Origin of the sequence: Pseudomonas sp. GM41(2012) (assembly GCF_000282315.2) — a bacterium.
Lineage (GTDB): Bacteria > Pseudomonadota > Gammaproteobacteria > Pseudomonadales > Pseudomonadaceae > Aquipseudomonas.
The window spans coordinates 228,619-1,151,364 of record NZ_AKJN02000007.1; the positions used below are offsets into that span (position 1 = coordinate 228,619).

Annotated in this window: 832 protein-coding genes, 13 tRNA genes, 6 rRNA genes, 1 other RNA gene, 6 pseudogenes and 1 riboswitch (2 of these 859 cut by a window edge); of the genes and pseudogenes, 476 read left to right on the forward strand and 382 right to left on the reverse strand. The window is 59.3% G+C overall.

The features are described from left to right. From phoU to PMI27_RS13425, 3 genes are all read left to right on the forward strand, one after another. A protein-coding gene (gene phoU / locus PMI27_RS13435; RefSeq protein ID WP_008150055.1) for a phosphate signaling complex protein PhoU crosses the window boundary here: on the forward strand, positions 1-296 show its final stretch. Its footprint begins 466 nt before the window's first position; 296 of the gene's 762 nt are visible here — the last part of the coding sequence; the start codon falls outside the window, past its left edge; it ends in the stop codon at positions 294-296. A gap of 167 nt (positions 297-463) precedes the next feature. After that, positions 464-1,414 carry a response regulator gene (locus PMI27_RS13430; protein WP_008150057.1) on the forward strand — a complete coding sequence of 317 codons (951 nt, stop codon included), beginning with the start codon at positions 464-466 and terminating at the stop codon, positions 1,412-1,414. A gap of 207 nt (positions 1,415-1,621) precedes the next feature. Continuing rightward, positions 1,622-2,518, forward strand: coding sequence for a peptidoglycan DD-metalloendopeptidase family protein (locus tag PMI27_RS13425; RefSeq protein ID WP_008150059.1), 897 nt, complete (start codon positions 1,622-1,624; stop codon positions 2,516-2,518). A gap of 122 nt (positions 2,519-2,640) precedes the next feature. On the opposite strand, the gene PMI27_RS13420 is transcribed toward PMI27_RS13425, so the two are convergent. The 3 genes from PMI27_RS13420 to phoB form a co-directional block, all read right to left on the reverse strand. Then, on the reverse strand, positions 2,641-3,981 hold the full coding sequence (locus PMI27_RS13420; RefSeq protein WP_008150061.1) for a hemolysin family protein: 1,341 nt from the start codon (positions 3,979-3,981) through the stop codon (positions 2,641-2,643). 388 nt (positions 3,982-4,369) lie between these two features. After that, positions 4,370-5,692, reverse strand: coding sequence for a phosphate regulon sensor histidine kinase PhoR (gene phoR / locus PMI27_RS13415; protein WP_008150063.1), 1,323 nt, complete (start codon positions 5,690-5,692; stop codon positions 4,370-4,372). Between the two features lie 45 nt (positions 5,693-5,737). After that, positions 5,738-6,427, reverse strand: coding sequence for a phosphate regulon transcriptional regulator PhoB (gene phoB, locus PMI27_RS13410; RefSeq protein WP_008150066.1), 690 nt, complete (start codon positions 6,425-6,427; stop codon positions 5,738-5,740). A gap of 152 nt (positions 6,428-6,579) precedes the next feature. Between phoB and PMI27_RS13405 the strand changes: the two genes are divergently transcribed. After that, complete coding sequence (locus tag PMI27_RS13405) at positions 6,580-6,963, forward strand: COG4315 family predicted lipoprotein (RefSeq protein WP_008150067.1); 384 nt, start codon at positions 6,580-6,582, stop codon at positions 6,961-6,963. An 89-nt stretch (positions 6,964-7,052) separates the two neighbouring features. Here PMI27_RS13405 and ubiA read toward each other — a convergent pair whose 3' ends face one another. Then, complete coding sequence (gene ubiA, locus PMI27_RS13400) at positions 7,053-7,943, reverse strand: 4-hydroxybenzoate octaprenyltransferase (RefSeq protein WP_008150069.1); 891 nt, start codon at positions 7,941-7,943, stop codon at positions 7,053-7,055. Beyond that, entirely contained in the window at positions 7,943-8,506 is a 564-nt protein-coding gene (locus PMI27_RS13395) for a chorismate--pyruvate lyase family protein (protein ID WP_033053378.1), read from the reverse strand. Before PMI27_RS13395 ends, ubiA begins: the two co-directional genes overlap by 1 nt. Positions 8,507-8,706: 200 nt before the next feature. Here PMI27_RS13395 and PMI27_RS13390 point away from each other — a divergent pair, with 200 nt between their 5' ends. The 3 genes from PMI27_RS13390 to PMI27_RS13380 all read left to right on the forward strand — a co-directional run bounded on the left by PMI27_RS13390 (position 8,707) and on the right by PMI27_RS13380 (position 10,511). Beyond that, a complete protein-coding gene (locus PMI27_RS13390) occupies positions 8,707-8,874 on the forward strand; it encodes a rubredoxin (protein ID WP_007954349.1) in 168 nt (55 codons plus the stop codon). A 20-nt stretch (positions 8,875-8,894) separates the two neighbouring features. Next, the gene (locus PMI27_RS13385) at positions 8,895-10,043 is read left to right on the forward strand and encodes an NAD(P)/FAD-dependent oxidoreductase (RefSeq protein WP_008150072.1); all 1,149 of its coding nucleotides are present in this window, start codon (positions 8,895-8,897) and stop codon (positions 10,041-10,043) included. A 192-nt stretch (positions 10,044-10,235) separates the two neighbouring features. Next, on the forward strand, positions 10,236-10,511 hold the full coding sequence (locus PMI27_RS13380) for an HU family DNA-binding protein (RefSeq protein WP_003213368.1): 276 nt from the start codon (positions 10,236-10,238) through the stop codon (positions 10,509-10,511). Positions 10,512-10,665: 154 nt separating this feature from the next. Here PMI27_RS13380 and PMI27_RS0229495 read toward each other — a convergent pair whose 3' ends face one another. The 4 genes from PMI27_RS0229495 to tssI (PMI27_RS13365) all read right to left on the reverse strand — a co-directional run bounded on the left by PMI27_RS0229495 (position 10,666) and on the right by tssI (PMI27_RS13365) (position 16,202). Then, entirely contained in the window at positions 10,666-11,031 is a 366-nt protein-coding gene (locus PMI27_RS0229495) for a DUF2388 domain-containing protein (RefSeq protein ID WP_081757425.1), read from the reverse strand. A gap of 281 nt (positions 11,032-11,312) precedes the next feature. Continuing rightward, complete coding sequence (locus PMI27_RS13375) at positions 11,313-11,708, reverse strand: DUF6124 family protein (protein WP_008150074.1); 396 nt, start codon at positions 11,706-11,708, stop codon at positions 11,313-11,315. A 386-nt stretch (positions 11,709-12,094) separates the two neighbouring features. Further along, complete coding sequence (locus PMI27_RS13370) at positions 12,095-12,781, reverse strand: DUF2931 family protein (protein WP_008150075.1); 687 nt, start codon at positions 12,779-12,781, stop codon at positions 12,095-12,097. Then, positions 12,774-16,202, reverse strand: a complete 3,429-nt coding sequence (tssI, locus tag PMI27_RS13365) for a type VI secretion system tip protein TssI/VgrG (RefSeq protein WP_008150076.1) — start codon at positions 16,200-16,202, stop codon at positions 12,774-12,776. Before tssI (PMI27_RS13365) ends, PMI27_RS13370 begins: the two co-directional genes overlap by 8 nt. Before the next feature lie 678 nt (positions 16,203-16,880). Between tssI (PMI27_RS13365) and tssA the strand changes: the two genes are divergently transcribed. From tssA to PMI27_RS13250, 26 genes and pseudogenes are all read left to right on the forward strand, one after another. Then, entirely contained in the window at positions 16,881-18,437 is a 1,557-nt protein-coding gene (tssA, locus tag PMI27_RS13360; protein WP_008150077.1) for a type VI secretion system protein TssA, read from the forward strand. 32 nt (positions 18,438-18,469) lie between these two features. Then, positions 18,470-18,973, forward strand: coding sequence for a type VI secretion system contractile sheath small subunit (tssB, locus tag PMI27_RS13355; RefSeq protein ID WP_008150078.1), 504 nt, complete (start codon positions 18,470-18,472; stop codon positions 18,971-18,973). A gap of 28 nt (positions 18,974-19,001) precedes the next feature. Then, positions 19,002-20,477 (forward strand): type VI secretion system contractile sheath large subunit, encoded by a 1,476-nt coding sequence (gene tssC, locus PMI27_RS13350; protein WP_008150079.1) that lies wholly within the window; start codon positions 19,002-19,004, stop codon positions 20,475-20,477. 13 nt (positions 20,478-20,490) lie between these two features. Then, entirely contained in the window at positions 20,491-20,898 is a 408-nt protein-coding gene (tssE, locus tag PMI27_RS13345) for a type VI secretion system baseplate subunit TssE (protein ID WP_008150080.1), read from the forward strand. Between the two features lie 10 nt (positions 20,899-20,908). Next, a pseudogene (locus PMI27_RS13340) lies at positions 20,909-21,178 on the forward strand (PAAR domain-containing protein); the annotation flags it as partial. Between the two features lie 165 nt (positions 21,179-21,343). Beyond that, positions 21,344-21,742, forward strand: a complete 399-nt coding sequence (locus PMI27_RS13335; protein ID WP_008150082.1) for a hypothetical protein — start codon at positions 21,344-21,346, stop codon at positions 21,740-21,742. Positions 21,743-21,766: 24 nt separating this feature from the next. Beyond that, a complete protein-coding gene (gene tssF / locus PMI27_RS13330; RefSeq protein WP_008150083.1) occupies positions 21,767-23,554 on the forward strand; it encodes a type VI secretion system baseplate subunit TssF in 1,788 nt (595 codons plus the stop codon). Then, positions 23,518-24,525, forward strand: a complete 1,008-nt coding sequence (tssG, locus tag PMI27_RS13325) for a type VI secretion system baseplate subunit TssG (protein ID WP_008150084.1) — start codon at positions 23,518-23,520, stop codon at positions 24,523-24,525. Before tssF ends, tssG begins: the two co-directional genes overlap by 37 nt. A gap of 13 nt (positions 24,526-24,538) precedes the next feature. Then, a complete protein-coding gene (gene tssH / locus PMI27_RS13320; protein WP_008150085.1) occupies positions 24,539-27,193 on the forward strand; it encodes a type VI secretion system ATPase TssH in 2,655 nt (884 codons plus the stop codon). Between the two features lie 10 nt (positions 27,194-27,203). Beyond that, positions 27,204-28,721, forward strand: coding sequence for a sigma-54 interaction domain-containing protein (locus PMI27_RS13315; RefSeq protein ID WP_008150086.1), 1,518 nt, complete (start codon positions 27,204-27,206; stop codon positions 28,719-28,721). A gap of 297 nt (positions 28,722-29,018) precedes the next feature. After that, a complete protein-coding gene (locus PMI27_RS13310) occupies positions 29,019-29,159 on the forward strand; it encodes a hypothetical protein (RefSeq protein WP_008150087.1) in 141 nt (46 codons plus the stop codon). Between the two features lie 17 nt (positions 29,160-29,176). Continuing rightward, positions 29,177-30,373: a type VI secretion system-associated FHA domain protein TagH gene (gene tagH, locus PMI27_RS13305; RefSeq protein ID WP_008150088.1), complete on the forward strand. Its 1,197-nt coding sequence runs from the start codon at positions 29,177-29,179 to the stop codon at positions 30,371-30,373. Between the two features lie 5 nt (positions 30,374-30,378). Next, on the forward strand, positions 30,379-30,879 hold the full coding sequence (gene tssJ, locus PMI27_RS13300) for a type VI secretion system lipoprotein TssJ (RefSeq protein ID WP_008150089.1): 501 nt from the start codon (positions 30,379-30,381) through the stop codon (positions 30,877-30,879). Positions 30,880-30,881: 2 nt separating this feature from the next. Next, complete coding sequence (gene tssK / locus PMI27_RS13295; protein ID WP_008150090.1) at positions 30,882-32,213, forward strand: type VI secretion system baseplate subunit TssK; 1,332 nt, start codon at positions 30,882-30,884, stop codon at positions 32,211-32,213. 5 nt (positions 32,214-32,218) lie between these two features. Next, positions 32,219-33,094, forward strand: coding sequence for a type IVB secretion system protein IcmH/DotU (gene icmH / locus PMI27_RS13290; RefSeq protein WP_008150091.1), 876 nt, complete (start codon positions 32,219-32,221; stop codon positions 33,092-33,094). Positions 33,095-33,107: 13 nt separating this feature from the next. After that, the gene (gene tssM / locus PMI27_RS13285) at positions 33,108-36,632 is read left to right on the forward strand and encodes a type VI secretion system membrane subunit TssM (RefSeq protein ID WP_008150093.1); all 3,525 of its coding nucleotides are present in this window, start codon (positions 33,108-33,110) and stop codon (positions 36,630-36,632) included. Next, positions 36,632-37,360: a PP2C family protein-serine/threonine phosphatase gene (locus PMI27_RS13280; RefSeq protein ID WP_008150095.1), complete on the forward strand. Its 729-nt coding sequence runs from the start codon at positions 36,632-36,634 to the stop codon at positions 37,358-37,360. Before tssM ends, PMI27_RS13280 begins: the two co-directional genes overlap by 1 nt. After that, positions 37,357-38,358 carry a serine/threonine-protein kinase gene (locus PMI27_RS13275; protein WP_008150096.1) on the forward strand — a complete coding sequence of 334 codons (1,002 nt, stop codon included), beginning with the start codon at positions 37,357-37,359 and terminating at the stop codon, positions 38,356-38,358. Before PMI27_RS13280 ends, PMI27_RS13275 begins: the two co-directional genes overlap by 4 nt. 28 nt (positions 38,359-38,386) lie before the next feature. Next, the gene (gene tssI / locus PMI27_RS13270; protein WP_008150099.1) at positions 38,387-40,459 is read left to right on the forward strand and encodes a type VI secretion system Vgr family protein; all 2,073 of its coding nucleotides are present in this window, start codon (positions 38,387-38,389) and stop codon (positions 40,457-40,459) included. 11 nt (positions 40,460-40,470) lie between these two features. Beyond that, the gene (locus PMI27_RS13265; RefSeq protein ID WP_008150101.1) at positions 40,471-41,277 is read left to right on the forward strand and encodes a DUF4123 domain-containing protein; all 807 of its coding nucleotides are present in this window, start codon (positions 40,471-40,473) and stop codon (positions 41,275-41,277) included. Positions 41,278-41,396: 119 nt separating this feature from the next. Continuing rightward, positions 41,397-41,840 carry a DUF3304 domain-containing protein gene (locus tag PMI27_RS30520; RefSeq protein ID WP_238545906.1) on the forward strand — a complete coding sequence of 148 codons (444 nt, stop codon included), beginning with the start codon at positions 41,397-41,399 and terminating at the stop codon, positions 41,838-41,840. 73 nt (positions 41,841-41,913) lie between these two features. After that, complete coding sequence (locus PMI27_RS30525; RefSeq protein WP_008150105.1) at positions 41,914-42,558, forward strand: DUF3304 domain-containing protein; 645 nt, start codon at positions 41,914-41,916, stop codon at positions 42,556-42,558. Beyond that, positions 42,543-45,158 carry a T6SS phospholipase effector Tle1-like catalytic domain-containing protein gene (locus tag PMI27_RS30045; RefSeq protein WP_008150107.1) on the forward strand — a complete coding sequence of 872 codons (2,616 nt, stop codon included), beginning with the start codon at positions 42,543-42,545 and terminating at the stop codon, positions 45,156-45,158. Before PMI27_RS30525 ends, PMI27_RS30045 begins: the two co-directional genes overlap by 16 nt. Positions 45,159-45,398: 240 nt before the next feature. Then, the gene (locus PMI27_RS13260; RefSeq protein ID WP_050595039.1) at positions 45,399-45,941 is read left to right on the forward strand and encodes a lysozyme inhibitor LprI family protein; all 543 of its coding nucleotides are present in this window, start codon (positions 45,399-45,401) and stop codon (positions 45,939-45,941) included. Positions 45,942-46,033: 92 nt separating this feature from the next. Beyond that, positions 46,034-46,489 carry an XAC2610-related protein gene (locus tag PMI27_RS13255; protein ID WP_008150111.1) on the forward strand — a complete coding sequence of 152 codons (456 nt, stop codon included), beginning with the start codon at positions 46,034-46,036 and terminating at the stop codon, positions 46,487-46,489. 41 nt (positions 46,490-46,530) lie between these two features. Next, entirely contained in the window at positions 46,531-47,898 is a 1,368-nt protein-coding gene (locus PMI27_RS13250) for a lysozyme inhibitor LprI family protein (protein WP_008150113.1), read from the forward strand. Between the two features lie 128 nt (positions 47,899-48,026). On the opposite strand, the gene PMI27_RS13245 is transcribed toward PMI27_RS13250, so the two are convergent. Beyond that, positions 48,027-48,410 carry a DUF6124 family protein gene (locus PMI27_RS13245; protein ID WP_008150115.1) on the reverse strand — a complete coding sequence of 128 codons (384 nt, stop codon included), beginning with the start codon at positions 48,408-48,410 and terminating at the stop codon, positions 48,027-48,029. 501 nt (positions 48,411-48,911) lie between these two features. Here PMI27_RS13245 and PMI27_RS13240 point away from each other — a divergent pair. Further along, positions 48,912-49,301 carry a hypothetical protein gene (locus tag PMI27_RS13240; protein WP_008150118.1) on the forward strand — a complete coding sequence of 130 codons (390 nt, stop codon included), beginning with the start codon at positions 48,912-48,914 and terminating at the stop codon, positions 49,299-49,301. A gap of 253 nt (positions 49,302-49,554) precedes the next feature. Here PMI27_RS13240 and PMI27_RS13235 read toward each other — a convergent pair whose 3' ends face one another. The 6 genes from PMI27_RS13235 to exbB form a co-directional block, all read right to left on the reverse strand. Continuing rightward, entirely contained in the window at positions 49,555-50,955 is a 1,401-nt protein-coding gene (locus PMI27_RS13235; protein ID WP_008150120.1) for an aminoacyl-tRNA deacylase and HDOD domain-containing protein, read from the reverse strand. A gap of 78 nt (positions 50,956-51,033) precedes the next feature. Next, positions 51,034-53,109, reverse strand: coding sequence for an ATP-dependent DNA helicase RecG (recG, locus tag PMI27_RS13230; protein WP_008150123.1), 2,076 nt, complete (start codon positions 53,107-53,109; stop codon positions 51,034-51,036). Positions 53,110-53,118: 9 nt separating this feature from the next. Beyond that, on the reverse strand, positions 53,119-54,048 hold the full coding sequence (locus tag PMI27_RS13225; RefSeq protein ID WP_008150125.1) for a hydrogen peroxide-inducible genes activator: 930 nt from the start codon (positions 54,046-54,048) through the stop codon (positions 53,119-53,121). A gap of 285 nt (positions 54,049-54,333) precedes the next feature. Beyond that, the gene (locus tag PMI27_RS13220) at positions 54,334-55,083 is read right to left on the reverse strand and encodes a TonB family protein (RefSeq protein WP_008150128.1); all 750 of its coding nucleotides are present in this window, start codon (positions 55,081-55,083) and stop codon (positions 54,334-54,336) included. Continuing rightward, entirely contained in the window at positions 55,080-55,508 is a 429-nt protein-coding gene (gene exbD, locus PMI27_RS13215; RefSeq protein ID WP_008150131.1) for a TonB system transport protein ExbD, read from the reverse strand. Before exbD ends, PMI27_RS13220 begins: the two co-directional genes overlap by 4 nt. 6 nt (positions 55,509-55,514) lie before the next feature. After that, positions 55,515-56,483 (reverse strand): tonB-system energizer ExbB, encoded by a 969-nt coding sequence (gene exbB / locus PMI27_RS13210; RefSeq protein WP_008150133.1) that lies wholly within the window; start codon positions 56,481-56,483, stop codon positions 55,515-55,517. A gap of 189 nt (positions 56,484-56,672) precedes the next feature. Between exbB and PMI27_RS13205 the strand changes: the two genes are divergently transcribed. Then, on the forward strand, positions 56,673-57,530 hold the full coding sequence (locus PMI27_RS13205; protein WP_008150135.1) for an SDR family oxidoreductase: 858 nt from the start codon (positions 56,673-56,675) through the stop codon (positions 57,528-57,530). 51 nt (positions 57,531-57,581) lie between these two features. Here the strand turns inward: PMI27_RS13205 and PMI27_RS13200 are convergent, their stop codons facing one another. From PMI27_RS13200 to PMI27_RS13170, 7 genes are all read right to left on the reverse strand, one after another. Beyond that, a complete protein-coding gene (locus PMI27_RS13200; RefSeq protein WP_008150137.1) occupies positions 57,582-58,316 on the reverse strand; it encodes a hypothetical protein in 735 nt (244 codons plus the stop codon). 78 nt (positions 58,317-58,394) lie between these two features. Continuing rightward, entirely contained in the window at positions 58,395-59,135 is a 741-nt protein-coding gene (locus PMI27_RS13195) for a hypothetical protein (RefSeq protein WP_008150139.1), read from the reverse strand. 57 nt (positions 59,136-59,192) lie between these two features. Then, entirely contained in the window at positions 59,193-59,573 is a 381-nt protein-coding gene (locus PMI27_RS13190; protein ID WP_003229509.1) for a RidA family protein, read from the reverse strand. Between the two features lie 24 nt (positions 59,574-59,597). Beyond that, complete coding sequence (gene spoT, locus PMI27_RS13185) at positions 59,598-61,703, reverse strand: bifunctional GTP diphosphokinase/guanosine-3',5'-bis pyrophosphate 3'-pyrophosphohydrolase (protein ID WP_008150141.1); 2,106 nt, start codon at positions 61,701-61,703, stop codon at positions 59,598-59,600. Between the two features lie 56 nt (positions 61,704-61,759). Further along, positions 61,760-62,023, reverse strand: coding sequence for a DNA-directed RNA polymerase subunit omega (gene rpoZ / locus PMI27_RS13180; RefSeq protein WP_007894670.1), 264 nt, complete (start codon positions 62,021-62,023; stop codon positions 61,760-61,762). 167 nt (positions 62,024-62,190) lie between these two features. Further along, positions 62,191-62,811: a guanylate kinase gene (gene gmk / locus PMI27_RS13175; protein ID WP_008150143.1), complete on the reverse strand. Its 621-nt coding sequence runs from the start codon at positions 62,809-62,811 to the stop codon at positions 62,191-62,193. 12 nt (positions 62,812-62,823) lie between these two features. Beyond that, the gene (locus PMI27_RS13170; protein ID WP_008150145.1) at positions 62,824-63,687 is read right to left on the reverse strand and encodes a YicC/YloC family endoribonuclease; all 864 of its coding nucleotides are present in this window, start codon (positions 63,685-63,687) and stop codon (positions 62,824-62,826) included. Between the two features lie 270 nt (positions 63,688-63,957). On the opposite strand from PMI27_RS13170, the gene rph reads away from it, so the two are divergent. Beyond that, positions 63,958-64,680, forward strand: coding sequence for a ribonuclease PH (gene rph, locus PMI27_RS13165; RefSeq protein WP_008150147.1), 723 nt, complete (start codon positions 63,958-63,960; stop codon positions 64,678-64,680). A gap of 28 nt (positions 64,681-64,708) precedes the next feature. After that, on the forward strand, positions 64,709-65,077 hold the full coding sequence (locus tag PMI27_RS13160) for a DUF4870 domain-containing protein (protein WP_008150150.1): 369 nt from the start codon (positions 64,709-64,711) through the stop codon (positions 65,075-65,077). A gap of 166 nt (positions 65,078-65,243) precedes the next feature. On the opposite strand, the gene PMI27_RS13155 is transcribed toward PMI27_RS13160, so the two are convergent. Next, entirely contained in the window at positions 65,244-66,023 is a 780-nt protein-coding gene (locus PMI27_RS13155) for an exodeoxyribonuclease III (protein WP_007934608.1), read from the reverse strand. An 82-nt stretch (positions 66,024-66,105) separates the two neighbouring features. Between PMI27_RS13155 and pyrE the strand changes: the two genes are divergently transcribed. Next, on the forward strand, positions 66,106-66,750 hold the full coding sequence (gene pyrE / locus PMI27_RS13150; protein ID WP_007934609.1) for an orotate phosphoribosyltransferase: 645 nt from the start codon (positions 66,106-66,108) through the stop codon (positions 66,748-66,750). A 56-nt stretch (positions 66,751-66,806) separates the two neighbouring features. Here pyrE and PMI27_RS13145 read toward each other — a convergent pair whose 3' ends face one another. The 9 genes and pseudogenes from PMI27_RS13145 to coaBC all read right to left on the reverse strand — a co-directional run bounded on the left by PMI27_RS13145 (position 66,807) and on the right by coaBC (position 74,575). Beyond that, on the reverse strand, positions 66,807-67,676 hold the full coding sequence (locus PMI27_RS13145) for a hypothetical protein (RefSeq protein ID WP_008150152.1): 870 nt from the start codon (positions 67,674-67,676) through the stop codon (positions 66,807-66,809). Next, a complete protein-coding gene (locus PMI27_RS13140) occupies positions 67,664-68,788 on the reverse strand; it encodes a type IV toxin-antitoxin system AbiEi family antitoxin (protein ID WP_238545908.1) in 1,125 nt (374 codons plus the stop codon). The genes PMI27_RS13145 and PMI27_RS13140 overlap by 13 nt, the downstream gene beginning before the upstream one ends. A gap of 68 nt (positions 68,789-68,856) precedes the next feature. Beyond that, complete coding sequence (locus tag PMI27_RS13135) at positions 68,857-69,240, reverse strand: hypothetical protein (protein WP_008150156.1); 384 nt, start codon at positions 69,238-69,240, stop codon at positions 68,857-68,859. Further along, positions 69,227-69,799, reverse strand: coding sequence for a hypothetical protein (locus PMI27_RS13130; RefSeq protein WP_008150158.1), 573 nt, complete (start codon positions 69,797-69,799; stop codon positions 69,227-69,229). Before PMI27_RS13130 ends, PMI27_RS13135 begins: the two co-directional genes overlap by 14 nt. 17 nt (positions 69,800-69,816) lie before the next feature. Beyond that, positions 69,817-70,029 carry a hypothetical protein gene (locus PMI27_RS13125; RefSeq protein WP_008150160.1) on the reverse strand — a complete coding sequence of 71 codons (213 nt, stop codon included), beginning with the start codon at positions 70,027-70,029 and terminating at the stop codon, positions 69,817-69,819. Between the two features lie 203 nt (positions 70,030-70,232). Further along, entirely contained in the window at positions 70,233-71,138 is a 906-nt protein-coding gene (argB, locus tag PMI27_RS13120; protein ID WP_008007602.1) for an acetylglutamate kinase, read from the reverse strand. Between the two features lie 25 nt (positions 71,139-71,163). Continuing rightward, positions 71,164-72,540 (reverse strand): annotated as a pseudogene (locus PMI27_RS13115) (phosphomannomutase/phosphoglucomutase); the annotation flags it as partial. Between the two features lie 365 nt (positions 72,541-72,905). Then, the gene (gene dut, locus PMI27_RS13110; RefSeq protein WP_008150163.1) at positions 72,906-73,361 is read right to left on the reverse strand and encodes a dUTP diphosphatase; all 456 of its coding nucleotides are present in this window, start codon (positions 73,359-73,361) and stop codon (positions 72,906-72,908) included. 5 nt (positions 73,362-73,366) lie between these two features. Continuing rightward, positions 73,367-74,575 (reverse strand): bifunctional phosphopantothenoylcysteine decarboxylase/phosphopantothenate--cysteine ligase CoaBC, encoded by a 1,209-nt coding sequence (gene coaBC / locus PMI27_RS13105; protein ID WP_008150165.1) that lies wholly within the window; start codon positions 74,573-74,575, stop codon positions 73,367-73,369. A gap of 136 nt (positions 74,576-74,711) precedes the next feature. On the opposite strand from coaBC, the gene radC reads away from it, so the two are divergent. Then, positions 74,712-75,386 carry a RadC family protein gene (gene radC / locus PMI27_RS13100; protein ID WP_008150167.1) on the forward strand — a complete coding sequence of 225 codons (675 nt, stop codon included), beginning with the start codon at positions 74,712-74,714 and terminating at the stop codon, positions 75,384-75,386. 138 nt (positions 75,387-75,524) lie between these two features. Here radC and PMI27_RS13095 read toward each other — a convergent pair whose 3' ends face one another. Further along, the gene (locus PMI27_RS13095; protein ID WP_008150170.1) at positions 75,525-77,111 is read right to left on the reverse strand and encodes an ABC transporter substrate-binding protein; all 1,587 of its coding nucleotides are present in this window, start codon (positions 77,109-77,111) and stop codon (positions 75,525-75,527) included. Between the two features lie 445 nt (positions 77,112-77,556). On the opposite strand from PMI27_RS13095, the gene rpmB reads away from it, so the two are divergent. Together rpmB and rpmG are read left to right on the forward strand one after the other, a co-directional pair. Then, the gene (gene rpmB / locus PMI27_RS13090; RefSeq protein WP_007894701.1) at positions 77,557-77,790 is read left to right on the forward strand and encodes a 50S ribosomal protein L28; all 234 of its coding nucleotides are present in this window, start codon (positions 77,557-77,559) and stop codon (positions 77,788-77,790) included. A gap of 11 nt (positions 77,791-77,801) precedes the next feature. Beyond that, positions 77,802-77,957 carry a 50S ribosomal protein L33 gene (gene rpmG, locus PMI27_RS13085; protein WP_008150173.1) on the forward strand — a complete coding sequence of 52 codons (156 nt, stop codon included), beginning with the start codon at positions 77,802-77,804 and terminating at the stop codon, positions 77,955-77,957. 83 nt (positions 77,958-78,040) lie between these two features. Here the strand turns inward: rpmG and PMI27_RS13080 are convergent, their stop codons facing one another. Together PMI27_RS13080 and PMI27_RS13075 are read right to left on the reverse strand one after the other, a co-directional pair. Then, positions 78,041-78,313, reverse strand: a complete 273-nt coding sequence (locus tag PMI27_RS13080) for an I78 family peptidase inhibitor (RefSeq protein WP_008150175.1) — start codon at positions 78,311-78,313, stop codon at positions 78,041-78,043. Between the two features lie 108 nt (positions 78,314-78,421). Then, complete coding sequence (locus PMI27_RS13075) at positions 78,422-78,784, reverse strand: cupin domain-containing protein (RefSeq protein WP_008150176.1); 363 nt, start codon at positions 78,782-78,784, stop codon at positions 78,422-78,424. A gap of 237 nt (positions 78,785-79,021) precedes the next feature. Here PMI27_RS13075 and PMI27_RS13070 point away from each other — a divergent pair, with 237 nt between their 5' ends. Further along, a complete protein-coding gene (locus PMI27_RS13070; protein WP_008150178.1) occupies positions 79,022-80,515 on the forward strand; it encodes an aldehyde dehydrogenase in 1,494 nt (497 codons plus the stop codon). Positions 80,516-80,701: 186 nt separating this feature from the next. After that, complete coding sequence (locus tag PMI27_RS13065) at positions 80,702-81,844, forward strand: MFS transporter (protein ID WP_008150180.1); 1,143 nt, start codon at positions 80,702-80,704, stop codon at positions 81,842-81,844. A gap of 90 nt (positions 81,845-81,934) precedes the next feature. On the opposite strand, the gene PMI27_RS13060 is transcribed toward PMI27_RS13065, so the two are convergent. Beyond that, the gene (locus tag PMI27_RS13060) at positions 81,935-83,515 is read right to left on the reverse strand and encodes a phospholipase D family protein (protein ID WP_008150181.1); all 1,581 of its coding nucleotides are present in this window, start codon (positions 83,513-83,515) and stop codon (positions 81,935-81,937) included. A 56-nt stretch (positions 83,516-83,571) separates the two neighbouring features. Further along, entirely contained in the window at positions 83,572-84,993 is a 1,422-nt protein-coding gene (locus tag PMI27_RS13055) for an aminotransferase-like domain-containing protein (RefSeq protein WP_008150183.1), read from the reverse strand. 179 nt (positions 84,994-85,172) lie between these two features. Here PMI27_RS13055 and PMI27_RS13050 point away from each other — a divergent pair, with 179 nt between their 5' ends. Continuing rightward, positions 85,173-85,418, forward strand: coding sequence for a DUF1127 domain-containing protein (locus PMI27_RS13050; protein WP_008150185.1), 246 nt, complete (start codon positions 85,173-85,175; stop codon positions 85,416-85,418). Positions 85,419-85,553: 135 nt separating this feature from the next. Here the strand turns inward: PMI27_RS13050 and PMI27_RS13045 are convergent, their stop codons facing one another. Continuing rightward, the gene (locus PMI27_RS13045) at positions 85,554-86,867 is read right to left on the reverse strand and encodes an NAD(P)/FAD-dependent oxidoreductase (protein ID WP_008150187.1); all 1,314 of its coding nucleotides are present in this window, start codon (positions 86,865-86,867) and stop codon (positions 85,554-85,556) included. 147 nt (positions 86,868-87,014) lie between these two features. On the opposite strand from PMI27_RS13045, the gene PMI27_RS13040 reads away from it, so the two are divergent. Continuing rightward, positions 87,015-87,368: a YkgJ family cysteine cluster protein gene (locus PMI27_RS13040; RefSeq protein WP_007947437.1), complete on the forward strand. Its 354-nt coding sequence runs from the start codon at positions 87,015-87,017 to the stop codon at positions 87,366-87,368. Positions 87,369-87,461: 93 nt separating this feature from the next. On the opposite strand, the gene PMI27_RS13035 is transcribed toward PMI27_RS13040, so the two are convergent. Continuing rightward, positions 87,462-87,950, reverse strand: a complete 489-nt coding sequence (locus PMI27_RS13035) for an Lrp/AsnC ligand binding domain-containing protein (protein ID WP_003206849.1) — start codon at positions 87,948-87,950, stop codon at positions 87,462-87,464. Between the two features lie 157 nt (positions 87,951-88,107). Between PMI27_RS13035 and dadA the strand changes: the two genes are divergently transcribed. The 6 genes from dadA to PMI27_RS13005 all read left to right on the forward strand — a co-directional run bounded on the left by dadA (position 88,108) and on the right by PMI27_RS13005 (position 94,237). Beyond that, the gene (dadA, locus tag PMI27_RS13030) at positions 88,108-89,412 is read left to right on the forward strand and encodes a D-amino acid dehydrogenase (protein WP_033053439.1); all 1,305 of its coding nucleotides are present in this window, start codon (positions 88,108-88,110) and stop codon (positions 89,410-89,412) included. Continuing rightward, a complete protein-coding gene (locus tag PMI27_RS13025) occupies positions 89,384-89,737 on the forward strand; it encodes a RidA family protein (protein WP_008150191.1) in 354 nt (117 codons plus the stop codon). The genes dadA and PMI27_RS13025 overlap by 29 nt, the downstream gene beginning before the upstream one ends. Before the next feature lie 96 nt (positions 89,738-89,833). Beyond that, positions 89,834-90,907, forward strand: coding sequence for an alanine racemase (alr, locus tag PMI27_RS13020; protein WP_008150193.1), 1,074 nt, complete (start codon positions 89,834-89,836; stop codon positions 90,905-90,907). Positions 90,908-91,033: 126 nt separating this feature from the next. Continuing rightward, positions 91,034-91,582: a cupin domain-containing protein gene (locus PMI27_RS13015; protein WP_008150195.1), complete on the forward strand. Its 549-nt coding sequence runs from the start codon at positions 91,034-91,036 to the stop codon at positions 91,580-91,582. A 181-nt stretch (positions 91,583-91,763) separates the two neighbouring features. Beyond that, the gene (locus tag PMI27_RS13010) at positions 91,764-92,180 is read left to right on the forward strand and encodes a c-type cytochrome (RefSeq protein WP_033053381.1); all 417 of its coding nucleotides are present in this window, start codon (positions 91,764-91,766) and stop codon (positions 92,178-92,180) included. Positions 92,181-92,314: 134 nt separating this feature from the next. Beyond that, positions 92,315-94,237 (forward strand): acetyl-CoA hydrolase/transferase C-terminal domain-containing protein, encoded by a 1,923-nt coding sequence (locus PMI27_RS13005; RefSeq protein WP_008150198.1) that lies wholly within the window; start codon positions 92,315-92,317, stop codon positions 94,235-94,237. A gap of 156 nt (positions 94,238-94,393) precedes the next feature. Here the strand turns inward: PMI27_RS13005 and PMI27_RS13000 are convergent, their stop codons facing one another. Both PMI27_RS13000 and rep read right to left on the reverse strand, forming a co-directional pair. Next, positions 94,394-94,966, reverse strand: coding sequence for a xanthine phosphoribosyltransferase (locus PMI27_RS13000; protein ID WP_008150200.1), 573 nt, complete (start codon positions 94,964-94,966; stop codon positions 94,394-94,396). Between the two features lie 56 nt (positions 94,967-95,022). Continuing rightward, positions 95,023-97,032: a DNA helicase Rep gene (gene rep / locus PMI27_RS12995; protein WP_008150203.1), complete on the reverse strand. Its 2,010-nt coding sequence runs from the start codon at positions 97,030-97,032 to the stop codon at positions 95,023-95,025. A 263-nt stretch (positions 97,033-97,295) separates the two neighbouring features. Between rep and PMI27_RS12990 the strand changes: the two genes are divergently transcribed. After that, positions 97,296-98,969: a putative bifunctional diguanylate cyclase/phosphodiesterase gene (locus tag PMI27_RS12990; protein WP_008150205.1), complete on the forward strand. Its 1,674-nt coding sequence runs from the start codon at positions 97,296-97,298 to the stop codon at positions 98,967-98,969. Between the two features lie 106 nt (positions 98,970-99,075). Here the strand turns inward: PMI27_RS12990 and PMI27_RS12985 are convergent, their stop codons facing one another. Further along, entirely contained in the window at positions 99,076-100,473 is a 1,398-nt protein-coding gene (locus PMI27_RS12985) for a NorM family multidrug efflux MATE transporter (RefSeq protein WP_008150206.1), read from the reverse strand. Between the two features lie 158 nt (positions 100,474-100,631). Between PMI27_RS12985 and PMI27_RS12980 the strand changes: the two genes are divergently transcribed. Both PMI27_RS12980 and PMI27_RS12975 read left to right on the forward strand, forming a co-directional pair. Beyond that, positions 100,632-101,552: a LysR substrate-binding domain-containing protein gene (locus PMI27_RS12980; protein WP_008150208.1), complete on the forward strand. Its 921-nt coding sequence runs from the start codon at positions 100,632-100,634 to the stop codon at positions 101,550-101,552. Between the two features lie 180 nt (positions 101,553-101,732). Next, positions 101,733-103,709: a methyl-accepting chemotaxis protein gene (locus PMI27_RS12975; protein ID WP_008150211.1), complete on the forward strand. Its 1,977-nt coding sequence runs from the start codon at positions 101,733-101,735 to the stop codon at positions 103,707-103,709. A 135-nt stretch (positions 103,710-103,844) separates the two neighbouring features. Here the strand turns inward: PMI27_RS12975 and PMI27_RS12970 are convergent, their stop codons facing one another. From PMI27_RS12970 to PMI27_RS12920, 11 genes are read right to left on the reverse strand one after another with little or no spacing between them, the layout of a single operon-like run. Then, entirely contained in the window at positions 103,845-105,272 is a 1,428-nt protein-coding gene (locus tag PMI27_RS12970) for a vWA domain-containing protein (RefSeq protein WP_008150213.1), read from the reverse strand. A 57-nt stretch (positions 105,273-105,329) separates the two neighbouring features. Continuing rightward, entirely contained in the window at positions 105,330-105,836 is a 507-nt protein-coding gene (locus tag PMI27_RS12965; protein ID WP_008150214.1) for a hypothetical protein, read from the reverse strand. 4 nt (positions 105,837-105,840) lie between these two features. Then, positions 105,841-106,575: a hypothetical protein gene (locus PMI27_RS12960; RefSeq protein WP_008150217.1), complete on the reverse strand. Its 735-nt coding sequence runs from the start codon at positions 106,573-106,575 to the stop codon at positions 105,841-105,843. A gap of 60 nt (positions 106,576-106,635) precedes the next feature. After that, on the reverse strand, positions 106,636-108,180 hold the full coding sequence (locus PMI27_RS12955; protein ID WP_008150219.1) for an SUMF1/EgtB/PvdO family nonheme iron enzyme: 1,545 nt from the start codon (positions 108,178-108,180) through the stop codon (positions 106,636-106,638). After that, positions 108,170-109,393, reverse strand: a complete 1,224-nt coding sequence (locus PMI27_RS12950; RefSeq protein ID WP_008150221.1) for an ABC transporter permease — start codon at positions 109,391-109,393, stop codon at positions 108,170-108,172. Before PMI27_RS12950 ends, PMI27_RS12955 begins: the two co-directional genes overlap by 11 nt. Beyond that, a complete protein-coding gene (locus PMI27_RS12945; protein WP_008150223.1) occupies positions 109,377-110,078 on the reverse strand; it encodes an ABC transporter ATP-binding protein in 702 nt (233 codons plus the stop codon). The genes PMI27_RS12950 and PMI27_RS12945 overlap by 17 nt, the downstream gene beginning before the upstream one ends. Positions 110,079-110,088: 10 nt before the next feature. Next, positions 110,089-112,080: a vWA domain-containing protein gene (locus PMI27_RS12940; RefSeq protein ID WP_033053382.1), complete on the reverse strand. Its 1,992-nt coding sequence runs from the start codon at positions 112,078-112,080 to the stop codon at positions 110,089-110,091. After that, a complete protein-coding gene (locus PMI27_RS12935; protein ID WP_008150228.1) occupies positions 112,080-113,108 on the reverse strand; it encodes a hypothetical protein in 1,029 nt (342 codons plus the stop codon). Before PMI27_RS12935 ends, PMI27_RS12940 begins: the two co-directional genes overlap by 1 nt. Before the next feature lie 3 nt (positions 113,109-113,111). Beyond that, positions 113,112-115,823, reverse strand: a complete 2,712-nt coding sequence (locus tag PMI27_RS12930) for a putative virulence factor (protein WP_008150230.1) — start codon at positions 115,821-115,823, stop codon at positions 113,112-113,114. Further along, on the reverse strand, positions 115,820-118,885 hold the full coding sequence (locus PMI27_RS12925) for a virulence factor SrfB (RefSeq protein WP_008150233.1): 3,066 nt from the start codon (positions 118,883-118,885) through the stop codon (positions 115,820-115,822). Before PMI27_RS12925 ends, PMI27_RS12930 begins: the two co-directional genes overlap by 4 nt. 17 nt (positions 118,886-118,902) lie before the next feature. Continuing rightward, positions 118,903-120,288 (reverse strand): SrfA family protein, encoded by a 1,386-nt coding sequence (locus tag PMI27_RS12920; RefSeq protein ID WP_008150236.1) that lies wholly within the window; start codon positions 120,286-120,288, stop codon positions 118,903-118,905. Positions 120,289-120,554: 266 nt separating this feature from the next. Here PMI27_RS12920 and PMI27_RS12915 point away from each other — a divergent pair, with 266 nt between their 5' ends. Continuing rightward, on the forward strand, positions 120,555-121,766 hold the full coding sequence (locus tag PMI27_RS12915) for an aldose 1-epimerase family protein (protein ID WP_033053383.1): 1,212 nt from the start codon (positions 120,555-120,557) through the stop codon (positions 121,764-121,766). Positions 121,767-121,842: 76 nt separating this feature from the next. Here PMI27_RS12915 and PMI27_RS12910 read toward each other — a convergent pair whose 3' ends face one another. The 6 genes from PMI27_RS12910 to PMI27_RS12890 all read right to left on the reverse strand — a co-directional run bounded on the left by PMI27_RS12910 (position 121,843) and on the right by PMI27_RS12890 (position 126,215). Beyond that, positions 121,843-122,178, reverse strand: a complete 336-nt coding sequence (locus PMI27_RS12910; RefSeq protein WP_177327864.1) for a hypothetical protein — start codon at positions 122,176-122,178, stop codon at positions 121,843-121,845. Between the two features lie 17 nt (positions 122,179-122,195). Continuing rightward, a complete protein-coding gene (locus PMI27_RS12905) occupies positions 122,196-123,689 on the reverse strand; it encodes a YifB family Mg chelatase-like AAA ATPase (protein WP_008150242.1) in 1,494 nt (497 codons plus the stop codon). Between the two features lie 377 nt (positions 123,690-124,066). Continuing rightward, positions 124,067-124,237, reverse strand: coding sequence for a hypothetical protein (locus PMI27_RS31895; protein WP_008150243.1), 171 nt, complete (start codon positions 124,235-124,237; stop codon positions 124,067-124,069). Between the two features lie 33 nt (positions 124,238-124,270). Further along, the gene (locus PMI27_RS12900) at positions 124,271-124,807 is read right to left on the reverse strand and encodes a hypothetical protein (protein WP_008150245.1); all 537 of its coding nucleotides are present in this window, start codon (positions 124,805-124,807) and stop codon (positions 124,271-124,273) included. Between the two features lie 212 nt (positions 124,808-125,019). Beyond that, positions 125,020-125,547: a BRO-N domain-containing protein gene (locus PMI27_RS12895; RefSeq protein WP_008150247.1), complete on the reverse strand. Its 528-nt coding sequence runs from the start codon at positions 125,545-125,547 to the stop codon at positions 125,020-125,022. A gap of 407 nt (positions 125,548-125,954) precedes the next feature. Then, positions 125,955-126,215 (reverse strand): accessory factor UbiK family protein, encoded by a 261-nt coding sequence (locus tag PMI27_RS12890; RefSeq protein ID WP_008007559.1) that lies wholly within the window; start codon positions 126,213-126,215, stop codon positions 125,955-125,957. A 418-nt stretch (positions 126,216-126,633) separates the two neighbouring features. Here PMI27_RS12890 and glnK point away from each other — a divergent pair, with 418 nt between their 5' ends. The 4 genes from glnK (at position 126,634) to sutA (ending at position 129,411) form a co-directional block, all read left to right on the forward strand. Then, positions 126,634-126,972 carry a P-II family nitrogen regulator gene (gene glnK / locus PMI27_RS12885; protein WP_002555808.1) on the forward strand — a complete coding sequence of 113 codons (339 nt, stop codon included), beginning with the start codon at positions 126,634-126,636 and terminating at the stop codon, positions 126,970-126,972. 35 nt (positions 126,973-127,007) lie between these two features. After that, positions 127,008-128,345, forward strand: a complete 1,338-nt coding sequence (locus PMI27_RS12880) for an ammonium transporter (RefSeq protein ID WP_008150250.1) — start codon at positions 127,008-127,010, stop codon at positions 128,343-128,345. A 214-nt stretch (positions 128,346-128,559) separates the two neighbouring features. Further along, the gene (locus tag PMI27_RS12875; protein WP_008150251.1) at positions 128,560-128,985 is read left to right on the forward strand and encodes a secondary thiamine-phosphate synthase enzyme YjbQ; all 426 of its coding nucleotides are present in this window, start codon (positions 128,560-128,562) and stop codon (positions 128,983-128,985) included. A gap of 102 nt (positions 128,986-129,087) precedes the next feature. After that, positions 129,088-129,411, forward strand: coding sequence for a transcriptional regulator SutA (gene sutA, locus PMI27_RS12870; protein WP_008150253.1), 324 nt, complete (start codon positions 129,088-129,090; stop codon positions 129,409-129,411). A gap of 214 nt (positions 129,412-129,625) precedes the next feature. Here the strand turns inward: sutA and PMI27_RS12865 are convergent, their stop codons facing one another. From PMI27_RS12865 to lptM, 6 genes are read right to left on the reverse strand one after another with little or no spacing between them, the layout of a single operon-like run. Continuing rightward, positions 129,626-130,330: an HAD family hydrolase gene (locus PMI27_RS12865; protein ID WP_008150255.1), complete on the reverse strand. Its 705-nt coding sequence runs from the start codon at positions 130,328-130,330 to the stop codon at positions 129,626-129,628. Next, a complete protein-coding gene (gene xerC, locus PMI27_RS12860) occupies positions 130,327-131,226 on the reverse strand; it encodes a tyrosine recombinase XerC (protein WP_008150257.1) in 900 nt (299 codons plus the stop codon). The genes PMI27_RS12865 and xerC overlap by 4 nt, the downstream gene beginning before the upstream one ends. 2 nt (positions 131,227-131,228) lie before the next feature. Next, the gene (locus tag PMI27_RS12855) at positions 131,229-131,954 is read right to left on the reverse strand and encodes a DUF484 family protein (protein ID WP_008150259.1); all 726 of its coding nucleotides are present in this window, start codon (positions 131,952-131,954) and stop codon (positions 131,229-131,231) included. Positions 131,955-131,967: 13 nt separating this feature from the next. Further along, a complete protein-coding gene (gene dapF, locus PMI27_RS12850; protein WP_008150261.1) occupies positions 131,968-132,798 on the reverse strand; it encodes a diaminopimelate epimerase in 831 nt (276 codons plus the stop codon). A 4-nt stretch (positions 132,799-132,802) separates the two neighbouring features. Then, a complete protein-coding gene (gene lysA, locus PMI27_RS12845; RefSeq protein ID WP_008150262.1) occupies positions 132,803-134,050 on the reverse strand; it encodes a diaminopimelate decarboxylase in 1,248 nt (415 codons plus the stop codon). A 9-nt stretch (positions 134,051-134,059) separates the two neighbouring features. Further along, complete coding sequence (lptM, locus tag PMI27_RS30545; protein WP_008150264.1) at positions 134,060-134,233, reverse strand: LPS translocon maturation chaperone LptM; 174 nt, start codon at positions 134,231-134,233, stop codon at positions 134,060-134,062. Positions 134,234-134,557: 324 nt separating this feature from the next. On the opposite strand from lptM, the gene cyaY reads away from it, so the two are divergent. From cyaY to rnk, 3 genes are all read left to right on the forward strand, one after another. Then, positions 134,558-134,890: an iron donor protein CyaY gene (gene cyaY / locus PMI27_RS12835; protein WP_008150266.1), complete on the forward strand. Its 333-nt coding sequence runs from the start codon at positions 134,558-134,560 to the stop codon at positions 134,888-134,890. A gap of 4 nt (positions 134,891-134,894) precedes the next feature. Continuing rightward, the gene (locus tag PMI27_RS0229510) at positions 134,895-135,113 is read left to right on the forward strand and encodes a DUF1289 domain-containing protein (RefSeq protein WP_033053385.1); all 219 of its coding nucleotides are present in this window, start codon (positions 134,895-134,897) and stop codon (positions 135,111-135,113) included. A 283-nt stretch (positions 135,114-135,396) separates the two neighbouring features. Next, the gene (rnk, locus tag PMI27_RS12830; RefSeq protein ID WP_008150268.1) at positions 135,397-135,807 is read left to right on the forward strand and encodes a nucleoside diphosphate kinase regulator; all 411 of its coding nucleotides are present in this window, start codon (positions 135,397-135,399) and stop codon (positions 135,805-135,807) included. Between the two features lie 5 nt (positions 135,808-135,812). Here rnk and PMI27_RS12825 read toward each other — a convergent pair whose 3' ends face one another. The 3 genes from PMI27_RS12825 to PMI27_RS12815 all read right to left on the reverse strand — a co-directional run bounded on the left by PMI27_RS12825 (position 135,813) and on the right by PMI27_RS12815 (position 139,728). Further along, on the reverse strand, positions 135,813-138,659 hold the full coding sequence (locus tag PMI27_RS12825; RefSeq protein WP_008150270.1) for a class I adenylate cyclase: 2,847 nt from the start codon (positions 138,657-138,659) through the stop codon (positions 135,813-135,815). A gap of 206 nt (positions 138,660-138,865) precedes the next feature. Continuing rightward, positions 138,866-139,111, reverse strand: a complete 246-nt coding sequence (locus PMI27_RS12820) for a TIGR02647 family protein (RefSeq protein ID WP_008150272.1) — start codon at positions 139,109-139,111, stop codon at positions 138,866-138,868. 332 nt (positions 139,112-139,443) lie between these two features. Next, positions 139,444-139,728, reverse strand: a complete 285-nt coding sequence (locus tag PMI27_RS12815) for a hypothetical protein (protein ID WP_008150274.1) — start codon at positions 139,726-139,728, stop codon at positions 139,444-139,446. A gap of 124 nt (positions 139,729-139,852) precedes the next feature. Here PMI27_RS12815 and PMI27_RS12810 point away from each other — a divergent pair, with 124 nt between their 5' ends. Then, the gene (locus tag PMI27_RS12810) at positions 139,853-140,512 is read left to right on the forward strand and encodes a glutathione S-transferase family protein (protein ID WP_008150276.1); all 660 of its coding nucleotides are present in this window, start codon (positions 139,853-139,855) and stop codon (positions 140,510-140,512) included. Between the two features lie 93 nt (positions 140,513-140,605). Here PMI27_RS12810 and argH read toward each other — a convergent pair whose 3' ends face one another. Beyond that, positions 140,606-142,000, reverse strand: coding sequence for an argininosuccinate lyase (argH, locus tag PMI27_RS12805; protein ID WP_008150277.1), 1,395 nt, complete (start codon positions 141,998-142,000; stop codon positions 140,606-140,608). A 140-nt stretch (positions 142,001-142,140) separates the two neighbouring features. Here argH and PMI27_RS32505 point away from each other — a divergent pair. The 8 genes and pseudogenes from PMI27_RS32505 to PMI27_RS12770 all read left to right on the forward strand — a co-directional run. After that, positions 142,141-142,463: pseudogene (locus PMI27_RS32505) on the forward strand (sensor histidine kinase); the annotation flags it as partial. Next, positions 142,460-143,206: a LytR/AlgR family response regulator transcription factor gene (locus tag PMI27_RS12800; RefSeq protein ID WP_008150278.1), complete on the forward strand. Its 747-nt coding sequence runs from the start codon at positions 142,460-142,462 to the stop codon at positions 143,204-143,206. The pseudogene PMI27_RS32505 and the gene PMI27_RS12800, both read left to right, overlap by 4 nt. Before the next feature lie 137 nt (positions 143,207-143,343). Beyond that, the gene (gene hemC, locus PMI27_RS12795) at positions 143,344-144,285 is read left to right on the forward strand and encodes a hydroxymethylbilane synthase (protein WP_008150280.1); all 942 of its coding nucleotides are present in this window, start codon (positions 143,344-143,346) and stop codon (positions 144,283-144,285) included. Further along, complete coding sequence (locus PMI27_RS12790) at positions 144,282-145,049, forward strand: uroporphyrinogen-III synthase (protein WP_008150282.1); 768 nt, start codon at positions 144,282-144,284, stop codon at positions 145,047-145,049. Before hemC ends, PMI27_RS12790 begins: the two co-directional genes overlap by 4 nt. 16 nt (positions 145,050-145,065) lie before the next feature. Further along, positions 145,066-146,220, forward strand: coding sequence for a uroporphyrinogen-III C-methyltransferase (locus PMI27_RS12785; RefSeq protein WP_008150284.1), 1,155 nt, complete (start codon positions 145,066-145,068; stop codon positions 146,218-146,220). Then, complete coding sequence (locus tag PMI27_RS12780; protein ID WP_008150287.1) at positions 146,217-147,455, forward strand: heme biosynthesis protein HemY; 1,239 nt, start codon at positions 146,217-146,219, stop codon at positions 147,453-147,455. The genes PMI27_RS12785 and PMI27_RS12780 overlap by 4 nt, the downstream gene beginning before the upstream one ends. A 229-nt stretch (positions 147,456-147,684) precedes the next feature. Next, positions 147,685-148,236 (forward strand): disulfide bond formation protein B, encoded by a 552-nt coding sequence (locus tag PMI27_RS12775; protein WP_008150289.1) that lies wholly within the window; start codon positions 147,685-147,687, stop codon positions 148,234-148,236. A gap of 179 nt (positions 148,237-148,415) precedes the next feature. Continuing rightward, a complete protein-coding gene (locus tag PMI27_RS12770) occupies positions 148,416-148,874 on the forward strand; it encodes an Rsd/AlgQ family anti-sigma factor (protein WP_033053386.1) in 459 nt (152 codons plus the stop codon). A gap of 63 nt (positions 148,875-148,937) precedes the next feature. On the opposite strand, the gene PMI27_RS12765 is transcribed toward PMI27_RS12770, so the two are convergent. Then, the gene (locus tag PMI27_RS12765; protein ID WP_008150293.1) at positions 148,938-149,603 is read right to left on the reverse strand and encodes an FKBP-type peptidyl-prolyl cis-trans isomerase; all 666 of its coding nucleotides are present in this window, start codon (positions 149,601-149,603) and stop codon (positions 148,938-148,940) included. Between the two features lie 192 nt (positions 149,604-149,795). On the opposite strand from PMI27_RS12765, the gene PMI27_RS12760 reads away from it, so the two are divergent. Next, a complete protein-coding gene (locus PMI27_RS12760; RefSeq protein ID WP_008150295.1) occupies positions 149,796-150,992 on the forward strand; it encodes an AlgP family protein in 1,197 nt (398 codons plus the stop codon). Here the strand turns inward: PMI27_RS12760 and PMI27_RS12755 are convergent. Next, positions 150,989-151,453: a TIGR02444 family protein gene (locus PMI27_RS12755; RefSeq protein WP_008150296.1), complete on the reverse strand. Its 465-nt coding sequence runs from the start codon at positions 151,451-151,453 to the stop codon at positions 150,989-150,991. The two genes, PMI27_RS12760 and PMI27_RS12755, sit on opposite strands and share 4 nt — an antisense overlap. Before the next feature lie 50 nt (positions 151,454-151,503). On the opposite strand from PMI27_RS12755, the gene PMI27_RS12750 reads away from it, so the two are divergent. The 3 genes from PMI27_RS12750 (at position 151,504) to PMI27_RS12740 (ending at position 154,793) form a co-directional block, all read left to right on the forward strand. After that, positions 151,504-153,414, forward strand: a complete 1,911-nt coding sequence (locus tag PMI27_RS12750) for an ATP-binding cassette domain-containing protein (RefSeq protein WP_008150298.1) — start codon at positions 151,504-151,506, stop codon at positions 153,412-153,414. Then, on the forward strand, positions 153,414-153,995 hold the full coding sequence (locus tag PMI27_RS12745; protein ID WP_008150300.1) for a mechanosensitive ion channel family protein: 582 nt from the start codon (positions 153,414-153,416) through the stop codon (positions 153,993-153,995). Before PMI27_RS12750 ends, PMI27_RS12745 begins: the two co-directional genes overlap by 1 nt. Positions 153,996-154,160: 165 nt before the next feature. Beyond that, entirely contained in the window at positions 154,161-154,793 is a 633-nt protein-coding gene (locus tag PMI27_RS12740; protein ID WP_008150302.1) for a LysE family transporter, read from the forward strand. Between the two features lie 54 nt (positions 154,794-154,847). Here PMI27_RS12740 and PMI27_RS12735 read toward each other — a convergent pair whose 3' ends face one another. Genes PMI27_RS12735 through PMI27_RS12720 form a run of 4 tightly spaced genes read right to left on the reverse strand, consistent with a single transcriptional unit; the run spans position 154,848 to position 157,993 of the window. Continuing rightward, a complete protein-coding gene (locus tag PMI27_RS12735) occupies positions 154,848-155,591 on the reverse strand; it encodes a hypothetical protein (protein ID WP_008150303.1) in 744 nt (247 codons plus the stop codon). A 3-nt stretch (positions 155,592-155,594) separates the two neighbouring features. After that, positions 155,595-156,185 (reverse strand): penicillin-binding protein activator LpoB, encoded by a 591-nt coding sequence (gene lpoB, locus PMI27_RS12730; protein WP_008150305.1) that lies wholly within the window; start codon positions 156,183-156,185, stop codon positions 155,595-155,597. 23 nt (positions 156,186-156,208) lie between these two features. After that, positions 156,209-156,583 carry a YcfL family protein gene (locus tag PMI27_RS12725; protein WP_008150307.1) on the reverse strand — a complete coding sequence of 125 codons (375 nt, stop codon included), beginning with the start codon at positions 156,581-156,583 and terminating at the stop codon, positions 156,209-156,211. 12 nt (positions 156,584-156,595) lie between these two features. Then, positions 156,596-157,993: a COG3014 family protein gene (locus tag PMI27_RS12720; RefSeq protein ID WP_008150309.1), complete on the reverse strand. Its 1,398-nt coding sequence runs from the start codon at positions 157,991-157,993 to the stop codon at positions 156,596-156,598. A 166-nt stretch (positions 157,994-158,159) separates the two neighbouring features. Here PMI27_RS12720 and PMI27_RS12715 point away from each other — a divergent pair, with 166 nt between their 5' ends. After that, positions 158,160-160,058 (forward strand): cytochrome c/FTR1 family iron permease, encoded by a 1,899-nt coding sequence (locus PMI27_RS12715; RefSeq protein ID WP_008150311.1) that lies wholly within the window; start codon positions 158,160-158,162, stop codon positions 160,056-160,058. 140 nt (positions 160,059-160,198) lie between these two features. Continuing rightward, complete coding sequence (locus PMI27_RS12710) at positions 160,199-160,654, forward strand: YaiI/YqxD family protein (protein ID WP_008150314.1); 456 nt, start codon at positions 160,199-160,201, stop codon at positions 160,652-160,654. Between the two features lie 131 nt (positions 160,655-160,785). On the opposite strand, the gene elbB is transcribed toward PMI27_RS12710, so the two are convergent. Further along, positions 160,786-161,454 carry an isoprenoid biosynthesis glyoxalase ElbB gene (elbB, locus tag PMI27_RS12705; RefSeq protein WP_008150316.1) on the reverse strand — a complete coding sequence of 223 codons (669 nt, stop codon included), beginning with the start codon at positions 161,452-161,454 and terminating at the stop codon, positions 160,786-160,788. 115 nt (positions 161,455-161,569) lie between these two features. Here elbB and PMI27_RS12700 point away from each other — a divergent pair, with 115 nt between their 5' ends. After that, a complete protein-coding gene (locus tag PMI27_RS12700) occupies positions 161,570-162,805 on the forward strand; it encodes a sterol desaturase family protein (protein WP_008150318.1) in 1,236 nt (411 codons plus the stop codon). Here PMI27_RS12700 and PMI27_RS12695 read toward each other — a convergent pair. After that, the gene (locus PMI27_RS12695) at positions 162,786-163,418 is read right to left on the reverse strand and encodes a DedA family protein (RefSeq protein ID WP_008150321.1); all 633 of its coding nucleotides are present in this window, start codon (positions 163,416-163,418) and stop codon (positions 162,786-162,788) included. The two genes, PMI27_RS12700 and PMI27_RS12695, sit on opposite strands and share 20 nt — an antisense overlap. Positions 163,419-163,626: 208 nt before the next feature. Between PMI27_RS12695 and hemB the strand changes: the two genes are divergently transcribed. Both hemB and ppk1 read left to right on the forward strand, forming a co-directional pair. Next, entirely contained in the window at positions 163,627-164,640 is a 1,014-nt protein-coding gene (hemB, locus tag PMI27_RS12690) for a porphobilinogen synthase (protein ID WP_008150323.1), read from the forward strand. An 18-nt stretch (positions 164,641-164,658) separates the two neighbouring features. After that, the gene (gene ppk1, locus PMI27_RS12685) at positions 164,659-166,881 is read left to right on the forward strand and encodes a polyphosphate kinase 1 (protein WP_008150325.1); all 2,223 of its coding nucleotides are present in this window, start codon (positions 164,659-164,661) and stop codon (positions 166,879-166,881) included. A 338-nt stretch (positions 166,882-167,219) separates the two neighbouring features. Here the strand turns inward: ppk1 and ppx are convergent, their stop codons facing one another. The 5 genes from ppx to PMI27_RS12660 all read right to left on the reverse strand — a co-directional run bounded on the left by ppx (position 167,220) and on the right by PMI27_RS12660 (position 171,801). Then, positions 167,220-168,722 (reverse strand): exopolyphosphatase, encoded by a 1,503-nt coding sequence (gene ppx, locus PMI27_RS12680; RefSeq protein ID WP_008150329.1) that lies wholly within the window; start codon positions 168,720-168,722, stop codon positions 167,220-167,222. Between the two features lie 232 nt (positions 168,723-168,954). Then, positions 168,955-169,692 carry an amino acid ABC transporter ATP-binding protein gene (locus PMI27_RS12675; protein WP_008150331.1) on the reverse strand — a complete coding sequence of 246 codons (738 nt, stop codon included), beginning with the start codon at positions 169,690-169,692 and terminating at the stop codon, positions 168,955-168,957. Beyond that, positions 169,679-170,329 carry an amino acid ABC transporter permease gene (locus PMI27_RS12670; RefSeq protein WP_008150334.1) on the reverse strand — a complete coding sequence of 217 codons (651 nt, stop codon included), beginning with the start codon at positions 170,327-170,329 and terminating at the stop codon, positions 169,679-169,681. The genes PMI27_RS12675 and PMI27_RS12670 overlap by 14 nt, the downstream gene beginning before the upstream one ends. Further along, entirely contained in the window at positions 170,326-170,994 is a 669-nt protein-coding gene (locus tag PMI27_RS12665; protein ID WP_008150336.1) for an amino acid ABC transporter permease, read from the reverse strand. The genes PMI27_RS12670 and PMI27_RS12665 overlap by 4 nt, the downstream gene beginning before the upstream one ends. A gap of 21 nt (positions 170,995-171,015) precedes the next feature. Further along, positions 171,016-171,801, reverse strand: a complete 786-nt coding sequence (locus PMI27_RS12660) for a transporter substrate-binding domain-containing protein (RefSeq protein ID WP_008150338.1) — start codon at positions 171,799-171,801, stop codon at positions 171,016-171,018. Between the two features lie 256 nt (positions 171,802-172,057). Here PMI27_RS12660 and PMI27_RS12655 point away from each other — a divergent pair, with 256 nt between their 5' ends. The 6 genes from PMI27_RS12655 (at position 172,058) to PMI27_RS12630 (ending at position 178,203) form a co-directional block, all read left to right on the forward strand. Continuing rightward, entirely contained in the window at positions 172,058-172,765 is a 708-nt protein-coding gene (locus PMI27_RS12655) for a FadR/GntR family transcriptional regulator (protein ID WP_008150339.1), read from the forward strand. A gap of 120 nt (positions 172,766-172,885) precedes the next feature. Then, entirely contained in the window at positions 172,886-173,215 is a 330-nt protein-coding gene (gene trxA / locus PMI27_RS12650; RefSeq protein ID WP_008150340.1) for a thioredoxin TrxA, read from the forward strand. A 248-nt stretch (positions 173,216-173,463) separates the two neighbouring features. Further along, the gene (rho, locus tag PMI27_RS12645; RefSeq protein ID WP_007942421.1) at positions 173,464-174,723 is read left to right on the forward strand and encodes a transcription termination factor Rho; all 1,260 of its coding nucleotides are present in this window, start codon (positions 173,464-173,466) and stop codon (positions 174,721-174,723) included. A gap of 139 nt (positions 174,724-174,862) precedes the next feature. After that, positions 174,863-176,329, forward strand: coding sequence for a 4-hydroxy-3-polyprenylbenzoate decarboxylase (gene ubiD, locus PMI27_RS12640; protein WP_008150342.1), 1,467 nt, complete (start codon positions 174,863-174,865; stop codon positions 176,327-176,329). After that, positions 176,329-177,297, forward strand: a complete 969-nt coding sequence (locus PMI27_RS12635; protein WP_008150345.1) for a CDP-6-deoxy-delta-3,4-glucoseen reductase — start codon at positions 176,329-176,331, stop codon at positions 177,295-177,297. Before ubiD ends, PMI27_RS12635 begins: the two co-directional genes overlap by 1 nt. 234 nt (positions 177,298-177,531) lie before the next feature. Continuing rightward, complete coding sequence (locus PMI27_RS12630; protein WP_008150348.1) at positions 177,532-178,203, forward strand: gamma-glutamylcyclotransferase; 672 nt, start codon at positions 177,532-177,534, stop codon at positions 178,201-178,203. Here PMI27_RS12630 and glpT read toward each other — a convergent pair. Together glpT and PMI27_RS12620 are read right to left on the reverse strand one after the other, a co-directional pair. After that, on the reverse strand, positions 178,176-179,528 hold the full coding sequence (gene glpT, locus PMI27_RS12625; protein ID WP_008150350.1) for a glycerol-3-phosphate transporter: 1,353 nt from the start codon (positions 179,526-179,528) through the stop codon (positions 178,176-178,178). The genes PMI27_RS12630 and glpT overlap by 28 nt on opposite strands. A 303-nt stretch (positions 179,529-179,831) precedes the next feature. After that, positions 179,832-180,809 (reverse strand): NADPH:quinone oxidoreductase family protein, encoded by a 978-nt coding sequence (locus PMI27_RS12620; RefSeq protein WP_008150352.1) that lies wholly within the window; start codon positions 180,807-180,809, stop codon positions 179,832-179,834. Positions 180,810-180,959: 150 nt separating this feature from the next. Here PMI27_RS12620 and PMI27_RS12615 point away from each other — a divergent pair, with 150 nt between their 5' ends. Next, positions 180,960-181,367, forward strand: coding sequence for a flagellar basal body-associated protein FliL (locus tag PMI27_RS12615; protein WP_033053388.1), 408 nt, complete (start codon positions 180,960-180,962; stop codon positions 181,365-181,367). 116 nt (positions 181,368-181,483) lie between these two features. On the opposite strand, the gene PMI27_RS12610 is transcribed toward PMI27_RS12615, so the two are convergent. Further along, the gene (locus tag PMI27_RS12610; RefSeq protein ID WP_008150357.1) at positions 181,484-181,933 is read right to left on the reverse strand and encodes an EVE domain-containing protein; all 450 of its coding nucleotides are present in this window, start codon (positions 181,931-181,933) and stop codon (positions 181,484-181,486) included. A 201-nt stretch (positions 181,934-182,134) separates the two neighbouring features. Between PMI27_RS12610 and PMI27_RS31900 the strand changes: the two genes are divergently transcribed. Continuing rightward, positions 182,135-182,287: a hypothetical protein gene (locus tag PMI27_RS31900; RefSeq protein WP_008150359.1), complete on the forward strand. Its 153-nt coding sequence runs from the start codon at positions 182,135-182,137 to the stop codon at positions 182,285-182,287. Between the two features lie 43 nt (positions 182,288-182,330). On the opposite strand, the gene PMI27_RS12605 is transcribed toward PMI27_RS31900, so the two are convergent. The 4 genes from PMI27_RS12605 to PMI27_RS12595 all read right to left on the reverse strand — a co-directional run bounded on the left by PMI27_RS12605 (position 182,331) and on the right by PMI27_RS12595 (position 183,764). Beyond that, positions 182,331-182,945, reverse strand: coding sequence for a 5-formyltetrahydrofolate cyclo-ligase (locus tag PMI27_RS12605; protein WP_008150363.1), 615 nt, complete (start codon positions 182,943-182,945; stop codon positions 182,331-182,333). 86 nt (positions 182,946-183,031) lie between these two features. Next, positions 183,032-183,210, reverse strand: a non-coding RNA gene (gene ssrS / locus PMI27_RS30550) — 6S RNA. A 30-nt stretch (positions 183,211-183,240) separates the two neighbouring features. Continuing rightward, the gene (locus tag PMI27_RS12600; RefSeq protein WP_007942435.1) at positions 183,241-183,558 is read right to left on the reverse strand and encodes a cell division protein ZapA; all 318 of its coding nucleotides are present in this window, start codon (positions 183,556-183,558) and stop codon (positions 183,241-183,243) included. After that, a complete protein-coding gene (locus PMI27_RS12595) occupies positions 183,555-183,764 on the reverse strand; it encodes a TIGR02449 family protein (protein ID WP_007982902.1) in 210 nt (69 codons plus the stop codon). Before PMI27_RS12595 ends, PMI27_RS12600 begins: the two co-directional genes overlap by 4 nt. Before the next feature lie 127 nt (positions 183,765-183,891). On the opposite strand from PMI27_RS12595, the gene PMI27_RS12590 reads away from it, so the two are divergent. From PMI27_RS12590 to gcvH, 8 genes are all read left to right on the forward strand, one after another. Beyond that, positions 183,892-184,452, forward strand: a complete 561-nt coding sequence (locus tag PMI27_RS12590) for a YecA/YgfB family protein (protein ID WP_008150369.1) — start codon at positions 183,892-183,894, stop codon at positions 184,450-184,452. Between the two features lie 27 nt (positions 184,453-184,479). Continuing rightward, positions 184,480-185,814 (forward strand): Xaa-Pro aminopeptidase, encoded by a 1,335-nt coding sequence (pepP, locus tag PMI27_RS12585; protein WP_008150372.1) that lies wholly within the window; start codon positions 184,480-184,482, stop codon positions 185,812-185,814. Continuing rightward, positions 185,811-186,998: a 2-octaprenyl-6-methoxyphenyl hydroxylase gene (gene ubiH, locus PMI27_RS12580; protein WP_008150378.1), complete on the forward strand. Its 1,188-nt coding sequence runs from the start codon at positions 185,811-185,813 to the stop codon at positions 186,996-186,998. Before pepP ends, ubiH begins: the two co-directional genes overlap by 4 nt. Before the next feature lie 115 nt (positions 186,999-187,113). Then, positions 187,114-188,331, forward strand: a complete 1,218-nt coding sequence (locus PMI27_RS12575; protein ID WP_166675837.1) for a 2-octaprenyl-3-methyl-6-methoxy-1,4-benzoquinol hydroxylase — start codon at positions 187,114-187,116, stop codon at positions 188,329-188,331. A 262-nt stretch (positions 188,332-188,593) separates the two neighbouring features. Further along, positions 188,594-189,598 (forward strand): extracellular solute-binding protein, encoded by a 1,005-nt coding sequence (locus tag PMI27_RS12570; protein ID WP_008150382.1) that lies wholly within the window; start codon positions 188,594-188,596, stop codon positions 189,596-189,598. A 213-nt stretch (positions 189,599-189,811) separates the two neighbouring features. Continuing rightward, positions 189,812-191,428 carry an ABC transporter permease gene (locus tag PMI27_RS12565; protein ID WP_008150385.1) on the forward strand — a complete coding sequence of 539 codons (1,617 nt, stop codon included), beginning with the start codon at positions 189,812-189,814 and terminating at the stop codon, positions 191,426-191,428. Between the two features lie 156 nt (positions 191,429-191,584). Continuing rightward, positions 191,585-192,667: a glycine cleavage system aminomethyltransferase GcvT gene (gcvT, locus tag PMI27_RS12560; protein WP_008150387.1), complete on the forward strand. Its 1,083-nt coding sequence runs from the start codon at positions 191,585-191,587 to the stop codon at positions 192,665-192,667. Between the two features lie 50 nt (positions 192,668-192,717). Continuing rightward, on the forward strand, positions 192,718-193,101 hold the full coding sequence (gcvH, locus tag PMI27_RS12555) for a glycine cleavage system protein GcvH (RefSeq protein WP_008150389.1): 384 nt from the start codon (positions 192,718-192,720) through the stop codon (positions 193,099-193,101). A gap of 86 nt (positions 193,102-193,187) precedes the next feature. Here gcvH and PMI27_RS12550 read toward each other — a convergent pair whose 3' ends face one another. Continuing rightward, on the reverse strand, positions 193,188-194,327 hold the full coding sequence (locus tag PMI27_RS12550; RefSeq protein ID WP_008150392.1) for a DegT/DnrJ/EryC1/StrS family aminotransferase: 1,140 nt from the start codon (positions 194,325-194,327) through the stop codon (positions 193,188-193,190). Between the two features lie 155 nt (positions 194,328-194,482). Here PMI27_RS12550 and gcvP point away from each other — a divergent pair, with 155 nt between their 5' ends. Beyond that, positions 194,483-197,356 (forward strand): aminomethyl-transferring glycine dehydrogenase, encoded by a 2,874-nt coding sequence (gene gcvP / locus PMI27_RS12545; RefSeq protein ID WP_008150394.1) that lies wholly within the window; start codon positions 194,483-194,485, stop codon positions 197,354-197,356. A 154-nt stretch (positions 197,357-197,510) separates the two neighbouring features. On the opposite strand, the gene PMI27_RS12540 is transcribed toward gcvP, so the two are convergent. From PMI27_RS12540 to PMI27_RS12520, 5 genes are all read right to left on the reverse strand, one after another. Next, positions 197,511-197,828, reverse strand: coding sequence for a DUF2388 domain-containing protein (locus tag PMI27_RS12540; protein ID WP_008150400.1), 318 nt, complete (start codon positions 197,826-197,828; stop codon positions 197,511-197,513). Between the two features lie 68 nt (positions 197,829-197,896). Continuing rightward, positions 197,897-198,346 (reverse strand): NfeD family protein, encoded by a 450-nt coding sequence (locus PMI27_RS12535; RefSeq protein WP_008150401.1) that lies wholly within the window; start codon positions 198,344-198,346, stop codon positions 197,897-197,899. A gap of 8 nt (positions 198,347-198,354) precedes the next feature. After that, positions 198,355-199,275: an SPFH domain-containing protein gene (locus PMI27_RS12530; RefSeq protein WP_008150402.1), complete on the reverse strand. Its 921-nt coding sequence runs from the start codon at positions 199,273-199,275 to the stop codon at positions 198,355-198,357. 109 nt (positions 199,276-199,384) lie between these two features. Beyond that, positions 199,385-201,169 carry a GspE/PulE family protein gene (locus PMI27_RS12525; protein WP_008150403.1) on the reverse strand — a complete coding sequence of 595 codons (1,785 nt, stop codon included), beginning with the start codon at positions 201,167-201,169 and terminating at the stop codon, positions 199,385-199,387. 90 nt (positions 201,170-201,259) lie between these two features. Beyond that, positions 201,260-201,598 carry a hypothetical protein gene (locus tag PMI27_RS12520; protein WP_008150404.1) on the reverse strand — a complete coding sequence of 113 codons (339 nt, stop codon included), beginning with the start codon at positions 201,596-201,598 and terminating at the stop codon, positions 201,260-201,262. A 126-nt stretch (positions 201,599-201,724) separates the two neighbouring features. Between PMI27_RS12520 and PMI27_RS12515 the strand changes: the two genes are divergently transcribed. Then, the gene (locus PMI27_RS12515; RefSeq protein WP_008150405.1) at positions 201,725-202,189 is read left to right on the forward strand and encodes an Lrp/AsnC family transcriptional regulator; all 465 of its coding nucleotides are present in this window, start codon (positions 201,725-201,727) and stop codon (positions 202,187-202,189) included. Positions 202,190-202,294: 105 nt separating this feature from the next. Here the strand turns inward: PMI27_RS12515 and PMI27_RS12510 are convergent, their stop codons facing one another. Next, positions 202,295-203,662, reverse strand: coding sequence for a CYTH domain-containing protein (locus PMI27_RS12510; protein ID WP_008150406.1), 1,368 nt, complete (start codon positions 203,660-203,662; stop codon positions 202,295-202,297). A 317-nt stretch (positions 203,663-203,979) separates the two neighbouring features. Between PMI27_RS12510 and argE the strand changes: the two genes are divergently transcribed. Both argE and argA read left to right on the forward strand, forming a co-directional pair. Continuing rightward, complete coding sequence (argE, locus tag PMI27_RS12505) at positions 203,980-205,143, forward strand: acetylornithine deacetylase (RefSeq protein ID WP_008150408.1); 1,164 nt, start codon at positions 203,980-203,982, stop codon at positions 205,141-205,143. Between the two features lie 239 nt (positions 205,144-205,382). Further along, positions 205,383-206,681, forward strand: coding sequence for an amino-acid N-acetyltransferase (gene argA, locus PMI27_RS12500; protein WP_008150423.1), 1,299 nt, complete (start codon positions 205,383-205,385; stop codon positions 206,679-206,681). A 147-nt stretch (positions 206,682-206,828) separates the two neighbouring features. On the opposite strand, the gene tauA is transcribed toward argA, so the two are convergent. Beyond that, entirely contained in the window at positions 206,829-207,818 is a 990-nt protein-coding gene (tauA, locus tag PMI27_RS12495) for a taurine ABC transporter substrate-binding protein (RefSeq protein WP_008150425.1), read from the reverse strand. Positions 207,819-208,179: 361 nt separating this feature from the next. On the opposite strand from tauA, the gene PMI27_RS12490 reads away from it, so the two are divergent. The 9 genes from PMI27_RS12490 to PMI27_RS12450 all read left to right on the forward strand — a co-directional run bounded on the left by PMI27_RS12490 (position 208,180) and on the right by PMI27_RS12450 (position 217,097). Beyond that, positions 208,180-209,514: an OprD family porin gene (locus PMI27_RS12490; protein WP_008150428.1), complete on the forward strand. Its 1,335-nt coding sequence runs from the start codon at positions 208,180-208,182 to the stop codon at positions 209,512-209,514. 351 nt (positions 209,515-209,865) lie between these two features. Then, complete coding sequence (locus PMI27_RS12485; protein WP_008150430.1) at positions 209,866-211,227, forward strand: OprD family porin; 1,362 nt, start codon at positions 209,866-209,868, stop codon at positions 211,225-211,227. A 295-nt stretch (positions 211,228-211,522) separates the two neighbouring features. Then, complete coding sequence (locus PMI27_RS12480; protein WP_008150432.1) at positions 211,523-212,161, forward strand: peroxiredoxin; 639 nt, start codon at positions 211,523-211,525, stop codon at positions 212,159-212,161. Between the two features lie 258 nt (positions 212,162-212,419). Beyond that, positions 212,420-213,013 (forward strand): NADPH-dependent FMN reductase, encoded by a 594-nt coding sequence (gene ssuE, locus PMI27_RS12475; protein WP_008150435.1) that lies wholly within the window; start codon positions 212,420-212,422, stop codon positions 213,011-213,013. A 101-nt stretch (positions 213,014-213,114) separates the two neighbouring features. Then, positions 213,115-214,080 (forward strand): sulfonate ABC transporter substrate-binding protein, encoded by a 966-nt coding sequence (locus PMI27_RS12470; protein WP_008150438.1) that lies wholly within the window; start codon positions 213,115-213,117, stop codon positions 214,078-214,080. A 25-nt stretch (positions 214,081-214,105) separates the two neighbouring features. After that, complete coding sequence (ssuD, locus tag PMI27_RS12465; RefSeq protein WP_008150440.1) at positions 214,106-215,254, forward strand: FMNH2-dependent alkanesulfonate monooxygenase; 1,149 nt, start codon at positions 214,106-214,108, stop codon at positions 215,252-215,254. A gap of 8 nt (positions 215,255-215,262) precedes the next feature. Beyond that, positions 215,263-216,045 carry an aliphatic sulfonate ABC transporter permease SsuC gene (gene ssuC, locus PMI27_RS12460; RefSeq protein ID WP_008150441.1) on the forward strand — a complete coding sequence of 261 codons (783 nt, stop codon included), beginning with the start codon at positions 215,263-215,265 and terminating at the stop codon, positions 216,043-216,045. Beyond that, positions 216,042-216,848: an aliphatic sulfonates ABC transporter ATP-binding protein gene (gene ssuB / locus PMI27_RS12455; RefSeq protein ID WP_008150444.1), complete on the forward strand. Its 807-nt coding sequence runs from the start codon at positions 216,042-216,044 to the stop codon at positions 216,846-216,848. Before ssuC ends, ssuB begins: the two co-directional genes overlap by 4 nt. 33 nt (positions 216,849-216,881) lie before the next feature. After that, positions 216,882-217,097 carry a TOBE domain-containing protein gene (locus tag PMI27_RS12450; RefSeq protein WP_003229256.1) on the forward strand — a complete coding sequence of 72 codons (216 nt, stop codon included), beginning with the start codon at positions 216,882-216,884 and terminating at the stop codon, positions 217,095-217,097. A 201-nt stretch (positions 217,098-217,298) separates the two neighbouring features. Here the strand turns inward: PMI27_RS12450 and PMI27_RS12445 are convergent, their stop codons facing one another. Together PMI27_RS12445 and PMI27_RS12440 are read right to left on the reverse strand one after the other, a co-directional pair. Then, positions 217,299-217,931: a TetR/AcrR family transcriptional regulator gene (locus PMI27_RS12445; protein ID WP_008150446.1), complete on the reverse strand. Its 633-nt coding sequence runs from the start codon at positions 217,929-217,931 to the stop codon at positions 217,299-217,301. A 264-nt stretch (positions 217,932-218,195) separates the two neighbouring features. Further along, on the reverse strand, positions 218,196-219,572 hold the full coding sequence (locus tag PMI27_RS12440) for a glutamine synthetase family protein (RefSeq protein WP_008150449.1): 1,377 nt from the start codon (positions 219,570-219,572) through the stop codon (positions 218,196-218,198). 278 nt (positions 219,573-219,850) lie between these two features. Between PMI27_RS12440 and PMI27_RS12435 the strand changes: the two genes are divergently transcribed. From PMI27_RS12435 to PMI27_RS12400, 8 genes are all read left to right on the forward strand, one after another. Beyond that, positions 219,851-220,627 (forward strand): gamma-glutamyl-gamma-aminobutyrate hydrolase family protein, encoded by a 777-nt coding sequence (locus PMI27_RS12435; RefSeq protein WP_008150451.1) that lies wholly within the window; start codon positions 219,851-219,853, stop codon positions 220,625-220,627. A gap of 37 nt (positions 220,628-220,664) precedes the next feature. Then, positions 220,665-222,023, forward strand: coding sequence for a glutamine synthetase family protein (locus PMI27_RS12430; RefSeq protein WP_008150453.1), 1,359 nt, complete (start codon positions 220,665-220,667; stop codon positions 222,021-222,023). Positions 222,024-222,083: 60 nt separating this feature from the next. Further along, complete coding sequence (locus PMI27_RS12425) at positions 222,084-223,448, forward strand: aspartate aminotransferase family protein (protein WP_008150454.1); 1,365 nt, start codon at positions 222,084-222,086, stop codon at positions 223,446-223,448. Positions 223,449-223,630: 182 nt separating this feature from the next. Further along, positions 223,631-224,728, forward strand: coding sequence for a polyamine ABC transporter substrate-binding protein (locus tag PMI27_RS12420; RefSeq protein ID WP_033053390.1), 1,098 nt, complete (start codon positions 223,631-223,633; stop codon positions 224,726-224,728). Between the two features lie 188 nt (positions 224,729-224,916). Next, positions 224,917-226,014: a polyamine ABC transporter substrate-binding protein gene (locus PMI27_RS12415; RefSeq protein ID WP_008150456.1), complete on the forward strand. Its 1,098-nt coding sequence runs from the start codon at positions 224,917-224,919 to the stop codon at positions 226,012-226,014. 73 nt (positions 226,015-226,087) lie between these two features. Next, on the forward strand, positions 226,088-227,230 hold the full coding sequence (locus tag PMI27_RS12410; protein ID WP_008150457.1) for an ABC transporter ATP-binding protein: 1,143 nt from the start codon (positions 226,088-226,090) through the stop codon (positions 227,228-227,230). 35 nt (positions 227,231-227,265) lie between these two features. Beyond that, positions 227,266-228,147 (forward strand): ABC transporter permease subunit, encoded by an 882-nt coding sequence (locus tag PMI27_RS12405; RefSeq protein ID WP_177327868.1) that lies wholly within the window; start codon positions 227,266-227,268, stop codon positions 228,145-228,147. Then, entirely contained in the window at positions 228,144-229,037 is an 894-nt protein-coding gene (locus PMI27_RS12400) for an ABC transporter permease subunit (RefSeq protein ID WP_008150461.1), read from the forward strand. The genes PMI27_RS12405 and PMI27_RS12400 overlap by 4 nt, the downstream gene beginning before the upstream one ends. Positions 229,038-229,081: 44 nt before the next feature. Here the strand turns inward: PMI27_RS12400 and PMI27_RS12395 are convergent, their stop codons facing one another. Continuing rightward, the gene (locus PMI27_RS12395; protein ID WP_008150463.1) at positions 229,082-229,723 is read right to left on the reverse strand and encodes an HD domain-containing protein; all 642 of its coding nucleotides are present in this window, start codon (positions 229,721-229,723) and stop codon (positions 229,082-229,084) included. A 314-nt stretch (positions 229,724-230,037) separates the two neighbouring features. Between PMI27_RS12395 and PMI27_RS12390 the strand changes: the two genes are divergently transcribed. Continuing rightward, a complete protein-coding gene (locus tag PMI27_RS12390) occupies positions 230,038-231,003 on the forward strand; it encodes a GlxA family transcriptional regulator (RefSeq protein ID WP_008150465.1) in 966 nt (321 codons plus the stop codon). Between the two features lie 147 nt (positions 231,004-231,150). On the opposite strand, the gene PMI27_RS12385 is transcribed toward PMI27_RS12390, so the two are convergent. Beyond that, the gene (locus PMI27_RS12385; RefSeq protein WP_008150467.1) at positions 231,151-233,562 is read right to left on the reverse strand and encodes a penicillin acylase family protein; all 2,412 of its coding nucleotides are present in this window, start codon (positions 233,560-233,562) and stop codon (positions 231,151-231,153) included. A gap of 107 nt (positions 233,563-233,669) precedes the next feature. Then, the gene (locus PMI27_RS12380) at positions 233,670-234,251 is read right to left on the reverse strand and encodes a DUF6436 domain-containing protein (protein WP_008150480.1); all 582 of its coding nucleotides are present in this window, start codon (positions 234,249-234,251) and stop codon (positions 233,670-233,672) included. Positions 234,252-234,348: 97 nt separating this feature from the next. Between PMI27_RS12380 and PMI27_RS12375 the strand changes: the two genes are divergently transcribed. Further along, positions 234,349-235,296 (forward strand): alpha/beta hydrolase, encoded by a 948-nt coding sequence (locus tag PMI27_RS12375; RefSeq protein WP_008150483.1) that lies wholly within the window; start codon positions 234,349-234,351, stop codon positions 235,294-235,296. Between the two features lie 128 nt (positions 235,297-235,424). On the opposite strand, the gene PMI27_RS12370 is transcribed toward PMI27_RS12375, so the two are convergent. Beyond that, entirely contained in the window at positions 235,425-236,177 is a 753-nt protein-coding gene (locus PMI27_RS12370; RefSeq protein WP_008150486.1) for a DUF2059 domain-containing protein, read from the reverse strand. A gap of 108 nt (positions 236,178-236,285) precedes the next feature. Between PMI27_RS12370 and PMI27_RS12365 the strand changes: the two genes are divergently transcribed. Beyond that, positions 236,286-236,918, forward strand: a complete 633-nt coding sequence (locus PMI27_RS12365; protein WP_008150487.1) for a 2OG-Fe(II) oxygenase — start codon at positions 236,286-236,288, stop codon at positions 236,916-236,918. 2 nt (positions 236,919-236,920) lie between these two features. Next, the gene (locus PMI27_RS12360) at positions 236,921-237,406 is read left to right on the forward strand and encodes a DUF523 domain-containing protein (RefSeq protein ID WP_008150488.1); all 486 of its coding nucleotides are present in this window, start codon (positions 236,921-236,923) and stop codon (positions 237,404-237,406) included. Positions 237,407-237,548: 142 nt separating this feature from the next. Here the strand turns inward: PMI27_RS12360 and PMI27_RS12355 are convergent, their stop codons facing one another. Further along, positions 237,549-238,133 carry a transporter substrate-binding domain-containing protein gene (locus PMI27_RS12355; protein WP_008150495.1) on the reverse strand — a complete coding sequence of 195 codons (585 nt, stop codon included), beginning with the start codon at positions 238,131-238,133 and terminating at the stop codon, positions 237,549-237,551. Between the two features lie 133 nt (positions 238,134-238,266). On the opposite strand from PMI27_RS12355, the gene PMI27_RS12350 reads away from it, so the two are divergent. Then, complete coding sequence (locus PMI27_RS12350; RefSeq protein WP_008150497.1) at positions 238,267-238,692, forward strand: DUF4399 domain-containing protein; 426 nt, start codon at positions 238,267-238,269, stop codon at positions 238,690-238,692. Between the two features lie 63 nt (positions 238,693-238,755). On the opposite strand, the gene serA is transcribed toward PMI27_RS12350, so the two are convergent. Next, complete coding sequence (serA, locus tag PMI27_RS12345; RefSeq protein ID WP_008150498.1) at positions 238,756-239,985, reverse strand: phosphoglycerate dehydrogenase; 1,230 nt, start codon at positions 239,983-239,985, stop codon at positions 238,756-238,758. 362 nt (positions 239,986-240,347) lie between these two features. Here serA and PMI27_RS12340 point away from each other — a divergent pair, with 362 nt between their 5' ends. From PMI27_RS12340 to PMI27_RS12325, 4 genes are all read left to right on the forward strand, one after another. Further along, entirely contained in the window at positions 240,348-241,742 is a 1,395-nt protein-coding gene (locus PMI27_RS12340; protein WP_033053391.1) for an FAD-binding oxidoreductase, read from the forward strand. A gap of 36 nt (positions 241,743-241,778) precedes the next feature. Next, complete coding sequence (locus tag PMI27_RS12335) at positions 241,779-242,444, forward strand: fumarylacetoacetate hydrolase family protein (RefSeq protein ID WP_008150500.1); 666 nt, start codon at positions 241,779-241,781, stop codon at positions 242,442-242,444. Between the two features lie 243 nt (positions 242,445-242,687). Further along, positions 242,688-243,620: an SdiA-regulated domain-containing protein gene (locus tag PMI27_RS12330; RefSeq protein WP_008150501.1), complete on the forward strand. Its 933-nt coding sequence runs from the start codon at positions 242,688-242,690 to the stop codon at positions 243,618-243,620. Between the two features lie 66 nt (positions 243,621-243,686). Beyond that, the gene (locus tag PMI27_RS12325; protein ID WP_008150503.1) at positions 243,687-244,604 is read left to right on the forward strand and encodes an SdiA-regulated domain-containing protein; all 918 of its coding nucleotides are present in this window, start codon (positions 243,687-243,689) and stop codon (positions 244,602-244,604) included. Positions 244,605-244,732: 128 nt separating this feature from the next. On the opposite strand, the gene rpiA is transcribed toward PMI27_RS12325, so the two are convergent. Continuing rightward, complete coding sequence (rpiA, locus tag PMI27_RS12320) at positions 244,733-245,407, reverse strand: ribose-5-phosphate isomerase RpiA (RefSeq protein WP_008150505.1); 675 nt, start codon at positions 245,405-245,407, stop codon at positions 244,733-244,735. Positions 245,408-245,731: 324 nt separating this feature from the next. Here rpiA and ilvA point away from each other — a divergent pair, with 324 nt between their 5' ends. Continuing rightward, entirely contained in the window at positions 245,732-247,246 is a 1,515-nt protein-coding gene (ilvA, locus tag PMI27_RS12315; protein ID WP_008150508.1) for a threonine ammonia-lyase, biosynthetic, read from the forward strand. A gap of 39 nt (positions 247,247-247,285) precedes the next feature. After that, the gene (locus PMI27_RS12310) at positions 247,286-247,714 is read left to right on the forward strand and encodes a DUF2269 domain-containing protein (RefSeq protein WP_008150510.1); all 429 of its coding nucleotides are present in this window, start codon (positions 247,286-247,288) and stop codon (positions 247,712-247,714) included. 102 nt (positions 247,715-247,816) lie between these two features. Here the strand turns inward: PMI27_RS12310 and PMI27_RS12305 are convergent, their stop codons facing one another. Beyond that, positions 247,817-248,473, reverse strand: a complete 657-nt coding sequence (locus PMI27_RS12305; RefSeq protein ID WP_008150513.1) for an HAD family hydrolase — start codon at positions 248,471-248,473, stop codon at positions 247,817-247,819. A 143-nt stretch (positions 248,474-248,616) separates the two neighbouring features. On the opposite strand from PMI27_RS12305, the gene PMI27_RS12300 reads away from it, so the two are divergent. Both PMI27_RS12300 and ptsP read left to right on the forward strand, forming a co-directional pair. Then, entirely contained in the window at positions 248,617-249,096 is a 480-nt protein-coding gene (locus PMI27_RS12300; RefSeq protein ID WP_008150514.1) for an RNA pyrophosphohydrolase, read from the forward strand. A 22-nt stretch (positions 249,097-249,118) separates the two neighbouring features. Next, positions 249,119-251,398 (forward strand): phosphoenolpyruvate--protein phosphotransferase, encoded by a 2,280-nt coding sequence (ptsP, locus tag PMI27_RS12295; RefSeq protein WP_008150516.1) that lies wholly within the window; start codon positions 249,119-249,121, stop codon positions 251,396-251,398. A gap of 224 nt (positions 251,399-251,622) precedes the next feature. Here the strand turns inward: ptsP and PMI27_RS12290 are convergent, their stop codons facing one another. Next, a complete protein-coding gene (locus PMI27_RS12290; protein WP_008150519.1) occupies positions 251,623-252,369 on the reverse strand; it encodes an NRDE family protein in 747 nt (248 codons plus the stop codon). Between the two features lie 120 nt (positions 252,370-252,489). Here PMI27_RS12290 and PMI27_RS12285 point away from each other — a divergent pair, with 120 nt between their 5' ends. The 3 genes from PMI27_RS12285 to PMI27_RS12275 all read left to right on the forward strand — a co-directional run bounded on the left by PMI27_RS12285 (position 252,490) and on the right by PMI27_RS12275 (position 255,180). Continuing rightward, on the forward strand, positions 252,490-253,272 hold the full coding sequence (locus PMI27_RS12285) for a sulfite exporter TauE/SafE family protein (protein ID WP_033053392.1): 783 nt from the start codon (positions 252,490-252,492) through the stop codon (positions 253,270-253,272). 81 nt (positions 253,273-253,353) lie between these two features. After that, entirely contained in the window at positions 253,354-254,160 is an 807-nt protein-coding gene (lgt, locus tag PMI27_RS12280; protein WP_008150523.1) for a prolipoprotein diacylglyceryl transferase, read from the forward strand. Between the two features lie 48 nt (positions 254,161-254,208). Continuing rightward, positions 254,209-255,180: a thymidylate synthase gene (locus PMI27_RS12275; RefSeq protein ID WP_008150524.1), complete on the forward strand. Its 972-nt coding sequence runs from the start codon at positions 254,209-254,211 to the stop codon at positions 255,178-255,180. 124 nt (positions 255,181-255,304) lie between these two features. Here PMI27_RS12275 and cadR read toward each other — a convergent pair whose 3' ends face one another. Continuing rightward, on the reverse strand, positions 255,305-255,754 hold the full coding sequence (gene cadR / locus PMI27_RS12270; protein ID WP_008150525.1) for a Cd(II)/Pb(II)-responsive transcriptional regulator: 450 nt from the start codon (positions 255,752-255,754) through the stop codon (positions 255,305-255,307). Positions 255,755-255,839: 85 nt separating this feature from the next. Here cadR and PMI27_RS12265 point away from each other — a divergent pair, with 85 nt between their 5' ends. From PMI27_RS12265 to PMI27_RS12230, 8 genes are all read left to right on the forward strand, one after another. Continuing rightward, entirely contained in the window at positions 255,840-258,131 is a 2,292-nt protein-coding gene (locus PMI27_RS12265; protein WP_008150526.1) for a heavy metal translocating P-type ATPase, read from the forward strand. Positions 258,132-258,147: 16 nt separating this feature from the next. Further along, positions 258,148-259,011: a LysR family transcriptional regulator gene (locus PMI27_RS12260; protein ID WP_008150528.1), complete on the forward strand. Its 864-nt coding sequence runs from the start codon at positions 258,148-258,150 to the stop codon at positions 259,009-259,011. Between the two features lie 224 nt (positions 259,012-259,235). Next, entirely contained in the window at positions 259,236-260,312 is a 1,077-nt protein-coding gene (locus PMI27_RS12255) for a putative 2-aminoethylphosphonate ABC transporter ATP-binding protein (RefSeq protein WP_008150530.1), read from the forward strand. Continuing rightward, the gene (locus PMI27_RS12250) at positions 260,312-262,036 is read left to right on the forward strand and encodes a putative 2-aminoethylphosphonate ABC transporter permease subunit (protein ID WP_008150532.1); all 1,725 of its coding nucleotides are present in this window, start codon (positions 260,312-260,314) and stop codon (positions 262,034-262,036) included. Before PMI27_RS12255 ends, PMI27_RS12250 begins: the two co-directional genes overlap by 1 nt. Positions 262,037-262,073: 37 nt before the next feature. Continuing rightward, positions 262,074-263,099, forward strand: coding sequence for a putative 2-aminoethylphosphonate ABC transporter substrate-binding protein (locus tag PMI27_RS12245; RefSeq protein ID WP_008150535.1), 1,026 nt, complete (start codon positions 262,074-262,076; stop codon positions 263,097-263,099). 145 nt (positions 263,100-263,244) lie between these two features. Continuing rightward, on the forward strand, positions 263,245-264,378 hold the full coding sequence (locus tag PMI27_RS12240; RefSeq protein WP_008150536.1) for a TIGR03364 family FAD-dependent oxidoreductase: 1,134 nt from the start codon (positions 263,245-263,247) through the stop codon (positions 264,376-264,378). Beyond that, positions 264,378-264,944, forward strand: coding sequence for a phosphonate degradation HD-domain oxygenase (locus PMI27_RS12235; RefSeq protein WP_008150537.1), 567 nt, complete (start codon positions 264,378-264,380; stop codon positions 264,942-264,944). The genes PMI27_RS12240 and PMI27_RS12235 overlap by 1 nt, the downstream gene beginning before the upstream one ends. 85 nt (positions 264,945-265,029) lie before the next feature. Further along, positions 265,030-265,452, forward strand: coding sequence for a hypothetical protein (locus tag PMI27_RS12230; protein ID WP_008150538.1), 423 nt, complete (start codon positions 265,030-265,032; stop codon positions 265,450-265,452). A 146-nt stretch (positions 265,453-265,598) separates the two neighbouring features. Here the strand turns inward: PMI27_RS12230 and PMI27_RS12225 are convergent, their stop codons facing one another. Both PMI27_RS12225 and PMI27_RS12220 read right to left on the reverse strand, forming a co-directional pair. Beyond that, complete coding sequence (locus PMI27_RS12225) at positions 265,599-266,975, reverse strand: GTPase/DUF3482 domain-containing protein (protein WP_008150539.1); 1,377 nt, start codon at positions 266,973-266,975, stop codon at positions 265,599-265,601. Further along, entirely contained in the window at positions 266,968-268,347 is a 1,380-nt protein-coding gene (locus tag PMI27_RS12220; protein ID WP_008150541.1) for a DUF2868 domain-containing protein, read from the reverse strand. The genes PMI27_RS12225 and PMI27_RS12220 overlap by 8 nt, the downstream gene beginning before the upstream one ends. Before the next feature lie 85 nt (positions 268,348-268,432). Here PMI27_RS12220 and PMI27_RS12215 point away from each other — a divergent pair, with 85 nt between their 5' ends. After that, positions 268,433-268,945, forward strand: coding sequence for a dihydrofolate reductase (locus PMI27_RS12215; protein ID WP_008150543.1), 513 nt, complete (start codon positions 268,433-268,435; stop codon positions 268,943-268,945). A 119-nt stretch (positions 268,946-269,064) separates the two neighbouring features. Here the strand turns inward: PMI27_RS12215 and PMI27_RS12210 are convergent, their stop codons facing one another. Beyond that, positions 269,065-270,456 (reverse strand): L-cystine transporter, encoded by a 1,392-nt coding sequence (locus PMI27_RS12210; RefSeq protein ID WP_008150546.1) that lies wholly within the window; start codon positions 270,454-270,456, stop codon positions 269,065-269,067. 255 nt (positions 270,457-270,711) lie between these two features. Here PMI27_RS12210 and PMI27_RS12205 point away from each other — a divergent pair, with 255 nt between their 5' ends. Then, on the forward strand, positions 270,712-271,767 hold the full coding sequence (locus tag PMI27_RS12205) for a hypothetical protein (RefSeq protein ID WP_008150548.1): 1,056 nt from the start codon (positions 270,712-270,714) through the stop codon (positions 271,765-271,767). A 104-nt stretch (positions 271,768-271,871) separates the two neighbouring features. Here the strand turns inward: PMI27_RS12205 and ilvD are convergent, their stop codons facing one another. The 5 genes from ilvD to PMI27_RS12180 form a co-directional block, all read right to left on the reverse strand. Next, positions 271,872-273,713, reverse strand: a complete 1,842-nt coding sequence (ilvD, locus tag PMI27_RS12200) for a dihydroxy-acid dehydratase (RefSeq protein ID WP_008150549.1) — start codon at positions 273,711-273,713, stop codon at positions 271,872-271,874. Between the two features lie 258 nt (positions 273,714-273,971). Further along, the gene (locus PMI27_RS12195; RefSeq protein WP_008150550.1) at positions 273,972-275,177 is read right to left on the reverse strand and encodes a multidrug effflux MFS transporter; all 1,206 of its coding nucleotides are present in this window, start codon (positions 275,175-275,177) and stop codon (positions 273,972-273,974) included. After that, on the reverse strand, positions 275,170-276,147 hold the full coding sequence (locus tag PMI27_RS12190; RefSeq protein ID WP_008150552.1) for a diiron oxygenase: 978 nt from the start codon (positions 276,145-276,147) through the stop codon (positions 275,170-275,172). The genes PMI27_RS12195 and PMI27_RS12190 overlap by 8 nt, the downstream gene beginning before the upstream one ends. Further along, the gene (locus tag PMI27_RS12185) at positions 276,144-277,223 is read right to left on the reverse strand and encodes a SagB family peptide dehydrogenase (RefSeq protein WP_008150554.1); all 1,080 of its coding nucleotides are present in this window, start codon (positions 277,221-277,223) and stop codon (positions 276,144-276,146) included. The genes PMI27_RS12190 and PMI27_RS12185 overlap by 4 nt, the downstream gene beginning before the upstream one ends. Before the next feature lie 424 nt (positions 277,224-277,647). After that, on the reverse strand, positions 277,648-278,844 hold the full coding sequence (locus tag PMI27_RS12180; protein WP_008150557.1) for a class I SAM-dependent rRNA methyltransferase: 1,197 nt from the start codon (positions 278,842-278,844) through the stop codon (positions 277,648-277,650). Positions 278,845-279,184: 340 nt separating this feature from the next. Between PMI27_RS12180 and PMI27_RS12175 the strand changes: the two genes are divergently transcribed. The 3 genes from PMI27_RS12175 to PMI27_RS12165 are packed head-to-tail and all read left to right on the forward strand — an operon-like array spanning position 279,185 to position 281,218. Continuing rightward, positions 279,185-280,000, forward strand: a complete 816-nt coding sequence (locus PMI27_RS12175; RefSeq protein WP_165933976.1) for an HDOD domain-containing protein — start codon at positions 279,185-279,187, stop codon at positions 279,998-280,000. A 28-nt stretch (positions 280,001-280,028) separates the two neighbouring features. Further along, complete coding sequence (gene mutM / locus PMI27_RS12170) at positions 280,029-280,841, forward strand: bifunctional DNA-formamidopyrimidine glycosylase/DNA-(apurinic or apyrimidinic site) lyase (protein ID WP_008150567.1); 813 nt, start codon at positions 280,029-280,031, stop codon at positions 280,839-280,841. A gap of 53 nt (positions 280,842-280,894) precedes the next feature. Continuing rightward, the gene (locus tag PMI27_RS12165) at positions 280,895-281,218 is read left to right on the forward strand and encodes a hypothetical protein (protein WP_008150568.1); all 324 of its coding nucleotides are present in this window, start codon (positions 280,895-280,897) and stop codon (positions 281,216-281,218) included. A 131-nt stretch (positions 281,219-281,349) separates the two neighbouring features. Here the strand turns inward: PMI27_RS12165 and PMI27_RS12160 are convergent, their stop codons facing one another. From PMI27_RS12160 to PMI27_RS12140, 5 genes are all read right to left on the reverse strand, one after another. Continuing rightward, entirely contained in the window at positions 281,350-281,601 is a 252-nt protein-coding gene (locus PMI27_RS12160) for a YfhL family 4Fe-4S dicluster ferredoxin (RefSeq protein WP_008150569.1), read from the reverse strand. 137 nt (positions 281,602-281,738) lie between these two features. Then, the gene (gene coaD / locus PMI27_RS12155) at positions 281,739-282,218 is read right to left on the reverse strand and encodes a pantetheine-phosphate adenylyltransferase (protein WP_008150570.1); all 480 of its coding nucleotides are present in this window, start codon (positions 282,216-282,218) and stop codon (positions 281,739-281,741) included. Positions 282,219-282,333: 115 nt separating this feature from the next. Beyond that, positions 282,334-283,929, reverse strand: coding sequence for a GMC family oxidoreductase (locus PMI27_RS12150; RefSeq protein ID WP_008150571.1), 1,596 nt, complete (start codon positions 283,927-283,929; stop codon positions 282,334-282,336). 155 nt (positions 283,930-284,084) lie between these two features. Then, positions 284,085-284,630, reverse strand: a complete 546-nt coding sequence (locus PMI27_RS12145) for a hypothetical protein (protein WP_008150572.1) — start codon at positions 284,628-284,630, stop codon at positions 284,085-284,087. Between the two features lie 28 nt (positions 284,631-284,658). Continuing rightward, a complete protein-coding gene (locus tag PMI27_RS12140; RefSeq protein ID WP_008150573.1) occupies positions 284,659-286,089 on the reverse strand; it encodes a coniferyl aldehyde dehydrogenase in 1,431 nt (476 codons plus the stop codon). A 146-nt stretch (positions 286,090-286,235) separates the two neighbouring features. Here PMI27_RS12140 and PMI27_RS12135 point away from each other — a divergent pair, with 146 nt between their 5' ends. Together PMI27_RS12135 and PMI27_RS12130 are read left to right on the forward strand one after the other, a co-directional pair. Beyond that, on the forward strand, positions 286,236-286,907 hold the full coding sequence (locus tag PMI27_RS12135; RefSeq protein WP_008150574.1) for a TetR/AcrR family transcriptional regulator: 672 nt from the start codon (positions 286,236-286,238) through the stop codon (positions 286,905-286,907). Positions 286,908-286,950: 43 nt separating this feature from the next. Next, positions 286,951-287,805 (forward strand): sulfurtransferase, encoded by an 855-nt coding sequence (locus PMI27_RS12130; protein WP_008150575.1) that lies wholly within the window; start codon positions 286,951-286,953, stop codon positions 287,803-287,805. 125 nt (positions 287,806-287,930) lie between these two features. Here the strand turns inward: PMI27_RS12130 and PMI27_RS12125 are convergent, their stop codons facing one another. The 7 genes from PMI27_RS12125 to PMI27_RS12095 all read right to left on the reverse strand — a co-directional run bounded on the left by PMI27_RS12125 (position 287,931) and on the right by PMI27_RS12095 (position 296,230). Next, positions 287,931-288,761, reverse strand: a complete 831-nt coding sequence (locus tag PMI27_RS12125; protein WP_008152673.1) for an AraC family transcriptional regulator — start codon at positions 288,759-288,761, stop codon at positions 287,931-287,933. Positions 288,762-288,765: 4 nt separating this feature from the next. Then, positions 288,766-289,764 carry a hydrolase gene (locus tag PMI27_RS12120; protein ID WP_008152671.1) on the reverse strand — a complete coding sequence of 333 codons (999 nt, stop codon included), beginning with the start codon at positions 289,762-289,764 and terminating at the stop codon, positions 288,766-288,768. A gap of 74 nt (positions 289,765-289,838) precedes the next feature. Continuing rightward, entirely contained in the window at positions 289,839-291,317 is a 1,479-nt protein-coding gene (locus PMI27_RS12115) for a M16 family metallopeptidase (protein WP_008152669.1), read from the reverse strand. Then, positions 291,310-292,659 carry a M16 family metallopeptidase gene (locus tag PMI27_RS12110; RefSeq protein WP_008152666.1) on the reverse strand — a complete coding sequence of 450 codons (1,350 nt, stop codon included), beginning with the start codon at positions 292,657-292,659 and terminating at the stop codon, positions 291,310-291,312. Before PMI27_RS12110 ends, PMI27_RS12115 begins: the two co-directional genes overlap by 8 nt. 124 nt (positions 292,660-292,783) lie before the next feature. After that, positions 292,784-293,392, reverse strand: a complete 609-nt coding sequence (rsmD, locus tag PMI27_RS12105; RefSeq protein WP_008152663.1) for a 16S rRNA (guanine(966)-N(2))-methyltransferase RsmD — start codon at positions 293,390-293,392, stop codon at positions 292,784-292,786. Next, positions 293,392-294,882 (reverse strand): M16 family metallopeptidase, encoded by a 1,491-nt coding sequence (locus tag PMI27_RS12100; RefSeq protein WP_008152660.1) that lies wholly within the window; start codon positions 294,880-294,882, stop codon positions 293,392-293,394. Before PMI27_RS12100 ends, rsmD begins: the two co-directional genes overlap by 1 nt. Next, positions 294,875-296,230 carry a M16 family metallopeptidase gene (locus PMI27_RS12095; RefSeq protein WP_008152659.1) on the reverse strand — a complete coding sequence of 452 codons (1,356 nt, stop codon included), beginning with the start codon at positions 296,228-296,230 and terminating at the stop codon, positions 294,875-294,877. Before PMI27_RS12095 ends, PMI27_RS12100 begins: the two co-directional genes overlap by 8 nt. 344 nt (positions 296,231-296,574) lie before the next feature. Here PMI27_RS12095 and ftsY point away from each other — a divergent pair, with 344 nt between their 5' ends. From ftsY to rpoH, 4 genes are all read left to right on the forward strand, one after another. Continuing rightward, a complete protein-coding gene (ftsY, locus tag PMI27_RS12090; RefSeq protein WP_008152657.1) occupies positions 296,575-298,098 on the forward strand; it encodes a signal recognition particle-docking protein FtsY in 1,524 nt (507 codons plus the stop codon). Then, the gene (ftsE, locus tag PMI27_RS12085; protein WP_008152655.1) at positions 298,095-298,766 is read left to right on the forward strand and encodes a cell division ATP-binding protein FtsE; all 672 of its coding nucleotides are present in this window, start codon (positions 298,095-298,097) and stop codon (positions 298,764-298,766) included. Before ftsY ends, ftsE begins: the two co-directional genes overlap by 4 nt. After that, entirely contained in the window at positions 298,763-299,785 is a 1,023-nt protein-coding gene (ftsX, locus tag PMI27_RS12080; protein ID WP_008152652.1) for a permease-like cell division protein FtsX, read from the forward strand. The genes ftsE and ftsX overlap by 4 nt, the downstream gene beginning before the upstream one ends. A gap of 113 nt (positions 299,786-299,898) precedes the next feature. Beyond that, positions 299,899-300,753 (forward strand): RNA polymerase sigma factor RpoH, encoded by an 855-nt coding sequence (gene rpoH, locus PMI27_RS12075; protein ID WP_007897890.1) that lies wholly within the window; start codon positions 299,899-299,901, stop codon positions 300,751-300,753. A 190-nt stretch (positions 300,754-300,943) separates the two neighbouring features. Here the strand turns inward: rpoH and mtgA are convergent, their stop codons facing one another. Further along, the gene (mtgA, locus tag PMI27_RS12070; protein WP_008152650.1) at positions 300,944-301,666 is read right to left on the reverse strand and encodes a monofunctional biosynthetic peptidoglycan transglycosylase; all 723 of its coding nucleotides are present in this window, start codon (positions 301,664-301,666) and stop codon (positions 300,944-300,946) included. 74 nt (positions 301,667-301,740) lie between these two features. Here mtgA and PMI27_RS12065 point away from each other — a divergent pair, with 74 nt between their 5' ends. The 4 genes from PMI27_RS12065 (at position 301,741) to trmB (ending at position 304,145) form a co-directional block, all read left to right on the forward strand. Continuing rightward, positions 301,741-302,112, forward strand: a complete 372-nt coding sequence (locus PMI27_RS12065) for a DUF423 domain-containing protein (protein ID WP_008152649.1) — start codon at positions 301,741-301,743, stop codon at positions 302,110-302,112. A gap of 90 nt (positions 302,113-302,202) precedes the next feature. Then, complete coding sequence (gene thiS, locus PMI27_RS12060) at positions 302,203-302,403, forward strand: sulfur carrier protein ThiS (RefSeq protein WP_007897898.1); 201 nt, start codon at positions 302,203-302,205, stop codon at positions 302,401-302,403. Positions 302,404-302,615: 212 nt separating this feature from the next. After that, entirely contained in the window at positions 302,616-303,410 is a 795-nt protein-coding gene (locus PMI27_RS12055) for a thiazole synthase (RefSeq protein WP_008068101.1), read from the forward strand. 9 nt (positions 303,411-303,419) lie between these two features. After that, positions 303,420-304,145 (forward strand): tRNA (guanosine(46)-N7)-methyltransferase TrmB, encoded by a 726-nt coding sequence (trmB, locus tag PMI27_RS12050; RefSeq protein ID WP_008152643.1) that lies wholly within the window; start codon positions 303,420-303,422, stop codon positions 304,143-304,145. Between the two features lie 133 nt (positions 304,146-304,278). Here trmB and PMI27_RS12045 read toward each other — a convergent pair whose 3' ends face one another. The 10 genes from PMI27_RS12045 to PMI27_RS12000 all read right to left on the reverse strand — a co-directional run bounded on the left by PMI27_RS12045 (position 304,279) and on the right by PMI27_RS12000 (position 311,296). Next, positions 304,279-304,602 carry a DUF3392 domain-containing protein gene (locus PMI27_RS12045; protein ID WP_008152641.1) on the reverse strand — a complete coding sequence of 108 codons (324 nt, stop codon included), beginning with the start codon at positions 304,600-304,602 and terminating at the stop codon, positions 304,279-304,281. 22 nt (positions 304,603-304,624) lie between these two features. Continuing rightward, positions 304,625-305,830 (reverse strand): radical SAM family heme chaperone HemW, encoded by a 1,206-nt coding sequence (gene hemW, locus PMI27_RS12040; RefSeq protein WP_008152639.1) that lies wholly within the window; start codon positions 305,828-305,830, stop codon positions 304,625-304,627. Beyond that, a complete protein-coding gene (gene rdgB, locus PMI27_RS12035; protein ID WP_008152637.1) occupies positions 305,827-306,423 on the reverse strand; it encodes an RdgB/HAM1 family non-canonical purine NTP pyrophosphatase in 597 nt (198 codons plus the stop codon). Before rdgB ends, hemW begins: the two co-directional genes overlap by 4 nt. Further along, entirely contained in the window at positions 306,420-306,854 is a 435-nt protein-coding gene (locus tag PMI27_RS12030; protein WP_008152635.1) for a DUF4426 domain-containing protein, read from the reverse strand. Before PMI27_RS12030 ends, rdgB begins: the two co-directional genes overlap by 4 nt. Before the next feature lie 26 nt (positions 306,855-306,880). Next, positions 306,881-307,501 (reverse strand): methionine biosynthesis protein MetW, encoded by a 621-nt coding sequence (gene metW, locus PMI27_RS12025; RefSeq protein ID WP_008152632.1) that lies wholly within the window; start codon positions 307,499-307,501, stop codon positions 306,881-306,883. A gap of 7 nt (positions 307,502-307,508) precedes the next feature. Beyond that, complete coding sequence (gene metX / locus PMI27_RS12020) at positions 307,509-308,648, reverse strand: homoserine O-succinyltransferase MetX (protein ID WP_008152630.1); 1,140 nt, start codon at positions 308,646-308,648, stop codon at positions 307,509-307,511. Between the two features lie 207 nt (positions 308,649-308,855). After that, complete coding sequence (locus PMI27_RS12015; RefSeq protein WP_008152627.1) at positions 308,856-309,152, reverse strand: DUF167 domain-containing protein; 297 nt, start codon at positions 309,150-309,152, stop codon at positions 308,856-308,858. A gap of 4 nt (positions 309,153-309,156) precedes the next feature. Then, complete coding sequence (locus PMI27_RS12010) at positions 309,157-309,747, reverse strand: YggT family protein (RefSeq protein WP_008152625.1); 591 nt, start codon at positions 309,745-309,747, stop codon at positions 309,157-309,159. Positions 309,748-309,757: 10 nt separating this feature from the next. Beyond that, positions 309,758-310,576 (reverse strand): pyrroline-5-carboxylate reductase, encoded by an 819-nt coding sequence (gene proC / locus PMI27_RS12005; protein ID WP_008152623.1) that lies wholly within the window; start codon positions 310,574-310,576, stop codon positions 309,758-309,760. Positions 310,577-310,609: 33 nt separating this feature from the next. Further along, the gene (locus PMI27_RS12000; protein WP_008152621.1) at positions 310,610-311,296 is read right to left on the reverse strand and encodes a YggS family pyridoxal phosphate-dependent enzyme; all 687 of its coding nucleotides are present in this window, start codon (positions 311,294-311,296) and stop codon (positions 310,610-310,612) included. A gap of 55 nt (positions 311,297-311,351) precedes the next feature. Here PMI27_RS12000 and PMI27_RS11995 point away from each other — a divergent pair, with 55 nt between their 5' ends. Further along, the gene (locus PMI27_RS11995; protein WP_008152619.1) at positions 311,352-312,386 is read left to right on the forward strand and encodes a type IV pilus twitching motility protein PilT; all 1,035 of its coding nucleotides are present in this window, start codon (positions 311,352-311,354) and stop codon (positions 312,384-312,386) included. 103 nt (positions 312,387-312,489) lie between these two features. Here PMI27_RS11995 and PMI27_RS11990 read toward each other — a convergent pair whose 3' ends face one another. Continuing rightward, positions 312,490-313,107, reverse strand: a complete 618-nt coding sequence (locus tag PMI27_RS11990; protein ID WP_008152617.1) for a C40 family peptidase — start codon at positions 313,105-313,107, stop codon at positions 312,490-312,492. A 250-nt stretch (positions 313,108-313,357) separates the two neighbouring features. Between PMI27_RS11990 and PMI27_RS11985 the strand changes: the two genes are divergently transcribed. After that, positions 313,358-313,789, forward strand: a complete 432-nt coding sequence (locus tag PMI27_RS11985; protein WP_008152615.1) for an NINE protein — start codon at positions 313,358-313,360, stop codon at positions 313,787-313,789. 87 nt (positions 313,790-313,876) lie between these two features. On the opposite strand, the gene PMI27_RS11980 is transcribed toward PMI27_RS11985, so the two are convergent. The 7 genes from PMI27_RS11980 to gshB form a co-directional block, all read right to left on the reverse strand. After that, on the reverse strand, positions 313,877-315,148 hold the full coding sequence (locus PMI27_RS11980) for a dihydroorotase (RefSeq protein WP_008152614.1): 1,272 nt from the start codon (positions 315,146-315,148) through the stop codon (positions 313,877-313,879). Beyond that, a complete protein-coding gene (locus PMI27_RS11975; RefSeq protein WP_007897943.1) occupies positions 315,145-316,149 on the reverse strand; it encodes an aspartate carbamoyltransferase catalytic subunit in 1,005 nt (334 codons plus the stop codon). Before PMI27_RS11975 ends, PMI27_RS11980 begins: the two co-directional genes overlap by 4 nt. 27 nt (positions 316,150-316,176) lie before the next feature. Beyond that, on the reverse strand, positions 316,177-316,680 hold the full coding sequence (gene pyrR, locus PMI27_RS11970) for a bifunctional pyr operon transcriptional regulator/uracil phosphoribosyltransferase PyrR (protein WP_008152613.1): 504 nt from the start codon (positions 316,678-316,680) through the stop codon (positions 316,177-316,179). An 84-nt stretch (positions 316,681-316,764) separates the two neighbouring features. Next, positions 316,765-317,202 carry a Holliday junction resolvase RuvX gene (gene ruvX / locus PMI27_RS11965; RefSeq protein WP_005792259.1) on the reverse strand — a complete coding sequence of 146 codons (438 nt, stop codon included), beginning with the start codon at positions 317,200-317,202 and terminating at the stop codon, positions 316,765-316,767. Next, positions 317,202-317,774, reverse strand: a complete 573-nt coding sequence (locus PMI27_RS11960; RefSeq protein ID WP_008152608.1) for a YqgE/AlgH family protein — start codon at positions 317,772-317,774, stop codon at positions 317,202-317,204. The genes ruvX and PMI27_RS11960 overlap by 1 nt, the downstream gene beginning before the upstream one ends. A gap of 268 nt (positions 317,775-318,042) precedes the next feature. Next, complete coding sequence (locus tag PMI27_RS11955; RefSeq protein ID WP_008152606.1) at positions 318,043-318,942, reverse strand: energy transducer TonB; 900 nt, start codon at positions 318,940-318,942, stop codon at positions 318,043-318,045. 77 nt (positions 318,943-319,019) lie between these two features. Further along, complete coding sequence (gene gshB / locus PMI27_RS11950) at positions 319,020-319,973, reverse strand: glutathione synthase (protein ID WP_008152603.1); 954 nt, start codon at positions 319,971-319,973, stop codon at positions 319,020-319,022. A 234-nt stretch (positions 319,974-320,207) separates the two neighbouring features. Here gshB and pilG point away from each other — a divergent pair, with 234 nt between their 5' ends. The 6 genes from pilG (at position 320,208) to PMI27_RS11920 (ending at position 330,286) form a co-directional block, all read left to right on the forward strand. After that, positions 320,208-320,612, forward strand: a complete 405-nt coding sequence (pilG, locus tag PMI27_RS11945; RefSeq protein WP_008152601.1) for a twitching motility response regulator PilG — start codon at positions 320,208-320,210, stop codon at positions 320,610-320,612. A 57-nt stretch (positions 320,613-320,669) separates the two neighbouring features. Continuing rightward, a complete protein-coding gene (gene pilH, locus PMI27_RS11940) occupies positions 320,670-321,035 on the forward strand; it encodes a twitching motility response regulator PilH (RefSeq protein ID WP_008068134.1) in 366 nt (121 codons plus the stop codon). Between the two features lie 10 nt (positions 321,036-321,045). Continuing rightward, on the forward strand, positions 321,046-321,579 hold the full coding sequence (locus tag PMI27_RS11935) for a chemotaxis protein CheW (protein WP_008152598.1): 534 nt from the start codon (positions 321,046-321,048) through the stop codon (positions 321,577-321,579). 137 nt (positions 321,580-321,716) lie between these two features. Next, complete coding sequence (locus PMI27_RS11930) at positions 321,717-323,774, forward strand: methyl-accepting chemotaxis protein (RefSeq protein ID WP_008152596.1); 2,058 nt, start codon at positions 321,717-321,719, stop codon at positions 323,772-323,774. 52 nt (positions 323,775-323,826) lie between these two features. Beyond that, positions 323,827-329,838 (forward strand): Hpt domain-containing protein, encoded by a 6,012-nt coding sequence (locus PMI27_RS11925; protein WP_008152594.1) that lies wholly within the window; start codon positions 323,827-323,829, stop codon positions 329,836-329,838. Beyond that, positions 329,831-330,286: a chemotaxis protein CheW gene (locus PMI27_RS11920; RefSeq protein WP_008152592.1), complete on the forward strand. Its 456-nt coding sequence runs from the start codon at positions 329,831-329,833 to the stop codon at positions 330,284-330,286. The genes PMI27_RS11925 and PMI27_RS11920 overlap by 8 nt, the downstream gene beginning before the upstream one ends. A gap of 153 nt (positions 330,287-330,439) precedes the next feature. Here PMI27_RS11920 and PMI27_RS11915 read toward each other — a convergent pair whose 3' ends face one another. Further along, positions 330,440-330,817 (reverse strand): DUF6124 family protein, encoded by a 378-nt coding sequence (locus PMI27_RS11915; protein WP_008152589.1) that lies wholly within the window; start codon positions 330,815-330,817, stop codon positions 330,440-330,442. 656 nt (positions 330,818-331,473) lie between these two features. Between PMI27_RS11915 and mdcA the strand changes: the two genes are divergently transcribed. The 9 genes from mdcA to madM all read left to right on the forward strand — a co-directional run bounded on the left by mdcA (position 331,474) and on the right by madM (position 338,705). Next, positions 331,474-333,144: a malonate decarboxylase subunit alpha gene (gene mdcA / locus PMI27_RS11910; RefSeq protein WP_008152587.1), complete on the forward strand. Its 1,671-nt coding sequence runs from the start codon at positions 331,474-331,476 to the stop codon at positions 333,142-333,144. Continuing rightward, the gene (locus tag PMI27_RS11905) at positions 333,144-334,001 is read left to right on the forward strand and encodes a triphosphoribosyl-dephospho-CoA synthase (protein WP_008152585.1); all 858 of its coding nucleotides are present in this window, start codon (positions 333,144-333,146) and stop codon (positions 333,999-334,001) included. Before mdcA ends, PMI27_RS11905 begins: the two co-directional genes overlap by 1 nt. Then, entirely contained in the window at positions 334,001-334,300 is a 300-nt protein-coding gene (locus tag PMI27_RS11900) for a malonate decarboxylase subunit delta (RefSeq protein ID WP_008152582.1), read from the forward strand. Before PMI27_RS11905 ends, PMI27_RS11900 begins: the two co-directional genes overlap by 1 nt. After that, complete coding sequence (locus tag PMI27_RS11895) at positions 334,293-335,135, forward strand: biotin-independent malonate decarboxylase subunit beta (RefSeq protein WP_008152580.1); 843 nt, start codon at positions 334,293-334,295, stop codon at positions 335,133-335,135. The genes PMI27_RS11900 and PMI27_RS11895 overlap by 8 nt, the downstream gene beginning before the upstream one ends. After that, positions 335,132-335,935, forward strand: a complete 804-nt coding sequence (mdcE, locus tag PMI27_RS11890) for a biotin-independent malonate decarboxylase subunit gamma (protein WP_008152577.1) — start codon at positions 335,132-335,134, stop codon at positions 335,933-335,935. Before PMI27_RS11895 ends, mdcE begins: the two co-directional genes overlap by 4 nt. After that, positions 335,929-336,549 carry a malonate decarboxylase holo-ACP synthase gene (locus PMI27_RS11885; RefSeq protein ID WP_008152575.1) on the forward strand — a complete coding sequence of 207 codons (621 nt, stop codon included), beginning with the start codon at positions 335,929-335,931 and terminating at the stop codon, positions 336,547-336,549. Before mdcE ends, PMI27_RS11885 begins: the two co-directional genes overlap by 7 nt. Then, complete coding sequence (mdcH, locus tag PMI27_RS11880) at positions 336,546-337,457, forward strand: malonate decarboxylase subunit epsilon (protein WP_008152571.1); 912 nt, start codon at positions 336,546-336,548, stop codon at positions 337,455-337,457. Before PMI27_RS11885 ends, mdcH begins: the two co-directional genes overlap by 4 nt. Positions 337,458-337,522: 65 nt before the next feature. Next, entirely contained in the window at positions 337,523-337,939 is a 417-nt protein-coding gene (gene madL, locus PMI27_RS11875; protein WP_008152570.1) for a malonate transporter subunit MadL, read from the forward strand. A gap of 1 nt (position 337,940) precedes the next feature. Then, positions 337,941-338,705: a malonate transporter subunit MadM gene (madM, locus tag PMI27_RS11870; protein WP_008152568.1), complete on the forward strand. Its 765-nt coding sequence runs from the start codon at positions 337,941-337,943 to the stop codon at positions 338,703-338,705. Positions 338,706-338,816: 111 nt separating this feature from the next. Here the strand turns inward: madM and PMI27_RS11865 are convergent, their stop codons facing one another. Then, a complete protein-coding gene (locus PMI27_RS11865) occupies positions 338,817-339,731 on the reverse strand; it encodes a LysR family transcriptional regulator (protein WP_033053440.1) in 915 nt (304 codons plus the stop codon). A 211-nt stretch (positions 339,732-339,942) separates the two neighbouring features. Between PMI27_RS11865 and trhA the strand changes: the two genes are divergently transcribed. Beyond that, positions 339,943-340,560 carry a PAQR family membrane homeostasis protein TrhA gene (gene trhA / locus PMI27_RS11860; RefSeq protein ID WP_008152563.1) on the forward strand — a complete coding sequence of 206 codons (618 nt, stop codon included), beginning with the start codon at positions 339,943-339,945 and terminating at the stop codon, positions 340,558-340,560. Between the two features lie 5 nt (positions 340,561-340,565). Here trhA and PMI27_RS11855 read toward each other — a convergent pair whose 3' ends face one another. Beyond that, the gene (locus PMI27_RS11855; RefSeq protein ID WP_008152562.1) at positions 340,566-341,474 is read right to left on the reverse strand and encodes a LysR family transcriptional regulator; all 909 of its coding nucleotides are present in this window, start codon (positions 341,472-341,474) and stop codon (positions 340,566-340,568) included. Positions 341,475-341,581: 107 nt separating this feature from the next. Here PMI27_RS11855 and PMI27_RS11850 point away from each other — a divergent pair, with 107 nt between their 5' ends. From PMI27_RS11850 to PMI27_RS11840, 3 genes are read left to right on the forward strand one after another with little or no spacing between them, the layout of a single operon-like run. Continuing rightward, on the forward strand, positions 341,582-342,823 hold the full coding sequence (locus PMI27_RS11850; protein ID WP_008152560.1) for a D-amino acid dehydrogenase: 1,242 nt from the start codon (positions 341,582-341,584) through the stop codon (positions 342,821-342,823). An 18-nt stretch (positions 342,824-342,841) separates the two neighbouring features. Next, positions 342,842-343,192 (forward strand): RidA family protein, encoded by a 351-nt coding sequence (locus PMI27_RS11845; protein ID WP_008152557.1) that lies wholly within the window; start codon positions 342,842-342,844, stop codon positions 343,190-343,192. A 27-nt stretch (positions 343,193-343,219) separates the two neighbouring features. Then, positions 343,220-344,122: a transporter substrate-binding domain-containing protein gene (locus PMI27_RS11840; RefSeq protein ID WP_008152556.1), complete on the forward strand. Its 903-nt coding sequence runs from the start codon at positions 343,220-343,222 to the stop codon at positions 344,120-344,122. 79 nt (positions 344,123-344,201) lie between these two features. Here PMI27_RS11840 and PMI27_RS11835 read toward each other — a convergent pair whose 3' ends face one another. Further along, a complete protein-coding gene (locus PMI27_RS11835) occupies positions 344,202-344,921 on the reverse strand; it encodes a 16S rRNA (uracil(1498)-N(3))-methyltransferase (protein ID WP_008152554.1) in 720 nt (239 codons plus the stop codon). Between the two features lie 173 nt (positions 344,922-345,094). Beyond that, positions 345,095-346,501: an adenosylmethionine--8-amino-7-oxononanoate transaminase gene (locus PMI27_RS11830; RefSeq protein WP_008152551.1), complete on the reverse strand. Its 1,407-nt coding sequence runs from the start codon at positions 346,499-346,501 to the stop codon at positions 345,095-345,097. 222 nt (positions 346,502-346,723) lie between these two features. Here PMI27_RS11830 and PMI27_RS11825 point away from each other — a divergent pair, with 222 nt between their 5' ends. The 3 genes from PMI27_RS11825 to PMI27_RS11815 all read left to right on the forward strand — a co-directional run bounded on the left by PMI27_RS11825 (position 346,724) and on the right by PMI27_RS11815 (position 349,922). After that, entirely contained in the window at positions 346,724-348,481 is a 1,758-nt protein-coding gene (locus PMI27_RS11825) for a flavin monoamine oxidase family protein (protein WP_008152550.1), read from the forward strand. A 263-nt stretch (positions 348,482-348,744) separates the two neighbouring features. Then, on the forward strand, positions 348,745-349,296 hold the full coding sequence (locus tag PMI27_RS11820) for a cytochrome b (RefSeq protein WP_008152548.1): 552 nt from the start codon (positions 348,745-348,747) through the stop codon (positions 349,294-349,296). 32 nt (positions 349,297-349,328) lie between these two features. Beyond that, a complete protein-coding gene (locus PMI27_RS11815) occupies positions 349,329-349,922 on the forward strand; it encodes a YceI family protein (RefSeq protein WP_033053395.1) in 594 nt (197 codons plus the stop codon). A gap of 245 nt (positions 349,923-350,167) precedes the next feature. Here PMI27_RS11815 and PMI27_RS11810 read toward each other — a convergent pair whose 3' ends face one another. The 4 genes from PMI27_RS11810 to ahcY form a co-directional block, all read right to left on the reverse strand. Then, positions 350,168-352,054, reverse strand: coding sequence for a DEAD/DEAH box helicase (locus tag PMI27_RS11810; protein WP_008152542.1), 1,887 nt, complete (start codon positions 352,052-352,054; stop codon positions 350,168-350,170). Between the two features lie 223 nt (positions 352,055-352,277). Then, entirely contained in the window at positions 352,278-353,093 is an 816-nt protein-coding gene (locus PMI27_RS11805; protein ID WP_008152538.1) for a substrate-binding periplasmic protein, read from the reverse strand. A gap of 197 nt (positions 353,094-353,290) precedes the next feature. Further along, positions 353,291-354,136 carry a methylenetetrahydrofolate reductase [NAD(P)H] gene (gene metF, locus PMI27_RS11800; protein ID WP_008152014.1) on the reverse strand — a complete coding sequence of 282 codons (846 nt, stop codon included), beginning with the start codon at positions 354,134-354,136 and terminating at the stop codon, positions 353,291-353,293. 155 nt (positions 354,137-354,291) lie between these two features. Next, a complete protein-coding gene (gene ahcY / locus PMI27_RS11795; RefSeq protein WP_008152012.1) occupies positions 354,292-355,701 on the reverse strand; it encodes an adenosylhomocysteinase in 1,410 nt (469 codons plus the stop codon). 23 nt (positions 355,702-355,724) lie between these two features. Then, positions 355,725-355,827: riboswitch (S-adenosyl-L-homocysteine riboswitch) on the reverse strand. A 198-nt stretch (positions 355,828-356,025) separates the two neighbouring features. Here ahcY and PMI27_RS11790 point away from each other — a divergent pair. Together PMI27_RS11790 and PMI27_RS11785 are read left to right on the forward strand one after the other, a co-directional pair. Further along, positions 356,026-356,427: an acyl-CoA thioesterase gene (locus PMI27_RS11790; protein ID WP_008152010.1), complete on the forward strand. Its 402-nt coding sequence runs from the start codon at positions 356,026-356,028 to the stop codon at positions 356,425-356,427. Between the two features lie 168 nt (positions 356,428-356,595). Further along, the gene (locus tag PMI27_RS11785) at positions 356,596-357,483 is read left to right on the forward strand and encodes a formate/nitrite transporter family protein (RefSeq protein ID WP_008152008.1); all 888 of its coding nucleotides are present in this window, start codon (positions 356,596-356,598) and stop codon (positions 357,481-357,483) included. Here the strand turns inward: PMI27_RS11785 and PMI27_RS11780 are convergent, their stop codons facing one another. Further along, positions 357,484-358,749: a cation:proton antiporter gene (locus PMI27_RS11780; protein ID WP_008152006.1), complete on the reverse strand. Its 1,266-nt coding sequence runs from the start codon at positions 358,747-358,749 to the stop codon at positions 357,484-357,486. A gap of 151 nt (positions 358,750-358,900) precedes the next feature. After that, complete coding sequence (locus tag PMI27_RS11775; protein ID WP_008152004.1) at positions 358,901-360,070, reverse strand: MFS transporter; 1,170 nt, start codon at positions 360,068-360,070, stop codon at positions 358,901-358,903. A 286-nt stretch (positions 360,071-360,356) separates the two neighbouring features. On the opposite strand from PMI27_RS11775, the gene PMI27_RS11770 reads away from it, so the two are divergent. Further along, on the forward strand, positions 360,357-361,190 hold the full coding sequence (locus PMI27_RS11770) for an EamA family transporter (RefSeq protein ID WP_008152002.1): 834 nt from the start codon (positions 360,357-360,359) through the stop codon (positions 361,188-361,190). A 40-nt stretch (positions 361,191-361,230) separates the two neighbouring features. Next, positions 361,231-361,614 (forward strand): MAPEG family protein, encoded by a 384-nt coding sequence (locus PMI27_RS11765; protein WP_008151999.1) that lies wholly within the window; start codon positions 361,231-361,233, stop codon positions 361,612-361,614. A gap of 90 nt (positions 361,615-361,704) precedes the next feature. On the opposite strand, the gene mltA is transcribed toward PMI27_RS11765, so the two are convergent. After that, a complete protein-coding gene (gene mltA, locus PMI27_RS11760) occupies positions 361,705-362,877 on the reverse strand; it encodes a murein transglycosylase A (RefSeq protein WP_008151998.1) in 1,173 nt (390 codons plus the stop codon). A 127-nt stretch (positions 362,878-363,004) separates the two neighbouring features. Here mltA and PMI27_RS11755 point away from each other — a divergent pair, with 127 nt between their 5' ends. Further along, positions 363,005-363,454 (forward strand): c-type cytochrome, encoded by a 450-nt coding sequence (locus tag PMI27_RS11755; protein ID WP_008151996.1) that lies wholly within the window; start codon positions 363,005-363,007, stop codon positions 363,452-363,454. Positions 363,455-363,634: 180 nt separating this feature from the next. Here the strand turns inward: PMI27_RS11755 and PMI27_RS11750 are convergent, their stop codons facing one another. The 4 genes from PMI27_RS11750 to PMI27_RS11735 form a co-directional block, all read right to left on the reverse strand. Beyond that, positions 363,635-364,030, reverse strand: coding sequence for a DUF1090 domain-containing protein (locus PMI27_RS11750; RefSeq protein WP_008151994.1), 396 nt, complete (start codon positions 364,028-364,030; stop codon positions 363,635-363,637). 99 nt (positions 364,031-364,129) lie between these two features. Continuing rightward, on the reverse strand, positions 364,130-365,803 hold the full coding sequence (ligB, locus tag PMI27_RS11745; protein ID WP_008151992.1) for an NAD-dependent DNA ligase LigB: 1,674 nt from the start codon (positions 365,801-365,803) through the stop codon (positions 364,130-364,132). A gap of 252 nt (positions 365,804-366,055) precedes the next feature. Beyond that, positions 366,056-367,246 (reverse strand): methionine adenosyltransferase, encoded by a 1,191-nt coding sequence (gene metK, locus PMI27_RS11740; RefSeq protein WP_008151990.1) that lies wholly within the window; start codon positions 367,244-367,246, stop codon positions 366,056-366,058. A gap of 18 nt (positions 367,247-367,264) precedes the next feature. Next, a complete protein-coding gene (locus PMI27_RS11735) occupies positions 367,265-368,260 on the reverse strand; it encodes an ArsR/SmtB family transcription factor (RefSeq protein ID WP_008151987.1) in 996 nt (331 codons plus the stop codon). Positions 368,261-368,533: 273 nt separating this feature from the next. Between PMI27_RS11735 and tkt the strand changes: the two genes are divergently transcribed. From tkt to fba, 6 genes are all read left to right on the forward strand, one after another. Continuing rightward, the gene (gene tkt / locus PMI27_RS11730) at positions 368,534-370,531 is read left to right on the forward strand and encodes a transketolase (protein ID WP_008151985.1); all 1,998 of its coding nucleotides are present in this window, start codon (positions 368,534-368,536) and stop codon (positions 370,529-370,531) included. 150 nt (positions 370,532-370,681) lie between these two features. Then, positions 370,682-371,734, forward strand: a complete 1,053-nt coding sequence (epd, locus tag PMI27_RS11725) for an erythrose-4-phosphate dehydrogenase (RefSeq protein WP_008151983.1) — start codon at positions 370,682-370,684, stop codon at positions 371,732-371,734. Between the two features lie 12 nt (positions 371,735-371,746). Continuing rightward, entirely contained in the window at positions 371,747-372,910 is a 1,164-nt protein-coding gene (locus tag PMI27_RS11720) for a phosphoglycerate kinase (RefSeq protein ID WP_008151980.1), read from the forward strand. Between the two features lie 34 nt (positions 372,911-372,944). After that, positions 372,945-373,166, forward strand: a complete 222-nt coding sequence (locus tag PMI27_RS11715) for a hypothetical protein (RefSeq protein WP_008151979.1) — start codon at positions 372,945-372,947, stop codon at positions 373,164-373,166. Between the two features lie 56 nt (positions 373,167-373,222). After that, positions 373,223-373,555, forward strand: coding sequence for an MliC family protein (locus PMI27_RS11710; RefSeq protein WP_008151977.1), 333 nt, complete (start codon positions 373,223-373,225; stop codon positions 373,553-373,555). 254 nt (positions 373,556-373,809) lie between these two features. Further along, positions 373,810-374,874 carry a class II fructose-bisphosphate aldolase gene (fba, locus tag PMI27_RS11705; RefSeq protein ID WP_008151974.1) on the forward strand — a complete coding sequence of 355 codons (1,065 nt, stop codon included), beginning with the start codon at positions 373,810-373,812 and terminating at the stop codon, positions 374,872-374,874. 1,236 nt (positions 374,875-376,110) lie between these two features. Here fba and PMI27_RS11700 read toward each other — a convergent pair. Continuing rightward, positions 376,111-376,398, reverse strand: coding sequence for a hypothetical protein (locus PMI27_RS11700; RefSeq protein WP_008151970.1), 288 nt, complete (start codon positions 376,396-376,398; stop codon positions 376,111-376,113). Between the two features lie 694 nt (positions 376,399-377,092). Beyond that, positions 377,093-377,761 (reverse strand): polysaccharide lyase family 7 protein, encoded by a 669-nt coding sequence (locus tag PMI27_RS11695; RefSeq protein ID WP_008151969.1) that lies wholly within the window; start codon positions 377,759-377,761, stop codon positions 377,093-377,095. Positions 377,762-378,084: 323 nt separating this feature from the next. Between PMI27_RS11695 and PMI27_RS11690 the strand changes: the two genes are divergently transcribed. The 3 genes from PMI27_RS11690 to PMI27_RS11680 are packed head-to-tail and all read left to right on the forward strand — an operon-like array spanning position 378,085 to position 381,073. Further along, positions 378,085-380,208, forward strand: coding sequence for a putative bifunctional diguanylate cyclase/phosphodiesterase (locus PMI27_RS11690; RefSeq protein ID WP_008151967.1), 2,124 nt, complete (start codon positions 378,085-378,087; stop codon positions 380,206-380,208). Positions 380,209-380,253: 45 nt separating this feature from the next. After that, complete coding sequence (locus PMI27_RS11685; protein WP_008151965.1) at positions 380,254-380,745, forward strand: M48 metallopeptidase family protein; 492 nt, start codon at positions 380,254-380,256, stop codon at positions 380,743-380,745. 31 nt (positions 380,746-380,776) lie between these two features. After that, the gene (locus PMI27_RS11680; RefSeq protein ID WP_008151963.1) at positions 380,777-381,073 is read left to right on the forward strand and encodes a winged helix-turn-helix domain-containing protein; all 297 of its coding nucleotides are present in this window, start codon (positions 380,777-380,779) and stop codon (positions 381,071-381,073) included. A 240-nt stretch (positions 381,074-381,313) separates the two neighbouring features. On the opposite strand, the gene PMI27_RS11675 is transcribed toward PMI27_RS11680, so the two are convergent. Beyond that, positions 381,314-381,766 (reverse strand): GNAT family N-acetyltransferase, encoded by a 453-nt coding sequence (locus PMI27_RS11675; RefSeq protein ID WP_008151961.1) that lies wholly within the window; start codon positions 381,764-381,766, stop codon positions 381,314-381,316. 257 nt (positions 381,767-382,023) lie between these two features. Here PMI27_RS11675 and PMI27_RS11670 point away from each other — a divergent pair, with 257 nt between their 5' ends. Beyond that, on the forward strand, positions 382,024-382,761 hold the full coding sequence (locus PMI27_RS11670) for a substrate-binding periplasmic protein (protein ID WP_008151959.1): 738 nt from the start codon (positions 382,024-382,026) through the stop codon (positions 382,759-382,761). Between the two features lie 144 nt (positions 382,762-382,905). Here the strand turns inward: PMI27_RS11670 and yccS are convergent, their stop codons facing one another. From yccS to betI, 9 genes are all read right to left on the reverse strand, one after another. Continuing rightward, positions 382,906-385,089: a YccS family putative transporter gene (gene yccS, locus PMI27_RS11665; protein WP_008151957.1), complete on the reverse strand. Its 2,184-nt coding sequence runs from the start codon at positions 385,087-385,089 to the stop codon at positions 382,906-382,908. Between the two features lie 234 nt (positions 385,090-385,323). Further along, positions 385,324-386,502 (reverse strand): NAD(P)/FAD-dependent oxidoreductase, encoded by a 1,179-nt coding sequence (locus tag PMI27_RS11660; RefSeq protein ID WP_008151955.1) that lies wholly within the window; start codon positions 386,500-386,502, stop codon positions 385,324-385,326. Positions 386,503-386,645: 143 nt separating this feature from the next. Then, positions 386,646-387,983, reverse strand: coding sequence for an ATP-dependent RNA helicase DbpA (gene dbpA / locus PMI27_RS11655; protein ID WP_238545911.1), 1,338 nt, complete (start codon positions 387,981-387,983; stop codon positions 386,646-386,648). 105 nt (positions 387,984-388,088) lie between these two features. Next, positions 388,089-389,516: a multidrug transporter subunit MdtD gene (mdtD, locus tag PMI27_RS11650; RefSeq protein WP_008151949.1), complete on the reverse strand. Its 1,428-nt coding sequence runs from the start codon at positions 389,514-389,516 to the stop codon at positions 388,089-388,091. A 140-nt stretch (positions 389,517-389,656) separates the two neighbouring features. Further along, positions 389,657-391,006 (reverse strand): TldD/PmbA family protein, encoded by a 1,350-nt coding sequence (locus PMI27_RS11645; protein WP_008151947.1) that lies wholly within the window; start codon positions 391,004-391,006, stop codon positions 389,657-389,659. Further along, a complete protein-coding gene (locus tag PMI27_RS11640) occupies positions 391,006-392,448 on the reverse strand; it encodes a TldD/PmbA family protein (protein ID WP_008151945.1) in 1,443 nt (480 codons plus the stop codon). The genes PMI27_RS11645 and PMI27_RS11640 overlap by 1 nt, the downstream gene beginning before the upstream one ends. Positions 392,449-392,712: 264 nt before the next feature. After that, positions 392,713-394,416 carry a choline dehydrogenase gene (gene betA / locus PMI27_RS11635; RefSeq protein ID WP_008151943.1) on the reverse strand — a complete coding sequence of 568 codons (1,704 nt, stop codon included), beginning with the start codon at positions 394,414-394,416 and terminating at the stop codon, positions 392,713-392,715. A gap of 157 nt (positions 394,417-394,573) precedes the next feature. After that, positions 394,574-396,046 (reverse strand): betaine-aldehyde dehydrogenase, encoded by a 1,473-nt coding sequence (betB, locus tag PMI27_RS11630; protein ID WP_008151941.1) that lies wholly within the window; start codon positions 396,044-396,046, stop codon positions 394,574-394,576. Between the two features lie 108 nt (positions 396,047-396,154). Next, a complete protein-coding gene (gene betI, locus PMI27_RS11625) occupies positions 396,155-396,748 on the reverse strand; it encodes a transcriptional regulator BetI (RefSeq protein ID WP_008151939.1) in 594 nt (197 codons plus the stop codon). A 379-nt stretch (positions 396,749-397,127) separates the two neighbouring features. Between betI and PMI27_RS11620 the strand changes: the two genes are divergently transcribed. Then, positions 397,128-399,077: a BCCT family transporter gene (locus PMI27_RS11620; protein WP_223527611.1), complete on the forward strand. Its 1,950-nt coding sequence runs from the start codon at positions 397,128-397,130 to the stop codon at positions 399,075-399,077. A gap of 198 nt (positions 399,078-399,275) precedes the next feature. Here the strand turns inward: PMI27_RS11620 and choV are convergent, their stop codons facing one another. The 3 genes from choV to PMI27_RS11605 all read right to left on the reverse strand — a co-directional run bounded on the left by choV (position 399,276) and on the right by PMI27_RS11605 (position 402,310). Then, complete coding sequence (gene choV / locus PMI27_RS11615; RefSeq protein ID WP_008151934.1) at positions 399,276-400,454, reverse strand: choline ABC transporter ATP-binding protein; 1,179 nt, start codon at positions 400,452-400,454, stop codon at positions 399,276-399,278. Then, positions 400,451-401,296 (reverse strand): choline ABC transporter permease subunit, encoded by an 846-nt coding sequence (gene choW, locus PMI27_RS11610; protein ID WP_008151932.1) that lies wholly within the window; start codon positions 401,294-401,296, stop codon positions 400,451-400,453. Before choW ends, choV begins: the two co-directional genes overlap by 4 nt. A 66-nt stretch (positions 401,297-401,362) precedes the next feature. After that, positions 401,363-402,310, reverse strand: a complete 948-nt coding sequence (locus tag PMI27_RS11605; RefSeq protein ID WP_008151930.1) for a choline ABC transporter substrate-binding protein — start codon at positions 402,308-402,310, stop codon at positions 401,363-401,365. 435 nt (positions 402,311-402,745) lie between these two features. Between PMI27_RS11605 and PMI27_RS11600 the strand changes: the two genes are divergently transcribed. Next, on the forward strand, positions 402,746-404,122 hold the full coding sequence (locus PMI27_RS11600) for an L-serine ammonia-lyase (RefSeq protein WP_008151928.1): 1,377 nt from the start codon (positions 402,746-402,748) through the stop codon (positions 404,120-404,122). Positions 404,123-404,661: 539 nt separating this feature from the next. Further along, on the forward strand, positions 404,662-405,765 hold the full coding sequence (locus tag PMI27_RS11595; protein WP_008151925.1) for a GlxA family transcriptional regulator: 1,104 nt from the start codon (positions 404,662-404,664) through the stop codon (positions 405,763-405,765). 115 nt (positions 405,766-405,880) lie between these two features. Here PMI27_RS11595 and PMI27_RS11590 read toward each other — a convergent pair whose 3' ends face one another. The 6 genes from PMI27_RS11590 to choX all read right to left on the reverse strand — a co-directional run bounded on the left by PMI27_RS11590 (position 405,881) and on the right by choX (position 411,447). Beyond that, positions 405,881-406,144, reverse strand: a complete 264-nt coding sequence (locus PMI27_RS11590) for a hypothetical protein (RefSeq protein WP_008151923.1) — start codon at positions 406,142-406,144, stop codon at positions 405,881-405,883. A gap of 375 nt (positions 406,145-406,519) precedes the next feature. Beyond that, positions 406,520-407,683 (reverse strand): gamma-butyrobetaine dioxygenase, encoded by a 1,164-nt coding sequence (locus PMI27_RS11585; protein WP_008151921.1) that lies wholly within the window; start codon positions 407,681-407,683, stop codon positions 406,520-406,522. A gap of 14 nt (positions 407,684-407,697) precedes the next feature. Further along, positions 407,698-408,174, reverse strand: a complete 477-nt coding sequence (locus tag PMI27_RS11580) for a thioesterase family protein (protein ID WP_008151919.1) — start codon at positions 408,172-408,174, stop codon at positions 407,698-407,700. Between the two features lie 256 nt (positions 408,175-408,430). Beyond that, positions 408,431-409,396 (reverse strand): L-carnitine dehydrogenase, encoded by a 966-nt coding sequence (locus PMI27_RS11575; RefSeq protein ID WP_008151917.1) that lies wholly within the window; start codon positions 409,394-409,396, stop codon positions 408,431-408,433. Positions 409,397-409,540: 144 nt separating this feature from the next. Beyond that, positions 409,541-410,428: a 3-keto-5-aminohexanoate cleavage protein gene (locus PMI27_RS11570; protein ID WP_008151915.1), complete on the reverse strand. Its 888-nt coding sequence runs from the start codon at positions 410,426-410,428 to the stop codon at positions 409,541-409,543. Positions 410,429-410,502: 74 nt separating this feature from the next. Then, a complete protein-coding gene (choX, locus tag PMI27_RS11565) occupies positions 410,503-411,447 on the reverse strand; it encodes a choline ABC transporter substrate-binding protein (RefSeq protein WP_008151913.1) in 945 nt (314 codons plus the stop codon). A gap of 211 nt (positions 411,448-411,658) precedes the next feature. On the opposite strand from choX, the gene PMI27_RS11560 reads away from it, so the two are divergent. Beyond that, complete coding sequence (locus PMI27_RS11560) at positions 411,659-412,603, forward strand: GlxA family transcriptional regulator (protein WP_008151910.1); 945 nt, start codon at positions 411,659-411,661, stop codon at positions 412,601-412,603. A 123-nt stretch (positions 412,604-412,726) separates the two neighbouring features. Here the strand turns inward: PMI27_RS11560 and PMI27_RS11555 are convergent, their stop codons facing one another. Both PMI27_RS11555 and PMI27_RS11550 read right to left on the reverse strand, forming a co-directional pair. Beyond that, on the reverse strand, positions 412,727-413,143 hold the full coding sequence (locus tag PMI27_RS11555; RefSeq protein ID WP_008151908.1) for a DUF3010 family protein: 417 nt from the start codon (positions 413,141-413,143) through the stop codon (positions 412,727-412,729). A 61-nt stretch (positions 413,144-413,204) separates the two neighbouring features. Continuing rightward, a complete protein-coding gene (locus PMI27_RS11550; protein WP_008151906.1) occupies positions 413,205-413,606 on the reverse strand; it encodes a lysozyme inhibitor LprI family protein in 402 nt (133 codons plus the stop codon). 236 nt (positions 413,607-413,842) lie between these two features. Here PMI27_RS11550 and PMI27_RS11545 point away from each other — a divergent pair, with 236 nt between their 5' ends. From PMI27_RS11545 to PMI27_RS11490, 12 genes are all read left to right on the forward strand, one after another. After that, on the forward strand, positions 413,843-414,820 hold the full coding sequence (locus PMI27_RS11545; RefSeq protein ID WP_008033250.1) for a dipeptidase: 978 nt from the start codon (positions 413,843-413,845) through the stop codon (positions 414,818-414,820). Between the two features lie 79 nt (positions 414,821-414,899). Beyond that, complete coding sequence (locus PMI27_RS11540; RefSeq protein WP_008033249.1) at positions 414,900-415,430, forward strand: DUF5943 domain-containing protein; 531 nt, start codon at positions 414,900-414,902, stop codon at positions 415,428-415,430. A gap of 15 nt (positions 415,431-415,445) precedes the next feature. After that, positions 415,446-417,506, forward strand: a complete 2,061-nt coding sequence (gene dgcA, locus PMI27_RS11535; protein WP_008151900.1) for a dimethylglycine demethylation protein DgcA — start codon at positions 415,446-415,448, stop codon at positions 417,504-417,506. Between the two features lie 221 nt (positions 417,507-417,727). Beyond that, positions 417,728-419,677 (forward strand): dimethylglycine demethylation protein DgcB, encoded by a 1,950-nt coding sequence (dgcB, locus tag PMI27_RS11530; RefSeq protein ID WP_008151898.1) that lies wholly within the window; start codon positions 417,728-417,730, stop codon positions 419,675-419,677. Continuing rightward, a complete protein-coding gene (etfA, locus tag PMI27_RS11525) occupies positions 419,677-420,897 on the forward strand; it encodes an electron transfer flavoprotein subunit alpha (RefSeq protein ID WP_008151896.1) in 1,221 nt (406 codons plus the stop codon). Before dgcB ends, etfA begins: the two co-directional genes overlap by 1 nt. 15 nt (positions 420,898-420,912) lie before the next feature. After that, positions 420,913-421,683: an electron transfer flavoprotein subunit beta gene (gene etfB / locus PMI27_RS11520; protein WP_008151894.1), complete on the forward strand. Its 771-nt coding sequence runs from the start codon at positions 420,913-420,915 to the stop codon at positions 421,681-421,683. A gap of 310 nt (positions 421,684-421,993) precedes the next feature. Then, a complete protein-coding gene (locus PMI27_RS11515; RefSeq protein WP_008156820.1) occupies positions 421,994-422,941 on the forward strand; it encodes an IS110 family transposase in 948 nt (315 codons plus the stop codon). 65 nt (positions 422,942-423,006) lie between these two features. Beyond that, positions 423,007-423,573 carry a GNAT family N-acetyltransferase gene (locus PMI27_RS11510; protein WP_008153507.1) on the forward strand — a complete coding sequence of 189 codons (567 nt, stop codon included), beginning with the start codon at positions 423,007-423,009 and terminating at the stop codon, positions 423,571-423,573. 94 nt (positions 423,574-423,667) lie between these two features. Further along, positions 423,668-424,849 (forward strand): retropepsin-like aspartic protease, encoded by a 1,182-nt coding sequence (locus PMI27_RS11505; protein WP_008153506.1) that lies wholly within the window; start codon positions 423,668-423,670, stop codon positions 424,847-424,849. 979 nt (positions 424,850-425,828) lie between these two features. Continuing rightward, positions 425,829-429,281, forward strand: coding sequence for a GMC family oxidoreductase N-terminal domain-containing protein (locus PMI27_RS11500; protein ID WP_008153505.1), 3,453 nt, complete (start codon positions 425,829-425,831; stop codon positions 429,279-429,281). A 141-nt stretch (positions 429,282-429,422) separates the two neighbouring features. Continuing rightward, the gene (locus tag PMI27_RS11495) at positions 429,423-431,291 is read left to right on the forward strand and encodes a hypothetical protein (RefSeq protein WP_008153504.1); all 1,869 of its coding nucleotides are present in this window, start codon (positions 429,423-429,425) and stop codon (positions 431,289-431,291) included. A 27-nt stretch (positions 431,292-431,318) separates the two neighbouring features. After that, on the forward strand, positions 431,319-432,563 hold the full coding sequence (locus PMI27_RS11490; RefSeq protein WP_024164578.1) for a metallophosphoesterase family protein: 1,245 nt from the start codon (positions 431,319-431,321) through the stop codon (positions 432,561-432,563). A gap of 107 nt (positions 432,564-432,670) precedes the next feature. On the opposite strand, the gene gbcA is transcribed toward PMI27_RS11490, so the two are convergent. After that, the gene (gene gbcA / locus PMI27_RS11485) at positions 432,671-433,966 is read right to left on the reverse strand and encodes a glycine-betaine demethylase subunit GbcA (protein WP_033053441.1); all 1,296 of its coding nucleotides are present in this window, start codon (positions 433,964-433,966) and stop codon (positions 432,671-432,673) included. 282 nt (positions 433,967-434,248) lie between these two features. Here gbcA and gbcB point away from each other — a divergent pair, with 282 nt between their 5' ends. Further along, positions 434,249-435,349 carry a glycine-betaine demethylase subunit GbcB gene (gbcB, locus tag PMI27_RS11480; RefSeq protein WP_008147083.1) on the forward strand — a complete coding sequence of 367 codons (1,101 nt, stop codon included), beginning with the start codon at positions 434,249-434,251 and terminating at the stop codon, positions 435,347-435,349. A gap of 202 nt (positions 435,350-435,551) precedes the next feature. On the opposite strand, the gene PMI27_RS11475 is transcribed toward gbcB, so the two are convergent. Together PMI27_RS11475 and PMI27_RS11470 are read right to left on the reverse strand one after the other, a co-directional pair. After that, a complete protein-coding gene (locus PMI27_RS11475; protein WP_008147084.1) occupies positions 435,552-436,376 on the reverse strand; it encodes an SDR family oxidoreductase in 825 nt (274 codons plus the stop codon). Positions 436,377-436,620: 244 nt separating this feature from the next. Continuing rightward, the gene (locus PMI27_RS11470) at positions 436,621-437,661 is read right to left on the reverse strand and encodes a threonine aldolase family protein (protein ID WP_008147085.1); all 1,041 of its coding nucleotides are present in this window, start codon (positions 437,659-437,661) and stop codon (positions 436,621-436,623) included. A gap of 131 nt (positions 437,662-437,792) precedes the next feature. On the opposite strand from PMI27_RS11470, the gene PMI27_RS11465 reads away from it, so the two are divergent. The 9 genes from PMI27_RS11465 (at position 437,793) to PMI27_RS11425 (ending at position 448,784) form a co-directional block, all read left to right on the forward strand. After that, on the forward strand, positions 437,793-438,512 hold the full coding sequence (locus tag PMI27_RS11465) for a TraX family protein (protein ID WP_033053397.1): 720 nt from the start codon (positions 437,793-437,795) through the stop codon (positions 438,510-438,512). Positions 438,513-438,796: 284 nt separating this feature from the next. Further along, positions 438,797-440,050 carry a serine hydroxymethyltransferase gene (gene glyA, locus PMI27_RS11460; protein WP_008147090.1) on the forward strand — a complete coding sequence of 418 codons (1,254 nt, stop codon included), beginning with the start codon at positions 438,797-438,799 and terminating at the stop codon, positions 440,048-440,050. 23 nt (positions 440,051-440,073) lie between these two features. After that, a complete protein-coding gene (locus PMI27_RS11455; RefSeq protein ID WP_007947735.1) occupies positions 440,074-441,324 on the forward strand; it encodes a sarcosine oxidase subunit beta in 1,251 nt (416 codons plus the stop codon). A gap of 14 nt (positions 441,325-441,338) precedes the next feature. Further along, on the forward strand, positions 441,339-441,668 hold the full coding sequence (locus tag PMI27_RS11450) for a sarcosine oxidase subunit delta (RefSeq protein ID WP_008147095.1): 330 nt from the start codon (positions 441,339-441,341) through the stop codon (positions 441,666-441,668). Continuing rightward, positions 441,665-444,682, forward strand: a complete 3,018-nt coding sequence (locus PMI27_RS11445; RefSeq protein ID WP_008147097.1) for a sarcosine oxidase subunit alpha — start codon at positions 441,665-441,667, stop codon at positions 444,680-444,682. Before PMI27_RS11450 ends, PMI27_RS11445 begins: the two co-directional genes overlap by 4 nt. Positions 444,683-444,830: 148 nt before the next feature. Next, positions 444,831-445,463 (forward strand): sarcosine oxidase subunit gamma, encoded by a 633-nt coding sequence (locus PMI27_RS11440; RefSeq protein WP_008147099.1) that lies wholly within the window; start codon positions 444,831-444,833, stop codon positions 445,461-445,463. A 299-nt stretch (positions 445,464-445,762) separates the two neighbouring features. Continuing rightward, positions 445,763-446,620 carry a formyltetrahydrofolate deformylase gene (gene purU / locus PMI27_RS11435; protein WP_008147101.1) on the forward strand — a complete coding sequence of 286 codons (858 nt, stop codon included), beginning with the start codon at positions 445,763-445,765 and terminating at the stop codon, positions 446,618-446,620. A 209-nt stretch (positions 446,621-446,829) separates the two neighbouring features. Further along, entirely contained in the window at positions 446,830-448,029 is a 1,200-nt protein-coding gene (fdhA, locus tag PMI27_RS11430; RefSeq protein WP_008147103.1) for a formaldehyde dehydrogenase, glutathione-independent, read from the forward strand. A gap of 203 nt (positions 448,030-448,232) precedes the next feature. Next, positions 448,233-448,784 (forward strand): DUF2780 domain-containing protein, encoded by a 552-nt coding sequence (locus tag PMI27_RS11425; protein ID WP_008147106.1) that lies wholly within the window; start codon positions 448,233-448,235, stop codon positions 448,782-448,784. Position 448,785: 1 nt separating this feature from the next. On the opposite strand, the gene PMI27_RS11420 is transcribed toward PMI27_RS11425, so the two are convergent. Beyond that, on the reverse strand, positions 448,786-449,673 hold the full coding sequence (locus PMI27_RS11420; RefSeq protein WP_008147107.1) for an acyltransferase: 888 nt from the start codon (positions 449,671-449,673) through the stop codon (positions 448,786-448,788). A gap of 300 nt (positions 449,674-449,973) precedes the next feature. Between PMI27_RS11420 and rloA2 the strand changes: the two genes are divergently transcribed. From rloA2 to creD, 4 genes are all read left to right on the forward strand, one after another. Beyond that, positions 449,974-450,480, forward strand: coding sequence for a retropepsin-like aspartic peptidase RloA2 (gene rloA2 / locus PMI27_RS11415; RefSeq protein ID WP_033053442.1), 507 nt, complete (start codon positions 449,974-449,976; stop codon positions 450,478-450,480). Between the two features lie 74 nt (positions 450,481-450,554). Further along, entirely contained in the window at positions 450,555-451,235 is a 681-nt protein-coding gene (gene creB, locus PMI27_RS11410; RefSeq protein WP_008147111.1) for a two-component system response regulator CreB, read from the forward strand. Continuing rightward, positions 451,235-452,656, forward strand: coding sequence for a two-component system sensor histidine kinase CreC (gene creC, locus PMI27_RS11405; RefSeq protein WP_008147113.1), 1,422 nt, complete (start codon positions 451,235-451,237; stop codon positions 452,654-452,656). Before creB ends, creC begins: the two co-directional genes overlap by 1 nt. Positions 452,657-452,927: 271 nt before the next feature. Then, on the forward strand, positions 452,928-454,298 hold the full coding sequence (creD, locus tag PMI27_RS11400; protein ID WP_008147115.1) for a cell envelope integrity protein CreD: 1,371 nt from the start codon (positions 452,928-452,930) through the stop codon (positions 454,296-454,298). A gap of 210 nt (positions 454,299-454,508) precedes the next feature. Here the strand turns inward: creD and PMI27_RS11395 are convergent, their stop codons facing one another. The 8 genes from PMI27_RS11395 to PMI27_RS11365 all read right to left on the reverse strand — a co-directional run bounded on the left by PMI27_RS11395 (position 454,509) and on the right by PMI27_RS11365 (position 463,782). Next, positions 454,509-455,138: a glutathione S-transferase gene (locus tag PMI27_RS11395; RefSeq protein WP_008147120.1), complete on the reverse strand. Its 630-nt coding sequence runs from the start codon at positions 455,136-455,138 to the stop codon at positions 454,509-454,511. Between the two features lie 156 nt (positions 455,139-455,294). Continuing rightward, positions 455,295-455,474 (reverse strand): hypothetical protein, encoded by a 180-nt coding sequence (locus PMI27_RS11390; RefSeq protein ID WP_008147122.1) that lies wholly within the window; start codon positions 455,472-455,474, stop codon positions 455,295-455,297. Further along, positions 455,471-456,601: a PepSY-associated TM helix domain-containing protein gene (locus PMI27_RS11385; RefSeq protein ID WP_008147124.1), complete on the reverse strand. Its 1,131-nt coding sequence runs from the start codon at positions 456,599-456,601 to the stop codon at positions 455,471-455,473. Before PMI27_RS11385 ends, PMI27_RS11390 begins: the two co-directional genes overlap by 4 nt. A 72-nt stretch (positions 456,602-456,673) precedes the next feature. Beyond that, positions 456,674-459,103 carry a TonB-dependent siderophore receptor gene (locus tag PMI27_RS11380; protein WP_008147126.1) on the reverse strand — a complete coding sequence of 810 codons (2,430 nt, stop codon included), beginning with the start codon at positions 459,101-459,103 and terminating at the stop codon, positions 456,674-456,676. 227 nt (positions 459,104-459,330) lie between these two features. Next, positions 459,331-460,305, reverse strand: coding sequence for a FecR domain-containing protein (locus PMI27_RS11375; protein WP_008147128.1), 975 nt, complete (start codon positions 460,303-460,305; stop codon positions 459,331-459,333). Then, positions 460,302-460,820 (reverse strand): RNA polymerase sigma factor, encoded by a 519-nt coding sequence (locus tag PMI27_RS0229530; RefSeq protein ID WP_033053398.1) that lies wholly within the window; start codon positions 460,818-460,820, stop codon positions 460,302-460,304. Before PMI27_RS0229530 ends, PMI27_RS11375 begins: the two co-directional genes overlap by 4 nt. A 317-nt stretch (positions 460,821-461,137) precedes the next feature. After that, a complete protein-coding gene (locus tag PMI27_RS11370) occupies positions 461,138-461,845 on the reverse strand; it encodes a 3'-5' exonuclease (protein WP_008147132.1) in 708 nt (235 codons plus the stop codon). Then, positions 461,842-463,782 carry a putative nucleotidyltransferase substrate binding domain-containing protein gene (locus tag PMI27_RS11365; protein ID WP_033053399.1) on the reverse strand — a complete coding sequence of 647 codons (1,941 nt, stop codon included), beginning with the start codon at positions 463,780-463,782 and terminating at the stop codon, positions 461,842-461,844. Before PMI27_RS11365 ends, PMI27_RS11370 begins: the two co-directional genes overlap by 4 nt. Before the next feature lie 253 nt (positions 463,783-464,035). Between PMI27_RS11365 and PMI27_RS11360 the strand changes: the two genes are divergently transcribed. Continuing rightward, positions 464,036-464,482, forward strand: a complete 447-nt coding sequence (locus PMI27_RS11360) for a response regulator (RefSeq protein ID WP_008147136.1) — start codon at positions 464,036-464,038, stop codon at positions 464,480-464,482. Between the two features lie 70 nt (positions 464,483-464,552). On the opposite strand, the gene PMI27_RS11355 is transcribed toward PMI27_RS11360, so the two are convergent. Continuing rightward, entirely contained in the window at positions 464,553-466,730 is a 2,178-nt protein-coding gene (locus PMI27_RS11355) for a malate synthase G (protein WP_008147138.1), read from the reverse strand. A gap of 570 nt (positions 466,731-467,300) precedes the next feature. Between PMI27_RS11355 and PMI27_RS11350 the strand changes: the two genes are divergently transcribed. Continuing rightward, positions 467,301-467,819 carry a glycine cleavage system protein R gene (locus PMI27_RS11350; RefSeq protein ID WP_008147140.1) on the forward strand — a complete coding sequence of 173 codons (519 nt, stop codon included), beginning with the start codon at positions 467,301-467,303 and terminating at the stop codon, positions 467,817-467,819. Between the two features lie 215 nt (positions 467,820-468,034). On the opposite strand, the gene rarD is transcribed toward PMI27_RS11350, so the two are convergent. The 5 genes from rarD to PMI27_RS11325 form a co-directional block, all read right to left on the reverse strand. Beyond that, complete coding sequence (gene rarD, locus PMI27_RS11345; RefSeq protein ID WP_008147142.1) at positions 468,035-468,922, reverse strand: EamA family transporter RarD; 888 nt, start codon at positions 468,920-468,922, stop codon at positions 468,035-468,037. A 182-nt stretch (positions 468,923-469,104) separates the two neighbouring features. After that, positions 469,105-470,079 (reverse strand): serine/threonine protein kinase, encoded by a 975-nt coding sequence (locus PMI27_RS11340; protein ID WP_008147144.1) that lies wholly within the window; start codon positions 470,077-470,079, stop codon positions 469,105-469,107. A 190-nt stretch (positions 470,080-470,269) separates the two neighbouring features. Then, a complete protein-coding gene (locus PMI27_RS11335) occupies positions 470,270-472,171 on the reverse strand; it encodes a PhoX family protein (protein WP_008147146.1) in 1,902 nt (633 codons plus the stop codon). 58 nt (positions 472,172-472,229) lie between these two features. After that, positions 472,230-472,994: a TOBE domain-containing protein gene (locus PMI27_RS11330; RefSeq protein WP_008147147.1), complete on the reverse strand. Its 765-nt coding sequence runs from the start codon at positions 472,992-472,994 to the stop codon at positions 472,230-472,232. Between the two features lie 181 nt (positions 472,995-473,175). Beyond that, positions 473,176-473,916: a ComF family protein gene (locus PMI27_RS11325; protein WP_008147150.1), complete on the reverse strand. Its 741-nt coding sequence runs from the start codon at positions 473,914-473,916 to the stop codon at positions 473,176-473,178. 92 nt (positions 473,917-474,008) lie between these two features. On the opposite strand from PMI27_RS11325, the gene bioB reads away from it, so the two are divergent. The 10 genes from bioB (at position 474,009) to PMI27_RS11275 (ending at position 486,425) form a co-directional block, all read left to right on the forward strand. Then, on the forward strand, positions 474,009-475,064 hold the full coding sequence (bioB, locus tag PMI27_RS11320) for a biotin synthase BioB (RefSeq protein ID WP_008147151.1): 1,056 nt from the start codon (positions 474,009-474,011) through the stop codon (positions 475,062-475,064). Positions 475,065-475,198: 134 nt separating this feature from the next. Then, positions 475,199-476,377: an 8-amino-7-oxononanoate synthase gene (gene bioF / locus PMI27_RS11315; RefSeq protein WP_008147154.1), complete on the forward strand. Its 1,179-nt coding sequence runs from the start codon at positions 475,199-475,201 to the stop codon at positions 476,375-476,377. Continuing rightward, positions 476,370-477,101 (forward strand): alpha/beta fold hydrolase, encoded by a 732-nt coding sequence (locus PMI27_RS11310; protein WP_008147155.1) that lies wholly within the window; start codon positions 476,370-476,372, stop codon positions 477,099-477,101. Before bioF ends, PMI27_RS11310 begins: the two co-directional genes overlap by 8 nt. Further along, positions 477,094-477,906 (forward strand): malonyl-ACP O-methyltransferase BioC, encoded by an 813-nt coding sequence (gene bioC, locus PMI27_RS11305; protein WP_008147157.1) that lies wholly within the window; start codon positions 477,094-477,096, stop codon positions 477,904-477,906. Before PMI27_RS11310 ends, bioC begins: the two co-directional genes overlap by 8 nt. After that, positions 477,903-478,583 (forward strand): dethiobiotin synthase, encoded by a 681-nt coding sequence (gene bioD, locus PMI27_RS11300; RefSeq protein ID WP_008147160.1) that lies wholly within the window; start codon positions 477,903-477,905, stop codon positions 478,581-478,583. The genes bioC and bioD overlap by 4 nt, the downstream gene beginning before the upstream one ends. Before the next feature lie 120 nt (positions 478,584-478,703). Continuing rightward, positions 478,704-479,000 carry a hypothetical protein gene (locus PMI27_RS11295; RefSeq protein ID WP_008147161.1) on the forward strand — a complete coding sequence of 99 codons (297 nt, stop codon included), beginning with the start codon at positions 478,704-478,706 and terminating at the stop codon, positions 478,998-479,000. A gap of 277 nt (positions 479,001-479,277) precedes the next feature. Then, positions 479,278-481,083 carry a phenylacyl-CoA dehydrogenase gene (locus tag PMI27_RS11290; RefSeq protein ID WP_008147162.1) on the forward strand — a complete coding sequence of 602 codons (1,806 nt, stop codon included), beginning with the start codon at positions 479,278-479,280 and terminating at the stop codon, positions 481,081-481,083. Positions 481,084-481,281: 198 nt separating this feature from the next. Next, entirely contained in the window at positions 481,282-482,571 is a 1,290-nt protein-coding gene (locus tag PMI27_RS11285) for a GGDEF domain-containing protein (protein ID WP_008147164.1), read from the forward strand. A gap of 90 nt (positions 482,572-482,661) precedes the next feature. After that, on the forward strand, positions 482,662-484,458 hold the full coding sequence (locus PMI27_RS11280) for an acyl-CoA dehydrogenase C-terminal domain-containing protein (protein WP_008147166.1): 1,797 nt from the start codon (positions 482,662-482,664) through the stop codon (positions 484,456-484,458). Between the two features lie 188 nt (positions 484,459-484,646). Then, positions 484,647-486,425 carry an acyl-CoA dehydrogenase C-terminal domain-containing protein gene (locus tag PMI27_RS11275; RefSeq protein WP_008147168.1) on the forward strand — a complete coding sequence of 593 codons (1,779 nt, stop codon included), beginning with the start codon at positions 484,647-484,649 and terminating at the stop codon, positions 486,423-486,425. A 227-nt stretch (positions 486,426-486,652) separates the two neighbouring features. On the opposite strand, the gene PMI27_RS11270 is transcribed toward PMI27_RS11275, so the two are convergent. Next, a complete protein-coding gene (locus PMI27_RS11270; protein ID WP_008147170.1) occupies positions 486,653-487,582 on the reverse strand; it encodes a LysR family transcriptional regulator in 930 nt (309 codons plus the stop codon). Positions 487,583-487,751: 169 nt separating this feature from the next. On the opposite strand from PMI27_RS11270, the gene PMI27_RS11265 reads away from it, so the two are divergent. Further along, positions 487,752-489,035 carry an aspartate aminotransferase family protein gene (locus tag PMI27_RS11265; protein WP_008147172.1) on the forward strand — a complete coding sequence of 428 codons (1,284 nt, stop codon included), beginning with the start codon at positions 487,752-487,754 and terminating at the stop codon, positions 489,033-489,035. A gap of 209 nt (positions 489,036-489,244) precedes the next feature. Beyond that, positions 489,245-489,403 carry a YqaE/Pmp3 family membrane protein gene (locus PMI27_RS30595; RefSeq protein WP_007904205.1) on the forward strand — a complete coding sequence of 53 codons (159 nt, stop codon included), beginning with the start codon at positions 489,245-489,247 and terminating at the stop codon, positions 489,401-489,403. A 133-nt stretch (positions 489,404-489,536) separates the two neighbouring features. On the opposite strand, the gene PMI27_RS11255 is transcribed toward PMI27_RS30595, so the two are convergent. The 10 genes from PMI27_RS11255 to PMI27_RS11215 all read right to left on the reverse strand — a co-directional run bounded on the left by PMI27_RS11255 (position 489,537) and on the right by PMI27_RS11215 (position 500,507). After that, positions 489,537-491,363: an alpha/beta hydrolase family protein gene (locus tag PMI27_RS11255; RefSeq protein ID WP_008147174.1), complete on the reverse strand. Its 1,827-nt coding sequence runs from the start codon at positions 491,361-491,363 to the stop codon at positions 489,537-489,539. Beyond that, positions 491,329-492,504, reverse strand: coding sequence for a pyrroloquinoline quinone biosynthesis protein PqqE (gene pqqE / locus PMI27_RS11250; protein ID WP_008147176.1), 1,176 nt, complete (start codon positions 492,502-492,504; stop codon positions 491,329-491,331). The genes PMI27_RS11255 and pqqE overlap by 35 nt, the downstream gene beginning before the upstream one ends. Next, positions 492,476-492,751, reverse strand: coding sequence for a pyrroloquinoline quinone biosynthesis peptide chaperone PqqD (pqqD, locus tag PMI27_RS11245; protein ID WP_008147178.1), 276 nt, complete (start codon positions 492,749-492,751; stop codon positions 492,476-492,478). Before pqqD ends, pqqE begins: the two co-directional genes overlap by 29 nt. Next, positions 492,748-493,500, reverse strand: coding sequence for a pyrroloquinoline-quinone synthase PqqC (gene pqqC / locus PMI27_RS11240; protein ID WP_008147179.1), 753 nt, complete (start codon positions 493,498-493,500; stop codon positions 492,748-492,750). The genes pqqD and pqqC overlap by 4 nt, the downstream gene beginning before the upstream one ends. Positions 493,501-493,637: 137 nt before the next feature. After that, a complete protein-coding gene (pqqB, locus tag PMI27_RS11235) occupies positions 493,638-494,549 on the reverse strand; it encodes a pyrroloquinoline quinone biosynthesis protein PqqB (protein WP_008147181.1) in 912 nt (303 codons plus the stop codon). A 76-nt stretch (positions 494,550-494,625) separates the two neighbouring features. After that, the gene (pqqA, locus tag PMI27_RS30600; protein ID WP_009045898.1) at positions 494,626-494,700 is read right to left on the reverse strand and encodes a pyrroloquinoline quinone precursor peptide PqqA; all 75 of its coding nucleotides are present in this window, start codon (positions 494,698-494,700) and stop codon (positions 494,626-494,628) included. A gap of 154 nt (positions 494,701-494,854) precedes the next feature. Beyond that, complete coding sequence (gene pqqF / locus PMI27_RS11230) at positions 494,855-497,287, reverse strand: pyrroloquinoline quinone biosynthesis protein PqqF (RefSeq protein WP_008147185.1); 2,433 nt, start codon at positions 497,285-497,287, stop codon at positions 494,855-494,857. A 48-nt stretch (positions 497,288-497,335) separates the two neighbouring features. Next, on the reverse strand, positions 497,336-498,130 hold the full coding sequence (locus tag PMI27_RS11225; RefSeq protein ID WP_008147186.1) for a carbon-nitrogen hydrolase family protein: 795 nt from the start codon (positions 498,128-498,130) through the stop codon (positions 497,336-497,338). A gap of 12 nt (positions 498,131-498,142) precedes the next feature. Beyond that, positions 498,143-499,825 (reverse strand): flavin monoamine oxidase family protein, encoded by a 1,683-nt coding sequence (locus tag PMI27_RS11220; RefSeq protein WP_008147187.1) that lies wholly within the window; start codon positions 499,823-499,825, stop codon positions 498,143-498,145. A 220-nt stretch (positions 499,826-500,045) separates the two neighbouring features. Then, positions 500,046-500,507 carry an Lrp/AsnC family transcriptional regulator gene (locus PMI27_RS11215; protein WP_007980298.1) on the reverse strand — a complete coding sequence of 154 codons (462 nt, stop codon included), beginning with the start codon at positions 500,505-500,507 and terminating at the stop codon, positions 500,046-500,048. A 204-nt stretch (positions 500,508-500,711) separates the two neighbouring features. On the opposite strand from PMI27_RS11215, the gene PMI27_RS11210 reads away from it, so the two are divergent. Further along, complete coding sequence (locus PMI27_RS11210; protein WP_008147188.1) at positions 500,712-501,359, forward strand: hypothetical protein; 648 nt, start codon at positions 500,712-500,714, stop codon at positions 501,357-501,359. A 93-nt stretch (positions 501,360-501,452) separates the two neighbouring features. Here the strand turns inward: PMI27_RS11210 and PMI27_RS0229535 are convergent. From PMI27_RS0229535 to rpsU, 5 genes are all read right to left on the reverse strand, one after another. Further along, positions 501,453-501,529 (reverse strand) — tRNA-Ile (locus PMI27_RS0229535). A 15-nt stretch (positions 501,530-501,544) separates the two neighbouring features. Then, the gene (locus tag PMI27_RS11205) at positions 501,545-505,291 is read right to left on the reverse strand and encodes an EAL domain-containing protein (RefSeq protein ID WP_008147189.1); all 3,747 of its coding nucleotides are present in this window, start codon (positions 505,289-505,291) and stop codon (positions 501,545-501,547) included. Between the two features lie 122 nt (positions 505,292-505,413). Beyond that, a complete protein-coding gene (gene rpoD, locus PMI27_RS11200; RefSeq protein WP_008147190.1) occupies positions 505,414-507,264 on the reverse strand; it encodes an RNA polymerase sigma factor RpoD in 1,851 nt (616 codons plus the stop codon). Between the two features lie 67 nt (positions 507,265-507,331). Further along, positions 507,332-509,299: a DNA primase gene (gene dnaG, locus PMI27_RS11195; protein WP_008147191.1), complete on the reverse strand. Its 1,968-nt coding sequence runs from the start codon at positions 509,297-509,299 to the stop codon at positions 507,332-507,334. Positions 509,300-509,781: 482 nt separating this feature from the next. Next, complete coding sequence (gene rpsU / locus PMI27_RS30605) at positions 509,782-509,997, reverse strand: 30S ribosomal protein S21 (RefSeq protein ID WP_002551877.1); 216 nt, start codon at positions 509,995-509,997, stop codon at positions 509,782-509,784. A gap of 199 nt (positions 509,998-510,196) precedes the next feature. Between rpsU and tsaD the strand changes: the two genes are divergently transcribed. After that, positions 510,197-511,222 carry a tRNA (adenosine(37)-N6)-threonylcarbamoyltransferase complex transferase subunit TsaD gene (gene tsaD, locus PMI27_RS11190; RefSeq protein ID WP_008147192.1) on the forward strand — a complete coding sequence of 342 codons (1,026 nt, stop codon included), beginning with the start codon at positions 510,197-510,199 and terminating at the stop codon, positions 511,220-511,222. Between the two features lie 23 nt (positions 511,223-511,245). On the opposite strand, the gene plsY is transcribed toward tsaD, so the two are convergent. Further along, on the reverse strand, positions 511,246-511,815 hold the full coding sequence (gene plsY / locus PMI27_RS11185; protein WP_008147193.1) for a glycerol-3-phosphate 1-O-acyltransferase PlsY: 570 nt from the start codon (positions 511,813-511,815) through the stop codon (positions 511,246-511,248). Positions 511,816-511,889: 74 nt separating this feature from the next. Here plsY and folB point away from each other — a divergent pair, with 74 nt between their 5' ends. Both folB and folK (PMI27_RS11175) read left to right on the forward strand, forming a co-directional pair. After that, entirely contained in the window at positions 511,890-512,246 is a 357-nt protein-coding gene (folB, locus tag PMI27_RS11180; RefSeq protein WP_008147194.1) for a dihydroneopterin aldolase, read from the forward strand. After that, positions 512,237-512,755, forward strand: a complete 519-nt coding sequence (gene folK, locus PMI27_RS11175) for a 2-amino-4-hydroxy-6-hydroxymethyldihydropteridine diphosphokinase (RefSeq protein ID WP_008147195.1) — start codon at positions 512,237-512,239, stop codon at positions 512,753-512,755. Before folB ends, folK (PMI27_RS11175) begins: the two co-directional genes overlap by 10 nt. A gap of 88 nt (positions 512,756-512,843) precedes the next feature. On the opposite strand, the gene PMI27_RS11170 is transcribed toward folK (PMI27_RS11175), so the two are convergent. From PMI27_RS11170 to PMI27_RS11120, 11 genes are all read right to left on the reverse strand, one after another. Further along, positions 512,844-514,067 (reverse strand): multifunctional CCA addition/repair protein, encoded by a 1,224-nt coding sequence (locus PMI27_RS11170; RefSeq protein ID WP_008147196.1) that lies wholly within the window; start codon positions 514,065-514,067, stop codon positions 512,844-512,846. Between the two features lie 63 nt (positions 514,068-514,130). Continuing rightward, entirely contained in the window at positions 514,131-515,693 is a 1,563-nt protein-coding gene (locus PMI27_RS11165) for a SpoVR family protein (RefSeq protein ID WP_008147197.1), read from the reverse strand. Continuing rightward, positions 515,690-516,961 carry a YeaH/YhbH family protein gene (locus tag PMI27_RS11160; protein ID WP_008147198.1) on the reverse strand — a complete coding sequence of 424 codons (1,272 nt, stop codon included), beginning with the start codon at positions 516,959-516,961 and terminating at the stop codon, positions 515,690-515,692. Before PMI27_RS11160 ends, PMI27_RS11165 begins: the two co-directional genes overlap by 4 nt. A 202-nt stretch (positions 516,962-517,163) precedes the next feature. Next, complete coding sequence (locus PMI27_RS11155) at positions 517,164-519,086, reverse strand: PrkA family serine protein kinase (RefSeq protein WP_008147199.1); 1,923 nt, start codon at positions 519,084-519,086, stop codon at positions 517,164-517,166. A gap of 296 nt (positions 519,087-519,382) precedes the next feature. Next, complete coding sequence (glpE, locus tag PMI27_RS11150) at positions 519,383-519,712, reverse strand: thiosulfate sulfurtransferase GlpE (protein WP_008147200.1); 330 nt, start codon at positions 519,710-519,712, stop codon at positions 519,383-519,385. A gap of 33 nt (positions 519,713-519,745) precedes the next feature. Further along, positions 519,746-520,627 carry a symmetrical bis(5'-nucleosyl)-tetraphosphatase gene (locus PMI27_RS11145; protein ID WP_008147201.1) on the reverse strand — a complete coding sequence of 294 codons (882 nt, stop codon included), beginning with the start codon at positions 520,625-520,627 and terminating at the stop codon, positions 519,746-519,748. Next, entirely contained in the window at positions 520,627-521,007 is a 381-nt protein-coding gene (apaG, locus tag PMI27_RS11140; RefSeq protein ID WP_008147202.1) for a Co2+/Mg2+ efflux protein ApaG, read from the reverse strand. Before apaG ends, PMI27_RS11145 begins: the two co-directional genes overlap by 1 nt. Positions 521,008-521,128: 121 nt before the next feature. Beyond that, a complete protein-coding gene (gene rsmA, locus PMI27_RS11135) occupies positions 521,129-521,947 on the reverse strand; it encodes a 16S rRNA (adenine(1518)-N(6)/adenine(1519)-N(6))-dimethyltransferase RsmA (RefSeq protein WP_008147203.1) in 819 nt (272 codons plus the stop codon). After that, the gene (gene pdxA, locus PMI27_RS11130) at positions 521,944-522,933 is read right to left on the reverse strand and encodes a 4-hydroxythreonine-4-phosphate dehydrogenase PdxA (protein WP_008147204.1); all 990 of its coding nucleotides are present in this window, start codon (positions 522,931-522,933) and stop codon (positions 521,944-521,946) included. Before pdxA ends, rsmA begins: the two co-directional genes overlap by 4 nt. Beyond that, complete coding sequence (gene surA, locus PMI27_RS11125) at positions 522,930-524,246, reverse strand: peptidylprolyl isomerase SurA (protein WP_033053401.1); 1,317 nt, start codon at positions 524,244-524,246, stop codon at positions 522,930-522,932. Before surA ends, pdxA begins: the two co-directional genes overlap by 4 nt. Continuing rightward, positions 524,227-527,028, reverse strand: a complete 2,802-nt coding sequence (locus PMI27_RS11120; protein WP_008147206.1) for an LPS-assembly protein LptD — start codon at positions 527,026-527,028, stop codon at positions 524,227-524,229. Before PMI27_RS11120 ends, surA begins: the two co-directional genes overlap by 20 nt. 130 nt (positions 527,029-527,158) lie before the next feature. On the opposite strand from PMI27_RS11120, the gene PMI27_RS11115 reads away from it, so the two are divergent. From PMI27_RS11115 to PMI27_RS11105, 3 genes are read left to right on the forward strand one after another with little or no spacing between them, the layout of a single operon-like run. Continuing rightward, positions 527,159-528,178, forward strand: a complete 1,020-nt coding sequence (locus PMI27_RS11115; protein ID WP_008147207.1) for an aminoglycoside phosphotransferase family protein — start codon at positions 527,159-527,161, stop codon at positions 528,176-528,178. Continuing rightward, positions 528,175-528,846, forward strand: coding sequence for an N-acetylmuramate alpha-1-phosphate uridylyltransferase MurU (gene murU, locus PMI27_RS11110; protein ID WP_008147208.1), 672 nt, complete (start codon positions 528,175-528,177; stop codon positions 528,844-528,846). Before PMI27_RS11115 ends, murU begins: the two co-directional genes overlap by 4 nt. 1 nt (position 528,847) lies before the next feature. Next, positions 528,848-529,615: a TerB family tellurite resistance protein gene (locus PMI27_RS11105; protein ID WP_008147209.1), complete on the forward strand. Its 768-nt coding sequence runs from the start codon at positions 528,848-528,850 to the stop codon at positions 529,613-529,615. 100 nt (positions 529,616-529,715) lie between these two features. Here the strand turns inward: PMI27_RS11105 and PMI27_RS11100 are convergent, their stop codons facing one another. After that, entirely contained in the window at positions 529,716-530,705 is a 990-nt protein-coding gene (locus tag PMI27_RS11100) for an alpha/beta hydrolase family protein (RefSeq protein WP_008147210.1), read from the reverse strand. A 73-nt stretch (positions 530,706-530,778) separates the two neighbouring features. On the opposite strand from PMI27_RS11100, the gene PMI27_RS11095 reads away from it, so the two are divergent. From PMI27_RS11095 to PMI27_RS11030, 14 genes are all read left to right on the forward strand, one after another. After that, the gene (locus tag PMI27_RS11095) at positions 530,779-533,178 is read left to right on the forward strand and encodes a PAS domain-containing sensor histidine kinase (protein ID WP_008147211.1); all 2,400 of its coding nucleotides are present in this window, start codon (positions 530,779-530,781) and stop codon (positions 533,176-533,178) included. Beyond that, positions 533,179-533,808, forward strand: a complete 630-nt coding sequence (locus PMI27_RS11090; RefSeq protein WP_008147212.1) for a response regulator — start codon at positions 533,179-533,181, stop codon at positions 533,806-533,808. Positions 533,809-534,128: 320 nt separating this feature from the next. After that, on the forward strand, positions 534,129-535,253 hold the full coding sequence (locus tag PMI27_RS11085; protein ID WP_008147213.1) for an ABC transporter ATP-binding protein: 1,125 nt from the start codon (positions 534,129-534,131) through the stop codon (positions 535,251-535,253). A gap of 50 nt (positions 535,254-535,303) precedes the next feature. Next, positions 535,304-536,347 (forward strand): ABC transporter substrate-binding protein, encoded by a 1,044-nt coding sequence (locus tag PMI27_RS11080; protein ID WP_008147214.1) that lies wholly within the window; start codon positions 535,304-535,306, stop codon positions 536,345-536,347. Between the two features lie 213 nt (positions 536,348-536,560). Beyond that, positions 536,561-537,808, forward strand: coding sequence for an ABC transporter permease (locus tag PMI27_RS11075; protein ID WP_008147215.1), 1,248 nt, complete (start codon positions 536,561-536,563; stop codon positions 537,806-537,808). A 12-nt stretch (positions 537,809-537,820) separates the two neighbouring features. After that, entirely contained in the window at positions 537,821-538,645 is an 825-nt protein-coding gene (locus PMI27_RS11070) for an ABC transporter permease (protein ID WP_008147216.1), read from the forward strand. A gap of 222 nt (positions 538,646-538,867) precedes the next feature. Further along, positions 538,868-540,016 (forward strand): iron-containing alcohol dehydrogenase, encoded by a 1,149-nt coding sequence (locus PMI27_RS11065; protein ID WP_008147217.1) that lies wholly within the window; start codon positions 538,868-538,870, stop codon positions 540,014-540,016. A gap of 80 nt (positions 540,017-540,096) precedes the next feature. Continuing rightward, the gene (gene rpe, locus PMI27_RS11060) at positions 540,097-540,771 is read left to right on the forward strand and encodes a ribulose-phosphate 3-epimerase (RefSeq protein ID WP_008147218.1); all 675 of its coding nucleotides are present in this window, start codon (positions 540,097-540,099) and stop codon (positions 540,769-540,771) included. Then, positions 540,768-541,586 carry a phosphoglycolate phosphatase gene (locus PMI27_RS11055; RefSeq protein ID WP_008147220.1) on the forward strand — a complete coding sequence of 273 codons (819 nt, stop codon included), beginning with the start codon at positions 540,768-540,770 and terminating at the stop codon, positions 541,584-541,586. Before rpe ends, PMI27_RS11055 begins: the two co-directional genes overlap by 4 nt. Positions 541,587-541,657: 71 nt before the next feature. Continuing rightward, complete coding sequence (trpE, locus tag PMI27_RS11050) at positions 541,658-543,139, forward strand: anthranilate synthase component I (RefSeq protein WP_008147222.1); 1,482 nt, start codon at positions 541,658-541,660, stop codon at positions 543,137-543,139. A gap of 115 nt (positions 543,140-543,254) precedes the next feature. Beyond that, a complete protein-coding gene (locus tag PMI27_RS11045) occupies positions 543,255-543,848 on the forward strand; it encodes an aminodeoxychorismate/anthranilate synthase component II (protein ID WP_008147224.1) in 594 nt (197 codons plus the stop codon). A 9-nt stretch (positions 543,849-543,857) separates the two neighbouring features. Next, on the forward strand, positions 543,858-544,907 hold the full coding sequence (gene trpD / locus PMI27_RS11040) for an anthranilate phosphoribosyltransferase (RefSeq protein WP_008147225.1): 1,050 nt from the start codon (positions 543,858-543,860) through the stop codon (positions 544,905-544,907). Next, positions 544,904-545,740 (forward strand): indole-3-glycerol phosphate synthase TrpC, encoded by an 837-nt coding sequence (gene trpC, locus PMI27_RS11035; RefSeq protein WP_008147227.1) that lies wholly within the window; start codon positions 544,904-544,906, stop codon positions 545,738-545,740. The genes trpD and trpC overlap by 4 nt, the downstream gene beginning before the upstream one ends. Positions 545,741-545,807: 67 nt before the next feature. Continuing rightward, positions 545,808-546,509 (forward strand): lipoate--protein ligase family protein, encoded by a 702-nt coding sequence (locus tag PMI27_RS11030; RefSeq protein WP_008147230.1) that lies wholly within the window; start codon positions 545,808-545,810, stop codon positions 546,507-546,509. On the opposite strand, the gene crp is transcribed toward PMI27_RS11030, so the two are convergent. After that, positions 546,506-547,150: a cAMP-activated global transcriptional regulator CRP gene (crp, locus tag PMI27_RS11025; RefSeq protein WP_008147233.1), complete on the reverse strand. Its 645-nt coding sequence runs from the start codon at positions 547,148-547,150 to the stop codon at positions 546,506-546,508. The two genes, PMI27_RS11030 and crp, sit on opposite strands and share 4 nt — an antisense overlap. 231 nt (positions 547,151-547,381) lie before the next feature. Between crp and PMI27_RS11020 the strand changes: the two genes are divergently transcribed. Both PMI27_RS11020 and speD read left to right on the forward strand, forming a co-directional pair. Further along, positions 547,382-547,804: an OsmC family protein gene (locus PMI27_RS11020; protein WP_007941657.1), complete on the forward strand. Its 423-nt coding sequence runs from the start codon at positions 547,382-547,384 to the stop codon at positions 547,802-547,804. A gap of 237 nt (positions 547,805-548,041) precedes the next feature. After that, positions 548,042-548,836 (forward strand): adenosylmethionine decarboxylase, encoded by a 795-nt coding sequence (gene speD / locus PMI27_RS11015; RefSeq protein ID WP_008147235.1) that lies wholly within the window; start codon positions 548,042-548,044, stop codon positions 548,834-548,836. Positions 548,837-548,933: 97 nt separating this feature from the next. Here speD and coq7 read toward each other — a convergent pair whose 3' ends face one another. The 6 genes from coq7 to hemJ form a co-directional block, all read right to left on the reverse strand. Continuing rightward, complete coding sequence (gene coq7 / locus PMI27_RS11010) at positions 548,934-549,581, reverse strand: 2-polyprenyl-3-methyl-6-methoxy-1,4-benzoquinone monooxygenase (RefSeq protein WP_008147238.1); 648 nt, start codon at positions 549,579-549,581, stop codon at positions 548,934-548,936. Positions 549,582-549,707: 126 nt separating this feature from the next. Then, entirely contained in the window at positions 549,708-550,046 is a 339-nt protein-coding gene (locus tag PMI27_RS11005; RefSeq protein ID WP_008147240.1) for a histidine triad nucleotide-binding protein, read from the reverse strand. A gap of 82 nt (positions 550,047-550,128) precedes the next feature. After that, positions 550,129-550,917, reverse strand: a complete 789-nt coding sequence (locus PMI27_RS11000; RefSeq protein WP_033053402.1) for an SDR family NAD(P)-dependent oxidoreductase — start codon at positions 550,915-550,917, stop codon at positions 550,129-550,131. A 62-nt stretch (positions 550,918-550,979) separates the two neighbouring features. Continuing rightward, positions 550,980-551,945: a DUF805 domain-containing protein gene (locus PMI27_RS10995; protein ID WP_008147245.1), complete on the reverse strand. Its 966-nt coding sequence runs from the start codon at positions 551,943-551,945 to the stop codon at positions 550,980-550,982. 86 nt (positions 551,946-552,031) lie between these two features. Next, positions 552,032-553,000 (reverse strand): NAD(P)H-dependent flavin oxidoreductase, encoded by a 969-nt coding sequence (locus PMI27_RS10990; protein ID WP_008147247.1) that lies wholly within the window; start codon positions 552,998-553,000, stop codon positions 552,032-552,034. Positions 553,001-553,033: 33 nt separating this feature from the next. Then, positions 553,034-553,462, reverse strand: a complete 429-nt coding sequence (gene hemJ, locus PMI27_RS10985; protein WP_008147249.1) for a protoporphyrinogen oxidase HemJ — start codon at positions 553,460-553,462, stop codon at positions 553,034-553,036. Positions 553,463-553,597: 135 nt separating this feature from the next. Here hemJ and argC point away from each other — a divergent pair, with 135 nt between their 5' ends. Both argC and erpA read left to right on the forward strand, forming a co-directional pair. Next, positions 553,598-554,632, forward strand: coding sequence for an N-acetyl-gamma-glutamyl-phosphate reductase (gene argC, locus PMI27_RS10980; protein ID WP_008147251.1), 1,035 nt, complete (start codon positions 553,598-553,600; stop codon positions 554,630-554,632). 168 nt (positions 554,633-554,800) lie between these two features. Next, complete coding sequence (erpA, locus tag PMI27_RS10975; RefSeq protein ID WP_007947969.1) at positions 554,801-555,151, forward strand: iron-sulfur cluster insertion protein ErpA; 351 nt, start codon at positions 554,801-554,803, stop codon at positions 555,149-555,151. Positions 555,152-555,230: 79 nt separating this feature from the next. Here erpA and PMI27_RS10970 read toward each other — a convergent pair whose 3' ends face one another. Together PMI27_RS10970 and PMI27_RS10965 are read right to left on the reverse strand one after the other, a co-directional pair. Beyond that, on the reverse strand, positions 555,231-556,322 hold the full coding sequence (locus PMI27_RS10970) for an anhydro-N-acetylmuramic acid kinase (protein ID WP_008147253.1): 1,092 nt from the start codon (positions 556,320-556,322) through the stop codon (positions 555,231-555,233). A 3-nt stretch (positions 556,323-556,325) separates the two neighbouring features. After that, a complete protein-coding gene (locus PMI27_RS10965; protein ID WP_008147254.1) occupies positions 556,326-557,750 on the reverse strand; it encodes a peptidoglycan DD-metalloendopeptidase family protein in 1,425 nt (474 codons plus the stop codon). Positions 557,751-557,962: 212 nt separating this feature from the next. Here PMI27_RS10965 and tyrS point away from each other — a divergent pair, with 212 nt between their 5' ends. From tyrS to bfr, 56 genes are all read left to right on the forward strand, one after another. Then, the gene (gene tyrS, locus PMI27_RS10960) at positions 557,963-559,162 is read left to right on the forward strand and encodes a tyrosine--tRNA ligase (protein ID WP_008147257.1); all 1,200 of its coding nucleotides are present in this window, start codon (positions 557,963-557,965) and stop codon (positions 559,160-559,162) included. 552 nt (positions 559,163-559,714) lie between these two features. Further along, positions 559,715-561,253: ribosomal RNA gene (locus tag PMI27_RS0229545) — 16S ribosomal RNA — on the forward strand. 83 nt (positions 561,254-561,336) lie between these two features. Next, positions 561,337-561,413 (forward strand) — tRNA-Ile (locus tag PMI27_RS0229550). A gap of 27 nt (positions 561,414-561,440) precedes the next feature. Further along, positions 561,441-561,516: transfer RNA gene (locus tag PMI27_RS0229555), tRNA-Ala, on the forward strand. Positions 561,517-561,765: 249 nt separating this feature from the next. Then, positions 561,766-564,657: ribosomal RNA gene (locus tag PMI27_RS0229560) — 23S ribosomal RNA — on the forward strand. Between the two features lie 157 nt (positions 564,658-564,814). After that, a 5S ribosomal RNA gene (rrf, locus tag PMI27_RS0229565) occupies positions 564,815-564,930 on the forward strand. Together the 16S, 23S and 5S rRNA genes with 2 tRNA genes alongside form the textbook arrangement of a ribosomal RNA operon. Positions 564,931-565,065: 135 nt before the next feature. Then, positions 565,066-566,025, forward strand: a complete 960-nt coding sequence (birA, locus tag PMI27_RS10955; protein WP_008145485.1) for a bifunctional biotin--[acetyl-CoA-carboxylase] ligase/biotin operon repressor BirA — start codon at positions 565,066-565,068, stop codon at positions 566,023-566,025. Then, on the forward strand, positions 566,015-566,764 hold the full coding sequence (locus tag PMI27_RS10950) for a pantothenate kinase (protein ID WP_008145486.1): 750 nt from the start codon (positions 566,015-566,017) through the stop codon (positions 566,762-566,764). Before birA ends, PMI27_RS10950 begins: the two co-directional genes overlap by 11 nt. Before the next feature lie 7 nt (positions 566,765-566,771). Further along, positions 566,772-567,212: a hypothetical protein gene (locus PMI27_RS10945; RefSeq protein ID WP_008145487.1), complete on the forward strand. Its 441-nt coding sequence runs from the start codon at positions 566,772-566,774 to the stop codon at positions 567,210-567,212. 142 nt (positions 567,213-567,354) lie between these two features. After that, positions 567,355-567,439: transfer RNA gene (locus PMI27_RS0229570), tRNA-Tyr, on the forward strand. A gap of 24 nt (positions 567,440-567,463) precedes the next feature. Next, positions 567,464-567,537 (forward strand) — tRNA-Gly (locus PMI27_RS0229575). A gap of 26 nt (positions 567,538-567,563) precedes the next feature. Continuing rightward, positions 567,564-567,639 (forward strand) — tRNA-Thr (locus PMI27_RS0229580). Positions 567,640-567,723: 84 nt separating this feature from the next. Then, on the forward strand, positions 567,724-568,917 hold the full coding sequence (tuf, locus tag PMI27_RS10940) for an elongation factor Tu (RefSeq protein WP_007896619.1): 1,194 nt from the start codon (positions 567,724-567,726) through the stop codon (positions 568,915-568,917). A gap of 53 nt (positions 568,918-568,970) precedes the next feature. Further along, positions 568,971-569,046: transfer RNA gene (locus tag PMI27_RS0229585), tRNA-Trp, on the forward strand. A 45-nt stretch (positions 569,047-569,091) separates the two neighbouring features. Further along, complete coding sequence (gene secE / locus PMI27_RS10935; RefSeq protein WP_008145488.1) at positions 569,092-569,460, forward strand: preprotein translocase subunit SecE; 369 nt, start codon at positions 569,092-569,094, stop codon at positions 569,458-569,460. Between the two features lie 9 nt (positions 569,461-569,469). Next, positions 569,470-570,003 carry a transcription termination/antitermination protein NusG gene (gene nusG / locus PMI27_RS10930; protein WP_007896622.1) on the forward strand — a complete coding sequence of 178 codons (534 nt, stop codon included), beginning with the start codon at positions 569,470-569,472 and terminating at the stop codon, positions 570,001-570,003. A gap of 117 nt (positions 570,004-570,120) precedes the next feature. Then, positions 570,121-570,552 (forward strand): 50S ribosomal protein L11, encoded by a 432-nt coding sequence (gene rplK, locus PMI27_RS10925; RefSeq protein WP_003210097.1) that lies wholly within the window; start codon positions 570,121-570,123, stop codon positions 570,550-570,552. Then, positions 570,552-571,247 (forward strand): 50S ribosomal protein L1, encoded by a 696-nt coding sequence (gene rplA / locus PMI27_RS10920; RefSeq protein WP_007896626.1) that lies wholly within the window; start codon positions 570,552-570,554, stop codon positions 571,245-571,247. The genes rplK and rplA overlap by 1 nt, the downstream gene beginning before the upstream one ends. A 198-nt stretch (positions 571,248-571,445) precedes the next feature. Then, positions 571,446-571,946: a 50S ribosomal protein L10 gene (gene rplJ / locus PMI27_RS10915; protein WP_008145489.1), complete on the forward strand. Its 501-nt coding sequence runs from the start codon at positions 571,446-571,448 to the stop codon at positions 571,944-571,946. Between the two features lie 80 nt (positions 571,947-572,026). After that, entirely contained in the window at positions 572,027-572,392 is a 366-nt protein-coding gene (gene rplL / locus PMI27_RS10910; protein WP_008145490.1) for a 50S ribosomal protein L7/L12, read from the forward strand. 220 nt (positions 572,393-572,612) lie between these two features. After that, the gene (rpoB, locus tag PMI27_RS10905) at positions 572,613-576,686 is read left to right on the forward strand and encodes a DNA-directed RNA polymerase subunit beta (RefSeq protein WP_008145491.1); all 4,074 of its coding nucleotides are present in this window, start codon (positions 572,613-572,615) and stop codon (positions 576,684-576,686) included. A gap of 64 nt (positions 576,687-576,750) precedes the next feature. Further along, complete coding sequence (gene rpoC, locus PMI27_RS10900) at positions 576,751-580,950, forward strand: DNA-directed RNA polymerase subunit beta' (protein WP_008145492.1); 4,200 nt, start codon at positions 576,751-576,753, stop codon at positions 580,948-580,950. 216 nt (positions 580,951-581,166) lie between these two features. Then, on the forward strand, positions 581,167-581,538 hold the full coding sequence (gene rpsL / locus PMI27_RS10895; RefSeq protein WP_002555494.1) for a 30S ribosomal protein S12: 372 nt from the start codon (positions 581,167-581,169) through the stop codon (positions 581,536-581,538). Between the two features lie 118 nt (positions 581,539-581,656). After that, the gene (gene rpsG / locus PMI27_RS10890) at positions 581,657-582,127 is read left to right on the forward strand and encodes a 30S ribosomal protein S7 (protein WP_002555493.1); all 471 of its coding nucleotides are present in this window, start codon (positions 581,657-581,659) and stop codon (positions 582,125-582,127) included. A gap of 30 nt (positions 582,128-582,157) precedes the next feature. Beyond that, on the forward strand, positions 582,158-584,263 hold the full coding sequence (gene fusA / locus PMI27_RS10885; RefSeq protein ID WP_008145494.1) for an elongation factor G: 2,106 nt from the start codon (positions 582,158-582,160) through the stop codon (positions 584,261-584,263). 31 nt (positions 584,264-584,294) lie between these two features. Beyond that, the gene (tuf, locus tag PMI27_RS10880; RefSeq protein ID WP_008145495.1) at positions 584,295-585,488 is read left to right on the forward strand and encodes an elongation factor Tu; all 1,194 of its coding nucleotides are present in this window, start codon (positions 584,295-584,297) and stop codon (positions 585,486-585,488) included. Between the two features lie 141 nt (positions 585,489-585,629). Further along, the gene (gene rpsJ, locus PMI27_RS10875; RefSeq protein WP_003186070.1) at positions 585,630-585,941 is read left to right on the forward strand and encodes a 30S ribosomal protein S10; all 312 of its coding nucleotides are present in this window, start codon (positions 585,630-585,632) and stop codon (positions 585,939-585,941) included. Positions 585,942-586,021: 80 nt separating this feature from the next. Then, positions 586,022-586,657, forward strand: coding sequence for a 50S ribosomal protein L3 (gene rplC / locus PMI27_RS10870; RefSeq protein WP_003186059.1), 636 nt, complete (start codon positions 586,022-586,024; stop codon positions 586,655-586,657). Between the two features lie 12 nt (positions 586,658-586,669). Further along, entirely contained in the window at positions 586,670-587,272 is a 603-nt protein-coding gene (gene rplD / locus PMI27_RS10865; protein WP_007896707.1) for a 50S ribosomal protein L4, read from the forward strand. Then, positions 587,269-587,568: a 50S ribosomal protein L23 gene (gene rplW / locus PMI27_RS10860; RefSeq protein ID WP_002555488.1), complete on the forward strand. Its 300-nt coding sequence runs from the start codon at positions 587,269-587,271 to the stop codon at positions 587,566-587,568. The genes rplD and rplW overlap by 4 nt, the downstream gene beginning before the upstream one ends. A 14-nt stretch (positions 587,569-587,582) precedes the next feature. Continuing rightward, positions 587,583-588,407 carry a 50S ribosomal protein L2 gene (gene rplB, locus PMI27_RS10855; RefSeq protein ID WP_003176423.1) on the forward strand — a complete coding sequence of 275 codons (825 nt, stop codon included), beginning with the start codon at positions 587,583-587,585 and terminating at the stop codon, positions 588,405-588,407. 16 nt (positions 588,408-588,423) lie between these two features. Continuing rightward, on the forward strand, positions 588,424-588,699 hold the full coding sequence (gene rpsS / locus PMI27_RS10850) for a 30S ribosomal protein S19 (RefSeq protein ID WP_002555486.1): 276 nt from the start codon (positions 588,424-588,426) through the stop codon (positions 588,697-588,699). A 13-nt stretch (positions 588,700-588,712) separates the two neighbouring features. Further along, positions 588,713-589,045, forward strand: a complete 333-nt coding sequence (rplV, locus tag PMI27_RS10845; RefSeq protein WP_003103908.1) for a 50S ribosomal protein L22 — start codon at positions 588,713-588,715, stop codon at positions 589,043-589,045. Between the two features lie 13 nt (positions 589,046-589,058). Beyond that, positions 589,059-589,745 carry a 30S ribosomal protein S3 gene (gene rpsC / locus PMI27_RS10840; RefSeq protein WP_003176422.1) on the forward strand — a complete coding sequence of 229 codons (687 nt, stop codon included), beginning with the start codon at positions 589,059-589,061 and terminating at the stop codon, positions 589,743-589,745. A gap of 12 nt (positions 589,746-589,757) precedes the next feature. Further along, a complete protein-coding gene (rplP, locus tag PMI27_RS10835; protein WP_008145497.1) occupies positions 589,758-590,171 on the forward strand; it encodes a 50S ribosomal protein L16 in 414 nt (137 codons plus the stop codon). After that, a complete protein-coding gene (gene rpmC / locus PMI27_RS10830) occupies positions 590,171-590,362 on the forward strand; it encodes a 50S ribosomal protein L29 (protein WP_002555481.1) in 192 nt (63 codons plus the stop codon). The genes rplP and rpmC overlap by 1 nt, the downstream gene beginning before the upstream one ends. Positions 590,363-590,364: 2 nt before the next feature. Continuing rightward, on the forward strand, positions 590,365-590,631 hold the full coding sequence (gene rpsQ, locus PMI27_RS10825; protein ID WP_003176419.1) for a 30S ribosomal protein S17: 267 nt from the start codon (positions 590,365-590,367) through the stop codon (positions 590,629-590,631). A 23-nt stretch (positions 590,632-590,654) separates the two neighbouring features. Continuing rightward, positions 590,655-591,023, forward strand: coding sequence for a 50S ribosomal protein L14 (rplN, locus tag PMI27_RS10820; RefSeq protein ID WP_002555479.1), 369 nt, complete (start codon positions 590,655-590,657; stop codon positions 591,021-591,023). An 11-nt stretch (positions 591,024-591,034) separates the two neighbouring features. Further along, positions 591,035-591,349 carry a 50S ribosomal protein L24 gene (gene rplX / locus PMI27_RS10815; RefSeq protein WP_008145498.1) on the forward strand — a complete coding sequence of 105 codons (315 nt, stop codon included), beginning with the start codon at positions 591,035-591,037 and terminating at the stop codon, positions 591,347-591,349. A gap of 20 nt (positions 591,350-591,369) precedes the next feature. After that, the gene (rplE, locus tag PMI27_RS10810; protein ID WP_003176415.1) at positions 591,370-591,909 is read left to right on the forward strand and encodes a 50S ribosomal protein L5; all 540 of its coding nucleotides are present in this window, start codon (positions 591,370-591,372) and stop codon (positions 591,907-591,909) included. Between the two features lie 13 nt (positions 591,910-591,922). Further along, entirely contained in the window at positions 591,923-592,228 is a 306-nt protein-coding gene (gene rpsN, locus PMI27_RS10805) for a 30S ribosomal protein S14 (protein WP_003176414.1), read from the forward strand. Positions 592,229-592,437: 209 nt separating this feature from the next. Beyond that, a complete protein-coding gene (gene rpsH / locus PMI27_RS10800; RefSeq protein ID WP_003186040.1) occupies positions 592,438-592,830 on the forward strand; it encodes a 30S ribosomal protein S8 in 393 nt (130 codons plus the stop codon). A gap of 12 nt (positions 592,831-592,842) precedes the next feature. Beyond that, a complete protein-coding gene (rplF, locus tag PMI27_RS10795; RefSeq protein ID WP_007896774.1) occupies positions 592,843-593,376 on the forward strand; it encodes a 50S ribosomal protein L6 in 534 nt (177 codons plus the stop codon). Positions 593,377-593,386: 10 nt separating this feature from the next. Beyond that, complete coding sequence (gene rplR / locus PMI27_RS10790; RefSeq protein ID WP_003186037.1) at positions 593,387-593,737, forward strand: 50S ribosomal protein L18; 351 nt, start codon at positions 593,387-593,389, stop codon at positions 593,735-593,737. A gap of 3 nt (positions 593,738-593,740) precedes the next feature. Then, entirely contained in the window at positions 593,741-594,241 is a 501-nt protein-coding gene (gene rpsE, locus PMI27_RS10785; RefSeq protein WP_007943782.1) for a 30S ribosomal protein S5, read from the forward strand. A 2-nt stretch (positions 594,242-594,243) separates the two neighbouring features. Further along, positions 594,244-594,420, forward strand: a complete 177-nt coding sequence (gene rpmD, locus PMI27_RS10780; protein ID WP_003186033.1) for a 50S ribosomal protein L30 — start codon at positions 594,244-594,246, stop codon at positions 594,418-594,420. Positions 594,421-594,423: 3 nt separating this feature from the next. Then, positions 594,424-594,861, forward strand: coding sequence for a 50S ribosomal protein L15 (rplO, locus tag PMI27_RS10775; protein WP_007896782.1), 438 nt, complete (start codon positions 594,424-594,426; stop codon positions 594,859-594,861). Continuing rightward, positions 594,862-596,190: a preprotein translocase subunit SecY gene (secY, locus tag PMI27_RS10770; protein WP_003228718.1), complete on the forward strand. Its 1,329-nt coding sequence runs from the start codon at positions 594,862-594,864 to the stop codon at positions 596,188-596,190. A gap of 27 nt (positions 596,191-596,217) precedes the next feature. Then, a complete protein-coding gene (gene rpmJ, locus PMI27_RS0229590; RefSeq protein ID WP_002555468.1) occupies positions 596,218-596,334 on the forward strand; it encodes a 50S ribosomal protein L36 in 117 nt (38 codons plus the stop codon). A gap of 130 nt (positions 596,335-596,464) precedes the next feature. After that, positions 596,465-596,821 (forward strand): 30S ribosomal protein S13, encoded by a 357-nt coding sequence (gene rpsM, locus PMI27_RS10765; RefSeq protein WP_003186020.1) that lies wholly within the window; start codon positions 596,465-596,467, stop codon positions 596,819-596,821. 30 nt (positions 596,822-596,851) lie between these two features. Beyond that, positions 596,852-597,241: a 30S ribosomal protein S11 gene (rpsK, locus tag PMI27_RS10760; RefSeq protein WP_002555466.1), complete on the forward strand. Its 390-nt coding sequence runs from the start codon at positions 596,852-596,854 to the stop codon at positions 597,239-597,241. An 18-nt stretch (positions 597,242-597,259) separates the two neighbouring features. Further along, positions 597,260-597,880 carry a 30S ribosomal protein S4 gene (rpsD, locus tag PMI27_RS10755; RefSeq protein ID WP_003210056.1) on the forward strand — a complete coding sequence of 207 codons (621 nt, stop codon included), beginning with the start codon at positions 597,260-597,262 and terminating at the stop codon, positions 597,878-597,880. A gap of 22 nt (positions 597,881-597,902) precedes the next feature. Beyond that, positions 597,903-598,904 carry a DNA-directed RNA polymerase subunit alpha gene (locus tag PMI27_RS10750; protein WP_003186012.1) on the forward strand — a complete coding sequence of 334 codons (1,002 nt, stop codon included), beginning with the start codon at positions 597,903-597,905 and terminating at the stop codon, positions 598,902-598,904. Positions 598,905-598,946: 42 nt separating this feature from the next. Then, positions 598,947-599,333, forward strand: coding sequence for a 50S ribosomal protein L17 (rplQ, locus tag PMI27_RS10745; protein WP_008145500.1), 387 nt, complete (start codon positions 598,947-598,949; stop codon positions 599,331-599,333). 209 nt (positions 599,334-599,542) lie between these two features. Next, positions 599,543-600,997 carry a catalase gene (locus PMI27_RS10740; protein ID WP_008145501.1) on the forward strand — a complete coding sequence of 485 codons (1,455 nt, stop codon included), beginning with the start codon at positions 599,543-599,545 and terminating at the stop codon, positions 600,995-600,997. A gap of 149 nt (positions 600,998-601,146) precedes the next feature. After that, complete coding sequence (gene bfr / locus PMI27_RS10735) at positions 601,147-601,611, forward strand: bacterioferritin (RefSeq protein ID WP_007943775.1); 465 nt, start codon at positions 601,147-601,149, stop codon at positions 601,609-601,611. A 140-nt stretch (positions 601,612-601,751) separates the two neighbouring features. Here the strand turns inward: bfr and uvrA are convergent, their stop codons facing one another. After that, a complete protein-coding gene (uvrA, locus tag PMI27_RS10730; protein ID WP_008145502.1) occupies positions 601,752-604,586 on the reverse strand; it encodes an excinuclease ABC subunit UvrA in 2,835 nt (944 codons plus the stop codon). Positions 604,587-604,777: 191 nt separating this feature from the next. Here uvrA and PMI27_RS10725 point away from each other — a divergent pair, with 191 nt between their 5' ends. Continuing rightward, positions 604,778-606,175, forward strand: a complete 1,398-nt coding sequence (locus PMI27_RS10725) for an MFS transporter (RefSeq protein ID WP_008145504.1) — start codon at positions 604,778-604,780, stop codon at positions 606,173-606,175. A gap of 9 nt (positions 606,176-606,184) precedes the next feature. Then, a complete protein-coding gene (locus PMI27_RS10720; RefSeq protein ID WP_008145505.1) occupies positions 606,185-606,715 on the forward strand; it encodes a single-stranded DNA-binding protein in 531 nt (176 codons plus the stop codon). Positions 606,716-606,780: 65 nt separating this feature from the next. Here PMI27_RS10720 and PMI27_RS10715 read toward each other — a convergent pair whose 3' ends face one another. Both PMI27_RS10715 and PMI27_RS10710 read right to left on the reverse strand, forming a co-directional pair. Next, positions 606,781-608,985 carry an OsmC domain/YcaO domain-containing protein gene (locus PMI27_RS10715; protein WP_008145506.1) on the reverse strand — a complete coding sequence of 735 codons (2,205 nt, stop codon included), beginning with the start codon at positions 608,983-608,985 and terminating at the stop codon, positions 606,781-606,783. A 154-nt stretch (positions 608,986-609,139) separates the two neighbouring features. After that, positions 609,140-609,694 carry a cysteine hydrolase family protein gene (locus PMI27_RS10710; protein WP_008145507.1) on the reverse strand — a complete coding sequence of 185 codons (555 nt, stop codon included), beginning with the start codon at positions 609,692-609,694 and terminating at the stop codon, positions 609,140-609,142. 101 nt (positions 609,695-609,795) lie between these two features. On the opposite strand from PMI27_RS10710, the gene PMI27_RS10705 reads away from it, so the two are divergent. From PMI27_RS10705 to PMI27_RS10695, 3 genes are all read left to right on the forward strand, one after another. Beyond that, positions 609,796-610,788 carry a GlxA family transcriptional regulator gene (locus PMI27_RS10705; RefSeq protein WP_008145508.1) on the forward strand — a complete coding sequence of 331 codons (993 nt, stop codon included), beginning with the start codon at positions 609,796-609,798 and terminating at the stop codon, positions 610,786-610,788. A gap of 304 nt (positions 610,789-611,092) precedes the next feature. Next, positions 611,093-612,202, forward strand: coding sequence for a DUF3182 family protein (locus PMI27_RS10700; protein WP_008145509.1), 1,110 nt, complete (start codon positions 611,093-611,095; stop codon positions 612,200-612,202). Next, positions 612,192-612,950, forward strand: a complete 759-nt coding sequence (locus tag PMI27_RS10695) for an alpha/beta hydrolase family protein (RefSeq protein WP_008145510.1) — start codon at positions 612,192-612,194, stop codon at positions 612,948-612,950. The genes PMI27_RS10700 and PMI27_RS10695 overlap by 11 nt, the downstream gene beginning before the upstream one ends. A 13-nt stretch (positions 612,951-612,963) precedes the next feature. Here the strand turns inward: PMI27_RS10695 and PMI27_RS10690 are convergent, their stop codons facing one another. The 5 genes from PMI27_RS10690 to PMI27_RS10670 form a co-directional block, all read right to left on the reverse strand. After that, the gene (locus tag PMI27_RS10690) at positions 612,964-613,953 is read right to left on the reverse strand and encodes a lysylphosphatidylglycerol synthase domain-containing protein (RefSeq protein WP_008145512.1); all 990 of its coding nucleotides are present in this window, start codon (positions 613,951-613,953) and stop codon (positions 612,964-612,966) included. Then, positions 613,953-615,236, reverse strand: a complete 1,284-nt coding sequence (gene clsB / locus PMI27_RS10685; protein WP_008145513.1) for a cardiolipin synthase ClsB — start codon at positions 615,234-615,236, stop codon at positions 613,953-613,955. Before clsB ends, PMI27_RS10690 begins: the two co-directional genes overlap by 1 nt. Beyond that, entirely contained in the window at positions 615,233-616,030 is a 798-nt protein-coding gene (locus PMI27_RS10680) for an endonuclease/exonuclease/phosphatase family protein (RefSeq protein ID WP_008145514.1), read from the reverse strand. Before PMI27_RS10680 ends, clsB begins: the two co-directional genes overlap by 4 nt. Next, positions 616,027-616,953 carry a DUF72 domain-containing protein gene (locus PMI27_RS10675; RefSeq protein ID WP_008145515.1) on the reverse strand — a complete coding sequence of 309 codons (927 nt, stop codon included), beginning with the start codon at positions 616,951-616,953 and terminating at the stop codon, positions 616,027-616,029. Before PMI27_RS10675 ends, PMI27_RS10680 begins: the two co-directional genes overlap by 4 nt. Before the next feature lie 210 nt (positions 616,954-617,163). Continuing rightward, the gene (locus tag PMI27_RS10670) at positions 617,164-618,375 is read right to left on the reverse strand and encodes an MFS transporter (protein WP_008145516.1); all 1,212 of its coding nucleotides are present in this window, start codon (positions 618,373-618,375) and stop codon (positions 617,164-617,166) included. A gap of 373 nt (positions 618,376-618,748) precedes the next feature. On the opposite strand from PMI27_RS10670, the gene PMI27_RS10665 reads away from it, so the two are divergent. Further along, complete coding sequence (locus tag PMI27_RS10665) at positions 618,749-620,878, forward strand: mechanosensitive ion channel family protein (protein ID WP_033053403.1); 2,130 nt, start codon at positions 618,749-618,751, stop codon at positions 620,876-620,878. A gap of 134 nt (positions 620,879-621,012) precedes the next feature. On the opposite strand, the gene PMI27_RS10660 is transcribed toward PMI27_RS10665, so the two are convergent. Beyond that, on the reverse strand, positions 621,013-625,329 hold the full coding sequence (locus PMI27_RS10660) for a DEAD/DEAH box helicase (protein ID WP_008145519.1): 4,317 nt from the start codon (positions 625,327-625,329) through the stop codon (positions 621,013-621,015). Positions 625,330-625,688: 359 nt separating this feature from the next. On the opposite strand from PMI27_RS10660, the gene PMI27_RS10655 reads away from it, so the two are divergent. Together PMI27_RS10655 and PMI27_RS10650 are read left to right on the forward strand one after the other, a co-directional pair. Next, positions 625,689-626,573 carry a sugar nucleotide-binding protein gene (locus PMI27_RS10655; RefSeq protein ID WP_033053404.1) on the forward strand — a complete coding sequence of 295 codons (885 nt, stop codon included), beginning with the start codon at positions 625,689-625,691 and terminating at the stop codon, positions 626,571-626,573. Next, complete coding sequence (locus PMI27_RS10650; RefSeq protein ID WP_008145521.1) at positions 626,566-627,495, forward strand: NAD-dependent epimerase/dehydratase family protein; 930 nt, start codon at positions 626,566-626,568, stop codon at positions 627,493-627,495. The genes PMI27_RS10655 and PMI27_RS10650 overlap by 8 nt, the downstream gene beginning before the upstream one ends. Before the next feature lie 58 nt (positions 627,496-627,553). Here the strand turns inward: PMI27_RS10650 and PMI27_RS10645 are convergent, their stop codons facing one another. The 5 genes from PMI27_RS10645 to PMI27_RS10625 form a co-directional block, all read right to left on the reverse strand. Beyond that, on the reverse strand, positions 627,554-628,252 hold the full coding sequence (locus PMI27_RS10645) for an OmpW/AlkL family protein (protein WP_008145522.1): 699 nt from the start codon (positions 628,250-628,252) through the stop codon (positions 627,554-627,556). A 234-nt stretch (positions 628,253-628,486) separates the two neighbouring features. Then, the gene (locus PMI27_RS10640; protein ID WP_008145523.1) at positions 628,487-629,005 is read right to left on the reverse strand and encodes a DUF3299 domain-containing protein; all 519 of its coding nucleotides are present in this window, start codon (positions 629,003-629,005) and stop codon (positions 628,487-628,489) included. An 11-nt stretch (positions 629,006-629,016) separates the two neighbouring features. Then, on the reverse strand, positions 629,017-630,282 hold the full coding sequence (locus tag PMI27_RS10635; RefSeq protein WP_024164579.1) for an ABC transporter permease: 1,266 nt from the start codon (positions 630,280-630,282) through the stop codon (positions 629,017-629,019). 1 nt (position 630,283) lies between these two features. Further along, the gene (locus PMI27_RS10630; protein ID WP_008153514.1) at positions 630,284-630,994 is read right to left on the reverse strand and encodes an ABC transporter ATP-binding protein; all 711 of its coding nucleotides are present in this window, start codon (positions 630,992-630,994) and stop codon (positions 630,284-630,286) included. Between the two features lie 149 nt (positions 630,995-631,143). Beyond that, positions 631,144-631,725, reverse strand: a complete 582-nt coding sequence (locus PMI27_RS10625) for a DUF2796 domain-containing protein (RefSeq protein WP_008153515.1) — start codon at positions 631,723-631,725, stop codon at positions 631,144-631,146. Positions 631,726-631,860: 135 nt separating this feature from the next. On the opposite strand from PMI27_RS10625, the gene PMI27_RS10620 reads away from it, so the two are divergent. Beyond that, positions 631,861-632,214: a hypothetical protein gene (locus tag PMI27_RS10620; RefSeq protein ID WP_008153516.1), complete on the forward strand. Its 354-nt coding sequence runs from the start codon at positions 631,861-631,863 to the stop codon at positions 632,212-632,214. A 63-nt stretch (positions 632,215-632,277) separates the two neighbouring features. On the opposite strand, the gene trxA (PMI27_RS10615) is transcribed toward PMI27_RS10620, so the two are convergent. The 3 genes from trxA (PMI27_RS10615) to PMI27_RS10605 form a co-directional block, all read right to left on the reverse strand. Then, the gene (gene trxA, locus PMI27_RS10615; protein WP_008153517.1) at positions 632,278-633,150 is read right to left on the reverse strand and encodes a thioredoxin; all 873 of its coding nucleotides are present in this window, start codon (positions 633,148-633,150) and stop codon (positions 632,278-632,280) included. Positions 633,151-633,287: 137 nt separating this feature from the next. Further along, entirely contained in the window at positions 633,288-633,944 is a 657-nt protein-coding gene (locus tag PMI27_RS10610; protein ID WP_008153521.1) for a class I SAM-dependent methyltransferase, read from the reverse strand. Then, complete coding sequence (locus PMI27_RS10605; protein WP_008153522.1) at positions 633,941-634,405, reverse strand: YbaY family lipoprotein; 465 nt, start codon at positions 634,403-634,405, stop codon at positions 633,941-633,943. Before PMI27_RS10605 ends, PMI27_RS10610 begins: the two co-directional genes overlap by 4 nt. A 128-nt stretch (positions 634,406-634,533) precedes the next feature. Here PMI27_RS10605 and nrdR point away from each other — a divergent pair, with 128 nt between their 5' ends. The 12 genes from nrdR to PMI27_RS10545 all read left to right on the forward strand — a co-directional run bounded on the left by nrdR (position 634,534) and on the right by PMI27_RS10545 (position 643,533). Continuing rightward, positions 634,534-634,998, forward strand: coding sequence for a transcriptional regulator NrdR (gene nrdR, locus PMI27_RS10600; RefSeq protein WP_003228656.1), 465 nt, complete (start codon positions 634,534-634,536; stop codon positions 634,996-634,998). Beyond that, positions 634,995-636,128: a bifunctional diaminohydroxyphosphoribosylaminopyrimidine deaminase/5-amino-6-(5-phosphoribosylamino)uracil reductase RibD gene (ribD, locus tag PMI27_RS10595; RefSeq protein WP_008153523.1), complete on the forward strand. Its 1,134-nt coding sequence runs from the start codon at positions 634,995-634,997 to the stop codon at positions 636,126-636,128. Before nrdR ends, ribD begins: the two co-directional genes overlap by 4 nt. Positions 636,129-636,174: 46 nt before the next feature. Beyond that, positions 636,175-636,852, forward strand: a complete 678-nt coding sequence (locus tag PMI27_RS10590; protein WP_008153524.1) for a riboflavin synthase — start codon at positions 636,175-636,177, stop codon at positions 636,850-636,852. 16 nt (positions 636,853-636,868) lie between these two features. Further along, the gene (gene ribBA, locus PMI27_RS10585; protein ID WP_008153526.1) at positions 636,869-637,960 is read left to right on the forward strand and encodes a bifunctional 3,4-dihydroxy-2-butanone-4-phosphate synthase/GTP cyclohydrolase II; all 1,092 of its coding nucleotides are present in this window, start codon (positions 636,869-636,871) and stop codon (positions 637,958-637,960) included. Positions 637,961-638,193: 233 nt separating this feature from the next. Next, on the forward strand, positions 638,194-638,670 hold the full coding sequence (ribH, locus tag PMI27_RS10580) for a 6,7-dimethyl-8-ribityllumazine synthase (protein ID WP_003185938.1): 477 nt from the start codon (positions 638,194-638,196) through the stop codon (positions 638,668-638,670). Further along, on the forward strand, positions 638,667-639,167 hold the full coding sequence (nusB, locus tag PMI27_RS10575) for a transcription antitermination factor NusB (protein WP_008153530.1): 501 nt from the start codon (positions 638,667-638,669) through the stop codon (positions 639,165-639,167). The genes ribH and nusB overlap by 4 nt, the downstream gene beginning before the upstream one ends. A gap of 18 nt (positions 639,168-639,185) precedes the next feature. Then, positions 639,186-640,151, forward strand: a complete 966-nt coding sequence (gene thiL, locus PMI27_RS10570; RefSeq protein WP_008153531.1) for a thiamine-phosphate kinase — start codon at positions 639,186-639,188, stop codon at positions 640,149-640,151. Continuing rightward, positions 640,148-640,651, forward strand: a complete 504-nt coding sequence (locus PMI27_RS10565) for a phosphatidylglycerophosphatase A family protein (protein WP_008153532.1) — start codon at positions 640,148-640,150, stop codon at positions 640,649-640,651. Before thiL ends, PMI27_RS10565 begins: the two co-directional genes overlap by 4 nt. A gap of 22 nt (positions 640,652-640,673) precedes the next feature. Continuing rightward, a complete protein-coding gene (locus PMI27_RS10560; RefSeq protein ID WP_008153533.1) occupies positions 640,674-641,411 on the forward strand; it encodes a substrate-binding periplasmic protein in 738 nt (245 codons plus the stop codon). A 252-nt stretch (positions 641,412-641,663) separates the two neighbouring features. After that, entirely contained in the window at positions 641,664-642,281 is a 618-nt protein-coding gene (gene ribA, locus PMI27_RS10555) for a GTP cyclohydrolase II (protein ID WP_008153535.1), read from the forward strand. Beyond that, positions 642,278-642,697, forward strand: coding sequence for a hypothetical protein (locus PMI27_RS10550; protein WP_008153537.1), 420 nt, complete (start codon positions 642,278-642,280; stop codon positions 642,695-642,697). Before ribA ends, PMI27_RS10550 begins: the two co-directional genes overlap by 4 nt. Then, positions 642,697-643,533 carry a cobalamin-binding protein gene (locus PMI27_RS10545; protein WP_008153538.1) on the forward strand — a complete coding sequence of 279 codons (837 nt, stop codon included), beginning with the start codon at positions 642,697-642,699 and terminating at the stop codon, positions 643,531-643,533. Before PMI27_RS10550 ends, PMI27_RS10545 begins: the two co-directional genes overlap by 1 nt. A gap of 104 nt (positions 643,534-643,637) precedes the next feature. On the opposite strand, the gene PMI27_RS10540 is transcribed toward PMI27_RS10545, so the two are convergent. The 5 genes from PMI27_RS10540 to PMI27_RS10520 all read right to left on the reverse strand — a co-directional run bounded on the left by PMI27_RS10540 (position 643,638) and on the right by PMI27_RS10520 (position 650,227). Beyond that, a complete protein-coding gene (locus tag PMI27_RS10540) occupies positions 643,638-645,521 on the reverse strand; it encodes a TonB-dependent receptor domain-containing protein (RefSeq protein ID WP_008153539.1) in 1,884 nt (627 codons plus the stop codon). A gap of 165 nt (positions 645,522-645,686) precedes the next feature. Beyond that, a complete protein-coding gene (dxs, locus tag PMI27_RS10535; RefSeq protein WP_008153540.1) occupies positions 645,687-647,585 on the reverse strand; it encodes a 1-deoxy-D-xylulose-5-phosphate synthase in 1,899 nt (632 codons plus the stop codon). Positions 647,586-647,677: 92 nt separating this feature from the next. Then, positions 647,678-648,580, reverse strand: coding sequence for a polyprenyl synthetase family protein (locus PMI27_RS10530; protein ID WP_008153541.1), 903 nt, complete (start codon positions 648,578-648,580; stop codon positions 647,678-647,680). Next, entirely contained in the window at positions 648,577-648,819 is a 243-nt protein-coding gene (locus PMI27_RS10525; protein WP_007894317.1) for an exodeoxyribonuclease VII small subunit, read from the reverse strand. Before PMI27_RS10525 ends, PMI27_RS10530 begins: the two co-directional genes overlap by 4 nt. A 262-nt stretch (positions 648,820-649,081) precedes the next feature. Further along, complete coding sequence (locus PMI27_RS10520; protein ID WP_008153543.1) at positions 649,082-650,227, reverse strand: Fic family protein; 1,146 nt, start codon at positions 650,225-650,227, stop codon at positions 649,082-649,084. Between the two features lie 277 nt (positions 650,228-650,504). Here PMI27_RS10520 and PMI27_RS10515 point away from each other — a divergent pair, with 277 nt between their 5' ends. The 8 genes from PMI27_RS10515 (at position 650,505) to PMI27_RS10480 (ending at position 662,513) form a co-directional block, all read left to right on the forward strand. Then, positions 650,505-651,296, forward strand: coding sequence for a YfaP family protein (locus PMI27_RS10515; RefSeq protein ID WP_008153544.1), 792 nt, complete (start codon positions 650,505-650,507; stop codon positions 651,294-651,296). Between the two features lie 37 nt (positions 651,297-651,333). After that, complete coding sequence (locus tag PMI27_RS10510) at positions 651,334-653,046, forward strand: DUF2138 domain-containing protein (RefSeq protein ID WP_033053405.1); 1,713 nt, start codon at positions 651,334-651,336, stop codon at positions 653,044-653,046. After that, entirely contained in the window at positions 653,031-653,681 is a 651-nt protein-coding gene (locus PMI27_RS10505; RefSeq protein ID WP_008153546.1) for a DUF1175 domain-containing protein, read from the forward strand. Before PMI27_RS10510 ends, PMI27_RS10505 begins: the two co-directional genes overlap by 16 nt. Continuing rightward, positions 653,678-658,243 (forward strand): alpha-2-macroglobulin family protein, encoded by a 4,566-nt coding sequence (locus PMI27_RS10500; RefSeq protein ID WP_008153547.1) that lies wholly within the window; start codon positions 653,678-653,680, stop codon positions 658,241-658,243. The genes PMI27_RS10505 and PMI27_RS10500 overlap by 4 nt, the downstream gene beginning before the upstream one ends. Position 658,244: 1 nt before the next feature. Further along, on the forward strand, positions 658,245-659,864 hold the full coding sequence (locus tag PMI27_RS10495) for a DUF2300 domain-containing protein (RefSeq protein ID WP_008153549.1): 1,620 nt from the start codon (positions 658,245-658,247) through the stop codon (positions 659,862-659,864). 3 nt (positions 659,865-659,867) lie between these two features. After that, positions 659,868-660,683, forward strand: coding sequence for a YfaP family protein (locus PMI27_RS10490; RefSeq protein ID WP_008153551.1), 816 nt, complete (start codon positions 659,868-659,870; stop codon positions 660,681-660,683). A gap of 226 nt (positions 660,684-660,909) precedes the next feature. Beyond that, positions 660,910-661,176, forward strand: a complete 267-nt coding sequence (locus PMI27_RS10485) for a helix-turn-helix domain-containing protein (protein WP_008153552.1) — start codon at positions 660,910-660,912, stop codon at positions 661,174-661,176. Next, on the forward strand, positions 661,173-662,513 hold the full coding sequence (locus PMI27_RS10480) for a type II toxin-antitoxin system HipA family toxin (RefSeq protein ID WP_008153553.1): 1,341 nt from the start codon (positions 661,173-661,175) through the stop codon (positions 662,511-662,513). Before PMI27_RS10485 ends, PMI27_RS10480 begins: the two co-directional genes overlap by 4 nt. A 341-nt stretch (positions 662,514-662,854) precedes the next feature. Here the strand turns inward: PMI27_RS10480 and PMI27_RS10475 are convergent, their stop codons facing one another. The 4 genes from PMI27_RS10475 to zorA are packed head-to-tail and all read right to left on the reverse strand — an operon-like array spanning position 662,855 to position 670,900. Then, positions 662,855-665,884, reverse strand: a complete 3,030-nt coding sequence (locus PMI27_RS10475; RefSeq protein ID WP_008153554.1) for a DEAD/DEAH box helicase — start codon at positions 665,882-665,884, stop codon at positions 662,855-662,857. 5 nt (positions 665,885-665,889) lie between these two features. Further along, positions 665,890-667,845: an EH signature domain-containing protein gene (locus PMI27_RS10470; RefSeq protein ID WP_033053444.1), complete on the reverse strand. Its 1,956-nt coding sequence runs from the start codon at positions 667,843-667,845 to the stop codon at positions 665,890-665,892. After that, positions 667,845-668,555 (reverse strand): OmpA/MotB family protein, encoded by a 711-nt coding sequence (locus tag PMI27_RS10465; RefSeq protein ID WP_033053445.1) that lies wholly within the window; start codon positions 668,553-668,555, stop codon positions 667,845-667,847. The genes PMI27_RS10470 and PMI27_RS10465 overlap by 1 nt, the downstream gene beginning before the upstream one ends. 29 nt (positions 668,556-668,584) lie before the next feature. Beyond that, positions 668,585-670,900 (reverse strand): anti-phage ZorAB system protein ZorA, encoded by a 2,316-nt coding sequence (zorA, locus tag PMI27_RS10460; protein ID WP_008153557.1) that lies wholly within the window; start codon positions 670,898-670,900, stop codon positions 668,585-668,587. A 644-nt stretch (positions 670,901-671,544) separates the two neighbouring features. On the opposite strand from zorA, the gene rmuC reads away from it, so the two are divergent. Further along, positions 671,545-673,350, forward strand: coding sequence for a DNA recombination protein RmuC (gene rmuC, locus PMI27_RS10455; protein WP_008153560.1), 1,806 nt, complete (start codon positions 671,545-671,547; stop codon positions 673,348-673,350). Between the two features lie 48 nt (positions 673,351-673,398). Here rmuC and PMI27_RS0229595 read toward each other — a convergent pair. From PMI27_RS0229595 to exaC, 11 genes and pseudogenes are all read right to left on the reverse strand, one after another. After that, positions 673,399-673,998 (reverse strand): annotated as a pseudogene (locus tag PMI27_RS0229595) (M48 family metallopeptidase). A gap of 222 nt (positions 673,999-674,220) precedes the next feature. Next, entirely contained in the window at positions 674,221-674,436 is a 216-nt protein-coding gene (locus PMI27_RS10450) for a hypothetical protein (protein WP_008153562.1), read from the reverse strand. A 66-nt stretch (positions 674,437-674,502) separates the two neighbouring features. Next, positions 674,503-675,255, reverse strand: coding sequence for a S24 family peptidase (locus PMI27_RS10445; protein ID WP_033053406.1), 753 nt, complete (start codon positions 675,253-675,255; stop codon positions 674,503-674,505). A 223-nt stretch (positions 675,256-675,478) separates the two neighbouring features. Beyond that, positions 675,479-676,006, reverse strand: coding sequence for an inorganic diphosphatase (gene ppa / locus PMI27_RS10440; RefSeq protein WP_008153565.1), 528 nt, complete (start codon positions 676,004-676,006; stop codon positions 675,479-675,481). Between the two features lie 113 nt (positions 676,007-676,119). Beyond that, positions 676,120-676,932: a zinc-dependent peptidase gene (locus tag PMI27_RS10435; protein WP_008153567.1), complete on the reverse strand. Its 813-nt coding sequence runs from the start codon at positions 676,930-676,932 to the stop codon at positions 676,120-676,122. Positions 676,933-676,938: 6 nt separating this feature from the next. After that, positions 676,939-677,595: a DedA family protein gene (locus PMI27_RS10430; protein ID WP_008153568.1), complete on the reverse strand. Its 657-nt coding sequence runs from the start codon at positions 677,593-677,595 to the stop codon at positions 676,939-676,941. Positions 677,596-677,815: 220 nt separating this feature from the next. Beyond that, entirely contained in the window at positions 677,816-678,277 is a 462-nt protein-coding gene (locus PMI27_RS10425; protein ID WP_008153569.1) for a GNAT family N-acetyltransferase, read from the reverse strand. Between the two features lie 112 nt (positions 678,278-678,389). Beyond that, entirely contained in the window at positions 678,390-679,214 is an 825-nt protein-coding gene (gene eutC / locus PMI27_RS10420) for an ethanolamine ammonia-lyase subunit EutC (protein ID WP_177327865.1), read from the reverse strand. 8 nt (positions 679,215-679,222) lie between these two features. Further along, complete coding sequence (locus PMI27_RS10415; protein ID WP_008153571.1) at positions 679,223-680,617, reverse strand: ethanolamine ammonia-lyase subunit EutB; 1,395 nt, start codon at positions 680,615-680,617, stop codon at positions 679,223-679,225. 184 nt (positions 680,618-680,801) lie between these two features. Then, positions 680,802-682,172 carry an ethanolamine permease gene (gene eat, locus PMI27_RS10410; RefSeq protein WP_008153572.1) on the reverse strand — a complete coding sequence of 457 codons (1,371 nt, stop codon included), beginning with the start codon at positions 682,170-682,172 and terminating at the stop codon, positions 680,802-680,804. 249 nt (positions 682,173-682,421) lie between these two features. Further along, positions 682,422-683,942, reverse strand: coding sequence for an acetaldehyde dehydrogenase ExaC (exaC, locus tag PMI27_RS10405; RefSeq protein WP_024164580.1), 1,521 nt, complete (start codon positions 683,940-683,942; stop codon positions 682,422-682,424). Positions 683,943-684,342: 400 nt separating this feature from the next. Between exaC and PMI27_RS10400 the strand changes: the two genes are divergently transcribed. From PMI27_RS10400 to PMI27_RS10385, 4 genes are all read left to right on the forward strand, one after another. Continuing rightward, on the forward strand, positions 684,343-686,256 hold the full coding sequence (locus tag PMI27_RS10400) for a sigma-54-dependent Fis family transcriptional regulator (protein WP_008152783.1): 1,914 nt from the start codon (positions 684,343-684,345) through the stop codon (positions 686,254-686,256). A gap of 236 nt (positions 686,257-686,492) precedes the next feature. After that, on the forward strand, positions 686,493-687,842 hold the full coding sequence (mpl, locus tag PMI27_RS10395; protein WP_008152785.1) for a UDP-N-acetylmuramate:L-alanyl-gamma-D-glutamyl-meso-diaminopimelate ligase: 1,350 nt from the start codon (positions 686,493-686,495) through the stop codon (positions 687,840-687,842). After that, positions 687,839-688,471: a flavin prenyltransferase UbiX gene (gene ubiX, locus PMI27_RS10390; RefSeq protein ID WP_008152788.1), complete on the forward strand. Its 633-nt coding sequence runs from the start codon at positions 687,839-687,841 to the stop codon at positions 688,469-688,471. Before mpl ends, ubiX begins: the two co-directional genes overlap by 4 nt. Continuing rightward, positions 688,464-688,748: a YceK/YidQ family lipoprotein gene (locus tag PMI27_RS10385; RefSeq protein ID WP_008152790.1), complete on the forward strand. Its 285-nt coding sequence runs from the start codon at positions 688,464-688,466 to the stop codon at positions 688,746-688,748. The genes ubiX and PMI27_RS10385 overlap by 8 nt, the downstream gene beginning before the upstream one ends. Before the next feature lie 151 nt (positions 688,749-688,899). Here the strand turns inward: PMI27_RS10385 and PMI27_RS10380 are convergent, their stop codons facing one another. From PMI27_RS10380 to PMI27_RS10370, 3 genes are all read right to left on the reverse strand, one after another. After that, positions 688,900-689,541, reverse strand: a complete 642-nt coding sequence (locus PMI27_RS10380) for an oxidoreductase (RefSeq protein WP_008152792.1) — start codon at positions 689,539-689,541, stop codon at positions 688,900-688,902. Positions 689,542-689,568: 27 nt separating this feature from the next. Then, the gene (locus tag PMI27_RS10375) at positions 689,569-691,287 is read right to left on the reverse strand and encodes a C13 family peptidase (RefSeq protein ID WP_008152794.1); all 1,719 of its coding nucleotides are present in this window, start codon (positions 691,285-691,287) and stop codon (positions 689,569-689,571) included. 112 nt (positions 691,288-691,399) lie between these two features. After that, the gene (locus tag PMI27_RS10370; RefSeq protein WP_008152797.1) at positions 691,400-691,855 is read right to left on the reverse strand and encodes a MaoC family dehydratase; all 456 of its coding nucleotides are present in this window, start codon (positions 691,853-691,855) and stop codon (positions 691,400-691,402) included. A gap of 195 nt (positions 691,856-692,050) precedes the next feature. Here PMI27_RS10370 and PMI27_RS10365 point away from each other — a divergent pair, with 195 nt between their 5' ends. Genes PMI27_RS10365 through PMI27_RS10355 form a run of 3 tightly spaced genes read left to right on the forward strand, consistent with a single transcriptional unit; the run spans position 692,051 to position 693,727 of the window. Further along, entirely contained in the window at positions 692,051-692,413 is a 363-nt protein-coding gene (locus PMI27_RS10365) for a CidA/LrgA family protein (protein WP_008152799.1), read from the forward strand. Continuing rightward, entirely contained in the window at positions 692,410-693,126 is a 717-nt protein-coding gene (locus PMI27_RS10360) for an LrgB family protein (protein WP_008152800.1), read from the forward strand. The genes PMI27_RS10365 and PMI27_RS10360 overlap by 4 nt, the downstream gene beginning before the upstream one ends. Before the next feature lie 10 nt (positions 693,127-693,136). Next, positions 693,137-693,727 (forward strand): LON peptidase substrate-binding domain-containing protein, encoded by a 591-nt coding sequence (locus tag PMI27_RS10355; RefSeq protein WP_008152802.1) that lies wholly within the window; start codon positions 693,137-693,139, stop codon positions 693,725-693,727. On the opposite strand, the gene PMI27_RS10350 is transcribed toward PMI27_RS10355, so the two are convergent. Continuing rightward, entirely contained in the window at positions 693,728-695,044 is a 1,317-nt protein-coding gene (locus PMI27_RS10350; protein ID WP_008152804.1) for a bifunctional DedA family/phosphatase PAP2 family protein, read from the reverse strand. Between the two features lie 238 nt (positions 695,045-695,282). Then, positions 695,283-695,981, reverse strand: a complete 699-nt coding sequence (locus PMI27_RS10345; protein WP_008152806.1) for a DNA-3-methyladenine glycosylase — start codon at positions 695,979-695,981, stop codon at positions 695,283-695,285. A gap of 189 nt (positions 695,982-696,170) precedes the next feature. Here PMI27_RS10345 and PMI27_RS10340 point away from each other — a divergent pair, with 189 nt between their 5' ends. From PMI27_RS10340 to PMI27_RS10280, 13 genes are all read left to right on the forward strand, one after another. Further along, the gene (locus PMI27_RS10340; RefSeq protein WP_008152807.1) at positions 696,171-697,442 is read left to right on the forward strand and encodes a glutamate-5-semialdehyde dehydrogenase; all 1,272 of its coding nucleotides are present in this window, start codon (positions 696,171-696,173) and stop codon (positions 697,440-697,442) included. A 1-nt stretch (position 697,443) separates the two neighbouring features. Next, positions 697,444-698,133 (forward strand): nicotinate-nucleotide adenylyltransferase, encoded by a 690-nt coding sequence (nadD, locus tag PMI27_RS10335; RefSeq protein ID WP_259674762.1) that lies wholly within the window; start codon positions 697,444-697,446, stop codon positions 698,131-698,133. 72 nt (positions 698,134-698,205) lie between these two features. Then, positions 698,206-698,700, forward strand: a complete 495-nt coding sequence (rsfS, locus tag PMI27_RS10330) for a ribosome silencing factor (protein WP_008152812.1) — start codon at positions 698,206-698,208, stop codon at positions 698,698-698,700. Between the two features lie 9 nt (positions 698,701-698,709). Further along, the gene (gene rlmH, locus PMI27_RS10325) at positions 698,710-699,177 is read left to right on the forward strand and encodes a 23S rRNA (pseudouridine(1915)-N(3))-methyltransferase RlmH (protein WP_007937439.1); all 468 of its coding nucleotides are present in this window, start codon (positions 698,710-698,712) and stop codon (positions 699,175-699,177) included. Positions 699,178-699,187: 10 nt separating this feature from the next. Next, positions 699,188-701,083: a penicillin-binding protein 2 gene (mrdA, locus tag PMI27_RS10320; RefSeq protein WP_008152815.1), complete on the forward strand. Its 1,896-nt coding sequence runs from the start codon at positions 699,188-699,190 to the stop codon at positions 701,081-701,083. A gap of 31 nt (positions 701,084-701,114) precedes the next feature. Next, positions 701,115-702,218: a rod shape-determining protein RodA gene (gene rodA, locus PMI27_RS10315; RefSeq protein WP_050595037.1), complete on the forward strand. Its 1,104-nt coding sequence runs from the start codon at positions 701,115-701,117 to the stop codon at positions 702,216-702,218. 17 nt (positions 702,219-702,235) lie between these two features. After that, positions 702,236-703,246, forward strand: a complete 1,011-nt coding sequence (mltB, locus tag PMI27_RS10310) for a lytic murein transglycosylase B (protein ID WP_008152820.1) — start codon at positions 702,236-702,238, stop codon at positions 703,244-703,246. Then, positions 703,246-704,256, forward strand: a complete 1,011-nt coding sequence (locus PMI27_RS10305) for a septal ring lytic transglycosylase RlpA family protein (protein WP_008152822.1) — start codon at positions 703,246-703,248, stop codon at positions 704,254-704,256. Before mltB ends, PMI27_RS10305 begins: the two co-directional genes overlap by 1 nt. A gap of 184 nt (positions 704,257-704,440) precedes the next feature. Then, complete coding sequence (locus tag PMI27_RS10300; protein WP_008152825.1) at positions 704,441-705,598, forward strand: D-alanyl-D-alanine carboxypeptidase family protein; 1,158 nt, start codon at positions 704,441-704,443, stop codon at positions 705,596-705,598. Between the two features lie 80 nt (positions 705,599-705,678). Continuing rightward, complete coding sequence (locus PMI27_RS10295; RefSeq protein WP_008152827.1) at positions 705,679-705,954, forward strand: DUF493 domain-containing protein; 276 nt, start codon at positions 705,679-705,681, stop codon at positions 705,952-705,954. Beyond that, a complete protein-coding gene (lipB, locus tag PMI27_RS10290; protein ID WP_008152829.1) occupies positions 705,954-706,601 on the forward strand; it encodes a lipoyl(octanoyl) transferase LipB in 648 nt (215 codons plus the stop codon). The genes PMI27_RS10295 and lipB overlap by 1 nt, the downstream gene beginning before the upstream one ends. Before the next feature lies 1 nt (position 706,602). Continuing rightward, entirely contained in the window at positions 706,603-707,625 is a 1,023-nt protein-coding gene (lipA, locus tag PMI27_RS10285) for a lipoyl synthase (RefSeq protein ID WP_008152832.1), read from the forward strand. A gap of 173 nt (positions 707,626-707,798) precedes the next feature. After that, positions 707,799-708,749, forward strand: coding sequence for a S66 peptidase family protein (locus tag PMI27_RS10280; RefSeq protein ID WP_008152834.1), 951 nt, complete (start codon positions 707,799-707,801; stop codon positions 708,747-708,749). A gap of 119 nt (positions 708,750-708,868) precedes the next feature. Here the strand turns inward: PMI27_RS10280 and PMI27_RS10275 are convergent, their stop codons facing one another. From PMI27_RS10275 to leuS, 5 genes are all read right to left on the reverse strand, one after another. Then, on the reverse strand, positions 708,869-710,191 hold the full coding sequence (locus tag PMI27_RS10275; protein ID WP_008152837.1) for a lytic murein transglycosylase: 1,323 nt from the start codon (positions 710,189-710,191) through the stop codon (positions 708,869-708,871). A 62-nt stretch (positions 710,192-710,253) separates the two neighbouring features. Continuing rightward, entirely contained in the window at positions 710,254-710,418 is a 165-nt protein-coding gene (gene arfA, locus PMI27_RS10270; RefSeq protein WP_008152840.1) for an alternative ribosome rescue factor ArfA, read from the reverse strand. A 112-nt stretch (positions 710,419-710,530) separates the two neighbouring features. Continuing rightward, the gene (gene holA, locus PMI27_RS10265) at positions 710,531-711,568 is read right to left on the reverse strand and encodes a DNA polymerase III subunit delta (protein WP_008152842.1); all 1,038 of its coding nucleotides are present in this window, start codon (positions 711,566-711,568) and stop codon (positions 710,531-710,533) included. Positions 711,569-711,607: 39 nt separating this feature from the next. After that, positions 711,608-712,213, reverse strand: a complete 606-nt coding sequence (locus tag PMI27_RS10260; RefSeq protein WP_008152844.1) for an LPS-assembly lipoprotein LptE — start codon at positions 712,211-712,213, stop codon at positions 711,608-711,610. A gap of 88 nt (positions 712,214-712,301) precedes the next feature. After that, positions 712,302-714,908 (reverse strand): leucine--tRNA ligase, encoded by a 2,607-nt coding sequence (gene leuS, locus PMI27_RS10255; protein ID WP_008152846.1) that lies wholly within the window; start codon positions 714,906-714,908, stop codon positions 712,302-712,304. A 279-nt stretch (positions 714,909-715,187) separates the two neighbouring features. Between leuS and PMI27_RS10250 the strand changes: the two genes are divergently transcribed. After that, positions 715,188-715,508: a hypothetical protein gene (locus PMI27_RS10250; protein ID WP_008152848.1), complete on the forward strand. Its 321-nt coding sequence runs from the start codon at positions 715,188-715,190 to the stop codon at positions 715,506-715,508. 108 nt (positions 715,509-715,616) lie between these two features. Continuing rightward, the gene (locus PMI27_RS10245; protein ID WP_008152851.1) at positions 715,617-716,378 is read left to right on the forward strand and encodes a YdcF family protein; all 762 of its coding nucleotides are present in this window, start codon (positions 715,617-715,619) and stop codon (positions 716,376-716,378) included. A 105-nt stretch (positions 716,379-716,483) separates the two neighbouring features. Here PMI27_RS10245 and lnt read toward each other — a convergent pair whose 3' ends face one another. From lnt to miaB, 5 genes are all read right to left on the reverse strand, one after another. After that, positions 716,484-718,007, reverse strand: coding sequence for an apolipoprotein N-acyltransferase (gene lnt / locus PMI27_RS10240; RefSeq protein WP_008152853.1), 1,524 nt, complete (start codon positions 718,005-718,007; stop codon positions 716,484-716,486). 8 nt (positions 718,008-718,015) lie between these two features. Further along, the gene (locus PMI27_RS10235) at positions 718,016-718,855 is read right to left on the reverse strand and encodes an HlyC/CorC family transporter (protein ID WP_008152854.1); all 840 of its coding nucleotides are present in this window, start codon (positions 718,853-718,855) and stop codon (positions 718,016-718,018) included. 5 nt (positions 718,856-718,860) lie between these two features. After that, complete coding sequence (gene ybeY / locus PMI27_RS10230) at positions 718,861-719,355, reverse strand: rRNA maturation RNase YbeY (protein WP_008152856.1); 495 nt, start codon at positions 719,353-719,355, stop codon at positions 718,861-718,863. Further along, on the reverse strand, positions 719,348-720,364 hold the full coding sequence (locus PMI27_RS10225) for a PhoH family protein (RefSeq protein ID WP_033053407.1): 1,017 nt from the start codon (positions 720,362-720,364) through the stop codon (positions 719,348-719,350). The genes ybeY and PMI27_RS10225 overlap by 8 nt, the downstream gene beginning before the upstream one ends. Positions 720,365-720,571: 207 nt before the next feature. Then, on the reverse strand, positions 720,572-721,900 hold the full coding sequence (gene miaB / locus PMI27_RS10220) for a tRNA (N6-isopentenyl adenosine(37)-C2)-methylthiotransferase MiaB (protein WP_033053447.1): 1,329 nt from the start codon (positions 721,898-721,900) through the stop codon (positions 720,572-720,574). A gap of 134 nt (positions 721,901-722,034) precedes the next feature. On the opposite strand from miaB, the gene PMI27_RS10215 reads away from it, so the two are divergent. Next, a complete protein-coding gene (locus tag PMI27_RS10215; protein WP_007894425.1) occupies positions 722,035-722,364 on the forward strand; it encodes a DUF1820 family protein in 330 nt (109 codons plus the stop codon). Positions 722,365-722,577: 213 nt separating this feature from the next. On the opposite strand, the gene PMI27_RS10210 is transcribed toward PMI27_RS10215, so the two are convergent. From PMI27_RS10210 to PMI27_RS10195, 4 genes are all read right to left on the reverse strand, one after another. After that, positions 722,578-723,132, reverse strand: a complete 555-nt coding sequence (locus tag PMI27_RS10210) for a tetratricopeptide repeat protein (RefSeq protein WP_008152862.1) — start codon at positions 723,130-723,132, stop codon at positions 722,578-722,580. Positions 723,133-723,355: 223 nt separating this feature from the next. Continuing rightward, a complete protein-coding gene (gene hemL / locus PMI27_RS10205) occupies positions 723,356-724,639 on the reverse strand; it encodes a glutamate-1-semialdehyde 2,1-aminomutase (protein WP_008152864.1) in 1,284 nt (427 codons plus the stop codon). A gap of 15 nt (positions 724,640-724,654) precedes the next feature. Further along, positions 724,655-725,278, reverse strand: a complete 624-nt coding sequence (thiE, locus tag PMI27_RS10200) for a thiamine phosphate synthase (RefSeq protein ID WP_008152866.1) — start codon at positions 725,276-725,278, stop codon at positions 724,655-724,657. A 32-nt stretch (positions 725,279-725,310) separates the two neighbouring features. Then, a complete protein-coding gene (locus PMI27_RS10195) occupies positions 725,311-726,108 on the reverse strand; it encodes a hydroxymethylpyrimidine/phosphomethylpyrimidine kinase (protein ID WP_008152868.1) in 798 nt (265 codons plus the stop codon). A gap of 425 nt (positions 726,109-726,533) precedes the next feature. On the opposite strand from PMI27_RS10195, the gene PMI27_RS10190 reads away from it, so the two are divergent. The 4 genes from PMI27_RS10190 to PMI27_RS10175 all read left to right on the forward strand — a co-directional run bounded on the left by PMI27_RS10190 (position 726,534) and on the right by PMI27_RS10175 (position 733,023). Then, on the forward strand, positions 726,534-728,918 hold the full coding sequence (locus PMI27_RS10190; RefSeq protein WP_008152871.1) for a hybrid sensor histidine kinase/response regulator: 2,385 nt from the start codon (positions 726,534-726,536) through the stop codon (positions 728,916-728,918). A gap of 74 nt (positions 728,919-728,992) precedes the next feature. Beyond that, positions 728,993-730,639: an acyl-CoA dehydrogenase family protein gene (locus PMI27_RS10185; RefSeq protein WP_008152873.1), complete on the forward strand. Its 1,647-nt coding sequence runs from the start codon at positions 728,993-728,995 to the stop codon at positions 730,637-730,639. Positions 730,640-730,812: 173 nt separating this feature from the next. Beyond that, positions 730,813-732,312, forward strand: a complete 1,500-nt coding sequence (gene amn / locus PMI27_RS10180; protein WP_177327866.1) for an AMP nucleosidase — start codon at positions 730,813-730,815, stop codon at positions 732,310-732,312. Positions 732,313-732,381: 69 nt separating this feature from the next. Beyond that, complete coding sequence (locus PMI27_RS10175; RefSeq protein ID WP_008152878.1) at positions 732,382-733,023, forward strand: pseudouridine synthase; 642 nt, start codon at positions 732,382-732,384, stop codon at positions 733,021-733,023. Here PMI27_RS10175 and PMI27_RS10170 read toward each other — a convergent pair. Together PMI27_RS10170 and PMI27_RS10165 are read right to left on the reverse strand one after the other, a co-directional pair. Beyond that, entirely contained in the window at positions 733,018-733,227 is a 210-nt protein-coding gene (locus PMI27_RS10170) for a DUF2788 domain-containing protein (RefSeq protein ID WP_007937369.1), read from the reverse strand. The two genes, PMI27_RS10175 and PMI27_RS10170, sit on opposite strands and share 6 nt — an antisense overlap. Positions 733,228-733,435: 208 nt before the next feature. Beyond that, positions 733,436-733,915 (reverse strand): Lrp/AsnC family transcriptional regulator, encoded by a 480-nt coding sequence (locus tag PMI27_RS10165; protein WP_007937367.1) that lies wholly within the window; start codon positions 733,913-733,915, stop codon positions 733,436-733,438. Between the two features lie 435 nt (positions 733,916-734,350). On the opposite strand from PMI27_RS10165, the gene PMI27_RS10160 reads away from it, so the two are divergent. Next, positions 734,351-735,361: a DUF6515 family protein gene (locus tag PMI27_RS10160; RefSeq protein WP_008152880.1), complete on the forward strand. Its 1,011-nt coding sequence runs from the start codon at positions 734,351-734,353 to the stop codon at positions 735,359-735,361. On the opposite strand, the gene PMI27_RS10155 is transcribed toward PMI27_RS10160, so the two are convergent. Beyond that, positions 735,346-736,251 carry a cation diffusion facilitator family transporter gene (locus PMI27_RS10155; protein ID WP_008152882.1) on the reverse strand — a complete coding sequence of 302 codons (906 nt, stop codon included), beginning with the start codon at positions 736,249-736,251 and terminating at the stop codon, positions 735,346-735,348. The genes PMI27_RS10160 and PMI27_RS10155 overlap by 16 nt on opposite strands. A 29-nt stretch (positions 736,252-736,280) precedes the next feature. Beyond that, positions 736,281-736,700, reverse strand: coding sequence for a hypothetical protein (locus PMI27_RS10150; RefSeq protein WP_008152885.1), 420 nt, complete (start codon positions 736,698-736,700; stop codon positions 736,281-736,283). Positions 736,701-736,810: 110 nt separating this feature from the next. Here PMI27_RS10150 and hrpB point away from each other — a divergent pair, with 110 nt between their 5' ends. Beyond that, positions 736,811-739,327 carry an ATP-dependent helicase HrpB gene (gene hrpB, locus PMI27_RS10145; protein WP_008152887.1) on the forward strand — a complete coding sequence of 839 codons (2,517 nt, stop codon included), beginning with the start codon at positions 736,811-736,813 and terminating at the stop codon, positions 739,325-739,327. 205 nt (positions 739,328-739,532) lie between these two features. Here the strand turns inward: hrpB and PMI27_RS10140 are convergent, their stop codons facing one another. Next, entirely contained in the window at positions 739,533-740,453 is a 921-nt protein-coding gene (locus tag PMI27_RS10140; RefSeq protein ID WP_008152888.1) for a LysR substrate-binding domain-containing protein, read from the reverse strand. A 225-nt stretch (positions 740,454-740,678) separates the two neighbouring features. On the opposite strand from PMI27_RS10140, the gene PMI27_RS10135 reads away from it, so the two are divergent. The 6 genes from PMI27_RS10135 (at position 740,679) to PMI27_RS10110 (ending at position 747,968) form a co-directional block, all read left to right on the forward strand. Next, positions 740,679-742,172: an aldehyde dehydrogenase gene (locus tag PMI27_RS10135; RefSeq protein WP_008152890.1), complete on the forward strand. Its 1,494-nt coding sequence runs from the start codon at positions 740,679-740,681 to the stop codon at positions 742,170-742,172. A 31-nt stretch (positions 742,173-742,203) separates the two neighbouring features. Further along, positions 742,204-743,574 (forward strand): aspartate aminotransferase family protein, encoded by a 1,371-nt coding sequence (locus tag PMI27_RS10130; RefSeq protein WP_008152892.1) that lies wholly within the window; start codon positions 742,204-742,206, stop codon positions 743,572-743,574. 132 nt (positions 743,575-743,706) lie between these two features. Beyond that, positions 743,707-744,957 carry an IS256 family transposase gene (locus PMI27_RS10125; RefSeq protein ID WP_008156893.1) on the forward strand — a complete coding sequence of 417 codons (1,251 nt, stop codon included), beginning with the start codon at positions 743,707-743,709 and terminating at the stop codon, positions 744,955-744,957. Between the two features lie 387 nt (positions 744,958-745,344). Continuing rightward, positions 745,345-746,331, forward strand: coding sequence for an ABC transporter substrate-binding protein (locus PMI27_RS10120; protein ID WP_008149232.1), 987 nt, complete (start codon positions 745,345-745,347; stop codon positions 746,329-746,331). Between the two features lie 9 nt (positions 746,332-746,340). Beyond that, positions 746,341-747,144 carry an ABC transporter permease gene (locus tag PMI27_RS10115; RefSeq protein ID WP_008149230.1) on the forward strand — a complete coding sequence of 268 codons (804 nt, stop codon included), beginning with the start codon at positions 746,341-746,343 and terminating at the stop codon, positions 747,142-747,144. After that, positions 747,132-747,968: an ABC transporter ATP-binding protein gene (locus PMI27_RS10110; protein WP_008149227.1), complete on the forward strand. Its 837-nt coding sequence runs from the start codon at positions 747,132-747,134 to the stop codon at positions 747,966-747,968. The genes PMI27_RS10115 and PMI27_RS10110 overlap by 13 nt, the downstream gene beginning before the upstream one ends. A 118-nt stretch (positions 747,969-748,086) precedes the next feature. Here the strand turns inward: PMI27_RS10110 and PMI27_RS10105 are convergent, their stop codons facing one another. Together PMI27_RS10105 and PMI27_RS10100 are read right to left on the reverse strand one after the other, a co-directional pair. Continuing rightward, the gene (locus PMI27_RS10105; RefSeq protein WP_033053408.1) at positions 748,087-749,166 is read right to left on the reverse strand and encodes an endonuclease/exonuclease/phosphatase family protein; all 1,080 of its coding nucleotides are present in this window, start codon (positions 749,164-749,166) and stop codon (positions 748,087-748,089) included. Positions 749,167-749,286: 120 nt separating this feature from the next. Continuing rightward, a complete protein-coding gene (locus PMI27_RS10100) occupies positions 749,287-749,961 on the reverse strand; it encodes a YciC family protein (RefSeq protein ID WP_033053449.1) in 675 nt (224 codons plus the stop codon). Positions 749,962-750,139: 178 nt separating this feature from the next. Between PMI27_RS10100 and PMI27_RS10095 the strand changes: the two genes are divergently transcribed. The 3 genes from PMI27_RS10095 (at position 750,140) to PMI27_RS10085 (ending at position 752,150) form a co-directional block, all read left to right on the forward strand. Beyond that, entirely contained in the window at positions 750,140-750,895 is a 756-nt protein-coding gene (locus PMI27_RS10095) for a DUF2076 domain-containing protein (protein WP_008149223.1), read from the forward strand. A gap of 141 nt (positions 750,896-751,036) precedes the next feature. Then, positions 751,037-751,516: a LabA-like NYN domain-containing protein gene (locus tag PMI27_RS10090; RefSeq protein WP_008149222.1), complete on the forward strand. Its 480-nt coding sequence runs from the start codon at positions 751,037-751,039 to the stop codon at positions 751,514-751,516. Positions 751,517-751,538: 22 nt separating this feature from the next. After that, entirely contained in the window at positions 751,539-752,150 is a 612-nt protein-coding gene (locus PMI27_RS10085) for a 3'-5' exonuclease (protein ID WP_008149221.1), read from the forward strand. A 118-nt stretch (positions 752,151-752,268) separates the two neighbouring features. Here the strand turns inward: PMI27_RS10085 and PMI27_RS10080 are convergent, their stop codons facing one another. Next, positions 752,269-752,721 (reverse strand): Lrp/AsnC family transcriptional regulator, encoded by a 453-nt coding sequence (locus tag PMI27_RS10080; RefSeq protein WP_008149219.1) that lies wholly within the window; start codon positions 752,719-752,721, stop codon positions 752,269-752,271. A gap of 163 nt (positions 752,722-752,884) precedes the next feature. Here PMI27_RS10080 and yedA point away from each other — a divergent pair, with 163 nt between their 5' ends. Continuing rightward, positions 752,885-753,811, forward strand: coding sequence for a drug/metabolite exporter YedA (gene yedA / locus PMI27_RS10075; RefSeq protein WP_008149217.1), 927 nt, complete (start codon positions 752,885-752,887; stop codon positions 753,809-753,811). Between the two features lie 52 nt (positions 753,812-753,863). Then, positions 753,864-755,198, forward strand: a complete 1,335-nt coding sequence (locus PMI27_RS10070; protein WP_008149215.1) for a DEAD/DEAH box helicase — start codon at positions 753,864-753,866, stop codon at positions 755,196-755,198. A gap of 116 nt (positions 755,199-755,314) precedes the next feature. Here the strand turns inward: PMI27_RS10070 and PMI27_RS10065 are convergent, their stop codons facing one another. Further along, positions 755,315-756,556 (reverse strand): TIGR03862 family flavoprotein, encoded by a 1,242-nt coding sequence (locus tag PMI27_RS10065; RefSeq protein WP_008149214.1) that lies wholly within the window; start codon positions 756,554-756,556, stop codon positions 755,315-755,317. Between the two features lie 283 nt (positions 756,557-756,839). After that, positions 756,840-757,760: a histone deacetylase family protein gene (locus tag PMI27_RS10060; RefSeq protein WP_008149211.1), complete on the reverse strand. Its 921-nt coding sequence runs from the start codon at positions 757,758-757,760 to the stop codon at positions 756,840-756,842. 72 nt (positions 757,761-757,832) lie between these two features. On the opposite strand from PMI27_RS10060, the gene PMI27_RS10055 reads away from it, so the two are divergent. The 3 genes from PMI27_RS10055 to PMI27_RS10045 all read left to right on the forward strand — a co-directional run bounded on the left by PMI27_RS10055 (position 757,833) and on the right by PMI27_RS10045 (position 759,965). Further along, a complete protein-coding gene (locus PMI27_RS10055; protein WP_008149208.1) occupies positions 757,833-758,402 on the forward strand; it encodes a GNAT family N-acetyltransferase in 570 nt (189 codons plus the stop codon). A 103-nt stretch (positions 758,403-758,505) separates the two neighbouring features. Then, positions 758,506-759,375, forward strand: a complete 870-nt coding sequence (gene tesB / locus PMI27_RS10050) for an acyl-CoA thioesterase II (RefSeq protein WP_008149206.1) — start codon at positions 758,506-758,508, stop codon at positions 759,373-759,375. Beyond that, complete coding sequence (locus tag PMI27_RS10045; protein ID WP_008149204.1) at positions 759,372-759,965, forward strand: HAD family hydrolase; 594 nt, start codon at positions 759,372-759,374, stop codon at positions 759,963-759,965. Before tesB ends, PMI27_RS10045 begins: the two co-directional genes overlap by 4 nt. Positions 759,966-760,063: 98 nt before the next feature. On the opposite strand, the gene PMI27_RS10040 is transcribed toward PMI27_RS10045, so the two are convergent. The 4 genes and pseudogenes from PMI27_RS10040 to PMI27_RS10030 form a co-directional block, all read right to left on the reverse strand. Next, a complete protein-coding gene (locus PMI27_RS10040) occupies positions 760,064-761,023 on the reverse strand; it encodes an alpha/beta hydrolase (RefSeq protein ID WP_008149202.1) in 960 nt (319 codons plus the stop codon). Then, positions 761,024-761,917, reverse strand: coding sequence for a KPN_02809 family neutral zinc metallopeptidase (ypfJ, locus tag PMI27_RS10035; RefSeq protein WP_008149200.1), 894 nt, complete (start codon positions 761,915-761,917; stop codon positions 761,024-761,026). A 216-nt stretch (positions 761,918-762,133) separates the two neighbouring features. Continuing rightward, positions 762,134-762,253, reverse strand: a pseudogene (locus PMI27_RS32330) (aldo/keto reductase); the annotation flags it as partial. Between the two features lie 3 nt (positions 762,254-762,256). Next, a complete protein-coding gene (locus PMI27_RS10030; RefSeq protein ID WP_008149198.1) occupies positions 762,257-763,990 on the reverse strand; it encodes an FAD-dependent oxidoreductase in 1,734 nt (577 codons plus the stop codon). Positions 763,991-764,167: 177 nt separating this feature from the next. Between PMI27_RS10030 and PMI27_RS10025 the strand changes: the two genes are divergently transcribed. The 4 genes from PMI27_RS10025 to PMI27_RS10010 all read left to right on the forward strand — a co-directional run bounded on the left by PMI27_RS10025 (position 764,168) and on the right by PMI27_RS10010 (position 768,020). Continuing rightward, positions 764,168-764,944 carry an IclR family transcriptional regulator gene (locus tag PMI27_RS10025; protein WP_008149196.1) on the forward strand — a complete coding sequence of 259 codons (777 nt, stop codon included), beginning with the start codon at positions 764,168-764,170 and terminating at the stop codon, positions 764,942-764,944. 212 nt (positions 764,945-765,156) lie between these two features. Beyond that, complete coding sequence (locus PMI27_RS10020; RefSeq protein ID WP_008149194.1) at positions 765,157-766,212, forward strand: Gfo/Idh/MocA family protein; 1,056 nt, start codon at positions 765,157-765,159, stop codon at positions 766,210-766,212. A 2-nt stretch (positions 766,213-766,214) separates the two neighbouring features. Further along, positions 766,215-767,030 carry a sugar phosphate isomerase/epimerase family protein gene (locus PMI27_RS10015; RefSeq protein WP_008149191.1) on the forward strand — a complete coding sequence of 272 codons (816 nt, stop codon included), beginning with the start codon at positions 766,215-766,217 and terminating at the stop codon, positions 767,028-767,030. A gap of 111 nt (positions 767,031-767,141) precedes the next feature. Further along, entirely contained in the window at positions 767,142-768,020 is an 879-nt protein-coding gene (locus tag PMI27_RS10010; protein WP_008149189.1) for a DMT family transporter, read from the forward strand. A gap of 45 nt (positions 768,021-768,065) precedes the next feature. Here the strand turns inward: PMI27_RS10010 and PMI27_RS10005 are convergent, their stop codons facing one another. Continuing rightward, positions 768,066-769,382 (reverse strand): MFS transporter, encoded by a 1,317-nt coding sequence (locus tag PMI27_RS10005; RefSeq protein ID WP_238545912.1) that lies wholly within the window; start codon positions 769,380-769,382, stop codon positions 768,066-768,068. A 407-nt stretch (positions 769,383-769,789) separates the two neighbouring features. Here PMI27_RS10005 and quiC point away from each other — a divergent pair, with 407 nt between their 5' ends. Together quiC and PMI27_RS09995 are read left to right on the forward strand one after the other, a co-directional pair. Then, positions 769,790-771,691 carry a 3-dehydroshikimate dehydratase QuiC gene (gene quiC / locus PMI27_RS10000; protein WP_008149185.1) on the forward strand — a complete coding sequence of 634 codons (1,902 nt, stop codon included), beginning with the start codon at positions 769,790-769,792 and terminating at the stop codon, positions 771,689-771,691. Between the two features lie 102 nt (positions 771,692-771,793). Then, positions 771,794-772,471: a TetR family transcriptional regulator gene (locus PMI27_RS09995; protein WP_008149183.1), complete on the forward strand. Its 678-nt coding sequence runs from the start codon at positions 771,794-771,796 to the stop codon at positions 772,469-772,471. A 66-nt stretch (positions 772,472-772,537) separates the two neighbouring features. On the opposite strand, the gene PMI27_RS09990 is transcribed toward PMI27_RS09995, so the two are convergent. The 3 genes from PMI27_RS09990 to PMI27_RS09980 form a co-directional block, all read right to left on the reverse strand. After that, a complete protein-coding gene (locus tag PMI27_RS09990; protein WP_008149181.1) occupies positions 772,538-773,392 on the reverse strand; it encodes a shikimate dehydrogenase in 855 nt (284 codons plus the stop codon). A 5-nt stretch (positions 773,393-773,397) separates the two neighbouring features. Beyond that, entirely contained in the window at positions 773,398-773,838 is a 441-nt protein-coding gene (aroQ, locus tag PMI27_RS09985) for a type II 3-dehydroquinate dehydratase (RefSeq protein WP_008149179.1), read from the reverse strand. Between the two features lie 141 nt (positions 773,839-773,979). Further along, positions 773,980-774,891 carry a LysR family transcriptional regulator gene (locus tag PMI27_RS09980; protein ID WP_008149177.1) on the reverse strand — a complete coding sequence of 304 codons (912 nt, stop codon included), beginning with the start codon at positions 774,889-774,891 and terminating at the stop codon, positions 773,980-773,982. Positions 774,892-775,205: 314 nt separating this feature from the next. Here PMI27_RS09980 and PMI27_RS09975 point away from each other — a divergent pair, with 314 nt between their 5' ends. Together PMI27_RS09975 and PMI27_RS09970 are read left to right on the forward strand one after the other, a co-directional pair. Beyond that, positions 775,206-775,634, forward strand: a complete 429-nt coding sequence (locus tag PMI27_RS09975; RefSeq protein ID WP_008149175.1) for a hypothetical protein — start codon at positions 775,206-775,208, stop codon at positions 775,632-775,634. Next, positions 775,631-776,077, forward strand: coding sequence for a DUF2442 domain-containing protein (locus PMI27_RS09970; RefSeq protein ID WP_008149173.1), 447 nt, complete (start codon positions 775,631-775,633; stop codon positions 776,075-776,077). Before PMI27_RS09975 ends, PMI27_RS09970 begins: the two co-directional genes overlap by 4 nt. A 54-nt stretch (positions 776,078-776,131) precedes the next feature. On the opposite strand, the gene trmA is transcribed toward PMI27_RS09970, so the two are convergent. Continuing rightward, the gene (gene trmA, locus PMI27_RS09965; protein WP_008149171.1) at positions 776,132-777,211 is read right to left on the reverse strand and encodes a tRNA (uridine(54)-C5)-methyltransferase TrmA; all 1,080 of its coding nucleotides are present in this window, start codon (positions 777,209-777,211) and stop codon (positions 776,132-776,134) included. Then, positions 777,208-778,503, reverse strand: coding sequence for an NCS2 family permease (locus tag PMI27_RS09960; RefSeq protein WP_008149169.1), 1,296 nt, complete (start codon positions 778,501-778,503; stop codon positions 777,208-777,210). The genes trmA and PMI27_RS09960 overlap by 4 nt, the downstream gene beginning before the upstream one ends. A 214-nt stretch (positions 778,504-778,717) precedes the next feature. Between PMI27_RS09960 and PMI27_RS09955 the strand changes: the two genes are divergently transcribed. Together PMI27_RS09955 and PMI27_RS09950 are read left to right on the forward strand one after the other, a co-directional pair. Further along, positions 778,718-779,173, forward strand: a complete 456-nt coding sequence (locus PMI27_RS09955) for a DUF4879 domain-containing protein (protein WP_008149167.1) — start codon at positions 778,718-778,720, stop codon at positions 779,171-779,173. A 66-nt stretch (positions 779,174-779,239) separates the two neighbouring features. Further along, complete coding sequence (locus PMI27_RS09950) at positions 779,240-779,791, forward strand: DJ-1 family glyoxalase III (protein ID WP_008149164.1); 552 nt, start codon at positions 779,240-779,242, stop codon at positions 779,789-779,791. Positions 779,792-779,797: 6 nt separating this feature from the next. Here the strand turns inward: PMI27_RS09950 and PMI27_RS09945 are convergent, their stop codons facing one another. From PMI27_RS09945 to PMI27_RS09940, 3 genes are all read right to left on the reverse strand, one after another. After that, on the reverse strand, positions 779,798-780,085 hold the full coding sequence (locus tag PMI27_RS09945; protein WP_008149162.1) for a HigA family addiction module antitoxin: 288 nt from the start codon (positions 780,083-780,085) through the stop codon (positions 779,798-779,800). A 14-nt stretch (positions 780,086-780,099) separates the two neighbouring features. Next, positions 780,100-780,378 carry a type II toxin-antitoxin system RelE/ParE family toxin gene (locus PMI27_RS30630; RefSeq protein WP_081757422.1) on the reverse strand — a complete coding sequence of 93 codons (279 nt, stop codon included), beginning with the start codon at positions 780,376-780,378 and terminating at the stop codon, positions 780,100-780,102. 85 nt (positions 780,379-780,463) lie between these two features. Next, entirely contained in the window at positions 780,464-781,702 is a 1,239-nt protein-coding gene (locus PMI27_RS09940) for an MFS transporter (RefSeq protein ID WP_008149160.1), read from the reverse strand. A gap of 540 nt (positions 781,703-782,242) precedes the next feature. Here PMI27_RS09940 and PMI27_RS09935 point away from each other — a divergent pair. The 3 genes from PMI27_RS09935 to PMI27_RS30635 are packed head-to-tail and all read left to right on the forward strand — an operon-like array spanning position 782,243 to position 784,921. Continuing rightward, positions 782,243-783,682 (forward strand): cytochrome ubiquinol oxidase subunit I, encoded by a 1,440-nt coding sequence (locus tag PMI27_RS09935; RefSeq protein WP_008149158.1) that lies wholly within the window; start codon positions 782,243-782,245, stop codon positions 783,680-783,682. Between the two features lie 3 nt (positions 783,683-783,685). Next, on the forward strand, positions 783,686-784,693 hold the full coding sequence (gene cydB, locus PMI27_RS09930; RefSeq protein WP_008149156.1) for a cytochrome d ubiquinol oxidase subunit II: 1,008 nt from the start codon (positions 783,686-783,688) through the stop codon (positions 784,691-784,693). Positions 784,694-784,753: 60 nt separating this feature from the next. Then, positions 784,754-784,921: a DUF2474 domain-containing protein gene (locus PMI27_RS30635; RefSeq protein ID WP_064680606.1), complete on the forward strand. Its 168-nt coding sequence runs from the start codon at positions 784,754-784,756 to the stop codon at positions 784,919-784,921. A gap of 82 nt (positions 784,922-785,003) precedes the next feature. Here the strand turns inward: PMI27_RS30635 and PMI27_RS09925 are convergent, their stop codons facing one another. Together PMI27_RS09925 and PMI27_RS09920 are read right to left on the reverse strand one after the other, a co-directional pair. Continuing rightward, positions 785,004-786,128, reverse strand: a complete 1,125-nt coding sequence (locus tag PMI27_RS09925) for a methyltransferase (RefSeq protein ID WP_008149152.1) — start codon at positions 786,126-786,128, stop codon at positions 785,004-785,006. Positions 786,129-786,303: 175 nt separating this feature from the next. Beyond that, positions 786,304-787,035, reverse strand: a complete 732-nt coding sequence (locus PMI27_RS09920) for a helix-turn-helix transcriptional regulator (RefSeq protein ID WP_008149150.1) — start codon at positions 787,033-787,035, stop codon at positions 786,304-786,306. A gap of 345 nt (positions 787,036-787,380) precedes the next feature. On the opposite strand from PMI27_RS09920, the gene PMI27_RS09915 reads away from it, so the two are divergent. Continuing rightward, on the forward strand, positions 787,381-788,157 hold the full coding sequence (locus tag PMI27_RS09915) for a ferredoxin--NADP reductase (protein WP_008149148.1): 777 nt from the start codon (positions 787,381-787,383) through the stop codon (positions 788,155-788,157). 45 nt (positions 788,158-788,202) lie between these two features. On the opposite strand, the gene mscL is transcribed toward PMI27_RS09915, so the two are convergent. Further along, a complete protein-coding gene (mscL, locus tag PMI27_RS09910) occupies positions 788,203-788,616 on the reverse strand; it encodes a large-conductance mechanosensitive channel protein MscL (protein ID WP_008149145.1) in 414 nt (137 codons plus the stop codon). Positions 788,617-789,256: 640 nt separating this feature from the next. On the opposite strand from mscL, the gene radA reads away from it, so the two are divergent. Then, positions 789,257-790,624: a DNA repair protein RadA gene (radA, locus tag PMI27_RS09905; protein ID WP_008149143.1), complete on the forward strand. Its 1,368-nt coding sequence runs from the start codon at positions 789,257-789,259 to the stop codon at positions 790,622-790,624. Positions 790,625-790,755: 131 nt separating this feature from the next. Here the strand turns inward: radA and PMI27_RS09900 are convergent, their stop codons facing one another. After that, entirely contained in the window at positions 790,756-791,124 is a 369-nt protein-coding gene (locus PMI27_RS09900; RefSeq protein WP_008149141.1) for a PilZ domain-containing protein, read from the reverse strand. A gap of 158 nt (positions 791,125-791,282) precedes the next feature. Here PMI27_RS09900 and PMI27_RS09895 point away from each other — a divergent pair, with 158 nt between their 5' ends. From PMI27_RS09895 to yjiA, 3 genes are all read left to right on the forward strand, one after another. Then, entirely contained in the window at positions 791,283-793,349 is a 2,067-nt protein-coding gene (locus PMI27_RS09895) for a carbon starvation CstA family protein (RefSeq protein ID WP_024164581.1), read from the forward strand. 14 nt (positions 793,350-793,363) lie between these two features. After that, a complete protein-coding gene (locus PMI27_RS09890) occupies positions 793,364-793,561 on the forward strand; it encodes a YbdD/YjiX family protein (RefSeq protein ID WP_008154232.1) in 198 nt (65 codons plus the stop codon). Positions 793,562-793,724: 163 nt separating this feature from the next. After that, positions 793,725-794,696: a GTPase gene (yjiA, locus tag PMI27_RS09885; RefSeq protein ID WP_008154234.1), complete on the forward strand. Its 972-nt coding sequence runs from the start codon at positions 793,725-793,727 to the stop codon at positions 794,694-794,696. A 103-nt stretch (positions 794,697-794,799) separates the two neighbouring features. Here yjiA and PMI27_RS09880 read toward each other — a convergent pair whose 3' ends face one another. The 5 genes from PMI27_RS09880 to PMI27_RS09860 all read right to left on the reverse strand — a co-directional run bounded on the left by PMI27_RS09880 (position 794,800) and on the right by PMI27_RS09860 (position 803,226). Then, complete coding sequence (locus PMI27_RS09880) at positions 794,800-795,486, reverse strand: GntR family transcriptional regulator (protein WP_008154236.1); 687 nt, start codon at positions 795,484-795,486, stop codon at positions 794,800-794,802. 25 nt (positions 795,487-795,511) lie between these two features. Then, entirely contained in the window at positions 795,512-796,216 is a 705-nt protein-coding gene (locus PMI27_RS09875) for a FadR/GntR family transcriptional regulator (protein WP_008154237.1), read from the reverse strand. Between the two features lie 67 nt (positions 796,217-796,283). After that, on the reverse strand, positions 796,284-797,597 hold the full coding sequence (locus PMI27_RS09870) for a C4-dicarboxylate transporter DctA (protein ID WP_008154240.1): 1,314 nt from the start codon (positions 797,595-797,597) through the stop codon (positions 796,284-796,286). Positions 797,598-797,875: 278 nt separating this feature from the next. Then, positions 797,876-799,129, reverse strand: a complete 1,254-nt coding sequence (glyA, locus tag PMI27_RS09865) for a serine hydroxymethyltransferase (RefSeq protein WP_008154242.1) — start codon at positions 799,127-799,129, stop codon at positions 797,876-797,878. Positions 799,130-799,377: 248 nt separating this feature from the next. Then, the gene (locus tag PMI27_RS09860; RefSeq protein WP_008154244.1) at positions 799,378-803,226 is read right to left on the reverse strand and encodes a sensor domain-containing protein; all 3,849 of its coding nucleotides are present in this window, start codon (positions 803,224-803,226) and stop codon (positions 799,378-799,380) included. Between the two features lie 283 nt (positions 803,227-803,509). Here PMI27_RS09860 and ettA point away from each other — a divergent pair, with 283 nt between their 5' ends. Beyond that, positions 803,510-805,174, forward strand: coding sequence for an energy-dependent translational throttle protein EttA (ettA, locus tag PMI27_RS09855; protein ID WP_008154245.1), 1,665 nt, complete (start codon positions 803,510-803,512; stop codon positions 805,172-805,174). Positions 805,175-805,530: 356 nt separating this feature from the next. Further along, on the forward strand, positions 805,531-806,868 hold the full coding sequence (gene gdhA / locus PMI27_RS09850; protein WP_008154246.1) for an NADP-specific glutamate dehydrogenase: 1,338 nt from the start codon (positions 805,531-805,533) through the stop codon (positions 806,866-806,868). On the opposite strand, the gene PMI27_RS09845 is transcribed toward gdhA, so the two are convergent. From PMI27_RS09845 to PMI27_RS09830, 4 genes are all read right to left on the reverse strand, one after another. Further along, positions 806,865-807,359: a GreA/GreB family elongation factor gene (locus PMI27_RS09845; protein ID WP_008154248.1), complete on the reverse strand. Its 495-nt coding sequence runs from the start codon at positions 807,357-807,359 to the stop codon at positions 806,865-806,867. The genes gdhA and PMI27_RS09845 overlap by 4 nt on opposite strands. 70 nt (positions 807,360-807,429) lie before the next feature. Further along, positions 807,430-807,786, reverse strand: coding sequence for a hypothetical protein (locus PMI27_RS09840; protein ID WP_008154250.1), 357 nt, complete (start codon positions 807,784-807,786; stop codon positions 807,430-807,432). A 181-nt stretch (positions 807,787-807,967) separates the two neighbouring features. After that, the gene (locus PMI27_RS09835; RefSeq protein ID WP_008154252.1) at positions 807,968-809,821 is read right to left on the reverse strand and encodes an Lnb N-terminal periplasmic domain-containing protein; all 1,854 of its coding nucleotides are present in this window, start codon (positions 809,819-809,821) and stop codon (positions 807,968-807,970) included. 106 nt (positions 809,822-809,927) lie between these two features. Continuing rightward, positions 809,928-810,416: a DUF3015 domain-containing protein gene (locus PMI27_RS09830; protein WP_008154254.1), complete on the reverse strand. Its 489-nt coding sequence runs from the start codon at positions 810,414-810,416 to the stop codon at positions 809,928-809,930. 275 nt (positions 810,417-810,691) lie between these two features. Here PMI27_RS09830 and PMI27_RS09825 point away from each other — a divergent pair, with 275 nt between their 5' ends. Together PMI27_RS09825 and PMI27_RS09820 are read left to right on the forward strand one after the other, a co-directional pair. After that, complete coding sequence (locus PMI27_RS09825) at positions 810,692-813,130, forward strand: Lon protease family protein (RefSeq protein ID WP_008154256.1); 2,439 nt, start codon at positions 810,692-810,694, stop codon at positions 813,128-813,130. Between the two features lie 314 nt (positions 813,131-813,444). Beyond that, positions 813,445-813,786 (forward strand): PA4575 family protein, encoded by a 342-nt coding sequence (locus PMI27_RS09820; protein WP_008154258.1) that lies wholly within the window; start codon positions 813,445-813,447, stop codon positions 813,784-813,786. Positions 813,787-813,791: 5 nt separating this feature from the next. Here the strand turns inward: PMI27_RS09820 and PMI27_RS09815 are convergent, their stop codons facing one another. Continuing rightward, positions 813,792-815,621, reverse strand: a complete 1,830-nt coding sequence (locus PMI27_RS09815; RefSeq protein WP_008154260.1) for a hypothetical protein — start codon at positions 815,619-815,621, stop codon at positions 813,792-813,794. A 159-nt stretch (positions 815,622-815,780) separates the two neighbouring features. On the opposite strand from PMI27_RS09815, the gene PMI27_RS09810 reads away from it, so the two are divergent. The 3 genes from PMI27_RS09810 to PMI27_RS09800 all read left to right on the forward strand — a co-directional run bounded on the left by PMI27_RS09810 (position 815,781) and on the right by PMI27_RS09800 (position 817,513). Continuing rightward, positions 815,781-816,269 (forward strand): TIGR00645 family protein, encoded by a 489-nt coding sequence (locus PMI27_RS09810; RefSeq protein WP_008154262.1) that lies wholly within the window; start codon positions 815,781-815,783, stop codon positions 816,267-816,269. A 205-nt stretch (positions 816,270-816,474) separates the two neighbouring features. Beyond that, the gene (locus tag PMI27_RS09805; RefSeq protein ID WP_008154265.1) at positions 816,475-816,774 is read left to right on the forward strand and encodes a DUF6482 family protein; all 300 of its coding nucleotides are present in this window, start codon (positions 816,475-816,477) and stop codon (positions 816,772-816,774) included. Between the two features lie 121 nt (positions 816,775-816,895). Further along, entirely contained in the window at positions 816,896-817,513 is a 618-nt protein-coding gene (locus PMI27_RS09800; RefSeq protein WP_008154266.1) for an FKBP-type peptidyl-prolyl cis-trans isomerase, read from the forward strand. A gap of 128 nt (positions 817,514-817,641) precedes the next feature. Here PMI27_RS09800 and PMI27_RS09795 read toward each other — a convergent pair whose 3' ends face one another. The 3 genes from PMI27_RS09795 to PMI27_RS09785 all read right to left on the reverse strand — a co-directional run bounded on the left by PMI27_RS09795 (position 817,642) and on the right by PMI27_RS09785 (position 819,575). Next, positions 817,642-817,899 carry a PA4570 family protein gene (locus PMI27_RS09795; RefSeq protein WP_008154268.1) on the reverse strand — a complete coding sequence of 86 codons (258 nt, stop codon included), beginning with the start codon at positions 817,897-817,899 and terminating at the stop codon, positions 817,642-817,644. Between the two features lie 206 nt (positions 817,900-818,105). Beyond that, a complete protein-coding gene (locus tag PMI27_RS09790) occupies positions 818,106-818,447 on the reverse strand; it encodes a zinc ribbon domain-containing protein YjdM (protein WP_008154270.1) in 342 nt (113 codons plus the stop codon). A 159-nt stretch (positions 818,448-818,606) separates the two neighbouring features. Next, positions 818,607-819,575, reverse strand: coding sequence for a polyprenyl synthetase family protein (locus tag PMI27_RS09785; RefSeq protein WP_008154944.1), 969 nt, complete (start codon positions 819,573-819,575; stop codon positions 818,607-818,609). A 240-nt stretch (positions 819,576-819,815) separates the two neighbouring features. Here PMI27_RS09785 and rplU point away from each other — a divergent pair, with 240 nt between their 5' ends. The 5 genes from rplU (at position 819,816) to PMI27_RS09760 (ending at position 823,577) form a co-directional block, all read left to right on the forward strand. Then, on the forward strand, positions 819,816-820,130 hold the full coding sequence (rplU, locus tag PMI27_RS09780; RefSeq protein WP_003176051.1) for a 50S ribosomal protein L21: 315 nt from the start codon (positions 819,816-819,818) through the stop codon (positions 820,128-820,130). A 34-nt stretch (positions 820,131-820,164) separates the two neighbouring features. Next, positions 820,165-820,440 carry a 50S ribosomal protein L27 gene (gene rpmA / locus PMI27_RS09775; RefSeq protein ID WP_003215862.1) on the forward strand — a complete coding sequence of 92 codons (276 nt, stop codon included), beginning with the start codon at positions 820,165-820,167 and terminating at the stop codon, positions 820,438-820,440. 194 nt (positions 820,441-820,634) lie between these two features. After that, the gene (cgtA, locus tag PMI27_RS09770; protein WP_008154942.1) at positions 820,635-821,858 is read left to right on the forward strand and encodes an Obg family GTPase CgtA; all 1,224 of its coding nucleotides are present in this window, start codon (positions 820,635-820,637) and stop codon (positions 821,856-821,858) included. Between the two features lie 123 nt (positions 821,859-821,981). Next, entirely contained in the window at positions 821,982-823,100 is a 1,119-nt protein-coding gene (gene proB / locus PMI27_RS09765) for a glutamate 5-kinase (protein WP_033053411.1), read from the forward strand. Between the two features lie 12 nt (positions 823,101-823,112). Continuing rightward, complete coding sequence (locus PMI27_RS09760) at positions 823,113-823,577, forward strand: CreA family protein (RefSeq protein ID WP_008154938.1); 465 nt, start codon at positions 823,113-823,115, stop codon at positions 823,575-823,577. A gap of 186 nt (positions 823,578-823,763) precedes the next feature. Here PMI27_RS09760 and rpsT read toward each other — a convergent pair whose 3' ends face one another. Beyond that, positions 823,764-824,042: a 30S ribosomal protein S20 gene (gene rpsT / locus PMI27_RS09755; protein ID WP_008154937.1), complete on the reverse strand. Its 279-nt coding sequence runs from the start codon at positions 824,040-824,042 to the stop codon at positions 823,764-823,766. Positions 824,043-824,294: 252 nt separating this feature from the next. Here rpsT and murJ point away from each other — a divergent pair, with 252 nt between their 5' ends. From murJ to ispH, 6 genes are all read left to right on the forward strand, one after another. After that, on the forward strand, positions 824,295-825,833 hold the full coding sequence (gene murJ, locus PMI27_RS09750) for a murein biosynthesis integral membrane protein MurJ (RefSeq protein ID WP_008154935.1): 1,539 nt from the start codon (positions 824,295-824,297) through the stop codon (positions 825,831-825,833). 129 nt (positions 825,834-825,962) lie between these two features. Further along, entirely contained in the window at positions 825,963-826,913 is a 951-nt protein-coding gene (gene ribF, locus PMI27_RS09745; RefSeq protein WP_008154932.1) for a bifunctional riboflavin kinase/FAD synthetase, read from the forward strand. Further along, positions 826,914-829,745, forward strand: coding sequence for an isoleucine--tRNA ligase (gene ileS / locus PMI27_RS09740; protein ID WP_008154931.1), 2,832 nt, complete (start codon positions 826,914-826,916; stop codon positions 829,743-829,745). Continuing rightward, positions 829,738-830,250: a signal peptidase II gene (gene lspA / locus PMI27_RS09735; protein WP_008154929.1), complete on the forward strand. Its 513-nt coding sequence runs from the start codon at positions 829,738-829,740 to the stop codon at positions 830,248-830,250. The genes ileS and lspA overlap by 8 nt, the downstream gene beginning before the upstream one ends. A 7-nt stretch (positions 830,251-830,257) precedes the next feature. Next, positions 830,258-830,695: an FKBP-type peptidyl-prolyl cis-trans isomerase gene (gene fkpB, locus PMI27_RS09730; protein ID WP_177327872.1), complete on the forward strand. Its 438-nt coding sequence runs from the start codon at positions 830,258-830,260 to the stop codon at positions 830,693-830,695. A gap of 140 nt (positions 830,696-830,835) precedes the next feature. Continuing rightward, positions 830,836-831,783: a 4-hydroxy-3-methylbut-2-enyl diphosphate reductase gene (ispH, locus tag PMI27_RS09725; protein WP_008154926.1), complete on the forward strand. Its 948-nt coding sequence runs from the start codon at positions 830,836-830,838 to the stop codon at positions 831,781-831,783. Here ispH and PMI27_RS09720 read toward each other — a convergent pair. Beyond that, the gene (locus PMI27_RS09720; RefSeq protein ID WP_008154924.1) at positions 831,752-832,309 is read right to left on the reverse strand and encodes a GspH/FimT family pseudopilin; all 558 of its coding nucleotides are present in this window, start codon (positions 832,307-832,309) and stop codon (positions 831,752-831,754) included. The two genes, ispH and PMI27_RS09720, sit on opposite strands and share 32 nt — an antisense overlap. Positions 832,310-832,440: 131 nt before the next feature. Here PMI27_RS09720 and PMI27_RS09715 point away from each other — a divergent pair, with 131 nt between their 5' ends. From PMI27_RS09715 to thiO, 7 genes are read left to right on the forward strand one after another with little or no spacing between them, the layout of a single operon-like run. Further along, positions 832,441-832,914: a GspH/FimT family pseudopilin gene (locus PMI27_RS09715; RefSeq protein WP_008154923.1), complete on the forward strand. Its 474-nt coding sequence runs from the start codon at positions 832,441-832,443 to the stop codon at positions 832,912-832,914. After that, positions 832,911-833,360 (forward strand): type IV pilus modification protein PilV, encoded by a 450-nt coding sequence (gene pilV / locus PMI27_RS09710; RefSeq protein ID WP_008154921.1) that lies wholly within the window; start codon positions 832,911-832,913, stop codon positions 833,358-833,360. Before PMI27_RS09715 ends, pilV begins: the two co-directional genes overlap by 4 nt. Continuing rightward, positions 833,357-834,070: a PilW family protein gene (locus PMI27_RS09705; RefSeq protein WP_008154919.1), complete on the forward strand. Its 714-nt coding sequence runs from the start codon at positions 833,357-833,359 to the stop codon at positions 834,068-834,070. Before pilV ends, PMI27_RS09705 begins: the two co-directional genes overlap by 4 nt. 11 nt (positions 834,071-834,081) lie before the next feature. Further along, complete coding sequence (locus PMI27_RS09700; protein WP_008154917.1) at positions 834,082-834,561, forward strand: pilus assembly PilX family protein; 480 nt, start codon at positions 834,082-834,084, stop codon at positions 834,559-834,561. Then, on the forward strand, positions 834,548-837,667 hold the full coding sequence (locus tag PMI27_RS09695; RefSeq protein WP_008154915.1) for a pilus assembly protein: 3,120 nt from the start codon (positions 834,548-834,550) through the stop codon (positions 837,665-837,667). The genes PMI27_RS09700 and PMI27_RS09695 overlap by 14 nt, the downstream gene beginning before the upstream one ends. 14 nt (positions 837,668-837,681) lie before the next feature. Further along, a complete protein-coding gene (locus tag PMI27_RS09690; protein WP_008154912.1) occupies positions 837,682-838,077 on the forward strand; it encodes a type IV pilin protein in 396 nt (131 codons plus the stop codon). A 55-nt stretch (positions 838,078-838,132) separates the two neighbouring features. Then, on the forward strand, positions 838,133-839,233 hold the full coding sequence (gene thiO / locus PMI27_RS09685) for a glycine oxidase ThiO (RefSeq protein ID WP_008154910.1): 1,101 nt from the start codon (positions 838,133-838,135) through the stop codon (positions 839,231-839,233). A 127-nt stretch (positions 839,234-839,360) separates the two neighbouring features. Here the strand turns inward: thiO and PMI27_RS09680 are convergent, their stop codons facing one another. From PMI27_RS09680 to PMI27_RS09665, 4 genes are all read right to left on the reverse strand, one after another. Beyond that, the gene (locus PMI27_RS09680) at positions 839,361-840,701 is read right to left on the reverse strand and encodes a sigma-54-dependent transcriptional regulator (protein WP_008154909.1); all 1,341 of its coding nucleotides are present in this window, start codon (positions 840,699-840,701) and stop codon (positions 839,361-839,363) included. A gap of 2 nt (positions 840,702-840,703) precedes the next feature. Then, positions 840,704-842,293 carry a sensor histidine kinase gene (locus PMI27_RS09675; protein WP_008154907.1) on the reverse strand — a complete coding sequence of 530 codons (1,590 nt, stop codon included), beginning with the start codon at positions 842,291-842,293 and terminating at the stop codon, positions 840,704-840,706. After that, the gene (locus PMI27_RS09670; RefSeq protein WP_008154904.1) at positions 842,283-842,516 is read right to left on the reverse strand and encodes a PP0621 family protein; all 234 of its coding nucleotides are present in this window, start codon (positions 842,514-842,516) and stop codon (positions 842,283-842,285) included. Before PMI27_RS09670 ends, PMI27_RS09675 begins: the two co-directional genes overlap by 11 nt. A gap of 122 nt (positions 842,517-842,638) precedes the next feature. Continuing rightward, positions 842,639-843,661: an outer membrane protein assembly factor BamD gene (locus PMI27_RS09665; RefSeq protein ID WP_008154902.1), complete on the reverse strand. Its 1,023-nt coding sequence runs from the start codon at positions 843,659-843,661 to the stop codon at positions 842,639-842,641. A 151-nt stretch (positions 843,662-843,812) separates the two neighbouring features. Here PMI27_RS09665 and rluD point away from each other — a divergent pair, with 151 nt between their 5' ends. The 9 genes and pseudogenes from rluD (at position 843,813) to PMI27_RS32515 (ending at position 850,700) form a co-directional block, all read left to right on the forward strand. Further along, the gene (gene rluD, locus PMI27_RS09660; RefSeq protein WP_007942311.1) at positions 843,813-844,775 is read left to right on the forward strand and encodes a 23S rRNA pseudouridine(1911/1915/1917) synthase RluD; all 963 of its coding nucleotides are present in this window, start codon (positions 843,813-843,815) and stop codon (positions 844,773-844,775) included. Further along, positions 844,772-845,497, forward strand: a complete 726-nt coding sequence (gene pgeF / locus PMI27_RS09655; protein WP_008154901.1) for a peptidoglycan editing factor PgeF — start codon at positions 844,772-844,774, stop codon at positions 845,495-845,497. Before rluD ends, pgeF begins: the two co-directional genes overlap by 4 nt. Before the next feature lie 130 nt (positions 845,498-845,627). Next, entirely contained in the window at positions 845,628-848,192 is a 2,565-nt protein-coding gene (gene clpB, locus PMI27_RS09650) for an ATP-dependent chaperone ClpB (RefSeq protein ID WP_008154899.1), read from the forward strand. A gap of 298 nt (positions 848,193-848,490) precedes the next feature. Continuing rightward, positions 848,491-848,566 (forward strand) — tRNA-Asn (locus tag PMI27_RS0229600). 9 nt (positions 848,567-848,575) lie between these two features. Further along, positions 848,576-848,652, forward strand: a tRNA-Pro gene (locus PMI27_RS0229605). A gap of 5 nt (positions 848,653-848,657) precedes the next feature. Next, positions 848,658-848,733 (forward strand) — tRNA-Lys (locus PMI27_RS0229610). 97 nt (positions 848,734-848,830) lie between these two features. Then, positions 848,831-848,907: transfer RNA gene (locus PMI27_RS0229615), tRNA-Pro, on the forward strand. Positions 848,908-849,074: 167 nt separating this feature from the next. After that, a pseudogene (locus PMI27_RS32510) lies at positions 849,075-849,845 on the forward strand (MCP four helix bundle domain-containing protein); the annotation flags it as partial. Beyond that, the gene (locus PMI27_RS32515) at positions 849,837-850,700 is read left to right on the forward strand and encodes a methyl-accepting chemotaxis protein (protein ID WP_443200787.1); all 864 of its coding nucleotides are present in this window, start codon (positions 849,837-849,839) and stop codon (positions 850,698-850,700) included. The pseudogene PMI27_RS32510 and the gene PMI27_RS32515, both read left to right, overlap by 9 nt. Positions 850,701-850,762: 62 nt before the next feature. On the opposite strand, the gene PMI27_RS09640 is transcribed toward PMI27_RS32515, so the two are convergent. The 5 genes from PMI27_RS09640 to PMI27_RS09620 all read right to left on the reverse strand — a co-directional run bounded on the left by PMI27_RS09640 (position 850,763) and on the right by PMI27_RS09620 (position 854,223). Then, positions 850,763-851,161, reverse strand: coding sequence for an HvfA family oxazolone/thioamide-modified RiPP metallophore (locus PMI27_RS09640; protein WP_008154894.1), 399 nt, complete (start codon positions 851,159-851,161; stop codon positions 850,763-850,765). 324 nt (positions 851,162-851,485) lie between these two features. Next, on the reverse strand, positions 851,486-852,784 hold the full coding sequence (locus tag PMI27_RS09635) for an NAD(P)/FAD-dependent oxidoreductase (protein WP_008154892.1): 1,299 nt from the start codon (positions 852,782-852,784) through the stop codon (positions 851,486-851,488). Between the two features lie 60 nt (positions 852,785-852,844). Further along, complete coding sequence (locus tag PMI27_RS09630; protein ID WP_008154890.1) at positions 852,845-853,018, reverse strand: DUF3094 domain-containing protein; 174 nt, start codon at positions 853,016-853,018, stop codon at positions 852,845-852,847. A gap of 54 nt (positions 853,019-853,072) precedes the next feature. Continuing rightward, on the reverse strand, positions 853,073-853,600 hold the full coding sequence (locus tag PMI27_RS09625; RefSeq protein ID WP_008154889.1) for an MOSC domain-containing protein: 528 nt from the start codon (positions 853,598-853,600) through the stop codon (positions 853,073-853,075). After that, the gene (locus tag PMI27_RS09620; RefSeq protein ID WP_008154887.1) at positions 853,597-854,223 is read right to left on the reverse strand and encodes a DUF1780 domain-containing protein; all 627 of its coding nucleotides are present in this window, start codon (positions 854,221-854,223) and stop codon (positions 853,597-853,599) included. The genes PMI27_RS09625 and PMI27_RS09620 overlap by 4 nt, the downstream gene beginning before the upstream one ends. Before the next feature lie 253 nt (positions 854,224-854,476). Here PMI27_RS09620 and PMI27_RS09615 point away from each other — a divergent pair, with 253 nt between their 5' ends. The 4 genes from PMI27_RS09615 to PMI27_RS09600 all read left to right on the forward strand — a co-directional run bounded on the left by PMI27_RS09615 (position 854,477) and on the right by PMI27_RS09600 (position 858,988). Then, positions 854,477-855,841: an aromatic acid/H+ symport family MFS transporter gene (locus PMI27_RS09615; RefSeq protein WP_008154885.1), complete on the forward strand. Its 1,365-nt coding sequence runs from the start codon at positions 854,477-854,479 to the stop codon at positions 855,839-855,841. After that, the gene (locus PMI27_RS09610; protein WP_008154883.1) at positions 855,838-857,058 is read left to right on the forward strand and encodes a benzoate/H(+) symporter BenE family transporter; all 1,221 of its coding nucleotides are present in this window, start codon (positions 855,838-855,840) and stop codon (positions 857,056-857,058) included. The genes PMI27_RS09615 and PMI27_RS09610 overlap by 4 nt, the downstream gene beginning before the upstream one ends. A 17-nt stretch (positions 857,059-857,075) precedes the next feature. After that, positions 857,076-858,344 carry an OprD family porin gene (locus PMI27_RS09605; RefSeq protein WP_008154881.1) on the forward strand — a complete coding sequence of 423 codons (1,269 nt, stop codon included), beginning with the start codon at positions 857,076-857,078 and terminating at the stop codon, positions 858,342-858,344. A 194-nt stretch (positions 858,345-858,538) separates the two neighbouring features. Continuing rightward, positions 858,539-858,988: a methyl-accepting chemotaxis protein gene (locus PMI27_RS09600; protein ID WP_415760683.1), complete on the forward strand. Its 450-nt coding sequence runs from the start codon at positions 858,539-858,541 to the stop codon at positions 858,986-858,988. Positions 858,989-859,001: 13 nt separating this feature from the next. Here the strand turns inward: PMI27_RS09600 and PMI27_RS09595 are convergent, their stop codons facing one another. Further along, positions 859,002-859,244 carry a DUF2790 domain-containing protein gene (locus PMI27_RS09595; RefSeq protein ID WP_008154878.1) on the reverse strand — a complete coding sequence of 81 codons (243 nt, stop codon included), beginning with the start codon at positions 859,242-859,244 and terminating at the stop codon, positions 859,002-859,004. 885 nt (positions 859,245-860,129) lie between these two features. Here PMI27_RS09595 and PMI27_RS09590 point away from each other — a divergent pair. Beyond that, a complete protein-coding gene (locus tag PMI27_RS09590; RefSeq protein WP_008153325.1) occupies positions 860,130-860,819 on the forward strand; it encodes an energy-coupling factor ABC transporter permease in 690 nt (229 codons plus the stop codon). 63 nt (positions 860,820-860,882) lie between these two features. Beyond that, positions 860,883-861,098: a hypothetical protein gene (locus PMI27_RS09585; protein ID WP_008153324.1), complete on the forward strand. Its 216-nt coding sequence runs from the start codon at positions 860,883-860,885 to the stop codon at positions 861,096-861,098. Positions 861,099-861,101: 3 nt separating this feature from the next. On the opposite strand, the gene yacG is transcribed toward PMI27_RS09585, so the two are convergent. From yacG to pilB, 5 genes are read right to left on the reverse strand one after another with little or no spacing between them, the layout of a single operon-like run. Further along, the gene (yacG, locus tag PMI27_RS09580; protein ID WP_008153323.1) at positions 861,102-861,302 is read right to left on the reverse strand and encodes a DNA gyrase inhibitor YacG; all 201 of its coding nucleotides are present in this window, start codon (positions 861,300-861,302) and stop codon (positions 861,102-861,104) included. Continuing rightward, positions 861,299-861,922: a dephospho-CoA kinase gene (gene coaE, locus PMI27_RS09575; RefSeq protein ID WP_008153322.1), complete on the reverse strand. Its 624-nt coding sequence runs from the start codon at positions 861,920-861,922 to the stop codon at positions 861,299-861,301. Before coaE ends, yacG begins: the two co-directional genes overlap by 4 nt. Beyond that, complete coding sequence (locus PMI27_RS09570) at positions 861,919-862,791, reverse strand: prepilin peptidase (protein WP_008153321.1); 873 nt, start codon at positions 862,789-862,791, stop codon at positions 861,919-861,921. The genes coaE and PMI27_RS09570 overlap by 4 nt, the downstream gene beginning before the upstream one ends. 1 nt (position 862,792) lies before the next feature. Next, the gene (locus PMI27_RS09565; RefSeq protein ID WP_008153320.1) at positions 862,793-864,010 is read right to left on the reverse strand and encodes a type II secretion system F family protein; all 1,218 of its coding nucleotides are present in this window, start codon (positions 864,008-864,010) and stop codon (positions 862,793-862,795) included. 2 nt (positions 864,011-864,012) lie between these two features. Then, entirely contained in the window at positions 864,013-865,713 is a 1,701-nt protein-coding gene (gene pilB / locus PMI27_RS09560; protein WP_008153319.1) for a type IV-A pilus assembly ATPase PilB, read from the reverse strand. A gap of 225 nt (positions 865,714-865,938) precedes the next feature. Between pilB and PMI27_RS09555 the strand changes: the two genes are divergently transcribed. After that, positions 865,939-866,370 (forward strand): pilin, encoded by a 432-nt coding sequence (locus tag PMI27_RS09555; protein WP_008153318.1) that lies wholly within the window; start codon positions 865,939-865,941, stop codon positions 866,368-866,370. A gap of 310 nt (positions 866,371-866,680) precedes the next feature. Next, positions 866,681-867,037, forward strand: coding sequence for a BON domain-containing protein (locus PMI27_RS09550; protein ID WP_008153317.1), 357 nt, complete (start codon positions 866,681-866,683; stop codon positions 867,035-867,037). Between the two features lie 287 nt (positions 867,038-867,324). Here the strand turns inward: PMI27_RS09550 and PMI27_RS09545 are convergent, their stop codons facing one another. The 16 genes from PMI27_RS09545 to dksA form a co-directional block, all read right to left on the reverse strand. Next, a complete protein-coding gene (locus tag PMI27_RS09545) occupies positions 867,325-867,621 on the reverse strand; it encodes a DUF2845 domain-containing protein (protein WP_008153316.1) in 297 nt (98 codons plus the stop codon). Further along, positions 867,621-870,605 carry a DUF748 domain-containing protein gene (locus tag PMI27_RS09540; protein ID WP_008153315.1) on the reverse strand — a complete coding sequence of 995 codons (2,985 nt, stop codon included), beginning with the start codon at positions 870,603-870,605 and terminating at the stop codon, positions 867,621-867,623. Before PMI27_RS09540 ends, PMI27_RS09545 begins: the two co-directional genes overlap by 1 nt. A gap of 60 nt (positions 870,606-870,665) precedes the next feature. Then, positions 870,666-871,682, reverse strand: coding sequence for a class I SAM-dependent rRNA methyltransferase (locus PMI27_RS09535; protein WP_008153314.1), 1,017 nt, complete (start codon positions 871,680-871,682; stop codon positions 870,666-870,668). 175 nt (positions 871,683-871,857) lie between these two features. After that, positions 871,858-872,730, reverse strand: coding sequence for an oxygenase MpaB family protein (locus PMI27_RS09530; RefSeq protein WP_008153313.1), 873 nt, complete (start codon positions 872,728-872,730; stop codon positions 871,858-871,860). A gap of 65 nt (positions 872,731-872,795) precedes the next feature. After that, complete coding sequence (gene acs, locus PMI27_RS09525; RefSeq protein WP_024164583.1) at positions 872,796-874,733, reverse strand: acetate--CoA ligase; 1,938 nt, start codon at positions 874,731-874,733, stop codon at positions 872,796-872,798. A 186-nt stretch (positions 874,734-874,919) separates the two neighbouring features. After that, positions 874,920-876,584, reverse strand: coding sequence for a glucose-6-phosphate isomerase (gene pgi, locus PMI27_RS09520; RefSeq protein ID WP_008153311.1), 1,665 nt, complete (start codon positions 876,582-876,584; stop codon positions 874,920-874,922). Positions 876,585-876,813: 229 nt separating this feature from the next. Then, positions 876,814-877,194: an aspartate 1-decarboxylase gene (panD, locus tag PMI27_RS09515; RefSeq protein ID WP_008153310.1), complete on the reverse strand. Its 381-nt coding sequence runs from the start codon at positions 877,192-877,194 to the stop codon at positions 876,814-876,816. Between the two features lie 197 nt (positions 877,195-877,391). Then, the gene (gene panC, locus PMI27_RS09510; RefSeq protein WP_008153309.1) at positions 877,392-878,252 is read right to left on the reverse strand and encodes a pantoate--beta-alanine ligase; all 861 of its coding nucleotides are present in this window, start codon (positions 878,250-878,252) and stop codon (positions 877,392-877,394) included. After that, a complete protein-coding gene (panB, locus tag PMI27_RS09505) occupies positions 878,249-879,049 on the reverse strand; it encodes a 3-methyl-2-oxobutanoate hydroxymethyltransferase (protein WP_008153308.1) in 801 nt (266 codons plus the stop codon). Before panB ends, panC begins: the two co-directional genes overlap by 4 nt. A 364-nt stretch (positions 879,050-879,413) precedes the next feature. Continuing rightward, positions 879,414-879,905: a 2-amino-4-hydroxy-6-hydroxymethyldihydropteridine diphosphokinase gene (gene folK / locus PMI27_RS09500; RefSeq protein WP_008153306.1), complete on the reverse strand. Its 492-nt coding sequence runs from the start codon at positions 879,903-879,905 to the stop codon at positions 879,414-879,416. Between the two features lie 3 nt (positions 879,906-879,908). Beyond that, positions 879,909-881,309: a polynucleotide adenylyltransferase PcnB gene (locus PMI27_RS09495; protein WP_008153304.1), complete on the reverse strand. Its 1,401-nt coding sequence runs from the start codon at positions 881,307-881,309 to the stop codon at positions 879,909-879,911. 710 nt (positions 881,310-882,019) lie between these two features. Next, the gene (locus PMI27_RS09490) at positions 882,020-883,456 is read right to left on the reverse strand and encodes a sigma-54-dependent transcriptional regulator (RefSeq protein WP_008153302.1); all 1,437 of its coding nucleotides are present in this window, start codon (positions 883,454-883,456) and stop codon (positions 882,020-882,022) included. Positions 883,457-883,478: 22 nt separating this feature from the next. After that, positions 883,479-886,433 (reverse strand): sensor histidine kinase, encoded by a 2,955-nt coding sequence (locus tag PMI27_RS09485; protein WP_008153299.1) that lies wholly within the window; start codon positions 886,431-886,433, stop codon positions 883,479-883,481. Then, the gene (locus tag PMI27_RS31515) at positions 886,417-886,593 is read right to left on the reverse strand and encodes a hypothetical protein (protein WP_003176118.1); all 177 of its coding nucleotides are present in this window, start codon (positions 886,591-886,593) and stop codon (positions 886,417-886,419) included. Before PMI27_RS31515 ends, PMI27_RS09485 begins: the two co-directional genes overlap by 17 nt. Before the next feature lie 77 nt (positions 886,594-886,670). Continuing rightward, positions 886,671-887,567 (reverse strand): tRNA glutamyl-Q(34) synthetase GluQRS, encoded by an 897-nt coding sequence (gene gluQRS, locus PMI27_RS09475; RefSeq protein ID WP_008153295.1) that lies wholly within the window; start codon positions 887,565-887,567, stop codon positions 886,671-886,673. Between the two features lie 200 nt (positions 887,568-887,767). Further along, entirely contained in the window at positions 887,768-888,211 is a 444-nt protein-coding gene (gene dksA, locus PMI27_RS09470) for an RNA polymerase-binding protein DksA (protein ID WP_008153293.1), read from the reverse strand. Between the two features lie 332 nt (positions 888,212-888,543). Between dksA and PMI27_RS09465 the strand changes: the two genes are divergently transcribed. After that, positions 888,544-889,716, forward strand: a complete 1,173-nt coding sequence (locus PMI27_RS09465; RefSeq protein WP_008153292.1) for a pyridoxal phosphate-dependent aminotransferase — start codon at positions 888,544-888,546, stop codon at positions 889,714-889,716. Next, positions 889,716-890,429: a DNA/RNA nuclease SfsA gene (gene sfsA, locus PMI27_RS09460; RefSeq protein ID WP_008153290.1), complete on the forward strand. Its 714-nt coding sequence runs from the start codon at positions 889,716-889,718 to the stop codon at positions 890,427-890,429. The genes PMI27_RS09465 and sfsA overlap by 1 nt, the downstream gene beginning before the upstream one ends. On the opposite strand, the gene PMI27_RS09455 is transcribed toward sfsA, so the two are convergent. After that, positions 890,426-890,743 (reverse strand): Rieske (2Fe-2S) protein, encoded by a 318-nt coding sequence (locus PMI27_RS09455; protein ID WP_008153288.1) that lies wholly within the window; start codon positions 890,741-890,743, stop codon positions 890,426-890,428. The two genes, sfsA and PMI27_RS09455, sit on opposite strands and share 4 nt — an antisense overlap. Before the next feature lie 165 nt (positions 890,744-890,908). Between PMI27_RS09455 and PMI27_RS09450 the strand changes: the two genes are divergently transcribed. The 4 genes from PMI27_RS09450 to PMI27_RS09435 are packed head-to-tail and all read left to right on the forward strand — an operon-like array spanning position 890,909 to position 894,454. Beyond that, on the forward strand, positions 890,909-891,781 hold the full coding sequence (locus PMI27_RS09450; RefSeq protein ID WP_008153286.1) for a heme/hemin ABC transporter substrate-binding protein: 873 nt from the start codon (positions 890,909-890,911) through the stop codon (positions 891,779-891,781). A gap of 50 nt (positions 891,782-891,831) precedes the next feature. Continuing rightward, positions 891,832-892,815, forward strand: coding sequence for a FecCD family ABC transporter permease (locus PMI27_RS09445; protein ID WP_177327873.1), 984 nt, complete (start codon positions 891,832-891,834; stop codon positions 892,813-892,815). Beyond that, positions 892,815-893,582, forward strand: a complete 768-nt coding sequence (locus PMI27_RS09440) for a heme ABC transporter ATP-binding protein (RefSeq protein WP_008153281.1) — start codon at positions 892,815-892,817, stop codon at positions 893,580-893,582. Before PMI27_RS09445 ends, PMI27_RS09440 begins: the two co-directional genes overlap by 1 nt. Positions 893,583-893,602: 20 nt before the next feature. Then, positions 893,603-894,454, forward strand: coding sequence for a ChaN family lipoprotein (locus tag PMI27_RS09435; protein WP_008153278.1), 852 nt, complete (start codon positions 893,603-893,605; stop codon positions 894,452-894,454). Positions 894,455-894,687: 233 nt separating this feature from the next. Here the strand turns inward: PMI27_RS09435 and PMI27_RS09430 are convergent, their stop codons facing one another. From PMI27_RS09430 to PMI27_RS09415, 4 genes are all read right to left on the reverse strand, one after another. Then, positions 894,688-895,488, reverse strand: coding sequence for a Crp/Fnr family transcriptional regulator (locus PMI27_RS09430; protein ID WP_008153276.1), 801 nt, complete (start codon positions 895,486-895,488; stop codon positions 894,688-894,690). A gap of 15 nt (positions 895,489-895,503) precedes the next feature. After that, the gene (locus tag PMI27_RS09425; protein WP_003228231.1) at positions 895,504-895,776 is read right to left on the reverse strand and encodes a TfoX/Sxy family protein; all 273 of its coding nucleotides are present in this window, start codon (positions 895,774-895,776) and stop codon (positions 895,504-895,506) included. A gap of 245 nt (positions 895,777-896,021) precedes the next feature. Next, the gene (locus PMI27_RS09420) at positions 896,022-896,366 is read right to left on the reverse strand and encodes a pentapeptide repeat-containing protein (RefSeq protein ID WP_008015079.1); all 345 of its coding nucleotides are present in this window, start codon (positions 896,364-896,366) and stop codon (positions 896,022-896,024) included. A gap of 91 nt (positions 896,367-896,457) precedes the next feature. Beyond that, a complete protein-coding gene (locus PMI27_RS09415) occupies positions 896,458-898,014 on the reverse strand; it encodes a bifunctional aminoglycoside phosphotransferase/ATP-binding protein (RefSeq protein ID WP_008153274.1) in 1,557 nt (518 codons plus the stop codon). 118 nt (positions 898,015-898,132) lie between these two features. Here PMI27_RS09415 and mrcB point away from each other — a divergent pair, with 118 nt between their 5' ends. From mrcB to PMI27_RS09400, 3 genes are read left to right on the forward strand one after another with little or no spacing between them, the layout of a single operon-like run. Beyond that, positions 898,133-900,457, forward strand: a complete 2,325-nt coding sequence (mrcB, locus tag PMI27_RS09410; protein ID WP_024164584.1) for a penicillin-binding protein 1B — start codon at positions 898,133-898,135, stop codon at positions 900,455-900,457. A gap of 16 nt (positions 900,458-900,473) precedes the next feature. Beyond that, positions 900,474-901,208, forward strand: a complete 735-nt coding sequence (locus PMI27_RS09405; RefSeq protein ID WP_008156785.1) for a tetratricopeptide repeat protein — start codon at positions 900,474-900,476, stop codon at positions 901,206-901,208. Further along, entirely contained in the window at positions 901,208-901,543 is a 336-nt protein-coding gene (locus PMI27_RS09400; protein WP_008156787.1) for a YqcC family protein, read from the forward strand. The genes PMI27_RS09405 and PMI27_RS09400 overlap by 1 nt, the downstream gene beginning before the upstream one ends. A 107-nt stretch (positions 901,544-901,650) precedes the next feature. On the opposite strand, the gene PMI27_RS09395 is transcribed toward PMI27_RS09400, so the two are convergent. Next, a complete protein-coding gene (locus PMI27_RS09395) occupies positions 901,651-902,073 on the reverse strand; it encodes a DUF4124 domain-containing protein (protein WP_008156789.1) in 423 nt (140 codons plus the stop codon). Positions 902,074-902,473: 400 nt separating this feature from the next. Between PMI27_RS09395 and PMI27_RS09390 the strand changes: the two genes are divergently transcribed. The 14 genes from PMI27_RS09390 to PMI27_RS09350 all read left to right on the forward strand — a co-directional run bounded on the left by PMI27_RS09390 (position 902,474) and on the right by PMI27_RS09350 (position 917,923). Further along, positions 902,474-904,198 carry an acetolactate synthase 3 large subunit gene (locus tag PMI27_RS09390; protein ID WP_008156791.1) on the forward strand — a complete coding sequence of 575 codons (1,725 nt, stop codon included), beginning with the start codon at positions 902,474-902,476 and terminating at the stop codon, positions 904,196-904,198. A 2-nt stretch (positions 904,199-904,200) separates the two neighbouring features. Then, the gene (gene ilvN, locus PMI27_RS09385; protein WP_003176102.1) at positions 904,201-904,692 is read left to right on the forward strand and encodes an acetolactate synthase small subunit; all 492 of its coding nucleotides are present in this window, start codon (positions 904,201-904,203) and stop codon (positions 904,690-904,692) included. Between the two features lie 48 nt (positions 904,693-904,740). Next, positions 904,741-905,757: a ketol-acid reductoisomerase gene (gene ilvC / locus PMI27_RS09380; protein ID WP_007948647.1), complete on the forward strand. Its 1,017-nt coding sequence runs from the start codon at positions 904,741-904,743 to the stop codon at positions 905,755-905,757. A 144-nt stretch (positions 905,758-905,901) separates the two neighbouring features. Continuing rightward, a complete protein-coding gene (gene pssA, locus PMI27_RS09375; protein WP_008156794.1) occupies positions 905,902-906,756 on the forward strand; it encodes a CDP-diacylglycerol--serine O-phosphatidyltransferase in 855 nt (284 codons plus the stop codon). Between the two features lie 58 nt (positions 906,757-906,814). After that, entirely contained in the window at positions 906,815-907,828 is a 1,014-nt protein-coding gene (gene msrP, locus PMI27_RS09370; RefSeq protein WP_008156797.1) for a protein-methionine-sulfoxide reductase catalytic subunit MsrP, read from the forward strand. Further along, positions 907,828-908,448, forward strand: coding sequence for a protein-methionine-sulfoxide reductase heme-binding subunit MsrQ (gene msrQ, locus PMI27_RS09365; protein WP_008156799.1), 621 nt, complete (start codon positions 907,828-907,830; stop codon positions 908,446-908,448). The genes msrP and msrQ overlap by 1 nt, the downstream gene beginning before the upstream one ends. Positions 908,449-908,992: 544 nt before the next feature. Then, positions 908,993-910,531: ribosomal RNA gene (locus PMI27_RS0229620) — 16S ribosomal RNA — on the forward strand. Positions 910,532-910,615: 84 nt separating this feature from the next. Further along, a tRNA-Ile gene (locus PMI27_RS0229625) sits at positions 910,616-910,692 on the forward strand. Between the two features lie 27 nt (positions 910,693-910,719). After that, positions 910,720-910,795: transfer RNA gene (locus PMI27_RS0229630), tRNA-Ala, on the forward strand. 249 nt (positions 910,796-911,044) lie between these two features. After that, a 23S ribosomal RNA gene (locus PMI27_RS0229635) occupies positions 911,045-913,936 on the forward strand. A 157-nt stretch (positions 913,937-914,093) separates the two neighbouring features. Continuing rightward, positions 914,094-914,209 (forward strand): 5S ribosomal RNA (gene rrf / locus PMI27_RS0229640). 148 nt (positions 914,210-914,357) lie between these two features. Beyond that, positions 914,358-915,017, forward strand: coding sequence for a paraquat-inducible protein A (locus PMI27_RS09360; RefSeq protein WP_008145543.1), 660 nt, complete (start codon positions 914,358-914,360; stop codon positions 915,015-915,017). Next, positions 915,004-915,627 carry a paraquat-inducible protein A gene (locus PMI27_RS09355; protein WP_008145542.1) on the forward strand — a complete coding sequence of 208 codons (624 nt, stop codon included), beginning with the start codon at positions 915,004-915,006 and terminating at the stop codon, positions 915,625-915,627. Before PMI27_RS09360 ends, PMI27_RS09355 begins: the two co-directional genes overlap by 14 nt. Next, complete coding sequence (locus PMI27_RS09350; RefSeq protein ID WP_008145541.1) at positions 915,620-917,923, forward strand: PqiB family protein; 2,304 nt, start codon at positions 915,620-915,622, stop codon at positions 917,921-917,923. Before PMI27_RS09355 ends, PMI27_RS09350 begins: the two co-directional genes overlap by 8 nt. Positions 917,924-917,995: 72 nt before the next feature. Here PMI27_RS09350 and mksF read toward each other — a convergent pair whose 3' ends face one another. The 3 genes in view from mksF to mksB are tightly spaced (each overlapping or abutting the next) and all read right to left on the reverse strand, a layout consistent with a single transcriptional unit that may run on beyond the window. Continuing rightward, entirely contained in the window at positions 917,996-920,836 is a 2,841-nt protein-coding gene (gene mksF / locus PMI27_RS09345) for an Mks condensin complex protein MksF (RefSeq protein ID WP_008145539.1), read from the reverse strand. Then, a complete protein-coding gene (mksE, locus tag PMI27_RS09340; protein WP_008145537.1) occupies positions 920,833-921,534 on the reverse strand; it encodes an Mks condensin complex protein MksE in 702 nt (233 codons plus the stop codon). Before mksE ends, mksF begins: the two co-directional genes overlap by 4 nt. Next, positions 921,524-922,746, reverse strand: the 3' portion of a protein-coding gene (gene mksB / locus PMI27_RS09335) for an Mks condensin complex protein MksB (protein ID WP_008145536.1). Its footprint extends 55 nt past the window's final position; 1,223 of the gene's 1,278 nt are visible here — the last part of the coding sequence; the start codon falls outside the window, past its right edge — the gene reads right to left on this strand; it ends in the stop codon at positions 921,524-921,526. The genes mksE and mksB overlap by 11 nt, the downstream gene beginning before the upstream one ends.

Consider the following 922,746-nt stretch of genomic DNA (forward strand, 5'->3'; position numbering starts at 1 on the left):
CGTTGTCGGTGGCCCAGTACGACAAGATCATCGACCGCGAATACAAAACCGCGTTGCGTGAACTTGCCACCTACATGATGGAAGACCCGCGCTCTATCTCGCGGGTCTTGAGCATTATCTGGGTGCTGCGTTCGCTGGAACGGATTGGCGACCACGCGCGCAATATCTCGGAGCTGGTGATCTACCTGGTGCGCGGCACCGACGTGCGGCACCTGGGCCTCAAGCGCATGAAAGAAGAAGTTGAAGGCACAAGTGGCGAAACCGCTAATGTTCCGGGCAAAGCTGACGATAAGTAAGATTGCCTGAGAAAAGCGCCCGGCCTTTTGGCCGGGCGTTTTTGTTTGTGGTTGATGAATTCGAAAGCAGCACCCGCGAACGAAAAGTCCCGGCGTGACTGAAGGTTTTTGGCAATGTGCCATCAGCAAAGCGGTATGCTTGCCGGGATTTTTTAAAGGGGTGATGGATGAGTAAGGTCAGTGTGTTGGTCGTGGACGACGCGTCGTTCATTCGTGACCTGGTGAAGAAGTGCTTGCGCAACTACTTCCCGGGTATCCGGATCGAAGACGCGGTCAACGGCAAGAAGGCTCAGGCCTTGCTGGCACGGGAAGCGTTCGACCTGGTCCTGTGCGACTGGGAAATGCCGGAAATGTCCGGCCTGGAGCTGCTGACCTGGTGCCGCGAGCAGGACAACCTCAAGACCATGCCGTTCGTGATGGTGACCAGCCGTGGCGATAAAGAGAACGTCGTCCAGGCGATCCAGGCCGGGGTTTCGGGCTACGTCAGCAAGCCGTTTACCAACGAGCAACTGCTGACCAAGGTCAAGCAGGCCCTGAACAAGGTCGGCAAGCTCGACACCTTGATGAACAGCGCGCCGACCAAAATGAACTCGGCGTTCGGCAACGATTCCCTGAGCGCATTGACCGGTGGCAAGGCTGCCGTGGTCGCGCCCGCCGCGGCGCCGGTCAACCCGTTCGCCAAACCTGTCGCCGCCGCCCCGGCCCCGGCGGCTGCTCCGTCTCGCGGTCTGCTCAACAGCCCGCCGATCAAGCCTGCAGCGTCCTCCGCGGCTCCAACGGGCGGTCGTGGCCAGGGCCAACTGCGCCTGCCGAACGGCATTCAGCAATGTGTGATCAAGGCCTTGAGTCTCAAGGAAGCACTGCTGGTGGTGAAACGCACCGACACCTTGCCGCAAGTGCTCGACAGCGCCGTGCTGGACCTGGAGCAGGGCGATAACGCCGAAACCGCTCGTCTGAACGGCTACCTGCATGCCATCGTCGCCCACGAGCCAAAACCCGACAGCGACTGGCTGCAACTGACCTTCCGTTTCGTCGACCAGGACGCGCAGAAGCTCGATTACATCTCGCGGTTGATAGCACGTGGTACGGCGCAGAAGCATTTCGTACCGGGCGCGTAATCTTCGTCGCCTGACAGGCCGCCTTCGCGAGCAGGCTCACTCCCACATTTGAAATGCATTCCAATGTGGGAGTGAGCCTGCTCGCGAAGGGGCCATCAGATTCACCACCCATCCGCTGAACGGCCCATTTTGAAACATCTGTCGACTACCCGGGTCCATTGCAGCTGCTAGGCTCCTACCCAGGACTTACTCGACAGAATCTTGCCCATGCTCGCGCGCCTGCTGTTTTTTTGCGGTCTTTTCATGGCCTCCACCTCGGCGTTGGCCATGACGATCTACAAGTCCACCGACGCCAGTGGCGTGGTCTCCTACAGCGACCGCCCCACGACAGGCTCCAAGGTGTTCGTTTTTCGTGATCGCATGGTCGAGAATCTTGAGCGCCAGGTGTACGTCGTCATCACGAAGAAGAAGGGCGTGGACAGCGTTTACGTGCGCAATGACCTGTATGCGCCGGTAGAAATCGAGTTGAGCTTCGGCGGGCTGAAGAACGTCAGCGGTGCGCCAAGCCGACCGATTCGTCGGGTGATGCCGGCACGCAGCAGTATTCGTCTGGCGCTGCTCACGGCCATGCAGCCCGGAAGGCCGCTCGCGTATACCCCCAAATTTGAATACTCCCTGGGCGATCCCTCAGGGGCCACCATGGCCTATCGATACCCGCTGCCGTGGCGTGGCGGACCGTTTCGGCTGAGTCAGGGCGCCAACGGTCAATACAGCCACTTTGGTCCAAAGAACCGCTATGCCATGGACATCGCCATGCCCGTAGGCACGCCGATCATCGCGGCGCGTGGCGGTGTGGTGGTGAAAACCGAGAATGCCCAGACCGGGCGGGGCACCGATCCGTCGGGTAATTTCGTGCGGGTGCTGCACGATGACGGGACGATGGGCGTGTATCTGCACCTCAAACAAGGTTCGGTGAGCGTTCGCGAGGGGCAGCGGGTGTCGGTGGGGAGTCCGCTGGCCTTGTCGGGCAATACCGGCAACAGCAGCGGGCCGCACCTGCATTTCGTGGTGCAGCGCAATACCGGGTTGGGGCTGGTATCGATTCCGTACCAGTTCAATCAACCGGTGGGCAGCCTGCCGAACTTTGCGCTCGGCAAGCAGTAAAAGATTGAACACCGCAATCCCTGTAGGAGCCGAGCTTGCTCGCGATGACGGCGGTACATCCAGCATCATCGCAACAGACACACCGCTATCGCGAGCAAGCTCAGCTCCTACAAGTTGATGCCTTAATCCAGCATCAACACCTTGGCCAGAATGATCTTCGGCCCTTTCATCTTCTTGATGATGATCCGCAAGCCTTCGACTTCCAGCACTTCTTCCTCTTCGGGCACCCGTTTCAGGGTTTCGTAGATCAGCCCGGCGAGGGTTTCGGCTTCGATGTGGTCCAGATCGATGCCCAGCAGGCGCTCGACCTTGAACAGCGGCGTGTCGCCGCGCACCAGCAGCTTGCCCGGCTGATACGCGAGGATCCCGCGCTCAGCCTTGCGGTGTTCGTCCTGAATGTCGCCGACCAGTACTTCCAACACGTCTTCCATGGTCAGGTAGCCGATGATGTTGCCATCGGCTTCTTCGACCAGGGCGAAGTGCGAGCCGCCTTTGCGGAACTGTTCCAGCAACTGCGACAGCGGCATATGGCGCGAAACCCGCTCCAGTGGCCGGGTCAGTTCGGCGAGGTTGAACGACTCGGGAATGTGGTCCAGGGCCGCCAGTTCCAGCAGCAGATCCTTGATGTGCAGCAGGCCGACGAACTCCTGACGATCGCTGTCGTACACCGGATAACGGCTGAACTTGTGGCGACGGAACATCGCCAGAATTTCCTTCAGCGGCGCGTTGAACTCCAGCGTCACCAGGTCTTCCCGGGAATTAGCCCAGTCGACCACTTCCAGCTCGCCCATTTCCACCGCCGAGGCCAAAACGCGCATGCCTTGGTCGCTCGGGTCCTGGCCACGGCTGGAGTGCAGGATCAGCTTCAGTTCTTCACGGCTGTAATGGTGCTCGTGATGAGGGCCGGGTTCACCTTGGCCGGCGATCCGCAGGATCGTGTTGGCGCTGGCGTTGAGCAGGTAAATGGCCGGGTACATGGCCCAGTAGAACAGGTACAGCGGCACGGCGGTCCAGAGCGACAGCAGCTCGGGTTTGCGGATGGCCCAGGATTTGGGGGCCAGCTCACCGACCACGATGTGCAGGTACGAGATGACGAAGAACGCGGCGAAGAACGATACGCCTTTGATCACTTCGGCCGACTGCACCCCGACGGCTTCAAGGATCGGCTCGAGGATGTGCGCGAACGCCGGCTCACCGACCCAGCCAAGGCCGAGAGAGGCGAGGGTGATACCCAATTGGCAGGCCGACAGGTAAGCATCGAGCTGACTGTGAACGGTGCGCAGGATATGCCCGCGCCAGCCGTTTTTATCAGCGATGGCTTCGACCCGGGTCGAGCGCAATTTGACCATGGCAAATTCCGCCGCAACGAAAAAGCCGTTGAGCAAAACCAGGATCAGAGCAAAAAGAATCATGCCGAAATCGGCGAAGAGTGTCGCGAGGGTCAAGCCAGGGGAAGGGTCCATGATGGAGTTTTGCGGGTTCCGTGTATTCGAAAGGAAAGAAAAAAGTGCGCCTGAAGGGCAGGCACAAGTCAGCCAATGTAGCGGCTGACCAAGTGATTGACTAGGGGGCGTTCTCAATTAGTTTCCCTACCGCGCCGGGTCTGCTGTTGTGCAGGGCAAGGCGCGAGAAGCGTAGTTTGGTCATTCCAAATAAGCTTCGAGCAACGCAGCCCTGCACAACAGCAGGCCCGGCCCTTCGGGTTGTGCCTTAAAGCGGGCCAGGCTGCGTTGCAGGCCTTGGAAAGGGAACAACCATTCCCAGCGGCCTGCGCCTTGCCTGGCCCGCTTTAAGGCGACAACGCGGTGGGGAAACTAATTGAGAACGCCCCCTCGCGCGTGCCGGCCGGTATCAGTCGGTCGCGCTGATGACCCGGGATTTGGTGACTTGGGCCGGCGCAAAATGGCAGGTAAAGGTGCTGCCGTGGCCCGGCACGCTGCTGATTTCCATCCGCGCGCGGTGGCGCAGCAGCACGTGTTTAACGATCGCCAGCCCGAGCCCCGTGCCGCCGGTGTTGGAGTTGCGGCTGGAATCGACGCGGTAGAAGCGTTCGGTCAGGCGCGGCAGGTGTTTGCTGTCGATACCGATGCCGGAGTCCTGCACGCTCAAATGTGCGCCTTGCTCATCGCCCCACCAGCGAATGCGGATATTGCCTTCGGCCGGGGTGTATTTCACCGCGTTGAACACCAGATTGGAAAACGCGCTGCGCAACTCGGCTTCGCTGCCCTTGAGCAGAATCGTCGGGTCGGCTTCCAGGGTGATCTTCTGATTGCGCTGGGCGGACAGTTGCTGAGCGTCGCTCTTGATCGATTGCAGCAGACCATCGATGGCCACCGGCTGGTTGTCCGAGGGGTAATCGGTGGCTTCCAGTTTGGCCAACAGCAGCAAGTCGTTGAGCAGCGTCTGCATGCGTCCGCCTTGCTGCTGCATCTGTTGCAGGGCACGGGACCAGCGCGGGTTCACGTCCTCGACGTTGTCGAGCAGGGTTTCCAGGTAACCGCAGATCACCGTCAGCGGCGTACGCAGTTCATGGGAGACGTTGGCGATGAAGTCTTTGCGCATCTGCTCCAGTTGATGGATACGCGTCACGTCGCGCACCAGCATCAAGTGTTCGTTGTTGCCGTAGCGGGTGATGTACAGCTGAATGCGCAGGCGATCATTGATCGGTGACGGTATTTCCAGCGGCTCGGCGTAGCTGTTCTGCTCGAAGTATTCCTTGAAGCGCGGATGGCGGACGAGGTTGGTTACCGGTTGGCCGCTGTCTTGCGGGGTCTTGAGGCCGAGCAGGGTTTCGGCGGCGCGGTTCCACCATTCCAGGTTGCCGTCGCTGTCGAGCATGATCACTGCGTCTTTCAGCGCGGCTGTGGATTCCTGGACCCGGTCGATCACCGCTTGCAGGCGCCCGCGTACGCGTTGGTCGCGGCGTTGCAGGTGGTAGATGCTGTCGAACACTTCGCCCCACAGGCCATAGCCATCGGGCGGTGCTTCATCGGGTTTGTGCAGGCGCAGCCATTCGTGCAGACGCAGCAGTTGCTTGAGGGTCCAGGCCAGGTAAAGGCCCAGGCCCGCGGCGAGGCTCCAGCCGTAATAGCCGGTAATCAGGCCGATCACCAGGCAACCGGTCACCAGCAAAAGCATGTGGCGGATCAGGGTGCCATGCCAGTTTTGGTTCACTTGAACGCGCGTCCTTGTCAGCTTGTCGGGCGGGAAAGGTCCGGATCAGGCCTTGGTGGAGAACCGGTAGCCGGTGCCGCGCACGGTTTGTACCAGATTTTCGTAAGCATCACCGAGGGCTTTGCGCAGGCGGCGGATGTGCACGTCGACGGTGCGCTCTTCAACATAAACGTTGCCGCCCCAGACCTGGTCCAGCAACTGGCCACGGGTGTAGGCACGTTCCTGGTGGGTCATGAAGAATTGCAGCAGGCGGTATTCGGTCGGGCCCATCTCGGCGGGTTTGCCGTCGATGGTCACGCGGTGGCTGATCGGGTCCAGCAGTAGGCCGCCGACTTCGATCGGCGTCTCGCCATCGGTTGGCCCGGCACGGCGCAGCACGGCTTTCAGGCGCGCAACCAGCTCACGTGGGGAAAAAGGCTTGGTGATGTAGTCATCAGCGCCGACCTCCAGGCCCTGGATCTTGTTGTCCTCTTCGCCCTTGGCAGTGAGCATGATAATCGGGATGTCCCCGGTCAGCTCATCGCGCTTGAGGCGTCGGGCCAGCTCGATGCCGGACGTGCCGGGCAGCATCCAGTCGAGCAGGATCAGGTCCGGCTTGCGGTCGACGATGATGGCGTGGGCCTGCTGCGAGTTTTCAGCCTCCAGGCAGTCATAGCCGGCCATTTCCAACGCAACGGCGATCATTTCGCGAATGGGCGCTTCGTCGTCGACGATCAGAATGCTCCTGCCAACCATGCCTTTAATCCTCTTGTCATTTAACTGTCTTGCGCCGCATTAGATAACGGAATTATTGCAGTCGTGTGACAGTATTTTAGTCGCCCGGCGATTGTCATGATCCTGAACTAAGCTCTAAGTCCGAATCCTGACAACCACAAAGGAAGGTTTCCATGAAACACATTGCTCAAACCTGGAAGGCTCTGCTGGTCACGGCTGCGCTAACGCTGCCGACACTGGCCTTCGCCGCCGAGCCGGCGATGATGAAAGACGGGATGATGGTCGATCATAAGGGCATGACGGTGTACACATACGACAAGGACTCAGGCGGTAAGTCGATGTGCAACGGCGAGTGCGCTGAATACTGGCCGCCAATGATGGCGCCGGCGGGCGCCAAGCCCGAAGGCAAGTGGAGCACGATCAAGCGTGACGACGGTAAGATGCAGTGGGCCTATGACGGCAAGCCGCTTTACACGTTCATGAAGGACAAAAAACCGGGTGACATGGCAGGCGACAATATGAAAGAAGTCTGGCACATCATGCGCGAGCATAAATAAGCGATTCGCCTGCGCCGTAAACAGTTTGCAGCCTGCGGTCGCTCCATCCCCCTGTTGGAGCTGGCGCAGGCTGCGATCTTTTCCAACGGTCAATGCAGCGCGTAATCCAGCACGATCCCGACAAAAATCGCCAACCCGGCCCAATGGTTGTGCAGAAACGCCTTGAAGCAACGCATCCGGTCTTTACCGCGGGTGTACCAGAACTCCCACGCAAAACAGCCCGCCGCCGCCAGCAACCCGAGGTGGAACCAGCCGCCGAGTTCGAATTTCGACCCGGCCAGCAACAAGCAACCCAGCGCCAGCCCCTGCAGGATCAAAATGATCACCCGGTCTGCCTCGCCAAACAGAATCGCCGTGGATTTCACGCCGATCTTCAAATCGTCGTCGCGGTCGGTCATCGCGTAATAAGTGTCGTAGCCCACCGTCCACAGCAGGTTGGCGATCCACAGCAACCACGCCGCCGCCGGCAGTTCACCGGTTTCGGCAGTGAATGCCATTGGCATCCCCCAGGAGAACGCCGCGCCCAGCACCACTTGCGGGTAATAGGTGTAGCGCTTCATGAACGGGTAAGTGAAGGCCAGTGCCAAACCGCCGAACGAGAGCCAGACCGTTGCCGCATTGGTGCACAACACCAGCAGGAAACTCACGCCCATCAGCAGCGCGAAGAACACCAGTGCTTCTTTGGAACTGATCTTGCCGCTCACCAATGGCCGCTGTTCGGTGCGTTTCACGTGGCCGTCGACCTTGCGGTCCGCCCAATCGTTTATCACGCAGCCGCCGGCGCGGGTCAGCACAACGCCCAGGACGAAAATCACAATATTGGCCAGCGACGGCGACCCTTTACCAGCAATCCACAGCGCCCACAGCGTCGGCCACAGCAGCAGATAAATGCCGATCGGTTTGTCCATGCGGGTCAGTTGAATGAAATCCCAGGCCCGTGGGTTCAAGCGATTCAGGGACTTGAGCAGGCTCTGGTACATCAGCAATTCTCCGGATGGGCGCGGGTCGCGTTCCACAAGGTCGGCAAGAAAATTTCGGCCACCAGCACGCTCAAGGCGCCGCGGTCGAAACGCGAACGGCGGCCCCACAGTTCAGGTGCCCGGGACTCCATCGGCAGCCACTCCAGAGGATAGTGACAAACCTCGATGACGCGCCGTTGAAATGCCTGATCGCAAAACAGCAATTCGCCCAGGGAGCGGCTGCCCAATTCGTCCATGTGCAGACCATCGCCCTGCAACGCACTGCGCGCCGCCACGCTGCGGGCAAAAACCCAGGCTTCGCCGTGGCCGCGCAGATACACCTCGCGCACCCAGCCTTCGCTGCCTTCGGCCAGGTCCAGCGCGGCACATTCGTCGGCGCGCAGCGATTGCCAGCCTTCGAAGAGTGGCGTGACGCTGAAGCCGTCATTCGACAGACGGATCAGCCGTCGGGTCAAAGAGCCTTCGTCGAACAACCAGTCGAGGGTAGACGTGTCGGGGAGGGGCGTCAGTTGGCTTCGAGGGAGCCAAAGCGGGGTCACGGCGGGGGATTTTGAGTGCGGCACAGTGAGTCATTATTGGCAGCAAATGAGGCGGCGAGCTTACCATGTCAGCCTGCGATTTTGATTGATCCGGCCGGCCATTGCGTCGAACAGGCTTGCATCTGCCGGGCCCGATCAGTACAAAACGCGCTGAGCCGGACGGCAGCGCTCCAACCATCGACCGTTCGCGCCGGCAAAAGCCTGAATCTTGAGGATGTACGTGAATGAAAAAGTGGCAATGTGTGGTCTGCGGCCTGATTTATAACGAAGCCGACGGCTGGCCGGATGACGGCATTGCGCCCGGCACCCTGTGGCAAGACGTGCCGGAAGACTGGCTGTGCCCGGACTGCGGTGTAGGCAAGATGGATTTCGAAATGATCGAAATCAACTAAGACTTTTAGAGGAGTAAGGAATGAACGCACCTGTCGTGATCGTCGGCACCGGGCTGGCTGGCTACAACCTGGCTCGGGAGTTTCGCAAACTCGATGGCGAAACCCCGCTGCTGCTGATTACTGCTGATGACGGACGCTCCTACTCCAAGCCGATGCTCTCCACCGGCTTCGGCAAAAACAAAGACGCCGACGGCCTGAGCATGGCCGAACCCGGCACCATGGCTGAGCAATTGAAGGCCGAAGTGCGTACTCACACGCGCATCAGCGGCATCGATCCTGGTCACAAGCGCTTGTGGATCGGTGAGGAAGCGGTGTTTTACCGTGACCTGATCCTCGCCTGGGGCGCGGAAACCGTGCGAGTGCCGATCGAAGGCGATGCAGCTGACGCAGTCTTCCCGATCAACGACCTGGAAGACTACGCACGCTTTCGCGCAGCGGCAGCCGGCAAACGTCGGGTGCTGCTGCTCGGCGCCGGCCTGATTGGTTGCGAGTTCGCCAACGACCTGATCCTTGGCGGCTACGAGGTGCAACTGGTTGCACCGTGCGAGCAGGTCATGCCGACCCTGTTGCACCCGGCGGCGGCCGCTGCGGTCCAGGCCGGGCTGGAAAGCCTGGGCGCACGCTTTCACCTCGGGCCGGTGCTCAATCGCTTGCAGCGTGTTGAAGATGGACTGGAAGCGCATCTGTCCGATGGCCAGGTGATCCCTTGCGATGTGGTGGTGTCGGCCATTGGTCTGCGTCCGCGCATCGACCTGGCGGCTGCGGCCGGTGTGCAGGTCAATCGCGGCGTGGTGGTCGATCGCCACCTGAAAACCTCTCACGCCAATATCTATGCCTTGGGCGACTGCGCCGAAGTCGATGGGCTGAATCTGTTGTACGTCATGCCCCTCATGAGCTGTGCGAGAGCACTGGCTCAGACCCTCGCCGGAAACCCGACGGCGGTGAGTTATGGCCCGATGCCCATCACCGTTAAAACGCCGGTCTGCCCATTGGTGGTTTCACCGCCACCACGGGGTTTGGAGGGCGTCTGGACAGTCGAAGGGCAGGGCGCGGACATCAAGGTATTGTGCCGCGATGCCAGCGGCAAACTGCTGGGTTATGCCCTGACAGGCGCGGCGGTGATGGAAAAACTGGCCCTGAACAAAGAGCTTCCGGCACTGCTGGCGTAAATACCGGTCGTTCTGTCGGAATCACCCCTCTTTTGCCCTTACAAAGGTCGCGCCGAGACTGGCGCGGCTCTTCGCTGCGTGCCATCCTCACTCCCGTCTGCCGCAGAGTAGAGCACCTGCGGCGCTTTGGGCGCTGTTCCAACGAGAACAGCACGGACATAACAACAAAAAACCGTCAAAGGGGCTTCACTAATGCGTAAACCAGAACTCGCCGCTGCAATTGCTGAAAAAGCAGACCTCACCAAAGAGCAGGCCAACCGCGTTCTCAACGCCGTTCTCGAAGAAATCACCGGCGCTCTGCACCGCAAGGACAGCGTCACGCTGGTGGGCTTCGGTACCTTCCTGCAACGCCACCGCGGTGCCCGCACCGGCAAAAACCCGCAAACCGGTGAGCCCGTCAAAATCAAGGCCAGCAACACTGTTGCGTTCAAGCCAGGCAAATCGTTGAAAGACAGCGTTAATCCGTAACACGCACCGACTTCCCGCGTAGCGCGGGAGCGGGATAAAAAATGGGCACGCCAACGAGGTTGGGTGCCCATTTTTTTATGGGGTGAGGGTAATGCCAATCAGTTAAGCCAGGACGCGACCCGTGTAGCAGCTGGCGAAACCTGCGTTCGGCTGTTCATCCATAGGTAGCTAATACCAAGTGGGCAAACTCTTTCTTGCTTGGCTGAAGATCAGCGTGCTGCTCCAAGTGTGCGCGCCATGCAGATTCAAGCATGGGTCCATCAAGATCGCCGTCGGTAGCGATATAAGCAGCGGCATCGTCTTTCACTGCCTGAATGTAGAGTTTGGAGAAGCCATCCTTGATGTCGTTCGTTGTCGAAATAAACGGTCCGACCGTTGTGATGAGCAATCCGTATCCAGTGAATGACGAGGGGGTATAAGTAGGCTCAGCCCGAACAGAGTCGCTACCTACGAGAGTGATCATGGCTCCCCATAAGCTCCCGAAGGCCACAATCCATTTTTTGTTGCGTTGAGTAGTCATGATCTGGTTGAACTCCCTGTCTGTGGCCGCCCTAAGCGTGAGCGCGCTGCCATAAGCGACGTGCCGCACCGACTCAACATTGAGAGTGCTTGTGCAAACTACCGAAGCAGATAGGCACTTCAAGCCCTAGGAGACCAAACCGGACGCGTCCTACAAGTGTTCCGGAAACAGCGAAGATAATTGTGTTGTTTTTGTGCTGCCAGCTGTGTGCTGGGCACCCTGGTGAGAAAAACCCCGATGGGGAGGAGCACACCCATCGGGGTTGCTTACTACTTGGTGGGCTAACTGACTTTGCTTTGTTGTTTGGCGAAAATCGCCGCTATCTCGGGTTCATCCAGATGATCCAGCATTCGCTCCACCAACAAATGCACCCCGTCGGCCATGCGGCTAAGCGCCAGGGCTACGGAACGGCGGGAGCCGTCCACATCATCGGCGAGGTTGGCGGCGATGGCGCTGATGGACAGCAAATCTTCGGAGGCATTGGCGAGAAGGGTTTCAGGGTTGATACCTGGGCAGACGCTGAAGAGTTGGCCGTTGCGTTTCGGTGGTTTGGGGTCGGCTGGCGGGAAGTGATGATCGAGGGCGCGCTCGGCGGCTTCGTTGAGTTTGTTTGAGTCGGGGCTTTCGTAGGGAGAGACCGGATCGGTGTCGGGTGGGTTGGGTGTGACCTTGAACATGATCTTCAATTCCTTGAATGATGCTGACAACACTTCGCCGACTAAACGAAGGGGTGGCAGCTGTACGCAGGTTAGTCGGACCGGGGAATTGAAGAAGCCGGCGCACCCGAAGGTGCCCTACGCACAGCCACCATCAAATGCAGGTAGGAAATACCTGTCTGACAGAAGCTTGTGCATCTTCAATTACCAGCGAGCGACTAAACCCGATCACTGATGGGCAGTGACAGGAACCAAGTTACCGACCGCCCCCAAGGCGCACAAGCCGGCGGATTCTGGCGTAGCCGTAGGCAACGACGCAAGGAGTTGTAGCTTTCACGACGTTACCTACAAGGCTTTTAAACAAGCATGGTCAAGCGGTGTTTAACCATCGAAAATCTTGGCGCTCCCTACCAACTTCCATAGGGAATGCCGAATTTGTCGATGTAGGCTTTGGACTCCTCTGAAAGCGGCCGATGTTTTCCATTGGACGTGCCCCCGTAAGGACCTTTGGGACTGATCGTGCCTTGGACTCGGGTGACTTCGGTCGATTTAAGACAAGGCCCTCCCAACCACGCCTTGGCGATTCCTCCTGGCGCCAGGCCGATAGTCAAAAACTTTCGGTAATCGGTTTTCCATTTGCCTACCGCACCGCAATAAGCTGTTTCACCCTTGAGCATGGTGTCCCGCGCAGATTCAGGGATCTCGATGTAGGCCCCGTAGGTCTGCGGTTCTGCCATGGACTGCCAACGTACATAGACCAAACGAGGCAGGTCAGCCCCGGTGACATATCTACCTTTTCCTCCAGGATCTTCTCGCCATCCAGCTGGTTTGCCTCTGAACTCGGACGGTACGCCTTTGCTCATTGCGCGTGGATACCCCATAGCCGGTATACCGCTGCCCGCGCGAAGGAACACGCGCTCATTGATATCAACGACACTGGCCGTTTCGATCCAGACTTCCATATAGTCAGGCGAAAAAAAATCAAGGCTCCACGCGTCATAAGGTAGTGATCTACTCTCGACAGAGGCACATCCTCCCAACAACACAAAAAGCAGTGCAAAGCCGGACTTAAGCAAGGGTGAGCACCTATGCATTGGGATGCACCACGCGCTTATAGTTTTCGGCAGGTCGATTAATAAACACGACGTTCAGATCGCTATTGTTCCAGCCTTTGGCAGCATTCCAGTTCGCAGACAGATGGATATAGCGGCGGTAGAGCAGCTCCTCTTCGTCGAGGCTCAGGCTCGTGCGGCGAGTGTCACCTAACGCATAAGCCATCAGTTTTTTGGCAATCGGTTTCAGCTCTGTCGGTAATGCGTACGTTTGATCCTCTTCGTCAATAACCTTGAGCGGGACGTCGTGCCTGGCCCCCAACTCGCGCATGATTCGCAGGTAAACCAACGCCAGATCGTTGCGGACAGTCCGCTCGCTGTGGACCGCGGCATAAGCATTTTTCGATTTGGATCTGTCGCCTTTTGCGTTGCCAGTCATCTCCACCGCCCAGGTTTTCACCTCCAGTGTTAGCCCATACAGATCGAGTTGATCCTGAAGGCGACCTAGCTCTTGCTCAGCCCAACGATAGGCGGTTGACGCTGTGGAAGGCACGTGAAGTTCCATATCGCGGCTGCAGCGCGGCTTGCTAAGCAGAACTCGTTCAATGACATTTGGTATATAACCTCCACCCAAGTCGGAGTGGACGCCGGGCAGCTTGATATCAGCAGCGCCGGCGCTATTGAGTGAGAAGTTATGGCGACGCTCATCCCGCGCCACCAAATGCACAACCTTTTTTGCCACATCGGGCGCCAGATACAAGTTCACACCGGGGTTGTTGGCGTCGTGGACGCTAAAGTCACCGTCAGCCATGCTGCCTATTGCGGCAGCGGTGTCGAAAATGCCGATAAAGTTGATGGAGACATCGGTGTTGGTGCGCCAGGAAAAGTCCTCGGTAAATAACGTCGCATTGCCTGGAAGCAGCGCTGCCAATGGACTCTTCTCTCCTTTCTGGACTTCATTGGCAAAATGCCGCGCAGCGGCGGCACCGCGACTGAAACCGAAGATATCGAACTCGACACGTTCAACCTTTCGATCAGGATTAGATCGCTTGAACCGCTCAACCCTTTCGAGAATACGCGCTGGACTCTGCGCAACCCGTGCTAATACACCGTGTGCACCTACGCCGGTTGCCAATGAAAAAGGTGAATCTTCTTCACCACTGCTGGTGCCAATTCCATCCAGATAAATTGGGATGTACCCAATGGTTTCTTCAATAGCCAATAACCGCTTACTGTCATCGCTATACAAGTCATGCAGCTTCGCCACATTACTCGTGTCATTCCCATAACTGCTGTCCGGCGTGTTCCCCTGAACGTCATACCCATGCGCCTGACAAAACTGCCGAATATCCTCAGCCTCCTCCAGCAGATTCACATCCCGCGCATAACACCCGGTAACCATTTCACTGTTGGATCGGTTATTCCCGGTGCCATCAAAAAACACCCCAATCCGCAAAGTAATCCCTTCCTCTTCGACTTCTTCCTCCTCTTCCTCCAGCTCATCCGATTCATTCTCTTCCGATGCCGAATGCTCAGGCGCGACGGACACCAACAAGCCCGCCGCAGCCCCCTGAAGCAATGTATGTGCGGCCGTGCCCGGCTTCGGAGAACCGCCGACCTCAATCGCGCTACTACTGAAAATACCGTCGGTGTTGAGCACGATGTGCTGATCGCCGACCTTAATGGAAAGGCTCTCACCCGCATCTATCACAAGGTGTGCGCCGGCCTTGATGTGCAGGTGCTCACCGGCTTCGATAACCAGCGTTTCATCGGCTCTTGTGTGGCAGTCGCCAGCGACATGCAGGTAGTCGTTGCCGCTTACCTGAATTTTTCGATCCGACGTGATAGTGAGGTGCTCTTCAGATCCCAGCACCGTAATACGGTCGCCTTTGATCGTGACTCGACTCTCATTACCCACCTCAATCCGGCTGTCGTTTCCAACCTTCTGCTCCATATCCCGCTGAGCACGCAGATGGATCAACTCATCGCCAGCGCGATCGTCCATCGACAATTCGTTGTAGCCACCCGTAGTGGGGGAGCTGTGGGTACGAAGTACGGTTTTGGTTTTGTTTTCGGGCAATGGGTAGGCCGGCGGCGTGACCTTGTTGATCAGGCAGCCGGTTATCAACGGATTATCGGGATTGCCTTCGAGGTAGGTGACGATGGCTTCCATGCCGATACGCGGAATGGTCACCGCGCCGAATTGATCCCCCGCCCAACTGGACGCCACCCGTAGCCAGCAACTGCTGTTTTCATTGCTGCGTTCAGACCGGTCCCAGTGAAATTTGACTTTGACGCGTCCGTATTCGTCGCAGTAAATCTCTTCGCCGACAGGTCCGGTGACGCGAGCGGTCTGGCAATTCAGCATGGGTCTAGGTGCAGGCATCGGAGGCCGGTAAAAAACGTCCCAGGGAATGGCGCTGAAGCTGTTGCGGTAGCCCTGGGTAAAGCCGTTCTCAGGTTCGGTCGCGCTGGTGATTGACTCCTGGAGCACCTGAGGTTGCTTGCCGGTGTGAGTAACACTAAGTAGCAGCCAGAGATCGTTGTGCGTTTCGTGTGGGGAGTTAGTCAGGCTGAAAAAGTGGCCGCTGCGCAGCGTTGGCTGGTCGCTTTTGCCTTCCGCCAACTGATAATCGACTCGGTGCCGTTCCAGTGCCTGCCGGGCCAGCTGTTTGCCGCGCTTTTCGCTCTCCAATGGCAGCGGGTAGCTATAGTCTTCCAGCTCGGGACTGAACTCAGCGGTAAAGCGACTTTCCAGCAACGCATTCGGGCGTTTCAGGTCGTAGTCACGGCGGGTTACCACGCTGGGGCGGGTTTTGAAACCCATGGAAAACTGGCTGACGACCGGATGCTCCGCCACCATGCCGGAGTCTTGCTGATACGGCGTTTCGCCCAGTTTTGGGAAGAATGTCTGGTCATCGGTGAACACCAGCACATGGCCTTGCAAGGAATGCTGGTGATGCCACGTAATGCCTTCCTCGGCGCAGAGCCGCTGGACGAACTCCAAATCATTTTCCCGGTATTGAGTGCAGTATTCGCGCGGGGGACTTGCTTTGATGTGGAAGGTAAATGCATCGGCCTGAATGCCGTGCCCCTTGAAGACCTGAGCGATGATTTGCGGCACCGTCTGACCCTGGAAAATTCGCTGATCCTGGCTGAACTGCAGGTAATGCAGCGCCGGGGCAAGGTTTACTCGATAGCGGGTCAGGCGTTTACCAGCATCACCCGCGGACACGCTTACGATGTGACCGTGAATACCTTCGCCGTTAAGTCCGAATTGCAAATAGGCAGGTTGGTCAAGCAGGCTTTCCAGATCGATATCCGGGTATTCGCTGACCAGATCGACGCTGATTGAGTACAGCGCGCTGATGGTTTCAGTGCCTTCAAAGGCCAGCACCTTAAAATCGTTGCGAACCGTCGGGATTACGAGGGTGAATTGAGGGGCATTAGCGGGTGCGAACATGCGCTTGTCCTTTTGCTTTTTTAGCTCGTCCTTAAGCTGAGAGAGAGAACAAATCGCGATGTCCGAGTCGTGCCTGGCCCGAACAGGTCGCCAAAAATGCCTTGCACGCTAACAAGGCATCCAAAGTATTGATGTAGGAGGGATCTTGAAGCCCGGTATGAAATTTCCGCGATACCGAAAGTTCCATTTTGGAACTTTGCTTGAAATATAAAGTGCTATCAAAATGATGGCACTTTTCTTATTGACGGTTGTCACTCATCGCCTAATTCATAGATATCGGTAACATTTCGGAATGCTCCTACATTCATCATTTTGAATTTTTGGCATGCTTCGCGCCTGCCTCAGGGGCGAATCGTCAGATGAATATGGCATTTATTAAGGTGGAGGGGCTGATGGCTCTATCTCGATGGTTTCAGGCCGGTTGGTCGCAGAATGAACAATTAAACCAATCTCAGGGATTCCCCTGCTACATATAGGGACATCTCCTACGAGATAAAAACACACTTCGTCTTGTTGTTTAATCAGATGCTTGCTAGTGGCCATCATTGTGATTACGATGCGCCCACTTTGTAAGAGCACGATCTCAATTGGATGAGACTCATCGCAGCTCTTTGATTCTGTCTCGCGTCGTTGGAAATCCAATAGACGTATGACTGTAATCCTAATTAAAGGCCATGGATGTCCTACTCAAGCAAACTTTCTGCTCATTACCTTGACCTCGCAAAAGCCTCTGTTTCCAAAGAGAATTTCGCGGGCGAGGATGTTCGCTTTTCGAGCGAATATGAAGCATTGGAAAGCGAGCTGGCCAAAGCCTCGTCCATGCACGAAAGCGGTCAGATCGACTGGCTGAAAATCCGTGAAAACAGTGAAAACCTGCTGCGCACCCAGTCCAAGGACTTGCGGGTTGGCGCCTGGCTGACCTGGGCCCTGTACCAGCGCGAATCCTTTCAAGGGCTGCTGGCCGGCCTCGGTTTGCTGCACTACCTTTGCGAAAGCCACTGGGCTGAAGTCCACCCGAACAAGGCCCGCACCCGCTCCGCTGCCATCAGTTGGTTGGTGCCGCGTCTTGAGCAGGTGCTGACCGAAAACGTCGCGATCAAAGAGCAGTTGCCGATGTTCCGGCGGCTGGTCGAACACCTTGAAGGCCTCGATGCCGCTTGCACCGAGCACTTGGGCGACGATGCGCCGTTGTTGCTGCCGATCTCCCGCCGCTTGAAAAACATGGTTCAGCGCGCCGCCGACAACCAGCCCGAACCGGGTGTAGTGGGGGCCGCGGTGGCTCAGGTCAAGCAGGCCGCCACGCAGCTGTTCACCCCCGGCGCGCCAATCGACAACGAGAAAGAAGCCCACAAGGCCCTGCGCGCCCAGCAGGAAAGCGCGCGGCCGTTGTGTGCCTGGTGGCTCAAGCAGAAAGCCACCGACCTGCGCGCCTTGCGCCTCAATCGCACACTGTTGTGGCTGCCCATCGATGCGGTGCCCGAGCGCAACGCCGAGCAAATCACCGTTCTGCGCGGCTTGCCGGCCGACAAGCTCAAGACCTACCAGGACCGTTACGACCAGGCCAAGTACGCTGACCTGCTGGTGGAACTGGAGGCGAGCCTGGCGAAGGCGCCGTTCTGGTTCGATGGCCAGCGAATGGTTTGGGAGTGCCTCCAGGGGCTCAACGCCGAGATGGCTATGCGCGAAGTGGAAATCCACTTCGCGCTTTTGATTCAGCGCCTGCCCGGCATCATCGAATTGCGTTTCCATGACGGCGCCCCGTTTGCCGATCCGGCCACCCGCGCCTGGGTCAGCGCCCACGTCATGCCGCACCTGCAAAGCGCCAGCGCGCCGCGCAAGGTCGAAGTCGCCGACACCCAGCCAGCCTGGGAGGTGGCCCTGGTAGAGGTCCTGCCGATCCTGCGCAAGGACGGCCTCAAGGCCGCCGTGCAGATCCTCAAGCAAGGCCTGCAAAGCGCCCAAGGCGGACGCGCCCGGTTCTTCTGGCAGTTCGCCCTCGCGCGGCTGTGCTTCATGGCCAAGAAATACGAACTGGCCAAGACCCAACTCGAAACCCTAGACCAAACATTACAGGACTCAGGCCTGAACGCCTGGGAGCCCGATCTTGCGCTGGAAGTGCTGCATTTACTGCATAGCTGCTGCGAGTTGTTGCCGCAGAACCATGCCGTACGTGAACGCAAGGAAGAGATTTATCGCAGGCTGTGCCACCTCGATCTCGAAGTGGTACTCGAATAGGCCCCAGGGCCACAACCGCAAGGAGAATAGCCATGGCCAAAGAAGGCTCGGTAGCCCCCAAGGAACGCATCAACGTCACTTTCAAACCTGCCACCGGTGGTGCTCAGGAAGAGATTGAACTGCCGTTGAAACTACTGGCAATCGGTGACTACACCCACCGCAAGGACGAACGTAAAGTCGAAGATCGCAAGCCGATCAGCATCGACAAGATGACCTTCGACGAAGTGCTGGCCAAGCAAGAGCTGACCCTGACGTTGAACGTGCCGAACCGCCTTCAGGAAGAGGGCAGCACTGAAGAGCTGGGCGTGCAACTGCGCGTCAACTCGATGAAGGACTTCAACCCGGCCAGCCTGGTCGAGCAAGTACCTGAGCTGAAAAAACTGATGGAACTGCGCGACGCGCTGGTGGCCCTCAAAGGCCCGCTGGGTAACGCGCCTGCGTTCCGCAAAGCCATCGAAGGCGTTCTCGCCGACGACGAATCCCGCGGTCGCGTATTGGGTGAGCTGGGCTTGAACGCCGCCGCCCAGGACGCCTGAGTCTCCATCAGCCAAGGAAGCCAACACAATGAGCACTAGCGCAGCACAGCAAAAGAGCAATGAGAACGGCGAATACAGCATTCTCGACAGCATCATCGCCGAAACTCGCCTGACGCCGGACGACGAAGCCTACGACATCGCCAAGCGCGGTGTATCGGCCTTCATCGAAGAGCTGCTCAAGCCGCAGAACAGCGGTGAGCCGGTCAAGAAAGCCATGGTTGACCGCATGATCGCCGAGATCGATGCCAAGCTCAGCCGCCAGATGGACGAAATCCTGCACCACCCGTCCTTCCAGTCCCTGGAATCGTCGTGGCGCGGCCTGCAGTTGCTGGTCGACCGCACCAACTTCCGCGAAAACATCAAGATTGAAATCCTCAACGTCTCCAAAGACGACCTGCTGGACGATTTCGAAGATTCGCCGGAAGTGATGCAGTCTGGTCTGTACAAGCACATCTACACCGCTGAATACGGTCAGTTCGGTGGTCAGCCGGTGGGCGCGATCATCGCCAACTACTTCATGTCCCCAAGCTCGCCGGACGTGAAACTGATGCAGTACGTGTCCAGCGTTGCCTGCATGTCCCACGCGCCGTTCATCGCCGCGGCCGGCCCGAAATTCTTCGGCCTGGAAAGCTTCACCGGTCTGCCGGACCTGAAGGATCTGAAAGATCACTTCGAAGGCCCGCAATTCGCCAAATGGCAGAGCTTCCGCCAGTCGGAAGACTCCCGTTACGTTGGCCTGACCGTGCCGCGTTTCCTGCTGCGTAACCCGTACGACCCGGAAGAAAACCCGGTCAAATCGTTCGTGTACAAAGAAACCGTCGCCAACAGCCACGAGCATTACCTGTGGGGCAACACCGCCTACGCGTTCGGCACCAAGCTGACCGACAGCTTCGCCAAATTCCGCTGGTGCCCGAACATCATCGGCCCGCAGAGCGGTGGTGCGGTTGAAGACTTGCCGTTGCACCACTTCGAAAGCATGGGCGAAATCGAAACCAAGATTCCTACCGAGGTTCTGGTTAGCGACCGTCGTGAATACGAACTGGCCGAGGAAGGCTTCATCTCCCTGACCATGCGTAAAGGCTCCGACAACGCGGCGTTCTTCTCCGCCAGCTCGGTGCAGAAGCCGAAGTTCTTCGGCATCAGCGCAGAAGGCAAAGCAGCAGAGCTGAACTACAAGCTCGGCACCCAACTGCCGTACATGATGATCGTCAACCGCCTGGCTCACTACTTGAAAGTGCTGCAGCGCGAGCAACTCGGTTCGTGGAAAGAACGTACCGACCTTGAACTGGAACTCAACAAGTGGATTCGCCAGTACGTGGCCGACCAGGAAAACCCAAGCGCCGAAGTGCGTGGCCGTCGTCCACTGCGCGCTGCCCAGATCATCGTCAGCGATGTTGAAGGCGAGCCTGGCTGGTACCGCGTCAGCCTGAACGTGCGCCCGCACTTCAAGTACATGGGTGCCGATTTCACCCTGTCGCTGGTTGGCAAGCTGGACAAAGAGTAAACGGAGCTCACTCATGACTGGATACGGCAGCCTTTTCGAACGCCTGGGTGGCGACGCGGACAAACGCGTCGGCTGGAGCCGTGAGGTCTCCGCCATGGCGTCCGTGGCTGCCCATCTGGCCAAGATGCTCAGCACCCGTGCGGGCAGCGTGCAAACGCTGTCCGATTACGGGCTACCCGATCTCAATGACATGCGTCTGAGCCTGCACGACTCCCTGAGTCAGGCCCGTTTGGCCATCGAAAATTTCATCGAAGCCTACGAGCCACGCCTGAGCAATGTGCGTGTCATTTCCCTGCCGCGTGACCACGATCAGCTTCGCCTGTCCTTCAGCATCGAAGGCTTGCTGGAAGTTGATGGTTTCAAGCGTCAGGTCAGTTTCGCCGCGCGCCTGGATGGCAGCGGTCAAGTGAAGGTCAACTAAGGAGATTCGTATGTCCGGCAAACCAGCAGCACGTGTCACCGACCCTACCGCTTGCCCGCTCCCCGGTCACGGCACCAACCCGATCGCCGCCGGTTCCGGCGACGTGTTCTTCGACGGCCTCGCGGCCGCCCGCCAAGGCGATGCCTCGGCGTGTGGTGGTGCGATGGTCGGCGGGTTGTCGGGGACCGTTTTGATTAACGGCAAACCTGCCGCCACCGTGGACTCGGTGGGGACTCATGGCAACAAGGTTACGGCCGGGTCCGGGACCGTGATCATTGGGTAATTGGCATTTGGCAGCGTATTCCTGCCCATGAAACCTGCGCGCAGGGAGGTATCGAAGTGATCCCGCAGCCATGGCTCGATTACTTCGAGTTTTATGAAGAGCTGAACAGCGCCCCTCCATCGGTGGCCAATCATGCTTAGCAGAGGGCGACGGAGTTTCCTCATGGTTGCCTTGTGGTGGCCATTGCCCGCGTTGTTGGCGATTTTTTTCAGTGGCCTGTGGGCTGGCGAGTATTCAAAGCTGGATTCCACCCATTCCGAGTGGCTGTACCTGCTGTGGTGGGGCATCCCTGGGTACGGTGCGTTTTCGCTGTGGATGACCCGGGCGGTCAAGGGTCGAGATGAGCAACAAGCGCTGCTAATGGTTTGGCTGGCACCTTTGAAGTTCATCCCTTTTTACGCCGTGCCATGGGTGATTTATGGCTTGAGCCGTGCGTTCGCCGAGCAGTCTGATGGGTTTTTCATGACGTTCGGCTGGGTCTTGGTTTTGCCTTACCTGCTGATCGCCGGCTACGTCTGTGCCGGTCTGACGGTTGCGCTCTACAGGACGTTTTATTCATGAGATTCAACACCAGGCAGGTAACCCGTGTCCTTTAACCACTACTACCAAAGCGAACTCACCGCACTTCGCCAGTTAGGTCGTCGATTCGCCGAGCGTAGCCCGGCGTTGGCGCCTTTCCTGGGTCAGGCCGGGCGGGATCCGGACGTGGAGCGGTTGCTGGAAGGCTTTGCGTTCCTGACCGGTCGCCTGCGTCAGAAGCTCGATGACGAACTGCCCGAGCTCAGCCACTCGCTGATGCATCTGCTGTGGCCCAACTACATGCGCCCGCTGCCGGCGTTCAGCATTTTGCAGTTCGATCCGTTGAAGCGATCGGGACCTGCGTTGATGGTCGAGCGCGACACGCCGGTTGAGACTGTGCCGATCGATGACGTGCGTTGCCGTTTCCGTACCTGCTATCCGACCGAAGTCTTGCCGCTGGACCTGGCTGCACTGACATATTCGGTGAAAGGCGACGGTTCGCTGTTGAGCCTGCGTCTGGAGATGAGCGCTGACGGTCACCTCGGTGAACTGGAGCTGAGTCGTCTGCGTCTGCACTTCGCCGGTGAGCGCTACATCAGCCAGATGCTGTACCTGAGCCTGTTGCGCAACCTGGAAGGCATCGAGCTGATCCCGCTGGACGGTGCCGGTAAGCCCATCAACGGTGTAAACGGCACGCCAATGGCATTCAAGATGCCCGGCGACCGCGTGCAGCCGGTGGGTTTTGCCGAAGAAGAAGCGTTGATCCCGTATCCGCTGAACACCTTCCGTGGCTACCGCTACTTGCAGGAATATTTCGCCTTCCAGGACAAATTCCTGTTCGTCGACGTCAACGGCCTGGACCTGCTCAAGGCCCTGCCGGAAGACACGCTCAAGCAGGTGCGCGGCCTGGAATTGCGCTTCGATATTCGCAAGAGCGGCATCCAGCGCCTGCGTCCGACGCTGGACAACGTGAAGCTCTACTGCACGCCGATCGTCAACCTGTTCAAGCATGATGCACTGCCGATCCGCCTCGACGGCAAGCAGGACGAATACCTGCTGCTGCCAGCCGAATACGACCTGCAAAACTGCGGCGTGTTTTCGGTGGAAACCGTCACTGGCTGGAAGCCCGGTGGCCTCGGTTATCAGGAGTACGTGCCGTTCGAATCGTTCGAGCACGACCCGAGTTTCGACGTGCCCAACAGCCGTCCGCACTACAGCATCCGCCAGCGTTCGTCCTCGTTGCACGACGGCCTCGACACGTACCTGAGCTTCGGCATTCGCCACACCGAAGCCCACGAAACCCTGTCGATCGAGCTGATGTGCACCAACCAGAACTTGCCGCGCAAGCTCAAGCTCGGCGACATCTGCATGGCCTGCGAAGAGACGCCGGAGTTCCTCAGTTTCCGCAACATCACCCCGGCCACGCCCAGTTATGCGCCGCCGCTGAACCGTGACTTCCTCTGGAAGCTGATCAGCAACATGTCGCTTAACTACCTGTCGCTGGCCGACGTCAATGCGTTGAAGGTGATTCTCGAAACCTACGACCTGCCGCGCTACTACGACCAACACGCTGAAAAAGTCAGCAAGCGTCTGCTGGGCGGGCTCAAGTCGATCAAACACCAACACGTCGACCGCTTGCACCGAGGGTTGCCGGTACGCGGGTTGCGCACCGAGCTGACCATCGACCCGGAAGGGTATATCGGTGAGGGCGACCTGTTCGTTTTCGCTTCGGTTCTTAACGAGTTTTTCGCGCTTTACGCCAGTCTCAATTCGTACCACGAGCTGCGGGTAAAAAGCACACAGGGAGAGGTGTACCAATGGACACCACGTATGGGTCTGCAACCCCTGCTTTAAGCGGGCTGACCCGGGTAATACGCGAGTACTCGCTGTTTCAGGCCGTGCTGCTGGTGGTTGACCGGCTGCGCGAGGCGCACCCGTACCTGAGCGAAGACGATCTGTACGACCAGCTGGAATTCCAGGCCAATCCGAGCCTGGGTTTCCCCGGCAGTGACGTCGATCGCGTGGAGTTTTTCGAAGAGCACGGGCAGATGCGCGCGCGTCTGCGTTTCAACCTGATCGGCCTGGTCGGTTCCGGTTCGCCACTGCCGGCGTTCTACGGCGAACAGGCCCTGGGCGATAGCGAAGACGGCAACCCGACCCGCAACTTTCTCGACCTGTTCCACCATCGCCTGCAACGGCTGATGCTGCCGATCTGGAAAAAATACCGCTACCGCGCAAGCTTCCAGAGCGGTGCCCTCGACCCGTTTTCGTCGCAGCTGTTTGCGTTGATCGGCCTCGGCGGCGAAGAGATCCGCAAGGCCCGGGAACTGAACTGGAAACGCCTGCTGCCGTACCTCGGCTTGCTCAGTTTGCGGGCGCACTCGGCGGCGCTGATCGAAGCGGTGCTGCGTTACTACTTCAAACATGCAGAGCTGACCATCGAGCAGTGCATTGAGCGTCGTGTCGAAATCCTCGAGGAGCAGCGCAATCGCTTGGGCCGCGCCAACAGCCTGCTCGGCGAAGACCTGGTGCTGGGCGAACACGTGCGCGACCGCAGCGGCAAGTTCCGCATCCACATCCGTGAACTCGACTGGCAACGCTTCCACGAATTTCTGCCGATCGGTTTCGGCTATCAGCCGCTCTGTGCGCTGGTGCGGTTCACCCTGCGTGACCCGCTCGATTACGACATTCGCCTGGTGCTGCGCCAGGAAGAAATCCGCGAACTGCGCATCGGTGAGCAGAACGCCTGTCGCCTGGGATGGACCAGTTGGCTCGGCCGCGAAAAAGCGGACGGCGTGGTGACCCTGGGCAGCAAAATTCATTAAGGACAGATGACCAATGATCAACGTAGACCTGCAACAACTTATCCAGGCGCTGGACGCCGAAACCCGTCGTGACCTGGAAAGTTCGGCCGAACGCTGCGTCGCCCGTGGCGGCAGCAAGATCCTCGTCGAAGACTTGCTACTGGGCTTGCTGGAGCGCCCGCAAGGCTTGCTCGCACGCGCGCTGCAAGACGCCGAAGTGGATGCTGGTGAGCTGAGCGCCGCGTTGCAATCGCGGGTCGAGCACAGCGCGTCGCGCAATCCGGTGTTCGCCCCGGAACTGGTGCAGTGGCTGCAAGACGCGTTGCTGGTGGCCAACCTTGAATTGGGCCAAAGCCAGGTCGAGCAAGCCGCGTTGATCCTCGCGCTGTTGCGCAACCCGATGCGCTACGCCGGCAGCCGCTACCAGTCGTTGCTGTCCAAACTGAACATCGAGCGACTGAAAGAATTCGCCCTGTCGCAGAAAGAGCAACCGGCCACCGGTAAACCCGCTGTGCCCGGCGAATCGCTGCTGCAGCGCTTCACCCACAACCTGACCCAACAAGCCCGCGACGGCAAACTCGACCCGGTGTTGTGCCGCGATGGCGCGATCCGTCAGATGGTCGACATCCTCGCCCGTCGCCGCAAAAACAACCCGATTGTGGTCGGTGAAGCCGGCGTCGGTAAAACCGCCATCGTCGAAGGTCTGGCCTCGCGCATCGCGGCGGGTGAAGTGCCGCAAGTCTTGAAAGGCGTCGAGTTGCTGTCGCTGGACATGGGCCTGTTGCAGGCGGGCGCCAGCGTCAAAGGTGAATTCGAACGTCGCCTCAAGGGCGTGATCGACGAAGTCAAAGCCTCGCCGAAACCGATCATCCTGTTCATCGACGAAGCTCACACACTGATCGGCGCGGGCGGCAACGCCGGCGGTTCCGACGCGGCTAACCTGCTCAAGCCAGCCCTGGCCCGTGGCGAGTTGCGCACCATCGCCGCCACCACCTGGGCGGAGTACAAGAAGTACTTCGAAAAAGACCCGGCCCTGGCCCGTCGTTTCCAGCCGGTGCAACTGCACGAACCGACCGTCAGCGAAGCGGTGACCATCCTGCGTGGCCTGGCTCAGGTCTACGAGAAGAGCCACGGCATCTACCTGCGCGACGACGCAGTGGTGGCGGCGGCCGAGTTGTCTGCTCGCTATCTTGCGGGCCGTCAGCTGCCGGACAAAGCCGTCGACGTGCTCGACACCGCGTGCGCTCGCGTGCGCATCAGCCTCGCCGCTGCCCCGGAAAGCCTTGAACGCCTGCGAGGTGAACTGGCTGAAGGTGGCCGTCAGCGCCAGGCCCTGCGCCGTGATGCCGAGGCCGGTTTGTTGATCGATCATGAAGCGCTGGACGTTCTGGAAGATCGCCTGGCTGAAGCTGAAGACGAAAGGGTCGCTCTGGAAACGCTGTGGACCGAGCAGAAAGAACTGGCGGAGCGCCTGCTGGATCTGCGTCAGCAACTGGCCAAGGCCCGCGAAGCTGCCGCCGTCGAGCCCACTGTCACGGTTGAAGAAGATGCCGAAGGCACTGTGATCGAAACGCTCGAAGCCCCTGTGGACGAAGCGCAAAGCGTTGCGTCCCTGGAAGCTGCGCTGAACGAAACCCACAAAGCCCTGACCGAACTTCAGATCAAAGAACGTCTGGTGAGCTTCGAAGTCTGCCCGCGTCTGGTCGCCGAAGTGATCAGCGCCTGGACCGGTGTGCCATTGGCCCAACTGGCCCGTGAGCACAACGCCAAGGTCGCAAGCTTCGCTACCGACTTGCGCACCCGCATCCGTGGTCAGGAACAAGCCGTTCACGCACTGGACCGCTCGATGCGCGCCACCGCTGCCGGCCTGAACAAACCTGATGCGCCGGTCGGCGTGTTCCTGCTGGTCGGCCCGAGCGGCGTCGGCAAGACCGAAACCGCGCTGGCCCTGGCGGATTTGCTGTACGGCGGTGATCGTTTCATCACCACCATCAACATGTCCGAGTTCCAGGAGAAGCACACCGTGTCGCGCCTGATCGGCGCGCCGCCGGGCTACGTCGGTTATGGCGAGGGCGGCATGCTCACCGAAGCCGTGCGCCAGAAACCGTACTCGGTGGTGCTGCTCGATGAAGTCGAGAAAGCCGACCCGGACGTGCTGAACCTGTTCTACCAAATCTTCGACAAAGGCGTGGCCAACGACGGCGAAGGGCGCGAGATCGACTTCCGCAACACGCTGATCCTGATGACCTCGAACCTGGGCAGCGACCGTATCGCCGAGCTCTGTGAAAACGGCGCGCGGCCGTCGGCCGAAGTGCTCGAAGAAACCATCCGCCCGGTGCTGAGCAAACACTTCAAACCGGCGCTGTTGGCCCGCATGCGCGTGGTGCCTTACTACCCGGTGGGCGGCCCGGTGCTGCGCGAGCTGATCGAAATCAAACTCGGCCGTTTGGGTGAGCGCCTGAACCGTCGTCAGCTGGATTTCACTTACTCGCAAGACCTCGTCGATCACCTGGCAGATCGCTGCACCCAGAGCGACAGTGGCGCGCGCCTGATCGACCATTTGCTCGACCTGCACGTGCTGCCACTGGTGGCTGACCGCTTGCTCGATGCGATGGCCACGGGCGAAAGCCTCAAGCGTGTCCACGCGACGCTCGACGGCAACGCCAGCGTGACGTGCGAGTTCGCCTGAGGTGGGTGTGATGTTCACTCAAGTGCCGCAACCGCTGGTCTATGCCGAAGCCTTGCTGGCGCAGTTCGCCAGCTTGTCGCGTGCGGCGGACGGTGCTGCGCTGCTGGGTGACTTCGTGCGCGGGTTGGCCGAGCTCAGCGGTTGCGAGTTGACGCAGCTGTACCTGCTGGACGCGACTCACACGTGCCTGGGGATGAACGCCGAATGCCTCAACGGCATCCTGCAACCCCGGGAAGCAGCGAGCCTGCCGGCGGACTACAACGGTGAACAACTGCTGCAATTCGCCCTGTGCCAGAACCGCGTGGTGAGCCTCAGCGAACTGAGCGGCAGCCTGCACGAAACCAGTTTCCTGCCACCTCAGGCCACGCCTTGGCAGTCGCTGTTATGCGTGCCAATGGTCAATCAGCAGAAAGCTGTCGAGGGCTTGCTGCTGTGCGCCAGTCGCCGGCACATCGACCTGCAAGGCTTTGCCGATTCCCTCGGTCAACTCGGTTCGTTCGTACTTGGCCAACTGCATTTGTTGCAACGTCTGCGTCAGCCAATCGGTGATGCACGACCGGCGAAGATCAGCGTTCCGAGCGCCAGCGGTTACGGCTTGATCGGCAAGAGCAAGGCCATGCGCGAGACCTACTCGCTGATCAGCAAAGTCCTGCACAGCCCGTATACCGTGCTGCTGCGCGGCGAAACCGGCACAGGCAAGGAAGTGGTGGCGCGGGCGATTCACGATTGCGGCCCGCGCCGTTCCCAGGCGTTCATCGTGCAGAACTGCGCGGCGTTCCCCGAGAACCTGCTGGAAAGCGAACTGTTCGGCTACCGCAAAGGCGCGTTCACCGGTGCTGATCGCGACCGTGCCGGGCTGTTCGACGCGGCCAACGGCGGCACCTTGCTGCTCGATGAAATCGGCGACATGCCGTTGTCGCTGCAAGCCAAGCTGTTGCGGGTTCTGCAGGAAGGCGAGATTCGCCCGCTGGGCTCCAACGACACCCACAAAATCGACGTGCGCATCATCGCCGCGACTCACCGTGATCTGTCGGTGCTGGTCAGCGAAGGCAAATTCCGCGAGGACTTGTACTACCGTCTCGCGCAATTCCCGATCGAGTTGCCGGCCCTGCGTCAGCGCGAAGGCGACATCCTCGACCTGGCCCGGCACTTCGCCGACAAGGCCTGCTCGTTCTTGCAGCGCGATGCGGTGTGCTGGTCCGATGCGGCGCTGGATCACCTGTCCGGTTACACCTTCCCCGGCAACGTGCGTGAACTCAAAGGCCTGGTCGAACGCGCGGTGCTGCTGTGCGAGGGCGGTGAGTTACTGGCCGAGCATTTCTCCCTGCGCATGGAAGCCATGCCGGAAGACAGCAGCTTGAACCTGCGCGAACGCCTGGAGCAGGTCGAGCGCAGTCTGCTGCTCGATTGCCTGCGCAAAAACGACGGCAACCAGACCCTCGCCGCCCGCGAGCTCGGACTGCCACGTCGCACCCTGCTGTACCGCCTCGGGCGCCTGAATATCAATTTGGGTGATTTCGATGGGTAATCCAAAACAAATTCCTGAGGTGAGCAAGCTCTCTGTGGCGAGGGGACTTGTCCCCGTTCGGCTGCGCAGCAGTCGCAATTCAGCCAACGCGGTCTGCCTGAATAAACGGGGTAGCCGGTTTTGGGGCCGCTTCGCGACCCAACGGGGACAAGTCCCCTCGCCACAGGGGGCCAGCATTTCCCTTGTGATTGGCGATAGGCCTTGGAATAGAGCCTCCCAATCCACCTCATCCGCTTCTAACAGCGCCGCCCAAACGGGTCGGCGCTTTGTACTTTGTCTACCCCTGGAGACCCTCTGATGTCTGTTCGTCACTGGCAAGCCGTCCTGCTGACCCTCGTCGTTCTATGCGGCCTCGGCGGCTGTAGCGGCAATTACAAATACAACGACAACACCTATCGCCCATTGGGTGATCCGCAGGCGGTCAATCGCGGCAAGTGACCGCAAGGAGTATCACCATGGAACTGGTTTTCGAAATGCTCAACACCAAGCAGTTCGTGCCCACGGATTTGTGCCAGAAGACCTTCAAACAGGCCGGTGGCGTGATCGGTCGGGGCGAGGATTGCGACTGGATCATTCCGGACCGCAAGCGTCACCTGTCCAACCACCACGCGTTGATCAGCTACCGCGAAGGCACGTTTTTCCTGACCGATACCAGCAGCAACGGTATCCAGGACAGCGAAAGCGGCGCGCGCCTGCGCAAGGGCGAAGCGATGCGCATCGAGCACGGCAGTGTCTACGTGCTGGGTGACTTCGAGATCCGTGCGCGACTGGTGCGCGACCCGGCGACCTTCGACGTTGAAGTCGGCCGTCCGCAAGCAGCGGGCAGCATCATTCCGGACGATGCGTTTCTCGATCTCGATCCGCTGAACGCACTCGATCAGCAAGAGCGCGTGTATTCGGAAATCGACGAACTGATCTCCCCGAGCACCACCCTCTCAGACACCCGTCAGCGCGCCGACTATGCGCGCATCGACATGGAAAGCCTGATGGTGCCGGAGCTGATCAACGCCCCGGCAGAACCTGCGCCAGCTCCGCCGCCGAAAGCGGTCGAGCGTCAGAGTGAAGGTTTCTGGGAGCACTTCGGTGCCGCGTTGGGCGTGGACCTCAAAGGCCTAGACCACGACGCCCGCGAAGCCCTGGCGCTGAACGCTGCACGCCTGCTCAAGCAAAGCGTCGGTGGCTTGCAGCAGAGCCTGCGCACCCGCAGCGAACTGAAAAACGAACTGCGTCTGGCCCAGACCACCGTGCAAGGCACCCAAAAGAACCCGCTGAAATTTGCCGTCGATGCCGGCGAAGCGTTGGGCATTTTGTTGCAGCCAAACAAGCCGGGCCAATTGCCGGCCGAGCAGGCGATCTCCCGTGCGTTCCGCGATTTGCAGGCGCATCAGGTGGCCTTGCTGACCGCCAGCCGCGCTGCCGTTCGCGGCACGCTGGAGCACTTCTCGCCACAGCAATTGACCCTGCGTTTCGAGCGCGACAACAAGCCGTTGCTCGCCACGTCCGGCAGTCGCTGGAGAGCTTACGGTCGTTATCACCAGGCCCTGCGTCAGGACGATGACTGGAGCGAGCGCCTGCTGGCCCGCGACTTCGCTCAGGCCTACGAAGAACAGATCCGCCTGATTTCCACCCTTCACACCGACCACCAAGGATGATGCGCATGTCTCGCTGCTCGACCGCTTTTTTCAAGACGCTGACAGCGTTCGCGGCCCTGGTGCTGCTGGCCGGCTGCTCGTCGCTGTCGCCGTATTCCCACGTCACCAAGCTCAACCTGAAGCTGACCGCCAGCGATCAGCTGAACCCGGACCTCAACGGGCGTCCATCGCCGATTGTTGTGCGTCTGTTCGAGCTCAAGCATCCGGTGACGTTCGAGAATGCTGACTTCTTCAGCCTGTACGAGCGAGCCAAGGAATCCCTGGCCCCGGACTTGGTGGCCAGCGAAGAAATTGAGCTGCGTCCAGGTGAAACCGTGGAGATGAAACTCAGCGTGGAGGAGGGCAGTCGCTACGTCGGCATCCTCGCCGCCTACCGCGATCTGCCGGAAACCAAATGGCGCTACACGGTGCAAGTCACCCCGGTGGAAGTCACCGACGCTGATCTGACCCTCGACCAGGCCGGTATTCGCAACAGCAACGAAACGCTCGCCAAGGCGGATGACTGATCATGAATTCCCATAAAGTGATTTGGCAGGAAGGCATGCTGCTGCGTCCGCAGCACTTCCAGCACAACGATCGCTACTACGACCACCAGATGAAGACCCGCACGCAGTTGCTGGGCAGCTACACCTGGGGCTTCCTGAACCTGGACATCGACTTGCAGTTCCTCAACATGGGCAAACTGGTGATCAGCCAGGCCTCGGGGATTCTGCCGGACGGCAGCCTGTTCGAACTCGGCGGCAACACCGAACCGTTGGCCCTCGACGTGCCACCGAACACCGGCAACACGCCGATCTACCTGGCGCTGCCGCTGGTCACTGGCAACCACATCGAGTCGCGTCGTCCGGAGCAATCCGACGTACTGGCGCGCTATACCGCGTACGAAGCGGAAGTCGCCGACTCCAACGCCGGCGACGATTCCGCCAGCCAGGTCAGCTGCGGTCGCCCGGACTTCAAACTGTTGCTCGGCGAGCAGCAGAGCGACCAGGCCTACGTGAAACTGAAGATCTGTGAAGTGCTCGACACCACGCCCGACGGCGTGATCAGCCTCGACCCGGACTTTGTGCCGACCTACATTCAGGCGCATTCGTCCAGCTACCTGCTGTCGTGCCTGAAAGAAGTGATCAGCATGCTCGGTCACCGTGGCGACACCATCGCCGAGCGGATCCGTTCCAACGGCAAAGTCGGTGGCGCAGAAGTCGGCGACTTCATGATGCTGCAACTGATCAACCGCACCGAAATGCTGCTGCGCCACTACCTCGGCCTGGAACAGGTTCACCCGGAAGAGTTGTACCGCACGCTGCTGACCATGCTCGGCGATCTGGCGACGTTTTCCAGTGACAGCAAACGCCCGCGCCTGGACAGCCGTTACCAGCACAGCGACCAGGGTGCGAGCTTCCGCAAACTGATGGAAGCGATTCGTCAGGTGCTGTCGATGGTGCTCGAACAGCACGCCATCGAACTGGTCCTGCAAGCGCGCCAGTACGGGATCATCGTCTCGCCGTTGCACGACCACAAACTGCTGGGCTCGGCCTCGTTCGTGCTCGCCGCCAGTGCCAACTGCGACTCCGAAGAACTGCGCCATCGCTTGCCGGCGCACCTCAAGGTCGGCCCGGTGGAGCGCATCCGCCAACTGGTCAACCTGCATCTGCCGGGCATCAAGGTCAAACCGTTGCCGGTGGCCCCGCGGCAGATCGCGTTCCACTCCAACAAAACCTATTTCATTCTCGAACTCAGTTCCGAAGACCTGGCACAACTCGAGCGCTCCGGCGGTTTCGCGTTCCACGTGTCCGGCGAATTTGCCGAGCTTGAACTGAAATTCTGGGCCATCAGGAACTGACCGACATGATCAAGGACATGGAACATACCCAGGACGATAAAACCGTCCTGCTCGACCGCCAGGGCCACGGCCCGGCACAGAGTCCGCTGACAGATTTCGCCGCACCGCCGCGTTTTGAACAGCTCGAAGAACGGATGATTTATGCCGCGCGCCTGCGCCCGGCCGAAGCCTTCAACATCAGCCTCAATTCGCTGGTCGCTGCCGCCTCCGACTTGTTGTCGGAAGTGGTGCGACTCAAGCACAGCGACACCCGCGAAGACATGTACGCGCTCAACGAGCGACTGACCGCCGGGCTGAAACTGTTTGAAGTGCGGGCGCTGCACAACGGCGCCGAAAGCAGCCAGGTGATGGCCGCGCGTTACGTGCTGTGCACCGTGGTCGACGAAGCTGTCGTGACCACGCCGTGGGGCAACGAAAGCGAGTGGTCGCAGATGAGCCTGCTCAGCAGCTTCCACAACGAAACCTTCGGCGGCGAGAAGTTTTTCCAGCTGCTGGATCGCCTGTCGAAAAACCCGGTCAAGCACCTGCCGATGCTGGAGCTGATGTACCTGTGCCTGTCGCTGGGCTTCGAAGGCAAGTACCGGGTGCAAGCCCGCGGCATGCTCGAGCTCGAAGGCATCCGCGACGCCTTGTATCGTCAGATTCGTCAGTTGCGCGGCGACGTGCCTCGCGAACTGTCGCCCCATTGGGAAGGCTTGAACGATCAGCGCCGCAGCCTGGTGCGCATCGTGCCGGCGTGGATGGTGGTGCTGTTCACCGTGGTTTGCCTGGTGGTGATGTATTCGGGCTTCGCCTGGGTATTGGGCGAGCAACGCGAAACCGTTCTGCAACCTTATCAGCAGCTAGATCCGGCCGCGGTCCAGCCGCAGTCGCAGCCGTAAACAGGGACGTGTGATGAAAAAGTTTTTCAAGAAAGTCGGCGCATTCTTGCGCAAGACCTGGGTCTGGACCTTGCTGGTGGTGCTGTTCGTCGCGCTGCTGGTGTGGTTCGCTGGACCGCTGCTGGCGGTCAATGACTACAAGTTCTGGGAAGGTTCGACCTCCCGCCTGCTGACCATCAGTGTGCTGTTCCTGATCTGGGGCCTGACCATGGTCTTCGTCAGCTGGCGCGCTGGCGTACGCAAGAAAGCCATCGAAGACACCGAAGACGGCCAGGATCGTATCCGCCGTGAAGAGCTGATCGACGAAGAGCAGAAAGAGCTTCGCGTACGCTTCAAGGATGCGTTGAAAACCCTGAAGACCTCGAGCCTCTATCGCGGTCGCAGCGAACGCTGGCGCAGCGATTTGCCTTGGTACTTGCTGATCGGCCCGCAGGGCAGTGGCAAGACCAGCCTGTTGGACTTCTCGGGCCTTGAGTTTCCGATCAACAAGATCGACCGCAAGCTGACCCGCGACACCCTCGGCACCCGTCATTGCGACTGGTACTTCGCCGACCACGGTGTGCTGATCGACACCGCCGGGCGTTACCTGACCCAGCCGGATGCCGAAGTCGATGGCAGCGCCTGGAGCACCTTGCTCGACCTGCTGCGCAAGCGTCGCCGCAACCGTCCGTTGAACGGTGTGCTGGTGACCATTCCGGTGGAAATGCTGCTGGGCAACACCGAGCAAGACCTCGACACCCTGGCTCGCCAGGTGCGTGCGCGTCTGCAAGACGTGCATCAGAAACTGCACGTCGATGTGCCGGTTTATCTGGTGCTGAGCAAGGCTGACAAGCTGCTCGGTTTCGACGAGTTCTTCGATCAACTGACCCGCGAAGAAAGCGATCAGGTACTCGGCACCAGCTTCCGCAAAGAGCAGAGCGGCACCGACGTCGCCGTCCTGCGCGCCGAGTTCGAAGAGCTGCTGCGTCGCCTGAACAGCCAAGTGATCATGCGCATGCACCAGGAGCGCGACACCCAGCGTCGTGGTCGCATCCTCGACTTCCCGCATCAACTGGGGCAGATCGGCGAGCGTCTGTGCCTGTTCGTCGACATGGCGTTCACCGGCAACCGTTACCAGCGTGTCAGCCAGTTGCGCGGTTTCTACCTGACCAGCGCACCGCACCTGACTCAAGAAATGGACCAGACCACCGCCGGCATCGGCGCCAATCTGGGGATGAACGCTGGCGTGCTGCCGACCTTGCGCAGCGGCCGTTCGCGCTTCATTCACCACTTGCTCAGCCGGGTGATTTTCCCCGAGGCCGACCTGGCCGGTCTGGACAAACGCGAACGCAGTCGCATCCATTGGGGCCAGCGTGTCCTGTACGTGGGCGCATTGGCGGCACTGGCGCTGTTCGGCATGCTGTGGGCGGGCGGATTCTCGGCCAACTACGAGCGCCTGGAAAACCTGCGCAACCTGGCGACCAACTGGACGCAACAGCGCTCGGCATTGACCGCGCGTGATGATTCCATGGCGGTACTCAAGCCTCTCGACACCAGCTACGCGGCGACTCAGGTCTTCCCGAAAAAAGGCGACGTGAGTTACCACGAACGTGGTGGCCTGTACCAAGGCGAAGAGGTCAATCCGGTGGTCAAGGAGGCCTACGAGCGTGAGCTTGAAGCGCAATTGCTGCCGAAGGTTGCGACCCTGCTGGAAGGGCAGATCCGCGCCAACATGAAGGACCGCGAACGCCTGCTCAACAGCCTGCGTGCGTACCTGATGCTGAACATGAAAGACCGTCGCGACGGCCCGTGGCTCAAGGATTGGGTGGCCACCGAATGGTCCCAGCGTTACGCCGGCAACACCGCCGTGCAGAACGGTTTGAACACCCACTTCGAGCGTTTGCTCAAGCAGCCGTTTATCTACCCGCTGAACGATCAACTGGTGGCCCAGGCGCGTCAGGTACTGCGCAGCGAATCGCTGGCTAACGTGGTTTACCGGATGCTGCGCGAGCAGGCCCGCAACCTGCCGGAATATCGCCTCAGTCAACACTTGGGCCCACAAGGTGCGCTGTTTGTCGGCACCGAATACGTGATCCCGGGTTTCTACACTCAACAGGGTTATCAGCAGTACTTTTCGGTCCAGGGCAGTGCGCTGGTCACCGATATCCTGCGTGACAACTGGGTGCTGGGCGAAGGCTCGGGCATCAGCGGCATGGACTTGCGTCGCCTGATGGTCGAACTGGAGCAACTGTACTTCCGCGACTACGCCAACTTCTGGAGCGAAGCGGTTGGCCAGGTTGCACTGCCTCCAATCAGCGACTTCAGTGAGGGCGCCGAGCAACTGGCGGGCCTGACGTCCGCCAACTCCCCGGTGCTGCAACTGCTGGTGGAAGTGCGCGAGAACACCCGTTTCCAGGTGATCGCCGACAGTGCTGATGAAGCTGCCGGGGCGGCTGAGAAACTGGGCGAGAAGGGCGGTAAGCTCGGCAAACTCGCGGCGGCCGCGGCTGACAAAGCCGCAGACATGACCAAGAACCTGCCGGACACCGCGAAGAAATCCCTGCAACGTCGCTTCGAACCGCTGCACCGTTTGCTGGACGACAACAACGGCCCGGCCGCTGATTTGACCCCGGCCCTGACGGCGCTCAACGACCTGCAACTGCAACTGGCGAGCCTCGCTCGTGCCAGTGCGCCGGAACAGGCCGCCTTCGAAATGGCCAAGACCCGCATGAGCGGCCAGCGTGATGCGCTGAGCAACTTGCGCAATGCTTCCAACCGTCTGCCGCGTCCGGTCAGCGTGTGGTTCAACGTACTGGCTGAAGACACTTGGCGTCTGGTGCTGAACGATTCCTACCAGTACCTGAACCAGCGTTATCAGAGCGAGCTGTACAGCTTCTATGGCAAGGCGATCAACAAGCGTTACCCGTTCAGCGCCCACAGCACCAGCGACGTTGCAATCAGCGACTTCCGCGAGTTCTTCAAGGCGCAGGGCATCAACGATCGCTTCTTTGATACCTACATGCGTCCGTTCGTGAGTGGCGATCCAGGCAACTACCGCCTGCGCAGCATCGACGGTCACAGCATGCCGATCTCCAAGGTCTACCTCGACCAGATGGCCGCGGCACAAGTGATTCGCCAAAGCTTCTTCTCGATCAACCCGGCCGAGCCGCAAGTGCAATTCAAACTGGAGCCGTACACCCTCGACCCGGCCGTCAGCCGTTCCGAATTCAAGTTCGGCGACAAGACCATCGAATACCGCCACGGCCCGATCGTGCCGGTGTCGTTCAAATGGCCGACCGACGCTGAAGACGGTCGTACCAGCCTGGTCCTCGACAAAATGGCTGGCCGCCCGATCGGTATCGAAAAGAACACCGGCCCATGGTCGCTGTTCCGTCTGTTCGACCTGATGCAGACCGAGTACCTGAGCGGTCGCGATGTTCTGGTACTCAAAGCTGACGTAGGCGGCCTGCGCGCCAACTACTTGCTGTCGAGCCAGCGCACACCGAACCCGTTCGACATGGGCGTGCTGCGTACCTTCCGTATGCCGGTGCAGCTCTGATGCTGGTTGCCAGTCCCTGGCGCAGCGCTGCGCGTACCGATCCGGGCAAGGTTCGGGCGCGCAACGAAGATGCTTTCCTCGACTGCCCACAGCAGGGGCTGTGGGTGGTCGCGGATGGCATGGGCGGTCATCAGGGTGGCGACATCGCCAGCCAGTTGATCGTCGCCAGCCTGGCGGAATTGCCGGTGCAGGACGACTTCGACGAACGACTCAAAGGCATTCGCCAGTGCCTGCACTGGCTCAACCGTCGCTTGGGTCAGGAGTTGACCGTCACGGCCGGGCGCCACGACAGCATCATGGGCAGCACCGTGGTGGCGCTGCTCGTAGAAGGTAATCGCGCGGCCTGCATCTGGGCCGGTGACAGCCGTTGCTATATGTGGCGCGGCCAGCGTTTGTATCAGCTGTCCAAGGACCATTCGCTGCAACAGCAACTCATCGACGAGCAAAACATGAGCGTCGAAGACGCCCGTGCCCATCCTTCTGCTCATGCCTTGACCCGTGCGGTCGGGGCTGCCGAGCAGCTGACGCTGGATGTGCTCGAACTCGAGGTGTACCCCGGCGATGCGTTTCTGTTGTGCAGCGATGGCTTGTACCAAGGGCTGAGCACCGATGCGTTGGGCAACGCCCTGAGCCTGACCGCGCCGCACGTTGCGCTGGAGCGTCTGTTCGACGGCGCTCTGCGTGGCTCGGCCCGGGACAATCTGACTGCTGTGGTGATCCGAAAATGACTCAACTCATGCCGCCGCTCGACGACTTGCTGGTGACCGACGAGGAAGCCAATAACCTGACTTACTTTGCGTTTGCCAAATCACATAAGGCTGAGCCCGCGCTGGCGCCAACCAAGGCCAGCGTCGGCGAAATGCCCGATGTGCTCGCAGGCCGTTACCGCATCGAGCGCCTGCTCGGTGCCGGCGGCATGGGCGCGGTTTACCGCGCACGGGACTTGCTGAGCGAACAGTTCGGCGATCCCGACCCTTACATCGCGCTGAAAATCCTCAGCGAAGAATTTGCCGAATCGCCGGACGCCAGTGCCTTGCTCTACAGCGAGTTCGCCCTGACCCGACGCCTGCGCCACGACAACGTGCTGCGTTTGCACAGCTTTGAAGTGGACACCGATTGCCAGCGCGCCTTCATCACCATGGAACTCATGCGTGGGCTGACCCTGGACAAATTACTCTGCGAGCGGCCGCTGGGCCTGCCGTGGAAAGAACTGCGCGACATCGCGCTGCCGCTGCTCGACGCGCTGGCCTTCGCCCACGCTCGCGGCGTGCTGCACGGTGACATGAAGCCGAGCAACGTCATGCTCAGCGAAGAGGGCGTGCGCCTGTTCGACTTCGGTCTGGGCCAGGCCGAGGAGGGCATCTTGCCCGGCCTGCCACACCTGAGCCGTAACCGCTTTAACGCCTGGACCCCCGGCTACGCCGCCCCCGAACTGCTCGAAGGCCAGCCGCTGTCGGCCAGTGCGGACGTGTACGGCGTGGCCTGCGTGTTGTACGAATTGGCGAGCGGCAAACACCCGTTCCGCCGCTTGCCCTCGACAGAGGCCCGCGACGGCCACCTCGAACGCGAGCTGCACGCCCCCAGGAATCTTCCGAAACACTGCTGGCCAGCCCTGCGAACGGCGCTGGCATTCAATGCGGCAGATCGAACGATCACTGCCGCCCAACTGCGTGACGCTATGGGCGCCACTTCGTCTTTGCTGCAACGTCTGAGACTTCGGGCGTAACGGATGACTACCGAACAGGGAGCAAGCAATGTTCAACCCAGCTAATGAAACCCACTTCAGCCTGACCGTTGAAGACTACGTCGGCGACCTGCAAGTGCTGTCGTTCACCGGCACCGAAGGCATCAGCCAGCCGTATCGCTTCGACCTGGAACTGGTCAGCGAAAACCCCGATCTGGACCTGGAAAAGCTCCTGCACAAACAGGCATTTCTGGCGCTCGATCCACAAGGTTCCGGCATCCACGGCCAGATCTACCGCGTCGCCCAAGGCGATGCCGGCAAACGCCTGACCCGCTACAAAATCTCCCTGGTGCCGCACCTGCAATACCTGCATCACCGCACCAACCAGCGCATCTACCAGCAGATGTCCGCGCCGAAAATCATCGCGCTGATCCTCGACGAGCATGGCATCAAAGGTAACGCCTACAGCTTCCAGCTCAGCCAGCCCTGCCCGGACCGCGACTACTGCGTGCAGTACGACGAAACCGACCTGCACTTCATCCAGCGCCTGTGCGAAGAAGAAGGCATTCACTACCACTTCCAGCACAGCTCCAAAGGTCATCTGTTGGTATTCGGCGACGACCAGACCGTGTTCCCGAAACTCGGGCAGCCCACGGCGTATGTGCAAGGCAGCGGCATGGTCGCCGACGAACCGGTGATCAAAGGCTTCAAACTGCGCCTGGAAACCCGCACCGGCCGCGTCACCCGCCGCGACTACGACTTCGAAAAACCACGCCTGCAACTCGAAGCCGCCTACAAACCCGAGGCGCAAAGCGACGCGCCGGACCTCGAAGACTACGACTACCCCGGCCGCTTCATCGACCGCGCGCGCGGCAAATTCCTCAGCCAACGCGCCCTCGAACGCCACCGCGCCGACTACCGCCAGGCCGAAGGCAAAGGCGATCAGACCACCCTGGTCAGCGGCCACTTCCTGGAAATGTCCGACCACCCGCGCACCGAGTGGAACGACCTCTGGCTGCTCACCGAAATCTTCCACGAAGGCAAACAACCGCAAGTCCTCGAAGAGTCGGTGACCAGCGACACCACCGACAAAAAGGACGACTTCCACCAGGGCTACCGCAACCGCTTCCTCGCCACCCCGTGGGACGTGTTCTACCGCCCGGCGCTGGAGCATCCGAAGCCACGCGTCCTCGGCAGCCAGACCGCCATGGTCACCGGCCCCAAAGGCGAAGAAATCCACTGCGACCAGTACGGCCGCATCAAAGTGCAATTCCACTGGGACCGCGAAGGTTTGGCGGATGACAAAACCAGCTGCTGGATGCGCGTCTCCTCCAGCTGGGCCGGCGACCGCTACGGCGCCATCGCCATCCCGCGCATTGGCATGGAAGTGCTGGTGACCTTCCTCGAAGGCGATCCCGATCAGCCGCTGGTGACCGGTTGCCTGTACCACAAGGAAAACCAGGTTCCCTACGACCTGCCGGCGAACAAAACCCGCACCGTGTTCAAAACCCTTAGCTCACCGGGGGGCGGCGGGTTCAATGAACTGCGGATTGAAGACAAGAAAGGTGCCGAGCAGATCTTTATTCATGCCCAGCGGGATTGGGATGAAAACGTTGAGCATGATCAGAAGATTCGGGTTGGGAATGAACGGCATGACACGGTGGAGAAGAACACCTACACCGAGCTTAAGGCGGAAGAACATCGGACCACGATTGCTGATCGCAAGATTGAAGCGCGGATGGATGATCATCTGACGATTGGGCAGAACCAGCATGTGAAGTTGGGGACTGCGCAGCTGACAAGCGTTGGGAAAGAGATTCATCTTAAGGCTGGGGACAAGATTGTTATCGAAGCCGGGATGGAGCTGACAGTAAAAGCAGGTGGCAGCTTCATCAAGCTCGATGCCGGCGGCATCACGGTTGTTGGGCCGGTGGTGAAAATTAATGCCGGTGGTTCGGCGGGCTCGGGGACCGGGATTGGCATCAAGCCACCGCGTCTGCCGGGCGCTGCGGATTCAGACATCGCTGGCGCGGTGCCGCCACAGGCGCTCGGCAATGTGCCGATGCCGATGCCGCCACCGCCAGTCTGCAAGGAATGTCTGGCTCGGGCCAAACGTAACGCCCAAGCTCTGGCCGCGAGATAAAGGACGACTTTATGTACACAAGCAACGTGCACTGGCTCGACGAGTTATGGGTCAACGCCCAGCAACTGCAACACCAGCACCTCGACCTGCTGATCGACGCCACCAGCCTCGACTACCCGCTGCTGCAAGAATTGGCGGAGCAACCCGACGCGGCCAAACTGGCCAAGCTGTTCGAAAACACCCCGGAAGTCGCCATCGCCGATTTCGGTCCGCTGCTGCTGCGCATAGACAACGCCCGACGGCCCTGGCTGAAAACCTTCATCAGCGCCGTCGACTGCAACAAACACGTCGTAGCACTGTTCAGCCCTTGGGCATTCGAAGTGCTGGCCGATCATCTGCGAGGCTTCCTCCAGGCACAATGGAACCAAGGCCGCTCCGAAGGCGTATTGCGTTATTACGACCCGCGTATGCTGCTGCCGGTCACCGAAACCCTGACCCCTGTGCAAAGCAACGCCTTCCACGCGCCTGTCATTTCCTGGCACTGGCTCGACCGCGACCAACACCCACAAAGCCTGCCCGGCAACTACGTGCGCCACGCACCGACACCGGCCAGCGGCCCCGTCATGTTCGACCACCCGCAAGTGGCCAACCTGCTTGCCTGGACAGAGGCTGATGCTTACCGGATTGATCGCTGCGCCGTGCCGCAGAACTACGGCTTGAGCCGCAATGAAAGCCTCATTCGTCATTTGTATCGCAGCCAATTGGCGGCGAATCAGAAGGGGTTGAAAGAGCCGGAGGAGCGAGAGCCGTTTATTGAACAGTGGTTGGTGGAGAACTCGCCGTTTGTGATTGATGAGCCGGTGAGGGCGTTGATTTGATGAACGGGGTTGCTTGTGGGCCAGCTGAGGTTACGGGGGAGGCGATGTCTTCTTGGCGGGTCCGTGGGTGGTTTGTGATGGTGTTGGTGGGGTTGAGTGGGTGCCGTGGTGGACCTGAGATGGTCGGTGCGCCTGTTACTGGTTATAACCATACATCTGCAGAAATTATACGGTTCAGTATTAATGGTGCTGGCGGTCCCGGGATCCTTCCCCTCCGGGGTGGAGGTGAAGTTTGCTGTGGAGTACTTCCTGTTCAGTGGAATCCTAGAGTTAGAGCGATAATCGAGTGGGACAAAGATCCAAATCCATACGAAAAACTCGAGCGTGATCAACACGGCCAAATTGTAGAAGAGGCTGCTGTTCGTCACGCTGCTGGTTATTCTCATCATACAGCGACGGTTGAAATCCCTGCGTATGCTAAGGGGTTGTGTGCTTTGCAAGTTCACTTTTTACCGTGCGACCAAGTAAGGGTTTCCACTACTTGCTTTACTCCAAGTCATCCAAACTACCCAGATAAAGCGTATTTTCAGGTTAAGGAGCCGACTTCATGTCCGGTTCTTTGATTCTGCACAAGCATCAATCCCGGTTTTCCGGGTGTTTAATTAACTGCCCAATGATTATGGAGGGGCCGAATATATGTCTAGGCATATGAATAAGGAGAACCGTTTGCGATTTTTCACGGTGTTGATGCTGAGTTTTTTTTCTCGAGCTAATAGCTTGATCTCTCGGTATTTGCCGAACATTAGGTTTTCTAACAACCGCCGATTGGCTCATGTCTTTTTGTTGTTTTTTGGTGTGTTTAACTTAGGTGCATGTCAAGCACAGTCTGAGATGCTAGGCACCCCGGTCTCGGGCTATAACCATACATCGAGCAACATCAACCGATTTACCGTGAATGGCGCTGGAGGACCCAATATAGGCCCGTATCAAGGAGGGTTGAGTTCACAAACCTGTTGTACCACGCTACCTCGAAGCTGGAATCCAGGATTAAAAGCCATTGTTGAGTGGGAAAGTGACCCGGCCCCGCGTGCTGCTATAAAACGTGATAAATACGGTCAAATCGAGTCTGGTGATTACAGTCGTCATGCCGCTAACTACACTCATCACAAAGCAATCGTAGAAATTCCTAAATATGACAATAAATTTTGTGCTTTGCAGGTTCATTTCCTGCCTTGCGACAAAGTTCGCGTTTCTACTACGTGCTATACACCGGAACATCCAGATTATCCAGATAGAGCTTATTTCAATTCTAAGGAGTCCTCCGTATGTCCGAGTTTTTGAGTTCAGGAGGCGCTCCTAAACCTGCTAGCGCATTCGCTGCGCCAAACTTCCCATTGGCTCGACGGTTACCAAGAGAACCGGGCCAGTTAACAAAAAATATTAAATTGCAAAAACGTGATGAAGCCACGTTTGGAAATCAGCAGCGAAAGTTGTTACAGTCTAAAGGCAATATTCAAAGCGGTCCGCCTTGCAGCAAGTCCCTGCATATCACCATTGCATTCGATGGTACCAACAACAACGACCAGGCAGATGGCTCATCGACACCGTCCTCGCGTAGCAATATTGCTCGAATGTTTCATGCCAGTATTGGCGGAATCAGTTCTGCTCAGGAGCAAGGATATTTCCGTTACTACAGCCCCGGAGTAGGCACAGTTTTCCCTGACATACTCGAGTACACGCCTAGCGATGGCGGGCTTATGTTTGCTAGTGGGGGTGAGAACCGAATCAACTGGGGACTCACTCGATTGCTCGATGCGTTGAAGCAGACGCTGGAATCGACTGGTCTCGACGTACCTGAAATGCGCGGACTGATAGATGCCATGTCTACCGGACTAGTGACTGCGCTCACCGGTGGTCTCTTGGCCAATGGAGAAAAAAAACGCGAAGCAGCAATGCGACCTGAGATTCAGAAGCTGGAAGACGCGCTGAAAAAACGAGTCGATGCCGAAGTCAAACCTCATATTCTCGCTATGCGATTGTATGTGTATGGATTTTCGCGTGGTGCCGCGCAAGCCCGGACATTCGCAAATTGGCTGCAAACATTAACGCGCTGCACTGGTAGCGATGGCCAAACTGAATACCGCTTTGCCGGACTGCCTATTTCTATAGAGTTTCTGGGTATCTGCGACACTGTTGCGGCAGTGGGTATGGCGGATAGCATGCCCTTTGCCGCAGGCCACATGGGTTGGGCTGATGACACAATGCGCCTACCTGATGAAGCTATAGAAAAGTGCATGAGCACGGCTTTGCCAGATGACTGTCACTTTTTAAAACGTTGCGTTCATTTGGTATCGGCACATGAGCAGCGTGCCAGCTTTCCCTTGGACTCTATTCGGCGTAGGCCCAAAAACTCAGCGGGCCAACGGGATGACACTCAAGCATCCAGTTATCGAAGTGGAACCGAAGAATTTTTGTACCCCGGTGTGCACTCCGATGTAGGTGGCGGTTACTCACCTGGTAATCAGGGGAAGGCACTACCGGGTACAGATTATTTGGTATCGCAGATTCCGCTTCATCATCTTTACGCGGAAGCTTTTAAGGCAGGCGCACCTTTGCAAGTACCCGAATCGGCACGTCAACCCGACGTTCATGAAATCTGGCGAGTAATGGCCCCTGATACGGAGATCGAATTTAACGTTTCAGACGAGCTGATCAAGCGCTTCAACGCATGGCAGTCTCAAGTCAAAGTCGGCACCCTCGAAGAAATGATCAAACGAGAGCAGGCACTACTTACAGGCTGGCGCATCGACCGTTATGCCGGCGGTCTGGCGCAGCGTGGTTTCTTTGCGAACGTCGACAAAGACATGCCCGTGGCTCAACAGGATGCATGGAAGGCGATCTATGCACGTCGCTCCGCCGAGTCCGCTGCTGCAGCCCAAGGGCAACCATTGCCGACTTATACCGAGGCGCAGGAAAAAGAATATCAATTGAATGTTCAGATTGTCGGAGGCCAGGACAAGGTCGACAACATTCGTCTGGAAAAAGCCTTTGATCCACCCCTAGACCAAGTACAGCTATTGGGGGCCGCTGCCGAATTCCGCCATGACTACCTCAAGGAGTGGGGTATTTTGGATGACTGGAAAATTGGCAGCACCGTTATCGATATGCTTGTTGGCGGGACGGTTTATGCCGTCAACGAAGAAGACGAAGCCGAGGAGTACAACTACCTGTACGACAATGGCACGGCGCGTTACAAGGAGATGTTCAGCGCACCAAACAAAGTACGGCAGGGCCAGGAAGATCTGGTTGCACTGTTCGATGATCAGGTTCATGACTCTCGTGCATGGTTTATGAACACGTCCGGCATTGGTCCTCGCGAACCCTTCACGGATTACTTCCGCATACGTCTGGTGCATTTCGATAACGAGTCCAACAAGCAACTGTCTTTGGTTGCCACAGCAGGTCGCGTCATCGGCATAGGTATTGCGGTGGCCAGTATTGGATTGAGCATTAAAAAGCGCGATCCGCGAATGCTGCTGGCACTTCCTCTGATGAACGTGGCGCGCCCTATTCTTACCGGGAAAGTTGGTTTGCCTGAGATCAGCGCGTTCGATCCGCTTACCGGTATTGCAATTCCTATGCTCGATAATCTGGATTCTCTGCGGACCTTCACCAAGGCGCCGGGTGACTTGGTGGCCAAAGCCGCAGCCTTGCCACCGCTGAAACCGTTGACTGCAGCCACCGCTAACACCCCGGCTCTGCAGAAAATCCTGGTAGCCCATCAGGCGCTTGAAGCAGTGGAAGCGGCTCGCAAGAAGGACGCTGGTGCTTTGGCCAGTATGGTGGCGAAAGCGGCTAACGATGAAGACAAGCCCGGTGGCTGGCTCGACTTGGTGGCCGATCAGGCCAGCAACTTGAAGTCGTCTGAAAAGAACGTGTAATTGCAAAACGATAAAAAGGGCGACTCTGAAATGAGCCGCCCTTTTCGCGATTCGCCTACACCTTAGCGAAATGGGGCTAGTAAAACTGGTGCGAAATGGGAGCGGATTTATTTTTTGGGTTTATTTTTTTGCTGTAGCTGTTCGAAAACTGGTGATCCGTCCGTGGATCGAGGGTCAACGGTGATAACGAAGCTTAAGAGGATCGCCGTAGCAGTGGCGAGTGTCGCTTTAGCGGCGTCGATGGTTTCGGCTCATGCACAGGAAACCTGCAACCCCGACAGCTTTACCAATCCCGATTTGATCATCTGCGGTCAGCAAAGCTTCGAAAAAGTCGACGCAGTGTTGAATGAGCAATACAAGAAAACCCAGACCAGCTTGTCTCCCACAGACAAGAAGCAACTGACCGATGTGCAAAGAAAGTGGGTGCGCTTCAAAGAAGCGTATTGCGAGGATCTGTATCAGGCCGTTTTGCCGGGAGCGGAGGCGCCCATCGAGAAACTTGCGTGTTTGGCTCAGACAACCAATGCCCGGTTGGGCGAGCTCATTTATCTACAGACAGGGCTGCCAAATGATGGCTTTTACAAAGCTGCATCGTTGATGGCAGGGCAGGATCGCGAAAGCGGCTTGAAAGCCTCGATCAATCTGCTGGGAGGGAGTGAATTCGACGACCCGATTTGGAAGCAATATGCGGACGGGCAGTGCGACATGAGTTTCCGTCTGTTACGTGAAAACCTCGCCTATTGCGCTGTACGAATGCGCTTTCAGTTACCCATGAACCGCTAAAGGAATGGAATCTATGAGTTGGTGTCCCAGGGCGCTCAGATGGTCTCCGACTCTTCTTTGGAATCCGGATGTAAGTGGAGTAGGGCGAGCACATGCGATTCAAGTATCTAGCCATATCATTGCTCGGTCTGCTGTGGACGGCACCGGTACTTGCCGAGGTAACCACTTTCAGCCCAACCAAAAAAGTCGAAGCGACGCTCGTGCTGGAAGGTTCTATGTTAACGGTCGTAGTTAAAAGCGATGCCCATAGCGAATCTCGGACAATCGCTTTTCAAGCTGAAAACGAACTGCATGTGCAAATAGACGATTTCAATTTCGACGGTGCAAAGGATTTTGCGGTCTGGCAGATCGATGACGGAATGGGCACTTACACCATTCACAGGATTTTTGTTTACCAGCCCGAAGCAGCTTTTTTCAAGGAGCTGAATCCAGATTGTGGCGACGATTTCGTCAATTTGCGCGTAGAGCGTGAGAAGAGAGCTCTGCTCAGCACCTACTGGGAAATGAATGAGCCAAAGCTCTGTAGTACCAATTTTTCTCCAGATTAGGTTGCTTGGATTTCATTTGAATAGATCAAGGATAGAAGACAGTGAAACGCTTTTTTTTAGGCGCTCTTTGTGCACTGACATGCCAAGCCGTTCTACCGGTTTCAATCGCGCTTGCTCAGGACGAGTGCACCGGGATCACCACAAGCCAACAAGTTGATAAGTGCTCTGACGTGTCGAAAGTCGCTGCCGATTCACAGTTGAATACGAGTTATCACCAACTGATGGCACGATTGGAAACTCAATATCGGACCGAGCCCGACATAGGTGCGGCTTATACGGCGAAGGTCAAAGAAGCGCAGCGCGCGTGGATAAAGCTGCGTGACGCGAATTGTCCGCTCGAAGCGTTTGAGATTAAACCAGGTACTTCTGCCTACACGACGACCGTGAACAATTGCATCGCAAGAATGAGCCGCGAGCGTTCAGTCTTTCTGGACAATGTTGCACCCGATATCGTGAGTGGCTCAGCTGTAGGGCAGGGGACAGATGTCTCCTGTCCATCTCAGAACTTTGCTCAGTTTCTGTCGACGTTTTCCGCTAATGCTGAGTCCCAGAGGCGTCTCACAGCGCTGGCGGTGAAGATGCTGGTGTTGAAGCGGACAGAAGACCCGGGCCGATTTGAACCTTCCATTACTGCGGAAACGGGCTCCGGTTTGATGTTTCCGTTGATGGCTGCGGTGGGGAAAGGCAAGACTGAAGGGGTTGCGATCGAAACGGTCGACGACACTCACATGAACGTTGTGGATAAACGGGCCGGTAACAGCAATATCAAGATTTTTAACTTTTCTAAAACGTCATGCTGGGCGCTGGTGGGGATTGAGGATTGGTCGCTCAGTGAGACGGAGCTTGTCGCACCCGCTAGACCCGGAATGAGCCGCGCCGAGAACCTTTGTTATCAACGTGCTGAAGGTTTGGGCGGGCTAGGATTTCTTGAGCGATACCGTCTGACTGCGGAGTTGATTGAAGCGTCGCTGGAAAACTATGTTTGTGCTGCGGAGTCGGGTGATCCGGAGGCGAGTCTGTCGGCGGCAAGTTTGAGTCTTTCGCAGATGGCGCCTCAATTAGAAACCAGCAAGCTTGAGGCTTTGTTCAAAGCGGCATCGACGACAGCGAGCGGCGCGCTGGGTTATGCCACGTACTTTTGTAACGGTAATTCCACCGACTATAACGGCCCATGCCTGCACCCCGAGGAGGCAGAAAGGGAAGTTATTCGCGCGGTTTCCATGGGCTCCACAGATGCGATGAATTATCTGGGTTCTTCTTTTGAAAGTGGGCAGTTGGGAACGAAGGATCTGTCCCGGGCGTTGGCCTGTTATCAGTTGTCCGCTGATAAAGGCCGCCCGCAGGGTAGCGACGGCGTGAAGCGCTTGGTTTCGCAAGACTCAGACATAAAGGCCAGTCACTGCCTGTGAATTTCGCTGTGCGGATATAAACGTTGAAGAAGGGGACGTTAATCTGGTCGATCGTATTGAGGCTCGGTGCGATTTTGGTTCAGCAAGAAGGGGGACCCGAAGCCCCCCGTTCTCTATTCGTGAAGTTGCTACACCTTCGCCCGATGCTCCGCCGGATCCGGCGAATCAATATGGTCCAGCGCTCGCTCCACTAACAGATGCACACCGACCGCCATTCTGCTGAGTGCCAGTGCGACGGAGCGGCGTGAGCCTTCTACGCTGTCGGCCAGGTCGGCGGCGATGGCGCTGATGGACAGCAGGTCTTCCGAGGCGTTGGCCAGGAGGGTTTCGGTGTGGAGGTCGGGAGCGACGATGAAGAGGTCGCCATTGCGACGTTTAGGTTTTTTATCCGCAGGTGTGCCGAGGTGAAGATCTAGGGCGCGCTCGGCGGCTTCGTGGAGTTTTTTCGAATCGAAGGATTCGTAGGGGGATGTGTCTTCGTGTTCTGGAGGATTGGGTGTTGGCTTGATCATTGGTATGTCCCGATATGTGTTTTGGATGTGGCTGTGTCCTCTTCGCTTGCATTCGAATGAGGGTGGCAGCCGTGCGCAGGTGTGCAAGACCGGGCATATCGGACCCCGGCAGACCCCAAAGGGACCTCCCACGCACAGCCGCCATAAATCGTTTACAGCGAGCATGAAAACGCTCGATGTTCGGATCGGCGATTGTGCGGCGATATGTACCGGACTTGCACGTCCGTGTCACCGTTTTTGCGGTAACGAACAAAGACTATCGGTGAAGCCCAGGGCTGCCTAGTTCACGAACAGCACCGCGTGTTGAAGGAAATATCCGATGGACTCGAGCGTAGAAAGATCAAAATATCTTCGCTTTTAAACAGTTGGTTTCGTCAATGACTTGGTAGTCATCAGCATCAAAAAGACCTGCATCTTCTTCTAACGCAACCAGACAGTGGCGTTCCTGCTTGAAGCCGCTACACTGCGCCGGCCGTTCATTTTTCTCTTGAGGCTGTGCGCATGAAATTTCGTTTTCTTCTGTGGATGCTGGGTTTGTTGATGGGTAAGGCCAGTCGGACTAATCCTGCGTTTCAACAGCAGTTGGGTGACAAGGAATTGGTGTTTCAACTACAGACCCTGGACGGGAAAGTGGCGCGGCATTTCTTTGTGAAGGATCAGCGCATCACCAGCAAGTCCGGCGTGTATGCCGAACCGGCGTTTGCGATTGCGTTCAAGGATGCGGCGTATGGCTTTGCCACGATGCAGGCGAAGAATAAGCAGTTGGCGTTTATGACGGGGATTCAGGACAAGTCGATTCAGATCAAGGGCAACCCGGCGCTGGTGATCTGGTTTCAGGGGTTGACCAAGTATTTGAAGCCGCGGAAGGCCAAAGCTAAGGCAAAGGCTTGAGGTTGATGATTAACCCTGTGGCGAGGGGATTTATCCCCGCTCGGCTGCGCAGCAGTCGCAAACCCAACCAACACGGTACGCCTGATACAACCCAGTCTCAGGTGTCAGGGCCGCTTCGCAGCCCAACGGGGATAAATCCCCTCACCACAGGGGTTGTGGTGATTCAGGTTGATCGGCGGGGGATTCTTCGCGGGCAAGCCCGCTCCCACAGGGATCGCGTAAATCCTGTGGGAGTGGGCTTGCCCGTAGTGCTTTAGGCCTGGGTGAATTGCGAAGCCAATTCGCGCAGCAGGACTTCTGCTTCGAGGACTTTGCTGACGACGTCGTTGGCTTTGTCGCGAGTCAGGCCGACGCGTTCCAGCAAGGCATCCGGGATGTCTTCATCCGGCCCGGACCCAATCCCACGGCTTCGCAGCAAGCGCACCGCCAGGCACACGAGGTTTGGGTACTCGGCGTAATCGCCGTCGTAGCCCGGGTCGTGCTGGAAGCGCAGTGCGGTGGCCAGTTCTTCGGGCATGTCCCAGTAGCGCATCAGCCACGAGCCGATCTGTTCACGGCTGATGCCCAGCAAGTGTTGCTCGACGTAGCTGTGGCACAGGTGCGGGTTGACCTCCAGGTGGCGGCAGATCAGCGAGAAGTGCGGCGGGAAGACGTGTGCCAGCAGCAAGTAGCCGAAGTTGTGCAGCAGGCCGGCGAGGTAGGTCAGGCCGGCTTCCGGGCGCTGGGCGCGGGGCATGGCGCGGGTCAGGCCTTCGATGACGGCGGCGGTGTAGATCGATTGCTGCCAGTACGGCGTGGTGTGTTGCGGGTGGTCTTTGGGCAGGCTCAGGGTTTTGCCCAGGGCCAGGCCCAGCGCGAGGTTGATCACCAGGTCGAAACCCAGCACTCGCACGATGGCGTCTTCTACTGAACGAATCTTGCCCGGCGACGCGTAGTACGGCGACGCTGCCCAGCTCACGACTTGTGCGGCCAGGGCCGGGTCGGTTTCGACGACGCCGGTGATGTCGTCGATGGTGGCGTTGGGGTCGACGCGCAGTTTGATGATTTTCTGCGCGGTCTCGGCCAGCGGCGGAATTTCGATGGTCTCTTCCAGGCGCTGCTGGATGCGCCGCGCGGTGAACGCTTGAACGGCCTGGGTGATTTCCTCGCGGTCATCGTGGGGGCGGTCGAGGTTCGGGCGAATGCTGGTCAGGGCTTCGCCGAAGTTGGCGGCGCTGGCCTTGGTCAGCATGGTCTTGAAGTCTTCGCTGGTGACTTCCAGCAACACGCCTGGCTCGCCCGAGTTGATCAGCAACTTCGGCTCGCGCAGCAGGCTTTCTTCATACAGGCACGGTGAGCTGGTGAGCGCCGGCATGCCGGGCAGCAGGCTCAGGTTGTGTTTGCCGAGCATTTTTACTAGCCGTTCGGTCGACACGGCGGTGAGGCGGCGACCGGTCAGTTCGGCGAGGCTATTGAGGTCCAGCAATTGGCTCTGCGGGAACAGCACCATGAGCGTGCCCACGGCGTCATCGAGCAGAACGGCCTGCACTTTGCGTGCGGCGTTCAGGCCGTGGTGGTCGAGGACTTCTTCGTAGGCGATACCCAGTTTGCCCAGCATCAGCCGAATAACCGACGGAGCGTGCGGGGTGGCGGGTGCGAGGGCAACTTCGGTCATGGTCTGTATCCGTTTTAAAACAATGGCAGGAGTATAACCAGCTTGCTCAGAACGGTGGTTCAGAAACTGCGACGGTGCTCACACTTGGCCGTATTGCTGCCCATGACGTAGCCAGCGGTCGAGCAGCGGGCTGACGTGATCCGGCCAGCGCTCCAGCAGCGCTTGGGCGGCGTCGCGCACGGCGGGTAGCAGATCGGCGTCGCGCATCAGGTCAGCGACCTTGAATTGCAGCAGGCCGGTCTGACGCGTACCGAGCATTTCACCGGGGCCGCGCAGCTCGAGGTCTTTTTCGGCGATGACAAACCCGTCGTTGGTTTCGCGCATGATGCCCAAACGCTGACGACCGATCTGTGACAGCGGCGGATGGTAAAGCAGCACGCAATGGCTGGCCGCGCTGCCCCGACCCACACGACCGCGCAACTGGTGCAATTGCGCAAGCCCGAGGCGTTCGGGGTTTTCGATGATCATCAGGCTGGCGTTGGGCACGTCGACGCCGACTTCAATCACCGTGGTGGCGACCAGCAGTTGCAGGTTGCCGGCCTTGAATTCGGCCATGACCGCAGCTTTTTCGACGGGCTTCATGCGACCGTGGATCAGCCCGACCTTCAACTCGCCGAGGGCGGCGGTGAGGTCTTCGTAAGTGGTTTCGGCGGCCTGGCAGGTCAACTCTTCCGACTCTTCAATCAGCGTGCACACCCAATAGGCCTGACGCCCTTCGGCACAGGCGCCGCGCACCCGCTCGATGACTTCGACGCGCCGGGTATCGGTGATCAGCACGGTGTTCACCGGGGTCCGACCGGGCGGCAGTTCGTCGAGGATCGAGGTGTCGAGGTCGGCGTAGGCGCTCATGGCCAGCGTCCGGGGAATCGGTGTGGCGGTCATGATCAACTGGTGCGGACACATCCGCCCACCGACACCTTTCTGCCGCAACGCCAGCCGTTGCTGCACGCCGAAGCGGTGCTGTTCGTCGATGATCGCCAGTGCGAGGTTTTTGAACTGCACTTCGTCCTGAAACAGCGCGTGGGTGCCGACCACCATCGGTGTGCCGTTGGCAATCTGCTCCAGTGCGGCCACGCGGTTCTTGCCTTTGAGCTTGCCGGCCAGCCACGCGACTTCAATGCCCAGCGGTTCGAGCCAGCGTTTGAAGGTGATGAAATGCTGCTCGGCGAGGATTTCGGTGGGCGCCATCAGCGCCACTTGATAACCGGCCTCCAGGGCCTGGAGTGCGGCGAGGGCAGCGACCACGGTTTTGCCCGCGCCGACGTCGCCCTGAATCAACCGCAACATGGGTTCGTGCTGACTGAGGTCGTAGGCGATTTCGTTGCCGACCCGTTGCTGAGCGCCGGTCGGAGTGAAACCGAGGTTCGCCAGATACTGCGCCGGCAGCCGGGTGGCTTTCGGCATCGCTGGCGCGCGCAGGGAGCGCATGCTCTCGCGCAGGCGCTGCTGCGACAGTTGATGGGTCAGCAGTTCTTCAAAGGCCAGACGGTGCTGCGCCCAATGATGACCGAGGGCGAGTTCATCGACATCGGCATCGGCCGGCGGGTGGTGCAGGTAGCGGATCGCATCGGCCAGCGGCGCCAGTTGATAGTCCCGCGCCAGTTCGTTCGGCAGCCAGTCGGGCAGGCTGGTGGGGCCGAGCATCGTCAGGGTTTGCATGCACAATTGGCGCAAGCGCTGTTGGGTCAGGCCTTCGGTGAGCGGGTAAACCGGGGTCAGGGTTTCGTCCACCGGCGGCGGCTCGTCGCCGGTGATGGCGCGGTATTCCGGGTGGTAGATTTCCAGTCCCGACGCACCGGGCCGTGCTTCGCCGTAGCAACGAATGCGCGTGCCGCGTTTGAGGCCTTCTTTCTGGGCGTTGCTGAAATGGTAGAAACGCAGGCTGAGCCCGCCGGTGCCGTCCTGCAGGCGCACCACCAGGCTGCGGCGACGGCCCATGACCACATCGGCTCCACTGACGGTGCCTTCGATCACGGCGTCCTGGCCCGGTCGCAAATGTCCGATCGGGACCACACGAGTGCGGTCCTGATAACGCAACGGCAGGTGAAAAAGTACGTCCTGGAGGTTCTCCAGGCCGACCTTGGCCAGCTTTTCGGCCATGGCTTCGCCGACACCCTTGAGTGCCGTCACCGACACTTGCGACAACTCGGTCATGGCAGCGACTTAGGCCGCAACCACCGGTGCTTGCGGCTTGGCCACCGAGCACAGGCGAATGGAGTCAGCGAGGATTTCAATCGCTTTCGGCCGCGGGAAGCTCGCGCGCCAGGCAATGGCCACGGTGCGGAACGGTACCGGCGGCGTCAGTGGGCGCACTTCGATCACGCCGGGGGCGTAGTGATGGCTGTCGACTGCCGACAGCGGCAGGATCGAGATACCGAGGCCGGACGCAACCATGTGGCGGATGGTTTCCAGGGAACTGGATTCCACCGTGGTGTGCTTGGCGCCGTCGTTGCCTTTGGCCAGGGTCGGGCAGGCTTCCAGCACTTGATCGCGGAAACAGTGGCCTTCGCCGAGCAGTAGCAGGCTCTTGTCGTTGAGCAGGGCGGCGTCGATGGATTCTTTTTGGGTCCACGGGTGCTGGGCCGGCATCAGGACGTAGAACGGCTCGTCGTAGAGCTGCAGGGTCAGCACGTCGGCTTCGTTGAACGGCAGGGCGATGATGATCGCGTCGAGCTCGCCGTTGCGCAGTTTGTCGCGCAGCACGTGGGTGAAGTTTTCTTCGATGTACAACGGCATCTGCGGGGCGACCCGGTGCAGTTGTGGAATCAGGTGTGGAAACAGGTACGGGCCGACGGTGTAGATGGCGCCGACTTTCAGCGGCGCGGTCAGCTGGTTTTTGCCGGCCTGGGCCAGTTCGCGGATGCCTTGGGCCTGTTCCAGCACTTTCTGCGCCTGGGCGACAATGCCTTCACCGACCGGGGTCAGGCGCACGGCACTCTTGCTGCGCTCGAAAATCAGCACACCGAGTTCGTCTTCAAGCTTTTTCACGCCCACCGACAGGGTCGGCTGGCTGACGTGGCAACGCTCGGCCGCGTGGCCGAAGTGCTGCTCTTGGGCGAGGGTAACGATGTAGCGTAATTCTGTAAGAGTCATAGCAAGCGTCCATGAAGTTGCGAGCCAAGCATACCGGCTGCAATCGATAGACGCACGTTATCAGACTGAGTGTGTTGAGTGACACAGGGCAAAGCAGGTTTGCCGCTGGCGGATATGCAAAAGGCACCTTTCGGGTGCCTTATTGGTCGCTGCATAACCCTGTAGGAGCTGAGCTTGCTCGCGATAGCGGTGTGTCAGTCAACAGAGATGTCGAGTATGACGGCCTCATCGTCGGAACGCCGCCCGGAGCAAGCTCAGCTCCTACAAGGGTTTTGCGTTTCTGCTTTAGCGCCGGCGTTTTTCCAGTGAGTAAACAAACGGTGCAACGATTTCGATGGCGCCGTTGGTTAACATGTCCGCCGGTGGCTTGGGCAGTGGTTGGGCGCGGCGGATCATTTCCAGGGTGGCCCGGTCCAGATCGGCAGTACCAGAGCCGCCCACCAGTTCGAACGACAACACGTTACCTTCAGCATCCACCACGAAGCGCAGACGGTTCATGCCTTCCTTGCCCCGCGCCTGCGCACTGGCCGGGTACTTCTTGTACTTGGCCAGGTGAGCGAGCAGGGTGCCTTGCCAGCTGGCCTTGGCCGCTTGCTGCGCCGGTGATGGGCCCGGTGCTGGCTGAGCGGATTTCTCCGTTGGCGCCTGAGTCGGTTGCGCGTCGCTCGGTTTTTCCTCGGACGGCTTCTCTTTAGGCGGTTCCGGCTTTTTCTCCACAGGCTTGGGCGGTTGAGGCTTTGGCTTGGGTTTGACCGGTTTCGGCACGGCGATTTCGGCCTTCGGCACTTCAGCCAGCTTCGGTATCGGCAGCTCTTCCACCGGGGCGGGTGGCTGTGGCGGCGTTATGACCTTCGGCGGCGCTGGCGGTGGCGGGGCCGGAACCGGCGCCAACTCGACCATCATCGCCTGCGGCGGCAGCTCGATCGGTGGGCGCGACGTCCAGTTCAGCGCCAGCGCAATGGCCAGCGCATGGACGCCCAGCACCACGGCCAGGCTCGCGCTGTAACGCGTCAGCTTTTGGCGCGTCGTGATCATTTCTTGACTGCCGTCTCGAGTCCGACCAGGCCCACCTTCAGGTAACCGGCAGAGCGCAGGTTGTCCATCACGCTCATCAAGTCGCCGTAATCCACGCCTTTATCGGCCTGGAAGAAGATCGTCGTGTCTTTCTTGCCTTTGGTCCTGGCGTCGAGGGTGGCGCCGAGTGCTTCGGCCTTCACTTCGTCTTCGCCGAGGAACAGGCGTTGGTCAGCCTTGACGCTGAGGAACACGGGTTTCTCTGGCCGTGGCGCCGGTTTGGCGCTGGAAGCGGGCAGGTCGACCTTGATGTCCACGGTGGCGAGCGGGGCCGCCACCATGAAGATGATCAACAGCACCAGCATCACGTCGATGAACGGCGTGACGTTGATTTCGTGGTTCTCGGCCAGATCGTCGTCTGCGCCTTCTTTCAAATGCAAGCCCATGGCTGATTACCCTACTTTGACCATGTGGGGTTGCGCGGAGCGCTCGGTGGTCGGCAGGTGATCGAGGTCACGGCTGACCAGCAGCAGGACTTCAGCCGAGGCATCGGATACTTGTGCCTTGTAACCGGCAATGGAGCGGGCAAAAACGTTGTAGATCACGACGGCCGGAATCGCTGCAACCAGACCCAGCGCGGTCGCCAGCAGGGCTTCGGCGATGCCGGGAGCCACGACGGCGAGGTTGGTGGTCTGGGTTTTGGCGATGCCGATGAAGCTGTTCATGATGCCCCAAACGGTACCGAACAGGCCGACGAACGGCGCGGTGGAGCCGATGGTGGCGAGCACGCCGGTGCCGCTGCTCATGTTGCGACCGCAGGCTGCAACCAGACGCTCGAGGCGGAAGGCGACGCGTTCCTTGATGCCTTCTTTCTCGCGGCTGTTGACCGACAAACGCATTTCTTCCAGGGCGTCATGCACCAGCAAGTTGGCGAGGGTGCCTTGCTTGGTGGCTGTCACGCTGGCTTCTTTAAGCGTGGTGGCTTTTTTCAGGTGGACGATTTCGGTGCGCAGACGACGCTTGGCGCCCATCAGCTCGAAGCCCTTGGCGATCCAGATGGTCCAGGTGATGATCGAGGCGATGGCCAGGCCGATCATCACGATTTTCACGATGATGTCGGCGTTCTGGTACATGCCCCACGGCGACAGGTCGTGGGCCATGCCCAGAGTGTTGTCGGCTTCGAGGACTTCCGGAACGTCTTCGGCTGTGGTGTCTACGGCTTGGGCCGGGTCGGTCGCAGCCGGGGTAACATGAGCGGCTGGAGCTGGAGCTGGAGCAGCAGTGGCAGCCGGAGCGGCTGGCGCTTGTGCGTCAGCGAAAGCGGCGGTCGGCGCCAGCATCAGGCTGAGCAGCAGGGCGGCCACTGCGCTCCAGGCGCGAGGTCGTTTGGTTGGCGAAGCGGGGAATTGATTGCGTGTCATGCTGGCCGGACCTGAGAGAAAAAGACGGTAAATGTTCTTCCAGGCCTCGTGAGGCCGAGAACAAAAGTGGCAGGCATTATTGCAAGTAATTCTTGTTAACAAAAGTAATAGAGTATCTTTTTTTCCTTCATTGCTAGCCGCGCGTCCATTGCCAGCGCTAGTCTGTGCCTTTCTGATGGGAGTTTTCTGATGTCCGCGCCCTCTGTTTTGATCGCCGGCTGCGGTGATGTTGGTAGTCGTCTGGCCACGCAATTGTTGGCTGGCGGGTGGGAGGTTCATGGCCTGAGGCGTGATGTCTCACGCCTGCCCAAGGGGGTAATTGGCGTTGCCGGTGACTTGTTCAATGAAGACTGTCCAGCGACCTGGCCAGTCGGTGCGGTGGATTACCTGGTGTATTGCGCAGCCGCCACTGATCACGATGAGGCGGGTTACCGCGCCGCTTATGTTCAGGGTTTGCAGCACGTACTGGAATGGCTGAACGACTACGGGCAGGTGCCCAATCGCCTGTTGTTTGTTTCCAGCAGCAGTGTGTATGGGCAGCAGGATGGTGAGTGGGTTGATGAGACTTCGCCGACCATTGCAACAGGCTATTCGGGTCGATTAATGCTAGAGGCGGAGCAAGTGGCGCTCGATAGTGGCATCCCGGCCAGCATCGTACGTTTGACCGGCATTTACGGCCCTGGTCGCGAATGGCTGCTGACTCAGGTCCGTCGGGGTTATCGAGTGGCCGTCGATCCACCGTTGTACGGCAATCGCATTCACGCCGACGACGCGGCGGGGTTGATGGCGTGTCTGCTTGAAGCGGATCGTCGCGGTGTGGCGCTGGATGACGTCTACATTGGTGTGGACGATGCGCCTGCGCCGCTGGCCGAAGTGGTGGGCTGGTTACGTGAGTATCTGGGCGTGACCGAATGGGATGACGACGCGAGCGTGCGGCGTACTGGCAGCAAGCGCTGCAGCAATGCACGGGCCAAAGCCTTGGGCTGGACACCGAAGTACCCAAGTTACCGCGAAGGTTATGCCGTGATAATTGCCCAGGGGAGTTGAGCTGAGCGAGCCTCTAAACAACAGGCGCCTGCGGGCGCCTTTGTTTTTGGGTCATTGTTTTACCAGCAGCCAGTGGCGTGGGCCGGGGGTTAAGTAGGGGATTTCGTCTGGCCGGGATTGATTGATTGCCTGGAAAATCTCCAGTTGCTTGCCTTTGCGAACGAAAATCCATGTGTCACTCAGGTCACCCGTGCCCAGATACAAGGTGTCATTGCCTGCACCTTGGTTGGCACAATCACCGTCCAGGCATAACTCGTATCGATCGGTTCCCGGTAACCCTGAAACGTGGCCATCTTCCGTAAACACGACCATTTGGCCTGTTCCGTGACTGTCGATGATTTCCCACTGCCCGCCCATATAAGCAGCGTTCAGGGCGCTCCTGAAGGTGCTACCCCACTTTGTATGCGTTTTGACGGTCTTGCCGGGGCGACTGAACACCTGCTGGGGGGCGTGCTCCTTGGCCAGTTGAGTCAGTCGCTTGCCATCCAGGCGCAGTTCGTCAGTGCCGTAGCCGTTGTAGTCGACGGTCCAGGCATTGGGTGACTTTTGCAGCAGTTGGCCTTCACCCCTCTCAAAACCGCTGCTCACTTGCGCCTTGCCGGTGTGGGTGTTGATGTCCCATTCCAGATTCCGGCCATGGGTGTTCAGGGCTTTATGTAAAGACTGGCCTTGGGCCGCTGCATCGATGACCGCCTGATTGATCCAGATACCGCTGATATCTGTTTCTGCGGGCATAGAGGTGCAGCCGCCGAGCAGCAATAGGCCAAGGATAAGCAGTGGGCGCATGATCAATCCTTGAGGGGGGCAAAGAATTCGACGGTGCAGGCTAAAGAAAAAGGAGCCCGTAGGCTCCTGTATTCTGTATCACTGTTTTTCCAGCAACCACTTGCGATCACCCGGGGTGAACTGCGGCATTTCATCCGCGTGTGCGGTGTTCACTGCCTGTAGGATTTCCAGTTCCTTGCCCTTGCGCGCAAAGATCCAGGTGTTGCCCTGACCATTCGCCTGTAGCCACATGTTGTCGTTACCGCCGCTCATCGACGCGCAATCGCCCGCCAGACACAAGGCATAGCGATCCGCTCCCGGCAGGCCGGCAACCTGGCCGTCAGCCTGGAATTGCACGGTGTTGCCTTCGCCGGGACCGCTGACGACTTTCCAGCTGCCGCCCATGTAGGCCGAATACAGTGCGCGTTCAAAACTGGCACCTATCGGTGCGCCGTCCGGCACCGTAACCTGCGCGCGGTCGAAGACTTGCTCCGGCTCATTGTCGCTGGCGACCTGGCTCAGTTGCTTGCCGTCACGCTTCAGCTCGCTGGCGGAGCTGCCATAAAAGTCGACCTTCCAGGCGCCGGACTCTTCGCCTAGCAGCTTGCCATCGACGTTTTCAAAACCGTTGGTGTAGCGGGCCTGCCCGGCCTTGGTGTTGACGTCCCATTCCAGGTTCGGGCCATAGGCCTGGAGCGCTTCGCGCAGGGCGCCGCCTTTGGCTGCAGCATCGATCGCGGCCTGATTGATCCAGGTGCCGCTGATGTCACGGTCGGCAGGGTTGCTGGCACAACCGCCCAAGAGTAGGGCGACCAGCGAGAGAGCTAGCGCTTGGCGCATGGTGGAATCCTTTCAAAGCAAGATCGACGCAGCCTTCGGAAGGCTGCGCCGGGCACATTACTCGATGACCAGAATGGCATCCATCTCAACCTGCGAACCCTTTGGCAGGGCCGCTACGCCGATGGCGGCGCGGGCAGGGTAAGGCTGGTCGAAGTACTTGCCCATGATCTCGTTGACCTTGGCGAAGTGGCTCAGGTCGGTGAGGAAGATGTTCAGTTTGACGATGTCCTTGAACGAACCGCCAGCGGCTTCAGCAACGGCTTTGAGGTTCTCGAACACCTGGACGGTCTGGGCTTCGAAACCTTCTACCAGTTCCATGGTTTTTGGGTCCAGAGGAATTTGACCCGACATGTAAACGGTGTTGCCGGCCTTGATCGCCTGGGAGTAAGTGCCGATGGCAGCCGGGGCCTTGTCGCTGGTAATAACTGTTTTGGTCATGAATGACTCCTTGTAATAAGTGGCTTAAGCACGCATGCGAGTGATGCGAATCACCCCGGTCAGGGCGCGCAGTTTCTTGATCACGCGGGCCAGGTGCACGCGGTCGTGCACACTGACCACCAGTTGGACCACGCTGATGCGGCCATCGCGTTCGTCCATGCTGATTTTTTCGATATTGCCGTCGGCCGCGTTGACGCTGCTGGCCAGCAGAGCGATCAGGCCGCGCTGATGTTCCAGCTCGACGCGCAGCTCGACATTGAATTCGCCGGTGACATCCTTGGCCCACGAGAGCTGGATGCATTTTTCCGGGTTGTGGCGGATTTCGCTGATGTTGCGGCAGTTGTCCAGGTGCACGACCATGCCTTTGCCCGCGGACAGGTGGCCGACAATCGGGTCGCCCGGGATCGGCGTGCAGCACTTGGCGTAACTGAGTACCAGGCCTTCGGTGCCGCGAATCGCCAGCGGGCCTTCCGCGCTCGGCAGCTGTTCGCCTTCACCGAGCAGTCGGCGGGCGACCACGTAAGCCATGCGATTGCCCAGGCCGATGTCTTCGAGCAGGTCTTCGATGAGTTCCAGGCGGTACTCGGTGAGCATCGCCTTGACGCGCTCGGCGGCTACTTTCTCCAGCGAGCTGTCGAAACCGTTGAGGACCTTGTTCAGCAGCCGTTCGCCGAGGCTGATGGATTCGGAGCGGCGTTGCAGTTTCAGCGCATGACGGATGTGGGTCCGCGCCTTGCCGGTGACCACGAAGTTGAGCCACGCCGGATTTGGCCGTGCCCCGGGGGCGCTGACGATCTCGACCGTGGAGCCGCTTTGCAGCGGTTCGGACAGCGGTGCGAGACGACGATTGATCCGACAGGCAATGCAGCTGTTGCCCACGTCGGTGTGTACCGCGTAAGCAAAGTCGACCGCCGTGGAGCCTTTGGGCAGCTCCATGATCCGGCCTTTGGGCGTGAACACGTAGACCTCGTCCGGGAACAGGTCGATCTTCACGCTCTCGATGAATTCCAGCGAGTTGCCGGCCCGTTGCTGCATCTCCAGCACGCCTTTGACCCACTGGCGGGCTCGGGCATGAGTACCTTTTGGCTGCTCATCGCCACTGGATTTATAGAGCCAATGGGCGGCGATGCCGTTGTTGGCCATCTCTTCCATTTCACGGGTGCGGATCTGAATCTCGATCGGTACACCGTGCATGCCAAACAACGTGGTATGCAGCGACTGGTAGCCGTTGGCCTTGGGGATCGCGATGTAATCCTTGAAGCGCCCCGGCAACGGTTTGTACAAATTATGCACAGCACCCAGCACGCGGTAGCAGGTATCGACCTTGTCGACGATGATCCGGAACGCGTAGACGTCCATGATCTCGTTGAAGGCCCGACGCTTGCCGCGCATTTTCTTGTAGATGCCGTAGAGGTGTTTCTGGCGACCGCTGACCTCGCCCTGGATTTCGTCGATGGCCAGGCAATGGCTGAGGGATTCTTCAATTTTGTTGACGATTTCCTTGCGGTTGCCCCGGGCGCGTTTGACCGCCTGGTTGATCCGTGCGGAACGCATCGGGTGCATCGCCTTGAAGCCAAGGTCTTCGAATTCTATGCGGATGGCGTGCATGCCCAGCCGGTTGGCGATGGGCGCATAGATTTCCAGGGTTTCCTTGGCGATCCGTCGGCGTTTTTCGCCGGACAGGACTTCCAGGGTCCGCATGTTGTGCAGGCGGTCGGCCAGTTTGACCAGGATCACGCGAATGTCGCGGGCCATGGCCATGGCCATCTTCTGGAAGTTTTCAGCCTGGGCTTCGGCCTTGGTCTCGAAGTTCATCTGGGTCAGTTTGCTGACCCCGTCGACCAGTTCGGCCACGGTTTCGCCGAACTGCGCTTGCAGCGCTTCCTTGGCAATACCGGTGTCTTCGATCACGTCATGCAGCATCGCAGCCATCAGGCTCTGATGGTCCATGTGCATGTCGGCAAGAATATTCGCAACCGCGAGTGGGTGCGTGACGTACGCTTCACCGCTACGGCGGCGTTGACCGTCGTGGGCTTGTTCGGCGTAGAAGTACGCTCGGCGGACCAGGTTGACCTGGTCCTTGCCGAGGTAGGTCGATAAGCGATCGGCGAGGGCGTCTATGCTCGGCATGATGAGACCTGCCGTTCGCTGTGACCCCGCGCCGTGCTACGTCGACCAGGCATGGCTTAGACTGCCTCGTTGGACTCGTCCTCGAACGCTGCGAACAGCGGTTCGTCTTCGACGATTTCAGCGTTGGCGATGAACTCGTAGCTCATCAGGCCTTCAGCGATTTCACGCAAGGCTACAACGGTAGGCTTGTCGTTTTCCCACTGAACCAGTGGCTCTTTGCCGCCGGTGGCCAGTTGACGGGCACGCTTGGTAGACAGCATGACCAGCTCAAAGCGGTTTTCCACGTGGTTTAGGCAATCTTCAACGGTTACGCGGGCCATGGTATTCCTCGGAGCGAATGCAATATGCGCGCTGCCCGGTTGGGCGAGCGGACTCAACAGTTTAAAAAATCACCAGCGATTAGGGAAGCGCTGATTTTTTGACCAAGCCCTTCAACGCGCTGCAAGTGCCAATGTAAAGCCCTTGCAACGGTTTTGGGAAGAGCTGTTTAGCCGAGCAATTCGGCCAAAAGTTTTCCGTGACGTTGCTGCTGGCGCTTCTGATGCAGCTGATTGGCACGGAAAATCGCCTGCAAATCGCGCAGTGCGTGGGCGAAATCGTCGTTGATGATCAGGTAATCGTAGTCGACGTAGTGACTCATCTCGCTGACGGCTTCGCGCATCCGGCCTTCGATGATCTCGTCGCTGTCCTGGCCACGGTTGGTCAGGCGCTGGTGCAAGGCCTCCAGGGATGGCGGCAGAATGAAGATCGAGCGGGCCTGGGGCATCAACTTGCGCACTTGCTCGGCGCCTTGCCAGTCGATTTCCAGGATCAAGTCGTGGCCGGCGTCGAGGGTCTGCTGCAAGTGGCTTTGCGAGGTGCCGTAGAGATTGCCGAACACTTCGGCGCGCTCCAGGAAGTCGCCATGTTCGCCCATCTTCACAAACGCTTCGCGGGAGACGAAGTGATAGTTCACGCCGTTCACTTCACCGGGGCGCATGGCGCGGGTGGTGTGGGAAACCGAGACGCGGATCTCCTGATCGGAGTCGGTCAAGGCCTTGACCAGGCTGCTCTTGCCCGCGCCCGAAGGTGCGGAAATGATGTACAGGGTGCCGGTGCTGTGGGTCATGTCAGGGTTGCCTTACTCAATATTCTGCACTTGTTCGCGCATCTGCTCGATCAACACTTTGAGGTTGACCGCCGCCTGGGTGCTGCGCGGGTCGAAGGCTTTGGAGCCCAGTGTGTTGGCTTCGCGGTTGAGCTCCTGCATCAGGAAGTCCAGGCGCCGACCGGCAGCGCCACCGGATTTGAGCACCCGGCGAACTTCGATGATGTGAGTGCTCAGGCGATCCAGTTCTTCGGCGACGTCGCTCTTTTGCGCGAGCATGACCATTTCCTGCTCCAGCCGCTGCGGATCCATCTCGGCCTTCATGTCGGCGAAGCGGTCGAGGACCTTCTGGCGCTGGGTGGCAAGCATCTGCGGGACCAGTTCACGCAGGGTTACCACGTCTTCTTCAATGGAGGTCAGGCGATCGTTGATCAGCCGCGCCAGCTCCGCGCCTTCGCGCTCGCGGCCGGCCTTGAGTTCTTTCAGGCCTTCGTTGAACAGCGCCAGTGCTTCGGCATTCAGGGCTTGCGGGTCGGTTGCGTCGCCCACCAGCACGCCGGGCCAGGCCAGGACTTCCAGCGGGTTCAGCGCGGCCGGATTTTTGATCAGGCCGGCGATGGTCTCGGCGGCGGCGACCAATTGCGCGGCGCGCTCGCGGTCCACTTGCAGTGGTTTGTCGGTATTTTCTTCGGTGAAGCGCAAGGTGCATTCGAGCTTGCCCCGGGAGATTCCCTGGCGCAGGGCTTCGCGGACCGCGCCTTCGAGGTCGCGAAAGGACTCCGGCAGACGCAAGTGCGGCTCCAGGTAGCGGCTGTTGACCGAGCGCAGTTCCCAGCTAAGGGTGCCTTGGGCGCCGGCTTTTTCGACGCGGGCGAAGGCGGTCATGCTGTGCACCATGGAGGTACCTCGCAATGCAGGTTCATGCGTTACCAAAGGTTTCGCAGACCTGATCTATATGAATTTAAGCCGAGAGGCAGCAAAGGCGCAGGATTGTAGCGCAGTGGGGCGAATGCGCCCAAACACACGGAGTGACAAAGGGCTGCAGGCCGTCGGTAAAGCGCTATTCAGGGCCTTCAGTCGTCGGGGGATTTTTTTAGAAGTGCCCACTCGTGGCCCTGCGGCTCTATAATGCTCCGCAGTTTTCCGTCCCCCGTACAGGTATTCCCTATGAAACGTCCAAGTGGTCGCGCTGCCGATCAGCTCCGCTCGATCCGCATTACCCGCAACTACACCAAACACGCCGAGGGATCTGTACTGGTCGAGTTCGGTGATACCAAAGTCATCTGCACCGTCAGCGTCGAGAACGGCGTGCCGCGTTTCCTCAAAGGTCAGGGCCAAGGCTGGTTGACCGCTGAATACGGCATGCTGCCGCGCGCCACTGGCGAGCGTAACCAGCGGGAAGCGAGCCGCGGCAAACAAGGCGGCCGCACCCTGGAAATCCAGCGTTTGATCGGTCGTTCCCTGCGCGCTTCGCTGGACATGTCCAAGCTGGGCGACGTCACCCTGTACGTCGATTGCGACGTGATCCAGGCTGATGGCGGCACCCGCACCGCGTCCATCACCGGCGCCATGGTTGCACTGGTCGATGCCTTGAAAGTGATCAAGAAGCGCGGCGGCCTGAAAGGCGGCGACCCGCTGAAGCAAATGATTGCTGCCGTATCCGTGGGCATGTACCAGGGTGAGCCGGTACTCGACCTCGACTACCTGGAAGACTCGGCCGCCGAGACCGACCTGAACGTGGTGATGACCAGCACTGGCGGCTTCATCGAAGTCCAGGGCACTGCCGAAGGCGCGCCGTTCCAGCCGGAAGAACTGAACGCTATGCTTGAGTTGGCGAAGAAAGGCATGGCCGAAATCTTCGAGCTGCAAAAGGCTGCACTGGCCGACTGATCGGACTGTTCCACACAAGGAGGACGCCATGAGTGACGAGCAACAGCTGCTTCCCACACCGAGCAAAGAGGTTCGGCAGTGGGCAATGTTTTGTCACCTGTCCGCCTTGCTGGGGATCTGGATTCCGTTCGGTACGCTGATCGGCCCGCTGATTCTCTGGCAGATGAAGCGCGAGATGGACCCGTTTGTTGATGCTCAAGGCAAGGAGGCGCTGAACTTTCAGATCACCGTCGCCATTGCCTCGGCCATCTGCTTCCTGCTGATGGTGGTGATCGTCGGGTTCTTCCTGTTCGGTCTGTTGGCGATCGGTGCACTGGTGCTGACGATCATTGCCGGCGTCAAAGCCAATGAAGGGGTGCCTTATCGTTACCCGTTCACCTGGCGGTTGATCAAATAATCACCGCGGTCCTGTAGGAGCAAAGCTTGCTCGCGATTCAGGCGCCGCGGTGCGTCAGATACAGTGCGTCATCGTTCATCGCGAGCAAGCTTTGCTCCTACAGGAATGAGGCGTGCACAAAAAAGCCGACAGTGATGTCGGCTTTTTTGCATCTGCGAAACGACGCTTAGATGGTCAGCGTCCAGTCGTAGTCCACGATCAGCGGTGCATGTTGCGAGAACCGTGGCTGACGAGGCAAGCGTGCGCTACGTACGAAGCGGCGCAGGCCTGGAGTCAGCAACTGATAGTCGAAACGCCAACCGAGGTTGAGCATTTCAGCCTGTTCGTTATCTGGCCACCAGCTGTACTGGTCGCCTTCACGGCTGACTTCGCGCAACGCATCGACATAACCCATGTTGCCGACAATCTCGTCCATCCAGGCACGTTCAGGTGCCAGGAAGCCCGGGGATTGCTGGCTGTCACGCCAGTTCTTGATATCCAGCTTCTGTTGCGCCACGTACAGCGAGCCACAGTAAATGTACTCGCGACGTTTGCGTCGCTGTTTATCCAGATAACGGGCGAAATCGTCCATTAGCTTGAACTTCTGGTTCAAGTCTTCATCGCCATTCTGCCCCGAAGGGAGCAGTAAGGTCGCGATGCTGACCTTGTCGAAATCGGCTTGCAGGTAGCGCCCGTAGCGGTCGGCCGTCTCGAAGCCGAGACCGCTGATGACTGCCTTCGGTTGCAACCGCGAATACAAAGCCACGCCACCCTGGGCGGGAACTTCAGCTTCGCAGGCATAAAGGAAGTAGCCATCCAGTTGGAAGGCTGGATCGTCCAGTTCAAAGGCGGAGGCGCGGGTGTCCTGCAGGCAGATGACGTCGGCATTCTGTGCTTGCAGCCAACTGAGCAAACCTCGCTCCACTGCAGCCTGAATACCATTGACGTTCACACTGATGATCCGCATAAATGGCCCCAAAAATCGCGTGCGTGTATGATACACGGCGTCAACCTAATTAGCTAAATCCGTGGTATTTGGGGTTTTTTTCATGCAAGCGTATCAGCGCGATTTCATTCGTTTTGCCATCGATCGCGGCGTTTTGCGCTTCGGCGAGTTCACCCTGAAGTCCGGACGCACCAGTCCTTACTTCTTCAATGCCGGCCTGTTCAACTCGGGTTCGGCCCTTGCGCAGCTGGGTCGTTTCTACGCGGCAGCCATCGTCGAGAGCGGTATTTCGTTCGATGTATTGTTTGGCCCGGCGTACAAAGGCATCCCTTTGGCGGCGACCACCGCAGTGGCCTTGGCCGAGCATCATGACCGTGATTTGCCATGGTGCTTCAACCGCAAGGAAGCCAAGGCTCACGGCGAAGGCGGCAGCCTGGTCGGCGCACCGTTGACCGGTGACGTGCTGATCATCGACGACGTGATCACCGCTGGCACTGCCATCCGCGAGGTGATGCAGATCATCGCGTCCCAGGACGGCGCCAAGGCGGCGGGTGTGCTCATCGCCCTCAACCGTCAGGAGCGTGGTAACGGCGAGTTGTCGGCCATCCAGGAAGTGGAGCGTGACTTCGGCATTCCGGTGATCAGCATTGTTTCGCTGAACCAGGTGCTCGAATTCCTGGCGGACGATCCGCAGCTCAAGCAACACCTGCCGGCGGTTGAAGCCTACCGCGCGCAGTTCGGCGTCTAAAGAAAAGGCCCTGTGAGAACAGGGCCTTTTTGTGAGTGCTGGTATCAGGGTAGCTGTTACTCCCGTAGCCCCAAGGCGCGCAATAAGGCATCAATCTGTCCGAAAGCGTCCTGTTGCCATTGATCCGGTGTGCGATCTCCCAGGATTTGGCTGTCTTCGACGAAGCGTCTTACTGAGGTCGGGCCGTAGCCCTCGGCGATATCAAACTTTTCGCAAATGAACTGAAAACCCTGTTCGCCACTTCCCGTTCCAAGTACTGGTCGACACTCTTCTGCAAGTGCTTCTATGCCTCCGGGATAATTGCGAACGCAGTAGTAGATGTCGTATGCGTCCTTCTGTTTATGCCTTCCGTTCAGGGCATATCCCTTCATCGCAAGTAGTGCGGGGATCGAGCACACAGCGACCTCCACACGATTTTTGCCGCCCGTAGGCATGGGGCCTTCAATTGCAACCATCTGATAGAAACGCATGGCCAAGTCAGCGCCGTCGGCGCGTTGAACTGCAAAATCGTTGAGAATGGGTGGCTTGTTTTGGATGATTTCGGCGTCACGCGGCATCAAGAAATCCACGATCACATCTATCGCAGCTCCACCGTCCTGCACGGGAACCTGGCGGACTAGTTGGAATCGCCGAAGTTCTCCTCTTTGCTCGTACCCATTGCCCATCAGTGCTTCGATCAATGTTGCGTACTCGCCATCACCGAGAGCCTCTGCGTTCAGGCTCAAATCGACATCCAGGGTACCAACATGTTGCATATCGTCATTCGCAAGCAGAAGCCACGGCACCGCTCCACCGATCACTGCAAACTTGCCTCTGAAGGAACCAAGGATTTGACCCATTTCGACTAATACCGCCTTCACAGCAGTCGTCGTTCTGTCGTCATAATCTGAAGCGGATTGAGGCTCTTGAGGTACTAACGGGGCCATGTCAATTTTTCCTGTCGTAGATACTCGGCGGCTTCCTTTCCTCGCTCTCCTGCTACCGATAGATCCAGATAGGTCTGAACTGGACTGGTGCATATGGCGCCCGGCGCGGCTTCAACGGTGTCCAGTAGAAGTCCTTCGTCCTTGGGTAAAGTGATCACTACGTTTTCTCCCTTTGATGCAGGAACCAACTGTAATGCTTTGACCAATTTCTCTAGACCTTGAATGTCCGCATAAAAGTAATTCGTGCTGACCCGAGCATAGGGCGCGAGCCATTGGGCGGCAGAAAATGAGGAAAAAAGCGCGTGTCCGTTGCTCCTTTCTCCGATAGCGTTCCGCGCCGCATTTTCCAATGCGCTGCCATGTAAGGTGGTATAGAACTTTTTACGGTCCCCTGATGGACGCTCGTATGTTTCGACCCATGCATCCAAAAGGGCTTGGGGATCGTATAGACATACACCCTCGTTTGTTGTTCTTGCCCATTCTCGATTCAGCAGTGCGGTGCGGACATTGCTGACTTGACCCAGACTCGCTCCGGCAGCTTCGGAAAGTTCCATCACCCGCCAGGCTCGGTCCGGTTCCCGAAGCATCATACGAATGATCTGAGCTGATTTTGGTTTGAAGAGAGACTTCAGCTCCCTGTTCTCCGAGGGCGGCCTATCAGCAACTTGGTGGTCAATGAATACACCATCGAATGAAATCCAGGAATTGCCCTCCAGGTCCAGATATCCCACACCTTTTTCCCGACACGCTTGTCTGGCAGCGGGTGAAAGATAAGGTGCGACCACGATAGGTGTAGCCTCTGTGTTCCGCTCGTTCACGTAGTCGCGAAGCTGAAGTATGGCTGCGTTTATGAACCTGGGCTGGCCACTTGCTTTCACCTCGCAGACCAGAGAGTGCGATTTCCCTGATGTGTTTACCTCGACAGTGAAGTCGGGAGTCCAGGCTTTTGAAAGCGGGACAGATTTCAGGCTTTTAATCTCGAGGATCGGTATTTTACTCAAGAGGTTTCGCAGCGCGTCTCTTGAGTGGATTTCGAGCTCTTTCATTGATTTAACCCTTTTCAACGAATGCTGAAAATAGCCATTCTGGTGAAAACTGTCGATGATTTTCATCCAATATGATTATTTCAGCGACTGTTGAAAATAGGGTTAACAGTGAAATATGGAAAACTCACGTGCTGCTAGCCCAGCTTCCGCCATTTATCGATAAGCCGCACAGCGAGCCATACATTGAGCAGTGCAAACACCAGCAACGCCAGGACGACTAGCACGTAGAGCGTGCGCTCCACGTCGAAGTCCCAAAGATTCAGCGTGCTGCTGCCCATGATTTTCACAGCGGCAGGCAAGTTGACGTAAAACAGCGCCAGGAAGGCGCTGGTCAGAGGGAGGGCGCAGGCGAATAAAACGTTTGTTACCTTTTTTCGGCTACGTTTTCTGGCGAGCGGACCAGATTGGCTTTCATCCAGCTCCATTGCTTCATGCAGCCTCGGCCACGCCAGGTTGAACATGAAGGTGGTCAAGGTCAGCAGCAATCCACTGACCGCCACGATGTCACTGAACGGCATTGATCCCCAGCGTTGTGCAGAGCAAGTCGTGGGAATCCTCACTAATCTCGAACTGCCCGGCGCTGGCTTTACGTTTTGTGATGGGTTTGAAGGTCGGTTCGTTCTGTGTGATCAGCATGTTCAGTTCATCACGAATGACGTCTGAACTGATCACCACCAGGTACACCGTCTGCGCATGTTCCGCAGACTCGATCACGGCTCGCATGCTGTGCTGCAGAATATCGTCCAGCTGATTGCGAAAGCGCGAAACCGTGTTTTTCAGCAGGGTTTTGCTTTGGCTTTGGGTCAGCTGAAAAATCGTCGATATCTGAGATTCGGTCGGCAATGTCTGCCCGAAGTAGCTTTGAATCAGATACAGCAAGCGGTCCTGTTTCGCTTCATCGGCCCGACTCGGCATGCCGCCTTCAACCAGCATTTTCAAGTATTCGGTCAGGCTGGCCTTGGCGATTCGCTGCAGGGCGTGGGTGATTTCGTGGTCGGAGATCCTCAGGGTCTTTTTGACCGGCTCCTTTTGCTCGAGGTCGAATGCCTGGGCGTCGATCGTGAACGAGATCTGCATGGTTCAGACCCCCGTGATTACTTGGAAGGCTTGTTTGGATACGGATCTGCCACGGCGTCACCTTGGCCGGTCAGGATGTTCCAGCCATTGAGTTTGTGGGTACTTGGTTTGAAGTCTGGACACGGCGGAAGCGAAGTCTTTGACTGATTGGTGTATTCGCGCCCGCAGTCTGCGCACTCGTAAGTGCCTGCTGAAACATCACTGCCGTAGGGTACGTGGTCTTTTTTCATGGGGAAGATCTCCTGTGGATTCAGGGAAGATCCTATGCGGACTAATGCTGGCGGGATGTCGGACGTTTCGCTTAATCAGGTCAGACATTTCCTGCGCGCATAAAAAAGATCGCAGACTTCGTTAGCTCCTACAGGGTTTTCGTACATCCGAAAATCCGCTCTCGTAGGAGCTGCCGAAGGCTGCGATCTTTTTAAGGTTTGAATCAGTGACGCTTGCGATTGCTGATCAAGGTACCCACACCGGTGTCGGTGAAGATTTCCAGAAGAATCGCATTTGGCACCCGGCCATCAATGATCAACGAGCTGCCCACGCCACCTTGCACGGCTTCCAGCGCGCAACGGATCTTCGGCAGCATGCCGCCGTAGATGGTGCCGTCGGCGATCAAGTCGTCGACCTGTTGGGTGGTCAGGCCGGTCAGGACCGTGCCCGACTTGTCCATCAGGCCGGCGATGTTGGTCAGCAGCATAAGCTTTTCAGCTTTCAGCGCTTCGGCGACTTTACCGGCCACCAGGTCAGCGTTGATGTTGTACGACTCGCCGTTGGCGCCGACACCGATTGGCGCGATCACCGGGATGAAGTCACCTTTGACCAGCAGGTTCAGCAAGTCGGTGTTGATGCCGACCACTTCACCGACCTGGCCGATGTCGATGATTTCCGGTTGAGTCATCTCCGGCGTCTGGCGGGTCACGGTGAGCTTTTTCGCACGAATCAGCTCGGCATCTTTACCGGTCAGTCCGATGGCGCTGCCGCCATGACGGTTGATCAGGTTGACGATGTCCTTGTTGACCTGGCCACCGAGGACCATTTCCACCACGTCCATGGTTTGCGCGTCAGTCACGCGCATGCCATCGATGAAGTGGCTCTCGATCGACAGGCGCTTGAGCAGGTCGCCGATTTGCGGGCCGCCGCCGTGAACCACCACCGGGTTGATGCCGACGGCTTTCATCAGCACGATGTCGCGGGCGAAGCCGGTTTTCAGCTCCTCGCTTTCCATCGCGTTGCCGCCGTATTTGATCACCAGCGTCTTGCCGACATAGCGGCGAATGTAAGGCAGCGCTTCGGACAGGACCTTGGCGGTGTTGGCGGCGGCTTCGCGTTCGAGGGTCATTCAGGGCTCCGGGTGCTTCGTTAAATCAAAACGGTAATTGGAGATCAGGGGCAACACGCTTCAGTTGGACGTGGAAAACGTCCTTGATGCGCTGCAATTCAGCCTCGTCATCGGCCTCGAAGCGCAGCACCAGCACCGGTGTGGTGTTGGACGCGCGCACCAGGCCCCAGCCTTTGGCGTAGTCGACTCGCACGCCGTCAATGGTGGTCAGGTCGGCGCCTTCGCCCCACTTCGCGTCGTGCAGTGCATCAATGATGCTGAATTTGCTCTCTTCGGTCACATGGATATTGATTTCCGGCGTAGAAATATCGTTCGGGAAGGTCGCAAACAGCTCTTCCGCGGTGGATTTTTCTTTGCTGAGGATTTCCAGCAGACGCGCAGCGCTGTAAATGCCGTCGTCGAAACCGAACCAGCGTTCCTTGAAGAAGATGTGCCCACTCATTTCGCCGGCCAACAGGGCGCCGGTTTGTTTCATTTTCTTTTTGATCAACGAGTGACCGGTCTTCCACATTAGCGGACGGCCGCCGTATTCCTTGATCAGCGGTGTCAGGCGACGGGTGCATTTGACGTCGAAGATGATTTCCGCGTCAGCGTTGCGCGCCAGCACGTCACGGGCGAACAGCATCAGCAGGCGGTCCGGGTAAACGATGCTGCCGGTGTTGGTCACCACGCCGACGCGGTCGCCGTCGCCGTCGAAGGCCAGGCCCAGGTCAGCGTTGGTTTCCTTGACCTTGGCGATCAGGTCCACGAGGTTTTCAGGCTTGCCCGGGTCCGGGTGGTGATTCGGGAAGTTGCCGTCGACGTCGCAGAACAGCGGGATGACTTCGCAGTTCAGGGCTTCGATCAGTTGCGGGGCGATCACGCCGGCCGCGCCGTTACCGCAGTCGACCACGACTTTGAGGCGGCGAGCCAGTTTGATGTCCTGGACGATTTCGGTGTTGTAGCGGTCGAGGATCTCGACCTGGGTGATGCTGCCCTTGCCGCTGCTCAGGTTGTTGGTCTTGAGGCGTTCGTGCAGGGCCTGGATCTGTTCGTTGGCCAGGGTGTCGCCAGCGATGACGATCTTGAAGCCGTTGTAGTTCGACGGGTTGTGGCTGCCGGTGAGCATCACGCCGGATTTACCGGCCAGCACGTTGGCGGCGTAGTACAGCGCGGGCGTTGGCACCAGGCCGACGTCGCTGACGTGGCAACCGCTGTCGGCGAGGCCTTTGATCAGTTGTTCGACCAGTTCCGGGCCGGACAGGCGTCCGTCACGGCCGACGGACACGTTGGGTTCGTCCTGGGCCAGGCTCTGGGAACCGATGGCGCGACCGAGCCAATACGCGGTTTCAGCGTTCAAGAATTCCGGGACGGTGCCGCGAATATCGTAGGCGCGGAAGATGCTGTCGGGGAACTTGGGTGCGACTTGGGCTGGGGTGCTCATCTGTAGGAATGCTCCATCTCGAAAGTGGCTGGACCTGCCGCGAAGAACTCGTCGGCAGGCTCAAACTGAAGGGTATGACGGCGTTTTCCACTGAGAGTTCGTGGTGTGAAAAGGCCATGACCCCGACATCAGCGTGTAATGGAGCGGCCAATGCCTTGATTTTCAGTGATAAACCTTTCAGATGACGTCTTTGCAATTTGTGACGAGGGAGCTTGCTCCCGCCTCCCCGTAGGAGCTGCCGAAGGCTGCGATCTTTTGATTTTGATCTTAAAAAGCAAAATCAAAAGATCGTCCGAACGCGGCCCGAACCTTCGGCAGCTCCTACAGGGAGGGCATCTATCGGATCAATGGCTGCCGGAGTGGCCGAACCCGCCAGTGCCGCGCTGGGTTTCGACGAATTCTTCGACCATTTCAAAATGCGCTTGAACCACCGGTACCAGCACCAATTGGGCCAGGCGTTCGCCTACCACCATGTTGAAATCGGTCTGGCCACGGTTCCAGCACGACACCATCAGCGGGCCCTGGTAATCGGAGTCGATCAGGCCGACCAGGTTGCCCAGCACGATGCCGTGCTTATGGCCCAGGCCGGAGCGCGGCAGAATCAGCGCCGCCAAACCCGGATCGCCAATGTAGACGGACAGGCCAGTCGGGATCAGCAGGGTTTCGCCCGGCTTGATGACGGTGTCTTTTTCCAGCATGGCGCGCAGGTCGAGGCCGGCGGAGCCTGGCGTGGCGTACTGCGGCAGCGGGAAATCGGTACCGATGCGAGGGTCGAGGATCTTGGCTTGCAAAGCGTGCATGTAAATTAAACCTGGTTCAGACGTTCGGCGATAAAAGTGATCAGCTGGCGAGCAATCTTGCTCTTGCTGGTCTGGGCGAAAAGTGTGGCGTGTAGCTGGCGGTCGATCACGCTGCAGGCGTTTTCTTCGCTGTTGAAGCCAATGCTCGGGTTGGCGACGTCGTTGGCGACGATCAAATCGAGGTTTTTATCTTTCAACTTGCGGGCAGCGTAATCGAGCAAGTGTTCGGTTTCGGCGGCGAACCCGACACTGAACGGACGGTCGGGGCGTGTGGCAATGGTGGCCAGGATGTCTGGGTTACGCACCATCTGTAGCAACAAGCCGTCGCCGTTCGTAGGGTCTTTCTTGAGTTTCTGTGGGGCGACGACTTCCGGACGGTAGTCCGCGACCGCTGCCGAGGCGATGAACAGGTCGCAAGGGATCGCGGCTTCACACGCGGCGAGCATGTCGCGGGCGCTGACCACGTCGATGCGGGTGACGCGATCCGGGGTCGGCAGGTGCACCGGGCCGGTGATCAGCGTTACGCGGGCGCCGGCTTCCACCGCGGCTTCGGCCAGGGCAAAGCCCATCTTTCCGGAGCTGTGGTTGGTGATGTAGCGCACCGGGTCGATGTTTTCCTGGGTCGGGCCAGCGGTGATCAGCACGTGTTTGCCGGTCAGCGCCTGACGCTGGAAGCAGTCCGCCGCGCACTGGGCGAGGTCGGTGGCTTCGAGCATGCGACCCATGCCAACGTCGCCGCAGGCCTGGCTGCCGGAGGCCGGGCCGAAGGTTTTCAGGCCACGGCTCTCGAGGGTTTGCAGGTTGGCCTGGGTAGCCGGGTCGCGCCACATGGCCTGGTTCATCGCCGGGGCAACGGCGACCACTGCGTCGGTGGCCAGCACCAGCGTGGTCAGCAGGTCGTCGGCAATGCCTTGGGCCAGGCGGGCAATGAGGTCCGCGGTGGCGGGGGCGATCAGCACCAGGTCGGCCCATTTGGCCAGCTCGATGTGGCCCATGGCAGCTTCGGCCGCCGGGTCGAGCAAATCGAGGTGGACTGGATGCCCGGACAGGGCCTGCATGGTCAACGGTGTGATGAACTCGCTGCCGCCGCGGGTCATGACCACGCGCACTTCGGCACCCTGGTCGATCAGGCGGCGAACCAGGTCGGCGCTCTTGTAGGCAGCGATGCCGCCGCCGACGCCCAGAACGATGCGTTTCCGATACAGCCGCTGCATAGGTCTGCCTTTCATTTCGTTAATGACTGCATGGCGATACCCCCTCCCCAGGGATGAAATCGCCCGCAAAAAAGATGGGCTAAGATATCACAGCGACCGCTACGGAACAGCGGCGCCCACAGACCAGGGAGGTGCTATGAGTATTCGCGATTGGCCAGCGGCGGAACGGCCGCGGGAGAGGTTGCTTGAGTTGGGCTCGGGGAGCCTTTCAGACGCCGAACTGCTGGCGATTTTTTTACGAACGGGCGTGTCGGGTAAAAGCGCGGTAGATCTGGCGCGACACCTGTTGAATCAGTTTGGCAGCCTGCGCTCACTGCTCGAGGCCGATCAAGCAGCATTCAGCAGTGAGTTGGGGCTCGGGCCGGCGAAATTCGCTCAGTTGCAAGCGGTCCAGGAAATGAGCCGGCGGCATTTGGCCGAACGTGCGCGCCAAAAATCGGCGCTGGAGAATCCGCAGGCGGTTCGTGATTACCTGAAGTCAATGCTGCGCCACGAGCCTCACGAGGTGTTCGGCTGTCTGTTTTTGGATTCCAGGCATCAAGTGCAGACCTTTGAAGTGCTGTTTCGCGGATCCATCGACAGCACCAGTGTCTATCCGAGACAAGTGGTTAAACGTGCGCTGGCCCACAACGCCGCAGCGTTGATCCTCTGCCATAACCATCCGTCGGGTAATACCAACCCCAGTCAAGCCGACCGAGTGCTGACCAAGCGCCTGCAAGAGGCGCTGGACCTGATCGATGTGCGGGTGCTCGACCATTTCATCATCGGTGACGGCGATCCATTGTCCATGGCCGAGTATGGGTGGATGTAAGAGGAATCACGACAAACATAAAACCCTGTAGGAGCCGAGCTTGCTCGCGATGGCGTCGTATCAGTCACCCTGTTCAGTGAGTGAAGGAACGCCATCGCGAGCAAGCTCGGCTCCCACAGGTTTTTGTGGTGACGCTGATTACTTGAGGTTGACCTTGGAATAATCCTGGCGACCAAACGGGCTGACCTGATACCCCTCAACGTCCTTGCGCGTCAGCGCGAAGGCGGTCGGGTGGGCCAGCGGCAGCCACAGCGCCTGCTGCTGGATCTGCGCCTGGGCCTGTTCGTAGAGCTTGGTACGCACACCTTGCTCGCCGGTGGTCTTGCCGGCGCTGATCAGCTTGTCCAGGTCCTGGTTGCAGTAGCGGGCGAAGTTGGTGCCGGATTTGACCGCGGCGCAGGAAAACTGCGGCGTGAGGAAGTTGTCCGGGTCTCCGTTGTCGCCGGCCCAGCCCATGAACAACAGGTCGTGTTCACCGGCCTTGGCGCGGCGAATCAGTTCACCCCATTCGATCACCCGAATCTCGGCCTGAATGCCGATTTCCGCGAGGTCCGATTGCAGCATTTGAGCGCTGAGGCTCGGGTTCGGGTTGAGCAGACTGCCAGAAGGTCGGGTCCAGATGGTGGTCTGGAAACCGTCCTTGAGCCCGGCCTTCGCCATGAGTGCTTTGGCTTTTTCGACGTCATGCGGATAACCCGGCAGGCCTTTGGCGTAGCTCCAGGTGTTAGGCGGGTACGGGCCGTTGGCGGCCTCGGCGGTGTCTTCGAACACGGCTTTGACGTAGTTGGCCTTGTCGAACGCGAGGTTGATCGCCTGGCGCACTTCGGGCTTGTCCAGCGGCGGATGCTGGCTGTTGATGCCGACGAACGCGGTCATGAAGGCGTCAGTCTTTTCCACTTTCAGGGTCGGTTCTTTCAGCGCTGCCTGTACGTCCAGAGGCTTGGGCGATAGGGCGATCTGGCACTCGTTGCGGCGCAATTTCTGCAAACGCACGTTGGCGTCCGGGGTGATGGCGAAGATCAGCGGATCCACCGAAGGCTTGCCGCGGAAGTAGTCCGGGTTGGCCTTGTAGCGGATAGAGGCGTCCTTCTGGAAGCGTGTGAAAATGAATGGGCCGCTGCCGATCGGCTGGCTATTGAGCTTCTCCGGGGTGCCGGCCTTCATCAGTTTATCGGCGTATTCAGCCGAATAGATCGAGGCGAAGCCCATGCTCAGGGTCGCGAGGAAGGTCGAGTCCGGGTGGTCGAGGGTGAACCGTATGGTCAGCGGGTCCAGTGCGTCGATCTTCTTGATCAATGCCGGCAACTGCATCGACTGGGCGTGTGGGAAGCCGCTCTGGGCGACCTTGTGCCACGGGTTCGCCGGGTCGAGCATGCGGTCGAAACTGAATTTCACGTCTTCGGCGGTCAGGTCGCGGGTCGGGCTGAAGTATTCAGTGCGGTGGAATTTCACCTGCGGATGCAGTTTGAACACGTAGGTCAGGCCGTCGGGCGTGACTTCCCAGCTGTCCGCGAGGCTGGCGACCACTTTGCCGCTGGCGGTATCGAAATCCACCAGACGATTCATCAGCACGTCGGCCGAGGCGTTGGTGGTGGTCAGCGAGTTGTATTGCACCACGTCGAAGCCTTCCGGGCTTGCCTCAGTGCAAACGCTCAGAGCGGCGGCGTGGGCCAGTGGGCTCAGCAGAAGAGGGGCGAGCAACAGCGGTAGGGCAGCGAGGCGCATGGTCGGATTCCTTTACAGATCGAAGGCCCATCTGCAAGTGCAGTCTGGAAAAGGCTTACCCTAGTGGGCTCTTTTGCAAATGACTATCCCCTTTTTCATTTTAAGTGGACTATGTGCGCTTGTTTTCGGTGATGCGGGCCGAGGAAAACCCGGAATCGGTCGGTTGGCCGATTCTCTGCGACGAGCGGTCTTAATCGACGACAGCCTTTATCCAAGGCGCTTGGCGCGCGAAAAATGGGGAATTTACCAAGTCCGCGCACACGGAATGTTGTTGCTCTCCAGTCTTTCTGGTATAAAGCAGCGCTCTTTTCTAGGGGCCCGGTTCCTTCACTGTAGGTGTAGCCGGTAAGACCTCTAAAGAAACGCGGCGCCTGGCGCCAAATGACTGAGAGATTAAGCGGCCAACCCATGCCGGGTTGGGCATGTGGTTTTAGAGGGCTGAGGCATGTCGAGAGTATGTCAAGTTACCGGTAAGGGTCCGGTGACTGGGAATAACATTTCCCACGCAAACAACAAAACCCGTCGTCGTTTCCTGCCGAACCTGCAGCATCACCGCTTCTGGGTTGAAGAAGAGAAACGTTTCGTGCGTCTGCGCGTATCTGCCAAAGGCATGCGTATCATCGACAAGCGTGGCATTACTGTCGTGCTGGCCGAAATTCGCAAAGCTGGCAAGATCTAAGGGAGCTAATCATGCGTGAATTGATTCGAATGATTTCTAGCGCCGGTACTGGTCACTTCTACACTACCGACAAGAACAAGCGTACTACTCCGGACAAGCTCGAAAAGCGCATGTTCGATCCGCGCGTTCGTAAGCACGTGATGTACAAAGAAGGCAAAATCAAGTAATTGATTTTTCTCTCTTACGAAAAAGGCCCGTATCGCGAGATACGGGCCTTTTTTGTTGCCAAATGAACGGTTGCACCGAGTGATCAACCGCAGGACATGCTAGTAATCTTCAAGTCCAGATCGGTGATGACTCGCAGGCGATCGGGGTCGAATTCTTGCGTGACGGGATTGACTATAACCCTGGCTGCGCGCGTCTCCACGCGTGCCTGCTCCAAAACTGTCCGTGTTAAATATTCGCCGATGAGGTAGCTAGCCCGCTGCGCATTGCACCGCTTCAATTCGCCGGCATGCGCCTGCATCAGGGTCAGTGCAATGGTGAGACTTGTCAGAAGTCCCGCAGTGAAGAGTCTGCTCATGAGTATTCGCTTCCGTGTGAAAGATGAGGGTATGGCTCCTTTTCCCAGGAGCCAGGCCAGCATCCGCCATGGTCAGCGAAGCAGTGCGGTAACTATTTATCGCGAACCTCAGGCCTTCTGTTCAAACACTACATAAACCTTGCGGCACGGCTCCAGCACCTCCCAGGTACCGCGAAAGCCCGCCGGGATCACGAAGCGATCACCAACCCGCAAGGTCTTGCCGTTGCCTTCGTTGTCGCGCAGCACTGAAACGCCCTGAACGATTTCGCAGTATTCATGCTCGGTGTAGTTCACATGCCACTGGCCGACTTCGCCTTCCCACACGCCTGCGCTCATCTGGCCGCAAGGACTGTTGTAGTGGTTGTACACTGCTTGTTCAGGGTCGCCCTTGAGGACTTTCGCCGGGTCTGGTCGATAGCGATCGGGCTGGGTGGTGGCCTGGCTGAAGTCGACGATGTCCTGGATGCTCATTGTTGTTATCCCCCGTGATTGCGGCGCGATGGCTGGAAAGTCCAAAGTCTATGTTTATTAAAATGAACACCGCAAGGCCGTTTGCCGACCTTGTGTCAAATATATTGAAACAACCCCGGCCACTGGTTTAGGGTGGCAGTTGCCTTGGGCCGGAAAAGCAGGATGGCCGGGCAGAATTCCTGACAGCGCCCGCGAAGACCGTGGAGCGTTCGTATTCAATAAGAGGAGGACACTCGTATGACCACCCTGACTCGTGCCGATTGGGAACAACGGGCTCGCGATCTGAAGATCGAAGGCCGCGCCTACATCAATGGTGAATACACCGATGCTGTCTCCGCCGAGACCTTCGAGTGCATCAGCCCGGTCGATGGCCGTCTGCTGGGCAAGATTGCCAGCTGTGACGCCGCCGACGCCCAGCGCGCTGTTGAAAACGCCCGCGCCACTTTCAATTCCGGCGTCTGGTCGCGCCTGGCGCCGACCAAACGTAAAGCCACCATGATCCGTTTCGCCGGCCTGCTGAAACAGCACGCCGAAGAGCTGGCCCTGCTTGAAACCCTGGACATGGGCAAGCCGATCAGCGATTCCCTGTACATCGACGTTCCAGGCGCGGCGCAAGCCCTGAGCTGGAGCGGTGAAGCCATCGACAAGATCTACGACGAAGTGGCCGCGACTCCCCATGACCAGCTGGGTCTGGTGACCCGCGAACCCGTCGGCGTAGTCGGCGCCATCGTGCCGTGGAATTTCCCGCTGATGATGGCTTGCTGGAAGCTCGGCCCGGCGCTGTCCACCGGTAACTCGGTGATCCTCAAGCCATCCGAAAAATCACCGCTGACCGCCATCCGCATCGCTGCGCTGGCCGTCGAAGCCGGTATTCCGAAAGGCGTGCTGAACGTCCTGCCAGGCTACGGTCACACCGTCGGCAAGGCCCTGGCCCTGCACAATGATGTGGACACCCTGGTGTTCACCGGTTCGACCAAAATCGCCAAGCAACTGCTGATCTACTCCGGCGAATCGAACATGAAACGCGTCTGGCTCGAAGCTGGCGGCAAGAGCCCGAACATCGTGTTCGCCGATGCGCCGGATCTGCAAGCTGCCGCTGAATCGGCTGCCGGTGCCATCGCCTTCAACCAGGGCGAAGTCTGCACCGCCGGCTCGCGCCTGCTGGTGGAGCGTTCGATCAAGGATAAATTCCTGCCGCTGGTGATCGAGGCGCTCAAGACCTGGAAACCGGGCAACCCGCTGGACCCGGCAACCAATGTCGGCGCGCTGGTGGATACCCAGCAGATGAACACCGTGCTGTCCTACATCGAATCCGGCCACACCGACGGTGCCAAACTGGTGGCGGGCGGCAAGCGCATTCTTCAGGAAACCGGTGGCACTTACGTTGAACCGACGATTTTCGACGGCGTCAGCAATGCGATGAAAATCGCTCAGGAAGAAATCTTCGGCCCAGTGCTGTCGGTGATCACGTTCGATACCGCCGAAGAAGCCATTGCGATTGCCAACGACACCCCTTACGGCTTGGCCGCAGCGGTGTGGACCAAGGATATTTCCAAGGCCCATCTGACTGCCAAGGCACTGCGCGCTGGTAGCGTGTGGGTCAACCAGTATGACGGCGGCGACATGACGGCCCCGTTCGGTGGCTTCAAGCAGTCCGGCAACGGTCGCGACAAGTCGCTGCATGCGTTCGACAAGTACACCGAACTGAAGGCGACCTGGATCAAGTTGTAAGTCGTTAAAGGAGGCCTGTCGCAGTAACAGGCCTTCTAAACGACGCAGATCCTATGTGGGAGCGAGCCTGCTCGCGATTGCGGTGTGACAGTCGACGGAAATGTTGAATGTTGTACCGTCATCGCGAGCAGGCTCGCTCCCACAGTGTTTTGTGCTGTACAAAAAATATCCACAGGAGCGTGGGAAATGCGTTGGGCGACTTATTTCGCCGTATTGGCGTCCGTCTTGAGTGTTGGCCTGGCCTTGGGCGTCAGCATGCCGTTGGTGTCGTTTCGCCTGGAAAGCTGGGGTTACGGCTCGTTCGCTATCGGCGTGATGGCAGCGATGCCCGCCATTGGCGTATTGCTGGGGGCAAAGATCTCCAGCCATCTGGCCGCGCGTCTGGGCACGGCCAATCTGATGCGTTTGTGCCTATGGGCCGGGGCGTTGTCCATCGGTTTGCTGGCGCTGTTGCCGAGCTATCCGATTTGGCTGGTATTGCGGTTGATGATCGGGGTGATCCTGACCCTCGTCTTCATCCTCGGCGAAAGCTGGATCAACCAGCTTGTGGTTGAAGAGTGGCGCGGGCGCTTGGTGGCGTTGTATGGCAGCAGCTACGCGCTGAGTCAGCTGGCCGGGCCGTTGCTGCTTGGCGTACTGGGCACTGAGCACGATTACGGATTCTGGGTCGGCGTCGGTTTGCTGATGGCGGCACCGCTCCTGCTGCTGGGCCGCAGCGGTGCGCCCTCCAGCGAAGCCAGCAGCGTGACCTTCGGCGACTTGCTGGGTTTCTGCCGTGGCCTGCCGGCGATTGCCTGGGCAGTGTCGCTGTTCGCAGCGTTCGAAGCGATGATCCTGACCTTGTTGCCGGTGTATTGCCTGCGTCAGGGCTTTACGACGGAAATTGCGCTGGCGATGGTCAGCACGGTGGTGGTGGGTGATGCCTTGCTGCAGTTGCCGATTGGCGCACTGGCCGATCGCTTGTCGCGACGTACGTTGTTCACCGGGTGTGCGGTGGTCCTGCTGATATCGAGCCTGGCCATCCCGTTGTTGATCGACACGTTGCTGATCTGGCCGTTGTGGGTGTTGTTCGGTGCCAGTGCCGGCGGCTTGTTCACCTTGTCACTGATCCTGATCGGCGAGCGCTATCGCGACGATGCACTGGTGCGCGCCAATGCGCATATCGCGCAGCTGTGGGGGATCGGTTGCCTGGTCGGACCGCTGGCGGCCGGCGCCGGCAGTCAGTGGATCAGCGGGCATGCGTTGCCGCTGCTGATGGCGGCGGGTGCGTTGGGGTTGGTGATTCTGCTGTCACGGCAAGGCGCGTTTGGTGCCGTGCAACCCGCATAGATCGCCCAGATCGCAGCCTTCGGCAGCTCCTACATTTGAAATACGGTTTCCTGTAGGAGCTGCCGAAGGCTGCGATCTGGGCGATTGAGGCTACAACATCCGCTCCAGGCCGACCACGCTGCTGAGCCATGAATTGAAATGCTGCCACCAACTTCCCGGTTCTTTGGTCAGTGTGTGCTGTTTGCCGTCATCTTCAGTGACCCAGACGATCTGGCCCTTTTCCAGCCGGACGTGATAGCTGAGGGGCGGCGCCATACCCTCCAGTGCCAGTTCGCGCACCCGTCCGGCGAGCTTCGGGTTGTCCACCAGTACCCCGACTTCGGTGTTCCACAGTACCGAGCGCGGGTCGAAATTGAACGAGCCGATGAAGGCTTTTTGTCGGTCGAAAACCATCGCCTTGCTGTGCAGGCTGGATTCGGAACCACGGGAGGTGCGGCTCCCGCTGTGGAACAGGCTCGGTCCGCTGCCGCTGCGACCGTTGTCGCCGGGCTGGCGGCGTAATTCGAACAATTGCACACCGTGCTCCAGCAAGGCTTTGCGATAAGGCGCGTAACCACCATGCGTGGCCGGTACATCGGTGGCTTCCAGTGAATTGGTCAGCAAACTCACCGACACGCCCGCATCAGCGCGACCGGTCAGGTACACCAGGCCCGGTTGGGCGGGGACGATGTAGGGCGAGACCATGATCAGCTCCTTGCTGACCCCATTGAGTTCGGGCGCCAGCTGGGTGGTCAGTAGCAGGTGCGGGGCCGGTTCGCCGTCGGCCAGCACCTTGCTCGGTGCGTCCCACAGCGCCTGGTTCCAGGCCCAGATCAACTCTCGGCGCCAGACATCCAGGCGCGGGTGAGTGGTATAGGCCATTAACTGCTGATAAAGCGCGTGGTTCTGTTTGCGCGTTTCCTCCAGGGATTCGTCCAGTCGGGTCCGGGTATTTCTCAGATCCTTGGCTGTCGGCCTGGTCGAGAGAAACTGCTCGATCGGCTTGCTCAGGGCGCTGTTCCAGTACTGGTCGAAGCTATGCCCCAGCTGCTCTGCAACCGGGCCGACACTGAGCATGTCGATGTCGGTGAAATTGAGGTTGGGCTCGGCATCGAAATACTCGTCCCCCAGGTTGCGCCCGCCCACGATCGCCGCGCTGTTGTCTGCGACCCACAGTTTGTTGTGCATGCGTCGGTGTTGCTGCGACAGGTTGAAGAGTCGGCCCATGGTTCGCGTAACGACGGTGCTGCGGCCCAAGTGCAGCGGGTTGAACACCCGGATCTGAATCTTTGGATGTGCGGCAAGGGTCGCGATGATTCGATCCTGGCCATCGCTGGTGGTGTCGTCGAGCAAAATCCGCACCCGCACGCCGCGGTCGGCGGCGTTGAGCAGTTCGCTCACCAGTATTCGTGTGCTGATGCCGTCGTGGACAATGTAGTACTGCAGATCGAGGCTGCTTTGGGCTTTGCGAATCAGCTCGGCGCGGGCGGTGAAGGCCTCTGAGCTATCGGAGAGCAAGCGAAAGCCCGATTGGCCCCCATGGGGGGCGGCCTGTGCCTGGATCGAACGGCCGAACGCAGAATCGGCGGCCGGCAGGGCCTGGCTCGGTTCGCGAGGGACATTGAGTGTTGTACAGCCACCAAGGAGCGAGGCGAGTAACAGAAGAGCAAGCAGGAGCTGTCTGATTCTCACGGAGCGTATTCCGGGTGGTGACGGTTAGCATATGGACGCCGCGTCCCGAAGAAAGGTCAGTCGATTTCCGCCAGCAATTTGATGGCTGTCGCACCGACCTTGCGCACAGCTTCTTCGATCTGCGGGGTAGTTTTGGCAGCGTAGTTCATCCGCAGGCAATTGCGGTATTTGCCCGAGGCGGAAAAGATACTGCCGACGGCAATCTGTACGCCTTGATCGTGCAGCGCACGATTCAGTTTCAGGGTATCGAAGCCCTCCGGCAGCTCGACCCAGAGCATGAAGCTGCCCTGGGGGCGACTGGCGCGGGTTCCGGCCGGAAAATAGCGGCTGACCCAATCGATCATCACGTCGCGATTGCGTTGGTATTGGGTGCGCATCCGCCGCAAATGCGGTTCGAAATGTCCGGCCTTGAGAAATTCGGCAATCGCGATCTGCGGTTGCGGCGCGGTAGAGCCGGTGCTGATGTATTTCATGTGCAGCACCCGTTCCAGATACCGTCCCGGCGCCACCCAACCGATACGCAGCCCCGGTGCCAGGGTCTTGGAAAAGGAACTGCACAGCAGGACGCGGCCGTCTTCGTCGAAGGATTTGATCGTACGCGGACGCGGGTAGGTGTAGGCCAGTTCGCCATACACATCGTCCTCGATGATCGCCACGTCGAAACGCTGTGCGAGTGTCAACAACGCGCGTTTACGTGACTCCGGCATGATGTAGCCCAGCGGGTTGTTGCAGTTGGGGGTCAACTGTATGGCCTTGATCGGCCATTGCTCCAAGGCCAATTCCAACGCATCAAGGCTGATCCCGGTGAGCGGGTCGGTGGGGATTTCCAGGGCTTTCATGCCCAGGCCCTTGAGCGTCTGCATGGCGCCGTGAAAGCTTGGCGAGTCCACGGCGACAATGTCGCCCGGCTCGCAGATGGAGCGGATGCTGGTGGACAGCGCTTCGTGACAACCGGTGGTGATCACCAGGTCGTGGGCAGTCAATTGGCAACCGGAATCGAGCAGCAGGCGGGCAATCTGTTCGCGCAGTTCGAGGGTGCCGTAGATGTTGTCGTAATACAGACCGGGCATGTCCTGCCGTCGGCTGATTCGCGCCAGGTTGCGCAGCAACGGTTTCATGGTCGGCGTGGTGATGTCCGGCATGCCGCGACCCAGTTGCACCACATCCTTGCGTGGCACCGCGCGGATCAGTTCCAGCACTTGATCCCACTGGGAAATATCCACCGGCCGCTGCGCCGGGCGGCCAATGGCCGGAAGCTCCGGCAGTTCACGACCCACCGGTACGAAGTAGCCCGACTTGGGTTTGGGTGTCGCCAGGCCGCTGTCTTCCAGCACGCGATACGCCTGCTGCACCGTGCTCAGGCTGACGCCGTGCTCAACACTCAACGCCCGCACTGACGGCAGCCGGTCGCCGGGGCGATAGAAGCCCTGTTCGATACGCGTGCCGAGCAGTTCGGCGAGGTTGACGTAAAGGGTCATGGCGCAGTCTCGGTGTGGGTGATTCGGTTGACCAGTACAGATGGGTCGAAAATAGGGGATTCAGACGCTGAAATGCAAAATCTGTATGGAATTAATACAGCCTCGTTGAATCTGTAATGCTTTTTGCCGTCGACGCATCATGAAAGCTCTGGCTACCCAAGTAAACAGGAGCAATCAAAATGAACGGCTTGAGCGATGTGCGGCTGACGTTACACAGTCAGGAACTGGCGGCAGGGCAAAACAACGGCGCACGCGAGGCGGTCATGCGCAACGCACCGTCCGGCCTGAGTCGGTGGGGCCTGTTCTGGCATCGTCTGCACACACGCAAGGCGTTGCTGGAGCTCACGCCCGAGCAGCTTAAGGACGTCGGGTTAAGTCGGGAGCAGGCGCGGGAGGAGGGGCTTAAACCGTTTTGGCGGATTTGAGTCTTGTGGTGTCCTTGCGGCCGCCATCGCGGGCAAGCCGTGCTCCTACAGGTCATGCGTCGTTCTTGAGATCAACACTAACCTGTAGGAGCACGGCTTGCCCGCGATGGCGTCGCTACAGGCGCTGAAAAATTTTTAGACCAACTCTTTAAGCCGATGCCACAACATCCCCAACGCCAACAACGGCGAGCGCAAATGCTTGCCGCCAGGAAAGGTGATATGCGGCACCTTGGCAAACAGATCGAACCCTCCACCCTGTTGGCCACTGATAGCTTCAGCCAACAACTTCCCCGCGAGGTGCGTGGCGTTCACGCCATGACCGGAATAAGCCTGCGCGTAATACACATTCGGCTGATCCTTGAGTCGCCCGATCTGCGGCAGACGGTTGGCGCCGATGCCGATCATCCCGCCCCATTGATAGTCGATCTTGACCCCGGCCAGTTGCGGGAAAACCTCCAGCATCTTCGGCCGCATGTAGGCGGCGATGTCCTTCGGGTCGCGACCTGAATAATGGCAGGCGCCGCCGAACAGCAAGCGGCGGTCCGCCGAGAGCCGGTAGTAATCCAGTGCCACCCGTTGATCGCAGACCGCCATGTTCTGCGGCAGTAGCGAGTGAGCCAAAGCTTCGCTCAAGGGTTCGGTGGCGATGATGTAGCTGCCGGCGGGCAGCACCTTGCCGCCGAGTTCGGGATTGAGTTCATTGAGGTAGGCGTTGCAGCCCAGCACCAGCGTCTTGGCGCGGACCGAACCTTGGGCGGTATGGACCTTGACCTCGGGGCCATAATCGATGCGGGTGACTGCCGATTGTTCGAACAGCTTCACCCCCAACTGTTGGGCGGCGGCCGCTTCGCCCAATGCCAGGTTCAGCGGATGCAGGTGCCCTGAACCCATGTCGATCAAACCGCCGACGTAACGGTCGGAACCCACAACGGAATGCATTTCACTGGCTTGCAGCAGACGGGTTTCATAACGGTAACCGAGACTGCGCAGCTCTTCGGCGTCCTCGGCAAAACCTTCGAGGTCCCGGGGCTTGTTGGCCAGGTCGCAATAACCCCAAGTCAGGTCGCAAGGGATCTGAAAACGCTCGACGCGCTGTCGGACGATTTCCACCGCTTCCAGGCCCATGAGTTTCATCTGACGCACGCCGTCCGCACCGACCACGTTGGCGAACTGATCGAGGCCATGGCCGACGCCACGAATCAACTGCCCGCCATTGCGTCCGCTGGCGCCCCAACCGATTTTGTGGGCTTCGAGCAGGATCACACTGAAGCCGCGTTCGGCCAGTTCAAGCGCCGTGTTCAACCCGGAGAACCCGCCACCGACCACGCACACGTCAGCCACCAGGTCGCCTGTGAGCACCGGATGATCGGGCTGCGGCAGGCTGCTGGCGGCGTAGTAAGAAGCAGGGTGCTGGTGGTTCGGGGCAGGTTGCTGAGCACGGGCATTCATGTGCGTGTTCCTGATTCTTGTGTTTAGAAAATTTGACGGAGCATAAGCCGGACCTTCGAATACGGGCAACACTGGTCGGTTGGTGCTGTCTGGATCGGGGCTTTTACGTCAGAATCCCGCTCTATTCCGCTTTTGGTCAACGCTTCGATGAGCTGCAACAGTCAGAAAATTCGCACGCTACGGCAGCAGATTCCCTCGTTCGAGTGCGTGCCCGGCTGCCATGACTGCTGTGGGCCGGTGACCACCTCGCCGGAAGAAATGTCCCGCCTGCCGCGCAAGACCCGGGCCGAGCAGGACGCTGCGATGGATGAACTCAATTGCGTTCACCTCGGACCCAACGGCTGCACCGTGTATGACGAGCGGCCACTGATTTGCCGGTTGTTCGGCACCACCAAGACCTTGCCGTGCCCGAATGGGCGGGGGCCGGTGGAGCTGATTCATCCGCGGGTCGAGAAGCAGATTCATGAGTACATGGCTTCGACGCGGCAGGTCCTGGTCTAAGCGTCGCCAGTTAAAAGATCGCAGCCTTCGGCAGCTCCTACGTCGGAATGCGTACACCTGTAGGAGCTGCCGAAGGCTGCGATCTTTTGATCTTCAATCCGGAATCGGCAGGTTCAAGCTCTCTTTCACTTCTTCCATCACGATGTAGCTCTTGGATTCGCGCACATGCGGCAGCTTGAGCAGGATGTCGCCCAGCAACTTGCGGTACGAGGCCATCTCGGAAATCCGCGCCTTCACCAAATAGTCGAAATCCCCTGACACCAAATGGCACTCCAGCACGTGGGGAAGCTTCAGGACCGCGCGTCGGAACTCTTCGAAAGTATCGCCGGATTTGTAGTCGAGGCTGATCTCGACGAACACCAGAAGACTACCCTTGAGGTGCTGCGGATTGAGCCGGGCGTTGTAGCCCATGATGATCCCTTCGCGCTCCAGCCGCCGGACCCGCTCGGTACATGGCGTGGTCGAGAGCCCGACCTTTTCCCCCAGCTCGGTGAAGGAGATGCGTCCGTCCGCTTGTAGGATCCGCAGGATGTTGCGGTCGATCTTGTCCAGCTCACGTTTGGTCTGAGTGTTGGTACGCATAGGGGATGCGCCTCCGTGAAAAGCGTTTTTGCCGAGAATTCTCGCCAAATATAGGCACTTATATAGTGAAAAGCACTGCCTAATCTTTTTTACACTGCGCACATCAATGCTCGACAACTACGAACGTCAGCGGCAAGCCGCGATGAGGGATATGAAAATGCGCGTTATGGTCTTGGGTAGCGGCGTCATCGGTACCACCAGTGCTTACTATCTGGCGCGTGCCGGATTTGAAGTGGTGGTCGTGGACCGTCAGCCAGCCGCTGCGATGGAGACCAGTTTCGCCAACGCCGGGCAGGTTTCGCCGGGTTATGCCTCGCCGTGGGCCGCGCCGGGCGTGCCGCTCAAGGCCATCAAGTGGCTGTTGCAGCGTCACGCACCGCTGGCGATCAAGGCCACCGCCGACATCGACCAATACCTGTGGATGGCGCAGATGCTGCGCAACTGCACCGCCAACCGTTATGCGGTGAACAAAGAGCGCATGGTCCGCCTGTCCGAGTACAGCCGTGACTGCCTCGACGAATTGCGCGCCGAAACCGGTATTGCCTACGAAGGCCGCAGCCTCGGTACTACCCAACTGTTCCGCACCCAGGCTCAACTCGACGGCGCCTGGAAAGACATCGCCGTGCTGAAAGAGTCCGGCGTGCCGTTCGAACTGCTCGACCGCGCCGGCATTGCCCGCGTTGAGCCTGCGCTGGCCAGCGTCACCGACATCCTCGCCGGTGCCCTGCGCCTGCCGAACGACCAGACTGGCGATTGCCAGATGTTCACCACCCGCCTGGTCGAAATGGCGACCAAACTGGGTGTGGAATTCCGCTTCGACCAGGACATTCAGCGTCTCGACTACGCCGGCGATCGCATCAACGGCGTATGGATCGACGGCAAGCTGGAAACCGCTGATCGCTACGTGCTGGCCCTGGGCAGCTACTCGCCGCAACTGCTCAAGCCGCTGGGGATCAAGGCACCGGTGTATCCGCTCAAGGGTTATTCCTTGACTGTGCCGATCACCAACCCGGCGATGGCCCCGACTTCGACTATTCTCGACGAGACCTACAAGGTTGCGATCACCCGTTTCGACAACCGCATCCGCGTCGGTGGCATGGCTGAAATAGCCGGTTTTGACCTGTCGCTGAACCCGCGTCGGCGCGAAACCCTGGAGATGATCGTCAACGACCTCTATCCTCAGGGCGGCGATCTGGCCCAGGCCAGTTTCTGGACCGGTCTGCGTCCGACTACGCCGGACGGTACACCGATCGTGGGTGCTACGCCGTTCAGCAATCTGTTTTTGAACACGGGTCACGGCACGCTTGGTTGGACCATGGCGTGCGGTTCCGGTCGCTTGCTGGCCGATCTGATGGCGAAGAAAACGCCGCAGATCAGCGCCGAAGGCCTCGATATTTCCCGTTATGGAAAAAAACTTCAGGAGTCTGCAAAACATGTCAATCCAGCGCCAGCTCACCAATGAGCGCATGAGCCAGATCGTAGTCCACAGCGGTACCGTGTATCTGGCAGGGCAGGTCGGCGACGATATGAACGCCGGGATTGAACAGCAGACCCGTGAAACGCTTGCCAACATCGAGCGTTTGCTGGATCTGGCCGGGACCGACAAGAGCCGTCTGCTGTCGGTAACGATTTACTTGAAAGACATTGATGCACACTTTGAAGGCATGAATGCGGTCTGGGACAAGTGGCTGCCAAAAGGCGTCGCCCCGGCCCGTGCCACCGTTGAATCGAAGTTGTGCGAACCGGAAATCCTGGTTGAGCTGTCGGTTGTCGCCGCTCTGCCATAAACCCGTCAGAAAGATCCCTCTCCCGGTGCTACTGGCGGTTCACGCCGTCAGCCAGCGCCGGTTTTTCTTCCCATGACCGCCTAGAAGTCTGCCGCCATGCGTCCAGCCCGTGCCCTGATCGACCTTCAAGCCCTGCGTCACAACTACCAAATCGCCCGTGAAGTCACGGGGGCCAAGGCCCTCGCGGTGATCAAGGCCGATGCCTACGGCCATGGCGCGGTGCGTTGCGCCCAGGCGCTGGAAGCCGAGGCAGACGGTTTTGCCGTGGCCTGTATTGAGGAGGCCCTGGAGCTGCGAGCCGCGGGCATTCGTGCGCCGGTGTTGTTGCTGGAAGGTTTTTTCGAAGCCGATGAGTTGTCACTGATCGTCGAGCATGATTTCTGGTGTGTGGTGCATTCGCTGTGGCAGCTCGAAGCCATCGAGAACGCTGCACTGAGCAAGCCGATCACGGTCTGGCTCAAACTCGATTCGGGCATGCATCGGGTGGGCTTGCATCCAAAGGATTATCAGGCGGGCTATCAACGACTGCTGGCCAGTGGCAAGGTGGCGAAGATTGTTCTGATGAGCCACTTCGCCCGGGCCGATGAGCTGCACAGTCAGGCCAGTATCGAGCAGGTCGCGGTGTTCGAAGCGGCGCGTCAGGGCTTGTCGGCCGAGGTCAGCCTGCGCAATTCGCCGGCAGTGCTCGGTTGGCCGCAGATTCCAAGTGACTGGGTTCGCCCGGGCATCATGCTCTACGGCGCGACTCCGTTTGAAGAGGCCAATGCCGTGGCGTCCCGCCTGCAACCGGTGATGACCCTCGAATCGAAAGTGATTTGCGTGCGTGAACTGCCGGCCGGCGAGCCGATCGGTTACGGCGCCAAATTCATCACCCAGAAACCGATGCGCGTGGGCGTGGTGGCCATGGGTTACGCCGATGGCTATCCACGTCAGGCACCGACCGGTACGCCAGTGATGGTCGCCGGGCAGCGCAGCCAGTTGATTGGCCGGGTGTCGATGGACATGCTCTGCATCGACCTGACCGATGTGCCGCAAGCCGGCCTCGGTTCGACCGTCGAATTGTGGGGCAAAAACATTCTCGCCAGCGACGTGGCCGCGGCCGCAGGCACGATTCCTTACCAGATCTTCTGCAACCTGCGTCGGGTGCCAATGCTCTATTCCGGGGCTTAGGTCAAAGCGCCCCGACCGAAAGTCGCTTCACCGAACAGGATTCAGGTCCAAGTGTTGTAAATACTGAACGCTGTCGCCATGATAACGCTCATATTCCTACAACCTGAATCCCTGGAGGCTCCAGCATTGGACGTCGGTGAACGACTGCAATCCATCCGTAAGCTCAAAGGACTTTCCCAGCGTGAACTCGCCAAACGCGCGGGCGTCACCAACAGCACCATTTCGATGATCGAGAAGAACAGCGTCAGCCCCTCGATCAGTTCGCTGAGGAAAGTATTGGGCGGGATTCCCATGTCCATGGTCGAGTTCTTTTCCGAAGAGATCCTGCAGGAAAAACCGACTCAGATCGTCTACAAAGCCAACGAGCTGATCGATATTTCCGATGGCGCAGTGACCATGAAACTGGTCGGCAGGGCTCATCCGAGCCGGGCCATCGCGTTCCTCAATGAAATCTATCCGCCAGGCGCCGACACCGGTGACGAGATGCTCACCCATGAGGGCGAGGAAACCGGGATTCTGCTCGAAGGTCGACTCGAACTGGTGGTAGGGCTTGAAACTTTTGTGCTCGAAGCCGGCGACAGCTACTACTTTGAAAGTACAAAACCGCACCGTTTCCGTAATCCGTTCGATGCGCCAGCGCGACTAATCAGCGCAGCTACTCCAGCGAATTTCTAATAAAAGAGGCATCCCGCGAGCATTGCGCAGGTGCCCGAGTTGTTTTTCCGCCACGCATAAGACCCCTTCGACTTTAGGGTTGTTTCAGTGTGGCGGGCTTACCGTTATACTTGCGCCCGCCTGCGAACCGTGGCCGTGGGCGTGACTAGCCACCATTGAGGGTGAACGCGTGAATCTAATTATGAAAATGCTGGCCGTACCAGCAACCGTATTGGCCCTTTGGGCAGTCAGCGCACAAGCTGCGACCAACGACGATATTGCTAAACGCCTTGAGCCAGTCGGCCAGGTTTGCGTTCAGGGTAAAGAGTGCAAGGGGATGGAAGTCGCTGCTTCTGCTGGCGGCGGTGGTGGTGCCAAAACGCCTGACGAAGTGATTGCCAAACATTGCAACGCTTGCCACGGCACCGGCCTGTTGGGCGCGCCGAAAATCGGTGATGCCGCAGCCTGGGGCGAGCGCGCCAAGAAGGAAGGCGGTGTTGACGGCTTGCTGGCGAAAGCCATCTCCGGCCTCAATGCAATGCCTCCAAAAGGCACCTGCGCCGATTGCGCAGACGCCGAACTCAAAGGCGCCATCCAGAAGATGTCCGGCCTGAAATAAGCCTTCATCTTCATCAAAAAGCCGCTTTCGAGCGGCTTTTTTGTGCCTGCGATTTACGCCTGAGACTGTTCATTGCAGCAAAGACCCGGCAAGCTCGGTCCAACCCCAATTCACGGAATGTAAGGGAGGATCAGATGGTCCAGCTGTGTTCTATCGAGCAAGCGGTCGATGATGTCCTGGCACGGTTGCCGGCGCATATCCACATGGGCCTGCCCCTCGGTCTGGGCAAACCCAACCACTTCGTCAACGCGCTGTTTCAACGCATCGCGCAGTTGCCCGAGCGGCAGCTGACGATCTACACCGCCCTGTGCCTGGGCCGTCCTTCCTTGGGCGACGGTTTGCAAAAGCGCTTTCTCGAGCCCTTCATCGAGCGGGTTTTTGGCGATTATCCGGAACTGGATTTCCTGGCCGACCTGCATCGCGACAGCCTGCCGCCCAACATTCATATCCAGCAATTCTTCATGCAGCCCGGCAGCTTGCTTCACAGCGCACAGGCCCAGCAGGATTACGTCAGTAGCAATTACAGCCACGCCGCGCGGGACATCAACGCCGCCGGGTTGAACCTGGTGGCGCAATTGGTGGCGAGCCACAGCGAGCACCCCGACCGCCTGAGCCTGAGCTGCAACCCGGACATCACCCTCGACCTGTTCCCCATGATCGCCAAGCGTCGGGCAGCGGGGGAGACGATCTTGCTGGTGGGCCAGGTGCACAACGATTTGCCGTACATGCCGGGCGATGCCGAAATCGCTATCGACACGTTCGACCTGTTGATCGACGAGAAGGACAGCACCACGCTGTTCTCCACGCCGAACATGCCGGTGGGTTTCCAGGATCACTTCATCGGGTTGCACGCCAGCACGCTGGTGCGCGACGGCGGCACTTTACAGATCGGCATCGGCGCCATGGGTGATGCCCTGACTGCTGCGCTGCTGGCGCGGCAGGCCGACAATGACGGTTACAAGGCGTTGCTGGCGGAGGTGAATCTCAGCCAGTGGGCGCAACTCATCGACCGCGAAGGTGGCGTCGAACCTTTCGCCAAGGGCCTTTACGGTTGCAGCGAAATGTTCGTCAACGGCTTGCTGGTGCTAGCTGACGCCGGGATCGTGCGGCGCAAGGTCTACCCCGATGTGCCGACCCAGCAACAAGCCAATGCCGGCACGCTGGATGAAGCCGCGCAGACTGACGGCATCTCGGTGCATGGCGGTTTCTTCCTTGGCCCGCGCAGTTTCTATGAGCGCCTGCGCGAGTTGCCGCAGAGCAAGCGGCTCGAATTCAACATGACCCGCATCAGCTACATCAACGAGCTCTACGGTCAGGAAGAACTCAAACGCTTGCAGCGCCTCGATGCGCGTTTCATCAACACCGTGTTCACCATGACCTTGCTGGGTGCAGGCGTGGCCGATCAGCTCGAAGGCGGGCGAGTACTCAGCGGTGTCGGCGGGCAGTACAACTTCGTTGCACAAGGACATGCACTGGAAGGGGCGCGTTCGGTGTTGCTTCTGCGCAGCTGGCGCGAATCAGGCGGTGAGGTCAGTTCGAACATTGTCTGGGAGTACGGCCATTGCACGATCCCGCGACACTTGCGAGACATCGTGGTCACCGAGTACGGCATCGCCGACCTGCGGGGCAAGACCGACGCGGCGGTGATCGAGGCGTTGCTGAACATCAGCGACTCGCGTTTCCAGCCGGGGTTGATCGAACAGGCTCAGGCCGTCGGCAAGTTGCCGAAGAGTTTCCGTATTGATCCAAGGTTCGCCGACAACAGCCCGCAGCGCTTGCAGGCCATTCAGGCGCGGCATCCGCAGTTGTTTCCGGAATATCCGTTGGGCTGTGATTTCAGCGCTGAGGAGAAGGATCTATTGCGGGCGCTGAACTGGCTGAAGAGCAAATTCAAGCTCACGGAGATTCTGGAACTGGGCAAGGCAGCGCTGGATGCGCCGGAGCCTTCGGAATTTCCGATGCACCTGGAGCGGATGCAGCTGACCAACCCGGAAGGGCTGAAAGAGGATTTGTTTCAACGGCTACTGCTCACCGGCCTGAAAGCCACCGCGCAATAACAGCCAACACAAAACCCTGTAGGAGCCGAGCTTGCTCCGGGCGGCGATCCGACGATGGCGTCGGGACAGTCAACATTGATGTTGAATGTTAGGCCCTAATCGCGAGCAAGCTCGGCTCCTACAGGGTTTGCGGTGCGATCATGTGCAGTGTGGCTTTTATTCGATGAAGGTTACGACGCCGCCAGCCAGCGATTGAACGCGGGCCAGGGATTCAACGCGATAACCCTGCGCATCCAGTTCCGCACGGCCGCCCTGGAACGACTTCTCGATCACGATCCCCAAACCCGCCACAGTCGCGCCGGCCTGTTTGATGATCGAGATCAGCGCTTGCGACGCCTTACCGTTGGCCAAAAAGTCATCGATGATCAGCACGCGATCGCTGCTGGTCAGGTGGCGCGGGGAGATCGCCACGGTGCTTTCGGTCTGCTTGGTGAACGAGTAAACGGTCGCCGACAGCAGGTTTTCGGTCAGGGTCAGGGACTGATGCTTGCGCGCAAAAATCACCGGTACGCCGAGGTTCAGACCGGTCATGATCGCCGGCGCGATGCCCGAGGCTTCGATGGTGACGATCTTGGTGATGCCCGAATCCTTGAACAGCGAGGCGAATTCGTCGCCGATCAGCTTCATCAGGGCCGGGTCGATCTGGTGGTTCAGAAAGGCGTCGACTTTCAGGACCTGGTCGGAAAGCACGATGCCTTCTTCGCGAATTTTCTTGTGCAGTGCTTCCATGAAGCGTTCCTCTAAGGACGGCTATGCGTCTAAGGCTGGTTAAAAAGTAGTCGATTCTAGCGCTTTAACATCGCGCGTATATCTGCCAATGCGGTATTGCCGCGAACGGCTTTGACTTCAACGGGCGTGTCGTCGGTGCCTTCCCAAGCCAGGTCGTCCGGTGGCAGCTCATCGAGGAAGCGGCTCGGCGCACAATCGATGATCTCGCCGTATTGCTTACGCTTGGCGGCGAAGGTGAAGGCCAGCGTCTGACGCGCTCGGGTAATTCCGACGTAGGCCAAGCGACGTTCTTCTTCGATGGTGTCGGCTTCGATACTGGAACGGTGCGGAAGGATTTCCTCTTCCATGCCCATGATGAACACGTAAGGGAATTCCAGACCCTTGGAGGCGTGCAGGGTCATCATCTGCACACCTTCGGCACCGTCTTCCTCTTCCTGCTGACGTTCGAGCATGTCGCGCAGGACGAGTTTGCCGATGGCGTCTTCGACGGTCATCTCGCCTTCTTCGTCTTTTTCGAGGGTGTTCTTCAACGCCTCGATCAGGAACCAGACGTTACCCATGCGGTAATCGGCGGCCTTGTCGCTGGAACTGTTGGTGCGCAGCCAGTTCTCGTAGTCGATGTCCATGACCATGCTGCGCAGCGCCGAGATCGGGTCTTCACCGGCGCATTGCTCGCGGACTTTGTCCATGAAGCGCTTGAAGCGCGACAGACGATCGGTGAAGCGCGTATCCAGATGCTCGCCCAGACCGATTTCGTCGGTGGCGGCGTACATCGAGATTTTGCGTTCGGTGGCGTAGTTGCCAAGCTTTTCCAGCGTGGTCGAGCCGATCTCCCGACGTGGGACGTTGATCACCCGCAGGAAGGCGTTGTCGTCGTCCGGGTTCACGATCAGGCGGAAGTAGGCCATCAGGTCTTTCACTTCCTGACGTCCGAAAAAGCTGTTGCCGCCGGACAGGCGATACGGAATCTGGTGGTGTTGCAGCTTCAGCTCGATCAGCTTGGCCTGGTAGTTACCGCGATACAGGATCGCAAAATCGCTGTAGGGCCGATCCGTGCGCAAGTGCAGGGTCAGCAGTTCCACGGCCACGCGCTCGGCTTCGGCGTCTTCGTTGCGGCAACGGATTACGCGGATCTCGTCGCCGTGGCCCATCTCGCTCCACAGCTGCTTTTCGAATTCGTGCGGGTTGTTCGAGATCAGCACGTTGGCGCAGCGCAGGATGCGGCTGGTGGAGCGATAGTTTTGCTCCAGCATCACCACTTTCAGGGACGGGTAATCGTCCTTGAGCAGCATCAGGTTTTCCGGCCGGGCGCCGCGCCAGGCGTAGATCGACTGGTCGTCATCGCCCACCACGGTGAACTGGTTGCGTATGCCGATGAGCAATTTCACCAGCAAATACTGGCTGGCGTTGGTGTCCTGGTATTCGTCCACCAGCAGGTAGCGGACTTTGTTCTGCCATTTTTCGAGGATGTCGGCGTGTTCCTGGAACAGCTTCACCGGCAGCAGGATCAGGTCGTCGAAGTCCACCGCGTTGAACGCCTTGAGCGTGCGCTGATAGTGGGTGTAGACGATGGCGGCGGTCTGTTCCTTGGGGTTGCGCGCGTTTTCCAGGGCTTCGGGCGGCAGGATCAGGTCGTTCTTCCACGAGCCGATCATGTTCTTGATCTCGTCGACGCCGTCGTCGCCCGAGTATTCCTTCTGCATGATGTCGGTCATCAGGGCTTTGACGTCGGTCTCGTCGAAGATCGAGAAACCCGGCTTGTAGCCCAGCCGCACGTGTTCCTTGCGGATGATGTTCAGGCCCAGATTGTGGAAGGTGCAGACGGTCAGGCCGCGGCCTTCGCCGCCCTTGAGCAGGGTGCCGACCCGTTCCTTCATCTCGCGCGCGGCCTTGTTGGTAAAGGTCATGGCGACGATGTACTGGGCGCGGATGCCACAGTTCTGGATCAGATGCGCAATTTTGCGGGTGATCACGCTGGTCTTGCCGGAGCCTGCACCGGCGAGCACCAAAAGAGGGCCGCCGACGTAGCTCACGGCTTCTTGCTGCCGGGGATTGAGTCGGGACATACGAAATCAGGGAGTCGTTTGCGAAATGGGCCGGCATTTTAACAGGCTCAGCGAATTGTGCTGCTCTCTCCGACTTGTGACGCAGCACGCTATCTATATTTGCCGGTTTTGATACTTTCACGCAGGATGCGCGATGAATGTGCGTCTATTGTTCGTTATTCAAGATACAAAGCCGCGTTTGATAACCGAGGTCATTTGGTCATTGGTTACCGGCGCTGCATAATGCCCGCCGCCTACATCTTTGCAGAGTCTAGGGAGCTAGCTTGTCTACGCCTGTCGAACCCTTGCGTTTGCTGCTACTGGCCGAAGAGCCAGCGTGGGCAGCGTTGTTGCGCGAGTGCCTGGCTCCGATGGGGAGCTCGACCGTGCTGATCAGCGCGCCGAGCTGGGAGTCGGTCAGCAGTCTGTTCGATGACAACCGCGGTGCGGTGTTGTTGACGATTCCAGCGCTTCAACCTCTACCTGGCCGTTGCAGCCTGCCGACGGTATTGCTGCTCGAACATGAGCCGCTGTCGCCGCCCGATGGGGTGAGTGACTGGCTGGTGCGCGATGTACTCGATCCCGGCATGTTGCGCCGGTGCCTGCGGCATGTGCGCGAACGTGGCCTGCTGGAAAACACCCTGCAGCGCCTGGCCGAGCAAGACCCGCTGACCGGCATCGCCAACCGCCAGGGTTTCCAGACCTTGCTGGCAGCACGCCTGGCGGAAAACGACGGCCGCGGCCTGGCCCTCGGTCACCTTGATCTCGACAACTTCCGTCACGCCAACGATGCCCTCGGCCACCAGGCCGGTGACCGGTTGATCCTGCAGGTGGTCGCGCGGCTGAAAAGCCAGCTTGAGGCCAGCGATCAGTTGGCCCGACTGGGCAGTGATGAGTTCGCCCTGCTGATCGACACCCGCCGTGCGCCTCAGCGCGCCGAATGGATGGCCGAACGCATTACCGAAGCCCTGTCCGAACCCTATTGGGTCGACGGCGAAAGCCTGTTGATCGGTTCCAGCCTCGGCATCGCTCACGCACGAGCGCAGGCCGGCGCCGACCCATTGATGTGGCACGCACACATCGCCATGCAACAAGCCAAAAGTACTCAGGGCTGTACCTTTCACATCTTCAACGAACGCATCAATCGCAATGCCCGCAGCATGGCCGATCTCGAAAGCGAGCTGCGCCGGGCGTTGCGTCGGGATGAACTGGAACTGCATTACCAGCCTCGCCTGAACCTAGAGGACGGGCAGATCGTCGGCCTCGAAGCCTTGGTGCGCTGGCGTCATGGCGAGCGCGGCTTGCTGCCACCGAGCGAATTCGTGCCGCTGGCCGAGCAAAGCGGCTTGATTGTGCCGCTCGGTTACTGGGTGATTTCCCGCGCCCTGCGCGACATGCAAGCGTTGCGCGAACGGGGTTTGCCGGCGTTGCACATGGCGATCAACCTGTCGTTCCGGCAGTTTCAGGACAGCCAATTGTTGTCGACTCTGAGCCGGCTGATTGCCGAGCGCGGTGTCGAGGCGCAATGGCTGGAGTTCGAACTGACTGAAACCGCGGTGATGCGCCGCAGCGATCTGGTGAAGCAGACCATGGATGCGTTGGGGCGTCTGGGTGTGCGCTTCTCCCTCGATGATTTCGGCACCGGGTTCTCTTCGTTTGTGCACCTCAACAGCCTGCCGATTACCTTGCTGAAGATCGATAAGAGCTTTGTCGGCGGCATGGAACAGCGCGAAGAGAATCGCAAACTGGTCCACGCGATGATCAATCTGGCGCACAACCTCAATCTTGAAGTGGTCGCCGAGGGCGTAGAAACGCCGGAGCAACTGGATCTGTTGCGCGGGTTTGGCTGCGATCAGGTGCAGGGCTATCTGATCAGCAAGCCGTTGCCGCTGGCGGAGTTGGTTGAGTACCTTACGTTCGGTAGCAGTCAGCAGCCCGCCCAGGAAGTCGTGAACTAACGAGGATCCTGTAGGAAGCAAGGCTTGCCCGCGATGCAGGCGACACGGTCTTGCAGGCACACCGCGTTATCGTTCATCGCGGGCAAGCCTTGCTCCTACAGGGATCTCAGTCTGGCTGAGCGATTTGGAAACTTGCCCCTGACGATGGCTCCTGCCGAATCATCCGCTTCATCTTCCACTCAAACGCCCACGTCAGGCTCACCGCCGCACACGCCAGCCCCAGCGCCAATCCCCACCAGACACCCGTCGGCCCCCAATTCAAATGGAAGGCCATCCACCAGGCGGCTGGCGCGCCAATCAGCCAATAACAGCCCAAACCCACGAGGAACGTGGTCTTGGCATCCTTGAGCCCGCGAATGCAGCCCATGGCGATGGTTTGCGTGCCGTCGAACAGCTCGAACCACGCGGCGACCGCCAACAGGCTCACGGCCAGGTTGATGACATCGCGAAACGCCGGGTCGTTGTGGTCCAGGAACAAACCGATCAACTGATTCGGCAGCAACCAGAAGACCATGGCGAAGGCAAGCATCGCCGCCGCGCCGAAAGCGATGCCGACCCGTCCGGCCAGCCGCGCATTCAGCAGCTGCCCGGCGCCGTAGTGCTGCCCGATGCGCATGGTGATCGCATAGGAAATCCCCGCCGGAATCATGAACGCCACCGAGACGATTTGCAGGGCGATCTGGTGTGCGCCCATTTGCGTACTGCCCATGGTGCCCATGCACAGCGCGGCGAACGCAAACAGTCCGACTTCCACCGCGTAGGTACCACCAATCGGCAGGCCCAGGCGCCACAGTTCCTTCAGATACTGACGGTCAGGCCGCGACAGGCCTTGGCGCAAGGGATAAGCGTCGTAGGCCGGATGCCGACGGATGTGCCAGGCCAGCGCCAGCGCCATGCAGTTGGCGACAACAGCGGTGACCAGCCCGATGCCCATCAGCCCCAGTTTCGGCAGGCCGAACATGCCGGTAATCAATGCGTAATTGAGCAGGAAGTTAGCCACGGTGCCGCCGAGGCTGATGACCATCACCGGGGTTGCCCGGCCGATGGCGCTGGTGAAGCCGCGCAAGGCCATGAAGCTCAGGTAGCCGGGCAGGGCGAACGGCAGGATCAGCAGGAACTGCCCGGCCGCGTGGACATTGGTTTCGGTCTGGCCGAACAGCAGCAACACCGGTTTGAGGTTCCACAGCAGCAGCCCGGCCACCAACGCCATCAACCACGCCAGCCATAACCCGGCCTGGGTCAGCCTGGCGGCGCCGACGATGTCGCCGGCACCCTGACGGATCGCCACCAGGGTGCCGACCGCGGCGATCACGCCAATGCAGAAGATCGACACGAACGAATAAGTTGCTGCGCCCAGGCCGCCACCGGCCAGCGCTTCGGGACTCAGGCGCGCCATCATCAAAGTGTCGGTGAGGACCATCAGCATGTGCGCCAACTGCGAGGCAATCAACGGCCCCGCCAGCCGCAGGATGGCCCAGAGTTCGGTACGTGCTGGATGCTGCATGGTCATCACGCTCGGTAATTAAAGAGGGACAGGAAAGCGTCGATTCTCGGCGCTCTACGGGGTTTGCACAAAGGGATAAAAAGGATGGGTTGCATGATTCAAACTCATGCTGGAAGTTTCTGCTAGGGTGACCGAATCCCGCTATAGGAGCTTTCCGAATGTCCCGTCGTCTTCCTCCCTTGTATGCCCTGCGCGCATTCGAAGCGGCGGCGCGGCACAGTTCGTTTACCCGTGCGGCCGAAGAACTGTCGATCACCCAAAGTGCGGTCAGCCGACACATTCGTACGCTAGAAGAGCATTTTGCCTGTCGGCTGTTTCACCGCAGTGGGCGCAATCTGCAACTGACCGAGTCGGCGCGGTTGATCCTGCCCGGCATTCGCGAAGGCTTCACCGCCCTGGAGCGGGCCTGCAATACCTTGCGCGCCGAAGATGACATCCTGCGCATGAAAGCACCGTCGACCCTGACCATGCGTTGGCTGCTGGCACGGCTCAGCCGCTTTCGGCACCTGCAACCGGGCAACGAGGTGCAATTGACCAGCGCCTGGATGGACGTCGACTCGGTGGACTTCAACCATGAGCCGTTCGACTGCGCCGTCATCCTCAGCAACGGAAATTTCCCACCGGACTGGGAGACGAGTTTCCTGTTCCCGGAAGAGCTGATTCCAGTCGGCGCGCCGAATCTTCTGCAGGATCAACCGTGGGATGTCGCACGGCTGGCCAATGCCGAACTGCTGCACCCGACACCGGACCGTCGCGACTGGCGCAGTTGGCTGGAACGCATGGGGCTGGCGGATCAGGTGTCGCTCAAGGGCGGGCAGGTGTTCGACACGCTGGAACTGGGCATGATCGCCGCCGCACGAGGTTATGGCGTGTCCATGGGCGATCTGCTGATGGTGGCGGAAGATGTGGCTCAGGGACGTCTGAGTCTGCCGTGGCCGACGGCCGTCGCCAGCGGTGAGAAATATTACCTGGTCTGGCCGAAAACCCGCCCCGGAGGTGAACGTTTGCGCAGGCTCAGCGACTTCCTGCAAGGCGAAGCCCGAGCAATGGAATTGCCCGACGTTCAACACTTGGGCTGAATCGATAGAGCCGCCGCAATGGCGGCCTTGAGCCATATCCCGGTTAATTACTCAAGTATTCCGATTTTCCGCCGAAAATGCAGGTGGAACCTTCGTGCAGGTTCGACGCAATTCCCATTAGAATTTTGCTGAGTGTGCAGCCAGATCAAGGAGGATCAGGTCGCTCGGCCAGGAGCTGTCATGTCTCAACCTCGTGCCCGGATCGCCTCACAGCTTGGTCTTGCGCTTGCCGTGATACTGGCGATTGTCATCAGCGGCAGTACCGTGTTCGCCCTGCGTTCGCTGGACGCCGCCAACCTCGCCACCCGCGAAGAGCACCTGGCCAGTGAAGCCCGGTTGCTGGCCGATCAGTTGAGTACCTTTCACGGCACGTTGCGTGAAAGCACCCAGCGCCTGAGCGGTCTGTTCGAGAAGCGCTTCAGCGCCGGTTTGAGCGTGCACCCGGATGAACCGGTGGCGGTAGCGGGCGCGCAGACGCCGGGCCTGCACCTGGGCAGCGAAGTGCTGAACAACAATTTCAAGGAAGTGGACGAGTTCAAGCAAATGACCGCCGGCGTTGCGACGGTGTTTGTGCGCAGTGGCGAAGACTTCATCCGGGTCAGCACGTCCCTGAGCAAACAGGACGGCACCCGGGCCATCGGCACGCTGCTCGATCACGCGAACCCGGCCTATGCGCGCTTGATGGCGGGGCAGGCCTACGTCGGTCGCGCCTTGCTGTTCGAACGCTCCTACATGACTCAGTACACCCCCGTACGTGACAGCAGCGGTAAGGTAATTGCTGTTCTGTTCGTAGGATTCGACTACACCGACGCGCAGAACGCGCAGTTTGCCAACCTCAAGCGCTTCCGTATCGGCCAGACCGGTTCCCTGGCGCTGCTGGATGAGCAGAGCAAATGGCTGGTGCCGATCGCGGGCGTACAAGCGCTGGATCAAGCAGTCCCGGCCATCGTCAGTCTGGCGAAAACGCCGGGCAAGGGCGAGTTCTGGAGCGACAAGTCCGAAGAGTTCTACAGCATTGCCGTACCGTTTGAAGGCGGCCCATGGTCGGTCGTGGCGAGCATGCCGAAAACCGAAATTCGTGCCGTGACTTGGAGTGTCGGCATTCAATTGGCGATTGGCAGTCTGCTGGCGATGTTGATCGCTGTGGGGGCGGCGGTCTGGTTGCTGCGCAGCAAACTCGCACCTTTGGGTGATCTGGTGCGTCAGGCCGAAGCCTTGGGCGCTGGTGATTTGAGCGTGCGTCTGAACGTATCGAGCAATGACGAAATCGGTCAGCTGGCCCGCGCGTTCAACCAGATGAGCCAGGCGCTGTCGACCATGGTCGAGCACATCCGCAAGGCCTCGCAAGAGGTCAACAGCCGCGCCCAGGCCTTGTCCGGTCTGTCCGGCGGCGCCTATGAAGGGATGGAGCAGCAGTCGGGCGAAATCACCAGCATGGCCGGCGCCGTGGAAGAGTTCAGCGCCACCTCCCTGAACATTGCCGACAACATGGGCAGCACTCAGCGTCTGGCTCAAGAAAACGCACAGCAAACCCAGATCGGTCGTACGTCGATGGACGAAGCGTCCTCGTCGCTGGAACAAATCGCCGGCGCGCTGAACAGCACGGCGACGGTGATCAATACCTTGGGTCAGCGCTCCCAGGAAATCGGTGGCATCGTCGGTGTGATTACCTCGATTGCCGATCAAACCAACCTGCTGGCGCTCAACGCCGCTATCGAAGCCGCTCGTGCCGGTGAGCAGGGGCGTGGTTTTGCGGTGGTGGCCGATGAGGTGCGTAACCTGGCGTCGCGTACCCGTCAGGCCACTGATGAAATTTCCGGGATGATCAGCAGCATCCAGCAGGAAACCGGCAATGCCATCAGCACCATGGAACAGGGCAATGTGTTGATGCAGGAAGGGTTGTCGCGTAACGCCAATGTGGCTTCAGCCTTGGCGCGGATCGACGAGCAGAGCCGTTCGGCCGGTGAGCAGTTTGCGGCGATTACCACCGCGACTCAGGAACAGAGCAGTACTGCGACGTTGCTCAGCAGTAACCTGCAGAGCATTGCGTTGGCGAACAGTGAGCAGCGTGAGGTGGTGTCCAATCTGGCGATCACCGCCAAAGAGCTGGAGAAGCTGGCGGCGGATTTGCGGCATGAGGTTGACCGGTTTCGTTGAGGCGCCGCTGAAATAGCCATCGTCGGAACGCCGCCCGGAGCCGGCTCACTCCCACACTGGATTTGTGATCGACACAAAACCCTGTGGGAGTGAGCCTGCTCGCGATGGGCTCACCTCAGTACTCAAGCCGAGTGACTAGTTGCACTTGGCATTGCTGGACACTTCCTTGGTCGCCTGTTTCAGCTGGCTACCCAGCTCCGCCGCATTGGTGCTGTTGTAAACCCGGCCACCGGTGTTTTCAGCGATGCAGCGTGACGGGCCACCGGCACCGATTTTCACCACGTTGACCCGCAGGCGCGGCTGTTCCCTGGCGATTCGGCGGGACACCGCGCAAGCGTCTTTATCGCAACCGTCCTCGCCGTCGACGAACATCACGATCACCGCATCGTTGTTGCGCCCGTCGACCGTGCTCGCCGCATGGGCCAGGCTGTCGGCCAGCGGTGTGCCATCGCTGGGAACCAGACCGCGAATCCCGTTGATCAGCCGCGGGCGGTCGCCAAACTTGAATACGCCCTGGTCCGGTGTTCTTTCGCAACCGGCGAAGGTGATCAGGCGAGTGTCGATCTTCGGGTCCAACCCATTGATCATGCCGGCCAGCGAGTCCTTGGCGACGTCCATGCGGCTGGGCTTGGCGAAGATCTGCATGGTGCGGTTCGGGTCCAGGTACTTGTTCATCTCATTGCCGAAGAACCAGTCCTCATCGGATTTCACCGACTTGATGTTCAAATCCATCGAGCCCGAGGTGTCGAGTACCACCACAAATTGCGGGGGCACGGCATCAGGCGCTTTTTTACGGCACGCGTAGTTGTCCAGCGTCGGGGCTGGAGGTGGCGGCGGTGGTGGCGGCGCGGCCACGACCGGTTTTGGCGGTGGGACTGGCTTGGGTGGCGGCACGGGTGCTGGTTCGGGCACGGGCTCTGGTTCCGGAACAGGTTTCGGTTCCACGACAGGCTCGGGAGCAGGCTCAACCGGTTTCTCGACGGGTGTCACCACGGGCGCTACCGGCGCAACCGGTGGAGCCACAACAACCGGCTCACGGTGCAGGAACCACCAGAGCCACAGTGCCAGAAGCAGCAACAACAGCGCGAGCAAGGCCGCCGCGATCCACCAGCCACGGCGCGACGGCGGTACGACCGGCACCACCGGAACCACCGGAGGTATGATCGGTTTGGGCGGGCGCTGGTTCCAGCGCACCACCAAAGGCTCGCCGTTGAGGCTGTAGAGTTTGTCCAGCTCCGGCGTGCCGAGCAGGCTGCGCAGGTCTTCGGCTTCCGTCGGTTGACCGCGTTTTTGCAGTTCGTCCGCCAGCTGTCCGAGGGACGTCTGGCGCACTTCATAGGTTTCCAGCAAACGTCGTTGCGCGTCCTCGTTGAGGTCGGCGTAGGGCGTAGGTTGGCCACCCAGTTCTGTCCACCATTCCAGCACGTCGCCGCTGCCCATCCGCGGGATGGCAAACAGGCTGGCGACGGTCGGCGGAAAGTGTTTCTGGATGAGGGCGACTTTAGCTTGCAGCGCACTCATCCCCTCCGGTGTGGCTTGCGCATCCCTGATGACCCGCTGCATGACGACGATTCCTGAAAAAAGTGCAGGCCTCCATCGGGAGGCCTGCGGGGTGAAAAGTTACTCTTCGTAGCCGAGGCTGAATTGCAGCTGATTGACCTTCTTCTGCAAGGCCTTCAGCTCTTCCTGCTTGGCCTTCAGCGTCGCTGGCGTTGATTTGGCCATTGGCGCTGCCTGCGAAGCCTTGAGCTGCTGCTCGAGACCGGCAATCTGCTTCTGCACACCGCTTTCGTTGCCACGACGGGCCTTGAGCGAGGTCAGCAGTTGCCCCAGCGACTGATTCAGCGCCGCCTGGGCTTTCTGCTGGCTGGCCAGGTCGGTTTTGGTGCTCAGCTGCTGGGCCTGAATGTTCTCGTACACCTGACGGAACATTGCGTTTTGCTGACGGGACTCGCTCAGGGCCAGTTCCTTCTGCTTGACCTGATCACTGTAACCACCGGAGTAGTCGCAGTTCATCTTGGTCAGCATGCTGCTGTCGCGATTGGTCGCATCGCATTCGCCCGGCTGGGTCGCGCAACCGCTCAAGGCCAGGACGGCGGTGAGGACCGCCAGTTGTCGTAGCGTCATGTGCTTAGCCCAGGGTGATGGCGGAGCGTTGGCTGTACAGACCGTCGACTTCCTTCTGCAGGGCAGCGACTTTCTGGTTCATTTTCATAATGTTCATGTCCACCTGCTTGATCTCGGCACCGGTGGCGCCTTGTGCACGCTCGGCGTCTGCCACTTTGGTGTACTCGGTGACTTTGATGCGCATGTTGCCGAGGTCTTTACGCAGGCGCGCGATGTTCGAATCGATATCGGCGATTTGCACCTGGGCCTTGGCCTTGTCGACTTTCTTGTTGGCGATGTCCTTTTTGATCTGGGCGATTTGCGCCTGGTCATCCTTGATCACTTGCTGAGCGGTCGCGGTACGGGCGATCACGTTCTGGGTGTCTAGTTCGACGTCGCTGTTCATTTTGGCCAAGCGGGTGGTGGTGTCGGAGTATTCGCTGCGACGCTGATCCAGGTAGTAGTTCGCGCCCATGGCCACGCCACACGCGGTAATACCGGCGGCGACGGCGCACACGGCTTTGTTGCTGCTGTTGGACAGCGCGCAAGCGAGGATGCCGGCACCGGCGCCGACGGCGCAGGCCTGGTAGCCGGACTTGCTGAAGAACTCTGCGTCCTGGCCCTGGGTCAGGCGCGGGTCGGTCCCGCCGCTGTCGCCGAGCATGGAGCTTCCGGTGTTGGCGCAACCGGTCAGCAGCAGGCTGCCGGCGACAACGAAAGCGATCTGTAGCTTGAAGCGAGTCCAAAGGCTGCGGGACATGGTGAAACTCCTCGGTGACGGTGTTGACGTGTTGTTATTAAGGTGAGTTATTAAGGTGAGTTATTGAGTGACGGTTTTGCAGCTGTTCAGCCAGGCTTCAGTGTCGATTTTCTGCTTTTGCAGGAACGCCTTCTGATTAGCCCAGTGGGTGCGCAAGTAAGGTTTGAGGTCTTGCAGCTGTTTGTTGCGGGTGATGATTTCTTCCATCACCGGGACCTGCGTTTCAAGCAATGGCTGGCCGTACAAGGTCGCCGATTCCACCAGGCTGCTGGCATAGTAACGGCTGAGCTTGTGCAGGCGATCCTTCTGCTCGTCGAGCTTGCCTTTGCGCATGTCGCAACTGGCGTCTTTTTCCGCGCTTTCGCAATTGAGCTTGTAGTTCTTTTGCAGGAAGTCCACGTACTGGCCGTCGTCTAGCATCTTGGTGCACAAGAATGCACCCAGATTGAGGCTGGCGCGAATCGCCTGGTCGCGGGTTTCTTCCTGCTGCTGGTTGCTGGCGCGCAACTTGTTTTCCAGGGCTTGGAGTTTTTCCTTGAGCGCTTTGTCTTCGACGCCCGAGGCCAGGCTGTTCAGAGACTGAACGGTGCCTTTGTCGGCAGATTCGGTTTCCTTGCTGCCGGTGCCGAGTTTCTTCCAGCTGCTTTCGATGCTGGCGACCCGTTCGCGAGACGTCAGGGTCGGCGACACCATGACAAGGCGCAGGCCGGTGGTTTTGTTTTTCACCTGGCCGTCGGCGTTGTAGTACGGCTGTTCCTTGCGCAACGCCGTGCGCAGATCAGCCTGAGCGGTCAGATAGTTGCCGCCACGCACCACATAGCCGCCGGCCTGACCGTGCTGGCGATCAAGTTTGTTCAGGCGAAACGGTTCGAACATCATTTCGTCGACGTTGCCGAGCATGTCATGCAGGCCCAGAGGATTGGGCTTTTGCAGGCCGGACAACTGCACTTTGCCGTTGGACGATTGCGCCCCGGCGAACCACTCGTAGGCGTTGATGCCTTCCGGCATCGGGTAGTGCGTGTCGCGAAACTCTGCAGCACCGACTTCCAGCCCGCCGCGCGCGGCGAACTCCCACTCGACTTCAGTCGGCAGGCGCAGGAAGCCCTGTGCGCCGTCCTCCTTGGGCAACTTGTCGGCGGCGTTTTTGCGCAGCCACAGGTTGTACTTGTCGGCGGCTTCGATGGCTTGCACCCAGCTCACTGCGGTTTGCGGCACGCGCATTTTGGTGGCGGCGGTGGGGCAGGTTGCTTCGGTCAGTGCGGCGTATTGCAGCTGACTCATCTCGTACTTGGCCATCAGGTAGTAGCGGGATTTGTCGTTCTTCGCGCCAGTGAAACTGCCGGCGATGAACGTCGGCCGGGTCTGTTCGACGTAGCCATATTCCGCGCCGTCCTGACCAATGTTGATCGGGTAGTCATCGAGCGGCCCGGCCAGGGGGATGAACACTTTGCGAAATACCATCGAGCCTTCGCAGGGCATCGGCAGCACCACGTCGGCGGCGTCCGGCATCGGGTTATAAAATTTCTCTTCCCAGCCCGCCGCCGAGGCGTCGAGCATATAGCCGAGGCTCAGGGGCAACAGCAAGCCAAAACGTTTATAGCTCACGCAGACTCTCCGCAGGTTGGATGTTGATGGCTCGCAGGGCGCCGATCACGGCCACCAATGCAGCGACCAAAAAAGTCAGGAGCAGGGCGGCAACGCCATGCCAGACAGTAATGTGGCAAACAAAGGTGCCGGTGGCCTGGCTGCTGCCGAGCAGGTAGTCGAACAGATGACTGCCGACGGCATAAAACCCCAGCCCGCCGACGTAGCCGGCCAGGCTCAGCACCAGCGCTTGCAGGACCACGAAACCGCCGACGGCCCGGCGCTTGAAGCCCAGCAGACGCAGGACCGCGAGGCTTTTGCGTTTGCGGTCGATGTTGGCCAGGAACGCGCCGACCATCGACGCCACGCAGCCGATCAGCGCCGCCACGGCGATCACGCCGAAGATCAGCCCCAGCACATGGTTGATCGCTTTGACGTTGTCGATGTCGGCCAGTCGGCTCGAGGTTTCGATGTGTTGTTCGTTGAGCCAGTGCTCCAGCGGTGCGACTTGATCGATGTCGCGCGCATACACGCGGGCGCGGGCATACAGCGGTTGCAGATCGCCCAGAGGCTTGCCGGTGACAACGCCGAACGCACTGACCTGATAACCGTCGCGAAAGCGCTCCAGATCCAGCAGCAGCGGTGGGGCGACAAACCCGGCCGCGCGACCGAAACGGGCGCCGTCGAGCACCGCCAGCACCGTCAGGGTTATCTCTCCTCGTTCATTGACACCTTCCAGACGACGCAACACCCGCAGCTGCACGCTGTCGCCGGCCTTGGCCTGTAAACGTTGCGCGGCGCGGGCGCTGAGGATCACTTGATTGCCGACCGGGTTGAGCGACGGCAGATCCAGTTGTGGATCGCCAGGTTCGGTGGCGATGATTTCCGCGCCTTCGACAAACCGTTGCATGCCGATCAGCAGGTCAGCCTGGGTATTGAGCGAGCGCGTCTGGCCGAGGGCAAAACCGGTTTCGGGGCGCAGGCGCAAACGCTCGATCCAGGCTGTGTCGTAATTGCCGTTGCTGAGCATCTTCACTTCAAGGTTGCGCGGGTCGCGCAGCAGTTCGTCCTGCAACTGGCTGACCACCCCGTGCTTGAGCCCGAACAGCAGCAACAACGGCGCAATCACCGCCACCAGGGAGGCGGCGATGCACAGCGAGACCTTGCGGTCGTGCCAGAGGTCTTGCAGCGCCAGGGAGCCCAACAGGCGCAAGCGATCAGTCCATCGGTTCAAACAGTGTCTCTCCCTGACGGCTGATAGCGCCGAGTCGCGGCAAGCCGAAATCTTTCAGCAAGGCCCAGTCATGGGACACAACGAGTGCGCTTAAACCCATGCTCGACACCAGGCTCAGCAGCAACTCGAACAAACGCCGGGCGCTGTGAGGGTCGAGCGCGGCGGTCGGCTCGTCGGCCAACAGCAGCAGCGGCTCATGGGCAATGGCGCGCACACAGGCAACGCGCTGACGCTCGCCGATCGACAAGGCCTGCGGTTGTTTATCCAGCAACCCTTGCAGGCGCAGCACGTCAACGGCGTGGTCGATGTGCTCGCTCTTCACCGACATCCCGAGCAACCGGCGCGGCAGGCCGATGTTGTCACGCACGCTCAGGAACGGCAGCAAGCCGCCGCTCTGCAAAATGAACCCCAAATGCCGTGAACGCACCGCTGCAAGCGCCGGCTGGTCATCAGTGGCGAGCAATTGGGCAATGTCTTGAGCGTGCGCCGCGCCCAGACGAAAGCGCTCGAGTTCCACCGGCGCGAGTAACAGGCCGATGGCTTCGAGCAAGGTGCTTTTGCCGCTGCCGCTCTCGCCGGTGATGGCGAGGATTTCTCCGGCGCCGACCTGCAAGTGCGGCAGTCGCACGTGATGAGCCTGTGCGCCTTCACCACGGCGCACCAGCAGGTTCTTGATATCGAGCATCGGCGTCTCGTTAAGGCATCATTTCCAGTGGCACGGGATACACGTTGTCCCGTGCATCACTGTCCTTGGCTAAAGCGACCCAACGGTCGACATCCGCGTTGTAACGCTGGTAATGCCGCAGTTTGGTGTTCAGCGTGCGGATGAATTTCTCTTGCGCCAGACCGTCCCAGCTCTTCCAGGTCTCTTCATCCAGGTTCAGCACTTCGCTCTGATAGGGCAGGTCTTCGAGGTACTCGCCGAGCACGCCCATATCCGCCAGTTTGGCGTTGCTGTTCTGTTTGAGCTGATTGGGATCGGCGCCCATGGTCGCCGCCACCGAACGCAGGCGATCGAACATTTCCGCCGGTGAAATCAGGCCTTCGTTGGCCGCATCGAGAATCTTCTTCATCACGTCGCTCAAGTCGCTGAGCTGGGATTTGGTCAGCAGCACCCGCACATCGGTGGTCGGAATGTTCTGCTTGATCAGGTCACGGTCGGTGATCCACGCCTTGAACACCGGCGGGGCTTTGCTGTTGGTCTTCTCGCCGAGGTAGGCGAGTTGCATGGCGTGGCCGATCAGCGCCGCGTCTTCGAGCATTTTCTTCTCGGCCGGGTCCTGCTTGGCGTTCGCCGCACTGCCGATGGCGTCCTCGCCCATGTAGGCGGCTTTCACTTGTGTAGTGATCGCGGCGGCCAGTGCGTCGACCTTGCGTCCGAATTCATTCACATCGCCAGCGTTCACCGGGTAATACAGCGAGGTGTTGGTGCCCGGGTAGGTCGACAGGTTCTGGTACTGCGCCTCGGCCTTGGCGTGGTCCTTGGCCCCGGCCGGAGTTTTCAAGTGCAGGGTGTAAATCGCCACGCCCGGATTGGCGGCTTCGATGCGCACCTGCGCGGCGCTCAAACCGGTCTTCGACAGTTTGTCGTCACCTTCGATGGCGCCCGCGTCGGTGATCAACACCACATAGCGCGCGCCGAACTGGCTCCAGTCGACCTTGTCGATGCTCTCCATGACGCCGGCAAAGGCGTCCTCATCGAAGCTGCTGCTCGACACGGAGGCCTGTTTGAGGTCGGCGATCTTGGCGAAAAAGTCGGCGCTGTCTTTCACTTTGGTTGGGTCGGCGTACATCTTGGTGGTGTATTCCAGCCCCGGCACCGCCTGGGTGTTGGAGCGGAAAGCGACCATGCCGAACTTGACCTGCTTGCCGAGGTTCTGCGCTTCGATTTTCTGATAAACCTTGCGGATCGCCTCGCGGGTGCGGTCGATGTACGGGTCCATCGAGATCGTCGAGTCGATGACAAACACCACCGCCGCACTGAATTCCTTCAGTTGGCTGGCGGTTTTGTCTTCGGCTGCCTTGCCACCGGCAGCGCTGTTGGCAGCACCGCCCTTGGCGTTCTTGTCATCCGGCTTGCTGACCGACGCGACGTTAAGCAGGCGCGTGCGGAAACCGCCTTCGGTCATGACTTCTTCGCCACTGAGCACCGGCAGCAGGTAGAACTGCTTTTGCAGGTCTACGAAGTATTCAGGTTCTTCAGCCAGTACGCCCGGTGCTTGTTGGCCCTTTTTCAGCGTGGCCCGCAGCGGCGCGACTTTGCTCACCGGGTCCGGCGCATCGAGGATGCCTTCGACGGTGGCGCGGTCCTTGAAGAACAGCAACCGGTCGCGGTTGGCCGGGTTGGTGAAGGCCAGTGTCAGCTGCATCTTCCAGTCAGTGGTGCAGCCGGCAGGCAGCCAGCCAATGGTTTTGCCGTAGCTGTCGGGGCCGACTTTCAGCCATTCGGCGTTTGCCGCTTGGGCGCGCTCGTACACATAAAAGCGGCTGAAGACCGGTTGTGCGTCACCTGCGGCACCGCCCGCTGTCGGGCTGATCTTGCAGCCCGGGGTGGTCAGCACGCGTTGGAACAGGGTCTTTTTACCGGCCTGGATCAGCGGTTTGTCATCGGCCTGGGACAGCGGGCTGAGACACAGCGCCAACAATGCGGCGCCGCTCAACAGGAATTGACTCACGGGAGAACGCATCACTTCTGCAACTCCTCGAAACGCTGCTTGGCTTCGGCGTTGTTCGGGTCCTGGGTGAGGATGGTTTCGTACCAATAGGCCGCCGTGGCATTGTCCGCGACCGGGAAGCACTCGCTGGCTTTCAGGTATTTAGGGTCGTATTCGCGGGCATAAGCGTTGGCGATCAGTGCGTCACCGGCCTGGGCACGGTTGGCGTACAGGCGCTGGGCGACACCGCAGTGTTTGCCGGCCTTGGCCTGGTTGATGATCTCCAGCAACTTGGCACTGTCGGGCGCCGCCTTGATGCAGGTCTGGACGAAGGTCAATTCGGGCAGGCTGTTCATGCTCTCCAGGGTGCAGGCTTGAGCGTCGGCGCCGGCCGGTGCGGCGGCAGCGGCTGTGGCCACCGGGGCAGTCGCCGGGGTGCGTTTGTAGAACCAGAATCCACCGCCCGCGGCCAGCAGCAACAACACGACAATCAACAGGCCGATCAGGCCTTTGTTGCTTTTCTTCACCGGTGCGGGAGGCGGCGTGTAGGCGCGCTCGGTGAGCACCGACTCCAATTCCACTTCCGGTTCGGCGGTGGAAAGGATCAGTTCAGGCAACTCCGGGATTTCCGGTGCCGGTGCCGGTGCACTCGGCGCCGTCAGTTCGGCGCCGCCGTACGTCGAGCGCGTCTGGCCGCCAGCCGTGGACGGCAAAACGCCAACGCCTGGCCGAACCACGCCTCTGTCGGTGTGGCCTTGGTTCTGTTCGCGCAGTTCGATCTGGAATTGCGAGTTGGCGCCGCCTTCCAGCAGCGGGTCGACCACGTCCGGGCCGACCTGTGCTTCCAGGCCTTCGCCGCTGGCCATGACATTGAAACGCGAGACCTTGAACCAGAATGGATTGTTGCTCCAGGCCTTGTGGTCCTGGAGGTAAAAACCGTCCTGGTTACGCTGAATGGAAAACTCCAGCTGTTCCTCGCCACCCTGCCACTTCTTCACAGTGAGGCGGGCCTGACCAGGCACATTGGGCTCTAACGCGAGCAGGTCGACACGAATTGGCATTGCTTATCTCGCTGTGAAGGCTGTGAGCACTTGGCCCAGCCGTTCGTTCTGTTCAGGGGTGATTTCACGTCCGGCGTCATGGCCGGCATTGTCCTGCGTGAGGTAGGCCAGGCCCGAGAGCCAATCGCCGAGATACCGCTGCGCCTGATTCGCCGGTTGCGCCGGTAGCACGGGCACTTGTCCCGGACTGATGTCGGTGTAGAACGAGAACAGCGGCGCCTTGGCACCGGCGCGGCTGTTCGGACGCTCGCTCACCGGCTTCTGCAGGTAGCCGAACCAGGACACGAAATCGCGCAGTACCCGTTGCACTTCCAGGACCTGGCGCTCGACCAGTTGATCGCGCCGTGCGCCGCTTTGTGCGCGCTTGAGTACCGCATGGCTCAGTTGCCCCGGCAAGTCCTGGCGATAGCCGGCGGTGATCAATTCGTCGACCACCGCTTCCAGCAATGCTTTTTCCAACCCCAGGAGGTTGAGCAGGCTTTGCCGGGTGGTCAGTTCACGCAGGTGCGCAATCCACGCCGTGAACGCCGCTTTGGCGAATCGGTGTTCGTTGCTTTGCAGTTCGGGCGCCGGGGTGCCGGTGTTGCTGCTGCCCGGCGCGTCGTGGCCCAGGTCGTCACCGAAATCGAAGTCGAAACCGGCGTCGTTGCCGTACAGGCTCTGGCTCGGTGTCGGGGCGACTGGCTCGTCCTTCACGGCCGGCTCGTCATCAGTTTCGTACACACCGCTGAGGTACAGGTCGCGGACCTCTTCGCTCGGCATGTCGAGTTGATCGATCAGCTCGCCGAGCACTGCCGGGCGACGGCCCAGGCCGGCCAGAATCATCTGCGCCTGGGCTTTCTTGACGGCAGCGGCACCGTCGCCGTCGGCGTGGTACCAGGTGCTCAGACCGTGAGTGGTCAGGCCTTCGAGGCATTCGCCCAATTGCTCGCGGATGCGCTGCAATTTGAATTCGATATTGGCCACGCCTTTGAAACTGCCGCTGAAGTGGCTGATGCCACCGTCATCGTTGCGCAGCATTTCTTTCCAGGCGTTGGCAGGATCGTGGATGTGTTTGCACACCAGTTCGTTGCTGGCGAAGCTGGTGCCCAGCGCGCTGACACGGTCCTGATAGCTGGCATTGAGGCCCGTTTCGGCACCCGTCGCGTCTTGTTCGATGAACGCCGCGTCCATGCGCGGTTTACGCACCAGGTAGGTGTTCTGGAACGGTGTGCCGGCCCAGTCGCTCATCCAGCTCAGGCTGCCGAAGCGCTCCAGCATGGTCAGCTTGACCATGCCGTTCCAGCTCTCGTCGTACTGATCAGGCGTCAGACTCAGGGAGTTGGTGATGCGCAGGTCGAGCATGGTCAGCGCCCAGATCAGACCGGTGTCGCGCTTGCTGCGAGCGGCCGAGTCGGCGCCTTGGGTCTTTTCGATCCACCGGGTCAGCACCGGGCCTACATCGTTGACGTCGCTCTGCTTGGTCGAACCGGTGCAGACCACCAGCGCGTTCATTTCCTGGTTATCGGTGTAGCGTTCGAACAGGTAGGCGACCTTGCCACGCAGGATCAGCTGCGAAACGGAGTTGTCCTTGGTGGCGGATTGCGGGTCGTTGGAGTCGGCGATCTCGTGCAGTTTCTGGCGCCCGCGATAACCGGGGAAATCCAGCAGGTCGACCTGATTGACGATGTCATCCACCGGCGCTTCGATCAGGCGGAAGGTCATTTCGGCCGTCAACGCCGCCAGTTGCGCAACTGGAATCGCCTGACTGTTTTGCAGGCGATCGCCAACCACTGGTCGAACGTCGATCGGCAAGTCCCGTGGGGTGCCGAAGCGTTCGAGAATGTCGACGTTCATGATGCTGTCGCGCTGGCTGTAGGTGTCGTTTTCGAAACTCACCAAGGCCTTCAGCGGTGCGAACACGGTCTCGGGCAGGCCTAGCTTGTGCAGCGCGCCGGCCAGTTGCTGATACACGCGTGTCAGTTCGCTTTGCTCGCCCCAGAGGATCGAAAACAGCTCGGCCCGTTCCTGGAAATTCAGGCGTGGCGCCAGTTGCAGTGCTTTGGGCCAGTACAGGTGCTCAAGTTTCTTCACCGAGTTGCGGAAGTTGTCGCGCAGGTAATCCCACAGCGACACCAGATCATCGGCGTTGACGCCCGTTTGCAGTGGCCCGGTTTCACGGCCTTCGAACGGTTTGAGTACGCGCTGGATGCGTTCTTCGTCGATCTCGTAGGAAATGCGCTCGAGGTCGAAATCCTTGAACCAGGAGTTGGCGAGAATCTTCGCCAGCTCGATTTCCTTGAACAGCGTGAGTTCTACCGGAAAGTCATTGTCCTGACTCTCGGTCGCCCGACGGCTGAAGCGCGTCACCAGGCCGGTGGCTTCCTTGCCGCCACCCACCGGGTTGATGTGCTTGATGAAGTCCAGGCGCTGGCCACCGAAATCAGTTTCCAGCTTGCCGTTCTGACCGGCGGCAAGGGCCGAGATCAGGTAGGACTTGCCGGCCTGGGACAAGCCGAAAAAACCAATGGTCATCGGCGTGCAGGCCACGCGACCGAGGCTGTGAGCCAGGTTGCGGGCGCGGTGCAGGCGGATGTTCAGGTTGTCGGCTTCGCTGTCCAGGCGTGGCGCGTTGCCGCGCGTCTGGGCAATCCAGTCCAGCGCCTGACCGGCACCGTTATAAACAGCGGCCCAACTGGCAGAGAGCTGAGTTTGATCGGGGGTCAGATCATTCATTTGCGTTTCACACTTCCACTGTCGAGCCAGTACTTGGTCTCGCTCAGGCCGGCGTCGAGCATGGTGTTGAGTTCCAGCTCGAGGTCGCTGCGCGGGTTGAAGTTGACGTTGTTACTGTTGGATTCGATGTCGCGAACCGAGAGGCGGTCGCTGACCAGATCCTGCTTGCGTGTGTACTTGTCCGCCGGCTTGACCTCGAACCGCACCTTGAGCAGCGGCGCGCTGCCGTTTTCACCGATCGCGCGGGAAAACTTCTCCCGACCGGCCTTGGTGAAACGCAGGGTATACAGCGGCGAGGCGGCCCAGCGGTCGGCGGCCAACTGACGGAAACCGAGGCGCAGATCGCCACGCATTTCCAGTTGTGGCGTGTCGGCGGCATCGCCAACGCCGATTTCCGGCAGCTTGATTTTGTAGTCCTCGGACTGGATGTCGCGGTACAGCACGTCGGCATCCTTGATCACGTTGTTCAGGTCGATCACGCCGATGTGCTTGACCGTCGAATACGGCTTGAGCGCCGAAGCACGGAAGTAGAAGTTCGGCACGCTGTGATTGGCGCACAACAGGCAGAGCATGGCGCCCACCGACGCGGTGCTTTTCGGGTCGTCGATCCGGCCGTTCTTGTGGAACGGGTACCAGCCGCCAGTGCGGTAGTTTTGCAGCGCCAGAATGCGCCCCGGTGGCAGCGGCAGCACCTTGCGAATGAACGCCTGGATGCCGGGCAGGCGCGAAGGGCGGCCAGTCAGCAGCAAGACATCGCACGGGTAATGCGCGACCACTTCACACAGCGCACCGAGAATCTTGGTGATATTGATCTGGTCGTTGAGGAACGCGGCGTGAAGCTTCTGCAGGTCGAAACTGATCGGCGCGTCATACAGGTCGAAACCGCTCTGACCGCCGACATCGCGCCGCACGGCGGCGTTGACGTAGTCGAGCACGGTCTGGCTGATCGCGTTGTCACCGATCAATTGACGGTAGCTTTGCGGGGTGACTTCTTGCGGCACTTGCGGATCGTAATGCTCGTACGCCTTGAGCAGCGCCAGGCCCAGCGGGGCGAACACCTGCAGGTTCAATTGCTGGCGCAGGATCATGTCCTGGGCGCTGACCGATTCATCGCCACACAGGCGTGACATCAGCGAATCCGGGGCTTTCACACCGGCGTTCTGCAAGGCTTTTTCGAAGCTTGGCAGGATGAAGTCCTGAATCACGTCCAGCAGGATGTCATCGCCAGCCACTTTGAAACCATCGCGAAAACGCTGCTCGGGCACGATGTGCACGTTGCTGCCGCTGCCGGTGTTGCCGGCGCGGTCGAGGCGATAGTCAGTGATCACCAGGTCCGTGGTACCACCGCCGATGTCGATGGTTGCCAGGGTGATGCGTTCGCGGTCGGTCTTGTCTGGCCGAGCGATGGTGTCGAAAAACTCTTCCGGGTGACCGGCGAAGTTCTCGTTGACCTCGGTGTACAGGTACACCAACTGGCCGCAGGAAGCTTCGTCCCATTCCACGCGGATGCTCGGGATCGGCGTGCGCGGGCTGACGGCCTGATCCTGATGTGGGTCCTCTTCGCCGGCATGCCAGCCGAGGCTCTTCCACACCAGGCCGATGGCTTGCAGCATGCGTTCGTTGAGAATGCTGCGCTCGGCCTGCGGCATGCCCGGCGGCACGGTCAGGGTGATGCTGTTGAGCTGACGCGGCACGCGGGTGTGACCCTGGCGGGAGCGCTGGGCCGGGCTGTTGATTTGCGACAGCGCCTGGGCCAGCACTTCGGCGAGCATGAAGGTCATCAGCGAGCTGCGCGAGTAACGCGGCATGAACACCGGCAGACGATCGTCTTCTTCGAGGCTGTAGAGCGCCTCGCCGGTTTCATTGATCAGGTGCGAGAACGGCGCGGCCGTGGCGTACGGCTCGCTGTCGGTCTTGATGTACGAGCAGTTGAAGCGCCAGCCGTGGCCGTAGGCGTTTTCGTCCCACAGATAACGTTTCGGGCTGGACAGGCCTGTGGAACCTTCGGTGCCACGGCGACGGCTGGCCAGACGGCTGGCCTCATTGCCGACGCGGGCAATCGTCGCCCATTGGAACGCATCGTGACGGCCGCTCTTGACCGAACAGTGGTCCTTGCCGAAGTACGCCTGGGCGAATTCCACACGGCTTTCGAACGGCAGATTGTAGGTGTGTTCCGGGGTGATCAGGTCGCGCAGTTCCAGCACGTAGTTTTGCTTCAGCCCGGAGCCGGCCTGACCGTGGTTTTCGATCAGGATGCCGCAGGTGCGCGAGTTGCCGACGTCCAGCACCAGGTCCACCGGAATCGGTTTGACCAGGCCATTGCTGTCGTTGGCGACAACTTTCAGTTCAGGGATTTCAACTTTCGCACGGGCCGTCGACTGCTGGGCGGCGGACGGCTTGCTCAATAGACTGAGCAAGTTGAGGTAGTGCGCCAAGTGATAGTTGGCGCGGATGTCGGCGTCCAGCTCGGCGCGCGAGCGGTGGGCATTGCCCTCGTTGAACACTTCCAGCAGCCACTCGTTGACCCACGGCTGGGCCAGGAACCAGCGGGTTTCGCTGGCCTTCGTCGCCAGTTTGAAGGACACGCCGGAGCTGATGTCTTCTTCGTTTGGCGCCAGGTAAGCGGTGCCGTCACGCTTGGGCATGACGCGGCTGTCGAACGCCATCGTCAGGCGGTGGGTGTTGCCGTCGATGTCGGGCGTCGCCAGCTTCACCAGACGCATGCGCGACCAGTTGGTCGGGCCTTCGTCGAAGCGATGCGGCGGCATGAAGCGGAAAAACGGGGTCGGCAGCCAGATACCGTCCAGCAACTCGAGGCTGCTTTTCATGTCGACGCTGAACGCAGGCTTGGCTTTCTCGACCTTTTCCGGTTCAGGTTCGTAGAAAAAGAAGTCTTTCTCTTCGTTGTATGACAGGCGGCAGATCAGCCCGCTGATCATCGGCGCGAATTCGCCCGCCGGTTCCTTGCGAGGATCCAGGCGCAGGGCGAAATCCATGAACTGGATGCCGGTGTCGCTGACCAGCGTGACGGTGTCTTCGAATTGGGTGACTTCAGGCAACATGTCGGGTTATTCCGTTTTTATTCGGCCACGTGCCGCATGGACATGGGGAATTGTTCTTTGCCGTAACCGCCGGTGCAGTCTGCGACTGTGGTCGCCCCTTTGCGGCAGTTGACCTTGGGCATGTCGTAAGTGCTGCCATCGCCACACACGGCCTGGCCCTGACTGTCGATGGCCAGGCTGCCACCCTTCATAGTAGCGCTCACCGGCCCGCTGCATTTCGTGCCGTCGGCCTGGTGTACGGTGACTTCGCCTTTACCGTCCTTGAGCTGGTATTCCAGACGCAGGGGTTTGCCGGTTCGGCGATCCTGAATACCGGCGCCGGCGCGGAACTGACCGTCGAGGAAATTGGCGGCACCGTCGGCGGCGTCTGGCGGAATGCTCAGGGGCGGGCCGGGTTTTGCGACGGCGGATTTCTCGGCCTCGGGCGATGTGATATCCGGCGGCGCAGTTTTGTTTTCGGGTGGCGCGGTTGGGGCTTCGGCTGCCGGGTCTGCTGCCAGGTCTTTGGCGGGGTCTTGGGTCACGCCGGCGGGTGCTGCATCAGCCTCGTTGCCCTCGACCGCCGGCGCTTCCACGCCCTGGGTTCCGGTCACAGCGGTGCCGGTTCCCGTGGTGGAGCCTATAACGGTGCCCGTCACAGGAACGCCATTGAGCGTCGTGGCATGGCCGGTCAGTTGTGGTTCTTCCAGTTGCCTTTCAACAGGCACGACGCCCTCGGGGAGCAGATCGACCGCCACCAGTGGAATCGGCACGCAACCGCGCAAGCCCAGTAATAACCACAAAAGCAGCAGCAACAAAGGCAGCAGCAACAGCCACCACCAGCGCCGCCACCACGGACGAGCAACCACCGGTACGACGGGCGGCGCAACCACGGGCGCGGCTTCGACCACCGGTGGCAGCGTAAACGCGGGCGGAACTTGATAGAGGCAGTGCAGGGGATCGCGATTGCCGGTACCGGCATGCTCGAAGCCCCAAAAGGTCAGCACCGGTTTGCCTTGCACCAGGTAGACGAAGTTTTCGTCGGGGAAATGAATCACACGCTTGAGCAGCTTGCCGAACACGGCTTTGTCGCCTTGCTGCTGTTCGGCTGGATCAGTGCCCAGGAAACGCTGGCTCAATTCGTCGAGCGAGTTCTTCAGCGCTTCAAGTTGGCGGCGTGCAGGCGCGCGTTCTTCTTCGGTCGCGCTGCTCCACGGGATCACATCGCCGTCGAGGCCGCTGTACCAGTCAATCTGGTTGCCGAGTTCATCGCTTTGAGGGATGGCCAGGTGATCGACCATTTCGGGGTTCTTGCGGCGAATGGCTTCGCGCAATTGCAGGGCTGCCCGGTAAACCGGTTGACCTGTCTCGCCCAGGGCAGTGAATGACCCGCTCTTACCGCTGCGTAATAGTGCCCCGCGCATTCAAACTCCGTATGTTCCGCTGCGCAAAAATGACAGACAAAAGTGTCTGCGCTTGCTCCTGCAATTAGCTGGCGACCTTAATGTCATAATGATGTCGCCGTCAATCTGCAAGAGGTTCAAAACCGTATGAGACTAGCGTAAGCGTGCGGAGGTTGCATGAGGTCAATTTAAATTGGCGTGGGAAGGCTCGGGTGTACGCTTTTTAAGCTTGCTGAATCGTTTCATCAGCGCTATAAAAAATGCACAACTCCAAGAAAGGCTTCCCCATGAATCCGCTCAAACTCGTCGTTGCCTTTGGCGCGCTGTCCGCCTCCCACGCCATGGCCTGGGATTACGTCCTGCTCGACAGCGACAAGGCTGCCCAAAACTGGCAGGTCACCAGCCAGCAACTCGGTGTAAAAACCGACAAACCCTTCTCCGTGACCCTTCGTAACTTGCACGGCGGTCGGCAGGAGGGCGTCAGCATCGTCGACATCGATAACGGCACGATGAAACTCTCGGTGGTACCGACCCGTGGCATGAACGTCCTGCAGGCGTCGGTCGGTAATGTGCGCATGGGTTGGGATTCGCCGGTCAAGGACGTGGTCAATCCGTCCTTCATCGAACTCAACGGTCGCGACGGGCTGGGCTGGCTCGAAGGCTTTAACGAACTGGTCACCCGTTGTGGCTACGAGTGGGTTGGTCACCCCGGCATGGATAACGGGGAATTGCTGACCCTCCACGGCCGCGCCGCCAACATCCCGGCCAGCAAAGTCACTTTGCACATCGATGAAAAAGCGCCTTACGCCATCAGCCTGCGCGGCGAGCTCAAAGAGCAGGCGTTCAAGAAAGTCGACTTCTCGGTGATGACTGAGCTGGTCACCGAACCGGGTAGCGTTGCGTTTACCCTCAATGACACCCTGACCAACAACGGTGATTATCCGAAGGAATATCAGGCGCTGTATCACAGTAACTTCAGTACGCCGTTTCTGGAGCAGGGCGCCCGTTTTGCCGCACCGGTGAAACAGGTATCGCCGTTCAATGACAAGGCCAAAGGGGATTTGCCGGATTGGCAGACTTACCGCGCACCGACCAAGGACTACGACGAGACGGTTTACAACGTTGTGCCTTATGGCGATGCCAAGGGTGATACGTTGACTGTGCTGCATAACAAGGCCGGCAATCTCGGGGTTTCCGTGGGTTTCAATACTCAACAGTTGCCGGTGTTCTCCCTGTGGAAAAACACGGACACCCAAGGGCAGGGCTATGTCACGGGTCTTGAACCGGGGACGAGCTTTTCCTACAACCGTCGGTATCAGCGGCCGCTTGGTTTGGTGCCGATGATTGGGGTTAAAGAGCAGAAGCAGTTTCAGATTAGGTACAGCTTGCTCGCGGATAAAGGGGCTGTGGATAAGGCGCTGAAGCGGGTGAGTGATATTCAAGGTGGGCGGGAGACTGAAGTGCGGCAGATTCCATTGGTGGATTTGACCAAGGAGTAAGCCGCGTCTCTCTATCGATTGACAAAAGCTAGGTGAGCAGTGATCTCGCATGTGGTGTTCACTGCTCATTGAAGGGTCAAAAGGGAAGTTTCATTTTTGAGGCTTGTGCGGCATCAAACAACCGCCGGATGAAATCGAAGTCATTCCAGGTTTGATTGGTATAAAACCGGTACTCCTTTTCTTCGATATCATCGAAGTAATAGATGACGTACTCCGCATATTTTTCATCGGAGTTGAAGCTGTAACGCAGAGAAAAGGAAAAGCCTGTTTCTTTTAGTTTTACGAACGAGTTGTTGTCGTCATAACTCCAGGAAAATTCGCCTTGTTCCGTCTTCTCGGTCAACGCTCTTACAAAGTTCAGGAATCTAGGCGGTAACATATTGTCGCCTTCTGGCCGGGTTAAGCTTTTCAAAATTCTCTTTGACGTTTTCACGCTGAGGCAGGCCGATATTGCAATGCTTCCGCCAAGTGCGCGCGTGTAATTGCATGCACCTGTTCAAGGTCTGCCAACGTGCGTGCGACCTTGAGCAGTCGATGGGCTGACCTAAGTGACAACGTCAAACGCTCGCAAGCAGTCTCCAGCCACGCTTCGTCGGTTGTGGATAACTTGCAGTGTCGACGCAGCCCTGGCAAATCAAGGAATGCGTTGGCACAGCCTTGGCGTTTGTTTTGACGCTCCCGGGCGTCGGCGACCAGTACCGCAGCAGTGGCGGTGTCATCACCGGGTTTGAGCTTAGGATTCAACGCCGTGGCTTCCCGAGCGACGGTCAGGTGCAGGTCGATCCGATCCAACAGAGGGCCCGACAATTTGTTGCGATAACGCTGGACCATGTCCGGTGTACAACTGCATTTGCCGCTGGGTTCGCCAAGATATCCACAGGGGCACGGGTTCATCGCGGCCACTAATTGAAAGCGAGCCGGAAATCTTACGCGATCCTTGGCGCGGGAAATCACGATATGACCGGATTCCAGTGGCTCCCTCAACACCTCCAACACCTTGCGATCGAATTCCGGGAGTTCATCAAGGAACAGAACGCCATGGTGGGCGAGGGTGATTTCGCCGGGCTGCGGTTTCGAGCCGCCGCCGACCAATGCCGCCCCGGAAGCGGAGTGGTGGGGCTGGCGGAATGGTCTTTGCGGCCAGTGGCTCAAGGGCATGCAACTGGTGACGGATTGAATGGCTGCGACTTCCAGCGCCTCGTTTTCGGCTAACGGGGGAAGCAGCCCCGGTAACCGACTCGCCAACAGTGTTTTCCCGGTCCCCGGCGGTCCGCTAAATAACAGGTTATGAGCCCCAGCCGCCGCAATCAGCAATGCGCGCTTGGCCGAGATTTGCCCCTGCACCTCATTCAAGTCCGGATAGGGTTTGCTGGCGTAGAGCAACCCATTGGAAACGTAGGGCTCCACCGGCGTATGTCCGTTGAAGTGCGCAACGGCTTCCAGCAGGTGATCCACGGCAAACACCTTCAACCCGGACGCCAGGCACGCCTCCTCGGCGTTCGCTCGCGGCACCATCAACGAGCGTCCGGCCTTGCGTGCAGCCAGCGCAGCCGGCAACACGCCTCTCACAGCACGTACCGCGCCTGACAACGCCAACTCTCCCAGACATTCAATGTCATCCAGCGTCAACGTCGGCACCTGGACGCTGGCGGACAGAATCCCCAACGCAATCGCCAGATCAAACCGTCCGCCATCCTTAGGTAAGTCCGCAGGCGCGAGATTCAACGTGATACGCCGCGCCGGGAATTGCAGACCCGAGTTGATGATTGCGCTGCGTACCCGATCCTTGCTTTCCTTTACTGCCGCTTCGGGTAATCCAACCATCGTCAATGACGGCAAACCATTGGCCAGATGGACTTCTACGGTAACGGCGGGCGCATCCACGCCAATCTGGGCGCGGCTGTGAACGATGGAGAGGGACATGGTCGTTCCTTGAGCTTTACGGGAACCGCTTCCTGCGGTTTTTTGAAGGGTAGTCGGGGGCGCGTAATGGCGCAGGCGCCAAATTTTCGCAGGATGTTGCGAGTGTCTTTCTGATGGGTGAAGCGTAAGGGAGTGGGGATTTGCGACGTAATCAGTCGCGAGATGAGGTTGTTGTAGGACGTTGCCTAGATCTATGAAGGACGGCGGCGAAAGCTGAATCGAAGGCGAAAAAAAACCGCCTTGAGGAAGCGGTTTTTTATGTGCGGGCTTCGGTGAGGCCAAGGCTTGCACATCCTCAACGGATACACTCACGGTGCTGAGATTATTCGCATCGGGTTATCGAACCAAGCGCGTGACTCTGTTGGGCACAACTGGGTTCAGATTCTTACTCCGGCTAGCAGGCCGGCAGGCTCAAGCTCTTTGCCTCGAGCTGCACCGACTTCAAGAAAGCGTCGTTGATTCGCAGACACGTTTCCGGCTAAACGGAGCGCTTCGGCATGAAACTCATAAACTAATAACAGCTTGGCCTTTCGTTTTTTTTGGTTCATAGACACCTCGTGTGTCTGGATCATCAGTTGATGTTATTGGTCATCCACGTAAATGACAAGGCGGTTGGTCTCGTCAAAATTGAATCCGAACTCCTGATAGTAGGAGACAACGTTAGGGTCAGGATCTTGTATCTCGATCTCGTTGCACCCCAGCATCCGCGCGTAAAATTCTGCTGCCAATAGCGCCATTTGAGCGATCCACCCGCGAAGTGGATGGGTTTTGTCCGGGTGCCCCTGTAAAAGGATGATCTTTATGCAGACAGTGCTTCTTCTTGGGGTCGCATAGCACAGGCCACATAGCTTCTGTGCATACCAGATCGCCAAATCGAAACCCTTGGCGTCCTTACACTTCCAGTCCGGGATGCTATCCCATGGATACAGGACTGCTTCTGTCCACAGATGAGAGGCATCTATCGCAGCAGTGGTAATAGGATCAAAACTGATCACCGACGTATCTATCTCTAGACCTTGAGCTGCACAGTCCTTGGCGAAGGTTTTGTGCGCCAGCTTTCGTGCATTCGATTTAAGAGTCTGGTCGCGGAGTTCCGTACCTTTTCCTTTTCTTCTCATCGCTCGTGTTCTGTTGGGATCAGGGAGATGAAAGATAAAGGGCTGGAGAGTGCTCACGTAATCAGGCGTGGGAGCCGCGTTCTGTAGGACCGTACTGGGATCATTGAAGGGCGTTAGATTAAAAGCTTTCAGATGTAGGAAATGGCAGCGTTAGCTGTGGGCTAATGCTGCCAGAAGACATACATATGCAGTTTGTGTAGTGCTATTGGTTGTTAAAGCGATTGCAACATCCGCGAAGCACGCTTCCACCACGGTGCATTGATCGCACGCTGCGGCCGTTCACCCTCCGGCAGCATGTGCGGAACATCCTGCAACCGAATCCACGGCTGGTTGTTCCAGTGCAGCAAACTCAGCGACATCTCCGGCCAGTTCAGCAGGCTCAGAATCGGGCGTTCGGTTGATGTGGGGTGCTGGGCGTCTCTGAGGGAGGGGACTACGTCGTGGGTCAGCCATTCGCGCAGGCCTCGGTATTCGGGGCAGTAGTGGTAGACGAGTAGGGCGTAGACGCCGGACTCGCTGATCAGCAGGGTGTTTTCGATGGTGCCGTGGATGACGACTCGCGCGGATTGATGTTGATCGGGATCGAGTTTGCGGACGGCGCGTTCGTCGAGGAAAAGACGAAGCAGACGGCCTAAGTCTCGGGCGCTGAACCAAGGCTGGTTTTCGATCAAAAGGGCGTGGAGGTGGAGTTTGTGGCGGGTGAAGACTTGGGGGATTAGATAAGCGTCATCGCTATTCATTGAAACAGCTCCTTTTGCTTAAGGGCTGCCGGCAATTGTCGCCAAACAATTGGGTGGCAGTTGTACGCGGGTTGGCGAACCGGAGCAAAAGGAACCCGGCAGACCCGAAGGTCTCCCACGCACAACCGCCATGACTTAAGAGATGGTCGTCGTGCGCCTTAAGCTTCCGGGTCGCCAAACCCAGTGCTGAATATTCAGCAGAAGGTGAGCTTAGGAACCGAGGCTTCACGGCGCAATCGGACGGCGGTGGTTTTCTTGTAGGACGTTGCCGGGGTTTTTGAGGGCTTAAAGATCAAAAGATCGCAGCCTTCGGCAGCTCCTACAGATAAATCTGAAGGTCGTTCCGACCTTATCGCGAGCAGGCTCGCTCCCACAGTGGGTTGGGTTTCACCGTGGGGTCTGCGGTGTTACTCGGTAGGTGGATTGAGCTTTGCTTCCAGCTCCGCCACCTTCGCCTCAAGACTCTCCAATCGCGCCCGAGTCCGTGCCAGCACAACCATTTGGCTATCAAACTCTTCCCGGCTTACCAGGTCCAGCTTGCTGAAGCCGCTCTGCAACAGAGCCTTGAACTGGCTTTCGATTTCGCTTTTCGGCAATGGGGTGTCGCCGCTGAAGAGGCGGGAGGCGGTGCCGCTCAGGGCATCGAGGAAGTCTTTGGGCGCGAGCATGGGTAATGTCCTGTCAACAATGGCGGGCAGTGTATCACGCAGTGTCTATAGTCAATCTCGCAGTCAGGGGTGCACGCTTTTCGCGCATGCGGACGGGCGGCCGCGCACTGTTGTTGTGCGTATCCGTCGGGCCATTTGCGCGAAGCAGCGTGCGGCAGCGGCCAAAGGCTTGAAATCAGTGGGTTTTGGCGAGATGGCAAGCTTTCTGCTTAGTCAGTAGTAACCCATGCACTGATGCAGTCGCTGTGACGAATGCAGTGCGCCAAGCGGAACGGGGGAAGTGTTTCGTGCGGAGTGGTTAGCAGGCGTCGGACGGGCGGGTAAGGCCGACGATGCGTTACAAAGCCAGGCACTGCGCTTAGACTTGAGTCGGGTTTGTTTTCCTGGGGCAAGTCCACCAATTCGGGAGAGAGTTTTCATGAAGCTAGTCACTGCCATCATCAAGCCGTTCAAACTGGACGACGTACGCGAGTCGCTGTCCGAGATCGGCGTGCAGGGCATTACCGTTACTGAAGTCAAAGGCTTCGGTCGGCAGAAGGGTCACACCGAGCTGTATCGCGGCGCGGAATACGTGGTCGATTTCCTGCCAAAGGTGAAGATCGATGTCGCCATTGACGACAAGGATCTTGACCGGGTTATCGAGGCGATAACCAAGGCTGCCAACACCGGCAAGATCGGTGACGGCAAGATCTTCGTGGTCAATCTGGAACAGGCGATTCGCATCCGTACCGGCGAAACCGATACCGACGCAATCTAAGCCGCCACAAACCCAACGCCCCAGGAGAAAACAATATGACTCTGCGTAAATTCGCAGGGCTAGGAGCCCTGTTGTCCCTCGTAATGCCCGGCCTGGCTATGGCGGCAGACGAAGTGGCGGCCCCAGTCCTCAACTCCGGCGACACCGCCTGGATGTTGACCTCGACAGCTCTTGTGCTGTTCATGACCATTCCCGGTCTCGCGCTGTTCTACGGCGGCATGGTTCGCTCCAAAAACATTCTTTCCGTGATGATGCAGTGCTTCGCCATTACCGGCCTGATCAGCATCCTGTGGGTCATTTATGGCTACAGCATCGCGTTCGACACCACCGGCATGGAACAGGGCGTCATCAACTTCAACTCGTTCTTCGGTGGCATGGGCAAGGCATTCCTCGCCGGTGTTACGCCAGCGAGCCTGACCGGCCCTGCGGCGCTGTTCCCTGAAGCGGTGTTCGTCACCTTCCAGATGACGTTCGCCATCATTACCCCCGCGCTGATCGTCGGTGCCTTCGCCGAGCGGATGAAGTTCTCCGCCATGCTGATCTTCATGGGCGTCTGGTTCACTCTGGTTTATGCGCCGATCGCGCACATGGTCTGGTCCGGTAACGGCGGCCTGTTGTGGGACTGGGGCGTGTTGGACTTCGCCGGCGGCACGGTGGTGCACATCAACGCCGGTGTGGCCGGTCTGATTGCCTGCCTGGTACTGGGCAAGCGCAAAGGTTTCCCGACTACCCCGATGGCGCCGCACAACCTCGGTTACACCCTGATGGGCGCTGCAATGCTGTGGGTCGGCTGGTTCGGCTTCAACGCCGGTTCCGCTGCTGCGGCCAACGGCACTGCCGGTATGGCGATGCTGGTGACCCAGATCGCAACCGCCGCCGCTGCATTGGGCTGGATGTTCGCCGAATGGATCACGCACGGCAAACCAAGTGCTTTGGGTATTGCTTCGGGTGTTGTGGCCGGTCTGGTTGCAATTACACCAGCCGCTGGCACCGTGGGCCCGATGGGGGCTCTGGTCATCGGTCTGGCAGCTGGCGTGGTGTGCTTCTTCTGCGCCACTACCCTGAAACGCAAACTCGGCTATGACGACTCCCTGGACGCCTTCGGTGTACACGGTATCGGCGGTATTCTCGGCGCGATCCTGACCGGTGTCTTCGCTGCACCGTCGCTGGGTGGCTTCGGCACCGTCACCGACATCGCCGCACAAGTCTGGATTCAGTGCAAAGGCGTGGGCTTCACGGTGATCTACACCGCGATCGTCACTTTCATCATTCTCAAGGTGCTGGACGCTGTCATGGGTCTGCGTATCACCGAAGAAGAAGAGGCTGTCGGCATCGATCTGGCACTCCACAACGAACGCGGCTACAACTTGTAAGCACGCGCACAAAAAATTTGCCCGGCTTGCCGGGCATTTTTTTGTCTGAAGTTTGTCAGTGAAGGAACTGCTGAAAGGTTTTTTCGTACACGTTTAGTGGCGTTTACGACGGGCGTTTTTCTGCGGCCAATGGCTTACATGATAGAAGGAATATTAGGGCCTTTGTTTTTTCCCAGAGCGCGCTAGAATGCGCCCCGAACGTGCGGAGAACTGTATGTGGCAACAGACTCTGATTACCCTGCGGGCGAGGCCCCGGGGCTTTCATCTGGTAACGGACGAGTTACTCGCCGGCCTGCCTGAACTCAAGGCATGTCGGGTCGGTCTGTTGCATTTGTGGCTGCAGCATACCTCGGCGTCGTTGACCATCAACGAAAACGCCGATCCGGCGGTACGTCGCGACTTCGAACGATTTTTCAATCGTCTGATCCCACAAGGAGCAGACGGCTATGAGCATAACGACGAAGGCCTGGACGACCTCCCGGCGCACTTCAAGGCCAGCGTACTTGGCTGTCAGCTCAGTTTGCCGATTTCGGGAGGCCGACTGGCGCTGGGGACCTGGCAAGGCGTTTATCTGGGCGAGCACCGTGATTTTGGCGGTGCCCGTAAAGTCCTCGCCACCGTGCACGGTGAAGAGGCATAAACCGCTGGTTACCAGCGTTTGTAGAATTTTTTCCGGCGGCCTTCGACAGACGGCGAAGCTGGGCTATAACTAATCTGCTTTTCGCAAGTCATGAGGTAGAACATGAGCGACGATGATCTGGAAAACGACGACCTCGAAGTAGGCGACGACGACGAAACCGAAGAAGGTCTGGAAACAGCAGCGGAAGACGTTGCTGACGACGATGGCGGTGAAGCCCCCGTTCCGACCGCCAAAGGCAAAGCCAAGGCAGCGGTATCGGTCGATGAGCTGCCGAGCGTCGAAGCGAAAAACAAGGAGCGCGATGCCCTGGCCAAGGCCATGGAAGAGTTCCTGGCCAAGGGCGGCAAGGTGCAGGAAGTGGAGGCCAATGTGGTCGCCGATCCGCCCAAGAAGCCTGATAACAAGTACGGCAGCCGGCCTATCTAAGGCCGCCGCTTGCTTGCTGAAAAAGCCCGCCGTCGCTGCGGGCTTTTTCATGGGCGAAGAAAAGGTCTTGGGCTTGACGCAAACCCTGTAGGAGCTGAGCTTGGTCCGGGCGGCGTTCCGACGATAGCGGTGTATCAGTCGATAAAAACTCTGAATGTAACGCCGCTATCGCGAGCAAGCTCAGCTCCTACAGGGGCGGTGTGTGATTTGCGGGTTAGTGTTGGGCGTTCCAGAGGGCCAACAACGCCGGCAACTCGCTCAGGCTGCGAATCTCGGCATCGGGTGCCTTCTCGGCTTCCCACACCTTGCCCGCCGGGTTAAACCAGATCGCCCGCAATCCCGCCTGCTGGGCGCCGGCAATGTCGTCACCCGGATGATCGCCGATATGCACGGCCGTCTCGGCCGTCGCACCACCGCGTTGCAACGCCTCATGAAACAGTCGCGCATCCGGCTTGCCGATGCCGATGTCTTCGGCGCACAAGGCAAACTTGAAGTAATCCGCCAGCCCTAACCGACGAACATCGGCGTTGCCATTGGTGACCACGCCAAGGGCGTAGTGATTGGCCAGCGTCTCGAGGGTCGGTTGCACCTCCGGGAAGATTTCCAGCTGATGCCGGGCATGCAGAAACACTTCAAAACTCTGATCGGCCAGGTCTGAGGCCTGACCCTGGTCGTAACCGGCCTCTTCCAGCGCGTGGAACAAGACTCGGCGGCGCAGGGCGCTGATGCGGTGCTTGAGGCCCGGCTCACTGCTCAGGATCCGCTCGCGAATCGCCCACAAATGCTCCACCGGTACGGCGCCCAGATTCGGTGCATGCTCGGTCAGCCATTCACGCAATACGGCTTCGGCGCTGACGATCACCGGGGCGGTATCCCACAGGGTGTCGTCGAGGTCGAAGGTGATCAATTGAATTCTCATGACTCATCGCCTTTGATGCGTTTGGCCCGTGGATGGGCGCTGTCGTAAACCGTCGCCAGGTGCTGGAAGTCCAGGTGGGTATAGATCTGGGTGGTTTTGATGTCCGAGTGACCGAGCAATTCCTGAACCGCCCGCAGGTCCTGGGACGATTCCAGCAAATGGCTGGCGAAGGAGTGCCGCAGCATGTGCGGATGCAGGTTCTGCCCCAACTCGCGCTCGCCAGCGGCTTTAACCCGCACTTGAATCGCCCGTGGGCCGAGTCGCCGGCCTTGCTGGCTGACAAACACCGCGTCGTCCGCCGGGTTGGTCATGGCCCGTAGTGGTAGCCACAACTCCAGCGCTTCGCGAGCTTTCTTGCCGACCGGCAGCAGTCGGGTCTTGCTGCCCTTGCCGAGCACTTGAACCATGCCGTCGGCCAGGTCCAACTGATCCAGATTGAGCCCGGTCAGCTCCGACAGCCGCAAACCTGAGGAATAAAACAGCTCCAGAATCGCCTGATCCCGACGCGCCAGAAAATCATCTTCCACCGCGCCCTCAAGCAGTTGCAGCGCACGATCGGTGTCGAGGGTTTTTGGCAGCCGACGTTCGCCTTTCGGCGGCGCCAGGCCGTTGGCCGGGTCGTGGTCGCAGAGGCCTTCGCGGTTCAGATAATGATAGAGCCCGCGCACCGCCGACAGCAGCCGCGCCAGGCTGCGGGACGATTGGCCCTGTGAATGCAGACGAGCGATCAGGCTGCGCAGGCGCTGAATGTCCAGGGCCGCCCAACTGCTGATGTTCTGTTTGACGCACCAGCCCAGCACTTTGTCGAGGTCGCGACGGTAGGCGTACAGGGTGTGAGGCGACACCTGCCGCTCACTGCGCAGGTGTTCGCAGTAAGCGTCCAGTTGCCGTTCCACGATCAGCGTACCGAGCGCAGGGAGGTGTTGACCCGGGGTAGCACGCGGCCCATGACTTCGGCGATGTAGCTGAGGAACAGCGTGCCCACCGAACTCTTGTAGTGCTGCGGGTCGCGGCTGGCGATGGCCAGGACGCCGTGGATGCCTTGGTAGCTGATGGCGACGACGGCGGTGGAGCCAATCTGCTTGCGCTGTTCTTCGCCAAACAGGAAGTCCAGTTCGTGTTCACGCAAGCTGCCGCTGACGCTTTTGTCTTCCGAGAGCAAGCCGCCGATGGCCGTTTGCGCGTCGGCATGGGTGACCCAGCGGCCTACCGGCATCGGGTTGTCACCCAGCAGAATCAGGCTGACGAAGGGCACCTGGAAGTCCTGGCGCAGACTGTCTTCGACACTGATTACTACGTCTTCCAGGCTGGTGGCGTCCATCAGCGCGAGAATCAGGCGGCGGGTCTTTTCGAAGAGGCGGTCGTTGTCGCGGGCCACGTCCATCAAGTGCGAGAGGCGGTGACGCAACTCGATATTGCGGTCACGCAGGATGGTCATCTGGCGTTCGACCAGCGAAATGGTGTCGCCGCGCTGGTGCGGAATGCGCAAGGTTGCGAGCAGGTCTTCATGCTCGACGAAGAAATCCGGATGAGCCTCCAGGTACGCGGCAATCGCCGCCGCCTCAAGGCTTTCGGAAGGGGATTCGTCGGGCTGTAGGGCGGGAACCTGGGGCTTATCTTTCATGGATTCGACTCTCTCAAAGACGCACTTGTCCTTCATAAACGCGCACTGCCGGGCCGGTCATCATGACCGGTTGGCCAGGGCCTGCCCATTCAATGGACAAACGCCCGCCGGGCAGGTCGATCAATAGTGGCGAATCCATCCACCCCTGGCTGATCGCGGCCACTGCAGCAGCGCAAGCGCCGGTTCCGCACGCCTGGGTTTCCCCGGTCCCGCGCTCCCAGACGCGCAGCTGCGCGCGGCTCCGGTCGATGACCTGGAGAAAACCGACATTGACCCGCGCCGGGAAGCGCGAATGGTTTTCGATTTTCGGCCCCAGTTCATGCACCGGTGCATTGTTGATGTCGCTGACCCGCAGCACGGCATGGGGGTTGCCCATGGACACGGCGGCCAGGTCGACCAGGGTGCCGTCGACGTCAACCTGATAGCTCGTGGCCTGCTCCGGCGCTTCAAATGGAATCTCGGCCGGCACCAGGCGCGGTGCGCCCATGTTGACACCGATCTGCCCGTCGCTGCGGATATCCAGTTCGATGATGCCGCTTTTGGTCTCGACGCGGATCTGCCGCTTCGCGGTCAGGCGCTTGTCGAGCACGAAGCGAGCGAAGCAGCGCGCACCGTTGCCGCACTGTTCCACTTCGGAGCCGTCGGCGTTGAAGATCCTATAGCGGAAATCCACGTCCGGGTTGCTGGGCGCTTCGACGATCAGCAACTGGTCGAAACCGATACCCGTATGCCGATCGCCCCATTGCTTGGCGTGTTTGGGCAGGATGTGCGCATGCTGGCTGACCAGGTCGAGGACCATGAAGTCATTGCCCAGGCCGTGCATCTTGGTAAAACGCAGCAGCATGGTTTTACTCCGGCAGCAGGCTTTCGCCAGCAAACAACTCGGCTACCGTCTCACGGCGACGCACTTCAAATGCCTGATCACCGTCCACCAACACTTCAACGGCACGGCCGCGGGTGTTGTAGTTGGAACTCATGACAAACCCGTAGGCACCGGCCGAATGCACGGCCAGCAGGTCGCCTTCTTCCAGGGCCAACTGACGATCCTTGGCCAGGAAGTCGCCGGTCTCGCAGATCGGCCCGACGATGTCGTAGGGGCGAGCCGCGGTGGTGCGCGGGCGCACAGCGGTGACGTCCATCCAGGCCTGGTACAGCGCCGGGCGGATCAGGTCGTTCATGGCCGCGTCGACGATGGCGAAGTCTTTGTGTTCGGTGTGCTTGAGGTACTCGACCTGGGTCAGCAGCACGCCGGCGTTGGCGACGATAAAGCGGCCCGGCTCGAACACCAGCGCCAGGTCACGACCGTCGAGACGCTCGCGTACGGCTTTGATGTAGTCGGCAGCCAATGGCGGCTCTTCATCGCGATAACGCACGCCCAAACCACCACCGAGATCGATGTGGCGCAGGTAGATGCCGCAATCGCCGAGGCGGTCGACCAGGCCCAGCAGGCGGTCGAGGGCGTCGATGAACGGCGGCAGGGTGGTCAGTTGCGAGCCGATATGACAATCGACACCGACCACTTCCAGGTTTGGCAGTTGCGCGGCGCGGATGTACACGTCTTCGGCGTCGGCGATGGCGATGCCGAACTTGTTCTCTTTAAGACCGGTAGAAATGTACGGATGGGTGCCGGCGTCGACATCCGGATTCACGCGCAGCGAGATCGGCGCACGAACGCCCAGCTCGGCGGCGACCACTTGCAGACGTTCCAGCTCATCGGTGGATTCGACGTTGAAGCAATGCACGCCGACTTCCAGCGCGCGACGCATGTCGTCACGGGTCTTGCCGACGCCGGAGAACACGATCTTGTCGGCGGAGCCGCCCGCGGCCAGTACGCGTTCCAGCTCACCACGGGAGACGATGTCAAAACCGGCGCCCAAACGCGCCAGGACATTCAGTACACCCAGGTTGGAGTTGGCCTTGACCGCAAAGCAGACCAGGTGCGGCATGCCGGCCAGCGCATCGGCGTAAGCCAGGTACTGGGCTTCGATGTGCGCACGGGAGTAGACGTAGGTCGGTGTGCCAAAGCGTTCGGCGATGGCGGACAGGGCAACACCTTCCGCGAACAGCTCGCCGTCACGGTAATTAAAAGCTTCCATGGCGTTCCCTTATTGGTAGACGTCGTGCTTGTGTGCTTTCGACGGAGACTTCTGCGACGACTTGGCCTGCTCGGCAGGATCCTGGCTATCGTCAGGCAGGTACAGCGGGCCTTTTTGACCGCAGGCCGACACAAGGCAGGCAACCGCGAGGAGCGCAGCAAGGGAAGAGATCAGGCGCTTCATGGCGAAATCCTTGAAAATGCATTAATTGCGCCGGAGTATACCGGCCACCCGGCAGCTTGCCTATGCGACGGGGCTCCCGTCCGGCGGGGCTTGGCGTGATGCCGGTCAGCCAAACGCAATCCCTGTGGGAGCGAGCCTGCTCGCGATGGCGGAGTGTCAGTCAACGAAGATGTTGAATATGATGGCCCCATCGCGAGCAGGCTCGCTCCCACAGGTTTGCAGGTCTGTAGGAAGGGCCCTTGGTCGTTATCCTTTGCAATCACCGGGGCTCGCCCGTATCTTGCGGCGCTTGAGCGTGAGTAGACACTTTTTGAGGTTCCCGCAATGAGTTTGACTGAAGCCCGTTTCCACGATCTGGTCGATGCCACCCAGCAGACGCTGGAGGATATTTTTGACGAGTGTGACCTGGATATCGATCTGGAGAGCTCGGCCGGTGTGCTCACCGTCAAGTTCGAAAACGGCAGCCAGTTGATTTTCAGCCGCCAGGAACCGCTGCGGCAGCTATGGCTGGCAGCCGTGTCCGGCGGGTTCCACTTCGATTACGACGAAGAGAGCAAGCGTTGGATGTGTGACAAGAGCGACGAACAACTCGGCGAGATGCTCGAGCGCATCGTCAAGCAGCAAGCTGACGCCGAGCTCGATTTCGAAGGTTTGTGAGATCGTGACCCAGCCTGCGCCCGTTCGTCCGCCCAAACCGCTCTACAGCAATGTCAGCCCGGCGGTGGCTTCACCGTGCAGCGGCGTGTGTCGGCTGGATGAGCAGAAGGTCTGCCTTGGGTGTTTTCGCCATGTCGAAGACATCCGCGAATGGCGCTCGGCCGATGACGATCGGCGTCGTGTCATCTGCGCCCAGGCCACACAGCGCAAGACCTTGGCATAAGGGCTTTTGTGGCGAGGGGGCTTGTCGGATCGCCGCACCGTCCCGTTCGGCTGCGAAGCAGTCGTGAGTTTTTTTGGGGGCGCTTCGCGACCCAACGGGGGCAAGCCCCCTCGCCACAGGGTTTTCTTCCACACGTCTGAAGCGCCACTCGGCCTCACTTGTTTATTTATTGAGCTGTGATAGTGTCCAGATACGCCTCAACCCATCGAGGCTCGTGAAAACCCCGCCTTTTTCTGGCGGGGTTTTGCTTTTTCTGTGCAGAAGAAAGGAGTCTGCCCAAATCATGACCGCACCTTCAATCACTCTTACCCGTCTGGACGTACAACGTCTGGAACGCCTGATCGACAGCCTGGATGACACGCTGCCGGGCGTTATCGCGCTGCAAACCGAACTGGATCGCGCCGATACCCTGGTCGGTCACGATGAAGTACCCGCCGATGTCGTGACCATGAATTCCCGTGTGCATTGCCGCGAAGAAGGCAGTGGCAAGGACTATCACCTGACGCTGGTTTATCCGAAGGATGCCAACGCCGACGAAGGCAAGATTTCCATTCTGGCGCCAGTGGGCAGCGCGCTGCTCGGCCTGAAGGTGGGTCAGCACATCGACTGGCCGGCACCGGGCGGCAAGACGCTCAAACTGACCCTGCTGGAAGTTGAATGGCAGCCGGCCGAGGGCGGTCACTTTCCGGAATAAGCTCGTCAGACCTGCTCGAGCGCCTCGTTCAATGCGCGCTCCAGGTCAGCCTTGTAGCGCAAATACAAAATGCTTGAACTCTGACCATCACCGAGCAGGCCCGACAGGTCCAGGTCGGTGATGTAGCAGCGATAGCGTTCGGTTTCACGGCGCTGCTCGACGATTTCCCGGGCGACCACGCTGAACAGTCGGTCGCCATGTTCCAGCTCTGAAAATTCCCGCTGATTGCAATACAACGTGACCTGCACCTGTCCCGGTGCTGCTTTGCCGACAATCGCCTGCACGTCGTAGAACGGTTTGTTGACCGGGGTTTGCGGCGCTGGCCGAGCTTCGACCCGACGCGCCCGTACAGGGCCGGAGGGCAGCAGTTGGTAATACAAGGTGTCCAGGCTCAGCGGCTGGGCGACGTCCATCGGCAGCAAGGCGTCGCGCCGGTACTGGATCGATTGCAGGAAACGTTGCAGCGGCACCAGCAGGCTTTGCTCGTCGTGATAGGGCAAGCGCTGCTGCCACAGGGCATTGAATTCATCCAGCACGTACAGGTCGGCGTGGTATTCGTTGATCCGGTAGAACACCTGAATGCAATCGGGCTGGCCCATCGGCAGGACCAGCGCCAGGTCGTGATCTTCCAGTGCCATCGGGTCCAGGTGCAGCGGGCTGTAGCTTGCCCGCTCTTCGCCCAGGTAATCGACCAGCGCCGGCAGCGTGGCGAGGGCGACATGATTGACCTGGCCGGGCACCAGTTCCAACACGTGGTAGTGCTGCTGGACCTGAATCAGGTAGCGATGATTGAGTTTGCTCAACAGCAGGTTCTGCGCGGTGTCGAGGATCTCTTCAACCCGCTGGGCGATAAACTGCGCGCGGTTGTGGCAGAAGCAACGAACCCGCAACGTGGGTTGTTGTAGCCCGCCGGGCAGGTTGTTGAGGTAATCGCGCACACAGTCGAGCAGCGCGTGAGGGCCGTCGAAGCGGCTGACCAGCACTTCGTTCCAACTGTTGAGCGTGACCTGATCCAGGGTCAGTACCAGGTTTTCCCGGACGCCGGCGTAACTCAGGGAGTCGGTGCGCTCGGTGGTCATCAGGATGTTCAGGTCGCGGTGGTGCTTGAGTGGATCGACGCCGACGTTCACCAGAATCAGCACTTCGCTCGGCACGCTGGCGCGCAGTAACGGTTCTTCGGCAACGGTCGTCAGCGGCAGGACGATGCTCTGTTGCAGGCTGCCGAGCAGGTTGAACAGTTCGAACTCGCTCAGGTCGCTGGTGCCGGGATGCAAGGCCAGGCGAGTGCTGCTGTCGATCACGCCATTGCGGTGACACCAGGTCAGCAGTTCCAGCAATTGGCGGCTGCGCTTGATCGGTGCGAAATGTTCCCATTCGAGGGCCGTCAGGCTGCCGTTGTACAACCCCCACTGAGTTTGACCCGATTCTTTTTTGTTCGGCGCGTGCACCAGCGTGAGGGTGTCTTCGGCCAGATCCGGGGCGATGCCAGGGTTGATGAACTCGACCTTGTCGGCCTTGCGCTCGAAAGCTGCGTACAGCCGTCGACCCAGCACGTTGAGGTCGCGCTTGTTGATCAGGCTGACGGTCTGTTCGTTGCGGGCGAACTGGGTCAGGAAGCGATAGCTGTAATTTAGCTCGTTGACCAAGGCCCTGCGTTCAGAGCCGACCTGACGGACTTTCCACTGGCTGCGGCTATCGAGCAGCGCCAGTTGACGATGGTCCCACTGCCATTCGTGGGCCAGGCGTTTGAGCAACGAACGCTGCCAGCTCTGCGTGCGACTGTTGCTGCCGGTGAGTTTGCGATTGACCTTCAGGTACAACGCCCGGCGTACCAGCTCCAGGCGTTCCGGCTCGCCACGGGCGGTGAGGTATTCCTCGATGCGCCGGTAAACCACGACGTAGGGATCCAGCTCATCAAGGTCGAGCCGATTGGCAAACACCGCTTGCTTGAAGCGCAGGCTCAGGCAATGGACCTTGGGATGTTCGCTGGCGTAGACCTCGATCAGCAGCAGCTTGAGGACCGATTTGTACGGCGACTCGATGCCCTTGAACAACTGCCAGAGCCCGGCACCGATAAATTCGCCAGGCGGGATATAGGCCAGATGCCCCAGGTCGAGGGTTTCATCGGCACGGATGAAGCGCTTGGACATCAGCGTGTGGGTGTAACGGTCGTAGCTCGCTTCTTCGTAGACGGGCACCAGCCACCAGATGGGCGTGCGTCCGGCCAGCCAGATCGCGGTGCGATAAAACTCGTCCAGCAGCAGATAGTGCTGGGTGGTGCCGCAGTCTTCCGAGCTCAGTTGGGTATCACGTTCGCCGCGTACGAAACGGGTCGGGTCGATCAGGAAGAAATGCGCCTCGGCGCCCTGACTGGCCGCCCAGGTTTCGAGAAGCTGGCATTTTTTGCGCAGTTCAGTGAGCTCGCTTTCGCTCAAGTCCGGCCCGTGACAGACCCACACGTCCATGTCGCTTCGGTCGGCCTGGGCGAGGGTGCCGAGGCTGCCCATCAGGAACAGGCCGTGAATCGGTCGCGGCGGATTGCTGCCATGGCGGGGCTTATAGGAAAACGAGCGGGTCAGGCGTTGGGCTTCGGCGAGGGTGTTGGCGTCGGGTTCGTAATTCGACAGCCCGGCCGGCGTGCCGCCCGAAACGTACCCCGGCAACAGCGGATGATTGACGTGGAAAAACAGCGGCAACAAGGTCAGCACTGCTTGCTGGCGGGTCGACAACCCTTCCATGGCGCGGGCCATGCGGCCTTCATTGAGCTTCAGAAAACGTGCGCGCAGCTGGCTGAGAACCTTGCGGTCGATTCCCTCGTCCAGATCGGGGCGGATTTCATGGGTGCGGGTCATGTCAGCTCAAACCGGCTCGCGGGGCTCAGACGTGGATGTCTGCGGATGAGGGGCAGTTTAGCGCCTCGGCTCCAGGACTTTTAAGCTGATTTTGTTTTTCCGGCGTCAGATTTTTATCGCGAGGCGACGACAGGTAACAGGGCAGGTAACGAAATGTGCCCGCGGAAATCCCGTAGCAGGGGTTTCCGTGGGCGCGACGGTAATGCTCAGGCAGTTTCCCGGACGTTGAGAATGGTCAGAACGGTTTGCACATTTTGCGCGGCGTCACGACCGAGGCTGGTCAGATAACCACCATCTGGCTGGGTGATCAGTTCTTTGTCGAACAGTCTTTGGGCGGCGGCAATGGCTTTCGGGGCAGCGGTTTGATGAATTTTCAAACCTTCCTGGGAACTGTCCAGGTTGAAGAGTGCGAGGATTTCCAGTTCGGCAACCAACTCAGGGGTAAGCGACATAAGGACTCCAGACTTTCTAGGAATTGGACGACAGCGTCCCTAAGGTGATCCCACTCGGGCGGCATGTCCAGTGCTCGCGACAGGGTTTTTTCGCCTTGGGAAGCATTCCCCGGTGGGTGGTGCGGCAGCGGGGTGGGTTCAGTGTAGTCAGGGGCTGGAGGAAGGCGGGAGCGATTGGTGACAATTTGTGTTGGAGCCGATTCTGTGGCGAGGGAGCGGCCGTCTGTGGCGAGGGGGCTTGCCCCCGTTGGGTCGCGAAGCGGCCCCAAAAGCTTTGCGACTGCTTCGCAGCCGAACGGGGGCAAGCCCCCTCGCCACAGGGGCCTGCGCGGTTATTTCTTTTCGGGCGGCAACTCTGGCAATGCACGCAACGCGGCTTCATACCATTCGGTATTGAACGCGCGGTCTTCTTCGAGGATTGCGTCGATTTCCACTGCCAGAACGTGTGCCATCAGATTGAGGATTTCTTCACGCTCGTAACCCACCAGGGTTAGCTTGTTGAAGGTCGCCTTGGCGGCTGGCGGGTTGTCGCTTTCGATCTGGTTTTCGATGGCTTCGACCAGGGTGTTTTCGGCGAACTCTTCTTCGTCGATCTCGATATCTGTTGGCTCGCTCATGGCAGGCTCCTCAAGTTAAGGCGGCCAGTTTACCTGCATTCAGCGCTGTGATGCTGCTGGCAAGAAACGTCGCGGCGTTCTATAAAAGGCACCTGCCAACCCCGCACGGCCTGGAGGCTATGTGATGCTCAAGCTTTATGGATTTTCCGTCAGCAACTACTACAACATGGTCAAGCTGGCGCTGCTCGAGAAGGGACTGCCGTTTGAAGAGGTGATGTTTCACCCGGGGCCGAGCCCCGAGGCATTAGCCATCAGCCCGCGCGGGAAGGTGCCGGTGCTGGGCGTCGAACAGGGTTTCGTCAACGAAACCAGCGTGATTCTCGAGTTCCTCGAACAAAGCCAGAAAGGCACGCCACTGTTGCCAAGCGATCCCTTTGAGCGATCGCAGGTCCTGGCACTGGCCAAGGAAATCGAGCTGTACATCGAATTGCCGGGGCGTGCCTGCTACGCCGAAGCATTTTTCGGCATGACTGTGCCGGATGCGATCAAGGAAAAGACCAAAGCCGAGTTGCTGCTGGGGTTTGCCTCACTGGGCAGGCACGGCAAGTTCGCCCCTTATGTGGCAGGCGACAGCCTGAGCATTGCGGATTTGTATTTCTTCTACAGCGTGCCGTTGGCCTGTGCGGTGGCGCAGAAGCTGTTTGACCTGGATTTGCTGGCTGAGATGCCGGCGGCCAAGGCGCTGCTGGAGCGTCTGGGGCAAAATCCGAATGTGCAGCGGATTGCGAAGGACAAGGAAGCGGCGATGCCAGCGTTTTTGGCGATGGTCGCGTCCAAGAAGTAGGTTTTTGCAGCGTTCTTGCGAATGTCATCGCGGGCACGCCTTGCTCCTACGGATCACGCGAATCCCTAGGAGCAAGGCTTGCCCGCGATGCTTTTAGCGGCTGGCGAGCAACGCCTGGCCGCGAACCACAGCCTTCTTGACCTGTGCCGGCGCAGTTCCGCCGATATGGTCACGGGCATTCACCGAGCCTTCCAGGGTCAGCACGGCGAACACGTCCTGATCGATCTGGTCGCTGAACTTGCGCAACTCTTCCAGGCTCATTTCCGCCAGGTCTTTACCGCTTTCCACGCCGTACTTCACGGCATGGCCAACGATTTCGTGGCAGTCACGGAACGGCAGACCACGACGTACCAGGTAGTCGGCCAGGTCGGTGGCGGTGGAGAAGCCGCGCAGGGCTGCTTCACGCATCATCGCGTGCTTGGGTTTGATCGCCGGGATCATGTCGGCAAAGGCCCGCAGCGAGTCGCGCAATGTGTCGGCGGCGTCGAACAGTGGCTCTTTATCTTCCTGGTTGTCCTTGTTGTAGGCCAGTGGCTGGCCTTTCATCAGGGTCAGCAGGCCCATCAGTGCACCGAATACGCGACCGGTCTTGCCACGCACCAGCTCCGGGACGTCCGGGTTTTTCTTTTGCGGCATGATCGAGCTGCCGGTGCAGAAACGGTCCGGCAGATCGATGAACTGGAACTGCGCGCTGGTCCACAGCACCAGCTCTTCGGAGAAGCGCGACAAGTGCATCATCGCGATGCTCGCGGCCGAGCAGAACTCGATGGCGAAGTCACGATCGGACACGTTGTCCAGCGAGTTACCGCCCACAGCGTCGAAGCCCAGCAGTTGAGCGGTGTATTCGCGGTCGATCGGGTAGGTGGTTCCGGCCAGTGCGGCACTGCCCAGCGGCATGCGGTTGGTACGTTTGCGGCAGTCGACCAGGCGTTCGTAGTCGCGGCTGAGCATTTCGAACCAGGCCAGCATGTGGTGCCCGAAGGTCACCGGCTGCGCGGTTTGCAGGTGGGTGAAGCCCGGCATGATGCTACCGGCTTCGCGCTCGGCCTGCTCCAGCAAGCCTTTTTGCAGGCGGGTGATTTCGCTCAGGATCAGGTCGATCTCGTCACGCAGCCACAGGCGGATGTCGGTGGCGACCTGGTCGTTACGGCTGCGCCCGGTGTGCAGCTTTTTACCGGTGACGCCGATGCGATCGGTCAGACGCGCCTCGATGTTCATGTGCACGTCTTCGAGGTCGATGCGCCAGTCGAACTGGCCGGCCTCGATTTCACCCTGGATGGTCTTCAGGCCATCAGTGATGCTGTCGCGCTCGGCATCGGTCAGCACGCCGACCTTGGCCAGCATCGTGGCGTGAGCGATCGAGCCCATGATGTCGTGGCGATACAGGCGCTGGTCGAAAGTGACGGAGGCGGTGAAGCGGGCGACGAAGGCGTCGACGGGTTCACTGAAGCGGCCGCCCCAGGACTGATTGGTCTTGTCAGTGCTCATGAATTCGCTCGTGTCGGCTGAAGAAAGATGGCGTAGAAAGCTGTCGCGGATAATAACAGGGTTGCCAATCCTGTCGCTGACACTGGTCGATACGTTTTTTTCTCAGGTGGCGGTCCATACTCGAATCAATGCCGAGGGGAATTGCGCAACGATATTTTTCAATTGAGCAATATCGTGCCGGCAACCGTCTACAGTTGGACAGTAGGACCAGCGCACTTCCAGACGCTGCAGCTGACTATAAGAAGAGGGGGTGTTCGTATTGTGTATCAACAAACCCTACGGCGATGCCTCGCCAATGCGGGCCTGGGCCGCCAAACGCACGACAGATGAAAATTTAGCCGTCGGTCGGGCGGCACTTTTTGGCCCTCGCGCTAGTCTTAGCGTGGATCGCGGTGACGGACGTCACTTCACCTGTCTACGCTATCCTTGTGCGAGACTCACGCAGGAATCCAGCGCAATATGAATGTCCTGATCGTTGATGACGAACCCCTTGCCCGCGAGCGCCTGAGCCGAATGGTTGGCGAACTCGAGGGATACAGTGTCCTGGAGCCTAGCGCCACGAACGGCGATGAGGCGTTGGCACTGATCGACAGCCACAAACCGGATATCGTGCTGCTCGATATCGGCATGCCAGGCCTCGATGGCCTGCAAGTGGCTGCACGGTTGTGCGAACGCGAAACCCCGCCCGCCGTGGTGTTTTGCACCGGGCCCGATGAATTTGCCGTGGAAGCCCTGCAGGCCAGCGCCGTGGGCTATCTGGTGAAGCCTGTGCGAACTGAACATTTACATGATGCATTGAAAAAAGCCGAGCGACCCAATCGTGTACAGCTCGCTGCCTTGACCCGTCCCGCAGCCGAAAGTGGCAGTGGCCCACGCAGCCACATCAGCGCCCGTACCCGTAAAGGCATCGAACTGATCCCGTTGGGTCAGGTGGTCTACTTTATTGCGGATCACAAATACGTGACCTTGCGCCACGAAGGCGGCGAAGTGCTGCTGGATGAGCCGCTCAAGGCCCTTGAAGATGAATTTGGTGACCGCTTCGTGCGAATCCACCGCAACGCGCTGGTTGCTCGCGAGCGCATCGAACGCCTGCAACGCACGCCTCTGGGGCATTTTCAGCTGTTCCTCAAAGGCTTGAACGGCGACGCCCTGATCGTCAGCCGACGGCATGTGGCGGGCGTGCGCAAGATGATGCAACAGCTTTAATCCGCCATTTTCGGGCGGGTTTCATCCCGATTGCTGGATGTCTGAGGCCAGGGAGGCCACGCGGTTTCTGATACAAGTCAAAGTGGATTTGGCTGAGCTGTTATTATCTGCCGTATCTATTCAGTACGGATTGATCCATGTCCTCTCGCGAAATCCGCATCGCCACCCGTAAAAGTGCACTCGCCCTGTGGCAGGCCGAATACGTCAAAGCCCGTCTGGAAGAGGCCCATCCGGGTCTGCTCGTGACGTTGGTGCCCATGGTCAGTCGCGGTGACAAGTTGCTCGACTCGCCACTGTCGAAAATCGGCGGCAAGGGCCTGTTCGTCAAAGAACTGGAAACCGCGCTGCTGGAAAACGAAGCCGACATCGCAGTGCACTCGATGAAAGACGTGCCGATGGACTTCCCTGAAGGTCTCGGTCTGTTTTGCATCTGTGAGCGCGAAGACCCGCGCGATGCATTCGTCTCCAACACCTACGCCAGCCTGGACGAATTGCCGCAAGGCAGCATCGTCGGCACCTCCAGCCTGCGCCGTCAGGCCCAGTTGCTGACCCGTCGTCCGGACCTGGAAATTCGCTTCCTGCGCGGCAACGTCAACACGCGCCTGGCCAAGCTCGATGCCGGTGAATACGACGCCATTATCCTCGCCGCCGCCGGCCTGATTCGTCTCGGCTTTGAAGATCGGATTACCTCGGCCATCAGCGTCGACGACAGTCTGCCGGCCGGTGGCCAAGGTGCGGTGGGTATCGAATGCCGCAGCGTCGACAGCGAAATTCACGCGCTGTTGGCACCGCTGCACCATCAGGACACCGCCACCCGCGTGACCGCCGAACGTGCTCTCAACAAACATTTGAATGGCGGCTGCCAAGTGCCGATCGCCTGCTATGCCGTGCTTGAAGGCGAGCAGATCTGGTTGCGGGGTCTTGTCGGTGATCCGAACGGCGGTCTGCTGCTCAGCGCCGAGGCTCGTGCGCCACGTAGCGACGCCGAAGCCTTGGGCGTGCAAGTGGCTGAAGACCTGTTGAGTCAAGGCGCCAACGACATTCTGAAAGCAGTCTACGGCGAGGCAGGTCACGAGTGACGGGTTGGCGCCTGCTGCTGACGCGTCCCGCGGATGAGTCGGCGGCGCTGAGCAGTCTTTTGGCCGAAAAGGGGATTTTCAGCAGCAGTTTGCCGCTTTTGGAGATCGAGCCGATTCCTGCTTCTGACACAATGCGCGAGATGATTCAGGGACTGGATCGCTATTGCGCGGTGATCGTGGTCAGCAAGCCGGCCGCCAGAATTGCCTTGGATCTGCTCGACAGGTATCGGCCGCAACCCCCTCGTTTGAAGTGGTTCAGCGTGGGGGCCGCCACCGCGCAGATCCTCGAGGATCGCGGGTTGGACATCAGCTTTCCGGTGGAGGGCGATGACAGCGAAGCCTTGCTTGAACTTCCTCAGTTGCGCGAGGCAATCGCGCGGCCCGCTCCACGCGTGCTGATCATGCGTGGGGAGGGCGGGCGCGAGTTGCTGGCTGAGCGTTTGCGCGAGCTTGGTGCTAGTGTCGAGTATCTGGAGTTGTACCGCCGCGACCTGCCGCAGTACCCGCCGGCAGCGCTGCCTGACCGGATCGAAGCGGAACGCTTGAACGGGCTGGTGGTCAGCAGTGGACAGGGTTTTGAGCACCTGCATCAATTGGCCGGCGATGCCTGGCCGCAATTGGCGCGGTTGCCGTTGTTTGTTCCAAGCCCCAGGGTCGCCGAGCTGGCACGTGCCGCCGGGGCCCAAACAGTTGTGGATTGTCGTGGCGCCAGTGCCGCGGCTTTGCTGACGGCGTTGCGGGAGCATCCCGGACCCGTTCTCTAATGCAAAGGATGGATACGTGAGCGAAACAGCCTTGCCTAAAGATGACGTCAAGCCAGTGCTCGATGCACCGGTTGAAGCACCGGTTGAAACCGGGCCACCTGCTGCAGTGCAGCGCCGAGGCAATGGGCTGGCAATCGTCGCGCTGCTGCTGGGCGCTGCCGGTGTCGCCGTGGGCGGTTGGGGAGTCTGGCAGGTGCGTCACCTGCAAGCCAATACTCAACTGCAGTTGAGTCAGGTCCAGGCATTGAACGATCAGGCACAGGACCTGAAGCTCAATGAGCAACGCCTGACTGCTCGCCTGGAGCAGATGCCTGCCGCCGCCGAGCTCGATGCGCGCAGTCGTTTGGTCACTCAACTTCAAGGCGATCAGCAGCGCTTGAATCAACGTCTGGAAACGGTTCTCGGCGCCAGCCGCAAGGATTGGCGTCTGGCCGAGGCCGAGCACCTGCTGCGTCTGGCCAGCCTGCGTCTTTCCGCGTTGCAGGACATCAGCAGTGCCCAGGCTTTGGTGCAGGGCGCCGATGAAATTCTGCGCGAACAGAATGACCCGGGTTCCTTTGCCGCTCGCGAGCAAGTGGCCAAAACACTGGTGGCATTGCGTAGCACCCAACAGCCGGATCGCACCGGTCTGTTCCTGCGACTGGGGGCGCTGCGCGATCAGGTGATCAGCCTCACCGAGTTGGCACCCGAGTACAAGGACCGTGGCGAATCCCTGCTGGGTCTCACCGCTGATGGCGATGGCGCCAGTCGTTGGGCGCAATGGTGGGATCAGGTCTCGCGCTACATCCGCATCGACTTCAACGCCGACAAGAATGTGCGTCCGTTGCTGGCCGGGCAGAGCCTGAGCCAGGTGCGCCTGGCCCTGAGCCTGGCGCTGGAGCAGGCGCAATGGGCCGCACTCAATGGCCAGGCCGCGGTTTATACCCAGGCGCTGGCCGAAGCGCGGGACGTGCTCAAGGGCAACTTCAACCCGGACAACCCTCAGAGCAAAGTGATGCTTGAGCAGGTTGGCGAGTTGAGCAAGCAACCGGTCACCGTTGTCACGCCAGACCTGACCGGCACGCTGAGTGCGGTTCAGGGGTATCTGGAGCGGCGTAACGTCAACGCCGAGGACTCGATCAAACCGATGGCCAAACCTGCCGCGGACACTGCGCAGGAGGCGACGCCATGAAACGCCTCTATGTGATCGTGTTCCTGGTGATCGCCGCTGCTGCCGCGCTCGGGCTGGCGATTGCCGAGCATTCCGGTTACGTGCTGATCGCCTATAAAAGCTTCCGTTACGAATCGAGCCTGTGGGCAACCCTGGCGTTGGTTGCCGTGCTCTGGCTGGTGTTCTGGGGCATCAAGGCGTTGATCGAATTGGTGACGACTTCCAGCGGTGTGGTCAATCCGTGGTCGCGGCGCAATCGCAGTCGCCGAGTGCAGGTGGCGATTGAACACGGTCAACTGGATCTGGCCGAAGGTCGCTGGGCCAGTGCGCAGCGCCATCTGCATCGGGCTGCGGAAGCCGAGCGCCTGCCTTTGCTTTACTACCTCGGCGCTGCCAGGGCCGCGAACGAACAAGGTCAATATGAGGAAAGCGACAACCTGCTGGAGCGCGCTCTTGAGCGACAACCCCAGGCAGAGTTGGCGATTGCCCTGAGCCACGCGCAATTACAGACTGATCGCGGCGATACCGACGGCGCCCTGGTGACCCTGCAAGCCATGCGCGAGCGTCATCCTCATAACGTCCAGACCTTGCGCCAGTTGCAGCGCTTGCACCAACAGCGGGGCGACTGGTCGGCCGTGATTCGTCTGCTGCCGGAGCTGCGCAAGGACAAGGTCCTGCCACCGGCCGAACTGGCCGAACTGGAACGCCGGGCCTGGGGTGAGAACCTGTCCCTGGCGGCGCATCAGGAAGAAGACGGGACGGTCGGCTTGCAATCGCTCAATCGCGCCTGGCAGCAGTTGACCTCAGCTCAGCGTCAGGAGCCGCAACTGGTGCTCGCTTATGCCGAGCAACTTCGGCAACTGGGTGCTCAGGTCGAGGCCGAAGAGATCCTGCGAACGGCGCTCAAGCGCAACTACGACAGTCATCTGGCGCGCCTCTACGGACTCGTTCGCGGTAGCGATCCGGCACGTCAACTGCACACGGCCGAGGGCTGGCTCAAGGATCATCCGGCCGATCCGAGCCTGTTGCTGACCCTGGGGCGCTTGTGTCTGCAAAGCAGCCTTTGGGGCAAGGCCCGGGACTATCTGGAGAGCAGCCTGCGAGTGCAGCGCAACCCGGAAGCCTGCGCGGAACTGGCGCGGCTGCTGGCGCAGCTGGGTGACACCGAGCGCAGCAATCACTTGTTCCAGGAGGGCTTGGTCTTGCTGGACGAGCGCTTGCTGGCGGCACCGTTGCCGGTTCCTGTTCACGCTTGAAGAGTGGTTGACGGGTCGCTCGAAGGAGCGATCCAGTCGCCTGCAAACTGTCGGGATTTTACCTTTGTAGTCCATCAACGGCAAAGTCCTACAGGGGACTACACCTAATCCTCTCGTTCCTGTCGGGAATTCCCTACACTTCTGTTGAAGTGTCCCCGCTGGCCTGCCTTGAAAGGCTGCAGCGCTTTCCTCTACCGTAACCGCCTGTCTCTACTGTTACGGAAATGCCATGTCTTTGGCCTGCTCACGCTCCTTGTTTTTCATGGCTTTCATTGCAGGTGCCCTGGTCCTGGGCGTGTCTTATTACCTGGAATATGCGGTCGGCCTCAAGCCTTGCGGGTTGTGCCTGTTGCAGCGCTTTTGCCTCGCGTTGCTCACGGGTATTTGCCTGGTGGCTTCGGTGCATGGGCCGGGCCGCTTCGGGTCTTTCCTGTATTGGATGCTCGGGCTATTTTGCAGTCTGGCGGGTACGGTCACGGCGTGGCGGCAGGTTTTGCTGCAGAGCGATCCAACGCATCGGCTGATGACGTGCCCGCCTGATCTGGCTGTTCAGTACGAGGACATGCCCTGGTTTTGCCAAGTGACGCAGATGTTTAAAGGGGAGGCAGAGTGCGCGGAGATTTCCTGGACACTGTTCGACCTGAGCATTCCTGAGTGGAGCCTGCTGCTCTTCATGGCGATGACGATTTTAGGTATTTACCAGTTGCTGCGACTTGTCTGGAAAGCCTGTCTGCGACCGCTCAGCGGCGGTTCGTCGCACCGGGCGCTGGCAGGTGATTAAACACTTGTATGAACTTTATCTCCTGCGTACCTTGAAGCCATTGTCGCGCGGGCATAATCTGGCCCGCACGTGTCATTGGAATTGTGTTGCTCGAATGACGCTCTGCCTGGCCGATACTTGACCTTCAAGTGTGGCGACGGGTGTAGGGCAGCATGACCCACAAGGGAAGAGAGATCACCATGCTCGAAAGTTGTCAGAATGCTCAGGAACGTTGGGGTGGAGTGCATCTGCTGATCGATCGCTGGTTGCAGGAGCGTCACGAACTGGTTCGGGCCTATGATGCTCTCGGCGCCAAGCCTGAGGCACTGGGTGAGAACCGTAAGCCGTTGCAGGAATTCTGCGGCGTGCTGGTCGATTACGTGTCTGCCGGGCACTTCGAGATCTACGAACAGCTGACCGGCGAAGCCAAAGCGTTTGGTGACACTCGCGGGCTCGAGCTGGCCGAGACCATCTACCCTCGCATCGACGTCATCACCGAGAAGCTGCTCGCGTTCAACGACCTGTGTGATGCAGGTCAATGCGTGGCAGAGAAATTCAAAGAGTTGGGTGGCCTGTTGCACGAGCGCTTCGAACTGGAAGACTGCCTGATCGAAGTGCTGCACACCGCTCACAAGGAAGAGGACCCGGTTCAGGCCTGAACCCCCTTCCTGCAAGACCTCCAAAAACGGTGCGCTATGCGCGCCGTTTTTCGTTTCCGGTATTCAGCCTGTGGCACCGCGCAGTTCGACTTCGAATACCAGGGGTGTGAACGGCGCAATCAGGTCGCCGGCACCCTCGGCGCCATAGGCTTCGGCCGATGGAATCACCAGGCGCCATTTCGCACCGACCGGCATTTGCTGCAACGCGCTGCGCCAGCCGCTGATCACGCTGTCGAGACTGAACCACTGCGGCTGACTGTTCTGATCGAACACCGTGCCGTCGGGAAGGCGACCGATATACAGCACCTGGACTTTGCCGTTGGGGCCAGCTTTGGCACCCGCGCCTGGCGCCAACTCCGTTAGCAATATTCCATCGGCCAGCTCACGAACGCCCGGTCTGGCTTTTTCCTCGGCGAGAAAAGCCTGCTCTTTTTCGAGTGCGATTTCGCTTTGCGGCGTGCTCGGTTGCAAGGCGACCTGGGCTTCGTGCTCGGCAAGAATCTGTTCGATCTGCTCATCTTTCAGCGCCAGGGGTTTGCCTTGATAAGCTTGTTGCAAGCCTTGGATCAGCGCCTGAAGTTGCAGATCGGGAACCTCCTGGCGCAGGCGTTCGCCGAGGCTTGCGCCCAGGCTGTAAGAGAGATCATGAGTGTCATTTTCTTTGGTTTTTTCGGCGGCCTGGGCCACGGAAAAAAACACGCACAGTGATAAAAAAAGGTAGCGCGACATGGGCACTCTCCGACCTGAGATGCGGGGGATTATGCCAGTGTGAATGCGCTCGACGGTGAACTGGTTTTGCGCAAGCGCAGAAGAATTTCAATCCGTTGCAACGTCGCGCTTTGGATACTGTCAACATGCCCTAGCGGCGGTAGCAGCAGAGGTCTAGTATGAGCCGCACCCACGTCAGCCAGGAGGTAAACCATGTCGGCCACCAAGAAGCCTGTAAATACTCCGTTGCACTTACTCCAACAACTCTCGGGCAGCTTGCTCGAGCACCTGGAAAACGCTTGCTCCCAAGCCTTGGCTGATGCTGAAAAACTGCTCGCCAAACTGGAAAAGCAACGCGGAAAAGCGCAAGAAAAACTGCACAAGTCCCGTACCAAATTGCAGGACGCTGCGGCGGCCGGCAAGGCCAAGGCACAAGCCAAAGCCAAGGGTGCGGTGAAGGAGCTTGAGGACTTGCTCGATGCGCTCAAGGATCGTCAATCCGAAACTCGCAGCTACATTCTGCAACTCAAGCGCGATGCTCAAGAAAGCCTGAAACTGGCCCAGGGCGTCGGTCGTGTACAAGAGGCTGTCGGCAAGGCGTTGTCCCTGCGTTCGGCCAAGCCTGCTGCGGCTCCTGCCAAGAAAGCCGCTGCCAAACCGGCTGCTGCAAAAGCACCGGCCAAGCCTGCTGCCAAACCGGCCGCCAAAGCACCGGTGAAAGCCGCAGCAAAACCAGCAGCAAAACCTGCAGCGAGAAAACCAGTCGCTGCCAGCGCTGCGAAACCGGCTGCTAAAACGACGGCTGCCAAGCCTGCTGCCGCCAAGCCAGCCACTGCAAAAACGGCTGCTGCAAAACCAGCCGTGGCGAAAACTGCCGCAGCAAAACCAGCAGCCAAACCAGCAGCAAAAACGGCCGCTAAACCTGCAGCCAAACCCGCTGCCAAAACTGCTGCGGCGAAACCTGCGGCCAAGCCGGCTGCCAAACCTGTCGCGGCTAAAGCTGCTGCAAAACCAGCCGCTAAGCCGGCGGTAAAAGCTGCTGCAAAACCGGCGGCTAAAGCTGCTGCAAAACCAGCTGCAAAACCGGCGGTAAAAGCTGCTGCAAAACCAGCCGCTAAGCCGGCGGTAAAAGCTGCTGCAAAACCAGCCGCTAAACCAGCTGCAAAACCTGCTGCGGCTAAACCTGCCGCTGCTGCCAAGCCGGCCACCGCCAGCGCTGCAAAACCTGCTGCAGCCAAACCCGCTGCCAAGCCTGTTGCCGCCAAGCCGGCCGCCGCGCCAGTTGCCAAGCCAGCCAACCCGGTTCCGGCGGCAACGTCTGCTTTAGCAGCAGCCACATCGACAACGCCGCAAGCGCCAACGCCGGCCGCCGCGTCGATCGCAGCAACCCCCCCAACCAGCGCTTCCTAAGTGCCGGTTGCCGCGACGCGCAGCTGATGCAGCGCGTCGCGGTCCAGGTGGACGGCGCCTGCCGTCACACCTTCCAGCCAGGCCGATAGATCGGTCGCGTCACCCTGCGGCCAACTTTGCGCCGTTCTCTCCAGTCGCACCAACAGATGTCGCTCGGCTTCCAGTTCGAGTGCCTTCACTTGCTCGCGCAAGGCATTCAGTTCGCCATCGACTTCGGCGACGACTTTCCAATTCACCCGCAAGGCTCGCAGCGGGCGCACCACCTCTGCGTCCCACGGCTCGGCCACGCTACGCAGTTGCTGCAATCGGTGTTCGTTACAGGTGACGCCACGTTCTCCCAGCCACAGCCCGCAGAGCAGCAAGCACACATTGATATCCGCCGACTGCAATTGCAGGCATGCGGGTTCAACGCCGGGACGGGCGTAAGTACTAAGGGAAAAGCTCCACAGGTCAGAGGACATAGTGCTACTCGCGCCAGTTGCGAGCGAAGCTGGTAGACTCCGCCGCCATTATGATTCGACTTCAGAACCTGACTTTACAGCGTGGCCCGCAACGTCTGCTAGAAGACGCCGAGCTGACCCTGCACGCCGGCCACAAAGCCGGCCTCATCGGTGCCAACGGCGCCGGCAAATCGAGCCTGTTCGCCTTGCTTCTGGGTGACCTGCACCCGGACTCGGGTGATTGCTTCTTGCCGGCGGACTGGCGCATCGCCCACATGCGCCAGGAGATCGACACCCTCGATCGGGTGGCGGTCGACTATGTGCTCGATGGCGACCTGCGCCTGCGCGAGGTGCAACGCGACCTCGCGGCAGCCGAAGCGGCCCATGACGGTACCGCTCAGGCCCGCCTGCACTCGGAACTCGACAGCGCCGACGGTTACACCGCCGACGCCCGGGCCCGCAAGTTGCTGGCCGGCCTTGGGTTCACCAATGAACAGATGGATCGCCAGGTAGGAGATTTCTCTGGTGGTTGGCGGATGCGTCTGAACCTGGCGCAGGCTTTGATGTGTCCCTCGGACTTGTTGTTGCTCGACGAACCGACCAACCACTTGGACCTCGACGCCATCATCTGGCTCGAAGAATGGCTCAAAAGCTATCCCGGCACCTTGATGCTGATTTCCCACGACCGGGACTTCCTCGATGCCGTGGTCGATCACGTGGCCCACGTCGATCAGCGCAAGATCACCCTGTATCGCGGTGGTTACAGCGCCTTCGAACGCGCTCGCGCCGAACGTCTGGCCCAGCAACAGCAGGCCTACGAGAAGCAGCAGGCGCAACGTGCGCACATGGAAAGCTACATCGCCCGCTTCAAGGCCCAGGCCACCAAGGCCCGTCAGGCCCAGAGCCGGATCAAGGCGCTGGAGCGGATGGAAGAACTGTCCGCCGCCCACGTCGATTCGCCATTCGATTTCGTTTTCCGCGAATCAGTGAAAATCTCCAGCCCGTTGATTGACCTCTCCGACGCCCGACTGGGTTACGGCGAGCGAGCCGTGCTGGAGAAGGTCAAGCTGCAACTGATCCCCGGTGCGCGGATCGGTTTGCTTGGCCCGAACGGTGCCGGTAAATCGACCCTGATCAAAAACCTTGCCGGTGAACTCGAGCCGTTGTCCGGCCGTCTGACCCGTGGCGAGAACACCGTCGTTGGCTACTTCGCCCAACATCAGCTGGACTCGCTCGACTCCAAGGCCAGCCCGCTGCTGCACATGCAGCGCCTGGCGCCGACCGAGCGCGAGCAGACGCTGCGCGACTTCCTCGGTGGTTTCGACTTCCGCGGCGCGCGTATCGATGAGCCGGTGCTGAATTTCTCCGGTGGCGAAAAGGCCCGCCTGGCGCTGGCGTTGATCGCCTGGGGCCGGCCGAACCTGTTGCTGCTCGACGAACCGACCAACCACCTGGACCTGGAAATGCGCCTGGCGCTGACCATGGCCCTGCAGGAATTCAGTGGCGCGGTACTGGTAGTCTCCCACGATCGCCATTTGCTCAAAAGCACCACCGACAATTTCTATCTGGTGGCGGACGGCAAGGTCGAGGAGTTCGACGGCGACCTGGAAGACTACACCCGTTGGCTGGTGGACTACCGTCAGCGCAACGCCCCGGTCAGCACTACACCGGTCAATCCGGACAAGACCGACAAGAAGGCCCAGCGCCAGGCGGCGGCCGCGTTGCGTCAGCAACTTGCACCGCACAAGCGCGAGGCTGACAAGCTCGAAGCTGAGCTTGGCAAGCTGCACGAGAAACTGGCGAAGATCGATACCAGCCTCGGCGACAGCGACATTTACGAGCCTGCGCGCAAGAACGACTTGCGTGATCTGCTGGCCGAACAGGCCAAGCTGAAGGTCCGTGAAGCCGAGCTGGAAGAAGCCTGGATGGAAGCGCTGGAATTGCTTGAAAGCATGCAGGCGGAGCTGGAGGCTCTGTCTTGATGGAAGCTTTCAAGCTGCCATTGTCTGCCGTGTGGATTGAGCCTCTGTGGCTCTTTGGGCAAATCCTGCTGATCTTGTTGGCGGGCTACATCGCTCAGCGCTTCGTGGCCAAGTGCCTGACGCGTCTGGGCGAGCGCTATCCGTTGCCGCCGCAGTTGCTGATGCCGCTGCGTGGTGGTTTGCGCTGGCTGATCATGGGCAGCGCGCTGATCTTCGTCCTGGAACGCCTCGGCGTTTCGGCGACGGTGCTCTGGACCGCGTTGTCCGGGTTTGTCGCGGTAGCGGCAGTGGCGTTCTTCGCCATGTGGAGTGTGCTCTCGAATCTGTTGTGCGCAATCCTGATCTTCACCGTCGGCCCATTTCGGATCGGTGATGTGGTCGAGTTGGTGGACACCACCGACAAGCCCGGCGTCAAAGGCCGGGTCGTTGCGATCAACCTGCTCTACACCACGCTGATCGAAGCCGAAGAACTCGGCACCGGCAGCGCCATGGTGCAAGTGCCCAACAGCCTGTTCTTCCAGCGCTCGGTTCGACGCTGGCGCGGTACGGATGTGTTTCCGTCCAATGGGTTCGAAAAATAGTCGTTACCTCTTGCATAGAGGTTGTCTGATAAATCGTCATCGCGAGCAGGCCCTATAGCTGTAAACGCTGGTCGGCTTCAACTCTGTCCTGCAAAAAATCGGTAGTCATCGGCCCAAAGCCGCATTAGCTTAGACGTCTGTCACGAGTCTGAGTCGAGGTGTGCGATGGTGCTTCAAACATGGCTGGCGTTTTTTGCCGCCTGCTGGGTGATCAGTCTGTCTCCCGGTGCCGGCGCCATTGCGTCGATGTCCAGCGGTCTGCGATACGGTTTCTGGCGCGGTTATTGGAACGCCCTGGGCCTGCAACTGGGTCTGGCGTTACAGATTGCGATTGTCGCCGCCGGTGTCGGTGCAATCCTCGCGGCTTCGGCCACCGCTTTCTATGCGATCAAATGGTTTGGTGTGGCCTATCTGGTCTACCTGGCGGTCAAGCAATGGCGCGCGCTACCGCATGATATGAGCGACGACGCGGCTGTCCGGCAAATCGGCAAGCCGATGGCGCTGGTGTTCCGGGGTTTCCTGGTGAACGTCAGCAACCCCAAGGCGTTGGTGTTCATGCTCGCGGTGCTGCCGCAATTCATTGATCCGCATGCGCCGCTGGTGGCGCAGTACCTGATCCTTGGTGTGACCATGATCTGCGTCGACCTGATCGTCATGGCCGGCTACACCGGACTTGCATCGAAGGTGCTGCGGATGTTGCGCACGCCCAAACAGCAGAGACGCATGAACCGCACGTTTGCCGGGCTGTTCATTGGTGCGGCGGCATTCATGGCGACCCTTCGCAAAGCCGTGGTGTAAAGCCGTCAGGCACAAAAAAGGCGACCCTTGGTGTCGCCTTTTTTGTTTCACGGATCAGCGCAGGATGACCGGCGCGGTATCCGGTGGCAGGTCATTGCGCGGCTCCGGTTGTCCTGACGGCTCATAACTTCCATCCCCGAGCTGTTCGCTCAATTGTCGAGCAACATCCTCGCCCAGAGACCGGGAAACTTCACGCACCACCCGCGGGCGGTTCAATGAAACGTGGATATCCCGGTCGTTCACCAGTTTGGTGTCCTGAGCCTCGCCCATGGCGGTAAAGGCTGACGTTATCTCGTAAGTCCTGGTGTTGATCAGGCTGAAGTCGGCCACCAAGGTCAGTGCCAGCACTGCCGAATAGCTGTCGGTATTGGCCAGCTCGTTCATGTCCTGGGTGAAGTCGATGTCCGACAGCGTGCCGAACAGCACGTAGTCGGCACCCTTGAAGTGGCCGGCCTTGATGCGTTCGATTACGTCATACACATCGCTTTTAGCGCTGGTGGTGTAGGGCGTGCCCTGAATCAGCTGGAACATCCCGGTCTTGAGCATCTGACCTTTGATGTCACCACTGAAACGCCTGATTTCGGTCTGTTCCAGATAGCTGTTCTGCGTCGTGTACTCGTCATAACTGGACGAGCCACTGGTGCCGTAATAGTCCTGCTGATGATTGTCCCGGGCCGAGATCACGTGAACGTATTGGTCCACGCTCGCTTCGTAAGCCAAGTCGGTCACCGCGATTTTTGGGGCTGCCTGGGCGCCAACGGCGCAAGCCAGAGCCATGATGCCAATCCATGCACGCATTGCTCAGCGCTCCGTGGTCTTGCGGATTTCTTTCTCGTCCATCCACTCCGCCAGCCCGCTTTCGACGTCGATCAATTGCAGGCTGAATTTGTAGAAGACGTCCTTGTAATCGTTGCTGCGCTTGACGATGGAGCTGATCGAGCCTTCCAGACGATATCGGGCGGCGATCATGTTGCCGGTTTTGGCCACGGTGCTTTTCTTGTACAGGCCGCTCTGGTTTTGCAGCTTGAGCTGATCAACCTGGCTTTGCATATCGGTGTTGTCGCTGGCAAAACGCGCGGTGCCGGAGTGCATCAGCTGCGTTTTGATCGACGTGGTGATTTCCCGGGTGTCGATGTACTCGCTGGTCTTGTTCATCACGTCGTACACCTGAACCACCGGGCGACCTTTCAGAACGCCGGACTGGGCCAGGGAACGGGTCATGCTTTGCGCGATCATCTGCAGGTCGGTCGAGCCGAACTCGTTGGTGACCAATTCCACGGCTTTCGGGTCGCCATAGCTGATGTTGCCACTGCCCAATACCGGCGAGCGGTTTTCGGCACAGCCACCGATCAGCAGCGCAGCCAGGGCAAGGAGCGAAACGCGTACAAACATGGGCAAGGTCTCAAGTGGTCGGTTCACGGCGTATTGATCTCCAGGCGGAAATCCACGGCTTGGGGCACGGGAGCGATGGCCGGCAGGAAGCTGGTCTGCTCGGCATACAGGGTCAGGCTTTTCCAGGTGTCGGCTTCGGCAACGGGAAAGCCTTCCGGTCCTAGCCAAAGATAGCGGTAATACAGCGTTCGGTTGTGGGTGTCGGTGTTGCTCAACTGCGTGTTGACTGTCAGGAAGCCGTTTTCCCTGGCCATGCGCATCGGGCCGATGGCCACGTTCTCGATCGGTCCGGTGGCCATGACTTTGCTGGCGGCACTGCCCGGTTCCGGCGCAGGTGGCGGGGAGGCGCAACCGGCCAACAGGGCCAGCGCGACAACGGCGAAGCATTTCAATCCCATGAAAATCTCCGTTCAGGGTTGGGCAGGGCTGATTGCAGCCTGCGGTGCAGGAAGGGTATCGAGCTGCAGGGCAACATCGGCGACGAATCGACGGTCACCCACCGCGCGTAGGCTGAAGGCTTGATGTGTCTGATCCAGCTTGAACCTGTCCGGTTCAGCGTCCGGCACGTTGGGCAGCGTCACTTGGTGCAGGCCTTTCTTGAGCCGCAGGCGGGCGACCAGTGTCTTGTCCGGCAACGTACGCCAGCCGCGGGTATCGGCATCCTCGCGTTGAAGCTGCTGCAGGAGCGTTTCCTCAAGCTTTTCGGGTCTGTGCTTTTTCAGATAGGCCAGGTATTCGACATTGGACCGGGCACGATGGAGCGTGCGCTGGATAATACCCGGCATGTCATCACGCAAGGTGCGACGCGACATATCACCAAAGCTGTTGAGCAATGTCAGCTTGTGTTTTTTGCCGTCCACCATGATGAAGTCCACCGGTGGCGTGGAGGTGTCGGGGACGAGGATCGGGAACGACATGTTGGTGATGTAGGTTTCACCTTCGACGTCCACCGAAATCGGCACGCGCACCGAGCTGCGCGCCGGCGCCAGGCCGGTTTGCACGATCAGCAGAACGTCGACCTCGCCCGCCTTCAACGGGGATTTGGCCAGGTTACGCAAGGCTTGTTCGAGCAGCGGCGTATTGGGGCGCAGCTCGATGGCCTGGCGATAGCCCGCCGCGGCGAGGTCTTTCTCGTTCAAAGATTCATAAATGAAGCCGGCGAGGTAATGGCTGAACGCACTCTGGTAGCTGTTCTTCAGCGCGATCACTTCGGGGGCGTCGAGGGTCGCTACCGGGTAGCCCTGAAGGTCCTGGAATTTCATCGCGGCCCCTTCTTCCTTCGCCTGGTTTTCCAGTTCCAGGTATTGCTTGTCACGTTTGTCGGCAATGGTTGCTTCGCGCTCGTGGGTTTTCTTGATCATGACGCGCGCCAGTTCCGTTTCAGAGCCGGAGAGCATCATCAGGGCCATTTGCGTGGTCAGGGCGACTCTCTCGAAATCGTAGCCATCGTATAAGCGCACCTTGTCGTTGGCGCTGTAACTGTTGAACTCGGTGAATTTTTTGAAGGGGACGAACATGGGCGAATTGTCCCACCCTTCGATCAACCGGTCGGCGTAGTCCCAATGTTGATAACTGTCGGGGACATTGCCGGAGAGGCGCAGCAATTCGCCTTTTTCAAAGTGGTAAAGCAAGTCGCCCGGGGGAATGGGATTGTTGCGGTCGAGTACGGCAACCGCACCGTCGAGCTGCCCGGCCTTGAAATACTCGAGTGTTTCTCCCAGCTCCGCGTTGTAGTCGCGCATGGTGGGGCAGCCGCTCAGTAGCAGGCACGTACTGAGTACAAACATGAAGCGCAGGCGGGTAGCCATTTGCTGTGTGTCTTCCTTGAAAATAAGCCGCCATGAGGCGGCAAATTATAGACTTGGATGATGGCACTTTGTTCCTCTACCTCAGCGGCCGTCGCAGACAAAGCTTGAGTGAAACGCATTGGGAGTGAACAATGTGTTACTTCGTATTTCCATTTGAGATTCATTCATGACTGCCCCGTCCCGTTTCCTGGCCTGGCTGATGTTGCCGTTGTTTGCCCTGTGCAGTTTCAACCTGCTGGCCGACACGGTTGAAGGCGCGCCACAAGCGCTGCATTTGCTCGATTACATCGGTGCGGATTACCCGGAAACGGTGCAAGCGGGCAAGGTCATCAATGAATCCGAATACCAAGAGCAGCTGGAATTTACCAAGGCGCTACAAGGCTTGATTGCCACGATGCCGCCCAAGCCAGAAAAAGCCGGACTGGAGCAGGGCGTCAGCACGCTGCGCAACGCCATTGCTGCGCGACAAGACGGCGCGGACGTCGCCCGTCAGGCACGGCAACTCGGCGCGAAGCTGGCGGTGACCTATGAAGTCAGCCAGGCGCCGATCATTACGCCGGATCCGACCCGTGGTGCGCCGCTGTACGCTCAGCATTGTTCGGTGTGCCACGGCGACGCGGGTGCCGGGGATGGCCCGGCGGGCGTTGGTTTGACGCCGCCGCCGTCCAATCTGCGTGATGCGGCGCGGCTGGATCACCTGAGCCTCTACGCGATCTACAGCACCCTGGGCCTCGGTGTCGAAGGCACCGACATGCCGGCCTTCGCCGATCAGCTGGACGATCGTCAGCGTTGGGACCTGGCAACCTACATCGCCAGCTTCAGCGACGATCCGGCTGCTGCAAAAGCCGAGAAGACCTACAACATTGCCGACCTGGCCCGTCAGACTCCCGCAGAAGTGCAGGTTGCCGAGGGGCCGCAAGCGGCGGCGACCTTCCGTGCGCAGCGGGCGCAACCGCCGCAGGTCAAGCGTGGCCCGGCACAGTTGCTCGACTACACCGCCGCGACCCTGGACAAGAGCCTCTTCGCCTACCGTGCCGGTGATCACGATCAGGCCTATGACCTGTCGGTGGCGGCGTATCTGGAGGGTTTCGAACTGGTCGAAAGTTCTCTGGATAACGTCAATGCCAACGTGCGCAAAGACACTGAGAAATCGCTGATGGCTTACCGTCAGTCGTTGCAGGACGGTTTGCCGGTGGCTCAGGTCCAGCAGCGTCTGGACGCGGCCAAGGCCAAATTGAAGGAATCTGCCGGCCTGCTGGGCAGCGATGGCTTGAGTTGGTCCCTGAGCTACATCTCCGGTTTGTTGATTCTGTTGCGCGAAGGCCTGGAAGCGATTCTGGTGTTGGCGGCAATCCTCGCGTTCCTGCGTAATACCGGCCAGCAATCAGCGGTGCGCAGCGTCAACGTCGGTTGGGGCTTGGCGCTGCTGGCCGGTCTGGGGACCTGGGCGCTGGCGGCGTACGTGATCGATGTCAGCGGCTCGCAACGGGAATTGCTGGAAGGTGCGACGGCGTTGTTCGCTGCGGTCATGGTGCTTTGGCTCGGCGTGTGGATGCATGATCGTCGTCACGCGGCGGCCTGGCAGGATTACATCAAGAGCAGCCTGGTAGGCGGCGGTGGTCGTTTCGGGTTTGCGACGCTGGCGTTCTTCTCGGTGTATCGCGAACTGTTTGAAGTGATTCTGTTCTACGAGACCCTGTGGTTGCAGGCAGGTCCGGCGGGCCATAACGCGGTACTGGCGGGTGGTGCGACGGCGTTGGTTTTGTTGGTGGGTCTGGCCTGGGTGATCCTGCGCGGTTCGGCGAAATTGCCGCTGTCGTTGTTCTTCAGTATCAACGCCGGTCTGTTGTGTGCGTTGTCGGTGGTGTTTGCCGGGCATGGCGTGAAGGCGTTGCAGGAAGCCGGGATTTTCGGCACCCGGCCGGTGCCGTTCTTTGACTTCGACTGGCTGGGGATCCACGCTGACGCGTATTCGCTGAGTGCGCAGGCGGTGGCGATTATTGCGATCATCGTGCTGTATAGCCGTAGTCGGCTGGCGGAGAAGCGGCGGGTGCAGGTTTCTTAACAGCATTCGCTGCGCTCACAATCGCGGGCAAGTCGGACCGCCGCACCGCTTGCTCCTACAGGATTGCGTGCCTCTTGCGGCCGCGTATAGCCAGTAGGAGCAAGGCTTGCCCGCGATGCTTTTCAACAGAGGAAAACACAATGCGTGTCTGGATCGATGCTGACGCCTGCCCGCGGGCGGCCAAGGATCTGGTGGTGAAGTTCGCCCTCAAGCGCCAGTTCGAAGTGGTGCTGGTGGCCGGACAGCCGCAGATCAAACCGGGTTTGGCCCTGGTGAAGCTGATCGTGGTGCCAAGCGGTCCGGATGCCGCCGACGACTACCTGGTGGAATATGCGGTGCCGGGTGAGCTGGTGATCTGCAGCGATGTGCCGCTGGCCGACCGTCTGGTGAAAAAGGGCGTTGCGGCGCTGGATCCACGGGGTAAAGAGTTTGATGCGCAGAACATGGGCGATCGGTTGGCGGTGCGTAACCTGTTTGCCGATCTACGTGAGCAGGGGCAGATGAGCGGCGGGCCAGCGCCATTTGGTGAGCGTGAGAAGCAGGCGTTTGCCAATGCGCTGGACCGGATACTCACGCGGCTATCGCGCAAGTCTTAAGCATGACAGTTGTCCTTGTGGGAGCGAGCCTGCTCGCGATGGGGTCGGCACATCCAACATTGATGTTGACGGTTAGACCGCTATCGCGAGCAGGCTCACTCCCACACTGAGCACTCCCACACTGAGCTGTGTCAGGCGTCGTCTTCGTGGGTCAGTTCGAGGACGCGGTCTACCAGTTTGTTGATGCCCGAAGCCGCTTCACTGATGCTCTGCGCCAGCATGTACGCCGGGGTGCTGACCAGTTTGCGTGCTTTGTCTTCAACGATGTCAGTTACCGCGCAGTCGGCGTGTGTAGCGCCCATCTTGTTCATGGCGGCGGCAGTATCGGCGTCGTTGCCGATGGTGCAGGTCACGCCCGGTCCATATATCTTCGCCGCGAGTGCCGGCGAGATGCAGATCAGCCCGACTGGTTTACCAGCCTCGGCAAAGGCTTCAGCCAGCGCCAGTACTTCCGGTTGCACAGTGCAGCCGGCGCCTTCGACGGCGAAGTTCGACAGGTTCTTGGCCGCCCCGAAACCGCCCGGAACGATCAGCGCATCGAAGTCTTCCACGTCCGCTTCGCGGATATCCTTGATATTGCCCCGGGCGATCCGCGCCGATTCCACCAACACGTTGCGCGACTCGGGCATTTCTTCGCCGGTCAGGTGATTGATCACATGCAACTGCGTGATGTTCGGTGCGAAACACTGCACCTGAGCCCCCCGCTGGTCCAGACGCAGCAGGGTGATCACGCTTTCGTGGATCTCGGCGCCGTCGTACACGCCACAGCCGGACAGGATCACTGCAATTTTTTTGCTCATGGGCTTTTCTCCAGATTCATGGCGTTAAATGTCCACTAATTTGTCACTCGTTGCCATAGGGTTAATTCGCGGCTACACCTAGGATCTGTCCTCAAGATTCCGATCAGGACGCGTCATGGACTTCATTCTGTATGCGGTGCCGTTTTTCTTTGTGCTGATTGCCGCCGAACTGCTGGCCGACCGTTGGCGCGGGGTGAGCAATTATCGCGTGGCGGACGCGATCAACAGCATGAGCACCGGCGTGCTGTCGACCACCACCGGCCTGTTGACCAAAGGCGTCGGCCTGGTGACGTATGCGTTTGCCCTCAAGCACCTGGCGCTGGTCGAACTCTCGGCTGACAGCGTTTGGGTCTGGGTTTTCGCCTTCGTCCTCTACGACTTCTGCTACTACTGGCTGCATCGCATGGGCCATGAACGAAACATCCTCTGGGCGGCGCATTCGGTGCATCACCAGAGCGAGGACTACAACCTGTCCACGGCGCTGCGCCAGACCAGTACCGGCTTCCTGTTGAGCTGGATTTTCTATCTGCCGATGGCCGTGCTCGGCGTGCCGCTGCTGGTGTTCATAAGCGTCGCCTCGCTGAACTTGCTGTACCAATTCTGGGTGCATACCAAACACATTCCCAAGCTCGGCTGGTTCGAGTGGTTCTTTGTCACGCCGTCCAATCATCGCGCTCACCATGCACAGAACGCTCTCTACATGGATCGCAACTACGGCGGGGTGTTCATTATTTGGGACCGTCTATTTGGCTCGTTCCAGGAAGAGGACGATAACGAACCGGTGATTTTCGGCGTGACCACGCCGCTGGCGAGCTGGAATCCGTTGTGGGCGAACGTGCAGTTCTACGCGCAGCTGTGGGATGACGCGCGGCGTGCGCAAAGCCAATGGGACAAGCTGCGCATCTGGTTCATGCGCACCGGTTGGCGGCCGGCGGATGTGGCGGCCAGGTACCCGATGAACAAGCCCGACCTGAGTCAGTTCCGTAAATTCGAGGTGCCGCTGGACGGGCGTCAGCAGCTTTACGTCGTGTTGCAGTTCTGCGTCTACATCGCGTTGGGCAGCTACTTGATGAACCTGGAGCAGAGTTTGCCAACCGCCGCGCTGGTGCTCGGCTGGAGTGCCGTGGCGCTGGGTTTGTTTACGTTGGGCGTGGCCCTGGAGAATCGCCCGTGGGCGCTGAAGCTGGAGCTGCTGCGCCTGGCGTCGAATGTGCCGCTGGTGTGGCTGGCGCCGGTCGTTGGGCTGTGGCCGGCCAGCGCGGCAGGCTGGGTCGGCCTGCTGAGTTACAGCCTGCTCAGTGGTATTGGTCTCTACTGTTGCAGAAACCGTTTCACTCGACTGGCGTCGTAGGTTCGTTGGTTTTGGCTTGTTCAGCTTTCAAGGCCTGCTCGTCGGCGTAGATCTTCTTCGCCAGACGGGCGTTCTTGAGGCGACGGCGCAACCACAAGCAAAAGCCCAGTATCAGCAGGGCGCCAAGCACCCACAGCTCGTACTTCTTGACGCTGCCGAGCATGCCTTCGAGTACCGCACCGAAGTGATAGGCGGCGGCAGCCAGCGCCGCGGCCCAGATCGCCGCACCAATCCCGTTGAGCAGCAGATAACGTCCTGGCGGATAGCCCGACAGGCCGATCGCCACCGGCATCACCGTGCGCAGGCCATAGACAAAGCGGAAGCTCAGTACCCAGATGTCCGGGTGCCTGCGGATGTGTTCCAGCGCCCGGTCGCCCATCAATTGCCAGCGCGGTTTGCGCGCCAGCAACTTGCGGCCGTGCTTGCGCCCAAGGAAATACCACAGCTGATCGCCGGCATAACTGCCGAGGAACGCCACGATCATGACCACTTTGAGGTCCATGTATCCGCGGAACGCGAGGAAGCCGGCGAGCACCAGAATGGTTTCGCCTTCGAAAAACGTGCCGAGAAAGAGGGCGAAGTAGCCGAATTCCTGAAGAAATTGTTGGAGCATTGTCTGGATGCTGGCGAAATGAACGCGCAGCCTAACCCTTCGGGAACATTCATGAAAGTGTCCAAATGTGTCTCGACGTGAACATTTCCTACAAGGACAATGGAATGCGGCTACGTGACGCAGGGATGCACATAACTGTCATACGTTGGTCATAATGGCCGCTTATAACTGTCACGCTCGCCCGCCAGCGCGGGCTCAGGAGTCTGCCGTGAGCTTTACCCCCGCCAACCGTTTGTTTCCAGCAACCCGCCTGCGACGCAATCGTCGTGATGATTTTTCGCGTCGACTGGTCCGTGAAAACGTGCTGACCGTCGACGATCTGATCCTGCCGGTGTTCGTGCTGGACGGTGAAAACCGTCGCGAAGCGGTGGCGTCGATGCCGGGCGTCGAGCGCCTGACCATTGATCTGTTGCTTGAAGAAGCGGCCAAGTGGGTCGAGCTGGGGATTCCGGCACTGGCGTTGTTCCCGGTGACGCCGCCGGAGCTCAAGTCTCTGGACGCCGCCGAAGCCTGGAACCCCAACGGCATTGCCCAGCGCGCCACCCGCGCGTTGCGTGCGCAATTCCCTGAACTGGGTGTGATCACTGACGTCGCCCTGGACCCGTTCACCACTCATGGCCAGGACGGTATCCTCGACGAAGAAGGCTACGTGCAGAACGACATCACCGTCGACGCACTGGTCAAGCAGGCACTGTCCCACGCCGAAGCCGGCGCTCAGGTGGTGGCCCCGTCGGACATGATGGACGGTCGCATCCAGGCGATCCGCGAAGCGCTTGAGCTGGCCGATCACGTCAACGTGCGGATCATGGCCTACTCGGCGAAGTACGCCAGCGCCTATTACGGCCCGTTCCGCGATGCGGTCGGTTCGGCGCTGAACCTGGGCAAGGCCAACAAGGCCTCCTATCAGATGGACCCGGCCAACAGCAACGAAGCCCTGCACGAAGTGGCGGCGGACTTGTCAGAAGGCGCGGACATGGTCATGGTCAAGCCAGGCATGCCGTATCTGGACATCCTCTACCGAGTCAAAGAAGAATTTAAAGTGCCGACCTTTGTTTATCAGGTCAGCGGTGAATATGCCATGCACATGGCGGCGATCCAGAATGGCTGGTTGAGCGAAGGGGTTATCCTCGAATCCCTGACCGCTTTTAAACGTGCAGGCGCTGATGGCATCCTGACTTACTTTGCCGTCCGTGCTGCTCAATTGTTACGAGAGCAAAAATAGCCCTCCCAGGAACATTCGATGAATACCGAAGTACTCACTGAAGTTGCCGTAAAAGATGCTCAACCTGTGGTGGAGCAAATCGCCGAAACCCCGCCGGAACTGGAGCCTGCTCCACCCGCGGTGGTGGCCGAGCCCGCAATAGCGGCGCCAGCGATTGCCATTCCCGGCCTGGATGACAGCAGCCTGTACATCCATCGCGAGCTCTCGCAACTGCAGTTCAACATCCGCGTGCTGGAGCAGGCGCTGGATGAGTCCTACCCGTTGCTGGAGCGGCTGAAGTTTCTGCTGATCTTCTCCAGCAACCTGGACGAGTTCTTCGAGATTCGTGTGGCCGGCCTGAAGAAACAGATCACCTTCGCCCGCGAACAGGCCGGCGCCGATGGCCTGCAACCGCATCAGGCCCTGGCCCGCATCAGCGAATTGGTACACGGTCACGTCGACCGCCAGTACGCGATCCTCAACGACATTCTGTTGCCGGAGCTGGAAAAGCATCAGGTCCGCTTCATCCGTCGGCGTCATTGGACCACCAAGATCAAAACCTGGGTGCGCCGCTATTTCCGCGACGAGATCGCGCCGATCATTACCCCGATCGGCCTCGACCCGACGCACCCGTTCCCGTTGCTGGTGAACAAGAGCCTGAACTTCATCGTCGAACTCGAAGGTATCGACGCCTTCGGCCGCGATTCCGGTCTGGCGATCATTCCGGCGCCACGTTTGCTGCCGCGCGTTATCAAGTTGCCGGAAGAAGTGGGCGGCGCTGGCGACAATTACGTGTTCCTGTCGTCGATGATCCATGCGCACGCCGATGACCTGTTCCAGGGCATGAAGGTCAAGGGCTGCTACCAGTTCCGCCTGACCCGAAACGCCGACCTTGCCGTCGACACCGAAGATGTAGAAGACCTGGCCCGCGCCCTGCGCGGCGAGTTGTTCTCCCGTCGCTACGGTGATGCGGTGCGTCTGGAAGTGGCCGACACGTGCCCGAAACACCTGTCCGACTACTTGCTCAAGCAGTTCAACCTGCACGAGACCGAGCTGTATCAGGTCAACGGTCCGGTCAACCTGACTCGTCTGTTCAGCATCACCGGTCTGGACAGTCAGCGAGCGCTGCAATACACGCCGTTCACCCCGCAGATCCCGAAACTGCTGCAAAACAGCGAGAACATCTTCAGCGTGATCAGCAAGCAGGACATTCTGCTGCTGCACCCGTTCGAGTCCTTCACCCCTGTGGTCGACCTGCTGCGCCAGGCGGCCAAGGACCCGCATGTATTGGCGGTTCGTCAGACCCTGTACCGCTCCGGCGCCAACTCGGAAATCGTCGATGCGTTGGTCGATGCGGCGCGTAACGGCAAGGAAGTCACGGCGGTGATCGAGTTGCGTGCGCGGTTCGACGAAGAGTCCAACCTGCAGCTGGCCAGCCGTCTGCAAGCGGCCGGTGCGGTGGTGATTTACGGCGTGGTCGGCTTCAAGACCCACGCCAAGATGATGCTGATCTTGCGTCGTGAGGCTGGCGAGATTGTCCGTTACGCCCACTTGGGGACCGGTAACTACCACGCGGCCAACGCCCGTCTGTACACCGACTACAGCTTGCTGACCTCGGATGACGCCTTGTGCGAAGACGTCGGCAAACTGTTCAGCCAGCTAATCGGCATGGGTAAAACCCTGCGCATGAAGAAGCTGCTGCACGCGCCGTTCACGCTGAAGAAGGGCATGCTCGACATGATTGCCCGGGAGACCCAGTTCGCCCTCGACGGCAAACCGGCGCACATCATCGCCAAGTTCAACTCGCTGACCGATCCGAAGATCATCCGCGCGCTGTACAAGGCCAGTCAGTCCGGGGTGCGTATCGATCTGGTGGTGCGCGGCATGTGCTGCCTGCGTCCGGGCATCGCCGGGGTTTCGCACAACATCCACGTGCGCTCGATCATCGGGCGCTTCCTGGAGCACACCCGGGTCTTCTACTTCCTCAATGGCGGCGAAGAGCAGATGTTCCTGTCCAGCGCCGACTGGATGGAGCGCAACCTCGACAAGCGCGTCGAGACTTGCTTCCCCGTCGAGGGCAAGAAGCTGATCATGCGGGTCAAGAAAGAGCTGGAGCTGTATCTCACCGATAACACTCACAGCTGGAGCCTGCAGGCAGACGGTCGTTACATCCGCAACACGCCGACCGGCAACCAGAACCCGCGCAGCGCCCAGGCGACTTTGCTGGAGCGTTTGGGCAGCCCGATATTGGCCGTTCGTTAACGCAAACGTCGGGTAATAAAAAATGGCGATCCCTGCGGATCGCCATTTTTGCTTTCACCGCCGTCCGCTGTAGGAGCACAGCTTGCTGGCGATGGCGTCCGCGAGATCGCCATCGCCAGCAAGCTGTGCTCCTACAGCGATGGCGTCCGTGAGATCGCTATCGCCAGCAAGCTGTGCTCCTACAGCGATGGCGCCCGTGAGATCGCTATCGCCAGCAAGCTGTGCTCCTACAGCGATGGCGTCCGTGAGATCGCTATCGCCAGCAAGCTGTGCTCCTACAGCGATGGCGTCCGTGAGATCGCCATCGCCAGCAAGCTGTGCTCCTACAGGACCGTGTTTCAGCGGACGTTCAGGATGAAGCCGACGCGGGTCAGCCACTCCGCTTCAAGGGCGAAGTCGGCCTGGGTCAGCTGGTTTTCGTCCAGCCAGTTTTCCGGGAACTGCACATCAAGGCTGTCGCGGTTGGCGTGCAGCACGACCTGTGGCATTTCCTGGGTGCCACGGATGTGATGGAACAGGATCGCAAAGCGCAGCAGCACGCACAGGCGAATCAGCTTGATGCCTTCTTCGCCGAAATCGGCAAACCTGTCCCGGGGAATATTGCGGCGGTGGCCGCGCACCAGCAGCGCGAGCATCAGCTGGTCTTCGCGGGAGAACCCGGCCAGGTCCGAGTGCTCGATCAGGTAGGAGCCGTGCTTGTGATACTGATAGTGAGCGATGTCCAGGCCCACTTCATGGACCTTGGCCGCCCAACCCAGCAGTTCGCGCCAGACGCCGTCATCCAGGTCCCAATCCTCAGCCACTTGATCGAAAGCATGCAACGCCTTGCGCTCAACCCGCGCCGCTTGTTCCAGGTCGACGTGATAACGCTCCATCAGCGAGCTGAGCGTGCGCTCACGGACGTCTTCGTGATGATGACGGCCCAACAGGTCATAGAGCACGCCTTCGCGCAGGGCACCTTCACAGTGGTCCATGCGTTGCAGTTCGAGGGCATCGAAAATCGCTTCGAGAATTGCCAGGCCCGCCGGGAAAATCGCCCGACGGTCAGGCTTGATGCCTTCGAAATCGATCTTCTCGACGTCGCCAAGCTTGATCAGCTTGCGCTTGAGCCAGGCCAGGCCTTGGGCGTTAACCTCGCCCGTGCCATGACCGCCGGCCTTCAGTGCCAGGCCAATCGCACGAATGGTGCCCGAGGAGCCGATGGCTTCATCCCAGGTCAGCCGGTGCAGGGCGTGTTCGATGCTCATGATCTCCAGCCGCGCCGCCGTGTACGCCTGGGCGTAGCGGGCCGGGGTGATCTTGCCGTCCTTGAAATAGCGCTGGGTGTAGCTGACGCAGCCCATTTGCAGGCTTTCGCGCAGCAGTGGTTCAAAGCGCTGGCCGATGATGAATTCGGTACTGCCGCCGCCGATGTCGGCCACCAGGCGTTTGCCCGGGGTGTCGGCGAGGGTGTGGGAAACGCCGAGGTAAATCAGACGCGCTTCTTCACGACCGGAGATGACTTCCACCGGGTGGCCAAGGATTTCTTCAGCGCGGCGGATAAATTCGCCACGGTTACGGGCTTCACGCAGGGCGTTGGTGCCGACGATCCGCACGGCGCCTGGCGGCATACCGTTGATCAGTTGGGCAAAACGCTTCAGGCAATCGAGCCCGCGTTGCATGGATTCTTCACTGAGCTGACGCTCATCGTCGATGCCGGCGGCCAGCTGAACCTTCTCCCCGAGTCGTTCGAGAATACGGATTTCGCCGTTCTGGGCCTTGGCCACGACCATGTGAAAGCTGTTGGAGCCCAGGTCGATTGCGGCGATCAGGGACAGATTCTTGGCTTGGGATTGCGGCATGGTCAGGGGGTCTCGGTCGATAACCTCGACATCGTGCCACGATCAAACGCTGGCGCCAACGCGCAGTGTTCAAAGCCTTGATCCGGCGCAGGAAAGTCGGTGAACTCTGGGTCGCCATCGCGGGCAAGCCTTGCTCCTACAAGTTATGGGTGTACGCATTTTCCGAGTACGACTCCTATCTGTAGGAGCAAGGCTTGCCCGCGATGGCGTCAACACAGCCACTGAAGATCTCTCAGCCCGCCGCTTCAACGGTCCCGATGAAATTCGCGAGTTCCGCCGTTTGCGGGTTGGCAAACAGAATCTTCGGATCCCCCGCCTCATGCACCTTGCCCTGATGCATGAACACCAACTTATCCCCAACCTCCCGGGCAAAACGCATCTCATGGGTGACCATAATCAACGTCATCCCTTCCTTGGCCAGTTGCCGGACCACGCTCAGCACTTCATTGACCAATTCCGGGTCCAGCGCCGAGGTAATCTCATCGCACAGCAAGACCTTCGGCGACATCGCCAGCGCCCGGGCAATCGCCACCCGCTGTTGCTGCCCGCCAGACAACCGATCCGGGAAGGCATCGAATTTTTCCCCCAGCCCGACCCGCTCCAGCATCTCCCTCGCAAGGTCGGCGGCTTTGGCTTTCGGCACTTTCTGCACCACTTGCGGTGCGAGCATCACGTTCTCGCCGACCGTCAGGTGCGGAAACAGGTTGAACTGCTGAAACACCATCCCGACTTTCTGCCGCAAGCTGCGCAGGTCGGCACGGGCGGCGTCGAGGTATTCGCCGTCGACTTCGATCACGCCGTCGTTGATCGATTCCAGGCCATTGAGGGTGCGCAACAAGGTGGATTTTCCCGAGCCGCTGCGGCCGATGATCGCTACCACCTGACCTTCCTCGACGCTCAGGTCGATGCCTTTGAGCACATGGTGGTCGCCGTAATATTTATGCAGGGCCGAGATTCTAAGCAGAGGCATGCAGTCTCCTTTCCAGATAGCGCGCACTGAGGGACAAGGGGTAGCAGAGCAGGAAGTAACCGAGGGCCACGAGGCCGTAGACCATGAACGGTTCGAAGGTTGCGTTGGCGAGCATGCCGCCGGTCTTGGTCAGTTCGGTGAAGCCGATGATCGAGGTGACAGCGGTGCCTTTGACCACCTGCACCGAGAAGCCCACGGTCGGCGCCACGGCGATCCGCAGTGCTTGCGGCAGGATCACGTAGCGCAGTTGCTCCAGTGGGTTCAGCGCCAGGCTTGATGAAGCTTCCCACTGGCCGTTGGGGATCGATTCGACGCAACCACGCCAGATCTCCGCCAGGTAGGCGCTGGTGAACAGCGTCAGGGCTATCGCCGCCGCCATCCACGGCGAAATCTCTATCCCCGCCAGCGCCACGCCGAAGAACACCAGAAACAGCTGCATCAACAGCGGCGTGCCTTGGAACAGCTCGATGTAGGTGCGGGCGAAGTTGCGCGGCAGGGATTTTTTCGAGATGCGCATGACCATGATCAACAAGCCGATCAGTCCGCCACCGATAAACGCCACCAGCGACAGTGCCAGGGTCCATTGCAGGCCCGTGAGCAGGTTGCGTACGACGTCCCAGAAGGTGAAATCGCTCATTGGCTGCTCCTTGCGACAAAACGGCGGCCAATCCAGTTCAGTAACTGGCGGATCAGCAGCGCCATGCACAGGTAGAGCAGCGTGGTCAGCGCATAGGTCTCAAAGGCGCGGAAGTTGCGCGACTGAATGAAGTTGGCAGCGAAGCTCAGCTCTTCGGTGGCGATTTGCGAGCAGACCGCCGAACCCAGCATCACGATGATGATCTGGCTGCTCAATGCCGGCCAAACCTTGCCCAGCGCTGGCAGCAGGACCACGTGGCGAAAGGCTTCGAAGCGCGTCATCGCCAGCGCCGCAGCGGCTTCAAGCTGTCCTCGAGGGATCGCTTGGATGCCGGCGCGGATGATCTCGGTGGAATAGGCGCCGAGGTTGATTACCATCGCCAACACCGCCGCCTGCCATTCCGAAATCTGTACACCCAGTGACGGCAGGCCGAAGAAGATGAAAAACAACTGCACCAGAAACGGCGTGTTGCGGATCAACTCGACGTAGACCGCAAAAATGCCGGCGAACGGACGGATGTTCCACGCCCGCACCAGCGCCCCGACGATGCCCAGACTCACCCCGAGCACCGCGCCGATGGCCGTCAGTTCAAGGGTGAACAGCGCACCGCGCAGCAGCAGGTCGGTGTTGTGCACCACCGGTATGAAATCGAACTGATAAGCCATGTTCAGTCTCCGCAACGACGATCAGAGATCGGCCGGCAGCGGCTCTTTGAGCCAGGTCCGGGAGTTTTTCTCCAGCGCGCCGTCGGTCTTGGCGGTGGCGAGGATCTGGTTGACCTTGTCCAGCAGCGCCGGCTCGTTTTTGTTCACGCCGACGTGGACCGGGGAATCCTTGAGCTTCACTTTCAGCGCCGGAATGCGTTTCGGGTTGCGCTCGCTGATGGTCACCATCACCACGTTGCCGCTGGCGATTAGATCAACTTGCCCGGCGAGGTAGGCGGCGATGGTTGAGTTGTTGTCTTCGAAGCGCTTGATGGTCACGCCTTCGGGCGCGACTTTGGTCAGCTCGATGTCTTCGATGGCGCCACGGGTGACGCTGATGGTTTTGCCCTTGAGGTCGTCCAGGCTTTTGATGCTTGCGTCTGGCGGACCGAATACGGCGAGGTAGAACGGCGCGTAGGCACGGGAGAAGTCGATGACTTTCTCGCGCTCGGGGTTCTTGCCGAGGCTGGAGATCACCAGATCGACCTTGCCGGTGGTCAGGAATGGAATGCGGTTGGTGCTGTTGACCGGCGTCAGTTCGAGTTTGACCTTGAGTTGGTCGGCCAGCAGCTTGGCGGTGTCGATATCAAGGCCGCGCGGTTTCATGTCCGGGCCGACCGAGCCGAAGGGCGGGAAGTCCTGGGGCACGGCAACCTTGAGGACGCCGCGCTTGACCACATCCTCCAGACCGTCGGCGTGGGCGGGCGCCTGGCTCAGCATCAGGCTGGCAAACAGGGCGGCGAGGAGGGCGCTGTAACGCTGGGTCATGGCAAATCTCCGAATCGGCGAGAAGTGAATTCTGCGGATCGACAGAGCATGGGCCGTGCCAAGAGTCAGTTTTGAATGCCGCAGGCCACGGTTTTGCTGGATTCGTTCGGTCTTACTGGTCTGAACAGTCGTGCATGGTTTCGCACCCCGATAGCGCATCGCCGGATTTCACCGAACCCCCATGGGGCACGACTTGCCGGGCGTCGCGAATAGCTTTACAACTAACCGCTCATTGGCCTGGTTCGTCTGAAAAACCATGAACTCGATCTCCCGCGCCGTACCTGAAGTGGCGCTGCAAGCCATCCGTAAACTGATCACCGAACAGGGCTTCGGGCCGGGCGATGCCTTGCCCTCGCAACGGGATTTGGCGGTGCAATTGGGCGTCAGTCGGGCGTCGCTGCGCGAAGCGTTGTCGTCATTGAGTGCGTTGGGGGTGATCAGCATCCAGCCGGGCAAAGGTGTGTTCGTGCAGTCACCGGTTGATTTGCCGCGAGGTGATGTGGGGCTGAGTTGGCCGTTCGCGGCCCAGGCTTCGCCGCTGGATATCTTCCAGTTGCGCTACGCCCTGGAAGGCTTTGCCGCCGGTTTGGCGGCGGTGACCCTGAGTACTCACGAACTCGATGCACTGGAAGATAACGTCGCTGCCATGCGCGTCGAATTGAAGGCCGGCGACTTCGAGGCCGCGGCGCGACTGGATTTCGAGTTTCACCGGCGCATCCTGCTGGCAAGCGGCAATCAGGCGATGCTGAGCATCCTGACTGCCAGCGCCGACATCTTTCTAGAGAGCCAAAAGCTACCGTTCATCCGGGCCGAGCGGGCCATGGAAACCTGGCAGGAACACCGCAAAATCCTCCGCGCACTGGCCCGCCGGGCGTCCGGCGCGGCGCAGAAGGCCATGCACGAACATGTGCGTAACGCGGCACTGCGAACAGGAATTGCCTTCGTCGCTCCCGCCACCTCGTGACTTGAGCTATACCCAAACTCATGCGGCACCATAGCGAGACTCAATCATCTGCACCTTCCTGAACGAGGGAAGGGCGGCTATGATGGGCCACGTTTTTTTGCTTACAACCTGGAGACTTCCATGAGCAGCGATCTTATTAAACACGTCACCGACGCTAGCTTCGACGTCGACGTCCTCAAGGCCGAAGGCGCTGTACTGGTCGACTACTGGGCTGAATGGTGCGGCCCTTGCAAAATGATCGCTCCTGTTCTGGACGAAATTGCTGAAACCTACAAAGGCAAGCTGACCGTTGCCAAACTGAACATCGACGAAAACCAGGAAACTCCGGCCAAGCATGGCGTGCGTGGTATCCCGACTCTGATGCTGTTCAAGAACGGCAACGTTGAAGCGACCAAGGTTGGCGCGCTGTCGAAGTCGCAACTGGCTGCTTTCCTCGACGCCAACATCTAAGCGTCGTTTAAAGCGTCATCAAAAAGGCCCCGCACATCGCGGGGCCTTTTCGTTATTGAGGGCTAGACGCTCCGAAACTCAGGTGGTACATTCGGCCCCGCACTGGTTTCTCCACTGCCCCCTGCTAGCCGTCGCCGACGCACTCCTTTTCGAATAAGTACGCGATCCTGTCGCCTTCTCTGCGGCGCGGCCTCATTAAGCCAAAAGCTTAATTTCCCCCCCTCCATAAATGATTACGTCATTCCTATATGAATCTGACTGAACTCAAGCAAAAGCCGATTACCGAACTGCTCGAATTGGCCGAACAGATGGGCATAGAAAATATGGCCCGTTCGCGCAAGCAGGACGTGATTTTCTCCCTGCTCAAAAAGCACGCTAAAAGCGGCGAGGAAATCTCCGGTGATGGCGTGCTGGAGATTCTCCAGGACGGCTTCGGCTTCCTTCGCTCCGCTGACGCTTCCTATCTCGCCGGCCCAGACGATATCTACGTCTCGCCGAGTCAGATCCGTCGCTTCAACTTGCGCACCGGTGACACCATCGTTGGCAAGATCCGTCCTCCAAAGGAAGGCGAGCGTTATTTCGCGCTGCTCAAGGTCGACACGATCAACTACGATCGTCCCGAGAACGCGAAAAACAAGATTCTCTTCGAGAACCTGACCCCGCTGTTCCCGACTGTGCGCATGAAGATGGAAGCCGGCAACGGTTCCACCGAAGACTTGACCGGTCGTGTCATCGACCTGTGCGCCCCGATCGGCAAAGGCCAGCGCGGTCTGATCGTTGCACCGCCGAAAGCCGGTAAAACGATCATGCTGCAGAACATCGCAGCCAACATCGCTCGTAATAACCCTGAAGTTCACCTGATCGTATTGCTGATCGACGAACGTCCGGAAGAAGTAACCGAAATGCAGCGCACCGTGCGCGGCGAAGTGGTTGCCTCGACGTTCGACGAGCCGCCAACCCGCCACGTGCAGGTTGCCGAAATGGTGATCGAGAAGGCCAAGCGCCTGGTCGAACACAAGAAGGACGTGGTGATCCTGCTCGACTCCATCACCCGTCTGGCTCGCGCCTACAACACCGTGATCCCGAGCTCCGGCAAAGTACTCACCGGTGGTGTCGATGCCCACGCCCTGGAGAAACCGAAACGTTTCTTCGGTGCCGCGCGGAACATCGAAGAAGGCGGTTCGCTGACCATCATCGCCACCGCGCTGGTTGAAACCGGCTCGAAGATGGACGAAGTGATCTACGAAGAATTCAAAGGCACGGGCAACATGGAACTGCCGCTGGATCGTCGCATCGCCGAAAAACGCGTCTTCCCGGCTATCAACATCAACCGTTCCGGCACCCGCCGCGAAGAGTTGCTGACCGCCGACGACGAGTTGCAGCGCATGTGGATTCTTCGCAAGCTTCTGCACCCGATGGACGAAATCGCTGCCATCGAGTTCCTGGTCGACAAGCTGAAAACGACCAAGACTAACGATGAGTTCTTCCTGTCGATGAAACGCAAGTAAGTCGATAAGGCCAAGAAGCCGGGGAAACCCGGCTTTTTGCTATCTGATTTTTGATCAATTGCCAGTTCGTGGTTCTGAACAGAGGGGTTCGGCGCTAAACTGCCACCCCCGAACGGCACGGCCAACACGAGGCTCACGCATGCAGTATCGCGACTTGCGCGACTTTATCAGCGGTCTGGAAAAGCGCGGCGAACTCAAGCGCATCCAGGTTCCGGTGTCCCCAGTGCTCGAAATGACCGAGGTCTGCGACCGCACCCTGCGTGCCAAAGGTCCGGCCCTGCTTTTCGAAAAGCCCACGGGTTATGACATCCCGGTGCTCGGCAACCTGTTCGGCACCCCTGAGCGCGTGGCGCTGGGCATGGGCGCAGAAGCGGTCAGCGAATTGCGCGAAATCGGCAAGCTGCTGGCGTTCCTCAAGGAACCCGAGCCGCCGAAAGGCCTGAAAGATGCCTGGTCCAAGCTGCCGATCTTCCGCAAGATCATCGCCATGGCACCGAAAGTGGTCAAAGACGCGGTGTGCCAGGAAGTGGTCATCGAAGGCGACGACGTCGACCTCGCGATGCTGCCGGTGCAGACCTGCTGGCCGGGCGACGTCGGCCCGCTGATTACCTGGGGCCTGACCGTCACCAAAGGCCCGAACAAGGATCGCCAGAACCTCGGCATCTACCGTCAACAAGTGATCGGTCGCAACAAGGTCATCATGCGCTGGCTCAGTCACCGTGGCGGCGCGCTGGATTACCGCGAGTGGTGCGAGAAGCATCCTGGCCAGCCATTCCCGGTGTCCGTGGCGTTGGGCGCCGACCCGGCGACCATTCTTGGTGCTGTAACACCTGTGCCGGACAGCCTTTCCGAATACGCTTTCGCTGGCTTGTTGCGCGGCAACCGCACCGAACTGGTGAAGTGTCGTGGCAACGACTTGCAGGTCCCGGCGACCGCCGAGATCATCCTTGAAGGCGTGATCCATCCGGGCGAGATGGCCGATGAAGGCCCGTACGGCGACCACACCGGTTACTACAACGAAGTCGACAGCTTCCCGGTGTTCACCGTCGAGCGCATCACCCACCGCATCAAACCGATCTACCACAGCACCTACACCGGCCGTCCGCCGGATGAGCCGGCGATTCTTGGCGTGGCGCTGAACGAAGTGTTCGTGCCGATCCTGCAGAAGCAGTTCCCCGAGATCACCGACTTCTACCTGCCGCCCGAAGGTTGCTCGTACCGCATGGCCATCGTGACCATGAAGAAGTCGTATCCGGGCCACGCCAAGCGGGTAATGCTCGGTGTCTGGTCGTTTTTGCGACAGTTCATGTACACCAAGTTCGTTATCGTCTGTGATGACGATATCAACGCACGCGACTGGAACGACGTGATCTGGGCCATCACCACGCGCATGGACCCAAAGCGCGACACGGTGATGATCGACAACACGCCGATCGACTACCTGGACTTCGCCTCGCCGGTTTCCGGCCTGGGTTCGAAGATGGGGCTCGATGCCACGAACAAATGGCCGGGCGAAACCACTCGCGAGTGGGGCCGGGTGATCGTCAAGGACGAAGCCGTTACCCAGCGGATCGATGCCATCTGGAATCAGTTAGGAATAGATTGATGCGTGTAACCTTGCAGCCCTCCGGAGCAGTGCTACAGATTCTGCCCGGCGAGCGGATTCTCGATGGCGCGCGGCGTCTGGGCTATGAATGCCCGCAAAGCTGTCGAAACGGCAATTGCCACGTGTGCGCCGCACTGCTGGTGGAAGGGCGCGTCGAACAGGAAGGCGGTGTGCGCGACCATGGCGAGTTCTACACTTGCATTGCAGAGCCGCTGGAAGACTGCATCGTGCTGTGGGATGGCGTGCTCGCGCTGGGAGAATTGCCGGTGCGCAGCTTGTCGTGTCAGGTCATTGAATGCAGGGACGTCGGCGGCGATACCTGGCGTGTACGACTGCGAGCGCCGGCCGGCAAACCGCCGCGTTATCACGCCGGTCAGTACTTGATGATCGAGCGCGAGAATGGCGAGAAATCTGCGTTCTCCCTGGCCTCGGCGCCGCATGGCGGGCGTGATCTGGAAATTCATGTGCTGGCGCGCGAAAGCAGTGCGCTGAGCCTGATCGACCAGTTGCAACGCAACCTGATGGTGCGGATCGAAATGCCATTCGGCGACACCCATCTGGCGGAACTGCCGAACGGTCCACTGGTGCTGATTGCCGCGGGCACCGGCATGGGCCAGATCCATAGCCTGATCGAACATTGCCGCGCCACGGGCTTCAAACATCCGGTGCATCTGTATTGGGGCGTGCGTCGTCCTGAAGATTTTTATGCCATCGAACATTGGGATGAATGGCTGAAACTGCCCAATCTGTTCCTGCATAAAGTCGTCAGCGATCAATGCGGCTGGCAGGGGCGCTGCGGGATGTTGCATGAGGCGGTGTGCGAGGACTTCCCGGATCTGAAACCCTTGCATGTCTACGCCAGCGGCTCTCCGGCCATGGTCTACGGCACGCTGGATGCTTTGGTCGAAGCCGGGATGGATGCTCATCAAATGCGCGCGGATGTATTTGCGTACGCGCCGCGATCTTGATCCTCGATCTTGATCCGCGATTTTGATCCCCGCTCTTAATCGTTATAACTCTCTATATAGCCGATCGGTATTTATAAATTTATATAAATGCCGGTAGGTTATATGTCATCCAGGCAAATAGTTAAGAACTGTGCCATGGCATTTAAATTGCCTTAAAACATATGTGCCTTATTGTTACAGCGGTGCGTTCTATTAAGTAATTCTTCACCCGCGGGGAGCTGAACGCTAATCGCCATGAGCGCCATTGAATCTGCTTTTTTGAATCTGGCTTACCCTCCGCAGCTCGATCTGGGGCCGCAGCTCACGCACGAACAATTGCTCAGCTCAATGCAGTCGACGATGGCGCGCCACAAGGGCGGGCCGGTGTGGCTGTTCGCTTACGGTTCGCTGATCTGGCGTCCTGAATGTGCAGCGGTGGAGCGAGTGCGTGGTCGTGTGCATGGCTACCATCGCGGTTTGTATTTGTGGTCCCACGAACATCGCGGCACACCCGAAGTGCCTGGGCTGGTGTTCGGCCTGGATCGCGGTGGTTCTTGCAGCGGCTTCGCCTATCGCTTGCCTGAAGAACAACTTGAAGCCTCTCTTTACGCACTTTGGCAGCGCGAAATGCCATTCCCGTCCTATCGCCCACACTGGCTCAACTGCCGTCTTGAAGACGGAAGTCAGGTTCAGGCGTTGGGGTTTGTATTGGAGCGGCATCTGCCCAGCTATGCGGGCAACTTGCCGGATCACGTGTTGAGCCACGTGTTCGAAAACGCTTGCGGGCGTTACGGCACGACTCGCGATTATGTCGAGCAGACCGCCCACGCCCTGCGTAGCCACGCCATGCCAGACCGGAATCTGGAGGCGCGGCTCAAGCGCTGCAAATCAAAGGCCGATCAGGCGATTGCGTCTTCGCGGGTCTGACTGGCGATTTGCTTGTGCCCCAGCGTGGGAGCCAGGAATGCCATTGCCAGCAAGCAGGCGGCTACCAATAGGATGAAGCCGCCATCCCAACCGAAATAGTCCACGGTGTAGCCCATCAGCGCACTGGCCGCGACTGACCCGCCCAAGTAACCGAACAGACCGGTAAAACCAGCGGCTGTACCTGCGGCCTTCTTCGGTACCAGTTCCAGCGCTTGCAAGCCCACCAGCATCACCGGACCGTAGATCAGGAAGCCGATCGCGAACAGCGAGATCATGTCGACCATCGGGTTACCCGGCGGATTCAGCCAGTACACGATCGTCGCCACGGTCACCAATGCCATGAACACCATGCCGGTCAGGCCACGGTTACCACGGAAAACCTTGTCCGACATCCAGCCGCACAGCAACGTGCCCGGAATGCCTGCCCACTCATAGAGGAAATACGCCCACGACGTTTTATCGAAGTCGAAGTGCTTGACCTCTTTGAGGTAGGTCGGCGCCCAATCCAGGATGCCGTAGCGCAGCAAGTAGACGAAGACGTTAGCCAGGGCGATGAACCAGAGCATTTTGTTGCGCAGCACGTATTTGACGAAGATGTCCTTGGCGCTGAATTCTTCTTCGTGGCTGGCGTCGTAGCCTTCCGGGTAATCGTTCTTGTACTTCTCGATCGGCGGCAGGCCTGTCGATTGCGGCGTGTCGCGCATCACAATGAACGCAAAAACGGCGACCAGCAGCGCTACGGCGGCCGGGACGTAGAACTTGCTGTGCCAGTCGTTGAACCAGCCCATGCCGAGAATCGCCAACGGGCCGATCAAGCCACCGCCGACGTTATGCGCGGTATTCCAGACCGAAACCACACCGCCGCGCTCTTTCTGCGACCACCAGTGCACCATTGTGCGGCCACTTGGCGGCCAGCCCATGCCTTGTGCCCAACCGTTGATGAACAACAGGATGAACATCATGGTCACGCTGGACGTCGCCCACGGCGCGAAACCGAAAACGAACATCACCCCGGCGGAAACCACCAGGCCGAAGGGCAGGAAGTAACGCGGGTTGGAGCGGTCGGACACGATGCCCATCAAAAACTTGGACAGACCGTAGGCGATGGCAATCGCCGACATGGCCACACCCAGTTGACCCTTCGTATAGCCTTGGGCGATCAGATCGGGGAACGCCAGGGTGAAGTTTTTGCGCAGCAGGTAGTAACCCGCATAGCCAATGAAAATACCGGCGAAGATCTGCCAGCGAAGGCGTCGGTAGGTGTTGTCTATTTTTTCTTCAGGCAATGGAGCCTGATGTGCGGCAGGACGAAAGAAAGCAAACATTCAAGAGCTCCAGATTTCTTGTTTTGACTGCGGATGCGAATGTTACAGTTTCGTTACCGAAAATAGCACCGGTTCGCATCGGTCAAATAGCGGAAATTCTGGAGATTGCATGTTCTTTTATGAACATGTCGCTCAGGTATAAATGTAGGGCGCTGTGGGAATCGTTACTTGTAGGTCTACGTGCCGCATTTCGGTCCAGGGTAGGACGAGGCTTTGGGAAATGTCCTTCGTATGAATGGGAAGTCGTGGCGTTCTGTTGCGGTCTGAACAACTTCATTTGAAGTCCAGACCGCTGCATTGGGTTCAGCGAACCTGAACCACCACTTTCCCAACCGCTTTGCGCTGGCCAAGATCATTGATTGCCTGTGCCGCATTGCTCAGTGGATACACCTGCGACACCAGCGGTTTCAATTTGCCCTCGGCAAACCAGCCAAACAATTGCTGGAAGTTCGCCGCGTTGTCTTGAGGCTGGCGCTGGGCGAACGAGCCCCAGAACACGCCGACCACCGCTGCGCCTTTGAGCAGCGCGAGGTTCACAGGGAGTTCGGGGATGCGCCCGCTGGCGAAGCCGACAACCAGCAGGCGGCCGTTCCACGCGATGGCGCGGATGGCCTGGTCGAACAGATCGCCGCCCACCGGATCGTAGATCACATCGGCGCCCTGGCCATCGGTCAGGCGCTTGATTTCGTCCTTGAGACTGGTTTCGCTGTAGTTGATCAACTCATCGGCACCGGCAGCCTTGGCCACCGCGAGTTTTTCGGCGCTGCTGGCGGCGGCGATCACGCGGGCGCCCATGGCTTTGCCGATTTCTACAGCGGCCAGACCGACACCACCGGAAGCGCCGAGTACCAGCAAGGTTTCGCCCGGTTGCAGGTTGCCCCGTTGCTTGAGCGCGTGCATCGAAGTGCCGTAAGTCATGCTGAACGCGGCGGCGGTGTTGAAGTCCATCGATGGCGGGATGGGCAGTACGTTGTAGCCCGGCACCGCGACCTGTTCGGCGAAACTGCCCCAGCCGGTCAGCGCCATGACCCGGTCGCCAACCTTGAGGTGGCTGACTTTCTCGCCTACTTCGCTGACCACGCCAGCCGCTTCGCCGCCCGGGGAAAACGGGAAGGGCGGCTTGAACTGATATTTGCCCTCGATGATCAGCGTGTCCGGGAAATTCACCCCGGCGGCGTGCACGTCCAGCAGGATTTCATTCTTCTTCGCGACAGGACTGGCGACGTCTTCCAGCACCAGCGATTCGGCAGGGCCGAAGGCTTTGCACAGCACGGCTTTCATCAGGGCTATTCCTTTGGGAGTGATGGCCGATAAGTGTAGGTGTGTGAGTCGATGGGTCAACGAGCATGCCCGGCCCTGATAGTCAGCCATAAGCTTGTGCTTGAGCGGCGGGTCGTTATGCTAGGCCGCAAACCGGATAAGGAGCGAATTGTGAAAGCGTGGATCATGTTGTTGCTGGCCCTGTCTCTGCCTGTGGCAGCGATGGCCGAAGAAGCCAAAGAAGGTGCAGCTCCGAAGGTCAATTACATCACCCTGAGCCCGCCGTTCGTGGGCAACTACGGGCTGGACGGGACGCCGAAGCTCAAGGTCTATAAGGCCGATGTGGCGTTGCGAGTGACCGGTGATGAGGCGACCAAACTGGTGAAAGCCAATGAGCCGTTGATTCGTAATCAACTGGTGGCGTTGTTTGCCCAGCAGACCACTGAAGCGATGAACAACGTCGAGGCCAAGGAAAAGCTGCGTCAGGAAGCCCTTAAGCAGACCCAGCAAATCATGAGCGACGAAACCGGCAGCCCGGTGGTTGAGGATCTGTTGTTCAACAACCTCATCATCCAGTAATGCTGGATCTGTAGGAGCAAAGCTTGCTCGCGATAGCGCCCACAAGACCGCCATCGCCGGCAAGCCGTGCTCCTACAAAAGCGCACCAGCCAAGCCGCGCCCATTCAAAAAACATTTCAACGTAGCGCAATCACCGCCGCCCATTGCTCGGCCGTCACCGGCATCACCGACAGTCGCGAGCCTTTCTGCACCAGAGGCATCTCGGCCAGCGCCGCCTGCTGTTTTAGGTAATCCAGCTTAAGCACCTTGGGAAACGTCTCGACATGCGCGACATCGATCGCGCTCCAGGCGTTTTTCTCTGGCGTGGCTTTTGGATCGTAGTAATGACTCTCCGGCTCCAGCGCCGTCGGGTCCGGGTACGCGGCTTCGACGATCTTTCCGATCCCGGCGATCCCCGGTTCGGGGCAGCTGGAGTGATAGAAGAAAAACTGGTCGCCCACGGCCATGGCCCGCAGAAAATTACGCGCCTGGTAGTTGCGAACCCCGTCCCAGCGCGCTTTGCCAAGCGTCTCCAGGCCCTTGATCGAGAGCTCGTCGGGCTCGGATTTCATCAGCCAATAAGCCATGGTGTTTGCTCCTTGCGAAGTGGGTGGGCAAGTTGTCGGGGAATTTTATGACAAACCGACGGTCGGTTGACGCCAGCGTTTGCGTGTCGGTTCACGTTGTCGCAAAATGCCGGCCTTCTAAGCTTGACGCTGCTGCACGGCCTACACCTACAACGGAAACCGCTGCTGTCATCGTGTTGATGTGCCTTTGGGGGGCAATCGATGAAACGCAAACCGGATTTACTATGGATTTTGGTTATTTTGTTTGGCCTCGGCGTCGTGACCACCGGCTATGCCCAAAGCCTGTGGAGCAACAAGACCGACGCTCCGATCGAAATCGCGCAGCAACAAAAGCCGTCGGCCTTCAAACGCTGAAATTGTCCTCCGGACGCCGCACCCGTAGGAGCAAGCTTTGCTCCTACAGTGCGAAGCCGGCGAAATACCGCGCCTTGTCTGTCACCGTTCCCTGTAACGGCACATCCCAGCTCGCTTGAGCCAATCGTTCGACCTTCTGACATTCATGGGCCAGCCCCAATAGCGTCGGCTTGCGCCAGTTTTTACGTCGTGCCAGGTACGCCAGGCTTCGATCGTAGAAACCACCGCCCATGCCCAGGCGTCCGCCGACATCGTCAAACCCCACCAACGGCAGCAACACCAGATCCAGCGCCCAGACTTTGCGTTGCCGGGCGAGGTTGTGCATGGGTTCGAGAATACGAAACCGGTTGGGTTTCAGCTTCTCGCCGGGGCGAATTCGCTGGAACACCATTTTGGTTCGTGGCCAGGCGCTGAGCACCGGCAGATAAGTCGCCTTGCCCCGACGTTGAGCGGCACGCAGCAAAACACGCGGGTCGATTTCACCGTCGGTGGGCAGATACAGGGAGATATGTTTTGCGCGGCGAAACAGCGGTTGCTGGGCCAATTGCTTGTACAGCCCGCGAGCGGCCTGGCGTTGCTGACTGGGAGTCAGTGCGCGGCGGGCCTTGCGCAGCATGCGTCGAAGTTGCGGGCGAGGCAGCAGCGCAGGTTCGGTCATGGATTCGGGCTTCAGAAGGACAAGTACATAAAGCGTACCCGTAAAAAAGCCGATGCCGGTATTTAAACCGGCATCGGACTGGAATCAGGCTCCCCGGATGTACCGCTGTCGACTTAGCCCTTGAACCCGAAAGTTCAAGGTGGAAGATGCAGTAGGCTTTAAGGCTTTCCGTCTAGCGGACATGCACACCAGCCCAACGTGCAACCTCCAGGGTATAGCAAATCGGCTCAGGGACATCGCCAACTGGCAAGCACCCCAGGGAGTGATGCGAGTATACCCCAAGCGGTTTCGCGTTTCAGCCCTTGGTGACGTCCGGATCGGTTGCGAGCACCAGATCGACGCGATCCAGCAGGTCGCGAACCTGCTCACGGGTTGAACCGCTGGCCTGTACATCCGGGCGTTCTTCCTTGTGCAGGAGATCGTGCGTGATGTTCAGGGCAGCCATTACGGCGATGCGATCGGCGCCGATGACTTTGCCGCTGCTGCGGATTTCGCGCATCTTGCCGTCCAGGTAACGGGCGGCGCTCACCAGGTTGCTGCGCTCTTCCTGCGGGCAGATGATCGAATACTCTTTATCGAGGATCTGCACGGTAACGCTATTGCTTGAACTCATGAGTCTTGCTCCAGGGCCTTGAGGCGCGAAATCATTGATTCGACCTTACGCCGGGCGATTTCGTTCTTTTCAATGAGGTGAGCGCGTTCCTCGCGCCAGGTCTTTTCCTGAGCTAATAGGAGTCCGTTTTGACTCTTTAGTTGCTCGACGCGGGTAATTAGCAGTTCGAGTCTGGCCATCAGCGCTTGCAGGTCGGTGTCTTCCATTGTGTCCACTGAAAATGTGTCAGATGGGTGATAGCTGGCGGACAGCCTTTAATAGTCTTGGCGAGTCTGTCGATGTAGGATACAGGCCTTCATTCTAGACATAGCGCCGTCTGGCGCCTAGCTGCCCATGCCCATTCAGAATTCCCCGTACCAAGCCTTCGCCAAACTGCTGACTTCCAGCGGTCATAACGTCTCGCCTGCCGAACTGCATGGCCTGTTGCTCGGCCGCAGTTGCGCCGGTGCCGGTTTCGATGCCGAAGGCTGGTTGATTGATGCCGCCGAGCTGCTCGAAAGCGAACCGCAGGATAATGTCCGCAACGCCTTGATCGGCTTGCAGGAGATGGTCAAGGGCGAGCTCACTGGCGACGACGTGACCGTCGTTCTGCTGCTGCCGACCGATGACGAGCCACTGGCTGACCGTGCCGCCGCACTGGGCCAATGGTGCCAGGGTTTCCTCAGCGGTTTCGGCCTGAACTGCCGTGACAGCAGCATGCTGAGCACCGAGGCCACCGAAGTGCTTCAGGACCTGGCGGCTATTTCGCAGGTGCAAGACGCCCTGGAAGAGTCCGACGACGGCGAAAGCGATTACATGGAAGTGATGGAGTACCTGCGCGTCGCGCCGCTGCTGCTGTTCACCGAAAACAAAAAGCCGGACGCGCCGGCTGCCGCCAAACCGTCGTTGCATTAATCGCGTGTCAGGGAAAGCCATCTGCCCATGATTCATATCCCGAAATCGGAATACAGCCGTCGCCGCAAGGCCCTGATGGCGCAGATGGAACCCAACAGCATCGCCATCCTGCCCGCCGCCGCCGTTGCGATCCGCAACCGCGACGTCGAGCACGTCTACCGTCAGGACAGCGACTTCCAGTACCTCAGCGGTTTTCCCGAGCCTCAGGCGGTCATCGTTTTGATGCCTGGGCGTCTGCATGGCGAATACATACTGTTCTGCCGTGAACGCAATGCCGAACGGGAGTTGTGGGACGGCCTGCGCGCCGGGCAGGAAGGCGCGATTCGCGACTTTGGCGCCGACGACGCCTTCCCCATCACCGACATCGACGACATCTTGCCGGGCCTGATCGAAGGTCGCGACCGGGTGTATTCGGCCATGGGCAGCAACCCGGAATTCGACCGGCACCTGATGGACTGGATCAACGTGATCCGCTCTAAAGCGCACCTCGGCGCCCAGCCGCCGAACGAATTCGTTGCCCTGGATCATCTGCTTCACGACATGCGCCTGTATAAATCGGCGGCAGAAGTGAAGGTGATGCGCGAAGCCGCACGGATTTCCGCACAGGCACACATCCGCGCGATGCAGGCCAGTCGTGTGGGGCTGCATGAGTTCAGCCTCGAAGCCGAACTCGACTACGAATTCCGCAAGGGCGGGGCGAAAATGCCGGCCTACGGTTCGATCGTCGCCGCTGGGCGCAACAGCTGCATCCTGCATTACCAGCAGAATGACGCGGTGCTCAAGGACGGCGATCTGGTGTTGATCGATGCCGGTTGCGAGATCGACTGCTACGCCAGCGACATCACCCGCACCTGGCCGGTCAACGGCAAGTATTCAGCGGAACAGAAGGCAATTTACGAGTTGGTGCTGGCGTCGCAAGAAGCTGCGTTTGCGGAAATCGCCCCGGACAAACACTGGAATCAGGCCCACGAAGCTACAGTCCGGGTAATTACTGCCGGGTTGGTGAAGTTGGGCCTGTTGCAGGGCGACGTCGACGAGTTGATCGCCAGCGAAGCCTATAAAGCCTTTTACATGCACCGCGCCGGCCACTGGCTGGGCATGGATGTGCATGACGTTGGCGAATACAAGGTCGGCGGCGAATGGCGTGTATTGGAAGTCGGCATGGCGCTGACCGTGGAACCGGGCATCTATATTGCCCCGGGCAACCAGAACGTAGCGAAGAAATGGCGCGGCATTGGCGTGCGCATCGAGGACGACGTAGTGGTCACCAAAAGCGGCTGTGAAATCCTGACCAAAGGCGTACCGAAAACGGTCGCCGAGATCGAGGCCTTGATGGCCGCCGCGCGGACACAAGCGGCATGAGTCGAGTCAATCTGGCAATCATCGGTGGTGGTCTGGTCGGCGCCAGCCTGGCGTTGGCGTTGCAGGCCGGGGCCAAGGCTCGTGGCTGGAAGATCGTGCTGATCGAGCCGTTTGCCCCCGGCGACACCTACCAACCGAGCTACGACGCCCGTTCCTCGGCGTTGTCCTACGGTGCCAAGCAGATTTATCAACGCCTGGGTGTGTGGCAGGAAATCTCCCGCCGCGCCGAGCCGATCAAACAGATCCATGTCTCCGACCGTGGACGCTTCTCCACCGCGCGATTGTCGGCGATGGAAGAGGGCGTTCCGGCGCTGGGTTATGTGGTGGAAAACGCCTGGCTCGGCCAATGCCTCTGGCAGGGGCTGGACAAGGACGTGATCAGCTGGCGGTGCCCGGCGGAAGTCACGCGCATGGAGCCGCTGATCGATGGCTATCGCCTGACCCTCAACGACGAAACCACTTTGGAATGCGAACTTGCGGTGCTGGCTGATGGCGGCCGTTCCGGCCTGCGCGAGCAACTGGGGATCGGCATCAAAAAGCGCCCGTATAACCAGAGCGCGTTGATTGCCAACATCACACCGAGTGAAGCGCACAACGGCATGGCCTTCGAGCGTTTCACCGATGACGGGCCGATGGCCTTGTTGCCGTTGCCGGAAAACCGCTGCGCACTGGTCTGGACCCGATTGGGGATGGACGCGCAACGGCTGGCGGCCCTCGATGAAAAGAGCTTCCTCAGCGAGTTGCAGGGCGTGTTCGGTTATCGCCTCGGCACTTTGAAGCAGGTTGGCGCGCGGCATTTGTACCCGCTGACATTGATCGAGGCCGAAGAGCAGGTGCGTCCGCATCTGGCGATTCTCGGCAATGCTGCCCACAGCCTGCACCCGATTGCCGGGCAAGGTTTCAACCTGTCCTTGCGTGATGCTCAAGCGCTGGCCGATGCATTGCTGGCCAGCGAAACATCTCCCGGCGACTTTGCGACCTTGCAGGCCTACCGCGAGCGTCAGCGTCTGGATCAGAACCTGACCGTGGGTTTCTCCGATCAGGTCACCCGTTTGTTCGGCAGCACTCAACCATTGGTTTCCCTGGGCCGCAACATCGGTCTGCTCGGGCTGGACCTGTTGCCGCCGGCCAAACGCTGGTTCGCGCGGCAGGCCATGGGTTTGGGTACGCGTCCCGATGCTTAAGTGGCTGGCCAACACGTTCGGCAGCTTCTACCCGCCGTACCTCGGCGCCGGCACTTTGGTTAAATCCTTTTATAGGCGGCTCAAGCCGCAAGCGAGACAGGCTTAAAGCATGGAAATGCGCGCAGATCTGCTGATTGTCGGGGCCGGAATGGTCGGCAGCGCCCTGGCGCTGGCGTTGCAGGACAGCGGGCTGGAAGTCCTGCTGCTGGACGGCAGCCCCATGAGCGTCAAACCCTTCGATGCTCAGGCTTCGTTCGAGCCGCGAGTCAGCGCTTTATCGACTGCCAGCCAGCGGATTCTTGATCGTCTGGGCGTCTGGGACGGTATCGCCAAGCGGCGCAGCAGCCCCTACACCGACATGCAGGTTTGGGACGGCAGCGGCACCGGGCAAATCCATTTTTCGGCGGCCAGTGTGCATGCCGACGTGCTGGGGCATATCGTCGAGAACCGCGTGGTTCAGGACGCCTTGCTCGACCGCTTGCACGACTGCGATCTCGGCATGTTGGCCAACGCGCGCCTGGAGCAAATGCGTCGTTCCGGCGATGACTGGCTGCTGACCCTGGCCGATGGCCGCACCTTGCGCGCACCTTTGGTGATCGCAGCGGATGGCGCCAATTCCGCCGTTCGGCGTCTGACCGGCATGGCGACGCGCGAGTGGGACTACCTGCACCACGCGATTGTCACCAGCGTGCGCAGCGCCAAACCTCATCAACTGACTGCGTGGCAGCGCTTCACCGACAACGGTCCGCTGGCGTTTTTGCCGCTGGAGCGTGACGGTCAGCAGGATTGGTGTTCAATCGTCTGGTCGACCACCCCGAGCGAAGCCGAACACCTGATGGCGCTGGATGACGAGGGTTTCTGCAAAGAGCTGGAACGGGCCTTCGAAGGCCGACTCGGCAAGGTGCTCAGCGCCGACCCGCGTCTGTGCGTACCGCTGCGCCAGCGTCATGCCAAGCGTTATGTGGCTGAAGGTTTGGCGTTGATCGGTGATGCGGCGCACACCATTCACCCCTTGGCCGGGCAGGGCGTGAACCTTGGTTTTCTCGATGCCGCCGTGCTGGCCGAAGTGCTGTTGCAAGCGGCCACGCGTGGCGAACGTCTGGCGGATGTGAAAGTGCTCAGCCGTTACGAACGTCGGCGCATGCCCCACAACCTGGCGTTGATGGCGGCGATGGAAGGCTTCGAGCGCCTGTTCCAGGCTGATCCGTTGCCGATTCGCTGGTTGCGCAATGCCGGGTTGAAGATGGTCGACCAGATGCCCGAAGCCAAGGCGCTGTTCGTGCGTGAAGCGCTGGGGTTGACCGGGGATCTGCCGGCACTCGCCAAGGCCTGAAGTGGGCATGGCCCTGTGGCGAGGGGGCTTGTCGGATCGCCGCACCGCCCCGTTCGAGCGCGAAGCGGTCGCAAATCGGAATGCAGGGTTTGTCTGAAGATATGCCGGGGCTGCTTCGCAACCCAACGGGGGCAAGCCCCCTCGCCACATTGTTCATGCTTCTGTGCAACATCTGGTAACTCCTCCGCGAACTGTTCGATTGAGAAGCTAAATGTGAGTCCATATCATTTGGCTTCAATTTTTCAATCGAGAGATCGCTCCCATGTTGGTACCGAAGCGTCTACTGACCGCGTTCGCCCTGACCCTGATTGGCAGCACCGCTGCCCAGGCCGCTGACGAGGTGGTGGTTTACTCCTCGCGTATCGACGAGCTGATCAAGCCGGTCTTCGATGCCTACACCGCGAAAACCGGCGTGCAGGTGAAGTTCATCACCGACAAGGAAGCGCCGCTGATGCAGCGGATCAAGGCCGAGGGCGAGAACGCCACCGCGGACCTGCTGCTGACCGTCGATGCCGGCAACCTCTGGCAGGCCGAGCAAATGGGCATCCTGCAACCGTTCACCTCCAAGGTGATCGACGCCAACATCCCGCTGCAATACCGCTCATCCGCCCATGCCTGGACGGGCCTGAGCCTGCGGGCGAGGACCATCGCTTACTCCACCGATCGGGTGAAACCCGGTGAGTTGACCACCTACGAAGGTCTGGCCGACAAGAACTGGGAAGGCCGCCTGTGCCTGCGCACAGCGAAGAAGGTCTACAACCAGTCCCTGACCGCCACCATGATCGAAGTCCATGGCGCCGAAAAAACCGAGAAGATTCTCAAGGGCTGGGTGAGTAACCTGTCCACCGATGTGTTCTCGGATGACATCGCGGTGCTGGAGGCCATCAACGCGGGTCAATGCGACGTCGGCATCGTCAACACGTACTACTACGGTCGCCTGCACAAGCAGAAGCCTGATCTGGCGGTGAAGCTGTTCTGGCCGAACCAGGGTGATCGTGGCGTGCATGTGAACCTGTCGGGCATCGGCCTGACCAAACATGCTCCGCATCCGGAAGCGGCCAAGGCCTTGGTGGAATGGATGACCACACCGCAAGCACAGAAGATCTTTGCTGACGTGAACCAGGAATTCCCGGCCAACCCTGCGGTTCAGCCTTCTGCAGAAGTGGCGAGCTGGGGCAAGTTTGTGGCTGATACCTTGCCTGTGGAAATTGCGGGCAAGCGTCAGGCTGAAGCGATTCGCATGATGGATCGGGCTGGCTGGAACTGACTCCACTGTTATTGTGGCGAGCGGCTACCTGTGGCGAGGGGGTTTACCCCCGTTCGGCTGCGAAGCAGTCGTAAAATCTCCAGACGCGTTTTGTCTGGAGAAATGAGATCGCTGGTTTTAGGGCTGCTTCGCAGCCGAACGGGGGTAAACCCCCTCGCCACAGGTGGAGTGCCCGCAGCGCTGTGTCGCTCCCATATTTTCTAGAGAATCTCCTTGGCCCACCCCGCCCAACGCCGCTGGTATCCCCTGGTCTTCGCCATCGCTGCGCTGGTCCTGCTGCCACTTAGCGTTTTGCTATTGTCATGGCAAACCATCGATCATCAAATCTGGTCCCACCTCTGGGATACCCAGATGCCGCGCCTGCTGGGCAATACCCTGACCCTGGTACTCGGCGTCGGTATCGGCGTGACACTTTTGGGCGTGAGCCTGGCCTGGCTCACTAGTCTCTGCGAATTCCCTGGTCGGCGTTGGCTGGACTGGGCGCTGATGCTGCCTTTCGCCATTCCCGCCTATGTGCTGGCATTCGTCTTTGTCGGCCTGTTGGATTTTGCCGGCCCCGTGCAAACCCTGTTGCGCGAATGGTTCGGCTCGGGCTTGAGGTTGCCGCGCGTGCGCTCCACCGGCGGCGTGATTCTGGTCCTGGTGCTGGTCTTCTATCCCTACGTTTACCTGTTGGCGCGAACCGCGTTCCTGGCTCAGGGCAAAGGCTTGATGGAAGCGGCACGAGTCTTGGGGCAATCTCCGTGGCAAGCGTTCTGGCGAGTCGCGTTGCCCATGGCGCGCCCGGCCATCGGCGCTGGCGTGGCGCTGGCGTTGATGGAAACCCTGGCGGATTTCGGTGCGGTGTCGGTGTTCAACTTCGACACGTTCACGACCGCCATCTACAAAACCTGGTACGGATTTTTCAGCCTCTCCACCGCCGCGCAACTGGCCAGCCTGTTGCTGCTGGTGGTGATGGTCGTGCTGTACGGCGAGCGCCGTGCTCGCGGGGCCAACCGGGCGAGCAACGAACGACCACGGGTCAAGGCGCTGTATCACCTGCGCGGTTTCAAGGCGCTGGCGGCCATGAGTTGGTGCGGTCTGGTGTTCGCCTGCGCTTTCGTCATTCCAGTGCTTCAACTGGTGGTGTGGTTCTGGCAGCGCGGGCGCTTCGATCTGGATGAGCGTTACGCGGGGCTGATCGTCCATACGTTGTACCTGGGCGGCATGGCGGCGCTGATCACCGTCAGTGTTGCTTTAGTGCTGGCGTTTGCCCGGCGCCAGGCCCCGAACCGAGCGATCCGCACCGGCATCAGCCTCGCCAATCTCGGCTACGCCTTGCCAGGCTCGGTGCTGGCGGTGTCGATCATGCTGGCGTTCAGTTACCTGGACCGTGAACTGGTGATCCCGTTGTCAGGTTGGCTGGGGGGTGTCGGCAAACCATTGCTGCTGGGCAGCCTGTCGGCGTTGTTGCTGGCCTATCTGGTGCGTTTTATCGCGGTGGCTTATGGGCCGCTGGAAAGCAGTCTGGCGCGAATACGGCCATCTTTGCCCGAAGCGGCACGTAGCCTTGGCGTCAGTGGGCCACGACTGTTTTTCAAAGTGTATCTGCCGTTATTGCTGCCAGGAACGTTGAGCGCCGCGTTGCTGGTGTTCGTCGATGTGCTCAAGGAAATGCCCGCGACCCTTCTGATGCGCCCGTTTGGCTGGGACACGCTGGCGGTGCGGATCTTCGAAATGACCAGCGAAGGCGAGTGGGCGAGGGCCTCGTTGCCGGCACTGACCCTGGTTTTGGTCGGGCTGTTACCGGTCATCGGATTGATTCGACGTTCGGCGCATCGAAACGCCTAGGTGCCAGTCCTACACCTTGAGGCTACAATGCGCGGCATTCGGTGCGGTCCGTCCTACGGATCAGGTAGCTGAAATCGGCTGAAAGCCTTCTATTTCAAGGCTTTCACCCCGCACAGCACCGGCCCGCACCTTCGCCACGCCCGGAAGGAGAAACCCATGGGACTGCGCACGCCTCTGTATGACCTTCATCTCGCCCTCGGCGCGAAGATGGTCGATTTTGGCGGTTGGGATATGCCTTTGCATTACGGCTCGCAGGTCGAGGAGCACCATCAGGTGCGCCGCGATTGCGGGGTTTTCGATGTATCCCACATGACCGTGATCGATGTCAGCGGCCCTCAGGCCAAGACCTGGCTCCAGCATTTGCTGGCCAATGACGTCGAACGTCTGCACAGCCCTGGCCGTGCCTTGTACAGCACCATGCTCAACGAGCGCGGCGGCATCGTCGACGACATGATCGTCTACCGTCTCGAGGAAGGTTATCGGCTGGTGGTCAACGCCTCCACCCGCAATCAGGACCTCGCCTGGATGCAGGCTCACCTCGATGGTTTCAAGGTGCAGCTCAACGAGCGCTCCGAGTTGGCGATGCTGGCCATTCAAGGTCCTCAGGCCCGGCACAAAATCTCCGAACTGGTGACCCAGTCCCGCGGCAACCTGATTCAGATGCTCAAGCCCTTCGAAGGCCAGGCCGATGGTGACTGGTTTATCGCACGCACGGGTTACACCGGCGAAGATGGTCTGGAAATCGTTCTGCCAGCCAATCAGGCGCCAGGATTCTTCAACGATCTGGTGGGCGCGGGCATCTCGCCGATCGGCCTCGGGGCGCGCGATACGCTGCGGGTTGAAGCCGGTATGAACCTCTACGGTCAGGACATTCATCAAGACGTTTCACCGCTGGCCTCCAACATGGCCTGGAGCATTGCCTGGGAACCGGCCACTCGCCAGTTCATCGGTCGCAGTGCTCTTGAAGCCGAGCGGGCGGGTGGCGTGCAGCACAAACTGGTCGGTCTGGTCCTTGAGGAGCGTGGAGTTTTGCGTGCTCATCAAGTGGTCCGCATCGCCAATGTTGGCGAAGGGGAGATCACCAGTGGTAGTTTCTCTCCTACGCTTAGCAAGTCGATTGCACTGGCGCGCGTGCCGATGGCGACAGCCGACCGCGCAGAAGTGGAAATCCGTGGCAAGTGGTACCCGGTCCGAGTGGTCAAACCGACCTTCGTACGCCATGGCAAAACCTTGATCTAACCTTTTTTGGCGGGCAACGACCGCTGACAATTCTCTTGAGGACACAGAACATGAGCGATATTCCTGCCGACCTGCGTTTTGCCGAAAGTCACGAGTGGGCCCGTCTCGAAGCCGATGGCAGCGTTACCGTGGGCATCAGCGATCACGCTCAGGAAGCCTTGGGCGACGTGGTGTTCGTTGAGCTGACCGAAGTCGGAACAGTCTTCGCTGCCGGTGATCAATCCGGTGTGGTGGAGTCGGTTAAAGCCGCTTCGGACATCTACTCCCCGGTTGCCGGTGAAGTGATTGCGATCAACGAAGAACTGAGCGCCAACCCTGAGCTGCTCAACTCCGACCCGTACGGTGCCTGGATCTTCAAGCTCAAGCCAAGCAACGCGGCTGACCTGGACACGCTGCTGGACGCCGCCGGTTACAAGGCTGCCATCGGCGAATAACGTTGCTCTTGTAGGAGCATGGCTTGCCCGCGATGGCGTCCTCGAAAACACCATCGCGGGCAAGCCGTGCTCCTGCAAGGAACGATTCAAGGCTTTAGAACAGCCTTCACCGCTGCCACCGAACGCTCAACATCCGCTTTGCTCATGGCGGTGAACATCGGCAGTGAAACGATCAGGCGACCGACCCGCTCGGCGACCGGGAACATGCCCTCCTTGAACCCGCGTTCGCGGTAAAGACTCAGCAGGTGAATCGGCGGGTAGTGATAGCCGATACCAACCCCCAGTGCCTGCATCTGCTCCATGAAAGTAGCCCGTGCCGGTTGGCCATCCCTGCGCTCAGGCAGCACCAGCTGAAACAAATGCCAGTTGCTGTTCTCGAAATCCGCCGGGGGCAGTTGAGCCCCATACAACGCTTCGAAATCCTCGCCAAAACAAGCGAAATAGTGCCTGGCCAGTTCACGGCGATGGGCTGTGATTGCTTCGATGTGAGCAAATTGACCAAGGCCGATGGCCGCCGCAACGTCGGTCATGTTGAACTTGCCGCCCAGCACATCGACATCCAGACCATCGAAGCCGCTACGGGTGACGCCCTGTAAACGGTACTTTTGCGCCAGTTGCACTTCCTCGTCATTGTTCAATACCAGGCAACCGCCCTCTGACGAGGTGACGTTTTTGTTTGCCTGGAAACTGAAGGACACGAAATCGCCGGTCGAGCCAATGCGCTGGCCGTTCCAGCTCGAACCCAAGGCTTGCGCGGCGTCTTCGACAATCCGCAATCCGTGTTTTTTGGCGATCGCATACAACCGGCTCATGTCCACCGGCAAACCGGCGAGGTACACAGGAATGATCGCTTTGGTGCGCGGGGTGATTGCCGCTTCCAGCTGATCCAGGTCGATGTTGCGGGTGATCGGGTCAATGTCGGCAAACACCGGCGTAGCGCCGACTTCCAGAATGACGTTGGCGGTGGCCACCCAGGAAATCGGCGTGGTGATCACTTCATCGCCCGGCCCGATACCGGCAATGCGTAAGGCGATCTCCATGGTGCAGGTGCCGGAATTGAAGGTGCGCACCGGGCGCCCACCGAAATACTCCGAGAGTTGTTGTTCAAAGGCCTGAACCTTGGGGCCGCTGGTAATCCAGCCCGAGCGCAATACGTCACCCACAGCGGCAATCGTGTCTTCGTCGATGGTGGGTTTGGAGAATGGCAGGAAAGGCAGTTGGCTCATAAATACAGTCACCTGATCAGCGGACAATTGGGCAGATGCCGAGCATGATGATCCGCAATGATCGTTGGCGCCAATCCATCCGCTCGGGTATCGACTGCTATGCTGGTTTGACCGTGTTGCATCGACGTTGAGCGCCAGTCAAGAGAGAGCCCGTCATGTCCCAGTTGCCGTCCTTGAGCCAGTTACGCGACCCCAATGCCTTCCTTCGCCGCCACCTCGGGCCCGATGCCGCCGAACAACAGGCGATGCTCGACAGCCTCGGCCTCGGCAGCCGGGTCGAGTTGATCGAGCAGACGGTGCCGCCGGGAATCCGCCTGAACAGGCCGCTCGACCTGCCTCCCGCCCTCGACGAAGAAGCCGCGCTGGCCAAACTGCGCGGTTACGCCGAGCAAAACCAGGTCTGGACCAGCCTGATCGGCATGGGCTACCACGGCACCCTCACGCCAGCCGTTATTGTGCGCAACGTGCTGGAAAATCCCGGTTGGTACACCGCGTACACGCCCTATCAACCGGAGATCGCCCAGGGCCGGCTCGAAGCGCTGCTGAACTTCCAGCAATTGACCATCGACCTCACGGGACTGGAGCTGGCCAACGCCTCGTTGCTGGACGAAGCCACTGCGGCGGCGGAAGCCATGGCATTGGCCAAGCGTGTCGCCAAGTCCAGGAGCAATCTGTTCTTCGTCGACGAAAACTGTCATCCGCAGACCATTTCGGTGGTGCAGACCCGAGCAGAAGGGTTCGGCTTCGAGCTGATCATCGACTCTGTGGATAACTTGAAACAGCACCAAGTGTTCGGCGCGCTCCTGCAATACCCCGATACCCACGGCGAGATCCGCGATCTTCGTCCCTTGATCGATCATCTGCATGCGCAGCAAGCCTTGGCGTGTGTCGCCACCGATCTGCTGAGTCTGCTGTTGTTGACGCCGCCAGGGGAGCTGGGCGCCGACGTGGTGTTCGGTTCATCCCAGCGTTTCGGCGTGCCCATGGGTTACGGCGGCCCTCACGCGGCGTTTTTTGCCAGTCGCGATGAATACAAACGGGCGATTCCCGGGCGGATCATCGGCGTGTCGAAAGATGCCCGCGGCAACGTCGCCCTGCGTATGGCCCTGCAAACCCGCGAGCAACATATCCGCCGGGAGAAAGCTAATTCGAACATTTGCACCGCGCAGGTGCTGCTGGCCAACATTGCCAGTTTTTATGCGGTCTACCACGGTCCGGAAGGGCTCAAACGCATTGCCCAACGCGTGCATCGGCTGACCAGCATCCTCGCCGCTGGCCTGGAGCGCCACGGCATCACCCGCCTCAACACACACTTTTTCGACACGCTGACGCTGGAGGTTGGTGGTACTCAGACCGCAATCATCGAAAGTGCCCAGGCCGCGCAGATCAATTTGCGCATTCTCGGGCGTGGGCAGTTGGGGCTGAGCCTCGACGAAACCTCTGACGAATCCACCGTCGCGAAGTTGTTTGATGTGTTCCTCGGTTCCGATCATGGGCTCAACGTCGACGAACTGGACGCTGAAACCCTTGCTTCCGGCATTCCCGCAGGTCTGTTGCGTACCTCGTCTTATCTGCGTCACCCGGTGTTCAGCGCCCATCACAGCGAAACCGAGATGCTGCGCTACCTCAAGCAACTGGAGAACAAGGACCTGGCGCTCAACCAATCGATGATCCCGCTGGGCTCCTGCACCATGAAGCTCAACGCCACCAGCGAGATGATCCCGATCACATGGCCGCAGTTCGCCAACCTGCACCCGTTCGTGCCGAAAGAGCAGGCGGTCGGTTATTCGCTGATGATCGAAGAACTGGAGCGTTGGCTCTGCGCGATTACCGGTTTCGACGCGATCTGCATGCAGCCCAACTCGGGCGCCCAAGGCGAGTACGCCGGGTTGCTGGCGATCCGCAAATATCACGAGAGTCGTCATGAGGGCGCGCGGGATATCTGCTTGATCCCGTCCTCGGCCCACGGCACCAACCCGGCGTCGGCGCAGATGGCCGGCATGCGCGTGGTGATCGTCGAATGCGACGAAGCGGGCAACGTTGATCTGGATGACCTCAAAGGCAAGGCCGCGGAGGCCGCAGACAAACTCGCCTGCCTGATGGCGACGTATCCTTCGACCCACGGCGTATACGAGGAAGGCATCAGCGAAATCTGCGAAGTTATCCACAGCCACGGCGGCCAGGTGTACATGGATGGCGCCAACCTCAACGCCCAGGTCGGACTGGCGCGCCCGGCGGACATCGGCGCCGACGTGTCCCACATGAACCTGCACAAGACTTTCTGCATTCCCCATGGCGGCGGCGGGCCAGGCATGGGGCCGATTGGTGTGCGCGCGCATTTGGCGCCGTTCGTGGCCAATCACCCGGTGGTACCAATCGAAGGGCCACTGGCACAGAACGGCGCAGTCAGCGCAGCGCCTTGGGGCAGCGCGAGCATCCTGCCGATCAGCTGGATGTACATCGCGATGATGGGGCCGCAATTGGCGGATGCCAGTGAGGTGGCGATCCTCGCCGCGAATTACCTGGCGCGGCACTTGTCCGGGGCGTTTCCGGTGCTTTACACCGGGCGCAACGAGCGGGTGGCTCACGAATGCATTCTTGACCTGCGGCCACTCAAGGTGCTGACCGGGATCAGCGAGGAGGACGTCGCCAAGCGGCTGATGGACTATGGCTTCCATGCGCCGACCATGTCGTTTCCGGTGCCGGGGACGTTGATGGTGGAACCGACCGAAAGTGAATCGAAGGCAGAGCTGGACCGGTTTATCGGGGCGATGCTGAGTATCCGCGCGGAAATCACCGAGGTGCAGAACGGCAACTGGCCGGCCGATGACAACCCGCTGAAACGTTCACCGCATACCCTGGCGGATATCACCGGGGTTTGGGAGCGGTCCTACAGCATCGCGCAGGCGGTTACGCCGGATGCTCACACCAAGGCGCATAAGTACTGGCCGGTGGTGAACCGTGTCGATAACGTTTACGGCGATCGCAATTTGTTCTGTGCGTGTGTCCCGGTGGATGATTACCGTTGAGGAAGATCAAAAGATCGCAGCCTTCGGCAGCTCCTACAGAGCCCGTGTCGTACACACAATCAAGGTAGGAGCTGCCGAAGGCTGCGATCTTTGCTTTTCAGCGGGCAAAAAAATGCCGCTCATTGAGAGCGGCATTTTTGTTCAGCAATAAATCTTAATTCGAAGCAACGGCATTCTTCGCCAGGATCGCGTTCGCCAGTTCCATGTCCGTGGCCTGCAGGCCAGGGTTGTCGGCGCGGACTTTCTGCATCGCGGCCTCCAGGTATGGACCGCGAATGCCGCCGTCGCTGGCGACAAAGCTGCCGGCATCGTCCTGGGCGGCAACGATCAGCTTGTTATCCTTGAAGGTCAGGTAGGTCGAACCGGTGGTCGCACCGGATGAGATGACGTTACGCCAAAAGCTATCAGCCATCGCCGAACCGACAGGAAAGGACAACAAGGCGATGGTAGCGACAGCAAGTTTGAGACGCATATTGGGTGACTCCACTGGGTTAACTACGGCGTTGGATTGCCAATCCCCCAATCGAGTTCCGTAACGGCTCATTCAGCCGGTTCAACCAGCAAAATAGCCCCTTGCTGGCCGATTACCCGAACGCGGCTGCCCGCCGCGGCATCGCGCCCTCGGGCCATCCACACACCGTCGGCGACCTTGATCTTGCCGCTGCCGTCGACAATCGCTTGATGTACCACAAAGATTTTGCCGATCAGTTCCTGACCGCGCAGATTGAGGTTTGGCTGATCACTCATCCGCACCGCGTTGCGCTGGCGTCTCCACCAGTACAGGGCCGTGGCGATCGAGAGCAGGCCGAACAGCAGGAACTGCAATTCCCAGGACATGTCCGGCATTACAAAGGTCAGCACGCCGACGGCAGCGGCTGCCATGCCGATCCACAGCAAGTAGCCGCCGGCGCCGAACACTTCGAGAATCAGCAGCACCGTGCCAAATGCCAGCCAGTCCCAGAACGATAGGTGCTGCAGGAATGCCCACATAACGTGCCTCAGGCTTTCTTGTTATCGAACGTGGCCTTGACGATTTCGCCGATGCCGCCGACTGCGCCAATCATCGAGCTGGCCTCGAGCGGCATCAGAATCACTTTACTGTTGTTGGCCGAGGCCAGTTTGCCCAGCGCATCGATGTACTTTTGCGCAACGAAGTAATTGACCGCCTGCACGTTGCCGCCTGCGATGGCTTCGGACACCACTTTGGTGGCCTGGGCTTCGGCTTCGGCTTGACGTTCACGGGCTTCGGCTTCGAGGAATGCGGCCTGACGACCCCCTTCGGCCTCCAGAATCTGCGCCTGCTTCTTGCCTTCGGCAGTCAGAATCGCCGCGGCACGCAGACCTTCGGCTTCAAGAATTTGCGCGCGCTTGATCCGCTCGGCTTTCATCTGTCCCGACATCGCAGCCATCAAGTCAGCCGGCGGGCTGATGTCCTTGATCTCGATCCGGGTGATCTTGATGCCCCACGGCGCTGTGGCTTCGTCGACGGTGCGCAGCAGTTTTTCGTTGATCCCGTCACGCTGGCTGAGCATCGCGTCCAGCTCCATGGAGCCGAGCACGGTACGAATGTTGGTTTGCAGCAGGTTGCGGATCGCGTGTTCGAGGTTGTTGACCTCGTAGGCAGCCTGGGCGGTATTGACCACCTGGAAGAAGCACACGGCGTCGATCTGTACCGTGGCGTTATCTGCTGTGATGACTTCCTGGGGCGGAATATCCAGCACGCTTTCCATCACGTTGATCTTGCGACCGATGCGGTCCATCACCGGAATGATGATGTTGAGGCCGGGCTTGAGCGTGTTGGTGTAACGACCAAAACGCTCGACCGTCCACTGGTAACCCTGAGGTACGACCTTGAAGCCCATGAACAGAATGGCGACCACCAGGCCGACAAAAAGTAAAAGCACGCTTCCGATCTGCATAACGATTCCCTGTTAATCAATGAAATTTCGATCGCGAGAGTGTAGCGGCGTGGGTCGGTGATAAGAACAAGTTAGTCACCCTTGGCATCATCAGGAGACATAAAAGGTTTCATTTCTGCTCACTCTGCGGCGTTACCCGCAATACCTCCTCAATCGTCGTCAAACCCGCCGCCACTTTTTGCGCGCCTGACAATCGCAAACTGCGCATGCCTTCCTTGAACGCCTGACGCCGCACCGCCAGCAAATCGGTGTCGGGGTTGATCAGCGCTTTGACGCCGTCCGTCAGCTGCATGATTTCATAGACTCCCGCGCGGCCGCGGTAACCGGTATCGCGGCATTCAAGGCAACCGATGGCACGATGTGCGTTGTTCGGCAACGGTGCCTGCCAGGGCCGGGTCAAGGTTTGCCAGTCTTCTTCACCCAGGGTCAGCGGCGCCTTGCAATGCGGGCACAAGGTGCGGACCAGGCGCTGGGCCATGACGCCGAGCACCGTGGCTTTGATCAGGTAATGCGGCACGCCCAGCTCCAGCAAGCGGCTGATCGCGCTCGGCGCATCGTTGGTGTGCAGCGTCGACAGCACCAAGTGACCAGTGAGCGCAGCCTGGATCGCCATTTCAGCGGTTTCCAGATCACGGATCTCACCGATCATGATGATGTCCGGATCCTGTCGCATCAGTGCGCGCACACCGGCGGCGAAGGTCAGGTCGATGTTGTGTTGGACTTGCATCTGGTTGAACGCCGGCTCGACCATTTCGATCGGGTCTTCGATGGTGCAGAGGTTGACCTCCGGCGTCGCCAGTTTCTTCAGGGTGGTGTACAGCGTGGTGGTTTTGCCGGAACCGGTCGGGCCGGTGACCAGGATGATGCCGTTGGGCTGGCTCGTCATGTCCTGCCAGCGGCGCAAGTCATCGGCGGAGAAGCCCAGCTGATCAAAGTTCTTGAGCAGTACTTCCGGGTCGAAGATCCGCATGACCATTTTTTCGCCGAAGGCGGTAGGCAATGTCGACAGCCGCAGCTCGACTTCGCCACCATCCGGGGTTTTGGTCTTGACCCGGCCGTCCTGGGGTTTGCGTTTTTCCGCGACGTTCATCCGCCCGAGGCTTTTCAGGCGGCTGACGATCGCCATGGTCACATGCGGCGGGAATTGATAGACGTTGTGCAGCACGCCGTCGATGCGAAAGCGCACCGTGCCTTGTTCGCGCCGGGGTTCGATGTGGATGTCACTGGCGCGTTGCTGGAACGCGTACTGGAACAACCAGTCGACGATGTTGACGATGTGCGCGTCGTTGGCGTCCGGTTCCTGGTCGCTGGAGCCGAGGTTGAGCAACTGCTCGAAATTGCCCAGGGTGTTCATTTGCTGATCGGCGTTGGTCGCGCCGGTGACCGATTTGGCCAGGCGGAAAAACTCCACGCTGAAGCGCTGGATGTCGACCGGGTTGGCCACCACACGCTTGATCGGCAGTTTCAGCACATGGGTCAGGTCGGCTTCCCAACCGGTGACGTAGGGCTGGGCGCTGGCCACGGTCACCGCGTCGCGGTCGATAGACACGGCGAGAATCTTGTGGCGCTGGGCGAAGGCGTAGGACATCAACGGCGTAATCGCCGCGACGTTGATTTTCAGCGGATCGATGCGCAGATAAGGCTGACCGGCCTGCTGCGACAGCCACAGGGTCAGGCTTTCCAGGTCGAGGTGTTTACCGGGACGGCTGAGATCGTCCAGGTGTTGGCTGGCGATGAATTCCAGCGGGTGCATCTGGCCATTGGCAGCGTGACGGCGTCGAGCATTGAGCGCGTGTTCGGCCGAGTCCTGACTGATAAAACCTTGGGCGACCAGTTCACGCAGCAAATCATTGAGATCCAGCCAGCGGTCCTGAATGGCAAGTTGAACGGACATGCGGGCTCCTCATGAACAACAGTTCGCAAAGGATAGTCGCGGACCGGCAGACCGTTGGGCCACTACTCGACGAAGCCGTGTCGAGTTTTTTCAGCCCGCCGCCTGTGCCGGTTCATTCCACGCGCAATCAACCGCTTGCAGATCAACCGAACAGACGCTGATCAGGTTACGTAATTTTTCCGCGATCACTTGGGCGCGGTGCCAGCTCAGGCCGTCTATCACGATGTCGATCGACAACAGATCGTCCATCCGCTGCACGTTGACCTGTTGCGGCGTCAGAAACTGCAAAGCGAACAGGTTGAGCGCCCGGCACAGCAGGTCCGGTTCGGCCTCGGCCAAAAGTTGGTAATGAGCGCGGCAGTGGGCGTTGCTGACGTTCCAGACATCGGCGCGGGTATGCGGGCTGTTGACGGCTTCTAGATACGGCATGGTCGGTCTCCAAAATCACTGGAGGAATTTTTACATTCGGTGCCGGGCATTTCTTATCTATGATTGGGCTTATTGGCGATTGTTTGAATTGCTTGATTCGTTAAGTTATCAATCAAAGGTTTTTTTATGCATGGCGAGCTGGATGGCTACGACCGCAAGATTCTCGCGTTGCTGCAAGAGGACGCTTCGCTTTCCAGTGCACAGATTGCGGAACAGGTGGGGCTGTCGCAGTCGCCGTGCTGGCGGCGGATTCAGCGGATGAAGGAGGAGGGGATCATTCGCGGGCAGGTGACCTTGCTCGACCGGAAGAAAATCGGGCTTAACACGCAGATTTTCGCTGAAATCAAACTCAACGCTCACGGGCGGTCGAACTTCACCGAATTCACCGAGGCGATTCGTGGCTTTCCCGAAGTGCTGGAATGTTATGTGCTGATGGGGTCGGTGGATTTCTTGCTGCGGATTGTGACGGCGGACATTGAGGCGTATGAGCGCTTCTTCTTCGAGAAGCTGTCGATGGTGCCGGGGATTCAGGAGGTGAACTCGATCGTGGCGTTGTCGGAGATCAAGTCCACGACGAGTTTGCCGGTGTAACACTGACGTGGCGAGGGGGCTTGCCCCCGTTGGGATGCGTAGCAGCCCCAAAATGATGGGAGCGCTGCGCACTCCAACGGGGGCAAGCCCCCTCGCCACAGGGTGTTACATGCGCAGCAGCATTTTCCAGGCACGATTCTGATACACCGCAATCGCCTGCTGCTTACGCGCATCCAGCGATTCATCGGTGATCGGTTCGTTGGCCAATTGAGCAAGCTGTTTCAGCTCACCGTACAGGCGATCCATTTCCGGGATGTCCAGCACGCTGCGGGCGTGGTGCAGCCAGGCCTGGATGCGCTCGATACGCGGCAGTTGCTCGGCCAGGTCTTCCGGCTGTTGCTGATAACGCTGCAGTTGCAGGGAAGTCGCTTCTTCACCCAGCAGACGTGGCAACCAGCTGCCCAATTGCGCAGCGCCCTGGCGATTGCCGCGGACGTTGCGATCGGCAGCCCAGGTGCGGGCCAGCAACCAGCGCGAAGTGTTCAGCGAGAACAAGCCCCAACGCGGATCTTCCAGTTCTTCGAGGAACTGCTCCGGCGCGGCTTTGCGCACGTCTTCGTCGTCGATACCGGCCTGCACCAGCGGACGCCAGTCTTCGAGCAAGGCGTCCAGCGCTACGCGCAGATCGTGCGTCGACTGACGTGGCGCGGCTTGGCCCAGGCTGCTCAGCAGCGCACGCAATTCAGCCAGGTTTTCGACCCAGTCCTGTAACAGGCGCCAGTGGCCATTGAAGCGATACTGCTCGGCCAGGCGCTGGCTGCTGCTCAGCAAGTGCCAGCTCAGCGCGGCGAAAGCGTCGTCCAGCGGCATTTCGGCAGTGATCTGCGGCGCTGGCAGGCTCAACGAATAGCTGTTGGCGTCGTACAAACGATAACCGCGCTCGGCTTTGCTGATGTCACACGGCATCAGGGCCAGGGTCGCGGCCAGTTCGGCGGCCAGTTCCAGCAGAGCGGCCGGCTCGCCTTCGCGCAGTTCCAGTTCCAGTTCGCAGATTTCTTCTTTCTGCTTGCCCACGATCACGTGACCGAGATCCAGTGCGGCTTCGATCACCACTTTGGTCTTGCCACGGCCCCAAGCGATTTCCGCGCGTTCGCGGACGAAATCGGTGGTGAAGATCGGCTTCAGGGTTTTCTTGTCCAGCTCGGCCAGCTCTTCAGGCCAGCATTCGCCGTCGAGTTTCTTCACGTCGAGCTTGGCTTTGGGCAGATTCCAGTCGTATTCGTTACGCTCGGACAAACCGGCGACGCTCTGGCCGCGGGTCTTGAGGGTCTGAATCACTTCTTCGCCATCGCGGCGCAGGCGCAGGGCAACCTTGGCGCGGGCCAGGTCGCGCTCAGGCGTGTCGAAGTACTGATTCATCAACTCACGGCGTTCCCAGCCACTTTTGTTGCGTTTTTTCAGGAGCGGGTGCTCGCGCAGGGCCGCGAGAGTTTCTCGGCTGACGCGGAGTTTGATTTCGGTTTCTTTCTGCATGGCCGGAAAATCCAGGATCGGGAGCGCAGCCGGGGGAATGTGTGGCTGCCAAGGTCGTGCAGTGTACAGGACTCATCCGAGATAGGGTCTGTTGACGCTTGGTGACGGCCGCGACGGAGCCCCCCTTGGCGCAGGGCTGCGTTGCTCGGAACTCATTTGGGACAACCAAACCACTTTCCTCGCGCCTTGCCCTGCACCAAGGGGGGCTCCGTCTCGGCCGTCACCAAGCGTCAACAGACCCTACCCGCGCCGCGGCGGTTTATTCCTGTCACCGGATGGTTCTATGATGGACTTCAACTCGGGAGTTGGAGTCAGCGATGCCTTTACCGTCCATGAAAGATCAGTTCGCTGCGCTGATCGCTGCGCCGTCCGTCAGCTGTACGCAGGCCAGCCTCGATCAAACCAACCGTCCGGTGATCGATTTGCTGGCGACGTGGCTCGGCGATCTGGGTTTTACCTGCGACATCCAGCAGGTCAGCCCCGGAAAATTCAATCTGCTGGCCAGTTTCGGTTCAGGCCCTGGTGGCCTGGTGCTGGCCGGTCACAGTGACACGGTGCCGTTCGATGGTGCGCTGTGGCAGACCGATCCGCTGAAGCTGACCGAAGTCGACGGTCGCTGGGTGGGGCTGGGTAGTTGCGACATGAAGGGTTTTTTCGCCCTGGCCATCGAAGCCGTCATACCGCTGCTCGATCAGCCGTTCAAGCAACCGCTGCTGATCCTCGCCACTTGCGATGAAGAAAGCTCGATGTCCGGCGCTCGTGCCCTGGCCGAAGCCGGGCGTCCGCTCGGTCGTGCGGCGGTAATCGGCGAGCCGACCGGGCTCAAGCCGATCCGCATGCACAAAGGCATCATGATGGAGCGCATCGACATCCTCGGCCAGAGCGGCCACTCCTCGGATCCGCGCCTCGGCCACAGCGCCCTCGAAGCCATGCACGATGCCATCGGTGAACTGCGTGGTTTGCGGTTGGCGTGGCAGCGTGAATTCCGTAATCCACAGTTCAGCGTGCCGACGCCGACCCTGAATTTCGGCTGCATCCATGGTGGAGATAATCCCAACCGTATTTGCGGCCAGTGTTCGCTGGAGTTTGATCTGCGCCCGTTACCGGGCATGGACCCCAATGCCCTGCGCGCGGAGATTCTGCAGAAGCTCAAGCCCATTGCCGAGTGGCATCAGGTGAAGATCGATTACGCGCCGCTGTTCCCCGAAGTGCCGCCGTTCGAGCAGGCCGAGGATGCAGAATTGGTCCGGGTTGCGGAAAAGCTCACCGGCCATCGTGCCGAAGCAGTGGCGTTCGGCACCGAAGCGCCTTATCTTCAGCGTCTTGGCTGCGAAACTTTGGTGCTCGGCCCTGGCGACATCGCCTGTGCGCACCAACCGGGGGAATACCTCGAAATGTCACGTTTGCAGCCTACGGTGCATCTATTACGTCAACTGATTGAACATTACTGCCTGACACCGGCCGCAATGCAATCCCTGTAGGAGCCGAGCTTGCTCGCGATGGCGGCATTACATTCAACATTAATGTTGGCTGACCCACCGCTATCGCGAGCAAGCTCGGCTCCTACAGGTTTGTGTTTTATAAATTGCCGGTGTCCCAACCCGTATTCATGAGGAGAGCGCGCGTGTCGCCAAGCCTGTTCCGACGATAACCATCAGCCCGCTGTGCGTTTTCTGTTTCGCCCATTTTTTTGGCTGCTATTTATTACAGGCCCAGGTTCATGCCCGAATACGTTAATTGGCTCCGTCACGCTTCGCCTTACATCAACGCCCACCGCGATTGCACCTTCGTCGTCATGCTGCCCGGCGACGGCGTGGAGCACCCGAATTTCGGCAATATCGTCCACGACCTGGTGCTGTTGCACAGTCTGGGCGTGCGATTGGTGCTGGTTCACGGTTCCCGTCCGCAAATTGAAACCCGCCTGGCTGCGCGCGGCCTGACCCCGCATTACCACCACGGCATGCGCATCACCGATGCTGCAACGCTGGAGTGTGTGATCGATGCGGTGGGCCAGCTGCGTATCGCCATCGAAGCTCGGCTGTCCATGGACATGGCCTCATCGCCGATGCAGGGCTCGCGTCTGCGGGTGGCCAGCGGCAACCTGGTGACGGCGCGGCCGATTGGCGTGCTGGAAGGTGTCGACTATCACCACACCGGCGAAGTGCGTCGGGTCGACCGCAAGGGCATCAATCGCCTGCTGGATGAGCGCTCCATCGTGCTGCTGTCGCCGTTGGGTTACTCGCCGACCGGTGAGATTTTCAACCTCGCCTGCGAAGACGTCGCCACCCGCGCGGCCATCGATCTGGGGGCGGACAAGCTGCTGTTGTTCGGCGCTGACCTCGGTCTGATCGATGAAAACGGTCGTCTGGTTCGTGAGTTGCGGCCGCAACAAGTGCCGGCGCATCTGCAGCGCCTGGGCAGCAACTATCAGGCAGAGCTGCTGGATGCGGCCGCTGAGGCCTGTCGCGGTGGCGTGGCGCGCAGTCATATCGTCAGCTACGCCGAAAATGGCGCGCTGCTGACCGAACTGTTCACCCGTGACGGTGGCGGTACGCTGGTGGCCCAGGAGCAATTCGAGATTGTGCGCGAAGCGGCCATCGAAGACGTCGGTGGTTTGCTGGATTTGATCAGCCCGCTGGAAGAGCAGGGCATTCTGGTGCGGCGTTCCCGCGAGGTGCTGGAGCGTGAGATCGAGCAGTTCAGTGTGGTCGAACGCGAAGGCATGATCATCGCGTGTGCGGCGCTGTATCAGATTGCTGATTCGGATGCGGGCGAGTTGGCGTGTCTGGCGGTGAACCCGGAATACCGCCATGGCGGTCGTGGTGATGAGCTGCTGGAGCGCATCGAAACTCGTGCCCGGGCGCAGGGGCTGAAAACCCTGTTCGTATTGACGACCCGCACCGCTCACTGGTTTCGCGAGCGTGGGTTTGTGCCGAGCAGTGTTGAACGTCTGCCATCAGCGCGGGCGTCGCTGTACAACTATCAGCGTAATTCGAAGATCTTCGAAAAAACCTTGTAACCCTGTGGCGAGGGGGCTTGCCCCCGCTGGGCTGCGGAGCGGCCCCAAAACCGGTCAATGCGGTGTGCCTGACAGAACCGTATCGCTGATACAGGGAGTCCTTCGGCCTCCAACGGGGGCAAGCCCCCTCGCCACAGGTTCAGCGTGTTACTCCGTGACAAACTTCGCACTGACATAGGGCGAATAATCCGGCAGCACCGTCTCGACCTTCCCTTGTTCCTTCAAGAACTTCGCCGTCTCGCCAATCGCCTTGGCCGTGCCGCCGTCCAGCAGCGCGGTGGTCTGTTGGGCTTTGGCATCCGGGAACGTGGAACCGGCCAGCAACTCCGGCACATCGACGGCATTGGCGCCGGTCAGTTTGGCGATTTTTTGCACCGGTACCGAGTCAGCAGTCCAGCTGTCCTTATGCGCGGCATAGTCGGCGAACGAGTCCAGCGTGACCTTGGCGAATTTGGCCACCACCTCTGGGTGCTTCTCGGCGTAATCCTTGCGCGCGACCCAGACCTCGAAGGTCGGTGCACCCCATTGGCCGACCTGTGCCGCGTCGGTCAAGGTCTTGCCGGTCTTGCGAATTTCCCCCAGGGCGGGTGACCAGACAAACGCTCCATCGATGTCACCACGCTTCCACGCCGCCGCGATTTCCGCCGGTTGCAAATTCACCACTTTGACTTTCGAGGCATCCAGGCCCCAGTGCTTCAACGCACCCAGCAAACTGTAGTGGGAGGTTGAAACGAAGGGGGTGGCGATGGTCTTGCCGATCAGATCTTCCGGTTTATCAATGCCGCTGCCGTTGCGCACCACGAGTGCTTCAGCGGCGTTGATCTGGGCGGAAACAATGAACGCAACGATTGGCAGATTGCGCGAAGCAGCGGCTGCCAGCGGACTTGAACCGAGGTTGCCAATCTGTACGTCGCCAGAAGCAATGGCAGTAACCACTTCCGGGCCGCTATTGAAACGACGCCAGTCAATTTTCTGGCCTATGGTTTTTTCGTACAGTCCGTCTGCCTGGGGGACTTTGCTGGGGTCGATGCCGGTTTGATAGCCGATTGTGAGGTTTGCAGCGTGAGCGCTGAAAGATATTATTAGCGATACACAAACTGTAACAATTGAGCCGGATAGTGCGCGTTTGGTGGTCATGGCGCTGCCTTATCGATAGGGATTGATCGTGAGTTGCATCAAAGCTAATCGATCTAAAAAAAGGCTAACAAATACCATTTAGGAATTAGCTTATGAGCCGGTGCCCGTGTCTCGGCTCAAGGGGGAGTGCGGAGCTAAATTCCTAAACGGTATGAAAAAGAATTGGGTGATTCTTTTTGGGTTTATGAAGCGTTCATTGCCCGGCAGGAGCGAATTTACTGGGGATTAGACTATGGTCGTAGACACACAAAGTTACGATTGACTTGTGAGTCACGGTCTGGCGCTAATCGTGCATCTTAGGATCCGAGGCAATTAACCCCGGGCCAGGAACACAAGAATTAGAAACGATAGGAGCGAAACAATGAACAAGTCCACCTTGGCTCTGGCCGTGGCCGTAGGGGTTTTGGCGCAGCAGGCAGGCGCCGCAGGTTTCCTGGAAGACAGCAAGGCTTCCGTCAGTTCCCGCACCATGTATTACAACAACGATAACCGAGAAGGCGGTGCGGATCAGAGAGAGACCGCTGAAGGCCTGAAGTTCGACTATCTGTCTGGTTTTACCCAAGGCACTGTCGGTTTCGGTATCGACGCCCAAGCTCTCGTCGGTATTCATCTGGACGGCGGCAAAGGTCACCACCCAGCCAACAACAACACGTTCTTCCCAAGCGACAGCGATGGTTCGGCCGTGCACGAGTGGAGCCGCGCGGCGGCCAACGTCAAGGCCCGCTTCTCGAAGACCGAAGCCCACCTGGGTGGCGCTCTGCAACCGAACCTGCCGATCCTGGTAGCGAACGACAGCCGCGTGCTGCCACAGACCTTTGACGGTGGCACCATCACCTCGAAGGAAATCGACAACGTGACCCTTAACGCGGGTCAGTTGGAGCACTCGGCGGGTCGCGCCTCTTCGAACTCCACCGGCCTGGCCGTGGCTGGCGGTACTCAGGACAGCAATCAGTTCCGTTACGCCGGTGCTGACTGGAAGGTCACCAAAGACCTGACCCTGCAGTACTACCACTCGAATCTGAAGGATTACTACAAACAGGACTTCCTTGGCCTGATTCACGTTTTCCCGATCGACGCCAACCAGTCCTTCAAGACAGACTTGCGCTATTTCGACAGCAGCTCCGTTGGCAAGAACGGCGACGCCGGCTATCGCTTCAATAACAACAACGGTTTTGCCAGGACCCCGGGCGAGGTCGATAACAAGACCTGGAGCGCCATGTTCACCTACACCCTGGGTGGTAACGCCTTCCTGCTCGGTCACCAGCGCGTAAACGATGACGGCGGTTTCGTCTACCTGAACCAGGGCAACGTTGTGGATGGCAATGGTCATCCGGAAGCGAACGGAGGCGCGAGCTTCTACCTGTTCACCGATGCCATGATTAACGGTTTCGTCCGTGCCGGTGAAAACACCACCTTCGGTCAGTACTCCTATGACTTCGCAGCGTTGGGTGTACCGGGCCTGAAAACCTCGATCGCCTACCTGCACGGCGATAACATCAAGGCAACGAACGGCAGTGGCCCTGATGCATCCGAGTGGGAACGCGACATGCGGATCGACTACACCATCCAGCAGGGCTCTCTTAAAGGTTTCGGCGTGACGTTGCGTAATGGCGTCTACCGTGGCAGTGAAGTCAGCAACAACCCTGATGTTGACCAGACTCGTCTGATCTTCAACTACACCTACAGCTTCTTGTAATAGTCGTCAGAAAAAGCCTCGCCCGCCGGCGAGGCTTTTTTTTGTGTTTTTTCAATATTCCAAATAGAGCTTACATAGTAATTTTTTATTCTTTTTAGCTTTTAATCCAACCGTCTAAAGTGGGTGGCTTATGAGCCGATACCTTGTGTCCCGACTCAGAGTAATAACGCGAAGCTATATGCCTTAATGGCATGAAAAATGACGAAATAATTCTTTTTGTGTTTATCATGCGGGCCAAAATCACAGCGGTCAGGCCATCGCCGTCACACGGTCTGGCACTCACCGGGCATTTCAGGATCCAGGGCATTCGACCCAGGACCTCAAAAATTAGAAACGATAGGAGCGAAGCAAATGAACAAGTCCACCTTGGCCCTGGCTGTGGCCGTAGGGGTTTTGGCGCAGCAGGCAGGCGCCGCCGGTTTCATCGAAGACAGCAAAGCTACTTTGGGGCTGCGTAACTTCTACATCAACACGGATTACCGTGACGGCACTGCCGAACCAAGCAGGAACGAAGAGTGGGGCCAAGGCTTCGATCTGCGCTTCACTTCCGGTTATACCCAAGGCACTGTCGGTTTCGGTATCGACGCCATCGGCCTGCTGGGTGTACGTCTGGATTCGGGCGGCGGCACTAATGGCAACGTTAACGCCAATGGCACCCCTGGTACCGCTTATGGCGGCACTGTTTTCCCAAGCGAGTCCAACGGCCAAGCGGTGGATAACTTCTCCAGCCTGGGCCTGACTGCCAAAGCCAAGATCTCCCAGACCGAACTGAAGCTGGGTACCCTGCAGCCGAAGAACCCGGTAATCGTGACCAACGACGGTCGTCTGCTGCCGCAAACCTTTCAAGGTGGTCAGATCACCTCGAACGAAATCAAAGACCTGGCACTGGTCGGTGGCCAGATCGAGCACGCCAAAGGTCGTAACTCCAGCAACAACGAAGAGTTGTCGATTGCTGGTGCGAACTCTCCCACCGCTTCCGGTCGCGACAGCAACAAATTCTATTACGGTGGCGGTGACTACAAAATCACCAAAGACCTGACTGCCCAGTACTACTACGGCAACCTGGAAGATTTCTACAAGCAGCACTTCCTGGGTCTGGTTCACAACTGGGCAATCGGCCCGGGTGTTCTGAAATCCGACCTGCGCTACTTCAACAGCCGGGATGACGGCGCCAACGGTCACGACGCCAGCTACTTCACCTCTGGCAACTACAATGCGCCAAACGGTAAAGGCAAGGTCGACAACAACCTGTATAGCGGCCTGTTCCTGTATACCGTTGCCGGCCACACCTTCGGCGGCGGCTATCAGGCCAGCAACGGTAGCAGCGACTTCCCTTACTTGAACCAGGGTGACGGCGCTTCGGCTTACCTGACTACCGACATGCAGATCCAGAAGTTCGCCCGTGCCGGCGAGCGCACTTGGCAAGCACGCTACTCGTATGACTTTGCCAAGGTCGGTGTACCAGGTCTGACGGCCGGTGTGATCTACCTGAAAGGTGATGAAATTGATACCGTCAACGCTCGCGGTGGCGAGTTGGCTAACGGTGCTTCCGAGTGGGAACGCGACCTGACTCTGGCTTACGTCGTACAAGAAGGCGCGCTGAAAAACCTTGGTGTCACGTGGAAAAACGCTATGTGGCGTACCGACCTGCCGAGCACTCGTTCGCAGGACGAAAACCGTCTGATCGTCAGCTACTCGATCCCGCTGTTGTAATAGCACTCGCGTAACTGAAGTAAAAAAAGCCCCGCCTGGCATCTCGCCGGGCGGGGCTTTTGCGTTTTCAAGTCAGGCTCACCCCCGTAAACCCTCCTCGAAGTTTCCCTCTTTGTGCAGCAACTCAAGGCCTTCTCGAACCTTGTGGGCGATAGTCGTCCTGTCCGCTGCCGAGGTCCAGTGAACACATTTTTAATATTCTTTTACGATCTAAATAAATCGATATTTATTCTTTTTAATGAATAAGAAATGCAGGCACAGTTGACCTCAACAAGCACTCACCAGGAGCAGCACCATGAGCCTCAGACTGGGCGATATTGCCCCCGACTTTGAACAGGATTCCAGCGCCGGCACCCTCCGTTTCCACGAATGGCTGGGCGATAGCTGGGGCGTGCTGTTTTCCCACCCGGCGGACTTCACCCCGGTGTGCACCACGGAGTTGGGCTTCACTGCCAAGCTCAAGGACGAATTTACCCAACGTGGTGTGAAAGCCATTGCCCTGTCCGTGGACCCGGTGGATTCGCACCACAAGTGGATCGAAGACATCAACGAAACCCAGAACACCCTCGTCAACTTCCCGATCCTTGCCGATGCCGACCGGAAGGTCTCGGACCTCTACGACCTGATCCACCCGAACGCCAACGACACCCTGACCGTGCGTTCGCTGTTCGTGATCGACCCAAACAAAAAGGTTCGGCTGACCATCACCTACCCGGCGAGCACCGGCCGTAACTTCCATGAAATTCTGCGGGTGATCGACTCGCTGCAACTCACCGACAACTACAAGGTGGCCACCCCGGCCAACTGGCAGGACGGTGATGAAGTAGTGATCGTGCCGTCGCTCAAGGACGAAGACGAAATCAATAAACGTTTTCCCAAGGGCTATCGCGCGGTGAAGCCGTACCTGCGTCTGACGCCACAGCCCAATCGTTGAATTGAGATAACCACCCCTGTAGGAGCAAGGCTTGCCCGCGATGAGAGCGACTCGGTATTTCTGGCGTCAGGGATGACGCCATCGCGGGCAAGCCTTGCTCCTACAGGGACCCGGGAAAAGCCATTTCATATAGAACTACAATGCATAACCAAATGAATAAATATGATTTATGGATATAACAATCCCCTGTTAAGGTCACTTCCATCAAAGCGAGATCGCAAGCCGCGAATCGCCAACACCGTTCAAGGAATCCTCTGAATGCTGGTCGTCTCACTCGGTGGCAGTCCCAGCCAACGCTCCCGTTCCGGGGTGCTGCTGGAGCGCTCCCAACGCTGGTTGCAGGAGCAAGGTGTGGAAGTGGTGAGTTACCAGGTACGGGACTTCCCGGCCGAAGACTTGCTGCATGCACGCTTCGACAGCCCGAAGGTGATCGACCTGCTGCAACAGATTGAAAACGCCGATGGCCTGCTGATCGCCACGCCGGTCTACAAAGCGTCGTTCTCCGGCGCATTGAAAACCGTGCTGGACCTGCTGCCCGAACGCGCCCTGGCCCACAAAGTGGTGTTGCCAATGGCCACCGGCGGCAGCATCGCCCATATGTTGGCGGTGGATTACGCGCTCAAGCCTGTGTTGTCGGCGTTGAAAGCCCAGGAAATGCTTCACGGGATTTTCGCCGTAGACAGCCAGATCGCTTACGGCGAAGGCAGCGTCCAGGCGCAGTTGGCACCGGAGCTGGAAGAAAGACTGAATGAATCGCTGGAGCTGTTTTTCAGCGCCATGGCCCGACGGCCCAAGCCGATCGATCCGAACCTGTTGAATGAACGTTTATTGAGTGCTCGCTGGAGCATTTAAGCCAGTACTTAAGCCACACCTGAAATTGATGTACTGGCCTTACTCGCCCGCTAACGGGCAAGCAGGTGCAGCCAAAACCCAACTGCAAAAAGGAGAGCGCCATGCGCACTGTCATTTTGCGTCGTGGTCTGGTCGCTCTGTTTGCTGCGGCTGTAACCTTCGGCGCCATTACTCAAGCTCAAGCCGAGACATTGCGAATCGGCTATCAAAAATACGGCACTTTGGTGCTGCTCAAAGCCAAAGGCACTTTGGAAAAACGCCTCGCCGCCCAAGGCGTGGACGTGCAATGGACTGAATTCCCCGGCGGCCCGCAACTGCTCGAAGGCCTGAACGTCGGCTCCATCGACTTCGGCGTGACGGGTGAAACTCCACCGGTATTCGCTCAAGCCGCCGGCGCCGATCTGCTCTACGTCGCCTACGAACCACCAGCGCCTCACAGCGAAGCGATCCTGGTGCCGAAGGACTCGGCGATCAAATCGGTGCAGGACCTCAAGGGCAAGAAAGTCGTCCTGAACAAAGGCTCCAACGTTCACTACCTGTTGGTCCGCGCACTGGAAGATGCCGGCCTCAAATACACCGACATCCAGACCGTATTCCTGCCGCCGGCCGATGCCCGCGCTGCGTTCGAACGTGGCAGCGTCGATGCTTGGGTGATCTGGGACCCGTACCAGGCCGCCGCTGAACAACAATTGCAGGCACGCACCCTGCGTGATGGCCAAGGCATCGTCGACAACCATCAGTTCTACCTCGCGACCAAGCCCTATGCGCAGAAAAATCCTGAGGTGATCAAGACCCTGGTGGAAGAAGTGCGCGCGGTCGGCGAGTGGTCGAAGGCCAACCCCGAAGACGTGACTAAACAAGTCTCGCCACTGCTCGGCCTGCCGGCGGATATCACCCTGACCTCGGTGAAACGCCAGGGTTACGGCGCGCTGTTCCTCACACCTGAAGTGGTCGCCGCACAACAGAAAATCGCCGACAGCTTCTACCAGCTCAAGCTGATTCCAAAGCCGCTGAGCATCAAAGACGTGATCTGGACGCCTCCGGCGGCCGTTGCCAAAGCTCAGTAATTCGAATCCCTAAGGAGACCACTCCATGAGCCTCAATATCTTCTGGTTCCTGCCTACCCACGGCGACGGCCATTACCTTGGCACCGCCGAAGGCGCTCGCGCCGTCGACCACGGTTATCTGCAACAAGTCGCGCAAGCGGCGGATCGCCTGGGCTTCGGCGGGGTGCTGATTCCTACGGGTCGCTCTTGCGAAGACTCGTGGCTGGTGGCCGCGTCGCTGATCCCGGTGACCCAGCGTTTGAAATTCCTCGTCGCGCTACGCCCCGGGATCATTTCCCCGACGGTGGCAGCGCGTCAGGCCGCGACGCTGGATCGCCTGTCCGGCGGCCGTGCGTTGTTCAACCTGGTAACCGGCGGTGATCCGGAAGAATTGGCTGGCGACGGTTTGTTCCTGACTCACGAAGAACGCTATCAAGCCTCGGTGGAATTCACCCGCATCTGGCGCCGTGTGCTGGAAGGCGAAACCGTCGATTACGACGGTCAGCACATCAGCGTGAAGGGCGCCAAATTGCTCTATCCGCCGATCCAGCAACCGCGTCCGCCGCTGTACTTCGGCGGTTCTTCGGAAGCGGCGCAAGACCTCGCGGCAGAGCAGGTCGAAATGGTCCTGACCTGGGGCGAACCTCCGGCCGCCGTTGCCGAGAAGATCGAACAAGTGCGCGCCAAAGCCGCGAAGCTTGGGCGCACCGTGCGCTTCGGCATTCGTTTGCATGTGATCGTTCGTGAAACCAATGCCGAAGCCTGGCAAGCGGCGGATCGGCTGATCTCTCATCTGGACGACGACACCATCGCTCGCGCTCAAGCTTCTCTGGCGCGCTTCGACTCGGTCGGTCAGCAACGCATGGCCGCTCTGCATGGCGGCAGCCGTGACAACCTGGAAGTCAGCCCGAACCTGTGGGCCGGTGTCGGCCTGGTGCGTGGCGGTGCCGGTACAGCATTAGTGGGCGACGGTCCGACCGTGGCCGCTCGCGTGAAGGAATACGCGGACCTAGGCATCGACACGTTCATCTTCTCCGGTTATCCACACCTGGAAGAGTCTTATCGCGTCGCCGAATTGCTGTTCCCGCACCTGGACATCGAGCGTCCGCAATTGCCGAAAAGCGCCGGTTACGTCAGCCCGTTTGGTGAGATGGTCGCCAACGACATTCTCCCCAAAGCCGCGTCGCAGAGCTGAGGCGCGCCATGAAGAAACTTATCCATAACCTTGCGCCCTGGGCGTTGCCGGTGTTGCTGCTGGCGGTGTGGCAGTTGTCGGTGTCGGCGGGCTGGTTGTCGACACGGATTCTGCCGGCACCAATCGCCGTCATCGAAGCCGGCGTCAGCCTGGTGCGCAGCGGTGAAATCTGGACGCACCTGGCGATCAGCGGCTGGCGTGCAGCGCTGGGCTTCGCCATCGGCGGCAGCATCGGTCTGACCCTGGGCTTCATCACCGGCCTGTCGAAATGGGGCGAACGCCTGCTCGACAGTTCGGTGCAGATGATCCGCAACGTGCCGCACCTGGCGCTGATTCCACTGGTGATCCTGTGGTTCGGCATCGACGAGTCGGCGAAGATTTTCCTGGTGGCGTTGGGCACGTTGTTCCCGATCTACCTCAACACCTATCACGGCATCCGCAACGTCGATCCGGCGCTGGTGGAAATGTCCCGCAGTTATGGCTTGTCCGGTTTCAGCCTGTTCCGTCAGGTGATCCTGCCGGGCGCGCTGCCTTCGATTCTGGTCGGCGTGCGCTTCGCACTGGGCTTCATGTGGCTGACGTTGATCGTCGCGGAAACCATTTCCGCCAGCTCCGGCATCGGCTACCTGGCGATGAATGCCCGGGAGTTCTTGCAGACTGACGTGGTGGTACTGGCGATTCTTTTGTACGCCGTGCTCGGCAAACTCGCCGACCTCGCGGCCCGTGGACTTGAACGCGTGTGGTTGCGCTGGCACCCGGCCTATCAGGTTGTTAAAGGAGGTGCGGCATGACGGCTCAACAACCTCCACGCCTGCTGCGCGGGATTCCGCTGGCAGTGCGCAAACTACAGAAGACTTTTGGTTCGCGACAGGTTTTGCGCGAGATCGATCTGCACATCCCGGCAGGTCAGTTTGTCGCCGTGGTCGGTCGTAGCGGTTGCGGCAAAAGCACCTTGCTGCGCTTGCTCGCCGGTCTCGACAAACCCACGGGCGGTGAATTGCTCGCAGGTTCCGCGCCGCTGAGTAAGGCGCGGGAAGACACTCGACTGATGTTCCAGGAAGCGCGCTTGCTGCCGTGGAAAAAGGTCATCGACAACGTCGGCCTCGGGCTCAAGGGCAACTGGCGTCCGCAAGCGCTGGAAGCGTTGGAGTCGGTGGGCCTGGCGGATCGCGCCAATGAATGGCCGGCCGCCTTGTCCGGTGGCCAGAAGCAACGAGTGGCCCTGGCTCGCGCGCTGATCCATCAACCGCGTTTGCTGTTGCTGGACGAACCGCTGGGCGCGCTGGATGCACTGACCCGAATTGAAATGCAGCAACTGATCGAGCGGCTCTGGCAGAAGCACGGTTTCACCGTGTTGCTGGTCACCCACGATGTCAGTGAAGCGGTGGCGATTGCCGATCGGGTGATCCTGATCGAAGAGGGCGAAGTCGGCCTCGACCTGCACGTTGAGCTGCCGCGCCCTCGGGTTCGTGGCTCCCATCGGCTGGCGGCGCTGGAAACCGAAGTCCTCAATCGCGTGCTGGCGCTGCCCGGCGAGCCGCCGGCACCGGAACCTGTTTCACCATTGCCCACGCAATTGCGCTGGGCTCAATAACTCAAGCCTTATCCAACGACAGGAATCAACATCATGACGATCAAAGCCATCAACGTTCGTAACCAGTTCAAAGGCTCCATCAAGGAAATCGTACTCGGCGACGTGCTGTCCGAAATCGACGTACAAACCGCTTCCGGCATCGTCACCTCGGTGATCACCACTCGCTCGGTGAAAGAGCTGGAACTGGTGGTCGGCAGCGAAGTGATCGCGTTTGTGAAATCCACCGAGGTGTCGATCGCCAAGTTGTAAGCGCGTGCGCAAACAACAACCCCGAACGGTTTAAGCCCTTCGGGGTTTTTTATGCGTGTTTTCCGGTAAATCAGCGGTGCGGCTATCGCGAGCAGGCTCGCTCCCACAGTTGATCTCCAGTGAACATGAATTGTGTGCCCGATACTAATTCAATGTGGGAGTGAGCCTGCTCGCGATGAGGCCGGGATGGTCAGCGAATAATCAAACGGTGCGCTTGGGCAAATAGGGTGGCAAATACAGGCCCAGATAGGCATCGAATACCCGCATGCCTTCTTCGGCCATGCGCGACGTTATCTGTCCGTGTTGTTGCACCGAGCGCGCATAGACGCGGTCGCCGAGCTCCATCGCCAAGGCAAACACATCCACATCACTCGGCAGCCTCGGCAGTTCGAAGTGATGGTCGAACAGCTTGTGCATCAAGTCGCCGAGTTCGATGTCGTGCTGACGGTCAGCCTGGGTGACTTCGGTCAGCCCGTGCTGGGCAAGGATCAGTTGGCGGGCGGCGGCGTCTTCGTCATAGATGTCGAGCATGCGCTGCTCCACCAGTCGCGAAAGATCGCGCCAGCCGTTGAGGGCGTCGTGGTCGATGGGCGCTTGCAGGCAGGCACGGAATGCAGCATGGACGTCGGCCGTCAGGGCTTCGAGCAGCGCCGGGACGCTGGCAAAGAAGTGGTAGACGGAGGAGGGCGGGATCTCCGCGCGTTCGGCGACGCTGTAGATCGACAGGCTGGCCACGCCCTCGGCAGCCAGCAGCGTGCGGGCGGCATCGAGTATCGAATCGATCCGGGCCTGGCTGCGAGCGCGGGGTTTGCGAATGGTGGCGGTGCGCGTCATTGAAGTCTCCTGCGGGGCAGCGGGCATTGTACGCAGAGCGGGCAGATGTTCCATATCCCCTGTGGTGAGGGGATTTATCCCCGTTGGGTCGCGAAGCGGCCCCAAAGCCTGCAGCTGCGGTGTGTCAGGCGTATCGCGTACAGAGGTTTTGCGACTGCTTCGCAGCCGAACGGGGATAAATCCCCTCGCCACAATGTCTGTGTTCGGCCATAAAAAAACGCCGCAGGCTTTGTCAGCCGGCGGCGTTGTTTTTACTGCAACCGCTTACACGGTATGCAGGTACCAGTTGTACTCGAGGTCGGAGATGGAGTGTTCGAACTCCTCCAGCTCGCTCTCTTTACACGCGACGAAGATATCGATGTATTTCGGGTCGATGTACTTGGCCATGACTTCGCTGTCGTCCAGCTCACGCAATGCATCGCGCAGGTTGTTCGGCAGGCTTTGCTCGTTCTGCTCGTAGGAGTTGCCTTCCACGGGTGCGCCCGGCTCGATCTTGTTGGTCAGGCCGTGGTGCACGCCCGCCAGGACCGAAGCCATCAGCAGGTACGGGTTGGCATCGGCGCCGGCAACGCGGTGTTCCAGACGGACCGCGTCGGCGGAACCGGTCGGCACACGCACCGCAACAGTACGGTTATCCAGACCCCAGCACGGTGCATTCGGCACGTAGAACTGTGCGCCGAAACGACGGTAGGAGTTGACGTTCGGGCAGAGGAAAGCCATCTGCGCCGGTAGGGTCTCGAGCACACCGCCGATCGCGTGACGCAGTGCGGCGTTCTGCTCGGGATCCTCACTGGCAAAAATGTTTTTGCCGTCTTTATCAAGAATCGAGATGTGGACATGCAGACCGTTGCCCGCCTGGCCCGGGTAAGGCTTGGCCATGAACGTGGTGTCCATCTCATGGTCGTAGGCGATGTTTTTGATCAGACGTTTTAGCAGGACTGCGTAGTCGCAGGCCTTGATCGGGTCGGCAACGTGGTGCAGGTTCACTTCGAACTGCGCCGGGGCACTTTCCTTGACGATTGCGTCGGCAGGGATGCCTTGCTCTTTCGCACCTTCCAGAATGTCCTGGAGGCAGTCGACGTATTCGTCGAGGTCGTCGATCAGGTAAACCTGGGTCGAATGCGGGCGTTTGCCGGAGATCGGCGAGCGAGGCGGTTGTGGGCGACCGTTCACGTTCTCCTGGTCGATCAGGTAGAACTCCAGTTCAAACGCGGCGCAGATGGTCAGACCCATCTCGTCGAACTTGGCAACAACTTGACGCAGAACTTCACGGGGATCCGCGAAGAAAGGTTCACCTTCAAGTTCGTGCATGGTCATTAACAGTTGCGCGGTAGGGCGCTTTTGCCAAGGCTCATTGCACAGGGTGTCAGGGATTGGATAGCAGATTCGGTCAGCATCGCCGATGTCCAGGCCCAGGCCGGTGCTTTCCACCGTCGAGCCATTGATATCCAGAGCAAATAGAGAGGCCGGCAGGTTGATGCCTTTCTCGTAAACCTTGTGGAGGCTGGTGCGTTCAATGCGCTTGCCGCGCACCACACCATTCATATCCGCAATCAGAAGGTCAACGTACAGAACCTCAGGATGTTCCTTAAGGAACGCGTTCGCTTCGTTAAGCTGAACGGCACGCGGGGGTACCGACATGATGCAACACCTTTGTTGTTAAAAATATCAATCATTGATCTCTTCGGATTCCAGTCAACCCGAACGGCATGCCGAAGTCAAGCGAGGCCTTTTTTGCCCTAAAAAAGCACCCATTGGGCTTTTTTGAGGCACTTTGGGGCGTTTTTATGCCTTTGAGCGCTTTAGCGTCTGCGGGCTGGAGCGGGCCGTGTTGTATTTTTTACGGGGGTGTTGTGTAAAAAAATGAACAAGGCTAAGCTCGATTCAAACCCATAACACCAATAATACCGGGGTGCTTCATGTCTCGCCTGCCGTTAATCGGCGTCACCGCCTGCTCTAAGCAGATCGGTCTGCATGCTTATCACATCAGTGGCGACAAGTACGTCCGCGCCGTGGCCTCAGCGGCCAAGGGGCTGCCAGTGATTCTTCCGTCCCTGGCCGATTTGCTGGCACCGTCCGATATTCTGGACGGTCTGGATGGCATCCTCTTTACAGGCTCTCCTTCCAATATAGAACCGTTTCACTATAGCGGCCCAGCCAGCGCGCCGGGCACTGCTCATGATTCTGCACGAGATGCCACCACCCTCCCGTTGATCCGCGCCGCTGTCGAGGCCGGTATTCCCGTGCTTGGCATTTGCCGCGGCTTCCAGGAAATGAATGTGGCGTTCGGCGGCAGCCTGCATCAAAAAGTCCACGAAGCCGGTCCATTCATGGATCACCGTGAAGACGATAGCCTACCGCTTGAAGGACAGTATGCGCCAAGTCACCCGGTGCACATTCAGCCGGGTGGTGTGCTTGCAGGTCTGGGCCTGGCGAGCGAGATACAGGTCAATTCGATTCATGGTCAGGGCGTTGAACGTCTGGCGCCGGGCCTTTGCGTCGAAGCCTTGGCGCCTGATGGGTTGATCGAGGCAGTCTCGGTCCCGCAGGGCAAGGGTTTTGCTTTGGGAGTGCAATGGCATCCTGAATGGCAGGTAAGCTCAAACCCGGATTACCTTGCGATCTTCCAGGCATTTGGCAATGCCTGTCGTAAGCGCGCATTACAACGCGACGCCGATGCGTCAAACAACGCCTGACTTATTAGAGTCAGGAAACTCAGCCTAAGAGGCATTTATGAGTAACAACCTCGACCAGCTCACCGATTGGTTGAAAGACCACAAGATCACAGAAGTCGAATGCATGATCGCCGACTTGACCGGGATCACCCGGGGCAAGATTTCGCCGACCAACAAGTTCATTGCCGAAAAAGGCATGCGCCTGCCCGAGAGCGTTCTGTTGCAGACCGTGACCGGCGACTATGTCGAAGACGACATCTATTACGAACTGCTCGACCCGGCCGACATCGACATGATCTGCCGCCCCGACCAGAACGCGGTATTCCTTGTGCCCTGGGCCATCGAGCCCACCGCTCAGGTAATCCACGACACCTACGACAAGCAAGGCAACCCGATCGAGCTGTCGCCGCGCAACGTGCTCAAAAAGGTGCTGAAACTCTATTCCGACAAAGGCTGGCAGCCGATCGTGGCGCCAGAAATGGAGTTCTACCTGACCAAGCGCTGCGAAGACCCGGACTTCCCGCTGCAACCGCCGATTGGCCGTTCCGGTCGCCCGGAAACCGGTCGCCAGTCCTTCTCGATTGAAGCGGCAAACGAATTCGATCCGCTGTTCGAAGATGTCTATGACTGGTGCGAATTGCAGGAACTGGACCTCGACACGCTGATCCACGAGGACGGCACGGCGCAGATGGAAATCAACTTCCGTCACGGCGATGCCCTGTCCCTGGCCGACCAGATCCTGGTGTTCAAGCGCACCATGCGCGAAGCCGCGCTCAAGCACAACGTGGCAGCCACCTTCATGGCCAAGCCCATGACCGGCGAGCCGGGCAGTGCGATGCACTTGCACCAGAGCATCATCGACATCGAGACCGGCAAGAACGTCTTCTCCAATGAAGACGGGAGCATGAGCCAGCTGTTCCTGAACCACATCGGTGGTTTGCAGAAACTGATCCCCGAGTTGTTGCCGCTGTTCGCCCCGAACGTCAACTCGTTCCGCCGCTTCCTGCCGGACACCTCGGCACCGGTGAACGTGGAGTGGGGCGAAGAGAACCGTACCGTGGGCTTGCGGGTTCCGGATGCCGGGCCGCAAAACCGTCGGGTGGAAAACCGCCTGCCGGGCGCCGACGCCAACCCGTACCTGGCGATTGCCGCGAGCCTGCTCTGCGGTTACATCGGCATGGTCGAAGGCTTGAACCCGAGTGCGCCGGTGGTGGGCCGTGGCTATGAACGCCGCAACCTGCGCCTGCCACTGACCATCGAAGACGCGCTGGAACGCATGGAACACAGCGCGACTATCGAGAAATACCTGGGCAAGAAATTCATCACTGGCTACGTCGCGGTCAAGCGGGCCGAGCATGAAAACTTCAAGCGCGTGATCAGTTCGTGGGAGCGGGAATTCCTGCTCTTCGCCGTCTGATGCGCCGGGCGCGGCTGTAAATTGCCGCGTCCTTCACCGAAAAATCTTAGGAGAATTCGCATGACCAGCAACAACCCGCAAACCCGTGAATGGCAAACCCTGAGCAACGATCACCACCTGGCCCCGTTCAGCGATTTCAAGCAGCTGAAAGAGAAAGGCCCGCGGATCATCACCAACGCCAAGGGCGTTTACCTCTGGGACAGCGAAGGCAACAAGATCCTCGACGGCATGGCCGGTCTGTGGTGTGTAGCCATCGGCTACGGTCGCGATGAACTGGCCGATGCCGCCAGCAAACAAATGCGTGAACTGCCTTACTACAACCTGTTCTTCCAGACGGCTCACCCGCCGGTGCTGGAACTGGCCAAGGCCATCTCCGACATCGCGCCACAAGGCATGAACCATGTGTTCTTCACCGGTTCCGGCTCTGAAGGCAACGACACCATGCTGCGTATGGTTCGCCACTACTGGGCGATCAAGGGCCAGCCGAAGAAGAAAGTCATCATCAGCCGCAAGAACGGTTATCACGGTTCGACCGTGGCCGGCGCGAGCCTGGGTGGCATGACGTACATGCACGAACAAGGCGACTTGCCGATCCCGGGCATCGTCCACATCGCGCAGCCGTACTGGTTCGCTGAAGGCGGCGAGATGACACCGGAAGAGTTCGGTATCTGGGCGGCCAATCAGCTGGAAGAGAAGATTCTGGAAGTCGGCGTGGACAACGTCGGTGCCTTTATTGCCGAGCCGATCCAGGGTGCCGGCGGCGTGATTATTCCGCCAGACACCTACTGGCCGCGCATCAAGGAAATCCTCACCAAGTACGACATCCTGTTCGTGGCTGACGAAGTGATCTGTGGTTTCGGCCGCACCGGTGAGTGGTTCGGTACCGATTTCTACGACCTCAAACCCGACATGATGACCATCGCCAAAGGCCTGACGTCCGGCTACATCCCTATGGGTGGCCTGATCGTGCGTGACGAAGTGGTGGCGGTGCTCAACGAAGGTGGCGATTTCAACCACGGTTTCACCTATTCCGGGCACCCGGTGGCTGCTGCGGTGGCACTGGAGAACATCCGCATCCTGCGCGAAGAAAAAATTATCGAGCGCGTTCATGCAGAAACGGCACCCTATTTGCAAAAGCGTCTACGGGAACTGAACGATCACCCGTTGGTGGGGGAAGTGCGTGGGGTAGGTCTGCTGGGGGCAATCGAGCTGGTGAAGGACAAAGCCACTCGCAAGCGTTACGAAGGCAAGGGCGCCGGCATGATTTGCCGCACGTTCTGCTTCGAAAACGGCCTGATCATGCGCGCCGTGGGCGACACCATGATCATCGCTCCGCCACTGGTGATTACACCGGCTGAAATCGATGAGTTGGTGACCAAGGCACGCAAGTGTCTGGACCTGACCCTGAGTGCATTGCAGGGCTAAGTGCTAGGCTCTGAGCGGGGTGTGACGTGTGCACTTCGCTCAGCGCAAACAAAGGATGGGTCTTTCCTTGAAAGCCTGCCTTGGATCTTGCCAGACTACCGGTTGTTTCAGATGCCCAGGAAAGGCCGCTGAACACGTGGTTAAAAAGAAAAATTGGAGCATTACCCATGAAGGCATTAGGTATGAAGATAACTGGCAAGACCCTCCTCGCCATGTCCCTGATGGGCGTGATGGCGGGCGCAGTTCAGGCGGACGACAAGATTCTTCACGTGTACAACTGGTCCGATTACATCGCACCGGATACCGTCAAGAAGTTCGAAGCCGAGTCGGGGATCAAGGTTGTTTACGACGTATTCGACAGTAACGAAACCCTGGAAGCCAAGTTGCTGGCAGGCAAGTCCGGCTACGACATCGTCGTGCCGTCGAACAACTTCCTGGCCAAGCAGATAAAGGCTGGTGTTTACCAGAAGCTCGACAAGTCCAAGCTGCCTAACTGGAAGAACCTGAACCCTGACCTGCTTAAAGCCGTATCGGTAAGTGACCCGGGCAACGAACACGCGTTCCCGTACATGTGGGGTTCGATCGGTATTGGCTTCAACGCCGAGAAGGTCAAGGCTGCACTGGGTGCCGACGCACCGACCGATTCCTGGGACCTGATCTTCAAGCCTGAAAACGCTGCCAAGTTGAAGTCGTGCGGTATCAGCTTGCTGGACTCGCCAACCGAGATGATTCCGGTGGCGTTGCACTACCTGGGCCTGCCAACCGACAGCCAGAAGAAAGAAGACATCGACAAGGCTGAAGCGCTGATCATGAAGGTCCGTCCTTCGATCGCCTACTTCCACTCGTCCAAATACATCTCCGACCTGGCCAACGGCAACATCTGCGTAGCCGTAGGTTATTCGGGCGACATCTACCAGGCCAAGTCCCGTGCAGCTGAAGCCGGTGACAAGGTGAAAGTCAGCTACAACATTCCGAAAGAAGGTGCTGGCAGCTTCTACGACATGGTCGCCATCCCTAAAGATGCCGAAAACGTCGAAGGCGCCTACAAGTTCATGACCTTCCTGCAGAAGCCGGAAATCATGGCTGAAATCACCAACGCCGTGCGTTTCCCGAACGGTAACGCGGCTGCCACCCCGTTGGTTGATAAAGACATCACCAGCGATCCAGGCATCTACCCGCCAGCGAACGTGCTGGCCAAGCTGTACGCGATTGCCGACCTGCCGGCCGCGACCCAGCGACTCCTGACTCGCAGTTGGACCAAGATCAAATCCGGTAAGTAAGCCGGTTTGAGGCAATCACCTGCTGTCGTCGCCTGCGCGGTGACGGCAGCCGGTGTAATTAAATGACAGAAAGTTTTGCTGGAACGGTTTTTCGAGGGTAAGTTGCGCGCCGGTTTTGTTGCCAGGCAGCCAACGCTGTCATGTAACGCGGGGCAACTTGGGCCCAACTAATTTTAGAGGACCTCCACGTGCCTGTTTTTTCTTTGTTGCGCAATGCACTGCTGGTCGGCGCCGGACTGACGCTTGCCGTTAGTGTCCAGGCCGCTGGCACCGTGCATATTTATAACTGGTCGGACTATATCGGTTCGACGACCCTGGCAGACTTCCAGAAAGAAACCGGCATCAAGCCGGTGTATGACGTCTTTGATTCCAACGAAACCCTGGAAGGCAAGTTGCTGGCCGGGCGTACTGGTTATGACGTGGTCGTGCCGTCCAACCACTTCCTGGGCAAGCAGATCAAGGCGGGCGCTTTCCAGAAGCTCGACAAGTCGAAGCTGCCTAACTATTCCAACCTCGACCCGGTGCTGCTCAAGCGCCTGGAACAGAACGATCCGGGTAACTTGTACGCCGTGCCGTATCTGTGGGGCACCAACGGCATCGGTTACAACGTCGACAAAGTGAAGGCTGTACTGGGCCTCGACAAGATCGATTCCTGGGATGTGGTGTTCGAACCAGAGAACATCAAGAAACTGCACAGCTGTGGCGTGGCGTTCCTCGACTCCGCCGATGAAATGATGCCCACGGTCCTCAACTATATGGGCCTGAACGCCAACAGCACCAACCCCGAAGACTACAAAAAGGCCGAAGCCAAGTTGCTCGCGGTGCGGCCTTACGTGACCTATTTCCACTCGTCCAAATACATCGCGGACCTGGCCAACGGCGATATCTGCGTGGCGATCGGTTTTTCCGGCGACATGTTCCAGGCCAAGGCCCGGGCGGCTGAAGCCGGCAAAGGCATGAACATCGCCTACTCGATTCCGAAAGAGGGCGGCGCGCTCTGGTTCGACATGTTGGCGATCCCCAAGGATGCGGCCAACGTCAAGGAAGCCCATGCCTTCATCAACTATTTGCTCAAGCCTGAAGTGATTGCACAGGTCAGCGATTCGGTTGGCTACGCGAACCCCAACCCTGGCTCGGACAAATTGATGGAGCAATCAATCCGCACGGACGAATCGGTTTATCCACCACAAGCAGTCCTCGACAAGACTTACGTGTCTATCGAGTTACCACCAAACATTCAACGTTTGATGACCCGCAGCTGGACCAAGGTCAAGTCGGGTAAATAGCGACAAGGCTCAAACTATCCAAGGTTGGCTCACCTTGAGCGAACTGCACTCTTTTTTTCTGGGAGTTTCGTAAATGGCAGTTGCCTCCGGCGCCTATAAGAAAGCCCTCGAGGGCGACCAATCACCTAAACAGGTGTTGGTCAAAATCGACCGGGTCACGAAGAAATTCGACGAGACGATTGCCGTGGACGATGTGTCCCTGGAAATCAAGAAAGGCGAGATTTTCGCCCTGCTCGGCGGTTCGGGATCGGGCAAATCCACGTTGCTGCGCATGCTCGCAGGCTTCGAACGGCCCACGGAGGGGCGCATTTTCCTCGATGGCGTAGACATCACCGACATGCCGCCGTACGAGCGGCCGATCAACATGATGTTCCAGTCCTACGCCTTGTTCCCGCACATGACCGTCGCGCAGAACATCGCATTTGGCCTCAAACAGGACAAAATCCCCGCAGCTGAAGTCGATGCCCGTGTCGCGGACATGCTCAAGCTGGTTCAGATGACGCAATACGCCAAGCGCAAGCCGCATCAGTTGTCCGGTGGCCAGCGTCAGCGTGTGGCCCTGGCGCGTTCCCTGGCCAAGCGGCCGAAGCTATTGCTGCTCGACGAACCGATGGGTGCTCTGGACAAGAAGCTGCGTTCGCAAATGCAGCTTGAGCTTGTCGAGATCATCGAGCGGGTCGGCGTAACCTGCGTCATGGTGACCCACGACCAGGAAGAGGCCATGACCATGGCCGAGCGCATCGCGATCATGCACCTGGGCTGGATCGCCCAGATCGGCAGCCCGATCGACATCTACGAAACCCCGACCAGCCGTCTGGTCTGCGAGTTCATCGGCAACGTCAACATCTTCGACGGTGAAGTGATCGATGACGCCGAAGGTCATGCGACCATCACCTGCAAGGACCTGGACCGCCAGATTTACGTGGGCCACGGCATCAGCACCTCGGTGCAGGACAAATCCGTGACCTACGCGATCCGTCCGGAAAAACTGCTGGTGACGCCGACCATGCCGACTTGCGAATACAACTGGTCCAGCGGCAAGGTGCACGACATCGCCTACCTCGGTGGCCACTCGGTGTTCTACGTCGAACTGCCGAGTGGCAAGATCGTCCAGTCCTTCGTCGCCAACGCCGAGCGCCGCGGTCAGCGCCCAACCTGGGGTGACCAGGTCTACGTGTATTGGGAAGACGACAGCGGCGTGGTACTTCGCTCATGAACATGCGCAAATTCAAACGCCGACTCAGTCGAATAATTCCCGGTGGCCGTCAGATGGTCATCGGGGTTCCGTTCATTTGGCTGTTCATGTTCTTCATGTTGCCGTTCTTCATTGTCCTGAAGATCAGCTTCGCCGAAGCGGACGTGGCCATTCCGCCGTACACCGAGATCTACAGCTACCTCGACCAAAAGGTGCAGTTGCTGCTTAACCTGAGCAACTACGCGATGCTGGCCGGCGACGAGTTGTACATCGCCGCCTACCTCGGCTCGTTGAAGATGGCGCTGATCAGCACCGTCCTCTGTTTGCTGATCGGCTACCCGATGGCCTACGCCATTGCCAGTGCCCGCAAAGAGCTGCAAACGGTACTCGTGCTGCTGATCATGATGCCGACCTGGACCGCGATCCTGATCCGCGTTTATGCGTGGATGGGCATCCTCAGCAACAACGGTCTGCTCAATGGTTTCCTGATGACCATGGGCTGGATCGACGAACCGCTGCAGATCCTCAACACCAACCTCGCGGTATACATCGGCGTGGTTTATTCGTACTTGCCGTTCATGATCCTGCCGCTCTACGCCAACCTGGTGAAGCACGACAACAGCCTGCTGGAAGCCGCCTCCGACCTGGGGTCGAGCACGTTCAACAGCTTCTGGAAAATCACCATTCCCTTGTCCAAGAACGGCATCGTCGCCGGCTGCATGCTGGTGTTCATTCCGGTGGTGGGCGAGTTCGTGATCCCGGAACTGCTCGGCGGTCCGGAAACCCTGATGATCGGTAAAGTGCTCTGGCAAGAGTTCTTCAACAACCGTGACTGGCCGGTGGCGTCTGCCCTGGCGGTGGTGATGCTGGCGATCCTGATTGTGCCGATCATCCTGTTCAACCGCAGTCAGGCCAAGGAAATGGAGGGTAAAGAATGAAGCGCTTCCGTTTCTCAAGTTTCATGCTGGTGGCGGGTTTGCTGTTCATCTACGCGCCGATGCTGATCCTGGTGATCTACTCGTTCAACGCCTCGAAACTGGTGACGGTGTGGGGCGGCTGGTCGATCAAGTGGTACGTCGGCTTGATGGACAACACCCAACTGATGGGCTCGGTGGTGCGCTCGCTGGAAATCGCCTGCTACACGGCGGTGGCGGCGGTGGTGCTGGGTACGTTGGCGGCGTTTGTGCTGACCCGTATCACCCGCTTCAAGGGTCGCACGCTGTTCGGTGGCCTGGTCACCGCGCCGCTGGTGATGCCTGAAGTGATCACCGGTCTGTCGCTGTTGCTGCTGTTCGTGGCGATGGCGCAGATGATCGGTTGGCCACAGGAACGCGGCATCATCACCATCTGGATCGCCCACACCACGTTCTGTGCGGCGTATGTGGCGGTGGTGGTCTCGGCGCGCTTGCGTGAGCTGGACCTGTCCATCGAAGAGGCGGCCATGGACCTTGGCGCGCGGCCATGGAAGGTGTTCTTCCTGATCACCATCCCGATGATCGCGCCCTCCTTGGGGGCCGGCGGCATGATGTCGTTCGCCTTGTCCCTGGATGACCTGGTGTTGGCGAGCTTCGTATCGGGCCCAGGTTCGACGACCTTGCCGATGGAAGTGTTCTCGGCGGTGCGTCTGGGCGTGAAACCCGAGATCAACGCCGTGGCCAGTCTGATTTTGCTGGCGGTATCGCTGATGACGTTCCTGGTCTGGTTCTTCAGCCGTCGTGCCGAAGAAAGTCGCAAGCGTGCGATCCAGCAGGCGATCGAAGAAGGCGCTGCCGACTCCTGGAAACAACCGGACGTGCGTCGCGCCCAGCAGGCGCCGGAAGCGGCTTGAAGGTTGGCCACGAATAAGTGGCCACGCCAGATCCCACAGTTGTTTTACGACATCCAAGGGGACTTGCGGATGATCTCGACGAAGTTCATCGGTTTGAAGCCTGGCTCGCTATCCACCAGCACATCCGCGTTCACGGTGCCAAACGTGGTATCCGGCTTGTGTTTGAAGCCATTGGCAAACGCACACAGGATGCACTCCTTGAACCCTTCGCCACGCGGGTGGGCATGCACCACTGCTTCGCGTTGCGCGCTGGGGAACGCTGCGTAATCGATGCCCAACACATCCATTTCAACGCCCGCGGTGACCAGCGCCACATTAGGCCGCAGGTGTTGCGGCACGCCCGGTGTGGTGTGCAGGGCAATCGACAACCAGACCTGTTCGATATCATCGTCGGACAAACCGTAAGGCTTGAGGAATGCTTTGGCAGCGTTGGCGCTATCGACTTCGAAGCGCTCGTCGTCAGTGCGATGACCCTCCACCAGACCCAAGTCATGGAACATCGCGCCGACGTACAACAGTTCGGGGTTGTAGGTCAGTTGCTTGCGTTCGCCGCTCAAGGCACCGAACAGAAACACCCGGCGCGAGTGGTGATACAGCAGGTCTGATTCGACGTCGCGAATGTATTCCGTGGTGGCTTTGGTCAACGCGCTGTCGGGGATTTTGATACCGGCGATGATGCTGCTCATGCTGCTGTCCTCATGGGGGACGCCGTGGCGGCGCTGATGGAGTCAGTCTGTCCGCGCACCCCAAACCGGACAATCGATCCATGGCTGCGATCCCGGCCAATGAGCATGCATATCGCGCCAACCTCGCTTGTTGCACACGGATTGGCTAAGTTTGGTCTCGGCGAATAAGCTTTTGTGGCGAGGGGATTTATCCCCGTTGGGCTGCGAAGCGGCCCCAAAAAGCCTGGGAGCGCTGCGCACTCCAACGGGGCGGTGCGACGTTTCGCTAAATCCCCTCGCCACAGGTAAGCGTGATTCCTAGAGGCCTTCGAACCATGAGTAAAACCGTTGCCATCGTGGTCTTCGCCGGCGTTCAGTCCCTGGACGTCACCGGTCCCATGGATGTGTTTTGCGAAGCCAATCGTTTCCTTGAGCCCCCCGATCACTATCGACTGGAGGTGATTGGCGTCGAGCGCGGGGTGATGGCGTGTTCCAACGGTTTGTCACTCAATGCCCATCGGCATTTCAGCGAAGCGCTGGAGGCCTACGACTTGCTGCTGGTGGCCGGTGGGCCGCAGTTGCCGTTCATGGATTTTGGTGCGGCATTCGATACCTGGCTGCGCGATGCCTGCGCGCAGGCGCAACGCTTTGGCTCGATCTGCAACGGCGCGTTCATGCTCGCCCGGGCCGGATTGCTGGAAGGGCGAACGGTCACCACCCACTGGGGCGACGCCGCGGCGCTGGCGCAGTTGTGCCCGTCGACTCAGGTCGAGGCGGATCGTCTTTACGTGGAGGACGGCGAGCTCTACACCTCGGCGGGTGTCACGGCGGGGATTGATCTGTCGCTGTACTTGCTGGCCAGGGATCACGGGCCGGAAGTAGCGCTGAGTGTGGCAAAGCGACTGGTGGTGTTCACTCAGCGCTCGGGCGGGCAGTCACAGTTCAGCCCATTCCTCACGCCACACGCCGAACCCACTTCTGCCGTGGCGTTGGTGCAGCTCTATGTGTTGGCCAACCTGACGGGCGACCTGGCGATTGCCGACCTGGCCAACGCCGCCAACATGAGTGCCCGCAACTTTTCCCGGGTGTTTGCCAAAGAGGCGAAAGTCACCCCGGCGGAATTCGTCGAACGGGCCAGGGTGGATGCGGCGCGGGTGCTGCTTGAAAGCACCCACTCGCCGCTGAAGACCGTGGCTTATCAGTGCGGATTTCGCGATGCCCAGCACATGCGCAGTGTGTTCAACCGCAGGCTGGGCGTGACGCCACAGCAGTTCAGGCTGAACTTTGCGGCGATGGTTTGAACTGACATTTATGTTGCTTGTCAGGGCCTCATCGCGAGCAGGCTCACTCCCACATTGGATCGTCGGCGCACACAATATTTGTGTCCAATGAAGATCCATTGTGGGAGTGAGCCTGCTCGCGATGGCGTCAGCCCGGTCAACACAAATCTATTGCCCTGACCGCGCCGGCAACAGCTTCAACGTACTGCGGGTGTTGGCCGTGACTTCTTCGTCGTTGAGGTGCGCCTGGTAGTAAATCCCTTCGATATACGCCTCAGACTGGTCGTCATAGTGGCTGTCGAACGGTACGCCACTCTGGCCAACCGGGTTGACGGTCAGGCTGTGGGTCGGGTCGGCGAAGTCGATCAGGCGCCGCGTCGACGGACCGTAAGTCACAGGCCAAGGCGCCGGGCCGATCCTGGCCGAGAGGTTGTTCGGTACTTCATGGGTGCCGGGTGCCGCGAACGGGCCGACATTGAAGATCCGGTCCAGCGGCTTTTGTTGCCCCAGCGGATGGCCATGGGTCAGCGTGTGCGCCTTGCCCCACTGCCATTGCGCGAAATCGCCGCCGAGGGTGGTTTTGAGATGCGCGATGCTCGCCTGCCATGCAACCTTGACCGTATCGGCGCGGGTTTCCTTGCCGAGGGTGTTGCGGTTGTCCCACCACGGTGAATCGGCAGTCGCGGCCAAGCGCGGCAGTGCGGAATCAATCACCCGGGTCGACAGCAACGTCTCGAAGAAATCATTGCCCAGCTCATCGTGCATCGTCGCGTCAGCCAGGTTGAACAGGAACTGGTTGAATAGCGTGGCGCTGGTGGAGTCGAGCGGGTAGTCGCCTTTCCATTGGGCCAGTTGCTCAACCAGTTTGAGTTCGGCGGGATCGCTCACCACCTCACGCAGTACCGGCAACAACGGCGCCAGCAAGCGCGGGCCGTAAGCGGTGGTAGTGCCCAGTTGCAGCTTCTGGCTGGCGTCCAGATCCCACTTGATGGTTTTGTCGCTGAGCTGGCGATTGAGCTGCTGACCTCGATCGGCCAGGTTGTAGTAGCCGGGAATCTCCATGCCGGTCGGCGTCACTGGCTGGAAGTTGGCCGAGACGATGTAACCGCGTGCCGGGTTCTCTTCCTGTGGGTTGGCGCTGAACGGGTAAAAACCTTCCTTGTCCGCGTCGGCGGTGCTGCCATCGAGGATGAACCCCGGACGCACACCCGCCGGACGTTTTGGCAGTTGCGCCGCTGCCCACCAACCGATGTCGCCCTTGGCGTTGGCCCAGACGATGTTCAGGCCCGGCGCCTGGACCTTTGCGGAGGCACTGCGCGCCTTGGCCTGGGTGTCGGCGCGGTTGAGCTGATAGAAGCCTTCAAGGATCGGATTCTGGCTTTCAAGGAAACCCCACCACATGGCGATCGGCGTTTTACCGACGCCGCTGCCCAACGCATCGTTGACGATCGGACCGTGGGGCGACTGGCGCAGCACCAATGTCACCGGTGCCTGGCCCTTGACCGCGATCTGCTGTTCGCTGGTCACCATGTCCACCCACTTGCCGCGATACCAGACCTGATTGGAGTTGTCCGGGTTGACCTTCTCGGCGATCAGATCGAGGTCGTCGTTCTGGAACATGGTGATGCTCCAGCCGAAGTCGCGGTTCATCCCGAGAGAGGCGAACGGCATCAATGCCTGATAGTGGCCGTAGAGCTCGAAACCCGGCGCCGAGAGCTGCGCTTCATACCACACCGACGGCGCGGAAAAACGGATATGCGGGTCGCCGGCCAGCAGCGGTTTTCCGCTTTTGGTATGGCTGCCGGAGACGGCCCAGGCGTTGCTGCCCTCGAACTGCGGCAAGCCGTTGTCGGCCAGTGCCTGCTCGCTGAGGCGGGCGAGGGCGTTGAGGTCTTTCCAGTCGGTACTGGCGAGGGGTGGCATGGCAGCGCTGCGGTTTTTCGCCAGCACGCCTTTGGGCTGCCAGTCGAGATCGAAGACGTTCAGGTAGTTGGCGCCCAACTGATCGCGCACGTAGGTCAGCAACGGTTCGGTGCGAAACGCTGCGGCAAAACTGTAGGCCATGTAACCGGTAATGCTGATGGTGTCCTGGGCGGTGAACGGGCGTTTGGGAATGCCCAGCACATCAAACTCCGCAGGTTTTGGATGGCTGTCCTGATACTGGTTGATGCCATCCAGATAAGCTTGCATGGCGATAAAGGCCGGCGATTGTTTGTCCATGTTCGCCAGGTAGGTGTCGGCGCGTTCGCGAATGCGCAGGCTGCGCATCAGCTTGTCGGTGTCGAGCAGCTTTGGGCCCAGTACTTCGGCCAGTTCGCCGCGGGCGAGGCGGCGCAGGGCTTCCATCTGAAACAGCCGGTCCTGGGCGTGCACGTAGCCGAGGGCGCGGTACAGGTCGGTTTCGTTCTCGGCGCGGATGTGCGGGATGCCGCGCTCGTCATAGCGCACGGTGACCGAACCTTGCAGGTGCTGCAGTTCCACCATGCCTTGGCGTGTCGGCTGCTTGCTGTAGACGTACCAGCCTGCACCTGCGGCGAGCGCAACAATCAGCAGGGCGAGAACGGTCAGGCTACGTTTCATGGTGATTCCTTGTTGTTATCGTGGCAGCAATTCCCTGGCGCCACTGTTTAACACGGCTTGCCGACATGGCCATCGCACTTAGGAGGGATTCGCGTCTCCTGTCAGCCTTACTTCACAGCGTCGACAGGCCACGGGCAGTAACAACCCACGGCCAGTGTGTGCGTGGCATTCACCGCGCGGCCTTCGCTCAACGCTTGCAGAATCGGCTCAATAAAGCTGTTATTCGAATTGCAGGTCAGGCCTTCGCTGTACGGGCCGAAATACGCCAGTTTGCCGCTGCGATCCCAGATCGCCACGGCCGGGCTCGCGGGGATCTGTTCGGAACCTGGCAGGACGGCGATGCTTTTCAGGCTGCTTAAGGTGTTCGGCAACTGACCGTGGCTGCCGGGTTTTTGTACCGCATAAAACTCCACGCCTTGCGGTACATAACGCTCAACCAGTTCGCTCAGGTGTTGTTGATTACCGACGTTGCACGGGCAGGCCGGGTCCCAGAAGTGCACGAGGCGGATGGCGCCGGGGCCGGCGAGGTTGTCAGGCAGGCGCAGCGGGTCGCCGGAGAACACCGCGGTGCGCTCGCTGAACGCTCGCAGGTAGCGGCCCTGAAACCAGTCGTAAGCAGCCCACAGCACACCGGCACACACGAGGGCGAGCAGGCTGGCAAGCAGTGTGGCGCGGTAGGGCGAGCGCATGGATTTCAGTCCTCGAAGGTGCGCTAGCTTGCCATGCTTGCCCCAACAGATGAATATCGCAGGCCCATAAAGTCCGTTTCGTGTTCTGGAATTGCTCATGTCTGCCACTTTCGACCCCGATCACCTGCGTGCCAGCCTGCGGCCGCTGGCCGACTGGCAGCCGCTGTCGGAGGAAGCGCTGGCTTACCAGCATTTCTACGGGCTGGATTTTGCGGGGCGCAACGTGCGCAGTGGCCTTGGGCGTTTCGCGGTCGATGGTTATGACGTGGTCAGCCAGGTCTGGTGGCCCGAGCGGACGAAGGCGACGCTGTTTTTGTTCCACGGTTTTTACGATCACACCGGGCTTTACCGGCATGTGATCGAGTGGGCGCTGGATCAGAATTTTGCGGTGATTGCCTGCGACCTGCCGGGGCACGGACTGTCTAGCGGCGAACGGGCCAGCATCAAGGATTTCACCGAGTATCAGGACACGCTGCAAGGGTTGTTCGCCGAGGCGCAATCCCTCGATCTGCCGCAGCCGTGGCACTTGTGCGGGCAAAGCACGGGCGGCGCGATCGTGATTGATCATGTGCTCAATCAGGGCGCCAGCAGTCCGGCCCAGGGCCAGGTCATCTTACTGTCGCCGTTGGTAAGGCCGCGGGCCTGGGGCTGGTCGCAACTCAGCTATTACCTGCTCAAGCCTTTCGTCAAAGCCATCGCCCGGCGCTTCAGCGAGAACTCCAACGACCCTGATTTTCTGCCCTTCCTGCAAGCCGATCCGTTGCAGCCGCTCCGTTTGCCGACCGCCTGGGTCGGTGCGTTGGCGCGCTGGATCAAGCGCATCGAAGCAGCACCGTACAGCATGCGGCGACCGCTGATTGTGCAGGGGCAAGCGGACATGACCGTGGATTGGGAGCATAACCTTGAAGTGTTGCGGGGCAAGTTCGATCGGCCGCAGGTGCTGATGTTGCCTGAGGCGCGGCATCACCTGGCGAATGAAACGCTGGCGTTGCGGCGGGAGTATTTCGGGTTTTTGACCAAGCGGATCAAAGGCCGGAATCTTTAGCGGTCGTCAGGGCCTCATCGCGAGCAAGCTTTGCTCCTACGGATTTGGGTCGTTCGCAAAAATGGCGGTCCCCACTGATCCGTAGGAGCAAAGTTTGCTCGCGATAGCGATCTATAAGGCACCGAAGATTACTGGCGAAGACTTGAAGTGTCCTGCCCCACCGCCAACCCCGCGCGAATCGCCGCCAAGGCTGCCTGGTAATAAGCCTTGCCCTCGGTGGACTCGGCGAAGGTCGCGAACTCTTCCAGTTCTTCATCCGACAGGTCGCGATAGACATACAACAGCGTGTTGTTCAGGTCGCTGCCGATCTGGTCCATCAACCGCTGCCGCTGACCGTTCAACATGCCTTGAGCCTGACCACCGCCGAGCAGGCCGGGGATCATCGAACTGAGGCTGTCGGCCGCGACGCCGGCAATTGCCAGGCTGACTTCAGCGCCGGCTTCGCGAGCGGGCAAGGCCTGGGCCAGATGGCCGATGATCAGCATGCGGCTGTCGCTGGCCTGCACCTTGGGTAAACCCTTGGCGTTTTTTGCCAGCTGATCGCGACGGGTCGCGAGCAATTCGGCGGCCACGATTTTTTTGCCAAGGGGTGACTGAAAGAATGTCAGCGCAGGTTTCGGATCGGCGAGGGTCTTGCGCAATTGCGCTTCGGCGCGCTGGTCCACGGCCTGGGGGGCAAAGCGCTGATTGCTGTTATTCACCAGCGCCTGGAACACTGCCGGCGGCAGGCTGTTCTGGTACCGCTGCTGAGCCGCCGAGAGAGCGTCGTTGAAATGCGCGCGTTGTTCTGGCCAACCGGCGACCTTGTACAACTGGTCGTGGCCGTCTGCCCAAGCGGGCAATACACAGAACATCAACAGTGAAAAAAGCAAACGGCGCATAGGGACTCCTGTCAGCAGGCGACTATTCTCCGTGTGGCATTCGTCCTTGTCGAGAATTCGTATCAACCCGCTGCGCGGCTCTGTCGGATTTTCAGGCACAGGAATACTATGCGCGGCATGCGAATACCCTCTGATCACCCGCTGCTGTTACGTATCGTCGACGACCTGGCCGAACACGGCTGGTCGCAGCAGAATATTTTCCTTCCTCTGGGTCTGACCCGGGAACTGGCGGCTGAGTGCCGCAAACGTGCTGCCGAGGGCGAATTGGCCCCGGCCGCCGTAGGGCGCGGGTCGACATCCGGGATTCGCGAGGGGATTCGCGGCGACCATATCCAGTGGATCGAGCCCGGCCAGGCGTTGGCGTGCGATAGCTATCTGGATTTGATGGACAGCCTGCGCGAGGCGATGAATCGCGGTTTGTTTTTGGGCCTGGAAGATTTCGAAAGCCATTTCGCGCTGTACCCGCCGGGCGCGTTCTACCTCAGGCATGTCGACCGTTTCCGCGACGACGACCGGCGCATGGTGTCGGCGGTGGTCTATCTCAACGATGCCTGGCTGCCCGAGCACGGCGGGCAGTTGCGCATGTACCTGGATGAAAGCGTCGAACATGATGTAGTGCCTGCCGGCGGATGCCTGGTGGTGTTCCTGTCGGGTGAAGTGCCCCATGAAGTCCTGCCCGCGACCCGCGAACGCCTGTCGTTGACCGGCTGGTTCCGGCGTCGTGGTAACGAGCCGTTCTGATCATGCAAAAAATTCTGGTTAGCCGCTGTCTGCTGGGCCACCGCGTACGTTATGACGGCGGGGCCAGTGGACCTTTCGATCAGCTTCAGCAGTGGCTTGATGAAGGTCGGGTGGTGCCGTTGTGTCCAGAGGTGGCCGGCGGGTTGCCGACGCCAAGGGCAGCGGCAGAGATTCCGGGCGGGCAGGGTAGTGAAGTGCTTGATGGCCACGCCTCAGTAATCACCACCGAGGGCGAGGACGTCAGCGCCGAGTTTCTTTCGGGGGCTTATCAGGCGCTGGAACTGGTGCAAAAGCACGGCATCCGCATTGCCGTGCTCAAGGCCAACAGCCCGTCTTGCGGGAATCTGTTGACCTATGACGGGACGTTCAGTGGGGTGAAGGTGAGTGGCGAAGGCGTGACTGCCGCATTGCTCAAGCGCCATGGCGTGCAAGTCTTCAGTGAGCTCGAGTTGCCGCTGGCCGCACAGGCCCTGGCAACCCTGAACTAACGCCCTACACAAAACCACTGTAGGAGCTGAGCTTGCTCGCGATGGCGACCTAACATTCAACATCAATGTTGGCTGGTATGGCCCCATCGCGAGCAAGCTCAGCTCCCACAGGTTTATCTTTCACTTCAGATCTCCAGCGATTTCAGGGCTTGGGCGCCACACTCGCATCCGCTCCCAACCACTTCTGCTCCAGTGCCTCCAGTCGCCCATCCGCCTTGATCCGCTGCAGCGCGTTTTCCAGGCTGGCATGAAACGCCGGGTTACCTTTCTGAAACGGAATCGCCAGGCTCACTGCCGGGCCAGTCTTCGGCTTCTCTTGCGTCAGCGACTGCACCAGCAGAATCGAACGAGGCTCTTCCTTCTGCGCGATCAATTGCGCATTAGTGCGAATGTAAGGTTCGCTGAAATCGAAACGATCCTTGAGGTCCGGGGTCTCTGCTATGTGGTTGATGGCGATGTCGTATTTACCGCTTTCGACACCGGTCAACAGGTCGTCGGCATCGGTAATGACGAAGTCTGCCCGCACATCCAGTTCGTTGGCCAGCAGTTGCCCCAACTCGACTTCGAAGCCCGAGAGTTGGCCGTCTTCCTTGAAATTGAAGCGCGGTGTATTAGCCTCAAGGGCAATACGCAATTCGCCTCGGTCGTTTACATCGTCAATCAGTTCGGCATGAGCCAAAGGGCTCAGAAGGGGTAGCAGGCAGATCAGGCCAGGCAGAAAACGCATGGTCACTCCTTGAATTCATTATCGCGACGCTCTGTTCAGGCTCGCTTTGCTATGGTTGTCGAGAGCCTTCGACAACGAATGGCCGTGAAGTTGTCATGGCCACGCGGATTTTACGAAAAAACTGGAGAAGAGAATGAAAACCTTTATGTCACGAGCAGCATTGGCTGGCCTGTTGATGGGGGCTTCGATGCTGGCAACGGCGGCTACACCGGCTCCCAAAGGTGCAGAAGTGTCCATCGTTTCTCCTGCAGACGGAGCCACGGTACCGCAAACCGTCGTCGTCAAGTTCGCTGTCGAGAACATTGCGCTGGCGCCAGCGGGCGATGTCACCAAGAACACCGGCCATCACCACCTGCTGATCGATGTCGACAAACTGCCGGCCGCCGGTGCGCCGATCCCCAACGATGCCAACCACCTGCACTTCGGCAAGGCGCAGACCCAGGCAGAAATCAAGCTGACGCCGGGCAAACACACCTTGCAGCTGGAACTGGGCGATAGCGGCCACATGCCGTTCGATCCGCCGATCGTGTCGGAAAAAATCACGGTCAACGTTAAGTAGCGTTAGTCGCGCCCATGAAAAAGGAGACCCGAAGGTCTCCTTTTTTTGTCACTCAAGTCACTATCAGAACAACACGCGGCAACGAATGGTGCCGTTGATGTGCTGCAGCTTCTCTTGCGCCATTTCCGAGTACTCGGCGTCGACGTCGATCACGACGTAGCCGACTTTCTCGTTGGTCTGCAGGAACTGACCGGAAATGTTGATACCGTTTTCGGCGAAGACCTTGTTGATCTCGCTCATCACACCCGGAATGTTTTCGTGGATGTGCAGCAGACGGTGCTTGCCAGGGTGAGCCGGCAGGGCCACTTCCGGGAAGTTCACCGACGATACCGAGGTACCGTTGTCGCTGTACTTGACCAGTTTTTCAGCCACTTCCAGACCGATGTTGGCTTGCGCTTCAGCGGTGGAACCGCCGATGTGCGGAGTCAGGATCACGTTGTCCAGGCCACGCAGCGGGCTTTCGAACTCTTCTTCGTTGGAGCGTGGCTCCACCGGGAAGACGTCGATGGCCGCGCCGATCAGGTGCTTGTCCTTGATCGCGTCCGCCAGCGCTTGCAGTTCAACTACAGTGCCGCGAGCCGCGTTGATCAGGATGCCGCCCTTCTTGATCGCACGGATTTCTTTCTCGCCGATCATCCACTGGGTCGCAGCGGTTTCCGGAACGTGCAGGGTGACGATGTCGGACATGCCCAGCAGCTCGGTCAGGTTACCGACCTGAGTCGCGTTGCCCAAAGGCAGCTTGGTCACGGTGTCGTAGAAGTACACCTGCATGCCCAGGCCTTCCGCCAGGACCGACAGTTGAGTACCGATCGAGCCATAACCGACGATGCCGAGCTTCTTGCCACGGATCTCGAAGGAGTTGGCAGCGCTCTTGATCCAGCCGCCACGGTGGCAGGAAGCGTTCTTCTCAGGGATGCCGCGCAGCAACAGGATCGCTTCGGCCAGCACCAGCTCGGCAACGGAGCGAGTGTTGGAGTACGGAGCGTTGAACACTGCGATGCCGCGTTCGCGGGCAGCATTAAGGTCAACCTGGTTGGTGCCGATGCAGAAACAGCCGACAGCGACCAGTTTCTTCGCGTGATCGAAGATCTCTTCGGTCAGTTGAGTGCGCGAGCGAATGCCGATGAAGTGCGCATCAGCGATCTTTTCCTTCAGCTGGGCTTCCGGCAGAGAACCTGTGAGGTACTCGATGCTGGTGTAGCCCGCCGACTTGAGGACGTCGACAGCCGATTGGTGGACGCCTTCGAGAAGAAGGAACTTGATCTTGCTCTTATCGAGAGAAGTCTTGCTCATCTGCGTAAACCTGTATCCCGGAGAAAAATGGCAGGAATGGTCAGAGTGCCCTGCCTTATACGTACTGTTCCTTTTTGACGGCGTCTGTTGCCGTCATGCTGCGTTGCCGCTCCTCCCCATAGCGAGCTATGACTCGTCGCGGCGCCTTGCTTGACGGCAACAGCCACTCGTCAAAAGAGGAACGTACGTATAAGGCAGGGCACAGAACGCTGACCCCGACGGCAAGAAAGCCGTCGCCACAGAATAGCCGTTGGGCACTATCCTGCGGGGTCGGTATGCTAGCATATGCACCCCGCTAAACACTCATTCCTGCGACGTGAAGCGTTCTCAGGATGACCATGAATTGTTCGAGAGTTCTGTCGATGACCAATCCTGCCCTGATTGAAGAGCTGAAGACCCTGGTTGAGCCTGGCAAGGTGCTGACCGATGCCGACTCCCTGAATGCTTACGGTAAGGATTGGACCAAGCATTTCGCCCCGGCCCCGACCGCCATCGTGTTCCCCAAGACCACTGAGCAGGTCCAGGCCATTGTCCGTTGGGCCAATGAGCACAAAGTTGCGCTGGTGCCGTCCGGTGGTCGCACCGGGCTGTCCGCCGCTGCCGTGGCTGCCAATGGCGAAGTCGTTGTGTCCTTCGACTACATGAACCAGATCCTCGACGTGAACATGACCGACCGCACTGCGGTCTGCCAGCCGGGTGTGGTCACCGAACACCTGCAGAACGTCGCCGAAGATAAAGGCCTGTACTATCCGGTGGATTTTGCTTCGGCAGGTTCGAGCCAGATTGGCGGCAATATCGGCACCAATGCCGGCGGGATCAAGGTGATTCGCTACGGCATGACCCGTAACTGGGTCGCTGGCATGAAAGTGGTCACCGGCAAAGGTGATCTGCTGGAACTGAACAAAGACCTGATCAAGAACGCCACCGGTTACGATCTGCGTCAGCTGTTCATCGGCGCCGAAGGCACCCTCGGTTTTGTGGTCGAAGCCACCATGCGTCTGGACCGCGCGCCGAAAAACCTCACCGCCATGGTCCTCGGCACTGCCGATTTCGACTCGATCATGCCGGTGCTGCACGCGTTCCAGAGCAAGCTCGACCTGACCGCCTTCGAGTTCTTCTCCGATAAAGCCTTGGCCAAGGTCATGGGCCGGGGCGATGTACCCGCGCCATTCGAAACAGATTGCCCGTTCTACGCGCTGCTGGAATTCGAAGCGACCACCGAAGAAGTGGCCAACCACGCCCTGGAAACCTTCGAGCACTGCGTTGAGCAGGGCTGGGTGCTGGACGGCGTGATGAGCCAGAGCGAAACCCAGCTGCAGAACCTCTGGAAGCTGCGCGAATACATCTCCGAGACCATTTCCCACTGGACGCCGTACAAGAACGACATTTCGGTCACCGTGTCGAAAGTGCCGGCGTTCCTGAAGGAAATCGATGCGATCGTCGGCGAACACTACCCGGATTTCGAAATCGTCTGGTTCGGCCACATCGGCGACGGCAACCTGCACTTGAACATCCTCAAGCCGGAAAACCTGAGCAAGGACGAGTTCTTCGCCAAGTGCGCGACCGTCAACAAGTGGGTGTTCGAAACCGTCGAGAAGTACAACGGTTCGATTTCCGCCGAACACGGCGTGGGCATGACCAAGCGTGATTACTTGACCTACAGCCGCTCGCCGGTCGAGATCGAGTACATGAAAGCGGTTAAAGCGGTGTTCGATCCGAACGGCATCATGAACCCGGGCAAGATCTTCGCTGTTTGATTTTCGAACGTTCAGAGCACGAATAAGGAGTCGGTAATGAGCTATCAGCACCAGTATGTCGACGGTACGCGTATTCACTTCCCGCTGGGGAAAGTGGTGTGCATTGGCCGTAACTACGCCGAACACGCCAAGGAACTGGACAACCCGGTGCCTACAGAACCGCTGCTGTTCATCAAGCCGGGCAGCTGCGTCGTGCCGCTGGAAGGTGGTTTCAGCATTCCGACCGAGCGTGGTTCGGTGCATTACGAAGCGGAAATCGCGGTGTTGATCGGCAAACCTTTGTCGACCAAACCGAGCCGTGAAGAAGTGCTCGATGCTATCTCCGGCTTCGCCCCGGCCCTGGACCTGACCCTGCGCGACAAGCAGGCCGAGCTGAAAGCCAAGGGCCTGCCGTGGGAAATCGCCAAGTCCTTTGACGGCGCGGCGGTGATTGCGCCATTCGTGTCCGGCAGCACATTCGCTGACCTGACCGACATCGGCATCCGCCTGACCATCAACGGCGAAGTGCGCCAGGACGGCAACAGCAGCGCGATGCTCAACCCGATCGTGCCGATGATCCAGCACATGGCCGGCTGCTTCTCGCTGCAGGCCGGTGATGTGATCCTGACGGGTACGCCGGTTGGCGTTGGCCCGCTGAATGTCGGTGACGAACTGGTGCTGGAATTGCCGGGCGTCAGCAGCTTCACCAGCAGCGTGCGCTGATCCGCAAGCGCTGATTCCCTTGTAGGAGCATGGCTTGCCCGCGATAGCGGTGTATCTGACACACCGAGTCATCGTTCATCGCGAGCAAGCTTTGCTCCTACAGGTTGGGGTGCCCGCAAAGGGCAATCCCGCCATTTCCCGTTTTTTTCACATCTCGTCCGGATAATTCCGGGACTTGCGGCGTCTTAGCCGGTCCCAATTGTGCTATTACCCTTAGCCTGAATTTCTGGAACGCATCCCTCAATGCTTACCCAACAACCACTGCCCAAGCTTAAAACTGCCCGCCGTTCGCGCTTTGTCATGCGTTGGTATTCCTGGCTTTTGCTGGTGGCCGCCGCCGCGTATGGCCTCGCGTTTGCGATGCACTGGGATGACCGTGGTGTGCTTTGGGTGCGGGAGCGTTTCGAAAGCCCCGCCGAACGTCAGCAGAGCATCTGGCTGCCGGATTACCGGGCAGTGATCGATGCCAAGGTGCTGCCGGGCATGGAGAAGGACGAAGCGTCGGACCTGGCCTACGACCCTCAAACCAAAACCCTGTTCTCGGTCATGGGCAAGCACCCGTTCCTCGTCGAGCTGACACTGCAGGGCGACGTGCTGCGCAAAATGCCGCTGGTGGGCTGGAGCAATCCTGAAGGCGTGACCGTGATGGGCAACGGTCTGCTGGCGATCGTTGATGAGCGCGACCACATGCTCTCCATCGTCAAGGTTGACGCCGACACCCGCGAGCTGAACATCGCCAACTTTCCGAAATACGACCTCGGCCCTTCGAAAGACCAGAACAAGGCGTTCGAAGCCATTGTCTGGGATTCGCGCAATCAGCAAATGTTGCTGGGTGAAGAGCGTCCACCGGCGTTGTTCACCTGGAAAAGCAAGGATGGCCAGACACTCACCGGCGACAAGCAGAAACTCGCCAGTGACGAACTGGACATCCGCAACCTCTCGGCCCTGGCCATCGACCCTCGCACCGGTCACACCCTGGTGCTGTCTGCCGACTCCCACTTGTTGCTGGAGCTGGACGAGAAGGGCGAGCAGGTCAGCTTCATGACCTTGCTGGGCGGCTTCAATGGTTTGAAGAAGACCATTCCTCGCGCCGAAGGCGTGACCATGGACGAGGCGGGCACGCTGTACCTGGTGAGCGAGCCGAACCTGTTCTACCGCTTCGAAAAGCAACGGTAGCCATTAAGCTTCAATTCAGACTGCCGTGGTATTTCATCCGCCCGTCCTGATTCCGAACTTGCCCGAATGCGCCGACTTGCCCGCTCCAAATCCCTGATTCTGATCCTGTCGGTCATTGCGTTGATCGCGCTGGTTGCGGCCGGCCAGAACCTGCGCCTGTTCGAGCGCGCCTGGTTCAATCTGAACACCCTTTGGCAGCCAGAGAACGGTCAGTCCATCGCTCTGGATCAGTACCAGGTAGCGGTTGAGGCGCGAGTCATTGTTGGGCTGGAGGACGATGTTTCGGCGCTGACCTTCGATCCGGTGCGCAAAAGCCTGTTCACCGTCACCAACAAAAACTCAGAGCTGATCGAACTGTCGCTGGACGGCCAGATTATTCGACGCATTGCGTTGATCGGGTTTGGCGATCCGGAAGCCGTGGAATTCATCAGCGCCGACACCTACGTGATCACTGACGAGCGCGAGCAGCGGCTGATCAAGATTCATCTGGAGAACGGCACAACGTTCCTCGACGCCGCAGATGCCGAGCAGATGACCCTTGGCGTGCACATGAGCGGCAACAAGGGCTTCGAAGGCCTGGCTTACGACTCGGTGGGCAAGCGGTTGTTTGTCGCCAAGGAACGCGACCCGATGCTGATCTACGAAGTGCAGGGCTTTCCCCATTACAACCCGGAAAAATCCTACGCGGTGCACGTAGTAAACAACCCCAAGCGCGATGCCGGGATGTTCGTGACGGACCTGTCGAGCCTGCAGTACGACGAGCGCAGCGGCCATCTGTTGGCGTTGTCGGATGAGTCGCGGCTGATTCTGGAACTCGATGTGGACGGTCGACCGCTGAGTACCCTGTCATTGAGCAAAGGGCGTCAGGGGCTGCAGAAGACGGTGCCGCAAGCGGAAGGGATCGCCATGGATGACGACGGTACGATGTACCTGGTGAGCGAGCCGAACCTGTTCTACGTCTTTAAAAAACCAGCACAACCCTGACCAACACCCCAAATCTACTGTGGGAGCGAGCCTGCTCGCGATGAGGCCGTGTCAGTCGATCGAGATGTCGACTGACAGACCGCTATCGCGAGCAGGCTCACTCCCACATGGTTTATCTGCGTGTCGGATTACTTCGCGCGCAGGGTTTTCACGCCTTCGCTGGTGCCCAGCAGCAGCAAATCCGCTGGACGTGCCGCGAACAAACCGTTGGTGACCACGCCGACGATCGCATTGATCTGCGTCTCCAGCTCCACCGGGTTGGTGATCTGCATGTTGAACACGTCGAGGATGATGTTGCCGTTGTCGGTCAGCACGCCTTCGCGGTAGACCGGGTCGCCGCCGAGCTTCACCAGCTCGCGGGCCACATGGCTGCGGGCCATCGGGATCACTTCCACCGGCAGCGGGAACGCACCGAGCACCGGCACCAGTTTGCTGCCGTCGGCGATGCAGATGAAGGTCTTGGCCACAGCCGCCACAATCTTCTCGCGGGTCAGGGCTGCACCGCCGCCCTTGATCAGGTTCAGGTGCTCGTCGCTTTCATCGGCGCCGTCGACGTAGAACTCCAGGTCGCTGACCGTGTTCAGCTCATACACCGGAATGCCGTGACCCTTGAGGCGGGCAGCGGTAGCTTCGGAACTGGCGACCGCGCCGTCGAACGCGCCTTTGTGCTTGGCCAGTGCATCGATGAAGCAGTTGGCGGTGGAGCCGGTGCCGACCCCGACGATGCTCTTGTCGTCGAGTTTCGGGAGGATGAAGTCGACGGCGGCCTGAGCCACTGCCTGTTTGAGTTGATCCTGGGTCATGCGGGCTCCGAGGTGCCGAAGAAGGGACGAAAGGCCGGCATTATAGGCCCCGCGCCGGGGAAGGTCATTGCCCGATTGGCTGAAGGATCACACGGCCCCTGTGGCGAGGGGGCTTGCCCCCGTTGGAGTGCGAAGCGCTCCCCTGCATTCCCCCAGACACACCGCGTTCTCAGGTTTTACGACGGCTGCGCCGCCGAACGGGGATAAATCCCCTCGCCACAATGGATCTACAGTCACCTAAAACCTCTTGATTCGTGTGGTCGCCCAGCCGAAAGCCGGGTTAGACTCCTTGGCCCTGCCCAACCCGCTCAGTGATGCTTTCCGATGCTCGAACAGTACGTCAAAAAGATCCTCACCTCGCGCGTTTATGACGTTGCCGTAGAAACCCCATTGCAGACTGCCCGCCAGCTCTCCGAGCGGCTGGGCAACAGTATTTGGCTCAAGCGCGAAGACTTGCAGCCGGTGTTCTCGTTCAAGATTCGTGGCGCCTATAACAAGCTGACTCAGCTTTCCGACGAAGAGCGCGCTCGCGGCGTGGTCACCGCTTCCGCGGGCAACCACGCACAAGGCCTGGCCCTGGCGGCGAAAGTGTTGGGCGTGAAAGCGACCATCGTGATGCCCAAGACCACCCCGGAAATCAAAGTCGAAGGCGTGCGTTCACGCGGCGGCAAAGTGGTGCTGCACGGGGATTCGTTCCCGGAAGCCCTGGCCTACTCGCTGAAACTGGTCGACGAAAAAGGCTACGTCTACATCCACCCTTACGACGATCCCCACACCATTGCCGGGCAGGGCACGGTGGCAATGGAGATTCTGCGCCAGCACCCTGGCCGTCTGGACGCGATCTTCGTCCCGGTGGGTGGTGGCGGATTGATCGCCGGGATCGCGGCGTACGTGAAGTACCTGCGACCTGAAATCAAAATCATCGGTGTCGAGCCGGACGACTCCAACTGCCTGCAAGCCGCCATGGCCGCTGGCGAACGCGTGATCCTGCCGACCGTGGGCCTCTTCGCCGACGGCGTCGCTGTGGCGCAGATTGGTCAGCACACGTTCGACATCTGCAAAGATTATGTCGATGAAGTGATCACCGTCAGCACCGATGAAATCTGCGCGGCGATCAAGGACATCTACGACGATACCCGCTCGATCACCGAACCTGCCGGCGCCTTGGGCGTGGCCGGGATCAAGAAGTACGTCGAGCAACGCGGCGTCACCGGGCATACCTTCGTGGCCATCGACTCGGGCGCCAACGTCAACTTCGACCGCCTGCGCCACGTCGCCGAGCGTGCTGAGCTGGGCGAGGGCCGCGAAGCGATTATCGCCGTGACGATTCCCGAGAAACCGGGCAGCTTCAAGGCGTTCTGCGAAGCCATCGGCAAGCGCCAGATCACCGAATTCAACTATCGCTACAACACCGGCAGCGAGGCGCACATCTTTGTTGGCGTGCAGACGCACCCGGAAAACGATCCGCGCAGTGCGCTGCTTGCCAGCCTGACGGAGCAGGGTTTCCCGGTGCTCGACCTGACCGACAACGAGTTGGCCAAGTTGCACATCCGTCACATGGTTGGCGGACGTGCGGCGCATGTGGTGGATGAAGTGATTCTGCGCTTTGAATTCCCGGAGCGTCCGGGCGCGCTGTTCAACTTCCTCAACAAGCTCGGTGGGCGCTGGAACATCTCGATGTTCCATTACCGCAACCACGGCGCGGCGGATGGTCGTGTGGTCGCGGGCCTGCAAGTGCCTCACGATGAACGCCATCTGGTGCCCGCAGCACTGGAAGAAATCGGCTACCCGTACTGGGACGAAAGCGACAACCCGGCCTATCAGCTGTTTCTCGGCTGAGCGGCTACGCTGATGGCCAGGCCATAAGGAAATCGAACAATGGAAACGTTAACCGCCCTGAAAGTCGCTCATATGGTGGCGACGGTGTTGCTGCTGGTCAGCGCACTGGGTCTGGCGATCTGGGTCTGGCGTACGCGCCGTAACGGCGACGCAACGGCTCATGCGCGCACGTTGCAGCGGCCGCGAGTGTTTATCTGGCTGGTAATGGGGCTGGCGCTGCTGAGCATGCCGTTTACCGGCTGGTGGATGGTGCATCTGGTGGGCTGGCCGCTGGGGCAGATCTGGTTGTTGGCTTCCAGTGTGCTTTACACCGTCGCGGCGTTGGGCTGGTTCTGGTTGCTGGTGCGGCTGAATCGGCTGCGTAAAGCGCCGGCAGCGGGCAATGGGAAATTTACCTTTGCCCTCGCACTATTTAGCCTCGTTTGTTTTATCGCGATTGCGGGGTTGATGGGCGCCAAGCCGGTTTAAGGTTTAAATCGAGTCGCCCCAATCGCGAGCAGGCTCGCTCCCACATTGGATTTGTGATCGACGCAAATCCCTGTGGGAGCGAGCCTGCTCGCGATGGCGATATCAGTCGCGCAACGAAATCACCGGCCAACCACGCTTCTCGGCTTCAGCGCGCAGATTTGGATCAGGATCGACCGCAACCGGATTGGCCACTTGCTCAAGCAGCGCCAAATCATTCATCGAGTCGCTGTAGAAATAGCTGTCCTCCAACGAATACCCGGTTTCTTCCAGCCAGCGATTCAACCGCGTCACCTTGCCTTCACGGAAGCACGGGACATCAGTGCTGCGCCCGGTGTAGCGGCCATCAGCCATTTCACATTCCGTGGCGATCAGGGTTTCGACGCCCAGACGCTGGGCAATCGGCCCGGTAACAAAACGGTTGGTCGCGGTGATGATCACCAGCTTGTCACCCGCCGCGCGGTGCTTGGCCAGCAGTTCGAGACCCTTGGGTAACACAATCGGCTCAATGCAATCGCGCATGTAATCCAGGTGCCATTGATCCAGCGTGGCCATCTCGGTGCGGCCGAGGACTTCCAGGCAGAAGTTCAGGTAGGCATCGTTATCCAGTTTGCCGGCCAGGTAATCCTGATAGAACTCGTCGTTGCGTGCCTTGTAGGCGACGGCGTCGAGGAAGCCGCGTTCGCACAGGTAATCGCCCCAGGCGTGGTCACTGTCACCGCCCAAGAGCGTGTTGTCCAAGTCGAATAAAGCCAGCCGCATTGCAGTTACTCGCTGAAAAGTCTGTAGAAAGGCGTCCAGAATACGGACTTTTCACAAGAGTGCACATAAGGTAGACCGGCTCGTTGCTGCTATCACAACCTTTGTGGAACAATGCGGCGACATGCGTTTGCGAGGTTGTTGCCGTGATCGACCCCGATGGTTTCCGCCCCAATGTCGGGATCATTCTCACGAATGATGCCGGACAGGTGCTATGGGCTCGCCGTATCAATCAAGATGCCTGGCAGTTTCCACAGGGCGGGATCAACCCCCAGGAGACGCCGGAAGACGCCTTGTACCGCGAGTTGAACGAAGAAGTGGGTCTTGAGCGCGAAGATGTTGAAATTCTCGCCTGCACCCGGGGCTGGTTGCGCTATCGTTTGCCGCAACGTCTGGTCCGCACGCACAGCCAACCGCTGTGCATCGGCCAGAAACAGAAATGGTTTCTCCTGCGCCTGGTCTCCAACGAGCAGCGGGTGCGGATGGATTTGACCGGTAAACCGGAATTCGATGGCTGGCGCTGGGTCAGCTATTGGTATCCGTTGGGCCAGGTGGTGACATTCAAGCGCGAAGTGTATCGACGCGCTCTCAAAGAGCTTGCCCCGCGCCTTTTATCGCGCGACTGACGACGGAGTTCGACCCCGAGCCATGCTCAATACGCTGCGCAAGATCGTCCAGGAAGTTAACTCCGCCAAGGATCTCAAGGCGGCGTTGGGGATTATTGTGTTGCGCGTCAAAGAGGCCATGGGCAGCCAGGTCTGCTCGGTCTACTTGCTTGACCCTGAGACCAACCGCTTCGTGCTGATGGCCACCGAGGGCTTGAACAAGCGCTCGATCGGCAAAGTCAGCATGGCACCCAACGAAGGTCTGGTCGGCCTGGTCGGCACGCGTGAAGAACCCCTGAACCTCGAAAACGCCGCGGATCACCCGCGCTACCGCTACTTCGCCGAGACTGGTGAAGAGCGCTACGCCTCATTCCTCGGGGCGCCGATCATTCACCACCGCCGCGTCGTCGGCGTGTTGGTCATTCAGCAAAAGGAACGCCGCCAGTTCGATGAAGGTGAAGAAGCCTTCCTCGTGACGATGAGCGCACAACTTGCCGGCGTTATCGCCCACGCCGAAGCCACCGGTTCGATCCGGGGGCTGGGCCGTCAGGGCAAGGGCATCCAGGAAGCCAAGTTCATCGGCGTACCGGGTTCGCCGGGTGCGGCGGTCGGTACCGCGGTGGTCATGCTGCCGCCGGCCGATCTGGACGTGGTGCCGGACAAGACCATCACCGACATCGCCGCCGAACTCGGGCTGTTCAAGACCGCCATCGAAGGCGTACGCGCCGACATGCGCGCCTTGTCCGCCAAGCTGGCGAACCAGTTGCGCCCGGAAGAGCGTGCGCTGTTCGATGTCTACTTGATGATGCTCGACGATGCCTCGCTCGGCAGCGAAATCACCTCCGTGATCAAGACCGGCCAGTGGGCCCAGGGCGCGTTGCGTCAGGTGGTCGCCGAGCACGTCAATCGTTTCGAATTGATGGACGACGCTTACCTGCGTGAGCGCGCCTCGGACGTCAAAGACCTCGGCCGGCGCTTGCTCGCCTACTTGCAGGAAGAGCGTCAGCAGACCCTGGTCTACCCCGACAACACCATTCTGATCAGCGAAGAACTGACGCCGGCAATGCTTGGCGAGGTGCCGGAAGGCAAGCTGGTCGGTCTGGTGTCGGTACTCGGTTCCGGCAACTCCCACGTGGCGATCCTGGCGCGCGCCATGGGTATCCCGACGGTGATGGGCTTGGTCGACTTGCCGTATTCCAAGGTCGACGGCATCCAGATGATCGTCGACGGCTACCACGGCGAGGTCTACACCAACCCCAGCGAAGTGCTGCGCAAGCAGTTCGCCGAAGTGGTCGAGGAAGAGAAACAACTGGCCCTCGGGCTGGATGCTCTGCGGGACTTGCCGTGTGTGACCCTCGATGGTCACCGCATGCCGCTGTGGGTCAACACCGGCCTGCTGGCGGACGTGGCGCGAGCGCAGAAGCGTGGCGCGGAAGGCGTTGGTCTGTACCGTACCGAAGTGCCGTTCATGATCAATCAGAGGTTCCCAAGCGAAAAGGAGCAGCTGGCGATCTACCGCGAGCAGCTCGCCGCGTTCCACCCGCAACCGGTGACCATGCGCAGCCTGGACATCGGCGGCGACAAATCGCTGTCGTACTTCCCGATCAAGGAAGACAACCCGTTCCTCGGCTGGCGCGGCATTCGCGTCACGCTCGACCACCCGGAAATCTTCCTGGTGCAGACCCGCGCCATGCTCAAGGCCAGCGAAGGCTTGAACAACCTGCGGATCCTGCTGCCGATGATCTCCGGCACGCACGAGCTGGAAGAAGCCCTGCACCTGATTCACCGGGCCTGGGGCGAAGTCCGGGACGAAGGCTGCGACGTGCCTATGCCGCCGATCGGCGTGATGATCGAAATTCCGGCGGCGGTTTATCAGACCAAGGAACTGGCGCGGCAAGTGGACTTCCTGTCGGTCGGTTCCAACGACCTGACCCAGTACCTGTTGGCGGTGGACCGAAACAACCCGCGGGTAGCCGACCTCTACGACTACCTGCACCCAGCGGTGCTGCAAGCCCTTCAGAGCGTGGTGCGTGACGCTCATGCCGAAGGCAAGCCGGTGAGTATCTGCGGTGAGATGGCCGGTGACCCGGCAGCGGCAGTGCTGTTGATGGCGATGGGCTTCGACAGCCTGTCGATGAACGCCACCAACTTGCCGAAAGTGAAGTGGATGTTGCGTCAGATCAACCTGAGCAAGGCCAAGGAATTGCTCGCGGAACTGATGACCATCGACAACCCGCAAGTTATCCACAGCTCGCTGCAATTGGCGCTGAAGAACCTTGGGTTGGCGCGGATGATTAATCCGGCTTCGGCGAAGACCCTCTAAACCTGGTGCGACTCTAAAATCGACCCCTCACCCCAGCCCTCTCCCCATGGGGGAGAGGGGGAAAGGGAGCCGATCTCCATGCTGTTCAAACCCTGAGTTCGACTCGATTTCCTCGGTCGCAAAATATCAAAAAAACAACTCGGTCAGTCCCCTCTACCCTCTGGGGCGGTCCGACGTTTCGGGAGGGTTAGGGTGAGGGGTGGTTTTAACTGACACCTCACAATCTAAACCCGCACCTCTACCTCCCCCAAATGCCCGCCATACGGCCCAAAACTCCGCTCCACCATCCACCGCGTCCCATCCGCCTGAACAATCAACGCCGTACTCGCTCGCGTCCCATAAGTCGGACTGGCAATAAACACACTCGACAGCAATGTCTCGGTGGCCAACCCGACCCCGGTATCCGGTAGATCGGCAAACGGCGCCGTCTGCGGATCATTCAGCAACGCCAATAAAGCCTGGGGTTGCGGATCGTCCAGCACTTCCTCCAGCGCTGCCCGCGCCTTGAGCAGTTTCGGCCACGGCGTATCCAGCCCGGCGTTCGACAACCCATAAACCCCCGGTGGCAGCATCACCGCCTCAGTCTCCCGGGCATTGAAGTGCCACAGTTCGTTGGCATTGCCGACCAGCAGGTTAAATCCGGCATATTCCAGCGAACGTCCGACAACGTCCGCCAAGTAGTCATCTATCGACATGTCGCCGGTGAGGAATCGCGCGACCAGTTCACCTCGCGATTTGCGCGCGGGCGGCTGATGCGGATCGCGGATATTGGTCAGTGCGGCGAAACGTCCATTGGCGCCAACACCGAGCCAGGTGCCTCCGGCTTCCAGGTCGCGACCGGCATGCACATGCGGCGCTTCGGGCCATTGCGCCAGCGGCAGGCTGGGCCGGGCATAGAATTCGTCGCGGTTGGCCGCCACGATCAGCGGTTGGGCGTGACCCGGTCGCCAAGCGAAAACAATCAGGCACATAAGGCAGTCCTTGTGTGTTTTCTGCCCACTCTACTCAGTCATCGTGTGGGTATCCATCGCCATCCAGTGGAGCTTGAGGCCATGCATCCGTTACCATGCCGCTCTCATTTGGGGATGCGCATGGAATTTCTGCTCTATCTGGCGCTCGGCGCCTGTGCAGGTGTGCTGGCCGGGCTGTTCGGGGTCGGCGGCGGGATCATTATCGTTCCGGTGCTGGTCTACAGTTTCAAGCTGCAAGGCTTCGATCCGTCGATCCTCACGCACCTGGCGGTCGGCACGTCCCTGGCGACAATCATATTTACCTCGGTCAATGCGATCCGCGAGCATCACCGCCGCGGTGCCGTGCGTTGGCCGATTTTTGCCTGGATGACCCTCGGTATTCTCATCGGCGCCGGTTTCGGCGCGCTGACGGCTGAAGCGATCTCCGGGCCCAACCTGCAGAAAATCATTGGCGTCTTTGCGCTGGTCATCGCTGCGCAACTGGCACTGGATTTCAAACCCAAGGCCAGCCGAACGGTGCCGGGTAAAGTCGGTCTGACCGTGGCCGGCAGTGTGATTGGCTGGGCCTCGGCGATTTTCGGGATTGGTGGCGGCTCACTGACGGTGCCGTTCCTGACTTGGCGCAGCGTACCGATGCAGCAAGCCGTGGCGACTTCATCCGCCTGCGGCCTGCCGATTGCGTTGTCCAGTGCATTATTTTTCATGATTCTGGGCTGGCACGATCCATTGCTGCCGGCCCATAGTCTCGGTTTTGTTTATTTGCCGGCGCTGCTGGGGATCGCCCTGACCAGCATGTTCTTTGCCCGCCTTGGCGCACGACTGGCTCACAGCCTGTCGCCGAGGTTGCTGAAAAGACTGTTCGCCGCTTTGCTGTTCTGCGTGGGCTTGAATTTCCTGCTCTGACGCAGCGCAATCCTGACTTAATCCTGGCGTGACAGCGTCGCCCGGGAATTTTAAAGGTTTCAACTCTAACGAGGAGTCGCAATGCTGCCTTACCCGCAGATCGACCCGGTGGCATTGGCCATCGGTCCGCTGAAAATCCACTGGTACGGCTTGATGTACCTGATCGGCATCGGCGGCGCCTGGCTGCTGGCGTCGCGCCGGTTGAACCGCTTCGACCCGACCTGGAGTAAAGAGAAACTCTCCGACATGGTGTTCTGGATGTCGATGGGGGTCATTGTCGGCGGCCGCTTGGGCTATGTGCTGTTCTACGATCTGAGTGCTTACATCGCCAACCCGCTGTTGATCTTTGAAGTGTGGAAGGGCGGCATGTCGTTCCACGGCGGGTTCATCGGCGTGATGCTGGCCGCGTTGTGGTTCGGTAAAAAGAACGGCAAGTCGTTCTTCCAGCTGATGGACTTCGTCGCACCGATGGTGCCGATCGGTCTGGGCGCCGGACGTATTGGCAACTTCATCAACGCCGAGTTGTGGGGCAAGGCCACCGATGTGCCGTGGGCGATGGTCTTCCCGACCGATCCGGCGCAACTGGCGCGTCACCCGTCGCAGCTCTATCAGTTCGCGCTCGAAGGCGTGGCGCTGTTCGCCATTCTCTGGTTGTTCTCGCGCAAGCCGCGGCCGACCATGGCGGTGTCCGGGATGTTCGCGCTGTTCTATGGCATCTTCCGTTTCATCGTCGAATTCGTCCGCGTACCAGACGCGCAACTGGGCTATCTGGCCTGGAACTGGCTGACCATGGGTCAGGTACTGTGCGTACCGATGATCCTCGGCGGTCTGTACCTGATCTGGCTGGCGTATCACCGTGCACCGGCGGCTCCAGCGGCGGCTGTATAAATTCGAACCCCGGGGCGACGGTCCCGGGTTCAAGGACACAGGTAACTCATGAAGCAATATCTCGAACTGGTCGCCCACGTCATCAAGAACGGCACCAAACAGGCCAACCGCACCGGCGTGAACACCATCAGCTTCCCTGGCGCGATGCTGCGTTATGACCTGAAGGAAGGTTTCCCGGCGATCACCACCCGCAAGATGGCCTTCAAATCGGCTATCGGCGAGATGTGCGGTTTTCTGCGCGGGGTGAACAACGCCGCCGAGTTCCGTGCGCTGGGCTGCAAGGTCTGGGATCAGAACGCCAACGAAAACGCCCAGTGGCTGGCCAACCCGTTCCGCCAGGGCGAAGACGACCTCGGCGAGATCTACGGCGTGCAATGGCGCAAATGGCCGGCGTACAAGCAGATCCCGGTCAGCAACCAGGCCGCCATCGAGCAGACCCTGAGTCAGGGCTACCGCCAGATCGCCGAAGGCGAAGAAGACGGCCAGGCTTACGTGGTGCTGTACAAGGCGATCGACCAGATCCGCCAATGCGTCGACACCATCATCAAGGATCCGGGCAGCCGCCGTATCCTGTTCCACGGTTGGAACGTGGCCCAGCTCGATGAAATGGCTTTGCCGCCGTGCCACTTGCTGTACCAGTTCCACCCGAACGTCGAGACCAAAGAGATTTCTTTGACTCTGTACATCCGCTCCAATGATTTGGGCCTGGGCACGCCGTTCAACCTCACCGAAGGCGCCGCGCTGCTGAGCCTGATCGGTCGCCTGACCGGTTACACGCCGCGCTGGTTCACCTATTTCATCGGTGATGCCCACGTCTATGAAAACCATTTGGACATGCTGAATGAACAGCTCAAGCGCGAGCCGTTCCCGATGCCGAAACTGGTGATCAGCGACCGTGTGCCGGAGTTTGCCAAGACCGGTGTTTATCAGCCGGAGTGGCTGGAGTTGATCGAGCCGGGCGATTTTTCGCTGGAAGGCTACGAGCACCACGCCCCAATGACCGCGCCGATGGCGGTCTAAAGAACTACCGCAGATCCTGTAGGAGCCGAGCTTGCTCGCGATAGCGGTTAATCAGACACATCAATGTTGAATGTGCTGCCGCCATCGCGAGCAAGCTCGGCTCCTACAGGGTTTTGTGGTGTTTTCAGTGGCCGTGACTGCGGCCAATATGGGAATGCTCAACCTCTGTCGCTACAACCCCGCCACTCACTTCAAGCCGCTGCAAAATCCCGCACTGATCGATATCCGGCCCTTCGCTGCAACGTTGGCGCAGGTCGAGCAGTTGTGTCTGCAACGCCATCAACCCGTCGATCCGCGCCTTCACGTGATGAATGTGTTCGTCGATCAACGCATTCACGCTTTCACACTGATCCTGCGGACTGTCGCGCAGGGCCAGCAGGCTGCGGATTTCTTCCAGCGTCATGTCGAGCGTGCGGCAGTTGCGGATGAAAGTCAGGCGCTCGGCGTGGGCCTGGGTGTAGACGCGGTAGTTGCCGTCGCTGCGGGCCGGCTCCGGCAGCAGGTTTTCGCGCTCGTAGTAACGAATGGTTTCCACGGCGCAGTCGGTGAGTTTGGCCAGTTCTCCGATCTTCATGACGGCAATCTCCAAAAGGGTGCTTGACCCTATAGTGGCTACAGGGTCTTTACTTGGCAACAGGCACCTTTCCGGACGCGACCCAATGAGCGATTCCCTTCACACGCACAAACCCGAGGCTGATCACGATCACGATCACGATCACGATCATGATCATGATCACAGCCACAAGCTGCAGCCTGTGCAGAAACATCAGCATGGCGGCCACGGGGATTCCTGCTGTTCCGCCAAAGTGGCGGCACCGTCGCTGATCAAGTTGAGCGAAACCCCAACGGCTGGCGCGCGACTGAGCAATTTCCGCATCGACGCCATGGATTGCCCGACCGAGCAGACGCTGATCGAGAACAAACTCGGCAAACTTGTGGGCGTGCAGCAACTGGAATTCAACCTGATCAACCGCGTGTTGGGCGTCACCCATGACCTGCCGAGCACTGCGCCGATCATCGACGCCATCAAGTCCCTCGGCATGCAGGCCGAGCCGCTGGAGCAGGGCGCTGAACTGCCAGCACCGGCGCCCGAGAAAAAGCCCTGGTGGCCCTTGGCGCTGTCGGGTGTTGGCGCCCTGGTCGCCGAAGTTATCCACTTCACCAACGCTGCGCCGAACTGGGTGGTGGCGGTCATCGCGCTGATCTCGATCCTCAGCGGCGGCCTCGGCACCTATAAAAAGGGCTGGATCGCACTTAAAAACCTCAACCTGAACATCAACGCGCTGATGAGCATCGCGGTGACCGGCGCGATCCTGATCGGTCAGTGGCCGGAAGCGGCGATGGTGATGTTCCTGTTCACCGTGGCCGAGTTGATCGAAGCCAAGTCTTTGGACCGGGCACGCAACGCCATCAGTGGTCTGATGCAGATGACCCCGGAACAGGCCACGGTGCAGCAGGCCGACGGCAGTTGGGTCTTGCAGCCTGTCAAATCCATCGAACTGGGTGCGCGAGTGCGGGTGCGTCCCGGTGAGCGGATTGGTCTGGACGGTGAAGTGGTGGCGGGCAGTTCAACCATCGATCAGGCGCCGATCACCGGTGAAAGCCTGCCAGTGGAGAAGACCATCGGCGATAAAGTCTTCGCAGGCACCATCAACCAGGCCGGTTCCCTGGAGTACTCGGTAACTGCGGCGGCCAACAACTCGACCCTGGCGCGAATCATCCACGCCGTGGAACAGGCCCAGGGCGCGCGGGCACCGACCCAGCGTTTCGTCGACAGCTTCTCGAAAATCTACACCCCGGCGGTGTTCATCCTGGCGCTCGCCGTTGCGGTAATCCCGCCGCTGTTCATGGGCGCCGTATGGTTCGACTGGATCTACCGAGCGCTGGTGTTGCTGGTGGTTGCATGCCCATGTGCGCTGGTGATTTCTACGCCAGTGACCATCGTCAGCGGCCTCGCGGCGGCGGCGCGTAAAGGCATTCTGGTGAAGGGCGGCGTCTATCTGGAGGGCGGTTACAAGCTCGATTACCTGGCGTTGGACAAGACCGGCACGATCACGCACGGCAAACCGGTGCAGACCGATTACCTGTCGCTTGATCCGACCGCAGATGAATTGGCCCCGGCGATTGCGGCGGCGCTGGCCGGTCGCTCCGATCATCCGGTGTCCTTGGCCATTGCCAACGCGGCAGTGGATAAACAATTCGCACCGCTGACTGTGGATAACTTTGAAGCGCTGGCCGGTCGCGGTGTGCGCGGCGAAATCAATGGTCAGGTTTACCACTTGGGTAATCACCGTTTAGTGGAAGAACTGAACCTGTGCTCGCCTGCGCTGGAGGAAAAGCTGTTCGCGCTGGAGAAACAGGGCAAGTCCGTGGTGCTGCTGCTCGACAAATCCGGCCCGCTGGCACTGTTCGCCGTGGCCGACACCGTGAAAGAGTCCAGCCGCGAGGCGATCCAGCAACTGCACGAACTGGGCATCAAAACCCTGATGCTGACCGGCGATAACGTCCACACCGCTCAGGCGATTGCCGTACAAGTCGGCATCGACGAGGCCAAGGGCGATCTGCTGCCGACCGACAAGCTGCAAGCCATCGACGCCCTTTATGCACGGGGCCATAACGTCGGCATGGTCGGCGACGGCATCAACGACGCTCCAGCGCTGGCGCGAGCCGAGATCGGTTTCGCCATGGCGGCGGCGGGCACCGATACCGCCATCGAGACCGCCGATGTCGCCTTGATGGACGACGATCTGCGCAAGATCCCGACCTTCATCCGGCTGTCACGGCAAACCTCAAGCATCCTCAAACAGAACATTGCCCTGGCATTGGTCATCAAAGCGATCTTTCTTGGAGTAACCTTCGCCGGGATCGCCACCATGTGGATGGCGGTGTTCGCCGACATGGGCGTGAGCCTGTTGGTGGTGTTTAACGGTTTGCGCCTGTTGCGCAAATAAGCGATGAGGGAAGGGTGTGCTGAGTGCCGAGCTGAAGGCGTTTTACATGGTTGCCCGTCTGGGCAGCATTACCCTGGCGGCGAAAAAGCTCGGCCTGAGCCAACCCACGGTGACGACGCAGATTCGCAATCTGGAAAGTCAGTACTCGGTTGAACTGTTCTACCGTGGCGGCCGCCGCCTCAGCGTCAGCGATGAAGGTGCGCGGCTGCTGCCGATGGTCAAGGTGCTGTTGCAGCAGGAAGCCGACATCGAGTTTTTCCTGCGCAACAGCGGTCAGGTCCAAGGCACGTTGCGCATCGCCGCGACCGCGCCGTATTACATCCTCGATCTGGTGAAGACCTTTCGCGAGCGCTTGCCGCAGGTGGAAGTGTCAGTGGAAATCGGCAACTCCCAGCAGGTGCTTGAAGCACTGGAGGATTACCGGGTGGATGTCGCGGCGTCGTCGCAGTTGCTTGACGATGCACGGCTGATTCGCCGGGTGCTCGGCAGCGATCCGCTGGTGCTGGCGGTGCATCGCAATCATCCGCTGGCGGTCCACGACCATGTACCGCTCAGTGCGTTGGCCGGGCATACGTTATTGATGCGCGAATCGGGTTCGACCACTCGACGTCTGACCGAGGAATTGCTGGCCGGCGCCGGGGTGAGTTTTGGGCCGCTGCTGGAGATCGGCAGCCGTGAGTCGATCCGTGAGGCGGTGTTGCGCAACATCGGCATCAGCATCATTGCCCGGCAGGAAGTGCCGCATGATCCGCAACTGCGCGTGCTGACCATCGAGAATGCGCCGCAGATTCCCGAGTACTTGTACTGCCTCAAAGAGCGAAAAGGCGCACGGCTGCCGGCGGCGTTTCTGGGGTTGGCGCAGGAAATGGCCCCGGCCTGAAAATCTCTATTGCCTGTTCTGGCCTCATCGCGGGCAAGCCACGCTCCCACAGGATTTGCACAGTCCTGTGGGAGCGTGGCTTGCCCGCGATGGCGTCAGTTCAGACACCGCATGACTTCAACCAAAATCCTTGAATACCACTATCAGCCGTTTTTGCCTCACTGCCACATGACGGACGCATTACAAATCTAGGATGGCCTTCATCTGCTTGATGAGGTCTGTCCATGAACCACTCGATCGCAACTGCCCTGACCAACCCCGGCGCGCCGATGAAAGTGCGCGGCGTGCAGAAGCGCTTCGGCGCCTTCACCGCGCTGGATAACGTGTCCCTCGACGTGGCGGCCGGTGAACTGGTGTGTCTGCTCGGTCCGTCGGGCTGCGGCAAAACTACCTTGCTGCGCTGCATCGCTGGTCTGGAGAAGCAGGACAGCGGCGAGTTGTACCTCGGCGATCGCGACGTTTCCCACCTGGCGCCTCAGGCTCGGGACTACGGCATTCTGTTTCAGTCCTACGCGCTGTTTCCCAATCTCACCGTCGAAGCAAACATCGCCTACGGCCTCGCCGGCAGTGGTCGCGATGAAGTGCGCAAACGTGTAGGTCAGATGCTGGAGCTGGTTGGTCTGATCGGCAGTGAGAAAAAATACCCCGGCCAATTGTCCGGCGGCCAACAGCAGCGCGTCGCACTCGCTCGGGCATTGGCGCCGGCACCTTCGTTGCTGCTGCTGGATGAACCGATGTCGGCCCTCGACGCCCGGGTCCGCGAGCATCTGTGCACCGAACTGCGCCAACTGCAGCGCAACCTCGGCATCACCACCCTGATGGTCACCCACAATCAGGACGAAGCCATGCTGATGGCCGACCGCATCGCCGTGATGAACAACGGCAAGGTCGAGCAATACGCCACACCGCAGGAAATCTACGACCGCCCGGCCACACCGTTTGTGGCGGAGTTCGTCGGCCAGGGCAACTGGTTGCCATTCCAGCGCAGCAGCGACAGCCACGCCCTGGTCGGCGGGATGAACATGCGCTTGGCCGCCGATTCGGGCAACGCCGCATCCGGCCGTTTGTTCTGCCGCCCCGAAGCGATCAACGTCAACCCGTCCGTGCATGAAGAAAACCTGTTCCCGGCCAAGGTTCGCGAAATCACCTTCCTCGGCAATCGTTGCCGCATGAGCTTCGAACTCGATCAACTACCGGGTCATGCGCTGCTGGCGGAACTGGCGCCAGAAGCCATGCCGCGCCTCGGTGCACAGCAGATCATGGTCGCCTTGCCTCCGCGCAGCCTGCAGGTGTTTGCCTGATGAGCGCGAACCTCGCGCTGCCGATACCGCACAAGCAGGTTCGGCAGACCTCCCGTGCCGAGATCGGCGACCGGGTGTTCGTGGTCGGCGGCAAGGTCCTGTTGCTGGTGTTACTCGGCGTTGCGGTACTGATGCCGTTGCTGGCGATCTTCTGGCGCGGCTTCAGCTCCGAAGCCGGGCAGGGTGGCGGTCTGGTGGCCGCCCGTGAATTGGTGACCAGTGCCAATTTCCACTGGTTGCTCGGCAACAGTTTGAAAGTGTCCCTCAGCGTGGCGGCGATTGTCGTACCGCTGGCTTACCTGTTTGCCTACGCCCTGCAACGCACATTGATTCCGGGTAAAGGTATCTGGCGCGGCATGTCGCTGTTGCCGCTGATGGCGCCGTCGATGTTGCCGGGCATTGCGCTGGTTTATCTGTTCGGCAACCAGGGCATGCTGCGCGGTTTGCTTTCGGACAATATCTACGGCTTCTGGGGCATTGTTCTGGGTGAGGTCATCTACACCTTCCCACACGCGCTGATGATTCTGCTGTCGGCGCTGTCCCTGGCGGATGCGCGACTGTTCGATGCCGCCTCCAGCATGGGCGCGAGTCCGGCAAAAGCCTTCCGCAGCATTACCTGGCCGGCGACGCGTCAGGCCGTGTTCGCCGCGTTCTGTCTCGTCTTCACGTTGACCATCACCGACTTCGGCGTGCCCGTGGTGGTCGGTGGCGACTATCAAGTGCTGGCGCTGGAAGCCTACAAAGCCGTGGTCGGCCAGCAACAATTCGGTCGCGGCGCGTTGATTGGCATGGTCCTGCTGCTGCCGGCGCTGTTCAGCTTCGGTGTCGATGCCTGGTTGCGTCGGCGTCACGGCGATTCCATGAGCGGTCGGGCGCAGGTCTTTCAACCGGCGCCGTCGAAACTGCGGGACGGTTGCTACCTGGCCATCGTGCTGCTGATCTGCGCGGTGTTGCTGCTGGTGTTCGGCATGGCGGTGTACTCGTCACTGGTGAAATTCTGGCCGTACAACCTGTCGCTGTCGCTCAACCATTACCAGTTCAACGACACGGCGGGCGTTGGCTGGCTGGCCTACGGTAACAGCGTGAAGATGGCGTTGTGCACGGCGTTGATCGGCAGCGTGCTGATCTTCACTGGCGCCTACCTGATGGAAAAAACCAAGGGCCAGCACGGGCTGAATCTGACACTGCGCATGCTCAGTTTCGTACCGATGGCGGTGCCGGGTCTGGTGCTGGGCCTGGGTTATGTTTTCTTCTTCAACCTCACCGGCAACCCGCTGCATGTGCTCTACGGGAGCATGACCCTGCTGGTGGTTTGCACCATTGCTCACTATTTGACCACCGCGCAAATGACCGCCACCACCGCACTGCGCCAACTCGACGCCGAGTTCGAAGCCGCCGCGCTGTCGCTCAAGGCGCCGCTGTATCGGCATTACCTGCGGGTCACCGTGCCGATCTGTCTGCCGGCGCTGCTGGACATCGTGCGCTACCTGTTCGTCTCGGCCATGACCACCGTCTCGGCAGCGATCTTCCTCTACAGCCCCGACACCATCCTTGCGGCGGTGGCGGTGCTGAACATGGACGACGCCGGCAACGTCGGCGGCGCAGCGGCGATGTCGACCCTGATTCTGTTCACCTCGGCGGGCGTGTCCCTGCTGCTGGCCTGGGCTTCGCGCGGTTTGCTGCGTCGCTCCCAGGCCTGGCGGCAGACCGCGCCTGGTCATTGATTCGCTTCAACCCCTCAACTCAAAACAGGAAAAGATCATGTTCAAGCCCCTGGCCCTGGCCGCTGCTGTCCTCACCGCTTTCAGCCTGAACGCCTTCGCGGCGAAAACCGAGTTGACGGTGTACACCGCCCTCGAAGCCGAACAACTGAAGACCTATAAAGAAGCTTTCGAAAAAGCCAACCCGGACGTCGAAATCAAGTGGGTGCGCGACTCCACCGGCATCATCACCGCCAAACTGCTGGCCGAAAAAGCCCGCCCGCAAGCCGACGCAGTCTGGGGCCTGGCGGCTTCAAGCCTGGCAATCCTCGACCAGCAAGGCATGCTGCAAAGCTATGCGCCGAAGGACCTGGGCAAGATCGGCGGCAACTACCGCGATGCCGCCAACCCACCAGCCTGGGTCGGCATGGACGTCTGGGCCGCGACCATTTGCTTCAACACCGTCGAAGCCGAGAAACAGGGTTTGAGCAAACCGGTGAGCTGGCAGGACCTGACCAAGCCTGAGTACAAAGGCAAAATCGTGATGCCGAACCCGGCCTCGTCCGGCACCGGTTTCCTCGACGTCAGCGCCTGGCTGCAAACCTTCGGCGAGAAGCAGGGCTGGGCCTACATGGATGGCCTGCACCAGAACATCGGCCAGTACGTTCACTCCGGCTCCAAGCCTTGCAAACTGGCGGCGGCGGGCGAATTCCCGATCGGCATTTCCTTTGAATACCCGGCCGTTCAGTTAAAGCGTCAAGGTGCGCCACTGGACATCATCCTGCCGAAAGAGGGCCTGGGCTGGGAGATCGAAGCGACGGCTGTGATCAAGGGCACACCGCACGAAGAGGCGGCGAAGCAACTGGCTGACTTCTCCGCCAGCCCTGCAGCGATGGAGCTTTATAAAGAGAACTTCGCCGTCCTCGCGCAACCGGGTATTGCCAAGCCACAGACCGAATTACCGGCGGATTATGAGCAGCGTTTGATCAAGAACGACTTCGCCTGGGCGTCGAAGAATCGCGACGAAATCCTGACCGAATGGCGTAAGCGCTATGACGGCAAGTCCGAGAAAGTGGCTGCCAAGTAAGATCTTCATCGGCTGACAGGGCCTCATCGCGAGCAGGCTCACTCCCACATTGGATCTCCAGTGGATGGAGATTTGGGGTTGTCCCCAATCAACTGTGGGAGCGAGCCTGCTCGCGATAGCGGTCGTGAATTCAGGACAAAACCCCATGACACACCACAACGACATGCTGATCGTCGGCGCCGGCATCCTCGGTCTGTCCCACGCCTATGCCGCCGCCAGGCGCGGTCTGAAAGTCACCGTTTTCGAGCGCAGCGAAACGCCTTTGGGCGCCTCGGTGCGCAACTTCGGTCAGGCCCTGGTCACCGGCCAACCACCGGGCCCGATGCTCGAACTGGCCAAAGCCAGCCGCGAGATCTGGGGCCAATGGGCTCAACTCGCCGGCCTGCAACTCAAGCGCAACGGCTCGTACCTGTTTGCCCGCACCGAAGCCGAAGAACATCTGCTGGAAGCCTTCTGCGCCGGTCGCGCCGTGGAACACGGTTACCGCGTCGACCTGTTGCGTGGCGCTGTATTACGGGATTTGTACCGCGGCCAATTCAGCCATCACCGCGCCGCGTTGCACGGGATGGACGATCAGCAACTGTATTCCCGTGAAGCCATTCCAGCGTTGATCGACTACCTGCGTCGCCAGCTCGGCGTCACGTTTCACTTCTCCACACTCGTGCGCGACATCGAGCCCGGCCGCTTGCACAGCACCGCCGGATCCTTCAGTGCCGAGCAGATCATCGTCTGTTCCGGCCACGATTATCAGACGCTGCTGGCCGAGCCGATCGCCGAGCTCAACCCGCAAATCTGCCGCCTGCAAATGCTTCGCGCCCGACCGCAAATCAATCTCAACCTGCAACACGCGCTGCTTACCGGTTTGAGCTGCGTGCACTACGGCGCTTTCGCCGATCTGCCGGAAGCCGCCGCTGTACAGGCGCAAATTCTGCGAGACGCGCCGCACCTGCATGAAAACGGCATTCACCTGCTGATCAGCCCGACACCGTATGGCGAATTAATCATCGGCGACTCCCACCATCACGGCAGCGACCCGTCGCCGTTCAACGCCGAGCAGGTGGATAACTGGATGATTGAACTGGCCGAGCAGACGTTGGGCTGCAAGGTACAAGTGGTCGAGCGCTGGCAGGGCGTCTATGGTTCACGGGGGCCGGGGCCGTTCTCGTTCCTGCGGCCGATGCCGGGCGTGAGCGTGGCACTGATGCACACGGGTGTCGGCATGAGCGTCGGGCCGGCGATGGCTGAACGTAACGTAGCGACTGTGTTGGGAGAGCTTTGATGGACCGCAATGAGCAAGTGATCGCCGAGGTGTTCGGTCTGTACGAGCGCTTTGGCGACAGCGATTACATCGGCGAACCGGTGTCGCAGATCGAGCACATGTCCCAGGCCGCCGAACTGGCCATGGCCGAGGGCTTCGATGACGAAGTGGTGCTGGCCGCGTTCTTCCACGACATCGGGCATATCTGCGCAGAGAGTGCCGAGAACATGGGCGGCTTCGGCATGGTCAGTCACGAGCGCCTGGGCGCGGATTATTTACGCCGCGCAGGTTTCAGCGAGCGCATGGCGCGGCTGGTGGAGTATCACGTTCAGGCCAAGCGTTATCTGACGCTCAAAGAGCCTGGGTACTACGAGCGTTTGAGCGAAGCCAGTCGTCGGACGCTGGAGTATCAGGGCGGGGTGATGACGGCGGCCGAGGCTGAAGCGTTCGAGCAGGACCCGTTGTGCGAGATCAGTCTGCGGATGCGCCAGTGGGATGAGTTGGCGAAGGAAATGCGGGTGCCAGTGATCGATCTCGAGGTTTTAAAGCGTAAAGCCGCGAGTGTCTTGTCCGGCGAGGCGCGCTGATTTGTCTCACAGGCAATCGAGAAACGGTGGATGGATCGCCTTGCGGTAACGGTTCAATCTGGGCTTTTCGCAAGGAAACGCACGGATGCGTTATTTGAAAGTGATTGCACAGGATCGAAGCGGGAAGGGCACGGCAGATACCGTTCATTTCCAGTTCTATGAAGATGAACAATTGCAGCGTGAGGCGACGGATGCGGATCGGCAACAGCTCAGGTCGCTCGGCAAAACCTATTTGAAATGCGCCTGGTTCAACGAGGGGGAAGGTGAGGAGCGGCACTTGCGCATCTTCTCGCAGAATCCATCCGCTGACGGCACACCTGAAACGGTGCGGCTACATTTTCACGAGGGGCAGAAGATTGCCTATAAAGCCGCGGCTCACGATCTTGATAACGATGGTGGACTGGAGGTGATACTGAGTTCGGATGTGGACAATGACGGACGCGCGGATCGCACGGATCGGCGACGAGTCGCCTCGATGGTGGAGGAGTTTTTGAAGCTCGGCGTATAAACCCGGGACCGAGTCGCTGCATTCGCGAGCAAGCCCGCTCCCACATTTAATCTGCAGTGATTAGAGGTTTTGTGTACGACGCAAATCCAATGTGGGAGCGGGCTTGCTCGCGAAGAGGCCCGCCTGAACTGCACATCACTCGGGCTTTACAACTGTTGCGCCAACACCTCAACCTGCTCTTGGCGCTCCCCCTGGCTCAACTTCGAATGCGGATTAAGCGAAGACCACTGCGGATGCGCCCGGGCCTTGTTCAGCGGTTCGGGCAGTTTGCCTTCGCGCCAGGTCTTGTCCTGTGGTGTGGCGACCTGAATGCTGTCCATCGCCGCATGCCCGCGGGCATTCAGCGCTTGCAGCAGTTGTCGCTGACGCAGCGCCAATAGACGCAGCACGCTGTCGTCAACGGTCAGCTCGCGCTGGCCTTTGATCTTACCCATCAACCGACTGCCATAGCTGCGGGCCGTTTGTAGGGCGCCACCGGCAATCGCGCCAGCCAATGCGGCCGCACCGAGGGTCAGGCCGCCGACCAGCAAATCGACCCCGGCCCCGGCTGCCGCGCCGGCCGCGATACCGCCACCGACTCGCACGCCGAGCTGTTTCAGGGTTTCCGGGTTGAACAAGTCATCGCCCCAACGGCCATCGAGCAGCGGCAAATCACTGGCCGCCGCGTCCTGTGGACGGAAGGCGTAGAGCTTGAGCAGCGCTTCGACGCAGCGTTGTTCCCGTTGTCGAACCGCTTTGCGCAGTTCATTGATAGCCTGCTGTTCTTGCTCGGCTTCGCTGACCACACTGCGCCGGCACGCGGCGCAGTCGATCAATAATTCGGCAATCAGCCGCGCCGCACTCTGTTGCCGGGCCTGGCGTTGGGCTTGCTGATCGGCGATCAGGCGTTCCAGTTGTGGGCGGGCGTTTTCCAGCAGCAGGGCGAGGCTTTCATACAGTCGACGTTCGCCGTCCTCCGGCGGTGCGACGCTGTCGAAACGCACCAAGGCGTGCAAGCCCAGACGTGCCAACGCTTCGCGCCAATCCGGTTCGCGGTGGTTGGCGCTGCTGACAAAATTCAGCACCGGCAGCAGCGGTTTGCCGCAGCTGGCCAACACTTCCAGTTCGTCGCGGTACTTGGCCAGCACCGGTTCCCGGGCGTCGATCACGTAGAGACCGGCGTCGCAGGTCAGCAGTTGCCGCAGTACCTTGGCTTCCTGTTCGAAACGCTGCCGCGCTTCGCTGCCCTCAAGAAAGCGCGCCAGACGCGCCGGGCCGTCCAGGCGTTCACCCGGTCGTTCCAGACGTTCGAGGTAGTCGAGCAGGGCGATGGCATCTTCCAGGCCCGGTGTGTCGAACAGATCGAGCAACGGCTCGCCGTCTACCGACAACCGTGCGCCTTCCACGTGTCGAGTGGTGCTGGGGCGATGAGAGACTTCGCCGAAACCGACATCGCGGGTCAGGGTGCGCAGCAACGAGGTTTTGCCGACGTTGGTGTGGCCGACCACCGCGAGCTTCAAGGGCGCTTTCCATGGATTAGTCATGACCGCTCTCCAGCCAGTTCAACGGCGCGCAATCGGCGAACGGCAAGTCCAGCTGTTGCAGCGCCACGTGCCAGTCGCCCAGCCTTTCGGCGTCCAGCGCTTCGCCCGGCGGAGCTTGCAGCAGCCAGACGCGGGTGGCGCTGGCGCTGCGGGCCAGTTCGGCGATCAGTGCCAGACTGCCGCGGTCCGGCGAACGTCGCGGATCGCAGGCGATGGCCAGGCGGGCCGGGGGAAAGCGGCTCAGCTGTTCGAGGAGTTTGTGCCGCGATTCGCGACTGTCGAGGATGCCGGCGTTGCTCACGGATTTCGGCAGTGGCGGCGGCCAAGGGCGTTGGTCGTCCAGCTCGATGGCCACCAACAGCGCGCCATCGCTTGGCAGGTCGCTGACACCGCTTTCAATACGATGCAATTGCTCTGGCTCAGCGTCGCTGATGCCCAGGCGTTCACTGGTCGGCATCAACCGTTCGCGCAGTTGGGCGTAACCGGGCAGGTTCAAATCCAGATGCAATGCCGCTTGCCCGGTTTTCCAGCGCCACAGGCAAAACAGCGCCAGCAACAGTCGCGGCGAAACTCCGTAGACCACCAGCACGCCGACCAACCAAGTTGCCCAGGCCTGACGAGCGCTTTCGATATTCAAAGCGGCGTCGCCGCTGGCGCGGATCATTTCCACGGTCGGAACGTTGAAACCCAGCATGGCCGGCAGGGCGCCGAGGGCCTGGGTCATGGCGACGAAGGTGTCGCCGCCCAGGAGCGTGGTTTCCCAGACGAAGCCATAACGCCGGGTCGCCATCAGCATCAACAGCATGACCAGCGCGCTGAGCATCGCCAGCAACCACAAGCCGTTGACCAGTACGCCGACCGCCCAGCGATTGAGTTTCTGTCGTTGCAGCAAGAGCAGCAGGGCCGGGGCCAGTTGCGCGGCTTTGGCATCGCGGGCGAGTTTTTCGCTGAGCCATAACCATAAGCGGCCGAGGGTAGCGCCGTGTTCGCCGGCGAAGACCAGGCCCAACGCCCAGCTCAGCAATAGAATCAGGTTCAGCCCGAGCAGACTGCCCAAGGCCCAGAACACATTGACCGGGATTTGTCCGTCACCCAGCGCGGCAAACGCCAGACCGGCGCCGCTGGCAATGGCCAGCACCGCCATCACGATCAGCGCCAGACGCGCGCCTTGAAGCCAATGTTTGAGGGCGCTGGTCAGCCCATCGCGCTCGGCCAGCCACAGGGCACGGCGTTGAATACGTGTCGGCAGATCGCCGCCCGCGCTGCGGGCCAGTCGGTTGGCTTCCAGATCATCCAGGGGACCGGCGTGTTCTTCACGCAGGCGCACCGTCTCGGTCAGCCAGAGGTTTTGCAGTGGAGTCAGTTCAGTCACGCGGCATCCCGTCGCTCAATTGAACGGTGAGCATAACCGCTGTGGCGCTTATCGGGGTACGGGAGGCTCTGGTATCCTCGCCGGCATGACTAAATCACTCCCCCTCAGCCTGATTGCAGCCCTCGGTGAAAACCGTGTGATCGGCGTCGACAACAGCATGCCCTGGCACTTGCCGGGGGACTTCAAATACTTCAAGGCCACGACGCTCGGCAAGCCGATCATCATGGGTCGCAAGACCTGGGATTCCCTCGGTCGACCGTTGCCGGGCCGGTTGAACATCGTGGTCAGCCGTCAGGCGGATCTGGCGTTGGAAGGCGCGGAGGTTTATCCGTCGCTGGAGGCTGCAGTGGTTCGCGCTGAAGAGTGGGCTCGGGAGCAGGGCGTCGATGAGCTGATGCTGATTGGTGGGGCGCAGTTGTATTCGCAAGGGATGGCGCAGGCTGATCGGTTGTATTTGACGCGCGTGGCGTTGAGCCCGGAAGGGGATGCGTGGTTTCCGGAGTTTGATTTGAACCAGTGGAAACTGGTGTCGAATGTTCCGAATCCAGCGGAAGGCGATAAGCCGGCGTACAACTTCGAGGTGTGGGAAAAGGCCTAAAAGCATCGCGGGCAAGCCCGCTCCCACAGTTTTAGTGGTGTTCACACGTTATGTGTTTCACCACAATTCCTGTGGGAGCGGGCTTGCCCGCGAAGAGGCCCGCTCAGGCAACGAAAGACTTAGGCGTGAGCCAACGACCCATGCTCATCCGCATCCAACAGCTCTTTATCGGTCTGCTGCATGATCTGGCTGGTAATCGCGCCGGCGGTAATCGAACCACTCACATTCAACGCCGTACGGCCCATATCAATCAGCGGCTCAACCGAAATCAGCAACGCCACCAGTGACACCGGCAAGCCCATCGCCGGCAACACGATCAACGCGGCAAACGTCGCGCCACCACCAACCCCCGCCACACCGGCCGAACTCAGCGTCACAATCGCCACCAGCGTCGCGATCCACAGCGGGTCCAACGGGTTGATGCCCACGGTTGGCGCGACCATCACTGCCAACATCGCCGGGTACAGACCGGCACAACCGTTCTGGCCAATGGTCGCGCCAAACGACGCGGCGAAACTGGCGATGGACTGTGGAATACCCAAACGGCTGGTCTGGGCTTCGATGCTCAGCGGAATGGTCGCAGCGCTGGAGCGGCTGGTGAAAGCAAACGTCAGCACCGGCCAGATCTTGCGGAAGAAGCGCAGCGGGTTGATCCCGGCGGCCGAGACCAGCAGGCCATGGACCACAAACATCAGGCCCAGCCCGATGTAGGAAACCACCACGAAACTGCCAAGTTTGATGATGTCCTGCAGGTTGGAGCCAGCGACCACTTTGGTCATCAGCGCCAATACGCCGTACGGGGTCAGCTTCATCACAAGACGCACCAGGCGCATCACCCAGGCTTGCAGGGTGTCGATGGCGTTGATCACTTTCTGACCTTTCTCGACGTCATCTTTCAACAGTTGCAGCGCCGCGACCCCAAGGAACGCAGCAAAAATCACTACGCTGATGATCGAGGTCGGCTTCGCGCGAGCGAGGTCGGCGAACGGGTTTTGTGGAATGAACGACAGCAACAGCTGCGGCACATTCAGGTCGGCAACCTTGCCCGCGTAGTCGGTCTGGATGGTTTGCAGGCGGGCCAATTCCTGAGTCCCGGCTACCAGGCCTTCGGCGGTCAGGCCGAAGAGGTTGGTCAACCCGATACCGATCAGCGCCGCAATGGCCGTGGTGAACAGCAGCGTGCCGATGGTCAGGAAGCTGATTTTGCCCAGCGACGAAGCGTTGTGCAGACGGGCCACAGCGCTGAGGATCGAGGCGAACACCAGCGGGATCACGATCATTTGCAGCAACTGCACGTAACCGTTGCCCACCAGATCGAACCAGCCGATCGAGGCTTTCAGTACCGGGTTGCCGGCACCGTAAACGGTGTGCAGAGCCACACCGAACACCACGCCCAGCACCAGCGCGAGCAGGACTTTTTTCGCCAGGCTCCAGGTGGTGTGACGGGTTTGCGCCAGGCCAAAGAGCAGGGCGAGGAACACCAGCAGATTGAGGATCAGCGGCAGATTCATTGGAACTCCGATAAAGACTTGTGCCGGCTACCTTCCGGGGCAGCCGCGAACCGGCAAGCCTAACAGCTTGATATCTAATGAATTAATATCAAAAACATCTGATTACTGTCGTTTTTGGAATAAGCGAGTGTCGCTGGCAGAGATGCAGCTGGCGTAATAGGGACGCAAGCGGTCGCGGGCAGACGAGGGCTGTCATATTAATTTGATAGCGTCGAGCTCTTTGAATCAGGGTCTTTTAATAAGGGAAGCATGCCGATGAAGCTCGCACCGAAATTTCTGGTTGCCGCACTCTGCCTGGGCCTTGCCGGCCAGGTATTCGCTACGGATTTGAAGCATTGGCCGGCCGATCAGGCCAAGGCGCTGGACGCAATGATTGCCGCCAACGCCAACAAAGGTAACTACGCGGTGTTCGACATGGACAACACCAGTTACCGCTACGACCTCGAAGAGTCGTTGCTGCCGTTCATGGAAAACAAGGGCCTGATCACCCGCGAGAAACTCGATCCGTCCCTGAAACTGATGCCGTTCAAAGACACTGCCGACCACAAGGAAAGCCTGTTCAGCTACTACTATCGCCTCTGCGAAGTCGACGACATGGTCTGCTATCCATGGGTCGCCCAAGTGTTCTCCGGCTTCACCCTCCAGGAACTCAAAGGCTACGTCGATGAGATGATGGCGTCCGGTAAACCGGTGCCGGCGACGTATTACGAAGGCGACGTGGTCAAGAAGCTCGACGTCAACCCGCCGAAAATCTTCACCGGCCAGAAAGAGCTCTACAACAAGCTGATGGAGAACGGCATCGAGGTCTACGTGATGACCGCCGCCTCCGAAGAACTGGTGCGCATGGTCGCCGCCGATCCGAAGTACGGCTACAACGTCAAACCGCAGAACGTAATCGGCGTGAGCTTGTTGCTCAAGGACCCGAAGACCGGCGAGCTGACCACGGCGCGCAAGCAGATCACCGCGGGCAAGTATGACGAGAAGGCCAACCTCGGCCTCGAGCTGACCCCGTACCTGTGGACCCCGGCGACCTGGATGGCCGGCAAGCACGCGGCGATCCTGACCTACATCGACGAGTGGAAAAAACCGGTGCTGGTGGGCGGCGATACCCCGAGCAGCGACGGTTACATGTTGTTCCACGATGTCGACGTGGCCAAGGGTGGCATCCACTTGTGGGTCAACCGCAAAGACAAATACATGACCCAGATTAACGGCATGATGGCCAAGCACGCCGCAGCTCAGACCAAGGAAGGGTTGCAGGTTACGGCGGACAAGAACTGGGTGATTGTGAAGCCTGAGGAGATTCAGTAAGACCGAGGCGCTGCCATCGCGAGCAAGCTCGCTCCCACAGTTGACCGAGTAGACCAAAAAAAACCCCGCACTTGGCGGGGTTTTTTGTCTTCGACAGTTAAGTTTTACAGCCCGTCGAGCATCGCCTTGTTACGCACAGCACCCTTGTCGGCGCTGGTCGCCAGCAGGGCGTAGGCCTTCAGTGCAGTGGTCACCTTGCGTGGACGTTTTTCCACAGGCTTCCAGCCTTTCTGATCCTGCTCGGCACGGCGACCGGCCATTTCTTCGTCGCTGATCAACAGGTTGATCGAGCGGTTCGGAATGTCGATCAGCACTTTGTCGCCATCCTGTACCAGACCAATCGCGCCGCCCGCCGCCGCTTCTGGCGAAGCGTGGCCGATGGACAGGCCCGAGGTGCCGCCGGAGAAGCGACCATCGGTGAGCAGGGCGCAAGCTTTGCCCAGGCCTTTGGATTTCAGGTACGACGTCGGGTACAGCATTTCCTGCATGCCCGGGCCACCTTTCGGGCCTTCGTAACGGATGATCACGATGTCGCCGGCTTTCACTTCGTCAGCGAGGATGCCGCGTACGGCGCTGTCCTGGCTTTCGAAGATCTTCGCGTTGCCTTCGAACACGTGGATCGACTCGTCGACGCCGGCGGTTTTCACCACGCAGCCGTCCAGCGCGATGTTGCCGTAGAGAACGGCCAGGCCGCCTTCTTTCGAGTAGGCGTGTTCGACACTGCGGATGCAGCCGTTTTCACGGTCGTCGTCCAGGGTTTCCCAACGGGTCGACTGGCTGAACGCGGTTTGCGTCGGGATCCCCGCGGGACCGGCCTTGAAGAAGTGATGCACCGCTTCGTCGTCGGTCTGGGTGATGTCCCACTTGGCGATGCCTTCGGCCAGGGTTTTGCTGTGCACGGTCGGCAGGTCGGTGTGCAGCAGACCGCCACGGGCCAGCGAGCCGAGGATGCTGAAGATCCCACCGGCGCGGTGCACGTCTTCCATGTGGTACTTCTGGATGTTCGGCGCAACTTTGCACAGTTGCGGCACGTGACGGGAGAGACGGTCGATGTCGCGCAGGTCGAAATCGATCTCGGCTTCCTGGGCCGCGGCCAGCAAGTGCAGGATGGTGTTGGTGGAACCGCCCATGGCGATGTCCAGCGTCATGGCGTTTTCGAACGCCTTGAAGTTGGCGATGTTGCGCGGCAATACCGACTCATCGTTGTCGCCGTAGTAACGCTTGCACAGCTCGACGATGGTGCGGCCGGCCTGCAGGAACAGCTGTTCGCGGTCGCTGTGGGTGGCCAGGGTCGAACCGTTGCCTGGCAATGCCAGGCCCAGGGCTTCAACCAGGCAGTTCATCGAGTTGGCGGTGAACATGCCGGAGCACGAGCCGCACGTCGGGCAGGCGCTGCGCTCGTACTCAGCGACTTTCTCGTCAGAAGCGCTGGAGTCGGCGGCGATCACCATGGCGTCGACGAGGTCGAGACCGTGGCTGGCCAGTTTGGTCTTGCCGGCTTCCATCGGGCCGCCGGAAACGAAGATCACCGGGATGTTCAGGCGCAGGGCGGCCATCAGCATGCCAGGGGTGATCTTGTCGCAGTTGGAGATGCAGACGATCGCATCGGCGCAGTGAGCGTTGACCATGTACTCGACGGAGTCGGCGATGATCTCGCGGCTCGGCAGCGAATACAGCATGCCGTCGTGGCCCATGGCGATGCCGTCATCCACTGCGATGGTGTTGAATTCTTTGGCGACACCGCCGGCGCGTTCGATTTCTCGGGCGACCAGTTGGCCCAGGTCCTTGAGGTGGACGTGGCCCGGTACGAACTGGGTGAAGGAGTTGGATATGGCGATGATCGGCTTTTTGAAGTCGTCATCTTTCATCCCCGTTGCGCGCCACAGTGCGCGGGCGCCGGCCATGTTGCGGCCATGGGTGGATGTTTTCGAGCGGTAATCAGGCATGAAGCACTCCGGGCGGCTAATCAGGTATCAAAAGGGAAGTGAGCTTCTATTGACGTCTGGAACACTCAGAAATGGCCGTGTGTCCGGAAGTTGCCGATAACTTTGCGGGATCGCCGCGCGCTTCAGCTTGAGCTCATAAACCCGCCGGGGGATGACTGGCGATGAATGTCGCGATTCTACACGGCTGGCGTCAGGAGGGAATGCCGGAAAAGGGGGATCCAGCACTGACGGGGCGTGTGGGATGACGACCGGCAGGAATCACCCGTTATTCAGCGAGAGCTGCCGACGTGTGATCAGTGCATTGAAGGAAACGCCGACGGTGCTCAAGGCGAGGAAACTCAATGCGAGAGTCGTTTGCAGATGGGCTCCACTCAGATTGATCAGGGCGCTGATCACCCCGCCAAAGATGAAGACCAGCGTGTTCCCGGCCGACGCCGATGTACCGGCACTGTCCGGGAACACTTCCATCGCTTTGGAGGTGGCGACAGGGCGGACGATGGTCGTGCCGGCGGTGCAGATGATCATAGGGATCAGCACGGTCAGGGCTGAAAGCCCCAGCAGATTTGAGAGCAAGAGCATCACCAGCCCCGAAAAGAAGATCAGGCTCAAACCAACAATGATCTGTGTATTGGCCGCGATCCGTCCATCGAGGACTCGAGCGACAATGCCGCCGATGATGTAGGCCACGCCATACAGCAACAATGTCAGGGAAAACTCGTAGGCCGAAAGCTGCAACTGCTCCATGAAGATCAGGGGCGAGATGACAATGAAGGAAAAGTGGCAGGTGAAGGCGATGGCGGCGATCAGCCAATAGCCGAGGAAACCCGCATCGCGACAGACGCGCCGGTAGGACTGAAGAATGCTTCGGCGCGGGGTTGTGGCGGTGTGCCGGTTTTCAAGAAAGAAACAGGCCTTGAGGAATACCGCAGCGGCGAGGGCAATAAAAACAATGAAACTGGCGGGCCAGTCCAGTGCCTGTTGCAACAGGGTGCCAGCCAGTGGCGAGACGGAAATGAAGATCCCGCTGGCGGTGACCATCAGAATCCGCAGTTGATCCCGCTCCTTGCCGTCGAACAGGTCCTGGACCAGCGCCTGCGAGAGTACGAAGCAACCGCAGCCGATGGCCTGCACCACCCGGAACATCAGGAACCAGGCGTAGTCGGTGGACAGCACGCAACCCGTCGCACCGACAATCGAGACAGCCATTCCCGCCAGCAGCAGACTTTTGCGCCCGATGACATCCGAGAGTGGACCGACCAGCAGTTGGGAAAGTGCGATCCCGATGGCAAACAGGCTGATGGAAAATGCGATGTCGGCTGGCGTGGTCCGGAAGTGTTCGGCCAGCGCCGGGAACGATGGCAGCAGAACATCCAGAGGGAAGACCCCGAGCATCACCATGGCCATTAACAGTGTGATCGCAGAGCGGCGGTGTTTGACACTGACCGCAGATTTTCCTTCATCCATCGACAAGTCCTGCCTGTACGAAGAGCTGCTGGTTAAAAGGCAGGTCGAAAAAACCTGCCTTTTCCATTGCCTGTAGCGTCGCGCCTGCACCTGATCGGGCGCGCTGAAGGCAGGCTTGCGGGCCGGTCAGGGTACTGAGGATTTCTGCGACGCAATTCTCCCTGAGGCCCACGCTGTTCAGGCTTTCCTTCAGCCAACGCTCATCGACCTCAAAGAACATCAGGAGGATGTCCACCAGCAGCTTCGCGGCGAACGTGCGTTGGCTGCTGTTCAGGGTCAGCCACAGATAATGGAACACTTCGCAAAAATAACGACTGTGTCGGGCCTCGTCGGCGAGGTGGTCCCTGAGCATTTCCTGGACGCTGGACACCAACTCGTTGCGGCAAACCTCGAGCAGTTCCCTGGCGATGATGGTCTCTGACACGAAACCGACGAGAAACCAGGCCAGCGCCTTATGCCTCTCTGGGCAGTGGTCAATCAGGGCGTTCAGTCGGGTAATGCGATGTGGCATCACCGGGCGTTGGGTCATGCCGTAGAGGTCGGCTATCTGCTCGGCGAGACTATTGGAGAACAGCGCGTGATAACCCTCATCGGTATAAAGCTGGAGGGCGGCCGTTTTCATCCGTCGGGGGATGGACGCACCAAGCTCATCGTGGACGATGATTTCCACGGAGCGGTTGACGATCCGATGTTCGAGCCGGGTGGTGTAGTCGAGGAAATACACCAGATGGTTGGCCGATAATCGATGGGTGATCGCGCTGCCGGCGGCTTCAATCACCGGGTGATTCAGGTAGGACAAGAAGGCGGGCGGGAACCAGTGTCGTGTTTCCAGTTGCCGCTCCAGATCTGATGGCAATTGATAGGTGTGCTCGCTGGTGCGTACCGAGGCTCGGGTGTTCCAGTCACCGAGGGTGAAGCGTTGTGCCCAGGCGTCGGGCAGTGACAGGTCGTCTGTGCGGGGCTCGGTCATTGTTGTGAGCCTCGGCTGCTGAGCAGTGCTTTTAATTCCTTGCACATCACCTGTCCGTCACTCTGGCCGCAGCCCACAAAAAACAACGGTTGTTCGGCGCTGTCCTCGATCCCCAGCAACGTTTCGACCTGATCGTCCGCCAACGCACCGGTCAGCCAGGTGCTTAACCCAAGTGCGGTGGCCACCAGTTGAAAGGTCTGGGAAATATGACCGGCCTCCACGTAGGCCATTCGGTACGCTCGCGAGTGTTCATATTTCCACCACAGTTTGTCGAAGCGAGCGGTGATGAACAGGCCGACTGGCAAGTTGTTGATGAAATGCTGCCCACACAACAACTGGCCCAAGGGCGAGACAGGCACCGGATTGACGAAGCTCAGAGCGTGTTCGTCGGGGTGGTAGGCGTAGAGACCGGGATTCAGGCCGCTGACGTTCTGAACATGAAGAAAACCTTCGCAGGCATTCAGCCCGCCACCGGATGGACTGCTGCGCCGGGCGCCCAGACCTTCAGCGATGGTTTCGTCGATGTCGTTGTCGCGCTCACGCAGATAACCAAGGGACAAATACAGAAGAGTGCTCACATCATCGAGGGAAACCCTTTCACCCGTGAAGGTGCGACAGGTCTTTCGTTCGATCAACGTCTTTACCAGCGCGTTTACCGGGAAGCAGGAAGGTTGAGGCAGGGCAATTCGTTCGGTTGGCGGGCGCTCTGTGCGTCTGGTCTCCGGGGCAGGAGTGGCCAGTACGTCGGCGCAATGGTCCAGATAGTGTCTCGACCATTCATCAATATCTTGGGGGACATATTCACAAGGAATGTTCTTGGTGCCGATATGAAATATCTTCGACAGTTCATCCCAGCCCCATTCAATGGGGGCTTGTATTGAAGGTGCGAGTATTCCCGCGTTCAGGAGTTGCGTGTCTATTATGTTGTTGTCATCAAACTTTTCAGGGGTGTCGATAAGGTGTGCGAGACGGGTTGAATATTCAAGATTCAATTCGAATTGTTTATGGTTCTTGTAATCCCAGACTATTTGGTCGGGCGTGCGAGGAAGTATGAATATATAAGGATTTATCTGCATGATTGGCGATTCACTCTGGTCTTTGCCATAGAAAACGCTGGGTAGCCGGCACTCCCCAGCGTTTCATTTACTTAGCGGACTTTTGGCGCAACCAGAAAAGCCAGGTTAGCGATTTTGTTGGTTTCCAGAGTAATTGCTTTCATGTTTTGAACTCCTTGTAATTGATAGTGAGTGTCACTCCTTTGTGACGACTTAATCATAGTTTGTAATGAGTTCTTATCAAGGGGAAATTGGGTAGGAATATTCCAGTAATTTTGTCGGATTGATCTGAGGGTTGGGTGATTCTTGTAAGTTCTGTCCGCTTAAATAACAGGCAAGGCGAAACGTCCTGCAAGTCATTAAGACCGCTGGAGTAGGAAGTTAGAGAGTTCAATAACAGATAATAGAACGGAGAGCCGGCTGGCTCCCCGTCAAACCGGCGAAATCAGCTGTTTGGCAGCAGACGGCAGGTGATGCTCTTGATGTAGCGGGTTTCGGCGATGGCCGGGTGAACCGGGTGATCCGGGCCCTGACCGCCACGCTCCAGCATCTGGATGTTGCGGTCCAGGTGACGGGCGCTGGTCAGCAGGATGTTCTGCAGATCGTCCTCGGGCAGGTGCATCGAGCACGAAGCGCTGACCAGGATGCCGTCCTTGCTGAGCAGGCGCATGGCTTGCTCGTTCAGGCGACGGTAGGCACCTTCACCGTTCTTCATGTCTTTTTTACGTTTGATGAACGCCGGAGGATCGGCAACGATCACGTCGAAACGCTCTTCGCTGGCTTTCAGCTCTTTCAGGGCTTCGAACACGTCACCTTCAATGCAGGTCATCTTGTCGGCGAAACCGTTCAGCGCGGCGTTGCGCTCGACGCCGTCGAGGGCGAAGGCCGATGCGTCGACGCAGAACACTTCACTGGCGCCGAACGCCGCCGCTTGCACGCCCCAGCCACCGATGTAGCTATACAGGTCCAGCACGCGTTTGCCTTTGGCGTAAGGTGCCAGGCGTGCGCGGTTCATGCGGTGGTCGTAGAACCAGCCGGTTTTCTGTCCCTGGATGACGGGTGCTTCGAACTTCACGCCGTTTTCTTCCAGGGCAACCCACTCCGGCACCAGGCCGAACACGGTTTCGACGTAACGGTTGAGGCCTTCGGCATCACGGGCAGCGGAGTCGTTCTTGAACAGAATGCCGCTAGGCTTGACCACTTGGGTCAGCGCTGCGATCACGTCTTCTTTATGGGCTTCCATGGTTGCCGAAGCGATCTGTACCACCAGGATGTCGCCGAAACGGTCGACTACCAGACCTGGCAGCAGGTCGGAATCGCCGTAAACCAGGCGATAGAACGGCTTGTCGAACAGGCGATCGCGCAGGGACAGCGCGACGTTCAGGCGATGCACCAGCAGCGACTTGTCCAGCGGCAACTTGATGTCGCGCGACAAGAGGCGGGCACAGATCAGGTTGTTCGGGCTCATGGCAACGATGCCCAGCGGCTTGCCGCTGGCGGCTTCGAGGATCGCCTGGTCGCCGGCCTTGAAGCCGTGCAAAGGAGTAGCGGCTACATCGATTTCGTTGCTGTAGACCCACAAGTGGCCGTTTCGCAGGCGACGGTCGGCGTTGGCTTTGAGGCGCAGGCTAGGCAGGGACATGACGTCGCTCCGGAAAAAAGAGCGGGAGTATAGCGTGTTGCGCACGGCCACGGCTTGGCGGATAGACCTGTGGCGAGGGGGTTTACCCCCGTTGGGGCGCGAAGCGGCCCCGAAACCAACAATATCGATTCAACAGACACACCGCGTTTGGCGAATCTACGACTGCTTCGCAGCCGAACGGGGGTAAACCCCCTCGCCACAATGAAATTTCGATGACATACCGACGGGTGTGTCGGATCCAACTTTATAAGGGTTAGAATCGCCGCCTGTCCCAGAGTGTGTACTTATGTCCCCAGAGCTGACTTCCGAACAGATTCAACAGTCCCTGCAAGGCATCAGCGTGCCGGCCCAGCCGCAAATCATGGTGGATTTGCAGATGGAACAGTACATGCCCGATCCGGATCTGGAGGTGATCGCGAAGCTGATCTCCCAGGACCCGGGCCTCTCTGGCGCCTTGTTGAAAATCGTCAACTCGCCGTATTACGGCTTGAGCAACAAGATCGCCTCGATTCAGCGTGCAGTGAACCTGCTGGGCAGCCGCTCGATCATCAACCTGATCAACGCGCAGTCGATCAAGGGCGAGATGAACGACGACACCATCGTTACCTTGAATCGTTTCTGGGATACCGCCCAGGACGTGGCGATGACCTGCCTGACCCTGGCCAAGCGCATCGGCGTCCAGGCCGGCGATGAAGCATACGCGCTGGGTCTGTTCCATGACTGCGGCGTGCCGCTGATGCTCAAGCGCTTCCCCAACTACATGACCGTTCTGGAAGAGGCTTACGCCAGCGCCAGCGCTGAATGCCGGGTGGTGGATACTGAGAATCGGGTGTTCAATACCAACCACGCGGTGGTGGGTTATTACACCGCCAAATCCTGGCGCCTGCCGGAGCATGTGACCGCCGCCATCGCCAATCACCACAATGCGTTGGCGATCTTCAGCGATGAGTCGTCGCGCAACAGTCAGCTGAAAAACCTGCTGGCGATCCTGAAAATGGCCGAGCACATTTGTGCGTCCTTCCGGGTGCTGGGCAACCAGCGTGATGACCATGAGTGGAACAGCATCGCACCGCTGGTTCTCGATTATGTCGGCCTCTCGGACTACGACTTCGAGACCCTCAAACAAACGATTCGTGACCTTGGCGCTCACCGCTGAGCGTTGCACAGCCTGATTCGAGAGCACCATGCCGGAACTGCCTGAAGTCGAAACCACTCGCCGCGGAATTGCACCACACCTGGAAGGCCAGCGCGTCAGCCGGGTGATCGTACGTGAGCGGCGCTTGCGCTGGCCGATCCCCGAAGACCTGGATGTGCGGCTGTCTGGCCAGCGCATCGTCCTGGTGGAGCGACGCGCGAAGTACCTGCTGATTAATGCCGAAGTCGGCACGCTGATCAGCCATTTGGGGATGTCGGGAAATCTGCGTCTGGTGGAAATCGGCACGCCGGTGGCCAAGCATGAGCATGTGGACATCGAGCTGGAATCCGGCCTGGCCCTGCGTTACACCGACCCGCGACGGTTTGGCGCGATGCTCTGGAGCCTCGACCCGCTCAATCACGAATTGTTGATTCGCCTGGGGCCGGAGCCGTTGACCGACCTGTTTGACGGCGAGCGCTTGTTCCAGCAGTCCCGCGGGCGATCCATGGCGGTCAAGCCGTTCATCATGGACAACGCGGTGGTGGTCGGCGTGGGCAATATCTACGCAACCGAAGCGTTGTTCGCCGCCGGTATCGACCCGCGTCGTGAGGCCAAGAGCATCTCTCGGGGGCGTTATCTGAAACTGGCGATCGAGATCAAACGCATCCTGGCGGCCGCTATCGAACGCGGCGGAACCACGCTGCGGGACTTTATCGGCGGTGACGGTCAGCCGGGTTATTTCCAGCAGGAACTGTTCGTGTACGGCCGTGGCGGTGCGCCCTGCAAGGTCTGCGGCACGGAGTTGCGGGAAGTGAAGCTCGGGCAGCGCGCCAGCGTCTTTTGCCCGCGTTGTCAGAGCTGAAACGCACAGGGTCTATAGTCAGTGTTCTGACTGTCTCGCCCAAGGACTGTGCCATGAACCTGTTTCGAACCCTTGTCGTCGTTTTGCTGCTGAGCATCGGTGCGCCAGCGCTGGCAGCAAATGCGGGCAGCGGCGACCCGCGCTACACCATCCAGAATCCCCCGGCGTACGCCATGATCGGCGATTTGCTGATTGCCCGACCTTTGTTGGTCGTGGCGACGGTGATTGGTGCCGGAGCGTTTGTGGTGTCGTTGCCGTTTACCGCGTTGGGTGGCGGCGTCGGCGATGCGGGGCAGGCGTTGGTGGTCGACCCGGCGAAAGCGGCGTTTGTGCGGTGTCTGGGGTGTATCGGGGAAGGGTTTGAGCAGACGGAGTGAAGCCAGTTACTTCTTTGGTGTGGCTGATGGCCCTATCGCGAGCAGGCTCGCTCCCACAGTAGACCGCGATTAACTGTGGGAGCGAGCCTGCTCGCGATAGGGCCGGCACATTCGCTACAAAACTATCTGATTCAAGCCTTGCCGGTAAGCTTCCGGTACTTCTCCATCAACTGCTCTTCAGTCTCCGGGTGCGCCTCGTCCAGCGGAATGCAATCCACCGGGCACACTTGCTGGCACTGAGGTTCGTCGTAGTGGCCGACGCACTGGGTGCACAGGTTCGGGTCGATCACGTAGATCTCTTCGCCCTGGGAGATGGCGGCGTTCGGACACTCGGGTTCGCAGACGTCGCAGTTGATGCAATCGTCGGTGATGATCAGGGACATGCTAACTCCAGCCAGGGCGGAAGGCCCGGGCGCAATAAACCAATGCGCACAATTGTGCCGCATTGGCGCCCGCAGTGCACGCGGACGCGATCAAGGGGAAAAGATCGTCCGAACGCGGCCCGAACCTGCGGCAGCTCCTACTTTTTAAAGCGTTCGTTCAGGGCATCCGCCACCGCAGGGTGTACAAACTTGGTGATATCACCGCCCAAGGCTGCAATTTCACGGACCAGCGTCGAGGAAATGTACGAATAACGCTCGGACGGGGTAAGAAACAGACTTTCCACATCCGGTGCCAGCTGACGGTTCATGTTGGCCAGCTGGAATTCGTATTCGAAGTCCGACACCGCACGCAAACCACGCAGGAACACGTTGGCGTTCTTCTCTTTGGCGAAATGCGCCAGCAGCGTCGAGAAGCCGACGACTTCAACGTTGGGCAGATGTTTAGTGACCTCGCGGGCCAGCGCCACACGCTGTTCCAGGGGAAACAACGGGTTTTTCTTCGGGCTGGCGGCGACGGCGATGATCACATGATCGAACAGGCGCGCGGCGCGTTCGACCAGATCGCCATGGCCCTTGGTAATAGGGTCGAAGGTACCTGGGTACAACACTCGGTTCATCGCGTCGTCCTGGCGGGAGTCCGTTGGGGAGTCGGATGGTATCGCAGCCTTCCCGGTCGGCCAAGTCGCCTTTTGGGTAAGAAAGCACTATAGACGCTTGGAATATTCTCCCTTTTCATGGGTTTTTCAAACGTTCGGCCAAAGAAGTTGCTATCTGCGCTGTCAGCCCGTAGACCGACAATTGTGGGTTTGCGCCAATGCTGGTGGGGAACAGAGAGCCATCATGAATCGACAGATTGCTTAGCTGATGATGCCGGCCGAGGCTGTCGGTCACGGCGTTTTTCGGGTCTTCACCCATGGCACAACCGCCCATCACATGGGCGCTGCCCAGGCGTGTGCGATACAGCTCCAGGCTCAGGCCGTCGATCAGCGTGCGCGCTTCGGCGAGGGTTTTCACGTAGCGAGCGTCGGCGTGCATGGGCATTACCGCCTTGGCACCGCCCGCGAACTGGATCTCGGCCATGCTGTGGAACGCCCGACGCAATCCGTCCCAGGCATAAGGTGAAACCTGATAGTCGAGCACCGGCGTGCCATCGCCGCGCAACTCGACGCTGCCGCCGGGGCTGTCCGGGTGAAAACCGTCCCGCAGCAACGCCAACATGGCGTGGGTGTGGGGCAGGTTTTCCATGTGCTGGGCGTTTTCCTTGCCGAAACCGCCGAGCAGGGTCGTAGCCAGCGCCGGGTGCAGCGGTGGCACTTCGAGTTTGTAAGACATTTTTCCGGTGGTGCCGTCCTGCCATTGGAAATGGTCGGAATAGATTGACTGTGGTGCACCATAAAACGGGTTGATCACCTCGTCGAACAGCCCGGCCGACATGTTCACCAAGTGTAGAAAAGTCCGTTTACCCAACCGTTTGTGCGGATCCGGTGCTTCTGAGCGCATGAGCAGCGCCGGGCTGTTGATTCCGCCGCCGGCCAGCACGTAATGCCGGGCCTTGACCGTGACCGTGTGTCCGGTAGGCGCGACGCAGCGCTCGTCCATCGCTACGCAATGCAAGCCCGTGACCTTGTCGCCGCTGATCAAGAGCTTTTCGGCGCGAGCCAGATAGAGCAACTCGCCGCCTTTTTCCAGGGTCGCCGGGATGGTCGTGACCAGCATCGATTGCTTGGCGTTGGTCGGGCAACCCATGCCGCAGTAGCCCAGGTTCCAACAGCCACGCACGTTGCGCGGGATCACATGCCAGGCATAGCCAAGTTTTTCGCAGCCTTTGCGGATCACGTCGTTGTTGGCGTTGGGCGGGATCATCCAGGGGGCGACGCCCAGGCGTTGTTCCATTTTTTCGAACCACGGCGCCATCTCGGCCGGCGTGTGGCCTTTGACGTCGTGTTCCTTGGCCCAGTGGTCGAGGGTCGGGTCCGGCGTGCGAAAGCTGGAGGTCCAGTTGATTAGTGTGGTGCCACCCACCGCCCGGCCCTGAAGGATAGTGATCGCGCCGTCCTTGCTCATGCGGCCGATGCCTTCCTGATAGAGGCTGGTGTAGGCTTGGTCTTCGAGCATCTTGAAGTCGCTGCTGGTCCTGAGCGGGCCTTCCTCGATCAGCAATACCTTGTAGCCCGCGGCGCTGAGGATTTCGGCGGTGGTGCCGCCCCCCGCGCCGCTGCCGATAATCGCCACGTCCGCTTCGAGGGTCAGGTCCTGGGTCAGTTGTGAGCCGTTATAGGTTTTCCAGCCACGGGCCAGGCCTTCGCGGAACGGATCGGGTACGGGCATCTTCAGGTTCTCTTCTTATTTTGAGTTCTGTGGTGAGGCGGCTGACGCCTTCGCGGGCAAGCCTTGCTCCTACAGGGTTTGAGTCGTTCACAAAAGGGTGGCCCACCTCAAACCCTGTAGGAGCAAGGCTTGCCCGCGATTGGGTCGACTCGGTCTTAAACGGTGGGCGGCCCGGGATACCCGCAATGCGCCCACGACTCCGCCCGGCTGTACCACGCCATCATCACCAATTGCAGCAGCGAGCTGTGACCCATGCGTAGCAAGCTCAGCGAGCTGTTTTCCCAGCGATCCATAAAGTGCCGGATCTCCTCGCTGCTGGCGTTTTCCCAACTGCCCCAAATCCCGGTCAGTGGTCCGCGGGTGATGCTCATTCCCAGCACGTCGAATAACTGCCGGGTCAACTTGAGCATTTCCGGCGATAGATGATTCAGACCGTTATCCAGGCAGTGCAGGGTTTCACCTACGGCCGCGGGCATTTTTTCGACGGCCACCGCGCCGTCGAGCATCACCGGAATCAGTGCCCGCAGAAACAGCAAGTCACCGCTGCGCAGAATCGCGAAGCCGCTGGCCGGTACGCTCGATGAACAACCGCTGAGGCTCGCGCCCAAACCGGTGGTGGCGAGAAAAGCGCTGGCACCCAGGCTGAATTTAAGCAAGCCGCGCCGTGACAGCGCGGGTGTGTCGGACAGACTTGGGCTCATTATTGTTATTACCCGAAGGGGATGATCGTTAGCGGATAAACAGCTTCTGGATCAGCTTCTGAATGGATTTGCCGTACGGCGGGTAGATCAATTTCGCCGCATTGAACCGCTGTTTGATCAGCACACCTTTGGCTTTGCTGAAGGTCAGGAAACCTTCGTGGCCGTGGTAATGGCCCATGCCCGAGGCGCCGATGCCGCCGAATGGCATGTCGTCTTGAGCGACGTGCAGCAGGGTGTCGTTCAGGCACACGCCGCCGGAATGGGTTTCGTGAAGTACGCGGTGTTGCTCGCGCTTGTCGTAGCCGAAGTAATACAGGGCCAGCGGACGAGGTCGCTCATTGATGTAGGCAAAGGCCTGATCCAGGTCCTTGTACGGAACGATCGGCAACAGCGGACCGAAGATTTCGTCCTGCATCACCATCATGTCGTTGCTGACGTTGAGCAGCAGGCTGTGGCCCATGCGGCGCCCCTGGCCCTTGTCGAACAACGGAATCAGCAGCGCGCCCTTGCTGGTGGCGTCGCTGATGTAGCCGTTGAGGCGCGCCAATTGTCGGTCATTGATGATCGCGGTGTAGTCCGGATTGTCGGTCAAGGTCGGATAAAACCCGCGAACCGCCTGACGATAGGCTTCGATGAAAGCTCCGACGCGATCTTCCGGCACCAGCACATAGTCCGGGGCCACGCAGGTCTGTCCGGCGTTGAGCGTCTTGCCGAAGGCGATGCGTTCGGCAGCGTCCTTGAGCGGCACGTCGCGAGACACGATGGCCGGGGATTTGCCGCCGAGTTCGAGGGTCACCGGGGTCAGGTTCTCGGCCGCCGCACGCATCACGTGTTTGCCGATGCTGGTGGCACCGGTGAACAGCAGGTGATCGAACCGCAATCTGGAGAACGCTACACCGATATCGGCTTCGCCCAGCACCACGCAGACCAGGTCTTGCGGGAAGATTCGGCCCAGCAGTTCCTTGAGCAACACACCGGTGGCGGGGGTCGATTCGCTGAGCTTGAGCATCACCCGATTGCCTGCCGACAACGCGCCTACCAATGGGCCGATGGCCAGATACAGCGGGTAGTTCCAGGGCACGATCACCCCGACCACACCCAACGGTTGATAAATGACTTTGGCCGCCGCGGGTTGAAAGGCAACCCCGACCTTGCGCTTCGACGCCTTCATCCAGCCTTTGAGGTGCTGACTGGCGTAGTGAATGCCGTGCAGGCTGGGCATCAGTTCGGCGAGCAGGGTTTCATCGGCGCTGCGATGGCTGAAATCCTGGCTGATGGCATCGATCAATGCCTGACGCTCATTGCTCAACAGATCGCGCAGGGCTTTTAGCCATTGCTGGCGCTGGCCGGCGGGCGGCATCGGGTTGGCGGCATACGCCGCGCGTTGGGCGTCGAACAGGGTCTGGAGCTCTTCCAGGGGCTGCTGCAGGTTCTGCAGGTAGGCGATGTCAGCAGTCATGGGCGGCTCCGGATTTATTGTAATGAGGGACTTTTTAGAGTCTATGCTCTATAAAGTCAAATGACATCCTGGCGCAGCTTTGTTTTATCCACTCGCGGATAGGTCGTAAGATGCCCGTCAACGCCTTTTGAATTAAAGCCCAAGCCATGGCCCCTCGGATCAAAACCAGCGAGCGCATCGTGCAGAACAGCCTGGAGCTGTTCAATCAGCGGGGTGAGCGCAGCATCAGCACCAACCACATTGCTGCCCACATGGAAATTTCCCCGGGCAACCTGTACTACCACTTCCCCAACAAGCAGGCGATCATCGCCGTGTTGTTCAGTGAGTACGAAAGCCTGGTGGACAGCTTCCTGCGCCCGCCCCAGGGGCGTGCCGCCACGGTCGAAGACAAGCGTTTCTACCTTCAGGAATTGCTGGCCGCCATGTGGCGCTACCGGTTTTTGCACCGTGATCTGGAGCACTTGCTCGACAGTGATCCGGAGCTGGCCGCCCGTTATCGGCGCTTTTCCCAACGCTGTCTGATCCATGGCACGCACATCTACGCGGGCTTCGTCGAGGCCGGCATCCTGCAAATGGACAAGGTTCAGATCGAATCCCTGACGCTCAATGCCTGGATCATCCTGACGTCCTGGGTGCGTTTTCTGTGCACCACGCGTGAAAATTCCAATCACCTGAGCGAGCAGGCCATAAAACGTGGTGTGTATCAGGTGCTGGTGCTTGAGGCCGGTTTTGTCACGGATCAGTCTCGCGATGCGGTGAATGCGCTGTTCGAGGAGTTTTACGTGCCGTTGGCCCAGGCGCTTGAAGAAGTGGGATAGAAAGTGCAGTAGGATCAAACATCGCCTATCACAGGAGCCCGTTATGCCCATAGCGCAACTGATCAGCCCGCAAGCGTTGGACCTGAAAAAGGAGCAGCCGGGGCTGGTGATTCTGGATTGTCGTTTTGCCCTCGAAGACCCGGATTACGGTCAGCGCAGCTATGCCGAAGGGCATATCGCCGAGTCGAGCTTTGCCGATCTTGAGCGTGATTTGAGCGGGACAGTGGTCAAGGGTGTGACCGGGCGCCATCCATTGCCTGAACCTGAAGACTTGATCGAACGCCTGCAAGCCTGGGGCGTCAACGCCGACAGCGATGTGGTTTTGTACGACGACGGCCCGGGTGCCTACGCGGCGCGGGCCTGGTGGTTGCTGGCCTGGCTGGGTAAACGTGATGGCGTGTTCATTCTGGATGGCGGGCTCAAGGCTTGGCACGCAGCCGGTTTGCCCCTGAGTCTTGATGCGCCGCAGATTGAACGTGGCACCTTCACGGGGACGCCGGACAACGCGCTGGTCTTGAGCGCCGAACAGCTCCAGAAACGTCTCGGCCAGCCTGCGCTGACCCTGCTTGATGCCCGCGGCTTGCCGCGTTTCAAGGGCGAAGTAGAACCGATCGACCCGATTGCCGGGCATATTCCCGGCGCGCAATGCGCGGCGTTCACAGACAATCTGGGCAGCGACGGGCGTTTTCTGCCGGCCGATCAGCTCAAGCAGCGTTTTGCCGAGAAGCTTGGTGATCGTTCGCCGACCGATCTGGTGGCGTACTGCGGTTCTGGCGTGACGGCCTGTCACAACCTGTTCGCATTGTGCCTGGCCGGCTATCCGTTGGGCTCGTTGTATGCCGGCTCATGGAGCGAGTGGATCAACGATCCTGCGCACGGCATCGCCATAGGCGAATAAACGCTTAACCCATGTGGGAGTGAGCCTGCTCGCGATTGCGGTTTAACATTCAACATTGATGCTGACTGGCACACCGTAATCGCGAGCAGGCTCGCTCCCACAGGGGCAATTGATGCGTTGAGATATCACCGTAGGCGGGCACTTCTATACGCCCCCGGCCCAACCCCATAAACCTGCTTGAACTGCCGGCTCAGATGACTCTGGTCAGCAAACCCCAGCTGCGTCGCCACTTCCAGCGGCAAGCAACCATTCTGTAACAACGCCCGAGCCCGAGCGATGCGCTGCTGCATCAGCCAGGTGTGTGGTGGCATGCCCGTGGCGCGGCGGAACACCCGGGCGAAGTGGAAGGGCGAAAGGTTGACCGCCGCGGCCAGTTCTTCCAGCGAAGGTGGCGTCGCCAATTGTGCTTGCAGCAGATCCTTGGCCAGCGTCACCGCGCGATGTTCCTTGCCCGGCTTGCCGGCAATCGGCACGCTCGCGTGCCGTTGCAGCAGCGACAGCATCATTTCCCGCCAGACCGTTTGTTGTTGCAGGGCCGTGGACGGACTTTCCAGCAGACGATGCAGTTGGCAGAAACCCTTCACCAGATCCGGATCGCGATACAGCGTCGCGCCGAACGCCGGCAAGTTGTTGGTCGGCAGTTCCAACTCATCGAGTAGCGACAGAATCTGACCGCTGTCCGGATAGAACGCCCGATACAACCAACCATCCTCCGTGCCTTTATGGCCAGTGTGCAGTTCGTCCGGATTGATCAGCACCAGCGTGCCGCTGCCGGCCAGGTGTTCGGCGCCGCGATAGCGATAGCGCTGGGCGCCGGCCATGATCATGCCGATCACGTAGCCGTCATGCACATGGGGTGCGAAACGGTGTTCGATATAGCGCGCGGACAATAGCTCGACACCGGCCAGCGGTGCTGTTTGCCAGAATCGGATCGACTCGCCCTGATCGACGTCCATGGCCTTACTGGCGACCCACGGCGGACAGCCACTGTGGGATGCGGCGTTCCAGGTAGTAGCCCGGTTGCCGGAACGAGCCGTCGACGAAGCCGACATGCCCACCCTTGGTCTGTAACTCGAATTGAGTGCAGGCGGACAATTCGTCGGCTTGCGGCAGGCTATGAGGAAATATAAACGGGTCATCGGCCGCTTGAATGATCAGGGTTGGCGTGCGAATTTCGCCAAGGAAATAGCGACTTGAGGCGCGGTCATAGTAATCCTTGGCATCGGCAAAACCGTTCAGCGGCGCGGTGACCCGGCCATCGAAATCCCAGAACGTACGCATGTTCTCCAGTGAGCCCAGCGCGGCCAATGCCGCCAGTCCTTCCTCGCGCCCATCGTGCTGGAACTGGCGCTGCTTGTTTTTAATGTAGGCCACCATCTCCCGCATGAAATGCGCCTGATAGACCTTCGAGAAACCCTGGCCGATACGGTCGGCGCATTGATCAAGACGAAACGGCACCGACACCGCCACCGCACCGACCACGCCACTGTTGCTGCCGGATTCGCCCAGGTGCTTGAGCAACACATTGCCGCCCAGGGAATAGCCGACCGCATACAGTGGCGCGAGCGGTCGTTGGGCTTTCAGGTGTTTGATGGTTTCGGCCAGGTCTTCACTGGCGCCGGAGTGGTAACTGCGCGGCAACAGATTGGGTTCGCCCGAACAGCCGCGCCAGTTCAGAGCGACGCTGGCCCAGCCTTGTGCACCCAGTGCTTTCTGTACCCCGGCTACGTAAGGCGAATTTGAAGAGCCGGTCAGCCCGTGCAATACCAGCACCAGTGGCGCCTCGACGCTGTGCGGGCCGTGCCAGTCGAGATCGAGAAAGTCGCCATCCTCAAGCCACAAGCGTTCGCGCTGGCGTTCGATGTGCGTGGTTTTGCGCCACAGCGGTCCCCACAAGGTTTGCAAGTGCGGGTTGCCGAGGCCGAAGGCCGGGGTGAAGCGTTCGCTGGGCTGGAGCACGATGTTTCTCTAAAAGGTCAAACAGTCGGCGCCAGGGCCGAAAAGCGTGGCCATGGCACCAGTGTCCAAAGAAACTAACTTGCCACAATCCCCGTCTCGGCGCGACACATGCTCTGCGGCACCTCGCTGGTCGGGAGGGGCAATGGCCGTTGTTCCAAGGTCGGGCCTACGGTCACCACTGACCATTGGTCCGCGTCAAAGTGTTTGTTCAAGGCTGTTTTGACTTGCGCAACAGTCAATTTCTGAGCCTGTTCGATTGAAAAATCCAGATCGAGCGGCAAGTCGTATTGGTTGATGTCGACCAGTAGATCGAGAATCTGTGAGTTGCTGGCGCTGTTCAACGCGCTGCTGCTGCGGAGTTGGCGCAGGGTGTCGTCGAGTTCCTGTTGTGTCGGACCCGTTTGCAAGTAGTCGCGATACATCGTCTGCACCAGCTTCACCGCACCTTCGCTGAACTGTGGGCTGGTACTCAGGCTGATGACGGCAGTTCCGCCTTCCTGCCAGAGGGTGTTTTTCAGTTGCACGACATAGGTCAAACCGCGTTTTCCTCTCAGCTCCGTCATCAGTCGGGAAGAGACTTTCTGCCCACCGAAAATCATATGGGCCATTCTTAGCGCCATGTAATCAGGGTGCTGCGGTGTCACTCCGGGCTGCCCCAGCATGATCTGCGTCTGACTCAGGGGGCGTTCGATATGTCGTGACGTTGCAACACCCTGTCGGCGGGGGACCGGAATCACGGGAGCCATTTTGGAACCTGCTGGCAGCGCGTTGAAAACCTGCATGCTCATCGCTTGGGCCTGTTCCAGTGTCAGGTCGCCGACCAGCGTAATCAGCACATTCGCCTTGCTATAGGCTTGCCGATGGAACGCCTGGACCTGTTCTCGAGAGAGCGAAGCCAGGCTTTTTTCTGTGCCATAGACGGGTTGGGCATAAGGGTGTCCTGCCATTAGCAGGTCATTCATGGCTTGGGTGATTTGTGAATCGGGATCCTGCTGCTGGGTCTGGAGCCAATCGGTCAGTTCTTTTTTGACGTTGACCAGTGCTGTGTCGGTCAGCAGGGGTTGGCCGAGTATCTGGGTAAATAGCAACAGCGCCGGGTCGCGCTTCTCGATGGCAGTCAGGCTGAGCAAGGACAGGGAGGCTCGATCCTGCTCGATTTTCATGTGGGTTTGTGCGCCGAGGCCGTCAAAGGTTTCGGTAATCGCTGATAGATCCTTGCCCGGTACACCTTCGTTAAGCAGGCTGAACGTCGTTGCCGCCAGACCGGAATGTTCACCATCTCGCGCGCTGCCGGCATCGAAACTGACATGCAGGTCGAACATCGGCAGTTCTGGCGTACGGATAAACAGCACCTTGCCACCGGACAGCGATTTCCAACCGTAGATCTTCAGGGGGCGCGAGGCTGCTGGCTGCGGGGTCAGCTCTGCCAGAGATTGCAGCCGTGGAGACTGAGCCACGGCGGGAAGCTGTGGTTCGGCGTTGGCCAAGGCCAGACTGCCTTGCAGGCCACCGATCACTAACAGCCACAGTGTCACGCAACTGACCTTATTCATTGTTTTTCTCCACATGGACATGGACATGGGCGGTGCTCAGGCGTTGTCGGGTCAGGTACGTCCGTGCGACGTGCTGGATGTCGGCGGGGGTCACCTGGTTCAGTTCATCGATATCCTCTTCCATCAGTCGCCAGGAAAGGCCAATGCTCTCAAGCGCACCGAGGTTACGCGCCTGGTTGACGATGTCGTCGCGGTCGTAGATCTGTGTGGCGATCAGCTGGGTGCGGGCACGTTCCAGTTCGACGCTGTCGGGCGGTGCGGACTTGAGTTCGTCGAGCAGTTCCCAGATGCGGGCCTGGGCTTGATCAAGGCTTTCGTTGCGTTGGCTGTGGAGCTGGGCGGTGAGGGTAAGAAGACTGTCGCCTCGATACAGCGAGTTGTATTCGGACGAGATGCTGGAAAACAGCCTGTCGGTAAGTTGCAGCCTTTTACGCAGGCGTGCGCTGTTCGAGCCGGCCAGCAAGGTGTTGAGCAGCCTTAATGCGTGCACCGTTCGACGGTTTTCGACAGTGGCAAGGCTTGGGGCATTGAACGACATGATCAATCGAGGCGCCGGGATCGCCTGGTGCAGGATGACTTTCCGTTCCCCGGGCTCGGCCAACTCCAACGATGTCCTTGCCGCGACAAACGGTCTGGCCGCAAGTACGCCGAAGTAGCGCTCGACCTGGGGTTTCACCTTTTCCAGCGTGACGTCACCGACAATGACGAGCGTGGCGTTACCGGGCGCGTAGTAGGTCTGGTACCAGTGACGCAGGTCATCGGCGTTCAAGCGTTGCAGGTCGTGCAGCCAGCCGATGATTGGCGCGCCATAGCTGCTGGCGGGAAAGGCGATGCTGCTGAGACGTTCTTGCGCGATTTTGTCGGGATCATCGTCAACCCGTAACCGTCGTTCTTCCTGAATGACGGCCAGTTCCGGAATGAAATCCTCGGCTCGCAAATGAGCTGTCGAGATCATGTCGGCCATCAATTCGAAGGCGACACCCAGCTGGTGAGGCTGCACGGTCTGGTGGTAGGTGGTGACGTCGCTATCGGTAAAGGCGTTATGTGTCGCGCCCAGATTGTCCAGAATGGCGGAAACTTCACCTGCACAGGTCTTGCTGCTGCCTTTGTGGAGCATGTGCTCCAGCGCGTGGGACAGGCCGGACTTCCCCGGCGGTTCATCGCTGGAGCCGACCTTGAACCAGAGTTGTGAGGTCACAACCGGGGCGCGATGGTCCTCGCGCACCACCACTTTCAGGCCGTTTTGCAACGTGAATTCGTGGGTCGGTTGTATGGGTTCGGCCAGTGCCGTGAAGGGCAGTAACCAGGAAAAGAGCAGCATCCTGCTGCGGGAGATGTTCATCCGTGTTCATCCTCAGTGGTTTACGGAAATTGCGTAAACCACTGTGGAGACTTGGACGAGGCCGTTGGCGTTAACTATTTATCGCACTTGATGCCTTGTTTCGCGCTAGGTCGCGATGACAGTTTCAGCTTGCCAGCGGGTTGCGCTGCCACAACGCGTAATACACCCGCCCGGATTTCTGCTCCCGGTGCAGGCGCCAGTTGCCTGGCAAGCCAAGGCTCGATGGCGCATTCTCGCTTTCAGTGTAGATCCAGGCTTCGTCGGCCAGCCACTGACGCTCTTCGAGCAAGGCGCAAACGCCTGGCAACAGGTTTTGGTTGAACGGCGGATCGAGGAACACCAGGTCGTAAGCCGTTGCTGTCTGGGTTTCCAGGTAGCGCAGGGCGTCGGCGGTCTGAATCTGGCCGGTGGTGCAGCGCAGCGTGCCCAGATGCTCCTTGATGCTGGCGACTGCGATGTTGCTGGCGTCCAGCGCCTGACCCATGGCCGCGCCGCGGGACAAGGCTTCGAGGAACAGCGCGCCGCTGCCGGCGAACGGGTCCAGGACCTTGGCGCCAGCAACATAAGGCGCGAGCCAGTTGAACAGGGTTTCACGCACCCGGTCCGGGGTAGGGCGCAGGCCCGGTGCATCCGGGAAGCTCAGCTTTCGGCTGCCCCATTCACCGCCGATGATGCGCAGTTGGTTCACGCCGTTATGCACGTTGTGTACGGGTTTTTTAGGACGAGTGGCCATTAATGCTCCGGAACCCCGAGCGGTTGCTCGGCAGGTTTATCAGTTGGGGCCGGTAACGGCTTTTGCGGCACGGTCGGGCCAGCGCTGACGATGACCATTTTGTCCGTGCTCAAGTGTTTGTTCAGTGCGGTTTTGACCTGCTCGACCGTCAGGCTCTGGGACTCGCGCATAAAGTCATCCAGATAACTCAGCGGCAGGTTGTAGAAACCCATGGCGCCGAGTTGGCCGACGATATCGGCGTTGCTGGCGGTGGACAGCGGGAAGCTGCCGGCCAGTTCACGCTTGGCGTCGTCGAGTTCTTTCTGGGTCGGGCCGGTTTTAAGGTAGTCGGCGAGCACATCCTGCACCAGTTTCAACGTACCTTCGCTCATCTCGGCGCGGGTTTGCAGGTTGATCATGAACGGGCCGCGCGCCTGCATCGGGGTGAAGCCCGAATAGACGCCGTAAGTCAGGCCGCGCTTCTCGCGCACTTCGCTCATCAGTCGTGTACCGAAACCACCGCCACCGAGGATCTGGTTGCCCATGGACAGTGCCGCGTAGTCCGGGTCGTCACGGTCGATGCCCAATTGCGCGAGCATCAGGTTGGTCTGCTTGGACGGAAACTCGATGTGACCGATGCTGGCCTTCGGTTCCTCCGGTTGCGGGATTTTCGCCAGCTCCGGGCCTTTTGGTAGCGCGCTGGAGACTTGTGCGGCAATCGCTTCGGCCTCGGTGCGAGACAGGTCGCCCACCAGCGCAATCACCACGTTGCCAGCCGCATAGGCTTTCTCATGGAACGCGCGCAGTTGCGCCACGGTAATCGCCGGAACGGTTTTCGCCGTGCCGTCGCTGGAGTGTGCGTACGGATGATCGCCGTACAGACGGTTCATCAGCTCCAGGCTCGCGAGTTTGCCGGGGTTCTGCTTCTGGTACTCGAAACCGGCGAGCATCTGGTTCTTGATGCGCGCAAAGGAATCGGCCGGGAAGGTCGGTTTGCCGATGACTTCAGAGAACAGCTTCAGGGCCGGTTCGCGTTTGTCCGCGGCACTGAGGCTGCGCAGGGAAGCCAGGGCCATGTCTTTAAATGCGCCGTTGCTAAAGTCTGCGCCCAGGCCTTCGAAACCCTGAGCGATGGCGCCGACATCTTTGCCGGCCACACCTTCGTTGAGCATGGCGTTGGTCAGCATGGAGAGGCCAGGTGCGTCGCCGTCCTGGCTGCTGCCGGCGGCAAAGATCAGGCGCATGTCGAACATCGGCAGCTCCCGGGCTTCAACGAACAGCACCTTGGCGCCCTCGGCGGTTTTCCAGGTCTGCACGTCCAGGGTGCGGTGGCTTGGTGCTTTGCCGTCGAGCTCGGCCAGTGATTGCAGTTTCTGGCTGGCCTTGGCCTTGTCGAGGGCTTCGCTGGCCTTGGACTCGTCGGTCTTCGAGAAGTAAAACGCGGCAGACCCGATCAAGGCGACAGCGATCAGGCCAATCAGCGCCAGGCGCGGTTTTTTATGCTCACTCATGAGTCGTCTCCTCTGGCAATACATGGGCGACGCTGAGACGTTCGCGGGTGAAATACAGCTTGGCGGCTTTCTGAATATCTTCCGGAGTCACGCTTTCCAGCTCGGCGAGTTCGGTGTCCATCAGCTTCCAGGACAGGCCGACGGTTTCCAGTTGGCCAATAGCGGTGGCTTGGCTGGTGATCGAGTCACGCTCGTAAACCAGGCCAGCGATGACCTGCGCGCGGACGCGTTCCAGTTCTTCAGCGGACGGCGCGGTGGTTTTCAGCTGTTCGAGCAGCTTCCACAGGCCAGCTTCAGCCTGAGCCATGGTTTTGTTTTTCTGCGTATTGGGCGTTGCCGACAAGGTGAACAGGCTGTCGCCACGGGTATAGGCGTCGTAACTCGACGAACCGCCGGAGACCAGCTCTTCGCCGCGCTCCAGTTGCGTCGGGATACGTCCGCTGTAGCCGCCGTCGAGCAGGGCGGAGATCAGGCGCAAGGCGTTGACCGAGCGTTTGTCTTGCGCGGTGGCGATGCTTGGCACGTTGAAGCCCAGCATCAGGCTTGGCAGTTGGGTCTGCACATGCAGCGTAATCTGGCGCTCACCGGGCTCGGCCAGCTCCATCGGGATTTTCGCTGGCGGCACATCACGTTTGGCGATCGGGCCAAAATAGCGCTGGGCGAGGGTTTTGACCTCGTCCGGGGTCACGTCGCCCACCACCACCAACGTGGCGTTGTTCGGCACGTACCAGGATTGGTACCAGTGGCGCAGCTCTTCGACTTTCATGCGGTCCAGGTCAGCCATCCAGCCGATGGTCGGCGTGTGGTAACCGCTGGCCGGGTAGGCCATGGCCTTGAAGCGTTCGTAGGCCTTGGACATCGGCTTGTCGTCGGTGCGCAGGCGACGTTCTTCTTTAATGACTTCGATCTCGCGGGCGAACTCGTCGGCCGGCAGGCGCAGGCTGGCCATGCGGTCGGCTTCCAGCTCGAAGGCCACGCCCAGACGGTCGCGGGCCAGCACCTGGTAATACGCCGTGAAGTCATCGCTGGTGAACGCGTTCTCTTCGGCGCCGAGGTCGCGCAGGATCAGCGACGCTTCGCCGGGGCCGACTTTCTCGCTGCCCTTGAACATCATGTGTTCCAGGGCGTGGGACAAACCGGTCTGGCCCGGGGTCTCGTAGCTGGAGCCGACCTTGTACCAGACTTGGGAAACCACCACCGGCGCTCGATGGTCTTCGCGCACGACGACCTTCAAGCCGTTATCGAGGGTGAATTCGTGAGTGGGTTGTGGATCGGCAGCCAGGGCCGAGAGGGGCAGACAAACTGTGCTGAGCAGCAGGCCTGCAGCGCGGCGGGCTAGAGCATTCATTCGTTTTTAAACCTTTGGGGCTGCCCGCTTGGTCTTAGCCTAGGCGGGCGAGGAGGTGCTAGGATACTGATCCGTTTTACTGGCGGCCACGCCTATCAGGCCTTTGATCGGTCAGCAGGTTGTTTGGGTTTGCGACGGAAGCTTTGAGTTTGTCAGCTAAACTCTGCGTTTTCGCCGACGATGCCGTTCCAGTCCTTCGTATTAGTCGACCTTTGAGGTGCTGTTTGCACCTCGACAAAATGTTGCGCGTGAACAAGCTGGGTCAATCGCAGTCTGTTCTGCATCGAATATTTATTTGCCGAGGCGCCCTTTGGCGCGTCGCTACCGTGAGATAGCCGTCCTCCATGTTTGGTTCCAACGACGACAAGAAAGCCCCAGCTGCGGCTGGCGAGAAGAAAAGCCTGTTCGGATGGCTGCGCAAAAAGCCGCAGGAACCCGTCGTCGAACAGCCACAGCCACTTCCTGAGCCCACGCCTGCGCCGGTAATAGAAGAAGAGCTTGCGCCGACTGTCTTGCCGATCGCCGAGCCGGTGTTGCAACCGGTCATCGAGCCTGAGCCTGATGTCGTCGCCGAAGTCGTGGCCCAAGTGCCGCTCACGCCCCTTGCCGAGCCATGGCTGACGTTGCCAGTGGCGGAAGAGCCGGTGTCATTGGTCGAAGATGAGCTGGCGCCGCACGTTACGCCGCCGATTCCAGCGTCGACTGCGTTTGCTGCTGAGCCCGTTCAAGCGCCAGTGGTTGAGCCGGTTGTCGCGCCAGTGGTGGTGGCCGAGCCTGAACCGGTTGTTCCAGAACCTGTGGTGCCCGCATTCGTTGCTCCGGTTGCTCCGATTGCCCCGGTTGTTCAAGCGCCGGCACCGGTCGTCGCTCCTGTCGCCGCCACACCAGTCGTTCCCGTCGAAGCGCCTGCCGAGCCCGCGCGTACCGCAGAAACCAAAGCCGGTTTCTTCGCCCGCCTGAAACAAGGCTTGTCCAAGACCAGCGCCAGCATCGGCGAAGGCATGGCCAGCCTGTTCCTGGGCAAGAAGATCATCGATGACGAGCTGCTCGAAGACATCGAAACCCGCCTGCTGACCGCCGATGTGGGCGTCGAGGCGACTTCGGTGATCATTCAGCGTCTGACTCAGAAGGTCGCCCGTAAAGAACTGGCCGATGCCGATGCGCTGTACAAATCCCTGCAAGCGGAACTGGCGGCGATGCTCAAGCCCGTCGAGCAACCGCTGAAAATCACTTCGCAGACCAAGCCGTTCGTCATCCTGGTCGTCGGCGTCAACGGTGCCGGCAAGACCACCACCATCGGCAAACTGGCGAAGAAGCTGCAGCTCGAGGGCAAGAAAGTCATGCTCGCGGCCGGCGATACCTTCCGCGCCGCCGCCGTCGAACAATTGCAGGTCTGGGGCGAGCGCAACAAAATCCCGGTCATCGCCCAGCACACTGGCGCTGACTCGGCTTCGGTCATCTTCGATGCCGTGCAAGCGGCCAAGGCCCGTGGCATCGACGTATTGATCGCCGACACCGCCGGTCGCCTGCACACCAAAGACAATTTGATGGAAGAGCTGAAGAAGGTTCGCCGAGTCATCAGCAAACTCGACGCCGACGCGCCTCACGAGGTGCTGTTGGTGCTTGATGCCGGTACGGGGCAGAACGCGATCAGCCAGGCCAAACAATTCAACCAGACCGTCGAACTGACCGGCCTGGCGCTGACCAAGCTCGATGGCACCGCCAAAGGTGGGGTGATTTTTGCCCTCGCCAAGCAATTTGGCCTGCCGATTCGCTACATCGGTGTCGGTGAAGGCATCGATGATTTGCGTACTTTTGAAGCAGAACCCTTTGTCCAGGCACTGTTTGCCGAGCGGGAGCGTTCATGATTCGTTTCGAACAGGTCGGTAAACGCTACCCGAACGGCCACGTCGGCTTGCATGAGCTGAGCTTTCGAGTCCGTCGGGGCGAGTTTTTGTTTGTGACCGGCCACTCTGGCGCCGGTAAAAGCACCTTGTTGCGCCTGCTGCTGGCGATGGAGCGTCCGACCACCGGCAAATTGCTGCTGGCCGGGCAAGACCTGAGCACCATCAGCAACGCACAGATTCCTTACCTGCGACGGCAGATCGGCGTGGTGTTCCAGAATCACCAGCTGTTGTTCGATCGCACAGTGTTCAACAACATCGCGCTGCCCTTGCAGATCCTTGGGTTGTCCAAGGCCGAGATCGCCAAGCGCGTGGATTCGGCGCTCGAGCGCGTGGCGCTGTCGGACAAGACCGACTTGTACCCCGGCGACCTGTCCACCGGTCAGCAACAGCGCGTCGGCATCGCCCGCGCCATTGTTCACCGCCCGGCCTTGCTGCTGGCGGACGAACCGACCGGTAACCTCGATCCACGCCTGGCGGCAGAAATCATGGGCGTGTTCGAAGACATCAACCGTTTGGGCACCAGCGTGCTGATTGCCAGTCACGACCTGGCACTGATCGCCCGCATGCGCCACCGCATGTTGACCCTGCAACGCGGCCGATTGATCGGTGACGGGGAGGCCGGCGTATGAGTGCGACACGCAGCCCCAAGGTTTCCGAGCGCGTGGCCCCGAAGGCCGCCGACCAGCAGCCGCAGAAGAAAAAACGCGACGATGATGACGGCCCGGATTTCGCCACGCTGTTTCGCGCTTGGGTCGAGAGTCATCGCGCCAGCCTGCTCGATAGCTTGCGTCGTTTGGGCAAGCAGCCCATCGGTAGCTTCTTCACCTGCATGGTGATGGCGGTTGCACTGAGTTTGCCGATGGGCCTGTCACTTTTGCTAAGTAACGTCGAGCGTCTCGGCGGTTCCTGGCAGCGTGCGGCGCAGATTTCCCTGTACCTGCAAATCGAGGCCAGCCCCGCGGAAGGCGAGTCATTGCGCGAGCAGATCAAGGGGATGCCTGGCGTAGCTGATGCTGAATATGTCGGCCGCGATCAGGCGCTGGAAGAGTTCCAGCAGCAGTCCGGTCTGGGCGAGGCGCTCAAGGAACTGCCGGAAAACCCGCTGCCGGGCGTGGTTTTGGTGACGCCGAACGAGGTCGATAAGCCAGCCCTTGAAGCATTACGACAAAAACTTTCCGAGTTGCCCAAGGTACAACAGGCGCAACTTGATCTAGTCTGGGTCGAGCGTCTGGCAGCCATCCTCAAGCTGGGTGACCGTTTCGTCTTCGGTCTGACCGTGCTTCTGGTTTCTGCATTACTTTTGGTGATAGGCAATACCATTCGTCTTCATATTGAAAACCGCCGCACAGAGATAGAAGTGATTAAACTCGTCGGCGGCACTGACAGCTATGTGCGCAGGCCCTTTCTGTACATGGGTGCGCTTTATGGCTTCGGTGCGGGGATTCTTTCCTGGGGTGTATTGGCGTTCGGCCTTGATTGGCTGAACGACGCGGTGGTCGGGCTGGCCGGTCTGTATGGCAGTGATTTTGCGCTGGCCGGAGTGCCAGTTGCCGACGGTCTGTCTCTCTTGCTTGGCGCGGTGCTGTTGGGGTATATCGGTGCATGGATTGCAGTCGCACGCCACCTGAGGGAGCTTGCGCCTAAGTAGTATCATTTTGCTCGTATTGACCTTTCAGCGTTTATGGGAACTTGTCTTTTGGTTTCCGGTCAATTTTCGCAGTGCTGAACTGCACGAGTTATGTAAGTCGGAGGTTTTTTCGTATGACCAATTCTTTGCAACCTGCATATGCTCTGGTCCCGGGTGCGAACCTGGAGGCCTATGTGCACACGGTGAACAGCATTCCATTGCTGACGCCGGAGCAGGAGCGTGAACTGGCCGAGAGTCTCTATTATGAGCAGGATTTGGGGGCGGCTCGGCAGATGGTGCTCGCCCACCTGCGTTTTGTTGTACATATCGCCCGTAGCTATTCCGGCTACGGTCTGGCTCAGGCTGACCTGATCCAGGAAGGCAACGTCGGCCTGATGAAGGCCGTGAAGCGCTTCAACCCGGAAATGGGTGTGCGTCTGGTTTCGTTCGCTGTGCACTGGATCAAGGCGGAAATCCACGAGTTCATCCTGCGCAACTGGCGCATCGTGAAAGTCGCGACCACCAAGGCCCAGCGCAAGCTGTTCTTCAACCTGCGCAGCCAGAAGAAGCGTCTGGCGTGGCTGAACAACGAGGAAGTCCACCGTGTGGCGGAAAGCCTCGGTGTAGAGCCTCGGGAAGTGCGGGAGATGGAAAGTCGCCTGACCGGCCATGACATGGCCTTCGACCCGGCCGCGGAAGCGGACGACGACAGTGCTTTCCAATCGCCGGCCAACTATCTGGAAGACCACCGGTACGACCCGGCCCGTCAGCTGGAAGATGCCGACTGGAGCGACAACTCTAACCACAACCTGCACGAAGCGCTTGAAGTGCTGGACGACCGCAGCCGTGACATCCTCTACCAGCGCTGGCTGGCAGAAGAAAAAGCCACGCTGCATGACCTGGCGCAGAAGTACAACGTGTCGGCCGAGCGTATTCGTCAGCTCGAGAAGAGCGCGATGAACAAGCTCAAGTTGTCGATCGCCGCCTAACCGCAGCTAAGGCATAAAAAAACGCCCCGATCATTGATCGGGGCGTTTTTGTTTGTACCCAATATTTCCGCCATACCACAAACCCCTATAGGAGCAAGGCTTGCCCGCGAAGGCGGTGTGTCATTCAGCAGTGATGTCGGCTGGCACATCGCCTTCGCGGGCAAGCCTTGCTCCTACAGAGTACGTCGAGTTATTGGGACCAAGGCGCGCGGCGTGAATCATTGATCCCTACCAGATAGCTGTCGCCACCGAGCTGACTCATCTGCTGTCGAATCCATCCCGCTCGCCGTGCGACGTAGTTAGTCGGATGACTGGCGCTCCAAACCCGCGGGTTAGGCAGCACCGCAGCCAGCAAACTGGCCTGCTGTCGGGACAGCGAACGAGCGCTGACACCAAAGTGATGCCTGGCTGCTGCTTCGGCGCCAAACACACCGTCATCCCACTCGACACTGTTGAGGTACACCTCAAGAATTCGCTGCTTGGGCCAGAACACTTCGATCAGCCCGGTAAACCAGGCTTCCAGGCCTTTGCGTAGCCAGCTGCGGCCGGACCACAGAAACAGATTCTTCGAGACCTGCTGGCTCAGGGTGCTGGCGCCGCGAATCGTTCCACCGAGTTCGTTGTGGGCCAGTGCGGCCTGGATCGCGCCAAAGTCAAAGCCCCAATGTTCCGGGAATTTCTGATCTTCGCCGGCAATCACCGCGACTTTCAGGTCATCGGAGATTTCATCCCAGGGTTTCCAGGTGCGCTGCAGGTCGATGGGCTCACCGTCAAACCAGGATTCGACCTTGCGCTCGACCATCAACGTTGTTCCCGGTGGCGGTACCACGCGAAAAATCAGCACCAGCAATACGCTGCCACCCGCGAACCAGAGCAGGGCCTTCGTGAATCGTCGCAAAAATAAACGCAGCATAGAGATGGCTTGGCCGAACCCGTTGAGCGGGCCATTATACAGACCCTGTGGATCGAGTCTGACTGGAGTTCTTCATGCTGCGTGGCTTTCTGATGCTGGCCGCTTTTTTCGGCTTCACCGGTGTTGCCCTTGGCGCGTTCGCCGCCCACGGCTTGAAAAGCCGCCTGACGCCCGAGTACCTGGCGATTTTCCACACCGGCGTGACCTATCAGTTGGTGCACACGTTGGCGTTGCTGGGCGTTGCGCTGCTGGCCACGCAGATTCCGGGGCGCCTGATCACATGGGCGGGTGCATCGTTCGTCGTCGGCATCCTGCTGTTTTCCGGCAGTCTGTACCTGTTGACCGTAACCGGAGTCAGCAAGCTAGGGATCATCACCCCCTTCGGCGGCCTGGCATTTCTTGTTGGCTGGTTGTGCCTGGGACTTGCCGCCTGGCGGTTGAGCTGACCGGGTGGTCCATTTCATGACGAATGGCTTGGGTCGCCAAGACTGATCGGGCTAGAATGCCAGCCCCTAAAAATGATGGCGGCATTCGGCATGCGCATTCAGTTGAACGGCGAATCCCTTGAACTGCCCGACGGTGAAACCGTTGCGGCCCTGCTGACCCGTCTGGAACTGACCGGACGCCGGGTGGCGGTCGAACTCAATCTGGATATCGTCCCGCGCAGCCAGCACGCAGAAACCACGCTGAACGACGGCGATTCCGTCGAAGTGGTTCACGCTATCGGCGGCGGCTAGCCGCCAAACACTGTGAAAACTGCTGCGTGCTGGGCGCCTTTGGCGCACGCAAGAAATACTGCGTTAAAAACAGGCTCGGAATGCTCATTTACAACCCGTAAACTCCGCTTCCTCGCCTGTTTTTGCCTTGTCTTTCCTTCGCTCGCGACGTTTTCACAGCGTTTGGTTAATAAGGAATTCTGCAAGAACCTCACCCCTACAGAGGATTTCCCATGAGCATCGTTCGTAGCGACAAGCCCTTCGTCCTGGCCGGTCGTACTTACCAGTCACGTTTGCTGGTAGGTACCGGCAAGTACCGCGACATGGAAGAAACCCGCCTGGCCATCGAAGCCTCGGGTGCCGAGATCGTCACTTTCGCCGTGCGCCGCACCAACCTCGGCCAGAACCCGGGCGAACCGAACCTGCTCGAAGTCCTGTCGCCGGATCGCTACACCTTCCTGCCTAACACCGCCGGTTGCTTCGACGCTACCGAGGCTGTGCGCACCTGCCGTCTGGCCCGTGAGCTGCTTGGTGGTCACAACCTGGTGAAGCTGGAAGTGCTGGCGGACCAGAAAACCCTGTTCCCCAACGTGATCGAAACCCTCAAGGCCGCCGAAGTGCTGGTCAAGGAAGGCTTCGACGTGATGGTTTACACCAGCGATGACCCGATCATCGCCCGTCAACTGGCGGAAATTGGCGTTATTGCGGTGATGCCGCTGGCCGGTCTGATCGGCACGGGCCTGGGGATCTGCAACCCGTACAACCTGCAGATCATCCTCGAAGAAGCCAAGATTCCTGTGTTGGTCGACGCCGGTGTCGGTACTGCTTCCGACGCTACCATTGCCATGGAACTGGGTTGCGAAGCGGTGCTGATGAACTCGGCCATCGCCCACGCCCAGCAGCCGATCATGATGGCTGAAGCCATGAAACACGCCATCGTTGCAGGTCGCTTGGCCTACCTCGCCGGCCGCATGCCGAAAAAACTCTATGCCAGCGCCTCCTCGCCGCTGGATGGTCTGATCAAGTAAGAGCCATTGATGACTGAATCAAACGACACGCCTATCCAGACGGAAGAAGGCGACGAGCGCCAACACCGCCGCATCAAGAGTTTCGTGATGCGCGCCGGTCGCATGACCGAAGGCCAACAACGCGGTCTGGAACAGGGCACGCCGCTGTTCGTGCTGCCTCTGGCTGACGCGCCGGTGGACTTCGACCAAGTGTTTGGTCGCTCGGCGCCGCGCTCGCTGGAAATCGGTTTTGGCATGGGCCATTCGCTGCTGGAAATGGCCGCGGCCTCGCCAGAGCAGGATTTCATCGGCGTGGAAGTGCACCGTCCGGGTGTTGGCGCGCTGCTCAATGGCGTGCTCACTCAGGGCCTGACCAACCTGCGGGTCTACGATTGCGACGCGATCGAAGTGCTCAACCGTTGTGTGGCCGACAACAGCCTCGATCGCCTGATGCTGTTTTTCCCGGACCCATGGCACAAGAGCCGCCACCACAAGCGCCGTATCGTTCAGGCGTCGTTCGCTGAACTGGTGCGCAGCAAGTTGAAGGTCGGCGGTGTGCTGCACATGGCCACCGACTGGGAACCGTACGCCGAGTACATGCTGGAAGTGATGAACGTTGCGCCGGGTTATCGCAACCTTGCCGAAGACGGCAAATGCGTCCCGCGCCCGGCCGAGCGCCCGATCACCAAGTTCGAACGCCGCGGCGAACGTCTTGGGCATGGCGTGTGGGACTTGAAGTTCGAAAAACAGTCCTAAACCGAAACGCTACACAAACTGTAGGAGCCGAGCTTGCTCGCGATGAGGCCATAACATTCAACATTTATGCTGATTGTTAAGCCGCCATCGCGAGCAAGCTCGGCTCCTACAGTTTTTGTTTTGTGTCTGGGAATCAGCGGCGGTCGGCGACGACACCGATGAGCACCAGCACCACCAACAACACCGGTGCCAGGCTGTAGTTGTTGAACTGGCTCAGGCCTTTGATGATCCATGGCGTGGCGTAGATCAGTGCGACGCCGCTGCCGATCATGCACAGCAGGGCCATCAGCGGGACGCGCAAGGCGCCGGCGATGCTGCCCAGACGTGCGTCGACCCAGCCTTTGATATCGGCGCCAAACAACACCAGCAGGCAGCCCACCAGTGCCAGAGCGATTTCAGACAGGTTGCTACGGCTCCAGCGGGACGCGGTGGCGAGCAGGTCGAGTATCAAATCCATTCGTTTTCCCTTAAGGCTGAAATCAGCTCAGAAATGTCTGCAGCAAGTCATTGAGGAAGAGTTGTCCGCGCTCGGTGGCCGCCAGACGTGACGGTTCGACCTGCAACAAGCCACTTTGTTCGGCGACCTGGCGGCTTTCGGCGAGGCTTTCCAGGCTCATCCCGGTGCGTTCCGGATACAGTCGCGATTCCACGCCCTCGGTCAGGCGCAAGGCGTTCATCAGGAACTCGAAGGGCATTTCTTCATTGGTCAGGGCTTTCTCCCCAGCCTTGAAACTTTTGGCCGGGTTGAGGTAGTCCTTCGGCAGACGGGTTTTCCAGGTACGGACGATGCGCCCGTCCGGATGGCTGAGCTTGCCGTGAGCCCCGGCACCGATGCCGATGAAGTCGCCGAAACTCCAGTAATTGAGGTTATGCCGCGCCGGACGGCCGGGCTGGGCATACGCCGAGACTTCGTATTGCGCGTAACCGTGCTCGGCCAGTAACGCCTGGCCGGCTTCCTGAATGTCCCACAACGTGTCGTCTTCCGGCAGCGTCGGCGGTTGGTTCCAGAACACCGTGTTCGGCTCCAGGGTCAGTTGATACCAAGACAAGTGCGTCGGTTTCAGGGCGATGGCCTGGCGCAGGTCGCTCAAGGCGTCGTCGAGAGACTGATCGGGTAAACCGTGCATCAGGTCCAGATTGAAGTTGTCGAACCCGGCCTGACGGGCCATGCCGGCGGCACGTACCGCTTCGTCACCGTTGTGAATCCGTCCCAGCGCTTTGAGTTTCTCTTCCTGAAAACTCTGGATGCCGATCGACAGGCGATTGATGCCCAGCGCTCGGTAGGCGACGAACTTCTCTTGTTCGAACGTCCCTGGGTTAGCTTCCAGGGTGATTTCGATGTCGCTGGCAAACGGGATGCGCTGCTCGACGCCTTTGAGCAAACGGCCCAGGGCTTCAGCGCTGAACAGGCTCGGCGTGCCGCCCCCAAAGAAGATCGAGCTCAACTCACGGCCGTAGACGGCGTGCAGGTCCTGATCGAGGTCGGCCAGCAGCGCGTCCACATACTCTTCTTCCGGCAGCACGGGGCTGGCGGTGTGGGAGTTGAAGTCGCAATAAGGGCATTTGCGCACACACCACGGGATGTGGATGTACAACGCCAAAGGCGGCAGCACGGGAAGCGCAGCCCGAGGCGATTGCGCGGCACCGCCGAAGATCAGCGGCGACGCGGATGAGTCATGGATCATTTCAGGCCCAGACGCTGGCGCAGCAGATCCATTGCACGGGCGCGGTGGCTGATGAGGTTCTTGTCGCTCGGGCTCAGTTCGGCGCTGGAGCAATCGCGCTCCGGCACCCAGAACAGCGGATCGTAACCAAAACCGTGTTCGCCGCTGGCCGCTGGCAGGATGCGTCCGTGCCACAAGCCTTCGCAGATAATCGGCAACGGATCGTCGGCGTGACGCACCAGCGCCAGCACGCAGACGAACTGTGCACCGCGTTCGGCTTGCGGCACGTCTTTCAACACGTCGAGCAGTTTGGCGTTGTTCGCCGCATCGCCCTGACCATCAGCGTAACGAGCCGAGTAGATCCCCGGCGCACCGCCGAGGAAATCCACCGCTAACCCCGAATCGTCTGCCAGTGCAGGCAGGCCGGAGATGCGCGCGGCATTGCGGGCCTTGAGGATGGCGTTCTCGACGAACGACAAGCCGGTTTCTTCAGGCTCGACACTGCTGAACTCGCCGATCGAGCGCAGTTGCACCGATTCGCCGAGCATGGCCTGGAGTTCCTTGAGTTTGCCGGCGTTGTGGCTGGCCAGTACGAGTTGCGTGAAATTGATCATTCGCCGGGGAAGAGCTCTTGGTTGAAATTGATGGTGTTGATTTTATCGCCGTTCTGCACCTTGATGTCGAAGGTCCGGACTTCCTGCTGATCGACCGGGAACTGGGCGATGTAGTAGATCGCGCCTTGTTCAGTGATCTGTTTGAACTTCAACGGTACGGTCTGGCTGGTCAGGTCTTTCACCGATCCGCTGACTTCAGCGGTCAGTGGTTTGCCATCCTTGAGCACGGAGACGTTTATCACACCCTGGTTCTTGCTTCGCGTCAGCCCGGCCGCTTTGGCGATGTCGGGTGTCAGGAAGGTGGAGTTGAAGGTGTTGTAGTGCACCGTTACATCGCCAAAGGTTTCCTTGCGCTCGCCTTTGATGACATCGGCGGCCATGGCGGTGACGCTCAGGCAGGCAGTAAGTACAAACAGCGCTAGACGACCCATGTTCGTTCTCCTCGAAGTGTCGCGACTCAGACCGCGACCTTGTGGTCTTGCAGCCCGGGGCTGCTGACGCGGTAAATACCGATTTCACCTAATAGATTAGGCCATAGCTTACTGGCCCACCCGTGACGGTGTTGTTGATCCACGGCAAGCCGATCAATGACCCTGGCTTCACGTTCGCGACACAACGCTTCAAAGTCTTCGAAGGTGCAAAAGTGGATGTTCGGCGTGTTGTACCAGGTGTACGGCAGAAAATCGGACACCGGCATCCGGCCCTTGCTCGCCAGGTACCAGCGGCAGCGCCAGTGACCGAAGTTGGGGAAGGTGATGATGCACTGGCGACCGACGCGCAGCATTTCGTCGAGGATCTTGTCCGGGTAGTGCACGGCTTGCAGCGCCTGGGTCATGACCACGACGTCGAAGCTGTTGCTGGCAAAGTTGCCCAGGCCCTTGTCCAGGTCCTGCTCAATCACGTTGATGCCCTTGGCCACGCACTCGGCGATGTTGTCCGGGTCGTTTTCCAGGCCATAGCCGGTGACTTGCTTGTTGTCGCGCAGCCAGGTCAGCAATTCGCCATCGCCGCAACCGAGGTCGAGCACGCGGCTGCCGGCGGGGATCCATTCCTGGATGATTTCCAGATCAGCTCTCATGGCTTTCTCACAACGTAATTCGGTTCATGTAGTTGCTGAACGCCTGCAGGTAGCGCGGGATCGGAATCAGGAAGGCGTCGTGGCCTTGCGGAGCGTCGATCTCGAGGTAGCAGACGTCTTTCTTGGCCGCCATCAGCGCGTCCACCAGCTCCCGCGAGCGGGCAGGGGAGAAGCGCCAGTCGGTAGTGAAAGACATCACGCAGAACTTGGCCTGGGCGTTGGCGAAGGTTTTCGCCAGGTCATCGTCGAAGTTCGCCGCCGGATCGAAGTAATCCAGCGCCTTGGTCATCAGCAGGTACGTGTTGGCGTCGAAGCGCCCGGAGAACTCTTCGCCCTGATAACGCAGGTAGCTTTCGACCTGGAATTCGACGCTGTGGAAGTCGTAGTTGAGCTTTTCGCTCTTCAGGCCCCGACCGAATTTCTCACCCATCGAGTCATCGGACAGGTACGTGATGTGCCCGACCATCCGCGCCAGCATCAAGCCACGCTTGGGAATCACGCCCGCTTCCTGGAACGAACCGCCGTGGAACTCGGGGTCGGTGAGGATCGCTTGGCGCGCCACTTCGTTGAACGCAATGTTCTGTGCCGACAGCTTGGGGGCCGAGGCGATGGCCAGGCAGTGGCGAATGCGATCCGGGTAGGTGATGCTCCACTGCATCGCCTGCATGCCACCGAGACTGCCGCCGATCACGGCGGCCCATTGGCCAATGCCGAGCAGGTCTGCCAGACGCGCCTGGCTGTGAACCCAGTCTTCCACGGTCAACACCGGGAAGTCGGCGCCAAACGGCCTGCCGGTTTCCGGATTGACGCTGCTCGGGCCGGTAGAGCCGTTGCAACCGCCGAGGTTGTTCAGGCTGACCACGAAGAATTTGTTGGTGTCGATTGGCTTGCCGGGGCCAATGCAGCTGTCCCACCAACCGGGTTTGCGGTCGTCGGGGCTGTGGAAGCCGGCAGCGTGATGGTGACCGGACAAGGCGTGGCAGATCAGCACGGCGTTGCTCGCCGCGGCATTCAGCGTGCCGTAGGTTTCGTAGATCAGGTCATAAGCTGGGAGCGAACGGCCGCAGGCCAAGGCCAGGGGTTCGCTGAAGTGCGCCACTTGCGGCGTCACCAGACCAACAGAATCGGGGGGAAAGGCAGCTGGCATCGACCCTGCTCTCGTTGAAATGAGGCGTAAGTCTAAAGACCGCTGTGGCTAGCGGCAAGCAAAGGCCGGGCCTGATTTTTTCCTGTCAGATCGAGGTGTGGCCATCGCGGGCAAGCCTTGCTCCTACGGGGTTTGTGTTGGTAGCGGAATTGGGTGCGACCCCGGACCTGTAGGAGCAAGGCTTGCTCGCGATGAACGATGACGCGGTCAGCCTGCCGGGCGCACAAGATCAGGCAAATCCGGCAGCTTCTTCGGCGAGCAGATCCGCACTCGCTTCTGCCGGTTCAACTCGCCGCTAATCAAACTCACCTGACTCTTGGACACCCCAAACGCCTTGGCCAGAAACGCTATCAAATACGCATTGGCCTTGCCTTCAACGGGAGGCGCCGTCAGGCGGATCTTCAATCGATCCCCGTGCAGCCCGCAGAAATCATCGCTGCGGGCCGCCGGTTGCAGGTGACACTCCAGAATCAGGTCGTCACCGTCCCAGCGAAAGTAGCTCACCGGGTCAGATCAGCAGACGCAGGATTTCCGGCATCATCGTCATGGCGGCGAGGTTGTTGATCACCAGCATGTCGATCAGCTTGAGCACCATGAACGCCAGGATCGGCGAGATATCCAGGCCGCCGAGGCTCGGCAGGATCTTGCGGAACGGCGCCAGGGCCGGCTCGCAGATCTGGTTCACCAGTTCGGCGCCAGGGTTATGGCTGCCCGGTGCGACCCAGGACAGGATCACGCTGATGATCAGGGCAAAGAAGAAAATCTTCAGGAACAGCGCGGTCACGCCAATCAGCGACCAGATCAGCAATTGCAGCGGGTTACCGGTGGTGCCGTAAGTCAGCAGCAGGGTCAGGGCCATCAACGCCAGTTGCACGAGGATCGCCAGCACCAGGGAGGACATGTCCAGGCCGAACATGCTCGGGATGATCCGGCGCAATGGCTTGAGCAGCGGCTGAGTGGCTTTCACGGCGAACTGGCAGAGTGGGTTGTAGAAGTTTGCGCGTACCAGTTGCAGTACGAAGCGCAGCAGCACGATCAGCAGGTACAGGCTGCCGAGGGTTTGCAGCACGTAGACCGCTGCAGTGTTCAATCCAATCATGTAAGGCTCCTTATTGACCCAGTTGTTCGGCCATCTCGGCCGAGCGGTGCGCAGCGGCGCCAAGTGCTTTTTCTACCAGGGCTTCGAAGCCACCGGCCTGGAACGACTTGATCGCCGCTTCCGTCGTGCCCGCAGGCGACGTCACGCGGCGACGCAGTTCCGCAGCGTCGACGTCACTGGCCACGGCCATGTGAGCAGCGCCCAAAGCGGTTTGCAGGGTCAGTTGTGCAGCGATGTCTGCTGGCAGACCAAGCTTCACGCCGGCCGCGGTCATGGCTTCGATCAGCAGGAAGAAGTACGCGGGGCCCGAGCCGGAAACGGCGGTGACCGCGTCCAGTTGCTGCTCTTCATCCAGCCACAGTGCGATGCCGACGGCGGACAGCAGTTCTTGCGCCTGTTTGCGTTGCTCGGTGCTCACTTCAGCCGTGGCGAACAAACCGCTCACACCCTGACGCAGCAGCGCCGGGGTATTGGGCATGCAACGCACGATCGGTTGGGCGCCGAGCCAGTTGTTCATGCTGGCGCAGGTGATGCCGGCCGCAATCGAGACCACCAGTTGATTCGGCTTGAGGCTTGGGCGAAGCGCTTCGCAGACGGCTTTCATCGCTTGAGGTTTGACCGCCAGTACGACGACTTCGGCGCCCTGGATGGCGTCGGCGTTGTCGGCGAACACCTCGATACCGTGTTCAGCGTTCACGCGAGCGCGGGTTTCAGCGCCCGGATCGCTGGCGCGGATCTGCGCGGCGTCCAGACCTTTGGCGCGCAGGCCGCCGATCAGGCTGGCCGCCATGTTGCCGGCACCGATAAAGGCAATACGAGTCTTGCTCATGTCAGGTCCTTATAGAGAGGTATGTCAGCCACGTTATGGCTGGCCGTAGTCGCGGGCACCAAACAGGGCCGTACCGATACGGACCCAGGTGGCGCCCATGGCGATGGCCGACTCAAGGTCGTGGCTCATGCCCATGGAAAGTGTGTCGAGCGGCAGGTTCAGGCTGGCTTGCAGGCTTTGTACGGCAGCAAAAGCGGCATCCTGGGCGGCGCGATCTTCAGTTGGCTCGGGGATTGCCATCAACCCGCGCAGCTTGATGCGCGGCAGTTCACTGATGGCATTGGCCAGGGCCGGCAGGTCAGCCGGGGTGCAGCCGGACTTGCTGGCTTCACCGCTGACGTTGACCTGGATGCAGATGTTCAGTGGGGGCAACTCGGCAGGACGTTGTTCGGACAGGCGTTGTGCGATTTTCAAACGATCCACGGAATGCACCCAGGCGAAGTGCTCGGCAATAGCGCGAGTCTTGTTCGATTGAATGGGGCCGATGAAGTGCCAGATCAAGGGCAGGTCGGCCAATTCGAGCTGTTTGCTCAGGGCTTCCTGCAAGTAGTTCTCACCAAAGTCGCGGAGGCCGGCGGCATACGCTTCGCGCAGGGCCTCGGCGGGCTTGGTCTTGCTCACGGCCAATAGCTGGACGCTGTCTGCGTCGCGCTTTGCGGCAACGGCAGCGGCGTGGATGCGTGAACTAACCTGAGCAATGTTGTCTGCTATCGTGGACATCAAGAGGCGCCGGCGGCTGAAGGTTCGCGGCATTCTACTGGAATTGAGGAACGCTATGGATATCACTGAGCTGCTGGCTTTCAGCGCGAAACAGGGCGCATCCGACTTGCATCTGTCTGCCGGCCTGCCCCCGATGATTCGGGTCGACGGCGATGTGCGGCGCATCAACCTGCCAGCCCTGGACCACAAACAGGTGCAGGCGCTGATCTACGACATCATGAACGACACGCAGCGGGTGGACTTCGAGAAGCACCTGGAGACCGACTTCTCCTTTGACGTGCCCGGCGTGGCGCGTTTTCGGGTTAACGCGTTCAACCACAATCGCGGTGCTGGCGCGGTGTTCCGGACCATTCCGTCCAAGGTCCTGAGTATGGACGACCTCGGTATGGGGGAGGTGTTTCGCAAGATTACCGAAGCGCCGCGGGGGCTGGTGCTGGTGACCGGTCCGACCGGTTCCGGCAAATCCACCACCCTGGCGGCGATGATCGATCACCTGAACACCCATCGTCATCACCACATCCTCACCATCGAAGACCCGATCGAGTTCGTCCACGAGTCACGCAAATGCTTGATCAATCAGCGTGAAGTCCATCGCGACACACGCAGTTTCGCCACGGCGCTGCGCTCGGCCCTGCGGGAGGACCCGGACGTGATTCTGGTGGGGGAAATGCGGGATCTCGAGACCATTCGCCTGGCGTTGACCGCCGCCGAAACCGGTCACCTGGTATTTGGCACGCTGCATACGACATCGGCGGCGAAAACCATTGACCGGGTGGTGGACGTGTTTCCGGGTGACGAGAAATCGATGGTTCGTTCGATGCTGTCCGAGTCGTTACTGGCGGTGGTGTCGCAGACGTTGGTCAAGAAGATCGGCGGCGGGCGGATCGCGGCCCACGAAATCATGCTCGGCACGTCAGCGATCCGTAACCTGATCCGCGAAGACAAGGTGGCGCAGATGTACTCGTCGATTCAGACCGGGGGAAACCTGGGGATGCAGACGCTGGATATGTGCTTGAAGGAGCTGGTGAGCAAGGGCTTGATCAGCCGCGAGCATGCGCGGGAGAAGGCGCGCACGCCGGATGGTTTTTGAAGCTTAAAAGCAAAAGATCGCAGCCTGCGGCAGCTCCTACAGGGAAATGCATAGTCCCGTGTAGGAGCTGCCGCAGGCTGCGATCTTTTGATCTTGCTTCAAATCAGCGTTGAACAACCTGTAAGGTGTTCTTCTCTTTCGGCATAACCCGCTTCGCAACCACGTAGTGGCTTTCCCAGTAGGGTTTTTTCAGCGTGTCGATGGTCACCGACTTGCCACGGCGTGGTGCGTGGATGAAGCGGTCGTTGCCCAGGTAGATGGCGACGTGATTGACCCGACGGCTCTTGATGTTGAAGAAAATCAGGTCGCCAGGCTTCAGATCCTTGCGATCGACTTTCTCCCCATGACCGCTGGCCATGGCGTTGGAAGTACGCGGCAGGTCGAACGTGGCGTCGTTGAACGCGTATTTCACCAGACCACTGCAGTCGAACCCTTTACTTGGGCTGCTGCCGCCCCAACGGTAAGGTGTACCGAGGACGTTTACGGCGCGGCTCAGCACGTTGCTGCTTTCCTTGGTCGCCATCGGCGGAACCAGGCTGCTGTTGCTGCTCAGTTGAGGAGCGCGTTTTAGGGTCTGTTTGTTTTTGCTCGAAGGAGCAGAAACATGGGATTTTGGGGTGTAACCATTAACGTTAGGAAGACGTTGCTCACGATTGGTGGCGTGGGCGGCCAGTGGCATCAAAAGGCAAATGGTTAGCCATGTCTTGAAAAATGGACGCATTAGGCAGGGCTCATATAAGTTAGCGCGCAACTTTATAACAGCTTTTTTGGCCCTTCCGCGGCCGTTGGTCGATTCAACCTTGGGGTCAACGGAACCAAATAAGCGGAAAATAGACGCGATTGTCGGACACAACGCTTGTGTTACAAGGGTTTGACGGGACACAAGGTAGCATTTGCCATACGTCGGCCACCTGTAAAAAAGTCACAAAGATTTAAAGAATATTTATCTATCGTGTGATTCGAGGTCCTTCATGAACACCTATCAACAACCCGTTTCGCATCAAGACACGCACAGCAAGGTGATCGGTTACCTGCTGTGGATTTTCGGTTTTACCGGCGCTCACCGCTTCTATTACGGCAAGCCGGTAACGGGGACGATTTGGTTCTTAACCCTCGGTTTGTTGGGTATCGGTTGGCTGATTGACCTGTTTCTGATCCCGGCCATGGATCGTGAAGCGGACCTGCGTTTTACCGCCGGGCCCATTAAGTACAACGTTGCGTGGATTCTGCTGACGTTTCTTGGGGTATTCGGCGTACACCGGATGTATCAGGGGAAGTGGATCAGCGGATTGCTGTACCTGGTGACGGGCGGGTTGTTCTTTCTGGGGGTGCTGTATGACTTCTGGACGCTGAATGACCAGGTGTCGATTCGCAATGCGCAGAACAGAGGTGCCTTCCAGTAAGCCATCGCTGGCAAGCCATGCTCCTACAGGGTGTTCATACACGATCCCGTAGGAGCAAAGCTTGCTCGCGATTGCAGCAACGCGGTCTTACGCCTGGTGGCTGATTCGTCCATCCACCAAGGTGTAACGCACCACGCCCGGCAGGCTGTGGCCAATGAACGGGCAGTTTTCGCCTTTGGACAGCCAGGTCTCGCCGGCCACGGTCGACGCCGCCGGGTCGAACAGCACGATGTCCGCCGGTCCACCTACCGCCAGTTTGCCCGCCGGCAGGCGCAATGCCTCGGCAGGTCCGGTGCTCAAGCGCGCCAGCAGCGTTGGCAGGTCCAGCAAACCATCCTCCACCAGCGTCATCGCCAACGGCAGCAGCAGTTCAACGCTGCTGATGCCCGGCTCGGTGGCCCCGAACGGCGCCAGTTTGGCATCCCGCTCGTGGGGTTGGTGATGGCTGGAAATCGCCGAGACGACACCGGATTTCACCGCTTCACGCAGGCCATCGCGGTCGGCGCGGGTGCGCAGCGGCGGCTGGACGTGATAGAGGCTGCTGAAGTCGATCAGCGCTTCGTCGGTCAGGATCAGCTGATACAGGGCGACATCGGCCGTCACCGGCAGGCCGCGAGCCTGGGCCTGAGCGATCAGGGCCACGCCACGGGCGCTGGTGAGCTGGCTGAAGTGCGCGCGCACGCCACTTTGCTCGACCAGCAGCAGATCCCGGGCCAGAGCCACGGTTTCAGCGGTTTCGGGAATGCCCGGCAAACCGAGGAAGCTGGCGGTCGGGCCTTCGTGGGCCAAGCCACCTTCGGCCAGATCATGGTCCTGAGAGTTGAAAATCACCGTCAGGTCGAAAGTTGCGGCGTACTCCAGCGCCCGGCACAGCGTGCGGGTGTTGCGGAAGCTGTCCAGGCCGTTGCCAAAGGCCACGCAACCGGCATCGCGCAAGGCGACCAGTTCGGCCAGCTGTTCGCCGTCCAGGCCTTTGCTCAGGGCGCCGATCGGGAACACCTTGGTGTTGCCGGCCTCGCGGGCGCGGTCGAGGATCAGTTCGGCCACGGCCGAGGTGTCCAGCACCGGTTTGGTTTTCGGCGGGCAGCACAGGCTGGTGACGCCACCGGCCGCGGCGGCGCGGGTTTCGCTGACGATTGAACCTTTACGGCTGTAGCCCGGCTCGCGCAGGGCGACGTTCAGGTCAACCAGCCCGGGGGCGGCGACCAGGCCTTTGGCGTCGAGGGTGTCGACGGCGACAAAACCGGCGGGCGCGGCGCCAAGGGCAATGATCTTGCAGGCTTCAATATGGATATCGGTAACTTGGTCCAGGCCGCTGGCCGGATCGATGACGCGTGCGCCGAGAATGCTGAGCTTCACTGGGCGTTCTCCTGCTCGAATTGGCGCTGGGCTGTTTGCCCGCTCATGGCCATCGACAGCACAGCCATACGAATTGCGATGCCGTAGGTGACCTGGTTGAGGATCACCGAGTGCGGGCCGTCGGCCACCGCCGACTCAATTTCCACCCCACGGTTGATTGGCCCCGGGTGCATGACGATGCAATCCGGTTTGGCTCCGGCCAGACGCGCGGTAGTCAGGCCGAACAGGCGGTAGAACTCGCCTTCGCTCGGCAGCAGGCCGCCAGTCATGCGTTCACGCTGCAGGCGCAGCATGATCACCACGTCGACGTCTTTCAGGCCTTCGGTCATGTCGGTGTAAACCTTCACGCCGTATTGCTCGATGCCGATCGGCAGCAGGGTTTTCGGCGCGATCACGCGGATGTCCGGGCAGCCGAGGGTTTTCAGCGCCAGCATGTTCGAGCGCGCCACCCGCGAGTGCAGGATGTCGCCGACGATGGCTACGGAAAGGTTTTCGAAGCCGCCCTTGTGCCGACGGATGGTGAGCATGTCGAGCATGCCCTGGGTCGGGTGGGCGTGGCGGCCGTCGCCGCCGTTGATGATCGCCACTTGCGGGCAGACATGTTCGGCGATGAAGTGCGCCGCGCCGGAATCACCGTGGCGCACGACGAACATGTCGGCGGCCATGGCTTCCAGGTTGCGCAGGGTGTCGAGCAGGGTTTCGCCCTTGCTCGCCGACGACGTGGACACGTTGAGGGTGATCACGTCCGCCGACAGTCGCTGAGCGGCCAGTTCGAAGGTGGTGCGGGTGCGGGTGGAGTTCTCGAAGAACACGTTGCACACGGTCTTGCCGCGCAGCAACGGGACTTTCTTCACCGCCCGGGCGCCGACTTCGAGGAACGAGTCGGCGGTGTCGAGGATTTCCGTCAGCAGCTCGCGGCGCAAACCGTCGAGCGAGAGGAAGTGGCGCAGCTGGCCCTGATCATTGAGCTGCAGCGGGCGCTTGGTTTCTAGAGGCGTCATCGCGAGGGGGACTCTCAATAGGGCGAATTAAAGGGCGAGGTCTTGCAGTTCGAGCTTGAGTTCCGGGCCGGACAGTTTCACCCGTTCGTGGGCGGCCAGCGACAGGGTCGCGCCGACCACATTCGGGCGGATCGGCAGCTCGCCGGCGTCCAGGTCCAGCAGGCAGACCAATGTCACGCTGGCCGGGCGGCCGTAGTCGAACAGCTCATTGAGGGCGGCGCGGATGGTCCGGCCGCTCATCAGCACGTCATCGATCAGCACCAGGTGTTGGCCTTCGATCTCGAACGGTAGGGCAGACGGGCGCACTTGTGGGTGCAGACCGTTCTGACTGAAGTCGTCGCGGTAGAAGGAGACGTCCAGGGTGCCGAGCGGCGAGTCGCTGCCCAGTTCATCGAGCAACGCCTGGGCGACCCAGACACCACCGGTACGAATACCGATGTAGCGCGGCTCGCTGATGCCACGGTGTTCCAGGTGCGCCTTGAGACGGGTCGCCATCTGGCTGATCAGTTCGGCGGGATTGGGCAGGCTCATGGTTGCTCCTTCTTGGGCCCGAGCCGGGTTCTGCTGGAGAGGTGGCTCGGGTTGTCGCTAAGTAGAGACGCGTGTTGCGGCTCTTCAGGATTCGAACAATGCGGTGTTTTCGTCGAGCCAGCCTTGCAGCAGCAGGGCGGCGGCGATGGCGTCCACCGGATTGTCACGGTAGCTGCCCTTTTGTCCGCCACGATCACGCCGTTCACCCTTGGCTTCGAAGGTGGTCAGGCGTTCATCGTGGGTATAGAAGGGCAGGTTGTAGCGGCCGTTGAGACGGCGGGCGAATTTCTCGGCGCGCAGGCACATGTCGCTCGGCGTGCCGTCCATGTTCAAGGGCAGGCCAACCACCACCGCATCGGGTTTCCACTCTTTAATCAGGGCTTCGACCTGATTCCAGTCGGGAATACCGTTTTGTGCCTTCAAGGTGCACAGCTCGCGGGCCTGGCCGGTAATCACCTGGCCGACCGCAACGCCGATCTGTTTGGTGCCGTAGTCGAAACCCAAAATCAGGCGCAGGGCCATCAGGCGTGTCCCGCCTGACTGGTCAGAAGGCTGAGATTGACGCCCAGGTGCTTGGCCGCTGCTTCCAGGCGCAGTTCGCTGCTGGTGTTGAACAAAATTTCGGCATCGAACGGGCAGGTCAGCCAGGCGTTCTGGGCCAGTTCGGCTTCCAGCTGCCCGGCTTCCCAGCCAGCGTATCCGAGGGCGATCAGGCTTTTCGCCGGACCGACGCCGTCGGCGATGGCGAACAGCACGTCCTGGGAGGTCGACAGGGCCAGTTTCTCATCGAGCTCAACGGTGGCCTGATAACTCTGCCCCGAAGGGTGCAGGACAAAACCACGATCGGTCTGCACCGGGCCGCCGATGAAGATCGGCACATGCTGGCAGAGCATCGGCGGTTCGATGTCGGGGCGCAATTGCTCGAGGATATCGGCCAGGTTGAGGTCTTGCGGACGATTGACCACCAGGCCCATGGCACCATTGGCCGTGTGCTCGACGATGTAGGTCAAGGTGTGCGCAAAGTTCGGGTCGACCATGTGAGGCATGGCGATCAGGAACTGATGCTTGAGGTAGCTGGGGCTGACGTTCTTCATGAGCGCTAGTGTGGCGTTGGAGGGACAAACTGACAAGCTGAGGATGCCGAATTTGGCAGTCGGCACAGACCAAATGTGGGAGCGGGCCTTTGTGGCGAGGGGGTTTACCCCCGTTGGGTTGCGAAGCGACCCCAAGCTTGCAACCCCGTTGTGTCTGACACACCGCATGCAATGGTTTTACGACTGCTGCGCAGCCGAACGGGGCGGTGCGACGTTTCGCTAAACCCCCTCACCACAAAGGCTCGCTCCCACAGGGGATTTGCGGTGATCAGTTGCTGGAGAGTCTGTCTCCGCGCGCAAACTTCCAGGTCCGGATGATTTCCAGGCGGTCGATGTCCGACAAATCCCCGGTAAACGGTGAAAACGGCGCCGCCAGCCGCACGATGCGCTGCGCCGCCTGATCCAGCAGCGGTTGCCCGGATGACTCCAGCACCAGCACTTCAAAGAGCGAGCCGTCGCGGTTGATCGAAACCATCAGGCGCAAATTGCCGTAGATCTGCTTGCGTCGTGCTTCGTCGGGGTAATTCAGGTTGCCGATGCGCTCGACTTTCTTGCGCCACTCGTCCTTATACCAGGCGCCCTTGTCGCGCATGGTCGACGCGGCGCTCAGGCGGTGGATACGCGGGCGCTTGGCATACAGCTGTTGTTCGTTGGCCAGTTCCGCTTCCAGGCTGGCGATGTCGGTGGACAGCTGTTCACTGTCGAACGTCGGCGCGGCGACGGCGGGTTTGGTGACGGGTTTGGGTTCTTCGGTTTTGGCCGCGGCCTTTTTCGGCTTGGGCGCGACGGTCGTCACCGCTGCCTTGGGTGCGGCTTCCTTCACTTCAGGCTTGGCCGCCGGCGGTGGCGTGACTTTCTGCACCTTGTTGTCCTGGAAAGGCGCGACCTCGGTGGTCTTGGGAATGGCCTTTTTATCCAGGGTGCCGCTGCCTTCCTGATTCTCTTGAGCGAGGAAATCGGCTTTCTCAGGCTTCTTTTCGCTTTTGAAGGTGGCGAGGGTGATTTCCAGGGTTTTGCTGATTTGCTTGGGTTCGACCATCGTAAAACCGACGCCCAACAGCAAGGCCAGGTGAATCAGCGCCGCGAGAAACAGGGTAAAACCGAGGCGATCAGCCGGGCGCACGCCACGATGGGCGAGTTCAGCGGGTAGATCGGACGGGAGCGTCATGACAAAAAAACCAACATCGCGTTTTTCACAGGCCGCGGATGATAACGCAATGTTGGTCGTTTCTTGGCTGTTCTATATCAACGGGCCTTGAGCTTCTGATCGATGGCATCCATCAACAGGCCACCAATGTCGGTGCCGAATGCGTTATCGATCTCGCGAATGCAGGTCGGGCTGGTGACGTTGATTTCGGTCAGATGCTCACCGATCACGTCGAGACCGACGAACAGCAGGCCTTTCTCGCGCAGGGTCGGGCCGACTTGTGCGGCGATCCAGCGATCTTTCTCGGTCAGCGGTCGGGCTTCGCCACGGCCACCGGCGGCGAGGTTGCCACGGGTTTCGCCAGCGGCCGGAATCCGCGCCAGGCAGTAATCCACCGGCTCGCCGTCGATCATCAGGATGCGCTTGTCGCCATCGACGATTGCCGGCAGGTAACCCTGAATCATGATCTGTTGTTTGCCATGCAGGGTCAGGGTTTCGAGGATCACCGACAGGTTCGGGTGGCCAGCGGTGTGACGGAAGATCGATGAACCGCCCATGCCGTCCAGCGGCTTGAGGATCACGTCGCCGTGATGGTCGGCGAATTCACGCAGTACGTCCGGGCGACGGCTGACGATGGTCGGCGGCGTGCACTGCGGGAACAGCGTGGCGAACAGTTTCTCGTTGCAGTCGCGCAGACTTTGCGGCTTGTTGACCACCAGCACGCCAGCGCGTTCGGCTTGCTCCAGCAGGTAAGTGGAGTAGACGAATTCCATGTCGAACGGCGGATCCTTGCGCATCAGGATCACGTCCAGATCGCTCAGCAGCGCGTCGGTCTCGGCTTCGAGCTCGAACCATTTTTCCGGGTTGGCGAAGACTTTCAACGGACGCATCCGCGCCCGCGCTTCGCCTTCGGCCTGGTACAAATCGCCCTGTTCCATATAGAACAGTTCCCAGCCGCGCTTCTGTGCGGCCAACAGCATGGCCAGCGAGCTATCCTTTTTATAGGAAATGCTGGCAATAGGATCCATGACAATCCCGACGCGAACGCTCATGGGTTTTTCCTCGAATTTGGGTGGTCCGACTGGACACGAAAAAGTGGCGTCAGATTGGCGCTCAGTGTGTGTCCGGTCAAGGAAAAACCACCGCGCCGGTCCCCCGATAGATTGCATTTGGAGACTGTGCTAAAAAGGCTGCGATATCGTTCCGGCCCTTAAACATCAAGGGTTTCGAGCCTCCGGTTATCGGAAATGGACAATTTGATTCGCAAAGGCGACGGCAGAGCATTTATGGAACAACATTCCAGCGCCTTGAAGGTCATGGTGATCGACGATTCGAAGACGATTCGCCGTACCGCCGAAACGCTGTTGAAGAACGTGGGATGTGAAGTGATCACCGCCATCGACGGTTTCGATGCCCTGGCCAAGATTGCCGACAATCACCCCGGCATCATCTTTGTCGACATCATGATGCCGCGTCTGGATGGTTATCAGACCTGCGCTTTAATCAAGAACAACAGTGCGTTCAAGTCCACGCCAGTGATTATGCTGTCGTCCAAGGACGGGCTGTTCGACAAGGCCAAGGGGCGCATCGTCGGCTCCGACCAGTTTTTGACCAAGCCTTTCAGCAAGGAAGAACTGCTGAACGCGATCCAGGCCCATGTACCGGGCTTCGCCGCCGTTTTGCCGCAGTAGGACACGCACAGTGACGCTCGGCCAGCGGGCCCGGCGTCGACAAGAATGGGGAAGACCATGGCACGTATTCTGATCGTCGATGATTCGCCGACCGAAATGTACAAACTGACCGGCATGCTGGAAAAGCACGGTCATGAAGTGTTGAAAGCCGAAAACGGCGCCGACGGCGTGGCACTGGCCCGTCAGGAAAAACCCGACGCCGTTCTGATGGACATCGTCATGCCTGGCCTCAATGGTTTCCAGGCGACCCGTCAGCTGACCAAAGACCCGGAAACCGGGCACATCCCGGTGATCATCATTACCACCAAGGATCAGGAGACTGACAAGGTCTGGGGCACGCGCCAGGGCGCCAAGGACTACCTGACCAAACCGGTCGACGAAGAAACCCTGATCAAGACCCTGAACAACGTGCTGGCCGGTTGATCGTCCGGCCATGACCGAGTCGCTGACGGCTTTCGAACTGCTGCTGCAGATCGACCAGCGTTGTCGTCTGCTGGCGGCGGACTTGCCGTCCCAGCCGACCCGACAAGACAGTTGGAGCGGCATCGGCTTTCGTCTGGGCGAGCACTGGTACGTTGCGCCGATGGGCGAGGTCAGCGAGGTGCTGCACGAGCCGCGGTTCACCCAGCTGCCGGGGGTCAGGCCCTGGGTCAAGGGTGTGGCCAACCTGCGCGGGCGTCTGTTGCCGATCATCGATTTGTGTGGGTTCTTCGGGCACGAGCTGTCAGCCGTGCGCAAGCAGCGCCGGGTATTGGTGGTCGAGCATAACGACGTGTTTACCGGGTTGATGGTCGATGAAGTCTTCGGCCTCCAGCACTTTGCCCAAGACAGCCTTGAGCTGGTAGAGACATTGAACAGCCCGATTGCACCGTTCATCAAAGGCCGGTTCCAGCGTGAGCAGACCTGGCAGGTGTTCAGCCCGTTTACGTTGGTGCAGTCCCAAAGCTTTATGCACGTCGCGCTGTAAACGCGGCCCCCCTGTGGGAGCGAGCTTGCTCGCGATGACGGACTCACAGCCAACATTAATGTCGACTGATACACCGCTATCGCGAGCAAGCTCGCTCCCACAGGTTCTTCGGCAATCTTTAAGGGTGTTGGTTACCGATGATAAAAGCAAAAACAGGCAAGCCAGAAGGGTCGCGCAGCCGGTCACAGATCATCGCGCTGTTCATCGCGCTGATCGTCTTCATCATGCTGCTGTTCGCCAACTTCGCGTACCTCAACACCCAGGCCACGTACGACAAACAGTACATCGGCCACGCCGGTGAGCTGCGCGTGTTGTCCCAGCGTATTGCCAAGAACGCCACCGAAGCCGCTGCCGGCAAGGCGGCGGCGTTCAAGCTGCTGAGCGATGCGCGCAATGACTTTGCCCAACGCTGGGGCTATCTGAAGAAAGGTGACCCCGCCACCGGCCTGCCGCCGGCGCCGTCCACCGTGCGCCCGGAAATGCGCGCCGTGCAACTGGACTGGGAACGCTTGCTGAAAAACACCGACGCGATCCTCTCCAGCGAACAGACCGTGCTGTCGCTGCATCAAGTCGCCGCGACCCTGGCCGAAACCGTGCCGCAGTTGCAGGTCGAGTACGAAAAAGTCGTCGAAACGCTCCTCCAGCGCGGTGCCCCGGCCGCGCAGGTGGCCATGGCCCAGCGCCAGTCGCTATTGGCTGAGCGGATTCTCGGGGCGGTGAACACCGTGCTGTCCGGTGATGAAAATTCGCAGCAGGCCGCCGACGCCTTCGGTCGCGATGCGGCGCGATTCGGCCTGGTGCTCAACGGCATGCTCCAGGGCAATCCGTCACTGAAAGTCAGCCAGGTTGAAGACCGCGATGCTCGCGCGCGGTTGATCGAGATTTCCGAGCTGTTCGAATTCGTCTCGGGTTCGGTGGATGAAATCCTCGAAACCTCGCCGGAGCTGTTCAAGGTCCGCGAATCGGCGACCAATATTTTCACCCTGTCGCAGACCCTGCTCGAGGAAGCCTCGCACCTGGCCGGCGGTTTCGAAAACCTGGCCGGCGGGCGCAACACCGACACCATTGGCGGCTACGTGCTGGGCCTGTTGGCGCTGATGTCGATCATCCTCATTGGTCTGGTGATGGTCCGGGAAACCAACCGTCAGCTGCGCGAAACGGCCGAGAAGAACGAGCGTAACCAGAACGCAATCATGCGCCTGCTCGACGAGATCGAAGACTTGGCGGACGGCGACCTGACCGTGACTGCCTCGGTGACCGAAGACTTCACCGGGACCATCGCCGACTCGATCAACTATTCCGTGGACCAACTGCGCGATCTGGTGGCGACCATCAACCTCACCGCCGGCCAGGTCGCTGCCGCCGTGCAGGAAACCCAGGCCACCGCCATGCACCTGGCGCAGGCTTCTGAGCATCAGGCGCAGCAGATTGCCGAAGCCTCCACCGCAATCAACGACATGGCCCAGTCCATCGATCAGGTCTCGGCCAACGCCGCCGAATCATCGGCGGTGGCCGAACGTTCGGTGGAAATCGCCAACAAGGGCAACGAGGTGGTGCACAACACCATCCACGGCATGGACAATATTCGCGAGCAGATTCAAGACACCGCCAAGCGCATCAAACGCCTCGGCGAGTCCTCTCAGGAAATCGGCGACATTGTCAGCCTGATCGATGACATTGCCGACCAGACCAACATCCTTGCGCTCAACGCGGCGATCCAGGCCTCCATGGCCGGTGACGCCGGGCGCGGTTTCGCGGTGGTCGCCGATGAAGTTCAGCGGTTGGCCGAGCGCTCGTCCGCCGCCACCCGGCAGATCGAAACCCTGGTGCGGGCGATTCAGACCGACACCAACGAAGCGGTGATTTCCATGGAACAGACCACCACCGAAGTGGTGCGTGGCGCTCGTCTGGCGCAGGATGCCGGAGTGGCCCTGGAAGAAATCGAAGGTGTGTCGAAGACCCTCGCCGCGTTGATCCAGAGTATTTCCAACGCCGCCCAGCAACAGACGTCCTCGGCCGGTCAGATTTCCCTGACGATGAACGTGATCCAGCAGATCACCACGCAGACCTCGTCCGGCTCCACCGCCACCGCCGAGAGCATTGGCAACCTGGCGAAAATGGCCAGCCAGCTGCGGCGTTCGGTGTCCGGTTTCACCTTGCCGGCCGCCAAGGCTGAGGCTGCGGATAAAGTGTGAAACGCCTGCGAGCGAATGCATTTTTTGAGTAGAGCAGTGATTTGGAGTGGTTATGGGTGATCGGCACGACTATGTGGCCCTCGAGTGGGTCAAAGGCGAGATTGCCGAAACGCTGAAAGTGGCTCACCAGGCGATTGAAACGTTGCTTGATGACCCGCAGGCGACGCACGCCCTCAGCGAATGCCTGGCGTGCATCCATCAGGTTCACGGCAGTTTGCAGATGGTCGAATTCTACGGCGCGGCGCTGCTCGCCGAAGAGATGGAACATCTGACCACCGCCTTGCAACAGAACCGCGTCAGTCATCGCGATGAGACGCTCCACCTGTTGCTGCAAGCCCTTGGGCAGCTGCCGATTTACCTCGACCGGGTGCAAGGTGCGCGCCGCGACCTGCCGCTGGTGGTGTTGCCACTGATCAACGATCTGCGCAGCGCCCGTGGCGAAAGCCTGTTGTCGGAAACCAGCCTGTTCAGCCCGCAATTGCCGGACCTGCCGCCACTGGACGAAGAGTCGCTGGCGCTGCTGGAGCCGGCGGATTTACCGAACGTGCTGCGCAAGTTGCGGCAAATGTTGCAGATGGCCCTGGTCGGGTTACTGCGTGAACAGGACGGCGAAACCAATCTCGGTTACCTGACCAAGGTTTTTGCGCGCCTCGAAGGGCTGTGCGGCAACGCGCCCTTGAGCCCATTGTGGCAAGTCGCCTCGGCGCTGGTCGAAGGCATGCGCGACGGCTCGATTGCCAACAGCCCGGCGTTGCGCAGTCTGTTCAAGGAGGCCGACAAAGAACTGAAGCGCCTGCTCGAACAGGGCATGCCCGGCATCAATCAGCCGGCGCCGCTAGAGTTGCTCAAGAGTTTGCTGTTCTACATTGCCAAGACCGAACATCCCACCGGGCAGATGCTGACCATGAAAGATCGCTACGGACTGGACGACGCGCTGCCTGACAGCGCAATGGTCGACGAAGAACGAGCACGGCTGGCCGGTCCCGACCGCGATGCCATGCGCTCGGTGTTGGCCGCTTTGTGTGAAGAGCTGGTGCGGGTCAAGGAACGCCTGGACCTGTTCGTGCGCAGCGACCGCCAACACACCTCGGACCTCGAAAGCCTGCTGGCGCCCCTGCGGCAAATCGCCGACACCCTGGCGGTGCTCGGTTTCGGCCAGCCGCGCAAGGTCATCATCGATCAACTGGCGGTGGTGCTGAGCCTCGCCCAGGGCCAGCGTGAGCCCAACGACGCAATCCTGATGGACGTCGCCGGTGCCTTGCTCTACGTCGAAGCGACGCTGGCCGGCATGGTCGGCACCGTCGAGCCGGAAAGCCAGGAAGAAAGCCGCCTGCCGACCACCGACCTGACCCAGATCCATCAGATTGTGATCAAGGAAGCGCGCATCTGCCTGCAACAGGCCAAGGACATGATCGTCGACTACATCGACGCCGACTGGGACCGCCAGCATTTGCAGCCACTGCCGGCCCTGCTGACCCAAGTGCGCGGTGCGCTGGCGATGATTCCGTTGAGCCGTGCGGCGAGCCTGATCGAAACCTGCAACCACTTCATCCGCGAGCACCTGCTGCTGGATCCGGATCACCCCGGCTGGCAGGAACTGGACAGCCTGGCCGACGTCATCACCAGCATCGAGTACTACCTGGAGCGCCTCAGCGACGACCCCGAAGCGCCGGGCGAACAGTTGCTCGACGTCGCGGAAAAAAGCCTGGCCGCACTTGGCTTTTTCCCCAGCGAGCAGCAGGTGCCGGTGCTTGAAGATGTGCTCAGCCCGAGTGAAGCGCAGGTCATGCAGGATTTGCAGGAACTGGACGACCCTGAGACCGTCAAGTCACTGGCCGATGTATTGGCCAGCCCTGTGTCCTCCGTCAATCCGCCCGCCCTGACTATCCCCGGAAGCCTGTTGCCGCCGCCCACCGGTGAAGAGCCGGTGGACGATGAACTGCGGGAAGTGTTCCTCGAAGAGACCGATGAAGTCCTGGAAATCCTCCGGGAATACCTGCCGCGCTGGACGGCTAACCCCAACGATAAACCTGCCTTGAGTGAATTGCGTCGGGCATTCCACACCTTGAAAGGCAGTGGCCGAATGGTCCGCGCGTTGGTGTTGGGTGAACTGGCCTGGGCGGTGGAAAACTTGCTCAACCGCGTGCTGGAGCACAGCGTTGCGCCAGGGGCAGCGGTGCAACAATTGCTCCGCGATGCCCTGGACCTGCTGCCGAAGCTGGTGGCCGAATTTGCCGCCAATGCCCAGCGCCAATGCAACCAGGTCGACCAACTGGCTGCTCGCGCCCATGCCCTCGCCAAGGGCGATACGCCTGCCAGCGATGAAGATACCCAGGATGTGGCAGCCCTCGATCCGCTGTTGCTGGAGATCTTCCGCAAGGAAGCCGAGACCCATCTCGCCAGCCTCAACCGTTTCCTCGATCAAGCCGCCGAGCACGTGCCGTTGCAGGCCAGCGACGAGTTGCAGCGGGCGCTGCACACCCTCAAGGGCAGCGCCTCCATGGCTGGCGTATTGCCGATTGCCGAGCTGGCGACGCCACTGGATCATCTGGCCCGGGAGTACAAGGCGCACCTGCTCGCCCTCGACCTGGACGAAGTCGAACTGCTGCTCGAAGCCGAAGGATTGTTCCGTCTCGGGTTGCGACAGCTCAAGACTGATCCACTGGCGGAGATTCCCGGCGCCCGCTCATTGATCGAGCGCACCCGGGCGTTGCTGGCCGAGCGGCTGGAAACGCTCCTGAGTGCACCGAATACCAGATTGCGCATCAAGCGTGATCCGCAACTGATCAACAACTTCCTCGCCCAAGGCATGGACATCCTGCTGGACGCCGAAAGCCTGTTGCAGCGCTGGCAGCAACATCCCGGTGAGCGTCAGGAACTCAGTGCGCTGCTGGACGAATTGACCACCCTCGGCGAAGGCGCGCACCTGGCGGATCTGCATCCGGTGGATGAACTCTGCGAAGCCTTGCTCGACCTCTACGGCGCGGTGGAAGAAAGCAGCCTGGCGGTCAGCGAAGCGTTTTTCCATGAGGCGCAAAGTGCCCATGAAGCGCTGATCAATATGCTCGACGAACTGGCCGCCGGCCAGGAAGTCAGCCCGCAACCGGAACGTATTCGGGCCTTGCGCGGCTTGCTCGATGAGGGCCTGGATCCGTCGGCAATGGGGCTGATTCGCAGCGATGGCAGCCGCACATTGAGCATCCGGGAACTGGGCGACGCCACCGCCGAACTTGAAAACACACTACCCCCTGTGGGAGCGAGCCTGCTCGCGATGGACGTCAACGATGACGCATTATCGCAGGATAAACGCGGCGCCTATGAATCCATCGCGAGCAGGCTCGCTCCCACAAAGGATCATGAGCTGGACGACGAGATCGTTTCGATCTTCCTCGAAGAGGCGGTGGATATCCTCGAGAGCGCCGGCCAGGCTTTGCAGCGCTGGCTGGGCGACCCGGACAACGTTGCGCCGTTGTTGTCGTTGCAGCGAGATTTGCACACCCTCAAGGGGGGCGCGCGGATGGCCGAGGTCGAGCCGGTCGGTGAGCTGGCCCATGAACTGGAAAGCCTTTACGAAGGTCTGGTGGACCGCCGTTACGCCTACAGCGAAGCTTTGGCGCACTTGCTGCAACACAGTCATGACCGGCTCGCGCAGCTGCTTGAACAGTTGCAGAACCAGCGGCCATTGGGCGATCCGGGTGAGATGATCGAGGCCATTCGCGAGTTTCGTCAGGGCAACGCCAGCGCTGTTGAAACGGTCGAACCGGCACGGGCCGAGGACTCACCGAGTCATGATCCGGAGCTTCTGGAGATCTTCCTCGAGGAAGGTTTCGACATCATCGAAAACTCCGGCGCGGCGCTGGTGCGCTGGCAGGCTGAGCCGTCGAATCGTCAGGAAGTGGAAACCCTGCTGCGTGATTTGCACACCCTCAAGGGTGGCGCGCGGATGGTGGAAATCGCGCCGATCGGCGACCTCGCCCATGAGCTGGAATTCCTCTACGAAGGCCTGTCCGCTGGCGTGTTGCAACCCACTGCCGCGTTGTTCGGCTTGTTGCAAAGCAGCCACGACCGACTGGCGCAAATGCTCGACGCGACCCGTGCCGGTCAGCCATTGCCGCCCGCCGATCAACTGATCGATGAGATCAAGAATTTCAGTCATCCGGTGGCGCCCGAAACACCGGCGCCGGTCCAGGTGCCTGCAACGCCGAAAATCGAGACGCCGGCACTGCAATCCGATGTCGGCGCGGACATGGTCAAGGTCTCGGCAGAACTGCTCGACGATCTGGTCAACCTGGCCGGCGAAACCTCGATCTTCCGTGGGCGGATCGAACAACAGGTCAACGATGCACGTGTGACTCTGAGCGAAATGGAAACCACCATCGAGCGCATGCGCGACCAATTGCGCCGGCTCGACACCGAAACTCAGGGGCGGATTCTCAGCCGTCAGCAAGTCGACGCCGAACGCCTGGGCTACGAAGAATTCGATCCGCTGGAAATGGACCGTCACTCGCAGTTGCAGCAACTGTCGCGCGCGCTGTTCGAATCCGCCTCCGACTTGCTCGACCTCAAGGAAACCCTCGACCGACGCAATCAGGACGCGGAAAACCTGCTGCAACAACAGGGCCGCATCAACACCGAATTGCAGGAAGGCCTGATGCGTACGCGCATGGTGCCGTTCGAGCGGATGCTGCCGCGCCTGAAGCGGATCGTCCGTCAGGTCTCCAGCGAACTGGGCAAGGACGTGGAATTCATCGTCGGCAATGCCGAAGGCGAGATGGACCGCAACGTCCTCGAACGCATGGCCGCGCCGCTGGAACACATGCTGCGCAACGCCGTGGATCATGGCCTGGAATCCGCCGAGGTGCGTATCGCGGCGGGTAAACCGGCTCAGGGGCGAATCACCCTCGACCTGTCGCGAGAGGGCGGCGACATCATTTTCGACATCCGCGACGACGGTGCCGGTGTGCCGTTGGACGCGGTGCGGAGTAAGGCGATCAAACGCGGGTTGCTGGCCCCGGACAGCGATATCAGCGACCGCGACGTGTTGCAATTCATCCTGCAACCGGGGTTCTCCACCGCCGAGAAAATCACCCAGATTTCCGGACGCGGCGTCGGCATGGACGTGGTGCATGAAGAGGTCCGGCAGCTCGGCGGCAGCATGAGCATCGACTCTGTGCCGGGGCAGGGCGTGCACTTCCGGATTCGCCTGCCGTTTACCGTGTCGGTCAACCGGGCGCTGATGGTGCAGTGCTTTGATGATCAGTACGCGATCCCGCTGAACACCATCGACGGCATCGTTCGCGTGCTGCCCAACGAACTTGAAGGGCATTACCGGCTCGATCCGCCGACCTACAAATACGCCGGGCAAGACTATGAACTGTGCTACCTCGGCGAACTGCTGAAAACCAGCCAGCGTCCGAAACTGCTGGGCCAGAGCCTGCCGTTGCCGGTGTTGCTGGTGCAGTGCAACGAGCGGCACATCGCGGTGCAAGTCGACTCCATGGCTGGCACTCGCGAGATCGTGGTCAAAAGCCTCGGCCCGCAGTTTGCAGCGGTGCAGGGTTTGTCCGGGGCGACAATTCTCGGCGATGGGCGGGTGGTGCTGATTCTTGATTTGCTGGCGCCGATCCGCGCGATGCAGGCCCGTTTGCCGCAACAGCCAGTGACTCAGGACGCGGAGGTCGAGCCGCATAAACCGCTGCTGGTGCTGGTGGTCGATGATTCGGTGACCGTGCGCAAGGTCACCAGCCGTCTGCTGGAACGCCACGGCATGAACGTGCTGACCGCCAAGGACGGGGTCGACGCCATGTTGCTGCTTGAAGAGCACATGCCTGACCTGATGCTGCTGGACATCGAAATGCCGCGCATGGACGGTTTTGAAGTCGCGACCCAGGTCCGCGCCGACGAACGTCTGCAGCACCTGCCGATCATCATGATCACCTCCCGCACCGGGCAGAAACACCGCGATCGCGCCATGGCCATCGGCGTCAACGACTACCTCGGCAAGCCGTACCAGGAATCGGTGCTGCTCGACAGCATCCACCTGTGGAGCAAAACCCATGCTTGAGCACCGCACCAGCAACCTCACCGGCCTGCTGCTGCCCTTGGCTGACCGCAACCTGATCTTGCCCAACGTCGCTGTGGCGGAGCTTATTGATTACCAACCCAGCGCCTTCGACCTCGACACGCCGCCGTGGTACCTCGGGCGGGTCATGTGGCGGAACCGGCAGATTCCGTTGCTGAGTTTCGAGTCGGCGTGTGGGCAGAAAATCGTTATCGGTGAGCGAGCGCGGATCGTCATCCTCAATGCCCTTGGTGGGCGGCCCGATTTGAAATTCATCGCCTTGCTGGTGCAGGGGATTCCGCGGTCTTACAAGCTTGATAGTCAGTTGAGCTATGTGGATGTGCCGTTGTGCTCGCTGGAACAGGCGGCGGTGCAGGTGGGGGAGCAGGTGGCCAAGGTGCCGAATTTGTTGGCTCTGGAAGAACTGCTTGTGAATGCAAGTCTGGTCTGACCGGATCCCTGTGGCGAGGGGGCTTGCCCCCGTTCGGCTGCGTAGCAGTCGTAAAACCATTGCATGCGGTGTACCTGATACACCTCGGTTGCAGATTTTGGGGCCGCTTCGCGACCCAACGGGGGCAAGCCCCCTCACCACAAGGGTTCTGCGCTAAACCCCGGCCCGAGCCTTCATCTGCGCCGACTCATGATGATCCAGCGCCCGCTCCACCAACAATTGCACCCCATCCGCCATGCGGCTGAGCGCCAAGGCTACAGAGCGGCGTGAGCCTTCCACATCGTCCGCCAGATCGGCAGCAATGGCGCTGATGGACAGCAGGTCTTCGGAGGCATTGGTCAGGAGGGCTTCGGTGTCGATGTCGGGGGAGACGCTGAAGAGGTGATGTTTGCGGCGCTTGCCCGGTTTTTCAGGGGGTGGGAAGTAATAGGAAAAGACGCGGTCGGCGGCTTCCTTGAGTTTTTCGGCTTCGAGGGAGGCTTGGGGATCGGTGTCAGTGTTATCTGCTGAGTTGGGCGTTACCTTGGACATAATGAGTTTCCGCTTACAGATTGGAGTTGGCCCATTCGTTATGAATGGCGCTTTTGCGCCCTTTTTTTGGGGTTTCCAGTCCCAGTCACTGGATGTGCAGCGACACACAAACGATAAAGATCAACGCAAAAAACCACCAGTCGGCGGGTTCCGGCATTGCTGTAGGCAGCGACGCTAGATTGCGTAGCCTCACACCGTTCCTGCGGACAAACTTTTAAACACAAATCCCCATTTGGCTGGCGAAGGTTGAAGAGTCCCAAAAAGGGACTGATCGGTCCTTTTTTGGGACTTATTGATGATTGATGTGGCGCTTTCTAAGGACAGGTGTTTCAACACAAAAACTAGGTGTGTTCGAAATCCACCCCTCACCCCAGCCCTCTCCCCAGAGGGGAGAGGGGGAAAGGGAGCCGATCTTCAAGCCTTTCAAAACCTGAGTTCAACTTGATATCTCAGGTCGAAAAATTTCTTTTAAACGCATCGATCAGTCCCCTCGCCCCTCTGGGGAGAGGGTTAGGGTGAGGGGTGGATTTAACTGACATAAAAGAAAACCAGACCAACCATTACCCTAACCGTAACAATCCAACACTCTGCTTGATTGATGCCCCCACCCAACGCTCCTAAGGTGACTCCCACGACAGCGAACCCGTGGAGTGGTCATGACAACAACAATATCCCCCGACTCGCGATGGACGCGGCGGCGCAGCGAAAAGCAGCGGCGTCTCGAGCTGGTAAGGGGTCTTGCCGACGGTGTGGTCCTGCCCACCGACAAAATCGTTGCGGCGCTGGAGGCCTTGATCCTGCCCGGCGACCGTGTGGTGCTGGAGGGCAACAACCAGAAGCAGGCGGATTTCCTGTCCCGCTCCCTGGCCAAGGCCGATCCCGCGAAGCTGCATGACCTGCACATGATCATGCCCAGCGTCGGACGCTCCGAGCACCTGGACCTGTTCGAACGCGGCATCGCCCGTAAGCTCGACTTCTCCTTCGCCGGCACCCAGAGCCTGCGCATCAGCCAGTTGCTGGAAGACGGCCTGCTGGAAATCGGCGCGATCCATACCTACATCGAGCTCTATGCGCGACTGGTGGTGGACTTGATTCCGAACGTGGTGCTCTCGGCCGGTTTCATGGCCGACCGCGCCGGTAACATCTACACCGGCCCGAGCACCGAAGACACGCCCGCATTGATCGAACCTGCCGCCTTCAGCGACGGCATCGTCATCGTTCAGGTCAATCAACTGGTGGACGATGTCAGCGACCTGCCTCGTGTCGACATCCCAGCCTCCTGGGTCGATTTCGTGGTGGTGGCCGACAAGCCGTTCTACATCGAACCGCTGTTCACCCGCGACCCGCGCCACATCAAGCCTGTGCATGTGTTGATGGCGATGATGGCGATCCGCGGAATCTACGAAAAACACAACGTCCAGTCCCTTAACCACGGCATCGGTTTCAACACCGCCGCCATCGAGTTGATCCTGCCGACCTACGGCGAATCCCTCGGCCTGAAGGGCAAGATCTGCCGCAACTGGACCCTCAATCCGCACCCAACCTTGATCCCGGCCATCGAAAGCGGCTGGGTCGAAAGTGTGCATTGCTTCGGCACCGAACTGGGCATGGAAAACTACATCGCCGCCCGGCCCGACGTGTTCTTCACCGGTCGCGACGGCTCCCTGCGTTCCAACCGGATGTTCTGCCAACTGGCCGGGCAATACGCGGTGGACCTGTTCATCGGCGCCACCCTGCAAGTCGACGGTGACGGTCATTCCTCCACCGTGACGCGCGGTCGCCTGGCCGGTTTCGGTGGTGCGCCGAACATGGGCCATGACCCGCGCGGTCGCCGCCACGGCACCCCAGCCTGGCTCGACATGCGCCATGACGATGCGCCCGAAGCGCTGCTGGAGCGAGGCAAGAAACTCGTGGTGCAAATGGTCGAGACTTTCCAGGAAGGCGGCAAACCGACCTTCGTCGAAACCCTCGACGCCGTGGAAGTGGCGAGGAAAAGCGGCATGCCGCTGGCGCCGATCATGATCTATGGCGACGACGTCACCCACCTGCTGACTGAAGAAGGCATCGCCTATTTGTACAAAGCGCGTTCGCTGGAAGAGCGTCAGGCGATGATCGCGGCCGTGGCCGGGGTCACCGTGATCGGTCTGCGCCACAACCCGAAAGACACCGCGCGCATGCGCCGCGAAGGCCTGATCGCCTTGCCCGAAGACCTCGGCATCCGCCGCACCGACGCCACCCGCGAATTGCTCGCGGCAAAAAGCGTGGCCGATCTGGTCGAGTGGTCCGGTGGTCTCTACAACCCGCCCGCCAAGTTCAGGAGCTGGTAATGCACGCATTCAACCTGCAACCGAAAACCCTGTCCCTGGCTGAGCGGCTGGCGGATCTGGCCGTGGACGCACTGATCGACGAAGCGGACCTGTCGCCGAAACCGGCGCTGGTCGACCGTCGCGGCAATGGCGCGCACACCGATTTGAACCTCGGGCTGATGCACGCTTCGGCGCTGTCCCTGTGGCCTGCGTTCAAGGAAATGGCAGAGGCCGCCATCGAGTTCGGCGAAGTCGGTCTGCCGCTGCGCGAAGCGATTGGCCTGATCGGTCGTGAAGGCGAGGAAGTGATGCTCGCCACCACGGGCGGCGTGAACACCCATCGCGGGGCAATCTGGGCCTTGGGTCTGTTGGTCGCTGCTGCCGCGCTGGAATCCACGAATACCAAGGCAAGCGCTGTGACTTTGCGCGCCGCACGCCTTGCCTTGCTCGACGACCGTTACGCGCCGCGTCCTCTGAGCCACGGCGCGCAAGTCGCTCAGCGTTATGGCGCACGCGGTGCCCGTGAAGAAGCGCAGCTCGGTTTTCCGGCAGTGATCCAACGGGCGCTGCCGCAACTCAAACGCAGCCGCGCCGCCGGTCATGGCGAGCAGAGCGCCCGGCTCGATGCCTTGCTGGCGATCATGACGAATCTGGCCGACACCTGCGTGCTCTACCGCGCCGGCGAACAAGGCCTGCAGACCATGCAACTCGGCGCCCAAGCGGTACTCGACGCGGGCGGCAGCGCCAGCCTCGCCGGCCGTCGTCGTTTACATGACTTGGATGAACAACTGATCGCGTTGAACGCCTCGCCCGGCGGCGCTGCTGACTTGCTCGCCGCTTGCTTGTTCATCGACCGCATCGAATCCGGAGCTTTCTGATGGAAACCTTATCTTTTGAATTCCCCGCCGGGCAGCCGCCACGCGGCCGGACGCTGGTGGGCTGTGTCGGCTCGGGCGATCTGGAAGTGCTGATCGAACCAGGCCAGGTCGGCAAACTGACGATCAAGGTGCAGACCTCGGTCAACGGCGCCGAACAACGCTGGCAGCATCTGTTCGCGCGGATGTTCGACGGTCAGACACCACCGGCGATGGCGATCGATATCCACGATTTCGGTGCGACGCCGGGCGTGGTGCGCTTGCGTCTGGAACAAGGCTTCGAGGAGATCAGCCATGACTGATCTCCTCAACAAACACAGCTTCGTCGAACTCGGCGCCCGACAACGAGCGAAAGCCTTGCTCGACGCCGGCACCTTTCGCGAATTGCTCGACCCGTTCCAGCGAGTCATTTCGCCATGGCTGTCGCGCCAGGGCGTGGTGCCGCAAGCGGATGACGGCGTGGTGATCGCCAAGGGCAACATCGGCGGTTTGCCGGTGGTGATCGCCGCCATCGAAGGCGCATTCCAGGGCGGCAGCCTCGGTGAGGTCGGCGGGGCGAAGATTGCCGGTGCGCTGGAACTGGCGGCCGAAGACAACCGCAACGGCATTCCGACCCGCGCCGTGTTGCTGCTGGAAACCGGTGGCGTGCGTTTGCAGGAGGCCAACCTCGGGCTGGCTGCGATTGCCGATATTCATGCGGCGATTGTCGATCTGCGCCAATACCAGCCTGTTGTGGGTGTGGTGGCGGGCAGCGTCGGCTGCTTTGGCGGGATGTCGATTGCCGCCGGGTTGTGCAGTTATCTCCTGGTGACTCAGGAAGCGCGTCTTGGCCTGAACGGTCCGCAAGTGATCGAGCAGGAAGCCGGGCTTGAGGAATACGACTCCCGTGATCGTCCCTTCATCTGGAGCCTGACCGGTGGCGAGCAACGTTTTGCCAGTGGTTTGGTGGATCGTTTTGTCGCTGACGACGTGGCGCAGGTTCAGCAGCAGGTCAGTGAATTGCTTATGCAAGGTTTGCCGAAACAGCAACGCAGCCGTCAAGCCGAATGGTTCCTGCAACGGTTGGCTCGTCTGGACGCGGAGCCGCAAATCGAGCCGTCAACGGTTCGCGATCTGTATCAAGGAGAGCGCTCATGAGTTCGTATTCCCTGAGAGGTTTGAACTGGTTCAACGCCTTGAGTGCAGGCGCCAAACCGGTCGATGGTTTGCCGGCTTCGTTGAAAGTCGCTGATGGTGTATTGGGCGACCAACCTGTTCGGTTTATCGCGGTGGTGGCTGATCCCGACAACCGCTTCGTCCGCGCCCGCAATGGCGAGGTCGGTCTGCTGGAAGGTTGGGGACTGGCCAAAGCCGTGGATGACGTCATCGCAGCGGATCTGGATAAATCGCAGAAACGCGCCTTGATCGCCATCGTCGATGTGCCGAGTCAGGCCTACGGTCGGCGCGAAGAAGCGCTCGGCATTCATCAGGCCTTGGCCGGTGCCGCGGACAGTTATGCCCGCGCCCGACTGGCCGGCCATGCCGTGATTGGTTTGCTGGTGGGCAAGGCAATGTCCGGAGCGTTTCTGGCGCATGGGTATCAGGCCAATCGGCTGATCGCCTTGCGCGATCCGGGCGTGATGGTGCATGCGATGGGCAAGGCTTCGGCGGCGCGGGTGACGTTGCGCAGCGTCGAAGAACTCGAAGCCTTGGCCGCCAGCGTGCCGCCGATGGCGTACGACATCGACAGTTACGCGAGTCTTGGACTGCTCTGGGAAACCTTGTCGGTGGAACAGATCGAGCAGCCGACGGCGGCGGATCTGACGCGGGTGACTGAATGCCTGAGCCAGGCGATTGGCGATGTCGCCACCAGTGGCCGAGACCTGAGCAGCCGCTTGGGCGCGAGCAATCGTGCGGCGTCGAGCCAGGTGCGCCAATTGCTGAGAGCGCAGTGGTGAACACGCTTCTGGCCCACGACCTGCTCTGGGGGCTGACCCCGGAGCAGTTGCCTACGGATGCACCTTCGTGGGTGATCGAGTCGATCAGTGCGGGTCAACCGGTGGTGGTTCGGCGTGCGTTGAGCGCGGCGGATCACATCGCGGTCGGCGTGCGTGGACGTTTGCGGGAGCAGCGTTATGCGACGGTGATGTCGGTCGATGCGATTCAGCGTCAAGTCCGGCCGGAAGCGCTTTGTCATGTCGCGATTGATCGGGATTTGCCGGCAGTGCGCGCCCTCAATCAACTGCGGCCGATGCTCGATTCCTGTGAGTGGGTTTGGGGTGTCAGCGGCAGCGCCGGGTTTGAATTGGCCAGTGGTTTTGAGGCATTGCATGAGGGCAGCGATCTCGACTTGATCCTGCGTACACCGCAGCCGTTGGATCGTGTGCAGGCGCAGGCACTGGTGAAGCTTCTCGATGCTGCTGTCTGCCAGGTCGACATGCAGTTGCAGACTCCATTCGGTGCAGTCGCCTTGCGCGAATGGGCCGGTCCCTCGCAACGGGTCCTGCTAAAAAACGCCAGTGAAGCCTGTCTGGTAACCAATCCGTGGAACCCGCAGGAGCAAGCAGCGTGAGCAGCTTGCTGGTGTTCCCTGGCCAGGGCGCGCAGCAGCCGGGCATGCTGCATCGTTTGCCTGTGGAAACAGTGAACGAGGCAAGTGAAGTCCTCGGAGAAGACGCTTTTCTTCTGGATTCTGCCGAAGCGCTGAAGTCGACAAGAGCGGTTCAGCTTTGCTTGCTGATCGCTGGCGTCGCGGCTTCACGCCAGTTGTTAATGACGGCGGATTACGTGGCAGGATTGTCCATCGGCGCCTACCCGGCAGCGGTGGTCGCCGGTGCCTTGAGCTTCAGCGATGCGCTGCATCTGGTCAGCCTGCGCGGTGAACTGATGCAACAGGCTTATCCACAAGGCTATGGCATGACCGCGATCATCGGTCTGGACCTGGCCACGGTGGAAGAGTTGCTGGCGCAGGTTCACAGCGTCGACACGCCGGTTTACCTGGCCAACATCAACGCCGATAACCAGGTGGTGATTGCCGGCAGCGATGGCGCGATGAAAGCGGTCGCCGAGTTGGCCAAAGGTCGTGGTGCAGGTCTGGCCAAACGCCTGGCTGTCAGCGTGCCGTCCCACTGCCCGCTGCTGGAAACTCCTGCGAAAACTTTGGCCGAAGCCTTCGCCAAGGTGCCGCTGAAAACTCCGACGCTGGGCTACCTGAGTGGTAGTCGCGCCCGGCCCGTCAGCAACACTGAAGCCCTGCGCGACGACCTGGCGTTCAACATGTGCCGCGTGGTGGATTGGCGCGGCACGGTACAAAGCGCCTACGAGCGCGGCGTACGACTACAGATCGAACTGCCGCCCGGTGCGGTGCTGACCGGGCTGGCGCGCCGGGTGTTCGAGCAGGGCACCGTGATTGCCTTCGACGGTGCGCGGCTCGATACCTTGCAGGCGCTGTTGCGTGAGGAGGGAAGCCGCCAACTCTAGAACACCGACTCAGGCCTTCGAACAACAAAAACAACATTCGACGATGCACTTTGAGGACAACAACAATGATTATTTACGGTGTGGCGCTGTTGGCGATTTGTACGCTGGCAGGGGTGATCGTAGGCGACATGCTCGGCGTGTTGCTGGGCGTGAAATCAAACGTCGGCGGCGTCGGGATCGCGATGATCCTGTTGATCTGCGCGCGGTTGTGGATGCAAAAACGCGGCGGCATGACCAAGGATTGCGAGATGGGCGTCGGTTTCTGGGGCGCCATGTACATTCCGGTGGTGGTCGCAATGGCCGCGCAACAAAACGTCGTCACCGCCCTGCACGGCGGCCCGGTGGCGGTGCTGGCAGCGATCGGTTCTGTGGTGATCTGCGGTTGCACCATTGCCCTGATCAGCCGGACTCACAAAGGCGAACCGTTGCCCGATGAATCGGCGCAAGTAACGCCGGTCGGCACGCCAGTAGGAGGTCGCTGATATGTGGGAACTCATTGAGAAGGGTCTGACCAATAACAGTCTGGTGACGGCGTTCGCGTTCGTCGGCGTGATCATGTGGGTGTCGGTGGTGCTGTCCAAGCGCCTGACGTTCGGACGGATTCACGGTTCGGCGATTGCCATCGTCATCGGGCTTGTTCTGGCCTGGGTCGGCGGCACGATGACCGGTGGGCAAAAAGGCCTGGCGGACCTGACGCTGTTTTCCGGCATCGGTCTGATGGGCGGCGCCATGCTGCGGGACTTTGCAATCGTCGCCACGGCATTCGAAGTGCAAGCCACCGAAGCGAAAAAGGCCGGTTTGATCGGTGTGATTGCGCTGCTGCTGGGCACGATCCTGCCATTCATTGTCGGCGCGAGCATGGCCTGGGTGTTCGGTTATCGCGATGCGATCAGCATGACCACCATCGGCGCGGGCGCGGTGACTTACATCGTCGGGCCGGTGACCGGGGCGGCGATTGGTGCGAGTTCGGATGTGGTGGCGTTGTCGATTGCCACCGGGTTGATCAAGGCGATTTTTGTGATGGTTGGCACACCGATGGCGGCGCGCTGGATGGGGCTGGATAACCCACGCTCGGCGATGGTGTTTGGTGGGTTGGCTGGCACCGTCAGCGGTGTGACGGCGGGGTTGGCGGCGACGGATCGGCGGTTGGTGCCTTATGGCGCGTTGACGGCGACGTTCCACACTGGGCTTGGGTGCTTGCTGGGGCCTTCGTTGTTGTACTTTATTGTTCGCGGGATTGTCGGTTAAGCCTGGATTTGTAGCGCCGGTGATGGCCTCATCGCGGGCAAGCCATGCTCCTACAGGATGTGCGCGCTCTCTGTAGGAGCAAGGCTTGCCCGCGATGGGTGCGACGCGGTCTCAAGCCTGGCGATTGGCATACATCCGACACTCAGCCAGCAACGCCAACAGATTCGGATCCCGCTCCTTGGCCTTCAAGAACACCACGCCAATGTGCTGCTGCAACCGATACTTTTCCTGCAACGGAATCAGCTTCACCCGGTTCTCATACACCGCCGCAATCCGTCCCGGCAGCAACGCATAACCCACGCCCGAGCTGACCATGCTCAGCAGGGTGAAGATGTCGTTGACCTGCATCGCCACCTTCGGTTCGAACCCCGCTTGCTTGAACACCCGATTACCGTCCTGGTGCGTGGCAAAGCCCTGGGTCAGCGTAATGAATGTCTCGTCGCGCACTTCTGCAAGGTCGACTTCGGTCCGTTGAGCAAACTTTGAATCCGCCGGTGTGGCGAGAAAGATGTCGTCGGAAAACAGCGAAATCTGCTCGCAGTCCGGGTCGTTGACGCTCTCATCCAGCGACACCAGGATCGCGTCGACTTCCATGTTTTTGAGTTTGTACAGCAGGTCGAAGTTCGAGCCGAGGATCAGGTCGATGTTGAGTTCGCTGCGGCGGATCTTCAGGCCCATGATCAGTTGCGGCACGGTTTTTACCGTCAGCGAATACAGCGAGCCAAGCTTGAAGCGCTCGGCGGAGAACCCGGCGGCTTCGCGGGTCAGGCGCACGGTTTCGACCACATCCTGAATCAGCTTCTGCGCGCGTTCTTCCAGCACATAAGCGCTTTCGAGTGGGGTCAGGTTGCGGCCTTCGTGTTTGAATAGCGGGCAACGCAGGGCGCTTTCCAGGGAGTGAATAGCCCGGTGCACGCTGACGTTGCTGGTCTGCAATTCGGCGGCAGCCCGGGCCAGGTTGCCGGTGCGCATGAAGGCCAGGAACACCTCGAGTTTTTTCAGGGTCAACTCTTCATCGATCAGCATGATGCAGACTCTTTTTGGAATGGCTCGATTGTGCCCAATTGGCTGACGTTTGGCTCGATGGCTTTTGTAGGAGCTGCCGAAGGTTGCGATCTTTTGATCTTTGGCATCTTCAAGGGCGCCGAAAATTAAGATCAAAAGATCGCAGCCTCGTTTCACTCGACAGCTCCTACACAGCTCGTACACAGCTCCTACATCTTGAGGTGAGTAACACATGTATCACGGGGAAAGATTGAATGCCTGGACGCATCTGGTCGGGGCGGTGGCAGCGGTGGTCGGGGTGGTGTGGATGCTGGTGATCGCCGGCATGGACGGCAGCCCGTGGAAGATTGTCAGCGTGGCGATTTACGGGTTCACCTTGTTGGTGCTTTACAGTGCGTCGACCGTTTACCACAGCGTGCGTGGGCGCAAGAAGGCGATCATGCAGAAGGTCGATCACTTTTCGATCTACCTGTTGATTGCCGGCAGCTACACGCCATTCTGTCTTGTGACGCTACGCGGGCCGTGGGGCTGGACCTTGTTCGGAATTGTCTGGGGATTGGCGCTGATCGGCATCCTGCAAGAGATTAAACCGCGCTCGGAAGCGCGGATTCTGTCGATCGTGATCTACGCGGTGATGGGCTGGATCGTGCTGGTGGCGGTCAAGCCGTTACTGGCGGCGTTGGGCCCTGTCGGTTTTACCTGGTTGGCGTCGGGCGGGGTGTTGTACACCGTGGGCATTATCTTTTTTGCCCTCGATCATCGTCTGCGCCATGCCCACGGGATCTGGCATTTGTTCGTGATCGCCGGGAGTCTGCTGCACTTCGTGGCGATTATGTTTTATGTCCTTTGAGGCCTCTAAGGGATCAAGCGATCCAGCTGCGCCTGCGCCCGTCGGCTGAACACCTGCAACAAGTCGCTCAGGGTGTGCGGCGGCGGTTCGTCGGCGCAGGTCACCGCGTACAGGGTGATCGGTAACGCTGGCGCCAGAGGTCGAATCGCCGTGGTGGCGGGGGACGCGCCGAGCGCGGTAAACGGGTCGATCACCGCCAGCCCGGCACCGGATTCAACCATCGCCCGCGCCAGCGAATAGGTCTGCACGGCGATGCGAACCCGTGGCGGCGGATCGACTGCCTCAAGGTAGCTGTCGAGCCTGGCCGCCAGCGGATCGGCGCTGGACAGGCCGATCAGCGGCGCGCCGGCCAGTTCGATCAATGGTAATGGTTGGCCCAAGGCGTCGTCGGCCCAATAACCCAACGGCGCCAGCGCCACCAAAACTCCGCAGGCCAACACCTGCGCCTTCAGGCCCGGGTGATCCGGCGGTTGCAAGGTCAGCGCGACATCCACTTCGCGCATCAACAAATTCTGCATCAGTTCACGGCTGTGGGCGCTGGACAGCTCGCAGACGATGTCCGGGTAGCGTTGCGTCCATTCGTTGATGGCCGGCGGCAGCAGCGACAAGGCCAGCGCCGGAATCGCGCCAATCCGTACGCTGTGACCCGGCTCGCGTCGCAGGCTCTGGGCCAGGCGTCGCACGCCTTGCAGGCTTTCGGTGACCTTGTCGACTTCGCGCTCAAGCTCCAGCGCTTCGGGCGTGGCCTGCAATTTACCGCGCACCCGCAGGAATAACGGGAAGCCCAATTGCTGCTCGGCGTGTTGCAGCACTTTGCTTACCGCCGGCTGCGATACGTGCAGCAACTGCGCGGCGCCACTGACCGAACCGGTCTGGCGAATGGCCTGGAAAATCTCGATGTGTCGCAGTCGCATGGCAAGTCCATAACCTTTGTTTATGGGTCAGGCATCTTTATGCATTGTTCAACGCCTGTCACCTGGTCCTAATCTGAAGCCTGTTTCAACAACGGTTAAGGACAGACATGGCTCAGCGGGTTTGCATCATCGGTGGTGGCGTCATTGGGCTGACGACGGCTTACGCACTGGTGCGCGACGGCATCGACGTGACGCTGATCGAGGCCCGGGATTCGTTGGGCAGCGAGACCAGTTTCGCCAACGGCGGCCAGTTGTCCTACCGTTACGTCGCGCCGCTGGCCGATGCCGGCGTACCGTTGCAGGCGCTTGGCTGGATGCTGCGCGGTGACTCGCCGTTGAAGCTGCGCCCGCGCCTGGACCCGGCGCAATGGCGCTGGATGGCGTCCTTTCTGGCGGCCTGCCGTCGTTCGGTGAATCAGCGCAACGGTGCGCACCTGCTGCGTCTGGCGCTGCTGAGCCAATCCACGCTGCAAGGCTGGCGCGAAGAAGACCGCCTCGACGGTTTCGACTGGCGGCGCAACGGCAAACTGGTGACGTTTCGTGAAGCCGCGAGTTTTGAGCATGCGCGCCATGGCCTGGCGGATCCGCAACAGCAGCACGTGCTGTCGCGGGCCGAATGCGCACAGTTGGAGCCTGCACTCGCCGAGGCGCCGTTTGTGGGCGCGATTTATACCCCCGATGAGGAGGTCGCCGATTGTCATGCTTTCTGCCAGCGATTGATGGCTCGACTCCAGGCGTCGGGGCATTGCGAGTTTTTGCTCGGGCGCAAGGTCACCGGCATTCGCCACGTGGACGGCGCGGTGCAGGCCGTCGAAATGGGTTCGCAGGTGCTGCCGGTCGAGCAACTGGTGATTGCCGCCGGTCATCGCAGTCCGGCGCTGGCATTGCCGGGCATGAACTTGCCGCTGTATCCGCTCAAGGGCTACAGCCTGACCTTGCCCATCCACGCCGAACATCGTGCGCCGGAGCTGAGCATCACCGATTACAACCGCAAGATCGTTTATGCCCGCATCGGTGATCAACTGCGCGTGGCGGCGATGGTCGACATTGTCGGCTTCGACCCGGCGCTCGACCCCAAACGCCTGGCGCTGATCAAGCGCCAGGCACAGGAAACCTTGCCGAATGCCGGCGATTACGCCGCCGCCATCGAATGGGCCGGCATGCGCCCGGCGACCCCCAGCGGCGTGCCGTTGATCGGCGCCACGGCATACCGCAATCTGTGGCTCAACCTCGGCCATGGCGCCCTGGGTTTTACCCTGGCCTGTGGCAGCGCCCGGTTGCTCAGCGAGTTGATCGCCCGGCGCGCACCTTCGATTGAAATGCAGGGCCTCGCCCCCCGCGTCGCCTGACTTGAAAAGGAAAAGCCGATGAGCATCAACCGTATCAACAGCAACAGCCGGCTCTCTGGCGCGGTGACCTTTGGCGATCTGGTGTTTCTCTCGGGACAGGTTCCGGGTGACAGCACCGACGTCACCGGCCAAACCGCCGAGGTGCTGGCGAAGATCGACGCGTTGCTGGCCGAGGCTGGCAGCGACAAAGATCATCTGCTCAACGCGACCATTTACCTGAACGACATTGGCCGCGATTTCGCCGCCATGAACGAGGTCTGGTCGCAGTGGCTGTCGCCGGGCATGGCGCCGACCCGCACTACTTTGCAGGCGCAACTGGCCCGTCCAGAGGTCCTGGTGGAAATCACCGTGATCGCCGCCCGCCGCTAATCAACTGACCCACAACGGAGAATAACAATGCAAAAAATCACGTTGATCGGCTGCACCCTCGGCCTGCTGCTCGCCAGCCAGGTCCAGGCCAACGAAGCGCCACTGACCGGCACGCTGAACAAGGTTGCCAATGCCAAGAGCATCACGCTGGGCTATCGCGACGCGTCGGTGCCGTTCTCCTACGTGGGTGATCACACGGGGCAGCCGATGGGCTATTCGGTGGACCTGGCGAGCAAGATTGTCGAGCGCATCAAGCAAAAACTTGAACTGCCGGATCTGCAGGTGAAGTACAACCTGGTGACCTCGCAAACGCGCATTCCACTGGTGCAGAACGGCACGGTCGACCTTGAATGCGGCTCCACCGGCGTGACGGCCGAGCGCATGCAGCAAGTGGCGTTTTCCTACGGGTTTATCTACGTGAAGGGGCAGTTGCTCACGGCAAAGGACAGCGGCATCAAAAGCTTCGCCGACCTGCGCGGCAAGAACGTCGTGACCACCGCCGGCACCACTAATGAACGGTTTCTGAAGAGCTACAACGTCGATAACAAGATCGATATGTTCGTGATCAGCGCCAAGGACCACGGCGAAGCGTTCCAGATGCTGCAGTCGGGTCGGGCGGCGGCGTTCTATATGGATGACGCGCTGCTCTACGGCGAACGCGCCAAGGCCCGCGATCCGCATAACTGGGTTGTGGTGGGCGAGGAACAGTCGCGGGAAATCTACAGCTGCATGGTGCGCAAGGGCGACCCGCAGTTTCTTGAGTTGGTGAACTCGACACTTGCCGATCTGTACAGCTCAGGTGAGATCAACGGCATCTATCAGCGCTGGTTCCAGCAACCGATTCCGCCCAAAGGCCTGAACCTGGAATTCCCGATGACCAGCGAGTTGAAAGCGATCATTGCGAAGCCGGTGAGTGATCCGGTGCAATAGGATCAAAAGATCGCAGCCTGCGGCAGCTCCTACAATTGAAACGCGATCTCCCGTAGGAGCTGCCGCAGGCTGCGATCTTTTAGAAGTCACCCCAAAGTTGTTGGGCAACCGCCAATGCCACCACCGGCGCGGTTTCGGTGCGCAACACGCGAGGGCCGAGGCGGGCGGCGTGAAAACCGCCAGCCTTGGCCTGCTCGACTTCCGCATCGGACAACCCGCCTTCCGGGCCGATCAAAAACGCCAGCGTCGCCGGTTTCGCATGGCTCACCAACGGCTCAGCCACCGGATGCAGCACCAGTTTCAATTCGGCCTCCGTCTGCTTCAGCCAATCGGCCAGCAGCAGCGGCGGATGAATCACCGGCACCCGTGAACGCCCGCACTGCTCGCACGCGCTGATCGCAACCTGGCGCCAATGCATCAGGCGTTTGTCGGCGCGCTCATCCTTCAACCGGACTTCACAGCGGTCGCTGAAGATCGGGGTGATTTCCGTGACGCCCAACTCGGTGGCTTTCTGAATCGCCCAATCCATCCGCTCGCCACGGGACAAGCCCTGGCCGAGATGGATCGACAAGGGCGACTCGACCTGCCCGGTGAAGCTTTCATCGATCTGCACGACGACGCGCTTCTTGCCGACCTCCACCAGCGTGGCGCGGAACTCATGGCCCGAGCCGTCGAACAGTTGCAGCGCATCACCCTCGGCCATGCGCAGCACGCGGCTGATGTAATGGGCCTGGGCCTCGGGCAACTCGTGTTCGCCAGTGCTCAAGGGGGCGTCGATAAAGAAGCGGGACAGTCTCATCTTGGGTCTCTGAAAAGGGTGTTAATCATCTGAATCATTGTCGGCTTCTGTGTGTGAACCTTTGTGGGAGTGAGCCTGCTCGCGATAGCGGGGTGTCAGTCGACATCAATTTTGACTGTTACACCGCAATCGCGAGCAGGCTCACTCCCACATGGACCGCATCGTTCGATGCATCAGCCCGGATCGCGGAAGCCCGGGTGAAAGTCCTTCGGCACCGAAACACTGACGCTGTCACGGGTCGCGATGTCGATACCTTCACTCGCCACTTCGGCCAGAAAGTCGATCTGTTCAGGCGTGATCACGTACGGCGGCAGGAAGTACACCACGCTGCCCAACGGTCGAAGTAAAGCACCACGCTCCAGCGCATGCTGGAACACTTTCAAGCCGCGACGTTCCTGCCACGGATAAGCTTCCTTGGTGGCCTTGTCCTTGACCATCTCGATGGCCAGCACCATGCCGGTCTGGCGCACTTCCGAAACGTTCGGGTGATCGGCCAGGTGCGCGGTGGCGGTGGCCATGCGCTGGGCCAGCGCCTTGTTGTTCTCGATGACGTTGTCTTCTTCGAAGATATCCAAAGTCGCCAATGCCGCCGCGCACGCCAGCGGATTGCCGGTGTAGCTGTGGGAATGCAGGAAGGCGCGCAGGGTCGGGTAGTCGTCGTAGAAAGCGCTGTAGACATCTTCGGTGGTCACGCAGGCCGCCAACGGCAGGTAACCGCCGGTCAGGGCCTTGGACAGGCAGAGGAAGTCCGGGCGGATGCCGGCCTGTTCACAGGCAAACATCGTTCCGGTGCGGCCGAAGCCGACGGCAATTTCGTCGTGGATCAGGTGCACGCCATAGCGGTCGCAGGCTTCGCGCAGCAGTTTCAGGTACACCGGGTGGTACATGCGCATGCCGCCGGCGCCCTGGATCAGCGGCTCGACGATGACTGCTGCGACGGTGTCGTGGTTCTCGGCCAGGGTCTGTTCCATAGCCGCGAACATGTTCCGCGAGTGTTCTTCCCAGCTCATGCCTTCCGGGCGCAGGTAGCAATCGGGACTCGGCACCTTGATGGTGTCCAGCAACAGTGCCTTGTAGGTTTCGGTGAACAGTGGCACGTCGCCCACCGACATCGCCGCCATGGTCTCGCCGTGGTAGCTATTGGTCAGGGTGACGAAGCGCTTTTTGTTCGGCTGGCCGCGGTTGAGCCAGTAGTGAAAGCTCATTTTCAGCGCGACTTCGATGCAGGACGAACCGTTATCGGCGTAAAAGCATCGGGTCAGGCCTTCCGGCGTCATTTTCACCAGGCGCTCGGACAACTCGATCACTGGCTGATGACTGAAACCGGCAAGGATGACGTGCTCCAGCTGATCGACCTGATCCTTGATGCGCTGGTTGATTCGCGGGTTGGCGTGACCAAACACGTTGACCCACCAGGAGCTGACGGCGTCGAGGTAGCGTTTGCCTTCGAAGTCTTCCAGCCAGACGCCTTCACCGCGTTTGATCGGGATCAGTGGCAGCTGTTCGTGGTCTTTCATCTGGGTGCAGGGATGCCACAACACCGCGAGATCGCGTTGCATCCACTGATTATTCAGGCCCATTTTCAGTCTCCTCGAGGCGGCTCGCGACATGCGCGGGCAAACAATCGCGCAAGCCTATGCAATGCATCGTCTGGGGACAACCCATTGTGTGGATTGAGCTACTTTGTATAGGTGGATAGACGTCGCTGGCGGCCTTTTGATGGCTGACGTATTCTTCGCGGTTCTTTGAGCCGTCTGGCTCGTAAAACCGCTATTTCCTCGTATATTTCCGGAGTTCGCTGAATGTCTGCTGGTTGGCTGCGCGCCTGTGCGCTGGTGATGTTGGGGCTGTTCAGCGTGTCTGCGCTGGCCAAGGATAAAACGGCGATCGTGATCGGCGGAGGGCTGTCTGGCCTCACCGCGGCTTACGAACTGCAAAACAAGGGCTGGCAGGTCACCCTGCTGGAAGCCAAATCGAGCATGGGCGGTCGCTCCGGCATGGCCACCAGTGAGTGGATCGGCAACGACAAGACCCAACCGGTTCTGAACAAGTACGTATCGACCTTCAAGCTGAGCACCACGCCGGCCCCAGAGTTCGTGCGGACCCCGGGCTACCTGATTGACGGTGAGTATTTCACTGCCGCCGATCTGGCCACCAAGCAGCCGGCCACCAGCGACGCGCTCAAGCGCTATGAAAAGACCCTGGACGATCTGGCGCGCTCGATCGAAGACCCGCAGAACCCGGCGGCCAACAGCACACTGTTCGCCCTGGACCAGATCAACGTGTCCAACTGGCTCGACCGTCTGAATCTGCCGGCCACGGCACGTCAGTTGGTGAATCAGCAGATCCGTACCCGTTATGACGAACCGTCGCGCCTGTCGCTGCTGTACTTCGCACAGCAAAGCCGTGTTTACCTTGGCGTTGCCGACCGTGACCTGCGTGCTTCACGCCTGCCCGGCGGTAGCCCGGTGCTGGCCCAGGCGTTCGTCAAACAACTGAAAACCATCAAGACCAGCTCCCCGGTCTCGGCGATCACCCAAGACAAGGACGGCGTGACCGTCAAAGTCGGCAGCGTTGGCTATCAGGCTGACTACGTCGTTGTGGCCGTGCCATTGCGCGCACTGAACAAGATCCAGATGACTCCGTCGCTGGATGCCCAGCACATGGGCGCGATCAAGGGCACCAACTACGGTTGGCGCGACCAGATCATGCTGAAATTCAAGACACCCGTGTGGGAAAGCAAGGCGCGCATGACCGGCGAGATCTACAGCAACACCGGTCTGGGCATGTTGTGGGTTGAGCCGGCGATGAAGGGCGGCGCCAACGTGGTGATCAACCTGTCTGGCGACAACGCGCGCGTGATGCAGGCCTTCGGCGACAAGCAGTTGGTCGATCAGGTGTTGATCCGTCTGCACGCCTTTTATCCACAGGCGCGCGGTTCGTTCACCGGTTATGAGATCCGCCGTTACAGCGTCGACCCCTCGATGGGCGGCGCTTACCTGGCCTTCGGCCCTGGCCAGATCAGCAAATACTGGCGCCTGTGGGAACGTCCGATTCAGCGTGTAGCCTTTGCCGGCGAACACACTGACACCTTGTACCCGGGCACTCTGGAAGGCGCACTTCGCACCGGTCAGCGTGCAGCCAGTCAGGTAGAAGACCTGGCGGCGGGCAAGTCGTTTGAACCGGCGAAAGTTGTTCCGGCAGCGACCGTTGCGGCGGCCGGCGCGGTGGCGGCGAAGAAAGGTAACTTCTTCACCAACCTGTTCGGTGGTTCTGACGACAAACCGGCACCCGTCAAGGCGCCAGAGCCAGTGGCTCCGGTTGCTCCGGCACCGGCTCCAACACCTGCGCCGGCCCCAGCGCCAGCACCGGTAGAAGCGCCGAAACCAGTCACCCCGGTGAAAGCCGAACCCGCCAAAAAAGCCCCGGTCAAAGCTGCGGTGAAAAAACCTGCGGCCAAAGCCGAGGCCAAAAAGGCCCCGGTGAAGAAAGCTGAAACGGCGAAGAAAGTAGCGGCCAAGCCTGCTGCGACTCCGGCGACAGTTACCAAAGCGCAGTAAGCTTTGGGATTAAAGAAGCGCGGCAGAAATGCCGCGTTTTTTTATGCCTGAAGAAAACCAATATCAAGAATCGAATAAATATCAGGGCGCAGGTGTTCTTTAGTTGGACTGCATTTTTTCTTACACGCGGATCTTTAATCTTTCCTTAACTCACTCATTTCAGACTCTTGATCGTATTTCTCGATATTTCAAAGCGAAATTTTCCGCTTTTACTCGATAGATAACTCGATAGTCTTGGTCGCAGTTCTCACAGGATTTGGGCAATGCAGCTACGTAATTCTTCTTCGCGCTACGGTTGGGTCAGCATTTTCATGCACTGGGGTGTGGCGCTGGCAGTCTTCGGTCTGTTTGCGTTGGGCTTGTGGATGGTCGGACTCGACTACTACAGCACCTGGCGCAAAGACGCGCCCGACTTGCACAAGAGCATTGGCCTGGTGCTGTTAGCCGTTATGGTTCTACGGGTGCTGTGGCGTTTTATCAGTCCGCCACCACCCGCACTTGAAAGCTATAGCCGCATGACGCGTATGGGCGCCACGTTCGGCCATTCGTTCCTGTATCTCAGTCTGTTTGCTGTGATGATTGCCGGTTACCTGATTTCCACCGCAGACGGTGTCGGGATTCCGGTGTTTGGCCTGTTTGAAGTTCCTGCACTGGTTTCCGGACTACCGGATCAGGCAGACACCGCCGGTGTGATTCATCTGTATCTGGCGTGGGCGCTGGTAATTTTTTCCGGTCTCCATGCGTTGGCAGCATTGAAACACCACTTTATTGATCGTGATGCGACCCTGACGCGAATGCTGGGGCGCAAAGCTTGATGCTCAACCTCGACTCCAAAGGAATAGAAAGTATGTTGAAAAAAACGCTCGCTGCTCTGGCAATCGGTTCTGCCTTGCTGTCCGCCAACGTGATGGCAGCCGACTACGTTGTCGACAAGGAAGGCCAGCACGCCTTCGTTGACTTCAAGATCAGCCACCTGGGCTACAGCTACATCATCGGTACCTTCAAGGACATCGACGGCAAGTTCAGCTTCGACGCTGCCAAGCCTGAAGCCAGCAAGATCGAGTTCAACGTGAACACCGCCAGCGTGTTCACCAACCATGCCGAGCGCGATAAGCACATTGCCAGCGGTGATTTCCTGAACGTGAGCAAATTCGCTAAAGCGACGTTTGTATCCACCAACGTCAAATCCACCGGCAAAAACGCCGCTGGCAAAGATACTGCGGACGTGACCGGTGACCTGACCCTGTTGGGCGTGACCAAGCCAGTCGTGGTCAAGGCCACTTTCCTGGGTGAAGGCAAGGACCCATGGGGCGGCTACCGTGCCGGCTTTGAAGGCACCACCAGCATCAAGCGTTCCGATTTCGGCAAGCAGAAAGACCTGGGCCCAGCGTCCGACGCGGTCGAGCTGTACGTGACGTTTGAAGGTGTGAAAGCGAAGTAACTTTCGCCGCTTGAACAAAAACGCCCCCGATCTCACGATCGGGGGCGTTTTTTATTGCCTGGCGCAATCCGCAACAACGACACGGAACCCTGTAGGAGCAAAGCTTGCTCGCGATGGCGTCATCAACCACACCACACACCGAGGTGAACCTATCGCGAGCAAGCTTTGCTCCTACAGGGTTTGGTGATGCATAAAAAAATGCCCCTGATCTCGCGATCAGGGGCATTTTTTATGGCAGCGGTAAATCAGCGGTTGCGGGTCAGCAAGGCTGGTTTCTCGCCGCGCGGACGGCCTGGCAGTTGATCCAGTTGCTCAGGAGTCGGGAACCGATCGGTTTTCGACTCTTTATGGATGATCTTCGGTGCCGGGCCGCGCGGGTTTTGCACGGCCGGTTCCGAACGCGGCTGGTCGTCGGTGCGAGCCGGGCGACGGTTGCGGGACTCTTCGCGGCGGGCCTGGCCGTCACGTGGAGCACCGTTGCGTGGGCCGCTGCGCTTGGCCGGCGGAGTGCCGGTGGTAGCGCCGTCGCTGCTGCGTGGGCCGCTTTGACGACCCTGAGGCTTGCCGCCGGTGCGCGGAGCACCTGCGCCGGCGCCAGTTGCTGCGCCTTGTGCCGGAGCACCCGGACGACGACCACGGCCCTGGGCCGGTTTGGCTTGAGGAACGTAGTCGACGCGGTTACCGAAGTTATCGATATCGTCGTCCAGGAACTCGTCCGGAGCACGGTCTGCAGCAGCAGCGCGTGGCGCTGGACGCTGTTGTTCGCGAGCCGGAGTGCCTTCGCGTGGCTTGTGTTCACGCGCCGGGCGATCGCCGCGGCCAGTGGCTGCAGGTTTTTCCTTGCCGCCCTTGTCCTTGCCTTTGTCTTTACGACCGCCACCACCGCCGGTGCCGTTCGGACCGTCGCCGCGCGGGCCACGTGGGTTGCGCGGGTTACGCACATCCGGACGCTCGCGAACTTCGGGTTTCTCGGCTTCTACAGCGCTGGAATCGAAGCCCATCAGGTTGCCGTCGGCAATCTTCTGCTTGGTCATGCGCTCGATGCTTTTCAGCAGCTTTTCTTCGTCCGGAGCGACCAGCGAGATCGCTTCGCCCGAACGACCGGCACGGCCAGTACGGCCGATACGGTGAACGTAATCTTCGTCAACGTTCGGCAGTTCGAAGTTGACCACGTGTGGCAACTGGTCGATGTCCAGGCCGCGAGCAGCGATGTCGGTGGCGACCAGGATACGCACTTCGCCGGCCTTGAAGTCGGCCAGGGCTTTGGTGCGAGCGTTCTGGCTCTTGTTACCGTGGATCGCAACGGCGCTGAGGCCGTGTTTGTCCAGGTACTCGGCCAGGCGGTTGGCGCCGTGCTTGGTGCGGGTGAACACCAGCACCTGTTCCCAGGCGCCTGCGGTGATCAAGTGCGCCAGCAGCGAACGCTTGTGGTTGGCTGGCAGGCGGAAAACACGCTGTTCGATACGCTCGACCGTGGTGTTCGGCGGCGTGACTTCGATGCGTTCCGGGTTGTGCAGCAGCTTGCCGGCGAGGTCGGTGATGTCTTTGGAGAAAGTCGCCGAGAACAGCAGGTTCTGACGTTTGCTCGGCAGACGGGCCAGAACCTTTTTCACGTCATGGACAAAGCCCATGTCGAGCATGCGGTCGGCTTCGTCCAGCACGAGGATTTCCACGTGGGACAAATCGACGCTGCCTTGACCGGCGAGGTCGAGCAGGCGGCCGGGGCAGGCCACCAGCACGTCAACACCGCGGGACATGGCCTGAACCTGCGGGTTCATGCCGACGCCGCCGAAGATGCAGGCGCTGACGAACTTCAGGTCACGTGCATAGACCTTGAAGCTCTCGTGTACTTGAGCCGCGAGTTCGCGGGTAGGGGTCAGGACCAGTACGCGCGGTTGGCGCGGGCCGTGACGCTGGGATTTGTCCGGGTGACCGTTGGGGAACAACCGCTCCAGAATCGGAAGGGCGAAGCCGCCGGTTTTGCCAGTACCTGTCTGAGCCGCGACCATCAGGTCGCGACCTTGCAACACGGCGGGAATGGCCCGCTGTTGCACCGGAGTAGGCTCGGTATAGCCCGCTGCCTCGATGGCGCGGACTAAAGCCTCGGAGAGACCGAGGGAAGCAAAGGACATGAGTAATCCTGTTTTAGTTAGGGCTTGGCCCAATGGGAGTCTTGCCTGGCGCGAATGGCGTTTAAGAGGAACGCAATCCCGTCCGGTCCTGCTGGGCCAAGAAGGCTCATCTGGAGTGCTCGCGCGGGCTGAAAAGCTGCGCTGTAGCGGGATCGAGATGCCTTGAACAAGTCCGAGCGTCCGGGCGTGAGCCTGGCGGGAAGGCCGGAGTATAACAGAGCAATCACTGCGCGCCGCTTTCCTGCTGCTCAACGGTTTTTCCGCTGGCGGCGGTGGCTCTGGTGGCTTTGACCTCGGCCGCCGGTTCGGCGCCATAACGGGCGCTCAATTCAGCGTACGCAGGCTCGCGCTTGAAGCGTTTGAGTTCGGCGCCGAAGCGCTGCACCAACAAGTCCATGCCGGCGTTGCGGCGTACGGCCAGGAACTGGCTTTGGTGGCTGATGACGGTCGGGTTCTCGGTAATCTTGTCGCGGATGCCCAATTCGTCGAGCAAGTGCTGACCAACCCTGCGATCAGTGATCAGCAGGTCGATCCGCCCGCGCACCAGTTTGCCGAAGTTGGCTTCATGGGTCGGCGCCGGTTCGCGAGTGAACAGTGTCGATTCGCTGAAGTCCTGGCTGTACAGATAGCCCGGGGAAGTGCCGATGGTCAGCCCCTTCAGGTCGGCCAGGGTGTGAAAAGGGTGGGGCCGCTCATTGGCGTAGAACATCACGAACTCCACTTCCGAGAGCGGCTCGCCGGGGTAGAGCAGGGTGGCGTCGCGCTCATCGCTGTGGAAGATGTCCAGCGCGCCATCTGCCTGGCCCGTTTCGAGCATCGACAGGCAGCGTTTCCACGGCAGGAACTGCCATTCCACTTCGATGCCCAGGCGTTTGAAGACAATGGCGGTGGTTTCGTAGTCCAGCCCCAGGGATTTACCGTTTTCCTCATACACGTACGGCGCCCAGGGTTCAGTGACAATGCGCAGCTTCTCGCCCCGAGCGGCGAAGCTCAGGCAAGTAAAAAGAAACACGGTCAGTAACTGCGCGATCAAAGGCATGGCTTGAGATTACGACGAGAAACCGGAAAGAGCCAGAAACGGGATCCAGAAGCTCTGACTCAGAGTGTTGCTGCACAATAAAAGGGCGCTGAATACAAAAGATCGCAGCCTCGTTTCACTCGACAGCTCCTACAGGGGATTGCGTACTCTGTAGGAGCTGTCGAGTGAAACGAGGCTGCGATCTCTTGATTTTGCTTCTACCGTGGCAACTTCAGATTGTTCCACACTGCCAGGCTCGGTTCGGCCTGGTTCAGCGTGTAGAAGTGCAGCCCTGGAGCGCCACCTTGCAGCAGGCGTTCGCACATCTCGGTGATGACTTGCTCACCAAAGCCTTGAATGCTCTGGGTGTCGTCGCCGTAGGCTTCCAGCTGCTTGCGGATCCAGCGCGGGATTTCCGCACCGCAGGCATCGGAGAAGCGCGCGAGCTTGCTGTAGTTGGTGATCGGCATGATCCCCGGAACGATCGGGATGTTCACGCCCATCGCCCGTACACGCTCGACGAAGTAGAAGTAGCTGTCGGCGTTGAAGAAGTACTGGGTGATCGCACTGTTGGCGCCAGCGTTGGCCTTGCGCACGAAGTTGTTCAGATCGTCTTCGAAATTGCGCGCTTGCGGGTGCATTTCCGGGTAGGCGGCGACTTCGATGTGGAAATGATCGCCGGTTTCTTCACGAATGAATTCAACCAGGTCATTGGCGTGGCGCATTTCACCACTGGCCATGCCCATGCCGGAAGGCAGGTCACCGCGCAGGGCAACGATACGGGTGATGCCGGCCGCCTTGTATTGGGCCAGCAGGCCGCGCAAGTCGTCCTTGCTGTCGCCAACGCAGGACAAATGCGGTGCGGCAGGGACTTTGACTTCGCTTTCGAGCTGCAACACGGTGTTGAGGGTGCGATCACGGGTCGAACCGCCAGCGCCGTAGGTGCAGGAGAAGAAGTCAGGATTGTAGGTCGCCAGATGACGGGCAGTGGCGATCAGTTTTTCATGCCCAGCGTCGGTCTTCGTAGGGAAGAACTCGAAGCTGTAGCGACGTTCTTGGGACATGGTCATATCCTTGGAAGCACGAGAACCCGCTGTAGGAGCAAAGCTTGCTCGCGATGCAGGCACCGCGGTTTTTCAAATGCACCGCGGTGATGCTATCGCGAGCAAGCTCTGCTCCTACAGGTCAGCGTAGTTCCTGCCTGAGTGGCAGGAACCGATCAGTAGCGGTAAGCGTGCGGCTTGAACGGACCTTCAACGGTCACGCCGATGTAGTCGGCCTGAGTCTTGGTCAGTTGAGTCACAACGCCGCCGAAACCGCGGACCATTTCCAGGGCCACTTCTTCGTCGAGTTTCTTCGGCAGTACTTCAACAGTCAGGCGCTCGGCTTTCTGGGCTGGCGACAGGTCGGCGTACTTCTGGCCGAACAGGAAGATCTGAGCCAGAACCTGGTTGGCGAACGAGCCGTCCATGATGCGGCTTGGGTGACCGGTTGCGTTACCCAGGTTAACCAGACGGCCTTCGGCCAGCAGGATCAGGTAGTCGTCGTTCTGGGCGTCGAATGCGCCAGGGCCGGTACGGTGGATCTTGTGAACCTGTGGCTTCACTTCTTCCCATGCCCAGTTCTTGCGCATGAAAGCGGTGTCGATTTCGTTGTCGAAGTGGCCGATGTTGCAGACAACAGCGCGCTTCTTCAGGGCTTTGAGCATGTTCGAGTCGCAAACGTTGACGTTACCGGTGGTGGTCACGATCAGGTCGATCTTGCCCAGCAGCGCTTTGTCGATGCTTGCTTCAGTACCGTTGTTGATACCGTCGATGAACGGCGAAACCAGCTCGTAACCGTCCATGCAGGCTTGCATGGCGCAGATCGGGTCGACTTCGGAGACTTTAACGATCATGCCTTCCTGACGCAGGGACTGGGCGGAGCCCTTGCCCACGTCACCGTAACCGATGACCAGCGCTTGCTTGCCGGACAACAGGTGGTCGGTACCGCGCTTGATCGCATCGTTCAGGCTGTGACGGCAGCCGTACTTGTTGTCGTTCTTGCTCTTGGTCACCGAGTCATTGACGTTGATGGCCGGGATTTTCAGCTCGCCCTTGGCCAGCATGTCCAGCAGGCGGTGAACGCCAGTGGTGGTTTCTTCGGTAACGCCGTGGACGCGGTCCAGGATCGCCGGGTATTTCTTGTGCAGCAACTCGGTCAGGTCGCCGCCGTCGTCGAGGATCATGTTGGCATCCCAAGGCGCGCCATCTTTAAGGATGGTTTGCTCCAGACACCACTCGTACTCTTCTTCAGTTTCTCCTTTCCAGGCGAAAACCGGGATACCGGCAGCAGCGATAGCGGCAGCGGCCTGGTCCTGAGTCGAGAAAATGTTGCAGGACGACCAGCGTACTTCGGCACCCAGGGCAACCAGGGTTTCGATCAGCACGGCAGTCTGAATGGTCATGTGGATGCAGCCGAGGATTTTCGCGCCTTTGAGCGGCTGCTCACCGGCGTACTTGCGGCGCAGACCCATCAGGGCTGGCATTTCGGATTCAGCGATGATGGTTTCGCGACGGCCCCAGGCAGCCAGGGACATGTCGGCAACTTTGTAATCGTTAAAATCTGCAGGCGTGATAACAGCGCTCATGATGAGCCTCCATTCGTAATGTATGCGAATGGGCGCCGTTGTGCGTTTAGTGTCTGACCGATAACGGTCAAGCAACGCCCCATCCGAGCCTGACAGGTCGAACCTGCTGCAGCGCCCCTCGGACAGGTGGCGGGAAAACGGTAGCAATGGAACGTTACCGTTTTGAAACGGTGGCGATTATAGCCGTGTGAGCGATACTTCCAAAGCGTTTCTGTTGGTCAATGTCTGAACGGTAATCGAGACCATAGTCGATGCTTGATAGAGCTCTAGGTCGGGCTCTGCCATGATGCCCACCATCATTCGGCAAGACGCTCAGGAGTGAATATGAATTTCCACACCCGCAAATGGGTAAAACCCGAAGACCTCAACCCCAACGGCACGCTGTTCGGCGGTAGCCTGTTGCGCTGGCTCGATGAAGAAGCAGCGATCTACGCCATCGTCCAGCTGGGCAATCAGCGTGTGGTCACCAAGTACATTTCAGAGATCAACTTCGTCAGCGCCTCGCGCCAGGGCGACATCATTGAACTGGGCATCACCGCCACCGAATTCGGTCGCACCTCCATCACCCTGAAGTGCGAAGTGCGTAACAAGATCACCCGCAAAAGCATCCTGACGGTGGAGAAGATTGTCTTCGTCAATCTGGGTGAAGACGGCTTGCCTGCACCGCACGGCCGGACCGAGATCACGTACGTCAAAGACCAGTTCAAGGATGACATCGCCCCGTAGGAGCAAAGCTTGCTCGCGATGGCGTCATTTGCGTTGCCGCCGAAGCCGAGGTGAGCCCATCGCGGGCAAGCCATGCTCCTACAGGGGTGGTTTCGTTTGTACGATCAGTGAACAGCTCCGAACCCTGCGTGTCGTACCTACATCACACACCACGGGTTCCGGAGCTTTATGGACGCGCAAAACGAAGGCAAGACCCCGAACCTCTCCCCTGAAGAACAGCACGACGTCGACAAGAGCCAGCCACCGCGGGCGGCGGTGCTGCACGAAATCATCCGCACCCAGGGCGATCAGGAACTCGAGCGCAGTGTCGCCGCCTTGTGGTGGTCGGCACTGGCCGCCGGCCTGACCATGGGCCTGTCGCTGATGGCCATGGGGCTGCTCAATTCCCGTCTGCCGGACGGCGAAGGCTTCAAGGTGATCGCCAGTTTCGGTTACTGCGCAGGCTTTCTCGCGGTGATCCTCGCCCGTCAGCAATTGTTCACCGAGAACACCCTGACGGCGGTGCTGCCGATCATGACCAAACCCACACTGAGCAATTTCGGTCGATTGCTACGCCTGTGGTCGGTGGTGCTGGTGGGCAACCTCTGCGGCACGTTGCTGGTGGCGTATGTGATGCTGAATCTGCCGATTTTCGACAGCAAGACCGACCTGGCCTTCCTTGATATCGGGCGCAAGATCATGGAGAACGATGCCAGCCAGATGTTCGCCAAAGGCATTGTGTCGGGCTGGATGATCGCCACCATGGTCTGGATGATTCCGTCCATGGAGAGCGCGAAGATGTGGATCATCATCCTCATCACCTACCTCATGGCGCTGGGGGATTTCACCCACATCGTGGTCGGGTCCGCCGAGGTCTCGTATCTGGTGTTTGCCGGCGAGTTGCCGTGGAAGGATTTCTGGCTGGTGTTCGCCGGGCCGACGCTGGCGGGGAACATCGTCGGCGGCAGCTTCATCTTTGCGCTGATCAGCCATGCACAAATTCGCAGCGAGAGTGGCCCGCCGAAGAAGTCTACGGATCAAGGCCGGGAGCCTGACCCGCAGAAGACCAAAAAGTAATCAATGATGCTGGGCCTGTGCCGCTGGCGCAGACTCATCCTTGGTCACGTGCTTGACCAGTTTGCCGATGCTCAATCCCTGCAACAGGATCGACGACAGCACCACGATGTAGGTGATGCTCAGCAGCAAGTCGCGCTCCGGACCCGGCGGCAAGGCCAAGGCCAGTGCCACCGAAACGCCCCCGCGCAAACCACCCCAGGTCAGAATCCGGATCGTCCCGCGCGGCACTGTGCGCCAGCGCCGCAACAACACGATGGCCGGCGCCACCGTCAGCAGGCGCGAGAGCAGAATCGCCAGTGCCAGCAAACTCGCCGCCAGCACGTGCAACCAGTTGAACGGCAGCAGCAACAACTCCATGCCGATCAGGGCGAACAGCAGGGCGTTGAGCATGTCATCGAGCAATTCCCAGAAACCGTCCAGGTACTTGCGGGTCATGTCGTTCATCGCCAGGTTGCGGCCCAGGTTGCCGATGATCAGGCCGGCGACCACCATCGCGATCGGAGCGGAGACGTGCAGTTCCGACGCCATGGCCGAGCCGCCGATGACCAGCGCCAGGGTCAGCATCACCTCGATCTGGTGTTGTTCGATGCTCTTGATCATCAGGTACACCAGGTAACCGATCAGCCCACCAAACAGCGCACCGCCAATCGCCTCGTGGGCGAACAGCATGGCCGTGGCGCCGACGGTCGGGGTTTCGCCGAGTTGCGCGATGCCCAGCAACACGGTGAACACCACCACGGCGGTGCCATCGTTGAATAGCGATTCGCCGACGATGGTGGTTTTCAGGGGCTTGGACGCGTTGGCGGTCCGCAGTACGCCGAGCACCGCGATCGGGTCGGTGGGGGAAATCAGCGCGCCGAACAGCAGGCAATAAAGGAAGCTCACGTGCCAGCCGAACAGGGCGAAAATGTAATAGGCGAGGCTGCCGATCACCGCGGTGGCGATCAATACGCCGAAGGTCGCCAACAAACCGATGGGCCAGCGATGGCTGCGCAGGTCATTCAGGTTGACGTGCAGGGCGCCGGCAAACAGCAGGAAGGACAGCATCCAGTTCATCAGCAGATCGCCGAAGTCGATCTGGCCGATCAGCTGTTGCACGCGTTCTTCGAGACCGGGGTAGCCGATGAAACTCAAACCTTGCAGCAGCAGGGAAAACATCAGCGCGGTGACCATGACGCCGATGGTCGGTGGCAGGCCGATGAAGCGGAAGTTCACGTAGGTGAGGAGGGTGGTGAGGCAGATAAACGCAGCGACAAGTTCAAGCATCCGGGGTCCTTGGATGGGAGGAAGAAAGTAGGTTCGGGCAGGTGCATTGCGTCAACTTCTTCGCGGGCAAGCCTTGCTCCAACAGGGATTGCGTAAACCCTGTAGGAGCAAGGCTTGCCCGCGAAAGCATTGTCATGGGCGAAGCAATTGTTCAGCCGGACACATTGACCGCAGCCACACCGCGACGTTGCAGGTAGATGTAGAAAAGCGCCGTCAGCACCGTCAAGCCACTGACCAGCGCGCCCGTCCACGGCAAGTCCGCCAGATCCGCACCACTGGCGACAACCAGCCCGCCAATCCACGCACCAGCCGCGTTGCCGAGGTTGAACGCGCTCTGGTTCAACGTTGAACCCAGGTTCGGCGCTTCATGGGCCTGATCGATGATCAGCAATTGCAAAATCGGGCACAGGGCAAAGGCGAAGATGCCCCACAACACCAGGGTGATTGCGGCTGGAATCACCGAGTGGCTGGTCTGTGTGAACGCGGCCAGCACGACCAGTACGGCCAGTGCCATGCCCACCAGCGACGGCAACAATCGACTGTCAGCCAGGCGACCGCCGAGCATGCTACCGGCGGTCAACCCCACACCAAATAACAACAACATGATGGTCACGCCATGCGGGCTGACGCCGGTGATGTCTTGCAGGATGGGGGCAATGTAAGTGAAGACGCTGAACAGGCTGGTCGACGCCAGCACGCTCATGCCCAGCGCCAGCAACACGTTGACTTTGCCCAGCACTTTGAACTCGCTGGCGAGATTTGCCTTGTCCATCGCGATGTCCTTCGGCAACCAGACCCATTGCGCGATAGCCGCGATCACACCGATCACCGATACCGCCCAGAACGTCGAGCGCCAGCCGGCGTATTGCCCGAGCGCGGTGCCCAAAGGCACGCCCAGCACGTTGGCCAGGGTCAGGCCGGTGAACATCATCGCAATCGCCTGGGCGCGTTTGTTCGGTGCCACCAAACCGGCGGCGACCACCGAACCGATGCCGAAGAACGCACCGTGGCAGAGCGCGGTGACCACGCGTGCGGCCATCAGCGTTGCGTAGTTCGGCGCCAGGGCGCAGAGAATGTTGCCGAGGATGAACATCAGGGTCATGCCCAGCAGCGTGGCTTTGCGCGGCATGTTGGCGGTGCCGACCGCGAGGATCGGCGCACCGAACACCACGCCGAGGGCGTAGCCGGTGATCAGCAGGCCCGCGTGGGGGATGCTCACGGCGAGGTCGCGGGCGACGTCGGGCAACAAACCCATGATGACGAATTCAGTGGTGCCGATGCCGAACGCGGCAACAGCGAGGGCAAGCAAGGCGAGTGGCATGCGCAAGGTCTCTGTCGGTAGTCTTGACGCTCTGATCAGGCATACGCATGCCGACGCCCGTTCTCGACGAGAGCGGGCGGTGACAAAAATTTATTGGAATTAGTCTGTGCGCAACTGAGTGCGGCGTGGTCGCTTGCAGTATAAACAGCTGCTGACATATGGCGAATCAATTATCTCCCCCGCTTCATGTAGGAGCACGGCTTGCCGGCGATGGCGCTCTTGAGACCGCCATCGCGGGCAAGCCTTGCTCCTACAGAGCCGGGGCGGTCAATAAAAGGAGTGTGCCGTGCTTGCAACAGCACTGGTGTTAGTAGCGGCGCTGTTGCACGCGGCGTGGAATACCCTGATCAAATTCAGTGCGGAACGGCTGTTGGTGGTGGCCTGCATGGACAGCGTGGCAATGCTGTTTGTCGCGCTGATGCTGCCGTTCGTGGCGTTGCCACCCCTGGACATCTGGCCGTGGATTCTGGCGTCGGCGGCGTTTGAATTGCTTTATCGCTATTTGCTGATCCAGGCCTATCGGGTCGGCGACCTCGGGTTGGTCTACCCGCTGATGCGTGGCTTGTCGCCGCTGGTGGTGCTGGCACTGACGCTGATTTTTGCCGGGGAAGTGCTGACGAACCAGCAGATCTTCGGGATTCTGCTGATCCCGTTCGGCATGCTTTGCCTGCTCTGGCAGGGCGGCGGCGGTGCGCGATTGCCGTGGTCGATGCTGCCGGTGGTGGCGTTGATCGGCCTGTGCATCGGCTGCTACACCTTCATTGATGGCCAGGCGTTGCGGCGCTGGTCACATCCACTGGATTACCTGGTGTGGGTCACGTTGCTCAGCGCCTGGCCGTTCCCGTTACTGGCGCTGGTGCGTAAACGACCGGCCTTCATGTTGTTCTGGCGTGAACAGTGGCGACTGGGGTTGGCGGTCGGGTTTTGCGTGTTGTTCAGCTACGCTCTGGTGCTGTGGGCCATGCAGCTGGGCTCGATTGCCGAAGCGGCGGCATTGCGCGAGATCAGCGTGATTCTGGTGGTGCTGTTCGGCATGCGTTACCTGAAAGAACCTTTCGGCAGGCCACGGCTCTTAGCCTGTGGGCTGGTGCTGATCGGCATGCTGGTGATGAAGTTTTGACTGGAGCTCGACTCTTGAAACCTGAAGAAGGGATTGCGTTATGACGGTTGCTCTGTGGTGCATTTTGATCGCGATTTTCCTGCCCTATATCTGCGCGGGCATCGCCAGGGCCTGTGGCGGGTTCAGGCTGAAAGATAACTATGACCCTCGTGACTTTCTCGAGTCGTTGAATGGTTTGGGCCGACGCGCGTATGCGGCGCACCTGAACAGTTTGGAAGTGATTCCGGCGTTCGCGGCGGCGGTGATCGTTGCGCACCTGGCCGGCAATGCCGAACTGGTGACGATCAATGTGCTGGCAGTGTTGTTCATCACCAGTCGGCTGCTGTACATCATTTGCTACTTGGCGGACTGGGCGATTTTGCGGTCGCTGGTGTGGTTGGTGGGGCTGGGGTTGATCGTCAGCTTCTTTGTGGTTTCTGTTTAAGAGCAAGATCAAAAGATCGCAGGCTGCGCCAGCTCCTACAGGGGATATGCGATCCATGTAGGAGCTGGCGCAGCTTGCGATCTTTTGACTTTAAAGCTTGTCGGTCACCTGCGGCACTTGCGGCAACGCTGCGCCTTTAGGCCAGAGCATCCAGATCTGTCCCTGCTGTTTCATGTCGCCGGCCAATTGCCCGGCCGCCTCGCCCGTGCCCCAGAACAGGTCTGCACGGACTTCGCCGGCAATTGCGCCGCCGGTGTCCTGAGCGGCAACCGGGCGTACCAGTGCGGTACCGTCCGGTTTAGTGGTCGATAGCCACAACAGACTGCCCAGCGGAATCACTTTGCGATCCACCGCCGCGCTGTAGCCGGCGGTCAGCGGTACGTTCAACGAGCCGCGAGGTCCTTCGTTGCTGTCCGGATTGCGGGTGAAGAATACGTAGCTGGGGTTGCTGCCCAGCAGTTCCGGAATGCGCGTCGGATTGGCCTTGGCCCAATTGCTGATGGCGCCCATGGTCACTTCTTCTTTTTTCAGCTCGCCCTGGTCCACCAGCCAGCGGCCGATCGGTCGATACGGGTGACCGTTCTGGTCGGCATACGCAATGCGCAACTGGCGGCCATCATCGAGCTGGATACGACCCGAACCCTGGATTTGCAGGAATTGCAGGTTCATCGGATCGGTCAGCCAGGCAACAACCGGTGCCTTGACCCCTTTGGTTTCAATCGTGGCCGCATCGTCGTAAGGCTTGAGCACGCGACCTTCGAGTCGTCCGCGCAGGCGTTTGCCTTTGAGTTCCGGATAAATGCTGTCCAGAGAGACAATGATCATGTCCTCGGGCACGCCGTACACCGGGATGCTTGCCACTTCGGTCTGGGTCAGGCTGCCGGGGTAGACCGGCTCGTAATAGCCGGTGATCAAACCGTTGGGATTGTCATTGGCGGCGCGCAGGCCGTAGACGTCGAGGTTCTGCTTGAGGAAGCCACGAATGTCGCTGGCGGTTTGCGGCACGTTGGCGGCAGCCGCACACGTCGAGCCCCACACGGGGTCGGCTTTGAGTCGGGTGCAGGCGCTGCGCCACGAACCGAAGCCGGCGACCAGGTCGTTGTCGGACACCGTTGGAAGTGCTTCCCACGTGGCGCTGGAGTACGTCGCCAGGGCGTGGGTTTTCGGTGTGTTGTTGTCGCCACCGGTGCAGCCCGCAAGCACGGCCACCATCGGAAGGGTCCAGGCGAGGTTGTGACGCCATGCCTTGAAACGGCTGTTCATGGAGTAATTCCTTTGTCGGTTGCCTGAGTGCTCCATGCGCTCAAACAACCCGTATTGATAATAGGGCTATTGGTCTTTGCCGATGACGCGAGGATACTGGCCGCCGTTCCCGTGACCTGAAGCCACCATGACTCTTAAAAGACTTTCTGTTGTATTGCTGGCCTGCCTGACGTTGTCCGCCTGCGGTGGTGTCGACCCCAACTCGCCGCTGGGCCAGCGCAAGGCGATCTTCAAGCAAATGCTCAAGACCGGCGAAGACCTGGGCGGCATGTTGCGTGGTCGCATCCCGTTTGACGGTCCGAAATTCGCTGACGGTGCCGTGAAGCTCGATGCGTTGTCCCGTGAACCCTGGAAACATTTTCCGCAGGTGCGCGAAGAAGATCACACCAGCGCCAAGAGCGATGTCTGGCAGAAACAGGAACACTTCCAGGACATGGCCCGCACCCTTGAAGCCGCCACCGGTGAATTGGTGATTGCCAGCAAGGTTCAGCCTTACAAGGCCAGTAACCTTGGGCCGGCGGTGCAGAAGGTCGAAGATGCCTGCAGTGCTTGCCATAAAGAGTTTCGGGATCATTGATTGGCAACTCATTCCTGTGGCGAGGGGGTTTACCCCCCGTTCGGCGGCGTAGCCGTCGTATACCCGGCAGTTGCGGTCTGTCTGACTAACCGCGTTTGGGGCCGCTTCGCAGCCCAACGGGGCGGTGCGACGTTTCGCTAAACCCCCTCGCCACAAAAGCTCCGTCGCTCAGCCGGGGACTTATTTGTCCAGCTCATCGAGTGCGTCCTGCAATTCCTTGCGGGACTCGGCGAGTTTGTCTTTGCGCTTGTTGATCTTCTCGGCGTCGCCTTTCTTCATGGCCTTGTCGAGGTCTGCCTGACGCTTGCTGACTTCGTGCTTGGCGTCGAGCACCTTGTTCTCCCGTTCTTTTTTCAGGGAAGCATCGGTGCAATGAGCAGTGACTTCGCTCAGGGCCGTTTCAAGGCCTGCCTGCTGGTCGGCGTTACCGTGAGACTTGGCCAGTTCAATCTGATTGATGATGCCCTGCTTCTTTGCGGCGCAGCCGGTCAGCCCTGGAGCTTCTTCGGCGGCCATCAGTGGAGCGGCCAGCACGCTGCAAAGGGTCAACAGGGCGAGCGGTGAAAGAAGTTTCATAAAAGCTCCATGTGAAAAAGCGATCGGGTCGAGGTGGCGATGGGGTGTTTGAGCCCGGCGGCACCATTGGGTTCCCGGGTTGGCGGGCATCGCCGGCCGCTAAAAACCGTCAATCCCCGCACCACGTAATGTTTCACTCAAGGCCAGGACCTGCGGGTCGCGGAAAAATGCGCTCAATTGCGCTGCGCGTCCCGGGCCGATGCCGGCTTCTGCCTGCCATTGTTCGATATTTCGTTGTGCCAGTTCCTGCCATGAATCCGCAAGCCGCGCCTGGCCGGTCGGTGGTAAACCCAGGGCTTTGAGCCAGCGAGCGAAAGGGCGCTGTCGGGCACTGTTGAAACTGTTCAAAAGACGAGTGCTGCTGCGTTCGCCGAAGCCGTCAATGTTAGCAAGCTCTTGAGCATCGAGGGTCAACCAATCCAACAGGCCATTCAGGCGGCCTGTTTCGAAAAGTTTCTCCCAAGTGCCAGGACCGACATGTGGCAACGCCAGGCCCTGCTTACCGCTGAGCCAGGTCAGTCGGGCGAGGAATTGGCTTTCGCACCCCGGTGTCGGCTGCCAGCAACTCAAATGATGAAAGTCCTCCGCCAGCGGTACGCTCAATTCAGCGCGTTGAGTGCTGCGCAGCATGACCCCGTCAAGCCTGGGAATGGTCAGGCCCGCCAGGCTGATGGCGACCTGGTCTCCGGGCCGGATATCCAGTGCTTCCCAGCGTTGCAACGAGCTCACACTGACTCGCTTGATCTGCCGGTCATCGAGCATCACCGGTGTCAGTTCCAGTACCGGGGTGATCCGTCCGGTCCGTCCAATCTTGAAATGGACCTTGCGCACCTCGGCCAGGGCCTGGGCAAAAGGGTATTTCCAGGCGACGCTCCAATAAGGCGGTTTAGCCTGCCAGCGCTCGGCGGGTGGGCGCTGATCCTGGCGCAGGACGATGCCATCACTGGTGAAGGGCAGGGGCGAGCGATACCAGTGATCGCGCCAGCGTTCAGCGTCGGCAAATACCTTGATCGAGTGACTGTAAGGTGCGGTGCTCGGAAAACCCAACTCATCCAGAACTGCGACGCGCGCGGGCAAACTGGCCGGGCCTTGGGGCCAGTCCCAGACAAACAGGCCGATCCCGGCGGCTTGCTCAGTGCTTAATTTTTTGCGGGCCATCAAGCCGGCCACTGTGGCGCGTGCGTTGAGGCTGCCGGCACGGGCCTGTACGTGGTCGGTCAGGCGCCAATAGAGTTCGCCTTGCAGCAGCAGGTCCAGTGGCTGCGGCAGTTGTTGGGGGATGGCGGCGATCTGGCGCGCCGAAGCCGTCCAGTCCTGGCCCTTTACTCCGTCACCGCGGCTGATAGCTTGAGTCAGCAGACCTTTGCGGTAGATCAGCGTCACCGCCACGCCGTCGATCTTGGGTTGAATCCAGACATCGCTCCGTCCATTTAGCCAGGCTTCGACGGCGCGACCATCGTGGAGTTTTTCCAGGCCAGTGTGGGCGATGGGATGAGGGATCGTGCCGCCCGCGGTGCGTAGCGGTTCCGCGGATTGGGCCAGGTCGAAACACGTGCGCCATTCGGTCAGTCGTGCACGGGACTGATCGTAGAGTTCATCGGCGACCAATGAGCGGCCGCGCCGGTGATAGCTGTCGTCCCAGAGGTCGATTTGTTTCTGCAGTGACGTGATTTCGTCCAGGGCGCGTGCGGGTGGCCAGTCAGGGCACTCGGTAGCGTTTGAACTCAGGCAAACAAAGGTCAGGAGAAAACAGAAAAACAGGCGCAGAAGCATCGTGAGCGTCCTTGCTCGGGGAGAATGCTTTCAAGGTTAGTCAGCTTTCGGGCGTCGTTAGCGAGGATGTTTTTCGGTGTGTTTCGAGAGGCAGGAAGATCAGGAGATCGCAGCCTCGTTTCACTCGACAGCTCCTACACAAGTCCCTGTAGGAGCTGTCGAGTGAAACGAGGCTGCGATCTTTCGATTTTCACGCAATAAAAAGCCCCGCACGGTGAACCGTGCAGGGCTTTTGGTACCGCCGGGGAAGTCTTACAGGCCGGCAGCAGCGCGCAAGGAATCGGCGCGGTCGGTCTTTTCCCAAGTGAAGGTGGTGAAAGTGTCTTCGCCCACAGTCTTGGTAGTCGGAGTGCGACCGAAGTGGCCGTACGCAGCGGTTTCCTGGTACATCGGGTGCAGCAGGTCGAGCATGGTGGTGATTGCGTATGGACGCAGGTCGAACACTTCGCGAACCAGTTTGACGATTTTGTCGTCGCTGATTTTGCCGGTGCCGAAGGTGTTCAGCGAGATCGACGTCGGCTGAGCAACACCGATGGCGTAGGAAACCTGAATCTCGCAACGCTCGGCCAGGCCGGCCGCCACGATGTTTTTGGCCACGTAACGACCTGCGTAGGCGGCCGAACGGTCAACCTTCGATGGGTCTTTACCGGAGAACGCGCCGCCGCCGTGACGGGCCATGCCGCCGTAGCTGTCAACGATGATCTTGCGACCGGTCAGGCCGCAGTCGCCAACCGGGCCACCGATGATGAACTGGCCAGTCGGGTTGATGTGGAACTGGGTGTCCTTGGACAGCAGTTCGGCAGGCAGTACGTGCTTGACGATCAGCTCCATCACGCCTTCGCGCAAGTCTTTGTAGGACACGTCAGGGTTGTGCTGGGTCGACAGTACAACGGCGTCGATACCGACAACCTTGCCGCCTTCGTAACGGCAAGTCACTTGCGACTTGGCATCCGGGCGCAGCCAAGGCAGCAGGCCGGATTTACGGGCTTGGGCCTGACGCTGAACCAGCTGGTGCGAGAAGGTGATCGGTGCTGGCATCAGCACGTCGGTTTCGTTGCTGGCGTAGCCGAACATCAGGCCCTGATCGCCGGCGCCCTGATCTTCAGGCTTGGCACGGTCGACACCCTGGTTGATGTCAGGAGACTGTTTGCCAATGATGTTCATCACGCCGCAAGTGGCGCCGTCGAAGCCGACATCGGAGCTGTTGTAGCCGATGTCCAGAATCACGTTACGCACGATCTCTTCCAGGTCGACCCAGGCCGACGTGGTGACTTCACCTGCGATGATTGCAACGCCGGTTTTTACCAGGGTCTCGACCGCTACACGGGCGAACTTGTCTTCAGCAATGATGGCGTCCAGCACCGCATCGGAAATCTGGTCGGCGATTTTGTCCGGATGCCCTTCGGACACGGACTCGGAGGTGAAGAGGGAGTATTCGCTCATCTCGATTTTTTCCTGAATTTACCGATGGTGAGTGTCGCCAGCCGGTCGCTGAAAATGGCGGACCTGGATCTGGAAACCATTACGTAAGCCTACATAGAGGCTTTCCCCGGGAACGAGTCCCGCAGCGGTGGCCCAACGGGCCAAATCGTCCTGTTCAAACCCCAACCATAGATCACCGCAGGCCTCCCTGGCCCAACTCTGGTTGTGGCTACATAACTCTGTCACGAGCAGGCTACCGCTCGGTTGCAGCAAGTCGGCCATGTGCTTGAGTGCTTCGGCCGGTGCGGCGAAATGGTGCAGCACCATGTTCAGTACAACGCAGTCAGCCTTGAGGCGGACACCGTTCAATGCATCGGCCAGTTGCAGGCTGACGTTAGCCAGCGTTTCACGTTCGCAAACCTGGCGCGCCAGTTCGAGCATCGCCGGGCTGTTGTCCAGCGCCGTGACCTGGGTGAAACGGCGCGCCAGTTCCGGCAGAAATGCGCCATCTCCGGGGCCGACTTCGATGGCCGTGGCGCCTTCGCTGAAACTCAGCTTGTCGAGCAATGCCACCACGCTTTCGCGGTATTGCGGCAGACCGGCGATCAAGTCTTGCTGGGCGCGAAACTTCTCCGCGACCCGTGAGAAAAAGTCCTGGCTGGCCGCCGCTCGTTGTCCATGGACCTGACCGATCCGCGACTGCACCTCGGCAGGCAGGGACAGGTTGTCCACTTCTTCCAGCAAGGCTGCGTGCAGTTTGCCGCCCAGCAGGTCGGTGTGGGGCAGGGCGCGACGGTAGAAAATCGCGTTGCCTTCACGGCGCGTCGCCACCAGGTCGGCCTGGGCCAATACCTTGAGGTGATGACTCATGCCGGACTGGCCGATGCCAAAGATCTGCGCCAGCTCCAGTACGCCAAACGAATCGTTGGCCAGCGCGCGCAATACATTCAGCCGCAGAGGATCGCCGCCAGCCTTGCACAGGGCCGCCAGCTCATCGCAATCGTCAGGTCGAATGGAAGGCGCACGTAAATTCATAAGGCCAGCAGTCTAGTGACGGTCAGAAAACACCGCAAGAGCAATATCAAAAAGTTTTGATATTGCTCGATAGATGGCACTTCTCGGGGAAAGGGTCACTCTACAAATCGTCAGCGGAAAGGTTTCACCAGGCGAATGCGACTTTATCCACCGGAAAAACGCCTTCAGATGACTATCTGTCATTGCCCCGAGGCGGGTGGGTGAGGGAAAATGCTCGCCTTTTTTCCGTTTCGTTTTATTCACTCTCGATTCAATATCCGCAGGAGAACAGCGATGCCCAGCCGTCGTGAGCGTGCCAACGCCATTCGTGCCCTCAGCATGGATGCCGTGCAAAAAGCCAACAGCGGCCATCCCGGTGCCCCTATGGGTATGGCGGATATCGCCGAAGTACTTTGGCGTGACTACCTGAAGCACAACCCGAGCAATCCATCGTTCGCCGACCGAGACCGCTTCGTGCTGTCCAACGGTCACGGCTCGATGTTGATCTACTCGCTGCTGCACCTGACCGGCTACGATCTGTCGATCGAAGACCTGAAGAACTTCCGCCAGCTGCACAGCCGTACCCCGGGTCACCCGGAATTCGGCTACACCCCAGGCGTTGAAACCACCACCGGTCCACTGGGCCAAGGCCTGGCCAACGCCGTTGGTTTTGCCCTGGCAGAAAAAGTCCTGGCGGCGCAGTTCAACCGTCCGGGCCACAATGTTGTTGACCACCACACCTACGTGTTCCTGGGTGATGGCTGCATGATGGAAGGCATTTCCCACGAAGTCGGCTCCCTGGCCGGTACTTTGGGCCTCAACAAGCTGATCGCCTTCTACGACGACAACGGCATCTCCATCGATGGCGAAGTCGAAGGCTGGTTCACCGACGACACGCCCAAGCGTTTCGAAGCCTACAACTGGCTGGTGATCCGCAACGTCGACGGTCACGATCCTGAAGAGATCAAGATCGCGATCGAAACTGCGCGCAAAAGCGATCAGCCAACCCTGATCTGCTGCAAGACCACCATTGGTTTCGGTTCGCCGAACAAGCAAGGCAAGGAAGACTGCCACGGCGCCCCACTGGGTGACGCGGAAATCGCTCTGACCCGTGCTGCGCTGAAATGGAATCACGGTCCGTTCGAAATCCCGGCCGACATCTACGCCGAGTGGGACGCCAAGGAAACCGGTCGCGCGGCCGAAGCCGAATGGGATCAGCGTTTCGCTGCCTACTCTGCCGCTTTCCCTGAGTTGGCCAACGAGCTGATTCGTCGTCTGAGCGGCGAACTGCCGGAAGACTTCGCTGAAAAAGCCTCTGCTTATATTGCTGAAGTCGCTGCCAAAGGCGAAACCATCGCCAGCCGTAAAGCCAGCCAGAACGCATTGAATGCCTACGGCCCGCTGTTGCCTGAACTGCTGGGCGGCTCCGCTGACCTGGCCGGTTCCAACCTGACCCTGTGGAAAGGTTGCAAAGGTGTTACGGCTGAAGACGCCAGCGGCAACTACATGTACTACGGCGTTCGCGAGTTCGGCATGAGCGCGATCATGAACGGCGTGACCCTGCACGGCGGTCTGGTGCCTTACGGCGCGACCTTCCTGATGTTCATGGAATACGCCCGCAACGCCGTGCGCATGGCCTCGCTGATGAAGCAGCGTGTCGTGTTCGTCTACACCCACGACTCCATCGGTCTGGGCGAAGACGGCCCGACTCACCAGCCGATCGAGCAACTGACCAGCTTGCGCAGCACGCCGAACCTCGACACCTGGCGCCCAGCTGATGCCGTTGAATCGGCGGTGTGCTGGAAAATGGCTCTGGAACGCAAGGATGGCCCTTCGGCGCTGATCTTCTCGCGTCAGAACCTGCAGCACCAAACCCGTAATGCGTTCCAGATCGCCGACATCGCCCGTGGCGGTTACGTGTTGAAGGACTGCGACGGTGAGCCTGAGCTGATCCTGATCTCTACCGGTTCGGAAGTCGGTCTGGCCGTTCAGGCCTACGACAAGCTGACCGAACAAGGTCGCAAAGTGCGTGTTGTTTCGATGCCTTGCACCAGCGTGTTCGATGCTCAGGACGCCGGTTACAAGCAAGCCGTTCTGCCGTTGCAGGTCAGCGCCCGTATCGCCATCGAAGCCGCCCACGCGGACTACTGGTACAAGTACGTGGGCCTGGAAGGCCGCGTGATCGGCATGACCACCTACGGCGAGTCGGCGCCTGCGCCTGCCTTGTTCGAAGAGTTCGGCTTCACCCTGGAAAACATCCTGGGTCAGGCTGAAGAGCTGCTGGAAGACTAAGTCCAGGTGATGTATTGCCTGTTCTGACGCCATCGCGAGCAAGCTCGGCTCCTACAGATCACGTTGACCTGTAGGAGCAAGGCTTGCCCGCGATAGCGTTGGTTCAGGCAACGCAGCACTGACGGATTCACCCCGGTAATCGAGAACCCCATGCCTCAACCGCGTCCTTACAAAGTTGCACTCAACGGCTACGGCCGGATTGGTCGTTGCGTCTTGCGTGCGTTGTTTGAGCGAGGCGATAAGGCCGGGTTTGAAATTGTTGCGATCAACGATCTGGCCGACATGGCCAGCATCGAATACCTGACACGCTTCGACTCCACTCACGGGCGTTTTCCCGGGGAAGTGAAGGTCGACGGCGATTGTCTGCATATTAATGGCGACTGCGTGAAGGTCCTGCGCAGTGCCACCCCCGAAGGTATCGATTGGGCGTCGCTGGGCGTCGATCTGGTGCTGGAGTGCTCCGGCGCTTACCACACTCGTGAAGACGGCCAGCGTTTCCTCGACGCCGGTGCGCCGCGCGTGCTGTTTTCCCAGCCGATGGCCAGCGAAGCGGATGTCGACGCCACCATCGTCTACGGCGTGAACCAGGATTGCCTGACCGGTGATGAGTTGCTGGTGTCCAACGCGTCCTGCACCACCAACTGCGGCGTGCCGCTGTTGCGCCTGCTGGATCAGGCCATTGGTCTGGAATACGTGTCGATCACCACCATTCACTCGGCGATGAACGATCAGCCAGTGATCGACGCCTATCATCACGAAGACTTGCGCCGCACCCGTTCGGCGTTTCAATCGGTGATTCCGGTGTCCACTGGTCTGGCGCGAGGCATTGAACGCCTGCTGCCGGAACTTGCCGGGAGAATTCAGGCCAAAGCCGTGCGGGTGCCGACGGTTAACGTGTCTTGCCTCGACATTACGATGCAGACCGTGAGCGACACCGACGCCACCGAGGTCAACCGGATTCTGCGCGAGGCCGCCACCCATGGCCCGCTCAAAGGCCTTCTGGCCTATACCGAGTTGCCTCACGCCAGTTGTGATTTCAACCATGACCCACATTCGGCCATCGTCGATGCCAGTCAGACTCGAGTTTCCGGCCCACGGCTGGTGAATATCCTGGCCTGGTTCGACAACGAATGGGGTTTTGCCAATCGAATGCTGGATGTTGCGGAACACTATCTGCGTACATCTGCCTCTCCAAAACAGTAGGAAATGCGACCCATGACCGTGTTGAAGATGACCGACCTCGATCTGCAAGGTAAGCGCGTACTGATCCGCGAAGACCTCAACGTCCCAGTCAAGGACGGTGTAGTCACCAGCGATGCGCGAATCCTGGCCTCGCTGCCGACCATCAAGCTGGCCCTGGAAAAAGGCGCGGCCGTGATGGTCTGCTCGCACCTTGGCCGTCCGACCGAAGGCGAGTTCTCGGCCGAAAACAGCCTCAAGCCAGTCGCTGACTACCTGAGCAAGGCTCTGGGTCGCGAAGTGCCGCTGGTGGCCGACTACCTGAACGGCGTTGACGTGAAGGCCGGCGACATCGTGCTGTTCGAAAACGTGCGCTTCAACAAGGGCGAGAAAAAGAACGCTGACGAACTGGCCCAGCAATACGCCGCCCTGTGCGACGTGTTCGTGATGGACGCCTTCGGCACCGCTCACCGCGCCGAGGGTTCGACCCATGGCGTGGCCAAGTTCGCCAAAGTCGCGGCCGCTGGTCCGTTGCTGGCTGCTGAGCTGGACGCACTGGGCAAAGCCCTCGGCGCCCCGGCCCAGCCAATGGCGGCGATTGTTGCCGGCTCCAAGGTTTCGACCAAACTCGACGTGCTGAACAGCCTGAGCCAGATCTGCAACCAGCTGATCGTCGGCGGCGGCATTGCCAACACCTTCCTGGCTGCTGCCGGTCACCCGGTCGGCAAGTCCCTGTACGAGCCGGACCTGCTGGACACCGCTCGCGCCATCGCCGCCAAGGTCAGCGTGCCACTGCCGGTCGACGTCGTGGTTGCCAAGGAGTTCGCTGAAAGCGCGACCGCTACTGTCAAGCTGATCGCTGATGTGGCCGCAGACGACATGATTCTGGACATCGGCCCACAGACCGCGGCGAATTTCGCCGAGCTGCTGAAGTCGTCCAAAACCATTCTGTGGAACGGCCCGGTGGGCGTGTTCGAGTTTGACCAGTTCGGTAACGGCACCAAAGTCCTGGCCCAGGCCATCGCAGAAAGCTCGGCATTCTCCATCGCTGGCGGCGGCGACACCCTGGCCGCCATCGATAAATATGGCGTTGCCGATCAGATCTCCTACATTTCTACCGGTGGCGGCGCGTTTCTCGAGTTCGTCGAAGGCAAGGTGCTGCCGGCCGTTGAAGTCCTGGAAAGCCGGGCGAAGGCCTGAGGCCGCCCATTTGACCAGGCAAAGGAGTGTTCAGATGGTCAAAACATTAGCGATGTTGATTATCGCGGGGTCGCTGGCGGCTTGCGGGAGTAACCCGAAAGCTCCGAAGGTACCGGAGACACCTGAACAGGACAAAGGCTGCTACCAGGCCGACTGGCAGGCCGAAACCAACCCGGTGATCAACAAGCGTTCCGGGCCTGATGGCCTGGACAAATACGAGACACAGACCCCGGCCAAGGAACATGGTTGCCCTTGAAGGGTCTGACACTTTACTCAGGGCTGGCGGCGTGCGCCGTCAGTCGAGGAACATGGATGAAAGGTTTTATCGCCGTTACGGCGCTGGCTCTGCTGGCAGGTTGCGCTAATTTGAACCTGTTCAAGCCTGCCGAATCGACGGACAGCTGGACCACCTGGACCTGCGACAGTCAGGCCAAAGTGCTCTGGCGCTACACCGACGAAAGCCGCAAGGAAGTCGACGTTCGCCTGGGCGGTGCCGATCAGGTCTACCGCTTGAAGCATGAGCCGGGCGCCGAAGGTTCGCTGTACAGCAACGACATGCTGGCGTTTCACATAAAAGGTGAGGAAGGCCTGGTGTACTGGGTCGCCACCAATGATTTGATCGGCCGCGGTTGTAAAGCGCAGTAATACGCAGGGCTGACCCTAGACCTGTAGGAGCCGAGCTTGCTCGCGATGAGGCCAGCACATTCAACACCTGTGTTGGCAGTTAAACCGCCATCGCGAGCAAGCTCGGCTCCTACAGGAAATCGACGGCTCTCAGGATTTTTGTAATACCGAATTGGCAGGCCGGGGCAACCCCCGATCTGCAATAACTTGAATAGCCGCCGCCGCTACGGCAGGCTGGCACGATTAACGACCCTCAACCGGGAGATACACACACAATGGCACTTATCAGCATGCGCCAGATGCTGGACCACGCAGCCGAGTTCGGCTACGGCGTTCCAGCCTTCAACGTCAACAACCTTGAGCAGATGCGCGCCATCATGGAAGCCGCTGACAAGACTGACTCCCCGGTGATCGTCCAGGCTTCGGCCGGTGCTCGCAAATACGCCGGCGCACCGTTCCTGCGTCACCTGATCCTGGCGGCAATCGAAGAGTTCCCGCACATCCCGGTGTGCATGCACCAGGACCACGGCACCAGCCCTGACGTCTGCCAGCGCTCCATCCAACTGGGCTTCAGCTCGGTGATGATGGACGGTTCCCTGGGCGAAGACGGCAAGACCCCGACCGACTACGACTACAACATCCGTGTCACCCAACAAACTGTAGCCATGGCTCACGCCTGCGGCGTATCGGTAGAAGGCGAGTTGGGCTGCCTGGGTTCGCTGGAAACCGGCATGGCCGGTGAAGAAGACGGCATCGGCGCCGAAGGCGTTCTGGATCACAGCCAAATGCTGACCGACCCGGAAGAAGCCGCTGACTTCGTCAAACGCACCCAGGTCGACGCCCTGGCCATCGCCATCGGCACCAGCCACGGCGCGTACAAGTTCACCAAGCCGCCTACCGGCGACGTGCTGGCCATCGACCGCATCAAAGAAATCCACAAACGCATCCCGAACACCCACCTGGTGATGCACGGTTCGTCTTCGGTTCCGCAAGACTGGCTGGCGATCATCAACCAGTACGGCGGCGACATCAAAGAAACCTACGGCGTGCCGGTTGAAGAAATCGTCGAAGGCATCAAGCACGGCGTGCGCAAGGTCAACATCGACACCGACCTGCGCCTGGCGTCCACCGGTGCGATGCGTCGCCTGATGGCCACCAACCCGAGCGAGTTTGATCCGCGTAAGTTCTTCGGCGCGACTGTGACTGCCATGCGTGATGTGTGTATCGCACGTTATGAAGCGTTTGGTACGGCGGGTAATGCTTCGAAGATCAAGCCGATCTCGTTGGAAGGGATGTATCAGCGTTATTTGAAGGGTGAGTTGAACGCTAAGGTTAACTAAGCCTTTGGTGTTTGAGTCGCATTAATGAACCCGCCGTGAGGCGGGTTTTTTAATGCCTGGTAAATTCTTCCAGATGTAACATCGCACAGACAGTGAGCTGTTTTCGGGTATGCAGACTGAATGGGATGCGGGGCGGCTGATGGCGCTTAATGATTCGATAACACCGGGGCTGCGGCGCTAGCCTGTCGTAGTGGACGTGAAAAAGCGGGGCAGTTGATCAGCGCTGTCCGGCGATCTTCACCGGTCCGGCAGTGACATCAAAGAAACCTACGGCGTACCGGTTGAAGAAATCGTCGAAGGCATCAAGCACGGCGAAGCCTGTGAGTCGACCCTGCTTATTAAAACCATCGAAAGGCGGTTTTTTTATAATGGTAGCCAGAGGGAGGACTCTTTTCTGGGTAATGGGCTTTACAACACCTCTACCGTTGGTCGGTATAGGTATTTTTGACAGGTAGTAAGAAGCAAGTTGCCTACCTAGAGTAGGGGTAATCGTCGAAGTCTCGACGGTCATTTCAGAGGGTAATTACTATGGCTGCCTATATTGATTCAATCTGGGGCGGCAATGCCTCAATAACGGTTAGTGGGCGGGGAACGCCAAGCTATAGGATCTATCTGCATCAAGCGGGCACAGGTCAGAGGTTGGGGACTGGTGTTGTTGGGGCGGATGGCAGTTATTCGTTTACGACGCAGGAGGCAACGGTGCAAAGGTGCAGAGGTCAGACTATTTCTGTGCAAGTCCGGGAGACCGCGGACAATATTAATCATTCCGATTGGAGTCTTGATACCGATGTTTATATTAGCTGAGTCAAGCTGTTAACTGGCAGCAAAAAGAAGGGGCCGAAAGGGGGCGCTCGATACGAAATTCGCACTCCGCAGTGCTCCCCGACGGAAAGAGCCATTTCCCCGCATTTCTTTTTTAAAGTTATATCTGTTATCGCAAAAGCGTATTAAAAACTGTAATTTATTACAGGTGACTTAATGCTGGCTGCTACCTAGTGTAAATGCGCAGCCGGAGAAGAAAGAGGTAGTGGATTAAACAGATCTTTCACCTTTCTTTTTAAGTCGGATGGTGAGCGAGGGCCTGCACAAGTGAGTACTAATAAAGTAGAAGAATGATGTGAAGACATTTTTTAATGGAGTGATAATTCCGAGCCCATTGCTTGCGTTAGTTAAGCGGCTAATGTGACTATAAATAAAAACCCGTAATATTGCGGGTTTTTATTATTTGATTCCCTACTATTTTTGCGTATCAAATCCGCGCTGCTCAATCACCCGAAACACATCGCTTACATCCTGGATCATGATCCGGGCAATGTTGGTGACGGTGTTGATGTCGTTCTCGGCGTAGTCCGGCAGGCTGGTGCAGGCCATAAGGTTGAGGTATTTGAGAACGGCGCTGAGGCGTTCGCTGACGCAGTTGTGGAGTTCGCGCAGCGGGGCGTCGCTGTCGATCAGCAGGACAGGGTAGTCGGTGGCGAATTGGGACATGGGGGTGAAGCGGCGTGGCGGTTGTTGATTGCTCATGGAAAATCCTTAACTCAAGAAAGAATTCGCCACCGTTTGCTGCGAAACAAATTGGGTGGCAGCTGTGCGCGGGTTCGCAGACCGAGGAGTTAAGACCCGGCAGACCCGAGGGTCTCCCACGCACAGCCGCCATAAAGAACGAGTACGGGCAAACACTGCCCGTGTCGTATTTTGACGGTTGTGGTTCTAACTCGGTAGGGCTGCGAAACCCTATCACCGACTGCTGTCAGCGACGGGGCGAACTATAAGCGGCGACTTTGGTGGCTGCAACCGGGGTGTAGGAGCGCGCACGGGCATTGTGGCGAGGGGGCTTGCCCCCGTTCGGCAGCGTAGCTGTCGTAAAACCGGGCGCTGCGGTGTGTCTGAGGAAATTGCGTAGCAGGGTTTGGGGCTGCTTCGCAGCCCAACGGGGGCAAGCCCCCTCGCCACAGTGGGAGTGGTCCTACGAGGTTTTCGGACGTTGGGATTTGTAGCAGCTGTCGAGCTTGCGAGGCCGTGGTGAGGGGATTCATCCCCGTTGGGCTGCGAAGCGGCCCCTGTTTTTCCAGCCACTCCGCGTCCAATGGATTACGACGGCTTCGCCGCCGAACGGGGATGAATCCCCTCACCACGGCCTCGCAGGCTCGACAGCTGCTACAGAGATCGAGTTGTTCTTGGGAGCGTCCCGGGCGTGGGAGCGATCAGCGGGAGAGGGCTACCTATCGTGATCAATATCGAGTTTGCTGAACGTCACTTTCCCGCCTTCGCTGGTGTAACCGGTGTGGTCCTGCACATACACCCCGGCCTTGAAGTACAGCGGCTTGACGCTCCAGGTCTTGCTGATGTCGGTGTCCCACTGGTAGCCCGCCGCACTGATGCCCAGCGCGCCGCCCGGGCTCAGGTGGATGAGGTAGGAAAACTCCCGATCCAGTTTCACCCCGGTAGCGATGGTGATTATCCGGGCAGTATCGTCATCGGGGTGCATACGAACCTTGGCGACGAGGTTGCCCGACTGTGTGCTGGTCGAGTACTGATACTCGAGCTTCACCATCGGTTTCTGGCTTTCATAGGCGTGGATCTGGCCAATGACGATCTTGCCCGAACTCGGTACCTGATTCACCGCCAGGGTGGCGCGCAGGGTGTTGTCGGCGTCCGGGTAGAGCCAGTTTTTCAGCGTGCCATTGCTGTAGGTTTCGCGAAGTTCGGTGCGGGGATACTTTGCGTTTTCAGTTTTGGAACCGGTGACCGGGGCCCAGAAAAACAAGGTGCCGGTGTCGGAGTGGAAGTATTGGTCCTTGAAGCCATCCACCAGTTTTGAGGTTTCAACGGTGTACGGCGGATTGCCGACGGGAACGCTGAGGTTCCAGGTTGCGAGATCGATCATAGACAAAAGCTTCCACGGATTTTTTACTGCACGTACGTTCCAGAAGCTCTGGCGCGCGCCTTGGGGGCAATCCTTATAATCGCAGAAGTTCAATTTGTTAATGCGTAAATGACAAACGGGTGACGTCAAAATCCTGTTAAAAGGCCATCTTTCCCGGTTTTAGGGGGCTGTGGCGCCGACCGTTAGTCGGCAAATGGACGCTTTGGTTAAATGATGGCGTACTGATAGCTTCTGCTTTTGCGGAACCCGGTCTAGAGTGAAGGCTTAGTATTTGTCCGGTTTTCACGAGAAACCGGCCTGACGTCCCGCATAAGAGAAGCAGCATGGAATGCGCGCAACCCACGCCAGCTGAAGGCAACTCAATTCTTTTAATCGTTGATGATTACCCTGAAAACCTGATCAGCATGCGCGCGTTGTTGCAGCGCCAGGACTGGCAGGTCATGACCGCCGCCTCGGGCTTCGAGGCGCTCAGTCTGTTACTCGAACACGATATCGACCTGGTACTGCTGGATGTGCAGATGCCGGGCATGGACGGTTTTGAAGTGGCACGCCTGATGCGCGGCAGCCAACGAACCCGCCTCACGCCGATCATTTTCCTTACCGCCAACGAACAGTCCCAGGACGCCGTGATCAAGGGCTATGCCAGTGGCGCGGTGGATTACCTGTTCAAACCGTTCGACCCGCAAATTCTCAAGCCCAAAGTCCAGGCGCTGCTCGAGCATCAGCGCAATCGCCGTGCGTTGCAGCGCCTGAGCCACGATCTGGAGGTCGCACGCGCATTTAATGCCTCGGTGCTCGACAATGCCGCCGAAGGCATCCTGGTGGTTGGTGAGGACGGTCTGATCCGCTTCGCCAATCCGGCGATGTCGCGGCTGCTCAACGCCACGCTGCAAGACCTGCAAGGCAAAGAGTTCCTGGATTTCCTGCAAAACCCGCACATCCCGATCTGGGCCGACTCCGAGTTGTTCGCCGGTTACAAACGCGGTGAAACCCTGCGCCTGCACGATGCATTGCTGCGTACGGCGCCCGGTCAGCAGGTGCCCGTGGCGCTGTCCTGCGCACCGTTGCCCAGCGAACAACATGCGATGGTGGTGACTGTGCTGGACATGTCGGTGGTGCGCCATCTGCATCAGCAACTGGAGTTCCAGGCGGTCACTGACCCCTTGACCGGGCTGCTCAATCGTCGCGGCTTTTACCAGACGGCGGAAAACCTGCTGCTGCGTGGCGACCGCTCAGAGAGTGCCTGGGTGCTGCTGTATCTGGACCTCGACGGCTTCAAACGGGTCAACGATTCCCTCGGTCACGATGCCGGCGACCGGGTGCTGCGGTGGGTGTCCGAGCAGTTGAAGGCCTGTTTGCGGCCCTTCGACATTCTGGCGCGCATGGGTGGTGATGAATTCACAGCGTTGCTGGATCTGGAATTCCCCGAGCAAGCGGCAAAGATTGCCGAGAAGCTGATTGAGCGGGTGTCGATCTGTCAGCAGATCGATGGTCTGGATATCGCGTTGGGCGCCAGCATCGGCATTGCGACGTACCCGGATTGCGGTTCCAATCTCGACGGCTTGCTGCGTGCGTCGGACATCGCCATGTACGAAGCCAAGCGCGCCGGCCGTCAGCAGTATCGTTTCTATGATCACGAAATGAACGGCCGGGCACGCTCGCGGCGGATGCTCGAAGAAAGTGTGCACGCGGCGATCGAGAACCGTGATTTCAATTTGGTGTATCAACCTCAAGTGGCCATTGCCAGCGGGCAGATTCGCGGGTTCGAAGCGCTGATCCGCTGGCAGCACCCGAGCGTTGGCGATGTACCTCCGGGGCTATTTTTGCCCTTGCTGGAAGAGGCGCGGTTGATCAGTCGCCTGGGCAGCTGGATCTATCAACAAGGGGCGAGCCAGCGAAAAGCCTGGGAAACCTTGTTTGCCGACGACCTGGTGCTGGGCGTCAGTTTGAGCAGTACGCAATTCGGCATGCCCAATCTGGTCACCGAGTTGCGCCAGGTACTGGAGCGCCATGGTTTGCAGGCGCACCATCTGGAAGTCGAGGTCACGGAAGAGGCCCTGGTGCAAAACCCCGAGGAAACCCGTAAACAACTGCGCCTGCTGCGTAACCTGGGTGTGCGAGTGGCCCTGGATGACTTTGGTTCCGGACCGTGTTCGCTGTCTCATCTGCGGGATCTGGAGTTGGACACGCTCAAGTTCGACCGGCATTTGATTGCCCGGCTTCTGGAGTCCTCACGTGATGCGGCGCTGGTGCGCAATGTGATTGAGCTGTGCAAGGAGTACGGGATGCTGGTGATTGCCGAGGGGGTGGAAACCGTTGCGCAATATCGGTGGCTGCAAGCCAATGGTTGCGAGTACGTGCAAGGGTTTCTGGTCGCACGGCCGATGATGGCCGAAGACGTCGGCGACTTTGTGCGGCCGTTCGACTGGAACACGCTGACCGGCTGAATTCGCTACACTGGCGACCTTTTCGTGAATTGTGTTGCCGCCCCAATGACCGCGTTGAAATACCTCCAGGCCTATCCTGCAGCACTGCAGGACCAAGTGCGCCAGCTGATCGCCGACGGTCGGCTGGGCGACTACCTGAGCCAGCGTTACCCGGAAAAACACCGAGTACAGAGCGACAAGGCGTTGTACACCTATACGCTGGACCTCAAGCAGGAATACCTGCGAAATGCCCCAGCCATCGATAAGGTGTTGTTCGACAACCGCCTGGACCTGACCCACCGCGCCCTCGGATTGCACACCGCGATATCGCGGGTGCAGGGCGGCAAGCTCAAGGCCAAGAAAGAAATTCGTGTCGCTTCATTGTTCAAGGATGCACCTGCCGAGTTTCTGAAAATGATCGTGGTGCATGAACTGGCACACTTCAAAGAGTCGGATCACAACAAGGCGTTCTACAAGCTTTGCGAACACATGTTGCCGGGGTATCACCAGGTGGAGTTCGATGTGCGGGTGTACCTGACGTGGCGGGATATGCAATAGAAATCAAAATATCGCAGCCGGGAGTGTTTAGATGGATGTAAGCAAGACCAAGAGCAGCTTCTATCGTCGGTTGTACGTGGCGTACCTGATTGATAGCGGGTTGGCCAGTAGCGTCCCGGCGCTGACCGAAGTGACCGGCATGCCCCGGCGCACGGCTCAGGACACCATCGCGGCATTGGCGGATCTGGACATCGTTTGCGAGTTCCAGCAGGAAGAAGGCGCGCGCAATCATGCCGGGCGCTATCGGATTCGCGAGTGGGGGGCGATAGATCGGGGGTGGATCGAGCGCAATCTTCGGCAGATCAAAGCGGTGCTGGAATATCCCTGATTGTTGGGTTCGCTTTAGATCGACCCCTCACCCCAGCCCTCCCGAAACGTCGGACCGCCCCATAGGGGCGAGGGGGAAAGGGAGCAGATCTTCATGCTTTTCAAAGCCTGAGTTCGACGCGGAATTTCAGGTCGATGTAGCTCGAGAGAACAACTCAGTCAGTCCCCTCGCCCCTTTGGGGCGGTCCGACGTTTCGGGAGGGTTAGGGTGAGGGGCTGATTCCAGAGTCTGTCGCAAGTCTCAAGCCCGGCGCATCCCGATATGCGGAATGTCATCCTCGAGAAATTCCTCGCCCACCACCACAAAACCGTACCGCCCGTAATACCCCTGCAAATGCGCCTGTGCCGAGAGATAGATCGGTACTTCAGGCCAGCGCTTTTCAGCCTGTTTCAACGCCTGTGCCATCAACTCATGCCCAAGCCCGGTACTGCGCGCTTGAGGGGCAATGATCACCCGCCCGATAACCACGTCGCCACCCTGTAACTCCGGGTCGAGCAACCGCAGGTACGCCACCAGCCGATCCCCGTCCCAGGCCATTAAATGGCAGGTGTCACCTTCCAGATCCTGGCCGTCGACGTCCTGATAGGCGCATTTCTGCTCAACGACAAACACCTCTGCACGCAGCTGCAGAATGGCATACAGCTGCTCTTTGCCCAGATCGCTATGGTGTTTGCAGACCCAATCGATTGTCATCTTCACACTCCTTGAACATCGTCGCTCCGATACTAAGCGCCCAGGCGAAAGATGTCTGTATGGCAGAGAAATCTGTGACAAAGGCCAAAATGCCATCATTCATTTCGCGCGACCTTGTCTTGTTTGTGTAATCTGGGATGAAGCGCTGTGCAGTGGCTTCGATGAGCTAATGTGAGTACCTGGGTTTGGCAGTACGGGGGCCTTGGAGTTTTGGCTGAAAACACGTCGGGCGTCCCGCCCGCTAAGGATTTTCTAGCATGCCGCGATTGCTTCGAGCCTTTGCTTTGACTGGATTGCTGTTGCTGACTCAAAGTGCGGCGGCGGAAAAGCTGCGATTGGTAGCCGATGCCTGGCCGCCCTTTACTGACTCCACGCTGGTCAACGGTGGGTTGGCTACGGACATCGTCAGTACAGCACTGGCCCGGGCCGGTTATGCCAGTGACTTTGAACAAGTGCCATGGGCGCGTGCCTTGCTGGGGGTTGGCGAGGGTCGATATGACGTGCTGGTCAACGCCTGGTACACCGACGATCGTACGAAGCTTGGCCAGTTTTCCGGCGAATACCTGCTCAACCGGGTGCGCTTTCTCAAGCGCAAGGACACAGCGATCGAATACAACAACCTGCAACAACTGCATACCTACCCGATAGCCGTGGTGCGCGGTTACGCCTACTCGCCAGAGTTCGATGACGACGTATCGCTGCAGAAAGTCCCGGTGCACAGCTTCTCCATGGCTGTGCGCATGGTCGCCGCCGACCGGGTCAAGTTGACGCTGGAAGACGAATACGTCGCGCGTTACTTCCTGGCCCGGGAATCAACCAAGGTGCGCAATGCCGTGGAGTTTTTGCCCAAGGCATTGAGCGAGAACAGCCTGCACATCCTGGTCAGCCTGAAGAACCCCAGGCATGAACAGATCGTCGCCGGTTTCGACCGTGAGATCGCGGCGATGAAAGTGGATGGGAGTTATCAGCGGTTGATGGAACAACATGGGATGTGAGTTTTTGTGGTGTGGCTGATGGCCTCATCGCGAGCAGGCTCGCTCCCACATTAGATCTCTGTCGTACAAAAAATCTGTACCCACAGCAGATCAAATGTGGGAGCGAGCCTGCTCGCGATGAGGCCGGCTCAGCCACCGCAGATCTCAATCCTCACTCGTTTCCTTGATGAGGTGCGCCGCCAACGTCCGCAATGGCCCAAGCTGACGACAGATCAACGCCAACTGCGTCTGCACCAACCGCTGCCCTTCATCGATTTCATCCGGCATCTGCTCAAGCTCGTTGGCCAGTGCCTCTTCCTCATCGCTCTGAATCGCAATCGGCAGTTTGCTCGCCAGCCCTTGGGCAATTTCATCGATGCTGGCGGCCAGTCTCACGCCGGCACCGTCGATCAAATGCTCGCGCACGTCGGGCGGTAGCTGGGTTTCCCGGTGTGCGCCCAGTCCGGACAAATAACTGAGCAAGGTGTGCGACAGCACCAGGAAGCGGAACCCGACATCCGCCTCCTTACGGAAATGCCCCGGCTCCATCAGCATGTTGGCGAGCGTCGTCGACAGTGCCGCGTCGGCGTTGTGCGCATTGCGTCGGGCCAGGCGATACGCCAGGTCGTCGCTTTTGCCGGCGGCGTATTGCTGCATGATCTGGCGCAGGTAAATGCTGTTGCACGTGAGGGTGTTGGCCAGCACTTTGTTCAGGCGTCGGCCCTGCCAGTCCGGCAGGAACAGGAACACCGCCAGCCCGGCGATCAGACTGCCGAGCAAGGTATCGAACAGCCGTGGCAGGAACAGCCCGTAACCATCCCCGACCTGGTTGAAGCAGAAGAGCACCATCAAGGTGATCGCGGCCGTCGCCAAGGTGTAGCGGGTAGTGCGGTTGATAAAGAACACCACCCCGGCGGCGATTGCGAAGCACGATTGGATCAAGGGGTTCGGAAACAGATCGAACAGCGCCCAGGCGACGGTCAGGCCGATGGCGGTGCCGATGATCCGCTGGCCGAGTTTGCGGCGGGTGGCGCCATAGTTCGGTTGGCAGACAAACAGTGTGGTGAGGATGATCCAGTAACCCTGAGACGGGTGGATCAAATGCACCATCCCGTAGCCGATGCTCAAGGCCAGGGGCAAACGCAGTGCGTGACGGAACAGCAATGACGTCGGTGTCAGCTGCGTGCGTAACCGAATCCAAACATCTTTGAGGTTGCGGGGCGAACGGTCGAGCAGGCTGCTGTCGGTGGCGTCGGCCAGGGCATCGGGGTTGCTGGCGTCGCTGAGCAAACGATCGAGCGTGCCAAGGTTGGCCGCCAGTGCCCGCAACGACCGCAACAGTCCGCGCCACGCCGGGTTGCTCTGAATGCGCAGGTGTTCGAGGGAGGCGTGCAGGTCGCTCAGGGCTTCGGCGAAGCTGGCGTCATAGATGAACGGCTGGCGCATCTGGATCGACTCGGCCAGCGCTCGGCAGGCCTTGCCTTGCTGGCGCAGCAGGCGCTGGCAGCGGAACATCACGTCGCTGTGAAAGAAGGCATCGGCGAGGGCGTTGTAAGGGTAGTGCGAGGAACTGGCGCGCTCGTGGATGTCCTGAGCGAGGAAGTACAGCTTCAGGTAACGGCTGAGTTTCGAGCCCGGCCGACCGTTGCCGACCCGGTGCAGGATGATTTCCTTGGCGGCGTTCAGTGCGGCCACGACACGACCGTTTTGTTGCGCCAGTTCCAGTCGACGCGCTTCCACGTCCATCTGCCGAATCGGCTCGAACAGCGACGATTTCAGCTTCAGGTAAAAACCCAGTTCACGGAACAATCGCGCCAGGCTTTGCTGCACCGGCTGATTGGAAAACATCGCCTGCCACAGCACCGAGAGCAAACCGTACCACGCGGCACCGGCCACCAGCAGCACTGGCTCGTGCCAGAAATCGATGACTTCGCCGCCGCGCTGGTCCACGCCGATCATGGTGTAGACCGACAGAATCAACGTCGCCGAGGCAATCGCGCCATAGCGTTCACCCAAGGCGCCGAGCATGGTCAGGCCGAAACTGGCCAGGGCCAGGGCGATGACAAAAACGACGGGGTAGGGGAAGAGCAGTTCGACGGAGAGGGCGGCGACGCTGAAGCACACCAGCGTTACGGCCAGTGCGTTTAGGCGGCCTTGCCAACTGTCGTCGGTCTCGGCCAGGGCGCTGGCGATGATCCCGAGGAACAGCGGGATCAGCAGCCCCATTTCATCCTTGTACCAACACAGCGCCATGCTGCCGGTCAGGGCGATGAACACCCGCACGCTGTAGCTGAATTTATCCAGCGCCCAGAGGCGACGCAGAGACTGACTAAAGGGGGTCGATGACATGAAGTGCGAGGGCCTTCCGAGGCGATGACGCTAAATTGAGCCAGTAATGACGCCGACGCAATGGCGCCGATCACATCTGACAGCAAAATCTGTTCCTTCCCTGGCGAGCCTTCCCTAAATGTAGGAGCTGAGCTTGCTCGCGATGACGGATTAACATTCAGCAATGATGTTGGCGGTTAGTGCGCTATCGCGAGCAAGCTCGGCTCCTACAGGGGGAAACGATAACGCGGCGTATCAGGCGTACTGCGCAGCAGCGTAGCCGGAGGCCCAGGCCCACTGGAAGTTGAAACCGCCCAGATGCCCAGTGACGTCGAGCACTTCGCCGATGAAATACAGGCCGGGGCTTTTCAGCGATTCCATGGTCTTGGACGACACCTCGTTGGTATCGACGCCGCCCAATGTCACTTCAGCGGTGCGATAACCTTCAGTGCCGGCCGGCACCACTTTCCAGCTCGCCAGTTTTTCGGCGATGTCGGCGATTTCCGCGTGGGTGTACTGCTTCATTGGTTTGGAGACGAACCAGTTATCCGCCAGCAGGTTGGCCATCTTCTTGGTGAAGATTTCCCCCAGCAGGGTTTTCAGCTCGCTGTTCGGACGTTCGGCTTGCTGCTGTTGCAGCCAGGTCGGCACGTCGTGGTCCGGCATCAGATTGATCTCAACCGTGTCGCCGGATTCCCAAAACGATGAAATCTGCAAAATCGCCGGACCACTGAGGCCGCGGTGGGTGAACAGGATGTTCTCGCGGAAATTCTGGTCGTTGCAGCTCACCAGGCAATCCACCGACGTACCGGACAGTTCGGTGCAAAGCTCTTTGAGCTGATCGGTGATGGTGAACGGCACCAGCCCGGCGCGGGTCGGCAGCAAGTCGTGGCCGAACTGCTTGGCCACCTGATAGCCGAAACCAGTGGCGCCCAGCGTCGGGATCGACAAGCCGCCCGTGGCAATCACTAACGATTCGCAGGTGATCTGATCGAGGGTGGTTTGCAGCAGGTAGCCGCTTTCCATTTTCTCGATGTGCTGGATCGAGGTGTCCAGGTGCAGGCTGACGCCGACCTGATCGCACTCGTTGAGGAGCATCTCGAGGATGTCGCTGGATTTGTTATCGCAGAACAGCTGGCCGAGTTTTTTCTCGTGGTACGGCACGCCGTGTTTGGCGACCATGCCGATGAAATCCCACTGGGTGTAACGGGCCAGGGCGGATTTGCAGAAGTGTTCGTTCTGCGAGAGGAAATTGCTCGGTTCGGTGTACATGTTGGTGAAATTACAGCGGCCACCGCCCGACATCAGGATTTTCTTGCCGGCCTTGTTGGCATGGTCCAGCAACATCACTTTACGCCCGCGCCCGGCGGCGGTCAGCGCACACATCAAACCTGCGGCGCCAGCGCCAATGATCACGACTTCGGTAGAGCGCAAAACGGTGTCCTCACACAAATCTCAGGGCTGGCGCACTCCTGTAGGAGCAAGGCTTGCCCGCGATGAACGATAACGCGGTCCACCTATCGGACCGCGGCGCCTCAATCGCGAGCAAGCTTTGCTCCTACAGGGCGGTCGCGGTTTTACAGGATACGCACGCGCAGCGAACGACCTTTGATCTTGCCGTCATTCAGGCGCTGCAAGGCTTGCTTGGCGATCCCGCGTTCCACAGCCACATAGGCCTGGAAGTCGAAAATCGCGATCTTGCCAACCTGAGCGCCCGGAATACCCGCATCACCAGTCAGTGCGCCCAGAATGTCACCCGGACGCACCTTGTCTTTACGGCCAGCGCCAATGACCAGCGTGCTCATCATTGGCAGCAGCGGTGCGCCGCCCTGTGACTTGAGGTTGTCCAGCTGATCCCAGCTCAACGGCGACTTCTGCAGTAGCTCGATGGCTTGGGCGCGGTGCGCTTCGGACGGTGCGACCAGGCTGATCGCAATCCCTTTCTCACCGGCGCGACCGGTACGGCCAACACGGTGGATGTGGATTTCCGAATCACGGGCCAGTTCGACGTTGATCACCATGTCCAGCGCATCGATGTCCAGACCGCGAGCGGCGACGTCGGTAGCAACCAGCACCGAGGTGCTGCGGTTGGCGAACATGGCGAGCACCTGGTCACGGTCACGCTGTTCCAGATCGCCGTGCAGGCCGACGGCGGAGATGCCTTTGGAGGTCAGGTGATCGACGGTTTCCTGAACCTGCTGCTTGGTGAAGCAGAAGGCGACACACGATGCCGGACGATGATGCGCGAGGACTTTGACCACGGCGTCCATGCGCTCTTCCGGGGAAATCTCGTAGAAGCGCTGCTCGATCTGTGTGTCGTCGTGGAACGCCTCGGCCTTCACGATCTGAGGCGTGCGCATGAATTTCGCCGCCAACTGCTTGATACCCGTCGGGTACGTGGCGGAGAACAGCAGGGTCTGGCGACGCGCTGGAGTCTGGGCAATGATTTCTTCGATGGAGTCGTAGAAACCCATGTCGAGCATGCGGTCGGCTTCGTCGAGGATCAGCGTGTTCAGGCCATGGAGCACCAGCGAACCTTTGCGCAAATGCTGCTGAAGGCGGCCCGGGGTGCCGACGATGATGTGCGCGCCATGCTCCAGAGAGCCGATCTGCGGGCCGAAGGACACGCCGCCACACAGGGTCAGGACCTTGATGTTGTCTTCGGCACGGGCCAGGCGACGGATTTCCTTGGCAACCTGGTCGGCCAGTTCGCGAGTCGGGCAGATGACCAGCGCCTGGCAACCGAAGAAGCGCGGATTGATCGGGTTCAGCAGGCCGATACCGAAGGCGGCGGTTTTGCCGCTGCCGGTCTTGGCTTGGGCGATCAGGTCCATCCCCTTGAGGATCACCGGCAAGCTCTGCGCCTGGATCGGCGTCATCTCGGCATAACCCAAAGAGTCGAGGTTAGCCAGCATGGCGGCGGACAGCGGCAAAGTATTAAAAGCGGTGGCGATGGTGGTCACGGGACTGGCCTGCAAAACAAAATGTCGCGCAGTGTACCAGCCCGGTGGCCATTCGCCCTAAGGCTCTATGTGCTCTTCCGGACGCTTGACGCGCCGTCCGTCTTCCTTTGAGAGCTGGGAAAAGATCGTTGCGGCCAGCATTGCCATGATCCCGACCGTCACAAAGGTCAGCTGGAACGCGCCCAAAACCGTGTCCACACCATCGTTACCGATTTCTGCCGTGAACCCGCCGAGCAAGGCGCCGGCACAGGCAACGCCAAGGCTCAGGGACAATTGCGCGACCACCGACAGCAGGCTGTTGCCGCTACTGGCGCTGGCGTCGTCGAGGTCGATCAGGGTGACGGTGTTCATTGCGGTGAACTGCAAGGAGTTGATCGCCCCCAGAATTGAAAGCATCACCAACAGCAGCCAGTACGGCGTTTGCTCGCTGACCAGCCCCATGCTAGCCAGCATCAACCCCAGCGCCAACGTGTTGCCGGTGAGCACGATGCGATAGCCCAAGCGTTCGATCAGCGGTCGCGCCACCGACTTGGCGACCATCGCCGCTGCCGCCAGCGGCAGCATGCTCATCCCGGCCTGGGAGGGCGAATAACCCAGCGCAATTTGCAGCAGTAACGGCACGAGAAATGGCAGGGCGCCGCTGCCCAGACGGGCGAACAGGTTGCCGAGGATGCCCACGGCAAACGTCCGGGTCTTGAACAGTGACGGCGCGAACAGCGGATTATCGATGTGCCCGGCCCGCAACCAGTACGCCGCCAGACAGGCCATGCCGGCGAACAGCAGCAACATCACCCGCAAGTGCGGCAGGTGCAGTTCGCCGAGGCCTTCCATGGCGATGGTAATCAGCACCATCGCCGCGCCGAACAGCAAAAAGCCCAAGCTGTCGAAGCGGGTGCGTTCAGTGCCGCGCAGGTCGGGGATGAATTTCCACACCGCGTAACAACCGACAGCGCCGACCGGCAGGTTGATCAGGAAGATCCAGTGCCAGGTCAGGTATTCCACCATCCAGCCGCCCATGGTCGGGCCGATCAACGGGCCGAGCAGGCCGGGAATGGTAATGAAGCCCATGATCCGCACCAGCTCCGAGCGGGGGTACGCCCTGAGCACCACAAGTCGCCCGACCGGCAACATCAGCGCGCCGCCCAGGCCTTGAATCACCCGCGCGCCAATCAACAGGCTCAGGGTGTTCGACAGTGCGCAGAGCAACGAGCCGAGGCTGAACAGCAGGATCGCGCTGAAGAAGATTTTCCTGGTGCCGAAACGGTCGGCGATCCAGCCCGAGGCAGGGATCAGCAAGGCGACGGTGAGCATGTAGGCGATGATCACGCCCTGCATGCGCAAGGGGTCTTCGGCCAGGTCTCGGGCCATGGCGGGCAGGGCGGTGTTGAGGATGGTCCCGTCGAGGGATTGCATGAAAAACGCGATGGCGACAACCCACGGCACCCAGCGGGCGGTGACAGCGTCGAGAGGCGGGCGGTTGGGCATGGGACCTCTTGTGGGTGTGATTCAGGGAGTCCGTGGTGTCTTCATCGCGGGCAAGCCTTGCTCCTACAGGTCCGGCGTCGTCCGCAAGCCCCGCGGCAACCCCCGATCCCGTAGGAGCAAGGCTTGCCCGCGATTGCTTTTTACAGGGTCAAGGTCAGTTTGCTGATCAGCGCCCCCGGCAACAACGCCGACGCCGTGGCCCGCTGGCTGTAGGTACTGGCCGACAACATCAGCTCGCGCTCCTCGGTCAATGCTTCCAGCTGCGACCCCAGCAAACTGTAGGCACTGTCATCAAACCGCATGGTGCTCACCGGTGCCTGAATCTCGCCGTTCTCGACCCAGAAGGTCGCAAACCGCGTCATGCCGGTCAGGCGTGCCGCCGGCTGATCGGAGTAGTTCAGGTACCACAGGTTGCTGATGTACAAGCCCGTGCCCAATTGCTTGAGAATCTCTGCATCAGGCAACGTACCGGCCGCCATGTTCACTGCGCTTGGCATTTCACCACCGCTGGCGCCGTTGGCGGTCAGGCCGTACTCGGCCGCACTGCGTGAACTGACCATCTGCGCGCCAGCCTTGCCGTTGACGATCAACCCCAGATCGCTGCGCGGATAACCTTCGCCGGAGAATGCCGGGCTCAACGAACCGCTGACCTTTTCATCCACCGACACCAACGGGCTGAACGCACTGTCGCCCGCGTAAAGCTTCTGCAGCGGGCTGTTTTTGCTGGCAATCGACTGCGCCGAGAAACCGCCCCAGCCCAGCATGTCCATGATTTCTCCCAGGGCTGCCGGTGCCAGATAGGCGCGGTACTGACCCGGCGCCAGGGTGTGTTGCGGTCTGCCGAGAAACGCCAACTGCTCGCGTGCCTGAGCAAAGCGCTTGGCAAAACCGTCGCTGTTCCAGTCGTGCCCGGCGTAACTGGCTTTCACCGCCTGGCCGTTTTCGTGGACCAGACTGAAATCAAAATTGAAGCTGTTGGCCTGATGCCAGCCGAACGCGCCCGAAGAACTGGCGAAACCGCGACTGATCGGGCCGGCGGCGTAGAAACCCACCAGGTCCAGCCCTTCGGCGGCCTGGGTGATTTCAGCGACCACTTGCTCGGTGTCTGGCAGCGGATGCTCCTGCACATTCTTGCTCTGCCAGCCGTTGTAGTTGAGCAGCAGGTACGGATCCTGCGGCAGCAACGGCAAGGTTTCGCGCAGCTGTTGCAGACCTTCGGCCAGGCGCTGCACATCGACTGCGGCATCACCCGACAGCGTGATGTTCAGGTCGGCGTGGCGCCCCTCGTTGATCAGTTTGAAACCGACGCTCGCCTGTTGCACCTGCCCGGCCTGACGGACCTTGGCGTGGTTGAAGCGCACGAAGGCCGAGGATTCGGCGGCGTAGCTGAGGGTGAATTGCTCCGGCTCGCGAATCGCATCGCGCAGCCAATTGACCAAGGCCTTGAATGCATCGGCCTGATTTTTTGGGGCGCTTTTAAAGTCAGTCATCAGGCATCTCCCCCAAACACATCAACGTTGCTGAACACACAGGCCGGCGAGGCATGGCCGACGCGGATCACCTGGTTCGGCTCGCCTTTGCCGCAGTTCGGCGTGCCCAGGACCTTGACGGAGTTGGCATCGCCGACGGCGCTGAGGCTTTTCCAGAACTGTGCGGAAATCGCCCGGTAGTTCGGGTTCTTGACCACGCCTTTGAGTTCGCCGTTTTCGATCAGCTGGCCCCATTCACAGCCGAACTGGAACTTGTTGCGGGCATCGTCGATGGACCAGGACCGGTTGGTGCTCATCAAAATGCCGTGCTCGATGTTGCCGATCATCTGCTCCAGCGGTTGATCGCCGGCCTCGATGTTCAGGTTGGCCATGCGATCGATCGGCGGACGGTTCCAGCTGCAGGCGCGGCTGTTGGCCACGCCCTCCATGCCTGCGCGAAACTGTGACAGCGCGCCGCCCAATGGGCGCAGCAGCAAGCCTTCTTTAATCAGGAATTGTTTGCTCGCGGCAGTACCGTCGTCGTCATGGCCATAGCTGGCGAGCTGCTCGGGGATGTCCGGGTCGAAGGTCACGTTGAGCAGTTTGGAGCCGTATTGCAGGCTGCCGAAGTCTTCGACCTTGACGAAACTGGTACCGGCGTAATTGCGCTCATCGCCGAGGATGCGGTCCAGTTCCAGCGGGTGACCGATGGACTCGTGGATCTGCAGCATCATCTGGTCCGGCATCAACAGCAGGTCGCGCGGGCCTTTCGGGGTGTTCGGTGCCAGCAGCAATTGCAGCGCCTGATCGGCGATTTTCGGGCCAGCGCCGACCAGGCCACAACGGCTGATCACATCAAAACCGCCCTGTTGACCGAAGTTCTCGCGGCCCAGGGTTCGGGTCTGGCTGTCGTTGCCGTCGTAGGCGGTGACTTCCAGGCTCGGGTAGACGAACCGCTGGGCCTGGCGCAGTTCGGCGCCGGCGTTGCTGAGGTAGATCTGCTCGACGTTAGTGATGCCGATGCTCACTTCCCAGTTCACCAGTCGCTCATCCTTGGGCACGGCGGCGGATTCGGCGCCGAGCAGTTGGTAGCAATCGCTCAGGGACGGGAAGGGCTGGTCGAGGTTCGGCGAAAAGTAGTCGGCGCGGTCGCTGGAGACCACTTGCGCGCTCAGGTCGAGCAGGGCGTGGGGCTTGAGTCGGCGGGCTTGTTGCTCGGCCTTCTCCAGTGCGGCTTGCAGGCCTTGTTGCGACAGGTCGTTGGTCGCGGCGTAGGCTTCGACACCGTTGACCCGAACAGTCAGCATCGCGCCTTCGTCACGACTCAGGCTCGGAGGTTCGGCGACATTCTTGCGCACTGACAGGTACTGGCCGGACTCGCGCACATAACGCAGCGAAAAGAATTCAGCGCCCGTGCGCAAGGCAGCGAAGCGCTGCTTGAGCTGGGGATGGAAATCGAACATTCGGGAACCTCCTTGGTATGGAGTGGCGGTGTATCGATGTCGCGAGGGGGGTGAAACGTTTGCGTGGCGCTAGATTAGGCCGGTGCGGGGGGTAGGATCAAGCGCGGAGCGGTGTAGGAAAGGTTTACCAGGAGAGGTGTAGTGTTTGGTCGGGCCCTATCGCGAGCAAGCTCGGCTCCTACGGGATTGGGGATGATCACAAAAATGTGATTCAACCTCAATCCGTAGGAGCCGAGCTTGCTCGCGATTGGCCGTGACGCGGTTTTACTGAGCAGTCAGGCTCACATCCCGCAACGGCTTGCCACGCACCGGTGCATCGCCAGCCACGAAGTAGGCAGCCTTGCTACGCGGCAACGGCTTGCGACCACGGATCTTGTCGGCGATTTTCTCGGCGATCATGATCGTCGGCGCGTTCAGGTTGCCGGTGGTGATGATCGGCATGATCGAGGCATCGACCACACGCAGGCTCTGCATGCCGTGCACACGACCTTCAGCGTCAACCACGGCCATTTCGTCGGTGCCCATCTTGCACGAGCAGGACGGGTGGAACGCGGTTTCGGCGTGTTCGCGGATGAACTTGTCGAGCTGTTCATCGGTTTGCACGTCGATGCCCGGGCTGATTTCGCGGCCACGGAAAGCGTCCAGTGCAGGCTGTTGCATGATTTCACGGGTCAGGCGGATGCCGTCGCGGAATTCCTGCCAGTCCTGCTCGGTGGCCATGTAGTTGAACAGGATGCTCGGGTACTCGCGCGGATCCTTCGACTTGGCCTGGATGCGACCACGGCTTGGCGAACGCATGGAACCCATGTGCGCCTGGAAACCGTGCTCTTTCACACCGTTGCTGCCGTTGTAGTTAATCGCGACCGGCAGGAAGTGGTACTGGATGTTCGGCCAATCGAATTCCGGACGGGTACGAATGAAACCGCCAGCTTCGAACTGGTTGCTGGCGCCGATGCCGGTGCCTTTGAACAGCCACTTGGCACCGATGGCCGGCTGGTTGTGCAGCAGCAGCGACGGGTACAGCGAGACCGGTTGGGTGCACGCGTATTGCAGGTACAACTCGAGGTGATCCTGCAGGTTTTCACCGACGCCCGGCAGGTCGTGGACCACCGGGATGTCGAGTTTTTTCAGCAGCTCGGCCGGGCCGACGCCGGAGCGTTGCAGAATCTGCGGCGAAGCGATGGCGCCGGAGCACAGCAGCACTTCTTTGCGGGCGCGAACTTCAACGCGCTCTTCAGCGGCGCCGATCAGGTAACGCACGCCGACCGCACGCTTGCCTTCAAACAGAATCTTGTCGGTCAGGGCGTGGGTGACGATGGTCAGGGTCGAGCGCTTCTTGGCGATGTCCAGGTAACCGCGAGCGGTGCTGGCGCGACGGCCGTTCGGCGTCACGGTGCGGTCCATCGGACCGAAGCCTTCTTGCTGGTAGCCGTTCAGGTCTTCGGTGCGCGGGTAACCGGCTTGTACGCCTGCTTCAACCATCGCGTGGAACAGCGGGTTGTTGCCGGCTTTCGGTGTGGTCACGCTGACCGGACCGTCGCCACCGTGGTAGTCGTTCGGGCCGATGTCGCGGGTTTCGGCCTTGCGGAAATACGGCAGGCAGTTCAGGTAGTCCCAGTCTTCCAGACCTGGCAGCTTGGCCCAGTTGTCGTAGTCCATCGCGTTGCCGCGGATGTAACACATGCCGTTGATCAGCGAGGAACCACCCAGGCCTTTGCCGCGACCGCATTCCATCCGGCGACCGTCCATGTGTGGCTCTGGATCGGTTTCGTAGGCCCAGTTGTAGCGACGACCTTGCAGCGGGAACGCCAAAGCGGCCGGCATTTGCGTGCGGAAATCCATGCGGTAGTCCGGGCCGCCTGCTTCGAGCAGCAGGACGGTGACGCCTTCGTCTTCAGTCAGACGGGTCGCCAGGGTGTTACCGGCCGAGCCGGCACCGATGATGATGTAATCGAATTCTTGGGACATTGAATGCACCCTCTTTGAAATTGGTCAGGTCATGGCGAGTGCTGCGCACTCAATCGCGGGCAAGCCTTGCTCCTACAGGTTGGGTGTCATACACAAAACCTGTAGGAGCATGGCTTGCCCGCGATGGCGGCATCACAGGCGACGCATAACTGGCGCCTTAGAAAACCGAGGCGTAATCGCCCAGTTCGACCTGTACCGATTTGATGCGTGTGAAGTTGTTCAGCGAGCTGATGCCGTTCTCACGGCCCACACCCGACTGCTTGTAGCCGCCGACCGGCATCTTGGCGTCGGACTCGCCCCAGGCGTTGATCCAGCAGATACCGGCTTCCAGTTGATGAATCACGCGGTGAGCGCGGTTCAGGTCCTTGGTGACGACGCCAGCGGCCAGGCCGAACTCGGTGTCGTTGGCGCGACGGATCACTTCTTCTTCGGTTTCGTAAGTCAGGATCGCCATCACCGGGCCGAAGATTTCTTCGCGAACGATGGTCATCTCGTCGGTGCAGTCGGTGAACACGGTCGGTGCCACGAACGCGCCTTTGGCGAATTCGCCTTCGGTCAGACGGCTGCCGCCGCACAGAACGCGAGCGCCTTCTTCCTTACCTTTGGCGATGTAACCCAGCACGCTTTCCATGTGGGCGAAGCTGACCAGCGGGCCGAAGTTGGTGTTCTCGTCTTGCGGGTTGCCGACGCGGATGCGCGCAACGCGTTCAACAATCTTCGCTTCGAAAGCGGCTTTCAGGTGGCTCGGTACGAACACGCGAGTGCCGTTGGTGCAGACCTGACCGGAGCTGTAGAAGTTGGCCATCATGGCGGTATCGGCGGCGCGATCGAGGTCGGCGTCGTCGAAAATGATCAGCGGGGATTTGCCGCCCAGTTCCATGGTCACGTCTTTCAGCGACGAGGCGGAAGCGCTGGCCATGACCTTCTTGCCGGTGTCGGTGCCGCCGGTGAAGGAGATTTTTTCGATGCGTGGGTGCTCGGTCAGCCAGGTACCGACTTCACGGCCGCTGCCGGTCAGGACGTTGAACACGCCAGCCGGAACGCCGGCTTCGGTGTAGATCTCGGCCAGTTTCAGCGTGGTCAGGGAAGTGACTTCGCTTGGCTTGAAGATCATCGCGTTACCGGCCGCCAGGGCTGGTGCGGATTTCCACAGGGCGATCTGGATCGGGTAGTTCCACGCGCCGATACCGGCCACGATGCCCAGCGGCTCGCGACGGGTGTAGACGAAGGAAGTGGTGCGCAGTGGAATCTGCTCGCCTTCGATGGCCGGAACCAGACCTGCGTAGTACTCCAGCACGTCAGCGCCGGTGACGATGTCGACGTACTTGGTTTCGGAGAACGACTTGCCGGTGTCCAGGGTTTCCAGGGCGGCCAGTTCATCGTTGCGCTCGCGCAGGATGTCGACGGCACGACGCAGGATGCGCGAACGCTCCATGGCAGTCATTGCAGCCCAGATTTTCTGGCCCTTTTCAGCGCTGACTACAGCGCGCTCAACGTCTTCCTTGGTCGCACGTTGTACGGTTGCGAGGACTTCACCGTTAGCCGGGTTGATGGCTTCGAAGGTGGCGTCGCTGCTGGCGTCACTGTAGCCGCCATCGATGTAGAGTTTTTGCAGTTCGAAACGGGCCATAAAGTCCTCGCAAGTGCATAAGTTAGTTGGCGTTAACCACCGGGCGTGCCGTAAAGCCTTGGCAACGCTGGTCAGTGGCGGTTCAGGTGCTGAGCGGTTCTGTGTGCTCTAACTCACCTGCTTGGCCAGTTGGAAATCCATGTATTCGTAAGCGATCTGGTGCGCTTGCTCAGTGTCGAAAGCATCTCCCGACAGCGCGCCGCGCAACCACAAACCGTCAATGAGGGCTGCCAGGCCGCGGGCTGCACTGCGCGCGTCATCGAGCGGCAATACACGGCGGAACTGGCAGCACAGGTTGGAATACAGACGGTGATCGTTGATCCGCTGCAACCTGTGCAAAGACGGGTGGTGCATGCTGGTGGCCCAGAAGGCCAGCCAGGTTTTCATTGCCGGGCCATTGACCTGGCTGGCGTCGAAGTTGCCTTCGATAATCACCTGGAGGTGCGCCCGCGGGCTGCTGTCCTCCAGCGCCTGACGGCGCGCGGTGACGTTCTCGCTGAGGACACTCATCAGATACTGCGCGGTGGCCGCGATCAGGCCGTTCTTGTCCTGAAAATAGTGACTGATGATGCCATTCGAGACACCGGCCAAACGGGCGATCAGCGCAATGCTGGCGTCCCCCATTCCGACCTGATCTACCGCCTGCAATGTGGCTTCGATCAACTGCTGGCGGCGGATGGGTTGCATACCGACCTTGGGCATCTTGCACATCTCCTTAGGCCTTCCGGCGGACGTGAAACGTCTATCGGATTGAGGGCCAGTCTATTTTGTTTTGATTGAACGTTCAATCAACAAAGAATAAGATCTGCGACAATTCGTCGCTACCTACAGGTTTTTCCTACATGTAGTTGGCGGAAAAACGACATCTGAAAATGCTCGAAACCCACACGCTCAAGCGTTCAGGGGTTTCGGGCTTTTTTCGGGCTGTCTTTATATCACCCGCTGGTCGGCTGCCAACTAACCGAATGGTCGGGTAACGCGTTGCCTTGTGTTTTTCTCTCGCACTGCCTGGAGCATCTGTGCCATGAGTTCTGCCTCTCTAATAAAGACCCCACCCGAGAAGGTGACGGTCAACGGTTGGGTGTTCTACACCTCTACCGCGTTGATCCTGTTGTTGACTGCCATTCTGATCGTCGCCCCGCAAGAGGCCGGCAGATTGCTCGGTATTGCCCAGGCCTGGTTGTCCCGCAGCTTCGGCTGGTACTACATGGTGGTGATCGCCGCTTACCTGGTGTTCGTGGTCGGCCTGGCGTTTTCGTCCTACGGCAAGCTCAAGCTGGGCAGCAAGGACGACACCCCAGACTTCAGCTACGGCGCCTGGGCGGGGATGCTGTTCTCGTCGGGTATCGGCATTTCGCTGCTGTACTTCGGTGCTTCCGAGCCGCTGGACCACTACTTCAATCCGCCGGAAGGTGTGGCTGCCAGCAACATGGCGGCACGTCAGGCGGTTCAGCTGACGTTCCTGCACTGGGGCCTGCACGGCTGGGCGATCTACGCCTTGGTCGGCCTGGCCGTTGCTTACTTTGCTTACCGTCATAACCAACCGCTGGCGTTGCGTTCGGCGCTGTATCCGCTGGTGGGTGAGCGTTGGGTCAAAGGCGCCGCCGGTCACGCGGTGGACGGCTTCGGCATGTTCGTGACCCTGCTGGGTCTGGTGACGAACCTGGGGATTGGTTCGCTGCAAGTGTCGTCGGGGCTTGAAAACCTGTTCGGCATGGAACACAGCAACACCAACCTGCTGATCGTGATCATCGTGATGAGCACCGTGGCGACCATCGCGGCTGTGTCGGGCGTGGAAAACGGTATCCGCCGTCTGTCCAACCTGAACATCGTGCTGTTCAGTGGCCTGCTGATTTTCGTGCTGCTGTTCGGCCCGACCCTGCACCTGCTCAATGGCTTCGTGCAAAACATCGGCGACTACCTGAACGGCGTGGTGCTGAAGACCTTCGACCTCTATGTGTACGAAGGCGACAGCGAGAAGTCTGACCGCTGGTTGGGCCTGTGGACCCTGTTCTACTGGGCCTGGTGGATTTCCTGGGCCCCATTCGTCGGCATGTTCATCGCGCGTATTTCCCGTGGTCGCACGGTGCGTGAACTGGTCGCTGGCGTGCTCCTGATTCCACTGGGTTTCACCCTGGCATGGCTGTCGATCTTCGGTAACTCGGCCCTGGACCTGGTGATGAACCATGGGGCGGTGGAGCTCGGCAAGACGGCGCTGGAACAGCCGTCGATGGCGATTTACCAACTGCTTGAGCACTACCCGGCGTCGAAAATCGTGATCGGCGTGTCGATCTTTGTCGGTTTCGTGCTGTTCCTGACCCCAGCGGATTCCGGCGCGGTGATGATGGCCAACCTTTCGTGCAAGGGCGGCAACGTCGACGAAGACGCCCCGCACTGGCTGCGGATCTTCTGGTCGGCGGTGATCACGCTGGTGACCATCGGCCTGCTGTTCGCCGGTAACTTCGAAGCCATGCAAACCATGGTGGTGCTGGCCGGCCTGCCGTTCTCGGTGGTGCTGGTGTTCTTCATGTTCGGCTTGCACAAGGCGATGCGCCAGGACGTGCAGATCGAACAGGAGCAAGCGGAGCTCGCAGCCCGCGGTCGTCGTGGTTTCAGCGAGCGTTTGACGCAGCTGGACTTGCAGCCGAATCAGTCGATTGTTCAGCGTTTCATGGACAAGCAAGTCAGCCCGGCGCTGGAAGATGCGGCTGTGCAATTGCGCGCTCAGGGTCTGGATGTGCAGACGTTGCTGGGCAAATCGAAACGCTGCATGGGCCTGCGGATCGAGATGGAAGAGGGCAACCCTTTTGTCTACGAAGTAAGCCTGGACGGCTATCTGGCAGCGGCGAGCGACACGGTGTCGGCTGAAAGTGCTGATGAACCGCGTGCACGTTATTACCGCGCCGAGGTGTACCTGCACAACGGCAGCCAGGACTACGATTTGATGGGCTTCACTCAGGATCAGATCACCCGTGACGTGCTCGATCAGTTTGAAAGCCATCGGCAACTCCTTGGCCGGGTCTATAGCTGAGACTTGAGGTGATGCGGTGTTTCAGTGACAGCGCGTCGCGTTCATCGCGGGCAAGCCATGCTCCTACAGGAACGGCGCAACACCTGTAGGAGCTGAGCTTGCTCGCGATGGGGCCATCAGGGTCAATACACAATCGACCCAATATCTCGATAAACAAAAACGCCGCGATCATCTCGCGGCGTTTTTGTGTGTGTTGCCTTACCCCAGGTTCTTGCCGAGCAGTGCGTGATACAGCTCACTGTCACCCAGAATCCCGACGACTTTGTTGTTGTCGTGCAATACCAGCTTGTTGCCTGTCTGATATCGAATCTGCAGCGCGTCGCGCATGCCGATGTTCGAGTCGACCAGCGTCGGCCGACGACCCAAACCTTCAACTGCTTGCCCAGGGATCCAGTTCTGCAGGTCCAGGCTTGCGCCGTTCTGGCGTGCGCCTTTGATGGTGTTGCCTTCGGCCAGGTCCAGCCAGGAATCACCGCCCGGATCGAGGCATACCGAACCGTTGATGCGTTTGCAGTTGTCCAGGGTGCGCATCAGGCTGCGACCGCACAGTACGTTCAGCGGATTGGTGTGGGCGACGAAGGTCCGCACGTAATCGTCCGCAGGGTTCAACACGATCTCTTCAGGTTTGCTGTACTGAATGATCCGACCGTCTTTCATGATTGCAATACGGCTGCCGAGCTTCAGGGCTTCATCGAGGTCGTGGCTCACGAAAACGATGGTCTTGCTCAGCTTGCGTTGCAGTTCCAGCAGTTCGTCTTGCAGGCCTTGGCGGATCAGTGGGTCGAGTGCCGAGAACGGTTCGTCCATCAGCAGGATGTCGGCGTCCATCGCCAGGGCACGGGCCAGGCCCACGCGTTGTTGCATACCACCGGACAGCTCGTTGGGTTTCTTGTTGCGCCATTGGGTCAGGCCCACCAGCTCAAGCTTTTCATCCACCAGTTTGCGGCGTTCTTTCTCAGGGCGCCCCTGCATTTCCAGACCGAAACTGATGTTCTCGCGCACCGTCAACCAAGGCATCAGGGCGAACTTCTGGAACACCATCGCAATGCGCTTGGTGCGCATCATTTTCAGTTCTGCCGGAGTGCAGGAGGCGATGTCGATCTGCTTGCCTTCGTGCTCGACGAACAGCTTGCCGCGGCTGACTGTGTTAAGGCCGTTGATGCAGCGCAGCAGACTGGACTTGCCGGAGCCGGAAAGGCCCATCAGTACGCAGATTTCACCTTTTTCGACGTCCAGGCTGGCCTTTTCGACCCCAACGATCTGCCCGGTCTTTTTCAGGATCTCGTTACGGGTCATGCCTTGATCCAGCAGCTTGAGCGCCTCGCGTGGATCCTTGGAGAAGATTACGTCGACGTCTTCGAAGCGAATAATGCTCATGCGTCACCCCCTACTTTAGCTTCGGGTTGTTTGCAGATACGGTCGAGCATGATCGCCAGCAGTACGATCGCCAGGCCGGCTTCGAAGCCCAGGGCGATATCAGCAGTGTTCAGTGCGTTGACCACGGGTTTGCCCAGGCCGTCGGCGCCCACCAGTGCCGCGATCACCACCATCGACAACGACAGCATGATGCACTGGGTGATACCGGCCGCGATGCTTGGCATGGCGTGGGGCAGTTCGATTCGCGAGAGCAGCTGACGTCGCGAGCAGCCAAAGGCCTTGCCAGCGTCCATCAATTCTTCCGGGACATCGCGAATACCCAGGTAAGTCAGGCGGATAGGTGCGGCAATCGCGAACACCACCGTAGAAATCAGACCCGGGACCACACCCAGACCGAAGAGGGTCAGGGTAGGAATGAGGTACACGAAGGTCGGTACGGTCTGCATCAGATCGAGCACCGGACGCATCAGTGTGTAAAACATCGGTTTATGCGCGGCGACAATACCCAACGGCACGCCGATGACCACGCAGACCAGGGTGGCGAACAACACCTGGGCAAGGGTTTCCATGGTTTCCTGCCAGTACCCCAGATTGAGGATCAGCAGGAAGGAGGCGATGACAAAAACGGTCAGGCCCCACTTTCGTTGAATGAAGTGTGCCAGTAGAGCGATGAGGCCGATCAATGCCAGCGGGTTGAACCAGGTCAGCGCAAAAGTCACGCCGTGGATCATCGTTTCCAGTGACACGGCGATTGCGTCGAAGGTGCTGGCGCCGTTTTGCGTCAACCATTCAACGAAGCCCGCGATGTACTGGCCTAAGGGTATTTTCTGATCAATCAGCATGGTAGTGAACGTCCGCATGCAAGGAAATAAACAGCCCGGGCGAGCGAACTCGCCCGGCGTAAGCGATTACTGCGCGAGCTTGGCTTTCACGGCCTCCAGGCCTGGTTTACCGTCAATGGTGGTCACGCCAGCGAGCCAGGTATCGAGGACCTGTGGATTCTTTTTCAGCCAGGCCTTGGCGGCCGCTTCAGGCTTCATTTTGTCGTCCAGGACGTTGCCCATCAGCGAGCTTTCCATGTCGACGGTGAACTCCAGGTTTTTCAGCAGCTGACCGACGTTGCTGCATTCCTGGACATAACCCTTGCGGGTGTTGGTCGCCACGGTGGCGGCACCGAAGTCCGGGCCGAAGAAATCGTCACCACCGGTGAGATATTGGATCTTGAAGCGCTTGTTCATCGGGTGCGGCGCCCAGCCGAGGAACACCACGGCGGTGTCGCGTTTCTGGGCGCGGTCGACTTGCGACAACATGCCCGCTTCGCTGGACTCGACGATCTTGAATCCGGCGTCTTTCAAGCCGAAGGCGTTCTTGTCGATCATACTCTGAATCAGACGGTTGCCATCGTTACCCGGCTCGATGCCGTAGATCTTGCCGTCGAGCTCTTTCTTGAATTTCGGAATATCAGAGAAATCGTGAAGACCTTTGTCATACAGCGCTTGAGGTACGGCGAGGGTGTACTTGGCGCCGGTGAGGTTGGTGCGCACGACGTCCACGGTGCCGGCATCGCGATAAGCCTTGATGTCGTTTTCCATGGTCGGCATCCAGTTACCGAGGAATACGTCCATGTTCTTGCCGTCGGCCAGGGACTTGTAGGTCACCGGCACGGAAATCATCGTGGTTTTGGTCTTGTAGCCGAGGGCATCGAGAACGACGCTGGTGGTGGCGGTGGTGACGGTAATGTCAGTCCAGCCGACATCGGAGAAGTTTACGGTGCTGCATTGAGCCGGTTCTGCGGCTTGAGCCAGAAACGGCAGACTCAGCATGGCGGCCAACAACAACGACGGGGAACCTTTCATGGATGGACTCCTTGGTGTTTTTTTTGGCAGTGTTCCGACTGGACCACCGCACTTATAGGTTGCGGTTGGATGGCGTTTTGGAGACATCTCTACCACGGCGCCTTGCAATCGAGTCGATACGATCATGTACCAGTGAAAATCTGACGCCTACAGGGTGCGTCGTAACCAGTACAGGGATGGTCGCATCCAGTGTCGGTGACGTCGTTTACAGCTTTTTTCAGCCCCCTTTGCCCCTCTGATCCGCAAAAAAACGGCGAAAACGCAGCGTCAAAGCCTCGCGGCGTTCGTGGGCATGAGTGCGTCGGTGTGAGACGTCGAACGACATGACAAAAGCCTGATGATGCGGCCATCTCGGCGGATTGCAGCTTGAGCGTAGCAGCTCCGTCACTGGGCGCTTTTGCGTCTGGAGTTGGCACATCCAGGAGTTCGGCAGTAATGGCTATCAGTGTTTTCGACCTGTTCAAAATCGGCATCGGCCCTTCCAGTTCGCACACCGTGGGGCCGATGCGCGCCGCGGCGTTGTTCGTGCAAGGTTTGCGTGAGCAGGGCCTTTTGGAAAAAGTACGGCGCGTCGAAGTTCAGCTTTATGGTTCGTTGTCGGCCACCGGCATCGGTCACGGCAGCGACAACGCAGTGATCATGGGCCTGATGGGCGAGTGGCCGGACGCGATTGATCCGTCGCAAATCGGCATCCGCATCGAAACCCTGCGCGAAACCCACACCCTGTTGCTCGACGGTCGTTTGTCGGTCCCGTTCATCTGGGCCCGGGACATGCGCCTGATCGACGAGAATCTGCCGTTCCACCCCAACGCCATGACGCTGATCGTCGAAGGTGATGACGGCGAGCTGCATCGCGATACCTACTATTCCATCGGCGGCGGTTTTGTCGTCGATGAAGCACAGGCTTCCAGCGGTGTGGTCGATCTGGATCGCACCGTGCTGCCGTACGATTTCTCCAGCGCCGTCGAGTTGCTCAGCCTCTGCAAGCAGCACAACTTGCGCGTTGCAGAATTGATGTTGGCCAACGAGAAAGTCTGGCGCAGCGAAGAGGAAATCCGCGCTGGCCTGATGACACTCTGGCGTGCCATGCAGGATTGCGTGGAGCAAGGCCTCAAGCACGAAGGCATCTTGCCCGGCGGCCTGAATGTGCGTCGTCGCGCGGCCAAATTGCACCGCAGCCTGCAAGAACTGAACAAGCCCAACGTGATCGGCTCGACCTTGAGCGCCATGGAATGGGTCAACCTGTTCGCCCTAGCGGTCAACGAAGAAAACGCCGCTGGCGGGCGCATGGTCACGGCGCCGACCAATGGCGCGGCGGGGATCATTCCGGCGGTGCTGCACTACTTTATGAAGTTCAGCGAAGTGGTGACCGACGCCAACGTGGTCGACTATTTCCTCAGTGCGGCAGCGGTCGGGATTCTGTGCAAGAAGAACGCTTCGATTTCCGGTGCCGAAGTCGGTTGCCAGGGCGAAGTCGGTTCGGCCTGCGCCATGGCGGCGGCCGGGCTGGCGGAGATTCTGGGGGCGACACCGGAGCAGCTGTGTAACGCGGCGGAAATCGGTCTGGAACACAACCTCGGCCTGACCTGCGACCCGGTGGGCGGGCTGGTGCAAGTACCGTGCATCGAGCGCAATGCGATTGCCGCGGTGAAAGCCATCAACGCAGCGCAGATGGCGCTGCGTGGCGACGGCCAGCACTTTATCTCGCTAGATCGGGTAATCCGCACGATGCGTGATACCGGCGCTGATATGCATGACAAATATAAAGAGACATCGCGCGGTGGGTTGGCGGTTAGTGCGGTTGAGTGCTGAGACCGAGTTGACCCCATCGCGAGCAAGCTTTGCTCCTACAGGTTTGATGTCGATCACGAAATGTGGGCACACCGGGCTTCTGTAGGAGCAAAGCTTGCTCGCGATAGCTGTAGACCAGTCAAAACTGCGCGCAAAGTGAACACCGGAATCAAAACGCGCCACGTTTTGGCGCGTCGCTTACAGATAAGCCACTTGCCGGAGATCCGGGATCCAGGTTGGCCATTACCGCCTGTCACCTGTGCTTGCGGTGACACTCTTCACCAGGTCGCTGTAGCCCTGTTCCCACAAGTGCTACCGATTTGCTCAAGCCCAACGGGGCAGAGCGTCTCCCGCCGATAATGGCACTTACAACCCCCACTCGCGGCGCGGCTTATATAGACGCGGCGCGACGTCGTTTTCAGGAGTTATTGAACAGCCATTCAACTTTAGGCATGGCATTTGCTCTGTCATTACAAAGCCCGTCTCCCACGCGAGAACGATGGCAATAACAAGAGCCTCCGCCTGAGGCCATCACCCGCTTTGTGTGAGGAGATACCGCGATGACGACGTTCAACTCCGGGGCCCAACCCCAGAACCGTGCGCCTCAATCCATCGGCTTTCTGCTGCTGGACAATTTCACGCTTATTTCTCTGGCCTCCGCAGTAGAACCCCTGCGCATGGCCAACCAATTGTCCGGTCGCGAGTTGTATCGCTGGACCACAATGACCGTCGACGGTGGTCAGGTCTGGGCCAGTGACGGTCTGCAGATCACCCCCGACTGCTCCATGCACAAAGCACCTGCCCTGGACACCATCATTGTCTGCGGCGGTATCGGCATCCAGCGCACTGTTACCCGTGAACACGTGTCATGGCTGCAAAGCCAGGCGCGTCAGTCCAAGCGTCTGGGCGCGGTCTGCACCGGCAGCTGGGCCCTGGCCTGCGCCGGTTTGCTGGACGGTTTCGATTGCAGCGTGCACTGGGAATGCCTGGCCGCTATGCAGGAAGCGTTTCCGCGTGTGGCCATGAGTACGCGTCTGTTCACCCTCGACCGTAACCGTTTCACCAGTTCCGGCGGCACCGCGCCGCTGGACATGATGCTGCACCTGATCAGCCGCGATCATGGCCGTGAACTGTCGGCCGCGATCTCGGAAATGTTTGTCTACGAACGCATCCGCAACGAGCAGGATCACCAGCGTGTGCCGCTCAAGCACATGCTTGGCACCAACCAGCCGAAATTGCAGGAAATCGTCGCGCTGATGGAAGCCAACCTGGAAGAGCCGATCGACCTCGACGAGCTGGCGGTGTACGTCGCCGTGTCGCGTCGTCAGCTGGAGCGGCTGTTCCAGAAATACCTGCACTGCTCGCCGTCGCGTTACTACCTGAAACTGCGCTTGATCCGCGCCCGGCAGCTGCTCAAGCAAACGCCGATGTCGATCATCGAAGTGGCGTCTGTGTGTGGCTTCGTGTCTACGCCGCACTTCTCCAAGTGCTACCGCGAATACTTCGGCATTCCGCCGCGTGACGAACGCGTAGGTTCCAACACCACCCAACAAGTGGCGATGATGCCGCTGCCGCAAGCGCTGGTGTTGTCACCGTTGTCCGGGCCGCTGTCGGCGTTGAGTCAGGCGCGTAACGAGTCGACGTTCGCCAGCGTAAGGCTCTAAACCGCGCTGGCTTCATTCGCGGGCAAGCCTCGCTCCTACAGGACTGATGTCGATCGCGATTGTTCGATACGACGCCAAACCTGTAGGAGCGAGGCTTGCCCGCGAAGGCAATCTATCAGGCGCTACGGCTCTGCTGATACTCCGCCAACGCGGGCAGCAATTGCTTGTCGATGGCCTGGCGCACGGCCGGCAGGATGGTCGCACTGCTGGTGTACATCTGCTTGACCATGGTCCGCAGTTCCGTTGCCCGTTCGTTGTTCAAACCCCGTACCGCGCATTCGCAGGCCTGCTCAGCGGTTGCACCAGGGGGTACTGCAAATCCTAATGCCTTGAGCTGGCCCAACAGGTCTTCCTGGTCAATCAAATCGGCGTACATCATGACGCAATCCTTCTTCAGGGAACGGTGTCGTGGTTCGATTCTCATAGGGGTGCGGAGTGGCGGCAAGGACGATTTGTCGCAATGGCCGCAATACCTATGAACAGGTCGTTTTCGGCTAACTTGCTACGGATGGGAGTGGGCACACTGGGATCAGCTGGCTTCACGAAGGTTTGGTCACCCTCGCGCAACGGCTCCTCAACAGTACCCACCTCTGCCCCGATCCTGTCACGGCTTGATCGGGGTTTTTTTTGCCTGTGAATCAGGGATATATGAGGTGTATGGACTGGCGCCATCGCGGGCAGGCCTTGCTCCTACAGGATATCGGCTCGTACCTCTGTAGGAGCAAGGCTTGCCCGCGATGAACGATGACGCGGTTTACCGTTGCAACACCAAAATCCGCGACAACAATTCATCACGATCGACATAACAGCCCTGAAAATGCCGGGCGCCAGTAGCAGGGTCGAAAGCGTTGCGGGCGTGGAGGGTGCGGCGGTTGTCGAAACACCACATTTCGCCGGGATTTAACCGCGTCATCACCCGGAATCGCGCTTCCCGGGTCATCGCAATAAAGCGGCGGTAGGCGTGATAGAGCGCGGGCATCTGCTCGACTGACGTATCGAACGGACCGCGCAGAAAATTCGCCATGCGGATTTCCGACACCTGCCCAAAGGCATCCAGCGCGATGATCGGCGCCAGGCAGCGGTAGTCGCTGTGGCGGTCTTTGTTGCGGAACTCCACAGGGATTTCGCAAAGGCTTTTGAACGCCTCCGGATCTTCATCGCGCAAGGCTTCGGCAATGGCAAAACCGTCGACGAAAATACTCTCGCCACCTTCGGCGTCATTCACCAGGCAATGCAGAAATTGCAGCCCCGGTTGCAACTCCCGGGTTGGCAGGTCGCTGTGCAGCGGCAGGTTGAAAGCGGTGTAGGCATTGCTGTCGGCATCGGCCTTGGATTGCACGTTGAACAGCACGCCAAAGTTGCTCTCGCGGATGAAGGAAATCCGCTGGGCAATCAACTTCAATGAGCCCGGCTCGGTGGGCACACCGCGGACCTGAGTCAGGCCGGTATCGCGCACGGCGAGCAGCCATTGCAGCAAGGCATCGTTGTCGTTCATCAACACCTGGTAGTCGAACACCGGCAGCGTCAGGTTGCTGTTCCAGAGCAGGCTTTTTGGCTTGGATGCCCGGCGTTCGGCGCGGGACTCGTCATCGTAGGCGTGGGCCCGTAGCCAGCCAGGATCGAAGCGGCTGAGATGGCCGTCCTGCCAATCGACACGCAGGCAGCCTTCAGCATCAACGCTGACGTCCGAGGGCTTGAGGTTTTCGGCGACATCGACGATTTCCAGCACTTGCTCGCGGGTGACGGTGTAGACGCACATCGGGCACGGGCAGTTGTCCCGCAGCCACTGATGATGAAACGGGCTGACACGATCATCGGCCCACTTCACTTGAATTCGGTCCGCCAGGGTGTGTACGGCGGTCAACGCGCTGATCAACGGGTAGGTACGGAAGTCGGCAAAAGCGGCGGCGGTGTTCAATGGCGATCTCCTTGTTATTTTTTAGGGGGTAACGCGATCACTCGGCCAATGTAGTCGGGGGCGGGAAGGTCGGTTTGCTCGGCGACGATGGCTTGCAGCTTGCTCAAGGTGTCTTCGCTGAACGGAGCGGAGCGCGGCCCGGCGAGGTCGACGTGCAGCAGCATTTGCTCATTGCCTGCCAATTCCTTCTCATCACCCGCCAGATGCAGGCTGTGATAGAGGTGCAGGCGTTTGCTGTCGTGGCCGATGATTTGGGTGTGCACTTCGACGTCGGCGTCGAGCTTCACTTCGTGCAGGTAATTGAGGTGCAGTTCTAGGGTGAACAACGAGTTGCCGCTGGCTTCGCGGTTGTTGCTGTCCATGCCCAGACGATCCATCAGCGCGTCGGTGGCGTAGCTGAAAATCAGCAGGTAGAAGGCGTCGCGCAGGTGGCCGTTGTAGTCGACCCAGTCGGGGATGATTTTGGTTTGGTAGGTGGTGAGGGTGGGCATGGTGTCGGTTCCGGCTTTGGGAGTTTGTTTGTGTTCAAGATCCACCCCTCACCCCAACCCTCCCGAAACGTCGGACCGCCCCAGAGGGGAGAGGGGGAAAGGGGGGCCGATCGGGGGCTTTTCAGAACCTGAGTTCGACTCGGACTTTCAGGTCGATGTAGCTCCAAGAACACCTCGGTCAGTCCCCTCTACCCTCTGGGGCGGTCCGACGTTTCGGGAGGGTTAGGGTGAGGGGTGGATCTCAAGCCGACCGCTATCAGTCGGCAAACGCCATCCCATGCTTCTCTTTAGTGGTCTTCACCGCCTCCAGCACTGCCAGCAAGCAATCATCACGATAGCGCTCCAGCGCCGAAATGCTGTGCGTGCCCAACTGATCGCTGGTGCCATCCACCACATCATCAATCAACTTGTCGGTCAGCTCCGGCGCCGGCAGATACGTCCACGGCAACTGCAACGCCGGTCCGAATTGCGCCATGAAGTGCCGCATGCCCGCATCGCCACCCGCCAGGGTATACGTCAAGAACGTGCCCATGAACGACCAGCGCAGACCCGCGCCAAAGCGGATCGCATCATCGATTTCACCGGTGGTCGCCACGCCGTCGTTGACCAGGTGCAGCGCCTCGCGCCACAGCGCTTCGAGCAAGCGGTCAGCGATAAAACCGGGTACTTCCTTGCGCACATGCAGCGGACGCATGCCCAAGGATTCATAGACTTTCATTGCCGCTTGAACCGCTTCCGGGGTGGTGTTTTTGCCGCCCACCACTTCCACCAGCGGCAGCAGGTAAACCGGGTTGAACGGGTGGCCGACGACGCAGCGTTCCGGGTGTGTCGAACTCTCGTAGAACTCGCTTGGCAACAGGCCGGAAGTACTGGAGCCGATCAAGGCATTGGGCTTGGCTGCAGCGCTGATTTTGCTGTGCAGTTCCAGTTTAAGGTCCAGACGCTCAGGGGCGCTTTCCTGAATGAAATCCGCATCGCGAACGCATTCTTCAATGGTGGCGACAAAGCGCAACCGATCCTGCGATGCACCAGGCGCAAGGCCCTGTTTCTCCAAAGCGCCCCAGGCATTGGCGACGCGTTTGCGCAGCGCGGCTTCGGCGCCGGGCGCCGGGTCCCAGGCCACCACGTCGAGGCCGTGGGCGAGGGCGCGGGACACCCAACCGCTGCCGATGACACCGCTGCCCAGGGCGGCGAAGGTTTTGATTTCAGTGATAAAGCTCATGGTCACTTCCTGAATTTGGCTCGGAAAAAAAACTGTGGGAGCGAGCCTGCTCGCGATGGCGTCGGTACATCCGATGCATCAATTGAGGCAGGTAAACCGCTATCGCGAGCAGGCTCACTCCCACAGGGGGAAAGTGTGTGGGGGTTAACCGCGCTTGGTCAGGCCCATTTTTGCCCGGCCTTCTGCCGGCGTCAGAACACGGGCGCCGAGGCGGCTGAGGATTTCCGAGGCGCGCTCGACCAGTTGGCCGTTGGTCGCCAGTACGCCCTTGTCCAGCCAGATGTTGTCTTCCAGTCCGACGCGCACGTTGCCGCCGAGCAGCACCGCTTGCGCCGCCATCGGCATCTGCATGCGACCGATGCCGAAGCCGGCCCACACAGCGTTAGCCGGCAGGTTGTCGACCATGGCTTTCATGGTGGTGGTATCAGCCGGCGCGCCCCATGGGATGCCCAGGCAGAGCTGGAACAGCGGGTCGTCGAGCAATCCTTCCTTGATCAACTGCTTGGCGAACCACAGGTGACCGGTGTCGAAAATTTCCAGCTCGGCCTTCACGCCCAGCTCTTGAATGCGTTTGGCACCAGCGCGTAGCTGGGCCGGGGTGGACACGTAAATGGTGTCGCCGTCGCCGAAGTTAAGGGTGCCGCAATCGAGGGTGCAGATTTCCGGCAGCAGTGCTTCAACGTGGGCCAGACGGGTCAGCGGGCCGACCAGGTCGGTGTTCGGGCCGAACTCCATCGGGTTCTCGCCCGCACCGATTTCCAGGTCGCCGCCCATGCCTGCGGTGAGGTTGACGATGATGTCGACGTCCGCCTCGCGGATGCGCTCCATCACTTCGCGATACAGCGCTACATCACGGCTGAATTTGCCGGTTTCGGGGTTACGAACGTGGCAGTGAACGACAGTGGCGCCAGCCTTGGCGGCTTCCACGGCGGCTGCGGCGATTTGTTTCGGGGTGACCGGCACGTGTGGGCTCTTGCTGGTCGTGTCGCCAGCACCGGTGAGTGCGCAGGTGATGATGACGTCGTGGTTCATGAGGCGGGTTCCTTGCAGGCGTGATGATTCCGTTCGCAGCCCGGTCGGGCTGCGAGTCGGTGGTTCAATCGGGTTTATTTGATGGTCAGTTTCAGGTTGTCAGCCGCCGGTTTGCCATCGAAGGTGGTCACGCCTTCGAGCCAGCGTTGCTTGTCTTGCGGGTGATCTTTCAGCCATTGCTTGGCTGATTCGAAGGCGTCCTTGTGATCCAGCAGCGGCTGCATCATCCGGCTCTCGTCTTCGGCGGTGTAGGTCAGGTTGCTCAGCAAACGACCGATGTTCGGGCATTGCTCGGCGTATTTCGGCGCGGTGACGGTCCAGACCGTGGCCATGCCTTCGTTCGGGCCCAGGGCGTCTTCGCTGCCGGTGAGGTAGGTCATTTGCACGTTGACGTTCATCGGGTGCGGCGCCCAGCCGAAGAACACCACGGCCTCTTTGCGTCGCACGGCGCGATCCACTGCCGCGAGCATGCCGGCCTCACTGGACTCGACCAACTGGAACTTGCCGAGGCCAAACTGGTTCTTGGCGATCATCGCCTTGATCTGGGTGTTGGCACCCGAGCCAGGCTCGATGCCGTAGATCTTGCCGCCCAGTTCCTTTTCAAACTTGGCGATGTCGGCAAAGGTTTTCAGGCCCTTGTCGGCGAGATATGTTGGTACGGCAAGGGTGGCGCGGGCGTCTTTCAGGCTTGGCGCCTCAAGCACTTTGACCTGATTGGCCGCGACGAACGGGGTGATGGTCTGAGTCATCAGCGGGTTCCAGTAGCCCAGGAACAAGTCCAGGCGCTGGTCGCGGATCCCGGCGAAGATGATTTGCTGGGAAGCGCTGGTTTGTTTGGTGTTGTAGCCGAGGCCATCGAGCAGGACTTGGGTCATGGCACTGGTGGCGATCACGTCGGTCCAGTTCACAACGCCCATGCGCACGTTCTGGCATGAAGCAGGTTCGGCCGCCATGACGCTGGCGCTCAAGAAAGCGGTACCGCTGAGTGCAAGAACACAGCTGCTGATCAGTCGTTTCATCTCAGGTTTCCTCGGCAGTTCGTTATTGTGGGTCCGGGCGTCTTCGTGCGCCGGTGATGCCCAAGTTACGCAGCTAAGGCCCTGTGAAAACGCACTGCGGCGACCAGCTCTTGCACTGCGGCGACCTGCGCTCTTGAATGCCGCGCGCAAGTGGCGTATCAACGTCCACACGCTTCCCGCCCTCTCGTTACTTGCCAGTCGAGTGCGCTCCATGTCCCAGGATTTCTACTTCTTGTTGATGCCGGGCTTCTCGGCGATTGGATTTATCTCGGCCATCGAGCCGCTGCGGGTCGCCAATCGCTTTCGCGGCGAGCTCTATCGCTGGCATGTGCTCAGCGCGGACGGCGGCGCGGTATTGGCCAGCAACGGCATGTCGGTCAACGCCGATGCGGCGCTGGAACCGCTGAAGAAAGGCGCTACCTTGCTGGTGGTCGCCGGATTCGAACCGCTGAAGTTCACCACCCCGGCCCTGGAACACTGGCTACGCCGCCTGGACAACGAAGGCGTGACCCTTGGTGCCATCGACACCGGCAGTTTCATCCTCGCCGAGGCCGGCCTGCTCGACGGCCATCGCCTGACCCTGCACTGGGAAGCCATCGACGCCTTCAAGGAGTCCTATCCACAGCTCAGCGTCACCCAGGAGCTGTTCGAGATCGACCGTCGGCGCATCACCTCCGCCGGCGGTACCGCTTCCATCGACCTGATGCTCGACCTCATCAGTCAGGCCCATGGCCCGGAACTGGCGATCCAGGTCAGCGAACAATTCGTACTCGGCCGCATCCGCCCGCGCAAAGACCACCAGCGCATGGAAGTCGCCACGCGTTATGGCATCAGCAACAAGAAACTGGTGCAGGTGATTGGGGAGATGGAGCAGCACAGCGAACCGCCGCTGAGCACGCTGGAATTGGCCGAATCGATCAAGGTGACGCGACGGCAACTGGAGCGATTGTTTCGGTTGCACCTGAACGACACACCGAGCAATTTTTACTTGCGATTAAGGCTGGAGAAGGCGCGGCAATTGCTGCGCCAGACCGATATGAGCGTGCTGGAGGTAAGCATTGCTTGCGGGTTTGAATCACCGTCGTACTTCACTCGCAGCTATCGGGCGAAGTTTGAGCGGTGCCCTCGCGAAGACCGACGTACCGCAAAAGCATGAACAACATAGAAACCTGTGGGAGCGAGCCTGCTCGCGATGGCGGTCTGTCATTCAAGTTGATATCGACTGATCCACCGCTATCGCGAGCAGGCTGGCTCCCACAGTTTTGATCTGCTGTGGGCGTTACTTCTTCATCAACGCCGAGCAGGCCGCTTTAAACGCTTCATGCTGATACTTGTTCAGCGTGGCCGGCAGTTCGAAGTCGAATTTCTTGTTCTGCGCATTGATGGTCTGTGGCGACAGCAGCGTGACCTCGCAATTTTCCAGCAACTGGAAAACACCCTCGATCTTGAACGTGGTCGGCCCACCGGCGAACTCACCCTTCTTGCTGCGTTTCTTGATCGCAATCCGGTCGATGGAATTTTCCCGCACAAACGATGCCACCTGAGCGGCAAAAACTTTGACGTTCGCGGCTTCGTCGTCATCGTCGAGGGCGATTTTCTTGGTGTTCAGCGGGATGTGACTCAGGGCCTGATCGTCGAGGGAAGCCACAGCAATGATGGCTTCGCTGCCTTTGATTTCGATGCCGCAGATTTTCATTTGAATCCCTTTACTGGCTGAAGATGTTCAGCTTACAGGTCTGGATGGCTGGGGTTTGTGCTTACTCCTGCCCAATCGACTCCAAAAACTCCGACCGCTCGTCACTCATCCGCGCCACGCAATCATTCTGCGCAATCGTGAACGCCTTGCTACCGGCTGTCGCCGGGAACGCTTCAACTGCGCAATCCGCATCCCGAGTCTTCAACCACTGCTGTTGAGCGGCCTTGAGCTTGGCGGTGATGTCGGTCAGTTGCGCCGGGTTCTTGCCGTAGAGCGTCTGCATGCGCTCGTTCAGGCTTTTGTAGTTTTCGCTCAGCAGGTCTTCGGCGGTGGTTCTGCTGTAGACCGAGCATTCCAGGGTCTGAACCTCGTTTTCGACTTTGTCGCAGGGGTTATCGTCGGCCACTTCAGCCGCGTGTACGCCGGTCGCTATCAGTGCCAAAGCCAGGAAGATCGATTTCATTGCGCCGCCGCCCCTTTTTCCAGTAAAGCATCCAGTAATGGCGCGAATTCTGGCCCATGCGCAGGCCCTTGAACAGGTGGCTCATGACGTCCGGCGACGACCCTTTGTCGCGGATTGACGCTTTCGGCAAACCCCCTGTCGTTTTTGCACCCGGCTGCCCCCTCCCTCAGGCATATGCTGGCCCCAAAGCGCCGGCACACGATTCGGCGCATGAATCGCTAATAGGGGACAGCCTGATGAGCCCAGCCGAATTGCACGCCGACAGCATCGTTATCGACGGTCTGATTATTGCCAAGTGGAACCGTGAGCTGTTCGAAGACATGCGCAAGGGCGGTCTGACCGCGGCCAACTGCACCGTGTCGGTGTGGGAGGGCTTCCAGGCCACCGTCAACAATATCGCCGCCAGCCAGAAGCTGATCCGCGAAAACAGCGACCTGGTGATTCCAGTGCGCACCACCGCCGATATTCGCAAGGCCAAGGAGCAGGGCAAGACCGGCATCCTGTTCGGTTTCCAGAATGCTCACGCGTTTGAAGACCAGATCGGCTACGTCGAGGTGTTCAAGCAGCTGGGCGTCGGTATTGTGCAGATGTGCTACAACACCCAGAACCTGGTTGGCACCGGTTGCTACGAGCGTGATGGCGGCCTGTCGGGTTTCGGTCGTGAAATCGTTGCCGAGATGAACCGCGTCGGCGTCATGTGCGACCTGTCCCACGTCGGCTCGAAAACTTCCGAAGAAGTCATCCTCGAGTCCAAGAAGCCGGTTTGCTACTCCCATTGCCTGCCGTCGGGCCTGAAGATTCACCCGCGCAACAAATCCGATGAAGAACTGAAGTTCATCGCCGATCACGGCGGTTTCGTCGGCGTGACCATGTTTGCGCCATTCCTGGCCAAGGGCATCGATTCGACCATCGACGATTACGCCGAAGCCATCGAATACACCATGAACATCGTCGGCGAAGACGCCATTGGTATCGGCACCGACTTCACCCAGGGCCATGGCCAGGACTTCTTCGAGTACCTGACCCATGACAAGGGCTACGCCCGCCGCCTGACCAGCTTCGGCAAGATCATCAACCCGCTGGGCATCCGCACCGTCGGCGAGTTCCCGAACCTGACCGAAACCCTGCTCAAGCGCGGCCATTCCGAGCGCGTGGTCCGCAAGATCATGGGCGAGAACTGGGTGAACGTCTTGAAGGACGTCTGGGGCGAGTAAGCCACAGCACCTCTGAATCCTTTCCCCCGGCCGTCCGCGCCGGGGGGCAACACCAAAATTTTTCTGGAGTTAAGTTTCCATGGCCAAGATCGCCCCGCAATTGCCAATCGAAGTCGACAGCGAAACCGGTGTCTGGACCTCCGACGCCCTGCCAATGCTGTATGTGCCGCGTCATTTCTTCGTCAACAACCACATGGGCATCGAGGAAGTGCTGGGCGCCGACGCCTACGCCGAAATCCTCTACAAGGCCGGCTACAAGTCCGCCTGGCACTGGTGTGAAAAAGAAGCTGAATGCCACGGCCTGGAAGGCGTTGCGGTGTTCGAACACTACATGAAGCGCCTGTCGCAGCGCGGCTGGGGCCTGTTCAAGATCCAGGACATCGACCTCGACAAAGGCACTGCCAGCGTCAAGCTCGAACACTCCGCATTTGTCTACGTGTACGGCAAGGTCGGGCGCAAGGTCGACTACATGTTCACCGGTTGGTTTGCCGGTGCCATGGACCAGATTCTGCAAGCCCGCGGCAGCAAGATCCGCACCGTTGCCGAACAGGTTTACGGTGGCTCCGAAGAAGGCCACGACGACGGCCTGTTCACCGTCAAGCCGTTGTAAGTCGAGGAACCCGCCATGGCTTTCGAAGCAATGTTCCAGCCGATCCAGATCGGCAAACTGACCATCCGCAACCGCGTGCTCAGCACCGCGCACGCCGAGGTTTATGCCACCGACGGCGGCATGACCACCGACCGGTACGTCAAGTATTACGAAGAGAAAGCCAAGGGCGGGATCGGCCTGGCGATTTGCGGTGGTTCCTCCAGTGTGGCCATCGACAGCCCGCAAGGCTGGTGGAAGTCGGTCAACCTGGCCGACGACCGGATCATTCCGCACTTCCAGAACCTGGCTGATGCCATGCACAAGCATGGCGCCAAGATCATGATCCAGATTACCCACATGGGGCGTCGTTCCCGCTGGGACGGCGAGCATTGGCCAACCCTGCTGTCGCCGTCGGGCATCCGTGAGCCGGTGCACCGTGCGACCTGCAAAACCATCGAGCCGGAAGAAATCTGGCGGGTGATCGGCAACTACGCCAGCGCCGCGGCGCGGGCCAAGGCCGGTGGCCTGGACGGTGTCGAGCTGTCTGCTGTGCACCAGCACATGATCGACCAGTTCTGGAGCCCACGCGTCAACAAACGTACCGACGAATGGGGCGGCAGCTTCGAGAACCGCATGCGTTTCGGCCTGGAAGTGATCAAGGCTGTGCGGGCTGAAGTCGGCCCGGATTTCTGCGTCGGCATCCGTCTGTGCGGTGATGAATTCCACCCGGACGGCTTGTCCCACGAGGACATGAAGCAGATCGCCAAGTACTACGACGACACCGGCATGATCGACTTCATCGGCGTGGTGGGTTCGGGTTGCGACACCCACAACACCCTGGCCAACGTTATCCCGAACATGAGTTATCCACCGGAGCCATTCCTGCACTTGGCGGCCGGTATCAAGGAAGTGGTGAAGGCCCCGGTGCTGCACGCGCAGAACATCAAGGACCCGAACCAGGCGACCCGTATTCTGGAAGGCGGCTACGTGGACATGGTCGGCATGACCCGCGCCCACATCGCCGACCCGCACCTGATCGCCAAGATCAAAATGGGTCAGGTCGACCAGATCAAGCAATGCGTCGGCGCCAACTACTGCATCGACCGTCAGTACCAGGGCCTGGACGTGTTGTGCATCCAGAACGCCGCGACCTCCCGTGAATACATGGGCGTGCCGCACATCATCGAGAAATCGACCGGTGTGAAGCGCAAAGTCGTGGTGGTCGGTGCCGGTCCTGCCGGGATGGAAGCGGCGCGTGTGTCGGCCGAACGTGGCCACGACGTGACCCTGTTCGAGAAGAAAGAATTCATCGGCGGGCAGATCACTACCGCGTCGAAAGCTCCACAACGGGACCAGATCGCCGGCATCACGCGTTGGTTCCAACTGGAGCTGGCGCGCTTGAAAGTCGATCTGCGCCTGGGCGTGGCGGCGGATGCGGCGACCATTCTCGACCTGCGTCCGGACGTGGTGGTACTCGCTGTCGGCGGTCATCCGTTCCTGGAGCAGAACGAACATTGGGGCGCGGCTGAAGGCCTTGTGGTCAGCAGCTGGGACATCCTCGATGGCAAGGTTGCACCGGGCAAGAACGTGCTGGTTTACGACACCATTTGCGAGTTCACCGGGATGTCGACCGCCGACTTCCTCGCCGACAAGGGCAGCCAGGTTGAGATCGTCACTGACGACATCAAACCGGGCGTGGCGATTGGCGGCACATCGTTCCCGACGTACTACCGCAGCATGTACCCGAAAGAAGTGATCATGACCGGGGACATGATGCTGGAGAAGGTCTACCGCGAAGGCGACAAGCTGGTGGCGGTGCTGGAAAACGAATACACCGGCGCCAAAGAGGAGCGGGTGGTGGATCAGGTCGTCGTCGAAAACGGCGTGCGTCCGGACGAAGAAATCTACTACGCCATGAAGGAAGGCTCGCGCAACAAAGGCCAGATGGACATCGAAGCCCTGTTCGCGATCAAGCCACAACCTTCGCTGAGCCAGGCGGGCGACGGCTACTTGCTGTTCCGCATCGGCGACTGCGTGGCGCAGCGCAACACCCACGCGGCGATCTATGACGCGTTGCGGTTGTGCAAGGATTTCTAACGGCATCACCACCATCACTGTGGCGAGGGGGCTTGCCCCCGTTGGGCTGCGAAGCGGCCCTAAAGTCAGCCAATGCGGTCTGTCAGTAAAAATGCATTGGCCGGTTTACGACTGCTTCGCAGCCGAACGGGGGCAAGCCCCCTCGCCACAGGTAGGTGCCAAGCCTTCACCGGCACGCACATGAACCCGTGCAAGACCCCGAGGTCTTTGGGAGCTCCACCATGTTGAACACCCTTCTTCCAATCCTGTTGTTCGCAGCCCTGGGCCTTGCCGTCCTCGGCGCGTTGCGGCGGGTGGCTATGTGGCGCCGAGGCCGGGCTTCGAAAGTCGACCTGATCGGCGGCCTGTTCGCCATGCCCAAGCGCTATATGGTCGATTTGCACCATGTCGTCGCGCGGGACAAATACATCGCCAACACTCACGTGGCCACGGCCGGTGGTGCGGTGGCGTCGATTGTGCTGGCGATCCTGGTTCACGGTTTCGGCCTGCACAATCGCATTCTCGGTGTTGCCCTGTTGATTGCCTCGGCGGTGATGTTCGTCGGTGCGATTTTCATGTTCCTGCGTCGTCGCAACCCACCGGCTCGCCTTTCCAAAGGGCCATGGATGCGTCTGCCGAAAAGCCTGTTGGCGTTCTCTGCGAGCTTCTTCCTGTTGACCCTGCCGGTCGCCGGCATCCTCCCGGAAAACTTCGGCGGTTGGGTGGTGGCAGCGATCCTCGGCGTCGGTGTGCTGTGGGGCGTTAGCGAACTGTTCTTCGGCATGACCTGGGGCGGGCCGATGAAGCACGCCTTTGCCGGTGCCTTGCACCTGGCCTGGCACCGTCGCGCCGAACGCTTTGGTGGCGGCCGCTCCACCGGTTTGAAACCGCTGGACCTGAGCGATCCAACCGCGCCACTGGGCGTGGAAAAACCCAAGGATTTCACCTGGAACCAACTGCTCGGCTTCGACGCCTGCGTGCAGTGCGGTAAGTGCGAAGCCGCATGCCCGGCGTTCGCCGCCGGCCAGCCGCTGAACCCGAAAAAGCTGATTCAAGACATGGTCGTCGGCCTTGCCGGTGGCACTGATGCCAAATTCGCCGGCAGCCCGTATCCGGGCAAGGCCATCGGCGAACACGCCGGCAACCCGCATCAACCGATCGTCAACGGCCTGGTGGACGCTGAAACCTTGTGGTCCTGCACCACTTGCCGCGCCTGCGTCGAGGAGTGCCCGATGATGATCGAGCACGTCGACGCCATCGTCGACATGCGCCGCCATCTGACCCTGGAAAAAGGCGCGACCCCGAACAAGGGCGCCGAAGTCCTCGAAAACCTGATCGCCACCGACAACCCTGGCGGTTTCGCCCCGGGCGGGCGGATGAACTGGGCGGCGGACTTGAACCTCAATCTGATGAGCGAGAAGAAGTCGGTCGACGTGCTGTTCTGGGTCGGCGACGGTGCCTTCGACATGCGCAACCAGCGCACCCTGCGCGCCTTCGTCAAAGTGCTGAAAGCGGCCAAGGTCGACTTCGCGGTACTGGGCCTCGAAGAGCGCGACAGCGGTGACGTAGCCCGACGTCTGGGCGACGAAGCGACCTTCCAGTTGTTGGCCAAACGCAACATCCAGACTCTGGCCAAATACAGCTTCAACCGCATCGTCACCTGCGACCCGCACAGCTTCCACGTGCTGAAAAACGAGTACGGCGCCTTCGACGGCAACTACCTCGTGCAGCACCACAGCACCTACATGGCGGAAATCATCGGCGCTGGCGCCCTGAACCTCGGCCAGCACAAAGGCAGCAGCGTGACTTATCACGACCCTTGCTACCTCGGCCGCTACAACGGCGAATACGAGGCACCGCGTGAAGTGCTGCGCGCCCTGGGTATCGAGATCAAGGAAATGCAACGCTCCGGTTTCCGCTCGCGCTGCTGCGGCGGTGGTGGCGGTGCGCCGATCACCGACATCCCGGGCAAGCAACGGATCCCCGACATGCGCATGGAAGACATCCGCGAAACCGGCGCCGAACTGGTGGCCGTGGGTTGTCCACAGTGCACCGCGATGCTCGAAGGCGTGGTCGAACCAAGACCGTTGATCAAGGACATCGCCGAACTGGTGGCGGACGCGTTGCTCGAAGATGCGGCCCCGAGCAAGCCGACCAAACCGGCCCAACGTGAACCTGCGGAGGCCCACTGATGAGCGACATTATCCGCCGCGACCCACGCGCCGAATGGATCGCCCGTAACCGTCTGCACCCGCTGCACGCGGCCATGCAACCGGCGCAACACAGCTGGATGGGGCCTAACGGCGTCATCCGCAAGAATCCTCACGGGATCGGTTTTATCGGTCCCAACGGGATCAAGCGAATCGACCGCAGCGGCGCTCAACAGGGCGGGGCGACTAAACGCTCGGCCGCGGTTGAAGTGCAATTGCCGCTGCATCAAGTGCCACAACCGGCGTTCTACATCAACGTGGTGCCGGACATGGTCGGCGGCCGCTTGAGCAGCCACGACCGCGACTTGCTGGGCCTGGCTCATCAGTTGGCCGGTAAGGACGGCGCGGTGTTGGCCGTGGTTTTCGGCGAACACAAAGAAAACGCCTTCGCCACCGCTGGCGTCGATCGCTTGCTGGTGCTGGATGGCGAAGAGTTCAGTGGTTATGCACCGGAACAACGGGTCCAGGGCCTGCGGGCTGTGGATAACCAGTTCAGCCCGCGTCACTGGTTGCTGCCGGACAGTCGCAGCGGTGGTGGTGAATTGGGTCGACGCTTTGCCGCCGCGCTGGGCGAACGCCCGGCCACGCGGGTCTGGCAGGTCAAGGATCAGGAATGCATCGGCCGCGCCGGTGCCGGTTTGCAAGACCTTGCGCGCCCGGTGGCACGCTTGATTCTGGCTGCCATCGAGTGCGCCGAACCTGTGAGCGAAACCCGTCACGAGGCCTTGCCGGTGGAGTTATCCACAGCCGTGGCGCGCAGCTTGTCGCGCATCGAGGATTTGGGCGCAGTGGCGGTGGACCCGGCGGCGATTCCGATGGCCGAAGCCGAGTTCATCTTCTCCGGCGGCAACGGGGTCAAGGACTGGGGGCTTTTCCACAGGACCGCCGAGGCGTTGGGTGCTACCGAAGGCGCCTCCCGTGTGGCGGTGGACGATGGCTTCATGGCGCGCGACCGCCAGGTCGGCGCGTCCGGCACCTGGGTCACTGCGCGGGTTTACGTGGCGGTGGGGATTTCCGGGGCGATCCAGCACCTGCAAGGCATCGGTGCCTGCGACAAGGTGGTGGCGATCAACCTCGACCCTGGCTGCGACATGATCAAACGGGCCGACCTGTCGGTGATCGGCGAGAGCGCCGAGATTCTTCAAGCCTTGATCGATGCGGTAGAGGCTTACCGCAATGAAGCCAAGCGCGATGCGGCTTAAGGAAAGGAAAGGGTTATGAGCACGAAAATCATCAGCCTGGTGTCCATCGGCGCCCACCCGACCTCCGGCCGGCCACGTCGCGCGGAACAGGATGCGCGGGCGGTGGAGCTGGGTCTGCAGCTTGCTGGGGATAACCTGCAAGTGCTGCATGCCGGCGACGTCGCGGAGCCGGCGTTGCGTGCCTATTTGGGCATGGGCCTGGAACAGTTGCATGTGCTGGAGCAACCGGAAGGCGCCGATGCGCTACCGGCATTGACCGCGTATTTGCGTGACGCCGGGGCACAGGTCGTGCTGACCGGCAGTCAGGCGGAAACCGGTGAAGGCTCGGGCATGTTGCCGTTCTTGCTGGCCGAAAGCCTGGGCTGGCCGCTGGTCGTGGGGCTGGCTCAAGTTGAATCCATCGACGGTAATTCAGCGCTGGTGCTGCAAGCCTTGCCTCGCGGTCAGCGCCGTCGGTTGAAAGTGCGGCTGCCGTTCCTCGCAACTGTGGATAACGCTGCACCGAAACCTCGGCAGAGCGCCTACGGCCCGGCCCGACGCGGGGTGTTGCAGGCGGATGAAGTCGAAGTGATCGACGATGAACTGCTGGCGGTTGCCACGCTGCAACCGGCCAAGCCACGGCCTAAACGCTTGAAGGTGATCAAGGCCAAGAGCGGCGCGGACCGGATGAAAGCCGCGACGGCCAAGGCCAGCGGTGGCGGCGGGCAGGTGCTTAAAGGCGTGACTGCGCAAGCAGGTGCCGAGGCGATCCTCAAGTTGCTGATCGAAGAAGGCGTAGTCCGCTAACGGACATCCAGTGAAGATCTAATGTGGGAGCGAGCCTGCTCGCGAAAGGGGTGGGTCAGTCAACATTTCCGGTGACTGACCCACCCCTTTCGCGAGCAGGCTCGCTTGTATGGTAGGACTTGAAGGGAGGAGAAGGGACAAGGCTCGATTCTGACTGTTGACGCAGTACAGACCGTGGGAGAGTTCGCCCCTCCTCCTTTCACCCAAGCGCCGATAAAGAATGCATCGGGCCTAGACCGACGATAGGAACAAGCCTGCGCCCCTGGGTGAGCCCTTCAAGTGCTTAAAACCATATCCCGGAGGAAATCCTATGGCAATGCCGGTTTCTGCTTCAAAGCCGATCGTGGGCGTGGATGTCGCCAAGAATGAGTTGGTGATTTATCACGCCGAACTGGGCCTGCTTGAAGAGATTCCCAACAATAAAACAGCCATCAAGAAGTGGTTGAAGGCCTTGCCGAGCACGGTGGCCATTGCCGTCGAAGCCACCAATATCTACCACTTGGAGTTCGCCGATCTGGCCTACGAGGCCGGATGCGTGATTTACATGGTGGGCGGCTATGAACTCAAGCATTACCGCGAAGGTGTGAAGGTCCGTGCCAAAACTGATGCACTGGATGCCAAGTTGCTTGCTCGGTATCTGAAAAATGAACATGAAGAGCTTCACCCATGGACCCCGCCATCCCCACTATACCGCCAGCTGCTGAGTCTTTTCCGCCGCCGGGCGGCGTTGGTCCAGGCAAGGGTCGGCCTGGTGCAAAGCTGGGCCAATGAGCCGCTGCTCAAGACCGCTTTTGCCGAACAAGTGAAGTCCATGCAACAGCTTGAGATGCTGATCGAGAAGACGATCAACGATCAGCTCAAAGAAGCCGGTTTGCTGGGCCAGTTAAAACGCTGTCTGAAAGTGGAAGGCATTGGTTTTTTGACAGGTGCGCGTTTGATCACGGCGTTTCAGCGGGGTGACTTCAGAAACGCGGATGCCTTTATCGCCTTTCTGGGAATGGATTTGCGGGTATCAAAATCAGGGCAAAAAGACGGCCGCCGCAGTTTGACCAAGCGCGGTGACCCGGAGGCTCGGCGGCTGCTGCACAATGCGGCAATGTCGGCGAGTCGCACCGAGGCCTGGAAAGATTTTTATCAAGAACAAAGAGCTCGGGGTTTCAGCACCACTCAAGCATTGGTGATGCTGGCTCGAAAGCTCGCTCGGGTGGTATTCGCTCTGCTAAAGGGGCAGGACGAATACCAACCGAAAGTCAGTTGAGGGCTTCCCCTCAACCATAGAATCTCCCACAGGGGGCTCGTGTCACCGACATTTATGGGGAAATAATGACCGTTGAATTTCGTTCGGCTCTGCGCGCGGATGCGCGGGAGATTGCTCGTCTGTTCCAGATTTCATCAGAGGGCGCTGCAGATTACATCTGGAGCCAGCTCGCGCAACCCGGTCAGGACCTGCTGGACGTGGGCGCCAGTCGTTACGCCCGTGACGACGTCGATTTTTCTTATCAGAACTGCCTCATCGCCGAGGTGCAGGGAAACGTCATCGGCATGATGCACAGCTACGTGATGCGTCACGACCCTCTGGCGCCTCCAGTGACCGATCCAGTCCTGGCCCCGTACGCCAAAATGGAAATCCCCGACACCCTCTACATCTCCAGCCTCGCGCTGCATGAAGGCTGGCGAAACCAGGGGCTGGGCAAGCAATTCCTCGCCTACGCTTACGACCGTGCCAACCAGCTAGGGCTCAATGGCTTGAGCCTGATCGACTACGCGGTAAACACCGGCGCCCGCCGGTTTTACGAGCGACATGGCTTTCGTATCGTCGACACCTGCCAGATCACGCCCCATCCGATGATTCGGGTCACGGGTGAGGCCTATCTGATGTATCGGCCCTGATGAGCTACATTTTTCTATGAGCTGGCTTTCCATGAGCAGGGCGGGGTGGCAGCAGCGCTAATTCCTCAAACTCGTTTTCAAGAATGGGTTGAACATGGGAGCGGTCAGTCGACGTGAGACCTGTCTGATCGGTGGCGTGATGCTTGTTGTGTTTTTTCTGGTTGTAACCACGCGTTCGATAGCTGATACCAGAAAGGAAGATCCGGATTTTTACAAATGGCTGGCGTCTGAACAGGGACAAACAGCGTCCCTGGCGCAGATGAAACAGCAATGCGACAAGGTGCTGGATGCTGAAAAGAACCTGAATTGTTCAGTGTCCGTTTTCTCCCGAATGTTCGAGGCCAAAACCGCAAACCTGATCCCCGAGTATTATCTGGCGATCAAGCGTCGTCATGCTCAGGCAATCGCGAATGACCCTGAACTCAACGCGATGTTCTCCATGTTCGGCAGCGAATCCCTCGCGACCCTGCGGGCGCTCGGCGATTTTTCGGTGACAAGAACCAAGCGACACGAGGTGCTGGCGATTCATCCTTACGCCAGCGACAGTCACGTCACTGACGAGGTGCTGCCTTACCTCGATGTCAAAGCGGCCAATGGTGTCTCTTCGCGCTTCATTCTGGACACTGGGGCACCGCAAACCCGGGTTAACCACGACACCGCGAAGCTGATGGGTATCAGGTTATTAACCGACTCTCACTATGGCTACAGCACGTTTTATGGTGAACGTGACCTGTCTGCCAAACTCGGGATCTTTGAGTCTTTAACGATAGGCTCAAGCGAGTTCAGAAACGTCCTGGTGTTTGTCAGCGACCGGGATAACTTACTGGGGCTTGATCTGATCGGTAAGTTGGGGCGTTTGAAGGTCACCAAAAAGACCCTGGAGATTAACGCCGAACCTCCCGCGCGATGCGATTCGCGAATTAACTACGCGCGCATGGACATTAATCAACGACTGACCATTGCCGCACGCCTGGATCGTCGGGCCACGCCGGTGATTATTGACACCGGCAATGTTGATTACCTGACATCGTCCTCGCCCGGCAACTCACCCGTTCATGTCACCGATGAACCTCGTTCCCAAACCTTCAAGGGTGAATTGAGCCTGTCGGGCCATATCCAATCGATCACCTACAACTACTACCCGGACTTTACGATTCCTCCGTCGTTATTGCTGGGTCAGTACGTGCCTTCGCTTTTGCTTGGGTGGGGTGCATTCAATGATTATGAGTTGAATCTGGATATCGACTCGGGATGGTCGTGTTTCAACAGGACCTGATCGTGGTTACCCACAATCCCTGTTAGTGCTTCTGTGGATAACGTGTTCGCCCATCGCTACACCCCATACAAACCAGGCCCTGCAACCCTTCGTACAAAAAACAACCAGCCTAACTTGCGGTTTTTTCAGGCTTTTTCCAGAGGATAACTTTGGACGCGAGCCAATACTTGCCCCCAATCTCTGTTAGCGCATCTGTGGATAAGATGTTCGCTGTCCTCTGCAGGCCATATAGAACGGGCCTATCAGGCGACTGATCAAAAAACGATCAAATCATCGTTTTAAGCCGGTAAACCTCGTGCAAACCCCGATTTATCGCGGCTTCCAACGGTTTTCCACAGATCTGCCCAAGTTGCCCCCAAAGTCTGTTGGCGTTTCTGTGGATAAGGTGTTCGCCATCCTCTGCAAGCCACGTATAACGTGCCTTTCAAGCTTTCGATCAAAAAACAACCAATCGTTGTTCAAAACCCTGCTTCTGGATAAGTCACGGATTTTCTTCAGTTTCTGTGGAGAAAGTTTCCACGAAATCCACACTTGTCCCCATTAACTGTGGGTGGAGGTGTGGATAACTTGTTCGCGAAACCCTGGAAGCCACGTGGCGTATAGGCCTGAATGGAATAGATCAGATTTCATACAGTTCTAAATGGGTTCCTTGACTTCGAACTCTCGGCTGTCTTCACTCACAGGGCACAAGGACAGCCGCCACTTATCCACATCTGGTTCAGGGAGAACGCGTGATGGATAGCCAGCCACTTCGCTCGCCCCCGATTCTCTACGCAACCTGCGTGCCCACGCCGGCTGCTTTGTTGCGCAAGCGCATTCACCGCCATGCCGCCAATCAGCGCGCCCGTCTATAGCACCTGACATTTCCTGATGCCCCCGCTGGCTGCCGCTGAGTTCACTCAGTGGCCAGGTATTCGTTCGCCCATCGATTGCAGGCAACCGAAGAGTTGCCCCATCTGCCTGAGAGAGGAATAGACCCATGACACGGATCGCAACGCCCATCAGCGACATCAAGGAACATTACGACGTGATCGTGATTGGCTCGGGTTACGGCGGCGGGATCGCTGCGTCGCGCCTGTCCCGCGCTGGCAAGCGAGTCTGCCTGCTGGAACGCGGTCGCGAAATGCAGCCCGGCGAGTATCCCAACACGATGTTGGCGGCAACCGAGGAGTTGCAGGTGCATGACCCGGACGGCCACATCGGCTCGCGCACCGGCTTATTCGACTTGCACGTCAACGCCCAGCAGAACGTGGTGGTCGGTTGCGGCCTGGGCGGCACTTCGCTGATCAACGCCAACGTCGCCCTTGAGCCGGAGCCCGGTGTATTCGACGATCCGCGCTGGCCACTGGCGGTGCGTGAACATCGCGACACCTTGCTCAAGGACGGTTACGCCCGGGCTCGGGAAATGCTCAAACCCATGCCGTACCCCAGCACTTCGCCGGTGTTGCCCAAACTCGAAGCCAACAAGAAGTCGGCGGATTACCTCAAGCAAGGCGCGCACTTCTACAGGCCGCCGATCAACGTGACGTTCGACAAACTGCCGAACAACCTCAACCACGTCGGCGTCGAGCAATTGCCTTGCAATCACTGCGGCGACTGCGTGTCGGGCTGTAACAACAAGGCCAAGAACACCACGCTGATGAACTACCTGCCGGACGCCTGGAATCACGGCGCGGAGATTTTCTGTCAGGCCGAGGTTCGGCATCTGGAGCGCGACGGCGATGGCTGGATCGTGCATTTCCAGTACCTGGACAGCGGTCGCGAGAAATTTTCGGCGCCGACGCTGTTCGTCAAAGCCGACATCGTGGTCGTCTCCGCCGGCACCCTGGGCTCTACTGAAATCCTTCTGCGCTCCCGGGACAAAGGCCTGTCGATGTCCGGCCAGCTCGGCGAAAACATGAGTGGCAACGGTGACATCCTCGGTTTCGGCCACAACTGCGAGCAACCGATCAACGGCATCGGTTTCGGTGCCCATCCGGCCAAGGAACTGCACCCGGTCGGCCCGTGCATCACGTCGGTCATCGACATGCGCACCGAAGGCGATTGGCGCAGCCGCATGGTCATCGAAGAAGGTTCGATCCCCGGTGCTCTCGGGCGGCCGATGGTGCCGAGCATGGCCGGGTTCGCCGAGCTGATCGGCAAAGCCACCGACGACAGTTTGATCGGCAAGTTGAAATACAAGGAGCGCGAAGCCGAAAGCTTCCTCCGTGGCCCGTACTACGGCGCGCTGCACAACATGCAGACGTACCTGATCATGAGCCACGACAACGGCAAGGGCCGGATGGTGCTGGACAGCAAGGATCAGCTGCGCATCGACTGGCCGGGCGTCGGCGAGCAGGAAAACGTCAAGATCGGCAACGAGCGCCTGCACCAGAGTACCAAGGCGTTGGGCGGGATCTGGGTCGAGAATCCGATCTGGACCAAGCTGCTCAAGCACAGCATCGTTTCGGTTCACCCTTTAGGCGGTTGCGTGATGGGCGAAGACGCGGGGCAGGGCGTGGTCAACCACAAGGGCCAGGTGTTCAGCGGAGCCAACGGGACCGACGTGTATGCGAGTTTGTACGTAACCGACGGCGCGGTGATTCCGACGTCTCTGGCCGTTAATCCGCTGCTGACCATATCGGCGGTGAGCGAACGCAACGTAGGCCTGCTGGCCGCTGATCGCGGTTGGCAGATCGACTACACGTTGCCCTCGGCGCCGCGCAAACAAGTGGCGCCACCGACCCTTGGCGTGCAATTCACCGAAACCATGAAAGGCTACTTCTCCCGGGCCTTCACGGCGGCCCAAAGCACTGACCTGAAGGTTTACGAAGCGGCGGCCAAGCGCGGCGAGGCGGACAACTCGCCCATCGATTTCACCCTGACCATCACCGCCAACGACCTCAATCGCATGATCAAGGAGCCGGAGCACGCGGCGACGCTGGTGGGGACGGTCAACGCGCCAAGCCTGTCGCCACAGCCGCTGACCGCCAGCAATGGCGTGTTCAACCTGTTCGAGCAGTATCAGGAACAGGTCGGCGTGCGGCACATGAAGTACGACATGAAACTGACCGCCGAGGACGGCAACGACTATTTCTTCAGCGCCTTCAAAACCGTGCCCGAAGACAACGGCGTGCTAAACATCTGGCACGACACCAGCACGCTGTACGTGACGCTGTATCGCGGGCCGGACAAAACCGGCGAGGTGATCGGCTCCGGGGTGATGCACATCCATCCGACCGATTTCGCCAAGCAAATGACCACCATGAAGGTGCTCAACGCCCGTAACGAGCGCGAGCGTATCGAAGGCCTGGCGCGGTTCGGCAAGTTCTTTGCCGGGATACTCTGGGAGAGCTACGGCGGCGTGTTCGCTGGCGACATCTACTTCAACCCCGACGCACCGCCACGGCTCAAACGACCTCTGGATGCGCCGCCGCCAGTGGTGCACTTCTTCGAGACCGAAGACAACGTCGAGCTGCGCCTGACCCGCTATCAGGGCGGCAGCAAAGGGCCGGTGATGCTGGTTCATGGGTTGGGCGTGGGTTCGAATATCTTCTCCACCGACACCATCCAGACCAACCTGCTGGAGTACCTGTGCAAGCACGAGTACGACGTCTGGTTGCTGGATTTGCGGGTGAGCATCCTGCTGCCGGCGAGCAAGAAGGAATGGAACGGCGACCAGATCGCCCAGTACGATTTCGAGGCGGCCATCACGCAGATCAAGCAGGAAACCAAAGCGCCCGACGTGCAATGCGTGGTGCACTGCTACGGCGCGACGACTTTCTTCATGTCGTTGCTGGCCGGGTTGCAGGGCGTGCGTTCCGTTGTGTGCTCGCAGATCGCGGCAGATGCCGTGGTTGCCACGGCGACCGGGCTCAAGGCCGGTTTGCACCTGCCAGGCATGCTTGACGCCATTGGCATCAAATCCCTCACCGCTTACGCCGACAACAAGGAAAACTGGTTCAACAAACTCTATGACAAAGCCCTCAACGGCTACGCCCGGATCGAGGCTCAGGGTTACTGCACCAACCCGGTGTGCCATCGCATCACCTTCATGTACGCATCGTTGTATCGCCACGACACCCTCAACGAAACCCTGCACGACAACCTGCACGAACTGTTCGGCGAGTCGAACATGCACACCTTCGAGCACCTCGCGCTGATCGTGCGCAAAGGGCATCTGGTGGACTTCAAGGGCGAGGACGTCTACATGCCGCACTTCGACCGGTTGAGCATGCCGATCTGCTTTATCAGCGGCGCGGACAACCAGTGCTACCTACCGGAAAGCACGCTCAAGACTTACGAACGCGTGTGCAAGGTGCATGGGCCGGAGCGCTATAGCCGGCATGTGGTGCCGGGTTACGGCCATATCGACTGCATGTTCGGCAAGGACGCGGTGGTCGATGTGTACCCGATCATCCTGCAACACCTGGAGAAAACAGCCCTCGGTTGATCTGACAGGCCGTGTTGGATTCATCGCGGGCAAGCCTTGCTCCTACAGGTTTCGCACTGCTTTTGTAGGAGCAAGGCTTGCCCGCGATGACGGTCTCTCAGGCGCTACACCTCGCGGGTCAAGCACAAGGAAAAGGATGATATGGACAGTTACATCCGTTGGTTTCAACGCTTCATCTGGCTAGGCATCGTGATGAACATGGTCTTCGCAATCCCGGCGCTTTTCGCTCCGGCGCTGCTGACCTCCATGCTCGGGATGCCACCGCAACTCTCAGATCCGTGGCTGGAAAACGCCGGCATGTTGCTGGTGGGGATCAGCCTGTTCTACATGCCGTCAGGCTTCAACGCGCCACGATACGTCGTGCATTCGTGGCTGTGCGTGTTGTCGCGATTGGTCGCCGTAGCGTTCTGGATCTACCTGATCAACACCAGCAACCAGGCTCAGGTGTTCGTGCCGATGCTGATGGGCGATCTGAGCATGTTCCTGATCCTCGGGATCTTGCTGTACCTGGGCAGCGCTCCGGTCAATCGGCCGCTGGCGTTGCTTCGCGACGGCTGGCGTGAATGGCGCGCAGCCTGGGCGTTACGCTGGCAGCGGCACAGCTTCAAGGTCGCCACGCTGGTCGTGGTGCTGGCATTGGGATTCATCGGTTACCAGACCTGGTACCAGATGCTGCGGGTAGTGCCGGCAGAGCAATACGCCTCTGACGAAGATCACTACAAGTACGCCGCCATCGGCCTGGGGATCGAAGCGCGGATTCCCTACTACCTGTTCGCCGTGTTGCCGCAGATGTGCCCGGAAAAAATGCCGAAACCCGGCGGCTACGAGGTCTTCGGTTTCCTCTACGAGAACGGCAAGGATCTACCCATCGGCATGGCCAAGCGGCAGATCGGCTACCCGACCGTGGAGCCTAACTGCGCCCTGTGCCACACCGGCTCCTATCGGGCCAATACCAGCGACGTCGCCATCCCGGTGGCCACCGCGCCGGCCAATACCCTGCAACTGCAGGCCTTCCAGTGGTTCGCCTACGATTGCGCCAGCGACCCGAAATTCACCACTGACGCGGTGATGGCCGCGATCAACAGCAAGTTTCAGCTCGGGTTTTTCGAGCGCTTGTACAACCGCTACCTGATCATCCCGATGGCCACGAGCGCGCTGATCAAGCAGAAGCAGGCCTATGCCTGGCAGCAACTGCGCGCACCGCAAGGGCCGGGGCGCACCGACACCTTCAACCCGACAAAAATGGTGGTGTTCGGCTTCCCGGATGACTCGACCATCGGCACCGTCGACTTGCCGCAAGTCTGGAACCAGAAGCCCCGGGAGTCGCTGTACCTGCACTGGGACGGCAACAACAACGATATCCATGAGCGCAACTACGCCGCGGCCATGGCCGTGGGCGCGACGCCGGAATCCGTATTGCCGGCCAGTTTCAACCGGGTGACCAACTGGCTGTTGGGCCACAAATCCCCGGCCTGGCCGTTCGCGCTGGATCAGGCCAAGGCTGCCCGGGGTAAACCGGTCTGGGACAACAACTGCGCCGGTTGCCATGATTTCGGCCGCGCCGACACTGGTCAGGTCACCACCAACATAGATGAACTGGGCACCGATCCCCATCGACTGAACTCGTTCACCACAGGTCTTGTGACAGCCTTCCACGGCTTCAAGACATCGCCGTTCGATTTTGGCGCTTACCGCAAGACCCAGAGCTACAGCAACACGCCGACCGACGGCGTCTGGTTGCGTGCGCCGTACTTGCACAACGGTTCGGTGCCGACCCTGTGGGATTTGTTGCAACCACCGGAACAGCGGCCGCAGGTGTTCTTCACCGGCTCCGATGTGTACGACCAGGACAAGGTCGGCTTCATCACCAGCGGTGAGCAAATGAAAGCCTCGGCGGACTTCAAATACGACACGCGTCTTGAGGGCAACCATAACGGTGGCCACCTGTACGGCACGCAGCTGTCGGAACTCGATAAACGGGCACTCATCGAGTTCATGAAAACCCTGTGATCCCACTACGGATGGAGGAATACCGACATGTCACTCGTCACTCATTGGGAACATGAATACGACAAGGTCAAGCTGCGCATGCACGGGCTGTTCACGCGGCTGGAAATGTCCTGGAAGAAACTCGTCAGCGAGCTTGAGCCGGAAGAGTTCGAGGCCATCGTTGCGCTGCTGCAGCGCGGTCACGACCAGGCGCAATACGTGCTCAAGCACGGCGACTTGCCGGACGATCAGCCGAGCGTGCCGTGGGAGTTGTCCCACGGTTTGTCGATCCTGCACATCGGCAACGCCACACCCTTGCCGCAATCGGTAGACGAATTGCAGACCCGAGTGCTCAAAGACGGCAGCCTGCTCGGATGTCGCAAATGGGAGCTGCTGGACTTGCTGTGGAGCGAGGCGCTGCTGAAGTGGATCGAGAACCTGCGCCATCACGCACCGTTCGCCACCAACCCGGCGCTGATGAAAATGGACAGCGACGTGACCCTGGCGATTGCTGGCGACTGGGGCACCGGGCCGTTCGACAGTCATGCACCGGCGGTGGCGGTAGCCAATCAGATGCAACTGGCTCAGGCCGATTTCACCATTCACCTGGGGGATGTGTATTACGCCGGGACCCGCTCTCAGGAAGACGTCGACATGGTCGGCTGGCCCATGGGCAAGCACGGTTCGTTCACCCTCAATTCCAACCACGAGATGTACAGCGGCGCCCACGGCTACTTCAAGGAATTGGCCAAACGTTTTCCGGCGCAGCAGGGCACCAGTTACTTCGCGTTGTACAACGATGACTGGCTGGTGGTCGGGCTCGACAGCGCTTATGCCTCGGATGCGATCAACCTGTACATGGACGGTGCACTGAACAAGGAGCAGATCGCCTGGATGAAAGATCTGCCCCAGCGCAAGAAGCTCATGGTGCTCAGCCATCACCAGGGTTTCGACATTACCGGGCACAACAAGACGGCGCTGTATCAGCCGGTGTGTGAAGCCTTGGGCCGCGAGCCGGATTATTGGTATTGGGGGCATTTGCACAACGGCATCTGCTACGCGGCTCAGGGCGGTTTGCATGCGCGCTGCGCGGGGCACGGGGCGATTCCGTATGGCAATGCCAGCGAGCTGGACAGGCACTCGCGTGTCTTGTGGTCGGAAACGCAAAATGCGCGGGATGAGGCGTACCCGGATCGGGTGTTGAACGGTTATGTGAAGGTGCGGCTGGTGGGGGAAAACATCGAAGAGACGTTTATTGGCGAGGATGGCAGTGTGCGGTGGTCTTCAAGCTGATCAGGTGAATGTGAGGCCGCCATCGCGAGCAGGCTCGCTCCCACATTTGATCTTCGGCGCACCAAAGATCCCCTGTGGGAGCGAGCCTGCTCGCGATGCTTTTGCTCTTAGCCTTGAACCGGAACCCCTTTGAGATACGGCGCAGGTTCCGCGCCAAGATTGTTCAGCAACCGCTCGCTGTACCAATCCACGAAGTTCACCACGCCAAACTCATAAGTCTTGGAGTAAGGCCCTGGCTGGTAAGCCGTGGAGTTGATCCCGCGCTGGTTCTCTTCAGCCAGGCGACGGTCCTGGTCGTTGGTCGCATCCCAGACCTGGCGCATGCGCTCCACGTCGTAGTCCACGCCTTCGACCGCGTCCTTGTGGACGATCCACTTGGTGGTGACCATGGTTTCCTGCGCGCTGATCGGCCACACGGTGAACACGATGATGTGGTCGCCCATGCAGTGGTTCCAGGAGTGCGGCAGGTGCAGGATGCGCATCGAGCCCAGGTCCGGGTTTTTGATCCGGCCCATGAGCTTGGCGCAGCCTTGTTTGCCGTCCAGGGTCATCGACACGGTGCCTTTGAGCAGCGGCATGCGCACGATGCGGTTACGCAGGCCGAAGCTGGCGTGGGCGTAAGGAATCTTCTCGGCTTCCCAGGCAGCAGCGGAGGCCGCGACGTGGTCCTTGAAGGCCTGGTCGGCACGCGGGTCGGTGACGTCGTCCCATTCCAGCAGGGTTTTCAGCAGTTCCGGGTGCGACGCGTTGCAGTGGTAGCACTCGCGGTTGTTTTCCAGCACCAGTTTCCAGTTGGCTTTTTCCATCAAGGTGGTGGTGATCGCCACCTTGGTGTTCTCCATGTCGTACGGTTCCATGTAATGGTTCAGCGTCGACAGGAAGTCATCAATGGCTGGCGGGTTCTCCGACAGGCTGATGAAGATGTAGCCGCCGGCAGTCTTCACGTTTACCGGTTTGAGGCCGTATTCCTTCATGTCGAAGTCGGCGCCCATTTCGGTACCGGCGAACAGCAGGCGACCGTCCAGTTCGTACGTCCACTGGTGGTAGTGGCAGACCAGTTTGGCGACCTTGCCTTTTTCACTGGTGCACAGCCGCGAACCACGGTGACGGCAGACGTTGTGGAACGCATGGATCACGCCTTCGGCGCCGCGGATCACGATGATCGGGTTCTTGCCGACTTGCAGGGTCAAATAGTTGCCCTTGGTCGGGATTTCGCAGGCCATGCCGGCAATCAACCACTCTTTCTGAAAGATTTCCTGCATGTCGATATCAAACAGCCGCTCGTCAGAGTAAAACGGCTGCGGCAGCGAGAAAGTGCGCTCGCGCTCTTGCAGCATCTGCGCGGTGGCCTTGCGTGCGGGTTCCAGTGGATCGCCCAGGCTCAGGGTAGTGGTGACGTCCATCATTTAATCCTCAAGGCCATTCTGTGTGGCCGGCGAAAGTGGCTAATCAGGTTTGCTACGCAAGGTGTAAAGGTTGTGTCTTGGTATGGAGCGAGTGTGGGGCCGGCGCTAGCCAGAACCTTATCCATGGGCGACATGGCCCAATCTGTTCCCGACGCGCAACCCCCGGTAGATGCGGGCTGGTCGCGATAAGTATGTGAATGTCGCAGATAGGTAAATGGGTGGTTCGCACGTTACGCAGAATCGCCAACATAAGGCCGACCATCGGCGGTGGAGAACAGCATGTCCAACAGCTTCCTGAATCCGGTAACCACCCAGACCTGGGCCAATGGTCGACACATCGTCCGTTGCGTCAAAGTCATCCAGGAAACCTGGGATGTGCGCACCTTCTGTTTTATGGCCGACCAGCCAATCCTGTTCTTCTTCAAGCCGGGGCAGTTTGTCACCCTGGAGCTGGAAATCGAAGGGGTGCCGATCATGCGCTCCTACACCATTTCCAGCTCGCCGTCGGTGCCGTACAGCTTTTCGGTGACCATCAAGCGTGTGCCGGGCGGCAAAGTGTCGAACTGGCTGCACGACACCCTGCACGAAGGCCAGGAGCTGGCGGTGCACGGGCCGGTCGGGCTGTTCAACGCCATGGACTTCACCGCGCCGAAGGTGCTGTACCTCAGCGGTGGCGTCGGTATCACGCCGGTCATGTCGATGGCGCGCTGGTTCTACGACACCAACGGCAACGTCGACATGGTGTTTATCCACAGCGCCCGCTCGCCCAAAGACATCATTTACCACCGCGAGCTGGAACACATGGCGTCGCGGATCGATAACTTCAGCCTGCACCTGATCTGCGAGAAACATGGTCTGGGCGAGCCGTGGGCCGGTTATCGCGGGTACCTGAACCACAAGATGCTCGAGCTGATGGCGCCCGACTTCATGGAGCGCGAAGTCTTCTGCTGTGGCCCGACGCCGTATATGAATGCGGTCAAGCGGATGCTCGAGACAGCCGGCTTCGACATGTCGCGTTATCACGAGGAATCCTTCGGCGCTACGCCAGCGGAAGCCCGTGCCGATGCGGTGGAGCAAGCCGAAATCGCCGCAGACGCACCGGACATCGACGCGGCGGACCTGCACCAGGTGGAATTCACCGCGTCCGGCAAGAGCATTCGTGTTGCACCGGGTGAAACCGTGCACGCGGCGGCTGCCAAGCTTGGTTTGTTGATTCCGAAGGCTTGCGGGATGGGGATCTGCGGGACGTGCAAGGTGATGAAGCTGGGTGGCGAGGTCGAAATGGACCACAACGGCGGGATCACCGAGGAAGACGAAGCGGAAGGGTTCATTCTTTCGTGCTGCAGCGTGCCGAAGGGCGACGTGCGCATCGAGTTTTGATGTAAGGCTGGGAGGGTAACTAACTTCTAGAACCACCCCTCACCCCAGCCCTCTCCCCACGGGGGAGAGGGGGAAAGGGAGCAGATTTGCGTTGGTTTCAGAACCTGAGTTCAACTCGATATTTCAGGTCGATGTAGCTCCAAGAACACCTCGGTCAGTTCCCTCTACCCTCTGGGGAGAGGGTTAGGGTGAGGGGTGGATATCAACCAACAAACAAATCCGGCATCAGTGGGTCGGTGGTGTCAGGCGCAAATCGATACTGTTCAAAATCCGTCACCCCGTGTTCCCCCAGAATCTCTTCATCAATCAGCAATCGCCCAGTAATGCTGCGACCGCTGCTGCTCAGAATCACATGGGCGGCATCCGCCATAATCGCCGGCGTGCGCGCATGCTTGAACGACTCGCGTGACCCCAACTGAAACTCGATGGCAGCGGTGGCAATCATCGTCTGCGGCCACAGCGAATTAACGCTGATGCCATAACCGGCAAATTCCTCGCTCATGCCCAACGTCAGCATGCTCATGCCGTATTTGGTCACCGTGTAGGGGCTGTACTGGGCAAACCATTTGCTCGCCAGATTCAGTGGCGGGGAAAGGTTGAGAATGTGTCCGCCGCTTTTCTTCAGATAGGGCAGTGCAGCCTGACTGCACAGCAGCACGGCGCGGGTGTTGATCTGGTGCATCAGGTCGAAGCGCTTGAGTTCGATGTGTTGAACCCCGGTCAGCTTAATCGCGCCGGCATTGTTGATCAGCGCATCAATGCCGCCGAAATGCTCGTTGGCCTTGGCCAGTGCCTCGCGCACCGCGACGTCATCACGCACATCCACCTGCAAGGCCAGCGCCTTGCCGCCCGCGGCTTCGACTTCCGCGGCCACGCTGAAAATCGTGCCCGGCAGTTTGGGGTGGGGATCGGCGCTTTTGGCGGCAATCACAATGTTGGCCCCATCCCGTGCGGCACGTAGCGCAATTTCGCGACCAATCCCGCGGCTGGCGCCGGTGATGAACAGGGTTTTGCCTTGTAAAGACATGCGTGCGCTCCTGATTATTGTTATGTGAGCGAAGGCTCGACAAACAATGTAGACCATGTCTTTCAGGGCAAACGATCAGGGGCAGCAGGACTGTAGGAGCTGGTAGGAGCTGGTAGGAGCTGTCGAGTGCAACGAGGCTGCGATCTTTTGACGTTGGTTTTTAAGATCAAAAGATCGCAGCCTCGTTGCACTCGACAGCTCCTACCAGCTCCTACCAGCTCCTGCAGTCCTCAAGGGGGAGGGTTTAGCGGGACATGACTTCGCGAATATCCGTCGCCAATTCGCGTACGCGTTCTTCTTCGGTGTCCCACGAGCACATGAAGCGTGCGCCGCCGTTGCCGATGAAGGTGTAGAAGCGCCAGCCTTTGGCCGTCAGTGCGGCGATGGCCGGTTCCGAGAGTTGCAGGAAAACGCCGTTGGCCTGCACCGGGAACATCAGTTCCACGCCAGGAATATCGCTCACCAGTTCAGCCAGCAGCTGCGCGCAGTGGTTGGCGTGTTTGGCGTATTTGAGCCAGGCGTCGTTTTCCAGAATCCCGACCCACGGCGCCGACAGGAAACGCATCTTCGAGGCCAGTTGACCGGCCTGTTTGCAGCGGTAATCGAAGTCTTCAGCCAGTTTGTGGTTGAAGAACAGAATCGCTTCCCCCACCGCCATGCCGTTTTTCGTGCCGCCGAAGCACAACACGTCGACGCCGGCCTTCCAGGTCAGGTCGGCGGGCGTGCAGCCGAGGAAAGCGCAGGCGTTGGAGAAACGCGCGCCGTCCATGTGCAGGTTCAGGCCCAGTTCTTTGCACGTAGCGCTGATGGCGCGGATTTCTTCCGGGGTGTAGACGCTGCCGACTTCGGTGGCCTGGGTCAGGGTCACGACGCGCGGTTTCGGGTAGTGGATGTCCTGGCGCTTGAGCGCGATTTCGCGGATCGATTCCGGGGTCAGCTTGCCGTTTTCAGTGCGGGCGATGAGCAGCTTGGAACCGTTGGAAAAGAATTCCGGTGCGCCACATTCGTCGGTTTCGACGTGGGCGGTTTCCGAGCAGATCACGCTGTGGTAACTCTGGCACAGCGACGACAGGGCCAGGGAGTTGGCCGCGGTGCCGTTGAAGGCGAAGAACACTTCGCAGTCGGTTTCGAACAGTTTGCGGAAATCGTCGGACGCGCGTGCGGTCCATTCGTCGTCGCCATAGGCGCGTTGGTGGCCGTGGTTGGCCTGTTCCATGGCAGCCCAGGCTTCAGGGCAGATACCGGAATAGTTGTCGCTGGCGAATTGTTGGCTCTTATCGGTCATGGCCGGCTTCCGTGGTCGAGGCTCTTATGGTGAAGAGCTTCGTGGTCAATGATGGTGCGCACTTTACCCAAGATCGTCAGGAGAGCACACGGGATGATGCTGTCAGAAAAATACAAGGACGACAGGCAATTATGCACATGACGCAAAGGGATGGGGCACTGGATCTGCTCAAGTGGCTGGCGCTGCTCTGCATGGTGCTCGATCACCTGCGATATATCGGTTATTCCGTCGATATTCTGTATGTACCGGGACGGTTGGCGTTCCCGTGGTTCTGTCTGGCGATGGCCGCAAACCTGGCGCGGGCCCGCGCGGTGACGACCGGCGGCCAGTGGCGTTATCTGGGGTGGTTGCTGCTGTTTAGCGCCATCAGCGAAATTCCCTACCGGATGTACATTCCTGATCCCGACACCTTGAACGTGCTGCCCACGTTGGCGCTGGGATTGCTGGTGGCCCGTGGCTGGCAGGACCGAACCCTGCAAACGCGACTGTTGGCGACAGGCGCCTTGCTGCTGGCGGCGCTGTTTGCGGAGCGACTGATGTTCGGCTTCTTTGGGGTACTGTTGCCGCTGGCGATGTTGCTGGTGATCAAGCGTCCCTGGTATTTCAGCCTGTTGCCGGGGCTGGTGTGCCTGGCAGCCAATCAGTGGCCAGTGCTGTATTCCTCCGCGCAGTTTCACAATGTTGAAGCGATCCTCGGCATCGCCGCTTGTCTGATTGCGCCACTGGCCGGCCTGCTTTTGCTGCGCCACGCCGGCCAGTTCAAACCTCCGCCACCGATGCGCCGCTGGGCGTATGCCCTATATCCACTGCATTTTTTACTTCTGCTTGCAGTGCGACAGATCATCGCCTAACCCCTGTGGGAGTGAGCCTGCTCGCGATGAGGGAGTGTCAGGCGACATCAATGTTGCTGACTCACCGTCATCGCGAGCAGGCTCGCTCCCACAGGGGATCTCTGCTGGTTTGGAGAGTGTGTCCGGCCAGCCATTTCCCCTCATGTCGTAAACGCACCTTTGCGTGGCGTCCGTAGGCATTTGGCCTGTCTGCGCCGGTCATACCATCGCATTCAAAGGGCACTGTCGAAACACCAGTGCCTTACCGAGACGAATGGCGCATAGATGCCGCTGGGAGAGACGCGATGTTCAGCAAGCAAGACCAGATCCAGGGTTACGACGATGCACTGCTGGCGGCGATGAATGCCGAGGAGCAACGCCAGGAAGATCACATCGAGCTGATCGCGTCAGAGAACTACACCAGCAAACGCGTCATGGAAGCGCAAGGCAGTGGCCTGACCAACAAATACGCCGAAGGCTATCCGGGCAAGCGCTACTACGGTGGCTGCGAGCACGTCGATAAAGTTGAAGCGCTGGCCATCGAACGCGCCAAGCAACTGTTCGGCGCCGACTACGCCAACGTGCAGCCGCACTCCGGTTCTTCCGCCAACAGCGCCGTTTACCTGGCCCTGATCCAGCCAGGCGACACCATTCTCGGCATGAGCCTGGCCCACGGCGGCCACCTGACCCACGGCGCGAAAGTGTCGTCCTCGGGCAAGCTCTACAACGCCGTGCAGTACGGCATCGACACCAAGACCGGGTTGATCGATTACGACGAAGTCGAACGTCTGGCCGTCGAGTGCAAGCCGAAAATGATCGTTGCCGGGTTCTCGGCTTACTCCAAGACCCTCGACTTCCCACGCTTCCGGCAGATTGCCGACAAGGTCGGTGCGCTGCTGTTCGTCGACATGGCCCACGTGGCCGGTCTGGTCGCCGCTGGTCTGTATCCGAATCCGCTGCCGTACGCTGACGTGGTCACCACCACCACCCACAAGACCCTGCGCGGTCCACGTGGCGGGTTGATCCTGGCCAAGTCCAACGAAGAGATCGAGAAAAAGCTCAACGCCGCGGTATTCCCCGGCGCACAGGGCGGCCCGCTGATGCACGTCATCGCTGGTAAAGCGGTGTGCTTCAAGGAAGCGCTGGAGCCTGGTTTCAAGGTCTATCAGCAACAAGTTATCGACAACGCCCAGGCCATGGCCGGCGTATTTATCAAACGCGGCTACGATGTAGTGTCCGGCGGTACCGATAACCACCTGTTCCTGGTCAGCCTGATCCGTCAGGGCCTTACCGGTAAAGAGGCGGATGCAGCCCTCGGCCGTGCCGGTATCACCGTGAACAAGAACGCTGTCCCGAACGATCCACAGTCGCCGTTCGTGACCTCCGGCCTGCGCATCGGCACCCCGGCGGTGACCACTCGCGGCTTCAAGGTTACCCAATGCGTTGAGTTGGCCGGCTGGATCTGCGACATCCTCGACAACCTCGGCGACGCCGATGTCGAGGCCAATGTTGCGCAGCAAGTTTCGGCCCTGTGCGCGGACTTCCCGGTTTATCGCTGAGCGCGGTTTTGGAGTAAATGACTATGCAACGCTACTCGGGCTTCGGCCTCTTCAAACACTCCCTCAGCCATCACGAAAACTGGCAGAAAATGTGGCGCACGCCGACCCCTAAAAAGGTCTATGACGTGGTCATCGTCGGCGGTGGCGGGCATGGTCTGGCGACCGCCTACTACCTGGCCAAAGAGCACGGCATCACTAACGTGGCCGTGGTCGAAAAAGGCTGGCTGGGCGGCGGTAACACCGCGCGCAACACCACCATCGTTCGCTCCAACTACCTGTGGGACGAGTCGGCGCACCTGTACGAACACGCGATGAAATTGTGGGAAGGCCTGTCCCAGGACCTGAACTATAACGTGATGTTCTCCCAGCGTGGCGTTTACAACCTGTGCCACACCCTGCAGGACATCCGTGATTCCGAGCGTCGGGTCAGCGCCAACCGCCTCAACGGCGTGGACGGTGAACTGCTCGATGCCAAACAAGTGGCCGACGAGATTCCGTACCTCGACTGCTCCAAGAACACTCGCTACCCGGTGATGGGCGCAACCGTCCAGCGCCGTGGCGGCGTGGCCCGTCACGATGCCGTGGCCTGGGGCTTTGCCCGTGCCGCCGACGCCTTGGGCGTGGATTTGATTCAACAGACCGAAGTGATCGGCTTCCGCAAGGAAAACGGTGTGTGCATCGGTGTTGAAACCAACAAAGGCTTCATCGGCGCCAAGCGCGTCGGTGTAGTGACCGCCGGTAACTCCGGGCACATGGCCAAACTCGCCGGTTTCCGTCTGCCGATCGAATCGCACCCGCTGCAAGCGCTGGTGTCCGAACCGATCAAGCCGATTATCGACAGCGTGATCATGTCCAACGCCGTACACGGTTACATCAGCCAGTCCGACAAGGGCGACCTGGTGATCGGCGCCGGTATCGACGGCTACAACGGCTACGGCCAGCGTGGTTCGTACCCGGTGATCGAACACACCATTCAAGCCATCGTCGAGATGTTCCCGGTGTTGTCCCGCGTACGCATGAACCGTCAGTGGGGCGGCATCGTCGACACCACGCCGGACGCATGCCCGATCATCTCGAAAACCCCGGTTCCGAACATGTTCTTCAACTGCGGTTGGGGCACCGGTGGCTTCAAGGCAACACCTGGCTCGGGCAACGTATTTGCCGCGAGTCTGGCCAAGGGTGAAATGCACCCATTGGCTGCACCTTTCTCCATCGACCGTTTCCACAACGGTGCGTTGATCGATGAACACGGCGCTGCTGCGGTTGCCCACTAACAGGAGAAATCCCCATGTTGCATATCTTCTGTCCTCACTGCGGCGAACTGCGCTCCGAAGAGGAATTCCACGCATCCGGCCAGGCGCACATCCCGCGTCCACTGGATCCGACCAACTGCACCGACGAGGAGTGGGGCGACTACATGTTCTTCCGCGATAACCCTCGCGGTCTGCACCACGAGCTGTGGGATCACGTCGCCGGTTGCCGTCAGTACTTCAACGCCACCCGTGACACCGTGACCTACGAGATTCTCGAAACTTACAAGATCGGCACCAAGCCACAATTCACCGACAAGACCGATAGCCCGAAAGCGGCCGCCACGGCTCTGGGAGAGAAGGTATGAGCCAGATCAATCGCCTGTCCAACGGCGGACGGATCGACCGCAACAAAGTGCTGAGCTTCACCTTCAACGGCCAGGTCTACAAAGGCTTTGAAGGCGATTCCCTGGCCGCGGCCTTGCTGGCCAACGGTGTCGATATCATCGGTCGCAGCTTCAAGTATTCCCGTCCGCGCGGCATCTTCGCCGCCGGTGCAGAAGAGCCGAACGCCGTACTGCAAATTGGCGCGACTGAAGCCACGCAGATCCCGAACGTACGCGCCACGCAACAAGCGCTGTATCAAGGTTTGGTCGCCACCAGCACCAACGGCTGGCCGAGCGTGAACAACGACATGATGGGGATTCTCGGCAAGGTCGGCGGCAAGCTGATGCCGCCGGGCTTCTACTACAAAACCTTCATGTACCCGCAATCGTTCTGGATGACTTACGAGAAGTACATTCGTAAGGCTGCTGGTCTTGGCCGCTCGCCGACCGAGAACGATCCGGACACCTACGACTACATGAACCAGCACTGCGACGTGCTGATCGTCGGTGGTGGCCCTGCTGGCCTGGCCGCTGCACTGGCGGCTGCGCGCAGCGGTGCCCGTGTGATCCTCGCCGATGAACAGGAAGAGTTCGGCGGCAGCCTGCTCGATTCCCGCGAAAGCCTCGACGGCAAGCCTGCTGCCGAATGGATCGCCAGCGTCATCGCCGAACTGAAAGACACCCCGGACGTGCTGCTGTTGCCGCGCGCCACGGTCAACGGTTACCACGACCATAACTTCCTGACCATTCACGAGCGCCTGACCGATCACCTCGGCGATCGCGCCCCAATTGGCCAGGTCCGTCAGCGCATCCACCGCGTTCGCGCCAAGCGTGTAGTGCTGGCGACCGGCGCTCACGAGCGTCCACTGGTTTACGGCAACAACGACGTGCCGGGCAACATGCTCGCCGGCGCTGTGTCGACTTACGTGCGCCGTTACGGCGTGGCACCGGGCAAAAAACTGGTGCTGTCGACCAACAACGATCACGCCTATCGCGTTGCACTGGATTGGCTCGACGCCAGTCTGCAAGTCGTCGCCATCGCCGATGCCCGCAGCAATCCGCGCGGTGCGCTGGTTGAAGAAGCACGGGCCAAAGGCATTCGCATCCTGACCGGTAGCGCCGTGATCGAGACGCGTGGCAGCAAGCACGTGACCGCCGCTCGCGTTGCCGCGATCGACGTAAAAGCGCACACCGTGACCAGTCCTGGTGAGTGGCTCGATTGCGACCTGGTTGCCAGCTCCGGCGGTTACAGCCCGGTGGTTCACTTGGCCTCGCACCTGGGCGGCAAGCCGATCTGGCGTGAAGACATCCTCGGTTTCGTACCGGGTGAAGCACCGCAGAAACGCGTGTGCGTCGGTGGCATCAACGGCGTCTACGGCCTCGGCGATTCCCTGGCCGATGGTTTTGAAGGCGGCGCTCGCGCCGCTGCAGAAGCCGGGTTCCAAACGGTCGAAGGCGTACTGCCGAAAGCCCTGAGTCGTCTCGAAGAGCCGACTCTGGCGCTGTTCCAGGTGCCCCATGAAAAAGCTACCGCACGTGCGCCGAAGCAATTCGTCGACCTGCAAAACGACGTCACCGCCGCCGCCATCGAACTGGCGACCCGCGAAGGCTTCGAGTCGGTCGAGCACGTCAAACGCTACACCGCACTGGGCTTCGGCACTGACCAGGGCAAGCTCGGCAACGTCAACGGTCTGGCCATCGCCGCCCGTTCGCTGAACGTGACCATCCCGCAGATGGGCACCACCATGTTCCGTCCGAACTACACGCCGGTAACATTTGGCGCTGTAGCCGGCCGTCACTGTGGGCACATCTTCGAGCCGGTGCGTTTCACTGCGCTGCATCACTGGCACGTGAAGAACGGCGCCGAGTTCGAAGACGTCGGTCAATGGAAGCGTCCGTGGTACTTCCCGAAAAACGGTGAAGACCTGCACACCGCCGTGAAGCGCGAGTGCAAAGCCGTGCGCGACAGCGTCGGCCTGCTGGACGCTTCGACCCTGGGCAAAATCGACATCCAGGGCCCGGATTCGCGTGAGTTCCTCAACCGCATCTACACCAACGCCTGGACCAAGCTCGACGTGGGCAAGGCCCGCTACGGCCTGATGTGCAAAGAAGACGGCATGGTGTTCGACGACGGCGTGACTGCATGCCTTGCCGACAACCACTTCGTGATGACCACCACCACCGGCGGCGCTGCACGCGTGCTGCAATGGCTGGAAATCTACCACCAGACCGAATGGCCAGACCTGAAGGTGTACTTCACGTCCGTGACGGATCACTGGGCAACCATGACCCTGTCCGGGCCGAACAGCCGCAAGCTGCTCAGCGAAGTCACCGACATCGACCTGAGCAACGAAGCCTTCCCGTTCATGACCTGGAAAGAAGGTCTGGTCGGTGGTGTGCCGGCGCGGGTGTTCCGGATTTCGTTTACCGGTGAACTGTCGTACGAAGTCAACGTTCAGGCCGACTACGCGATGGGCGTTCTGGAAAAAATCGTCGAGGCCGGGAAGAAGTACAACCTGACCCCGTACGGCACCGAAACCATGCACGTGCTGCGGGCCGAGAAGGGCTTCATCATCGTCGGTCAGGACACTGACAGCTCGATGACCCCGGACGACCTGAACATGGGCTGGTGTGTCGGTCGCACCAAACCGTTCTCGTGGATTGGCCAGCGTGGCATGAACCGCGAAGACTGCGTGCGTGATCAACGCAAACAGTTGGTCGGTCTGAAGCCGATCGATCCGACCAAATGGCTGCCGGAAGGGGCGCAACTGGTGTTCAACACCAAGCAAGCCATCCCAATGACCATGGTCGGTCACGTGACCTCCAGCTACTTGCACAACTCCCTGGGCTATTCGTTTGCCATGGGTGTGGTCAAGGGCGGCTTGAAGCGCATGGGTGAGCGTGTGTTCGCACCGCTGGCCGATGGCAGCGTGATCGAGGCGGAAATCGTTTCTTCGGTGTTCTTCGATCCGAAAGGCGATCGCCAGAACATCTAATGGCTTCGGGTCCTGTGGGGTGCCTGCTACCGCCATCGCGAGCAGGCTCGCTCCCACAGGAGATCGCGGTCAAATGTGGGAGCGAGCCTGCTCGCGATGGCGGCAGAACAGCCTCCACAGGACCAACAGAATTTAGGAAAGGTGCTTTATGACCGCAGCCAATGTTTACCAACAACGCCCAACCACTGGGGCCAAGGCCGAGTCGTCGCTGCATCACGCCGACCTCGCCAGCCTGGTGGGCAAGGGCCGCAAAAGCGCCGGCGTGATCGTGCGTGAGAAAAAACTCCTCGGCCACCTGACCATTCGTGGCGATGGCCACGATGCCGCGTTCGCTGCCGGTGTGCACAAAGCCCTCGGTATCGAATTGCCGGGCGCGCTGACTGTCGTCGTCAAAGGCGAAACCAGCCTGCAATGGATGGGGCCGGATGAATGGCTGCTGATCGTGCCGACCGGTGAAGAATTTGCCGCCGAGAAGAAACTGCGTGAAGCGCTGGGCGACCTGCACATCGCAATCACCAACGTCAGCGGCGGCCAGCAGCTCCTCGAACTGAGCGGCCCGAACGTGCGCCAGGTGCTGATGAAGTCCACCAGCTACGACGTGCACCCCAACAGCTTCCCGGTGGGCAAGGCTGTGGGCACGGTGTTTGCCAAGTCGCAACTGGTGATTCGTCATACCGCCGAAGACACCTGGGAACTGCTGATTCGTCGCAGCTTCTCGGATTACTGGTGGTTGTGGTTGCAGGATGCGGCGGCTGAGTACGGGTTGAGTGTTCAGGCTTAAAGGGGTTTGAGTTGGCTTCGATATTGAGGCTGGCTTTAGATCGACCCCTCACCCCAACCCTCCCGAAACGTCGGACCGCCCCAGAGGGGAGAGGGGGAAAGGGGGCAGATCTCCAGTGTTTTCGATGTTTAGGTTCGACTTGGAAGCGCTTTTATAGAACCTGAGTTCAACTCGGTATTTCAGGTCGATGTAGCTCCAAGAGCAACTCGGGTCAGTCCCCTCGCCCCTTTGGGGAGAGGGTTAGGGTGAGGGGGTGGATTTCCCTGACACCCAGCACAATGAACAGGAGTCACCGCACTATGAGCCGCGCCCCAGACACATGGATTCTGACCGCCGACTGCCCAAGCGTCCTCGGCACCGTGGACGCGGTGACCCGCTTTCTGTTCGAGCAGGGCTGCTACGTCACTGAGCACCATTCCTTCGATGATCGGCTTTCGGGCCGTTTCTTCATTCGCGTGGAATTCCGCCAGCCCGACGGCTTTGACGAACAAGCCTTCCGCGCCGGCCTCGAAGAACGCGGCCAAGCCTTTGGCATGATCTTCGAACTGACCGCGCCGAACTATCGGCCGAAAGTGGTGATCATGGTCTCCAAGGCCGATCACTGCCTCAACGATTTGCTCTACCGCCAGCGCATCGGCCAGTTGTCGATGGACGTGGCCGCCGTGGTTTCCAACCACCCGGACCTCAAGCCGTTGGCGGACTGGCATCAGATTCCGTACTACCACTTCCCGCTGGACCCGAACGACAAACCGTCGCAGGAGCGTCAGGTCTGGCAGGTGATTGAAGAGTCCGGCGCCGAACTGGTGATCCTTGCCCGTTACATGCAAGTCCTGTCGCCAGAGCTGTGCCGCAAACTCGACGGCAAGGCGATCAACATCCATCACTCCTTGCTGCCGGGTTTCAAGGGCGCCAAGCCCTATCACCAGGCCTACAACAAGGGCGTGAAACTGGTCGGCGCCACGGCGCACTACATCAACAACGACCTGGACGAGGGGCCGATCATCGCCCAGGGCGTAGAGGCTGTGGACCACAGTCATTACCCGGAAGATTTGATCGCCAAGGGGCGGGATATCGAAGGGCTGACCCTGGCCAGGGCCGTTGGTTATCACATTGAACGAAGGGTTTTCCTGAACGCCAATCGCACTGTCGTTCTTTAGATCGCCATCGCGAGCAGGCTCACTCCCACAGGGGATTTGTGTCTGCCCACAGATCTCAGACACACCAAAGATCCATTGTGGGAGCGAGCCTGCTCGCGATGAGGCCCTGACAAACAACGCAAGACACACAAGCAATAACCCGAGCAATCAACGCGCCGCCGCTCCATGGCGACGCGACCGCTACATAAAAACAACAGCGAGGTGAAAGCATGTCTGGCAATCGTGGTGTGGTGTATCTCGGCAATGGCAAAGTCGAAATACAGAAAATCGACTATCCGAAAATGCAGGACCCGCGCGGCAGGAAGATTAATCACGCTGTCATCCTGCGTGTGGTGTCCACCAACATCTGTGGTTCCGACCAGCACATGGTGCGCGGTCGTACTACAGCTCAAACCGGCCTGGTACTGGGTCACGAAATCACCGGTGAAGTGATCGAGAAGGGCAGCGACGTCGAGAACCTGCAGATCGGCGATCTGGTGTCCGTCCCGTTCAACGTCGCTTGCGGGCGCTGCCGTTCCTGCAAAGAAATGCACACTGGTGTCTGTCTGAGTGTTAACCCGGCGCGTCCGGGCGGTGCTTACGGTTATGTCGACATGGGCGACTGGACCGGCGGTCAGGCTGAATACGCGATGGTGCCGTATGCCGACTTCAACCTGCTGAAACTTCCGGATCGCGACCGCGCGATGGAAAAAATCCGCGACCTGACCTGCCTCTCCGACATCCTGCCGACCGGTTACCACGGCGCAGTGACGGCGGGCGTTGGCCCGGGCAGCACCGTTTACATCGCCGGTGCCGGTCCTGTCGGTCTGGCCGCTGCCGCTTCCGCTCGCCTGTTGGGCGCGGCTGTGGTGATCATCGGTGACGTCAACACCGTCCGCCTGGCGCACGCCAAGGCTCAGGGTTTTGAAATCGCCGACCTGTCCCTGGACACCCCGCTGCACGAACAAATCGCTGCACTGCTGGGCGAGCCAGAAGTGGATTGCGCCATCGACGCCGTGGGCTTCGAAGCGCGTGGTCACGGTCATGACGGCGTGAAACACGAGGCTCCGGCCACCGTGCTTAACTCGCTGATGGGCGTGGTTCGGGTGGCTGGCAAAATCGGTATCCCGGGCTTGTACGTGACTGAAGATCCGGGTGCAGTCGACGCCGCCGCGAAGATGGGCAGCCTGAGCATCCGCTTCGGTCTGGGCTGGGCCAAATCCCACAGCTTCCACACGGGCCAGACGCCAGTGATGAAGTACAACCGCCAGCTGATGCAGGCGATCATGTGGGACCGTATCCACATTGCCGACATCGTGGGTGTTGAGGTGATCAGCCTCGATGACGCGCCACGTGGTTATGGCGAGTTCGATGCGGGCGTGCCGAAGAAGTTTGTGATCGATCCGCACAAACTGTTCAGCGCAGCGTAAGGCCTTCAGGCAAAACAAAACGGCGACCCTCGGGTCGCCGTTTTTTATGGCCGGAATGATCGTTCCCACGCTCGGTCCATTCTTTTTCGACTGTTCGTCGGGGGCTAGCCAAGACTCGGAACAATCCCCCAGGATGCCAGTCCAAACCATGGTTTTCCGCCGCCCATTGCCGGGTGGTTTTCATGGCACTTGAGGATGTCTGGATGAAGATTTCACGCGGTTTTGCACTGGCTTCGCTGATGTGTCTGGCGGCCAGTCCGGTCTTTGCTCAGTTCAGCCTGTTCGATGCGGCCAATGCCCTCTCCGGCACGCAGGACGATGACGCCGCCGCAGCCGCGCCGACCGCGCAGACGGCCGATCTGCTGAGTGCGCTCAGCCAATTGAACGTGACGACAGAACAAGCCATTGGCGGTGCCGGGGCGATGCTCGGTCTGGCGAAGAATCAATTGAGTTCGACCGACTACTCAGAATTGGCCAAAAGCGTGCCCGGAATCGACTTGCTGTCGAGTGGCGGTGAACTGGGCGTCCTCAGCGGCTTGCTTGGCTCGTCCGGTAAAACGGCAGGTCTGGACAACCTCTTGGGCAACGTGAGTAACACCAACGACCTGAACAGTGCCTTCAACGCATTGGGCATGGACACTGGCATGATCGGCCTGTTTGCCCCCGTGCTCCTTCAATTTTTCGGTCAGCAAGGCGTCGGCGGTTCACTGCTGACAAACCTGGGCGGGATCTGGGGCGCAGGCACCGGTACCTGATTCAGCGGCGCTCGGCGCGCAACGCGTCGATGCGCAGGTCCTTCTCGATCCAGAGCTGGTTGACCCAGTTCTGGATGGTTTCGCGAAACTGCGAATCGTTTTCGTAATCGCCCTGCCACAGCGCCGGGTCAAGTTCGCGGGTCTTGATGTCGATGATGACCCTCGGCACGTTGCCGCTGAGCAAATCCCAGAACCCCGGAATCGTCTGCTGCGGATACACCACCGTCACATCGAGGACGGCGTCCAGCTGTTCGCCCATTGCCGCCAATACAAACGCCACGCCACCAGCCTTGGGCCTGAGCAGGTGGGTGAAGGGTGATTGCTGCTGGGCACTTTTCGCCGCGGTATAGCGTGTGCCTTCCAGGTAATTGACCACCGTCACTGGTTGACGCTTGTACAACTCGCACGCCGCTTTGGTGATCTCCAGGTCCTTGCCGGCCAACTCTGGGTGCTTCGCCAGGAATGCCTTGGTGTAGCGTTTCATGAACGGGTAATCCAGCGCCCACCATGCCAACCCGAGAAACGGCACCCAGATCAGCTCTTTCTTGAGGAAGAACTTGAAGAACGGCGTGCGGCGATTCAGGGTCTGGATCAGCGCCGGGATATCGACCCAGGATTGATGGTTGCTGATCACCAGATACGACGTGTCGACCCGCAGATCATCACCGCCACGGATGTCCCATTGCGTGGGGATGCACAGGCGGAAAATCAGCTTGTCGATTTCGGCCCAGGTCTCGGCGATCCCCATCACCGTCCATGAGGCGTAATCACGCAAGCGCCCGGGCAGGACCAGTTTGAGCAAGGCGAACACCATCAGCGGCCCGAACAGGGCCAGGGTGTTGAGCAACAGCAGGAGGGTAACGAAACAGCCGGTGAGCAGGCGGCGCATAGGTAACTCTTGAAAGCTTTTGGGCGCGCAATGATAAGCAGCTTCGGACGGCAGGCCAAATCGGTGACGACGAATGTTTCACCTTTACGTGGTTATGCTGGTCCTGTCGTGATCATCCCGGGCCCCATCGCGAGCAGGCTCGCTCCCACAGGATTTGTGTGTTGAACACATGAACTGTGAACAATAGAGATCCCTGTGGGAGCGAGCCTGCTCGCGAAAGATCTGAAGAACGAACGAATTCCCTACTGGCGGTCTAAAATTCCGCGTTCGACGCCCCAATTGCCCAAGGAAGCCCATTACGTGAAATCCCTCCTTGCACTGCTTTCCCTCGTGGCCCTGCCGGTCCTGGCTGCTGAGCCGACCCTGTACGGGCGCTACGAATACATCGCGCTGCCGGAAATCGGTGGCGAAGTCCTCAAGGCCAAGATGGACACCGGCGCCCTGACCGCGTCGCTGTCGGCCAAAGACATCGAAACCTTCACCCGTGATGGCGACGAGTGGGTGCGTTTCCGCCTCGCTACCAAAGGCGCGAGCAACAAGGTCTACGAGCACAAGGTTGCGCGGATCAGCAAGATCAAGACTCGCTCCGAAGAAGACGAGGACGACAAAGAAGCGGTCGAACCCACCAAGCGTCCGGTGGTTGATCTGGAACTGTGCCTGGGCAACGTCAAGCGCACCGTGGAGGTCAACCTCACCGACCGCAGCAGCTTCAACTACCCTTTGTTGATCGGTGCCAAAGCCTTGCGTGAGTTCGGCGCGGCGGTGAACCCGGCACGGCGCTTTACCGCGGACAAACCCGACTGCTGATTTCAAGTGGTCTCATTGACGTGACGTGAGCCTTGGGGCACCGTTCGCCCACTTAACTCCCGGGCTCGGACGCCATGCCTCATATCCTGATTGTCGAAGACGAAGCGGCGATTGCCGACACCCTGATTTTCGCCTTGCAGGGCGAGGGCTTCACCACCACCTGGCTGAGCCTTGGCGCCGCGGCGCTTGAGCATCAGCGCCAGACTCCGGCCGACCTGATCATTCTCGACATTGGTCTGCCGGACATCAGCGGCTTCGAGACCTGCAAGCAATTGCGCCGTTTCAGCGAAGTGCCGGTGATCTTCCTCAGCGCCCGGGATGCTGAAATCGATCGCGTCGTGGGCCTGGAAATCGGTGCCGACGATTACGTGGTCAAGCCGTTCAGCCCAAGGGAAGTGGCGGCGCGGGTCCGGGCGATTCTCAAACGCATGGCGCCGCGAGCGACCGCCGAGGTGGCATCGGCACTGTTTCGCATCGACAGCGAACGGGTGCAGATCAGCTATCGCGGTCAGCTTCTAACCCTGACCCGCCATGAGTTCCGCCTGCTGCAATGCCTGCTGGACCAACCCGAACGCGTCTTCAGCCGCGAGCAATTACTTGATGCGCTGGGCGTCGCTGCAGATGCCGGGTACGAGCGCAGCATCGACAGCCACATCAAGAGCGTGCGCGCCAAATTGCGTCAGGTGAAGGCCGACGCGGAACCAATCCAGACCCATCGCGGACTTGGCTACAGCTACAGCCCGGGGCGTAGCTGATGCCTCTCGGAATCCGGATTTTTCTGGTTTATGTGCTGTTTATCGGCCTGACCGGTTATTTCGTGCTGAACACCGTGATGGAAGAAATCCGTCCCGGCGTGCGCCAGTCCACCGAAGAAACGCTGGTCGACACCGCCAATCTCATGGCCGAGATCCTGCGCGATGACTTCAAGGCCGGCACCCTGAATCAGAACCGCTGGCCCGAGCTACTCAAGGCTTATGGCGAACGGCAACCGAAGGCGAGCATCTGGGGCTTGCCGAAGAATCAGGTCAACCACCGCATCTACGTCACCGATGCCAAGGGCATTGTGGTGCTGGACTCCAGCGGCATGGCAGTGGGGCAGGACTACTCGCGCTGGAACGACGTTTTACTGACCCTGCGAGGCGAATACGGCGCTCGTTCCAGCCGCAGCGATCCGGACGATCCGAACTCCTCGGTAATGCACGTCGGTGCCCCGATTCGCGACAACGGCCAGATCATCGGTGTGGTCACCGTGGCCAAACCCAACAGCTCGTTGCAGCCATACGTTGATCGCACCGAACGGCGATTGCTCGCCTGGGGGGCGGGGTTGATCGGCCTCGGTCTGCTGTTTGGCGCGCTGTTGTCGTGGTGGTTGAGCGCGGCGCTGCGGCGGCTGACTGCTTACGCTCAGGCCGTCAGTGAAGGCCGGCGGGTCGAGGTTCCGCACTACCGTGGCGGCGAACTGGAACAACTGGCGACGGCGGTGGAGCAGATGCGCACGCAACTCGAAGGCAAAGCCTACGTCGAGCGTTACGTGCACACCTTGACCCACGAACTGAAAAGCCCGCTGGCGGCGATTCGTGGTGCGGCGGAGTTGCTGCAAGGCGAGATGCCGCTGGCCCAGCAACAGCGTTTTGTCAGCAACATCGACAGCGAAAGTGCGCGAATGCAGCAGTTGATCGAACGCCTGTTGAATCTGGCCCTGGTCGAGCAACGCCAAGGGCTGGAGGAACGGGTGGCGGTGCCGCTGGCGAAGTTGGTGGATGAATTGCTGAGCGCTCAGGCGGCGCGTATCGAAGGCAAGCAGTTGCGCGTGGAACAAACCATTGCAGCGGATCTGGTGCTGACCGGTGAACCGTTCCTGTTGCGTCAGGCGCTGGGCAATCTGCTGGAGAATGCGTTGGATTTCACGCCTGCAACGGGCGTGTTGCGATTCAGTGCCGCAAAGGTCGGTGAGCAAATCGAATTCAAACTTTTTAACCAGGCCGAGGCGATTCCCGACTATGCGTTACCGCGGTTGAGCGAACGATTCTATTCGCTGCCGCGCCCGGACAGCGGGCGCAAGAGCACGGGGCTGGGGCTTAACTTCGTTGAAGAGGTGGTTAAGTTGCATGGTGGCGCGGTTAGCGTCGGTAATGTCGATGGTGGTGTTCAAGTCATATTGCGTATGCCTGCTTAGATCCACCCCTCACCCCAGCCCTCTCCCCACAGGGGAGAGGGGGAAAGGGAGCCGATCTCCATGGTTTTCAAATCCTGAGTTCGACTCGATACCTCAGGTCGATGTAACTCGAAAGAACACACCGGTCAGTCCCCTCTACCCCCTGGGGAGAGGGTTAGGGTGAGGGGTGGTTTTCCTTGCCGAAAACACTCTCCACAAAGTCTCCACATTCCCCCCACAAATCCCCCACACATCGATCCCAGACTCTCCCCATCCAAACAGGGAGAGTCCCATGAACCGCAGCCTGACCCTAAAACTCGGGGCAATTGCCCTTCTGATTCTGTTGTTGCTGATCCCGCTCCTGATGATTAACGGTGTGATCCAGGATCGCCAGCGACTGCGCGACGGCGTGCTCGAAGACATCGCCCGCAGCTCCAGCTACAGCCAGCAACTGAGCGGTCCGATCATGGTGGTGCCGTATCGCAAAGTGGTGCGGATCTGGAAGACCAATGAGAAAACCAACAAGCGCTACCAGGAAACCGGCGAAGAACGCGGCCATCTGTATTTCCTGCCGGAGCGTTTCGAGCTCGACGGCAACGTGCAGACCGAGTTGCGCTCGCGGGGTATTTACGAGGCGCGGCTGTACCACGCCGACAACCACATCAGCGGCCTGTTTTCGATTCCCGCGCAGCTGGGCATCAAGGAAGATTTCGCCGACTATCAGTTTGATCAAGCGTTTCTGACGATAGGCATCAGCGATATCCGCGGGATCGAAAATGCCCTGAAACTGGACCTTAATGGTCAGAGTCTGGACTTTGAACCGGGCACGCAGCTGGGTTGGCTAGGCGAGGGGGCACACGTCATGTTGCCCGCGCTGGACAGGCACAAAGGCGCGGAACTGGCGTTCGCCTTTGACCTGCGCCTGCAGGGCACCGGCCAGTTGCAGATCACTCCGGTCGGCAAAACCAGCAAGGTGCAACTGGCGGCCAACTGGCCTCACCCGAGCTTTATCGGCAACTACTTGCCGGCTCAGCGTGAAGTCACCGGGACAGGTTTTACCGCGAATTGGCAGACTTCGTTCTTTTCCACCAACCTGGAAGAAGCCTTGACCAACTGCCTGGCCAGCGACCGTTGTGACGAGTTCAAGAGCCGCAACTTCGGGGTGAGTTTCATTGATCCGGTGGATCAGTACCTCAAGAGTGATCGGGCGATCAAATACGCGCTGCTGTTCATTGCCCTGACCTTCGCCGGATTCTTCCTGTTCGAAGTGCTCAAAAGCATGGCCGTGCATCCCATCCAGTACGCGTTGGTGGGGGTGGCGCTGGCGTTTTTCTACCTGTTGCTGCTATCGCTGTCCGAGCACATCGGCTTTGCCCTGGCATACCTGTTGTCGGCGGGCAGCTGTGTGTTGTTGATCGGTTTTTATGTCTGCCATGTGCTGCGCAGCGTGCGTCACGGCTTGAGTTTTTCGGCGGGATTGGCGGCGTTGTATGGCTTGCTCTATGGCTTGCTCAGTGCCGAGGATTACGCGTTGTTGATGGGTTCGCTGCTGTTGTTCGGGTTGTTGGGCGTGTTCATGGTGCTGACCCGCAAACTGGACTGGTATGGGATCGGGCAGAAGTCGGCCAAGCCGTTGGTGTTTGATATCGGGGCGGTGGAATGAGCCGGTCGTTGGGGTTGCGTGAGGATCAGCGGGAAGGGGAAGCGTTGGCGACGCGGATTGCGGTGTTGTTTCCAGTGGATCCGCTGTGGTGCATTCGCGAGCAGGCTCACTCCCACAAGGGATCTCCAGTGAACACAAAATTCGTGCACACAACCGATCAACTGTGGGAGCGGGCTTGCTCGCGAAGAGGCCCTGACAGCCAGTGAAAATCTAAACCTTCGGCATAGTCGCCAGCATCGAGGCCCGCTGACTCACCTCAAAATACCAGTTCGCCAGCTGTGGATTCACCGTGCGCCATTCCAGATCCGGATGGCGCAAATCCAGGTAACCCAACGCACAGGCAACACTGATCGCCGCCACATCGAAATGGCTGGTCAGCTCGGCAATCGCCTCCGCTTCCAGCACGGCCAGGCCGCGACGAATCTTCTCGCGCTGGCCATCGAGCCACTCATCCCAGTGTTTTTCCGGGGCACGCAGGGCGACTTCATAACGAATCAGCACCGCAGCGTCCATGATTCCGTCGGCCAGGGAGGCCAGGGTCAGGCGCCGCCAGCGGGCTGAGCCGTCGCGCGGTATCAGCGGGTTGCCGACGTGCTGGTGGTCGAGGTAATCGAGGATCACCCGGCTGTCATGGATGACGTTGCCATCGGCCAGGCGCAGGGCCGGGATTTTACCCAGCGGGTTGTCTTCGTTGAGCATCAGGTCCGGGCTGACCGGTGTGAGCACGCAGTCTTGCAGCGCCACGCGGTCCTGTTGACCGGTTTCGTGCAGCAGCACCATGACTTTGCGGACGAAGGGCGATAAAGGATTGTGGAACAGGGTCATGCTGGCGGCGGACATGGCAGCGTCTCGGTATGGGCAGTGCTGGGCAGCATAGCGCGTGGATCACGCCACTTGTAGGAGCAAAGCTTGCTCGCGATGGGATCGACTCGGTCATTCAGTCAGACCACGGTGATCCCATCGCGAGCAAGCTTTGCTCCTACAGGTTTGGTGTTGTTAGCGGCGTTGCAGCAGGCCGCGCAGGGCAAGGGCGGCGGGAATGCCCAGGCCAAGCCAGCTCAATGCGTCCCATACACCATCCCCCAGCAACGCGGCAAACAACCCCGCGGCACTGAGCAGGGCGATAACCGTGGGGGTGGAGAACACCTTCCAGAAATTCGACTGCCGCGGCCTCATGCTGGACTCTCCGCGTTTTCGAGCACCGGTTTCACAGCCTTGCGCCGCACCACCCACAGGTAAACCCCGCTGCCGAGCACGATGATGGTCAGCCCATCCAGCGTGGCCCAGAGGATCTTCATCGGCATGCCGCCGTAATCACCGAAGTGCAGCGGTTGAGACATGCCCATGGCGTCCATGTACCACGGGCGTTCGGCCACGGCGGTGACTTGCAGGGTGTTGGCGTCGATCAGCACCGGTGTCAGCAGGTGCGAGGTCAGGTGAGTGCTGCCTTTCATGAACACCGCGTAATGGTGTTCGCTGGAGAAGCGTGTGCCGGGGAAGGCGATGAAGTCTGGCTGCATGCCCGGTGCGACTTCCTTGGCGATGTCGAGCAAACGGGTCGCGGGCGCCAGTTGTGTCAGTGGCGGCGCGTCACGGTACGGCGCGACCATCGCGCTCAGGCTGTCGTTGCGCCACGCGGCGATCAGCAGGTCGGCACAGGCGCTGATGACGCCGGTGACACCGACCACCAAGGCCCAGGTCAAGGTCACCACGCCGATCAGGTTATGCAGATCGAGCCAGCGCAGGCGCGTGGATTTGTCCTGGCGCACGGTGGCGAATTTCAAACGGCGCATGAACGGCAGGTACAGCACCGTCCCGGAGACAATCGCCACCACGAACAGAATGCCCATGAACGCCAGCAGCAACTTGCCCGGCAGACCGGCGAACATGTCCACGTGCAGGCGCAACATGATCATCATGAAGCCGCCGTTGGCCGACGGCATCTCCAGCGCTTCGCCGGTGCGGGCGTCGAGCATGAAGGTGTGAGACGAATTCGGCTCGGTGCCGGCGGTGGCCGCCATGATCGTGATCGCGGCGTTGGGCTCGTCTTCGTCGAAGCCGAAATACTGCATGACCTCGCCGGGACGATGCTTTTCAGCCGCCTGCACCAATTGCTGCAAATTCAGATGCGGGGTGTCCGCCGGCATCGCCTTCAATTCAGCGGCATCGCCCAGCAAATGGTCGATCTCGTGATGGAAGATCAATGGCAGGCCCGTCAGTGCGAGCATCAGCAGGAACACGGTGCAGATCAGGCTGGACCAGGTGTGGACGAAGGACCAGCGGCGAATTGTTTTGCTTTTCATTTCATAGCCTTCAGAAATACCAAAGCCGTCCCTGTCGGACGGCTCGGGTCTTGGGCGTTTCAGGTCAGGCCATTACCACTTGTAAGTGGCACTGGCGACGACGCTGCGTTGGTCGCCGTAGTAGCAGTAGAAGCTGTCGCACGTGGAGATGTAGTCCTTGTCGAACAGGTTGGTGGCGTTCAGTGCCAGGGAGGCGCCTTTGAGACTGTTGTCCAGACGGCCCAGGTCGTAATGAACCGCCGCATCGAACACCGTATAAGCGTCGGCCTTGCCCAGCCAGGTATTGCCCTGGTCGCCGTAGGTGTTGCCGGTATAGCGAGCGCCGGCGCCGATGCCGAAACCGTCCAGCACGCCGTTGTGCCAGGTGTAATCGGTCCACAGGGATGCCTGCTGGTTAGGCATCAGTTGCAGACGATTGCCTTTGAAATCGCCGTTCTGCACTTCGGATTTGGCCAGGGTGTAAGCGGCGATGACCTTGAGGTTCTCGGTGACGTCGGAAACGGCTTCCAGTTCCAGGCCTTTGACTTTCACTTCGCCGGTCTGGCTGGTGACCGAAACGTTGTCCGAGTTGGTCGTGGTGACGGAGACGTTTTTCTGGGTCAGGTCGTAGACCGCAGCGGTCAACAGGGTGCTGCTGCCAGGCGGTTGGTACTTGATGCCCAGTTCCCACTGTTTGCCTTCAGTCGGCTTGAACGAATCGGTCGGCGATGCCGTGGCATTGCTGGTCGGCTGGAACGACTCGGCGTACGACAGGTACGGCACGATGCCGTTGTCGAACACGTAGCTGATCGCCGCGTTGCCGCTGAAGTTCTTGTCGCGCTCGGTATGGGTGGCATCGCCTTTGTTGAAGAATTTGGTGCCGGTGTGGACCCAGTCTTCACGCCCACCCAACGTCAGACGCCATTGGTCGAGGGCCATCTGGTCCTGGACGTACAGGCCGGTCTGGTAGGTTTTCTGGTCGTAGTCATAGAACGCCGCCGAACGTGGCGGACGAACAATGGGCTGGCCATAGATTGGGTTGTTGACGTTGGTGGTCAGACCGTCACCGAAGATCGAGGTGTAGTTGGTGTTGGTGCGCTGATGATCGAGGCCGATCAGCAGAGTGTGGCGGATGTCGCCGGTCGCGAAGTCGCCCTGGAAGTTGTTGTCCACGGCGAACTGGCTGATGTCCTCGTCGACACTGGTGCTCGAGCGGCCAACGTTGCCTTCGGCATCCACCTGGGTGAACGGGTAGGCGCCGGGGGTGAGGGCTTGGAAGGACAAGTCCGATTTGGTGTAACGCAGGTTCTGCTTGAACTGCCAGACATCGTTCAAGCGATGTTCAAAGGCGTAGCCCAGTGCGTAGTAAGTGCGGTCGTAGAATTCCCAGTCCGGGTCGCCCAGGTTTTTATGATGGGAAATCTTGCCGAGCGGCGAATGGATCTTGGTGCCTTGCACCGGCAGGAATTGGCTGGTGATCCCGGTATCGTCACGGGTGAACTGCGTCAGCAGGGTGAATTTGGTGTCTTCGTCGATGTTCCAGGTCAGGCTCGGCGCGATGTTGTAGCGCTTGTTGTCGACGTGGTCGACCTGCGTGCCGCTGTCGCGCACCACACCGCTCAAACCGTAGAGGAACTGGCCTTCGTCATCGATCTTGCCGGTGCTGGCGAAGTTGATCTGGCGATGATTGTCACTGCCGTATTGCACCTGGATTTCGCTGCTCGACTCGGTGCTGGGACGACGGCTGACCATGTCCAGCAAGCCGCCTGGCGGGGTCTGGCCGTAGACCGACGAGGCCGGGCCACGCAGCAGGGCGAGGCGTTCGAGGTTCCAGGTTTCCTGTTTCGGGTTGGCGTACACGCCTTTTGGCAGTGGCAGGCCATCGAGGAATTGCGTCGGTTCGAAACCGCGTACGCGCAGCCAGTCGGCACGGGTGTCGCTGCCGTAGCTGCTGGCGGTGATGCCGGGCATGTAGCGCACCGCGTCATCGAGGCTATGCACATTGCGGTCGTCCATTTGCTCGCGGGTGGCGATCGAAATCGAACGCGGTGCTTCGACCAGCGCGGTATCGGTCTTGGTGCCGGCGGCGGTGCGGGTCGCCAGGTAACCTTGCACCGGTCCCCAGGCACTTTCGGTGTTTTCCACGCCAATGACGGCGGTTTCCGGCAGAGCCATCACGCCTTCAGGCACGGCCACCAGGCTGAAGGTGCCAGTGCTGCTTTGTTCCAGTTGCAGACCGGTGCCGCGCAAGGCTTCGCGCAGGGCGTTGGCTGCGTCGAACTGGCCTTTGACCGGCGCCGAGGTCTTGCCTGCCGCCAGCGATGGATTCAACGACAGCGCCAGACCCGCCTGGCTGGCGATCTGGTTCAGGGTGCTGGCCAATGGCGCGGCCGGCAGGTTGTAGGCGCGAACGCTGGACGCCTGTTCAGCGGCAATCAGCTGACTGCTGGCCAGAGGGGCACAAAGGGCAATGGCAATCGCCAGCAAACTGGGGCGCAACACGGTGTCGAGCGAACGGGACATACAGCGGCTCCTGAATGGAAATATTTCTCAATTGCCTAGGTGCCGGACGAGAATTCAAAAGTGATAGGGCTGATTGAAAATAATTTCGATTCATCATTTGTGGTGGAGCTGATGGCCTCTTCGCGGGCAAGCCTCGCTCCTACAGGGTTTGTGTCGTTCTCGAATAACGCACAAATCTGTAGGAGCGAGGCTTGCCCGCGAAGATGTCGGGTCAGGCACAGCCAAAATCAGGGCTTTGCGTCAGTTTTTGCCGCCACCGTCACCCACCACGGCGTGTGCTGTTCGATCTGCACCGGCAGGGTCGGCAGCAGGGCGTTCAGGGCCAGATCGGTGTCGTGCAGCGGGAAGCTGCCAGTGATGCGCAGGTCGGCGATTTCTGGCGCAACGCCAAGATACCCGCGTCGATAACGACCGAGTTCATGCACCAGGTCTTCCAGCCGTGTGTTGTCCACCACCAGCATGCCGCGGGTCCAGGCATCGGCGCCTAGGTTGAGCGCGACGATCGGCCCGAGGCCATTGCTGCGCATCAGGACTTGCTGGCCTTCACGCAGAATCTGCTCTTCAGGACTTGACTCGGGATGGGCCGCCACCGCCGATTTCAGCACGCTCAGGCGCGTACCTTCTTCTTCACGCTTGACCAGGAACCTTGTCCCCAGTGCACGCATGCTGCCTTCGCGGGTTTCGACGATAAACGGCCGGGCGTCGCCATGACCGGTTTCGACGAGGATTTCCCCTTCCTGGAGAATGATCAGCCGTTGTTTTTCATCGAAACGCACATCCACGGCACTGTGGGTGTTGAGGTTGATCAGCGTGCCGTCAGTCAGGCGCAGGGTGCGTTGCTCACCGGTGGCGGTGCGCTGGTCGGCCAGCCAATAGTCGATCGGCAGATAACGATCACCGGCGAACAACGCCAACCCGATCACCGCGACGATGCTGGCCATGCCGCTGCCGAGTTTGCGCACGCGCCGGCGAATGCTTTCGCGCGATTGCAGTAACGCGGTACGTGCCGGGCCGCTGGCAACGCTGAAGCGCTGGTCGAGCATGCCCAATTGGCGCCAGGCCCGCGCATGCTCTTCGTGGGCAGCATGCCATTTGGCGAACTCTTCGCGCTCCACCGGGTTGCCGGAGTCCAGGGACAACTGCCAGGCAATCGCCGCATCCAGCACCTGCGCGGAGACGGGCTTGGAGCTGACCGGACTCATACCGGCTCACCGTACAACGCGATGTAGCACTGACGAATGCCTTGGGCCAGATACTGACGCACCCGCGGCACTGACACGCCCAGGCGCTGGGCGATTTCGGCGTGGCCGAGACCGTCGAGACGGTTATACAGAAACGCTGCCCGGGCCTTGCTTGAGAGCTTGCCGAGCAGGCGGTCGATGGCTTTGAGGTCTTCGAGGATCAGCTGCTGTTCCTCCACCGACGGTTGTTCACCGGCGGGGATCAGCATCAGTTCGGTGAGGTAGGCCTGTTCCAGCGCGGCGCGGCGGAAATAGTCGAACAGCAGACCCTTGGCAATCGCCACCAGAAACGCTCGCGGTTCACGCGGCTCCTTCAGTTCTTCACGACCCAGCAAACGCACGAAAGTGTCCTGACTCAGGTCTTCGGCCCGTTGCGGACAGGCCACATTGCGTCGAAGCCAGGCCAACAGCCAACCGCGATGGTCGCGATACAACGCACCAACGAGCTCACTTTGAGGGCTTTGGACTGACGACACGCAGCATCACCGATTGGGAAGTGTTAACTAACGAGAATTGTTCGCGATTGTGGCAGAGGCGGGGGAGGTAAGCAATTGGCGCTGGTCGGGTGGGGCGTGGGAGGTTTGTTTGAGTGCACGGCTTGAAATCGACCCCTCACCCTAACCCTCTCCCCAAAGGGGCGAGGGGACAGACTGTGGGTTTCTTTAGAAAATTTGCGACTTGAAATATCGAGATGAACTCAAGTCTTGAAATGCATGGAGATCGGCTCCCTTTCCCCCTCTCCCCATTGGGGAGAGGGTTGGGGTGAGGGGTGGCTCTTGAATTTGCCACTACTTCAAAACGAAGGCGCGCGCTGCCGTCGCTTCCACTGACTCAACCGCTGCTGCAGATTCAACGGACTATGAATCTGCAACTGCCGCGCCCGGCTGAACAGAATCAACGCCAGCTCAGCGGTGGCCAACGCATCGGCACTGGCATTGTGGCGCTCGAACACTTCCAGTTTGAACCAGTCGATCCACTGATCCAGCCCGGCATCGCGAATGTGCGCCTGAGGGCAAAGCAGCGGCGCGATATCAGCTACATCCAGAAACGAATGCTGCAACTTGTAGCCCAGATGATCTTTCAGCGCGCGGCCGAGCATGTGCTGATCGAATGGCGCATGAAACGCCAGCACCGGGCTGTCGCCGACGAACTCCATGAACTCGACCAGGGCCTGAGCCGGATCGCTGCCCGCGGCAATCGCACTCGGCCCCAGGCCATGGATCAACACGCTGGGAGCCAATTTCATGTCGGCGCATTGCAACGTGCGTTCGAACTGCTGGCTGAAATCGATCGCGCCGTCCTCGATCACCACCGCGCCGATGGACAACACCCGATCCCTGTTCAGGTTCAGCCCGGTGGTTTCCAGGTCGAGCACCACCCAGCGCTGTTCGCGCAGGCTGCATTCGCCCAGCTCTGCCGCCGAAGGCAAGCGTTGCAGACGTTGTTGAAGTTCGCCGGGAAGGCTCGGACCTGCCGGGCGCAGCCATGAAAACAGGCTCATAGCTGATACCGCAGGGCCAGGCTGCTTTGCAGGCGTTGTGCCTGGCGCAGGGATTCACGCAGGATCCGTCGATCAAGATGATTGAGGCTGTCCGGATCGACCCGGTTGGAGTAGGGCAAGTTCTCCCGAGTCTGTAGCTGATGTTGCTGCATGCGGGCTTGCTGAATGAAGTGATAGGCCTCTTCGTACGCGGCACCGTCCAGCCGTTCGATGACTTCTTTGTCCACCAGTTGGCGAAAGCGCTCCAGCGTGTTGTTCGCCTCGACGCCATGGGCCAGGGCGAGCAGTCGGGCACCGTCGACAAACGGCGTCAGCCCCTGGATTTTCAAGTCCAGAGTGGCTTTCTCGCCACTCTTGCGAGCCAGTACGAACTCACGGAAACGTCCTACAGGCGGACGATTGCGCAGGGCGTTCTCGGCCATCATCCGTTGGAACAGTCGGTTGTCATTCACCTGATCGAGAATGCCCTGACGCAGCTGCTCGCAGCCTTGCTCGTCGCCCCAGACCACCCGCAAGTCGAAGTAAATGCTCGAACCCAACAGGTTCTCCGGCGTGGCCTCGCGGATAAACGCGGCAAAACGTCGTGACCATTCGGCCCGGGACAGACACAGCTCGGGGTTGCCGGCCATGATGTTGCCCTTGCACAGGGTGAAACCGCAGAGCGCCAGGCTTTGGTTGATCTGCTGGGCGATGGGCAGCAATTTGCCGCGAATCTCGGCGGCGTGGGCCGCGTCCCGGGCTTCGAACAGAATGCCGTTGTCCTGATCGGTGTGCAGCGTCTGTTCGCGGCGGCCTTCGCTACCGAAGCACAGCCAACTAAACGGAATGCCGGGGTCGCCTTTCTCGGCGAGGGTCAGTTCGATCACCCGGCACACGGTGTGGTCGTTGAGCAGGGTGATGATGTGCGTGATCTGGGTTGAAGAGGCACCGTGGGCCAGCATGCGCTCCACCAGTTGGCCGATCTCGCCGCGCATTGCGACCAGATTTTCTACCTTCTGAGCGCTGCGGATAGTCCGCGCCAGATGCACCAGATCGACCCGTTGCAGGGAAAACAGATCACGTTCCGAGACCACGCCGCACAGGCGATGATCCTTCACCAGACAGACGTGGGCGATGTGCCGCTCGGTCATGGCAATTGCCGCATCGAAGGCGCTGTGGTCCGGCGACAGGAAAAACGGCGCCTGGGTCATGTGGCGCTCGATGGCTTCGTTGAAATCGTTAGTGCCGTCGGCCACCACGTGGCGCAGGTCGCGCAGGGTGAAAATCCCCAGCGGCGCTTTATGTTCGTCGACCACCACAATGCTGCCGACCTGCTGCTCATGCATCAGGGTCACGGCCTCACGCAGTGGAGTGGTCGGGCTGCAGGTGACCGGATGACGCATGGCCAATTCGCCCAACCGGGTATTGAGCGAGTACTGGGTGCCGAGGGTTTCCACGGCTTTTTGCTGGACTTGCTGGTTGACCTGATCCAGCAGGCTGCTCACGCCGCGTAGGGCAAAGTCGCGAAACGCGTTGGAAAGCGCGAACAGTTTGATGAACGCCAGCTTGTTCAGCTGTAGGCAAAAAGTGTCTTCGGAGGCCAGGTGTTCGGTACGCGTCGCGCGCTCACCCAGTAGCGCGGCGAGGGGGAAACACTCGCCGGTGGTGATTTCGAAGGTGGTTTCGGTGCCGCCCTTGGCCGTATGGGGGCGTTCACCCACGACCCGGCCTTGCTTGACGATGTAGAAATGCTCAACCGGGCCGTCGGCGGGCTTGAGGATGCTCTCGCCGGGCGCATAAAAACGCAGCTGACACTGCTCGACCAGGTACGCCAGGTGGCCGTGTTCCATCTGATTGAAGGGCGGGAAGCGCTGAAGGAATTGCAAAGTGCCCTGGATGTTCTGCAACACCGCGGTTTTCCCTGCCTGTGTGAAGGCGTCCGCTTTACTCATAACCATTACCGCAGTCTTTTTTGAATTGTTGTTGTCGGATGACTTAGCCATGGTCGGCCCCTGCGCGCGGGGTGCCCATTGGACGTAAGTCTAGGTAGGCAGTGAGGCTGTCGATATTTGGGAAATGTCTGACGCAACTGTGGGAAAAACCTCCTACATTGGCTATAGGAAACTTTTCCGACGACGTGCACATTGAAGGTCTGCTTAGCGATGTCTGACCGATGTGCTAGGGAATAGAAATGAAAACGTAGAGTAAGCCATGTCCGACCACGATATTTTGAGTGACGCCGAGCGCAAGGCGCTGAGTGACGTCATGCTGGAACCTGACCTGCCGCCGCAACGGGTGCTGATCGTCGACGACGATAAAGACGCGCGCGAGTTACTGTCGGAGATTCTGGCGCTGGACGGGGTGCGCTGCATGACTGCCGCCAGTGGCGAAACGGCACTCAAGATGGTGGAGACGATGCCATCGATTGGCCTGGTGATTACCGATCTGCGGATGCGAAATGTCGATGGTCTGGACTTGATCCGCCAGGTCCGTGAATCGGTTCGGGCGGCAATGCCGTTCATCATCGTTTCCGGTGACGCCGACGTGAAAGATGCGATCGCTGCGATGCACTTGAGCGTGGTCGACTTCCTGCTCAAGCCTGTCGATACCGGCAAGCTGTTGGAGCTGGTCAAGCATGAGTTGGGAATAGATGTGTAGGTGATCGTTCCCAAACAAAAAAGCCCTGATCTTTCGATCAGGGCTTTTTTTGTCCGGCGTCAGCGCTTAGTTACAGGCCATTGGCAGCCTTGAACTCGCGGCGGCGACGGTGCAGGACCGGCTCGGTGTAGCCGTTCGGCTGCTTCGTGCCTTCGACCACCAGTTCGACCGCCGCCTGGAAGGCGATGTTGCTGTCGAAGTCAGGTGCCAGCGGACGATACAGCGGGTCATTGGCGTTCTGACGGTCAACCACCGGCGCCATGCGCTTGAGGCTTTCCATGACCTGATCTTCGGTGACGATGCCGTGACGCAGCCAGTTGGCGATGTGCTGGCTGGAAATCCGCAGCGTCGCACGGTCTTCCATCAGGCCGACGTCATTGATGTCCGGCACTTTCGAACAGCCCACGCCCTGGTCGATCCAGCGCACCACATAACCGAGAATGCCCTGGGCGTTGTTATCCAGTTCGTTCTTGATCTGCTCTGCAGTCCAGTCCGGATTGACGGCCAGCGGGATGGTCAGGATGTCGTCCACCGAAGCGCGCGCACGTTTGGCCAACTCGGCCTGACGGGCGAACACATCGACCTTGTGGTAGTGCAGCGCATGCAGCGCGGCAGCGGTCGGCGATGGAACCCACGCAGTGTTGGCACCCGCCAGCGGGTGAGCGATTTTCTGTTCGAGCATCGCTGCCATCAGGTCGGGCATCGCCCACATACCTTTACCGATCTGCGCGCGACCTTGCAGGCCGGTGCTCAAACCGATATCGACGTTCCAGTTCTCGTAGGCGCCGATCCACTTCTCAGCCTTCATGTCCGCCTTGCGCACCATCGGGCCGGCTTCCATGGAGGTGTGGATTTCATCGCCGGTACGGTCGAGGAAACCGGTGTTGATGAACACTACACGCTCGCTGGCAGCCTTGATGCAGGCCTTGAGGTTGACCGTGGTACGGCGCTCCTCGTCCATGATCCCGACTTTCAGCGTGTGACGTGGCAAGCCGAGTACTTCTTCGATGCGACCGAACAGCTCGTTGGTGAACGCGGCTTCTTCCGGGCCGTGCATCTTCGGCTTCACGATGTAGACCGAGCCGGTACGGCTGTTCTTGCGCGAGTTGTTGCCGTTGAGGCTGTGGATGGCCGCGAGGCTGGTGACCAGACCGTCGAGGATGCCTTCCGGCACTTCGTTGCCGTCTTTATCGAGGATCGCGTCGATGGTCATCAGGTGACCGACGTTGCGCACGAACAGCAGCGAACGACCGTGCAGGCTCAGTTCTTTACCATCGACACCGGTGTAAGTGCGGTCGGCGTTCATGGTGCGGGTAAAGGTCTGACCGCCCTTGGAGACTTCTTCCGACAGATCGCCCTTCATCAGGCCGAGCCAGTTACGGTAGATCACCACTTTGTCATCGGCATCGACGGCGGCGACGGAGTCTTCGCAGTCCATGATGGTGGTCAGCGCGGCTTCCATCAGGATGTCTTTGAGGCCGGCAGCATCGGTCTGGCCAACCGGGGTGCTGGCGTCGACCTGGATTTCGAAGTGCAGGCCGTTGTTTTTCAGCAGGATCGCGGTCGGTGCGGCTACATCGCCGTGGAAACCGATCAGCTGTGCATCGTTGCGCAGGCCAGTATTGCTGCCACCTTTAAGGGCGACCACCAGTTTGCCGTCAACGATCTTGTAGCCGGTGGAATCGACGTGAGAGCCGACAGCCAATGGCGCCGCTTCGTCGAGGAAGGCACGGGCGAAGGCGATGACCTTGTCGCCGCGAACCTTGTTGTAGCCTTTGCCTTTTTCCGCGCCGTCAGCTTCGCTGATGGCATCGGTGCCGTAGAGCGCGTCATACAGCGAACCCCAACGGGCGTTCGAGGCATTGAGCGCAAAACGGGCGTTCATCACCGGAACCACAAGCTGTGGACCGGCCATGCGGGCGATTTCGTCATCGACGTTTTGCGTCGTTGCCTGGAAATCAGCCGCTTCTGGCAGCAGATAACCGATGTCTTGCAGGAAGGCTTTATAGGCCACGGCGTCGTGTGGTTGACCGGCACGGGATTGGTGCCAGCCATCGATACGAGCCTGGAAATCATCGCGTTTGGCGAGTAGGGCTTTGTTCTTCGGCGCCAGGTCATGAATGACCTTGTCGGCACCGGCCCAGAACTTATCGGCGGTGAGGCCGGTACCGGGAATGGCTTCGTTGTTCACGAAGTCGAACAGGACTTTGGCGACCTGCAGGCCACCGACTTGAACGTGTTCAGTCATTGCTTGCCTCACTCTGCTCAGCTATTTCGCTTTTCAGCTCTTCAATTTAACAATGAAGCCTCTGGCATTTAAACCACAAACCTGTTGACCAGTACATGCCATTGCGGGCGGCTGGGTTATGACCAATCAACGGCGTTGAGGCCTTGCTGACGGGGCTTTCAGGGTTGTGGCTGCACCTGCGGCAGACATCGATCCAGCGTTATGTAGTGCGCGCTGCGGCATACTACATGATGAATTGCGCTTGTGAAAATTAGACTAATTACGTCGTTCTGCGACGCCATGACGCATTGCAGTCACGTCGGGGAACGGGATGTTCTCAAAAAACTATTGGATTGTTCCAGTTAAATATAAAAAGTTGTACACGATTTGTGTTTTTGCAGCTTCATCCGTGGAGCTCCCATCGCGGGCAAGCCTTGCTCCTACAGGTTTCGGGGAAATCGAAATCGTGTGATTGACGCAGACCCGTAGGAGCAAGGCTTGCCCGCGATGACGTCAGACGATTCAACACCGAATCAACCCTTGCCTATACTTGGTCTTCTATAACAAAAGTCATGACAAGAGGGCTGCGCCATGGACCACCTCGTACTCACTGTATTCGCTCCGGACAAGCCTGGGCAGGTCGAGCGCATTGCCCAATGCATCGCCGAGCACGGCGGTAACTGGCTGGAGAGTCGCATGTCGCGCATGGCCGGGCAGTTCGCCGGGATTCTTCGCGTGGGCGTGCCGGCCGAGGCCTACGATGAATTGGTCGATTCCCTACAGGCGTTGTCCACCCATGGCATTCGCGTGCTGATTGCCGAAAGCGGCATCGAGCAATCCTGCACCTGGAAACCGATAGCCATGGAATTGGTGGGCAATGACCGCCCGGGGATCGTACGCGACATCACGCGTCTGCTGAGTGAGCAGGGGGTAAACCTGGAAAGTCTGGTGACCGAAGTACGTCCGGCGCCGATGAGCAGCGAGCCTTTGTTCCACGCTGAAGCGATTCTCGCAGTGCCGTTGACGCTGTCGTTGGACGTGCTGCAATCGCGCCTGGAAACGCTGGCGGATGATTTGATGGTCGAATTGGTGCTGCGCAGTGAACCCTGAACAGGTTATCCAAGTTATACGTGCACCTGCCTGTGGATAACCTGTAGAGACCGTCCTCTAGGCCACGTCGTCCGGGACTCTTCAAGAACTGATCAAAAAACCAGCAGTTTCAGGGACTTGCACACAAACGCCGGGGATCACGTTGTGGATAACCTTGGGAAGGATCGATGCAGGCCACGGTAGCCGTGGCTTGCAGAGGTTTGTGCGTTTTTTGATCAGCTGCGGCGGCGCAGACTTATCCACGCGTCGACGCTGTAAACCGCCAGGCCCGCCCAGATAAATATGAACGCTACCAGTGTGCTCGACGACAATTGTTCGCCAAACAACAGAACGGCTTGCAACAGCACCAGCGTTGGCGCCAGGTACTGGAGGAAGCCCAACGTCGTGTAGGGCAAATGCCTTGCAGCGGCGTTGAAACACACCAGTGGCACCAGCGTCACCGGACCGGCGGCCACCAACCACCAGGCTTCGGACGTGGTCCAGAATTCGGGCTGTGCGCTGGTGGCCGTCTGATTGAATAGCAGCCAGGCAATCGCAATCGGCACCAGCATCCAGGTTTCCACCACCAGACCCGGTAATGCCTTGACCGGTGCCTGCTTTCGGATCAATCCGTAGAAACCGAAGGTCAGCGCCAGCACCAACGACACCCATGGCAGGCTGCCGACTTGCCAGACCTGCTGCGCGACACCGACCGCCGCCAGGCTAACCGCCAGCCATTGCATGCGCCGCAGCCGTTCGCCAAGGATCAGCATGCCCAACAGCACGTTCACCAGTGGGTTGATGTAGTAACCGAGACTGGCTTCCAGCATGCGCCCGTTGTTCACCGACCAGACGTAGGTCAGCCAGTTGGCTGCGATCAGCGTGCCGCTCAGGGCGAGGATCGCCAAGCGTTTCGGGTTGTCACGCAACTCGCGCCACCAGCCCGGATGTTTCCACACCATCAGCAGCAAAGCGCCGAACAGCGCGGACCAGAGCACTCGGTGGATGATGATTTCCACGGCGGGCACGCTGGCGATGGCTTTGAAGTAGAGCGGGAAAAGTCCCCAGATGATGTAGGCACTCAGGCCCAGAATGTACCCGCGACGCGGGTTGGCGGCTTGCATGCAGAATCCTTGCTTAGGCAGCTAACAAAGAGGGGATTGTAAGGCGGTTGTATAGACGTGTCGTGTCGCTTTTTTTTTTGTAGGAGCATGGCTTGCCCGCGATTGGATTGATGCGGTCTGTCTGGCGGACCGCGTTATCGTTCATCGCGGGCAAGCCTTGCTCCTACAAGGGGGCGCGGTGTTTAGAAGAGTTTTAGGGGTTCTTCATTGAGCGCAGCCAACTGTTCGCGCAAGGCCAACACCTGGTCGCCCCAATACCGTTCACTGCCGAACCACGGGAAACTGTGCGGGAACGCCGGGTCGTCCCAGCGGCGGGCGAGCCAGGCGCTGTAGTGCATCAGGCGCAAGGCGCGTAGCGGTTCGATCAACGCCAGTTCCCGCGGATCGAAGTCGTGGAACTCACTGTAGCCGTCCATCAATTCCGACAACTGACCGAGACATTCCTGACGATCACCCGCCAGCATCATCCAGATGTCCTGCACCGCCGGGCCCATGCGGCAGTCGTCGAGGTCGACGATGTGGAACATCTCGTCGCGGCACATCATGTTGCCGGGGTGGCAGTCGCCGTGCATGCGGATGTTCTTGTGCGGCGTGGCCTTGTAAACCTCTTCCACCCGCTTGAGCAGGTCACGGGCCACGGACTCGTAGGCCGGCAGCAGGCTTTTGGGTACGAAATTGCCTTCGAGCAATGTCGTCAGCGAGTCATGACCGAAGTTTTTCACACCCAGTGCTTCGCGGTGTTCGAACGGTTTTGTAGTGCCGACGGCGTGCAGGCGACCGAGCAGTTGCCCCAGGCGATACAGCTGATCGAGATTGCCCGGCTCCGGCGCACGGCCACCACGGCGGGGGAACAGGGTGAAGCGGAAACCGTTGTGTTCGTGCAGGCTGGCACCGTTGTGAATCATCGGCGCGACCACCGGAACGTCGCACTCGGCGAGTTCGAAGGTGAATTGGTGCTCTTCGAGAATCGCTTCATTGGTCCAGCGCTGCGGACGGTAGAACTTGGCGATCAGCGGCTCGGAGTCTTCGATACCGACCTGATAGACACGGTTCTCGTAGCTGTTGAGCGCCAGAATGCGCGCGTCGCTGAGAAAGCCGATGCTTTCGACGGCATCGAGCACGAGGTCTGGGGTGAGGGTTGCAAACGGGTGGGCCATGCTGACTCCTGCGCGCAGCAGGCTGCCGCGTCCGGCCAAGCATGGTAGCGCAGACGGCGGAAGATAGGTGGTGACTGTGCTGACGCTATCGCGAGCAGGCTCGCTCCCACATGGGGTCTACGGTGTGTACAGGGTTTGTGACACACAGGAGATCACCTGTGGGAGCGAGCCTGCTCGCGATGGGGCCGAGTCAGGCGCCGACGATGCCACCGTCCTCACGGGAAATCGCCATCACCGAAGACCGCGGCTTGCCATTCGGCAGATGCTCAGGGAACGTCGACCCGCCGTTTTCCCCCGGATGCTGAATCCCGACAAACAAGGTCTTCTGATCCGGCGAGAAGCTGATCCCCGTCACCTCGCAGCCCACCGGCCCGACCATGAAGCGGCGGATCTCCCCGGTGACCGGATCAGCGCAGAGCATCTGATTGTTGCCCATGCCCGCGAAGTCGCCTGCGTTGCTCGAATCGCCATCCGTCAGAATCCACAACCGCCCAGCCTTGTCGAAACCCAAGCCGTCCGGGCTGTTGAACATGTTCTGCGGTGTGATGTTCGATGAACCGCCCTTCGGCGTGCCAGTGTGGACGCCCGGGTTGCCGGCGACCACAAACAGATCCCAGGCAAAGTTTTTCGAACCGTGATCGTCACGGTCGGTGCGCCAACGCAAAATCTGCCCGTAGACGTTCTTCTCGCGCGGGTTCGGCCCGCCCACTGGTTGCCCGTCCTCGCCACGCTTGGCGTTGTTGGTCAGCGTGCAATAGACCTGGCCATCCTTGGGGCTGACGACGATCCATTCCGGGCGGTCCATGCGCGTAGCTTTCACCACGCTGGCCGCGAGGCGGGCGTGAATCAACACTTCGGCCTGATCGGCGAAACCGCTGCTGGCGTCGATGCCGTTTTTGCCGTGGGTCAGTTCGATCCACTCGCCCTGGCCTTTCGGGTGATCGGCATTGCCGTCGCCCGCGTCGAAGCGCGCCACGTACAAGGTGCCGTGGTCCAGCAGGTCGCGGTTGGCCTTGGGGTTTTTATGGTTGATCTTGTCGCGGCTGACAAATTTGTAGATGAACTCGCCGCGCTCATCGTCGCCCATGTACACCACGGCGTGACCGTCACTGGTTTCGGCCAGGGCGGCGTTTTCATGTTTGAAGCGGCCCAGCGCGGTGCGTTTGACGGGCGTCGATTGCGGATCGAACGGGTCGATCTCCACGACCCAGCCGTGACGGTTGAGCTCGTTCGGATTCTTCGCCAGGTCGAAACGCTCGTCGTGTGGGTGCCAGTTGATCTCTTTACTGGTCGCCACTGCGCCGTAGCGTTTTTGCGCGGCGTCGAACTTGTGTTCGGCATTGCTGCTGCCGAAGCAGTCAGTGAAGTTCTCTTCGCAGGTCAGATACGTGCCCCACGGTGTCTTGCCGTTGGCGCAGTTCTGGAAGGTACCAAGGACGTTCTTGCCGTGTGGGTCTGCACTGGTTTTCAGCAGTTCGTGGCCGGCGGCCGGACCGCTCAGGCTGATCGGCGCGTTGCCGTGAATGCGCCGGTTGTAGCGCGAGCCCTGGACGAAATGCCATTGGCCGTTCTTGCGCTGCACTTCGATCACCGACACGCCTTCACAGGCCAGTGCCTTGCGCACGTCAGCAGCCGATTGCGGCATGCCGCCGTGGGCGTAGAGGTAGCGATAGTTGGTGTATTCGTTGTTGATCGCCATCAGCGCCCGGTTGTTGTCGCCGGGAAATTCGAACAGGCTCATGCCGTCGTTGTTGTCGCCGAACTGGACTTCCTGATGTTCGGCCGTGCCGTTGCCGCTCGGGTCGAATGCCGGGCCGTTCTTCTGCAGGGGCTGGCCCCAACTGATCAATACCGAAGATTTGTAGCCTGGCGGCAGGGTGATGGCGTCGCTGGTGGCGGCGGGGATACTGTCAAAACCCAACAGTTTGCTGGAGCCGGCGCTGACGCTGGCGGCCAGCACGCTGCGGCTCAGCAGATTGCCGCCCAGGAACATGGCTGCACCGCAAAGGGCACCGGCGCTGATGAAACCTCGACGGCTGAGGCCGACCATGTTCTCGAGGTCGGTGGATTGGTTGTCTTCTAATAGGCTCACATCAGGCTCCCTGCGGGTTTTTGCAGTCACCTTAATGAGCGTTAATGACACTTGTGTTTCAAAGCGGTGTACCGAGCAAAACGTTGGATGGCGCGAACTGTACCTGCACCGGTTTATCGGCGGCCAGACCGAGGGTTCTCAAGTGCAGCGGTTCGGCCAGCGCGCAGAGTGTCTGGCCATTGGGCAGGCCGATGCGCACTTCGCTGGGGCCGTCCTCGGCGTCGAGAATTTCCTCGATGATGCCCTTCAGGCAATTATTGCCGGGTGTTGCCACTTGATCGATGCCCAGCAACTCCAGCCAACCGGCCTTGATCAGCGCAACCACTACGGTGCCGGTTTCCAGTTCCAGACGCGTGGTGCTGTCGTGGGTGATCTGCGCATCGATGCTCAAACCTTCGGCCAGTTCAAGGCGAATCCGGTCGTTGTGCCCTTGGTTATCAATCGCTACGACCTTGCCGTGCAGTTGATTGCGCGCGCTGGTTCTGAGCATCAGTCGGCCGAGCAGGTCGAGATCGCTGGTATCTTCGGCAGCTTCCAGCACCTGAGCCTGCAAGGCTTGCAGCTTTTGATACAGGCGCAACACGCGCTCGCCTTCGCTGGAGAGTTTGGCGCCACCGCCGCCCTTGCCGCCGACACTGCGCTCCACCAACGGTTTTTGCGCGAGGTTGTTCAACTCATCGATGGCGTCCCAAGCCGCTTTGTAACTCAGCCCCGCGCTTTTCGCGGCGCGGGTGATCGAGCCCTGTTCGGCAATGTGTTGCAGCAACGCGATGCGCTGCGGACGACGGACGATGTGCTGCGACAACAACGTAGGCAAGGACATGGCAAGACGCTTTGGGTTGTGGCGATGGGAAGGACGTTGGCGGCTTGGGGCGCGGGAGTCAAGTCAGGTCATATCCTTGTGGGAGTGAGCCTGCTCGCGATGGGGTTATCAACTTCACCATAGATGCGACGGATAGACCGTCATCGCGAGCAGGCTCGCTCCCACCCTGAATGCCACTAAATCAGGGCGCATCGCCGGGTTTGGGTGTGCGGGCCAGGCAATAGACGTCGACCCGAGCGGCGCCGGCGTCCATCAGCAGGCGAGCCAGGGCTTGGGCCGTGGCGCCGGTGGTCAACACATCGTCCACCAATGCTAAATGACGACCCTTGATGCACGCATCGGGCGTCAGGGCGAAGGCGTTGCGCAGGTTCTTTTTGCGGGCCTCGGCATTCAGGTCCTGTTGGGCGCTGGTGTCCTGAATCCTCAGCAACAGCGTTTCATCGCACGGGATGTCGAGGCTGCTGCTGAGCCAACGGGCGAGCATCGCGGCCTGGTTGAAACCCCGTTGGCGCAGTCGTTTGGAGGCCAGCGGAACCGGGATGAGCGCATCGGGTCGATTCAGGTCTTCATCAAAGCGATGTTGCAGGAACTGAGTGAGAAGTTCGGCGAGCAGACGACCAAACGGCCACTTCGCAGAGTGTTTGAAGCGCGTGATCAACGTGTCCACCGGAAAGCTGTAAGTCCAGGGCGTAGCGACCCGCTCAAAGGCTGGCGGTTGTTTCAGGCATTGACCGCAGGTCAGGCCAGCGGCGGGCAACGGCAGCGCGCAGGTTTGGCATTGATCGCCCAGCCATGGCAGCTCCGTTTCACAGGCCATGCAGATGGGTGTGCATTCATCGGCGGGTTCTGAACAGAGCAAACAGGATTGATCGTTTTTTAACCAGATGTAAACCGGTCCTTCGTGTCGTGGTTGACAGCGCATGAGTCTTCCTTAAATATGCCGAACATCCGTGTCGCGTCTGTGGGTATTCCATTCCCCAGCCGCTTGCCAAGCATAAAACAAAGGAAACGCCCATGAGCGCCAGCACCACTGCAACCCTGCGTCATGACTGGTCTTTGGCCGAAGTCAAAGCACTCTTCGTTCAGCCATTCAACGACCTGTTGTTCCAGGCGCAGACGGTGCACCGTGCGCATTTCGACGCCAATCGGGTCCAGGTGTCGACGCTGCTGTCGATCAAAACCGGCGCCTGCCCGGAAGATTGCAAATATTGTCCGCAGTCCGGTCACTACAACACCGGCCTGGAAAAAGAAAAGCTGATGGAAGTGCAGAAGGTCCTCGAAGAGGCCGCTCGCGCCAAGGCCATCGGTTCGACCCGTTTCTGCATGGGCGCGGCGTGGAAACATCCGTCGGCCAAAGACATGCCTTACGTGCTGGAAATGGTCAAAGGCGTGAAAGCCATGGGCCTGGAAACCTGCATGACTCTCGGTCGCCTTGATCAGGACCAGACCGTCGCTCTGGCTGACGCCGGCCTCGACTACTACAACCACAACCTCGACACCTCGCCTGAGTTCTACGGCAGCATCATCACCACCCGCACTTACAGCGAGCGCCTGCAAACCCTGGCCTACGTGCGTGAGTCCGGGATGAAGATCTGCTCCGGCGGCATTCTCGGCATGGGCGAGTCGCTTGATGATCGCGCCAATCTGCTGATCCAGCTGGCCAACCTGCCAGAGCATCCAGAGTCGGTGCCGATCAACATGTTGGTGAAAGTCGCCGGTACGCCGCTGGAAAATGCTGACGATATCGACCCGTTCGACTTCATCCGCATGCTGGCTGTCGCACGTATCCTGATGCCGCAATCCCACGTGCGCCTGTCCGCCGGCCGCGAAGCGATGAACGAGCAGATGCAGGCCCTGGCGTTCTTCGCCGGTGCCAACTCGATTTTCTACGGCGAAAAACTGCTGACCACCGCCAACCCGCAGGCCGACAAGGACATGCAACTGTTTTCGCGCCTGGGCATCTTGCCGGAAGCGCGTGAAGAGCACGCTGACGAAGTCCATCAGGCCGCGATCGAACAAGCGCTGGTTGAGCAGAAGAGCAGCGAGCAGTTCTATAACGCTGCCGTCTGACCATCCTGCTCTGTAGGAGCAAGGCTTGCCCGCGATTGATACGCCTCGGTCTGTCTGAATAACTGCGGCGATCCTATCGCGAGCAAGCTTTGCTCCTACAGGGGCTGTACCTCTTTTCTCATCGCGAGGTCTGCATGTCTTTCGATCTCAGCGCGCGCCTTGCTGCCCGTCGTGCCGAAAATCTCTACCGCCAACGCCCATTGCTCGAAAGCCCTCAAGGCCCGGAAGTGGTGGTCGATGGTCAGCCGTTGCTGGCGTTCTGTAACAACGACTACCTGGGCCTGGCCAATCACCCGCAAGTGATCGAAGCCTGGCGCGCCGGTGCGACCCGTTGGGGCGTCGGCGGCGGGGCGTCGCATTTGGTCATCGGCCACAGCAGTCCGCATCACGCGCTGGAAGAGGCCTTGGCCGATTTCACCGGTCGCCCGCGCGCGCTGTTGTTCACCACCGGGTACATGGCCAACCTCGGCGCGGTCACCGCGCTGGTCGGGCAGGGCGATACGGTGCTGGAAGACCGGCTCAATCACGCGTCCCTGCTGGATGCGGGTCTGTTGTCCGGCGCGCGCTTCAATCGCTATCTGCACAACGACGCGGCGAGTCTGGCCAAGCGTCTCGAGAAGGCGACCGGCAATACCCTGGTGGTCACCGACGGCGTGTTCAGCATGGACGGCGACATTGCCGACCTGCCGGCGTTGGCGCGGGAAGCCAAGGCCAAAGGAGCCTGGTTGATGGTTGATGACGCTCACGGCTTTGGTCCGCTGGGTGCCAATGGCGGCGGGATCGTCGAGCATTTCGGTCTGAGTCAGGAAGACGTGCCGGTGCTTGTCGGCACCCTCGGCAAGGCTTTCGGGACCGCCGGGGCTTTTGTGGCTGGCAGCGAAGAGCTGATCGAGAGCCTGATCCAGTTCGCCCGTCCCTACATTTACACCACCAGCCAGCCGCCGGCACTGGCCTGCGCGACGCTGAAAAGCCTTGAGTTGCTGCGCACTGAGCACTGGCGACGTGAACATCTGAAAACGTTGATCCGCCAGTTCCGCCACGGTGCCGAGCAGATCGGCCTGGAGTTGATGGACAGCTTCACGCCGATCCAGCCGATCATGATCGGCGATGCCGGGCGTGCGGTTCGACTGTCGCAGATGCTGCGTGAACGCGGTCTGATGGTCACTGCGATCCGTCCACCGACCGTGCCCGCCGGCAGCGCTCGACTGCGAGTGACCCTGACCGCCGCCCACAGCGAGGCGCAGGTACAGCTATTGTTAAATGGACTGGCCGATTGTTTTCAACAACTGGGACCGGAGCCAAGCCATGCGTGATCGTCTGATTCTGCTGCCCGGCTGGGGTCTCGGCATTTCTCCCCTGGAGCCCTTGGCGGCAGCGTTGCAAGGACTGGATGAACGCTTGCGGGTCGAGATCGAACCGTTGCCGGAACTGGAATCGAGCGATCTTGAGGAGTGGCTCGATGAGCTGGATTCGACGGTGCCTCAGGACGCCTGGCTCGGCGGCTGGTCGCTGGGCGGCATGCTCGCTTCAGAGTTGGCGGCCCGGCGCGGCGATCGCTGCTGCGGCTTGCTGACCCTGGCGAGCAATCCTTCTTTTGTCGCCCATGAGCAATGGCCGAGTGCGATGCCTGCCGAAACCTTCGATGCGTTTCTGGCCGGTTGCAAGGCTGATCCGCGCATGACGTTGAAACGTTTCTCGCTGCTCTGCGCTCAGGGGGCCGAAGACCCGCGCGGCTTGTCTCGGCTGTTGCTCGGCGGCGCGCCACACACTTCGGCAGAGGTGCTGATGAGCGGCCTGGAGCTGCTCGCACAACTGGATACCCGCCAGGCTTTGCAGGCGTTCCGTGGCCCGCAACTGCACTTGTTCGCCGGCCTCGACGGACTGGTTCCAGCCGAAGCGGCGGGCGACCTGCTGACATTGCTGCCGGATGTTGAAATCGGTCTGATCGAGCAGGCCAGTCACGCGTTTCTTCTGGAAGACCCTCACGGAGTGGCGGGGGCGATTCAGGCCTTTTTGCATGAGTCCGGTGATGACTGATTTATCCCTTCCCAACCTGTCCGGCGGTTTGCCCGACAAACGCCAGGTGGCGGCCTCTTTTTCCCGTGCGGCGGCAAGCTACGACAGCGTGGCCGAATTTCAGCGCGATGTTGGCAGTGAATTGTCGAGTCGTTTGCCTGAGGGCTTTGTGCCGGGTGTCTGGCTGGATCTGGGCTGCGGCACCGGGCATTTCAGCCGTGCATTGGGCGAGCGATTTCCTGCAAGTCACGGCCTGGCATTGGACATCGCCGAAGGCATGCTCAATCACGCCCGGCCGTTGGGTGGTGCAACGCATTTCATCGCAGGCGATGCCGAGCGGTTACCGTTGCAGGATTCGACCTGCGATCTGATCTTCTCCAGCCTGGCGGTGCAGTGGTGTGCGGACTTCGCTTCGGTGCTCAGTGAAGCCAATCGGGTGCTGAAACCAGGCGGAATTTTCGCGTTTGCTAGTCTATGCGCAGGCACACTGTTCGAGCTGCGTGACAGCTGGCGACAGGTGGATGGCATGGTGCACGTCAACCGCTTCCGCGAGTTCGGGGTTTATCAACAGCTTTGCGCGGACAGTGGGTTGAGCGTCGCGAGTCTGGAAACCCGACCGCACGTGTTGCATTACCCGGATGTGCGCAGCCTGACCCATGAACTGAAGGCGCTGGGTGCCCACAACCTGAACCCCGGTCGGCCGGGTGGTTTGACCGGCAGGGCGCGGATCCTCGGTTTGATCGAGGCTTATGAGCGGTTTCGTCAGGCCAAAGGATTGCCGGCGACTTATCAAGTGGTCTACGCCGTGTTGGAGAAACCCTTATGAGCGCAGCCTATTTCATCACCGGTACTGACACTGATGTCGGCAAGACCACCATTGCCGCAGGTTTGCTGCATGCCGCGCGGTCGGCCGGTTTGAGCACGGCGGCGGGCAAGCCGGTCGCCTCCGGTTGCGATGTGACGCCCAAGGGCTTGCGCAACGCTGATGCATTGGCGCTGTTGGCGCAGTGCTCGTTGCCTTTGACTTATGCGCAGGTCAATCCAGTGGCATTCGAACCTGCGATCGCACCGCATCTGGCAGCGCGGGAGGCCGGTGTGGCATTGACTGTGCAATCACTGTTGACGCCCATGCAGGAAATTCTCGATATGCAAGCGGACTTCACCTTGATCGAAGGTGCTGGAGGCTGGCGGGTGCCTTTGGCCGATCAGGATAATCTGTCGGACTTGGCGATGGCGCTGGGCCTGCCGGTGATCCTGGTGGTGGGCGTGCGCCTGGGTTGCATCAACCATGCGCTGCTGACAGCCGAGGCGATTGCTCAGGACGGTTTGCAGTTGGCGGGGTGGGTGGCCAATATCATCGATCCGAAGACTTCGCGTCTGGAAGAAAACCTTGCGACGCTCGCTGAGCGGATCCCGGCACCGTGCCTGGGGCGTGTGCCGAAACTCAAGTTGGTGACCGCTGAAGCAGTGGCGGAGCATCTGCAACTGGATTTACTGGACTGAGTTTTCTGGCAGGGGTTTTAACTATGACAAGGCACTGTGCCATTAGTGTTTTTGTCGAGCCTTTTGTCAGTGGGTCTGGTTCAATGGCCGCTGTTGATCCTTTGTAGGACGAGTTCTCCCATGGAAATCTCAGGAAACACCGCTTTTTATGCCGGTCTGAGCACTATTCAGACAGGGCAGAACCGTGTCGATCAGGCCTCTGGCCAGATCGCCAACACGACGATCGAGCGTTCGGTGACCAGCCAGTCTTCCGAGGCTCAGGTTGATCGTCTGCGCTCGGTGGATCGCAGTCAGCAGTCGGACCTGGCCAGTAACATGGTCGAGATGTCCCAAGGCAAATTGCAGGTAGAACTGGGTGTCAAAGTCGCCAAGGCATCCGATGAAATGCTCGGTACGCTGATTGATACCTACGCTTGAATCCTCGCTGAACCCGCACCCTCAACGCCGCGAATATTCGCGGCGTTTTTCTGCGTAAATCCTTCTCCCTCAACTAATCTTTCCTCCACTGCGTATTGCTCAGGCGACGGTGTTGTGTGGCTGTGGGTCTGGTATTTGCCCCGGGTGATGACGAACGGCAAAAGATCGGCGCTTGACAAGATTTAGGCGTAAACGTATGTTTCAAACAACTGTTTGACCGTCACAACAAATCAACGCGGTCGTTCATTCCCGGTTACATCAGCAGAGGTTTATCGCTATGCCTGACTACAAGGCCCCCTTGCGTGATATTCGCTTCGTTCGTGACGAACTGCTCGGCTACGAAGCGCACTATCAGAGCCTTCCGGCTTGCCAGGACGCTACTCCAGACATGGTTGACGCCATTCTCGAAGAAGGCGCCAAGTTTTGTGAGCAGGTGCTGGCTCCGCTGAACCGCGTGGGTGACACCGAAGGCTGCACCTGGAGCGAGTCCGGCGTTAAAACGCCGACCGGTTTCAAAGAAGCCTACAAACAATTCGTCGAAGGCGGCTGGCCAAGCCTGGCCCACGACGTAGAGCACGGCGGCCAAGGCCTGCCGGAGTCTCTGGGTCTGGCCGTCAGCGAAATGGTTGGCGAAGCCAACTGGTCGTGGGGCATGTACCCGGGCCTGTCTCATGGTGCGATGAACACCATTTCCGAGCACGGCACGCCTGAGCAACAAGAGGCTTACCTGACCAAGCTGGTTTCCGGTGAGTGGACCGGCACCATGTGCCTGACCGAACCGCATTGCGGCACCGACCTGGGCATGCTGCGCACCAAGGCCGAACCTCAGGCCGACGGTTCCTACAAAGTCTCTGGCACCAAGATCTTCATCTCGGCCGGTGAACACGACATGGCCGACAACATCGTCCACATCGTGCTGGCACGTCTGCCGGATGCACCGGCTGGCACCAAAGGTATTTCGCTGTTCATCGTTCCCAAGTTCATGCCGAACGAAGACGGTTCGGTCGGCGCACGCAACGCAGTGACCTGTGGTTCCCTGGAACACAAGATGGGCATCCACGGCAACGCCACCTGCGTGATGAACTTCGACGCGGCCACCGGTTATCTGATCGGCCCGGCGAACAAAGGCCTGAACTGCATGTTCACCTTCATGAACACCGCACGTCTGGGCACCGCGCTGCAAGGTCTGGCTCACGCCGAGATCGGCTTCCAGGGCGGTCTGAAATACGCTCGTGATCGTCTGCAAATGCGCTCCCTGACTGGCCCGAAAGCGCCGGAAAAAGCCGCTGACCCGATCATCGTTCACCCTGACGTACGTCGCATGCTGTTGACCATGAAGGCGTTCGCCGAAGGCAACCGCGCGATGGTTTACTTCACTGCCAAGCAAGTCGACATCGTCAAATACGGCGTGGACGAAGAAGAGAAGAAGAAGGCCGACGCACTGCTGGCGTTCATGACGCCAATTGCCAAAGCCTTCATGACTGAAGTCGGCTTCGAATCCGCCAACCACGGCGTGCAAATCTACGGCGGCCACGGCTTCATCGCCGAGTGGGGCATGGAGCAGAACGTTCGCGACAGCCGTATTTCGATGCTGTACGAAGGCACCACCGGTATCCAGGCACTCGACTTGCTGGGCCGTAAAGTGCTGATGACTCAAGGCGAAGCCCTGAAAAGCTTCACCAAGATCGTCCACAAGTTCTGCCAGACCAACGAAGGCAACGAAGCGGTCAAAGAGTTCGTCGAGCCATTGGCTGCGCTGAACAAAGAGTGGGGCGAGCTGACCATGAAGGTCGGTATGGCGGCCATGAAGGATCGCGAAGAAGTCGGCGCGGCGTCGGTGGATTACCTGATGTACTCCGGTTACGCCTGCCTGGCTTACTTCTGGGCGGACATGGCGCGTCTGGCTGCCGAAAAACTGGCTTCCGGCACCACCGAAACGGCGTTCTACACCGCCAAGCTGCAGACTGCGCGCTTCTACTTCCAGCGCATCCTGCCGCGTACCCGCACTCACGTTGTCACCATGCTGTCGGGCGCCAACAACCTGATGGACATGAAGGAAGAAGACTTCGCGCTGGGTTACTAAGCCCCACGCTGTCGCTTCATAAAGCCGCTGCTTCCTCGGGAGCAGCGGCTTTTTTGTGCGCGATATCTACGCGTAAATATTCCTGACTAAAACGCTAAGAAGAATGCCTTTGCTGCCGTTAAAGAGGGTGGCGATGTGACATGTCGCCCGAAGAGAAGGCACAATGCCATCTTTGTTTGCCGGGTCGGAGCTTTACCCTTGCCGCGTTCTTCCGCTGTACGTTTCAGCCATTTCCTGCCGTCATTACTGCTTTTGCTCGCGGGGCTGGCGGCTGCGTACGTGAAGGATCTGAACGTCTTTTTCACCTCGCTGTTCAACGTACTGCCAACCCTGGTGTTGTTGCTCGGCGGTGCTTACTGCGCGGTTTACCGACGTCAGCGTGAGCTGTTTCTGATGGTCACGGTGTACATCGCCTACTTCCTGCTCGACACCCAGACCGACTATTACCGCGACAACGGCAAGGTTCGTGAAGACGCCGCTGTGGTCTTCCATCTGTGCTGCCTGTTGCTGCCGCTGCTATTTGGTGTGTTCGCCGCCTGGCAAGAGCGCACCCACCTGTTCCAGGACATGGTGGCGCGCTTCGCCGTGTTGCTGGCGTTCGGTAGCGTGGCGTTGGGGCTGGAACAAAGTTACCCACAGGCGCTGTTGATGTGGCTGTCGGAGATCCGTTGGCCAGCGTTGCATGGCGCCTGGATGAGTCTGATCCAGTTGTCTTATCCCGTGTTCATCGCCTCGTTTGTATTGCTGGCCTGGCAATACTGGCGCAACCCGAGACCCTTGCATGCTGCCCAATTGGTGGGCCTGCTCGGGTTGTTCTGGATGTTGCCGAAAACCTTCATCCTGCCGTTTACCCTGAACATCATGTGCAGTCAGGTGATGTTGATGATTGCCGCAGCGGTCGCCCACGAGGCCTACCAAATGGCCTTCCGGGACGAACTTACAGGCCTGCCGGGCCGTCGCGCCTTGAATGAGCGGATGCAGCGGTTGGGGCGCAATTATGTGCTGGCGATGAGTGACGTCGATCACTTCAAGAAATTCAATGACACCCACGGTCACGATGTCGGCGATCAGGTACTGCGACTTGTCGCCAGCAAGCTGTCGAAAATCGGTGGCGGCGGTAGGGCATATCGTTACGGCGGTGAGGAATTCGCCCTGGTGTTCGCAGGCAAGACCCTCGAAGAGTGTATGCCGCACCTGGAAGTCATCCGCGAGTCCATCGCCACCTACAACATTCAACTGCGTAATCAGGACAGCCGTCCTCAGGACGACCAGCAAGGTCGTCAACGTCGCGCAGGCTCGGGCGCCTCAAGTGTGTCGGTCACCGTCAGCATCGGCGTGGCCGAACGACTGGAGCAGCGCACCCCCGAGAAAGTGCTCAAGTCCGCGGACGAGGCGCTCTACAGTGCCAAGGGGGCGGGGCGAAACTGTGTAGTGGCGTTCGGTCAGAGCCGTCGTGGCGCGGTGCGCATGGACGCCGCTAATGATTGAGTGATGATGGCGCATTCAGCGTCTGGACTGTGATTGTGAGGCCGGGTGCGCGGCAGTAGGTTTGGGGAATCTGCTGCCGGAGAAATGACCATGCCTGAGTACAAAGCTCCCCTGCGCGACATGCGCTTTCTGATCGACCACGTCTTCGATTTTCACAGCAACTACGCCGCGCTGGGTGCCACCGATGCCAGCCCGGACATGGTCAATGCGATCCTCGAAGAAGGTGCGAAATTCTGTGAGAACGTTCTTGCACCGCTGAACCGCAGCGGCGACGAAGAAGGCTGCCATTTCGACAATGGCGTGGTGACTACGCCTACAGGCTTCAAGCAGGCCTTCGCACAATACGTTGAAGGTGGCTGGCACGGTCTGGCGGCTGATCCGGTTTACGGTGGCCAGGGTTTGCCGAGTTCGCTGGGGCTGGTCATTAGCGAAATGGTTGGCTCCAGCAACACCTCCTGGGGCATGTACCCCGGCCTGACTCACGGCGCAATGTCGGCAATCCACGCCCATGGCACTGAAGAACAGAAACAGACTTACCTGAGCAAGCTCACCGCCGGCCAATGGACCGGCACCATGTGCCTGACCGAAGCCCATTGCGGCACCGACCTGGGCATCATCAAAACCCGCGCCGTGCCTGCCGCCGACGGCAGCTATGCGATTTCCGGCAGCAAGATCTTCATCTCCGCCGGCGAGCACGACATGAGTGAAAACATCATTCACCTGGTGTTGGCGAAGCTGCCGGACGCTCCGGCTGGGACCAAGGGCATTTCCCTGTTCATCGTTCCTAAATTCCTACCCAACGACGAAGGTGAGGCGGGAGAGCGCAACGGCGTTTCCTGCGGATCGATCGAACACAAAATGGGCATCAAGGCCTCGGCTACCTGCGTGCTGAACTTCGATGACGCCAAGGGCTTCTTGATCGGTGAGCCGAACAAGGGCCTGAACTGCATGTTCACCATGATGAACCATGCTCGACTGGGCACCGGTATGCAGGGTTTATGTCTCGGGGAGGCGAGCTTTCAAGGCGCGATCAAGTACGCCAATGATCGTCTGCAGATGCGCGCGCTGACCGGTCCGAAAGCGCCGGAAAAAGCCGCCGATCCGATCATCGTTCATCCTGATGTGCGCAGGATGTTACTGACCATGAAGGCCTTCAACGAAGGCAATCGGGCGCTGACTTATTTCACCGCGCAGTTGCTGGACGTGGCGCATCTGAGCCCGGATCAAACGGCGCGTCAGGAGGCTGAAGACCTGCTGGCGTTCCTCACGCCGATCTGCAAAGCCTTCATGACCGATACCGGGCTGGAAGTGACCAACCACGGCATGCAGGTGTTCGGCGGTCACGGTTTCATCCGCGAGTGGGGCATGGAGCAGTTGGTACGCGACTGCCGGATTGCACCGATCTACGAAGGCACCAACGGCATTCAGGCGCTGGACTTGCTTGGCAGAAAAGTCCTCGGCAGCCAAGGGAAATTGCTGCGCGGGTTCACCAGAATCGTCCACAAGTTCTGTGCGGCAAACGCCGGACACCCGCAACTCGCCAGCTACGTGGCGCAGCTCAACGACCTGAATCAGCAGTGGGGAGAGGTGACCACCAAAGTCGGCATGGCGGCGATGAAAAATCCGGATGAAGTCGGCGCGGCGTCGGTGGATTACCTGATGTACAGCGGTTACATCATCCTCGGCTATCTGTGGCTGCGCATGGCGCTGGTCGCTCAGGCACAGCTCGATTCGGGCAGTGGCGATGCCGATTACTGCCAGGCAAAACTGGCGACCAGCGATTTTTACTTCAAGCGTTTGCTGCCACGCACGGCGGCTCATCGGGCGGCCATCGAGGCGGGCAGCGATTGTCTGATGAACCTGCCTGCGGAGTTATTCGCACTATAGTGTTTCAAACCGACGTAAAAGAGCCCGCCTAGTTGCGGGCTTCTTTAATGGTTCGCTTTTCAGTGACTAAAAATAACAAATCGGTCATGAGCTGACCCTATGTGTCGTAAAAGTTGTTGGGTTACACTCGAACCCAACGAAAAGCACCACTCCTACGAATCACCTGTTTAGATCTTGCGAGGTTTGCCATGGCTGACTACAAAGCGCCCCTGCGCGATATGCGCTTCGTCCTCAATGAAGTTTTCGAGGTCGCCAAACTCTGGGCCGAGCTGCCTGCGCTGGCCGAGACTGTCGATGCTGAAACGGTCGAAGCCATTCTTGAAGAGGCCGGCAAGGTCACCAGCAAAAGCATCGCGCCCCTGAGCCGTGCGGCTGACGAAGAAGGTTGCCATTGGGCGGACGGTGCCGTCACCACGCCGGCAGGTTTCACACAGGCTTATCAGACTTACGCTGAAGGCGGTTGGGTCGGTGTCGGCGGCGATTCGACCTACGGCGGCATGGGCATGCCCAAGGCTGTTTCGGCGCAAGTCGAAGAAATGGTCAACTCCGCCAGCCTGTCGTTCGGCCTGTACCCGATGCTGACCGCGGGCGCCTGCCTGTCGATCAACGCCCACGCCAGCGAAGCGCTGAAAACCGCGTACCTGCCGAACATGTACGCCGGCGTCTGGGCTGGCTCCATGTGCCTGACCGAGCCACACGCCGGCACGGACCTGGGGATCATTCGCACCAAAGCCGATCCTCAGGCCGACGGGTCCTACAAAGTCAGCGGTACCAAGATCTTCATCACCGGTGGTGAGCATGACTTGACCGAGAACATCATTCATTTGGTGCTGGCCAAGCTACCGGACGCACCGGCGGGGCCGAAGGGTATTTCGCTGTTCCTGGTGCCGAAGTTCATGGTCAATGCCGATGGCTCCCTGGGCGCGCGCAACCCGGCGACTTGCGGTTCAATCGAACACAAGATGGGCATCCAGGCCTCCGCGACCTGCGTGATGAACTTCGACGAGGCCGTGGGTTATCTGGTCGGCGAGCCAAACAAAGGTCTGGCTGCGATGTTCACCATGATGAACTACGAACGTCTGGGCGTCGGTATCCAGGGCCTGGCCAGCGGCGAGCGCTCTTACCAGAACGCCGTCGAATACGCCCGCGACCGCCTGCAAAGCCGTTCGCCGACCGGGGCGCAGAACAAGGACAAGGTCGCTGACCCGATCATCGTCCACCCGGACGTGCGTCGCATGTTGCTGACCATGAAAGCCTCGAACGAAGGCGGTCGTGCCTTCTCGACTTACGTGGCCATGCAACTGGACACCGCCAAGTTCAGCGAAGACGCCACCACCCGCAAGCGCGCGGAAGATTTGGTGGCCTTGCTGACCCCGGTGGCCAAGGCGTTCCTGACCGACCTGGGTCTGGAAACCACCATTCACGGCCAGCAGGTTTTCGGCGGCCACGGTTACATCCGTGAGTGGGGCCAGGAGCAACTGGTGCGCGACGTGCGCATCACCCAGATCTACGAAGGCACCAACGGCATTCAGGCGCTGGACCTGGTAGGTCGCAAGATCGTCGGCACCGGCGGGGCGTTCTACAACCTGTTTGCCGATGAGATCCGTCATTTCACCGCGACCGCCAGCGCTGATCTGGTGGAGTTCACCAAACCGCTGAACGATGCGGTGACTACCCTCGACGAACTGACCGCCTGGTTGCTGGATCGGGCGAAAAACAACCCGAACGAAATCGGTGCTGCCTCGGTCGAGTATCTGCAAGCATTCGGTTACACGGCGTATGCCTACATGTGGGCACTGATGGCCAAGGCCGCTTTTGGCAAAGAAGCGCAGGACGATTTCTACGCGAGCAAGTTGGGCACGGCGCGGTTCTATTTCGCACGCCTGCTGCCGCGCATTCACTCGTTGAGCGCGTCGGTGAAGGCCGGCAGCGAGTCGTTGTTCCTGCTGGACGCAGGACAGTTCTGACAATGTAACGTCATGTAAGCATTCTCTTACATGACGTGCTGCTCTTCTCCCATAGATGAAGATTGGATCCACAGCTAATCTACTTCACATGGACGTCGCGCAGGAAGCGCAAAGCAACAACACGGACACGTAGGATTCTGCCAGGACGGCGGAGTGAAATGGATGTCAGGGAAACAGTCTGCAAAGCCCCGCTTCGGCGGGGTTTTCTTTTGCCTGCAGAAAAGTGCTTAGCTCATCTCATCCAGTGTTGCCGGGCTGATCAAACGCCCCTCCGCGCCATTCATCACTTCTTCCAGCAACGTACGCAACAAGGTCAGCGAGGCCTGTTGTCGTTGCACGTCCCGACACACCAATCCGACTTTCAGCGGCACCCTCGGCTCGCTCAGTGGTTTCCACAACAGTTCCTTGTTGCCGTGTGCCTGTTGTGAGCGTCCGGGCAGCACCGTCGCCAGTCGCGTATGCGGCAAACTGTCGAGAATCCCCGCCATGTTGTTCAGTTCTGCCTGTACCTGCGGGCGTCGTCCCAGATTGGCCAGTTGCGCTTGCCAGATCTGCCGCACTTGAAACTCTTCACCCAGCAGCAACATCGGCAATTCGGCAGCCTGACTCATCGAGACTTTCTTGAATTCGCGCAACGGGTGATCCGCCGGGATGACCAGGGTCAGCTCGTCTTCGTACAGCATCACACCGTGCAACCCCGGCTGACGAGGTGGCAGATAGCTGATGCCGATGTCCAGCGAGCCATTGAGCAAGCGCCGCTCGATTTCCAGCCCCGTCAGTTCATAGATTTGCACCACCAAATGCGGCTGCGCCTTGCGCACGCGTTCGAGCATCTGCGGCACCAGGCTGCTATGAACGGTCTGCAATACACCGATGGCCAGTGTGCGCAGTGCCTGGCCCTTGAAGTTGCCCAAGGCTTCCCGTGCCCGTTGCAATCCATCCAGCAAGGGCAGGGCATGGTTGTACAACGTATGAGCAGCCAGGGTCGGCAACAGGCGTTTGCTGCTGCGTTCGAACAGGCTCACATCGAGGTTTTGCTCGAGGTGGCGGATCTGCTGGGACAACGCCGGTTGGGAGATTGAAAGCCGCTCGGCAGCCCGGCCCACATGCCCTTCTTCGTAGACCGCGACGAAATAACGCAGTTGCTTGAAATCCATAAGGTGTGCTTATCGAAAATGCTGGGAAATCGAAATGGCTCAAGGCCTCGCGTGAGCCTAGTCTAACCGCATTCACAAGGCTTATAGGGCCACAGAGCGCGATGAATACCGTTTGCTTCAATGGTGTTTACATAGGTAAGGCAAAAAACCTCGCACGAGGTTTGATCAGATGAACTTGTTCAGCTTGCGGCGCAATCCTCCGAGTCTTGATGACTTGGCCGTGGACGCCTTCTTGCCGTCCCAAGGCGACAATCTTTCCAGCGAGTGCCTGATGCCCAGTGTTGAGCGACCGAAACAGATATTCGTGCGCGGCCAGGGCTCATGGTTGTGGGACAGCGATGACCGCGCGTATCTGGATTTCTCACAGGGTGGCGGGGCCAATAGCCTCGGACACAGTCCTTCGATTCTGGTCAACGCCATCGCTGCGCAGGCTCAGTCGCTGATCAACCCCGGCTTCGGCCTGCATAACCGCGGCATGCTCAATCTTGCTGAGCGACTGTGCTCCAGCACCGGCAGTGATCAGGCCTACCTGCTCAACAGTGGCAGCGAAGCCTGTGAAGCAGCGATCAAACTGGCGCGTAAATGGGGCCAACGACATCGCGGTGGGGCTTCGCGGATCATCGTTGCCAATAACGGCTGTCATGGTCGTAGTCTGGGGACGATGTCGGCGTCGGACAGTTCGAATCTGACTAACCGATTCGAGCCGCTGCTTCCGGGCTTCAGTCACGTGCCGTTCAATGATCTTGCGGCCTTGCATGCGGCCGTCGACGCCCAGACCGTGGCGATCATGCTCGAACCGATCCAGAGCGAAGCCGGGGTGATACCGGCCACCGAGCATTACCTCAAAGGCGTCGAGCGCCTGTGCCGTGAGCTTGGGATTCTGCTGATCTTCGACGAAGTGCAAACCGGCATCGGTCGTTGCGGCACTTTACTCGCCGAACAATCCTACGGCGTGCGGGCAGATATCGTCGTTCTCGGCAAAGGGCTGGGCGGTGGCGTGCCATTGGCAGCGTTGTTGGCGCGGGGCAAAGCCTGCTGTTTCGACGTCGGCGAAGTGACAGGCACTCATCATGGCAATGCACTGATGACGGCTGCCGGTCTTGCCGTCCTCGACAGCGTTCAGGACAAGGGGTTTCTCGATCATGTCGGGGAAATCGGTCAGCACCTGAGCGAAGGTCTGCAGCGTTTATCCCATCGCTATGGTCACGGCGAGTTGCGCGGACAAGGACTGTTCTGGGGTCTTACCTTGTCCGACGAATCGGCTGACGCCGTCGTCAAAGCGGCGTTGTATGAAGGCCTGCTGCTCAATGCTCCGCAGCCCGATTGCCTGCGCTTTACCCCGGCCCTGACCGTCAGCAAAACCAACGTCGACGAAATGCTCCTGCGCCTGGCCCGCGCCTTCTCCCGTGTGCGCACTGCGCAACTGCAGTGCCGCAAAGGGATTGCCGTCTGATCAGACTCGCCCTACACGAATTCCCGAACCGTCTCGCGGTATAACGCATCGCCCCATGCCTGATTCTTTTGGTGTGGGGCGTTTTTTTGTCTCTGGATTTCGCCGGAAAGGTTTCACGTCTCGGACGTGATGGCACTGAACCCTGACGAACGGTAAAGGTCGATTAGCTGTTGGCTCACACGAGCCAACTTCAATCAGGAGCTAACCCCATGGACTTTATTCGCATCATCATCGCCATTCTGTTGCCGCCACTGGGTGTGTTTCTGCAAGTCGGTTTCGCCGGGGCGTTCTGGCTGAATATTCTGCTGACGCTGTGCGGTTACATTCCAGGGATCGTGCATGCGGTGTACATCATTGCCAAGCGCTGAGTTTAGCGGCACCCGTTAGATCGCTTTCGCGAGCAGGCTCGCTCCCACAGGGATTTCTGTACACCACAGATCCATTGTGGGAGCGAGCCTGCTCGCGAATGGGGCGACACAATTCCTGCACGGGCCACAGGCTTCAGTCCGCCAACTCCATCACCCGCCGATAAAACAACCACTCCTGCTCCAGCGCATGGGCCTGATTGCCGGCCTTGCGAAAGCCATGGCGTTCGTCGGCGTAGTAATGCGCTTCAACCAGAATGCCTTTGTCCTGCAATGCCGTGACCATGTCGCGGGTCTGTTGCGGCACCACCACGGCGTCCAGTTCACCCTGAAAGAAAATCACCGGAACGCTGATGTTGCCCGCATGCAGCAACGGCGTTCGTGCGGCGTAGCGTTCGGCATCTTGCAACGGGTCGCCGATCAGCCAATCCAGATAATCGCCTTCGAACTTGTGAGTCGTCCGGCCCAGTGCCACGGGGTCACTGACGCCATACAGGCTGGCGCCGGCGCGGAAGACGGTGTGAAAGGCCAGCGCACACAGAGTGGTGTAGCCACCGGCACTGCCGCCGCGGATAAACGCCTTATTGCCGTCGATCAATCCGCGATCGGCAAGATGAGCGACGACTGCGCAGGCATCCTCCACATCCACTTCGCCCCAGCTCAAATGCAGCGCTTGCCGATAAGCCCGGCCATAGCCACTGCTTCCGCGGTAGTTGAGGTCGGCCACGGCGAAGCCGCGTTGCGCCCAGTACTGGATCCGCGGATCGAGCATCGGGTAGCAGGCCGACGTCGGGCCGCCGTGGATGAACACCACCAGAGGCGGTTTCGCATCACCGGTCATCGCTGGATAGAAGAAACCGTGGGCCTCGCCCGAACCGCTCGGGTAGCGCAGGGTTTGCGGGACGCTGATCTGCTCGGCGGGCAACGGTGCAATACCGCCGGCCAGTGTTTTGACCTGCCGGGTCTGGCGGTCGATGGCAATGACTGCCGACGAACTGACTGGCGAAGCGGCGATGCAGTAAATGAACTGCTCATCCAGTGCGAGGGAGCGGAAACGGCTGTAATCGCCCGTGAAATCTTCACCGGCATCACCACAAAGACCCAGTTTGCCAAACCCGTCTTCGGTCCAGCTCGCCAGATAGCGGCCTTCGCTCAGCGGCAACCAAGTGCAGCCACCCAGCTGCCATGGTGCAGGCCCATGATCCGCTGCGGCACTCGGCAGCGGGCTCAGACCGTCTGCCGATTCCACCCAAGGCTGCCAGTAGCCGCCGCGATCAGTCAGGCAAAACAGACGGCCGCTTGTATCGAATCTCGGTTGTTGCAGCGATTCCTCAGCGTCTTTGCCCGCCACGCAACGTGGCAGAGAAAAACGGCCATCGTCCAGGCGTTCGGCAACCATCAGGCGAGTCGCGGTCCATGGCTGATCCGGGCGGCTCCACTCGATCCACGCCAGTCGTTGAGCGTCGGGACTCAACGTCGGCGCAGCATAGAAATCAGCGCCTTCTGCCAGCAGATGACGTACTCCGTCAGCCAGGTCGATAGCCACCAGACGATGCCGATCGCGGTTTTCTTCAACCGCCAATACCTGCCCGTTAGCGAACTGCAGATCGCCATATCGGCATTCACCTGAGCTCAGTAACTCAGGTGTCTCGCCGGCCAGCGACTGTCGATACAGCTGTTGGTCCGCCTCGTTGACGAACACGATCCCGTCATCGGTCAGACAGAACGCGCCGCCGCCGTATTCGTACACGCGACTGCGCACACTGAAGCCCGCTGGCGTCAGGCAATGCGCCTGGCCGTCACGCCAATGCCAGATCCGGCAGGCGGCATCCTCGGGTCGGTACTCGTTCCAGAACAAGCCATGTGGGCCGACCTGCAATTCGGCGAAGTCGATGCCGGCCGCGACGGCCCTGGCAGCGCTGAAGGGTTCAGCTTTTAGCGATGAGTCGTGAATTTCGTTCATTGCGAAAGGCCAGTTGTTCAATGGTCTGGGTCGCGTGTTCGGCTTCTTCGCGAGCCTTGAGGATCACGCCGTGATGTTCCGACTTGCTGCACACCGGGTCGGCGTTGCTCGCGTCCCCCGTGAGCATGAATGCCTGGCAGCGACAGCCGCCGAAGTCTTTTTCTTTCTCGTCACAGGAGCGGCACGGTTCGGGCATCCAGTCGTAACCGCGAAAGCGGTTGAAGCCGAACGAGTCGTACCAGATGTGCTGCATGCTGTGGTCGCGCACGTTGGGAAACTGCACCGGCATCTGTCGGGCGCCATGACAGGGCAGGGCGGTTCCGTCCGGCGTGACGGTCAGAAAGATACTGCCCCAACCGTTCATGCAGGCTTTCGGGCGTTCTTCGTAATAGTCCGGGGTGACGAAAATCAGCTTGCACGGATGCCCTTCGGCTTCCAGTTTGGCGCGGTATTCGTTGGTGATGCGTTCGGCGCGGACCAGTTGTTCCTTGGTCGGCAACAGACCGACCCGGTTGAGCTGCGCCCAGCCGTAGAACTGGCACGTGGCGAGTTCCACAAAGTCCGCCTCAAGGGCGATGCACAGCTCGATGATCCGGTCGATCTTGTCGATGTTGTGCCGATGGGTCACGAAGTTCAGCACCATCGGATAACCGTGGGCTTTCACCGCGCGGGCCATTTCCAGCTTCTGGGCGAAGGCTTTTTTCGAACCGGCCAGCAAGTTGTTCACTTGCTCGTCGCTGGCCTGAAAGCTGATCTGAATGTGGTCCAGGCCGGCCTTTTTGAAGTCGCTGATTTTCTGCTCGGTCAGGCCGATGCCGGAGGTGATCAGGTTGGTGTAAAACCCCAACTTGCGCGCCTCGGCAATCAGCTCGGCGAGGTCCTGGCGGACCAGCGGTTCGCCGCCGGAGAAGCCCAATTGCGCCGCGCCCATCTCCCGCGCTTCGCGAAAAACCTTGATCCACTGTTCGGTGCTCAGTTCTTTGCCTTGCTCGGCGAAGTCCAGCGGATTGGAACAGTACGGGCATTGCAGCGGGCAGCGATACGTCAGCTCGGCCAGCAGCCACAGCGGCAGGCCGATTTCCGGTTTGGGCGGTAACTTGTCTGACGCGGATTCAGGCAAGTTCGATCCAGTGCTGAGCACGGGCGACCTCCATGAATTGTTCGATGTCGTCACCGAGCTCGGGCACACCGGGGAACTGCGCGTCCAGTTCGGCGATGATCGCCGCGACGTCACGCTCGCCGTCGATCAAACCGCCGATCAGTGCGGCACTTTCGTTGAGTTTGATCATGCCTTCCGGGTAGAGCAGCACATGACCTTTCTGTGCCGGTTCGTACTGGAAGCGGTAGCCGGTACGCCAGGTCGGGGTCTTGTTGCGATCAAAACTCATAAGGTGATTCCTTTATGCCAGACCCGTTGCTCGGTCACGCTGTGATACGGCGGGCGTTTCAGTTCATAGGCCATGCTCATGGCATCGAGCATGCTCCAAAGAATGTCCAGTTTGAACTGGAGAATTTCCAGCATGCGCTCTTGGCCGGCCAGCGTCGTGTAGTGCTGCAGGGTGATCGCCAAGCCGTGTTCCACGTCGCGACGTGCCTGACCCAGACGCGTGCGGAAATATTCGTAACCCGCCGGGTCGATCCACGGGTAGTGCTGCGGCCAACTGTCGAGGCGCGACTGGTGGATTTGTGGCGCAAACAGTTCGGTCAGCGAGCTGCTGGCGGCTTCCTGCCAACTGGCACGGCGGGCGAAGTTGACGTAGGCATCGACGGCAAAACGTACGCCAGGCAGTACCAATTCCTGCGAGCGTAGTTGATCCGGGTCGAGGCCGACGGCCTGGCCCAGGCGCAGCCAGGCTTCGATGCCACCGTCTTCGCCGGGGGCGCCGTCATGGTCGAGCAGGCGCTGAATCCACTCACGACGAATCTCGCGGTCCGGGCAGTTGGCGAGGATCGCAGCGTCCTTGAGCGGGATGTTCACCTGATAGTAGAAACGGTTGGCGACCCAGCCCTGGATCTGCGAGCGCGATGCCCGGCCTTCGTACATCGCCACGTGGTACGGGTGATGAATGTGGTAGTAGGCGCCTTTGGCTCGCAGGGCCGCTTCGAATTCGGCGGGGGACATTGCTGTGTCAGTCATTTCGGTTCTCCGGGTACGACCGGTGGATTCTTTGGTGTCTGGTCGGACGCCTTCGCGAGCAAGCCCGCTCCCACATTGGATTTTTGGCGTTCAGAAAATCCCTGTGGGAGCGGGCTTGCCCGCGAAGAGGCCGGCCGCTACAACACAATACTCATGCCGTCATACGCCACTTCAACCTCACGCCGAGCCAGTTCTGCACGCTCCGGCGAATCCTCATCGAGAATCGGGTTGGTGTTGTTGATGTGGATAAGCACTTTGCGCTGCTTGGGCAGTTGTTCCAGCACTTCCAGCATGCCGCCGGGGCCGTTCTGCGCCAGGTGGCCCATTTCCCGGCCAGTGCGGGTGCCGACGCCACGGCGCTGCATTTCGTCGTCATCCCACATCGTGCCGTCCACCAGCAGGCAATCGCTGCCGGCCATGATCTCGAGCAGCGGTGCGTCGACCTTGCCCAGACCCGGTGCGTAGAACAGTTTGCCGCCGGTGTTGAGGTCTTCAACGATCAGGCCGATGTTGTCGCCGGGGTGCGGGTCGAAACGGTGCGGCGAGTACGGTGGGGCGGCGCTGCGCAGCGGAAGCGGGGTGAAGCGCAGGCTTGGGCAGGCCGGGATGGTGAAGCTGCGGTCGAGCTCGATCGGGTTCCAGGTCAGCCCGCCGTTCCAGTGGGTCAGCATGGTGAACAGCGGAAAACCGGTGCTCAGGTCTTCGTGGACCATGTCAGTGCACCAGACCTGGTGCGGGCAACCTTCACGCAAGCTGAGCAGGCCGGTGGTGTGATCGATCTGGCTGTCCATCAGGATGATCGCGTTGATGCCGGTATCGCGCAGGGCCCGGCCCGGTTGCATCGGGGCGAAGCTCTGGAGTTGGGCGCGGATGTCCGGCGATGCGTTGCACAACACCCAATTCACGCCGTTATCGGAAATGGCGATGGACGACTGGGTCCGCGCCTTGGCGTTCAGGCTGCCATCGCGAAAACCGGCGCAGTTCACGCAGTTGCAGTTCCACTGGGGGAAACCACCGCCGGCGGCGGAACCTAGAATCTGGACAAACATGGCCGCTCCATCATTTTGAAAACTGAAAATAAAAACGCCCCGGCGAGCCGAGGCGTTGCACTGCGCTACAAAAAGATTAGCGGCTTGCGAAGTACATGGTGACTTCAAAGCCGATACGCAGGTCGGTGTAAGCAGGTTTGGACCAGGACATAGAGCGCTCCTTCAGGTGATGGGACAGTTGAGATCTATACATATAGTCCACCTCCAGCCGGAGATGTTCAGATAGTTAGGTGGCTATGTTACTCAAAATTACAGGGTGATTGACCGGGAATCTTTGAGAAAGCTAATTGCAGCACCGGTAATGATCATTTTGCCGCTTGCCAAGGCAAGCCCGGGCACGGTCCGCTGGCCAGACAGCGCCAACCGCCTTCGGCCTGATTCAGTCGTTGTGCTGCGGCCAGTAAGGTTTCACGGTCGATCATCAGAATCGTCTGAGGTAGAAACTCCAGATAATCTGACGAGTGGCCGGCCAGTTTGCCCTGCCAGAGCAGTTCGGCGGCCTGCGCATTGGGCAGCGCCGCGCTATCGAATTGATCGGCCAGTGCCTGGCGTTGGTCGATGAAGGTCTCGTCATCGATGTCGTTAATCATCCCGGCCAATCCGCTCAGGAAGTGTTCGATGTGTTCCAGCAGATCCAGAGGGGCGACGCTGGGTGATTGCACGCCGAACAGCAGCCCTGTCTGCCCATGGATCTGCCGCAGGGCGCTGAACACCGCATAACCGAGCTGCAGTTCTACCCGCAGGCGTTGGTAAAACGGCGTCTGGCAGACGTGAGCCAGCAAGCGCCAGGCGGCTTCGTCAGCGATGTTTGCGGTTGCCGTCGGGCAAAAGAGCAACAACGCGTGTTCGCTGGACCCGGTATCGACCGCGCTCCACAGATGCTGCGCGTTTATCGGCGAGGGCGGCGAGAGTTGATTGTCCGCAGTGCCAGGCACACGACTCAAGGCAAGGCCCATCGCCGCTTGTGTCTGGGCGGACAGGCCGGTCGCCAGACCATCCCAGCGTGCGCTCGACCAAAGCTGCATCAAATCGTCCGAGTCAGCGGTGCGCTCAAGGCAGTGATCAGGCAGCGCTTTAAGCAACTGTCGAATCGGCATCAACGCAACGCTCGGCGGCTCTTCTTGCGAGAAACCGGCATCAGGTGTTGTCAGTTCTTTCAGCGCATGTTCGAGGACGGTCGACATTGGCTCCTGTAGCCCGGTCATTTTCAGCAGCCATTCATTGCCTGATGCGCTAAAGGAAAAATCGACACCTGCCTGACGCGCGTCTTCACGCAATGGCTGAAGGCGGGTTTCCAGGCTCGCCTGAAGGTTGCTACGAGGTGCCGAATCCAGACGCCAGCGCAGGTAAACGGCACCTTCGGCACTGTTATCCGGCAACGCCTGACTGAACTGCATGGGCGACCGCTCACGACGACCGCGCGAGCGATCCTGGGCAAAGGTCCGCAGGCCTCGGTGTTTGCTGGTCTGGCCGCGGATCAGTCCGGCACTCGGGGCCGGAGCCTCGGCGCGTAAAAACGGATTAGGTGTTGGCAGTTGCCATTGGCCGGTGAAGTTATCCACAGCGCCGATTTGTTTCAGGACGTCCTTGAGGGCTGCAACACCCGATTGGGATAACTCTGTTTCACGCTGCTCGCTGTCCATTCGGGCCAGTTGCAGGGCGCCGCTGACTTGCTGTTGGCGTTGCAGCAGGGCGGCGTATTCTTCACGCAATCCTGTCCAGGGTTGCTGTGAGGCAAAGAACCCAAGCCAATCCAGTAGCTGTTCGCGGATCCCGTTGGGCGTCGCGTTGGCCGGCAGCGTGAATTCGATGTGCAACAAAGCCTGGCCGGCGAATTGATACAACGGCGCAGCTTTCAGGCTGTCAGCCACCCCGTGCTCGCGCAATTGCGCCAGTAGACCACCGGGTTTCGCGGTGTTCAGCCAATGACACAGGAACGCCAGCGCCTCGGGCGATGAATCGGGCAATGCTTCGAAGGCAAACAGCAGATCCAGTCGACGCGCTCCAGTCTGTTGATAACTTTTGTCCGAAGAATCCATCAATGATGTAGGCGCCTGTTGCGGGACTTTTTCCCCTACGGGAATCGCAGCGCTAAAGCGCTGAGCCATCGCCCTCAACTCATCGAGACTCTGCGGCCCGGTCAGGCTCAAGGTCATCTGTCCGGTCTGATAAAACCGCTGATAGAAACCCTGCAAGGCGTGCTGGAACTCAGGTTGCGGCACCGGCAGGCTGTAGCGGTTGCCGGCATGAAACGCCCGCAGCGGATGCGCTTCTGAAAGACCGTCGAACAGCGCGAATTGCTGCTGAGCGGCCGTATCCCGAGACCATGCGACAAATTCTGCGTGCACCACTTCCCGTTCCCGCCGCTGATCGTCCGGATTCATACGCGGATGAGCGAGCATGTCCGACAGGCGCTCCAGTCCCCCGGCAAACGACTGAGGCGGTAATTCGAAAAAGTACTCCGTGGTGCGTTCGCTGGTCCGCGCATTCACCTGGCCGCCATGACCTTGGACGTAAGCCATCAGCCCTTGTCCCGCAGGAAAGCGTTCCGTACCGAGAAACAGCAGATGCTCAAGGAAATGCGCCAGCCCGGGCCACGCTAGCGGCACATCATGGCTGCCCGCAGCGACGCGCAACGCCGCAGCACTGCGCTTCAAATCGGGAGCATGACGCAGCGTCACCCGCAGGCCGTTGGCCAGGGTTTCAGTGTGAGGGTGGGGGTGATTCAGCGCAGGCATGAGCACTTCCAGAACAGAGAAGTGCCAATGCTAGCGGATAACGATGGATCAGCGCTTGTTAAGCTCGCTGTAAAGCTCGGGGCGACGATCGAGGAAGTAGCGATTGGCGGCGCGGGAATCGACCATCAACTGACGATCCAGCTCACCGACAATCAGTGCTTCATCAAGGCCGGCCTGTGCGATGCGGCTGCCATCTGGCGCGGCGATGCTGCTCTGGCCGCAATACTGAATCTCGCCTTCGTTGCCGCAATAGTTGGCGTAAGCCACATAGCACTGGTTTTCGAAGGCCCGGGCGCGGACGGTGACGTCAGCGATGAAGTCGAAGGGAATCATGTTCGCCGTCGGCACCAGGATCAGCTCGGCGCCGGCCAGGGCCAGGCGTCGGGCGTTTTCCGGGAACTCCAGGTCGTAGCAGATCAGGAAACCGAGCTTCCAGCCATTGAGTTCAACCAGCGGAAACTCATCCGGCCCGGCGCTGAACATCGAGTGATCGAGGTCGCCGAACAGGTGAGTCTTGCGGTAGTTGCACAACCGCTCGCCATTGGCGTCGATCAACTGCACGGCGTTGTAGATCTGCCCGTCCTCGGTGCGCTCGGGATAGCCATACAAAATGGCGATCCCGGCCGTCTTGGCGATGCGCGCGATTTGCTGCGCCGACTCACCGTTGTGCACTTCCGCCAGCACGCTGACGGCATCGATGCCGATGTTGTAACCGGTCAAAAACATCTCCGGCAGCACCAGCAAATCCGCGCCCTTGGCCTCCAGCGCCAATTGATGCAGACGTTGCAGATTACCTGCGACATCCAGGGGCAGCGGTGGACATTGGTAAAGGGCTACGCGCATTTCGGATTCCTCTTACTCGGGCAGGGCGATCGGACCGATCTCGTTGAACACATCTCCTGGACCCGGGTTCTCGGCGTGAGTTTCACCGCCGAAGTGTTTCATGATGCCCCACACCGCATTAAGCGAGGTCTGCACTGCGCCTTCGACCCACGCAGGCGTCCACGAAACATCGTCGCCAGCGATGAAAATCCCGCGCTGCTCGGCCGGCATATCGGCCTGCATGAAGTGCGCGTACATGCGCTGGTTGTAGCGATAGTGACCGGGCAGCGCGCCTTTGAAAGCCCCGAGGAAATGCGGGTCGGCTTCCCAGGACACGGTGATCGGATCACCAATGATTCGCGCCGCGATGTCGACTTTCGGGTAGATCTTCTTCAACGCATCCAGCGCCAGTTTCACGCGTTTGTCCACCGGTTGCGGGAGCATTTTCAGCGCGTCGCTCATCCACGAGTACGACAGGCAAATCACGCCCGGCTTGTCGTCGCCGTTATCGAACAGATAAGTGCCGCGGGTCAGGCGATCGGTGAGGGTCATGCTCATCAAGTCGCGGCCGGTTTCCGGATCCTTGTCCTTCCAGAATGGCCGATCGACCATCACGAAGGTTTTCGACGATTGCATGTAGCGCGTACGGTCGAGGGCCATCCACATCTTTTGCGAGAACAGGGTTTCGTCACATTCGATCTGGGTGGTCAGCAGCCAGCTCTGGCACGTGGTCAGCACTGCTGCGTATTCGCGTGTGTCGCCCCAGTTATCGGTGACGGCAAAGCGCCCGTCTGCCGCGTGGGCAATCTTTTTCACGCCGGTACGTGGCGCGCCGTTGTGCAGGGAGCTGAGGCTGGTGCCTTGCGGCCAGTGCACGCAACGTTCCGGCACATGACGCCAGATCCCCAATGGCACTTGCTCCACGCCGCCGACCACCAAATGCTGGTGATCGTCGCAGTTGGTCATGACCACGCGGAAGATTTCCAGCATCGAATTCGGGAAGTCCGAGTCCCAGCCGCCGGTGCCGAAACCGACCTGACCAAACACTTCGCGGTGATGGAACGAGAGTTTGGCGAAGGCTTTGGAAGTGGCAACGAAGTCGTAGAAAGTGCGGTCGTCCCACAGCGGAACGAGGGTGTTCCACAGCTCTTTGAGGCGCGGCACATCGCGGTCGCGGATCGCTTGCTGGATGTCAGAGAACTGCGATCCGGCTTCCAGCGCGTCGGCCCAGGCGTCGGCGACTTCCTGGAACAGTGCAGGAAGATCCGCCAGTTTCTGTGCGTAATGGGTTTGGCCTTCGAGGTCGATCACCGTGCTGCCCGAGGCCGGTGTCAGCGGGTTCGGGAAAGGTTTGGTTTCGAGGCCGAGCTTGTCGACATAGTGATAAAACGCGGTGGACGACACCGGGAAGCGCATACCGCCGAGTTCGGCGATGATGCCTTCAGCGCCGTTGAATGCCTGGGAGCGCAGACGGCCGCCCATTTTCGAGGCTTCGTAGACGACGGGTTTGAGGCCTAGTTTCATCAATTCGTACGCGGCCACCAGACCTGCGATGCCGGCACCGACGATCGCAACCTCGGCGCCATGGTTGTGCGCAGGGATGCTGCCCAGGCCGGCCGGGTGCTCGATCCAGTCGTCGAAGGCGAAGGGAAAGTCCGGACCGAAAATGGTGACTGGTTTTTTACCGTCTGCAGGATGGCGATTGTTCTTGTTCATGGCTGACCTTGCTGGCGACCGGACGCGGCATGCGCGTCTGAGTATAGGAAAAGATGGCAGCCATTCTAGAGAGCGTAGAACACGTTAATAAGACGCAATGTGTCGTCGTTTTGCTAATTGTTTGATCATAATGACGACTGGTCGCTACACATCGTAATGTAGGAGCCGAGCTTGCTCGCGATGAGGCCCTCCCAGACACCAAAGAGCGATCGGCAAAAACTCAAACCGGCTGCCCCCGATCAATCTTGCTGCTCAAGATGATCGACGTAGTCGTCTTCTCCACCCCATCCACACTGCCGATCTGATCCAGCAACTGATCCAGCTGCTCAGGTGAATCGGTGCGCAACCACGCCACGTAATCAAATTCGCCACTGACCGCGCACAACTGCTGCACCTGAGCCATCGCGCTAAGGCGTCGCAACACTTCCTTGCCCGAGCGGGGTTGCACCGTGATCCCGACGTACGCCTGCAAGCCGCCATCCACGACACGTTGACCCAAACGTACGCCGTAACCGGTGATCACCTTGGCTTTTTCCAGCCGGGCCAGCCGCGAAGTGACGGTGGTGCGAGCGATGCCCAATTGTCGCGCGAGCATGGCCACGCTTTCGCGGGCATTGATCTGCAGGGCTGCAATCAATTGGCGGTCGATTTCGTCAAGAACGGGCGGGCGGGTGTCAGGCAAGGGTCGTCTCCAGCGGCACAGATCAATGGGTTGGCATGTTACAGGCACATCTCGCACCGCGGAGGGTTGATCTCGCCTCAGTACCGTTCATACCGTTTTCTACATGTCGGGTTTTTCTTTGGCTGAACAAGGCGCGATCGACAGGATGGACACCAACAGTCAGTCGTAGTCGAATGCGAAATCGAGGGATGCGAGGCAATGGAAATGACAAAGAAAATGCCGCCCGCTGTACGGGAACGTGCGTTGCAGATTGCCAATCACGAAATGGCTCATTACGTGATTGCCCGAGCCTTGGGGTTTGAAACGGGTGGCGTGACCCTGACTGTGACCATGGACTTGCGGCATCAAGGCGGGGCGTCCATTAGCTTGGTGCGGCCAATTTCGTCGATGGACGCCATGAGGGAACATCTGGAAGCGCGGATGATGGTCCTGTTTGCTGGCGCTATGGGGCAGGCATTGGTTTCAAAGCATTCGCTCGACAAACGCGTCGATAAGTCGAAAGCGACAGCCATCCTCAAAGGAGAGCTTGGCGCGGAACAGGATTACGCAAAAATAAGGGAGTTACGGCACTTGCTGCGCAATATTGCCTACCCCGATACGGATCCGGCCTCGTCTGACCGCATAGCGGCTGAGCTGAAAGAGATTACTGATCGTGTGTGGTTTCGGACCCAAACGATCGTAGAGGCGTTGGCCGATACGATTACCGAATTGGGACGCGTGCTGGTCGACGGCATGGTCATCGTGGAGCAGTGGGGTAGGGCGGCGGATACGTATGAGGTCGTATGGACGGGTGCAATGCTTGAACAACTGCGGCTGGTGCAGGCCATTCCAGCGTTAACGGTTGCTTCTTAAGTTGAGATTGATCTGCACGTATGAAGATTTGAAGCCCCGAACACGTTATTCCAACAGACACGAAAAAGCCGCGCATTGCGCGGCTTTCTTGTTTGGTGGGCCCAGTAGGACTCGAACCTACGACCAAGGGATTATGAGTCCCCTGCTCTAACCAACTGAGCTATAGGCCCTCAGTAGGCCGCGGATTATAGCGACGGTTTCTCGGCTGTGCTATCCGAAAAGTCTGAAATGGCTATACGAAGAAACGTCGCGGCAAATTCTTCCGGTGGCAAGGGCAGGCTGACGATGTAGCCCTGGATCTGTTCACAGCCTTCGGCAGCGAGGAATTGCTGCTGCGCGAGGGTTTCGACGCCCTCGGCGATGATGGTGAATTGCATGCTGCGGCCCAGGGCGATGATGGCGCGAACGATGGCTGCGTCGTGGGGATCATCCGGTAGGCCGCGGACGAAAGACTGGTCGATCTTGAGAATGTCCAGTGGCAAACGTTTGAGGTAACTCAGGGACGAGTAACCGGTGCCGAAGTCGTCGATCGCCAGTTGCACACCCAGGTGTTTGAGTTGATGCAGCACTGCCAACGCCTCTTCAGCCTGGCTCATGATGAAGTTTTCAGTAATTTCCAGTTGCAGGAAACCGGGTTTGAGGCGGTTGTCCTTGAGCAATTGTTCGATCCGGCCGAGCAGGTTCGGCTGGCGCAATTGAGCACCCGCGAGGTTGACCGACAGCGGGCCGACGGGTTCGTAAACCTGATTCCACTCGAACATCTGCCGGCAGGCGGTTTCGAGAACCCAATCGCCGATTTGCAGGATCATGCCGTTTTCTTCGGCCAGCGGAATGAAGTGCTCCGGTGGCACATCGCCGAAGGTCGGGTGGCGCCAGCGAATGAGCGCTTCTGCGCCAACCAGGCGATGGTCGACCAGGCTGATCTTCGGTTGATAATGGAGGTGCAGTTCGTTGCGCTCGATAGCGCGTCGCAGTTCATGTTCCAGTGCCACTCGTTCGCTGGCTTGAGCGGTGAGGTCGCGGGTGTAGCTTTCGACCCGGTTGCGACCCTTGGCCTTTGAGCGGTACATCGCCGCATCGGCGTTCTTGACCAGTGTGGCGACGTCGCAGCCATCCTTGGGATACAGGCTGGTGCCGATACTGGCGCTGATAAAAAACTCATGTTCGCCAGCCTGGAATGGTGCGCCGAAGCAATTGAGCAATTTGGTCGCGATGTTGTCGGCGTCACTGGATTGCTGCAGCCCGGGCAGCAGGATGATGAATTCGTCGCCGCCCAGGCGCGCCACGGTGTCGATGTCGCGCAACTGCTCCTTGAGGCGCACGGCAATGCCCTTGAGCAACAGGTCACCGACCGGGTGACCCAGGCTGTCGTTGATGTGTTTGAAACGGTCCAGGTCCAGGAACAGCACCGCGCCCTGGCCGCCGTTTTCCTGTTGGTTGTTGAGCGCAGTCAGCAATCGGCTCTCGAACAGCGTGCGATTTGGCAGCCCGGTCAGCGGGTCGTGGTGTGCCTGGTAATCGAGCTTGGCCTGGGCGTGTTTGAGGCTGGAAATGTCCGCGAACACCGCGACAAAATGGGTGACGAATTTGTCTCGGTTGCGCACCGCACTGATGGTCAGCCAGCTCGGATAGAGCTCGCCATTCTTGCGCCGGTTGGAAATTTCACCCTGCCAATGACCTTCGGCCGTCAGTTGATGCCACATGGCGGCGTAAAACGCGCTGTCGTGCAGGCCCGAGGCGAGCAGGCGAGGGGTATGGCCCAATGCTTCGCTCTCGCTGTAGCCGGTGATTTCGGTAAACGCACGGTTGACCGCGCTGATGTGTTGTTGAGTGTCGGTGATCAATACACCTTCGGCGGTGCTCTCGAATACCGTGGCGGCCTGCTGCAGCTTCTCCTGCATCAGGTGTCGCTCGGTGATGTCTCGGGCGATGGTCAACATGCAATCTTCATCGCCGATCGGTAGCGGACGGCTGGACACCTCGCAGAGGCGGATCTGTCCGTCGCTGCGGCGTATATGGCAACTGAAGTCGCGGACGAAACCGTCCCGGTGCAGCAGATCGAGCATCTGTTTGCGTTCGTTGAGATTGACCCAGATTCCCAGCTCGAGGGCGGAACGATCCACGGACATCGCGCTGTTGAAACCGGTAATGCGACTGAAACCCTCGTTGACCTCAATCAGTAAACCGTCGCTCTGCCGTGACAATAGCAAGCCGTCGGGTGAGGCATGGAAGGCCTTGGCGAATTTCTCTTCGGAGGTTTGCAGTTGTTGCTGGGTTTCCTTGAGCTGGCTGATGTCCCGTACGACGACCACCAAGGCCGGGGTCGTATCGAGGTCGAAAGGCTCGGCGGAAATCAGGCCGGTAAACACTTGGCCATTGTTGCGGCGAAAGGGCATCTCCAGGTTACGGATGCTGCCGGCCTGCAACCGTTGCAACAAGCCCGGCCCGACGCCGGGTATGCCCCAGATGTTCAGGTCGGTGGCCGTCTGGCCGATGACGTCTTCGGCCTTGAGACCGATCTGTTCTTCGAACGCTTCGTTGACCTCCAGCAGGCAGCCGTCGGAGAGTCGCGCGATGACTAGTATGTCCGGGCATTGCTGGAACACCGAGGCGAACTTCTGTTCCGACAGGCGCAACGCCTCTTCGGTGCGCTTGGCGTCGCTGATGTCGATCATCAGCCCGCGCATCACCGGTTCATGGCCGTGCTCGATCAGGCTGACGATATCGCGCACCCAAATGCAGCGGCCATCGGCGGTGATGACCCGGTAATCGTGGCTGTGATCGCGCCCGGCCAGTACTTCGTGATCACAGAAGGTCTGGGCGCGAGTCAGGTCGGCCGGGTGGATAATGTTGCGCCAGAAGCCCGGAATCAGCCAGTGAGACAAGGGGTAACCGAGCAGATCCTCGGCATGGGGGGACACATAGCTGTAGGTGAAATCGCTGATCCGCGCTTCCCAGGCGATGGCCGAAAGGCTCTCCACCAGCCCGCGGTAATGGTATTCACTGCTGCGCAGTTCTTGTTCCAGGTCGACCCGGCGGGCAATTTCTGAACTCAGCCGGCGGTTGATCCGGATAACCATCGCCAGCACGATGATCAGCAGCAGCATTCCCGGTAGACCGTAAACCAGCAGATCGTTCCAGAATGTACGATGATCGAGGACGTTACCGACCCAGTGCTCCTGAATTTCATTGATTTCGTTCGGGGACATGTCCGCCAGGACTTTATCCAGAATGCCGACCAGTACCTTGTTGTTCCGGGGCACGCCCATCGCCAATTGATAGCGATAGGGGGTTTCGCCGCTGACGTAGAGCCCGTCGAGCTTGAGCTGACGCAGGCTCCAGACGCTAGAGGCGAGATCGCCGACCACCGCATCCACTTCATCGGTAGCCAGCGCCTGCAGCGCTGAGCTGACGTTGGGCATCGCCACCAGATTGAGGTCGGGATTGTGGGTGCGCAACAGCTCGTGGGGTGCGTAGTTTTCCACCACGGCGACTTTCAGGCCGTACAAGTCTTTGAGTTTGCGTGGCTGTGGGCCTCCGACATGGGCAAGGATGACAATCGGAAAGTCCAGGTAGGGGCGGGTGAATGAGAGGTAAGTCTGGCGCTCCGGGGTCGACATGATGCCGGGCAACAGGTCCAGCTTGGCTTGTTTGGCCTGTTCCAGGACGGCGGTCCAGCTGACGGGCTCGATGGGCGTGAGCTTGATGGCCAGGGTTTGACGGATCCGGTCGATATAGTCTGCTGCAAGGCCCTGATAGCGGCCCTGATCGTCGCGAAACTCGAAGGGTGGCCATGACGCATCGACACCCAGACGCAAGTTTGGGTGAGCCGCCAGCCAGCTACGTTCTTCGTCGGTCAGAGTCAGCGCGCCAGCCGTTGCGGTCCAGGTCAATAGCGACAGCAAAAAAAGCACGGTCGGCAGTCTGGGCATAACGGTCTCGTTATGGCTCGGGGAATGTTTCGAGTGTAGACGGGCAATTCGGAGGGGGGGAGGTGCGGGGGATTTAATCTGTATAAAAGCAAAACCCCCGGCCTGGGCCGGGGGTTTTGTTATTACTCGTCGAGGAAGGAGCGCAAATGCTCGCTTCTCGTCGGGTGGCGCAGCTTGCGCAGCGCCTTGGCTTCGATCTGACGAATCCGTTCACGGGTCACGTCGAACTGCTTACCAACCTCCTCGAGGGTGTGGTCGGTATTCATGTCGATACCGAAGCGCATGCGTAGAACCTTGGCTTCACGGGCAGTGAGGCCGGACAGAACTTCGCGAGTCGCTTCTTTAAGGCTCTCAACAGTGGCGACATCGATTGGCGACTGCATGGTCGAGTCTTCGATGAAGTCACCCAAATGGGAGTCTTCGTCATCACCGATCGGGGTTTCCATGGAGATCGGCTCTTTAGCGATCTTCAATACCTTGCGGATCTTGTCCTCAGGCATTTCCATGCGTTCGCCCAGCTCTTCCGGGGTCGGTTCGCGACCCATTTCCTGCAACATCTGGCGGGAAATGCGGTTGAGCTTGTTGATCGTCTCGATCATGTGCACCGGAATACGGATGGTGCGGGCCTGGTCGGCGATCGAGCGAGTGATCGCCTGACGGATCCACCAGGTGGCATAAGTCGAGAATTTGTAGCCGCGGCGGTATTCGAATTTATCTACCGCTTTCATCAAGCCGATGTTGCCTTCCTGGATCAGATCGAGGAATTGCAGGCCACGGTTGGTGTACTTCTTGGCGATGGAGATCACCAGACGCAAGTTCGCTTCAACCATCTCTTTCTTCGCGCGGCGGGCCTTGGCCTCACCGATCGACATGCGACGGTTGATGTCCTTGATCTCGGCGATCGTCAAACCGGTTTCGGTTTGCAGCGCGGTCAGCTTCTGCTGGCAACGAATGATGTCCGGTTGCAGGCGACCAATGGCTTCAGCGTATTTGCTTTTGCCTTTGGCCAGTGCGTCGGTCCAGCTTTCGTCGACTTCGTTGCCCGGGAACTGGCGCAGGAAGTCGGCACGCGGCATGCGGGCATCACGAACGCAAAGTTGCATGATCGCGCGCTCTTGCTGACGCAGACGATCCAGGGCACTGCGAACACGCTCGACCAGGCCTTCGAATTGCTTCGGAACCAGTTTGATCGGCATGAACAACTCAGCCAGAAGCACCAGCTCGGCAATTGCCAGCTTGTTGCCACGACCGTGCTTTTTCAGCGCCTTGCGGGTGATTTCCATCTGATCGGAGACAGCGCCAAAGCGCTGAGCTGCGATGACCGGATCCGGACCGCTTTCGGCTTCTTCTTCGTCGTCGGTGCTGGCTTCAGCGTCGTCGTCGTCGGTATCGTCGTCCGCTTTCACGGCTTTCGGGTCGACAGGCGGCGGCACTTCTGCAGCAGGCGGCGCAATGCCGTCGTCCGGGTCGATATAACCGCTCAGGACGTCGGACAGGCGGCCACCTTCGGTGGTGACGCGAGTGTATTCGGAGAGAATATGGTCAACCGTGCCAGGGAAGTGCGCAATTGCGCCCATCACTTCGCGGATGCCCTCTTCAATACGTTTGGCGATTTCGATTTCGCCTTCACGTGTGAGGAGCTCTACCGTACCCATTTCACGCATGTACATGCGCACTGGGTCGGTGGTGCGACCAATGTCGGTCTCGACCGCTGCCAACGCTGCTGCTGCCTCTTCGGCCGCGGCTTCGTCGGTATCGGCGTCGGCCAGCATAAGGGAATCCTTATCTGGCGCAACCTCGAATACGTTGATCCCCATGTCATTGATCATGCGGATGATGTCTTCCACCTGTTCCGGATCTGAAATATCCTCCGGCAGGTGGTCGTTGACCTCCGCGTAAGTCAGGTAACCCTGCTCACGACCAAGTGTGATCAACTCTTTGATACGAGACTGCTGTTGCGCTTTTCCGGACATAACACCCTATCCACTGAAGGTCTTGGCGGGCAAAAAACAAGCCGAGGATTATACCTGAGCTATGACCTCACGCGCCAGTTGAGGTCGGGCTTGTTGCGGAAACATTGCGACTTAATAGGTCGCGCAGTTGATTTTTCTCTTCGGCACTCAGTTCACTTTGACGTGCTTTTCTGAGAAGTTGTTCCAGGTTTCGCTCGCGTTGGCGGGCTGACAAGCTAGTAATGGTGTCGAAAAACTGTTGTTCAAGGTTATCTCCGTCAATCAGCCATTCCTTTTCCGCCAGCGCCTTGAGCAAACGTCCTTGCTCCGTTCCGTGCCAGCGTGCAATCAACTGAAATGAGTTTAGCTTGGGATTCTTCTGTACGGCTTCGAGAAGGGCCACCAGTAATTGCGTGTTGGTGTGATCCTCGGCAGCAAAGTGCCCGGCATCCTCGACTTTCTCGGCCAATTGCGGGTGATGCAATAGCGTGCGCAAGGCGGCCAGGGTTGGCGGCTCTACAGCAGCCGGCACCCGTGGCGCGCGGGGTTGATCGTGATCACCGCCGCGTTTGCCGTTTTTGTCCCACGGTTTTTTGTCCCATTTTTTGCCGCCGGCGCCGGGTTTCTTCGGCGTCCATTCCTGCTGCGGCACATACATCTCTTGTGTCTGCGGCTGATGGTAGTCGCTGTAATCCGGCATGGCGTCGTAATCAATGCCCGGGTCGTACGCCGGTGGGGCCTCCTGAGGAGCGCTTTGCACCAACTGGCTCACGGCTTCACCGCTAAGCCCGGTAATTTCGGTCAGGCGCTGACGCATCAGGATGCGCAGGTTCGCCCCCGGGACTTTGTCGATCAGCGGCGCGGCGAGGGTGGCCATGTGGGCCTTGCCTTCGAGCGAGCGTGGGTCCGATTCCTCGGTCAGCTGCTGAAAAAAATAATCCGCTAAGGGTTGGGCGTGCTGGTTGATCCGTGCGCGGAAGGCATCAGTGCCTTCGGAGCGGACCAGCGTGTCCGGGTCTTCGCCTTCGGGCAGAAACAGAAAGCGTGCGCGCCGCCCGTCCTGCAGGCTCGGCAGCGCTGCCTCCAATGCCCGCCAGGCGGCATTTCGACCTGCCTGATCGCCGTCGAAACAGAACAGCACGTTGGGCACGACGCGAAACAGGCGCTTCAAGTGCTCTTCGCTGGTGGCGGTGCCCAGGGTCGCGACAGCGTTGCGCAGGCCTTGCTGGGCGAGGGCGATAACATCCATGTAGCCTTCGACGACGATGATTTCGTCGAGGTTGCGGTTGTTCTTGCGTGCTTCATAAAGGCCGTAGAGTTCCTGGCCCTTATGGAATACCGGGGTTTCCGGTGAGTTCAGGTATTTCGGCTTGTCGTCGCCCAATACCCGGCCGCCGAAGGCGATGATTCGCCCGCGGCTGTCGCGGATCGGGAACATCACGCGATCGCGGAAGCGGTCATAGCGTTTGCCGGTTTCGGCGTTCTCGATCAGCAGGCCAGCATCGATCATGGCTTTCTGTTGCAGGGTGTCGCTGCTCAAGTGCTTGAACAGATTGTCCCAGCCAGGCGGGGCAAAGCCGAGGCCGAAGTCTCGGGCGATTTCGCCGGTCAGTCCGCGGCCTTTCAAGTAATCCACAGCTGCTTTTCGCGATGGATGGCTTTTCAGTGCCTGACGGTAAAAGTCGGCGGCGGCGGTGAGTAGCGGGTAGAGCGGCGAATCGGTCGGCTGCCGCGGTTTGTGCGGCCGTCCGCTTTCTTCGCGGGGGATTTCCATGCCGGCGGCTTTGGCCAGTTCTTCGACAGCCTGGACGAAATCCAGATTGTCGTGGTCCATCATGAAGCCGAGGGCGTTGCCGCCAGCGCCGCAGCCAAAGCAATAGTAAAACTGCTTTTCGGGGCTGACGCTGAAGGAGGGGGTTTTCTCTTTGTGAAACGGGCAGCAGGCGGTGTAGTTCTTGCCAGCCTTTTTCATTTGCAGGCGCGAGCTGACCACATCGACGATGTCGGTGCGGTTCAGAAGGTCGTCAATGAAGCTCTGGGGAATTAGCCCGGCCATGGCGTTCTCGTCATCTGCGCTGCAATGGATCCGAAACGAAGAGCGGCTGAACGCGGGTCGTTGTTTGAGGCGCGCAAAATGTGCGGCTCGACCAGTGTCGTCTGCGTAATCGCTGTCGGGAAGTGTATCTGCCGAAAATCCACTGACGTTAGTACCAATCAGTATTCGACTATTTGAAAGTGTTGCGCTGAAATCCGCTGCGGCCTGTCGATGGCCTCGGATAGCTCATAAGCTGGCACGCAAGAAGGTGCCTTGGGCTGATCGTCGTGAGAGGAATCAGTGGGTGTGCTCGTCAGTAGCCTTGGAAGGCTCGTCAGAAAAGACGTGCACCGCTGGCAAAAGAGCCAGGTCTGACGCTGTGAAGCAGATTTGTCTTGGTCGCGTGTGCGGCTTTGACGGTGAAGCATCAAGCGTTTTCCGCAAATGCCATTAGCCCGGCTGAGGGCCGGGCTTGGCAGAAGCTTGCTACGAACGTCTGTGTATTAGTACAGACGAACGGCGCGGCGCTGTTCGCGCTGAACTTTCTTGGCGTGACGCTTAACAGCGGCTGCTGCTTTGCGCTTACGCTCAGAAGTAGGCTTCTCGTAGAATTCGCGGCTACGAACTTCAGCCAGTACACCGGCTTTTTCGCAGGAGCGCTTGAAACGACGCAGAGCTACGTCGAAGGGTTCGTTCTCTTTTACTTTGACGGCTGGCATCCAGAGCTACCTTCATTCATTACCGGGGTCAACATCCTCGTGGCAAAAGAGCACTTGAAGACGTCGGTTTTTAAGGGTTGCGGATGTTAACCCCTCATCGCTCGGAATGCAAAGCCTCTGATCGAAAACCGCTAGTCGGGGCATCACATGGCGACTATTATGCGCGCCTTCGAATTCAGCCTAAACAAGGCGCAAACCCATGCTAGTACTGGGATTAGAAACCTCCTGCGACGAAACCGGTGTCGCATTATATGACAGTGAACGCGGCCTGCTGGCCGACGCGCTGTTCAGCCAGATCGACCTGCACCGCGCCTATGGCGGGGTCGTGCCGGAGCTGGCCTCGCGTGACCACGTCAAACGCATGCTGCCCTTGATTCGTCAGGTGTTGGCCGAAGCTGACTGTGTGCCGACCGAGATCGACGCCATCGCTTATACCGCGGGTCCTGGCCTGGTCGGTGCCTTGTTGGTGGGCGCTTCCTGCGCTCAGGCGCTGGCCTTCGCCTGGGGTATTCCGGCGCTGGGTGTGCACCACATGGAAGGTCACCTGCTGGCACCGATGCTGGAGTCGCAACCACCGGAATTTCCGTTCGTCGCTTTGTTGGTGTCTGGCGGTCATACGCAGCTGGTTCAGGTCGACGGGATCGGTCAATACACGCTGTTGGGCGAGACCCTCGACGATGCTGCCGGCGAAGCTTTTGACAAGACCGCGAAGATGATGGGCCTCAATTATCCGGGGGGCCCGGAAATCGCTCGGCTGGCGGAGCAAGGGGTTGCAGGACGTTTCACTTTCCCGCGTCCGATGTGCGACCGCCCAGGCCTGGCTTTCAGTTTCAGTGGCTTGAAAACCTTCGCCCTGAACACCTGGCAGCAGAGCGTCAGCGCCGGGGACGACAGCGAGCAAGCCCGTTGCGACATCTCGCTGGCGTTCCAGCAGGCCGTGGTGGAGACTTTGACCATCAAGTGCAAGCGTGCCCTGAAGCAGGCCGGTATGAGGCGTCTGGTGATCGCTGGCGGCGTCAGCGCCAACAAGGCACTGCGTACCTCACTGGAGAAGATGCTCGGCGACATGAAGGGCGACGTTTTTTATGCCCGTCCGGAGTTTTGCACCGACAACGGCGCGATGATTGCCTTTGCCGGCTGCCAGCGCTTACAGGCCGGTCAGCACGAAAGCCTGGCGATCAGCGTGCAGGCGCGTTGGCCGATGGAGCAATTATCTGCGCTGTGATGAGCGGCGCTCATGCCCGGTATTTAAAAATGCCGTTCGCGCCCGGCAAACAGGTCGCGTAGATTGCCCCGATGACGCCAGACGATCAGTCCCGTGAGTGCGCTCATGGGCAGCAGTGCCGCCGGTTCTTGCCAGGCCAGTAGCGGCAGGGTCAGCGGTGTAGCGATCAAGGCCGCCAGTGAGCTGGTGCGAGTCAGGTAGAACGTCAGCAGCCAGGCGCAGACCGCCAGCAGTGCGGCGGGCGGGTAGAGGCCCAGCAGCATGCCGGCAGAGGTGGCGACACCTTTACCGCCGCGGAAGCGAAAGTACAACGGGAACAGGTGACCGATGACGGCGCAGACGCCGATCCAGGCCTGTTCTTGAAGCGAAAGGCCCGCAACGCCGGCGATCAGTACGGGTAGCAGGCCTTTGAAGAGGTCCCCGATCAAGGTCAGGACGGCGAGTTTTTTGCCGGCCAGGCGCAACATGTTGGTGGCGCCGGCATTACCCGAGCCACTCATTCGCGGATCGGGGTTACCGGTCAGGCGGCTGAGCAAAATGGCGAAGGACAGAGAGCCGAGCAGGTAGGCGAGGGTCGCCAGTAACCAAAACATGCTAACTATTCCGGGCGAGGACGCCCTGATTCTAACGGCGCATTGCGCCCTTGTCGTGCAGCGGAGAAAAGTGCTTGGACAGAGTGTTTATCGAGGGCCTGGAAGTCGACACCGTGATTGGTGCCTACGACTGGGAGCGAGGCATCCGACAGTGCTTGCGTCTTGATCTGAGTTTCGCCTGGGATAATCGCCCGGCCGCCGCCGGTGATGACCTGACTCTGGCGCTCGATTACGCCAGTGTGTCGTCGCGTATCCAGGCCTTTGCCGAGCAGGCGCAGTTCCAGCTGGTCGAGACGTTCGCCGAGCGTCTGACGGAAGTCCTGATGAGCGAATTCAACATCACCTGGATGCGCCTCAAGCTGACCAAGCCAGGCGCCATCCCGGCTGCCACGGGTGGTGTGGGCGTGGAGATCGAGCGCGGATGTCGCTGACTCAGGTGTTTCTCGGGCTCGGTAGCAATATCGAGCGCGAATCCCATTTGCAGGCTGGCCTGGAAGCTTTGGCCGGTTTCCTGGTGGATATACGCTGCTCGGCGGTGTTCGAAAGCCAGCCGGTGGGGATCAAGAGCGGGCCATTCTTCAATTTTGTGGTGTCGGCTTTTACCGATTTGCCGCTGATGGAGCTGGATCGCCGGCTGAAATTCATCGAGGCGGACAACGGCCGGTATGCGCCGGATCGCAAGGGTTTGCCGCTGGATATCGACGTGCTGCTGTTCGGCGATCTGGTGGGCAACTTTGATGGCTTGATCCTGCCGCGGGCAGAAATTCTGAAAAATGCCTTTGTGCTGTGGCCGTTGTCGCTGATTGCGCCGGATCGCGTGCATCCGGGGGTAGGCAAGAGCTTTGCGACGTTGTGGCGCGAGGCGCAGATTGATCAGGTGTTGGCGCCGGTGGCGTTTGAGTGGCGTGGCGAGCAGCTGACCCCTTCGAATTTGTTGTGAAGCAAAAGATCGCAGCCTTCGGCAGCTCCTACAGGGGATTGATGTAAATCCGTAGGAGCTGCCGAAGGCTGCGATCTTTTGATCTTGCTTACGCTTGTTCTTTGTAAGCCTTCAACGCCTTGAGCCGCTCGCGCTTGATCGCCTCACCCAGCTCCGGTCCTTTGAATCCCTTCTCCAGCAACGGCTGAACCGCTACGGTCCGAGCAGCATTCGCCGCCCCTCGCAAATAATCAGCCTGTGGGTAACTTCGCTGCTCCAGCCCTTTGCGTCCTCGGGCGTCCATCTCGCACGCTGCGATAAATTCCTCGAACCGCTGCGGCCGACGGTAAACGTCAAAACTCTGTAGCAACTCCAGCAAAGTCGACGGCTTCAGCTCCAGGGCGCGATGGCCGTGGGTGTGATATTCGCCCACCAGCAGAGCCAGCTCCTGACAGTCCTTCGGCGCCTTGAAGCGTTCGTTGACCGCTTTTATCAGCTTCAAGCCCTTGTGCTCATGAGCAATGTGTCGGGGCCACTCCTCCTCGGGCGTCAGTCCCTTGCCGAGGTCGTGCAGCAGGCAGGCCCAACGCACGGTGAGTGGTTGTTTGTGCCGCGCCGCTTGCTCCAGCACGCTCAAAGTGTGCACGCCTGTGTCGATTTCCGGGTGGTGGGCTTCCGGTTGCGGTACGCCGAACAGGGCATCGACTTCCGGCATCAATACCTTGAGAGCGCCACACTCGCGCAGCACTTCGATGAACACCTGTGGCTGATCTTCCATCAGGGCGCGGGAAATTTCCTTCCAGCTGCGTTCGGCGGTCAAGGCTTCCAGTTCGCCTGACTCGCTGAGTTGGCGCATCAGTTCCAGCGTCTCCGGCGCCACGGTGAAACCGAGCCCCGCGTAACGAGCTGCAAAGCGGGCAACGCGCAGAACCCTGAGCGGATCTTCGGCAAACGCGGGGGAAACGTGACGAAGCAAGCGTGCCTCGAGATCGCGCTGGCCGTGGTAAGGATCGGTCAGGTTCTGCTGATCGTCTTCGGCCATGGCATTGATGGTCAGGTCACGACGGATCAGGTCTTCTTCGAGGGTGACTTCGGGGCTGGCATGAAAGGTAAAGCCGCCGTAACCACGACCGCTTTTGCGCTCGGTCCGGGCGAGGGCGTATTCCTCACCGCTTTTTGGATGAAGAAACACCGGGAAATCCGCACCCACCGGGCGAAAGCCCTTGGCGAGCATTTCTTCAGTGGTGGCGCCAACCACAACCCAGTCGATGTCGGTGACAGGCTTGCCCAGCAGGCGATCGCGTACCGCACCGCCGACTTTATAAATCTGCATAAAAAACCTCCGTTAGCTCGACAGAATAACCTTTGCGTCGAACCTCCGGAGGCAGAAACAGGATCAAAGATGGATGACAGCCAGGTCCAGCCGGCCGTAATCCCCTTCGCTATGTTCACCTCTGGGCGGAACATGATGGGTTTTCATCACCTGGTCGCCTTGCAGGGTTTCCAGATGAATATCGAAGCCCCAGAGGCGGTGCAGGTGTTTGAGCACTTCCTCGGTGGACTCGCCCAGCGGTTTGCGGTCGTGTTGCTGGTGACGCAAGGTCAGCGAGCGGTCACCACGCCGGTCGATGCTGTAAATCTGCACGTTGGGTTCACGATTGCCGAGGTTGTACTGCGCCGCCAGGGTTTCACGGATGATGCGGTAGCCACCTTCGTCATGAATGGCCGGGACCAGCAGATCCTCCTTCTGGTCGTCATCAAGAATGCTGAACAATTTCAGGTCACGAATCACCTGGGGTGACAGGTATTGCAGGATGAAGCTTTCATCCTTGAAGCTGCTCATGGCGAACTTGATACTCGACAGCCAGTCGGTGCCGGCAATCTCAGGGAACCAGCGATAGTCCTCTTCGGTAGGGTGTTCACACATGCGGCGAATGTCCCGGTACATGGCAAAACCCAGGGTGTAGGGGTTGATGCCGTTGTAGTAGGGGCTGTCGAAGCCAGGTTGGTAGACCACGCTGGTGTGCGACGTCAAAAACTCCATCATGAAGCCGTCGGTCACCAGGCCTTCGTCATACAGGTCGTTCATCAGGGTGTAATGCCAGAACGTGGCCCACCCCTCGTTCATCACCTGAGTCTGACGTTGCGGGTAGAAATACTGAGCGATCTTGCGCACGATCCGCACGATTTCCCGCTGCCATGGCTCCAGCAGTGGTGCGTGTTTTTCGATGAAGTAGAGGATGTTTTCCTGAGGTTCGGCGGGGAAGCGCGCGTTGTCCTTGTCGCTGTACTTGTCCGCACCTTTTGGAATGGTCCGCCACAGATCGTTGATCTGTTTCTGCAAATGCTCTTCACGGTCCTTTTGCCGACGACGTTCTTCTTCGGCGGAAATCGGATATGGGCGTTTGTAGCGATCGACCCCATAGTTCATCAGGGCGTGGCAGGAATCCAGCAGGTCCTCGACCGCGTCGATACCGTGGCGCTCTTCGCACTGCATGATGTATTGCTTGGCGAAGACCAGGTAATCGATGATCGAACTGGCGTCAGTCCAGGTGCGGAACAGGTAGTTGCCTTTGAAAAAGCTGTTATGCCCGTAGCAGGCATGGGCGACGACCAAAGCCTGCATGCAGATGGTGTTTTCTTCCATCAAATAGGCGATGCATGGGTCCGAGTTGATCACGATTTCGTACGCCAGCCCCATCTGGCCACGACTGTAGGATTTCTCGGTGCTGAGGAAGTGTTTGCCGTAGGACCAATGGTGATAGCCCAGCGGCATGCCGACGGAGGCGTAGGCGTCCATCATCTGCTCGGCGGTGATCACTTCGATCTGGTTGGGGTAAGTATCGAGCGCGTAGCGAGCCGCCAGACGACTGATTTCTTTGTCGTAGGCCTGAATCAGCTCGAACGTCCATTCGGAGCCGGTGGAAATGGGTTGGCGCTTCTGCTCTTTGGCGGTCATGTCACTAACCTGCGCTGGAAGAGTTCACGGAAGACCGGATAGATATCCCCGGCCGAGACCAGTTGTTGTTGGGCAAAAGTGTCAGAGAAGGCTTCGGCGATGCGTTCGTACTCGAACCAAAGGGCCTGATGTTCGCGCGGGGTGATCTCAACGTAAGTGTAGTACTGCACGAACGGCATGATCTGGTTGATCAGAATGTCGCGGCAGATTGGTGAGTCGTCGTTCCAGTTGTCGCCGTCGGAGGCCTGGGCGGCATAGATATTCCACTCATTGCTCGGATAGCGTTCGGCCATGATCTCCTGCATCAGTTTCAAGGCGCTGGAAACGATGGTGCCGCCGGTTTCGCGAGAATAGAAAAACTCCTCTTCGTCCACTTCCCGGGCACTGGTGTGGTGGCGGATGAACACGACGTCGATCTTGTCGTAGTTACGCTTGAGGAACAGGTACAGCAGGATAAAGAAGCGCTTGGCGATGTCCTTGGTCGCTTGGGTCATGGAGCCGGACACGTCCATCAGGCAGAACATTACCGCCTTGGAACTGGGGTTGGGTTGCTTGATGAGCAGGTTGTACTTGAGGTCGAAGGTATCAAGGAACGGTACGCGATGAATGCGCGCACTGAGTTTTTCGATTTCTGCTTCGACTTTCTGAATATCGCCGAAATTGTCTGGCTCATCACGCTTGAGTCGCAGCAGTTCTTCCTTGGCTTCGCGTAATTTCGCCCGGCTGCTGCCAGACAGGGCGATTCGCCGTGCATGGGCCGAGCGCAGGGTGCGGATGATGTTGATCCGCGACGGATTGCCCTCGTTACTGATCCCGGCACGAACGGTCTTGAAGGTGTCGGTGCCGGTCAGGTTGCGCTTGACCAGGTTCGGTAGCTCAAGGTCCTCGAACATGAATTCGAGGAATTCCTCCTGGGTGATCTGGAAGACAAACTCGTCCATCCCTTCGCCCGAGTTGCCGGCCTTGCCGGGGCCTCTGCCACCGCCACCTCCGGGCGGGCGGGCAATGTGCTCGCCGCTGGTGAATTCCTTGTTGCCCGGGTGCACGACGGTCTGCTTGCCACCGCGACCGTGGTGAAGCACCGGCTCGTCAATGTCGCGACCGGGAATGCTGATCTGTTCGCCGTGTTCCATATCGGTAATGGAGCGCCGGCTGACCGCCTCTTCGACAGCCTTTTTGATGTGATCACGGTAACGCCGCAGAAACCGCTGACGGTTCACCGTGCTCTTGTTCTTGCCATTGAGACGTCGGTCGATCACATAGCTCATGACTGCTCCTTAGAAGCTGTCCTGAAAGGGGCGAGCGGTTATGCAGCATCGACGGTGCCAAGGGATGTTCACGCTCCCCCAAGCGCTTTTGGACGCTGATTGAACCTCGCTACCGACTTTCGAACACCTCCCAGAGGTCTGTGTAACAGAAAATGCGTACACAGGCCTCTGGCTGACGACAACCGGTCTGACCGGCAGCGGGTTATTGTGATTTTCTGACCCGCAGGTACCACTCGGACAGCAGTCGTACCTGTTTGTCGGTGTAGCCCCGCTCGACCATCCGTGTGACGAAGTCGTTGTGCTTCTGCTGGTCCTCTTTGCTGGCCTTGGCGTTGAAGCTGATGACTGGCAGGAGGTCCTCGGTGTTGGAGAACATTTTCTTCTCGATGACCACCCGCAGTTTTTCGTAGCTGAGCCAGGTCGGGTTCTTGCCGTTGTTATTGGCCCGGGCACGCAGTACGAAGTTGACGATTTCGTTGCGGAAATCCTTCGGATTGCTGATGCCGGCCGGTTTTTCGATTTTCTCCAGTTCTTCGTTCAGCGCTACGCGGTTGAGGATCTCGCCGGTTTCCGGGTCGCGGTATTCCTGGTCCTGGATCCAGAAGTCGGCGTACAGCACATAGCGATCGAAGATGTTCTGGCCATACTCGCTATAAGACTCGAGGTAGGCGGTCTGGATCTCCTTGCCGATGAATTCGATATAACGCGGTGCCAGGTACTCCTTGAGGAAGCGCAGATAGCGTTCGCGGGTTTCCGCCTGGAATTGTTCCTGTTCGATCTGTTGTTCCAGCACGTACAGCAAGTGCACCGGGTTGGCGGCGATTTCGTGTGGATCGAAGTTGAACACTTTCGACAGGATCTTGAACGCGAAGCGAGTCGACAGGCCGTTCATGCCTTCGTCGACACCCGCGTTGTCGCGGTACTCCTGGATCGACTTGGCCTTCGGATCGGTATCCTTGAGGTTTTCACCGTCATACACGCGCATCTTGGAGTAGATGTTGGAGTTCTCCGGCTCTTTCAGTCGCGAGAGTACGGTGAACTGGGCAAGCATCTTCAGGGTGTCAGGCGCGCAGTGAGCCTTGGCCAGTGAGCTGTTGAACAAGAGCTTGTCGTAGATCTTCACTTCGTCGCTGACCCGTAGGCAGTACGGCACTTTGACGATGTAGATCCGGTCGATGAAAGCTTCGTTGTTTTTGTTGTTGCGGAAGGTATGCCATTCAGATTCGTTGGAGTGGGCCAGCAGGATCCCGGTAAACGGAATGGCCCCCAGACCTTCGGTACTGTTGTAGTTGCCTTCCTGAGTGGCGGTCAGCAGTGGGTGCAGCACCTTGATCGGTGCCTTGAACATTTCGACGAATTCCATCAGGCCCTGGTTGGCCCGGCACAGTGCGCCCGAGTAGCTGTAGGCGTCGGCATCGTTCTGTGGGTATTCCTCGAGTTTGCGAATATCGACCTTGCCCACCAGCGCCGAGATGTCCTGGTTGTTTTCATCTCCCGGCTCGGTTTTGGCCACGGCGATCTGGTTGAGGATCGACGGATACAGCTTCACCACACGGAACTGGCTGATGTCGCCGCCGAATTCGGCGAGGCGTTTGGTCGCCCATGGCGACATGATGGTATTGAGGTAGCGCCGTGGAATGCCGAAGTCTTCCTCGAGAATCGCGCCATCTTCAGTGGCGTTGAACAGACCCAGAGGTGATTCGAATACCGGCGAGCCCTTGATCGCGTAGAAGGGCACTTTTTCGATCAGCTGTTTCAGCTTCTCGGCCAGGGATGATTTACCGCCACCCACAGGGCCGAGCAAATAGAGAATCTGTTTCTTCTCTTCCAGGCCCTGAGCGGCATGGCGGAAATACGACACGATCTGGTCAATGCATTCTTCCATCCCGTGGAAGTCTTCAAAGGCCGGATAGCGGCGGATTACCTTGTTGGAAAAGATTCGCGACAGCCTCGAGTTGGCCGAGGTGTCGAGGAGCTCCGGTTCACCGATGGCCAGTAACAGACGCTCGGCGGCGGAGGCGTAGGCGCTGCGGTCGCTTTTGCACAGTTCAAGATACTCTTGCAGCGAGAGTTCTTCCTGGCGTGTGGACTCGAAGCGTTGTTGGAAGTGGCTAAAGATACTCATGACGTCACCTCGCTCGATACGTGGAGCCGACGCCGGATCATTCAGTCGATGCTGGCAGCGACCGAATATGCAGTCGCTGTTTACCCCCCAGAACTCTTTCGAAGCTGACTACCCCGAAAGCTACTCCCGATGACCCGCGCGCCGGTGTACCGGCTCTCCCCTGTTTTGGATGGCCTGCGCTTAAGGATAGTTGGGAATTCGGGAGGTAAAGGCGAGATACGTAATTAGTTGTGGCAGACCGTTCGTCTGCCACCGCGCAAGCCCGCGGGGACCGGGGCTTGCGCGTTACAAAAATATTATTCGGAAGTGCCTTGCGCCGTTTCCGAAGGGTAAGTCGTACGCCACAGCTCAAAACCACCATCCATGCTGTAGACGTCGGAGAAGCCCTGACTAATGAGGTACGCAGCGGCGCTCTGACTGGAATTGCCGTGGTAGCAGACCACCACGGTTGGTGCGTCGAGGTCGGCAGCGCGGATGAAATCCGAGATGGAGTGGTTATCCAGATGCTTCGAGCCGGCGATGTGCAGTGCGGCAAAGGTCGCAGGGTCGCGAACATCGACCACCACCGCGCCTTGCTCGCGCAGGGCCTGGGCCTGTTCCGGGGGGATACGTTTGAATTCGCTCATGGCGGGCTCCTGTGGCTCGGCTGAAAGCGCAGTCTAGCGCGGGGCGCTTGCTGACGATGGTTCGGGGATAAGTGTGGCGACTGGCGGCAGGGCAAGGCCATGCTCGTCGCATTTGCAAGACAGGCGTTCACCGCTGTCGACATTCATGAGGGTCAGGGCGCCACCCCAGACACAACCGGTGTCGAGGGCCGAGATGCCCGGCTCATTGCATCGGCCTTCCAGAGCGGCCCAGTGGCCGAAGATGATCTTCAGGCCCTTGGTCTTGCGCTCTTTGTGCTGAAACCAGGGTTTGTAGCCCGGTGGCGCATTGTCGAGGCCTTCCTTGCTTTTGAGGTCAAGCTTGCCCTCGGCGGTACAAAACCGCATACGGGTGAAATAGTTGGTGATCACCCGCAGGCGTGTCACGCCTTTGAGATCGTTGTCCCATTTCGCCGGATCGTTGCCGTACATGCCATCGAGGTAGGGCGGCAACAGGTTGTCATCGCGTAATGCCGTCTCGACTTCGGCGGCATACTTCAAGGCTTTGCGCAGCGACCACTGGGGCGGAATGCCAGCATGTACCAGGGCGACATCGCGCTGTTCGTCGTAGTGCATGAGCTTTTGCTGACGCAGCCACTCCAGCAGTTCCGCGCAATCGGGCGCGGCGAGAATCTCGAGCAGGGTGTCGGACTTCTTCAAGCGTTCGATGTTTTTCCCGGCAGCCAGCAAGTGCAGGTCGTGGTTGCCGAGCACGCATACCAGCGATTCGCGGATGCTATAGAGGAAGCGCAAGGTGTCCAGGGACTGCGGGCCACGGTTGACCAGATCGCCGACCAGCCACAGACGATCCCGTGTCGGGTCGAAGGCGACTTGCTTGAGCAGGCATTGCAGTGCTTGAAGGCAGCCTTGCAGATCGCCGACGGCGTACGTTGCCATCAGTGCAGGGCTCCGGGCACCGCCAGGCGGAATGGGGCGATGATGGCGTCGAAGTGTTTGCCGTCGTCGGCAACCATTTCATAAGTGCCCTGCATCGTGCCGACCTTGGAGGTCATGACGGTGCCGCTGCTGTAGGTGTGGCTTTCGCCCACCTCGATCAACGGTTGCTGGCCAACAACGCCGGCTCCGCGAACCTCTTCGACATGCCCGTCACCGTCGGTGATCACCCAGTGCCGCGACAACAGTTTGGCCGGTAGCTCGCCATTGTTGTGCACGGTGATGGTATAGGCGAAGGCAAAGCGATTTTGCTCGGGTTGCGATTGTTCTGCCAGATAGCGGGTGACGACGCTGACGTCGACCTGGTAACGAGGATCGGACATGCAAGAGGCCTTAAACGAAGCGGAACGCGGGGCGTAGCTGATGGAGATCAGTCTAGGCCAAGTACCGGGTAGTAGACCAGACATGAAGGCTGGTGTCCTACCCGATAACGCTCATAGCCTGTCAGTCGGCGGCGGGCGTCTGTAGGACTTGTTCGCTGAGCTTGTCGGCCAGACGCACGAAGGCGGCCAGGTCGAGCTGTTCGGGACGCAGGCTGCCATCAACGCCGGCGGCTTCGATTTCAGCGTTGCTCAGCAGCAGCTTGAGGGTGTTGCGCAGGGTCTTGCGGCGCTGGTTAAAGGCTTCGCGTACGACACGCTCCAACAGCTTGTGATCCTTGGCGGGGTGCGGCAGCACCGCGTGAGGCACCAGGCGCACGATAGCCGAATCGACTTTGGGCGGCGGATTGAACGCACCCGGGCCAACGTTGAACAGATGTTCAACCCGGCAGTGATACTGAACCATGATCGACAAGCGACCCCAGTCACCACCACCAGGGCCTGCTGCCAGGCGCTCGACCACTTCCTTTTGCAGCATGAAATGCATGTCGCGAATCAGACTGGCGTTATGCAGCAGGTGAAAAATCAGCGGCGTAGAGATGTTGTACGGCAGATTGCCGACCACCCGCAGGCTGTTCGGCGCGGCGTTCAGGCTGGTGAAGTCGAACTTCAGCGCGTCACCCTGATGCAGGCTGAAATTGCTCTTGCTGGCAAATTGCTGGTTGAGGATCGGGATCAGATCCTTGTCCAGTTCCACCACGTCCAACTGGGCGCCGCTGTTGAGCAGGCCTTGAGTCAGTGCGCCCTGGCCAGGGCCGATTTCCAGCAGGCGGTCTTCGGGCTTGGCGCGGATGGCGCGCAGGATGCGGTCGATAACGCCGGCATCGTGCAGGAAGTTCTGGCCAAAGCGTTTGCGCGCCTTGTGTTGGTAATGCTCGGTCATAAACGGGTCTCGGCCATCTGGTAGGCGGTTTCCAGGGCGACTTGCAGGCTGCCGGTATCGATTTTGCCGCTGCCGGCCAGGTCCAGGGCAGTGCCGTGGTCGACCGATGTGCGGATGATCGGCAAGCCGAGGGTCACGTTGACTGCCGCGCCGAAGCCTTTGTACTTCAGCACAGGCAAGCCCTGGTCGTGGTACATCGCCAGCACTGCATCGCAGTGCTCCAGATACTTGGGGGTAAACAGAGTGTCGGCGGGCAGGGGGCCACGAAGGTCCATTCCTTCGCCGCGCAGGCGCTCTAATGTAGGTTCGATAATGTCGATTTCTTCATGGCCCAGGTGTCCGCCTTCGCCGGCATGGGGGTTGAGCCCACACACGAGGATGCGTGGCTGGGCAATGCCGAATTTTTCTTGTAGATCGGCGTGCAGAATTCGCGTGACCCGTTCCAGACGCTCCGGCGTGATCGCATCGGCAATCTCGCGAAGAGGCAGGTGAGTGGTGACCAGTGCCACGCGCAATCCGCGAGTAGCGAGCATCATCACCACTTGTGCGGTATGGGTCAGGTCGGCGAGAAATTCTGTGTGCCCGGAAAAGGCGATCCCGGATTCATTGATCACGCCCTTGTGCACAGGGGCTGTGATCATGCCGGCAAAATGCCCGTCCAGACAGCCTTGGCCAGCTCGAGTCAGGGTTTCGAGAACGAAAGCCGCGTTGGCCTTGTCCAGTTGCCCGGCAGTGACCTTGGCGTTGAGCGGTGTATCCCAGACATACAGGCTGTTCGCTGGCGCGGGTACATCCGGCCAGTTGTCCGGGGTTACCGGCAGCAAATCGACAACCACACCCAGCTGCACGGCCCGCTCAAGGAGCAGGTCGAGGCTGGTAATGGCAATCAGGGGATGTGGCTGGGCTTGCGAGGCGAGCAGCAGGCACAGGTCGGGACCTATGCCGGCCGGTTCGCCGGGTGTCAGCGCGAAACGTTTGGGTTTCACTGCGCTGCCTGGTCTGCACCAGGGAGTTTGATCTCTACGTACGCTTCGTCACGGATCTGACGCAGCCAGGTTTGCAGCTCTTCGTCATATTTGCGGTTACGCAATACGGTCATTGCTTGCTGCTCGCGGGCCTGGGTGGTGCTGTCAGTGGCGCGACGGCCAAGGACTTCCAGAACGTGCCAGCCATATTGGGTCTGGAACGGCTTGGACAGCTGACCTTGTGGGGTCTTGGCCATCACTTCGCGGAACTCGGGAACCAGTGCATTCGGGTCGATCCAGTTCAGGTCGCCACCGTTGAGGGCGGAACCCGGATCTTCCGAGAAGCTTTTCGCCAGTTCGCCGAAATCTTCGCCCGCTTCGATTCGGGTGTAGAGGGACTGAGCCAGGGCTTTGGTTTTTGCTTCGTCGCGGATCGGACTCGGTTTGACCAGGATATGACGCACGTGCACTTCATCGCGTGTCTGGGTCTCACCGCCACGCTTGTCGAGGATCTTCAGGATGATGAAGCCGCCCGGTGTGCGCATTGGCTGGGTAATGTCGCCGACAGCCATGGTGCTCAGCATGCGATCGAAAGGAGGTGGCAGTTGACCGGCTTTACGCCAGCCCATGTCGCCACCTTCCAGTGCGGTTTCGCTGGCGGATTTGGCGATTGCCAACTGACCGAAGTCAGCGCCTTGCTTGAGCTGCTGGTAAACCGCGTCGGCCTGTTTGGCTGCATTCTGAATCGCGTCGGAGTTGGCGCTTTCCGGCGTAGGAATCAGGATGTTGGCCAGGCGGAATTCTTCGGACAGCTGCATTTTGCCAAGGTCGGAAGCGAGGAAGTTCTTCACTTCTTGTTCGGAAACCTGGATGCGCTCGGCCACACGACGCTGACGCACGCGGCTGATGACCATCTCGCGGCGAATCTGGTCACGGGCGTCGTCGTAAGACAGACCGTCGCGAGTCAGGGCAGCGCGGAATTGATCCACGGACATGTTGTTGCGCTGGGCAATAGTGCCGACAGCCTGGTTCAGTTCTTCATCGGTAATGCGGATACCGGAACGCTCGCCGATCTGCAATTGCAGGTTTTCGACGATCAGACGTTCAAGTACCTGCTGATCCAGCACGTTGGCCGGCGGTACGGCAGCACCGCGCTTGGCGATGGTTTGCTGAACTTCATGAACGCGTTGGTCCAGTTGGCTCTGCATGACCACGTCGTTATCGACAATGGCCACCACTTTATCGATGGACTGCACCGCGGCGTTCGCCGCGGTACCCAGGAACAACGCGCCCAGCATCAGCGGGCGCAGACAATCAGAAAGCTTGGTCTTCACGTTCACGATAACCTTGGATGCCTTTGTCGAGGAAGCTCTCTACTTTGGCGCCGGTGAGGCCGCCGAGTCCCTTCAGAACAATTTGTAGGAAGATGCCGTGGTCGCCTTTTTCGTTTTCCGGGGCGTTCTGACTGAACTCGTCATACGAAACCCAGTAACGGTTGATCAGGCGCAGTTTCCAGCAGCAGTTGTCGTACTCGAAACCACCGAAAGCTTCCAGGGTACGGTTACGGTTGTAGTCATACTGCCAGCGGCTGATGGCGTTCCATTGCGGCACGATCGGCCAGATCACCGAGAAATCGTGCTGCTCAATCTTGTAGTAGTCCTTCACGTAGCCAGGTTGGCCCGGGGTGCCGTAGTCACCACCGCCCACTTGCCATTTACCGGTGTTCTGGTCGTAACGGACCTGGTCATTACGATAGCGATAGCCGGCGTTGATGACCTTGTTCGGATTGTCTTCAGGCTGGTAGTGGAACATCGCGCTGCCCGAGCGAGGGCTGCGACTGTCCGGGTCCCAGTTGTAGTCGGCCGTGGTGCGCCAATCGCGGTTCCAGCGATATTCGTATTCCAGGGCATAAGGCGAAACGTTGGCGTGTGCGTCGTCGCGGGTTTTCGCGTCGATACCTGGCAACTGGACTTCGCGGTCCTTGAAGTACAAGGCCTGGCCAACACTGATACGTTGACGTTCGAAACCGTTTTCTTCGATCCAGCGGTTGGTCACGCCCAGCGACAGTTTGTTCTCGTCACCGACGCGGTCGGAGCCGGAGAAGCGGTTGTCACGGAACAGCGACGCGTAGTTGAAGGTGTATTCGCTGGTGTCAAATACCGGAATGTCTTCCTGATCCGTTTCAGGGACGTACAGGTAGAACAGGCGCGGTTCGAGGGTCTGGCGATAATTCTTGCCGAACCATTGGGTGTTGCGATCGAAGTACAGGCCGCTGTCGATGCTTGCAATCGGTACGCCACGGTTCTGGCTGCTGCTGAAGGTGCCGTTGAGCTTGTCCTGTTCAGCGCTCTGCGAGGCGATATCATTTTTACCCTTGCCGTCCAGATCCAGTTGGTACTGGGTGTACTGGTACTTGAGCGATGGCTTCAGGAAGCCATAAGTCCAGTCCATCGGCAGGCTGACACCTGGCTTGAGATTCAATCGGTCGCCGTTGGCACGTGCCAAACCTTGAACGTTGTTATCAAGGCGCGGTTCAACGGTGCCATCTTCGTTTACAAAATTACCGTTCTTCAAGTCACGGTCAAATCGAACGACTTCTGTCTCGTAGTCGAAGTTCAGGCCACTCGGGTGAGTCGGCAACTGACCATTGAAAGTGATCTGTGGCAAGCGGTCGTACGGCGTAATGTCGGAAACCGTCGCGAGCTGATAAGCCTGTGCATTCAAGCGAGCGGTGTAGCTGTCTCCACGATAGGTGACAGAACCCTGCTGGTTCACGAAGTCAGAGCTTTTCACACCGATCTGGTCAGTCTGCAGATCCTGGAAGTAATACGGATCGCTGAGCTTGGTGTAATCGACTTGTGTCAGAACGCGCGAGTCGAGACCGCCCTTGTGCTGCCAGTTATACATGTAGCGATTTTTCTGGTAATCGGTCTGACCACTGCGATCGGTGTCTTCGTCGTTGAGGTACGCGGCGCCGAACTGACCTTCGCTGGACGGAGTCAGGTAACGGAATTCGCCTTCCATCAACAGCCCGTGTTTGCTCATGTAGCGCGGGTACAACGTGGCATCGTAGTTTGGTGCCAGGTTGAAGTAATACGGTGTGACCAGCATGAAGCCGGTATCGCTGCCGGTGCCGATGGTCGGCGGCAGGAAGCCGGACTGGCGACGGTCATCGATAGGGAAATAGATGTACGGCGTGTACAGAACCGGAATGTCCTTGACCCGCAGCGTCACGTTGGTCGCGGTACCGAAACCGGTGGCCGGGTTCAAGGTGATGTTGTTGCCCTTGAGCTGCCAGGCGTTGCTGTCCGGTTCGCACGTGGTGTACGTACCATCCTTGAGGCGGATGATCGCGTTCTCGGCACGTTTGGCGTACAGCGCGTTACCGCGGATACGGGATTTATGCATCACGTATTCGGCGTTGTCGACCTTGGCTTCACCGGTGTCGAGCTGCACATCGGCGTGGTCGCCCACGATCAGTGCGCCGTTGTCGCGAATACGGACGTTGCCGCTCAGTTCGCCACGGCTCTCGGCCTGGTACAGGTTCGCTTCGTCGGCTTCGACCTGCATGCTGCCCTGGCGCATGACCACGTCGCCCGCGAGGGTCGCGACCTGCTCGTCCTGCTTGTAACGAGAGGCTTTGGCGCCGAGAAAGGTCGGAGCGTCACTTTTATTCGTCTTGTCATTCATGCCAGGACGAATCGGTTCGATATAGGAACCAGAGCAGTAAGGACCTGTTTCAGCCAATTGCGCTGCAGTGAGCTTCTCGCGCGGAACCCAGTCGAGGTGACTGTAGTCTTCGCTACGCGACTTCAGGCCACGGCCCTTGGATTCGGTCACCAGCACAGGCTTTGCGCCGGTGTCTTGACTTAAACCGCTGTCAGCCGGAGTCTCGCCGCTCGTGCTTGCCGCCGCACTGCCGTCATGGACGGGGCGAGGTGGCAGCGCAGCTGCTGGAGATTTTGGCGCACAGTTCCAGGCACCCGAAGCAGAGACTGAGCAGTCATACTGTTCCGCGGCGACCACGAACGAAGTGGCTAGAGGTTGCAGGGCCAGCAGACTGCCGGTAACCAACAACGGAAATTTTTTACGAAACGCGGGGGATTTCAATGCCATCTTATTAGTCCGGGCTTCCTGCGTGCCATCTGCCCGCGGTGTGGGCCGCACGCCTCTCGATGGTCTGAAAAAGATGCTGGATAATAAAGCATGACCCGCTTGACGGCTAGCGCCGTCGGAGACCCTTGCAATGCCTGACCAAGATGTACGTTTGCAACACCTGAAAGTTTGGCTCAATGAGCAATTGGCCGTCCTCTTTGCAGAGCAGTATTGGGGTGTCGTACCCCCGGCCACGTTGACCGCGGCCAGTAGCGATGCGAGTTTTCGACGTTATTTTCGCTGGGAAGGCGAGGGCAGAAGCTTTGTCGTGATGGACGCGCCACCGCCCCAGGAAAACTGTAAACCTTTCGTGGATATCGCTTTTTTGCTGGCGAAATCCGGAATAAATGTTCCGAAAATTTATGCTGAAGACCTCGAACGTGGTTTTCTTTTGCTCAATGACCTGGGCAACAAGACTTACCTTGACGTGATCGACAGCGAAAATGCCGACGATTTGTTCGAGGATGCCCTGCAAGCACTGCTGGCTTTTCAGCAGTTGCCGATGGTTGCACCACTGCCAAGTTATGACGTAGCGCTGCTGCGCCGTGAGCTGGAGTTGTTCCCTGAGTGGTACGTGAAGCGCGAGTTGGGCACCGAGTTCGACTCGGCGCAGCAAATGCTCTGGCAGAACGTGACTGAGCTATTGATCGACAGCGCACTGGCCCAGCCTAAAGTGCTGGTGCACCGCGATTACATGCCACGCAACCTGATGCTCAGCGAGCCAAATCCCGGCGTACTGGATTTCCAGGACGCAGTCTATGGTCCCGTGACCTACGACGTGACCTGCCTGTTCAAGGATGCGTTCCTCAGTTGGCCCGAGGAGCGTGTGCGCGGCTGGCTGGAGGCTTACTGGCAGCAAGCGGGCGATCTCGGAATCCCGGTTCAGCCCGACTTCGAAGATTTCCTGCGTGCCAGTGACCTGATGGGCGTGCAGCGACACCTGAAAGTGATCGGCATCTTTGCCCGCATCTGCCACCGTGACGGCAAGCCACGCTATCTTGGTGATGTACCGCGCTTCTTTGCTTATATAGACGCCGTGATCGCCCGCCGTCCTGAACTGGCCGAGCTGGATGTGTTGCTGCTGAGTCTGCGTGCTGGAGTGAATGCATGAAGGCAATGATTCTGGCGGCAGGGAAAGGCGAGCGCATGCGCCCGCTGACCCTGACAACGCCGAAACCGCTGGTTCGCGCGGGCGGTATACCGTTGATCGAGTATCACTTGAAAGCCTTGGCGGTGGCGGGGTTTACCGAGGTGGTGATCAACCATGCCTGGCTCGGCCAGTTGATCGAAAACTACCTGGGTGATGGCTCGCAATACGGCGTACGTATTCAGTACTCGCCGGAAGGTGAGCCACTGGAAACCGGAGGCGGGATTTTCCGCGCGCTGCCGTTGCTGGGTGACGAGGCCTTTATGGTGGTCAACGGTGACATCTGGACCGATTACGACTTCAGCGTATTGCACCACCCCATCACCGGGCTGGCGCATTTGGTGTTGGCGGACAACCCTGCCCATCATCCGACCGGCGATTTCAGTCTGATCGACGGGCAAGTACGCGACGGTCAACCGGACACTGCAACCCTGACCTACAGCGGCATCGCGGTCCTGCATCCGCAGCTGTTCGACGGTTGCTCCGCCGGTGCCTTCAAGCTTGCACCGCTGCTGCGCAAGGCCATGGCCGATGGACAAGTCACCGGCGAGCACTTGAGTGGACATTGGGTGGATGTTGGCACTCATGAACGTCTGGCTGAAGTCGAAACCCTGTTAGAAGCGAGACGCTGAGATGTTGTGGCCAGGGACTCTGATTGGAGCCGGAGCGGGCTTTTACATCGCCAGCATTCCGGGGGCCATGCTTGGCGCCTTGTTGGGGCAGGTGCTGGATCGGCACTTGCACATACATAGCTGGGCGCACTTGCGAGAAAAGCTCGGTGGCCGCTCGGTGCTGCGCAACGATGAACTGCTGTTTGTGTTGTTGGGACGGCTGGCCAAGAGCGATGGACGGGTGGTGGAGGGCCATATCCAGCAGGCCCGTCAGGAAATGCGTTCTCTGGACATGACCGAGTCGGCCCAGCGCCGGGCCATTGCCGCGTTCAATCGCGGCAAGTCGGGAAATGACCGGTTGCGCGGTTATTTGCGCCGCTTGAGCGCTCAGCCTCATGCGGCCGAAGGCGTCTTGCGCGCCTGTTGGCGGATGGTCTGGGCGGATGGCCGCGCCGGCAGTGCTGAACGAGAGCTGATCAGGCAGTGGGGTAAATGGCTGGGCTGGACGTCACGACAGGTGCAGGCGCTGTCGGCCGATTACGAGCAGCACAAATTTGCACAGGCCAGCACCGTGCTGACCTATCAAGATGCCCTGCGGCTTTTGGGCGTTTCGGCGACCACCGAGCCGGCGCAGATCAAGCGTGCTTATCGACGTCTGCTGAGTCGCCATCACCCGGACAAGATCGCCGGCAGCGGTGCGACGGCGCTGCAGGTGCGCGAAGCCACTGACAAGACTCGCGAACTGCATAGCGCCTACACATTGATTCGCGAGCGGCGGGATTTTCGTTAGCGGCCCGGAAGATCAAAAGATCGCAGCCTGCGGCAGCTCCTACACTGGGTTATGCGTACACCTGTAGGAGCTGCCGCAGGCTGCGATCTTTTGCTTATGTTTAATTCGCATTCTGTGGATTTAACCAGCCACGCACCCGACGGAACAGCTGCTCTTGCTCAGCCTTGGAATTACCCGGCAAAGCCTTGAGCGAAACCTGACTGAACCCCGAAGTCTTCAAACGTTTGCTGGCTTGCAAGCGCTCCAGCGCCAGGTTGCGATCCAGCGGCTTGTCCATATAGAAGATGTCTGCAGTGGGCAGCTTCAGGGTCGGTGTCAGCTCGGCCAGCTCTGGTTTGGCTTTCACCGGCATTTGAGCGGCGACCATCACAAACTTCTCCACTTGCGAGGGCTGCTTCTCGCTCAGGTAGCGCGCGGCCCAGTAAGCGCCAGTGCCATGCCCCAGCACGACAATGCGGCGAGCGCTTTGCTGTTCGGCGTAGGCAATAGCGGCGTCGATGCGGGCGAAGATTCGTTCGGCGTCGGCTTTGGCCTGTTCCTCGGTGGTTTCGGCGATCGCCTTGTCCGCCACCTCCGCTTCACCGCCTGCCGCTTGTTCGATGGGCGCAGCAGTGGTCGAGTCTTTGCTGGCGGTGTCAGCGGCTTTTGGTGTGGGTGCGACTTCTACGATACGCGGCGCAATGGCATCGCTTTGCAGGTCCGGCAAGGTGATACTCAGGCTGCTCCAGTCGGCGTCCGGCAATTTACGTCGCAATGGACCGATTGCTTGCGGCCAGTCAACGGTTTCGCCGGCGCCCGGGATGATAATCACCGCGCCTTTGGGCTCGGCGGTATTGGCCGGTTTCCACAAGGCCAGAAACGTGTCGCTGCCCGCTTGCAGTTGCTGCTGTTCCTGAGCAGGGATCTGTCGCTCAAGTGCAGACGCTTCTTCCTGACTACGCTCAAGCAGCGGCTGGCGCTCGACCGGTTTTTCTTCGGCGGGTGTTTCCGTAGTGGCAGGTGCCGGGTCGGCAGCCTCGACGGAAAAGGCACAAGGCAGGATCAGCGACAGGCACAATGCTGGCAGTGCCAGGCGGTAGACAGGGGGCATCGGATATTCCAGGCCAGAAGTTATTCCGGCAGCCTAATGGGTTGGTCAGTATTTGTCAGTGTGTGAGATTTCGATGATGCGTTTTCGCTGCCTGTGGGTTATCGGCTGTTTGTGGTTTCCCTTGATGGGCTGGGCGGCTCCCGCGCCACCGGTGCACGTCGCGCAATTGTCCGCGGGCCAGCAGCAATGGCTGGCGCAGCATGGCGAATTGCGCGTGGGAGTGGTGTTGCAGGTGCCTTACGCCCAATACGATCGCCGCTTGCAGCGTTTGTCCGGGGTCAATGTCGAGCTGATGAAGTGGCTGGCCAAGGCGCTCAAAGTCGAGCTGAGCTGGCGCAACTTCCCAGACCTGGAGCAACTGGAAGCCGCCGCGCGCGAGGGTGAAATCGACATCGCTCCGGGGCTGACCCAAACCCCCGGTGGCCTGCGGCTCTGGCAGTTTTCCGACCCGTATATGCGGGTACCGCAACTGGTGGTCAGCGACCAGAAAAGCACTGGCGTGGTCGAGCTGGAAAAACTCGACAGCCAGACCCGCGTCGCCGTGCGCATGCCCGGCGCCACCGCCGATTACCTGCGTAGCAATTACCCGCACCTGAATCTTCAAGGCGTACCGATCGAACGCCAGGCACTGCAACTGTTATTGAGTCAGCAGGCCAGTTACGCCGTGGTCGACGAAGCGCAGCTGGGGCGTTTGTCTGCCGAACCTGAGTTCGCCGGGCTGGTGGTGGTCGGTGATATCGGCTTGCCGCAACTGTTGCGGGTGGCCACGCGCCGGGATTGGCCAGAACTGGCCGGCATCGTTGAAAGCGCGCTGCGGGCGATCCCGGCCAAGGACCTGGAGCAACTGCACAACCAATGGCTGCAACCCAAATACCCGCGCCTGACCGAATCCCCGGGGTTCTGGCAAAACCTCTGCCTGTTGTTGGCGGTGCTGATGCTGAGCAGCATGGCTATCGTGTTCTGGCAGCGTCGGCAGCAGCACAGTCTTGAGCATCGTCTGCTGGCAGCGCGCGAAGACATTGCCCTGCGTGCCGCCAGCGAAGAAGCCTTGCGCCTCACTCAGTTTTCCATCGATCAGAGCACTGTCGGCATCCTTTGGGTCAACTGGGACAGCCATGTGCGCTACGCCAATCGCGCGGCCGAAACCATGCTGGGTTATCCGGCGGGCGGGATCATTGATCGGCCGCTGATCGACTTCGAGCCCGGCTTGCACATGGACCGCTGGCTGAACCTGTGGAAACGCGCCCGGGCCAGTGAGGACGGAGCGCAAAGTTTCGAAACCAACTGCATACGGGCGGATGGCAGCAACCTGCCGGTGGACGTTTCGCTGAGCTTTTTGCGGTTTCGCGACAGCGAATACCTGGTGGTTTACCTCAATGACGTCACCGAGCGCCGTCGTGCATTGGCTGCGTTGCAGGAAAGCGAGGCGCGTCTGCAAGGGATCGCTGCCAACGTTCCAGGATTGGTCTTTCGTCTGGAGCGGGCACCGGTGACGGGGCAGATCGACTTTGCCTACATCAGTGAAGGCAGCGAGAGCCTGGTCGGTTACTCGCCGGCAACCCTGGCCCATCGCGACAAAGGCCTGCGCAGCCTGGTGCACCCGGACGACAAGGCCAGTTATCACCAAACCCAGGACCATGCGCTGGACACCGACAGTGACTGGTCGTGGCAGGGACGGATTCTCACCCGATCCGGCGAACAGCGCTGGGCCGAGATCAAGGCCATCACCCGCCGACTCGAAGACGGCGCCTATGTCTGGGACGGGATCGTCTGGGACATCAGCGAGAGCAAGCGCATCGAACTGGAACTGGCCAGTTCTCGCGAGCAGTTGCGCGAGTTGTCCGCGCACCTGGAGAGTGTGCGGGAAGAGGAAAAAGCCCGCATCGCCCGGGAAGTACACGACGAACTGGGGCAGATGTTGACCGTGCTCAAACTGGAAACCTCCATGTGCGAACTGGCTTACGCGCAGCTCGACCCCGGTCTGAACGAACGCTTGAACAGTATGAAGCGCTTGATCGCTCAGCTGTTCCAACTGGTTCGCGATGTAGCCACTGCACTGCGGCCGCCGATTCTCGACGCCGGGATCGCCTCGGCCATCGAGTGGCAGGCTCGCCGATTCGAGGCGCGCACGCAGATTCCGTGTCTGGTGCAGGTGCCGGAGAACCTGCCGGTACTCAGTGATGCCAAGGCGATTGGCCTGTTCCGGATCCTTCAGGAAGCGCTGACCAATGTCATGCGCCATGCCCAGGCGCATACTGTCGAACTGACATTGGCGCTGGAAGGCGACGAGTTGTGTCTGACCGTCAGCGATGATGGCGTAGGATTTGTCCCCGCCACCGGTAGGTCAACCTCCTTCGGGGTGGTCGGCATGCGCGAGCGAGTGTTGATCATGGGCGGGCAGTTGTCGCTTGAGAGTGAACCGGGTGAAGGCACGACCCTGAGCGTGCGAGTGCCGCTGGATGAGGAGAAGTAAGTGATCCGTGTACTGGTAGCCGAAGACCACACCATCGTCCGCGAAGGCATCAAGCAATTGATCGGCCTGGCCAAGGATTTGCTGGTGGTAGGGGAGGCGAGCAATGGCGAGCAGTTGCTCGAGACGTTGCGCCATGTTCCCTGTGAAGTGGTCTTGCTGGACATCTCCATGCCTGGGGTTAACGGCTTGGAGGCGATTCCGCGGATTCGTGCGCTAAACAATCCGCCAGCGATTCTGGTGTTGTCGATGCACGACGAAGCGCAAATGGCCGCCCGTGCGTTGAAGATCGGCGCTGCGGGCTATGCGACCAAGGACAGCGATCCGGCACTGCTGCTGACGGCGATCCGCAAGGTCGCGGCGGGCGGGCGCTACATCGACCCGGACCTGGCCGACCGCATGGTCTTCGAAGTCGGCCTGACCGATTCGCGGCCGTTGCACTCGTTGTTGTCCGAGCGCGAATTCTCGGTGTTCGAACGCCTGGCCCAGGGCGCCAACGTCAATGACATCGCCCAGCAACTGGCCTTGAGCAGCAAAACCATCAGCACCCACAAGGCGCGGCTGATGCAGAAACTCAACATCACCTCCCTGGCTGAACTTGTGAAGTACGCCATGGAGCACAAACTCCTCTAAAGGCACCGTTTCCCCGTAGGAGCACAGCTTGCTGGCGATGGCGTCCTTGAAATCGCCATCGCCAGCAAGCTGTGCTCCTACAGGGATGAAACGTCGCCATGTCCATTTGCGACATGCCCGGCAACCCGCTTTTGCCCGTTCTTGCGGCTTGCAGCGTCAAGATTGCCGCTGCCCCTATCCATCCCCGCCATCCTTGTAGGGCAATCCCTACCCCCAACCTTCCATCCTGCTGAGGCCATTCTCTCCTGCGCCCCGATTTGCGTGGCCGGCAGCGTCCACTAGGCTTAGTCCACAGCAGTCATCACAACAAAGGTGTGGGTATGAGCCAGGTCGATTCAAACGCAGGGGCCAGCGATATTCTGGTCAGCTTTCGTGGAGTGCAAAAAAGCTACGACGGCGAGAACCTGATCGTCAAAGACCTCAACCTGGAGATTCGCAAAGGCGAATTCCTCACCTTGCTCGGGCCGTCCGGCTCCGGCAAGACCACCAGCCTGATGATGCTCGCCGGTTTCGAAACACCGACCGCAGGCGAAATCCAGCTGGCCGGGCGTTCCATCAACAACGTGCCGCCGCACAAACGCGACATCGGCATGGTGTTCCAGAACTACGCGTTGTTCCCGCACATGACCGTTGCCGAGAACCTGGCGTTCCCGTTGACCGTGCGCGGCTTGAACAAGAGCGACGTTAGCGACAAGGTCAAAAAAGTCCTGAGCATGGTTCAGCTCGACACCTTCGCCCAGCGTTATCCGGCGCAACTGTCCGGCGGTCAGCAACAGCGTGTGGCTTTGGCCCGTGCCTTGGTGTTCGAACCGCAACTGGTGCTGATGGACGAACCCCTCGGCGCACTGGACAAACAACTGCGTGAACACATGCAGATGGAAATCAAGCACCTGCACCAGCGCCTCGGCGTGACCGTGGTCTACGTGACCCACGACCAGGGCGAAGCCCTGACCATGTCCGATCGCGTGGCTGTCTTCCACCAGGGCGAAATCCAGCAGATCGCTCCGCCGCGCACCCTCTACGAAGAGCCGAAAAACACCTTCGTCGCCAACTTCATTGGTGAGAACAATCGCCTCAACGGCCGCTTGCACAGCCACACCGGCGACCGCTGCGTGGTTGAGTTGGGACGCGGTGAAAAGGTTGAAGCCCTGGCGGTCAACGTTGGCAAGACCGGCGAGCCGGTCACGCTGTCGATTCGCCCCGAGCGCATAAGCCTCAACGGCGCAAGCGATCAGTGCGTCAACCGCTTCTCAGGGCGGGTGGAGGAATTCATCTATCTGGGCGACCACGTCCGGGTTCGCCTGGAAGTCTGCGGCAAGACCGATTTCTTTGTGAAACAACCGATTGCCGAGCTCGATCCCGCGCTGGCCGTCGGCGACGTGGTACCGCTTGGCTGGCAGGTCGAACACGTTCGCGCGCTCGACCCACTTCTAGAGGCGCATTGATCGCCCCCCTGCTTCAACAACACCAACCCTGCACGTGGAGAGAACAATAAATGTTGAGATCCCTGAAATTCACCGCTTTGGTCATGGGCATGATCGGCGCGGCACACGCAATGGCGGCGGGCCCGGACCTGACCGTGGTGTCCTTTGGCGGGGCGAACAAGGCGGCGCAGGTCAAAGCCTTCTACGCACCATGGGAAGCGGCAGGTAACGGCAAGATCGTGGCGGGCGAGTACAACGGCGAAATGGCCAAGGTCAAAGCCATGGTCGACACCAAGAGCGTGTCCTGGGACCTGGTAGAAGTTGAATCGCCAGAACTGTCCCGTGGTTGCGACGAAGACATGTTCGAGCAGCTTGATCCGAAGTTGTTCGGCAAGTCCGAAGACTACGTCAAAGGCGCCATCCAGCCATGCGGCGTGGGCTTCTTCGTGTGGTCGACCGTGCTGGCCTACAACGCCGACAAGCTGAAATCTGCACCGACCAGCTGGGTGGATTTCTGGGACACCAAGAAATTCCCGGGCAAACGTGGCCTGCGTAAAGGCGCCAAGTACACCCTGGAATTCGCTCTGATGGCCGACGGCGTTGCGCCGAAAGACGTCTACAAAGTACTGGCCGGCAAGGACGGTCAGGACCGCGCGTTCAAGAAGCTTGATGAGCTCAAACCAAGCATCCAGTGGTGGGAAGCCGGCGCGCAACCGCCGCAGTACCTCGCTTCCGGCGACGTGGTCATGAGCTCGGCCTACAACGGCCGGATCGCTGCCGTGCAAAAAGAAAGCAACCTGAAAGTCGTGTGGAACGGCGGTATCTACGACTTCGACGCCTGGGCCATCCCGAAAGGTCTGGACGCCAAGCGCGCCGAAGCAGCGAAGAAATTCATCGCCTTCTCCGTGGCGCCGCAGCAGCAGAAGACCTACTCGGAAAACATCGCCTACGGCCCGGCCAACGTTCAAGCCGTACCGTTGCTGGCCAAGGATGTCCTCAAAGACATGCCGACCACCCCGGAAAACATCGCCAACCAGGTGCAGATCGACGTCAGCTTCTGGGCTGACAACGGTGAGCAACTGGAACAGCGCTTCAATTCCTGGGCTGCGAAGTAACCAGAGGGCTCGCCCTCCTGTGAGGGCGAGCTTTTGTGGCGAGGGGGCTTGCCCCCGTTGGGTCGCGAAGCGGCCCCAAAACCTGCAATCGCCGTATATCAGGTATACCGAGTGTGATGTTTTACGACTGCTTCGCAGCCGAACGGGGGCAAGCCCCCTCGCCACAAGTTCGCTCCCACATTATCGATTGATCAAAGATTTCCGGAGTACGCCATGGCCACCGCCATTCCCCTGAACGCGGGCACCGACCCCACCTTGAAGCAGCGGCTCAAGCACGCCGAGCGGATCAACCGCTGGAAAGCACAAGCCTTGATCGCGCCGTTGGTGCTGTTTCTGTTGCTGGTGTTCCTGGTGCCCATCGTGGCGCTGCTCTACAAAAGTGTCGGTAACCCGGAAGTGGTCGGCGGCATGCCGCGCACCGTGGCGGCTATCGCCAGTTGGGATGGCCGAGGCCTGCCCGCTGAACCGGTTTACAAGGCGACCAGCGAAGACCTCGCTGAAGCCCGCAAGAATCAGACCTTGGGCGACCTGTCCAAGCGCTTGAACATGGAGTTGGCCGGCTACCGCAGCCTGCTGACCAAAACCGCACGTGCCTTACCGTTCGCCACCGAACCGGCCTCCTATAAAGAAGCGCTGGAAGGTCTCGACGAGCGCTGGGGCGACCCGGCCTACTGGCAAGCCGTGCGCCGCAACACCAGCAGCATCACGCCTTATTACTTGCTGGCGGCGGTCGACCACCGTATCGACGACCTCGGCGAAATCGCCCCGGCCACACCCGATCAGGCGATCTACCTCGACATCTTCGCCCGGACATTCTGGATGGGGCTGATCATCACCGTGATCTGTCTGCTGCTGGCGTATCCGTTGGCCTACCTGTTGGCGAACTTGCCGTCACGGCAAAGCAACCTGCTGATGATTCTGGTGCTGCTGCCGTTCTGGACCTCGATCCTGGTGCGGGTCGCCGCGTGGATCGTGTTGCTGCAATCGGGTGGCTTGATCAACAGCGGCCTGATGGCGATGGGCATCATCGATAAACCGCTGGAGCTAGTGTTCAACCGCACCGGGGTTTACATCTCCATGGTGCACATCCTGCTGCCGTTCATGATTCTGCCGATCTACAGCGTGATGAAAGGCATCTCGCCGACCTACATGCGCGCCGCGATTTCCCTCGGCTGCCACCCGTTCGCCAGTTTCTGGCGGGTGTATTTCCCGCAGACCTATGCCGGTGTCGGCGCCGGTTGCCTGTTGGTGTTCATCCTTGCCATCGGCTACTACATCACCCCGGCCTTGCTGGGCAGTCCGAACGATCAGATGGTCAGTTACTTCGTCGCCTTCTACACCAACACCAGCATCAACTGGGGCATGGCGACCGCACTCGGTGGGCTGCTGCTGTTGGCGACCGTGGTGCTTTATCTGATTTACAGCTGGCTGGTGGGCGCCAGTCGCCTGCGCCTGAGCTAAGGGGAGAACGAAATGCTGAGTCCTTATATGTCGCCCATTGAGCGGGTGTGGTTCTACGGTTTGCGGATTCTCTGCGGCTTGATTTTGTTGTTCCTGATCCTTCCGGTGCTGGTGATCATTCCGCTGTCGTTCAACTCGGGGAGTTTTCTGGTCTATCCGCTGCAAGGCTTCTCTCTGCACTGGTACCAGGACTTCTTTGCTTCGGCGGAATGGATGCGTTCGTTGAAGAACAGCATGATCGTGGCTCCGGCGGCGACCGTGCTGGCGATGATCTTCGGCACGCTGGCAGCGATCGGCCTGACCCGGGGCGATTTCCCGGGCAAACCGCTGGTGATGGCGCTGGTGATTTCGCCGATGGTGGTGCCGGTTGTGATCATTGGTGTGGCCAGTTACCTGACCTTTGCCCCACTGGGATTTGGCAACAGCTATATCTCGCTGATCGTCGTGCACGCCGTCTTGGGTGTGCCGTTTGTGATCATCACGGTGTCGGCGACCTTGCAGGGGTTTAACCAAAACCTGGTGCGTGCTGCTGCGAGCCTGGGTGCTTCGCCGCTGACGGCGTTCCGTCGGGTGACCTTGCCGCTGATTGCGCCTGGCGTGATCTCCGGTGCGCTGTTTGCCTTCGCGACTTCGTTCGATGAAGTGGTGGTGACGCTGTTCCTCGCTGGTCCTGAACAAGCGACATTGCCACGGCAGATGTTCAGCGGTATCCGCGAAAACCTCAGCCCGACCATCGCGGCGGCGGCGACGTTGCTGATTGCCTTCTCGGTGATCCTGCTGCTGACTCTGGAATGGCTGCGCGGCCGTAGCGAAAAACTGCGTACCGCCCAGGTCTGACATTGTCTCTGTAGGAGCTGTCGAGTGAAACGAGGCTGCGATCTTTTGATCTTGTTTCAAAAAAGCAAAATCAAAAGATCACAGCCTCGTTTCACTCGACAGCTCCTACAGGGTTTTGTGTGATTTTCGGGGGCGCGGGTCATTCTTGACCTGAATAGCAGACAAACCCCAATCCCCAGCTACTCTTGTGCCCAGCTCCCCTATCTATAAGAGGCTGCGCACATGAGTCTTTCCTCTTTCAAAATCGCCCACAAACTGATCACCGGCGCCGGTGCCATCGAGCAACTGGCGGCTGAACTGACACGCCTGGACATCGACAACCCGCTGATCGTCACCGATGCCGCACTGGTCAAGTCCGGCACGGTCGAGATCGCGCTGGCGCAGCTGGGCGACCGAACCTACGAAATTTTCGACCGTGTATTGCCTGACCCGGAAATCGCCATCGTCGAAGACTGCATGCGGGTCTACCGCGAGGGCGGGCACGACGGCCTGATCGGTCTCGGCGGCGGCAGTGCCATCGACATCGCTAAAAGTGTCGCGGCCTACGCCGGTTATCACGGGGCGCTGGAGGATCTGTTCGGCATCGATCAGGTGCCGCGCAAAGGCCCGCCGCTGATCGCCATTCCAACCACCGCCGGCACCGGCTCGGAAGTCACCAACGTGGCGATCCTCTCCGACAAGGTCGCGCAGCTGAAAAAAGGCATCGTCAGCGACTATCTATTACCGGACGTGGCGCTGGTCAGCCCGCAAATGACCCTGACCTGTCCGCGCAGTGTCACGGCTGCCAGTGGCGTCGATGCACTGGTGCACGCCATCGAATCTTATCTATCGTTGAACGCCTCACCGATTACCGACGCGCTGGCCATCGGCGCCATCAAGCTCATCGCCAAGGCGCTGCCGAAGGCTTACGCCAATCCATCCAATCTCCAGGCCCGCGAAGACATGGCCACCGCCAGCCTGATGGCCGGCATGGCGTTCGGCAATGCCGGGGTCGGTGCGGTGCACGCGCTGGCGTATCCGTTGGGCGGCCGATTCAACATTGCCCATGGCGTCAGCAACGCCTTGCTGCTGCCGTATGTCATGACCTGGAACAAAATGGCCTGCGTGGAGCGCATGCAGGATATCGCCGAGGCCATGGGGGTGAAGACCGCTCATCTGAGCGCCAACGACGCGGCGGACAAGGCCGTAGAGGCGATGACCGAGTTGTGCGTTGCGGTAGAAATCCCGCCAGGACTGCGCAGCTTCGGCGTTCCAGAAGACGCCATCCCGGCCATGGCCGTGGAAGCGGCGGGAATTGAGCGCCTGATGCGCAACAATCCGCGCAAATTGAGTGCGGTCGATATCGAGAAGATCTACCGAGCGGCTTACTGATCATCGCAGTCACGTCGCGCGCGTCAAAGCATGAGGTATACAATGCGCGCCATCGTGATTTTGCTCAAAAAAGGTGCGTCATGCAGCCCTTCGTAATTGCTCCGTCGATTCTCTCCGCCGACTTCGCCCGCTTGGGTGAAGAAGTGGACAACGTCCTGGCCGCTGGCGCCGACTTCGTGCACTTCGATGTCATGGACAACCACTACGTGCCGAACCTGACCATCGGCCCGATGGTGTGCGCTGCACTGCGCAAGTACGGCGTGACCGCGCCGATCGACGCGCACCTGATGGTCAGCCCGGTGGACCGCATCGTCGGTGACTTCATCGAAGCCGGCGCGACCTACATCACTTTTCACCCGGAAGCCTCGCAGCACGTCGACCGTTCCCTGCAACTGATCCGCGAAGGCGGCTGCAAGTCGGGCCTGGTGTTCAACCCGGCGACCCCGCTGGACGTGCTCAAGTACGTGATGGACAAGGTCGACATGATCCTGCTGATGAGCGTCAACCCGGGCTTCGGCGGGCAGAAGTTCATCCCCGGCACCCTCGACAAGCTGCGTGAAGCGCGGGCGCTGATCGATGCTTCCGGCCGTGACATCCGCCTGGAAATCGACGGCGGCGTCAACGTGAACAACATTCGTGAAATCGCGGCTGCTGGCGCCGACACCTTCGTCGCCGGCTCGGCGATCTTCAATGCGCCGAACTACCAAGAGGTGATTGAAAAGATGCGTTCCGAACTGGCGCTGACCCGCCCATGAGTGGCTTTGAGCAGCTGTTCCCGGGGTCTCTGCCGCGGCTGGTGATGTTCGATCTGGATGGCACGCTGGTCGATTCGGTCCCCGACCTCGCAGCGGCTGTGGATAACATGCTGCTCAAACTCGGGCGAAAACCTGCCGGCATCGAATCGGTGCGTGAGTGGGTTGGCAACGGCGTGCACACGCTGGTACGCCGGGCCTTGGCCAACCATATCGACGCCGAGGGTGTCGATGAGGTCGAAGCCGAGCATGCCCTGGAACTGTTCAACGGTTTTTATGAGGACGGTCACGAGCTGACGGTGGTCTACCCCGGCGTGCGCGACACCCTGAAATGGCTGCACAAGCAGGGTGTCGAGATGGCGCTGATCACCAACAAGCCGGAGCGCTTCGTCGCACCGCTGCTGGACCAGATGAAAATCGGTCGTTATTTCCGCTTGATCATCGGCGGCGACACCCTGCCACAGAAAAAGCCGGACCCGGCAGCGCTGTTTTTCGTGATGAAAATGACCAACATCCCGGCGTCGCAATCCTTGTTCGTCGGCGATTCGCGCAGCGATGTGCTGGCGGCGAAAGCGGCGGGGGTCAAATGCGTGGCGCTCAGTTATGGCTATAACCACGGCCGGCCGATTGCCGAAGAGTCGCCGGCGCTGGTGATTGACGATCTGCGCAAGTTAATTCGCGGTTGCCTGGATCCAGCCGCTGAGATAACGTTGCCCGACGCTGTTCAACCCCCTTCTGGAAACGCCATCGTGGTGGTCACTCGCAAACTCTGGATGAAAGTCATCAAGGCCTTGGCCCGCTGGCGTTGGCGCGCCTGACTTGTTCCTGGCCGGCATACCGGCGCGTTTGCATACCTGACTGTTAGACCCTCAAGCCACGAGGCTACCCCATGATCCGCGAAGAATTCCTGCGTTTGGCCGCTGCCGGCTACAACCGCATCCCGCTTGCCTGCGAAACCCTGGCCGACTTCGACACGCCGCTGTCGATCTACCTGAAACTGGCCGACGAGCCCAACTCCTACCTGCTGGAATCGGTACAGGGCGGGGAGAAGTGGGGGCGTTACTCGATCATCGGTCTGCCGTGCCGCACCGTGCTGCGGGTTCACGACCATCACGTCAGCGTGACCCACGACGGCATCGAGATCGAAAGCCACGAAGCCGAAGATCCGCTGGCCTTCGTCGAAGCATTCAAAGCCCGCTACAACGTGCCGACCATCCCTGGCCTGCCGCGCTTCAATGGCGGTCTGGTGGGTTACTTCGGTTACGACTGCGTGCGCTATGTGGAGAAGCGTCTGGGCAAGTGCCCGAACCCGGATCCGTTGGGCGTGCCGGACATTCTGCTGATGGTTTCCGACGCGGTGGTCGTGTTCGACAACCTCGCCGGCAAGATGCACGCGATTGTCCTGGCCGATCCCTCGCAGGACGATGCTTTCGAACAAGGTCAGGCGCGCCTGGAAGAGCTGCTGGAAAAACTCCGTCAGCCGATTACCCCGCGCCGTGGCCTGGATTTCAGCAAGCAACAGTCTGCTGATCCAGTGTTTCGTTCGAGCTTCACCCAGGACGATTACGAAAAAGCCGTCGACACCATCAAGGAATACATCCTGGCCGGTGACTGCATGCAGGTCGTGCCGTCCCAGCGCATGTCGATCGACTTCAAGGCTGCGCCCATCGATCTGTACCGGGCGCTGCGTTGCTTCAACCCGACGCCATATATGTACTTCTTCAACTTCGGCGACTTCCATGTCGTCGGCAGTTCGCCGGAAGTGCTGGTGCGGGTCGAAGACAACCTGATCACCGTGCGCCCGATCGCCGGCACTCGCCCACGCGGGGCCAACGAAGAGGCGGACCTGGCGCTGGAAAAAGACCTGCTGTCCGACGACAAGGAAATTGCCGAGCACTTGATGCTGATCGACCTGGGTCGTAACGACACCGGTCGGGTCTCGGAAATCGGTTCGGTGAAACTCACTGAAAAAATGGTGATCGAGCGTTATTCCAACGTGATGCACATCGTGTCCAACGTCACCGGTCAATTGAAGGCCGGCCTGACGGCGATGGACGCACTGCGGGCGATTCTGCCGGCGGGCACCTTGTCTGGCGCACCGAAGATTCGCGCGATGGAAATCATCGACGAACTGGAACCGGTCAAGCGTGGAGTCTACGGCGGCGCCGTCGGCTACTTCGCCTGGAACGGCAACATGGACACCGCGATCGCGATCCGCACCGCGGTGATCAAGAACGGCGAACTGCACGTGCAGGCCGGTGGCGGCATCGTTGCCGACTCGGTACCGGCGCTGGAATGGGAAGAAACCCTGAACAAGCGCCGCGCGATGTTCCGTGCGGTGGCCCTGGCTGAACAAACCCCGGCAAGCTGACCGATGGACGTTACCCGTATGACATGTCGCTTTGACTGACAAAGTGCAGGACGCTGCGGGTAAATCATTCGAAGGCTGTATTCAAAGTCAGTAAATTCAAGAGGTTCTTAACGCCATGTTGCTGATGATCGATAACTACGACTCTTTTACTTACAACGTTGTGCAATACCTCGGTGAGCTCGGCTCCCTGGTCAAAGTCGTGCGCAACGATGAGCTCACCATTGCCGAAATCGAAGCCCTCAACCCTGAGCGGATCGTCGTTTCACCCGGCCCTTGCACGCCGAACGAAGCCGGCGTGTCGATTGATGTGATCAAACATTTTGGCGGAAAACTGCCGATTCTCGGCGTGTGCCTGGGCCATCAGTCCATCGGCCAGGCCTTTGGCGGCGATGTGGTGCGCGCCCGCCAGGTCATGCACGGCAAGACCAGCCCGGTGTTCCACGAGGATAAAGGCGTATTTGAAGGCCTGAACCATCCGCTGACAGTCACCCGCTATCATTCACTGATCGTCAAACGCGAAACCCTGCCCGATTGCCTGGAGCTTACCGCCTGGACCCAGCTTGAAGACGGTTCGGTCGACGAGATCATGGGCCTGCGCCACAAGACCTTGAACATCGAGGGCGTCCAGTTTCACCCTGAGTCGATCCTCACCGAACAGGGCCACGAGCTGTTCGCTAATTTCCTCAAACAAACCGGCGGCACGCGCTAAGGACTTTTCATGAATATCAAGACAGCCCTGAGCCGTATCGTCGAACAGCTCGACCTCAGCACCGATGAGATGCGCGATGTCATGCGCGAAATCATGACCGGTCAATGCACGGATGCGCAGATCGGCGCGTTCATGATGGCCATGCGCATGAAGAGTGAAAGCATCGACGAGATCGTCGGCGCCGTGTCGGTCATGCGCGAGCTGGCGGACAAGGTCGAACTCAAGACCCTCGACGGCGTCGTCGACGTGGTCGGTACCGGTGGCGATGGCGCGAACATTTTTAACGTCTCGACCGCTTCCTCGTTCGTGGTCGCGGCGGCCGGTTGCACCGTGGCCAAGCACGGTAACCGTGCGGTTTCGGGCAAAAGCGGCAGCGCCGATTTGCTGGAAGCGGCGGGTATCTACCTGAACCTGACGCCGGTTCAGGTGGCTCGCTGCATCGACAACGTCGGCATCGGTTTCATGTTCGCCCAGACCCATCACAGCGCCATGAAGCACGCCGCCGGCCCGCGCCGGGAGCTGGGCTTGCGCACGCTGTTCAACATGCTCGGCCCGCTTACGAATCCGGCCGGAGTGAAGCATCAGGTGGTGGGCGTGTTCAATCAGGCGTTGTGCCGGCCGCTGGCCGAAGTCTTGCAGCGTATGGGCAGCAAGCACGTGCTGGTGGTGCACTCGAAGGATGGCCTGGACGAGTTCAGTCTGGCGGCGCCAACCTTCGTGGCGGAATTGAAAGATGACCAGATCACCGAGTATTGGGTCGAGCCAGAAGACCTGGGCATGAAAAGCCAGAGCCTGCACGGTCTGGCAGTGGATAGCCCGGTGGCTTCCCTGGAGCTGATTCGCGATGCCTTGGGCAAGCGCAAGACCGAGAACGGTCAGAAAGCCGCGGAAATGATTATGCTCAATGCCGGTGCCGCGCTGTACGCCGCCGACCATGCCAGCAGTTTGAAAGAAGGCGTTGCCCTGGCGCACGATGCGCTGCACACAGGCCTCGCTCGGGAAAAACTGGAGGAGTTGGGTGCATTTACCGCGGTATTCAAAGTGGAGAATGAGGGATGAGTGTACCGACGGTTCTGGAAAACATTCTGGCCCGTAAAGTCCAGGAAGTCGCTGAGCGAAGCGCTCGCGTAAGCCTGGCGGAGCTGGAAAGTCTGGCCAAGGCGGCCGATGCACCCCGTGGTTTTGCCAAGGCATTGTTGGCTCAGGCCAAGCTCAAGCAGCCAGCGGTCATTGCAGAAATCAAAAAAGCTTCACCGAGCAAAGGCGTGATTCGCGAGAACTTCGTTCCCGCCGACATCGCCAAGAGTTACGAGAAGGGCGGCGCGACCTGTCTGTCAGTGCTCACCGATATCGATTACTTCCAGGGCGCCGATGCGTATCTGCAACAGGCGCGGGCGGCGTGCAAACTGCCGGTGATCCGCAAGGACTTCATGATTGATCCGTATCAGATCGTTGAAGCCCGAGCGTTGGGCGCCGACTGCGTGCTGCTGATCGTCTCCGCACTGGATGACGTGAAAATGGCCGAGTTGGCTGCCGTCGCCAAAAGTGTCGGCCTCGATGTGCTGGTGGAAGTTCACGATGGCGACGAGCTGGAGCGGGCCTTGAAAACCCTCGACACTCCGTTGATCGGCGTCAACAACCGCAACCTGCACACCTTCGAAGTCAATCTGGAAACCACCCTCGATCTGTTGCCGCGTATCCCGCGTGATCGCCTGGTGATCACCGAAAGTGGCATTCTCAACCGGGCCGATGTCGAACTGATGGAAATCAGCGACGTGTACGCGTTCCTGGTTGGCGAAGCGTTCATGCGCGCCGAAAGCCCGGGCACCGAGCTGCAGCGTCTGTTCTTTCCTGAGCGTGGTATCGCGGTGAGCGGTTCTACACTCGACTGAACGTGACTTGATGAAGAAGCCGGCGATGCCGGCTTTTTTATACCCAAAACAAAGGATGTCTACTGCCATGACCCAGCCCATCGCCTTGACCGTCGAAGGCGGCCTGCTCGCCGAACAGGATCTGTTGGCCCATGTGTGCACCGGCGATTCGGAGTTTGGCCTGCTGTTCTGGCAACCCAGTGATAAGGCACTGGTCATGCCGCGACGGTTGAATCGTCTGCCTGGGTTCGAGGCCGCGTGCGAAGTGTCGGCTGCGGCAGGTTGGCCGGTGTTGTTGCGTGAAACCGGCGGTGAGCCGGTGCCGCAATCGGCCTCGACGATCAACATTGCACTGGTCTACGCGCCACCGCGTAGCGAGGGTGACCAGAACCGCATCGAAACCGGTTATCGCCGGCTTTGCGATCCGATTTGTCAGTTACTCGATGAACTGGGCGGCGTTTCGTCTTTAGGCGAAATAGAAGGTGCGTTCTGTGATGGGCGATTCAACGTCAACCTTGATGGGCGCAAGATGGTCGGCACGGCTCAACGCTGGCGCCAGAGCAAGGGCGGTACGCGTCCGGTAGGGTTGGTGCACGGTGCTTTGTTGCTCGATAACGAGCGTGAGTCGATGGTTGCGGCGGTTAACCGTTTCAATGAAGCCTGTGGTCTGGAGCAGCGAGTTCGCGCCGAGAGCCACATTGCTCTTCATGAAAAATATGCAGCACCTGATGCGTTGGGGCGACTCGACGCGTTGTACCGCGAATTGCTGGCAGACATGTTCAGGGTTTAGCGCGTACCGAAGACCACCATGGTCTTGCCTTTGACGTCCACCAGGTTGCGTTCTTCCAGGTCCTTGAGTACGCGACCGACCATCTCACGTGAACAACCGACAATCCGCCCGATCTCTTGACGGGTCACCTTGATCTGCATGCCATCGGGATGGGTCATTGCATCTGGCTGCTTGCACAGTTCCAGGAGGCAGCGTGCGACGCGGCCGGTAACGTCGAAGAATGCAAGGTCACCCACTTTGCGGGTGGTGTTGCGCAGGCGCTGTGCGATTTGTCCGCTGAGCACGTAAAGAATGTCTGGATCCTGTTGGGACAGCTCGCGGAATTTCGCGTAGCTGATCTCCGCGACTTCGCATTCGATCTTGGCGCGCACCCAGGCGCTGCGTTCCTGTTCCAGGCCGGCCTGTTCAAACAGGCCCAACTCGCCGAAAAAGTCTCCGGAGTTCAGGTAGGCGATGATCATTTCGCGGCCATCGTCATCCTCGATCAGGATGGTGACCGAACCCTTGATGATGAAGAACAGGGTGTCCGAGCGATCACCGGCACAAATGATATTGCTTTTGGCCGCATAACGACGGCGCTGGCAGTGCATCAATAGCTTGTCGAGGTTCTTGATCTTGGGTGTTGGGGTAATAGCAACCATGGTTGTATCCCGAAAAGACTTCACGGTGTGTTTGATTTTTTTATGAGTCGCTGAGGTTGCTATAAAGCTGGCAATGCGCCAGTGAATTGGCGCCAGCTTAACAGACACTTCCTGCAATATTCGAGAATTTACCTACAGCACATCGGCTTGCGTCGCAGGAAGGCGAGACGTCGTCAATCAAGGCCCCTGTGCTAAGCTGGCGACCCTTTTTTATACAGTGGAGTCTTGGCGATGAAGGCACGCATCCAATGGGCTGGCGAAGCCATGTTCCTCGGTGAATCCGGCAGCGGTCATGTCGTGGTTATGGACGGTCCGCCCGATGCCGGCGGTCGCAACCTGGGTGTCCGGCCGATGGAAATGCTCCTGCTGGGTGTTGGCGGTTGCAGCAATTTCGACGTGGTCAGCATCCTCAAGAAGTCCCGTCAGGCCGTTGAAAGCTGCGAAGCTTTCCTCGAAGCCGAGCGTGCCACCGAAGATCCGAAGGTTTTCACCAAGATTCACATGCACTTCGTGGTCAAGGGTCGCGGCTTGAAAGAAGCCCAGGTCAAGCGCGCCATCGAGCTGTCTGCCGAGAAGTATTGCTCGGCGTCGATCATGCTGGGTGCGGCTGGCGTGGCAATTACCCATGACTACGAGATCATCGAGCTCGGTTGAATCGACATTCAACTATCATAAAGGCAGTGCAGACTGTGGCGATCCCAAGCTGACGTCTGCACAATGCGCCACTTTTTTCAGGGTAGTAGCCCGTCCGCCGACAGTCCGCGCACCCGAACAGATAACCAAAATAGCCATTGTGAAGAGGTGTTAACCGTCCTGCGCAGGTGTGTCGTTCGCATCTGACGGGCATGCTTGATCATGCGGCCGGGCCGCAATACATAGAGAGTCTTAACGGTGAAAAGCAAACTCAAGCTCCACGGGTTCAATAACCTGACAAAGACCTTGAGCTTCAACATCTATGACATCTGCTACGCGCAAACCCCGCAAGACCAACAGGCTTACGTCGAGTACATTAATAAAGAGTACAACGCCAAGCGCCTGACGCAGATCCTCACAGAAGTTGTCGATATCATTGGTGCCAACATCCTGAACATCGCCAGTCAGGACTATGAACCCCAGGGCGCCAGTGTCACGATTCTGATCTCTGAAGAGCCGGTGACGCCTACCGACAGCCAGATCGAAGAGTCCCCGGGCCCGCTGCCTGAAATTATCCTGGCCCACCTCGACAAGAGCCACATCACGGTGCACTCCTACCCGGAAATCCATCCGGACGATGGCATCGCGACATTCCGTGTGGACATTGATGTGTCGACCTGTGGCGTCATTTCACCGCTAAAGGCGCTCAACTTCCTGATCCATCAGTTCGATTCGGACATCGTGACCGTGGATTATCGTGTGCGCGGTTTCACCCGTGATGTGGAAGGCAACAAGCACTTCATCGACCACGAGATCAACTCGATTCAGAACTACCTTTCCGAAGACACTCGGGGCGCGTACCAGATGACCGACGTGAACGTGTACCAGGAAAACCTGTTCCACACCAAAATGCTGCTGAAGAACTTCGAGCTGGATAACTACCTGTTCGGCGACGCCACCAGCAGCCTGTCCGCTGAGCAGCGTGCCCAGGTGACCGAGCGTGTGAAACACGAGATGCTGGAAATCTTCTACGCGCGCAACATGTCGAACTAAGATTTTCGAGTGCCCTTGTAGGAGCAAGGCTTGCCCGCGATGGCGATCTCAAGGACGCAATCGCGGGCAAGCCTTGCTCCTACAAAAGTGTTTGGGGTCAGATCCGGTAAGTACTCTTGGTCATGACCTTGGCCATCAGGCTCATGCCAAACTTCACCGGTGCCGGGAAGCGGAAACCCCCAGCCTCCAGCGCGCTTTCGGCGTGGTGTTCTTCATCAATGCGCATCTGCTCGAGGATCGCCCGGGACTTTTCGTCCTCGGCTGGCAGTTGCTCAAGGTGTTCGTTGAGGTGTTTGCACACTTGATGCTCGGTAGCGGCAACGAAACCCAGGCTGACTTTATCGCTGATCAACCCGGCTACCGCGCCAATCCCGAACGACATGCCATAGAACAGCGGATTGAGAATGCTGGTGTGGCTGCCCAACTGTTTTATGCGTTGTTCGCACCAGACCAGGTGGTCGATTTCTTCTTCGGCGGCATGCTCCATGGCGGCGCGCACTTGCGGCAGCTTGGCGGTCAGGGCCTGACCCTGATACAGCGCCTGGGCACAGACTTCGCCGGTATGGTTGATGCGCATCAGACCGGCGACGTGCCGGGTGTCTTCGTCGCTCATTTGCGCATCCGGCTGCACGATAGCGGGCGAAGGACGGTACGGCTGACCACTGAAGGGCAGCAAGGTACGCATCGCGGCATCGGCTTGTAGCAGAAGGCGGTCAATCGGCGAGTAGTGACGTTGGGTTGTCATGCTGACCTCCGGGAAGAATCTCGGCGGCCAGTTTAACCCAATCGGCCAGGGAAGGTTTGCGCTGAGTCATTGCGACGCAGGTGCTTGTGGGAGCGGGATTGCCCACCCCCACAGGGCTTACTGCAATCAGCCCGGCGGCCAATGCATCTGGCGCTGACCCAATACATGCATATGTATGTGATAGACGGTCTGCCCGCCCAGTGGATTGCAATTCATGACCACGCGAAAGCCCTCTTCGCAACCCAGTTCCAGGGCCAGACGCTGGGCGGTGAACAGAATATGCCCAGCCAATGCCTTGTCGTCCTCGGTCAGGTCGTTAAGCGTGCGCACCGCTTTTTTCGGGATCACCAGAAAATGCACGGGTGCCTGTGGGGCGATGTCGTGGAAGGCCAGTACCTGGTCGTCCTCGTAAATGATCTTTGCCGGGATTTCCCGGTTGATGATTTTGGTGAACAGAGTATCCACAGCTTTTTTCTCCGTTGTTTGGGCTGGCCTGAGTGTAACCATGGGTTATGCCCGAGCCCAGCCTTTTACCTTGAGGGTGCGATCAGCGCGGGCAGTAAGCCTTGTTGACCATGCCGGCGATTGTCCGGGTCAGCCAGCGCGAGCCGAGTCGCGGCAGGAAGGCACGCCAGCGGTTGCGTCGACCTGGAATGATGATGGCGCGATTTTTCTCCAGAGCCCGGACGGTGTAGAGCGCGACTTCCTCGGGGCTCATCAGCATTTTGCTGTCGCTCAGTTTGTCAGCGTCCAATTGCGCGGTGCGGAAAAACGCCGTGCGGGTAGGGCCGGGGCAGAGCACCGAGACCTTGACCGCGCATTTTTTCAGCTCGACGCGCAACCCTTCGGAAAAGTGCAGCACATAAGCCTTGCTGGCGTAATAAGTACTCATCCACGGGCCAGGATGGAACGCCGCCACCGAGGCGACATTCAAAATCTGCCCGCCGCCCTGCAGCGCCATGCTGTTGCCGATCGCGTGACACAAGCGAGTGAGTGCGAGGATGTTCACTTCGATCAGGTCCTGCTCGGTCATCCAGTCCTGAGCCAGAAAAGGGCCGCAGGTGCCGATGCCGGCGCAGTTGACCAGCAAATCGATCTGTCGGTCACCTTCCTCCAGCTCCAGCAGAAAACCGGACAGCCGTAGCGGCTCGCCGAGGTCACAGGCTCGGAACAACACTTCCACGCCAAAACGTTGGGTCAGTTCAATCGCAATACTTTCCAGCTGATCACGCTGACGGGCCACCAGAATCAAGCTGCGGCCGCGCCGGGCCAGCGCTTCGGCCATCGCCAGGCCGATGCCGCTGGAAGCGCCAGTGATCAGAGCGTAACGGGTCATGCATTTCTCCATCGCAACAGCTCCGCGCCGGCGACGCAGGTGTCACGGGCGGGGAGCGCTGTTCATTCTTTCGCAGAGTCTACAGGGGGCTGGGCTTCTTCGGCTGCATCGTCGGCTGAATTTGGCGCGGGCTCTGCTTCCACAGCGGTTTGATCTTCGATCTCTTCGGTGGTCACGGAGTCACTTTCATAGCCGCTCTGGGTGGCGCTTTCGTATTCGCTCTGGAGGGTAGTAAGGCCACCGGTCAGTCCGCCGATGAACAAGATCGCGATAAACACCAGCCACAGTGACGACAGGACCTTGACCGCGGTGCTGTTGGGCGGTGGTGGCGCACCGTATCGATTGGCGGTGTTATTACCCGGCGCAATCATCATTACGAACGGGAAGAAGCTGCCCACGAACGGCACGAGCGTCAGCAGCCAGAGCCAACCAGACCAGCCAATATCATGCAGGCGCTGGACACTGAACTGGATGCTGACGAACGCCAGCGCCACGAAGAGAATAAAGGCCAGCAAGCCACCGAGAATCAGGCCGGCGGTAGTGTCCGCAGTGATAAGGGCCAAGCCGAAAACAGCAAGCACAGCGCCAACACCAAGGGTTACCAGCGTCAGCGACATCGTCCAGGCCAGATAACGCAAACGACCGATCCGACCCTCGAAGCTGAACGGCTTGAGTGTGGAAAACGCAGGCAAGGCTTCGCCAACGGTCGCCCGGGGTGGTGCGTAAGGGGATTCAGGATCTGCCGCGATGGCAGGGGCGTGTTCATGAACGTCAGCCAGGTTCAGTTCGATCGAGGGTTCGGATTCGATCCGGGCATCGATACCGGTTTTGGTCAGCGCCTGGAGATAAGTCTGCGCATCGCCCTGCGACAGGTCGCGTTTGAGCGCAACCGGTTTGCCACTGAACAGCCGCTCGATGGCAGCCACATCGCTTTTGAACAACTCGGCGAGATTGAGCTTGGCGGTGCTGACGTCAACACCTGGCAGCAGAGCGCCGTCGAACACGATCTTGAAACGGTTTTCGCTCATTGCGAGGCATCCTTGTCGCGAATGTTTTAGGGAGTATTGCGGGTTGAGTGTAAAGCCAGCCGGAATGGACTGGCCAAGTTTTCCTGTCAGCGTGGCCAGCGCTTGGGCAGCGCTGCCGCCAGCTCCAGCGCTTTGCGGTACTCGGCATCAAGGCGAGCGACCAATTGATCGACACTCGGCAGGTCATCGATCTCGCCGACACCCTGGCCCGCGGACCAGACGGTTTTCCAGGCTTTGGCTTCATCGCTTACGGGCTTGAGTTTGGAGCCGAAGTCCACCTCGCCCTTGCCTTGCAGCGCAGCCATGTCGAAACCTGCAGCCTCAAGGCTCTGACGCATAAAGCTCGCCGGTACTCCCGACACCGCTGGAGTATGGACGATGTCCGCGGCTCTGGCAGTCAGCAGCATCTCTTTATAGGCGTCAGGCGCATGACTTTCGGTGGTGCCGATAAATCGCGTGCCGAAGTAGGCCAGATCCGCACCGAGCAGTTGTGCCGCGAGAATCTCGTGGCCGTGGTTCAGGCAACCGGCCAGCAGCAGGGTCTTGTCGAAGAATTGGCGGATCTCGGCAATCAGCGAGAACGGGCTCCAGGTTCCGGCGTGTCCGCCGGCGCCCGCTGCCACGGCGATCAAACCATCGACCCCGGCCGCGGCGGCTTTCTCTGCGTGGCGACGAGTCGTCACGTCATGGAACACCAGGCCGCCATAGCTGTGCACTGCATCGACCAGTTCTTTCACTGCGCCGAGACTGGTGATCACAATCGGCACTTTGTGTTCGATGCAGATCGCCAGGTCCGCTTGCAGCCGCGGGTTGCTGTGGTGGACGATCAGATTCACCGCATAAGGCGCCGGATTCTCCAGTGTCGCCAACCCTGCTTCGATCTCTTCCAGCCAGGCCTTGAAGCCGCTGCTCTCGCGCTGGTTCAGCGCAGGAAAGCTGCCCACCACGCCATTACGGCAGCAGGCGAGCACCAGTTGTGGGTTGGAGATCAGGAACATTGGCGCTGCGACCACTGGCAGACGCAAGCGTTGTTCGAGCAGAGCGGGCAGCGACATTGGAAGTACCCCGATGAGTTGTGCTTATTGGCGTTAGAACGGCCGGACGACGACCAGAATTACAATGGCCAGCAATATCAGAACCGGCACTTCATTGAACCAGCGATAAAAGACATGACTGCGGGTGTTCTCGCCACGGGCAAAACGTTTCACCTGGGCGCCGCACATGTGGTGGTAGCCGATGAGGATCACCACCAGCGTCAACTTCGCGTGAATCCAGGCACCTTGACTAAATATGCTGGGGTTCAAGGCGATCAGTGCGATGCCGAAAATCAGGGTGGCGATCATCGCCGGGCCCATGATGCCGCGGTAGAGTTTGCGCTCCATGATGCTGAAACGTTCTTTGCTGACGGTGTCTTCGCTTTGGGCGTGATAAACGAACAGGCGCGGCAGGTAGAACAGCCCGGCAAACCAGCAGACCATGCTGACGATGTGAAGCGCTTTGAGCCACAGATAAAGCATTTTTAGTTATTCCCAGGTTCACGGTAGCGAAGATAGTAGAGGGTAGCGCGCCCGCACGTCACCTTGGCGGTTGTCGCAGAGCCGCGCGGCCCCTATTATCGACGGCTTTCCAGTGGGTTCGTTGAGGGCAGGTTTATGGTCAAGGTCGGTATCGTCGGCGGCACGGGTTACACCGGTGTCGAACTGCTGCGTCTGTTGGCGCAGCATCCGCAAGCAGAAGTGGTCGTCATTACTTCCCGATCCGAGGCCGGTCTGGCCGTGGCTGATATGTATCCGAACCTGCGCGGTCATTACGATGGCCTGGCGTTCAGCGTTCCGGACATCAAGACGCTGGGCGCCTGCGACGTGGTGTTCTTCGCCACGCCTCACGGTGTTGCCCATGCGCTGGCTGGCGAACTGTTGGCGGCCGGGACCAAAGTCATCGACCTGTCGGCGGACTTCCGTCTGCAGGACGCCGATGAGTGGGCCAAGTGGTACGGTCAGCCGCACGGCGCGCCGGAACTGCTGGAAGAGGCGGTTTACGGCTTGCCGGAAGTCAATCGCGAGCAGATCAAGCAGGCTCGTCTGATCGCCGTGCCGGGTTGCTACCCGACTGCTACGCAATTGGGTTTCCTGCCATTGCTTGAAGCAGGTCTGGCCGATACCACCCGTTTGATTGCTGACTGCAAATCCGGCGTCAGTGGTGCCGGTCGTGGCGCGTCTGTAGGTTCGCTGTACTCCGAGACGTCGGAAAGCATGAAGGCTTACGCCGTCAAAGGTCACCGTCACCTGCCGGAAATCCGCCAGGGTCTGCGTCGTGCCGCGGGCAAGGACGTCGGTCTGACGTTCGTTCCGCACCTGACGCCAATGATTCGAGGCATCCACTCGACGCTCTACGCGACCGTCGTGGATCGCTCGGTGGATCTGCAGGCACTGTTTGAAAAGCGTTATGCCAACGAACCGTTCGTCGATGTCATGCCGGCCGGCAGCCATCCGGAAACCCGCAGCGTGCGTGGTGCCAACGTTTGCCGTATTGCGGTGCATCGTCCGCAGGATGGTGATCTGGTGGTGGTGTTGTCGGTGATCGACAACCTGGTCAAAGGTGCGTCGGGTCAGGCGGTGCAGAACATGAACATCCTGTTCGGGCTGGATGAGCGCCTGGGCTTGTCTCACGCTGGCATGTTGCCGTAAGGCTTTAGCCCGCTTAGCAAAAAGGCCCGTCTGACGGGCCTTTTTGCATTCCAGGCTTACGATTGGGTTGATTGATATACCGTAACAATAGTTGACCGATTTTCTAGGAGAAGCGGATAATGCGCGTCATCACGCATTATGGCGGCGTAACGCCGGGAGATAGTTAGCATGAGCGTCGAATCCTTCACCCCCACGGCTTTGCAATTCACCCACGGTGCCGCGCACAAGGTGAAGAGCCTGGTCGATGAAGAGGGGAATGATCGCTTGAAGCTGCGCGTATTCGTTACGGGTGGCGGTTGTTCAGGTTTTCAGTACGGCTTCACCTTCGATGAGGAAGTGGCCGATGACGACACCATTGTCGAGCGCGAAGGGGTGAGTCTGGTCGTTGACCCGATGAGCTTCCAGTACCTGGCAGGTGCCGAGGTGGATTATCAGGAAGGTCTGGAAGGATCGCGCTTCGTGATCAAGAATCCGAACGCCAGCACCACGTGTGGCTGCGGCTCTTCGTTCTCGATCTGATCGCAATCATCGCATCACCAAGCGCCGCATGGCCTCAGGGCTCTGCGGCGTTTTGCTGTCCGGGATTTGGTTTGGGTGGTCAGGCAGGGTATATAGCGCCGAGTACGCGCAGGCCGCTTGCGCCGGTGACGCTCGGGCGATTGGCGGCGATGCCTTCAAGGCAGCAATGGGCCAGCCAGGCGAAGGCCATGGCTTCGACCCAGTCCGGGTCTACACCGTAAGCCGCAGTGCTGCTGACCCTGGTGTTCGGCAGCAAGCTGGCCAAGCGGTTCATCAGCGTGGCGTTGTGGGCGCCGCCGCCGCAGACCAACAGTTCCCGGGTATCTGATTGGGCGTTCTGCAGTGACTCGATAATGGTCAGTGCGGTCAGCTCAAGCAGTGTTGCTTGCACGTCTTCGGCGGCGAAGGTCGGCAGTTTCGATAGATGTTGTGTCAGCCATGGCAGGTTGAACACTTCACGGCCGGTGCTCTTGGGGCCTTTGGTCACGAAAAATGGATCACTGAGCAGTTCGTTCAGCAGAGCCGGTTCGACCTTGCCGCTGGCAGCCCATTGACCGTCACGATCAAAGTTTTCGCCGCGCTGCTGATGAATCCAGGCATCCAGCAGAACATTGCCCGGGCCACAGTCGAAACCGGCTACCGGTTTGCCGGGTTCGATCAGGCTGAGGTTGCTGAATCCGCCAACGTTCAATACCGCGCGATTGTCTGCGCGTTCTTCAAACAACGCTTCGTGAAAGGCTGGAACCAGTGGGGCGCCTTGTCCGCCAGCTGCAACATCGCGGCTGCGAAAATCGCTGACCACTGTGATGCCGGTCAACTCGGTCAGAAGGGCAGGGTTGCCAATCTGCACGGTGAAGCCGCGCGCCGGCTCGTGGCGAATGGTCTGGCCGTGGCTGCCAATCGCGCGAATGTCTTCGGGTTTCAGTTTTTGTTGGTCGAGGAGGGTGTGGATACCCTGTGCCGCCAGTTTCACCCAGTTTTGCTGGGCGATGGCGGAGCGGGCAATCTCGTCTGGGCCGCTGGCGCACAAGCCAAGCAGCTCGGTGCGCAGTGAGTCAGGCATGGGAATGTAGTGCGTGGCGATCAGTTTGATTGCCGGGGCCAGCTCGACCAGCGCTATGTCCAGGCCGTCGAGGCTGGTCCCGGACATCACGCCTATATAGAACGTCATGGCTTAGCGCTTGCTCGAAGCCAGCTGCGTGGATTTCTCTTGATCCATGCGCGCCATCAGCGGTTGGCTCTGCGCGAGGAAACGTGCGCGCTCGGCTTTGGAGATCGGATCGGCCATCGCCACTTTCTGACCTAGTGGGTCGACGTGCACGCCATTGACCTGGAACTCGTAATGCAAATGCGGTCCGGTGGAAAGTCCGGTGGTACCGATATAGCCGATCACCTGGCCTTGCTTGACGCTACTGCCCGTCTGCACGCCTTTGGCAAAGCCCTGCATGTGGCCGTACAGCGTACGGTAGGTATTGCCGTGCTGGATGATCACGGTGTTGCCGTAGCCGCCACGGCGACCGGCCAGCAACACTTTGCCGTCACCGGCTGCCTTGATTGGAGTGCCACGCGGCGCTGCATAGTCGACGCCTTTGTGAGCGCGGATCTTGTTCAGGATCGGGTGCTTGCGGCCCATCGAGAATTTCGAGCTGATGCGGGCGAAGTCCACCGGGGTACGGATAAACGCCTTGCGCATACTGTTGCCGTCAGCAGTGTAGTAACTGCTGTTGCCTTGTTTATTGGTGTAACGCACGGCGGTGTAGGTCTTGCCGCGGTTAGTGAAGCGAGCGGAAAGGATCGGGCCATTGCCGACAGCCTTGCCGTTGACGACTTTCTGTTCGTAGATGACATCGAACTCGTCACCCTGGCGAATATCCTGGGCGAAGTCGACGTCATAGCCAAACACGCTGGCCATGTCCATGGTCAGGCTGTGGGACAAACCGGCGCGTGCAGCGGACTGCGACAGCGAGCTGTTGATCACGCCATGAACATAGGCCGAGCGCACGGTCGGCTTGGCGGTAATGCGGTTGAATGCATAACCCTTGTCATTCTTGGTCAAGGTGATGCTTTCGACGTCGCTGACCTTGCTGTGAAGGTTGGTCAGTTGGCCATTGGGGTTCAGTTCGAATTCGAGTTTCTGGCCGTGTTTGAGTTGGCTGAACTGCTTGGCCTGCTTGTCACTCGCCAGCACTTCATGCACCGAAGCTGCTGGAAGGCCGACTTTTTCAAACAGGGTGGAGAGGGTATCGCCTTTAGAAACGATCACTTCCCTGTGGTTTGGAGACTTTTTTTCTTCGATCACTGGCGCCGGCGCTGGCGCGGCCTGTGCGGTTTCCTGGGGTTCTTCGGCGCTGTTTTCGATCTGCGCAAAAGGGGAAGCTGCTGGCTCATTTGTGGCCTGGACGGCCTCGGCAGCGTCTTGATCTTGTGTCAGTTGTTCAGCAGGGCTTTCCAGTTCAAGACTCAGGGTCGTCTTTTTGGCTTCAACATCACTGGAAGGAAATACCAGAAGCGCCAGGCTCAGAAGAGCGGCGATGCCACTTGCTGCGAGCAGGTGGGTCTTCGGGTAAAGCGGCGGCGCTTTAGACGATTCTTTGGTCATAGGTAATTTTTGACTTTGAAAAAGATGAATTGGAAAAGATGAATGACATGATGAAGATGAAATAACTGTATAAAATATAACCAAATCATCCCTGAAGCAAGTCCGCGAACGCTGAGTCTGTGGATTGGTGTCCGTGCGCCGGGCAAAACTTGTATTTGACGCGCGATCTTGTATGGTTGGTTCCCTTTGAATTCGAGCCTTGCGGGTCTGTTATGAAGTCGGTTGAAGAGCAGCTAGCGCTGATTAAACGTGGTGCGGAAGAACTGTTGGTCGAGTCCGAGCTGATCGAAAAGCTCAAGCGTGGCCAGCCGCTACGTATTAAGGCAGGCTTTGATCCGACCGCGCCGGATTTGCACCTGGGGCATACCGTGCTTATTAATAAGCTGCGCCAGTTCCAGGAGCTGGGGCATCAGGTGATCTTCCTTATAGGTGACTTCACCGGGATGATCGGCGATCCGAGCGGCAAGAGTGCGACACGTCCTCCTCTTACCCGCGAGCAGGTTCTCGAGAATGCCGAGACCTACAAGACCCAGGTTTTCAAGATTCTTGATCCGGCGAAAACCGAAGTTGCGTTCAACTCCACCTGGATGGATCAGATGGGGCCGGCCGACTTCATTCGCCTGACTTCTCAGTACACCGTGGCTCGCATGCTCGAGCGCGACGACTTCGACAAGCGCTACACCACCAATCAACCGATCGCCATTCATGAGTTCCTCTATCCGCTGGTTCAGGGTTATGACTCGGTTGCTTTGCGCGCGGATGTCGAGCTGGGTGGTACTGATCAGAAGTTCAACCTGTTGATGGGGCGTGAACTGCAGCGTGGATATGGTCAAGAGGCTCAGTGCATTCTGACCATGCCGCTGCTCGAAGGTCTGGATGGCGTGAAAAAGATGTCCAAGTCCTTGGGCAACTACGTGGGTATTCAGGAAGCGCCGGGTGTGATGTACGGCAAACTGGTTTCCATTCCGGATGTGCTGATGTGGCGCTACTTCGAATTGCTCAGTTTCCGCTCCATGGAGGAGATCAATGCATTCCGTGCCGATGTCGAGGCGGGTGCCAATCCGCGTGATATCAAGATCAAGCTGGCTGAAGAGATCGTTGCGCGTTTCCATGGTGAAGAGGCGGCGGCCAGTGCGCACCGTGGGGCGGGTAACCGTATGAAGGAAGGTGAGCTGCCGGACGATCTGCCAGAGATCGAATTGACTGCTGCTGAAGACATGCCGATTGCTGCTGTCCTTAATAAGGCAGGTCTGGTCAAGAACTCGGCTGTTGCGCGGGACCTTCTAGGTTCTGGTGGTGTGCGTATAGATGGTGAGGTGGTCGATCGCACCTTTATATACGCACTGGGCGCGACCCATGTCTGCCAGGCTGGGAAGAAGGCATTTGCGCGTATTACGCTCAAATCCGAGTAAAGCTCGAATTAGGGGTTGACGGCAGATTCTGGAAGTCTATAATTCGCCCCACTTCCGGCGCAGTCGAAACGGAAAACTCCTTGGTAAACAATGAGTTACGCAGTTTTCGACGGCGAGTTACTTCAGGTCATCGAAGCCCAGAAGGAGTTGATCAGGCGGTCTGTTTTTGCCTAATTGACGATTCGATCTTCTCGGTCGAAAGCGGAACAAAAGAGGTGTTGACAGCAGCGAGTAACGCTGTAGAATTCGCCTCCCGCTAACGAGAGATCGCAAGCGCAAGTGGTTGAAGTTGCAAAGGAAACTTTGAAAACTTCAGAAAATAACCGCTTGACAGCAACAGAGGCTGCTGTAGAATGCGCGCCTCGGTTGAGACGAAAGATCTTAACCAACCGCTCTTTAACAACTGAATCAAGCAATTCGTGTGGGTGCTTGTGGAGTCAGACTGATAGTCAACAAGATTATCAGCATCACAAGTTACTCCGCGAGAAATCAAAGATGTAACCAACGATTGCTGAGCCAAGTTTAGGGTTTCTTAAAAACCCAAAGATGTTTGAACTGAAGAGTTTGATCATGGCTCAGATTGAACGCTGGCGGCAGGCCTAACACATGCAAGTCGAGCGGCAGCACGGGTACTTGTACCTGGTGGCGAGCGGCGGACGGGTGAGTAATGCCTAGGAATCTGCCTGGTAGTGGGGGATAACGCTCGGAAACGGACGCTAATACCGCATACGTCCTACGGGAGAAAGCAGGGGACCTTCGGGCCTTGCGCTATCAGATGAGCCTAGGTCGGATTAGCTAGTTGGTGAGGTAATGGCTCACCAAGGCGACGATCCGTAACTGGTCTGAGAGGATGATCAGTCACACTGGAACTGAGACACGGTCCAGACTCCTACGGGAGGCAGCAGTGGGGAATATTGGACAATGGGCGAAAGCCTGATCCAGCCATGCCGCGTGTGTGAAGAAGGTCTTCGGATTGTAAAGCACTTTAAGTTGGGAGGAAGGGCGTTAACCTAATACGTTGGTGTCTTGACGTTACCGACAGAATAAGCACCGGCTAACTCTGTGCCAGCAGCCGCGGTAATACAGAGGGTGCAAGCGTTAATCGGAATTACTGGGCGTAAAGCGCGCGTAGGTGGTTTGTTAAGTTGGATGTGAAATCCCCGGGCTCAACCTGGGAACTGCATTCAAAACTGACAAGCTAGAGTATGGTAGAGGGTGGTGGAATTTCCTGTGTAGCGGTGAAATGCGTAGATATAGGAAGGAACACCAGTGGCGAAGGCGACCACCTGGACTGATACTGACACTGAGGTGCGAAAGCGTGGGGAGCAAACAGGATTAGATACCCTGGTAGTCCACGCCGTAAACGATGTCAACTAGCCGTTGGGAGCCTTGAGCTCTTAGTGGCGCAGCTAACGCATTAAGTTGACCGCCTGGGGAGTACGGCCGCAAGGTTAAAACTCAAATGAATTGACGGGGGCCCGCACAAGCGGTGGAGCATGTGGTTTAATTCGAAGCAACGCGAAGAACCTTACCAGGCCTTGACATCCAATGAACTTTCCAGAGATGGATTGGTGCCTTCGGGAACATTGAGACAGGTGCTGCATGGCTGTCGTCAGCTCGTGTCGTGAGATGTTGGGTTAAGTCCCGTAACGAGCGCAACCCTTGTCCTTAGTTACCAGCACGTAATGGTGGGCACTCTAAGGAGACTGCCGGTGACAAACCGGAGGAAGGTGGGGATGACGTCAAGTCATCATGGCCCTTACGGCCTGGGCTACACACGTGCTACAATGGTCGGTACAGAGGGTTGCCAAGCCGCGAGGTGGAGCTAATCCCAGAAAACCGATCGTAGTCCGGATCGCAGTCTGCAACTCGACTGCGTGAAGTCGGAATCGCTAGTAATCGCGAATCAGAATGTCGCGGTGAATACGTTCCCGGGCCTTGTACACACCGCCCGTCACACCATGGGAGTGGGTTGCACCAGAAGTAGCTAGTCTAACCTTCGGGAGGACGGTTACCACGGTGTGATTCATGACTGGGGTGAAGTCGTAACAAGGTAGCCGTAGGGGAACCTGCGGCTGGATCACCTCCTTAATCGACGACATCAGCTGCTCCATAAGTTCCCACACGAATTGCTTGATTCATTGAAGAAGACGATAAAGAAGCAGCCCGAAATTGGGTCTGTAGCTCAGTTGGTTAGAGCGCACCCCTGATAAGGGTGAGGTCGGCAGTTCGAATCTGCCCAGACCCACCAATTTTGTGTGGGAACCTGTAGAAATACGGGGCCATAGCTCAGCTGGGAGAGCGCCTGCCTTGCACGCAGGAGGTCAACGGTTCGATCCCGTTTGGCTCCACCACTACTGCTTCTGTTTGTTGAAAGCTTAGAAATGAGCATTCCATCGTGATGATGGTGAATGTTGATTTCTAGTCTTTGGCTAGATCGTTCTTTAAAAATTTGGGTATGTGATAGAAAGATAGACTGAACGTTACTTTCACTGGTAACGGATCAGGCTAAGGTAAAATTTGTGAGTTGCTCTTAACTGAGTATTATCGAATTTTCGGCGAATGTCGTCTTCACAGTATAACCAGATTGCTTGGGGTTATATGGTCAAGTGAAGAAGCGCATACGGTGGATGCCTTGGCAGTCAGAGGCGATGAAAGACGTGGTAGCCTGCGAAAAGCTTCGGGGAGTCGGCAAACAGACTTTGATCCGGAGATGTCTGAATGGGGGAACCCAGCCATCATAAGATGGTTATCTTAAGCTGAATACATAGGCTTAAGAGGCGAACCAGGGGAACTGAAACATCTAAGTACCCTGAGGAAAAGAAATCAACCGAGATTCCCTTAGTAGTGGCGAGCGAACGGGGACTAGCCCTTAAGTGGCTTTGAGATTAGCGGAACGCTCTGGAAAGTGCGGCCATAGTGGGTGATAGCCCTGTACGCGAAAATCTCTTAGTCATGAAATCGAGTAGGACGGAGCACGAGAAACTTTGTCTGAATATGGGGGGACCATCCTCCAAGGCTAAATACTACTGACTGACCGATAGTGAACTAGTACCGTGAGGGAAAGGCGAAAAGAACCCCGGAGAGGGGAGTGAAATAGATCCTGAAACCGTATGCGTACAAGCAGTGGGAGCCCACTTTGTTGGGTGACTGCGTACCTTTTGTATAATGGGTCAGCGACTTATTTTCAGTGGCGAGCTTAACCGAATAGGGGAGGCGTAGCGAAAGCGAGTCTTAATAGGGCGTCTAGTCGCTGGGAATAGACCCGAAACCGGGCGATCTATCCATGGGCAGGTTGAAGGTTGGGTAACACTAACTGGAGGACCGAACCGACTACCGTTGAAAAGTTAGCGGATGACCTGTGGATCGGAGTGAAAGGCTAATCAAGCTCGGAGATAGCTGGTTCTCCTCGAAAGCTATTTAGGTAGCGCCTCATGTATCACTGTAGGGGGTAGAGCACTGTTTCGGCTAGGGGGTCATCCCGACTTACCAAACCGATGCAAACTCCGAATACCTACAAGTGCCGAGCATGGGAGACACACGGCGGGTGCTAACGTCCGTCGTGAAAAGGGAAACAACCCAGACCGTCAGCTAAGGTCCCAAAGTTATGGTTAAGTGGGAAACGATGTGGGAAGGCTTAGACAGCTAGGAGGTTGGCTTAGAAGCAGCCACCCTTTAAAGAAAGCGTAATAGCTCACTAGTCGAGTCGGCCTGCGCGGAAGATGTAACGGGGCTCAAACCATACACCGAAGCTACGGGTATCACTTAGGTGATGCGGTAGAGGAGCGTTCTGTAAGCCTGTGAAGGTGAGTTGAGAAGCTTGCTGGAGGTATCAGAAGTGCGAATGCTGACATGAGTAACGACAATGGGTGTGAAAAACACCCACGCCGAAAGACCAAGGTTTCCTGCGCAACGTTAATCGACGCAGGGTTAGTCGGTCCCTAAGGCGAGGCTGAAAAGCGTAGTCGATGGAAAACAGGTTAATATTCCTGTACTTCTGGTTATTGCGATGGAGGGACGGAGAAGGCTAGGCCAGCTTGGCGTTGGTTGTCCAAGTTTAAGGTGGTAGGCTGGAATCTTAGGTAAATCCGGGATTCCAAGGCCGAGAGCTGATGACGAGTTACCCTTTGGGTGACGAAGTGGTTGATGCCATGCTTCCAAGAAAAGCTTCTAAGCTTCAGGTAACCAGGAACCGTACCCCAAACCGACACAGGTGGTTGGGTAGAGAATACCAAGGCGCTTGAGAGAACTCGGGTGAAGGAACTAGGCAAAATGGCACCGTAACTTCGGGAGAAGGTGCGCCGGTGAGGGTGAAGCATTTACTGCGTAAGCCCATGCCGGTCGAAGATACCAGGCCGCTGCGACTGTTTATTAAAAACACAGCACTCTGCAAACACGAAAGTGGACGTATAGGGTGTGACGCCTGCCCGGTGCCGGAAGGTTAATTGATGGGGTTAGCTAACGCGAAGCTCTTGATCGAAGCCCCGGTAAACGGCGGCCGTAACTATAACGGTCCTAAGGTAGCGAAATTCCTTGTCGGGTAAGTTCCGACCTGCACGAATGGCGTAACGATGGCGGCGCTGTCTCCACCCGAGACTCAGTGAAATTGAAATCGCTGTGAAGATGCAGTGTATCCGCGGCTAGACGGAAAGACCCCGTGAACCTTTACTATAGCTTTGCACTGGACTTTGAATTTGCTTGTGTAGGATAGGTGGGAGGCTTTGAAGCGTGGACGCCAGTTCGCGTGGAGCCAACCTTGAAATACCACCCTGGCAACTTTGAGGTTCTAACTCAGGTCCGTTATCCGGATCGAGGACAGTGTATGGTGGGTAGTTTGACTGGGGCGGTCTCCTCCTAAAGAGTAACGGAGGAGTACGAAGGTGCGCTCAGACCGGTCGGAAATCGGTCGTAGAGTATAAAGGCAAAAGCGCGCTTGACTGCGAGACAGACACGTCGAGCAGGTACGAAAGTAGGTCTTAGTGATCCGGTGGTTCTGTATGGAAGGGCCATCGCTCAACGGATAAAAGGTACTCCGGGGATAACAGGCTGATACCGCCCAAGAGTTCATATCGACGGCGGTGTTTGGCACCTCGATGTCGGCTCATCACATCCTGGGGCTGAAGCCGGTCCCAAGGGTATGGCTGTTCGCCATTTAAAGTGGTACGCGAGCTGGGTTTAGAACGTCGTGAGACAGTTCGGTCCCTATCTGCCGTGGACGTTTGAGATTTGAGAGGGGCTGCTCCTAGTACGAGAGGACCGGAGTGGACGAACCTCTGGTGTTCCGGTTGTCACGCCAGTGGCATTGCCGGGTAGCTATGTTCGGAATAGATAACCGCTGAAAGCATCTAAGCGGGAAACTAGCCTCAAGATGAGATCTCACTGGGACCTTGAGTCCCCTGAAGGGCCGTCGAAGACTACGACGTTGATAGGTTGGGTGTGTAAGCGCTGTGAGGCGTTGAGCTAACCAATACTAATTGCCCGTGAGGCTTGACCATATAACACCCAAGCAATTTGACTACTCGAAAGAGCATCAGATTGCGGTGTGTGAAGACGAAATGAACCGAAAGTTCGAATCTCACAAAACACCGAAAGCTGTCACATACCCAATTTGCTGAAGCGAAGCCAACTGGCTACGACTCAGTACCCGAATTTCTTGACGACCATAGAGCATTGGAACCACCTGATCCCATCCCGAACTCAGCAGTGAAACGATGCATCGCCGATGGTAGTGTGGGGTTTCCCCATGTGAGAGTAGGTCATCGTCAAGATTAAATTCCGAAACCCCTATCTGCGTATGCAGGTAGGGGTTTTGTTTTGTCCGCAGGAAAACTGACCTGTAGGGTTTCTATGCAATGGCGCGGGGCATGGCTATCATGCGGGCCTCATTGTGAGGCGAGACTTGCATGCTGACATTGTTAAAGCTTCTTAAAGATGGCCGATTCCATTCGGGTCAGGCCTTGGGCGTCGCCTTGGGTGTCAGTCGTAGTGCCGTTTGGAAGCAGCTTCAGCATTTAGAAGCTGAGCTGGGATTATCCATTCATAAGGTGCGGGGTCGCGGCTATCAACTGGCTGCGCCATTGACGCTGCTTGATCCTGTCGAGATAAGAGAACAAGCGCCTTCTTGTGATTGGCCCATCCTGGTTTTCGATTCAATTGACTCCACTAATGCCGAGGCTTTGCGTGCCATAGAGCGGGGTCAAGCGGCGCCCTTTCTGGTGCTCGCGGAACGGCAAACTGCAGGTCGCGGGCGGCGTGGACGAAAGTGGGCGAGCCCATTTGCAGAAAACATCTATTACAGCCTCGTGCTACGTATTGACGGTGGAATGCGCCAGCTGGAAGGCTTGAGTCTAGTTGTTGGGCTCGCCGTCATGCAGGCCTTGCGAGAGCTCGGTATTTCGGGGGCTGGATTGAAGTGGCCCAACGATGTTCTGGTGGGTCAGAAGAAGATTGCCGGGATATTGCTCGAGCTGGTGGGGGATCCTGCTGATGTGTGTCACGTTGTACTGGGCGTGGGAATTAATGTGAACATGCAGATTACCGATGAGGTGGATCAGCAGTGGACGTCCATGCGGCTAGAGTCGGGCAAGGTGTTTGATCGAAATCACTTGGTCGGGGAGTTGGGCGCGATGCTCCAGGCATATCTGTGTCGTCATCAAGTCGACGGATTTTCAGCTATCCAGGCAGAGTGGGAGCAAAATCATCTCTGGCAGGGGCGAGCCGTGTCGTTGATCGCAGGCGTTAACCATATAGAAGGCGAAGTGCTGGGTATTGATAGTCAGGGTGCTCTACGCTTGAAGGTGGGTGGTGTGGAAAAAGTCTTTAGTGGTGGTGAGCTCAGTCTGAGGTTGCGTGATGATTCTTGAGCTCGACTGCGGAAACAGTTTTATCAAGTGGCGTGTGCTAGACGCGGATGTTCGGCGGGTGGTTGGCGAGGGGGTCGTAGATTCGGACCTCGCGTTGTTGGAGGGTTTAAAAGCGCTCAAGGGGCTCGCTCTCAAGTTTTGTCGTTTGGTCAGTGTCAGGACCTCGGATGAAACCAGTGCGCTGGTTTCTCTGCTGACAGAAGCTTTTGGTGTGTCGGTGGTATGCGCGGCGCCGTCCCGGGAAATGTCCGGGGTTCGTAATGGTTATGAGGAGTTCGAGCGGTTAGGGCTCGACCGTTGGCTGGCGATGCTTGGGGGATTCCATCTGGCCTCGGGCGCTTGTCTTGTGCTTGATTTTGGTACGGCTGTTACTGCGGACTTCATCTCCGGGAATGGAGAGCATCTCGGAGGGTTTATATGTCCGGGTATGCCGCTGATGCGAAACCAATTGCGTACCCATACTCGTAGAATTCGTTATGGCGATCTGGCAGCCGAGCGCGCTCTGGAAAGTCTCGTTCCTGGTCGAACAACTGTCGAAGCGGTCGAGCGGGGGTGCTTGTTGATGCTGAGAGGCTTTGTCCTGACGCAGTTAGAGTTGGCGCGTAGCTATTGGGGGGATGATTTTGTTGTGTTCCTCACTGGAGGGGATGCAGACCTGGTTTCCGAGATCGTGACTGAGGCCAGGGTGGTTCCTGATCTGGTGTTTGTAGGTTTGGCGATGGCGTGCCCCTTGTCCTGAGGTTTTTATGCGTTGGTTGTTTCTGCTGCTGCTTGTTCTCAATGTGTTCTATTACATCTGGCACCAACAAGAGGCTCCTTTGCGTGCGAAGGATGTAACCCCTTTGAGTTTGTATCGGGGGTCGCAGCAGGATATTCGCTTGTTGAGTGAGACGACTGACGCGGCTCGTGATAAAGGAAAGCCTGTCCAGGCAGACGATGGATGTCTCTATCTTGGCGGCTTTACTCGTCAGGAGGCGGCTCAGGCGGTTGAGCGGCGATTGAGTGGCATGGAAATCAAGTTCGAGTCCTTGCTGAGGGCTCCTCCCGGGTCTGATGGTTACTGGGTGCGTGTGGCACCAGAAAGCCGGCGTTGGCTAGATGACTCGCAGCTGAAAAACCTTTCTAGAGAATTCAATGAGTTAAAACATAAAATAATGCCCTGCGAAGGGGTTGCGCCCGCCGATTAGTTTGCATAGAATGGCGCCCGCTTCGCAGTGAAGACCTTTAATGGTTAACGCCGCAAAGTGACGTCAACGCAGCTAACCTCAGGTTTTTAATGAGAAAATGCTTGACAGAAGGCTGGCATGATATAGAATGCCGGCTCGCTTAGGAGGGGTTCCCGAGCGGCCAAAGGGATCAGACTGTAAATCTGACGTCTACGACTTCGAAGGTTCGAATCCTTCCCCCTCCACCATTTTTAGCGAGAGCTGCAAGCTCTGCGGGTATAGTTTAGTGGTAGAACCTCAGCCTTCCAAGCTGATGATGCGGGTTCGATTCCCGCTACCCGCTCCAAGTTTGCAGATCCTGCGTAGTGTTACGCTCTTGTAGCTCAGTTGGTAGAGCACACCCTTGGTAAGGGTGAGGTCAGCGGTTCAAATCCGCTCAAGAGCTCCATATAACAAGGCAGATATGAAAATATCTGCCTTTGTTTTAATGGCTTGTTTGACCTGCTCAATTCTTCTCCTAGGGGTGATTTTGATGGCTAAGGAAAAGTTCGAACGTAATAAGCCGCACGTCAACGTTGGTACCATTGGTCACGTCGATCACGGTAAAACCACTCTGACTGCTGCTTTGACCCGCGTCTGCTCCGAAGTTTTCGGTTCGGCAAAGGTTGACTTCGACAAGATCGATAGCGCCCCTGAAGAAAAAGCTCGTGGTATCACCATCAACACCGCTCACGTTGAGTACGATTCGGCTGTGCGTCACTACGCACACGTTGACTGTCCAGGTCACGCTGACTACGTAAAAAACATGATTACCGGTGCTGCTCAGATGGATGGCGCGATTCTGGTTTGCTCGGCCGCTGATGGTCCGATGCCGCAAACCCGTGAGCACATCCTTCTGTCCCGCCAGGTTGGCGTTCCGTACATTGTTGTCTTCCTGAACAAGGCTGACATGGTTGATGACGCGGAGCTGCTGGAGTTGGTTGAGATGGAAGTGCGCGACCTGCTGAGCACTTACGATTTCCCAGGTGATGACACTCCGATCATCATTGGTTCGGCGCTGATGGCGCTGAATGGTCAAGACGACAACGAGATGGGTACTACTGCCGTCAAGAAGTTGGTCGAGACTCTGGATAGCTACATTCCGCAGCCTGAGCGTGCTATTGATAAGCCGTTCCTGATGCCGATCGAGGATGTTTTCTCGATCTCCGGTCGCGGTACTGTTGTGACTGGTCGTGTTGAGCGTGGCATTGTTCGCATTCAGGAAGAGGTTGAGATTGTTGGTCTTCGTGACACTGTCAAAACTACTTGCACTGGTGTTGAGATGTTCCGCAAGCTGCTCGACGAAGGTCGTGCTGGCGAGAACTGCGGCGTGTTGCTGCGTGGTACCAAGCGTGATGATGTTGAGCGTGGCCAGGTTCTGGTCAAGCCGGGCACTGTCAAGCCGCATACCAAGTTCACTGCTGAGGTTTACGTTCTGAGCAAGGAAGAAGGCGGTCGTCATACTCCGTTCTTCAAGGGTTACCGTCCACAGTTCTACTTCCGTACCACGGACGTGACCGGTAACTGCGAATTGCCAGAAGGCGTTGAAATGGTGATGCCGGGTGACAACGTTCAGATGACTGTCACCCTGATCAAAACCATCGCAATGGAAGATGGTCTGCGTTTTGCCATTCGTGAGGGCGGTCGTACCGTCGGCGCTGGTGTCGTTGCTAAGGTTATCGAGTAAATTGTTGTAATGTCTTTTTCGGGCCGGCATAATGGTCGGCCTGATTTTGTTTTAGGTCAGTAGCTCAATTGGCAGAGCGACGGTCTCCAAAACCGTAGGTTGGGGGTTCGATTCCCTCCTGACCTGCCAGATTCACTTGGTGTGTCTGGCTTTCTTTTCACAGGATCTTCATAGATGACTCCTAAAGCTGAAGCTCAAGGCTCTCGCTTCGATCTGCTCAAGTGGCTAGTAGTAGTTGCTTTGGTGGTTGTTGGCGTTGTTGGCAATCAGTATTACTCTGCTTCGCCGATCCTGTACCGCGTACTTGCTTTGCTCGCCATTGCTGCTGTAGCTGCCTTTGTAGGCCTGCAAACAGTCAAGGGCAAGTCTTTCTTTGTACTGGTTAAGGAAGCTCGCACCGAGATTCGTAAAGTCGTATGGCCAACTCGCCAAGAAACCACGCAGACCACGTTGATCGTTGTGGCTGTTGTTCTGGTTATGGCGTTGCTGTTGTGGGGGCTTGATTCCCTGCTCGGCTGGCTTGTTTCCTTGATTGTCGGCTAAGGGTGTCCCGTGGCTAAGCGTTGGTACGTTGTGCATGCTTACTCCGGTTACGAGAAGCATGTCATGCGCTCGTTGGTAGAGCGCGTAAAGCTGGCTGGCATGGAAGATGGCTTTGGTGAAATTCTGGTTCCCACTGAAGAAGTGGTTGAAATGCGTAATGGCCAGAAACGCAAAAGCGAGCGCAAGTTCTTCCCAGGTTATGTGCTGGTTCAGATGGACATGAATGAGGGTACTTGGCACTTGGTCAAGGATACACCTCGGGTGATGGGTTTTATTGGCGGTACTGCTGATAAGCCTGCACCTATCACAGATAAAGAGGCAGAAGCGATTCTGCGTCGTGTTGCTGATGGTAGCGATAAGCCGAAGCCGAAGACGTTGTTCGAGCCAGGTGAGTCGGTACGTGTCAATGACGGTCCGTTTGCCGACTTTACTGGCACGGTCGAAGAAGTTAACTACGAGAAGAGCCGGATCCAAGTGGCAGTGCTCATTTTCGGTCGCTCTACTCCGGTAGAGCTAGAGTTCAGCCAGGTCGAAAAAGTCTAGCTGAGCAAGCATCCCAACCCCGCAGCCCTAGGCTGTGGGGTTTTGTCGTCACTGGGATAAACGCGCAAGTAACCGGGGAGCCTTTCGAGGCGTTCGAACCCGTAATTGGAGTGCCTCATGGCCAAGAAGATTACCGCTTACATCAAGCTGCAAGTGAAGGCCGCTCAGGCTAACCCAAGCCCACCTGTTGGTCCTGCTCTGGGTCAGCACGGCGTGAACATCATGGAATTCTGCAAGGCTTTCAACGCCCGTACTCAGGGTATTGAGCCAGGTCTGCCGACTCCAGTGATCATCACTGTCTACAGCGACCGTAGCTTCACTTTCGAAACCAAATCCACACCTGCTTCGGTTCTGCTGAAGAAAGCTGCTGGTCTGACTAGCGGTTCCGCTCGTCCGAACACCGTTAAGGTTGGCACCGTTACCCGTGCTCAGCTGGAAGAAATCGCGAAAACCAAAAACGCGGATCTGACTGCAGCTGATATGGACGCGGCCGTGCGTACTATCGCCGGTTCTGCTCGTAGCATGGGCCTTAACGTGGAGGGTGTGTAATGGCTAAGTTGACCAAGCGTCAAAAGGCTATCGCCGGCAAAATCGAAGCAGGCAAGTCCTACAACTTTGTAGACGCTGCTGCTCTGCTGGCTGAGCTGTCGACCGTCAAGTTCAGCGAGTCGTTTGACGTTGCTGTAAACTTGGGTGTTGACCCGCGTAAATCCGACCAGGTCGTTCGTAGCGCTACTGTGCTGCCGCACGGCACTGGCAAGACCGTTCGCGTTGCTGTGTTCACCCAGGGTCCAGCTGCTGAGGCCGCTTTGGCTGCCGGCGCTGACCGTGTAGGTATGGACGATCTGGCTGCCGAAATGAAAGGCGGCGACCTGAACTATGACGTAGTTATCGCATCCCCGGATGCAATGCGCGTTGTTGGTCAGTTGGGTCAGATCCTGGGCCCACGTGGCCTGATGCCTAACCCTAAGGTCGGCACCGTAACGCCAGACGTAGCTACCGCGGTTAAAAACGCCAAGGCTGGTCAGGTTCGTTATCGCACCGACAAAAACGGCATCATCCACACCTCCGTTGGCAAAGTCGGTTTCGACGCCGTCAAGCTGAAGGAAAACGTTGAAGCCCTGATCGCTGATCTGAAGCGTATCAAGCCAGCTTCCTCGAAAGGTATTTACGTCAAGCGCGTTACCCTGAGCACCACCATGGGTCCAGGCCTGGTCATCGACCAAGGTTCGCTCGACGCGTAAGACACAGATTGGCGCAAGCGATTGCGCCAATTGAAAGATTGGGGTCCCTGCCTGGCGGGGGCTATCCAAGACCGTAGGCGACGCAAGTCTTAAACCTCAAGCCTACGCAGATGGTGCTCCCGGTTCCTTACCGAATCAGACACCAAAACGACATCTGGCCTCGGTTGGATGAAACGGTAACAAGCAGGAGTTTTTCCCGTGGCAATTAAACTTGAAGACAAGAAGGCCATCGTCGCTGAAGTCAACAAGGCTGCCCAAGTTGCTCTGTCCGCTGTCGTGGCTGATGCCCGTGGCGTAACAGTAGGCGCTATGACCGGACTCCGTAAAGAGGCTCGTGAAGCTGGCGTTTACGTACGTGTTGTACGTAACACTCTGCTCAAGCGCGCCGTTGCTGGCACTCAATATGACGTGCTCAACGACGTGTTCACCGGCCCGACCTTGATTGCATTCTCCAAAGATCATCCGGGCGCTGCTGCTCGTATCTTCAAAGAGTTCGCAAAAGGTCAGGATAAGTTCGAGATCAAGGCAGCTGCGTTCGAGGGCAAGTTCCTCGCAGCTAATCAGATCGACGTACTGGCAAGCCTGCCGACCCGTGACGAAGCAATTTCTCAGCTGATGAGCGTGATTCAAGGCGCAACCAGCAAATTGGCTCGTACTCTGGCGGCTCTTCGCGACCAGAAAGAAGCTGCCGCAGCCTAAGGCTGAGCGACTCCTTTCAGCGTTTATTGTTTATTTCGATGGCCGCGTAGGCTGTCACCCCAATACAGGAATTTATAGTCATGTCTCTGACTAACGACCAAATCATCGAAGCAATCGGCGAAAAATCCGTTCTGGAAATCGTTGAGCTGATCAAGGCCATGGAAGAGAAGTTCGGCGTTTCCGCTGCCGCTGCTTCCGCTGGTCCAGCTGCTGTCGCTGCCGTTGTTGAAGAACAAACTGAATTCAACGTCATGCTGCTGGAAGCTGGCGAGAAGAAAGTTAACGTGATCAAGGCAGTACGTGAACTGACCGGTCTGGGCCTGAAAGAAGCCAAGGCTGTAGTTGACGGCGCTCCTGGCGTTGTTCTGGAAGCTGTTTCGAAAGACGCAGCTGACAAAGCAAAAGCCACTCTGGAAGAAGCAGGCGCTAAAGTCGAGCTGAAGTAAGCATCGACTTTGCGTCTCCAGCCCGAGCGTTAAGCGAAAGGCTGATGGCTGGTGGCTCTTGCCACCGGCCTTTTTCCGTTATTGGCAGCCGACTGGGTCGGTGCTGATAACGAGTTGTAACCACCCGATGCGGTGGCGCAAACCATGGGGTTTGCACGATTTTCTGGCTGCTCCCGTCGGGAGGGGCCAAACAAGCAGGTGACCAAGCTGGGGAACGCTGATGGCTTACTCATATACTGAGAAAAAACGTATCCGCAAGGACTTTAGCAAGTTGCCGGACGTCATGGATGTGCCGTACCTCCTGGCCATCCAGCTGGATTCGTATCGTGAATTCTTGCAAGCGGGAGCGACTAAAGATCAGTTCCGCGACGTGGGCCTGCATGCGGCCTTCAAATCCGTTTTCCCGATCATCAGCTACTCCGGCAATGCTGCGCTGGAGTACGTCGGTTATCGCCTGGGCGAACCGGCATTTGATGTCAAAGAATGCGTATTGCGCGGTGTAACTTACGCCGTACCTTTGCGGGTAAAAGTGCGCCTGATCATTTTCGACAAAGAATCGTCGAACAAAGCGATCAAGGACATCAAAGAGCAAGAAGTCTACATGGGTGAAATCCCCCTGATGACTGAGAACGGTACCTTTGTAATCAACGGTACCGAGCGTGTAATCGTTTCCCAGCTGCACCGTTCCCCGGGCGTGTTCTTCGACCACGACCGTGGCAAGACGCACAGCTCCGGCAAACTGTTGTACTCGGCGCGTATCATTCCTTACCGCGGTTCGTGGTTGGACTTCGAGTTCGACCCGAAAGACTGCGTATTCGTGCGTATCGACCGTCGTCGCAAGCTGCCTGCATCGGTACTGCTGCGCGCGCTCGGCTATACCACTGAAGAAGTGCTCGACGCGTTCTACACCACCAACGTCTTCCACGTGCAAGGTGAAAACCTCAGCCTGGAACTGGTGCCTCACCGCCTGCGCGGTGAAATTGCTGTCCTGGATATCCTGGATGACAAAGGCAAGGTTATTGTCGAGCAAGGTCGTCGTATCACTGCTCGCCACATCAACCAGCTGGAAAAAGCCGGGATCAAAGAGCTGCAAGTGCCTCTGGACTACGTCCTGGGTCGCACTACCGCCAAGGTCATCGTGCATCCGGCAACCGGCGAAATCCTGGCAGAGTGCAACACTGAGCTGAACACCGAGATCCTGGCAAAAATCGCCAAGTCTCAGGTTGTTCGCATCGAAACTCTGTACACCAACGATATCGACTGCGGTCCGTTCGTCTCCGACACGCTGAAGATCGACTCCACCAGCAACCAATTGGAAGCGCTGGTCGAGATCTATCGCATGATGCGTCCAGGCGAGCCGCCAACCAAAGACGCTGCCGAAACTCTGTTCAACAACCTGTTCTTCAGTCCTGAGCGCTATGACCTGTCTGCGGTCGGCCGGATGAAGTTCAACCGTCGTATCGGTCGTACCGAGATCGAAGGTTCGGGCGTGTTGTGCAAAGAAGACATCGTTGCGGTGCTGAAGACTCTGGTCGACATCCGTAACGGTAAAGGCATCGTCGATGACATCGACCACCTGGGTAACCGTCGTGTTCGCTGCGTAGGCGAAATGGCCGAGAACCAGTTCCGCGTTGGCCTGGTACGTGTTGAGCGTGCGGTCAAAGAGCGTCTGTCGATGGCTGAAAGCGAAGGCCTGATGCCGCAAGACCTGATCAACGCCAAGCCAGTGGCTGCGGCGGTGAAAGAGTTCTTCGGTTCCAGCCAGCTTTCCCAGTTCATGGACCAGAACAACCCGCTGTCCGAGATCACCCACAAGCGTCGTGTTTCTGCACTCGGCCCTGGCGGTTTGACTCGTGAACGTGCTGGCTTTGAAGTTCGTGACGTACACCCGACTCACTACGGTCGTGTATGCCCGATTGAAACGCCGGAAGGTCCGAACATCGGTCTGATCAACTCCCTGGCCGCTTATGCGCGCACCAACCAGTACGGCTTCCTCGAAAGCCCGTACCGTGTGGTGAAAGACGCTCTGGTCACCGACGAGATCGTGTTCCTGTCCGCCATCGAAGAAGCTGATCACGTGATCGCTCAGGCTTCGGCCACGATGAACGACAAGAAAATGCTGATCGACGAGCTGGTAGCTGTTCGTCACTTGAACGAGTTCACCGTCAAGGCGCCGGAAGACGTCACCTTGATGGACGTTTCTCCGAAGCAGGTAGTTTCGGTTGCAGCGTCGCTGATCCCGTTCCTGGAGCACGATGACGCCAACCGTGCGTTGATGGGTTCGAACATGCAGCGTCAAGCTGTACCAACCCTGCGTGCTGACAAGCCGCTGGTCGGTACTGGCATGGAGCGTAACGTAGCTCGTGACTCCGGCGTTTGCGTCGTGGCTCGTCGTGGCGGCGTTATCGATTCCGTCGACGCCAGCCGTATCGTGGTTCGTGTTGCTGATGATGAAGTTGAAACCGGTGAAGCTGGTGTCGACATCTACAACCTGACCAAATACACCCGTTCCAACCAGAACACCTGCATCAACCAGCGTCCGCTGGTGCGTAAAGGTGATCGGGTTCAGCGTAGCGACATCATGGCTGACGGCCCGTCCACCGACATGGGTGAACTGGCGCTGGGTCAGAACATGCGCATCGCGTTCATGGCCTGGAACGGTTACAACTTCGAAGACTCCATCTGCCTGTCGGAACGAGTTGTTCAAGAAGACCGCTTTACCACGATCCACATTCAGGAACTGACCTGTGTGGCACGTGACACCAAGCTTGGGCCAGAGGAAATCACTGCAGACATCCCGAACGTGGGTGAAGCTGCACTGAACAAGCTGGACGAAGCCGGTATCGTTTACGTAGGTGCTGAAGTTGGCGCAGGCGACATCCTGGTTGGTAAGGTCACTCCGAAAGGCGAGACCCAACTGACTCCGGAAGAAAAACTGCTGCGTGCCATCTTCGGTGAAAAAGCCAGCGACGTTAAAGACACCTCCCTGCGTGTGCCTACCGGCACCAAGGGTACCGTCATCGACGTACAGGTCTTCACCCGCGACGGCGTTGAGCGTGATGCTCGTGCACTGTCGATCGAGAAGACTCAGCTCGACGAGATCCGCAAGGACCTGAACGAAGAGTTCCGTATCGTTGAAGGCGCAACTTTCGAACGTCTGCGTTCCGCTCTGGTCGGCCACAAAGCCGAAGGCGGCGCCGGTCTGAAGAAAGGTCAGGACATCACCGACGAAGTTCTCGACGGTCTTGAGCATGGTCAGTGGTTCAAACTGCGCATGGCTGAAGATGCTCTGAACGAGCAGCTCGAGAAGGCTCAGGCCTATATCGTTGATCGCCGCCGTCTGCTGGACGACAAGTTCGAAGACAAGAAGCGCAAACTGCAGCAGGGCGATGACCTGGCTCCAGGCGTGCTGAAAATCGTCAAGGTTTACCTGGCAATCCGTCGCCGCATTCAGCCGGGCGACAAGATGGCCGGTCGTCACGGTAACAAAGGTGTGGTCTCCGTGATCATGCCGGTTGAAGACATGCCGCACGATGCCAATGGCACCCCGGTCGACGTCGTCCTCAACCCGTTGGGCGTACCTTCGCGTATGAACGTTGGTCAGATCCTTGAAACCCACCTGGGCCTCGCGGCTAAAGGTCTGGGCGAGAAGATCAACCGGATGATCGAAGAGCAGCGCAAAGTCGCTGAGCTTCGTAAATTCCTCGACGAGATCTACAACCAGATCGGCGGTCGTAACGAAGATCTGGATAGCTTCTCCGACCAGGAAATCCTGGATCTGGCGAAGAACCTGCGTGGCGGCGTTCCAATGGCCACTCCAGTGTTCGACGGCGCCAAGGAAAGCGAAATCAAGGCCATGCTGAAACTGGCAGACCTGCCAGAAAGCGGCCAGATGCAGCTGACCGACGGCCGTACCGGCAACAAGTTCGAGCGCCCGGTTACTGTTGGCTACATGTACATGCTGAAGCTGAACCACTTGGTAGACGACAAGATGCACGCTCGTTCTACCGGTTCGTACAGCCTGGTTACTCAGCAGCCGCTGGGTGGTAAGGCGCAGTTCGGTGGTCAGCGTTTCGGGGAGATGGAGGTCTGGGCACTGGAAGCATACGGTGCTGCTTACACTCTGCAAGAAATGCTCACAGTGAAGTCGGACGATGTGAACGGCCGTACCAAGATGTACAAAAACATCGTGGATGGCGATCACCGTATGGAGCCGGGCATGCCCGAGTCCTTCAACGTGTTGATCAAGGAAATTCGTTCCCTCGGCATCGATATCGATCTGGAAACCGAATAACACGTGACGCGAATCGAGAGCGGGGCAGGATTGCCCGCTCTCTGCTCCGCCAGGAGGAAAGGCCTTGAAAGACCTACTGAATTTGCTGAAAAACCAGGGTCAAGTCGAAGAGTTCGACGCCATCCGTATTGGATTGGCATCGCCTGAGATGATCCGTTCGTGGTCGTTCGGTGAAGTTAAAAAGCCGGAAACCATCAACTACCGTACGTTCAAACCTGAGCGCGACGGCCTGTTCTGCGCCAAGATCTTTGGCCCGGTAAAGGATTACGAGTGCCTGTGCGGTAAGTACAAGCGCTTGAAGCATCGCGGTGTGATCTGCGAGAAGTGCGGCGTTGAAGTCGCGCTGGCCAAAGTTCGTCGTGAGCGCATGGCGCACATCGAACTGGCTTCCCCAGTTGCCCACATCTGGTTCCTGAAGTCGCTGCCGTCGCGTATCGGCTTGCTGATGGACATGACCCTGCGTGATATCGAACGCGTTCTCTACTTCGAGAGCTATGTCGTTATCGATCCAGGCATGACCACCCTTGAAAAAGGGCAGCTGCTCAACGATGAGCAGTACTTCGAAGCGCTGGAAGAGTTCGGCGACGATTTCGATGCCCGCATGGGTGCCGAAGCTGTCCGTGAACTGCTGCACGCTATCGACCTGGAACACGAGATTGGCCGTCTGCGTGAAGAAATTCCGCAAACCAACTCCGAAACCAAAATCAAGAAGCTGTCCAAGCGTCTGAAGTTGATGGAAGCCTTCCAGGGTTCCGGCAACCTTCCAGAATGGATGGTGCTGACCGTTCTGCCGGTCCTGCCGCCAGATCTGCGTCCACTGGTCCCGCTGGATGGCGGTCGCTTCGCGACTTCCGACCTCAACGATCTGTATCGTCGAGTGATCAACCGTAACAACCGCTTGAAGCGCCTGCTTGATCTGTCCGCTCCGGACATCATCGTGCGCAACGAAAAGCGTATGTTGCAGGAAGCTGTCGACGCACTGCTCGATAACGGTCGTCGTGGCCGCGCTATCACTGGTTCCAACAAGCGTCCTCTGAAATCCCTGGCTGACATGATCAAGGGTAAACAAGGTCGTTTCCGTCAGAACTTGCTCGGTAAGCGTGTTGACTACTCCGGTCGTTCGGTAATTACCGTAGGTCCGACCCTGCGTCTGCACCAGTGCGGTCTGCCGAAGAAGATGGCTCTCGAGCTGTTCAAACCGTTCATTTTCGGCAAGCTGGAAATGCGTGGTCTCGCTACCACCATCAAAGCTGCCAAGAAGATGGTTGAGCGCGAGCTGCCAGAGGTTTGGGACGTTCTCGCTGAAGTGATCCGTGAACACCCGGTTCTCCTCAACCGTGCACCGACCCTTCACCGTCTGGGTATCCAGGCGTTTGAACCGGTACTGATCGAAGGTAAGGCTATCCAGCTGCACCCTCTGGTCTGTGCTGCGTACAACGCCGACTTCGACGGCGACCAAATGGCCGTGCACGTACCGCTGACACTGGAAGCCCAGTTGGAAGCGCGTGCGTTGATGATGTCGACCAACAACATTCTGTCGCCAGCCAACGGTGAGCCAATCATCGTTCCGTCGCAGGACGTTGTATTGGGTCTGTACTACATGACTCGTGAAGCGATCAACGCCAAGGGCGAAGGTCGTGTGTTCGCGGATCTGCAAGAAGTTGACCGTGTGTTCCGTGCCGGTGAAGCCGCACTGCACGCCAAGGTCAAAGTGCGGATCAACGAAACCGTCAACGATCGTGATGGTGGCAGCGTCAAGAACACCCGTATCGTCGACACCACTGTCGGCCGTGCGCTGTTGTTCCAGGTTGTTCCGCCTGGCCTGTCGTACGACGTCGTCAACCAGCCGATGAAGAAAAAGGCGATCTCCAAGCTGATCAACCAGTGCTACCGCGTGGTTGGTTTGAAAGAGACCGTGATCTTCGCTGACCAGTTGATGTACACCGGTTTTGCCTATTCGACCATTTCCGGCGTTTCCATCGGTGTTAACGACTTCGTTATCCCGGATGAAAAAGCCCGCATCATCAATGCTGCTACTGATGAAGTGAAAGAGATCGAAAGTCAGTACGCCTCCGGCCTGGTAACCCAGGGCGAGAAGTACAACAAAGTGATCGACCTTTGGTCCAAGGCGAACGACGAAGTTTCCAAGGCGATGATGGCCAACCTCTCGAAAGAGAAAGTCATCGACCGTCATGGCGTCGAAGTCGACCAGGAATCCTTCAACTCGATGTACATGATGGCCGACTCGGGCGCACGGGGTTCTGCTGCGCAGATCCGTCAGCTCGCCGGTATGCGTGGCCTGATGGCCAAGCCGGACGGTTCCATCATCGAAACGCCGATTACTGCGAACTTCCGTGAAGGTTTGAGCGTACTTCAGTACTTCATCTCCACTCACGGTGCTCGTAAAGGTTTGGCGGATACCGCGTTGAAAACTGCGAACTCCGGTTACCTGACTCGTCGTCTGGTAGACGTGGCGCAGGATCTGGTAGTAACCGAGATCGATTGCGGCACCGAACATGGCCTGGTAATGACTCCGCACATTGAAGGCGGTGACGTTGTTGAGCCGCTGGGTGAGCGCGTATTGGGTCGTGTTATTGCCCGTGACGTGTTCAAGCCAGGTACCGAAGAAATCATCGTTCCTGCCGGTACGCTGGTAGACGAGAAGTGGGTCGAGTTCATCGAGCTGAACAGCATCGACGAAGTGATCGTGCGTTCGCCGATCAGCTGCGAAACCCGCTACGGCATTTGCGCCAAGTGCTACGGCCGTGACTTGGCTCGTGGTCACCAGGTGAACATCGGTGAAGCGGTCGGCGTTATCGCTGCCCAGTCCATCGGTGAGCCGGGTACCCAGCTGACCATGCGTACGTTCCACATCGGTGGTGCGGCAAGCCGGACCTCCGCAGCTGACAGCGTTCAGGTGAAGAATGGCGGTACCGTCCGTCTGCACAACCTGAAGCACGTTGAGCGAGTGGATGGTTGCCTGGTTGCTGTGTCCCGTTCCGGTGAGCTGGCGATCGCTGATGACTTCGGTCGTGAGCGCGAGCGTTACAAGCTGCCGTACGGTGCTGTGATTTCGGTTAAAGAAGGTGACAAGGTCGACGCTGGCGCAATCGTGGCCAAGTGGGATCCGCACACTCACCCAATCGTTACCGAAATGAAAGGTACCGTGACCTACGTGGGCATGGAAGAAGGCATCACGATCAAGCGTCAGACTGACGAATTGACCGGTATGACCAACATTGAAGTACTCGACGCCAAAGACCGTCCAGCTGCCGGTAAAGATATCCGTCCTGCTGTGAAGATGGTTGATGACAACGGCAAGGATCTCTTGCTGCCGGGTACCGACGTAATTGCTCAGTACTTCCTGCCTGCTAACGCCCTGGTTGGTGTAGCGGATGGCGCGAAGATTGCGATCGGTGATGTTATCGCTCGTATCCCGCAAGAGACTTCGAAGACCCGTGACATCACCGGTGGTCTGCCGCGTGTTGCCGACTTGTTCGAAGCACGTCGTCCGAAAGAAGCCTCGATTCTGGCTGAAGTCAGCGGCACCATCGCGTTCGGTAAAGAGACCAAGGGCAAGCGCCGTCTGGTTATCACTCCGAACGATGGCACCGATCCGTACGAAGAGCTGATTCCGAAGTGGCGTCACCTGAACGTCTTCGAAGGCGAACAGGTAAACCGCGGCGAAGTTATCTCCGACGGCCCGAGCGATCCACACGACATCCTGCGTCTGCTGGGTGTGAGTGCGCTGGCCAAGTACATCGTAAACGAGATCCAGGACGTTTATCGTCTGCAAGGCGTGAAGATCAACGACAAGCACATCGAGACCATCCTGCGTCAGATGTTGCGTAAGGTTGAAATCGCTGAATCTGGCGACTCGACTTTCATCAAGGGCGACCAGATGGAGTTGACTCACGTTCTGGTAGAGAACGAGCGTTTGGCTGGCGACGAGAAATTCGTTTCCAAGTTCACTCGCGTGCTGCTGGGTATCACCAAGGCGTCGTTGTCCACCGAATCGTTCATCTCGGCGGCTTCCTTCCAGGAAACCACTCGCGTACTGACCGAAGCGGCGGTAACCGGCAAGCGCGATTACCTGCGCGGCCTGAAAGAAAACGTGGTCGTGGGTCGTCTGATCCCGGCTGGTACCGGTCTGGCTTATCACAGCGAGCGCAAGCGCCGCCGTGATGCTGACAAACCGTTGCGCGTAAGCGCCAGTGAAGTGGAAGCTGCACTGACCGAAGCGCTGAACTCGAGCGGTAACTGAGTTCTGCGGTAAATGAGCGTAAGGCCCTGGCCATTCCGTTCATCGAATCGAGACAATTTGTCGAGGTTGGATGAGCGGGGAGGTCGGGGCCTTGCCTTGACTGGGGGCAAGATCCTCTTTAGACTCTTGTACCCCTAAATTTGGCGGGAATTCGTTCCTGCCATTTTGCTTTTCTTGCAAGACAATAGCGTCGCAAGACAACAGTGGAGCTAGTAGATGGCAACTATCAACCAGCTGGTACGTCAGCCGCGTAAGCGTATCGTCGAGAAATCCGACGTACCTGCGCTGCAGAACTGCCCGCAACGTCGTGGCGTATGCACCCGTGTGTATACCACCACGCCGAAAAAACCTAACTCGGCACTGCGTAAAGTATGCCGTGTGCGTCTGACCAACGGTTTCGAGGTTTCCTCGTACATCGGCGGTGAAGGCCACAACCTGCAAGAGCACAGCGTGGTGCTGATCCGCGGCGGTCGTGTAAAAGACTTGCCAGGTGTTCGTTACCACACCGTACGCGGTTCTTTGGATACTTCCGGCGTTAAAGGTCGTAACCAGGGTCGTTCGAAGTACGGTACCAAGAAGCCTAAGTAGTAGTGGCTTTTTGTAAAAACTGATTTTCTATTTTTCTGAGTCGATAAGAGTAAGGTCGGAGGCGTCCCGAGAGGGCACCGATTCCGAGCGAACCTGAAGACCGTTTGAGGGCTTATCCATGCCAAGAAGACGCGTAGCAGCCAAGCGCGAAGTGCTTGACGATCCAAAATACGGAAGCCAAATCCTGGCCAAGTTCATGAACCACGTAATGGAAAGCGGCAAGAAAGCCGTTGCCGAGCGTATCGTTTATGGCGCGCTGGAGAAGGTTAAAGAACGCAAGAACAGCGACCCCCTGGAAATCTTCGAGAAAGCTCTCGACGCCATCGCTCCGCTGGTCGAAGTAAAGTCGCGCCGTGTAGGCGGTGCTACTTACCAGGTTCCGGTTGAAGTTCGTCCGTCCCGTCGTAACGCCCTGGCAATGCGCTGGTTGGTAGACTTCGCCCGCAAGCGCGGCGAGAAGTCTATGGCTCTGCGTTTGGCTGGCGAACTGTTGGACGCTGCCGAAGGTAAAGGTGCTGCAGTTAAGAAGCGTGAAGACGTGCACCGTATGGCTGAAGCCAACAAGGCTTTCTCGCACTACCGCTTCTAATTTTAGCGTCACTAATTTTGCGAGGGCTTTATGGCTCGTACTACACCGATTAATCGCTACCGTAACATTGGTATCGTTGCTCACGTGGATGCTGGTAAGACCACCACCACCGAGCGCGTCCTTTTTTACACTGGCAAAAGTCACAAGATGGGCGAGGTGCATGACGGCGCCGCGACCACAGACTGGATGGTGCAGGAGCAGGAGCGTGGTATTACCATTACTTCTGCTGCTATTACCGCCTTCTGGCAGGGTTCCGAGAAGCAGCACAAAGACCAATACCGCTTCAACGTTATTGATACCCCGGGCCACGTTGACTTCACTATTGAAGTTGAACGTTCCCTGCGTGTACTCGATGGCGCGGTCGTTGTGTTCTGCGGCACCTCGGGCGTTGAGCCTCAGTCGGAAACCGTATGGCGTCAAGCCAACAAATACGGCGTTCCACGTCTTGTTTACGTAAACAAGATGGACCGTGCTGGTGCGAACTTCCTGCGCGTGATCGGTCAGATCAAGCAGCGTCTGGGTCACACCCCGGTGCCAATCCAGTTGGCTATCGGTTCCGAAGACAACTTCCAGGGTCAGATCGATCTGTTGGCCATGGAAGCTGTTTACTGGAACGACGCTGACAAAGGCATGGTTCCAGTTCGCAAGCCTATCCCTGCTGAACTGCAGGAACTGGCTGACGAGTGGCGCGGCAACATGGTTGAGGCTGCGGCCGAAGCCAGCGAAGAGCTGATGAACAAGTACCTCGAAGGTGAAGAACTCACCAACGCGGAAATCAAGGCCGCTCTGCGTCAGCGTACTATCGCTGGTGAGATCGTTCTGGCTGTTTGCGGTTCTTCCTTCAAGAACAAGGGTGTTCCCCTGGTTCTCGACGCCGTTATCGACTACCTGCCTGCTCCTACCGACATTCCTGCCATCAAGGGTACTGACCCGGATGACGAGACCAAGGAAATGGAGCGTCACGCAGACGACAGCGAGCCGTTCTCGGCTCTGGCGTTCAAGATCGCTACCGACCCATTCGTGGGTACCTTGACCTTCGTTCGAGTTTACTCGGGCGTGTTGGCCTCCGGCGACGGTGTGATCAACTCGGTTAAAGGCAAGAAAGAGCGCGTGGGTCGTATGGTGCAAATGCACGCAAACGCCCGTGAAGAAATCAAGGAAGTACGCGCTGGTGACATCGCGGCCTTGATCGGCATGAAGGACGTCACCACTGGCGAAACTTTGTGCAACGCTGATAAGCCAATTATCCTGGTTCGCATGGACTTCCCGGAGCCGGTTATTTCGGTTGCCGTAGAGCCTAAGACCAAGGACGACCAGGAAAAAATGGGTATCGCTCTGGGCAAACTTGCTCAGGAAGACCCGTCTTTCCGCGTCAAGACTGATGAAGAGACTGGTCAAACGATCATCTCCGGCATGGGCGAGTTGCACCTGGACATCCTGGTTGACCGGATGCGCCGTGAGTTCAACGTCGAAGCCAACATCGGTAAGCCTCAAGTTTCGTACCGTGAGCGCATCACGAAGAGCTGCGAAATTGAAGGCAAGTTCGTTCGCCAATCCGGCGGTCGTGGCCAGTTCGGTCACTGCTGGATTCGTTTTGCTCCTGCTGACGAAGGTCAGGAAGGTCTGCAATTCCTGAACGAAGTAGTGGGTGGTGTGGTTCCTAAGGAATACATCCCGGCTATCCAGAAGGGTATCGAAGAGCAGATGAAGAACGGCGTTGTCGCCGGCTATCCGCTGATCGGCCTGAAGGCTACCGTGTTTGATGGTTCCTACCACGACGTCGACTCGAACGAGATGGCGTTTAAGGTGGCTGCTTCCATGGCGACCAAGCAACTGGCCCAGAAGGGCGGTGGTGAGTTGCTTGAGCCGATCATGGCGGTAGAGGTTGTTACGCCTGAAGACTATATGGGTGACGTGATGGGCGACCTTAACCGTCGTCGCGGCATGATCCTGGGTATGGAAGACACGGTTTCCGGCAAAGTGATTCGCGCCGAGGTTCCGTTGGGTGAGATGTTCGGTTACGCAACCGACGTACGCTCCATGTCCCAAGGTCGCGCAAGCTACTCTATGGAATTCAAAAAATACAATACGGCTCCGTCGCACATCGTCGAAACCGTTACCAAAAAACAAGGCTGATTCAGCCCCTTTAGGCTAGGAGTTAATTGTCGTGGCTAAAGAAAAATTTGACCGTACCCTCCCGCACGTCAACGTTGGCACCATCGGTCACGTCGACCACGGTAAAACCACGCTGACCGCTGCTCTGACTCGCGTCTGCTCCGAAGTTTTCGGTTCGGCTGTTGTTGCTTTCGATAAAATCGACAGCGCTCCAGAAGAAAAGGCTCGTGGTATCACCATCAACACCGCGCACGTTGAATACAACTCGCTGATCCGTCACTACGCTCACGTTGACTGCCCAGGTCACGCTGACTATGTGAAGAACATGATCACCGGTGCTGCTCAGATGGACGGCGCTATCCTGGTTTGCTCGGCCGCTGATGGTCCGATGCCACAAACTCGTGAGCACATCCTGCTGTCCCGTCAGGTTGGCGTTCCGTACATCGTTGTCTTCCTGAACAAGGCTGACATGGTTGACGACGCTGAGCTGCTGGAACTGGTTGAGATGGAAGTGCGCGATCTGCTGAGCACTTACGACTTCCCAGGTGACGACACTCCGATCATCATCGGTTCGGCTCTGATGGCCCTGAACGGCCAAGACGACAACGAAATGGGCACCACTGCCGTTCGTAAACTGGTTGAGACTCTGGACAGCTACATCCCAGATCCAGTTCGTGTTATCGACAAGCCGTTCCTGATGCCAATCGAAGACGTATTCTCGATCTCCGGTCGCGGTACTGTTGTAACTGGCCGTATCGAGCGCGGTATCGTCAAGGTTCAGGATCCACTGGAAATCGTTGGTCTGCGTGACACTACCGTCACCACCTGCACCGGTGTTGAAATGTTCCGTAAGCTGCTCGACGAAGGTCGTGCTGGCGAGAACTGCGGCGTGCTGCTGCGCGGCACCAAGCGTGACGACGTTGAGCGTGGCCAGGTTCTGGTCAAGCCAGGTTCGGTTAAGCCGCACACTACCTTCGAAGCTGAAGTGTACGTGTTGAGCAAAGAAGAAGGCGGTCGCCACACTCCGTTCTTCAAAGGCTACCGTCCACAGTTCTACTTCCGGACCACTGACGTGACCGGTAACTGCGAACTGCCGGAAGGCGTTGAAATGGTAATGCCAGGCGACAACATCAAAATGGTTGTCACCCTGATCAAAACCATCGCAATGGAAGATGGTCTGCGTTTCGCTATTCGTGAAGGCGGTCGTACCGTCGGCGCTGGCGTCGTAGCCAAAATCATCGCTTAATAAGTGATGACTTGAAAAAGCCCCCGCCTAGCGGGGGCTTTTTTATTGGGTTGACACTGTAGTAGCCCGTCTATAGAATTGCGCCTCCTTTTAACGGGCGTATTGCGCTCGCTGGGAATAGCAGCCGGAGTCTGAAATCCAATGCAAAATCAGCAAATCCGTATCAGGTTGAAGGCTTTTGACCATCGCCTGATCGACCAATCCACCCAGGAAATCGTGGAAACCGCGAAACGTACTGGTGCTCAAGTGCGTGGTCCAATTCCACTGCCTACCCGTAAAGAGCGGTTCACCGTTCTGGTCTCCCCGCACGTCAACAAAGACGCGCGTGACCAGTACGAGATCCGTACTCATAAGCGCGTTCTGGACATCGTCCAGCCAACGGATAAAACCGTTGATGCTCTTATGAAGCTTGATCTTGCGGCCGGTGTGGAAGTGCAGATCAGCCTCGGCTAAGACTCGGTCTTAGTCGTGTAACGCTCTGAAATGGGCGGCCATAGCGGGTGAAAGCCCCGTACACTCATGAGGTTTACAACATGACTATTGGTGTAGTCGGTCGTAAATGCGGTATGACCCGTATTTTCACCGAAGAAGGTGTCTCCATTCCGGTCACGGTCATTGAGATCGAACCGAATCGCGTCACCCAGTTCAAAACTGAAGAGACCGATGGCTATCGTGCAGTGCAAGTCACTGTAGGCGAGCGTCGTGCTTCGCGTGTTACAGCTGCTCAAGCTGGCCACTTCGCTAAAGCGAACGTTGCCGCTGGTCGTACCGTAATGGAATTCCGTCTTGAAGAAGGCGAGTACCAGGCCGGCGATCTGATCAACGCTGAAATCTTCGCCGCTGGTCAACTGGTTGATGTAACCGGTCAGTCCAAGGGTAAAGGCTTCCAGGGTACGATCAAGCGTTGGAATTTCCGCGGGCAAGATAATACCCACGGTAACTCCGTATCCCACCGCGTTCCAGGCTCTATCGGCCAGTGCCAGACTCCTGGTCGTGTATTCAAGGGCAAAAAAATGTCCGGTCATATGGGCGCTGAGCGCGTGACCGTGCAGTCCCTCGAAGTAGTGCGCGTGGACGCTGAACGCAATCTGTTGTTGGTCAAGGGCGCTGTTCCTGGCGCTACTGGCGGCAACTTGGTTGTACGTCCAGCAGCCAAGGCTCGCGGTTAAGGGGAAGCTGACATGCAATTAAATGTAAATGACGCTCAAGCGATCGAAGTTTCCGAACTGACATTTGGCGGCGAATTCAACGAGACGCTGGTTCACCAAGCAGTCGTGGCCTACATGGCCGGCGGCCGTCAAGGTAGCAAGCAGCAAAAGACCCGTTCCGACGTTCGTGGTGGCGGTAAGCGCCCATGGCGTCAGAAAGGTACTGGCCGTGCTCGTGCCGGTACTATCCGTAGCCCAATCTGGCGTGGCGGCGGTACCACTTTCGCAGCTCGTCCTCAGGATCACACCCAGAAGCTGAACAAGAAGATGTATCGCGCAGCAATGCGTTCCATCCTTGCTGAGCTGGTGCGTACTGATCGTCTGGTTGTGGTTCAGGACTTCGCTGTTGATGCACCGAAGACCAAAGATCTGCTGAACAAGCTGACCGGCATGGGCCTGACTGACGTCTTGATCGTGTCTGAAGTGGTTGATCAGAACCTGTACCTGGCTGCTCGTAACCTGCCACACGTTGATGTACGTGACGTGCAAGGTTCCGATCCAGTTAGTCTGATCGCATACGACAAGGTGTTGATCACCGTGTCGGCCGTGAAGAAATTCGAGGAGCTGCTGGGATGAACCAGGAACGCGTATTTAAAGTTCTGCTTGGCCCGCACGTTTCCGAGAAGGCTACGGTTCTGGCTGACAAGAAAGGCCAGTTCGTTTTCAAGGTTGCAACTGACGCAACCAAGCTGGAAATCAAGAAGGCCGTCGAAAGCCTGTTCAGCGTGAAAGTAGAGCGTGTTACTACCCTGAATGTTCTGGGTAAGAGCAAGCGCACTGCTCGCGGTCTGGGCAAGCGTAATGACTGGAAGAAGGCAGTTATCTCCCTTCAGCCAGGCCAAGATCTCGATTTCAGCAGCAGTGCTGAGTAAGGAAGGGGTGCATCATGGCAATCGTTAAATGCAAACCGACTTCCCCTGGCCGCCGTTTTGTGGTCAAGGTGGTCAACCAGGAGCTGCATAAAGGCGCTCCTCACGCACCGCTGCTCGAGAAAAAATCGAAGACTGGTGGTCGTAACAACAATGGTCGTATTACCACTCGTCACATCGGTGGTGGCCATAAGCAGCATTATCGTCTGGTCGATTTCCGTCGCAACGACAAAGATGGCATCTCTGCCACTGTCGAGCGTATTGAATACGATCCAAACCGTACTGCTCACATCGCTCTGCTGCTGTACGCAGATGGCGAGCGTCGCTACATCATCGCCCCTAAAGGCGTGAGTGCTGGCGACCAGCTGATCGCAGGTGCCCTGGCGCCGATCAAGCCGGGCAACGCTCTGCAACTGCGTAACATTCCAGTTGGTAGCACCGTACACGGCATCGAATTGAAGCCAGGTAAAGGCGCGCAAATCGCTCGTTCCGCTGGTGCTTCGGCTCAGCTGATCGCTCGTGAAGGTGTCTACGTGACCCTGCGTCTGCGTTCTGGTGAGATGCGTAAAGTGCTGGCTGAATGCCGCGCGACCCTGGGTGAAGTCTCGAACTCCGAGCACAGCCTGCGTTCGCTGGGTAAAGCTGGTGCCAAACGCTGGCGTGGCGTTCGCCCAACCGTTCGTGGTGTTGCCATGAACCCGGTTGACCACCCACATGGTGGTGGTGAAGGTCGTACCTCTGGTGGTCGTCATCCGGTATCGCCATGGGGCTTCCCGACTAAGGGCGCGAAGACTCGTGGTAATAAGCGTACCGACAAAATGATCGTCCGTCGTCGCAAGTAAATAGAGGGATACGACAGTGCCACGTTCTCTGAAAAAAGGTCCTTTTATTGATCTTCACCTACTGAAGAAGATCGAAGTGGCGGCGGAAAAGAACGATCGCAAACCAGTTAAAACCTGGTCGCGTCGTTCGATGATCCTGCCACAAATGGTCGGTTTGACCATTGCAGTTCATAACGGTCGTCAACATGTTCCAGTTCTCGTGAACGAAGACATGGTCGGCCACAAACTGGGCGAGTTTGCCGGTACCCGCACATATCGTGGGCACGTGGCAGACAAGAAAGCCAAGCGTTAAGGGGTAAGGAACGATGGAAGTAGCCGCTAAGTTGTCGGGCGCTCGAATCTCCGCCCAGAAAGCCCGCTTGGTCGCCGACCAGATCCGCGGGAAGAAGGTGGGCGAAGCGCTCAACCTGTTGGCTTTCAGCAGTAAGAAAGCCGCCGAGATCATGAAGAAAGTGCTGGAGTCGGCCGTAGCCAACGCCGAGCATAACGAAGGCGCAGACGTTGATGACCTTAAAGTCAGCACCGTTTTCGTCAACGAAGGGCGTTCGCTGAAGCGAATCATGCCACGTGCCAAAGGCCGTGCTGATCGCATCGTCAAGCGGTCTTGCCATATCACTGTCAAGGTTGCTGACAAGTAACGGAGTCGAAGAGATGGGTCAGAAAGTACATCCCATTGGCATTCGCCTGGGAATCGTCAAGGAGCACACCTCCGTCTGGTACGCAGACGGTCGGACTTATGCGGACTATTTGTTCGCTGATCTGAAGGTGCGTGAGTATCTCCAAGACAAACTAAAAAGCGCGTCCGTAAGCCGTATCGATATCCATCGTCCGGCTCAAACTGCACGTATCACCATCCACACCGCTCGTCCAGGTATCGTTATCGGGAAGAAAGGTGAAGATGTTGAGAAACTGCGTCAGGACCTGACCAAACAAATGGGTGTGCCTGTGCACATCAATATCGAAGAAATCCGCAAGCCGGAGCTCGACGGTATGTTGGTTGCGCAGAGCGTAGCTCAGCAGCTGGAGCGTCGCGTAATGTTCCGTCGCGCTATGAAGCGCGCTGTACAGAACGCCATGCGCATTGGTGCCAAAGGCATCAAAATCCAAGTGAGCGGTCGTCTCGGCGGTGCTGAAATCGCACGTACTGAATGGTATCGCGAAGGTCGTGTGCCACTGCACACCCTGCGTGCCGACATCGACTATGCCAACTACGAAGCTCACACCACTTACGGTGTGATCGGTGTAAAGGTTTGGATCTTCAAAGGCGAAGTAATTGGTGGTCGCCAAGAAGAACTGAAGCCACAAGCACCAGCGCCTCGTAAAAAAGCTGCTAAGTAAGGGGTACGCCAAATGTTGCAACCAAAGCGTACGAAGTTCCGCAAGCAGATGACAGGCCACAACCGTGGTCTGGCTCAGCGCGGTAGCAAAGTCAGCTTCGGCGAGTTCGCGCTGAAGTCTGTAGCTCGTGGTCGTCTCACCGCTCGTCAGATCGAGTCAGCGCGTCGTGCTCTGACCCGTCACGTTAAACGTGGCGGCAAGATCTGGATCCGTGTATTCCCGGACAAGCCTATTTCCAAAAAGCCACTCGAAGTTCGGATGGGTAAAGGTAAGGGTAGTGTGGAGTACTGGGTTGCCCAGATTCAGCCAGGCAAAGTCCTGTATGAAATCGAGGGTGTTACTGAAGAGCTGGCGCGTGAGGCTTTTGCCCTGGCTGCTGCAAAGCTGCCGCTCGCCACCGCCTTTGTTAAACGGACGGTGATGTGATGAAAGCGAATGAACTTCGTGAAAAATCCGCACAGCAGCTGAACGAGCAACTGCTCGGCCTGCTGCGCGACCAGTTCAATCTGCGTATGCAGAAAGCAACTGGCCAGTTGGGGCAGTCTCATCTGCTCTCGCAAGTTAAACGTGACATCGCTCGCGTGAAGACTGTGCTTAACCAGCAGGCAGGTAAGTAATCATGGCTGAAGCCGAAAAAACTGTCCGTACGCTGACTGGCCGTGTTGTCAGCGACAAGATGGACAAAACCATCACCGTTCTGATCGAGCGTCGCGTTAAGCACCCGATCTACGGTAAATACGTTAAGCGTTCGACTAAGCTGCACGCGCACGACGAAACCAATCAGTGCCACATCGGCGACAAAGTCACTATTCGTGAAACTCGTCCTTTGGCCAAGACCAAGTCTTGGGCGCTGGTTGATGTTCTCGAACGCGCTGTGGAAGTCTAAGGACTAGGGGTCGGAGAAATTATATGATTCAGACTCAATCCATGCTCGATGTGGCCGATAACAGCGGCGCTCGCCGTGTTATGTGCATCAAGGTGCTGGGTGGCTCCCATCGTCGTTACGCTGGTATCGGTGACATCATCAAAGTTACCGTCAAGGAAGCAATTCCTCGCGGTAAAGTGAAAAAAGGCCAAGTGATGACTGCTGTTGTAGTCCGCACTCGTCACGGCGTACGCCGTGCTGATGGCTCCATTATCCGCTTTGATGGCAACGCTGCTGTTCTTCTGAACAACAAGCAAGAGCCGATCGGCACCCGTATCTTTGGGCCAGTGACCCGTGAACTTCGTACTGAGAAGTTCATGAAGATCGTCTCGCTCGCCCCAGAAGTGCTGTAAGGAGATCCGACATGCAAAAGATTCGTCGTGACGACGAGATCATCGTGATCGCCGGCAAAGACAAAGGTAAGCGCGGTAAGGTGCTTAAGGTTCTCGCTAATAACCGTCTGGTTATTGGTGGTCTGAACCTGGTTAAGCGTCATACCAAGCCTAACCCGGCGTCGGGCGTACAAGGCGGTATCGTCGAAAAAGAAGCTCCACTGGACGCTTCTAACGTCGCCATTTTCAACGGCGAAACCAACAAGGCTGACCGCGTTGGTTTCAAAGTAGAAGACGGCAAGAAAATTCGTGTCTTCAAGTCGACCCAAAAAGCGGTTGATGCTTGAACACTGCTAGGTAGAAGACCATGGCACGACTAAAAGAGATTTACTGGAAGGAAATCGCACCGAAGCTTAAGGAAGAACTTAAGCTTTCGAACGTGATGGAAGTTCCACGCGTTACAAAAATCACCCTGAACATGGGTTTGGGCGAAGCGGTCGGTGACAAAAAAGTCATCGAGCACGCTGTTGCCGACCTGGAAAAGATCACCGGCCAGAAAGTCGTTGTGACCTACGCTCGGAAATCCATCGCTGGCTTTAAAGTCCGTGAAGGTTGGCCGATCGGCGTCAAAGTGACCCTGCGCCGTGAGCGTATGTACGAGTTCCTGGATCGTCTGCTGTCGATCTCCCTGCCTCGGGTTCGCGACTTCCGCGGCCTGAATGCCAAGTCCTTCGATGGTCGTGGTAACTACAGCATGGGCGTTAAAGAGCAGATCATCTTCCCGGAAATCGACTACGACAAGATCGATGCTCTCCGCGGTCTGGACATTACCCTGACCACCACTGCCAAGAACGATGATGAAGGTCGCGCCCTGCTGCGTGCTTTCAAATTCCCGTTCCGCAACTGATTGGAGTAGGAAAATGGCCAAGATGAGCATGAAAAACCGCGAGCTGAAGCGTCAGCTCACGGTTGCCAAGTACGCCAAAAAGCGTGCAGCACTGAAAGCTATCATCGTTGATCTGAACGCAAGTCCAGAAGCACGTTGGGAAGCTACAGTAGCTCTGCAGAAGCAGCCACGTGACGCAAGCGCCTCGCGCATGCGTAACCGCTGCCGCCTGACCGGTCGTCCACACGGCGTTTACCGCAAGTTCGGCCTTGGCCGTAACAAACTGCGTGAAGCTGCAATGCGTGGTGACGTACCTGGTCTGGTTAAAGCCAGCTGGTAAGCACTATCAAAGTCTCGGTGTTCGGGATCGCAAGATCCTGACCGCCGGTGACCTTGAACTTGAATCAAGCCCCTTTTGGGGCTTGATTCATTTGTGGGGTGTGTCTAGAATACCCGGCTCGCCTGAGCCCGTGCTTTTTCCGCATGGATGAGCTCGGCGACAAGTAGTAGCCGCAAGGCTAATTTTTTTGTATTAGGAGCGTCTAGCCCATGAGTATGCAGGACCCGTTAGCGGACATGCTAACTCGAATCCGTAATGCCCAGATGGCTGAAAAGTCCGTCGTAAGCATGCCATCTTCTACTTTGAAGGTAGCTGTTGCCAAAGTCCTGAAGGACGAAGGTTACATTGCGGGTTATCAGATCAGCAGCGAAATCAAACCACTGCTGTCCATCGAGCTGAAGTACTTCGAAGGCCGTCCGGTCATCGAAGAAGTGAAGCGCGTTAGCCGTCCAGGCCTGCGTCAGTACAAGTCCGTCGATGATCTGCCAAAAGTTCGTGGCGGTCTCGGTGTGTCTATCGTCTCCACCAACAAAGGTGTGATGACGGATCGTGCTGCGCGCGCTGCCGGTGTCGGCGGCGAAGTTCTTTGCACTGTGTTCTAAGGGGGGATAAGCATGTCACGCGTCGCTAAGAACCCCGTTAAGCTGCCAGCCGGTGTCGAAGTCAAATTCGCAGGCCAACAGCTTTCGGTGAAGGGTGCCAAGGGCACTCTCGAACTGAACATCCATTCGTCCGTTGAGATCGTTGAAGAAGCTGGTGAGCTGCGTTTCGCTGCTCGCAATGGCGATCAACAAACTCGCGCAATGGCTGGTACCACTCGTGCGTTGGTAAACAACATGGTCCAAGGCGTAAGCCAAGGCTTCGAGCGCAAGCTCCAGCTGGTCGGTGTTGGTTACAAAGCGCAAGCAAAAGGCACAGTGCTGAACCTGGCTCTTGGCTTCTCGCACCCAGTGGATTATGAACTGCCGGAAGGCATCACCGCTGAGACTCCTAGCCAAACCGACATCCTGATTCGGGGTATCGATAAGCAGCTGGTAGGTCAAGTGGCCGCCGAGATCCGCGACTTCCGTCCACCAGAGCCGTACAAAGGCAAAGGTGTGCGCTACGCGGACGAAGTCGTCCGTCGTAAAGAAGCCAAGAAGAAGTAGGGCATAGCAAATGACCGACAAAAAAGTTACTCGACTGCGTCGCGCTCGCAAAGCACGCCTGAAAATGCACGAACTTGAAGTCGTGCGTCTCTGCGTGTTCCGCTCGTCGCAGCACATCTACGCCCAGGTCATTTCGGCCGACGGCAACAAAGTCCTGGCATCTGCCTCGACTTTGGATAAAGAACTGCGTGATGGCGCCACTGGCAACATCGACGCGGCCACTAAGGTTGGCCAGCTGGTCGCTACGCGTGCTAAAGCCGCTGGCGTCTCGCAGGTGGCTTTCGACCGCTCTGGCTTCAAGTACCACGGCCGCGTCAAGGCGCTGGCTGATGCTGCTCGTGAAGCTGGGCTGGAGTTCTAAGTTATGTCAAATAACGACCAAAAGCGCGACGAAGGCTACATCGAGAAGCTGGTTCAAGTTAACCGCGTAGCCAAAACCGTTAAAGGCGGCCGTATCTTCACTTTCACCGCGTTGACCGTGGTTGGTGATGGTAAAGGGCGTGTTGGCTTCGGCCGTGGCAAGTCGCGTGAAGTGCCTGCTGCGATCCAGAAGGCAATGGAAGCTGCTCGCCGCAACATGATCCAAGTTGATCTGAACGGCACCACGCTGCAGTACGCAATGAAGTCCGGTCACGGCGCTTCGAAGGTGTACATGCAGCCTGCTTCTGAAGGTACCGGTATCATCGCTGGCGGCGCTATGCGTGCTGTCCTCGAAGTTGCTGGCGTTCAGAACGTTCTGGCCAAGTGCTACGGCTCGACTAACCCGGTAAACGTGGTTCACGCCACTTTCAAAGGTTTGAAAGCTATGCAGTCTCCTGAATCCATTGCCGCCAAGCGTGGCAAAAGCGTCAAGGAGATCTTCTGATCATGGCTACCGTAAAAGTTACGCTGATCAAAAGCATGACCGGCCGCATCCCTAACCACAAATTGTGCGTTAAGGGTCTGGGTCTGCGTCGCATCGGTCACACTGTAGAAGTACTTGATACTCCCGAGAATCGCGGGATGATCAACAAGGCTTACTACATGCTGCGTGTCGAGGGTTAATCGATGAAACTCAATGATCTGAGTCCAGCGCCGGGTTCCCGTCGCGAAAAGCATCGTCCGGGCCGTGGTATCGGTAGTGGTTTGGGTAAGACCGGTGGCCGTGGCCACAAAGGTCAGTCCTCCCGCTCCGGTGGCACCATTGCTCCAGGCTTTGAAGGCGGTCAACAGCCGCTGCATCGTCGCCTGCCGAAATTCGGTTTCGTTTCCCTGAAAGCCATGGATCGCGCAGAAGTGCGTTTGTCCGAGCTGGCTAAAGTGGAAGGCGACATCGTCACCGTGCAGTCCTTGAAAGATGCCAACGTGATCAACGTCAACGTTCAGCGTGTGAAAATCATGCTGTCCGGCGAAGTTACTCGCGCTGTCACCATCGGAAAGGGAATCGGCGCCACCAAAGGTGCGCGTGCGGCTATCGAAGCAGCTGGCGGCAAGTTCGAGGAATAAATGGCTAAGCAAGGTGCTCTCTCTGCGCTCGGCAAAGGCGGTATGTCTGAACTCTGGGCTCGTCTGCGTTTTCTGTTCCTGGCGATTATCGTCTACCGAATAGGCGCACACATCCCGGTTCCAGGTATCAACCCGGACCGACTCGCGGACCTGTTTCGACAGAATGAGGGGACCATTCTTAGCTTGTTCAACATGTTTTCCGGCGGCGCGCTGGAACGGATGAGCATCTTTGCACTGGGGATCATGCCGTACATTTCGGCATCGATCATCATGCAGCTGATGACCGCCGTGAGCCCGCAGCTGGAACAGTTGAAGAAGGAAGGTGAAGCTGGCCGTCGCAAGATCAGCCAGTACACCCGCTACGGCACTGTCGTTCTCGCTCTCGTTCAGGCAATTGGCATGTCCATTGGTCTGGCGGGGCAGGGCGTTGCGTTCACTGGTGACTTTGGCTTCCATTTCGTCGCGGTATCCACTTTTGTGGCTGGTGCGATGTTCATGATGTGGCTGGGTGAGCAGATTACTGAGCGTGGTGTTGGCAACGGTATCTCGATGTTGATTTTTTCGGGTATCGTCGCCGGTCTTCCGAGAGCGATCGGGCAGTCTTTCGAGTCTGCGCGTCAGGGTGATATCAACATCTTCGCCCTGGTTGCCATCGGTTTGCTGGCAGTAGCGATTATCGGTTTCGTGGTGTTCATTGAGCGTGGTCAGCGTCGTATTGCTGTTCACTACGCCAAGCGTCAGCAGGGCCGCAAGGTCTTCGCTGCGCAGACTAGCCACTTGCCGCTGAAGGTGAACATGGCCGGTGTTATTCCGGCCATTTTCGCGAGCAGCATTTTGCTGTTCCCGGCTTCGTTGGGTGCCTGGTTCGGCCAGTCTGAAGGTATGGGCTGGTTGCAGGACATCTCGCAGTCGATCGCTCCTGGTCAGCCGTTGAATATTCTGCTGTTTAGTGCAGGGATTATTTTCTTCTGCTTCTTCTATACGGCGTTGATGTTCAATCCGAAAGACGTAGCGGAAAACCTGAAGAAGTCCGGTGCCTTTATTCCGGGCATCCGTCCAGGTGAGCAGTCTGCGCGCTACATTGATGGCGTTCTGACTCGCTTGACCATGTTCGGTGCTCTTTACATGACGGCCGTGTGCTTGCTGCCCCAGTTCCTGGTGGTTGCAGCAAACGTACCGTTCTACCTTGGCGGGACCTCGTTGCTGATCGTCGTCGTGGTTGTGATGGACTTCATGTCCCAAGTACAATCGCACCTCGTTTCGCACCAGTACGAATCCCTGATGAAGAAAGCCAACCTGAAGGGTTACGGCAGCGGCATGTTGCGCTGAGTACCCATAAGGTTCGAGGAGTTGGTGATGAAAGTTCGTGCATCGGTGAAAAAGCTGTGCCGTAACTGCAAGATTATTCGCCGCGAAGGTGTTGTTCGAGTAATTTGCAGCGCGGAACCGCGTCACAAACAGCGCCAAGGCTGAGTGTGATTGTGCTTCAAGCCCGGTAGCTAGTGCGCTACCGGGTTGATTATTTGTTATTACAGCGATATTATCTCGCGCCCTATTTCTTGGCTTCCGGGGCGTAGGTAGCTGTCAATTGGAGTCCCACTGAATGGCCCGTATTGCAGGCGTTAACATTCCAGATAACAAGCATACTGTTATCTCGCTGACCTACATCTATGGTGTTGGTCGCACTACTGCACAGAAGATCTGTGCAGTGACTGGGGTAAACCCAGCCGCAAAGATCAAAGATCTGAGCGACGAGCAGATTGAACAGCTGCGTGGCGAAGTGGCGAAGTTCACCACTGAAGGTGACCTGCGTCGCGAAATCAACATGAAAATCAAGCGTTTGATGGACCTCGGTTGCTATCGCGGTCTGCGTCATCGTCGTGGTCTTCCAGTACGCGGTCAGCGTACCAAGACTAACGCGCGTACCCGTAAAGGTCCGCGTAAGCCGATCCGCAAGTAATCGCCCCAGCGAATCGACAGGAAATTAATCATGGCTAAACCTGCTGCTCGTCCTCGTAAAAAAGTCAAAAAGACAGTGGTTGATGGCATCGCCCACATCCACGCGTCTTTTAACAACACAATCGTGACCATCACCGACCGTCAAGGTAACGCTCTTTCCTGGGCTACCTCCGGTGGTTCGGGTTTCCGCGGTTCCCGCAAGTCCACCCCGTTTGCTGCTCAAGTAGCTGCTGAACGTGCTGGTCAAGCTGCGCTGGAATACGGCCTGAAAAACCTCGACGTCAACGTCAAAGGTCCAGGCCCAGGTCGTGAATCTGCAGTCCGCGCTTTGAACGGCTGTGGCTACAAGATCGCCAGCATCACCGACGTGACGCCAATCCCGCACAACGGGTGCCGTCCGCCGAAGAAGCGCCGCGTGTAATCCAGGAGATTGTAAAGAATGGCTCGTTACATTGGTCCAAAATGCAAACTCGCTCGTCGCGAAGGCACCGATCTCTTCTTGAAGAGCGGCGTGCGCGCGATCGAATCGAAGTGCAACATTGAAGCAGCACCTGGTATCCACGGCCAACGCCGCGGTCGCCAGTCCGATTACGGCACCCAACTGCGTGAAAAGCAGAAGGTCCGTCGTATCTACGGCGTTCTCGAGCGTCAATTCAGCGGCTACTACAAAGAAGCTGCTGGCAAGAAAGGTGCAACTGGCGAAAACCTGTTGCAACTGCTCGAATGCCGTCTGGACAACGTTGTATACCGTATGGGTTTTGGCTCTACTCGTGCCGAATCCCGTCAGCTGGTATCGCACAAATCCGTAAGCGTTAACGGTCAGACCGTAAACGTGCCGTCGTACCAGGTTCGTGCTGGTGACGTGGTTGCGATTCGCGAGAAAGCAAAGAACCAACTTCGCATTGTCCAAGCTCTCGATCTGTGTGCCCAACGTGGCCGCGTAGAATGGGTAGAAGTAGACACTGAGAAGAAGTCGGGCGTTTTCAAGAACGTTCCAGCTCGCAGTGATCTGTCCGCCGACATCAACGAAAGCCTGATTGTCGAGCTCTACTCCAAGTAAGGGCTAGAAAATAGGTGCATCCATGCAGATTTCGGTAAATGAGTTCCTGACACCCCGCCATATTGATGTGCAGGTTGTCAGTCCAACCCGCGCCAAGATCACTCTCGAGCCTCTCGAGCGTGGTTTTGGCCACACCCTGGGCAACGCGCTGCGCCGCATCCTGTTGTCCTCAATGCCCGGCTGCGCAGTAGTCGAGGCCGAGATTGACGGTGTGCTCCATGAGTACAGCGCCATCGAAGGTGTACAGGAAGACGTAATTGAAATCCTGTTGAACCTTAAAGGTCTGGCTATCAAGCTGCACGGCCGTGACGAAGTTACGCTGACCTTGTCGAAGAAGGGTTCGGGGGTGGTTACCGCTGCCGATATTCAGCTGGATCATGATGTCGAGATCGTTAACCCCGATCACGTAATCGCTAACCTGGCGTCTAACGGCGCCCTGAACATGAAGCTCACCGTAGCTCGTGGTCGTGGTTATGAACCGGCAGACTCGCGTCAGAGCGATGAAGACGAAAGCCGCAGCATCGGTCGCTTGCAGCTTGACTCTTCGTTCAGCCCGGTTCGCCGTATCGCATACGTGGTGGAAAACGCCCGTGTCGAACAGCGTACTAACCTGGACAAGCTGGTTATTGATCTGGAAACCAACGGTACTCTGGATCCTGAAGAGGCTATTCGCCGCGCTGCAACCATTCTGCAACAGCAGTTGGCTGCGTTCGTCGACCTCAAAGGTGACAGTGAGCCAGTGGTTGTCGAGCAGGAAGACGAGATCGATCCGATCCTGCTTCGCCCGGTTGACGATCTGGAACTGACTGTACGTTCGGCTAACTGCCTTAAGGCGGAAAACATCTACTACATCGGTGACCTGATTCAGCGTACCGAAGTAGAGCTGTTGAAGACTCCGAACCTTGGCAAGAAATCCTTGACTGAAATCAAGGACGTTCTGGCCTCCCGCGGTCTGTCCCTCGGCATGCGCCTCGACAACTGGCCGCCTGCAAGTCTTAAGAAGGACGACAAGGCGACTGCCTGATCGTCGTAATCACCGAACGTTGTGTTTGGTAAGGAATGAACCATGCGTCATCGTAAAAGTGGTCGTCACCTGAGCCGCACTAGCTCGCACCGCAAGGCCATGTTTCAAAACATGGCAGTGTCGCTGTTCGAGCACGAGCTGATCAAAACTACACTGCCGAAAGCTAAAGAACTGCGTCGCGTTGCTGAGCCGCTGATCACTTTGGCCAAGACAGACAGCCTGGCTAACCGCCGTCTGGCTTTCGACCGTACTCGTTCGAAAGCTATCGTTGGTAAGCTCTTCAACGACCTGGGCAAGCGTTACGCTACCCGTGAGGGTGGCTACCTGCGCATCCTCAAGTGCGGTTTCCGCACTGGCGACAACGCGCCTATGGCGTACGTCGAGTTGGTTGATCGTCCTGCCGGTGGTGAAGCTGTATCCGCTGAGTAAGACGTCAGTCTGAAACGAAGAACCGGGCCTAGTGCCCGGTTTTTTGTGCGCGCTCGAAAAGTATCGAAACGCCCGGACGATAAAGCCTTATTAGTATTTATCTATCGATTCTCACAATTTAATGAATTTGATGGTGTCATGTTGATGGTCAATACTCCCTCTCAGCCGATTAGCCGGCAGTAGGAAAGACTGACAGAGGAAGACATCGCATGAGCCAAAATAAAACCCTTACCACCGCCAGTGGCGCTCCTGTCGCTGATAACCAGAATTCCCGTTCCGCCGGCCCTCGTGGCCCGCTGCTGCTCGACGACTTTCACCTGATCGAGAAGCTTGCCCACTTCAACCGTGAAAACATCCCTGAGCGTCGCGTACACGCCAAAGGTTCGGGTGCTTACGGTACGTTCACCGTCACTCGGGACATCACCGAGTACACCAGCGCCAAACTGTTTGAGTCTGTCGGCAAGCAAACCCCAACCTTCCTGCGGTTTTCCACCGTTGGCGGTGAGCGTGGTTCGGCCGACACCGAGCGCGATCCACGCGGTTTCGCGCTGAAGTTCTACACCGAAGAAGGCAACTGGGACATCGTCGGCAACAACACGCCAGTGTTCTTCATCCGCGATCCTTTGAAATTCCCGGACTTTATTCATACCCAGAAACGTCTGCCGCAAAGCAATCTGAAAAGCGCGCAAATGATGTGGGACTTCTGGTCGCACTCACCTGAGGCGTTGCACCAGGTCACCATTCTGTTCTCGGACCGTGGCATCCCCGATGGCTACCGTCACATGCACGGCTTCGGCAGCCATACCTACAGCCTGATTAACGCCAATGGCGAACGTCACTGGGTGAAATGGCACTACAAGACCAAGCAAGGGATTAAAAACCTGGCGCCAGCAGAAGCAGCACGCCTGGCGGGTACCGATCCGGATTACGCACAGCGTGATCTGTTCGGCGCGATCGAACGCGGTGATTTTCCGAAATGGCGCGTGTGCATCCAGATCATGACCGAGGCTCAGGCCGCAGCGCACTACGAGAACCCGTTTGACGTGACTAAGACCTGGTCGCAAAAAGAGTTTCCACTGATCGAAGTGGGCGAGTTGGAGCTTAACCGCAACCCGCAGAACTATTTTGCTGAGGTCGAGCAAGCGGCGTTCGGGCCGAGCAACATGGTCCCGGGTGTCGGTTTGTCGCCTGACCGCATGCTGCAAGGTCGAGTGTTCGCTTACGCAGATGCTCACCGCTACCGTATTGGCACTAACCACCAGCAGCTGCCGGTGAACGCGCCTCACAGTCCGGTGAACAGCTATCAGCGCGACGGTTCGATGGCGTTTGGCAGCAATGGCGGTGCGACACCTAACTACGAGCCGAACAGCTACATTGAGTCGCCGAAACAAGCGCCTCGTTATGCAGAGCCAGCGCTGGTGCTGAGTGGTGCGGCTGATCGTTACGATCATCGCGAAGATACTGACTACTACAGCCACGCGGGTGCGCTGTTCCGTCTGATGAGCGATGCGCAGAAAACGCTGCTGATCACCAACATTGCTGGTGCGATGGCGGGTGTTTCCGGTGACGTGATTGATCGTCAGCTGCAGCACTTCTTCAAGGCCGACCCGGCGTATGGAGAAGCAATCGCAAAAGCGTTGGGCGTACAGCTTAACGAAGTCTAAACGAGAAGCAGAACCGCCCTCATTAGGGCGGTTTTTGCGTTATTTAAACCACTTTTCTCAGAATATCTTCGCTTTTATCGCGCAGGCAGAGTGACCAAACAGTCTGCTTGGTTCAAACTACAGACTTTCAAGCAGGGAGATGTAGGGCGATGCAAGGCCACCCAGACGTAATCGATTACCTCAACACGTTGCTGACCGGCGAACTGGCGGCGCGTGATCAATATTTCGTCCATTCGCGGATGTATGAGGACTGGGGTTTCACCAAGCTCTACGAACGTATCAACCACGAGATGGAAGAAGAGGCCGGGCACGCTGATGCCCTGATGCGTCGGATTCTGATGCTCGAAGGCACGCCGCGCATGCGTCCGGACGACCTTGATGTCGGCACTACCGTGCCGGACATGCTCGCCGCTGACCTGCGACTGGAATACAAAGTCCGCGCCGCGCTTTGCAAGGGCATCAAGCTCTGCGAGCAGCACAAAGACTATGTCAGCCGCGAGATGCTGCGAGTTCAATTGCATGACACCGAAGAAGACCACACCTACTGGCTTGAAAAGCAGATGGGTCTGATCAAGTTGATCGGTCTCGAGAACTACCTGCAATCCCACGCCTGATTCTGCTTTGTAGGAGCACGGCTTGCCGGCGATGGCGTCCTCGAAATCGCCATCGCGAGCAAGCTTTGCTCCTACAGACGCAAGATACAAAAAAGCCCCTGTCACCGATAAAGTGACAGGGGCTTTTTCTTGGCCGTGATTCAGGCCTTGTCGCGAGCCAGTAGCGGCTTGAGGTAGAAGCCAGTGTGGGATTGCTTCATCTCTGACACTTCTTCCGGCGTACCGACGGCAATGATCTGTCCGCCCTTGGAACCGCCTTCCGGCCCGAGGTCCACCAACCAGTCAGCTGTTTTGATGACATCAAGGTTATGTTCGATCACCACCACAGTGTTGCCGTGGTCGCGCAATCGATGCAAAACGTCGAGCAGTTGCTGAATATCCGCAAAGTGCAGGCCGGTCGTCGGCTCATCGAGGATGTACAGCGTCTTGCCGGTATCGCGCTTGGACAGTTCACGGGACAACTTCACCCGCTGGGCTTCACCACCCGATAGCGTGGTCGCTGATTGCCCGAGCTTGATGTACGACAGGCCGACATCCATCAGCGTCTGAAGCTTGCGCGCCAGGGCCGGAACCGCATCGAAGAACACCCGCGCTTCCTCGATCGTCATCTCGAGGGTTTCGTGAATGTTCTTGCCCTTGTACTTGATCTCCAGGGTTTCGCGGTTGTAGCGCTTGCTCTTGCAGACGTCGCATGGGACATAGATGTCCGGCAGGAAGTGCATTTCCACCTTGATCAGGCCATCGCCCTGACACGCTTCGCAACGTCCGCCCTTCACGTTGAAGGAGAAGCGTCCAGGACCATAACCTCGGGAGCGGGACTCCGGCACACCGGCGAACAGTTCGCGAATCGGTGTGAACAACCCGGTGTAGGTCGCCGGGTTGGAGCGTGGCGTTCGACCGATCGGGCTCTGGTCGATGTCGACAACCTTATCCAGATGCTCCAGACCTTTGATGCTGTCGTGAGCGGCCGCTTCGAGCGTCGTTGCACCGTTCAGTGCCGTAGCGCTAAGCGGGAACAGGGTGTTGTTGATCAGCGTCGACTTGCCCGAGCCGGACACGCCGGTTACACAGGTCAGCAGGCCGATTGGAATGTCCAGATCGACATCGCGCAAGTTGTTGCCACGGGCGCCCTTGAGGGACAGCGACAACTTCTTGTTACGCGGCGTGCGTTTGGCCGGGACTGCAATCTTCACCCGGCCCGACAGGTATTTGCCGGTCAGCGAATCTGGATGAGCCATGACTTCGGCCGGCGTACCTTCAGCGACAATGTGTCCGCCGTGTACACCTGCGCCCGGACCGATATCCACCACGTAGTCAGCCAGGCGAATCGCATCTTCGTCGTGCTCGACCACGATCACCGTGTTGCCGATATCCCGCAAGTGCTTGAGGGTGCCGAGCAGCCGATCGTTGTCCCGCTGGTGCAAACCAATTGACGGCTCGTCGAGAATGTACAGAACGCCAACCAGGCCTGCGCCGATCTGGCTGGCCAGACGGATACGTTGCGCTTCACCACCGGACAACGTGTCGGCACTGCGATCCAGCGACAAATAGTCCAGGCCAACGTTGACCAGGAACTGCAGTCGCTCGCGAATTTCCTTGAGAATCTTGTCGGCAATTTCACCGCGACGGCCAGTAAGCTTCAGTACGCCGAAATATTCACAGGCATCGCCAATCGGTAGATTGGTCACCGCTGGCAGCGTCTTCTCGCCCACCCATACATGCCGCGCCTCGCGCCGCAGTCGAGTACCGCGGCAATCGGGGCAATGCTGGGTGCTGAGGAACTTGGCCAGCTCCTCACGCACCGAGGCGGACTCGGTTTCGCGGTAGCGACGTTCCAGATTCGGCACGATGCCTTCGAACGGGTGCGAACGTTTGACGATGTCGCCACGGTCGTTCAGGTATTTGAAGTCGACGTTCTGCGACCCGCTGCCGTGCAGGATGAACTTCTGCTGATCGGCCGGCAGTTCGTTGAACGGCACTTCCAGGCTGAACTTGTAGTGCGAAGCCAACGAGCCGAGCATCTGGAAGTAATAGACGTTGCGCCGGTCCCAGCCACGAATCGCGCCCTCGGCCAGTGTCAGTTCGCCATTGACCAATCGCTTGATGTCGAAGAACTGCTTAACACCCAGGCCATCGCAAGTCGGGCAAGCGCCAGCCGGGTTGTTGAAGGAGAACAGCTTGGGTTCCAGCTCGCTGATGGCATGACCGCAGATCGGGCAGGCGAAGCGCGCGGAGAAGATGATTTCTTCGCCGGGCTCGTCGTCCATCGGCGCGACCAGGGCGATGCCGTCTGCCAGCTTCAGCGCGGTCTCGAACGACTCGGCCAGGCGCTGTTGCAGGTCGGCGCGCACCTTGAAGCGGTCGACCACCACATCGATCGAGTGCTTCTTCTGCTTATCCAGCTTCGGCAATTCGTCCAGCTCACAGAGCCTGCCGTTGACCCGGGCTCGCACAAAGCCCTGGGCGCGCAGTTCTTCGAAGACCGAAAGGTGTTCGCCTTTACGCTCGCGGATCACCGGGGCCAGCAGCATCAGTTTGCTGCCCTCCGGTTGGGCGAGGACCAGGTCGACCATTTGGCTGACGGTCTGCGCTTCCAGCGGAATGTCGTGATCCGGGCAACGCGGAATACCCACGCGAGCATAAAGCAGGCGCAGGTAGTCGTAGATTTCGGTGATGGTGCCGACCGTCGAACGCGGGTTGTGCGAGGTCGACTTCTGCTCGATGGAAATAGCTGGCGACAATCCTTCGATGGTGTCGACGTCAGGTTTTTCCATCATCGACAAAAATTGCCGGGCGTACGCCGACAACGATTCGACGTAGCGGCGCTGGCCTTCGGCGTACAGCGTATCGAACGCCAGGGACGATTTGCCGGATCCGGACAGGCCGGTGATGACGATCAGTTTGTCCCGTGGCAGGGTCAGGTCGATGTTCTTCAGGTTGTGGGTTCGGGCCCCACGAATCAGGATCTTGTCCAAAGTGGCCTCGCTCGGCGGGCGTCGAAAACGTAGGAGTATACGGCCAAATACTGGATGGATGCACACTATCGAATGAGCGGGTTGCAGCCTTACATGAAGAGTCTGTCAGCAGAGCGCGTCAAAGCGTCGCGATATACCCCGTCAATCGATGGGACTGGTAGAATCGCCGCCGGTTCACATGAGGTTTTTCCATGCACGATCCCCACAGCGAACGCATGAGTGGCAGTGAGACCCGCGCGGCAAGCGGTCTGGCCCTGGTGTTCGCCTTCCGTATGCTTGGCATGTTCATGGTGTTGCCGGTACTGGCGACCTATGGGATGGATCTGGCAGGAGCGACCCCGGCCCTCATCGGGCTGGCGATTGGCGCTTACGGCCTGACCCAGGCGATCTTCCAGATTCCTTTCGGCTTCATTTCCGACCGCATCGGCCGTCGTCCGGTGATTTACCTGGGGCTGATCGTCTTCGCCCTCGGTAGCGTGCTGGCGGCCAATGCCGATTCGATCTGGGGCGTGATCGCCGGACGAATCCTGCAAGGCGCCGGGGCGATTTCTGCGGCGGTGATGGCGTTACTGTCAGACCTGACCCGTGAACAGCATCGGACCAAAGCGATGGCCATGATCGGCATGACGATCGGTCTGTCGTTCGCTGTCGCGATGGTTGTAGGACCGTTGCTGACCCGCGCCTTCGGCCTGTCCGGATTGTTCCTCGCCACGGGCGGCATGGCGCTGTTCGGCATCGTGATCGTGATGTTCATGGTGCCGCGCTCGACCGGGCCGTTGCAGCACCGCGAGTCCGGTGTTGCGCGCCAGGCGCTGATACCGACGCTCAAGCACCCGGACCTGCTGCGTCTGGACCTGGGCATTTTTGTGTTGCACGCGATGTTGATGTCGAGCTTCGTTGCGTTGCCGTTGGCGCTGGTCGAAAAAGCCGGGCTGCCCAAAGAGCAGCATTGGTGGGTGTACCTGACCGCGCTGCTGATTTCCTTCTTCGCCATGATCCCGTTCATTATCTACGGCGAGAAGAAACGCAAAATGAAACGAGTTTTACTCGGCTCCGTCACGACGCTGATGCTCACTGAGCTATTCTTCTGGCAGTTCGGCGATAGCTTGCGAGCTCTGGTGATCGGAACGGTGGTGTTCTTTACTGCGTTCAACTTACTGGAAGCTTCTCTACCATCGCTGATCAGCAAGGTTTCACCGGCAGGCGGCAAAGGCACGGCGATGGGGGTTTATTCCACCAGCCAGTTCCTTGGCTCGGCGCTCGGTGGCATCCTCGGCGGTTGGCTGTTCCAGCATGGCGGTTTGTCGGTTGTATTCCTTGGATGCGCCGGCCTGGCTGCCCTCTGGCTGGCCTTTGCTGTTACCATGCGCGAACCACCTTATGTCACGAGCCTGCGCTTGCCGTTGTCGCCCGAGGCGATCCGCGAAGCGGGTCTGGTTGAGCGCCTGAAGGCCGTCGTAGGGGTAACAGATGCGGTGATCGTTGCTGATGAAGCAGCGATTTACATCAAATTGGACACAGAACTATTGGATCGCACCACCCTTGAGCGCCTGGTGAACAACCCGGCCGGGGCAGCGTGCGTAGCCTAGGAGAACGTTATGGCCCGTGGGGTTAACAAAGTCATATTGGTCGGCACTTGCGGCCAGGATCCCGAAGTTCGCTACTTGCCTAACGGTAACGCCGTGACCAACCTGAGTCTGGCGACCAGCGAACAGTGGACCGACAAGCAAACCGGTCAGAAGGTCGAGAAGACCGAATGGCACCGTGTGTCGATGTTCGGCAAAGTTGCCGAAATCGCCGGCGAGTACCTGCGTAAAGGTTCGCAGGTCTACATCGAAGGCAAGCTGCAGACCCGCGAGTGGGAAAAAGACGGTATCAAGCGTTACACCACTGAAATCGTGGTCGACATGCAAGGCACCATGCAACTGCTGGGCGGCCGTCCACAGCAGGGCGACCAACAAGGCGGGGGCAATAACTACCAGCAGTCCGCCCCGGCCCCACGCCAACAGGCTCCGCGTCCGCAGCAATCGGCAGCACCGCAACAGTCGCGTCAGGCTCCGGCTCCACAGCAGGCTGCTCCGCAACCGGCTCCGGATTTCGACAGCTTTGATGACGATATCCCGTTCTAAAAAGCAGCTATCCAGTCAGTAACAAAAAAGCGAAGCCATCTGGCTTCGCTTTTTTGTTGGCGCTATTAACTGAATAACGCGCTCACATTGGCCCGTGCCGAGTGCAGTTTCTTGTAGCTATCGATCAACCGCAGGTGCCTGTCGAGCCCCTCCAGTTTCAAGCTGGTCGGCGTCAAGCCATGGAAACGCACGCTGCCGTCCACAGAACCGATCGCTGCATCCGTGCGCTCGTTGCCAAACATCCGGCGGAAGTTGGCCTCGTAGTCTTCCAGTTCCAGGTCTTCGTCCAGCTTCATCTCCAGCACCACATTGACCGCCTGGTAGAACAAACCACGCTCAACCGTGTTGTCGTTGTACTGCAGGAACATTTCTACCGCCTCTTTCGCCTCTTCATATTGCTGCAAGGCGAGATAAATCAGCAGCTTCAACTCAAGAATCGTCAGCTGACCCCACGCCGTATTGTCGTCAAATTCGATGCCGATCAGGCTGGTGATGTCGGTGTAGTCGTCCAGCTCACTTTCCACCAGACGTTCAACCAGCGATTGCAGTTCTTCTTCGTTCAGGCGATGCAGGTTCAGGATATCGGCGCGGAAGAACAGCGCTTTGTTGGTGTTATCCCAGATCAGATCGTCCGCAGGATAGATTTCCGAATAGTCCGGCACCAGGATGCGGCACGCCGTTGCGCCGATGTGCTCGTAAACCGCCATGTACGATTCTTTGCCCATGCCTTTAAGAATGCCGAACAAGGTCGCGGCTTCCTCGGCATTCGAGTTTTCACCCTGGCCGGAGAAGTCCCACTCCACGAATTCGTAATCGGACTTGGAGCTGAAGAAGCGCCACGACACCACGCCGCTGGAGTCGATAAAGTGCTCGACGAAGTTGTTCGGCTCGGTCACCGCATGGCCTTCAAACGTCGGCTGGGGCAGGTCGTTGAGGCCTTCGAAGCTGCGGCCCTGCAACAATTCGGTCAAGCTGCGTTCCAGCGCCACTTCCAGGCTCGGGTGCGCGCCGAACGAGGCGAACACACCGCCGGTACGCGGGTTCATCAACGTGACGCACATCACCGGGAATTCACCCCCCAGGGACGCGTCCTTCACCAACACGGGGAATCCCTGCTCTTCCAGCGCCTGAATACCGGCCAGTATGGCGGGGTACTTTGCCAGCACGCTGGCCGGCACATCCGGGAGTGCGAATTCGCCTTCGATGATTTCGCGCTTTACCGCGCGCTCGAAGATCTCCGACAGGCACTGCACCTGGGCTTCGGCCAGTGTGTTACCGGCACTCATGCCGTTGCTCAGGAAAAGGTTTTCAATCAGGTTGGACGGGAAGTACACCACCTCACCGTCCGACTGGCGCACGTAGGGCAGCGAGCAGATGCCGCGCTCTTCATTGCCCGAGTTGGTGTCGATCAGATGGGAACCGCGCAACTCGCCCTCTCGGTTGTAAATCTTCAGGCAGTGCGCGTCGAGTATTTCGGCCGGCAGTTCATCTTTACGGCCAGGCTTGAACCAGCGCTCGTTCGGGTAATGCACAAACGGCGCGTTGGCGATGTCTTCGCCCCAGAACTGGTCGTTGTAGAAGAAGTTGCAGTTGAGTCGTTCGATAAACTCGCCCAACGCCGACGCCAACGCGCCTTCCTTGGTCGCACCCTTGCCGTTGGTAAAGCACATCGGTGAGTGCGCGTCGCGGATATGCAGCGACCACACGTTGGGCACGATATTGCGCCACGAGGCGATTTCAATCTTCATGCCCAGGTCCGCCAGAATGGCCGACATGTTGGCGATGGTTTGCTCCAGCGGCAGATCCTTGCCCGCGATATAGGTGTGCGCCTCTGAATTAGACGCAGGCATCAGCAACGCCTGGGCATCGGCGTCGAGGTTTTCCACCTCTTCGATCACAAACTCAGGCCCGGCTTGCACCACTTTTTTCACGGTGCAACGGTCGATGGAACGCAGGATGCCTTGGCGGTCCTTGTCGGAGATGTCCGCCGGTAGCTCGACCTGGATCTTGAAAATCTGGTTGTAACGGTTTTCCGGGTCAACAATATTGTTCTGCGACAGGCGGATGTTTTCGGTGGGGATGCTGCGAGTGTCGCAGTACAACTTCACGAAATACGCCGCACACAACGCCGACGAAGCCAGGAAGTAATCGAACGGACCCGGTGCCGAGCCATCGCCTTTGTAGCGGATAGGTTGATCGGCCACCACCGTGAAGTCGTCGAACTTGGCTTCAAGTCGAAGGTTGTCGAGAAAGTTGACCTTGATTTCCATGGGGGGTTACCAGAATAACGGGCTAGACGATTTGGTCGCCATTATCCGGCTTTTCGGCCGTAAGTCTCAGAAAAAAGGCCAGTCATATGCGCACGCGACTGGCCTTTTTTGTTTCGGGAGCGTCGGATTGCAGTATCTGACGCAGACGCGTTGGTCAGTGATGCGCCGCCAGGAACTCGTCAGTGGACACCACGCTTGCATAGGCGAAGCCTAGGGCCGACATGAACGCGGCGTGCACGTGGGCTGCCGGGACAGTGACGCCGTTAAATTCCAGATCACGGGTAGCGCAGGCGTCGTGAATCACCGTGACGGTGTAGCCAAGATCGGCGGCGGCACGGGTGACGCCGTCGATACACATGTGACTCATGCTGCCGACGACGACCAGTTCTTTGATGTCTTGCTCGTCGAGGATCGATTTCAGATCGGTTTCGCGGAACGAGTTGACGAAGTGCTTGAGCACGACCGGTTCGTCGGCGCGGTTGAGGACTTTGGGGTGCAGCTTCGCGCCTTCGGAGCCCGGAGTGAAAAAGGGCGCTTCGGCGGAGGTGAATTCGTGGCGGATGTGCACCACCGAATCACCGGCATCGCGGAAGGCTTTGATCAGTCGTGCGGCGTTGTCCGCGGCAGTGTCAGCGCCGACCAGCGGCCACTTGCCTTGGGGGAAGTAGTCATTTTGGAAATCGACTACGATGAGTGCTTGCTTGGCCATGACTGTTTCCTCGAAGTGCTTGTTGGTGTGGAATGAAGTATTGGGTCTGGCAGGCCGTCCGAGGATTGGCCGCACCGACAATAGAAGGGGGAAAACTGACAATGGACGCAGAAAAGCCAATCGCCGAGCTGGGTGTGCTGATCTATCCCGGTGCGCAGATGGCGGCGGTGCATGGGTTGACGGACTTGTTCGGGGTGGCGAACCGGATTGCCGCCGAGCATCAGGCGGCGCAGTTGCCGTTGCTGCGGGTCAGCCATTGGCAGGTTGATGGCGATCAGGCGCCCGAGCGGGTCTACGACAGTCATCCCGCTGCGGACGGCGCGTTGGTGGCGGTGTTGATCCCGCCGTCGATTGCCGGTTTTTCCGAAGGCCAGGCACCGCAGGGGCTGATTCGCTGGCTGCGTCAGCAACATGCCAATGGTGCGACACTCGGCGGGGTTTGTGTGGGGTCGATTCTGTTGGCCGAGAGCGGTCTGCTCGACGGTCGCAGCGCCACCACCCACTGGACCTCGGCCAAAACCTTCGCCGAGCGTTATCCGGCGATCAAGCTCAAGGCCGACACACCCATCGTTGACGACGGCGACCTGATCACCACGGCGGGGCTGATGGCGTGGTCCGAGCTGGGCTTGCGTCTGGTCAACCGTCTGCTGGGGCCGAGCATCGCCACCAGCACTGCGCGGTTTTTGGTGGTGGAACACAGCGACAGCGCCAGTGAATGCGGCAGCAATTTTTCACCCATTCTCAGCCATGGAGATGCTTCGATTCTCAAGGTCCAGCATTGGCTGCAAAGCACCGGAGCGACCGATGTGTCGCTGGCGACGATGGCCGAGCGGGCAGGACTGGAAGAACGCACGTTCCTGCGTCGATTTCGCGCGGCAACCGGGCTCAAACCCACCGAGTATTGCCAGCACCTGCGGGTCGGCAAGGCCCGGGAAATGCTTGAGTTCACCAACGGCACCATCGATCACATTGCCTGGACGGTGGGGTATCAGGATCCGAGTGCATTTCGGGCAACGTTCAAGAAGATTACCGGGTTGGCGCCGAGTGATTACCGGACACGGTTTGGGGTGACACCGACTGCCGTAACTCGGTAGCCAGATCACAACAGAACAAAATGTGGGAGCGGGCTTGCTCGCGAATACGGTGTGTCATTCAGCATTAATATCGACTGACAGATTGCATTCGCGAGCAAGCCCGCTCCCACATTTTGATCTGTGTAAGACTTCGGTCGTGCAAAATGCAGGGGTCTTGAAGGCTGTCGTGCAGAATCAAACAGGCAGGGTGCCATCATGTTTTTCGCAACTGGCTGATTTGAAAAACGTTTGTTATTGATCCGCCTTGGCCTGATCTCTGCACCCCTTCAACTACATTCATCAAGCGCAGATTGAAGGGGGACGCATGACCCCAGCAAATCGCAAGAAACTGGTGGTCGCCCACTCCGTGCGCCCCGAGGCTCCGTTGCACGAAGTGGAAACCAATCGTGCGCTGGCCCGTTGGCTGGCGCAGATCCTGGGGCTTAAATACGGCGGCAGTTACGACCCGGAGCTTCACAACGGTCGAGATCTGTATCTGTTGCCGACCCAGACACTTGTTGGCGCCGCTGCCGCCCGGCAATTGGGTGTCAAGGGGCCGGAGGATTTGTGGGGCGGTTACGTCGAGCATGATTTCATCTGCACCAAAGCCATCAGTCACGGGTTGCGCAACAAAAATGCTCACGCTCCGGAAGGCTGGTCACCGTTGTTTTGCGAACGTGTGCGCAGTGTGGTGCTCGACGGCCTCAGTGTTTTTTCCATGGACGATGCGCGGCCCGCGGCAGAACACCTGCTCTACACCGGTCCAATCCGCATCAAGCCTATTCATGCCTGCGCCGGACGCGGTCAGGAAGTGATCAAAAGCCTCGACCAGTTCGATGCCATCCTCGCCAGACCCGAGGCCAAAGCGCTGTTCACCGAAGGCGTGGTGCTGGAGCAGGACCTGGACCACGTGATCACCCACAGCGTTGGTCAGAGTTTTATCGGCGACACGGTGCTGAGTTATTGCGGTGATCAATACTTGACCAAAGACGGTCAGGGCGAGCAGGTTTATGGAGGGTCCAACCTGCTGGTGGTGCGGGGTGACTACGATGATCTGCTCGAACTGGAACTGCCGGACGATGTTCAGCTGGCGATCCACCAGGCGCAAGTGTTCGACCGTGCCGCGGATGAGGCTTATCCCGGTTTCTACGCTTCGCGGCGCAACTACGACATCGCCCAAGGCGTGGACAGTAACGGCAAACCGCGCAGCGGCGTGCTCGAGCAGTCCTGGCGGATGGGCGGTGCCAGCAGCGCCGAAGTCGCCGCCTTGCAAAGCTTCGTCAACGACCCCGGGATGCGCGCCATTCGCGTGTCGTCGGTCGAGACCTACAGCGACCAGCCGCTGCCGGCGGACGCCATCGAGGTGTATCGCGGGCCGGCGCAAAACAGTGACTTTCTTCTCAAGTACGTAACGGTTAAATCCTATGACGGCTAGAAGCGAAACCATTCAGATCGACATCGATGATGAACAGATGATTGGGACCTTTCTCAGTCCAAAATCGAAAGTGCCCGGCGTGCTCTTTGTGCACGGTTGGGGCGGCAGTCAGGAGCGGGACCTGGAACGGGCGAAAGGCATCGCCGGTTTGGGTTGCGTTTGCCTTACGTTCGACTTGCGCGGGCACACTGGCGGGGCCGGTCTTGCGCTGAATCGAGTCACGCGCGAAGACAACCTGCGCGATCTGCTGGCGGCGTATGACCGACTGCTCGCGCACCCGGCGCTCGATACCTCGGCGATTGCCGTGGTCGGCACCAGTTATGGCGGTTACCTGGCCTCGATCCTGACGTCTTTGCGTCCGGTGCGCTGGCTGGCGCTGCGGGTACCGGCGCTGTATCGCGATGATCAATGGCACACGCCCAAACGTGACCTGGACAAGCTCGATTTACGTGATTACCGCAGCACGATCGTCCGAGCCGACAGCAATCGCGCGCTGCATGCCTGTTCGCAATTCACCGGGGATGTGCTGTTGGTCGAGTCAGAGACTGACGACTATGTACCGCACGCGACCATCATGAGTTATCGCGCGGCCTGTCAGCAGACCCACTCGCTGACCCACCGGATTATCGACGGCGCTGATCACGCCTTGAGCGAGCCTGTTTCGCAGCAGGCGTACACCTCGATACTGGTGGGGTGGATCACAGAGATGGTGGTGGGCGAGCGGTTGAGCATTATTCAGTCATCGTGAAAAAACGGGACGGCTAATGCTTCGGTTTCTTCGAAATTCGCAACGACTTGGCCTTGGCTTCCACGATCAGGTACATCACCAGGGTAATCAGTAGCGGCAAGATGAAATAGATCGCCCGATACGCCAGCAATCCGGCCACCAGGCTGCCTCGGGACACTTCATGTTGCAGCAGCGCCACGAACACCGCTTCAAGCACGCCGAGCCCGGCAGGAATGTGCGTGATAACCCCGGCAATCGCGCTGATCAGCAACACCCCAAGCACCAGCGGGTAATCCAGCTTGCTCGGCAGCAAGGTGAAAATCACCGCCGCCATCAGCGACCAGTTCAGCGCCCCGAGGGCCAGTTGCAGCACCGCCATGCGCAGGGACGGCAGGTTGATTTCCACCCCGCGTATCGCCCACTCCCGTCGCTTGGAAAACTGACACGCTGCCAGGTACCCCGCGCTCACCAGCAACAACAACACGCCTACACCTTGCAAGGCGTCGCTGCTCAGCTTCCAGCCTGGCGGCATTCGCACCAGTCCGCTGCTGAACACTGCACCGGCAATCACCATGTAGCCGAACCAGTTTGTCGCCAGGCTCAACCCGAGAATTTTCGCGATGTTGCTCTTGCTCACCCCGAGTCGCGAATACAGCCGATAGCGCATGGCAATGCCGCCGACCCACGCGCTCAGATTGAGGTTGAAGGCATAGCTGATAATCCCTACCGGCAGGATCTGTTTCCACGTCAGGTCCTGGCGAATGTAGGTACGGCCGATCAGGTCGAAGCAGGCGTAAACCAGAAAACTCACCAACGTCAGAGCGGAGGCGATGATCAGCGTGCGCACCTTGAAATCTGCGAGGTTGTCGAACACTTCATCCCATTCGATGCGCTGGGCAAGCATGGTGAACAGCACGATCAGCGCCAGGAAAAACAGCATCGTCATCGGCCGTTTCCAGCGGCTCCAGCGGGATTTGGTCGGGTTGTCGGCGTGGGACGCCGGTTGTGTATCAGAGTGGCTCATCAGGTGTCACTCCCGGCGGAATGGGAAAAGCGTTTCAGGCGCGGCTGGTGCGCCGGCAGCCAACCGGCCCAGGCCGGGAAGTGCCGCAGGAAGTGAAACACCAGAAAGCCGACGGTCATGTGCCAGACCCGCCCGCGCGGGGACTTGTCTGCGGACATGACCTTGCAGTGGTTGTTACTCAAGTCTTCGAGGCGCTCGAACAGGTCGCGGTTGAAGGCGCGATCGCGGATCAACACATTGGCTTCCAGGTTCAAGGACAGGCTCAACGGGTCGAGGTTGCTCGAACCGACCGTGCTCCAATCCTCATCCACCAGCGCGACTTTGCCGTGCAGCGGACGGTCGCAATATTCGTAAATCTGCACACCGGACTTGAGCAGGTAGTCATAGGTCATGCGCGCGGCGAGTTTGGCCGCCAGCATGTCGGGCTGACCTTGCAGGATGAGGCGCACATCGACGCCACGGCGCGCCGCGTCGCGGATCTCGCGCAGCAGGCGATAGCCCGGAAAGAAGTAGGCATTGGCGATCACCACCCGGCGCTGGGCACTGCGCAGCACCTGCCGGTAAACCTCTTCGATGTCGGTCGGATGTTCGCCGTTGTCGCGGTACACCAGGCGAACCTGGCCGTCATGATCGGTGAACGCCAGCTCCGAGCGCCGTTGCCTGCGGCGTTGCCACCAGTATTTGGCGCGAGCCGGGCGACCGCATTGCAGCAAGGCGAAGTGATGGATGTCGGCCACCGCCGGGCCTTGCACTTCAACGGAATAATCCTGTTTGGCCTCAGGGCCGAAGTCAGCCAGATGGTCGGCAGAAAAGTTGATGCCGCCGATGAACGCAATCGTGCCGTCGACCACCACGATCTTGCGGTGCAGGCGGCGGAACCAGTTGGTGCGGATGCCCAGAGTTTTGGGCGCCGGGTCGAAAATCTGGATGCGCACGCCGGCCTCGCTCAGGGCGGCGAGGTATCCCGTGCTCAGTTCACCGCAGCCAAAGCCATCGAGACTGGCGGTGATTCGCACGCCGCGTTGAGCGGCGGCGATCAGTACTTCCTGCAGCTCATCACCGACCTTGTCCTCGAACACAATGAAGGTTTCCAGGAGGATTTCAGTCTTGGCCTGACGCATCGCTTCGAACACCCGAGGGAAATACGCTTCGCCGTTTTCCAGCAGCTCTACGCGGTTGTTGCCTTGCCAGCCATATTCGACGTCGACCACGCCCGGCTCACGAATCGGCGGGGTTGTGGATAAGTGCTCCACGTTGGTTTTATCCATCGATGGGCTGCTCATAGCTCGATCTCCACCGACAGCGGTGCATGGTCGGAAAGGTGTGACCAGGGCCGCGCGGCCAGCACTTGCGGTTGACTGGCCTTGAGGTTGCGCACGTAGATGCGGTCAAGGCGCAACGCCGGCAAGCGTGCTGGAAAACTGCGCGCCGGTTTGCCGTGGAGTTCGGCGAAAACCTCCCGCAACCCGCTGGGTTTGAGCAGTGCGTCGGCACGCTGGCGCCAGTCGTTGAAGTCACCGGCAACGATCACCGGGGCATCGCTGGGCAGTTCTTCGAGGCGCTGGGCCAGCAACTTGAGCTGTTCGGTGCGGTGGGTTTCGCGAAGGCCCAGATGCACACAAATGGCATGCACTTCCTGGCCGTCACCGGGCAGGCGCAGCACGCAATGCAGGATGCCACGGTTCTCGTGACCGCTGATGGAGACGTCGAGGTTGTCGTGGCGAATGATCTGGAATTTCGACAGCAGTGCATTGCCGTGATCGCCCGCCGGATAGACCGCGTTGCGCCCATAGGCGAACTGCGGCCACAGGGTGTCGGCGAGGAATTCGTATTGCGGCATCGCCGGCCAATTGCTGTAGCGCTGGGGATGACGCTCGTGGGTGCCGTGGACTTCCTGCAAAAACACCACGTCGGCGGATACGCTGCGCACCGCTTCGCGCAATTCCGGCAGGATGAAACGCCGGTTGAGCGCGGTGAAGCCCTTGTGCGTGTTGACCGTCAGCACGGTAAAGCGGCGCACGGAGGTGATGATGGGTTGCTGTTCGTCGGTGGTGCCGACCGGTTCGGAAATGCTCATGACAGCACTCCTTCGGCGGCCCGTTCACCGGGTCGGGTGGCGAGGTCTTTATCCAGATGAAAGCGCTCCAGCAAGCGGCGGGCATCGAAGGGCGCGCGGACTTTGATGTCGTTGTCGAAGTAGCAAAACACCTCACGGTACTTGCGCGCCTTGGGCTTTTGCCGGGGTGCGATCAGCTGCGGGTCGGGCGGTTGCTGACCGTGGTACCAGGCCTCGATCCGGTCACCCCAACGCTTCAGCGCCTCGGGGGTGTAACCGCTGGCATAGAGTTCTTCGGCACCGTGCAGGCGCAGGTAAACGAAGTCGCTGGTGAGGTCTTCGCGGTACGGCCATTTACCGGCGGTGTCGGCGATCACCAGCGCAGCATTGTGGCGTTTGAGCAGGCGGATGAAGGCGGGGTCGACGAAGCTCTCATTCCTGATTTCTACGGCATGGCGCAAAGGCTTTTTTCCGTAGGTCTTCAGGCTGGCGTGACCGTTCACGTGCGAATCATGCTGGCGGGCGAGGGCAGCGGCCTCTTCGGTGTTGTGGGGCAACTGCTCGAGAAAGGTCTCGAACAACTCGGCATCGAATTTGAAGTTGGGCGGGAATTGCCAGAGGATCGGGCCGAGTTTTTCCTTGAGTTCCAGCACCCCGGACGCAAAGAAATTCGCGAGGGGTTTATGGATGTCCCGCAGTCGCCTGATGTGGGTGATGAAACGCGGGGCTTTGACGCTGAAAACGAAGCCCCTCGGGGTTTCGGCGTACCACTGGGCATAACGTTCGGGCCGTTGCAGGGCGTAAAACGATCCATTGATTTCGATGCTGTTGACTGCCCGTGAGGCGAATTGCAATTCGCGCTTGTGGGTCAGCCCCTTCGGGTAGAAATCCCCCCGCCAGGGCGTGTAGCGCCAGCCTGAAATACCGATGTGGATCGCCGCCATATCGCCTCCCGTCTGATGGTCTTTCGGACTGCCCCTGTCTTTTGATGACTGCGGGGCGGGCGAGAAAGTTTCGACGGGACTACGGACGGTCAACACACCACTTTTCGCATCTTGTAGGAGCAAGGCTTGCCCGCGATGGTGGCGGCACATTCAATGTTGATGTGACTGATAAACCGACATCGCGAGCAAGCTTTGCTCCTACAAAAGCAATCAGTGACCGGCGACGATGCGGGTCGAGCCTTCAACCGGTTCGGCATACACCGGACCCAACCGATCAAGACGACCGCTCCACGCGGTCAGCGCCAACGCGACCAGCACCACCAGACCACCGATCCATGCGGTGTGAATCAGGCCCATGTGAGCAACGATCAAGCCACCGCCCCACGCGCCACCGGCGATGCCGAGGTTGAACGCGGCGATGTTCAGGCCCGACGCGACGTCCACCGCGTGCGGGGTGTGATGTTCGGCCTGACGCACCACGTAAACCTGCAGGCCCGGCACGTTGCCGAACGCAACCGCACCCCAGACCAGCACGGTGGCCAGGGCCAGCCATGGGTTGCCAGCGGTAAAGGTCAGTACGAACAACACGGCAGCGAGCAGGGCGAAGATGATTTTCAGGGCGCTGATCGGGCCGCGTTTGTCCGCCAGTTTGCCACCCCAGATGTTACCGACGGCCACCGAGATGCCATAGACCAGCAGCACCAGGCTAACGGTGCTGGCGCTGAAGCCGGAAATGTCCTGGAGAATCGGTGCCAGGAAGGTGAACGCGATGAACGAGCCGCCGTAACCAACCGCTGTCATGGCGTACACCAGCAGCAGACGGGGTTGCTTGAGCACCTGCAATTGCTGCAACAGTGAAGCCGGTTTGCTGTGGGCAATGTTTTTCGGCACGTAAAGCAGGCTGCCGATGAACGCGATCACCCCCAGTGCAGACACCGCGAGGAAGGTTTCACGCCAGCCGAAATGCTGACCAATGAACGTCCCCAGTGGCACGCCGGTAACCAGTGCCACCGTCAGGCCGGTGAACATGATGGCGATCGCACTGGCGGCTTTCTCCTTCGGCACGAGGCTGGTGGCGATGGTCGAGCCAATCGAAAAGAACACCCCGTGGGCCAGGCCGGTGACGATCCGCGCAATGATCAGCGACTCGTAACTCGGCGCTTTCCAGGCCAGCAGGTTGCCGAGGGTGAACAGCACCATCAACGACAACAGCAGCATTTTGCGCGGGACTTTGCCGGTGAGGGCGGTCAGCACCGGGGCGCCAATGGCAACGCCCAATGCGTAGAGGCTGACCAGCAGGCCGGCGGACGGCAGGCTGACGCCGAGGTCGGCGCCGATGGTGGGTAACAGGCCAACGATGACGAACTCGGTCGTCCCGATGGCGAAGGCGCTGAGGGTCAGCGCGAGCAAGGCAATGGGCATGGCTGCAACTCCGGTGGATTGATTGATGGAGCGCAGTGTCCGGGTTTGGGTTGTGTGGAAAAATAGAGGGATGGGCATTTGATATTTGCTTTGTGCGCAAAGATCAAAAGCGCCCCCTCACCCTAACCCTCCCGAAACGTCGGACCGCCCCAAAGGGGCGAGGGGACTGACCGAGTTGTTCTTAAAGCTACATCGACCTGAAAGACCTGAGTCGAACTCAGGTTTGAAAAACATGAAGATCGGCTCCCTTTCCCCCTCTCCCCTCTGGGGAGAGGGCTGGGGTGAGGGGTGGCCCTTGATTTCACCCAAAAACCGAACTTGCCTACAATTCCTCGATCAGTTCCTTACCGACCCTTTTGCAGGAGCACCGCGTTTGTTCAAGTTCAAGACCGCGATACTACTGGGGGCATTGGCGATTCTGGGCAGCAACGAGCTGGAGGCAGCCGCACTGCCGGGTGTGCCGGCGGCGGCCACGGCCACGACACCACTGGCCCACCCCGAACCGCTGGTACAGGGTGGTTTGCTGGGTGCCATCAGTTCGAGCATTGAGGAAGTCCAGGGAAAACTCGATCTCAACGAGGACCTGTTGGACGCCTGGCGTCTGCGGGCAGACCGGGCGGCGGTTGAGGTGGATCAACTGGTCAATCATCCATCGTCCCGCTCGAGCTGGAGCGTGGCGGGGGATTTCCTGCTGTTGTCCGGTGTGTGGATTGGCGTTTTCGCGCTGCTCTGGTTGCTTGGCGGGCTGCTCGCCAAACGTCTGTGCCAGAACCGCCTGCTGCTGACTCGCGAGCGCGGTCAGGCGTTACTCGGTTATGTGTTGCCCTACACGGTTCCGGCGCTGATCAGCCTGCCGCTGACGCTGTATGTCAGCCACTTTCTGCAAGTGTCCGCCGGCCGGGCGCTGGCATTGTGTTTCGCCTATGCCACCAGCAGCGGCATTTTCGCCGCGTCGTTGCTGTTGTCGCTGGTGGTGCTGTTCAACGCCGGCCACAAACGCCGAGCGGTGCAGATTATTCGTCAGTACAGCCCACGACCGCTGTTTTTGATGGGCTTCCTCGTGGCCCTGAGCGACGGCTTGACCAGCCCGCAGATCGCCCGCCTGCTCGGCGGCAATCTCACCAGCAGCGTCGCGGTGTTCACCGGGGTGGCGGCCTCGGTCACCTTTGGCATTTTGGTGATCAAGATGCGCCGTCCGGTCGCCCATCTGATCAGCATTTTGCCGTTGGCCCAGCGCCTCAGTCAGCCGGCCTTGCGTGAAATGCTGCGGATCTTTTCCGGGCTCTGGTACTGGCCGATTCTGTTGATGGTGCTGGTGTCGGTGATCAACCTCATCGGCATTGGCGATGACAACCAGAAAGTCCTGCGCTGTGCGCTGTTTACCACGGTGTTGCTGATTGCGACGGTGTTTCTCAGCACGTCGCTTCATCACCTCTTCAAGTCGCGCAGTGAGTTGGCCGTGCGCCGCAGCAGTGCCTACAAAGAACGCTTTATCAGCCTTTCGCACGCGTTGCTGCGCATCGCACTGGCGATTGTGTTCATCGATGTCCTGGGGCGAATCTGGGGTGTGTCGCTGTTTGAGTTTGCGGTGAGCAATTCGGTCGGCCGGGCGATCAGTGATTCCCTGAGCCGAATCGGTTTGATTTTCCTGGTGACCTGGATGGTCTGGGTGGTATTGGACACGGCGATTCAGGAAGCCCTGAAACCCCCTGTCAGCAAACGCTCGGCGCGCCAGCCCAGCACCCGGGTCAAAACCATTCTGCCGCTGCTGCGCAACGCGATCAAAATCGTCCTGGTGGTGATCTGCGCCATCACCACCATGGCTAACCTGGGGATCAACGTTGCACCGTTTCTGGCCGGTGCCGGAGTCGTGGGGCTGGCGATCGGTTTCGGATCCCAGCAGCTGGTGCAGGACGTGATCACCGGGTTGTTCATCATCATCGAAGACACGTTGTCGATTGGCGATTGGGTGGTACTCGACTCTGGCCACGCCGGCACCGTCGAAGGCCTGACCATCCGCACCTTGCGCCTGCGCGACGGCAAGGGGTTTGTGCACTCGGTGCCGTTCGGTCAGATCAAGGCCGTGACCAATCAATCGCGGCAATTCGCCTATGCGTTTTTCTCGGTGCAATTCACTTACGACACCGATGTCGACAAGGCTATCGAGTTGATCCGCGAGGCCGGGGATTCCATCCGCGACGATGCGTTCCTCAAGTACAACCTGCAAGGGCCGCTGGATGTGTTTGGTGTCGACAAGATGGACCTTAACGGCGTGGTGCTGACGGCTCAGTTTCGCACGGTGTCGGGTGGGCAATACGCGGTCAGTCGCGCGTTCAACCAGCGTTTGAAAAAGCTTGTGGATAACAGCCCGTGGGTGCATTTCGCGCAGACTTATCCACAGCAGGTCTTGATGCCCAGACAGGGTGTTGAGCCACTGCAAAGCGATGGGCTTGTGTCGGAGCATTCATCGGTGTTCCTGCCGGATCAGCCGAGAACCCAATGATTTGTGTTGGGGCGGACGGCCCCTTCGCGAGCAGGCTCGCTCCCACAATGTTCCGTGTTGAATATCATTTTTGGGCCGGACACAAATCCCCTGTAGGAGCGAGCTTGCTCGCGAAGGGGCCAGACCAGGCAAAGCTAATGCCGGATCAGTTTGTTGTGTAGTTCGGCAGTTGATTGCTGATCCAGCTCCAGCCAGAAAGTCTGCTTGCCGGCAATCTCGGCAGCGGCCGGCAACCCATCGCGATACACCAATCGATTACTCGCCAATGCCGGTACTTTTGCACCCGGTAAAAGCGTCCCGGCGAGGTTCAGTGGATCAACCCCACACACGGCAATCAAACTCCCGTCATGCGGCCGTCGCCGCACCTCGCGCAGCAACGGTATGGCCTCGGGCAACGCAAACTGTTCACCGGCCAAGCCACTGACAAACCGCCCGCCGCGAATCTCGCCGCGAGCTTCCAGCCGATGGAACGTGCGCAGCAATTCCCGCCAGCTCGGCAGCCAATCGGCTTCACGTTCCAGCAAGCGCCAGAACACCACGCCGTAGCGCCGGAGCAAGGTCATGGCGATGTGTTCAAGGGTGTCGGTCGGTGTGGGTGCCGGACGTTTGTTATCCACAACCGGAGCTTGCGCGCCGCGTCGCAGCAAGGCCCAGCGCCCGGCATCGTCCATCCCGCCGACAAACGCTCCGCGCCCGCGTCGGCTGCTGCGATTCTGGCGCTTGCTGGCCGGGGTGATCAGCGCTCGCAGACCGGCGAAGCTGTCGGCATTCACCAACCCGGCGCCGACCAATTCCTGCAAGGCGATTTCCAATTCCGAGCGCAGCAGATGAGCTTCATGAGTCAGCTCATCGAAAAACAGCGCGCCGTGTTGGCTGAGTGCTTCATAAACTTTTTGCGTCTTGGGCGACAGCTCGCTGACAGGTGTCTGCTCGGTCAATCCGCTCCACAACCCGACCTGACTGCGTGGCAGCAGCAGAATCGGTGTGCTGCGCAGCGCCGTGCTGGCGCTTTTGTTGCGCGCGGTCAGCCGCGTCCACACCAGTTTTCCGTTGCGACACAGGTCATCCAGCCAACTCGCTGAATAGTCTTTTATTCGTGCCGGCAAAATATCGCTGTCCCAGGCTGAAGCGGCGGCGGGGTAGCCTTCGAACTGACCGACTATCGCGGGCAATACTGCGTTGCCCTGACCCTGAGTTGCAGCGGACAGATGCTGCCAGTCGAACAGGAAACGCATGAAATCCTGCAACGCCACGGGCTCGATTTCCCGCCGCAGACGCTTGACGGTGTAGCGGTGAATCCGCGCCAGCAGGTGCCGCTCGCACCATTCTTCCTCCGCCGTGCCGGGCGTGAATTGACCGCGCAACACATAGCCTTCGCGTTCCAGTTGCGCCAACGCCTGGGTGACTTGAGTCGCCGGCAAAGCGAGCGGTCCGGCAATCGCGTTCAGCGGCAACGGACCGAACGCGCTGAGCCGCGCCCGAATTACTTCCAGCACCGCTTCGTCCGCCGTCCAGACTTCATCGAATCCGGGCAACACCTCCAACGGTGGCTGCAAAATCGCGTGTGGATAAATCGCGTTCAGGCAAGTCAGCCGCTCCAGTGCCAACCATAGCGCTTGCCCGGCATTGACTTGCAAGCGGCTGGCGCGACCGCTGTCGGCCAGGGCGTTCAGCCAATCGAGCCAGTCTGGATTAGCCAAGGCCTCGGCGTCGGAGATGCACGCGAGGCTCATCAACGCCTCATGCATTTCATCGACGCCGGTGGGCGTTGGCCAGGCTTCCTCGCGCACCGCTTGAATCGCGTCCGCATCCAGCGCACCGAGGTCGTCGGTGGACTGTGGATCGCTCCAGCGGCGGTTGAGCACTGCTTGAGTGCGGCGCTCTTCCAGCGGCGCATCGTCGAGAAAGGTGTAGGGCCGGGCACTGAGAATTTCCGCTGCCAGTGGTGAGGGCGCCGGCAGGTCGCGGCTGATCAGGCGGATGTCACCGCGCTCCATGCGCCGCAACAACGCCAGCCAGCCTTCGCTGTCCATGGCTTCGTGCAGGCAATCGTCGAGGGTTTGTTCCACCAGTGGATGGTCGGGAATTTCCCGTTCGCCGGCGAGGTTTTCCACGCAGGCAATCTGATCGGGAAACACGCTGGCGATCAGGTCTTCGCTTTTCATCCGCTGGATCTGCGGCGGGACTTTGCGTCCGCCACTGTAGCGCGGCAGCGCCAGCGCGACCCCGGCATTCCAGCGCCAGCGCACACCGAACAGCGGCGCGTCGAGCACGGCTTGAATCAGGGTGTGCTCGGCGCTGTTGCTGTGCAGGTAGCGCCAGACGTCATCGAGTTCAAAACTGTGGCCGGTGGACAGCGACAGGACGATGGCGTCTTCGCTGGCGGCGGCCTGCAATTCGAAGTTGAAGGTGCGGCAAAAACGCTTGCGCAGGGCCAGGCCCCAGGCACGGTTGATGCGGCTGCCGAACGGCGTGTGGATGATCAGTTGCGTGCCGCCGGACTCGTCGAAAAACCGCTCCATCAGCAGCGTGTCTTGTGACGGCAGGGCGCCCAATGTCAGGCGCGCACGGGCCAGGTAATCGATCAATTGTTCGGCACTGGCCAGGTTCAGACCGAGGGTGTCGGTCAGCCAGTCGGTCGCGGGCTGCAAGTGACCGGGTGTGGCGCCGAGCAGCTCATCGAGTTGCGCTTGCAGGCGGGCCACGGCGAACGACAGTTCAGCGCTGCGCCCCGGCGCTTCGCCGAGCCAGAAGGGAATGGTCGGCGGTTGGCCCTGAGCGTCTTCGACCCGGACCTTGCCGGTTTCGACTCGCAGAATCCGGTAGGAGGTATTGCCCAACTGGAAGATATCCCCGGCGATGCTTTCCACCGCAAAGTCTTCGTTGACGCTGCCGATGTTCAGCCCTTGGGGTTCGAGTAAAACGCTGTAGTCGGCGTTGTCCGGGATCGTCCCGCCGCTGGTCACGGCCGTCAGCTTGGCGCCCCGGCGACCGCGCAGGGTGCGGGTCACAGCGTCGCGGTGCAGGTAAGCGCTGCGGATGCCGAGGCGACCGTTGTAGCCTTCGGCGAGCATCTGCAGCAGCGCTTGATAATGCTTTTCGTCGAGCTCGCTGTAGGGCGAGGCGTTGCGGAACATCTCCAGCAGCGCCTGCTCCTGCCATTCCTGGCAACTGACCTCGGCGATGATTTGTTGCGCGAGTACGTCCAGTGGCGCCTTGGGGATCAGCAAGGTGTCGAGTTCGCCGCGCCGCACGCAGTCGAGCAGGGCGGCGCACTCGATCAGGTCGTCGCGGGTGGTGGCAAACAAACGGCCCTTGGGCGTGCCGCCGACTTGGTGCCCGGAGCGGCCGACCCGTTGCAGAAACCCGGCAATCGAACGCGGTGAAGCAATCTGGCAGACCAGATCGACATCGCCGATGTCGATCCCCAGTTCCAGGGACGCCGTGGCGATCAACACTTGCAGCTCGCCGCGCTTGAGGCGCTGTTCGGCGTCGAGACGAAACTCCTTGGCCAGACTGCCGTGGTGGGCGGCCACCGCGTCCTTGCCGAGGCGTTCGCTCAAGTGACGGCTCAGGCGTTCGGCGAGGCGGCGGGTGTTGACGAAAATCAGCGTGGTGCGGTGTTCGCGGGCGAGGGCGGCGAGGCGGTCGTAGACCAGTTCCCAGATGTCATTGGCCATCACCGCCGACAACGGCACCGGCGGCACTTCGATGTCCAGATCCCGCGGGCGGGCGTGGCCGATGTCGATGATTTCGCACGCACGCTCACGGCCAACCAGAAATTGCGAGACGGCTTCAATGGGTTTTTGCGTGGCAGACAGGCCGATCCGCATCAGCGGTTGTGCGCATAAAGCTTGCAGTCGCTCGAGGCTCAGGGCCAGATGACTGCCGCGCTTGCTGGCGGCGATCGCGTGAATTTCGTCGACGATCACCGTGCGGGCGGTACTGAGCATTTGTCGACCGGAGTCGGAGCCGAGCAGCACGTAAAGGGATTCCGGGGTGGTCACCAAGATATGCGGCGCGGTCTTGCGCATCGCCGAGCGGTCTTTTTGCGGTGTATCGCCAGTGCGCACGGCAGTGTTGATCTGCAATTGCGGCAGGCCCATCGCGCGTAACTGCTCGGTGATGCCGGCCAGTGGGTCTTGCAGGTTGATCTGGATGTCGTTGGACAAGGCCTTTAGCGGCGAAACGTAGACCACCAGGGTTTCATCCGGCAGATGACCGCCGTTGGCCATTGCGCGGTGGACCAGATCGTCGATGACCGCGAGGAACGCGGTGAGGGTCTTGCCGGAGCCTGTGGGTGCGGCGACCAGGGTCGAACGGTGCTGGCGGATCAACGGCCACGCCCGGGCCTGGGCGGCGGTGACCGTCGGGAAGGTGCTGCTGAACCAGGCGCTGACGGCGGGGTGGAAGCCTGCCAGGGCGCTGTCCGTCGGGATTGGCAGATTCATGTCCTGATTTATGCGGGTGAGTCGGGGAAGTTGCAAGCCCTTGAAGCTGACCGGTATCCCTGTGGTGAGGGGGCTTGCCCCCGTTGGGCTGCGAAGCGGCCCCAGAATCAACAAATATGTTTCGTCTGGCACACCGCATCGACTGGATAGCGACTGCTTCGCAGCCGAACGGGGCGATGCGGCGTTCCGACAAGCCTCCTCGCCACACAGGCGCCGCAGATCTCAGGTATCTACACTTTACGGATGACGGTTGCGCACTAAACCCGCAAAATGCAACGATTCCGGCAACTATCGACGGCATCGCCCGCGAGCGGTGTCGATAAAGCCATTGTTTCAATCAGACTGGGCCTGCTGACTCTATGCGAATGCGCCTTATGTTACTGGGCGGCGGAAATGCCCTTGGGCAGGCGCTGATTCGCCTCGGTGCGGAGGAAGATATCGGCTTCCTCGCCCCCCGCCCACCGCAAGACGGCTGGGACGCCGCGAGCCTGACGCAACTGCTCGACGACACCCGTCCAGACGCGTTGATCAACCTCGCCTATTACTTCGACTGGTTTCAGGCGGAGACGGTCAGCGAACAACGTCTGGCCGGGCAGGAACGGGCGATCGAGCGTCTGGCCGAACTGTGCCAGCATCACAACATCGTGCTGCTGCAACCGTCGAGCTATCGTGTGTTCGATGGCTCCCGGGCGACGGCCTACAGCGAAAAAGACGAACCGGTGCCCTTGGGCCTGCGCGGTCAGGCCTTGTGGCGGATCGAACAAAGCGTCCGCGCCACCTGCCCGCAACACGTGTTGCTACGATTCGGCTGGCTGCTGGATGACAGCCCCGACGGCACCCTCGGGCGTTTCCTCGGCCGCGCCGAACTACCGGAAGAATTGCTGATGGCCGATGATCGCCGGGGCAATCCGACGCCGGTGGATGACGCCGCCCGAGTGATCATCTCGGTCCTCAAGCAACTCGATTGCTCGGCTCCGCTGTGGGGCACCTACCATTACGCCGGGCATGAGGCGACCACACCGCTGGCACTTGGGCAGGCGATCCTCAGCGAAGCACGCGCCCTGCATCCGCTGGCCATCGAAGCGCCGACCGCCCAGGCTCACGCCGCCCGGCCCGACGCCGCCGAAGAACCGCAACACGCGGTGCTGGCCTGCAAGAAAATTCTGCACACTTTCGGGATCAAACCCCGCGCCTGGCGTGCGGCACTCCCGGGTTTACTGGATAGGTTTTATCGCCATGGCTGACGGCCCCGTTTTAATCACCGGCGGCGCCGGTTTCATCGGCTCGCACCTCACCGATGCTTTACTCGCCAAGGGCCATTCGGTGCGCATCCTCGATGACCTCTCCACCGGCAAACGCAGCAACTTGCCACTGGACAATCCCGGCGTCGAACTGATCGTGGGCGATGTCGCCGATGCCGCGCTGGTCGCGCAGGCGATGGTCGGTTGCAGCGCTGTGGCGCACCTGGCCGCGGTGGCGTCGGTGCAGGCGTCGGTGGATGATCCGGTGAAGACTCACCAGAGCAATTTCATTGGTTCGCTGAATGTCTGCGAAGCCATGCGCCAGACCGGCGTCAAGCGGGTGCTGTACGCGTCCAGTGCAGCGGTCTACGGCAACAATGGCGAAGGCGAGTCTATCGACGAAGACACGCCCAAGGCGCCGTTGACGCCCTACGCGTCGGACAAATTGGCGAGCGAGCATTACTTCGACTTTTACCGTCGCCAGCATGGTCTGGAACCGGTGATTTTCCGCTTCTTCAACATCTTCGGCCCGCGCCAGGATCCGTCCTCGCCGTACTCCGGGGTGATCAGCATTTTCAGCGAACGCGCACAGAAGGGCCTGCCGATCACGGTGTTCGGTGACGGTGAGCAGACTCGTGATTTCGTCTACGTCGAAGACCTGGTCGACTTGCTGGTGCAAGCCATCGAGAAACCGCAGGTCGAAGTCGGTGCGGTCAATGTCGGCTGGAATCAAGCCACGACCCTCAAGCAAATGCTTGAAGCCCTTGAAGCGGTGGTCGGTCCATTGCCGCCGGTGAGCTATGGCCCGGCGCGCTCCGGTGACATCCGCCACTCGCGAGCGAACAATCAGCGTTTGCTGGAGCGCTTTACCTACCCGGAACAGACACCGATGCGTGTCGGCCTGGCGCGGTTGTTGGGACGCTGAGGTTTTCCGCGACCATGAAAAAGGCGCCTTTCGAGGCGCCTTTTTTTGTGCAGAGATTTTAGAACTTGTAACCCAGGCCAACCATGTAGATGAACGGGTCTACGTCCACATCGACCTTGGCGCGAGTGCCCTGCGCCACTGCGTTATTTTGCACTGTCGCGGTGGTGTCGATGTCGATGTAGCGCACCTGGGCGTTGATCATGATGGTGTCGGTCAGCATGTAGTCGGCGCCGACCTGGAACGCCATGCCCCAGGAGTTATCTGCCTTGAAGTTACTGAAGCCGTTGGCGCTGGCTTCGCTGCCAACGTGCTCGTCGTAGATCCAGGTGTAGTTGATACCGGCGCCGACATACGGCTGGAACGCGGACTTCGAGTCCAGTGGGTAGTACACAACGCTCAGCGTCGGTGGCAGGTGTTTCAGCGAACCGAGTTTGCCGTTGGCTGCGCCCAGGGCGGTGCCTTTGAGCTTCACGTCATGCTCGAACGGCGAGGCCGCCAGCAGCTCGATCCCCCAGTGGCTGTTGAGCATGTAAGCGAAGTTCAGACCCAGTTGCGTGTCGCTGCTCATAGTGGCCTTGCCACCCAGATCGGCACCCTTCAGCGGACCTTGATCAACCTTGACGCTGGAGCTGTCGGCTTTCGGGTTGACGGTGATTGCACCGGCGCGAACGATGATATCGCCGGCTTCGTGGGCGTAGGCTAACGGTGCTGCGAGCGCGAGGGCTAACAGCGAAGCGCTGAGCAAAGACTTGTGCATGGAGGGCTCCAAAGGACGTTAAAAATTTTTGATGTCCAATGGTACGGAGGCGTCTGGTACGGTCTTTTGACTCAGCTCAATGAAACAGTGATGGCCCTGATTTTGTTGGCGCCTATGATGGCCTCATCGCGAGCAGGCTCGCTCCCACAGGGGATTTGTGTTGATGCACAGATTAAATGTGGGAGCGAGCCCGCTCGCGATGGCTATCTATCAAACACCCCATAACTCCCGGTTTCACTCCGGCAATTCGTACACATAAATCTTGTCCGCCTGCATCTGATACCCGGCATCCGCCAACTCGCTGGTCGACGCTTTAACCTGTAATGCCCCCTCGATCCAGTACGGCTGATACAACTCGTCGAGCTTCACACCCACCTCGCTTTTGACGTGTACGATCTGGTTCGACGGCGGTGGCGGCACGTGGATGCAGGCGCCGAAGTAAGGCACCAGCAGAAACTCGGTAGTGCGACCTTCTTCACTCACTTCCAGCGGCACGATGTAGCCCGGCAGCCGAATGTGCTGACCGTCGAGACTCTTCACCACCGGCGCATTGGGCATGTCTTGCTTGGCCGCGGGCGCCGACTCGGCGGCCAACGCGTTGCCCATCTGCGACAGGTCGTGCAGCGGCGTCATGTTCGGCACTTCCGGCGCGGCGTCCGGCGGGATCATTTCCGGCCAGGTCAGGTCTTTCGGCTCGGCCGCCCACAGGGGCAGGGCGACCAGCATCAACAGCGCAAGCACAGCGCGGGGCATGTTCAACGTCCTCATAAACGGATCGACAGGCCATCGGCCAGGGATTGGCGATACGCGCGCCAGGCCGGCACGCTGCCCATTAGCAACGCGGCGATCAGGATGCCGCCGAGCAGCGTCCATTCATATTCGCTCGGCCAGGCCAGCGGCAGGTACAAGCCGTAATTGGCTTGCACATAACCTTGGGCCAACGCGATGCCCACATACAGCAGCGCCACCCCGGCGATCACGCCCGACAGCGCCAAGGCAAACGCCTCCAGCACCAGCAACGTCGCGATGTGCCACGGCCGGGCACCCACCGAACGCAGAATCGCCATCTCCCGACGGCGTTCGTTGAGACTGGTGAGGATCGCCGTGAGCATGCCGATCAACCCGGTCAGCACCACGAACAGCGAGACCACGAACAAGGCTTTTTCCGCCGTGCTCATCAAACTCCACAGTTCTTGCAGCGCCACGCCCGGGAGGATCGCCAGCATCGGTTCACCCCGAAATTCGTTGATCTCACGTTGCAGCGCGAAGGTCGAAATCTTGCTGTTGAGGCCGAGCATGAACGCGGTGATCGCTTGCGGCGTCAGGTCCATGTTACGAGCCTGATCGGCACTGATCCGACCGTTGCCGCGCGCCGGCACGCCGTTGTGCCAGTCGATGTGAATCGCTTCCATACCGCCGAGGCTGATGTGCAACGTGCGGTCCACCGGGGTGCCGGTGCGTTTGAGAATGCCGACCACGGTGAACGGCTTGTCGTCGTGCTTGACCAGGCTGATCACCGCCACGCCGTGGGCCAGCACCAGTTTGTCGCCGAGTTTGTAATGCAGCGCATCGGCCACTTCGGCACCGAGTACCACTTCGAACGGGTCAGTGGCGAAGGCGCGGCCGTCGGCCAGTTCCAGGTGTTGCTGATGACCGTATTGGTAATGCTCGAAGTACGCCTCGGTGGTGCCCATCACCCGATAACCGCGATGGGAATCGCCGAGGGACATCGGGATCGCCCACTTCACTTTCGGGTTGTTGGCAAAGTGTTCGAAGCTGTCCCAACGGATGTTGTTGGTGGCGTTGCCGATGCGGAACACCGAGTACAGCAACAGGTTCACCGAGCCGGAACGGGCGCCGACGATCAGGTCGGTACCGCTGATGGTGCTGGCAAAACTGGCCTTGGCTTCGGTGCGCACCCGTTCCACCGCCAGCAGCAGGCAGACCGACAGGGCGATGGCGAACGCGGTGAGGATCGCGGTGAAGCGGCGGTTAGCCAGGCTGGCCATGGCTAGACGAAACAAATACATCTCAGACCTCGGACGGGGTGGCGGCGCGATTGAGATCGGCCAGCGACAGGTGGCGATCGAACAGCGGCGCGAGGCTTTGGTCATGGCTGACAAATAATAGGCTCGCCCCGGCTTCGCGGCATTCGGCGAACAGCAAGCGAATGAAGTTCTCGCGGGCGTCATAATCCAGGGCCGAGGTCGGTTCGTCGGCGATCACCAATTCAGGCTGACCGATCAACGCGCGCGCAGCGGCCACCCGTTGCTGTTGGCCGATGGACAGCGAATCGGCGCGACGACTGAGGATGCTCTCGTCCTTCAGACCCAAGTGGGCGAGGAGGGTGGCCGCCGCCTGATCGATGCTGCCGTGGCGCAGGATCGCTCGTTCAGCGCGTAGCTTGGAGAAGTGGCAGGGCAACTCAACGTTCTCACGCACCGAAAGAAACGGCAGCAAGTTGAACTGCTGGAAGATGTAGCCGGTGTGATTGACCCGGAAGCGGTCGCGAGCGCCGGCCGAGAGTTCGCTCAGTTCCTGGCCCAGCAATCGGATGCTGCCGCGATTGGGCTTCTGCACACCGCCGAGCAGGCCGAGCAGGGTGGTCTTGCCGCTGCCGCTGGGGCCTTTGAGGAACAGGGTTTCGCCGGGTTCCAGGCGAAACGCCGGGATATCCAGCAGCGGCGGATGACCGGGCCAACTGAAGCCCAGGTCGGACAGTTCGATGAGTGCTTGGGTCATAGCGCCGATTTCATGGGTTTGGTGACCTGTAGGAGCTGTCGAGTGAAACGAGGCTGCGATCTTTTGATCCTGATCTTGATCTTTAAAGTCAAAAGATCGCAGCCTCGTTTCACTCGACAGCTCCTACAGTCCTACAGGGATCTGGGGGATCAGAATTTCAGGGCGGCAGCCTTGGCCGTCACTTCCACACCTTGCTGGCCGCTCGGGCTGATCAGTTGTACCTGAATCTTCTGGGTCGCCGGGAAGGTGTTGAAGATGTTCGCCAGATCCAGAGTTTTCAGCGCGCCCGGTGCCGAGCAGCTGAATTGATAATGAGCGTGGATTTCGCTGTGGTCGTGGTGATGTTCGCCATCCTTTGCGTCTTCGTCGTGATCATCATCGGCATCCGGTTTATCACCAAACAGCGGACTTTCCAGTTCCTGAGTCGCAACTACGCAACCAGCGGCTTTCGGCAGGTTGAACAGCACCTGCGGTTTCTCTAACTGCGCACGAACGGCGGCGACTTTGGCTTTGTCGGCGTCGGTGGTGGCGGCGTGTTCGAAGCCCACCAGGTTCATCGCCGGGCTTTCCAGTTCCAGCTCCAGGGTCTGACCGTCCAGCGCTGCGTTCAGGCGACCGACGCCATGTTCGTGGGCGCTGAGGCTGCCGTGCTCATGATCATGTTCATCAACGGCGTGGGCGACCGTCAGCGGTAACAGGGCAAACGGCAGAGCGAGAAGCAGACGGCGCATGGCGGGTCTCCGAAAAGTAAAATGAAGAATTTGTTATGTAATCTTATAACGTAAGTGCGGAGAGTTTGACCGCCTGCTTGGCGTTGCACAAGTCCCATGGGAGCATGCAAGCCAGAAATGTGCAGGAGCAGACTTATGTTGCGTATACGCGGAAGCATCGGCGACTGGCCGGTGGATTTGACGCTGGAGATGGATGACGGCGACTGGGCACGGCTCGGTGCGCAGTTGCAGGTGGTGACACCGGAGGCCAGTGCTGCACCGGCAAAACCGATCAATCAGGATGATGCGCTGTGGCAGATCGCCAAGGATTTGCTGCGCAAGGCCGGGCAATTGAGCGGGCCGGATTTGCTCGATCAGCTGGAAGGGCTGACCGGCAGCGCGGCGTCGGGCAAGCGATTGCTGGTACGTTTGCGCCACTGCTCTGATGTGAAAGTGACGAGCGGCGGCGATACGCCGCTCTACAGCTGGCAAGAGCCAGGTAGGAGCTGAGCTTGCTCGCGATGGCGTACCTGAGATCGCCATCGCCGGCAAGCCGTGCTCCTACGGAACGGGTTAATACAACGCGGCAAACAACTTGCGACGATACGTGGTCACCAGCGGGTGATCGTTGCCCAGCAGTTCGAACACCTGCAGCAAGGTCTTGTGCGGCAGGCCTTCGCTGTAGCTGCGATTACGCACGAACAGCTTGAGCAGCGCATCCAGCGCCGCGTCGTACTGCTGACGGGCCAGTTGCTGGATCGCCAGCTGATAAACCGCTTCATCGTCCTGCGGATTTTTCGCCAGACGCGCTTTCAGGTCTGCCGCATCCGGCAAATCCTTGGCCTGGCCGAGGAACTGGATCTGCGCCTTGGCGCCGGCGAGGGCGGCCTTATGCTCATCGCTCGTGACCGCGTCGAGCACGATTTGCGCTTCGCCCAACTCTCCACGTTCGGTGAGGCAACGGGCGTAGAGAATCAGTGCCTTGGCATTGGTGTTGTCTTCGCCCAGCAGCACTTTGAGGATGGCTTCGGCGTCGGCAAAGCGGTTGTCATCAAACAGCGCCTGAGCTTGCTCAAACGGATCGGCAGCAGTCGGCGGCGGCATTTGCACGTGAGGTTCGAGCATCGCGCGCACGGCGGATTCCGGCTGTGCACCGGCAAAACCATCCACCGGCTGACCGTCCTTGAACAGCACCACCGTCGGCAGGCTGCGAATGCCGAAGCGCGAAACGATGTCCGGCTCGACGTCGCAGTTGACCTTGGCCAGCAGCAACTCGCCCTGATAGCTCTCGGCGATGGTTTGCAGCATCGGCATCAAGGCCTTGCACGGCGCACACCATTCGGCCCAGAAATCCACCAGCACCGGTTTGTGGAAAGAGTTCTCGATCACCGACTGCTCGAAATCGGCAGTCGTGGCGTCGAAGATGTACGGCGTTTCCTGACTCATGGGGGATCTCTTGGAAGCGTGAATCTGCTCACTATAAGGGCTGGCGCAAAAGATCGCAGCCTTCGGCAGCTCCTACATTGACCGAGTGCGAACCCGATCCTGTAGGAGCTGCCGCAGGCTGCGATCTTTTAGCGGCTTCAAACGCGCCGCGCATGGTAGAGACTCACATGCCGAAACTCTTCGGGCTCGGCCAGATCGGGCAGGGTCATCGCTTCCAGCATCTCGATGCGTTGATACAACGGGTGGCGAAAATCCCTCACGCGCGAATCGGCCACCAGGGCTTGCTGGCCGCGACTCAGGAAATCATCGAGCAACGGCAGATTCGCCCGGTCGTACAGCACGTCCGCCACCAGAATCAGATCAAATCGATCCGCTTCGGCGAAAAAATCCGTCGAGTAGTTGAGGTGTACGTCATTGAGTTCGGCATTCGCCCGACACGCGGCAATCGCCAGCGGGTCCAGGTCACAGGCCACCACTTCCAGCGCTCCGGCCTTCACCGCCGCAATCCCCGCCACCCCGGAACCAGCACCGAAATCCAACACCCGTTTGCCTTTGACCCACTCAGGGAATTCGGCGAGATAACGGGCGACCGCCAGCCCACTGGCCCAGCAAAAACTCCAATAAGGCGGCTCATGGAGAATCCGCCGGGTTTCTTCCGGGCTGAACGCGCGGTCCATGTTGTCGCCGTCGATCAGCCAAAGCTTCAGATCGGTGTCCGGCAATTCACAGGCAACCAGCTGTGCGTCACCGAGCAGTTCACCCAGCGCCTGTTGCAGGTCGAGCGGTGCAATCATGGCGCTTTGACGAATTGCAGCTGACCCAGCGCTTGCGTCGTTGGCTGGCTGATGACTTGCGACGGCAGATGCAAAATCAGCTGGCCGGATTGACTGGCGCGGCCACGCAGTTCAACGCGGGCACCGACCGGGAAGGATTCCGGATTGAAACGCAGGTGAAACGGCAGAATCTGATTGGTGCCGATCAGGCTGGAACTGGCCAGCAATTGTTGCGGGCGGTCCTTATCGTCGATTACCAGCAGCGCCAACTCGACTTCGGCGCCGGCCGGCACGCCTTGCAGGGTGCCGCTCAATTCACGCTGATACGCGGGCAGCGGACCGAGGTTGGCCGATTCCCTGGCTTTCTTCTGTGCCTGTTCTGGCGCGGGGCCTGGCGTCGGCGGCTGGGGCTTGGGCGCATCGCTGCTGCAGGCCACCAGCAGGCTGAAAAGACTGAGCAAAACGAGCGGTCTTAGGGACATTTGCGGCTCCAGCAAGGCGTAATCCATGGATCAAACTATATAGCCCGTCTGTATACCGCAAACCCTATGGCTTGTCTTGCCACGGGGATGCGCTACCATGGCCCTCCCTTTTTTTGTTGCCTGCCACCATGCACTGTCCCTTCTGCGGTGCCAACGACACCAAGGTCATCGACTCGCGTCTGGTCGCCGAGGGCGAACAGGTACGCCGCCGGCGTGAATGCCTGGCCTGCGGCGAGCGTTTCACGACGTTCGAGACGGCCGAACTGGTGTTGCCGCGCCTGATCAAAACCGACGGCAGCCGCCAGCCGTTCGACGAAGAAAAACTCCGCGCCGGCATGCAGCGTGCGCTGGAGAAACGCCCGGTGAGTGTCGAGCGCCTGGAATCGTCGTTGGTGCACATCAAACACAAACTGCGCGCCACCGGTGAGCGAGAGGTTAAATCCCTTGTCGTCGGTGAACTGGTGATGGCCGAGCTGCAAAAACTCGACGAAGTCGCCTACATTCGTTTCGCCTCCGTGTATCGGCGCTTTCAGGACCTCAACGAGTTCCGCGAAGAGATCGATCGCCTGGCCAGAGAGCCGGTGAAAGAATGACCACATCTTCCGAACAAGCCATTCTCGACGCCCATTACATGGCCCGCGCGCTGGAACTGGCGCGCAAAGGTCATTACACGACCCACCCCAACCCTCGGGTTGGCTGCGTGATCGTGCGTGACGGGCAAATCGTAGGCGAAGGCTGGCACGTGCGCACCGGCGAACCCCACGCCGAAGTCCACGCCCTGCGCGCCGCCGGCGACAAGGCTCGAGGCGCCACCGCTTATGTGACCCTTGAGCCTTGCAGCCATCATGGACGGACGCCGCCTTGTGCGGATGCGCTGGTACATGCTGGTGTGGCTCGGGTCGTTGCGGCGATGCAAGACCCGAATCCGTCGGTTGCCGGTCGTGGCATGCAGCGCCTGGCCCAGGCCGGCATCGCTACCGAAAGCGGCGTGCTGGAAGGCGAAGCGCGCAAGCTCAATGAAGGTTTCCTCAAGCGCATGGAGCACGGCTTGCCGTTCGTGCGGGTCAAGTTGGCCATGAGCCTCGACGGTCGCACGGCGATGGAAAGCGGCGAAAGCCAATGGATCACCGGTCCTGCGGCGCGTTCGGCGGTGCAACGCCTGCGCGCGCAGGCCAGCGTGGTGCTGACCGGCGCCGACACGGTGCTGGCAGACAACGCCCGTCTCACCGTGCGTGCCGATGAACTAGGCCTGGATCCTGAGCAAACGGCCCTGGCCATGAGCCGTCCGCCGCTGCGTGTGTTGATTGACGGCCGCCTGCGAGTGCCGCTGGATGCACCGTTCTTCAAGGCTGGCCCGGCGCTGGTCGCCACGTGCATGGCGATCGAAGAGCAATACGCCAATGGTCCGGAATGCCTGATCGTGGCGGGCGAGGATGGCTTGGTCGACCTGCGCAAATTGCTGGTCGAACTCGCCGCCCGTGGGGTCAACGAAGTGTTGGTCGAAGCGGGCCCGCGACTGGCGGGTGCCTTTGCTCAGCAAGGACTGGTGGACGAGTTTCAGATTTTCATCGCCGGCAAGTTTTTAGGTTCGTCTGCGCGCCCGTTGCTGGATTGGCCGCTCGCGCAAATGAAGGATGCGCCTGAACTCAAAATCACCGAAATCCGCGCGGTTGGCGATGACTGGCGAGTCATCGCCATTCCTTCGCCAGCGGCGAGCGTATAATTGCGGGCCTGCGCCACGCGACGGCCCTGTTCTCGAGGAGGACTCCATGTTTACCGGCATCATCGAATCCATCGGCAGTATTCGTGCATTGACCCCAAAAGGCGGAGATGTGCGGGTACACGTAGAAACCGGCAAGCTCGACTTGAGCGACGTCAAACTGGGTGACAGCATCGCGGTCAACGGCGTGTGCCTGACAGCGGTTGAGTTGCCAGGCAACGGCTTTGCGGCGGACGTCAGTCGCGAAACCCTCGACTGCACCGCCATGAATGATCTGAAAAGCGGCAGCCCGGTGAACCTGGAAAAAGCCCTGACCCCGACCACTCGCCTCGGCGGGCATCTGGTCAGCGGCCATGTCGATGGCGTGGGCGAAGTGGTTGCCCGTACCGAGAATGCCCGCGCGGTGGAATTCCGCATCCGAGCGCCGAAAGAGCTGGCCAAGTACATCGCCCATAAAGGCTCGATCACTGTCGACGGCACCAGCCTGACCGTGAACGCGGTCGATGGCGCCGAGTTCTTGCTGACGATCATTCCGCATACCCTGAGCGAAACCATCATGGCGTCTTACCAGCCAGGTCGCCGGGTGAATCTTGAAGTTGACTTGCTGGCACGTTATCTGGAGCGCCTGCTGTTAGGCGATAAAGCCGCAGAGTCTGACTCTTCGCAAAGGCCGTCCAGTAACATCACCGAAAGCTTTCTGGCCGCCAACGGCTACCTCAAATCCTGACCCAAGGGGGTGCCTTGTGGCGCTCAATAGCATCGAAGAACTGGTTGAAGACATCCGCCAAGGCAAGATGGTCATCCTCATGGATGACGAAGACCGCGAGAACGAAGGCGACCTGATCATGGCCGCCGAGTGCTGCCAGCCTGAACACATCAACTTCATGGCCAAGCACGCCCGTGGCCTGATCTGCATGCCGATGAGCCGCGAGCGCTGCGAACTGCTGAAGCTGCCCTTGATGGCGCCGCGCAACGGTTCCGGCTTCGGCACCAAGTTCACCGTGTCCATCGAAGCAGCCACCGGCGTGACCACCGGCATCTCTGCTGCTGACCGTGCGCGCACCGTGCAAGCGGCCGCCGCGAAAGAAGCCAAGGCTGAAGACATCGTCAGCCCCGGCCACATCTTCCCGCTGATGGCCCAGGCCGGCGGCACCCTCGCTCGCGCCGGCCACACCGAAGCGGCGTGCGACCTGGCGCGCATGGCCGGTTTCGAGCCGAGCGGCGTGATCTGCGAAGTGATGAACGACGACGGCACCATGTCCCGCCGCGCCGAACTGGAAGCGTTTGCTGCCGAACACAACATCAAGATCGGCACCATCGCCGACCTGATTCACTACCGGATGATCCACGAACGTACCGTTCAGCGGATTGCCGAGCAGCCGCTGGACAGCGAACTGGGCCAATTCAACCTGGTGACCTATCGTGATTCCGTGGAAGGCGACGTGCACATGGCCCTGACTTTGGGCACCGTGTGCGCCGAAGAGCCGACCCTGGTTCGGGTGCACAACATGGACCCGCTGCGCGACCTGTTGATGGTCAAGCAGCCTGGCCGCTGGAGCCTGCGCGCCGCGATGGCCGCGGTTGCCGAGGCTGGTAGCGGTGTCGTGCTGTTGCTCGGCCACCCGCTCGATGGCGACGTGTTGCTGGCGCATATCCGCGAAACCGCGGAGCACGTTCCGGCGAAAAAACCGACCACCTACAGCATCGTTGGTGCCGGTTCGCAGATCCTTCGGGACCTGGGCGTGCGCAAAATGCGTCTGATGAGTGCGCCAATGAAATTTAATGCGATATCCGGTTTCGATCTGGAAGTTGTAGAATACGTGCCCTCCGAATAATGACCCGGAGATTCGTATTGCTGGTGTTCACCCATTGTGGCGAGGGGATTTATCCCCGTTGGACTGCGTAGCAGTCCCAAAATAGGGGCCGCTACGCAGCCCAACGGGGATAAATCCCCTCGCCACAGGGGTGTAGTCGAGCAGCAATGCGGTTTTTCCGGCCGTGTATTCGTGGCTAATATCACTGAGGGACGCGTACGAGACGCGTCCCGGCTCTTTAAGAGATCTAACGAATGACCCTGAAGACCATCGAAGGTACCTTCATCGCCCCTAAAGGCCGCTACGCTTTGGTAGTAGGCCGCTTCAACAGCTTCGTCGTTGAAAGTCTGGTCAGCGGTGCAGTTGATGCCCTGGTTCGCCACGGCGTGAGCGAAAGCGACATCACCATCATCCGCGCACCTGGCGCCTTCGAAATCCCGCTGGTTGCGCAGAAAGTCGCTCAGAAGGGCGAATACGCGGCAATCATCGCCCTGGGCGCGGTCATTCGTGGCGGTACTCCGCATTTCGAATACGTGGCTGGCGAATGCACCAAGGGCCTGGCCCAGGTGTCCATGGAGTTCGGCGTTCCAGTCGCATTTGGCGTGCTGACCGTTGATTCCATCGAGCAAGCCATCGAACGTTCCGGCACCAAGGCCGGTAACAAAGGTGCTGAAGCTGCCCTGTCCGCTCTGGAAATGGTCAGCCTGCTGGCGCAGTTGGAGGCCAAGTGATTAGCGACGAAAGCGATCGTTTCAACCCGCGCGATCCAAAGCCTGCGGATGCCGGCAAGCCATCGAAAAGCGTCAAGCGTCGCGAAGCCCGTCAGCTCGCGACTCAGGCGCTGTACCAATGGCACATGGCCAAGCAATCTTTGAACGAGATCGAAGCGCAGTTTCGGGTCGATAACGATTTCAGCGATGTCGATGCCGCTTACTTTCACGACATCCTGCACGGCGTTCCGGCCCACAAGCCTGAAATCGACGCTGCACTGACGCCGTGCCTGGACATCACCATCGAAGAGCTGGACCCGGTTGAACTGGCCGTTCTGCGCCTGTCGACCTGGGAACTGCTCAAGCGCGTCGACGTGCCGTACCGCGTTGTGATCAACGAAGGTATCGAGCTGGCGAAAGTCTTCGGTTCCACCGACGGCCACAAGTTCGTCAACGGTGTACTCGACAAACTGGCCCCGCGTCTGCGTGAAGCTGAAGTGAAGGCGTTCAAGCGCTAATCCGCGCTTGGAGATGCCATGGGCGAGTTTGAGCTGATCCGCAATTTCTTCGCCGCCGCGCCTTGTGCGCAGGGCGGCGAAGGCGTTGCCCTCGGGATCGGCGATGACTGCGCCTTGCTGGCTGTTCCCCCCGGGGAGCAGTTGGCCATTTCTACCGACACACTGGTTGCCGGTGTGCATTTCGCAGACCCTTGCGACCCGTTTCTGCTCGGTCAGCGCTCGCTGGCTGTGGCCGTCAGCGATCTGGCTGCCATGGGCGCCACTCCCGTTGCCTTTACCCTTGCCCTGACCTTGCCGACGGTGACCGCCGATTGGCTGGACGCCTACGCCCGTGGTTTGAACATCATGGCGCAGCGCTGCGGTGTGGCGCTGGTGGGCGGTGATACCACCCGAGGGCCGTTGAGCCTGACCATGACGGTGTTCGGTCGTGTGCCGGCAGGCTTGGCGTTGACCCGCAGCGGTGCGCAGCCAGGCGATTTGCTGTGCGTTGGCGGTGAGCTTGGCAACGCGGCGGGGGCATTGCCGCTGGTGCTCGGTCAGCGTACAGCTGAAGCCACCATCGCCGATCCGCTGCTGGCACATTACTGGTCGCCGCAGCCGCAACTCGCATTGGGCCAGGCACTGCGCGGCAAAGCCACCTCGGCGCTGGACATCTCCGACGGCCTGCTCGCGGACTGTGGGCACATCGCGCTCGCGTCGAAGGTCGGCATTCAGGTTGAACGGGACACGCTGCCGTTGTCGAACGCTTTAGTGGCCTTCCTCGGTCAGTCGGGTGCCGAAAAAGCGGCCCTGAGCGGTGGTGATGATTACGTGTTGGCCTTTACCTTGCCGCCCGTCGAGTTAGCGCAGTTGTTGAACGACGGCTGGCCGATCCATGTGGTCGGCCGTGTCGTGACGGGGCAGGGCGTGGTGCTGCTGGACGCCGACGGACAAGACATCACCCCGCAAACCCGGGGTTATCAACATTTTCGGGAGACACCGTGACAGATCATCCCAAACAGGTCCCGGCGGAATTCGTACCGCCGTCGGTCTGGCGCAATCCGTGGCACTTCCTGGCGTTCGGCTTTGGCTCGGGCACCTTGCCAAAAGCACCGGGCACCTGGGGTTCGTTAGTTGCGCTACCCTTTATTCCGTTGTGGCAGATGCTGCCCGATTGGGGTTACTGGCTGATGCTCGGCATCACCATGCTGTTTGGCTTCTGGCTGTGCGGCAAGGTCGCCGACGATTTGCGGGTGCACGACCACGAAGGCATCGTCTGGGATGAAATGGTCGGGATGTGGATCACCCTGTGGCTGGTGCCGGAAGGTTGGTACTGGTTGCTGGCGGGGTTTTTGATGTTCCGCTTCTTCGACATCCTCAAGCCGTGGCCGATTCGCTGGATCGACCGGCATGTGCATGGCGGCGTCGGGATCATGCTCGATGATGTATTGGCCGGGGTGTTTGCGTGGCTGGGGATGCAGGGATTGGTTTGGTTTTTCGCCTGAGTGGCGAAGCAGAGGACTAGGGATGGCTCGACGCTGGTTGATGGCGATGGTCTTTGCGGTGTTCAGCTCGCTCGTTCAGGCGGACGATGCAGTGACGACGCCGTCGGTGATTCATCTGGCCAGCGAAGACTGGGAAGACTACACCGCCGCCGATGGCCACGGTCTGGGCTGGGACGTATTGCGGGAAGTCTTCGAGCCGGCAGGGGTCAAACTGGACATCCGCAGCGAACCTTACGTGCGCTCCATGGGGCTGGCCCAGCGCGGCGAAGTGGATGCCTGTGTCGGCTCCTATCTTGATGAGTCCAGCGATCTGCTCTATCCGCGCTGGAACTTCGATACCGATCACATCTATGCCCTGGGGCTGGTCAGCAACCCCGCGCCGACCCTGGAAACCCTGGGCAACTATCGACTGGCCTGGATTCGCGGCTACGACTATCAGGATTACCTGCCCAACGTACGCCGCTATAACGAAGTACTACGGCGTACCGGGATTTTGTCGATGTTGACCCGCAACCGCGCTGACTTTTACATCGACGCGCTGACCGAGGTCGACTATGTCCTCAGGAGGGCCAAGGATCCGTCGCAGTTCCGTCGCACCCACATTGCGGAATTGCCGCTGTATCTGTGCTTTGCCAAGACCCCCAAGGCCCAGACGCTGATGGCGCTGTTCGACGAACGCATGGAGCAGCTGGTGAAAAGCGGCCAGCTGAAACCGATCTTCGAACGCTGGAAACAACCCTATCCATTCGACCCAAACTAAGCGGGAACCCTGTAGCGCTTGATTAACCCTGTGGGAGTGAGCCTGCTCGCGATGACGGTGTATCAGTCGACATCAATGGTGAAAGGCAGACCGCTATCGCGAGCAGGCTCACTCCCACAGGGGGGCTGTGGTGGCTTGAGATCTAACTTTTTGATTGTTATGCCCCATAATTCAGCCTAAGCGTCTGTCGGAACGTGCTGTTACAATGCCGCGTCTGCGAATCTCCAGTACTTATTGATCAGGAGCACACCGGTGCCTGTCGTTTTTGTCGCCGCTTCCAAGCTGCCAACGCCTTTTGCGCAATTCACCATGCACGGCTTTCTCGATGAAGACAACGGGCGCGAGCACGTTGTGCTGAGCCTGGGTGAGTTTGCCGACGGTGCCCCGGTACTCGGCCGGTTGCACTCCGAATGCCTGACCGGCGATGCCTTGTTCAGCCAGCGTTGCGACTGCGGCTCGCAACTTGAGGCCGCCTTGCAGGCCATCGCCCGTGAGGGCCGTGGCGTATTGCTGTACTTGCGTCAGGAAGGTCGCGGCATTGGCCTGCTGAACAAGATCCGCGCCTATGAATTGCAGGATGGCGGCGCCGATACCGTTGAAGCCAACGAGCGTCTGGGCTTTGCCGCTGACCAACGTGACTACGCCATGTGCCTGCCGATGCTGGAGCACCTGGGTGTGAAATCCCTGCGTCTGATGACCAACAACCCACGCAAGGTCAAAGCCTTGACCGACATGGGCATCGTGGTCGCCGAGCGCGTGCCGCTGCACACCGGCCATAACCCGCATAACAAACTCTACCTGGCCACCAAGGCCAGCAAGCTCGACCACATGATGGGCAACGAGCATCAGGGTGAGGCTGACCGGGCGTGACCCGCGGTCAGGTTCGGCGGCGACTGTCCGTCAATTGGTGGCAATACCTGGCGCTGGCCTTGGTGCCGCTGTTCGTGATCAACGGCGTATTTGGTCAGAGCGAGGCGATCCTGCCGGTGCTGGCGATGCCGTTGTTCATCGCCGGTGTGGCATCGATGTTTGTCAGCCTGAAATTCTTTGGCGGCTACAAACACGCGCTGATCGCCACTCAAAAAGCCCTCGACACCCCTGAAGAGCCTGCTGCCTGGATCGCCCTGGCTGCCAAGCGTCGCGCGGCGTTCCTGGCTGCCGGCCTGCCGGCCTGGATCGCTGCGCTGGCGGTATTCGTCGGCCTCGAAGCCGTGCCGTTGATGCTGCTGGCGCTGTCGACCCTGGTGCTGTTTTACCTCTACCGTATTCCGCGTCAACTCGGCTGATGCGGCCCGTCTGGCTGGCGGTTTTGCTGCTGGCCGTCAGTGGCCAGGCGGCTGCGGTCGAACGCGTTGTCAGCCTCGCGCCATCGCTCTCTGAAATCGTTGTTGAGCTGGGTTCAGCCGACCTGCTGGTGGGTGTGCTGGATGCCGGTGAGCGTCCTGCCGAGCTCAAAGATCTGCCTTCGGTTGGCCGCTATGGCCAGCTGGACATGGAACAGCTGCTCAGTCTCAAGCCCGATCTGTTGTTGCTCTGGCCCGGCAGCGTTGGCCCGGCCCAGCGTGAACAACTCAAGCGGTTGAACATCCCGACCTACGTTGCCGAACCCCACAACCTCGAACAACTCACTGCGCAGATTGAGGCGATTGCCTCGCAGCTCGGCCGTCCGGAGCGTGGTGTTTCATTGGCTGAGAAGTTGCGTCAGCGACTGGATTCGCTACGCCAGCGTTATCGTCGAGATGTGCCATTGCGGGTGTTTTATCAGGTCTGGGATCGGCCGCTGTACACCGTAGGCGGCGGGCAGATCATCAGCGATGCGCTTGAAGTGTGCGGGGCGCGCAATGTGTTTGCCGACCTGACGCTGCCGGCGCCGCAGGTCAGTATTGAGGCGGTATTGCAGCGTAATCCCGAGGTGATTCTGGCCAGTGATCAGTCGCAACTCGATGCGTGGAAAGCCTGGCCGCAGGTTGCCGCAGTGGCGCAGGGGCAATTGCTTTTGGTAACGGATAAGGGGCTGGAGCGGCCGAGCGGGCAGATGATCGAAGCGACGGCGAAATTGTGCCAGGTGATTGCGCCCTGTGGCGAGGGGGCTTGCCCCCGTTCGGCCGCGCAGCGGCCGTAATCCGGTTAACGCGTTGTGTCTGATAAAACTTGGTGGCTGGACTGGGGGCCGCTTCGCGGCCCAACGGGGGCAAGCCCCCTCGCCACAGGTGACTGCGCCAGTCTTTATAGCTCCGGTGTCCAGGTCACCCCAAACATCCACGCCCGACCTTCCTCTCGATACCCATACTGACTACCGTCATGACTGTACAGCGCCCGGCTGTAACCCTTGTCCAACAGGTTATCGACCTTCAGCTCAAGCTTGATCTCACGATTCAATTCCCAGCTGCTACGCAACCCCAGCAACGCGTACCCGCCTAACGGCTGCTGATTGTTCTCATCGTCATAGCTGCTGCTCACAGCCTGCCAGCTGGCGCCGAGCCCTAGCCGGTCAAACTGCCGATCCAGATCCAGGCTCAAGGTCCGCCGCGCGCGCCGAGCCAGGGTGTGGCCGCTGTCGCGATCCCGCGGGTCGATGATCGCCACGCCGAGGTTGCTCTGCCAGCCGAACAGTTCCTGTTTCAAAGCCGCTTCGAAACCGTTGATGCGTGCCGAGGCGACGTTCTGCGGCCGGTTGTTACTGCCGAAAATAATCGCGTCTTCCAGGTCCGTACGGTAAAGCGAAGCTTCCAGGCGAGCGGTGTCGGTCAGTTGACTGCGCCATTGCAGCTCGTAGCTTTTCGAGGTCTCGGGTTTCAGGTCCGGATTACTGAAGTCGGGGTAATACAGGTCATTGAACGTCGGCGCGCGGAAGCCTTCGCTGTAGGTCAGCAGCACATCGTTGTCCGGATTCAGCGGCAGAGTGAAGGTGCCGCTCCAGCTGTTCTGGCCGCCGAACTGCTGGTTCTGATCGCGGCGCAGGCCCAGTTCGGTGGAGAAGCTGTCCGCCTGGTAATGATGCTGAATGAACGCGGCACGGTTCCAGCGGCTGTCCTCGTCGAATGGCGTGCTGCTGTTGACCCGGTCCTCATACCAGTCGCCGCCGAGGATCAAGCTGTTGCGCGCGTCGAGGGTCAGGTCGTTCTGCCAGTTAACCGAGTCGCGATACGTGTTGAACACGCTGCGTTCGTCACTGAGCTTGTCCAAAGTCTTCTCGCGGTTTTCGCTGTGGCCGAACTCGACACGGGTTTTCCACAGGTCATTGATCCGCGCATCGACGTAACTGCTGACGCTGCTCACCGCGAAGTCGCTGTAGGGCTGCTGCTGGACTGACTCGAACGTGTCCATGTCGAAGCGGCCGAACGGATTGTCGAACTCACTTTTGCCACGGTTATCCAGCAGGTTGGCGCCAATTTCGATGTCATCGGTGAGGGCGTGACTCAGGCTCAAACTCATCGATTGGTTGCGGTACTCGTCATGATCGCCATCGCTGGGATACGACTCACGGGTGCGATTGATTCCGGCGGTTTCATCGAGGCTGGCGCCGAGGTTGAACCGGGTCTGCTCGTCGCCGCCGGACAGCCCGAGGCTGCGTTCCCAGGTCTGGTTGCTGCCAAAGCCCACGTGCATTCGCGGTTGCAGGCCTTGCTCGCCGCCGCGACGAGTGAAGATCTGGATCACTCCGCCAATCGCATCGCTGCCATAAATCACCGAGCGGGAGCCGCGCAACACTTCCACGCGCTCGACCTGTTCGATGTTGATGTGTTGCAGGTTGCTGTCGCCGGAGGTGGCGTTGCCGATGCGCTGGCCGTCGACCAGCACCAGGCTCTGGGCCGACTTGGTGCCGCGAATGTAAATCCCCGGCAAACTGCCGCGCCCGCCGGTTTGCCCGACCTGTACGCCCGGCACACGACGCAGCAAGTCAGTGACGCTGCTTGGCTGCAGACGATCAATGTCTTCGCGGGTGAACACGGTGTTGGCGGCGCTGCTGTCATTGCGCGCTTCGACCTGACGGTTGGCGCTGATCAGCACGTCGGGAAGCTTCAGGGCCTGATCGCGCTCGAAGGTGTCGGCCAGCAGTTGGCCGGCCGGCAGGAGCGTCAGCGTCAGGGCGAGGGGGGAGAGTTTCATCGGTAATCCGTTGGCTTTGGAGCGAATACAGTTTTGAAAGGCATGAAAACCAATGTGGGAGCGAGCCTGCTCGCGATGACGGTGTGTCAGTCAAAGAATTGTTGACTGTCAGTCCGCTATCGCGAGCAGGCTCGCTCCCACAGGGTATTGCGTGTATCCAGTAGGTCAGATGTTCAGCAGTTGCAAACGCTCACGCACCGACGCTTCGATCCCGGCCTCATCCAGCCCGCATTCGGCCAGCATTTGCGCAGGCTTGGCGTGCTCGACGTAACTGTCCGGCAAGCCCAGGTGCAGCATCGACTTGAGGATGTTTTCACGGGCGAGAAACTCGCTGACGGCGCCACCGGCACCGCCCATGATCGCGTTCTCTTCGATGGTCACCAGCAATTCATGGCTACCAGCGATTTCGCGAACCAGTGCTTCATCGAGCGGTTTGACGAAGCGCATGTCGACCACGGTGGCATCCAGCGTCTCGGCGACTTTCAGCGCCTCGGCCAGTTGCACGCCGAACACCAGCAGGGCGACTTTGCTGCCCTGACGACGAACCACACCCTTGCCGATTTCGATCGGCTCGAGGTTTTTCTCGATCGTCGCGTTCGGGCCAGAGCCGCGCGGGTAACGCACCGCCGCCGGGCCGTTGAACAGGTGGCCGGTGGTGAGCATTTTGCGCAGTTCGTTTTCGTCGCTCGGGGTCATCACCAGCATGCCGGGGATGCAGCGCAGGAACGACAGGTCGAAGCTGCCCGCGTGAGTCGGGCCGTCTTCGCCCACCAGACCGGCGCGGTCGATGGCGAACAGTACGTCGAGGTTTTGCACCGCGACGTCATGAATCAATTGGTCGTAGCCACGTTGCAGGAACGTCGAATAAATCGCCACCACCGGTTTCGCGCCTTCGCAGGCCATGCCGGCAGCGAGGGTCACAGCGTGTTGCTCGGCAATCGCCACATCGAAATAGCGCAGCGGGAAACGCTCGCTGAAGGCCACCAGATCGGAGCCTTCCTTCATCGCGGGAGTGATGCCCACCAAACGCGGATCAGACGCGGCCATGTCGCATAGCCATTCACCAAATACGCCGGAATACTTCGGTCCGCCCGCTTTCTTCGGCGCGGCGGCCGGAGCGTCCAGCGGTTCGAGTTTGGTGATCGCGTGGTAACCGATCGGGTCGACTTCCGCCGGGGCGAAGCCTTTGCCTTTCTTGGTGACGACGTGCAGGAACTGCGGGCCTTTCAGATCGCGCATGTTGCGCAGGGTGGCGATCAGGGTCGGCAGGTCGTGGCCATCGATCGGGCCGATGTAGTTCCAGCCCAGTTCTTCAAACAGCGTGCCGGGAACCAGCATGCCTTTGGCGTATTCTTCGGTGCGACGGGCGATTTCCCAGGCGCCGGGCAGGCGCGACAGGACCTTTTTGCTGCCTTCACGCATGCTCGCGTAAGTGCGGCTGGAAAGGATTTTCGCCAGATAGTTCGACAGCCCGCCGACGTTGCGCGAGATCGACATGTCGTTGTCGTTGAGGATTACCAGCATGTTGGCGTCCACTTCCGGCGCATGGTTCAGCGCCTCGAAGGCCATGCCGGCGGTCAATGCGCCGTCGCCGATCACGGCGATCGCCTTGCGATCACTGTTTTGCAGGCGGGCGGCAATGGCCATGCCCAGCGCTGCGCTGATCGAGGTGCTGGAGTGGCCGACGCCAAAGGTGTCGTACTCGCTCTCGGACCGACGCGGGAAGGCCGCGACGCCGTCCTTCTGGCGCAGGGTGCCCATGCGCTCGCGACGGCCGGTGAGGATTTTGTGCGGATAAGCCTGATGACCCACGTCCCACACCAGCCGGTCATCCGGGGTGTCGAAGACGTAATGCAGCGCGATAGTCAGCTCGATGACGCCCAGGCCAGCACCGAAATGCCCGCCGGTCTGACCGACCGTGTAGAGCAATTCCAGGCGCAACTCATCGGCCAGGGTTTCCAGCTCGGCTTCGCCTAACCGGCGCAGGCCGTCCGGCGTGTTGGCACGGTCGAGCAGGGGCGTGGTCGGGCGCTTGCGGGGAATCTCATGAAACGTCGTGGGCATCAGGCGAATCGTTATAGGTATAAAAGATGCGGCAGTTTACCTGATGCATCGCCCCCTGCCCACGCGTTGGTTTTAACTTGGCGGATACGCCGTCAGCTACGGCGGGTGACGATATAGCGGGCCAGATCGCGCAACGGCTCGGCCGCCGCGTCAAACGGTCGCAGCGCGTGCAGGGCCTGATCACGCAGTTCCAGGGCGTAGGCCTTGGCAGCGTCGAGGCCGAGCAGAGCCGGATAGGTCGGCTTGTCACGTGCGATGTCGGCGCCTTGGCGCTTGCCGAGGGTTTCGGTATCGCTTTCGACGTCGAGAATGTCGTCCTGCACCTGGAACGCCAGACCGATAGCCTGTGCATAAGTCTGCAAAGACTTCAGTTCGTCCTTCTCCGCGCGGCCGCTGGCCAAGGCGCCGAGTTTGACGCTGACCTCGATCAGCGCGCCGGTCTTGTGCCGGTGCATGTATTCGAGGGCTTTTTGATCGAGTTTCAGACCGACCGAACCAAGGTCGATGGCCTGACCGCCGACCATACCGGCCGGGCCTGCGGCCAATGCGAGAGCACTGACCATTTGCAGGCGGAGGTGATCGGAGGTGAGAGCAGCGTCAGAGTTGCTCAGGCGTGGATCAAGCAGGGCGCTGAAGGCCAGGCTCTGCAAGCCGTCACCGGCCAGAATCGCGCAGGCTTCATCGAATTTTTTGTGAGTAGTCGGCTGGCCGCGACGCAGATCGTCGTCGTCCATGGCCGGCAAATCGTCATGCACCAGGGAATAAGCGTGAATCAACTCCACCGCGCACGCTGCGCCGTTGGCCTGCTCAGCCTTGCCGCCCAGCGCTTCGCACGCGGCGTAGGCCAGCAGCGGGCGAACCCGTTTGCCGCCATTCATCACGCTGTAGCGCATGGCTTCGTACAGGCGCGCGAGCTCAGGGCTTGGCGCGCTGAACAGGGTTTCCAGTGCTGCGTTGACGCGGGCCTGGCTGGTCGCCGAATACGCTGCAATCATTCTGGTTGATCCGCGTCGAAGGGTTCCTCGGCCAGTTCGCCGTCACGCTCGAGCAGCACCTGAACCTTTTGCTCGGCCTGGGCCAGCGCCGCCTGGCAATCGCGGGTCAGACCGATGCCTTGCTCGAAAGCCGTCAGCGAGTCTTCCAGCGACAATTCGCCGTTCTCCAGACGCTCTACCAGCGTTTGCAGGTCAGCGAGAGATTGTTCGAAATCCAGTGCAGCTTTTTTGCGGGCCATGGCGGCTATTTCCGGTTGACGTTAAACCGGCGCGACACTAGCAGACATGGGGGTTATGGGCAAATGAGCGGGAGACTCAACCGCTGTATTTCCCAGTAAACCAACCCTGTGGCGAGGGGATTTAGTGGAACGCCGCATCGCCCCGTTCGGCTGCGAAGCAGTCGTCAATCCGGACAACTCGGTCTGTTTGGCCGGACGCTGGGGGCCGCTTCGCGACCCAACGGGGATAAATCCCCTCGCCACAGTTGTGTGTCGCAGCAGGTTACTGTGTTGAGTCACCGGGATAGCTGATTTGATAGCGGGTACTGCGCCCACCACCAGGCAGGCGTATGAGGCATCCTTTCTCCAACAACTCGGTCAGATGACGGGTTGCGGTAGCTTTGGATACCTTCGCCACGGCCTGATACTGCGCCGCACTGATGCCCTCCGAGAAACCTCGTTCCCCACCATCGAGTAAGCGGTTCAGCACCTTGGTTTGCTCGGTTGAAAGCTCTGATTCCCGGTGCGCCTGCCAGAAACGCGCCTTACCCAGCACGCTTTCGATCCGCGCCATGGCCTGTTGCAAGCTGCGCAGCAGGGTTTGCAGAAACCATTCCAGCCACTCGGTGATATCCAGTGTGGCTTTTTGGCAGGATTCGAGCACTCGATAATAGCCGGACCGGTCTTCGAGAATGCTCGCGGACATGGCATAGAAGCGGATGGCTTGGTCTTCACCCTGAGCCAATGCCAGATCGGTGATCGTTCGCGTCAGGCGACCGTTGCCATCGTCGAAGGGGTGCAGTGTGACAAACCAGAAGTGCGCGATGCCGGCCCGCAGCAATGGATCAAGTCCCGCCTGATTCCGGCTGGCGGTAAACCAGGAGAGGAAGGTGTCGAGCTGTCGCTCAAGGCCCTGACGAGGCGGGGCTTCGAAGTGAACGGTTGGTCTGTCGAGGCGGCCGGACACTACTTGCATTGGATCATCGCCGCGTAGCGCACCGACACGGATCGGCCGGGCGGCGAGATCGGTCTCTTGCTCGGGAAACAGCCATTCGTGCCAATCCAGTAATCGCTCCAGCGTCAGCGGTTCAGCGAAATGCTGAGTGGCGTCGAGCATCAATTGCGCCAGCCCTTCACTGCGCTGGCTGACATTATTAGCATCGTCCAGCTCCAGGCCCAGCCGCCGCGCCAATGACGAGCGAACCGAGCCGACATTGAGCTGCTCACCCTCAATGGCGGATGAGGTCACGATGTTCTGCAACAGTGCATCCAGTTCGCTCTGGGCGCTAAGCGAACTGCCCACTGAACTCGCCATGCCCATCAATCGCCCTTGGGCTTGGACACACTCGCGCAAAAACGGCCCCAACCGCTCTGCTTGCCAGTTGAAGTTGGGCCAATCGGGCTGCTGCCAGATCCAGTGAGGTGCCATGAACTCGGTACTCTTGGAGTGGTGAGCCGAATAGAAATGCTATTCGGCTCATATATTGAGCCGAATATGACGCCTATTCGGCTCACCGTCCACCTGACAGCGTGAATCCCACCGCAAAAATAGATGTATCTGATTGTTAAAAAACCGCCGAATGGCTAATCTTCGCGCCTTCTACGACCCGAAAGTCATGGGTCTTTCTGACGAAACGCAGTTTTTGGATCTGTAACGCGCCGAGGATCGGGCGCAAGGTTTCGTTATGCATGGCAGGAGGCGTCACATGCGTTCATTTCTTCTATTGCTGATGGGGCTCGTCTGCGCGACCGCTGCCTGGGCCGAGCCGACGGCCGAGTTGTCGGAGCCGGTCGGCGGCTGGCGCTACAACGGCCTGCTCGATCGCAGCGAATATCCTCAAGTCGCCTATCCCACGCCACCGATCGATCGCGGTGTGCAGCGCAATCGCACCATGATCCAGGGCCAACTCAAGGCCATTGGCACTCAGCGAGGGCCGCACACCCTGGCCGTCAACGGCAATCCTCTGAATCTGTACACCGACGACCAAGGGCGTTTCGCCCGGCCGTATGCGTTCGGCGCCGGCTCCAACAGCGTTGAAGTACGCAGCGCTGAAGGCAAATCGCTCAAGCGCGTTCAATTCTATGAAGCCAACAACCTGCGCACCCCGGCGCGGATTCGCGTGGTGCTGGGTTGGGACGATCCGAAAGCCGAACTCGACCTGCACATCATTACCCCCGACGGCCAGCATGCGTTCTGGGCTCGCCCGGCGATGAGCAACGGCGGTGGTCTGGACCCGGATGGCGTCGATGGCCCCGGCCCGGAAATGTTCACCATGACCGCGCCGATGCATGGCACCTATCTGGTTTACGTGAACTATTGGGGCAACTTTGGCAGTGGCGGCTATAACTTCGATGAGACCAGCAACCAGAACGAGGTGATCACCTCGCAGATCAACCTGGTGCTCAACGAAAACACCGTCGACGAAAAACGCGAGACCTTCATCGTGCCTTTGCGGGCAATCGGCGACCTGCTGCTGGTCAAGACTTTCAACTATTAAACATCCCGCTCCACGGATGACATCGGGTTTTGTGAACATGAGCGATAACACTGTTTCTCCGGCCGCTGAAACGCCTGCAGCCAAAACTCCTCGCCGCTGGCCGGCTCTGGTAGTAGGGCTGGTCCTGGTGGCGGGCGTCGCGGCCGGGTTGGGCTGGTTCATGCACAAACCCAAGGCGCCCCCGGCGCAGTTGGCCAGTGACAAACTGGGCATGAGCCGGCCGGACGGTCTGCTCGAAACCCATTCGTTGAGCCAGTTGCCCAAGGATTTGCTGGCGGTGCCGTTCCTCAAGGAAACCCTCACCGAAGATTTCGTCTTCTATTACGAAGCGCACGCCGATCGCCTCGGCTTGATCGGCAGTCTGCGGCGGATCATTTACGAACATGACCTGAAGTTGCAGGACAGCCTGATCGAGCAGCTCTTCGATCAACCGGCAGACGTCGCGCTGTGGCGTGGGGCGGATGGTCGCCTGAAAGACTTTTTGTTGGTGATGGATCGCGGTGGTCTGGCCAAGGTGCTGGAGCCGCTGGCGAAAGTAGCGCTGGATGATTCGCAGCTGACCCAACTGGCTGAAATCAAGGTTGCCGGCGATGTGGTGCCGCTTTATCAACTCACCTACAACCACAGCAAAGCGCTGCTGTTCGCCTCTCATGGCGACAAACTGGTGGTGCTGTCCAATCCGGCCAAGCTGTATGAGGCCGGTCACGGTCCGGTCGAAGAACCCGGCATGGTGTCGACGGAATCGCTGGAAGCACTGCTCGGCGGCCAGAAACTGTTCCCCGAAGCCTTCGGCCTGCCACCGCGCGCGCCTGAAGTAAAACAACGCCTGTCGGTCAACTCCAGCGTCCTGGCCATGGGTTATCAGCGCTTCATCCCGAACTTCGCCGGGCTGCGTTTCGACATGGACGACAAGGGCTGGCACAGCTTCCTGGCCATGGACGAACTGGACGACCAGCCGGACTTCGATTTCAAGCCGATCTGGCAAGCCATGCCGATGGGCGCCAGTGCCTGTGTCGCCTTGCCGCTCGCCGCCGAGCAGCAAAAACCATTGCTGGTAAAACTCGGTGCCGAAGAGTCGGTGGCTCAGGCCCTGACCGAACACATGGCCGGTGCCGCTGGCCTGTGCTGGTACGCTGATTCGCGGTTGTACACGCCGCTGTTAGTGGCCAGCCTGAACGATGACGACAGCGCCAAACTCGACGGCGACCTGGGCAATCTGTTCGGCTCGATGGTCGGCGCCTACGAAGGCAACGTCGAAGAGCACGCGTTTCCGGTGATCGAGAAACAGGAAGGCCCGACCCACCAATGGCAGCGTCAGGTCAGCTCTAACTTCGGTCCTTACAAGGCCAAGGATGCCGAGAATCCGGACGCAATCACCGGCAAGGCATTCATGAAAGTCAGCCTGGTACGCCACGGTTCGACGCTGCTGTTCTCCCTCGATGACAAGCTCGTGGACAAAGCCCTCGGCACCCTCGACAAACGCTTCCCGCCGATGGCCGACGTGGTACCGAAAGACCTGCTGATGCCGGTCTACTTCGGCCCGGATTCGATGGCGCAACTGATGCAACAGGAAACCCTCGACAGCCTGCCGCAGGACATGGAGCCGGTGTTCTACAACGCCGCGCAAACCTACCTGATCCCGAAACTGCGCAAGCTCGGCGGCTACGGCAAATACGCCCTGACCTTGCCGGAAGGCAGCGAGCCCGACGGCCATTGGCAATGGCTGCCGCTGGAATGGAAAGCCCTGTGACAGCACTTATCCGAGGCCTCGGCCTGCTGGCGTTGCTGCTGGGCACCCGGGCATTTGCCACTGAGACGCCGCCGCTGGACGTGCAGCAATCCCAGGTGTTCCGCGCCTGGTTCGTGCGCATCGCCCAGGAACAACTGACCCAAGGCCCGAGCCCGCGCTGGTATCAGCAGGACTGCGCGGGCCTGGTCCGTTTTGCCGCCAACGAAGCGCTGAAAGTCCACGACGACAAATGGCTGCGCAGCAATGGTTTGTCCAATCGCTATCTGCCGCCGGAGCTGCAACTAAGCGAGGCCCAACGCGGCCTCGCCCAGCAATGGCAGCAGGGCGGTGGCAAGGTCGGGCCGTACGTCAACGCGATCAAACTGATTCAGTTCAACAGCCATTTGGTCGGCCGCGATCTGGCGCAAGCCCGGCCCGGCGACCTGATGTTTTTCGATCAGGGCGACGACCAGCACCTGATGATCTGGATGGGCCGCTACATCGCCTATCACACCGGCACCACCACCCCGACTGACAACGGCATGCGCTCCGCAAGCCTGCAGCAACTCATGACATGGAAGGACACCCGATGGATACCCGACGCAGCCAACCCCAACTTCATCGGCGTCTATCGACTGAACTTTCTCTCCCAATGATCGGTGCCCGCATGCTGCGTTTTCTGCCCCTGCTGTTGGTCTTGGTGCTGCCTTTTTCGGCGGTCAACGCCGAAGACACCGTCGAGCCGAGTGGCTACACACCGGTGGCCGGTGAAAGCTTTTTCCTGCTGGCCGACAGCAGTTTTGCCAGCGACGAACAGGCGATGGTTCGCCTCGAAGCGCCGGGTCGCGATTATCGTCGGTTCCGCATGGAGCCTTACGGCGGCGCCGACATTCGGGTGTACCGCATCGACAAGCCGCTGGATTTCCTCAAGCGTCAGAAGAACCTGCACCGCGTGGTCAGCGACGGTCAGTTCAAGGGTGAAGGCCTGTCGAACACCCTTGCGTACCTGTGGGACAACTGGTACCGCAAATCCCGTCGGGTGATGCAACGCGCGTTCTCCTACGAATCGCGTAAGCAAGTCACCGAGGAAGTGCCGGAGCTGAAGATGGGCGCCGCCATGGCCGCGCCAACGCCCTATGACGCTCAGCCGCAATTCGCGCTGATTCCGGGCTTGCCGGTGGTCAGCCAATTCCGCTATCCGCTGTGGCAAGCCAAACCGATCCAGCCGCCTGAAGGCGTGAACCTGGCCGGATCTTCCAGTGAGTTCGTCAGCGTTGCACCGGGTAACGTGTACATCCCGTTGGGCAATCTGAAACCGGGTCTGTACCTGGTGGAAGCGCTGATCGGCAAGTACCGTGCGACCACCATGGTCTTCGTCTCCAACACCGTGGCCGTGAGCAAGATTGCCGGTGATGAATTGCTGGTGTGGGCCGCGCGCAAACACCAAGGCAGTTCGGTGCCGAAGGTGAATGTGCTGTGGACCGATGGCCTCGGCGTGATGAGCAGTGGCGCCACCGATGCCGATGGTTTGCTGCGTCTGAAACACGTCAGCCCGGAGCGTTCCTTCGTGATTGGCGAGGACGAAGAGGGTGGGGTGTTTGTCTCAGAAAACTTCTATTACGACAGCGAAATCTACGACACCAAACTCTATGCCTTCACCGACCGGCCGCTGTATCGGCCGGGGGATTGGGTGTCGCTGAAGATCGTCGGTCGCGAGTTCAAGAACGCCCGCGACTCTGTGCTGCCGACTGCAGCAGACGTCAACGTGACCGTGCTCGATGCCACCGGCACGGCGCTGCAATCGCTGGCGCTGAAACTCGACTCCAAGGCGGGCACTCAAGGCCGTTTCCAGTTGCCGGATAACGCGGTAGCGGGTGGTTACGAGCTGCGTTTCAGCTACAAGGATCAGGCCTACAGCAGCGCCTTCCGTGTCGCCGAATACATCAAGCCGCACTTCGAGATTTCCCTGAACCTGGCCAAGCAGGATTACCGCACCGGTGAACCGGTGAAGGGCAGCCTCGTGCTGCTGTACCCGGACGGTAAACCGGTGGCCAACGCCAAGTTGAGCCTGAGCCTGCGCGCCCAACAACTGTCGATGGTCGACAACGAACTGCAATACCTCGGGCAATTCCCGGTTGAGCTGACCAGCACCGAACTGACCACCGACGCCAAGGGCAACGCGACGCTGGATCTGCCGGCGGCCGAGAAACCGAGTCGCTACATGCTCACCGTGTTCGCCAGCGATGGCGCGGCGTATCGGGTCAAGACCACCAAGGAAATCCTCATCGACCGCGGCGCGGCGAGTTTCAGCCTGCGTGCGCCTCAGCGTTTTAGCGCGGTGGGCGACAAGGTTGCGTTCGGTTATTTGAATGAAGGCGGCAGCGAGCAAAGCAAAGCGGTCACGCCGAGCAGCTACAGCTGGGTGCGTCTGGAAGACCAGAGCACTGGCGAAGGCAAACTCGCCGCGAAAGACAAAGGCTTCACCCTGGCCTTCGACCGTCCGGGTACTTACAACCTGACGTTGAAGGATGATCATGGCCGCGTGGTGGGTGCCACCGGTCATTCGGTCACGGGCGACGGCGTCAAAGCCGTGCCGGGCACCGTGGAAATCGTCCTCGATAAACCCGAGTACAAGGCTGGCGACGAAGCCCTGGCATTGATCACGTTCCCAGAGCCGATCAGCGATGCACTGCTGTCGCTGGAGCGCGACAAGGTCGAGGCCACAGCGCTGCTGTCCAAGGGCGGCGACTGGCTGAAGATGGAAAAACTCAGCGAGACCCAATACCGCGCGCGGATCCCGGTGAAGGACAATTTTGCGCCGAACCTGACGTTCTCCGTGCTGTACACCAAGGGCGGTCAGTACAGCTTCCAGAACGCCGGTATCAAGGTGATCGCGCCGCAAATCGACGTGGCGATTGCCACGGACAAAGAGGCATATCAGCCGGGCGATACCGTGTCGGTGGACTTGACCACGCAGTTCGCTGGCAAGCCTGTCCCAGCGCACCTGACGGTCAGCGTGGTGGACGAAATGGTCTACGCGTTGCAACCGGAAGTGGCGCCGACCATCGACCAGTTTTTCTACCACCCGCGCCGCAACAACGTGCGCACCAGCGCCAGTCTGTCGTTCATCAGCTACGACGTGGCATTGCCGGGCAGCCCTGGCGCGCCGGGCAAAGCTAACCGTAGCGAGCGGGGCGTGAAAGTGCTGGAGCGGCCGCGTCGTGAAGACGTCGACACTGCCGCGTGGCAGCCGGAATTGATCACTGACGCCAACGGCAAAACCCGTTTCACCTTCAAGATGCCGGACTCGCTGACCCGCTGGCGCATCACCGCCCGGGCCATCGCAGATGACGGTCAGGTCGGGCAGAAAAAGCAATTCGTGCGCTCGGAAAAACCGCTGTACCTGAAGTGGAGCGGCCCCACCAAATTCCGCACAGGCGACAAACCGGATCTCGGCGTGTTCGCTTTCAGTCAGGCCGAGAAACCGGTCAAGGCTGAGCTGGTGATTCATTTCGGCGGTACCGAACAACGCGTCCCCGTGACGCTGAATAACGGCATTAACTACATCGCGCTACCTGCGTTCGCGTTGGCCAGTGGCGAGTGGACGGCTGAGCTGGTGCAGGACGGCAAAACGGCTGATGCCTTGGCTGTGCGGCTGACCGCGACCGGCGAAGGCTGGCAGGTGACTCAGAACCAAAGCCTGGACGCGGCCAGCGGTGATACGCCGCTGACCTTGCCTGCAGACGCGACGGATATTCGCCTGCGTCTGGACGACAGTCCGCAAGCGCTGTTCCGCTCGGCACTCGACGATCTGTTGAGCTATCCATACGGCGGCGTCGAACAAACGGCCAGTCGTTTGTTGCCGCTGAGCATTGCGTATCCGACCTTGTCGTCGAATCCGCAGATCCGCGATCGCTTGCGCCTGATCATGCAGAACAGCCGTCTGCGCCTGGTGCAAATGGCCGGGCCTTCGGCGAGTTTCACCTGGTGGGGCATGGACGGTGAACCGGATGCGTTCCTCACCGCTTACGCTTACTACGCCGACTGGCACGCCAGCAAAGCCTTGGAACTGAGCCTGCCGCCGGAGCATTGGCAGCGAGTGTTGGAGGTCTATTCGAAGCAGACGAAAGACACGCCGCTGTTGCAGCGCGCGCTGATTCTGTCGTTCGCCAAACAGATGCAATTGCCGGTGAACACCTTGCTCAGCGGTTTGATGGATGATCTGTCGAAAGCGGGCGAAGGCAATGCGGCGAACCTGATGGACGATGGCGAAGACAGCATCGTCATGAGCGATCCGGATTCGGCGTTGGGTCTGGCTGCTGCTCGTGCGCTGACGGCCTCGTTGGCGAAGCAATCGAAGGTGACTCTCCCGGACGCCTTCAATCGTCAATTGCCAGACGCGCAACAACGATTGGCGGTCAGTTCGCAGCCGTTTGCCGAAGCGTTGAACCTGTCGCTGCAAGCTTTCGATCAGGCTCACGCGCAAGCGTTGCTGCAACGTTTGCTGCCACAACAATCAACCCTGGAACGCGCATTGGCGTTGACCTGGTTGCAACGCAGCATCGAGCAGGCATCGCCCACCATTGCACTGGCACCGGGTGAAGGCTGGAAGAAAAAATACGGTGATACCGGGGAGACTTATTGGACGTGGCAGGGTGCTGCGCCTGTGCCCGCAGTGCTGTCGCTGACCGGTGCGCAAGAGCGTCCGTTGCGAGCGGCGTTGAGCTTCCAGACCAAACAACCACTGGTTGATCCGATGGCCGTGACCATCACCCGTCGCCTGTCGCGTCTGGTGCCGGGCGACGAAGCCTTCACCTTCAAACTGGAAGCGGTTGGTGCCAAGCCGTTGTCCAGCGACAGCCTGTATCTGGACGAAGTGATCATCACCAGCAAAGCCGCCAAACCGCTGCGCTACGGCATGCTCGAAGTGCCGCTGCCACCGGGCGCCGATGTCGAGCGCACCACGTGGGGCATCAAGCTCATGGGCAAGGCCGGCACCGAACCGTCCGCGTTGGAGAAGGCGCGTTTCGAGCCGGGGCAGATGGCCTATGCCATTCCGGTCGATGCCTTGAGTGGTGAATTGCGTCTGCGTCATTTGGTGCGCTTCTCGCAGAAAGGCCAGTTCAATCTGCCGCCGGTGCGTTTCACTCAGGTCTACGCGCCACAGCATCAGGCTCAGGAACAGAAACCTGCCCTCGGCCAAGTCACGGTCAACTGACATGACCCGACCTTTGGTCTGGTGGCTGCTGTGTTTGATTCCTGCGCTGGCGACAGCGCAGGACGAACCGCTGCGGCTGGCCTTTAAAGGTGAGTTGCTGTCGTTGAGCCGGACTCAGGTGATCGCGCGCGAGCCGTTGCCTGCTGATCTGCAGACGCCGTTGGGCAGTGTGTGGAAGTTGTTTGTGTACGGCTGGCTGGTGGATACCAATGCCCATGAGCCGGCTTACGAATGTCGCGGTCAGTCGAAGGACGAAGTTTACTGCTGCACGGCGGGCGGCAAGATTGAGCGCGATCAGGCCTTGGTGAAGTCGTGCGGTTTGTACTTTGAACCGCAGCGGCTGGGCATTGCTGGCGCTGACTGGCGCACGTATTGGCAGGCGCGGCAGGCACCGGAGTGGTTGCTGGATTTGGCTTCGTTGCAGCCTTCCACGCGAGTTTCAGTGACTGAGTTGCTGCGAATGCTGGCCGTGATGCCGGCACAGGATCAAGCGCGACGGGTGTTGCTGGATGTGGTGTTGAATGCGGATGACGGCAATGTCGTGGGCGAACTTGGTGGCCGGTTGCGGGTGAAAACCTGGAGCTGGTTGGGGGATCAGGACCCTTCGTCGCGTCAGGGTGGTTTTGCCGGGTGGACGGTGGATGGCACGCCGGTTTGGGCGGGTGGGCGTGGGACCAGTAAAATGATCTTGCGTCACTACGGTGAGGCGTTGGCTTCGGCGTTGCCGGTGAATTGGCCTTCGGATGCGGGACGGTGTGTCGAGGTGGGGCTGTTTTCACGCTATCCCATCGTGCGCGTTCTGGAGGGGGATCGTGTGGTTGAGTCCGGCCCCTTGCTGGGCGATTACCGCGTCGAATTCACCAATGGCAACCAACTCGATATCCACAGCGACGGCGAACTGTTTTTGCTGAAAGACAAACTGATCGCCCGCTTGGACCGCGAAGAATACGTCGCCCGCGTCCTGCAACGCGAAGCCAGACCCGAACCCGCCGAAGCCGCCAAAGCTTTGGCCATCGCCATCCGTACGTACCTGCTGCAAAACGCCACCCGCAACGGCGACTGCCTGAGCATCGACGACAGCAGCAGCCGGCAACGCGTCGCCCCACGTCCAGCCTCCGCCGAATCACGCAACATCGCCGCCTGGACCAGCGACCTGGTCCTCGCCGGCAGCACCGTCACCTACCACTCCGACCAGCCCGGCCCGGACAAACTCTCCTGGCAGCAAGCCGTCGAACAAGCCAACGCCGGCCAACGCTACGACGCTATCCTGCTCCACGCCTACCCCCGCGCCAGCCTCAGCCGCTGGGACAATCCAGTCGCTTCCTGCGAAGCACTCCCCGCCGCGCAAGACTGGCTGCTGAACCAGCGCCGCGGCTGGCGTCCGCGGTTGGAAAGCGAGGTTGGCTACAACGAAGTCAGCACCTTCGCCGTCTGCCGTCTGGCCTTCGGCCGCCCCTATGTCGACCGCGAACGCCAGCGCATTTATGTGCGCGGCGTGTTGTCGCTGCAAGACCGTCTCGACCTGACCCACGAATACCTGCACCTGGCCTTCGAAGCACACCCCAGCGGCCAGGATGAAACCTACATCGAAGGGCTCGCCCGCCACCTCTTGCTGGAATAGGCCATGAAACTCCGTTATCCACAGGTCTTCCTGTTCCTCTGCTCCTTTTGCGTATGGCCGACCACGTTCGCCGCCGAAAGCGCCGCCAAACTCGACACCCCCGTTGGCGGCTGGCGCACTGGTGCGCCTGAAGGCGAAGGCGAAAACTTTCGCCAAATCGTCAACTACCCGGCCTCCTCGGTAAACACCCCGGTGGGGCAGGCCAACACTGCACGCATCATCGGGCAAATCAATGCGACGCCCAAGTCTGGTGAGCCGGGCCGGTTGATCGTCAACGGCGTCAGCATGCCACTGAAAATCGATCCTGCCGGCCGCTTTGATCGCCCGTTCTCATTCCCCAGCGGCAGCAACAGCGTCGAAGTCCGCAGCCCCGATGGCCAGCAACGGCATCGCACGCAATTCCTCAACGCCAGCGGCGGGGCCACTCCGGCGAAGTTGCGGGTGCTACTGGCTTGGGACAGTGACGGCACCGACCTCGACTTGCACCTCATCACCCCCGACGGCGCCCACATCTGGTACGGCGACCGCGTTGCTCCTAACGGTGCTGCGCTCGATGTGGACGTGACGACGGGCTACGGCCCGGAAATCTTCGCCATGCCGGCGCCGATCAAAGGCCAATACCTTGTCTATGTGAACTACTTTGGGGGCGGGTATCGGAGTGATGAGGAAGGGCAGGAGGAGGCGGTTCAGCCGCTGACGACGGCTCAGGTGACGGTGATTACGGAGGAGGGGACGCCGAACGAGAAGATGGAGACGTTTTTGGTGCCGATGCGGGCGGTGGGGGAGTTGACGTTGGTTAAGGGGTTTAGTTATCCGTGAGGGCCAATCGGGCAGCAGGCTACTGCCTATTTGATTAATCAGTGCCCACTTACTAGATACTTGAAAATTGATGCTCAGGGGCTACAGAGTCAATCAGTTAAGCGTTATTTGTGGCTCTTGGGCTACGAAATGGTATTCGCTGAAGCGATTGCTGGCCTTGCAGCGTTGTGCCTCTAGGGCTACATTAATCGTCGTTCTGGCGATTTTTGATGCTTGAGGGCTACAAATGACCACCTTGTTTGATGTGGCTGAAATGCTGAAACAAGCCCGACGCGAGGCTCATTTGAGCCAAGGTGCCTTGGCCACCCGCGCTGGTGTCTCACGGTCGACAGTGGCGCGCATGGAAACCATGGCGAAAGGCGATATGAGCGTATCGGCTTTGGTGCGCCTATTGGACGCTGCCGGATATGACTTGAAACTGGTGAAGGCTGGTCACGGGCGCACGGTTGAGGACATCCTCGCAGAACAGCGTTCCGGAATTTCAGACTCATGATTTTAGATGTCCACGTCAGCGGGAAAATGGTCGCCCGGCTCTATCGAGAGCGCGATGAGTATGTTTTGAAATATCTCCCTGGCACGGCGGTAACAGACTTCGTCAGCTTGGCATTGCCTGTCCGTGAAGAGCCGTGGCGCTGGCCCCGAGATCTTTTCCCGTTTTTTCGCCAGAACCTGCCGGAGGGATACTTGCTTGGGGTCATTCGTGAAGAGTTTGGTGCATTGCTGGACGGTACCGACTTATCTCTACTTGCTGTGATCGGTGGCGCGGGGATTGGTCGGGTAACGGTGACACCTGAAGGCGTGCTACCCGGGGGCGAATTAGAGCCTTTGGAAATAGGCCAACTGCTGAAGGCTGAAAATACCAGCGAACATTTTTCGACGCTGGTGCGTCGTTACGCACGCGCCGCTGTCTCCGGTGTCGTTCCGAAGTTCATTGCAAACGATGTTGAACATGACGCTATACCTCTGGGAAAACCCACGCTGCGTACCGGTTTTCACATCATCAAAGGTTCGGACGATACGACACCCTTCCTGGGCTTCAACGAGTTTTACACCATGCAGGTATTGGAGCGGCTACAGGTCGTACCGGTAGCCACCTGTCGGATGTCTGAGGATGGTCGCGTCTTGGTCGTAGATCGTTTTGATGTGGATGAAAACGGCCAACCGCGCTGCGGGCTGGAAGATGCCTGCGGGCTATTGGGATTACCGCCCCACGAGAAGTATGCAACTACCACCGAACGAGTATGGAACGCCACCCGTCCCTACATACCTGGAGACCGGTTACGTGAGCAGCGTGAGCACTTAGGCTGGCACGTTTTGGCTAACTACGTGGTGCGAAACGCCGACTGTCACGCCAAAAACATCGCGCTCTATTACACCTCGCGAACCGACGTCGCCTTCACACCGATCTATGACTTGGTGACCACTCAGGCTTATCCCCGTTTCGCTTCGAGCCCCCCAGGTTTATCTGTGGGCGGTCGGCAGACCTGGACGCCGGGCCGCACGTTTGAGATCTTCTTCAATGGTGTTTTGGGTATTCCCCCGCGTCAGTACGCCACGATGGTCGAGCAACTGTGCGAGTCGGCCGTCACTGTAGGAAAAGAGGTGATCGAAGCCGCGAAAAACGAGCCAGCCTGGCGTGATGTGGCCAAACACATGGTGCATGCCTGGAACGAAGGTATGGAAACATTACGTAGTCAGAAAGCGGCTCCGCATTTTCGAGGGTTGGATACCGCTATTTCGGAGGCGGGTTTTTCAGGGCCGCGAACGGCAGAAAGCAGTCGAGTGCAGATTGGCCGTTCAGAGTTGTTGGCACCGAGAAAACACAAGTAACTCGCCGCGGTCTCGCCCTCTTATTTCTCCCTTATGCATCGAACACAATGGATTAAAAAAGCCCGAAAGTGGCTGAGACCGTTGATCCAGCAAAGGAGCAGAGAACTTCAAAAGATGAGAATAGCTTTCTCTCAGGCATTAAAAAGCCGGCTTGTGGTTAGCTTTTTATTGATCTATATTTTTGAAAAACAAAAAGTTAGGTGTTTTGGAAAGTGCTCAGATCCCCCAATTGTTCCCCCACTTTTTTGTGATTTTTTGCACGGTATTTGACCGGCTTTTTCTAGGGTAATGAGGCACGGTTTATATCCTCAGGGTATTTGCTTAGGGCAGAGACACACCATTTACAACCCCATCGACTGAATCATCTCAACTTCACCCACTATCTCTGGTGTGACTACCGCATCCTTAAGCATCAGTTTTCCGCGCAGCAAACGATCAAGATGGACATCGAATGAGTCATGCCTTGGGTGAAGTGCGATGGGCAGATGGATGTGGACTTCCTTTTTCTGACCTATTCGATAAACCCGATCTGAAGCCTGAGCCTCCTTGGCAGGGTTCCAGTGGCGCTCCACGTGCACAACGTGGTTGGCTCCGACTACGGTAAGGCCGACACCCGCGGCAACCGGCGACATGATCAGCACGTTAAAGCCAGCCTGCGCCTCAAACTTTGCAATCAGTTGCTTACGAGTCAGCACATCAGATTTTTTGGGTACCGCTGCAGTGTCACCGTTGATGATCGAAATATTCAAATCAAAAATCTGGTCTAGCCAAAGCTTCACCACGCGCTGTAAGCGTTTGGTCACCATGAAGAGGATCACCTTCTCTTCCCGCTTACTGATTCGATCTAACACGTTTAACAGAACGACCAACTTCCCGGATTCCGACATTCGCGTACGCGCTTCTTTGGCATTTCCTGCCAACAAGTGGCTCTCCTGCCGCAACCACGGATGCAGGGAAATCTCTCGAAGGTTCTGCAGCACGCCCAGTGCGCGCCCACGCATATCTTCCGTGGCCCGCTGGCTGCGATAGTTGTCGAGTACGGCGTCGTATGCCCTCAATTGCGCTCCGCTCATGCACTGCGCGAGTTGGGTATCATGACTAAGCTGGCTACCTTCAAGTTGGGGCACGCCGCTGTGAATCGTTTTACTTGGAAGCCCTCTTAATTGGTCCTCCTTGACCCGACGCAACATGAACGCGCCGACAGCATCGCGCAGCTTGCCGCCGAGATCACGTCTGACCTCATCTCGGTCATCATCGGCTGCATTCAATATTGGCTTGATCCAGGTGTCACGAAACTCTCTCCAGCCACCCAATAAGCCAGGTTGGGCTGTATCCATCAAGCACCAAAAATCCCCAAGGCTGTTCTCCACGGGCGTGCCAGTAGCAAGCAATTTGAAGTCAGCCTTCAGGCCCTTGGCTGCGCGGGTCTGCGCGGCATTGGGATTTTTAATGTTCTGGGCCTCATCAAAGATAACGAGGCCCCAATCAATTCGGCACAACGAGAACTGGTAATCACGCAGAGACTGATAGGTTGTCAGCACCAGTCGACGATCCATGTCCAGGCGATGAGCGCCGCATTCGGGACCAATGGCCAATGCATACCGAAGAGCGTCATCAGCCATTTGTCCCTCATCATCCATCAATGAGGCCAACTGGCTGGATTCCCGCTCTGCACCTTTGATTCGGAAACGACTCAGATCCCTCCCCGATTGCAACACGACAATGTCGCGGAACGGAATGCCGTTGAAGGTATGACTGACCTCATCCTCCCAATTTTCCAAGAGGCTTAGCGGGGCCACGACCAAGACTGGCTTCTGCGGCCGACCCGCAGCCTTTTGTTCAGACAAGTACTCACCTACCGTAACCAAGGACATATAGGTCTTGCCGAGCCCCATATCGTCTGCCAGCAGGCTGCCCTGTAGTCGATAAAGGTCGTCATGGTCGGCCTGCAACGCAGATGCCAACAACCCGAGCATCCAATCAATACCCTCGCGCTGGTGTGGAAACGGCTGGCGTGCATAGGCTTCCCAGTTTGGTTCGCGAACTGCCTTGGCCTGGCTAGCCATACGCAAAAGCTCGTTATTTATTTTATTAGCATCGTGCAACAAGACGCTGACTCGTTCTTTTATGTCGTCTGCCGCGTCAGAACCGTCCGGTGTCTCGGTCTTCGATATGCTGAAAGCCGTCTTGGCTTTTGCTAATTGTTCCTCCACCCGCTCCGAGTTGGAGATATCCACCGACTCCCCATCGAAGATCAGGCTCTCCGCACCTTGCTGTTTTGCTGCTGCGTAGGCATCCGAGAATCGCACCAAATCCTCCTCGGACTGCACCAACTTGGAAATGATCTCAACAGGAGCCGCACGAGTATCAAGACTAAACCAGTCTTGCTTTTTGGTATCAAGCTCGCCGAACTCCATATGCTGGAGCTTGCCGATGCCGGCCACACGAATGGAAAAGCCTAGGTCCAGATTGACCAATGCGGCATCCAGAAATGCACTCGGCGTCGCGATGAATTCGGCAACCCTGTCGGCAGGAATACGCTTGTTACCCAGTACCTCCTTGATTGCCTGCATTTTCTGCGGGTCTAGGAGCACCACGCGATTATCGATACGCAGCACGCCCCCATCAGCGCCCATGTCGAGCTGTGACCAGCGCTTCTCTAATTGATCTGGCGTTGAGCCGTCACCTAGACTGGGGCAGAGAATCAAGCTGCCATCAGGCAAGCGGGTAGCGACGACGCCAATATTTTCGGGCACCACCACCTCCAATCGCTCAAAGTGGCTGAGGTCGATGCGCATGCCGCTGCGTGCTGCAGTCTGGAGTTCGGCCATTAGCCGCAGATTGGCCGACTCCCCACGTTGCTCGGGCTGCAGTTTCTGGTGATGCTCCCAAGCCATCAATCCCATTAGCTCCGCAGGCGTAAGACGGTAGGCCTCGCTCAAGGTCAAATAGAGCAACGGCCCCTTGCGGGTAAATGGCACCTCGCCTGAGTCGGACGATACCAGCAGCTGTGTCTTGAAACTGCTATTCCCGGTTCGACCGCTGAGCTGACTAACAAAACCCATATTGAAGCGACGCGGCAGACGCAGAATTTCTGCCTGTTCATCGTCTAGGCCCGCCGCGTCTTCCGCGGAAAGATGAAAGCCATTGGCAAGAGGCAAGGCAATGCCCTGCTCTTCGAGCATATGCAGGACTACCAGTTGAATCTTCTGCAACGCGTTGCCCAGACCCTCGACAAGATCTGCATAAACCTTTCGATCTAGGTAGAGATTTAGACCTTCCGAGTCTGCATGGTAGATAAAACCCTGCTGTGTACTCAGCTTGGCACTGCCTTCTCCCAGCAGGCTTTTGAAGATTTCGACTAGTCCCATGTTGCTCAATCCCCTGCGGGCAGATGGTCTAGGGCGGCAGCGATATCTGCACGAACCGACCAACCAAAACTATCAGTTTGTTGGCACAAAGCATTTAGTCGGCCGTATAGAACCTGATTGATTTCGCGTGCTTCGACCGTCAGCACATTGGCTGCGTAACGCACCTTGTCGCCGGGGTTGGTGGCGAAGTAGCGCAGCACGTTTAGCTCAAACGTACCGAGATGGCTCAGAAGATCCTTCAGCGGATCATTCCCGCTCTCAGGCAAAGGCTTGATAGATTTTGAAATGGTACTTGAGTGCAGCTCCTCTGGCTGTGGGGGAGGTCTCGGTGCCGAATTCAAACTCGTTTGCTGAGGTCGCGTTGGCGCAACGGCACCTCTTTCGGCCTGCACAAAAGTAGGGGCTGCTGCCCAGGTAGATCGCTCTGTAGATTTCAGAACCTGTGCATTTTTGCGTCTAACAACGGGTATGCCGTATCTGCTCAAATATGACCTGTACTCCTGCCTGCTTAGTAACTGCTCCAAATCCAGCCCGATACCATTATTCGCGAGGAATTCGAATACCTTGCGTTGCCAAGTACCATTGTGAACAATCGCTTCGTATGGAAGGGAGGGGTACATTTCCCGATACTTATGAGGCAATCCAGAGATTAGGTCTGAGTGCGTGAAATGATTGCGTTCGTAAGATTGCAATGAGGTTCCCGGCTGAGCAAGGTATACCCAAACCTTAAAGCTATGCGAACCTTCGATCAGGTGAAAATCGCCACAATCTAAATAGATTACGGCTTTGTCGTTCATTATGCCGTCCATACGAGCAAACTCGGTTTTCATTTCTTCGCCGAGGATGCGATGCACTGACTCCTTGGCAAGGCGACCTAGCATCAATCGCGTATGGCGAATCAACCCCAGCCGATACAGACCTTCGAGAAAGAGCTTGCGGGCTGGAAACATGCGTTGCAGATCTTGCTTCCCCGACTCCACACCGTACTGCTGGACCGCCTGAAGGAATAGACGCAGATCCTCTTTGGATAACCAACCACGGACCTTCCCAATACGCTCCTCGCCCAGCGGTTGCCACCACTCACGGAAATTTTTGGAAGAGCTGGCAATACGTGGGTCGCCAGCCAGGCTCAGGATGAAGTTTTGCCACGCATCTCCAGGCTCACTGCCTGCGCGGTCGATCATAATCTCTAGTGCAGCATGACCAATGCGCCGACCATCCTCGTACGGTGCGTTGTTCACCTCAGGCTTAAGCAATTCGTCGAGCACATCGCTCCACTCCCCCGGCGACAGTTCTCGCAGCACTGCCAGGTAGTAATGCGCCCGACAAACATCGCCGTAGCGCCCGACATCGAAGCCATTCAAGCCCATCTTCTCGAAGGCCTCAGTTAGCTCTCCACCCTCGTCGCGTACCCTATTGATCAGTTGCACTGGACCGTCGAGTGTTAATAGCCATTCACCCTCCCGGTTCAAGGTCATCAAGGGATCCGTTCCGAAGGTCGTTGGCCGACTCGGAATACGGCTTATCTGCACGAGCAAATGCAGTTCAAGCCGCTTACGCAAGCTATCTTCACCGTGTTTGTTGTACGCATCCAGACCGTCAAAATAACGAAAATATAACTGGATCAGCTGAATCAGAGTTAAGCGACTCAACCGTGGTTGCTGATATTCGACCAGCACGTCGAGTATCCTGGCATTAAACAATCGCTTACCCACTACCTCGTCGTGCAACCATAGCCAAGTCAGTGCTCGGGCTCCTAGCCGACGTCCGAGCAGTTCTCGTAAATCATCGAAGCGCCCGGTGCTAGCCATGTCTCGAAGCGCGGCAAGTGTGCGCTCAAATGCATCGCTGCTGCCTACTTTGGTCTTCATCCGTTTGGTTTTTTCCACCAACTGCCCCCAGCCCTCAATAACCGTTGGCAACCACTCACCAGAATGGTTTTCGATGGGGGGTAACTTCATCATTGGGAGTTCTCAAGAAGCGTCTTGAGTGCCTCATATTCTGTGCTCTGTGGGCGGCGGATGGTAAAACGGATGTCGATGCGACGGTTTAAGCGATAGCTATCTTCGCTTCCCTGATCCTTGTTCACCGGTCGGGTCTCGGCATAGCCGCTGACCGAGAACAACGGTTCACCGTCTTGATTGTTCAGCCGGTCCAAACGTTGCGCCTGGGGTAGTTCAGAGCTCCAGAATTGCCACAATGAAATGGCACGGAACGTCGAAAGTCCCCAGTTGCCTTTGCCCATGAACCCGGGGAATGGCCGATTGTCGGTATGGCCCTCGATGAAAATGGTGTCCAGATAATTGATCCGATCATCCCGTTTGATAACTTGGGCAATCACCTCGCCAATCTCAAGTGCTGTCGGTTGATAACGCGGTTGAATCTCGAAAGCGCCCGTATCGAAGCCAAGCAACTCGTTGGGGATTCGTAACACGGTATGATTCTCGGTAACCTGGACCTTGACTCCACGCTTGCGCAGTTCCTCTACGGCTTCGTCTAGAATAGTGCGGCGAACTTTTTCCGCCTGCTCCAGCTGGGAAACCTGTTTATCGAACTGCGCGCTTTTCTCCATCAACTGAAGAATCAGCACCACCGAGGCGAGGATGAATAGCACCAGAAGCGCCGACATGATGTCGACGAAGGACCTCCAGTAAGGATCTTCATCCTCCATCGGGGCTTCATTGGACTTGCGCCAGCGCTTCAATGGGCCTCCAGTTCATCGACCACGTTACTGATTGCTTGCACGGCTGCGTGCATCGTGTTCGCAAAGCTAAGGGTTTCCTTGTTCCACTGGTCCATTCGCTCATGCACCTGCTGGCGTACCTCACCAGCGTAGGCACGCAGCCACTGCTCTGCCTGTTGCTCGACGCCTTCCACCTGTTTGCGTAAAGCCTCGCCCAATGCGGTGAATTCGCCACGAACACCGATAAGAAACTCTTGCTGATGGCTCCTCATCTCGCCAAAGCCATTGCGTGCCTCGCCCGCTGCCTGTTCGAAACGCTGCGCACTGTCGAGCAATGCCTGCTGCAGCTTTGCGAGAACCTCTGCCTGGCTGTTCAGCTGGGTGGCCAGTTGGGCATTTTGGGTGCCCGCGGATTCGATTCGTTGTGTCACGCTTTCTAAGCGCTGACCAAGCAACTCGGCAGCTTGGCGAACATTGGTGGAAAGCAGACCAAGTTGATTGGCACTGTTGTCCATGTGCCGACTACTGGCGAAAGCGGCGTCGCTCGCTTGTTGTAGCCCACCCATGAGTTGCTGGTGTTGTTCGGCCATCTGCCGGCTCTGCTGCTGGGTAACCTGCACTGCGCTGGCGATACCTTTAAGCAGCTCCTGCTGCTGCATCGTCATGCTTTCCAACTGCTCGTTGAAGCGTTGCTGACGCGACTGTTCACGCTGTTCGGACTGCTGACCCTGGCCGGCCATTTGTTCACCAAAATTGTTCAGCAACTTACCCACCGTCTCTTCCAGTGCATGTTGCTGCGCGGCTGAGGCTTCGGCGAGAGCACTCACTTGCTGTTGGTGCTGAGCAAAGCTAGAAGCCTGCTGATGCTCGTGGCGCAAGGAGCGCTCCTGTTCCCGCTGCTCCGCTGCGCCCATTTGCGAATCTAGTTGAGCATTGAGGTTTGTCATCAAGCGAGAGAACATTTTCTCCAGGTTGTCATGCCGCTGGTTACCGGCCTCGGACAGCGCCTGCAGTTGTTCACGGCTGGAATTGGTGACTCTGTCCAGCAACGCTGATTGACTGGCGCTCGCCTCGGCCAGCAGACGCTCAACCATCGTCTGGCGCTCTTCATCGCGGCGTTGCGCTGAACCGAGCTGGCTATTCAGCTGACTGGTCAGGTCGGTCATCAGCTCGTTAAAGCGACTTTCCGTTTGTTGCTGACTTTGCTCCGCGGCGGAGGCAATGCGCCCCAGTTGCTCTTCGAACTGCCGGTTTTGCTGCTGGCTGCCCTCCAATTGCCGAGTTTGTTGGTCGCTCAGTGTATGGGACAACTGATTGAGCCGCGCGGTCATGCCCCCCACCGCTGCGTTCACATCGGCAGCAGCCTGCTGCATCAAATTACCTTGCTCGCGGCCGGCCGAAGTGATGCCAGACATGAAGTTGCCGACCAGCTTCTCCAGCATTTGTGTGGACTGCTGGCTGCTGGTACTGATCAGGGTTTGGATGGCTGGCGCCATGATGTTGTTCAACGCATCCGTCATCGCTTGTTGCATCGCATCGCCCATGCCTGCAAGGTTTTCCTGCAAGCGGTCGCCGATGCGTTCGTGCAGTTCTTGGAGGGCTTCCTTGCTCTCACGGCTGTAGTCGGCAATATGCACCAGCGATTGTTCGGCGGGGATAAGCTGGTAGAGAGAGTCAATCCGATGCTGCAAAGCATGAATTTGGCTCAATGCGAAGCGCTCGACCAACTTTTCGATAAAGTTGAGCAGCAGGCTGAAGAATACGCCCCACACAGAGGTCATAAAGGCGACTGCCGCGCCTTGGATCATGACGTCAATGCCAGAACGCAGTTGTTCCACTCCGGCATGACTGTCGAGTTTCAGTTTCGAGAGACCAATTGTCAGCCCTACGAAGGTGGCCAAAACACCCAGTCCTACCAGGAAACCAGGTAGGGAGGCCAGCAAACGGCTGGAGGTTAGCCCTGAAGCGAGTGTGCGGGGGTTAAAAAACTGTTCGGCGTCCAGCGTGTTAAACAACTGTTTGTGATCGCTGGAACTGACCAGGCTGTCATCGAATTCGCGCCAGAGCGCCCCAATGCCCGTTGACTTTAATGTCAGGGCTTTTTGCAGTGTTTCCCTACGGTTGAGCGCCAGATTTTCGCGGTTTTGCCCTTCCAGCAGGCTACCCAAAGCACGCATACGCACCTTGAATCTAAACCAGTCAAGCAGCAGGAAGACAATACAACCCGCAGCGATGGTGGCCATAACAATCCAAAACCAGGCGCTCAAGGCTTCGGTAGTACCGAGCGTGAGTGATGTGAAGTTGGGCCAAAGGTGTTTAAGCAGTTCCATCATGGCAGTGCGTCCGTGAGGTCCAGCATAAAGGGAAAGAAATCAGGGGAATCGCTTGCTCGCTTATGGACTTCACCCATTGCCCATTGAGTCCCTTAGCGCCGACTTGCTCGGGGGAGGGAGGAGGTCTTTGTATACGGAGTTTCAGCCTTCAAAAAAGGTTTAGCACGGTTTCTTCATTCGATCGCTGCATTCCGTGGAGTGAAGGTGAATTCCCTATACCGATCATCCGAGAGAATCAGTGGGCTTGATTTAGAAATAACTAATTTTTTAGTGCCCGCCCTGAGCATTTCTTGGATGCATGTCTTTTCGCAATCACATTAGCCTTCTGATTTCTCGATAAAGGATTAAGTGGTCGAAGGTGCGCCCTCTGAAAAACGCGGCGTCCAAAAAACGCTCTCTAACCAGCAAATGGGTGCTACTGGACTGCACCGTCCGACGATATGTTGCTTATCGACACGTGCGAATGCTGGTTACTTGCACAGTGAAAGCATGTACGCGCCTCCCAAGCTTTCCTAGCCGTCTAACGCTTCGAGCTGGCTAAAACAGGTAAAGACAGGTGCTTTTTATTGACAGTTCATAGCTAGACATTGCGGTGCCATCATCTAGCCTTCAATGAGTTGTCCCTCCTCCGAAAGGATTTCGCAATGCCCCAGGACACCATTAAGCTTGCATGTATCGTCGCTGCCAGCCTTGCTTTCCTGCTGATAGGGTATTGGATCGGCAGTCGACTGTCGGCCGCCAAGGCCGCTCAGCACAACGCCGAACTGCAAGCGAAGGCCTTGGCTGATCATCAACAGCTTCAAGGTGATCTTGCACTCGCCCAGCAGCGCGAACAGCAACTGAACCAAGATATCAACACGCATCAGCTCAAAAGCCAGCAACTGGAAAGCGGAATTGCTGCGTTAACTGACTTAGAGAAGGCCTTGACTGCGCAGGTGAGTGGCCTACAAGAAAAATTGCTGGCTGAACAAACTCGAACCGTAGAAAAGGCAACAGAGCTGTCCGTCCAGACTCAGAAAATAGAGCAGGGGACGGCTCAGCTTGGCGATCAGCAGAATCAAAATGCGACCTTGCGTGAACAGCTGAGTCAGGCCTTGGAGCAGGTTAAGCATTTGACAGAACTCAAAGTCGCCTACGACGCGCTGGACAATCGGTTCGTCAAAGCCCAAGAAGTACTGACCACTCAGAGCGAACTGCTTGGCCAAGCCGCCGAGCAGAAACAGAACCTCGAGGATGCCAGAACCAAGATCGAAAAACAGGATAGCGAACTGCGGAGTCTGCAGGCCCAACTCAACGACTTGCAAACGACACTGGCTCATCTCGATACAGGTAGAGCCAAGGACCAGGAGGCCGCAGAAGCCAAGCTACGGCTGCTCCAGGAGAACAAAGAGCAGCTCAAGCAAGAGTTTCAGAACCTGGCGACACAGATTTTCGACACTAAACAGCAAACCTTCTCCGAACAGAGCCGACAGGGGCTGGACGCACTTCTCAAACCTTTCAAAGATCAGCTTGAGTCATTCCGTCAGCGCGTCGATCAGGTACACACTGATACCGTCCAAGGGCAAAGTTCAATGAAGACTGAGCTAGGAAAATTGATGGAGCTCAACGCACAAATCACCACCGAAGCTTCAAATTTGACCAAAGCATTGAAGGGAGACAAGAAACTGCAGGGTACGTGGGGTGAACAAAAGGTTGAACTGCTGCTGGAACAGGCCGGGTTGCGCAAGGGCATTGAATACCAGCGTGAGGCTAATTTTAAAAACGACGATGCTGAAAATAATCGTCCGGATTTTGTGATTCAGCTCCCGGAAGGTAAGCACATCATCATTGACAGTAAGATGTCGTTGGTTGCCTACACCGAATACGTTTCATCAGAAACGGATGAGGCTTGTGCGAAGGCGCTTGCGGCGCATGTGCAGGCATTGAAAGTACACATCACCAGCCTCTCCGGCAAAAAGTACCCGGAGTTGAAGGACATGGACTCTCCCGACTTTGTGTTCCTGTTCATACCCGTTGAACCCGCGTACTTAGTCGCGGCGGAACATAGCCCAGGTGTATTTCAGGACGCCTATGAAAAGCGGATCGCGATCGTGACAGCTACGACTCTGTTGCCTGTTCTGCGCGTGATCTCAAACCTGTGGACCATCCAGCGCCAAAACCGAAGCACACTTCTGCTGGCACAGCAGGCGACCCGTGTTTACGACAAGTTACGGGTGTTCGTAGAGAAGATGGACAAGCTGGGAAATCAACTCTCTACGGTTCAAAAAACCTTTGCCGATGGGATGAATACCTTGAGTGGCTCGCATGGCAGCCTGACCAAAACCGTCGACAAGTTTGTGGACTTGGGTGTGAAGGTGGTTAAGCGTCTACCTGCGTCAGCGACCGTGGCTGATGATGACCTCGACGCTGATATTGAGATGGTTACTTTCGAAGAAGCGGTGAACGAATGAACAGTCAGCCACCAAGGTGACATCGTCACTCGCTCCTCTGATATCCCTTTATATCCCTTCCACCTCAATCCCATGCTCCGCCAGCCATTCCTTGCGTTGTGCATAATCAGGCATCGCCCGATCAAGCCTCAGCCAAAAGTCTGGGGTGTGGTGCGGTTCGTGTAGATGGACCATTTCATGGAGCACAACATATTCAGCGATGCACTTGGGCAGAAGAATGCTATTCCAGTGGAAGTACAGAACTTCACCTTTGCCGCTTGAGCCCCAGCGATAGCCAAGATCCTGCACTCGCACCCCTCCGAGGGAAACGTCCATACGTCCTTGGTACTCCTTTGCCCGCAAGACGAGCCAGTTACGGGCATGCAGGCTGTACCAGCGAATAAAGTGCTCCCTTGCCTGTGACGGCTGGCTACGTAGCAGCAAAAAGCGCCCGCCGGTAAGCTTCAGTGGCACGTTCTAATCGTCTACCAACTTGAGCCTATAACTGCGACCGAGGTACAGGAAGCCTTCACCGTCCACATATTCCTTGGTAGGCACCGCATGCAGGAGGCGTTCATTTTCGGCCAGGCGAGAGTAAATCCAGAAGCTTTTTTCCTGCACGAATTGGCCCAGCGATTTTTCGTCTGCCTCAAGCGGTGCCAAGAGCACTAACGTAGTCTTCGTAGGTGCCTGGCTCGGTCACATTTTCGACATGCTTTGCGGTCAGCTTGCCCATCTTTTCGGCCCTCTGGTCCCCCACTTGATCCCCCACTTGACTGTGGAAGACGATGGATGAAAACGGAAGTCACAGGAACAAAAATAGGCTGAAACCCTTGATCTAGCAAGGCTCTCTCGATTTTCAGTAGATGAGGGTAGCCTTCAAAAAAGGCATTAAAAAGCCGGCTTGTGGCCGGCTTCTCGGGGACTGGCTTGGATCATTTTTGGTAAACCGCGCCAGCCTTCAAAACGTACACCCGGATCTTGCGTCCGGCTGTGGGACTTGGCGAGAAAGTCATCTGCCTTGTCGGTGCGATTCTCCGCCGCGAGGCGGGTCGATGCGCAAATGTGGGGCGCAGCATACTGATTTTTTTGCAGAATTCCCAGCATGGCGTGCGACCTAGAGCGATTGCGGTTACGTGTAGCAGCTTCGCCAGCTGCTACACAGTGATGTGTTTACAGAAAAGGTACGGGTGGCCTGCGTTTGTTCAGGGTCGACCACCAGAACACCCATCCCAGCACCCTTATGTTTTGTTCTTCGATTTGCGGAGGTCTGAAGACTTCATCCGGGTAATCGGAGCTGTTGTGGCTGCGCATGCGTATCGCGTTGCCTGGTACCCGGCTCAGGTATTTGATGCGCAACATGCCGTCGTGCTCGATTGCGTAAATCTCTCCGTCGACAATTTGCGTGAGCCCGCGGTCGATGGCGACGATGGAGCCATCTTCAATTCGTTCGGCCATGCTGTTGCCAACCATGCGGGCGCAGATGGCATCGGCGTGGTTGATTTCCAGGGAGTCAAGATCGCTGCGTGGCAGGCGGATCGATTCGCTGGGGTCTTTGATGACATGGGTTTTGTCGGAGCCGGGGGCGGTGGCCGCTTCTTTGTAAAAGGGGAGTTCGATATCGACTGGGTCGATGACCCGATAGGTGCCCCGGATTGACTGGGCGTCGAAGGTGTTGCCGTTTGCATCGATCAGATGCAATTCCCTGGCGTCTTGCGGTCCTTCGCCGGTTTTCAGCCATTCAGTGTTCACGGACAGTCTTCTGGCGACATCTTCCATGCGGTAGTCAGGAACGCCGCGGGTATACCAGTTATGGACAGTTTGAGGGTCGGAAATTCCCAGGAATTCGGCAAATCTCGTTGTCGTGATTTGTAGCTCTCTCAGGAGCATTCTGAATCGTGGGCCGCAGGTTTTGTTCTTTTTCATAAACACGAGTCTAGCCGTGCTGCATAAGGCTTTGATTCAACAAAACGTTCAAATCTGGCGTGAAATTTAAGTCCTGATGTAAGACGTCTTTTGTAAAAATTAAACAAGAAAAAACCGGTTTGCCCGGCCGTTAAATGTGCTGTTGAACATGATTTTCAGACGCCCACAAAAAACCCCGGATCAACCGGGGTTCTTCGTTATAACCGTTCGTGAGAGACGGCTATCAGCCTTTATAGGCAGCAACCGACTTCATGATCTCGGTGCGAGCGGCTTCTGAGTCGCCCCAACCTTCGATCTTCACCCATTTGCCTTTTTCGAGGTCTTTGTAGTTCGCGAAGAAGTGCTCGATCTGCTGAATCAGCAGCGGTGGCAGGTCGCTGCATTCCTTCACGTCGACGTACAGCTGGGACAGCTTGTCGTGTGGGACTGCGATGACTTTGGCATCGCCGCCGCCGTCGTCGGTCATGTGCAGGATGCCGATTGGGCGAGCGCGGATAACCGAACCTGGAGCAACCGGGTAAGGGGTCACGACCAGCACGTCGAGGGGGTCACCGTCGTCAGCCAGGGTGTTCGGGATGAAACCGTAGTTGGCCGGGTAGAACATCGGGGTGGCCATGAAACGGTCAACGAACAGGCAATCGCTGTCTTTGTCGATTTCGTATTTGATCGGCGCGTGGTTGGCCGGAATCTCGATCGCGACGTAGATGTCGTTCGGCAGGTCTTTGCCAGCCGGAATCTTGCTGTAGCTCATTGGGCGGTGCCCCCGTTAGTTGACCAAAAACACTTGGCCGGATTGACCAAAAAGTGGCGGCGATTATAGGCATATTCCGCCGCCGATGCTATGTACCAGAGGTCGTAGAGACCTTAGTCGCGTGCCTGATAGACCGGGTTCTCGGCCAGAAGTTGCCGCAGCCGGGCCAGAGGGTCCTGACGATAAAACAGCTTCAGCTGTTCATAGACCTGAGGATACGCCTCGTGCAGCAAATCCGGGGCGCTGAAGAAATATTCGCTGGTGACCGCGAAGAACTCGGCCGGGTTTTCCGCAGCGTACGGGTCGATGGCGGTGTCAGCGTCGGGATTGCGGTCCAGTTGCCGATCAAGGTCGTCGTAGGCCTCTTGCATGACTTTGGCCCAATCGCTCACCCGCATGTCGGCGTGCAGCGGCGGCAGGCCGTTGGCGTTGCCGTTGAGCATGTCGAGTTTATGCGCGAGTTCGTGGATCACCAGGTTGTAGCCTTCCCAGCCACCGCTGGCCATCACGCCGGGCCACGCGAGGATGATCGGGCCCTGCTGCCAGGCTTCGCCGCTGTGTTCGCCGTTCCATTCGTGCTCGACACCACTGGCATCTCGATGGCGCTGGGGGCTGAGGAAGTCGTCGGGATAGAGGACGATTTCGTGGAAGCCCTGATACCAGTTCAGATCGCCCAGGTGCAGCAGCGGCAGTTGCGCCTGAGCGGCGAGCAGCAGGCGTTGCTCCTGGTGGAGCTCGACGCCGGGCAGGGTGGTCAGGTGTTTGTCCTGGAGGAACAGCACACTGGCTTGGCGCAGCCACTGGTCTTCGGCGGCGCTGATGCCATCGAGAAAACTCAGGTGATGGCGCACCCGCTGCCACATGTCGTCGGCAATCGGATGCTTGGCCAGGATGCGCCGGCGACGCCAAGCGCTAAGGGACCACATGGTGAATCAGCGTGATTGAGCTTTGGACGCGGCGTTAGCAAGGCGACTGCGGATCATGCCGATGATCATCGGTAGCAGCGACAGCAGGATGATGCCCACGACCAGCAGCGACAGGTTCTTTTTGATGAACGGTACGTTGCCGAAGAAGTAACCGAGGGTCACCAGACCGCCCACCCAGAGGATCGTGCCAAAAACACTGAAGGCGAAGAAACGCGGGTACGGCATTTTGCCCACGCCGGCGACAAACGGTGCAAAGGTGCGAATGATCGGCATGAAACGCGCCAACGTCACCGTTTTGCCGCCGTGCTTGTCGTAGAAGTCGTGGGTTTGTTTCAGGTAGTCGCGACGGAAGATTTTCGAGTTCGGGTTCCTGAACAAACGCTCGCCGGCCGTTCGTCCGATCAGGTAGTTGGTGCTGTCGCCAAGGATTGCCGCCAGCATCAGCAGGCCCCCCAGCAGCACTGGGTCCATGCCGCCGCCGGCGGCTACTGCGCCAGCGATGAATAGCAGGGAATCGCCCGGCAGGAACGGCATCACCACCAGGCCGGTTTCGCAGAAGATCACCAGGAACAAAATGGCGTAAATCCATGCCCCGTAGTTGTTTACCAGCAAATCGAGGTACACATCGAGATGCAGGATAATGTCGAGCGGGTTGAAATCCATGGAGAGCACCTGTGGTGACGGCCCGACTCTGCAGGCCTGTGCGGATGACTTCGCGAAAGCCTACATACGGGTGTAGTTTTTCTTACAAGCCGGAAAGGTCGGCATTATACGATCGGAGAAGTGAAAAGAGCGTTGAGTTTGTAGCGGGGAGTTTCGGAGCGCAGTGAGAGGACGATCGCAGCCACAGGGCCTTACCCATAAGGGCTGCGATCTTTTCGGCTTACAGCTCGTCGCTGATCGGCAACACGTAGTTCTTGAACTCGGTGTCTTCCTTGAACCCGATGGATTCGTAGGTTTTGCGCGCGACTTCGTTATTGCTGCTGGTGGAAACGCGCATGCGTACAGCGTTGGTTTCCTTGGCCATTTTTTTCGCGGTGCGGATGAGGTTGTCGGCCACCAACTGGCGGCGAGCCTCTTCGGCGACGTAGATGTCGTTGAGGATCCACACGCGCTTCAGCGAAAGGGACGAAAAGCTCGGATACAACTGACAGAAACCCATCAGTTTGTTGCTGTCGTCATCGGCCAGGGCCAGGTAGATCACCGACTCCTTGCGACGCAGGCGCTTTTCAAGGAACGCCCGGGACGAGTCCGGATAAGCCAGGGAGCCATAAAACTCGCGATATTTGACGAACAACGGGGTCAACAGGTCCAGGTGTTCGAGGGTCGCTTGAATAATCCGCATGGTAGGTCTCGTCTTCAAGTGGCTGTCTTACGTGGTGACGGCGACGGGAAACACTGGCGGCCGTGCATCGATCCTGCCTGAAACTGAATCAGAAACGCAATGCGGAAACGGTTCAGGCATCCGACGGGCTCAGTAGGAAATTACCTTTCTTGTCCGCTCCTGCGTCCGACTCCAGTGTCAGAACCTGGGCTTCGTCCTTCAGATTGACCCCTGACAACTGCCGCCGACAGGCCTCGCGCATCAAATACAGCAAACGGTGTGCCGCCATGCCGTAACTCAGGCCTTCGAGTCGGACATTGGAGATGCAGTTGCGATAGGCATCCGTCAGCCCGACCTTTGGATTGTAGGTGAAATACAGCCCCAGGCTGTCCGGGGAACTGAGGCCAGGGCGTTCGCCGATCAGAATCACCACCATTTTCGCACCCAGCAGTTCGCCGATCTCGTCGGCTACGGCGACTCGGCCCTGTTCCACCAGAATGACCGGTGAGACGGACCAGCCGTCATTCACAATCTGATCTTCCATCCGCGCCAGAAACGGCAGGGTATGGCGATGAACGGCCAGCGCCGACAACCCATCGGCAACGACAATGGCCAGATCGACACCGCCGGGATTGGCCAATGCGTAATCGCGCAGTGTCTGAGCCGACTCATCACTGAGCTTTCGCCCCAAATCGGGGCGTTGCAAATAACTGTTCCGGTCCGTAGCGGCGCTGTGTAGCAGCAAACTGGCACGCCCGCGTTCAGCTAGTTGTGCGCTGAGCCCCGCAGAGTCGAACGGCAAGTGCACCGCATCCCGTGCGTGAGCGTGGGCGTACTGGAAATCCAGCTGCGCGCTGGTCGGCATGCTGGTGCCCGTACGACCAAGGGCAATCCGTGCCGGTGTCAGGCGGCGCAGTTCCAGTAACGGGTTTTCTGGATCAGCAGGTGGTTTGTCCATTTCAACACTCATCCCAGTTGCCCCATCGCTTGGCGGAAGGCCGGCGGCAGGCTGTCGCCGAAGTGAATCTTGCCGTCTGCCTGGGTGAAAATGCCCATTCTCGCCAGCCATTGTTCGAATTCCGGCGCAGGCTTCAGGCCCAGTGTCTGGCGGGCGTAAAGCGCGTCGTGGAACGACGTGGTCTGGTAGTTGAGCATGATGTCGTCGGAGCCGGGAATGCCCATGATGAAGTTGATCCCGGCCACGCCCAACAGGGTCAGCAGGGTGTCCATGTCGTCCTGGTCGGCTTCGGCGTGGTTGGTGTAACAGATGTCGCAGCCCATCGGCACGCCCAGGAGCTTGCCGCAGAAGTGGTCTTCGAGGCCGGCGCGGATGATCTGTTTACCGTTGTAGAGGTATTCCGGGCCGATGAATCCTACGACGGTGTTCACCAGGAACGGTTTGAAATGTCGCGCCACAGCGTAGGCGCGGGTTTCGCAGGTCTGTTGATCGATGCCGTGGTGGGCGTTGGCTGACAAGGCGCTGCCCTGACCGGTCTCGAAATACATCAGGTTCTGCCCCAGCGTGCCGCGATTCAGGCTCAAACCGGCGTCGTAGCCTTCCTGCAACACGTTCAGGTTGATACCAAAACTGGCGTTCGCCGCCTCGGTGCCGGCGATCGACTGGAACACCAGGTCCAGCGGAACACCGCGATTTATGGCCTCAATGGACGTGGTGACGTGGGTCAGCACGCACGCTTGTGTAGGAATTTCGTAGCGCTGGATGATCGCGTCGAGCATTTCCAGCATGGCGCAGATGGAGGCGATGCTATCGGTGGCCGGGTTGATGCCGATCATCGCGTCACCGTTACCGTACAGCAGGCCGTCGAGAATGCTCGCGGCGATACCGGCGGGTTCGTCGGTGGGGTGGTTGGGTTGCAGACGGGTGGATAGCCGACCGCGCAGGCCCATCGTGCTGCGGAACCGGGTGACCACGCGGATTTTCTGCGCGACCAGCACCAGATCCTGCACGCGCATGATCTTCGACACGGCGGCGGCCATTTCCGGGGTCAGGCCTGGCGCGAGGGTGCGCAGGCTCTGTTCGTCGGCGGCATCGCTGAGCAACCAGTCGCGAAAGCCGCCGACGGTGAGGTGGCTGACGGCGGCGAAGGCTTGTTTGTCGTGAGTGTCGATGATCAGTCGGGTGACTTCATCGACCTCGTACGGAATGAGTACTTCTTGCAGGAAGTGGCTGAGCGGGATGTTGGCGAGGGCCATCTGCGCGGCCACACGCTCGCCGTCATTGAGGGCGGCGACGCCGGCCAGAAAGTCCCCGGAACGCGCCGGACTGGCCTTGGCCATGACGTCCTTGAGGCTGTCGAAACGGTAGGTCTGGGCGCCGACGGAATGGGCAAATGCGGCCATGGGACGGAGTCCTCCTGATTCTGAAGTGATGACCTGTAGGAGCAAGGCTTGCCCGCGATGGCTTCACCGCGGTGTAGCTGTCCGACCGCAGTGAGGCCATCGCGGGCAAGCCTTGCTCCTACAGGGTAGGGTTGTCGACCCAAAATAGGACAGGCGCCGGGAATCAGCCCGGCGCCGGTGCAACTCAGACGCCTTCGAGCATCGCGTCCGCCGGCGCATCGAAGCGCTGCTTGGCGGTCAATTGGAAATACAAGTAACCGGCAGCCATAAACCCGAGGAACACACACCCGATCAGTGTGTTGAACCAGGCCATCGCCACCAGGCACACCACCGCCAGGAACAGCGCAATCCCCGGCACGATCGGATAACCCGGTGCGCGGAAGGTGCGTTCAAGGTTCGGCTCGGTTTTACGCAGTTTGAACAGGCTCAGCATACTGATGATGTACATCACGATGGCACCGAATACCGACATGGTGATCATTGCTGCCGTCAGGGTCATGCCTTGCAGGTTGACCAGGCCGTCGCTGTAGATCGCCGCGATGCCGATCACGCCGCCGGCCAGGATCGCCCGGTGCGGGGTCTGGAAGCGCGAGAGCTTGGCCAGGCTGCGAGGCAGGTAACCGGCCCGGGCCAGCGCAAAGAACTGCCGCGAGTAGCCAAGAATGATCCCGTGGAAACTCGCCACCAGACCGAACAGGCCGATCCACACCAGCATGTGCATCCAGGTCGAATTGTTGCCGACCACGGCTTTCATTGCCTGAGGCAACGGATCGTTGATGTTCGCCAGTTGACGCCAGTCGCCAACGCCGCCCGCCATCACCATCACGCCGATGGCCAGGAACACCAGGGTCAGAATGCCACTGACATAAGCCCTGGGAATCGTACGTTTCGGGTCCTTGGCCTCTTCGGCCGCCATCGCCGCGCCTTCAATCGCAAGGAAAAACCAGATCGCAAAGGGGATCGCCGCAAAGATGCCGGGAATCGAGCCCATGGTGAACTCGTTGGCGCCCGACCAGCCGTTAAGCGCGAAATTACTGAAGCTGAAGCCCGGCGCAACGACGCCCATGAACACCAACAATTCGGCGACCGCCAGCACGGTGACGACCAGTTCAAACGTCGCGGCGATGCTGACGCCGAGGATATTCAAGCCCATGAACACGAAATAGGCGCCAACGGCGGCGATCTTGGGGTCAAGTTCCGGGTATTGCACGTTGAGGTAGGCGCCGATGGCCATGGCAATCGCCGGGGGTGCAAAGACGAACTCAATCAGGGTAGCGATGCCGGCGATCAGTCCGCCTTTCTCACCGAAGGCCCGCCGGCTGTAGGCAAATGGCCCGCCTGCGTGGGGAATCGCGGTAGTCAATTCGGTGAAGCTGAAGATGAAACAGGTGTACATCGTCGCCACCATCAGTGCGGTGACGAGGAAACCCAGGGTCCCTGCGGTGCCCCAGCCGTAACTCCAGCCGAAGTACTCGCCGGAAATCACCAGGCCGACGGCAATGCCCCATAAATGCAGGGTGCCGAGTGTGGGTTTGAGCTGTGTAGTAGAAGTCATAAGTCCTCGCTGTCTTTTTTATTTTTTGATTTGTTGGACTTTCGGGTATGAAGTTTTCGTGTAGAGCGGGCACGCAAAGCCCGTGCCAGAGCGGCAGGGCGATGTTTTGCGGTGTCATTGAGGACGCCATCGCGAGCAGGCTCGCTCCCACATTGGTTTTGTGAACGCCACAGATCAAATGTGGGAGTGAGCCTGCTCGCGATGGCCATCTGAAGGGCGACGCAGAAACCTCTGCATCGCCCACGCTTTTTAGAAGAAGCCCAACGGATTAATGTCGTAGCTCACCAGCAGGTTTTTGGTCTGCTGATAATGGTCGAGCATCATCTTGTGGGTTTCACGCCCCACGCCGGACTTCTTGTAACCGCCGAACGCGGCATGCGCCGGGTACAGGTGGTAGCAGTTGGTCCACACACGACCGGCCTTGATCGCGCGGCCCATGCGGTAGGCGCGGTTGATGTCGCGGGTCCACAGGCCGGCACCCAGGCCGAACTCGGTGTCGTTGGCGATGGCCAGGGCTTCGGCTTCGTCCTTGAAGGTGGTGATGCTCACCACCGGGCCAAAGATTTCTTCCTGGAACACGCGCATTTTGTTGGTGCCCTTGAGCAGGGTCGGCTGGATGTAATACCCGGTCGCCAGGTTGCCCTCGAGTTTTTCCACCTTGCCGCCGGTCAACAGCTCGGCGCCTTCGCCCTTGGCGATTTCCAGGTACGAAAGGATTTTGTCGAATTGCTGCTCGGACGCCTGGGCGCCGACCATGGTGTCGGTGTCCAGCGGGTCGCCACGTTTGATCGACAGCACTTTCTTCATCACGACTTTCATGAAGTCGTCGTAGATCGATTCCTGCACCAAGGCGCGGGATGGGCAGGTGCAGACTTCGCCCTGGTTGAAGAACGCCAGCACCAGGCCTTCGGCGGCTTTTTCAATGAAGCTTGGCTCGGCCTTCATGATGTCTTCGAAGAAGATGTTCGGCGACTTGCCACCCAGCTCCACGGTGGACGGAATGATGTTTTCGGCGGCGCATTTCATGATGTGCGAGCCGACCGGGGTCGAGCCGGTGAAGGCGATCTTGGCGATGCGTTTGCTGGTGGCCAGCGCTTCGCCGGCTTCTTTGCCGAAGCCTTGCACCACGTTCAGCACGCCCGGCGGCAGCAGGTCGCCGATCAGCTCCATCAGCACGGTAATGCCCAGTGGCGTTTGTTCGGCCGGCTTGAGCACCACGCAGTTGCCGGCGGCCAGGGCCGGGGCGAGTTTCCAGGCGGCCATCAGGATCGGGAAGTTCCACGGGATGATCTGCCCGACCACCCCCAGTGGTTCATGGATGTGATAGGCCACGGTGTTGCCGTCGATTTCGGCAGCGCTGCCTTCCTGGGCGCGGATGCACCCGGCGAAGTAGCGGAAATGGTCCGCCGCCAGCGGGATATCGGCGTTGAGGGTTTCACGCACGGCTTTGCCGTTGTCCCAGGATTCGGTGATTGCCAGGACTTCGAGGTTCTGTTCGATGCGGTCGGCGATTTTCAGCAGCACCAGCGAGCGAGCCTGGGCGGACGTGGCGCCCCAGGCATCAGCGGCCGCATGGGCGGCGTCCAGGGCCTTTTCGATGTCTTCGGCCGTGGAGCGCGGGAATTCGGCAATCGGTTGGCCATTCACTGGCGAGGTATTGGTGAAGTACTGACCTTTAACAGGCGCGACGAACTCGCCGCCGATGTAGTTACCGTATTTGCTCTTGAACGAAACGATAGCGCCTTCAGTACCGGGGTGAGCGTAACGCATGGTGATTTCTCCTTGGCTTTTGTGCTTATAAGGGAGAGCGCATGTGCGCCTGCTATAAGCGTAGAGCAAAGGTCGGGCCACCGCCTTGCAGGTCAGGTAAATCAAGGCCTTACGCGATTTTTGTCGGACCGGCGGACTCTGTCTGTGACGGTTTCGGTACGGTCCCAGTGACACTTTGTACCGCTTCTGGCGCAACGTGTGACGGGACGGTCTCGCCAGCATTGCAATGCGCGTCGCGCTGGAGGATGCTCGGCACAACCCCTGTAGGAGCTGTCGAGTGAAACGAGGCTGCGATCTTTTGATTTTGCTTTTCAGGAACAAGATCAAAAGATCGCAGCCTCGTTTCACTCGACAGCTCCTACAGGGGCGGTTGTAAACCGCTCGGGGAGAACAATAAGAAATGCACGACAACCATTTGAGTCGCCATGCCCAGCAGGTCCTGACTGTCACTCAGGGCAAATCCCACCTGCACGGCCCCGGCAGCGACCCGTCGATTGCCCGTTCCTGGCTGCGCTGTCTTGAGGATTATCACCTCGACCCGGCCCTGACCATGGCGCCGACAGTGCTCGAACATGGCCGCGTACTCGAAAGCCGCGAGCGTTTGCAGCAAGTGCTGCACATCGCCGGCAGCGAAATGACCAGCCTTCATCAGCAGCTCTCCGGCGCTGGCCACGCGGTTCTGCTGACCGACGCCCGTGGGGTGATCCTCAATTGCGTCACCGCGCCTGCCGAGCGGAAGATTTTCGAGCGCGCCGGCCTCTGGCTCGGTGCTGACTGGAGCGAAGCGTGCGAAGGCACCAACGGCATTGGCACCTGTCTGGTGGAGCGTCAGTCCCTGACCATCCATCAGGACGAGCACTTCCGCGGCCGTCACACCGGCCTGACCTGCTCGGCGAGCCCGGTGTTCGACCCTCACGGCGAACTGCTGGCGGTGCTCGACGTGTCCTCTGCGCGCCATGAGGTCTCTCGTCAAAGTCAGTTCCACACCATGGCCCTGGTCAATCTGTCGGCGAAGATGATCGAGAGCTGCTATTTCCTGCGCTACTTCGACAATCAATGGCTGCTGCGTTTTCACCTTCAGGCCGAATCCGTCGGGCTGTTTAGCGAAGGCTTGCTGGCGTTCGACGGGGAAGGGCGGATCAGTGCGGTCAACCAGAGTGCGCTGAACCTGCTGGGACATATTCGCGGCGGATTGTTGGGTAAGCCGGTCGAGGCATTTTTCGATTGTTCGCTGGATGACTTGCTCGGCCGCGCCAGCGTCAATGCCAGCGCCAGTTGGCCATTGCGTACCCGAGACGGGCGGAGTCTGTTTGCAGTGTTGCGCGGGCAGCCACGCAGCATTCCGGTGCCGGTGGTGCAAAGTGCGGTGATCGCCGAACCTTCGCGCTTGTCGGGCATTTGTCTGGGCGACACGGGGTTGCAGGAAGATTTCCGCAAATCCTTGCGCGTGTTCGAGCGGGACGTTCCGCTACTGATCAACGGCGAAACCGGTTCCGGCAAAGAAGCGTTTGCCAAAGCCGTCCATCAGGCCAGCCAGCGAGCAGAAAAAGCCTTCGTCGCCCTCAACTGCGCCGCCATCCCCGAAAGCCTGATCGAGAGCGAACTGTTTGGCTATCGCGGCGGCAGCTTTACCGGTGCGCGCAAGGAAGGCATGCGCGGCAAGTTGCAACAGGCCGATGGCGGGACTCTGTTCCTCGATGAAATCGGCGACATGCCCCTGGCGTTGCAGACCCGGCTATTAAGGGTGCTGGAAGATCGTCAGGTGGTGCCGATCGGCGGCGAGCCGGAGTCGGTCAACGTACGGATCATCAGCGCCACTCACCGTAATTTGCTGGAGCGGGTGCAGGACGGTAGCTTCCGCGAGGATTTGTATTACCGGCTCAACGGGCTGGAAGTTGCACTGCCGGCGCTGCGTGATCGCAGTGACAAGTCTCAGTTGCTCGACTTTTTGCTGGCCGAAGAGGCCGGTGGGGAAACCGTATTGATCGACGGCCCGGCCCGCCAGGCGTTGCTGGCCTTCGCCTGGCCGGGGAACGTGCGGCAGTTGCGCAATGTGCTGCGCACGTTAGCGGCGTTGTGCGATGGCGGGCGGATCGGGCTGGAGGATTTGCCGGTGATGATTCGTCAGGCTCGGCCGGTGCCGGTTGTTGCGGTTGAAGCGTCGTCGGAGCATCCGCTGGATGATGCTGAGCGGTTCGCGTTGCTGAATGTGCTGGAACAGACGCGTTGGCATATGACTAATACAGCGGAACAGTTGGGTGTCAGTCGTAACACCCTTTATAGAAAGCTGCGTAAACATGGGATTGCCCGTTAAATCACTTCTGTGGCGAGAGGGCTTGTCGGACCGCGGCACCGCCCCGTTGGGCCGCGAAGCGGCCCCAAAACCTGAGTACTCGATTTCCAGGCACACCGAGTTGCCGGGTTTACGACTGCTGCGCAGCCGAACGGGGGCAAGCCCCCTCACCACAGTTGTCCGCGCAGCTCTCAGCTAAAGAGTGCGAATTTTCCCACCCTACGCTAACCTGCGGCCATGTTTTACGAGGTCGACTAATGCATATTCATATTCTTGGTATCTGCGGCACTTTCATGGGTTCGATGGCGGTTCTGGCCAAAGAGCTGGGCCATCACGTGACGGGCTCCGATGCCAACGTCTATCCGCCGATGAGCACTCAACTTGAGGCTCAGGGCATTGAGTTGACCCAAGGCTATGACCCGGCGCAGCTCGATCCGGCACCGGATCTGGTGGTGATCGGCAATGCCATGTCCCGCGGCAACCCGGCTGTCGAATACGTGCTGAACAAAGGCCTGCCGTACGTCTCCGGCCCGCAATGGCTGTCAGATCACGTGCTGCAAGGTCGCTGGGTGCTGGCCGTCGCCGGTACCCACGGCAAAACCACCACCAGCAGCATGCTCGCCTGGGTGCTGGAGCACGCGGGCATGAGCCCGGGTTTCCTGATCGGCGGCGTGCCGCAAAACTTCTCGGTGTCCGCCCGCTTGGGTGACACACCGTTCTTCGTGATCGAAGCCGACGAGTACGACAGCGCGTTCTTCGACAAGCGCTCCAAGTTCGTTCACTACCGTCCGCGCACGGCGATCCTGAACAACCTGGAATACGATCACGCCGACATCTTCCCCGATCTGCCAGCCATCGAGCGGCAATTCCACCATTTGGTACGGACCATCCCGAGCGAAGGCCTGGTGATCCACCCGACCACCGAGCCAGCTTTGCAGCGGGTGATCGAGATGGGCTGCTGGACCCCGGTGCAAACCACCGGTGCTGGCGGTCAGTGGCAGGTAAAACTGCTGAGCGAAGACGGTTCGAAGTTTGAAGTGATGTTCGAAGGTGTCGCTCAAGGTGTGGTCGAGTGGGACATGACCGGCCAACACAACGTCGCCAACGCCCTGGCCACATTGGCTGCGGCCCGTCACGTCGGTGTTGTGCCGTCCATGGGCATTGCTGCTCTTAGCGCCTTCAAAAGCGTCAAGCGTCGGATGGAGAAAGTCGCGGAAGTCCGTGGCATTACCATCTATGACGACTTCGCTCACCATCCGACGGCGATTGCGACGACCCTCGACGGTCTGCGTAAGCGCATCGGCGATGCACCGCTGATTGCGATCATCGAGCCGCGCTCCAACTCCATGAAGCTCGGCGCTCACCGCGACGGCTTGCCGGAAAGCGTGGTCGATGCCGATCAGGTGATCTGGTATGCGCCGGCCAACCTCGGTTGGGATCTGGGGGCTACTGCTGCGTTGTGCACGGTCCCGTCGATCGTCAGCGATTCGCTGGAAGGCATCATCGAGCGCGTGAAGAGCCAGGCCCAGCCCGGCACTCACGTGGTGATCATGAGCAACGGCGGCTTCGGTGGCCTGCACGGCAAACTCGCCGAGGCGCTGCAATGAACAACGGCCCGGAACGCATCACGCTGGCGATGACCGGTGCTTCCGGCGCCCAATATGGTTTGCGCCTGCTGGACTGCCTGATTCGTGAAGACCGCGAGGTGCACTTCCTGATTTCCAAGGCAGCGCAGCTGGTGATGGCCACCGAGACTGACGTTACGTTGCCGCCGAAAACCCAGATGATGCAGGCCTTCCTCACTGAATACACCGGTGCTGCCGCCGGGCAGATTCGGGTGTATGGCAAGGAAGACTGGATGTCACCAGTGGCCTCCGGCTCCGGTGCTCCGGCAGCGATGGTGGTGGTGCCGTGTTCCACCGGGACCTTGTCGGCTATTGCGACGGGGGCCTGCAACAACCTGATCGAGCGTGCTGCCGACGTCACTTTGAAGGAACGTCGTCAGCTGATTCTGGTGCCGCGTGAGGCGCCGTATTCAAGCATCCATCTGGAGAACATGCTCAAGTTGTCGAACATGGGCGTGACGATTTTGCCGGCGTCGCCAGGCTTTTATCATCAGCCGCAAACCATCGACGACTTGATCGATTTTGTCGTGGCGCGAATTCTCAATCTGCTGAACATTCCCCAGGACATGCTGCCGCGTTGGGGCGAACACCATCTGACCAGCGATGAATAAGCTGTTGGCGATTGTGCTGGCGCTGCAATTGGTTGGCTGCGCCACGGCGCGAACGCTCGATGCCGCCAAGCCAGGGGCGCCGGTGGTGTATTCGGGGGCGCGTCTGGATTTGTATGCGATGAACGGCGGTTGCTGCGCCATGGACCGCTTCGGCGCAGAAGCCCCGAGCTACCCCGGCGTCGACCTGCCGGCCAGTGCGTTGCTCGACACGCTGCTGTTGCCGCTGTCGGTGCTCACGGTGATCGGGGTAAGTTTTCAGGCAACGGGTGGATTGTAGGAGAGCCATGTGGCGAGGGGGCTTGCCCCCGTTCGGCTGCGCAGCAGTCGTAAATCCACAGCTCGCGGTGTATCTGAAAAATGGAGATGGCCGGTTTTGGGGCTGCTTTGCAGCCCAACGGGGGCAAGCCCCCTCGCCACAGGTCTGCGAATTACTTTCCTAACTTACGCAACTCATCCGACTCAACAATCCGCAGCCCATCCTGCTCTTCCAGCGCCAGTCGCCACATGGCGCGGGCCAGTTGGCAGGCTTCGATGCCGCGGTATTTGCCGGGGATCAAACGGGACAAAGGCCCGACGAATTGCTCAGCCATGCGCGGTTCCAAACGCTCGCCCAGCAGCAGCGAAGGTCGGCAAATAGTCAGTTGCGGCCAGTCCTGTGCGCGCAATGCATATTCCATTTCGCCTTTGACCCGGTTGTAGAAAATCGGGGACCTGCGATCGGCACCCAGGGCACTGATCACGATCAGGTGCCGTGCGCCCATCTCCCGTGCACGTTTGGCGAACGCCACCACCATGTCCAGGTCCACCGCGCGAAAGGCCTGTTCCGAGCCGGCTTTCTTGATAGTGGTGCCCAGGCAGCAGTAGGCAATGTCGACGCGACCATTCAATTGCGGCAGAAATTCCGCTGGGTCGCCGACCGGATTTTCCAGGTGGGGGTGCTCGGCCAATGGCCGGCGTGACGGCGCCAATACTCGTGAGATCGTGGGCTCATTGAGCAGGCGATCAAGTAAATGTTCACCGGTCAACCCGGTAGCTCCGGCAAGCAATACGTGTTGAGGCGTCAAGTACATAGTGTTTCCCCCTTGATACTCTTCAGCTTAGTTGCTCTTTGCATCCTTGCTGTCGGTGGAGACACTTTGAAGCGCTTTTCGTGCCTGCTGCTTGCGTAACAGCTGCCAGTGAGAGAGAACGGTTTTCGGCGCCCAGATCTGCGGTTCAGAGGCTTCGAAGCTGTCCGCCAGTTCGCGTTCTGCAACGGTGGCCTTGGCCAGTTTGAAGGCTTGCTCCAGGTCGTCGGTCTGGTTCAGTGCCTGGGCGAACAGTGCGTCGCCGAAGTAGGTGAAGTTGGCTTCTTCCGAGCAGCCAAAGGACACGCGGTCAGCGCGCGAGGCGGTCATGATCAGGGTGCGTTCATCCTTGAGCGCGGGAATGAAGCCGCCCGAGTAACAGGACGAAATCACGATGATCTTGTCGCGGTTTTTCAGCGGAGAGAGCACCGCGGCGAGTTCGTCGGCCGGCAGATCGGACAGTTCCATGCGCGGCTGGTCGAGCACCAGTTCGTGTTCGCTGGAGCCGTGGCTGGTCAGGTAGATGAAGATCAAGTCTTCCGGGCCACTGCGTTCGGCCAGGGTGGCGGCGGCGCGGCGCAGGTTTTCCCGGGTGGCCATCGGCCGGTCGACGAGGTGGTCGCGATGGTTCACCAAGCGGATCTGGCCAAACGCACCAAAGCGGCTGTTGAGCATATTGCTGACGTAATCGGATTCGCGCAGGAACACGCTTTGCTTGCCGTCACCGCCCAAGGTCAAGGTGTACAGCTCGACCGCCGGGGTCGAAGCCGGCACGTTGGACAGTGCATCGTTGAGCAGACGGCCCTGGGCGAGCAAACCGAGTTCCAGGCTGTCGGGCAGCAGCTTGCCTTCGGCATCGCGAACACGCTGGCCATTGACCCACGTACCGTTTTGCACCGTGCCGTCAGTCAGCACCAGGGTGCCGTGCCCCGAGTAGCTGTCACCGTCGAATTGACCAATGTAGAAGCTGCCGTCGGACAGGTTCAATCGACCTTGGCCGGTGAAGCGCCAGTCACTGAACTGGCCGATGTAATGGCTGCCGTCGGCGCCGATCAACTCGCCCTTGCCGTTCAGCGACCCTTCCTTGAATTGACCGAGCCAGACATCACCGTCGGCGTTCTCGTAGCGGCCCTTGCCGTGCAGTTGGTTGTTCTTGAAACCGCCGACATAGATATCGCCATCGGCGCTGTTGAACGTCCCGTTGCCTTCGAGCTGACCGTCGACGAAATGCCCGGTGAACTGATTGCCGCTGGCGTCGCCCCGTTGGCCTTCGCCGTTGGGTTTGCCGTGGGCGAACTGGCCCTGATACGAACTGCCGTCTTCGAGTTCGAGACGACCGAGCCCTGAATATTGATCGGCCTTGAATTCACCGCGGTAGGTCATACCGTTTTCTTTGAGGGTGCCTTCGCCGTCCCGTCGACCGGCTTTGAAACTGCCGGTGAAACTGCTGCCGCTGGTGGTCAGTGTGCCCTTGCCGTCGAACAGCCCTAGTTTGAATCCCCCGCGATAGACTTCGCCGTTACTGCCGTGCCATTCGCCCTGGCCATGCCATTGGCCCTTGTCGAAATCGCCGGCGTACCAGCTGCCGTTCGGATAATCGATACGGCCCTGGCCTTGCAGCAATCCGTTGACCAGTTCTCCGCGATAGCGTCCGCCGTCCGGCAAGCGGGCATCGGGGGGCAACAGCGATTCGCCGTCGCCGCAAGCGGTGAGCAATAGGGTCAGAGCGAGGAGTGCAAGTGGGCGCATAGCGGGATCCGGGCAATTAGGCGACCGAGTATGCCGCAGCTGTTTGACCTTATATAGCCAGTAAACAGGAGAGGGCGCGAAACAGCGTGAGCTGCTTCGCATCCGGGATGGGTTACACGAAGCAGAGAGACAGTGGCTCGGCGATGTAGGCCGGCTTGTCCGAGCCTTCGATCTCAAGCGTGGCGGTGGCCTTGAGCAGCCATTGGCCGGGTTTCTTCTCGGTGACTTCGTTCATGTCGACCTTGAGTCGTACCCTGGAATTGACCTTCACTGGCTGGATGAAACGCACGGTATCCAGACCGTAGTTGACCACCATCTTCGCCCCTTCAGGGAGGATCAGGATGTCTTCCATCAGTTTGGGGATCAGCGACAGCGACAGGAAACCGTGTGCAATGGTGCTGCCAAATGGCGTTTGCGCGGCTTTGACCGGGTCGACGTGGATGAACTGATAGTCCCCTGTGGCTTCGGCGAACAGGTTGATGCGCTCCTGATCGATGGTGAGCCATTCGGAACGTCCGAGTTCCTTGCCGACATAATCTTTGAGCTCTGCAACTGGAACATAGGGCATTGAGACTCTCCTTGGGTTCATCGGTTTTATAGTTTTGAGGTGGGGGGATTTGACCTCCCGGATTACCACTTTAGATCAACATGGCAAATGGCTCCGGTCAACTGACCATGAATTTGGCGAATGCCGGTCTATAGCGTTGGCGTGCTTATAATGTTCGGCCCGCTTGTGCGGGATGATATTGGCGGGAGATGACGGATGTTGTTACGTGGCCTGACCTGGCTGGTGCTGTTCCAATTGCTGGGCACAGCCATCAACCACTTGTTTTTACCGATACTGCCGGGGCCGATTGTCGGCCTGCTGTTGCTGTTGGTATTCCTGATCAGTCGTGGCCAGGTTGGCGAACCGCTGAACCTCGCGGCCAGCAGTCTGCTGCGTTACCTGCCGTTATTGCTGGTGCCGCCCGCCGTGGGTGTGATGGTTTACGCTAAAGACATTGCCGCGGATTTCTGGGCCATCGTCGGTGCGCTGGTGTTGTCTCTGTTGCTGTCCATGGCCTTCGCTGGCGTGCTGATGCAGCGCATGGTCAAGCGTCACGCTCATCGTGAGGATGGCCAATGATCTTCGACTGGCACGGCGCCTGGGCATCGGTGATTCATCATCCGTTGTTCGGTATCGGTATTACGCTGGGGGCTTATCAGCTGGTGCTGGCGGCGTTCGAGAAAACCCGCTGGATCTTTCTGCAACCGGTGCTGGTCTCGATGCTGCTGGTGATCGGCGTATTGGTGGGTTGCGGCCTGACCTATGCCGAGTACCGCAAAAGCACCGAGATCCTCAGTATCCTGCTCGGGCCGGCGACCGTGGCGCTGGCTGTGCCGCTGTACCTCAATCTGCGACGCATTCGGCAGTTGTTCTGGCCGATATTTACTACGCTGGTGATAGGTGGCGTCGTCGCTACTGGCATGGGCGTATTGCTGGGCTGGTCGTTTGGTGCCGAACACATGATCCTGATGACCATGGCACCGAAGTCGGTGACGTCGCCGATTGCCATGCTGGTGGCGGAGCAGATCGGTGGCGTCGCGGCGCTGGCAGCGGTGTTCGTGTTGATTACCGGGGTGATCGGGGCGATCTTCGGGCCGAGTCTTTTGACCCGGCTGGGTGTGCACAGCCCTGAGGCGCGCGGTATGGCATTGGGCATGACGGCGCACGCGGTAGGCACTGCGGTGGCGATGCAGGAAAATGAAGAGTGCGGCGCCTTCGCGGCGCTGGCGATGAGTCTGATGGGCGTGGCCACGGCAGTTTTCCTGCCGTTGGCGGTGTCGATGGTGGTGTAAGGAAATGTCTATGAGCTTGCCGCTTTTTCCGCTGAACACAGTGTTGTTTCCTGGCTGCATCCTCGATTTGCAGATCTTCGAGGCGCGCTACCTGGACATGATCAGTCGCTGCATGAAACAGGGCGGCGGCTTTGGCGTGGTGTGCATCCTTGACGGCGAAGAAGTCGGCATCGCCCCGGCGGGCTACGCGCTGGTCGGATGCGAGGCGCTGATCACTGATTTCAAACAGCAGGACAATGGCTTGCTGGGCATTCGGGTGCAGGGCGGACGGCGTTTCCACGTGCTGCGCACCGAGATTCAGCGCGATCAGCTGACCGTCGCCGAGGTCGAGTGGCTGGAGGACGAACCTGAGCAACCGCTGCAGGATGAAGACGCCGACCTGGTTGCGCTGCTCAAAGCCTTGGCCGAACACCCGATGGTCGAAGCGTTGAACATGGGCACCGAGGCAACCGGGCAGCAGTCGTTGGCCAATCAGTTGGCGTACCTGTTGCCGTTTGCCGAAGTGGACAAGATCGACCTGCTGCAACTCGATGATCCGCAGCAGCGACTGGATGCGATTCAGGCGCTGCTGGATGAGTTGCAGGGTGAGTTGTTTGCCTGATCAGTAGGCATACCGCAACATCGCATGCGGTAAGTGCCGCAATGCAAAGAACCCGAACAGCGCCACCAGCGCTGGCAACACCAACCACCAGACCTTCGGTGGCATGGCGTTGAGCGGCGCCGGGCGCTGATTTAGCCACAAGCTCGCCGCACACACGCACGCTGCCAGCATCGCGCCGGCCAACACATCCGTCGGCCAGTGCGCGCCCAGGTACACCCGCGACAGGGCAATCGCCAGCGCCGGCAAGCAACCTACCAGCAGCCAGGTCAGGCGCATGCGCGGCGGTTGTCCGCGGCCGGCCAGCACGGCCAGCGTCAGAAACAGCGCAAAAGAGCCCGAGGCGTGGCCGCTGGGCATGCTGTAGCTGGTCAGAGGATCGCTCAACACTTCCGGGCGTACGCGGGCGAAAAAGTGTTTGGTCGCGGTGTTGCCCAGCGCGGTGCAAAGCAGGGTGCTGCCGGCGAAAATCGCCTGGCGCCATTGCCGGGTGAGCAACAGCAAACCCGTCAGCAGGGCGCTGAACAACAGCATGTTGCGAAACTCGCCGATCAGCGTGAATGTCACCGCGACTTCATCGAGCATCGGGCTGCGGTGTTCCTGCACCAGGGTCATCAAGCCCTGATCGAGGGCGGTCAGATGCGGATAGCCGATAAACAGTCCGGCCAAAATCAGGAAGCTCATTCCGGTAATCAGCATCGTCGCTTTGCGATGACGGCGCAGACTGCTGGTGGCGCTCAAGCCCACCATGACGACGATGCTGCCGGCGACGATCCCGGCTTCAGGCCAGAAACCCTCCGGCAACGGCAGGCGAATCGCCGCCCCCGTGGCCCAGCCGGGCAGCAGATAGGCAACGGTCCAGCCAGCGGCGGCCAGCAGACTGACGGCGGCGAAGCGCGGGAAGGGCATGTCGAACATCCCCGCGACCATCGGCAGCATCGGCCGCAGGGGACCGATGAAGCGCCCGACCAGCAGGCTGGCGATGCCGTAGCGCTGGAAATACGCTTCGGCGCCGGCGATCCATTCCGGATGATGGCGCAGGCCTGGCAGGCGCCGGATGTTCTGATGGAAATGTCGCCCGATGAAGTACGAAACGATGTCCCCCAGCACACCGGCGAGAAAGCCCAGCAGCAGCGTTTCACCCAACGACAGCGCGCCACTGCCGGCCAGTACCGCCACGGCAAACAGCAGCACCGTGCCGGGTACGATCAGCCCGGCAATCGCCAGGCATTCCACAAAGGCCACTATGAACACCGCCGCGGCCAGCCATTGCGGGTTGACCGTCAACCAACCGGTCACGCTATCGAGCCATGGGCCCATAAAAACAACTCCATCGACAATTCAATTGGCCCTAGGCGGGCGAACACAATCTTCAAAACGCTATAAATCCCTGTGGGAGCCCTGTGGCGAGGGGGCTTGTCGGAACGCCGCACCGCCCCGTTTGAGTGCGTAGCACTCACAAAATATTTGGCACAACATCAATTTTGGGGCCGCTTCGCAGCCCAACGGGGGCGAGCCCCCTCGCCACAGGTCGCTCCCACAGGGGAATTTTCATTGTTCAGGTCAGCAAAAAATAATCGCGACCTTCGACCTGCCCCCGTCGCAACGGGTTGCGCGTGCAATACGGCGCGTAAGCCGCATCGACGAAACGGTACATCAAATGCTCATCGCGGCCGTGGGGAATGCCCAAACGTGTGGTTTGTATAATGTGAGCGGGCGCCGGGCCGATATCTTCCACCAGCAGCACTTCATGGTCGAAGCGCTTGGCGTCCCAGACCGGCACCTTCAGGCCCAACGCTTTGCAGAGCAATGTCTGTCCGGCGCAAAGCTTTTGCGAAGGGCGAGGGCGACCCTGGGCGTCGGGATTGTTCAACAGCATCTGCGCCAGGCTCGCCGGCCCGCTCAAGTCATCGACCCACGGATAGGCGGATTTGATCAGCACAGCATTGCCCGGCCCCTGGGCGCTGAAGTTCAGAGAGTCGCCGCCACGGGCGTAGTACATATAGATGTGGCCGCCATCCAGAAACAAAGCCTTACGTTTTTCTGTGTAGCCGAGGGAGGCGTGGCTGCCTTTTTCTTCGAAGTAATAGGCTTCGGTCTCGATAATTCGGGCGCTGAGCCACAGGTCGCCGACCCGGTGACGAATGACTTTACCGAGTAAATCCCGGGCCAGCGTTTGGGCATCTCTGTCGAAAAATGCATCCGCGAGCCCCTTGGGCAGGCTCGTCGCGGACGTGCGAACAGTCAGGTTAGTCATGATGAACGGCGTTTATCAGGGCTGATTGAGTCGCGATGATAACAATTTGCAGCTTAATCACGGCTGAACGTCGGCAAATTGCCCTCCATTTCGACCATCCGCCCGTCACCGCTGTTAGTCCCGGGACGCGACAGCTATAATCTGCCGCTTTACTCTTTACCAAGACCTAAGCAAAGACCACTCCAGACCATGACTGAGTCCGTTCTTGACTACATGACCCGATTGGGTCGCGCTGCCCGCGAAGCTTCTCGCGTCATCGGCCGTGCCAGCACCGCGCAGAAAAACCGCGCCTTGCAGGCAGCAGCCAATGCGTTGGACGCCGCACGCGCCGAGCTGACGGCTGCCAATGAACTGGATTTGGCCGCTGGCCGCGCCAATGGTCTTGAGCCTGCATTGCTTGAGCGTCTGGCGCTGACCCCCGAACGTATCGACGGCATGATCGTCGGTTTGCGTCAGGTGGCGGCTCTGCCGGATCCGGTCGGCGCGATCCGCGACATGAGCTTTAGGCCGTCGGGCATTCAGGTCGGCAAGATGCGCGTGCCGTTGGGCGTGATCGGGATCATCTACGAATCCCGTCCGAACGTGACGATCGATGCCGCCAGCCTGTGCCTGAAGTCTGGCAACGCGACCATTCTGCGTGGCGGCTCCGAGGCGATTCATTCCAATCGTGCCATTGCCGCCTGCATCCAGCGCGGTCTGGCCGAAGCCGATTTGCCTGCCGCCGTGGTGCAAGTGGTCGAAACCACTGACCGTGCCGCCGTTGGCGCACTGATCACCATGCCCGAGTACGTCGACGTTATCGTGCCCCGTGGCGGCCGTGGCCTGATCGAGCGCGTCAGCCGTGACGCTCGCGTGCCGGTTATCAAGCATCTGGACGGCATCTGTCACGTTTACGTCAGTGCTCATGCCGACCTGCCGAAAGCCCAGCGCATCGCGTTCAACGCCAAGACTTACCGTTATGGCATCTGCGGTGCGATGGAAACCCTGCTGGTGGACCAATCGGTCGCCAAGGATTTCCTGCCATCGATGGCCGCACAGTTCCGCGAAAAAGGCGTCGAGCTGCGCGGCTGCGAGCGCACCCGGGCGATCATCGAGGCTGTTGCCGCCACTGAAGAAGACTGGAACACCGAGTACCTGGCGCCGATTCTCTCGATCCGTGTGGTCGACGGGCTGGACCAGGCCATCGAACACATTAACAAGTACGGCTCCCATCACACCGATTCGATTGTCAGTGAAAACCTTGCTGACACCCGGCGTTTCGTCGCTGAAGTCGATTCATCGTCGGTCATGATCAACACCCCGACATGCTTCGCCGATGGCTTCGAATACGGATTGGGTGCCGAGATTGGCATTTCTACTGATAAGCTGCACGCCCGCGGCCCGGTGGGCCTCGAAGGTCTGACCTGCGAGAAGTACATCGTGGTCGGTGATGGCCAGTTGCGCGGCCAGGCGTCAGACTGACTTGGGCGACCTCGACCTGTCAGCCCCGGTAACCGCCAGCGAGCCTGCGCCTCGACGCATTGGCATGCTGGGTGGAACCTTCGACCCGGTGCATATCGGCCATTTGCGCGGTGCACTGGAAGTCGCCGAATCGCTGGCGCTCGATGAGCTGCGTCTGACACCCAGTGCCAGACCACCTCATCGCGGTACGCCGCAGGTATCGGCGAAAGACCGTCTGGCGATGGTCGAGTGCGCGGTGGCCGGTGTGGCGCCGCTGGTGGTGGACGCCCGCGAATTGCAGCGGGACAAACCGTCCTACACCATCGACACCCTGGAACTGATGCGCGCAGAACTTGCCGCCTCCGACCAGGTTTTTCTACTTTTGGGCTGGGACGCATTTTGCGGCCTGCCCACTTGGCATCGCTGGGAAGAGTTGCTCCAGCATTGCCACATCCTGGTGCTGCAACGCCCGGATGCCGACAGCGAACCGCCGGATGCCTTGCGCAATCTGTTGGCGGCACGCTCGGTGAGCGACCCGCTGGCCCTCAAAGGGCCGAGCGGACAGATTGCATTCGTCTGGCAGACACCGCTCGCGGTATCCGCCACCCAGATCCGTCAACTGCTGGCCAGCGGTAAGTCGGTACGTTTCCTGGTGCCCGACGCGGTCCTGGCCTACATCGATGCGCACGGTCTCTACCGTGCGTCGAACTGAAAAAGGGAGCGCTTCAAAACACGTGAACGCGTGTACCGAAGCGCCCGAACATACGAGCAAAACGAGTTTTATATGACTGACAAAGACGTAACTAAAGTAAAGCGCAAAGGCACGTTCAAGAGCGCCCCGCTGCCAGTAGAAGTTCCAACCGGCCCTGAGCTGCGCGGCGAAGAGCTGGTCAAGGTTGCCGTAGCGGCCCTGGAAGACGTCAAGGGCCAGGACATCCAGGTGATCGACGTTCGTGAAAAGCAGAGCATTACTGACTTCATGATCATCGCCACCGGTACCTCCAACCGCCAGATCGGCGCGATGCTGGACAAGGTCCGCGAAGCGGTCAAAGCCCAGGGCGTCAAGCCGCTGGGTGAAGAAGGCAAGGGCGACAGCGACTGGGTCCTGCTGGATATGGATGATGTCATCGTGCACATGATGACCGCTTCGGCTCGTCAGTTTTACGACCTGGAGCGTCTGTGGTCCGGTGCAGAACAGAGCCGTGCTCTGAACGCGGCTCACCACAGCCCGGAAAACACCCATGAGCACTTCGTCAAGCTCAACAAAGACCAGCAATAAGGGACCGCTGTGCGACTGCGACTGATCGCCGTCGGTTCTCGCATGCCCAAGTGGGTGGAAGAAGGCTGGCATGAATATGCCAAGCGTCTTCCGTCCGAGCTGGCGCTGGAACTGGTGGAAATACCGCTCAACACCCGTGGCAAGAACGCCGACGTGGCGCGATTCATCCGTCAGGAAGGCGAAGCCATGCTGGCCAAGGTCGGGCCGAACGAGCGTGTTGTGACCCTCGAAGTCCACGGCAAGCCCTGGAGCACCGAGCAACTGGCGGTCGAGCTCGATCGCTGGCGGCTGGACTCGCGCACGGTGAATTTCATGGTCGGCGGCCCCGAAGGGCTGGCGCCGGAAGTCTGTGCCCGGGCCGATCAGCGCTGGTCGCTCTCGCCGCTGACGTTGCCGCACCCGCTGGTGCGAATCCTGATCGGCGAACAGCTGTATCGTGCCTGGACAGTCCTGTCCGGCCACCCTTACCACAAGTAGTTCTGCCCTCATGCCCCAGCCGATCCGCATCAAGGACCACGAAAAAGACGCCCGTCTGGTGCGTGGCCGCGTCGTGTTCGGGGCAATTGCGGTGGTGTCGCTGATCTGTGTGCTGATCGCGCGGCTGTATTTCCTCCAGGTGATTCAGTACGAGTACCACTCGACCCTGTCGGAAAACAACCGCGTCCATGTGCAGCCGATTCCGCCGACTCGGGGCTTGATCTTCGATCGCAATGGCGTGGTGGTGGCGGATAACCGGCCCAGCTTCAGCTTGAGCATGACCCGTGAGCGCTCCGGCGAATGGCAGCAAGTGCTCGACGTCATTGTCGAAGTGCTGGAGCTGACGCCCGAGGACCGGGTGATCTTCGAGAAGCGCATGCGTCAGGGGCGCCGGCCGTTCGAGCCGGTGCCGATCCTGTTCGAGCTGACCGAAGAACAGATCGCCCGCATCGCGGTGAACCAGTTCCGTCTGCCGGGTGTGGAAGTGGTCGCGCAGCTGGTGCGTCACTACCCGCAGGGCGCGCACTTTGCGCACTCGGTGGGATATATGGGGCGGATCAACGAGAAAGAGCTCAAGTCTCTGGACCCGGTGAGTTACAGCGGCACCCATCAAATTGGCAAAACTGGCATTGAGCGCTTCTACGAGCCCGAATTGCACGGTCAGGTCGGTTACGAAGAAGTCGAGACCAACGCCCGTGGCCGCGTGCTGCGGGTACTCAAACGTACCGAACCGATTTCCGGCAAGGACATCGTCCTGAGCCTGGACATCAAATTGCAGGAGGCCGCCGAAGCTGCACTCGGCGGTCGCCGTGGCGCAGTGGTGGCGCTGGACCCGAAAACCGGCGAAGTCCTGGCGATGGTCAGTCAGCCGAGTTTTGACCCGAACCTGTTTGTCACCGGCATCAGCTTCAAGGCCTATTCCGAGTTGCGCGATTCCATCGACCGGCCACTGTTCAACCGCGTGCTGCGCGGCCTGTACCCGCCGGGCTCGACCATCAAACCGGCCGTGGCAATTGCCGGCCTGGATTCTGGCGTTGTGAACGCGTCGAGTCGGGTGTATGACCCCGGCTATTACCAGTTGCCCAACTACGATCACAAATACCGTAACTGGAACCGTACCGGTGACGGCTACGTCGATCTGGACACGGCGATCATGCGCTCCAACGACACCTACTTTTACGACCTGGCCCACAAGCTGGGGATCGATCGGCTGTCGGCCTACCTGGGCAAGTTCGGCATTGGCCAGAAGGTCTCGCTGGACATGTTCGAAGAGTCGCCGGGGCTGATGCCGACACGGGAATGGAAGCGGGCAACCCGTCGTCAGGCCTGGTTCCCGGGCGAGACGCTGATTCTGGGGATCGGTCAGGGCTACATGCAATCAACGCCCTTACAACTGGCCCAGGCCACGGCGCTGGTCGCGAACAAAGGGGTGTGGAACCGTCCGCACCTGGCCAAGACCGTCGAAGGCGAGCGGCCGAAGGATGAAAATCCGATGCCGGACATCATCCTGCGTGACCCGTCCGACTGGACCAAGGTCAACCACGGCATGCAGCAGGTGATGCACGGTGCCCGGGGTACCGCGCGCAAGGCGGCGATCGGTTCGCAATACCGGATTGCCGGCAAGAGTGGTACGGCCCAGGTGGTCGCGATCAAGCAGGGTGAGAAGTACGACCGTTCCAAGGTTCAGGAGCGTCACCGCGACCACGCCTTGTTCGTCGGCTTCGCGCCGGCCGACAACCCGCAAATCGTGGTGTCGGTGATGGTCGAGAACGGTGAGTCCGGTTCCGGCGTCGCCGCGCCAGTAGTGCGTCAAGTCATGGACGCCTGGCTCCTGGACCAGGACGGCCGACTGAAAGCCGAATACGCCAGCCCTATCAGTGCGGAGGCTACGGCCCGTGAAGAGTAATTTCGATCGCATCCTCTCCAGTGAGGATGTGATGCGTCGCCGTGCGACGCTGTTGCAACGCCTGCACATCGACGGCCCCTTGCTGATCCTGCTGTTGACGCTCGCCGCCGGCAGCCTGTTCGTGCTGTATTCGGCCAGCGGCAAAAGCTGGGATCTGTTGGCCAAGCAAGCCACTTCGTTCGGCATCGGCCTGGTATCGATGATCGTCATCGCCCAATTCGAACCGCGCTTCATGGCCCGTTGGGTGCCGGTCGGTTATGTGCTCGGTGTGCTGTTGCTGGTGGTGGTGGACGTCATGGGCCACAACGCCATGGGTGCTACGCGCTGGATCAACATTCCCGGGGTGATCCGCTTCCAGCCCTCGGAATTCATGAAGATCCTGATGCCGGCGACCATCGCCTGGTACTTGTCCAAGCGCACCTTGCCGCCGCAGCTCAAGCATGTGGGCGTCAGTCTGTTTCTGATTGGGTTGCCCTTCATCCTGATCGTGCGTCAGCCCGACCTCGGCACTTCGCTGCTGATTCTGGCCGGCGGTGCGTTTGTGCTGTTTATGGGTGGCTTGAAGTGGCGCTGGATCATCAGCGTGATCGCCGCCGCCGTGCCGGTGGCCGTGGCGATGTGGTTCTTCATCATGCACGACTACCAGAAACAGCGAATCCTGACCTTCCTCGACCCCGAGAGCGATCCGCTGGGCACTGGCTGGAACATCATTCAGTCGAAAGCCGCCATCGGTTCCGGCGGCGTGTTCGGCAAAGGCTGGTTGCTTGGCACTCAGTCGCACCTGGACTTCCTGCCGGAAAGCCACACCGACTTCATTATTGCCGTCATGGGCGAAGAATTCGGCCTGGTGGGTATCTGCGCACTGCTGCTGATTTACCTGCTATTGATCGGCCGCGGACTGGTGATTACCGCTCAGGCCCAGACATTGTTCGGCAAATTGCTCGCGGGCAGCCTGACCATGACGTTTTTTGTTTACGTTTTCGTCAACATCGGTATGGTCAGTGGCCTGTTGCCGGTTGTGGGGGTGCCGTTGCCGTTCATTAGCTACGGAGGAACTTCGCTGGTGACGCTGCTGTCAGCGTTTGGGGTTTTGATGTCGATCCATACCCATCGTAAGTGGATCGCTCAGGTTTGAATAAGGTGAAGATTTCAATGCAAGTAATGCGTGGCTGGGCGACTCGATATGCGCCATGGGTCGGCCTGGTAAGCATCCTTGGCACAGCGCAGGACGCGTTGGCCGGCGATTACGAAGGCTCACCGCAAGTGGCCGAATTCGTCGGTGAAATGACCCGCGACTACGGTTTTGCCGGTGAACAGCTGATGGGCGTGTTCCGCGAAGCCGAGCGCAAGCAGTCGATTCTGGACGCGATCTCGAAACCTGCCGAGCGGGTCAAGCAGTGGAGCGAGTACCGCCCGATGTTCATCACCGACGCGCGCATCGCCCGTGGTGTGGACTTCTGGCGTCAGCACGAGGCGGTACTGGCCCGTGCCGAGCAGGAATACGGCGTACCGGCGCAGGTTATTGTTTCGATCATCGGTGTCGAGACCTTTTTCGGTCGCAATACCGGCAACTTTCGGGTAATCGACGCCTTGTCGACCCTGGGTTTCGACTATCCTCCCCGTGCCGAATTTTTCCGCAAGGAATTGCGTGAGTTCCTGTTGCTGGCCCGGGAAGAGCAGGTCGATCCGCTGACTCTCAAAGGCTCTTACGCTGGTGCCATGGGTTTGCCGCAGTTCATGCCGAGCAGCTTTCGTGCCTACGCGGTGGACTTCGACGGTGACGGCCACATTAATATCTGGACCGATCCGGACGATGCCATTGGCAGCGTCGCCAGCTATTTCAAGCGTCACGGCTGGGTAGCCGGCGAACCGGTGGTCAGTCGCGCCGATGTGCGTGGCGATCAGGTGGACGAAGGTTTGACCACGGGTATCGAACCGACTAAAACCGTCGGGGAGTTGCGGGCGCTGGGGTGGTCAAGTCATGATGCGCTGCGCGATGATATGCCGGTCACGGCTTTCCGCCTGGAAGGTGACAATGGCCCCGAATACTGGATGGGCCTGACGAATTTTTACGCAATCACGCGTTATAACCGCAGCGTGATGTACGCCATGGCCGTACATCAACTGTCTGAACAGCTGGTCCAAGCACGGGGCGTCAAGTAATGCGGGCATTGCCTATGAATAAACCCCTGAAGCTGATGGCATTCGCCGCGTTGGCGGTGCTGATCGCCAGTTGTTCGACCAGCCGTTCGCCGACCCAGAAGTCTTCCACCGCCGTGCGCGCAGCGCCAGGCCTGGACATCAACCGCGCGCACAAAGATGGCGCGCCGTGGTGGGACGTCGATGTTTCGCGCATCCCGGATGCCACGCCGACCCTGCATACAGGTCCTTATAAAGCCAACCCCTATACCGTTCTGGGCAAGACGTACTTCCCATTGCAGGAATCCAAGACCTACGTGGCCTCGGGCACTGCGTCTTGGTATGGCACCAAGTTCCACGGTCAGAACACCGCCAATGGCGAGGTTTACGACCTGTATGGCATGAGTGCTGCTCACAAGACCTTGCCACTGCCGAGTTACGTTCGGGTGACCAACCTGGACAACAACAAGAGCGTAGTCCTGCGGGTCAACGACCGTGGGCCGTTCTATTCGGACCGGATCATCGACTTGTCCTACGCAGCGGCCAAGAAACTCGGCTATGCCGAAACCGGCACCGCGCGGGTCAAGGTCGAAGGCATCGATCCGCAGCAATGGTGGGCAGCCAAAGGCCGTCCGGCGCCTTTGATGCTTAACGAGCCGCAAGTCGCGCAAAATAGCGCCCCGACGATTACGGCTTCGGCCGGCACCGTCGAACAATGGACGCCACCGCCGCAGCAACACGCCGCGGCCGTTGTGCCCTCGCCGATCGATGCAAAAAAAAACGCTTCTGTACCAGCCTCTGGCCAGTATCTGCAGGTGGGCGCGTTCGCCAACCCGGACGCTGCAGAACTCCTGAGATCGAAGCTCAGCGGAATGGTGAGCGCTCCGGTGTTCATCAGTTCGATCGTGCGCAATCAACAGACGCTGCATCGGGTGCGCCTGGGGCCGATCGGCTCGCCGGGTGAAATCCAGCAAGTGCAGAACAGTGTGCGCCTGGCCAATCTCGGTTCGCCGAGCCTGGTCACTGCCGAGTAATACGTAGTACTTGATTGACGGTTCGCTTGCGGTTTGGGGGGTGGACCTGGTTGTTGGCTCGTTAAAGAACAAAAGCCCGGCAAGGGTTACAGAGTGAGCAACTGAACACGCGATGACCCGTTAGAAGGTCATCTGATTAGTTTTGCCCCTTAGGGCAGTTTCCATTAGCGATTTCGAGAGACGGATGAACATCACCACCTTTGCCAAACGCCTGTGTCTGCTAGTCCCGCTGCTCCTCTCGCCTGCCGCTTTCGCGGTCGAGATGATGCCGTCGCCACCGCAACTGGCCGCCAAAGCCTATGTACTCATGGACGCCAGCAGCGGCAACGTGCTGGTGGAGAACAACGGTGACCAGCGTCTGCCTCCGGCCAGCCTGACCAAGCTGATGACCGCGTACATCGCGACCCTGGAAATCCGTCGTGGCCAGATCGGCGAAAACGACCCGGTGACCGTCAGCGAAAACGCCTGGCGCACCGGCGGTTCGCGGATGTTCATCAAGGTCGGCTCGCAAGTCACGGTCAGCGACCTGCTGCACGGCATCATCATTCAGTCGGGTAACGACGCCAGCGTTGCGCTCTCCGAGCACATCGCCGGCAGCGAAGACGCCTTCGCTGACATGATGAACAAAACCGTGGCCGATCTGGGCATGACCAACAGCCACTTCATGAACCCGACCGGTCTGCCGAACCCTGAGCACTACTCGTCGGCTCACGACATGGCGGTGCTGGCTCGCGCGATCATCCACGAAGACCCGGCTCACTACGCGATCTACTCGCAGAAAGAGTTCTTCTGGAACGGCATCAAGCAACCTAACCGTAACCTGCTGCTGTGGCGCGACAAGACGGTCGACGGCCTGAAAACCGGTCACACCGACGAAGCCGGCTACTGCATGGTGTCTTCGGCAGTACGTGATGGCATGCGCCTGATCGCTGTGGTGTTCGGCACCAACAGTGAAGTGGCTCGCGCCTCCGAAACCCAGAAGCTGTTGACCTACGGTTTCCGCTTCTTCGAAACCCAGACGTTCTATCAGAAAGGCGCCGAGCTGGCTCAGGCTCCTGTCTGGAAAGGCACCACCAATCAAGTCAAGGCCGGCCTGGCTGAAGACCTGACCATGACCCTGCCAAAAGGCCAGCTGAAAAAGCTCGCCGCGAGCATGACCATGAACCCGCAACTGATTGCGCCAATCGCCAAGGGCGATGTAATCGGTAAAGTCGAAGTGAAGCTGGATGACAAAGTCGTGCATAGCGCTGATCTGATCGCTCTGGACGCGGTCGACGAGGGTGGTATCTTCCGCCGCATGTGGGATAGCATCCGTCTATTCTTCTACGGCTTGTTCAACTGAATTAGTGTGGACTTGCATGGCCCTGTTCCAATCCGGAACGGGGCCATGTCCGTTGCCACGGCTTACGAGGCCGTTACGCCATGACAGACACCGAAGTAAAGGCGCCAAAAATCGAATTTCCCTGCGCGGATTACCCTATCAAGGTAATCGGCGACACCGGCGTGGGTTTCAAGGACAAGATCATCGCGATCCTTGAGAAACACGCGACCGTTGACCACAAGACCCTGGCCGAGCGCCAGAGTACCAACGGCAAGTACACGACCATCCAGTTGCACATCATCGCCACCGGCCAGGAACAGCTGTACGACATCAACAGCGAGTTGCGGGCTACCGGTTTCGTGCACATGGTGCTGTGATGTCTGGCACGCTGGGCTTTCGCGAGCTCGGCCAGATGGCTTACGAGCCGGTCTGGCACGCCATGCAACGCTTCACCAACGAACGCGGCAGCGATGCCGCGGACGAGATCTGGCTGGTCGAGCACCCACCGGTGTTCACCCAGGGGCAGGCCGGCAAGGCTGAGCACTTGTTACTCCCGGGAGATATTCCGGTAGTAAAGGTTGATCGCGGTGGTCAGGTGACTTATCACGGTCCCGGCCAATTGGTGGCCTACCTGTTGCTCGACGTACGCAAGCTGGGTTTCGGCGTGCGTGACCTGGTCAGCCGCATGGAACAATGCCTGATCGAGTTGCTGGCCAGCTATGGCGTCACTGCCGTGGCCAAGCCGGATGCTCCGGGTGTCTACGTCAATGGGGCGAAAATCGCTTCTCTGGGTCTGCGGATCCGCCACGGTTGCTCCTTTCATGGCCTGGCCCTGAATGTGGACATGAACCTGGAACCGTTTCGACGGATTAATCCCTGCGGCTACGCCGGGCTGGCGATGACCCAGCTGAGCGATCACGCAGGATCGATTGAATTTGCCGAGGTAAGTGCCCGGCTGCGCGCGCAGCTCGTCAAACACCTCGACTATGCTGAGCAGACGACCCTAACGGGCGGAATCGACTGATATGACTACTGATGCAGTGCAAACCATGATCCCGACGCTGGATGTCACCGAGCGTCCGGCCCCGCGTGCCAAGGTTGAAGCCGGCGTGAAGCTGCGCGGCGCCGAGAAGGTTGCACGTATCCCGGTGAAGATCATTCCGACCACCGAACTGCCGAAGAAACCTGACTGGATTCGTGTGCGTATCCCGGTTTCCCCGGAAGTCGACCGCATCAAGGCCCTGTTGCGCAAACACAAGCTGCACAGTGTCTGCGAAGAGGCGTCCTGCCCGAACCTGGGCGAATGCTTCTCCGGCGGCACCGCGACCTTCATGATCATGGGTGACATCTGCACCCGTCGCTGCCCGTTCTGCGACGTTGGCCACGGTCGTCCGAAGCCACTGGACACCAACGAGCCGGAAAGCCTGGCCATCGCCATCGCGGACCTGAAACTCAAGTACGTGGTGATCACCTCGGTTGACCGCGACGACCTGCGTGACGGCGGTGCCCAGCACTTTGCCGACTGCATCCGCGAGATCCGCAAGCTGTCGCCGAACGTGCAGCTCGAAACCCTGGTCCCGGATTACCGTGGCCGCATGGACGTTGCGCTGGAAATCACCGCTGCCGAGCCGCCTGATGTGTTCAACCACAACCTGGAAACCGTGCCGCGCCTGTACAAGGCCGCGCGTCCGGGTTCGGATTACCAGTGGTCGCTGACCCTGCTGCAACGCTTCAAGCAGATGATGCCGCACATTCCGACCAAGTCCGGCCTGATGCTGGGTCTGGGCGAGACTGACGAAGAAGTGATCGAAGTCATGAAGCGCATGCGCGAACACGACATCGACATGCTGACTCTGGGCCAGTACCTGCAACCGTCCCGCAGCCACTTGCCGGTCCAGCGTTTCGTGCACCCGGACGTGTTCGCCTGGTTCGCCGAGGAAGGTTACAAGATGGGCTTCAAGAACGTCGCTTCCGGCCCGCTGGTACGTTCCTCGTACCACGCCGACGAGCAGGCGAAACTGGTTAAAGCCGAGCTGATGTCGTCCTGATCTGCTGCCAGACATGAAAAACGCCCGCAGGCATTCAGCCTCGCGGGCGTTTTTTTGCCTGCCTACGGCAATGACAGACTTTTCCTGCAACTTTCGGCGCGACTGACCCTCTTCTGTTTGTCCCCGTTCCTGACTACTGTGTGCTTGACGCATTCACGCAGGGAGATTCATGGATGACCGTTCGACCGACTCACACCCTTTGTCCTCACGCACCCGTTCCGGCCTTGCCGTCGCAAGGGCTGATCGGCGTTATTGCGCCCGCCGGTCCCGCAGCGCTGGACACCGACAAGGCCATCACCTGGATGCGCGCTCGCGGATACTCACTGCGGGTTTTCCCTGGCGTGTACGAGAAAGATGATTATTTGGCCGGCAGTGATGATGTACGGCTCAATGACCTGCACGCGGCGTTTGCCGACAGTGAGGTCGACGCGATCATTTGCTTGCGTGGGGGTTACGGTACGCCGCGGTTGCTCGATCGCATCGACTTTGAGCTGCTGCGCAACAATGCCAAGCCGTTCATCGGCTACAGCGACATCACCGCGCTGCACTTGGCGATCAGCCGTTATGCGGGCTTCGTGACCTTTCATGGTCCGATGCTCAACGCCGACCTGCTGGGTGACAAGCAAAAACCTACCGAGTCTTCATTCTTCAACATGCTCAGAGGGCAGGTGAAGGCGGGCAGTGTGCTGGCGCACCCGGTCGCCTACCCGTTGACGACGATTGAGCCTGGTATCGCTCACGGGCGCTTGCTGGGGGGCAATCTGTCGCTGATCGCCGCGACCATGGGGACGCCGTATGAGTTGGATGCCGAGGGCGTCATCCTGTTCATCGAGGACATTAACGAGCCGTTGTATCGAATCGACCGGCTGCTGACCCACCTGCGCCTGGCCGGCACGCTGCACAAGCTGCGCGGGGTTTTGGTGGGGGATGTGGCGGGGGTTGATACGGTTTCTCTGGAGCGCTTGCTCAAGCGGACCTTTGCGCCTTTGCGGATACCGGTGTTGGCAGGGTGGCGCAGCGGGCATTGCGATCCGAATTTGACGTTGCCGATGGGGGCGCTGGTCAGATTGGATGCGGGGAACAAGGCGTTGGTGTTGGAGCAGGATGTGGTGATCAGGGCTTAGGAATTCGTCGCCTGACAGTCAGTCATCGCGGGCAAGCCATGCTCCTACAGGTAACGCGTCGTTCACCCATTTTGTGAACATCGCTGAACCTGTAGGAGCATGGCTTGCCCGCGATGCTTTTAGCGGTTACGAAGGCCTTCGAGCAACTTATGCGTCGGATACCCATCTGCCGGCCAGCCAAACGACTGCTGGGCGCTGCGGATCGCCTTGCGGGTGTTGGCGCCGATAATGCCGTCGGCGGTGCCCGCGTCGTAGTTCTGAGCACTCAACAGGCTTTGCAGCTCGATCCGCTCGGTACGGCTCAGCGGCAAATCATCTTTCGGCCACGTGCCGTTGATCAGGCCGGCGCCGTTGAAACGCTCTGACAACAGGCTAACGGCAAGGGCGTAAGACGACGAGTTGTTGTACTTGAGGATCGCGCGGAAGTTGTCGAGCACCAGGAACGCCGGGCCACGGTAACCGGCCGGCAGCAGCAGGGCGGCTGACAGGTGTTCGGAGCCTGGCGGAACCTGACCGCCATTGGGCAGGGTGACACCCAGTTGCAGCCATTCGGCGACGCTCTTGCGAATCGTGCCATCGGCCAGGACGTAGTTGAAACTGCCCGGTAACTGCACTTCAAAGCCCCACGGCTGGCCTTTCTGCCAGCCTGAGCTTTGCAGGTAATGCGCCGTCGAGGCCAGCGCGTCGGCTGGGCTGCCCCAGATGTCGCGGCGACCATCGCCATCGAAGTCCACGGCGTGGGTGTTGTAGGTGGTCGGGATGAACTGGGTCTGGCCCATGGCGCCGGCCCAGGAGCCAAGCATTTTCTCAGGCTCGATATCACCCTGTTGCAGGATCTGCAGGGCGGCGATCAGTTGCGCGTGGGCAAACCCGGGACGCCGACCTTCATAGGCCAGGGTCGCCAGGGAATTAATCACCGACTTGTTGCCCTGGAACTGCCCGAAGTTACTTTCCATGCCCCACACCGAGACCAGTGCCTGACGATCGACGCCGTAGCGTTGTTCGATGCTTTGCAGGATGTCGGCGTACTGGCTGACCAGCGCCTGGCCTTTGTGTACCCGCAGCGGCGAAAGGGCGCCGTCGAGGTATTCCCATACCGGGCGGGAAAATTCCGGTTGGCTGCGGTCGGCACGGATCACGCTGGTGTCGAGGCTGACATTGGCGAAGGCGCGGTCGAACAGGTCGGCGCGAATACCGGCGGCCAGAGCGTCCTTGCGGAAACCCGCCTGCCATTCGGCGAAGGTCTGGGTGGGCTGGATGTCGAGGTTTTCACCGGTCGGAACCACGGGCGGAATGACCGCAGGGGCTGTCGCGACGGGGAGGGTCTGAAGCGGCTTGGCGTCGGCAGCGGTGGGTTTTTCCGCGCAGGCGACTAGCAAAATGAGGCTGGAGGCAGCGATCAGTTGGCGCAGGGGCCAACGACGGGAAATACAAAGGGGCATGCACGGGTCCAGGGAGTACGAATCAGGTGCAGACCTTAACATGTTGAGCGAGCGCTTGCCTTTCAGGCCGCCAGAAAGTAAGAAGCCTCCCAGCTATTAGACTGGAAGGCTTCGCGGCGGTAGCTGCCTTTGCCCTTGCCGGCTGGTTCCTGACGGCTACGGAACAGTGGCTGGGCAATGATGGATTTGGCCTTGTTGGGGCCATTTTTGGATGGCTTTTTGCTCATGATCAGATCTCTCGATTGAGTGGGTTTTGCGGGGGAAATAGTCTGCCGAAGTCGGGGTTCTGTCTATAGGACAAATGCAGGTTGTTTTTGTAGGAAGCAGGATCTTTTGATCTTATTCAGCGGGCAACGACAATCTTTGGCCAGCCATCAACAACGACAATCGACTCAAACTCATCCACGGCGAACCGGCTGCCTGGCCTTTGATCTGTGCGTCGATGCGCTGAGCTTCCAGCAATAGCTGCGCCCAGCGTTGCGCCGAGTAGCGTTGCAAGGCTTTGCTCATCAATGGTTTACGTTTGTCCCAGACCGGCGGTCGGGCAGAGCTGAAGGCTTTGTCCAGTGGCACGCCCTGGCTGTACTGCAGCGACAGGTTGGCCAACAGACGCAGCTCCCGGGCCAGCGCCCAGAGAATCACCGGTGGTTCGACGCCTTCACCGCGCAGCCCTTCGAGCATGCGCAGGGCATGAGCCGCTTCACCGTTGAGAATCGCGTCGGTCAGTCCAAAGACATCGAAGCGCGCACTGTCAGCGACGGCCGCTTGCACGGTTTCGACGGTGATCTGACCGCCTTCGGCCATCAGTTTGAGCTTTTCGATTTCCTGGGCAGCCGCGAGCAGGTTGCCCTCGACCCGTGCGGCGATCAGTTCAACGGCGTCCTGGCTGGCGGAAAGCCCGGCCTGGGACAACCGTTGACGGATCCAGCTCGGCAACTGGTTGGCCTCTATCGGCCAGATTTGCACGAACTGGGTCTGCTGGCCTTCGACCAGCGCCTTGCCCCACTTGGTTTTCTGCGCACTGCCATCAAGTTTCGGCAGGCTGATCAGCAACACCGTGTCTTCGGCGGGCCGTGAGCAGTACTCGATAAACGCGGCAGCGCCTTTGTCACCGGGTTTGCCGGACGGCAGACGCAGTTCCAGCAGGCGCTTTTCAGCAAACAGCGACATGCTCGCGCCGGCTTGCAGCAACGTTCCCCAGTCGAAACTGGCGTCGGCGGCGAAGACCTGGCGCTCGTCGAATCCCTGTTGGCGGGCGGCGGCACGAATGGCGTCGGCGGCTTCCTGACACAGCAGTGGGTCATCGCCACTGATGATGTAGACCGGCGCGAGGGCACCTTGCAGGTGTTTGGCGAGTTGGGCGGGGGCGAGTTTCATAGGAGAGGGCGAACGGGGCGCCTGAGCGCCCCGTAAGTCTTACTGCTGCGGCAGTTCGATTGGCGACTGGCGCGGCGTTTGCGCTTCAGCCTTCTGCGCCGCTTCCAGTGCATCGGCTTCAGCCTTGGCTCTGGCTTCGGCGGTCTGTTGCAGCTGATCCAGCTGGGTCGGCGTGAGCTGTTGCAGGCGCAGCATCATCCGTTGAACCAGTTCACGACGGGTTTCCTTGCGGGCGTCGTTGACTTCCTGGTCGGAACCCACCAGGTTGTTGCCGTCGTGTATGTAGACCTTCTGCACTTCGAGCTTGTCACTCAGCAGCGACAGGTTGCGCCCACCACGGATATCGTAGTTCAGCACCGTAGTCACCTGATACTCGCCAGTACGACCGGCACCTGCGTAGCTGAGGATGCGCTGGTTTTCCTGCTCATCGGTCAGCACCAGCTTGTAAGGTGCACCGCTGTAGACCTTGACGCCGCTGCTTTCCAGTACCTGACGCAGTTGAGTAACCGTTTCGCCGTAGGCGTTACGGGCACTCAGATCGAGTTCCTTGATCGTCAGTTCAGTGGTGCCGGTGCCGCGCAGCTGGAAACCGCAGGCGCTCAACAGGACCGCAAGGCCCATCACCAGCAAATTGCGTTTGATCATCTTGTTGCTCCCCTTGAAACCATGTGGGCCGATCTTGCGGCCCGAAAGGTTTTACTCGGCGCCAGGCATGACCTGGCGCCTGATCCAATTAGCTGGCGACGATATTGACCAGTTTCCCGGGCACTACGATCACTTTACGAATGGTCAGACCGTCAACAAAGCGCAGCACGTTCTCGTTGGCCCGTGCGGCGGCTTCGACTTCTTCGCGGCTGGCGCTGGCGGGCATTTCGATGTGGCCGCGCAGCTTGCCGTTGACCTGGATGACCAGTTGCAGGCTGTCCTGCACCAACGCGCTTTCGTCCAGCACCGGCCAAGCGGCGTCGATCACCGGGTCAGCGTGACCCAGTTGATTCCACAGCTCGTGGCTGATGTGTGGCGTGATCGGAGCCAGCAGCAGAGTGACGGCTTCCAGACCTTCGTGAACCAGCGCGCGATCCTGTTCGGTGCCTTGCGGGGCTTTTTCCAGCACGTTCATCAGCGTCATCACCTGAGCGATGGCGGTGTTGAATTTGTGGTTCTGGCCGACGTCGTGGCTGGCCTGCTTGATCGCCTGGTGGATCGAGCGACGAATGACTTTCTGCTCCTCATTCAGGCTGGCGACGTCCAGTTTGCCCGGCAGGCCCTGAGTGACATGGGCTTGAGCCAGGCGCCAGACACGCTTGAGGAAGCGGTGCGAACCTTCTACTCCGGAGTCGGACCATTCCGCGCTCATGTCGGGTGGCGAGGCGAACATCATGAACAGGCGGCAGGTGTCTGCGCCGAACTGGTCGATCATCGACTGTGGGTCGACGCCGTTGTTCTTCGACTTGGCCATCTTCTCGGTGCCGCCGATTTCCACCGGCAGGCCGTCTGCGATCAGCTTGGCGCTAATGACTTTGGCTTTGCTGTCGCGTTCGAGTTCGACGTCCGCCGGGTTGAACCAGGTGTAAGCACCGTTGGCTTCGCGACGATAGTAAGTCTCGGCGATCACCATGCCCTGGGTCAGCAGGTTCTTGAACGGCTCGTTGGAACTCACCAGGCCTTCGTCGCGCATCAGCTTGTGGAAGAAGCGCGCGTAGAGCAGGTGAAGAATCGCGTGTTCGATACCGCCGATGTACTGATCAACCGGCAACCAATGGTCGGCCGCCGATTTTTCCACCAGACCGCCTTCATAGTGCGGGGAGGCGTAACGGGCGTAGTACCACGAGGACTCGACGAAGGTGTCCATGGTGTCGGTTTCACGCTTGGCCGGTGCGCCGCATTTCGGGCAGCTGCACTCGTAGAACTCGGGCATGCGCGCCAATGGCGAACCAGCGCCGTCCGGTACGACGTCTTCCGGCAGCACGACTGGCAACTGATCTTCCGGGACCGGCACATCACCGCAGGTATTGCAGTGGATGATCGGGATCGGGCAGCCCCAGTAGCGCTGACGGCTGATGCCCCAGTCGCGCAGGCGGAACTGGGTACGCGAGGCGCCGAGGTTCTTCTTGATCAGCGCGACTTCGATGGCATCGAAAGCGCCCGCGAAGTCGAGGCCGTCAAACTCGCCGGAATTGATCAACGTGCCGTATTCGTTGTAAGCGGCCTGCCACGGCGTCGGCGTTTCCTCGCCGGCGCTGGTGCGCACGACAGGTTTGACCGGCAGGTTGTATTTGGTGGCGAACTCGAAATCACGTTCGTCGTGCGCCGGAACGGCCATTACTGCGCCATCGCCGTAGTGCATCAGCACGTAGTTGGCGACCCACACCGGGAGCTTCTCACCGGTCAGTGGATGCTCGACGAACAGCGAAGTGCGCAGGCCTTTTTTCTCTTGAGTGGCGACGTCGGCTTCGGCGACGCTGCCGCCCTTGCATTCAGCGATGAACGCTTGCAGCTCAGGGTTGTTCTGCGCGGCCAGGGTCGCCAGGTGGTGTTCGGCGGCTACGGCAACGTAGGTCGCGCCCATCAAGGTGTCCGGACGGGTAGTGAACACTTTCAGGACACCGGCTTCGCCGATGGAAGCGACGTCGTACGGGAACTGCACTTCCATGCCGCGGGATTTGCCGATCCAGTTGCGCTGCATGGTCTTGACCTGTTCAGGCCAGCCAGTCAGCTCGTCGAGGCTCTCCAGCAGCTCATCCGCGTAAGCGGTGATCTTGAAGTAGTACATCGGGATTTCGCGCTTTTCGATCAGCGCGCCGGAACGCCAGCCGCGACCGTCGATCACCTGTTCGTTGGCCAGAACGGTCTGATCAACCGGGTCCCAGTTCACGGTGCCACTTTTTTTGTAAATCACGCCTTTTTCGAACAGGCGAGTGAACAGCCATTGTTCCCAGCGGTAGTAATCAGGCTTGCAGGTGGTGACTTCGCGGGACCAGTCCACCGCGAGGCCTAGGCTGCGCAGCTGGTTTTTCATGTAGGCGATGTTTTCGTAGGTCCACTTGGCGGGCGCTACGTTGTTCTTCATCGCGGCGTTTTCCGCCGGCATGCCGAAGGCGTCCCAACCCATGGGTTGCAGGACGTTCTTGCCTTGCATGCGCTGGTAGCGGGAGATCACGTCGCCGATGGTGTAGTTGCGCACGTGCCCCATGTGTAGCTTGCCGCTGGGGTAAGGGAACATCGACAGGCAGTAGAAAGTCTCCTTGCCTGGCTGTTCACTGACTTCAAAGGACTTTTGCTCGTCCCAGAAGGACTGGGCGGCGGCTTCGATTTCACGGGGCTGATATTGTTCGTGCATGGCTACTTTTGAACTGAATAGGGGTGGCCTAATCCTCTTCAATGCAACGCTGGACGGTGATCACGCCAAATCGGCGTTTCGGTGCCCAGACGAGCTGGAAGTGGAGTTACAGGAAGCGCCGTAGCATACATGACCGCACTCTACCGAGGGAAACCCTGATTACTGCTGCGGGTCGCCCAAAAACCGCTGCGAGGGCCGTTGGTCGCAGCACTCAGCCGGTTTGTTCATGGAAGCTAAGCTCTAAATGGGGAGTGAGTCTTATCTTCAATGAGGTGATGGATGGTTGAGTCACGGCAAAAAGTTACAAAACCGGAGCTGTACGAAAGACTGATCGATCGTCTGGGAATTGCCCTGGACGCGGCAAAAACCGCTGGCCGGTTACGCGATGAGCGTCCGCTGGAACTGGAATTGCGTGGCTTGAGCCCCGCAGAGTTTGCACTGGTCAAGGCGTATCTCGATCGCAGTGAACGTGAGACACACGGATGCTTGTCAGAAGCAGTGAAGCAACTCGACGCACCACGTTCGGCCAAGATCATCTGGCTCAAGGACAAGGTTCCCGGCAGGGACGCTGTAAAGGTCCGGTCTTTGCAATTCAAGTAAGGACACTGGAAGCAATGTCTGATGTATTTGTGAAGCATATTCCTTCCGTATTTGTTGTCGCGTTGCGTCAACCCACTTAGGCTTCGGGCATCTTTTTGGAGATGCTCGATGCCTTTTCGATATTTCGTTAAACAACTCCTGTTGCCGCCCGGCATTCTTTTGCTGCTGTTGGTGCTTGCCTGGTGGTTGCGCCGCTCAAGACCGCGCCTTGCCGGGTTGTGCTTTGCACTGGGCGTGGGCGGCTTCTGGCTGATGAGCTTGCCGGTGGTGGTGCAGTGGGGCGCCAAGGCGCTGGAGCGTGAAGCACCGCTGGCTCGTGATGAATGGGCGACATTGGCGCAGCGTGCCGACGCGATTGTAGTGCTGGGCGCGGGGCGTGAACGTGGCGATCTGGCCTGGGACAGCGACCAGCCGACGGGTGTGGCGCTGCAGCGCGAGCGGTATACGGCGCGGCTGGCCAAGGCCTCGGGCTTGCCGGTCCTGACCAGTGGCGGCCTGCATTACGACACGCCACCGACTGAAGCCAGGTTGATGGCCGACTCGTTGCAAGATGATTTCGGCGTCCCCGTGCGTTGGCAGGAAGGGCGCAGCCGCACGACCTGGGAGAACGCGCAGTTCAGCGCCGAGGTGTTGTTGCCGCAAGGGATCAAACGCGTGGTGATCGTGACTCAGGCCTGGCACATGCCGCGAGCCGTCTGGAGTTTCAAAAAAGCAGGTTTTGAAGTGGTGCCAGCGCCGATGGGGTTTTTAGGCGTGGACAACGCCCGGCCGCTGGGCGGCTGGATGCCGGAATTCAAGTCGATCTGGCAGAGTGGGCAGTTGTTGAATGAGGCAGTGGGGCAGATCGGGTATTCGTTGTTTTACCGCTGAAGATCAAAGGATCGCAGCCTCGTTTCACTCGACAGCTCCTACAGGGGATTGCGTACTCTGTAGGAGCTGTCGAGTGAAACGAGGCTGCGATCTTTTTACTAATACCTAAACGGTCTTGGCCATTCGGCTAGCCACTAGCGCCCAGCCAAACAACAGCACGCAAACAATGATCAGCGGCCATGAACGCCATTCCAGATAAGGCGTCAGGTTGTGCATGGGCACCACTTCACCGTACAAAATGCCACGCTCGAACTGAGGGATCTGCACGGTAATCTGACCGAACGGGTTGATCAAGCCGGTCACGCCATTGTTGGTGGCGCGGATCATCCAGCGACCAGCCTCCAGCGCGCGCATCTGCGCCATCTGTAAATGTTGCAGCGGGCCGATAGACGTGCCGAACCAGGTGTCATTACTGATGGTCAGCAGCAGTTCGCTACGCGCCGCAAGGCTGGCGGCGAATTCCGGGTAAACCACTTCGTAGCAGATGAACGGCGCAATCTGATAGCCCTTGGCTTGCAGCATCGGCTGATCGGCGGGACCGCGGGCAAAGTCCGACATCGGCAGGTCGAAGAAGGCGATCAGCCCGCGCAGCACTTCCTGCAACGGAACATATTCGCCAAACGGCACCAGCTTCTGTTTGAGGTAGGTGCCATCGCCTTCGCCCACGACAGTGATGCCGTTGTAGAAATGCTTCTGGTGATGGACTTCCTCGCGAATCGGTACACCGGTAATCAGTGCGGACTTACGCTCTGCTGCGAAGCTTCCCATCATGTTCAGGTAGCCCTCGGCGGACTCCTTGAGCACAGGGATGGCCGTTTCCGGCCAGATCAGCAAGTCGACCCGTTTCGAACTGAAGCTCATGTCGCGGTACAGCGCCAACTGCGCGTTGAGCTGCGCCGGGTCCCACTTCATGCTCTGTTCGATGTTGCCCTGAATCGCCGCGACACTCAGCGGAGCTCCCGCCGGGGTTGTCCAGGCGTGTTCCTTGAGCGCCATGCCGGCCACCCAAGGGCCGACCAGCAGCAACACACCCGCGGCGATGAAACCTTTGCGGCCGGTGCGCATTAGACGCAAAGCGTTATAGATCAGCGCTGCCGTCAGGGCCAGGGTGAAGGAAATCAGCCACATCCCGCCGAGCGGTGCGAGCCCGGCCAACGGGCCGTCGAGCTGACTGTAGCCGGAATAAAGCCAGGGGAAACCCGTCAGGAACCAGCCACGAAAGGCTTCCTGACCGACCCACAACGCCGCAAACGCCAGGGCGTCGGCCAGCGGCGCTTCGTTACGGCGCAGCCAGCGCGCCCAGATCCAGGCGGGCAGGGCGAAGAACCAGGCAATCGCCGCCGTGAAGATCAGCATCAGGAAACCGGCCAGCAGCACCGAAGCGCCGCCGAAGTGGTGGATGCTGTAGTAGATCCAACTGGTGCCGGCGCCAAACAGGCCGAAACCGAAACACCAGCCACGGCCCAGGGCCTGACGTGGGTTCAGCTCGCGTAAGCCGGCATAGAAGAAACCGACCGCCAGCAACGCCAGCGGCCAGATATCGAACGGCGCCAGGGCCAGGGTGGTGAGTGCACCGGCCGCCACGGCCAGCAGGTTACCGGGCCAGCCGGGGCGGGTTACGCGGAGCATGTCAATCCTTAACGGGCAATGGGCGTCAGGCGAAGCAAGTGAATCCGACGGCTGTCGGCGTTCAGGATGCGGAAGCGATAAGGACCGATTTCAGTGATTTCGTTGCGTTTTGGCAAGTGCCCGAACGCGCTCATCACCAGACCGCCGACAGTGTCGAATTCGTCATCGGAGAATTGGCTGTCGAAGAATTCGTTGAAGTTCTCGATCGGCGTCAGGGCCTTGATCAGGAAATCACCGCTGGGCAGCGGCTTGATGTAGCTGTCTTCTTCGACGTCATGCTCGTCTTCGATGTCGCCGACAATCTGTTCCAGCACGTCTTCGATGGTCACCAGGCCCGCCACACCGCCGTATTCGTCGATGACGATGGCCATGTGGTTGTGGTTGGCGCGGAACTCGCGCAGCAGCACATTCAGGCGCTTGGACTCGGGCACGAAAGTGGCCGGGCGCAGCAAGTCCTTGATGTTGAAGCTGTCGCCGTTCTCCTTGAGGATCAACGGCAGCAAGTCCTTGGCCAGCAACACGCCCATCACGTCATCGTGGCTTTCGCCGATCACCGGGTAGCGGGAGTGGGCCGAGTCGACCACGGCAGGCAGGAACTCGCGGGGTGTCTGGGTCGCCTTGATGCTGATCATCTGCGAGCGCGGGACCATGATGTCCCGTACTTGCAGGTCAGCAACCTGGATGGCGCCTTCGACGATGGCCAGCGCTTCGCTGTCCAGCAACTTGTTTTGGTGTGCGTCGCGCAGCAGCTCCAGCAGCTCCTGGCGGTTCTTCGGCTCGTGGGCAAAAGCCTGGGTGAGCTTACCCAGCCATGACTTTTGCCCGTTGCTCGATCGATCTTCGCTCATAGCGATTACTCTGAATCCTTTGTTGTAACGATAGGGGATGTGTCTGTTTCGTCGTCCGCATACGGGTCGGGATAGCCCAACTCTGCAAGCAACGTTCGTTCCAGTGCTTCCATTTCTTCGGCTTCATCGTCATCTATATGGTCGTAACCCAATAGATGCAAGCAGCCGTGAATGACCAGATGAGCCCAGTGGGCCTTGAGTGCCTTGTCTTGTTCGGCGGCTTCGCGCTCGACCACCGCCACGCAGATCACCAGATCGCCCAGCAGCGGGATGTCGAGAAACTCGTCGGGCACATCGGCAGGAAACGACAAGACGTTAGTGGCGTAATCCTTTTGCCGCCAGGTGTGGTTCAGCTCGCGACCTTCCTCTTCATCGACCAAACGGATGGTCATTTCGGAGTCGGCGGTGCGCTGGCGCAGCGCCAGTTCGCACCATTGGCGGAACTCGGCTTCGCTTGGGGCTGGCGCTTCGGTAGCCAGTTGCAGATCAAGCTCAAGCATCGTGGCGATTGTCCTTGGACGAGAACTTCGCCGGTTCGTCGGCGACGCGATTCTCGAAGCGCTCGTAAGCTTCGACAATGCGCTGCACCAGTGGATGGCGCACGACGTCTTTGGGCATGAAATGGGTGAAGCTGATGCCCGGTACATCCTTGAGCACTTCGATCACATGGTGCAGCCCGGACTTGGTGCCTTTCGGCAGGTCGACCTGGGTGATGTCACCGGTGATGACGGCGGTAGAGCCGAAGCCGATCCGGGTCAGGAACATCTTCATCTGCTCGACGGTGGTGTTCTGGCTTTCGTCGAGGATGATGAAACTGTTGTTCAAGGTGCGACCGCGCATGTAGGCCAGCGGCGCAACTTCGATCACCTGACGCTCGATCAGCTTGGCGACGTATTCGAAGCCGAGCATTTCGTAGAGTGCGTCGTAGAGCGGGCGCAGGTACGGGTCGATCTTCTGCGACAGGTCGCCGGGCAGGAAGCCGAGCTTTTCGCCCGCTTCAACTGCCGGACGCACCAGCAGGATGCGGCGAATCTGCTCGCGTTCCAGCGCGTCTACCGCGCAGGCAACGGCCAGATAGGTCTTGCCGGTACCGGCCGGGCCGATGCCGAAGTTGATGTCGTTACCGAGGATTTCCTTCACGTAGCGCAACTGATTCAAGCCGCGAGGGCGAATCATGCCTTTTTTGGTGCGCAAGGCGACGGAAGGTTCGGAGGGGGAGACGTTGTCCAGCTCTTCGACGGCCGATTCCTGCAGGAACAGGTGAACCATGTCCGGCGACAGCTCGGTACCCTTGGTTTCCCGGTACAGGCGGCGCAGGAGGTTTTCCGCGGAGGTGGTGTGCTTGGGCTCGCCGATCAGTTCGAACTGGTCTCCGCGGTTGCGGATCTCGATATTCAGGCGCTGTTCGATCAAGCGCAAATGCTCGTCGAATTGCCCGCACAGATTGGCGAAGCGGCGAGCTTCAAAAGGCTCGAGGATAAAACGATGTGGTTCTATGGGTGCGTTCAAGGTCGTATTTAGCCGCCCTGGGGCAATTAAGATGAAATCAAGGATAACGCCAGAGGCCTGGGTGCGAAAGGTCTTATACAGACCAATGTTCAACACAGGACTTGTAGGAGCAAAGCTTGCTCGCGATGGCTGTCTGGCATTCAACATATGAGTCGTCTGACCTGGCGCCATCGCGAGCAAGCTTTGCTCCTACAGTCATGTGCTGTGTTATTGGATCAGCGAGCCCCGCAGCGAGTGCGGTTGTGCGGCGTCGATATGCACATCGGCGAACTGACCAATCAACGTCGGATTGTCGCAGCGGAAATTGACGATGCGGTTATTCTCGGTCCGGCCTTGCAGTTCGCCGGGGTCTTTTTTCGAATAATCGGTCACCAGGATCCGCTGGATCGAACCGACCATTTGTCGGCTGATCTCGAAGCCTTGTTGGTTCAGGCGATGTTGCAGGGCGTTCAGGCGTTCTTTTTTCAGCGCTTCCGGCGTTTCGTCGGCCAGATCGGCAGCCGGAGTGCCTGGGCGCTGGCTATAGACGAACGAGTAGGAGAAGTCGAAACCGACGTCTTCGATCAGCTTCATGGTCTGTTCGAAGTCTTTTTCGGTCTCGCCCGGGAAACCAACGATGAAGTCCGAGCTGATGCAAATCCCCGGCACCGCAGCACGCAGCTTGCGCAGTTTGGATTTGTATTCCAGCGCGGTGTGGTTGCGCTTCATCGCCGCCAGGATTCGGTCCGAACCCGATTGCACCGGCAAGTGCAGGTGTTTGACCAGTTCCGGCACGTCGGCGTGGGCCTGGATCAGGCTGTCGGAGAACTCCAGCGGGTGTGAGGTGGTGTAGCGGATGCGGTCGATGCCATCGACGGCGGCGACGACGCGGATCAGTTCGGCCAGGTCAGCCAAACGGCCGTCATGAGTGGTCCCGCGATAGCCATTGACGTTCTGCCCCAGCAGGGTCACTTCGCGCACGCCGTTTTCGGCGAGGTGGATGATCTCGGCGATCACGTCATCGAACGGCCGGCTGACTTCTTCACCACGGGTGTAAGGCACCACGCAGAAGGTGCAGTACTTGCTGCAGCCTTCCATGACCGACACGTAGGCGCTTGGGCCATCGATGCGCGGCTCGGGCAAGTGGTCGAATTTTTCGATTTCCGGAAACGAGACGTCGACTTGCGGCAGCTTGGTAGCGCGGGCGGCGTCGATCATTTCCGGCAGGCGGTGCAGGGTCTGCGGGCCGAAGACCACGTCCACGTAAGGGGCGCGGTCGCGAATGGCAGCGCCTTCCTGGCTGGCCACGCAACCGCCAACGGCAATGACCATGTCCGGGTTGGCCAGTTTCAATTCGCGCCAGCGGCCGAGTTGGGAATACACCCGGTCCTGGGCGCGTTCGCGGATCGAGCAGGTATTGAGCAGGATCACGTCGGCATCTTCAGCGCGAGCGGTGACTTCCAGGGCCTGATGTTCGCCCAGCAGATCGACCATGCGCGAGCTGTCGTACTCGTTCATCTGGCAACCGTGGGTTTCGATGTAAAGCTTCTTGGCCATGGACAGAGTCATCACGTGATTCAAAGAACCGCGCATTATAGGGAACATGTTCCAAGGTTCCTACCGTTGCGCGTCCGGCGGCTATGCTATAGTTCGCGCCCTCATTTTTATCCCCGATGTGTTGCTCGCCCACCATGACCAAACGTGAAGCTCCAATCTACAAGGTGATTTTCCTCAACCAGGGCCAGGTGTACGAAATGTATGCCAAGCAGATCTATCAAAGTGATCTGTGGGGCTTCCTGGAAGTGGAAGAGTTCGTCTTTGGCGAGCGCACGCAAGTGGTCGTCGATCCGAGCGAAGAGAAGCTCAAGGCACAGTTCGAAGGTGTTGTGCGCAGCTTTGTGCCGATGCATTCGATCGTGCGGATCGACGAAGTCGAGCGCCTCGGCACGCCGAAAATCAGCGAAGCCCGCGGCGCGGTCGGCAATGTCATGCCGTTTCCGATGCCGATGCCTGAGAAGTAGGCCGCCAATTGGTTGGCTAGAGGGGGCTTGCTGTGGCTGGTGGTGCTTGTTGTGGCGAGGGGGCTTGCCCCCGTTGGGCTGCGAAGCGGCCCCTAAATCAGCCGCCGCCACCTTCCAGACAGACCGCGTGTGCTGACTTTACGACTGCTGCGCAGCCGAACGGGGCGGTGCGGCGGTCCGACAAGCCCCCTCGCCACAAAGGCCCTTGCCACATTAAGGCAGGGGCGAGAACGGCGTACGCCCATCGGCGCTCTGCAATTCCATCAAGTACTTGCGGAAGATTTGCCCCAGCACTTGGGTAGCGACTTCCAGTTCTTCGCGGGGCATTTTCTCGGCGACTTCGTCGGCGGTGTCCAACGCTTCTTCAGCGCCATTGACCGCCGCCATTTTCAGCACGATATACGCCTGAATGTTATTGGCCGGTACGCCTTCGCCGTGGAAGAACATGGAGCCGAGTTTGAATTGCGCCTGTGCATGGCCTTGCAACGAGGCCTTTTCGAAGTAGCTCAGGGCTTTTTTGAGGTCGCGCGGCGTATTTTTGCCGTCGTAGTAGAACTCACCCAACTCGTATTGCGCTTGCGCATCCCCTTCATCCGACGCTTTCTGGCAGGCGGCGAGCGCCTGTGCCAGGTCTTGCGGCTGAGTATTGAGGGTGCAACGACCCATCGCTGGGATTAACAACGAGTTGCCGCCTGCTTGTGCGAGCGCGAGCAGGGGCTGAAGGAGCAACAGGCAGCCCAGTGCAAGGGCGCGGCCGGTGCGGTTCATGGGAATCGACTTACCTCTGAGGGGCGCGCGGACCCATCGAGGGATCCAATAAGCGCGCATTATGAAATAAGCAGGGCCAACCTTACAAAGTCTTTACTCGTTTTTCTGCTGCGCGGGGAATATATCGGCCACTTTGCTGGGTATTTGAGCAGAAGCGAAGGAATAAGGGCGGGAATGCAGGTGAAAGCTGACGCTGGCAACCGCCAACGTCAGCGGCACAGCGTTATTTCAATGCAGCAAATGCGCGCTCGGCGGCATCCAGCGTCAGTTTCAGCTCGGTTTCGCCGTGGGCGATCGAAGTGAAGCCGGCTTCGAAGGCGCTCGGCGCCAGGTACACGCCGCCTTCGAGCATCAGGTGGAAGAAGCGCCCGAACAGGGCGGCGTCGCTGGCCATCACGTCATCGAAGGTCACGATGTCGTCGGCGCCGCTGAAGTACAGACCGAACATGCCACCGGCCTGTGTGGTCACGAACGGAATGCCCGCGGCATCCGCGCGTTGTTGCAGGCCATCGAGCAGGCGACTGGTGTAGTCAGTCAGCTCTGCGTGGAAGCCCGGGCGGCTGATCAGGCGCAGGGTCGTCAGGCCGGCAGCCATGGCCAGCGGGTTACCCGACAAGGTGCCCGCCTGATAGACCGGGCCCAATGGTGCGATGTGCGACATGATTTCGCGCTTGCCGCCGAAGCAGCCAACCGGCATGCCGCCACCGATGATTTTGCCGAAGGTGGTCAGGTCTGGCGTCACGCCGTAGTGGGCTTGTGCACCGCCGAGGGCAACGCGGAAACCGGTCATCACTTCGTCGAAAATCAGCACCACGCCATGCTTGTCGCACAGGGTGCGCAGGCCTTCGAGGAAACCTGGCGCCGGCGGTACGCAGTTCATGTTGCCGGCCACTGGCTCGACGATGATGCAGGCCACTTCCTGGCCGACTTCGGCGAGCATGGTTTCTACGGCGTCGATGTCGTTGAACGGCAGGGTCAGGGTGTGCTTGGCGAAGGCCGCCGGCACACCGGCCGAGCTCGGCACGCCTTGGGTCAGGGCGCCGGAGCCGGCCTTGACCAGCAAGCTGTCGGAGTGGCCGTGGTAGCAGCCTTCGAACTTGATGATGCTGTCGCGGCCGGTGAAACCACGGGCCAGACGGATCGCACTCATGGTGGCTTCGGTGCCGGAGCTGACCATGCGCACCATTTCCATCGACGGCACGATCGAGCAGACCAGATCCGCCATCTGGGTTTCCATCTCGGTCGGTGCGCCGTAGGACAATCCGTGCTCAAGCTGTTTGCGCACGGCGTCCAGCACGTCCGGGTGGCTGTGGCCGAGAATCATCGGCCCCCAGGAACCGACGTAATCCACATAACGCTTGTTGTCTTCGTCGGTGACGTAGGCGCCTTCCGCGTGTTTGAAAAACAGCGGGGTGCCGCCAACGCTTTTGAACGCGCGAACAGGCGAGTTCACGCCACCGGGAATATGTTTCTGGGCATTGGCAAACAGCGTTTCGGAACGAGACATGATCGGGCTCTCAAATCAGATTTTTAGTAATTCATTGAATGCGCGGGCGCGGCGTGTCACTTCAGCCGTGCTCTCGGCGCCAAACAGGCCGTGGACGACCGCCAGCAGATCGACCCCGTGGGCCACCAGCGGGGCGGCGTTTTCCAGGGTGATGCCGCCAATCGCGCAGATCGGCAGGTGCAGTTTGCTGCGGGCCTGGTCGAGCAGTTCGAGGCTGCAGGTCGGTGCGCCGGGTTTGGTGTTGGAGTTGAAGAAGCGGCCGAAGGCGACGTAACTGGCGCCTTCCTTGGCCGCTTGCTCGGCGAGTTCGAGTTGCGCGTGGCAGGTCGAACCGATGATCGCCTGGCGACCGAGCAATGCGCGGGCCGGGGTCAGCGGGCCATCGGTCTGGCCCAGGTGCACGCCGACGTTCAGGCGCGCGGCCAACTCGGCGTCATCATTGATGATCAGCTGGGTCTTGTAGCGTTCGCACAGATCGCGCAAGGCTTGGGCCTCGCGCAGACGGCGGGCCTCGTCGCTGCTCTTGTCGCGGTATTGCAGCAGGGTGACGCCGCCTTCCAGCGCCGCCTCCACGTACGAAAGAAATTTACCGGCCAGCAGTTGGCTATCGGTAATGGCGTACAGGCCACGTAGCTTCATCGGGCAATCCTTTTTGCTTTACGCATGGACAGTTACGAACAGAAATCCAGCGGCAGGCGGCGCGGTACGAACTGGCCTTTGCCCAACTGCTCCGCATCACGCAGGGTGCGCCACGTGTAGTTAAGCGCGGTCTGCACGGCACTGGCGAGATTTTCGCCGAGGGCCAGACGACCGGCGAGGGCACTGGCCAGCGTGCAACCGGAGCCGTGATAACTGCCGGGCAAGCGCTGGCAGGTGAAGGTTTCGCGGTGACCGTCGCGGCTGTACAGGCGATTGTGGATTTCGTGTTCATCGCCATGGCCGCCAGTGATCAGCAGGTGTTTGACGAATGGCAGGAGTTTTTCAGCGCACTCGTCCGCGGTGCCTTCAGGCAGTTCGGCGAGGATGCGGGCTTCGGGAAGGTTAGGGGTGGCGATGATCGACAGAGGCAGCAGGCGCTCGCGCATGGCGTAGCCGACTTCGTCCTTGCCCAGGCGTCCGCCGCCACCGGCGCGCAGCACCGGGTCGCAGACCACCGGCAAATGCGGGTGCGCTGACAACAGTTCGACCACGGTGTCGACCATTTCCAGGGAACCGAGCATGCCCAGTTTCACCGCCGCGACCGTCGAGTCGTTGAGCACGGCATTGGCCTGGGCCAACACCCACTCACGGTCGAGGACGCGGAAGTCAGTGACGTTGACCGTGTCTTGCACGGTCAGGGCGGTGACGGCCGGGGCCGCATGACAACCCTGAGCGAGCAGGGCTTCGATATCTGCCTGCAAGCCGGCGCCACCACTTGGGTCGTGGCCGGAGAGACAGAGGACAACGGGGCGAGAGCTGTAGATATTCATGGTGCGCGAGCTTACCACCAAACATCTTTTTTCGGGTGGAGTGGCCGCCAGGTTTGCCGATACATTGTGGGGGCTTGTCGGAATGCCGCATCACCCCGTTCGGCTGCGCAGCAGTCGTAAACCTGAAGACGCGGTGTTCCTTATCAAATGCAAAGGGGGCGCTCCGCACCCAACGGGGGCAAGCCCCCTCGCCACAGAAGTTCGGCATTGTCACAATCTGACCGGCGGAACAGCTCTAGCCCAATGCATTGAGCTGGAACGCCCGTTCTAGAGCCTTTGTAGGAAAAATTTCAATGGTGTTCAATGGCCACCAACGGCTATGCTAGAGTGGATCCAAACCAATAACAGGTAATACCGGTTTTACGTCTACTCAAAAGGAATGAGGGGCTTCCTGAGATAACCGGACAGGCCACGCTGGGGCTTAAATGCGCTATTTGCTGATGTTGCTGTTGTGCTTGCCCCTCATGGCGAGTGCAGTCGAATTCGACGAATTCACTCAAAGCCTTCCCCTGGGCCGAACCTTGCAAGTGTTCGAAGACGCGGGCGGTCAGGCGACCGTCGCCGATGTCCGTGCGCAGGCAGCGGCCGGAAACTTCAAGCCCCACGATAAAGCTACCCTCAACGCCGGTTACTCGCGTTCAGTGTTCTGGCTGAAAATCGACCTGCATTACCGCCCGAACAACCCCGCGGTGCAACGCACCTGGTTGCTGGAACTGGCCTATCCACCCCTTGATCACATTGATCTTTATTTGCCCGATGCGGCCGGTGACTATCAACTGGCACGTCAGACCGGTGATGCCTTGCCGTTCGACAGTCGCGAGATCCGCCAGAACAACTATTTGTTCGATCTGAACTTCACCGCTGATCAAGCGCAAACCCTGTACCTGCGCCTGCAAAGTGAAGGGTCGATCCAGGCGCCGGTCACCCTATGGTCGAGCACTGCCTACCTGGAAGAGCAACCGATCCGACTGTATGTGCTGGGGCTGATCTACGGCGTATTGCTGGGGATGCTGGTGTACAACCTGTTCATCTATCTCAGCGTGCGCGATACCAGCTATCTCTATTACATCTTCTATATCGCCTCGTTCGGTTTGTATCAGCTGTCAGTGAATGGCGCGGCCGTGGAGTATTTCTGGCCGAACAATCCCTGGTGGGCCAACGCGGCGACGCCTTTTTTCATCGGTTGCTCAAGCCTGTTCGGCAGCCAGTTCGCGCGCAGCTTCTTGCAGACGGCGACCCACAGTCGCTGGCTCGACCGCTTATTGCTGGCGTTGATCGCGTTTAGCGCAGTGGTTGTCGGGTTGTCGTTGATGACCAGTTACGCCCTGGCCCTGCGCCTGGCGACGGCGCTGGCACTGACGTTCACCATCGTGATTTTTGCCGCAGGGATTTTCGCCTGGCTGCGTGGCCTGCGAGTGGCGCGTTATTTCATCATTGCCTGGTCGGCGTTTTTACTCGGCGGCATCATCAACACCCTGATGGTGCTGGGTTACCTGCCAAACGTGTTCCTGACCATGTATTCCAGCCAGATCGGCTCGGCGATTGAAGTGGCGCTGCTGTCCCTGGCGCTGGCCGATCGCATTAATGCCATGCGCGAGCAACAGGCACAGACCCTGTTCGATGCCGGTCAAACGCTTGAAGTGCTGAACCAGCAATTGGCTCGCAGTAACAAGCTCAAGGACGAATTCCTCGCCACCCTGACCCACGAACTGCGCACGCCCATGAACGGTGTGATCGGTTCGCTTGAGCTGATGCAGACCGTCGAGATGGACCCGGAGCTGGAGCAATACCAGCAAACGGCCTACGGTTCGGCGCGAGACATGATGCGCATGGTCAACGGCATCCTCACCCTGACCGAGTTGCAGGCCGGCAAGCTCAAGACCTATCCGGCCGTTTTCAGTTTGCGCGGCGTGGTCGAGGCTTTGCGCCTGCAGTTCGAGGGCAACGCGTCGAGCAAGTCGCTGGACTTCAAAGTCGAGGTCACGCCGGGACTGCCGGATCGCTTGCACGGCGACAGCGCCAAGTTGGCGCAATGCCTGGAATGCCTGCTGGATAACGCGATCAAGTTCACGCGGATCGGCGGACTGGCGCTGCGGGTGACGGGTAAACCCGTGGCGCCCGACCGACTGGCGCTGTCCTTTGCGGTGATCGACACCGGCATCGGCTTCACCGATCTGGGGGAGGCGACACTGTATCAGCGGTTCTTCCAGCTCGATGGCTCGATGACCCGTGAGTACGGCGGTCTGGGCGTCGGCCTGGCAATCTGTCGGCAACTGGTCGAACTGCTCGGTGGAAAACTGACCCACCGCTCCGAGCTTGGTCGTGGCAGCCGCTTCCAGCTCGACGTCGAGTTCGAACTGCCCGTGGTGGAGCGGTCGCCAGTGCCCCTGATGAACCGGGAGTTTCCCCGCCTGCGACTGCCTCAGGACTGCACCGTACTGCTGGTTGATGACAACAGCATCAATCAGTTGGTGATGCGCGGCATGTTGCTCAAACTTGGGTTCCGGGTGCGCTCCACCGACAACGGGGCTACCGCGATCGATCACTTGCAGCGCGAAACCTTCGATGCGGTATTGCTCGACTACCAGCTTCCACCGCTGGACGGCACGTCCCTCTGTTGCCAGATCCGCGCGTTGCCGGGCTGCGCCGAACTGCCGGTGTTCGTGATTGCCTTGAGCATTGATCGGGAGCGGTGCCCGACCGGTGCCTTGATCGATTATCTGAACAAACCGGTGAAATTCGAGGACCTGCAGGCAGCGCTCTATCGCCGGGTTCTGTGTCCAAGACAGGGCGAAAGCGCCGACAGTTAGGCAGATATGACGCTTTGTTCGGCCAGGGGGCGGTGCTTAACTGAAGTTCCTTGGCTGACCAAAGGAGCCCCGTCATGAACCTGCATCAGTTCGCCGAAACCCACGAAGTCACCAACCAGCCACCGTCGCTGGACGGCGCCAACCTGTATCGCATCGACCTGCCGTTGCAGGAGTGGTCGCGGCATTTCGGGGCCGGGTGGGCCGAGTCGCGGATCGACGCTTACGGCGCCCTGGCCGGTGGGCCGCTGATGGAAGCGGGGTTCCTGGCCAATCAGAACAAGCCGGTTTTCAGCAGCCATGACCGTTACGGCCATCGCATCGACCTGGTTGAATTTCACCCGGCGTATCACGAGTTGATGCGCACGGCGATCGAGCACGGTCTGACTTCGTTGCCCTGGGCACATCCGCAGTCCGGCACCCACGTCGCCCGCGCCTCCATGACCTACCTGCACAGCCAGGCCGAAGCCGGTAGTGGTTGCCCGCTGACCATGACCTTCGCCAGCGTCCCGGCGATGCGCCTGCAAGCGGATCTGGCGGAGCAATGGCTGCCGAAAATCCTCTCCACCGAATACGACCCGCGCAACGTCGGCATGGCCCACAAGGCCGGGGTCACCATCGGCATGGCGATGACCGAGAAACAGGGCGGCACCGACGTGCGGGCCAACACCACCAAGGCTTTTCCGGTCGGCGCCAGTGGTCCGGGCCAGGCGTATGAACTGGTGGGCCACAAGTGGTTCTGTTCGGCGCCGATGTGCGATGCCTTCCTCACCCTGGCTCAGACTGACAAGGGGTTGACCTGTTTCCTGCTGCCGCGCCATCGCCCGGACGACACGCGCAATCAGTTCTACATACAGCGCCTGAAGAACAAGCTCGGCAATTGCTCCAACGCGTCCAGCGAAGTGGAGTTCCGTGGTGCGCTGGCGTGGATGGTTGGCGAGGAGGGACGGGGCGTTCCGACCATCATCGAAATGGTCGCCATGACCCGCTTCGATTGCATGGTCGGCTCCAGTTCGCTGATGCGCCAGGCCCTGACCCAGGCCAGCCATCACTGCGCTCACCGCAAGGTCGGCGGCAAATTGCTCAGCGAACAACCCTTGATGCAGAACGTACTGGCCGACCTGGCCCTGGAAAGCGAAGCCGCCCTGGCTTTGAGCCTGCGCATGGGCCGGGCGCTGGATCATCTGGATGACGAGCATGAAGCCAAATTCGCCCGGCTGGTCACGGCGGTAGGCAAATACTGGATCTGCAAACGCGCGCCTGGGATGATCAACGAAGCCGCCGAATGCATGGGCGGCGCCGGTTATGTCGAAGACAGCATCTTGCCGCGGTTGTACCGTGAAGCTCCGGTCAATTCGACGTGGGAAGGTTCCGGCAACGTGCAATGCCTCGACGTATTGCGAGCGTTGTCCAAGGAGCCGGGCGTGCTCGACGTATTGTTCAGCGAATTGGGCGATGGTCATGGCGACAAGCGCCTGGCCGCACACATCACTCAATTGCAGGCAGCGTTCAAGGACACCAGCGACATTCAGTATCGTGCGCGGCAGCTTACCGAAGACATCGCCTTGGGCCTTCAGGCCAAGCTGTTGCTGGAGACGGGCAACGCGGCCGTGAGTGACGCTTTCATCGCCAGCCGCCTCGGTTCCGCCGGTCGGGTGTACGGCGCGTTACCGCGTGGGCTGGATGTAGAAGCGATTGTCGCCCGGTCGACACCGCTTCTATGAGCGACCCCGATCCAATGTGGGAGTGAGCCTGCTCGCGATGACGGTTCAACATTCAACAGTTATGTCGACTGTCATACCGCTATCGCGAGCAGGCTCGCTCCCACAGTGGATCTAGGGTGGACTTGGCATTTGTGTAGCAACCGCTGTTCCCGTGAAGCGACGATGCAGGCAAGATGAAGGCCTGCAAGTCAGAACACAGGATGCTGATCGTGACCGAAGCTTTTATTGTCGTTCAAACCGCCGAGCAAGCCGTGGACCGGCTTGCGCTCTTGCACAATCGTGCAACCACCGCGCTGAACCAGGCGCTCAAGCGTTACCTCAAGGATCGAGTCGAACCGGACGCCGAACAGCGTGCGATGTTTCGTTATCCCGAACTGCGTCTGACCTACCATTGCCAGGGCGAAGTCCCACAGACCACTCGCGCCTACGCCAAGGTTCAACTGCCGGGGACTTACAGCGTCACCGTCACTCATCCCGCCGCCTTCCGTAAATACCTGCTGGAACAGCTAGTGCCGCTGATGCATGACTTCACCGTGACGGTGGAAGTCGGCATCAGCCAGCAAAACATTCCTTATCCGTACGTGGTTGAGCAGGGCGAAGAACTGGCCGGCTCCGGCGTCACCGCTGCCGTGCTGGCGCGGGTGTTCCCGAGTACGGATTTGTCGGCTGCGACCGATGGCATCGCCGACGGTCTGTACGATTGGGAAAACACCGACCCGCTGCCGCTGGCCTTGTTCGACGCTGCGCGGGTGGATTTCTCCCTGCGCCGTCTGGTGCATTACACCGGCAGCGACTGGCGTCATGTGCAGCCATGGATTCTGCTGACCAACTACCACCGCTATGTTGACCAGTTCATCGTCCATGGCCTGGAACAGTTGCGCAGCGATCCGCGTTTCGTGCGCATGGTCCTGCCGGGCAACGTGATCATCGAAAAGAGCATGGACCACGGCGAAGCTTCGGCGATTGCCGCCGGTGTGGTCTGGCACCGCTATCAGATGCCGGCCTATCACCTGATCGCCAGCGACGGCCACGGCGTGACCCTGGTGAACATCGGCGTCGGCCCGTCCAACGCCAAGAACATCACCGACCATTTGGCGGTGCTGCGTCCGCATTGCTGGCTGATGATCGGCCACTGTGGCGGTTTGCGTCAGTCGCAGACGATTGGCGATTACGTGCTGGCGCACGCTTACATGCGTCGCGACGGGATTCTCGATCGGGTCGTGCCGCCGAATATTCCGATTCCGGCCCTGGCCGAAGTGCAAATGGCGTTGCAGCAAGCGGCGGCCAATATCACCGGTGAGAAGGGCGACGAACTGAAAAAACGCCTGCGCACCGGCACCGTACTGACCTACGACGACCGTAACTGGGAATTGCGCTGGGCTCAGGAACGTCCGCTGATCAACCTGTCTCGCGCCGTGGCGGTGGACATGGAAAGCGGCACCGTCGCCGCCCAAGGTTATCGCTTGCGGGTTCCGTACGGCACGTTGCTCTGTGTGTCGGACAAACCGTTGCACAGCGAAATCAAACTGCCGGGTTCGGCCAACGCCTTCTATGAACGCGCGGTCAGCCAGCATTTGAAGATCGGCATCGAGGCGGTGGATTTGCTGCGCACCGAACTCAACTCGCTGCACTCGCGCAAACTGCGCAGCTTCGACGAGCCGCCGTTCCGCTGATTGCGAGATGGTCATTTAGCGGTCAGGGCACTAGCATTAGCAGCCCTGACCGTTAGATGTTCACTTCCCATGTCCCGTCCTCAACGTCCCGTTTCCCGCCGCCCTGGCGTGAAGCCTGCGCCATCGTCCTCAGCCCCGCGCCGTGTCGCCAAAGCGCCACCGGCCGAGCCGAAGCTGATTCTGTTCAACAAGCCGTTCGATGTGCTGACGCAATTCAGCGACGGAGAAGGGCGGGCGACGCTCAAGGATTACATCGAGATTCCCGGGATTTACCCGGCAGGACGGCTGGACCGCGACAGTGAAGGTTTGCTGCTGCTGACCAACGATGGCCAGCTTCAGGCGCGGATCGCCGACCCGAAACACAAACTGGCCAAGACTTATTGGGTGCAGGTTGAAGGCGAGCCGAGTGCTGAGCAATTGCAGCGATTGCGCGATGGTGTCGAACTGAATGACGGCATGACGCTACCGGCTGAAGCGCGGCAGCTTGAAGTACCTGAACTGTGGCCACGCAACCCGCCCGTGCGCTTTCGCAAAAGCGTGCCAACGAGCTGGCTGGAATTGGTGATTCGCGAAGGGCGTAACCGTCAGGTACGACGCATGACCGCGGCGGTCGGTTTGCCGACATTGCGTCTGGTACGAGTCAGAATCGGCGACTGGTCGATCGAAGGGCTCGATCAGGGCCAGTGGAAGGAAGTGCCGGCGCGTTTATAACGTGCCGGATTCAATCAGGCCGATGACCACGCTTTTGATTACGAACGCGGCCACGCCCAGGCCAAGTACGAAGAACAGGATGAACGAGCCAAAGCGTCCGGCCTTGGACTTCTTCGCCAGATCCCAGACGATGAAACCCATGAAAATGATCAGGATGCTGACCAGTCCGGTCATCATCCACTCTTCGAATACTGCAGGATCCATCGAACATCTCCAGCGCGGGCGGGGCTAAAAGGCGCTGGAGTATACGCCACGGCGAATTGGCGGAGTATTGACCTGCGTCGGTGTGTCGCAGTCATTTGTCTGAAAACACACTGTGGCGAGGGGATTTATCCCCGTTCCAGTGCGTAGCACTGGCCGAGACTTTTAGGGTCGCTTCGCAACCCAGCGGGGATAAATCCCCTCGCCACAATCAGCTGCGCAGATGAGTCAGCGGCAACTCGGTGCTATTGAGCACCTGATTAAGCACAAAACTCGACCGCACACTTGTCACCCCTTCAATCCGGGTGAGGTGTCCCAGCAGCAGTTTTTGATAATGGTCCATGTCCGGCACGACGACCTTGAGCTGGTAGTCAGCATCCATCCCGGTCACCAGGCTGCACTCCAGCACCTGCGGCAACGTACGAATCGCCGCTTCGAAGTTTTCGAAACGCTCCGGCGTATGCCGGTCCATGCCGATCAACACGTAAGCCGTCAGGCTCAAACCGAGCATCTTGCGGTCCAGCAGGGCCACCTGGCGGGAGATGTAGCCGTCATCTTCCAGCTGCTTGACCCGCCGCGAGCATGGCGACGGGGACAAGCCGATGCGTTCGGCCAGCTCCTGGTTGGAGATGCGCGCGTCACGCTGCAATTCCGCCAAAATGCTCAGGTCGTATCGGTCGAGTTTGCTCATCAATCAGGCCTTTGTCATAACTATTGCGGTAGATTATCTATCCAGGGTTAAAAATTGCGCAAGTGATGTTTATTTGAGCAATCTTCGCAATCCTCTGCCGGCGCCGCGAGCCTATTCTTATCACCAGAATCACTGCTCGGACAAACAGTCCAGTGCGGCTCGCCCAATCAGGCCAGCTGCGGTCGCCACCCCCACCGGGGATGAGCCGGCCCCCGAGCTACACACTGTCCAGAAGACGGCGTGAGGTGAGCCGACGTCAAAAGCGTCGAGCACGGACGAAGTTCTCAAAGGGAGGCCGACGGGTCTCCCTTTTCTTTTGCCCGGAATTTGCCGACTGCCCTCAATAAATAAGTTGCGCGACTGATAACCTGTTGCAGAACCGGCCTGTGCTTTCCCAGTCTTACGTACAGGCCCTAACCCGCAGTGAGGAAAAGCATGAAGTCGCGCATCTGGCGTTTGGCCGGTGTTGGTTTGCTGTGTGTAAGTGTCACTGCGCAATCGCTGGCCGATGAGCCGCAAAACCGTGGCCCCGATGGCGGGCAACGCGGCTCGGATGGCCATCAGGGGAACAATCAGGGCCACGGCGGCAATAACCAGCCGCACCCGCAGAATAACGACATCATTCGTGGCGACAACAGTCGCCAGTTCGAGCACAACGGCCAGAATCAGAACGACGGTCAATGGCAGAACCGTGCGCCGCACGACTACAACAATCCGGTTCGACCACCGCCGCCGCAACTACCGGCCAATGACCTGCCGATTCAGGGGCGGCCCGACACCGTGCGCCAGACCCAGCAGCCACAGCGTGGCTACTATCAGGACGTGCCTCGGCGCAACGATAACAACCCGCATTGGCAGAACAACGGTCCGCGCCCCGATGACCATCGCTGGTCTGGTCGCCCGGATGGGCATGGCAATGGCTGGGGACCTGGCCCGCAGTACCGTCCCGGTCATGTGATCGATCGCTTCGCCGACCGTGATTACCGTGTGCCGTACCGTGGTCAGGATTACTTCTACTCCGGCGGCTACTGGTATCGCCCACAAGGCCCGCGCTACGTGGTGGTGCAGCCGCCCCGCGGGATTCGCGTCAGCTACTTGCCCGATTACGCGCGTGAAGTGTGGATCGGCGGGGCGCTGTTGTTCCTGGCGGCCGGCTCTTATTACGCCTATCAGGAAAGCACTCAGGATTACATCGTGGTCGAGCCGCCCGTACAACCGCAGCCGCAACCGGTCAGCAATGGTTATGACGTGGTGGCGTATCCGGCCAACGGTCAGTCGCCAGAGCAGGTCAACCAGGACGGTTACGAGTGCTATCAATACGCGGTGCAGCAGAGTGGCTTCGATCCGCGAACGGCCACCTACCAGCCGGACCCGTCGGTGGTACAAGCCTATCGTCAGGCCCAGGGCAACTGCCTGAGCAGTCGCGGCTATCAGGTTTCTTTCTGAGCCCTGCCTGCCAGTGCCACTTCCTGCGGGTCGGCGTGCACCAGCACTTCGGCTCGCGGATAAGCCGCGTGAATCGCCTCGGCGGCTTGATCGCTGATGCCGTGAGCGACTGACAGGGTCAAATCCCCCGGCAATTCCAGGTGCAACTGCACGAACCACTGGTTGCCGGAAACCCGCGTACGCAGGTCGTGCGCCCCCAATACTCCCGGTACGCTGCAGGCCAGTTCGAGCATGTGCTGGCTGACGTCCGTTGGCAGCTCTTCATCCATCAGCACCGTAAAACTTTCCCGGGCGATATGAATCGCGCTCCAGAGAATGTAGGCAGCGATCCCCAAACCGAACCAGGGGTCGACCTGATGCCAGCCATACCCGGCGAGCACCAGCGCCACCAGAATGCTGCCGTTGAGCAGCAGGTCCGAGCGGTAATGCAGGGAGTCGGCGCGCACGGCGTTGGAGCCGGTCGCCTTGACGACCCGATGTTGCAACATCAGCAGGGCCAGGGTCAGTGCCAGGGAAAACACAATTACCCCGATACTGATCCACGGCGCCCCCACCGGTTCAGGGTGTTTCAGTCGATCGATCGCCTGCAAGGCAATCAGCACCGCACTGCCGCCAATGAACAACGCCTGAGCCATGCCCGCCAGCGACTCGGCCTTGCCATGGCCGTAACGGTGATCATCGTCGGCTGGGCGCAAGGCGTAATGCACAGCGAGCAGGTTGAGCAGCGAGGTGACGCCGTCGAGGGTCGAGTCGGTCAACCCGGCGAGCATGCTCACTGAGCCGCTCAACCACCAGGCGATGGCTTTGGCGACGATCAGCGTGCACGCCACCGCCACCGAGGCACGGGTCGCCAGCCGCAGCAGGCGGGCGTGTTCGGAGCTGGAGATCATAAGTGCGGCTATTCCTTTAAGTGCACGGGTTACGCGGCAGGTTGCAGGCCGAACATGGCCAGTTGCTGGGCGCTGCCCTTGTGCTGGATCAGGCGTGGGTCATCCAGCGGGAAGCTGCGGCCCAGTTCAGTTTCGAGAATAGTCTGCAACTTGTGATTATCGACCTTGCCGTCGGCGCCGATGGCTTCCTTGAGTTTTTCCGGGGCCACCTGTGCGGTCTCGCCGGGCGCGTAGTAAATCGCGCCAGTGGCGAAGTCCACGGCAAACGCGATCAGGCCGGGGATGATGTAGAACAGCAGACCCACGGCATCCAGCGCGGCGATGGCCGGGTCGATCTTGCCGTCAATCTGACCGCGACGGTCAGGGTAGAAAATCGACCCGCAAGCGGTGACCTGGGTCAGCAACGTCGCGACCAATACACCGCCAATCAAGCGAAAGGGAACACGCATATGAAATCTCCTGAGTCATCTGGAAAACGAAGCGTAGCCGTTATGAATTAGGACCGTGATAAACGCCGGGCAGTTCGCCGTTATACTCGCGCCTCTGTTTGGGAGCCAGCATGATTTCTTTGCCGATTGATGAAGTTTTACCCGCCCTGCGTGAAGCCTTGGCTACACGCCACGAAGCTGTGCTCGAAGCACCGCCCGGCGCCGGTAAAACCACCCGCGTGCCACTGGCCTTGCTCAACGAGCCCTGGTTGGCCGGGCAGACCATTCTGATGCTTGAACCGCGCCGTTTGGCTGCGCGGGCAGCAGCGGAACGCCTGGCCAGTGAGCTGGGCGAGAAGGTCGGCGAAACCGTCGGTTATCGCATTCGTCTCGACAGCAAAGTCGGCCCCAACACCCGCATTGAAGTGGTCACCGAAGGGATTCTCACCCGACGCTTGCAGGACGACCCGGCGCTCGAAGGCGTTGGCCTGCTGATCTTCGACGAATTCCACGAGCGCAGCCTGGACGCCGATCTGGCGCTGGCCTTGAGCCTGAATGGCCGCGAGCTGTTTCGTGACGATCAGCCGTTGAAGATCCTGTTGATGTCGGCAACCCTGGAAGGCGAACGCCTGGCCGGGTTGCTCGATGACGCGCCGATCCTGCGCAGCGAAGGCCGCATGTACCCGGTGGCGATGCGCTGGGGCCGACCGTTCCAGCCCGGTGAATTCATCGAGCCGCGTCTGGTGCAGACCATTCTCGAAGCCTTGAACGATGAAACCGGTAGCGTGCTGGTGTTCCTGCCGGGGCAGGCGGAAATCCGTCGGGTGCATCAGCAACTCGCCGATGCACTGGGCGAGAGCACACAGGTTCTGCTCTGCCCGTTGCACGGTGAGCTGGATCTGGCCGCGCAACGCGCCGCGATCGATCCGGCCCCCGCCGGCAAACGCAAAGTGGTGCTGGCGACCAACATCGCCGAGACCAGCCTGACCATCAACGGCGTGCGCGTGGTAATCGATGCCGGGCTGGCGCGGGTGCCGCGTTTCGATCCGGGCAGCGGCATGGCCCGCCTCGATACTCAGCGTATTTCCAAAGCCAGCGCCACTCAGCGCGCGGGCCGGGCGGGGCGGTTGGAGCCGGGCGTGTGTTATCGGTTGTGGTCGCAGGATCAGCACGAGCAACTGGCGGCCTACGCCAGTGCGGAAATCCTCTCGGCAGATCTTGCCGGATTAGCGTTGCAGCTCGGTCGTTGGGGCGTGACACCGGGGCAATTGGTGTGGCTCGACGTACCGCCCGCCGCCGCTTATGCACAAGCTCAGGACTTGCTTGAGCGCCTGGGCGCACTGGACGGCGAAGCGCTGACCCGCCACGGTCAGGCCATGGCCGAACTGCCGGCGCATCCGCGTATCGCGCATTTGCTGTTGCGCGGTCAGGCGCTCGGCTTGGCCAACATGGCCTGCGATGTCGCGGCCTTGCTCGGCGAGCGAGATATTTTGCGCGGTGCCGGGGCGGATCTGCACAGCCGATTGGTGCTGTTGTCCGGCGAAGAACGCGCCGCACGCGGCGCTCAAGGTGGCGTGCAACGTGCCCGGCAACTGGCGCGGCAGTATCGCGGTTACCTGCGGGGTAAAGCGTCGGAACCGGTCAGCGATCCGGATCATCCGCGTTGGCTGGGCGCGCTGTTGGCGTTGGCCTATCCCGACCGCGTTGCCCAACAGCGACGGGCCGGTGGCGCGGAGTATCGCTTGGCCAATGGCCGCGCGGCGTTGTTCGCCGAAGCCGACAGTTTGATGAAGCAACCGTGGCTGGTGATCGCCGATCTCGGCAGTCGTCAGGGGCAGCGTGAAGAACGGATTTATCTGGCGGCGGATTTCGATCCGGCGCTGTTCGATTCAGTGCTCGCCGAGCAAGTGCGCGTGGTCGATCAACTGGATTGGGATGAGCGCGAAGGCGTGTTGCGCGCCGAGCGTCAGCGTAAGGTCGGTGAGTTGATCCTCAGCCGTGAACCCCTGACCGGGCTCGATGAAACTGCCCGCAGTCAGGCATTGGTCAATCTGGTGCGGCGCAAAGGTCTGGAGCTGCTGCCCTGGACGCCAGAGCTGCGTCAGTGGCAGGCGCGGGTAGCGTTGTTGCGGCAGCTGGATCTCGTCAGCAAGGAGCAGAGTGAATGGCCGGATGTCAGCGACGCCGCCCTGCTCAAAAGTCTCGAACATTGGCTGATGCCGTATCTGGGCAAAGTCTCGCGGCTCAGCCATTTCGCCAATCTGGACCTGTCGAGCATCGTCCATAACCTATTGCCGTGGCCGCTGCCGCAACGGCTCGATGAGCTGGCGCCGCATCATCTGAGCGTGCCATCGGGTTCGTCGATTCGTCTGGATTACAGCGAGCAACCGCCGATTCTGGCGGTGCGGCTGCAGGAGTTGTTCGGCCTGGCCGAGACCCCGCGGATTGCCGGTGGCCGGCAGGTGGTCAAACTGCATCTGCTGTCCCCGGCGCGACGGCCGGTGCAGGTGACCCAGGATTTGGCGAATTTCTGGCGTAGCACTTACGCCGAAGTGAAGAAGGATTTGAAGGGGCGGTATCCGAAGCACTACTGGCCGGATGACCCGCTGGTGGCCGAAGCGACCGCGCGGATCAAACCCCGCAAATAATCCTTAATGCCGAACACAAAACCTGTGGCGAGGGGGCTTGTCGGAACGCCGCATCGCCCCGTTCGGCTGCGCAGCAGTCGCAAAACCTTTGCATGCGGTGTACCTGACACACCTCGGTTGCAGGCTTTGGGGCGGCTTCGCCACCCAACGGGGGCAAGCCCCCCCGCCACAGGGGTTTCGACTGGCTCAACAGTTGTGCCAGGCATTAAGGCCTGGTAGCAGCCTTCGCGGTGAGCTGCTCCCGGCAATAGTCGGCAAACAACTGCGCCGGTTTGGTCAACTGCCCGCGCTTCAACCACGCCGCCACCAGCCCTGAGCCGGTGATGTCTTCGACGATGTCCACGCACACCACTTTCTGGCCGTCATAGGTGCATTCCGAATGCGGCCGGGTGACCAGGATCGAGAAGCCGAAGCCTTGCCCGACCATGCCCCGGACCATCTCGATCGACGGTGAGCTGAAGGCAATGTTCGGCGTCAGTCCCAACTCTTCGAACAGGCTGACGAAGTAGGTCCGGCTCGGTTGCACGTCCAGCAGAATCATCGGCTCCAGGCACAGATCACGCAGCGACACCTGCTTGAGCTGGGCAAAGCGATGATCCGCCGGCAGTAACGCATAAGGCCGTTGCGCCGGCATCAGTGGTTCGGTCTGGATAGTGGCGTCGAGGTCGTGTTCATACAAGATCGCCAGGTCGAAGGTGCCCGAGGTCAGGCCTTGCACCAGCTCTTGCTGTTCGCCGTCGCGGATACGGATTTTCACCCCCGGATACAACGCCGAGAACCCGGCAATCAACTGCGGCAGGTACAGCGGCGCGACCGTTTCGAAGCAACCGATATCGATTTGCCCGGCCACCACGTCGTTGTCGGCGAGGGCGTTCTGTTCGAACTCCTTGGCCATGCGCAGCAGTTCCTGGGCCTTGCGGTAGAAGCGTGCGCCGCTGGGGGTCAAGGACACGCCCTGGGCGTGATGACGGATCAGCAGTTGCACGCCGAAGCTGTCCTCCAGGCCTTTGATCGCCGTGGAAATCGCCGGTTGGGCGATGTACAGCTTGCGCGACGCCTCGGCGACGCTGCCGCATTCGACGGTGGTGATGAAGTACTTCAATTGACGCAGGTTGTAGGCAGCCACGGCAAACCTCGGGGTGGATGATTTCGACATCCAGGCAATTTTCGCGCCGACTGCATCCGTTCTGACGACGGTGTTGTTATGCCTGAACAATAACCACATACCGCGCCACCGGGGAGATCGGCTGCCCAGTTTTTTCATGGTCTGCGAAGACATTTTTACTATTTTTCCTCGACACAGGCCTGGGCCACCATCCAATCCACAAGAAAGCCCATGGAGCATCTGAACGTGTTCGAGCTTACATTCTGGCAAAACAAAGCCGCTGCGCTGCAGTTTCCCGATCAAGCCGTGATCGACGGCAAACCCCGTGCGGCGCAGTCGGGGCAGACCTTCGCCGCGATCAACCCCGCCACCGGTGAGTGCCTGGCCAACGTGGCCGCGTGCGGCGAAGAAGATGTGGACGCCGCGGTGCGCAATGCACGGCAAGTGTTCGAGGCCGGCACCTGGTCGGCGCGTTCGCCGAGTGAGCGTAAGCAAGTGCTGTTGCGCCTGGCCGATCTGATCATGACCCATCGCGAAGAACTGGCGCTGCTCGATTCGCTGAACATGGGCAAACCGGTGATGGACGCCTACAACATCGACGTGCCGGGCGCCGCCGGGGTGTTTCGCTGGTACGCCGAAAGCCTCGACAAACTCTACGACCAGATCGCCCCCAGCGCGCAGAACGTGCTGGCGACCATCACCCGCGAAGCGCTTGGCGTGGTCGCTGCCGTGGTGCCCTGGAATTTCCCGCTGGACATGGCCGCGTGGAAACTCGCACCGGCGTTGGCGGCGGGTAATTCGGTGATCCTCAAACCCGCCGAGCAGTCACCGTTTTCCGCCCTGCGTCTGGCCGAGCTGGCGCTGGAAGCCGGCCTGCCAGCCGGTGTGTTGAACGTGCTGCCGGGGCTCGGCGAACAGACCGGCAAAGCCCTCGGTTTGCACCCGGATGTCGATTGTCTGGTGTTCACTGGCTCCACCGAAGTCGGCAAATATTTCATGCAGTACTCGGCGCAATCGAACCTGAAACAGGTGTGGCTGGAGTGCGGCGGCAAGAGCGCCAATCTGGTGTTTGCCGATTGTCAGGACCTCGACCTCGCTGCAGAGAAAGCCGCGTTCGGGATCTTCTTCAATCAGGGGGAAGTCTGCTCGGCCAACTCACGGTTGCTGGTGGAACGTTCGATCCACGATGAGTTCGTCGAGCGTCTCAAAGTGCAGGCCGAACGTTGGCAACCGGGTGATCCATTGGACCCGTCGAGTAGCGCCGGAGCCATCGTCGATAGCCGTCAAACCGCACGCATCATGAAGTTCATCCAAAACGCCGAGAGCCAAGGCGCGGCCAAGGTGTGTGGCGGGCGACAGTCGATTTTCAACGGCTCCGACAACTTCATTCAGCCGACGATTTTCACTGGCGTGAGCCCGGACATGCCGCTGTTTCGCGATGAAGTGTTTGGCCCGGTGCTGGCGGTCACGGCGTTCGATGATGAGGCTCACGCCTTGCAACTGGCCAACGACAGCGTCTACGGTTTGGCCGCGTCGCTGTGGACCGACGACCTCAACCGCGCCCATCGCGTGGCGCGGCAATTGCGAGCCGGCACGGTGTCGGTCAACAGCGTCGATGCGCTGGATGTGACCGTGCCTTTCGGTGGCGGCAAACAATCCGGTTTCGGCCGCGACCTGTCGCTGCATTCATTCGATAAATACACCCAGTTGAAGACCACCTGGTTTCAGCTGCGCTCATAACAGCCGCTAATAACAAAACGGAGAACTGGCGATGACCACACCACGTGAAACCCGCGACTACCAGGCCGCCGACGCTGCGCACCACATCCACGCATTCGTCGATCAAAAAGCGCTCAACGATGAAGGACCCCGGGTGATGGTTCGTGGCGAGCGTCTGCACCTGTGGGACAACGATGGTCGGCGTTACCTCGACGGCATGTCCGGGCTGTGGTGCACCAACCTCGGTTACGGCCGCAAGGATCTGGCGGCTGCGGCGACTCGGCAGCTGGAGCAGTTGCCGTACTACAACATGTTTTTCCACACCACCCACCCGCAGGTGATCGAGCTTTCGGAGCTGCTGTTCAGCCTGTTGCCGGGGCACTACAGCCACGCGATCTACACCAACTCCGGCTCCGAGGCCAACGAGGTGCTGATCCGCACCGTGCGTCGTTACTGGACGATTCTCGGCAAGCCCGAGAAGAAAATCATGATCGGTCGCTGGAACGGTTACCACGGCTCGACCCTGGCGGCGACGGCACTCGGTGGCATGAAATTCATGCACGAAATGGGCGGCATGATTCCCGACATCGAACACATCGATGAGCCGTACTTTTTCGCCCACGAGGGCAACCTGACCCCGGCCGAATTTGGCCTGCGGGCGGCGCAGCAACTGGAAGCGAAGATTCTCGAGCTCGGCGCGGACAAGGTCGCCGGTTTTATCGCCGAACCGTTCCAGGGCGCGGGCGGGATGATCTTTCCACCCGAGAGTTACTGGCCGGAAATTCAGCGGATCTGCCGCAAGTACGATGTGCTGTTGTGCGCTGACGAAGTGATCGGCGGCTTCGGTCGCACCGGCGAATGGTTCGCCCACGAGCACTTCGGTTTCGAGCCGGACACGCTGTCGATCGCCAAGGGTTTGACCTCGGGTTACATCCCCATGGGCGGTCTGATTCTGTCGAAGAAAATGGCTCAGGTACTGGTGGAGCAGGGCGGGGTGTTTGCCCACGGCTTGACCTACTCCGGGCACCCGGTGGCGGCCGCAGTGGCCATCGCCAACCTCACGGCGTTGCGCGATGAAGGGGTGGTGGCGCGGGTCAAGGATGACATCGGGCCGTACCTGCAACAGTGCTTACGCGAGGTGTTCGGTAATCACCCGTTGGTGGGCGATATTCAGGGTGTCGGCATGGTGGCGGCGTTGCAATTGGCTGAGGATAAAACCAGTCGAAAGCGCTTTGCCAATGAGAACGACATTGCCTGGCGTTGCCGCACGATTGGCTTTGAAGAGGGGGTGATTATTCGCTCGACGTTGGGGCGGATGATCATGGCGCCGGCGTTGATTGCCAGTCGGGAAGAGGTTGATGAACTGGTTGGCAAAACCCTGAAAGCGGTTGATCGTACGGCGCAGGAATACGGCCGACTCTGACATCGTCGGAAGGTCCTGCGGACCTTATCGCGGGCAAGCCATGCTCCTACGGGATTTGTGTCGGTCGCAGAATTCAGGCAGGGGGTGTCAGAAATTTTGTGTTCGGGCATAACATGAGTAAGAGGTGCATGTATGCCAACCAAGAAGAAACCCGCGTTGCGAGAGCTACCGAAAATCCCGAAAGAGCTGCTCGAGCAATTCACTGATGGACCGATGACCGCTGAAGCCATTGAGGACGCCTCTGCGGCGTTCAAGAAGGCTTTGATCGAGAGAGCCCTGAATGCTGAACTCGGTCACCACTTGGGCTATCCGCCGGGCGCGCAGCGCCCAGAGGATGAAACCAACCAGCGCAATGGCAAAAGCGGCAAGACGGTTCTAACCGGCGATGGCCCGCTCCGACTGGATATTCCTCGCGACCGGGACGGCAGTTTTTCTCCCATCCTGATTCCCAAGCACGAGCGCCGTTACACCGGATTCGACGACAAGATCATCGCCATGTATGCCCGTGGAATGACTGTCAGAGAGATCCGTGCGTTTCTTTCCGAGCAGTACGGTACGGACGTTTCTCCCGACTTCATCAGCTCTGTAACCGATGAGGTCATGGCAGAGATCGGTGCATGGCAACAGCGGCCTTTGGAGCCGATGTATCCGGTTATTTTCTTCGATGCTCTGCGGGTCAAAATCCGCGAAGAGGGGCTGGTTCGCAATAAGGCGATCTACTTGGCCCTGGGTGTTTTGCCTGACGGAACACGCGATATTCTCGGCATTTGGATCGAAAATACCGAGGGTGCCAAATTCTGGATGAAGGTGTTCAACGACCTCAAGACACGTGGCGTCGAAGACGTGTTGATTGCTGTGACCGATGGCCTTAAAGGCATGCCAGAAGCTCTCAGCGCCGTTTTTCCAGAAACGACACTGCAAACATGCATTGTTCATCTGATCCGCAACAGTCTTGATTACGCGGCTTGGGATAAGCGTCGTGAACTGGCCAAGGCGCTCAAACCGATCTATCAGGCAGTCACCGCCGAAGCGGCCGAGCAGGCGCTGGATGCGTTTGAAAGCGGGCCATGGGGCAAGCAGTATCCGACGGTAGTGGCTGCTTGGCGCCGCGCTTGGGATCGTGTGATCCCATTTTTCGTTTTCCCGCCAGCGATCCGAAAAGTGATCTACACGACCAACGCCATTGAGAGCATCAACGCTCAACTGCGCAAGATCATCAAAACCCGAGGTCACTTCCCGACCGACGATGCGGCGACAAAACTGATCTGGCTTGGGCTGCGCAACATCACAGCAAACTGGGGCTCAGCGGCCCATGACTGGAAAAGTGCAATGAATCAATTCGCGATTCTGTACGGAGATCGATTTATCAGGCCGACCTGGTAAAAGCATGGCCTGCCTAACAGCAGGCCGTTACCGGCCCGCACACAAAAAATCTGACAGTTCCTTCAGGCACGACACAAACCCTGTAGGAGCATGGCTTGCCCGCGATAGCTTTCGCCCATTCAACACACCTCTCACCTTTTGCACCCACCCCGTGCACCCCCGCCAATCCCGCCCTTTTACGGCGCACGCTACCCAGTTTTTTCATCACTCCCATCGACATATTTCCTAATTTTCCTAATCCCCACCGTGGGTCAACATCGACCTTGCCAGTCAGCCAAACGCTGCTCGCCGAAAGGTCCATCAGAGACCTCAGGTGGCAGCACTTCTCCAAGGCTGCTGGCCGTACTGCCCATGACAAAACTAAATCAACAGCTTTGGGAGTGCTCCATGATCAAGTCCTTGCTTACCCGCTTCGCACATCCACTGGCGGTCACCGCCATCGCCGCGACGGTCGCTACCAGCGCCCAGGCCGGCACCCTTTCTATCGGCCATACCACGTGGGTCGGTTACGGCACGCTCTACCTGGCTCAGGGCCTGGGCTACTTCAAGGAAAACGGTTTGACCGTCGAATTACCCGTCGTCGAAGAGGCGTCTATGTACATGGCCGCGCAAGCTTCGGGCGAGTTGTCGGGCTCGGCGTCGACCATCGACGAAGTGCTCAAGTACCGTCCGCAATTCTGCTTCAAGGCTGTAGCTGCGCTGGATGACAGCCATGGTGGCGACGGTGTTTTGGTCGGCAAGGACGTCAAGAGTTTGCAGGAGTTGAAAGGCAAGGCCGTGGCGGTGAACGAAGGTTCGACCTCGCAGTTCTGGCTGTCGTACCTGCTGAAAAAACACGGCATGAAAATGAGTGACATCACCGTGCAGAACATGACGGCTGACGACGCCGCCACCGCGTTCATCGCCGGTCGCGTGCCCGCCGCCGTGACCTGGGAACCGCACCTGTCGATGGTTCGCAGCAAGCAACAAGGCAAAGTGCTGATCGACAGCAGCAGTACGCCGGGAGTGATTGTCGACGTGGTCGCGCTCAACTGCACGGTCATCGAGAAGCAGCCGGAAGACGTCAAGGCGTTGGTGGCCGGTCTGTACAAAGCGGTGCAGTACACCAAGGATCATCCGCAAGAAGCTTACAAAATCATGGCCAAAGGCGTCGGCGGTTACCTGGCCGATCCGAAGGAGCTGGCCGCTGCCGCGCAGGGCGTGCGCTTCTACGATCAGGCCATGAGCGAAAAACTCCTGGGCTCGCCGGGCAATCCGGGCGACAGCGAACCGCTGATCAAACTGGCCAACGAGACCGCCAGTGAATTGCAGGGTAAACCCTACAACGTCAGCAATGACGACCTGATCGACAACCGCTTCGTCAGCCCGCTCTAGGAGGTTCGCATGTTCAAGCGCAATTCATGGCTGAGCCGCTGCATCACGCCCAAGACCGGTTTGCCGGTGTCGGTGATCTGGAGCGCGAGCGGTCTGGCCTGGGTGTTGTTGGTCGGCCTGTGGGCCGGATTGTCTTACGGCGGCGTGGTGCCGGGCATGTTCCTGCCGACACCGGGCGCGGTGGTCGAGGCCGCTGTGCGCCTGAGCCGCGACGGCACGCTCGGTCTGCATGTGTGGGCCAGCCTCGAAGTGGTCATGGTCGGCTTCATCGTGTCGTCGCTGGTGGCGGTGCCGCTGGGGTTGTTGATGGGCAGCTTTCGCATCGTCCAGGCGTTCCTCGAGCCGATGGTCAATTTCATCCGCTACCTGCCGGTCACTTCGTTCGTGCCGCTGTTCATTTTGTGGATCGGCATCGGTCTGGAGCAGCGGGTTTCGGTGATCATCTTCGGCGTGTTTTTCCAGCAACTGGTGATGATCGCGGACGTGTCCAAAGGCATCTCCAAGGACCTGATCAACGCGTCTTACACCTTGGGTTCGAACCGCCGCGATGCGGTGCTGCATGTGATCGCCCCGGCGTCGTTGCCGGGTGTGCTCGACACCTTGCGCGTTACCATGGGCTGGGCCTGGACTTATCTGGTGGTTGCCGAGCTGGTCGCGGCTTCCAGCGGTCTGGGTTACTTGAGCCTTAAAGCCATGCGCGGCTTTCAGGTTGATGTGATTTTCCTGGCTATCGCGATCATCGGCCTGCTGGGCCTGGTCACCGATCAACTGTTCCGTTTCCTTCGTTTGAGGATCGCCGCATGGGCTCAGTAAGCGCCGTCAACCCTCGTTTCGTCACGCCACAGGCCGCCCCGGCGCACGCCGCGCCACGGCTGCAAGTGGACAAGGTCAGTCTTCGCTATCAAAAGCCCGACGGTGGCGTGTTCACCGCGCTGGATCAGGTGTCGTTCGAAGTGCCGGATCAGCAATTCGCCGTGCTGGTGGGGCCTTCGGGCTGCGGCAAGTCGAGTCTGCTGTATCTCACGGCGGGTTTGAATGAGCCCACGGAAGGCGAAATCTACGTCGGTGGCCAGCAAGTTCAAGGGCCGGGTGCGGATCGCGGCATGGTGTTCCAGAGCTATACGCTGTTCCCGTGGCTGACCGTGCGCCAGAACGTCGAGTTCGGCCTCAAGCGTCGCGGTATGGCAGCCGCCCAGCGCAAGGAGATCGTCGACTACTACGTCAACGAAGTGGGCCTGACCGGGTTTGCCGACAACTACGCCAAGCAGCTGTCCGGCGGCATGATGCAGCGCGTCGCCATTGCTCGGGCGCTGGCCAACGATCCGCAAATCCTGCTGATGGACGAGCCCTTCGGTGCACTCGACAGCCAGACGCGCCTGCAAATGCAGCAGCTGTTGTTGCGGGTCTGGGGCAACAGCAAGAAGACCGTGTTGTTCGTGACCCACGATATCGACGAGGCGATTCTGCTGGGCGACAGGGTCTACGTGATGGGCGCCAGGCCTGGGCGGATCAAGCAGATTCTGGACGTGCCGATCGAACGCCCACGGACCCTGGACATGGTCATGGAGCGCTCGTTCATCGACATGAAGCGCAAGATTTTCGGGCTGCTACATGATGAGCTTGAAGAGGAACATTGAGTTGCACCCAATCCCTGTAGGAGCCGAGCTTGCTCGCGATGAGGCCGGCACATTCAGCATTGATGTTGGCTGACACACCGCCATCGCGAGCAAGCTCAGCTCCTACAGGTTTCAGTGGTTAAGGAGTTGCAGGCAGCAGGAACCGCGCAATCACCGGCAAGTGATCGGAGATCCGCAAGGTATCGTCCTGTCTCACCATCGCCTCGACCCGTTTGATCCGCGGACTGTAGAACAGGTAGTCGACAGTCCGGTCCGGGCCGTTCAAGCCCGGATCATTCGGGTAATGGGTCAACCACCGTGCCCGGTCGATGCCGCTGGCTTCGTTGTTGGTCGGGATCATCGGGTATTTGTCCCACAGCGCATGCAGCGCACTGTCGGCGGAGTAGGGCGAGCGTTGCTCGTCGGGCAGGCGTCGATATTGCCCCAGCGGTAACAGGTTGAAGTCCCCACCGATCAACCACGGCGTGCCGCGGCTTTCGAATTTGTCGAGGACTTTGACCATGGCCGTCACCTGAGACTGCGGCGTTTCGTCGGGCTGGATGACGCGGTCCAGATGGGTGTTGAGCACCGCTATCTGGCCGCCGTCGCTCAACTGCAGATACGTGGCCAACAAGGCATTTTTCGGTTTGAACTGGCGGGTGATGAAATTGGCCGGTGCGACCGGTAATTGCAGGCGTTCGGCGTGTTCGATCTGGTAGCGGCTGAGGGTGGCCAGTTGCCGACCGACGCTGCCAAAAATGTGCGGTTCAGGCACAAAGTCGGCTTTCCAGTCGAAGGCGTGAGCGCTGCACGGATACAGGTCCGCGACTCGCTCCTGAAGCAGCTTGAACTGGTTTTGGTAATCGCTGGCCTTGGCGTCGTCATCGAGCTCCTGCAACAACACGACGTCCGGTTGCTCGTCGCGGATCACCCGCGCCACTTCATCGAGGCTGAAAGCCATGTCTTCGGGCGTGGGTTTTTCGTCATTGCCGGCCGCCAGGTCATTCCAGAACACGTAGCGTTTTCCCGCCAGGTACTGGACGTTCCAGGTCATCACCTTCAGCGCCTGACCGGGCACCAGCGTCGGTGCCTGGGCGTTGCAACTGACCGGTAAGGCTTCCTTGGCTTCGGGTCGCCAGGTCAGGTTGTAGATCAGCAAGGCAATCAGGCCGGTCACGGTCAACAGGCCCAGCAGGGTGTAGCGCAGTAGACGGGTCATGGCTCGGCTTATAGCGTTACAAAAGTTGACCCCGAGCATAACCGAGCGTCGGGTTTAATCCCAAGAGTGAAACGGCCTGCCCAGCAATTAGCCGAAACACACGCCTGTAGCCACAGTCGGTCAAAGCGGCCCGTCAATTTTCTCGGGCACCTTGTCGATCAGCATGAACAAGCGGAACAGCACCACGCTGACGAACAGTTGCAGGAAGCTGTGAGCGCTGTCGATCAGCAGGGAAATCACCGGGTTCTGCGGTTCGGGATAGACCGCCAGGGTCGCGCCCTTGAGCACCCACAACGGGCCCATTACACAGAGAATGCACACCAGGATGCGCAGGAAATGGCCGCGGGTCAGGCGCAGGCTTTCCTTCATTGCCGCCAGCGGTGCCATGCCGCGCAGCACCAGCAAATACTCGCCAAACGCGAGGGTCACCATCAGCCAGATGCCCGGCAGGAAATACAGCGACAGGCCGATCAGGATCAGCAGCGTATTGAGCGCCGTCAGCACGGCAAAACGCGGCCATAGGTAGGCGGACCTCGACAGCAGGTCACGGTTGCGCGGCGATTCGCCACGGCTGCGAGCATCGAGAAACAGGATCAGCGCGGCGGTGTACAGCGGGTAAATCAACAAGCCGACTATCACGCTGATACCGGGAAAGCTGTCGGGCTCCGTGGAGTGGTCGACCACTTGTTGCAACAGCGCCTCCAGAATCACCAGCGGCAGGCACAGCCGCACGATCTGGCCCAGATTGCGCTTGAAGAAATACAGTGAGTCACGCAGTACATCGAACGAATTCATCAGTCGGTATCGCAGGTTGGAAGCAGTGGCCCACTTTAACCGATGAAGCGCTTTGGGGCGCAAACGTAAACGTTCGGTAAAGACCATTGAAACATCCTGTATCAGCCTCCATTACGGATGAGCACCTTATCCACAGTGGATAAGGGTGACGATATTCCCGGCAATCTACGAGGTCGCCATGAACAGCGAAGAACAAACCCTGATCGATGGACTGTTTTCCCGGCTGCAACAGGCCGAAACGGACTCAGCCCCGCGCGACGCCCAGGCCGAGGCGCGGATCAAGGAACACCTGACTCGCCAGCCAGCGGCAGGCTATTTCATGACCCAGGCGATTCTGGTGCAAGAGGCCGCCCTCAAAAGCCTCGACGAACAGAACAAGCAGCTCGCCCAGCAAGTCCAGCAATTGCAGGCCGAACTGCAATCGGCCAAGGCGCAGCCGGCTGCTGCAGCACCGAGCAGCGGTGGCTTCCTGTCGAGCATTTTCGGTGGCGGTTCCCGTGATCCGCAGCCAGCGCCCACCCAAAGTCCACCCGCATCGGGCGGTGGCGGCTGGCGTGAACCGGCGCGGCCGTCGTTCAACTCGCAGCCGCCACAACAGAACTTCGGTGCGGCGCCGCCTCAGCAGAATTACGCCCCGCAACAGCCTGCCGGCAGTGGTTTCCTCGGTGGTGCACTGAAAACCGCCGCCGGTGTGGCCGGTGGTGTGATGCTGGCGCAAGGCATCAGCAGCCTGTTTCATCACAATCAGCAGCCGGAAGTGGTTGAAGTGATCAAGGAAGAACCGGCTCAGGTCAATGATCAGAGCGGCGATAACGGCTGGAGAGATGATCAGCGCGTGGCTGACAACTCCAGTGATCAGGGCGGCTTTACCGACGCCGACTACAGCGATGACAGCTCATCGTTCTTCGGCGGCGACGACGATTCCTTCGTCTGATTCATCTGTGGCGAGGGGGCAAGCCCCCTCGCCACACGGCCGATTATTCGCGGAACAATCCTTCAGGCTGGCATACTGGGCAACTTTTCGGGCCTGGTGCCTGATCCTGCCTGCGCTGCGGCGCGCCAACGAGGATGACCGGTGAAAAAAATCGCAGTGTTCGCCGATGTCCAGAACCTCTATTACACCGTGCGTCAGGCCTATGGTTGCCATTTCAACTATGCCGCGCTGTGGGCTGATATCAGCAAACAGGGCGAGATCGTCGAGGCCTATGCCTACGCCATCGATCGTGGCGACAGCAAACAACAGCAATTCCAGCAGATCCTGCGCAACCTCGGCTTCGTCGTGAAGCTCAAGCCCTACATCCAGCGCAGCGATGGCTCGGCCAAAGGCGACTGGGACGTGGGCATCACCCTCGACATCATGGACGCCGCCGATCATGTCGACGAAGTGGTGCTGGCCTCCGGTGACGGTGATTTCGACATGCTGCTGGAGCGCATCATCACCAAGCACGGGGTGCAAGCCGTGGCCTACGGCGTGCCGGGCTTGACGGCCAACTCGCTGATCCGCGCCGCCAGCCGCTACGTGCCGATCGAAGGCGCGTTGTTGCTCAAGAATTGATTTTTACGGAGTTGAAACAGGTTTGGAACGCATAGCAGTCATCGACTTTGAAACCACCGGGATCTCCCCGAGCAGCAGCTGCCGGGCCACGGAAATTGCCGTGGTGATCCTTGAACAGGGGCGCATCGTCGAGCGTTACCAAAGCCTGATGAACGCCGGCGTGCGTGTCCCGGCCTTCATCGAACAACTCACCGGCATCAGCAACGCCATGCTGCGCACCGCGCCATCGGCAGAGCAAGTGATGAACGAAGTCAACGAATTCGTCGGCATCACACCGCTACTGGCGCACAACGCCGCGTTCGACCAGAAGTTCTGGGACTTTGAGCTGGGGCGTATCAAACGCACACGCTTGCAGAACTTTGCCTGCTCGCTGCTACTCGCCCGCCGTTTGATGCCCGCCGCGCCGAACCACAAACTCGGCACCCTCACCACGTTCGCCAACCTGCCTGACACCGGCAAGGCTCACCGGGCCATGGCCGATGCCGAGATGGCGGCCAACCTGACGGCGCATCTGGCACAAGAACTGCGGCATAAGCATGGGTTGCGCGAGTTGTCGCATGATCTGTTGGTGAGCTTGCAAAAAGTGCCAGCGGCGAAGATCAATGAGCATCTCAAGCGACATCGTGGGTTCTAACTGACACACCAAAAATTCCCTGTAGGAGCTGAGCTTGCTCGCGATGACGGTTTAACAGTCAACATTGATGGTGACTGACACGCCGCCATCGCGAGCAAGCTCAGCTCCTACAGGAGAACTATTTACCATTCCCTTCCAGCTGCCCCAGCGGCACGCGCTTCTCTATCGCGCTCGATAGCACAATCGAGGTCTTGCTGAACCCGAACTTGGCAATCCGGTTGATCAACTCTTCCAGCTCCGGCATCGAACCCACCGCCGCTTGCATGATCACGCACGGATCACCCGTCACCCGGTGGCATTCGGTCAGTTGCGGGATTTTGATCAGGTCGTCGTAGGCCTTCTGGTTGCCGTGCTGGTTCAGCCGCAGTTCGATCACGCACTGGATCGGCAGGCCGAGCTTGGCCATGTCGACTTTCGCCTGATAACCGGTGATCACCCCGCAGGCTTCGAGTTTGGCCACGCGCTCGGCCACGGCCGGAGCGGACAGGTTCACTTTGCGCGCCAGGTCGGCGTAGGACGCACGACCGTTTTCCAACAGGGCGCTGAGGAGCATGCGGTCGTATTTGTCCATCGTCGGACTCCTGAAAAATGACTGACTTTCGAAAACACGGTTTATAGCGATGATCTCCGTGTTTTGAAAAGTGTACCGGCGCTATAAACAGGTTTTGTAACTTATTTTAAGCCGCTGGCCTTTCTAGAATAGCTGTTCACTTGTCTTGCCTACGAGCTGCCCCATGCCTGGCTTACGTCGTTTTCCCTTACCGTTGATCGCTGCCTTTTTCGCGTTGTACGTGATTTGGGGCTCGACTTACCTGGTGATTCGCATCGGCGTGGAGTACTGGCCGCCGCTGCTGCTCGCTGGTATCCGCTTCGTGATCGCCGGAACGTTGATGTATGCGTTCCTGCGTTGGCGTGGGGCGCCAGCCCCGACCTGGGCTCAGTGGAAAGCCGCCGGGATCATCGGGATTTTGCTGCTGGCGTGCGGTAACGGCGGGGTGAGCGTGGCCGAACACATGGGCGTCGCCTCGGGTGTGGCTGCGTTGGCGGTGGCGACGGTGCCGCTGTTTACCTTGCTCTGCGGATATTTCTGGGGCGCGCGTAATACCCGTCTCGAATGGGCGGGGATTGTTCTCGGGCTGATCGGCATTGCCATGCTCAATCTCGGCTCCAACTTGCAATCGAGCCCGTTGGGCGCCGCCTTGCTGATATTCGCGGCAGCGTCCTGGGCCTTCGGTTCGGTATGGAGCAAACACTTGCCGCTGCCCCAGGGCGCGATGGCCAGTGCCGTGGAAATGTTGGTCGGCGGTGTAGCGCTGCTGATCGGCAGTGCGCTGAGCGGTGAGCATCTGGAAGCCATGCCGCCGATCGAAGGCTGGGCGGCCCTGGCCTACCTGACCTTCTTCGGCTCGATCATCGCTTTCAACGCTTACATGTACCTGTTGAAAAACGTGCGGCCGGCGGCGGCCACCAGTTATGCCTACGTCAACCCGGCCGTGGCGGTGTTGCTGGGGATCGTGTTTGTCGGCGAGACCATCGGTATAGAGGAAGCATTGGCCATGGCGGTGATTATCAGCGCCGTGGTGTTGATCGGTTTGCCGCAGTGGCACCGGGCTCCGGAACGACCTGTAGCCGTGGTGCAGACAGAATCGAGCGTGAATTAGGGTAAACTGCGCGCCATTGCACGCCCGCTCTGATTTTTCCTACGGTAATCCCATGACTTTCGCCTCCCTTGGCCTGATCGAACCCTTGCTGCGCTCTCTCGAGACGCTCGGCTACCAGACCCCGACGCCGGTTCAGGCGCAAGCCATTCCGGCGGTGCTGGCCGGTCGCGACCTGATGGCCGCCGCCCAGACCGGGACAGGCAAGACCGCCGGCTTCGCGCTGCCGCTCCTGCAATTGCTGGCCATGGAAGGGCCGAAAGTGGCGTCCAACTCGGTGCGCGCACTGATTCTGGTGCCGACCCGCGAATTGGCCGAGCAGGTTCACGAGGCCGTGCGTCAGTACGCCGAGAATCTGCCGTTGAGCACTTACGCGGTGTACGGCGGCGTCAGCATCAACCCGCAAATGATGAAGCTGCGCAAAGGTGTTGACGTGCTGGTGGCGACGCCGGGTCGTTTGCTCGACCTGTATCGCCAGAAGGCCCTCAAGTTCAATCAGCTGCAAACCCTGATCCTGGACGAAGCCGATCGCATGCTTGATCTGGGTTTCTCCGAAGAACTGGGGAACATTTACCGCGTGCTGCCCAAGCAGCGTCAGACGCTGTTGTTCTCCGCGACGTTCTCCGACGCGATCCGCTTGCTGGCCGGGCAAATGCTCAACGATCCGCTGAGCATCGAAGTCAGCCCGCGCAACGTAGCTGCCAACACCGTCAAGCAATGGGTGGTGACGGTGGACAAGAAGCGCAAGCCGGAGCTGTTCATCCACTTACTGCGCAAGGGCAAGTGGAAGCAGGTGCTGGTGTTCGCCAAGACCCGCAATGGCGTGGACGCGCTGGTGGAAAAACTCCAGGGATTGGGCGTCAATGCCGACGGCATCCACGGCGACAAACCGCAGGCAACTCGTCAGCGTGCGCTGGACCGTTTCAAGGCCAGTGAAGTGCAGATTCTTGTGGCCACCGACGTCGCGGCCCGTGGTCTGGATATCGAAGATTTGCCATTGGTGGTCAACTTCGACCTGCCGATCGTGGCTGAGGACTACATCCACCGGATCGGCCGTACCGGTCGTGCGGGTGCAACCGGGCAGGCGATTTCGCTGGTCTGCGCTGATGAAGTGAATCTGCTGTCAGCCATCGAGACGTTGACTCGTCAGACATTGCCTCGCCAGATGGAGCATGACTTCGAGCCTGAGCACCGGGTGCCGGATACCGATGCCAGCGGTCAGGTCGTCAAAAAGCCGAAAAAACCGAAGAAGCCAAAGACCTCCGGTGGCGGTAAACGCAACCTGGGTAAGTGGGTTGAGAGTGGGGATGCTTCGGTGCCGGAGCCTTCGATCAAACCTGTGCGCAAGGTGCCGGTGTTTAATACTGGGCCGCGCAAGAAGAAGCCTTGAATACACGCGGCGTCTGTTAGGCCGCCTTCGCGAGCAAGCCCGCTCCCACACTGGATCTGTGTCGTCCACAAATCCCCTGTGGGAGCGGGCTTGCTCGCGAAGGGATCAACTCGGTTTCAAGCCTTGTGCTTCAACCACTCCACCATCCCCAACCCTGCCGCTCGCCCACTGGCGAAACACGCGGTCAGCAGATAGCCCCCCGTCGGCGCTTCCCAATCCAGCATTTCCCCCGCGCAGAACACGCCCGGCAGTTGCTTGAGCATCAAACGTTCATCCATCGCTTCGAACATCACGCCACCCGCACTGCTGATGGCCTCGTCCAGTGGGCGGGCTTTCACCAGTGTCAGTGGAAGCGCCTTGATCGCTTTAGCCAGCTGCACCGGATCGGCGAAGTATTCGGCTGGAGTGAGTTCGCGCAGCAGAGCCGCTTTCACGCCATCAATGCCGAGCTGACTGTGCAGATGTTTAGCCATGGAACGTGAACCGCGTGGTTTGCTCAGCGCAGCCTGCACTTTATCCACAGGTCTGCCCGGCAACAGGTCCAGGTAAATGGTCGCCGAGGCGTGTTGATTGATGGCTTCGCGGATCGGCGCCGACAAGGCGTAGATCAAACTGCCTTCAATCCCGGTTGCCGTGATCACACATTCCCCGAGTCGCGGCACGTCGTCATTGAGGCCAATGGCGATGTTTTTCAGCGGTGCACCGGCGAATTTGCTGACCATCAACTCGCTCCAGGCCTGCACCTCGAAGCCGCAATTACTCGGTTGCAGCGGCGCGAGTCCTACGCCGTGTTGTTCCAGTGCCAGCATCCAGGCGCCGTCCGAGCCGAGCCGCGACCAGCTGCCGCCGCCGAGGGCCAGCAAGGTGGCGTCAGGTTTGACGGTTTTTTCGCCTTCGGGGCTGTCGATGCGCAATCCACCGCTGTCATCCCAGCCGAGCCAGCGGTGACGGGTGTGGATAACGACGCCGCTGTCTCGCAGGCGTTTGAGCCAGGCACGCAACAGGGGGGCGGCTTTCATGTCTGTAGGGAAGACTCGGCCGGAGCTGCCGACAAAGGTTTCGATGCCCAGGTCATGAATCCATTGGCACAGCGCATCGGCACCGAAGCCACGCAGCAGTGGCGCAATCTGCGGCGCGCGTTCGGCGTAGCGTGAGAGAAATGCCGGGTAGGCTTCGGAATGGGTGATGTTCATGCCACCCACGCCGGCCAGCAGGAATTTTCGCCCCACTGAAGGCATGCCGTCGTACAGATCGACCTTGATCCCGGCCTGGCTCAGCACTTCGGCGGCCATAAGGCCGGCGGGGCCGCCGCCGATGATGGCGACGTGAGGGGGGAGGGAAGTCGAGGGCTGAGTCATGGGATGCGCTGCGGTATGGCGGAATGAAGCCGGGCATTCTACCAGCACCATTACCTGTGGGAGCGAGCCTGCTCGCGATAGCGGTCTGACAGTCACTTCAATTGCTGGATGTGCCTCCGCTATCGCGAGCAGGCTCACTCCCACATGGGCTCTGTTGTGTTTATAAGAGGGTGATCAAAAAACAACCAGCGCTCTGTAGGCTACACAGCACATAGCCTGCAGGACCTTTCACTCAGGTTATCCACAGGCAGTTCCACAGGCATTGTGGGTAAAGACCCACACCTCAATGACAACCTGATGACTGCCAGACTCGTTGCGCGCTGTGATGCAGGATTCCATGACGGCGCGCCAACGCCTTGCGGTCCTTGCTGTAGCCGCCGCCGATGACCCCGACCACCGGAATATCCCGGCCCAGGCAATGGCGCATAACACTTTCGTCTCTGGCGGCGACGCCTTCGTCAGTCAGCTTCAGGTAGCCGAGCGCGTCATCTTTATGCACATCGACGCCGGCGTCGTACAACACCAGGTCAGGTTGGTAAAGCGGCAGCAGATAATTCAGCGCATCGTCCACCACCTTCAGGTAATCGGCATCGCCCATGCCCATGGGCAGTGGAATGTCCCAGTCACTTTCGGCTTTGCGTGCAGGAAAGTTCTTCTCGCAGTGCAGGGAAACGGTCACCGCTTCCGGGGTGTTGTGCAGGATCCGTGCAGTCCCATCGCCCTGATGCACATCGCAGTCGAAGATCAGCACCCGATTCACACGGCCGCTTTCCAGCAGGAAATGGCTGATCACGGCCAGGTCATTGAAGATGCAGAACCCGGCAGGATGGTCATAGTGAGCGTGATGGGTGCCGCCGGCCAAGTGACAGGCCAAACCATGTTCCAGCGCCTGCTCGGCCGCCAGCAGCGAGCCGCCAACCGCCCGTACCGTGCGCCGGGCCAGGGCTTCGCTCCAGGGCAGGCCGAGGCGCCGCTGGTCTTCGCGGGACAACTCGCCGCCCATGTAGCGTTCGATATACGCAGGGTCATGTGCGAGCGCGAGAATCTCTGGCGGGCAGAGGTCGGGGCGCAGGAGATCGGCGTCGCGAGTCAGTCCGCTGTCCACCAGGTGATCGCGCAGCAGGCGAAACTTGTCCATGGGGAAGCGGTGATCCGCCGGGAACTCGGGACTGTAGTCTTCGTGGTAGATCAGGGGCAGGGGCATGACGAATTAACGTAGGAATGAAGGACGGATCCTACCAGCGTTGTAGACTTGCGGCATGGAAAGGGGGAGATGATGGAACCGATACTGGAACTCGAGAGCGCGCGACTGCTGTTACGGCAGTGGAGCGATGAAGATTTGCCGGAGTTTGCGGCGATGTGCGCCGATCCGCAGGTGATGCGATATTTTCCGGCACCTTTAAGTCGTCTGGAAAGTGCCTCGCTGATCGGACGGATTCGTGGCCATTTTGCCGAACATGGCTTCGGTCTCTGGGCGCTGGAGCGCAAGGATACCGGGGCATTTATCGGTTTTACCGGGCTCGCCGTGGTTGGCTTCGACGCACGCTTTACCCCGGCCACCGAAATCGGCTGGCGCCTGGCCCGCGAGCACTGGGGCCTTGGCTACGCCAGTGAAGCGGCGTGGACCGCTCTGCGTTGCGGGTTTGACCGGTTGGCGCTGAAAGAAGTGGTGTCCTTCACCACCGAAACCAACACGCCGTCGCAGAAAGTCATGCAGGCCATCGGCATGCACCATGATTCAGCCGATGATTTCGACCACCCGATGCTCGCGGCCGATCATCCCCTGCGTCACCATGCGCTGTACCGCATCACCCGTGAACAATGGCTGCAAACCTTGCATGGATAAGCCGGCACGGACGTTTACAATGGCTCCCATGGGCCCTGGCCAGAAATTGAATCGACCGTCGCAGCCAAGACTGCGCGGCATGCGTTGTGTGAGGAGAGTCTGAATGAGCCAAGTGTTGGATGATCTGGTTGACCTGCTGACCCTGGAACCGATCGAAGAAAACCTGTTCCGTGGCCGTAGCCAGGACCTGGGTTTTCGTCAGCTGTTCGGTGGTCAGGTGATCGGTCAGTCCCTGTCGGCGGCCAGTCAGACGGTCGAAGAAGCGCGCCATGTGCATTCGATGCACGGCTATTTCCTGCGTCCCGGCGATTCCGCGTTGCCGGTGGTTTATCAGGTTGATCGGGTGCGCGACGGTGGCAGTTTCAGCACGCGCCGGGTGACGGCGATCCAGAAGGGCAACCCGATTTTCACCTGCAGCGCGTCGTTCCAGTACGACGAAGAAGGCTTCCAGCACCAGGCCGAGATGCCGGTTGTGGTCGGCCCGGAGAACCTGCCGTCGGAGCTGGAGCTCACTCAGCAGCGCGCGCACCTGATTCCCGAGCACATGCGCGAAAAATTTCTGTGCCCGAAACCGATCGAGTTCCGACCGATCACCGAGAAAGATCCCTACAACCCGCAGCCGTCCGATCCGATCAAGTACGTCTGGTTTCGCGCCGACGGTGCCTTGGCCGACTCTCCGGCGCTGCATAAATACTTGCTGGCCTACGCCTCGGACTTCGGTCTGCTGACTACGTCGATGCAGCCTCACGGCAAGTCGGTCTGGCAGAAAGACATGCAGGTCGCCAGCCTCGATCACGCACTGTGGTTCCATCAGGATCTACGTGCCGATGATTGGTTGCTGTATGCGATGGACAGCCCTTGGGCGGGCAACTCGCGCGGCTTTTCCCGTGGCAGCGTGTTCAATCGTGCCGGGCAACTGGTGGCGTCGGTCACGCAGGAAGGCCTGATTCGCCACCGCAAGGATTGGGCATGAGCCTGGCCGAGGTGCGGCACTGGGTGTTCGACATGGACGGCACCCTGACGGTGGCCGTGCATGACTTCGCGGCGATCCGCGTGGCGTTGGCGATTCCTGCCGAACACGACATCCTGACCCACCTCGCCACGCTGCCGGCCGATGAAGCCGCCGCCAAACATGCGTGGTTGCTGGAACACGAACGAGACCTGGCACTGGGTTCGAAAGCGGCACCGGGCGCGGTAGAGCTGGTGCGCGAGCTGGCCGGGCGCGGTTATCGCCTGGGCATTCTCACGCGCAATGCGCGCGAACTGGCGCATGTCACGCTAGAGGCGATCGGCCTGGCCGACTGCTTCGCGGTGGAGGATGTACTGGGCCGTGATGAAGCACCGCCAAAACCGCATCCCGGTGGTTTGCTGAAGTTGGCCCAGGCCTGGAATGTCCCGGCCAGTGAGATGGTGATGGTCGGTGACTACCGTTTTGATCTGGATTGCGGTCGGGCGGCAGGGGCGCGGACGGTGTTGGTGAACCTGCCGGATAATCCCTGGCCTGAGTTGACGGATTGGCATGCGGCCGATTGCGTGGCGTTGCGGGAAATGTTGTTCGCTTGAGGGCCTCATCGCGGGCAAGCCTTGCTCCTACAGGTGATGCGTCGCTCTTGTAGGTGCAAGGCTTGCCCGCGATGACGTCAGATCAGGCAATACACAACTCACTGACCAAACAACGCCTTCTGCCCCTGCGGCGAGTTAAACATCCCATCCCCGTCATGCCCGACCCCGGGCACTTCAATCAGTTGCTGACTCAATCCTTGAGGATGCAGCCGCTTCAGATAAGCAAAATAATTGCGCCCGCGAGCCAATCGATTGGCGCCCTGAGCTTGGGCCTCACAGCTTTTATCCAGCGCCGGCTGCTTCGGGTCGCTGTCCTGCTGCCCGAGTAGATAAACGACATCGCGTTTGACGTAGTTTTCCTCCAACTGCTTGGCGTTTTGCCCTTTGGCATAGGCGGGTAAATCCACCAGTCCATATTTCCAGCGATTGAAATTCGGGCAACCGGCGTGTTTGAACGCCACCGGCCGTCGTTCATCGAAGTACGCATAAGACGACGGGTTGGCAATGACGTAACGCACCTGTATGTCGGCCGCCTTGAGCGCTGGCTGATCGTGGCCCAGCAACGCGTATCGCTGCACCACCTGAGCGCCGCCGGAGTGACCGGCGATGACGATTTGCTTCACATCCGGAAACTGTTTTCGATCGCCGATTCGGGCGATGATTTCGTCGAGCGCCGCGTAGGAACTCATGGCAAACGGAGCGCTGGATACACCGCCCTCCATCCAGTCATTGCCCTGCCAACGCAATACGCTGTCGGCCACGGGATGGGCCGCGACGTCGGTTTCATTGAGAAATTGCGGGGCGATCACCAAGGTGCTCGCGGTTTGCCCGGCCTGTTCGGCCGCGTGCACGGCGCTCTGGCGATAGGTATCGGCATTGCGCAATCGACCATGGATGATGATCAGCACGCGTTCGATTTTCGTCGGCGCCGTGCCGATGCCCACCGCGATTTCACCTGCCGTCAGCAGCAGGCGTCCAGAGCTGACCTCTTTGACCGCATGCTCGGCAGCCTGGGCGCTTGCGCAGGTGATCAGTAGAGCTAACAGCCACTTATTCATTTATAGGTTTTTCGCTGCAAAGGTATCGCACTGGCCGACCTGGCCTTGCGCGAAGCCGATTTTGAACCAGCGCACCCTTTGCGCCGACGTACCATGAGTAAACGAGTCCGGCACCACACGACCCTGACCTTGCTGTTGCAAGCGGTCATCGCCGATGGCATTGGCGGCGTTCAAGGCTTCTTCGATGTCACCGGGTTCCAGCCAGTTCAGCCGTTTCTGCGCATTGTTGGCCCAGACTCCGGCCAGGCAATCGGCCTGCAGTTCCTGGCGTACCAGCAAACCGCCGTCGCCTTCCATCTGCCGACCCTGTTGGCGGGCGGTCTGAATCTTCGCCGACACACCGAGCAAGGTCTGCACGTGGTGTCCGATTTCGTGAGCGATCACGTAGGCCTGAGCGAAGTCGCCAGCGGCGGAAAAACGTTGGGACATTTCCTGGAAGAAGCTCATGTCCAGGTAGACCTTCTGGTCCGCCGGGCAATAGAACGGACCGGTCGCCGAACTGGCCAGACCGCAGGCCGAGTTGACGCGGCCGCTGAACAGCACCAGGGTCGGGTCCTTATATTGACGACCGGCCTGTTGGAAAATCTGACCCCAGGTGTCTTCGGTATCGCCGAGGATCGAGCGCACGAACTCGGCTCCTTCATCAGTGGCCGGCGGTGCCTTGCGGGTTTGAGTCGGGGCCGGTGCTGATTGCTCGCTCATCTGCCCGGTTAGTTGCCCGAGGATTTGCAGCGGGTCCTGGCCGGTGATCCAGCCGATCCCGACGATCAAGATAATCGCCGTCAGGCTCAGGCCCTTGCCGCCACCGAAGCGCATCCCGCCACCGCCACTGCCGACATCATCTCCACGGGCATCGACCACGTTGTCGCTGCGTCGGCCTTTTTTCCATAGCATGTGGGAATCCTCTGATTGTCCGTGGGGATGAGTGTTGCTGCTGAGTGGGAGCGGCGCCAGTCCGGTCGTCCATCTTTTGTTGCGCACAGCAGCCGTCCCGGCAACCTGTGGTGGGTGGCCGGGAGTCTTCCAGACTCGTATTGAACACGGACAACCCATCTAATTCCTTCAGTCGACGGGTTTTTATCGAGCAGGCGACCGCCTGCATCGAGGGAATCACTGGTCGAACGCATCCCACACTGGCGCAAAGTCTGGATTGACCTGGCGTTCGTGTTTGGACAAACCGGCGATCAACGCACGGTCTTCGTCATCCAGGTTCACCTCGAGCGCCACCAGGAATTAGTCGATCTCCTGTTCGTAAGCAGTAATGCCTGCGATATGTCGCGCGGCGATGTAGCCAAAGGTCAGCGCCGGACCAAGATTGATGCCGCCGGCGGGGTAGTGCCCGCCCATGATGCTGGCCATGTCGCCGCCTGCTGCGTACAGCCCGGCAATGGCCTCGCCCGATTCGCCGAGAGCCTGGGCGTGTTGATTGACCTTGAGGCCGGCGAAGGTGCCGAAGCAGCCGGGCTGGACCTTCACGGCATAGAATGGGCCTTGTTCGATCGGGGCGACGCAAGGGTTGGGTTGCTGCAACGCATCACCCTGTTTGCGGTTGTAAGGCGTCGAGCCGCGACCGAACAGCGGGTCTTCACCGGTGCGCGCGTGCCGGTTGTATTCGGACACAGTGCGGCGCAAACCATTCGGATCGATGCCGCAGGCCTTGGCCAATTCCTCGATCGTGTTACCGGTTTTCAGATAGCCGCTGCGGACAAAGGACGACAACGGCACTGGAAACGGCCGAGAGATACCCAAGCCATAACGCCGCTGAAAGCCATGGGTGCAGACCAGCCAGGAGGCGACGGCTTCGCCCTTCGGCGCGGCGGCGACCATGGCCGTCACATAGTCGTAGTAGCCATTGGCTTCGTTGACGAAGCGCTGGCCGTTGCTCAACACGCCGATGATCCCCGGTTTGCCGCGCTCGATGATGTGCGGGAAGTGGCCGATGCTGCCGTCCTTGTGTGGCACTTGCGAAACCGGGGCCCAGGCCACGGGCGACGCCATGTTGGTGTCGACCCTGGCGCCGGCGCTTTCACCCAGTCGCAAGCCATCGCCAGCTACGCCGAGGGGCGGCAGCGCCAGGTGTTCGTGCCCGGTTGGCGTACGGGGAAACAATGCCTTGCGCCGCTCGATGTCATTGGCAAATCCGCCAGCTGCCAGCACCACAGCCTTGCGTGTATGGATGCGGATTTTGCCTTTGGCAGTGCTGACCACCGCGCCTCGGACCTGATCGTTTTCGCGCAGCAGCTCGGTAACGGGTGCCGACTCCCAGAGCAATACGCCGAGGTCTTCGGCGGATTTTGCCAACCGAGCCACCAGCGCTACACCGTTGACCAGTTGCATCGCCCGACCATGCACAGCGAGGTCGAGCAGGTGCCGCGAAAAGCGCCGGGTCACGTGCCAAGCTGCGGACAGTGAGCGCGTCAGATTGAGAAAGGCCGAGAGGTCCGCACCTGCCATGATTGGCATGCCCATGAATGACGTTTCCCGCATAGTCTTGCGAAGACGCTTGAGTAGCTTGCCGACTTTTCGCCCGTCATAAGGCGCCGCGATGACCGAACGTCCACCGGTGCCGGCGCCGGGCGTGTCGCCATGAATGTCGGCAATGGCGTTGCCGTCGGCGAATTGCAGTGAGGTGTGCTGCTCGAAGAACGCCACCATCCGCGGCCCGGCTTCGAGGAACGCATCGATCATGGCCGGCTCATAACGCTCGCCCAATTCGTGTTTCAGGTAAGTGCGCGGTTGCTCGACGTCTTCGACGATCCCGGCGCGCTGGGCCAAGGGATTGCACGGCACCCAGGCCCAGCCACCGGACCACGCCGTGGCGCCGCCGAACACCGGATCTTTTTCGACCACGATGACTTTCAAGCCGTGCCACGCGGCTGTCACAGCAGTCGATAACCCAGCCGCACCGGAGCCGACGATCAGCACGTCGCAATCGATATCCGGGAGGTTTTTTGATTCGGCAGGCATCGTCTGAAGCTCCAGCGGTTTGTGTTTTTTGGAATTTGATTCCAGAAAATATAGGAGCGTGATCGGGCTCGGCAACTGTTCAACGGGTAAAGCGGGCGGTTATCGGACAGTGGGTTCCAGATTTCGCATTCGGTCGGTTGTCTTCTAGAATCGGACAAATTTTGTGTGGAACCTCCCATGGCCGGCAGTCAGATCGAACGTGTTTTCAGCGTGCTTGAAAGCCTCACCAGTGATCCTCGTGGCCTGCCGATGCAGACGCTGGCGGAGCAACTGGATATTCCCAAAAGCGCGACTCACCGGTTGCTCGCCGAGCTGATTCGGCTGGGTTACGTGCGACAGAATCCGGAGAACCTGCGGTATCACCTGTCGACCAAACTGGTGGCCATGGGTTTCCGTTACCTGTCGGGCAGCGGCGCCGATATTGTGCAGCCGGTGCTTGATCGCCTCGCCCAGGAAACCGGCGAGCTGGTGCGTCTTGGGGTGATTGAAGGTGAGCGGCAGATCTGGATTGCCAAATCCCAGGGCGCCCGTTCCGGCCTGCGTTACGACCCGGACATGGGCCGCGATGCGCCTTTGTTTTATACCGCGTCGGGGCATGCGTGGCTGGCGTGTATGAGCGATGCCGAGGCGCTGTCCCTGGTTGAGCGGCAGGGTGGCGAGCGGCCGAAGGACCTCGGGCCGAATGCACCGCGCTCCAACATCGAACTGCTGGAACGCCTGCGCCTTGCGCGGGAGCAGGGTTATGCCTGGGTCGAGGAGAGTTCGGCGGTGGGCACCTCGGCGATTGCTGCGGTGGTGCGACATCCGAGTGATGGTCGAGTCATCGGTGTGCTGAGCATCGCCGGGCCGAGCGCGCGGATGCCGGGGGCGCGATTGCATGAGTTGGCGCCGCTGTTGTTGAAGTTTGCCGATGAACTGTCGGCGGCCAGTCTGGCGTCTGAGCTATTCAGCTGACCACTACCCCTGTAGGAGCAAAGCTTGCTCGCGATGCAGGCGCCGCGGAGTCTCAGACAGACCGCGTCATCGTTCATCGCGAGCAAGCTTTGCTCCTACAGAAGCTGTGCGTTGTTCGCACACTTTTGCGGTTTACTTGTGTGAGAATCTGGAACCAGGTTCTAAATTGTTGGAATTCGCCCTTCCAACAATAATCACAAGAGGACCGCACGATGCATTCACCCCTGCGTATTGCCCTGATCGGGGCTGGCAATATGGGCCAGCAGCACTACCAGCATCTGAAGTCGCTGACGGAAGCGACCTTGTGCGCAGTGGCCGATCCGGGTCCGCAAGCAATGGGCCTGGCCGCCGAGTGGGGCGTGGCGTATTTCGCTGATCAACGTCAGATGTTGGAGCAGGTCAAGCCAGACGCGGTGATCGTCGCTAACCCGAACACGCTGCACGTCAGCACCGCACTCGATTGCCTCGCTGTCGGCGTGCCGGTCCTGCTGGAAAAACCGGTGGGCGTGCACAGGGATGAAGTCAGCAAACTGGTCGCCGCTTCTAAAGCCACGGGCGTTCCTGTGCTGGTCGGTCATCATCGCCGCCACAACCCGCTGATCGTCCGCGCCCATGAGCTGGTGCAAAGCGGCGCGTTGGGCCGGCTGACGACGGTGACCGCGCTCTGGCAGTTGCGCAAACCCGACAGCTATTTCGAGACGCCCTGGCGCCGCGAACCCGGCGCGGGAATGTTGCTGACCAACCTGATTCACGACCTCGATCTGCTCCGGCATTTGTGTGGCGAAGTGCGGCAGGTTCAGGCGATCACCAGCAACGCGGTACGCGGGTTTGCCAACGAAGATTGCGCGGCGGTGTTGCTGCAATTCGACAGCGGCGCGCTGGGTAGCCTGACCGGTTCGGATGCGGTCGCGGCACCCTGGAGCTGGGAGCTGGATTCCGGCGAGAACCCGGCGTACCCACGTCAGGCCGATCAGCCGTGTTATCTGCTGGCCGGGACCGGTGGTGCGTTGAGCATTCCGCAACTCAAGCGTTGGCACTACGCCGACACTGATGGGGGATGGCATCAGCCGTTGCTGCCGGTGCAGGAAAGCTTCAGCGCCGATGAAGCGCTGCGTTTGCAGTTGCAGCATTTCGTGCGCGTGGTGCGTCGGGAAGTCGAGCCGTTGGTAAGCGTCGCCGATGCCGCCCGCACGTTGGCGCTGATTGAAGCGATACGCGAGGCCGCCGAAACCGGCCGTGCCTGCGCACCGACCTTGATCGAGGGTTGAGCATGAACAATCGGATCTTTTCCCTGGCCAGCCTGACGGTGCTGGAATTGTCACCGCCCGAGATGGTCGAAGTGGCAGCACAGGCTGGTTACAGTCATGTCGGATTACGCTTGGAGCCTGCGACGCCTGAAGAACATCACTTTGCGCTGGTCGCCGATGTCGGGTTACGGCGCAGGACGTTGGCGCGACTGCGCGATACCGGCATTCGTGTGTTGGATGTCGAAATCCTGCGTCTTAAACCGGAAACCGTCGTCGCCGATTTCGAGAAGATTCTGGCGGTCGGTGCCGAATTCGCTGCCAGTGAATTGCTGGTGGCCGGTAACGATTCTGACGAACAGCGGCTCACCGATAACTTCGCTCGGCTGTGTGATCTGGCGGCACCTTACGGGCTTCATCCGCATTTGGAATTCATGCCGTGGACCGATGCGCGCAATCTCGAACAGGCGGTGCGCGTCGTCGAAAACGCGGGGCGTGAAAACGGCGCGGTATTGGTGGATGCGTTTCACTTCGACCGTTCGGGTTCACGGCTGGAAGCTCTGGCCACAGTTGCCCCGTCACGGTTACGGTATGCCCAGCTGTGCGACGTTGCCGGGCCACGGCCGACGGACATGGCGGAAATTCTGCGCCAGGCCCGTAACGAGCGGCGTTTTCCGGGCGATGGCGATTGTGATCTGGCGGGGTTGTTGCAATGTTTACCGGCTGATATCCCGTTGAGCCTGGAGATCCCCACCGTGAAATTACTTGAGCAGGGCGTGAGCGGGTTGCAGCGGGCGCGGATGGCGTTGAGTAAAACCCGTGAATTGTTAGCGCGGCTGTAAGCGGTGCTGCGCACCTTTCGCGGGCAAGCCACGCTCCCACAAGGACAATAGTGAACCTGTGGGAGCGGGCGTGCCCGCGATGCTTTTGACTTTAAAAACAAAGGATATCCAATGACCGTCAGCACTCCGCTCTCCGGCGTAAACCAACCCTTCAAAGGGATTCTGCTGATCGTCGTTGCGACCTTCCTGTTTTCCAGTCACGACGCCTTGTCGAAGTACCTCTCGGGCTTCTACCCGATCGTCATGGTGGTGTGGGCCCGCTATCTGGTTCACACCTTACTGATGGCCGGGATTTTTCTGCCGCAATCCGGGCTGGGTGTCCTACGAACCAAACGGCCGTTACTTCAGCTGTTGCGGGCGTTGTGCCTGTTGGGCACCAGTCTGTTTTTCACCACCGGCTTGCAGTACATCCCCTTGGCCGAAGCCACGGCGGTCAACTTTCTTGCGCCGGTTCTGGTGACTGCGCTGTCGGTGCCACTGCTGCGCGAGCACGTCACGCGTGGCCAGTGGATTGCGGTGATTTGCGGCTTCATCGGCGTGTTGATCATCGTCCATCCCGGCGGAGAACTCTTTACCCCGGCGGTGTTGCTGCCACTCTGCTCGGCGCTGTTTTTCTGCTTCTATCAGTTGCTCACCCGCAAGCTCAGCAACATCGACAGCCCGACCACCAGCAACTTTTTCGCCGGGCTGTGCAACACATTGGTGATGAGCGCGCTGGTGCCATTCTTCTGGCAAGTCCCCAGCCTGGGGCATGGATTCATGATGGTGGCGCTGGGCGCCTGCGGGATGACGGCTCACCTGTTTCTGACGCAAGCCTTCCGTCACGCCGCCCCGGCATTGTTGGCGCCGTTTGGTTATTGCCAGATTGTCTTTGCCGGTTTGCTGGGCTGGTTGCTGTTTTCTCACACACCGACCCTGACCACCGTGGTGGGGATCGCGGTGATTTGTTGCAGCGGGTTGGCAGCCGCCTGGCAGCAGAGTCGTCGGTGAGAGCAGCAGGGCAGGCCTGGAATCAGGCCTGCCGGGGGAGGGGTTTTACGGGGTGACGGTCGGAATCTTGCGCGGTGCCATGAAGTACATCCAGATCAGCGTGATGAAGTACATCGCTGGAATCATGGTGAACAGCACGGTGTAGTTGTTGTTGGTGATCGTCAGAATGTGGCCGACCAACTGGGTCATGAACATCCCGCCGATGGCCGCGCACATGCCACCGAAGCCGAACACCGTACTCATCATGTGTTTAGGCGTGTAGTCCATCACCAGGCTCCAGATATTCGCGGTCCAGGCCTGGTGCGCACCGATGGCCAGGGAGATGGCGAACACCGCGACCCACAGGCTGCTCGAACCCGCCGCCATAATCACGCCGACGATGCAGCAGGCGAACAGGAACATGGACATCAGCCGCGCCTTGATCGGGTTGACGCCGCGGCCAATCAAGAACGAGGACAGGATCCCGCCGCCGACGCTGCCGAAATCGGCAGTGAGGTAGATGATGATCAGCGGGATACCCATCTGGGTCACGTTGATCCCCAGGTTGTATTGCTGATTGAGGAACGGCGGCAGCCAGTAGAGGTAGAACCAGAACACCGGCGCGGTAATCGCGTAAGCCAGGGCGAAGGCCCAGGTGCCACGCATGCGCAGGATTTTCGAGAACGGTACGCGGGATTGTTCCGGCTCTACTTCCTTCTGGATGTAGTCCAGTTCCGATTGTTTAACGCTCGGGTGATCTTCCGGGTTGAAGTACTTCAAGCCCCAGAACAGCAACCAGATTCCGCCCAGCGACGACATACACAGGAACGCGGCCTGCCAGCCCCAGACGTGGAGGATCAGCGGCAACAACATGGGGGTGAACATCGCACCGACGTTGGTCCCGGCGTTGAAGATGCCGGTGGCCACGGCGCGTTCACCGGCCGGGAACCACAACCGGGTGGTCTTCACGCACGCCGGGTAGTTGGCAGCTTCCGTCAGACCCAGAATGAATCGGCAGACCATGAAGCCGACGGCCGAAGTGGCCAGGCCGTGGGCGCCGGTCGCCAGGCTCCAGAGCAGCACGGCGAAGAAGAACACGCGCTTGACGCCGACCCGATCGATCAACCGGCCTTGCAGCACGAAACCGATGGCGTAGCCGACCTGGAACCAGAAGTTGATGTTGGCGTAGTCCATCGCCGTCCAGCTCATTTCCTTGGCGAGAATAGGCTGCATCACGCCCAGTGCGGCGCGGTCGATGTAGTTCAGGGTGGTGGCGAAGAACACCAGCGCCAGCATGCCCCAACGGGTTTTGCCGACCGCCATCGCACCGCGGATCTTGTCGCCGATGCCGCCAGTGGCAGGAGTCATGGAGGAACGCTCCATGGAAGAGCTTTCAGAAGGAGTCATGTAGGCCACCGATTATTTTTATGTGGTGTTCTGGGTCTTTGGTCACCGGGGCCCGTGGTTGATGACGGGCCCCAATGTGGCGTTGATGTTGCGCAGTGGACGAAAAATCGTCAATTCGCCAAGGGTCATTGTGTTCGATAATCGCACGCAAAACTAACTGGATAGTACACTTTGAATTGCTGTGCAGATTCCCCCGGCCAATAATTCGCTCACAGATAAACGCGATCCCTGTAGGAGCTGTCGAGTGAAACGAGGCTGCGATCTTTTGATGTCGGTTTTTAAGATCAAAAGATCGCAGCCTCGTTTCACTCGACAGCTCCTACGTAAAAGCGAAAGCGTGCGATGTCGATAACAAGATTGTCTCCACCACCGGGAGTCGAAATATGCAGCGTTCCATTGCCACCGTGTCCTTGAGCGGTACCCTGCCGGAAAAACTTGAAGCCATCGCCGCCGCCGGTTTCGACGGGGTGGAAATTTTCGAAAACGACCTTCTCTACTACGACGGCAGTCCGCGGGAAATTAAACAGATGTGCGCCGATCTCGGGATCGCGATCACGCTGTTTCAACCCTTCCGGGATTTCGAGGGCTGCCGCCGTGACCGCCTGCCGCGCAACCTGGAGCGGGCCGAGCGCAAGTTCGACCTGATGCAGGAACTGGGCACCGACCTGGTGCTGGTGTGCAGCAACGCTTCGGCCGACGCCATCGGTGACGAACAGATTCTGATCGACGACTTGCGCTTGCTGGCCGAACGCGCCGGTGTTCGTGGTTTGCGCATCGGTTACGAAGCGCTGGCCTGGGGCCGCCACGTGAACACTTATCAACAGGTGTGGAACATTGTCCGTCAGGCCGATCATCCAAACCTCGGCGTGTTGCTGGACAGTTTTCACACGCTGTCGCTCAAGGGTGATCCGAGCGCAATCGCCGAGATTCCCGGCGACAAGATTTTCTTCGTGCAAATGGCCGACGCGCCGATCCTGGCCATGGACGTGCTGGAGTGGAGCCGGCATTTCCGCTGTTTCCCGGGCCAGGGCGAATTCGATCTGCCGGGTTTTCTCGCGCCAATCATCAAGAGCGGTTACACCGGGTCGTTGTCGCTGGAGATCTTCAACGACGGCTTCCGCGCCGCGCCGCCACGGGCCAATGCCGCCGACGGTTTGCGCTCGTTGCTGTACCTGGAAGAGAAAACTCGCGAGCGTCTGGCGCAGGAAGCCACGCCACCGGCCACAGTCGACATTCTGTTCGAGACGCCCAAGGCCAGCGAGTACAACGGCATCGAGTTTCTTGAATTCGCCGTGGACGAAAGCCTTGGCGCCAAGCTGTCCCATTGGCTGGAGCGGTTGGGTTTCGTCAAAGCCGGCCAGCATCGTTCCAAGAGCGTGAGCTTGCTGCGTCAGGGTGATATCAACCTGATCCTCAACTCCGAGCCTTACTCGTTCGCCCACAGTTTTTTTGAGGCTCATGGCCCCTCGCTGTGCGCCACCGCCGTGCGGGTCAAGGACAGCGCCAGTGCGCTGGCTCGGGCCGTGGCTTATAAAGGTCAGCCGTATCGCGGGCTGGTTGGCCCCAATGAACTGGAGCTCGCCGCAGTGCGCGCACCGGATGGCAGCCTGATTTATCTGGTGGACCAGGACGCCGATGTCTACGGCACCGACTTCAATCTGCAACCCACCGCCGTGGCCAGTGGCGGTCTCAAGCGCATCGACCACATGGCCATGGCGCTGCCGGCCGACAGCCTCGACAGTTGGGTGCTGTTCTATAAAAGCCTGCTGGATTTCGAGGCCGACGATGAAGTGGTGCTGCCTGACCCGTACGGTCTGGTAAAGAGTCGGGCGCTGCGCAGTCGGGACAGTTCGATCCGCTTGCCGCTGAACATTTCCGAGAACCGCAACACCGCGATCTCACATGCACTGTCGAGTTATCGCGGCTCCGGCGTGCATCACATCGCCTTCGATTGCGACGACATCTTTGCCGAAGTCAGCCGGGCGAAAGAGGCGGGCGTACCGCTGCTGGATATCCCGCTCAATTACTACGATGACCTCGCCGCGCGGTTCGATTTTGACGACGAGTTCCTCAGCGAACTGGCCTATTACAACGTGCTCTACGACCGCGATGCCCAAGGTGGCGAGCTGTTCCATGTGTACACCGAACCGTTCGAAGGACGCTTCTTCTTCGAGATCATCCAGCGCAAGAACGCTTACGCAGGTTACGGCGCAGCCAACGTCGCGGTGCGACTGGCGGCCATGGCCAAGTCTCGAAGCGGTGCCGTACGTCAGGCAAAGTTGTAGGAAAATCGTAAACATGGGTACAAACCGCCGCCGCGCGGCTTCCTTCACTGTGCGGCGCGGCCCATAATCGCCAACCTGTGCAGTGATGGCCGTGAGCCCGCAATGACGATAACTTCAGAACTCTCCGCAGCGCCCGACGAGCCGATTGTCGAGCCGCGCAAGAGTCGCAAGAACAACCCGGAAAAGACCCGCGAGAATATCCTTCAAGAGGCGATTGTCGAGTTCGTCCAGCAGGGGCTTTCCGGCGCTCGTGTCGATGCGATTGCCGAGCGCATCCACACCTCAAAACGCATGATCTATTACTACTTCGGCAGTAAGGAACAGCTCTACGTCGAGGTGCTGGAGAAACTCTACGGCGATATCCGCAGCACCGAAAACCGTCTGCACCTGGCCGAACTGGCGCCGGTGGAAGCGATTCGGCGGCTGGTGGAATTCACGTTCGACCATCATGATCGCAACGTCGATTTTGTGCGGATTGTCAGCATCGAGAACATTCACAACGCTGAATACGTGAAGCGCTCCGATGCGATCAAGGCGATGAACAACACCATCCTCGATTCACTGGGCGAGATTTTGCGTCGCGGCGCGGAGGACGGTGTGTTCCGCGCGGGGCTCGAGCCATTGGATGTGCATCTGCTGATCAGCTCGTTCTGCTTCTATCGCGTGTCGAACCGCCATACTTTCGGTGAGATCTTTCAGGTCGACTTGCCGGACGAAAGCATCAAGCAGCGTCATCGGGAGATGATCTGCGAGTCGGTTTTGCGGTATCTGCAGGCCTGATTCATTTGAAAGATCGCAGCACGCCATCCACTGTAGGAGTTGCCGCAGGCTGCGATCTTTTGATGTTTAACCCTTCATGCTCTGAAAATGCTCGAGCATTCGCTGCGCATCCGGCACCACGCCGCTGAACAACTCAAACGCCTTCACCGCCTGAAATACGGCCATGTTGCCGCCATCCAGCGTTCGGCAACCCAACGCGCGGGCGTTGCGCAGCAGTTCGGTTTCCAGCGGGAAGTAAACGATTTCCGCCACCCACAATTCACCTCTAAGCAGCTCCACCGGCACTGGCATGCCCGGTAGTTTTTTCATGCCCATCGGGGTGGTGTTTACCAGGCCGTCAGCCTGGGCAAGGGTGCTCGGCAAGTCATGGCCCGCCACCGCCCGGCCGACGCCGAAATGTTGATTGAGGTTGTCCGCCAGGCTCTGGGCGCGGCTGATCTCCACGTCGAAAATGTTCAGCAGCTGTACGCCTTCACTCAAGAGGGCATGGGCCACTGCCGCACCGGCGCCACCGGCACCCATTTGCACGACGCGCTCAAGGGCAACGCCCTGCAAGCCGCGACGGAAACCTTCGGCGAAGCCCAGGCAATCGGTGTTGTGGCCGATGCGTTTGCCGTCCTTCAGCACGACCGTGTTCACCGCCCCAATGCCGCGGGCTTCCGGTGATAATTCGTCGAGTAGCGGGATGATCGTCTGCTTGCACGGAAAGGTGATATTCAGGCCGGTGAAGTTCATCCGCTCGGCGGCGATCAGCAGGTCGGGCAGGGCGCCGCTGTCGAGTTTCAACGGGTCCAGATCGATCAGGCGATAGAGGTAACGCAAACCCTGGGCATCGCCTTCATGCTCGTGCAGGGCAGGGGTGCGAGAAGCCTGGATGCCGGCGCCGATCAGTCCGGCCAGTACAGCGTTGGTCTGAGTCACGGCCTTCACCCCTTCAAACGTTGGCTGAAATGCTCCAGCGCCAGGCGATAGCCGTGGCTGCCGAAACCGGCCATCACCGCTGTGGCGATGGCCGACACAAAAGAGTGATGGCGGAAGGGCTCGCGGGCATGAACGTTGGACAGGTGGACTTCGATCACCGGCAATTCGCTGGCGACCAGGGCATCGCGGATCGCGACCGAGGTGTGGGTCCAGGCGGCCGGGTTGATGACGATCCCGGCGCAACGGCCGCGAGCGGCGTGAATCCAGTCGAGCAGTTCGCCTTCATGATTGGTCTGGCGAAACTCCACCGCCAGGCCGAACTCTTCGGCGGCACGACCGCACAAGGCTGAGATGTCGGCCAGGGTTTCGTGGCCGTAAGTCGCCGGCTCACGGGTGCCGAGCAGGTTCAAATTGGGGCCGTTGAGCACCAGAACGATAGGGGACATCGGGGTCTCTCCACTTATTGTTTTTGGCATTGGCCGAGGGTTTCAGCCTGTGGAGATAAATTGTACTAGCTGGTTAATTTGGTCAATTGAAGAGGCTGTTCTCAGGGTTAATGTGTGCGGTGATCGGACGGTTTCGGCTTTTCAGCGGGGCAGATGCTCAACCAGAAAATCGATGAACGCCCTTAAACGCAATGGCATATGGCGAGTTTGCGGGTAGAGCAGGGTGAACGGTCGCGAGCGCCCGCCATACGGCTTGAGCACTTCCACCAGCGAGCCATCGGCCAGTTCGTTTTCGACGATGAAGCGATAGGTCTGGAACAGTCCCGCGCCATGTTTGGCCAGGGTCACGCCGCCCAGCACATCGTCGGAACAACTGAAATTGCCCTCGGCCAGAATCTCCCGGTGCACGCCATTGTCGTTGAACAGCCAGGCAATCCGTCGACCGCTGCTGGGCAATTCGTACTGGATGCACTCGTGCTGTTTAAGATCATCCAGCGTTTGTGGAATGCCCGCGTGCTTGAGGTAGTCAGGACTGGCAATCATCACCAGCGCGGCGTCTTCCAACTGTCGGGCGATCAGGCCGGAATCCGGAATCGCCCGCACGCGGATCGCCATGTCATAGCCTTCACCGACGAAATCGATGTTGCGATTACTGATGTGCGACTCGACCTTCACTGCTGGAAAGCGCGCCCGGAAAGCCGGCAACAACGGCAGAATCCGGTGATGGGCATAGGTGGTGGGAATGCTGATGCGCAAGGTGCCGGAAGGCTGTTGCTGCTGGCCCATGACCTCGCGCTGGGCCTCGACCAGTTGCACCAGCGCCTGGCGACATTCTTCGTAATACCGGCGACCACTGTCGGTCAGTTTGACGCTGCGGGTGGTGCGGGCGAACAACTGCACGCCCAGGCGTTCTTCCATTCGCGACACCGAACGGCTTACGGCTGCGGGCGTTACGCCAGCGCCCAGTGCGGCAGCGGTAAAGCTGCCGGCCTCGGCGGCCAGGCAAAACAGCTCGATGCTGCCCAGTTGAAGATCGTCGAATTGTCGCTGCATGATTGATTACACCGGGGATCAAATGAAGTGTGTGAGTCAGTGTTTATCAGATGCCTGCACACAGATACAGGGCGTTCGTGATGAGCAAACCAGTCGGGTTGATTTCCTGACAGCCAAGACAGCCGTCCTCGGGACGGCTTTTTTGTAGGCGCGAGGAAAGGATTGCTTACTATTTTGCGGTGTTATCCACCGGCCCGAGCCGAGCCTTGGCGCTAGTCTCAAAAGTCGCAGTGATGATTCAGCACAGCGCCAGTTATCGGATTTTTCAGGGAATGTCGGGTCTTCGGGCTCATTAACCTAACGGATGGGTTAGCATGCGATTATTCAGCTACAAAGGGTTTTCAATGGTGATCATGTTGCGCGATGAGCATTGCCCGCCGCATGCACATGTGGATGCCGGAACCTGGAGTGCGCGCTTCAAATTCAGTTTCTGGCACAACAGTGTCGAGCTGTGGGACGTGGTTCCTCATTCTCGCAGGCCACCTGTGGCGGTGCTGGAAGGGTTGCGTCACGCCCTCGGACAACCCGCTCATTTGCGCCGCGCCCGATGTATCTGGTGGGACAAGCTGCACACGGTCTGCCTCGATCATCAGATATGGGACTGGCAAACCAGTGAAGTCGTGGTGGTAAAAAGGGTCGCCAGTACGACGTGCATGATTGGCTCGGCTTGCTATGAGCCCGAGACGAACAAGACCCTGCTGGCGCTGATGGGCGCTCCGGAGGGCGTGGAGATCGAACTATGAAAACGATAACAGCAAAAATGTTGGTGGATCGGCCTGTAACCGAAGCCGTGCTGGATGAAGCCATCCAGCGTGGCCAGGTGCGCCACAAAGGCGGCCTGCAGGCGACTTCGGTGACCTTTGTGGAACCGTGCCTGGCTGTCAATTTCATTGATGGCAGTGGCGTGCTGTTGCCCGTGCAGCACTATCCGGAGTTCGATGATTTCGACGTCGAGGATTTCGCAGACCTGAAAGTCGGCTTTTCCGGGACCGCCCTTTGCCACGAGGGCAAGGATCTGCAGGTCTCCATTGCCGGGATGGTTTCGGCCAGCAAGCCGCTGATGGATATGGCCGCGTCGGTCATCGCCTCGCGTAATGGTCGCCAAAGCAGCGCTGCCAAAGCAGAGGCTGCGCGGGTAAATGGCCGTAAGGGCGGGCGTCCGCGCAAGACCGATATCACCCTTTAAGCACGCACAAAAAAGCCGTCGTGATGACGGCTGATTTGTATCTGGCGTCGGCAATTACCGGCGGGTCAACAACACCCCGGATTCCATGTGATGGGTCCACGGAAACTGATCAAACATTGCGCATCGGGTGATGCGATGGGTGTCGTGCAACTGGGCGATGTTGGCGGCCAGGGTTTCCGGGTTGCAGGAGATGTAGAGGATGTTGTCGAAGCGACGGGTCAGCTCGCAGGTGTCCGGATCCATGCCGGCGCGAGGCGGATCGACAAAGACGCTACCGAACTCGTAGCTCTTCAGATCGATACCGTGCAGGCGACGGAACGGACGAACTTCGTTCAGGGCTTCGGTCAGCTCCTCGGCGGACAAGCGCACCAAGGTGACGTTATCCACAGCATTTTCGCTGAGATTGCTCAACGCGGCGTTGACCGACGCCTTGCTGATTTCGGTGGCCAGCACTTTGCGCACGCGCGTCGCGAGCGGCAAGGTGAAGTTGCCGTTGCCGCAATACAGCTCCAGCAAATCGTCGGAGCGATCGCCAAGTGAGTCGTAAGCCCAGTTGAGCATCTTCTGGTTCACGGTGCCGTTGGGCTGGGTGAACGCGCCTTCCGGCTGGCGATAGCTGAAGGTGCGACCGCCGACGTCCATCTGCTCGACCACGTAATCGAGACCGATCACTTCGCGTTTGCCCTTGGAACGGCCGATGATGCTGACGTTCAAGTCGGCTGCCAGTTTCGACGCCGCCGTGTGCCAGTGCTCGTCCAGCGGGCGGTGATAGCACAGCGTGATCATCGCATCGCCGGCCAGGGTGGTCAGGAACTCCACCTGAAACAGCTTGTTGCTCAGGGCCGCACTGGCTTGCCACGCTGCCTTCAGCTGCGGCATCAATTCGTTGATGCGCAGGCTGGCAATCGGGAATTCTTCGATCAGGATCGGCGTGCGCTTGTCTTCCTGGGAAAACATCGCGTAGTGACGATCACCAGCTTCGCGCCACAGGCGGAATTCGGCGCGCAGGCGGAAGTTTTTCAGCGGCGAGTCGAACACCGCAGGTTCTGGCGCACCGAACGGGGCCAACAGGTCACGCAGGCGCGTGACCTTCTCTTCGAGCTGAACGGCGTAAGCCTTGGAATCAAAAGTCATGCGTTGAACCAACCCAGCTTGATCACGAACAGAATCGACAGAATCACCAGTGCCGAGTTCAGCTCACGGCCGCGGCCGGACAGCAACTTGATCGCGGTCCAGGAGATGAAACCGAAGGCGATGCCGTTGGCGATGGAATAAGTGAACGGCATGGCCAGAGCAGTGACCACGACCGGTGCGGCGACGGTGATGTCGTCCCAGTCTATTTCGGCCAGGCCGGATGTCATCAATACCGCGACGAACAGCAGTGCAGGCGCGGTAGCAAAGGCTGGAACGCTGGCCGCCAATGGCGAGAAGAACAGCGCCAGCAGGAACAGAATCGCCACGACAACGGCGGTCAGGCCGGTGCGGCCACCGGCACTCACGCCGGCTGCGGATTCGATGTAACTGGTGGTGGTCGAGGTGCCCAGCAGCGAGCCGGCCATGGCCGCGGTACTGTCGGCGATCAGGGCGCGACCCATTTTCGGCATGTGGCCGTCCTTGCCCATCAGGCCCGCGCGCTTGGCGACGCCGATCAGGGTGCCGGAGTTGTCGAACAGGTCGACGAACAGGAAAGCGAAGATCACGCTGACCAGCCCGATGTCCAGGGCGCCCTTGATGTCCAGTTGCAGGAAGGTCGGGGCCAGGGACGGCGGCATCGACATTACGCCGCCGAACGGGGTGAAGCCCATCACGATCGAAACGATGGTCACTGCCAGAATGCCGATCAGGACCGCACCGCGCACTTTCAACGCTTCAAGCGCCACGATCAGGGCAAAGCCGAGGGTCGCGAGGATCGGGGCCGGTTGTTTCAAATCGCCGAGGCCGACCATGGTTGCCGGGTTGCTCACCACGATGCCCGCGTTGTGCAGGGCGATCAGGGCCAGGAACAGGCCGATACCGGCGGCAATCGCCGAGCGCAGCGGCAACGGGATACTGTTGATGATCCATTCGCGGATGCGGAAGATCGACAGCAGGAAGAACAGCACCGCCGAAATGAACACCGCTCCCAGCGCCACTTGCCAGGTGTGGCCCATGTGCAGGACCACGGTGTAGGTAAAGAAGGCGTTCAGGCCCATGCCCGGCGCGAGAGCGATCGGGTAGTTGGCGATCAGGCCCATCACCGTCGAACCGATGGCGGCTGCCAGACACGTGGCGACGAACACCGCTCCCTTGTCCATGCCGGTCTCGCCGAGAATGCTTGGGTTGACGAACAGAATGTAGGCCATGGCCAAAAAGGTCGTGAAGCCCGCCAGAATCTCGGTCCGCACGTTGGTGTTGTGTGCCTTGAGTTGAAACAGCCTTTCCAGCATGTCTGCTCCCCGTGGCGCGCCAGGCGCCGTGAATGTATCGACCTCAACAGCAAAGCACAGACCGCTGCTGGCGCCTGGTAATTTTCTGAGGGTCGGAAAAAGCCGCGCATCATACCAGCAGCGTGGGGTTATGGCTGCTTATGGCTGCGATCGTCGTCGATGTTTTGCGGTAAAGCCAAGTGCGCCATACTGCGCGCTGGTTTTGGGGGTACTTATGTATTGCATGAATAAACGTCTGATTGCCATGTTCGGAGTATCGATCGCCTTGTTCCTGGGGGCACACACCGCCTCGGCTGCATCGGCGGCACCGTTGAGTCAGGTGAAGGTACTCAAGGTCGAATCGCCGGGCTGTGGTTTTGAGGATATTGCGCAGGGGCAAGAGCAAACCCGCTGCAATCACAGCGGACCGAACATCAAGGTCTACGTGCTGGAAGTCGGGTACGGTCGTAGCGCGCATGTCGGGCTGGACGGTTTTGAAGTGAACGGTACCCGGACCCCGGTCTGTGCTTTTGATAATGGCAACCTGACTGAGTGCACCGTCGGGAAAAAAGCCGTCGGCTATCTGTACGTCTTCGATCTGTCGGGTAAACAGGAAGGCACGTTCACCTTCAGCAACACGTCGATCAACGCGCCAGGCAATACGTTGTCGACGCAGCTTTACATCAAGTAACGGCGGGCTCGAACAAGGGGCAGGAAAGCTGACTACGCTTTAAAGATCATCCAGTGGACTGTGCCCATGACCTTTAGAGCTCTGATTACCCTCGCCGAGGGCATCGATGACCTGCAATCAGCGACCCTGATCGATGTGCTACGCCGTGCCAAGGTTGAAGTGGTGGTGGCCAGCGTCGAGGGACGGCGCATGCTCACCTGCGCGCGCGGCACCCGAGTGACGTCCGATGCGATGCTGGTGGACGTGCTGGCACAGCCGTTCGACCTGATCGTCCTGCCCGGTGGTGACGTGGGGGCGCAACATCTGGCGGCGCATCAACCCCTGCAACAATTGATCAAGGATCAGGCGGCGGCCGGGCGCCTGTTCGCCGGCATCGCCGAGGCCCCGGCGCTGGCGTTGCAAGCCTTTGGCGTACTGCGTCAGCGGCGCATGACGTGCCTGCCCTCGGCCAGTCATCAACTGTTGGGGTGCAACTTCGTCGATCAACCGGTGGTGGTCGACGGCAACTGCATCACTGCCCAAGGTTCAGGGGCGGCGTTGCAATTCGCCCTGACGCTGGTGGAGCAACTCTGCGGCAAAGCCAAGCGAGCGGCGGTGGCGGGGGAGTTGGTGGTTTAGAAAATGTCAGGCGTGGGCGGCAATGGGTTCGATGACCGGTTGCTCACGCTGCTCTGCTTGCCAGAGATCGTAATCAGTCTGAACACCTAGCCACATTCTGGCCTTACCAATTCCAGCCCGCTCCAGGCGTACCGCCAAATCAGGGCTGATCGGCGCATGGCCATGCAGCACTCGCGATAGATGCGGACGCGCAAATCGCAGGTGCCGGGCCAGTTCTGTCACGCTGATGCCAAGTTCAGGCAATACATCCATCAAAAGGGTTTCGCCAGGGTGTGGCGGGTTGTGCATGGGCATGTCCTGCCTCCTGATCAGTGATAGTCCAGATAATCGACCAGTTCGATATCTGAACCGATAAAACGAAAAATAACTCGCCAGTTCCCTGAGACGCTCAGTGACCAAAATTCGGTCAACTCTCCCTTGAGTGGGTGTAATCGCCATCCCGGAAGGTCCAGGTCGCCAGGTAGTGCTGCGCGGTCCATGAACTGAAGCATCCGAGACAAACGCTTCGCATGGTCTGCGCGGATCCCACGAGTCGAACCTGTTTCATAGAAGCCACGAAGGCCTTTGTGCTGAAAGGATTTGATCATGGGATAAGTGTAAGGCGATACATTACACCTGATGCACTATCTATGTATTGCACCTGCTCGGCAAAAGTGTGATCGGCAAACTGCTTCAGACCTTCACTTCTTCCACCGGCACATGCATGCGGTCGCGGTTAGCCAGGGTCGGGAACAGTTTGATCCACGCCCCGGTCACCACCAATGTGCCAATACCGCCCATGACCACGGCCGGCACGGTGCCGAACCAGTGGGCGGTCAAGCCGGATTCAAACTCGCCCAACTGGTTCGAAGCGCCGATGAACAAACCGTTCACGGCACTGACCCGGCCGCGCATTTCGTCCGGGGTTTCCAGTTGCACGAAGGAGGCGCGGATCACCATGCTGATCATGTCCGCCGCGCCCAGCACCACCAATACCGCCAGGGAAAACCAGAACGAGGTCGACAGGCCGAACGCAATGGTCGCGACGCCGAACACACCCACTGCGGTGAACATGACCCGTCCGACTTTGCGCTCCACGGCAAATCTCGCCAGGTACAGCGACATCAGCAGTGCACCGACTGCCGGCGCTGAACGCAGCAGGCCCAGGCCCCAAGGGCCGGTCAGCAGAATGTCCTTGGCGAACACCGGCAGCAACGCCGTCGCGCCACCGAGCAGGACGGCAAACAGGTCCAGAGAAATCGCCCCGAGAATGTCCGGACGACTACGAATGAAGCGGATGCCCGCCAGCAACGAATCCAGGGTTGCCTTGCCCTTGTTCAGCGGTGTCTGCCGTGCGGGCAGGTTGAGCATCAGCAGGCAGGCGATGAGGTAGAGGATCACCGTCGGGCCATAGACCCAGACGCTGCCGAAGGCGTAAAGCAACCCACCGAGGGCCGGGGCAACGATAGTCGCCGATTGCTGTGCGGATTGGGCGGCGGCGACCGCGCGGGGGAACAGCGCGCTGGGCACGATGCTCGGCAACAAGGCCTGAGTGGTCGGCATTTCGAAGGAGCGGGCAGCGCCGAGCAGGAACGCGAGGATGAAGATCATCTCCCGGGTGACATTGTCGGTCGCGCTACCGATGGCCAGCGACAGGGCGATCAACGCTTGCAGGGACTGGCAGATTGCCGCGACCTTGCGCCGGTCATAACGGTCCGCGACATGCCCGGTGTGCAGCATGAACAGCACACGCGGGGCGAATTCCACCAGACCGACGAGGCCCAGGTCGAGCACATTGCCGGTCAGTTGGTAGAGGTTCCAGCCAATGGCCACCGTGAGCATCTGGAAACCGCTGGCGGTAAACACCCGAGCCAGCCAGAACGCGATAAAAGGGCGGTGATGACGTAACAGCAAGGGCGCTTGGCTGGGCATCTGAGGGCAGGTCTTGAGCGAGGGGAGGGTCGAGATTATCACCAAGCTGTAACCAAAAGTTGCAGGGCAGGGAAATTTCGTTAGCTAGACACCGATCTCGAATTTATCGCGGGTCCATGTGGCGAGGGGGCTTGTCGGAACGCCGCATCGCCCCGTCCGGCTGCGAAGCAGTCGTAAATCCGGTTACTGCGGTAGGGTTGGAAGAAATGAGTTGGCCGGGTTTAGGGCCGCTTCGCAGCCCAACGGGGGCAAGCCCCCTCGCCACAGAGGATCGCAGTGGCCGGAATGTCCAGTGAGGCAACCTGTCACGCGGCAAAAGACCACACCGTCCATCGTCAAAAATGGGACTACTCTTTTAGCGTTGCTTGATCCAGATCAAGACCGCTCGTGGAATTGATCCGGCGGCCAGATGGCCAGACTCCCTACGTTGTGATGTTTGTAGAAAAAGAACGAATTCAAATTCGCCACACTCCATATCCGTGGGGGCAGTGGGTGTAGGCCACAAGCCTTCAGCCGGTATTACCTGACAGAGGAAGACTTATGTTCGGTTTGGAGGCACTTGATCTCGCCCGGATTCAGTTCGCGTTCACCATTTCGTTTCACATTCTATTTCCCGCCATCACCATTGGCCTGGCGAGTTACCTGGCGGTGCTCGAAGGTCTGTGGCTGAAAACCCATAACGACACGTACCGCGATCTGTACCACTTCTGGTCGAAGATCTTTGCGGTCAATTTCGGCATGGGCGTGGTCTCCGGACTCGTCATGGCCTATCAGTTCGGCACCAACTGGAGCCGCTTCTCGGACTTCGCCGGCTCCGTGACCGGGCCACTGCTGACGTACGAAGTACTCACCGCTTTCTTCCTCGAAGCCGGTTTCCTCGGTGTCATGCTGTTCGGCTGGAACAAGGTCGGGCGCAATCTGCACTTCTTCGCCACGGTCATGGTCGCCATCGGCACACTGATCTCGACCTTCTGGATTCTCGCTTCCAACAGCTGGATGCAGACGCCGCAAGGCTACGAAATCGTCAACGGCCAGGTCATTCCGGTGGACTGGCTGGCGGTGATCTTCAACCCGTCGTTCCCGTACCGCCTGATGCACATGGCCACGGCAGCGTTCGTTGCGACCGCCTTCTTCGTTGGTTCCTCGGCGGCCTGGCATTTGCTGCGCGGCAAGGACAACCCGGCGATCCGCACCATGCTCTCGATGGCCATGTGGATGGCCCTGATCGTGGCGCCGATTCAGGCGGTCATCGGTGACTTCCACGGCCTCAATACGCTCAAGCATCAGCCAGCAAAAATCGCCGCGATCGAAGGTCACTGGGAAAACCACGGCGATGAGCCGACCCCGCTGATTCTGTTCGGCTGGCCGGACATGAAAGAAGAGCGGACCAAATTCGCGGTAGAGATCCCGTACCTGGGCAGCCTGATCCTCACGCACTCGCTGGACAAACAGGTCCCGGCACTCAAGGAGTTCCCGCCTGAAGACCGGCCGAATTCGACCATCGTGTTCTGGTCGTTCCGGATCATGGTGGGTCTGGGCATGCTGATGATCTTCACCGGTTTGTGGAGCCTGTGGCTGCGTAAACGCGACAAGCTGTATACCTCGCGACCGTTCCTGTACCTGGCGTTGTGGATGGGGCCGTCCGGCCTGATCGCAATCCTCGCCGGTTGGTTCACCACTGAAATCGGCCGTCAGCCGTGGGTGGTCTACGGCCTGATGCGCACGGCAGACGCGTCCTCCAATCACAGCTTCATGCAGATGAGCATCACGTTGATCATGTTCGTCGTGGTCTATTTCGCGCTGTTCGGTGCCGGTCTGGGCTACATGATGCGGCTGGTGCGCAAAGGGCCGAAGATCGACGAAGGCAAGGAAACCAACGAGGGTGGTCCTGGCCAGAAACGCACGCCGGCCCGTCCGCTGTCCGCCGCCGATGACAACGGTGACGGCGACCACCGCCCCAGCCTGACCAAGGAGATTTGACTCATGGGTATTGATCTTCCGCTGATCTGGGCCGTGATCATCATCTTCGGCATCATGATGTACGTGGTCATGGACGGTTTCGATTTGGGGATCGGGATTCTCTTCCCGTTCATTCCGGGCAAGACCGATCGTGACGTGATGATGAACACCGTAGCGCCGGTCTGGGACGGTAACGAAACCTGGCTGGTACTGGGCGGCGCAGCGTTGTTCGGTGCCTTTCCGCTGGCCTATTCGGTGGTGCTCTCGGCGTTGTACCTGCCGCTGATTTTTATGCTGATCGGGCTGATCTTCCGCGGTGTGGCCTTCGAGTTCCGCTTCAAGGCCAGGGACGACAAGCGCCATCTCTGGGACAAGGCGTTCATCGGTGGCTCGATCGCCGCCACCTTTTTCCAGGGCGTTGCGTTGGGTGCATTCATTGATGGGTTGCCGGTGGTCAATCGCCAATTTGCCGGTGGCTCACTGGACTGGTTGACGCCGTTCACCCTGTTCTGCGGCGTGGCGCTGGTGGTGGCTTATGCGTTGCTCGGTTGCACCTGGCTGATCATGAAGACCGAAGGCAAATTGCAGGAGCAGATGCATGATCTGGCTCGGCCACTGGCTTTCGTGGTACTGGCGGTGATTGGTATCGTCAGCATCTGGACCCCGCTGGCCCACGCCGAGATTGCCGCTCGCTGGTTCACCCTGCCGAACCTGTTCTGGTTCCTGCCGGTGCCGATTCTGGTGCTGGTGACCATGTACGGTCTGATCCGTGCAGTGGCTCGCAATGCGCACTACACGCCATTCCTGCTGACGCTGGTGCTGATCTTCCTCGGCTACAGCGGTTTGGGTATCAGCCTGTGGCCGAACATCGTGCCGCCGTCGATCTCGATCTGGGACGCCGCCGCACCGCCGCAAAGCCAGGGCTTCATGCTGGTGGGCACGCTGTTCATCATCCCGTTCATCCTGGGTTACACCTTCTGGAGCTACTACGTGTTCCGCGGCAAGGTCACCCACGAAGATGGCTATCACTAGACCGCGCGACCGTGGCGCAGGGCTGATACCTGCGCCATTTCTTCAGAGGAGATTGCGATGATGGCGGGTAAACATTCCTTGCAGGAAATCGAAGCAGCAGAGAAAAAGCCGCTCTGGCAGCGACTCGGCTGGTTGGCGATGATCTGGACCGGCAGCGTTGTGGCGCTGTTCATCGTGGCCAGCCTGATGCGCATGTTTATGAATGCCGCGGGCCTGTCGACCCACTGATTTTTTGCACCGGATCCCATCCCGTTGCCTTGCGGCACGGATTTACAACCCTCCTTGGCTGGAGGGTTTTTTTTACCCGGGATTATTTTCGGGCTTTAAGGATCACGAACTTGGGTGTGGCCGCCACTTGCTCGACGCCGCGGAACAACCGCGCGAGCTTGCTGTGATAACCCAGATGACGGTTGCCGACGATGTATAACGCGCCGCCGACGACCAGAGCCTCTCGGGCCTGCTGGAACATGCGCCAGGCCAGGAAGTCGCCGACGACTTGTTGTTGGTGAAACGGTGGGTTGCACAGTACGACGTCCAGAGACTCAGGTTCCTGACCTGCCAAACCATCGCCGGCACGTACCACCACTTCCCGCTCACCCAGCGCTGCGCGCCAGTTTTCGGCTGCCGATTGCACGGCCATGAACGACTCGTCCACGAGCGTGTAGTGGGCCTCTGGGTTTTGCAGGGCGCTGGCGATGGCCAACACCCCGTTGCCACAACCGAGGTCGGCAACCCGCGCTGAGCCAAGGTTTTTTGGCAGGTGTGGCAAGAACGCTCGCGTGCCGATATCCAGCCCTTCGCGGCAGAACACATTGGCGTGATTCAGCAGTTCGATCTCAGGGGCGTCGAGTCGATAGCGGGTCGGGTAGGGGGACACGACGGGTGCTTTGACTTCAGCGGTCGCGATCAATAGCCGAGCCTTCTTCACCGCCAACGAGGCTTGCACCGGGCCGATGTAGCGCTCCAGCAGATCGCCCGCGGCGCGTGGCAAATGCTTGATCATCGCCGCAGCAATCACCTGGGCTCCCGGCGCCAGTTGACCCTGCAAGCGAATCAATTGTTCTTCCAGCAAGGCGAGGGTTTTCGGGACCCGGATCAGTACCCGGTCGAAAGGGCCTGAAAAGGCTTCGCTGGCCGGTACGCTTGGCACCGCATCAAATGCCTGGCCGTTACGGATCAGATTTTTTTCCAGTCCCTGAAAGGCCAGGAACGAGTCGCCGCTGCTGGTCACTTGAACCTTGCCCGCCAGGCTGGCGGCCAATGCGCCAAAGCTGTCGTTGAGCACCAAAACCCGAGTGTCGGCCGAGGGCTGTTGGTCAGCCAAATGGGTGAGCAGGTATTCGTCTGCGGCATCAAAGGCCTGCAGCGGTTCGTTCTGCTGTTCGGGCTGGCGGATCAGGTCGAGTCGGGCGAAGGGTGTTTCGAGCAAGGGCATGAGGCGGGGCTCTGGGTAATCAACGGGGTCATCAACAGGTGTCCCGCAGCCCAAGGGCGTTGTAGCGGGCGAGACCGTCCGAGTGTACTGCGTCGTGAAGGTTCACACGTCAACACTCAAGAAGGACCGCAAATGGTACGTTTTTTTCTTTTGGATTACTTGCAGGTTTTTTGGCTCAGCGTATCTCGCTGCTGTTGAGAATTCCGTCCTTGGTAGCGGCAATGACTGCGGAAATCTTGTTATTGACCCCCAGTTTCAGAATCGCGCTTTGCACATGAAAATTGACCGTGCGTGCGCTGAGATTGAGGATTCTGGCGCTCTCATAGGCAGTCTTGCCATCAGCCGCCAGTTTCAATACATCGATCTCACGGGGGGACAAATGCGGCACGGGTGGCTTGGCCGATTTCTTGGGCAGTGTCTGTGCGATCAACGCATGCAGGTGGCGACCGATGAATACGGAAAAGCCGAGATTTTCATACAGCTCAAACGCAGTGATCGGGCAATGGCTTCTGGCCAGACTCAGAATGCTGCAAACACCACTGTCCTCGTCATGGACCGATTGCGACCAGCCATGCTGCAATCCTTGTTTCTCAAGCGAATCCCACAACCACGGGGTCTTGGAATAAAGATCTTCGCTCCAAAGAACGGGCAATCTGGAGTGATTGCAGTGAGCCACTACTGGATCTATTGCATTGAAATTTTTTTGTTCATATTCAATGTTCCAGTCCGTAGGGTAGTTGTTGAGCTGGACGGTATTAAAGTGGTCAGCTTTTGTTGGGTATGTTGTTGAAAAAGCGAAAAATTTAAAACCTATATTTTTCGCGAAACCCAGTGAAATCCGGTAGGCAATATCAATCTCCGTTGTTCGCAATAACTGGTTGAGTTGTGATTCCTTCCACCTCTCCATTGTGTCTCTCCAGGTGTGATGTTACTTGTGGGTGCTTTTTTGGATCCAATGATCTGGCACGTGCCGAGTGTAGGATGTTTCCTACATTCGTGTGAGACTTTTTGGCTTTGTTTACGATTTTTAAGCAAGTATCTGGTTCTAACGTTAAGGAGTACTGGCGTAAATAACAAAAATGTCAGTCTCACTATAAACAGGCTTGAATGTGTGTGTTAACCGACTGGTTAATGTTAAGTCGTATTATGAAGTCCATGTGAATGAGGCCTTGGCTAAAGCCACTACAAATCACCGGTGTTTAAGCCCTCCGCTTTGCGGGACACTGTGGCTATCTGTTGAATGGAGCACCCCATGACCGCCAGTGCAGAAAAATTCACTCGCCAGACCTTGCTCGACGTCCAGTCGCTGACCCCCAGTCTGTTCACCCTGCGAACCACTCGGGACCCGGGTTTTCGTTTTCGTGCAGGACAATTCGCCCGGCTGGGCGTTACCAAGGCTGACGGCAGCACCGTCTGGCGCGCCTATTCCATGGTGTCGTCGCCCTATGACGAGTTCCTCGAATTCTTTTCCATTGTGGTGCCCGGGGGGGAGTTCACCAGTGAGCTGAGTCGGCTGGGAGTCGGCGATACGCTGCTGGTCGAGCGTCAGGCCTTTGGTTACCTCACGCTGGATCGCTTTGTCGACGGTCGTGATCTCTGGCTGTTATCCACAGGCACCGGCCTGGCGCCGTTTCTGTCGATCCTGCAGGACTTCGAGGTCTGGGAGAAATTCGAACGAATCATCCTCGTCTACAGCGTGCGCGAAGCTCGGGAACTGGCTTATCAGGACCTCGTCAGCGGGTTGGCCCAGCGCGACTATTTAGCAGAGTTTGCACACAAGCTGCAGTTCATCACCACCGTCACCCGGGAGCAGCATGCTGGCGCTCTGAGCGGCCGGATCACTGCGCTGATCGAAAATGGCGAGCTGGAGCAGGCGGCAGGCCTGGCGCTGACGGCCGAGCACTCAAGGGTCATGCTCTGCGGCAATCCGCAGATGATCGATGACACGCGCAAATTGCTCAAACAGCGCCACATGCACTTGAGCCTCAGTCGCCGACCCGGGCAAGTGGCGGTGGAAAACTACTGGTAAAAAAACGGCGCCTCAAGGGCGCCGTTTGTTGTTTCACTTATACGTTCAGGGCCGATTGTTCTGAGCCTTGAGCAGATCGCGGATCTCTTCCAGCAGCTCTTCTTCCTTGGTCGGAACCGGCGGCAGCGTTGGCGCAACGGCCTCTTCGCGTTTCAGGCGGTTGATGGCTTTGACGCCCATGAAGATCGCGAAGGCGACGATGATGAAGTCAATCAGGCTCTGGATGAATTTGCCGTAGGCCAGCACTACCGCCGGGACATCGCCGTTGGCTGCTTTGAGCGTGACGGCCAGGTCACTGAAGTCCACCCCTCCGATCAGCAGGCCAATGGGTGGCATCACCACATCGCCGACGAATGATGAAACGATCTTGCCGAAGGCGGCGCCGATGATGATGCCGACGGCCATGTCGACCACGTTACCTTTGACCGCGAAGGCCTTGAACTCACTTATCACGCCCATAGGTTATTTCCTTGTTACAGATGAGGTTGGTGAATGCAGTGTAAATCAGCAGGATGCTTCCTGCTCGAAACAACTGCTTACAGAGCTTGCTGGCTACATTGCCGTCACTCTGCTCGGGTAGCCGGGATTAAGGCCTCCAGCGCACCCGCTGAACATTTTAGGCGTCGATCACTCGCTTCTGACGAATGGAGGGAGGTGCAGGATAGAACTATAGAGAGTAGGGGTGTTCGTATCACGGGGGTTGATGCAAGACAATGTACGGTACATGAAGTTTTTATATGAATGGTTCGCAGGGTATAAAGACTCGCGCCTCAAACAAATTTCCTGTGCTAAATGTTAGAAGGCCATTATATTGCCATTGGCTTGGTTGTTAGAATTATAAGGTTGGCTTAATAGTTTGGTTGTACGCTCAGGTTTTAAATAGTTAAGATTTGTACAGGTTTCGATTTTTGTTTCATTGGGCAGGACTATTGTTTGGTTGGGTATGTTGAGACGGGAAGTTGTACAAGTTTTTATAATTAGTCATGCGGTGGATATATTTCAGGGGCTGAGCAAGTTTTTACCGAAGATCCGCTGGGTAACTTCGCCGCGCTGATCCGCACCAGCTGAGCTATCATCGCGGTTTTTGCCGGGAGTTCAGATGGCCAAGGCCAAGCGCATGTACGGCTGCACCGAGTGCGGCTCAACCTTCCCCAAGTGGGCTGGCCAGTGCGGTGAGTGCGGGGCCTGGAACACCCTGACCGAAACCATGGTGGAGAGCGGCGGCGCCGCAGCCCCTAGCGGTCGCACCGGCTGGACCGGTCAACAGGCACAGATCAAGACCCTGGCCGAAGTCAGCGTCGAAGAAATCCCGCGTTTTTCCACAGCGTCCAGCGAGCTCGATCGAGTGCTGGGCGGTGGTCTGGTAGACGGTTCGGTGGTGCTGATCGGCGGTGATCCGGGCATCGGCAAATCGACCATTCTCCTGCAAACCTTGTGCAACCTCGCCAAAGTCATGCCGGCACTGTACGTCACCGGCGAAGAATCCCAGCAGCAAGTGGCCATGCGCGCTCGCCGTCTCGGCTTGCCTCAGGATCAACTGCGGGTGATGACCGAAACCTGCATCGAAACCATCATCGCCACCGCCCGGCAGGAAAAACCCAAGGTGATGGTGATCGACTCGATTCAGACGATCTTCACCGAGCAACTTCAATCGGCACCGGGCGGCGTGTCCCAGGTCAGGGAAAGCGCGGCGTTGCTGGTGCGCTATGCGAAGCAGAGCGGCACGGCCATTTTCCTGGTCGGCCACGTGACCAAGGAAGGCGCTTTGGCGGGACCGCGAGTGTTGGAGCATATGGTCGACACGGTGCTGTATTTCGAAGGCGAATCCGATGGGCGCTTGCGTTTGCTGCGGGCGGTGAAGAACCGTTTCGGCGCCGTCAACGAACTGGGCGTATTTGGTATGACCGACAAGGGGCTGAAAGAAGTCTCCAACCCTTCGGCGATTTTTCTCACCCGTGCGCAGGAAGAAGTGCCAGGCAGCGTGGTCATGGCGACGTGGGAAGGGACACGGCCGATGCTGGTGGAGGTCCAGGCGCTGGTGGACGACAGTCACCTGGCCAATCCACGTCGGGTAACGCTGGGTCTGGATCAGAATCGGCTGGCGATGTTGTTGGCGGTGCTGCACCGTCACGGCGGCATTCCGACCCACGATCAGGATGTGTTTCTCAACGTGGTTGGCGGGGTGAAGGTGCTGGAAACGGCCTCCGATCTGGCGCTGATGGCGGCGGTCATGTCCAGTTTGCGCAACCGGCCACTGCCCCACGATCTGCTGGTGTTTGGCGAGGTCGGGCTTTCCGGCGAAGTACGCCCGGTGCCGAGTGGTCAGGAACGCTTGAAAGAAGCCGCCAAGCACGGCTTCAAACGCGCCATCGTGCCTAAGGGCAATGCGCCGAAAGAAGCACCGCCGGGGTTGCAGATTATTGCCGTAACGCGTCTGGAGCAGGCGCTCGACGCCCTCTTCGAATAACTTTCCAGACAGAACAAAAACCCTGTGGGAGTGAGCCTGCTCGCGATAGCGGACTATCACTCAACATTTATGTCGACTGGCATACCGCTATCGCGAGCAGGCTCACTCCCACATGGGTATGGGATTGCCCTTCAGTATTCGATCAGTGCACCCAACTCCCGTTCGAGCTCCTGCGAGTCGCCAAGGTTGAGCTCAACCAACCGCCGCAGGCGTTCGATGGATTCCAGGCTGATGTGTTTGCAGACGAACCCGAGCTGACCATGATCATCGTGGGTCAGTTGCACATCCATCTTGATGGCGACGTCCTCGTTGAGATGAACATCGACCAGGAAATGCCAGTCCCGATTCCCCAGCCACGGTTCGGGCTTTTCGATCAACAGTCCCTTAAGGGACAGGTCGATCAACTTCACCGGCCAGATGAATTCCCCTTGGCTCAGCTCGGTTCGGGCATCGAACGCAATACGTTTGAAGCGGCGGCGATCGGCAGGGTGCTCGCTCATGGCGCAATCCTCGTAAATGTTCGCTGACTATAGACCCGCATTGTCACAGGCTGCCAGCAAAGTGATGGCTCAACCCATGTCAGGGGATGGCCTTTGCGGCCGTTAGCGCTAAACTCGGGATGGCTGTCTTTCTTGTCCACCCTGGCTGGAATCATAAAATGAAAAATAATAATAGCCTGCTACGCCATCTACCCTGGCTGCTGCTGGCAATCGTAGGGGCGTGCGCCCTAGGGGTTGTGGCGTTGCGCCGAGGCGAGGCGATCAACGCCTTGTGGATTGTGGTCGCCGCCGTGGCCATCTATCTGGTTGCGTATCGTTACTACAGTCTGTTCATCGCTAACAATGTGATGCAACTCGACCCGCGACGGGCCACCCCCGCCGTGCTCAACAATGACGGTCTGGACTACGTCCCCACCAACAAACACATCCTCTTCGGTCACCACTTTGCAGCCATCGCTGGCGCGGGGCCGCTGGTCGGTCCGGTTCTGGCGGCGCAGATGGGTTATCTGCCCGGCACGCTGTGGCTGATTGCCGGCGTGGTGCTGGCGGGTGCCGTTCAGGACTTCATGGTCCTGTTCATGTCCACCCGCCGCAATGGCCGTTCCCTGGGCGACATGGTCCGTGAGGAAATGGGCCGCATCCCCGGCACCATCGCGCTGTTTGGCTGCTTCCTGATCATGATCATCATCCTCGCGGTGCTGGCGTTGATCGTTGTGAAAGCCCTGGCCGAGAGCCCGTGGGGCATTTTCACGGTGATGGCGACCATCCCGATCGCGATGTTCATGGGCATCTACATGCGCTACATCCGCCCGGGCCGCATCGGTGAAATCTCCGTTGTCGGCGTGTTGTTGCTGCTCGGTTCGATCTGGCTGGGCGGGCAGATTGCTGCTGATCCGGTCTGGGCCAAGGCCTTTACCTTTACCGGGATCCAGATCACCTGGATGCTGATCGGTTACGGTTTCGTTGCCGCGGTATTGCCGGTGTGGCTGATTCTGGCGCCGCGTGACTACCTGTCGACGTTCCTGAAAATCGGCACCATCGTGGCCTTGGCGATCGGCATCCTGATCACCATGCCTGACCTGAAAATGCCGGCACTCACCCAGTTCATCGATGGCACCGGCCCGGTATGGAAGGGCGGTCTGTTCCCGTTCCTGTTCATCACCATCGCCTGTGGCGCAGTCTCCGGTTTCCATGCGCTGATTGCTTCGGGCACTACGCCGAAGTTGTTGGCCAGCGAAGGCCATGCCCGTTACATCGGTTACGGCGGCATGCTGATGGAATCCTTCGTCGCCATCATGGCCATGGTCGCCGCTTCGGTGATCGAGCCGGGCGTGTACTTCGCCATGAACAGCCCGGCGGCGCTTGTCGGCTCTGACGCTGTTACGGTTGCTCAGACTGTCAGCAGCTGGGGCTTTGCGATTACTCCGGAAGCGCTGCAAGCGGTGGCCAAGGACATCGGTGAAACCACGATCCTGGCCCGTGCCGGTGGTGCACCGACCCTGGCAGTCGGTATCGCGCAGATCCTGCACCACCTTCTGCCGGGTGAGAACACCATGGCGTTCTGGTACCACTTCGCGATCCTGTTCGAAGCGCTGTTCATCCTGACGGCTGTGGATGCCGGTACCCGTGCCGGCCGTTTCATGCTGCAGGACTTGCTCGGCTCCTTCGTGCCGGCGCTGAAACGCACCGAATCCTGGACCGCCAACCTGATCGCAACCGCCGGGTGTGTGGCGATGTGGGGTTACTTGTTGTATCAGGGCGTGATCGATCCGCTGGGTGGCATCAATACCTTGTGGCCGTTGTTCGGTATCTCCAACCAGATGCTCGCCGGTATCGCGCTGATGTTGGCGACCGTCGTGCTGATCAAAATGAAACGCCAGCGCTACGTCTGGGTCACCATGTTGCCCGCTGTGTGGCTGCTGATCTGCACCACCACCGCAGGCTTCATCAAGCTGTTCGATGCCAACCCGGCGATCGGTTTCCTGGCCTTGGCCAAGAAGTACAGCGATGCGCTGGCCAACGGTCAGATCCTCGCCCCGGCCAAGGACATTACGCAGATGCAACACGTGATCTTCAACGCCTACACCAACGCAACGCTGACGGCGCTGTTCCTGTTCGTGGTATTCAGTATCCTGTTCTATGCGCTCAAGGTCGGTATTTCCGCCTGGGGCAGCAAGGAACGTACGGATAAAGAAGCGCCATTCCAGGCTCTGCCGGATGCGTAATCGAGGATTGCAGCATGTTCAATGACCTGAGTCGCCTCGGTAAATACCTCGGTCAGGCTGCGCGCCTGATGGTCGGGATGCCCGACTACGACAATTACGTCGAGCATATGCAAACCAAACACCCGGACAAACCGGTGATGACCTATGAGATGTTCTTTCGGGAACGCCAAGAGGCTCGTTACGGTGGCAAGGGTGGGCCGAAGTGCTGTTGATCCAGTTGTCGGGTTAACAGCAATCCCTGTGGGAGCTAGCCTGCTGGCGATGGCGGCTGAACATTCAACATCACTGTTGATTGACAGTCCGCCATCGCCAGCAGGCTAGCTCCCACATTTGTTTTGTGTTGATACTTCTATTCAGTGAGTCAGGAGATTCAGTTTGTCCTCTCCCATCCCCGTCACGATCCTCAGCGGCTTCCTCGGCGCCGGCAAGACCACGCTGCTGCGGTACCTGCTCAAAGCCGAACACGGCCTGAAAATCGCCGTGATCGAGAACGAATTCAGCGATGCCGGTATCGACACCCAACTGTTGGGCGACGAACCGGTGCAAGTGATGACGCTGTCCAACGGCTGCGTCTGCTGCACCATCCACACTGACCTGACCAAGGCCTTGTACCTGCTGCTCGAACGCCTGGACAGCGGCGAAATCGCCTTCGACCGTCTGGTGATCGAATGCACCGGCCTGGCCGACCCGGCACCGGTGGCCCAGACGTTTTTCATCGATGAAGAGCTGCGCGAGCGCTACATCCTCGACGGCATCATCACCCTGGTCGATGCGGCGCATGCCGACACTCACCTGACTCAAACCATCGCCCAGGCGCAGATCGGTTTCGCCGACCGCTTGCTGGTGAGCAAGCGCGATCTGGTGGACGAGGCGACCTTTACCGCGCTGAGCGAGCGCCTGACCCGCATCAATCGTCGCGCACCGATCCGTGTGGTCGAGCACGGCAAAATTGACCTGGCCGAATTGCTCGACGTGCGCGGTTTCAACCTCAATGCCGACCTTGGCGGCGGCGTCAGCCTGCGCCCGGTGAGCAAAGCGCCGTCCATCGACCGCATTTCCAGCCTGGTGCTGCGCACCGACAAGCCGCTGGATATCGACAAGCTCAGCGAGTTCATGAACGAACTGCTGGAAGACCATGGCAAGCAATTGCTGCGCTACAAAGGCGTGCTGAACATCCTTGGCGAGCCGCGGCGCATGGTGTTTCAGGGTGTGTTGAAGTTGTACGGATTCGATTGGGACACGGAGTGGGCCGATGATGAAACGCGCGAAAGCGTGATCGTGTTCATTGCCGATGATTTGCCGGAAGAGAAGATTCGCGAGGGGTTTGCGCGGGTGGCGGCGGAGTAAGGTCCGACATTTTCAGCGGGCCTGATGCCGCCATCGCGAGCAGGCTCGCTCCCACAGGGGAATGTATTTCAAATGTGGGAGCGAGCCTGCTCGCGATAGCAGCCTAACCGACAACACAATTCTGACTGAGTGTCGGTCCGGCGTTGAGCAACATCGCTTCCAAATGATCCAGATGCTGGCCCAGCAAGTTCTCAGCCTTCACGGCTTCGCCGCGTTCCACGGCTTCCAGAATCGCTTGGTGCTTATGCCAAACGCAATAATCCTCCAGCCCTACCTCAAACTGCGCAATCGCCAGTGAAGTCAACGGCACCAAGCTGCCAAGAAAATGCGCCAACGGTGCGTTCCCCGCCATTTGCGCCAATCGCAGATGAAACTCCCCCGATAACCGGATCGCCGCACCCCGCGCAGTGCATTGGCGCTCGCTCTCGATCAGGTTTCGCAGCGGCTTCAAGTCCTGTAGGCGCGATTGACAGGCCAGTCGCACCAAGGTGATTTCGGCCAACCGCCGTGCATGCAGCATTTGCCGGGTTTGCTCGCTGTCGAGCGCGGCGACCCGAGGCCGATGATTGGCTCGAAGGACGATGACCTGTTGATGGGACAGCCGCGTCAGCACGCCGCGAATATCACTGCGCCGGGCGTTAAACATCTGCGCCAGGCTTTCTTCGGTAAAGCGACTGGCTGTATCAAGGCGCTGTTCGAGAATGGCGTCGAAGACCCGGGAGTAGAGATCATCCACCGGCCGGGGAAAGGGCAGGGCAGTGAGGGTTTGCGGTGAGGCGAAGCTGTTCATGGCCTGTCTCCAGTTCGAAGCGGACTCAACTGACGAGGTTGTCGTCCGGAATATTCAATTCGATGCCCATCCGCTGGCCTTCCCGAAGGATGTGCCGACGCATCTCGGCGCTGGCCTGGGCGCTGTTTTTGCTGCGAATAGCGCGCACCACGGCTTCGTTCTCCTCAAGGCGCTCAGCCAAATGCTCCGGGGAGTTGCGCAGCACGTCGGCACTTTGCTTGAGGGCGTTGCTGGTCTGTTGCACCACACTCTGGAAGATCGGATTCGAGGTCAGCGTGAACAGCTCTTCGTGGAACGCGATGTAAGCGTTCACCCCGGCTTCGCTGTCGTTGGCTTCCAGCGCCTCGCGCATGTCCATCAGGGTCAGGCGCAGTTGCCCGACTTCCTTGCTGCTGATCGACTGCGCCACCAGGCCGACAATGAACGGTTCAAGCGTGTAGCGCAGTTGCAGCACGTCTTCCAGGCTCGCACCGGCGACTGCGCTGTCGTGGCTTTGGCTGTCGCTGAGATTGGCCTCCAGCACCACCACGCCTTTACCCGGCATGGAACGCACCAGCCCGAGGGTTTCCAGGACGATGACGGCTTCACGCAGGCTCGGGCGGCTGATGCCCAGTTGCTCAGCCAGCTCGCGCTGCCCCGGCAGCATCTCGCCGGAGCGCCACTGACCGCGGGCCAAAGCGGCCCGGAGTTTTTCTACTACTGAATTCACAACGGTCGACGAGGTGATCACTGTTCGCTCCATGAGCATTCAAAACGATTGATGACCGTGCCTGCCCGTGGGCAGGCACGGCGATTATTCAGAATTCCTGCTGATGCGCAGGGCCGACAGGCTTTCTCGGCTGGAAGGTATAACCCACTTGGCCGGAAAGTACTTTGTTCGCCCGTTGGATATCGATGTCCTTTTCCCAGCGCGCGATGGCCACGGTGGCGACGCAGTTGCCGATCAGGTTGGTCAGCGCCCGGCCGATGCCCATGAACCAGTCCACCGCCAACACCAGCACCAGGCCGACCACCGGAATCGCCGGGATCGCCGTCAGTGTCGCCGCGAGAATCACCAGCGCCGAACCGGGAATCCCGTGAGCACCTTTGGAGGTGATCAACGACACCAGCAGAATGGTCAGCAGGTCGGTCATGGCCAGCGGCGTGCCGGTGGCATTGGCGATGAAGACGATGGCGAGGGTCAGGTAGATCGAGAAACCGTCCAGGTTGAACGAGTAACCGGTTGGAATGACCAGCCCGACCGTCGAACTGCCAATGCCCAGATGCTCAAGCTTGCGCATGATTTGTGGTAGCACGGCGTCGGAGGAGGCGGTGCCCATGACGATCAGCAGTTCTTCGCGCAGGTACTTGAGCAATGGCCACATCTTCAGGCCCGAAAGGCGCATCACCAGGCCGAGAATCAATGTCACAAACGCCACACAGGTCAGGTAAAACAGGCCGACCAGGCTGCCCAGGTGCTGCAGCGAATCCAGGCCATATTTGCTGGTGGTGAAAGCAATGGCGCCGAACACGCCGATCGGCGCCAGACGCACGATCATGCCCATGATGCGGAAGATCACGTGGCTCAGCTCATTGATCAGCCGGGAAATCCCCGACGCTGCTTCGCCCACCAGGTTCAGCGCACTGCCGAACAGCACCGAAAACAGCAGGACTTGCAGAATGTTGTTCTCCGCGAAGGCGCCGATTACCGAGGTCGGGATCAGGTTCATCAGGAACTGGGAGGTGGTTTGCATGTGCTGACCGCGCTGGGCGATGTCGCCCATGTCGGCAGCGGAAAGCTGATCCAGATGAATGTTCGCGCCGCTGCCGATGCCGGTGGTGAACGCGAACACCAGACCAATCACCAGGGCGATGGTGGTCAGGATTTCGAAGTAGATCACCGATTTCAGGCCGATGCGTCCGACCTTCTTCAGGTCGCCGGCACCGCTGATGCCGCTGACCACTACGCAGAACACGATCAGACCGATAAGCATCTTGATCAGTTTGATGAAGCCATCGCCGAGCGGTTTGAGCTGGGCGGAGTATTCAGGAAGGGTCAGCCCACAGACGATGCCGAGCACCAGTCCGAGAACCACTTGGAGGAAGATTGAACGCGAGCACCATCTGAGCATGGGAGGAATCCTGGTCGGTGTCCTGGCTGCCGTGCGCTTCGCGCATCAGATTCAGGACTTAATTATTGTGGTCTTACCGGTATGTCCAGTGCAGGCGCAGTCTAGGCGCTGTTTTTGGGTGTTCGCAAGTAAATTTTGAGTGATTGGCATGACCGGTCTTACCAGTTGGGCGCAATGCCTCGACCTTGAGCCTTTTCGCGGTTTGAAAAAAAATCGCGGACGAAAAAAAACCGGCCATCACTGGCCGGTTTTTTCATTGCTGCGGTTTAGCGGGCTGATTAGGCGCCGTATACCGGCAGCTTCTTGCAGATAGCCTTGACCTTCTCGCGAACGGCGTCGATCACCGTTTCGTTGTTCAGATCCGCCAGGATGTCGCAGATCCAGCCGGCCAGTTCTTTGCACTCTGCTTCCTTGAAGCCACGAGTGGTCACAGCCGGAGTACCGAAGCGCAGACCGGAGGTGACGAACGGGGAGCGTGGATCGTTTGGCACGGAGTTCTTGTTCACGGTGATGAACGCTTTGCCCAGAGCGGCGTCGGCGTCTTTACCGGAGATTTCCTGCTTGATCAGCGACAGCAGGAACAGGTGGTTCTGAGTACCGCCCGACACCACGTCGTAACCGCGCTCGATGAACACGCCGGCCATGGCCTGGGCGTTTTTCACCACTTGTTGCTGGTAAGTCTTGAACTCAGGCTGCAGCGCTTCCTTGAAGCAGATCGCTTTAGCGGCGATCACGTGCTCCAGCGGGCCACCCTGGGCGCCCGGGAATACCGCGGAGTTCAGCTTCTTCTCGATGTCGGCGTTGGCGCGAGCCAGGATCAGGCCGCCACGTGGACCGCGCAGGGTCTTGTGCGTGGTGGTGGTCACGACGTCAGCGAAAGGCACAGGGTTCGGGTAGACGCCAGCGGCGACCAGACCGGCCACGTGGGCCATGTCGACGAACAGGTAGGCGCCAACCTTGTCAGCGATTTCGCGGAAGCGCGGGAAGTCCAGAATCTGCGAGTAGGCAGAGAAACCGGCCACGATCATTTTCGGCTTGTGCTCAACCGCCAGACGCTCGACTTCGTCGTAGTCGATCAGGCCGTTGCCGTCGATACCGTATTGAACGGCGTTGTACAGCTTGCCGGAGGAGGAAACGCTGGCACCGTGGGTCAAGTGACCGCCGTGCGCCAGGCTCATGCCCAGGATGGTGTCGCCCGCTTGCAGCAGAGCCAGGTAAACGGCGCTGTTGGCTTGCGAACCGGCGTGCGGCTGAACGTTGGCGTAATCAGCGCCGAACAGTTCTTTTGCACGGTCGATGGCCAGTTGCTCGACCACGTCGACGAACTCGCAACCACCGTAGTAGCGCTTGCCCGGGTAGCCTTCGGCGTACTTGTTGGTCAGTACCGAGCCTTGAGCTTCCATGACCGCAGGGCTGGTGTAGTTTTCCGAAGCGATCAGCTCAATGTGCTCTTCCTGGCGCTGAGCTTCTTGCTCCATGGCGGCAAAGAGATCGGCGTCGTACTTGGCAATAGTCAAATCACGGCTGAACATGGCGGTCCTCAGGGATCGGGGCAGAAAAGGGGGGCATTCTAACCCAATGGGTTTTAGATGGCATATGAAAGGACATCATGTCGCAGACAAGTGGGCTTCATGACGGGATCAGCGGTGATCATGCTGGCCTCATCGCGAGCAGGCTCGCTCCCACAGTGGATCTTCAGTGGTCACAAATCTTGCGTGCACCCAAAAAACCTGTGGGAGCGAGCCTGCTCGCGATAGGGCCATCAGCAGCGCTGAAGATTTCAGTCGAACATGAAGAGCGCATCATTGCTGAACTGCGCTTCAAACCGGTTCGCCGGCATCGGACGGCCGAACAGATACCCCTGAACCTCGTCGCAACCATGCTCACGCAGGAAGTCGAGTTGCTCGTGGGTTTCCACGCCCTCGGCGATGACCGCCAGATTGAGGCTGTGGGCCATGGCGATGATTGCGCGGGCAATCTGCGCATCCTGCTCGCCCGACGGCAGGCCGTCGACGAAGGTGCGGTCGATTTTCAGCACGTCGATCGGAAACTGCTTGAGGTAGTTGAGCGATGAGTAACCGGTGCCGAAGTCGTCGACCGCAATGCTCAGGCCGAGATTTTTCAGCCCGGCGAGAATCTGCATCGCTTCGCTGACTTCGCGCATCAGGATACTTTCGGTCAGTTCCAGCTCCAGGCATGCCGGCGACAGGCCGGTTTCCTTGAGGATGGTGGCGATCCGCGTCCCGAGTTGGCCGTCGGAGAACTGCCGGGCCGAAATGTTCACCGACACCTTCGGCACCCGGACCTTGGCCTGATGCCAGCTCTTGAGCTGACGGCAGGCCTCGCTGATCACCCAGTCGCCGACATCCACCACCAGACCGAGCTCTTCGAGCACCGGAATGAAGTCTCCCGGCGGCACCAGACCGCGTCGTGGATGGCGCCAGCGCAGCAAGGCTTCGGCGCCGGTCAGGCGTTTGCCATCGCCGCTGAACTGCGGTTGGTAGTAGAGGACGAATTCGTTCTGCTCCAGGGCGTGACGCAAGTCGCTTTCCAGCTCCAGACGCTCCAGGGCGCTGGCGTTCATGTCGGCCTGATAGAACTGGAAGTTGTTCTTGCCGCGCTCCTTGGCGTGATACATCGCGGTGTCGGCGTTTTTCATCAGCTGGCTGAGTTCGTTACCGTCCTGAGGGCTCAGGGCGATGCCGATACTGGCGGTGACGAAGAACTCGCGGCCTTCAAGCACGAACGGTTTCACCAGGCTGGCGAGAATCTGTTCGGCCACATGAATCGCCCGGTTCAAGGCAATTTCACGGTTGGCCCGCGGTTGCAGGAGCAAGGTGAACTCATCGCCGCCCATGCGCGCCACGGTGTCGTCATCATCGACACAGCCGAGCAGGCGCGTGGCCATTTCCTTGAGCATGCGATCGCCGGCGGCGTGGCCCAGGGAGTCGTTGATCGGTTTGAAGCGGTCCAGGTCGAGGAACATCAGCACCACCCAGGACTTCTGCCGTTCGGCTGATTGCAGCGCCGAGTGCAGGCGATCCTGGAACAGTGTGCGGTTGGGCAAGTGGGTCAGGGCGTCGTAATAGGCGAGGCGGTGAATCCGCTGCTCACTGGCCTTGCGTTCGCTGATGTCGCTGAAGAAGCACACGTAGCTGGCCAGATCGCCTTCGTCATCCAGCACCGCCGTGATCCCGACCCAGGCCGGGTAATGCTCGCCATTGCGTCGTTTGAGCCAGACTTCGCCTTCCCACGTGCTGTGCTGATGCAACTGCTTGAGGACATAACGCAGATGGGCTTCCTGCTGCTCGTCGACGGTCAGCATGTTCGGCAACTGGTCGAGCACCTGCTCCACCGCATAACCGCTGACACGGCTGAAGGCTTCGTTAGCCTGGACGATATAGCCGGCCGGGTCGGTGATCAGGATCGCCGAGGTCGAGTGCTCAAATACGGTCGCAGCCATGCGCAGGTCTTTTTCGGCCCGGCGTTGCTGGCTGATGTCACGACCGACGCCCAGCACGCCTTCGAATGCACCGTGTTCGTCCCAGACCAGCACCAGCCGCAGTTCGATCGGAATCTTGCGCCCGTCGGCCCGCAGGCAATCGAACAAAAACAGTTGGGTCTGCACTTGGCTGCGCAACAGCGCCAGTTGGTCGGGTTTATTCAGCGCTTTGCTGACCCGGTCCATCAGTTGATAAATGCCGGTCAGCTGTTGTGGGTTGGCGATGGTCGATTGCCAGCCGTTCTGGAAAATCCAGTCGGCGTCGTAGCCCAGCACGGCTTGCACCGACGGGCTGACGTAGTTGAGCGCGATCTTGCTGTCGGTTGAGAAAATCACGTCGCTGATGCTTTCGGCGAGCATCCGGTAGCGCTGCTCGCTGTCGCGCAGGGACTCACTGGCTTCAATCTGATCGGTGATGTCCTTGGCCACGCCGATGATCCGCGTGACCTGGTCGTGCTTGTCCCGCGCCAGCGCCTGTTCGCGGATGTCGAAGCGCCGCCATTTACCGTCCCGGTGGCGGAAGCGCAGCTGGCATTGCATCAATTGTCTGTAACCGGCCTGGCGCTGGGTCTGGCGTGAGCGGTGGTAGAAGTCGGCATCTTCGGGGTTCAGCAGAATTTCCCAGAAATACTCGCCCATCTGGTGCAGTTCGGTGCGGTTGTAACCGAGCGTCTGGCCCAGGTGGTGGTTGCTGAAAATCATTCGCTGGCTGATCACGTCCTGCACGTACAGATGATCCGGCACGGTGCGTACCACGTCGGACCAGAATCCTTCACGCTCCAGCAGCGACAGTTCGACGAGCTTGCGGCTGGTGATGTCGGTGATGCTCAGGATCACCGCTTTATAGTCGTCCTGGTCTTCCGGCAGACGCAGGACCAGCCACAAATGTTGGTCGCGGCCATTGGCGTCTTGCAGTTTGATTTCCAGTTCAAGCTGTTTCTGCTGGTTGAGCACCGCGTCGAGCACTTGATTGCCGATGGCGGTGCCGTCCTGCGGGTTACCGTCGATCAGCAGTTTCCAGGCTTGATCGCAGGTGTTGACGTTGAGCAGTTGCAGGGCGACCAGGTTGACTTCGGTGATGCGCAATTCCTGCAGCAGGTGCTGGCGCTGTTCCGGTGTTTCGAGCCAGACCTTCAGTTGTTCGCTGCTGTGCAGCTGAGCATTGTCGAAGACGCTTTTGAGCCCGGACACGTCGAGTACACACAAGGCGACGCCAGTGCCTTCGAAAATATCCTGGTAGCGTCGACGGCCTTCGTGCACCTGGTGTTGGCGGCGGCGCATGTTCAGCAGAGCGATGAACGGCAGGAGCGAAAAGGCCAGGCCCAGAAGGCATTTGCCGATGAACGCCGGCAGCAGGTGTTCGATCACCCGTTGCCGGTCGAACAACCCGCGCAGTTGCCAGTCGCTGCTGCTCAGGGGCACGGTCAGCACGCTGTTGGCCAGCTCATCCGGTGTTATCACCGCCGGAGTGGCCGAGGGCTGGCCATCGTCGCGGCTGATGATCTGGTGATTGACGCGGTTTTCCACCACCCACAGCGGGCGAATACCGGTTTCGTTTTGTTTGGTCAGCGACGAGAAAAATGTCGGCGTCAGGCGCAGAACCCAGTAGCCACGGGTGCTGCCACTGGCTTGATGCAGCAGCAGATGCACCACCGAACCGTCATTGGCGTTGCTGAAATAATGGGCCTGGGCGCGACTACGCCGCACCAGATCGCTCAGGTAGTCGGCGTCGTCGCTGTCTTCGACACTGTCATTGAGGATTTTCCCGGAAGGGCTGAGCAACGCGAGGCTGCGCAGCTCGGGCAAGGATTTTTGCAGTTTGCGAAACAGCGCCTGCTGTTCGTCGGCGCTTTGCGGTTGTTCGACGATCGGTAGCAGGTTGAGGGCGATCTGGGCGTTGAGTGCCATGTTCAGGCTGACTTGCGAGGCCAGATCGGCGGTGTAGTCGATGGTGTACTGACGCTGGTTTTTCTGGGTTTCGCGAAGCTGATCCAGCAACTGCCAAAACAGCAGCGCGAGCAGCAGCAGGACGAGCATCGCCAGCGCGCCCTTCAAGGATCCACGCAGGGGTGAGCCGGTCGCAGGATTGAGTGCGCTCACGGAAGAAGGTGGGGTGACATTAGACAAACTGTAATCCTGCGGTTTGGCTGGACTGGCGCGACGTGCACTATAAGCCGGACGCCCGGAGGGCGGCTAGCATGCCCTGAGTTGTGGCAAAGTGCCAGACCCACTCGGCTGGACTGCCTTCCGTCAATCAGGTAGCTTTGCCGGTTACGCGGGAGCGTTCCAGCTCCTAGAATCAGGTTTTTTCAGCGCGCAGCATTGATAGCTATCAATCGTCGACGCGCACAACCTGGACGGGCATCGCCCGCGCCCCAATCATTCATCGTTCACTGACCCTAGGTTCTCCATGGCTCAATACGTATTCACCATGCATCGGCTGGGTAAAGTTGTTCCGCCGAAGCGGGAAATCCTGAAAAACATTTCGCTGTCGTTCTTCCCGGGCGCCAAGATTGGCGTACTCGGCCTTAACGGTTCGGGTAAGTCCACGCTGCTGAAAATCATGGCCGGCGTCGACACCGAGTTCGAGGGCGAAGCCCGTCCGATGCCAGAGCTGAACATCGGCTACCTGCCGCAAGAACCGATCCTGGACCCGACCAAGACCGTACGTGAAGTGGTCGAGGAAGCGGTCAGCGTGATCAAGAACGCCCAGGCTCGCCTGGACGAGGTCTACGCGGCTTACGCCGATGAAGATGCCGACTTCGACAAACTGGCTGCCGAACAAGCCAAGCTCGAAGCCATTCTGCAGGCCAGCGACGGTCACAACCTGGATCGCCAACTGGAAGTCGCCGCCGATGCGCTGCGTCTGCCGGCCTGGGATGCCAAGGTCGAATTCCTGTCCGGTGGTGAGAAGCGTCGTGTGGCCCTGTGCCGCCTGCTGCTGTCTGCTCCCGACATGCTGCTGCTCGACGAACCAACCAACCACCTGGACGCCGATTCCGTCGCCTGGCTGGAGCACTTCCTGCACGATTTCCCGGGCACCGTGGTTGCGATCACGCACGACCGTTACTTCCTGGACAACGTTGCCGGCTGGATCCTCGAGCTCGACCGCGGCGCTGGTATCCCGTACGAGGGCAACTATTCGGGTTGGCTTGAAGCCAAGTCCGATCGTCTGGCTGCCGAATCCAAGCAGCAGTCGGCCCACGAAAAAGCCATGAAGGAAGAACTGGAGTGGGTGCGCAAAGGCGCCAAGGCCCGCCAGTCCAAATCCAAGGCTCGTCTGCAACGCTTCGAAGAAATGCAATCGCAGGAATTCCAGAAGCGCAGCGAAACCAACGAGATCTACATCCCGGCCGGTCCACGCCTGGGCGACAAGGTTATCGAATTCAAGAACGTTTCCAAGGGTTATGGCGATCGCGTGCTGATCGACAACCTGTCGTTCTCCATGCCTAAAGGCGCCATCGTTGGCGTGATCGGCGGTAACGGTGCCGGTAAATCGACCCTGTTCCGCATGCTGATGGGCAAGGAAACACCGGATTCGGGCAGCATCGAAGTCGGCGAAACCGTGCAACTGGCGTGCGTCGATCAGAGCCGCGAAGACCTGGACGGCAGCAAGACTGTGTTCCAGCAAATCTCCGACGGTTCCGATCAGATCCGCATCGGCAACTACGAGATCCCGTCGCGCACCTACGTCGGTCGCTTCAACTTCAAGGGCGGCGATCAGCAGAAGTTCGTCAAGGACCTGTCCGGTGGTGAGCGCGGTCGCTTGCACCTGGCCCTGACCCTGAAAGAGGGCGGCAACGTCCTGCTGCTCGACGAACCGTCCAACGACCTCGACGTTGAAACCCTGCGTTCCCTGGAAGAAGCCCTGCTGGACTTCCCGGGCGCTGCCATTGTGATCTCTCACGATCGGTGGTTCCTTGACCGCGTCGCGACTCACATCCTGGCGTACGAAGACGACTCGCAAGCGGTGTTCTTCGAAGGCAACTACACCGAGTACGAAGCCGATCGCCGCAAACGCCTGGGTGAAGCGGCGACTCAGCCGCACCGTGTACGGCACAAGAAACTGGCCTGATTTCAGGTTGGTTGCATGAAAAAACGGAGCCTTCGGGGCTCCGTTTTTTTTGGTCTTTCAGATAGACCGTAGCGCGGCCATCGCGAGCAGGCTCGCTCCCACATGGGATCTATCTTCAACCAATGGAGATCTACTGTGGGAGCGAGCCTGCTCGCGATGCGATTCCCAAATCAGTGCAAGCCTGGATCTGATAATCCCTAATCGGGTGCAATAAAGAGCTTTTCAGGTGCGTATTTACATCAGGCGCACCATTTAATTTCATAATTGCGACATTTTGTTCTGTCATGGTGCGCAATCAGTTTGCTAAAGTCCGGCCCAATCTCTTCCAACGACAATAAATTTGCCGAGACTTTTCCATGATCGAATCCGTTGAATCCTTCCTTGCCCGCCTGAAAAAACGCGACCCGGACCAGCCTGAATTCCACCAGGCCGTGGAAGAAGTCCTGCGCAGTCTGTGGCCATTTCTGGAAGCCAATCCGCACTATTTGACGTCGGGCATTCTGGAGCGGATTTGCGAGCCGGAGCGGGCGATCGTTTTCAGGGTTTCCTGGGTCGACGATCAAGGCAAAGTGCAGGTCAATCGCGGATTCCGCATCCAGATGAACAGCGCTATTGGTCCGTACAAGGGTGGGCTGCGTTTCCATCCATCGGTGAACCTTGGCGTGCTGAAGTTCCTTGCCTTCGAGCAGACCTTCAAAAACTCGCTGACGTCGCTGCCGATGGGCGGTGGCAAGGGTGGTTCGGACTTCGACCCGAAAGGCAAAAGCGACGCTGAAGTCATGCGGTTTTGCCAGGCCTTCATGAGCGAGTTGTACCGTCACATCGGTGCAGACGTTGACGTTCCGGCCGGTGATATCGGCGTCGGTGCGCGCGAGATCGGTTTCCTGTTCGGCCAATACAAGCGCCTGAGCAACCAGTTCACCAGCGTGTTGACCGGCAAGGGGCCGAGCTATGGCGGCAGCCTGATTCGCCCGGAAGCCACCGGTTTCGGCTGTGTGTACTTCGCTGAAGAAATGCTCAAGCGCAGCGGTGAAACCGTCGAAGGCAAGCGCGTGGCCATCTCCGGTTCCGGCAACGTCGCGCAATATGCGGCGCGCAAAGTCATGGACCTGGGCGGCAAAGTGATTTCGTTGTCCGATTCCGAAGGCACGCTGTACTGCGAAAGCGGTTTGACCGAAGAGCAGTGGCTGGCGGTGCTGGAGCTGAAAAACGTCCAGCGTGGGCGCATAAGTGAACTGGCCGGCCGTTTTGGCCTGGAGTTCAAGGCCGGCCAGCACCCATGGGCGCTGAGTTGCGACATCGCGCTGCCCTGCGCGACACAAAACGAGCTGGATGCCGAGGCGGCCCGCACGTTATTGCGCAACGGCTGCCTCTGCGTAGCGGAAGGCGCGAACATGCCGACCACCCTTGAAGCCGTAGACGTGTTTATCGAGGCGGGGATTCTGTTCGCGCCAGGCAAGGCTTCCAATGCCGGTGGTGTCGCGGTGAGCGGGCTGGAGATGTCGCAGAACGCCATGCGCCTGCTATGGACCGGTGGTGAAGTGGACAGCAAACTCCACGCGATCATGCAGTCGATCCACCACGCTTGCGTGCATTACGGCGAAGAGAATGGCCGGATCAACTACGTCAAAGGCGCGAACATCGCCGGCTTCGTCAAAGTTGCCGACGCGATGCTCGCCCAAGGCGTGGTTTAAGCCGGCTCGATACGGATGATCTCGATCAACTGATCGCCAGCCGGACGTTGCCACAGCACCTCGTCGCCGAGTTGCGCCCCGAGCAGCGCCCGGCCCAGCGGTGAACCCCAGTTGATCAGACCCGCCGACGCATCGGCCTGATCTTCACCGACCAGTTGCACGGTTTGCTCAGTGTTGTATTCGTCGGCGAAGGTCACACGGCTGCCGATCTGCACTTTTTGCCTTGAGTTGGCGGCGGTCACGACCTGGGCGCTTTGCAGGCGCTGGTTGAAATACCGCAAATCCCGTTCAAGGTCCGCCAGGCGCTGCTTGTCGGCGTGCTCGCCTTTGGCTGATTGCTCGCTGTGCAGGTGTTGCAATTCGGCGACTTTCACCTGCAACTGGGCCAGCCCCGTGGGCGTGACGTAATTGGGCTGCGCACTGACCTGCCGTTCGACGGGCTGATCGGCTTGCGCGGCGGCGTTATCTTCATTGACGAAGGCACGACTCATGGTTTTCTCCCGTTATAGGATTTGGGCCATGGTCGCAGGCTTTTAGTTTCGACAGATATCTGTCAGCGACTTATTGCGAGCGAAAAGCACGAGCGGCGTCCTGGTCCTTCTGCTGCTGCCAGGCTTTTTCGCGCTCGTCCCAATGGTGGCTGCGATAATCCTCACGGTCCTCGCTTTCGCGCATCGCCTGACACTGACGGAAGCCATCGCTCCAGCCCTCGGCGTACTGCTTGTCCTTGAGGTAACGCGGAACGTTTTTACGAAACTCTCCGGTGATTGCCCCGGCCGCTTGCCGGCCACTGCTGCAACCGTCATCGAAGCCATCGGCGAATGCCGGTGGATAACCCTTGGCGATCAGATCCTCGTGGGTCGTCTGGCAACCCGCGATCAACATCAGCAAACCCACCACACCCACGCAACGCCACATCTCAGACTCCCAGACCGTCAACGGCCTATAGGAGAAGTCTAGGAGTGGATTCGTGAGCGGGATGTGAAAGAGAGATCTGTAGGAGCACAGCTTGCTGGCGATGGCATCACCTCGGTCTATCTGAACAATCGCGTCGATATCATCGCCAGCAAGCTGTGCTCCTACAGGTAATGTGGGGCGGTTAGTAGTGATACCACTTCATCTCAAGCATCACTTCGTTCTCGGGCGAAGCCAGGTGGCTGAATTCGCGCTGGGCACTCAGGCGCAAACCCAGGTTGCGCGACAATTCCCACTGCTGATTCAGACTCACGCTACGGCGCACTTCGCCATTGGTGAAGAAGTCGCCCTTGGCTTCCAGGCTGAAGTTGCCCAACGGGTTTTTCCACAGCAAACCGCTGTTGAAGCCCGCCGCCGGCGCGATGAAACCGGCAAAGTCGTTGTTGTGTTCAATGCGCACGGTGCCCAATGCAAAGCCGAGCATGTCGTCGCCCAGTTGCCAGGTCCCGCCGGCACCACCATTGACGTGGCTGACCAGGGTTTCGTCGTCATGCTTGCCCGGCACGCGCTCCAGGCCGCCAGTAACTTGCCAGGAGAGTGGCTGCAGTAATTCATTGCGCGGGGTCAGGGAACGGATGGTCGCCAGGTCCAATTGCTGCAACTGCCAGTGATTGCCCTCGTACTGGCGCAGCTTCATTTGCAGGATTTCGATCTGCGCGCCGAGAGGAAAGCTCTCGGCGTTGTCGTTGAGGTCGTGATAAGCCATGCGCAAGCCATACTCGCCAAACGCCTTGTCGCCTCGAGTGCCAATACCGGCCTGCCAGGTGCGCGATTCATGGCCATCCTCAGGCAGGCCGGGTTGCGGGATGTCCAGTTCCGGTGCCGGGTTCTGGTTGATCGCCCGCAGCAATTCGAAACTGCGCTGCGCCCGTTGCGGATCACGCTCCTGGCCGTTGGCGCGGTAGCGCTCCAGGCGATAGGCGGCGTCGATAATCAACGCCTGACGATCCTTGGGTTGAGACTTGAATGTCGGGTCTTGCAGTTGCTTCTGGTCGGCGCTGACTTTCAGCACCCAGTCCTGTTCTTCAGTGGTCAACGGCTCGGCGCGACTCAGCAGTTCACGTTCGCGAGACGGTCGATACTGAATGGATTCCACCAGTCCGGCTTCTTTCACCGCTTTGACGGTGTCCGTAGGAATCGCGGTCAGCGGGAATTGTTCGGTCAATCGCAGGCTTGGACGGGCCACTTGTAGCAGTTCCAGCAGGCGATAAGAGCAGTTTTCGTCGAAGAAAAAATAGTCGAACTGGATCTGCTTGAGCTCCCAGACGTGCTCGACCATGCGCTCGGTTTCTGCCTGGGTCAGATTGAGGCGGTACTCCCACAGATCGCGATTCTCGAGGCTGCGGTACTCCGAGAGTTTTTCTTGATAAGGCACCAGGGCAAACAGACCGGGATAGCCGCCCATCAAGCCTTTCCAGGCGTACAGGATGCTGTTGTCCGAGCCTTCGATGTATGCGCCGAAGTTGATCGCATAACTGAGCAGGGCGGTTTGATCGCTTTGTACATTGGCCTGGTCGATGCGCAGCAATGTGTGGCCGAACATCGATGACGGACTGTTCAGATACGCTGCCGGGAAAATCATCACCGCACTGTGGGGCGAAACATCCTTGAACCATTGCTTGAATTCGGTGCAGGGAAGCGTCGGCAGATCGGTCAGGTTGAGCTGTGCCTTGAGCCAGCGGGTGCGGGCCGGGTAGACGCATTGCGCATGTTTTTCGCCAGCACTGGCCGGGGCGTACAGTGCTTGCACGGTCGCCGCCAGCTCGCGGTCAGGGTGTTCATTGCCGTCGGCGGCGAGGAAGAATTTCTTGTCGCTGACATAGCTGCGCCAGCCGCCGAGTTTGGCGGTTTCGTAGTGACCCAGGGAAATCCAGAAGGGATCATTGGCCAGTTGCTGCAAACGTTGATTGTCGATTTTGGGCGTGGCAGACAGCGGGGCGCAGACACAGAGCGCCAGCCAGGCAAGGCGTTTGAGCATAATGGGCAACTTAATTCGAAAGAAACAAAGACCCAAAGGGGGCAGGCCAAAAGGGCCAGGTCCAAAAAATAAAACCCGCTCCCCGAAAGGAGCGGGCGGGTCGAGCTTAAGCTTGAGTAGCGTACTTGGCCAGACGAGGATCGCTCTTCAGAACGGCCAGGGTGTTGGTATGCACGTCGTCAGCAGTCACATCAGCCTTGCTGAAGATCTGCTGGAAGTGCTCATGAGTGACGGCGGCGAAATGCGCACGGTCTTCCGGTGCCACGCCCAGGACTACAGCGTAAGTGGTCAGCGCTTCGCCCTGACCTTTAGCCATGTCTTCGGACAGCTCGTTCATCATGCCATTCATGGCAATCCAGGATTTGCCGCCATAGGTCAGCGATGCATTGGTCGAGCAACCGTTGGTACCCGAAGTCATACCGAACGTTGCGTTGCCGGAAGTGCCGTTGGTGGTGGATGCCAGGAAGTGCGCCGGGGTGCCACGCTGACCTTCGAACAGCATGTTGCCCCAACCGCAATCCGGGCCGCCTGGGGCCTGTGCCATTGCGTTGATGGATACAGCGGTGAAGAGAGTACCGAGAAGAATCCGTTTCATAGCTATGTTCTCTTTGTGTGCATACCAATGGACAAGGTGCTGGCCCCTAAAGGTGCCAGTGGGCCGGTTATTCGTTCCAGCCGCGCAGCAGGAGTTTAAGCATTTTCTGGGCGTTCCGTAATCTTTTGCGAAACATTCCTTGAAAACACTGATTTTGACCCTCTCGGCCCGGGGCTGATGCTTCGTCTAAACTTTGGCTAGAGGCGCGCCTTGCAAGTGAGGTATGGGCAGCGCCAGAATGCCGCTATCTGCCCCGCCTGATGTAAGGAAGCCCGATGCCTGATCCTGTTGCTGCCAGCTTGCGTCTAGCGCCTGAAGCGCTGACCCGTCCGTTTTCCGCTGAACAGTTCAGCTTCTCTACCACCAATGATTTGGAGCCCTTCCGCGGTGTGCTTGGCCAGGAACGTGCGGTCGAAGCCTTGCAGTTCGGTGTGGCGATGCCACGCCCCGGTTACAACGTATTCGTCATGGGCGAGCCCGGCACCGGCCGGTTTTCGTTCGTCAAACGCTACCTGAAAGCCGAAGGTAAACGCCTGCAGACCCCGGCGGACTGGGTCTACGTCAACAATTTCGATGATCCCCGCGAGCCTCGCGCACTGGAGTTGCCGTCGGGCACCGCCGGCGCCTTTATCGATGACATCAACGGCTTGATCGACAACCTGCTGGCTACTTTTCCGGCCGTGTTCGAACACCCGTCCTACCAGCAAAAGAAAAGCGCCATCGACCGCGCCTTCAACCAGCGTTACGACAAGGCGCTGGACGTGATCGAGCGCCTGGCGCTGGAGAAGGACGTTGCGCTGTACCGCGACAGCACCAATATCGCCTTTACGCCGATGAGCGAAGGCAAGGCTGTGGACGAAGCCGAATTTGCCCAGTTGCCGGAAGCTGATCGCGAGCGTTTTCACGACGACATTGCATGGCTGGAAGAGCGTCTGAACGAAGAACTCGCCAGCCTGCCGCAGTGGAAGCGTGAGTCGAGCAATCTACTGCGCCAGCTAAACGAAGAAACCATCACCCTGGCCTTGCAGCCATTGCTGTCTCCGTTGTCGGAGAAGTATGCGGAAAACGCGGCGGTCTGCGGTTACCTGCAAGCGATGCAGGTGTACCTGCTCAAGACCGTGGTCGAGCAACTGGTGGACGACAGCAAGACGGACGCCATCGCCCGCAAGCTGCTGGAAGAGCAATACGCGCCGAGCCTGGTGGTCGGTCATCCGTTCAGCGGTGGTGCGCCAGTGGTCTTTGAGCCGCACCCGACTTACGAAAACCTGTTCGGCCGCATCGAGTACACCACCGATCAGGGCGCGCTCTACACCACGTATCGACAATTGCGTCCGGGTGCGCTGCACCGCGCCAACGGCGGCTTCCTGATTCTTGAAGCGGAAAAAATGCTCAGCGAGCCGTTCGTGTGGGATGCGCTCAAACGCGCGCTGCAATCGCGCAAACTGAAAATGGAATCGCCGCTGGGCGAGATGGGTCGTTTCGCCACCGTGACCCTGACGCCGCAACACATTCCGCTGCAGGTCAAAGTGGTCATCATCGGCGCCCGACAGCTCTACTACACGCTGCAGGACCTCGATCCGGACTTCCAGGAGATGTTCCGCGTCCTGGTGGACTTCGACGAAGACATCCCGATGGTCGACGAAAGCCTGGAGCAGTTCGCCCAGTTGCTCAAGACCCGCACCTCCGAAGAAGGCATGGCGCCGCTGACCGCTGATGCGGTGGCGCGTCTGGCGACTTACAGTGCTCGCCTGGCTGAGCACCAGGGGCGTTTGTCGGCGCGGATCGGTGATTTGTTCCAACTGGTCAGCGAGGCGGATTTCATTCGCCAACTGGCCAGTGACGAAATGACCGACGCCGGGCACATCGAACGTGCGCTCAAGGCCAAGGCCACGCGTACCGGGCGCGTCTCGGCGCGGATTCTCGATGACATGCTGGCCGGGATCATCCTGATCGACACCGCAGGTGCGGCGGTCGGCAAGTGCAACGGGCTGACAGTGCTGGAGGTCGGCGACTCGGCGTTCGGTATACCGGCGCGGATCTCCGCCACGGTCTATCCGGGCGGTAGCGGCATCGTCGACATCGAGCGCGAGGTTAACCTCGGTCAGCCGATTCACTCCAAAGGCGTGATGATCCTCACGGGGTATCTGGGCAGTCGTTACGCTCAGGAATTCCCGCTGGCGATTTCCGCGAGTATCGCCCTGGAGCAATCCTACGGTTACGTCGATGGTGATAGTGCATCGTTGGGCGAGGCTTGCACGCTGATTTCGGCGCTGTCGAAAACCCCGCTCAAGCAGTGTTTTGCGATTACCGGTTCGATCAACCAGTTCGGTGAAGTGCAGGCGGTGGGCGGGGTCAACGAGAAGATCGAAGGCTTCTTCCGGCTCTGCGAAGCGCGCGGGCTGACCGGTGAGCAGGGCGCAATCATTCCCCACGCCAACGTTGCCACGCTGATGCTCGACGAGAAAGTGCTGACGGCGGTGCGTGCGGGGCAGTTCCACGTCTACGCCGTGCGCCAGGCTGATGAAGCCCTGAGCCTGTTGGTCGGCGAGCCGGCCGGTGCGCCGGACGCCGATGGCCAGTTCCCTGAAGGCAGCGTTAACGCGCGGGTGGTGGAGCGTTTGCGGGTCATCGCAGAAATGATCAGCGAAGAAGACCTCAAGGAAGCCGAGAAAGAAGCCGCACAGGAAGCACTGGTCGAGGCCAAACCGGCCTGACACAAACCTGAGGTCACCTCAACCCCTGTAGGAGCCGAGCTTGCTCGCGATAGCGGACTGTCAGTCAGTGCCTCATCGCGAGCAAGCTCGGCTCCTACAGGTTTTGGTGTGTTGTCGGAATCGACATTCAGTTCAAAAGTGCCATCAGTCTGGCGTCAATATTCACACAATGACCATTCGGCGCCTTCTGGTCTCACTTGACGTGCTAGTCAGACTTTTCCTCTATTCTCAGGTCAAGGATATCGACAGTAATCACTGGATCGAGACAGCCCTCCCGTGGGGGCTGAATACCGGATCTACCGAGGGTCGCCGCCATGTCGCGCAACCTCTGCCTCACCCGTCAATGCCTGGGCCTTGTGACCCGTATCGAGTGTGCCATCCGCCCATTGGCGGGGGATACGGGCATGTGGACCTTGCTTTTCGCCGCTGGAATGGCTGGCGAACAACCTTCCGCCATTAAAGCCCAGGGCCCGTTTCATGGCCCCTTTGTGGCTGAGTCGATTCTCGACACCATCGTTGAAAGCCTCACCCTGCACGGCTATGAACTGGCCGATGATCCGCAAATCTGGTGCCTGCACTTGCAAGCTCAGCTGAGGGAAATCAATGGTGGCCGCTGCCGCAACACTGGAGGTTTCGAGTTTCGGCCCGAGCACTGAACAGGCTATTGAGCAAGGCTGGACGTGTCCGCCTTGTCGAGTTTGACCTCGAAGCCATATTGCACGGTGGAGAGATCGGTTCGTTGATAGGTTTCCAGACGGGTTGGCTGCCCGTAGAAGTAATGCACCCCCAATAATGCCGGGCCTTCTGCGCTCGCATCGTGGCTGACCGAAAGAATCTCCTTCAGATAATTGCCGCTGTCGTCCTTGGCGAAGAAACGCCAGTCCTGGGCGGGAAACAGCTTCAGATCAACCACCAGCGCATTGCCTTTGAGCGTCAGCCCTTTGGGCAGCTGATGGGCGTCGATGGTTTTCTTTTCGATGGTGGCGAGAAACAGCGGCATGGAGCCCACCGCATAAGCCGGCGTTTCCGGAAACAGGTTCAAGTCGTAGGTGATGATGCCGCGCAGGGGATCGACCTGGTAAGCCTCAGGCGGCAATTCGATCGGCTCATCGCGCTTGCCGTTACTGTCCTCGGTAAAGAAACTGACCGGGCTTTCGCCGGGGGTGAAGGAGGTGCCGAGCAGCTCGTCATTGAAGCTTCTGGGGTGATCGAAGTCGATACGCACAGCGCTGGGGTCTTCGACCGACTGACTGATGCGGACGCTTTTTTTCAGTTGTTCCTCGCCAAGTGTGGCGCCCTTGAGCCAGATCGGGGCCTGGTCGTCGTATACCACCACCGGCAGCGTCAGTGGCTGGATGGTCTTTTGCGTGGTGTGTGGGTCGAAGCGAAGTACCGGCAGGTTCAGGTCCTTGCGGGTCACCGTGGCGGTTGAAAAGTCCAGGACGCTGACCTCAAGCGTTTCGATCGGCCCGTTGAAGTACACCTTGGAATAATGGTGGCTCTGTTGCTTCTCGAAGGCGCGCTGTTCTTCCTCGATCTGTTTCTCGAAGCTCTCGCTCCAGGCTTTCTGCTGTTGCATTTTCGCCAGTTGCTTTTGATAGAAGGCTATTTGTGCGGAGGTTTCGTTGATCGAGCCTGAGCGCGAGAGAAATTGTCCGGTGCTGTCCTTGGCCTGGACGATCAGCGGGTTCAGCGGTGTTTCGCTGACCTCGGGGGCCAGTGGCGCGCTGTTGTTGAATTCGATTTCGGCGTAGTTGTTGGCAAGGTTCAGCAGGGTGACGCTGAGGTTGTCGTTGGTGCGAGTCTGGCCAACGTCCTTTTTCGTCAGGTCGAAGCTGTAGAGCCGACGCGGCGCGATGACTTCCACCTTGCCTTGCAGGCTCACCGGTTGTGGCTGGTTCTTGTTTTCGACATCCAGGCCATCGATGAAGGGGTAGGTCACCGTCAGGTCGTCGGGGTTGGTCAGGTTTGAGCTCGATGGGCTCAGTTGAATTCCAGGATCGGTTTCTGACCATTCCGGCTGAAACGGGATGACGCGTTTGTTGCTCAAAGTCACCGATTGCCATTCAAGACTATGGGGAAAGAGAAACGCGACCGGAATGTTGAAGTTGAAGGGGAACACCGGTTGCAGGTCGGTCAGGTAGTCGGAACTGGAATCTTTGTGCAGCACGAACAGGCCGTTGATGTACGTGTCGACCAAGGCTTGTGGAGTGGGGTAGTGCTTGAGGACGGCGAGGGCGTCTTCGCCATATTCTGTTTCCACCGGTTTGCTGTCGAGCTTGAGCTGGGCACGCTCAAGCAGCAACAGTGAGCCGCCGAGTTCAGCCACGGCATCCTTGAGTTTCGGATCTTGAATCGCATCCAGAGACTTCTCGAACTGCGCCGTCTTTTCCTCGAGGCTGACCTGGCGCTTCTCATCGCTGGGTGAGCAGGCACTCATCAGCAAAGCCAGGCAAATTCCGGCGCTCGTTAAAGGCAATCGCACATCCATTTCCCGTCTTCCTGTCCGATGTCGCTGAGCTGTCAATGCTTTGGACACTAGCAGAAAAACCTTGTCACACACGCGCAGGTTGCGGATTTCCCAACGGTTTCTGGGTGTGACAGGCGGCTGTTATACTCGCGGCCATTTCCAGGCCTTGTGTGAGATTTGATGGAACGCTTTATCGAAAATGCAATGTACGCCAGCCGCTGGCTGCTGGCGCCGATCTACTTCGGTCTGTCCCTTGGGCTGCTGGCCCTGGCGCTGAAATTCTTCCAGGAAGTGTTCCACGTCATCCCTAACGTGTTCTCGATGGCCGAGTCGGATCTGATTCTGGTGCTGCTGTCGCTGATCGACATGGCGCTGGTAGGCGGTTTGCTGGTGATGGTGATGATTTCCGGTTACGAGAACTTCGTTTCCCAACTGGACATCGACGAGGACAAGGAAAAGCTCAACTGGCTGGGCACCATGGATTCCTCTTCATTGAAGATGAAGGTAGCCGCTTCCATCGTGGCCATTTCGTCCATCCACCTGCTGCGGATTTTCATGGACGCCAAGAACGTCGATCCCGAGCATTTGAAGTGGTACGTGATTATCCACATGACCTTCGTGATTTCGGCGTTTGCCATGGGTTATCTGGATAAGCTCACTAAACACTGATTCACACAACCCCTGTAGGAGCAAAGCTTGCTCGCGATGACATCACTGCGGTTTAAAGGCAAACCGCGCTGATCCCATCGCGAGCAAGCTTTGCTCCTACGGTCGGGTGGTAAACAGACGGGCGGTGTCGTTTGTGGCTTGTACTTTGATGCGCCGAGGCCTATGCCTGTAATGATCTTGGCTCGCCACTGCGTGAGGTGTGTTCATGGACCTGAAAGAGTTGAATGCTTATGCCATCGCAGGGAAGATCGATGAGCTCAACCTGATTTCAATGGAAGGTGGGATCTACTTGTTGGAAGCGCGGATGCATGGCGCGGCGTACCCATTGAGCGATGCCCACGGCCAGATGTTTCATTTGCGTTCGGTCGAGCATGCACGTGAAGTGCTTCATGCCTTTCCCAGCTTGCCGTTCAACCTTGTACATGTTTCGGTTCATGACGAGATGTGTGGACTCGGTGCCAATTCCGAGGGGAGCCTGAAGGTACCGATTGCGTGGCACCACTGACGCCCCTCATCAACGCGATGGCATCTGTGCTAGTCTGCTGGCCCTTTTGGTTCCGGGCGCTCCGGGACGCGCTGTGTACGCACGGCTAGTTCCAGGGTCGTCCGCACAGCGGAGCAGTGTCATGTCCGAAGTAAATCTGTCCACCGACGAAACCCGCGTCAGCTACGGTATTGGCCGTCAGCTGGGCGATCAACTGCGCGACAACCCGCCACCGGGCGTTAACCTGGACGCGATCCTGGCAGGTCTGACCGACGCTTTCGCCGGCAAGGAAAGCCGTGTAGGTCAGGAAGAAATGTCCGCGAGCTTCAAGGTCATTCGCGAAATCATGCAAGCTGAAGCAGCTGCCAAAGCTGAAGCCGCTGCTGGCGAAGGCCTGGCATTCCTGGCTGAAAACGCCAAGCGTGATGGCATCACCACCCTGGCTTCCGGCCTGCAATTTGAAGTGCTGACTCAAGGTGAAGGCGCCAAGCCAACCCGTGAAGATCAAGTGCGCACTCACTACCACGGCACCCTGATCGACGGCACTGTGTTCGACAGCTCCTACGATCGTGGTCAGCCTGCAGAATTCCCGGTTGGCGGCGTGATCGCTGGCTGGACCGAAGCCCTGCAACTGATGAACGCCGGCAGCAAATGGCGTCTGTACGTGCCGAGCGAACTGGCTTACGGCGCTCAAGGCGTTGGCAGCATTCCGCCGCACAGCGTACTGGTATTCGACGTCGAACTGCTCGACGTTCTGTAAGACCGTAACCCTGTAGGAGCATGCGGGCGGCGTTCCGACTTGCCCGCGATGGCATCAACTCTGTTTCAAGTCGGAACCGAGTCGTCTGCATCGCGAGCAAGCTCTGCTCCTACAGGGTTTTGTATGTCTCATATTTCGATCTTGTGGTGCAGTTCGCTTGTCGGGCGCAATGCCCGGGCATAGCAGAACAGAAACAGATTGCGTACCAGTTCCTTGAGCACCACCGGCTCGCTGGAACTCAAGCCGTTGACGTCCAGATCACCCTGATCCTGCAGCTCGTTCAAGGCTTCTTCTTCAAGCACTGCACAGACTTCCCCGGTTTCCCGATGCAGGATCCTGAGGTAAGGGTGTGGGCGGTCCAGCCAGGCATCGATCAAATAAGTCATGGGTCTCATCTCCATTGATGGGTTTCAATGAGAATAATTCTTATTCATCAAATAGCAAGGACCTATTGGCGGTTTGTGTTTTTTTAAGGGTAAAGGTTGCGTAAGGTCAAAACGGCTGGCGTTTGGCTATTGCGAGGGATTGTTGGGCGAAGCGGGGGAGGGTGAAGCACCATCCCACGCAGGACGCGGGATGGAATACAGCAGGCTCAGACTTTTCTGACGAACTCGGATTTGAGCTTCATCGGGCCGATGCCGTCGATCTTGCAGTCGATGTCGTGATCACCATCGCACAGGCGGATGTTCTTGACCTTGGTGCCGACCTTGACCACCAGCGACGTGCCTTTGACCTTGAGGTCCTTGATCACGGTGATTGTGTCGCCGTCCTGCAGGACGTTGCCGACCGAATCCTTTTTCACGGTGTCATCGGACACTGCTTCGGCTTCGCCGCTGGCGGACCACTCGTGGGCGCACTCAGGGCAAATCAGCTGGGCGCCGTCTTCGTAGGTGTATTCGGAATTGCATTTTGGGCAGGGTGGCAACGTGCTCACTAAAGCTCCTTGGATTGAGGATCGCTAAAAGTCGCACATTATATAGGGTTTTGTCGGAGGAGGGAGCTGGCTGCAAAAGATCGCAGCCTTCGGCAGCTCCTACAGGCGTACACAAAACCCTGTAGGAGCTGCCGAAGGCTGCGATCTTTGATCTTGCTTTTAGTGCGTGCGGGCGACCGCAAATTCACTCAATTCGACCAGAGCATCGCGGTATTCGCTGGCAGGCAGCGCATCGAGGCACTTGATCGCGCGGGCCACGTAGTCACGGGCCAGTTGCGCGGTGTATTCCAGCGAACCTGAGGCTTCCACGGCTTCGCGGATGCTTTCCAGGTCTTCGATGCCACCTTTCTGGATCGCCTTGCGCACCAGTGCAGCCTGCTCAGGCGTGCCTTCGCGCATGGTGTAGATCAGCGGCAGGGTCGGTTTGCCTTCAGCCAGATCGTCACCGACGTTCTTGCCCAGGGTTTCGGCGTCGCCTTTGTAGTCCAGCAGGTCGTCGACCAATTGGAACGCCACGCCCAGGTGATCGCCGAATGTACGCAGGGCTTCTGACTGTTCCGATGTCGCTTCGCAGAGCGCTGCAGCACTGTGTGTCGAGGCCTCAAAGAGCATCGCGGTCTTGCCGCGGATGACTTCCATGTAGGTTTCTTCGGTGGTGCTGGCGTCACGAACCTTGGACAGCTGCAACACTTCGCCTTCGGCGATGATGCGCGTGGCTTGCGAAAGGATTTTCATCACCGGCATGGAGCCCAGTTCGACCATCATTTCGAAGGATCGCGAATACAGGAAGTCGCCCACCAGCACGCTAGGGGCGTTGCCCCACATGGCGTTGGCGGTCGAGCGGCCACGGCGCATGCCGGACATGTCGACCACGTCGTCGTGCAGCAGGGTTGCGGTGTGCAGGAACTCGATGGTCGCGGCCAGCAGGCGCAGGTCATCGCCTTCGCGACCCAGTGCCTTGCCACACAGCAACACCAATAGAGGACGCAGGCGTTTACCACCAGCCGAGGTAATGTAATCGCCGATTTTCGATACCAGCGGCACTCGGGAAGTCAGCTGCTTCTTGATGATGCCGTCGACGGCGCTAAAATCGTCCGCCACCGCGCGGTAGAAAGCTTGGGGTTGCATCAGCGACAGTTGCTCCAGAAGGGTTGCGCGGCATGCTAGGACCCACGTCGGCGGGTGTCAAGGCACGATGGACGGCCTCTTGCATCACCCCGGCAGCTTGCGTACAATCGCGCACCCTGAACTTCCTGGGCAGCACCTGCCTTACGCAATTGCAAACAGGCCTTCCAGCCCAATGCAGCCATGCCAGCCAATACCTCTTCTTATAAAGAGCTGGGTGAGCAGGATTATCGGAGAAATACCATGTCGTACGCAGTAATTGTTACTGGTGGCAAGCAATACAAGGTCGCCCCAGGTGAATACCTGAAGATCGAAAAACTGGAGATCGCTACCGGCGAATCCGTTACTTTTGATCGCGTTCTGTTGGTCGCCAATGGCGATGACGTGAACATCGGCGCTCCAGTTGTTGCTGGCGCTACCGTTGTGGCTGAAGTGATCTCCCAAGGTCGTCACGATAAAGTCCGCATCATCAAGTTCCGTCGTCGTAAGCACCACATGAAGCGTATGGGCCACCGCCAGTGGTACACCGAGATCAAAATCACCGGTATTCAGGCTTAATTTCAGCCTAATTCCTCACTAGGAGAATTGACTCATGGCACACAAAAAAGCTGGTGGTAGTACCCGTAACGGTCGCGACTCAGAAGCCAAACGCCTTGGCGTGAAGATGTATGGCGGCCAGGTTATCATTCCGGGCAACATCATCGTGCGTCAGCGCGGCACCCAATTCCACGCCGGTTACGGTGTTGGCATGGGTAAAGATCACACTCTGTTCGCTAAAATCGACGGCGTGATCAAGTTTGAAGTAAAAGGCGCTTTCAACCGCCGTTACGTGAGCATTGTCCCGAAGACTGAAGTCGTCGCGGCATAATTACGTAGTTGCTGGAAAAGCCCTGTCTCGCGACGGGGCTTTTTCGTTTGTGGGGTGAGTCTCTTGCAAAGCTGTTTGTGATGGGCTCCAGCGCTGGATTTGCGGTCGTTGATTGAGGTCGCTGCGCTCATTTTTGCAAGAGTCTTATGTCTTAGTGTTTTTCGGCTCGTCCGTATGACGAGAGGCGTTTTGTTATGAAGTTTGTTGATGAAGTATCGATTCGAGTAAAGGCCGGCGACGGCGGCAACGGTTGCATGAGCTTCCGTCGCGAAAAATTCATTGAAAACGGTGGCCCGAACGGCGGTGACGGTGGTGATGGCGGCTCGGTCTACATGATCGCCGACGAAAACCTCAACACCCTGGTGGACTACCGTTACACCCGGCACTTTGATGCCGAGCGTGGTTCCAACGGCGGCAGCACTGACTGCACCGGCAAGAAAGGTGAAGAGTTGGTCCTGCGTGTTCCGGTCGGCACGACCGTTATCGACTCCGCCACTCAGGAAGTGATCGGCGACCTGACCAAGGCTGGCCAGCGTCTGCTGGTGGCGCATGGCGGCTGGCACGGTCTGGGTAACACCCGTTTCAAATCCAGTACCAACCGTGCTCCGCGCCAGACCACTCCGGGTAAGCCGGGTGAGGCGCGTGACCTGAAGCTGGAAATGAAGGTGTTGGCGGACGTCGGCCTGCTGGGCTTGCCGAACGCCGGTAAAAGTACCCTGATCCGCGCTGTATCGGCCGCCAAGCCGAAAGTCGCTGACTACCCGTTTACCACTCTGGTGCCGAATCTGGGTGTGGTCAGTGTCGATCGCTGGAAAAGCTTTGTGGTCGCGGATATTCCGGGCCTGATCGAAGGTGCTTCCGACGGCGCTGGCCTGGGGATTCGCTTCCTCAAGCACTTGTCGCGTACCCGTCTGTTGCTGCACCTCGTTGACATGGCGCCGCTGGATGACACCAGCGCTCCGGATGCTGCAGAAGTGATCGTCAGCGAACTGACCAAGTTCAGCCCGTCCCTGGCTGAGCGTGATCGTTGGTTGGTGCTGAACAAGTGCGACCAGATTCTTGAGGAAGAGCACGAAGAGCGCGTCAAGGAAATCGTAGATCGCCTGGAGTGGACCGGTCCTGTCTATGTGATCTCTGCGATCTCTAAGCTGGGTACCGAGCGTCTGTGCCACGACATCATGCGTTATCTGGAAGATCGTGCCGATCGTCTGGCTGCGGACCCTGCGTACAAAGAAGAGTTGGCCGAACTCGATCAGCGCATCGAAGACGAAGCTCGTGCTCAGCTGCAGGCCCTGGATGACCAGCGTGCCCTGCGCCGTAGCGGCGTGAAGTCGGTCCACGACATCGGCGACGATGATTGGGACGAAGAAGATGTGGATGACGAAGACGGTCCGGAAATCATTTACGTGCGTGACTGATTCGTTGCGATAAACTTAAACGCCGCTCACTAGAGCGGCGTTTTAGTATCTGGAAATCGGTAGTCACGAATAACGTTACGGGTAGCGCTGGGTCGCGCTGCCCTCAAGCTAAGGTTGAAGATGATGCGGAGCAAGGTGACAGGTGCGCAGCGTTGGGTCGTGAAGATCGGCAGCGCTTTGCTGACAGCGGACGGCAAGGGCCTGGATCGCGCGGCAATGAGTGTTTGGGTCGAGCAGATGGTGGCTTTGCATGAGGCTGGCGTCGAGCTGGTGCTGGTGTCCTCCGGGGCGGTGGCGGCCGGCATGAGTCGCTTGGGCTGGACCGTACGACCCAGTGCGATGCACGAGTTGCAGGCCGCTGCCGCCATCGGTCAGATGGGGTTGGTGCAAGCCTGGGAGTCGAGCTTTGCCGAGCATGGCCGGCATACCGCGCAGATTCTCCTGACCCACGACGACTTGTCCGACCGCAAGCGCTACCTGAATGCCCGCAGCACCTTGCGCGCGCTGGTCGAACTGAAAGTTATTCCGGTGATCAACGAGAACGACACTGTAGTCACTGATGAAATACGTTTCGGCGACAACGACACCCTGGCGGCGCTGGTAGCCAACCTGGTCGAAGCTGACTTGCTGGTGATCCTTACCGATCGCGATGGCATGTTCGACGCCGATCCGCGCAACAACCCTGACGCCAACCTGATTTACGAAGCGCGCGCTGATGATCCGGCGCTGGATGCGGTGGCGGGCGGTACGGGTGGTGCGCTGGGTCGTGGCGGCATGCAGACCAAGTTGCGTGCTGCGCGGCTGGCGGCTCGCTCCGGTGCGCATACCATCATCGTTGGCGGGCGTATTGAACGCGTGCTGGATCGTCTCAAGGCGGGCGAGCGCATCGGCACCTTGCTGTCGCCTGAGCGTGGCCTGTTGGCGGCGCGTAAGCAATGGCTGGCCGGGCATCTGCAAACCCGCGGCACGCTCGTGCTGGATGCTGGTGCGGTGACGGCGCTGTCCAAAGGCAACAAAAGTTTACTGCCTGTGGGTGTCAAACTGGTGCAGGGCAGCTTCCGTCGTGGCGAGATGGTGGTTTGCGTGGCGCCGGACGGTCGTGAAGTCGCCCGAGGCCTGGCCAACTACAGCGCGCTGGAAGCACAAAAAATCATCGGTCAGTCGTCTGAGGCGATTGTCGGTCTGTTGGGTTACATGGCGGAGCCGGAACTGGTTCATCGCGATAACCTGATCCTGGTCTGAGGGAATACTTGAATGCGCGTGGCAAAAGGATTGTTGGGTCTGCTGTTGGCGATGCCGCTGCTGGCCTCGGCCGAGGAGATTGGTCAGGTGTCGACGGTGTTCAAGTTTGTCGGTCCGAACGACCGCATCGTCGTCGAAGCGTTTGATGATCCAAAGGTTGAGGGTGTGACTTGCTACCTGTCGCGAGCCAAGACGGGTGGCGTGAAGGGTGGTTTGGGATTGGCTGAAGATCGCGCGGAAGCGTCTATCGCTTGTCGTCAGGTCGGGCCGATCCGCTTCAAAGGCGAGTTGAAGGATGGTGACGAGGTGTTCAAGGAGCGCACGTCGCTGGTGTTCAAGACCATGCAGGTGGTGCGATTCCTCGACAAGAAGCGCAATACGCTGGTGTACCTGGTCTATAGCGATCGTGTGATCGAGGGTAGTCCACAGAATGCGGTCACCGCCATCCCAATCCTGCCGTGGGCGAGCGCTCAATAAGCTAGCGAAGATCCAAATTGTGGGAGCGAGCCTGCTCGCGAAGAGGGGGTGTCAGTCGGCATTAATGTCGTCTGACACGCCGCTTTCGCGAGCAGGCTCACTCCCACATTTTTTTTGCGCTGGATTTGCCAAATCGCAGGCAATAAAAAACCGACCCTAGGGTCGGTTTTTTAACAAGCTTATCGCTTATGCGGCAACAGCAAGGTTCAGAGCCTTGACGTGACCGTTCAGGCGGCTCTTATGACGAGCAGCCTTGTTCTTGTGGATGATGCCTTTATCGGCCATACGGTCGATAACTGGCACGGCCAGAACGTAAGCAGCTTGAGCTTTTTCAGCGTCTTTTGCGTCGATGGCTTTAACTACATTCTTGATGTAGGTACGAACCATGGAACGCAGGCTGGCGTTGTGGCTGCGACGCTTCTCAGCCTGTTTTGCACGTTTTTTGGCGGAAGGTGTGTTGGCCACCGTCGAGCTCCTCGAAAGACTTTTTAGGAAATAGCAAACAAAATAGGCCGCGAATCATGCCGATGAGTTGATGTCTTGTCAAGGGCGGTTGAGACGTTCCGCTAAGTGGTAGGTATAAAGAGGCGGGATATTTATTTCCGGCGCTTGACCTGTAAACTCGCGAGCTTTGGCTCTGTGCTGCTGCGGCGCGGAGTATCGCATAAGTAGGCGCTTTGTTCGCCTGCTGTTTATCGACAGGCACAAACTCTTTCAATGAATCTGCTCAAATCGTTGGCCGCCGTCAGCTCTATCACGATGCTTTCCCGGGTTCTGGGGTTCGTTCGTGACACTCTCATTGCACGTACATTTGGCGCCGGGATGGCGACCGACGCCTTCTTTATCGCCTTCAAATTGCCCAATTTGCTGCGGCGGATCTTCGCCGAGGGGGCTTTTTCCCAGGCATTCGTGCCGATTCTTGCTGAATATAAAAGCCAGAAGGGCGAGGAGGCGACGCGAACCTTCATTGCCTACGTCTCGGGCCTGCTGACGCTGGTGCTGGCGTTGGTCACCGCTTTGGGCATGATCGCTGCGCCGTGGGTCATCTGGGCAACCGCGCCGGGTTTCACCGATACGCCGGAAAAATTCGAGCTGACGGCCAGCCTGTTGCGCGTGACCTTCCCTTATATATTGCTGATCTCCCTGTCTTCATTGGCCGGGGCGATCCTCAATACCTATAACCGCTTCTCGGTGCCGGCCTTCGTGCCGACCCTGCTCAACGTCAGCATGATCATCTTTTCGGTGTTCCTGACACCGTATTTCGATCCGCCGGTCATGGCGCTGGGCTGGGCAGTACTGGTGGGTGGCCTGGCGCAATTGCTCTATCAGCTGCCGCACCTGAAAAAGCTCGGCCTGCTGGTGTTGCCACGCCTGAACCTGCGTGACAGCGGCGTCTGGCGGGTCATGAAACAAATGCTGCCGGCGATTCTCGGCGTTTCGGTGAGTCAGATCTCGCTGATCATCAACACTATTTTCGCTTCGTTCCTGGTCGCCGGTTCCGTGTCCTGGATGTACTACGCCGACCGTTTGATGGAGTTGCCGTCCGGTGTGCTGGGCGTGGCGCTGGGTACGATTCTCCTGCCGACCCTGGCCAAGACTTATGCCAGCAAGGATCGTGAGGAGTATTCGCGGATCCTCGATTGGGGGCTGCGCCTGTGCTTCATGTTGGTGCTGCCGTGCTCCCTGGCGCTGGGGATTCTCGCCGAGCCGTTGACGGTTTCTTTGTTCCAGTACGGCCAGTTCAGTGCGTTTGACGCCTCCATGACCCAGCGGGCGCTGATCGCTTATTCGGTCGGTTTGCTCGGGATTATTGTGATAAAAGTGCTGGCGCCGGGCTTTTATGCGCAACAAAACATCCGCACACCGGTAAAAATCGCGATTTTTACCCTGATCGTTACCCAGTTGTTCAACCTGGTATTGATCGGCCCGCTGGCCCACGCCGGTCTGGCGCTGGCCATCAGCATCGGCGCGTGCATTAACGCCGGCCTGCTGTTCTATCAGCTGCGCAAGCAGCAGATGTATGAGCCGCAACCGGGGTGGGCGAAGTTTGGCTTCAAGCTAGTGATAGCCGTGTTAGTGATGTCTGCTGTATTGCTGCTTGGAATGCATTTCATGCCAGCCTGGGATCAAGGGCATATGCTGGAGAGGTTCCTGCGTCTGGGCGCATTGGTCATTGCCGGTGTGGTGGCTTATTTCGGCATGTTGCTGTTGATGGGCTTCCGTTTGCGCGACTTCAATCGCAAGGCGCTGAGCTGAGGTTGCGACCTCGATAAACACGGGCGAATCGACGGTTTTGTCGGCTCGATCACTTTGGGTTACGGTGTTGCCTGTCGTCGGCCGCCGGGTGTGGTTATAATCGACCACTTTATGAGCAAGAAGCGCGTTATGCAGCTGGTTCGAGGCCTCCACAACCTGCGCCCCCAGCATCGGGGCTGTGTCGCCACTATTGGCAACTTTGACGGTGTTCACCGTGGCCACCAGGCTATCCTGGCGAGGCTCCGTGAGCGTGCGCTCGAGTTGGGCGTGCCCAGCTGCGTGGTGATTTTTGAGCCGCAGCCGCGAGAGTTCTTCGCGCCGGACACGGCTCCGGCCCGTCTGGCCCGGCTGCGGGACAAACTGCAGCTGCTGGCCGAAGAGGGTGTCGACCGGGTCCTGTGCCTGGCCTTCAACCAGCGCTTGAGCAAGCTCAGCGCCGCCGAATTCGTCGATACCATTCTGGTGGACGGCCTCGGTGTACAACATCTTGAGGTCGGTGACGATTTCCGTTTCGGCTGTGACCGGGTAGGGGATTTCGATTTCCTGCAACAGGCTGGCGTCCTGCAGGGCTTTACCGTCGAAGCGGCGCAGACCGTGGAGCTTGACGGTATTCGCGTCAGCAGCACCCAGGTCCGCAATGCCCTAGCGGCTGCCGATTTTGCTTTGGCCGAGCGACTGCTCGGTCGTCCGTTCCGGATTGCCGGGCGGGTCCTGCATGGCCAGAAGCTGGCGCGCCAATTGGGGACGCCGACGGCCAACATACAACTCAAGCGTCGTCGCGTGCCGCTGACCGGGGTTTACCTGGTCAACGTCGACATCGACGGCAAGACCTGGCCAGGCGTCGCCAACATTGGCGTGCGGCCAACCGTTCAAGGTGATGGCAAAGCCCACCTCGAAGTGCATCTTTTAGATTTTGCCGGCGATCTGTATGACCGGCGTTTGACGGTGGTTTTCCACCACAAGCTGCGTGAAGAGCAGCGTTTCGCCTCTCTGGAGGCGCTTAAGACGGCGATCAATGCGGATGTTGCCGCCGCCCGTGCCCTGTCGCACCTAGCGCCAATCGCTAATGAAGAGCCTTAAATGACCGACTATAAAGCCACGCTAAACCTTCCGGACACCGCCTTCCCAATGAAGGCCGGCCTGCCTCAGCGCGAACCGCAGATTCTGCAGCGCTGGGACAGCATTGGCCTGTACGGTAAGTTGCGCGAGATTGGCAAGGATCGTCCGAAGTTCGTACTTCACGACGGTCCTCCGTACGCCAACGGCACGATTCACATCGGTCATGCGCTGAACAAGATTCTCAAGGACATGATCATCCGCTCGAAAACCCTGTCGGGCTTCGACGCGCCTTATGTTCCGGGCTGGGACTGCCACGGTCTGCCGATCGAGCACAAAGTCGAAGTGACCCACGGTAAAAACCTGGGCGCGGACAAGACCCGCGAACTGTGCCGTGCCTACGCCACCGAGCAGATCGAAGGCCAGAAGTCCGAATTCATCCGTCTGGGCGTGTTGGGCGACTTTGCCAACCCGTACAAGACCATGGACTTCAAAAACGAGGCCGGTGAAATTCGTGCCTTGGCAGAAATCGTCAAGGGCGGTTTCGTGTTCAAGGGCCTGAAGCCTGTGAACTGGTGCTTCGACTGCGGTTCGGCCCTGGCTGAAGCAGAAGTCGAGTACGAGAACAAAAAGTCCTCGACCATCGACGTGGCGTTCCCGATTGCCGACGAAGCCAGGCTGGCTGCCGCTTTCGGTCTGCCTGCGCTGGGTAAACCTGCCTCGATCGTGATCTGGACCACCACCCCGTGGACCATCCCGGCCAACCAGGCATTGAACGTTCACCCGGAATTCAACTACGCCCTGGTCGATGTCGGCGACAAACTGCTGGTGCTGGCGGAAGAGCTGGTCGAGTCGTGCCTGGCCCGTTACAACCTGGAAGGCTCGGTCATCGCGACCACCACCGGTAAAGAGCTGGAACTGATCAACTTCCGTCACCCGTTCTACGATCGCCTGTCGCCGGTTTACCTGGCCGACTACGTTGAACTGGGCGCTGGCACCGGCGTGGTTCACTCCTCGCCGGCCTACGGCGTAGACGACTTCGTGACCTGCAAGAAGTACGGCATGGTCAACGATGACATCATCAATCCGGTTCAAAGCAACGGCGTTTACGTACCGTCGCTGGAATTCTTCGGCGGCCAGTTCATCTGGAAGGCCAACCCGGCCATCGTCGACAAGTTGACCGAAGTCGGTGCGCTGCTGCACACCAGCATCATCGAACACAGCTACATGCACTGCTGGCGTCACAAGACCCCGCTGATCTACCGCGCCACCGCGCAGTGGTTCATCGGCATGGACAAAGAGCCTGTGACCGGCGACACCCTGCGCAAGCGGGCGATCAAAGCCATCGAAGAGACCAAGTTCGTTCCGGCCTGGGGCCAGGCGCGCCTGCACTCGATGATCGCCAACCGTCCTGACTGGTGCATCTCCCGTCAGCGCAACTGGGGCGTGCCGATCCCGTTCTTCCTGAACAAGGAAAGCGGCGAGCTGCACCCACGTACTGCTGAATTGATGGAAGAAGTCGCCAAGCGCGTCGAAGTCGAAGGCATCGAAGCCTGGTTCAAGATGGACGCCGCCGAGTTGCTCGGTGACGAAGCGCCGCAGTACGACAAGATCAGCGACACTCTGGACGTCTGGTTCGATTCGGGCACCACGCACTGGCACGTTCTGCGCGGTTCGCACTCGATGGGCCACGAAACCGGTCCACGTGCCGACCTGTACCTGGAAGGTTCGGACCAACACCGTGGCTGGTTCCACTCGTCGTTGCTGACCGGTTGCGCCATCGACAACCACGCGCCATACCGCGAGCTGCTGACTCACGGCTTCACCGTCGACGAGTCCGGTCGCAAGATGTCCAAGTCCCTGGGCAACGTGATCGCGCCGCAAAAGGTCAACGACACCCTGGGCGCCGACATCATGCGTCTGTGGGTTGCTTCCACCGATTACTCGGGTGAAATGGCAGTTTCCGAGCAGATCCTGCAACGCAGTGCGGACGCCTACCGGCGGATCCGTAACACCGCGCGCTTCCTGCTCTCCAACCTGACCGGCTTCAACCCGGCCACCGACATCCTGCCGGCCGAAGAAATGCTGGCGCTGGACCGTTGGGCCGTGGATCGCACCCTGCTGCTGCAACGCGAGCTGCAAGAGCACTACGGTGAATACCGCTTCTGGAACGTCTACTCCAAGATCCACAACTTCTGCGTGCAGGAGTTGGGCGGTTTCTACCTCGACATCATCAAGGACCGTCAGTACACCACTGGCGCCAACAGCAAGGCCCGCCGTTCGGCGCAAACCGCGCTGTACCACATCTCCGAAGCGCTGGTGCGCTGGATCGCGCCGATCCTCGCGTTCACCGCTGACGAACTGTGGGAATACCTGCCGGGCGAGCGTAACGAATCGGTAATGCTCAACACCTGGTACGAAGGTCTGACCGAGCTGCCGGAAAACGTCGAGCTGGACCGCGCCTACTGGGAGCGGATCATGGCGGTGAAGGTCGCGGTCAACAAGGAAATGGAAATCCAGCGCGCGGCCAAGGCCGTCGGTGGCAACCTGCAAGCCGAAGTGACGCTGTACGCCGAAGAGGCGCTGAGCGCCGACCTGGCCAAGCTGAGCAACGAACTGCGCTTCGTATTGATCACCTCGACCGCGACCGTTGCACCGTTCGTTCAGGCGCCGGCCGATGCCGTGGTCACCGAAGTCAGCGGTTTGAAACTGCAAGTGGTCAAGTCGAGCCACGCCAAGTGCGCCCGTTGCTGGCACTGCCGTGAAGACGTCGGTGTGAACCCGGAGCATCCGGAAATCTGCGGTCGTTGCGTCGACAACATCAGCGGCGCTGGCGAGGTTCGTCACTATGCCTAATGCGGCTGGCCGTTTCGGACGGCTGAGCTGGCTCTGGTTGAGTTTGCTGGTCCTGGTCATCGACCAGGCCAGCAAGTTCTACTTCGAAGGCAAGCTCGAGATGTTCCAGCAAATCGTGGTGATCCCCGATTTGTTCAGCTGGACCCTGGCCTATAACACGGGCGCGGCATTCAGCTTCCTGGCCGACAGTTCCGGCTGGCAGCGCTGGTTGTTTGCCCTGATCGCGGTCGTGGTCAGTGCGGTGCTGGTAGTGTGGCTCAAGCGTCTGGGGCGCAACGAAACCTGGCTGGCCGTCGCTTTGGCGCTGGTGCTGGGTGGCGCGCTGGGTAATCTGTACGACCGCATTGCCCTGGGCCATGTGATCGATTTCATTCTGGTGCATTGGCAGAACCGCTGGTATTTCCCGGCGTTCAACTTTGCCGACAGTGCAATCTCTGTCGGTGCCGTAATGCTTGCGCTGGACATGTTCAAAAGTAAGAAAACCGGAGAAGCCGTTCATGACTGAACAGGTATTGGCTGAGCAACGCATCCGCCAGAACACGGAAGTCACCTTGCACTTTGCACTGCGCCTGGAGAACGGCGACACCGTCGACAGCACCTTCGACAAAGCCCCGGCGACCTTCAAGGTCGGTGACGGCAACCTGTTGCCAGGGTTCGAAGCAGCGCTGTTCGGCTTCAAGGCTGGCGACAAGCGTACGCTGACGATTCAGCCGGAAAACGCTTTTGGCCAACCCAACCCGCAGAACGTACAGATCATCCCTCGCTCGCAGTTCAAGGACATGGAACTGTCGCCTGGCTTGCTGGTGATCTTCAACGATGCGGCCAATACTGAGTTGCCCGGTGTAGTGAAGACATTCGATGACGAGCAAGTGACCATCGACTTCAACCACCCGCTGGCCGGCAAGACATTGACCTTTGACGTCGAGATCATCAACGTCAAATCGCTCTAACGTGTAGGAGCTGAGCTTGCTCGCGATGGCGTCATGACATTCAACATCAATGTTGACTGAAACATCGCCATCGCGAGCAAACTCAGCTCCTACAGGGTTGTAATGATCTAACTTCTTGCGCGCAAGACACGAGGCACAGCATGCAAATCAAACTCGCCAACCCCCGTGGCTTCTGCGCCGGTGTGGACCGGGCAATCGAAATCGTCAACCGCGCCCTGGAAGTTTTCGGGCCGCCGATCTACGTGCGCCACGAAGTGGTCCACAATAAATTCGTCGTCGAAGACCTGCGTGCTCGCGGGGCGATTTTCGTCGAAGAACTGGATCAGGTGCCGGACGACGTCATCGTGATCTTCAGTGCCCACGGTGTTTCCCAGGCCGTGCGCACCGAAGCCGCCGGTCGTGGCCTGAAGGTGTTCGACGCCACTTGCCCGCTGGTGACCAAGGTACACATCGAAGTGGCACGCTACAGCCGCGACGGCCGTGAATGCATTCTCATCGGCCACGCCGGTCATCCGGAAGTCGAAGGCACCATGGGCCAGTACGATGGCAGCAATGGTGGCGCGATCTATCTGGTCGAAGACGAGAAAGACGTCGCCGAATTGCAGGTGAACAACCCTGAAAAACTGGCGTTCGTGACCCAGACCACCCTGTCCATGGACGATACCAGCCGCGTCATCGACGCACTGCGTACTCGCTTCCCGGCGATCGGTGGCCCGCGCAAGGACGACATCTGCTACGCCACGCAAAACCGTCAGGACGCGGTCAAGCAACTCGCCGACGAATGCGACGTGGTCCTGGTGGTCGGCAGCCCGAACAGCTCCAACTCCAATCGCCTGCGTGAACTGGCCGAGCGCATGGCCACCCCGGCCTACCTGATCGACGGTGCCGAAGACCTGCAAAAGAGCTGGTTCGACGGTGTCGAGCGAATCGGCATCACCGCTGGTGCCTCCGCACCGGAAGTGCTGGTGCGTGGCGTGATCCAGCAATTGCAGGCGTGGGGCGCTACCGGTGCCGATGAGCTGGCCGGTCGCGAGGAGAACATTACCTTCTCCATGCCTAAAGAGTTGCGCGTCCGCTCCCTGCTTTAACGCTTTTGCCCCCTGGGCACAGCGCCTGCTCAGCCTTATGGCTGCGCAGGCTGACGCGACCGGTCGCGGCCAGCACCACTTGGAGCTGAGTGACCGGTTCGCGGGCTGCGCAAATGTGCAGTGTCCCCGCTTGAAAGGCCCGTCCGGGCATCTGTGGCTCGCCAATACTGTTGAAGCGTATGTATCGCCTGACCGGCCAATTGCCGACAATCGGCACCTCAGCGCCACTCGCGCGCTCAATCAGCAGCGGATTGCTGTTGTCCTCCGCCCCTTTGCCACTGATATCCAGAATGATCCGCCAGCCCTGACTCCAGTCGCCGTTGATGCCGTGAATCACGACGCTCTGGTTGCGTGTGATGGCAACGGTTCTGGCGTTGCGTATACCGCTGATAAGCGACTCTGCCACCTGTTCGCGATGGTTCGATTCAGTCAGTGCAGCAAACGCCGGACTGACCAACAGCAGAACAATCCCGACAATTGTCAGTCCCATGAGCAGTTCGATCAGGCTGAAACCTCGCTGATGCATGTCATCTCCCTCCCTGGAGTGCTGCGGCCCGCGCGATCCCTGCGCGAGTAATGGCAAAACAACCGTACATCCGCCGGTCGAATGTTCTAGCGTGTAGAAGCAGGTATAGCCGACGGCAACGGAGGGCACCGATGGATCATCGTACAAAAGGTTTCACGCTGATCGAGTTGCTGGTCGCGCTCGCGGTGTTTCTGGTCCTGATCACGCTGGTCGTACCGGCGTTTACCCGTTCGGTGCAAATCACCAAGGCCGACACCGAAATCGGCGATCTGCAACGCGGACTCAATTTCGCCCGACTGGAGGCTATCGACCGTGGTGTCACCACCCGGCTGCGCCCGACGGCTGGCGGCAGCGTCTGGAGCGGAGAATTAACGGTCTTTGACGGTACTGGCAATCCGGCCAATGTATTGCGGGTTGTTCCAGCGATGAGCAGCGGCGCGACTCTGACGCTAACCTCAGGAGTGACCGCCATCGATTTCAACAACCTTGGCGGGTTGTCGGCACCGTCCACGGCGGTGGTGATCAGCTACGTACGGGGGGCGGAAAGCAGGACACTGAATGTGTGTTTGAACGGACGAATTCTATTGGGTGGAAGCTGCGGATGAGGGGATGGAGCAAGCGTGCACAGGAGGGCATGACGCTGATCGAAGTCTTGGTTGCGTTGTTGATTCTCAGCGTGGGGCTGTTGGGGGCTGCGGCGATTCAGCTCAATGCGCTGAAGTACACGGACAGCGCGCGGATGACCAGCCAGGCGAGTTTTATCGCCTACGACATGATGGACCGCATTCGCGCCAACTCCGGTGCCGACTACACCGTCACGCCTGCGACCTCGGGCAACCTGAGCGTCGCTCGGGATCAGGATCTCTACGACTTCACCACCAACATTGTCAATTTCGGCGGTGCCACTGCCACCGGTAGCGTTACGCTCAATCAGCGGGTGTACACCATCACCATCACCTGGGATGACTCGCGGGCGGCCAACACTGCCAATTCACGCCGTAGTTTCGTCCTGACCAGTCGCGCCACCCTTGATCCGGTGTCGACGCCATGAACCGGTCCAGCAGAGGTTTCGGCCTGATCGAGTTACTGATCGCCCTGGCGCTGAGTCTGGTCGTGGTCCTGGGTGTGGCGCAGATTTTCATCGCGGCCAAGAACACTTATGTCAGCCAGAACACCGCTGCCGCCATGCAGGAAGATGCGCGTTTCGTGCTGAGCAAGATGATTCAGGAAATTCGCATGGTCGGCATGTTCGGATGTCTGGGGGCGGTCACTGATTCAAGCTCGGCGGGTGACTTCAATGCCAGCCAGACAACGCCCATCAATTGGGATAACGCCAACCTCAAACTGACCCTGGTGACAGCGGATGTCGGCAGCAGTGGCGGGGTACCGACCTGGACGGTGGTTTCTGATTGTCGGAACAATGCGACGGCCTACACCGGCGTCCGGGTTCCGGGGGCGGGAGAGCTGGCGTTTCCGATCCGGCGCTTGATCTACAGCTTCAACAACAATCAACTGCTGATGGGTGTCGGCAGCGGCACGCCGGCTCAGGCAGTGCTGGTGAACAACGTCAGTGCCTTCAACGTGAGCTTCGGCCTCGCCAGTTCCGCCAATGATGTGGCTGCCTCCAGTTACAGCAGTAACCCCACTGATCCGGCGCGCATCCGTAGTGTTCGCCTGACGTTGACCCTCACCGACCCGAACAACCGGGTAAGCAATCAAACCTTCAACGTGGTTGCCGCGCTGCGCAACCGCTTGCCATGAGGGGAGGGCCGATGAGTATTTTTCCCGTGACCCCTCCCGCCCAGCGGGGCATGGCGCTGCTGGTCAGCCTGGTGTTTCTTCTGTTGCTGACACTGATCGGCCTTTCATCCATGCAAAACGCCACCCTGCAGGAAAAAATGGCCGCCAGCGTGACCTTGCGCAATCAGTCGTTCCAGGGCGCCGAGTCGGCGTTGCGCGTAGGTGAAAGCGCGGTACAACTGGAGACCTATTCGTTGCCGGTCTGCAGCGGCACTACCCAATGCGCGCCACCGGCCGAGTCGTCGACAATCACCGGCGCCGGCTTCAATTCAACCTCGGGGGTGACCTGGATCGCCTCCGGCAGCGGTTTTTACGGGGTGCAGAACATCGGCACCACCCTGACCGCCGTGAATGTGCCGAGCAACACCTCGACAACGCTGTACCGGGTGACCGCAGTCGGCATCGCGGGCAACTCGCGCAGTGTAGTGGAGAGTATCTATGCGAAGTACTGAGGCCCGCACAGGCTGGCGCCGTTGGTTGTTGCAGTTGTTCTGCGGCGCGGCGTCGAGCCTTTATCTGGCAGCGCCGGCTTATGCCTTCACGCCCTCGGATTCGCCGCTGTTGAATGCCGCCGCCGTGGCCCCCAATGTGATGCTGTTACTCGATGACTCGGGGAGTATGAACAGCATTATCTGGGCGGCAGGCTTCGACCCGACGATCACGCGCACTCAGGTGACTATTTGCCTCTCGAATGGTTCGTGCTTGAAAGGGCGTGAACTTGATATGACCGACAGCAATATCTCCTTGTCGAGTTTGACTCGAGGAACATGTTCGAAAGGATGGTACGGTTTTTATAACAACAGCTTTTTCGGTCTGGATTCGCTTTGCCTGAAGCTTCCCGATCCGGTAGGGGGTGAGGACACTCGCTATTCGGCGAAATACTTGTCGTATCTGGTAAGCCTCGCCAACAATTCCGACCGGGATTTCACCGATGGCTCGATTCCCAATGACTACCGGATGAATGTAGCGCGCAACGTTTCCAAGGCACTGGTGGCCAGCAACCGCTCGCTGCGTATCGGTCTGGCGACGTTCAACCTGGCGGTCGGAAACCATAAGAATGACGGCGGTTACATCGCCCGCTCGATCAGTGATTTGTCGGCAGTCAGCGGCACCGTGACGCAGGCTCAGGCCGATACCAACTACAACGCATTGATCGCCGGAATCGACGAACTGAGCGCACAGGCCAATACGCCGCTGGCTGAAGCCTACTATGAGATCACCCGCTATTTTCGTGGCATGACGCCGTACAACAACTCGACGCCCACCACCTACACCAGCCCGATTCAGTATCGCTGCCAGAGAAATTACGGGGTGGTGATCACCGATGGTCTGCCCACCTACGACCGAACCTTTCCGACTGACGATCCGCTGGGTGGCAGCCGCTTACCAAACTGGGACGGGATCAGCAGTAACGATGGCGCCGACCGCTTTGGCGACGACGAGGGCGACACCCTGTACCTGGATGACATCGCCAAGTTTGCCTTCGATATCGACATGCGCTCCACGGGAATCGATGCCGCGGGCAAAAGCTGGGACGCCCCGGATTTTCCCGGGCAGAACATGAATACCTACACCGTGGGGTTCGCCGCGGCAAACCAAATGCTGGCGGACGCCGCGACCTACGGGCAGGGCAAGTACTACCAGGCGACTGACGGCGCCGAGCTCAACAGCTCGCTGTCTTCAGCCCTGAGCGACATCACCTCCAAGGCGGGCTCAGGCGGCAGTGGTGTGGCCAACGGCACGACGCTGTCCAGCAATTCAAGCTACTTCCAGACCAGCTACAACCCCAAGGACTGGCGCGGCACCATTAAGTCCTTTGGCTTCACATCGGCGGGCGCGGTGAACACGGCCGCGGTGCTGTGGACGACCGATACCACCATCGTGCCCGGTGCTACCGCACCGACCTACCAGTCCTGGAATACCCTGACCAACGCCGTTGTTACCCTGGCCTACAGCAATTTTTCCCCAGCCCAGCAGACCTTCCTCAGCCAGAACCTGCCCACCGGTATCACCGGCAGCGATCTGGTGGAGTGGAGCAAGGGCACTAACAAAACCGGGTTGAGAACGCGCAGTGTATTGCTCGGCGATATCATCAATTCGCCTCTCGTGCTGGCCGCGCCCACGGACAAAACCGCGTCCGATCTGGTGGGTGACACCACTTACAGCACCTACCTCGCCACCAAAGCCGCCAACATGAGCTCCAGCCTGGTGGTGAACGCCAATGACGGTTTTGTAAACGTCATCAGCTCGACCAGCGGTGTCAGACGCTACGGCTATATGCCCTCCAGCGTGCTGCCATCATTGCGCTACATCGCTGACCCCACTTACATCAATGGTGTGAGCCACAAATACCTGGTCGACGGCCAGGTCGGTGTGTTCGATGCCCAACTCGGCAGCGCCTGGAAAACCCTGGCGATTGGAGGAACAGGGGCGGGCGGCAAAACCTTTTATGCACTGCAACTGTTCGACGCATCGGCCGGTAACGTGACTAACGCGTTGTGGGAGATCAGTGCACCGGCCACAGCAAATACGGCGAACGTTTTCAATGATCTGGGTTATGCCTATGCGCGTCCCGAAGTGGCACGCTTGGCCGATGGTCGCTGGGCGGCATTCATCTCCAACGGTTATGGCAGCAACTCGGGGGTGGCAGCGCTGTATGTGGTGGATATCCGCGACGGCTCGCTGATCAAGAAAATCGTGGTCGACAGTACAGAAACCACGAACGGCCTGTCGTCGGTGAAGCTCAGGGTCGACTCGCAAAATGTGGTGCAGGCCGCCTATGGGGGCGATCTGAAAGGGCGGTTGTGGAAGTTCGATTTGAGTGGCACTACCTCCGACACCTGGGGCGTGGCGTTTTCCGGCAAGCCGTTGTTCACCACTGCAGGTGGCGCGACCCAGCCGATTACCACGCAACCGTTGCTGGCCGATCACGCATTGGGCGGCAAGGAAGTGTTTTTCGGTACCGGCAAGTTCAATGAGGCCGCCGACAAGACCAACAAAGACCTTCAGGCTTTCTATGCCGTGTGGGATGCGGAAGGTGGCTCCGGGCAAATCACAACGTCCAGTTTGCAGGCGCAGGCGGTGACCGGTGTGTTCTCGGGTAGCAGTGGGCAATTCATCACCACCAGCCAGAACGAAGTGACCTACCCGGCAGAGAAGGGCTGGTATCTGCCATTGGTTTACAACAACGTGTTGACCGGCGAGCGGGTAATCAATCAGGCCAGTCTGGTGGCCGGCCGGATCGTGTTCACCACGGCCAGCGTGGACACCACCGACCCTTGCGCCAGTTTCGGCACCGGCAAACTGGTCGAGCTGGATGCATTCAGCGGTAAGATGCTCAATTACGCGGTCCTCGACAGCAATGGCGACGGGTTGGTCGATACAAAGGATTCGATCTCCAGCGGGGTGATTTTCACCGGTGGTATTCCGACGCTGAACGCGATCGTCAACAATGCGTCCCGCAAGATTGTGAACGACTCCAGCGGTGGCATCAGCTCCCTGGTGGAAAAGCCCGGCAGCGGCGGCAGCCGTCGCATCATGTGGCGACAAATACAGTAAGTGAGAGTTGAGGCATGCGCAGATCCAACCGAGGTTTTACCCTGATCGAAATCATGATCGTGATTGCGATCATCGGGATCGTCATCACCATTGGCTACCCGAGCCTCACCGAGTATGTGAACAAGGGCCGCCGCACTGAAGTCGCCGGCCTGCTCTCCGAACAAGCGCAGATCCTTGAACGCTTCTATTCGAAGAATAATGTCTACACCAATGCCACCGGCCTGAGCGCCGGTAATGACTTCTACACCATCACGCCGACCCTGACCGATCAGACCTTCCTGCTGACGGCGGTGCGCAAGCCCGGCAAGGCCATGGCAGCTGACAAGTGCGGTGATTTCACCATCACCAACACTGGCGTCAGAAGCATGGTCAATGCGACGGCCGCGACCAAGGATTGCTGGGGGCGCTGAGTTCTTTTTTGGGTGCCTTTTGTGCCCTCTGTCTATTTAACGGTTGGATCAGAACATGACCAGGCAACAGCAAGTGGTGATTGTCGGCGGCGGCGTGATTGGCCTGCTGACAGCGTTCAATCTCGCGTCAGAAGTGCAGAGCGTTGTGCTGCTGGATCGCTCGAACGTCGGTCAGGAGTCGTCCTGGGCCGGCGGCGGCATCGTCTCGCCGCTCTACCCGTGGCGCTACAGCCCGGCGGTCACCGCGTTGGCGCATTGGTCCCAGGATTTTTATCCACAGCTGGGTGAGCGACTGTTTGCCGCCACCGGTGTCGATCCTGAGGTGCATACCACCGGGTTGTACTGGCTGGATCTGGATGATGAGGCCGAGGCGCTGGCCTGGGCCGAGCGGGAAAATCGTCCGTTGCGGGCTGTGGATATCTCGGCCGCTCATGACGCGGTGCCGGTGCTGGGGAGCGGTTTCTCCCGGGCGATCTACATGGCCGATGTGGCCAATGTGCGTAATCCGCGACTGGTGAAGTCCCTCAAGGCTGCGTTGCTGGCGCTGCCGAACGTGACGATTCATGAGCAGTGTGAAGTCAGCGGGTTTATCCGTGAAGGCGCTACGGTAGTTGGGGTGCAGACCTCGGCGGGAGCGATTCATGGCGATCAGGTGGTTCTGACCGCAGGCGCCTGGAGCGGTGATTTACTCAAGAGCCTGGATCTGGAGCTGCCGGTCGAGCCGGTGAAAGGTCAGATGATTCTGTACAAATGCGCAGCGGATTTCCTGCCGAGCATGGTTCTGGCCAAGGGGCGTTATGCGATCCCTCGGCGCGATGGGCACATTCTGATCGGCAGTACGCTGGAGCATGAAGGCTTCGACAAGACGCCAACCGAATCTGCCCTGGAGAGCCTGAAGGCGTCGGCGGTGGAGTTGATTCCTGCACTGGCGGATGCCGAGGTCGTGGGGCACTGGGCCGGGTTGCGACCGGGTTCACCGGAAGGCATTCCCTACATCGGTCGGGTGCCAGGGTTCGAAGGGCTTTGGCTGAATTGCGGGCATTACCGTAATGGCTTGGTGCTGGCGCCAGCGTCGTGTCAGTTGTTTGCGGATGTGATGCTGGGGCGTGAGCCGATCATTGATCCGGCGCCGTATGCACCGGCTGGACGTATTTGACCGCATGATTTTTGTTGTCGGTCAGATCGCCTTCGCGGGCAAGCCTCGCTCCTACAGGTTTGAGTCGATCAATAAGTTTGTGAACGACATAAATCTGTAGGAGCGAGGCTTGCCCGCGAAGAGGCCCTCAATCGAGTCCCAGTTTCTTGAGCCTGTAGCGCATCGACCGGAATGAAAGATTCAACCGCTGAGCCGCCGCCGTGCGGTTCCAGCGGGTTTCTTCCAGAGCCTGGAGGATAAGGTTGCGTTCGACGTTCTCCAGGTAGTCTTCCAGGTTGTCGATCTGCGTCAGGTCCGGCACACCGCCTTCCGGGTTGCAGTTGCCTTCGGCCAGTCGCAGGTCGCTGGCTTCAATTTGTTTGTTTTCGCACAACGTGTGCGCCCGTTCGAGCATGTTCTCCAGTTCCCGCACATTGCCGGGGAAGCGATAGCTTTTCAGCGCATCGAGGGCTTGGGGGTGGAGTGTTGCGGCGGGTTGGCCGGTACTGATGGCCAGCCGTTTGAGCACATGGCTGGCGAGGGATTCGATGTCGTCACGGCGTTCGCGCAAGGGCGGCACCCGTAGTTCGATCACGTTCAACCGGTAGTACAAATCCTGGCGAAAGCGTTCGGCGGCGACTTCGGCGTCGAGGTCTTTGTGGGTGGCGCAAAGGATACGCACATCGACCACGGTTTCCTGTTGCTCGCCGACACCGCGAACGGCTTTTTCCTGTATTGCCCGTAGCAGTTTGACCTGCATCGCCAGCGGCAAATCAGCCACTTCGTCGAGGAACAGAGTGCCGCCATGGGCCGCCTGGAACAGTCCGGGTTTGTCTTCGATGGCACCGCTGAAGCTGCCTTTGCGATGACCGAAAAATTCGCTCTCCATCAATTCTGACGGAATCGCCCCGCAATTGACCGGGATAAAGGGTTGGCTGGCGCGCGGTCCTTGCTCATGGATCAGTCGCGCGACCAATTCCTTGCCGCTGCCGGATTCGCCGCTGATGTACACCGGTGCCTGGCTGCGGGCCAGTTTGTCGATGTGTTTGCGCAAGGCGCGCATAGGTGGTGAATCACCCAGCAGCCGGCGATCGATGGCGATGCCGGTGCCGCCCGGCGCAGGCAACCGAAGCGCGCTGCTGACCAGTTCCCGCAGGCGAGTGAGGTCCACCGGTTTGGTCAGGAAGTCGAAGGCGCCGGCCTTGAGGGCGTTGATCGCCGTTTCCAGGCTGCCATAAGCGGTGATCATGGCCACCGGTACTTGGGGGTGGCGTTGCTGGATGTGTTGCACCAGCTCAAGGCCGGTGCCGTCCGGCAAGCGCATGTCGGTGAGGCACAAATCGAACGACTCTCGCGAGAGCAGGGCCTGGGCTTCGCCGAGGTTGCGGGCACTGAAGGTGTCGAGTTTCATCCGTCCCAGGGTGATTTCCAGGAGTTCGCGGATATCCGGTTCGTCGTCGACGATCAGGACTTTTTGCCGTGGGCTCATGTTCAACTTTGTTTCCGTCCGTGAGCAAAAGTGATGCGAAAGCAGCCGCCGCCTTGGCGTGGTTTGAAGTCTAGGCGGGCCTGGTTGCTTTCGCACAGCTCACGGGACAGATAAAGCCCCAGGCCGGTGCCTTGGGTGCTGGTGGTGAAGAACGGTTCGAACAAGTGCACGTGATGCTCTGGCGCCACGCCGGGGCCATCGTCCAGGATCTCGAGGATCGGCAGCTGGCTGTCCGAATCGACAAACAATTCGAGCCAGACCTGTGCCAGGTCGTGATTCAAGGCGCTATGGCGCCAGGCGTTACGCAACAGATTGTCGAGAATCTGGGTCAGTTGGTCTGGATCCATCAGGGTTTTGAAGTCTCCTGAGCCGATGCGCAGATGAATCTGCTGATGCTCGGTCGCCCTCTCGCGGGTTTCGTTGACGAACTGTTCCAGCCACGGCTTCAGATCAAGCCGTTGCGCTACGGTTTGCTGGCGGCGGGACAGTTGCAGGACGTTTTCGATTACCCGATTCATTCGCTGAGAGTGGTCTTGAATAATCTGTGTCAGACGTCGATCCGCGCCGTTCAGTTCCTCTGATTCCTGCAATAGCTGCGCGGCATGACTAACGGCGCCCAGTGGATTGCGGATTTCATGGGCGATACCGGCGGTCAGGCGACCGAGTGCGGCGAGCTTCAATTGCTGGGCTTGTTGAGCGATTTGCGCGAGGTCTTCGAGAAAGACCAGGGTCTGGTGGTGTGGGCTTTGGTCCAGGGCAATGAAGCTCGGTTGCAGCTCCAGACCACTGCTGGCGACTTTCAGGCTCTGGGGGCGCAGCGTCGGATTGTTGAGCCACAGTTGCAGGCGTTCGACCAGGCTGGGCAAGTAGTCGTCGATCAACTGGCCTGCAAGATTTTCCCTGCCTAACAGGTTCAGGGCGCTGTGGTTGGCCAGTTGAACCCGCCGCTGGTCGTCGAGTACCAGGATGCCGGTCCGCATGCGTTGCAGGATCAGGGCGTTGAGGGCTTCGAGGCTGACGACTTCGCTGGCCCGTTGTTCGGCGAGGGTTTCGCTGACCTCCAGGCGTCGGATCAGTCCTTGCACCAGCAATGCCGCAGCAAAACACAAAGCGCCGAGCGTGCCGACTTGCAGGTAATCGTTGGGGGTGGCGGGATGGCTGAAACTCAGGAGGAAGCTCAGCCCGACGATGCCGAGCGCGCCAACGGCGGCAATCAGCAGGCCGATGCGCCCTCGCAACAAGGTGTTACTGATGGCTACCGATACGATCAGCAAGTTGCCGATGGCGCTGGCCACACCGCCGGCGGCGTAGAACAGACCGCACAGCAGCAGGACGTCGGTCAGCGCCAGGCTGAACAGTTGCGCCGGGCGCCGGGTGTTCCCGAGGAATACCACCAGCAGGATGTTCAGCACCAGGTAAAACCAGCTGCCACTGCGCAGCAGGTCGTCATTGCTGAACGTCAGCAGCTGGTTGTCCATGTTGCTGGCGATCAACAGCACCAGGGTGATGCCGATGCTCAAACGGTAGAGGTGATAGAGGCGCAGCAGTCGCTGGGCCTGTTTGCTGCCGGGACTGGAGGTCTCAGCGATCACTGGAACCCGGGCCTTGCTCAAGATGAGCCTGGCTGCAATACCACTGTTGTTGAAGGCTCAGCGCGCGGTCGCGTGGCAGGTGTACGCCGCAATGGGCGCAGCGGACCATGGGGGCCGCTTCCAGCTCGGCAGAGGACTTGGGCACGGAAGCCTGGCCCTTGAACTTGCGCCAGAACCATACCGCAGCGGCAATCAGGGCGATCCAGAACAGTAAACGAAGCATGATGAGCTGCTATTTGACGAGTGATGAGCCAGTTTAGCCAAGGACATGACCAGCGCACAGCGTAATCATCGAGCCCATAAAAAAGGAGCCTCGAAAGGCTCCTTTTTGTACAACCCGATGTGTCAGTCAAACACGCCGAAGGTCATGTAGCTGAACCACGAACGGTCAGTATTGTTGGCTTCAGACTCGTGCTGTTCTTCTTCGATCACGTCGCCATTTTCATCTTTAGGCTTGAGATCGTTCGGAATCGCGTCCTTGGCGTCCTGGAACTGCTTCTGCACGTCCTGGTTGGCGCGGGTTTCGCCCGGCGGAAGCGGTGGACGGGATTCGATCAGGCCCAGGGTCGCCTTGCTCAGCCACGAACGGTTGTCGGCTTCGGCCACCGATGGGTGGAACTGACCGTCGACCAGGCTTGGATGGTTCGGGTAGTTGAGCTTCAGGGTTTCGAGGCTGGTAGCGGCCAGATCGTCCAGGTGCAGACGCTGGTAGGCCTCTGTCATCACCGCCAGGCCGTCACCGACCGAAGGGGTTTCCTGGAAGTTTTCCACCACGTAGCGACCACGGTTCGCGGCGGCGACATAGGCCTGACGGGTCAGGTAGTAGTCGGCAACGTGAATCTCGTAGGCCGCCAGCAGGTTGCGCAGGTAGATCATGCGCTGCTTGGCGTCCGGCGAGTAGCGGCTGTTGGGGAAACGGCTGGTCAGCTGCGCGAACTCGTTGTAGGAGTCGCGAGCGGCACCCGGGTCACGCTTGGTCATGTCCAACGGCAGGAAGCGCGACAACAGGCCGACGTCCTGGTCGAAAGAAGTCAGACCCTTGAGGTAATACGCGTAATCCACGTTCGGGTGCTGCGGGTGCAGACGAATAAAGCGCTCGGCGGCGGACTTCGCAGCTTCAGGCTCGGTGTTCTTGTAGTTGGCGTAGATGAGCTCGAGTTGAGCCTGATCGGCGTAGCGACCGAACGGATAACGCGACTCCAGCGCCTTTAGCTTGGCTGTGGCGGCGGTGTAGCTATTGTTGTCCAGATCGTGCTGAGCCTGCTGGTACAGCTCGACCTCGCTCAGGTTTTCGTCTACGACTTCCTTCGATGAGCAAGCAGCGGTCAATGCGAGGATGGCGATCAGCAGCAGGTGTTTCACTTGCATGGCGGCTTGCGTCCCTATGACGGCCGCTGTCTTGGGCGGGGCCGTCCTGTTATGATGAGCGCCCCGTTGAATAGCCTCGGGGCAAAAGACGCCGTATTTAACCACAAGCGCGCAGCCGAAACCAAAGGCTGTGCCGACGCCTAGTCTGAGCATGTCCGATAAAATTGAACTTCGCGCAGAGGTGCCGTCCGAATTGGGCGGCCAACGCCTCGATCAAGTCGCCGCACAATTATTCGCTGAGCACTCGCGCTCGCGCCTTTCCGCCTGGATCAAAGACGGCCGCCTGACTGTGGATGGGGCGGTTATCCGCCCGCGAGACATCGTTCATGGTGGTGCCATTCTTGAACTCACTGCCGAGCAGGAAGCTCAGGGCGAATGGATCGCTCAAGACATCGAGCTGGACATCGTCTATGAAGACGACGACATCCTGGTGATCAACAAACCCGCGGGTCTGGTGGTGCATCCTGCCGCCGGTCACGCTGATGGCACCTTGCTCAACGCGTTGCTGCACCACGTGCCGGACATCATCAATGTGCCCCGCGCCGGTATCGTGCATCGCCTGGACAAGGACACCACTGGTCTGATGGTGGTGGCCAAGACCATTCAGGCGCAGACACAGCTTGTGACGCAATTGCAGAGCCGCAGCGTAAGCCGGATCTACGAGTGCATCGTGATCGGTGTGGTGACTGCCGGCGGCAAGATCAACGCGCCGATCGGTCGTCACGGTCAGCAACGCCAGCGCATGGCCGTGATGGAAGGTGGCAAGCAGGCCGTCAGCCATTACCGCGTGCTCGAGCGTTTCCGCTCCCACACTCACGTGCGGGTGAAGCTGGAAACCGGTCGTACGCACCAGATTCGTGTGCATATGGCCCACATCAACTACCCGTTGGTCGGAGATCCTGCCTACGGCGGTCGTTTCCGTATTCCGCCGGCGGCCAGTGTGACCATGGTCGAATCGTTGAAGGCGTTCCCGCGTCAGGCGCTGCATGCGCGGTTCCTGGAGCTGGATCACCCGACCACCGGTAAACGCATGAGCTGGGAATCGCCACTGCCGGACGATTTCGTCTGGTTGCTGACGCTGCTCAAGCAAGACCGCGAGGCATTCATCGGATGAGTGACTGGCTGATTCCCGACTGGCCTGCGCCTGCCGGGGTGAAAGCCTGCGTTACCACCCGTGCGGGCGGCGTCAGTCTGGCGCCGTTCGACAGCCTCAACCTCGGCGATCACGTCGATGACAGCCCCGAAGCTGTGGTCGAAAACCGCCGTCGCCTCACCAATCATTTCTCTATTCAACCGGCCTGGTTAAAGCAGGTTCACGGCATTGCCGTGGCCCACGCAGACCCAAGCCTTACGGCCACTGCCGATGCCAGCTGGACGGCAACGCCCGGTATTGCCTGCACGGCGATGACCGCGGATTGCCTGCCGGCGCTATTCTGTGACCGTGCCGGTACTCGCGTAGCGGCGGCCCATGCCGGTTGGCGCGGGTTGGCGGCGGGTGTGCTGGAAGCAACCCTCGACAGTCTGGCCGTGCCGCCAGAAGAAGTGCTGGTCTGGCTCGGTCCGGCCATTGGCCCGCAAGCCTTTGAAGTCGGCCCTGAAGTGCGTGAAACCTTCGTCGAGCAATTACCCGAAGCCGCTAAAGCGTTTGTACCGAGTGCAAATGCTGGCAAATTCATGGCTGACATCTATGAGCTGGCGCGCTTGCGTCTGGCGGCTCGCGGTGTCACCGCTGTTTATGGTGGCGGTTTCTGTACCGTGACCGATCCTCGCTTCTTTTCTTACCGCCGCAGTCCACGCACCGGTCGGTTTGCCTCCTTGATCTGGCTCGAACGCTAGGCTTGCCTGACCTGCATCAACGTCACGACGCTTGAAACTCCCAGAATCGACCACATCTAGTGAGGTATCTGGCAGGTTTCTTCATTCAGGATGTTTTATAGGTCCGACCTGCTCAAAAGGAAGGTGACCCATGCGTATAGACCGTTTAACCAGCAAGTTGCAGTTAGCCTTGTCCGACGCCCAATCCCTGGCCGTCGGCCTCGATCATCCGGGCATTGAACCGGCGCACTTGATGCAAGCCATGCTTGAACAGCAGGGTGGTTCGATCAAACCCCTGTTGATGCAGGTGGGCTTCGACGTCAACAGCCTGCGTAAAGAGCTGACCAAAGAGCTCGACCAACTACCAAAAATCCAGAACCCGACCGGCGACGTCAACATGTCGCAGGATTTGGCGCGCCTGCTCAACCAGGCCGATCGCCTGGCCCAGCAGAAGGGCGACCAGTTCATCTCCAGCGAGCTGGTGCTGCTCGCCGCCATGGACGAGAACAGCAAGCTCGGCAAATTGTTGCTCGGTCAGGGCGTCAGCAAGAAAGCCCTGGAAAACGCGATCAACAACCTGCGTGGTGGTGAGGCCGTCAATGACGCCAACCACGAAGAGTCGCGCCAGGCGCTGGATAAATACACCGTCGACCTGACCAAGCGTGCCGAAGAAGGCAAGCTCGATCCGGTGATCGGCCGTGATGACGAAATTCGCCGGACCATTCAGGTCCTGCAACGCCGTACCAAGAACAACCCGGTGCTGATCGGTGAGCCTGGCGTGGGTAAAACCGCCATCGCCGAAGGCCTGGCCCAGCGCATCATCAACGGCGAAGTCCCGGATGGACTGAAAGGCAAGCGCCTGCTGTCCCTGGACATGGGGTCGCTGATCGCCGGTGCCAAGTACCGTGGCGAGTTCGAAGAACGCCTCAAATCCCTGCTCAACGAACTGTCGAAGCAGGAAGGGCAGATCATTCTGTTCATCGACGAGCTGCACACCATGGTCGGCGCCGGTAAAGGCGAAGGTTCCATGGACGCGGGCAATATGCTCAAGCCTGCGTTGGCCCGTGGTGAATTGCACTGCGTCGGCGCGACCACGCTCAACGAGTACCGCCAATATATAGAGAAGGATGCGGCCCTCGAGCGGCGCTTCCAGAAAGTCTTGGTGGATGAGCCGAGCGAAGAAGACACCATCGCCATCCTGCGTGGCCTGAAAGAGCGCTACGAGGTTCACCACAAGGTGGCGATCACCGACGGCGCGATCATCGCCGCGGCCAAGCTCAGTCATCGCTACATCACCGATCGTCAGCTGCCGGACAAAGCCATCGACCTGATCGACGAAGCCGCCAGCCGCATCCGCATGGAGATCGACTCCAAGCCGGAAGTGCTGGACCGTCTGGAGCGTCGTCTGATTCAGCTGAAGGTGGAATCCCAGGCGCTGAAGAAAGAAAGCGACGACGCGGCGAAGAAACGTCTGGAAAAACTCCAGGAAGAAATCGTTCGTCACGAGCGTGAGTACTCGGACCTGGAGGAAATCTGGAACGCGGAAAAAGCCGAAGTCCAGGGTTCTGCGCAGATCCAGCAGAAAATCGAACAGTCCCGTCAGGAACTGGAAGCTGCCCGCCGCAAAGGCGACCTGAACCGCATGGCCGAGTTGCAGTACGGGATCATCCCGGACCTGGAGCGCAGCCTGCAAATGGTCGACCAGCACGGCAAAACTGAAAACCAGTTGCTGCGCAGCAAGGTTACTGAAGAAGAGATCGCTGAAGTCGTTTCGAAGTGGACCGGTATTCCGGTGTCGAAAATGCTCGAGGGCGAGCGCGACAAGCTGATGAAGATGGAAAGCCTGTTGCACCAACGTGTGATCGGCCAGGACGAAGCGGTGATTGCCGTTTCCAACGCCGTGCGGCGCTCCCGCGCCGGTTTGTCCGATCCGAATCGCCCGAGCGGTTCGTTCATGTTCCTCGGCCCGACCGGAGTCGGTAAAACCGAGCTGTGCAAGGCGCTGGCCGAGTTCCTCTTTGATACGGAAGAGGCGATGGTGCGGATCGACATGTCCGAGTTCATGGAGAAACATTCCGTGGCGCGTCTGATCGGTGCGCCACCAGGCTACGTAGGCTATGAAGAGGGCGGTTACCTGACCGAGGCGGTGCGTCGCAAGCCTTATTCGGTGATCCTCCTGGACGAGGTCGAGAAGGCCCACCCGGACGTCTTCAACATCTTGCTGCAAGTGCTGGAAGATGGCCGACTGACCGACAGTCATGGCCGCACGGTGGATTTCAAAAATACCGTGATTGTCATGACCTCCAACCTCGGTTCGGTGCAGATCCAGGAATTGGTCGGTGATCGTGAGGCTCAGCGTGCGGCAGTGATGGATGCGATTTCCACGCACTTCCGGCCGGAGTTCATCAACCGGGTCGATGAGGTGGTGATCTTCGAGCCGTTGGCTCGTGATCAGATCGCGGGCATTACCGAGATCCAGTTGGGTCGCCTGCGCAGTCGCCTGACCGAGCGCGAGCTGAAGCTTGAACTGAGCCCTGAGGCCATGGATAAGCTGATCGCGGTGGGTTACGACCCGGTTTACGGCGCACGGCCGCTCAAACGAGCGATCCAGCGCTGGATCGAGAACCCGCTGGCGCAGCTGATTCTGTCCGGTCGTTTCATGCCGGGCGATACCGCCAAGGGTGTTGTGGAGAACGACGAAATCGTATTTGTCTGATCCACGACGGCAGCAAAATTGAAGAGGCCTCGCATTGCGAGGCCTTTTTTTCGCCAGGCTGTTGAACTTAAAGGAAAAGGCTTGTAAAGTGCGCCCCGCAGTAAGTCGCCCTGAAGGGTTCCAGCTCCCCAAGCAGGAATCTGAAATAAGTTGCAAATCATTAACTTGAAAGCAATTTAGGGGGTTGACAGAGGTGCTTAAGATTGTAGAATAGCGCGCCTCAGACACACGAACGCAGCGATGCGAACGGGTCGAAGAGGTGAAGCAAGCTTCACAGTTGTAAATTGAAATATGTAGTTCCGTGATAGCTCAGTCGGTAGAGCAAATGACTGTTAATCATTGGGTCCCAGGTTCGAGTCCTGGTCACGGAGCCAATTTCAAACCGGGGTATAGCGCAGTCCGGTAGCGCGCCTGCTTTGGGAGCAGGATGTCAGGAGTTCGAATCCCCTTACCCCGACCATTTTTGGGTCGTTAGCTCAGTTGGTAGAGCAGTTGGCTTTTAACCAATTGGTCGTAGGTTCGAATCCCACACGACCCACCATTTTTGAAACCAGTTCACGCTGGGATCAGATCTTAAGATCAGAGGCCAAAAGCACTGATCGAAGAAGGCGACTTTTTAAAGGTCGCCTTTTTATTACCGGGGTATAGCGCAGTCCGGTAGCGCGCCTGCTTTGGGAGCAGGATGTCAGGAGTTCGAATCCCCTTACCCCGACCATATTAAAAATCCTCGTATCGAAAGATACGGGGATTTTTTTTGTCTTCGATTTTTTGTCTTCGAGAAATAACACTTCAGTCATCGTACAACTTGCCGATAACGAGGCGACGGGGTACTGCCGAAACAACGCCCCTTATCCAGGCCACTACAAGAAAAAGGCGTTCGTTATGGTGCTTCGACAGTTAAATATCGCTCCTCGGGCAGCCTTGGGGTTTGCCTTGATTGCCGTATTGGTCGCTTTGCTCGGGATTTTTGCCCTGGGGCAGATGTCGAGCATTCGCGATAGCGAGGTGGCGGTGGAGAAACAATGGCTACCGAGCATTCGCGGCGGTGACGAGATCCGCGAGATCATGCTGCGCATCCGTACCATTTCCCTGCGCATGGCCCTGGATCAGGATCCGAAGAATATCGCTGTCTACCGCGGCCAGATGGACACTCGCGACAAAGAGTTGAGCGAGAAGATTGCGGCGTATGACAGGTTGGTCAACACAGTCGAAGGCAAAGCCTTGTATGACCAGTTCAAAACTACCTTCGCGGCTTATCGTGCCGGCATTGCCCAATCTTTTTCCCTGGCCGAGCAGGGTCGTCATGACGAATTGACCAAGTTGCTGCTGGTCGACATGAAAACCGTGGTCGATGGTTCCGGCAAGCAGCTCACTGACCTGGCGGATCTGTTCGCCAAACAAGTCGCCGCCGAGAGCCAGAAATCTGCAGCGCATTACGAAACATCGCGGATGATCGTCAGCCTGTTTATCGCATTGGCGGCATTGGCCACCGTCGGCCTGGCCATGCTGCTGACCCGCAGCATCGTCAAACCGTTGAGCGAAGCGTTGGATGCCGCGGAAAACGTGGCACGAGGCGACCTGACGCGCCCCATCGAAACCCATGGCAACGATGAAGTGAGTCGTTTGCTCAAGGCATTGGCGACCATGCAGCGCAACCTGCGCGAAACCTTGCAAGGTATCAGCGGCTCGGCCGCGCAATTGGCGACAGCGGCTGACGAGTTGAATGCCGTCACCCTCGACAGCACGCAGAACCTGCAACAGCAGAACAATGAGATTGAACAAGCGGCGACGGCTGTCACTGAAATGACCACCGCGGTGGAGGAGGTCGCCCGCAACGCGGTGTCGACCTCCGACGCCACGCGCCAATCCAGTGAGTCCGCGCACGCCGGGCAGGAGCGGGTCAGCGAAACAGTCACGGCCATCGGCGCCCTGGCCAGCGATGTACAGATCACGGGTGGATTGGTGCAGTCCCTGGCCAACCAGTCTCAGGACATCGGCAAGGTACTGGATGTGATTCGTGCGATTGCCGAGCAAACCAACTTGCTGGCCCTCAACGCAGCCATTGAAGCGGCGCGCGCCGGGGAAAGCGGTCGCGGTTTCGCGGTGGTTGCCGACGAAGTTCGCGCTTTGGCCCATCGCACGCAGCAATCGACTCAGGAAATCGAGCAAATGGTTCAGGGCATGCGCAACGGCTCAACTCAGGCGCTGGATTCCATGCACGCCAGCTCAAGCCGTGCGGCCAGCACATTGGCCTTGGCCGAGCGTGCAGGTGAAGCGTTGCAGACCATCACCGCGTCGGTTCATCAGATTCACGAGCGCAATCTGGTGATCGCCAGCGCTGCCGAAGAACAGGCGCAGGTGGCGCGGGAAGTGGATCGCAACCTGGTGAATATTCGCGACCTTTCGGTGCGTTCCGCCGCCGGGGCGGATCAGACCAGCGCGTCCAGCCATGAGCTGTCACAACTGGCTAATGCCTTGCAGGGCATGGTGCGGCGCTTCCAGCTTTAAATCTTCCAGACGCAAAAAAGCCGCGCTTCTCGACGGAAAAGCGCGGCCTGGTGCTCGGCAGCTTAGGCGCCGTCTTGGTCTTTCAAGTGCTCGAACAGGCCTTTTGGCATTTTCTTGCCATTGGCTTCGAAGTTGGCTTTCACGTTGTTGTAAGCCTCTTGCTCGTCGATGAAGCCGTCATGGTTGGTGTCGATCTTGTCGAAGTTGGACTTCGGCGCGACTTTCAGGAATTCGGCACGGGATACCTTGCCGTCGCCATCCGTGTCGGTTTTTGCCATCGAGGCATCGCCACACTTGCCTTCGCCACATTTACCTTCAGGCGTCTTCACGACCTGTTCGGACGACGCCAGCAGGTAGCCCTGAGTCAGCGGTTGCGCGGCGAATACGGAGCCGGACAACATCATGCCACCGGCCAAAACCGCGCCGAGCAGACCGATAGTGTTTTTGGTGGTACGGGACATTTCAATACTCCTGGGTTGCACGACACAACCGTTCGATAAAGGACGCCACGTAAGTGCGGCGATAACCGTAGCTGGAGGGTTGCCTTGCTCGGGTGTGGCCATTTAGCGGGTGTGGTGTATCGCTACTGTGTCGCGCAAGAGGGAGTTTGTAAGCGAAGGGGATGAAACGGCGGGGGAGATACAGTGAGACACAGATCTCCAAATCAATGGAGATCAACTGTGGGAGTGAGCCTGCTCGCGATGGCGGTGTGTCAGGCGACATTGATGTCGACTGTTTAGACGCTATCGCGAGCAGGCTCGCTCCCACAGTGGATTTGTGTGGTGTCAGTGAAGTTTGAGACGCGGCTCAGTCCCGCGCCCGATCTTGCTCCCCAACATCAACATCGCGGTACGAAACGCGCCATACAGCGCCATCTGGTGCATGCGATACAGCGACACGTAAAACATCCGTGCCAGCCAGCCTTCCAGCATCACGCTGCCGGTGAGGTTGCCCATCAAGTTACCCACAGCCGAAAAACGCGACAGCGAGATCAACGAGCCATAGTCGGTGTATTTGTACTCAGGCAGCGGCTTGCCTTCGATCCGCAGTTTCAGCGATTTGGCCAGCAACGAAGCTTGCTGATGCGCAGCCTGGGCGCGCGGCGGCACATTGCGATCGGTGCCTGGCTGCGGGCAGGCCGCGCAGTCACCGAAGGCGAAGATGTTCTCGTCGCGGGTGGATTGCAGGGTCGGCAGCACTTGCAGCTGATTGATCCGGTTGGTCTCCAGGCCATCAATGTCCTTGAGGAAGCCCGGTGCACGAATCCCGGCCGCCCAGACTTTCAGGCTGGCGTTGATGACTTTGCCATCGGCGGTAATCAGGCTGTCGGCCGTCACTTCGCTGACCGCAGCATTGGTCATGACGTTGACCCCGAGTTTCTCCAGGGTTTTATGCACAGGCCCGCCGATACGTTCCGGCAGCGCAGGCAATACCCGTGGCCCGGCTTCGATCAGGGTGATGTGCATGTTTTCCGGTTTGATCCGGTCCAGGCCGTAAGCCGCCAGTTCATGGGCGGCGTTGTGCAGTTCGGCGGCCAGTTCAACCCCGGTAGCGCCGGCGCCGACGATGGCCACGCTGATCTGCTCGACCTTGTCGGTCTGCCCGGCATGGGCGCGCAGGTAGTGGTTGAGCAATTGCTGGTGGAAGCGCTCGGCCTGTTTGCGGGTGTCGAGGAACAGGCAGTGTTGCGCCGCGCCCTGAGTCCCGAAATCGTTGGTGGTGCTGCCGACCGCGATCACCAGCGAGTCGTAACCCACTTCGCGTGCCGGGACCAGTTCAATGCCGGCTTCGTCGTAGGTGGCGGCCAGCTGGATTTTCTTCTGTGCGCGATCAAGCCCGCTCATGCGCCCCAGCTGGAACTCGAAGTGGTTCCATTTTGCCTGGGCAACATAGTTGAGTTCGTCTTCGGAAGAGTTCAGCGACCCTGCCGCCACTTCGTGCAACAGCGGTTTCCAGATGTGGGTCAGGTTCGCGTCGACCAGCATCACACTGGCCGTGCCGCGCTTGCCCAGAGTCTTACCCAGACGGGTAGCCAACTCCAGACCGCCGGCGCCGCCGCCAACGATGACAATACGATGAGTCATGGGGATATCTCGCAAGGCTAAAAGAAATCGGTGCAATTACCCGAGCGAGCGCGATGCAGCTCATAGCGTCAGGTAACTGATAAGTCGGCTCAACAGGCCCAGACCAATGGTCACTGCCAACACCACCACCAGGAGCATCCACGGCCGGAAAGGCCGGCGCTCGACTTGGTGCTGGGACAGTTGCAGGTACTCTTCGACATGCTTTTGGTCGTCGGGGTTCAGGCGGCTGGTCATATTGGGCCTCGTCAGGGGTAGACGTAGCTGAATGTGTAGAAGCTACAGGCTGATTTAACGAACGTTGAACGGAGCATAGCCGCTGTCCGGAACAGGCTCGACGCTCACCGTATCGTCCAGGCGAATGATTCCACTTTGTAACACCCGGGCGGTGATTCCGCCATGTCCGCGAACGGCCTGAAAGGTCCCGGGGCCGAGGTTATTCTCGAGACGGGCGCAGGGTTGGCACCAGCCGGTGGTTTCGAAAATCGCCTGGCCAATCTTGAAGCGCCGACCCTTGAGACTGAAGAGATTGATGCCGCTGACGACGATGTTGCGCCGCAAATCCTGCGCTAGCACCGGTTGATCCGCCGGGCGGGCCATCAGTGAGTTGATCACCGCCAGATGCTCCCATTGCAGCAGCGTTACCTGCCGCGCATTGCGTACGCCGGGACGCGCGTGATCACCGGTCAAGCCGGCTTCAAGTCGCGCCTCTACGGCATCGAGTTCGATCATTTGAGAACGTGATTGCGGCCGCACGCCGATCCAGCGAACGCGACCCGTTTGCGGCACTTCGGCAATCAGCGCCTGCAATGGACTCACAGGCTGATCCCGACGTCGAAAACAATGCTGCGACCCAGGTTGCTGCGCAGGAAATCCGGCGCATCCGGGTGCGCGAACAGCACACGGGCGAAGGTCGGGCCGACCAGCGACAACGAGCGCCAGCCCTGACGCAGGTATTCGGTTGGTGGCGGGAAATGGCTGTTGAGGTCCAGCACTTCGCGCTTGAGGCTGGCGAAGGCGATGATGTCCAGTTCGCCCAGGTCCATCCCGCGTTCTTTGTAGTTGTGAGCTTTTTTGCGCAAGGTCGGCGCCAGTCTCAGCAAGAATTCATTGGCCGGAATGCGCCGGGGCTTGGCCTCGCGGCGCACCAGCGAACTCAGGGAGAACGCGCTGCGCCGGCGTTGCAGCTCATCGCGCCATTCATCGTTGAGGCGTCGGCCTTCATCGAGCACGAAAAACACTTCGAAACTGGCGTCACGAAACAGCACGTCCGGCGGCTCCCCGGCCGGGGCGAATTCGTCGGCGCGATAGGGAATGTTCAGGCCTTGCAGCAGGCGCTGACAGACCCAACGCTCACGCTCCCATTTGCGGGCATTGGACAGGAACGCGTTGGCTTGCTCGGCCGCAATGGTCAGCAGGCGTAAATAATCTGAGTCATCCATAAGCCCAAGCTTAGCGTTCAAATGTGATCGCAAAAAAGACAATTTGTCGGAGAGGGCCAAAGTCTGCCCGATCTTCCTCGCGTCACGCCCGCCACAATCCGCATTCAGCGCCCGGTTCAGGGCCTTGCACAAAACGGATAGCGATCTGCGCAAAGCGGATATTGCCTCGCGCCTGGCGCCTCTACCCTCGGCTGTACGGACGTTAGCCGTGTTGCCGACGCTCTTAAAAAAATAACAACAAGAGATAAATGCCATGCGCAAGATCGACGTACATGCGGTTATCGACAACGCACGATTCAATCGCTTTCACTGGATGGTGCTGTTCTGGTGTGCCCTGATCATCATTTTCGACGGTTACGATTTGGTGATCTACGGCGTGGTGCTGCCGATGCTGATGAAAGAGTGGGGGCTCAGTCCTCTGCAAGCGGGCGCACTGGGCAGTTATGCACTGTTCGGGATGATGTTCGGCGCGCTGTTTTTCGGCCCGCTGTCGGACAGGATCGGTCGCAAAAAAACCATCACGATCTGCGTGATGCTGTTCAGCGGTTTTACCGTGCTCAATGGTTTTGCCCGCAACCCCACCGAGTTTGGCCTTTGCCGGTTCATTGCCGGGCTTGGTATTGGCGGGGTGATGCCCAACGTCGTGGCGCTGATGAACGAGTACGCGCCGAAGAAAATCCGCAGCACGCTGGTGGCGATCATGTTCAGCGGCTATTCGGTAGGCGGCATGCTCTCGGCGGGGCTCGGTATCGTGCTGATCCCGAGTTTTGGCTGGCAATCGGTGTTCTACGTGGCGGTGCTGCCGTTGCTGTTGTTGCCGTTGATCATGTATTTCCTGCCCGAGTCGGTGGGTTTCATGCTGCGCCAGGGGCGCAATGAAGAGGCGCGCAACATCCTGCAGCGGATTGACCCGGCGTACGTCGCGCAAACCGGCGATCAGTTGCACATGAGCGAAGTGAAGGGCACCGGCACGCCGGTGTTGCAACTGTTTCGGGAAGGTCGTGCGCTGCGCACGCTGATGTTGTGGCTGGCGTTTTTCTGCTGCTTGCTGATGGTCTACGCCTTGAGTTCCTGGCTGCCGAAACTGATGGCCAACGCCGGTTACAGTCTGGGCTCGAGTCTGTCGTTCCTGCTGGTGCTTAACTTCGGTGCCATTTTCGGCGCGGTGGGCGGCGGTGTGCTGGGAGACAAACTCAACCTGCCGCGGGTGTTGGCGGTGTTCTTCGCCGTGGCTGCGGTGTCGATCACCTTGCTGGGTTTCAATAGCCCGATGCCGCTGTTGTACCTGCTGATCGCCATTGCCGGCGCCACCACCATTGGCTCGCAGATTCTGTTGTACGCCTGCGCCGCGCAGTTCTATTCCATGACCATTCGCTCCACCGGTTTGGGTTGGGCCTCGGGCATCGGGCGCAACGGTGCCATCGTCGGACCGCTGCTGGGCGGTGCGTTGCTCGGGATCAGCCTGCCGCTGCAACTGAACTTCATGGCCTTTGCCTTGCCCGGTGCGGTGGCCGCGATTGCCATGACCGTGTTCGCCATCAGCAGTCGGCGCAGCGCCAAACAAAAGTTGCCGGGCATCCACGGATCGCCTGACGGGGCTGTCGGCGAGGTTTCATGAAAATCTTCTTCCAGGACTTTTCCCTGTCTGCTGCCGTCGCCGGATTTATCGCCACGGTGATTTCCTACGCAGGCCCTTTGGTGATCATCTTTCAGGCCGCCGAGACCGCGCACCTCTCACGGGAGGTGCTGTCTTCCTGGGTCTGGGCGATTTCCATCGGCAGCGCCGTGCTCGGCATCGGTTTGAGCCTGCGTTACCGCGTCCCGGTGATCATCGCGTGGTCGGCACCGGGGTCGGCGTTGCTGGTGGCACTGTTGCCGGGGATCTCCATGCCGGAGGCGGTGGGTGCTTACTTGGTCAGCAGCCTGATTATCTTTCTGGTCGGGGTCTCGGGGGCGTTTGACCGGATCATCGGCAAACTGCCTGCGGCGATTGCGGCAGCGATGCTGGCGGGGATTCTGTTCAGCTTCGGCACCGGGTTATTCGTCTCGTTGCAGGGCAAACCGTTGCTGGTGCTGGCGATGTTCGCCACGTACCTGATCTGCAAACGGCTGATGCCGCGGTATGCGGTGTTGATGGTGCTGCTGGTGGGCTGCTCGATGGCTTTTCTCGCCGGTGATTTGCGCAGCGAGGCGTTGGTGATCGGGTTGGCCACGCCGGTGTGGATCACGCCCGCGTTCAGCCTGAGCGCGACCCTGAATATCGCCTTGCCGCTGGTGATGGTGGCGCTGACCGGCCAGTTCGTTCCCGGCATGGCGGTGCTGCGCGCCAGCGGTTACCCAACACCGGCCGGTCCGATCATCGCCAGCAGTGCGGTGGGCACGGCGCTGTTGGCACCGTTCGGTTGCCATGGGCTGAATCTGGCGGCCATCACCGCGGCGATTTGTACCGGGCGCGAGGCCCATGAAAATCCCGGCAAACGCTATGTGGCCGGGGTTGTGGGCGGGCTGTGTTACCTGGTGCTGGGGATCTTCGGCGCCACCCTGGTTTCACTGTTTTCGGCGTTCCCCAAAGAACTGATCGCGGCCTTGGCCGGGCTGGCGCTGTTCGCCGCGATCGCCGGGGCGTTGGCCGGCGCAATGGCCGTGCCGAGCGATCGCGAAGCTGCGTTGGTGACGTTTCTGACCACCGCGTCGGGCATATCGTTGTTGGGTTTGACCGCTGCTTTTTGGGGGCTGATTTTCGGCATGGTCACGCACGTGTTGTTAAAGGCCCGTCGTCCCGTTCCCCGCAGCAAATCCGCTGCGGCTGAAACACTTCAACCTGTCGATAAATAAAAATAAGAGAAAAAACAATGAAACAGATTCTTCCAACAACCGGTTCAGTGTTGTCCATGGCGGTCGTCTCGAGTTTCTCCGTCGGTGCGATGGCGGCCGAGAGTGGCTTCATCGAAGACACCACGGCGACCTTGCAAGCACGCAACTATTACTTCAGCCGGGACTTTTCCGACATCGTCGGGGCCAACCAGCAATCGAAGGCTGAAGAGTGGGCGCAGGGCTTCATCCTCAACGTCAAATCCGGTTACACCCAGGGCCCCGTCGGTTTTGGTGTGGATGTCATTGGCCTGCTCGGCCTCAAGCTCGACAGCAGCCCGGACCGGGTCAATACCGGTTTGCTACCGGTGCAGAGTGACGGGCGCGCGGCGAATGAATACAGCCGTCTGGAAGGCGCGTTGAAGGTGCGTTTCTCCAAAACCGAAGTGAAGGTGGGTGAACTGCAACCCAACCTGCCGGTGCTGGCCTTCAGCGATATCCGTTTGCTGCCGCCCAGCTATCAGGGCGCGAGCATCAGCTCGAACGAGATCAATGGCCTGACCTTACAAGGTGGCCACTTGAGCTCGACCAGCCTGCGCAACGAGGCCGGCGACGAAAAGATGCAAGCCATGCTCGGTCATGTACCGCAGCGTCAGGTCAGCAGCGATGGCTTCAACTTTGCCGGCGCCGATTATTCCTTCAACGATAAACGCAGCTCGGTCAGCGCCTGGTTCGGGCAACTGGAAGATATCTACAACCAGCGCTTTCTCGGCCTCAAGCACAGCGAGCCACTCGGTAACTGGATCCTGGGCGCCAACCTTGGGTATTACGATTCGCGCGAAGACGGCAAAAAGCTGCTGGGCAACATCGACAACCAGGCGTTCTTCTCCTTGCTGTCGGCCAAGCGTGGCGGCCACACGTTTTATGTCGGCTATCAGGGCATGTTCGGCGACAGCGCCTTTCCACGAGTGTTTGCCAACATCAGCCCACTGGGTAACGAGGTGCCGACCTACGAGTTCGCCTACACCGATGAGCGCTCCTGGCAGGCGCGTTACGACTACGATTTCGCGGCCCTCGGCGTGCCGGGGCTGACCAGCACCGTGCGCTACATCACCGGCAGCAATGTCGATACCGGCAAAGGGTTCGAGGGCAAGGACCGCGAACGCGATCTGGACATCGGCTATGTGCTGCAGAGCGGCAGCCTCAAAGGCCTCGGGATCCGAGTGCGCAACGCGATGGCTCGCTCCAACTACCGCAGTGATATCGACGAAAACCGCCTGATCCTCAGTTACACCTGGACACTGCTATGACCACTGAAAAAGAACAACCCACTTACAAAATCGGCTTGCAGGTCAAGCTGGAGCAATTGACCGAGTCCGTGCTGCAAACCGAGGAAGACATGCGTTTTGCCAATCAACTGGCGCGCACGGCAGGTGAACGGGTGAAGGCGAGTGCGCTGAGCATGCAGTCTTCGGCCAGTGTGCTGGAAGATCTGAACCTCTACATGCAGCGTCTGGATCAAGTGTTCGATGAGCTCGGCAGTCAGTCGATGCGCATCGGCGCGATTGTCGGCAGCATCCAGGACATCTCCCGTCAGACCAACCTGTTGGCGTTGAACGCAGCCATTGAGGCGGCGAGGGCGGGCAGCCATGGCCGAGGGTTTGCGGTGGTGGCCGATGAGGTGCGCAATCTCTCGCGTCAAGCCGCGGACTCCAGTGCGCAGATCCGGCAAATCGCTACGGGGCTGGAACAGTCCGCTGAACAGGCACGCCAAGGTCTTCAGCAGTTGTCCGGCTCCACACGTCTGGGTTTGGAAAAAGCCGGAGTGGCCCTGCACTCGATGGGCGAACTGCAAAGCGGTGCGGTTGCCAGGGTCGAGGTGGTCGAACGCATCATGGCGCGTCTGGCCGGCCTGCATGATCTGGCCTTGCAGGCGAAACGAATGATCGTGTGAGTCGTGCCAGTGATTACAGGTTGCTCGTGCAATCACCCATGACCTCGTACGTCACGCGATGGGTCTGACCTTGATGATCGACATACTCCATGGCCGCAGGCACAACCCCGCAGGCGGTCGCGGTGTTCGACACTGAAACCACTTCGGCAATGTCCAGCGGCTGTGTCGGGTTGTACGAGGTGGCGGCGGGTTCGTTGCCGGCGGCCAAGGCCGAGGTGGCGACAACGGTCAGGAACAAGCTGATCAGGGTTTTCATTTTTCCGTGCTCCGTGTTGATTTCGATACCTGAATTCTAGTCTTTGCCCGCGACCGATAAAGGGGCCAATGCCTGATTCAGCTTTACGAAAAAGGTAACAATCGGTGGCTCTTTTTGATTGGGGACATATCCGTTTCTGCGGTGATGGCTGATTACGGTTCCGCCCTTACGGCGGGTCACTTGGAAAAGCCCCAAGTAACCAAGGGCTCCTGCCCCTTTCGTTCGGTGCCTCGCTAAGGCTCGGCATGCCCTCGCTCCGGTCCTGCTCCGTGGGCCCGCCGCCATCGGCCATCCATGGCCGGGGGCGGCTAACCCGGCATCCATGCCGGGTTGCCCACTACGCAGAACCTCCACTCGGCCTCTCGAGGCGGCGGTGCATCCAGATCAAAAGCTGCAGGCGAGCTAACGCTCGGCCTGTTGAGTGGTGAGAAGCGTGCGTACACCCTTCCCTCTGTAGGAGCTGTCGAGTGAAACGAGGCTGCGATCTTTTGATCTTGCCGTGGCTGTGGCTGTGGCTGTGGCTTTTGATTTTGATCTGTTGCCCCTTTCCCAGAGGCCGAACGCAGGCGTTGCGCAGGGGGCACCGCGGCAAGGATGCCGCGGTAGCCGCCCCCGGCCATGGATGGCCGATGGCGGCGGGCCCCCGGAGCAATGCCGGAGTGAGGGCATGCCGAGCCTAGGCGAGGCACCGAATGGCGGGGCAAGAGCCCTTGGTTACTTGGGGCTTTTCCAAGTGACTCGCTGTAAGAGCGAAACCGCCAGCAGCCGCTACCGCAGCAACGGATATGCCCCCCATCGTAAACGCCCGAAATCGAAGCGCATTCAAAGGCCGGTGTAGACTGAGAACCTGTTCTCTTTCGGCAAGACAAGGGAGTGTGCCCAGCCATGATCGGCGCCGAGTTACTGTCACCTGAAACCCTCACGGCGGGGTGGTTGATCTATGTGCCGGTACTGATCTGGGCCGTTGCACGAGCACCGTGGGTCGAACTGTTCAGCGACAGTCGCCGCCAACATCTGTTGTTTGGCACGGTGTTCGCGCTGTTCATGCTCTGGCTGGTGCGACAAGACTTCGACACCGGCGTGTCCTACCACTTTATCGGCATGACCGCCGTGACCCTGTTGCTCGACTGGCCGCTGGCGATTGTCGGCGGGTTGGTGGCGCAAGCGGGACTGGTGCTGCTCGGGCGGCAGGATCTGGCGGCGATGGGGGTCAACGGCGCGCTGCTGATTCTACTGCCGGTGCTGGTCACCGAATGTTGCGCGATCCTGGTGGAGCGAGCGCAACCGCGTAATCCCTTTGTGTATATCTTCGTGTCCGGTTTTTTTGCAGCGGCACTGTCGGCGTTGCTGTGCCTGCTGCTGGCGCTGTGGCTGCTGTGGTTCGACGAACGTTTCGCCATGCCGTATTGGCTGGAAGATTTTGTCGGTTATCTGTGGCTGCTGATTTTTCCGGAAGCGTTCATCAACGGCATGGTGGTCAGCGCGTTGGTGGTGTTTTGCCCCGAGTGGCTGGAGACGTTCAATCGTACGCGCTACCTTTCGGCCCCCTGGAAAGACGACGATCCCAAATCTTGATCCACATCAAAGGCAAAAATCGCTCACGAATCCATGCTCTGGAAAACCTTCAGGAGCATCGAAATGAGTGTCTACGAATGGGCAAGGCAGGAGTTGCGTCAAAGTCTGGATGGGGCGCAGGAAGTGGGTTTTGATCCGGGGTTGAGCCTGCGTGCCTTGCTCAGTGCAGTGGTGCAACAGAGCAAGGCAGTGCGCAGTGTCGAAGACCTGGCCGATGAGTTGCGTTTTCTCGCGGAAAACCTCGATGACAGCCAGGACTACGGTTTTATGCGGCCTTGAAGATCAGTGCCGCGGCTCGAAGTCTTCGCTGAACAGATCGTCTTCGGCATCAGGGCTGACCGGAATCTTGTGTTCTTCCGAGGCCCATGCCCCGAGGTCGATCAATTTGCAGCGATCCGAGCAGAACGGCCGGTTGACGTTGCTGGCGACCCATTCGACAGGGGCGCCACAGGTTGGGCAATTGACGGTTGGGGTCTGGCTCATGACTGGCCTCCACGCAAAGTAAGGTAAAAGTGATGCAGGCGTTCGACCTCGCTGTGCAGCCAGGCGAGGTCGCGGTCGTTGACCACCACATCGTCGGCGTGGCTCACGCGGTCCTGTCGGCTGGATTGGGCCTTGAGGATCGCCTGGACCTGTTGCTCGCTGGTCTGGTCACGCTGCAGGGTGCGCTCGATCTGTAGTTGTTCCGGGGCATCGATCACCAGGACTCGCTGGGTCATGGCGTACTGCCCGGACTCGATCAGCAGCGGCGAAACCAGAATCGCGTAAGACGATTGTGCCTTGGCCAGATGATCGGCGATTTCCTTGGCGATCAGCGGATGCAACAACGCTTCGAGCCAGCGGCGTTCCTCTGGTACTTCGAAGATCAGTTTGCGCAACGCCGCGCGATCCAGCTGCCCGTCGGCTTGCAATACGCCGGTGCCGAAGTGTTCGGCGATCCTGGCCAGCGCCGGGCGCCCCGGCTCTACCACCCAACGCGCCGCGTGATCGGCGTCCACTACGTGCACGCCCAAGTCGATGAAGTGCTGGGCAGCCGCGCTTTTGCCGCTGCCGATGCCGCCGGTCAGGCCGAGAATCCAGGGTTTTTCCACAGGGGTATTCATTTCAAACCGACAAACTGCCAATAGAAGCCGGTTATTTGACCACCCCAGAGCAAGGCAATCCAGCCGGCAATTGCCAGATAGGGTCCGAAGGGGATCGGCGTGGAGGTTTTCGCGTTGCGCAAACGCAGCAAAATCACGCCGACAACGGCGCCCACCATCGACGATAACAGGATGGTCAGTGGCAAGATCTGCCAGCCACCCCAAGCGCCGAACATCGCGAGCAACTTGAAATCACCGTGGCCCATGCCTTCCTTGCCGGTGATCAGCTTGAACAGCCAGAACACCGACCACAACGCCATATAGCCGACCACCGCGCCCCACAATGCGTCATGCAATGGCACGAATAAGGTGAAACTGTTGAGGATCAGCCCCAGCCATATCAGCGGCAGCACCAGCACATCCGGCAGCAGTTGGTGCTCGGCGTCGATCAGGCTCATGGTCAGCAACCCCCAGCTCAGGAGCAGCACCATGCAGGCCTGCCAGCCGAAACCGAAATGCCAGGCGATGAACGCCGAGAGCAGACCGCAGGCCAGTTCGGTCAGCGGGTAGCGTTTGCTGATGGCTGCCGTGCAGTTCGAGCATCGCCCCCTTAAAAACAGATAACTGAGCAACGGAATATTTTCCCAGGCGCGGATTCGATGGCCGCAATGTGGGCACTGGGAATGGGGCAGCATCAGGTTGAAGGTCGGCAGCGGTGTTTCGCCTGGCAAGCCCAGCACTTCACGAGCCTCCTCACGCCATTCGCGGTCAAGCATTTTTGGCAGGCGCCAGACCACCACGTTGAGAAAGCTGCCAATCAGCAGGCCGACCAACATGGCTGCAATCACGAAGGTCAACGGCTGGAGGGTCGGAATGTCGTTCAAGGGCATGTCAGATCGCTGTGCCGAGTTGGAAGATGGGCAGGTACATCGCAACCACCAGGCCCCCGACGATAACACCCAGCACCACCATGATGAACGGTTCCATCAGGCTGGTGAGGTTATCGACCATGTTGTCCACTTCGTCCTCATAGAAGCTCGCGACCTTGTCGAGCATATCGTCCAGTGCGCCGGACTCTTCGCCAATCGCAGTCATCTGGATCGCCATATTCGGAAAGATACCGGAGGCGCGCATGGAAAAATTCAGCTGCATACCGGTCGACACGTCCTGCTTGATACGCAGCACCGCCTGCTTGAACACGATGTTGCCGGTAGCGCCGGCCACCGAATCCAGGGCTTCCACCAGTGGCACACCTGCCGCAAAGGTAGTCGACAGCGTGCGGGCGTAACGGGCCACGGCGGACTTGTACATCAGCGTGCCAATCAGCGGGAACTTCAGCAGCCAGGTGTCCATTCGGTCCCGAAAGCCTTGCGACGTTTTAAACGCGTGGCGCACGCCGAAGATGGCCGCGATCAGCACGCCGAGCATCGCCCACCACCAGTCCTGCATGAATTCCGAGAGGCCGATGACCATCACCGTGAACGCTGGCAATTCGGCGCCAAACCCTTTGAATACCGATTCGAACTGCGGCACCACTTTGACCAGCAGAATCCCGGTCACAATGATCGCGACGAACACCACCGCCAGCGGGTAGGTCATGGCTTTCTTGATCTTGGCCTTGAGGCTTTCGCTCTTTTCCTTATAGGTCGCCACTCTCTCCAGCAGGGTATCGAGGGCACCGGCCTGCTCGCCAGCATCGACCAGGTTGCAGTAGAGCTCATCGAAATACTGAGGCTTTTTGCGCAGGGAGGCGGCGAAGCTGTTCCCCGCTGCGACTTCCTGTTTCACCTCGTCAATCAGTGTGCGCATGGCCGGGTTATCAAAGCCTTCACCGATGATGTCGAAGGACTGCAGCAGCGGTACGCCGGCCTTCATCATGGTCGCCATCTGCCGGGTGAACAGAGCAATGTCCTGGGCCTTGATGCGCTTTCCCAGGTTGAAAATCGAGGCGGACTTCTTGCGTACCTTGCCGGGGTTGATGCCCTGTTTGCGCAACTGGGCCTTGATCAACGCCGGATTCTGACCGCTCAATTCGCCCGTCATTTTGGTGCCTTTGCGGTCTGTGCCTTCCCAGGCGTAGACGCTGATTTTTGCTGCTTTGACCGCCATATTCAGTCCTTGGTGACCCGGTTGATTTCTTCAAGGCTGGTGATGCCTTGCATGGCCTTGAGCAGGCCTGACGTGCGCAGGTCGTTGAAGCCGTCTTTACGCATCTGACTGTCGATTTCCAGTGAATTGCCTTCGGCCATGATCAGCCGTTGCAGGTCCTGTGTGTTCTTCACCACTTCATAAATCCCGACTCGCCCTTTGTAACCGCCGTTGCACTGATCGCAACCGACAGGCTCATAGATCGTGAATGAGCCGATGCGTTCCTCGGGGAAACCTTCCTTGAGCAGCGCCTCACGGGGAATCTCGATCGGTTTTTTGCAATGGCTGCACAGCTTGCGTGCCAGGCGCTGGGCAATGATCAGGCTGATCGAGGTGGCAATGTTGAAACCTGGAATGCCCATGTTGTGCAGGCGCGTCAGGGTTTCGGCGGCGCTGTTGGTGTGCAGGGTCGACAGCACCAGGTGACCGGTCTGGGCGGCTTTGATAGCGATTTCGGCGGTTTCGAGGTCGCGGATCTCGCCGACCATGATCACGTCCGGGTCCTGTCGCAGAAAGGAGCGCAGCGCCTGGGCGAAGTCCATTCCCTGTTTGGGATTGACGTTGACCTGGTTGATGCCTTCCATGTTGATCTCCACCGGGTCTTCGGCGGTGGAGATGTTGATGTCCACGGTGTTGAGAATGTTCAGCCCGGTGTAGAGCGACACAGTCTTGCCCGAGCCGGTGGGCCCGGTCACCAGAATCATCCCCTGCGGCTGCTTGAGGGCAGCCATGTACAGGTCTTTCTGGTCGGGCTCATAGCCGAGGGCGTCGATGCCCATTTGGGCGCTGGACGGGTCGAGGATCCGGATCACCACTTTCTCGCCCCATAGGGTCGGCAGGGTATTGACCCGAAAGTCGATGGATTTGCTCTTGGACAGGCGCATCTTGATCCGCCCGTCCTGGGGCCGGCGCCGTTCGGAGATGTCGAGGCTGGCCATGACTTTCAGCCGCGCTGCGATGCGATTGGCCAGGTGAATCGGTGGCTTGGCGACTTCACGCAAAATACCGTCAGTGCGTATCCGCACACGGTAGGTTTTTTCGTAGGGTTCGAAATGCAGGTCGGAAGAGCCGCTTTTGATCGCGTCCAGCAACATCTTGTGGACGAAGCGCACCACCGGCGCGTCATCGGCATCCTGGCCGGCGATGGCCTCCAGTTTGCTGTCCTCGATCGACTCGATGTCCACGCCATCAAGGTCGACATCGGCCATGTCTTCCAGGCCGGTGCCTTGGGTATCGAAGAATTTTTCGATGGCGTCGCTGAGCTTGTCGTCCTCCACCAGGATGGCTTCGGTATTCAGCCCGGAGCTGAACTGGATGTCATTGATGGCTTGATGATTGGTCGGGTCGGAAACACCCACGAACAACTTGTTGCCGCGCCGCCAGAGGGGCAGGGCGTGGTGCTGGCGAATCAGCTTCTCGCTGACCAGCCCCTTGGGTTGGGTTTCCTTGTCCAGACAGTTGAGGTCGAGCAAGGCCATGCCGAAGTGTTCCGAAGCGATCTCGGCGACCTGGCGACTCTTCACCAGTTTGTTCTGCACCAGATAACTGACCAGGGAGATTTTGTTGCGTTGGGCTTGCTGATACGCCTGTTGCGCGCTTTTGTCAGTGAGCAGCTCGGCCAGGACCAATTGCTTGGCCAGACCGCTAAGGGCGATGTCATTCATTGGGATACCGGACGCAGACAGTTCATGAGTTATAGCCTAGTCAAGCGGAGGAACCAAACCAGCGGCGTTGAGGTGACAAAAAGTGTCAGATAGTGCGGATTCTGGGGGTAGGAAAGGGCGCTGGACTCGCCTTACGCCCCGCCAACAGGGGGCTCGGCGCTTGGCATGGGCTGTGCTGCGGCTAGTTCAGATCATGAGATTTCGACTCATGCATGGAGCTTGTCTATGAAGACTCAAAAAGGTTTTACCCTGATCGAGCTGCTGATCGTGGTGGCGATCATTGGGATTCTGGCGACGTTTGCGTTGCCTCAGTACTCCAAGTATCAAGCCCGGGCCAAAGTGACGGCCGGCCTGGCTGAGATCAGCGCGTTGAAAGTGCCTTTCGAAGACATCATCAACCAAGGCACCAACCCTACATTGCTATTGGTTGCAGGTAACGCGGCGGCGACGACCTCCAATTGCACGCTGGCTGCCTCAGGGACAGCTTCAGACGGTGCAGGCACGATCACGTGTACGCTGGTTAATGCGCCAGGGCCGGTGTTGGGCAAGACCATCACACTGACTCGCTCATCAGGAAACACGGCGGGCACCTGGACGTGTGCCAGCAATGTCAACGCTGACTTTGCACCAAAAGGCTGTCCCGGCAGTGGTGCGTAATCTGGCGGCTTGATCTGATGCCTCGTCTGTTTGACGGGGCATTTTTTTGTTCGCCGTTCGGGAAAAATTGAGTAATTGAGAAAACTTCCAATAATTCATGGCCTTAGGCCTGCGGTAAAACCCGCAACTTGCATGTCGATAATTTGGAAGTCATGCATTTTGCATGATTCCGAAAATCAGGTGTTTTTGTAAGTTATTGATTTTTATGTATTTGTTGGCTGTTTCAAAGTTGGCACAGCGTTCGCACTATCTCCAGTAACCCTGCTGACAAGACACGCAGCAGACTTTATGAAAAACAGGAGTTACTCGTATGAAGAAGTTCGCTATCGCTGCCGCTACTGCTACCGCGCTGACCCTGACCATGGCCAACGCTGCATTTGCACAGACCACTCAAACCACCCAGGCTCCGATGACTCTGGCGGCGGGTGAAGTCACCAAAGCCAAAGAAGCTACTTCCGATACCTGGATCACCACTAAAGTCAAAGCCGACCTGGTGACCGAGAAAGGCATTCCTGGTACCGACATCAAAGTCGAAACCAACAAAGGCGTAGTGTCCCTGTCGTCCACCGTTGCGGTGACTGACGCTCAGAAAGCCACCGCCGTGGCGATCGCCAAGAAAATCAAAGGCGTCCAGGCGGTCTCCGCTGACGGCCTGAAATCCGAGTAAGACAAGGCTTCTCGCCTGGACTGGGAGAAGGTGCGACAGACGGGCCGAGCAATACGTCTGCCGCCTCAGGAGAGTTCATGCGAAAGGCCATAAGGATGTGGCCATTACAGGCCCCGGACATTCGTGTCAGGGGCCTGTTCTATTTGTGAGCGACGCAAAACCAAATGTGGGAGCGAGCCTGCTCGAAATTGCGGACTAACATTCGACATTAATGTTGAATAAAAGACCGCTATCGCGAGCAGGCTCGCTCCCACATTGACCGGGGCCTACATAAGATTGTGGTGGGGTCAGCTACCGCGCTTGCTGGTGATCTGCTTCAAACGATTACCTTCAAAACGCAGGTACTGATACATCCCGCCGTTGGGCCCGTAGGTCCATTCCTCGACTTGAAATTCTTCCCGTCGGTTAGCGCTGCGCTTGTAGCCCAACAGATCACGGCTGACCGGTTCTCCGCATTTCTGCAGCACTTCGCTGGACCTGTCCCCGACACTGACCAATTGACTGCCGCAGCGCAGGGTGTCGGCGGCCGAGGCCTGACTGGCGATCATCGCCAGAGCCAGGCTCATCAGCCATTTCGCGCCCATCACTCGGCGTCCAGATGCAGCGGCGTAACCACTCGACCGTCACTTTCCGCTTCGCCGAGGTTAGCGTCGATGAAGTACACGCGGTCATCGGCCAACTGAGCTTTGTCGACCAGGTAGTCCTTGATGCTGCTGGCGCGCTCCTGGCCCAGCTGGCGTAAGAGAACGTCGCTGGAACTCCAGAACTTGATTATGCCTTCGCGCATTTTTGCCGTGCGTTCTTCCTTGCCCAGATCCTTCCACTCGGCGGGCGGCTGCGTCTTCAGGCGCGTGCGATAGATCCCTTCCAGCAGCGGACCTTTCTCGTTATCCGGTACATCCAGCAATGAAGCCTGAGCCGGCACCTTGTCACCGCGGCGCTGGAGCATTTTGTAGTAGTTGTACTGGTATTCACGTTCCAGACGTTGCTCGGCGATCAGCGGGCCATCGCTGCTGGCGGCCGCGGTGCCTTCGATTTCCAGGCGCAGGGCCGGACGTTCCTTGAGGGCCTGGGACAGTTTGACCAGTGAACCTTCGGCCTCTTTGCTCAGGTCGCTTGAACCCGGCGCAAACGACACGGTGCCCAAATCTTCTGAACCACCGCCACTGACCAGCCCGCCAATCATTTTGAAGGGTGCAGCTGCGGCTTTCACGATCAGGTTGCGCAGGGTCTGCCAGATGATAGGCATGACACTGAATTGCGGGTTGTTCAGGTCGCCGCTCACCGGCAGCTCGATGGAAATCTTGCCGTCGACATCCTTGAGCAAGGCAATCGCCAGCTTCAGCGGCAGGCTCACGGCGTCTGGGCTGTCGACCTTTTCACCCAGTTGCAGCTGCTCGACCACCACTTTGTTTTCGGCCAGGAGTTGGCCGTTGGTGATCTTGTAATGCAGGTCGAGATTGAGTCGGCCCTTGCGGATGCGGTAACCGGCGAACTTGCCGGAGTAGGGCGTGAGTGTGGTCAGTTCAACACGTTTGAAACTGGTGGCGATGTCGAGGCTGGCCATCGGGTCGAACGGGTTGACCGAGCCCTTGATGGTGACCGGTGCATAACGGTCGACCTTGCCTTTGATATCGACGCTGGCCGGTTTCGCCTGACGGCTGTCGATGGTGCCGATTTGCCCATTGAGCTGTTGAATGGCCGTGGCGAAATTCGGGGTCAGGCTGAAGTCGGCGAAGTTGGCCGAGCCGTCATTGATGGCAATGCCGCCAATGTGGATGCCCAGCGGTTTTTCCTGGCTGGCCGGTTTGGCAGCGGCCGTTTTGGCGCCGGAGTCCGGCGGTTGCGGAATCAGCAGGTCGTCGATGTTGGTGGTGCGATCATCGTTGATCATGAAACGCGCATAAGGCTGGAACAGGTTGACCTTGTCGATCGACAGGCTGTCGCCGTGCTGATAGTTCAGGCCTTCGAGCACCAACTGCTGCCACTTGAGGAAGTCGCGGGTTTTGAGGGTGTCGAGGGTATGCAGTTGATCGACTTGAGCACGGCCGGTGACGCTGAATGCCAGCGGCTCGGTGCTTTTCAGATCGACCGCCAGATCACTGCCGAGCATCCCGCTGCGCAGTTCCAGGCGAATGAACGGGGTGATATAGGACTGGGCGACGCGCAGGTCGATGTCCTTGGTTTGTACGTTTAACCTGGCGCTGACCGGGGCGAGATTGACGATACCGTCTGCCGTGAGCTTGCCTTGCTTGCCCACGCCCGTATCGAGCTTGAGGTTAAAAGGCGAGCCATTGAGGCTGTCGAAATTCTGCAGGTCCAGGTTCAGCGGGCCTACATCCAGCGCCACCACGGGTTGTGCCTTGCGGTCAGCCAGATGCACTTGGTAATTGCGCAGTTGCACGTCTTTGAGCAGCACCTGCCATGGCTTGCTCGGTGGCGCCGGGTCGGATTTCGGTGAGTCGGCGGCGGCTGGCGTGGCGGCCGGTTCGGCCTTGGCTTTGACGGCTGCTTTGGACGGTTGGCTGGCGAACAGTTTCTGCCAATCGAGTTGCCCGTCGGCCTCGAGGGCGGCCCAGGTTTCCAGTTTCTGGCTGCGGATCTTGCCGACGACCACTTGTTGCTTGGCCAGGTCTACGGTGGTTTCGCTGATGTCCAGACGCTCAAGCTTCGCCAGCGGCCGACCGTCTGGTGCTTTGATCGCGAACGGCGCGATGCTGACGGCGACGTTGCTCAATAGCAGTTCGGTTTCCTTGGACAGGTTGAGTTTGTAGTCGGTGCTCAGGCTGAGGACGCCGTCTTCAAGCACCAGTGGCACCGCGTCACGCACATAGGGCCAAAAGGATTTCATTTTGCCGTTGGTGATCTTCAGCTTACCTTCGGAGGTGATCGGGATCAGGCTGAAATTGCCGGTCCAGTCGATCTGTCCACCTGCCGGGCCGATGGCGACCAAGGTCATGTCGGCACTGTCTTCAGGCAGGGTGCTGAGGTTTTTCAGTTCGAAGTCGAGTTTGTCGTAGAGGAATTCGATGGGTTCGCTGGGGCGTTGATCCTGGAAATGCACGACACCGCCGGCCAGTTTGATCCGCTCGATGCGCAACGGGAACGGTTTGGCGTTCGGGTCGGCCGGGGTCGGTTCACTGGCGGGGATTTTGAACAGGCCAAGCAGATTGAGCTTACCGTCCTTGCCGAAGAGGATTTCGGTCTTGGGTTTGTCGATTTCGATATCGGACAGGTGCAGCGCTTTGGTCCAGAGGCTGTCGATTTGCAGGTTGGCGTACAGGCGCTCGAAGCCGACCTGCTCCTTGCCCGGCTCGCCGATGATCAGGCCCCACAGGGTGACTTCAAGGCTGAAGGGGTTGAGTTCGATACGCTGGATCGTCGCGGGCGTTGTCGCGTAACTGGCCAATTGTTGATTGGCCACCCGCAACGCGATACCCGGCAAAATCAGAAACCCCAGCAGACTGTAGAGGGCTAGAGCGGTCAACAGAGCGCCAATAGCGCGAATCAATCCTTTGGGCATGTGCGGCTTCATCTGTCTGAATCGGAGTGCGTTGGAGTATGGCATGCGTTTCCGGTTCCGAAGTGATCCTGCTTTATAGGATTTATCTGATTTTTCGGACGAATCTCAGAGCTGAAGAATCAGGGTTTTCAGCGGCGGCTGTTCATCCATTGACGGAAAATCGCCGCCCGGTTTCATCACTGTCCACTCGCGCACCGGCCGGCCGGCTTTCTCTGCACAACGCAAAACTTGCTCGCGCCAGTCGTCCATGCTGACTTTTGCCAGATTATTGCAGCAGATCAGAACACCATTGTCGGCGGTGGTCAGCAGTGCCGGCTTCAGCAGGCTCTGATAGTCGCGCAGCAGGTCGACGGTGCCGAAAGCGCTCTTGGCCCAGGCTGGCGGATCCAGCAGCACCAGGTCGTACTGACGCTGTTCCAGACGTTGATAGCTCGGCAGTTTTTGCCCACGGCGCTGGCTGATCGGCAGGCCGGCCAACTGGCGGATGGCCGGGAAGTAGTCGGACTGGATGAAGTCCATGGTCGGCAACTGCGGATTGAGCAGGCCGTTCTCACGGCCGACGGCCAGGTTGCCCTCAGCGAAGTCGAGGTTGCAGACTTCGCTCGCGCCACCGGCCGCCGCACTCAGGCCGACGCCACAGGTGTAGGCGAACAGGTTCAGCACACTTTTGTTTTTGCTGTGCTGCTTGACCCAGCCGCGCGTGTTGCGCAGGTCGAGGAACAGCAGCGGGTCCTGGCCGGCGTGGCGGCCGCGAACCCGGTAATTCAAGCCCCATTCGTGACCGATCAAGTCTTGCAGGGCGGCTTCGTCGGCGCGGTAGACGGTGTCTTCACGGTCGATGCGTGAGTTGCCACGGGAGCGATCGTTGTAGACCAGCAGCGTTTCGAGGCCCAGGTGCTGATTGATGGTGTCGTGCAGTTGCAGCAGCGCATCTCGTTCCAGCGACTGGTGAAAGCTTTGCACCAGCAATTGCGGGCCGTAGCGGTCGATCGTCAGGCCGCCGGCGCCTTCCTGGCTGCCGTGGAACAGGCGATAGCAATCGGTGCCTTGCTGATGCAGCTCGGCCAGCAGGTCTTGACGGCGATCGAGTGCGGCGCGCAGCGCCTGATTCAAGGAAGACATGCTGGGCGCCTTGCAGGAGGGAATTTGGCGCGGGAGTTTAACAGCTTGGCGCGGGACCGAGGTGCTGCCATCGCGAGCAGGCTCGCTCCCACAGGAAATCTCTATTGTTTGAAAATTTATGCTCGACACAAATCCACTGTGGGAGCGAGCCTGCTCGCGATGCTTTTAGGGGCAATCAGGTCAACAACCCCATCCGTCGTTTGGCCCGGTGTACCGAGCCGTTACGCACCGCCCAGCGCAGCATTGGCACGCTGCGATTGACGCTGGCGCGGATCAGCTTGCGTTGCAGCGGGCTCTGGCTGACGCCCAGCATGTCACTGGCCCAGTCCGGCAGCAGGTCGATCCCGGCCTTCATCATTAAACCGCCGAAAGGTCTGGCCAAACGGCTGGGGGACGGGGCGTTCAACAACAGCCGTAACACCTCTCGACTGCGCTCATCGCACAGTAGCTGTGGGCGAATGCGCTCAAGATAATCGGCAATTTCCTGCCGCGAACGCGGCACGTTACGAGCACCGAGCCGTTCGGCGACCAACGCGATTTCCGCGTAGTAACGGTCCTGATCAGCCAGGGACAGGTTCGGATTGCGGTAACGCAAATGGGCCGCGAGGAAGTTGCTGACTTCGGCCACGTGCACCCAGGTCAACAGATCGGGATCGCTGGCGGCGTAGGGCCGGCCATCCGGTGCCGTGCCGGTCACTTGCAGGTGGATGGTGCGGACTTTCTCGATCAGCCAGTCGGCGTCCTTTCGCGAACCGAAGGTGGTGCCGGAAATGAACTGCCCGGTGCGACGCAGTCGGCCGATCATGTCCTCGCGGAAATTCGAGTGGTCCCAGACCCCGGCCAGGGCCAGTGGATGCAGGGCTTGCAGCATCAGGGCGCTGATGCCGCCGATCAGCATGCTGCTGAAGTCGCCATGCACTTGCCAGCTCACCGAATCGGGGCCGAACAAGCCGGGATCACCCTTGGGGTTTTCCAGGTCGAGCTTGCCCAGAGACAGACCGGTCAGGCTCATGATCTGGGTTTCGATGCGGGTTCGAATGAATTCCATGGCGACTCAGTGGCGGAAAAGGAGGCGCGGCCATTAACGGCCGCGCAGGCTTTTGAAACAAGCGATTACTGGTTCAGGCGTTTATCGACCAACTCCTGGACCACGCTCGGGTCAGCCAGGGTCGAGGTGTCGCCCAGGCTGTCCAGTTCGTTGCAGGCGATCTTGCGCAGAATGCGCCGCATGATCTTGCCCGAACGGGTTTTCGGCAAGGCCGGCGCCCACTGGATCAGGTCCGGTTTGGCGAAGCTGCCGATTTCCTCGCTGACGTGAGCCAGCAGTTCTTTCTTCAGTTCGTCACTGGGCTCGGTGCCGTTCATGGGGGTGACAAAGGCGTATATGCCCTGACCCTTGACGTCGTGCGGGTAACCGACCACCGCTGCTTCGGCGATGCTGTCGTGCAGCACAAGCGCGCTTTCCACTTCTGCGGTGCCGATGCGGTGCCCGGACACGTTGATCACATCGTCGATGCGCCCGGTGATCCAGTAATCGCCATCCTCATCGCGCCGGGCGCCGTCGCCGGTGAAATAGTAACCGGGGTAGGGTTTGAAGTAGGTGTCGACCATTCGTTGCGGGTCGCCGTAGACGCTGCGAATCTGCGCCGGCCAGCTGGATTTGATCGCCAGCACGCCGCTGCCGGCGCCTTTGATTTCCTTGCCCACTTCATCGAGCAATACCGGTTGCACGCCGAACATCGGTTGCGTGGCGCAACCGGGTTTGATCCGTTGCGCGCTGACCAGCGGGCTGAGCATGATGCCGCCGGTTTCGGTCTGCCACCAGGTATCGACGATCGGACAACGCTGTTCGCCGACGGCATTGAAGTACCACTCCCACGCTTCCGGGTTGATGGGCTCACCGACAGTGCCGAGTAATCTGAGGCTCGCGCGGGAAGTTTCCTTCAACGGTTCGGGGCCTTCACGCATCAGGGAGCGCAGGGCGGTCGGGGCGGTATAGAAAATGTTTACATGGTGCTTGTCGATCACCTGCCAGAAGCGCGAGCTGCTCGGGTAGCTCGGTACGCCTTCGAAGATCAGCGTGGTCGCGCCGTTGGCCAGCGGACCGTAGACGATGTAGCTGTGGCCGGTGACCCAGCCGACATCGGCGGTGCACCAGAAGACTTCGTCGTCGCGGTAGTCGAGCACGTACTTGAAGGTCATCGCCGCTTGCAGCAAGTAGCCGCCGGTGGTGTGCAGCACGCCTTTGGGTTTGCCGGTGCTGCCGGAGGTGTAGAGGATAAACAGCGGGTCTTCGGCGCCCATCGGCTCAGGCGGACAATCGTCGCTGACGTCACGCAGCGCCTGGTGATACCAGATGTCCCGGCCCTCGACCCAGTCCACTTCGCCCTGGGTACGCTCGACCACGATGACAGTGCTGACGTTCGGGCAGCTTTGCAGCGCCTTGTCGACCTTCTGCTTGAGCGGCACGACTTTGCCGCCGCGCACGCCTTCATCGGCGGTGATCACGGTGCGGCAGTCGGCATCGAGAATCCGGTCACGCACAGAGTCCGGCGAGAAACCACCGAACACCACCGAATGCACCGCACCAATGCGCGTGCAGGCGAGCATGGCGTAGGCGGTTTCGGGGATCATCGGCATGTAGATGCACACGCGGTCGCCTTTCTTCACGCCACGGCTTTTGAGCACGTTGGCCAGGCGGCAGACGTTGTGATGAAGTTTTTTGTAGCTGATCTGCGTGGATTCGGCAGGGTCGTCGCCTTCCCAGATGATCGCGGTTTGATCGCCGCGCTTTTCCAGGTGGCGGTCAATGCAGTTGTAACTGACATTTAACTTTCCGCCGGCGAACCAGCTCGCTTCACCGGTTTTCAGGTTATAGCGCTGGACGGTATCCCACGGGGTACTCCAGTCAAGAAAGCGTGTGGCCTGTTCGGCCCAGAAGGTGCTGGGGTGCTCGATGGATTGGCGGTACAGGCGCTTGTAGTCGTCTTGACTCAATTGTGCAGCCCGGCGGACGGCATCGGCTTGGGGGAACGTGCTGATATCGAACATGACGGTTCCTTATTCTTGTTTTGCGACAAGTAATAAAGATGCGCCGAGTGTGGAGAGGGTTCAAGACCCGAAAACAAACCCCCCTGTAGGAGCCGAGCTTGCTCGCGATGCAGACGCCGCGGTGTATCAGGTACACCGCGTTATCGTTCATCGCGAGCAAGCTCGGCTCCTACAGGAATGGGGGGGTTAGCCGCGGTGACGACCGCGGAAGTAGTTGATCAAGCCTTGGGTCGAGGCATCGTCAGCCGGGGTTTCTTCGCTGCCGACCAGGCGGTTGTAGACGCCTTTGCCCAGCTCTTTACCCAGTTCCACGCCCCACTGGTCGAAGGCGTTGATGCCCCAGATCACGCTTTGCACGAAGACTTTGTGTTCGTACATCGCCACCAATGCGCCGAGACGACGCGGGCTGATGCGTTCGACCACCAACGTATTGCTCGGACGGTTGCCCGGGATCACCTTGTGAGGCGCGAGTTTCTGCACCTCTTCTTCGCTGATGCCTTTGTCGCGCAACTCGGCTTCGGCCTCGGCAAGGGTCTTGCCCAGCATCAGCGCCTGGCTTTGTGACAGGCAGTTGGCGTACAGCCACTGGTGGTGGTCGGACACCGGGTTGAAGCTGACGATCGGCACGATGAAGTCGGCCGGGATCAGTTGAGTGCCCTGGTGCAGCAACTGGTGGTAAGCGTGCTGACCGTTGCAACCCACGCCGCCCCAGATCACCGGACCGGTGTCGGTGGACACTGGCGTGCCGTCCTGACGCACGCTCTTGCCGTTGGATTCCATGTCCAGCTGTTGCAAATGCTTGGTGATGTTACGCAGGTAGTGGTCGTACGGCAGGATCGCGTGGCTTTGCGCGCCCCAGAAATTTCCGTACCACACGCCGAGCAAGGCCAGCAGCACCGGCATGTTCTGTTCGAAAGGCGCGCTCTGGAAATGCTGGTCCATGGTGTAGGCACCGGACAGCAGTTCCTTGAAGTTCGACATGCCGATGGCCAGCGCGATTGGCAAACCGATGGCCGACCACAGCGAGTAACGGCCGCCAACCCAGTCCCACATCGGGAAGATGTTTTCTTCGCGGATCCCGAAGGCCACCGCCGCTGCATTGTTGCTGGAGACGGCAATGAAGTGACGGTACAGCTCGGCTTCCGAACCACCCTGAGCCAGGTACCAGGCGCGTGCGGCCTGGGCATTCTTCAAGGTTTCGAGGGTGTTGAAGGATTTCGACGAAACGATGAACAGCGTGGTTTCGGCACGCAGCTTCATGGTCAGTTCGTGGAACTCACTGCCGTCGATGTTCGCCAGGTAATGGCAGCGCACACCCTTCTGGGCGTAGGACAGCAGCGCTTCGGAGACCAGCTCCGGGCCGAGGAACGAGCCACCGATGCCGATGTTCACCACGTCAGTGATCGGCTTCTCGGAGTAACCGCGCCACAAACCGTCGTGGATACGGCCCACGAGGTCGGTGATCTGGTTCAGGACCTTGTGCACTTCCGGCATCACGTTGACGCCGTTGACCTTCAGCTTGTCGCCGACCGGACGGCGCAGTGCGGTGTGCAGGGCCGGGCGGCCTTCGGAGGAGTTGACGATTTCGCCTTCGAACAGCGCTTTGATCGCGCCCTGGAGGTCGACTTCGTTGGCCAGGCTCACCAGCAGATCGCGGGTCTGGGCGTTGATCAGGTTTTTCGAGTAGTCGAGAAACAGGCCGCAGCTGCTGAGGGTGAATTGGGTAAAGCGCTGCGGATCGGCATTAAAGGCTTCGCGCATGCTGAAATCTTGCATGGCTTGGCGGTGGTCATTCAACGCTTGCCAGGCGGGCAGAGCGGTAACGTCTTGAGGGGTGCGGTAATACGCCATCGCTGCGGGTTTCCTTTTTACTTGAACGGCCTTTTGAACACTAAAAATACCGGAGCGCTGTGGGTGGGCGTCCGGTCAACTGCGTCGACACGATTTCATGACACAGGGCGAATACAGTAAACCTCGCGCTGCGATCTGTCTTGACTTTGTCTGACCCGTTCCCGGTACTTTTTTATACATCGAGCAGGGAACGGTCCGACAAACGGAAGGGGGAGGGGCAAAGACTGGATCAGGCGACCTGAACCGGAATGGCATTGCTGGTGTGGCTCAGTTCATTACCCGGCGCCATGTAGAGCATGCGTGGCTTGAAGTTGAGCAGCTCGGCTTCGCTGTAGTGGGCATAAGCGCAGATGATCACGCGGTCACCGACCTTGGCCTTGTGCGCTGCGGCACCGTTGACCGAGATCATGCGCGAGCCTTCTTCGCCACGAATCGCGTAGGTGGTGAAGCGTTCACCATTGTCGATGTTGTAGATCTGGATCTGTTCGTATTCACGGATGCCGGACAGGTCCAGCCATTCGCCGTCGATGGCGCAAGAACCTTCGTAATCGAGTACAGCGTGGGTGACTTCGGCGCGATGCAGCTTGGCTTTTAGCATGATGGCGTGCATGAGTGTTTCCCCAGGTCGGAATCGAACGGCGGGCATTGTGCCCAAAGGCTTCAGGGCCGGCAATACGGCGTGAGAACCCACACAGAACGCTGTAGGAGCTGAGCTTGCTCGCGATGAGGGAGTGACATTCAACATATGTGTTGGCTGACAGTCCGCCATCGCGAGCAAGCTCGGCTCCTACAGGGGGATTGTGGTGTTCAGGCGGGTGCGTCGAGGTTCAGATGCAGGTTATCGATCAACCGCGTAGTGCCCAGGAACGCCGCCACCAGAATCACCAGATCCCGATCTTGCGCGGTCGCCGGGCGCAAGGTCAGCGCATGACGAATCTCCAGATAGTCTGGACGCAAACCTGCCGCTTCAAGCTGCTTGATCTGCGCGCCAATCAACGCCGGGAAATCCCGTTCGCCCTGTTTGATCGCGTCGGCAATCTGGCTCAAACCGCGATATACAACCGGCGCAACGGCCCGCTGTTCTTCGCTGAGGAAACCATTGCGCGACGACAGCGCCAGGCCATCGGCTGCACGTACCGTCGGTTCGCCGATGATCTGGATCGGCATGTTCAGGTCATGCACCAGGGCACGGATCACCGCCAGTTGCTGGAAGTCTTTCTGGCCGAAGATCGCCAGGTCCGGCTGGACCATATTGAACAGCTTGGTGACTACCGTCGCCACACCTTCGAAATGCCCGGGACGGCTGGCGCCGCACAGGCCTTCGGAGAGTTGCGGAACGCTGACGCGGGTCTGGCCGACCATACCGTCGGGGTACATTTCTTCAACGGTTGGCGCGAACAGCAAGTGGCAACCGGCCTGGAGCAGTTTCTCCTGATCGGCTGCGAGGGTGCGCGGGTACTTGTCGAGGTCTTCACCGGCGCCGAACTGCAGCGGGTTGACGAAAATGCTCGCGACCACGAAATCCACCCGTTGGGTGGCTTTGGTCACCAGTGCCACATGACCGCTGTGCAGGTTGCCCATGGTCGGCACGAAGCCGATGCGCTTGCCTTCACTGCGGGCACGGGCCACGGCGGCCCGCAATTCGCGTACGGTTTTTACGGTGTTCATGCAGAGAATCCGTGTTCGATACCAGGGAAAGTCGCCGCTTTGACTTCAGTGACGTACGCACCAAGCGCCGCTTGAATATTTTGTTGCCCGGCCATGAAGTTCTTCACGAACTTTGGCACACGGCCAGTGATCGACAGGCCGAGCATGTCGTGCAGAACCAGTACCTGGCCATCAGTGCCACTGCCGGCGCCGATGCCGATCACCGGAATACCCACCGCCTGGGTGATTTCCTGAGCCAGTTCACTCGGTACGCACTCGAGCAACAGCATGGCTGCCCCTGCCTGTTCCAGAGCGATGGCATCGGCGCGCATCTGGCGTGCCTGGTTCTCGCTGCGGCCCTGGACTTTGTAACCGCCCAGAATATTCACCGATTGCGGTGTCAGCCCCATGTGCGCGCACACCGGGATACCGCGTTCGGCCAGCAGACGGATCGAGTCCGCCAGCCACAGCGCACCTTCAACCTTGACCATGTGCGCACCCGCCTGCATCAACAGGGCGCTGTTGGTCATGGTTTGTTCGAGGGTGGCGTAGGCCATGAAGGGCAGGTCGGCGAGGATCAACGCATCGGTGTTACCGCGTTTGACGGATGCCACGTGGTAAGCCATTTCCGCGGTGGTGACCGGCAGGGTGCTGTCGTGACCTTGCAAAACCATGCCAAGGGAGTCGCCCACCAGCAGCACTTCGACGCCAGCCTCATTACAGGCGTGGGCGAAGGTCGCGTCATAGCAGGTCAGCATGGTGATCTTTTCACCTTTTTGCTTGAGACCTTGCAGAGTGGTCAGGGTGATGGCTGGCATGAAAAGTTCCTCATTCAGGCGCTGTGGAAACTACTGCGAGTAACGCGCGTGATTCTTCGTTAAATACAGGCGCACGGTCTGTTGTCGTGCTTTTAAGGCCTGGATTGCGCCCTTCAACGCCGTGTTGGCGGCAGCGGGACGCCTATAGTCGTGAGGAGAACTCGGGAAGTCAATTGCGTGTGTTACCGCATTGTTACGCGTGGGGTGTTACCGGGGTAACTGATGCGATTCAGCAGGATTGCCGTCGATCTTGAGTCCGGTACAAAACACTGTGGGAGCGGGCTTGCCCGCGATAGCGATTTTACATTCAACATCAATGTTGACCGGTCGTTCGCCATCGCGGGCAAGCCCGCTCCCACAGGGATTAGCAGTCAGGCTGAGGAAGGCGTTCCAGGCCGACGAACGGGCAGGCAGCGAGCAAATCACTCAGGCTGCGGCCATCAGCCAGACGCAAATCCGCAGGCGCCAGTTCGGCCAGTGGATAGAGAACGAAAGCTCGTTCCTGCATATGGTAGTGAGGCACCTTGAGGCGAGGTTCATCGATCAACCGATCACCGAACAATACGATGTCGAGATCCAGCGTACGCGGCCCCCAACGTTCAAGGCGCTCGCGGCCCTGTCCGTTCTCAATGGCTTGCAGCGCATCAAGCAGCTCCAGCGGCGGGAGCGTGCTGTCGAGGGCGGCAACCGCGTTGGTATAACGCGGTTGGCCGGGCAGTAGCGAGTCGCTCTGATAAAACCCGGAAACCCCGATCAGTTCGGTCTGCGGCAACTGTGTCAGCGCCTCGACGGCGCTGCGCAATTGTTCGGCGGGGTCAGCCAGATTGCTGCCCATGCCGATGTAGATGCGTTCCATGGATTACTCGCCCGTGGCGCTCGGTGCACCGGCGGTGCGTTTGCGCTTGGCGCCACCGCTGCGGCGACGCTTGCGTGGTGCGCCAGTGCCGTCATCCTTGCCGCTGAGGTCGCGGATCATGTCGCGACGTTCGCTGTCGTTGGCGTCCTGATAATCCGTCCACCATTCGCCCAGGCCATCGGTCTGCTCGCCGGCGCTTTCGCGCAGCAGCAGGAAGTCGTAACCGGCACGGAACCGCGGGTTGTCCAGCAACAGGTCGGCGCGCTTGCCGCTGCGGCGTGGCAGACGCTCTTGCATGTCCCAGATCTCGCGGATCGGCATGGTGAAGCGTTTCGGAATCGCGATGCGCTGGCACTGTTCGGCAATCAATTCATGAGCGGCTTCCTGCATCGCTGGAATCGGCGGCATGCCACGTTCTTGCAAACGCAATACACGGGCCGGCAGGGCTGGCCAAAGCAGCGCCGCAAACAGGAACGCCGGGGTCACCGGTTTGTTCTGTTTGATCCGCAGATCAGTGTTGATCAACGCTTCGCTGATCAGCGTGTGGGTGTACGTCGGGTTGTATTCCAGGGCCTCGGCACTGGCCGGGAACAGCGGATCGAACAGCTGCAGGTCGACCAGCATCTCGAAGGTGTCCGCGGCATGGCCGGAGAGGAACAGCTTGAGTACCTCCTCGAACAGGCGGGCCGATGGAATCTCGCGCAGCATCGGTGCCAATTCACGGATTGGCGCGGCGCTGTGTTTTTCGATGCCGAAATTCAGCTTGGCGGCGAAACGCACGGCTCGCAGCATCCGTACCGGATCTTCCTGGTAGCGTTGCTTCGGGTCGCCGATCAGGCGGATCAGGTGATTGCGGATGTCGTGTACGCCGTTGGCGTAATCGAGGATGCGCTCGCTGACCGGATCGTAATACAAGGCGTTGATGGTGAAGTCGCGGCGCTGCGCGTCTTCTTCCAGCGTGCCATAGACGTTATCGCGCAGGATGCGCCCGCTCTCGTTGCGGGAAGACTGGTTGCTGTCTTCCTCTTCATCGTTTTGCGGGTGATTGGCGCGAAAGGTCGCGACTTCAATGATTTCGCGGCCAAAGTGGATGTGCACCAGTTTGAAGCGGCGACCGATGATCCGCGCGTTGCGGAATTCGGCTCGCACCTGTTCGGGCGTGGCACTGGTGGCGACGTCGAAATCTTTTGGCGTGATGCCGAGCAGCATGTCACGCACACAGCCGCCGACCAGGTAAGCCTGATAACCGGCGTTCTGCAGGCGTTCGACGATGTTCACCGCGTAGCGACTGAATTGGGCCTTTTGCAGCGAATGTTGGCCGCTGTTGAGCACTTCAGGCGTACTGCGAATGTGTTGCGTATGACGCTTGGGAGAACGGAATGACTGGAACAGCTTCTTCAGCATGGGATGCACTGTTTGAAGGAATGTTCGGCCAAAACGAAGAATGACCGCATGATGGGCGGGGATTCTAGCATTTAGTCGGGGGATGGTGTAGGAAGCTGCGCAAGCGCTTGAAGCAGGGGCGATTGGCGTGTCTAAACGCCAGAAACTACAAGGGGAGCCGAAGCTCCCCAAGAAAGTAGTTGCATGCTCTATTTTTATTTTTGATTCGGGCTTTTTGTTTTTGTTAAGTGCCCTCGCCATGAAGTTTTTCCTTCATGACCCTCCCAATCGGGAGCCAAGAGCAAACGGATTGCTTTGGTCGCTGTGTTGCAGTGATCTTGCGATCCAACCAGTTCAGGCTCTGTCTTGTGACAGTTTTTTGTTGTTCTCGGCCTGGTCGTGGGGCAAGCCCCAAATACAACGCCTCTCCAAAAGAATCAGTTAGCTACGCCTCTCGCCGTCTTGTTTTTATTGTGCGTGAGTCGATACGTCTTATTTTTATTGTCTTGTGCATTGCTTGTTATTGTTCTTGTACCAAACATATAGCAGGGTGCGTGCCAACTTTTACGAGGCCCAGCAAAACAAGGGGTTAAGCAGCTTGGCGGGTTTTTTCGAGGCCAAAAAAAGCCGGGGCTTCGTTACCGTAAGCCCCGGCTTCTGTTACGTGAAAAAGGTGAGGTAACAGTTTTTTCACCTTGTCACGTGTTACCTGCGCATCAGACAGGTGACGTTCAGCTCTCGCTGGCCACCCCGGTCTTGCGCCGCGGAATGCCCAGGCGCTGACGACGTTCCCACAGGCATTTGCGACTGACACCGAGTTTGCGTGCCAACTCGGTTTCGGTCATGTGGTCCTGGTGCTCGAGAACGAAGTGCTGGAAGTAGTCTTCCAGTGACAGGTCTTCAGTCGGCTCATGGCTATTGTTGCCGGCGGCGCTGCCCTGTTGTGGTGGCAGGCCGATGAAGTCGTCATCGTCCAGATCGCTCAGTTCGATATCGATCCCCAGCAGCTCGGCGGAAATCTCCGGGCTCTCGCACAGGATGACCGCACGTTCTACGGCGTTTTCCAGCTCACGTACGTTACCCGGCCAGGAGTAATGACGGATGGCCTGTTCGGCATCCGGGGCAAACTTCAGGTCGGTGCGGTTGACCCGCGCGCTCTGCCGCGCCAGGAACGCGTTGGCAATTTCGTTGACGTCGGCGCCGCGCTCGCGCAGGGCTGGCAGTTTCAGGGCGATCACGTGAAGGCGGTAATACAAGTCTTCACGGAACTGGCCGATCTTCGCCAGGCTCTTGAGGTCCCGGTGAGTCGCGGCGATCAGGCGCACATCGACTTTCTGGGACTGCACCGAACCCACACGACGAATTTCACCTTCTTGCAGCACGCGCAACAGGCGGGCCTGGGCTTCCAGTGGCAGTTCGCCGATTTCGTCGAGGAACAGGGTGCCGCCGTCGGCCGCTTCTACCAGGCCGGCACGCCCGGCGCTGGCGCCAGTGAACGCGCCTTTTTCGTGGCCGAACAGTTCGGACTCGATCAGGCTTTCCGGAATGGCCGCGCAGTTCACCGAAATCATCGGCGCCTTGGCGCGTTTGGACAGGTTGTGCAGGGCACGCGCCACCAGTTCTTTACCGGTGCCGGATTCGCCCTGGATCAGGACATTGGAGTCGGTTGGCGCGACTTTGCGGATCTTGCTGTACAGATCCTGCATGGGCGGGCAGGAGCCGATGATGCCGATTTCGCCATTGTTGTTGCTGGCGCCCGGTTTCGCGGCGCCATTACCGGCTTTACCGACGACCGGTTCACCGCTGGCTTGCACAGTTTGACGGTCACGCAGGATTCGCGCGACGGCTTGCAGCATTTCATCGTGATCGAAAGGCTTGGCGATGTAATCCACCGCGCCCATCTTCATCGAGTCGACCGCCGAACGCAGGCTGGCGTAGCTGGTCATGATCAGCACCGGAGTGCCCTGGCCGAGTTTGATCAACTCGGTGCCAGGCGCGCCCGGCAGACGCAGGTCGCTGACGATCAGGTCGAACGTGGGAATGGTGAAGCGTTCTTGTGCTTCCTGCACTGAACCGGCTTCGCTGACCTGATACTGGTTACGTTCCAGCAGGCGGCGCAAGGCGGAGCGGATAATTGTTTCGTCTTCGACGATCAAAATGTGCGGCATTGATTCGATACTCTCGACGGTCTCAGTTCACAGCGGACGTCGCTTCGACATGACGCGGCAAGGTCACCCGGATACGGGTGCCGCGTTGGCTTTGAACATCAGCCGGGCTGTCGATGGTGATTTGTCCATAATGCTCTTCAACGATGGAATAGACCAGTGCAAGGCCCAGACCGGTGCCTTCGCCAGGATCCTTGGTGGTGAAGAAAGGTTCGAACAATCTATCCATGATGTTCTTCGGAATACCGCTGCCTTCGTCTTCCACGATCAAATCGACCGTGTGTTCGCCGGCTTCGCTTTTGACTCGCACCGCACTGCCGGGAGGCGAGGCGTCGCGGGCGTTTGAGAGCAGGTTGATCAGTACTTGCGCAAGTCGCTGCGGATCGCCTTCGACCCAGTGATCGGGATCGCACAGGTTGTAAAACTGTACTTCGAAATTGCGTCGGTTCAGCGCCAGCAAACCGATGGCATCCTGGGCCACTTCGGCCAGACAGACGGGCTCGTCGCTGTGCTGATGACTGCCGGCATGGGCGAAGCTCATCAGCGACTGAACGATGCGCGACACGCGTTTGGTCTGTTCCAGGATCTGCCCGCTGATTTCCTTCAGTTCGCTGTCTTCTTCGCGTTCTTCGCGCAGGTTCTGTGCAAGGCAGGCGATGCCAGTGATCGGGTTGCCGATTTCATGGGCCACACCGGCGGCGAGTCGACCGATGCTGGCCAGGCGCTCGGAGTGCACCAGTTTGTCTTCGAGCATCTGGGTTTCGGTGAGGTCTTCCACCAGCAGCACCAGGCCGCTGTTGCCCGGGGCCAACGGTTCATCGATCGCGGCTTTGTGCAGGTTCAGCCAGCGCGTCTGGCCGTCGAGGGCCAGGTGCTGTTTGTGCAAATGCTCGTCCGGCAGATTGATGAAGCCTTGCAGCAGCTCTTTCCAGGGATCGGCAATGGTGCTCAGCCGCGAACCGACCACACGCTGTGCGGCAATGCCGGTCAGTTCCTCCATGGCTTTGTTCCACATGAGGATTTCCTGATCCTTGGCCAGCGAGCAAACACCCATCGGCAATTCCTGCAGGGTCTGGCGGTGATAGCGGCGCAGGGCATCGAGTTCGGCGGCAAGCCCGGTCAGGCGCGAGTGGTAATCCTCGAGGCGACTTTCGATGAAGTGGATGTCTTCGGTGACGTAGTTTTCGCCGCCGGCCTTATAAGGCAGGAATGTTTCGACCATGTCCTGAGCCACGCTCGGCCCCATCAAGCCGGAGAGGTTGGCTTCGATACGGTCGCGCAAGCGGCGCAAGGCGTAAGGCCGGCGCTCATCGAAAGGCAGATAGAGGTCGCGCAGGGCCTGTTCGACTTCTTTCTGCGCAGCCTTGGCGCCCAAGGGTTTGGCAAGCTGTGTGGCGAATTCCTGGGGTGAGGCGGCGTGCAATTCGCGGCGTTGCGGCCGGCGCACGTTGTCCACGGCGCAGGCTTCGGCGGCGCTGGCCTCTTCGCTGCTGGCGTTGGTGAACAGCGAGATCAGGGTGAACATCAGCACGTTGGCCGCCAGCGAGGCGATCGCCGCCATGTGCCAACTGGTGTCGTCCAGCACGTAGATCATGTTCAGCAGCGGTATGTAGAAGCCCTGCAGATTGCCGACCAGCGGCAGCAGCATAGTCACCAGCCACACCAGAATCCCCGCGAGCAAACCGGCGATGAAACCGCGGCGGTTGGCGGTCGGCCAGTACAGTACCGACAGCACGCCCGGCAGGAATTGCAGGGTGGCGACGAAGGCGACGATGCCCAGATTCGCCAGATCCTGTTCCGCGCCCAGCAGCAGGTAGAAACCGTAACCGGCCATGATGATCGCGACGATCAGCCCCCGGCGGGTCCACTTCAGCCAGCGGTAGATATTGCCTTCGGCCGGCGGCTGATAGAGCGGCAGCACCAAATGGTTCAGCGCCATCCCGGACAGGGCCAGGGTGGTGACAATGATCAAACCGCTGGCCGCTGACAATCCGCCGATATAGGCCAATAGCGCCAGGGCCTTGCTGTTGGCGGCGATGCCGATACCCAGCGTGAAGTATTCCGGGTTGGTGGTGGCGCCGAGTTTCAGTCCGGCCCAGAGAATCAGCGGTACCGCCAGGCTCATCAACAGCAGGAACAGTGGCAAGCCCCAGCTCGCACTGACCAGCGAGCGCGGGTTGAGGTTTTCGGTAAACGTCATGTGGTACATGTGCGGCATCACAATCGCCGAAGCGAAGAACACCAGCAGCAGCGTGCGCCATGGACCTTCCTGCAATGGCGTGTGCAAAGCGGCGAGGGCGGTCTGGTTTTGCAGCAGCCACAGTTCCAGCTGTTGCGGACCGTCGAATACGCCGTACAACGCATACAAGCCAACGCCGCCAATGGCGATCAGCTTGATCACCGATTCAAAGGCAATCGCAAACACCAGGCCTTCGTGTTTCTCCCGTGTCGCAATGTGCCGCGAGCCAAAGAAAATCGTGAACAGCGTAATCAGTGCGCAGAAGCTCAGGGCCACGCGATGTTGCACCGGCTCGCGGGTGAGGATGCCGATGGAGTCGGCCACCGCCTGAATCTGCAACGCCAGCAGCGGCAGCACGCCGATCAGCATGAAGATCGTGGTCAATGCGCCGGCCCAGGTGCTGCGGAAGCGGAAGGCGAACAGATCGGCCAGCGACGACAGCTGATACGTGCGGGTGATTTTCAGGATCGGATACAAAAGCACCGGCGCCAGCAGAAACGCGCCGGAGACGCCCAGATAGCTGGACAAAAATCCGTAGCCGTATTGATAGGCCAGGCCCACCGTGCCGTAAAACGCCCACGCACTGGCATACACGCCCAGCGACAGGGTGTAGGTCAGCGGGTGGCGAATGATCGCCCGGGGGATCATGCCCCGTTCGCTGATCCAGGCTACGCCGAACAGCACCGCCAGGTAGGCGGCGCTGATCAGGATCATCTGGGTCAGGCTAAAGCTCATCGGCATCTTTTTGGCTCTGCAGGATGAAGGTCACGACGATCAGAATCAGCCAGAGCAGATAAGGGCGATACCAGGCGCCAGTGGCGTCGATCCACCAATCCATGATGGCTGGGGAGAACAGATAAATCCCCACTACCAGGAGCAGGACCAAGCGATAGATGTACATCCCGGCCTCTCTTTTTTATGCGCGTGCCCGAAAACGTGCGGCGATGGTAACGGATGGGCGCGCCACTGCAAGTGTGATCACTGTAGTTGTGCTTCGGGCAGGTTGAGTGTGCGCGGGATCAACCCTGCATCCCAGTGGGCGATGCCCCAGTTCAACACTTCCCGTGGGGTGGCGTAAGCCAGTTCGGCACCGGGATTGTGCCCCAGTGCGCGCAATGCACGCAGCAACAAGGGGGTTGCCTGATCTTCGGTCAGCGGCGGCGAACGATAGGACTTGCCGAGCTTGTGGCCATCGGGCTGGATGATCAGCGGGATATGCAGATAGCGCGGTTGCGGCAGGCCAAGCAGTTCTTGCAAGTAGAGCTGGCGCGGCGTGGAGTCGAGCAGGTCGGCGCCGCGGACGACATCGGTAATGCCTTGCCAGGCGTCGTCCAGCACCACCGCCAATTGATAGGCGTAGAGCCCGTCGCGGCGACGAATCACGAAATCGCCGACGTCCCGGCCCAGGTGTTGGCGGTATTCGCCTTGCACCCGGTCGATGAAGTGATATTCCAGTTCGGGGACACGCAGGCGAATCGCAGCATTTTTAGTGTCATGACCGGCGTTGCGGCACAGCCCTGGATAAATCCCGTGATAGGGCGCAAGTGTTTTGCGTGAACAGGTGCACGCGTAGGCCAGGCCGTGATTGAACAGGCGATTGAGGACTTCGGCGTAGGCATCGTGCCGGTCACTCTGTCGGACCACTTCTCCATCCCACTCGAAACCGTAGCTTTCCAGGGCTTTGAGGATCGCCGCTTGAGCGCCGGGCTCTTCCCGTGGCGGATCGAGATCTTCCATGCGCATCAACCAACGGCCACCCACCGAGCGTGCGTCGAGGTACGAGGCCAGCGCTGCGACCAGCGAACCGAAATGCAGATGGCCACTGGGCGTGGGGGCGAAGCGCCCGATGTAGGGAGTGGAAGTCGTGGCGGTCATGGACGAATGTTACATCTCTGGTCGTGCGCGAGTCCCTGTGGGAGTGAGCCTGCTCGCGATAGCGGTTTCACATACAACACATTCGTTGACTGACACACCGCAATCGCGAGCAGGCTCGCTCCCACAGGAGGGCTCGCCGTGGCGAATGTCAGAAACAAAAACGGAGCGTTCGCACGCTCCGTTTTTCGTTCAAGTCGAGATTACTTGCCGACTTGCTTTTCCTTGATTTCCGCCAGGGTCTTGCAGTCAACGCACATGTCGGCGGTAGGGCGGGCTTCCAGTCGCTTGACGCCGATTTCGACGCCGCAGGACTCGCACCAGCCATATTCTTCGTCTTCGATCAGTTGCAGCGTCTTGTCGATCTTTTTGATCAACTTGCGCTCGCGGTCACGGGCACGCAGCTCGAGGCTGAATTCTTCTTCCTGGCTGGCACGGTCTGCCGGGTCCGGGAAGTTGGCCGCTTCGTCTTTCATGTGATCAACAGTACGGTCGACTTCCTGCATCAAGTCCTGTTTCCACTTATTCAGGATCTTGGTGAAGTGAGCGCGCATGGGCTTGCCCATGTACTCCTCGCCCTTCACTTCTTTGTAGGGTTCGAAGCCGCTGATCGACTGGTTCTGTTGTTGCTTTGCTTGGGTGGACATGAAATAGACCGCCTCTACTCTTGTAATCCATTGCGCAGGATTGCTCCATCACCGACACCTGCCGGCCCTGCGGCTGCAAGCGGGCGAACTTACCAGATCAAATCGGGCCGCGCTACTCCCGGATGTCGAGGTAGTGGCCCGCTGTGCTTGCAAATGATTGCAAAGCCTTGTCTGGTGGTGCTGGAGACCTGATCAATTATTGATTTTAGTCAAACCTGAGACACACGCTTGAGTCGTTTGAGAACAGCGTTATAACGGTCTGACCGCTTTAGGTTCTCGCTCGTTCCTGTGCTTGGGTAGAATTGGTTTTTTTCCCTGTTGAAGGAAGGCTAATGGCTCAGTCCTACAGTGCCCGCAGTCGCGCGATCGAACCTTTCCATGTCATGGCGCTGCTGGCGCGGGCCAATGAACTGCAAGCTGCTGGTCACGACGTGATCCACCTGGAGATCGGCGAACCTGACTTCACCACTGCCGAGCCGATCATTCAGGCCGGCCAGGCCGCCTTGACGGCGGGGAAGACCCGTTACACCGCCGCGCGTGGCATTCCCGAGTTGCGTGAGGCCATTTCCGGCTTTTATCAGCAACGTTACGGTTTGAACATCGACCCGCAGCGAATTCTCATCACGCCTGGCGGTTCCGGTGCGCTGCTGTTGGCCAGCGCCTTGTTGGTGGATCCGGGCAAGCACTGGCTGCTGGCGGACCCGGGATACCCGTGCAACCGGCACTTTTTGCGGCTGGTGGAAGGTGCGGCACAGCTTGTTCCTGTAGGCCCGGACGTGCGCTATCAGCTGACGCCGGAACTGATTGCCCGCCACTGGGACCACGACAGCGTCGGCGCCCTGGTGGCGTCGCCAGCCAATCCGACCGGGACGATCCTGACCCGCGATGAACTGGCGGGCCTGTCGGCTGCGATCAAGGAGCGACACGGTCATCTGGTGGTGGACGAGATCTATCACGGTCTGACCTACGGCACTGATGCGGCCAGCGTGCTGGAAGTCGATAACAGTGCCTTTGTACTGAATAGTTTTTCCAAGTATTTCGGCATGACGGGATGGCGACTGGGTTGGCTGGTGGCGCCTGAAGCGGCGGTCGGTGAGCTGGAAAAGCTCGCCCAGAACCTCTACATCAGCGCCCCGAGCATGGCTCAGCACGCCGCACTGGCCTGCTTCGAACCGGCCACAATCAGCATTCTGGAAGAACGTCGCGCCGAATTCGGCCGTCGTCGGGATTTCCTGCTGCCAGCCCTGCGAGAGTTGGGCTTTGGTATCGCCGTTGAGCCTGAAGGCGCGTTCTACTTGTATGCCGATATCAGCAAGTTCGGCGGCGATGCCTTCGCGTTCTGCCGGCATTTCCTCGAAACCGAACACGTGGCGATTACTCCGGGTCTGGACTTCGGTCGTTATCAGGCCGGCCATCATGTGCGGTTTGCCTACACCCAAAGTCTTCCGAGGCTACAAGAAGCGGTCGAGCGGATTGCGCGCGGCTTGAAGAGCTGGCAAGGCTGATGCGTTTTCATCCTCCCCTCGAAGAAGGTCGTTTGATTCGTCGTTACAAGCGTTTTCTCGCCGATATCGAAACCGTTAGCGGCGAGTTGCTGACTATTCACTGCCCGAACACCGGCTCGATGCTCAATTGCCAGGTCGAAGGCGGGCAGGTCTGGTTCAGCCGTTCCAACGACCCCAAGCGCAAGTTGCCCGGTACCTGGGAAGTCGGCGAAACCCCGCAGGGGCGCTTGTTTTGCGTGAACACCGGGCGGGCCAACGGCTTGATCGAAGAAGCACTGCGAGCGGGTGTCATCACTGAACTCAACGGCTTTACCGAACTGAAGCGCGAAGTGGCCTACGGTCAGGAAAGCAGTCGCATCGATTTCCGCCTCGATTACCCGAGCGGGCCGGCGTATGTCGAAGTCAAAAGTGTCACCCTGGGCTTCGACGGCTCACGGGTAGCGGCATTTCCCGATGCAGTGACCCAGCGCGGGGCCAAGCATTTGCGCGAATTGGCGCATTTGGCCCGGGATGGAATTCGTGCGGTGCAGTTGTATTGCGTCAATCTCACCGGCATCGACGCTGTGCGTCCTGCAAAAGAAATCGATTCGGCCTACGCCGACGCTTTGCGTGAAGCGGTGGCGTGCGGAGTCGAAGTGTTGGCCTATGGCGTACGTTTGACCCACGAAGAGATGGTGGTCGATCGGCGTCTGGAGGTGTTGCTCAACGGCTAAAGACTGACCCAGATCCCTTGCTCGTCTTCGCGGCAGGCGACGGTGGTCAGGGACTGACCGGCGCAAGGGCCGGCGACGCATTCGCCGTCTTCGATCAGAAACAGTGCGCCGTGGGTCGCGCACTGGATCAGGCTGTTGCTGGGGTCGAGAAACTGGTCGGGCTTCCATTCCAGTCCCACGCCACGGTGCGGGCAGCGATTGATGTAGACGTAAACCTGGCCGCCACGGCGCACGGCAAAGAGCTTCTGGCCGTCGATGTCGAAACCGCGACTGCTGGCATCGGCCAGCTCAACGCCTGCACAAAGAAACTTCATGTCTATCCTCAAGTCCGGCGGCTCGTGACTGGATATGTCCGAGCTTGACGTTCAAATGCAAACAATTATCAAATGGCCGCCTTGCCCTTCGGTTACAGATGCCAGGCGCCTAGGATACGTGGCCTGTCATTTCTATGCCCGGGAAAACCCTAAAGGAAGCTGTTTATGCGCCTGAGTACCCGCGTTGCTGCGCTCTGTGTCGGACTCCTCGTCAGCCACCACGCCGCAGCGGCCGAGTCGCCACAACGTTGGGTCAGTGCCGGGGGAGCTTTATCGGAATGGATCAGCGCGCTGGGCGGTGAATCGAAACTGGTCGGTGTCGACACCACCAGCCAGCACCCGGAATCGCTCAAGGCATTGCCGAGCATCGGGTATCAGCGGCAATTGTCGGCGGAGGGCATCTTGAGCTTACGCCCGCAGATACTGGTTGGCACCGAAGAAACGGGACCGCCACCTGTACTTTCGCAGGTTCGCAGTGCGGGTGTGCAGGTCGAGCTGTTCTCGGCCCAGCCGGACCTGCCGACGTTGCAGGGCAATTTGCAGCGTCTGGGCAAGTTGCTTGGCGCTGACGATCAGGCCTCACAGCTGTTCCAGGCTTATCAACAGCAACTCGATCAGCAAAAGATCCGGGTCACTCGGGCGCAGTTGAAGGAAAAATCGCCGGGCGTGCTGTTGTTGCTTGGCCACGCGGGCGGCAAACCGCTCATCGCCGGCAAGGACACCGCCGCCGATTGGTTGCTGCAACAGGCCGGCGGACACAATCTGGCCACGCATACCGGCTACAAACCCTTTTCTGTCGAATCCCTGGTCAGCCTGGATCCTGAGGTGCTGGTGTTTGCTGATCGCGCACTGACCGGCGATGCAGCCCGTGCGGCGTTGTTCAAGGAGAATCCGATCCTGTCCTCGACCCGCGCGGCCAAGGACGGGCGAGTCATAGAGCTTGATCCGACGTTGTTGGTCGGGGGCTTGGGGCCGCGGCTACCCGATGCGATGAAAAAACTGTCTGACGCCTTTTACCCCGATTCGGCCGGCCAATGACCATCCTGGTTAAACCCCGCGCTTTGTTCATTGGTCTGATCCTGCTGTGTTTGCTGGCCATCTGGTTGTCATTGGCGCTTGGACCGGTGAGCTTGCCGTTGTTCGACACCTTGCGCGCAGCCCTGCGGCTGGTGGGGGTACCGATCGCGCCCGACGGGCTGGAGCAGGCGGGGCTGATCCTCGGGCAGATTCGTTTGCCGCGAACCTTGTTGGGTTTGGCCGTGGGAGGGGTGTTGGCATTGTCCGGCGTGGCGATGCAGGGGTTGTTTCGTAATCCTCTGGCCGATCCGGGGCTGGTCGGCGTCTCCAGCGGTGCGGCATTGGGCGCGGCGATTGCGATCGTCGGTGGTTCTGTGTTCGGCGGTCTGCCTGAATCCTTCGGGCCGTATCTGTTATCGCTGTGCGCGTTTCTCGGCGGGCTCGGCGTGACCGCGTTGGTGTATCGACTGGGCCGGCGCAACGGGCAGACCAATGTCGCGACCATGCTGCTGGCCGGTATTGCGTTGACTGCGCTGGCCGGTTCCGCCGTGGGGCTGTTCACCTATCTGGCGGATGATGCGACGCTGCGCACCCTGACGTTCTGGAACCTGGGCAGCCTCAATGGCGCCAGCTATTCGCGACTCTGGCCGTTACTGCTGATCAGTGCCGGCGTGGCGCTGTGGCTGCCGCGCCGGGCCAAAGCCTTGAATGCGTTGTTGCTGGGTGAGTCGGAGGCGGGTCACCTGGGTATCGACGTCGAACGGCTCAAGCGCGAGTTGGTGTTCTGCACGGCGTTGGGTGTCGGTGCTGCGGTGGCCGCGGCGGGGATGATCGGGTTTGTTGGTCTGGTGGTGCCGCATCTGGTGCGACTGCTGGCCGGTCCGGATCATCGTGTGCTGTTGCCAGCGTCAGTATTGGCCGGTGCCAGTCTTTTGTTGTTTGCCGATCTGGTAGCGCGACTGGCCCTGGCGCCGGCCGAATTGCCGATCGGGATCGTCACGGCTTTCATCGGTGCGCCGTTCTTTCTGTATTTACTGGTCAGGGGGCGTGCCTGATGTTGCGAACGCAAAATCTGCAAATCCGTCGAGGCCGAAAGATTGTCCTGACGGACATTACGCTTGAGCTCAAACCGGGCGAAGTTCTCGGCGTGCTGGGGCCGAATGGCGCCGGCAAAAGCACTTTGCTCGGCGCCTTGTGCGGTGAGTTGCGGGCTCATCAGGGCAGCGTCTGGCTCGACGAGCGCGAGTTGAGCGATTGGATGGGGACGGCGCGAGCGCAGCGCTTGGCGGTATTGCCGCAGGTGTCGACCCTGGACTTCGCCTTTCGTGTCGAAGAGGTGGTCGGCATGGGCCGCTTGCCCCATCAAAGCGGTCGGGTCCGCGATGAAGAGATCGTCGCCGCCGCATTACACGCAGCCGATGCCGGGCATTTGAGTGGCCGCAGCTATCTGGCCTTGTCCGGTGGCGAACGTCAGCGGGTGCATCTGGCGCGGGTTCTGGCGCAGCTCTGGCCGGGCGAAGCGGGGCAAACGTTGTTGCTCGATGAGCCAACGTCGATGCTCGACCCGCTTCATCAGCACACCACGTTGCAAGCCGTACGCGAGTTCGCCAATCGTGGCGCGGCGGTGTTGGTGATCTTGCATGATCTGAACCTGGCAGCGCGCTATTGTGATCGCCTGTTACTGCTCGAAGGCGGGCGCCCTGTGGCGCTCGATACACCAGAGCAGGTGTTGCGCCCGGAGCCACTCAAGGCCGTGTTCGGGCTGGAAGTGCTGGTGCAGCGGCATCCGGAGCGTGGGCATCCGCTGATCATCGCCCGCTGAGTTTTTTATGGAGTGAAAACATGCGTGGGATTTTGATGCTGGCCTTGGTGTTGCTGAGTGCCTGTCAGCATGTTTCGACTCCGCCACCGGTTGTCGGCGAGATTAGGGACTTGCGCAGCGGTCAGACCCTCACGGCAGAGCAACTTGTTAAACGGTTGGAAAAGCCCTCGAGGCTGATCGTGGGCGAGCAACATGACAATCGCGATCATCATGAACTGCAGCTGTGGTTATTGAAGTCGCTGGGTGAACGGCGACCTCAAGGCAGTCTGCTGATGGAAATGCTCACGCCGGATCAACAGCCGCGTGTCGATGACGTTCGTCATACCTCGACACCACCGGCGGATTTGCCCGATGCATTAGCCTGGCAGTCGGGGTGGGACTGGAATCTGTACGGGCCGATCGTTCGCTTCGCGCTGTCCCAGCCATACCCGCTGCTGGCAGCCAATCTGGACATGCCTGAAGTCCGTGCCGTTTACGCCAACCCTCCGCCATTGAGCGGTTCGCGCTCCAACGCTGCTTCAGTCAAGGACGAGTTATTGAAGCAAGTCAGCGAATCCCACTGCGGCCTGCTGCCGACATCGCAAATGCCGGCGATGCTGGCGGTCCAGCAGCAACGTGACCGACGGATGGCCGAACGCCTGCTGGCGGCTCCCACGCCTTCATTGCTGTTTGCCGGCGCTTACCATGCGCGCAAGGATGTCGGCGTGCCGATTCATGTGCTTGATCTGGGAGAGCCTCAGGCGCCTGTGGTGTTGTTGCTGGCGGAGCAGGGCAGCGAGGTCACACCGGCCATGGCGGATTACGTCTGGTACACGCCCGCCATGCCACCGCAGGATTACTGCGCGCAAATGCGTAAGCAATTTGGCAAGTGATCGAATGACTTTTCTCCAGGCAAAAAAAGACCCGGCAAGAGCCGGGTCAAATAACCGTGATTAGCCTGATGAGGAGATATCTGAGAGTCCGAACCAAGGGCTTTTCAAATATCGACCAGTCTCGCGACCAGTTGTGATAATCATAGCGATTCTCATTATCAAGTCAACCGCTGATTCCTCAATTCTTTGAAATGCGCTGCCCGTTCGCTTGAAACGCCCTTAATCATTGGGCTTCAGCCTGTTCGCTTGAGCGAGTTCATCAGAATGATCTGCTTGTTCAGCAGGTCGATATGTCGGGCCATGCTCGCAATCAGGCCATGGGCGATCTTCGGATTGCTTTGGGTCAGGCTGAGAAACTGGTCTTTGGGGATCAGCATGACAGTGCTGGGCTCGCTGGTGATCACGCTGGCGTTACGCTTCTCGCCAGTGAACACCGCCATGGCGCCAAAAATCTCGTCCTTGGGGATATCGCCGACTTTGTGCCCGTCGACAAAGGCCTCGGCGTGGCCATCAATGATGACGAACACCTGATCCGGTTCATCGCCCTGACGGATCAACACTTCGCCACTGGCCACGCGCTGAAAGCCATTGGTGCTTCGAAACTCGGGTTGTTTCAGACGGGCGACGGCGTCGGACAGCAGGGCGGACTGACCGGCCATGTATTGAAGAAACAACTCCGAACGCTCCGGGTCGGCGTAGATATGCTGAAAAACCTCGGATCGCAGATAAGGCGTCAGTGTCAAAGGGCTATCGCTGCGAAAGCGGCAACGCGGTAGCTCGGTGCCCTGACGCAAGCCGATCAGATCTCCCTCGTGCAGGTAGAACAATGCCCGATCATCGATGAATCCATGCAGCAGGCCATTGTCCAGCACAAAGAGTTGATTGCCGGGTAACAGGACGGCCAGATCATCGACGGCTGAAAATTCCAGGCGCGGTCCGCAGGGCATCAAGCCTTCCAGCAGCCGGACGGGAATATGTTGCAGTCGGTTGATCAGCGCGTCGGCGTAAGCCGGTTGTTCCCCAAGTAGGTACATGGCTGCTGCGCCCGTTCAGTTTTTGTGACGTGACGAGATAGCTTCCAGCTGTTTGTTCAAGGCGTCCTTGCGCTCGGCGGGAATGTCATTCCAGTGCACATCCATCAGGGCACCTTCGATGGCATACAACAACACCTTGGACGCCCGAAACCCGCGCGTGCGCACGGCCCGATAAGCATCCACCGCCCCCAGGCGACGCAAGTCCGAGGCGCTGTGGATGCCCACGGCATGCAGCCACTGCGCCGACGTCTTGCCAAGATTCTTCAGGTGCTGCAGTTCATCATTCATCAAGCCTCCTTGCGACGGCCGAACGGTGCGTGGGCGAGCTTCTCAGGAGTGTAGCCATCAGTAGGAAAAGCGTGATTGTTTGGTCGGTTTCGACGCAAAAGCTTCTAAGAAGCGAAGTCTCGAAGCGGCGTGAGAGTCCGCGAGCGCGGTAGGAAGAGAGGGCGGTGGAATCAGGGTTCCGGGCAAAATATGCCCTGCGTTCAGCGCAATGCGGGGGCGCCGAACGGGTCAGTTAAAAGTCGCTTTTAGCGGGTGCGATAACGCAGGCGTGTACCGAAATTCATCGACATCAGGATCTCGTCAGCACTCAGCTCTGGCGGGAAGTAGGCGCCGGAGATCTGTGCGTGAGCAAGGCTCGCGCCTTCCAGGGAGGCGTTGCGAAAATCGATGCCGCGCAAGTCGGCGGAGCGGAAATAGGCATCGGTAAAGTCGACGCCGTCGGCATTCAGTTCACGCAGATCCAGCCCCCGGAAATCGCCACCGACCATGTCGATAGGTCCGTCTTTTGGGCGCTCGTTGTTGAAGCCAGTGATGTCGTCTTTGTGCAGCAAAGCATAAAGCGGGGTGTCGAGAAGTTTCGGCTGGCTCATGTCAGATCACCTGTTGGTTTTATGACGCCAGTATAGTGCCACTATTTGGCAGCCGTGAAGCCGGCGAAGGCTTCACGGCTGAAATAGTTTCTTACAGACCCGGCAGGCGCTGGCGAATTTGCGCAACGACTGTATCGAGGGTTCCGCTTTCATTGGTCTGAACGCGTTTGCTGCACAGAATCTCTGCTGGCGTCAGAGCCTCGCGAGTGGCTTGCTGGGCTTCGATAACCGCCAGGTTGGCGTCGGACGGGTCCTTTTTGTCTGCCTGACGCAGGGCCAGCCAAGTCTCGATCACCGCTTGCGGCGCATTGCAATCGAGGATCAGGAATGGCGCGCCGGTGGCTTCGGCAATTTTCGCTGCGCCGTCACGCTGGTCGCGTTTGAGGTACGTCGCATCGATCACTACGGGGAAGCCAGCACGCAGGATCACCGCGGCAATTTCATGCAGACGGGTGTAAGTGGCGGCACTGGCGTCAGCGCTATAGATGCCGGCCTGAGGGTCGTTTGGCACGGTTTGCGCGCCGAACAGACGTTTGCGCTCTACATCGGAACGCAGGCGAATGGCGCCCAATGCTTCCACCAGACGCAGGGCCACATGGCTCTTGCCGACGGCAGAAACACCGTGGGTGATGGCCATGAAGCGCGAAGGAATGGTGCTGTAGCTTTCCGCCAGGTTGGCGTAATTGCGGTACTGACGCAGGGTGGTGGCTCGCTGCACCGGGTCGGCCTCGGCCGGCATGCTGAACAGGCTGACCTTGGCGCGAACCAGTGCGCGGTAGGCTTTATAGAAGTTCAGCAACTCAAGGCCCTGGTAATCGCCGGTCAATTCCAGGTACTGGCTGATGAAGCGGCGCGCCAGGCTCTTCAGGCCACGGTCTTCCAGGTCCATCGCCAGGAAGCCGGTGTCGGCATAAACGTCGGTGAAGCGGAACGGTTCGTTGAACTCGATGCAGTCGAAGATCACGACCTTGCCGTCGATCACGGTGGCGTTGCCCAGGTGGATGTCACCGTGGCATTCGCGGATGAAACCTTCGGCCTTGCGCTGGGCGAACAGTGGCTTGAGGCGTTCGAAGCTGCTTTCGGCCCAGGCTTGCAGTGCATCCAGTTGCAGCAGATCAGCCTTGTCGCTGAGGAACGGGCGGATCTGTTCGAAGTTCTGGCGTACCGGTGCCATCACGCTATCCGGAGTGCCGGCTTCGTGTTCGGCAGGCACTTTCGGTGCGCTGAGGTGGAATTGGGCGATCTGCGCGGCCATCTCGTCGATGTGCGCAGTGGTCAATTCACCATTGGCTTGTAGGGTGCTGAGTAACCCGCTCTGTGGGAATTGGCGCATTTTCAGTGCGTAATCGACGACCGGACCCTCGCCGCCCAGTTGTGGGGCTTCGGCGCTGCCGGTGATTGGCAACACTTCGAGATACAAATCGTTGGTCAGGCGCTGGTTAAGACGCAGCTCTTCCCCGCAAAAATGCTTGCGAGCGTCGAGGTTGGTGAAATCCAGGAAGCCGAAATTCACTGGCTTCTTCACTTTATAAGCAAAGGGGCCGGTGAGGATTACCCAGGAAATATGGGTTTCGATGACCTGGAACCCGTCTACGGGATGCGGGTAGAGGGCCGGGTTTTGCAGGGCAGCGATCAGGGACTGGCTCACAGGCGATCCTTCAGAGTCTGGGGAAAATTCACGGCCGTCATTATGGCCGCAAGTCCGTCTGACGCAAACCTCGGAGGGCTTCTGTTGAGTATGAATAAAGTGCGTATAATCCGCCGCCATGACTCGTACTCGATCCCCCCGCACCCCAAAAAAACCACCTTCCAAGGGCCTGCGCCCCTGGCTGGGCTGGGCCCTTAAACTCAGTCTGGTCGGCCTTGTGGTGCTGGCCGGGTTCGCGGTTTACCTCGACGCGATCGTCCAGGAGAAGTTCTCCGGCAAGCGCTGGACCATTCCGGCCAAGGTGTACGCGCGCCCGCTGGAGCTGTTTACCGGCCAAAAGTTGAGCAAGGAAGACTTCCTCACCGAGCTCGACGCCTTGGGCTACCGACGCGAAGCCGTGAGCAATGGCCCCGGCGCGGCGGCGGTCAGTGGCAACACCGTCGACTTGAATACCCGTGGCTTCCAGTTCTATGAAGGCCTGGAGAAACCCCAGCCTGTGCGCGTGCGGTTCTCCGGCGACTATGTGGCCGAGCTTTCGGCGACCAACGGTTCGAAGCTTTCTGTGGTGCGCCTTGAGCCGCTGCTGATCGGCGGGATTTACCCGAAAAACCTCGAAGATCGCATTCTGATCAAGATCGATCAGGTCCCGCCCTATCTGCTGGAAACCCTGGTCGCTGTGGAAGACCGGGATTTCTATAGCCATTGGGGCGTGTCGCCCAAGTCGATTGCCCGCGCCGTCTACGTCAACACCTCTGGCGGCAAGATGACCCAGGGCGGCAGTACGCTGACGCAACAGTTGGTCAAGAATTTCTACCTGACCAGCGAACGCAGCCTGACCCGCAAACTCACCGAAGCCATGATGGCGATGTTGCTTGAGCTGCATTACGACAAGCGAGAGATTCTTGAGGCTTACCTCAATGAAGTGTTCGTCGGTCAGGATGGCCAGCGCGCAGTGCATGGCTTCGGCTTGGCAAGCCAGTTTTTCTTCGGGCAACCGTTGTCCGAGCTGAAACTGCATCAAGTCGCAATGCTGGTGGGCATGGTCAAGGGGCCGTCCTATTACAACCCGCGTCGCAACCCTGAACGGGCGCTTGAGCGGCGCAATCTCGTGCTCGATGTACTTGAGCAACAAGGTGTTGCCACCCCCGAGCAGGTCGCTGCCGCGAAGACAATGCCACTGGGTGTGACGACTCGTGGCAAGCTGGCGGACAGCTCGTTCCCCGGCTTCCTCGACCTGGTCAAGCGTCAGCTGCGCGAAGACTATCGCGACGAAGACTTGACCGAAGAAGGTCTGCGGATCTTCACCAGTTTCGACCCGATCCTGCAGATGAAAGCCGAGGCGTCGGTCAACGACACCTTCAAGAGACTCTCCGGGCGCAAGGGTTCCGATGAGGTTGAAGCGGCCATGGTCGTGACCAACCCGGAAACCGGTGAAGTCCAGGCCATGATCGGCAGTCGTCAGGCGAGTTTTGCCGGCTTCAACCGTGCGCTGGATGCTGTACGACCGATCGGCTCTTTGATCAAGCCGGCGGTTTATCTGACAGCCCTTGAGAAGCCAAGCCAGTACACATTGACCAGTTGGCTGTCGGACGATTCCTTTTCGGTCAAAGGCGCGGACGGTCAAGTCTGGAAGCCGCAGAACTACGATCGCCGTTCCCATGGCACCGTATTCCTGTATCAGGGCCTGGCGCATTCCTACAACCTGTCAACCGCGCGTCTCGGGTTGGCGGTGGGCGTGCCGAATGTCCTGAAGACCCTGGCGCGTCTTGGTGTGAGTCGCGAATTCCCGGCGTTCCCGTCGATGTTGCTGGGCGCTGGCGGTCTGACCCCGATAGAAGTGGCGACGATGTACCAGACCCTGGCCAACGGTGGTTTCAATACGCCGATGCGCGGGATCCGTAGCGTATTGACCGCTGAAGGCGAACCGCTCAAGCGTTATCCGTTCCAGATTCAGCAGCGTTTCGATCCGGCCTCCATTTACCTGATTCAGAGCGCCATGCAGCGGGTCATGCGTGAAGGTACCGGTAGTTCGGTTTACAACGTGTTGCCGAAAACCCTGACCCTGGCCGGTAAGACTGGTACCAGTAACGATTCGCGGGACAGCTGGTTTGCCGGTTTCAGTCAGGACCTGCTGGCAGTGGTCTGGCTGGGGCGCGATGACAACGGCAAGACGCCGTTCACCGGCGCCACCGGAGCGTTGCAGGTCTGGACCAGTTTCATGCGCAAGGCCGATCCGTTGCCGCTGGACATGCCGCAGCCAGACAACATTGTTCAGGCCTGGGTCGATTCGCGTACTGGGCAAGGCTCTGATGCCAACTGCCCAGGTGCGGTGCAGATGCCGTATATTCGCGGCAGCGAACCGCCTCCCGGTGCTGCTTGCGGTGGCGAAAGCCCTGTTTCCGGCGAAACGGTGATGGATTGGGTCAAGGGCTGGATGAATTAAGCAAAGAGGGTTTCAAGTGAACAAGTGGTTGATTCCAGCGGTTACCGCCGTGGCTTTGCTCAGCGGTTGCTCCTCCGTACAACGCGGGTCGATTCCGGTTGTTGATTCCGGTAGCGCCGTTTCGAACAGTGAACGGATTTCGGCGAATGGCGGTTTCCGTCAGACGACGACTAAACGTCCTGCGCAAGCCCAGACTCAGGCGATTCCACAAGGTGATACCGGCGTCGTCGTGATGGTGCCAGGTGGCGGCGCAGTGACGTCGGCACCGATCAGCACTGCACCGATCACGCCAGGCCCGATTACCCCGGGGCCGATGGATGCCGCGCCGGTGCAGTCGGCACCGGTCAATCAGGGCAGTTACAGCATGCCGTCGACGCCGAGCGGGATTCCTTCGGCGAGCTCCGGTGGCTTGTCTGCCGACGAGCAATTGGACGGTCCGGTTCTGGCCTTGCTGACTACCGCTCAGCAGCAACAGGCGAGCGGTGATCTCAACGGTGCTTCCTCCAGTCTCGAGCGCGCCCAGCGAGTTGCGCCGCGTGAGCCGCAAGTGCTTTATCGTCTGGCTCAGGTGCGTATGGCTCAAGGCGATGCGCCACAAGCCGAGCAGTTTGCTCGTCGTGGCCTGACCTTCGCCAATGGTCGTCCGGCACTTCAGGCCAGCTTGTGGGAATTGATCGCTCAGGCGCGTGAGAAACAGGGTGATTCTGCTGGCGCAGCATTGGCCCGTCAGAAGGCCAAGGTTTCGCTGTGATGGATGCGCGCTTTCCGAAGATTGCCGAACAGTTGCTGCTGATCGAGCGCGAGCTGCGGGTTCAGGGTTGGTGGGACGAGGTCTCGCCCTCCGCCGAAGCGCTTTCCAGTGTCGAACCCTTCTCGGTCGATACGCTGGATTTCGAGCAGTGGCTGCAATGGATCTTCCTTCCGCGGATGAAGGTGATCCTCGAACAGGATCTGCCCTTGCCAAACGCTTCGGGAATTCAGGAGATGGCCGAAATGGTCTTCGCTGCCCGCAATGTTCAAGGCAGGGATCGGCAACTTCAGGTGCTGCTCAAAGAGTTTGATCTACTGATCACCGCCTCCCGCTAACTCCGATCCGTTGTAGGAGCCGAGCTTGCTCGCGATTGCAGGCGCCGCGGTGTGACAGATACACCGCGACATCGTTCATCGCGAGCAAGCTCTGCTCCTACAGGTGTCTACTGGCAGTTTTCCGCAATCTGTTTCTGTGCTTCGCTGATGCGCTCCTGCCGCTGCTGGTCGGTCAGGCGACGCATCTCGCCTTCGACATCCTCCCGTATTCGCGGATTGTTCTGCAGTTGAGCCAGGTTCGTCCGCGCCTGTTCGCAGAACTCCTTTAGCTGGGCTTGCTGCTCGCTGACCTGCTTTTTCACTTTTTTGTCGATGGCCTGTTGATCGCCAATGGCACCGCTGCGTGGCTGCGGGGGCTGGTTGCTGGAAGGCGAGGAGGGCGTGACCACGGTGGTGGCTTCCTGGCCTTGGGGCGGCTGGGCGTCGAAGTGGGTAACGCCCTGGGCGTCGACCCATTTGTAGATCTGAGCGGCCATGCCCAGAGGGCTGATGCCAATCAACAGGCTGACGGTCAGGAAAAACGTTCGCATGCCATTTCCTTGTATTGGGTTGCGCAATTGAAGCTAACACAGTTGCTGTTTAGCGGTTTTTTCTTGCTTTCTCATGTGCTTAGTTCAATAAAGCACATAGACGACTTGACTTGGAGAGGACGAAACAGAAGAATCCAAAGTCCGCTGTAGAGGGACTGCCAGAAGCAGGCCCGCTCAGCAGATCATGAGGCGCACATCCGCGCCGACCTGTTACACCCGCAACGCGTTACCTCGCGCTGGGTGGGAAAGGCCCGCAACACTTGGGACGATCCCAATACTTGCTCAGTCAGTGCTGACGTAGTCGGCGACCACCGTCGCTCATGCTCTGCTGAGAAGTAAACCTATTAAGACCCGTCCTCTGTTATGTGGGCGGTATTCTGGCGTTTTAGAGGTGAACAACGTGGAGCTTTTATCTGGCGGTGAGATGCTCGTCCGCTTTTTGCGTGACGAAGGCGTCAAATATATCTACGGGTACCCGGGTGGTGCTCTTCTTCATGTCTACGATGCCCTGTTCAAAGAACCGGAAGTGACCCACATCCTGGTTCGTCACGAACAGGCTGCGACCCATATGGCTGACGGCTATGCCCGTGCCACCGGTAAAGCCGGTGTGGTACTGGTGACCTCCGGCCCGGGCGCAACCAACGCCATTACCGGTATTGCCACGGCCTACATGGACTCCATTCCGATGGTGGTCATTTCCGGCCAGGTGCCTAGCACCATGGTGGGCACCGATGCGTTCCAGGAAACCGACATGATCGGTATCTCCCGGCCGATCGTGAAGCACAGCTTCATGATCAAGCACGCGTCGGAAATCCCGGAAGTCATGAAGAAAGCGTTCTACCTCGCGCAATCCGGTCGTCCTGGTCCGGTCGTTGTCGATATCCCGAAAGACATGACCAACCCGGCCGAGAAGTTCGAATACATCTTCCCGAAAAAAGCCAAGCTGCGTTCCTATAGCCCGGCCGTTCGCGGTCACTCCGGGCAAATCCGCAAGGCGGCAGAAATGCTCCTGGCGGCCAAGCGTCCTGTGATGTATGCAGGCGGCGGCGTGATTCTCGGTGGTGGTTCCGCGCCGCTGACCGAGCTGGCGAAGATGCTCAACCTGCCAGTGACCAATACCCTGATGGGTCTGGGTGCCTACCCTGGCACCGACCGTCAGTTTATCGGCATGCTCGGCATGCACGGCAGCTACACCGCTAACCTGGCGATGCATCATGCCGACGTGATCCTTGCAGTCGGCGCTCGTTTCGATGACCGCGTGATCAACGGCCCGGCGAAGTTCTGCCCGAACGCCAAGATCATTCACATCGACATCGACCCGGCTTCGATTTCCAAGACCATCAAGGCAGACGTGCCTATCGTCGGTCCGGTCGAGAGTGTCCTGACCGAGATGGTCGCGATCCTCAAGGAAATCGGCGAAACCCCGAACAAGGAGTCCGTTGCCAGCTGGTGGAAGCAAGTTGATGAGTGGCGCGGTGATCGCGGCCTGTTCCCTTACGACAAGGGCGACGGCAGCGTCATCAAGCCGCAGACCGTGATCGAAACCTTGTGCGAAGTGACCAAGGGCGATGCCTTTGTCGCCTCCGACGTGGGCCAGCACCAGATGTTCGCGGCGCAGTACTACACGTTCAACAAGCCGAACCGCTGGATCAACTCCGGCGGCCTGGGCACCATGGGCTTCGGTTTTCCGGCGGCCATGGGCATCAAGCTGAGCTTCCCGGATGACGACGTCGTTTGCGTGACGGGCGAGGGCAGTATCCAGATGAACATTCAGGAACTGTCCACCTGTCTGCAATATGGCTTGCCGGTCAAAATCGTCATCCTGAACAACGGCGTTTTGGGTATGGTTCGCCAGTGGCAAGACATGAGCTATGGTAGCCGTCACTCGCATTCCTACATGGAATCGCTGCCTGATTTCGTCAAGCTGGCAGAGGCCTATGGTCACGTCGGCATGCGCATCACTGAATCGAAAGATTTGAAGGCGAAGATGGAAGAAGCGTTTGCCATGAAAGATCGTCTGGTGATCATTGATGTTTCGGTCGACACCAGCGAGCACGTCTACCCGATGCAGATCAAAGACGGCTCCATGCGCGATATGTGGCTGAGCAAGACGGAGCGTACATAATCATGCGGCACATTATTTCCTTGCTTCTGGAAAACGAACCGGGTGCTCTGTCTCGTGTAGTCGGCCTGTTCTCGCAGCGCAACTACAACATCGAAAGCCTGACCGTGGCACCTACCGAAGACCCGACCCTGTCGCGTCTGACGCTGACCACGGTTGGCCACGATGAAGTTATCGAGCAGATCACCAAGAACCTGAACAAGTTGATCGAAGTGGTCAAACTGGTCGACCTGTCGGAGAGTGCTCACATCGAGCGCGAGCTGATGCTGGTCAAGGTCAAGGCTACCGGCGCCCAGCGCGCCGAGATCAAACGCACTACCGATATTTATCGTGGGCAGATCGTTGACGTCAGCGCTAGCGTGTATACCGTTCAATTGACCGGTACCAGCGATAAGCTCGACAGCTTCATTCAGTCCATTGGCACCGCCTCGATTCTGGAGACCGTCCGCAGCGGCGTAACCGGTATTGCCCGCGGCGACAAAGTACTCAGCATCTAAACCAAATTAGCGAATGGCCTGAACGGCCTGGATATGTAGGGGAATTTCATGAAAGTTTATTACGAAAAAGACTGCGACCTGTCGATCATCCAGGGCAAGAAAGTTGCCATCATCGGTTACGGTTCCCAGGGCCACGCTCAAGCGTGCAACCTGAAAGACTCCGGCGTTGACGTTACTGTTGGTCTGCGTAAAGGTTCGGCGACTGTTGCCAAAGCCGAAGCTCACGGCCTGAAAGTGACCGACGTTGCTTCCGCTGTTGCGGCTGCCGACCTGGTCATGATCCTGACCCCGGACGAGTTCCAGTCCGCTCTGTACAAGAACGAAATCGAGCCGAACATCAAGAAAGGCGCCACCCTGGCCTTCTCCCACGGCTTCGCGATCCACTACAACCAGGTTGTTCCGCGCGCTGACCTCGACGTGATCATGATCGCGCCGAAAGCTCCGGGCCACACCGTGCGTTCCGAGTTCGTCAAAGGCGGCGGTATCCCTGACCTGATCGCTATCTATCAGGATGCTTCCGGCAACGCCAAAAACGTTGCACTGTCCTACGCCGCTGGCGTTGGTGGCGGTCGTACCGGCATCATCGAAACCACCTTCAAGGACGAGACTGAAACCGACCTGTTCGGCGAACAAGCCGTTCTGTGCGGCGGTACCGTTGAACTGGTTAAAGCCGGTTTCGAAACCCTGGTTGAAGCTGGCTACGCGCCGGAAATGGCCTACTTCGAATGCCTGCACGAACTGAAGCTGATCGTTGACCTCATGTACGAAGGCGGTATCGCCAACATGAACTACTCGATCTCCAACAACGCTGAATACGGCGAGTACGTGACCGGTCCGGAAGTGATCAACGCCGAATCCCGTCAGGCCATGCGCAACGCCCTGAAACGTATTCAGGACGGCGAATACGCCAAGATGTTCATCAGCGAAGGCGCTACCGGCTATCCTTCGATGACCGCCAAGCGTCGTAACAACGCCGCTCACGGTATCGAAATCATCGGCGAGCAACTGCGCTCCATGATGCCGTGGATCGGTGCCAACAAGATCGTCGACAAAGCTAAAAACTAAGTCGCGCACTTGTACGGAAAACGCGGCCTAGGCCGCGTTTTTTCGTTTGGGTGGCTGGTTCTGGTATAAAGCTGCATCGTTTGCGGCCGAACCGTCGTCCCAGACACCTGTCCAAACTTTCCACCCCGTTGCAAGGTAATGTCCATGAGCGAACGTCCCGAAGAGCCAAACCAGGCTTCTGACGCCGAAAGCCTGCTGCCCATCGATGAACACATCGAAGAAGGGCATGACGCTGAAGGCCGTAAAGTCCGGCATCGTGGTATCTATCTTCTGCCGAATCTGTTCACCACTGCGAATCTGTTCGCAGGGTTTTATTCCATCATCAACTCGATGAGCGCCCAGAGCGCCTTGAGTGCCGGTGATTCGATTGGTGCGAGCAAGTATTTTGCTTTTGCAGCGATCGCGATTTTTGTCGCAATGGTGCTCGACGGCCTCGATGGTCGCGTTGCCCGTATGACCAATACCCAGAGCGCCTTCGGTGCCGAGTACGACTCGCTGTCCGACATGGTCGCCTTTGGTGTTGCGCCAGCATTGTTGGCATTCGGTTGGGCCTTGGGCGACATGGGTAAGGTCGGCTGGATGGTTGCCTTCATTTATGTAGCCGGTGCAGCGTTGCGTCTGGCGCGTTTCAATACCCAGGTCGGCACTGCGGACAAGCGCTACTTCATTGGTCTGGCCAGTCCGGCTGCTGCTGGTGTGGTTGCAGGCATTGTCTGGGCGTTCAGTGATTACGGCATCCAGGGCTCGAAGATGTCCTTCCTGGTTGCGCTGATGGTCGCGGCCGCCGGCATGCTGATGGTCAGTAACATCAAGTACAACAGCTTCAAGGAGCTGGACTTGAAAGGGCGTGTACCTTTCGTGGCGATTCTTGCCGTGGTGTTGGTGTTTGCCGTGGTGTTCAGTGATCCACCACGCATTCTGCTGCTGGTTTTCCTCGCTTATGCAGCCTCTGGCCCGGTTCAATATCTGTTACGTCTTCGTCGGCACAAAAACGCTTAGCTTCCCTCATACTCCGCAGTCTATTGGTGCATCTGTTCTCCAATGCTGCGGAGTTGCCATGCTGATCAAAGTCCCCAAAGCGTCTGACTGTCATGAGTCGGACGTCACGCCTGAATCTTTCTATCTATCTCGTCGCAATGTGCTCGGTGCCGCCGTTGCCGGTTTGGCTGTAAGCAGTCTGCCGCGTTGGGCCAGTGCCGAGGATGCTGCGCGTTATTCGGATGTCGAGCCTGGCAAGGCACCTTCCTGGTTTGCCGAAAAACTGCCTTCTACTAGATGGGGTGCGGTTAACGTCAAGGATGAGGCGATCACGCCATTCAAGGACGCGACCCATTACAACAACTTCTATGAGTTCGGCACCGACAAAGGTGATCCTGCCGCCAATGCCGGCGCGCTGAAAACCGAGCCTTGGAGTGTGGTAATAGACGGGGAGGTGGGCAAACCAGGACGGTACGCACTGGAAGACTTCATGAAGCCTCATCAGTTGGAGGAGCGCATCTACCGTCTTCGCTGTGTGGAGGCCTGGTCGATGGTCATTCCCTGGATCGGATTTCCCATCTCGGCCCTGCTCAAGGAAGTCGAGCCGACTTCCAAAGCCAAATTCATTCGCTTCGAAACCCTGGAAGATTCCAAGAGCATGCCCGGGCAACGTTCCGGTTTTGCCTTGATCGATTGGCCATATGTGGAAGGGCTGCGTCTGGATGAGGCGATGAATCCGTTGGCGATTCTTGCCGTGGGTATGTACGGACGTGAGCTGCCCAATCAGAACGGCGCGCCTCTGCGTTTGGTGGTGCCGTGGAAGTACGGCTTCAAGAGCATCAAATCCATCGTGCGGATCAGTTTGGTGAGTGAGCAGCCGAAAACCACCTGGCAGAGCATTGCTGCGGATGAGTACGGCTTCTATGCGAACGTGAATCCGACAGTCGATCATCCGCGTTGGACTCAGGCGCGTGAGCGGCGTTTGCCGAGCGGGCTGTTCAAGCCCAATGTGCGGGACACACAGATGTTCAATGGCTACTCGGATGAAGTCGCCTCTCTATATACAGGGCTCGATTTGCGGAAGAACTACTGATGCGATTTCCGTTTTGGCGAATTGGCGTCTTTATAGCTGCTGCGATCTGGCCGCTGCTTTGGTTGTATCAGGCCTGGGAGGATGTGTTGGGGCCTGATCCGGGCAAGGTACTGGTTGACCGGTTGGGGCTGGGGACGCTTGTCCTGCTGCTCATTACGTTAAGCATGACACCTGTGCAGAAGCTTACCGGTTGGGCGGGGTGGGTTGCTGTCCGGCGGCAACTGGGGTTGTGGTGCTTCGCTTATGTGGTTTTGCATTTGAGTGGGTATACGGCGTTCATCCTCGGCTTTGATTGGTCGCAGTTGGGTGTCGAGTTGCGCAAACGGCCGTACATTATTGTCGGGACGCTTGGGTTTCTGTGTTTATTGGCCTTGGCGGTGACCTCAAATCGCTATAGTCAGCGGCGTTTGGGTTCTGGCTGGAAGAAATTACATCGTCTTGCCTATGGGGTTCTCGGGCTTGGATTGCTGCATATGTTGTGGATCGTGCGCGCTGATCTTAAGGAGTGGGCGGTTTATGCTTCTATAGGTGCATTGCTATTAGTGTTGCGACTACCCCCTGTAACCCGCCGAATCCCACGATTAATAGCCAAAAAGACACCGTCTGCACGAAAAGCTTAATTAAGGGTTGACGGCAGATTCTGGAAGTCTATAATTCGCCCCACTTCCGGCGCAGTCGAAACGGAAAACTCCTTGGTAAACAATGAGTTACGCAGTTTTCGACGGCGAGTTACTTCAGGTCATCGAAGCCCAGAAGGAGTTGATCAGGCGGTCTGTTTTTGCCTAATTGACGATTCGATCTTCTCGGTCGAAAGCGGAACAAAAGAGGTGTTGACAGCGGCGAGTAACGCTGTAGAATTCGCCTCCCGCTAACGAGAGATCGCAAGCGCAAGTGGTTGAAGTTGCAAAGGAAACTTTGAAAACTTCAGAAAATAACCGCTTGACAGCAACAGAGGCTGCTGTAGAATGCGCGCCTCGGTTGAGACGAAAGATCTTAACCAACCGCTCTTTAACAACTGAATCAAGCAATTCGTGTGGGTGCTTGTGGAGTCAGACTGATAGTCAACAAGATTATCAGCATCACAAGTTACTCCGCGAGAAATCAAAGATGTAACCAACGATTGCTGAGCCAAGTTTAGGGTTTCTTAAAAACCCAAAGATGTTTGAACTGAAGAGTTTGATCATGGCTCAGATTGAACGCTGGCGGCAGGCCTAACACATGCAAGTCGAGCGGCAGCACGGGTACTTGTACCTGGTGGCGAGCGGCGGACGGGTGAGTAATGCCTAGGAATCTGCCTGGTAGTGGGGGATAACGCTCGGAAACGGACGCTAATACCGCATACGTCCTACGGGAGAAAGCAGGGGACCTTCGGGCCTTGCGCTATCAGATGAGCCTAGGTCGGATTAGCTAGTTGGTGAGGTAATGGCTCACCAAGGCGACGATCCGTAACTGGTCTGAGAGGATGATCAGTCACACTGGAACTGAGACACGGTCCAGACTCCTACGGGAGGCAGCAGTGGGGAATATTGGACAATGGGCGAAAGCCTGATCCAGCCATGCCGCGTGTGTGAAGAAGGTCTTCGGATTGTAAAGCACTTTAAGTTGGGAGGAAGGGCGTTAACCTAATACGTTGGTGTCTTGACGTTACCGACAGAATAAGCACCGGCTAACTCTGTGCCAGCAGCCGCGGTAATACAGAGGGTGCAAGCGTTAATCGGAATTACTGGGCGTAAAGCGCGCGTAGGTGGTTTGTTAAGTTGGATGTGAAATCCCCGGGCTCAACCTGGGAACTGCATTCAAAACTGACAAGCTAGAGTATGGTAGAGGGTGGTGGAATTTCCTGTGTAGCGGTGAAATGCGTAGATATAGGAAGGAACACCAGTGGCGAAGGCGACCACCTGGACTGATACTGACACTGAGGTGCGAAAGCGTGGGGAGCAAACAGGATTAGATACCCTGGTAGTCCACGCCGTAAACGATGTCAACTAGCCGTTGGGAGCCTTGAGCTCTTAGTGGCGCAGCTAACGCATTAAGTTGACCGCCTGGGGAGTACGGCCGCAAGGTTAAAACTCAAATGAATTGACGGGGGCCCGCACAAGCGGTGGAGCATGTGGTTTAATTCGAAGCAACGCGAAGAACCTTACCAGGCCTTGACATCCAATGAACTTTCCAGAGATGGATTGGTGCCTTCGGGAGCATTGAGACAGGTGCTGCATGGCTGTCGTCAGCTCGTGTCGTGAGATGTTGGGTTAAGTCCCGTAACGAGCGCAACCCTTGTCCTTAGTTACCAGCACGTAATGGTGGGCACTCTAAGGAGACTGCCGGTGACAAACCGGAGGAAGGTGGGGATGACGTCAAGTCATCATGGCCCTTACGGCCTGGGCTACACACGTGCTACAATGGTCGGTACAGAGGGTTGCCAAGCCGCGAGGTGGAGCTAATCCCAGAAAACCGATCGTAGTCCGGATCGCAGTCTGCAACTCGACTGCGTGAAGTCGGAATCGCTAGTAATCGCGAATCAGAATGTCGCGGTGAATACGTTCCCGGGCCTTGTACACACCGCCCGTCACACCATGGGAGTGGGTTGCACCAGAAGTAGCTAGTCTAACCTTCGGGAGGACGGTTACCACGGTGTGATTCATGACTGGGGTGAAGTCGTAACAAGGTAGCCGTAGGGGAACCTGCGGCTGGATCACCTCCTTAATCGACGACATCAGCTGCTCCATAAGCTCCCACACGAATTGCTTGATTCATTGAAGAAGACGATAAAAGAAGCAGCCCGAAATTGGGTCTGTAGCTCAGTTGGTTAGAGCGCACCCCTGATAAGGGTGAGGTCGGCAGTTCGAATCTGCCCAGACCCACCAATTTTGTGTGGGAACCTGTAGAAATACGGGGCCATAGCTCAGCTGGGAGAGCGCCTGCCTTGCACGCAGGAGGTCAACGGTTCGATCCCGTTTGGCTCCACCACTACTGCTTCTGTTTGTTGAAAGCTTAGAAATGAGCATTCCATCGTGATGATGGTGAATGTTGATTTCTAGTCTTTGGCTAGATCGTTCTTTAAAAATTTGGGTATGTGATAGAAAGATAGACTGAACGTTACTTTCACTGGTAACGGATCAGGCTAAGGTAAAATTTGTGAGTTGCTCTTAATTGAGTATTATCGAATTTTCGGCGAATGTCGTCTTCACAGTATAACCAGATTGCTTGGGGTTATATGGTCAAGTGAAGAAGCGCATACGGTGGATGCCTTGGCAGTCAGAGGCGATGAAAGACGTGGTAGCCTGCGAAAAGCTTCGGGGAGTCGGCAAACAGACTTTGATCCGGAGATGTCTGAATGGGGGAACCCAGCCATCATAAGATGGTTATCTTAAGCTGAATACATAGGCTTAAGAGGCGAACCAGGGGAACTGAAACATCTAAGTACCCTGAGGAAAAGAAATCAACCGAGATTCCCTTAGTAGTGGCGAGCGAACGGGGACTAGCCCTTAAGTGGCTTTGAGATTAGCGGAACGCTCTGGAAAGTGCGGCCATAGTGGGTGATAGCCCTGTACGCGAAAATCTCTTAGTCATGAAATCGAGTAGGACGGAGCACGAGAAACTTTGTCTGAATATGGGGGGACCATCCTCCAAGGCTAAATACTACTGACTGACCGATAGTGAACTAGTACCGTGAGGGAAAGGCGAAAAGAACCCCGGAGAGGGGAGTGAAATAGATCCTGAAACCGTATGCGTACAAGCAGTGGGAGCCCACTTTGTTGGGTGACTGCGTACCTTTTGTATAATGGGTCAGCGACTTATTTTCAGTGGCGAGCTTAACCGAATAGGGGAGGCGTAGCGAAAGCGAGTCTTAATAGGGCGTCTAGTCGCTGGGAATAGACCCGAAACCGGGCGATCTATCCATGGGCAGGTTGAAGGTTGGGTAACACTAACTGGAGGACCGAACCGACTACCGTTGAAAAGTTAGCGGATGACCTGTGGATCGGAGTGAAAGGCTAATCAAGCTCGGAGATAGCTGGTTCTCCTCGAAAGCTATTTAGGTAGCGCCTCATGTATCACTGTAGGGGGTAGAGCACTGTTTCGGCTAGGGGGTCATCCCGACTTACCAAACCGATGCAAACTCCGAATACCTACAAGTGCCGAGCATGGGAGACACACGGCGGGTGCTAACGTCCGTCGTGAAAAGGGAAACAACCCAGACCGTCAGCTAAGGTCCCAAAGTTATGGTTAAGTGGGAAACGATGTGGGAAGGCTTAGACAGCTAGGAGGTTGGCTTAGAAGCAGCCACCCTTTAAAGAAAGCGTAATAGCTCACTAGTCGAGTCGGCCTGCGCGGAAGATGTAACGGGGCTCAAACCATACACCGAAGCTACGGGTATCACTTAGGTGATGCGGTAGAGGAGCGTTCTGTAAGCCTGTGAAGGTGAGTTGAGAAGCTTGCTGGAGGTATCAGAAGTGCGAATGCTGACATGAGTAACGACAATGGGTGTGAAAAACACCCACGCCGAAAGACCAAGGTTTCCTGCGCAACGTTAATCGACGCAGGGTTAGTCGGTCCCTAAGGCGAGGCTGAAAAGCGTAGTCGATGGAAAACAGGTTAATATTCCTGTACTTCTGGTTATTGCGATGGAGGGACGGAGAAGGCTAGGCCAGCTTGGCGTTGGTTGTCCAAGTTTAAGGTGGTAGGCTGGAATCTTAGGTAAATCCGGGATTCTAAGGCCGAGAGCTGATGACGAGTTACCCTCTGGGTGACGAAGTGGTTGATGCCATGCTTCCAAGAAAAGCTTCTAAGCTTCAGGTAACCAGGAACCGTACCCCAAACCGACACAGGTGGTTGGGTAGAGAATACCAAGGCGCTTGAGAGAACTCGGGTGAAGGAACTAGGCAAAATGGCACCGTAACTTCGGGAGAAGGTGCGCCGGTGAGGGTGAAGCATTTACTGCGTAAGCCCATGCCGGTCGAAGATACCAGGCCGCTGCGACTGTTTATTAAAAACACAGCACTCTGCAAACACGAAAGTGGACGTATAGGGTGTGACGCCTGCCCGGTGCCGGAAGGTTAATTGATGGGGTTAGCTAACGCGAAGCTCTTGATCGAAGCCCCGGTAAACGGCGGCCGTAACTATAACGGTCCTAAGGTAGCGAAATTCCTTGTCGGGTAAGTTCCGACCTGCACGAATGGCGTAACGATGGCGGCGCTGTCTCCACCCGAGACTCAGTGAAATTGAAATCGCTGTGAAGATGCAGTGTATCCGCGGCTAGACGGAAAGACCCCGTGAACCTTTACTATAGCTTTGCACTGGACTTTGAATTTGCTTGTGTAGGATAGGTGGGAGGCTTTGAAGCGTGGACGCCAGTTCGCGTGGAGCCAACCTTGAAATACCACCCTGGCAACTTTGAGGTTCTAACTCAGGTCCGTTATCCGGATCGAGGACAGTGTATGGTGGGTAGTTTGACTGGGGCGGTCTCCTCCTAAAGAGTAACGGAGGAGTACGAAGGTGCGCTCAGACCGGTCGGAAATCGGTCGTAGAGTATAAAGGCAAAAGCGCGCTTGACTGCGAGACAGACACGTCGAGCAGGTACGAAAGTAGGTCTTAGTGATCCGGTGGTTCTGTATGGAAGGGCCATCGCTCAACGGATAAAAGGTACTCCGGGGATAACAGGCTGATACCGCCCAAGAGTTCATATCGACGGCGGTGTTTGGCACCTCGATGTCGGCTCATCACATCCTGGGGCTGAAGCCGGTCCCAAGGGTATGGCTGTTCGCCATTTAAAGTGGTACGCGAGCTGGGTTTAGAACGTCGTGAGACAGTTCGGTCCCTATCTGCCGTGGACGTTTGAGATTTGAGAGGGGCTGCTCCTAGTACGAGAGGACCGGAGTGGACGAACCTCTGGTGTTCCGGTTGTCACGCCAGTGGCATTGCCGGGTAGCTATGTTCGGAATAGATAACCGCTGAAAGCATCTAAGCGGGAAACTAGCCTCAAGATGAGATCTCACTGGGACCTTGAGTCCCCTGAAGGGCCGTCGAAGACTACGACGTTGATAGGTTGGGTGTGTAAGCGCTGTGAGGCGTTGAGCTAACCAATACTAATTGCCCGTGAGGCTTGACCATATAACACCCAAGCAATTTGACTACTCGAAAGAGCATCAGATTGCGGTGTGTGAAGACGAAATGAACCGAAAGTTCGAATCTCACAAAACACCGAAAGCTGTCACATACCCAATTTGCTGAAGCGAAGCCAGCTGGCTACGACTCAGTACCCGAATTTCTTGACGACCATAGAGCATTGGAACCACCTGATCCCATCCCGAACTCAGCAGTGAAACGATGCATCGCCGATGGTAGTGTGGGGTTTCCCCATGTGAGAGTAGGTCATCGTCAAGATTAAATTCCGAAACCCCTATCTGCGTATGCAGGTAGGGGTTTTGTTTTGCCCGCAGGAAAGTGGCTTTCAGTTAAAGCACAAATTTGCACAGTTATTTTCGATCCATGACACTAGAATAGGTCCAACTTTTTCGGAGCCAGAGCCTTTATGCCAGATCCGGTTGACGCCCCAGGGCTGTCAGAATTACCGCTGGACGACTTGGTAGCGTGTCATGAGTGCGACTTGCTGATGCGCAAGCCCGAACTCGCCCATGGCGAGAAAGCCCTCTGTCCGCGCTGCGGCTACGAGCTCTACGCTCATCGGCATAACGTCATACAGCGCAGTCTCGCCTTGGTGCTCGCCGCTCTGTTGTTGTATATCCCGGCGAACTTTTTACCCATCATGCAACTCCATCTACTCGGGCAGTCATCGCACGACACCGTCTGGAGCGGCGTTGTTGGCCTGTTCGATACCGGAATGCAAGGCGTCGCAGTCGTGGTGTTTCTCTGCAGCATGGGAATCCCGCTGCTCAAGTTGCTTTGCCAACTGGTTGTACTGCTGAGTATTCGTTTTGATATTGGACGCAGTTACGGCCTGTTGCTCTACCGCATTTATCACCATTTACGCGATTGGGGGATGCTCGAGGTCTACCTCATGGGCGTATTGGTGGCGATCGTCAAACTGGCAGATATGGCAGCAATTACCGTCGGGTTTGGCCTGGCGTGCTTTATCGGCTTGTTGTTGGTTCAGGTCTGGTTGGAGGTTGTGATGTCGCCCCATCAGATCTGGCAGGCTTTATCAGGAGAGGATGCCCATGCGGGCGATTGATGCAGGCATTCTGATTTGCGCTGAATGTCATGAATTGAACAAGCAGGAAGCCGACACCGACGAGCAGGTCTGCACCCGTTGCGGTGCGCTGGTTCACGCCCGTCGCCCGAACAGTGTGATGCGTACCTGGGCGTTGCTGGTGACCGCCGCGGTGCTCTACATCCCGGCCAACGTGTTGCCGATCATGACCGTCAGTTCACTGGGGCAGGGCGATCCCAGCACCATCATGTCCGGTGTGATCCAGCTGGTTCAACACGGCATGATCCCCATCGCCGCCGTGGTTTTTATCGCCAGCATTCTGGTACCAACGTTCAAATTGGTGGGCATCGCGCTGCTGCTGTTTTCCGTGCAGCGCCGCCAACCCCTGTCAGCTCGCCAACGCATTTGGATGTACCGCTTTATTGAGTTCATTGGCCGCTGGTCAATGCTCGATATTTTTGTGATCGCCATCCTGGTGGCGGTTGTGAATTTCGGACGGCTTGCCAGCGTCGAAGCCAATCTTGGCGCCATCGCTTTCGCCAGCGTGGTGATTCTGACAATGCTTGCCGCAGTAACTTTCGATCCCCGACTGATTTGGGATAACACGGAGTCGGACGACGACCATGACTGATTTGCCTACAGCAAAAACCCGACCGGCCTCGAACTGGTCAGCTATTTGGGTGTTGCCCCTGATCGCCCTGATCATCGGCGGCTGGCTCGGCTGGCGTGCCTACAACGAGACCGGTATCGAAATTCAGGTGCGTTTCGAAAGTGGTGAAGGCATTCAGGCCAACAAGACCGAAGTCGTTTACAAAGGCATGTCGGTGGGTAAGGTAAAGACCCTCAAACTCGATGACGAAGGCAACACCAGAGGCGTAATCGCTACCGTCGAGATGAACAAGGACGTTGAGCCGTACCTGCGGACCAGCACCCGTTTCTGGCTGGTCAAGCCGAGCGTGACGCTGGCCGGCATCACTGGCCTGGAGACGCTGGTCTCGGGTAACTACGTGGCGGTAAGCCCGGGCGAGGGTGAGCCGACTCGCAAGTTCAAAGCCTTGGCCGAAGAGCCACCGCTGTCGGACGCCCAGCCCGGTCTACACCTGACCATCAAGGCTGATCGTCTCGGTTCACTCAATCGCGGCAGCCCGGTGTTCTATAAGCAGATCAAGGTCGGCCAGATCAAAAGTTATCTGCTGTCCGAAGACCAAAGCACTGTCGAACTCAAAGTTTTCATCGAGCCCACCTACGCCAAACTGGTACGCAAACACACGCGTTTCTGGAACGCCAGCGGCATCAGCATCGACGCCAACCTGTCGGGTGTGAAGGTGCGCAGCGAGTCCCTGGCGAGCATTGTCGCCGGCGGTATCGCGTTTGCCACACCGGAGAACCGCAAGGACAGCCCGCCCACCGACCCGAGTCTACCGTTTCGTCTCTACGAAGATTTCGATGCAGCCGCCGCCGGTATTCGGGTCAAGGTCAAACTCAGCGACTTCGAAGGCATGCAGGCGGGTCGCACACCGGTGATGTACAAAGGCATCCAGGTCGGCAATCTGAAAGCACTCAAGATCGATCCTGATCTATCCAGTGCCACCGCCGAATTGACCCTCGATCCTCTGGCTGAAGATTACCTGGTCGAAGGCACCCAGTTCTGGGTGGTCAAACCGTCGATCTCGCTTGCCGGTATCACCGGGCTCGAAGCGTTGGTCAAAGGTAACTACATCGCCGTGCGTCCTGGAGACAAAGGCGCCGCACCGCAGCGCGAGTTTGTGGCTCGGCCGAAGGCACCGCCGCTCGACTTGCGTGCGCCAGGATTGCACTTGGTGCTGTTCACCGAAAACCTCGGTTCACTGGAGGTCGGCAGCCCGATTCTCTACAAACAGGTCAAGGTCGGTTCGGTCCAGAGCTATCAGTTCTCACGCACCAAAAAGCAGTTGGTGATTGGTGTGCATATCGAGAAGGAATACGAAGGGCTGGTCAACGCCTCGACACGGTTCTGGAATGCCAGTGGCATCACGCTCACGGGTGGACTGACGGGGGGGATCCAGGTCAAAAGTGAGTCGCTGCAAAGCCTGATGGCTGGCGGTATTGCCTTCGAAACCCCGGAAGCCAAGGCGCCGTTGCAGAAGCGGATTCCGCGTTTCCGTTTGTTTACCAGTCATGATGAGGCGACGCAAAAAGGCGCCGTGGTCACGATCAGGGTTGATCGCGCCGATGGTTTGCGCAGCGGCACACCGATTCGGTTCAAAGGCCTGGATGTCGGCAAGATTGAAGACGTCGACCTCAGCGATGACCTGCAATCGGTGCTGCTGACTGCACGAATCACAGAAGTGCCGGAGCGTATCGCTCGGGTCGGCAGTCAGTTCTGGGTGGTCAAACCTGAACTGGGTCTGATCAAGACATCCAACCTCGAAACGCTGGTCACTGGCCAATACATCGAAGTGCAACCCGCCGCGAAAAACCTCGGCCCGCAGAAGAACTTCGTGGCCCTGGCCAATCCGCCGGAAGACTCTAAACAAGAGGCGGGATTGAGTCTGGTATTGAGCGCTGCCCGCCGTGGTTCGCTGAAAACAGGTGTGCCGGTCACTTATCGCGAAATCACCGTGGGCAAGGTGACAGGCTATGAACTCGGCCAGACGGCGGATCGTGTGTTGGTGCACATCCTTATCGAGCCGAAGTACGCGCCGTTAGTGCGCAGTGGTACGCGTTTCTGGAACTCGAGTGGTTTTGGCTTTGATTACGGTTTGTTCAAAGGGGCGACGATGCGTACCGAATCGCTGGAGACGTTGATTCAGGGCGGTATCGCTTTCGCCACGCCGGACGGCGAGCGCATGGGCAGTCCGGCGCGAGCTGAGCAAACGTTCCCGCTGTTCGATAAGTTCGAAGATGAATGGCTGACCTGGGCGCCGAAGATTTCAATCGGCAAGTAAGCCCAAAACAGCAGGCATGAAAAAGGCCGCGATCCATTGGATCGCGGCCTTTTTCGTCTCTAACGGTTCAAATCAGACCGCATCCAGCTCCGGCTCGTCCGCTTCAACATTAGCGGCAGCCTTCACCTCATCGTGACGACGAATGTACTTCCAGTCCGCCTCGTCGATGTAGATCCCATTCGGCCCGCTGCCACCTTCCAGGTCGATGGCGACACTGGCGCAGACCTGCGGCTTCACACTCGCCAGGATCGGTACGAAGCCCAGTTGCAGACTGGTTTCCAGCAGCGCTGCCTGGTTCTTCTCGTCAATGTCCGCTGCCTCGTCGAGGTAGTACGGCAGGCGCACGCGACCGGCCTGGTCGCGGTCCATCAAGTGCAGCAACAAGTACATGTTGGTCAGCGCCTTGATGGTCATCGTGGTGCCGTTGGATGCCGCGCCGTCGATGTCGGTGTGGATCACCGGCTGGCCGTTGACCTTGGTGATCTCGAACGCGAGCTCGAACAGGTCCTTGAGGCCGAGTTGATTGTGGTTAGCCGCCACCAGCCGCGCCAGGTATTCCTTGGCTTCCTCGTTCTTGTTGTCCTGATCGGCGCTTTGGCTCAGGTCGAAGACCGAAAGGGTTTCACCTTCTTCGTACTGGCCGGCGCTGTGGATGATCTGGTCGATGTGCTTGAGCGCTTCCTTGTTTGGCGCCAGGACAATACGGAAGCTTTGCAGGTTGGAGACCTGACGCTTGTTGATCTCGCGGTTGAACAGCGCCAGTTGATGCTCAAGGCTGTCGTAGTCGCTGCGGATGTTGCGCAGGGTCCGGGCGATGTCGGTGACGGCCGCACGGCGGGCCTTGCCAAGGGTCAGGGCTTCGTCGGTGCGGTGTGCGTAAGCGTTGATCAGCAGTTGCAGGCGGCGCTCCATGTCGTCTTCGCTGTCGAACTTGGCCACACCCTTGAGGCGGACCTGAGCGTACAGCGCCTCGATCTGACCATCGCTGCGCTGCAAACCCTGCCAGCTGTCCTGATAGTCATTGAGCAGCGGCAGCAGGTTGTCCATGGAATCGTCGATCGGTTCCATGAACGGTGTACCGAACGGCAGATCTGCGGGCAGCAGCTGACGGCGGCGCAGGGCGTCGTCGAGGGTGCGTTGCTTGGCTTCCATGTCGCCGATCTGTCGGCCGACCAATTGCAGTTTGGCCGACAGTTGCTGGACGCGTTCGGTGAAGGCGTCGCTGGAGCGTTTCAATTCCTCCTGAGCGGCTTCCATCTGTGCCAATTGCTCAAGCTTGTCGTCTTCCTCGGCGCTCAGGGTTTGCGCGCGGCGGAAGTCTTCCAGCGCTTTCTGCGCATCCAGCACTTGCTGGTACAGCGCTTCGGTCTGGGTCTTGCTCGCGGCGCGGTCGGCGGCCACGGCAGCTTGAGTTTTCAGTTGCTTGAGTTCTTTGTCCAGACGCTCTTTCTGATCGCGTAATGCCGCGCGGTCAGCCAAGGCTTGCAGGGCCGGCGGCTCGATGTGCGAGATGTCGATGGACAGGCCCGGTACTTCGAAGCGCTCGCCTTTGAAGCCATCGAGAATCAGCTCCATGGATTTGACCCACTGACCGTCCTCGTCCAGCGTAATACCGTGCTCACCCAGCGGCAGGCTGAACAACGCGCTATTGAACAAACGCATCAGGCGCTCGACATCCTGTTGCGAGAATTCCTCGCGCAGACGGGCGTAGCTGTTGTTGTCGGCGTGATCGAGTTGCTGTTTGACCGACTTCAGGCGTTTTTCCAGATCGCGCAGGCGTTCTTCCAGGTCTTCGGCAGAGAACTGCCGCGACTGCGCCAGCGCACCGGCCAGTTCATCGTGCGCGTCCTTGGCCGCGAGCAGTTGCTGCTCCAGGACTTTGACGTCATCGACCAGCGCGAAGCGATGCTTGAGCACCGACAACTCGCCGAGCCAGCGCTGGATGCCGGTAATTTCCCGCTCCAGACGCATCAGCTCTTGAGTGCCGCCACGCTGATCGTTTTGCAGCGCGTCCTGTTCGTTGCGGTAGTGCTCGGCCTGAATCGTCAGCTCTTCCTTGCGCGCACTGGCGTAGTCCGACCAGGTGCCGAGCAGGGAATCGAGCAGCGGGGAGATCCGGTGCAGTTTGCCGCGCAGGATATTGCGCTGGGTCACGCCCGCCGCAAGGGCTTCGACCAACGGGCCGGCGGTGACCAGCGAGTTGTAGTCCTGCTCCATGCGTCGTACATCGCGGAACGCTTCTTCGCACGCGGCGATGTAGTCGACGCTACCGGAACGCAGGCTGTGTTCGAACGCATCGAGAAACAGCTGCTTGAGCTTGGCCGCGGTGATTTCGCGCATGTGCAGCAGGTTGATGAACAGTGCGCGGAACGTCTTCAGGCTCTGCTCGCTGGTGGAACGCAGCGGGATCAGCGTCAGGTCCAGCGGAATCGAGGTGTGACCGCCCACCAGCAAACGACGCAGTTCATCCGGTTTGAGTTCGTAGGCTTTCAGGCCTTCGCGCTCAAGGTTGGTGAACAATTCTTTCTGACGCAGGCAGGTGTCGTTTTTCTGGTAATGGGCCAGATCCAGTTTGCCGGCGTAGGCAAAGAACTGGTGACCGAAACCACCGCCCGGGCCGCGACCGACCACACCAATCACATGTGGACCGTGGGGCAGCGAGACTTCGACCAGGATGTAACTGGTGTCCGAGGCGAAGTAGAAACGCCGGGATTGTTCCAGGCTGTACTTGCCGAAACTCATGTCCGACATGCGCGCCAGGATCGGGAACTGCAAGGCGTTGATCGACGCGGATTTACCGAGGTTGTTCGCGCCGTAAACCGACAATGGTTCTTCCAGCGGGAACAGGCCGAGGCTGTAACCGGCGGTGTTCAAAAGGGCAAAGCGGCGAATGCCGTAGCGTTCCTTGCTCATGCGTCGGTCTCCTGTTCTTCGGCGATGGCGCGGGCCATGGCGTCTTCTTCGCTTTCTTCAGCGAAGTCGCTGAGATCGAGCGGGTCATCGGTTTCCAAAAGTTTTTCGTCGCTGTCGTCATCGATCAGCACGGGCACCGGCAATGGCAACACGCTGTGCAGGCTTGCGGCCAAGTCACGATCCTGCTGGACCGACAGGCAGACATCGAGGAAACGGTGCATCGGCGGCAGGAAACGGTAGATGCCGTTCTCTTCACCGGCAAAACCGAGCTGAGTCATGCGGCGCATGATTTTTTCTTCGAGTTCTTCGACGGTCTGCACTTCGGCCTGGATAAACAGGTCGCGGTATTTCTCCAGCAGCGATGGCAACTCGTCGCGGCCGAGGCTGCCACCGTCGAGTACGGCGACCGGGTCACGGCCCTGATCGGCCAGATGTTCGACGAGGATGAAGGTGAACAGCGCCAGACGTTGCGCGGTCTTGTTCACCGCTGCCGCCGCGAGGTCCGGGACGAAGTAGTAGAAACCACGGGTGTCGCAGACCAGTTCAAAGCCCAGCGCCTTGAACAGCGTGCGGTACTGGTCCTGGAAATTCGACAGTTGCGCGTACAGCTCCGGGTCGCGGCGGCTGACGTGGTAGCCCTTGAACAGCTCGCGAAAGATCGGCGCCAGCTGGGACAGTTCGTTTAGATCAAGATGCATGTGGGATGCTCGCAGAATCCTCGGCGGCGGTGTCGCGGGCCGAGAGCAGGGCGAAGGAGCGCAGGCTGACCTGATGCTCGTGAGTGTGGTAATCGCGGCGTTCCAGACGCTCGCGTGTGAAGCGCTTTTCCCGCGACAGGCGCGAGAACCAATAAAGCAATTCGTCGGTAGCGCCGTCCGGTTCCTGCTCCAGCAACCAGGTCATCAGGTCCGGCATCGGCAGGGCGTCTTCGCAACGTTCGAGCATTTCCCGAACCGTGCGTGGCGCGCGCGGCGCTTCGCCTTTCTGCGTTTTGTGGGCCTTGGGGAAGCGCGCCGGTTTCGGCTCGAAACGCGCCAGGGCATAAACGTAGGCTTCGACCTGACTGGCGCTGCCGAGGAAGGTGCTTTGCGGGCGGGTGAACATTGGCATCGCCGCTTGTGGCACCGCATCGATGCCTTTGCGACGAATGGCCGACAAGGCCAGCGCCGCGCCACGGGTCACGGCGTTGTGTCGACGGGCTTCTTCACGCAGCGGCAGCAACAGCTCGCGGGCATGACGCAGCGTCAGCTGGGCGCTGGTCTGCATTTCGAGGATGCGCGCGTGGGTGCGCAGCAGCATGTCGTCATCGACCAGATGGCCGAGGCGCTGCTGCTCGGTGAGCATCTTCAGCAGCACGTTCTCGACCTTGCGCACGCCTTGTTCGAAGGCGCCGTCGGCGTTCACCAACTGAATCATCGGCTCGACGTATTCGTCCCAGGTCGCCAGTACTTCAGCGTAACGCTGACGCAGGGGAATCTGCCGGTCGCTGGTCTTGGCGCGCTCGGCGACAGCCACCAGGGCCTGTTCGTCGTTGGCGAGTTTCTTCAGTACGTCCCGTACGCGCATGTCGAGCAGGCGCAACTGGCGGGCCAGGTCGTGGCCGTCGCGGATGTCGAAGGCGTCCTGGATATAACCGGCCAGACGCTCGAGATGGCGCAGATAGGCTTCGATCTCCAGGCACAGGCCCAGACGGTGCTCACGGCGCAGGTAGGCGAGGAAGTCGTGGATCTGCGCATTGAGCTCGAAACGGTTCGGGCTTTTCGCCACGGGAACCAGAATGTCGAGGCGGATCCACACGTCCAGCAGGCTGGTGATGTCCTGCGGCGTACTGTCGAGTTGCTGGGCGGCCAACTGTGAACGCAATTCGTTGAGGCTCAGGGTGCCTTGGTCGAAGTGCTCGCACAGTGGCT

Coding starts and splice junctions, on each gene's coding strand:
- PMI27_RS13430 (WP_008150057.1), top strand. CDS start 464: ATGAGTAAGGTCAGTGTGTTGGTCGTGGACGACGCGTCGTTCATTCGT.
- PMI27_RS13425 (WP_008150059.1), top strand. CDS start 1,622: ATGCTCGCGCGCCTGCTGTTTTTTTGCGGTCTTTTCATGGCCTCCACC.
- PMI27_RS13420 (WP_008150061.1), bottom strand. CDS start 3,981: ATGGACCCTTCCCCTGGCTTGACCCTCGCGACACTCTTCGCCGATTTC.
- phoB (WP_008150066.1), bottom strand. CDS start 6,427: ATGGTTGGCAGGAGCATTCTGATCGTCGACGACGAAGCGCCCATTCGC.
- PMI27_RS13405 (WP_008150067.1), top strand. CDS start 6,580: ATGAAACACATTGCTCAAACCTGGAAGGCTCTGCTGGTCACGGCTGCG.
- ubiA (WP_008150069.1), bottom strand. CDS start 7,943: ATGTACCAGAGCCTGCTCAAGTCCCTGAATCGCTTGAACCCACGGGCC.
- PMI27_RS13390 (WP_007954349.1), top strand. CDS start 8,707: ATGAAAAAGTGGCAATGTGTGGTCTGCGGCCTGATTTATAACGAAGCC.
- PMI27_RS13385 (WP_008150072.1), top strand. CDS start 8,895: ATGAACGCACCTGTCGTGATCGTCGGCACCGGGCTGGCTGGCTACAAC.
- PMI27_RS13380 (WP_003213368.1), top strand. CDS start 10,236: ATGCGTAAACCAGAACTCGCCGCTGCAATTGCTGAAAAAGCAGACCTC.
- PMI27_RS0229495 (WP_081757425.1), bottom strand. CDS start 11,031: ATGACTACTCAACGCAACAAAAAATGGATTGTGGCCTTCGGGAGCTTA.
- PMI27_RS13375 (WP_008150074.1), bottom strand. CDS start 11,708: ATGTTCAAGGTCACACCCAACCCACCCGACACCGATCCGGTCTCTCCC.
- PMI27_RS13370 (WP_008150075.1), bottom strand. CDS start 12,781: ATGCATAGGTGCTCACCCTTGCTTAAGTCCGGCTTTGCACTGCTTTTT.
- tssI (WP_008150076.1), bottom strand. CDS start 16,202: ATGTTCGCACCCGCTAATGCCCCTCAATTCACCCTCGTAATCCCGACG.
- tssA (WP_008150077.1), top strand. CDS start 16,881: ATGTCCTACTCAAGCAAACTTTCTGCTCATTACCTTGACCTCGCAAAA.
- tssB (WP_008150078.1), top strand. CDS start 18,470: ATGGCCAAAGAAGGCTCGGTAGCCCCCAAGGAACGCATCAACGTCACT.
- tssC (WP_008150079.1), top strand. CDS start 19,002: ATGAGCACTAGCGCAGCACAGCAAAAGAGCAATGAGAACGGCGAATAC.
- tssE (WP_008150080.1), top strand. CDS start 20,491: ATGACTGGATACGGCAGCCTTTTCGAACGCCTGGGTGGCGACGCGGAC.
- PMI27_RS13335 (WP_008150082.1), top strand. CDS start 21,344: ATGGTTGCCTTGTGGTGGCCATTGCCCGCGTTGTTGGCGATTTTTTTC.
- tssG (WP_008150084.1), top strand. CDS start 23,518: ATGGACACCACGTATGGGTCTGCAACCCCTGCTTTAAGCGGGCTGACC.
- tssH (WP_008150085.1), top strand. CDS start 24,539: ATGATCAACGTAGACCTGCAACAACTTATCCAGGCGCTGGACGCCGAA.
- PMI27_RS13315 (WP_008150086.1), top strand. CDS start 27,204: ATGTTCACTCAAGTGCCGCAACCGCTGGTCTATGCCGAAGCCTTGCTG.
- PMI27_RS13310 (WP_008150087.1), top strand. CDS start 29,019: ATGTCTGTTCGTCACTGGCAAGCCGTCCTGCTGACCCTCGTCGTTCTA.
- tagH (WP_008150088.1), top strand. CDS start 29,177: ATGGAACTGGTTTTCGAAATGCTCAACACCAAGCAGTTCGTGCCCACG.
- tssJ (WP_008150089.1), top strand. CDS start 30,379: ATGTCTCGCTGCTCGACCGCTTTTTTCAAGACGCTGACAGCGTTCGCG.
- tssK (WP_008150090.1), top strand. CDS start 30,882: ATGAATTCCCATAAAGTGATTTGGCAGGAAGGCATGCTGCTGCGTCCG.
- icmH (WP_008150091.1), top strand. CDS start 32,219: ATGATCAAGGACATGGAACATACCCAGGACGATAAAACCGTCCTGCTC.
- tssM (WP_008150093.1), top strand. CDS start 33,108: ATGAAAAAGTTTTTCAAGAAAGTCGGCGCATTCTTGCGCAAGACCTGG.
- PMI27_RS13280 (WP_008150095.1), top strand. CDS start 36,632: ATGCTGGTTGCCAGTCCCTGGCGCAGCGCTGCGCGTACCGATCCGGGC.
- PMI27_RS13275 (WP_008150096.1), top strand. CDS start 37,357: ATGACTCAACTCATGCCGCCGCTCGACGACTTGCTGGTGACCGACGAG.
- tssI (WP_008150099.1), top strand. CDS start 38,387: ATGTTCAACCCAGCTAATGAAACCCACTTCAGCCTGACCGTTGAAGAC.
- PMI27_RS13265 (WP_008150101.1), top strand. CDS start 40,471: ATGTACACAAGCAACGTGCACTGGCTCGACGAGTTATGGGTCAACGCC.
- PMI27_RS30520 (WP_238545906.1), top strand. CDS start 41,397: ATGGTCGGTGCGCCTGTTACTGGTTATAACCATACATCTGCAGAAATT.
- PMI27_RS30525 (WP_008150105.1), top strand. CDS start 41,914: ATGTCTAGGCATATGAATAAGGAGAACCGTTTGCGATTTTTCACGGTG.
- PMI27_RS30045 (WP_008150107.1), top strand. CDS start 42,543: ATGTCCGAGTTTTTGAGTTCAGGAGGCGCTCCTAAACCTGCTAGCGCA.
- PMI27_RS13260 (WP_050595039.1), top strand. CDS start 45,399: ATGGTTTCGGCTCATGCACAGGAAACCTGCAACCCCGACAGCTTTACC.
- PMI27_RS13255 (WP_008150111.1), top strand. CDS start 46,034: ATGCGATTCAAGTATCTAGCCATATCATTGCTCGGTCTGCTGTGGACG.
- PMI27_RS13245 (WP_008150115.1), bottom strand. CDS start 48,410: ATGATCAAGCCAACACCCAATCCTCCAGAACACGAAGACACATCCCCC.
- PMI27_RS13240 (WP_008150118.1), top strand. CDS start 48,912: ATGAAATTTCGTTTTCTTCTGTGGATGCTGGGTTTGTTGATGGGTAAG.
- PMI27_RS13235 (WP_008150120.1), bottom strand. CDS start 50,955: ATGACCGAAGTTGCCCTCGCACCCGCCACCCCGCACGCTCCGTCGGTT.
- recG (WP_008150123.1), bottom strand. CDS start 53,109: ATGACCGAGTTGTCGCAAGTGTCGGTGACGGCACTCAAGGGTGTCGGC.
- PMI27_RS13225 (WP_008150125.1), bottom strand. CDS start 54,048: ATGACTCTTACAGAATTACGCTACATCGTTACCCTCGCCCAAGAGCAG.
- PMI27_RS13220 (WP_008150128.1), bottom strand. CDS start 55,083: ATGATCACGACGCGCCAAAAGCTGACGCGTTACAGCGCGAGCCTGGCC.
- exbD (WP_008150131.1), bottom strand. CDS start 55,508: ATGGGCTTGCATTTGAAAGAAGGCGCAGACGACGATCTGGCCGAGAAC.
- exbB (WP_008150133.1), bottom strand. CDS start 56,483: ATGACACGCAATCAATTCCCCGCTTCGCCAACCAAACGACCTCGCGCC.
- PMI27_RS13205 (WP_008150135.1), top strand. CDS start 56,673: ATGTCCGCGCCCTCTGTTTTGATCGCCGGCTGCGGTGATGTTGGTAGT.
- PMI27_RS13200 (WP_008150137.1), bottom strand. CDS start 58,316: ATGCGCCCACTGCTTATCCTTGGCCTATTGCTGCTCGGCGGCTGCACC.
- PMI27_RS13195 (WP_008150139.1), bottom strand. CDS start 59,135: ATGCGCCAAGCGCTAGCTCTCTCGCTGGTCGCCCTACTCTTGGGCGGT.
- PMI27_RS13190 (WP_003229509.1), bottom strand. CDS start 59,573: ATGACCAAAACAGTTATTACCAGCGACAAGGCCCCGGCTGCCATCGGC.
- spoT (WP_008150141.1), bottom strand. CDS start 61,703: ATGCCGAGCATAGACGCCCTCGCCGATCGCTTATCGACCTACCTCGGC.
- rpoZ (WP_007894670.1), bottom strand. CDS start 62,023: ATGGCCCGCGTAACCGTTGAAGATTGCCTAAACCACGTGGAAAACCGC.
- gmk (WP_008150143.1), bottom strand. CDS start 62,811: ATGACCCACAGCACCGGCACCCTGTACATCATTTCCGCACCTTCGGGC.
- PMI27_RS13170 (WP_008150145.1), bottom strand. CDS start 63,687: ATGGTGCACAGCATGACCGCCTTCGCCCGCGTCGAAAAAGCCGGCGCC.
- rph (WP_008150147.1), top strand. CDS start 63,958: ATGAAACGTCCAAGTGGTCGCGCTGCCGATCAGCTCCGCTCGATCCGC.
- PMI27_RS13160 (WP_008150150.1), top strand. CDS start 64,709: ATGAGTGACGAGCAACAGCTGCTTCCCACACCGAGCAAAGAGGTTCGG.
- PMI27_RS13155 (WP_007934608.1), bottom strand. CDS start 66,023: ATGCGGATCATCAGTGTGAACGTCAATGGTATTCAGGCTGCAGTGGAG.
- pyrE (WP_007934609.1), top strand. CDS start 66,106: ATGCAAGCGTATCAGCGCGATTTCATTCGTTTTGCCATCGATCGCGGC.
- PMI27_RS13145 (WP_008150152.1), bottom strand. CDS start 67,676: ATGGCCCCGTTAGTACCTCAAGAGCCTCAATCCGCTTCAGATTATGAC.
- PMI27_RS13140 (WP_238545908.1), bottom strand. CDS start 68,788: ATGAAAATCATCGACAGTTTTCACCAGAATGGCTATTTTCAGCATTCG.
- PMI27_RS13135 (WP_008150156.1), bottom strand. CDS start 69,240: ATGCCGTTCAGTGACATCGTGGCGGTCAGTGGATTGCTGCTGACCTTG.
- PMI27_RS13130 (WP_008150158.1), bottom strand. CDS start 69,799: ATGCAGATCTCGTTCACGATCGACGCCCAGGCATTCGACCTCGAGCAA.
- PMI27_RS13125 (WP_008150160.1), bottom strand. CDS start 70,029: ATGAAAAAAGACCACGTACCCTACGGCAGTGATGTTTCAGCAGGCACT.
- argB (WP_008007602.1), bottom strand. CDS start 71,138: ATGACCCTCGAACGCGAAGCCGCCGCCAACACCGCCAAGGTCCTGTCC.
- dut (WP_008150163.1), bottom strand. CDS start 73,361: ATGCACGCTTTGCAAGCCAAGATCCTCGACCCTCGCATCGGTACCGAT.
- coaBC (WP_008150165.1), bottom strand. CDS start 74,575: ATGCAGCGGCTGTATCGGAAACGCATCGTTCTGGGCGTCGGCGGCGGC.
- radC (WP_008150167.1), top strand. CDS start 74,712: ATGAGTATTCGCGATTGGCCAGCGGCGGAACGGCCGCGGGAGAGGTTG.
- PMI27_RS13095 (WP_008150170.1), bottom strand. CDS start 77,111: ATGCGCCTCGCTGCCCTACCGCTGTTGCTCGCCCCTCTTCTGCTGAGC.
- rpmB (WP_007894701.1), top strand. CDS start 77,557: ATGTCGAGAGTATGTCAAGTTACCGGTAAGGGTCCGGTGACTGGGAAT.
- rpmG (WP_008150173.1), top strand. CDS start 77,802: ATGCGTGAATTGATTCGAATGATTTCTAGCGCCGGTACTGGTCACTTC.
- PMI27_RS13080 (WP_008150175.1), bottom strand. CDS start 78,313: ATGAGCAGACTCTTCACTGCGGGACTTCTGACAAGTCTCACCATTGCA.
- PMI27_RS13075 (WP_008150176.1), bottom strand. CDS start 78,784: ATGAGCATCCAGGACATCGTCGACTTCAGCCAGGCCACCACCCAGCCC.
- PMI27_RS13070 (WP_008150178.1), top strand. CDS start 79,022: ATGACCACCCTGACTCGTGCCGATTGGGAACAACGGGCTCGCGATCTG.
- PMI27_RS13065 (WP_008150180.1), top strand. CDS start 80,702: ATGCGTTGGGCGACTTATTTCGCCGTATTGGCGTCCGTCTTGAGTGTT.
- PMI27_RS13055 (WP_008150183.1), bottom strand. CDS start 84,993: ATGACCCTTTACGTCAACCTCGCCGAACTGCTCGGCACGCGTATCGAA.
- PMI27_RS13050 (WP_008150185.1), top strand. CDS start 85,173: ATGAACGGCTTGAGCGATGTGCGGCTGACGTTACACAGTCAGGAACTG.
- PMI27_RS13045 (WP_008150187.1), bottom strand. CDS start 86,867: ATGAATGCCCGTGCTCAGCAACCTGCCCCGAACCACCAGCACCCTGCT.
- PMI27_RS13040 (WP_007947437.1), top strand. CDS start 87,015: ATGAGCTGCAACAGTCAGAAAATTCGCACGCTACGGCAGCAGATTCCC.
- PMI27_RS13035 (WP_003206849.1), bottom strand. CDS start 87,950: ATGCGTACCAACACTCAGACCAAACGTGAGCTGGACAAGATCGACCGC.
- dadA (WP_033053439.1), top strand. CDS start 88,108: ATGCGCGTTATGGTCTTGGGTAGCGGCGTCATCGGTACCACCAGTGCT.
- PMI27_RS13025 (WP_008150191.1), top strand. CDS start 89,384: ATGTCAATCCAGCGCCAGCTCACCAATGAGCGCATGAGCCAGATCGTA.
- alr (WP_008150193.1), top strand. CDS start 89,834: ATGCGTCCAGCCCGTGCCCTGATCGACCTTCAAGCCCTGCGTCACAAC.
- PMI27_RS13010 (WP_033053381.1), top strand. CDS start 91,764: ATGAAAATGCTGGCCGTACCAGCAACCGTATTGGCCCTTTGGGCAGTC.
- PMI27_RS13005 (WP_008150198.1), top strand. CDS start 92,315: ATGGTCCAGCTGTGTTCTATCGAGCAAGCGGTCGATGATGTCCTGGCA.
- PMI27_RS13000 (WP_008150200.1), bottom strand. CDS start 94,966: ATGGAAGCACTGCACAAGAAAATTCGCGAAGAAGGCATCGTGCTTTCC.
- rep (WP_008150203.1), bottom strand. CDS start 97,032: ATGTCCCGACTCAATCCCCGGCAGCAAGAAGCCGTGAGCTACGTCGGC.
- PMI27_RS12985 (WP_008150206.1), bottom strand. CDS start 100,473: ATGCAGCATCCAGCACGTACCGAACTCTGGGCCATCCTGCGGCTGGCG.
- PMI27_RS12980 (WP_008150208.1), top strand. CDS start 100,632: ATGTCCCGTCGTCTTCCTCCCTTGTATGCCCTGCGCGCATTCGAAGCG.
- PMI27_RS12975 (WP_008150211.1), top strand. CDS start 101,733: ATGTCTCAACCTCGTGCCCGGATCGCCTCACAGCTTGGTCTTGCGCTT.
- PMI27_RS12970 (WP_008150213.1), bottom strand. CDS start 105,272: ATGCAGCGGGTCATCAGGGATGCGCAAGCCACACCGGAGGGGATGAGT.
- PMI27_RS12965 (WP_008150214.1), bottom strand. CDS start 105,836: ATGACGCTACGACAACTGGCGGTCCTCACCGCCGTCCTGGCCTTGAGC.
- PMI27_RS12960 (WP_008150217.1), bottom strand. CDS start 106,575: ATGTCCCGCAGCCTTTGGACTCGCTTCAAGCTACAGATCGCTTTCGTT.
- PMI27_RS12945 (WP_008150223.1), bottom strand. CDS start 110,078: ATGCTCGATATCAAGAACCTGCTGGTGCGCCGTGGTGAAGGCGCACAG.
- PMI27_RS12940 (WP_033053382.1), bottom strand. CDS start 112,080: ATGCGTTCTCCCGTGAGTCAATTCCTGTTGAGCGGCGCCGCATTGTTG.
- PMI27_RS12935 (WP_008150228.1), bottom strand. CDS start 113,108: ATGCCAATTCGTGTCGACCTGCTCGCGTTAGAGCCCAATGTGCCTGGT.
- PMI27_RS12930 (WP_008150230.1), bottom strand. CDS start 115,823: ATGAATGATCTGACCCCCGATCAAACTCAGCTCTCTGCCAGTTGGGCC.
- PMI27_RS12925 (WP_008150233.1), bottom strand. CDS start 118,885: ATGTTGCCTGAAGTCACCCAATTCGAAGACACCGTCACGCTGGTCAGC.
- PMI27_RS12920 (WP_008150236.1), bottom strand. CDS start 120,288: ATGCGCGGGGCACTATTACGCAGCGGTAAGAGCGGGTCATTCACTGCC.
- PMI27_RS12915 (WP_033053383.1), top strand. CDS start 120,555: ATGAATCCGCTCAAACTCGTCGTTGCCTTTGGCGCGCTGTCCGCCTCC.
- PMI27_RS12905 (WP_008150242.1), bottom strand. CDS start 123,689: ATGTCCCTCTCCATCGTTCACAGCCGCGCCCAGATTGGCGTGGATGCG.
- PMI27_RS31895 (WP_008150243.1), bottom strand. CDS start 124,237: ATGAACCAAAAAAAACGAAAGGCCAAGCTGTTATTAGTTTATGAGTTT.
- PMI27_RS12900 (WP_008150245.1), bottom strand. CDS start 124,807: ATGAGAAGAAAAGGAAAAGGTACGGAACTCCGCGACCAGACTCTTAAA.
- PMI27_RS12895 (WP_008150247.1), bottom strand. CDS start 125,547: ATGAATAGCGATGACGCTTATCTAATCCCCCAAGTCTTCACCCGCCAC.
- PMI27_RS12890 (WP_008007559.1), bottom strand. CDS start 126,215: ATGCTCGCGCCCAAAGACTTCCTCGATGCCCTGAGCGGCACCGCCTCC.
- glnK (WP_002555808.1), top strand. CDS start 126,634: ATGAAGCTAGTCACTGCCATCATCAAGCCGTTCAAACTGGACGACGTA.
- PMI27_RS12880 (WP_008150250.1), top strand. CDS start 127,008: ATGACTCTGCGTAAATTCGCAGGGCTAGGAGCCCTGTTGTCCCTCGTA.
- PMI27_RS12875 (WP_008150251.1), top strand. CDS start 128,560: ATGTGGCAACAGACTCTGATTACCCTGCGGGCGAGGCCCCGGGGCTTT.
- sutA (WP_008150253.1), top strand. CDS start 129,088: ATGAGCGACGATGATCTGGAAAACGACGACCTCGAAGTAGGCGACGAC.
- PMI27_RS12865 (WP_008150255.1), bottom strand. CDS start 130,330: ATGAGAATTCAATTGATCACCTTCGACCTCGACGACACCCTGTGGGAT.
- PMI27_RS12855 (WP_008150259.1), bottom strand. CDS start 131,954: ATGAAAGATAAGCCCCAGGTTCCCGCCCTACAGCCCGACGAATCCCCT.
- dapF (WP_008150261.1), bottom strand. CDS start 132,798: ATGCTGCTGCGTTTTACCAAGATGCACGGCCTGGGCAATGACTTCATG.
- lysA (WP_008150262.1), bottom strand. CDS start 134,050: ATGGAAGCTTTTAATTACCGTGACGGCGAGCTGTTCGCGGAAGGTGTT.
- lptM (WP_008150264.1), bottom strand. CDS start 134,233: ATGAAGCGCCTGATCTCTTCCCTTGCTGCGCTCCTCGCGGTTGCCTGC.
- cyaY (WP_008150266.1), top strand. CDS start 134,558: ATGAGTTTGACTGAAGCCCGTTTCCACGATCTGGTCGATGCCACCCAG.
- rnk (WP_008150268.1), top strand. CDS start 135,397: ATGACCGCACCTTCAATCACTCTTACCCGTCTGGACGTACAACGTCTG.
- PMI27_RS12825 (WP_008150270.1), bottom strand. CDS start 138,659: ATGACCCGCACCCATGAAATCCGCCCCGATCTGGACGAGGGAATCGAC.
- PMI27_RS12820 (WP_008150272.1), bottom strand. CDS start 139,111: ATGTCGCTTACCCCTGAGTTGGTTGCCGAACTGGAAATCCTCGCACTC.
- PMI27_RS12815 (WP_008150274.1), bottom strand. CDS start 139,728: ATGAGCGAGCCAACAGATATCGAGATCGACGAAGAAGAGTTCGCCGAA.
- PMI27_RS12810 (WP_008150276.1), top strand. CDS start 139,853: ATGCTCAAGCTTTATGGATTTTCCGTCAGCAACTACTACAACATGGTC.
- argH (WP_008150277.1), bottom strand. CDS start 142,000: ATGAGCACTGACAAGACCAATCAGTCCTGGGGCGGCCGCTTCAGTGAA.
- PMI27_RS12800 (WP_008150278.1), top strand. CDS start 142,460: ATGAATGTCCTGATCGTTGATGACGAACCCCTTGCCCGCGAGCGCCTG.
- hemC (WP_008150280.1), top strand. CDS start 143,344: ATGTCCTCTCGCGAAATCCGCATCGCCACCCGTAAAAGTGCACTCGCC.
- PMI27_RS12780 (WP_008150287.1), top strand. CDS start 146,217: ATGAAACGCCTCTATGTGATCGTGTTCCTGGTGATCGCCGCTGCTGCC.
- PMI27_RS12775 (WP_008150289.1), top strand. CDS start 147,685: ATGTCTTTGGCCTGCTCACGCTCCTTGTTTTTCATGGCTTTCATTGCA.
- PMI27_RS12770 (WP_033053386.1), top strand. CDS start 148,416: ATGCTCGAAAGTTGTCAGAATGCTCAGGAACGTTGGGGTGGAGTGCAT.
- PMI27_RS12765 (WP_008150293.1), bottom strand. CDS start 149,603: ATGTCGCGCTACCTTTTTTTATCACTGTGCGTGTTTTTTTCCGTGGCC.
- PMI27_RS12760 (WP_008150295.1), top strand. CDS start 149,796: ATGTCGGCCACCAAGAAGCCTGTAAATACTCCGTTGCACTTACTCCAA.
- PMI27_RS12755 (WP_008150296.1), bottom strand. CDS start 151,453: ATGTCCTCTGACCTGTGGAGCTTTTCCCTTAGTACTTACGCCCGTCCC.
- PMI27_RS12750 (WP_008150298.1), top strand. CDS start 151,504: ATGATTCGACTTCAGAACCTGACTTTACAGCGTGGCCCGCAACGTCTG.
- PMI27_RS12745 (WP_008150300.1), top strand. CDS start 153,414: ATGGAAGCTTTCAAGCTGCCATTGTCTGCCGTGTGGATTGAGCCTCTG.
- PMI27_RS12740 (WP_008150302.1), top strand. CDS start 154,161: ATGGTGCTTCAAACATGGCTGGCGTTTTTTGCCGCCTGCTGGGTGATC.
- PMI27_RS12735 (WP_008150303.1), bottom strand. CDS start 155,591: ATGCGTGCATGGATTGGCATCATGGCTCTGGCTTGCGCCGTTGGCGCC.
- lpoB (WP_008150305.1), bottom strand. CDS start 156,185: ATGTTTGTACGCGTTTCGCTCCTTGCCCTGGCTGCGCTGCTGATCGGT.
- PMI27_RS12725 (WP_008150307.1), bottom strand. CDS start 156,583: ATGGGATTGAAATGCTTCGCCGTTGTCGCGCTGGCCCTGTTGGCCGGT.
- PMI27_RS12720 (WP_008150309.1), bottom strand. CDS start 157,993: ATGGCTACCCGCCTGCGCTTCATGTTTGTACTCAGTACGTGCCTGCTA.
- PMI27_RS12715 (WP_008150311.1), top strand. CDS start 158,160: ATGACTGCCCCGTCCCGTTTCCTGGCCTGGCTGATGTTGCCGTTGTTT.
- PMI27_RS12710 (WP_008150314.1), top strand. CDS start 160,199: ATGCGTGTCTGGATCGATGCTGACGCCTGCCCGCGGGCGGCCAAGGAT.
- elbB (WP_008150316.1), bottom strand. CDS start 161,454: ATGAGCAAAAAAATTGCAGTGATCCTGTCCGGCTGTGGCGTGTACGAC.
- PMI27_RS12700 (WP_008150318.1), top strand. CDS start 161,570: ATGGACTTCATTCTGTATGCGGTGCCGTTTTTCTTTGTGCTGATTGCC.
- PMI27_RS12695 (WP_008150321.1), bottom strand. CDS start 163,418: ATGCTCCAACAATTTCTTCAGGAATTCGGCTACTTCGCCCTCTTTCTC.
- ppk1 (WP_008150325.1), top strand. CDS start 164,659: ATGAATACCGAAGTACTCACTGAAGTTGCCGTAAAAGATGCTCAACCT.
- ppx (WP_008150329.1), bottom strand. CDS start 168,722: ATGCCGCAATCCCAAGCCAAGAATCTGTCCCTGATCGCCGCAATCGAC.
- PMI27_RS12675 (WP_008150331.1), bottom strand. CDS start 169,692: ATGCCTCTGCTTAGAATCTCGGCCCTGCATAAATATTACGGCGACCAC.
- PMI27_RS12670 (WP_008150334.1), bottom strand. CDS start 170,329: ATGAGCGATTTCACCTTCTGGGACGTCGTACGCAACCTGCTCACGGGC.
- PMI27_RS12665 (WP_008150336.1), bottom strand. CDS start 170,994: ATGGCTTATCAGTTCGATTTCATACCGGTGGTGCACAACACCGACCTG.
- PMI27_RS12660 (WP_008150338.1), bottom strand. CDS start 171,801: ATGACCCAGCGTTACAGCGCCCTCCTCGCCGCCCTGTTTGCCAGCCTG.
- PMI27_RS12655 (WP_008150339.1), top strand. CDS start 172,058: ATGAACTCGATCTCCCGCGCCGTACCTGAAGTGGCGCTGCAAGCCATC.
- trxA (WP_008150340.1), top strand. CDS start 172,886: ATGAGCAGCGATCTTATTAAACACGTCACCGACGCTAGCTTCGACGTC.
- rho (WP_007942421.1), top strand. CDS start 173,464: ATGAATCTGACTGAACTCAAGCAAAAGCCGATTACCGAACTGCTCGAA.
- ubiD (WP_008150342.1), top strand. CDS start 174,863: ATGCAGTATCGCGACTTGCGCGACTTTATCAGCGGTCTGGAAAAGCGC.
- PMI27_RS12635 (WP_008150345.1), top strand. CDS start 176,329: ATGCGTGTAACCTTGCAGCCCTCCGGAGCAGTGCTACAGATTCTGCCC.
- PMI27_RS12630 (WP_008150348.1), top strand. CDS start 177,532: ATGAGCGCCATTGAATCTGCTTTTTTGAATCTGGCTTACCCTCCGCAG.
- glpT (WP_008150350.1), bottom strand. CDS start 179,528: ATGTTTGCTTTCTTTCGTCCTGCCGCACATCAGGCTCCATTGCCTGAA.
- PMI27_RS12620 (WP_008150352.1), bottom strand. CDS start 180,809: ATGAAAGCCGTGCTGTGCAAAGCCTTCGGCCCTGCCGAATCGCTGGTG.
- PMI27_RS12610 (WP_008150357.1), bottom strand. CDS start 181,933: ATGGCTTATTGGCTGATGAAATCCGAGCCCGACGAGCTCTCGATCAAG.
- PMI27_RS31900 (WP_008150359.1), top strand. CDS start 182,135: ATGAAACGCAAACCGGATTTACTATGGATTTTGGTTATTTTGTTTGGC.
- PMI27_RS12605 (WP_008150363.1), bottom strand. CDS start 182,945: ATGACCGAACCTGCGCTGCTGCCTCGCCCGCAACTTCGACGCATGCTG.
- PMI27_RS12600 (WP_007942435.1), bottom strand. CDS start 183,558: ATGAGTTCAAGCAATAGCGTTACCGTGCAGATCCTCGATAAAGAGTAT.
- PMI27_RS12595 (WP_007982902.1), bottom strand. CDS start 183,764: ATGGAAGACACCGACCTGCAAGCGCTGATGGCCAGACTCGAACTGCTA.
- PMI27_RS12590 (WP_008150369.1), top strand. CDS start 183,892: ATGCCCATTCAGAATTCCCCGTACCAAGCCTTCGCCAAACTGCTGACT.
- pepP (WP_008150372.1), top strand. CDS start 184,480: ATGATTCATATCCCGAAATCGGAATACAGCCGTCGCCGCAAGGCCCTG.
- ubiH (WP_008150378.1), top strand. CDS start 185,811: ATGAGTCGAGTCAATCTGGCAATCATCGGTGGTGGTCTGGTCGGCGCC.
- PMI27_RS12575 (WP_166675837.1), top strand. CDS start 187,114: ATGCGCGCAGATCTGCTGATTGTCGGGGCCGGAATGGTCGGCAGCGCC.
- PMI27_RS12570 (WP_008150382.1), top strand. CDS start 188,594: ATGTTGGTACCGAAGCGTCTACTGACCGCGTTCGCCCTGACCCTGATT.
- gcvT (WP_008150387.1), top strand. CDS start 191,585: ATGGGACTGCGCACGCCTCTGTATGACCTTCATCTCGCCCTCGGCGCG.
- gcvH (WP_008150389.1), top strand. CDS start 192,718: ATGAGCGATATTCCTGCCGACCTGCGTTTTGCCGAAAGTCACGAGTGG.
- PMI27_RS12550 (WP_008150392.1), bottom strand. CDS start 194,327: ATGAGCCAACTGCCTTTCCTGCCATTCTCCAAACCCACCATCGACGAA.
- gcvP (WP_008150394.1), top strand. CDS start 194,483: ATGTCCCAGTTGCCGTCCTTGAGCCAGTTACGCGACCCCAATGCCTTC.
- PMI27_RS12540 (WP_008150400.1), bottom strand. CDS start 197,828: ATGCGTCTCAAACTTGCTGTCGCTACCATCGCCTTGTTGTCCTTTCCT.
- PMI27_RS12535 (WP_008150401.1), bottom strand. CDS start 198,346: ATGTGGGCATTCCTGCAGCACCTATCGTTCTGGGACTGGCTGGCATTT.
- PMI27_RS12530 (WP_008150402.1), bottom strand. CDS start 199,275: ATGCAGATCGGAAGCGTGCTTTTACTTTTTGTCGGCCTGGTGGTCGCC.
- PMI27_RS12525 (WP_008150403.1), bottom strand. CDS start 201,169: ATGTCCGTTCAACTTGCCATTCAGGACCGCTGGCTGGATCTCAATGAT.
- PMI27_RS12520 (WP_008150404.1), bottom strand. CDS start 201,598: ATGCCGTATCTAGAAGCCGTCAACAGCCCGCATACCCGCGCCGATGTC.
- PMI27_RS12515 (WP_008150405.1), top strand. CDS start 201,725: ATGCATGGCGAGCTGGATGGCTACGACCGCAAGATTCTCGCGTTGCTG.
- PMI27_RS12510 (WP_008150406.1), bottom strand. CDS start 203,662: ATGCAGAAAGAAACCGAAATCAAACTCCGCGTCAGCCGAGAAACTCTC.
- argE (WP_008150408.1), top strand. CDS start 203,980: ATGCCTTTACCGTCCATGAAAGATCAGTTCGCTGCGCTGATCGCTGCG.
- argA (WP_008150423.1), top strand. CDS start 205,383: ATGCCCGAATACGTTAATTGGCTCCGTCACGCTTCGCCTTACATCAAC.
- tauA (WP_008150425.1), bottom strand. CDS start 207,818: ATGACCACCAAACGCGCACTATCCGGCTCAATTGTTACAGTTTGTGTA.
- PMI27_RS12490 (WP_008150428.1), top strand. CDS start 208,180: ATGAACAAGTCCACCTTGGCTCTGGCCGTGGCCGTAGGGGTTTTGGCG.
- PMI27_RS12485 (WP_008150430.1), top strand. CDS start 209,866: ATGAACAAGTCCACCTTGGCCCTGGCTGTGGCCGTAGGGGTTTTGGCG.
- PMI27_RS12480 (WP_008150432.1), top strand. CDS start 211,523: ATGAGCCTCAGACTGGGCGATATTGCCCCCGACTTTGAACAGGATTCC.
- ssuE (WP_008150435.1), top strand. CDS start 212,420: ATGCTGGTCGTCTCACTCGGTGGCAGTCCCAGCCAACGCTCCCGTTCC.
- PMI27_RS12470 (WP_008150438.1), top strand. CDS start 213,115: ATGCGCACTGTCATTTTGCGTCGTGGTCTGGTCGCTCTGTTTGCTGCG.
- ssuD (WP_008150440.1), top strand. CDS start 214,106: ATGAGCCTCAATATCTTCTGGTTCCTGCCTACCCACGGCGACGGCCAT.
- ssuC (WP_008150441.1), top strand. CDS start 215,263: ATGAAGAAACTTATCCATAACCTTGCGCCCTGGGCGTTGCCGGTGTTG.
- ssuB (WP_008150444.1), top strand. CDS start 216,042: ATGACGGCTCAACAACCTCCACGCCTGCTGCGCGGGATTCCGCTGGCA.
- PMI27_RS12450 (WP_003229256.1), top strand. CDS start 216,882: ATGACGATCAAAGCCATCAACGTTCGTAACCAGTTCAAAGGCTCCATC.
- PMI27_RS12445 (WP_008150446.1), bottom strand. CDS start 217,931: ATGACGCGCACCGCCACCATTCGCAAACCCCGCGCTCGCAGCCAGGCC.
- PMI27_RS12440 (WP_008150449.1), bottom strand. CDS start 219,572: ATGTCGGTACCCCCGCGTGCCGTTCAGCTTAACGAAGCGAACGCGTTC.
- PMI27_RS12435 (WP_008150451.1), top strand. CDS start 219,851: ATGTCTCGCCTGCCGTTAATCGGCGTCACCGCCTGCTCTAAGCAGATC.
- PMI27_RS12430 (WP_008150453.1), top strand. CDS start 220,665: ATGAGTAACAACCTCGACCAGCTCACCGATTGGTTGAAAGACCACAAG.
- PMI27_RS12425 (WP_008150454.1), top strand. CDS start 222,084: ATGACCAGCAACAACCCGCAAACCCGTGAATGGCAAACCCTGAGCAAC.
- PMI27_RS12420 (WP_033053390.1), top strand. CDS start 223,631: ATGAAGATAACTGGCAAGACCCTCCTCGCCATGTCCCTGATGGGCGTG.
- PMI27_RS12410 (WP_008150457.1), top strand. CDS start 226,088: ATGGCAGTTGCCTCCGGCGCCTATAAGAAAGCCCTCGAGGGCGACCAA.
- PMI27_RS12400 (WP_008150461.1), top strand. CDS start 228,144: ATGAAGCGCTTCCGTTTCTCAAGTTTCATGCTGGTGGCGGGTTTGCTG.
- PMI27_RS12395 (WP_008150463.1), bottom strand. CDS start 229,723: ATGAGCAGCATCATCGCCGGTATCAAAATCCCCGACAGCGCGTTGACC.
- PMI27_RS12390 (WP_008150465.1), top strand. CDS start 230,038: ATGAGTAAAACCGTTGCCATCGTGGTCTTCGCCGGCGTTCAGTCCCTG.
- PMI27_RS12385 (WP_008150467.1), bottom strand. CDS start 233,562: ATGAAACGTAGCCTGACCGTTCTCGCCCTGCTGATTGTTGCGCTCGCC.
- PMI27_RS12380 (WP_008150480.1), bottom strand. CDS start 234,251: ATGCGCTCGCCCTACCGCGCCACACTGCTTGCCAGCCTGCTCGCCCTC.
- PMI27_RS12375 (WP_008150483.1), top strand. CDS start 234,349: ATGTCTGCCACTTTCGACCCCGATCACCTGCGTGCCAGCCTGCGGCCG.
- PMI27_RS12370 (WP_008150486.1), bottom strand. CDS start 236,177: ATGCGCCGTTTGCTTTTTTCACTGTTGATGTTCTGTGTATTGCCCGCT.
- PMI27_RS12365 (WP_008150487.1), top strand. CDS start 236,286: ATGCGCGGCATGCGAATACCCTCTGATCACCCGCTGCTGTTACGTATC.
- PMI27_RS12360 (WP_008150488.1), top strand. CDS start 236,921: ATGCAAAAAATTCTGGTTAGCCGCTGTCTGCTGGGCCACCGCGTACGT.
- PMI27_RS12355 (WP_008150495.1), bottom strand. CDS start 238,133: ATGCGTTTTCTGCCTGGCCTGATCTGCCTGCTACCCCTTCTGAGCCCT.
- PMI27_RS12350 (WP_008150497.1), top strand. CDS start 238,267: ATGAAAACCTTTATGTCACGAGCAGCATTGGCTGGCCTGTTGATGGGG.
- serA (WP_008150498.1), bottom strand. CDS start 239,985: ATGAGCAAGACTTCTCTCGATAAGAGCAAGATCAAGTTCCTTCTTCTC.
- PMI27_RS12340 (WP_033053391.1), top strand. CDS start 240,348: ATGACCAATCCTGCCCTGATTGAAGAGCTGAAGACCCTGGTTGAGCCT.
- PMI27_RS12335 (WP_008150500.1), top strand. CDS start 241,779: ATGAGCTATCAGCACCAGTATGTCGACGGTACGCGTATTCACTTCCCG.
- PMI27_RS12330 (WP_008150501.1), top strand. CDS start 242,688: ATGCTTACCCAACAACCACTGCCCAAGCTTAAAACTGCCCGCCGTTCG.
- PMI27_RS12325 (WP_008150503.1), top strand. CDS start 243,687: ATGCGCCGACTTGCCCGCTCCAAATCCCTGATTCTGATCCTGTCGGTC.
- rpiA (WP_008150505.1), bottom strand. CDS start 245,407: ATGACCCAGGATCAACTCAAACAGGCAGTGGCTCAGGCCGCCGTCGAC.
- ilvA (WP_008150508.1), top strand. CDS start 245,732: ATGCTCGAACAGTACGTCAAAAAGATCCTCACCTCGCGCGTTTATGAC.
- PMI27_RS12310 (WP_008150510.1), top strand. CDS start 247,286: ATGGAAACGTTAACCGCCCTGAAAGTCGCTCATATGGTGGCGACGGTG.
- PMI27_RS12305 (WP_008150513.1), bottom strand. CDS start 248,473: ATGCGGCTGGCTTTATTCGACTTGGACAACACGCTCTTGGGCGGTGAC.
- ptsP (WP_008150516.1), top strand. CDS start 249,119: ATGCTCAATACGCTGCGCAAGATCGTCCAGGAAGTTAACTCCGCCAAG.
- PMI27_RS12290 (WP_008150519.1), bottom strand. CDS start 252,369: ATGTGCCTGATTGTTTTCGCTTGGCGACCGGGTCACGCCCAACCGCTG.
- PMI27_RS12285 (WP_033053392.1), top strand. CDS start 252,490: ATGGAATTTCTGCTCTATCTGGCGCTCGGCGCCTGTGCAGGTGTGCTG.
- lgt (WP_008150523.1), top strand. CDS start 253,354: ATGCTGCCTTACCCGCAGATCGACCCGGTGGCATTGGCCATCGGTCCG.
- PMI27_RS12275 (WP_008150524.1), top strand. CDS start 254,209: ATGAAGCAATATCTCGAACTGGTCGCCCACGTCATCAAGAACGGCACC.
- cadR (WP_008150525.1), bottom strand. CDS start 255,754: ATGAAGATCGGAGAACTGGCCAAACTCACCGACTGCGCCGTGGAAACC.
- PMI27_RS12265 (WP_008150526.1), top strand. CDS start 255,840: ATGAGCGATTCCCTTCACACGCACAAACCCGAGGCTGATCACGATCAC.
- PMI27_RS12255 (WP_008150530.1), top strand. CDS start 259,236: ATGAACCACTCGATCGCAACTGCCCTGACCAACCCCGGCGCGCCGATG.
- PMI27_RS12250 (WP_008150532.1), top strand. CDS start 260,312: ATGAGCGCGAACCTCGCGCTGCCGATACCGCACAAGCAGGTTCGGCAG.
- PMI27_RS12245 (WP_008150535.1), top strand. CDS start 262,074: ATGTTCAAGCCCCTGGCCCTGGCCGCTGCTGTCCTCACCGCTTTCAGC.
- PMI27_RS12240 (WP_008150536.1), top strand. CDS start 263,245: ATGACACACCACAACGACATGCTGATCGTCGGCGCCGGCATCCTCGGT.
- PMI27_RS12235 (WP_008150537.1), top strand. CDS start 264,378: ATGGACCGCAATGAGCAAGTGATCGCCGAGGTGTTCGGTCTGTACGAG.
- PMI27_RS12230 (WP_008150538.1), top strand. CDS start 265,030: ATGCGTTATTTGAAAGTGATTGCACAGGATCGAAGCGGGAAGGGCACG.
- PMI27_RS12225 (WP_008150539.1), bottom strand. CDS start 266,975: ATGACTAATCCATGGAAAGCGCCCTTGAAGCTCGCGGTGGTCGGCCAC.
- PMI27_RS12215 (WP_008150543.1), top strand. CDS start 268,433: ATGACTAAATCACTCCCCCTCAGCCTGATTGCAGCCCTCGGTGAAAAC.
- PMI27_RS12210 (WP_008150546.1), bottom strand. CDS start 270,456: ATGAATCTGCCGCTGATCCTCAATCTGCTGGTGTTCCTCGCCCTGCTC.
- PMI27_RS12205 (WP_008150548.1), top strand. CDS start 270,712: ATGAAGCTCGCACCGAAATTTCTGGTTGCCGCACTCTGCCTGGGCCTT.
- ilvD (WP_008150549.1), bottom strand. CDS start 273,713: ATGCCTGATTACCGCTCGAAAACATCCACCCATGGCCGCAACATGGCC.
- PMI27_RS12195 (WP_008150550.1), bottom strand. CDS start 275,177: ATGGATGAAGGAAAATCTGCGGTCAGTGTCAAACACCGCCGCTCTGCG.
- PMI27_RS12190 (WP_008150552.1), bottom strand. CDS start 276,147: ATGACCGAGCCCCGCACAGACGACCTGTCACTGCCCGACGCCTGGGCA.
- PMI27_RS12185 (WP_008150554.1), bottom strand. CDS start 277,223: ATGCAGATAAATCCTTATATATTCATACTTCCTCGCACGCCCGACCAA.
- PMI27_RS12180 (WP_008150557.1), bottom strand. CDS start 278,844: ATGTCCCTGCCTAGCCTGCGCCTCAAAGCCAACGCCGACCGTCGCCTG.
- mutM (WP_008150567.1), top strand. CDS start 280,029: ATGCCGGAACTGCCTGAAGTCGAAACCACTCGCCGCGGAATTGCACCA.
- PMI27_RS12165 (WP_008150568.1), top strand. CDS start 280,895: ATGAACCTGTTTCGAACCCTTGTCGTCGTTTTGCTGCTGAGCATCGGT.
- PMI27_RS12160 (WP_008150569.1), bottom strand. CDS start 281,601: ATGTCCCTGATCATCACCGACGATTGCATCAACTGCGACGTCTGCGAA.
- coaD (WP_008150570.1), bottom strand. CDS start 282,218: ATGAACCGAGTGTTGTACCCAGGTACCTTCGACCCTATTACCAAGGGC.
- PMI27_RS12150 (WP_008150571.1), bottom strand. CDS start 283,929: ATGCCCGTACCCGATCCGTTCCGCGAAGGCCTGGCCCGTGGCTGGAAA.
- PMI27_RS12145 (WP_008150572.1), bottom strand. CDS start 284,630: ATGAGCCCAAGTCTGTCCGACACACCCGCGCTGTCACGGCGCGGCTTG.
- PMI27_RS12140 (WP_008150573.1), bottom strand. CDS start 286,089: ATGACTGCTGACATCGCCTACCTGCAGAACCTGCAGCAGCCCCTGGAA.
- PMI27_RS12135 (WP_008150574.1), top strand. CDS start 286,236: ATGGCCCCTCGGATCAAAACCAGCGAGCGCATCGTGCAGAACAGCCTG.
- PMI27_RS12130 (WP_008150575.1), top strand. CDS start 286,951: ATGCCCATAGCGCAACTGATCAGCCCGCAAGCGTTGGACCTGAAAAAG.
- PMI27_RS12125 (WP_008152673.1), bottom strand. CDS start 288,761: ATGGACGTCGATCAGGGCGAGTCGATCCGATTCTGGCAAACAGCACCG.
- PMI27_RS12115 (WP_008152669.1), bottom strand. CDS start 291,317: ATGAATAAGGTCAGTTGCGTGACACTGTGGCTGTTAGTGATCGGTGGC.
- PMI27_RS12110 (WP_008152666.1), bottom strand. CDS start 292,659: ATGAACATCTCCCGCAGCAGGATGCTGCTCTTTTCCTGGTTACTGCCC.
- rsmD (WP_008152663.1), bottom strand. CDS start 293,392: ATGGCCACTCGTCCTAAAAAACCCGTACACAACGTGCATAACGGCGTG.
- PMI27_RS12100 (WP_008152660.1), bottom strand. CDS start 294,882: ATGAGTGAGCATAAAAAACCGCGCCTGGCGCTGATTGGCCTGATCGCT.
- PMI27_RS12095 (WP_008152659.1), bottom strand. CDS start 296,230: ATGAATGCTCTAGCCCGCCGCGCTGCAGGCCTGCTGCTCAGCACAGTT.
- ftsY (WP_008152657.1), top strand. CDS start 296,575: ATGTTTGGTTCCAACGACGACAAGAAAGCCCCAGCTGCGGCTGGCGAG.
- ftsE (WP_008152655.1), top strand. CDS start 298,095: ATGATTCGTTTCGAACAGGTCGGTAAACGCTACCCGAACGGCCACGTC.
- ftsX (WP_008152652.1), top strand. CDS start 298,763: ATGAGTGCGACACGCAGCCCCAAGGTTTCCGAGCGCGTGGCCCCGAAG.
- rpoH (WP_007897890.1), top strand. CDS start 299,899: ATGACCAATTCTTTGCAACCTGCATATGCTCTGGTCCCGGGTGCGAAC.
- mtgA (WP_008152650.1), bottom strand. CDS start 301,666: ATGCTGCGTTTATTTTTGCGACGATTCACGAAGGCCCTGCTCTGGTTC.
- PMI27_RS12065 (WP_008152649.1), top strand. CDS start 301,741: ATGCTGCGTGGCTTTCTGATGCTGGCCGCTTTTTTCGGCTTCACCGGT.
- thiS (WP_007897898.1), top strand. CDS start 302,203: ATGCGCATTCAGTTGAACGGCGAATCCCTTGAACTGCCCGACGGTGAA.
- PMI27_RS12055 (WP_008068101.1), top strand. CDS start 302,616: ATGAGCATCGTTCGTAGCGACAAGCCCTTCGTCCTGGCCGGTCGTACT.
- trmB (WP_008152643.1), top strand. CDS start 303,420: ATGACTGAATCAAACGACACGCCTATCCAGACGGAAGAAGGCGACGAG.
- PMI27_RS12045 (WP_008152641.1), bottom strand. CDS start 304,602: ATGGATTTGATACTCGACCTGCTCGCCACCGCGTCCCGCTGGAGCCGT.
- hemW (WP_008152639.1), bottom strand. CDS start 305,830: ATGATCCATGACTCATCCGCGTCGCCGCTGATCTTCGGCGGTGCCGCG.
- rdgB (WP_008152637.1), bottom strand. CDS start 306,423: ATGATCAATTTCACGCAACTCGTACTGGCCAGCCACAACGCCGGCAAA.
- PMI27_RS12030 (WP_008152635.1), bottom strand. CDS start 306,854: ATGGGTCGTCTAGCGCTGTTTGTACTTACTGCCTGCCTGAGCGTCACC.
- metW (WP_008152632.1), bottom strand. CDS start 307,501: ATGAGAGCTGATCTGGAAATCATCCAGGAATGGATCCCCGCCGGCAGC.
- metX (WP_008152630.1), bottom strand. CDS start 308,648: ATGCCAGCTGCCTTTCCCCCCGATTCTGTTGGTCTGGTGACGCCGCAA.
- PMI27_RS12010 (WP_008152625.1), bottom strand. CDS start 309,747: ATGATTGGATTGAACACTGCAGCGGTCTACGTGCTGCAAACCCTCGGC.
- proC (WP_008152623.1), bottom strand. CDS start 310,576: ATGAGCAAGACTCGTATTGCCTTTATCGGTGCCGGCAACATGGCGGCC.
- PMI27_RS12000 (WP_008152621.1), bottom strand. CDS start 311,296: ATGTCCACGATAGCAGACAACATTGCTCAGGTTAGTTCACGCATCCAC.
- PMI27_RS11995 (WP_008152619.1), top strand. CDS start 311,352: ATGGATATCACTGAGCTGCTGGCTTTCAGCGCGAAACAGGGCGCATCC.
- PMI27_RS11990 (WP_008152617.1), bottom strand. CDS start 313,107: ATGCGTCCATTTTTCAAGACATGGCTAACCATTTGCCTTTTGATGCCA.
- PMI27_RS11985 (WP_008152615.1), top strand. CDS start 313,358: ATGAACACCTATCAACAACCCGTTTCGCATCAAGACACGCACAGCAAG.
- PMI27_RS11975 (WP_007897943.1), bottom strand. CDS start 316,149: ATGACGCCTCTAGAAACCAAGCGCCCGCTGCAGCTCAATGATCAGGGC.
- pyrR (WP_008152613.1), bottom strand. CDS start 316,680: ATGAGCCTGCCCAATCCCGCCGAACTGATCAGCCAGATGGCGACCCGT.
- ruvX (WP_005792259.1), bottom strand. CDS start 317,202: ATGGCCCTGCGCCTGATTTTGGGTTTCGACTACGGCACCAAACAGATC.
- PMI27_RS11960 (WP_008152608.1), bottom strand. CDS start 317,774: ATGAAGAACGTCAGCCCCAGCTACCTCAAGCATCAGTTCCTGATCGCC.
- PMI27_RS11955 (WP_008152606.1), bottom strand. CDS start 318,942: ATGACGCTCCCGTCCGATCTACCCGCTGAACTCGCCCATCGTGGCGTG.
- gshB (WP_008152603.1), bottom strand. CDS start 319,973: ATGAGCGTTCGCGTCGGGATTGTCATGGATCCTATTGCCAGCATTTCC.
- pilG (WP_008152601.1), top strand. CDS start 320,208: ATGGAACAACATTCCAGCGCCTTGAAGGTCATGGTGATCGACGATTCG.
- pilH (WP_008068134.1), top strand. CDS start 320,670: ATGGCACGTATTCTGATCGTCGATGATTCGCCGACCGAAATGTACAAA.
- PMI27_RS11935 (WP_008152598.1), top strand. CDS start 321,046: ATGACCGAGTCGCTGACGGCTTTCGAACTGCTGCTGCAGATCGACCAG.
- PMI27_RS11930 (WP_008152596.1), top strand. CDS start 321,717: ATGATAAAAGCAAAAACAGGCAAGCCAGAAGGGTCGCGCAGCCGGTCA.
- PMI27_RS11925 (WP_008152594.1), top strand. CDS start 323,827: ATGGGTGATCGGCACGACTATGTGGCCCTCGAGTGGGTCAAAGGCGAG.
- PMI27_RS11920 (WP_008152592.1), top strand. CDS start 329,831: ATGCTTGAGCACCGCACCAGCAACCTCACCGGCCTGCTGCTGCCCTTG.
- PMI27_RS11915 (WP_008152589.1), bottom strand. CDS start 330,817: ATGTCCAAGGTAACGCCCAACTCAGCAGATAACACTGACACCGATCCC.
- mdcA (WP_008152587.1), top strand. CDS start 331,474: ATGACAACAACAATATCCCCCGACTCGCGATGGACGCGGCGGCGCAGC.
- PMI27_RS11905 (WP_008152585.1), top strand. CDS start 333,144: ATGCACGCATTCAACCTGCAACCGAAAACCCTGTCCCTGGCTGAGCGG.
- PMI27_RS11900 (WP_008152582.1), top strand. CDS start 334,001: ATGGAAACCTTATCTTTTGAATTCCCCGCCGGGCAGCCGCCACGCGGC.
- PMI27_RS11895 (WP_008152580.1), top strand. CDS start 334,293: ATGACTGATCTCCTCAACAAACACAGCTTCGTCGAACTCGGCGCCCGA.
- mdcE (WP_008152577.1), top strand. CDS start 335,132: ATGAGTTCGTATTCCCTGAGAGGTTTGAACTGGTTCAACGCCTTGAGT.
- madL (WP_008152570.1), top strand. CDS start 337,523: ATGATTATTTACGGTGTGGCGCTGTTGGCGATTTGTACGCTGGCAGGG.
- madM (WP_008152568.1), top strand. CDS start 337,941: ATGTGGGAACTCATTGAGAAGGGTCTGACCAATAACAGTCTGGTGACG.
- PMI27_RS11865 (WP_033053440.1), bottom strand. CDS start 339,731: ATGCTGATCGATGAAGAGTTGACCCTGAAAAAACTCGAGGTGTTCCTG.
- trhA (WP_008152563.1), top strand. CDS start 339,943: ATGTATCACGGGGAAAGATTGAATGCCTGGACGCATCTGGTCGGGGCG.
- PMI27_RS11855 (WP_008152562.1), bottom strand. CDS start 341,474: ATGCGACTGCGACACATCGAGATTTTCCAGGCCATTCGCCAGACCGGT.
- PMI27_RS11850 (WP_008152560.1), top strand. CDS start 341,582: ATGGCTCAGCGGGTTTGCATCATCGGTGGTGGCGTCATTGGGCTGACG.
- PMI27_RS11845 (WP_008152557.1), top strand. CDS start 342,842: ATGAGCATCAACCGTATCAACAGCAACAGCCGGCTCTCTGGCGCGGTG.
- PMI27_RS11840 (WP_008152556.1), top strand. CDS start 343,220: ATGCAAAAAATCACGTTGATCGGCTGCACCCTCGGCCTGCTGCTCGCC.
- PMI27_RS11835 (WP_008152554.1), bottom strand. CDS start 344,921: ATGAGACTGTCCCGCTTCTTTATCGACGCCCCCTTGAGCACTGGCGAA.
- PMI27_RS11830 (WP_008152551.1), bottom strand. CDS start 346,501: ATGGGCCTGAATAATCAGTGGATGCAACGCGATCTCGCGGTGTTGTGG.
- PMI27_RS11825 (WP_008152550.1), top strand. CDS start 346,724: ATGTCTGCTGGTTGGCTGCGCGCCTGTGCGCTGGTGATGTTGGGGCTG.
- PMI27_RS11820 (WP_008152548.1), top strand. CDS start 348,745: ATGCAGCTACGTAATTCTTCTTCGCGCTACGGTTGGGTCAGCATTTTC.
- PMI27_RS11815 (WP_033053395.1), top strand. CDS start 349,329: ATGTTGAAAAAAACGCTCGCTGCTCTGGCAATCGGTTCTGCCTTGCTG.
- PMI27_RS11810 (WP_008152542.1), bottom strand. CDS start 352,054: ATGTCCTTTGCTTCCCTCGGTCTCTCCGAGGCTTTAGTCCGCGCCATC.
- PMI27_RS11805 (WP_008152538.1), bottom strand. CDS start 353,093: ATGCCTTTGATCGCGCAGTTACTGACCGTGTTTCTTTTTACTTGCCTG.
- metF (WP_008152014.1), bottom strand. CDS start 354,136: ATGTCCCAAGAACGTCGCTACAGCTTCGAGTTCTTCCCTACGAAGACC.
- ahcY (WP_008152012.1), bottom strand. CDS start 355,701: ATGAGCGCTGTTATCACGCCTGCAGATTTTAACGATTACAAAGTTGCC.
- PMI27_RS11790 (WP_008152010.1), top strand. CDS start 356,026: ATGAATTTCCACACCCGCAAATGGGTAAAACCCGAAGACCTCAACCCC.
- PMI27_RS11785 (WP_008152008.1), top strand. CDS start 356,596: ATGGACGCGCAAAACGAAGGCAAGACCCCGAACCTCTCCCCTGAAGAA.
- PMI27_RS11780 (WP_008152006.1), bottom strand. CDS start 358,749: ATGCTTGAACTTGTCGCTGCGTTTATCTGCCTCACCACCCTCCTCACC.
- PMI27_RS11775 (WP_008152004.1), bottom strand. CDS start 360,070: ATGCCACTCGCCTTGCTTGCCCTCGCTGTTGCCGCGTTCGGCATCGGC.
- PMI27_RS11765 (WP_008151999.1), top strand. CDS start 361,231: ATGACGGTTGCTCTGTGGTGCATTTTGATCGCGATTTTCCTGCCCTAT.
- mltA (WP_008151998.1), bottom strand. CDS start 362,877: ATGAACAGCCGTTTCAAGGCATGGCGTCACAACCTCGCCTGGACCCTT.
- PMI27_RS11755 (WP_008151996.1), top strand. CDS start 363,005: ATGACTCTTAAAAGACTTTCTGTTGTATTGCTGGCCTGCCTGACGTTG.
- PMI27_RS11750 (WP_008151994.1), bottom strand. CDS start 364,030: ATGAAACTTCTTTCACCGCTCGCCCTGTTGACCCTTTGCAGCGTGCTG.
- ligB (WP_008151992.1), bottom strand. CDS start 365,803: ATGCTTCTGCGCCTGTTTTTCTGTTTTCTCCTGACCTTTGTTTGCCTG.
- metK (WP_008151990.1), bottom strand. CDS start 367,246: ATGAGCGAATACTCCCTCTTCACCTCCGAGTCCGTGTCCGAAGGGCAT.
- PMI27_RS11735 (WP_008151987.1), bottom strand. CDS start 368,260: ATGAATTTACGTGCGCCTTCCATTCGACCTGACGATTGCGATGAGCTG.
- tkt (WP_008151985.1), top strand. CDS start 368,534: ATGCCCAGCCGTCGTGAGCGTGCCAACGCCATTCGTGCCCTCAGCATG.
- epd (WP_008151983.1), top strand. CDS start 370,682: ATGCCTCAACCGCGTCCTTACAAAGTTGCACTCAACGGCTACGGCCGG.
- PMI27_RS11720 (WP_008151980.1), top strand. CDS start 371,747: ATGACCGTGTTGAAGATGACCGACCTCGATCTGCAAGGTAAGCGCGTA.
- PMI27_RS11715 (WP_008151979.1), top strand. CDS start 372,945: ATGGTCAAAACATTAGCGATGTTGATTATCGCGGGGTCGCTGGCGGCT.
- PMI27_RS11710 (WP_008151977.1), top strand. CDS start 373,223: ATGAAAGGTTTTATCGCCGTTACGGCGCTGGCTCTGCTGGCAGGTTGC.
- fba (WP_008151974.1), top strand. CDS start 373,810: ATGGCACTTATCAGCATGCGCCAGATGCTGGACCACGCAGCCGAGTTC.
- PMI27_RS11700 (WP_008151970.1), bottom strand. CDS start 376,398: ATGAGCAATCAACAACCGCCACGCCGCTTCACCCCCATGTCCCAATTC.
- PMI27_RS11695 (WP_008151969.1), bottom strand. CDS start 377,761: ATGATCGATCTCGCAACCTGGAACCTCAGCGTTCCCGTCGGCAATCCG.
- PMI27_RS11690 (WP_008151967.1), top strand. CDS start 378,085: ATGGAATGCGCGCAACCCACGCCAGCTGAAGGCAACTCAATTCTTTTA.
- PMI27_RS11685 (WP_008151965.1), top strand. CDS start 380,254: ATGACCGCGTTGAAATACCTCCAGGCCTATCCTGCAGCACTGCAGGAC.
- PMI27_RS11680 (WP_008151963.1), top strand. CDS start 380,777: ATGGATGTAAGCAAGACCAAGAGCAGCTTCTATCGTCGGTTGTACGTG.
- PMI27_RS11675 (WP_008151961.1), bottom strand. CDS start 381,766: ATGACAATCGATTGGGTCTGCAAACACCATAGCGATCTGGGCAAAGAG.
- PMI27_RS11670 (WP_008151959.1), top strand. CDS start 382,024: ATGCCGCGATTGCTTCGAGCCTTTGCTTTGACTGGATTGCTGTTGCTG.
- yccS (WP_008151957.1), bottom strand. CDS start 385,089: ATGTCATCGACCCCCTTTAGTCAGTCTCTGCGTCGCCTCTGGGCGCTG.
- dbpA (WP_238545911.1), bottom strand. CDS start 387,983: ATGCTGGCTAACCTCGACTCTTTGGGTTATGCCGAGATGACGCCGATC.
- mdtD (WP_008151949.1), bottom strand. CDS start 389,516: ATGCCCAACCGCCCGCCTCTCGACGCTGTCACCGCCCGCTGGGTGCCG.
- PMI27_RS11645 (WP_008151947.1), bottom strand. CDS start 391,006: ATGACTGACTTTAAAAGCGCCCCAAAAAATCAGGCCGATGCATTCAAG.
- PMI27_RS11640 (WP_008151945.1), bottom strand. CDS start 392,448: ATGTTCGATTTCCATCCCCAGCTCAAGCAGCGCTTCGCTGCCTTGCGC.
- betA (WP_008151943.1), bottom strand. CDS start 394,416: ATGTCCCAAGAATTCGATTACATCATCATCGGTGCCGGCTCGGCCGGT.
- betB (WP_008151941.1), bottom strand. CDS start 396,046: ATGGCCCGTTTCGAACTGCAAAAACTCTACATCGATGGCGGCTACAGT.
- betI (WP_008151939.1), bottom strand. CDS start 396,748: ATGCCCAAGGTCGGTATGCAACCCATCCGCCGCCAGCAGTTGATCGAA.
- choV (WP_008151934.1), bottom strand. CDS start 400,454: ATGAGCATTATTCGCTTCGAAGACGTCGACGTAATCTTCTCCAAGGAT.
- choW (WP_008151932.1), bottom strand. CDS start 401,296: ATGCTGATTGATCAGAAAATACCCTTAGGCCAGTACATCGCGGGCTTC.
- PMI27_RS11605 (WP_008151930.1), bottom strand. CDS start 402,310: ATGAAAGGTTCCCCGTCGTTGTTGTTGGCCGCCATGCTGAGTCTGCCG.
- PMI27_RS11600 (WP_008151928.1), top strand. CDS start 402,746: ATGGCTATCAGTGTTTTCGACCTGTTCAAAATCGGCATCGGCCCTTCC.
- PMI27_RS11595 (WP_008151925.1), top strand. CDS start 404,662: ATGACGACGTTCAACTCCGGGGCCCAACCCCAGAACCGTGCGCCTCAA.
- PMI27_RS11590 (WP_008151923.1), bottom strand. CDS start 406,144: ATGATGTACGCCGATTTGATTGACCAGGAAGACCTGTTGGGCCAGCTC.
- PMI27_RS11580 (WP_008151919.1), bottom strand. CDS start 408,174: ATGCCCACCCTCACCACCTACCAAACCAAAATCATCCCCGACTGGGTC.
- PMI27_RS11575 (WP_008151917.1), bottom strand. CDS start 409,396: ATGAGCTTTATCACTGAAATCAAAACCTTCGCCGCCCTGGGCAGCGGT.
- PMI27_RS11570 (WP_008151915.1), bottom strand. CDS start 410,428: ATGAACCACGACGTCATCATCACCTGCGCACTCACCGGTGCTGGCGAC.
- choX (WP_008151913.1), bottom strand. CDS start 411,447: ATGAAACGACTGATCAGCAGCTGTGTTCTTGCACTCAGCGGTACCGCT.
- PMI27_RS11560 (WP_008151910.1), top strand. CDS start 411,659: ATGTCCCAGGATTTCTACTTCTTGTTGATGCCGGGCTTCTCGGCGATT.
- PMI27_RS11555 (WP_008151908.1), bottom strand. CDS start 413,143: ATGAAAATCTGCGGCATCGAAATCAAAGGCAGCGAAGCCATCATTGCT.
- PMI27_RS11550 (WP_008151906.1), bottom strand. CDS start 413,606: ATGAAATCGATCTTCCTGGCTTTGGCACTGATAGCGACCGGCGTACAC.
- PMI27_RS11545 (WP_008033250.1), top strand. CDS start 413,843: ATGAGCCCAGCCGAATTGCACGCCGACAGCATCGTTATCGACGGTCTG.
- PMI27_RS11540 (WP_008033249.1), top strand. CDS start 414,900: ATGGCCAAGATCGCCCCGCAATTGCCAATCGAAGTCGACAGCGAAACC.
- dgcA (WP_008151900.1), top strand. CDS start 415,446: ATGGCTTTCGAAGCAATGTTCCAGCCGATCCAGATCGGCAAACTGACC.
- dgcB (WP_008151898.1), top strand. CDS start 417,728: ATGTTGAACACCCTTCTTCCAATCCTGTTGTTCGCAGCCCTGGGCCTT.
- etfA (WP_008151896.1), top strand. CDS start 419,677: ATGAGCGACATTATCCGCCGCGACCCACGCGCCGAATGGATCGCCCGT.
- etfB (WP_008151894.1), top strand. CDS start 420,913: ATGAGCACGAAAATCATCAGCCTGGTGTCCATCGGCGCCCACCCGACC.
- PMI27_RS11515 (WP_008156820.1), top strand. CDS start 421,994: ATGGCAATGCCGGTTTCTGCTTCAAAGCCGATCGTGGGCGTGGATGTC.
- PMI27_RS11510 (WP_008153507.1), top strand. CDS start 423,007: ATGACCGTTGAATTTCGTTCGGCTCTGCGCGCGGATGCGCGGGAGATT.
- PMI27_RS11505 (WP_008153506.1), top strand. CDS start 423,668: ATGGGAGCGGTCAGTCGACGTGAGACCTGTCTGATCGGTGGCGTGATG.
- PMI27_RS11500 (WP_008153505.1), top strand. CDS start 425,829: ATGACACGGATCGCAACGCCCATCAGCGACATCAAGGAACATTACGAC.
- PMI27_RS11495 (WP_008153504.1), top strand. CDS start 429,423: ATGGACAGTTACATCCGTTGGTTTCAACGCTTCATCTGGCTAGGCATC.
- PMI27_RS11490 (WP_024164578.1), top strand. CDS start 431,319: ATGTCACTCGTCACTCATTGGGAACATGAATACGACAAGGTCAAGCTG.
- gbcA (WP_033053441.1), bottom strand. CDS start 433,966: ATGGACGTCACCACTACCCTGAGCCTGGGCGATCCACTGGAACCCGCA.
- gbcB (WP_008147083.1), top strand. CDS start 434,249: ATGTCCAACAGCTTCCTGAATCCGGTAACCACCCAGACCTGGGCCAAT.
- PMI27_RS11475 (WP_008147084.1), bottom strand. CDS start 436,376: ATGTCTTTACAAGGCAAAACCCTGTTCATCACCGGCGCCAGCCGCGGG.
- PMI27_RS11470 (WP_008147085.1), bottom strand. CDS start 437,661: ATGACCGATAAGAGCCAACAATTCGCCAGCGACAACTATTCCGGTATC.
- PMI27_RS11465 (WP_033053397.1), top strand. CDS start 437,793: ATGCACATGACGCAAAGGGATGGGGCACTGGATCTGCTCAAGTGGCTG.
- glyA (WP_008147090.1), top strand. CDS start 438,797: ATGTTCAGCAAGCAAGACCAGATCCAGGGTTACGACGATGCACTGCTG.
- PMI27_RS11455 (WP_007947735.1), top strand. CDS start 440,074: ATGCAACGCTACTCGGGCTTCGGCCTCTTCAAACACTCCCTCAGCCAT.
- PMI27_RS11450 (WP_008147095.1), top strand. CDS start 441,339: ATGTTGCATATCTTCTGTCCTCACTGCGGCGAACTGCGCTCCGAAGAG.
- PMI27_RS11445 (WP_008147097.1), top strand. CDS start 441,665: ATGAGCCAGATCAATCGCCTGTCCAACGGCGGACGGATCGACCGCAAC.
- PMI27_RS11440 (WP_008147099.1), top strand. CDS start 444,831: ATGACCGCAGCCAATGTTTACCAACAACGCCCAACCACTGGGGCCAAG.
- purU (WP_008147101.1), top strand. CDS start 445,763: ATGAGCCGCGCCCCAGACACATGGATTCTGACCGCCGACTGCCCAAGC.
- fdhA (WP_008147103.1), top strand. CDS start 446,830: ATGTCTGGCAATCGTGGTGTGGTGTATCTCGGCAATGGCAAAGTCGAA.
- PMI27_RS11425 (WP_008147106.1), top strand. CDS start 448,233: ATGAAGATTTCACGCGGTTTTGCACTGGCTTCGCTGATGTGTCTGGCG.
- PMI27_RS11420 (WP_008147107.1), bottom strand. CDS start 449,673: ATGCGCCGCCTGCTCACCGGCTGTTTCGTTACCCTCCTGCTGTTGCTC.
- creB (WP_008147111.1), top strand. CDS start 450,555: ATGCCTCATATCCTGATTGTCGAAGACGAAGCGGCGATTGCCGACACC.
- creC (WP_008147113.1), top strand. CDS start 451,235: ATGCCTCTCGGAATCCGGATTTTTCTGGTTTATGTGCTGTTTATCGGC.
- creD (WP_008147115.1), top strand. CDS start 452,928: ATGAACCGCAGCCTGACCCTAAAACTCGGGGCAATTGCCCTTCTGATT.
- PMI27_RS11395 (WP_008147120.1), bottom strand. CDS start 455,138: ATGTCCGCCGCCAGCATGACCCTGTTCCACAATCCTTTATCGCCCTTC.
- PMI27_RS11390 (WP_008147122.1), bottom strand. CDS start 455,474: ATGAGGCCGCGGCAGTCGAATTTCTGGAAGGTGTTCTCCACCCCCACG.
- PMI27_RS11385 (WP_008147124.1), bottom strand. CDS start 456,601: ATGAAAAGCAAAACAATTCGCCGCTGGTCCTTCGTCCACACCTGGTCC.
- PMI27_RS11380 (WP_008147126.1), bottom strand. CDS start 459,103: ATGTCCCGTTCGCTCGACACCGTGTTGCGCCCCAGTTTGCTGGCGATT.
- PMI27_RS11375 (WP_008147128.1), bottom strand. CDS start 460,305: ATGAGTCCGGTCAGCTCCAAGCCCGTCTCCGCGCAGGTGCTGGATGCG.
- PMI27_RS11370 (WP_008147132.1), bottom strand. CDS start 461,845: ATGAGCCTGTTTTCATGGCTGCGCCCGGCAGGTCCGAGCCTTCCCGGC.
- PMI27_RS11365 (WP_033053399.1), bottom strand. CDS start 463,782: ATGGTTATGAGTAAAGCGGACGCCTTCACACAGGCAGGGAAAACCGCG.
- PMI27_RS11360 (WP_008147136.1), top strand. CDS start 464,036: ATGTCCGACCACGATATTTTGAGTGACGCCGAGCGCAAGGCGCTGAGT.
- PMI27_RS11355 (WP_008147138.1), bottom strand. CDS start 466,730: ATGACTGAACACGTTCAAGTCGGTGGCCTGCAGGTCGCCAAAGTCCTG.
- PMI27_RS11350 (WP_008147140.1), top strand. CDS start 467,301: ATGGACCACCTCGTACTCACTGTATTCGCTCCGGACAAGCCTGGGCAG.
- rarD (WP_008147142.1), bottom strand. CDS start 468,922: ATGCAAGCCGCCAACCCGCGTCGCGGGTACATTCTGGGCCTGAGTGCC.
- PMI27_RS11340 (WP_008147144.1), bottom strand. CDS start 470,079: ATGGCCCACCCGTTTGCAACCCTCACCCCAGACCTCGTGCTCGATGCC.
- PMI27_RS11330 (WP_008147147.1), bottom strand. CDS start 472,994: ATGTCCTTGCCTACGTTGTTGTCGCAGCACATCGTCCGTCGTCCGCAG.
- PMI27_RS11325 (WP_008147150.1), bottom strand. CDS start 473,916: ATGCGCTGTCAACCACGACACGAAGGACCGGTTTACATCTGGTTAAAA.
- bioB (WP_008147151.1), top strand. CDS start 474,009: ATGAGCGCCAGCACCACTGCAACCCTGCGTCATGACTGGTCTTTGGCC.
- bioF (WP_008147154.1), top strand. CDS start 475,199: ATGTCTTTCGATCTCAGCGCGCGCCTTGCTGCCCGTCGTGCCGAAAAT.
- PMI27_RS11310 (WP_008147155.1), top strand. CDS start 476,370: ATGCGTGATCGTCTGATTCTGCTGCCCGGCTGGGGTCTCGGCATTTCT.
- bioC (WP_008147157.1), top strand. CDS start 477,094: ATGACTGATTTATCCCTTCCCAACCTGTCCGGCGGTTTGCCCGACAAA.
- bioD (WP_008147160.1), top strand. CDS start 477,903: ATGAGCGCAGCCTATTTCATCACCGGTACTGACACTGATGTCGGCAAG.
- PMI27_RS11295 (WP_008147161.1), top strand. CDS start 478,704: ATGGAAATCTCAGGAAACACCGCTTTTTATGCCGGTCTGAGCACTATT.
- PMI27_RS11290 (WP_008147162.1), top strand. CDS start 479,278: ATGCCTGACTACAAGGCCCCCTTGCGTGATATTCGCTTCGTTCGTGAC.
- PMI27_RS11280 (WP_008147166.1), top strand. CDS start 482,662: ATGCCTGAGTACAAAGCTCCCCTGCGCGACATGCGCTTTCTGATCGAC.
- PMI27_RS11275 (WP_008147168.1), top strand. CDS start 484,647: ATGGCTGACTACAAAGCGCCCCTGCGCGATATGCGCTTCGTCCTCAAT.
- PMI27_RS11270 (WP_008147170.1), bottom strand. CDS start 487,582: ATGGATTTCAAGCAACTGCGTTATTTCGTCGCGGTCTACGAAGAAGGG.
- PMI27_RS11265 (WP_008147172.1), top strand. CDS start 487,752: ATGAACTTGTTCAGCTTGCGGCGCAATCCTCCGAGTCTTGATGACTTG.
- PMI27_RS30595 (WP_007904205.1), top strand. CDS start 489,245: ATGGACTTTATTCGCATCATCATCGCCATTCTGTTGCCGCCACTGGGT.
- PMI27_RS11255 (WP_008147174.1), bottom strand. CDS start 491,363: ATGAACGAAATTCACGACTCATCGCTAAAAGCTGAACCCTTCAGCGCT.
- pqqD (WP_008147178.1), bottom strand. CDS start 492,751: ATGAGTTTTGATCGCAACAAGACCCCGACCTGGCGTACCGGCTACCGC.
- pqqC (WP_008147179.1), bottom strand. CDS start 493,500: ATGACTGACACAGCAATGTCCCCCGCCGAATTCGAAGCGGCCCTGCGA.
- pqqB (WP_008147181.1), bottom strand. CDS start 494,549: ATGTTTGTCCAGATTCTAGGTTCCGCCGCCGGCGGTGGTTTCCCCCAG.
- pqqF (WP_008147185.1), bottom strand. CDS start 497,287: ATGCCTGCGCTGAATCACCCCCACCCTCACACTGAAACCCTGGCCAAC.
- PMI27_RS11225 (WP_008147186.1), bottom strand. CDS start 498,130: ATGCGCGTAGCCCTTTACCAATGTCCACCGCTGCCCCTGGATGTCGCA.
- PMI27_RS11220 (WP_008147187.1), bottom strand. CDS start 499,825: ATGAACAAGAACAATCGCCATCCTGCAGACGGTAAAAAACCAGTCACC.
- PMI27_RS11210 (WP_008147188.1), top strand. CDS start 500,712: ATGACAAAGAAAATGCCGCCCGCTGTACGGGAACGTGCGTTGCAGATT.
- PMI27_RS11205 (WP_008147189.1), bottom strand. CDS start 505,291: ATGCCCAGACTGCCGACCGTGCTTTTTTTGCTGTCGCTATTGACCTGG.
- rpoD (WP_008147190.1), bottom strand. CDS start 507,264: ATGTCCGGAAAAGCGCAACAGCAGTCTCGTATCAAAGAGTTGATCACA.
- dnaG (WP_008147191.1), bottom strand. CDS start 509,299: ATGGCCGGGCTAATTCCCCAGAGCTTCATTGACGACCTTCTGAACCGC.
- rpsU (WP_002551877.1), bottom strand. CDS start 509,997: ATGCCAGCCGTCAAAGTAAAAGAGAACGAACCCTTCGACGTAGCTCTG.
- tsaD (WP_008147192.1), top strand. CDS start 510,197: ATGCTAGTACTGGGATTAGAAACCTCCTGCGACGAAACCGGTGTCGCA.
- plsY (WP_008147193.1), bottom strand. CDS start 511,815: ATGTTTTGGTTACTGGCGACCCTCGCCTACCTGCTCGGCTCTCTGTCC.
- folK (WP_008147195.1), top strand. CDS start 512,237: ATGTCGCTGACTCAGGTGTTTCTCGGGCTCGGTAGCAATATCGAGCGC.
- PMI27_RS11170 (WP_008147196.1), bottom strand. CDS start 514,067: ATGCAGATTTATAAAGTCGGCGGTGCGGTACGCGATCGCCTGCTGGGC.
- PMI27_RS11165 (WP_008147197.1), bottom strand. CDS start 515,693: ATGACCGCCAAAGAGCAGAAGCGCCAACCCATTTCCACCGGCTCCGAA.
- PMI27_RS11160 (WP_008147198.1), bottom strand. CDS start 516,961: ATGAGCTATGTGATCGACCGACGTCTCAATGGCAAGAACAAGAGCACG.
- PMI27_RS11155 (WP_008147199.1), bottom strand. CDS start 519,086: ATGAGTATCTTTAGCCACTTCCAACAACGCTTCGAGTCCACACGCCAG.
- glpE (WP_008147200.1), bottom strand. CDS start 519,712: ATGAGCGAATTCAAACGTATCCCCCCGGAACAGGCCCAGGCCCTGCGC.
- PMI27_RS11145 (WP_008147201.1), bottom strand. CDS start 520,627: ATGGCAACGTACGCCGTCGGCGATCTGCAAGGCTGCCTTCAAGCACTG.
- apaG (WP_008147202.1), bottom strand. CDS start 521,007: ATGTCCGATCCTCGTTACCAGGTCGACGTCAGCGTCGTCACCCGCTAT.
- rsmA (WP_008147203.1), bottom strand. CDS start 521,947: ATGACCGAGCATTACCAACACAAGGCGCGCAAACGCTTTGGCCAGAAC.
- PMI27_RS11120 (WP_008147206.1), bottom strand. CDS start 527,028: ATGGCATTGAAATCCCCCGCGTTTCGTAAAAAATTTCCGTTGTTGGTT.
- PMI27_RS11115 (WP_008147207.1), top strand. CDS start 527,159: ATGCCTGACCAAGATGTACGTTTGCAACACCTGAAAGTTTGGCTCAAT.
- murU (WP_008147208.1), top strand. CDS start 528,175: ATGAAGGCAATGATTCTGGCGGCAGGGAAAGGCGAGCGCATGCGCCCG.
- PMI27_RS11105 (WP_008147209.1), top strand. CDS start 528,848: ATGTTGTGGCCAGGGACTCTGATTGGAGCCGGAGCGGGCTTTTACATC.
- PMI27_RS11100 (WP_008147210.1), bottom strand. CDS start 530,705: ATGCCCCCTGTCTACCGCCTGGCACTGCCAGCATTGTGCCTGTCGCTG.
- PMI27_RS11095 (WP_008147211.1), top strand. CDS start 530,779: ATGATGCGTTTTCGCTGCCTGTGGGTTATCGGCTGTTTGTGGTTTCCC.
- PMI27_RS11085 (WP_008147213.1), top strand. CDS start 534,129: ATGAGCCAGGTCGATTCAAACGCAGGGGCCAGCGATATTCTGGTCAGC.
- PMI27_RS11080 (WP_008147214.1), top strand. CDS start 535,304: ATGTTGAGATCCCTGAAATTCACCGCTTTGGTCATGGGCATGATCGGC.
- PMI27_RS11075 (WP_008147215.1), top strand. CDS start 536,561: ATGGCCACCGCCATTCCCCTGAACGCGGGCACCGACCCCACCTTGAAG.
- PMI27_RS11070 (WP_008147216.1), top strand. CDS start 537,821: ATGCTGAGTCCTTATATGTCGCCCATTGAGCGGGTGTGGTTCTACGGT.
- PMI27_RS11065 (WP_008147217.1), top strand. CDS start 538,868: ATGAGTCTTTCCTCTTTCAAAATCGCCCACAAACTGATCACCGGCGCC.
- rpe (WP_008147218.1), top strand. CDS start 540,097: ATGCAGCCCTTCGTAATTGCTCCGTCGATTCTCTCCGCCGACTTCGCC.
- PMI27_RS11055 (WP_008147220.1), top strand. CDS start 540,768: ATGAGTGGCTTTGAGCAGCTGTTCCCGGGGTCTCTGCCGCGGCTGGTG.
- trpE (WP_008147222.1), top strand. CDS start 541,658: ATGATCCGCGAAGAATTCCTGCGTTTGGCCGCTGCCGGCTACAACCGC.
- PMI27_RS11045 (WP_008147224.1), top strand. CDS start 543,255: ATGTTGCTGATGATCGATAACTACGACTCTTTTACTTACAACGTTGTG.
- trpD (WP_008147225.1), top strand. CDS start 543,858: ATGAATATCAAGACAGCCCTGAGCCGTATCGTCGAACAGCTCGACCTC.
- trpC (WP_008147227.1), top strand. CDS start 544,904: ATGAGTGTACCGACGGTTCTGGAAAACATTCTGGCCCGTAAAGTCCAG.
- PMI27_RS11030 (WP_008147230.1), top strand. CDS start 545,808: ATGACCCAGCCCATCGCCTTGACCGTCGAAGGCGGCCTGCTCGCCGAA.
- crp (WP_008147233.1), bottom strand. CDS start 547,150: ATGGTTGCTATTACCCCAACACCCAAGATCAAGAACCTCGACAAGCTA.
- PMI27_RS11020 (WP_007941657.1), top strand. CDS start 547,382: ATGAAGGCACGCATCCAATGGGCTGGCGAAGCCATGTTCCTCGGTGAA.
- coq7 (WP_008147238.1), bottom strand. CDS start 549,581: ATGACAACCCAACGTCACTACTCGCCGATTGACCGCCTTCTGCTACAA.
- PMI27_RS11000 (WP_033053402.1), bottom strand. CDS start 550,917: ATGACCCGTTACGCTCTGATCACTGGCGCTTCCAGCGGCATCGGCCTG.
- PMI27_RS10995 (WP_008147245.1), bottom strand. CDS start 551,945: ATGAGCGAAAACCGTTTCAAGATCGTGTTCGACGGCGCTCTGCTGCCA.
- PMI27_RS10990 (WP_008147247.1), bottom strand. CDS start 553,000: ATGTCGCTGCCCGCTCTGCTCGAACAACGCTTGCGTCTGCCAGTGGTC.
- hemJ (WP_008147249.1), bottom strand. CDS start 553,462: ATGCTTTATCTGTGGCTCAAAGCGCTTCACATCGTCAGCATGGTCTGC.
- argC (WP_008147251.1), top strand. CDS start 553,598: ATGGTCAAGGTCGGTATCGTCGGCGGCACGGGTTACACCGGTGTCGAA.
- erpA (WP_007947969.1), top strand. CDS start 554,801: ATGAGCGTCGAATCCTTCACCCCCACGGCTTTGCAATTCACCCACGGT.
- PMI27_RS10970 (WP_008147253.1), bottom strand. CDS start 556,322: ATGACGTTCTATATAGGCGTGATGTCCGGGACCAGCCTCGACGGCCTG.
- PMI27_RS10965 (WP_008147254.1), bottom strand. CDS start 557,750: ATGACCAAAGAATCGTCTAAAGCGCCGCCGCTTTACCCGAAGACCCAC.
- tyrS (WP_008147257.1), top strand. CDS start 557,963: ATGAAGTCGGTTGAAGAGCAGCTAGCGCTGATTAAACGTGGTGCGGAA.
- birA (WP_008145485.1), top strand. CDS start 565,066: ATGCTGACATTGTTAAAGCTTCTTAAAGATGGCCGATTCCATTCGGGT.
- PMI27_RS10950 (WP_008145486.1), top strand. CDS start 566,015: ATGATTCTTGAGCTCGACTGCGGAAACAGTTTTATCAAGTGGCGTGTG.
- PMI27_RS10945 (WP_008145487.1), top strand. CDS start 566,772: ATGCGTTGGTTGTTTCTGCTGCTGCTTGTTCTCAATGTGTTCTATTAC.
- tuf (WP_007896619.1), top strand. CDS start 567,724: ATGGCTAAGGAAAAGTTCGAACGTAATAAGCCGCACGTCAACGTTGGT.
- secE (WP_008145488.1), top strand. CDS start 569,092: ATGACTCCTAAAGCTGAAGCTCAAGGCTCTCGCTTCGATCTGCTCAAG.
- rplK (WP_003210097.1), top strand. CDS start 570,121: ATGGCCAAGAAGATTACCGCTTACATCAAGCTGCAAGTGAAGGCCGCT.
- rplA (WP_007896626.1), top strand. CDS start 570,552: ATGGCTAAGTTGACCAAGCGTCAAAAGGCTATCGCCGGCAAAATCGAA.
- rplL (WP_008145490.1), top strand. CDS start 572,027: ATGTCTCTGACTAACGACCAAATCATCGAAGCAATCGGCGAAAAATCC.
- rpoB (WP_008145491.1), top strand. CDS start 572,613: ATGGCTTACTCATATACTGAGAAAAAACGTATCCGCAAGGACTTTAGC.
- rpsL (WP_002555494.1), top strand. CDS start 581,167: ATGGCAACTATCAACCAGCTGGTACGTCAGCCGCGTAAGCGTATCGTC.
- rpsG (WP_002555493.1), top strand. CDS start 581,657: ATGCCAAGAAGACGCGTAGCAGCCAAGCGCGAAGTGCTTGACGATCCA.
- fusA (WP_008145494.1), top strand. CDS start 582,158: ATGGCTCGTACTACACCGATTAATCGCTACCGTAACATTGGTATCGTT.
- rpsJ (WP_003186070.1), top strand. CDS start 585,630: ATGCAAAATCAGCAAATCCGTATCAGGTTGAAGGCTTTTGACCATCGC.
- rplC (WP_003186059.1), top strand. CDS start 586,022: ATGACTATTGGTGTAGTCGGTCGTAAATGCGGTATGACCCGTATTTTC.
- rplD (WP_007896707.1), top strand. CDS start 586,670: ATGCAATTAAATGTAAATGACGCTCAAGCGATCGAAGTTTCCGAACTG.
- rplW (WP_002555488.1), top strand. CDS start 587,269: ATGAACCAGGAACGCGTATTTAAAGTTCTGCTTGGCCCGCACGTTTCC.
- rplB (WP_003176423.1), top strand. CDS start 587,583: ATGGCAATCGTTAAATGCAAACCGACTTCCCCTGGCCGCCGTTTTGTG.
- rplV (WP_003103908.1), top strand. CDS start 588,713: ATGGAAGTAGCCGCTAAGTTGTCGGGCGCTCGAATCTCCGCCCAGAAA.
- rpsC (WP_003176422.1), top strand. CDS start 589,059: ATGGGTCAGAAAGTACATCCCATTGGCATTCGCCTGGGAATCGTCAAG.
- rplP (WP_008145497.1), top strand. CDS start 589,758: ATGTTGCAACCAAAGCGTACGAAGTTCCGCAAGCAGATGACAGGCCAC.
- rpmC (WP_002555481.1), top strand. CDS start 590,171: ATGAAAGCGAATGAACTTCGTGAAAAATCCGCACAGCAGCTGAACGAG.
- rpsQ (WP_003176419.1), top strand. CDS start 590,365: ATGGCTGAAGCCGAAAAAACTGTCCGTACGCTGACTGGCCGTGTTGTC.
- rplN (WP_002555479.1), top strand. CDS start 590,655: ATGATTCAGACTCAATCCATGCTCGATGTGGCCGATAACAGCGGCGCT.
- rplX (WP_008145498.1), top strand. CDS start 591,035: ATGCAAAAGATTCGTCGTGACGACGAGATCATCGTGATCGCCGGCAAA.
- rplE (WP_003176415.1), top strand. CDS start 591,370: ATGGCACGACTAAAAGAGATTTACTGGAAGGAAATCGCACCGAAGCTT.
- rpsN (WP_003176414.1), top strand. CDS start 591,923: ATGGCCAAGATGAGCATGAAAAACCGCGAGCTGAAGCGTCAGCTCACG.
- rpsH (WP_003186040.1), top strand. CDS start 592,438: ATGAGTATGCAGGACCCGTTAGCGGACATGCTAACTCGAATCCGTAAT.
- rplF (WP_007896774.1), top strand. CDS start 592,843: ATGTCACGCGTCGCTAAGAACCCCGTTAAGCTGCCAGCCGGTGTCGAA.
- rplR (WP_003186037.1), top strand. CDS start 593,387: ATGACCGACAAAAAAGTTACTCGACTGCGTCGCGCTCGCAAAGCACGC.
- rpsE (WP_007943782.1), top strand. CDS start 593,741: ATGTCAAATAACGACCAAAAGCGCGACGAAGGCTACATCGAGAAGCTG.
- rpmD (WP_003186033.1), top strand. CDS start 594,244: ATGGCTACCGTAAAAGTTACGCTGATCAAAAGCATGACCGGCCGCATC.
- rplO (WP_007896782.1), top strand. CDS start 594,424: ATGAAACTCAATGATCTGAGTCCAGCGCCGGGTTCCCGTCGCGAAAAG.
- secY (WP_003228718.1), top strand. CDS start 594,862: ATGGCTAAGCAAGGTGCTCTCTCTGCGCTCGGCAAAGGCGGTATGTCT.
- rpmJ (WP_002555468.1), top strand. CDS start 596,218: ATGAAAGTTCGTGCATCGGTGAAAAAGCTGTGCCGTAACTGCAAGATT.
- rpsM (WP_003186020.1), top strand. CDS start 596,465: ATGGCCCGTATTGCAGGCGTTAACATTCCAGATAACAAGCATACTGTT.
- rpsK (WP_002555466.1), top strand. CDS start 596,852: ATGGCTAAACCTGCTGCTCGTCCTCGTAAAAAAGTCAAAAAGACAGTG.
- rpsD (WP_003210056.1), top strand. CDS start 597,260: ATGGCTCGTTACATTGGTCCAAAATGCAAACTCGCTCGTCGCGAAGGC.
- PMI27_RS10750 (WP_003186012.1), top strand. CDS start 597,903: ATGCAGATTTCGGTAAATGAGTTCCTGACACCCCGCCATATTGATGTG.
- rplQ (WP_008145500.1), top strand. CDS start 598,947: ATGCGTCATCGTAAAAGTGGTCGTCACCTGAGCCGCACTAGCTCGCAC.
- PMI27_RS10740 (WP_008145501.1), top strand. CDS start 599,543: ATGAGCCAAAATAAAACCCTTACCACCGCCAGTGGCGCTCCTGTCGCT.
- bfr (WP_007943775.1), top strand. CDS start 601,147: ATGCAAGGCCACCCAGACGTAATCGATTACCTCAACACGTTGCTGACC.
- PMI27_RS10725 (WP_008145504.1), top strand. CDS start 604,778: ATGCACGATCCCCACAGCGAACGCATGAGTGGCAGTGAGACCCGCGCG.
- PMI27_RS10720 (WP_008145505.1), top strand. CDS start 606,185: ATGGCCCGTGGGGTTAACAAAGTCATATTGGTCGGCACTTGCGGCCAG.
- PMI27_RS10715 (WP_008145506.1), bottom strand. CDS start 608,985: ATGGAAATCAAGGTCAACTTTCTCGACAACCTTCGACTTGAAGCCAAG.
- PMI27_RS10710 (WP_008145507.1), bottom strand. CDS start 609,694: ATGGCCAAGCAAGCACTCATCGTAGTCGATTTCCAAAATGACTACTTC.
- PMI27_RS10705 (WP_008145508.1), top strand. CDS start 609,796: ATGGACGCAGAAAAGCCAATCGCCGAGCTGGGTGTGCTGATCTATCCC.
- PMI27_RS10700 (WP_008145509.1), top strand. CDS start 611,093: ATGACCCCAGCAAATCGCAAGAAACTGGTGGTCGCCCACTCCGTGCGC.
- PMI27_RS10695 (WP_008145510.1), top strand. CDS start 612,192: ATGACGGCTAGAAGCGAAACCATTCAGATCGACATCGATGATGAACAG.
- PMI27_RS10690 (WP_008145512.1), bottom strand. CDS start 613,953: ATGAGCCACTCTGATACACAACCGGCGTCCCACGCCGACAACCCGACC.
- clsB (WP_008145513.1), bottom strand. CDS start 615,236: ATGAGCAGCCCATCGATGGATAAAACCAACGTGGAGCACTTATCCACA.
- PMI27_RS10680 (WP_008145514.1), bottom strand. CDS start 616,030: ATGAGCATTTCCGAACCGGTCGGCACCACCGACGAACAGCAACCCATC.
- PMI27_RS10675 (WP_008145515.1), bottom strand. CDS start 616,953: ATGGCGGCGATCCACATCGGTATTTCAGGCTGGCGCTACACGCCCTGG.
- PMI27_RS10670 (WP_008145516.1), bottom strand. CDS start 618,375: ATGCCCATTGCCTTGCTCGCGCTGACCCTCAGCGCCTTCGCCATCGGG.
- PMI27_RS10660 (WP_008145519.1), bottom strand. CDS start 625,329: ATGAATCTGCCAATCCCGACGGACAGCGCCCTGGCAGGCTTCCACCCC.
- PMI27_RS10655 (WP_033053404.1), top strand. CDS start 625,689: ATGCGAATGCGCCTTATGTTACTGGGCGGCGGAAATGCCCTTGGGCAG.
- PMI27_RS10650 (WP_008145521.1), top strand. CDS start 626,566: ATGGCTGACGGCCCCGTTTTAATCACCGGCGGCGCCGGTTTCATCGGC.
- PMI27_RS10645 (WP_008145522.1), bottom strand. CDS start 628,252: ATGCACAAGTCTTTGCTCAGCGCTTCGCTGTTAGCCCTCGCGCTCGCA.
- PMI27_RS10640 (WP_008145523.1), bottom strand. CDS start 629,005: ATGCCCCGCGCTGTGCTTGCGCTGTTGATGCTGGTCGCCCTGCCCCTG.
- PMI27_RS10635 (WP_024164579.1), bottom strand. CDS start 630,282: ATGTATTTGTTTCGTCTAGCCATGGCCAGCCTGGCTAACCGCCGCTTC.
- PMI27_RS10630 (WP_008153514.1), bottom strand. CDS start 630,994: ATGACCCAAGCACTCATCGAACTGTCCGACCTGGGCTTCAGTTGGCCC.
- PMI27_RS10625 (WP_008153515.1), bottom strand. CDS start 631,725: ATGCGCCGTCTGCTTCTCGCTCTGCCGTTTGCCCTGTTACCGCTGACG.
- PMI27_RS10620 (WP_008153516.1), top strand. CDS start 631,861: ATGTTGCGTATACGCGGAAGCATCGGCGACTGGCCGGTGGATTTGACG.
- trxA (WP_008153517.1), bottom strand. CDS start 633,150: ATGAGTCAGGAAACGCCGTACATCTTCGACGCCACGACTGCCGATTTC.
- PMI27_RS10610 (WP_008153521.1), bottom strand. CDS start 633,944: ATGATTGCACCGCTCGACCTGCAACAGGCGCTGGGTGAACTGCTCGGT.
- PMI27_RS10605 (WP_008153522.1), bottom strand. CDS start 634,405: ATGTCCCTAAGACCGCTCGTTTTGCTCAGTCTTTTCAGCCTGCTGGTG.
- nrdR (WP_003228656.1), top strand. CDS start 634,534: ATGCACTGTCCCTTCTGCGGTGCCAACGACACCAAGGTCATCGACTCG.
- ribD (WP_008153523.1), top strand. CDS start 634,995: ATGACCACATCTTCCGAACAAGCCATTCTCGACGCCCATTACATGGCC.
- PMI27_RS10590 (WP_008153524.1), top strand. CDS start 636,175: ATGTTTACCGGCATCATCGAATCCATCGGCAGTATTCGTGCATTGACC.
- ribH (WP_003185938.1), top strand. CDS start 638,194: ATGACCCTGAAGACCATCGAAGGTACCTTCATCGCCCCTAAAGGCCGC.
- thiL (WP_008153531.1), top strand. CDS start 639,186: ATGGGCGAGTTTGAGCTGATCCGCAATTTCTTCGCCGCCGCGCCTTGT.
- PMI27_RS10560 (WP_008153533.1), top strand. CDS start 640,674: ATGGCTCGACGCTGGTTGATGGCGATGGTCTTTGCGGTGTTCAGCTCG.
- PMI27_RS10545 (WP_008153538.1), top strand. CDS start 642,697: ATGCGGCCCGTCTGGCTGGCGGTTTTGCTGCTGGCCGTCAGTGGCCAG.
- PMI27_RS10540 (WP_008153539.1), bottom strand. CDS start 645,521: ATGAAACTCTCCCCCCTCGCCCTGACGCTGACGCTCCTGCCGGCCGGC.
- dxs (WP_008153540.1), bottom strand. CDS start 647,585: ATGCCCACGACGTTTCATGAGATTCCCCGCAAGCGCCCGACCACGCCC.
- PMI27_RS10530 (WP_008153541.1), bottom strand. CDS start 648,580: ATGATTGCAGCGTATTCGGCGACCAGCCAGGCCCGCGTCAACGCAGCA.
- PMI27_RS10525 (WP_007894317.1), bottom strand. CDS start 648,819: ATGGCCCGCAAAAAAGCTGCACTGGATTTCGAACAATCTCTCGCTGAC.
- PMI27_RS10520 (WP_008153543.1), bottom strand. CDS start 650,227: ATGGCACCTCACTGGATCTGGCAGCAGCCCGATTGGCCCAACTTCAAC.
- PMI27_RS10515 (WP_008153544.1), top strand. CDS start 650,505: ATGCGTTCATTTCTTCTATTGCTGATGGGGCTCGTCTGCGCGACCGCT.
- PMI27_RS10510 (WP_033053405.1), top strand. CDS start 651,334: ATGAGCGATAACACTGTTTCTCCGGCCGCTGAAACGCCTGCAGCCAAA.
- PMI27_RS10505 (WP_008153546.1), top strand. CDS start 653,031: ATGGAAAGCCCTGTGACAGCACTTATCCGAGGCCTCGGCCTGCTGGCG.
- PMI27_RS10500 (WP_008153547.1), top strand. CDS start 653,678: ATGATCGGTGCCCGCATGCTGCGTTTTCTGCCCCTGCTGTTGGTCTTG.
- PMI27_RS10495 (WP_008153549.1), top strand. CDS start 658,245: ATGACCCGACCTTTGGTCTGGTGGCTGCTGTGTTTGATTCCTGCGCTG.
- PMI27_RS10490 (WP_008153551.1), top strand. CDS start 659,868: ATGAAACTCCGTTATCCACAGGTCTTCCTGTTCCTCTGCTCCTTTTGC.
- PMI27_RS10485 (WP_008153552.1), top strand. CDS start 660,910: ATGACCACCTTGTTTGATGTGGCTGAAATGCTGAAACAAGCCCGACGC.
- PMI27_RS10480 (WP_008153553.1), top strand. CDS start 661,173: ATGATTTTAGATGTCCACGTCAGCGGGAAAATGGTCGCCCGGCTCTAT.
- PMI27_RS10475 (WP_008153554.1), bottom strand. CDS start 665,884: ATGGGACTAGTCGAAATCTTCAAAAGCCTGCTGGGAGAAGGCAGTGCC.
- PMI27_RS10470 (WP_033053444.1), bottom strand. CDS start 667,845: ATGAAGTTACCCCCCATCGAAAACCATTCTGGTGAGTGGTTGCCAACG.
- PMI27_RS10465 (WP_033053445.1), bottom strand. CDS start 668,555: ATGGAGGATGAAGATCCTTACTGGAGGTCCTTCGTCGACATCATGTCG.
- zorA (WP_008153557.1), bottom strand. CDS start 670,900: ATGATGGAACTGCTTAAACACCTTTGGCCCAACTTCACATCACTCACG.
- rmuC (WP_008153560.1), top strand. CDS start 671,545: ATGCCCCAGGACACCATTAAGCTTGCATGTATCGTCGCTGCCAGCCTT.
- PMI27_RS10450 (WP_008153562.1), bottom strand. CDS start 674,436: ATGCTGGGAATTCTGCAAAAAAATCAGTATGCTGCGCCCCACATTTGC.
- PMI27_RS10445 (WP_033053406.1), bottom strand. CDS start 675,255: ATGAAAAAGAACAAAACCTGCGGCCCACGATTCAGAATGCTCCTGAGA.
- ppa (WP_008153565.1), bottom strand. CDS start 676,006: ATGAGCTACAGCAAGATTCCGGCTGGCAAAGACCTGCCGAACGACATC.
- PMI27_RS10435 (WP_008153567.1), bottom strand. CDS start 676,932: ATGTGGTCCCTTAGCGCTTGGCGTCGCCGGCGCATCCTGGCCAAGCAT.
- PMI27_RS10430 (WP_008153568.1), bottom strand. CDS start 677,595: ATGGATTTCAACCCGCTCGACATTATCCTGCATCTCGATGTGTACCTC.
- PMI27_RS10425 (WP_008153569.1), bottom strand. CDS start 678,277: ATGCGGATTATTCAAGCGACCCTCGAACACCTGGACCTGTTGACCCCG.
- eutC (WP_177327865.1), bottom strand. CDS start 679,214: ATGGACAAACCACCTGCTGATCCAGAAAACCCGTTACTGGAACTGCGC.
- PMI27_RS10415 (WP_008153571.1), bottom strand. CDS start 680,617: ATGGCCGCATTTGCCCATTCCGTCGGCGCCCAGACCTACCGTTTCGAC.
- eat (WP_008153572.1), bottom strand. CDS start 682,172: ATGACTTCTACTACACAGCTCAAACCCACACTCGGCACCCTGCATTTA.
- exaC (WP_024164580.1), bottom strand. CDS start 683,942: ATGCGTTACGCTCACCCCGGTACTGAAGGCGCTATCGTTTCGTTCAAG.
- PMI27_RS10400 (WP_008152783.1), top strand. CDS start 684,343: ATGCACGACAACCATTTGAGTCGCCATGCCCAGCAGGTCCTGACTGTC.
- mpl (WP_008152785.1), top strand. CDS start 686,493: ATGCATATTCATATTCTTGGTATCTGCGGCACTTTCATGGGTTCGATG.
- ubiX (WP_008152788.1), top strand. CDS start 687,839: ATGAACAACGGCCCGGAACGCATCACGCTGGCGATGACCGGTGCTTCC.
- PMI27_RS10385 (WP_008152790.1), top strand. CDS start 688,464: ATGAATAAGCTGTTGGCGATTGTGCTGGCGCTGCAATTGGTTGGCTGC.
- PMI27_RS10380 (WP_008152792.1), bottom strand. CDS start 689,541: ATGTACTTGACGCCTCAACACGTATTGCTTGCCGGAGCTACCGGGTTG.
- PMI27_RS10375 (WP_008152794.1), bottom strand. CDS start 691,287: ATGCGCCCACTTGCACTCCTCGCTCTGACCCTATTGCTCACCGCTTGC.
- PMI27_RS10370 (WP_008152797.1), bottom strand. CDS start 691,855: ATGCCCTATGTTCCAGTTGCAGAGCTCAAAGATTATGTCGGCAAGGAA.
- PMI27_RS10365 (WP_008152799.1), top strand. CDS start 692,051: ATGTTGTTACGTGGCCTGACCTGGCTGGTGCTGTTCCAATTGCTGGGC.
- PMI27_RS10360 (WP_008152800.1), top strand. CDS start 692,410: ATGATCTTCGACTGGCACGGCGCCTGGGCATCGGTGATTCATCATCCG.
- PMI27_RS10355 (WP_008152802.1), top strand. CDS start 693,137: ATGAGCTTGCCGCTTTTTCCGCTGAACACAGTGTTGTTTCCTGGCTGC.
- PMI27_RS10350 (WP_008152804.1), bottom strand. CDS start 695,044: ATGGGCCCATGGCTCGATAGCGTGACCGGTTGGTTGACGGTCAACCCG.
- PMI27_RS10345 (WP_008152806.1), bottom strand. CDS start 695,981: ATGACTAACCTGACTGTTCGCACGTCCGCGACGAGCCTGCCCAAGGGG.
- PMI27_RS10340 (WP_008152807.1), top strand. CDS start 696,171: ATGACTGAGTCCGTTCTTGACTACATGACCCGATTGGGTCGCGCTGCC.
- rsfS (WP_008152812.1), top strand. CDS start 698,206: ATGACTGACAAAGACGTAACTAAAGTAAAGCGCAAAGGCACGTTCAAG.
- mrdA (WP_008152815.1), top strand. CDS start 699,188: ATGCCCCAGCCGATCCGCATCAAGGACCACGAAAAAGACGCCCGTCTG.
- rodA (WP_050595037.1), top strand. CDS start 701,115: ATGCGTCGCCGTGCGACGCTGTTGCAACGCCTGCACATCGACGGCCCC.
- mltB (WP_008152820.1), top strand. CDS start 702,236: ATGCAAGTAATGCGTGGCTGGGCGACTCGATATGCGCCATGGGTCGGC.
- PMI27_RS10305 (WP_008152822.1), top strand. CDS start 703,246: ATGCGGGCATTGCCTATGAATAAACCCCTGAAGCTGATGGCATTCGCC.
- PMI27_RS10300 (WP_008152825.1), top strand. CDS start 704,441: ATGAACATCACCACCTTTGCCAAACGCCTGTGTCTGCTAGTCCCGCTG.
- PMI27_RS10295 (WP_008152827.1), top strand. CDS start 705,679: ATGACAGACACCGAAGTAAAGGCGCCAAAAATCGAATTTCCCTGCGCG.
- lipB (WP_008152829.1), top strand. CDS start 705,954: ATGTCTGGCACGCTGGGCTTTCGCGAGCTCGGCCAGATGGCTTACGAG.
- lipA (WP_008152832.1), top strand. CDS start 706,603: ATGACTACTGATGCAGTGCAAACCATGATCCCGACGCTGGATGTCACC.
- PMI27_RS10280 (WP_008152834.1), top strand. CDS start 707,799: ATGACCGTTCGACCGACTCACACCCTTTGTCCTCACGCACCCGTTCCG.
- PMI27_RS10275 (WP_008152837.1), bottom strand. CDS start 710,191: ATGCCCCTTTGTATTTCCCGTCGTTGGCCCCTGCGCCAACTGATCGCT.
- arfA (WP_008152840.1), bottom strand. CDS start 710,418: ATGAGCAAAAAGCCATCCAAAAATGGCCCCAACAAGGCCAAATCCATC.
- holA (WP_008152842.1), bottom strand. CDS start 711,568: ATGAAACTCGCCCCCGCCCAACTCGCCAAACACCTGCAAGGTGCCCTC.
- PMI27_RS10260 (WP_008152844.1), bottom strand. CDS start 712,213: ATGATCAAACGCAATTTGCTGGTGATGGGCCTTGCGGTCCTGTTGAGC.
- leuS (WP_008152846.1), bottom strand. CDS start 714,908: ATGCACGAACAATATCAGCCCCGTGAAATCGAAGCCGCCGCCCAGTCC.
- PMI27_RS10250 (WP_008152848.1), top strand. CDS start 715,188: ATGGTTGAGTCACGGCAAAAAGTTACAAAACCGGAGCTGTACGAAAGA.
- PMI27_RS10245 (WP_008152851.1), top strand. CDS start 715,617: ATGCCTTTTCGATATTTCGTTAAACAACTCCTGTTGCCGCCCGGCATT.
- lnt (WP_008152853.1), bottom strand. CDS start 718,007: ATGCTCCGCGTAACCCGCCCCGGCTGGCCCGGTAACCTGCTGGCCGTG.
- PMI27_RS10235 (WP_008152854.1), bottom strand. CDS start 718,855: ATGAGCGAAGATCGATCGAGCAACGGGCAAAAGTCATGGCTGGGTAAG.
- ybeY (WP_008152856.1), bottom strand. CDS start 719,355: ATGCTTGAGCTTGATCTGCAACTGGCTACCGAAGCGCCAGCCCCAAGC.
- miaB (WP_033053447.1), bottom strand. CDS start 721,900: ATGGCCAAGAAGCTTTACATCGAAACCCACGGTTGCCAGATGAACGAG.
- PMI27_RS10215 (WP_007894425.1), top strand. CDS start 722,035: ATGACCAAACGTGAAGCTCCAATCTACAAGGTGATTTTCCTCAACCAG.
- PMI27_RS10210 (WP_008152862.1), bottom strand. CDS start 723,132: ATGAACCGCACCGGCCGCGCCCTTGCACTGGGCTGCCTGTTGCTCCTT.
- hemL (WP_008152864.1), bottom strand. CDS start 724,639: ATGTCTCGTTCCGAAACGCTGTTTGCCAATGCCCAGAAACATATTCCC.
- thiE (WP_008152866.1), bottom strand. CDS start 725,278: ATGAAGCTACGTGGCCTGTACGCCATTACCGATAGCCAACTGCTGGCC.
- PMI27_RS10195 (WP_008152868.1), bottom strand. CDS start 726,108: ATGAATATCTACAGCTCTCGCCCCGTTGTCCTCTGTCTCTCCGGCCAC.
- PMI27_RS10190 (WP_008152871.1), top strand. CDS start 726,534: ATGCGCTATTTGCTGATGTTGCTGTTGTGCTTGCCCCTCATGGCGAGT.
- PMI27_RS10185 (WP_008152873.1), top strand. CDS start 728,993: ATGAACCTGCATCAGTTCGCCGAAACCCACGAAGTCACCAACCAGCCA.
- amn (WP_177327866.1), top strand. CDS start 730,813: ATGAAGGCCTGCAAGTCAGAACACAGGATGCTGATCGTGACCGAAGCT.
- PMI27_RS10175 (WP_008152878.1), top strand. CDS start 732,382: ATGTCCCGTCCTCAACGTCCCGTTTCCCGCCGCCCTGGCGTGAAGCCT.
- PMI27_RS10170 (WP_007937369.1), bottom strand. CDS start 733,227: ATGGATCCTGCAGTATTCGAAGAGTGGATGATGACCGGACTGGTCAGC.
- PMI27_RS10165 (WP_007937367.1), bottom strand. CDS start 733,915: ATGAGCAAACTCGACCGATACGACCTGAGCATTTTGGCGGAATTGCAG.
- PMI27_RS10160 (WP_008152880.1), top strand. CDS start 734,351: ATGAAGTCGCGCATCTGGCGTTTGGCCGGTGTTGGTTTGCTGTGTGTA.
- PMI27_RS10155 (WP_008152882.1), bottom strand. CDS start 736,251: ATGATCTCCAGCTCCGAACACGCCCGCCTGCTGCGGCTGGCGACCCGT.
- PMI27_RS10150 (WP_008152885.1), bottom strand. CDS start 736,700: ATGCGTGTTCCCTTTCGCTTGATTGGCGGTGTATTGGTCGCGACGTTG.
- hrpB (WP_008152887.1), top strand. CDS start 736,811: ATGATTTCTTTGCCGATTGATGAAGTTTTACCCGCCCTGCGTGAAGCC.
- PMI27_RS10130 (WP_008152892.1), top strand. CDS start 742,204: ATGACCACACCACGTGAAACCCGCGACTACCAGGCCGCCGACGCTGCG.
- PMI27_RS10125 (WP_008156893.1), top strand. CDS start 743,707: ATGCCAACCAAGAAGAAACCCGCGTTGCGAGAGCTACCGAAAATCCCG.
- PMI27_RS10120 (WP_008149232.1), top strand. CDS start 745,345: ATGATCAAGTCCTTGCTTACCCGCTTCGCACATCCACTGGCGGTCACC.
- PMI27_RS10115 (WP_008149230.1), top strand. CDS start 746,341: ATGTTCAAGCGCAATTCATGGCTGAGCCGCTGCATCACGCCCAAGACC.
- PMI27_RS10110 (WP_008149227.1), top strand. CDS start 747,132: ATGGGCTCAGTAAGCGCCGTCAACCCTCGTTTCGTCACGCCACAGGCC.
- PMI27_RS10105 (WP_033053408.1), bottom strand. CDS start 749,166: ATGACCCGTCTACTGCGCTACACCCTGCTGGGCCTGTTGACCGTGACC.
- PMI27_RS10100 (WP_033053449.1), bottom strand. CDS start 749,961: ATGAATTCGTTCGATGTACTGCGTGACTCACTGTATTTCTTCAAGCGC.
- PMI27_RS10095 (WP_008149223.1), top strand. CDS start 750,140: ATGAACAGCGAAGAACAAACCCTGATCGATGGACTGTTTTCCCGGCTG.
- PMI27_RS10080 (WP_008149219.1), bottom strand. CDS start 752,721: ATGGACAAATACGACCGCATGCTCCTCAGCGCCCTGTTGGAAAACGGT.
- yedA (WP_008149217.1), top strand. CDS start 752,885: ATGCCTGGCTTACGTCGTTTTCCCTTACCGTTGATCGCTGCCTTTTTC.
- PMI27_RS10070 (WP_008149215.1), top strand. CDS start 753,864: ATGACTTTCGCCTCCCTTGGCCTGATCGAACCCTTGCTGCGCTCTCTC.
- PMI27_RS10065 (WP_008149214.1), bottom strand. CDS start 756,556: ATGACTCAGCCCTCGACTTCCCTCCCCCCTCACGTCGCCATCATCGGC.
- PMI27_RS10060 (WP_008149211.1), bottom strand. CDS start 757,760: ATGCCCCTGCCCCTGATCTACCACGAAGACTACAGTCCCGAGTTCCCG.
- PMI27_RS10055 (WP_008149208.1), top strand. CDS start 757,833: ATGGAACCGATACTGGAACTCGAGAGCGCGCGACTGCTGTTACGGCAG.
- tesB (WP_008149206.1), top strand. CDS start 758,506: ATGAGCCAAGTGTTGGATGATCTGGTTGACCTGCTGACCCTGGAACCG.
- PMI27_RS10045 (WP_008149204.1), top strand. CDS start 759,372: ATGAGCCTGGCCGAGGTGCGGCACTGGGTGTTCGACATGGACGGCACC.
- PMI27_RS10040 (WP_008149202.1), bottom strand. CDS start 761,023: ATGAATAAGTGGCTGTTAGCTCTACTGATCACCTGCGCAAGCGCCCAG.
- ypfJ (WP_008149200.1), bottom strand. CDS start 761,917: ATGCTATGGAAAAAAGGCCGACGCAGCGACAACGTGGTCGATGCCCGT.
- PMI27_RS10030 (WP_008149198.1), bottom strand. CDS start 763,990: ATGCCTGCCGAATCAAAAAACCTCCCGGATATCGATTGCGACGTGCTG.
- PMI27_RS10025 (WP_008149196.1), top strand. CDS start 764,168: ATGGCCGGCAGTCAGATCGAACGTGTTTTCAGCGTGCTTGAAAGCCTC.
- PMI27_RS10020 (WP_008149194.1), top strand. CDS start 765,157: ATGCATTCACCCCTGCGTATTGCCCTGATCGGGGCTGGCAATATGGGC.
- PMI27_RS10015 (WP_008149191.1), top strand. CDS start 766,215: ATGAACAATCGGATCTTTTCCCTGGCCAGCCTGACGGTGCTGGAATTG.
- PMI27_RS10010 (WP_008149189.1), top strand. CDS start 767,142: ATGACCGTCAGCACTCCGCTCTCCGGCGTAAACCAACCCTTCAAAGGG.
- PMI27_RS10005 (WP_238545912.1), bottom strand. CDS start 769,382: ATGGAGCGTTCCTCCATGACTCCTGCCACTGGCGGCATCGGCGACAAG.
- quiC (WP_008149185.1), top strand. CDS start 769,790: ATGCAGCGTTCCATTGCCACCGTGTCCTTGAGCGGTACCCTGCCGGAA.
- PMI27_RS09995 (WP_008149183.1), top strand. CDS start 771,794: ATGACGATAACTTCAGAACTCTCCGCAGCGCCCGACGAGCCGATTGTC.
- aroQ (WP_008149179.1), bottom strand. CDS start 773,838: ATGTCCCCTATCGTTCTGGTGCTCAACGGCCCCAATTTGAACCTGCTC.
- PMI27_RS09980 (WP_008149177.1), bottom strand. CDS start 774,891: ATGCAGCGACAATTCGACGATCTTCAACTGGGCAGCATCGAGCTGTTT.
- PMI27_RS09975 (WP_008149175.1), top strand. CDS start 775,206: ATGCGATTATTCAGCTACAAAGGGTTTTCAATGGTGATCATGTTGCGC.
- PMI27_RS09970 (WP_008149173.1), top strand. CDS start 775,631: ATGAAAACGATAACAGCAAAAATGTTGGTGGATCGGCCTGTAACCGAA.
- trmA (WP_008149171.1), bottom strand. CDS start 777,211: ATGACTTTTGATTCCAAGGCTTACGCCGTTCAGCTCGAAGAGAAGGTC.
- PMI27_RS09960 (WP_008149169.1), bottom strand. CDS start 778,503: ATGCTGGAAAGGCTGTTTCAACTCAAGGCACACAACACCAACGTGCGG.
- PMI27_RS09955 (WP_008149167.1), top strand. CDS start 778,718: ATGTATTGCATGAATAAACGTCTGATTGCCATGTTCGGAGTATCGATC.
- PMI27_RS09950 (WP_008149164.1), top strand. CDS start 779,240: ATGACCTTTAGAGCTCTGATTACCCTCGCCGAGGGCATCGATGACCTG.
- PMI27_RS09945 (WP_008149162.1), bottom strand. CDS start 780,085: ATGCCCATGCACAACCCGCCACACCCTGGCGAAACCCTTTTGATGGAT.
- PMI27_RS30630 (WP_081757422.1), bottom strand. CDS start 780,378: ATGATCAAATCCTTTCAGCACAAAGGCCTTCGTGGCTTCTATGAAACA.
- PMI27_RS09940 (WP_008149160.1), bottom strand. CDS start 781,702: ATGCCCAGCCAAGCGCCCTTGCTGTTACGTCATCACCGCCCTTTTATC.
- PMI27_RS09935 (WP_008149158.1), top strand. CDS start 782,243: ATGTTCGGTTTGGAGGCACTTGATCTCGCCCGGATTCAGTTCGCGTTC.
- cydB (WP_008149156.1), top strand. CDS start 783,686: ATGGGTATTGATCTTCCGCTGATCTGGGCCGTGATCATCATCTTCGGC.
- PMI27_RS30635 (WP_064680606.1), top strand. CDS start 784,754: ATGGCGGGTAAACATTCCTTGCAGGAAATCGAAGCAGCAGAGAAAAAG.
- PMI27_RS09925 (WP_008149152.1), bottom strand. CDS start 786,128: ATGCCCTTGCTCGAAACACCCTTCGCCCGACTCGACCTGATCCGCCAG.
- PMI27_RS09920 (WP_008149150.1), bottom strand. CDS start 787,035: ATGGAGAGGTGGAAGGAATCACAACTCAACCAGTTATTGCGAACAACG.
- PMI27_RS09915 (WP_008149148.1), top strand. CDS start 787,381: ATGACCGCCAGTGCAGAAAAATTCACTCGCCAGACCTTGCTCGACGTC.
- mscL (WP_008149145.1), bottom strand. CDS start 788,616: ATGGGCGTGATAAGTGAGTTCAAGGCCTTCGCGGTCAAAGGTAACGTG.
- radA (WP_008149143.1), top strand. CDS start 789,257: ATGGCCAAGGCCAAGCGCATGTACGGCTGCACCGAGTGCGGCTCAACC.
- PMI27_RS09900 (WP_008149141.1), bottom strand. CDS start 791,124: ATGAGCGAGCACCCTGCCGATCGCCGCCGCTTCAAACGTATTGCGTTC.
- PMI27_RS09895 (WP_024164581.1), top strand. CDS start 791,283: ATGAAAAATAATAATAGCCTGCTACGCCATCTACCCTGGCTGCTGCTG.
- PMI27_RS09890 (WP_008154232.1), top strand. CDS start 793,364: ATGTTCAATGACCTGAGTCGCCTCGGTAAATACCTCGGTCAGGCTGCG.
- PMI27_RS09880 (WP_008154236.1), bottom strand. CDS start 795,486: ATGAACAGCTTCGCCTCACCGCAAACCCTCACTGCCCTGCCCTTTCCC.
- PMI27_RS09870 (WP_008154240.1), bottom strand. CDS start 797,597: ATGCTCAGATGGTGCTCGCGTTCAATCTTCCTCCAAGTGGTTCTCGGA.
- glyA (WP_008154242.1), bottom strand. CDS start 799,129: ATGTTCAGCCGTGATTTGACTATTGCCAAGTACGACGCCGATCTCTTT.
- ettA (WP_008154245.1), top strand. CDS start 803,510: ATGGCTCAATACGTATTCACCATGCATCGGCTGGGTAAAGTTGTTCCG.
- gdhA (WP_008154246.1), top strand. CDS start 805,531: ATGATCGAATCCGTTGAATCCTTCCTTGCCCGCCTGAAAAAACGCGAC.
- PMI27_RS09845 (WP_008154248.1), bottom strand. CDS start 807,359: ATGAGTCGTGCCTTCGTCAATGAAGATAACGCCGCCGCGCAAGCCGAT.
- PMI27_RS09840 (WP_008154250.1), bottom strand. CDS start 807,786: ATGTGGCGTTGCGTGGGTGTGGTGGGTTTGCTGATGTTGATCGCGGGT.
- PMI27_RS09835 (WP_008154252.1), bottom strand. CDS start 809,821: ATGCTCAAACGCCTTGCCTGGCTGGCGCTCTGTGTCTGCGCCCCGCTG.
- PMI27_RS09830 (WP_008154254.1), bottom strand. CDS start 810,416: ATGAAACGGATTCTTCTCGGTACTCTCTTCACCGCTGTATCCATCAAC.
- PMI27_RS09825 (WP_008154256.1), top strand. CDS start 810,692: ATGCCTGATCCTGTTGCTGCCAGCTTGCGTCTAGCGCCTGAAGCGCTG.
- PMI27_RS09820 (WP_008154258.1), top strand. CDS start 813,445: ATGTCGCGCAACCTCTGCCTCACCCGTCAATGCCTGGGCCTTGTGACC.
- PMI27_RS09815 (WP_008154260.1), bottom strand. CDS start 815,621: ATGGATGTGCGATTGCCTTTAACGAGCGCCGGAATTTGCCTGGCTTTG.
- PMI27_RS09810 (WP_008154262.1), top strand. CDS start 815,781: ATGGAACGCTTTATCGAAAATGCAATGTACGCCAGCCGCTGGCTGCTG.
- PMI27_RS09805 (WP_008154265.1), top strand. CDS start 816,475: ATGGACCTGAAAGAGTTGAATGCTTATGCCATCGCAGGGAAGATCGAT.
- PMI27_RS09800 (WP_008154266.1), top strand. CDS start 816,896: ATGTCCGAAGTAAATCTGTCCACCGACGAAACCCGCGTCAGCTACGGT.
- PMI27_RS09795 (WP_008154268.1), bottom strand. CDS start 817,899: ATGACTTATTTGATCGATGCCTGGCTGGACCGCCCACACCCTTACCTC.
- PMI27_RS09785 (WP_008154944.1), bottom strand. CDS start 819,575: ATGCAACCCCAAGCTTTCTACCGCGCGGTGGCGGACGATTTTAGCGCC.
- rplU (WP_003176051.1), top strand. CDS start 819,816: ATGTCGTACGCAGTAATTGTTACTGGTGGCAAGCAATACAAGGTCGCC.
- rpmA (WP_003215862.1), top strand. CDS start 820,165: ATGGCACACAAAAAAGCTGGTGGTAGTACCCGTAACGGTCGCGACTCA.
- cgtA (WP_008154942.1), top strand. CDS start 820,635: ATGAAGTTTGTTGATGAAGTATCGATTCGAGTAAAGGCCGGCGACGGC.
- proB (WP_033053411.1), top strand. CDS start 821,982: ATGCGGAGCAAGGTGACAGGTGCGCAGCGTTGGGTCGTGAAGATCGGC.
- PMI27_RS09760 (WP_008154938.1), top strand. CDS start 823,113: ATGCGCGTGGCAAAAGGATTGTTGGGTCTGCTGTTGGCGATGCCGCTG.
- murJ (WP_008154935.1), top strand. CDS start 824,295: ATGAATCTGCTCAAATCGTTGGCCGCCGTCAGCTCTATCACGATGCTT.
- ribF (WP_008154932.1), top strand. CDS start 825,963: ATGCAGCTGGTTCGAGGCCTCCACAACCTGCGCCCCCAGCATCGGGGC.
- ileS (WP_008154931.1), top strand. CDS start 826,914: ATGACCGACTATAAAGCCACGCTAAACCTTCCGGACACCGCCTTCCCA.
- lspA (WP_008154929.1), top strand. CDS start 829,738: ATGCCTAATGCGGCTGGCCGTTTCGGACGGCTGAGCTGGCTCTGGTTG.
- ispH (WP_008154926.1), top strand. CDS start 830,836: ATGCAAATCAAACTCGCCAACCCCCGTGGCTTCTGCGCCGGTGTGGAC.
- PMI27_RS09720 (WP_008154924.1), bottom strand. CDS start 832,309: ATGCATCAGCGAGGTTTCAGCCTGATCGAACTGCTCATGGGACTGACA.
- PMI27_RS09715 (WP_008154923.1), top strand. CDS start 832,441: ATGGATCATCGTACAAAAGGTTTCACGCTGATCGAGTTGCTGGTCGCG.
- pilV (WP_008154921.1), top strand. CDS start 832,911: ATGAGGGGATGGAGCAAGCGTGCACAGGAGGGCATGACGCTGATCGAA.
- PMI27_RS09705 (WP_008154919.1), top strand. CDS start 833,357: ATGAACCGGTCCAGCAGAGGTTTCGGCCTGATCGAGTTACTGATCGCC.
- PMI27_RS09700 (WP_008154917.1), top strand. CDS start 834,082: ATGAGTATTTTTCCCGTGACCCCTCCCGCCCAGCGGGGCATGGCGCTG.
- PMI27_RS09695 (WP_008154915.1), top strand. CDS start 834,548: ATGCGAAGTACTGAGGCCCGCACAGGCTGGCGCCGTTGGTTGTTGCAG.
- PMI27_RS09690 (WP_008154912.1), top strand. CDS start 837,682: ATGCGCAGATCCAACCGAGGTTTTACCCTGATCGAAATCATGATCGTG.
- thiO (WP_008154910.1), top strand. CDS start 838,133: ATGACCAGGCAACAGCAAGTGGTGATTGTCGGCGGCGGCGTGATTGGC.
- PMI27_RS09680 (WP_008154909.1), bottom strand. CDS start 840,701: ATGAGCCCACGGCAAAAAGTCCTGATCGTCGACGACGAACCGGATATC.
- PMI27_RS09670 (WP_008154904.1), bottom strand. CDS start 842,516: ATGCTTCGTTTACTGTTCTGGATCGCCCTGATTGCCGCTGCGGTATGG.
- PMI27_RS09665 (WP_008154902.1), bottom strand. CDS start 843,661: ATGCAAGTGAAACACCTGCTGCTGATCGCCATCCTCGCATTGACCGCT.
- rluD (WP_007942311.1), top strand. CDS start 843,813: ATGTCCGATAAAATTGAACTTCGCGCAGAGGTGCCGTCCGAATTGGGC.
- pgeF (WP_008154901.1), top strand. CDS start 844,772: ATGAGTGACTGGCTGATTCCCGACTGGCCTGCGCCTGCCGGGGTGAAA.
- clpB (WP_008154899.1), top strand. CDS start 845,628: ATGCGTATAGACCGTTTAACCAGCAAGTTGCAGTTAGCCTTGTCCGAC.
- PMI27_RS32515 (WP_443200787.1), top strand. CDS start 849,837: ATGCAGCGCAACCTGCGCGAAACCTTGCAAGGTATCAGCGGCTCGGCC.
- PMI27_RS09640 (WP_008154894.1), bottom strand. CDS start 851,161: ATGTCCCGTACCACCAAAAACACTATCGGTCTGCTCGGCGCGGTTTTG.
- PMI27_RS09635 (WP_008154892.1), bottom strand. CDS start 852,784: ATGACTCATCGTATTGTCATCGTTGGCGGCGGCGCCGGCGGTCTGGAG.
- PMI27_RS09630 (WP_008154890.1), bottom strand. CDS start 853,018: ATGACCAGCCGCCTGAACCCCGACGACCAAAAGCATGTCGAAGAGTAC.
- PMI27_RS09620 (WP_008154887.1), bottom strand. CDS start 854,223: ATGGATGACTCAGATTATTTACGCCTGCTGACCATTGCGGCCGAGCAA.
- PMI27_RS09615 (WP_008154885.1), top strand. CDS start 854,477: ATGCGCAAGATCGACGTACATGCGGTTATCGACAACGCACGATTCAAT.
- PMI27_RS09610 (WP_008154883.1), top strand. CDS start 855,838: ATGAAAATCTTCTTCCAGGACTTTTCCCTGTCTGCTGCCGTCGCCGGA.
- PMI27_RS09605 (WP_008154881.1), top strand. CDS start 857,076: ATGAAACAGATTCTTCCAACAACCGGTTCAGTGTTGTCCATGGCGGTC.
- PMI27_RS09600 (WP_415760683.1), top strand. CDS start 858,539: ATGCAGCGTCTGGATCAAGTGTTCGATGAGCTCGGCAGTCAGTCGATG.
- PMI27_RS09595 (WP_008154878.1), bottom strand. CDS start 859,244: ATGAAAACCCTGATCAGCTTGTTCCTGACCGTTGTCGCCACCTCGGCC.
- PMI27_RS09590 (WP_008153325.1), top strand. CDS start 860,130: ATGATCGGCGCCGAGTTACTGTCACCTGAAACCCTCACGGCGGGGTGG.
- PMI27_RS09585 (WP_008153324.1), top strand. CDS start 860,883: ATGAGTGTCTACGAATGGGCAAGGCAGGAGTTGCGTCAAAGTCTGGAT.
- yacG (WP_008153323.1), bottom strand. CDS start 861,302: ATGAGCCAGACCCCAACCGTCAATTGCCCAACCTGTGGCGCCCCTGTC.
- coaE (WP_008153322.1), bottom strand. CDS start 861,922: ATGAATACCCCTGTGGAAAAACCCTGGATTCTCGGCCTGACCGGCGGC.
- PMI27_RS09570 (WP_008153321.1), bottom strand. CDS start 862,791: ATGCCCTTGAACGACATTCCGACCCTCCAGCCGTTGACCTTCGTGATT.
- PMI27_RS09565 (WP_008153320.1), bottom strand. CDS start 864,010: ATGGCGGTCAAAGCAGCAAAAATCAGCGTCTACGCCTGGGAAGGCACA.
- pilB (WP_008153319.1), bottom strand. CDS start 865,713: ATGAATGACATCGCCCTTAGCGGTCTGGCCAAGCAATTGGTCCTGGCC.
- PMI27_RS09555 (WP_008153318.1), top strand. CDS start 865,939: ATGAAGACTCAAAAAGGTTTTACCCTGATCGAGCTGCTGATCGTGGTG.
- PMI27_RS09550 (WP_008153317.1), top strand. CDS start 866,681: ATGAAGAAGTTCGCTATCGCTGCCGCTACTGCTACCGCGCTGACCCTG.
- PMI27_RS09545 (WP_008153316.1), bottom strand. CDS start 867,621: ATGGGCGCGAAATGGCTGATGAGCCTGGCTCTGGCGATGATCGCCAGT.
- PMI27_RS09540 (WP_008153315.1), bottom strand. CDS start 870,605: ATGCCATACTCCAACGCACTCCGATTCAGACAGATGAAGCCGCACATG.
- PMI27_RS09535 (WP_008153314.1), bottom strand. CDS start 871,682: ATGTCTTCCTTGAATCAGGCGCTGCGCGCCGCACTCGATCGCCGTCAA.
- PMI27_RS09530 (WP_008153313.1), bottom strand. CDS start 872,730: ATGGAATTCATTCGAACCCGCATCGAAACCCAGATCATGAGCCTGACC.
- acs (WP_024164583.1), bottom strand. CDS start 874,733: ATGTTCGATATCAGCACGTTCCCCCAAGCCGATGCCGTCCGCCGGGCT.
- pgi (WP_008153311.1), bottom strand. CDS start 876,584: ATGGCGTATTACCGCACCCCTCAAGACGTTACCGCTCTGCCCGCCTGG.
- panD (WP_008153310.1), bottom strand. CDS start 877,194: ATGCACGCCATCATGCTAAAAGCCAAGCTGCATCGCGCCGAAGTCACC.
- panC (WP_008153309.1), bottom strand. CDS start 878,252: ATGAACACCGTAAAAACCGTACGCGAATTGCGGGCCGCCGTGGCCCGT.
- panB (WP_008153308.1), bottom strand. CDS start 879,049: ATGCCAGCCATCACCCTGACCACTCTGCAAGGTCTCAAGCAAAAAGGT.
- folK (WP_008153306.1), bottom strand. CDS start 879,905: ATGGAACGCATCTACATCGGCATGGGCAGCAATCTGGCTGACCCCGCC.
- PMI27_RS09495 (WP_008153304.1), bottom strand. CDS start 881,309: ATGCTGAAGAAGCTGTTCCAGTCATTCCGTTCTCCCAAGCGTCATACG.
- PMI27_RS09490 (WP_008153302.1), bottom strand. CDS start 883,456: ATGCCGCACATTTTGATCGTCGAAGACGAAACAATTATCCGCTCCGCC.
- PMI27_RS09485 (WP_008153299.1), bottom strand. CDS start 886,433: ATGCCGATGAGCTTTAGCCTGACCCAGATGATCCTGATCAGCGCCGCC.
- PMI27_RS31515 (WP_003176118.1), bottom strand. CDS start 886,593: ATGTACATCTATCGCTTGGTCCTGCTCCTGGTAGTGGGGATTTATCTG.
- gluQRS (WP_008153295.1), bottom strand. CDS start 887,567: ATGACCGCCACGACTTCCACTCCCTACATCGGGCGCTTCGCCCCCACG.
- dksA (WP_008153293.1), bottom strand. CDS start 888,211: ATGTCCACCCAAGCAAAGCAACAACAGAACCAGTCGATCAGCGGCTTC.
- PMI27_RS09465 (WP_008153292.1), top strand. CDS start 888,544: ATGGCTCAGTCCTACAGTGCCCGCAGTCGCGCGATCGAACCTTTCCAT.
- sfsA (WP_008153290.1), top strand. CDS start 889,716: ATGCGTTTTCATCCTCCCCTCGAAGAAGGTCGTTTGATTCGTCGTTAC.
- PMI27_RS09455 (WP_008153288.1), bottom strand. CDS start 890,743: ATGAAGTTTCTTTGTGCAGGCGTTGAGCTGGCCGATGCCAGCAGTCGC.
- PMI27_RS09450 (WP_008153286.1), top strand. CDS start 890,909: ATGCGCCTGAGTACCCGCGTTGCTGCGCTCTGTGTCGGACTCCTCGTC.
- PMI27_RS09440 (WP_008153281.1), top strand. CDS start 892,815: ATGTTGCGAACGCAAAATCTGCAAATCCGTCGAGGCCGAAAGATTGTC.
- PMI27_RS09435 (WP_008153278.1), top strand. CDS start 893,603: ATGCGTGGGATTTTGATGCTGGCCTTGGTGTTGCTGAGTGCCTGTCAG.
- PMI27_RS09430 (WP_008153276.1), bottom strand. CDS start 895,488: ATGTACCTACTTGGGGAACAACCGGCTTACGCCGACGCGCTGATCAAC.
- PMI27_RS09425 (WP_003228231.1), bottom strand. CDS start 895,776: ATGAATGATGAACTGCAGCACCTGAAGAATCTTGGCAAGACGTCGGCG.
- PMI27_RS09420 (WP_008015079.1), bottom strand. CDS start 896,366: ATGAGCCAGCCGAAACTTCTCGACACCCCGCTTTATGCTTTGCTGCAC.
- mrcB (WP_024164584.1), top strand. CDS start 898,133: ATGACTCGTACTCGATCCCCCCGCACCCCAAAAAAACCACCTTCCAAG.
- PMI27_RS09400 (WP_008156787.1), top strand. CDS start 901,208: ATGGATGCGCGCTTTCCGAAGATTGCCGAACAGTTGCTGCTGATCGAG.
- PMI27_RS09395 (WP_008156789.1), bottom strand. CDS start 902,073: ATGCGAACGTTTTTCCTGACCGTCAGCCTGTTGATTGGCATCAGCCCT.
- ilvN (WP_003176102.1), top strand. CDS start 904,201: ATGCGGCACATTATTTCCTTGCTTCTGGAAAACGAACCGGGTGCTCTG.
- ilvC (WP_007948647.1), top strand. CDS start 904,741: ATGAAAGTTTATTACGAAAAAGACTGCGACCTGTCGATCATCCAGGGC.
- pssA (WP_008156794.1), top strand. CDS start 905,902: ATGAGCGAACGTCCCGAAGAGCCAAACCAGGCTTCTGACGCCGAAAGC.
- msrP (WP_008156797.1), top strand. CDS start 906,815: ATGCTGATCAAAGTCCCCAAAGCGTCTGACTGTCATGAGTCGGACGTC.
- msrQ (WP_008156799.1), top strand. CDS start 907,828: ATGCGATTTCCGTTTTGGCGAATTGGCGTCTTTATAGCTGCTGCGATC.
- PMI27_RS09360 (WP_008145543.1), top strand. CDS start 914,358: ATGCCAGATCCGGTTGACGCCCCAGGGCTGTCAGAATTACCGCTGGAC.
- PMI27_RS09355 (WP_008145542.1), top strand. CDS start 915,004: ATGCGGGCGATTGATGCAGGCATTCTGATTTGCGCTGAATGTCATGAA.
- PMI27_RS09350 (WP_008145541.1), top strand. CDS start 915,620: ATGACTGATTTGCCTACAGCAAAAACCCGACCGGCCTCGAACTGGTCA.
- mksF (WP_008145539.1), bottom strand. CDS start 920,836: ATGAGCAAGGAACGCTACGGCATTCGCCGCTTTGCCCTTTTGAACACC.
- mksE (WP_008145537.1), bottom strand. CDS start 921,534: ATGCATCTTGATCTAAACGAACTGTCCCAGCTGGCGCCGATCTTTCGC.